The 897,922-nt window shown below is 71.1% G+C and carries 866 protein-coding genes, 3 tRNA genes, 1 other RNA gene and 1 pseudogene (2 of these 871 only partly in view); 430 read left to right on the top strand and 441 right to left on the bottom strand.

The window, feature by feature from the left end; all coding sequences use genetic code 11:
- The 3 genes in view from G3576_RS05150 to G3576_RS05140 are tightly spaced (each overlapping or abutting the next) and all read left to right on the top strand, a layout consistent with a single transcriptional unit that may run on beyond the window.
- Positions 1-701, top strand: partial view of an SDR family NAD(P)-dependent oxidoreductase gene (locus G3576_RS05150; RefSeq protein ID WP_164693212.1) — the 3' portion only. The gene continues 22 nt to the left of window position 1, outside the view; the window shows 701 of its 723 coding nt (coding positions 23-723); its start codon lies off the left edge, out of view; it ends in the stop codon at positions 699-701.
- The gene (locus G3576_RS05145) at positions 701-1,312 is read left to right on the top strand and encodes a DUF6134 family protein (RefSeq protein WP_164693211.1); all 612 of its coding nucleotides are present in this window, start codon (positions 701-703) and stop codon (positions 1,310-1,312) included. Before G3576_RS05150 ends, G3576_RS05145 begins: the two co-directional genes overlap by 1 nt.
- A complete protein-coding gene (locus G3576_RS05140; protein ID WP_164693210.1) occupies positions 1,309-2,949 on the top strand; it encodes a cryptochrome/photolyase family protein in 1,641 nt (546 codons plus the stop codon). The genes G3576_RS05145 and G3576_RS05140 overlap by 4 nt, the downstream gene beginning before the upstream one ends.
- On the opposite strand, the gene G3576_RS05135 is transcribed toward G3576_RS05140, so the two are convergent.
- Together G3576_RS05135 and G3576_RS05130 are read right to left on the bottom strand one after the other, a co-directional pair.
- A complete protein-coding gene (locus tag G3576_RS05135) occupies positions 2,843-3,301 on the bottom strand; it encodes a GNAT family N-acetyltransferase (RefSeq protein WP_164693209.1) in 459 nt (152 codons plus the stop codon). The two genes, G3576_RS05140 and G3576_RS05135, sit on opposite strands and share 107 nt — an antisense overlap.
- A 44-nt stretch (positions 3,302-3,345) precedes the next feature.
- A complete protein-coding gene (locus G3576_RS05130) occupies positions 3,346-5,214 on the bottom strand; it encodes a putative bifunctional diguanylate cyclase/phosphodiesterase (RefSeq protein WP_164693208.1) in 1,869 nt (622 codons plus the stop codon).
- A gap of 155 nt (positions 5,215-5,369) precedes the next feature.
- On the opposite strand from G3576_RS05130, the gene G3576_RS05125 reads away from it, so the two are divergent.
- The 21 genes from G3576_RS05125 (at position 5,370) to G3576_RS05020 (ending at position 26,038) form a co-directional block, all read left to right on the top strand.
- Positions 5,370-6,119, top strand: a complete 750-nt coding sequence (locus G3576_RS05125) for a YebC/PmpR family DNA-binding transcriptional regulator (protein WP_164693207.1) — start codon at positions 5,370-5,372, stop codon at positions 6,117-6,119.
- Positions 6,120-6,137: 18 nt separating this feature from the next.
- Positions 6,138-6,662 (top strand): crossover junction endodeoxyribonuclease RuvC, encoded by a 525-nt coding sequence (gene ruvC, locus G3576_RS05120; protein ID WP_164693206.1) that lies wholly within the window; start codon positions 6,138-6,140, stop codon positions 6,660-6,662.
- A complete protein-coding gene (gene ruvA / locus G3576_RS05115) occupies positions 6,659-7,282 on the top strand; it encodes a Holliday junction branch migration protein RuvA (RefSeq protein WP_164693205.1) in 624 nt (207 codons plus the stop codon). The genes ruvC and ruvA overlap by 4 nt, the downstream gene beginning before the upstream one ends.
- A complete protein-coding gene (gene ruvB / locus G3576_RS05110; protein WP_164693204.1) occupies positions 7,279-8,331 on the top strand; it encodes a Holliday junction branch migration DNA helicase RuvB in 1,053 nt (350 codons plus the stop codon). The genes ruvA and ruvB overlap by 4 nt, the downstream gene beginning before the upstream one ends.
- Positions 8,331-8,756, top strand: coding sequence for a YbgC/FadM family acyl-CoA thioesterase (locus G3576_RS05105; protein ID WP_164693203.1), 426 nt, complete (start codon positions 8,331-8,333; stop codon positions 8,754-8,756). Before ruvB ends, G3576_RS05105 begins: the two co-directional genes overlap by 1 nt.
- A 30-nt stretch (positions 8,757-8,786) precedes the next feature.
- Positions 8,787-9,569 (top strand): protein TolQ, encoded by a 783-nt coding sequence (tolQ, locus tag G3576_RS05100; RefSeq protein WP_164693202.1) that lies wholly within the window; start codon positions 8,787-8,789, stop codon positions 9,567-9,569.
- 3 nt (positions 9,570-9,572) lie between these two features.
- Positions 9,573-10,079 (top strand): protein TolR, encoded by a 507-nt coding sequence (gene tolR / locus G3576_RS05095; protein ID WP_235951390.1) that lies wholly within the window; start codon positions 9,573-9,575, stop codon positions 10,077-10,079.
- Between the two features lie 15 nt (positions 10,080-10,094).
- A complete protein-coding gene (locus tag G3576_RS32175) occupies positions 10,095-11,249 on the top strand; it encodes a hypothetical protein (RefSeq protein ID WP_207622632.1) in 1,155 nt (384 codons plus the stop codon).
- The gene (tolB, locus tag G3576_RS05080) at positions 11,246-12,604 is read left to right on the top strand and encodes a Tol-Pal system beta propeller repeat protein TolB (protein ID WP_164693201.1); all 1,359 of its coding nucleotides are present in this window, start codon (positions 11,246-11,248) and stop codon (positions 12,602-12,604) included. The genes G3576_RS32175 and tolB overlap by 4 nt, the downstream gene beginning before the upstream one ends.
- Before the next feature lie 187 nt (positions 12,605-12,791).
- On the top strand, positions 12,792-13,268 hold the full coding sequence (gene pal / locus G3576_RS05075) for a peptidoglycan-associated lipoprotein Pal (protein WP_164693200.1): 477 nt from the start codon (positions 12,792-12,794) through the stop codon (positions 13,266-13,268).
- A gap of 77 nt (positions 13,269-13,345) precedes the next feature.
- Positions 13,346-14,257 carry a tol-pal system YbgF family protein gene (locus G3576_RS05070; RefSeq protein WP_235951386.1) on the top strand — a complete coding sequence of 304 codons (912 nt, stop codon included), beginning with the start codon at positions 13,346-13,348 and terminating at the stop codon, positions 14,255-14,257.
- A 33-nt stretch (positions 14,258-14,290) separates the two neighbouring features.
- A complete protein-coding gene (tilS, locus tag G3576_RS05065; protein ID WP_164693199.1) occupies positions 14,291-15,514 on the top strand; it encodes a tRNA lysidine(34) synthetase TilS in 1,224 nt (407 codons plus the stop codon).
- A gap of 116 nt (positions 15,515-15,630) precedes the next feature.
- Positions 15,631-17,556, top strand: a complete 1,926-nt coding sequence (gene ftsH / locus G3576_RS05060) for an ATP-dependent zinc metalloprotease FtsH (protein WP_164693198.1) — start codon at positions 15,631-15,633, stop codon at positions 17,554-17,556.
- Positions 17,557-17,686: 130 nt separating this feature from the next.
- Positions 17,687-18,748: a dihydropteroate synthase gene (gene folP / locus G3576_RS05055; RefSeq protein ID WP_207622631.1), complete on the top strand. Its 1,062-nt coding sequence runs from the start codon at positions 17,687-17,689 to the stop codon at positions 18,746-18,748.
- Positions 18,749-18,949: 201 nt separating this feature from the next.
- Positions 18,950-19,912, top strand: coding sequence for a D-xylose ABC transporter substrate-binding protein (gene xylF / locus G3576_RS05050; RefSeq protein WP_328728444.1), 963 nt, complete (start codon positions 18,950-18,952; stop codon positions 19,910-19,912).
- A 32-nt stretch (positions 19,913-19,944) separates the two neighbouring features.
- The gene (locus tag G3576_RS05045) at positions 19,945-21,186 is read left to right on the top strand and encodes a sugar ABC transporter permease (RefSeq protein ID WP_164693196.1); all 1,242 of its coding nucleotides are present in this window, start codon (positions 19,945-19,947) and stop codon (positions 21,184-21,186) included.
- Positions 21,183-21,959: an ATP-binding cassette domain-containing protein gene (locus G3576_RS05040; protein WP_164693195.1), complete on the top strand. Its 777-nt coding sequence runs from the start codon at positions 21,183-21,185 to the stop codon at positions 21,957-21,959. Before G3576_RS05045 ends, G3576_RS05040 begins: the two co-directional genes overlap by 4 nt.
- Positions 21,960-21,997: 38 nt before the next feature.
- The gene (gene glmM / locus G3576_RS05035) at positions 21,998-23,389 is read left to right on the top strand and encodes a phosphoglucosamine mutase (RefSeq protein WP_164693194.1); all 1,392 of its coding nucleotides are present in this window, start codon (positions 21,998-22,000) and stop codon (positions 23,387-23,389) included.
- Positions 23,386-24,201: a bifunctional hydroxymethylpyrimidine kinase/phosphomethylpyrimidine kinase gene (thiD, locus tag G3576_RS05030; protein ID WP_164693193.1), complete on the top strand. Its 816-nt coding sequence runs from the start codon at positions 23,386-23,388 to the stop codon at positions 24,199-24,201. Before glmM ends, thiD begins: the two co-directional genes overlap by 4 nt.
- Positions 24,198-25,082 carry a PhzF family phenazine biosynthesis protein gene (locus G3576_RS05025; protein WP_164693192.1) on the top strand — a complete coding sequence of 295 codons (885 nt, stop codon included), beginning with the start codon at positions 24,198-24,200 and terminating at the stop codon, positions 25,080-25,082. The genes thiD and G3576_RS05025 overlap by 4 nt, the downstream gene beginning before the upstream one ends.
- Positions 25,079-26,038: an SLAC1 family transporter gene (locus G3576_RS05020; protein WP_164693191.1), complete on the top strand. Its 960-nt coding sequence runs from the start codon at positions 25,079-25,081 to the stop codon at positions 26,036-26,038. The genes G3576_RS05025 and G3576_RS05020 overlap by 4 nt, the downstream gene beginning before the upstream one ends.
- Before the next feature lie 3 nt (positions 26,039-26,041).
- On the opposite strand, the gene G3576_RS05015 is transcribed toward G3576_RS05020, so the two are convergent.
- The 6 genes from G3576_RS05015 to denD form a co-directional block, all read right to left on the bottom strand.
- Positions 26,042-26,308: a MoaD/ThiS family protein gene (locus G3576_RS05015; RefSeq protein ID WP_164693190.1), complete on the bottom strand. Its 267-nt coding sequence runs from the start codon at positions 26,306-26,308 to the stop codon at positions 26,042-26,044.
- Positions 26,305-27,384, bottom strand: a complete 1,080-nt coding sequence (locus tag G3576_RS05010; RefSeq protein WP_164693189.1) for a WD40/YVTN/BNR-like repeat-containing protein — start codon at positions 27,382-27,384, stop codon at positions 26,305-26,307. Before G3576_RS05010 ends, G3576_RS05015 begins: the two co-directional genes overlap by 4 nt.
- Positions 27,385-27,461: 77 nt before the next feature.
- Entirely contained in the window at positions 27,462-28,133 is a 672-nt protein-coding gene (locus tag G3576_RS05005) for a hypothetical protein (protein ID WP_164693188.1), read from the bottom strand.
- Between the two features lie 89 nt (positions 28,134-28,222).
- Entirely contained in the window at positions 28,223-29,194 is a 972-nt protein-coding gene (locus G3576_RS05000; RefSeq protein ID WP_164693187.1) for a tripartite tricarboxylate transporter substrate binding protein, read from the bottom strand.
- Between the two features lie 66 nt (positions 29,195-29,260).
- On the bottom strand, positions 29,261-29,779 hold the full coding sequence (locus tag G3576_RS04995) for a hypothetical protein (protein WP_164693186.1): 519 nt from the start codon (positions 29,777-29,779) through the stop codon (positions 29,261-29,263).
- Between the two features lie 12 nt (positions 29,780-29,791).
- A complete protein-coding gene (gene denD, locus G3576_RS04990; protein ID WP_164693185.1) occupies positions 29,792-30,778 on the bottom strand; it encodes a D-erythronate dehydrogenase in 987 nt (328 codons plus the stop codon).
- A gap of 66 nt (positions 30,779-30,844) precedes the next feature.
- On the opposite strand from denD, the gene G3576_RS04985 reads away from it, so the two are divergent.
- The 3 genes from G3576_RS04985 (at position 30,845) to G3576_RS04975 (ending at position 34,193) form a co-directional block, all read left to right on the top strand.
- On the top strand, positions 30,845-32,014 hold the full coding sequence (locus G3576_RS04985) for a diaminopropionate ammonia-lyase (protein ID WP_164693184.1): 1,170 nt from the start codon (positions 30,845-30,847) through the stop codon (positions 32,012-32,014).
- 81 nt (positions 32,015-32,095) lie between these two features.
- Positions 32,096-33,073 carry a Bug family tripartite tricarboxylate transporter substrate binding protein gene (locus G3576_RS04980; protein WP_164693183.1) on the top strand — a complete coding sequence of 326 codons (978 nt, stop codon included), beginning with the start codon at positions 32,096-32,098 and terminating at the stop codon, positions 33,071-33,073.
- 127 nt (positions 33,074-33,200) lie between these two features.
- Positions 33,201-34,193, top strand: a complete 993-nt coding sequence (locus tag G3576_RS04975) for a tripartite tricarboxylate transporter substrate binding protein (RefSeq protein WP_164693182.1) — start codon at positions 33,201-33,203, stop codon at positions 34,191-34,193.
- A gap of 26 nt (positions 34,194-34,219) precedes the next feature.
- On the opposite strand, the gene G3576_RS04970 is transcribed toward G3576_RS04975, so the two are convergent.
- Positions 34,220-35,470, bottom strand: a complete 1,251-nt coding sequence (locus G3576_RS04970; protein WP_164693181.1) for an ABC transporter substrate-binding protein — start codon at positions 35,468-35,470, stop codon at positions 34,220-34,222.
- A 209-nt stretch (positions 35,471-35,679) separates the two neighbouring features.
- On the opposite strand from G3576_RS04970, the gene G3576_RS04965 reads away from it, so the two are divergent.
- From G3576_RS04965 to G3576_RS32170, 8 genes are all read left to right on the top strand, one after another.
- Complete coding sequence (locus G3576_RS04965) at positions 35,680-36,684, top strand: NAD(P)H-quinone oxidoreductase (RefSeq protein ID WP_164693180.1); 1,005 nt, start codon at positions 35,680-35,682, stop codon at positions 36,682-36,684.
- Positions 36,684-36,878 carry a hypothetical protein gene (locus tag G3576_RS04960; RefSeq protein WP_164693179.1) on the top strand — a complete coding sequence of 65 codons (195 nt, stop codon included), beginning with the start codon at positions 36,684-36,686 and terminating at the stop codon, positions 36,876-36,878. The genes G3576_RS04965 and G3576_RS04960 overlap by 1 nt, the downstream gene beginning before the upstream one ends.
- Before the next feature lie 22 nt (positions 36,879-36,900).
- The gene (locus G3576_RS04955; RefSeq protein ID WP_164693178.1) at positions 36,901-38,244 is read left to right on the top strand and encodes an NAD(P)H-dependent oxidoreductase; all 1,344 of its coding nucleotides are present in this window, start codon (positions 36,901-36,903) and stop codon (positions 38,242-38,244) included.
- Positions 38,245-38,324: 80 nt separating this feature from the next.
- On the top strand, positions 38,325-39,188 hold the full coding sequence (locus tag G3576_RS04950; RefSeq protein ID WP_164693177.1) for a DMT family transporter: 864 nt from the start codon (positions 38,325-38,327) through the stop codon (positions 39,186-39,188).
- The gene (locus tag G3576_RS04945) at positions 39,185-39,952 is read left to right on the top strand and encodes an alpha/beta fold hydrolase (RefSeq protein ID WP_164693176.1); all 768 of its coding nucleotides are present in this window, start codon (positions 39,185-39,187) and stop codon (positions 39,950-39,952) included. The genes G3576_RS04950 and G3576_RS04945 overlap by 4 nt, the downstream gene beginning before the upstream one ends.
- A 185-nt stretch (positions 39,953-40,137) precedes the next feature.
- Positions 40,138-41,295, top strand: a complete 1,158-nt coding sequence (locus G3576_RS04940) for an FIST signal transduction protein (protein WP_164693175.1) — start codon at positions 40,138-40,140, stop codon at positions 41,293-41,295.
- A gap of 10 nt (positions 41,296-41,305) precedes the next feature.
- Positions 41,306-42,601: a PAS-domain containing protein gene (locus G3576_RS04935; RefSeq protein WP_164693174.1), complete on the top strand. Its 1,296-nt coding sequence runs from the start codon at positions 41,306-41,308 to the stop codon at positions 42,599-42,601.
- 41 nt (positions 42,602-42,642) lie between these two features.
- Positions 42,643-43,833, top strand: coding sequence for an FAD-binding domain-containing protein (locus G3576_RS32170; protein ID WP_164693173.1), 1,191 nt, complete (start codon positions 42,643-42,645; stop codon positions 43,831-43,833).
- Here the strand turns inward: G3576_RS32170 and G3576_RS04925 are convergent.
- The 9 genes from G3576_RS04925 to G3576_RS31205 form a co-directional block, all read right to left on the bottom strand.
- Complete coding sequence (locus G3576_RS04925; protein ID WP_164693172.1) at positions 43,809-44,804, bottom strand: ABC transporter substrate-binding protein; 996 nt, start codon at positions 44,802-44,804, stop codon at positions 43,809-43,811. The genes G3576_RS32170 and G3576_RS04925 overlap by 25 nt on opposite strands.
- A 96-nt stretch (positions 44,805-44,900) precedes the next feature.
- A complete protein-coding gene (locus G3576_RS04920; protein WP_164693171.1) occupies positions 44,901-45,533 on the bottom strand; it encodes a DNA-3-methyladenine glycosylase family protein in 633 nt (210 codons plus the stop codon).
- Positions 45,534-45,598: 65 nt separating this feature from the next.
- Positions 45,599-46,876, bottom strand: coding sequence for a TRAP transporter large permease (locus G3576_RS04915; protein ID WP_164693170.1), 1,278 nt, complete (start codon positions 46,874-46,876; stop codon positions 45,599-45,601).
- 43 nt (positions 46,877-46,919) lie between these two features.
- Positions 46,920-47,516 (bottom strand): TRAP transporter small permease, encoded by a 597-nt coding sequence (locus G3576_RS04910; protein WP_235951384.1) that lies wholly within the window; start codon positions 47,514-47,516, stop codon positions 46,920-46,922.
- Positions 47,517-47,573: 57 nt separating this feature from the next.
- Positions 47,574-48,554, bottom strand: coding sequence for a DctP family TRAP transporter solute-binding subunit (locus G3576_RS04905; RefSeq protein ID WP_164693169.1), 981 nt, complete (start codon positions 48,552-48,554; stop codon positions 47,574-47,576).
- A gap of 133 nt (positions 48,555-48,687) precedes the next feature.
- Complete coding sequence (locus tag G3576_RS04900) at positions 48,688-49,662, bottom strand: DctP family TRAP transporter solute-binding subunit (RefSeq protein WP_164693168.1); 975 nt, start codon at positions 49,660-49,662, stop codon at positions 48,688-48,690.
- Between the two features lie 125 nt (positions 49,663-49,787).
- Positions 49,788-50,420 (bottom strand): TerC family protein, encoded by a 633-nt coding sequence (locus tag G3576_RS04895; protein ID WP_164693167.1) that lies wholly within the window; start codon positions 50,418-50,420, stop codon positions 49,788-49,790.
- Positions 50,421-50,719: 299 nt separating this feature from the next.
- Positions 50,720-51,451, bottom strand: a complete 732-nt coding sequence (locus tag G3576_RS04890) for an aspartate/glutamate racemase family protein (protein ID WP_164693166.1) — start codon at positions 51,449-51,451, stop codon at positions 50,720-50,722.
- A 6-nt stretch (positions 51,452-51,457) separates the two neighbouring features.
- On the bottom strand, positions 51,458-52,441 hold the full coding sequence (locus G3576_RS31205; protein ID WP_207622630.1) for a Fe(II)-2OG oxygenase family protein: 984 nt from the start codon (positions 52,439-52,441) through the stop codon (positions 51,458-51,460).
- Positions 52,442-52,554: 113 nt separating this feature from the next.
- Between G3576_RS31205 and G3576_RS04880 the strand changes: the two genes are divergently transcribed.
- Both G3576_RS04880 and G3576_RS04875 read left to right on the top strand, forming a co-directional pair.
- Positions 52,555-53,724 (top strand): M20/M25/M40 family metallo-hydrolase, encoded by a 1,170-nt coding sequence (locus G3576_RS04880; RefSeq protein WP_164693165.1) that lies wholly within the window; start codon positions 52,555-52,557, stop codon positions 53,722-53,724.
- Positions 53,721-54,107 carry a hypothetical protein gene (locus tag G3576_RS04875; RefSeq protein WP_164693164.1) on the top strand — a complete coding sequence of 129 codons (387 nt, stop codon included), beginning with the start codon at positions 53,721-53,723 and terminating at the stop codon, positions 54,105-54,107. Before G3576_RS04880 ends, G3576_RS04875 begins: the two co-directional genes overlap by 4 nt.
- Positions 54,108-54,116: 9 nt before the next feature.
- On the opposite strand, the gene G3576_RS04870 is transcribed toward G3576_RS04875, so the two are convergent.
- Genes G3576_RS04870 through G3576_RS04860 form a run of 3 tightly spaced genes read right to left on the bottom strand, consistent with a single transcriptional unit; the run spans position 54,117 to position 56,417 of the window.
- On the bottom strand, positions 54,117-54,614 hold the full coding sequence (locus G3576_RS04870; RefSeq protein ID WP_164693163.1) for a hypothetical protein: 498 nt from the start codon (positions 54,612-54,614) through the stop codon (positions 54,117-54,119).
- On the bottom strand, positions 54,601-55,359 hold the full coding sequence (locus G3576_RS04865; protein ID WP_164693162.1) for an SDR family NAD(P)-dependent oxidoreductase: 759 nt from the start codon (positions 55,357-55,359) through the stop codon (positions 54,601-54,603). The genes G3576_RS04870 and G3576_RS04865 overlap by 14 nt, the downstream gene beginning before the upstream one ends.
- The gene (locus G3576_RS04860; RefSeq protein ID WP_328728436.1) at positions 55,356-56,417 is read right to left on the bottom strand and encodes a ketopantoate reductase family protein; all 1,062 of its coding nucleotides are present in this window, start codon (positions 56,415-56,417) and stop codon (positions 55,356-55,358) included. The genes G3576_RS04865 and G3576_RS04860 overlap by 4 nt, the downstream gene beginning before the upstream one ends.
- A gap of 134 nt (positions 56,418-56,551) precedes the next feature.
- Here G3576_RS04860 and G3576_RS04855 point away from each other — a divergent pair, with 134 nt between their 5' ends.
- Both G3576_RS04855 and G3576_RS04850 read left to right on the top strand, forming a co-directional pair.
- Positions 56,552-57,415, top strand: coding sequence for a DMT family transporter (locus tag G3576_RS04855; protein WP_328728435.1), 864 nt, complete (start codon positions 56,552-56,554; stop codon positions 57,413-57,415).
- Complete coding sequence (locus tag G3576_RS04850) at positions 57,415-58,311, top strand: DMT family transporter (RefSeq protein WP_164693161.1); 897 nt, start codon at positions 57,415-57,417, stop codon at positions 58,309-58,311. Before G3576_RS04855 ends, G3576_RS04850 begins: the two co-directional genes overlap by 1 nt.
- Here the strand turns inward: G3576_RS04850 and G3576_RS04845 are convergent.
- Complete coding sequence (locus G3576_RS04845) at positions 58,230-58,673, bottom strand: gamma-glutamylcyclotransferase family protein (RefSeq protein WP_164693160.1); 444 nt, start codon at positions 58,671-58,673, stop codon at positions 58,230-58,232. The two genes, G3576_RS04850 and G3576_RS04845, sit on opposite strands and share 82 nt — an antisense overlap.
- Positions 58,674-58,699: 26 nt before the next feature.
- Between G3576_RS04845 and G3576_RS04840 the strand changes: the two genes are divergently transcribed.
- Positions 58,700-60,097 carry an L-lactate permease gene (locus G3576_RS04840; RefSeq protein ID WP_164693159.1) on the top strand — a complete coding sequence of 466 codons (1,398 nt, stop codon included), beginning with the start codon at positions 58,700-58,702 and terminating at the stop codon, positions 60,095-60,097.
- Here the strand turns inward: G3576_RS04840 and G3576_RS04835 are convergent.
- Both G3576_RS04835 and G3576_RS04830 read right to left on the bottom strand, forming a co-directional pair.
- Positions 60,063-60,314, bottom strand: coding sequence for a hypothetical protein (locus G3576_RS04835; RefSeq protein WP_164693158.1), 252 nt, complete (start codon positions 60,312-60,314; stop codon positions 60,063-60,065). The two genes, G3576_RS04840 and G3576_RS04835, sit on opposite strands and share 35 nt — an antisense overlap.
- A 13-nt stretch (positions 60,315-60,327) precedes the next feature.
- Entirely contained in the window at positions 60,328-61,071 is a 744-nt protein-coding gene (locus G3576_RS04830) for a TSUP family transporter (RefSeq protein ID WP_207622629.1), read from the bottom strand.
- 85 nt (positions 61,072-61,156) lie between these two features.
- Between G3576_RS04830 and G3576_RS04825 the strand changes: the two genes are divergently transcribed.
- From G3576_RS04825 to G3576_RS04810, 4 genes are all read left to right on the top strand, one after another.
- Positions 61,157-62,026, top strand: a complete 870-nt coding sequence (locus G3576_RS04825) for a LysR substrate-binding domain-containing protein (protein WP_164693157.1) — start codon at positions 61,157-61,159, stop codon at positions 62,024-62,026.
- 60 nt (positions 62,027-62,086) lie between these two features.
- Positions 62,087-62,950, top strand: a complete 864-nt coding sequence (gene ypfJ, locus G3576_RS04820; RefSeq protein ID WP_164693156.1) for a KPN_02809 family neutral zinc metallopeptidase — start codon at positions 62,087-62,089, stop codon at positions 62,948-62,950.
- Between the two features lie 44 nt (positions 62,951-62,994).
- The gene (locus tag G3576_RS04815; RefSeq protein ID WP_164693155.1) at positions 62,995-64,443 is read left to right on the top strand and encodes a M81 family metallopeptidase; all 1,449 of its coding nucleotides are present in this window, start codon (positions 62,995-62,997) and stop codon (positions 64,441-64,443) included.
- Between the two features lie 236 nt (positions 64,444-64,679).
- Complete coding sequence (locus G3576_RS04810; RefSeq protein ID WP_164693154.1) at positions 64,680-67,091, top strand: Calx-beta domain-containing protein; 2,412 nt, start codon at positions 64,680-64,682, stop codon at positions 67,089-67,091.
- Positions 67,092-67,100: 9 nt separating this feature from the next.
- Here the strand turns inward: G3576_RS04810 and G3576_RS04805 are convergent, their stop codons facing one another.
- Both G3576_RS04805 and G3576_RS04800 read right to left on the bottom strand, forming a co-directional pair.
- On the bottom strand, positions 67,101-68,075 hold the full coding sequence (locus G3576_RS04805) for a Bug family tripartite tricarboxylate transporter substrate binding protein (RefSeq protein WP_164693153.1): 975 nt from the start codon (positions 68,073-68,075) through the stop codon (positions 67,101-67,103).
- Between the two features lie 64 nt (positions 68,076-68,139).
- The gene (locus tag G3576_RS04800) at positions 68,140-69,174 is read right to left on the bottom strand and encodes a TauD/TfdA family dioxygenase (RefSeq protein ID WP_164693152.1); all 1,035 of its coding nucleotides are present in this window, start codon (positions 69,172-69,174) and stop codon (positions 68,140-68,142) included.
- 51 nt (positions 69,175-69,225) lie between these two features.
- On the opposite strand from G3576_RS04800, the gene G3576_RS04795 reads away from it, so the two are divergent.
- On the top strand, positions 69,226-70,194 hold the full coding sequence (locus G3576_RS04795; protein ID WP_164693151.1) for a Bug family tripartite tricarboxylate transporter substrate binding protein: 969 nt from the start codon (positions 69,226-69,228) through the stop codon (positions 70,192-70,194).
- Positions 70,195-70,222: 28 nt separating this feature from the next.
- Here the strand turns inward: G3576_RS04795 and G3576_RS04790 are convergent, their stop codons facing one another.
- Positions 70,223-71,236, bottom strand: a complete 1,014-nt coding sequence (locus G3576_RS04790) for a tripartite tricarboxylate transporter substrate binding protein (RefSeq protein ID WP_207622628.1) — start codon at positions 71,234-71,236, stop codon at positions 70,223-70,225.
- A gap of 223 nt (positions 71,237-71,459) precedes the next feature.
- Here G3576_RS04790 and G3576_RS04785 point away from each other — a divergent pair, with 223 nt between their 5' ends.
- The 8 genes from G3576_RS04785 (at position 71,460) to G3576_RS04750 (ending at position 79,832) form a co-directional block, all read left to right on the top strand.
- On the top strand, positions 71,460-73,226 hold the full coding sequence (locus G3576_RS04785; protein ID WP_164693150.1) for a glucan ABC transporter ATP-binding protein/ permease: 1,767 nt from the start codon (positions 71,460-71,462) through the stop codon (positions 73,224-73,226).
- A 145-nt stretch (positions 73,227-73,371) separates the two neighbouring features.
- The gene (locus G3576_RS04780) at positions 73,372-73,809 is read left to right on the top strand and encodes a CBS domain-containing protein (protein WP_164693149.1); all 438 of its coding nucleotides are present in this window, start codon (positions 73,372-73,374) and stop codon (positions 73,807-73,809) included.
- Positions 73,766-75,355 carry an ABC transporter substrate-binding protein gene (locus G3576_RS04775; protein ID WP_164693148.1) on the top strand — a complete coding sequence of 530 codons (1,590 nt, stop codon included), beginning with the start codon at positions 73,766-73,768 and terminating at the stop codon, positions 75,353-75,355. Before G3576_RS04780 ends, G3576_RS04775 begins: the two co-directional genes overlap by 44 nt.
- 80 nt (positions 75,356-75,435) lie before the next feature.
- Positions 75,436-75,702, top strand: a complete 267-nt coding sequence (locus G3576_RS04770; RefSeq protein ID WP_164693147.1) for a hypothetical protein — start codon at positions 75,436-75,438, stop codon at positions 75,700-75,702.
- 104 nt (positions 75,703-75,806) lie between these two features.
- A complete protein-coding gene (locus tag G3576_RS04765; RefSeq protein ID WP_164693146.1) occupies positions 75,807-76,790 on the top strand; it encodes a TRAP transporter substrate-binding protein in 984 nt (327 codons plus the stop codon).
- 63 nt (positions 76,791-76,853) lie between these two features.
- The gene (locus G3576_RS04760) at positions 76,854-77,840 is read left to right on the top strand and encodes a TRAP transporter substrate-binding protein (RefSeq protein WP_164693145.1); all 987 of its coding nucleotides are present in this window, start codon (positions 76,854-76,856) and stop codon (positions 77,838-77,840) included.
- 118 nt (positions 77,841-77,958) lie between these two features.
- The gene (locus tag G3576_RS04755) at positions 77,959-78,498 is read left to right on the top strand and encodes a TRAP transporter small permease (RefSeq protein ID WP_164693144.1); all 540 of its coding nucleotides are present in this window, start codon (positions 77,959-77,961) and stop codon (positions 78,496-78,498) included.
- Between the two features lie 2 nt (positions 78,499-78,500).
- The gene (locus tag G3576_RS04750) at positions 78,501-79,832 is read left to right on the top strand and encodes a TRAP transporter large permease (protein ID WP_164693143.1); all 1,332 of its coding nucleotides are present in this window, start codon (positions 78,501-78,503) and stop codon (positions 79,830-79,832) included.
- A 94-nt stretch (positions 79,833-79,926) separates the two neighbouring features.
- Here the strand turns inward: G3576_RS04750 and G3576_RS04745 are convergent, their stop codons facing one another.
- From G3576_RS04745 to G3576_RS04735, 3 genes are all read right to left on the bottom strand, one after another.
- Positions 79,927-80,868 (bottom strand): peptidoglycan-binding domain-containing protein, encoded by a 942-nt coding sequence (locus tag G3576_RS04745; RefSeq protein WP_164693142.1) that lies wholly within the window; start codon positions 80,866-80,868, stop codon positions 79,927-79,929.
- Positions 80,869-81,004: 136 nt separating this feature from the next.
- Positions 81,005-85,546: a DUF4011 domain-containing protein gene (locus G3576_RS32165; protein WP_164693141.1), complete on the bottom strand. Its 4,542-nt coding sequence runs from the start codon at positions 85,544-85,546 to the stop codon at positions 81,005-81,007.
- A gap of 10 nt (positions 85,547-85,556) precedes the next feature.
- On the bottom strand, positions 85,557-87,131 hold the full coding sequence (locus G3576_RS04735) for a Na+/H+ antiporter (protein ID WP_164693140.1): 1,575 nt from the start codon (positions 87,129-87,131) through the stop codon (positions 85,557-85,559).
- A 98-nt stretch (positions 87,132-87,229) separates the two neighbouring features.
- Between G3576_RS04735 and G3576_RS04730 the strand changes: the two genes are divergently transcribed.
- Together G3576_RS04730 and G3576_RS04725 are read left to right on the top strand one after the other, a co-directional pair.
- A complete protein-coding gene (locus G3576_RS04730; RefSeq protein WP_164693139.1) occupies positions 87,230-88,177 on the top strand; it encodes a S1C family serine protease in 948 nt (315 codons plus the stop codon).
- A gap of 139 nt (positions 88,178-88,316) precedes the next feature.
- Positions 88,317-90,764: an FG-GAP-like repeat-containing protein gene (locus G3576_RS04725; protein WP_164693138.1), complete on the top strand. Its 2,448-nt coding sequence runs from the start codon at positions 88,317-88,319 to the stop codon at positions 90,762-90,764.
- Positions 90,765-90,774: 10 nt separating this feature from the next.
- Here the strand turns inward: G3576_RS04725 and G3576_RS04720 are convergent, their stop codons facing one another.
- The 6 genes from G3576_RS04720 to G3576_RS04695 all read right to left on the bottom strand — a co-directional run bounded on the left by G3576_RS04720 (position 90,775) and on the right by G3576_RS04695 (position 95,544).
- Positions 90,775-90,933 (bottom strand): hypothetical protein, encoded by a 159-nt coding sequence (locus G3576_RS04720; RefSeq protein ID WP_164693137.1) that lies wholly within the window; start codon positions 90,931-90,933, stop codon positions 90,775-90,777.
- Between the two features lie 3 nt (positions 90,934-90,936).
- Entirely contained in the window at positions 90,937-91,431 is a 495-nt protein-coding gene (locus G3576_RS04715; protein ID WP_164693136.1) for a DUF1003 domain-containing protein, read from the bottom strand.
- An 83-nt stretch (positions 91,432-91,514) separates the two neighbouring features.
- Complete coding sequence (locus G3576_RS04710; RefSeq protein WP_164693135.1) at positions 91,515-92,267, bottom strand: SDR family NAD(P)-dependent oxidoreductase; 753 nt, start codon at positions 92,265-92,267, stop codon at positions 91,515-91,517.
- 112 nt (positions 92,268-92,379) lie between these two features.
- Complete coding sequence (locus tag G3576_RS04705) at positions 92,380-93,882, bottom strand: tripartite tricarboxylate transporter permease (RefSeq protein ID WP_164693134.1); 1,503 nt, start codon at positions 93,880-93,882, stop codon at positions 92,380-92,382.
- A gap of 20 nt (positions 93,883-93,902) precedes the next feature.
- Positions 93,903-94,358 carry a tripartite tricarboxylate transporter TctB family protein gene (locus G3576_RS04700; protein ID WP_164693133.1) on the bottom strand — a complete coding sequence of 152 codons (456 nt, stop codon included), beginning with the start codon at positions 94,356-94,358 and terminating at the stop codon, positions 93,903-93,905.
- 205 nt (positions 94,359-94,563) lie between these two features.
- Complete coding sequence (locus tag G3576_RS04695) at positions 94,564-95,544, bottom strand: Bug family tripartite tricarboxylate transporter substrate binding protein (RefSeq protein WP_164693132.1); 981 nt, start codon at positions 95,542-95,544, stop codon at positions 94,564-94,566.
- Between the two features lie 124 nt (positions 95,545-95,668).
- Here G3576_RS04695 and G3576_RS04690 point away from each other — a divergent pair, with 124 nt between their 5' ends.
- Together G3576_RS04690 and G3576_RS04685 are read left to right on the top strand one after the other, a co-directional pair.
- Positions 95,669-96,844: a M20 metallopeptidase family protein gene (locus G3576_RS04690; protein WP_164693131.1), complete on the top strand. Its 1,176-nt coding sequence runs from the start codon at positions 95,669-95,671 to the stop codon at positions 96,842-96,844.
- Complete coding sequence (locus G3576_RS04685; RefSeq protein ID WP_164693130.1) at positions 96,841-97,824, top strand: ketopantoate reductase family protein; 984 nt, start codon at positions 96,841-96,843, stop codon at positions 97,822-97,824. The genes G3576_RS04690 and G3576_RS04685 overlap by 4 nt, the downstream gene beginning before the upstream one ends.
- On the opposite strand, the gene G3576_RS04680 is transcribed toward G3576_RS04685, so the two are convergent.
- Together G3576_RS04680 and G3576_RS04675 are read right to left on the bottom strand one after the other, a co-directional pair.
- Positions 97,806-98,252: a hypothetical protein gene (locus G3576_RS04680; RefSeq protein ID WP_164693129.1), complete on the bottom strand. Its 447-nt coding sequence runs from the start codon at positions 98,250-98,252 to the stop codon at positions 97,806-97,808. The genes G3576_RS04685 and G3576_RS04680 overlap by 19 nt on opposite strands.
- Entirely contained in the window at positions 98,249-99,169 is a 921-nt protein-coding gene (locus G3576_RS04675; RefSeq protein WP_328728427.1) for a hypothetical protein, read from the bottom strand. Before G3576_RS04675 ends, G3576_RS04680 begins: the two co-directional genes overlap by 4 nt.
- Positions 99,170-99,239: 70 nt before the next feature.
- Between G3576_RS04675 and G3576_RS04670 the strand changes: the two genes are divergently transcribed.
- A complete protein-coding gene (locus G3576_RS04670) occupies positions 99,240-99,821 on the top strand; it encodes a cytochrome b (protein WP_164693128.1) in 582 nt (193 codons plus the stop codon).
- Positions 99,822-99,825: 4 nt separating this feature from the next.
- On the opposite strand, the gene G3576_RS04665 is transcribed toward G3576_RS04670, so the two are convergent.
- The gene (locus G3576_RS04665) at positions 99,826-100,047 is read right to left on the bottom strand and encodes a hypothetical protein (RefSeq protein WP_164693127.1); all 222 of its coding nucleotides are present in this window, start codon (positions 100,045-100,047) and stop codon (positions 99,826-99,828) included.
- Positions 100,048-100,169: 122 nt separating this feature from the next.
- On the opposite strand from G3576_RS04665, the gene G3576_RS04660 reads away from it, so the two are divergent.
- Positions 100,170-100,502 carry a DUF1491 family protein gene (locus G3576_RS04660; RefSeq protein WP_164693126.1) on the top strand — a complete coding sequence of 111 codons (333 nt, stop codon included), beginning with the start codon at positions 100,170-100,172 and terminating at the stop codon, positions 100,500-100,502.
- 17 nt (positions 100,503-100,519) lie between these two features.
- Here G3576_RS04660 and G3576_RS04655 read toward each other — a convergent pair whose 3' ends face one another.
- From G3576_RS04655 to G3576_RS04610, 10 genes are all read right to left on the bottom strand, one after another.
- Positions 100,520-102,217: a methyl-accepting chemotaxis protein gene (locus G3576_RS04655; protein WP_164693125.1), complete on the bottom strand. Its 1,698-nt coding sequence runs from the start codon at positions 102,215-102,217 to the stop codon at positions 100,520-100,522.
- A 107-nt stretch (positions 102,218-102,324) separates the two neighbouring features.
- Positions 102,325-103,161, bottom strand: a complete 837-nt coding sequence (locus G3576_RS04650; protein ID WP_164693124.1) for an isocitrate lyase/PEP mutase family protein — start codon at positions 103,159-103,161, stop codon at positions 102,325-102,327.
- Positions 103,161-103,793 (bottom strand): uracil phosphoribosyltransferase, encoded by a 633-nt coding sequence (gene upp / locus G3576_RS04645; RefSeq protein WP_164693123.1) that lies wholly within the window; start codon positions 103,791-103,793, stop codon positions 103,161-103,163. Before upp ends, G3576_RS04650 begins: the two co-directional genes overlap by 1 nt.
- Before the next feature lie 34 nt (positions 103,794-103,827).
- The gene (locus G3576_RS32160) at positions 103,828-106,773 is read right to left on the bottom strand and encodes a peptidoglycan -binding protein (protein WP_164693122.1); all 2,946 of its coding nucleotides are present in this window, start codon (positions 106,771-106,773) and stop codon (positions 103,828-103,830) included.
- A complete protein-coding gene (locus G3576_RS04635; protein ID WP_164693121.1) occupies positions 106,773-107,912 on the bottom strand; it encodes a flagellar motor protein MotA in 1,140 nt (379 codons plus the stop codon). The genes G3576_RS32160 and G3576_RS04635 overlap by 1 nt, the downstream gene beginning before the upstream one ends.
- Positions 107,913-107,917: 5 nt before the next feature.
- Complete coding sequence (locus tag G3576_RS04630; protein ID WP_164693120.1) at positions 107,918-108,394, bottom strand: OmpA family protein; 477 nt, start codon at positions 108,392-108,394, stop codon at positions 107,918-107,920.
- 84 nt (positions 108,395-108,478) lie between these two features.
- Positions 108,479-109,330 carry an inositol monophosphatase family protein gene (locus G3576_RS04625; RefSeq protein ID WP_164693119.1) on the bottom strand — a complete coding sequence of 284 codons (852 nt, stop codon included), beginning with the start codon at positions 109,328-109,330 and terminating at the stop codon, positions 108,479-108,481.
- A 113-nt stretch (positions 109,331-109,443) separates the two neighbouring features.
- Positions 109,444-110,013 (bottom strand): elongation factor P, encoded by a 570-nt coding sequence (efp, locus tag G3576_RS04620; protein ID WP_164693118.1) that lies wholly within the window; start codon positions 110,011-110,013, stop codon positions 109,444-109,446.
- Positions 110,014-110,098: 85 nt separating this feature from the next.
- Positions 110,099-110,527 carry a type II toxin-antitoxin system VapC family toxin gene (locus tag G3576_RS04615; protein WP_164693117.1) on the bottom strand — a complete coding sequence of 143 codons (429 nt, stop codon included), beginning with the start codon at positions 110,525-110,527 and terminating at the stop codon, positions 110,099-110,101.
- Positions 110,524-110,796 (bottom strand): type II toxin-antitoxin system Phd/YefM family antitoxin, encoded by a 273-nt coding sequence (locus tag G3576_RS04610; protein ID WP_164693116.1) that lies wholly within the window; start codon positions 110,794-110,796, stop codon positions 110,524-110,526. The genes G3576_RS04615 and G3576_RS04610 overlap by 4 nt, the downstream gene beginning before the upstream one ends.
- Before the next feature lie 135 nt (positions 110,797-110,931).
- Here G3576_RS04610 and G3576_RS04605 point away from each other — a divergent pair, with 135 nt between their 5' ends.
- Positions 110,932-111,849, top strand: a complete 918-nt coding sequence (locus tag G3576_RS04605; RefSeq protein WP_164693115.1) for a hypothetical protein — start codon at positions 110,932-110,934, stop codon at positions 111,847-111,849.
- Here the strand turns inward: G3576_RS04605 and G3576_RS04600 are convergent, their stop codons facing one another.
- Positions 111,850-112,848 (bottom strand): lysine-2,3-aminomutase-like protein, encoded by a 999-nt coding sequence (locus tag G3576_RS04600; protein ID WP_164693114.1) that lies wholly within the window; start codon positions 112,846-112,848, stop codon positions 111,850-111,852. It lies immediately after the preceding gene.
- A gap of 39 nt (positions 112,849-112,887) precedes the next feature.
- Between G3576_RS04600 and epmA the strand changes: the two genes are divergently transcribed.
- Positions 112,888-113,988 (top strand): EF-P lysine aminoacylase EpmA, encoded by a 1,101-nt coding sequence (epmA, locus tag G3576_RS04595; protein ID WP_164693113.1) that lies wholly within the window; start codon positions 112,888-112,890, stop codon positions 113,986-113,988.
- An 81-nt stretch (positions 113,989-114,069) separates the two neighbouring features.
- Positions 114,070-114,543 carry a hypothetical protein gene (locus tag G3576_RS04590; RefSeq protein WP_164693112.1) on the top strand — a complete coding sequence of 158 codons (474 nt, stop codon included), beginning with the start codon at positions 114,070-114,072 and terminating at the stop codon, positions 114,541-114,543.
- On the opposite strand, the gene G3576_RS04585 is transcribed toward G3576_RS04590, so the two are convergent.
- Genes G3576_RS04585 through G3576_RS04575 form a run of 3 tightly spaced genes read right to left on the bottom strand, consistent with a single transcriptional unit; the run spans position 114,512 to position 116,546 of the window.
- Positions 114,512-115,261: a sulfite exporter TauE/SafE family protein gene (locus G3576_RS04585; protein ID WP_164693111.1), complete on the bottom strand. Its 750-nt coding sequence runs from the start codon at positions 115,259-115,261 to the stop codon at positions 114,512-114,514. The two genes, G3576_RS04590 and G3576_RS04585, sit on opposite strands and share 32 nt — an antisense overlap.
- 29 nt (positions 115,262-115,290) lie before the next feature.
- The gene (locus G3576_RS04580) at positions 115,291-116,013 is read right to left on the bottom strand and encodes an FkbM family methyltransferase (protein ID WP_164693110.1); all 723 of its coding nucleotides are present in this window, start codon (positions 116,011-116,013) and stop codon (positions 115,291-115,293) included.
- Between the two features lie 59 nt (positions 116,014-116,072).
- Entirely contained in the window at positions 116,073-116,546 is a 474-nt protein-coding gene (locus G3576_RS04575; protein WP_164693109.1) for a peptidase S1, read from the bottom strand.
- Positions 116,547-116,814: 268 nt separating this feature from the next.
- Here G3576_RS04575 and G3576_RS04570 point away from each other — a divergent pair, with 268 nt between their 5' ends.
- Positions 116,815-117,189: a hypothetical protein gene (locus G3576_RS04570; protein ID WP_164693108.1), complete on the top strand. Its 375-nt coding sequence runs from the start codon at positions 116,815-116,817 to the stop codon at positions 117,187-117,189.
- A 15-nt stretch (positions 117,190-117,204) separates the two neighbouring features.
- Here G3576_RS04570 and G3576_RS04565 read toward each other — a convergent pair whose 3' ends face one another.
- Complete coding sequence (locus G3576_RS04565) at positions 117,205-118,080, bottom strand: PhzF family phenazine biosynthesis protein (protein ID WP_164693107.1); 876 nt, start codon at positions 118,078-118,080, stop codon at positions 117,205-117,207.
- Between the two features lie 98 nt (positions 118,081-118,178).
- On the opposite strand from G3576_RS04565, the gene G3576_RS04560 reads away from it, so the two are divergent.
- Entirely contained in the window at positions 118,179-118,631 is a 453-nt protein-coding gene (locus G3576_RS04560) for a hypothetical protein (RefSeq protein ID WP_164693106.1), read from the top strand.
- Here G3576_RS04560 and thiE read toward each other — a convergent pair.
- The 5 genes from thiE to G3576_RS04535 form a co-directional block, all read right to left on the bottom strand.
- Positions 118,623-119,264, bottom strand: coding sequence for a thiamine phosphate synthase (gene thiE, locus G3576_RS04555; RefSeq protein ID WP_164693105.1), 642 nt, complete (start codon positions 119,262-119,264; stop codon positions 118,623-118,625). The genes G3576_RS04560 and thiE overlap by 9 nt on opposite strands.
- Positions 119,265-119,305: 41 nt before the next feature.
- Positions 119,306-119,731: a DUF4345 family protein gene (locus G3576_RS04550; RefSeq protein ID WP_164693104.1), complete on the bottom strand. Its 426-nt coding sequence runs from the start codon at positions 119,729-119,731 to the stop codon at positions 119,306-119,308.
- 43 nt (positions 119,732-119,774) lie between these two features.
- Positions 119,775-120,503 carry a sulfite exporter TauE/SafE family protein gene (locus tag G3576_RS04545; RefSeq protein WP_164693103.1) on the bottom strand — a complete coding sequence of 243 codons (729 nt, stop codon included), beginning with the start codon at positions 120,501-120,503 and terminating at the stop codon, positions 119,775-119,777.
- A gap of 236 nt (positions 120,504-120,739) precedes the next feature.
- Positions 120,740-121,651: a class I fructose-bisphosphate aldolase gene (locus G3576_RS04540; protein ID WP_164693102.1), complete on the bottom strand. Its 912-nt coding sequence runs from the start codon at positions 121,649-121,651 to the stop codon at positions 120,740-120,742.
- Between the two features lie 47 nt (positions 121,652-121,698).
- On the bottom strand, positions 121,699-122,157 hold the full coding sequence (locus tag G3576_RS04535; protein WP_164693101.1) for a hypothetical protein: 459 nt from the start codon (positions 122,155-122,157) through the stop codon (positions 121,699-121,701).
- Positions 122,158-122,276: 119 nt separating this feature from the next.
- Between G3576_RS04535 and G3576_RS04530 the strand changes: the two genes are divergently transcribed.
- The 6 genes from G3576_RS04530 (at position 122,277) to G3576_RS04505 (ending at position 125,276) form a co-directional block, all read left to right on the top strand.
- On the top strand, positions 122,277-122,507 hold the full coding sequence (locus G3576_RS04530; protein ID WP_164693100.1) for a hypothetical protein: 231 nt from the start codon (positions 122,277-122,279) through the stop codon (positions 122,505-122,507).
- A gap of 2 nt (positions 122,508-122,509) precedes the next feature.
- Positions 122,510-122,839, top strand: coding sequence for a cell division protein ZapA (locus G3576_RS04525; RefSeq protein WP_092958122.1), 330 nt, complete (start codon positions 122,510-122,512; stop codon positions 122,837-122,839).
- A 9-nt stretch (positions 122,840-122,848) separates the two neighbouring features.
- Positions 122,849-123,005, top strand: a non-coding RNA gene (ssrS, locus tag G3576_RS04520) — 6S RNA.
- Between the two features lie 151 nt (positions 123,006-123,156).
- Entirely contained in the window at positions 123,157-123,735 is a 579-nt protein-coding gene (locus G3576_RS04515) for a 5-formyltetrahydrofolate cyclo-ligase (RefSeq protein WP_164693099.1), read from the top strand.
- Positions 123,735-124,556, top strand: a complete 822-nt coding sequence (locus G3576_RS04510) for a TIGR00282 family metallophosphoesterase (protein WP_164693098.1) — start codon at positions 123,735-123,737, stop codon at positions 124,554-124,556. Before G3576_RS04515 ends, G3576_RS04510 begins: the two co-directional genes overlap by 1 nt.
- Before the next feature lie 129 nt (positions 124,557-124,685).
- Positions 124,686-125,276: a hypothetical protein gene (locus G3576_RS04505; RefSeq protein ID WP_164693097.1), complete on the top strand. Its 591-nt coding sequence runs from the start codon at positions 124,686-124,688 to the stop codon at positions 125,274-125,276.
- A 49-nt stretch (positions 125,277-125,325) separates the two neighbouring features.
- Here G3576_RS04505 and G3576_RS04500 read toward each other — a convergent pair whose 3' ends face one another.
- The 5 genes from G3576_RS04500 to G3576_RS04480 all read right to left on the bottom strand — a co-directional run bounded on the left by G3576_RS04500 (position 125,326) and on the right by G3576_RS04480 (position 130,207).
- The gene (locus tag G3576_RS04500; protein ID WP_164693096.1) at positions 125,326-126,282 is read right to left on the bottom strand and encodes a hydroxymethylglutaryl-CoA lyase; all 957 of its coding nucleotides are present in this window, start codon (positions 126,280-126,282) and stop codon (positions 125,326-125,328) included.
- 46 nt (positions 126,283-126,328) lie between these two features.
- The gene (gene ppk2, locus G3576_RS04495) at positions 126,329-127,342 is read right to left on the bottom strand and encodes a polyphosphate kinase 2 (protein ID WP_164693095.1); all 1,014 of its coding nucleotides are present in this window, start codon (positions 127,340-127,342) and stop codon (positions 126,329-126,331) included.
- A gap of 94 nt (positions 127,343-127,436) precedes the next feature.
- Positions 127,437-127,871 (bottom strand): hypothetical protein, encoded by a 435-nt coding sequence (locus G3576_RS04490; protein ID WP_164693094.1) that lies wholly within the window; start codon positions 127,869-127,871, stop codon positions 127,437-127,439.
- A gap of 114 nt (positions 127,872-127,985) precedes the next feature.
- Positions 127,986-128,726: a metallophosphoesterase gene (locus G3576_RS04485; RefSeq protein WP_164693093.1), complete on the bottom strand. Its 741-nt coding sequence runs from the start codon at positions 128,724-128,726 to the stop codon at positions 127,986-127,988.
- Positions 128,726-130,207, bottom strand: coding sequence for a cryptochrome/photolyase family protein (locus G3576_RS04480; RefSeq protein ID WP_164693092.1), 1,482 nt, complete (start codon positions 130,205-130,207; stop codon positions 128,726-128,728). Before G3576_RS04480 ends, G3576_RS04485 begins: the two co-directional genes overlap by 1 nt.
- 155 nt (positions 130,208-130,362) lie before the next feature.
- Between G3576_RS04480 and G3576_RS04475 the strand changes: the two genes are divergently transcribed.
- Positions 130,363-130,962: a fasciclin domain-containing protein gene (locus G3576_RS04475; RefSeq protein ID WP_164693091.1), complete on the top strand. Its 600-nt coding sequence runs from the start codon at positions 130,363-130,365 to the stop codon at positions 130,960-130,962.
- Positions 130,963-131,041: 79 nt separating this feature from the next.
- On the opposite strand, the gene pdeM is transcribed toward G3576_RS04475, so the two are convergent.
- From pdeM to G3576_RS04455, 4 genes are all read right to left on the bottom strand, one after another.
- The gene (pdeM, locus tag G3576_RS04470; protein WP_164693090.1) at positions 131,042-131,767 is read right to left on the bottom strand and encodes a ligase-associated DNA damage response endonuclease PdeM; all 726 of its coding nucleotides are present in this window, start codon (positions 131,765-131,767) and stop codon (positions 131,042-131,044) included.
- Positions 131,768-131,772: 5 nt separating this feature from the next.
- The gene (locus G3576_RS04465) at positions 131,773-134,328 is read right to left on the bottom strand and encodes a ligase-associated DNA damage response DEXH box helicase (RefSeq protein ID WP_164693089.1); all 2,556 of its coding nucleotides are present in this window, start codon (positions 134,326-134,328) and stop codon (positions 131,773-131,775) included.
- A 46-nt stretch (positions 134,329-134,374) separates the two neighbouring features.
- On the bottom strand, positions 134,375-136,567 hold the full coding sequence (locus G3576_RS04460; RefSeq protein WP_164693088.1) for a glycosyltransferase 61 family protein: 2,193 nt from the start codon (positions 136,565-136,567) through the stop codon (positions 134,375-134,377).
- A gap of 190 nt (positions 136,568-136,757) precedes the next feature.
- Positions 136,758-137,288, bottom strand: a complete 531-nt coding sequence (locus G3576_RS04455; RefSeq protein WP_164693087.1) for a GNAT family N-acetyltransferase — start codon at positions 137,286-137,288, stop codon at positions 136,758-136,760.
- 219 nt (positions 137,289-137,507) lie between these two features.
- Between G3576_RS04455 and G3576_RS04450 the strand changes: the two genes are divergently transcribed.
- Positions 137,508-138,632 carry a ligase-associated DNA damage response exonuclease gene (locus G3576_RS04450; RefSeq protein ID WP_164693086.1) on the top strand — a complete coding sequence of 375 codons (1,125 nt, stop codon included), beginning with the start codon at positions 137,508-137,510 and terminating at the stop codon, positions 138,630-138,632.
- Here the strand turns inward: G3576_RS04450 and G3576_RS04445 are convergent.
- Positions 138,531-139,304 (bottom strand): acyl esterase, encoded by a 774-nt coding sequence (locus G3576_RS04445; protein WP_164693085.1) that lies wholly within the window; start codon positions 139,302-139,304, stop codon positions 138,531-138,533. The two genes, G3576_RS04450 and G3576_RS04445, sit on opposite strands and share 102 nt — an antisense overlap.
- A 41-nt stretch (positions 139,305-139,345) precedes the next feature.
- On the opposite strand from G3576_RS04445, the gene G3576_RS04440 reads away from it, so the two are divergent.
- Entirely contained in the window at positions 139,346-140,947 is a 1,602-nt protein-coding gene (locus G3576_RS04440; RefSeq protein ID WP_235951382.1) for a cisplatin damage response ATP-dependent DNA ligase, read from the top strand.
- Positions 140,948-141,109: 162 nt separating this feature from the next.
- On the opposite strand, the gene G3576_RS04435 is transcribed toward G3576_RS04440, so the two are convergent.
- Entirely contained in the window at positions 141,110-143,167 is a 2,058-nt protein-coding gene (locus G3576_RS04435) for a DUF4139 domain-containing protein (RefSeq protein WP_164693084.1), read from the bottom strand.
- A gap of 135 nt (positions 143,168-143,302) precedes the next feature.
- On the opposite strand from G3576_RS04435, the gene G3576_RS04430 reads away from it, so the two are divergent.
- Positions 143,303-143,863 (top strand): GNAT family N-acetyltransferase, encoded by a 561-nt coding sequence (locus G3576_RS04430; protein WP_164693083.1) that lies wholly within the window; start codon positions 143,303-143,305, stop codon positions 143,861-143,863.
- Between the two features lie 462 nt (positions 143,864-144,325).
- Here G3576_RS04430 and G3576_RS04425 read toward each other — a convergent pair whose 3' ends face one another.
- Both G3576_RS04425 and G3576_RS04420 read right to left on the bottom strand, forming a co-directional pair.
- A complete protein-coding gene (locus tag G3576_RS04425; RefSeq protein WP_164693082.1) occupies positions 144,326-145,183 on the bottom strand; it encodes a family 16 glycosylhydrolase in 858 nt (285 codons plus the stop codon).
- Positions 145,184-145,753: 570 nt separating this feature from the next.
- On the bottom strand, positions 145,754-146,599 hold the full coding sequence (locus tag G3576_RS04420) for an oxidoreductase (RefSeq protein ID WP_164693081.1): 846 nt from the start codon (positions 146,597-146,599) through the stop codon (positions 145,754-145,756).
- 104 nt (positions 146,600-146,703) lie between these two features.
- Between G3576_RS04420 and G3576_RS04415 the strand changes: the two genes are divergently transcribed.
- The 4 genes from G3576_RS04415 (at position 146,704) to bfr (ending at position 149,484) form a co-directional block, all read left to right on the top strand.
- The gene (locus tag G3576_RS04415) at positions 146,704-147,597 is read left to right on the top strand and encodes a LysR family transcriptional regulator (protein WP_164693080.1); all 894 of its coding nucleotides are present in this window, start codon (positions 146,704-146,706) and stop codon (positions 147,595-147,597) included.
- Positions 147,598-147,674: 77 nt separating this feature from the next.
- On the top strand, positions 147,675-148,727 hold the full coding sequence (locus G3576_RS04410; RefSeq protein ID WP_164693079.1) for an extracellular solute-binding protein: 1,053 nt from the start codon (positions 147,675-147,677) through the stop codon (positions 148,725-148,727).
- Between the two features lie 37 nt (positions 148,728-148,764).
- Entirely contained in the window at positions 148,765-148,941 is a 177-nt protein-coding gene (locus G3576_RS04405) for a (2Fe-2S)-binding protein (RefSeq protein WP_164693078.1), read from the top strand.
- A 57-nt stretch (positions 148,942-148,998) separates the two neighbouring features.
- Complete coding sequence (gene bfr / locus G3576_RS04400; protein WP_164693077.1) at positions 148,999-149,484, top strand: bacterioferritin; 486 nt, start codon at positions 148,999-149,001, stop codon at positions 149,482-149,484.
- A gap of 10 nt (positions 149,485-149,494) precedes the next feature.
- Here bfr and G3576_RS04395 read toward each other — a convergent pair whose 3' ends face one another.
- The 6 genes from G3576_RS04395 to G3576_RS04370 all read right to left on the bottom strand — a co-directional run bounded on the left by G3576_RS04395 (position 149,495) and on the right by G3576_RS04370 (position 156,004).
- Positions 149,495-150,463 carry an MBL fold metallo-hydrolase gene (locus G3576_RS04395; RefSeq protein ID WP_164693076.1) on the bottom strand — a complete coding sequence of 323 codons (969 nt, stop codon included), beginning with the start codon at positions 150,461-150,463 and terminating at the stop codon, positions 149,495-149,497.
- Between the two features lie 14 nt (positions 150,464-150,477).
- Positions 150,478-151,947, bottom strand: a complete 1,470-nt coding sequence (locus tag G3576_RS04390) for a GH3 family domain-containing protein (protein WP_164693075.1) — start codon at positions 151,945-151,947, stop codon at positions 150,478-150,480.
- Positions 151,948-152,023: 76 nt separating this feature from the next.
- The gene (locus G3576_RS04385; protein ID WP_328728413.1) at positions 152,024-153,718 is read right to left on the bottom strand and encodes an ABC transporter permease; all 1,695 of its coding nucleotides are present in this window, start codon (positions 153,716-153,718) and stop codon (positions 152,024-152,026) included.
- A 7-nt stretch (positions 153,719-153,725) separates the two neighbouring features.
- Complete coding sequence (locus G3576_RS04380) at positions 153,726-154,367, bottom strand: flavin reductase family protein (protein WP_164693073.1); 642 nt, start codon at positions 154,365-154,367, stop codon at positions 153,726-153,728.
- A 131-nt stretch (positions 154,368-154,498) separates the two neighbouring features.
- Positions 154,499-154,837: a hypothetical protein gene (locus G3576_RS04375; RefSeq protein WP_164693072.1), complete on the bottom strand. Its 339-nt coding sequence runs from the start codon at positions 154,835-154,837 to the stop codon at positions 154,499-154,501.
- 189 nt (positions 154,838-155,026) lie between these two features.
- The gene (locus tag G3576_RS04370) at positions 155,027-156,004 is read right to left on the bottom strand and encodes a 2-hydroxyacid dehydrogenase (RefSeq protein WP_164693071.1); all 978 of its coding nucleotides are present in this window, start codon (positions 156,002-156,004) and stop codon (positions 155,027-155,029) included.
- A gap of 110 nt (positions 156,005-156,114) precedes the next feature.
- Here G3576_RS04370 and G3576_RS04365 point away from each other — a divergent pair, with 110 nt between their 5' ends.
- From G3576_RS04365 to G3576_RS04345, 5 genes are all read left to right on the top strand, one after another.
- The gene (locus G3576_RS04365) at positions 156,115-156,903 is read left to right on the top strand and encodes an SDR family oxidoreductase (RefSeq protein ID WP_164693070.1); all 789 of its coding nucleotides are present in this window, start codon (positions 156,115-156,117) and stop codon (positions 156,901-156,903) included.
- A gap of 13 nt (positions 156,904-156,916) precedes the next feature.
- Positions 156,917-158,182, top strand: a complete 1,266-nt coding sequence (locus G3576_RS04360) for a Zn-dependent hydrolase (RefSeq protein WP_164693069.1) — start codon at positions 156,917-156,919, stop codon at positions 158,180-158,182.
- Entirely contained in the window at positions 158,179-160,254 is a 2,076-nt protein-coding gene (locus tag G3576_RS04355; protein ID WP_164693068.1) for a hydantoinase/oxoprolinase family protein, read from the top strand. The genes G3576_RS04360 and G3576_RS04355 overlap by 4 nt, the downstream gene beginning before the upstream one ends.
- Positions 160,254-161,903, top strand: a complete 1,650-nt coding sequence (locus G3576_RS04350; protein ID WP_164693067.1) for a hydantoinase B/oxoprolinase family protein — start codon at positions 160,254-160,256, stop codon at positions 161,901-161,903. Before G3576_RS04355 ends, G3576_RS04350 begins: the two co-directional genes overlap by 1 nt.
- 71 nt (positions 161,904-161,974) lie before the next feature.
- Positions 161,975-162,985 (top strand): serine hydrolase domain-containing protein, encoded by a 1,011-nt coding sequence (locus G3576_RS04345; protein WP_164693066.1) that lies wholly within the window; start codon positions 161,975-161,977, stop codon positions 162,983-162,985.
- Here G3576_RS04345 and G3576_RS04340 read toward each other — a convergent pair.
- The 6 genes from G3576_RS04340 to G3576_RS04315 form a co-directional block, all read right to left on the bottom strand.
- The gene (locus tag G3576_RS04340; RefSeq protein ID WP_164693065.1) at positions 162,982-163,182 is read right to left on the bottom strand and encodes a hypothetical protein; all 201 of its coding nucleotides are present in this window, start codon (positions 163,180-163,182) and stop codon (positions 162,982-162,984) included. The genes G3576_RS04345 and G3576_RS04340 overlap by 4 nt on opposite strands.
- A gap of 31 nt (positions 163,183-163,213) precedes the next feature.
- The gene (gene andAd, locus G3576_RS04335) at positions 163,214-163,690 is read right to left on the bottom strand and encodes an anthranilate 1,2-dioxygenase small subunit AndAd (RefSeq protein WP_164693064.1); all 477 of its coding nucleotides are present in this window, start codon (positions 163,688-163,690) and stop codon (positions 163,214-163,216) included.
- Positions 163,687-164,940 (bottom strand): anthranilate 1,2-dioxygenase large subunit AndAc, encoded by a 1,254-nt coding sequence (andAc, locus tag G3576_RS04330; RefSeq protein WP_235951378.1) that lies wholly within the window; start codon positions 164,938-164,940, stop codon positions 163,687-163,689. Before andAc ends, andAd begins: the two co-directional genes overlap by 4 nt.
- A 5-nt stretch (positions 164,941-164,945) precedes the next feature.
- On the bottom strand, positions 164,946-166,166 hold the full coding sequence (locus G3576_RS04325) for an ABC transporter substrate-binding protein (protein WP_164693062.1): 1,221 nt from the start codon (positions 166,164-166,166) through the stop codon (positions 164,946-164,948).
- An 80-nt stretch (positions 166,167-166,246) separates the two neighbouring features.
- Positions 166,247-166,867, bottom strand: a complete 621-nt coding sequence (locus G3576_RS04320; RefSeq protein WP_164693061.1) for a hypothetical protein — start codon at positions 166,865-166,867, stop codon at positions 166,247-166,249.
- 1 nt (position 166,868) lies between these two features.
- Positions 166,869-167,579, bottom strand: coding sequence for a hypothetical protein (locus G3576_RS04315; RefSeq protein ID WP_164693060.1), 711 nt, complete (start codon positions 167,577-167,579; stop codon positions 166,869-166,871).
- Between the two features lie 260 nt (positions 167,580-167,839).
- Here G3576_RS04315 and G3576_RS04310 point away from each other — a divergent pair, with 260 nt between their 5' ends.
- From G3576_RS04310 to G3576_RS04275, 8 genes are all read left to right on the top strand, one after another.
- Positions 167,840-168,106 carry a ribbon-helix-helix domain-containing protein gene (locus G3576_RS04310; RefSeq protein WP_164693059.1) on the top strand — a complete coding sequence of 89 codons (267 nt, stop codon included), beginning with the start codon at positions 167,840-167,842 and terminating at the stop codon, positions 168,104-168,106.
- Complete coding sequence (locus G3576_RS04305) at positions 168,103-168,411, top strand: type II toxin-antitoxin system RelE/ParE family toxin (protein ID WP_164693058.1); 309 nt, start codon at positions 168,103-168,105, stop codon at positions 168,409-168,411. The genes G3576_RS04310 and G3576_RS04305 overlap by 4 nt, the downstream gene beginning before the upstream one ends.
- Positions 168,412-168,420: 9 nt before the next feature.
- On the top strand, positions 168,421-169,887 hold the full coding sequence (locus G3576_RS04300) for an N-acyl-D-amino-acid deacylase family protein (protein WP_164693057.1): 1,467 nt from the start codon (positions 168,421-168,423) through the stop codon (positions 169,885-169,887).
- Positions 169,888-169,918: 31 nt separating this feature from the next.
- On the top strand, positions 169,919-170,347 hold the full coding sequence (locus tag G3576_RS04295) for a hypothetical protein (RefSeq protein ID WP_164693056.1): 429 nt from the start codon (positions 169,919-169,921) through the stop codon (positions 170,345-170,347).
- A 62-nt stretch (positions 170,348-170,409) separates the two neighbouring features.
- Positions 170,410-170,997, top strand: coding sequence for a LysE family translocator (locus G3576_RS04290; RefSeq protein ID WP_164693055.1), 588 nt, complete (start codon positions 170,410-170,412; stop codon positions 170,995-170,997).
- A gap of 70 nt (positions 170,998-171,067) precedes the next feature.
- Complete coding sequence (locus G3576_RS04285; RefSeq protein WP_164693054.1) at positions 171,068-171,511, top strand: Rap1a/Tai family immunity protein; 444 nt, start codon at positions 171,068-171,070, stop codon at positions 171,509-171,511.
- 13 nt (positions 171,512-171,524) lie between these two features.
- Positions 171,525-171,818: a glycine zipper domain-containing protein gene (locus G3576_RS04280; protein ID WP_164693053.1), complete on the top strand. Its 294-nt coding sequence runs from the start codon at positions 171,525-171,527 to the stop codon at positions 171,816-171,818.
- Between the two features lie 61 nt (positions 171,819-171,879).
- The gene (locus G3576_RS04275) at positions 171,880-173,049 is read left to right on the top strand and encodes an acyl-CoA dehydrogenase family protein (protein WP_164693052.1); all 1,170 of its coding nucleotides are present in this window, start codon (positions 171,880-171,882) and stop codon (positions 173,047-173,049) included.
- Positions 173,050-173,253: 204 nt separating this feature from the next.
- Here G3576_RS04275 and G3576_RS04270 read toward each other — a convergent pair whose 3' ends face one another.
- From G3576_RS04270 to G3576_RS04260, 3 genes are all read right to left on the bottom strand, one after another.
- Positions 173,254-173,694: a hypothetical protein gene (locus tag G3576_RS04270; RefSeq protein WP_164693051.1), complete on the bottom strand. Its 441-nt coding sequence runs from the start codon at positions 173,692-173,694 to the stop codon at positions 173,254-173,256.
- A 571-nt stretch (positions 173,695-174,265) separates the two neighbouring features.
- Positions 174,266-175,141, bottom strand: coding sequence for an N-formylglutamate amidohydrolase (locus G3576_RS04265; RefSeq protein WP_164693050.1), 876 nt, complete (start codon positions 175,139-175,141; stop codon positions 174,266-174,268).
- 35 nt (positions 175,142-175,176) lie between these two features.
- The gene (locus tag G3576_RS04260) at positions 175,177-176,013 is read right to left on the bottom strand and encodes a GGDEF domain-containing protein (protein ID WP_164693049.1); all 837 of its coding nucleotides are present in this window, start codon (positions 176,011-176,013) and stop codon (positions 175,177-175,179) included.
- Between the two features lie 77 nt (positions 176,014-176,090).
- Between G3576_RS04260 and G3576_RS04255 the strand changes: the two genes are divergently transcribed.
- From G3576_RS04255 to G3576_RS04240, 4 genes are all read left to right on the top strand, one after another.
- Positions 176,091-176,165 (top strand) — tRNA-Val (locus G3576_RS04255).
- 83 nt (positions 176,166-176,248) lie between these two features.
- Positions 176,249-177,262 carry a TRAP transporter substrate-binding protein DctP gene (gene dctP, locus G3576_RS04250; RefSeq protein WP_164693048.1) on the top strand — a complete coding sequence of 338 codons (1,014 nt, stop codon included), beginning with the start codon at positions 176,249-176,251 and terminating at the stop codon, positions 177,260-177,262.
- Positions 177,259-177,801 (top strand): TRAP transporter small permease, encoded by a 543-nt coding sequence (locus G3576_RS04245; protein ID WP_164693047.1) that lies wholly within the window; start codon positions 177,259-177,261, stop codon positions 177,799-177,801. Before dctP (G3576_RS04250) ends, G3576_RS04245 begins: the two co-directional genes overlap by 4 nt.
- Positions 177,802-177,805: 4 nt before the next feature.
- A complete protein-coding gene (locus G3576_RS04240) occupies positions 177,806-179,086 on the top strand; it encodes a TRAP transporter large permease (RefSeq protein ID WP_164693046.1) in 1,281 nt (426 codons plus the stop codon).
- Positions 179,087-179,277: 191 nt separating this feature from the next.
- Here G3576_RS04240 and G3576_RS04235 read toward each other — a convergent pair whose 3' ends face one another.
- The 5 genes from G3576_RS04235 to G3576_RS04215 form a co-directional block, all read right to left on the bottom strand.
- Positions 179,278-180,051 (bottom strand): imm11 family protein, encoded by a 774-nt coding sequence (locus tag G3576_RS04235; RefSeq protein WP_164693045.1) that lies wholly within the window; start codon positions 180,049-180,051, stop codon positions 179,278-179,280.
- A 78-nt stretch (positions 180,052-180,129) separates the two neighbouring features.
- Positions 180,130-180,600, bottom strand: coding sequence for a M23 family metallopeptidase (locus tag G3576_RS04230; RefSeq protein ID WP_164693044.1), 471 nt, complete (start codon positions 180,598-180,600; stop codon positions 180,130-180,132).
- Between the two features lie 8 nt (positions 180,601-180,608).
- Positions 180,609-182,153, bottom strand: coding sequence for an EAL domain-containing protein (locus G3576_RS04225; RefSeq protein WP_164693043.1), 1,545 nt, complete (start codon positions 182,151-182,153; stop codon positions 180,609-180,611).
- An 89-nt stretch (positions 182,154-182,242) separates the two neighbouring features.
- Positions 182,243-182,791 (bottom strand): carboxymuconolactone decarboxylase family protein, encoded by a 549-nt coding sequence (locus G3576_RS04220; protein ID WP_164693042.1) that lies wholly within the window; start codon positions 182,789-182,791, stop codon positions 182,243-182,245.
- A 148-nt stretch (positions 182,792-182,939) separates the two neighbouring features.
- Positions 182,940-183,515 carry a peroxiredoxin gene (locus G3576_RS04215; RefSeq protein ID WP_164693041.1) on the bottom strand — a complete coding sequence of 192 codons (576 nt, stop codon included), beginning with the start codon at positions 183,513-183,515 and terminating at the stop codon, positions 182,940-182,942.
- A 185-nt stretch (positions 183,516-183,700) separates the two neighbouring features.
- On the opposite strand from G3576_RS04215, the gene G3576_RS04210 reads away from it, so the two are divergent.
- The 3 genes from G3576_RS04210 to G3576_RS04200 all read left to right on the top strand — a co-directional run bounded on the left by G3576_RS04210 (position 183,701) and on the right by G3576_RS04200 (position 186,774).
- On the top strand, positions 183,701-184,615 hold the full coding sequence (locus tag G3576_RS04210; protein WP_164693040.1) for a hydrogen peroxide-inducible genes activator: 915 nt from the start codon (positions 183,701-183,703) through the stop codon (positions 184,613-184,615).
- Between the two features lie 72 nt (positions 184,616-184,687).
- Positions 184,688-185,404, top strand: a complete 717-nt coding sequence (locus tag G3576_RS04205; RefSeq protein WP_164693039.1) for a hypothetical protein — start codon at positions 184,688-184,690, stop codon at positions 185,402-185,404.
- A gap of 80 nt (positions 185,405-185,484) precedes the next feature.
- The gene (locus tag G3576_RS04200) at positions 185,485-186,774 is read left to right on the top strand and encodes a methyl-accepting chemotaxis protein (protein ID WP_166250550.1); all 1,290 of its coding nucleotides are present in this window, start codon (positions 185,485-185,487) and stop codon (positions 186,772-186,774) included.
- A 99-nt stretch (positions 186,775-186,873) separates the two neighbouring features.
- On the opposite strand, the gene G3576_RS04195 is transcribed toward G3576_RS04200, so the two are convergent.
- Together G3576_RS04195 and G3576_RS04190 are read right to left on the bottom strand one after the other, a co-directional pair.
- Entirely contained in the window at positions 186,874-187,449 is a 576-nt protein-coding gene (locus G3576_RS04195; RefSeq protein WP_164693038.1) for a DUF924 family protein, read from the bottom strand.
- Positions 187,446-190,355, bottom strand: coding sequence for an FAD-binding and (Fe-S)-binding domain-containing protein (locus tag G3576_RS04190; RefSeq protein ID WP_164693037.1), 2,910 nt, complete (start codon positions 190,353-190,355; stop codon positions 187,446-187,448). The genes G3576_RS04195 and G3576_RS04190 overlap by 4 nt, the downstream gene beginning before the upstream one ends.
- A gap of 146 nt (positions 190,356-190,501) precedes the next feature.
- On the opposite strand from G3576_RS04190, the gene G3576_RS04185 reads away from it, so the two are divergent.
- Positions 190,502-191,686 carry a pyridoxal-phosphate-dependent aminotransferase family protein gene (locus G3576_RS04185; protein ID WP_164693036.1) on the top strand — a complete coding sequence of 395 codons (1,185 nt, stop codon included), beginning with the start codon at positions 190,502-190,504 and terminating at the stop codon, positions 191,684-191,686.
- Positions 191,687-191,767: 81 nt separating this feature from the next.
- On the opposite strand, the gene G3576_RS04180 is transcribed toward G3576_RS04185, so the two are convergent.
- Positions 191,768-192,613 (bottom strand): class I SAM-dependent methyltransferase, encoded by an 846-nt coding sequence (locus tag G3576_RS04180; RefSeq protein WP_164693035.1) that lies wholly within the window; start codon positions 192,611-192,613, stop codon positions 191,768-191,770.
- A 161-nt stretch (positions 192,614-192,774) separates the two neighbouring features.
- On the opposite strand from G3576_RS04180, the gene G3576_RS04175 reads away from it, so the two are divergent.
- Both G3576_RS04175 and G3576_RS04170 read left to right on the top strand, forming a co-directional pair.
- Positions 192,775-193,473: a glutathione S-transferase family protein gene (locus G3576_RS04175; protein WP_164693034.1), complete on the top strand. Its 699-nt coding sequence runs from the start codon at positions 192,775-192,777 to the stop codon at positions 193,471-193,473.
- 2 nt (positions 193,474-193,475) lie between these two features.
- Positions 193,476-194,120 carry a VOC family protein gene (locus G3576_RS04170; RefSeq protein WP_164693033.1) on the top strand — a complete coding sequence of 215 codons (645 nt, stop codon included), beginning with the start codon at positions 193,476-193,478 and terminating at the stop codon, positions 194,118-194,120.
- Between the two features lie 74 nt (positions 194,121-194,194).
- Here G3576_RS04170 and G3576_RS04165 read toward each other — a convergent pair whose 3' ends face one another.
- Complete coding sequence (locus G3576_RS04165) at positions 194,195-194,791, bottom strand: class I SAM-dependent methyltransferase (protein WP_164693032.1); 597 nt, start codon at positions 194,789-194,791, stop codon at positions 194,195-194,197.
- A 98-nt stretch (positions 194,792-194,889) separates the two neighbouring features.
- Here G3576_RS04165 and G3576_RS04160 point away from each other — a divergent pair, with 98 nt between their 5' ends.
- Complete coding sequence (locus tag G3576_RS04160) at positions 194,890-196,290, top strand: PleD family two-component system response regulator (RefSeq protein WP_164693031.1); 1,401 nt, start codon at positions 194,890-194,892, stop codon at positions 196,288-196,290.
- 204 nt (positions 196,291-196,494) lie between these two features.
- On the opposite strand, the gene rpmG is transcribed toward G3576_RS04160, so the two are convergent.
- From rpmG to G3576_RS04125, 7 genes are all read right to left on the bottom strand, one after another.
- A complete protein-coding gene (gene rpmG, locus G3576_RS04155; protein ID WP_164693030.1) occupies positions 196,495-196,668 on the bottom strand; it encodes a 50S ribosomal protein L33 in 174 nt (57 codons plus the stop codon).
- Between the two features lie 259 nt (positions 196,669-196,927).
- Positions 196,928-198,031, bottom strand: a complete 1,104-nt coding sequence (locus G3576_RS31475) for a S41 family peptidase (RefSeq protein WP_268888488.1) — start codon at positions 198,029-198,031, stop codon at positions 196,928-196,930.
- Between the two features lie 380 nt (positions 198,032-198,411).
- Positions 198,412-200,730 carry a ribonuclease R gene (rnr, locus tag G3576_RS31470; protein WP_328728400.1) on the bottom strand — a complete coding sequence of 773 codons (2,319 nt, stop codon included), beginning with the start codon at positions 200,728-200,730 and terminating at the stop codon, positions 198,412-198,414.
- A 1-nt stretch (position 200,731) separates the two neighbouring features.
- On the bottom strand, positions 200,732-203,488 hold the full coding sequence (topA, locus tag G3576_RS04140; RefSeq protein ID WP_164693028.1) for a type I DNA topoisomerase: 2,757 nt from the start codon (positions 203,486-203,488) through the stop codon (positions 200,732-200,734).
- A 38-nt stretch (positions 203,489-203,526) separates the two neighbouring features.
- Positions 203,527-204,648 carry a DNA-processing protein DprA gene (dprA, locus tag G3576_RS04135; protein ID WP_164693027.1) on the bottom strand — a complete coding sequence of 374 codons (1,122 nt, stop codon included), beginning with the start codon at positions 204,646-204,648 and terminating at the stop codon, positions 203,527-203,529.
- A 66-nt stretch (positions 204,649-204,714) separates the two neighbouring features.
- Entirely contained in the window at positions 204,715-205,308 is a 594-nt protein-coding gene (gene plsY, locus G3576_RS04130) for a glycerol-3-phosphate 1-O-acyltransferase PlsY (protein ID WP_164693026.1), read from the bottom strand.
- A complete protein-coding gene (locus G3576_RS04125) occupies positions 205,308-206,582 on the bottom strand; it encodes a dihydroorotase (RefSeq protein WP_164693025.1) in 1,275 nt (424 codons plus the stop codon). The genes plsY and G3576_RS04125 overlap by 1 nt, the downstream gene beginning before the upstream one ends.
- A gap of 141 nt (positions 206,583-206,723) precedes the next feature.
- Between G3576_RS04125 and G3576_RS04120 the strand changes: the two genes are divergently transcribed.
- Positions 206,724-207,722 (top strand): GGDEF domain-containing protein, encoded by a 999-nt coding sequence (locus tag G3576_RS04120; protein WP_164693024.1) that lies wholly within the window; start codon positions 206,724-206,726, stop codon positions 207,720-207,722.
- A gap of 134 nt (positions 207,723-207,856) precedes the next feature.
- Here the strand turns inward: G3576_RS04120 and G3576_RS04115 are convergent, their stop codons facing one another.
- The 3 genes from G3576_RS04115 to G3576_RS04105 all read right to left on the bottom strand — a co-directional run bounded on the left by G3576_RS04115 (position 207,857) and on the right by G3576_RS04105 (position 209,635).
- The gene (locus G3576_RS04115; protein ID WP_164693023.1) at positions 207,857-208,318 is read right to left on the bottom strand and encodes a hypothetical protein; all 462 of its coding nucleotides are present in this window, start codon (positions 208,316-208,318) and stop codon (positions 207,857-207,859) included.
- A gap of 142 nt (positions 208,319-208,460) precedes the next feature.
- On the bottom strand, positions 208,461-209,069 hold the full coding sequence (locus G3576_RS04110; protein WP_164693022.1) for a hypothetical protein: 609 nt from the start codon (positions 209,067-209,069) through the stop codon (positions 208,461-208,463).
- On the bottom strand, positions 209,066-209,635 hold the full coding sequence (locus G3576_RS04105) for a hypothetical protein (protein ID WP_164693021.1): 570 nt from the start codon (positions 209,633-209,635) through the stop codon (positions 209,066-209,068). The genes G3576_RS04110 and G3576_RS04105 overlap by 4 nt, the downstream gene beginning before the upstream one ends.
- A gap of 153 nt (positions 209,636-209,788) precedes the next feature.
- Here G3576_RS04105 and G3576_RS04100 point away from each other — a divergent pair, with 153 nt between their 5' ends.
- Positions 209,789-210,760 (top strand): Bug family tripartite tricarboxylate transporter substrate binding protein, encoded by a 972-nt coding sequence (locus G3576_RS04100; protein ID WP_164693020.1) that lies wholly within the window; start codon positions 209,789-209,791, stop codon positions 210,758-210,760.
- A 21-nt stretch (positions 210,761-210,781) separates the two neighbouring features.
- Here the strand turns inward: G3576_RS04100 and G3576_RS04095 are convergent, their stop codons facing one another.
- The 8 genes from G3576_RS04095 to ruvX all read right to left on the bottom strand — a co-directional run bounded on the left by G3576_RS04095 (position 210,782) and on the right by ruvX (position 215,496).
- Positions 210,782-211,231 carry a hypothetical protein gene (locus G3576_RS04095; protein ID WP_164693019.1) on the bottom strand — a complete coding sequence of 150 codons (450 nt, stop codon included), beginning with the start codon at positions 211,229-211,231 and terminating at the stop codon, positions 210,782-210,784.
- 66 nt (positions 211,232-211,297) lie between these two features.
- Positions 211,298-211,774, bottom strand: a complete 477-nt coding sequence (locus G3576_RS04090; protein ID WP_164693018.1) for a hypothetical protein — start codon at positions 211,772-211,774, stop codon at positions 211,298-211,300.
- Complete coding sequence (locus G3576_RS04085; protein ID WP_164693017.1) at positions 211,771-212,271, bottom strand: hypothetical protein; 501 nt, start codon at positions 212,269-212,271, stop codon at positions 211,771-211,773. Before G3576_RS04085 ends, G3576_RS04090 begins: the two co-directional genes overlap by 4 nt.
- A 67-nt stretch (positions 212,272-212,338) precedes the next feature.
- Positions 212,339-212,899 carry a hypothetical protein gene (locus tag G3576_RS04080; protein ID WP_164693016.1) on the bottom strand — a complete coding sequence of 187 codons (561 nt, stop codon included), beginning with the start codon at positions 212,897-212,899 and terminating at the stop codon, positions 212,339-212,341.
- Positions 212,896-213,414: a hypothetical protein gene (locus tag G3576_RS04075; RefSeq protein WP_164693015.1), complete on the bottom strand. Its 519-nt coding sequence runs from the start codon at positions 213,412-213,414 to the stop codon at positions 212,896-212,898. Before G3576_RS04075 ends, G3576_RS04080 begins: the two co-directional genes overlap by 4 nt.
- Positions 213,415-213,538: 124 nt before the next feature.
- On the bottom strand, positions 213,539-214,066 hold the full coding sequence (locus G3576_RS04070) for a hypothetical protein (protein WP_164693014.1): 528 nt from the start codon (positions 214,064-214,066) through the stop codon (positions 213,539-213,541).
- Positions 214,063-215,001 (bottom strand): aspartate carbamoyltransferase catalytic subunit, encoded by a 939-nt coding sequence (locus G3576_RS04065; protein WP_164693013.1) that lies wholly within the window; start codon positions 214,999-215,001, stop codon positions 214,063-214,065. The genes G3576_RS04070 and G3576_RS04065 overlap by 4 nt, the downstream gene beginning before the upstream one ends.
- Before the next feature lie 27 nt (positions 215,002-215,028).
- A complete protein-coding gene (ruvX, locus tag G3576_RS04060) occupies positions 215,029-215,496 on the bottom strand; it encodes a Holliday junction resolvase RuvX (protein ID WP_164693012.1) in 468 nt (155 codons plus the stop codon).
- Positions 215,497-215,563: 67 nt separating this feature from the next.
- Here ruvX and gatC point away from each other — a divergent pair, with 67 nt between their 5' ends.
- The 3 genes from gatC to gatB are packed head-to-tail and all read left to right on the top strand — an operon-like array spanning position 215,564 to position 218,795.
- Positions 215,564-215,860 (top strand): Asp-tRNA(Asn)/Glu-tRNA(Gln) amidotransferase subunit GatC, encoded by a 297-nt coding sequence (gatC, locus tag G3576_RS04055; RefSeq protein WP_164693011.1) that lies wholly within the window; start codon positions 215,564-215,566, stop codon positions 215,858-215,860.
- Positions 215,860-217,347 carry an Asp-tRNA(Asn)/Glu-tRNA(Gln) amidotransferase subunit GatA gene (gatA, locus tag G3576_RS04050; protein WP_164693010.1) on the top strand — a complete coding sequence of 496 codons (1,488 nt, stop codon included), beginning with the start codon at positions 215,860-215,862 and terminating at the stop codon, positions 217,345-217,347. Before gatC ends, gatA begins: the two co-directional genes overlap by 1 nt.
- Positions 217,344-218,795 carry an Asp-tRNA(Asn)/Glu-tRNA(Gln) amidotransferase subunit GatB gene (gene gatB, locus G3576_RS04045; protein ID WP_164693009.1) on the top strand — a complete coding sequence of 484 codons (1,452 nt, stop codon included), beginning with the start codon at positions 217,344-217,346 and terminating at the stop codon, positions 218,793-218,795. The genes gatA and gatB overlap by 4 nt, the downstream gene beginning before the upstream one ends.
- A 71-nt stretch (positions 218,796-218,866) precedes the next feature.
- On the opposite strand, the gene G3576_RS04040 is transcribed toward gatB, so the two are convergent.
- The 3 genes from G3576_RS04040 to G3576_RS04030 all read right to left on the bottom strand — a co-directional run bounded on the left by G3576_RS04040 (position 218,867) and on the right by G3576_RS04030 (position 222,248).
- The gene (locus G3576_RS04040) at positions 218,867-220,456 is read right to left on the bottom strand and encodes an ABC transporter substrate-binding protein (RefSeq protein WP_164693008.1); all 1,590 of its coding nucleotides are present in this window, start codon (positions 220,454-220,456) and stop codon (positions 218,867-218,869) included.
- A 65-nt stretch (positions 220,457-220,521) separates the two neighbouring features.
- Positions 220,522-221,322, bottom strand: coding sequence for an IclR family transcriptional regulator (locus G3576_RS04035; RefSeq protein ID WP_164693007.1), 801 nt, complete (start codon positions 221,320-221,322; stop codon positions 220,522-220,524).
- Positions 221,322-222,248, bottom strand: coding sequence for an NAD(P)H-dependent flavin oxidoreductase (locus G3576_RS04030; protein WP_164693006.1), 927 nt, complete (start codon positions 222,246-222,248; stop codon positions 221,322-221,324). Before G3576_RS04030 ends, G3576_RS04035 begins: the two co-directional genes overlap by 1 nt.
- 190 nt (positions 222,249-222,438) lie before the next feature.
- Between G3576_RS04030 and G3576_RS04025 the strand changes: the two genes are divergently transcribed.
- From G3576_RS04025 to G3576_RS04005, 5 genes are read left to right on the top strand one after another with little or no spacing between them, the layout of a single operon-like run.
- Positions 222,439-224,511 (top strand): 3-hydroxyacyl-CoA dehydrogenase NAD-binding domain-containing protein, encoded by a 2,073-nt coding sequence (locus G3576_RS04025; RefSeq protein ID WP_164693005.1) that lies wholly within the window; start codon positions 222,439-222,441, stop codon positions 224,509-224,511.
- A 44-nt stretch (positions 224,512-224,555) separates the two neighbouring features.
- Positions 224,556-226,124, top strand: coding sequence for an AMP-binding protein (locus G3576_RS04020; protein WP_328728396.1), 1,569 nt, complete (start codon positions 224,556-224,558; stop codon positions 226,122-226,124).
- A 10-nt stretch (positions 226,125-226,134) separates the two neighbouring features.
- The gene (locus G3576_RS04015) at positions 226,135-227,334 is read left to right on the top strand and encodes an acyl-CoA dehydrogenase family protein (protein WP_164693003.1); all 1,200 of its coding nucleotides are present in this window, start codon (positions 226,135-226,137) and stop codon (positions 227,332-227,334) included.
- Between the two features lie 6 nt (positions 227,335-227,340).
- The gene (locus tag G3576_RS04010) at positions 227,341-228,495 is read left to right on the top strand and encodes an acyl-CoA dehydrogenase family protein (protein ID WP_164693002.1); all 1,155 of its coding nucleotides are present in this window, start codon (positions 227,341-227,343) and stop codon (positions 228,493-228,495) included.
- 26 nt (positions 228,496-228,521) lie between these two features.
- Complete coding sequence (locus G3576_RS04005; RefSeq protein ID WP_164693001.1) at positions 228,522-229,493, top strand: tripartite tricarboxylate transporter substrate binding protein; 972 nt, start codon at positions 228,522-228,524, stop codon at positions 229,491-229,493.
- A gap of 3 nt (positions 229,494-229,496) precedes the next feature.
- Here G3576_RS04005 and G3576_RS04000 read toward each other — a convergent pair whose 3' ends face one another.
- The 3 genes from G3576_RS04000 to G3576_RS03990 all read right to left on the bottom strand — a co-directional run bounded on the left by G3576_RS04000 (position 229,497) and on the right by G3576_RS03990 (position 231,761).
- A complete protein-coding gene (locus tag G3576_RS04000; RefSeq protein WP_164693000.1) occupies positions 229,497-230,171 on the bottom strand; it encodes an amino acid ABC transporter permease in 675 nt (224 codons plus the stop codon).
- Positions 230,171-230,851, bottom strand: coding sequence for an amino acid ABC transporter permease (locus tag G3576_RS03995; protein ID WP_164692999.1), 681 nt, complete (start codon positions 230,849-230,851; stop codon positions 230,171-230,173). Before G3576_RS03995 ends, G3576_RS04000 begins: the two co-directional genes overlap by 1 nt.
- Before the next feature lie 70 nt (positions 230,852-230,921).
- Positions 230,922-231,761 (bottom strand): transporter substrate-binding domain-containing protein, encoded by an 840-nt coding sequence (locus G3576_RS03990; protein ID WP_164692998.1) that lies wholly within the window; start codon positions 231,759-231,761, stop codon positions 230,922-230,924.
- Between the two features lie 307 nt (positions 231,762-232,068).
- On the opposite strand from G3576_RS03990, the gene G3576_RS03985 reads away from it, so the two are divergent.
- Positions 232,069-232,296: a hypothetical protein gene (locus G3576_RS03985; protein WP_164692997.1), complete on the top strand. Its 228-nt coding sequence runs from the start codon at positions 232,069-232,071 to the stop codon at positions 232,294-232,296.
- Here the strand turns inward: G3576_RS03985 and G3576_RS03980 are convergent.
- Together G3576_RS03980 and mtnA are read right to left on the bottom strand one after the other, a co-directional pair.
- On the bottom strand, positions 232,289-233,260 hold the full coding sequence (locus tag G3576_RS03980; RefSeq protein WP_164692996.1) for a Bug family tripartite tricarboxylate transporter substrate binding protein: 972 nt from the start codon (positions 233,258-233,260) through the stop codon (positions 232,289-232,291). The two genes, G3576_RS03985 and G3576_RS03980, sit on opposite strands and share 8 nt — an antisense overlap.
- Before the next feature lie 57 nt (positions 233,261-233,317).
- Positions 233,318-234,415, bottom strand: a complete 1,098-nt coding sequence (gene mtnA / locus G3576_RS03975; RefSeq protein ID WP_164692995.1) for an S-methyl-5-thioribose-1-phosphate isomerase — start codon at positions 234,413-234,415, stop codon at positions 233,318-233,320.
- A gap of 78 nt (positions 234,416-234,493) precedes the next feature.
- On the opposite strand from mtnA, the gene G3576_RS03970 reads away from it, so the two are divergent.
- Positions 234,494-234,745 carry a PepSY domain-containing protein gene (locus G3576_RS03970; protein WP_164692994.1) on the top strand — a complete coding sequence of 84 codons (252 nt, stop codon included), beginning with the start codon at positions 234,494-234,496 and terminating at the stop codon, positions 234,743-234,745.
- Here the strand turns inward: G3576_RS03970 and G3576_RS03965 are convergent.
- Complete coding sequence (locus G3576_RS03965; protein WP_164692993.1) at positions 234,742-235,227, bottom strand: UPF0262 family protein; 486 nt, start codon at positions 235,225-235,227, stop codon at positions 234,742-234,744. The genes G3576_RS03970 and G3576_RS03965 overlap by 4 nt on opposite strands.
- A complete protein-coding gene (locus G3576_RS03960) occupies positions 235,220-235,675 on the bottom strand; it encodes a DUF983 domain-containing protein (RefSeq protein WP_164692992.1) in 456 nt (151 codons plus the stop codon). Before G3576_RS03960 ends, G3576_RS03965 begins: the two co-directional genes overlap by 8 nt.
- Positions 235,676-235,938: 263 nt before the next feature.
- Here G3576_RS03960 and G3576_RS03955 point away from each other — a divergent pair, with 263 nt between their 5' ends.
- Together G3576_RS03955 and G3576_RS03950 are read left to right on the top strand one after the other, a co-directional pair.
- Complete coding sequence (locus tag G3576_RS03955) at positions 235,939-236,613, top strand: aspartate/glutamate racemase family protein (RefSeq protein ID WP_164692991.1); 675 nt, start codon at positions 235,939-235,941, stop codon at positions 236,611-236,613.
- Positions 236,610-237,032: a tetratricopeptide repeat protein gene (locus G3576_RS03950; protein WP_164692990.1), complete on the top strand. Its 423-nt coding sequence runs from the start codon at positions 236,610-236,612 to the stop codon at positions 237,030-237,032. Before G3576_RS03955 ends, G3576_RS03950 begins: the two co-directional genes overlap by 4 nt.
- Before the next feature lie 6 nt (positions 237,033-237,038).
- Here the strand turns inward: G3576_RS03950 and G3576_RS03945 are convergent, their stop codons facing one another.
- The 6 genes from G3576_RS03945 to G3576_RS03920 form a co-directional block, all read right to left on the bottom strand.
- Positions 237,039-237,797 (bottom strand): SH3 domain-containing protein, encoded by a 759-nt coding sequence (locus tag G3576_RS03945; protein WP_164692989.1) that lies wholly within the window; start codon positions 237,795-237,797, stop codon positions 237,039-237,041.
- Between the two features lie 62 nt (positions 237,798-237,859).
- Complete coding sequence (locus G3576_RS03940) at positions 237,860-238,828, bottom strand: N-carbamoyl-D-amino-acid hydrolase (RefSeq protein WP_164692988.1); 969 nt, start codon at positions 238,826-238,828, stop codon at positions 237,860-237,862.
- Between the two features lie 43 nt (positions 238,829-238,871).
- Positions 238,872-240,026, bottom strand: a complete 1,155-nt coding sequence (locus G3576_RS03935) for an AMP-binding protein (RefSeq protein WP_164692987.1) — start codon at positions 240,024-240,026, stop codon at positions 238,872-238,874.
- Complete coding sequence (gene pyp, locus G3576_RS03930; RefSeq protein ID WP_328728390.1) at positions 240,023-240,412, bottom strand: photoactive yellow protein; 390 nt, start codon at positions 240,410-240,412, stop codon at positions 240,023-240,025. Before pyp ends, G3576_RS03935 begins: the two co-directional genes overlap by 4 nt.
- A gap of 144 nt (positions 240,413-240,556) precedes the next feature.
- A complete protein-coding gene (locus G3576_RS03925) occupies positions 240,557-241,504 on the bottom strand; it encodes an N-carbamoyl-D-amino-acid hydrolase (RefSeq protein WP_164692986.1) in 948 nt (315 codons plus the stop codon).
- Positions 241,501-241,677, bottom strand: a complete 177-nt coding sequence (locus tag G3576_RS03920) for a hypothetical protein (protein WP_164692985.1) — start codon at positions 241,675-241,677, stop codon at positions 241,501-241,503. The genes G3576_RS03925 and G3576_RS03920 overlap by 4 nt, the downstream gene beginning before the upstream one ends.
- 199 nt (positions 241,678-241,876) lie before the next feature.
- On the opposite strand from G3576_RS03920, the gene G3576_RS03915 reads away from it, so the two are divergent.
- Positions 241,877-242,551: a hypothetical protein gene (locus tag G3576_RS03915; RefSeq protein WP_164692984.1), complete on the top strand. Its 675-nt coding sequence runs from the start codon at positions 241,877-241,879 to the stop codon at positions 242,549-242,551.
- On the opposite strand, the gene G3576_RS03910 is transcribed toward G3576_RS03915, so the two are convergent.
- The 6 genes from G3576_RS03910 to G3576_RS03885 form a co-directional block, all read right to left on the bottom strand.
- Complete coding sequence (locus tag G3576_RS03910) at positions 242,546-243,121, bottom strand: carboxymuconolactone decarboxylase family protein (protein WP_164692983.1); 576 nt, start codon at positions 243,119-243,121, stop codon at positions 242,546-242,548. The two genes, G3576_RS03915 and G3576_RS03910, sit on opposite strands and share 6 nt — an antisense overlap.
- 19 nt (positions 243,122-243,140) lie before the next feature.
- Positions 243,141-243,383, bottom strand: coding sequence for a hypothetical protein (locus tag G3576_RS03905; protein WP_164692982.1), 243 nt, complete (start codon positions 243,381-243,383; stop codon positions 243,141-243,143).
- A 9-nt stretch (positions 243,384-243,392) separates the two neighbouring features.
- The gene (locus tag G3576_RS03900; protein WP_164692981.1) at positions 243,393-244,373 is read right to left on the bottom strand and encodes a Bug family tripartite tricarboxylate transporter substrate binding protein; all 981 of its coding nucleotides are present in this window, start codon (positions 244,371-244,373) and stop codon (positions 243,393-243,395) included.
- Positions 244,360-244,854 (bottom strand): GlcG/HbpS family heme-binding protein, encoded by a 495-nt coding sequence (locus G3576_RS03895; RefSeq protein ID WP_164692980.1) that lies wholly within the window; start codon positions 244,852-244,854, stop codon positions 244,360-244,362. The genes G3576_RS03900 and G3576_RS03895 overlap by 14 nt, the downstream gene beginning before the upstream one ends.
- Before the next feature lie 5 nt (positions 244,855-244,859).
- The gene (locus G3576_RS03890) at positions 244,860-246,242 is read right to left on the bottom strand and encodes a dihydroorotase (RefSeq protein ID WP_164692979.1); all 1,383 of its coding nucleotides are present in this window, start codon (positions 246,240-246,242) and stop codon (positions 244,860-244,862) included.
- A gap of 81 nt (positions 246,243-246,323) precedes the next feature.
- Positions 246,324-248,816, bottom strand: a complete 2,493-nt coding sequence (locus G3576_RS03885; protein WP_164692978.1) for a PAS domain S-box protein — start codon at positions 248,814-248,816, stop codon at positions 246,324-246,326.
- Between the two features lie 222 nt (positions 248,817-249,038).
- Here G3576_RS03885 and G3576_RS03880 point away from each other — a divergent pair, with 222 nt between their 5' ends.
- Genes G3576_RS03880 through G3576_RS03870 form a run of 3 tightly spaced genes read left to right on the top strand, consistent with a single transcriptional unit; the run spans position 249,039 to position 251,958 of the window.
- Positions 249,039-250,124 carry a TRAP transporter substrate-binding protein gene (locus tag G3576_RS03880; RefSeq protein WP_164692977.1) on the top strand — a complete coding sequence of 362 codons (1,086 nt, stop codon included), beginning with the start codon at positions 249,039-249,041 and terminating at the stop codon, positions 250,122-250,124.
- A 3-nt stretch (positions 250,125-250,127) separates the two neighbouring features.
- Complete coding sequence (locus G3576_RS03875) at positions 250,128-250,625, top strand: TRAP transporter small permease subunit (protein WP_164692976.1); 498 nt, start codon at positions 250,128-250,130, stop codon at positions 250,623-250,625.
- Between the two features lie 7 nt (positions 250,626-250,632).
- Entirely contained in the window at positions 250,633-251,958 is a 1,326-nt protein-coding gene (locus tag G3576_RS03870) for a TRAP transporter large permease (protein WP_164692975.1), read from the top strand.
- A 38-nt stretch (positions 251,959-251,996) separates the two neighbouring features.
- On the opposite strand, the gene G3576_RS03865 is transcribed toward G3576_RS03870, so the two are convergent.
- Positions 251,997-253,058, bottom strand: a complete 1,062-nt coding sequence (locus tag G3576_RS03865; protein WP_164692974.1) for an alkene reductase — start codon at positions 253,056-253,058, stop codon at positions 251,997-251,999.
- Between the two features lie 166 nt (positions 253,059-253,224).
- On the opposite strand from G3576_RS03865, the gene G3576_RS03860 reads away from it, so the two are divergent.
- Positions 253,225-253,647: a VOC family protein gene (locus G3576_RS03860; protein ID WP_164692973.1), complete on the top strand. Its 423-nt coding sequence runs from the start codon at positions 253,225-253,227 to the stop codon at positions 253,645-253,647.
- Here G3576_RS03860 and G3576_RS03855 read toward each other — a convergent pair.
- Positions 253,634-254,071, bottom strand: a complete 438-nt coding sequence (locus G3576_RS03855) for an Lrp/AsnC family transcriptional regulator (RefSeq protein WP_164692972.1) — start codon at positions 254,069-254,071, stop codon at positions 253,634-253,636. The genes G3576_RS03860 and G3576_RS03855 overlap by 14 nt on opposite strands.
- A gap of 136 nt (positions 254,072-254,207) precedes the next feature.
- On the opposite strand from G3576_RS03855, the gene G3576_RS03850 reads away from it, so the two are divergent.
- Positions 254,208-255,467, top strand: coding sequence for a D-amino acid dehydrogenase (locus G3576_RS03850; RefSeq protein WP_164693313.1), 1,260 nt, complete (start codon positions 254,208-254,210; stop codon positions 255,465-255,467).
- Here the strand turns inward: G3576_RS03850 and G3576_RS03845 are convergent.
- From G3576_RS03845 to iolG, 7 genes are all read right to left on the bottom strand, one after another.
- Positions 255,452-256,081, bottom strand: a complete 630-nt coding sequence (locus G3576_RS03845) for a 2-hydroxychromene-2-carboxylate isomerase (RefSeq protein WP_164692971.1) — start codon at positions 256,079-256,081, stop codon at positions 255,452-255,454. The two genes, G3576_RS03850 and G3576_RS03845, sit on opposite strands and share 16 nt — an antisense overlap.
- 85 nt (positions 256,082-256,166) lie before the next feature.
- Positions 256,167-257,207 (bottom strand): ABC transporter ATP-binding protein, encoded by a 1,041-nt coding sequence (locus G3576_RS03840; protein ID WP_164692970.1) that lies wholly within the window; start codon positions 257,205-257,207, stop codon positions 256,167-256,169.
- A 5-nt stretch (positions 257,208-257,212) separates the two neighbouring features.
- On the bottom strand, positions 257,213-259,384 hold the full coding sequence (locus G3576_RS03835) for an ABC transporter permease (RefSeq protein ID WP_164692969.1): 2,172 nt from the start codon (positions 259,382-259,384) through the stop codon (positions 257,213-257,215).
- A gap of 9 nt (positions 259,385-259,393) precedes the next feature.
- Positions 259,394-260,428 (bottom strand): ABC transporter substrate-binding protein, encoded by a 1,035-nt coding sequence (locus tag G3576_RS03830; RefSeq protein ID WP_164692968.1) that lies wholly within the window; start codon positions 260,426-260,428, stop codon positions 259,394-259,396.
- Between the two features lie 84 nt (positions 260,429-260,512).
- Positions 260,513-261,298 carry an inositol monophosphatase family protein gene (locus G3576_RS03825; protein WP_164692967.1) on the bottom strand — a complete coding sequence of 262 codons (786 nt, stop codon included), beginning with the start codon at positions 261,296-261,298 and terminating at the stop codon, positions 260,513-260,515.
- Positions 261,295-262,086 carry an SDR family oxidoreductase gene (locus tag G3576_RS03820; protein WP_164692966.1) on the bottom strand — a complete coding sequence of 264 codons (792 nt, stop codon included), beginning with the start codon at positions 262,084-262,086 and terminating at the stop codon, positions 261,295-261,297. Before G3576_RS03820 ends, G3576_RS03825 begins: the two co-directional genes overlap by 4 nt.
- Positions 262,083-263,072: an inositol 2-dehydrogenase gene (gene iolG, locus G3576_RS03815; protein WP_164692965.1), complete on the bottom strand. Its 990-nt coding sequence runs from the start codon at positions 263,070-263,072 to the stop codon at positions 262,083-262,085. The genes G3576_RS03820 and iolG overlap by 4 nt, the downstream gene beginning before the upstream one ends.
- 122 nt (positions 263,073-263,194) lie before the next feature.
- On the opposite strand from iolG, the gene iolD reads away from it, so the two are divergent.
- Genes iolD through G3576_RS03800 form a run of 3 tightly spaced genes read left to right on the top strand, consistent with a single transcriptional unit; the run spans position 263,195 to position 266,764 of the window.
- Positions 263,195-265,027: a 3D-(3,5/4)-trihydroxycyclohexane-1,2-dione acylhydrolase (decyclizing) gene (gene iolD / locus G3576_RS03810; RefSeq protein ID WP_164692964.1), complete on the top strand. Its 1,833-nt coding sequence runs from the start codon at positions 263,195-263,197 to the stop codon at positions 265,025-265,027.
- Between the two features lies 1 nt (position 265,028).
- Entirely contained in the window at positions 265,029-265,913 is an 885-nt protein-coding gene (gene iolE, locus G3576_RS03805) for a myo-inosose-2 dehydratase (protein WP_164692963.1), read from the top strand.
- Positions 265,910-266,764 carry a polysaccharide deacetylase family protein gene (locus tag G3576_RS03800; RefSeq protein WP_164692962.1) on the top strand — a complete coding sequence of 285 codons (855 nt, stop codon included), beginning with the start codon at positions 265,910-265,912 and terminating at the stop codon, positions 266,762-266,764. The genes iolE and G3576_RS03800 overlap by 4 nt, the downstream gene beginning before the upstream one ends.
- Here G3576_RS03800 and G3576_RS03795 read toward each other — a convergent pair.
- Positions 266,742-267,605 (bottom strand): LysR family transcriptional regulator, encoded by an 864-nt coding sequence (locus tag G3576_RS03795; protein ID WP_164692961.1) that lies wholly within the window; start codon positions 267,603-267,605, stop codon positions 266,742-266,744. The two genes, G3576_RS03800 and G3576_RS03795, sit on opposite strands and share 23 nt — an antisense overlap.
- A 121-nt stretch (positions 267,606-267,726) precedes the next feature.
- On the opposite strand from G3576_RS03795, the gene G3576_RS03790 reads away from it, so the two are divergent.
- From G3576_RS03790 to G3576_RS32495, 5 genes are all read left to right on the top strand, one after another.
- Positions 267,727-268,698, top strand: a complete 972-nt coding sequence (locus tag G3576_RS03790; protein WP_164692960.1) for a Bug family tripartite tricarboxylate transporter substrate binding protein — start codon at positions 267,727-267,729, stop codon at positions 268,696-268,698.
- Between the two features lie 13 nt (positions 268,699-268,711).
- A complete protein-coding gene (locus G3576_RS03785; RefSeq protein WP_164692959.1) occupies positions 268,712-269,497 on the top strand; it encodes an enoyl-CoA hydratase/isomerase family protein in 786 nt (261 codons plus the stop codon).
- The gene (locus G3576_RS03780) at positions 269,494-271,530 is read left to right on the top strand and encodes an acetate--CoA ligase family protein (protein WP_328728385.1); all 2,037 of its coding nucleotides are present in this window, start codon (positions 269,494-269,496) and stop codon (positions 271,528-271,530) included. The genes G3576_RS03785 and G3576_RS03780 overlap by 4 nt, the downstream gene beginning before the upstream one ends.
- 137 nt (positions 271,531-271,667) lie before the next feature.
- Complete coding sequence (locus tag G3576_RS32500) at positions 271,668-272,777, top strand: energy transducer TonB (protein ID WP_164692958.1); 1,110 nt, start codon at positions 271,668-271,670, stop codon at positions 272,775-272,777.
- A gap of 93 nt (positions 272,778-272,870) precedes the next feature.
- Positions 272,871-275,354 (top strand): ATP-binding protein, encoded by a 2,484-nt coding sequence (locus tag G3576_RS32495; RefSeq protein WP_164692957.1) that lies wholly within the window; start codon positions 272,871-272,873, stop codon positions 275,352-275,354.
- Here G3576_RS32495 and G3576_RS03765 read toward each other — a convergent pair whose 3' ends face one another.
- From G3576_RS03765 to G3576_RS03755, 3 genes are all read right to left on the bottom strand, one after another.
- Positions 275,355-277,199, bottom strand: coding sequence for a bifunctional sugar phosphate isomerase/epimerase/4-hydroxyphenylpyruvate dioxygenase family protein (locus G3576_RS03765; RefSeq protein ID WP_235951376.1), 1,845 nt, complete (start codon positions 277,197-277,199; stop codon positions 275,355-275,357).
- Between the two features lie 63 nt (positions 277,200-277,262).
- Positions 277,263-278,231: a Bug family tripartite tricarboxylate transporter substrate binding protein gene (locus tag G3576_RS03760; protein ID WP_164692956.1), complete on the bottom strand. Its 969-nt coding sequence runs from the start codon at positions 278,229-278,231 to the stop codon at positions 277,263-277,265.
- Between the two features lie 87 nt (positions 278,232-278,318).
- A complete protein-coding gene (locus G3576_RS03755; RefSeq protein ID WP_164692955.1) occupies positions 278,319-279,308 on the bottom strand; it encodes a Bug family tripartite tricarboxylate transporter substrate binding protein in 990 nt (329 codons plus the stop codon).
- Between the two features lie 136 nt (positions 279,309-279,444).
- Between G3576_RS03755 and G3576_RS03750 the strand changes: the two genes are divergently transcribed.
- The 3 genes from G3576_RS03750 to G3576_RS03740 all read left to right on the top strand — a co-directional run bounded on the left by G3576_RS03750 (position 279,445) and on the right by G3576_RS03740 (position 280,723).
- A complete protein-coding gene (locus G3576_RS03750; protein ID WP_235951374.1) occupies positions 279,445-280,338 on the top strand; it encodes a shikimate dehydrogenase in 894 nt (297 codons plus the stop codon).
- 75 nt (positions 280,339-280,413) lie between these two features.
- Positions 280,414-280,554, top strand: a complete 141-nt coding sequence (locus G3576_RS03745; RefSeq protein ID WP_164692954.1) for a hypothetical protein — start codon at positions 280,414-280,416, stop codon at positions 280,552-280,554.
- Positions 280,555-280,558: 4 nt separating this feature from the next.
- Entirely contained in the window at positions 280,559-280,723 is a 165-nt protein-coding gene (locus G3576_RS03740; protein WP_164692953.1) for a DUF3309 family protein, read from the top strand.
- Here G3576_RS03740 and G3576_RS03735 read toward each other — a convergent pair whose 3' ends face one another.
- Complete coding sequence (locus G3576_RS03735) at positions 280,724-281,371, bottom strand: TetR/AcrR family transcriptional regulator (RefSeq protein ID WP_164692952.1); 648 nt, start codon at positions 281,369-281,371, stop codon at positions 280,724-280,726.
- A gap of 96 nt (positions 281,372-281,467) precedes the next feature.
- On the opposite strand from G3576_RS03735, the gene G3576_RS03730 reads away from it, so the two are divergent.
- The 7 genes from G3576_RS03730 to G3576_RS03700 all read left to right on the top strand — a co-directional run bounded on the left by G3576_RS03730 (position 281,468) and on the right by G3576_RS03700 (position 289,892).
- Positions 281,468-283,798, top strand: coding sequence for a xanthine dehydrogenase family protein molybdopterin-binding subunit (locus G3576_RS03730; RefSeq protein ID WP_164692951.1), 2,331 nt, complete (start codon positions 281,468-281,470; stop codon positions 283,796-283,798).
- Positions 283,799-284,034: 236 nt separating this feature from the next.
- Positions 284,035-284,286 (top strand): acyl carrier protein, encoded by a 252-nt coding sequence (locus G3576_RS03725; RefSeq protein WP_164692950.1) that lies wholly within the window; start codon positions 284,035-284,037, stop codon positions 284,284-284,286.
- A 25-nt stretch (positions 284,287-284,311) separates the two neighbouring features.
- Positions 284,312-285,253 (top strand): amino acid--[acyl-carrier-protein] ligase, encoded by a 942-nt coding sequence (locus G3576_RS03720; protein WP_164692949.1) that lies wholly within the window; start codon positions 284,312-284,314, stop codon positions 285,251-285,253.
- Between the two features lie 23 nt (positions 285,254-285,276).
- On the top strand, positions 285,277-286,968 hold the full coding sequence (locus tag G3576_RS03715) for an alpha/beta fold hydrolase (RefSeq protein WP_164692948.1): 1,692 nt from the start codon (positions 285,277-285,279) through the stop codon (positions 286,966-286,968).
- A 21-nt stretch (positions 286,969-286,989) separates the two neighbouring features.
- Complete coding sequence (locus G3576_RS03710) at positions 286,990-288,141, top strand: acyltransferase family protein (RefSeq protein ID WP_164692947.1); 1,152 nt, start codon at positions 286,990-286,992, stop codon at positions 288,139-288,141.
- The gene (locus G3576_RS03705; protein WP_164692946.1) at positions 288,138-288,821 is read left to right on the top strand and encodes a GNAT family N-acetyltransferase; all 684 of its coding nucleotides are present in this window, start codon (positions 288,138-288,140) and stop codon (positions 288,819-288,821) included. The genes G3576_RS03710 and G3576_RS03705 overlap by 4 nt, the downstream gene beginning before the upstream one ends.
- A gap of 90 nt (positions 288,822-288,911) precedes the next feature.
- On the top strand, positions 288,912-289,892 hold the full coding sequence (locus G3576_RS03700; RefSeq protein WP_235951372.1) for a Bug family tripartite tricarboxylate transporter substrate binding protein: 981 nt from the start codon (positions 288,912-288,914) through the stop codon (positions 289,890-289,892).
- Here G3576_RS03700 and G3576_RS03695 read toward each other — a convergent pair.
- The 4 genes from G3576_RS03695 to G3576_RS03680 form a co-directional block, all read right to left on the bottom strand.
- Complete coding sequence (locus tag G3576_RS03695; RefSeq protein WP_164692945.1) at positions 289,879-290,811, bottom strand: alpha/beta fold hydrolase; 933 nt, start codon at positions 290,809-290,811, stop codon at positions 289,879-289,881. The genes G3576_RS03700 and G3576_RS03695 overlap by 14 nt on opposite strands.
- A 58-nt stretch (positions 290,812-290,869) precedes the next feature.
- A complete protein-coding gene (locus G3576_RS03690) occupies positions 290,870-291,853 on the bottom strand; it encodes a substrate-binding domain-containing protein (protein ID WP_164692944.1) in 984 nt (327 codons plus the stop codon).
- A 69-nt stretch (positions 291,854-291,922) separates the two neighbouring features.
- Positions 291,923-292,879, bottom strand: a complete 957-nt coding sequence (locus tag G3576_RS03685; RefSeq protein ID WP_164692943.1) for a tripartite tricarboxylate transporter substrate-binding protein — start codon at positions 292,877-292,879, stop codon at positions 291,923-291,925.
- A gap of 10 nt (positions 292,880-292,889) precedes the next feature.
- Positions 292,890-293,867, bottom strand: coding sequence for a Bug family tripartite tricarboxylate transporter substrate binding protein (locus G3576_RS03680; protein ID WP_164692942.1), 978 nt, complete (start codon positions 293,865-293,867; stop codon positions 292,890-292,892).
- Positions 293,868-294,145: 278 nt separating this feature from the next.
- On the opposite strand from G3576_RS03680, the gene G3576_RS03675 reads away from it, so the two are divergent.
- The 4 genes from G3576_RS03675 to G3576_RS03660 all read left to right on the top strand — a co-directional run bounded on the left by G3576_RS03675 (position 294,146) and on the right by G3576_RS03660 (position 297,859).
- Positions 294,146-295,093 carry a dihydrodipicolinate synthase family protein gene (locus G3576_RS03675; protein ID WP_164692941.1) on the top strand — a complete coding sequence of 316 codons (948 nt, stop codon included), beginning with the start codon at positions 294,146-294,148 and terminating at the stop codon, positions 295,091-295,093.
- 66 nt (positions 295,094-295,159) lie between these two features.
- Entirely contained in the window at positions 295,160-296,479 is a 1,320-nt protein-coding gene (locus G3576_RS03670; protein ID WP_164692940.1) for a sulfite oxidase, read from the top strand.
- Positions 296,476-296,823, top strand: coding sequence for a hypothetical protein (locus G3576_RS03665; protein WP_164692939.1), 348 nt, complete (start codon positions 296,476-296,478; stop codon positions 296,821-296,823). The genes G3576_RS03670 and G3576_RS03665 overlap by 4 nt, the downstream gene beginning before the upstream one ends.
- 70 nt (positions 296,824-296,893) lie before the next feature.
- Complete coding sequence (locus G3576_RS03660; protein WP_164692938.1) at positions 296,894-297,859, top strand: Bug family tripartite tricarboxylate transporter substrate binding protein; 966 nt, start codon at positions 296,894-296,896, stop codon at positions 297,857-297,859.
- 2 nt (positions 297,860-297,861) lie between these two features.
- Here G3576_RS03660 and G3576_RS03655 read toward each other — a convergent pair whose 3' ends face one another.
- Both G3576_RS03655 and G3576_RS03650 read right to left on the bottom strand, forming a co-directional pair.
- Complete coding sequence (locus G3576_RS03655) at positions 297,862-299,901, bottom strand: adenylate/guanylate cyclase domain-containing protein (protein ID WP_328728483.1); 2,040 nt, start codon at positions 299,899-299,901, stop codon at positions 297,862-297,864.
- Positions 299,902-299,936: 35 nt separating this feature from the next.
- Positions 299,937-300,551: a FecR domain-containing protein gene (locus G3576_RS03650; protein WP_164692936.1), complete on the bottom strand. Its 615-nt coding sequence runs from the start codon at positions 300,549-300,551 to the stop codon at positions 299,937-299,939.
- Positions 300,552-300,700: 149 nt separating this feature from the next.
- Between G3576_RS03650 and G3576_RS03645 the strand changes: the two genes are divergently transcribed.
- The 3 genes from G3576_RS03645 to G3576_RS03635 all read left to right on the top strand — a co-directional run bounded on the left by G3576_RS03645 (position 300,701) and on the right by G3576_RS03635 (position 305,474).
- Entirely contained in the window at positions 300,701-301,573 is an 873-nt protein-coding gene (locus G3576_RS03645; protein ID WP_164692935.1) for a fumarylacetoacetate hydrolase family protein, read from the top strand.
- 86 nt (positions 301,574-301,659) lie between these two features.
- Positions 301,660-302,634 (top strand): tripartite tricarboxylate transporter substrate binding protein, encoded by a 975-nt coding sequence (locus G3576_RS03640; RefSeq protein WP_164692934.1) that lies wholly within the window; start codon positions 301,660-301,662, stop codon positions 302,632-302,634.
- Positions 302,635-302,732: 98 nt separating this feature from the next.
- Positions 302,733-305,474 (top strand): autotransporter family protein, encoded by a 2,742-nt coding sequence (locus G3576_RS03635; protein ID WP_164692933.1) that lies wholly within the window; start codon positions 302,733-302,735, stop codon positions 305,472-305,474.
- 3 nt (positions 305,475-305,477) lie between these two features.
- Here the strand turns inward: G3576_RS03635 and G3576_RS03630 are convergent, their stop codons facing one another.
- Positions 305,478-306,383, bottom strand: coding sequence for an isocitrate lyase/PEP mutase family protein (locus G3576_RS03630; protein ID WP_164692932.1), 906 nt, complete (start codon positions 306,381-306,383; stop codon positions 305,478-305,480).
- A 113-nt stretch (positions 306,384-306,496) separates the two neighbouring features.
- Here G3576_RS03630 and G3576_RS03625 point away from each other — a divergent pair, with 113 nt between their 5' ends.
- The 8 genes from G3576_RS03625 (at position 306,497) to phoB (ending at position 312,731) form a co-directional block, all read left to right on the top strand.
- On the top strand, positions 306,497-306,838 hold the full coding sequence (locus G3576_RS03625) for an STAS domain-containing protein (RefSeq protein WP_164692931.1): 342 nt from the start codon (positions 306,497-306,499) through the stop codon (positions 306,836-306,838).
- The gene (locus G3576_RS03620) at positions 306,838-307,242 is read left to right on the top strand and encodes an ATP-binding protein (protein ID WP_164692930.1); all 405 of its coding nucleotides are present in this window, start codon (positions 306,838-306,840) and stop codon (positions 307,240-307,242) included. Before G3576_RS03625 ends, G3576_RS03620 begins: the two co-directional genes overlap by 1 nt.
- A gap of 149 nt (positions 307,243-307,391) precedes the next feature.
- A complete protein-coding gene (gene pstS, locus G3576_RS03615) occupies positions 307,392-308,444 on the top strand; it encodes a phosphate ABC transporter substrate-binding protein PstS (RefSeq protein WP_328728375.1) in 1,053 nt (350 codons plus the stop codon).
- A 99-nt stretch (positions 308,445-308,543) separates the two neighbouring features.
- On the top strand, positions 308,544-309,497 hold the full coding sequence (pstC, locus tag G3576_RS03610) for a phosphate ABC transporter permease subunit PstC (protein ID WP_164693307.1): 954 nt from the start codon (positions 308,544-308,546) through the stop codon (positions 309,495-309,497).
- A gap of 16 nt (positions 309,498-309,513) precedes the next feature.
- Positions 309,514-310,419, top strand: a complete 906-nt coding sequence (gene pstA / locus G3576_RS03605; RefSeq protein ID WP_235951368.1) for a phosphate ABC transporter permease PstA — start codon at positions 309,514-309,516, stop codon at positions 310,417-310,419.
- Between the two features lie 62 nt (positions 310,420-310,481).
- Positions 310,482-311,267: a phosphate ABC transporter ATP-binding protein PstB gene (pstB, locus tag G3576_RS03600; protein WP_164693306.1), complete on the top strand. Its 786-nt coding sequence runs from the start codon at positions 310,482-310,484 to the stop codon at positions 311,265-311,267.
- 16 nt (positions 311,268-311,283) lie between these two features.
- Complete coding sequence (phoU, locus tag G3576_RS03595) at positions 311,284-312,006, top strand: phosphate signaling complex protein PhoU (protein WP_164692928.1); 723 nt, start codon at positions 311,284-311,286, stop codon at positions 312,004-312,006.
- Positions 312,007-312,017: 11 nt separating this feature from the next.
- Complete coding sequence (phoB, locus tag G3576_RS03590) at positions 312,018-312,731, top strand: phosphate regulon transcriptional regulator PhoB (protein ID WP_164692927.1); 714 nt, start codon at positions 312,018-312,020, stop codon at positions 312,729-312,731.
- Between the two features lie 169 nt (positions 312,732-312,900).
- Here the strand turns inward: phoB and G3576_RS03585 are convergent, their stop codons facing one another.
- On the bottom strand, positions 312,901-313,944 hold the full coding sequence (locus tag G3576_RS03585) for a hypothetical protein (RefSeq protein ID WP_164692926.1): 1,044 nt from the start codon (positions 313,942-313,944) through the stop codon (positions 312,901-312,903).
- Positions 313,945-314,108: 164 nt separating this feature from the next.
- Between G3576_RS03585 and G3576_RS03580 the strand changes: the two genes are divergently transcribed.
- Entirely contained in the window at positions 314,109-314,522 is a 414-nt protein-coding gene (locus G3576_RS03580; RefSeq protein ID WP_164692925.1) for an OmpA family protein, read from the top strand.
- Positions 314,523-314,632: 110 nt separating this feature from the next.
- On the top strand, positions 314,633-316,450 hold the full coding sequence (recQ, locus tag G3576_RS03575; protein ID WP_164692924.1) for a DNA helicase RecQ: 1,818 nt from the start codon (positions 314,633-314,635) through the stop codon (positions 316,448-316,450).
- On the opposite strand, the gene G3576_RS03570 is transcribed toward recQ, so the two are convergent.
- Positions 316,451-317,428, bottom strand: a complete 978-nt coding sequence (locus G3576_RS03570; protein WP_164692923.1) for a Bug family tripartite tricarboxylate transporter substrate binding protein — start codon at positions 317,426-317,428, stop codon at positions 316,451-316,453.
- A 65-nt stretch (positions 317,429-317,493) separates the two neighbouring features.
- On the opposite strand from G3576_RS03570, the gene G3576_RS03565 reads away from it, so the two are divergent.
- The gene (locus tag G3576_RS03565; protein WP_164692922.1) at positions 317,494-317,859 is read left to right on the top strand and encodes a YkvA family protein; all 366 of its coding nucleotides are present in this window, start codon (positions 317,494-317,496) and stop codon (positions 317,857-317,859) included.
- 4 nt (positions 317,860-317,863) lie between these two features.
- Here the strand turns inward: G3576_RS03565 and zigA are convergent, their stop codons facing one another.
- Positions 317,864-319,063 carry a zinc metallochaperone GTPase ZigA gene (zigA, locus tag G3576_RS03560; RefSeq protein WP_164692921.1) on the bottom strand — a complete coding sequence of 400 codons (1,200 nt, stop codon included), beginning with the start codon at positions 319,061-319,063 and terminating at the stop codon, positions 317,864-317,866.
- Positions 319,060-319,680: a DUF1826 domain-containing protein gene (locus G3576_RS03555; RefSeq protein ID WP_164692920.1), complete on the bottom strand. Its 621-nt coding sequence runs from the start codon at positions 319,678-319,680 to the stop codon at positions 319,060-319,062. Before G3576_RS03555 ends, zigA begins: the two co-directional genes overlap by 4 nt.
- 112 nt (positions 319,681-319,792) lie before the next feature.
- Here G3576_RS03555 and G3576_RS03550 point away from each other — a divergent pair, with 112 nt between their 5' ends.
- The 4 genes from G3576_RS03550 (at position 319,793) to G3576_RS03535 (ending at position 323,385) form a co-directional block, all read left to right on the top strand.
- Positions 319,793-320,140 carry an ArsR/SmtB family transcription factor gene (locus tag G3576_RS03550; protein WP_164692919.1) on the top strand — a complete coding sequence of 116 codons (348 nt, stop codon included), beginning with the start codon at positions 319,793-319,795 and terminating at the stop codon, positions 320,138-320,140.
- The gene (locus G3576_RS03545) at positions 320,133-320,609 is read left to right on the top strand and encodes an SRPBCC family protein (RefSeq protein WP_164692918.1); all 477 of its coding nucleotides are present in this window, start codon (positions 320,133-320,135) and stop codon (positions 320,607-320,609) included. The genes G3576_RS03550 and G3576_RS03545 overlap by 8 nt, the downstream gene beginning before the upstream one ends.
- Before the next feature lie 53 nt (positions 320,610-320,662).
- Positions 320,663-321,619, top strand: a complete 957-nt coding sequence (locus G3576_RS03540) for a polysaccharide deacetylase family protein (RefSeq protein ID WP_164692917.1) — start codon at positions 320,663-320,665, stop codon at positions 321,617-321,619.
- A 209-nt stretch (positions 321,620-321,828) separates the two neighbouring features.
- Positions 321,829-323,385: a hypothetical protein gene (locus G3576_RS03535; RefSeq protein WP_164692916.1), complete on the top strand. Its 1,557-nt coding sequence runs from the start codon at positions 321,829-321,831 to the stop codon at positions 323,383-323,385.
- 103 nt (positions 323,386-323,488) lie between these two features.
- On the opposite strand, the gene G3576_RS03530 is transcribed toward G3576_RS03535, so the two are convergent.
- Genes G3576_RS03530 through G3576_RS03510 form a run of 5 tightly spaced genes read right to left on the bottom strand, consistent with a single transcriptional unit; the run spans position 323,489 to position 327,502 of the window.
- Positions 323,489-325,213, bottom strand: a complete 1,725-nt coding sequence (locus G3576_RS03530; RefSeq protein WP_164692915.1) for an ABC transporter ATP-binding protein/permease — start codon at positions 325,211-325,213, stop codon at positions 323,489-323,491.
- 33 nt (positions 325,214-325,246) lie between these two features.
- On the bottom strand, positions 325,247-325,693 hold the full coding sequence (locus G3576_RS03525; RefSeq protein ID WP_164692914.1) for a DUF1499 domain-containing protein: 447 nt from the start codon (positions 325,691-325,693) through the stop codon (positions 325,247-325,249).
- Positions 325,690-325,950: a DUF3253 domain-containing protein gene (locus G3576_RS03520; RefSeq protein ID WP_164692913.1), complete on the bottom strand. Its 261-nt coding sequence runs from the start codon at positions 325,948-325,950 to the stop codon at positions 325,690-325,692. The genes G3576_RS03525 and G3576_RS03520 overlap by 4 nt, the downstream gene beginning before the upstream one ends.
- On the bottom strand, positions 325,947-326,528 hold the full coding sequence (locus G3576_RS03515; RefSeq protein WP_164692912.1) for a pyridoxamine 5'-phosphate oxidase family protein: 582 nt from the start codon (positions 326,526-326,528) through the stop codon (positions 325,947-325,949). Before G3576_RS03515 ends, G3576_RS03520 begins: the two co-directional genes overlap by 4 nt.
- The gene (locus G3576_RS03510; protein ID WP_164692911.1) at positions 326,525-327,502 is read right to left on the bottom strand and encodes an NAD(P)/FAD-dependent oxidoreductase; all 978 of its coding nucleotides are present in this window, start codon (positions 327,500-327,502) and stop codon (positions 326,525-326,527) included. The genes G3576_RS03515 and G3576_RS03510 overlap by 4 nt, the downstream gene beginning before the upstream one ends.
- 338 nt (positions 327,503-327,840) lie before the next feature.
- Between G3576_RS03510 and G3576_RS03505 the strand changes: the two genes are divergently transcribed.
- Complete coding sequence (locus tag G3576_RS03505) at positions 327,841-328,212, top strand: response regulator (protein WP_164692910.1); 372 nt, start codon at positions 327,841-327,843, stop codon at positions 328,210-328,212.
- Here G3576_RS03505 and G3576_RS03500 read toward each other — a convergent pair.
- The 5 genes from G3576_RS03500 to pcaF all read right to left on the bottom strand — a co-directional run bounded on the left by G3576_RS03500 (position 328,209) and on the right by pcaF (position 333,373).
- Positions 328,209-329,555: a class-II fumarase/aspartase family protein gene (locus tag G3576_RS03500; RefSeq protein ID WP_164692909.1), complete on the bottom strand. Its 1,347-nt coding sequence runs from the start codon at positions 329,553-329,555 to the stop codon at positions 328,209-328,211. The two genes, G3576_RS03505 and G3576_RS03500, sit on opposite strands and share 4 nt — an antisense overlap.
- A 102-nt stretch (positions 329,556-329,657) precedes the next feature.
- The gene (pcaG, locus tag G3576_RS03495; protein ID WP_164692908.1) at positions 329,658-330,200 is read right to left on the bottom strand and encodes a protocatechuate 3,4-dioxygenase subunit alpha; all 543 of its coding nucleotides are present in this window, start codon (positions 330,198-330,200) and stop codon (positions 329,658-329,660) included.
- Positions 330,201-330,212: 12 nt separating this feature from the next.
- A complete protein-coding gene (gene pcaH / locus G3576_RS03490; RefSeq protein ID WP_164692907.1) occupies positions 330,213-330,917 on the bottom strand; it encodes a protocatechuate 3,4-dioxygenase subunit beta in 705 nt (234 codons plus the stop codon).
- Positions 330,918-330,923: 6 nt separating this feature from the next.
- A complete protein-coding gene (gene pcaDC / locus G3576_RS03485) occupies positions 330,924-332,063 on the bottom strand; it encodes a bifunctional 3-oxoadipate enol-lactonase/4-carboxymuconolactone decarboxylase PcaDC (RefSeq protein ID WP_164692906.1) in 1,140 nt (379 codons plus the stop codon).
- A 101-nt stretch (positions 332,064-332,164) separates the two neighbouring features.
- On the bottom strand, positions 332,165-333,373 hold the full coding sequence (pcaF, locus tag G3576_RS03480) for a 3-oxoadipyl-CoA thiolase (protein ID WP_164692905.1): 1,209 nt from the start codon (positions 333,371-333,373) through the stop codon (positions 332,165-332,167).
- 174 nt (positions 333,374-333,547) lie between these two features.
- Between pcaF and G3576_RS03475 the strand changes: the two genes are divergently transcribed.
- Both G3576_RS03475 and G3576_RS03470 read left to right on the top strand, forming a co-directional pair.
- Positions 333,548-333,730 carry a hypothetical protein gene (locus G3576_RS03475; RefSeq protein WP_164692904.1) on the top strand — a complete coding sequence of 61 codons (183 nt, stop codon included), beginning with the start codon at positions 333,548-333,550 and terminating at the stop codon, positions 333,728-333,730.
- A gap of 49 nt (positions 333,731-333,779) precedes the next feature.
- Complete coding sequence (locus tag G3576_RS03470) at positions 333,780-334,172, top strand: rhodanese-like domain-containing protein (protein WP_164692903.1); 393 nt, start codon at positions 333,780-333,782, stop codon at positions 334,170-334,172.
- A 3-nt stretch (positions 334,173-334,175) separates the two neighbouring features.
- On the opposite strand, the gene G3576_RS03465 is transcribed toward G3576_RS03470, so the two are convergent.
- The 8 genes from G3576_RS03465 to G3576_RS03430 all read right to left on the bottom strand — a co-directional run bounded on the left by G3576_RS03465 (position 334,176) and on the right by G3576_RS03430 (position 342,314).
- The gene (locus G3576_RS03465; protein ID WP_164692902.1) at positions 334,176-335,498 is read right to left on the bottom strand and encodes a TRAP transporter large permease; all 1,323 of its coding nucleotides are present in this window, start codon (positions 335,496-335,498) and stop codon (positions 334,176-334,178) included.
- A complete protein-coding gene (locus G3576_RS03460) occupies positions 335,498-336,007 on the bottom strand; it encodes a TRAP transporter small permease (protein WP_164692901.1) in 510 nt (169 codons plus the stop codon). Before G3576_RS03460 ends, G3576_RS03465 begins: the two co-directional genes overlap by 1 nt.
- 45 nt (positions 336,008-336,052) lie before the next feature.
- A complete protein-coding gene (locus G3576_RS03455; RefSeq protein ID WP_235951365.1) occupies positions 336,053-337,096 on the bottom strand; it encodes a TRAP transporter substrate-binding protein in 1,044 nt (347 codons plus the stop codon).
- 116 nt (positions 337,097-337,212) lie between these two features.
- Entirely contained in the window at positions 337,213-337,827 is a 615-nt protein-coding gene (locus tag G3576_RS03450) for a 2-dehydro-3-deoxy-6-phosphogalactonate aldolase (RefSeq protein WP_164692900.1), read from the bottom strand.
- Positions 337,818-338,699: a 2-dehydro-3-deoxygalactonokinase gene (locus tag G3576_RS03445; RefSeq protein ID WP_164692899.1), complete on the bottom strand. Its 882-nt coding sequence runs from the start codon at positions 338,697-338,699 to the stop codon at positions 337,818-337,820. Before G3576_RS03445 ends, G3576_RS03450 begins: the two co-directional genes overlap by 10 nt.
- Before the next feature lie 447 nt (positions 338,700-339,146).
- Positions 339,147-340,436 (bottom strand): adenylosuccinate synthase, encoded by a 1,290-nt coding sequence (locus G3576_RS03440; protein WP_164692898.1) that lies wholly within the window; start codon positions 340,434-340,436, stop codon positions 339,147-339,149.
- A gap of 52 nt (positions 340,437-340,488) precedes the next feature.
- On the bottom strand, positions 340,489-341,625 hold the full coding sequence (locus G3576_RS03435) for an ATP phosphoribosyltransferase regulatory subunit (RefSeq protein ID WP_164692897.1): 1,137 nt from the start codon (positions 341,623-341,625) through the stop codon (positions 340,489-340,491).
- Between the two features lie 86 nt (positions 341,626-341,711).
- The gene (locus G3576_RS03430) at positions 341,712-342,314 is read right to left on the bottom strand and encodes a dioxygenase family protein (RefSeq protein ID WP_164692896.1); all 603 of its coding nucleotides are present in this window, start codon (positions 342,312-342,314) and stop codon (positions 341,712-341,714) included.
- 138 nt (positions 342,315-342,452) lie between these two features.
- Between G3576_RS03430 and G3576_RS03425 the strand changes: the two genes are divergently transcribed.
- A complete protein-coding gene (locus tag G3576_RS03425) occupies positions 342,453-342,995 on the top strand; it encodes a hypothetical protein (RefSeq protein WP_164692895.1) in 543 nt (180 codons plus the stop codon).
- 121 nt (positions 342,996-343,116) lie between these two features.
- Positions 343,117-343,431 carry a hypothetical protein gene (locus G3576_RS03420; protein ID WP_164692894.1) on the top strand — a complete coding sequence of 105 codons (315 nt, stop codon included), beginning with the start codon at positions 343,117-343,119 and terminating at the stop codon, positions 343,429-343,431.
- 40 nt (positions 343,432-343,471) lie between these two features.
- Here the strand turns inward: G3576_RS03420 and serA (G3576_RS03415) are convergent, their stop codons facing one another.
- Both serA (G3576_RS03415) and G3576_RS03410 read right to left on the bottom strand, forming a co-directional pair.
- Positions 343,472-345,064 (bottom strand): phosphoglycerate dehydrogenase, encoded by a 1,593-nt coding sequence (gene serA, locus G3576_RS03415; RefSeq protein ID WP_164692893.1) that lies wholly within the window; start codon positions 345,062-345,064, stop codon positions 343,472-343,474.
- Complete coding sequence (locus G3576_RS03410) at positions 345,064-346,236, bottom strand: phosphoserine transaminase (RefSeq protein WP_164692892.1); 1,173 nt, start codon at positions 346,234-346,236, stop codon at positions 345,064-345,066. Before G3576_RS03410 ends, serA (G3576_RS03415) begins: the two co-directional genes overlap by 1 nt.
- A gap of 149 nt (positions 346,237-346,385) precedes the next feature.
- Here G3576_RS03410 and G3576_RS03405 point away from each other — a divergent pair, with 149 nt between their 5' ends.
- The 8 genes and pseudogenes from G3576_RS03405 (at position 346,386) to G3576_RS03370 (ending at position 356,872) form a co-directional block, all read left to right on the top strand.
- On the top strand, positions 346,386-347,354 hold the full coding sequence (locus G3576_RS03405; RefSeq protein ID WP_164692891.1) for a Bug family tripartite tricarboxylate transporter substrate binding protein: 969 nt from the start codon (positions 346,386-346,388) through the stop codon (positions 347,352-347,354).
- Between the two features lie 139 nt (positions 347,355-347,493).
- Positions 347,494-347,661 (top strand): annotated as a pseudogene (locus G3576_RS03400) (adenylosuccinate synthetase); the annotation flags it as partial.
- A 111-nt stretch (positions 347,662-347,772) separates the two neighbouring features.
- A complete protein-coding gene (locus tag G3576_RS03395; protein ID WP_164692890.1) occupies positions 347,773-348,294 on the top strand; it encodes a GNAT family N-acetyltransferase in 522 nt (173 codons plus the stop codon).
- Positions 348,291-349,400 carry an MFS transporter gene (locus G3576_RS03390; protein WP_164692889.1) on the top strand — a complete coding sequence of 370 codons (1,110 nt, stop codon included), beginning with the start codon at positions 348,291-348,293 and terminating at the stop codon, positions 349,398-349,400. Before G3576_RS03395 ends, G3576_RS03390 begins: the two co-directional genes overlap by 4 nt.
- A 90-nt stretch (positions 349,401-349,490) precedes the next feature.
- Positions 349,491-350,780, top strand: coding sequence for an NHLP bacteriocin system secretion protein (locus G3576_RS03385; protein WP_164692888.1), 1,290 nt, complete (start codon positions 349,491-349,493; stop codon positions 350,778-350,780).
- On the top strand, positions 350,777-352,948 hold the full coding sequence (locus G3576_RS03380; RefSeq protein WP_164692887.1) for an NHLP family bacteriocin export ABC transporter peptidase/permease/ATPase subunit: 2,172 nt from the start codon (positions 350,777-350,779) through the stop codon (positions 352,946-352,948). The genes G3576_RS03385 and G3576_RS03380 overlap by 4 nt, the downstream gene beginning before the upstream one ends.
- Positions 352,941-355,979, top strand: coding sequence for an ATP-binding cassette domain-containing protein (locus tag G3576_RS03375; RefSeq protein ID WP_164692886.1), 3,039 nt, complete (start codon positions 352,941-352,943; stop codon positions 355,977-355,979). Before G3576_RS03380 ends, G3576_RS03375 begins: the two co-directional genes overlap by 8 nt.
- Before the next feature lie 248 nt (positions 355,980-356,227).
- Positions 356,228-356,872 (top strand): calcium-binding protein, encoded by a 645-nt coding sequence (locus G3576_RS03370; protein WP_164692885.1) that lies wholly within the window; start codon positions 356,228-356,230, stop codon positions 356,870-356,872.
- A 113-nt stretch (positions 356,873-356,985) separates the two neighbouring features.
- Here G3576_RS03370 and G3576_RS03365 read toward each other — a convergent pair.
- The 3 genes from G3576_RS03365 to G3576_RS03355 form a co-directional block, all read right to left on the bottom strand.
- Positions 356,986-357,061: transfer RNA gene (locus G3576_RS03365), tRNA-Glu, on the bottom strand.
- Between the two features lie 65 nt (positions 357,062-357,126).
- The gene (locus G3576_RS03360) at positions 357,127-357,306 is read right to left on the bottom strand and encodes a DUF2256 domain-containing protein (protein ID WP_164692884.1); all 180 of its coding nucleotides are present in this window, start codon (positions 357,304-357,306) and stop codon (positions 357,127-357,129) included.
- A gap of 7 nt (positions 357,307-357,313) precedes the next feature.
- Positions 357,314-357,589, bottom strand: coding sequence for a DUF6476 family protein (locus G3576_RS03355; RefSeq protein ID WP_328728369.1), 276 nt, complete (start codon positions 357,587-357,589; stop codon positions 357,314-357,316).
- Positions 357,590-357,638: 49 nt separating this feature from the next.
- On the opposite strand from G3576_RS03355, the gene G3576_RS03350 reads away from it, so the two are divergent.
- The 19 genes from G3576_RS03350 (at position 357,639) to G3576_RS03260 (ending at position 379,549) form a co-directional block, all read left to right on the top strand.
- On the top strand, positions 357,639-358,619 hold the full coding sequence (locus G3576_RS03350) for an RluA family pseudouridine synthase (protein WP_407926101.1): 981 nt from the start codon (positions 357,639-357,641) through the stop codon (positions 358,617-358,619).
- A gap of 330 nt (positions 358,620-358,949) precedes the next feature.
- Positions 358,950-359,831: an RNA polymerase sigma factor RpoH gene (rpoH, locus tag G3576_RS03345; protein WP_207622627.1), complete on the top strand. Its 882-nt coding sequence runs from the start codon at positions 358,950-358,952 to the stop codon at positions 359,829-359,831.
- A 173-nt stretch (positions 359,832-360,004) separates the two neighbouring features.
- On the top strand, positions 360,005-361,699 hold the full coding sequence (locus G3576_RS03340) for a histidine kinase famiy protein (protein ID WP_328728368.1): 1,695 nt from the start codon (positions 360,005-360,007) through the stop codon (positions 361,697-361,699).
- Positions 361,700-361,824: 125 nt separating this feature from the next.
- Positions 361,825-362,340, top strand: coding sequence for a VOC family protein (locus tag G3576_RS03335; protein ID WP_164692882.1), 516 nt, complete (start codon positions 361,825-361,827; stop codon positions 362,338-362,340).
- A gap of 301 nt (positions 362,341-362,641) precedes the next feature.
- Positions 362,642-363,979, top strand: coding sequence for an NtaA/DmoA family FMN-dependent monooxygenase (locus G3576_RS03330; RefSeq protein ID WP_207622626.1), 1,338 nt, complete (start codon positions 362,642-362,644; stop codon positions 363,977-363,979).
- Between the two features lie 12 nt (positions 363,980-363,991).
- Entirely contained in the window at positions 363,992-365,584 is a 1,593-nt protein-coding gene (locus tag G3576_RS03325; RefSeq protein ID WP_164692881.1) for an ABC transporter substrate-binding protein, read from the top strand.
- Between the two features lies 1 nt (position 365,585).
- A complete protein-coding gene (locus G3576_RS03320) occupies positions 365,586-366,563 on the top strand; it encodes an ABC transporter permease (protein WP_164692880.1) in 978 nt (325 codons plus the stop codon).
- Between the two features lie 4 nt (positions 366,564-366,567).
- Positions 366,568-367,398: an ABC transporter permease gene (locus G3576_RS03315; protein WP_164692879.1), complete on the top strand. Its 831-nt coding sequence runs from the start codon at positions 366,568-366,570 to the stop codon at positions 367,396-367,398.
- Positions 367,395-368,984 (top strand): ABC transporter ATP-binding protein, encoded by a 1,590-nt coding sequence (locus tag G3576_RS03310; RefSeq protein WP_164692878.1) that lies wholly within the window; start codon positions 367,395-367,397, stop codon positions 368,982-368,984. Before G3576_RS03315 ends, G3576_RS03310 begins: the two co-directional genes overlap by 4 nt.
- Before the next feature lie 153 nt (positions 368,985-369,137).
- Complete coding sequence (locus G3576_RS03305) at positions 369,138-371,459, top strand: tetratricopeptide repeat protein (RefSeq protein WP_164692877.1); 2,322 nt, start codon at positions 369,138-369,140, stop codon at positions 371,457-371,459.
- On the top strand, positions 371,456-372,226 hold the full coding sequence (rfbF, locus tag G3576_RS03300) for a glucose-1-phosphate cytidylyltransferase (protein ID WP_164692876.1): 771 nt from the start codon (positions 371,456-371,458) through the stop codon (positions 372,224-372,226). The genes G3576_RS03305 and rfbF overlap by 4 nt, the downstream gene beginning before the upstream one ends.
- Complete coding sequence (gene rfbG / locus G3576_RS03295) at positions 372,223-373,278, top strand: CDP-glucose 4,6-dehydratase (protein WP_328728362.1); 1,056 nt, start codon at positions 372,223-372,225, stop codon at positions 373,276-373,278. Before rfbF ends, rfbG begins: the two co-directional genes overlap by 4 nt.
- Positions 373,275-374,513, top strand: a complete 1,239-nt coding sequence (locus G3576_RS03290) for a class I SAM-dependent methyltransferase (protein ID WP_207622625.1) — start codon at positions 373,275-373,277, stop codon at positions 374,511-374,513. Before rfbG ends, G3576_RS03290 begins: the two co-directional genes overlap by 4 nt.
- The gene (locus G3576_RS03285) at positions 374,510-375,031 is read left to right on the top strand and encodes a dTDP-4-dehydrorhamnose 3,5-epimerase family protein (RefSeq protein WP_164692875.1); all 522 of its coding nucleotides are present in this window, start codon (positions 374,510-374,512) and stop codon (positions 375,029-375,031) included. Before G3576_RS03290 ends, G3576_RS03285 begins: the two co-directional genes overlap by 4 nt.
- Positions 375,024-375,878: an NAD-dependent epimerase/dehydratase family protein gene (locus G3576_RS03280; RefSeq protein WP_164692874.1), complete on the top strand. Its 855-nt coding sequence runs from the start codon at positions 375,024-375,026 to the stop codon at positions 375,876-375,878. The genes G3576_RS03285 and G3576_RS03280 overlap by 8 nt, the downstream gene beginning before the upstream one ends.
- A 77-nt stretch (positions 375,879-375,955) precedes the next feature.
- Positions 375,956-376,870 (top strand): siderophore ABC transporter substrate-binding protein, encoded by a 915-nt coding sequence (locus G3576_RS03275; protein WP_164692873.1) that lies wholly within the window; start codon positions 375,956-375,958, stop codon positions 376,868-376,870.
- Positions 376,871-376,872: 2 nt separating this feature from the next.
- Positions 376,873-377,838 (top strand): ABC transporter permease, encoded by a 966-nt coding sequence (locus G3576_RS03270; RefSeq protein ID WP_328728357.1) that lies wholly within the window; start codon positions 376,873-376,875, stop codon positions 377,836-377,838.
- On the top strand, positions 377,835-378,794 hold the full coding sequence (locus G3576_RS03265; protein ID WP_328728354.1) for an iron chelate uptake ABC transporter family permease subunit: 960 nt from the start codon (positions 377,835-377,837) through the stop codon (positions 378,792-378,794). Before G3576_RS03270 ends, G3576_RS03265 begins: the two co-directional genes overlap by 4 nt.
- Complete coding sequence (locus G3576_RS03260) at positions 378,791-379,549, top strand: iron ABC transporter ATP-binding protein (RefSeq protein ID WP_164692872.1); 759 nt, start codon at positions 378,791-378,793, stop codon at positions 379,547-379,549. The genes G3576_RS03265 and G3576_RS03260 overlap by 4 nt, the downstream gene beginning before the upstream one ends.
- Here the strand turns inward: G3576_RS03260 and G3576_RS03255 are convergent, their stop codons facing one another.
- The 10 genes from G3576_RS03255 to G3576_RS03210 form a co-directional block, all read right to left on the bottom strand.
- Positions 379,550-380,944, bottom strand: coding sequence for an AtzE family amidohydrolase (locus tag G3576_RS03255; RefSeq protein ID WP_164692871.1), 1,395 nt, complete (start codon positions 380,942-380,944; stop codon positions 379,550-379,552).
- Positions 380,941-381,123 (bottom strand): DUF4089 domain-containing protein, encoded by a 183-nt coding sequence (locus tag G3576_RS03250; RefSeq protein WP_164692870.1) that lies wholly within the window; start codon positions 381,121-381,123, stop codon positions 380,941-380,943. The genes G3576_RS03255 and G3576_RS03250 overlap by 4 nt, the downstream gene beginning before the upstream one ends.
- Complete coding sequence (locus tag G3576_RS03245) at positions 381,120-382,142, bottom strand: ABC transporter ATP-binding protein (protein ID WP_164692869.1); 1,023 nt, start codon at positions 382,140-382,142, stop codon at positions 381,120-381,122. The genes G3576_RS03250 and G3576_RS03245 overlap by 4 nt, the downstream gene beginning before the upstream one ends.
- Positions 382,139-383,101 (bottom strand): ABC transporter ATP-binding protein, encoded by a 963-nt coding sequence (locus G3576_RS03240; RefSeq protein WP_164692868.1) that lies wholly within the window; start codon positions 383,099-383,101, stop codon positions 382,139-382,141. The genes G3576_RS03245 and G3576_RS03240 overlap by 4 nt, the downstream gene beginning before the upstream one ends.
- Positions 383,098-383,946 (bottom strand): ABC transporter permease, encoded by an 849-nt coding sequence (locus tag G3576_RS03235; protein WP_164692867.1) that lies wholly within the window; start codon positions 383,944-383,946, stop codon positions 383,098-383,100. Before G3576_RS03235 ends, G3576_RS03240 begins: the two co-directional genes overlap by 4 nt.
- Entirely contained in the window at positions 383,943-384,950 is a 1,008-nt protein-coding gene (locus tag G3576_RS03230; RefSeq protein WP_164692866.1) for an ABC transporter permease, read from the bottom strand. Before G3576_RS03230 ends, G3576_RS03235 begins: the two co-directional genes overlap by 4 nt.
- A gap of 160 nt (positions 384,951-385,110) precedes the next feature.
- Positions 385,111-386,715, bottom strand: coding sequence for an ABC transporter substrate-binding protein (locus tag G3576_RS03225; protein ID WP_164692865.1), 1,605 nt, complete (start codon positions 386,713-386,715; stop codon positions 385,111-385,113).
- Between the two features lie 63 nt (positions 386,716-386,778).
- Complete coding sequence (locus G3576_RS03220) at positions 386,779-389,319, bottom strand: glycosyltransferase (protein WP_164692864.1); 2,541 nt, start codon at positions 389,317-389,319, stop codon at positions 386,779-386,781.
- A gap of 38 nt (positions 389,320-389,357) precedes the next feature.
- Entirely contained in the window at positions 389,358-391,316 is a 1,959-nt protein-coding gene (locus G3576_RS03215) for a DUF6212 domain-containing protein (protein ID WP_164692863.1), read from the bottom strand.
- 342 nt (positions 391,317-391,658) lie between these two features.
- Complete coding sequence (locus tag G3576_RS03210) at positions 391,659-397,175, bottom strand: glycosyltransferase family 2 protein (protein WP_164692862.1); 5,517 nt, start codon at positions 397,173-397,175, stop codon at positions 391,659-391,661.
- Between the two features lie 295 nt (positions 397,176-397,470).
- Here G3576_RS03210 and G3576_RS03205 point away from each other — a divergent pair, with 295 nt between their 5' ends.
- The 3 genes from G3576_RS03205 to G3576_RS03195 all read left to right on the top strand — a co-directional run bounded on the left by G3576_RS03205 (position 397,471) and on the right by G3576_RS03195 (position 399,516).
- Positions 397,471-398,652, top strand: coding sequence for a phosphotransferase (locus tag G3576_RS03205; protein ID WP_164692861.1), 1,182 nt, complete (start codon positions 397,471-397,473; stop codon positions 398,650-398,652).
- Between the two features lie 238 nt (positions 398,653-398,890).
- Positions 398,891-399,097, top strand: coding sequence for a cold-shock protein (locus G3576_RS03200; RefSeq protein ID WP_092962228.1), 207 nt, complete (start codon positions 398,891-398,893; stop codon positions 399,095-399,097).
- A gap of 206 nt (positions 399,098-399,303) precedes the next feature.
- Positions 399,304-399,516: a hypothetical protein gene (locus tag G3576_RS03195; RefSeq protein ID WP_164692860.1), complete on the top strand. Its 213-nt coding sequence runs from the start codon at positions 399,304-399,306 to the stop codon at positions 399,514-399,516.
- 13 nt (positions 399,517-399,529) lie between these two features.
- Here the strand turns inward: G3576_RS03195 and G3576_RS03190 are convergent, their stop codons facing one another.
- The gene (locus G3576_RS03190; protein WP_164692859.1) at positions 399,530-400,291 is read right to left on the bottom strand and encodes an LOG family protein; all 762 of its coding nucleotides are present in this window, start codon (positions 400,289-400,291) and stop codon (positions 399,530-399,532) included.
- A gap of 77 nt (positions 400,292-400,368) precedes the next feature.
- Here G3576_RS03190 and G3576_RS03185 point away from each other — a divergent pair, with 77 nt between their 5' ends.
- Complete coding sequence (locus tag G3576_RS03185) at positions 400,369-401,952, top strand: MBL fold metallo-hydrolase RNA specificity domain-containing protein (RefSeq protein WP_164692858.1); 1,584 nt, start codon at positions 400,369-400,371, stop codon at positions 401,950-401,952.
- Here the strand turns inward: G3576_RS03185 and G3576_RS03180 are convergent.
- From G3576_RS03180 to G3576_RS03170, 3 genes are read right to left on the bottom strand one after another with little or no spacing between them, the layout of a single operon-like run.
- The gene (locus tag G3576_RS03180; protein WP_164692857.1) at positions 401,946-403,409 is read right to left on the bottom strand and encodes an FAD-dependent oxidoreductase; all 1,464 of its coding nucleotides are present in this window, start codon (positions 403,407-403,409) and stop codon (positions 401,946-401,948) included. The two genes, G3576_RS03185 and G3576_RS03180, sit on opposite strands and share 7 nt — an antisense overlap.
- Positions 403,406-403,705 carry a (2Fe-2S)-binding protein gene (locus G3576_RS03175; RefSeq protein ID WP_164692856.1) on the bottom strand — a complete coding sequence of 100 codons (300 nt, stop codon included), beginning with the start codon at positions 403,703-403,705 and terminating at the stop codon, positions 403,406-403,408. The genes G3576_RS03180 and G3576_RS03175 overlap by 4 nt, the downstream gene beginning before the upstream one ends.
- Positions 403,686-404,798: an NAD(P)/FAD-dependent oxidoreductase gene (locus G3576_RS03170; protein ID WP_164692855.1), complete on the bottom strand. Its 1,113-nt coding sequence runs from the start codon at positions 404,796-404,798 to the stop codon at positions 403,686-403,688. The genes G3576_RS03175 and G3576_RS03170 overlap by 20 nt, the downstream gene beginning before the upstream one ends.
- 143 nt (positions 404,799-404,941) lie before the next feature.
- On the opposite strand from G3576_RS03170, the gene G3576_RS03165 reads away from it, so the two are divergent.
- A complete protein-coding gene (locus G3576_RS03165) occupies positions 404,942-405,916 on the top strand; it encodes a Bug family tripartite tricarboxylate transporter substrate binding protein (protein WP_164692854.1) in 975 nt (324 codons plus the stop codon).
- Between the two features lie 15 nt (positions 405,917-405,931).
- Here G3576_RS03165 and G3576_RS03160 read toward each other — a convergent pair whose 3' ends face one another.
- A complete protein-coding gene (locus G3576_RS03160; RefSeq protein ID WP_164692853.1) occupies positions 405,932-407,209 on the bottom strand; it encodes a TRAP transporter large permease in 1,278 nt (425 codons plus the stop codon).
- Positions 407,210-407,219: 10 nt separating this feature from the next.
- A complete protein-coding gene (locus G3576_RS03155; RefSeq protein ID WP_164692852.1) occupies positions 407,220-407,789 on the bottom strand; it encodes a TRAP transporter small permease in 570 nt (189 codons plus the stop codon).
- A gap of 67 nt (positions 407,790-407,856) precedes the next feature.
- Here G3576_RS03155 and G3576_RS03150 point away from each other — a divergent pair, with 67 nt between their 5' ends.
- Positions 407,857-408,969, top strand: a complete 1,113-nt coding sequence (locus G3576_RS03150) for a mandelate racemase/muconate lactonizing enzyme family protein (RefSeq protein WP_164692851.1) — start codon at positions 407,857-407,859, stop codon at positions 408,967-408,969.
- Positions 408,970-409,004: 35 nt separating this feature from the next.
- Here the strand turns inward: G3576_RS03150 and G3576_RS03145 are convergent, their stop codons facing one another.
- Together G3576_RS03145 and G3576_RS03140 are read right to left on the bottom strand one after the other, a co-directional pair.
- Complete coding sequence (locus tag G3576_RS03145; RefSeq protein WP_164692850.1) at positions 409,005-410,006, bottom strand: sialic acid TRAP transporter substrate-binding protein SiaP; 1,002 nt, start codon at positions 410,004-410,006, stop codon at positions 409,005-409,007.
- Between the two features lie 105 nt (positions 410,007-410,111).
- Positions 410,112-411,005 (bottom strand): PfkB family carbohydrate kinase, encoded by an 894-nt coding sequence (locus G3576_RS03140; protein ID WP_164692849.1) that lies wholly within the window; start codon positions 411,003-411,005, stop codon positions 410,112-410,114.
- A 77-nt stretch (positions 411,006-411,082) separates the two neighbouring features.
- Here G3576_RS03140 and G3576_RS03135 point away from each other — a divergent pair, with 77 nt between their 5' ends.
- The 7 genes from G3576_RS03135 to glpD all read left to right on the top strand — a co-directional run bounded on the left by G3576_RS03135 (position 411,083) and on the right by glpD (position 417,698).
- The gene (locus G3576_RS03135; RefSeq protein ID WP_164692848.1) at positions 411,083-411,865 is read left to right on the top strand and encodes a DeoR/GlpR family DNA-binding transcription regulator; all 783 of its coding nucleotides are present in this window, start codon (positions 411,083-411,085) and stop codon (positions 411,863-411,865) included.
- A 63-nt stretch (positions 411,866-411,928) separates the two neighbouring features.
- A complete protein-coding gene (locus tag G3576_RS03130; RefSeq protein ID WP_164692847.1) occupies positions 411,929-412,780 on the top strand; it encodes an HAD-IIB family hydrolase in 852 nt (283 codons plus the stop codon).
- Positions 412,777-413,850, top strand: coding sequence for a phosphate/phosphite/phosphonate ABC transporter substrate-binding protein (phnD, locus tag G3576_RS03125; RefSeq protein WP_164692846.1), 1,074 nt, complete (start codon positions 412,777-412,779; stop codon positions 413,848-413,850). Before G3576_RS03130 ends, phnD begins: the two co-directional genes overlap by 4 nt.
- Before the next feature lie 2 nt (positions 413,851-413,852).
- On the top strand, positions 413,853-414,614 hold the full coding sequence (gene phnC / locus G3576_RS03120) for a phosphonate ABC transporter ATP-binding protein (RefSeq protein ID WP_164692845.1): 762 nt from the start codon (positions 413,853-413,855) through the stop codon (positions 414,612-414,614).
- Positions 414,611-415,396: a phosphonate ABC transporter, permease protein PhnE gene (phnE, locus tag G3576_RS03115; RefSeq protein WP_164692844.1), complete on the top strand. Its 786-nt coding sequence runs from the start codon at positions 414,611-414,613 to the stop codon at positions 415,394-415,396. The genes phnC and phnE (G3576_RS03115) overlap by 4 nt, the downstream gene beginning before the upstream one ends.
- Before the next feature lie 8 nt (positions 415,397-415,404).
- Positions 415,405-416,214: a phosphonate ABC transporter, permease protein PhnE gene (gene phnE / locus G3576_RS03110; protein WP_164692843.1), complete on the top strand. Its 810-nt coding sequence runs from the start codon at positions 415,405-415,407 to the stop codon at positions 416,212-416,214.
- Positions 416,215-416,219: 5 nt separating this feature from the next.
- Positions 416,220-417,698, top strand: coding sequence for a glycerol-3-phosphate dehydrogenase (gene glpD / locus G3576_RS03105; protein WP_164692842.1), 1,479 nt, complete (start codon positions 416,220-416,222; stop codon positions 417,696-417,698).
- On the opposite strand, the gene G3576_RS03100 is transcribed toward glpD, so the two are convergent.
- From G3576_RS03100 to G3576_RS03075, 6 genes are read right to left on the bottom strand one after another with little or no spacing between them, the layout of a single operon-like run.
- Positions 417,699-418,397, bottom strand: a complete 699-nt coding sequence (locus G3576_RS03100; protein ID WP_164692841.1) for a hypothetical protein — start codon at positions 418,395-418,397, stop codon at positions 417,699-417,701.
- Between the two features lie 5 nt (positions 418,398-418,402).
- Positions 418,403-419,371: a hypothetical protein gene (locus G3576_RS03095; RefSeq protein ID WP_164692840.1), complete on the bottom strand. Its 969-nt coding sequence runs from the start codon at positions 419,369-419,371 to the stop codon at positions 418,403-418,405.
- 58 nt (positions 419,372-419,429) lie between these two features.
- A complete protein-coding gene (gene cynS, locus G3576_RS03090) occupies positions 419,430-419,876 on the bottom strand; it encodes a cyanase (protein WP_164692839.1) in 447 nt (148 codons plus the stop codon).
- Positions 419,877-419,889: 13 nt separating this feature from the next.
- Positions 419,890-420,726 carry an ABC transporter ATP-binding protein gene (locus G3576_RS03085; protein ID WP_164692838.1) on the bottom strand — a complete coding sequence of 279 codons (837 nt, stop codon included), beginning with the start codon at positions 420,724-420,726 and terminating at the stop codon, positions 419,890-419,892.
- A gap of 5 nt (positions 420,727-420,731) precedes the next feature.
- Entirely contained in the window at positions 420,732-421,583 is an 852-nt protein-coding gene (ntrB, locus tag G3576_RS03080) for a nitrate ABC transporter permease (protein WP_164692837.1), read from the bottom strand.
- A 4-nt stretch (positions 421,584-421,587) separates the two neighbouring features.
- Positions 421,588-422,943, bottom strand: coding sequence for a CmpA/NrtA family ABC transporter substrate-binding protein (locus G3576_RS03075; RefSeq protein ID WP_164692836.1), 1,356 nt, complete (start codon positions 422,941-422,943; stop codon positions 421,588-421,590).
- A gap of 197 nt (positions 422,944-423,140) precedes the next feature.
- Here G3576_RS03075 and G3576_RS03070 point away from each other — a divergent pair, with 197 nt between their 5' ends.
- A complete protein-coding gene (locus G3576_RS03070; protein ID WP_164692835.1) occupies positions 423,141-423,470 on the top strand; it encodes a hypothetical protein in 330 nt (109 codons plus the stop codon).
- Positions 423,471-423,474: 4 nt separating this feature from the next.
- Here G3576_RS03070 and G3576_RS03065 read toward each other — a convergent pair whose 3' ends face one another.
- From G3576_RS03065 to G3576_RS03045, 5 genes are all read right to left on the bottom strand, one after another.
- A complete protein-coding gene (locus G3576_RS03065) occupies positions 423,475-424,503 on the bottom strand; it encodes a sulfate/molybdate ABC transporter ATP-binding protein (RefSeq protein WP_164692834.1) in 1,029 nt (342 codons plus the stop codon).
- Positions 424,500-425,330, bottom strand: coding sequence for a sulfate ABC transporter permease subunit CysW (gene cysW / locus G3576_RS03060; RefSeq protein WP_164692833.1), 831 nt, complete (start codon positions 425,328-425,330; stop codon positions 424,500-424,502). Before cysW ends, G3576_RS03065 begins: the two co-directional genes overlap by 4 nt.
- A 19-nt stretch (positions 425,331-425,349) precedes the next feature.
- Positions 425,350-426,168, bottom strand: a complete 819-nt coding sequence (gene cysT / locus G3576_RS03055; RefSeq protein WP_164692832.1) for a sulfate ABC transporter permease subunit CysT — start codon at positions 426,166-426,168, stop codon at positions 425,350-425,352.
- Positions 426,165-427,184 carry a sulfate ABC transporter substrate-binding protein gene (locus G3576_RS03050; RefSeq protein ID WP_164692831.1) on the bottom strand — a complete coding sequence of 340 codons (1,020 nt, stop codon included), beginning with the start codon at positions 427,182-427,184 and terminating at the stop codon, positions 426,165-426,167. Before G3576_RS03050 ends, cysT begins: the two co-directional genes overlap by 4 nt.
- Positions 427,185-427,380: 196 nt before the next feature.
- On the bottom strand, positions 427,381-427,860 hold the full coding sequence (locus G3576_RS03045; protein ID WP_164692830.1) for an RrF2 family transcriptional regulator: 480 nt from the start codon (positions 427,858-427,860) through the stop codon (positions 427,381-427,383).
- 83 nt (positions 427,861-427,943) lie between these two features.
- Here G3576_RS03045 and G3576_RS03040 point away from each other — a divergent pair, with 83 nt between their 5' ends.
- Together G3576_RS03040 and G3576_RS03035 are read left to right on the top strand one after the other, a co-directional pair.
- On the top strand, positions 427,944-428,669 hold the full coding sequence (locus G3576_RS03040) for an MOSC domain-containing protein (RefSeq protein ID WP_164692829.1): 726 nt from the start codon (positions 427,944-427,946) through the stop codon (positions 428,667-428,669).
- A 40-nt stretch (positions 428,670-428,709) separates the two neighbouring features.
- Complete coding sequence (locus G3576_RS03035; RefSeq protein WP_164692828.1) at positions 428,710-429,618, top strand: DMT family transporter; 909 nt, start codon at positions 428,710-428,712, stop codon at positions 429,616-429,618.
- Here G3576_RS03035 and G3576_RS03030 read toward each other — a convergent pair.
- Together G3576_RS03030 and G3576_RS03025 are read right to left on the bottom strand one after the other, a co-directional pair.
- Positions 429,615-430,394: an SDR family oxidoreductase gene (locus G3576_RS03030; RefSeq protein ID WP_164692827.1), complete on the bottom strand. Its 780-nt coding sequence runs from the start codon at positions 430,392-430,394 to the stop codon at positions 429,615-429,617. The genes G3576_RS03035 and G3576_RS03030 overlap by 4 nt on opposite strands.
- Positions 430,394-430,720: a nuclear transport factor 2 family protein gene (locus G3576_RS03025; RefSeq protein ID WP_164692826.1), complete on the bottom strand. Its 327-nt coding sequence runs from the start codon at positions 430,718-430,720 to the stop codon at positions 430,394-430,396. Before G3576_RS03025 ends, G3576_RS03030 begins: the two co-directional genes overlap by 1 nt.
- A 54-nt stretch (positions 430,721-430,774) precedes the next feature.
- Between G3576_RS03025 and G3576_RS03020 the strand changes: the two genes are divergently transcribed.
- The gene (locus G3576_RS03020; RefSeq protein WP_164692825.1) at positions 430,775-431,140 is read left to right on the top strand and encodes a winged helix-turn-helix transcriptional regulator; all 366 of its coding nucleotides are present in this window, start codon (positions 430,775-430,777) and stop codon (positions 431,138-431,140) included.
- Between the two features lie 363 nt (positions 431,141-431,503).
- Here the strand turns inward: G3576_RS03020 and G3576_RS03015 are convergent, their stop codons facing one another.
- The 4 genes from G3576_RS03015 to hutH form a co-directional block, all read right to left on the bottom strand.
- On the bottom strand, positions 431,504-431,722 hold the full coding sequence (locus tag G3576_RS03015; protein ID WP_164692824.1) for a DUF465 domain-containing protein: 219 nt from the start codon (positions 431,720-431,722) through the stop codon (positions 431,504-431,506).
- 194 nt (positions 431,723-431,916) lie between these two features.
- Entirely contained in the window at positions 431,917-432,339 is a 423-nt protein-coding gene (locus tag G3576_RS03010) for a PaaI family thioesterase (protein ID WP_164692823.1), read from the bottom strand.
- Positions 432,336-433,541, bottom strand: coding sequence for an imidazolonepropionase (gene hutI / locus G3576_RS03005; RefSeq protein ID WP_164692822.1), 1,206 nt, complete (start codon positions 433,539-433,541; stop codon positions 432,336-432,338). The genes G3576_RS03010 and hutI overlap by 4 nt, the downstream gene beginning before the upstream one ends.
- On the bottom strand, positions 433,538-435,040 hold the full coding sequence (hutH, locus tag G3576_RS03000; RefSeq protein WP_164692821.1) for a histidine ammonia-lyase: 1,503 nt from the start codon (positions 435,038-435,040) through the stop codon (positions 433,538-433,540). Before hutH ends, hutI begins: the two co-directional genes overlap by 4 nt.
- 92 nt (positions 435,041-435,132) lie before the next feature.
- Here hutH and G3576_RS02995 point away from each other — a divergent pair, with 92 nt between their 5' ends.
- Complete coding sequence (locus G3576_RS02995) at positions 435,133-435,639, top strand: hypothetical protein (RefSeq protein WP_164692820.1); 507 nt, start codon at positions 435,133-435,135, stop codon at positions 435,637-435,639.
- Between the two features lie 2 nt (positions 435,640-435,641).
- Here G3576_RS02995 and hutU read toward each other — a convergent pair whose 3' ends face one another.
- A complete protein-coding gene (hutU, locus tag G3576_RS02990) occupies positions 435,642-437,312 on the bottom strand; it encodes a urocanate hydratase (protein WP_164692819.1) in 1,671 nt (556 codons plus the stop codon).
- 67 nt (positions 437,313-437,379) lie between these two features.
- Here hutU and G3576_RS02985 point away from each other — a divergent pair, with 67 nt between their 5' ends.
- The 5 genes from G3576_RS02985 (at position 437,380) to G3576_RS02965 (ending at position 444,165) form a co-directional block, all read left to right on the top strand.
- Positions 437,380-438,081 carry a UTRA domain-containing protein gene (locus G3576_RS02985; RefSeq protein WP_164692818.1) on the top strand — a complete coding sequence of 234 codons (702 nt, stop codon included), beginning with the start codon at positions 437,380-437,382 and terminating at the stop codon, positions 438,079-438,081.
- Between the two features lie 43 nt (positions 438,082-438,124).
- Positions 438,125-439,495, top strand: coding sequence for a formimidoylglutamate deiminase (locus G3576_RS02980; protein ID WP_164692817.1), 1,371 nt, complete (start codon positions 438,125-438,127; stop codon positions 439,493-439,495).
- On the top strand, positions 439,492-440,247 hold the full coding sequence (locus tag G3576_RS02975) for an SDR family NAD(P)-dependent oxidoreductase (RefSeq protein ID WP_164692816.1): 756 nt from the start codon (positions 439,492-439,494) through the stop codon (positions 440,245-440,247). Before G3576_RS02980 ends, G3576_RS02975 begins: the two co-directional genes overlap by 4 nt.
- A complete protein-coding gene (locus G3576_RS02970) occupies positions 440,244-441,083 on the top strand; it encodes a GNAT family N-acetyltransferase (RefSeq protein WP_164692815.1) in 840 nt (279 codons plus the stop codon). Before G3576_RS02975 ends, G3576_RS02970 begins: the two co-directional genes overlap by 4 nt.
- A 178-nt stretch (positions 441,084-441,261) precedes the next feature.
- Complete coding sequence (locus G3576_RS02965; protein WP_164692814.1) at positions 441,262-444,165, top strand: PAS domain-containing protein; 2,904 nt, start codon at positions 441,262-441,264, stop codon at positions 444,163-444,165.
- Between the two features lie 7 nt (positions 444,166-444,172).
- Here the strand turns inward: G3576_RS02965 and G3576_RS02960 are convergent, their stop codons facing one another.
- Together G3576_RS02960 and G3576_RS02955 are read right to left on the bottom strand one after the other, a co-directional pair.
- A complete protein-coding gene (locus tag G3576_RS02960; protein ID WP_207622620.1) occupies positions 444,173-444,700 on the bottom strand; it encodes a lipocalin family protein in 528 nt (175 codons plus the stop codon).
- 19 nt (positions 444,701-444,719) lie between these two features.
- A complete protein-coding gene (locus G3576_RS02955; protein WP_164692812.1) occupies positions 444,720-445,628 on the bottom strand; it encodes a polysaccharide deacetylase family protein in 909 nt (302 codons plus the stop codon).
- 121 nt (positions 445,629-445,749) lie between these two features.
- Here G3576_RS02955 and cydD point away from each other — a divergent pair, with 121 nt between their 5' ends.
- On the top strand, positions 445,750-447,426 hold the full coding sequence (cydD, locus tag G3576_RS02950; RefSeq protein ID WP_164692811.1) for a thiol reductant ABC exporter subunit CydD: 1,677 nt from the start codon (positions 445,750-445,752) through the stop codon (positions 447,424-447,426).
- Entirely contained in the window at positions 447,423-449,078 is a 1,656-nt protein-coding gene (gene cydC / locus G3576_RS02945) for a thiol reductant ABC exporter subunit CydC (protein ID WP_164692810.1), read from the top strand. Before cydD ends, cydC begins: the two co-directional genes overlap by 4 nt.
- A 292-nt stretch (positions 449,079-449,370) precedes the next feature.
- On the opposite strand, the gene G3576_RS02940 is transcribed toward cydC, so the two are convergent.
- From G3576_RS02940 to G3576_RS02925, 4 genes are all read right to left on the bottom strand, one after another.
- A complete protein-coding gene (locus G3576_RS02940; RefSeq protein ID WP_164692809.1) occupies positions 449,371-450,450 on the bottom strand; it encodes an asparaginase in 1,080 nt (359 codons plus the stop codon).
- A 96-nt stretch (positions 450,451-450,546) separates the two neighbouring features.
- Complete coding sequence (locus tag G3576_RS02935) at positions 450,547-451,482, bottom strand: N-carbamoyl-D-amino-acid hydrolase (RefSeq protein ID WP_164692808.1); 936 nt, start codon at positions 451,480-451,482, stop codon at positions 450,547-450,549.
- Positions 451,483-451,525: 43 nt separating this feature from the next.
- Entirely contained in the window at positions 451,526-452,488 is a 963-nt protein-coding gene (locus G3576_RS02930; RefSeq protein WP_164692807.1) for a Bug family tripartite tricarboxylate transporter substrate binding protein, read from the bottom strand.
- A 64-nt stretch (positions 452,489-452,552) separates the two neighbouring features.
- Positions 452,553-452,945, bottom strand: a complete 393-nt coding sequence (locus tag G3576_RS02925; protein WP_164692806.1) for a rhodanese-like domain-containing protein — start codon at positions 452,943-452,945, stop codon at positions 452,553-452,555.
- A 98-nt stretch (positions 452,946-453,043) separates the two neighbouring features.
- Here G3576_RS02925 and ftrA point away from each other — a divergent pair, with 98 nt between their 5' ends.
- Together ftrA and G3576_RS02915 are read left to right on the top strand one after the other, a co-directional pair.
- On the top strand, positions 453,044-454,003 hold the full coding sequence (ftrA, locus tag G3576_RS02920) for a transcriptional regulator FtrA (protein WP_328728324.1): 960 nt from the start codon (positions 453,044-453,046) through the stop codon (positions 454,001-454,003).
- Between the two features lie 8 nt (positions 454,004-454,011).
- Positions 454,012-454,467 (top strand): GNAT family N-acetyltransferase, encoded by a 456-nt coding sequence (locus G3576_RS02915; protein WP_164692804.1) that lies wholly within the window; start codon positions 454,012-454,014, stop codon positions 454,465-454,467.
- A 15-nt stretch (positions 454,468-454,482) separates the two neighbouring features.
- On the opposite strand, the gene G3576_RS02910 is transcribed toward G3576_RS02915, so the two are convergent.
- From G3576_RS02910 to G3576_RS02900, 3 genes are read right to left on the bottom strand one after another with little or no spacing between them, the layout of a single operon-like run.
- Positions 454,483-454,875 carry a VOC family protein gene (locus G3576_RS02910; RefSeq protein ID WP_164692803.1) on the bottom strand — a complete coding sequence of 131 codons (393 nt, stop codon included), beginning with the start codon at positions 454,873-454,875 and terminating at the stop codon, positions 454,483-454,485.
- A 7-nt stretch (positions 454,876-454,882) separates the two neighbouring features.
- Positions 454,883-456,136 carry a serine hydrolase domain-containing protein gene (locus G3576_RS02905; protein ID WP_164692802.1) on the bottom strand — a complete coding sequence of 418 codons (1,254 nt, stop codon included), beginning with the start codon at positions 456,134-456,136 and terminating at the stop codon, positions 454,883-454,885.
- A 1-nt stretch (position 456,137) separates the two neighbouring features.
- Positions 456,138-457,202, bottom strand: coding sequence for an isocitrate/isopropylmalate dehydrogenase family protein (locus G3576_RS02900; RefSeq protein WP_164692801.1), 1,065 nt, complete (start codon positions 457,200-457,202; stop codon positions 456,138-456,140).
- A 186-nt stretch (positions 457,203-457,388) separates the two neighbouring features.
- Between G3576_RS02900 and G3576_RS02895 the strand changes: the two genes are divergently transcribed.
- From G3576_RS02895 to G3576_RS32155, 3 genes are all read left to right on the top strand, one after another.
- Entirely contained in the window at positions 457,389-458,735 is a 1,347-nt protein-coding gene (locus G3576_RS02895) for an RtcB family protein (RefSeq protein ID WP_207622619.1), read from the top strand.
- Between the two features lie 82 nt (positions 458,736-458,817).
- Positions 458,818-460,152, top strand: a complete 1,335-nt coding sequence (locus G3576_RS02890; protein ID WP_164692799.1) for an acetyl-CoA hydrolase/transferase family protein — start codon at positions 458,818-458,820, stop codon at positions 460,150-460,152.
- Positions 460,153-460,224: 72 nt separating this feature from the next.
- On the top strand, positions 460,225-460,896 hold the full coding sequence (locus G3576_RS32155) for a lipid-binding SYLF domain-containing protein (RefSeq protein WP_164692798.1): 672 nt from the start codon (positions 460,225-460,227) through the stop codon (positions 460,894-460,896).
- Here the strand turns inward: G3576_RS32155 and G3576_RS02880 are convergent, their stop codons facing one another.
- Positions 460,897-461,937: a serine hydrolase domain-containing protein gene (locus G3576_RS02880; protein WP_164692797.1), complete on the bottom strand. Its 1,041-nt coding sequence runs from the start codon at positions 461,935-461,937 to the stop codon at positions 460,897-460,899.
- Between the two features lie 116 nt (positions 461,938-462,053).
- Between G3576_RS02880 and msrA the strand changes: the two genes are divergently transcribed.
- The 5 genes from msrA (at position 462,054) to G3576_RS02855 (ending at position 465,973) form a co-directional block, all read left to right on the top strand.
- Entirely contained in the window at positions 462,054-462,599 is a 546-nt protein-coding gene (gene msrA / locus G3576_RS02875) for a peptide-methionine (S)-S-oxide reductase MsrA (protein ID WP_164692796.1), read from the top strand.
- A gap of 14 nt (positions 462,600-462,613) precedes the next feature.
- A complete protein-coding gene (msrB, locus tag G3576_RS02870) occupies positions 462,614-463,075 on the top strand; it encodes a peptide-methionine (R)-S-oxide reductase MsrB (protein ID WP_164692795.1) in 462 nt (153 codons plus the stop codon).
- Positions 463,076-463,161: 86 nt separating this feature from the next.
- Positions 463,162-464,271, top strand: coding sequence for a YVTN family beta-propeller repeat protein (locus G3576_RS02865; protein ID WP_328728321.1), 1,110 nt, complete (start codon positions 463,162-463,164; stop codon positions 464,269-464,271).
- Positions 464,268-465,023: a polysaccharide deacetylase family protein gene (locus tag G3576_RS02860; protein WP_328728319.1), complete on the top strand. Its 756-nt coding sequence runs from the start codon at positions 464,268-464,270 to the stop codon at positions 465,021-465,023. Before G3576_RS02865 ends, G3576_RS02860 begins: the two co-directional genes overlap by 4 nt.
- Complete coding sequence (locus G3576_RS02855; RefSeq protein ID WP_164692794.1) at positions 465,023-465,973, top strand: sterol desaturase family protein; 951 nt, start codon at positions 465,023-465,025, stop codon at positions 465,971-465,973. Before G3576_RS02860 ends, G3576_RS02855 begins: the two co-directional genes overlap by 1 nt.
- Before the next feature lie 3 nt (positions 465,974-465,976).
- On the opposite strand, the gene G3576_RS32490 is transcribed toward G3576_RS02855, so the two are convergent.
- The 3 genes from G3576_RS32490 to G3576_RS02840 are packed head-to-tail and all read right to left on the bottom strand — an operon-like array spanning position 465,977 to position 468,481.
- Entirely contained in the window at positions 465,977-467,248 is a 1,272-nt protein-coding gene (locus G3576_RS32490; RefSeq protein WP_164692793.1) for a sensor histidine kinase, read from the bottom strand.
- A complete protein-coding gene (locus G3576_RS02845; protein ID WP_164692792.1) occupies positions 467,245-468,087 on the bottom strand; it encodes a PstS family phosphate ABC transporter substrate-binding protein in 843 nt (280 codons plus the stop codon). Before G3576_RS02845 ends, G3576_RS32490 begins: the two co-directional genes overlap by 4 nt.
- Positions 468,088-468,142: 55 nt before the next feature.
- Complete coding sequence (locus G3576_RS02840) at positions 468,143-468,481, bottom strand: YMGG-like glycine zipper-containing protein (RefSeq protein ID WP_164692791.1); 339 nt, start codon at positions 468,479-468,481, stop codon at positions 468,143-468,145.
- 268 nt (positions 468,482-468,749) lie between these two features.
- Here G3576_RS02840 and G3576_RS02835 point away from each other — a divergent pair, with 268 nt between their 5' ends.
- Positions 468,750-469,862, top strand: coding sequence for a Kelch repeat-containing protein (locus tag G3576_RS02835; RefSeq protein ID WP_164692790.1), 1,113 nt, complete (start codon positions 468,750-468,752; stop codon positions 469,860-469,862).
- Positions 469,862-470,473, top strand: a complete 612-nt coding sequence (locus G3576_RS02830) for a histidine phosphatase family protein (RefSeq protein WP_164692789.1) — start codon at positions 469,862-469,864, stop codon at positions 470,471-470,473. The genes G3576_RS02835 and G3576_RS02830 overlap by 1 nt, the downstream gene beginning before the upstream one ends.
- A gap of 57 nt (positions 470,474-470,530) precedes the next feature.
- On the opposite strand, the gene G3576_RS02825 is transcribed toward G3576_RS02830, so the two are convergent.
- From G3576_RS02825 to G3576_RS02805, 5 genes are all read right to left on the bottom strand, one after another.
- The gene (locus tag G3576_RS02825) at positions 470,531-472,810 is read right to left on the bottom strand and encodes a methyl-accepting chemotaxis protein (protein WP_164692788.1); all 2,280 of its coding nucleotides are present in this window, start codon (positions 472,808-472,810) and stop codon (positions 470,531-470,533) included.
- Between the two features lie 69 nt (positions 472,811-472,879).
- A complete protein-coding gene (gene chrA, locus G3576_RS02820) occupies positions 472,880-474,211 on the bottom strand; it encodes a chromate efflux transporter (protein WP_164692787.1) in 1,332 nt (443 codons plus the stop codon).
- 137 nt (positions 474,212-474,348) lie between these two features.
- Positions 474,349-476,322: a methyl-accepting chemotaxis protein gene (locus G3576_RS02815; RefSeq protein ID WP_164692786.1), complete on the bottom strand. Its 1,974-nt coding sequence runs from the start codon at positions 476,320-476,322 to the stop codon at positions 474,349-474,351.
- 128 nt (positions 476,323-476,450) lie between these two features.
- Positions 476,451-477,014, bottom strand: a complete 564-nt coding sequence (locus tag G3576_RS02810; RefSeq protein WP_164692785.1) for a ferritin-like domain-containing protein — start codon at positions 477,012-477,014, stop codon at positions 476,451-476,453.
- A gap of 93 nt (positions 477,015-477,107) precedes the next feature.
- On the bottom strand, positions 477,108-478,844 hold the full coding sequence (locus G3576_RS02805; RefSeq protein ID WP_164692784.1) for an L-aspartate oxidase: 1,737 nt from the start codon (positions 478,842-478,844) through the stop codon (positions 477,108-477,110).
- A 122-nt stretch (positions 478,845-478,966) separates the two neighbouring features.
- On the opposite strand from G3576_RS02805, the gene G3576_RS02800 reads away from it, so the two are divergent.
- Positions 478,967-479,602 carry a hypothetical protein gene (locus G3576_RS02800; RefSeq protein WP_164692783.1) on the top strand — a complete coding sequence of 212 codons (636 nt, stop codon included), beginning with the start codon at positions 478,967-478,969 and terminating at the stop codon, positions 479,600-479,602.
- Positions 479,603-479,783: 181 nt separating this feature from the next.
- Here G3576_RS02800 and G3576_RS02795 read toward each other — a convergent pair whose 3' ends face one another.
- Genes G3576_RS02795 through G3576_RS02770 form a run of 6 tightly spaced genes read right to left on the bottom strand, consistent with a single transcriptional unit; the run spans position 479,784 to position 483,460 of the window.
- Complete coding sequence (locus tag G3576_RS02795; protein ID WP_164692782.1) at positions 479,784-480,392, bottom strand: fumarate hydratase C-terminal domain-containing protein; 609 nt, start codon at positions 480,390-480,392, stop codon at positions 479,784-479,786.
- A gap of 3 nt (positions 480,393-480,395) precedes the next feature.
- The gene (locus tag G3576_RS02790; RefSeq protein WP_207622618.1) at positions 480,396-481,295 is read right to left on the bottom strand and encodes a fumarate hydratase; all 900 of its coding nucleotides are present in this window, start codon (positions 481,293-481,295) and stop codon (positions 480,396-480,398) included.
- A 20-nt stretch (positions 481,296-481,315) separates the two neighbouring features.
- Positions 481,316-482,047, bottom strand: coding sequence for a sulfite exporter TauE/SafE family protein (locus G3576_RS02785; protein ID WP_164692781.1), 732 nt, complete (start codon positions 482,045-482,047; stop codon positions 481,316-481,318).
- The gene (locus G3576_RS02780; RefSeq protein ID WP_164692780.1) at positions 482,044-482,391 is read right to left on the bottom strand and encodes a succinate dehydrogenase; all 348 of its coding nucleotides are present in this window, start codon (positions 482,389-482,391) and stop codon (positions 482,044-482,046) included. The genes G3576_RS02785 and G3576_RS02780 overlap by 4 nt, the downstream gene beginning before the upstream one ends.
- Positions 482,388-482,720 carry a succinate dehydrogenase gene (locus tag G3576_RS02775; protein ID WP_164692779.1) on the bottom strand — a complete coding sequence of 111 codons (333 nt, stop codon included), beginning with the start codon at positions 482,718-482,720 and terminating at the stop codon, positions 482,388-482,390. Before G3576_RS02775 ends, G3576_RS02780 begins: the two co-directional genes overlap by 4 nt.
- Positions 482,717-483,460, bottom strand: a complete 744-nt coding sequence (locus G3576_RS02770; protein ID WP_164692778.1) for a succinate dehydrogenase/fumarate reductase iron-sulfur subunit — start codon at positions 483,458-483,460, stop codon at positions 482,717-482,719. Before G3576_RS02770 ends, G3576_RS02775 begins: the two co-directional genes overlap by 4 nt.
- A gap of 80 nt (positions 483,461-483,540) precedes the next feature.
- Between G3576_RS02770 and G3576_RS02765 the strand changes: the two genes are divergently transcribed.
- The 3 genes from G3576_RS02765 to G3576_RS02755 are packed head-to-tail and all read left to right on the top strand — an operon-like array spanning position 483,541 to position 486,519.
- The gene (locus G3576_RS02765; RefSeq protein WP_164692777.1) at positions 483,541-485,133 is read left to right on the top strand and encodes a thiamine pyrophosphate-binding protein; all 1,593 of its coding nucleotides are present in this window, start codon (positions 483,541-483,543) and stop codon (positions 485,131-485,133) included.
- Positions 485,130-485,858 (top strand): GntR family transcriptional regulator, encoded by a 729-nt coding sequence (locus G3576_RS02760; RefSeq protein ID WP_164692776.1) that lies wholly within the window; start codon positions 485,130-485,132, stop codon positions 485,856-485,858. Before G3576_RS02765 ends, G3576_RS02760 begins: the two co-directional genes overlap by 4 nt.
- Positions 485,859-485,886: 28 nt before the next feature.
- Positions 485,887-486,519, top strand: a complete 633-nt coding sequence (locus tag G3576_RS02755; RefSeq protein ID WP_164692775.1) for an MSMEG_1061 family FMN-dependent PPOX-type flavoprotein — start codon at positions 485,887-485,889, stop codon at positions 486,517-486,519.
- Here the strand turns inward: G3576_RS02755 and map are convergent.
- The 3 genes from map to G3576_RS02735 all read right to left on the bottom strand — a co-directional run bounded on the left by map (position 486,516) and on the right by G3576_RS02735 (position 489,025).
- The gene (map, locus tag G3576_RS02750) at positions 486,516-487,316 is read right to left on the bottom strand and encodes a type I methionyl aminopeptidase (protein ID WP_164692774.1); all 801 of its coding nucleotides are present in this window, start codon (positions 487,314-487,316) and stop codon (positions 486,516-486,518) included. The genes G3576_RS02755 and map overlap by 4 nt on opposite strands.
- A gap of 7 nt (positions 487,317-487,323) precedes the next feature.
- On the bottom strand, positions 487,324-487,896 hold the full coding sequence (locus tag G3576_RS31200) for a TetR/AcrR family transcriptional regulator (protein ID WP_207622617.1): 573 nt from the start codon (positions 487,894-487,896) through the stop codon (positions 487,324-487,326).
- 133 nt (positions 487,897-488,029) lie between these two features.
- Positions 488,030-489,025: a zinc-binding alcohol dehydrogenase family protein gene (locus tag G3576_RS02735; RefSeq protein ID WP_164692773.1), complete on the bottom strand. Its 996-nt coding sequence runs from the start codon at positions 489,023-489,025 to the stop codon at positions 488,030-488,032.
- A gap of 87 nt (positions 489,026-489,112) precedes the next feature.
- Here G3576_RS02735 and G3576_RS02730 point away from each other — a divergent pair, with 87 nt between their 5' ends.
- Together G3576_RS02730 and G3576_RS02725 are read left to right on the top strand one after the other, a co-directional pair.
- On the top strand, positions 489,113-490,027 hold the full coding sequence (locus G3576_RS02730) for a LysR family transcriptional regulator (protein WP_164692772.1): 915 nt from the start codon (positions 489,113-489,115) through the stop codon (positions 490,025-490,027).
- Positions 490,028-490,084: 57 nt separating this feature from the next.
- A complete protein-coding gene (locus G3576_RS02725) occupies positions 490,085-490,324 on the top strand; it encodes a DUF3072 domain-containing protein (protein WP_203076904.1) in 240 nt (79 codons plus the stop codon).
- Positions 490,325-490,432: 108 nt separating this feature from the next.
- Here G3576_RS02725 and G3576_RS02720 read toward each other — a convergent pair whose 3' ends face one another.
- The 6 genes from G3576_RS02720 to G3576_RS02695 form a co-directional block, all read right to left on the bottom strand.
- Complete coding sequence (locus G3576_RS02720; RefSeq protein WP_328728311.1) at positions 490,433-491,188, bottom strand: DUF1194 domain-containing protein; 756 nt, start codon at positions 491,186-491,188, stop codon at positions 490,433-490,435.
- Between the two features lie 184 nt (positions 491,189-491,372).
- Positions 491,373-491,981 carry a glutathione S-transferase family protein gene (locus tag G3576_RS02715; RefSeq protein ID WP_164692771.1) on the bottom strand — a complete coding sequence of 203 codons (609 nt, stop codon included), beginning with the start codon at positions 491,979-491,981 and terminating at the stop codon, positions 491,373-491,375.
- A gap of 105 nt (positions 491,982-492,086) precedes the next feature.
- A complete protein-coding gene (locus tag G3576_RS02710; RefSeq protein ID WP_164692770.1) occupies positions 492,087-493,169 on the bottom strand; it encodes an OmpA family protein in 1,083 nt (360 codons plus the stop codon).
- Positions 493,170-493,362: 193 nt separating this feature from the next.
- Positions 493,363-494,484 carry a 5-(carboxyamino)imidazole ribonucleotide synthase gene (locus G3576_RS02705; protein ID WP_164692769.1) on the bottom strand — a complete coding sequence of 374 codons (1,122 nt, stop codon included), beginning with the start codon at positions 494,482-494,484 and terminating at the stop codon, positions 493,363-493,365.
- A complete protein-coding gene (purE, locus tag G3576_RS02700; protein ID WP_164692768.1) occupies positions 494,481-494,984 on the bottom strand; it encodes a 5-(carboxyamino)imidazole ribonucleotide mutase in 504 nt (167 codons plus the stop codon). The genes G3576_RS02705 and purE overlap by 4 nt, the downstream gene beginning before the upstream one ends.
- Positions 494,985-494,993: 9 nt before the next feature.
- A complete protein-coding gene (locus G3576_RS02695; RefSeq protein ID WP_092962147.1) occupies positions 494,994-495,194 on the bottom strand; it encodes a YdcH family protein in 201 nt (66 codons plus the stop codon).
- Between the two features lie 308 nt (positions 495,195-495,502).
- On the opposite strand from G3576_RS02695, the gene G3576_RS02690 reads away from it, so the two are divergent.
- Complete coding sequence (locus tag G3576_RS02690) at positions 495,503-495,676, top strand: YdcH family protein (protein WP_164692767.1); 174 nt, start codon at positions 495,503-495,505, stop codon at positions 495,674-495,676.
- A gap of 60 nt (positions 495,677-495,736) precedes the next feature.
- Here the strand turns inward: G3576_RS02690 and G3576_RS02685 are convergent, their stop codons facing one another.
- Entirely contained in the window at positions 495,737-496,309 is a 573-nt protein-coding gene (locus G3576_RS02685; protein WP_164692766.1) for a cell cycle transcriptional regulator TrcR, read from the bottom strand.
- Between the two features lie 131 nt (positions 496,310-496,440).
- Between G3576_RS02685 and G3576_RS02680 the strand changes: the two genes are divergently transcribed.
- The gene (locus G3576_RS02680) at positions 496,441-496,635 is read left to right on the top strand and encodes a DUF1192 family protein (protein ID WP_328728307.1); all 195 of its coding nucleotides are present in this window, start codon (positions 496,441-496,443) and stop codon (positions 496,633-496,635) included.
- A gap of 35 nt (positions 496,636-496,670) precedes the next feature.
- Here G3576_RS02680 and G3576_RS02675 read toward each other — a convergent pair whose 3' ends face one another.
- Positions 496,671-497,144: an Hsp20 family protein gene (locus tag G3576_RS02675; RefSeq protein WP_164692764.1), complete on the bottom strand. Its 474-nt coding sequence runs from the start codon at positions 497,142-497,144 to the stop codon at positions 496,671-496,673.
- 252 nt (positions 497,145-497,396) lie between these two features.
- Positions 497,397-497,627, bottom strand: a complete 231-nt coding sequence (gene rpmE / locus G3576_RS02670) for a 50S ribosomal protein L31 (RefSeq protein ID WP_164692763.1) — start codon at positions 497,625-497,627, stop codon at positions 497,397-497,399.
- Between the two features lie 170 nt (positions 497,628-497,797).
- Between rpmE and pdxY the strand changes: the two genes are divergently transcribed.
- The 3 genes from pdxY (at position 497,798) to G3576_RS02655 (ending at position 502,528) form a co-directional block, all read left to right on the top strand.
- Positions 497,798-498,685, top strand: a complete 888-nt coding sequence (gene pdxY / locus G3576_RS02665) for a pyridoxal kinase PdxY (protein WP_164692762.1) — start codon at positions 497,798-497,800, stop codon at positions 498,683-498,685.
- 104 nt (positions 498,686-498,789) lie between these two features.
- Positions 498,790-501,855, top strand: a complete 3,066-nt coding sequence (locus G3576_RS02660; RefSeq protein WP_164692761.1) for an autotransporter outer membrane beta-barrel domain-containing protein — start codon at positions 498,790-498,792, stop codon at positions 501,853-501,855.
- Between the two features lie 106 nt (positions 501,856-501,961).
- The gene (locus G3576_RS02655; RefSeq protein ID WP_164692760.1) at positions 501,962-502,528 is read left to right on the top strand and encodes a DedA family protein; all 567 of its coding nucleotides are present in this window, start codon (positions 501,962-501,964) and stop codon (positions 502,526-502,528) included.
- A gap of 104 nt (positions 502,529-502,632) precedes the next feature.
- Here G3576_RS02655 and G3576_RS02650 read toward each other — a convergent pair whose 3' ends face one another.
- From G3576_RS02650 to G3576_RS02630, 5 genes are all read right to left on the bottom strand, one after another.
- Positions 502,633-503,613: a Bug family tripartite tricarboxylate transporter substrate binding protein gene (locus tag G3576_RS02650; RefSeq protein ID WP_164692759.1), complete on the bottom strand. Its 981-nt coding sequence runs from the start codon at positions 503,611-503,613 to the stop codon at positions 502,633-502,635.
- A 58-nt stretch (positions 503,614-503,671) separates the two neighbouring features.
- Complete coding sequence (locus G3576_RS02645) at positions 503,672-504,118, bottom strand: CBS domain-containing protein (protein WP_164692758.1); 447 nt, start codon at positions 504,116-504,118, stop codon at positions 503,672-503,674.
- A gap of 122 nt (positions 504,119-504,240) precedes the next feature.
- Positions 504,241-504,669 carry a CBS domain-containing protein gene (locus G3576_RS02640; RefSeq protein ID WP_164692757.1) on the bottom strand — a complete coding sequence of 143 codons (429 nt, stop codon included), beginning with the start codon at positions 504,667-504,669 and terminating at the stop codon, positions 504,241-504,243.
- 89 nt (positions 504,670-504,758) lie between these two features.
- Positions 504,759-505,577, bottom strand: coding sequence for a transporter substrate-binding domain-containing protein (locus G3576_RS02635; protein ID WP_164692756.1), 819 nt, complete (start codon positions 505,575-505,577; stop codon positions 504,759-504,761).
- 50 nt (positions 505,578-505,627) lie between these two features.
- The gene (locus G3576_RS02630) at positions 505,628-506,755 is read right to left on the bottom strand and encodes a hypothetical protein (protein WP_164692755.1); all 1,128 of its coding nucleotides are present in this window, start codon (positions 506,753-506,755) and stop codon (positions 505,628-505,630) included.
- 96 nt (positions 506,756-506,851) lie between these two features.
- On the opposite strand from G3576_RS02630, the gene G3576_RS02625 reads away from it, so the two are divergent.
- Positions 506,852-507,445, top strand: coding sequence for a TetR/AcrR family transcriptional regulator (locus G3576_RS02625; protein ID WP_164692754.1), 594 nt, complete (start codon positions 506,852-506,854; stop codon positions 507,443-507,445).
- On the opposite strand, the gene G3576_RS02620 is transcribed toward G3576_RS02625, so the two are convergent.
- Together G3576_RS02620 and G3576_RS02615 are read right to left on the bottom strand one after the other, a co-directional pair.
- Positions 507,442-509,157, bottom strand: coding sequence for an ABC transporter ATP-binding protein (locus tag G3576_RS02620; protein WP_164692753.1), 1,716 nt, complete (start codon positions 509,155-509,157; stop codon positions 507,442-507,444). The genes G3576_RS02625 and G3576_RS02620 overlap by 4 nt on opposite strands.
- A 269-nt stretch (positions 509,158-509,426) precedes the next feature.
- Positions 509,427-511,022, bottom strand: coding sequence for an ABC transporter substrate-binding protein (locus tag G3576_RS02615; RefSeq protein ID WP_164692752.1), 1,596 nt, complete (start codon positions 511,020-511,022; stop codon positions 509,427-509,429).
- Between the two features lie 102 nt (positions 511,023-511,124).
- On the opposite strand from G3576_RS02615, the gene G3576_RS02610 reads away from it, so the two are divergent.
- From G3576_RS02610 to G3576_RS02600, 3 genes are read left to right on the top strand one after another with little or no spacing between them, the layout of a single operon-like run.
- Positions 511,125-512,126, top strand: a complete 1,002-nt coding sequence (locus G3576_RS02610; protein WP_164692751.1) for a TAXI family TRAP transporter solute-binding subunit — start codon at positions 511,125-511,127, stop codon at positions 512,124-512,126.
- 28 nt (positions 512,127-512,154) lie between these two features.
- Positions 512,155-514,068 (top strand): TRAP transporter permease, encoded by a 1,914-nt coding sequence (locus tag G3576_RS02605; RefSeq protein ID WP_164692750.1) that lies wholly within the window; start codon positions 512,155-512,157, stop codon positions 514,066-514,068.
- The gene (locus G3576_RS02600; RefSeq protein WP_207622616.1) at positions 514,065-515,096 is read left to right on the top strand and encodes an amino acid ABC transporter substrate-binding protein; all 1,032 of its coding nucleotides are present in this window, start codon (positions 514,065-514,067) and stop codon (positions 515,094-515,096) included. Before G3576_RS02605 ends, G3576_RS02600 begins: the two co-directional genes overlap by 4 nt.
- 206 nt (positions 515,097-515,302) lie before the next feature.
- Here G3576_RS02600 and serA (G3576_RS02595) read toward each other — a convergent pair whose 3' ends face one another.
- Positions 515,303-516,550, bottom strand: a complete 1,248-nt coding sequence (gene serA, locus G3576_RS02595) for a phosphoglycerate dehydrogenase (protein ID WP_164692749.1) — start codon at positions 516,548-516,550, stop codon at positions 515,303-515,305.
- 243 nt (positions 516,551-516,793) lie between these two features.
- Here serA (G3576_RS02595) and G3576_RS02590 point away from each other — a divergent pair, with 243 nt between their 5' ends.
- On the top strand, positions 516,794-517,066 hold the full coding sequence (locus G3576_RS02590) for a hypothetical protein (RefSeq protein WP_164692748.1): 273 nt from the start codon (positions 516,794-516,796) through the stop codon (positions 517,064-517,066).
- A gap of 14 nt (positions 517,067-517,080) precedes the next feature.
- Positions 517,081-517,689, top strand: coding sequence for an HAD family hydrolase (locus G3576_RS02585; protein WP_164692747.1), 609 nt, complete (start codon positions 517,081-517,083; stop codon positions 517,687-517,689).
- Here the strand turns inward: G3576_RS02585 and G3576_RS02580 are convergent.
- The 4 genes from G3576_RS02580 to G3576_RS02565 form a co-directional block, all read right to left on the bottom strand.
- The gene (locus tag G3576_RS02580) at positions 517,686-519,140 is read right to left on the bottom strand and encodes a sensor histidine kinase (protein ID WP_164692746.1); all 1,455 of its coding nucleotides are present in this window, start codon (positions 519,138-519,140) and stop codon (positions 517,686-517,688) included. The two genes, G3576_RS02585 and G3576_RS02580, sit on opposite strands and share 4 nt — an antisense overlap.
- A gap of 142 nt (positions 519,141-519,282) precedes the next feature.
- A complete protein-coding gene (locus G3576_RS02575; RefSeq protein WP_164692745.1) occupies positions 519,283-520,581 on the bottom strand; it encodes a Zn-dependent hydrolase in 1,299 nt (432 codons plus the stop codon).
- A complete protein-coding gene (locus G3576_RS02570) occupies positions 520,578-522,287 on the bottom strand; it encodes an ATP-binding protein (protein ID WP_164692744.1) in 1,710 nt (569 codons plus the stop codon). Before G3576_RS02570 ends, G3576_RS02575 begins: the two co-directional genes overlap by 4 nt.
- Positions 522,288-522,396: 109 nt before the next feature.
- The gene (locus G3576_RS02565; RefSeq protein ID WP_164692743.1) at positions 522,397-524,124 is read right to left on the bottom strand and encodes a hypothetical protein; all 1,728 of its coding nucleotides are present in this window, start codon (positions 524,122-524,124) and stop codon (positions 522,397-522,399) included.
- 167 nt (positions 524,125-524,291) lie between these two features.
- Here G3576_RS02565 and G3576_RS02560 point away from each other — a divergent pair, with 167 nt between their 5' ends.
- The 3 genes from G3576_RS02560 to uraH all read left to right on the top strand — a co-directional run bounded on the left by G3576_RS02560 (position 524,292) and on the right by uraH (position 526,626).
- Complete coding sequence (locus G3576_RS02560) at positions 524,292-524,999, top strand: class I SAM-dependent methyltransferase (RefSeq protein ID WP_164692742.1); 708 nt, start codon at positions 524,292-524,294, stop codon at positions 524,997-524,999.
- A gap of 84 nt (positions 525,000-525,083) precedes the next feature.
- Positions 525,084-526,274 carry a urate hydroxylase PuuD gene (locus G3576_RS02555; protein ID WP_235951357.1) on the top strand — a complete coding sequence of 397 codons (1,191 nt, stop codon included), beginning with the start codon at positions 525,084-525,086 and terminating at the stop codon, positions 526,272-526,274.
- A 13-nt stretch (positions 526,275-526,287) separates the two neighbouring features.
- Positions 526,288-526,626: a hydroxyisourate hydrolase gene (uraH, locus tag G3576_RS02550; RefSeq protein WP_164692741.1), complete on the top strand. Its 339-nt coding sequence runs from the start codon at positions 526,288-526,290 to the stop codon at positions 526,624-526,626.
- Between the two features lie 19 nt (positions 526,627-526,645).
- Here the strand turns inward: uraH and G3576_RS02545 are convergent, their stop codons facing one another.
- Positions 526,646-527,611: a hypothetical protein gene (locus G3576_RS02545; protein WP_164692740.1), complete on the bottom strand. Its 966-nt coding sequence runs from the start codon at positions 527,609-527,611 to the stop codon at positions 526,646-526,648.
- 138 nt (positions 527,612-527,749) lie between these two features.
- Between G3576_RS02545 and G3576_RS02540 the strand changes: the two genes are divergently transcribed.
- Genes G3576_RS02540 through G3576_RS02520 form a run of 5 tightly spaced genes read left to right on the top strand, consistent with a single transcriptional unit; the run spans position 527,750 to position 532,190 of the window.
- Positions 527,750-529,414 (top strand): thiamine pyrophosphate-binding protein, encoded by a 1,665-nt coding sequence (locus G3576_RS02540; RefSeq protein WP_164692739.1) that lies wholly within the window; start codon positions 527,750-527,752, stop codon positions 529,412-529,414.
- Between the two features lie 8 nt (positions 529,415-529,422).
- Positions 529,423-530,388: a 3-hydroxyacyl-CoA dehydrogenase family protein gene (locus tag G3576_RS02535; protein WP_164692738.1), complete on the top strand. Its 966-nt coding sequence runs from the start codon at positions 529,423-529,425 to the stop codon at positions 530,386-530,388.
- On the top strand, positions 530,385-531,149 hold the full coding sequence (locus G3576_RS02530) for an SDR family NAD(P)-dependent oxidoreductase (RefSeq protein ID WP_164692737.1): 765 nt from the start codon (positions 530,385-530,387) through the stop codon (positions 531,147-531,149). Before G3576_RS02535 ends, G3576_RS02530 begins: the two co-directional genes overlap by 4 nt.
- Positions 531,150-531,154: 5 nt before the next feature.
- A complete protein-coding gene (locus G3576_RS02525; protein WP_164692736.1) occupies positions 531,155-531,682 on the top strand; it encodes a dihydrofolate reductase family protein in 528 nt (175 codons plus the stop codon).
- A 55-nt stretch (positions 531,683-531,737) separates the two neighbouring features.
- Positions 531,738-532,190, top strand: a complete 453-nt coding sequence (locus G3576_RS02520; protein ID WP_164692735.1) for a DUF6525 family protein — start codon at positions 531,738-531,740, stop codon at positions 532,188-532,190.
- A gap of 3 nt (positions 532,191-532,193) precedes the next feature.
- Here G3576_RS02520 and G3576_RS02515 read toward each other — a convergent pair whose 3' ends face one another.
- Positions 532,194-533,195 (bottom strand): LacI family DNA-binding transcriptional regulator, encoded by a 1,002-nt coding sequence (locus tag G3576_RS02515; protein WP_164692734.1) that lies wholly within the window; start codon positions 533,193-533,195, stop codon positions 532,194-532,196.
- A 141-nt stretch (positions 533,196-533,336) separates the two neighbouring features.
- Between G3576_RS02515 and ptsP the strand changes: the two genes are divergently transcribed.
- From ptsP to G3576_RS02480, 7 genes are all read left to right on the top strand, one after another.
- Positions 533,337-535,886, top strand: a complete 2,550-nt coding sequence (ptsP, locus tag G3576_RS02510) for a phosphoenolpyruvate--protein phosphotransferase (RefSeq protein ID WP_164692733.1) — start codon at positions 533,337-533,339, stop codon at positions 535,884-535,886.
- Complete coding sequence (pfkB, locus tag G3576_RS02505; RefSeq protein WP_164693289.1) at positions 535,886-536,812, top strand: 1-phosphofructokinase; 927 nt, start codon at positions 535,886-535,888, stop codon at positions 536,810-536,812. The genes ptsP and pfkB overlap by 1 nt, the downstream gene beginning before the upstream one ends.
- Before the next feature lie 13 nt (positions 536,813-536,825).
- Entirely contained in the window at positions 536,826-538,508 is a 1,683-nt protein-coding gene (locus tag G3576_RS02500; protein WP_164692732.1) for a fructose-specific PTS transporter subunit EIIC, read from the top strand.
- A gap of 66 nt (positions 538,509-538,574) precedes the next feature.
- On the top strand, positions 538,575-539,549 hold the full coding sequence (locus tag G3576_RS02495; protein ID WP_164692731.1) for a Bug family tripartite tricarboxylate transporter substrate binding protein: 975 nt from the start codon (positions 538,575-538,577) through the stop codon (positions 539,547-539,549).
- Positions 539,546-540,418, top strand: a complete 873-nt coding sequence (locus G3576_RS02490) for an FAS1-like dehydratase domain-containing protein (protein WP_164692730.1) — start codon at positions 539,546-539,548, stop codon at positions 540,416-540,418. Before G3576_RS02495 ends, G3576_RS02490 begins: the two co-directional genes overlap by 4 nt.
- A complete protein-coding gene (locus tag G3576_RS02485) occupies positions 540,415-541,620 on the top strand; it encodes a CaiB/BaiF CoA transferase family protein (protein WP_164692729.1) in 1,206 nt (401 codons plus the stop codon). The genes G3576_RS02490 and G3576_RS02485 overlap by 4 nt, the downstream gene beginning before the upstream one ends.
- Entirely contained in the window at positions 541,617-542,480 is an 864-nt protein-coding gene (locus tag G3576_RS02480; RefSeq protein ID WP_164692728.1) for an HpcH/HpaI aldolase/citrate lyase family protein, read from the top strand. Before G3576_RS02485 ends, G3576_RS02480 begins: the two co-directional genes overlap by 4 nt.
- A 266-nt stretch (positions 542,481-542,746) precedes the next feature.
- Here G3576_RS02480 and G3576_RS02475 read toward each other — a convergent pair whose 3' ends face one another.
- Positions 542,747-543,832 (bottom strand): YihY/virulence factor BrkB family protein, encoded by a 1,086-nt coding sequence (locus tag G3576_RS02475; RefSeq protein ID WP_164692727.1) that lies wholly within the window; start codon positions 543,830-543,832, stop codon positions 542,747-542,749.
- Between the two features lie 141 nt (positions 543,833-543,973).
- Here G3576_RS02475 and G3576_RS02470 point away from each other — a divergent pair, with 141 nt between their 5' ends.
- The 6 genes from G3576_RS02470 to G3576_RS02445 are packed head-to-tail and all read left to right on the top strand — an operon-like array spanning position 543,974 to position 551,230.
- Complete coding sequence (locus G3576_RS02470) at positions 543,974-544,954, top strand: Bug family tripartite tricarboxylate transporter substrate binding protein (protein ID WP_164692726.1); 981 nt, start codon at positions 543,974-543,976, stop codon at positions 544,952-544,954.
- A gap of 29 nt (positions 544,955-544,983) precedes the next feature.
- On the top strand, positions 544,984-546,687 hold the full coding sequence (locus G3576_RS02465) for a gamma-glutamyltransferase family protein (RefSeq protein ID WP_164692725.1): 1,704 nt from the start codon (positions 544,984-544,986) through the stop codon (positions 546,685-546,687).
- Positions 546,688-546,720: 33 nt separating this feature from the next.
- The gene (locus tag G3576_RS02460; RefSeq protein WP_164692724.1) at positions 546,721-547,623 is read left to right on the top strand and encodes a polysaccharide deacetylase family protein; all 903 of its coding nucleotides are present in this window, start codon (positions 546,721-546,723) and stop codon (positions 547,621-547,623) included.
- Positions 547,624-547,643: 20 nt separating this feature from the next.
- Positions 547,644-548,645 (top strand): LLM class flavin-dependent oxidoreductase, encoded by a 1,002-nt coding sequence (locus G3576_RS02455; protein ID WP_164692723.1) that lies wholly within the window; start codon positions 547,644-547,646, stop codon positions 548,643-548,645.
- A gap of 58 nt (positions 548,646-548,703) precedes the next feature.
- Positions 548,704-550,041 (top strand): GDSL-type esterase/lipase family protein, encoded by a 1,338-nt coding sequence (locus G3576_RS02450; RefSeq protein ID WP_207622615.1) that lies wholly within the window; start codon positions 548,704-548,706, stop codon positions 550,039-550,041.
- A gap of 49 nt (positions 550,042-550,090) precedes the next feature.
- Entirely contained in the window at positions 550,091-551,230 is a 1,140-nt protein-coding gene (locus tag G3576_RS02445) for a 2-aminoethylphosphonate--pyruvate transaminase (RefSeq protein ID WP_164692722.1), read from the top strand.
- Between the two features lie 147 nt (positions 551,231-551,377).
- On the opposite strand, the gene G3576_RS02440 is transcribed toward G3576_RS02445, so the two are convergent.
- The 3 genes from G3576_RS02440 to G3576_RS02430 all read right to left on the bottom strand — a co-directional run bounded on the left by G3576_RS02440 (position 551,378) and on the right by G3576_RS02430 (position 556,063).
- Positions 551,378-552,631, bottom strand: a complete 1,254-nt coding sequence (locus tag G3576_RS02440; protein WP_164692721.1) for a reverse transcriptase domain-containing protein — start codon at positions 552,629-552,631, stop codon at positions 551,378-551,380.
- A 772-nt stretch (positions 552,632-553,403) separates the two neighbouring features.
- On the bottom strand, positions 553,404-554,651 hold the full coding sequence (locus G3576_RS02435; RefSeq protein ID WP_207622614.1) for an NAD(P)/FAD-dependent oxidoreductase: 1,248 nt from the start codon (positions 554,649-554,651) through the stop codon (positions 553,404-553,406).
- 248 nt (positions 554,652-554,899) lie between these two features.
- Positions 554,900-556,063 (bottom strand): multidrug effflux MFS transporter, encoded by a 1,164-nt coding sequence (locus G3576_RS02430; protein WP_164692719.1) that lies wholly within the window; start codon positions 556,061-556,063, stop codon positions 554,900-554,902.
- Between the two features lie 147 nt (positions 556,064-556,210).
- On the opposite strand from G3576_RS02430, the gene G3576_RS02425 reads away from it, so the two are divergent.
- Positions 556,211-557,848 (top strand): GMC family oxidoreductase, encoded by a 1,638-nt coding sequence (locus tag G3576_RS02425; RefSeq protein WP_164692718.1) that lies wholly within the window; start codon positions 556,211-556,213, stop codon positions 557,846-557,848.
- A 287-nt stretch (positions 557,849-558,135) separates the two neighbouring features.
- Here G3576_RS02425 and G3576_RS02420 read toward each other — a convergent pair whose 3' ends face one another.
- Positions 558,136-558,585: an MgtC/SapB family protein gene (locus G3576_RS02420; RefSeq protein WP_207622613.1), complete on the bottom strand. Its 450-nt coding sequence runs from the start codon at positions 558,583-558,585 to the stop codon at positions 558,136-558,138.
- Between the two features lie 117 nt (positions 558,586-558,702).
- Between G3576_RS02420 and G3576_RS02415 the strand changes: the two genes are divergently transcribed.
- From G3576_RS02415 to G3576_RS02400, 4 genes are read left to right on the top strand one after another with little or no spacing between them, the layout of a single operon-like run.
- Positions 558,703-559,266 carry a DUF4337 family protein gene (locus G3576_RS02415; protein ID WP_164692717.1) on the top strand — a complete coding sequence of 188 codons (564 nt, stop codon included), beginning with the start codon at positions 558,703-558,705 and terminating at the stop codon, positions 559,264-559,266.
- A gap of 42 nt (positions 559,267-559,308) precedes the next feature.
- A complete protein-coding gene (locus tag G3576_RS02410; protein WP_164692716.1) occupies positions 559,309-559,770 on the top strand; it encodes a RidA family protein in 462 nt (153 codons plus the stop codon).
- Between the two features lie 5 nt (positions 559,771-559,775).
- Positions 559,776-560,852 carry an amidohydrolase family protein gene (locus G3576_RS02405; protein ID WP_164692715.1) on the top strand — a complete coding sequence of 359 codons (1,077 nt, stop codon included), beginning with the start codon at positions 559,776-559,778 and terminating at the stop codon, positions 560,850-560,852.
- 59 nt (positions 560,853-560,911) lie between these two features.
- Positions 560,912-561,400, top strand: coding sequence for a methyltransferase family protein (locus G3576_RS02400; RefSeq protein ID WP_207622612.1), 489 nt, complete (start codon positions 560,912-560,914; stop codon positions 561,398-561,400).
- On the opposite strand, the gene G3576_RS02395 is transcribed toward G3576_RS02400, so the two are convergent.
- On the bottom strand, positions 561,401-562,216 hold the full coding sequence (locus G3576_RS02395; protein WP_164692714.1) for an IclR family transcriptional regulator: 816 nt from the start codon (positions 562,214-562,216) through the stop codon (positions 561,401-561,403). It abuts the gene before it with no gap.
- 158 nt (positions 562,217-562,374) lie between these two features.
- On the opposite strand from G3576_RS02395, the gene G3576_RS02390 reads away from it, so the two are divergent.
- Genes G3576_RS02390 through G3576_RS02370 form a run of 5 tightly spaced genes read left to right on the top strand, consistent with a single transcriptional unit; the run spans position 562,375 to position 569,825 of the window.
- Positions 562,375-564,444: a hydantoinase/oxoprolinase family protein gene (locus G3576_RS02390; protein WP_164692713.1), complete on the top strand. Its 2,070-nt coding sequence runs from the start codon at positions 562,375-562,377 to the stop codon at positions 564,442-564,444.
- Between the two features lie 11 nt (positions 564,445-564,455).
- A complete protein-coding gene (locus tag G3576_RS02385) occupies positions 564,456-566,087 on the top strand; it encodes a hydantoinase B/oxoprolinase family protein (protein ID WP_328728296.1) in 1,632 nt (543 codons plus the stop codon).
- Between the two features lie 39 nt (positions 566,088-566,126).
- The gene (locus G3576_RS02380; protein WP_207622611.1) at positions 566,127-567,650 is read left to right on the top strand and encodes an ABC transporter substrate-binding protein; all 1,524 of its coding nucleotides are present in this window, start codon (positions 566,127-566,129) and stop codon (positions 567,648-567,650) included.
- A gap of 22 nt (positions 567,651-567,672) precedes the next feature.
- Positions 567,673-568,842 (top strand): mandelate racemase/muconate lactonizing enzyme family protein, encoded by a 1,170-nt coding sequence (locus G3576_RS02375; RefSeq protein ID WP_164692710.1) that lies wholly within the window; start codon positions 567,673-567,675, stop codon positions 568,840-568,842.
- Positions 568,843-568,895: 53 nt separating this feature from the next.
- On the top strand, positions 568,896-569,825 hold the full coding sequence (locus tag G3576_RS02370; RefSeq protein WP_207622610.1) for an NAD(P)-dependent oxidoreductase: 930 nt from the start codon (positions 568,896-568,898) through the stop codon (positions 569,823-569,825).
- On the opposite strand, the gene G3576_RS02365 is transcribed toward G3576_RS02370, so the two are convergent.
- Complete coding sequence (locus G3576_RS02365) at positions 569,819-571,552, bottom strand: ShlB/FhaC/HecB family hemolysin secretion/activation protein (protein ID WP_164692709.1); 1,734 nt, start codon at positions 571,550-571,552, stop codon at positions 569,819-569,821. The two genes, G3576_RS02370 and G3576_RS02365, sit on opposite strands and share 7 nt — an antisense overlap.
- Before the next feature lie 155 nt (positions 571,553-571,707).
- Between G3576_RS02365 and G3576_RS02360 the strand changes: the two genes are divergently transcribed.
- The 5 genes from G3576_RS02360 to G3576_RS32485 are packed head-to-tail and all read left to right on the top strand — an operon-like array spanning position 571,708 to position 577,227.
- Complete coding sequence (locus tag G3576_RS02360) at positions 571,708-573,273, top strand: ABC transporter substrate-binding protein (RefSeq protein ID WP_164692708.1); 1,566 nt, start codon at positions 571,708-571,710, stop codon at positions 573,271-573,273.
- A 12-nt stretch (positions 573,274-573,285) separates the two neighbouring features.
- Positions 573,286-574,299, top strand: a complete 1,014-nt coding sequence (locus tag G3576_RS02355) for an ABC transporter permease (protein ID WP_164692707.1) — start codon at positions 573,286-573,288, stop codon at positions 574,297-574,299.
- Positions 574,296-575,117 carry an ABC transporter permease gene (locus G3576_RS02350; protein ID WP_164692706.1) on the top strand — a complete coding sequence of 274 codons (822 nt, stop codon included), beginning with the start codon at positions 574,296-574,298 and terminating at the stop codon, positions 575,115-575,117. Before G3576_RS02355 ends, G3576_RS02350 begins: the two co-directional genes overlap by 4 nt.
- A 14-nt stretch (positions 575,118-575,131) precedes the next feature.
- Complete coding sequence (locus G3576_RS02345) at positions 575,132-575,518, top strand: VOC family protein (protein WP_164692705.1); 387 nt, start codon at positions 575,132-575,134, stop codon at positions 575,516-575,518.
- Positions 575,515-577,227 carry a formylglycine-generating enzyme family protein gene (locus G3576_RS32485; RefSeq protein WP_164692704.1) on the top strand — a complete coding sequence of 571 codons (1,713 nt, stop codon included), beginning with the start codon at positions 575,515-575,517 and terminating at the stop codon, positions 577,225-577,227. The genes G3576_RS02345 and G3576_RS32485 overlap by 4 nt, the downstream gene beginning before the upstream one ends.
- A gap of 52 nt (positions 577,228-577,279) precedes the next feature.
- Here G3576_RS32485 and G3576_RS02335 read toward each other — a convergent pair whose 3' ends face one another.
- Genes G3576_RS02335 through G3576_RS02315 form a run of 5 tightly spaced genes read right to left on the bottom strand, consistent with a single transcriptional unit; the run spans position 577,280 to position 584,319 of the window.
- Positions 577,280-578,263 (bottom strand): ABC transporter ATP-binding protein, encoded by a 984-nt coding sequence (locus G3576_RS02335; protein ID WP_235951355.1) that lies wholly within the window; start codon positions 578,261-578,263, stop codon positions 577,280-577,282.
- Entirely contained in the window at positions 578,242-579,207 is a 966-nt protein-coding gene (locus G3576_RS02330) for an ABC transporter ATP-binding protein (RefSeq protein WP_164692703.1), read from the bottom strand. Before G3576_RS02330 ends, G3576_RS02335 begins: the two co-directional genes overlap by 22 nt.
- Positions 579,208-579,220: 13 nt before the next feature.
- A complete protein-coding gene (locus G3576_RS02325; protein ID WP_164692702.1) occupies positions 579,221-579,574 on the bottom strand; it encodes a hypothetical protein in 354 nt (117 codons plus the stop codon).
- A gap of 47 nt (positions 579,575-579,621) precedes the next feature.
- Positions 579,622-583,341: a Calx-beta domain-containing protein gene (locus tag G3576_RS02320; RefSeq protein ID WP_164692701.1), complete on the bottom strand. Its 3,720-nt coding sequence runs from the start codon at positions 583,339-583,341 to the stop codon at positions 579,622-579,624.
- A gap of 60 nt (positions 583,342-583,401) precedes the next feature.
- The gene (locus G3576_RS02315) at positions 583,402-584,319 is read right to left on the bottom strand and encodes a LysR family transcriptional regulator (protein WP_164692700.1); all 918 of its coding nucleotides are present in this window, start codon (positions 584,317-584,319) and stop codon (positions 583,402-583,404) included.
- Between the two features lie 119 nt (positions 584,320-584,438).
- Between G3576_RS02315 and G3576_RS02310 the strand changes: the two genes are divergently transcribed.
- Together G3576_RS02310 and G3576_RS02305 are read left to right on the top strand one after the other, a co-directional pair.
- Entirely contained in the window at positions 584,439-585,980 is a 1,542-nt protein-coding gene (locus G3576_RS02310) for an MmgE/PrpD family protein (protein ID WP_164692699.1), read from the top strand.
- A gap of 72 nt (positions 585,981-586,052) precedes the next feature.
- Positions 586,053-587,186, top strand: a complete 1,134-nt coding sequence (locus G3576_RS02305; RefSeq protein WP_164692698.1) for a bifunctional 2-methylcitrate synthase/citrate synthase — start codon at positions 586,053-586,055, stop codon at positions 587,184-587,186.
- A 255-nt stretch (positions 587,187-587,441) separates the two neighbouring features.
- Here G3576_RS02305 and G3576_RS02300 read toward each other — a convergent pair whose 3' ends face one another.
- A complete protein-coding gene (locus G3576_RS02300; protein WP_164692697.1) occupies positions 587,442-587,603 on the bottom strand; it encodes a hypothetical protein in 162 nt (53 codons plus the stop codon).
- Positions 587,604-587,856: 253 nt separating this feature from the next.
- On the opposite strand from G3576_RS02300, the gene G3576_RS02295 reads away from it, so the two are divergent.
- Both G3576_RS02295 and G3576_RS02290 read left to right on the top strand, forming a co-directional pair.
- Positions 587,857-588,447: a histone H1-like repetitive region-containing protein gene (locus tag G3576_RS02295; protein ID WP_207622609.1), complete on the top strand. Its 591-nt coding sequence runs from the start codon at positions 587,857-587,859 to the stop codon at positions 588,445-588,447.
- A gap of 75 nt (positions 588,448-588,522) precedes the next feature.
- A complete protein-coding gene (locus tag G3576_RS02290) occupies positions 588,523-588,990 on the top strand; it encodes a GNAT family N-acetyltransferase (RefSeq protein ID WP_207622608.1) in 468 nt (155 codons plus the stop codon).
- A gap of 3 nt (positions 588,991-588,993) precedes the next feature.
- Here the strand turns inward: G3576_RS02290 and otnC are convergent, their stop codons facing one another.
- The 9 genes from otnC to G3576_RS31195 form a co-directional block, all read right to left on the bottom strand.
- Complete coding sequence (otnC, locus tag G3576_RS02285) at positions 588,994-589,629, bottom strand: 3-oxo-tetronate 4-phosphate decarboxylase (RefSeq protein ID WP_164692696.1); 636 nt, start codon at positions 589,627-589,629, stop codon at positions 588,994-588,996.
- Positions 589,622-590,881, bottom strand: coding sequence for a 3-oxo-tetronate kinase (gene otnK, locus G3576_RS02280; RefSeq protein WP_164692695.1), 1,260 nt, complete (start codon positions 590,879-590,881; stop codon positions 589,622-589,624). The genes otnC and otnK overlap by 8 nt, the downstream gene beginning before the upstream one ends.
- A 4-nt stretch (positions 590,882-590,885) precedes the next feature.
- A complete protein-coding gene (locus G3576_RS02275) occupies positions 590,886-591,764 on the bottom strand; it encodes a class I SAM-dependent methyltransferase (protein ID WP_164692694.1) in 879 nt (292 codons plus the stop codon).
- Complete coding sequence (locus tag G3576_RS02270) at positions 591,761-592,801, bottom strand: glycosyltransferase family 4 protein (RefSeq protein ID WP_164692693.1); 1,041 nt, start codon at positions 592,799-592,801, stop codon at positions 591,761-591,763. Before G3576_RS02270 ends, G3576_RS02275 begins: the two co-directional genes overlap by 4 nt.
- A gap of 10 nt (positions 592,802-592,811) precedes the next feature.
- On the bottom strand, positions 592,812-593,210 hold the full coding sequence (locus tag G3576_RS02265; protein ID WP_164692692.1) for a 6-pyruvoyl trahydropterin synthase family protein: 399 nt from the start codon (positions 593,208-593,210) through the stop codon (positions 592,812-592,814).
- A gap of 13 nt (positions 593,211-593,223) precedes the next feature.
- Entirely contained in the window at positions 593,224-594,207 is a 984-nt protein-coding gene (locus tag G3576_RS02260) for a zinc-dependent alcohol dehydrogenase (RefSeq protein WP_164692691.1), read from the bottom strand.
- Positions 594,204-594,974 carry a RibD family protein gene (locus G3576_RS02255; protein WP_164692690.1) on the bottom strand — a complete coding sequence of 257 codons (771 nt, stop codon included), beginning with the start codon at positions 594,972-594,974 and terminating at the stop codon, positions 594,204-594,206. Before G3576_RS02255 ends, G3576_RS02260 begins: the two co-directional genes overlap by 4 nt.
- A 67-nt stretch (positions 594,975-595,041) precedes the next feature.
- On the bottom strand, positions 595,042-595,554 hold the full coding sequence (locus G3576_RS02250; protein ID WP_164692689.1) for a hypothetical protein: 513 nt from the start codon (positions 595,552-595,554) through the stop codon (positions 595,042-595,044).
- Complete coding sequence (locus G3576_RS31195) at positions 595,551-596,102, bottom strand: hypothetical protein (RefSeq protein WP_207622607.1); 552 nt, start codon at positions 596,100-596,102, stop codon at positions 595,551-595,553. The genes G3576_RS02250 and G3576_RS31195 overlap by 4 nt, the downstream gene beginning before the upstream one ends.
- A gap of 124 nt (positions 596,103-596,226) precedes the next feature.
- Here G3576_RS31195 and G3576_RS02240 point away from each other — a divergent pair, with 124 nt between their 5' ends.
- Complete coding sequence (locus G3576_RS02240; protein ID WP_164692688.1) at positions 596,227-597,312, top strand: hypothetical protein; 1,086 nt, start codon at positions 596,227-596,229, stop codon at positions 597,310-597,312.
- A gap of 4 nt (positions 597,313-597,316) precedes the next feature.
- Here G3576_RS02240 and G3576_RS02235 read toward each other — a convergent pair whose 3' ends face one another.
- From G3576_RS02235 to G3576_RS02225, 3 genes are read right to left on the bottom strand one after another with little or no spacing between them, the layout of a single operon-like run.
- Positions 597,317-597,712: a hypothetical protein gene (locus G3576_RS02235; RefSeq protein WP_164692687.1), complete on the bottom strand. Its 396-nt coding sequence runs from the start codon at positions 597,710-597,712 to the stop codon at positions 597,317-597,319.
- Positions 597,713-597,714: 2 nt separating this feature from the next.
- A complete protein-coding gene (locus G3576_RS02230; RefSeq protein ID WP_164692686.1) occupies positions 597,715-598,044 on the bottom strand; it encodes a rod-binding protein in 330 nt (109 codons plus the stop codon).
- 2 nt (positions 598,045-598,046) lie between these two features.
- Positions 598,047-599,159, bottom strand: a complete 1,113-nt coding sequence (locus G3576_RS02225; RefSeq protein ID WP_164692685.1) for a flagellar basal body P-ring protein FlgI — start codon at positions 599,157-599,159, stop codon at positions 598,047-598,049.
- Positions 599,160-599,359: 200 nt separating this feature from the next.
- Here G3576_RS02225 and G3576_RS02220 point away from each other — a divergent pair, with 200 nt between their 5' ends.
- Both G3576_RS02220 and dksA read left to right on the top strand, forming a co-directional pair.
- On the top strand, positions 599,360-599,773 hold the full coding sequence (locus tag G3576_RS02220) for a flagellar assembly protein FliX (protein WP_164692684.1): 414 nt from the start codon (positions 599,360-599,362) through the stop codon (positions 599,771-599,773).
- A 171-nt stretch (positions 599,774-599,944) separates the two neighbouring features.
- Positions 599,945-600,361 (top strand): RNA polymerase-binding protein DksA, encoded by a 417-nt coding sequence (dksA, locus tag G3576_RS02215; protein WP_164692683.1) that lies wholly within the window; start codon positions 599,945-599,947, stop codon positions 600,359-600,361.
- A 155-nt stretch (positions 600,362-600,516) separates the two neighbouring features.
- On the opposite strand, the gene G3576_RS02210 is transcribed toward dksA, so the two are convergent.
- From G3576_RS02210 to G3576_RS02190, 5 genes are all read right to left on the bottom strand, one after another.
- Positions 600,517-601,242 carry an SOS response-associated peptidase gene (locus G3576_RS02210; RefSeq protein WP_164692682.1) on the bottom strand — a complete coding sequence of 242 codons (726 nt, stop codon included), beginning with the start codon at positions 601,240-601,242 and terminating at the stop codon, positions 600,517-600,519.
- 180 nt (positions 601,243-601,422) lie between these two features.
- The gene (flgH, locus tag G3576_RS02205) at positions 601,423-602,148 is read right to left on the bottom strand and encodes a flagellar basal body L-ring protein FlgH (RefSeq protein ID WP_164692681.1); all 726 of its coding nucleotides are present in this window, start codon (positions 602,146-602,148) and stop codon (positions 601,423-601,425) included.
- A complete protein-coding gene (flgA, locus tag G3576_RS02200) occupies positions 602,145-603,065 on the bottom strand; it encodes a flagellar basal body P-ring formation chaperone FlgA (protein ID WP_164692680.1) in 921 nt (306 codons plus the stop codon). Before flgA ends, flgH begins: the two co-directional genes overlap by 4 nt.
- 5 nt (positions 603,066-603,070) lie before the next feature.
- Positions 603,071-603,856: a flagellar basal-body rod protein FlgG gene (flgG, locus tag G3576_RS02195; protein ID WP_164692679.1), complete on the bottom strand. Its 786-nt coding sequence runs from the start codon at positions 603,854-603,856 to the stop codon at positions 603,071-603,073.
- A gap of 56 nt (positions 603,857-603,912) precedes the next feature.
- Positions 603,913-604,659, bottom strand: a complete 747-nt coding sequence (locus G3576_RS02190; RefSeq protein WP_164692678.1) for a flagellar hook-basal body complex protein — start codon at positions 604,657-604,659, stop codon at positions 603,913-603,915.
- Positions 604,660-604,925: 266 nt separating this feature from the next.
- Between G3576_RS02190 and G3576_RS02185 the strand changes: the two genes are divergently transcribed.
- The 9 genes from G3576_RS02185 (at position 604,926) to speE (ending at position 613,363) form a co-directional block, all read left to right on the top strand.
- A complete protein-coding gene (locus tag G3576_RS02185) occupies positions 604,926-605,459 on the top strand; it encodes a flagellar basal body-associated FliL family protein (RefSeq protein ID WP_164692677.1) in 534 nt (177 codons plus the stop codon).
- Complete coding sequence (gene fliM, locus G3576_RS02180; protein ID WP_164692676.1) at positions 605,456-606,541, top strand: flagellar motor switch protein FliM; 1,086 nt, start codon at positions 605,456-605,458, stop codon at positions 606,539-606,541. The genes G3576_RS02185 and fliM overlap by 4 nt, the downstream gene beginning before the upstream one ends.
- Positions 606,538-606,990, top strand: coding sequence for a DUF6468 domain-containing protein (locus G3576_RS02175; RefSeq protein WP_164692675.1), 453 nt, complete (start codon positions 606,538-606,540; stop codon positions 606,988-606,990). The genes fliM and G3576_RS02175 overlap by 4 nt, the downstream gene beginning before the upstream one ends.
- A 1-nt stretch (position 606,991) precedes the next feature.
- Positions 606,992-607,669 (top strand): MotE family protein, encoded by a 678-nt coding sequence (locus G3576_RS02170; protein WP_164692674.1) that lies wholly within the window; start codon positions 606,992-606,994, stop codon positions 607,667-607,669.
- Positions 607,670-607,727: 58 nt separating this feature from the next.
- Positions 607,728-608,108 carry a chemotaxis response regulator CheY gene (locus G3576_RS02165; protein WP_092961395.1) on the top strand — a complete coding sequence of 127 codons (381 nt, stop codon included), beginning with the start codon at positions 607,728-607,730 and terminating at the stop codon, positions 608,106-608,108.
- Complete coding sequence (locus G3576_RS02160) at positions 608,101-608,736, top strand: protein phosphatase CheZ (protein ID WP_235951350.1); 636 nt, start codon at positions 608,101-608,103, stop codon at positions 608,734-608,736. Before G3576_RS02165 ends, G3576_RS02160 begins: the two co-directional genes overlap by 8 nt.
- Complete coding sequence (locus tag G3576_RS02155; RefSeq protein WP_164692672.1) at positions 608,733-611,786, top strand: hypothetical protein; 3,054 nt, start codon at positions 608,733-608,735, stop codon at positions 611,784-611,786. The genes G3576_RS02160 and G3576_RS02155 overlap by 4 nt, the downstream gene beginning before the upstream one ends.
- Before the next feature lie 190 nt (positions 611,787-611,976).
- On the top strand, positions 611,977-612,423 hold the full coding sequence (gene speD, locus G3576_RS02150; protein ID WP_164692671.1) for an adenosylmethionine decarboxylase: 447 nt from the start codon (positions 611,977-611,979) through the stop codon (positions 612,421-612,423).
- Between the two features lie 73 nt (positions 612,424-612,496).
- Positions 612,497-613,363: a polyamine aminopropyltransferase gene (gene speE, locus G3576_RS02145; protein ID WP_164692670.1), complete on the top strand. Its 867-nt coding sequence runs from the start codon at positions 612,497-612,499 to the stop codon at positions 613,361-613,363.
- A 12-nt stretch (positions 613,364-613,375) separates the two neighbouring features.
- On the opposite strand, the gene G3576_RS02140 is transcribed toward speE, so the two are convergent.
- The 4 genes from G3576_RS02140 to G3576_RS02125 all read right to left on the bottom strand — a co-directional run bounded on the left by G3576_RS02140 (position 613,376) and on the right by G3576_RS02125 (position 615,094).
- Positions 613,376-613,750 carry a heavy metal-binding domain-containing protein gene (locus G3576_RS02140; protein WP_164692669.1) on the bottom strand — a complete coding sequence of 125 codons (375 nt, stop codon included), beginning with the start codon at positions 613,748-613,750 and terminating at the stop codon, positions 613,376-613,378.
- A gap of 28 nt (positions 613,751-613,778) precedes the next feature.
- Positions 613,779-614,495: a flagellar type III secretion system pore protein FliP gene (gene fliP, locus G3576_RS02135; protein WP_456237329.1), complete on the bottom strand. Its 717-nt coding sequence runs from the start codon at positions 614,493-614,495 to the stop codon at positions 613,779-613,781.
- Between the two features lie 2 nt (positions 614,496-614,497).
- Positions 614,498-614,773: a flagellar biosynthetic protein FliO gene (locus G3576_RS02130; protein ID WP_164693280.1), complete on the bottom strand. Its 276-nt coding sequence runs from the start codon at positions 614,771-614,773 to the stop codon at positions 614,498-614,500.
- A gap of 69 nt (positions 614,774-614,842) precedes the next feature.
- Positions 614,843-615,094: a hypothetical protein gene (locus G3576_RS02125; protein WP_164692668.1), complete on the bottom strand. Its 252-nt coding sequence runs from the start codon at positions 615,092-615,094 to the stop codon at positions 614,843-614,845.
- A gap of 124 nt (positions 615,095-615,218) precedes the next feature.
- Here G3576_RS02125 and G3576_RS02120 point away from each other — a divergent pair, with 124 nt between their 5' ends.
- The 8 genes from G3576_RS02120 (at position 615,219) to recA (ending at position 621,477) form a co-directional block, all read left to right on the top strand.
- Positions 615,219-615,638, top strand: coding sequence for a flagellar basal body rod protein FlgB (locus tag G3576_RS02120; protein WP_164692667.1), 420 nt, complete (start codon positions 615,219-615,221; stop codon positions 615,636-615,638).
- Positions 615,639-615,668: 30 nt separating this feature from the next.
- Positions 615,669-616,076 carry a flagellar basal body rod protein FlgC gene (gene flgC, locus G3576_RS02115; protein ID WP_164692666.1) on the top strand — a complete coding sequence of 136 codons (408 nt, stop codon included), beginning with the start codon at positions 615,669-615,671 and terminating at the stop codon, positions 616,074-616,076.
- 25 nt (positions 616,077-616,101) lie between these two features.
- Positions 616,102-616,410 carry a flagellar hook-basal body complex protein FliE gene (locus G3576_RS02110; RefSeq protein WP_164692665.1) on the top strand — a complete coding sequence of 103 codons (309 nt, stop codon included), beginning with the start codon at positions 616,102-616,104 and terminating at the stop codon, positions 616,408-616,410.
- Between the two features lie 61 nt (positions 616,411-616,471).
- Positions 616,472-616,747: a flagellar biosynthetic protein FliQ gene (locus G3576_RS02105; RefSeq protein ID WP_164692664.1), complete on the top strand. Its 276-nt coding sequence runs from the start codon at positions 616,472-616,474 to the stop codon at positions 616,745-616,747.
- Complete coding sequence (locus G3576_RS02100) at positions 616,744-617,526, top strand: flagellar biosynthetic protein FliR (RefSeq protein ID WP_328728282.1); 783 nt, start codon at positions 616,744-616,746, stop codon at positions 617,524-617,526. Before G3576_RS02105 ends, G3576_RS02100 begins: the two co-directional genes overlap by 4 nt.
- 3 nt (positions 617,527-617,529) lie before the next feature.
- The gene (locus G3576_RS02095) at positions 617,530-618,594 is read left to right on the top strand and encodes an EscU/YscU/HrcU family type III secretion system export apparatus switch protein (protein WP_164692662.1); all 1,065 of its coding nucleotides are present in this window, start codon (positions 617,530-617,532) and stop codon (positions 618,592-618,594) included.
- Between the two features lie 80 nt (positions 618,595-618,674).
- Entirely contained in the window at positions 618,675-620,249 is a 1,575-nt protein-coding gene (locus tag G3576_RS02090) for an ATP-binding protein (RefSeq protein WP_164692661.1), read from the top strand.
- A 193-nt stretch (positions 620,250-620,442) separates the two neighbouring features.
- Positions 620,443-621,477 (top strand): recombinase RecA, encoded by a 1,035-nt coding sequence (recA, locus tag G3576_RS02085; protein WP_164692660.1) that lies wholly within the window; start codon positions 620,443-620,445, stop codon positions 621,475-621,477.
- 57 nt (positions 621,478-621,534) lie between these two features.
- On the opposite strand, the gene G3576_RS02080 is transcribed toward recA, so the two are convergent.
- The gene (locus G3576_RS02080; RefSeq protein WP_164692659.1) at positions 621,535-622,026 is read right to left on the bottom strand and encodes a YciE/YciF ferroxidase family protein; all 492 of its coding nucleotides are present in this window, start codon (positions 622,024-622,026) and stop codon (positions 621,535-621,537) included.
- Positions 622,027-622,248: 222 nt separating this feature from the next.
- On the opposite strand from G3576_RS02080, the gene alaS reads away from it, so the two are divergent.
- The 3 genes from alaS (at position 622,249) to G3576_RS02065 (ending at position 627,394) form a co-directional block, all read left to right on the top strand.
- Entirely contained in the window at positions 622,249-624,897 is a 2,649-nt protein-coding gene (alaS, locus tag G3576_RS02075; RefSeq protein ID WP_164692658.1) for an alanine--tRNA ligase, read from the top strand.
- An 871-nt stretch (positions 624,898-625,768) separates the two neighbouring features.
- A complete protein-coding gene (locus tag G3576_RS02070) occupies positions 625,769-626,848 on the top strand; it encodes a DmpA family aminopeptidase (RefSeq protein WP_164692657.1) in 1,080 nt (359 codons plus the stop codon).
- A 57-nt stretch (positions 626,849-626,905) separates the two neighbouring features.
- The gene (locus tag G3576_RS02065; protein WP_164692656.1) at positions 626,906-627,394 is read left to right on the top strand and encodes a hypothetical protein; all 489 of its coding nucleotides are present in this window, start codon (positions 626,906-626,908) and stop codon (positions 627,392-627,394) included.
- Here G3576_RS02065 and G3576_RS02060 read toward each other — a convergent pair.
- Complete coding sequence (locus G3576_RS02060) at positions 627,372-628,076, bottom strand: DUF599 domain-containing protein (RefSeq protein WP_164692655.1); 705 nt, start codon at positions 628,074-628,076, stop codon at positions 627,372-627,374. The genes G3576_RS02065 and G3576_RS02060 overlap by 23 nt on opposite strands.
- A gap of 207 nt (positions 628,077-628,283) precedes the next feature.
- Positions 628,284-629,495, bottom strand: coding sequence for an NADP-dependent isocitrate dehydrogenase (locus G3576_RS02055; protein ID WP_164692654.1), 1,212 nt, complete (start codon positions 629,493-629,495; stop codon positions 628,284-628,286).
- 209 nt (positions 629,496-629,704) lie between these two features.
- On the opposite strand from G3576_RS02055, the gene G3576_RS02050 reads away from it, so the two are divergent.
- Both G3576_RS02050 and G3576_RS02045 read left to right on the top strand, forming a co-directional pair.
- Positions 629,705-630,577, top strand: coding sequence for a PAS domain-containing protein (locus G3576_RS02050; RefSeq protein ID WP_164692653.1), 873 nt, complete (start codon positions 629,705-629,707; stop codon positions 630,575-630,577).
- A gap of 176 nt (positions 630,578-630,753) precedes the next feature.
- A complete protein-coding gene (locus G3576_RS02045) occupies positions 630,754-630,969 on the top strand; it encodes a hypothetical protein (RefSeq protein ID WP_164692652.1) in 216 nt (71 codons plus the stop codon).
- On the opposite strand, the gene G3576_RS02040 is transcribed toward G3576_RS02045, so the two are convergent.
- Genes G3576_RS02040 through G3576_RS02010 form a run of 7 tightly spaced genes read right to left on the bottom strand, consistent with a single transcriptional unit; the run spans position 630,966 to position 636,712 of the window.
- Positions 630,966-631,370: a RidA family protein gene (locus G3576_RS02040; protein ID WP_164692651.1), complete on the bottom strand. Its 405-nt coding sequence runs from the start codon at positions 631,368-631,370 to the stop codon at positions 630,966-630,968. The genes G3576_RS02045 and G3576_RS02040 overlap by 4 nt on opposite strands.
- Positions 631,363-631,827 carry an acyl-CoA thioesterase gene (locus G3576_RS02035; protein WP_164692650.1) on the bottom strand — a complete coding sequence of 155 codons (465 nt, stop codon included), beginning with the start codon at positions 631,825-631,827 and terminating at the stop codon, positions 631,363-631,365. The genes G3576_RS02040 and G3576_RS02035 overlap by 8 nt, the downstream gene beginning before the upstream one ends.
- On the bottom strand, positions 631,824-633,458 hold the full coding sequence (locus tag G3576_RS02030; RefSeq protein WP_164692649.1) for a benzoate-CoA ligase family protein: 1,635 nt from the start codon (positions 633,456-633,458) through the stop codon (positions 631,824-631,826). Before G3576_RS02030 ends, G3576_RS02035 begins: the two co-directional genes overlap by 4 nt.
- A gap of 17 nt (positions 633,459-633,475) precedes the next feature.
- Complete coding sequence (locus G3576_RS02025) at positions 633,476-634,636, bottom strand: acyl-CoA dehydrogenase family protein (RefSeq protein ID WP_164692648.1); 1,161 nt, start codon at positions 634,634-634,636, stop codon at positions 633,476-633,478.
- On the bottom strand, positions 634,636-635,463 hold the full coding sequence (locus G3576_RS02020; RefSeq protein WP_164692647.1) for an enoyl-CoA hydratase family protein: 828 nt from the start codon (positions 635,461-635,463) through the stop codon (positions 634,636-634,638). The genes G3576_RS02025 and G3576_RS02020 overlap by 1 nt, the downstream gene beginning before the upstream one ends.
- A complete protein-coding gene (locus tag G3576_RS02015) occupies positions 635,460-635,981 on the bottom strand; it encodes a MarR family winged helix-turn-helix transcriptional regulator (protein WP_235951349.1) in 522 nt (173 codons plus the stop codon). The genes G3576_RS02020 and G3576_RS02015 overlap by 4 nt, the downstream gene beginning before the upstream one ends.
- Complete coding sequence (locus G3576_RS02010; RefSeq protein ID WP_164692646.1) at positions 635,978-636,712, bottom strand: SDR family NAD(P)-dependent oxidoreductase; 735 nt, start codon at positions 636,710-636,712, stop codon at positions 635,978-635,980. The genes G3576_RS02015 and G3576_RS02010 overlap by 4 nt, the downstream gene beginning before the upstream one ends.
- A gap of 118 nt (positions 636,713-636,830) precedes the next feature.
- Between G3576_RS02010 and G3576_RS02005 the strand changes: the two genes are divergently transcribed.
- Positions 636,831-639,167, top strand: a complete 2,337-nt coding sequence (locus G3576_RS02005; protein WP_164692645.1) for a bifunctional salicylyl-CoA 5-hydroxylase/oxidoreductase — start codon at positions 636,831-636,833, stop codon at positions 639,165-639,167.
- A 21-nt stretch (positions 639,168-639,188) separates the two neighbouring features.
- Here the strand turns inward: G3576_RS02005 and G3576_RS02000 are convergent, their stop codons facing one another.
- A complete protein-coding gene (locus G3576_RS02000) occupies positions 639,189-639,527 on the bottom strand; it encodes a hypothetical protein (protein WP_164692644.1) in 339 nt (112 codons plus the stop codon).
- Positions 639,528-639,679: 152 nt separating this feature from the next.
- On the opposite strand from G3576_RS02000, the gene G3576_RS01995 reads away from it, so the two are divergent.
- Positions 639,680-640,570, top strand: coding sequence for a LysR family transcriptional regulator (locus G3576_RS01995; RefSeq protein ID WP_164692643.1), 891 nt, complete (start codon positions 639,680-639,682; stop codon positions 640,568-640,570).
- 114 nt (positions 640,571-640,684) lie between these two features.
- Here the strand turns inward: G3576_RS01995 and G3576_RS01990 are convergent, their stop codons facing one another.
- From G3576_RS01990 to G3576_RS01960, 7 genes are all read right to left on the bottom strand, one after another.
- Positions 640,685-641,647 carry a tripartite tricarboxylate transporter substrate binding protein gene (locus G3576_RS01990; protein ID WP_164692642.1) on the bottom strand — a complete coding sequence of 321 codons (963 nt, stop codon included), beginning with the start codon at positions 641,645-641,647 and terminating at the stop codon, positions 640,685-640,687.
- Positions 641,648-641,776: 129 nt separating this feature from the next.
- The gene (locus G3576_RS01985; protein WP_164692641.1) at positions 641,777-642,496 is read right to left on the bottom strand and encodes an ABC transporter ATP-binding protein; all 720 of its coding nucleotides are present in this window, start codon (positions 642,494-642,496) and stop codon (positions 641,777-641,779) included.
- Entirely contained in the window at positions 642,490-643,266 is a 777-nt protein-coding gene (locus tag G3576_RS01980) for an ABC transporter ATP-binding protein (protein ID WP_164692640.1), read from the bottom strand. Before G3576_RS01980 ends, G3576_RS01985 begins: the two co-directional genes overlap by 7 nt.
- Complete coding sequence (locus G3576_RS01975) at positions 643,259-644,206, bottom strand: branched-chain amino acid ABC transporter permease (RefSeq protein WP_164692639.1); 948 nt, start codon at positions 644,204-644,206, stop codon at positions 643,259-643,261. Before G3576_RS01975 ends, G3576_RS01980 begins: the two co-directional genes overlap by 8 nt.
- Entirely contained in the window at positions 644,206-645,129 is a 924-nt protein-coding gene (locus G3576_RS01970; RefSeq protein WP_164692638.1) for a branched-chain amino acid ABC transporter permease, read from the bottom strand. Before G3576_RS01970 ends, G3576_RS01975 begins: the two co-directional genes overlap by 1 nt.
- A 15-nt stretch (positions 645,130-645,144) precedes the next feature.
- Positions 645,145-646,338 carry an ABC transporter substrate-binding protein gene (locus G3576_RS01965; protein ID WP_207622606.1) on the bottom strand — a complete coding sequence of 398 codons (1,194 nt, stop codon included), beginning with the start codon at positions 646,336-646,338 and terminating at the stop codon, positions 645,145-645,147.
- Positions 646,339-646,394: 56 nt separating this feature from the next.
- Positions 646,395-647,201, bottom strand: coding sequence for an alpha/beta hydrolase (locus G3576_RS01960; RefSeq protein ID WP_164692637.1), 807 nt, complete (start codon positions 647,199-647,201; stop codon positions 646,395-646,397).
- Positions 647,202-647,280: 79 nt separating this feature from the next.
- Here G3576_RS01960 and G3576_RS01955 point away from each other — a divergent pair, with 79 nt between their 5' ends.
- Positions 647,281-647,853 carry a nucleoside 2-deoxyribosyltransferase gene (locus tag G3576_RS01955; RefSeq protein ID WP_164692636.1) on the top strand — a complete coding sequence of 191 codons (573 nt, stop codon included), beginning with the start codon at positions 647,281-647,283 and terminating at the stop codon, positions 647,851-647,853.
- On the opposite strand, the gene G3576_RS01950 is transcribed toward G3576_RS01955, so the two are convergent.
- Positions 647,828-648,868, bottom strand: a complete 1,041-nt coding sequence (locus G3576_RS01950) for an ROK family protein (protein ID WP_164692635.1) — start codon at positions 648,866-648,868, stop codon at positions 647,828-647,830. The genes G3576_RS01955 and G3576_RS01950 overlap by 26 nt on opposite strands.
- Positions 648,869-648,981: 113 nt before the next feature.
- Between G3576_RS01950 and G3576_RS01945 the strand changes: the two genes are divergently transcribed.
- From G3576_RS01945 to G3576_RS01915, 7 genes are all read left to right on the top strand, one after another.
- Positions 648,982-650,682 (top strand): gamma-glutamyltransferase family protein, encoded by a 1,701-nt coding sequence (locus G3576_RS01945; RefSeq protein WP_164692634.1) that lies wholly within the window; start codon positions 648,982-648,984, stop codon positions 650,680-650,682.
- A 5-nt stretch (positions 650,683-650,687) separates the two neighbouring features.
- Complete coding sequence (locus G3576_RS01940; protein ID WP_164692633.1) at positions 650,688-651,389, top strand: DUF1194 domain-containing protein; 702 nt, start codon at positions 650,688-650,690, stop codon at positions 651,387-651,389.
- Positions 651,390-651,527: 138 nt separating this feature from the next.
- On the top strand, positions 651,528-653,009 hold the full coding sequence (locus tag G3576_RS01935) for a circularly permuted type 2 ATP-grasp protein (RefSeq protein WP_456237328.1): 1,482 nt from the start codon (positions 651,528-651,530) through the stop codon (positions 653,007-653,009).
- 5 nt (positions 653,010-653,014) lie between these two features.
- Entirely contained in the window at positions 653,015-653,956 is a 942-nt protein-coding gene (locus tag G3576_RS01930) for an alpha-E domain-containing protein (RefSeq protein WP_164692632.1), read from the top strand.
- A 13-nt stretch (positions 653,957-653,969) separates the two neighbouring features.
- The gene (locus tag G3576_RS01925) at positions 653,970-654,734 is read left to right on the top strand and encodes a transglutaminase family protein (protein ID WP_164692631.1); all 765 of its coding nucleotides are present in this window, start codon (positions 653,970-653,972) and stop codon (positions 654,732-654,734) included.
- Positions 654,735-654,742: 8 nt separating this feature from the next.
- Positions 654,743-655,465 (top strand): proteasome-type protease, encoded by a 723-nt coding sequence (locus G3576_RS01920; RefSeq protein ID WP_328728271.1) that lies wholly within the window; start codon positions 654,743-654,745, stop codon positions 655,463-655,465.
- Between the two features lie 257 nt (positions 655,466-655,722).
- Entirely contained in the window at positions 655,723-656,256 is a 534-nt protein-coding gene (locus tag G3576_RS01915) for a hypothetical protein (RefSeq protein WP_164692629.1), read from the top strand.
- Positions 656,257-656,272: 16 nt separating this feature from the next.
- On the opposite strand, the gene G3576_RS01910 is transcribed toward G3576_RS01915, so the two are convergent.
- From G3576_RS01910 to G3576_RS01895, 4 genes are read right to left on the bottom strand one after another with little or no spacing between them, the layout of a single operon-like run.
- Positions 656,273-657,682, bottom strand: coding sequence for an FAD-binding oxidoreductase (locus G3576_RS01910; RefSeq protein WP_164692628.1), 1,410 nt, complete (start codon positions 657,680-657,682; stop codon positions 656,273-656,275).
- A complete protein-coding gene (locus G3576_RS01905; protein WP_164692627.1) occupies positions 657,679-659,037 on the bottom strand; it encodes an FAD-binding oxidoreductase in 1,359 nt (452 codons plus the stop codon). The genes G3576_RS01910 and G3576_RS01905 overlap by 4 nt, the downstream gene beginning before the upstream one ends.
- Positions 659,030-659,848 carry a creatininase family protein gene (locus G3576_RS01900; protein ID WP_164692626.1) on the bottom strand — a complete coding sequence of 273 codons (819 nt, stop codon included), beginning with the start codon at positions 659,846-659,848 and terminating at the stop codon, positions 659,030-659,032. Before G3576_RS01900 ends, G3576_RS01905 begins: the two co-directional genes overlap by 8 nt.
- 24 nt (positions 659,849-659,872) lie before the next feature.
- Entirely contained in the window at positions 659,873-660,889 is a 1,017-nt protein-coding gene (locus tag G3576_RS01895; RefSeq protein WP_164692625.1) for an ABC transporter substrate-binding protein, read from the bottom strand.
- A gap of 228 nt (positions 660,890-661,117) precedes the next feature.
- On the opposite strand from G3576_RS01895, the gene G3576_RS01890 reads away from it, so the two are divergent.
- A complete protein-coding gene (locus G3576_RS01890) occupies positions 661,118-662,137 on the top strand; it encodes an aromatic ring-hydroxylating dioxygenase subunit alpha (protein ID WP_164692624.1) in 1,020 nt (339 codons plus the stop codon).
- A 3-nt stretch (positions 662,138-662,140) separates the two neighbouring features.
- Here the strand turns inward: G3576_RS01890 and G3576_RS01885 are convergent, their stop codons facing one another.
- From G3576_RS01885 to G3576_RS01860, 6 genes are all read right to left on the bottom strand, one after another.
- On the bottom strand, positions 662,141-662,854 hold the full coding sequence (locus G3576_RS01885; protein ID WP_164692623.1) for an aspartate racemase/maleate isomerase family protein: 714 nt from the start codon (positions 662,852-662,854) through the stop codon (positions 662,141-662,143).
- Positions 662,855-663,883 carry an ABC transporter ATP-binding protein gene (locus tag G3576_RS01880; RefSeq protein ID WP_164692622.1) on the bottom strand — a complete coding sequence of 343 codons (1,029 nt, stop codon included), beginning with the start codon at positions 663,881-663,883 and terminating at the stop codon, positions 662,855-662,857.
- A 68-nt stretch (positions 663,884-663,951) separates the two neighbouring features.
- A complete protein-coding gene (locus G3576_RS01875) occupies positions 663,952-665,001 on the bottom strand; it encodes an ABC transporter substrate-binding protein (RefSeq protein ID WP_164692621.1) in 1,050 nt (349 codons plus the stop codon).
- A gap of 17 nt (positions 665,002-665,018) precedes the next feature.
- A complete protein-coding gene (locus tag G3576_RS01870) occupies positions 665,019-665,813 on the bottom strand; it encodes an ABC transporter permease (protein ID WP_164692620.1) in 795 nt (264 codons plus the stop codon).
- Entirely contained in the window at positions 665,810-666,682 is an 873-nt protein-coding gene (locus G3576_RS01865; protein WP_164692619.1) for an ABC transporter permease, read from the bottom strand. The genes G3576_RS01870 and G3576_RS01865 overlap by 4 nt, the downstream gene beginning before the upstream one ends.
- Positions 666,683-666,803: 121 nt before the next feature.
- Positions 666,804-668,303 (bottom strand): amidohydrolase family protein, encoded by a 1,500-nt coding sequence (locus G3576_RS01860; protein ID WP_164692618.1) that lies wholly within the window; start codon positions 668,301-668,303, stop codon positions 666,804-666,806.
- Positions 668,304-668,336: 33 nt separating this feature from the next.
- Here G3576_RS01860 and G3576_RS01855 point away from each other — a divergent pair, with 33 nt between their 5' ends.
- The 4 genes from G3576_RS01855 to G3576_RS01840 are packed head-to-tail and all read left to right on the top strand — an operon-like array spanning position 668,337 to position 672,276.
- Positions 668,337-669,113, top strand: a complete 777-nt coding sequence (locus G3576_RS01855; protein ID WP_164692617.1) for an SDR family oxidoreductase — start codon at positions 668,337-668,339, stop codon at positions 669,111-669,113.
- 10 nt (positions 669,114-669,123) lie between these two features.
- Positions 669,124-669,921 carry a BtpA/SgcQ family protein gene (locus G3576_RS01850; protein WP_164692616.1) on the top strand — a complete coding sequence of 266 codons (798 nt, stop codon included), beginning with the start codon at positions 669,124-669,126 and terminating at the stop codon, positions 669,919-669,921.
- 4 nt (positions 669,922-669,925) lie between these two features.
- Positions 669,926-671,401, top strand: coding sequence for an FGGY-family carbohydrate kinase (locus G3576_RS01845; protein ID WP_164692615.1), 1,476 nt, complete (start codon positions 669,926-669,928; stop codon positions 671,399-671,401).
- Entirely contained in the window at positions 671,395-672,276 is an 882-nt protein-coding gene (locus G3576_RS01840) for a polysaccharide deacetylase family protein (RefSeq protein WP_164692614.1), read from the top strand. The genes G3576_RS01845 and G3576_RS01840 overlap by 7 nt, the downstream gene beginning before the upstream one ends.
- A gap of 81 nt (positions 672,277-672,357) precedes the next feature.
- Here G3576_RS01840 and G3576_RS01835 read toward each other — a convergent pair whose 3' ends face one another.
- The 3 genes from G3576_RS01835 to G3576_RS01825 are packed head-to-tail and all read right to left on the bottom strand — an operon-like array spanning position 672,358 to position 675,030.
- Positions 672,358-673,665, bottom strand: coding sequence for a TRAP transporter large permease (locus G3576_RS01835; RefSeq protein WP_164692613.1), 1,308 nt, complete (start codon positions 673,663-673,665; stop codon positions 672,358-672,360).
- Positions 673,662-674,282 carry a TRAP transporter small permease subunit gene (locus G3576_RS01830; protein ID WP_164692612.1) on the bottom strand — a complete coding sequence of 207 codons (621 nt, stop codon included), beginning with the start codon at positions 674,280-674,282 and terminating at the stop codon, positions 673,662-673,664. Before G3576_RS01830 ends, G3576_RS01835 begins: the two co-directional genes overlap by 4 nt.
- A 7-nt stretch (positions 674,283-674,289) precedes the next feature.
- Positions 674,290-675,030, bottom strand: a complete 741-nt coding sequence (locus G3576_RS01825) for an aspartate/glutamate racemase family protein (RefSeq protein WP_164692611.1) — start codon at positions 675,028-675,030, stop codon at positions 674,290-674,292.
- Between the two features lie 198 nt (positions 675,031-675,228).
- Between G3576_RS01825 and G3576_RS01820 the strand changes: the two genes are divergently transcribed.
- Positions 675,229-676,272: a TRAP transporter substrate-binding protein gene (locus G3576_RS01820; RefSeq protein WP_164692610.1), complete on the top strand. Its 1,044-nt coding sequence runs from the start codon at positions 675,229-675,231 to the stop codon at positions 676,270-676,272.
- A 2-nt stretch (positions 676,273-676,274) separates the two neighbouring features.
- Complete coding sequence (locus G3576_RS01815; RefSeq protein WP_164693276.1) at positions 676,275-677,705, top strand: amidohydrolase family protein; 1,431 nt, start codon at positions 676,275-676,277, stop codon at positions 677,703-677,705.
- Positions 677,706-677,757: 52 nt separating this feature from the next.
- Here the strand turns inward: G3576_RS01815 and G3576_RS01810 are convergent, their stop codons facing one another.
- The 4 genes from G3576_RS01810 to G3576_RS01795 form a co-directional block, all read right to left on the bottom strand.
- Positions 677,758-679,191, bottom strand: coding sequence for an NAD-dependent succinate-semialdehyde dehydrogenase (locus G3576_RS01810; protein WP_164692609.1), 1,434 nt, complete (start codon positions 679,189-679,191; stop codon positions 677,758-677,760).
- Positions 679,192-679,301: 110 nt separating this feature from the next.
- Positions 679,302-681,854 (bottom strand): glycosyltransferase, encoded by a 2,553-nt coding sequence (locus G3576_RS01805; RefSeq protein WP_164692608.1) that lies wholly within the window; start codon positions 681,852-681,854, stop codon positions 679,302-679,304.
- A 124-nt stretch (positions 681,855-681,978) separates the two neighbouring features.
- The gene (locus G3576_RS01800; protein ID WP_164692607.1) at positions 681,979-683,388 is read right to left on the bottom strand and encodes a sulfotransferase family protein; all 1,410 of its coding nucleotides are present in this window, start codon (positions 683,386-683,388) and stop codon (positions 681,979-681,981) included.
- Positions 683,389-683,399: 11 nt separating this feature from the next.
- Positions 683,400-684,425, bottom strand: a complete 1,026-nt coding sequence (locus G3576_RS01795) for a C-terminal binding protein (protein ID WP_164692606.1) — start codon at positions 684,423-684,425, stop codon at positions 683,400-683,402.
- A gap of 115 nt (positions 684,426-684,540) precedes the next feature.
- On the opposite strand from G3576_RS01795, the gene G3576_RS01790 reads away from it, so the two are divergent.
- A complete protein-coding gene (locus tag G3576_RS01790; protein ID WP_164692605.1) occupies positions 684,541-685,302 on the top strand; it encodes an SDR family oxidoreductase in 762 nt (253 codons plus the stop codon).
- On the opposite strand, the gene G3576_RS01785 is transcribed toward G3576_RS01790, so the two are convergent.
- Genes G3576_RS01785 through G3576_RS01765 form a run of 5 tightly spaced genes read right to left on the bottom strand, consistent with a single transcriptional unit; the run spans position 685,303 to position 690,286 of the window.
- A complete protein-coding gene (locus G3576_RS01785) occupies positions 685,303-685,920 on the bottom strand; it encodes a flavodoxin family protein (RefSeq protein WP_164692604.1) in 618 nt (205 codons plus the stop codon).
- 60 nt (positions 685,921-685,980) lie between these two features.
- The gene (locus tag G3576_RS01780; protein WP_164692603.1) at positions 685,981-686,880 is read right to left on the bottom strand and encodes a carbohydrate ABC transporter permease; all 900 of its coding nucleotides are present in this window, start codon (positions 686,878-686,880) and stop codon (positions 685,981-685,983) included.
- Positions 686,873-687,826, bottom strand: a complete 954-nt coding sequence (locus G3576_RS01775; protein WP_164692602.1) for a carbohydrate ABC transporter permease — start codon at positions 687,824-687,826, stop codon at positions 686,873-686,875. The genes G3576_RS01780 and G3576_RS01775 overlap by 8 nt, the downstream gene beginning before the upstream one ends.
- Before the next feature lie 46 nt (positions 687,827-687,872).
- On the bottom strand, positions 687,873-689,198 hold the full coding sequence (locus G3576_RS01770; RefSeq protein ID WP_164692601.1) for an ABC transporter substrate-binding protein: 1,326 nt from the start codon (positions 689,196-689,198) through the stop codon (positions 687,873-687,875).
- A gap of 44 nt (positions 689,199-689,242) precedes the next feature.
- Positions 689,243-690,286, bottom strand: coding sequence for an ABC transporter ATP-binding protein (locus tag G3576_RS01765; RefSeq protein ID WP_164692600.1), 1,044 nt, complete (start codon positions 690,284-690,286; stop codon positions 689,243-689,245).
- 185 nt (positions 690,287-690,471) lie between these two features.
- On the opposite strand from G3576_RS01765, the gene G3576_RS01760 reads away from it, so the two are divergent.
- Positions 690,472-691,635 (top strand): multidrug effflux MFS transporter, encoded by a 1,164-nt coding sequence (locus tag G3576_RS01760; RefSeq protein ID WP_164692599.1) that lies wholly within the window; start codon positions 690,472-690,474, stop codon positions 691,633-691,635.
- A gap of 3 nt (positions 691,636-691,638) precedes the next feature.
- Here the strand turns inward: G3576_RS01760 and G3576_RS01755 are convergent, their stop codons facing one another.
- From G3576_RS01755 to G3576_RS01745, 3 genes are all read right to left on the bottom strand, one after another.
- Positions 691,639-693,648: an HWE histidine kinase domain-containing protein gene (locus G3576_RS01755; RefSeq protein WP_164692598.1), complete on the bottom strand. Its 2,010-nt coding sequence runs from the start codon at positions 693,646-693,648 to the stop codon at positions 691,639-691,641.
- 163 nt (positions 693,649-693,811) lie between these two features.
- Positions 693,812-694,786, bottom strand: a complete 975-nt coding sequence (locus G3576_RS01750; protein ID WP_207622605.1) for an alpha-ketoacid dehydrogenase subunit beta — start codon at positions 694,784-694,786, stop codon at positions 693,812-693,814.
- A 2-nt stretch (positions 694,787-694,788) separates the two neighbouring features.
- A complete protein-coding gene (locus G3576_RS01745; RefSeq protein ID WP_164692596.1) occupies positions 694,789-695,790 on the bottom strand; it encodes a thiamine pyrophosphate-dependent dehydrogenase E1 component subunit alpha in 1,002 nt (333 codons plus the stop codon).
- Positions 695,791-695,882: 92 nt separating this feature from the next.
- On the opposite strand from G3576_RS01745, the gene G3576_RS01740 reads away from it, so the two are divergent.
- The 4 genes from G3576_RS01740 to G3576_RS01725 all read left to right on the top strand — a co-directional run bounded on the left by G3576_RS01740 (position 695,883) and on the right by G3576_RS01725 (position 701,712).
- On the top strand, positions 695,883-696,692 hold the full coding sequence (locus G3576_RS01740; protein ID WP_164692595.1) for a hypothetical protein: 810 nt from the start codon (positions 695,883-695,885) through the stop codon (positions 696,690-696,692).
- Positions 696,689-698,419, top strand: coding sequence for a thiamine pyrophosphate-binding protein (locus G3576_RS01735; RefSeq protein WP_164692594.1), 1,731 nt, complete (start codon positions 696,689-696,691; stop codon positions 698,417-698,419). The genes G3576_RS01740 and G3576_RS01735 overlap by 4 nt, the downstream gene beginning before the upstream one ends.
- 67 nt (positions 698,420-698,486) lie before the next feature.
- Positions 698,487-700,115 carry an FMN-binding glutamate synthase family protein gene (locus tag G3576_RS01730; protein ID WP_164692593.1) on the top strand — a complete coding sequence of 543 codons (1,629 nt, stop codon included), beginning with the start codon at positions 698,487-698,489 and terminating at the stop codon, positions 700,113-700,115.
- A 34-nt stretch (positions 700,116-700,149) separates the two neighbouring features.
- Positions 700,150-701,712: an acyl-CoA synthetase gene (locus G3576_RS01725; protein ID WP_164692592.1), complete on the top strand. Its 1,563-nt coding sequence runs from the start codon at positions 700,150-700,152 to the stop codon at positions 701,710-701,712.
- Here G3576_RS01725 and G3576_RS01720 read toward each other — a convergent pair.
- Entirely contained in the window at positions 701,709-701,978 is a 270-nt protein-coding gene (locus tag G3576_RS01720) for a cupin domain-containing protein (RefSeq protein ID WP_164692591.1), read from the bottom strand. The two genes, G3576_RS01725 and G3576_RS01720, sit on opposite strands and share 4 nt — an antisense overlap.
- 77 nt (positions 701,979-702,055) lie before the next feature.
- On the opposite strand from G3576_RS01720, the gene G3576_RS01715 reads away from it, so the two are divergent.
- From G3576_RS01715 to G3576_RS01705, 3 genes are read left to right on the top strand one after another with little or no spacing between them, the layout of a single operon-like run.
- On the top strand, positions 702,056-703,291 hold the full coding sequence (locus G3576_RS01715; RefSeq protein WP_164692590.1) for a metal-dependent hydrolase family protein: 1,236 nt from the start codon (positions 702,056-702,058) through the stop codon (positions 703,289-703,291).
- Entirely contained in the window at positions 703,288-704,181 is an 894-nt protein-coding gene (locus tag G3576_RS01710; protein WP_164692589.1) for a polysaccharide deacetylase family protein, read from the top strand. Before G3576_RS01715 ends, G3576_RS01710 begins: the two co-directional genes overlap by 4 nt.
- 14 nt (positions 704,182-704,195) lie before the next feature.
- Entirely contained in the window at positions 704,196-705,053 is an 858-nt protein-coding gene (locus tag G3576_RS01705) for a polysaccharide deacetylase family protein (RefSeq protein ID WP_164692588.1), read from the top strand.
- On the opposite strand, the gene G3576_RS01700 is transcribed toward G3576_RS01705, so the two are convergent.
- Entirely contained in the window at positions 705,050-705,334 is a 285-nt protein-coding gene (locus tag G3576_RS01700) for a hypothetical protein (protein ID WP_164692587.1), read from the bottom strand. The two genes, G3576_RS01705 and G3576_RS01700, sit on opposite strands and share 4 nt — an antisense overlap.
- A gap of 120 nt (positions 705,335-705,454) precedes the next feature.
- Here G3576_RS01700 and G3576_RS01695 point away from each other — a divergent pair, with 120 nt between their 5' ends.
- Both G3576_RS01695 and G3576_RS01690 read left to right on the top strand, forming a co-directional pair.
- Positions 705,455-706,084, top strand: a complete 630-nt coding sequence (locus G3576_RS01695) for a glutathione S-transferase family protein (RefSeq protein WP_164692586.1) — start codon at positions 705,455-705,457, stop codon at positions 706,082-706,084.
- 87 nt (positions 706,085-706,171) lie between these two features.
- Positions 706,172-706,263 (top strand) — tRNA-Ser (locus G3576_RS01690).
- A 352-nt stretch (positions 706,264-706,615) separates the two neighbouring features.
- On the opposite strand, the gene G3576_RS01685 is transcribed toward G3576_RS01690, so the two are convergent.
- Positions 706,616-707,206 (bottom strand): TetR/AcrR family transcriptional regulator, encoded by a 591-nt coding sequence (locus G3576_RS01685; protein WP_164692585.1) that lies wholly within the window; start codon positions 707,204-707,206, stop codon positions 706,616-706,618.
- Positions 707,207-707,402: 196 nt separating this feature from the next.
- On the opposite strand from G3576_RS01685, the gene G3576_RS01680 reads away from it, so the two are divergent.
- Genes G3576_RS01680 through G3576_RS01670 form a run of 3 tightly spaced genes read left to right on the top strand, consistent with a single transcriptional unit; the run spans position 707,403 to position 711,173 of the window.
- Positions 707,403-707,894: a (2Fe-2S)-binding protein gene (locus G3576_RS01680; protein WP_164692584.1), complete on the top strand. Its 492-nt coding sequence runs from the start codon at positions 707,403-707,405 to the stop codon at positions 707,892-707,894.
- Complete coding sequence (locus G3576_RS01675; protein WP_164692583.1) at positions 707,891-708,946, top strand: FAD binding domain-containing protein; 1,056 nt, start codon at positions 707,891-707,893, stop codon at positions 708,944-708,946. The genes G3576_RS01680 and G3576_RS01675 overlap by 4 nt, the downstream gene beginning before the upstream one ends.
- Entirely contained in the window at positions 708,939-711,173 is a 2,235-nt protein-coding gene (locus G3576_RS01670) for a xanthine dehydrogenase family protein molybdopterin-binding subunit (RefSeq protein WP_164692582.1), read from the top strand. The genes G3576_RS01675 and G3576_RS01670 overlap by 8 nt, the downstream gene beginning before the upstream one ends.
- A 302-nt stretch (positions 711,174-711,475) precedes the next feature.
- Here G3576_RS01670 and G3576_RS01665 read toward each other — a convergent pair whose 3' ends face one another.
- The 3 genes from G3576_RS01665 to G3576_RS01655 form a co-directional block, all read right to left on the bottom strand.
- Positions 711,476-712,648 (bottom strand): hypothetical protein, encoded by a 1,173-nt coding sequence (locus G3576_RS01665; protein ID WP_207622603.1) that lies wholly within the window; start codon positions 712,646-712,648, stop codon positions 711,476-711,478.
- A gap of 209 nt (positions 712,649-712,857) precedes the next feature.
- Positions 712,858-713,394, bottom strand: coding sequence for a fasciclin domain-containing protein (locus G3576_RS01660; protein WP_164692581.1), 537 nt, complete (start codon positions 713,392-713,394; stop codon positions 712,858-712,860).
- A gap of 121 nt (positions 713,395-713,515) precedes the next feature.
- Positions 713,516-714,079, bottom strand: a complete 564-nt coding sequence (locus G3576_RS01655; RefSeq protein WP_164692580.1) for a helix-turn-helix domain-containing protein — start codon at positions 714,077-714,079, stop codon at positions 713,516-713,518.
- A gap of 333 nt (positions 714,080-714,412) precedes the next feature.
- On the opposite strand from G3576_RS01655, the gene G3576_RS01650 reads away from it, so the two are divergent.
- On the top strand, positions 714,413-714,907 hold the full coding sequence (locus tag G3576_RS01650) for an ester cyclase (RefSeq protein WP_164692579.1): 495 nt from the start codon (positions 714,413-714,415) through the stop codon (positions 714,905-714,907).
- Positions 714,908-714,938: 31 nt separating this feature from the next.
- On the opposite strand, the gene G3576_RS01645 is transcribed toward G3576_RS01650, so the two are convergent.
- The 4 genes from G3576_RS01645 to G3576_RS01630 all read right to left on the bottom strand — a co-directional run bounded on the left by G3576_RS01645 (position 714,939) and on the right by G3576_RS01630 (position 721,031).
- The gene (locus G3576_RS01645; RefSeq protein ID WP_164692578.1) at positions 714,939-716,747 is read right to left on the bottom strand and encodes a hypothetical protein; all 1,809 of its coding nucleotides are present in this window, start codon (positions 716,745-716,747) and stop codon (positions 714,939-714,941) included.
- Positions 716,748-717,148: 401 nt separating this feature from the next.
- Entirely contained in the window at positions 717,149-718,129 is a 981-nt protein-coding gene (locus tag G3576_RS01640) for a G1 family glutamic endopeptidase (RefSeq protein WP_164692577.1), read from the bottom strand.
- Positions 718,126-719,010, bottom strand: a complete 885-nt coding sequence (locus tag G3576_RS01635) for a phosphatase PAP2 family protein (protein WP_164692576.1) — start codon at positions 719,008-719,010, stop codon at positions 718,126-718,128. Before G3576_RS01635 ends, G3576_RS01640 begins: the two co-directional genes overlap by 4 nt.
- A gap of 29 nt (positions 719,011-719,039) precedes the next feature.
- Entirely contained in the window at positions 719,040-721,031 is a 1,992-nt protein-coding gene (locus tag G3576_RS01630) for a BTAD domain-containing putative transcriptional regulator (protein WP_164692575.1), read from the bottom strand.
- A gap of 306 nt (positions 721,032-721,337) precedes the next feature.
- On the opposite strand from G3576_RS01630, the gene G3576_RS01625 reads away from it, so the two are divergent.
- The 7 genes from G3576_RS01625 to G3576_RS01595 all read left to right on the top strand — a co-directional run bounded on the left by G3576_RS01625 (position 721,338) and on the right by G3576_RS01595 (position 734,139).
- On the top strand, positions 721,338-722,951 hold the full coding sequence (locus G3576_RS01625) for a hypothetical protein (RefSeq protein ID WP_164692574.1): 1,614 nt from the start codon (positions 721,338-721,340) through the stop codon (positions 722,949-722,951).
- A 38-nt stretch (positions 722,952-722,989) separates the two neighbouring features.
- The gene (locus G3576_RS01620; protein ID WP_164692573.1) at positions 722,990-724,189 is read left to right on the top strand and encodes a S8 family peptidase; all 1,200 of its coding nucleotides are present in this window, start codon (positions 722,990-722,992) and stop codon (positions 724,187-724,189) included.
- Positions 724,190-724,251: 62 nt separating this feature from the next.
- A complete protein-coding gene (locus G3576_RS01615) occupies positions 724,252-725,298 on the top strand; it encodes a hypothetical protein (RefSeq protein ID WP_164692572.1) in 1,047 nt (348 codons plus the stop codon).
- Positions 725,299-725,319: 21 nt separating this feature from the next.
- A complete protein-coding gene (locus G3576_RS01610) occupies positions 725,320-725,811 on the top strand; it encodes a hypothetical protein (protein ID WP_164692571.1) in 492 nt (163 codons plus the stop codon).
- A 91-nt stretch (positions 725,812-725,902) separates the two neighbouring features.
- A complete protein-coding gene (locus tag G3576_RS01605) occupies positions 725,903-727,333 on the top strand; it encodes a S8 family serine peptidase (protein WP_164692570.1) in 1,431 nt (476 codons plus the stop codon).
- Between the two features lie 45 nt (positions 727,334-727,378).
- A complete protein-coding gene (locus G3576_RS01600) occupies positions 727,379-729,124 on the top strand; it encodes a serine protease (RefSeq protein ID WP_164692569.1) in 1,746 nt (581 codons plus the stop codon).
- Positions 729,118-734,139 carry a DNA/RNA non-specific endonuclease gene (locus G3576_RS01595; RefSeq protein ID WP_164692568.1) on the top strand — a complete coding sequence of 1,674 codons (5,022 nt, stop codon included), beginning with the start codon at positions 729,118-729,120 and terminating at the stop codon, positions 734,137-734,139. The genes G3576_RS01600 and G3576_RS01595 overlap by 7 nt, the downstream gene beginning before the upstream one ends.
- Before the next feature lie 448 nt (positions 734,140-734,587).
- On the opposite strand, the gene G3576_RS01590 is transcribed toward G3576_RS01595, so the two are convergent.
- The 6 genes from G3576_RS01590 to G3576_RS01565 are packed head-to-tail and all read right to left on the bottom strand — an operon-like array spanning position 734,588 to position 740,425.
- Positions 734,588-735,262 carry an ABC transporter ATP-binding protein gene (locus tag G3576_RS01590; RefSeq protein ID WP_164692567.1) on the bottom strand — a complete coding sequence of 225 codons (675 nt, stop codon included), beginning with the start codon at positions 735,260-735,262 and terminating at the stop codon, positions 734,588-734,590.
- Positions 735,255-736,025, bottom strand: coding sequence for an ABC transporter ATP-binding protein (locus G3576_RS01585; RefSeq protein ID WP_164692566.1), 771 nt, complete (start codon positions 736,023-736,025; stop codon positions 735,255-735,257). The genes G3576_RS01590 and G3576_RS01585 overlap by 8 nt, the downstream gene beginning before the upstream one ends.
- Positions 736,022-736,966: a branched-chain amino acid ABC transporter permease gene (locus tag G3576_RS01580; protein WP_164692565.1), complete on the bottom strand. Its 945-nt coding sequence runs from the start codon at positions 736,964-736,966 to the stop codon at positions 736,022-736,024. Before G3576_RS01580 ends, G3576_RS01585 begins: the two co-directional genes overlap by 4 nt.
- A complete protein-coding gene (locus G3576_RS01575; RefSeq protein WP_164692564.1) occupies positions 736,963-737,898 on the bottom strand; it encodes a branched-chain amino acid ABC transporter permease in 936 nt (311 codons plus the stop codon). Before G3576_RS01575 ends, G3576_RS01580 begins: the two co-directional genes overlap by 4 nt.
- Before the next feature lie 18 nt (positions 737,899-737,916).
- Positions 737,917-739,239: an ABC transporter substrate-binding protein gene (locus G3576_RS01570; RefSeq protein ID WP_164692563.1), complete on the bottom strand. Its 1,323-nt coding sequence runs from the start codon at positions 739,237-739,239 to the stop codon at positions 737,917-737,919.
- Between the two features lie 52 nt (positions 739,240-739,291).
- Positions 739,292-740,425 carry a CaiB/BaiF CoA transferase family protein gene (locus G3576_RS01565; RefSeq protein WP_164692562.1) on the bottom strand — a complete coding sequence of 378 codons (1,134 nt, stop codon included), beginning with the start codon at positions 740,423-740,425 and terminating at the stop codon, positions 739,292-739,294.
- 103 nt (positions 740,426-740,528) lie between these two features.
- Here G3576_RS01565 and G3576_RS01560 point away from each other — a divergent pair, with 103 nt between their 5' ends.
- On the top strand, positions 740,529-741,440 hold the full coding sequence (locus G3576_RS01560) for a LysR family transcriptional regulator (RefSeq protein WP_164692561.1): 912 nt from the start codon (positions 740,529-740,531) through the stop codon (positions 741,438-741,440).
- A gap of 1 nt (position 741,441) precedes the next feature.
- On the opposite strand, the gene G3576_RS01555 is transcribed toward G3576_RS01560, so the two are convergent.
- Complete coding sequence (locus G3576_RS01555) at positions 741,442-742,443, bottom strand: MBL fold metallo-hydrolase (protein ID WP_164692560.1); 1,002 nt, start codon at positions 742,441-742,443, stop codon at positions 741,442-741,444.
- Between the two features lie 213 nt (positions 742,444-742,656).
- Here G3576_RS01555 and amyA point away from each other — a divergent pair, with 213 nt between their 5' ends.
- Positions 742,657-744,138 carry an alpha-amylase gene (gene amyA / locus G3576_RS01550; protein WP_164692559.1) on the top strand — a complete coding sequence of 494 codons (1,482 nt, stop codon included), beginning with the start codon at positions 742,657-742,659 and terminating at the stop codon, positions 744,136-744,138.
- 7 nt (positions 744,139-744,145) lie between these two features.
- Here the strand turns inward: amyA and G3576_RS01545 are convergent, their stop codons facing one another.
- From G3576_RS01545 to G3576_RS01535, 3 genes are all read right to left on the bottom strand, one after another.
- A complete protein-coding gene (locus G3576_RS01545; protein WP_164692558.1) occupies positions 744,146-745,345 on the bottom strand; it encodes a sensor domain-containing phosphodiesterase in 1,200 nt (399 codons plus the stop codon).
- A gap of 110 nt (positions 745,346-745,455) precedes the next feature.
- Positions 745,456-745,935: a Cys-tRNA(Pro) deacylase gene (gene ybaK, locus G3576_RS01540; RefSeq protein ID WP_164692557.1), complete on the bottom strand. Its 480-nt coding sequence runs from the start codon at positions 745,933-745,935 to the stop codon at positions 745,456-745,458.
- A 3-nt stretch (positions 745,936-745,938) separates the two neighbouring features.
- Positions 745,939-746,913, bottom strand: a complete 975-nt coding sequence (locus G3576_RS01535) for a tripartite tricarboxylate transporter substrate-binding protein (RefSeq protein ID WP_164692556.1) — start codon at positions 746,911-746,913, stop codon at positions 745,939-745,941.
- A gap of 124 nt (positions 746,914-747,037) precedes the next feature.
- Between G3576_RS01535 and G3576_RS01530 the strand changes: the two genes are divergently transcribed.
- From G3576_RS01530 to G3576_RS01520, 3 genes are read left to right on the top strand one after another with little or no spacing between them, the layout of a single operon-like run.
- On the top strand, positions 747,038-748,072 hold the full coding sequence (locus tag G3576_RS01530; RefSeq protein WP_235951346.1) for an alpha/beta fold hydrolase: 1,035 nt from the start codon (positions 747,038-747,040) through the stop codon (positions 748,070-748,072).
- 50 nt (positions 748,073-748,122) lie between these two features.
- The gene (locus tag G3576_RS01525) at positions 748,123-749,235 is read left to right on the top strand and encodes an MFS transporter (protein ID WP_164692555.1); all 1,113 of its coding nucleotides are present in this window, start codon (positions 748,123-748,125) and stop codon (positions 749,233-749,235) included.
- 26 nt (positions 749,236-749,261) lie between these two features.
- Complete coding sequence (locus G3576_RS01520) at positions 749,262-750,104, top strand: TauD/TfdA dioxygenase family protein (RefSeq protein ID WP_164692554.1); 843 nt, start codon at positions 749,262-749,264, stop codon at positions 750,102-750,104.
- 3 nt (positions 750,105-750,107) lie between these two features.
- Here the strand turns inward: G3576_RS01520 and G3576_RS01515 are convergent, their stop codons facing one another.
- The 4 genes from G3576_RS01515 to G3576_RS01500 form a co-directional block, all read right to left on the bottom strand.
- Complete coding sequence (locus G3576_RS01515; protein WP_164692553.1) at positions 750,108-751,142, bottom strand: D-2-hydroxyacid dehydrogenase; 1,035 nt, start codon at positions 751,140-751,142, stop codon at positions 750,108-750,110.
- Between the two features lie 166 nt (positions 751,143-751,308).
- Positions 751,309-751,917, bottom strand: coding sequence for a protocatechuate 3,4-dioxygenase subunit alpha (gene pcaG / locus G3576_RS01510; protein ID WP_164692552.1), 609 nt, complete (start codon positions 751,915-751,917; stop codon positions 751,309-751,311).
- A gap of 4 nt (positions 751,918-751,921) precedes the next feature.
- Positions 751,922-752,638, bottom strand: a complete 717-nt coding sequence (gene pcaH / locus G3576_RS01505) for a protocatechuate 3,4-dioxygenase subunit beta (protein ID WP_164692551.1) — start codon at positions 752,636-752,638, stop codon at positions 751,922-751,924.
- Complete coding sequence (locus G3576_RS01500; protein ID WP_164692550.1) at positions 752,635-753,486, bottom strand: BKACE family enzyme; 852 nt, start codon at positions 753,484-753,486, stop codon at positions 752,635-752,637. Before G3576_RS01500 ends, pcaH (G3576_RS01505) begins: the two co-directional genes overlap by 4 nt.
- A 134-nt stretch (positions 753,487-753,620) precedes the next feature.
- Here G3576_RS01500 and G3576_RS01495 point away from each other — a divergent pair, with 134 nt between their 5' ends.
- Positions 753,621-754,064, top strand: a complete 444-nt coding sequence (locus G3576_RS01495) for a hypothetical protein (RefSeq protein WP_164692549.1) — start codon at positions 753,621-753,623, stop codon at positions 754,062-754,064.
- Here G3576_RS01495 and G3576_RS01490 read toward each other — a convergent pair.
- The 4 genes from G3576_RS01490 to G3576_RS01475 are packed head-to-tail and all read right to left on the bottom strand — an operon-like array spanning position 754,039 to position 757,407.
- A complete protein-coding gene (locus G3576_RS01490; protein WP_164692548.1) occupies positions 754,039-755,013 on the bottom strand; it encodes a branched-chain amino acid ABC transporter permease in 975 nt (324 codons plus the stop codon). The two genes, G3576_RS01495 and G3576_RS01490, sit on opposite strands and share 26 nt — an antisense overlap.
- Positions 755,013-755,948: a branched-chain amino acid ABC transporter permease gene (locus G3576_RS01485; RefSeq protein WP_164692547.1), complete on the bottom strand. Its 936-nt coding sequence runs from the start codon at positions 755,946-755,948 to the stop codon at positions 755,013-755,015. Before G3576_RS01485 ends, G3576_RS01490 begins: the two co-directional genes overlap by 1 nt.
- A 2-nt stretch (positions 755,949-755,950) precedes the next feature.
- Positions 755,951-756,670, bottom strand: coding sequence for an ABC transporter ATP-binding protein (locus tag G3576_RS01480; RefSeq protein WP_164692546.1), 720 nt, complete (start codon positions 756,668-756,670; stop codon positions 755,951-755,953).
- Positions 756,667-757,407, bottom strand: a complete 741-nt coding sequence (locus G3576_RS01475) for an ABC transporter ATP-binding protein (RefSeq protein WP_235951345.1) — start codon at positions 757,405-757,407, stop codon at positions 756,667-756,669. The genes G3576_RS01480 and G3576_RS01475 overlap by 4 nt, the downstream gene beginning before the upstream one ends.
- Positions 757,408-757,546: 139 nt before the next feature.
- Between G3576_RS01475 and G3576_RS01470 the strand changes: the two genes are divergently transcribed.
- The 3 genes from G3576_RS01470 to G3576_RS01460 are packed head-to-tail and all read left to right on the top strand — an operon-like array spanning position 757,547 to position 759,316.
- Positions 757,547-757,894 carry a TIGR04076 family protein gene (locus G3576_RS01470; RefSeq protein WP_164692544.1) on the top strand — a complete coding sequence of 116 codons (348 nt, stop codon included), beginning with the start codon at positions 757,547-757,549 and terminating at the stop codon, positions 757,892-757,894.
- Positions 757,891-758,928, top strand: a complete 1,038-nt coding sequence (locus G3576_RS01465; protein WP_164692543.1) for an aldo/keto reductase — start codon at positions 757,891-757,893, stop codon at positions 758,926-758,928. The genes G3576_RS01470 and G3576_RS01465 overlap by 4 nt, the downstream gene beginning before the upstream one ends.
- Complete coding sequence (locus tag G3576_RS01460) at positions 758,909-759,316, top strand: DUF4440 domain-containing protein (RefSeq protein WP_164692542.1); 408 nt, start codon at positions 758,909-758,911, stop codon at positions 759,314-759,316. The genes G3576_RS01465 and G3576_RS01460 overlap by 20 nt, the downstream gene beginning before the upstream one ends.
- Here G3576_RS01460 and G3576_RS01455 read toward each other — a convergent pair.
- Together G3576_RS01455 and G3576_RS31190 are read right to left on the bottom strand one after the other, a co-directional pair.
- Positions 759,297-760,586: a glycosyltransferase gene (locus G3576_RS01455; RefSeq protein ID WP_164692541.1), complete on the bottom strand. Its 1,290-nt coding sequence runs from the start codon at positions 760,584-760,586 to the stop codon at positions 759,297-759,299. The genes G3576_RS01460 and G3576_RS01455 overlap by 20 nt on opposite strands.
- A gap of 183 nt (positions 760,587-760,769) precedes the next feature.
- Positions 760,770-761,870 (bottom strand): hypothetical protein, encoded by a 1,101-nt coding sequence (locus G3576_RS31190; RefSeq protein WP_207622602.1) that lies wholly within the window; start codon positions 761,868-761,870, stop codon positions 760,770-760,772.
- Positions 761,871-762,098: 228 nt separating this feature from the next.
- Here G3576_RS31190 and G3576_RS01445 point away from each other — a divergent pair, with 228 nt between their 5' ends.
- The 3 genes from G3576_RS01445 (at position 762,099) to G3576_RS01435 (ending at position 765,241) form a co-directional block, all read left to right on the top strand.
- A complete protein-coding gene (locus G3576_RS01445; RefSeq protein WP_164692540.1) occupies positions 762,099-763,388 on the top strand; it encodes an ABC transporter substrate-binding protein in 1,290 nt (429 codons plus the stop codon).
- A gap of 105 nt (positions 763,389-763,493) precedes the next feature.
- Positions 763,494-763,745 carry a hypothetical protein gene (locus tag G3576_RS01440; protein WP_164692539.1) on the top strand — a complete coding sequence of 84 codons (252 nt, stop codon included), beginning with the start codon at positions 763,494-763,496 and terminating at the stop codon, positions 763,743-763,745.
- Between the two features lie 41 nt (positions 763,746-763,786).
- On the top strand, positions 763,787-765,241 hold the full coding sequence (locus G3576_RS01435) for an aldo/keto reductase (RefSeq protein WP_164692538.1): 1,455 nt from the start codon (positions 763,787-763,789) through the stop codon (positions 765,239-765,241).
- Positions 765,242-765,507: 266 nt separating this feature from the next.
- Here the strand turns inward: G3576_RS01435 and G3576_RS01430 are convergent, their stop codons facing one another.
- On the bottom strand, positions 765,508-766,281 hold the full coding sequence (locus G3576_RS01430; protein ID WP_164692537.1) for an SDR family oxidoreductase: 774 nt from the start codon (positions 766,279-766,281) through the stop codon (positions 765,508-765,510).
- Positions 766,282-766,399: 118 nt separating this feature from the next.
- Between G3576_RS01430 and G3576_RS01425 the strand changes: the two genes are divergently transcribed.
- The 4 genes from G3576_RS01425 to G3576_RS01410 are packed head-to-tail and all read left to right on the top strand — an operon-like array spanning position 766,400 to position 768,037.
- On the top strand, positions 766,400-766,990 hold the full coding sequence (locus tag G3576_RS01425) for a YoaK family protein (RefSeq protein ID WP_164692536.1): 591 nt from the start codon (positions 766,400-766,402) through the stop codon (positions 766,988-766,990).
- Between the two features lie 28 nt (positions 766,991-767,018).
- A complete protein-coding gene (locus G3576_RS01420) occupies positions 767,019-767,333 on the top strand; it encodes a plasmid stabilization protein (protein WP_164692535.1) in 315 nt (104 codons plus the stop codon).
- Complete coding sequence (locus G3576_RS01415; RefSeq protein WP_164692534.1) at positions 767,330-767,614, top strand: hypothetical protein; 285 nt, start codon at positions 767,330-767,332, stop codon at positions 767,612-767,614. Before G3576_RS01420 ends, G3576_RS01415 begins: the two co-directional genes overlap by 4 nt.
- Before the next feature lie 60 nt (positions 767,615-767,674).
- Complete coding sequence (locus G3576_RS01410; protein WP_164692533.1) at positions 767,675-768,037, top strand: hypothetical protein; 363 nt, start codon at positions 767,675-767,677, stop codon at positions 768,035-768,037.
- Here G3576_RS01410 and G3576_RS01405 read toward each other — a convergent pair.
- A complete protein-coding gene (locus G3576_RS01405; RefSeq protein ID WP_328728241.1) occupies positions 767,979-769,181 on the bottom strand; it encodes a Coenzyme F420 hydrogenase/dehydrogenase, beta subunit C-terminal domain in 1,203 nt (400 codons plus the stop codon). The two genes, G3576_RS01410 and G3576_RS01405, sit on opposite strands and share 59 nt — an antisense overlap.
- A gap of 72 nt (positions 769,182-769,253) precedes the next feature.
- On the bottom strand, positions 769,254-769,928 hold the full coding sequence (locus G3576_RS01400) for an RraA family protein (protein WP_164692531.1): 675 nt from the start codon (positions 769,926-769,928) through the stop codon (positions 769,254-769,256).
- 135 nt (positions 769,929-770,063) lie between these two features.
- Between G3576_RS01400 and G3576_RS01395 the strand changes: the two genes are divergently transcribed.
- Positions 770,064-770,498: an OsmC family protein gene (locus tag G3576_RS01395; protein WP_207622601.1), complete on the top strand. Its 435-nt coding sequence runs from the start codon at positions 770,064-770,066 to the stop codon at positions 770,496-770,498.
- A 57-nt stretch (positions 770,499-770,555) separates the two neighbouring features.
- On the opposite strand, the gene G3576_RS01390 is transcribed toward G3576_RS01395, so the two are convergent.
- The gene (locus G3576_RS01390; protein ID WP_164692530.1) at positions 770,556-771,500 is read right to left on the bottom strand and encodes a 2-hydroxyacid dehydrogenase; all 945 of its coding nucleotides are present in this window, start codon (positions 771,498-771,500) and stop codon (positions 770,556-770,558) included.
- Between the two features lie 45 nt (positions 771,501-771,545).
- Between G3576_RS01390 and G3576_RS01385 the strand changes: the two genes are divergently transcribed.
- Positions 771,546-772,313 carry an SDR family oxidoreductase gene (locus G3576_RS01385; protein ID WP_164692529.1) on the top strand — a complete coding sequence of 256 codons (768 nt, stop codon included), beginning with the start codon at positions 771,546-771,548 and terminating at the stop codon, positions 772,311-772,313.
- A gap of 16 nt (positions 772,314-772,329) precedes the next feature.
- Here the strand turns inward: G3576_RS01385 and G3576_RS01380 are convergent, their stop codons facing one another.
- The 6 genes from G3576_RS01380 to speB all read right to left on the bottom strand — a co-directional run bounded on the left by G3576_RS01380 (position 772,330) and on the right by speB (position 779,921).
- A complete protein-coding gene (locus G3576_RS01380) occupies positions 772,330-773,079 on the bottom strand; it encodes a FadR/GntR family transcriptional regulator (RefSeq protein ID WP_164692528.1) in 750 nt (249 codons plus the stop codon).
- 82 nt (positions 773,080-773,161) lie between these two features.
- The gene (locus G3576_RS01375; RefSeq protein WP_164692527.1) at positions 773,162-774,040 is read right to left on the bottom strand and encodes an alpha/beta hydrolase; all 879 of its coding nucleotides are present in this window, start codon (positions 774,038-774,040) and stop codon (positions 773,162-773,164) included.
- Positions 774,037-775,638 carry an ABC transporter substrate-binding protein gene (locus G3576_RS01370; RefSeq protein WP_164692526.1) on the bottom strand — a complete coding sequence of 534 codons (1,602 nt, stop codon included), beginning with the start codon at positions 775,636-775,638 and terminating at the stop codon, positions 774,037-774,039. Before G3576_RS01370 ends, G3576_RS01375 begins: the two co-directional genes overlap by 4 nt.
- Before the next feature lie 224 nt (positions 775,639-775,862).
- Positions 775,863-777,278 carry a homospermidine synthase gene (locus G3576_RS01365; RefSeq protein WP_164692525.1) on the bottom strand — a complete coding sequence of 472 codons (1,416 nt, stop codon included), beginning with the start codon at positions 777,276-777,278 and terminating at the stop codon, positions 775,863-775,865.
- 21 nt (positions 777,279-777,299) lie between these two features.
- On the bottom strand, positions 777,300-778,514 hold the full coding sequence (locus G3576_RS01360; RefSeq protein WP_164692524.1) for a type III PLP-dependent enzyme: 1,215 nt from the start codon (positions 778,512-778,514) through the stop codon (positions 777,300-777,302).
- Between the two features lie 525 nt (positions 778,515-779,039).
- Complete coding sequence (speB, locus tag G3576_RS01355) at positions 779,040-779,921, bottom strand: agmatinase (protein ID WP_164692523.1); 882 nt, start codon at positions 779,919-779,921, stop codon at positions 779,040-779,042.
- A gap of 61 nt (positions 779,922-779,982) precedes the next feature.
- Here speB and G3576_RS01350 point away from each other — a divergent pair, with 61 nt between their 5' ends.
- A complete protein-coding gene (locus G3576_RS01350) occupies positions 779,983-780,282 on the top strand; it encodes a hypothetical protein (RefSeq protein WP_164692522.1) in 300 nt (99 codons plus the stop codon).
- Positions 780,282-781,109, top strand: a complete 828-nt coding sequence (locus G3576_RS01345; RefSeq protein WP_164692521.1) for a class III extradiol dioxygenase family protein — start codon at positions 780,282-780,284, stop codon at positions 781,107-781,109. Before G3576_RS01350 ends, G3576_RS01345 begins: the two co-directional genes overlap by 1 nt.
- A gap of 210 nt (positions 781,110-781,319) precedes the next feature.
- Here G3576_RS01345 and kynA read toward each other — a convergent pair whose 3' ends face one another.
- On the bottom strand, positions 781,320-782,144 hold the full coding sequence (gene kynA / locus G3576_RS01340) for a tryptophan 2,3-dioxygenase (RefSeq protein ID WP_164692520.1): 825 nt from the start codon (positions 782,142-782,144) through the stop codon (positions 781,320-781,322).
- Between the two features lie 63 nt (positions 782,145-782,207).
- On the opposite strand from kynA, the gene G3576_RS01335 reads away from it, so the two are divergent.
- Positions 782,208-783,356 (top strand): aminotransferase class V-fold PLP-dependent enzyme, encoded by a 1,149-nt coding sequence (locus G3576_RS01335; RefSeq protein WP_164692519.1) that lies wholly within the window; start codon positions 782,208-782,210, stop codon positions 783,354-783,356.
- Here the strand turns inward: G3576_RS01335 and G3576_RS01330 are convergent.
- On the bottom strand, positions 783,340-784,515 hold the full coding sequence (locus G3576_RS01330; RefSeq protein WP_164692518.1) for a cytochrome P450: 1,176 nt from the start codon (positions 784,513-784,515) through the stop codon (positions 783,340-783,342). The genes G3576_RS01335 and G3576_RS01330 overlap by 17 nt on opposite strands.
- Before the next feature lie 19 nt (positions 784,516-784,534).
- On the opposite strand from G3576_RS01330, the gene G3576_RS01325 reads away from it, so the two are divergent.
- The 3 genes from G3576_RS01325 to G3576_RS01315 are packed head-to-tail and all read left to right on the top strand — an operon-like array spanning position 784,535 to position 787,838.
- Complete coding sequence (locus G3576_RS01325) at positions 784,535-785,479, top strand: NAD(P)-dependent oxidoreductase (protein WP_164692517.1); 945 nt, start codon at positions 784,535-784,537, stop codon at positions 785,477-785,479.
- Positions 785,480-785,532: 53 nt separating this feature from the next.
- Positions 785,533-787,032: an ABC transporter substrate-binding protein gene (locus tag G3576_RS01320; protein WP_164692516.1), complete on the top strand. Its 1,500-nt coding sequence runs from the start codon at positions 785,533-785,535 to the stop codon at positions 787,030-787,032.
- The gene (locus tag G3576_RS01315) at positions 787,029-787,838 is read left to right on the top strand and encodes an IclR family transcriptional regulator (RefSeq protein ID WP_164692515.1); all 810 of its coding nucleotides are present in this window, start codon (positions 787,029-787,031) and stop codon (positions 787,836-787,838) included. The genes G3576_RS01320 and G3576_RS01315 overlap by 4 nt, the downstream gene beginning before the upstream one ends.
- On the opposite strand, the gene G3576_RS01310 is transcribed toward G3576_RS01315, so the two are convergent.
- The 10 genes from G3576_RS01310 to G3576_RS32480 all read right to left on the bottom strand — a co-directional run bounded on the left by G3576_RS01310 (position 787,802) and on the right by G3576_RS32480 (position 799,579).
- The gene (locus G3576_RS01310) at positions 787,802-788,854 is read right to left on the bottom strand and encodes a dihydroorotate dehydrogenase (protein ID WP_164692514.1); all 1,053 of its coding nucleotides are present in this window, start codon (positions 788,852-788,854) and stop codon (positions 787,802-787,804) included. The two genes, G3576_RS01315 and G3576_RS01310, sit on opposite strands and share 37 nt — an antisense overlap.
- A complete protein-coding gene (locus G3576_RS01305; protein ID WP_164692513.1) occupies positions 788,847-789,179 on the bottom strand; it encodes a cupin domain-containing protein in 333 nt (110 codons plus the stop codon). Before G3576_RS01305 ends, G3576_RS01310 begins: the two co-directional genes overlap by 8 nt.
- Positions 789,179-790,135: a Bug family tripartite tricarboxylate transporter substrate binding protein gene (locus G3576_RS01300; RefSeq protein ID WP_164692512.1), complete on the bottom strand. Its 957-nt coding sequence runs from the start codon at positions 790,133-790,135 to the stop codon at positions 789,179-789,181. Before G3576_RS01300 ends, G3576_RS01305 begins: the two co-directional genes overlap by 1 nt.
- Complete coding sequence (locus G3576_RS01295; RefSeq protein ID WP_164692511.1) at positions 790,132-790,851, bottom strand: class II aldolase/adducin family protein; 720 nt, start codon at positions 790,849-790,851, stop codon at positions 790,132-790,134. Before G3576_RS01295 ends, G3576_RS01300 begins: the two co-directional genes overlap by 4 nt.
- Positions 790,848-791,813, bottom strand: a complete 966-nt coding sequence (locus G3576_RS01290; RefSeq protein ID WP_164692510.1) for a Bug family tripartite tricarboxylate transporter substrate binding protein — start codon at positions 791,811-791,813, stop codon at positions 790,848-790,850. The genes G3576_RS01295 and G3576_RS01290 overlap by 4 nt, the downstream gene beginning before the upstream one ends.
- A gap of 39 nt (positions 791,814-791,852) precedes the next feature.
- Positions 791,853-793,412 (bottom strand): hydantoinase B/oxoprolinase family protein, encoded by a 1,560-nt coding sequence (locus G3576_RS01285; RefSeq protein ID WP_164692509.1) that lies wholly within the window; start codon positions 793,410-793,412, stop codon positions 791,853-791,855.
- Positions 793,409-795,529: a hydantoinase/oxoprolinase family protein gene (locus tag G3576_RS01280; RefSeq protein WP_207622600.1), complete on the bottom strand. Its 2,121-nt coding sequence runs from the start codon at positions 795,527-795,529 to the stop codon at positions 793,409-793,411. Before G3576_RS01280 ends, G3576_RS01285 begins: the two co-directional genes overlap by 4 nt.
- A gap of 166 nt (positions 795,530-795,695) precedes the next feature.
- Complete coding sequence (locus G3576_RS01275; protein ID WP_164692508.1) at positions 795,696-797,399, bottom strand: ABC transporter permease subunit; 1,704 nt, start codon at positions 797,397-797,399, stop codon at positions 795,696-795,698.
- 36 nt (positions 797,400-797,435) lie between these two features.
- Positions 797,436-798,476 carry an ABC transporter substrate-binding protein gene (locus G3576_RS01270; RefSeq protein WP_164692507.1) on the bottom strand — a complete coding sequence of 347 codons (1,041 nt, stop codon included), beginning with the start codon at positions 798,474-798,476 and terminating at the stop codon, positions 797,436-797,438.
- Positions 798,473-799,579 carry an ABC transporter ATP-binding protein gene (locus G3576_RS32480; protein WP_164692506.1) on the bottom strand — a complete coding sequence of 369 codons (1,107 nt, stop codon included), beginning with the start codon at positions 799,577-799,579 and terminating at the stop codon, positions 798,473-798,475. Before G3576_RS32480 ends, G3576_RS01270 begins: the two co-directional genes overlap by 4 nt.
- 266 nt (positions 799,580-799,845) lie before the next feature.
- Between G3576_RS32480 and G3576_RS01260 the strand changes: the two genes are divergently transcribed.
- Genes G3576_RS01260 through G3576_RS01250 form a run of 4 tightly spaced genes read left to right on the top strand, consistent with a single transcriptional unit; the run spans position 799,846 to position 803,820 of the window.
- Positions 799,846-800,865, top strand: a complete 1,020-nt coding sequence (locus tag G3576_RS01260) for an ABC transporter substrate-binding protein (RefSeq protein ID WP_164692505.1) — start codon at positions 799,846-799,848, stop codon at positions 800,863-800,865.
- 8 nt (positions 800,866-800,873) lie between these two features.
- Entirely contained in the window at positions 800,874-801,635 is a 762-nt protein-coding gene (locus tag G3576_RS01255; RefSeq protein WP_164692504.1) for an ABC transporter ATP-binding protein, read from the top strand.
- The gene (locus G3576_RS31185; protein WP_207622599.1) at positions 801,632-802,492 is read left to right on the top strand and encodes an ABC transporter permease; all 861 of its coding nucleotides are present in this window, start codon (positions 801,632-801,634) and stop codon (positions 802,490-802,492) included. Before G3576_RS01255 ends, G3576_RS31185 begins: the two co-directional genes overlap by 4 nt.
- The gene (locus G3576_RS01250) at positions 802,492-803,820 is read left to right on the top strand and encodes a cytosine deaminase (protein WP_328728233.1); all 1,329 of its coding nucleotides are present in this window, start codon (positions 802,492-802,494) and stop codon (positions 803,818-803,820) included. Before G3576_RS31185 ends, G3576_RS01250 begins: the two co-directional genes overlap by 1 nt.
- A 1-nt stretch (position 803,821) precedes the next feature.
- On the opposite strand, the gene G3576_RS01245 is transcribed toward G3576_RS01250, so the two are convergent.
- Positions 803,822-804,403 carry an NAD(P)H-dependent oxidoreductase gene (locus G3576_RS01245; protein ID WP_164692502.1) on the bottom strand — a complete coding sequence of 194 codons (582 nt, stop codon included), beginning with the start codon at positions 804,401-804,403 and terminating at the stop codon, positions 803,822-803,824.
- Positions 804,404-804,474: 71 nt separating this feature from the next.
- On the opposite strand from G3576_RS01245, the gene G3576_RS01240 reads away from it, so the two are divergent.
- The 8 genes from G3576_RS01240 to G3576_RS01205 all read left to right on the top strand — a co-directional run bounded on the left by G3576_RS01240 (position 804,475) and on the right by G3576_RS01205 (position 811,748).
- Positions 804,475-804,906: a cupin domain-containing protein gene (locus tag G3576_RS01240; RefSeq protein ID WP_235951343.1), complete on the top strand. Its 432-nt coding sequence runs from the start codon at positions 804,475-804,477 to the stop codon at positions 804,904-804,906.
- Entirely contained in the window at positions 804,906-805,487 is a 582-nt protein-coding gene (locus G3576_RS01235; RefSeq protein WP_164692501.1) for an NAD(P)H-dependent oxidoreductase, read from the top strand. Before G3576_RS01240 ends, G3576_RS01235 begins: the two co-directional genes overlap by 1 nt.
- Positions 805,488-805,552: 65 nt before the next feature.
- On the top strand, positions 805,553-806,518 hold the full coding sequence (locus G3576_RS01230) for a Bug family tripartite tricarboxylate transporter substrate binding protein (protein ID WP_164692500.1): 966 nt from the start codon (positions 805,553-805,555) through the stop codon (positions 806,516-806,518).
- Entirely contained in the window at positions 806,515-806,982 is a 468-nt protein-coding gene (locus tag G3576_RS01225) for a (2Fe-2S)-binding protein (protein ID WP_164692499.1), read from the top strand. The genes G3576_RS01230 and G3576_RS01225 overlap by 4 nt, the downstream gene beginning before the upstream one ends.
- Positions 806,979-809,126 carry a molybdopterin cofactor-binding domain-containing protein gene (locus G3576_RS01220; RefSeq protein WP_164692498.1) on the top strand — a complete coding sequence of 716 codons (2,148 nt, stop codon included), beginning with the start codon at positions 806,979-806,981 and terminating at the stop codon, positions 809,124-809,126. The genes G3576_RS01225 and G3576_RS01220 overlap by 4 nt, the downstream gene beginning before the upstream one ends.
- Complete coding sequence (locus G3576_RS01215; RefSeq protein WP_164692497.1) at positions 809,123-810,079, top strand: substrate-binding domain-containing protein; 957 nt, start codon at positions 809,123-809,125, stop codon at positions 810,077-810,079. The genes G3576_RS01220 and G3576_RS01215 overlap by 4 nt, the downstream gene beginning before the upstream one ends.
- A gap of 27 nt (positions 810,080-810,106) precedes the next feature.
- The gene (locus tag G3576_RS01210) at positions 810,107-811,072 is read left to right on the top strand and encodes a Bug family tripartite tricarboxylate transporter substrate binding protein (RefSeq protein WP_164692496.1); all 966 of its coding nucleotides are present in this window, start codon (positions 810,107-810,109) and stop codon (positions 811,070-811,072) included.
- 4 nt (positions 811,073-811,076) lie between these two features.
- Positions 811,077-811,748 carry an RraA family protein gene (locus tag G3576_RS01205; protein WP_164692495.1) on the top strand — a complete coding sequence of 224 codons (672 nt, stop codon included), beginning with the start codon at positions 811,077-811,079 and terminating at the stop codon, positions 811,746-811,748.
- Positions 811,749-811,860: 112 nt separating this feature from the next.
- Here G3576_RS01205 and G3576_RS01200 read toward each other — a convergent pair whose 3' ends face one another.
- From G3576_RS01200 to queF, 6 genes are read right to left on the bottom strand one after another with little or no spacing between them, the layout of a single operon-like run.
- Positions 811,861-812,379 carry a GNAT family N-acetyltransferase gene (locus G3576_RS01200; RefSeq protein WP_164692494.1) on the bottom strand — a complete coding sequence of 173 codons (519 nt, stop codon included), beginning with the start codon at positions 812,377-812,379 and terminating at the stop codon, positions 811,861-811,863.
- Positions 812,376-813,032, bottom strand: a complete 657-nt coding sequence (locus G3576_RS01195) for a type 1 glutamine amidotransferase (protein ID WP_164692493.1) — start codon at positions 813,030-813,032, stop codon at positions 812,376-812,378. Before G3576_RS01195 ends, G3576_RS01200 begins: the two co-directional genes overlap by 4 nt.
- Positions 813,029-813,574 (bottom strand): VUT family protein, encoded by a 546-nt coding sequence (locus G3576_RS01190; RefSeq protein ID WP_207622598.1) that lies wholly within the window; start codon positions 813,572-813,574, stop codon positions 813,029-813,031. The genes G3576_RS01195 and G3576_RS01190 overlap by 4 nt, the downstream gene beginning before the upstream one ends.
- Positions 813,571-814,263 carry a 7-cyano-7-deazaguanine synthase QueC gene (queC, locus tag G3576_RS01185; RefSeq protein ID WP_164692491.1) on the bottom strand — a complete coding sequence of 231 codons (693 nt, stop codon included), beginning with the start codon at positions 814,261-814,263 and terminating at the stop codon, positions 813,571-813,573. Before queC ends, G3576_RS01190 begins: the two co-directional genes overlap by 4 nt.
- Positions 814,263-815,300: a tRNA epoxyqueuosine(34) reductase QueG gene (gene queG / locus G3576_RS01180; RefSeq protein WP_328728230.1), complete on the bottom strand. Its 1,038-nt coding sequence runs from the start codon at positions 815,298-815,300 to the stop codon at positions 814,263-814,265. The genes queC and queG overlap by 1 nt, the downstream gene beginning before the upstream one ends.
- Entirely contained in the window at positions 815,287-815,721 is a 435-nt protein-coding gene (queF, locus tag G3576_RS01175) for a preQ(1) synthase (protein WP_164692489.1), read from the bottom strand. The genes queG and queF overlap by 14 nt, the downstream gene beginning before the upstream one ends.
- Positions 815,722-815,825: 104 nt before the next feature.
- Between queF and G3576_RS01170 the strand changes: the two genes are divergently transcribed.
- The gene (locus G3576_RS01170; RefSeq protein ID WP_164692488.1) at positions 815,826-816,206 is read left to right on the top strand and encodes a hypothetical protein; all 381 of its coding nucleotides are present in this window, start codon (positions 815,826-815,828) and stop codon (positions 816,204-816,206) included.
- 174 nt (positions 816,207-816,380) lie between these two features.
- Here G3576_RS01170 and tgt read toward each other — a convergent pair whose 3' ends face one another.
- Complete coding sequence (gene tgt / locus G3576_RS01165; RefSeq protein WP_164693270.1) at positions 816,381-817,550, bottom strand: tRNA guanosine(34) transglycosylase Tgt; 1,170 nt, start codon at positions 817,548-817,550, stop codon at positions 816,381-816,383.
- 14 nt (positions 817,551-817,564) lie between these two features.
- Positions 817,565-818,647 carry a tRNA preQ1(34) S-adenosylmethionine ribosyltransferase-isomerase QueA gene (gene queA, locus G3576_RS01160; RefSeq protein ID WP_164692487.1) on the bottom strand — a complete coding sequence of 361 codons (1,083 nt, stop codon included), beginning with the start codon at positions 818,645-818,647 and terminating at the stop codon, positions 817,565-817,567.
- Positions 818,648-818,768: 121 nt separating this feature from the next.
- Between queA and G3576_RS01155 the strand changes: the two genes are divergently transcribed.
- Positions 818,769-819,779 carry a hypothetical protein gene (locus G3576_RS01155; protein ID WP_207622597.1) on the top strand — a complete coding sequence of 337 codons (1,011 nt, stop codon included), beginning with the start codon at positions 818,769-818,771 and terminating at the stop codon, positions 819,777-819,779.
- Positions 819,780-819,784: 5 nt separating this feature from the next.
- Here the strand turns inward: G3576_RS01155 and G3576_RS01150 are convergent, their stop codons facing one another.
- Genes G3576_RS01150 through G3576_RS01140 form a run of 3 tightly spaced genes read right to left on the bottom strand, consistent with a single transcriptional unit; the run spans position 819,785 to position 822,682 of the window.
- Positions 819,785-820,117 (bottom strand): hypothetical protein, encoded by a 333-nt coding sequence (locus G3576_RS01150; RefSeq protein ID WP_164692486.1) that lies wholly within the window; start codon positions 820,115-820,117, stop codon positions 819,785-819,787.
- 55 nt (positions 820,118-820,172) lie between these two features.
- Positions 820,173-821,375 (bottom strand): DUF1501 domain-containing protein, encoded by a 1,203-nt coding sequence (locus G3576_RS01145; protein WP_164692485.1) that lies wholly within the window; start codon positions 821,373-821,375, stop codon positions 820,173-820,175.
- A complete protein-coding gene (locus tag G3576_RS01140) occupies positions 821,372-822,682 on the bottom strand; it encodes a DUF1800 domain-containing protein (protein ID WP_164692484.1) in 1,311 nt (436 codons plus the stop codon). Before G3576_RS01140 ends, G3576_RS01145 begins: the two co-directional genes overlap by 4 nt.
- Before the next feature lie 231 nt (positions 822,683-822,913).
- On the opposite strand from G3576_RS01140, the gene fusA reads away from it, so the two are divergent.
- Complete coding sequence (gene fusA, locus G3576_RS01135) at positions 822,914-824,995, top strand: elongation factor G (RefSeq protein ID WP_164692483.1); 2,082 nt, start codon at positions 822,914-822,916, stop codon at positions 824,993-824,995.
- A 118-nt stretch (positions 824,996-825,113) separates the two neighbouring features.
- Here the strand turns inward: fusA and G3576_RS01130 are convergent, their stop codons facing one another.
- The 6 genes from G3576_RS01130 to G3576_RS01105 form a co-directional block, all read right to left on the bottom strand.
- Entirely contained in the window at positions 825,114-825,557 is a 444-nt protein-coding gene (locus tag G3576_RS01130) for a MaoC/PaaZ C-terminal domain-containing protein (protein WP_164692482.1), read from the bottom strand.
- Positions 825,558-825,598: 41 nt separating this feature from the next.
- The gene (locus G3576_RS01125) at positions 825,599-827,092 is read right to left on the bottom strand and encodes a tripartite tricarboxylate transporter permease (RefSeq protein ID WP_164692481.1); all 1,494 of its coding nucleotides are present in this window, start codon (positions 827,090-827,092) and stop codon (positions 825,599-825,601) included.
- Positions 827,092-827,556 carry a tripartite tricarboxylate transporter TctB family protein gene (locus G3576_RS01120; RefSeq protein WP_164692480.1) on the bottom strand — a complete coding sequence of 155 codons (465 nt, stop codon included), beginning with the start codon at positions 827,554-827,556 and terminating at the stop codon, positions 827,092-827,094. The genes G3576_RS01125 and G3576_RS01120 overlap by 1 nt, the downstream gene beginning before the upstream one ends.
- Positions 827,557-827,584: 28 nt before the next feature.
- Complete coding sequence (locus tag G3576_RS01115; protein WP_164692479.1) at positions 827,585-828,571, bottom strand: tripartite tricarboxylate transporter substrate binding protein; 987 nt, start codon at positions 828,569-828,571, stop codon at positions 827,585-827,587.
- Positions 828,572-828,644: 73 nt separating this feature from the next.
- Positions 828,645-829,088 (bottom strand): NfeD family protein, encoded by a 444-nt coding sequence (locus G3576_RS32475; RefSeq protein ID WP_164692478.1) that lies wholly within the window; start codon positions 829,086-829,088, stop codon positions 828,645-828,647.
- Positions 829,073-830,047 carry an SPFH domain-containing protein gene (locus tag G3576_RS01105; protein WP_164692477.1) on the bottom strand — a complete coding sequence of 325 codons (975 nt, stop codon included), beginning with the start codon at positions 830,045-830,047 and terminating at the stop codon, positions 829,073-829,075. Before G3576_RS01105 ends, G3576_RS32475 begins: the two co-directional genes overlap by 16 nt.
- A 183-nt stretch (positions 830,048-830,230) precedes the next feature.
- Between G3576_RS01105 and G3576_RS01100 the strand changes: the two genes are divergently transcribed.
- The 3 genes from G3576_RS01100 (at position 830,231) to G3576_RS01090 (ending at position 833,201) form a co-directional block, all read left to right on the top strand.
- Positions 830,231-830,734, top strand: coding sequence for a hypothetical protein (locus G3576_RS01100; RefSeq protein ID WP_164692476.1), 504 nt, complete (start codon positions 830,231-830,233; stop codon positions 830,732-830,734).
- 76 nt (positions 830,735-830,810) lie between these two features.
- Complete coding sequence (locus G3576_RS01095) at positions 830,811-832,262, top strand: anion permease (RefSeq protein WP_164692475.1); 1,452 nt, start codon at positions 830,811-830,813, stop codon at positions 832,260-832,262.
- 69 nt (positions 832,263-832,331) lie between these two features.
- A complete protein-coding gene (locus tag G3576_RS01090; protein WP_164692474.1) occupies positions 832,332-833,201 on the top strand; it encodes a CPBP family intramembrane glutamic endopeptidase in 870 nt (289 codons plus the stop codon).
- 10 nt (positions 833,202-833,211) lie between these two features.
- Here the strand turns inward: G3576_RS01090 and G3576_RS01085 are convergent, their stop codons facing one another.
- From G3576_RS01085 to G3576_RS01070, 4 genes are read right to left on the bottom strand one after another with little or no spacing between them, the layout of a single operon-like run.
- Positions 833,212-833,559: an HPF/RaiA family ribosome-associated protein gene (locus tag G3576_RS01085; RefSeq protein ID WP_164692473.1), complete on the bottom strand. Its 348-nt coding sequence runs from the start codon at positions 833,557-833,559 to the stop codon at positions 833,212-833,214.
- 51 nt (positions 833,560-833,610) lie between these two features.
- A complete protein-coding gene (locus G3576_RS01080; protein WP_164692472.1) occupies positions 833,611-834,834 on the bottom strand; it encodes an NADH-ubiquinone oxidoreductase-F iron-sulfur binding region domain-containing protein in 1,224 nt (407 codons plus the stop codon).
- Positions 834,831-836,435: an FAD-binding protein gene (locus tag G3576_RS01075; RefSeq protein WP_164692471.1), complete on the bottom strand. Its 1,605-nt coding sequence runs from the start codon at positions 836,433-836,435 to the stop codon at positions 834,831-834,833. The genes G3576_RS01080 and G3576_RS01075 overlap by 4 nt, the downstream gene beginning before the upstream one ends.
- Complete coding sequence (locus G3576_RS01070) at positions 836,432-837,067, bottom strand: 4Fe-4S dicluster domain-containing protein (RefSeq protein WP_164692470.1); 636 nt, start codon at positions 837,065-837,067, stop codon at positions 836,432-836,434. Before G3576_RS01070 ends, G3576_RS01075 begins: the two co-directional genes overlap by 4 nt.
- A gap of 278 nt (positions 837,068-837,345) precedes the next feature.
- Here G3576_RS01070 and G3576_RS01065 point away from each other — a divergent pair, with 278 nt between their 5' ends.
- Positions 837,346-838,764 carry a M20 family metallopeptidase gene (locus G3576_RS01065; protein ID WP_164692469.1) on the top strand — a complete coding sequence of 473 codons (1,419 nt, stop codon included), beginning with the start codon at positions 837,346-837,348 and terminating at the stop codon, positions 838,762-838,764.
- A 24-nt stretch (positions 838,765-838,788) separates the two neighbouring features.
- Here G3576_RS01065 and G3576_RS01060 read toward each other — a convergent pair whose 3' ends face one another.
- From G3576_RS01060 to G3576_RS01035, 6 genes are all read right to left on the bottom strand, one after another.
- Positions 838,789-841,323 (bottom strand): ATP-binding protein, encoded by a 2,535-nt coding sequence (locus G3576_RS01060; protein WP_164692468.1) that lies wholly within the window; start codon positions 841,321-841,323, stop codon positions 838,789-838,791.
- A gap of 547 nt (positions 841,324-841,870) precedes the next feature.
- A complete protein-coding gene (locus G3576_RS01055) occupies positions 841,871-843,157 on the bottom strand; it encodes a TRAP transporter large permease (RefSeq protein ID WP_164692467.1) in 1,287 nt (428 codons plus the stop codon).
- 4 nt (positions 843,158-843,161) lie between these two features.
- Positions 843,162-843,671, bottom strand: a complete 510-nt coding sequence (locus G3576_RS01050; protein WP_164692466.1) for a TRAP transporter small permease — start codon at positions 843,669-843,671, stop codon at positions 843,162-843,164.
- Positions 843,672-843,889: 218 nt separating this feature from the next.
- Positions 843,890-844,930: a TRAP transporter substrate-binding protein DctP gene (gene dctP / locus G3576_RS01045; RefSeq protein ID WP_164692465.1), complete on the bottom strand. Its 1,041-nt coding sequence runs from the start codon at positions 844,928-844,930 to the stop codon at positions 843,890-843,892.
- Positions 844,931-845,031: 101 nt separating this feature from the next.
- On the bottom strand, positions 845,032-845,823 hold the full coding sequence (locus G3576_RS01040) for a sulfotransferase family protein (protein ID WP_164692464.1): 792 nt from the start codon (positions 845,821-845,823) through the stop codon (positions 845,032-845,034).
- 4 nt (positions 845,824-845,827) lie between these two features.
- Positions 845,828-846,781 (bottom strand): Bug family tripartite tricarboxylate transporter substrate binding protein, encoded by a 954-nt coding sequence (locus tag G3576_RS01035; protein ID WP_164692463.1) that lies wholly within the window; start codon positions 846,779-846,781, stop codon positions 845,828-845,830.
- Positions 846,782-846,993: 212 nt separating this feature from the next.
- On the opposite strand from G3576_RS01035, the gene G3576_RS01030 reads away from it, so the two are divergent.
- Positions 846,994-847,509: a cysteine dioxygenase family protein gene (locus tag G3576_RS01030; RefSeq protein ID WP_164692462.1), complete on the top strand. Its 516-nt coding sequence runs from the start codon at positions 846,994-846,996 to the stop codon at positions 847,507-847,509.
- 75 nt (positions 847,510-847,584) lie between these two features.
- On the opposite strand, the gene G3576_RS01025 is transcribed toward G3576_RS01030, so the two are convergent.
- Positions 847,585-848,484: a LysR family transcriptional regulator gene (locus tag G3576_RS01025; protein ID WP_164692461.1), complete on the bottom strand. Its 900-nt coding sequence runs from the start codon at positions 848,482-848,484 to the stop codon at positions 847,585-847,587.
- A 117-nt stretch (positions 848,485-848,601) separates the two neighbouring features.
- Between G3576_RS01025 and G3576_RS01020 the strand changes: the two genes are divergently transcribed.
- From G3576_RS01020 to G3576_RS01000, 5 genes are read left to right on the top strand one after another with little or no spacing between them, the layout of a single operon-like run.
- A complete protein-coding gene (locus tag G3576_RS01020) occupies positions 848,602-848,931 on the top strand; it encodes a DHCW motif cupin fold protein (protein WP_164692460.1) in 330 nt (109 codons plus the stop codon).
- A gap of 25 nt (positions 848,932-848,956) precedes the next feature.
- Complete coding sequence (locus tag G3576_RS01015) at positions 848,957-849,919, top strand: Bug family tripartite tricarboxylate transporter substrate binding protein (protein WP_164692459.1); 963 nt, start codon at positions 848,957-848,959, stop codon at positions 849,917-849,919.
- 27 nt (positions 849,920-849,946) lie between these two features.
- Entirely contained in the window at positions 849,947-851,107 is a 1,161-nt protein-coding gene (locus G3576_RS01010; protein WP_164692458.1) for a M24 family metallopeptidase, read from the top strand.
- Positions 851,108-851,111: 4 nt separating this feature from the next.
- Entirely contained in the window at positions 851,112-852,257 is a 1,146-nt protein-coding gene (locus G3576_RS01005; RefSeq protein ID WP_164692457.1) for a CaiB/BaiF CoA transferase family protein, read from the top strand.
- 28 nt (positions 852,258-852,285) lie between these two features.
- Positions 852,286-853,602, top strand: coding sequence for an aspartate aminotransferase family protein (locus G3576_RS01000; RefSeq protein WP_164692456.1), 1,317 nt, complete (start codon positions 852,286-852,288; stop codon positions 853,600-853,602).
- Positions 853,603-853,646: 44 nt separating this feature from the next.
- Here the strand turns inward: G3576_RS01000 and G3576_RS00995 are convergent, their stop codons facing one another.
- The gene (locus G3576_RS00995) at positions 853,647-854,252 is read right to left on the bottom strand and encodes a nitroreductase family protein (protein ID WP_164692455.1); all 606 of its coding nucleotides are present in this window, start codon (positions 854,250-854,252) and stop codon (positions 853,647-853,649) included.
- 12 nt (positions 854,253-854,264) lie between these two features.
- Positions 854,265-855,251 carry a Bug family tripartite tricarboxylate transporter substrate binding protein gene (locus tag G3576_RS00990; protein ID WP_164692454.1) on the bottom strand — a complete coding sequence of 329 codons (987 nt, stop codon included), beginning with the start codon at positions 855,249-855,251 and terminating at the stop codon, positions 854,265-854,267.
- A gap of 115 nt (positions 855,252-855,366) precedes the next feature.
- Here G3576_RS00990 and G3576_RS00985 point away from each other — a divergent pair, with 115 nt between their 5' ends.
- Positions 855,367-855,996, top strand: a complete 630-nt coding sequence (locus tag G3576_RS00985; RefSeq protein WP_164692453.1) for a nuclear transport factor 2 family protein — start codon at positions 855,367-855,369, stop codon at positions 855,994-855,996.
- 282 nt (positions 855,997-856,278) lie between these two features.
- Here the strand turns inward: G3576_RS00985 and G3576_RS00980 are convergent, their stop codons facing one another.
- Positions 856,279-856,842 (bottom strand): phosphonate degradation HD-domain oxygenase, encoded by a 564-nt coding sequence (locus G3576_RS00980; protein WP_328728216.1) that lies wholly within the window; start codon positions 856,840-856,842, stop codon positions 856,279-856,281.
- A gap of 101 nt (positions 856,843-856,943) precedes the next feature.
- Between G3576_RS00980 and G3576_RS00975 the strand changes: the two genes are divergently transcribed.
- The 7 genes from G3576_RS00975 (at position 856,944) to G3576_RS00945 (ending at position 864,408) form a co-directional block, all read left to right on the top strand.
- The gene (locus tag G3576_RS00975; RefSeq protein ID WP_164692451.1) at positions 856,944-857,720 is read left to right on the top strand and encodes an ABC transporter ATP-binding protein; all 777 of its coding nucleotides are present in this window, start codon (positions 856,944-856,946) and stop codon (positions 857,718-857,720) included.
- Positions 857,717-858,430 carry an ABC transporter ATP-binding protein gene (locus tag G3576_RS00970; protein ID WP_328728215.1) on the top strand — a complete coding sequence of 238 codons (714 nt, stop codon included), beginning with the start codon at positions 857,717-857,719 and terminating at the stop codon, positions 858,428-858,430. The genes G3576_RS00975 and G3576_RS00970 overlap by 4 nt, the downstream gene beginning before the upstream one ends.
- Positions 858,431-858,455: 25 nt before the next feature.
- Complete coding sequence (locus G3576_RS00965; protein ID WP_164692450.1) at positions 858,456-859,661, top strand: ABC transporter substrate-binding protein; 1,206 nt, start codon at positions 858,456-858,458, stop codon at positions 859,659-859,661.
- A complete protein-coding gene (locus G3576_RS00960; protein ID WP_164692449.1) occupies positions 859,661-860,530 on the top strand; it encodes a branched-chain amino acid ABC transporter permease in 870 nt (289 codons plus the stop codon). The genes G3576_RS00965 and G3576_RS00960 overlap by 1 nt, the downstream gene beginning before the upstream one ends.
- Positions 860,530-861,426, top strand: a complete 897-nt coding sequence (locus G3576_RS00955; RefSeq protein ID WP_164692448.1) for a branched-chain amino acid ABC transporter permease — start codon at positions 860,530-860,532, stop codon at positions 861,424-861,426. Before G3576_RS00960 ends, G3576_RS00955 begins: the two co-directional genes overlap by 1 nt.
- Complete coding sequence (locus tag G3576_RS00950; protein ID WP_164692447.1) at positions 861,423-861,917, top strand: GAF domain-containing protein; 495 nt, start codon at positions 861,423-861,425, stop codon at positions 861,915-861,917. Before G3576_RS00955 ends, G3576_RS00950 begins: the two co-directional genes overlap by 4 nt.
- Positions 861,918-862,065: 148 nt before the next feature.
- Positions 862,066-864,408: a calcium-binding protein gene (locus G3576_RS00945; protein ID WP_164692446.1), complete on the top strand. Its 2,343-nt coding sequence runs from the start codon at positions 862,066-862,068 to the stop codon at positions 864,406-864,408.
- Positions 864,409-864,438: 30 nt separating this feature from the next.
- Here G3576_RS00945 and G3576_RS00940 read toward each other — a convergent pair whose 3' ends face one another.
- The 3 genes from G3576_RS00940 to G3576_RS00930 are packed head-to-tail and all read right to left on the bottom strand — an operon-like array spanning position 864,439 to position 866,563.
- Positions 864,439-865,122 carry a DJ-1/PfpI family protein gene (locus G3576_RS00940; RefSeq protein WP_164692445.1) on the bottom strand — a complete coding sequence of 228 codons (684 nt, stop codon included), beginning with the start codon at positions 865,120-865,122 and terminating at the stop codon, positions 864,439-864,441.
- A complete protein-coding gene (locus tag G3576_RS00935) occupies positions 865,119-866,129 on the bottom strand; it encodes a DUF2891 domain-containing protein (protein ID WP_164692444.1) in 1,011 nt (336 codons plus the stop codon). Before G3576_RS00935 ends, G3576_RS00940 begins: the two co-directional genes overlap by 4 nt.
- Positions 866,130-866,134: 5 nt before the next feature.
- Complete coding sequence (locus G3576_RS00930) at positions 866,135-866,563, bottom strand: VOC family protein (protein ID WP_164692443.1); 429 nt, start codon at positions 866,561-866,563, stop codon at positions 866,135-866,137.
- A 173-nt stretch (positions 866,564-866,736) separates the two neighbouring features.
- Between G3576_RS00930 and G3576_RS00925 the strand changes: the two genes are divergently transcribed.
- From G3576_RS00925 to G3576_RS00910, 4 genes are all read left to right on the top strand, one after another.
- The gene (locus G3576_RS00925; protein WP_164692442.1) at positions 866,737-867,366 is read left to right on the top strand and encodes a peroxiredoxin; all 630 of its coding nucleotides are present in this window, start codon (positions 866,737-866,739) and stop codon (positions 867,364-867,366) included.
- A 17-nt stretch (positions 867,367-867,383) separates the two neighbouring features.
- Positions 867,384-868,403, top strand: a complete 1,020-nt coding sequence (locus G3576_RS00920) for a cysteine synthase A (RefSeq protein ID WP_164692441.1) — start codon at positions 867,384-867,386, stop codon at positions 868,401-868,403.
- A gap of 8 nt (positions 868,404-868,411) precedes the next feature.
- Positions 868,412-869,074, top strand: a complete 663-nt coding sequence (cysE, locus tag G3576_RS00915; RefSeq protein WP_164692440.1) for a serine O-acetyltransferase — start codon at positions 868,412-868,414, stop codon at positions 869,072-869,074.
- Positions 869,075-869,377: 303 nt separating this feature from the next.
- The gene (locus G3576_RS00910) at positions 869,378-869,911 is read left to right on the top strand and encodes an imm11 family protein (RefSeq protein ID WP_164692439.1); all 534 of its coding nucleotides are present in this window, start codon (positions 869,378-869,380) and stop codon (positions 869,909-869,911) included.
- A 155-nt stretch (positions 869,912-870,066) separates the two neighbouring features.
- Here the strand turns inward: G3576_RS00910 and G3576_RS00905 are convergent, their stop codons facing one another.
- Positions 870,067-871,344 carry a DUF2254 domain-containing protein gene (locus G3576_RS00905; protein ID WP_207622595.1) on the bottom strand — a complete coding sequence of 426 codons (1,278 nt, stop codon included), beginning with the start codon at positions 871,342-871,344 and terminating at the stop codon, positions 870,067-870,069.
- 114 nt (positions 871,345-871,458) lie between these two features.
- On the opposite strand from G3576_RS00905, the gene G3576_RS00900 reads away from it, so the two are divergent.
- Genes G3576_RS00900 through G3576_RS00890 form a run of 3 tightly spaced genes read left to right on the top strand, consistent with a single transcriptional unit; the run spans position 871,459 to position 874,470 of the window.
- Positions 871,459-872,472 (top strand): succinylglutamate desuccinylase/aspartoacylase domain-containing protein, encoded by a 1,014-nt coding sequence (locus tag G3576_RS00900; RefSeq protein WP_164692438.1) that lies wholly within the window; start codon positions 871,459-871,461, stop codon positions 872,470-872,472.
- Positions 872,469-873,269 (top strand): enoyl-CoA hydratase/isomerase family protein, encoded by an 801-nt coding sequence (locus G3576_RS00895; RefSeq protein ID WP_164692437.1) that lies wholly within the window; start codon positions 872,469-872,471, stop codon positions 873,267-873,269. Before G3576_RS00900 ends, G3576_RS00895 begins: the two co-directional genes overlap by 4 nt.
- Before the next feature lie 37 nt (positions 873,270-873,306).
- Positions 873,307-874,470, top strand: a complete 1,164-nt coding sequence (locus tag G3576_RS00890) for an acetyl-CoA acetyltransferase (RefSeq protein ID WP_164692436.1) — start codon at positions 873,307-873,309, stop codon at positions 874,468-874,470.
- 304 nt (positions 874,471-874,774) lie between these two features.
- Here G3576_RS00890 and G3576_RS00885 read toward each other — a convergent pair whose 3' ends face one another.
- Complete coding sequence (locus G3576_RS00885) at positions 874,775-875,920, bottom strand: bifunctional 2-C-methyl-D-erythritol 4-phosphate cytidylyltransferase/2-C-methyl-D-erythritol 2,4-cyclodiphosphate synthase (protein WP_164692435.1); 1,146 nt, start codon at positions 875,918-875,920, stop codon at positions 874,775-874,777.
- Between the two features lie 142 nt (positions 875,921-876,062).
- Between G3576_RS00885 and dusB the strand changes: the two genes are divergently transcribed.
- The 14 genes from dusB to G3576_RS00815 all read left to right on the top strand — a co-directional run bounded on the left by dusB (position 876,063) and on the right by G3576_RS00815 (position 893,891).
- Positions 876,063-877,154, top strand: a complete 1,092-nt coding sequence (gene dusB / locus G3576_RS00880) for a tRNA dihydrouridine synthase DusB (RefSeq protein ID WP_235951339.1) — start codon at positions 876,063-876,065, stop codon at positions 877,152-877,154.
- On the top strand, positions 877,151-878,308 hold the full coding sequence (locus G3576_RS00875) for a two-component system sensor histidine kinase NtrB (protein ID WP_164692434.1): 1,158 nt from the start codon (positions 877,151-877,153) through the stop codon (positions 878,306-878,308). Before dusB ends, G3576_RS00875 begins: the two co-directional genes overlap by 4 nt.
- Positions 878,309-878,338: 30 nt before the next feature.
- On the top strand, positions 878,339-879,799 hold the full coding sequence (gene ntrC, locus G3576_RS00870) for a nitrogen regulation protein NR(I) (protein ID WP_164692433.1): 1,461 nt from the start codon (positions 878,339-878,341) through the stop codon (positions 879,797-879,799).
- A 255-nt stretch (positions 879,800-880,054) separates the two neighbouring features.
- On the top strand, positions 880,055-882,328 hold the full coding sequence (locus G3576_RS00865; protein ID WP_164692432.1) for a sensor histidine kinase NtrY-like: 2,274 nt from the start codon (positions 880,055-880,057) through the stop codon (positions 882,326-882,328).
- Entirely contained in the window at positions 882,318-883,730 is a 1,413-nt protein-coding gene (ntrX, locus tag G3576_RS00860) for a nitrogen assimilation response regulator NtrX (RefSeq protein ID WP_164692431.1), read from the top strand. Before G3576_RS00865 ends, ntrX begins: the two co-directional genes overlap by 11 nt.
- 10 nt (positions 883,731-883,740) lie before the next feature.
- Complete coding sequence (locus G3576_RS00855) at positions 883,741-884,613, top strand: D-amino-acid transaminase (protein WP_164692430.1); 873 nt, start codon at positions 883,741-883,743, stop codon at positions 884,611-884,613.
- Positions 884,613-885,278 (top strand): HAD family hydrolase, encoded by a 666-nt coding sequence (locus G3576_RS00850; protein WP_164692429.1) that lies wholly within the window; start codon positions 884,613-884,615, stop codon positions 885,276-885,278. Before G3576_RS00855 ends, G3576_RS00850 begins: the two co-directional genes overlap by 1 nt.
- Positions 885,279-885,346: 68 nt before the next feature.
- Positions 885,347-885,685 carry an RNA chaperone Hfq gene (hfq, locus tag G3576_RS00845; RefSeq protein ID WP_164692428.1) on the top strand — a complete coding sequence of 113 codons (339 nt, stop codon included), beginning with the start codon at positions 885,347-885,349 and terminating at the stop codon, positions 885,683-885,685.
- 82 nt (positions 885,686-885,767) lie between these two features.
- Positions 885,768-887,018: a GTPase HflX gene (hflX, locus tag G3576_RS00840; RefSeq protein WP_328728476.1), complete on the top strand. Its 1,251-nt coding sequence runs from the start codon at positions 885,768-885,770 to the stop codon at positions 887,016-887,018.
- A 1-nt stretch (position 887,019) separates the two neighbouring features.
- Positions 887,020-887,856 carry an inositol monophosphatase family protein gene (locus tag G3576_RS00835; RefSeq protein WP_164692427.1) on the top strand — a complete coding sequence of 279 codons (837 nt, stop codon included), beginning with the start codon at positions 887,020-887,022 and terminating at the stop codon, positions 887,854-887,856.
- Between the two features lies 1 nt (position 887,857).
- A complete protein-coding gene (gene greB / locus G3576_RS00830) occupies positions 887,858-888,391 on the top strand; it encodes a transcription elongation factor GreB (RefSeq protein WP_164692426.1) in 534 nt (177 codons plus the stop codon).
- A 57-nt stretch (positions 888,392-888,448) separates the two neighbouring features.
- Positions 888,449-889,393: a pirin family protein gene (locus G3576_RS00825; RefSeq protein ID WP_164692425.1), complete on the top strand. Its 945-nt coding sequence runs from the start codon at positions 888,449-888,451 to the stop codon at positions 889,391-889,393.
- 66 nt (positions 889,394-889,459) lie between these two features.
- Positions 889,460-892,801, top strand: a complete 3,342-nt coding sequence (locus tag G3576_RS00820; RefSeq protein ID WP_164692424.1) for a calcium-binding protein — start codon at positions 889,460-889,462, stop codon at positions 892,799-892,801.
- Between the two features lie 208 nt (positions 892,802-893,009).
- Complete coding sequence (locus tag G3576_RS00815) at positions 893,010-893,891, top strand: hypothetical protein (RefSeq protein WP_164692423.1); 882 nt, start codon at positions 893,010-893,012, stop codon at positions 893,889-893,891.
- Positions 893,892-894,033: 142 nt separating this feature from the next.
- Here G3576_RS00815 and mazG read toward each other — a convergent pair whose 3' ends face one another.
- The 4 genes from mazG to metG all read right to left on the bottom strand — a co-directional run.
- Positions 894,034-894,846: a nucleoside triphosphate pyrophosphohydrolase gene (gene mazG, locus G3576_RS00810; protein ID WP_164692422.1), complete on the bottom strand. Its 813-nt coding sequence runs from the start codon at positions 894,844-894,846 to the stop codon at positions 894,034-894,036.
- A 294-nt stretch (positions 894,847-895,140) separates the two neighbouring features.
- Positions 895,141-895,938 (bottom strand): MBL fold metallo-hydrolase, encoded by a 798-nt coding sequence (locus tag G3576_RS00805; protein WP_164693265.1) that lies wholly within the window; start codon positions 895,936-895,938, stop codon positions 895,141-895,143.
- 2 nt (positions 895,939-895,940) lie between these two features.
- The gene (locus G3576_RS00800; protein ID WP_164692421.1) at positions 895,941-896,720 is read right to left on the bottom strand and encodes a TatD family hydrolase; all 780 of its coding nucleotides are present in this window, start codon (positions 896,718-896,720) and stop codon (positions 895,941-895,943) included.
- A gap of 2 nt (positions 896,721-896,722) precedes the next feature.
- Positions 896,723-897,922, bottom strand: partial view of a methionine--tRNA ligase gene (gene metG / locus G3576_RS00795; protein WP_164692420.1) — the 3' portion only. It continues 426 nt past the right edge of the window; 1,200 of the gene's 1,626 nt are visible here — the last part of the coding sequence; its start codon lies off the right edge, out of view; its stop codon occupies positions 896,723-896,725.

Raw genomic sequence — 897,922 nt, 5'->3', positions numbered from 1 at the left:
TCGGGGCGACGGGTGGGATCGGGGCGGCGCTGGCGCGGCGGCTCTCGGCGCGGGGGGCGAGGCCCTTCCTGGTGGCCCGGGGGGAGGCGCGGCTGGCGGCGCTGGCGGCGGAACTCGGCGCCGGCCATGCGGTGGCGGATGTGACGGACCGCGCCCAGGTGGCGGCGGCGGTCGCGGCGGCGGGGTCGCCGCTGGCGGGGCTCGCCTTCTGCGTCGGCTCCATCGTGCTGAAGCCGCTGGCGCGGGTGACGGAGGCCGATCTGCTGGAGGCCTTCCGGCTGAACGCGGCGGCGCCGGCGCTGGCCGTGCAGGCGGCGGCGGGGGCGCTGGCGGCGGGTTGCGGATCGGTGGTGCTGTTCTCCTCCGTCGCGGCGCGGAAGGGGTTTGCGAATCACGTGGCGATCGGGGCGGCCAAGGCGGCGGTGGAGGGGCTGACCGTGTCGCTGGCCGCCGACCTCGCCCCCAAGGTACGGGTGAACTGCATCGCGCCGAGCCTGACGCGGACCGCGCTGGCGGAGCCGCTGACGAAGAGCCCGCAGATGGCGGAGGCGATCGCGAAGCAGCACCCGATCCCGCGCCTCGGCGAGGGCGATGACAGCGCGGCGCTGGCAGATTTCCTGCTGTCCGACGCCGCGGGCTGGATGACCGGACAGGTGATCGGCGTGGATGGCGGACGCGCGGCGCTGGCGGGGCGCGGGTGATGCGGCGGCGGGCGGCGCTGCTGCTGCCGGGGGCGCTTCTGGCCGCGATCCCGGCCCGCGCGGCGCCGGCGCCGATCGGCTTCCGGCTGATCCGCAACGGCACGGCCGTCGGCACGCATCAGGTGACCTTCCGCGATCTGGAAGGCGGGGTGCTGGAAGCGCGGAGCCTGGTGCAGGTGGCCGTCACGCTGGTCGGCATCACCGTCTATCGCTACCGGCATGAGACGGTGGAGAGCTGGCGGGGGGAGCGCCTGGTCGCGCTGACCTCCCGCATGGACCGCAACGGCACGGCGGGCTTCTGCGAGGCGCGGGCGGAAGGCGGGCAGTTGCTGCTGCGCGGCACGGCGGGGGAGGCCCGGCTGCCCGCGACGGCGGCGCCGTTGACCTGGTGGCGGCGCGCGACGCTGGCGGTGGATGGGCCGCTCTTCGACCCCCGGCAGGGGATGGTGGTGGCGCCGCAGCTGACGCGCAGCGCGCTGCCGGGCGGCGGGTTGCGCGTGGTGCTGGTGGGGGGCGAGGGCGCCGATATCGCCTATGACGGCGCCGGCAGCTGGGTGGGCTTCGCCACCACGGGCGAGGATGGCAGCGCCGTGCGGTACGAACGCGCGTGACGATCCTTCGCGTGGTGCTCGGGGACCAATGCTCCCGCGGGCTGTCGGCGCTGGAGGGGTTGGACCCTGCGCGCGACGTGTTGCTGATGGCGGAGGTGCGGTCCGAATGCACCTATGTGAAGCACCACAAGCAGAAGATCGCGCTGGTCCTCTCCGCCATGCGGCACTTCGCGGCGGAACTGCGCGAGGAAGGGATCACGGTTTCCTATTCGGCGCTGGATGACGCGGCGAACAGCCAGACCCTGGCCGGCGAGGTGGCGCGGATCGCGACGAAGGTCGGCGCTTCGCGGATCATCGTCACCCAGCCCGGGGAATGGCGGGTGCTGGAGGATATGCGGGGGTGGGAGCGCGCCACCGGGCTGCCGGTCGAGATCCGGGAGGATGGGCGGTTCATCTGCCCGATCGATCGCTTCCGCGCCTGGGCGGGGGACCGCAAGCAGCTGCGCATGGAGTTCTTCTACCGCGAGATGCGGCGGGAGACCGGGCTGCTGATGGAGGGACCGGACGAGCCGACCGGCGGCGCCTGGAACTTCGATGCGGAGAACCGCAAGCCGCTCGACCCTGGGGTTCGCCCGCCGCGGCCGCGCCGCTTCGCGCCGGATGCGGTGACGAAGCAGGTGATGGCGCTGGTGGAGCGGGAGTTTCCCGACCATTTCGGGACGCTCGAGGCCTTCGCCTGGCCGGTGACGGCGGCGCAGGCCGAGGCGGCGCTGGCGGATTTCGTCACGCACCGCCTGGCCCGCTTCGGCGACTTCCAGGACGCGATGGCGGAAGGCGAGCCGACGCTGTTCCACGCGCTGGTCGCGGCGGCGATGAATTGCGGGCTGCTGGATCCGATGGAGGCCTGCCGGGCGGCGGAGGCGGCGTATCGAAAAGGCCACGCGCCGCTGAATGCGGTGGAGGGCTTCATCCGCCAGATCCTGGGCTGGCGCGAATATGTCCGCGGCATCTACTGGCTGCGCATGCCGGCCTATCGGGACACCAACGCGCTGGGCGCCACGCGCAAGCTGCCCTGGTTCTACTGGTCGGGCGAGACGCGGATGGCCTGCCTGCGGGCGGCCATCACCCAGACAAGGGACCTGGCCTATGCCCACCACATCCAGCGGCTGATGGTGACGGGCAATTTCGCGCTGCTGGCCGGCATCGACCCGGCCGAGGTCAATGACTGGTACATGGTCGTCTATGCCGATGCCTATGAATGGGTGGAGCTGCCGAACACCCATGGCATGGCGCTGCATGCGGATGGGGGTGTCATGGCCTCCAAGCCCTATGCGGCGAGTGGGGCCTACATCAACCGGATGTCCGACCATTGCCGCGGCTGCGCCTATGACGTGAAGAAGGCGACAGGGAAGGGGGCCTGCCCCTTCAACTTCCTCTACTGGGATTTCGTCAGTCGCCACGCCGAGCGGTTCGGCCGCAATCCGCGCATGGCCATGCCGATCCGGACACTGATGAAAATGGCGCCGGAGAAGGTGGCGGCGATGAAGCAGGAGGCGGCTGCCTTCCTGGCGGGGCTGGAATCGGGCGCCGCTACCCCAGATCCCGGTGCATCAGCACGACAGGGGAGCCTCGATATTGCTCCTCCCCCGACCGCACCCAGCCGCGCGCCGCGTAGAAGGGCGCCTGGTCCGGGGTGAAGAGCCAGAGGCGGCGGACGCCTTGCGCGGCGGCGAGGCCCTCCACCGCCCGCACCAGCGCGGTCGCGACGCCCTGGCGACGCGCTTCGGGAGTGACGAGGACGGAGGCGAGCCAGGGGGCGAGGTCCGGGCGGCTCGGCAGGTCATCGGTGTCGAAGGTGGCGGTGCCGAGGGGGATGCCATCCTGCTCCGCCACCAGGGCGCAGGGGGCGGCGGGGCCGGTGGCCCGGCGGAGGAAGGCCTCCGTTGCCTCCAGGCTGTAGCCGCCGGCCGCCCACCATTGGGCATGCAGCCAGGCCGCGATGGTCGGGAGGTGCGGGGTTTCGGCGACGGGGCGGATCAGCAGGGTCATGGCACCACCGTCGTAGCATGGCGGTGCCGCGCGGCGTGTGACCGTCAGGCGACCTGGCGGCGCTGGTCCTGGTGCTCCGCGGCGATCAGGGCACGGGCCTCCTCGGCGGGGACGGCGCGGCCATAGAGCCAGCCCTGGACCTGGTCGCAGCCTTCCTGCGCCAGCAGGCGGGCCTGGTCCTCCGTCTCCACCCCCTCCGCCACCACGGTCATGCCGAGGATGCGGCCGAGGCCCACGATGGTGGCGACGATGGCGGAGAGGCGGGGATCGTGGCCGAGGTCGCGGATGAAGGCGCGGTCGATCTTCAGCTTGCTGAAGGGGAAGCGCCAGAGATGCGCCAGGCTCGACCAGCCCGTGCCGAAATCATCCATGGCGATGGAGACGCCGAGGCCGCGAATGGCGCGGAGCAGGCGTTCGGTCTCCGCCTGGTCCTGCTGCAGCAGGCTTTCCGTGACTTCCAGTTCCAGGAGGTGCCCGGGCAGGCCTGTGGCGGCCAGGGCATCGGCAATGGTGGCGACCATCCCACCATGGCGGAACTGCGCCGGGGAGAGGTTGACGGCGACGCGCATCGGGGCGGGCCAGCGCGCGGCTTCGGCGCAGGCGGCGCGGAGCACCCAGGCGCCGAGCGGGATGATGAGGCCCGTGCGCTCCGCCAGCGGGATGAAGTCGCAGGGCGGGACCATGCCGCGCTCGGGGTGGTGCCAGCGCAGCAGCGCCTCGAACCCCACCAGCGCGTGGTCGCGCAGGCGGAACTGGGGCTGGTAGTGCAGCGTCAGCGCGCCATCGGCGATGGCGGCGCGCAGGTCGCGTTCCAGCTCCCGCTGGCGGCGCGCCTCCGCGTCCAGCGCGGGTTCGAAGCTGCGGATCGTGGCCTCGGGCTCCGACCGGGCGATGGCCAGCGCCTTTTCCGCGCGGTCGAGCAGCGTCTCCGCCTCCGCCCCGTCCTGCGGCGCGATGGCGAGGCCGATATCGGCCGTGACGGTGAGGGTGAGGCTGTCCGCGAGTGGGAGGGGCTCGGCGATGGCATCGGCCAGGCGGTCGGCAAGCCGCGCCGCCGCGGCGGGTTCGTGCAGCACGGATTGCACGATGGCGAAGCGGTCCCCGGCCAGGCGCGCCACCGTATCCTCCCGCCGCACCGCGCCGCAGAGCCGGGCGGCGATGAGGTGGAGCACGAGGTCGCCGGTGGCGTGGCCATGCGTCTCGTTCAGGTCGCGGAAGCGGCGGAGGTCGATGACGTGGACGCCGACCTGCCAGTCCTGCGACCGTGCCTGGGCGAGGGCGGCGTCGAGGCGCTCCCGGAACTCGGCATGGGTCGCGAGGCCGGTGGTGGCGTCATGCCGCCGGAGGAAATGGGCCTGCGCGACAGCGGAGCGTTCGCCCCGGCGGCGCAGCGCGACCCAGACGAGGATGGCGAAGGCGCCGCCGCCGAACATGGCGATCGCGCCTTCCGCCATGCGGACGGCGTCGCGGAAGACGGCGCGGCGCGGCGCCTGGTCCAGCACCGCCTCCAGCGTGCCCAGCTGCCCATCGGCATCGCGGAGCGCCGTGCGCGCGGCGATGGTGCCGGCGGAGAAGTCGGCGGCGCCGTCGCTGAGCAGGACGCGCCCATCGGTGCCGATCAGGCGGAATTGCAGCACATCGCCGCCGGCGCGGATGGCTTCGAGCGTGGCGAGGCCGGTGTCGGAGACGCCGCCGCCGCGCAGCATCGGCGCCAGGTCGGGGCTGCGGCGCAGCAGCTCCGCGCCCCAGCTTTCGACCCGGGCGCGGGCATCGGCGCGCAGCAGGCGTTCCGTCAACGCATTGCTCGCCAGCAGCGCCAGCGCCGTGACCAGCAGCGCCAGCATGGCCAGCAGCGCCGCAAGATGCGGGGCCGGGATGGGCGCGATCGGAGCCAGGCGGGCATGGCGGATCATGGCGCCATCATGCGCCGCATTCATGAACCAGCGGTTGCGTGGGGCCGGGATGGGCCGGCCGGGCTGCCTGGCCGATTTGCAGGCGGCGGGGGCAGGCCGGTATAGGGGCGCGGATGCGGGGGCGTTGACCCCCTGAGGACAGGGAATACGGGGCGATGGCCGGCCATTCGCACGCGAAGAACATCATGCACCGGAAGGCGGCGCAGGGGGCCAAGAAGGCGCGCGCCTTCGGCAAGCTGATCCGGGAAATCACCGTCTCCGCCAAGCAGGGCCTGCCCGACCCCGCCATGAACCCCCGGCTGCGCGCCGCGGTGAAGGCGGCGCTGACGGCCAACATGACGCGTGACACGATCGACCGCGCCATCAAGCGCGCCGCCGTCGGCGGGCCTGGTGAGGACTACCAGGAGGTCCGCTACGAGGGCTACGGCCCCTATGGCATCGCGGTCATCGTCGAAGCCCTGACCGACAACCGGAACCGCACGGGCGGCGACCTCCGCTCCATCTTCTCCAAGAATGGCGGCGCGCTGGGGGAGAGCAATTCGGTCGCCTTCCAGTTCGAGCGCAAGGGCGTGCTGCGCTATCCCGCCGCCGCCGGCAGCGCGGACGTCATGCTGGAAGCGGCGATCGAGGCCGGGGCCGAGGATGTCGAGAGCGGCGAGGAGGGGCACGAAGTGTCCTGCGCCGTCGAGGATTTCGCCGCCGTGCGCGACGCGCTCGAGGCCAGGTTCGGGACGGCGGAGGCGGCCAAGCTGGAATGGTGGCCCTCCACCACCATCGACCTGGACGAGGAGCGGGCGCGGGAGGTGCTGAAGCTGCTCGACCTGCTGGACGACCACGACGACGTGCAGAACGTCTATGCGAACTTCGAGGTCGATGCGGCCGCGATGGAACGCCTCAGCGCCTGAAACCGGCTAAAGGGGGTCATGGCCAACGCCCCGATTCGCATCCTCGGCCTTGACCCCGGCCTCCAGCACACGGGCTGGGGGCTGGTGGAGCATGACGGCTTCCGGCTGCGCTTCTGCGCGGAGGGGGTGGTGAGCACCAGCGCGGGGGAGGACCTGCCGGACCGGCTGCTGGCGCTGCATCGGGGCCTGGCGGCGGTGATCGCGGAGATGCAGCCGGATGAGGCGGCGGTGGAGCACACCTATGTCGCCCGCAACCCGGAAAGCGCGCTGAAGCTCGGCCAGGCGCGGGGCGTGGTGCTGCTGGCGCCGGCGCTGGCGGGGCTGCCGACGCGCGAATACGGCGCGATGGAGGTGAAGCGCGCCGTGGTCGGCAACGGGCATGCGGAGAAGGGGCAGGTGCAGGCGATGGTGAAGCAACTGCTGCCGGGTGTGACCTTCAAGCGGGCGGATGCGGCCGATGCGCTGGCCATCGCCATCTGCCATGCCCATCACCGCAGCACGCGGAACGCCTTCGCGCGCGCCGTGGCGAAGGCGGGGCGATGATCGGCTCGCTGAAGGGCTTCGTGGAGTCCGTCCATGAGGGCGGCTGCGTGCTGGACGTGGGCGGCGTCGGCTACCTCGTCCATTGCTCCCGCAAGACGCTGGACTGGCTGACGGCGCGGGAGGGGGTGCAGAAGCTGCTGGTGGAGACGCGGGTCAGCCAGGACGCCATCACCCTCTTCGGCTTCCTCGATGCGCAGGAGCGCGAGGCCTTCCTCGCATTGATCGAGGTGAAGACGGTCGGGCCACAGAAGGCGCTGGTGGTGCTCTCCGGCCTGACGCCGAACCAGCTGGCCCAGGCCATCGCCGCCAAGGAACGCAAGCGGCTGTCCGACGTGAAGGGCCTCGGCGCCGCCACCGCGACGCGGATCGTGGATGAGCCGGCGATGCAGAAATGGGCGATCGGCCGCGCCATGCCGGATGAGGATGGCGTCGGTGCCGTCGCCATCGCCGTCCCGGTGGTGGCGGGGGTGGAGGCGGATGCGGCCTCGGCGTTGACCAATCTCGGCTGGAAGCGGCCGGAGGCGGCGGCCGCGGTGGCGCGGGCGGCGAAGCGGCTGGGTGAGGGGGCCACGCTCAACACCCTGATCACCGAGGCCCTGAAGGACATGGCGCCGCGATGAGTGACGAGAGGCTGACGGCGGGGGCGCGGCAGGAGGAGGATGGGGCGGAAGGCTCGCTGCGTCCGCAGAATCTGCGGGAGTTCATCGGCCAGAAGACGCTGCGGGAGAACCTCGAGGTCTTCATCGGCGCCGCGCGGCAGCGGGCCGAGGCGATGGACCATGTGCTGCTGTTCGGGCCGCCGGGCCTCGGCAAGACGACGCTGGCGCAGATCGTGTCGCGGGAGCTGGGCGTGGGGTTCCGGGCGACCTCCGGGCCGATCCTGCAGAAATCGGGCGACCTGGCGGCAATCCTGACCAACCTCCAGCCGCGGGACGTGCTCTTCGTCGATGAGATCCACCGGCTGCAGCCCGCGATCGAGGAGACGCTCTATCCCGCCATGGAGGATTTCTGCCTCGACCTGATCATCGGGGAGGGGCCGGCGGCGCGAACGGTCAGGATCGACCTGCCGCCCTTCACGCTGGTGGGGGCGACGACGCGGGCGGGGCTGCTGACCCAGCCGCTGCGCGACCGCTTCGGCATCCCGCTGCGGCTGCAATTCTACACGGTGGACGAATTGCTGCTGATCGTGCGGCGGGGGGCGGAGAAGCTGGGCTTCGCGCTGGCGGATGACGGGGCGCTGGAGATCGCGAAGCGGTCGCGCGGCACGCCGCGCGTGGCCGGGCGGTTGCTCCGGCGCATCCGGGACTTCGCGCTGGTGACGGGCAAGGTGGCCGACCGCGTCATGGTGGATGGGGCGCTCGCGCGGCTGGAGGTCGATCACCTCGGCCTCGACGCGCAGGACCGCCGCTACCTCCGCCGCATCGCCGAACATCACAATGGCGGGCCCGTCGGCGTGGAGACGCTGGCCGCGGCGCTGGCGGAAAGCCGGGATACGCTGGAGGAGGTGATCGAGCCCTTCCTGATCCAGGAAGGGCTGGTGCTGCGCACGCCGCGCGGGCGGATGCTGGGGGAGCCGGGGTGGCGGCATCTCGGCATGGCGCCGCCTGCCTCGGTTTCGGCACAGCTCGACCTTCTGCGTGACATGCCCGCCCCGGACACTGACGCCTGATGGCAGCGCATCGTTACCCCCTTCGCGTCTATTTCGAGGACACCGATGCGGGGGGCGTGGCCTATCACGCCAACTACCTGAAATGGGCGGAGCGGGCGCGGACCGAATCCTTGCGCGCCATGCACTTGCCCCATGCGCTTATGATGGAGCGTTACGATGCGATGCTTGTGGTGCGCCGCATCGAAGTGGAGTATTCGGCCCCCGCCCGGCTCGATGACGCCCTGATCGTCGAGACCCGCCTGCACGCCATGGGCGCCGCCACCCTCGACCTCGAGCAGCTCGTGTTGCGGGAGGAAGAGGGGAAGGCGGTGCTGCTGGCGCGGCTGGCGGTCGGGCTGGTCTGCGTGCGTCCGGACGGATTGCGGCCGGTGCGCATCCCGGCGCCCTGGCGCGAAGCGCTGGGCGGGACGGCCACGCCGGATTAGGGGCGCGTAACGCGTCCGGACCTCGTCCGGATGGGATTTGGTGAAGGAGTTACGGCTTTGGGCAACGTCACCGCGCAGGCCCTGGCCCCCGTGGCGCACGACCTGTCGCTCTGGGCGCTGTTCCTGCAGGCGGACTGGGTGGTGAAGGGGGTGATGATCTCGCTCCTGCTCGCCTCCGTCTGGGTCTGGGCCATCGTGTTCGAGAAGATGACGGCGCTGCGCCGCGTGAACCGCGCGGCCGACGGCTTCGAGGACCGCTTCTGGTCGGGCGGGAGCCTGGAGGAGTTGTTCGCGAAGGAGGGCGAGGAGCCCGCCCATCCGCTGGCCGCCGTCTTCGGCGCGGCGATGCGCGAGTGGCGGCGATCCGCGGCCCGTAACCTCACCTCCGACCTGGCGGTGACGGGGCTGAAGGAGCGCGTCGAGCGCGCCATGGTGGTGGCGATGCAGCGGGAGATGGACCGGCTGGAGCGCTGGATGGTGTTCCTGGCGACGGTCGGCTCCGCCGCGCCCTTCATCGGCCTGTTCGGCACGGTCTGGGGCATCATGAACAGCTTCTCCGCCATCGCTGGCATGCAGAACACAAGCCTGGCCGTGGTGGCACCCGGCATCGCGGAAGCGCTGTTCGCGACCGCCATCGGCCTGATCGCCGCCATTCCCGCCACCATCGCCTACAACAAGCTGGCCACCGACCTGGCGCGCTTCGCCGGGCGGCTGGAAGCCTTCTCGGCCGAATTCGCCGCCATCCTGTCCCGCCAGTCGGAAGCGGCGGCGGAGCCGGCGCGTGGGCGGCAGCCCCAGACGGCGGGGAACTGAGCCATGGCGGGCGGCCTGATGGGCGGCCGGACCGGGGGGGGGCGCGGACGCCGCGGCACCTACCGGCCGATGAGCGAGATCAACGTGACGCCGCTGGTGGACGTCATGCTGGTGCTGCTGATCATCTTCATGGTGGCGGCGCCGATGATGACGGTGGGCGTGCCTGTGGACCTGCCGCGCACCAACGCCACGCCGCTGAACCAGGAACAGGAACCGCTCACCATCTCCGTCAACGCGGAAGGCCGCATCTTCCTGCAGGAGACGGAGGTGCAGATGGACGCGCTGGTGGCGCAGCTCCGCGCCATCCTGGCCTCGCAGCCGACCCAGCAGGGCCAGCCGGAACGCCGGATCTTCGTCCGCGGCGACCGCGCCATCAATTACGGCCGGGTGATGGAGGTGATGGGCACGGTGAACGCGGCGGGCTTCAGCCGCGTGGCGCTGCTGGCCGAACAGCCCGCCGGCGCCGCGCCGCGCCCGGCCCCCGCCCCGAACCGCCCGCAGGGGCGCTGAGAGGGACCGCGACCTGTGTCCGGCCTGCTGCTGCATCCGGAGCCTGACGACCGCGCGCTGCGGCGATGGCTCGCCGTGTCGCTTGGCCTGCATGCGGCTCTGGCGCTGGCGGGCTTCATCTATGGCTTCGTGAAGCCGCTCGATCCGCCGATCGAGACGGCGGTGGTGGTGGAATTCACCTCCCCCGTGCCGCCGACGCAGTCGCAGGGCGAGCAGCCCGCGCCGACCTCCTCCCCGGACCCGGTGCCTGCGCCGCCCGATGTCGCCCCCGTGCCGCCGGCGCCGACGCCGCCGCGGCCGGAGCCGGTGCAGCCCGCGCCGCCGCCGCCACCCCCGCCGCCGGCCCCGCCCGCGCCCGCCACGCCAACGCCGCCGGTGCCGGCGACGCCGCCCGTGCCGGTGCCGCCGCGCCCGACCACGCCCCCGCCGCCGACGCCGCCCGCGCCCCAGCCGCCGGAAACCCGGCCGCCGGAGCCGCGGCCCGTGACGCCGCCGCCGCCCCCGGCGCCGAGCGCGGTGGCGCCGACGCCGCCTCCGCCGCCGCCCGCCCCGCGGCCGCCGGAACCACGGCCGGCGCAGCCGACGCCGCCGACGCCGCCGGCGCCCGCGCGACCGGCGGAGCAGGCCCTGCCGCTGCCGCCGCCACCCCCGCCGCCGGCACCGCCGCAGCCACAATCGACGCCGACGGGCACGGCGCAGACGCCGCCCGTGGCGCGGCCGGAGGAACGGTCGAGCAGCGTGCTCAACACGCTGGAGCGGCTGCGCCAGCAGCAGGCGCAGCAGCAGCCGCCGACCGCGCGCCCGAACCCGGCCGCGGGGCGCCCCGCGCCTTCAGGCGGCGCGCCGCAGGGGCAGGACCCGCTTTCCGCCGGCGATCGCCGCGCGGTGGGGGAGCGCGTCGCGGAATGCTGGCGGGTGGACCAGGGGATGCTCGGTCTCAGTGACTTGACCGTGAGCCTACGCGCCATCGTCGACCAGGGCGGCGTTATCCGGGAAGTGAGGCCGGGGCCGGAGGGTGTGCCCCGTGATCCGCGCGCCAGGACGTTGTATGAGCAGGCGCGCCGGGCGCTGCTCGACCCGGCCTGCAGCCCGCTGCCGGTGCCCCGTGCCCGGCTGCAGGCGGTGAACGAGTTCCAGTTCAACTTCTCGCCGAGGGGATTCATCCGATGACGTTGCCGGGCTTCGGGATCTCGCGCCGCCATGTCTTCGCCGGCGCCGGCGGGTCGATCGTGGCGAGCCTGCTGCCGGAGGCCGTGCTGGCGCAGCCGACCACGGTCATCGACGTGACGCGGGCGCGGACGGACCCGGTGCCGATCGCGGTGCCGGACATGGCGGGGGCGGGGCCGGATGCGCAGCGGATGGGCCGGCAGATCGCGCAGGTGATCCAGGCGAATTTGCGCAATTCCGGCCTGTTCCGGCCGGTGGACCGCCAGGCCTTCATCCAGACGCCGGAGGCCGCGGCCGCGACGCCGCGCTTCCAGGATTGGCGCGTGATCGGCGCGCAGGCGCTGACCACGGGGCGCGTGGAAGCCAGCGGCGACCGGCTGCGCGTGGAATTCCGGCTTTGGGACGTGCTGCCGGAACAGCAGTTGCAGGGCACCGCCTTCACCGCGCCGGCCGCGCAGTGGCGCCGGATCGCGCACCTCATCAGCGACGTGATCTATGAGCGGCTGCTGGGCGAGAAGGGCTATTTCGACACGCAGATCGTCTACATCGCGGAGTCCGGACCGCGCGACCGGCGCACGCGCCGCATGGCGATGATGGACCAGGATGGCGAGAACCACCGCTTCCTGACCGATGGCAGCTTCCAGGCGCTGACGCCGCGCTTCCACCCGACGGCGCGTCAGGTCGCCTTCATGTCCTATTTCCGCAACGAGCCGCGCGTCTACCTCTTCAACCTGGATAGCGGGCAGCAGCAGGTGCTGGGCAGCTTCGGCGGCATGACCTTCAGCCCGCGCTTCCATCCGGATGGGCGGAGCGTCGTGCTTTCCGCCAGCCGCGGCGGCGATGCCAACATCTACAGCGTCGATATCGGCAGCCGTCGCGAAAGGCAGCTGACCAGCGGCGGGTCGCTCGACGTCTCGCCCTGCTATTCGCCGGACGGGACGCAGATCGTCTTCAATTCCGACCGAGGCGGCGACCAGCAGCTCTATGTCATGTCGGCGGATGGCGGCGGCGCGCGGCGCATCTCCTTCGGCAATGGGCGCTACGCGACGCCGGTCTGGTCGCCGCGCGGCGACCTGATCGCCTTCACGCGCATCTCCGGCGGGCAGTTCGGCATCGGCGTGATGCGGCCGGATGGCTCGGGTGAGCGCATCCTCAGCGAGGGCTGGGCGATGGAGGGGCCGACCTTCGCGCCGAATGGCCGCGTGCTGGCCTTCTACCGGGAGACGCCGGCGCGCGACGCGCGGGGCGGCGGGTATTCCTCTACCCTGTCGCAGATCGACATCGCCGGCTTCAATGAGCGGCGGATGGTCACGCCGACCGATGCCTCCGATCCCGCCTGGAGCCCCCTGCTGAGCTGAGCCGAGGGGCGACATACTTCGATACCAGGGAAGCGGCGGCACGCTGTTGCGATGTTAACTCGGTTCCGCGCAAAACTCGCGACGCACGTTGCCATGATGCCGCCGCACGGATTCTTGACCTTGCGGGCGCGTGCCATTAACGCCCGCGGCACAAGACGTCCCTAACCCTGGAAGGATTTTCAGAGCGATGAACATCAAGCTCCTCGGCGCGCTGGCCGCGCTGACCCTGCTCGGCGCCTGCGGCTCCGGCACCGACACGGCCGGTGCGGCCGGCGGTGGCGCCGCGACGACGGCGAGCGGCCCGCGCCCGGGCAGCCAGGAAGACCTGGTGGCGAATGTCGGTGACCGCGTGCTGTTCGACACCGACCGCAGCAGCGTCCGCGCCGACCAGCGCGCGATCCTGGAGCGCCAGGCGGCGTGGCTCGGCCGCTATCCGCAGGTGCAGGTCGCCGTGGAAGGCCATGCCGACGAGCGCGGCACGCGCGAATACAACCTGGCGCTCGGCCAGCGCCGCGCCAATGCGGCGCGCGACGTGCTGGTGGCCGGCGGCGTCGCCTCCGCCCGCATCGCCACCATCAGCTATGGCAAGGACCGCCCGGCGGCGCTCGGCTCCGACGAGACCGCCTGGGCGCAGAACCGCCGCGCGGTCACGGTCGTTCGCTGACCGTGACGCGGCGGGGATGGGGGCGGGTGGTCCGCGCCCATCCCCGCGGCTTCCGGACAGTGACAAGGAACAGCGCCATGCGCCTCTCTCGCCCCGCCCTTTTCGCGGCCCTGCTGGCCGCGCCGATGCTCCTGGCCAGCCCGGCCCGGGCGCAGGTCGAGACGCGGGAGGGCATCGCGTTGCAGAACCAGATCCTGCAGCTGCGGCAGGAGATGGAGGCGCTCAGGCGTGGCGGGCTCGGTGCCCAGCCCGCGCCGTCCGGCGGCAGTTCCGTGCTGGGCTTCGGTGGTGGCGCACCGCGCCCCGCCCAGCAGCAGGCGCCGCAGGGTGAGCTGGTCGGCCAGCTGCTCGATCGCGTCTCCCGGCTGGAGGAGGAGCTGCGCAGCGTGCGCGGCCGCGCGGAGCAGGCGGAGTTCCGCGAGCGCGAGCTGCGCGAGCGGGTGGAGAAGCTGACCGGCGACGTGGATTTCCGCTTCCAGCAGATGGAGGGCGCGCGCCCTGGCGCCAGCGCGGGCGCGCCGGCCGCGGCCGCAACCCCGGCGCGGCCCGCGGCGCCACCGGCGCAGGCTGGCGCGACGCCGCAGGCGCAGCCGGCGGCCCTGGCGCGGCCGCCGCAGCGCGCGCTGCAGGAAGGCCAGGCGGCGCTGGGTCGCCGGGACTTCGCGGGCGCGGAGGCGGCGGCGCGGGAGGTGATCGCGGCGCGCGATTCGGCGCGGGCGGTGGATGCGCAGATCCTGCTGGGCGATGCGCTGGCGGGTAAGCGGGACTTTGCGGCCGCTGCCATCGCCTATGACGATGCCTTCCGCCGCAACCAGCAGGGCACGCGGGCGCCGGAAGCGATGCTCGGGGTGGCGAATTCGCTGATCGGGCTGAACAACAACCGCGACGCCTGCGGCCAGCTGAGCGACCTGCGCAGCCGCTACCCGAACCTGTCGGGCAACATCGCGGATCGCGTGGCGGATGCGCGGCGGCGCGCGCAGTGCCGCTGATCGCGGCGCGTTAACGAAGCTCCCGCAAACGTGATGGATGGCCCGGGGGCCATCGGGGCGTCGGAATTCGACGCGCTGATGGCGCCCCTCGGGCCGTTCGGCGTCGCGCCGGTGATGGTGGCCGGCGTGTCCGGCGGGCCGCACAGCCTGGCGCTGGCGCTGCTCCTGGCGCGCTGGGCGGGGGCGCGCGGCGGGCGCCTGGTAGCCGGCATCGTGGATCACGGGCTCAGGGACGACAGTGCGGCGGAGGCCTCGACCGTCGCCGGATGGATGGCGGCACGGGGGATCGAGGCACGGGTGGAAGCGCTTGGCCTGGCGCCTGGTCCCGGCATGCAGGCGAGGGCGCGGGAGGGGCGGCTGGCGGCGCTGATGCGCGTCTGCGCCGCGGTGGGCGCGCCGTGGCTGGCGCTCGGCCAGCATCGGGGGGACCAGGCGGAGACGCTGCTGCTGCGCGGCTTTGCGGGCAGCGGGCCGGCGGGGCTGGCGGGCATGGCGGCGGCGCGCAGTGCCGGGGGAGTGCTGGTGATCCGGCCGCTGCTGGGCGTGGCGCCGGCGCGGCTGGAAGCGGTGGTGGCGGCGGCCGGCCTGGCGCCGATCCGCGACCCCTCAAACGAAAACAGCGCCTTCGCGCGCGTCCGGCTGCGCGTGGCGCTCGGCGATCCGGTCGGGGAGGGGCCGGGCGTGGCGGCGCTGGCGGCGGCGGCGGCGGCCTTTGCCCGGCGGCGCGTCAGGAGTGGGGAGGCAGTCGCTGCGCGGATCGCGCAGGCGGCGCGGCTGCATCCCGAGGGATTCGCGCGACTCGACCTTGCGGCGCTGGGCACGGATGGGATGGCGGTTGCGGCGCTGGCGGCGCTGCTGCGGGTGGTGTCGGGCGCCGCCTTCGCGCCGCCGCGGGACGCCGTGGCGGCGCTGCTCGCCCGCGGCGAGGGCACGCTGGGCGGGGCGCGGCTAATGCGCGGCGGTCTGCTGCTGCGGGAGGAGGCGGCGATGGCGCCGCCCGTGCCGGCGCTGCCCGGCGCCCGCTGGGATGGGCGTTTCGTGCTGGAGGGCAGGCCGCCAGAGGGCTGCGTGATCGGCGCGCTGGGGGATGCGCGGCTGCCGAGGCCCCCCTGGCTGCCGGCGGCGGTGGCGCGGACGATGCCCGCGATCCGTCGCGACACTGTGCTGGTCGCGGCGCCCGGCCTGTCCTATCCTTCATCCCAGGAGCACGCCGCCTGCCGCCTGCGCTTCGCGCCGGCGGGCGCGGCCTGTGCCTGAGCATTGCGGTCCTGGGATGGAAGAGGGCGGCAGCGTTCCTATCTGTGCAGCGGAGCGGCCCGCCCCCCGCATCGGTGCGAGGTGGTCAGCCTGGGAAGCCCCAAAGGGATGCCAACGTGAACAATTTCGGCCGGAACCTGGCGCTGTGGGTGATCGTGGCGCTGCTGCTGGTGGCGCTGTTCAACCTGTTCCAGCCTTCGGGCGGCAGCAGCCGCGCGGCGCAGCAGGTCGCCTATTCCGACTTCCTGAACGAGGTCAGCGCCGGCCATGTCCGGGACGTGACCATCACCGGGCGCACCGTCACCGGCCAGCTGAATGACGGGCGCAGCTTCCAGACCTACACGCCGGAAGACCCGCAGCTGGTCACGCGGCTGACGGAGAAGGGCGTGCGCGTGGTCGCGCGGCCCGAGGAAAGCGACGTCAACCCGCTGTTCCACTACCTGCTCAGCTGGTTCCCGATGCTGCTGCTGATCGGCGTCTGGGTGTTCTTCATGCGCCAGATGCAGGGCGGCGGCGGCCGGGCCATGGGCTTCGGCAAGTCCAAGGCCAAGCTGCTGACCGAGAAGCAGGGCCGCGTCACCTTCGACGACGTGGCGGGCATCGAGGAAGCCAAGGGCGAGCTGGAGGAGATCGTGGAATTCCTGCGGGATCCGCAGAAGTTCCAGCGGCTTGGCGGCAAGATCCCGAAGGGCGTGCTGCTGGTGGGCCCGCCGGGCACCGGCAAGACGCTGCTGGCGCGCTCCATCGCCGGCGAGGCGAACGTGCCCTTCTTCACCATCTCCGGCTCCGACTTCGTCGAGATGTTCGTCGGCGTGGGCGCCAGCCGCGTTCGCGACATGTTCGAGCAGGGCAAGAAGAATGCCCCCTGCATCATCTTCATCGACGAGATCGACGCGGTGGGTCGCCACCGCGGTGCCGGTCTCGGCGGTGGCAATGACGAGCGCGAGCAGACCCTGAACCAGATGCTCGTGGAGATGGATGGCTTCGAGTCGAACGAAGGCGTCATCATCATCGCCGCCACCAACCGGCCGGACGTGTTGGACCCCGCGCTGCTGCGCCCGGGCCGCTTCGACCGCCAGGTCGTGGTGCCGAACCCCGACGTGAACGGGCGGGAGAAGATCCTGCGGGTTCACATGCGGAAGGTGCCGCTGGCGTCTGATGTGGATCCGAAGACGATCGCGCGCGGCACGCCCGGCTTCTCGGGCGCCGACCTGGCCAACCTGGTGAACGAGGCGGCGCTGCTCGCGGCGCGCACCGGCCGCCGGACCGTGGGCATGGCGGAGTTCGAGGCGGCCAAGGACAAGGTGATGATGGGCGCGGAGCGCCGAAGCCTCGTCATGTCCGAGGATGAGAAGCGCATGACCGCCTATCACGAGGCCGGCCACGCGCTGGTGGCGATCCATGAGCCGGAATGCGACCCGGTGCACAAGGCGACCATCATCCCGCGCGGCCGGGCGCTGGGCCTCGTGATGTCCCTGCCGGCCGGCGACCGCTACTCCAAGCACAAGTCGAAGATGAAGGCCGAGCTTGCGATGGCGATGGGAGGCCGCGTGGCGGAGGAGCTGATCTTCGGCGCCGACAAGGTCTCCAACGGGGCTTCGGGCGACATCAAGATGGCGACCGACATGGCGCGCCGGATGGTGACGGAATGGGGCATGTCCGAGAATCTCGGCATGATCGCCTACGGGTCGAACGACCAGGAGGTCTTCCTCGGCCACAGCGTGACCCAGTCCAAGAACCTGTCGGAGGAGACGGCGCGGAAGATCGATGGCGAGATCCGCCTCATCATCGATGGCGCCTATGCCCGCGCGACGAAGGTGCTGAGCGAGAACATCGACGAGCTGCACCTGCTGGCCAAGGGACTGCTGGAGCACGAGACGATCAGCGGCGACGAGATCAAGCAGATCATCAAGGGCGAACCCATCGTGCGGGTGCGGCCGGATGAGCCGGTGAACCAGGGCCGCGGCAGCGTGCCGACCAGCGGGCGGCCGAACCCGCGCCCCAGCACGGGCGGCGGCTTCGCCCCCGCGCCGGGGACCTGAACGCGCCTCCATCGCGTTGACGCGAACGGCCCGTGCCACCAGGCGCGGGCCGTTTTCGATTCCGGGTTCCCGATGGCAGGAACGCGCGGCATCGTTGGATGCAGGGCGGATACCGGGGCGGCGAGTCGTGATGGAAAGCTGGGTCGAGCCATTGGGCCTGCTGCAAGGCCGCGCCGCCGCGACCGCCGTGGCCGCCGACCTGGCGCTGCCGCTGGCGGGCGGGCCTGGCGCCTTCACCATGGTGCGGCTGATCGGGCCGGGCGCGCCGGAAGGCGCGCTGGCACTGGCCGATGTGCCGGATGGGTGGCAGGAGGCGGTGCTGGCGCTGACGCGGGCTCCGGCGGCCTTTGCGGGTCTTGCACTGCCGCATGAGGGCGGGCGGCCGCTGGTGATGGGCATCCTCAACATCACGCCCGACAGCTTCAGCGATGGCGGCCATTTCGCGGACCATGCCAACGCGATCGATGCCGGGCACATGCTGCTGGAAGCCGGCGCCGATCTGCTCGACATCGGGGGGGAGAGTACGCGGCCGGGCGCGCAGCCCGTGGCGCCGGAGGAGGAATGCCGGCGCATCCTGCCGGTGATCCGGGAACTGGCGAAGGCCGCCACCATCAGCGTCGATACCCGCAACGCCGCGACCATGCTGGCGGCGCTGGAAGCCGGGGCGGAGATCGTCAACGACGTGACGGCGCTGCGGCATGACCCTGCCTCGGCCCGGGTGCTGGCGCGCAGCGAAGCCAGCGTGATCCTGATGCACATGCTGGGCGACGACCCCCGCACCATGCAGCAGGACCCCCGCTACGGCGACGTGGCGCTGGAGGTGGCGCAGTTCCTGGCGGACCGCGTGACCATGGTCGAGCGGCTCGGCATTCCGCGCGGGCGGATCGCCATCGACCCCGGCATCGGCTTCGGCAAGCGGCTGCCGCACAACATCGCGCTGATGGAACGCCTGCCGCTGCTGGCGGGGATCGGCGTGCCGGTCGTCTTCGGCGCCAGCCGGAAGCGCTTCATCGGGGAGTTGTCGGGGGTCGAGGCTCCGGTGGACCGCGTCGCGGGGTCGGTGGCCGCGGCGCTGCATGCCGCGTCGCATGGGGCGGCGATCATCCGGGTGCATGACGTCGCGGAAACGGTGCAGGCGCTCGCGGTCTGGAACGCGGTTTCCGCTGGCGGGGTGGAAGACGACGACGGGTGATGCCGCAACCGCACGTCGTGCTTGACGCAGGGCGGCAGGGCGCGGGAGCCTCCCTTTCAGCAAGGTCGTGCATACGACCGGTGGGATGGGGAGGCGATGATGATCAATCGACTGACGCGACGCGGGCTGTTGGGCACGGCGCTCGCTCTGCCCGCCCTGGGCGCCGTGGCCCGAGGGGCTCAAGCTCAAGGCAGGGGGCCGGTGATCGGCGTCTCCTGGTCCAACTTCCAGGAGGAACGCTGGAAGACCGACGAGGCCGCGATTCAGGCGGCGATCCGCGCGGCGGGGGGCAGCTACCTCTCGGCCGATGCGCAGTCCAACCCGGGCAAGCAGCTGACCGACATCGAAAGCCTCCTGGCGCGCGGCGCCAAGGCGCTGATCGTGCTGGCGCAGGATGCGGCCGCGGTGCGCCCCGGCGTGCAGAAGGCGATCAACGAGGGCGTGCCGGTCGTGGGCTATGACCGTCTGATCGAGATGCCGGAGGTCTTCTACCTCACCTTCGACAATGTCGAGGTCGGCCGCATGATGGCGCGCAGCGTCCTGGCCGCGAAGCCCGAGGGCAATTACGCCTTCATCAAGGGCAGCTCCGCCGACCCCAATGCCGACTTCCTGTTCCGCGGATCGATGGAGATCCTGAAGCCGCACATCGATGCGGGCCGCATCCGCAATGTGGGCGAGGCCTATACGGATGGCTGGCTGCCCGCGAACGCGCAGCGGAACATGGAGCAGATGCTCACCCGCAACAACAACCGCATCGATGCGGTGGTGGCGGCGAATGACGGCACGGCGGGCGGCGCCATCGCGGCGCTGGCGGCGCAGGGCCTGGCGGGCAGCGTGCCGGTTTCCGGCCAGGATGCGGATCGCGCGGCGCTGAACCGCATCGCGGCTGGCACGCAGACCGTCACGATCTGGAAGGATGCGCGGGAACTCGGCAAGAACGCGGCCGAGATCGCGGTGCGCCTGGCGGGTGGGGCGCGGCTGGCGGAGGTGCCGGGTGCGGTGCAGTGGAACGAGGGCCCGCAGCGCGCGCGGATGACGGCGCGCTTCCTGGCACCGGTGCCGGTGACGCGGGAGAATCTCGGCGTGGTGATCGAGGCCGGCTGGGCGCCCAAGGCCGCCGTGTGCCAGGGCGTTCCGGCGGGGCGCGTGCAGGCGTGCAATTGACCACGGTGGGGCGCCGCCAGGGCATCGGCTGAATGCGGCATCTGGAGGTTGACCCGCGGCTCGTCGGGATGCTCGGCGCGCTGGCGGTGATCTGGGTGGGGTTCGACCTGCTGTCGGGCGGCGCCTTCCTGACGCCGCGCAACCTCTGGAACCTCTCGGTCCAGACGGCCTCCATTGCCGTGATGGCCTGCGGGATGGTGCTGGTCATCGTCACGCGGAACATCGACCTCAGCGTCGGCGCCATGCTGGGCTTCATCGGCATGGTGGTCGGCGTGGTGCAGGCACGGTGGCTGCCGGAGGTGATCGGCCTCGAGCATCCGGCGACGGCCTTCATCGCGGTGGCGGTGGGGGTGGCGCTGGGGGGCGTGATCGGGCTGATGCAGGGCAGCCTCATCGCCTATCTCGGCATCCCCTCCTTCATCGTCACGCTGGGCGGGCTGCTGGTCTGGCGCGGCGCGGCCTGGTGGGTGACGCAGGGGCAGACGGTGGCGCCGATGGATGGGCGCTTCCGCATGCTGGGCGGGGGCATCGAGGGGGCGATCGGGGCCACCGCTTCCTGGGTGCTGGCGGCGCTCGCCTGTGCGGCGATCGTGGCGGGGATGGTGATGCTGCGGCGCCGGCGCCTCGCCTTCGGCTTCCCGGTGCGGCCGGGCTGGGCGGAAGGCGTGCTGATGGGCCTCGCCTGCCTGGTCGTGATCGGGGCGGTCGCGGTGGCGAACAGCTATCCGATCCCGGTCGGCGTGGCGCGGCGGATGGCGGAGGCGCAGGGCATCGCCTGGCCGCCGGGGGGCCTGTTCATCGCGCATGGACTGGCGATCCCGGTGATCGTGGCGCTGATGGTCGGCGTCGCCATGACGGTGCTGGCGACGCGGACGCGCTTCGGCCGGTATGTCTTCGCCATCGGCGGCAATCCGGAGGCGGCGGAGCTGTCCGGCGTGAACACCCGGCGCAGCCTGATGATGGTCTTCGGCCTGATGGGCGCGCTGGTGGGGCTTTCGGCCTGCATCGCGACCGCCCGGCTGAACGCCGCGACCAATGCGGCGGGGACACTGGACGAGCTCTACGTCATCGCGGCGGCGGTGATCGGCGGGACGTCGCTGGCCGGCGGCATGGGCACGGTGGCCGGCGCCATGCTGGGGGCGCTGGTGATGCAGTCGCTGCAATCCGGCATGGTGCTGCTGGGCGTGGATACGCCGCTGCAGAACATCGTAGTGGGCCTGGTGCTGGTCTTCGCCGTCTGGCTGGACGGGGCCTGGAGGAAGCGCATCCGATGAGCACGCCCCTCGTCGAGATGCGCGGCATCTCCATCGCCTTCGGCGGCATCAAGGCCGTCGATGACGTGTCGGTCGACCTGATGCCTGGGGAGGTCGTGGCCCTGCTCGGCCATAACGGCGCGGGCAAATCCACGCTGATCAAGATTCTCTCGGGCGCCTATCGCGCCGATGCCGGGGAGATCCGGGTTGAGGGGCAGGTCGCCGATATCGGCACGCCGCGCGACGCCAAGCGCTACGGGATCGAGACGATCTACCAGACCCTCGCGCTGGCGGACAATGTCGACGCCGCGGCCAACATCTTCCTCGGGCGTGAGATCGTCACCCGCTGGGGGACGCTGGACGATGCGGCGATGGAATCGGCGACGCGGCAGGTGATGGCGCGGCTCAACCCGCATTTCCGGCGCTTCAAGGAACCGGTCCGCGCGCTGTCCGGCGGGCAGCGGCAATCGGTGGCCATCGCGCGCGCCATCCACTTCAACGCCCGCATCCTGATCATGGACGAACCCACCGCGGCGCTGGGCCCGGCGGAGACGGCGCAGGTCGGCGAGCTGGTGAAGCAGCTGAAGGCGCAGGGGATCGGCATCTTCCTGATCAGCCATGACATCCATGATGTCTTCGACCTGGCGGACCGCGTCAGCGTCATGAAGAACGGGCGGCTGGTCGGCACGGCGCGGACGAGCGACGTGACGAAGGATGAGGTGCTGGGGATGATCATCCTCGGCAAATGCCCGGAAGCGGCGGTGCGGGGGCCGGGGGCGATGGCTGACTCGTAAGTTTTGAAACCGCCGGGCGGGGCGCTAGAACGCCCGGCATGAGCACGCCCCCTCGCAAGCTTTTCGGCACCGATGGCATCCGCGGCAAGGCCAACCAGCCGCCGATGGATGCGGGCACCGCGCTGCGGCTCGGCCAGGCGACGGGGCGCTTCTTCAACCGGGGCAGCCACCGGCATCGCGTGGTCATCGGCAAGGATACGCGCCTGTCCGGCTACATGCTGGAACCCGCGCTGACAGCGGGCTTCGTGGGCGCGGGGATGGATGTGATGCTGGTGGGGCCGATCCCGACGCCGGCCATCGCCATGCTGACGCGGAGCCTGCGCTGCGACCTCGGCGTCATGATCTCGGCCAGCCACAACCTCTTCGAGGATAACGGCATCAAGCTGTTCGGGCCTGACGGGCTGAAACTGTCCGACGCGCAGGAGGCGGAGATCGAGGCGCTGATGGATGCGCCCAATTTCCTCGAAAGCCTGGCGGCGCCGACTAGGCTCGGCCGGGCGAACCGGCTGGAGGATGCGCCGGGGCGCTACATCGAGAGCGCCAAGGCGAGCTTCCCGAAGGGGCGGAGCCTGGACGGGCTGCGCATCGCGATCGATTGCGCGCATGGCGCGGCCTACAAGGTGGCGCCGACGGTGCTGTGGGAGTTGGGGGCGGAGGTCGTTTCCACCGGCGTCACGCCGGATGGCTTCAACATCAACCGGGATTGCGGGGCGACGGCGCCGGCGAAGCTTGCGGAGCTGGTGAAGGAACGGCGCGCCGATCTCGGCATCGCGCTGGATGGCGATGCGGACCGGCTGGTGCTGGTGGATGAGCAGGGGCGCGTCATCGATGGCGACCAGATCCTCGCGACCATCGCCGGGTCCTGGCACCGGCAGGGTCGGCTGGTGGGCGGCGGCGTGGTGGCGACCGTCATGTCCAACCTCGGGCTGGAGCGGCACCTGGAGGGGCTGGGGCTGAGCCTGCACCGTACCCAGGTCGGCGACCGCTATGTGGGGGAGCGGATGCGGGAGGCCGGCTGCAACCTGGGGGGCGAGCAGTCGGGCCATGTAATCCTGTCGGATTTCGGCACGACCGGGGACGGGCTGGTGGCGGCGCTGCAGGTGCTGGCGCTGCTGGTGGAGGAGCGGCGCCCGGCCAGCGAGGTCTGCCGCCGCTTCGCGCCGCTGCCTCAGCGCCTGGTGAACATCCGCTACACCGGCGCTTCCCCGCTGAAGGATGCAGAGGTGACGGAGGGCATCGCGGCCGCCGGTGAACGGCTCGGCAAGCGCGGGCGCGTGCTGGTGCGGGCGAGCGGGACGGAGCCGCTGATCCGGGTGATGGCGGAAGCCGAGGATGAGGGCGAAATGCGCGCGACCGTCGACGACCTGGCGGCGCTGATCCGCGCGCGGGCGGCGGCGGGGGCGCTGCGCAAGGCGGGGGCGGCGGAATGAGCGGGCGCGTCCTGGTCTGCGCGGGGTCGGATAGCGGCGGCGGCGCGGGGATCCAGGCGGACATCAAGGCCGTGACGGCGCTGGGCGGCTTCGCGGCGACGGCGGTAACGGCGCTGACGGCGCAGAACACGCTGGGGGTGCAGGGCGTGGTCGGCGTGGCCCCCGATTTCATCCGCCTCCAGATCCGCATGGTGCTGGAGGATATCGGCGCCGATTCCATCAAGACCGGCATGCTGGCTGATTCGACGACCATCGAGGCGGTGTGCGGCGCGCTGGCGGAATTCGGCCCGGGCATTCCGCTGGTGGCGGACCCGGTCATGGTCGCCAAGGGCGGGCATCCGCTGCTGGCGCCGGAGGCCGTGGCCACGCTGACCGCGCGGCTGCTGCCCATGGCGGCGGTCATCACGCCCAACCTGCCGGAGGCCGAGGCACTGACGGGGTTGTCGATCGCGACCGTGGACGACATGAGGCGCGCCGCCGATGCGCTGCTCGGCCGCGGCGTGAAGGCGGTGCTGCTGAAGGGTGGCCACATGGAAGGCCCGGTGCTGACCGATCTGCTGGCGACCGCCGAGGGCACCGAGAGCTTCGAAAGCGCGCGGATAGAGAGCCGCCACACCCATGGCACGGGCTGCACCCTCGCCTCCGCGCTGGCCTGCGGGCTGGCGCAGGGGATGGCGCTGCGGGACGCCGTGGTGCGCGCGCGGGCCTATGTGCGGGCGGCGATGCTGGCCGCACCGGGGCTCGGCCAGGGGCATGGGCCGCTCGGCCACGGCGTGACGATGGACCCCGCGCGGGTGGAGCAGCTGTCTTGAGAAGATTCGAGTTCGTGACGGTCGATGTCTTCACCGACCGTCGCTTCGGCGGCAACCAGCTGGCCGTCTTCCCCGATGCGCGGGGCATGACGGATGCCGAGATGCAGGCGCTGGCGGCGGAGATGAACCTCTCCGAGACCACCTTCGTGTTGCCGGCGGCGGATGCGGCGAACACCGCGCGCGTGCGCATCTTCCACCGCACGGCGGAGATGCCCTTCGCGGGCCATCCCAATGTCGGCACGGGCTACGTGCTGGCGGACCGCGCGGTGGATGGGGTGCTGCGGTTCGAGGAGATCGCCGGGCTGGTCGAGGTGCGGATCGAGCGGGATGGCGCGGGGGCCGTGACGGGGGCCACCATCGCGGCGCCGCAGCCCCTCAAGCTCGGGCCGACGATGAGCGTGGAGATCGCGGCCGCCTGCGCGGGGATCGATCCCGCCGGCGTTGTGACCGCGCGTCACCCGCCCACCATCGCCAGCGATGGCGGCAATCCGCGGCTGCTGGTGGAGGTGACGGAGGCGGCGATGACGGCCGCATCGCCGGACATCGGCGCCTTCCGCCGCGCGGTGGCCTCCGAGCCGGCGCTGGGCGGCAAGCTCGCGCTGTATCTGTGGCGGCGTGAGGGGGAGGGGCTGCGGACGCGCATGTTTTCCCCGCTGGTCGGCACCTGGGAGGATGCGGCGACGGGCAGCGCGGCCACGCCGCTCGCCGGCTTCCTGCTGCACCTGTCGGGGGCCGAGGAGGGCGCCTGGGTGATGACCCAGGGTGTGGAGATGGGGCGGCCGAGCGTGCTGCGGACGACGGCGCGGCGGACCGCGCATGGGATCCGGGCGACGGTCGGTGGCGGCTGCGTGCCGATGTTCAGGGGCAGCGTGACGCTGTGAAGATCGACCGGGTGATGCGCACGGCGCCGACGCTGGCCTTCCTGCCGCTGCCGCTGCTTGCCATGCCGATGGGGCTGGGCGGCGCTGGCCTGGCCTGGCGGCAGGCGGCGCAGACGCTGGGGGTGCCGGGGCTGGTGGGGGAAGCGCTGCTCGCGCTGACCTTCGTGGTGTGGCTTGGCATCGTCGCCGCGCAGGCGGCGCGGTGGTGGCGGCACCCGGATGCCTTCGCGCAGGAAGCGGCGAATCCCGTGCGGCTGGCCTTCCTGGCGGCGCCGACCATCGGCTTCATGATCGTCTCCGCGGCCGCCTGGCCCTATGCGCCGCGGCTCGGCGCCGCGCTCTGGGCGATGGCGGTGCCGCTGCACCTGCTGGTGGCGATGCTGCTGCTGCGCCGCGTGCTGCTGGGGCGCGCCGATGCGGCGATGCTGGCGCCGCCGCTGCTGATCCCCTTCGTCGGCAACATCCTGGCGCCGGCGCTGGGGGCGCGGATGGGCTTCCTCGACGCGTCCTGGATGATGTTCGGCGTCGGGCTGCTGCTGTGGCTGATCATGATGCCGCTGCTGCTGCACCGCTTCTTCGCGGGGCCGAAGCTGCCGGCGCCCTTGCTGCCCTCGGTCGCCATCTTCCTGGCGCCGCCGGCCGTCGGCGCGCTGGCGCTGGTGGCGCTGACGGGGCAGGCGGGCGGGGCGAGCCTGTCGCTGACGGGCCTCGCCGTGCTGATCGCCGCCGTGCTGCTCTCCATGGCGCGGCACTTCGCGGCGCTGCCCTTCAGCATCGTCTGGTGGAGCTTCACCTTCCCCGCGGCCGCCTTCGCCATCCTGCTGATGGTGGAGGATTTCCATCCCGCCCTGTGCTGGGCGGCGCTGGCCATCGCCACGGGGATCACCGGCTATGTCGCCTGGCGCACGGCGATGGCGGCGGCGGTGGGCACCTTCTTCCAGCCCGAGGGGCATTGACGCCTATCCGCCGCTGATCGCGGTCATCACCAGCACCTCGCTGCCCGGGGGCAGGGGGGTCGCGAGCGTCGCCTTCTCTCCTGCGACGAAGACGTTGAGGTGCCGGCGGATGGCGGGGGTGGTGTCGCGGATGCGGTCCGCCATGCCGGGGTGCAGGGCATCGAGCGCGGCGATCGCCTCCGCCACCGTGCCCGCCTCCAGCTCGAAATGCCGCGGCGCGCCGGGGAACAGCCGCGCCAGCGCCGCGGGGATGGTGACGGCGACCGTCACGGCAGCACCATCGTCTCCACGGAGGTGATGGTGGGCAGGTGGCGGGCGATGCAGCGCCAGGTCTCGCCCTCATCCGCGCTGGCATAGACCTCCCCGCTGCCGGTGCCGAAATAGACGCCGGCGGGGTCGAGGCGATCGACCGCCATGGCCTGGCGGAGCACGCCGAAGAAGGCATTGCCCTGGGGCAGGCCGTTGCGCAGCGCCTGCCAGCTCTCCCCCCGGTCGCGGGATCGCCAGACGGCGGCGGAGGCATCGGGCATGTAGCGGCCGGCGGTGTCGCCGTTCAGCGGCAGCAGGAAGACCGTATCCGGGTCGCGCGGATGGGCGGCGGCGGGGAAGCCGAAGCTGGAGGGCAGCCCGGCCTCGATGCTGGTCCAGCTGCGCCCCGCATCCGTGCTGCGGTACATGCCGCAATGGTTCTGCTGGTAGAGCAGGTCGGGGTTGCCGGCGGCCATGGCGATGCTGTGCACGCATTGCCCGACCTCTGGGTAGCGCTGGTCCTCCGGCGCATAGTCCTGGCGGGTGCCGCGGTTGCGGGGTTCCCAGCTCTGCCCGCCATCCGCGGTGTGGAAGACGCCGGCGGCGGAGATCGCCACATGGAGGCTGGCGGGGTCCTGCGGGTGCGGGACGATGTGATGCAGGATCAGCCCGCCGCCGCCGGGCTGCCAGTGCGGGCGGGACGGATGGGCCTGCAAGGCCGGCAGGGCCGTGAAGCTGCGGCCGCCATCGGTGCTGCGGAACAGGCCGGCGGGCTCCACCCCCGCATGCAGCGCGCCATGCGCCAGCGCCAGGCTCCACACCGCCTTCACCGGCGGCTCGCCCTCGGCGTTGGCGAGGCCCTGGCTGGAATGGGTCCAGGTGGCGCCGACATCGTCGGATTGCCAGACGGCGGGGCCGAACCATTCATTGCCGCCGCCGGCCAGGATGCGGCCCGTGGCGGCATCGCCGATCACGTGGTTGATCGGCCAGGCGTCGCAGAATGGGCCGCGCAGCGACCAGCCCTGCCGCCCTGCGCTCCCCTCCAGGATGAAGGCGCCCTTGCGCGTGCCGAGGAGCAGGAAGAGGCGTGCAGCCATGGCGGTCCCCTCACGATTAACCTTATGGTTAAGCGTATGGCGCCAGGCGCGGCCGGGTCAAGTCCGGCCGGGCCGCATCACAGGGTCGTGGCGCGGGGTTCGCTGGCCGTGAAACCCGTGCCGGTCGGTGTCGGCGTGAAGGTGAGGATGATGTCCCGTCGCTGGCCGCAGCCCGACAGGGTCCAGGCCTCCGCCCATCCCGCCGCGCGGTTGGCGGTGAGCGGGCGGGTCACCCGCGTGCCGGCGACGGCGACGCTGTCGCATCCGGGAAAGCGCATGCGGCCCAGGGGCCTGACGGCCTGGTTGAGCACATCCCGCGCCAGCCACGGATCCACCTGGCTGCCGCCGATGATGTAGGTGTTCGTCGCCGCGCTGCCGTTATCGGCGACCGAGGTGACGGTCACGACGCGGTCGAAGGCGGGGCAGCCCTGCACCGCGATGGCCTGGATCCAGGAATGCCGCACCGGGCGGTCGTTCAGCATGAAGGGCGCGACGGGGGGGCGCCACGGCAGGGGGGCGTCGGCCTGGCCCGGCTGCGCATTGGCGCATCCATACTCGACGGCACTGCGCCGCGCCGCCGCTTCCAGGCGGCTGCGATGCTCCGGGGAGGCCGCGAGGCTTTCGACCGTGTCGCCGGCATTCGCGGGCGCCGCCGGCGGGGCTTCCGCGCCCGTCACGGGCTGGGACGGGCCCTGCGGCGTGCAGGCCGCGAGCAGCAGAAGGCAGGCAAGGAGGGGGCGGCGCGGCATTGGTGACGGTCCCGGCATGACCAGGCCGGGGCTATCACGGCGGCCGGCACGGGGCGCAGGGGTTCCGCCCCCCGCCCGCGGCGCGGCGCCTATCCTTCCCGCCAGGGGCGCCGCTGCCAGAGGCCGCGGATCGCCGCGAAATCCTCCGCCATCATGCGCTTGTAGTCGTCGCCGATGAGGGGGCGGAGCGGCATGCCCGTGCGCTCGGCATCCGCGATCATGGCGGGGTCGGACAGCGCCTCCCGGAACGCCTGGCGCAGGCGCTCCACGATCTCCGCCGGCATGCCGGGCGGGCCGGCGATGCCGCGGGCGGAGCCGCCCAGCACGTCGAAGCCCTGTTCGCGGAAGGTCGGCACTTCCCCGGTCGGCGCCCAGCGCTGTGGGCCACCCTGGCCGAGGCAGCGCATCCGCCCCTCCCGCAGCATCTGCAGCCCCTCGCTCATGTTCAGGCTGCCGATGGGCAGCGATCCGCCGAGCACGTCGCGCATCACCGGGGCGGTGCCGTTGTAGGGCACGTGCAGCAGGCGGCAGCCCGCCGCTTCCTCGAAGCCCAGCTGCAGCAGGTGGTCGTCGCTGCCGATGCCGGCGGTGCCGACGCCGATGCTCTCCGGGTTGCGGCGCGCGGCGTCCCGCACATCGGCCAGCGTCCGCCAGGGGCTGTCGGCGCGCACCCAGAAGCCGCCGGGGTCATCGACGACATTCGCGATGTAGGTGAAATCCTCCGGCCGGTAGCGCGGGCGGCGTTCGACGGCGATGGCGTGCATGGCGGTGTTGGTGACGGCGCCGAGCGTGTAGCCATCGGGGGCGGCGTTGAAATTGGCCTCGAACCCCAGCTGCCCGGCGGCGCCGGCGCGGTTCACCACGGCGAAGCGCGCGCCGGGCAGGCGCGGCTGCACGAAGTGGATGATGGGGCGCACCATGTTGTCCACGCCGCCGCCGGGCGGGAAGGGGACGATGACCTCGATGGCGCGGTCGGCGGGCCAGGCGGCCAGGGCGATGCGGGGCGCGGCGAGCAGCGTCGCGCCGGCGGCGGCGCCCAGCAGGGCGCGGCGGGTGGTCATGGTGGTTCCTCCCTGGGTCTTGGCGGGGAGGATGGAGGGCGCCGCAGGAGGCGGCAAGGGCGATGGTCAGCGCGCCTTCGGGCCGGCCTCCGCCGGCGCGGTCAGCGGCTTGTCGGTCAGCGCCTCCACGCAGCGCAGGAAGGCTTCCCCCACCTCACCGGCCGGGGGGATGGGGATGGCCAGGTCCAGTTCGGGCGCGCGGAAGGTGCCGCCGGGCAGCGTGGCGCGCAGGATGTCCAGCCCGCCTTCCGGGCGGGGGCGGGAGAAGCCGAAGGAGCGCGGCGCGACGGGAAGCCCGGCGATGGACCAGCCTGCCCCGGGCCCTTCGAAGATCATCGTCGCGGTCCTGGCGGGATCGAGCCGCGGCCCGGCGCCGTCCATGCGGCCCATGGCGAAGGCGACCGTGGCCGGCCGCGCGACCATCTGGACCTTGCCGGCCGCGGTCGCGGCTTCCAGCAGGCAGGTGCCGGCGCCGATGCGGGCGGCCCAGCCGCCGGTGCCCGGCGCGGCCGGGGCCGCGGGGCTTTCGGGGGCGGCGCAGGCCGCGAGGATCACGGCGGGCAGCAGGCGGAGGGAGGCACGCATGGCGCGAAAGGGTCAGGCCATGCCCCGGTCGCGCCGCGTGGCGTCGAGGTCATCCGCGATGAAGGCGCGGACCAGCTCCTCCAGCGTCTCCGAGACGACGAAGCCGAGGCCGGGGGCGCGGGTGGCGGCGAAGGCGGCGGGCCAGCCGGCGACGATCGCCTCCACCTCCGCATCCGGCACGCGCTTCGCCAGGGCCCGGGCCTCCGGGCCCGCGACGGCGGCGAGGGCATCCAGCATCTCCGCGATGCTGGCGGAGATGCCGGGCGGGTTGATGCCGCGGTCGCGGCCGAGCGGCGCCGTGTCCATCGCCGCGGCATGGGCCAGCCAGTCCACCGCGCGGCGGGGGGAGCAGACCCAGACCTTGAAGTCGTCCGGCACCGGGTACTGCGCGGGCAGGCCGAGCAGGGGTTCGCGCAGCACGGCGGAGACGAAGGAGCTGGCGGCGCGGTTGGGGCGGCCGGGGCGGACCATGACGGTCGGCAGGCGGATGGAGACGACGTCGAGGAAGCCGCGGCGGGTGGCATCGGCCAGCAGCAGCTCCCCGATCGCCTTCTGGGCGCCGTAGCTGTTGGTGGGAAGCTGGCGCCCCTCATCCGGCACCATCGCATCCTGCCCGCCATCGAAGGAGGCGACGGAGGAGGTGAAGACGATTCGCGGGGGCGCGGGCAGGGCGCGGCAGGCCTCGATCAGCGCCTGGGTGCCGGTGATGTTGACCCGGATGCCGAGGTCGTAATCGGCCTCCGCCGCCGCGCTGACCACGGCGGCCAGGTGGATGATGGTGGTGGTGCCGGGGGGGATCGCGGCCTTCAGCGTCGCCACATCGGCGACGTCACCGGCCAGGCAGCGGACGGGGAAGGGGGCATCCAGCGGCGCGGGCTGGTTCAGGTCGAACAGCGTGAGGCCGGTGATGGGCTTGCCCCCGATGGCGCCATCGGCGGCGAAGCGGGCCGCCAGCTTGCGCCCGAGGAACCCCCCGCCACCCAGGATCGTGACCTGCATCGTCGCCCCCGCATCGATTCCGGGCGCCACGTTGCCGCCCCGGCGCCGCCGCGCCAAGGTGGGGGCATGATCCCCGACCGCCCCTACCGCCTGCTTCTCAACCGCCGGCACGGCACGCCGGGGGTCGTCGTGCTGCCGGATGGCGGCTTCCGCCGCGCGAAGGCGGAGATCACCGCCTGGGACGGCTATGCGGTGACGCCGCTGCTGGCGCTGGAGGATGTGGCGAAGGCGGCGCGGGTCGCGGCCGTGCACTGGAAGGATGAGGGGCCGCGCTTCGGGCTCGGCAGCTTCAAGGCGCTGGGGGGCGCCTATGCGGTGCTGCGCCTGCTGGTGACGGAGCTGGCGCGCCGGGGCGTCGCGAATGCCGCGAGCTCCGCCGATCTGGCGGCGGGGACTCACCGGGAGGCCACGCAGGCCATCACGGTGACCTGCGCGACCGATGGCAACCACGGCCGGTCCGTCGCCTGGGGCGCGCAGCGCTTCGGCTGCCGCTGCGTGATCTTCGTGCACGAAACCGTCAGCCAGGGCCGCCGCGACGCCATCGCGAAATACGGCGCGGAGATCCGGGTGGTGCCGGGGACCTATGACGATGCCGTGCGCGCCGCCGCCCATACGGCGGAGCGGGAGAACTGGTTCGTCGTCTCCGACACCTCCTACGAAGGCTATACGGAGGTGCCGCGGGACGTGATGCAGGGCTACCGCGTCATGGCCGATGAGGCGGCGGAGCAGCTGGAGGGGAAGGCGCCGACGCATGTCTTCATCCAGGGCGGCGTCGGCGGCGTGGCGGCGGCGGTCGCGATCCAGATGCGGGCGCGCTTCGGCGCCGGCCCCCGGGTGATCGTGGCGGAGCCCGAGAAGGCCGCCTGCCTGCTGGCGAGCGCCGAGGCGGGGGAGGCGGTTTCCGTCCCCGGGGAGCTCGACACGCTGATGGCGGGGCTGGCCTGCGGGGAGCCGAGCCTGCTGGCCTGGCAGGAGCTGGAGCGCGGGACCTACGCCTTCACGGCGGTGCCGGATGCCAGCGCGGTGGATTGCATGCGGCTGCTGGCCCGCCGCAAGCCGCCGGTGGTGGCCGGGGAGAGCGCGGTGGCGGGCCTCGCGGCGCTGCTGCTGGCGGCGGCCGATCCGATGTCCCGCGGCCTGCTGGGCCTGGACGGCCAGAGCCGGGTGCTGCTGTTCGGGACGGAGGGGGCGACGGACCCGGACCTCTACGAGAGCTTGACCAAGCCGGACGATTGACCGGGAAGGTCCGGGACGGCAGAGGCACGGAACCCCCGCGGTGCTGACGCGCTGGCGGGTCCTGTCCTGGAGAACCGTCCCATGCTTCGACGCCACCTTCTGGGCGCCGGCGCGGTCGCGCTCGCTGCCCCCCTCGCTGCCCCCGCCTTCGCCCAGGGTGCCTGGCCGAACCAGCCCATCCGCCTGGTGGTGCCCTTCGCCGCCGGCGGGCCGACCGACATTCCTGCCCGGCTGTTCGCGGAGGAGATCGGCAAGGCGCTGCCGCAGCGCGTGATCGTGGAGAACCGGACGGGCGCCGGGGTCGTCGTCGGCACCGACATGGCCGCGAAGGCGCCGAAGGACGGGCATACGCTGCTCTACACCACCGTCGCCCATGCCTCGCTGCGGCCGTTGTTCCCGCGCCTGCCCTTCGACCCGCAGGCGGACCTCGTGCCGGTGGCGCTGGTCGGCGTGATCCCGATGGTGATCACCGTCGGCAAGGACTTCCCGGCGCGGACCCTGCAGGAACTGCAGGCGCGGCTGCGGGCGGAGCGCAATGGGCTGGACTACGCCTCCTCCGGCAATGGCGGTGCGCTGCACCTGGCGACGGAGCTGATGCTGCGCCAGATGGGCGTGCGCGGGAACCACATCCCCTATCGCGGCACGGCGGCCGCCATGCCGGACGTGCTGAACGGCACCATCCCCATCATCGTCGATGTCGCGACCTCCGCCGTGCCCTATGTGCAGCGGGGCGAGACGCGGGGCCTGGCGGTGATGGACAGCCGCCGCCTGCCGCAGCTGCCGGACGTGCCGACGACGGCCGAGGCGGGCTTCCCGGGGCTCGAGGCCTATACCTGGCACATGGTGATGGCGCCGTCCGGCACGCCGGAGCCGGTGATCATGGCGGTGAACCAGGCCTTCAACCGCGTGGCCGCCGATGCCGGCGTGCAGCGCCGGCTGTCGGACCTGGCCATGCGGCTGGTCAGCGACAGCACGCCGGCCAGCGCCGCCGATTGGCTGCGCAGCGAGACGGTGAAGTGGGAGAGCCTAATCCGGGAGGCCAACATCCGCGTGGACTGACGGCGCGCAGAGCCGCCGATGTCCCGCATCCCGGGACATCGGCGGTTGCCGCACGCGACAAGTCTCCCCATCATCAGTCCGTCCAGGACTGAAACGGCCGCCACAAGGCCAAAGGGAGACTTCGTCGATGACGATTCCGACCATCCGTCGCCGCCATCTGCTGGCCCTTTCCGCGCTCGCCGCCCCCGCGCTGGCCGCCGGTGCACGCGCGCAGGGCACCTGGCCCAACCAGCCGATCCGCATGATCGTGCCGTTTGCCGCCGGCGGGCCCACCGACGTGCCGGCCCGGCTGCTGGCCGATGAGATGTCGAAGATGCTGCCGCAGCGCGTGGTGGTGGAAAACCGCACGGGATCGGGCGTCGTCGTGGGCACCGATGTCGTTGCCAAGGGGCCGCAGGACGGGCACACCATCCTCTACACCACCGTCGCGCATGCGGTGACGCGGGCGATGTTCCCGCGCCTGCCCTTCGACCCGATCGCGGACTTCACGCCGGTCTCGCTGGTGGGCCAGGTGCCGGTGATCCTGCTGGTGCACAACAGCTTCCCCGCCACCAACCTGCGCGAGTTCATCGAGGTGATCCGCGCCAATCCCGGCAAGTACGACTACGCCTCCTCCGGCAATGGCGGCGCGGTGCACCTGGCGACGGAACTGTTCATGCATGCGGCCGGCGGCCTGCGGGTGAACCACGTGCCCTTCCGCGGCTCCTCCGCCGCCATGCCGGATGTGCTGTCGGGACGCATCCCGATGATCTTCGACATCGCAGCCTCCGCGCTGCCCTATGCGCGATCTGGCGAGTTGCGGGCGCTTGGCATCAGCACGCGCCAGCGTTCGCCGCTGGCGCCCAACATCCCGACCATGATCGAGCAGGGGGTGGCGGGGTACGAGGCCTATACCTGGCACATGGTGATGGTGCGCAGCGGCACGCCGCAGCCGGTGGTGGATGCGCTGGCGCGCGCGGTGGCGCAGGCGGTGGCGGTGCCGGCGGTGCAGGCGAAGCTCACGGAACTGGCGATGCAGCTGGTGCCGGAAAGCACGCCGGCCTCGGCCGCGGCCTATCTGCGGAGCGAGATGGCGGTGTGGGAACCGCTGGTGCGGGCGGCGAACATCACCGCGAACTGAGGCCGGAGCGGGCCTTCGGGCCCGCCCTATCCGCCCAGCCGGGGAATGGCATCCGCCACCGCGGCGGCGGCGGGACCGATGGCGACCTGGCGCAGCCCGCCCCCCGGCGCCTGCTGCCATTGGCACAGCACGGGCGCGGCGCGGAGGTTCTGGCCGCGATCATCGAAGCGCACGCCCCAGCTGGCGGGCGTCGTGCCCTCCGCCAGGTCGGTCGCCTGCACGGCGGCGCGGATGCGGTCGCGGTCGGTGGAGCCGGCGCGGGCCAGGGCTTCCAGCGCCACGCGGGCGCCGGCGAAGGCAGCGAGGCCGTGGCCGGAGCGCGGCTCGGCGCCGTAGCGGCGCAGGTAGAGGTCCGGGAAGGCGCGGGCGCCGGGGGCGACACGCTCATTCACCTCGAAGGGCGTCCAGTCCGCGCTCATGGTGCCGAGCAGGTCGTCGCCGATGCTGCGGGCACTTTCCGTCAGCCCGTAGCCGCCGGCAGCGCCGATCACCATGCGGGGCCGCCATGCGGCATCGCGCAGCGTGCGGAACAGCGAGACCTCGTCGCCTGGGGCACCGATGTGCAGCACCACCTGCGTGTCCTGGCCACGCAGCCGCTGCACCACGGCGGAGAGGTCCGAGGCGCGGGGGGCGTAGGTGATGCGCTCCACCAGGGTCAGCGACCGCACGCGGATCAGCGCTTCCTGCGCCGCGCCGATGCTCTGCCCGCCGGCGGCGTCCTCATGCAGGATGGCGAGCTTCAGCGCCTCCGGCGCCACGCCGAGGGAAGGGGCGACGATGCCGGTGACGGCATCAATGGCGGTCGCGGCGAAGTCCGCGGCGCGGGGTGAGAGGCGGAAGATCCAGCGGAAGCCGCGCTCCATCACCGCATCGGCCAGCGCGCCCAGCTCGAAATACGGGATGCCGGCGAGTTCGGCGACCTGGCTGGCGGGCAGCGCGATGGGGGTGGCGAAGCTGCCGAGGAAGGCGGCGACGCGGTCATTGCCCTGGGACAGGCGGCGCGCCTCGGTCTGCGCGGCGAGTTCATCGGGCGCATCGGCGCGGAGGAGGCGGATGGGGCGCCCGCCGATGCCGCCGGCGGCGTTGCGTTCCTCCACCGCAAGCTCGACGCCGCGGAAGCATTCGTCGCCGAGCAGCCCGGAAGGGCCCGAGAGCGGGAAGATGGCGCCCAGCCGGATGTCCTGCGCCGGGGCCTGCGCCCAGGCGGGTCGCGCTGCGAATGCCGCACCGGCCAGCCCGACAAGGGCCCGGCGGCCGATACCCTGCATCTTGCTCATGTCCCCAAGGCTGACGCTGCCACGATCCCATGGCCCGGCTTCGCGGCGCAAGCCCAGGCCTGCGTCATCGTACAGAATTCGTCCCAATTTCCGGGACGATGCGGGCACGGTTGAAACCGCCGCGGGCCTTGACGCTGCGCCTTGCCGCATGGTCCCTCATGCTGCCTGGAAAGGGGGCATCATGCCCCCTGATCACGAAGGAGCCGTGCATGCCGGACCTGCCCGCGGAGATGCTGCTGATCGACCATGGGAAGGGCGGCGGGCCGGAGGTTCTGGTGCCGGCGCGTGGGCCCGTGCCGGTGCCGCGGGCGGATGAGGTGCTGATCCGGACGATGGCGGTCGGCGTGAACCGGCCCGACGTCGCGCAGCGCAGCGGCAGCTATCCGCCTCCGCCCGGCGCGAGCCCGGTGATCGGCCTGGAATGCGCGGGCGAGGTCGTGGCCGTCGGTGCCGAGGTGACGCGCTGGAAGGCGGGCGACCGCGTCTGCGCGCTGACCAATGGCGGGGCCTACGCCGAATACGCGGCGGCGCCGGCGGCGCAGACGCTGCCCTGGCCGAAGGGTTACGACGCGCTGCGCGCGGCGGCGCTGCCGGAGACCTACTTCACGGTCTGGGCGAACCTCTTCGGGCATGGACGCCTTTCGAAGGGCGAGAGCGTGCTGATCCATGGCGGCACCAGCGGCATCGGCGTGACGGCGATCCAACTGGCCAAGGCCTTCGGCGCGACGGTCTTCGCCACGGCGGGCAGCGCGGCCAAGGTCGCGGCCTGCCGGGAGATCGGCGCCGACCACGCCATCGATTACCGCGCCGAGGATTTCTTCGAGTCCGTGAAGACGCTGACCAGCGGCAAGGGCGTGGATGTCGTGCTGGACATGGTCGGCGCGCCCTATTTCGCGAAGAACATCCGCTGCCTGAAGCTGGACGGCCGGCTGGTGATGATCGCCTTCCTGAACGGCCATGTCGCGGAGAATGCCGATCTGCGGCCGATCATGGTGAAGCGCCTGACCGTGACGGGCAGCACGATGCGGCCGCGCACCACGGCCGAGAAGGGCGAGATCGCGCAGGCGCTGGAGGCCAAGGTGTGGCCGCTGCTGGAGGCCGGCCAGGCAGGCCCGCGCATCCATGCGACCTTCCCGCTGGAGCAGGCCGCGGAGGCGCACCGGCTGATGGAAAGCAGCGCCCATGTCGGCAAGATCATGCTGACCGTCGGCTGATGCATTGGGTCCCGATGGTGCTGGGCGTGGTCATGCTGGCGCTGAGTGCGGCGCTGCGCGGGCGCACGGCGCGCGGGGCGGCGCAGGGGCTGGCGGTGCTGCTGGTGGCGACGGGGGTCATCCTGGCCTTCCGCCGCCCGGGCAGCGCCATCCACCTGCCGGGCTGGGGGCCGCGGCAATGGTCGCAGCCGTGACAAGCATTCCCGGGATCGTGGCATGAACCTGCATCGCCTGTTGCGGAAGCGCGCGGAGGAGGGGCGGCCGGTGCGCGTGGCCGTCATCGGCGCCGGCAAGTTCGGCTCCATGTTCCTGCACCAGGCGCCGCGCACGCCGGGGCTGCATGTGCTGGGCATCGGCGACCTCTCCGTGCCGCGCGCCCGGGCGGCGCTGGCGCGGATCGGCTGGGCCGAGGAGGCATCCGCTGCGCCGGATGCCGCGACGGCGGCGCGGACCGGTGCGACCTGGTTGACCGAGGACAGCCTGGCGCTGATCGCGACGCCGGAGGTCGAGGTGGTGGTGGAAGCCACCGGCGATCCCGCCGCCGGCCTGCGCCATGCCCGCCACGCCATCCGCCACGGCAAGCATGTCGTGATGGTCAATGTCGAGGCCGATGTGCTGGCCGGGCCGGTGCTGGCGCGGGAAGCGGCGGCGGCGGGCGTCGTCTATTCCATGGCCTATGGCGATCAGCCCGCGCTGGTGGCGGAGATGGTCGATACCATCCGCGCCGGCGGCTTCACCGTGATCGCCGCGGGCAAGGGCACGAAATACCTGCCGCACTACCACGCCTCCACGCCCGAGACGGTGTGGGATTTCTACGGTCTGAGCGCGGAACAGGCCGCGGCCGGCGGCATGAACCCGCGCATGTTCAACAGCTTCCTCGACGGCACGAAGTCGGGGATCGAGATGGCGGCGATCGCCAATGCCACCGGCCTGGCGCCGCCGGAGGATGGGCTCGCCTTCCCGCCCTGCGGCACGGGCGAATTGCCGTCGCTGCTGCGACCGCACAACGAGGGCGGGATCCTGCCGCGCAAGGGCATGGTGGAGGTCATCTCCTCCCTGACGCGGGAGGGGCAGGAGATCCCGGACAACCTCCGCTGGGGCGTCTATGTCGTGTTCGAGGGTGAGACGGACTACGCGCGGCGCTGCTTCTCCGAATACGGCGTCGCGACCGATCCTTCAGGACGATACGCGGCGCTGTGGCGGCCCTACCACTTCATCGGGCTCGAACTCGGCGTCTCCGTCGCTTCCGCCGCGCTGCGGCGCGAACCGACGGGCTGCTCGGAGACCTGGTCGGCGGATTGCGTCGCCGTCGCCAAGCGCCCGCTGAAGCGGGGCGAGGTGCTGGATGGCGAGGGTGGTGCCACCGTCTGGGGAAAATGCATTCCGGCGGCGCGGTCGCTGGCGCTCGGCGCCGTGCCGATCGGGCTTGCCCATGGCGTGGCGCTGGCGCGGGACCTGCCGGAGGGCGCGCTGGTGGCGGAGGCCGATCTGGTGCCGCGCGGCGCGGGCGGCCTGGCGGCGGAGGCGATTGCGATGCGCGCGGAACTGGCAGGCGCTTGAGGCCGCCAGCAATGCTTTCCCCCGATCTTCACGCGGCGGGCTATCCGCGACGCGCGGCACGTGTCTAGGCTGCGCCCCCAATGCCCATGGCCTCCGCCTTCCGGCTGCTCCTCGCGGCCGTCATCCTGTTCGGTGGCGCCTGGCCGATCACCAAGGCCGCGCTGGCGGATGCGTCGCCACTGTGGTTCGGCACCGGGCGATCGGCGCTGGCCGCGCTGGGGGCTGCGATCCTGCTGGCCTGCCTCGGGCGCCTGCGCCTGCCGCGGGCGGAGGACCGGATCGCGGTTGCCTTCCTCGGCATCTTCCAGCTCGGCGCCTTCTTCGCCCTGACCCACCTGGCGGTGGCGCTGGTGCCGGCGGGGCGGACGGCGGTGCTCTCCAACGTCGTCACCTACTGGCTGATCCCGCTTTCCGTGCTGGTGCTGGGGGAGAAGGTGTCGGCGCAGCGCTGGGCGGCGGCGGGGCTCGGGCTGGCGGGGGCGGGGGTGCTGATCGGCCCCTGGGCGGTGGACTGGTCGTCGCATGATGCGCTGGTCGGCCACCTGATGCTGGTGCTGGCGGGGCTGCTCTGGACCATCGCCATCATCGCCAGCCGGAAATGGCCGCCGAAGACGCCGATGTTCGAATTGCTGCCCTGGTGCTTCGGCATCGGCGCGCTGCTGCTGGCGCCGCTGGCGCAGTTCATGGAGCCCGATGGCGGCGTCGGCCTCTCCTCCTGGCCCTTCCTCCTCTACATCGGCTTCTTCGCGGCGCCGATCGGGACCTGGTGCGTGATCGAGGCCGGGCGGAAGCTGCCGGGCGCGGTGGCCTCCGTGGGTTTCCTGCTCGTGCCGGCCTTCGGCGTGACGATCTCCGCGCTGTGGCTGGGCGAGCCGATCGGCTGGGATGTCATCGTGGGAGGCGTGCTGATCATCGCCTCTGTCGTATTGGCGGCACTCGGATGAAGCTGAATCTGGTGGCGACGGGCGATGGCCCGGCGGTTGTCCTGCTGCACGGCCTGCTGGGCGCGGCGCAGAATTTCGGCGCGATCCAGAAGGCGATCGCGGCGAAGGGACGGCGCGTGCTGGCGCTCGATCTCCGCAACCACGGCAACTCCCCGCACGCCGAGGGCATGGGCTACGCGACGATGGCGGCGGATGTGGCGGAGACGCTGCAGGACGCCGGCGCCTGGCCCGCCGCGGTGATCGGCCATTCCATGGGCGGCAAGGTGGCGATGGCCCTCGCTCTGGCGCGGCCGGAGGGCGTGGAGCGGCTGCTGGTGGCGGATATCGCGCCGGTCACCTACCCGACGCCGGTCTTCACCCGCTACATCGCCGCCATGCAGGCCATCCCCCTGCGCGAAGGCCTGACGCGCCGCGATGCCGATGCCGCGCTGGTGGAGGCGGTGCCGGAGCCCCCGCTGCGTGCCTTCCTGCTGCAGAACCTGGTCTTCACCGAGCAGCCGCCGCGCTGGCGGATCGGGCTCGGGGAGATCGCGGCCGGGATGGGCGAGATCGGTGGCTGGCCGGCCCTGCCGGGGCGGTATGAGGGCCCTGTGCTGGTGCTGTCCGGCGATGCCTCGGCCTATGTGAAGCCGGAGCACCACGCGGCGATTCGCGCCCTGTTTCCGGCTGCACGCTTCGCCGGCATCGCGGCGGGGCACTGGCTGCATGCGGAAAATCCCCGCGCCTTCCTGGCGGCGGTGGAGGAATTTCTTGCCCCGGGATGACGGCCGGCCGTATCGTTAAGGTGCATCGGTCTCATTTCCGACCTTTCGTGACAAAGCCCGACTCGCTTCCCGACCATTACGCGTCCATCCCCCGGTAACGGCCAGGAAGGCTGCGGCTGGTATGGGTTCGCGTGGTCCCGCCGGCTGGGGACATGCCCGGGCGCGTGTCGGAAAGGGTTCGAGAGATGCGTGCACAATCCCTGAAGTGGTCGGGGGCGGCGGGCTGGCAGGGCCTGCAGCCAGCGCGCGCCGGCAGTGCGAGCCTCATCCTCTACGTCGCGGGGCGTGAGGCGCTGGAGGGCGGGGAACGGCACCGGGAACTGGTGGCGGCGCATCCGGGGGCGATGGTCGCGGGATGCAGCACCGGCGGGCAGATCGACGATGCGGATGTCGTCGATGACGGCGTCCAGGCGCTGCGGCTCGACTTCGACGCCACGGTGGTGCGCCTGGCCTGCGAACGACTTCACGGTGAGGGGGAGTCCCGGGTCTGCGGGTGGCGGCTCGGCATGGCGCTGGCGGCGCCGGATCTGGCGGGCGTGCTGCTGATTGCCGAGGGTCTCGACGTCCATGCCGGCGAACTGGTGTCCGGCCTCCGCGATGCGGTGGGCACGCAGGTGCCGATCGTGGGCGGGCTGGCGGGCGATGGCCCGCATTTCCGGCGGACCCTGGTCGGCGCCGGGGAGATGCCACCCCAGCCGGGCCTGGTGGTCGCCATCGGCTTCCTCGGCAGCGCCGTGCGCTTCAGCCATGGCTGCTCCGCGGGGTGGGACGCCTTCGGGCCGCTGCGGTCCATCACCGCCTCCGAGGGCCGCATCCTGCGGGAGCTGGATGGGGAGCCGGCGCTCGACCTCTATGAACGCTACCTGGGGCCGGAGGCCGCGGGCCTGCCCGGCACGGGGCTGCTCTATCCGCTCCGCATCTGGAACGCGGAGGAGCCGGAGCATGATGTGCTGCGGACGCTGCTCGGCGTGGACCGGGAGACGCGGAGCCTGATCTTCGCGGCCGACCTGCCGGTGGGCTGGCGGGCCCAGCTGATGCGCGGACGCTTCGGCGGCCTGGCGGATGGGGCGGCCATCGCGGCGGCCGGTGCGGGGCGGCATGGGGCGGCCCGGCAGGCGCGGGGTGACAGCGCGGCCTTCATCGTCAGCTGCGTCGGCCGGAGGCTGATGATGGGCCAGCGGGTGGAGGAGGAAGTGCTGGCGGCGCGGGAATGCCTGCCGCCCTCCATGCGCGTGCTCGGCTTCTACTCCTACGGGGAGATCGCGCCCCACCCCACGACGGGGCGCAGCGAGCTGCACAACCAGACCATGACGGTGCTGACCCTGGCCGAAGCGGCGGGATAAGGACGCCGCCATGCCCGCCGAAAGGCTGTTCCGCCGCCAGCTGGAACGGGCCACGCGCCCCGATGGCAGCATCGACCTCGACCAGCTGCGGCAGCTGGTCGTGGCCTGGTACGAGGATTCGGCGCGGGACCGCGAACGCACCGACCGTGCCATCACGCTGATGGCGGAAGAGCTCGAGGGCGCCAACCGGCGGCTGGAGGCGCTGGTCGAGAATCTGCGCGTCCAGAACCTCCGCTTCGAGGCGGCGCTGGACAACATGCTGCAGGGCCTCTGCCTCTATGACCGGGCGGACCAGCTGGTGGTGGTGAACCGGCGCTACCATGAGATCCTGGGCCTGCCCCCCGGGCTTCTGCAGCCCGGCATCAGCCATGCGGAGCAGCTGTCGATCGAGCAGGCGGCGGGGCTGCATGCCGGCCGCGACCTGCAGGAGATGCTGGAAGCGCGGATCGCCCTGGTGGACGCGCAGGACGGCCCGGCGCGGGCCGAGATCTTCACGGAGGATCGGCGGCGCCTGGATGTCGCGGCGCAGCGTCTGCCGACCGGCGGCTGCGTGGTGACCGTGATGGATGTGACGGCGGAGCGGGCGGCGGAGGCCCGCGCGGCGGCGGCGGGGCGGCTGACCTCGCTCGGCGAGATGGCGGCGGGGCTGGCGCATGAGCTGAAGCAGCCGCTGACGGCCATCGCGCTGGCGGCGGCCAATGCGCGGCGCGCGGCGGAGCGGGGCGACACGGCGGCGGCGCTGGTGCGGCTGGGACGCATCGCCGACCAGGCGGCACGGGGTGGCGTGCTGATCGACCATCTGCGCCGCTTCGCGCGCGGTGGCGAAGGCGCGGACGCCAATGCCACGGCCGATGTCGCTGCCGCGGTGGACGGCGCGCTGACGCTGATGGGCGGCGCCCTGCGGGAGGCCAGCATCGAGCTGGCCTTGGCTCTGTCGCCCAGCCTGCCAAGGGTGCGCGGCGATGGCATGGCGCTGGAGCAGGTGCTGCTGAATCTGCTGGCCAATGCGCGGGACGCGCTGGCCAGCAGCCGTGGTGGGCCTGGCGGCCGCATCGCGATCACGGCCTGCCAGACGCTGGAGGGCCCCGTGGTGCTGGAGGTGACGGATGATGGCGGCGGCATTCCGGCCTCCGTCATGGACCGGCTTTTCCAGCCCTTCGTGACCACCAAGGGACCGGATCGCGGCACCGGGCTCGGCCTGTCCATCTGCCACGGCCTCATCACCTCGCTCGGCGGCAGGATCGAGGCCGAGAACGGCGCGGAGGGGGCGGTGTTCCGCATCACGCTGGAGCCGGCGCCGGGCTGACGCGGCTTGCCGGTTGGCAGGGCGGCCCAAGATGGCGCCGCATGACCGAGACCTTCCCGACCGATCGCGCCGCCGCGCTGCGCCGCCTGTCCGACTTCGCCCCGCGCATGGGCCATCACTACGCGAAAGGGCGGAATGCCGATCCGGGGCCCGGGCGGCGGCGCGACGTCTCCCTTCTGTCGCCGGCCATCCGGCATCGGCTGGTCACGGAGGCGGAGGTGGTGGCCGCGGCCGTCGCGGCACATGGGCCGCGCGCGGCGGAGAAGTTCATCCAGGAGGTGTTCTGGCGCAGCTACTGGAAGGGGTTTCTCGAATTGCGGCCGGGGATGTGGCGCGCCTACCAGGCCGCGCGCGACGCCGATCGGGCGGCGATGCGGGGCACTGCGCTGGAGCGGGCGGAGAATGGCGCCACGGGGATCGGCTGCTTCGATGACTGGGTGGCGGAATTGCGGGAGACGGGGTGGCTGCACAACCACGCCCGCATGTGGTTCGCCAGCATCTGGGTGTTCACGCTGAAGCTGCCCTGGACCTTGGGGGCGGACTTCATGCTGCGGCATCTGCGGGATGGCGATGCGGCGTCCAATACGCTCTCCTGGCGCTGGGTCGCGGGCATCCAGACGCCGGGCAAGCACTATGTGGCCCGCGCCGAGAATATCGCCCGCTACACGGAGGGGCGGTTCGACCCGGCCGGCGAGCTGGAGGAGGACCCGTCCCCGATCGACGCGCCGCCGCCGCCGCGCGCGGGCGCGCTGCCGCCGGCGGACCGGGTGCCGGACGGGCCCTTCGCGCTGCTGCTGCATGAGGACGATCTGCATCCGGAGAGCCTGGTGCCGCCGGGCGCCAAGGTCGCGGCCATCGCCGGCGTGGCGGTGCCGGAGGCTCGGTCGCCGCTCGGCTGCTCGGCGCTGGTGGCGGAGAGTGCCGGTGCGGCGCTGGCGGATGGGCTGGCGCGCGCTTCCGCGCAATGGGGCGTGCCGGCGCGGCGCCTGACGCTGGAGGAGGTGCCGGCCTGGGCCGCCGGGCAGGGGCTGCCGGTGGTAACGCCCTGGGCGCCGGTCGGCTGGACGGCTGATGCGCTGGCGGGGTCTGGCGTGCCGATGCGGCGGATCCGGCGGGAGTGGGACGAGGCCTGCTGGCCACTGGCGACCAAGGGTTTCTTCCCGTTCCGGGAGAGCATCCCGACCCTGCTGGGGCGCCTGCTGCCCGATCAGCCCAGCGCCTCGGCCAGGTAGCCGGGGTCCACGTAGCGCTCCGGCGCGGAGAGCGGCCGGCCCTGCGGCCCATAGGCGGCGCGGAGCGACAGCGCGGTTGCGATGCCCGGCATGTCCAGCGCCGCGCGGCGGGGGAAGCCGGACACGGGGTGCAGCATGGCGTCGTAGGAGGCCTGGGCGAGCGGGGGCGTCACCTCCGGCAGGTTGCGGCCCATGATCGCCACGGCCTCCGCCCGATTGCCGGGCGCGTAGAGCCAGCCAAGGGCATCGAGATAGGCGCGGAGGAAGGCGACGAGACGCGGGCGTTCCTGCCGCGCTCGGTCGCGCTGCAGCGCGAAGGTCAGGCCCTGATAGGCGCCCAGCATCGCGCTGGGATCGGCCAGGACGTTGAAGCCGCGCTGCGCCGCCACGGCATCCAGCGGCACGGTCAGCAGCGTGCCCGCCTGGCGTCCGGCAAGCAGCGCCTCCATCCGCTGCGCGGTGCCGCCCACGCGCACGAGGCGCGCCTCACCCTCCGCCAAGCCGCCGCGTTCCAGCAGGCGGCGCAGCACGAAGGCGAAGCCGGTGGTCAGCGCATCCACCGACAGGTCGCGGCCGCGGAGATCGGCGAAGCTGCGCACATCCGGTGCGGTGACCAGGCGCAGGAAGCCATTGTTGATGCCGGCGACGGCGATGACGTCGGGCGGGCTGGCGGCGGCGCCGGGGGCTTCGCCCTGTCCTTCGACATAGGCGATGACGTTGTCGATGGCGGTGCTGGCGATGTCGGCCGTGCCGTTCATCAGCGCCGTGAACTGGGCGCTTGAACTCGGCGTCGGCGTCACGGCGACGGCGATGCCGCGGTCCTGGAAAAAGCCCTTCTCCTGCGCCACCCAGATCGGCCAGTTGCTGCCGGAGGGGAAGACGCTGAGGCGCAGCGGGGACTGCGCGCGGGCGATGGCGGGGGCGAGCAGCGGGAGGATCAGCGCCGTCCGGCGCCGGAGCGTGATGGCCATGGACGTATGTTCCCCCTCTTTGCCCGCCATTTCGCGACGCGGGTTTCGGGGTGTCAACGGTGATCTTCGAAGATCTGCGGACCTTCGAACCGGCCGCTATTGCGGCTTGAAGGTGCTGGCCTTGGCGGCATCGGCGGCGCGCCAGAGATACCAGGCGGCGATGCTGCGATAGGGTGACCAGGCCTCCCCGATGGCGGCCAGTTCCTTCGGCTTCGGCTGGGCATCGAGGAGGGCTGCGACCCTCCATCCCTCCCGCACGCCGAAATCGTCGATCGGCAGCAGGTCGCGGCGGCCGAGGGTGAAGATCAGCAGCATCTCCACCGTCCAGCGCCCGACGCCCCGGATCTGCACCAGGCGCTCGATCAGCTTGTCGTCGCTGAGGCGCGCGGCGGCGGCGCGGGTGGGGACGAGGCCGGCGATGGATTTCTCAGCGATGTCGCGGATGGCGGCGACCTTGGCGCCGGAGAAGCCGCAGCCGCGCAGCGCCTCCACCGGCGCTTCCAGCACCTGCACCGCCGGCGGGAAGTCATGGCCGGGGAAGAGGGCGATGAAGCGGCCAAGGATCGCCTCCGCCGCGCGGCCATGCACCTGCTGGTGGGCGATGGCGCGGACCAGCGCCTCATAGGGTTCGCGCTGCACGGGCCGCAGCGTGCAGGGGCCGATCTGGCGGATGACCTTCCGCAGCACGGGATCGCGGCGCAGATGCTTCAGCGCCGCCGGCCCTCCCATCAGGCGCGCGGGGCGATCCGCCCCGCGCTTGGGCGCGAGGGAGGGAAGATCCCCTGCACCGCCCGTCACCGGAACACCAGATGCGGCAGGGAGAGCGTGATCCAGGGCACGTAGGTGATGACCATCAGACAGGCGAAGATGACGCCGATGAAGACCGGCAGGTAGCGCATCATCTTCTCCATGCTGGTGCCGGCCACCTGCGCCGCGGCGAAGAGGTTCACGCCGAAGGGCGGCGTGATCATGCCCATCGCCAGGTTCACCACCATGATCGTGCCGAAATGCACGCCATCCACGCCGAGGCGCTCCGCCGCTTCCTGCAGGATGGGGGCCAGCACGATGATGGAGGCCGAGGTCTCCACGAACATGCCCACCAGGAAGAGGAAGACGTTGACGCCGAGCAGGTAGAGGCCGGCGCCGTCGAAGGTCTGCACTAGCCAGGCCGCGGCCATGTCCGGCACGCCCTGGCGGTTCAGCAGCCAGGAGAAGACGGCTGCGCAGGCGATGATGAACATGATGACGGCGCTGCTGACGACCGACTTCCGGAAGATGGGATAGAGGTCCCGCCAGCCGATCTCCCGGTGCAGGAACATGCCGACGATGATGGCGTAGGCGACGGCGATGACGGAGGCCTCGGTCGGCGTGGTGATGCCGCCATAGATGCCGCCCAGCACGACGACGGGCATGAACAGCGCGAAGCCCGCCTGGCGCGTGGCGACCAGGAAGGGCAGGCGCCCTTCGCCATCCTGCTTGCCCCAGCCCTTGATCCGGCACCAGACCAGCACCGTCACGATCAGCGCCGCGGCGATCAGGATGCCCGGGCCGAAGCCGGCGATGAAAAGCTCCGGGATGCTGGTCTGCGTGGTGACGCCGTAGAGGATCATGGGGATCGAGGGCGGGATGACGACGCCGAGTTCGGCGGAGGTCGCCTGCAGCGCGGCGGCGAAGGCCACGGGGTAGCCCGCGCGGACCAGCGCCGGGATCATGATGGCGCCGATGGCGAAGGTGGTGGCGACGCTGCTGCCGCTGATGGCGGCGAAGATCATGCAGGTGACGACGCAGGTGGCGGGCAGCCCGCCCTGGATGCCGCCCACGATCGACTTGGCGAAGTCCACCAGCCGCCGGCTGATGCCGCCGATATCCATCAGGTTGCCGGCCAGGATGAAGAAGGGGATGGCGGCAAGCGGGAACTTGTCGAGCGCCACGAAAAGCTGCTGCGCGGCGACGATCAGCGGGAAGCTGGTATAGCCGCTGATGCCGACCACGGCGGCGATGCCGATGGCGATGGCGACGGGGATGCTGGCGGCGAAGAGCACCAGCATCACGGTGAGCATCATGCCGCTCATCGTGCGGCGTTCCCGGGCATGCTGCGGCCGCGCGCGGTCCTGGTCATACGGCGGACTCCAGTTCCTCGTTGCGTCGGTCCAGGAAATGCGCGATCGCGCCGACCACGGCGAAGATGGCGCCGAGCGGGATGGCGGCGTAGCCCCAGGACATCGAGACTTCCAGCCCTGCCATCTCCTGGAACTGCACGCGGCCCGCCATGGTCCAGCCGAACCAGAACATGACGCCCATGAAGGAGAGGGTGCAGGCAAGGCTCGCGGCCTCCACCGCGCGGCGGAGCGGGCCGCTGGTGTAGCGGTGTGCGACATCGATCGAGACCAGCGCGCCGGCCCGCAGCGCCACGGCGACGCCGAGATAGGCCATCCAGACCAGCGCCGTGCGGACCAGCGCCTCCGACCAGACGGAGGGAGTTTCCGTGGCGAAGCGCGCGACGACCTGCCAGAGGCCGGCGAAGAAGGCGGTGGCGAGTGCCGCGCAGGCCAGCAGCGCGGCGAGGCCGGTCGCGACGCGGTCGAGGCGCAGGAAGGCGGCGCGCACCAGGCCGCGGGCGCCACCGCCCGAGCCCGCCCACAGGGCGATCGCGACGGCGGCGAGGCTGGCCGCCACCGTTACCTGCAGCGGCAGGACGTTCATCGCATTCATTACGGCCTTCCGGGATGGGAGAGAGGGGGCGCGGCAGGGCGCCGCGCCCTGGCGTGGTCAGTTCGCGCGCCAGTCGCGGATGCGGCGGAGCGTCGCGGCATCCAGGGTGCGCTCCCACTCCGCGAAGGCGGGGGCGAGGGCGGCCTGGAACGCGGCGGTATCGACCTGGGTGATCACCGTCATGCCGCGGCGCCGCAATTCCTCCACGCCCGCTTCCTCATCGGCGGTGACACGGGCGCGGTTGGCGGCCTGGGCGGCCACCGCGGCCTGCTGGAACAGGGCGCGATCGGCGGCATTCAGGCGGCCCACCGTGCCGGGATTGCAGATCATCACCTGCGGCGAATAGACGTGGCGCGTCAGCGTCATGTAGCGCTGCACCTGGTTCAGATTGTTGGCGACGATGACGGAGATCGGGTTCTCCTGCCCATCGACCGTGCCCTGCTGCAGGGCGGGGACGAGTTCGGAGAAGGCCATCGGCGTCGGCAGCGCGCCGAGCGTGGTGAAGGCCCGCATATGCACCTGGTTCTCCATGGTGCGGATCTTCAGGCCACGCACATCGGCGGGCGTGTTCACTTCCCGCCGCGAATTGGTCAGGTTGCGGAAGCCGTTCTCGATCCAGACGACGCCGACCAGGCCACGGGCCGGGAAGCGGGCGAGGACCTGCTGGCCGATCTCCGAATCCAGCACGCCGCGGGCATGGGTGGCGTCGCGGAACAGGAAGGGGACGTCGAAGAGGCGGACCTCGGGGACGAAATTGCCGACGGGGCCGGTGGAGGTGAAGGTGCAGTCGATCGTGCCGATCTGCACGCTCTCGATCATCTCGCGCTCATTGTCGTTGCGCTGCGTGGCGACGCGGAAGCGGCCATTGGTCAGGCGCTCGAAGGTCTGCGCGAAGGTGCTGGCGCCGACGCCGGTGTGGCTGTTCAGCGGCAGGGCGTGCTGGACGGTCATCTGCGTCTGTGCCGTCGCGGGCGCGACGGGCAGGGCGAGCGGCAGCGCGAGCGCAGCGGCCAGCGCCAGGCGGCGTGTTAGCGACATCCGGAAGTCTCCCCTTGTGCGGGAGCGACTCTGCCGGCGCCCCCTTGCACCGGAGGTATAGATGCAGTGCCGCGGCGGCATCAATGGCAGGCGGAACAGGCGGGGCGCGCCGTTTCGCGCCCCGCCACGCGCATCAGTTCGCGCGCCATTCCCGGATGCGGCGCAGCAGCGCGCTGTCGAGCTGCTGCTCGATCTGCGCGGCGCCGGGCACCAGCGCCTGCTGGAAGGCGGCGCTGTCCACCTGCGTGACGACGTTCATGCCGCGGCGGCGCAGTTCCTCGACACCCGCGGCCTCATCGGCCGAGTTCTTGGCGCGGTTGGCGGCGGCGCCGGCGCGGGCGGCTTCGTTGAAGGCGGCGCGGTCGGCGGCGTTCATCCGGTTCACCAGGCCCGGGTTGCAGATCAGGATGGCCGGCGAATAGACGTGGCCGGTCAGCGTCAGGTAGCGCTGCACCTGGTTCAGGTTGTTGGCCAGGATCACCGCGATCGGGTTCTCCTGCCCATCGACCGTGCCTTGCTGCAGGGCGGGGACGAGTTCGGAGAAGGCCATCGGCGTCGGCAGCGCGCCGAGCTGCGTGAAGGCGCGCATATGCACCTGGTTTTCCATGGTGCGGACCTTCAGGCCGCGGATGTCGGCCGGCGCATTCACCTCCCGCCGCGAATTCGTCAGGTGGCGGAAGCCGTTCTCCATCCAGACGACGCCGACCAGGCCGCGCGCGGTGAAGCGGGCGAGCATCTGCTGGCCGATCTCCCCATCCAGCACGCCGCGGGCATGGGCATAGTCGCGGAACAGGAAGGGCACGTCGAAGTTGCGGACTTCCGGCACGAAGTTGCCGACCGGGCCGGTGGAGGTGAGGGAGCATTCGATCGTGCCGATCTGCACGCTCTCGATCGCTTCGCGCTCATTGTCGTTGCGCTGGATGTTGACGCGGTAGCGGCCACCGGTGGCGCGTTCCAGCGCTTCCTTGAACGCCGTGGCGCCGGCGCCGTAGTGGCTGGCGAGCGGCAGCGGGTGCTGGACGGTGATGGTGGTCTGCGCCTGGGCCTGCGCAAAGGACAGGGGTGCAGCGAGCGCGGCGGCGATCGCCACGCGACGGGTCAGGTTCATGCAGGCGTCTCCCCAAGGGTGGGGCGGCCTTCGCGGCAGCCCCATGCGGCACCCGTATAGGAGAGGTGCGGCCGGAGCATCAATCCCGGGCCAGGGCACGGGATGACGCTACCGGCCGGTTCGCTTCAGTGCGGGTGCGGGGCCGGGATCGGCAGGCCGAGGGAGAGCGCCACATTGGCGGCCTGCAGACCCTCCCACAGCAGTTCCACGCCGATATAGGCGATCAGCGCCAGGCCGATATAGGCGATGATCTTGTAGCGATCGAGCAGCTTGGCGAGCGCCCCGCCGAGGACGCCCATCAGCACGATGGAGATCAGCAGGCCGATCACCAGCATGGGCAGGTTGTTGCGGGCGATGGCGGCGACGGCGAGGACGTTGTCGAGGCTCATCGACACGTCGGCAACGATGATCTGCCACAGCGCCTGGCCGAGCGTCTTCTCCTTCGCCTCATGCCCGTCGGCGTTCTCCTCCTCCTCCTTGCCGCGGAGTTCCTTCCAGAAGCCCCAGGCGATGTAGAGAAGCGCGGCGCCGCCCACGATCTCGATCCACCACAGCCCGAGCAGGTAGGTGGCGAAGATGGAGAAGACGATGCGCAGCACCGCGGCGGCGACGATGCCGAACAGCACCGCCTTGCTGCGGAGATGCGGCGGCAGGCCGGCGGCGGCGAGGCCGATGACCACGGCGTTGTCGCCGGAGAGGATGATGTTGAGCCAGAGGATCTGCAGGAACTGCGCGCCCTGCCCGAGAAGATAGTCCATTCCGAATCTCCAGGGGCGGCGCAACAGGCGGCCGCTTCCCCCCTTCGGAAAGCTAGCGGTTGCAGACGGCCAGCCGAAGTTTCCGGGCCGTGTCATCGGCGTCAGGCCGCAGATGTCGTGCCGTTCAGCAGGCTGATGAAGCGCGCATTACGCTCTGGCGAAGTGACGGCCCTTGGCGCGGCGACTCTAGCGCCTGCGCGTGTCGATGCAGGCCGATGATCAGCCGCCGACTGACCTGGCTGTAATCCCGCGCATTGCCGGCAACTCATCCGTGGGCAAGGCGCCCGGAGGCGCCGCGGTCAGCCGCCGCGTAGCAGCGCGTCCAGCGCCGGGGAGAGGCCCATGCTGGCGCGGCCTACGGGGGCGGCGTAGCTGCCCGACCGGGGCTTCGGCAGGCCGAGTCCGACAAGCCCCTCAAGCAGCTTCACGGCGCAGGCGATGCCGTCCAGCAGGGGCACGGGGCAATCCTCCTGCAGCTTCCGGTCCATGCCGGCCAGCGCGGCGCCGGCCAGCACGATGGCGTCGCAGCGTTCCGCCATGGCGCGCGCCTCCGCCAGCACCATCGCCGCCACGCCGTCGGGGTCCCGCAGCGCATCGAGCGGCGTGGCCGGCACGCCGCGCACCAGGGCGCAGCGCGCGGCAAGGCCGTGTCGCGCGACCAGATCCTCATAGGCCGCGACCTGACCGAGGGTCAGGATGCCGAAGCGGCCGCCGATCATGCAGGCGGTCAGGCACCCCGCCTCCGTCATCCCCAGCACCGGGCAGGGCATGAGCTGGCGCGCGGCCTCCAGCGCGGTGTCGTGGCTGACGGCCAGCACCACCGCCTCCACCCGCCCCGCATGCTCCGCCAGCATGGAGAGCAGGGCGTGGGAGGCGATGGCGTTCTCGACGCGCGTCGAGATGACGGCGGGGCCGAAGCTCGGCGTGCCCGCGATGATGACGGTGGTGGGGGCGGCCGCCTGGCGCGCGACGGCCGCGCAGGCATCGGTGATGGCGGCGGTGGTGTTGGCGTTGGCGACCAGGATGCGCATGGCGCGTCAGCCTCCGACCGTGTCGCTGGGCTTCGGCGCGCCGCCCAGCGCCACCAGCCCTTCCGGCAGGGCGCGCGACGTCTCGCTCAGCAGCAGCAGGCGCAATGCCAGGCGCGTGACGGGGGGCGGCGCATCGGGCTCCGCGGGTGCCAGGGCCTCCGCGTTCCGCTTCCAGACCTGGAGCGGGTTGAACAGCAGCACGTCGCCCGGCCGGACATCGAGGCGCAGCGCAAGGCCTTGCTCCGCGCAGAGGGAGTCGAGCAGGTCCAGCGCTTCCATCTGCGCGGCGGTCAGGCGGGGAGTCTCCGGGATGGCCTGGGCGGCCTCGATCGCGTCGCGGGCGTAGCGGCCGACAAAGGCGCCGGAGGCGGTGCTGAAGACGGGCAGGTCCACCACGCCGCCGCCGGGTGCGGCATGGGGCAGGGGGCGGTACAGCGCCTCCAGCGCCGGGCGGGCGCGCTTCATCATCTCGTTGTGCACGGTCGCGGCGGCGACGAGCATGACGGGATCGACCTCCGGCGGCTGGCGGAGGATCAGCATGGCCACGATGTCAGCGGCATCGGCATAGAAGCGCCAGCGCAGCGCGCCGCCGGAGGGGCTGGAGACCCGCTGAACGACGGCATCCTGACCGCTGCCCGCGACGGGGCGGCCGAGATGGGCGCCGAGCGCCAGCAGCAAGGGTTCGGCCGTCGCCTCGGCAAGGGGCAGGCCGCGCAGCAGCGCCAGCCCGCGGCCGGTGTCGAGCCGCGCGGCGGCGTTCCGCAGCACGGCGCCGAAGCGGGGTAGCGGTGCTTCCGCCGCCACCTGGGGGGCGCGGCCGCCCAGCGCGGCGAGGGCCGCTTCAAGCTCGGCCGCGTCCTCCGCGCCCACCGGGATCATCCAGTCGGAGGCGCGAAGATCGGCGGCACGCCAGGCGGCGGGGCCGGCCTGGGGGACCAGCCGGGGGCGGGCAGGGGTGGTGGGGGGGGTGGTCGGCGATGTGGAACTCATTGCCGCCACCCTACAGCAAGTCGCGGCGGCTGCCACATGAGGCCTGTGTCAGGCCGCTTGCCCGCATCGTTCCGAGGCAGCAGGCTGCGCGCTTGGATCGGGAGACGAACCGCATGGACGCGCCAGCCACCAGCCTCGATGCCAGCCAGCCCTGGCTGCAGTTGCCCTTCGATGCGGAGGAGATCCTGGGGGGCCTGCGCGGCTGGGTGGAATGCGAGAGCCCGACCTTCGATGCCGCGGCGGTCGAGCGGATGCTGGCGCTGGCGGCGCGGGATCTGGCGCTGCTGGGCGCACGGGTCGAGCACATCGCGGGCCGGATGGGCTTTGCCGGCTGCATCCGCGCCCGCTTCCCCCACCCCGCCGGCGATGCGGTGCCGGGCATCCTGGTGCTCGCCCATCTCGACACGGTCCACCCCGTCGGGACACTGACAAGGCTTCCCTTCGAGCGGCGGGGCGGGACCTGCCGCGGACCGGGGATCTTCGACATGAAGGGCGGCACCTACCTGGCGGTGGAGGCGATGCGGCAGCTGGTGCGCGCCGGCGTCACGACGAAGCTGCCCGTGACCTTCCTGCTGACGCCGGATGAGGAGGTGGGCAGCCCCTCCACGCGGGACCTGATCGAGGCCGAGGCGCGACGCGCCCGCTTCGTGCTGGTGCCCGAACCCGCGCGGCCCGATGGCGGCGTGGTGACCGGCCGCTACGCCATCGCGCGCTTCAACCTGCGCACCACCGGCCGCCCTTCCCATGCGGGCGCGACGCTCGGTGAGGGGCGCAGCGCCATCCGGGAGATGTGCCGCCAGATCCTGGCGATCGAGGCGATGACGACGGACAGCTGCACCTTCTCCGCCGGCGTCATCCATGCCGGGCAATGGGTGAATTGCGTGGCGACGCATTGCGACGCGGAAGTGCTGAGCATGGCCAAGCGGCAGGAGGATCTGGATGCCGGCGTCGCGCGCATGCTGGCGCTGACGTCGTCGAACCCCGACGTGGTGCTGGAGGTGAAGCGCGGCGTGACGCGGCCGGTGTGGGAGCCCGATGCGGGCGTGCGAGCGCTGCATGCGGAGGCGCGGGCGATCGCGATGGGCATCGGCTTCGACATCCCGCCGCAATCCTCGGGCGGCGGATCGGACGGCAATTTCACCGGCGCGATGGGCATCCCGACGCTGGACGGGCTGGGTGTTGCAGGGGCGGGGGCGCATACCCTCGACGAGCACATCGTGGTGTCGTCGCTGGTGCCGCGCGCGCGGCTGCTGGCGGGGCTCTTCACCAGGCTGGGCGCGTGACGATGCGCGTGATCCTGGCGGTGGCGCTGCTGGCGCCGGGACTGGCGATGGCGCAGAGCGCGCCGTTGACCGGGCCGAATGCGGCGGCGCTGCATGGGCAATCGCCGGCGGCCCGGCAGAGCCTGACGGCACCCGTGGCGCCCCCCGCCGCGCAGGCGCCCGGCACGCCGCGGCGCCAGGCGGCGACGGGCACGCGGCCGAGGGTTCGCAACACCTCGCCGCTCGGCACCGTCAATCCGCGGACGGCGACGGGGCCGCAGGGCGGGCGCACCTCCTCCAGCGAAGTGCGGCACGAGGCGCAGGTGAACGAGGCGATGCGCCGGCAGCGGGAGGCGCAGCGCCGCGCGGCCGAAGCGCAGGACGGGGTGCGGCTGGGGCGATAGGCCGGCAGGTCAGTCCTCGGCCCAGCGTAGCAGGACCCAGCCCTCCGGATTCGCCAAGGGGGCGAGTTGTGGCCAGGCGCGGGCGGAGAGGGAGAGGTGCCTGCGCCGGCGGCCCAACGTGCCGGGCGCGTTCTCCTGCATCGCGCGGCCTGGGCTGGCGGGCGGGTAGAGGTCGCAATCCTCCCATACCCGCTCGGCGTAGGCGGCGAAGGCGACGGCTCCATCGATCGTCGCGGTGACGCAGACCCAGCCGGTGGCGCCGGCGGAGAGGGTGACGGTCCCGTGCACGCCAAGGCTTTCGAAGGCGATGATGCCGTCGCGCCGCGGGGAAAGGCGCACCGGCCGGCCGCCGGCCGTGTCGATCACCCAGGCGGGATTATCGCGGGCGGTGGCGTCGAGGTCGGTGGCGAAGCGCCGCAGCGCCAGCTCGGGCGGCTCCTGGCCGCCCGAGGCGCTGTCGAAGAATTCCGGCGCGAAGCCGGGCGGCGTGTCCTCAGCTGCCGCCATCGACCGACAGGATCTGCCCCGTCACCCAGCCCGCATAGGCGGAGGCGAAGAAGAGCACGCCATTGGCGATGTCCTGCGGATCGCCGAGGCGGCGCATGGCGATGCTCTCCACCAGCGCCTTCTGCCCCTCCGGCCCGTAGCTCTCGAACTGCTTGATGGTGGCGGGGTTGGACAGGGCGAAGCCGGGTGCGACGGAATTCACCGTGATGCCGAAGGGGCCAAGCTCCCGCGCCAGCTGCTTGGTCAGCCCGACCAGCGCGTGCTTGGCGGAGCAATAGGCCTGGATGCCGGTCTTGCTGGGCTTGAGGCCGGCGCCGCTGCTGATGGTGACGATGCGGCCCGTGCCGGCCTTCTTCATGCCCGGCACCACGGCGCGGGCCATGTTGAAGGTGGCGTGGGTGTTGATGTCGAAGATGGCGTGCCAGTCCTCCTCCGGCACATCCTCCACCGGGCGGTTCACCTGGCCGCGCACGCCGCCGGCATTGCAGACCAGCGTGCTGATCGGGCCGCCGGACGCGGATTCGACCGACTTGATCCAGTCGAAGGCGGCGCCCTTGGCGGTCAGGTCGAAGGCGGCGGTGGTGATGCTGCCCTCGCAGCGCGCGGTCTCCGCCAGTTCCTCGGCAGAGAGGTCGCAGGCGAAGACCTTGCCGCCGAGCGCGGCGAAGCTGCGGGCGATGGCGCGGCCATAGCCGTGGCCGGCGCCCGTGACGGCGATGGTCAGGCCATCGAAGCGGATGTTCATGGCAGCAGCTCCAGCAGGTTGTCGTCGGACATGGGGCGTTCGCCACGCTCGCATTGATGGATCATGGCGATGAGTTTCTCGAGCGTGGGGCAGGGGATGCCATGGGCGCGGCCGATCGGCGGCACGGCGCCGATCTGCGCATCCGCGGGCGTGGCGCGGTGGCGGACCCAGAGATCGCGCCAGATGCCGGAATGGGTCTTACCGTTGGGGCGGTTGAAGGCCTCCATCGCGACCATGGAGGCGCGGGCCGCTTCCTCCGTCCCGCCAGGACCGAAGGCGGTGGCGTCGAAGCCGTTGAAGGAGAGAGGCGTGACACCCTCCGCGCGGGCGACCGTGATGACCTCCCCGCACAGTGCGCGGACCATCGGCAGCAGCTCGGGCCGCGCCATCATGTCGGCGATGCCATGCGCGGCGAGACCCTGGGCGTAGAGCAGCGAGGAATAGGCAAGCTTGCCCCAGAGATAGCCCCAGATGTTGTCGGTCAGTACCGCATCGGGCTCGAAGCTCTCCCGCAGCAGGGTGTGCAGCGCAATGGCGCGGGGCGTCCTTGCACCGTCGAGTTCGCCGACGACGACGGCGCCGCGATTGCCATAGGTGATGCGCCCGGGCTCCAGCCAATCGGCGCCGAAATTGACGAAGGCGCCCATGGTGCGGTGGGCGCCGCAGACCTCCGCGATCACGCGCTCGCAGAGGCCGTTCTGGGCGGACAGCACATAGCCATCGGGGGCGAGATGCGGCAGCAGCTGGCGGCAGGCGGCTTCGGTGTCATGCGTCTTCACCGCCAGGATGATCCGGCGGAAGACGCCCTTCACCTGGTCGGGCGTCGCGGCGGGGGCGACGACCTTGAGCTGCGTCACCGGGCCCTCGATGATCAGCCCGCGCGCCGGGTCCGAAATGGCGGCGACGTGATCGGGCACGACGTCGCAGAAGACGACGGCGTGGCGGGCCTTCACGAGATGCGCGCCGATGGTGCCGCCGATGGCCCCCGCACCCCAGACCAGGATCGGCCCGCGATCCACGGCCTCCCTCGCTGCCGCCTGCTCGGCTTCCTTCGCCACGTGGCAATTCCCTTCCATGAAGCGGGGGGCCGCCATGCAGGCACCGCGCTTGCGCGACGCGGCCGGGGCGGCCCACCCTGGCCCGCAACGCTAGCTGGGATACAAACGAGGTCAATGCATCGGTCGGACGCCTGGTGACTTCACCCACGAACAACCTGAAGGGCGCCGCGCTGATGGCGGCGGCCGCCGTCTTCTTCGCCACCGAGGTGCTGTTCATCCGCTGGATGACGATCCGCGGCATCCCGACGGAGGTGCAGCTGGCGTCGCGCGCCTTCGGCCAGCTTCTCTGGGTGATGCCGACCATGATGGTCAGCGGCATCGGCGTCTTCCGCACGAAGCGGGCGCCGATGCATGTCTTCAGGGGTCTGTCCTCGCTGATCTGCTGGGGGCTCTACTACTACTCCTTCACCCGGCTCGACATGGCGACGGGCACGGTGCTGTCCTTCACCAACGTGATGTTCACGACGATGCTGGCGGGCGTGCTGCTCGGGGAACGCGTGGATCGCTGGCGCTGGACGGGCACCATCGTGGGGCTGGTCGGCGTTGCCGTCATGCTGCGGCCCGGCGCGCAGGTGGACTGGATCGGCGCCGCGGCGGCGATCGGCGCGGCCATCGCCTGGTGCGGGATCACGGTCACCAGCCGGATGCTGACGACGACGGAGACGACGAAGACCGTGCTCGCCTGGGTCGGGCTCGTGACCTTCAGCGGCGTGCTCCCCTTCGCGATCCATGCCTGGGTGCCGCTCAATCTCGGAGACATGGCGCTGATGCTGCTGGTGGCGACGGTCTGCCCGGGCATCATCTTCCTGGTGACGGAGGCGCTGCGCGCCGGCGAGGCTTCCGCCATCGCGCCTTTCCAGTACCTGCGGATCGTGGTCGTCGCGGTGGCGGGGTGGATCCTGTATGGAGAGGTGCCGGACCTCTTCGGCTGGATCGGCGCGGCGATCATCCTGGGTGGCGCGATGGTCGTCACCATCGCGGAAGCGCGGCGCCGGTGATGACACCAACGACGCGCGCCGCGCTGCTGGCGCTGGGCGCGTCGCTGCTCTTCACGCTGGAGACGCTGGCGGTGAAGGCGCTGGTCGGCGTGCCGATCGCGACGCTCGTGCTGGCGCGGGCCATCGGTCAGCTGGCCTGGACGGTGCCGGACCTCATCCGCAGCCCGGCGCTTCTGGTACGGACGAATGAGCTGCCCATGCAGGTGTTCCGCGGCCTGCTCTCCGCGGTCGCCTGGTATCTCTACTACGTCTCCTTCTCCGGCATGCCCTTGGCGACCGCGACGGTGCTGTCCTTCACCACCGTGCTGTTCGTCACCGCGATGGCGGCGCCGCTGCTGGGGGAGAAGGTCGGCTGGCGGCGTTGGACGGCGACGCTGGCGGGCTTCGCGGGCGTGCTGATCATCATGCGGCCGGGCATGGTGCCGGTCGGCATCCCGGTGCTGGCGGCGATCGCCGCTTCCGTCTTCGGCGCGGGCATCCTGATCACCACCAAGCGCCTGGCGCGGACGGAGCGGACCGTCACGATCATGTTCTATGTCGGCGTCGTGGCGCTGGCCGTCAGCCTGCCGGTGGCGCTGCCGGGCCTCGCCTGGCCGGGCTGGTGGAACATGGCGTTGCTGCTGGCGGCGGGGTTCCTGGGGCCGAGTGCGATGTGGGTCTGGATCTCCGCGCTGCGCATGGCCGATGCCAGCTTCATCGCGCCGCTCTCCTATGTGCGGCTGCTTTTCGCCGTGGGCTTCGGCGTGGCGCTGTTCGGGGAGGTGCCGGAATGGTGGCTGCTGCCGGGTGGCGCGCTGATCATCGGCTCCACCCTCTACATCACGCGGCGGGAGGCGATGCTCCACCGCGCCAGGGCGGCGTCGAGCGCCGCCACATCAAGCGCGAAATCGGCGTAGCCGCGGCGAAGATGCGCGACATAGCCATCCGAAGGCGGGCCCGGGCGCAGGCGCTGTTCGACATAGGTCAAGGCGGGGCCATGACCCTCGATGTCCAGCGTGACGCGTCGATAGATGCCGAGCGCCACGCCTTCCGCGATGTCGAGCGCGCGGCTGTGCGGAACGGTGATGCGCCAGAGGCCGATGGGCACTGCAGAACCGGCGTCACGCTCGATCGTCGCGAAGCGGTTCACGGCGAGCCGCCAGCCCGGCAGCAGCGCGGCGCCGATGACGACGGCGCCGGGGCAGCGGCCGAGCATCCGGGCGTGGTCGAGGTTGCTGCCATAGGCGGCGTAGAGCATCGCCGCCCAGGCTGGCGCCACCGCTGCGATGTGGCAAGGATGGCTGCATGATCCTGTTGCTTCAGGCCGCGCCCCTGCTGCTGCTGCTGGCGCTTCTCGTCTCCGGCCGCGCGGGGCCGGTGCCGGCCGTGCTGGCGGCGCTGGTGGTGGCGCTGCCGGCGGTCCTGCTCTCCCTGCCCGAGGGCGTGGCGACGCTGCCCTTCCTGGGGGAGGAGACGCTGCGCGGCGCCTTCCTGGCGGCGAAGCCCATCGCGGTGGTGGTGGGCGGGCTGCTGTTCCATGCGGCGCTGGCCAGGCCCGTGGCGCAGGGTGGCGCGCCGGATCCGCGACGCATCTTCGTCGCCACGCTGCTGATGGGCGTCTTCATGGAAAGCGTCACGGGTTTCGCGGTGGGCGCCGTCTTCGCGCTGTCGGCGCTCCGCGCCATGGGGATCGGCGGCGCGCCCGCGGCGGCGATGGCGCTGCTGTCGCTGACCCTGGTGCCCTGGGGCGGGCTCGGCCCGGGCACGGCGCTGGGCGCCGCGCTGGTCGGCATTCCGGCGCAGCAGATCGCCACCATGGCGTCCTGGCCCAACGCCGCCTGGCTGCTGCTGATGGGGCCGGTGCTGTGGCGGCTTTGCGCGGCGGCGGGGGTGGTGGTGCCGCCTGGCGAGAAGCTGGCGCAGATGGGCTTCCTGGCCGCCATGGCGGCGATGCTCGTGCTGCTGCATCCCGTCCTGCCTTTCGAGGTGATCGGCGTCCTCGCCTCCGGCCTGCCGCTGCTGGTGGCGCTGTGGGGGCTCGATCCGCCCTCGGGCACGGCGGGGTGGCAGCGCGCGGGGCGGGCCATGGCGCCCTATCTCGGCCTGACGGCGGCACTGCTGCTGGCGCGAAGCTGGGCGGGCGCGCCGGCCTGGACGCCCTTTCCCGAACTGCCGGGCTTCCCGCTGACCCATGTGGCGGTCGTGCTGTGGCTGGCGGCGGGGGTGCTGCTGGCGATGCGGGCGGATGCGCCCGCGGTGGCGGCGGGCGCCTTCCGCCGGGCGTTGAAGCCGGCGACCGCGATGCTGCTCTACGTGGTGCTGGCGCGCTGGATGGCGGGGTCCGGCATCGCGGCCAGCCTGGCAACCGCGACGGCGGAGGCGCTGGGGCCCGCCGCGCCCTACGCCGTGCCGGTGATGGGCCTCGTTGCCGGCATGGTGACGGGCAGCAATGTGGGCTCCAACGCCGCGCTGATGCCGGTGCAGTTCGCCCTGGGCCGGGAGGCCGGGATGCCGGAGGGGCTGGCACCGGCGCTGCACAATTTCGCGGGCTCGGCCGGCGCCGGCATGTCCTTCGCCGTCACGGCGATGGTCTGCGGCCTACTGGCGGATGGCGCGCGGCCGGGCCAGGTCTGGCGGCTGCTGCTGCCCTCCATCGCGGGCGTGATCGTCATCGGCTGGGCGATGGTGGCGCTGCTGGGCTGAGCCGCGCCGCCACCGCCAGGCGCCCCGCTTCCGTCGCCGCGACCATCAGCGTGCCGTCGGGCGCCGGCGCGCAGGCGATCAGCGCGCGGTCGGAGGCTTCCTCCCACACCGTCAGCCGGGGGCAGGAGGTGCGCCAGGCCTCGATCACCTCGGCATAGGGGCGGGGGCGGGCGGCGACCCATTCGACGAGGTCGAGCACCAGCGGTTCGGTGGACATGCGTCTCTCCTCCTCACGGGAACAGCAGCAGCCAGCCGCCCTGCGCGATGTAGAAGGCGGCGATGGTGGTCACGATGCGCCCGGCCCAGCGGCGGAACTGGGCCTCCGTCATCGCCTCCAGCAGCCGTCGCGCCAGCACGGTGCCGGCCATGGAAGCAAGGATGGCCCCCATGGCGAGGGGCAGGGGCACGGAGCCGGGATCCGCCACCACCGCGCCGAAATAGACCAGCTTCAGCGTGTGGCCGAGCACCTGGCAGATCGCCTTGGTGCCGATGATGGCAAGGCGGTTCATGGTGCCGCCGAGGAAGAAGGCATCCAGCAGCGGGCCGGAGACGCCGGTCAGCAGCATCAGCGACATGCTGCCGACCGCACAGGCGGCGGCGTGGCTCGGGCGTTCGGAATCGGGGCGGAGACCGGCGGGCAGCAGCTTCAGCAGGAAGGGGCTGAGGCCGAGGGCGATCAGCGCGATGGGCTTGTCCGGCACCCAGCGGAACAGGGACCACGCCGCCATGGCGAGGAGGCAGCCCACGGAAAAGCCGGCGACGATGCGCCAGCGCACATGGCTCAGCATGAAGGCGCCGCGCCAGCCGTTCGACGCCACCTGCGTCACGGCATGCAGCGCCATGGCATCCGGCAGCGGCATCAGCACCAGCAGCACGCCGACCAGCACCAACCCGCCCGCCATGCCGAAGATGCCCGACAGCAGGGAGGTGCCGACCATCACCGCCAGCAGCAGCGCCGTCACGCCGAAGCCCATGGACCATCCTCCGCCTGGCCCTCATTGCGCCCGGCGTAGGTGCGACACAAACTGGATTTCCTGACCCTGAGCCCCAGCTTTCCTGATGGTGCACGCGCCCTTCCTGAACGGCATCCGCGCCTTCGAGGCCGCTGCCCGCGCGGGCAGCTTCGCGGCCGCGGCGACGGAGCTGCATGTCTCCCCGGCTGCGATCAGCCGGCTGGTGAAGCTGCTGGAGGACCGGATGGGCGTGGCGCTCTTCACCCGCCACGCCAACCGCCTGGCGCTGACCGAGGCCGGGCGGCAGTACCGGGACGGGCTGGTGCCCCTGCTGGATGGCATCGCGCGGCTGACGGCGCAGGTGGCGGAGCGGGGCGGACGCAGCGTGCTGACGGTGGGCGTCGGCCCGACCTTCGCCATCCGCTGGCTTATCCCGCGCCTGGCGGATTGGCAGCGCCGGCACCCGACGATCGAGGTGCGGATCACCACGGGCGGCGCCGCGGCGCCCTTCGCGGGGGGCTGGACCTGCGGCATCCGGCTGGGGGAGGGCGACTGGCCGGGGCTGGTGGCCACGCCGCTCTTCACCGCGGACCTCGTGCCGGTCTGCCGCCTGGATGTCGCGGCGGGGCTGGCGACGCCCGCGGCGCTGGCGGGGCGGAGCCTTCTGCGCGTGTCCCATGCGCCGGAGGATTGGCCGCGCTGGCTGGCGGCAGCGGGGGTGGAGGGCGTGGTCGCCGAAGGCCCGGTCTTCGACTTCTACGGCCAGGCACAGCAGGCCGCCGCCGATGGGCTCGGCATCGCCATGGGCATCCGCCCCTATGTCGATGATGACCTGGCGGCCGGGCGGCTGGTGGCGCCCTTCGCGCTGAAGGTGCCGAAGCGTGGCCGCTGGTGGCTGGTGCATCGTCCCGCGCGGGCGGAGGAGCCAGGCTTCCAGGCCTTCCGCGCCTGGCTGCTGGATCAGGCTGGCGCCTGACGGCAGCGCAACCGCGCTCGCGGAGGGACGTTGCAGGCCCGCCACGGAGGACGGGACGCCATGCAGCTGGGCGGTGGACGCGAAAGCGGGAATGTCGAGGATCGGCGGGGCCGCGGCGGTGGCTTCGGCGGAAGAGGCATCGCGGTGGGCGGTGGGCTCGGCAGCATGGTGCTGGTGGTGATCGCGCTGCTGCTCGGCGTCGATCCCGGCGTGATCCTGTCGGGCGGTGACCCCGGGCCGGCGAGGACCGAGACGCAAGGCGGCGGCGCACCGCCGGCCGACGACGAGGGGAGCCGCTTCGTCCGCCGCGTGCTGGCGGAGACGGAGGATGTGTGGAACCCCGTCTTCCAGCAGATGGGCCGCCGCTACGAGGAGCCGCGCCTGGTGCTGTTCTCCGGCGCCGTGCAGAGCGCCTGCGGCATGGCGCAGTCGGCGGTGGGGCCCTTCTACTGCCCGGGCGACAGCCGCGTGTATATCGACCTCGATTTCCTCGCGCAGATGCAGCGACAGCTGGGTGCGCCCGGCGATTTCGCCGCGGCCTATGTCATCGCGCATGAGGTCGGGCACCACGTGCAGAACCAGCTGGGCGTGCTCGGCCGGGTGCAGCAGCTGCGCGCCAGCGCCGGGGAGCGCGAGGGCAATGCGCTGCAGGTGCGCGTCGAACTGCAGGCGGATTGCCTGGCCGGGATGTGGGCGCGCCGTGCGAATGACGCGCGGCAGATCCTGGAGGATGGCGACATCGAGGAAGGGCTGAACGCCGCGGCGGCCGTGGGCGATGACCGGCTGCAGCGCCGGGCGCGCGGCACGGTGCAGCCCGACAGCTTCACCCATGGCAGTTCGGAGCAGCGCGTGCGCTGGTTCCGCACGGGGCTGCAATCCGGCCGCCTCGAAGCCTGCGACACCTTCGCGCCGGCGCGTCTCTGACCCCGGGATGGGCAGGCGCGGCGTCATGGCGATAGGATCGCGCCATGCCGCGCATCGCTGTCGCCCGCCTCTGGTTCGAGGGCAATTCCTTCACCCCGGTGCCGACCGGCATCGATGAACTGCGGTCCCGTGAATGGGTGGCGGGGCCGGAGGCGCTGGCCCGCTATGCCGGCACGGCGACGGAACTCGGCGGTCTCGCCTCCTTCCTCGCCGCACGGCCGGACTGGCAAGCGACGGTGCTGCGCTGCACCTCAGCCCAGCCCGGCGGGCCCCTGACGCGGGAGGCCTATGAGGGCTGGCTGACGGAGGTGCTGGAGGGCCTCGCGGCGGGCGCGCCCTGGGACGGTGTCTACCTCTCCCTCCACGGCGCCTGCGTGGCGGAGCACGAGCCCTCGGCGGATCTGGCGACGGTGCGCCGCGTGCGGGCAGCGATCGGCGAGACGCCGCTCGTCGCGAGCTTCGATTTCCACGGCAACATGGCACCGGAACTGGCGACGCTGCTGGATGGCGCCAGCGTCTATCGCACCTATCCGCATCTCGACATGGATGCGGTGGCGCTGCGGGCGCTGGCGATGCTGGAGCGGCGCCTGGCAGGGCAGCGCCTGTTCGGCGCCATCGCCAAGCATCCGGTCGTGCTGCACAGCTTCCATATGCGGAGCGAAGCCGGCCCGATGGCAGAGGTCTGGGCGGAGGCTGCGACGCTTGAGCACGGCGAGGTCCTGGAGGCCGCACCCTTCGGCGGCTTTTCCTGGGGCGACACGCCCCATGCCGGGCCGAGCGGCATGGCCTGGGCCACGACGCCGGAGGCAGCAAGACGCGCGGCCGAGGCAGTGCGGGACGCCATCGTCGCGCGACTGCCACGCTTCGCGGTGACGCTGCCAACGCCGCAGGACGCGCTGGCCACCGCGCTGGCGTCCCCGCCGGGGCTGGTCGCGCTGCTCGACCCCGCGGACAACCCGCTATCAGGCGGGGTCGCCGATACGCCCGCGATGCTGCGCGCGCTGGTCGAGGCCGGGCCCCCGGTGCCGACCGTCTTCGCCTTCCTGCATGATGCGGCCGTGGTGGCGCAGGCGGCGGCGCTGGGGGAGGGCGCTGCGGCGCGCTTCGCGCTGGGCGGCCGCACCACCGATGCCTTCGGTCCGCCCGCGATGCTGGAGGCGGTGGTGGAGCGGCTGACGGCGGGGCGCTTCGTCAATGAAGGGCCGATGGAGCGTGGCGCGCCGGTCGATCTTGGCCCGACGGCGGTGCTGCGCGCCGGCCTGCTGCGCGTGGTGGTGACGAGCCGGAAGGAGGCCGCGGTGGACCCTGCCTTCTTCGCGCTGCACGGCATCGACCTGGCGGCGACGCGGCTGCTGGCGAACAAGGCCAAGAACCATTTCCGCGCGGCCTTCGCGGGACGGTGCAGCGCCATCGTGGAATGCGACTGCCCCGGGCCGGCAGCACTGGACCTGGCCGCGCTGCCCTTCCGGCACGTGCCCGCATCCTGGCGCTGAGCAACCAGCCCGCCATGCCGTCATCGCGGTGACGGGAGGCGGGGACCTGGCGAGGTCCAGGCGATCAGCACGACGCCGTCCTTCCGCCGCCTCGGCCACCGCGTGACCAGCCCTCGCACAGGGGCTCGATTACGGCAGAAAGAATTATTAATGAGACAAAACAAGTAAATTGGAACTTTACCGTTGAGATCGTGCGTGGGATGACACTCCAGGTTGCACCCCTGGATGCCTTGCCCATGCCAACGCAGATCCTCTTCCAGCGCAGCGCCTCCTGGACCACCGGCTTCGTCGGGCAGGTCAGCATCACGCCCGACATGGCGCTGGATGGCTGGACGCTCGCCTTCGACGGCGCCTTCACCATCGACAGCATCTGGGGGGCGGAGATCGTCAGCGTCACCGCGGGGCGCTACCTCCTGCGCGGGCAGTCCTGGAACAGCACGGCCCCTGCCGGTGGGACGATCGGCTTCGGCTTCTCGGCCTCCGGCCCCGGCGCGATCGCGGACCCGACCGGCTTTGCGCTGGGCGGCGCGGATGGCCTGCCGCTCGTGCCGCCGCCGCCGCCCGGGCCGCCAAGCCTCAGCGTCGGCGACGTCGCGGTGCTGGAGGGTGCGGGCTTCGCGACCTTCGAGGTGAAGCTCTCCGCCGCCGCGACCGGCCCGGTGACCGTGAAGTTCGCGACGGCGAACGGATCGGCGAAGGCCGGGCTCGATTTCTCCGCGCTGAGCGGCGGCCTGACCTTCGCGGCCGGGGAGACGGTGAAGCGCGTCTCCGTCGCGCTGGTGAACGACCGCAGCCATGAATCGACGGAGAGCTTCAGCCTGAAGCTCAGCGCTGCGACGGGCGCCACCATCGCCGACGGCACCGGCGTCGCCACCATCCGCGACGATGACGTGGCGCGCATCTCCGTCTCAGATGCCAGCGTCATCGAGGGCAACAGCGGCAACACTGCCCTCGCCTTCAAGGTGACGCTGGCGGAAGCGATGACCAGCACCGTTCATGTCACCTACGCCACCAGCGGCGGGACGGCGGAATCGGGCATCGACTTCGTCGCGCGCAGCGGCACCGTCACCTTCAGCGCCGGCCAGACCGAGAAGATCGTCTATGTCACGGCCATAGGCGACCGCGCGGTCGAGATGGACGAGACGATGGTGCTGACGCTCTCCGCGCCCTATCGCGGCGTCATCGTCGATGGCACGGGCATCGGCACCATCGTCAACAACGACAAGCCGCGCATCGCCATCGCCGATGCGACGGTGACGGAGGGTGATCCCGGCGCGCCGGGCCTGGTGGGGGTGCTGTCCACCCGCGGCTGCGACATCGTCGATTCCACCGGCGAGGCCGTGAAGATCGCCGCGGTGAACTGGTTCGGGCTGGAGGGCACGACCTTCGCGCCGCATGGCCTCCATGTCCGCAACTGGCGCGACATGATGGACCAGATGGCGGAGACCGGCTTCAACGCCATCCGCCTGCCCTTCAGCGCGGAGGCGGTGCTGCGGGGCGGAACGCCGAACGGGATCGACTTCGCTCTCAACCCGGACCTCGCGGGCCTGACGCCGCTGCAGATCATGGACCGGATCATCGACTATGCCGGCGAGATCGGGCTGCGCATCATCCTCGATCACCATCGCAGCGCCGCCGGGGCGGGGCCGAACGGCAACGGGCTCTGGTTCGATGGCGGCTACACCCAGGCGCAATGGGTAGGCATGTGGGAGATGCTGGCGCAGCGCTATGCCGGCGATCCGACGGTGATCGGCGCCGACCTGAGCAACGAGCCGCATGGCGCCAGCTGGGGCGCCTGGGCGAGTGCCGCGGAACTGGCCGGCAACGCCGCGCTGGCGAAGAACCCGGACTGGCTGATCTTCGTCGAGGGCGTCGCCGAATACGCGAACACCTACTACTGGTGGGGCGGCAATCTGATGGGGGCGGCGGACCGACCGGTGACCCTGAACGTGCCGAACAAGCTGGTCTATTCCGCCCATGACTACCCCAACTCCATCCATCCGCAGAGCTTCTTCCAGGGGCCTGATTTCGCGGCAAAGCTGCCCGACCTGTTCGAGAAGATGTGGGGCTACCTGTGGGAGGGGGGCACCGCGCCGGTCTTCATCGGCGAATTCGGCACCAGGCTGGTCGATCCGAAGGATCGCGCCTGGCTCGACAAGATCGTGGACTACATGGGCGGCGACATTGATGCCGATGGGGACAAGGACATTGCCGGCCCCGGCATCTCCTACGCCTGGTGGTCCTGGAACCCCAATTCGGGCGACACCGGGGGCATCCTGGCGGATGACTGGACGACGGTGCTGACGGAGAAGGTCGCGGCGATCCAGGAGATCCTGCCGGAACCCGCGGAGGCCACGCGCAAGGCGAGCTTCACGGTCACGCTCAGCGATCCCGTCAGCAGCGCGGTGACAGTCGGCTGGCGCACAGCACCTGGCACGGCAGACGCCGCGTCCGACTACATGCATGCCTCGGGCGTATTGACCTTCGCCCCCGGCCAGACCCGCCAGGTGATCGAGGTGGAGATCCGCGCCGATGAGGTGGCGGAGCGGGCGGAGACGTTCCGGCTGGAACTCTTCAACGCGCAGAACGCCAGCTTCGCCGATGCGCTCGGGATCGGGCGCATCAGCGATGATGACTGGGTGATGTGAGGGGAGCGATCAGTCCAGCCGGGCACCGGACAGGCGCACCACCTCGCGCCACTTCTCGTTCTCCGCACGGATGAAGGCCTCGAACTCGGCCGGGCCGAGGTAGTGGGGCTCCGCGCCGAATTCGCGCTGGCGGGCGCCGATGGCGGGGTCGCGGGCGATCTCCCCGATCGCGCTGGCGTAGCGCTGCATGATCGGCGCCGGCATGCGGGCAGGGGCCTGCACGCCGAACCAGGCCACGGCCTCGAAGCCCGGGACCCCGGATTCACCGACCGTCGGCACCTCCGGCGCCGCGAAATAGCGGTCCTTGGTGGTGACCGCGAGCAGGCGCAGGCTGCCGGAGCGGACATGCGGCAGGTAGGCCGGCATGTTGTCGATGGCGACCTGGATGTTGCCGCCGATGAGGTCCGGCACCACGCCGCCCGTGCCGCGATAGGGCACATGCGTGATGTCGATGCCGGCGCGCGACTTCAGATACTCGCCGCAGAGATGGCCGGAGGTGCCGTTGCCCGGCGTGCCGTAGTTCAGGCGGCCGGGATTGGCCTTCGCATAGGCCAGGAATTCCGCGAAACTCCGCGCCGGCACGCTGGGGTTCACGATGACGCCATTCGCCACCAGGTTGACCAGCGCGACGGCGGAAAGGTCCTCCGGCCGGTAGGGCATGCGGCTGTAGAGGAACTGGTTGATGCTGGCGGTGCCGATGGTGCACATCAGCAGCGTATGGCCATCCGGATCTGCCTTGGCGACCATGTCGGCGCCGAGGTTGCCGCCGGCGCCCGGGCGATTGTCCACCACCACGGGCTGGCCGAGCACGGGGCCGAGGCGTTCGGCCAGCAGGCGCGCGGTCAGGTCCGTGGCGCCACCACCCTGGAAGGGCACCACGATGCGCACGGGGCGGGACGGGGCCCATGGTGTCTGGGCGCGGACGGACAGCGCGGGGAGGGCCAGCGTGACGGCGAGGGTCGCGCGGCGGGTGAGGGTCGTCATGGTCGTCTCCCTGTCGGTTGGGCGCCACTAACGACAGCCGCACGCGCCGCGCAAGGCCACCCGGCTAGGCCGCGAGGGCGCTTCGCCCCGGCATGGCGCCGCCGCGCAGCGCGCCCGCCGCGGTGCTGCCCCACTGCCCCGCATGGCCGGCGGGTAGCGCCCGGGAGAGGGGGCTGGCGAGCCAGATGCGCAGCAGGTTGCGGCGCGCACCTGCGGTTGCGTCATCCGCATAGGCCGTGCGGCCATGCAGCGTGACGTGCTGGTTCATGATCTGGATCTGCCCGGCCTCGAAGGGCGCCTCCACGCAGAGTTCATCGGCCAGCGCGGCCAGCATGTCCATCGCCTCCACCTGCGCTGGTGTCAGTGACGGCACGCCGGGCTGGCCCTGCGCCATCTCCACATAGGTGCGGCTGTACTGGCAGGTGAAGGCGCCATCGGGCCCGCGCGCGAAGACGGGCATGGGGAAGGGGCGGGACGCCATGCCCTCGCCTTCCTCATCGGCCGGGCGGGCGCGCCAGAAATCCTCGTAGAGCACGGCGAGCAAATCCGGCCGCCGTTCCGCCATCGCGTCATGGATCGCGATGGTGGAGACGACGCGCGACACGCCACCCGCGATGCCGTTGCTGGCGCAGAGCAGCGCCAGCAGGTCGCACTTGTCCGTGTGGAAGCGCAGCGGGCCGGTGGAGCGGCTGCGGTTGCGGGCGGAGCCATCGGCCCGCGCCTCGCCGGTGCCGGTCTCGTCCTTCACCTCGCCCAGCACCTCGCCCGTCGTGTTCTGCGGCAGCGGCGTGCCGATGTGGCACATCAGGCCCCAGAACAGGCGCTTCAGGTCGCGGGCGCCGTAGCGGGTGGGGTGGAGGCCCGTCAGGCGCACCAGGCCTGCGCCGCTCTCCACCTCCTCCGCCAGGGCGCGCAAACGGGGCGCGGTGCGGGGCAGGGGGAAATGGGCGGCGGTGATGCGGGGGATGTCGCGATCGCCGAGGCCGGCCAGCGCGGCCTCGATCTCCGTGACCTCCGCGGGGGCGAGCGCCACGGCCCAGTCGCCGAGGGTCTTGCCCGTCCAGGCGACGCGGCCGCCGATCGGTGACAGGTGCTGCACGTCGTTACTCTCCCGCTTGCCAGCGGCGCGGGGCCGGTGGACGCTGCCGGCATGATCCGCCGCCGCGCCCTTGCCCTCGCCGCTCCCTTCCTCGCCATGCCTGGCCTTGCCAGGGCACAGGGGTCGTGGCCCACGCGCCCGGTGCGCTTCATCGTGCCATGGCCGCCCGGGGGGCTCAACGACCTGGTCGCCAGGGCCTTCAACGATCCCGTGTCGCGCGCGCTCGGACAGCCCATCGTCAACGACTTCCGCGCCGGGGCGGGCGGGCGGATCGGGGTGGCGGAGGTCGCGCGCGCGGCGCCGGATGGCTACACGATCGGCATGGGCAATCTCGGCCCGCTGACCATCTTCCCGCATCTGTTCCGCGACATCCCGTATGAGTCGGGGCGCGACCTTGCCTCCATCGTCATGTTCGCCGCGGCGCCGCTGGTGCTGGTCGTCTCCAACGACGTGCCGGCCACCAACGTCGCGGAATTCATCGCCTGGGTGCGGTCGCGGCCCGGGCGCGGCAACTATGCCAGCGTGGGCATCGGCACCGCCCAGCACCTGATCTTCGAGATGTTCCGCGGCCGCGACGGCATCGCGATGGAACACGTGCCCTTCCGCGGCACGAATGAGAGCCTGCCCGCCATGCTGCGCGGCGATGTCCAGGCCATGTTCGACACGCTGCCGCTGATGCGGGCGCCGGTGGAGCAGGGGCAGGTGCGCGCCCTGGCGGTGACGACGCCCGCGCGCGTGCCGCAACTGCCCAATGTGCCGACGCTGATGGAGCAGGGCTACGACATCGATGTCGCCACCTGGTACGGCGTGATCGCCCCCGCCGCCGTGCCGGCGCCGATCCTGGCCCGGCTGCATGCGGAATACGTGAAGGTGGCGGAAAGCGCGGAGGGCCAGCGCTTCCTGGCGGAGCAGGGGCTGATCTACCTGCCCAATGCCCCCGGCGCCTTCGCCGCCCGCGTGGCGGCGGAGCGCGCGCGTTGGGGACAGATCATCGCGGCGCAGGGCATCAGGGTGGAGTGAGGGGGGCGCGCCGCGCCCCCGTCTTCTCCTACTGGTCGGCGGTGGCGCCGGAACGGCGCACCACCTCGCCCCATTTCGCGATCTCCGACTTGATGAAGGCGTCGAAGGTCTCCGGGCTGGTGCCGCCATCCGGCGTCAGCGCCGGCGCCATGCCGCCAAGTTCCGCCAGGCGCCGCGCCATGTCGGGGTCGCGGATGATGATGTTCATCGCATCCGACAGGGATTGGATGATGGTGGCCGGCGTGCGGGCAGGTGCCTGCAGGCCGAACCAGGCGGTGGCCTCCACGCCCGGCAGCCCGGCTTCAGCCGTGGTCGGCACGTCCGGCATGGCGGGGCTGCGTTCCTTCGTCGTGACGGCCAGCGGCCGCAGCCGGCCCTCGCGAAGATGGCCGATGACGGAGGGGAGGTTGTCCACGCCGACCTCGACACGGCCGGCGATGATCTCCTGCATCATCGGGCCCGCGCCGCGGAAGGGGACGTGCGCCATGTCGATGCCGGCTTCGAGCTTCAGCAATTCGCCCGTCATGTGCAGGGAGGTGCCGGCGCCCGAGGAGCCGATGTTGAGGCGGCCGGGGCGGGACTTCGCCAGCGCGACCAGTTCCTGCAGCGTACGGGCGGGCAGCTGCGGGTTGACGAAGATGGCGTTGGGCACGCGCAGCATCAGCGCGACCGCGGCCAGCTCCTCCGGCTTGATGGGCATGCGCGCGCCATAGAGGGAGTAGTTGATGGCGCCGCCGCTGATGGTCTGCATCAGCAGGGTGTGGCCATCCGGATCGGCCTGCGCGACCACCTGGTTGCCGATGTTGCCGCCGGCGCCGGGGCGGTTTTCCACGACCACCTGGGTGCCGAGCCGCCTTCCCAGCGGTTCCGCCAGCAGGCGGGCGGCGATGTCCGTGGTGCCGGCCGGGGTGAAGCCGACAATGAGGCGGATGGGCCGGCCGGCGGCCCAGGAGGTGCCCTGGGCGAGGGCGGGGGCGGCGAAGGGCAGGGCCAGGGGGGCGGCGATGGCGCTGGCAAGCGTGGCGCGGCGGGTAATGCGCAAGACGGTGTCCTCCTCATGCGCGCCATCTTCGCGGCGCGATTCTTATGGTCGGCGGCCTGGCGCGGGCTGGGAACTTCCGTCCCGCTCCACCGCTTCCACGCCGTTCCTGCCGCAAGATGGGCATCGCTTGCAAGCGGCGGGGGTGCCAAGGGCGTGCTACACGGGATTTGCCACCCGGCCGTGACTCGGGATACGCGCGGGGCGGGATGGAGGGGCGCGGTTCATGCGGTTCATGAGGCTCTACCTGCGGGTGCTCCGGCTGCTGGGTCCGGACCGTTGGGTAGCCTATGGATTGACCTTCGCGGCCCTGGCGCTGGCCGGGCTGTCCTTCCTGGAACCGGTGCTGTTCGGGCGGGTGATCGACCTGCTCTCGCGGTCCGACCGCATGGCGGAATCGGCGCTCTGGGCGGAAGCCTTCGCGCTGCTGGGGCTCTGGGCCGCTGTCGGGCTTTCCGCGATCGGCGCCAATGTCGCGGTCGCGCTGCTGTCGGACCGCATGGCGCATCGCAACCGCCTGGCGATCATGGCGCGCTACTTCGAGCATGTCCTGTCCCTGCCGCTATCCTTCCATGGCGACACGCAATCGGGCCGGCTGATGAAGGTCATGCTGGTCGGTTCGGACAACCTCTTCGGCCTGTGGCTGTCCTTCTTCCGGGAGCACCTGACCACCTTCATCGCCTGCCTCGTGCTGCTGCCGCTGACGCTGGTGATGAACTGGCGGCTCGGCCTGCTGCTGATCGTGCTGGTGATCCTCTTCGCCATCGTCTCCGCCTGGGTGATCCAGAAGACGGAGGCGGCGCAGGGCAAGGTGGAGACGCTGCATACGCGCCTCGCGGGCAATGCGCAGGATGCGCTGTCCAACGTCGTGGTCGTGCAGTCCTTCTCCCGCCTGGCGAGCGAGGCGCGGCTGTTCGGCGACATCGTCCGCCAGGTGCTGGACCACCAGTTCCCCGTGCTGAACTGGTGGGCCGTGGTGGCGGTGCTGACGCGTGGCGCTTCCACCATCACCGTCATCGCCGTCTTCGTGCTGGGCACCATGCTGCATGTGCGCGGGCAGGCGACGGTCGGCGAGATCGTGTCCTTCATGGGCTTCGCGACGCTGCTGATCGGGCGGCTGGAAGGTGCGGTCGGCTTCGTCTCCCGCCTCGTGTTCCAGATGCCGTCGCTGGAGGAGTTCTTCACCGTCCTCGATGCGCGGTCCTCGGTGGCGGAGAAGCCGGATGCGAAGGACCTGCCGCGGGTCGAGGGATCGGTGCGGTTCGAGAATGTGGCCTTCGCCTATCCCGGCGGCCCGCGCATCCTGGCCGATGTCTCGATGGATGCGCCGCCCGGCCGTACCATCGCGCTGGTGGGCCAGACGGGTGCCGGCAAGTCCACCGCCATGGCGCTGCTGCAGCGGCTCTGGGATCCCGTGGAGGGGCGCGTCACGCTGGATGGGCATGACCTGCGTGACCTCACGCTCGACAGCCTGCGGCGCAATGTCGGCGTGGTGTTCCAGGAAAGCCTGCTGTTCAACCGCTCCATCCGCGACAATCTGCTCATCGGCAGGCCGGACGCGACGCAGGAGGAGCTGGAGCGGGCCTGCCGGATGGCGGAGGCGCATGACTTCATCAGCGCCAAGCCGCAGGGCTACGACACCATGGTGGGTGAACGGGGCGCCGCGCTCTCGGGCGGCCAGCGTCAGCGCCTCGCGATCGCGCGGGCGCTGCTGAAGGACCCGCCCGTGCTGATCCTGGACGAGGCGACGAGCGCGCTGGATGCGGCGACGGAAGCGCGGGTGCAGCGCGCGCTGAAGGCGCTGATGGCGGGGCGCACCACCTTCGTCATCGCGCATCGCCTGTCCACCGTGCGCGACGCGGATGAGATCCTGGTCTTCGAGCATGGGAAGGTGGCGGAACGCGGCAGCTTCGATGCGCTGGTCGCGCAGGGCGGACGTTTCGCGGAACTGGTGCGGACGCAGCTCACCACCGCGGAGCCCGCGCCGGCCTGAACGGTCTCAACCCAGGCGCGCAGACGTCGCCGGGGCGCACGCAATCCTTGAATCCCGCTGCCAGGGGGTGTCACCATCCCCGCATGGTGGAGGCGGCGCCGGCTCTTCCCCCGCGCCCCCTCCCGCAACGGGAGGAAAGACGACCATGACCATCGGCATCATCCTGCGCCGCAAGGGCAACGACGTCGTGGCGATCCAGGCGCATGACAGCGTCGCGGAGGTGGCGAAGACGCTGGCGCGGCATCGCATCGGCGCGGCGCTGGTGCGCGACGGCGCGGGCGACGTGCTCGGCATCGTCAGCGAACGCGACATCGTCCGCGCCATGGCCCTGCACGGTGCCGATGCCGTCGCCATGCCAGCGGCCCAGCTCATGACGCGGGCCCTGCACACCGTCACGCCGCGGACACGGATCGGTGAGGCGCTGTCGCTGATGACCGACCGCCGCTGCCGGCATTTGCCCGTGATGGAGGATGATGGCAGCCTAGCGGGGCTGGTCTCGATCGGGGACCTGGTGAAGGCGCGGATCGAGGAAGCGGTGCATGAAGCCGAGGAACTCCGCCACTACGTCGAAAGCGCGGGCTAGCGCCCTTCTTCTCGCGCTGCTGGCCACGCCGGCAGCCGCGCAGAACCTGACGGTGGCGACGGGCGCGCCACCGACCTCGGTCGATCCGCATTTCTACAACGCGGCGCCCAACTTCGCGCTGTCCATGCACATCTTCGACCGGCTGGTGGAGCGGGATGCGGAGGTCAAGGCCTATCCGGGCCTGGCTGCCTCCTGGGAAGCGGTGGCGCCGACGGTGTGGGAGTTCCGACTGCGGCCCGGCGTCACCTGGCATGACGGCCGGCCCTTCACCAGCGAGGATGTGGCCTTCAGCGTAGCGCGGCCACCGCTGGTGCCGAACACGCCCGCCAGCTTCAGCCCCTTCGTGCGCGCCATCCAGCGGACGGAGGTGATCGACAGCCACACGGTGCGCTTCCACACGGCGCTGCCGCATCCGCTGCTGCCGGTCGAGCTCGGCTCCATCGCCATCGTCGCGAAGCATGCGACGGAGGGACGGACGACGGAGGATTTCAACAGCGGTCGCGCCGCGATCGGCACGGGGCCCTATCGCCTTGCTTCCTCCATCCCCGGCGACCGGTTCGAGCTGGTGCGGAACGACAACTGGTTCGGCCCGCGGGAGCCTTGGGCGCGCGTCACCTACCGCGTCATCGCCAACGACACGGCGCGGACGGCGGCGCTGCTGTCCGGCGATGCCGACCTGATCGACCAGGTGCCCTCCACCGACCTGGCGCGGCTGAAGCGGGATGCGCGCGTCAACATTGCCGAGATCCAGGGCCTGCGCCTGATCTTCATCGCCTTCGACCATTCCCGCACGGGCAACCTGCCGCAGGTCAGCGACAATGAAGGCCGGCCGCTGGCGGTGAACCCCTTCATGGATGTCCGCGTGCGCCGCGCCCTCAACATCGCGGTCAACCGCGATGCGCTGGTGGAGCGGGTGATGGAGGGCGCTGCGGCGCCGGCGGGGCAGTGGATGCCGCCCGGCACCACGACCCATGCGCCCGAAGTGCCGGTGCCCACCTTCGACCCCGATGCGGCGCGGCGCCTGCTGGCGGAGGCCGGCTACCCCCAGGGCTTCCGCATGACGCTGTTCACGCCGAATGACCGCTATCCCAACGACGCCCGCACCGCCCAGGCGGTGGCGCAGATGTGGACGCGGATCGGCGTGCGGACGCAGGTGGAGGCGCTGCCCTGGACCAGCTATTCCGCGCGCTCAGCCCGGCAGGAATTCCCGGCCCGCCTCGCGGGCTGGGGCAGCAGCACGGGGGAGGCGGGGAGCTTCCTGATCTCCGTCATCGGCACCTTCGACCGCGCGGCGCAGCGCGGCGCCGCCAATGCCGCCCGCTATTCCAACCCGGCGCTGGATGCGCTGACGGACCGCGCGGCGACCCTGCTGCCGCTGGAGGAGCGGGCGGCGGTGCTGCGCCAGGCGATCCGGCTGGCCAGCGACGACGTTGCCATGATCCCGCTGTTCAACATCACCAATGCCTGGGCCACGCGCCGTGGCCTGGTGCACCAGCCGCGGATGGATGAGCGGACGGTCGCGATGGGGACGCGCCCCGCGCCCTGACGGCGCCCTTGATCCGCATCAAGGACCGCGCTCGGCGCGCATCCCATCATGGCATCCAACCACGGCAGAGGATGGATTCCATGAACCACCACCATCGCAAGACGCTGCACGCCCTGTTCTCCCACCCCGTCAGCAGCAACATCGACCCGAAGCATGTGGCGTCGGTGTTCGAGGCGCTGGGCGCGGAGGTGACGCATGGCGGGCATGGCCAGGTGAAGGTCTCGCTCAACGGCCGTGCCCAGGCCTTCCATGACAGCCACCACAGCCTGTCGAAGGAGGAGGTCGGCGCGATGCGCAAGTTCCTGGAGAGCGCGGGCGTCGATCCGGCCCGGGACTACCCGCTGTAGCCGGGGGCTCTCCCGGGGGCTTGCTTCGCCCCAGGGGCTTGCTTCGCAAAGGGGTTGGGGGCGATGCTTCCGCCCCGGAGACGACATCCCCGGGAGACCTCACCATGATCAGCCGCCGTACCCTTCTTGCCGCCTCCGGCGCCGCGCTCGCCGCGCCCGCGCTGACCACGCCTGCGGCTGCGCAGACGCGCTGGCAGATGGCGACCCCCTATCCCGACGGGAACTACCACACCCGCAACATCCGCGCCTTCCTGCAGGAATTCGAACAGGCCTCGCGCGGCCAGGTCTCCGTGCAGGTGCATTCCGGCGGCGCGCTGCTGCCGATGCCGCAGATCAAGCGCGGCGTGCAGACCGGCCAGGTGCAGCTGGGCGAGATCCTGCTGACGGCCTATTCCAACGAGGACGTCTTCTTCGACGCGGACGCGATCCCGCAGCTCGTGACCAACTTCGCCGAGGCGAAGAAGCTGGCCGACCTGCAGAAGCCCTATATCGAGGCGCGCCTGGCGCGGCAGGGACTCAGCCTGCTCTACACCGTGCCCTGGCCGCCGGCGGGCCTCTATGCCCAGGCGCCGATCCCGACGATCGAGGGGCTGCGCGGGCTGCGCTTCCGCACCTTCAGCCCGGCGACCAACCGCTTCGCGGCCATCGTCGGCGCGCAGCCGACCCTGGTGCAGGCGGCCGAGCTCGCGCAGGCCTTCGCCACGGGCGTGGTGCAGGCGCAGATCACCTCCGCCCAGACCGGCGTCGATACCTCGGCCTGGGACTATGCGCGGGTCTTCACGCCGCTCGGCTTCTCCATGACCAAGAACGCGGTCCTCGTCTCCCGCCGCGCGGTGGAGGCGCTGCCGGCGGCGTTGCAGCAGGAACTCCGCGCCGCCGCAGCGCGGGCCGAGACGCGGGGCTACGAGATGGCGGCGGAAGCGGCGGCCAGCACCCAGGCGACGCTGGCCCAGCGCGGCATGCAGATCGTGCCGCCGACCGAGGAATTCCTTGCCGGGCTGCGGCGCGTCAGCACGCAGATGACCGATGAGTGGATCGCCCGCGCCGGGGAGGACGGGAAGAAGCTGATCGAGGGCTACCGGGCCTGACGCTCGACTGACGCCCCGGCGCGCAACGGCGCCGGGGCGGTGATCCTGGGGGGGACGACCATCATGATGTTCGGACGTCGCGCGGCACTCGGTGCCGTCGCTGCGGGGTTGGCGGCGCGTGGCGCCTTGGCCCAGGGCGCGCGCTGGCAGGCCGCCACGGGCTTCGCCGATGGCAACTACCATACGCGCAACCTGCGGGAGTTCATCGCGGAGGTCGCGCAGGCCACCGAGGGCGGCGTGACCATCCAGCTGCACAGCAATGGCAGCCTGATGCCGCAGCCGCAGATCAAGCGCGGCGTGCAGACGGGACAGATCCAGCTCGGCGAGATCCTGCTGACGGCCTATGGCAACGAGGATCCCTTCTTCGATGCCGATGCCGTGCCGGGCCTGGTGCAGAACCTGGAGGATGCGCGGCGGCTCGCCGCCGTGCAGGCCCCCTTCATCGAGGCGCGCTTCGCCCGCCAGGGCATGATGCTGCTCTACATGGCGCCCTGGCCGCAGGTGGCGATCACGGCGAACCAGAACCTGACGGACCCGGCGCAGCTGCGCGGGCTGCGGCTGCGGAGCTACAGCCCGATCTCGACGCGGCTCGCGGCGCTGCTCGGCGCGACGGGGACGCTGGTGACGGCGCCGGAAGTGCCCCAGGCCTTCTCCACCGGCATCATCCAGGCGCAGCTGACCACGGCGCCCGTGGCGGCGGATACGGCGGTCTGGGACTATTCCCGCTACTTCATCAACGCCGCGATCGCCACCAGCAAGAACGCCGTCTTCGTCAGCCGCCGCGCCTTCGAGGCGCTGCCCGAGGCGCAACGCGCGCTGGTGCTGCAGGCCGCCGAACGCGCCGGCGCGCGCGGGTGGCGATTGGCATCGGAAGCGCAGGCCGAAGCCGAGGCCCGGATGCGCGCCCGCGGCGTGCAGGTGGTGGAGGCGACGCCGGCGCTGCTGGGCGCGATTCGCACCGCCGGCCAGACCATGATCGAGGAATGGGCGGTGCGTGCCGGTGAAGATGGCAGGCGCATGCTGGAAGCCTATCGCGCCAGCCGGGGCTGAGGCGGGGGGCGCTTGCGCCCCGCCATCCCGCCCCCGATGATCCCGGATAACAGGACTCTCGGGGGCATCGCGGGGATGACGACAGGCATAAGCCGGATCGCGGCGGGGCGGGGCTGAGATGGCCGTGCTGCGCCGGGGGCTCGACGTTCTCTACCTCGCCGGCGGGATCGCCGGCGGTATCGCGCTGGCAGGCATCGCCTTGATCATCGCCGGCCAGGTGATCGGCCGGCAATTCGGCATTTCCCTGGATGGCGCCGACGACCTGACGGCCTTCGCGGTCGCAGGCTCCGCGCTGCTGCCGCTGGCCTACGCCTTCCGGCATGGCGCGCATATCCGCGTGGACCTGATCATCGGGCACCTCAAGGGTCGCGCGCGCTTCGTGATGGAGGCGCTGGCGCTCTTCGTCACCTTCCTGCTCTGCGCCTTCCTCGCCTATGCCGTCGGCGACCTCGCCTATGACAGCTGGCAGTTCGAGGATGTGGCGCAGGGCACGGTGCCCTGGGTCCTCTGGTACCCGCAGGGCGCCTGCGCGCTGGGTTGCGCGCTCTTCGCGGTCTGCCTGCTCGACGACCTCCTGGTGCATCTCACGGGCGGCGTGCCGTCCTATCGTCGCGCGGCGGAAGCCTCCGCGCTCACCCGTGCGATGGAGGAGCTGTAGCCATGGACCTCGCCCAGACCGAGGCCGGGCTGATCCTGCTCGGCTTCCTCTTCGCCGTCCTCGCCTTCGGCGTTTGGATCGGGCTCGGCCTGCTCTGCACCGGGCTCGTCGGCGTCATCGTGCTGCCGATGCTGATGTCCGGCATGGCGCCGCTGCCGCCGGAGAAGGTGCTGGGCAGCTCCGTCTGGGCGGCGCTTGCCTCCTGGACCCTGGCCGCGCTGCCGCTCTTCATCTGGATGGGGGAGATCCTGTTCCGGACGCGGCTGTCCGAGGACATGTTCAAGGGCCTCGCCCCCTGGGTGCAGCGGCTGCCGGGACGGCTGATGCATGTGAACGTGATCGGCTGCGGCATCTTCGCCGCCGTCTCCGGCAGTTCGGCCGCGACGGCGGCGACCATCGGGAAGATGTCGCTGCCCGCGCTGACGCAGCGCGGCTACCACCAGCCCATGGCGATCGGCTCGCTGGCCGGCGCCGGCACGCTGGGCCTGCTGATCCCGCCCTCCATCGTCATGATCGTCTACGGCGTGGCGGCGGAGGTCTCGATCGTCCGGCTCTTCATCGCCGGCATCATCCCGGGCGCGCTGCTGATGCTGCTGTTCAGCGGCTACATCGCCGTCTGGTCGATGATGAACCCGCAGCTGACGCCGCCGGCCGATCCGCCGATGTCGTTCCGCGACAAGCTGAAGGCCAGCGGGCAGCTGATCCCGGTGATCGGTCTCGTCGCCTTCGTCATGGGCAGCATCTATTTCGGCTGGGCCACGGCGACGGAGGCCGCTGTCTTCGGCGTGGTGGGCGCGCTGGCGCTCTCGGCCTGGGGGGGCACGCTGAACTGGGGGTCCTTCTCCGCCAGCCTGATGGGCGCGGTCCGCACCTCCTGCATGATCAATCTGATCCTGGCGGGCGCGGCCTTCCTTACCAAGGCGATGGCCTATTCCGGCATCCCGGCCGCGATGGCGGAATGGGTCGGCGCGCAGGGCTTCAGCCCCTTCATGATCATCGCGGTGCTGACCGTCATCTACCTGGTGCTCGGCTGCTTCATCGATGGCATCAGCATGATCGTGCTGACAGCCTCCGTGGTCCTGCCGATCATCGCGGCGACCGGCTTCGACCTGATCTGGTTCGGGATCTTCATCGTGCTGGTGGTGGAGATGGCGCAGATCACGCCGCCGGTCGGCTTCAACCTCTTCGTGCTGCAGGGGTTGACCGGGAAAGACATGCTGACGGTAGCCCGCAATACGCTACCCTTCTTCCTGCTGATGCTCGCGGCGGTCGCGCTGGTGACGCTGTTCCCGGCCATCGTCACCTTCCTGCCGAACACGATGTTCGGGGCCTGAACACAAGAACGGCGCGGCCAGGTCTCCCCGGCCGCGCCGCTTTGGCCTGTGGCCGGGCCGGGACGTTTCCGCTCCCGGCCCGGGGCGTTCATCTTTAGCGGATGGGCGCGCCGCTCGCGCCACCACCGGAGCCACCGGTGCCGCCGGCGCCCGGATCGGCGCCCGTCGCCGTGCCGCTGCGCTCGGCCGGGCCGCCGGCGCGGTTGCCGCTGGTGATCCCTGGCGTCGTCGCCATGCCCGGCATCGTGGACGCGCCGCCGCCGGAGCCGCCCGTGCCGCCGGTGCCCGGATCGGCGCCCGTCGCCGTGCCGCTGCGCTCCAGACGGCCGCCCGCGGGCCCAGGCATCGTGGGATTCGGGTTGCCGAAGCTGGGCTGGCCCGACAGGCCGCCGGGCGGCGTGGACGGCGTGCTTCCGCCTGACCCGCCCGTGCCGCCCGTTCCGGGATCCGCATCCGTGGCGGTGCCGCTGCGGTCGGGGTTGGTCTGGCTGACCATGCCGCCGCCCATATAGGCGCGGTCACGGTCGGACATGCGGCTGCGGGTGCCCGTGCTGCCGGCGGCGCTGACGTTGAGCGCGGCCATCGTCTGGCTGTCGAGGCGACCGCTCGGCTCGATGTTGTTGGCGCGCTGGAAGTCCATGGTCGCCTGCCGCGTGCGATCGCCCATGATGCCGTCAGCCGGGCCGGGATTATAGCCGCGCGAAGCCAGCGCCTGCTGCGCCTGGCGCGTCGAGCTCTGGCTCGCGCTGCCGCGGGCGCTGGTGTTGCTGACGCCCGGGACGCGCGTCTCCGGGTTTTCCCAGACCGGACGACCCAGGTTCACGTCCCGCGGGGAGGTGGTGGCGCCGGTGATGGCACCCGCGCCGCCGCCGATGGCCGCACCCGCCAACGCCCCGACCGGCCCGCCGAGCGCGCCGACGCCGGCGCCCGTCGCCGCACCGGCGGCAGCGCCACCCTGAACCCGCTCCTGCGGGTCCGTGCCGCAGGCGGCAACCATCAAGCCCAGCGCCGCTGCGCCCATAATCTTCGCGTACATCGCTTCGCTCCTCGTTATTCCGGCGCCGACCCCGGTTGGGCAGGGGGCGAGGTCCGGATCATCCGACGGGCGAACAACGCGGGTTCGATGGCGATGGTTGCGTGGCCGTGTGTGTCGAGCGCGAGCGGAAGCGGTCTTAGCCCGCGGTCGTGATCGCGCCCGAACCAGCCAGTGCGGCGACGCGGGCGGCGATGGCAGGGGTCGCGGTGCCATCCAGCCCGAGCAGGCGGACGATGCCGGGGGCGAGTTCGGCTTCCGTCGTCTGCGGCATGGCGGCCAGCAAGGCGCGTGCGGCGGCCTCCACCTCGGCCGGCGCGACCATGGCGGGGCGACGGAGATGCGGCGCCGCGGCGCGGCGATCGCGTGGCGTGACGGCGGGCGCATCCTCCGAGGTCCAGAAGCCGCCGGCCTCCGATACGCCTTGCAGTTGCGCGGCCAGGCGCAGCGCCTGCTGCGCCGCAGCGCGGTCAGCCGCGTCGAGCCGTTCCTTGCCCCAGAGCAGGCGGATGCGCTCCAGCACCGCATCGGCGTGGATCGGCTGCTCCGTGCGGATGATGCTGGCCAGCACTTCCGACAGCGCGGCGAAGGGCATGGCGGGGATGGCGGTGGCGCGGTCGATCTCCGGCGTCGCCTCGACATAGGGCGTGGCGAGGCCGGGATCGGGGCCGCCCACCGGCGCGGCTTCGGGCGCTTCCGGCGTGGCGCCCAGCGCGGCGCGCAGGCGGGCGCGTTCGGCTTCCGGGCGTTGCAGCCAGGCGAGCGACCAGGCGCGGTGCAGGCGCCAGCCCATCTGGCCGAGGGCGGCGGCGCGGCCACGTTCGCGGTCCCGTGCCGCGCGGATGCCAGCCCAGTCGCCCGCATCGGCCTCAACGCCCAGGATGAAGTCGTCGCCCTCCCGCGCCGCGACGTCGAGGAACAGCCCCGCAGTCCCCACGCGCCCCACGGCTTCCTTCCCTGCCGCCGCGATCTCGGCCCCGATCACCGTCCCCAGCCCCGCGCGCACTGCGCCCGTAGCCGGCGCCCCGCTTCGCAACCCACCCGCGGCAGCCTGAAGAAAAGATTTCAGGGCGGCGACGCCGCGGCCGGCGGCGCGGTCAAGGTCGATATCCTCCGCGCCGATGCCGCTGAAGACGATGCAGCGCTTCTTGGCGCGGGTGATGAGGACGTTGAGTCGCCGTTCGCCGCCATCGGCGGAAAGCGGGCCGAAGCGCATGGCGAGCTTGCCGTCCGCGCCGCGGGCATAGCCGACGCTGATCAGGATGGCGTCGCGTTCGTCGCCCTGCACGTTCTCCAGGTTCTTCACGAAGAAGGGCTCGTGCTCATGCGCCGTGAAGAAGGCCTCGGTCTCAGGGCTCTCACGCCGCAACGCTTCCACCGCGTCCAGGATCGCGTCGCGCTGCTTGAGCGAGAAGGCGGCGACGCCGAGCGTATCGCCCGGCGTTTCCTTCGCGTGGCGCAGCACGGCCTCGGCAACAGCGCGCGCTTCCGTGCGGTTCACGCCGGCGCCGGCTTCCCAGGTGCCATCGACGCGGACCAGCGAGAGGCCGAGCGTCGCGGAGCGCGCGCGCGGCGAGGGCAGGACGAAAAGGCGGCTGCCGTAGAACTCGGCGTTGGAGGTGGCGATCAGGCTTTCGTGCCGGCTGCGGTAGTGCCAGCGCAGCATGACGTTGGGCACGCCACGCGCATTGGCGAGGCCGAGGATGCTCTCCACCTCCCGCGCTGCCACGGCCTCGCCGGTGTCCTCGGCCTCCACGGCCTCGTCATCCTCCGACGTCATGCGCTGGAAGAAGCGGGTGGGCGGCATCTGCTTGTCGTCGCCGACGACGACGACCTGGCCGCAGCGCGCGATGGCGCCGAGCGCATCGACAGGTTCGACCTGCGAGGCCTCGTCGATCACCAGCAGGTCGAAGGAGAGGCCTGGGCGGAGGCCATGCGGCGGCGCCAGGAACTGCGCGACGGAGAGCGGCGACATCATCAGCACGGGCTTGGCCGCCTGCACGACCTGGCCAGCGCGCAGCAGCAATTCGCGCACGGGCAGGTGGCCGCGCTTCTTCTCGAACTCGCCCATCAGCAGGGTGAAGCCGGGCAGGTCCCGCAGTGCCGCGATGCGCGCGGCATGGGCGGCGCTGCATTCGCGGCGGGCCAGGTCGATGCGCGCGCGGTCGGCCTCCGCGAAGTCGGCCACCAGCCGGTCGAAGCCGGCGCCGTCGAAGGCGGCGAGTTCCGGGCGCGCGCGCATGGCGGCCTTCAGCAGCGCTTCCTCCAGCGCATAGTCGAAGGCGGGCCGGGCGGCTTCCGGCGCCAGGCGGCCATCGGCCAGGCGTTCGACGATGGGGGCGAGATCCTCGCCCGCCGCCGCCACCGCGCGACGCCAGCCGAGCCAGAGCGGCAGGGTCTCCGGCTGGCCGGCCCAGTCGCCGAGGCGGGCGGCGACGTCGGCGAGCGGCGGGTCCGCGGTGCCGAAGGCGGCCGCGCTGTCGAGCGCCGTGGCGGCGAGCAACTCCTCATGCGCAGCGAGGGCGGCTTCGACCAGGGCGGCGTCGATCATCGGCATCCCGGCAGCAAGCGCGGCCGCTGCCTCCGCGCCATGGGTTTCGCGCCAGTCCAGAAGCGCGGCCATGGCAGGGGCATCGCCCCAGAGGCTGCCGAAGGCGGCGCCGCCCAGCGCTTCGCCTTGTGCCACCGCGCGGGCCGCGTCCTGCCCCGCCAACGCGGCATCGAGGGCGGGGAGGGGATCGGCCCCCTCCGCCACCACGCGGGCGGCGAGGGCCTTGGCGTTGCGCTGGGTGGCGGAGAGGAAGCCGAAGAGGCCGCCGCCGCTGGCCAGCGCCGTGCGCGCTTCCGCGATGCCGGCCTCTGACAGGGCGCCGGGTTTCAGGCGACGATCCGATTGCGCGGCGGCGAGGGCCGCCTGGGCAGAGGCGAGGGCGCGGAGCGGCGCGGAATCGGCGGCCCAGGCGGGATGCGCCAGGGCGGCGCGGTCATGCGCCGGCGAAGCCGCGACGGCGGCGGAAAGGGCGAGCAGCGACCTCGCCGCCTCGGCGCCGGGCGCGGCGCGGCCCAGGGCCTGTGCCGCCGGGGCGGCGGCCCGTGCACCGGCCGACAGCGCCCGGATCAGCGCGGGCAGGCGCGCCAGCAGGCGCTCCTGCTCGATCGGAGCGAGGTCGGCGGTGACGCCGCGCCAGGCGCTGGACGGGCCGCCTTCCGCCGCGCGGGCGGCGAGTTCCTCGACCGCCGCCTCCGCCGCGGCGATGCGGTCGGCCGTCCAGTCGCCAGCGGCGAGGAGGAAATCGGGCGCGGCCTGGCCGCCGGCCCGCAGCCCGACCAGGCGGCCGACCACGGCATGCAGCGGCCGTCCGCTCTCGCCGATCGGCGCTTCCATGGCGCGGGCATGGCCGTTCAGGCGGCCGCGCAGCGAACCGAGCCGGCGGATCAGCGCATCGCGGTCCGGCCGGCGCGGCGGGGGCAGGGCGAGCGTCGCGCGAAGCTCATCCAGCACGGCCCGCTTCGACTGCTTCTCGCTGTGCAACTCCAGGCAGGCGGCACCCAGGCCGATGGCGCCGAGGCGCCGCTGCACCACCTCCAGCGCCGCCAGCTTCTCCGCCACGAACAGCACGCGCCGGCCATCCAGCACGGCCTGGGCGATGATGTTGGCGATGGTCTGCGACTTGCCGGTGCCGGGCGGGCCCTGGATGACGGTATGGCCGCCGCGCCTGACCGCCTCCGCCGCCAGGGCCTGACTGCCATCCACATCCATGACGTGGTCCAGGCGCTCGACCGGAATCTCCGCATCCACGTCGGTGTCATCGGGGAAGGGGGGCGGCGTGGCGAGGGCTTCGCCGCCGACGAGCGCGCGGACCATGGGGTGGGTCAGCAGGCCCGGATTGGCGGCGGGATCGAGGTCACGCCACATCAGGAACTTCTGGAAGCTGAACAGGCCGACCGCGAGCCCGTCCGGGTCCACGGACCATCCCTCGCGGCCGCCCAGGGCGATGCGGACGGCCTCCGCCCAGGCGGTAGGGTCGTAGGCTTCCGCATCGAAGGGGGGCAGTTCCAGCCGGAACTCGGCGGAGAGCTTCTCCCTGAGGCTGAGGTTCTCCTGCACCTCGAGCCCCGCCGCGCGCAGCCGGTAATTCTGGCCGACGCCCTCCCGTTCCAGCGTCACGGGCAGCAGGGCGAGGGGCGCCAGGCGTTCCGTCTCCGGCGTGGCGGGATCGCGCCAGGCCAGGGTGCCGAGGGCGAGGGAGAGGGTGGCGACGCCCGTCTCCTCCCGCGCCGTGCGGGCATCCTGCATCAGGTCGCGAAGGCGCCGCGAGAGATCCTCCGGCGAGAGCCGGACGCGGAGCTTGGTGTCGCGGCGCGCCTCCTCCGCGGATTGCGCCGCATCGGCGGTGGCGATGCCCTCGGCCCGGCGAGGACGGCCGGCACGGCGCCGGCGGGGCGCGGGGGTCTCGCCCTCGGCGGGCGGCGCTGCGGCCTCGGCGGGCGCGGACTCGAAGCCGAAGGCTCGACCGGCGCCCAGCGCCTCCAGCACGAAATCGGCGTCCTCATCCTCCAGGATGATGACGCCGCGGGACCGGCCTGGCTTCGGCAGGGCCAGCAGGCGGTTGCGGGTGGACAGGTCCAGCAGCCCGCGACGGGCTTCCTGCAGGCGGGCGGCGAGGGCGGCGTCATCCATGCCGCCGGAGTTAGTGCGCGGGTGCGGCGCCGAGAAGGCGGAGGATGCGGATCTCCTCCAGGTCATGCTCCAGTTCCAGCGCGGTGAGCAGGCCGTCATCCAGCTTGCCGTCGCGATGGTGGTCGAGAAGGGCGCGGCGGCCTTCCCGCAGCGCGGCCAGGCGGATCTGCATCCGCGCCTCCAGCTCCGACTGTCCGGTGCCCTTGGCGAGGGTGTGGAAGACCCGCGCCTTGTCGCTGTATTCGGAGAGCAGGTCCTGCGCGACGGGGCCTTCCAGGATGTCCTCCGCCCGGCGCTGGATCTCCGCCAGCGTGGCGGCGGCGACGTGGCGGCGGACGGCGGCTTCCTCCGGCGCCATGCCATCGATGCGCGGTTCCTCCACCTTGAAGCGGCGGATCACCCATTCCAGCGTGGTGCCCTGCACCACCAGCGTCGCCAGGATGGCGCAGAAGGCGAGGAAGACCAGCAGGTCGCGTTCCGGGAAATCCAGTGGCAGGGCCAGCGCTGCGGCCAGCGAGACGACGCCCCGCATCCCCGCCCAGGAGATGACGACGGCATGGCCGACCGGTGGCGGCGGCTGGTGGCGCCGGATGGCGGGCAGAAGGCGGGAGGCGTAGAGCGCCGGGAACACCCAGAGGAAGCGCGCGACGATCAGCGCCACCGAAAGGAGGACGGCGAGCCCCACCAGCTCTCCCACGCTGTGCGTCGTGATGCGGTCCAGGATCGCCCGCAGTTGCAGGCCGGTCAGGATGAAGACCAGGCTGGTCAGCACGAATTCGACGAACTGCCAGACGCTGACGGCCGCGACGCGGCTTTGCGGCGACAGGCTGGCATGCTGCTTCTGGCCCAGCACGAGGCCCGTGGTCACCACCGCCATGACGCCGGATAGATGAAAAGCCTCCGCCGCCATGAAGCTGGCGAAGCAGGCGATGAAGCTGGCGGCCACGACCAGCAGCGTGTCCTTCAGCCGCGGGAAGACCCAGGCGCCGGCGAGGCCGACGCCATAGCCGATGGCGATGCCGCCGGCCGCGACGAGGACGAAGGAGAAGGCGGCCTGTTCGATCGCGACGCCGCCTGCCGCGACGGCCGCGATGGCAAAGCGGTAGAGCACCAGCGCCGTGGCGTCGTTCACCAGGCTCTCGCCCTCCAGCACGGTGACGATGCGGCGAGGGATGCGCAGGCGCTGCAACACGGCGGCGGCCGCGACCGCATCGGGCGGCGCCACGATGGCACCCAGCGCCACGGCGGCCGCCCAGGGCAAGGCGGGGATCAGCAGCTTGGCGACCAACGCGATGACGACGGCGGTGAACAGCACGGCACCCACGGCGAGGAGCAGGATGGGCCGGATATTGGCGCGGAAGGCCCGCCAATCCGTCCGCCATGCGCTGGCCTGCAGCAGGGGCGGCAGGAAGAAGGCCAGCGCGATCTGTGGATTGAGCGTGACGGAGGGCAGGCCCGGCACGAAAGCCAGCGCCATGCCGCCCAGCACGAGGATGACCGCATAGGGCATGTTCAGCCGGCGGGCGACCAGCGCGAAGCCGATGCAGACCGCGATCAGGGCCAGCACGGCCTCGACGATTTCCATGCGGCAACCATAGCGGAAGCGGGGGGGAGGGCGGCAACCGCCGGTCTTGGGCGGGCGCCTCCTGCTTCCCATTTTGGGAGCCGAAAGGAACTTCTCGCATGCTCGATGCACCATTGCCCCCGGATGCGGGGCTGCTGGATGCCTATTCCGCCGCCGTCACCACGGCGGTCGGCCGTGCCGGACCCTCCGTCGTCAATGTCGCCGTCAGCAGCCCGCGCGGGCGCGGCGGTGGATCGGGCGTCATCGTCTCCCCCGACGGGCTCGTGCTGACCAACAGCCATGTCATCGCCGGCAGCACGCGGATCGAGGTGACGACGGCGGAAGGCGCGCGATTCGCTGCCACGCTGCTGGGCGACGATCCCGACACCGACCTGGCCCTGCTGCGGGCGGAGACGGCGGCGGCGCTGCCCGCGGCGATGCTGGGGGAGAGTGCAGGGCTGCGTGTCGGGCAGGTCGCGATCGCCATCGGCAATCCGCTGGGCTTCTCCAGCACCGTCACGGCCGGCGTCGTCAGCGCGCTGGGGCGGACGCTGGCAGGGCGGGGCGGGCGGCCGATCGAGGATCTGATCCAGACGGACGCCGCGCTGAACCCCGGCAATTCCGGCGGCGCGCTGGTGGATGCGCGGGGCGCCGTGATCGGCGTGAACACCGCCATGATCGGAGGCGCGCAGGGACTCTGCTTCGCCGTGGCCGCCGATACGGCGCGGCTGGTGCTGGGGCACCTCGTCCGCTTCGGCCGCGTGAAGCGCGCCTTCCTCGGCCTTTCCGGGCAGCAGGAGGCGGTGCCGCGCCGCTTCGCCCGCGCGCATGGCATCGCGCAACCGACGGCGCTGCTGGTGGCGGCGGTGTCGAAGGATGGCCCGGCCGATCGCGCGGGGATCGAGGCAGGCGACCTGCTGCTGTCGATCGCTGGCGATCCCATCGCCCATGTCGCCGACCTGCTGCGCTGGCTGACCGGGGAACGGGTGGGGCAGGCGGCGGAGGCCGTGCTGCTGCGGCGTGGCGACCTGCGGAGGCGGATGGTGGTGCCTGCGGAGCGGGGCTGAGCGCCCTTCCCATCGCGCTGCCCTGGGCGGGGCACCGGGAGTGTGATGGTGAAATACAACCTAGAGTATAGGGGGATTGGTGGCCCCCCTCAACCTTCGTTAATCATTCGTGGCATCCCGAACGTCCTGAGGCCGCGCCATGCGAGATATCGATCTGAACACCCTGTCCGCGGCGCAGGGCACGCGCATCGCCATGCAGGACTTCCTGGGGTTCGGGCAGGGGATTGCTGGCGCAGGCGACATCGACAATGACGGCATCGCCGACCTTATCCTCGTGACGTATGACGGCGCTCGAATCCTGTATGGCCAGGCCGGCGGCTTCGGGGCGACTCTCGATCTCGCCACGCTTGGCTCCGCGCAGCAGACCTTCGTCCTCCCCTATGCGCTCGGCGGTGCGCGCTTCGGGTTCTCGGTGGACGCCGGAGGCGACGTGAACGGGGACGGCATCGACGACATCGTCATCGGTGTTCCCAGCGAATCCAGTGGCTTCGGCGCCGATCCCGGTCGCGTGCTGGTGATCTATGGCAGGGATGGCGGCCTTGGCGCGACCCTGGACACAAACGCCCTGACCGTCGAGCAGGGCTTCTTGGTCGAGGGCCTGTCAACGGCAAGGGACGCGCCGTTCAGTTCGCTACGGTTCGGTTTCGATGTCGCCATGCTGGGCGACGTGGATGGCGATGGATTGGGCGACATCGCGACACTGTCGCAGCGCGCGAGCTTGTCTCGGCCACTCTTCGCGGCCGTGGTCTATGGTGACGCCGATCGTGATGACGGAACGGTGCGGCTCGAGGGCGTTCCGGCTGACCAGGGACTGACCTGGACCAACAACGGGAACAGCTTGGCGGGTGTCGGCGACGTCAACGGCGATGGTCGCGATGACGTCCTGCTGGCGACGGATGGCGTCGCCGTGCTTCTGTTCGGCCAGGACGCCGCGTGGGGGACGGTGGATTATGGGACGCTGACGCCCGACCGCGGCATCCGCATCCTGACCAGCAATCCGGGGTCGACGGGCACCATCGGGCACGTGGCGCGGGCCGGGGACCTGAACGGCGACGGCATCGCCGACATGCTGATCACGCAGACCGTGCCCATAAGTGGCACCGGCTTCTGGGTCGATCATGGCGACACCCCTGTCCATATCGTCTATGGCCGCGCCGAAGGCTTCAGCGCCGATATCGATCTCGCGACACTGTCCGCGGGCCAGGCCACCCGGATCATCCATAGCGGCGCGGCCGAATTCATCGGCGCCAGCATGGCATCGGCTGGCGACATGAACGGCGACGGCATCGACGACATCGTCGTCATTGCGGACCGCGGCAATGCGTTCTTCGGCGTGGCGGCCTATGTCGTCTATGGGCAGCTCGGGGGGCTGCCAGCCCTGATCGACCTGGCGAACCTGGAGGAGGACCAGGGCTTCCGCATCAGCCATGGCCTGCTCGATCTCGAAATCGGTGCCTACGTGATTCATCCGTCTCCCGCCGGTGTCGGCGACGTGAATGGGGACGGTGCCGACGACCTGCTTCTCGCCACGTTCGATGACTGGTCGACGCCGTTTCTCGTTTACGGCCAGGTCGAGGCCCTGGACTGGGGCGGCACGAATGACGCCGATGGCAAGTCCGGCACCAACCTCGATGACGTCCTGTCCGGCCGCGGCGGCAATGACTGGATGCTCGGCCGCGGGGGAGAAGACACGCTCCTCGGCGGCGCGGGTGGCGATACGCTGGAAGGCGGCGATCACAACGATCTTCTCGATGGCGGCCGGGACGGGGACCTGCTGAAGGCTGGTGCGGGGCAGGACACACTGATCGGCGGCGAGGGCGGCGACACGCTGGATGGCGGCGCCGGCGCAGATATGCTGATCGGCGGCGCGGGCTTCGATGTCTTCGTCATCGACGATGCGGGCGACGTCATCATCGATGATCCCTCCTCCTCCGGCCTGGTCGAATCGGCGGTGACCTGGCGGCTGACGGGAAGCCACCTCTTCCTGACCCTGACGGGCACGGCCGCCATCAATGGCTTCGGCAGCGCTGCGGGCGACGCGATGACGGGCAATGATGCCGCGAACCGGCTGGCCGGCCGGGATGGGCGGGATCGCCTGACCGGCGGGGGCGGCAATGACCGCCTGCTGGGTGAAAGGGGGGACGACACCCTGGTGGGGGAGGCGGGGAGTGACGCGCTGCTGGGCGGAGACGGTGCTGATTCGCTGGATGGCGGCGTGGGGTTCGACTGGATGACCGGCGGGCTTGGCGCCGACAGCTTCCGTTTCAGCGCGGCGCCGGTCTCGGCGGCGGCCGATCGCATCTACGATTTCTCGGCCGCCGAGGGTGATCGCATCGTCATCAGCCTGGCCGCCTTCGATCCTTCGGGCGCGACGGGTCTTGTCGCAGGGTCGCTCTCGGGCCAGGCGGGCCGCTTCCAGGCCAGCCTGACGGGCATGGCCGCGACGGCGGAGGCCCGCTTCATCTTTGAGACCGATGCGGGGCGGCTCTACTTCGATGCCGATGGTCGCGGCGGGGAGGCGGGGGTGCTGGTGGCGCGGCTCAGCGGTGCGCCGACCGTGCTGGCTGGCGACATCTGGCTGGAATGACGCCGCCGCCTCACTTCTTCCGCGTCAGCGCCAGCACCAGCACGATGGCGGCGATGAGGGCGACCGCCACCATCCCCTCCACCACCGGGAAGTTCGGCGCATCGCGCGCGACGAAAATTGCGGCGATGGCGCCGGCGGCGAGCAGCAGGATGCGGAGCAGCCAGGACATGACTCAAGCCTCCTTCGGCGGGCGCTGTTCCAGCGCCTCGATCCGGTCGAGGGCGCGGCGAAGCAGTTGCATCATCTCCAGCAATTCGCGTTCGCGCAGCAGGTCGATCTTCTCATGCAGCAGCGTGATGTCGGCCTCCGCGCGCAGGTTGACCTGGTAATCCGCGAGCGCGCGGTCCCGGTCGAGGTCGGACTGGCGGTTCTGGCTCATCATGATGATCGGCGCGGTATAGGCGGCCTGGAAGGACAGCATCAGGTTCAGGAGGATGAAGGGGTAGGGATCCCAGGCGTGGCCGCCGGCCAGCGCATTGGCCAGGATCCAGGCCGCCAGCAGGCCCGACTGTATCACGATGAAGCGCCACGACCCGACGGTGGCCGCCACCGAATCGGCCAGGCGCGCCCCCAGCGAAGGCGGGGGCGGGGCGCTGCCGCGGCGCTGCTTGGCGCGGGCAATGGTCCTGCGGAGATGGTTGGGGGGATGGGGGTGCGCCTGGGTCATGCGGGGTGGTCCGTCCCGTTTCGATCCCAGCCTATACCCATGGCGCCGGCGCAGCCCCGCGCTCCTTCAATGGCTGCGCCGCATCAATGGCTGTGGCGCAGCGTGCCGCCATCCACATGGATCACCTGGCCGGTGATGTAGCGCGCCCGCGGCGAGCACAGGAACGTCACCAGCACGCCGAGATCCTCCGGCTCCCCGATGAAGCCCACGGGCACTTCCGCGGCCGCCCAGGCCTGGCGGGCTTCCTCCGTCGGCAGGATGCGGGCGTCGATCTGCTCCGACCGGATGCGGCCAGGTGGTACCGAATTCACCGTGATGCCATCCCGCCCCAGCTGCCGGGACAGCGCCTTGGCCCAGATATGCACGGCGCCATTGGGGGCATTGGCCGCGTTGATGATGTGCGGCTCGTCGGAGCCCGTCAGGTTGACGATTCGCCCGTATTTCTGGGCGCGCATGGCGGGGACGAAGGCGTGGGTCATGCGCCGACCGGCGTGGAAGTTGATCTCCATCGCCTCCATCCAGACGTCGTCGGTGCCGAGGTCGGTCTGCGGGCGGCTGCCGCCGGCATTGTTCACCAGGATGTCGCAGCGGCCGAATCGGCCCAGCACCGCATCCCGCGTGCGCTCCGCCGCGCCCTTGTCGGTGAAGTCGTCGACGATCACCAGCGGCTCCGCAGTGGCGGGAAGGCTCGCGGCCAGTTCCTCCAGTAGGTGGCGGCGGCGGGCGAGGATGGCGAGCTTGCAGCCTTCCTCCGCCAGCAGGCGCGCGATGGTGCGGCCGAGTCCGGCGGAGGCGCCGGTGACGAGGGCGACCTTGCCCGTGAGTTGCAGATCCATGCGCGGGTCCTCCGTGATGCCGACGCAGGGTGCGTCGGGCGGCGCGCAAGCGAAAGGGGCCGCCCCTTGCGGAGCGGCCCCTTCCTGTCGGGTCCGGTGGCCAGGGCTGCGATCAGCCCTCGGCCAGCGCGGCTTCCTTCTTCTTGCGCAGCGCGGGCAGCAGCATGGTGATCAGCGCGATCGCACCGATGGCCAGCAGCGTGGCCGAGATCGGGCGCTGGATGAACACCATGGGATCGCCACGGCTCAGCAGCATGGCGCGGCGGAGGTGTTCCTCCATCATCGGCCCCAGCACGAAGCCGATCAGCATCGGCGCGCCTTCCAGCTTCAGCTTGGAGCAGAGGTAGCCGAACAGGCCGAACAGCATCGTCAGGTAGACGTCGAAGACGTTGTTGTTCAGCGAGTACACGCCGATGGCGCAGAAGATCAGGATGGCCGGGTAGAGGTGGCGGTAGGGCACCTCCAGCAGCTTCACCCACATGCCGATCATCGGCAGGTTGATGACGAGCAGCATCAGGTTGCCGACCCACATGGAGGCGATGAGGCCCCAGAACAGGTCCGGCTGGGCTTCGACCATGCGGGGGCCGGGCTGGATGCCCTGGATGATCAGCGCGCCGACCATCAGCGCCATCACGGCGTTGGCCGGGATGCCGAGCGTCAGCAGCGGGATGAAGCTGGTCTGGGCGGCGGCGTTGTTGGCCGCCTCCGGGCCGGCCACGCCCTCGATGGCGCCGGTGCCGAATTCATGCCGGAACTTGGAGACCTTGCTCTCCATCATGTAGGAGCCGAAGGCGGCGAGCGAGGCGCCGCCGCCCGGCAGGATGCCGAGGGTGGAGCCGATGGCCGTGCCGCGCAGGACCGGGGCGATGGAGCGCTTGAACTCCTCCCTCGTCAGCCAGAGGCTATCGACCTTGTTGGTGAGGACCGAGCGGCTTTCCGGGCGTTCGAGGTTGAGGATGATTTCGGCGATGCCGAACATGCCCATGGCAACGGCCACGAAGCCGATGCCGTCGGAGAGTTCAGGCACGCCGAAGGTGAAGCGCTGCTGGCCGGTCTGCACGTCCGTGCCCACCAGGCCGAGCGCCACGCCCAGCACCACCATCGCGATGGCCTTGACGATGGAGCCCTGCGCCAGGACCGCCGAGATGATCAGGCCGAGCAGCATCAGGGAGAAGTAGTCCGCCGGGCCGAAGGAGAGCGCGACGGAGGTCAGCAGCGGGCCGGAGGCCGCCACCAGCAGGGTGGAGATGGTGCCCGCGAAGAAGGACCCGACCGCCGCGATGGTCAGCGCCGCGCCGGCCCGGCCCTTGCGGGCCATCTTGTAGCCTTCGAGGGTCGTGACCACCGAGGAGACTTCGCCCGGCAGGTTCAGCAGGATCGAGGTGGTGGAGCCGCCATACTGCGCGCCATAGTAGATGCCGGCGAGCATGATGATGGCCGTCGTCGCCGACATGCCGAAGGTGATCGGCAGCAGCAGCGAGATGGTCGCCACCGGACCGATGCCCGGGAGCACGCCAATGGCGGTGCCGATGAAGGCGCCAAGCAGCGCGAAGGAGAGGTTCTCGAAGCTCAGCGCGACGCTGAACCCGAGATAGAGGTTGGCGAAGAGATCCATGGTTCCTTCTTTCCTCGCGCTCAGCCCATGCCCAGGAAGACTGGGAAGAGGTTCACCCGGATGTCGAGCTCACGAATGAACACGAACCAACAGAGCGCCATCAGGAACACCATCAGGCCGAGCACGCCGAGCGGGCGGTGCGTGCGGTCACCCAAGGCCGCGACGCCGACCAGGCCCGCGATCGACAGGAACAGGCCCCCGCTTTCCAGCAGCAGGGCGAAGACGACGAGGGAGGCGAGGATGAGGGTCAGCTCCCGCCAGGCCCAGCGCTCCAGCCGGTCCGGACCGTTGAAGAGCCCCAGGAGCAGCACGATGGCGCCGAGGCCCATCAGCAGCCAGAACGTCATCATCGGCATATAGCCAGGGCCCATGCGCCGGGCGGTGCCCAGCGTATGGTCCTGGTTCAGCCAAAGCCCGATGACCGCGATACCGATCAGTAGGGCTCCGGACGCTACGTCCTTCGCATTGATTTTCATCCGCACCTCGTTCCTGCCCGGCCTTCGCCGGTGCCAGTCCGTTCCCGTCAACCTTCACGAGGGCAGTGTCGCCGCCGCCCCCGCAACTCCCCACAAGGCAGACCACGGCCGCGGCCGCTTCACTGACCCTGCATTCACCCTAGGCACCGCGCCTTCGCTCACGCAATCGGGAGCAATCAGGATCAGCGCCTATTCGACTGGTTGTCTAGTCCGCCGTCGCCCCCGATGCGCGAACGACCGGCGCCCAGCGCTCGACCTCGCTGGCCACGAAGGCGCTGAACTGCGCCGAGGTCATGTCGCCCGGCGACCCGCCCATCTCGGCGAAGCGCTGGCGCGCTTCCGGCGTGGCGATCACCGCCATCGTCTCCCGGTGCAGCCGCTCCACGATCGGGGCGGGCATGCCGGCGGGGCCGGAAAGGGCGAACCAGGACGTGCTGACCAGGTCGAAGCCCTGCTCGCGGAAGGTCGGCACATCGGGGAAGGCCGGGTGGCGTTCGGCGCTGCTCATCGCGATGGCGCGGACGCTGCCCTGCCGGATGTGGCCGGCGGCGGAGGGCAGGCTGTCCGACATCATCGGCACCTGGGCCGCGATCACCGCCGTCATGGCCGGGCCCGCGCCACGGAACGGGACATGGGTATGCTCGATCCCCGCCAGGTCGCTGAAGCGGACCAGCAGGAGGTGGTTGGAGGAACCGGCGCCGGAGGAGGCCATGTCGAGCCCGCCGCGGCGCGTCTTCGCGATGCGCACGAGGTCGGCGAGGTTCGCGATCTCGCTGCGCGGGTTCACGACCCACACGGAGGGGTTGGTGATCACCATCGCGATGTGCGTGAAGGACCGCACGGCGTCGTAGCGGACGCGATTGCCGTAGAGCGCCGGGCTGATCGCATGGCTCGCGATGTTGCTCATCACCAGCGTCTGCCCGTCCGGCGCGGCGTCAGCGACCATCTGGCTGCCCGTCGTGGCGCCGGCACCCGGCCGGTTCTCCACCACCACCGGCACGCCGAGGCGCTGCGCCAGCCCATCGGCCACGAGGCGAGCGGCAAGATCCGTGCTGCCACCGGGGGCGAAGGGAACCACCAGGCGGACGGCGCCCGAAGGCCACGCTTGAGCACGCGACAGCGACGGCAGTGCCACCGCGGCGGCGGCCCCTGCGATCAGCGCACGACGATGGACGACCTCCGGCATTTGGCCTCCTTGAACGTTGGCAGGCGTATGGCATGGGGTTTTAACCCCTAGCAAGCCGCTGCGCCTTGCCATGAAGACTTCTTCACCTAGCATGGCGCCACGAAATTGCGCGGAGAAACTTCGTATGCTCATCAATGATCCCGGCCGGCGCATCCGGGAGGCTGTTTCCGTCCTGGAGCCCGGGCTGGTCGCCATCCGGCGTGACCTGCACGCTCACCCTGAATTGGCCTTCGAGGAGACACGCACGGCGGGTGTCGTCGCAGGCGAACTCGCGCGGCTGGCAATACCGCATCGAACGGGACTTGGCCGCACCGGCGTCGTTGGCGTCATCGAAGGCGGTCGCCCGGGCCCCACTCTGGCCATCCGCGCCGACATGGATGCGCTTCCGATCCAGGAGGATACGGGCCTGCCCTTCGCCAGCACGGTGGCGGGCAAGATGCACGCCTGCGGCCACGATATCCACACGACGACGCTGCTCGGCGTCGCTGCCGTGCTGAAGGACCTGGCGCCGCAACTCGCCGGCCGCGTGCTGCTGGTCTTCCAGCCGGCCGAGGAGATTCTTGAAGGTGCGGCCGCGATGATCGCGGATGGCGCGGCGGAGGGCATCGACCTCGCGCTCGGCTTCCACAACCACCCTGACATGAAGGTCGGCACCTTCGGCTTCGCGCGCGGCGCCTGCCTCGCCGCCTCCGACCGCTTCGACCTGATCGTCCGTGGCAGGTCCGGCCATGCCGCGCATCCCTATGCCGCGGTGGATCCCATCGTCGCCGCCGCGCATTTCGTGGCGCAGGCGCAGACGGTGGTGAGCCGGGAGATCAAGCCGCTGCATCCGGCGGTTGTGACGATCGCCCAGTTCACCGGCGGCACGACCTACAACATCATCCCCGAACGCGTGCATCTCCGCGGCACCGTCCGCACGCTGCACCAGGCCGCGCGCGACACGGCGGAGGAGGCGATCCGCCGACTCGTCGCCGGGCTGGAGACCACGATGCGCGTGGCCTGTACGCTCGACTACCAGCGCAAGGTGCCGCCGCTGGTGAATGATGATCGCGTGCTCGAACCCACCATGGCGGCCGTGCGAGCACAGTTCGGCGAGGTGGTGGAGGAGGGCGAGCCCTCCATGGGCAGCGAGGACTTTGCCGAGTTCGCCGCCCGGGCGCCCGCCTTCCAGTTGCGGATCGGCAGCGGCGCGGAGGGGCGCGACGACCGGCTGCACAACGACAAGTACCAGCCGGATGAGCGCTGCATCGGCCTTGGCGTGCAGGCGTTGAGCCGCGCCGCGCTGGAATTGTTGTCGTGAGAATCTGCGTCTTCGGCGCCGGTGCCATCGGCGGGCACCTCGCGGCGCGGCTCGCGCGCGGGGGGGCGGAGGTCTCCGTGGTGGCGCGGGGCGCGCATCTCGCGGCGATGCAGGCGAACGGCCTGACGGTCCATGCGCATGACGGCACGCATGTCGTGCCCGTGCGGGCGAGTGCCGATCCCGCCGATCTCGGCCCGCAGGATGCTGTGGTGGTCACGGTGAAGGCGCCGGCGCTGCCTGCCGTCGCCGCCGGCATCGGCCCGCTGCTGGGACCGGAGACGCCTGTCGCCTTCGTGATGAACGGCATTCCCTGGTGGTACTTCCTGGCGGGCGAGGTGCCGCATGCCGGCCTCCGCCTGACGGAGATCGACCCGGATGGCGTGCTGGAACGCCGCATCGGGATCGGGCGGACCATCGGCGGCGTCGTCTATTCGGCGACGGAAGTGGTGGCGCCAGGCGTGGTGCGATCCGAACACGGCAACATCCGCGTCATCGTGGGCGAGCCGGATGGCCGTATCAGCGACCGCGCCAAGGCGCTGTCGGCCGTGCTGGAAGCGGGTGGCATGCCATCGCCGGTGACGCCGACGATCCGCACCTCGGTCTGGACGAAGCTGCTGGGCAATCTCTCCTCCGGCCCGATCTGCACGCTGACGCGGCGCGGCGTGCGCGACAGCCTCTCCGATCCCGCGCTCCGCGCCATGGCCCGCACCATCGCGGAGGAGGGTCGCGGCATTGCTGCCTCCCTCGGCATCAGCATCCCCGATGCCGACATCGATCGCGTCGCCGCCAGCAACATGCAGCACAAGCCATCGATCCTGCAGGATCTGGAACTGCGGCGGCCGATGGAGATCGACGCGCTGTTCGGCGTGCCGCTGAAGCTCGCGGCGCTGACGGGGGCGAGCGCGCCGAACCTGTCGCTGCTGGTGGCGCTGGTGAAGCAGGCGGCGCGGGGCGAGGGGCTCTACCCGCCGATCGGGTAGGAGAGGGGCGCCAGGTCCGGCGCCACCCAGCCCCGGCGCGCGGCGACCGAGAAGAGCACGCTCTCCGACCAATGGGCGGCCATGATGCGCTTGCCGGTGCCGAGTGGCCCGGCGAGCAGCGTGTTCACGCGGACATGCGGGGGCGCGGTGGCGTCATCCGCCGCGAGGGCGTTCCGCAGCGCCGCCACGAAGAACAGCGTGATGGTGTGGTGGTAGCCGCGCATGTCGTTGTTCGGCACGCCATGGCTGTCGTTCAACCGGCGGATCAGGCCGGGCAGCGCCTGCTCCGGCACCAGTTCGGGATGCAGCAGCATGAGCCCGGCGGTGGCGGCGACATGGCCCTGATGGGTCCATCGCGCCTTGGGCAGGGTGGCGTCGAGCAACGCCTGGACATGGGCGGCGAGCGCCGCATCATCCTCGAAGGTCATCGGGGCATCTCCGCCTGCCCCAGCACCCAGCCTTCCCAACGGCGGATCCAGGGGTCGTCCGGCACATGGTCGGGCTGCCGGCCATCGAGCACCGCGATCATCGCCAGCAGGCCGAGCACGCAATCCAGCCGATCCTCCCCCGCCGCATCGGCGCCGAAGCCATCCCGCATCATCGCTGCCAGCGCCGGGGATGGCGTGACGCCGAGCCGAGCCATGGCGGCGGCCAAGGGTTCGGCGAGCGCACGGCGCGGCGCTTCCGCCCGCTTGCTGCCGCGCATCACGAGGCCGAGCTGGCGCAGCGCCTCCGCCGGATAGACCTCCGCCAGCACGGCCCGGCCAGGGGCGAGAAGGGCGTGGAGCGGGCCATCGAAGGGCCAGAGGGCGATGGGCGCGCCCTCGGCCAGTGCCGGCACCAGCCAGTCCCGCCAGGCGGCGATGGCCGCCTTGCCCGACTGGTTCGCACCCAGCGTCCAGAACACCGGCGCGCCGGCGGGTCGCAGCGCGGTGGCACGGTCGCACCAGCGCGACAGGCTCTGGGCGGAGCCGAGGCCGAGCGCAGCCGCATGTGCCGCGCGGGTCATGCCCTTCACGCCGCGGGCGGGGTAGAAAGGGCGCGCGGGCCCCACCGTATCGAGCGTCGCGCTGACGGTGAAGAAATCCGGCGTCGCACCGAGGCCAGACAGGAATTCACGAAAACCCGATTCAGGGCGCGAAGCCGCCCAGTCGCGCGGCACGCCGAGCGGCAAGTCCAGCCCGAGCGCCACCGGGTCACCCGCGGCCAGCAGGGAGGGAAGCAGCGCGGCGGTGTCGCCTACCGGGCGCGGCGCCTCCGCCTGCCAGGCGCCATCGCGGCGCCGCGCCACGGCCATCCAGCGCTTGCCGGGGCTGATGCTCCAATCCGCATGGGCGGCGATCACGGCGGCTTTCGCTTCCAATGGCTGCGCCCGCTCATGCCATAGTGGCGTCGAGGCCGGGAGAGGATGTCCGATGTCGAGCACCAGCGGGGTTCAGCCCATCCGCGGCCAGGACGCCATGCATCCGGACGGGCAGTATTCGGCACTGGCAAAGCTGTTCCACTGGGTCACGGTGCCGCTGATGGGCCTGGCGCTCGCCTCCGGCCTGGTCATCCGCTTCATCAAGGATGACCCGAAGATGCCCTTCTATGCGCTGCATGAGAGCCTGGGGCTGCTGATCCTCGGCCTGGCCGTGGCGCGCCTCGCCTGGCGGGGCCTCAGCAGGCCGCCGGCGCTGCCGGACCACCTGCCGGCCTCCATGCGCGCGGCGGCGGCGGGGGTGCATCACGCGCTCTATGCCGCGCTGATCCTGCAGCCCCTGCTCGGCTTCTTCACCACCAACGCCTATGGCTTCCCGCAGCAGGGAGCGACGGCCTTCCTCGGCTTCATCGACCTGCCGAAATTCATGGAGCCGTGGGAGGGGCTGGCCGTGGCCTTGCACTGGGCCCACAGCATCATCGGCTGGCTCTTCCTGCCGCTGCTCGCCGCGCATATCGGCGGCGCCATCTTCCACCACGCCATCCGCAAGGACGGCACGCTGATGCGGATGCTGTGAGGCGCTACTTCTTGAGGGGCTGGTGCGCCTTGTCGAGCAGGCGGCCGAACCATCCCTTGGGCGCGGCGGGCTTCTCGGCCTCCGCCACCTTGGCGGCTTCAGCCGCTTCCTGCTTCGCGCGGCGCTCCTTCTCGGCCAGCCACTTGTCCAGTGTCATGCCGGCCTTGGCGGCGCGCTTCGCCTCATAGGCGCGCTGACCCTCGGTGAGTTCCTGCGGCTTGGCCATGGGCGGAAGCACTCCCTCTCGCGCCAGTGAATGGCGCGGCGCGGGCCGCTTCGCAAGGGTAGCGCCCCCGGCGACAAGGGGGCGCTTGCAACCGGGCGCCGCTGGGCGGAGGGTGCGGCCCCATGGATCCACGCGTGAAGGCCGGCATCTGGGTTTCGATGGCATTGCGCCTGTCCGACATCGCCGGACGGTCGGGCGCGGTGCTGCGCAAGGGGGACCCGGATTCGGGGGGCATCCTCTGCGTGCTGCGGGGCAGGGAGGGGATCATGGTCCTCTCCCAGGTCCGCGATGCGGAAGGCCGCCCCGCCTGGCTGCGCGGCACCGGCCCCGCGCCGGTCGGTGACCAGGCGGCGGATGCCTATGTCGAACGCCAGGTGAAGCGGGACCCCGACCTCTGGGTGGTCGAATTCGACGCGCCGGACCTTAAGACCCCCTTCGAGGCGACGATCCTGTAGCGCGCCCGACCGGCGCGTCAGGCCGCGGCCTGGCGGCGCAGCTGGCTGGCCAGGTCGCCGATGGCGGCCTTCAGCGCCTCGCCCTGGCGGGCGACCTCGGTGCTGGCGCGCTTCACCTCCTGCAGCGCCGTCACAGCCTGCCTCGCCGCATCGCCGACACCCGCGATGCCGCCGGAGACGGTCTTCGTGCCGGCCGCGGCGTCGTTTGCCGCCCGCGCGATCTCCCGCGTCGCCGCGCCCTGCTGTTCGACGGCGGAAGCGATGGCCGTCGCGGTCGTGCTGGCCTTGTTCACCGCCTCCCCGATCCCACGGATGGCGTCCACGGCGGCGCGGGTCGTGGCCTGGATGTCGGCGATCTGGCGGTTCACGTCTTCCGTCGCCTTGGCGGTCTGGGCGGCCAAGGTCTTCACCTCGCCGGCCACGACGGCGAAGCCCTTGCCGGCCTCCCCGGCGCGGGCGGCCTCGATGGTGGCGTTGAGCGCCAGCAGGTTGGTCTGGCCGGCGATGTCGCCGATCAGGCGAGTCACCTCCCCGATCTTGCGGGCGCCATCGGCCAGCGCGGCCACCGTCTCATCCGTCGCGCGGGCGCGGTCGGCGGCCTCGCCCGTCGCGGCGGCGGAGGAGGCGACCTGGCGGGCGATCTCGGAGACGGTGGCGGAGAGCTCCTCCGCGGCCGCCGCCACGGTCTGCACCGAATTGCTGGCCTGCTGGGCGCCGGTGGCGGCGCCGGCGGTCTGTTCCTGGGTCAGCACCGCGGTCTGGCCGACCGTGGTGGCGGAGGCGTCGAGCTGCGTGGCGGCTGCCCCCAGCGTGGCGGCCACGGCACCCAGCGTGGCTTCCACCTGTTCCGCCAGCTGCAACGCGGTGGTGCGACGGACCTGTTCATTGGCCTCGCGGGCCGCGGTGGCTTCGGCTTCCAGCTGGCGGGCGCGGATGGAGTTCTGCTTCAGCGCCTCCACCGCCTGCGCCATGCCACCCAGCTCATCGCCGCGTTCGGTGCCGGGGACGGCCTGGTCGAGCTTCCCATCGGCGATGCTGGCCAGCGTGGTGGTCAGGCGCTTCAGCGGGCGGACGACGGAAAGCAGAACCATCAGCCCGGCCAGCAGCAGCGTCACCGGCAGGCCGAGCCCGACGGAGAGCAGCGCCGTGCGCTGGATGGCCTCGAGCGCATGGTCCATTTCCTCATGCTGGGCCAGGGCGAAGGCCGCGGCGCGCTCCTCGATCTGGCGGAGCAGCGTGCGCATCTCCGCCACCGGGCGTGCGCCCTCCAGCGCCAGCCGCCCGGCCTCGTCGAAGGTGCCGGCACGCGACAGGTCGCGGATGCGCTGGGCCGTGGCGTCATAGGCGGAGAGCGTCTCCCGCACCTTGGCGAGGTCGCGCTGCCCTTCGGTGCTGGCGCTGCGGGCGACCTCTGCCAGCCGCTCGGTCAGCAGCCCGCGCTCGCGCTCCATCGTCCGCTCGAAGGCCTGGCGGCGTTCGGCCGGCAGGTCGATCGGCAGGAACTCCACGGCGCGGGCATAGGACAGGAGGTTGCTGGTGGCGCGGCCGGCGTCGAATACCCGTTCGGACGCTTCGCGATTCGCATTCGACCGCGCGTCGATGTCGTTGGCTGCGCTGTAGGCGTTCCATCCCAGCAATCCCGCCACGACGCCGACCAGCGCGATGGCCGCCAGGATCTTGGGCAGCAAGCGGATGCGGTTGACCAGGGTGAGCATGCAGGGGGACCTCGATATCCAGCGGAGCCGGGCATCCCGCCCGTGCTCGCGTTCTTGTTATCGAGGGGGCTGTTGATGACTTCTTACCCCCGAAAACACATGACGGATTAGCCACGCCAAGCGAAGAACTGGTCCAGATCACTGCCGGGCATGCGCGCTGCCAGCGCGTCCAGGTCGCCGTCGCGCAGCCGGCCCACTGCTTCCGTCACCGCGCGCCAGGCAATGGCGGCGAGCGCGCCACCGATGCTGACGCGGCGCACGCCAAGCGAAGCCAGTTGCGCCATCGACAGGCCGATGGGCCGATGCACCAGCACATTGACGGGGCAGGGGCCGGCGGCGGCGACGACGGCCTCGATCTGCGCTGCCGTGCTCAGGCCAGGTACGTAGAGGATGTCGGCGCCGGCATCGCGATAGGCGGCGATGCGACGCAGCGATTCGGCCAGCGGATCGGGATGGCCCGTCAGGAAGCACTCCGCGCGACCGACCAGCATGACATCGGCGCCGCTGGCATCGATGGCGTCGCGCGCGGCGCGAAGGCGTGCGATCGAGTCGGACAGGGCGAAGAGCGGTCCTGCCGCATCACCCGTCGCATCCTCGATCGACAAGCCGGCGACGCCGGTGGCGACGCAGCGCGTGACCGCCTCCGCCACCGCCGCCGGGCTGTCGCCGAAGCCATGCGCGAAATCGGCATTCACCGGCAGGTCGGTCGCCCGCACGATCTCCTCGATGCTCGCCAGCGTCGAGTCGAGGTCCATCCCGCCATCCGGCAGGCCGCGCGCCCAGGCGGCGCCGCTGCTGGTGGTGGCCAGCGCCTTGAACCCTTGCCGCGCCAGGTAGCGCGCGCTGCCGGCATCCCAGGGATTCGGCAGCAGGAAGCAGCCTTCCGCATGCAGCGCGCAGAAGGCGGCGCGGCGGGCGGCCCAGGGGGAAGCGGCGCCGTCCATCACTCCGTGCCGAAGCAGCGGTCGCCGGCATCGCCAAGGCCGGGGACGATGAAGCCGCGATGGTCCAGCTTCTCATCCAGCGCCGCGGTGAAGATCGGCACGTCCGGATGCGCGGCGGCGAGCTTCGCCACACCCTCCGGCGCAGCGACGACGCAGACGAAGCGCAGATGCGGCGCGCCGGCTTCCTTCACGCGCTGCACGGCGGCGATCGCGCTGCCGCCAGTGGCCAGCATCGGATCGAACAGGATCGCCCCGCGCGTCTTCACCTCCGGCGGCATGCGCAGCATGTACTGGCTGGGCTTCAGCGTGTGTTCGTCCCGCACCAGGCCGACATGGCCGACCGGTGCCTCGGGCAGAACCTGCATGCCACCTTCCATCAGGCCCAGCCCCGCGCGCAGCACCGCCACCAGCACGGGCTCCGGCGCGGCCAGCATGCGGTGGTCCATCTCCGTCAGCGGCGTCGTCACCCGGGCCAGCGTCGTCTCCAGCCCGCGCGTGGCTTCCATCGTCAGCAGCGCGCCGATCTCCGCCAGCAGGCGGCGGAAGCGGGCGGAGGGGGTGGCGGCGTCGCGCAGCACGCCCAGGCGATGGGCGAGCAGGGCGTGATCGACGATGTGGAGTTGCGGGACCATCTCGGGCTTCCAGGCAGGGGTGGCGGGCAGTGTCTCAGCGCGGCGCGACTTCCACCACGGTGAGGTCGGCGGAGATGCGCTGGCCGCCGGCGCGGGCGGCGGCGATGGCGGTGCGGAGCGCCGCCGCGAAATCCGCCACCGGTTCGATGATCGGGCGCGGCGTGGCGAAAAGCGGTGCCTCCGACGCCACGGCCAACGCCAGATCCGTCCCGAAGGGCGGCTCCGCCATCCAGCCCGGGAAATTGGCGCGCGGCGTGCCGAGGCGCAGCCGCTGCCCCGCCTGCTGCCGGCCCAGCGTCTCCAGCGTCACGGCGTTGTTGTCGGAGGAGAGATAGACCAGCGTGACATGCGCGGCCCAGTCCGGCAGCGCGAGGTCGAAGAGCAGCGGATCACCCTCCCGCACCGGATTGCCGTTGCCGAGGCCGATGCGCATCGCCGCGGCGCTGGCGGAGGGCTCGACCGGGCGCAGCGCCTCCAGCACCGGGCAGTAGGGGCCGTCGAATTCGGCGATGGCAAGGCGCGGCGTGGCGCCGGGCAGCGCCGCGCGCAGTCTTGCCTGGCTGCCGCGCGGGCCGATCCCCGCCACCAGGCTGCCGCCCTGCAATTCGGCGAGGCGGCCGCAGGCGAGGCCGCGGATCGCTTCCTGCGCATTGCGCGCCGGCGCGGGCGCCGCGGCACGGGTGCCGGAAGGGCCGGCTTCCAGCCGCAACTCGATCCGCCGGTTGCGGGCGAAGGCATCCGGCGTGTCGCGGTCATCCAGCGGCTGGGTATCGCCGAAGGCGGCGGCGGCCAGGCGGTTGGCCGGGATGCCTTCCTGCATCAGCAACTGCGCCACGGCGATCGACCGCGCGGCCGAGAGTTCCCAGTTGCTGGCGAAGCGGCCGCCCGCGCGGATCGGGCTGCGATCCGCATGGCCATCGACGCGCAGCACCCAGGCCAGGTCGGGCGGGAACTGAGCGGCGAGGTCCACCAGGACGCGGGCGAGGTCGCGCACCTGCTGCTGGCCGCCGGGCGAGAGATCCGCCCCGCCGACGGGGAAGAGCACTTCCGACTGGAACACGAAGCGGTCGCCGACGATGCGGACCTCCGGCCGGTCGCCCAGCACGCGGCGCAGCCGCCCGAAGAAGTCGGAGCGGTATTGCTGCAACTCCTCCACCCGCGCGGCCAGGGCGGCGTTCAGGCGCTGGCCGAGATTGGCGATCTGCGCGTCCTTGTCGCGCCCGGCATTCTCCTCCGCCTCCAGCGTCGCGGCGACGCGGGAGAGTTCGGCGCGCAGCGCTTCAAGCTGGCGGGTCAGCAGCGCGACCTGGGCGCGGGCGCTTTCCGACAGGCGCGCATATTCGGTGGCCTGGCCTTCGGCGGCGGCGCGGGCCCGTTCGGTGTCCTGGGCGCGGCGGCCGGCTTCGGTCGCCAGCAGCGTGGCGGCGGCGCGGGCGCGTTCGGCCTCCTGGGCGGCGCGCTGCGCCTCCTGCGCCGTGCGGTCGGCGGCGGCAGCGCGGGCATCGGCGACGCCGGCCGCCTGCCGCGCCTCGCCCGCCTGGCGCTCGGCCTGACTGGCGCGCGCCACGGCGTCGGCGGAGGCGCGTTCCGCGGCGGCGGTGGCCTGCCGCGATTCGGTGGCGGCGCGGTCTGCGGCGCCGGCGCGGGCGGCGGCTTCGGCAGCGGCGCGCTCCGCCGCGGCGGTGGCCTGGCGGGCCTCGGCGGCGGCGCGCTCGGCCGCGGTGGCGCGGGCGATGGCCTCCGCGGCATCCCGCTCCGCGGTGGTCGCGCGGCCGGTGACGTTGGCCAGCAGGCGCTGCGCCTCGCCCAGCGCGGACTCCGCCGTGCCGCGCAGCCGCTCCTCCTCCCCGGCCCGGGCGAGGGCGGCGGCGGCCTGGCGTTCCAGCTGGTCCCGCAGCGCTTCCAGGCCGCGGATCTGGTCCGTCAGCCGCGCGATGTCGGAGAGCCGCGCCTCGATCGTCGCGCGATCCGCGCGCACGGTGCGGTCGAGCGCGGCCGCTTCCTCCCGCAGCGAGGCGATGTCCCGCTGCGCGGCGGCCAGGGAGGCGCGGGCGGCGGCGAGGTCGCGCGCCAGGGCCTCGGCCTCAAGCTGCCTTGCCGCCAGCGATTCGGCGGTAGCGTCGCGCGCCTGGCGCGTGGCGGTCAGGTCCCGCGCCAGGGCCTGCCCCTGTTCCCGCGCCTGCGCCAGGTCCCGTTCCCGCTGCGCGCGCTGGTCGCGTTCGGCGGTGAGGTTGCCGGTGAGCGCCGTGATCTCGTTCCGCGCCATGGCGAGGTCGCGCTGCGTCGCCTCCCGCGTCGCGCGTTCCTGGGCGAGGTCGCGCTGCGTCGCTTCGCGCGTGCCGCGTTCCTGCGCGAGGTCGCGCGTCAGCGCTGCCGCCTGGTCCCGCGCCGCCGCCAGGTCCCGCCGCACGGCCTCCAGCGCCGCGCGTTCGGCAGCCAGCAGGCGCTGGGCATCGGTGAGCGTCCGCACGGTTGCCGCGGCATCGCCGCCCGCCGCCTCGGCCCGCGCCAGCGCTTCCGCCAGCCTGCCTTCCAGTTCCGCGATGCGCGCGGCGCCGCCGCCGGCAGCGAGGTCGAGGTCAGCGATGCGCGCGGCCAGGCGATCACGCTCGGCCCGCGTCGCGTCACGCTCCTGCGCCAGGCGGTCGCGATCCTCCCGCAGGATCGACAGGTTCCGCGCCAGCGCTTCCCGTGCCGCACTGTTGGCGCGCAACTCCTCCGCCGTGCGGGAGAGCGAGGTGCGCAGCTCCTCCGCCTGGCCGCGTTCCAGCGCGAGCAGTTCGGAGAGCTCGCTGACCTGCCGGTTCAGCCGTTCCAGCGCGCGGTCGCGGGAGGAGAGCGCGACGGAGAGAAAGCCCTGCGCGAGCACGAAGACGAGCAGGACGAAGATGATGACCATGAGCAGCGTGGACAGCGCGTCCACATAGCCGGGCCATGCCTCCAGCCCGCCTCCGCCATGGCGCCTGCTCCGGCGTGCCATCAGCGCGGGGGTTCCTCGGCCAGCGCCGCGATGGTGCGGGCGAGGACCTTGATCTCGCTCCGGATCTCGCTGGTCGCCTGCATGCGGCCCTGGGTCATCTCCTCCAGGATCCGGGCGAGGAAGAGTTCCTGGTTGCGGATATGGCCGCGGCTCGCCTCATCCAGCGCGCCCTGCGCCGTCGCCTCCGCCATGCGGGCCAGGGTCGGCGCCAGCGTCGCCTGGCTTTCCGCCATGCGGGACATCAGCACCTGCGCCGCGCGCATCTGGTCGGCCAGGATCGACAGCCGCTCCGTCAGCGTCATCAGCGCCTGGTTCGACTGCATGCGCCCTTCCTCGCCGCGGGCGATGGCGCGGTGCAGTTCCTCCATGTTCTCGGCCGACTGTTCCAGCAGCGCCTGGACATAGGCGGGCATGGAGCCTTCCCCATCCGCGCCGAGCGCGCCGGAGGAGAGGCGGGTGGAGGAGGCCAGCCAATCCTCCAGCTCCACATAGAAGCGGCTCTGCGCCTGTCCCGCGGTCAGGTCGAGGAAGCCCAGCACGAGCGCGCCGGCGAGGCCGAGCATGGAGGAGGAGAAGGCGATCGACATGCCGCGCAGCGGCTCCGACAGCCCCTGCTTCAACTGGTTGAAGAGCTGGTTGATGTCGCCGGAGCCGACCGACATGTTGGTGATGACGTCGGAGACGGAGCCGATGGTCAGCAGCAGGCCCCAGAAGGTGCCGAGCAGGCCGAGGAAGATCAGCAGCCCCGTCGCGTAGCGCGACAGCTCCCGGCTCTCATCCAGGCGCGATTCGATGCCGTCCAGCACGCTGCGCATCGCCTGGGCGGAGAGCGTGAGGCGTTCAGACCGGCGCTGCGCGAACATGCTGGCCATCGGTGCCAGCAGCCGCGGCGCCCGCTCCGCCGTGCCAGCCATGGCGGGGTTGCGGAAGGATTCCAGCCATTCGACTTCCCGCGTCAGCGACAGCACCTGGCGGATGTTCCAGCCGATGCCGAGCAGCAGCACGGCGGCGATGACGCTGTTCAGCAGGATGTTGGCGCCAAAGGCATGGGCGAGTTCGCCCGCCAGCAGCACGACCAGCAGCAAGACGGCGCCGAGGAAGGCCAGCATGCGCCAGAGGAAGGTGGTCGGGCTGGTCATGCGGATCAGCTTCCTCCGGATCGGCGTTCGCCGGCGCGCGCCGCGCCGGGGGGCAGGATATCGGCGGCGTCCAACGCGGCGCTGGTGCGGCCCAGCGCGCGGACATCGATCCGCGTCTCGTCGAGCCCACCGGCGACCAGCGCATCCCGCACCGCCTGGGCGCGCGCCAGGCTGATGCGCCGCGCGGTGGAGGCATCCGCCGCGGGGCCGCTGGCATGGCCCTCGATGGTGATGCGGCCCGAACCCTGCGCATGGGCGACGGCCAGGCGCCGGCCGATTTCCGCGAGCGTCGGCGCCATGCCGGGCTGCAGCGTGGACTGGCCGACGAGGAAGGCGACGCGATAGGCGCCATCCCGCAGCGGCGACATGCCAGCAGGCAGGGCCAGCGGCGGCGGCGGCGCCGCGCGATGCTGCGCCGCCGCCGGCAGGGCGGGCAGGAACGGGGCCGAGAGGGCGGCCAGGAGGGCGCGGCGCGGGGGCATCCCGCTACCCTAGATCATTATCCAGGGTCGCGGAATCACCTGACCGGAATTGACGCGAAGCTTATCGATCGGCGACGCGATGCCTTACCGCTCCGCGACGGTCGCCCGGGCGGCCTGTGCGGCGGCGATGCCTTCCGCCACCACCTCCCGCAGCTTCGGGTGCAGCGCCTGGTTGCCGACGACGAGGTCGCCCGTCTCGTAATGCGTGTCGCCGCCGGCGGGGTCGGTGACGAAGCCGCCGGCTTCCTTCACGATGACCAGCCCCGCCGCGATGTCCCACTTGTTGAGGCCGAGCTCCCAGAACCCCTCGTAGCGGCCGGCGGCGACCCAGGCGAGGTCGAGCGCCGCGGAGCCGAAGCGCCGGACGCCCGCGACCTGCGGCATCAGCCGCGCCAGCGTCGCGGTGAATTCGGCCTTGCGCTGCACCTTGGCGAAGGGGATGCCCGTGGCGAAGACCGCCGAGACCATGTCCCGCCGCGCGGAGACGCGGAGCCGCTTGTCGTTGAGATAGGCGCCCATGCCCTTCTCCGCCCAGAAGAGCTCATTCCCCGCGGGGTTGTAGATGCAGCCGCCGACGAGTTCGGTGGTGTCGCCGACGCGCTTCTCGATGCCGACGGAGATCGCCCAGTGCGGGATGCCGTGCAGGAAGTTGGTGGTGCCGTCCAGCGGATCGACCACCCAGCGCCATTCCCAATCCCCATCCGCCTGGCCGCCTTCCTCGCCGAGGAACGCCCAGCCCGGGCGGGCGCGGGACAACTCCTCCCGCAGCGTCTGCTCGGCGCGGAGGTCGGCCTGGCTGACGAAGTCGCCCGGGCCCTTCGACGTCACCTGGAGGTTCTCGACCTCCCCGAAGTCGCGCAGGAGGCGGCGCGCGGCCTTCTGCACGGCGCTGACGACGACGGACATGGCGGGGGAGAGGCGGGGGGAGACGGCCATGGTGCGGGCGGGGTCCGGATGCGGGGGTGGAAAGAGCGGAACGGCCCGCCCCCTTTCGGGGTGCGGGCCGGGTAGGCGGTGTGTGAGCCCTGGCGTGGTGCCAGGGCGGGGCGTCAGCCCTTGGCGCGCTCGTAGTAGGAGCCGTCCTCGGTCTTCACCACGATCTTCTCGCCGACGGTGATGAAGGGCGGCACCATGGTCTTCACGCCGTTGGAGAGCACGGCGGGCTTGTAGGAGGAGGCGGCGGTCTGGCCCTTCACGACGGGATCGGCCTCCACCACCTCGAGCACCACCTGTTCCGGCAGGTCCATGGAGACGGGCTCGCCCTCGATCAGGCGGACATTCACCGTCATGTTCTCGACCAGGAAGGGCAGGCGATCGCCGAGGATCTCCTTCGGCACCTGGGTCTGTTCGTAGGATTCGGGGTCCATCAGGACCAGCATCTCGCCTTCCGCATAGGAGAAGGTGAATTCCTTGTCCTCGGTCGTCAGGCGTTCGACAGTATCCGCGGTGCGCCAGCGCTGGTCCTTCTTGGCGCCGGAGCGGACGTTGCGCATCTCCACCTGGATGACGGCGGCGCCCTTCCCGGGGATCATGATGTTCTGCTTGAGGATGGTGTAGCGCTGGCCTTCGAATTCGATGACCATGCCGGCACGCATCTGGTTGGCCTGCATCTTCGCCATGGCGGGTGGGCGTCCTGGATCAGCGGGGTGTGGAGTGTGCGGGGGCGCTTACAACGTGGGGGAGGGCAGGGCAAGCGCAGCCCGCTCAGCAGCCCAGGACGCTCACATGGCCTGTGGCGCCATAGGCCAGGATCAGCCGGTCCCGCGTGATGATCGTCAGACCTCGATCCCGCGCGGTCGCGATGATCAGGCGGTCGCCGGGATCGCCATGCAGATCGCCTGGCAGCCAACTGGCATCCACCGCGATGCCGGTGGTGAGCGGCGCTTCCCGGATGCCGGGCGCTGCCATGAACCGGGCGAACCACGTCTTCGGGTCCGGTGCGAAGGTCATCGGCTGCCGCTGGCCACGCGGGCGGCTGAGCAGGCCGATCTCCCAGGCTGATACCGGGGAGACATGGATGCCGGGGCCCTCGCCAGCCGCCTGGATGGCGGCCAGGGCGGGTGGCGCCATCGGCTCCCCATTTGCCAGCCAGATCACGGCACAGGTGTCGAGCAGGACGCCGGCGCCGGTCACCGGTGGACGGCGCCATCAGCCGCGGCGAACTCCTCCTCCAGCACTGGGGCAGTCAGGTCGAGGGCGGACGGGATCGTGACGCTGCCGCGCATGAAGCCATGCAGGCCGGCCACCGCCTCGGCGACCGGCGCCGGTGCGGTCACGACGGCCACGACCTTGCCGCGCTTCGTCACCTCCAGCCTCTCCCACTCCCCGGCATTCAGCCGGTCCAGCAGGTCAAGGCAGGTGGCCTTGAACTCGGTGGCGTTGATCAGCTTGGCGGCAGGCATGGGCTTCTCACATGGTCATTTGAAATGACCATATGGCGCTGCGCGCAACAGGCGCAACACATTCCCCCAGCCCCCCCGCGCTAGCCTCCCGGCCCACCGGCGCCCCGCCCGGCCCCAGCCAGGAAGCCCGCCCGCATGACCTACTATTCCCCCGCCGCCTATGCCGGCCTCTATCACGCCATCCCCATCATCGATCAGCGCCTCGGCATCTCCGTCACGCTCGACATCCAGCGCTACGTCAATGGATGGACGCCGGAGAACCAGGCCGAATACTACGTCCTGCTCTCCAAGCTCGCCGCCAAGCTGAAGCTGAAATCGCCCGCCGCGGTGCGCGGGCAGTCGCAGCCCTTCTTCATCAAGGGGCATGACGCGCTGATCAACCCGGCGGAGGAGTGGTACGATCCCTCCCTCTCCCGCGCCTATGCCTGCCGCGCCTCCCCGGACGAGATCGCGGATGCCGTGCGGCTCGCGCATTTCTGCGGCATGACCAACGGCAATCCCAAGGCCTATGGGGAGAAGTGGTTCGGGCTGGACTGCAACACCTTCGTCGGCAACTGGCTCGGCATCTCCCCTTCCTCCGCCATCTTCGCCTATGCCATGGGCTACGGGAAAAGCGACAAGCTCGCGGGCGCGACACCCGACGTCTATGCCACCCGCAACCGCCTGCCGCTGGCGCTGGTGACGGATCCCGCCAAGGTCACGGAAGGCACCGTCGCCTGCACCTTCGGGGAGAAGGATTCCCGCGGTTTCCGCTGGCGGCACATCGCGCTGGTGGAGAAGTGCGAGCTGGTGCAGGGCTCCACCTACAATCTCTGGCTCGCGGAATGGGGCACGAAGGGAAACATCGAGAAGCACCGCACGCCGCCGGCCAAGCCGAAGCAGGTGCAGATCACGTCAGGGAAGTTCTGCGCGGAGATGCCGACGAAGGAGGTCCTGGCCTTCGACGGCACGGACCCCGGCGGCAAGCCTGCCAAGCGCATCTTCTTCGATGGCAGCAGCCTCGATGACCTGCCGCATCGCGGCTGGCATGTCGGTGGCATGTATGGGGTGTAGCTAGCCGACCTCCCACACCGGCCCCAGCGGTACCTTCCCCGCGCCGCCCGGCCGTTCCTGCACGTAGTTGGGCCAGGCCAGGCCGGTGACGCGGTGGCGGAGCTGGCGGAGCAGGGCGCGGCCTTCCTCCGGCGGCACCTCGAACCGCGCCGTGCCGGGGGCGTGGTCGAGCTGGTGGAGGTAGTAGGGCTTCACGCGATGGCGCAGCATGGCGCGGAACAAATCCTCCAGCGCCTCGGCACTGTCATTCACGCCGCGCAGCAGCACGGATTGGCCGAGCAGCACGACGCCCGCCTGGGTCAGCCGCCGCAGCGCGGTGGCGGCGTCCGGGGAAAACTCCCGCGCATGGTTGGCATGGACGCAGAGGTAGAGCGGCTTCTCCACCGCCAGCGCCTCGGCCAGGGCCGCCGTCACGCGTGCCGGATCGGCGACGGGCACGCGGCTGTGGATGCGCAGGATCTCGACATGCGGGATGGCGGCAAGCCGCGCCAGGATCGCGCCGAGCCGCCGGGGGGAGAGGATCAGCGGGTCGCCGCCGGTCAGGATCACCTCCCGCACCGCCGGCGTGCGCTCGAACCAGGCGAGCGCCGCTTCCAGCGCCGCTTCCGTCAGCAGCCCGCCATCGGGGCCGACCACCTCCCGCCGGAAGCAGAAGCGGCAATAGACGGGGCAGGCGAGGAGCGGCTTCAGCAGCGCGCGGTCGGGATAGCGGTGCACCACGCCGGGCAGGGGGGTGAAGGGTTCGTCGGCCGTGGGGTCCAGCACCTCATGCGGGGCCGTCACCAGTTCCTCGGTGCGCGGGATGTACTGCGCGGCGATGGGGTCGGCGGGGTCGGCCGGGTCGATCAGCGCGGCCATGGCGGGCGTGACCGCGATGGAATAGCGCGCCTGCACCGCCTCCAGCCCCGGCACGGCGTCACGCGGCACCAGGCCGGCGGCGGCCAGGCCGTTGGCATCGCGGATCGTCCGGGTGTGGTGGGGGGCGGGGGCTTCGGGCATGATCGTGCCCCCCTAAACCGCAATGCGGGGCGCGCGTCCATGGCCGAGGCCACTCATCATCCCTGGGCCAGGCTCCAGGCCCGGCTGCCCTTCCTGAAGCGCCGTGCGCGGCTGACGGCCGATGTGCGCGCCTTCTTCGCCGCCCGCGGCTATGCGGAAGCCGAGACCCCCTGCCTGGTGCCGGTGCCGGGGATGGAGGTGCATCTCCGCGCCTTCGCCAGCGCCTATGAACCGCATCTCGGCGTCGGCGGCCGCGTGCCGCTGTGGCTGCGGACCTCACCGGAACTCGCCCTGAAGCGGCTGCTGGTCGGCGGGTCGGGCAGGGTCTTCGAACTGGCGCGGGTGTGGCGCAACGGGGAGGCGAGCCCACGCCACGCGCCGGAATTCACCATGCTGGAATGGTATGCGCCGGGGCAGGGGATGGCGGCGCTGATGGAGGAGACGGAACTGCTGCTGCGCTCCGTCGCGCCCCGCCATGTCGCCCATGGCGACGCCACCTGCGACCTCGGCCTTCCCTTCGAGCGCCTGACCATGGCGGAAGCCTTCAGCCGGTATTGCCGCGGCATGGACATCCTAGGCACCGTCGATCCCGCGACAGGGGAGGGCGATGCGGCCAAGCTCCGCGCCAATGCCGCGCGCGTCGGCCTTGCCATCCCGGACGGCGATGGGTGGGAGGATGGCTTCTTCCGCCTGATGCTGGACCATGTGGAGCCGCATCTCGGCCGCGGCCGCGCGACCTTCCTGACGCATTGGCCGACGCCCCAGGCAGCGCTGGCGCGGCGCGACCCGCGCGATGGCCGCGTGGCGCTGCGGTTCGAGCTCTTCGTGGCGGGGCTCGAACTCGCCAATGCCTTCGACGAGCTGACCGACCCGGTGGAGCAGCGCGCGCGCTTCGAACGCGACGTGGCGGCTCGGCGCGCGGAAAGCGGGGAGCAAGGCTGGGGCGTGGATGAGGAATTCCTCGCGGCGCTGGAGGCCGGCATGCCGGAGGGCGCGGGCATCGCCCTCGGCTTCGATCGCCTGGCGATGCTGGTGGCCGGCGCGCGGGACATCGAGGATGTGCTGTGGCTGCCCGCCGTCTCGCGCGCGGCGCCGCTGGCACTGGCGCCGCCGTTGAAGCTGCTGGAGGGACCGGGTTAGCGAAAGCCGTTACGCCATCAGCCCTTCCTGAAACCGGGCCGATCCCGCCGACGTTGCCGCAACCAATCGGGGAGTGGTGCCATGGGCCTGCATTGGGCGCGTCTTGGCGTGGTCGGCCTGCTGGTGCTGGCGCTGGCGGGGCCGGTCGGGCATGTGCTGGAAGCGCCGGGCAAATGGAACCTGCCGCCTGATGTCTGGCTGACCGTGCAGCAGCGCCTCTACGCAGGCACCGCCACTATCGGCGTGATCGGCTATGTGGCAGCGCCCCTCGCCTGCCTGGGGCTGGCCTGGTGGCGCAGGGGAACGGAGGAAGGGCATGTCGCCCTGCTCGCCACCCTGCTGGTGTTCGCGGCCTTCATGACCTGGTGGGTCGTCGTGGCGCCGGTGAATGCGCTGGTCGCCGGCGCGCGGCTCGGCGCCATCCCGCCGGATTGGGTGAACTGGCGCCGGCAATGGCATGCCGGGCATGGCGCCTGCGCCCTGCTGGTCGCGACCGCCCTCGCGCTGCAGGTCAATGCCCTGATCAGCCCGCCAGCCCGTCCCAGAGCAGCTTGAGCCCGGTGGCCACCAGCAGGATGTGGCACCACCAGTAGAGCCGCTTCTGGTCGAGCCGCTGATGCAAGGTCCAGCCGCCCCAGACGCCGATCCAGACGAAGGGCAGGCAGGCCGCCATCAGAAGCCAGGTGGACGGAGTCGGCGGCGCCGCCATCAGCCAGGGACCGACCTTCAGCAGATTGGCGATGGTGAAGTAGATGCTGGTGGTGCCGGCATAGACGGCCTTGGGCAGTTGCAGCGGCAGCAGATACATGGCCAGCGGCGGACCGCCGGAATGGGCCAGCATGGTGGTGATGCCGGACGCCGTGCCGGCCGCCACGCCGCGCACCGCGCTGCGTGGCCGTGGCGCGACCTCACCCTGGCCGATGAAGTATCTCGCGGCGAAGCCCAGCGTCACCACCGCCATGGCCAGCGCCACGCCATCCCGCGGCAGCAGCGCCACGATCGCCGTGCCGACGACGACGCCCATCGCCAGCCCCGGCAGCAGCACGGCCAGATCGGGCCTGGACCAGGTGCCGTGCTTCCAGTAGCGGAAGGCCGCCACATCCATGGCCAGGAACAGCGGCGCCAGCATCGCGCCTGCCTCGACCGGGTCCATCGCCAGCGCCAGCAGTGGGATGCCGAGCAGCGCGAAGCCGCCGCCGAAGGCACCCTTCAGCCCCGCGATCAAGGTGGTGGCGATGGGCGCGAGCAGCCAGGCGAGCCAGGGGAGATCCATCAGCCGCGAGCCTCGCGCGGCCGGCAGCCTCACGCAAGGCGCGCGATGATCTCGGCGTCCTGTTCAACCGGCCAGGCGGAGAAGGTGAAGATGTAGGGGTCGGAGGCCGCGAAGACCGCCGGGTCCGGGGACGCCACCTGCATGGTCGCGGCGTCGAAGGCCTCGATGGGATGGAAGGCGCCGGCGTGATGGAAGCGGACCAGATAGCCCAGCGAGGCGAGCAGCGCCGGCACGTCCCGCGTGCTGCCGGGGCGGTGGCGTTCCTCCACCTCCAGGGACAGCACCGGGCGGCAGCGGCGGATTGTCGCGCCGGCGCCGCGCAGGACCTCCTCCTCGAACCCCTCCGCATCCACCTTCACCTGCGCGAGGTCCGGGAGGCCGAGGCTGTCGATGGTGAGCACCGCGACGTCATGCCGTTCGACCGAGACGGAGTCGAAGCCGGCATAATCCTTGGCCGCACTCGCCCATTGCTCCTGCACGACGCCCTCCAACACGGGGACGGAGAGCGTCAGCGAACCGGGCGCGGCACCGATCGCCTCGGGCCGCAGCGCGACATGCGCGGGGATCGTGCCACCATGGGCCGCCCGCATCGCGGCATCGAGCCGCGCGAAGGCGCTCGGCAGCGGTTCGAAGGCCAGCAGCCTGCTGTCCGGCAGGCGGGAGAAGGGTACCGCCAGCAGCCCGTCATGCGCGCCGACATCGAGGATGGTGCCAGGCCTGTGCAGGCGGGTGTGAAACGTCAGTTCGTCCATGCGCCTGCCTGAAACGGGATGCCCGCCCGCATGTGGGGCGGGCGCCCCGGATCGTCAGGTCAGCGTGGCGCGATTTCGGAGATGCGCAGCTGTGCCGGCACGCGGCTCCCGCGATCGTAATGGCCGATCCAGATGTCGTATTGCCCGGATTGCGGATTGCGGAAGACGAGGCCTGCATTGGTGCTGCCGGCATGGTCGTCGTTGCAGGCCCATTGCCCGTTCGGCAGGTTCACCACCAGCGTGACATCGGCGCGCGACACGGCGGAGATGTAGAGGGGCAGCCCCTGACCCGCGCGGTAGTTCAGCCGCACATCCGGCGCATCGGCGATGGAGCCCACGCATTGGGAGCCGCCCAGGCGCTCCGCCGGCAGGTTGCCGCCCGCGGTCACCGCCACCACGGTCGGGTCGGGCGCGAAATTGGCGCTGAGGTTCAGCGTGCCGAAGGAAGGCGGCCGGTTGAAATTCTGCGCCAGCACGGGCGCGGCGATGACGAGGGTGGTCGCCGCCATGGCGGCCAGGGTGCGACGCTGCATCATTTCCTCCTGCGGCGCCTTGTGGCGCCTTCTTGACCGGCGCCATCCGCCTGCAGCGGCAAGCCGGGCGACGCTGCCCGATCACCGCGGCGTGAGGATGGTGCGGCAGCCTAGGCCGATGCGGGGTGGCAACGGAACCGTCGGGACGCCCTTCGACGCCTGTTTTTGCGCGACGCGTTCTTTTTTCGCCGTCGGCGGCATCCGGCGCCTTGGCCGGTCCGTAGGTCAGGCATGGGGAGTGTTTCCCCGTCGCAGCCGGAGGCCGCCCATGTCGCGATCGATGTTGCTGGCCAGCATGGTGCTGGCGCTGGCGCCCGCCGGTGCCGCGCTGGCGCAGACGCCAGCGGATTTCGCCGGCTGGCCGGTGCTGGAGCGCCGATTCGAGAGCACGGGTGGCGGCGGCTGGATCATCGACGACTACGATCCAGTCCGCATCGGCGCGGAATGCCGCACCGACTTCACCGCGGTTTCCCCGACCGGGGAGCGCATCCTGAACACCGTCGTCTTCGACGCCGTGCCGGTCCGCGGCGGCGGCGTGCTGTGCACCAATGGCCGATGGCGGGGCCGGGATGGTAGCGGCGCCGGCACCACGCCGCTGCGCGTCTTCATCCGGGCGGACGGCGCCCGCTTCCGCTCGCCCTGATGCCAGCGCTTCGGACTACAGGTAGAGCCAGCCTCGGCTGACGGCCACGACGCCGCCGCCGACCGAGGCGCGGATCACCCCCTGGTCGGTCCATGCTTCGACGGCCAGCTGGCTCGGGCGCCCCATCTCGATTCCCTGCTCGATCGATAGCGAAAGGCGCTGGCCGCCGGCGCGGGCAAGCAGCAGGCCGCCAAGCGCCACATTCGCCGACCCCGTTGCGGGATCCTCCGTCAGGCCGCCCAGCGGCGCGAACATCCGGCTGCGCAGTCGCATCAATCCATCCGACTCGCCCTGGCGGCAGAAGAGGTGAAGGCCGATGGCGAGGCTCGGCGGCAGGTGCCGGCGAAAGGCGGCGGCATCGGGCTCGGCGGAGGCGAGCGTTGCCTCATCCACCACTTCAGCCACGGCGAAAGGCGTGCCGCAGGACGCGATGACGGGCTCCCCGACCACGCTTGGCAGCCCGGCGCAGGCGGCGATGGCAGCGGGGTCCAGCGCCTGGCCCAGCGCGAAGGGCTTCGGTGCGGTGATGGTGGCAGCCACCACATGCCCCGTCTCATCCCGCGCGAGCGTCGCCTCCACCCGACCCGCCGCCTGGTCGATCCGCAACCGGTCCCCCTGGATGCCGAGGTAGCGCGCGATCAGCACCGCGGCGCCGACATTGGGGTGGCCGGCAAAGGGCAGTTCCATGGCGGTGGTGAAGATGCGGATGCGGGCGGTGGCGGAGGGCTCGTCCGCCGCCTCCACGAAGACCGTCTCGCTGAGGTTGAACTCCCGCGCCACGGCCTGCATGGCCGCCGTGTCCAGCCCGGCGGCATCGCGCACCACGGCCAGCGGATTGCCGCCGAAGCGGCGGTCGGTGAAGACGTCGCAGGTCTCATAGGCCAGGCGCATCGCGGGGCTCCTCCAGGTCGCGCGGCATGCGCCGGGCCAGCCCCGGGGGTCAAGGGAGGCAGCGTGACCCGGATTGCGGCCCGTGGCAGGGTCGCGGCATGGGCCCCGACTTCCTCGCGCGCATCACCGGCAGCGGCCTTCGGCGGCTGGCGGCGGGCATACTGCTGGCGGCGCTTGCCGCCATGGCGGTCGGCGTGCCGGCCGTCTCGCTCCTGGCGATGCTGCGCGGAGAGGCCGCGATGCCTGGGGACGCGGCGGCGTGGCGGGAGGCGCTGGACCTCTGGCTCGATTCGCTGCCGCTGCTGCCCTTCGCGATGCTCTTCACCCTGCTGGGCGGGCTGCCGATGCACCTGGCCCTCGCCGCCATCCGCCGGCAGGGCCTGCTGGCCTATGCGCTGGCGGGGGCGCTGGGCGGCGCGCTGCTGCTGGGCGGGCTGATCGGCGGCGTCGGTGCTGGGCTCGGCTGGCGGCCCTTTCTGCAGGGGGCCGCGATCGGCGCGGTGGCCGGCCTTGTCTTCCGCGCGGTGTGGCGGCCTGTCGCCTCAGGCTGAGGCGATCGCCTCGTTCATCGCGCGCACGCCGGCGGCGGGTCCCTCCGGGTGGCTCCACACGGCGCCCACCACCGCCAGGAAATTCGCCCCCGCGCGCACCAGCGGCGCGCAATTGGCGGCCGTGATCCCGCCGATCGCGACCGAGGGGAGTTCGAACATCTCGCTCCACCATCCCAGGATCTCGGGATCCGCGTGGTGCTTCGCGTCCTTGGTCGTGGTGGGGAAGAAGGCGCCGAAGGCGACGTAGTCCGCGCCCGCCTCGCCCGCTTCCATCGCCAGGTGGCGGGAGGCGTGGCAGGTCACGCCGATCGTCGCCTCCGCCCCCAGCAGCTTGCGGGCGGCGACGGGGTCGCCATCGCCCTGGCCGAGATGCACGCCATCGCAGCCCGCGCGCTTCGCCAGGTCCATCCGGTCATTCATCAGCACCGCGACGCCCGCGGCCTGGGCGATGGGCAGGATGACGGAGGCGGCACGCAGCACAGCCTCGTCCGGCACGTCCTTCAGGCGGATCTGCAAGGCGGCCACATCCCCGGCATCCAGCGCGCGCGCCAGGCTTTCCGCGAAGCCGGTCAGGTCCGGCAGGGCAGGGGGGGTGATGAGGTAGAGGCGGCAATCGCGTTCGGGGGCGGACATGGAACCGGTGTCGCGCGGCGGCGCGGCTTTGGGAAGGGGCGTCAGGCGCCGCCGAGCCAGCGATAGAGATCGGCCGGCCGCGCCTCCGAACCAGCCGCCGTCTCCGCCTCCCCACGCGCCAGGCGCCACCACAGCCACAGGGCCGGCGTCACGCCCAACTCCATGCCCAGCGCCAGCAGATGCGGCATCGGCGGGCGGCCTTGGCCGACCACGCCGGCAAGCCGCGCCAGCCCGCCCAGCGCCACGATCAGGACCAGGATGGTGAAGACCTCCCCCCGCCGCTTCAGGTCGGCGGCGCACCACCAGGCGAGGATGCCGAGGCCGAGCAGCAGGCCGGAGAGGTAGCGCAGATGGCTGTCCGTCGCCGGACCCGCGACCTCTCCCAGGAAACTGGCACCACCGATCGCCCCGGCCAGGCCGGCGATCAGGGGGACGAGGGCGGCGACGCGGATCGCAAGGACGAGCATGTCCCCGATACGGGCGGGCCCGGGCGTTGGATGCAACGCACAATCACGATATTCCCCGCCAGGCCAATTGCGCGCCGATGGCGAGCAGCGCCACGAAGAACAGGCGCCGGAACAGGAGGGGGGAGAGGCGGCCGCGCAGCCGCGTCCCGAGCCACATGCCGGCCAGCGCCGGCGGCAGGGCGAGCAGCGAAGCGAGCGACGTCGCGGGCGTGACCGCTTCCGCCGCGGCGAGTGCCAGGCCGAGCGCCACGGTCGCCGCCAGGAAGGCCAGGCCCAGCGCCTGCACCAGCGCATCGCGCGCGAGGCCGAGCGCGCCGAGCCAGGGCACGACCGGCATGACGAAGACGCCGGTCGCGCCCGTGATGACGCCGCCCGCCACGCCGATCGGGATGGCGCTGAGCCGCTCCGCCCGCGCGTTCAGGGTCAGCGGCGGTGCCGCCAGGCCCCATACGGCATAGGCAACCAGCGCCGCGCCGAGCAGGCCGAGTGCGAGCGGCCCGCCCGCGGTCAGCAGGCCGATCCCCGCGAAGGTGCCGGGCAGCAGCGCCAGCAGCATCGGCCACAGCCGCCGCAGCAGCGGCCGCAGCGCCGGCCCCGCGCATTGCATGATGTTGGTCGCGAGGGAGGGCAGCAGCAGCAAGGAAGCCGCCTCCGCCGGCGGCATCACCAGGGCCAGGAGCCCGATGGAGATCGTCGGCAGGCCGAGGCCGATGACGCCCTTGGCGAGTCCGGCCAGCAGGAAGACGAGAAGGATGAGGGGAAGGTTGTCCATGGCCCATCCTGCGCGTCACGCCGCGGCCGATGCTTCGCCATGGCCCGAAACGACCCCCGCGGCGGAGCCGCAAAACGAAAGCGGCGGCGGAGCCGCAAAACGGAAGCGCCGGCGGAGCCGCAAAACGGAAGTGCCGGCGGAGCCGCAAAACGGAAGTGCCGGCGGAGCCGCAAAACGAAAGCGGCGGCGGGGCATCCCCCACCGCCGCGCCGCGATCCAGGCCGGGCAGGCCGGGATCAGTTCTTGTAGACGTCGATGATGGCCTGCAGCAGCGCCAGCGCATCGGCCTTCGGCCGCTGGAAGGCGTTGCGGCCCATGATGGAGCCGTTGCCGCCGCCAGCATGGATGGCGCGGACCTCCTTCAGGATGTCCTCCGTGCCCTTCGCCTCGCCGCCCGAGAAGACCACCAGGCGACGGCCGCCGAAGCAGGCCTGCACGATATGCGCGAAGCGCTTCGCCGCATCGTCCTCGACCGGGTTCTTCGTGTAGGTCGCCTTCGCGGCATCCAGGCTGATCGCCGCGGTCGGCGGCTTCACCTTGATGATGTGCGCGCCGGTCAGCGCCGCCATGTGCGCGGCATAGGCGCAGATGTCGAGAGCGGTCTCGCCGACCTTGTCCAGCATCGGGCCGCGCGGATAGGACCACACGACGACGGCGAGGCCGACAGACTTCGCCTCCTCCGCCAGCTCCCGCAGCTCCTCCATCATCTCGAACTGGTATTCGGAGCCCGGATAGATGGTGAAGCCGATGGCGGAGCAGCCGAGGCGGAGCGCATCGCCGATCGTCGCCGTCACGGCCTGGTCCTTGGTCGTGGACAGGCTGTTGCTGCTGTTCATCTTGAGGATGGTCGGAATGCAGCCGGCATAGGTCGCGGCCCCGGCCTCAATCATGCCGAGCGGCGCGGCATAGGCGTTGAGCCCGGCATCGAGCGCCAGTTCGAACAGGTAGCGCGGGTCATAGGCGGCGGGGTTCGGCGCGAAGCTGCGCGCCGGGCCATGCTCGAAGCCCTGGTCCACCGGCAGGATCACCATGCGGCCGGTGCCGCCGAGCTTCCCCTGCATCAGGATGCGGGCAAGGTTCGCCTTCACCCCGGGGTTGTCGCTCTCGTACCAGGACAGGATTTCCTGGACCTTCGGCGTCAGTCGCATCGTGGAATTTTCCTCGTTCAACGGCGGTTGCGGGCTTGCGCGGGGGTCTAGCGCAGGTGTCCGCGCGTGTCATCCGGCGGAACGGCCAGCCAGGCGGCCAGCCGGGCGCGCGCGACAGGCCGCCGGAGGTCCAGCACGCGGGCCTCCATCGCAGGCGGGCGCTGGGGAAACAGCATCGCGCCGACCTCCGCGCCGGCCGCGGCGACGGCGCCGAAAGCCGGCGAGGCGCCGTCGAGCACGATGCCGCGACATCCGGCGCGCAGTGCCGCCAGCGCATCGCCCGGCGCGGCACCGCAGCACAGCAGGTCCGGCGCGGTGACGCCGGGCCAGGTGGCACGTGCGGCATCGACCAGCGCGCGCCAGCCGCTGGCACCGAGGAAGCCGGCGGCGCCTTCCGCCGACAGCAGCGTCACGCCCGCGGGCCCCGCCAGCGACAGCGCCGCCGCCGCCTCCTCGACCGACAGCACCATGATGGCGGGGGGAAGGGGGGCTGGACTCGTGCTCACCGTTGACCCGCAGGGCCTTGCATGCAAAGCGTTGCAGCATGCCGGGCCCGGCTGCGGCAAGCGCCTCGCGCGCTGCGCGGGCCACGGCAGGGATCAGGCTTTGGGGGCTTCGAACAACCGTGTCAGGGGCGCGCGCGTCAGGTGCGGGGATCGATGCCGGGGGTGACCCGACGGGTCGCGCCCTGGCGCGGCTGGAGGCTGCCGTGGAACGCCTGGCGGATGCCGCGGCGCGTCCGCGGCCGGAGGCGGTCGCTGGCGAAGGCGTGTCCCGCGCCGCGGTTGCCGCCATCGCCGACAGGCTGGACGAGACGATTGCGCGGCTTCGCGCGGCGCTCGGAGAGGATCAGTAAGCATGGGTCAGGTCACCGTTCGCGTCGGCGGCTACAGCCACCCCGTTTCCTGCGAGGATGGGCAGGAGGCGCACCTCGTCTCCCTGGCGGCCGAGGTGGACAAGCGCGTCAACTCCATCAAGGCGATGGGCGGGCAGTTCGGCGAAAGCCGCCTGATCCTGCTGGGCGCGCTGCTGCTGGCGGATGAGGTGCACGACCTGAAGGTGGCACTCGCCCAGGCCCGCGCCGGCCAGGTGGCGGCGGCGCCGCAGCCCGATCCGCGCCTGGCGGAGCGGCTGGCCCGCATCGCCGACCGCATCGAGGGCATTGCCCAGACCCTCGACCGCCCCTAACTAGGGTGGGCGGGGCTGCCCGGTTGGTGAGGCACTTTAACCCCCGGGGCCAATGAGCATCCTCCGGGGACTGGCGCTGTCCGGACCGTGGTCCGGGTATCTGGTTCCCACCTGCAACAGCAGGTCTCAGGAGGGTTATCACGCCCACGGCCATGGTGGCTCCGCGCTTGGATTTTTCCTGACATCGGTTGGTAGGCGCGGGTCGGACCCCCACCCCAGCCCTCCCCCGCAAGCGCGGGGGAGGGAGTTGACGCGCCGCTCCCTCCCCCGCGCTTGCGGGGGAGGGTCGGGGTGGGGGATTGCGGATCCTGCGCGCCATGCTCTGCCCTGTCCTGCTGGCTGAACTGAAGGCGGAGGCGCGGAAACTCGCGCTGGCGCGGCGGCTGGGGCAGGACGCCCTGGCCTGCGGCCTGGCGCTTTCGGGCCATGTGCTCCGGGACCTGCCGCCGCCGCCCGGCGCCGTCGTCGCCGGCTTCTGGCCGATGGGGCCGGAGATCGACCTCCGCCCGCTGCTGCACGCGTTGCATGAGCGCGGCCACCCCATCGCGCTGCCGGTCACGCCGAAGCGCGGGCAGCCGCTGCATTTCCGCCGCTGGCAGCCCGGCGACACGCTGGCGCGGGGACCGATGGGCACGTCGCAGCCTGGCCCGGATGCCGAGGCGCTGGTGCCTGACTGGCTGCTGGTGCCGCTGCTGGCCTTCGACCGCGCCGGCCGCCGGCTCGGCTATGGCGGCGGCTATTACGATCGGACGCTGGCCGCGCTGCCCGGCGCCACCGCCATCGGCACCGCCTTCGCGTGCCAGGAGGTTGACGAAGTGCCCGCGGGGCCCGAGGACGCGCTTCTGACCGCGATCGTGACCGAGCGTGGTGTCATCCGCGCCGGAGTGGCTGGCTGATGCGTATCCTTTTCCTGGGTGACCTGGTTGGCCGTTCCGGCCGCGATGCCGCGGGGGCCGCCATCCCCGTGCTGCGCGAACGCCTGGCCTTGGACCTCGTGGTGGTGAACGGCGAGAATGCCAGCCATGGCTTCGGCCTTGCCCCCGACATGGCACGGGCGTTGTTCGTGGCCGGCGCCGATGTCGTGACCCTCGGCAACCACGCCTGGGACCGCAAGGAGATCATCCCCTATATCGAGGGCGAGCCCCGCCTGATCCGCCCGATGAACTACCCGCCCGGCACGCCGGGCAAGGGCGGCTTCGTGGCCGTGCTGCCGGACGGCCGGAAGGCGCTGGTCATGCAGGCGATGGGCCGGCTGTTCATGGACGCGCTGGATGATCCCTTCCGCGGCGTGCAGGCGATGATCGCGCCGCACCGCATGGGCGCGGGCGGCACGGTGCAGGCCATCATCCTGGACTTCCACGCGGAGGCGTCGTCCGAGAAGCTCGCCATGGCGCACAGCTTCGACGGCAAGCTCTCCCTGGTGGTGGGCACCCACACCCATACGCCGAGCGCCGACCACCAGGTCCTGCCCGGCGGCACCGCCTACCAGACCGATGCCGGCATGTGCGGCGACTATGACAGCGTGATCGGCATGCAGAAGGGCGCCGCCGCGCTGCGCTTCTGGAAGAAGGTGCCGGGCGAGAAGCTGGCCCCGGCGGAGGGCGAGGCGACGGTCTGCGGCCTGTTCGTCGAGACCGACGACGCCACGGGCCTGGCGCTGCGGGCGGAGCCGGTGCGCATGGGCGGGCGGTTGAGCCAGGTGATGCCGGGAGCGTAGGGCCGCCACGCCCGTCCGGCACGCGGACGTCAATAGGCCGAGCCCTATTTTATTTTGACATCGGATCATTGCGTATATGCGTATCCTGTTTCAGCATCGCCTTGGCGCCCCTTGCGCCGGGAGAGAACGATGCTGAAGCGACTACTGCCCCTGCTGATGCTGGCCGCGCTGCTGCCGGCCTGCGCGACGATCACCACAGGGACGTCGCAGAACGTCTCCATCATCACCGAACCGCCGGGCGCCACCTGCCAGCTGGTCCGTTCCGGCAACGTCGTGGCCGTCGTCAATCCGACTCCTGGCACGGCGAATGTCAGCAAGTCCGGCCAGGACCTCGCGGTGAACTGCACGCGGTCGGGGTCGATGCCGGCGGTGCAGACGGTATCGTCGCAGTTCCAGGGCATGACCGCCGGCAACATCCTGCTGGGCGGCTTCATCGGCTTGGCCGTGGACGCGGCCTCCGGCGCCATGGCGCAGTATCCCGCCACGGTCACCGTCATCCTGCCACCGCAGCAATTCGCTTCCCTCGCCGAACGCGACAGCTTCTTCGATGCGCGGGTCGCGGCGGTTCAGCGTGACTTCGCGGAACGCATCACCCAGGCGCGGAGCAGTTGCAGTGCGAGCGATCCGGGTTGCGGGCCGCGGATTGCCGCCATCGAGGCGGAGCGGGACGCGGTCCTTGCGCAGCTTGCGACGCAGCGATCGACCGCGCGATTGACATAACCAGGCGGAAGCGCCGGGCCGGACCGCCCGGCGCTTCAGGCCCTGGTGCCTAAGCCGCGCGCCTGAACCTCGCCAGCGTCCCGCTCCGCAGCAGCGTGCTTGGCAGGCGGTGGCCGACCACCTCCTCCGCCAGCCGCCCGGCCTCCACCAGCGCGTCGAGGTCGACGCCGGTCTCGATGCCCATCTCCTGGCAGAGCAGCACCAGCTCCTCGCTAGCGATGTTGCCCGGGGCGCCGGGCTGGCCGGCGAAGGGGCAGCCGCCGAGGCCGCCCACGGTCGTGTCGAAGCGATGGATACCCATCCGCAGCCCCGCATGGGCATTGGCGATTCCGAGGCCGCGGGTGTCGTGCAGGTGCAGGATGAGGGAGAGATCGGGCCAGCGGCTGCGGACCTCGCCGACCACGCGCTCGATCCGCGCGGGCGTGGCCCAGCCCATGGTGTCGGCGAGCGTGGCTTCCGGCAGCGTCAGGCCGTTCGCGGCGCCGATGGCGAAGGCATCCTCCAGCGCCTGCATCACCGCCTCCACCGGCACGTCGCCGGCGTAGTTGCAGCCGAAGGCGGCCTGCACGCTGATGCGCGTCACCGGCACGCCGGCTTCCTGGTGGGCGCGGACATTGACGTGCTGCGCTTCGATATTCTTGGCGCGGTCGCGGTTCAGGTTCTTCAGCGAGAAGGCCTCGCTGGCCACGACCGTCACTGCCGTCTCCACCTTCATGCGGTCCCGGAAGGTCAGCGCGCGGTTCATGCCGGCGGCGTTGAACCAGAGCGCGGTGTAGGTGACGCCCGGCTTCGGGTCGAAGCCCGCCGCCACCTGCTCCGCATCCGCCCAGCCCGGGACGATCTTGGGGCTGACGAAGGAACAGACCTGGATGTGATGCAGCCCGGTGGCGGAGAGCGCATCGACCAGCGCGATCTTGCGCGCGGTCGGGATCGGCCCGGGCTCGATCTGGAAGCCCTCCCGCGGGCCTTCCTCCCGGATCTCCACGCGCGTCGGCAGGTCGGTCATGGCGGCATCCTCCGGCGGGTTGTGTAGCCCGCCGCCCGGGGCAGGGCTACTTCGTCCCGCGTCGCTGGTCCGGATGCAGCGCGGTGCCGAGGATGTGGGAGGACCGCCCGATGACGTGCCCGGCGCCGCCGACGATCAGCGGATCCGGCGCATGCACGACATGCTCATCCTTGCCTTCATAGGGCAGCGCGTTGAGGAAATGCCGCATCGCCTCCAGCCGCGCGCGACGCTTGTCGTTGGACTTCACGATGGTCCAGGGGGCATCGGCGGTGTCGGTGTAGAAGAACATCGCCTCCTTCGCCTCCGTGTAGTCGTCCCACTTGTCGAGGCTCGCCTTGTCGATCGGCGAGAGCTTCCACTGCTTCAGCGGATCCGTCTCCCGCGCCTCGAACCGCTTGAGCTGTTCGTCGCGGGTCACGCTGAACCAGAACTTGAAGAGGCGTATGCCAGAGCGCGTCAGCATCCGCTCCAGCTCCGGCGCCTGGCGCATGAACTCCAGGTATTCGGAGGGGCTGCAGAAGCCCATCACGCGTTCCACGCCGGCGCGGTTGTACCAGGAGCGGTCGAAGAAGACGATGTCGCCGCCGGCCGGCAGGTGCTGGACGTAGCGCTGGAAGTACCATTGCGTGCGCTCGCGCTCGGACGGCTTCTCCAGCGCGACGATGCGGGCGCCGCGGGGGTTCAAGTGTTCCATGAAGCGCTTGATGGTGCCGCCCTTGCCGGCGGCGTCGCGGCCCTCGAACAGGATGACGATGCGTTCGTTGGCATCCTTCACCCAGGCCTGCGCCTTCAGCAGCTCCACCTGCAGCGGCTTCACCCGCGCCAGGTATTCCTTCTCGGTCAGCCGGGTGGCGTAGGGGTATTCGCCGGTCTCGAAGGCACGTCGGACCGCTTCCGGGTCATGCCGCAGTGCCGCCAGCCGACGATGGGGGCGGGACAGGTCAGCCGCGGCATGGGCAATGCCTTCGGCCGCATCCGGGGCCGGGGCCGGGACCGGCGGGTCGGCCGCTTCGCGCGGTGCGGGCGTGGCTCCGGGCAGGATCGCGCCGTCGGTCGTCATGGGCCCCCCCTGGGTGGCGGTGGTGTCGGTGCGAGACTAGGCGCGGTCCAGGAGTGGCCGCATGATCTGTGTCAATTCCGTGACGATCGCCGCGTCAGGGGATCATCACCCGGATGAAGAAGGCATCCGTGGCTTCGAGATCCGCAGGCCGCACCGGGAAACGATGGGTGTCCATCGCCGTGCGGTTGGGCTGCGTCGCCGCCATGTTGAAGACGAGTGCCGCCGTCACGGTGGGCTCCCGCTCCGCATTCACGCCGACGAGTTCCACGCGCACGCTGCGCCGCGCCTCGGTCTGCTTCACCGCCGTGGCGGAGAAGCTGTAGAGCGCGACGGGCTGCCCCTCCCGCGCCTGGTCGGCCCGGGCAAGGACGAAGTTGTTCAGGCGCACGCCGCCGCCATTCAGCTCCAGGTCGCCGAGTGCCGCCGGCGCGATCCGTCGCCAGCCGCTGTCGAATTCCTGGGCCGCGGCACCGGCGGGCTGCAGCGCGGGCAGGGTGATGGCGGCGATGGCGATCAGGGTCTTCCGCACGGCGTCGCTCCATGAAGTTGACCAGGGAGATGAGGCGCGCCGCCGGCCCGATCAACCGACGGCGACGCCAGCCTTGACCCGGATGGGCTGAACTCCGCTTGAGCGCCTGCGGGATCACGCCCAGGCCGGCATGTCGATCCAGGCGAGGTGCCCGCCCTTGCCCGCCCCGCAATCCACGAAGATGGCACGGCCGCCCTGCGCGCCGTCCGCGACATAGGGCCTGCCATCCGTGCTGCGCCTGTCATGGCCGCAGACCACCACCATGTCGGCGGGGATGCGGTCCACCCAGTCATGCACGCGGTCGGGGAAGCCATCGGGGCGGATGCGGCCCGTCACCTGGCCGTAGAGGGCCCGGGTCATCAGCCCCTGCGCCTTGCGCTCTCCCGCATCGGGCGGCGGCGCGCTGTGCAGCATGCCGGGGTGGAAGCCGCCATGGACGAAGAGCCGCCCGCCATCATGGATCCAGGCCGGGGCGCGGGCGATCTCCTCGATCGCGCGGGCCTTCAGCGCCTCCCCATCCGGGGCGGCGTCCAGCTGCGCGAGGGTGCGGTGCAGCCCCTCCGGCTGGCCGCGCACCGGCGCGCCGGTCAGCGCCCGGCGGAGCTTGTGGTCGTGGTTGCCGAGGATGAAGAGGCCGCGCCCCTCGTCGATCAGCGCGAACATCCGGCGCAGCACCTCCGGGCTGTCGGGCCCGTGGTCGGTCAGGTCGCCGAGCTGGATGATGAACATGTCTTCGGCCAGCGCGCCCTCGATGGCATGGATGAAGGCCTCGGCCTCCCCATGCACATCGGCCACGACGCGAAGCCCCGCGAAGCCGCGCCAGAGATGGCCGACCGGGATCGGCAGCGGGTGCATCACCGATCCTCCCCGGCGGCGACATCCGCTGGCTTCTTCAGGGCCGCGAAGGCGGCCAGCGCGCGGGCGCGGCCCTCCGCGTGGTCCACGACCGGCCTCGGATAGGTGTTGCCGAGCCGGATGCCGCAGGCCGAGAGGATCCCCGCCGGTGCCTCCCACGGCTTGTGGATATAGGCCGCCGGCAGCTTCGCCAGTTCCGGCACCCAGCGGCGGACATAGGCGCCCTCGGGGTCGAACTTCTCGCCCTGCAGCACGGGGTTGAAGACGCGGAAATAGGGCGCGGCATCCGTTCCGCACCCCGCCACCCATTGCCAGGAGGCACTGTTGGAGGCGAGGTCGGCATCCACCAGCGTGTCGTGGAACCAGGCCTCGCCCGCCTGCCAGGGCTGCATCAGGTGCTTCACCAGCAGGCTCGCCGCGATCATGCGCACGCGGTTGTGCATCCAGCCCAGCTGCCAGAGCTGCCGCATCCCCGCATCGACGATGGGATAGCCCGTGCGGCCGCGCTGCCAGGCTTCCAGCAGCGTGGAATCGGGCGCCCAGGGGAAGGCATCGAATTCCTGCCGCAGCGCCCGCTTCGGCATCTCCGGCCGGTGCCACAGCAGGTGGTAGGCGAATTCGCGCCAGAGGATCTCCTTCAGGAAGGTCTCCGTCGCGCCCGGCGCCGCCCCGGCCGCACGGGCGGCGTGCCAGACCTGCACCGGCGAGACCTCGCCCCAGCGGAGATGCGGCGAAAGGCCGGAGGAACCCTCGATGCCCGGCAGGTTCCGGTCGCTGTCGTAGCGGCCGAGCGCCCTGGCGGTGAAGCGGGCGATCCGTGCGGCGGCGCCTTCCTCCCCGGGCTGCCACAGGGCGCCGAAGCCCTTCGCCCAGTCGGGCTCGCCCTTGACGGGGTAGAGGCCGAGGCTCCCCAGCGTCTCGCCCCCCGCCGGCGGCTCGACCCCCGGGATGCGATCGGGCGCGGGCAGGGGGGGCGGCGGGTCGCCGGCGGCGAGCAGGGTCTTGGCGAAGGGCGAATAGACGGCATAGGGCTTGCCGCTGCCGGACCCGAAGCCGTGCGGTTCGCGCAGGATGGCCGTGGTGTGCAGCACCAGGCCGCGCCCGTCGCCCTGCAGCGCCTCATGCACACGCCGGGACTGGTCGCGCGCCCAGGGCTCGTAGCCGCGGCCGGCATGCACCTCAGCCGCCCCGATCGCGGCGGCAAGCGCCGGGACGATCGTCTCCGCCCGACCCTTGGCCAGCAACAGCGGCGCGCCGCGCGCGGCCAGCGACCGGGACAGCGATTCGAGGCTGCCCTTCAGCCACCACCGCGCCGCGCCGCCATGCGCCCATTCCCCGGCCGCCTCGTCATCCAGGACGAAGACCGGCAACACGCGGCGCCCGCCGGCCAGGGCCGCATCCAGGGCGCGATGGTCGGAGAGCCGGAGGTCGTGGCGGAACCACAGCAGGGCGGGCGGAGGGGAGGCATCATGCGCAGTCATCCCCCTCATGTAGGACGAAACGCGCGGGACGCGAGCATCCCGAGAGAACCATCGCGGGTTCGCCGCGTTGGATGGCCGACCGCGAGAGACCGGAATGACCGCCGCATCCCCGGCGGGCTGTCGGCCTCGTGGGACACGGAAAAAGGATGAGACGCATGATCCCGATGCAGAGGCGCGGGCTGTTCACGCTTGCCGCGGCGGGCGCTGTGATGGGTGCCGGCCTGGCCGCGCCGACGGTGCTGCGCGCCCAGACGCAGCTGCGGACGCTTGCCGATACGCTGGCGGGCGACAACCGCTTCAGGGAATTCCTGAACATCATCACCCGCGGCTCGATGGTGGACAAGTTCCGCCAGGCGGCACCGATGACGGTCTTCGCGCCGATCGATGCGGCCTTCACCGGCGCGCCGGCCGGCCTGATCGACCAGCTCCTCGGCGGGGCGCAGTCCGGCGAGAACCGGAACGACGTGGATCGGACCCGCCTCGGCGCGCTGATCGACTACCACACGGTGCCCGGCATGCTGCGTGCGGCGGAGCTCACCGGTGACCGGCGCCTGCGCACCACGAACGGCGCGGACATCGCGCTGTCCTCCGCCAATGGCCGCCTGTCGCTGCAGAACCCGGCGCCGGCGCAGCAGATCGCGGGCTTCGGCGCGGCGGGTGCCAATGTCTCCGCCCGTCCGGCGCAGGTCGTGCAGGCCGACATCATGGCCAGCAACGGCATCATCCATGCCATCGACCAGGTGATCTGGCCGTAAGCCTTCCCGGCAAGGCACGAGGCGGGGGGCGACCCCCACCCGACCCTCCCCCGCGAGCGCGGGGGAGGGCTTTTCGTGTTCAGGGCGCGGAGGCTGCCTCGGCCTCCATGGCGCGCATGGCGCCGCGCAGCGGGCCGGTGGCGAAGCTGTAGAGGCGTTCCTGGCCGATCAGGAAGGCGCGACCGCCCCGATGGAACAGCCGCGCGATGGCGGGATCGCGGATGTCGAGTCCCCCGGTGAAGGCGCCGAAGGCCGGCAGCATCAGGCGCCGCCCATCCGTCAGGAAGCAGGGCCGCGTCACGCCGCCGCCGCGCACCGGCATGGTCGCCTTCGGATGGAAGTGGCCGGAGACCTCGATGACACCCAGCGGCAGCCGCGCCGGATCGGCCTCGTGCCGGAACAGGATGGCGCCGATGCGGAGTTCCGTGACGGCGGTGCCGGGCAGGCCCTCCGGCGGCTCGGGATCGTGATTGCCGAGCAGCCAGGTGACCTCCCGCCCCTCCAGCAGCCGCTTCAGCGTCGCGCAATCCGCGGGGGGCAGGCGGGCGCAGCCATGGCGGTCATGGAAGCTGTCGCCCATCAGGACCAGCTTCTGCGGGTTCCACTTGCGGATGACGGCGCCCAGGCGGTCCAGCGTCTCCCGCGTGTCGTAGGGCGGCACGAACTGGCCGCGCGAGGCGAAGTGGCTGCCCTTCTCCAGGTGCAGGTCGGTCACGGCCAGCAGCTTCTGGGCAGGCCAGGTGCAGACACCGGCGGGGTCCAGCATCAGGCGCTGGCCGGCCATGTGGAGCGGGGCGGCAGTCATCGGTCTCAGCTTCCGAGGTTCTTGGGGGCGGTGCGGACGAAGCGGTTGTAGCGGCGGTTCCGGTCGCGGTCGCGGGGGCGGCGGACCCGGTCGCGGTCGCCACGCGGCGGGATGGCCTCCGTGACATTGGCCAGAACCTCGTTGAAGGCATCGGTGCCGAGCGTGGCGTCGGCGACCAGCGCCTCCGCCTCCGCCAGCAGCGCATCCTCCGCGCCGCCCGCGACCCATTCGCGGCCCTCCTCGATCAGCGCGGGCACGGCCAGCGGCGAGACGCGGTCGAGCGCGCGGTGCCGGATGCCGCCGGCCTTGGCGCGGGCCAGGATCAGCCCGATGCGCGCGACGTCGGTGAGGCCCGCTGCCGCCTCCTGCCGTGTGGCGCGCAGCAGGATGTGGTCGGGCTCATGCTTGCGGAGCACGTCGTAGATCAAATCGGCATTCATGGTCATCTGCCGCCCTGACTTCTCCTGCCCCGGATGGTTCTTCTCGATCAGGCCCGCGATGGTCGCGATGTTGCGGAAGGTGCGGCGGAGCATGGAGCTTTCCGCCATCCATTCCTCCAGCTCCTCCCCCAATATGTCCTCCTCGAACAGCCGCTCCACGCCGGTGGGTTCGAAGGCGCACCAGGCGGCGAGGACGTAGTCGGTGGCGAGGTAGCCGAGCGGCGCCATGCCGAGCTTCTCCATCCGCTTCGTCACCAGCATGCCGAGCGACTGGTGCGCGAGCCGCCCCTCGAAGCAATAGGCGACGAGGAACCACTTCTCGCCGCGCGGGAAGGTCTCCACCAGCAGCCCGTCGCGCGGCGGCAGTTCCGACTGCTTCTGCTGCAGCCGCAGCCATTCCTGCACGGGGGCGGGCAGCGCCTTCCAGGCCTTGGGGTCGGCCAGGATCGCGCGGACGCGGGCGGCGAGGTAGGTCGTCAGCGGCATGCGGCTGCCGGCATAGGCGGGCACGCGGGGCTCGCCCTCGCCGCCCCGCGTCACCAGGCAGGCGGTGGTGTCCAGGCCCTCGAAGCGCAGCAGTTGGCCCGCGAAGATGAAGCAGTCGCCGGGCGTCAGGGTGGAGACGAACCATTCCTCCACCTCCCCCAGCACGCCGCCGCCGCGGAGCCGCACCTTCATCAGCGGCGTCTCGACGATGGTGCCGAGGTTCATCCGCAGCTGCCGGGCGACGGCGGTGGTCTTCACATGCACGTAGCCCTGCGCGTCCCGGAACAACTTGCGGAAACGGTCGTAGGATTGGAGCGCGTAGCCGCCATCCTCCACGAAGCGCAGCGCATCGTCGAAGTCGCGCCGGGCCAGCCGGGCGTAGGGCGCGGCGCGGGTGACCTCCGCATAGAGATCATCCGGCAGGAAGGGGCCGGCCACCGCGCAGGCCAGGATGTGCTGCGCCAGCACGTCGAGCCCGCCGGGGCGGGGCGGATCGCCATCCAGCTCATGCGCCGCGATGGCCTGGCGGGCGGCGGTGCATTCGATGACCTCGAAGCGGTTGGCGGGGACCAGCACCGCCTCGCTCGCCTCATCCATCCGATGGTTGGCGCGGCCGATGCGCTGCAGCAGGCGCGCGACACCCTTGGGCGCGCCCACCTGCACCACCTGGTCCACCGCGCCCCAGTCGATGCCGAGGTCCAGCGAGGCCGTCGCCACCACCGCGCGCAGCCGCCCGGCGGCCATCGCGGCCTCCACCTTGCGGCGCTGCTCCACCGTCAGCGACCCGTGATGCAGGCCGATCGGCAGATTGTCGTCGTTCATCTTCCACAGCGCCTGGAAGCAAAGCTCCGACTGGGCGCGGGTGTTGACGAAGACGATGGTGACGCCGGCTTCCCGGATGCGGCGATAGACCTCCGGCATCGAGGCGAGGCCCATATGCCCGCCCCAGGGCAGTCGCCCATCGGGCAGCAGGATGTCGAGCCGCGGCTCCGCGCCACCCTCGCCCACCACCAGCGCCACGTCCTGCACGCCGCCAGTGGGCGAGAGGTAGCGGCGCAGCGGGTCCGGGTGGGCGACGGTGGCGGAGAGCCCGACGCGCCGCGCGCCGGGCGCCAGCGTGCCGAGCCGCGCCAGGCCGAGCGCCAGCTGGTCGCCCCGCTTGGTGCCGGCGATGGCATGGATCTCATCCACCACCACCGCGGCCAGCCCGCCGAAGAAGCTGCCGGCATCGGGCAGGGTCAGCAGCAGGGCCAGGCTTTCCGGCGTGGTGAGCAGGAAGTTGGGGGGGTTCTCCCGCTGCCGCGCGCGGCGGTTCTGCGGCGTGTCGCCGGTGCGGGTCTCGATCCGGATGGGCAGGCCCATCTCCTCCACCGGGGCCGTCAGGTTCCGGGCGATATCGACCGCCAGCGCCTTGAGGGGGGAGATGTAGAGGGTGTGCAGCCCGTCCCGGGGCGCCTCGTGAAGGTCGATCAGGCTCGGCAGGAAGCCCGCCAGCGTCTTGCCGCCGCCGGTCGGCGCCACCAGCAGCGCGCTCTCCCCCCGCCGCGCGGCTTCCAGCAGCGCCAGCTGGTGCGCGCGCGGCGCCCAGCCGCGGCCGGCGAACCAGGCGGCAAATGGTTCCGGTAATGTTCGCATTCCTCCCCATTATGGCGCGGATGCGCCTTTCGGGAAGGGGCCACGCTCAACGGGGCATGGGAAGCTGGCGGGGGACCATGAAGGGGCCGGTCGCCACGCCGTCCGGCGCCTCGGCCGGCAGGGGCAGCGCATCCAGCGCCGCCCAGGCGTCCGACCGCTCGGCGGCGGAGAGGAAGCCCCGCTCCACCAGCCAGTCACCGAGCACGCGGTAGTCCAGCACGGTCGCGCCGTGCCGGGCACCGGCGCCGCGGCCCCTGACGATCGTCGCGTCGTCCGGAAGGCCGATGCCGGCGATGGCATCGGCGACATGCACCTCCGTCACCCCGAAGCCACGCAGCTGCTCGGCGAATTTCGCCTTGGCCGGCAGGCGTCGCAGCAGGATGCCGACGCGCTGCTCCGGCCGGGCGACATAGGCGTAGAGGTGCAGGGCGGAGCCCTCGGCGAAGACCAGCCGCCTGGCCGCGCGGTAGAGCGCGATCTGGTCGGGCACCGACATCGCCTCCGGCCGCATCACCTGCCAGCCGGCCCGGGCAAAGGCCTGTTCCAGCAGTTCCTCCCCGGCGAAGCGGGCGGGCGCGACCAGCCCGGCGCGGGAGACGTAGAGACCCGGCAGCGATCCAGCCTGCGGCCCGCCCGGCGCTTCACCCAGGCGGCGGATGAAGCGGCGGAAGGCGGGATGGCCGGCCGCGACGTCGGGCGGCCCGTTGAGCATCAGCACGGAGGGCACGGCCAGATGCTCGAACGCCGTGGGGCGAAGCACGACCTCGTGCCGGAGCGCGCCGAGGCCCAGCAGGCGAAGCGTGTCCCTGACGAAGGGCAGCTGCAGGAGCGTCGCCGCGAAGCGCGCATTGCCTTCCGCGCGCGGGGCGGCGAGCGTCCAGACGATACCCTCGGCCCAACCGTCCAGGCTTTCCATGGCCCAGAGCCGACCCAGGCTCTCCATCATGAAGTGCCCGAAATGGTGATGCAGGCTGCCGCCCAGGATCCAGCGGCCGGATCGTCGGAAGGGGGCGCGCCGGGCGGCGCCCTGATCCATCAGCCCGCGCTCGAGGTCCGGGCGCGGCATGTGCACGCGGCCGCCGGCGCGGTGCAATCCCTCCGGGATGATGGCCCCCTCGGCGGTATAGGCGCCGCCATCCACGATGCGGGTCGCAACCTCCAGGCCGTATTCGGCTGCCAGGGCCGGATCGGCCAGGGCATTGGCCCGGAGGGCGGGCAGCACGATGGCCTCCGCATGACGTTCGATCACCGGTTCGGCGTCGAAGGCGATGCGGCGGGCGAGGAAGCCGCGCAGCAGGGCGCGGTTGCGCTCGGGCTGGTCCGCCGGCGCTGGTGCGGCAAGCGCCGTCTGGCCCTCTGCTTCGCCCGGCGCTGCCGGCGTGGCCGCGACCACGGCCAAGCCAGGGCCAGCACCGGGGATGGTGGCAGTGAAGCGGGGCGGGATGCGGAAGGGTGCCGCCAGGCGGGCCGGGTCCCGCGCGGCATCGCGATCGGCGACCAGCGCACGGAAGGCATCCTCCCCCAGCAGCGGCGCATCGGCGGCGACGGTCGCGGGGAAGGCGCGGGCGACGATGCCGCGGGGGGCGACACGCCAGTGCCCGCCATGGCGGCTTGCCACGGCTTCCTCCGCCCAGGTCACGGATTGGCGCTTCGCCTGCGTCGCCTCGAACAGCGCGACATCGGCGTATTTGAGGTGCAGCAGGTAGAGGTCGGGGTCGATCGCCGCGGGCTGCGGGCAATGGTGGAAGCCGGGCCGCCAGTCCAGGGGGACGCGGGAGATCAGCGGCTTGCAGTAGCGCGGGTTGAAGCGCGCGAAGCCGCGCTGCGCCAGCACGGGCCTGGTCGGGTCAAGGGGGCCCTCCGTGCCCGTCACCTGGACGATGTCGCAGCCGATGGCGCGCAGCGTCGGCTGCCGCGATGCCGCGATGAGGGAGGCGAGGCCCGGGTGGCGCGCGGGATCGGCGACCAGCAATTCGTCCGCATCGCTGAAGATCACCGCATCGTAGTAGGCCAGCAGCGAGGCCTGGAAATGGCTGACGCAGCGGGCGCGCGGCACCTCCGCGAACTCGCCCCGCGGCAGGCGGATGGTGTTCGCCACCACGCCGGCCGTGCTGCCGTCGGTCGATCCATGGTCCAGGCAGTAGAGGTTCTCCGCGCCGACTTCGCGCCCGTAATGGGCGGCCCAGAGCCGGAGGAAGAACGGCTCGTTGTAGACCATGGTGAAGGCGGCGATCCGCATCGCGGCGTGGTGCTCCCGTGTCAGCCGCGATGCGCGCCAGGCGATGGGCTTTCGGAGTCGCGTGCCACGACGATGCGGCGGTGACAACGGCCCGCGGGCGACAGCCCCGGCGAGCGGCGCGGCGACGCAACCATGGCCGATCCGATCGGCCATGGCCATGGGACCGGGACCGAAGGCTCCGCCTGGCCGCTCAGCGCCGGCGGCGGGTCCTCGCGAACTTGCCGGGCGTCTTCGCCTTCGCAGGGGCGGCCTTCGCGGGCGGTTCTGGCGGGGCTTCCTGCGCCGCCGCGCTGTCACTCAGCGGCTTGGCCAGCCAGCAGATGCCCGCGGCATCCTCGGCGGGACGAAGCGCCGCGAGCGGCCGGTAGCCGAGGTGCCGGAAGAAGTCAGGGCTTTCGAACTCATAGGCCCGCACCAGGAGCCGGGCCATCCGTGCGCCGCGGGCCTCGGCCTCCGCGGCCTCGACCAGGCGCCGCGCGATGCCCTTGCCGCGGGCAGGTTCCGCGACCCAGAGGTTGCCGAGTTCAGCGACGCCGAGCGCGCCTTTCACCGACAGGGTGGCGATCGGCTGGCCGGCCGCGTCGCGAACGGCGAACCAGCGCTGGATGGTGCCCAGGCCGGGCTTGCCGGCCCCGCGCCGCTGCCGCTTCCCGGCGCTGCGCGCGGCGGCCAGGGTGTCCTCGGCGGGCTTGACGGTTGCTTCGATGTCGATGGGCTGCATGAAACCTTCCGGAGGATCGCCCGGCGCCACGCCAGGACAGGGAGGGAGGGAGGGAAGAGTGCTGCGTCTCAGGGTTGTGGCAGACGCAACCTATAATCGTGCGATCGTGAGGGAAAACAGACAAGGTTGTGATCGACCGGGGGCGTCGTCTTCCCTTGACGAGCGGGTCGCGGCCGGCGCGCCCTTGACCCTGGCGCCAGCGTCCTGATCTGCCCTGCCATGCCGCACCCTTCACAGTGGATGCGCGTCACGCCCCAGGGGCTGTGGTGCGAACCCGGCGACTTCTTCATCGATCCCGTTCGGGCGGTGCCGCATGCCGTGATCACCCATGGCCATTCCGACCATGCCCGGCCCGACCATGGCGCGGTGCTGGCCACGCCGGAGACGCTGGCCATCATGACCCAGCGCATGGGCGAGGGGCGGGCGGGCGTGACGCAGCAGGAGCTGCGCTACGGGGAGGGCGTGGTGCGCAACGGCGTCTCCATCCGGCTGGTGCCGGCGGGGCATGTGCTGGGCTCCGCGCAGGTGGTGCTGGACTGGCAGGGCAGCCGGATCGTCATCTCCGGCGACTACAAGCGGCGGCTCGATCCCACCTGCACGCTGTTCGAGCCGGTGGAATGCGACGTCTTCGTCACGGAGGCGACCTTCGCGCTGCCGGTCTTCCATCATCCGCCGGCCTCGGCGGAGGTCGGGCGGCTGCTGGAGAGCGTGCGGCTCTTCCCGGACCGCGCGCATCTCATCGGCGTCTATGCGCTGGGCAAATGCCAACGCCTGATCATGCTGCTGCGCCAGGCCGGCTGGGACCGGCCGATCTGGCTGCATGGCGGGTTGCTCGCGATGTGCGAGCTCTATGGGCGCTTCGGGCTCGACCTCGGCGATCTGCGGCCCGTGCCGATGCCGGCCAAGCGCGGCGGCGGCGGGCTGCTGGCGGGCGAGATCGTGCTGGCGCCCACAGGGGCGGAGGCGACGCCCTGGGTGCGGCGCCTGGCGGAGCCGGTGATCTGCGCGGCCTCCGGCTGGATGCGGGTGCGGCAGCGCGCCAAGGCCAAGGGGGTCGAGCTGCCGCTGATCGTCTCCGACCACGCCGACTGGGAGGAGTTGCTGCAGACGGTGGAGGAGGTGCGGGCGCCGGAGGTCTGGGTGACGCATGGGCGCGACGATGCGCTGGTGTATGCGATGGGGCTGCGCGGCGTGAAGGGCCGCGCGCTGCACCTGCTCGGCCGCGGCGAGGAGGATGAGGCGCTAGAGGCGCCAGCGGCGCCGGAACAGACGCCAGGCGCCGGCGATATGGCCGCGGAGCCCGGCGCGGAGCGTGAGCGTGGTGCAGGTGGTGCGGATGCGTGAGGCGCGGCCGAGGCGCCGCCCCCAAGCCTTCTCGAAGGCTTCCTGGCAGTCGAGGAAACCGCCATCGACGCGGCCGGGGCTGAGATGATGCAGGTGGAAGTCGATCACCCAGGCGCTGCGCCCGGCCTGCCGCGCGGCCAGACACAGATCGGTGCCGTAGAGGTGGAAGCCCGAGAGGTCGGGCGAGGGCACGATTCCCGTGCCGCCCTTCAGCAAAAGGAAGTTCTCGTCGAGGCTGTGCACCAGGCCCGGGAAGGGGCCGCGCCGCTGGTCGGCGCCGTGCGGGTCCGTGATACGGATGAGCAACTGCCCCTCGGGCGAGGCGCCCGCATTGCCGGCGATGGCCCAGGACGGGTCATGCGCCTCCAGCGCCGCCAGCCTCTCCCGCAGCACCGCCGCGCCATCGCCGATCAGGCGCACATCCTGGTGGCAGCAGATGACGAAGCGACCGCGTGCCTCGCGGATCATGGCGGCGAGGCCGGCATAGCCGCACCAGCGGTTCGACCGGCTGTTGTCGAGCTGGAGAAACTCCGCATCGCCGAAGCCATGGGCCACGAAGCTGGCCTGCATCGCCCGCCACTGGTCGTGGTCCGTCACCAGGGTGCAGATGGAGAATTCAGGCGCCGCGGCCGCGCCGGTGGTGGTCTCGGACAGGGCGGCGATGCTGTTCACGCGCCTGTGTTGTTACAAGAGCGCGATCGGAGCGGCAAGGCATGAGCCTGCCGGCCTTCGCGGCGCTGCTGGAGCGGCTGGCCTTCACCCCGGGGCGCAACGCCAAGCTCGCCTTGCTGCGGCACTGGTTCGCGACGCAGCCGGACCCGGACCGCGGCGTCGGCCTGGCGGCGCTGACGGGCGAGTTGTCGCTGAGCGCCGCCAAGCCGGCGCTGGTGCGGGAGCTGGCGGCGTCGCGCAGTGACCCCGTGCTGTTCGACCTCTCCTACGACTATGTCGGCGACCTCGCGGAGACGGTTGCGCTGATCTGGGTGCCGCGCGCCGGCGTGAACGCGCCGCCGCCCTCCCTCGCGGAGGTGGTGGAAGCGCTGGAGACGACGGCGAAGGCGGAGCTGCCCTCGCTGATCGCGGGCTGGCTCGACACGCTGGATGCCAATGGGCGGCTGGCGCTGATCAAGCTGGTGACGGGCGGGCTGCGGGTCGGCATCTCCGCCCGCCTGGCCAAGACCGCGCTGGCGGAATGGGCGGGCGAGGATGTCGGCGCCATCGAGGAGGTGTGGCACGGCCTCACCGTTCCCTATCTCGACCTCTTCGCCTGGCTGGAGAAGCGCGGGCCGCAGCCGGATGCGCGGGACCTGCCGGTTTTCCGGCCGCTGATGCTGGCGCATCCGCTGGAGGAGCCGGACCTCGCCGCGCTCGATCCCGCGGCGCATCGGGCGGAATGGAAGTGGGACGGCATCCGCGTGCAGCTCTCCGCCACCGGCGGCGGGCGGCGCCTGTGGTCGCGGGGCGCCGAGGACATTTCCGCAGGCTTTCCCGAGATCATCAGCGCCATGGATTTCCGGGCCGTGCTGGATGGCGAGTTGCTGGTGGTCCGGGACGGGGAGGTGGCGCCCTTCGCGGACCTCCAGCAGCGGCTGAACCGCAAGGTCGTCAGCGCGAAGATGCAGGCCGCGCATCCCGTGGGGGTCAGGCTCTACGACATCCTCTTCGACGGCGAGGAGGACCTCCGCGCGCTGCCCTTCGACGAACGCCGCGCGCGGCTGGAGGCCTGGTTCGCGCGGGTGAAGCCGGCGCGGATGGACCTCTCCGCCCAGATCGCCTTCGCCTCCGTCGAGCAGCTGGGCGCCATCCGCGATGGCGCGCGGGCGGCGGCGATCGAGGGGCTGATGATCAAGCGGGCCGACAGCCTCTATGTCCCCGGCCGCACCAAGGGGCTGTGGTGGAAGTGGAAGCGGGCGCCGCTCGGCGTGGATGCGGTGCTGATGTATGCGCAGCGGGGCCACGGGAAGCGCAGCAGCTACTATTCCGACTACACCTTCGGCCTGTGGCGGCCGGACGGGCAGGGGGGCGAGGAGCTGGTGCCGATCGGCAAGGCCTATTCCGGCTATACCGACCAGGAGCTGCTCTGGCTGGACCGCTGGATCCGCAACCACACCACCGCCCGCTTCGGCCCGGTGCGGGAGGTGGAGAAGGGCCTGGTGCTGGAGGTGATCTTCGATGCCGCCCAGCGCAGCGGACGGCACAAATCCGGCGTCGCGCTTCGCTTCCCGCGCATCGCCCGCATCCGCGCCGACAAGCCGGCGGAGGAGGCCGACAAGCTGGCGACGCTGGAGGCGATGATCGTGGGCGAGGAAGCCTGAACGCGCGTTCGGTGTGGCTTTTTAGTCGCTAACCCGTTTTAGCCGATTATGCCGTTTATGCACCTTTAGTCGCGTTTTCGCGGGGTGAAGGGCGCAGTTCGGGCGGTGATAAGGCGATCATAACGGGAACGGAAGCCAGAGGCCAGGACATTTCGGCCACCCTCACTCCATCCGCGCCAGCATCTCCTGCGCCGCCCGGGCCCAGCCATCCCAGGCCGCATCGGCGGCCGCGCCGGCGCGCTCCGCCGCCACGCTCGCGGCGTTCAGGCTGCGGCGGGCTTCCTCCCGCTCCGCGCCGGTCCGGTCCTCCGCCGCGCTGCGGGCGCGGGCGAGGGCGGCTTCCGCGGTCCTGTAGCCGCGGATCGCATTGCGGGCGGTGTCGAGCAGGCCGCGCAGCTCCGCCAGCCGATCGGCCAGCGCGGCCAGGCGGTCCCGCCCCGGCGCCTCGGCGGGCAAGCGTTCGAGGACGGTGCGGAGGTTCTCCAGCGTCGCGGGGCCGCCGGGCAGGCGGCGGAGGCTCTGCTCGACGTCGATGTCCCGCCAGCGCAGCAGCACCGGGTCGCCGAGGCCGGCATCCCAGACCGGCAGGTCGCGCCGCGTTTCCTGTTCCCAGGCGAAGCGCAGCGTCTGCGGGCCGCCCTCCAGCACCACCTCATGCCGCAGGCCGAAATCGCCCTCCGCCGCCACGGGGAAGCGGGGGGTGAAGCCGGGGCGGCGGGGCAGGTCCACGATCATGCGGGCGCCGCGGCCGGCATTGGCGGCATTCGCGGGGTCAAGCGCCAGGGCAGCTTCCTGGCGCAGCATGATGCGCAGCACCACCACGCCGCGGCGGAATTCGACGCCGATCGGGCGGTCCCCACCGGCGGTGGCGCTCGACATGCGCAGGTCGCGGTCCCGCGCGAAGCCGATCAGCCGCGTCTCCCCGGGCGCCACGGCGCGGATCTCGGCATCGCCCAGGAAGGCGCCGGCCTCCGGCCCCTCCGCGCCATAGAGCGTGGCGAGGCCATCGGGCAGGGTGTGGCCGGAGGTGTTGCGGAGCCTGAGCGCCGAGAGCGGGTTGCGCGCCGAGAGGTCCTGCACCCACCAGACCCGCTCCGCCGGGAGCGCGGCATCGAGGAAGGGGAGGTTCGCCGTCTCCCCGCTGCGGACCGTGACGGGGTTGGGCAGCGCGAAGGCGACGCGGCCGGCGGCGGAGGCGGGGAGCGCGGCGGGCACGGCCGCGACGCTGTCGGCAAAGCGCACCGCCTGCTCCTGCGCCACGCCGCCACGCGCGCGGGCGGTGGGGGCCGGGGCGGGCAGGGGCATGGCGGCCATGGGGGCGGGGATGGGCGGGGGCGGCGGCGTGGCGCCGGTATCGGCGCGGACGGAGACACCCTCCGCCACGCGCACCGGCAGGTCCGGCCGCTCGACGCGGATGGGGGCGTAGAGCGCCTGGGCGAAGGCGGCGGGATTGCCGGAGACCAGCGCCAGCCGCACCCGGTCCCAATCCGCGCCGGACCGGTTCTCCACCACCGCCCAGCCTTGCAGGCGCGCCTCCCCGGTCGAGGCCGGGACGACCAGGCGCCAGGAGGGTTTCCAAAGGGGTGCCGCGGCGACGTAGCCCAGCGAGACCTCCCGCGGCGCGGTCGCGCCGGCGAGGCGGATCTCCACCTGGCGGCTGTCCGCGGTACTCGCGGCGGCGAGCGCCTCCGCCGCGCGGCGGAGGCGGGCGGCGAGGTCGGGATCGGCGAAGCGCACGCCATCGCCATCCGGCAGGGTCAGGCTGCGCAGGCCCTGCTCCGTCACCAGCGTCAGGCGCAGCGCGGGGGGCGCGTTGGGGGCCTGCACCTCCTCCGCATCCACCAGGCGCCCCGTGGCCCCCGCCGCTTCGACGGCCTGGCCGCGCAGCGCGCGGAGCAGGGTGGTGCGGTTGGCGAAATCCTCGGCCTTGAGGGGCAGGCCGCGGAAGGCCTCCGTGACCAGGTCCTGGGCCGGCAGGCGCACGCCCTCCACCCGCCCGGCGGGGTCGCGGACCAGGAGGGACTTCAGGACATCGTCCACATCCTCGACCGGCACGCGGAAGGAGAGGGCGGCATCGGGCGCAAGGCGGCCGGCGCGCTCGATCTGCGCGAGGCCGGCGTTCGAGAGGGTGACGGCGGTGACCGGGAGGTCCTGCCCCCAGGCCGGCGCCGCGGCAGGGAAGGCCAGCAGCAGGGGGGCGAGCAGCAGGCGCTTGCGCATGGGGCGGGTTCCTCCGGCGCGCATGGTGGGGCGGGGAGGGGCCAAGGGGAAGGGTTAGCCGAGGGCCGGTCCGCTGCTGCCCGAAACCGGCCGGCGGCGTTTGACGATCGCAGCCGTGCCGCCGATAGACGCGCCATGCCAAGCGACCTGATCTCCCTCGCCCCGGCCGATCCTGCCGATATCCCCGCCTTCAAGAAGGAGTTGCAGGACGCCTTCGCCGTCGCCGTCGTCGATGAGTTCGGCGCGCTACCGGATGGGCCGATCCCGTCCGACGAGGTCCTCGACGCTGCGATCGCTGCCCCGAACGCGGTGGTGCTGCGGATCCTGCGCGACGGCCAGAAGGTCGGCGGAGCCGTGCTCACGATCGACCGCGAAACCCACCACAACGAGCTCGATCTCTTCTTCGTCAAGCGGGGCGAGGAAGGGCGCGGGATCGGCCTGCGAGCCTGGCTTGCGATCGAGCAGATGTTCCCCGAGACCATCACCTGGCAGACGCACACGCCATACTTCGAAAAGCGCAACATCCATTTCTACGTGAACAAGTGCGGCTTCAGGATCATCGAGTTCTTCAACAAGCACCATGGCCACCCGGACGAGCGCTTCCAGGAAGACCTGCCCGGCGGCCATGACGAAGCCTTCCAGTTCGAGAAGGTCATGAAGGGCACGGGGAACCTTTCCCGCTCCAGGTCCCGCTGACGGCATCCGCCCCACCGCGCTGCCGGGACGGTGGTGCGCAGGGGAGCCGAGCCGTGACCTGACCGGCGCATGCATCGCGTCCGCGGGGTGGCGCGGATGGGGCCGACGCTTTCGGCCCAGGCCGGCATGCGCCGCCGCGCGGCGCCGCTGAGCTAGCCGCCCATGCTGGAGGTGCTGACCACCGCGCCGCTGCCCTGCGCGCGCCGCACTTGCAGCGCGGCCTCGGCGACGACGCCGATCACCATCCTGTCCAGCGCCCCGCGGCACTCCTCCGGCAGCGGCGGTCGCCGATCGCGCGCGGCACAAGGGCACCGGCCGGCCGCCTCCATGTTGGGGGGATGCAAGGAAGGCCGGTGGGACAGCGCGGTGGAAGTTCCGCACACCCTGCGCCCGAGCGACCCGGGCTGCGCGCGGAACCTGGCAGTGGCGGCGGCATCGCGGGGATGCCGCCGCCGGTCGCCGTCAGACGAACCAGCTGCCGGTGGCCTCGTAATTCGCCATCACCTTCGCGGCGAGGGCATCCCAGTCGATGACGCCGTCCGGGCCGGGCTGGAAGCGCGGGTCGCCCTCCGGCTCCGGCGTCCAGCCCGCCTGCGGCTCCGGGGTCCAACCCGCCTGCGGCTCCGGCGTCCAGGTGTCCTGCGGCTCGGTCGGCTCGTAGGCGTAGTCGTCCCAGGACTGCTCCTCTCCGGTCACCACCTCGATATCCGGGGTCGGTTCCACGGCGGGCGCGGCCGGTTGCGCCGGCGCCGCGCCGCCGAGCGGCGTGTAGGTCACGTCGCGCACGGTGATGGAGGTGTCCGGGTTGTTGTTCAGGAACCCGATGGTGTTGTTCATGCCGCCATGCGCGAAGTCGGTCGGCACGTTGTCGGTGAAGACGGCCTTCTCCACGCCATCGACCTGGAAGGTGATGCGGCCCGCTTCCCAGATCATGGTGTAGTCGTGGAAGACCCCGCCCTGGACGCCGTCATAGACCACGGCCTCATAGGCATCGTGGCCGCCCTCGTTCCAGTGCAGCGTGCCATACTGGCGGCCGGAGCCGTCCGGCGTGATCTCGAGCAGGTCGATTTCCTGGCCCGGCCACTGGTTGTCGCCCGGCCAGAAGATGATGGCGGGCCCGGGCTCATTGCCCTCGGCCTTCGCATTGATGGTGTAGGTGCCATAGCCGTGGCCGGCCTCGCGCCCCACCGCCCATTCCATCATCGCCGAATAGCCGGAGAGCGTGACCTCGCCGCTGACCGAGGCATCGACATTCCACAGATTGCCGATCGTGCCGAAGCCATCGTCGAAGCTGATGTGAAGAGCGTCCGTTGCAGCCATGGTTCGCAAGTCCCTTGCTTGAAATCGTTGGAGCGTCGCGGCGTGCCGCGCCAGCCATGGGCGGCGTGCCGCGCCAGCCATGGGCCGGGCGCGCCGCCTTCGTCCCGGCCCCGGGTGTCCGGAACCGGGTCGTGCCGGGATGCGGCACTGTTCGGTGGTGGGTGCTCCGCGGGCGGTGCCGTGCACGGCGCGCCTGCGGTGCCGGGCGCGACCAGCGCGCCAGGCAGGGTCGTCACGCCTTCCGTCCGGACAGGCGTGTGGTGCCATCGTCAGCCGCCCATGGGCGCGGCACGGCTGTGCGGCCGGGTTACCGGCTCCCGTGGCCGCTCCCGTTCTCGTGCAGGGCATGTACACGGTTTCGTGGCGGCTGGCCGGGCCAAAGACACGGATCGTTGATCAACCTGGGCGCGCTTGCGTGAGGCTCGGCTGGCGCGGAGGGGCGCGGGACCAGGCGTCGGTCACGCCGCTCGATTGCGGCGGGAACGCAGCGCAAGCGTCAGGGCCGGCGTGCCGGGCGGCGGCGTCTCCGCCGGCCGCCGGGATCGCCGGTCTGCCCGCGGGCGTGGCCCGTCACCCCGCCTCCACCCGCGTATCCGCCCCCAACGCCGCCCAGGCGTCCATCTCCGCCAGCAGCGCCTGCGCATGGCCGCGCACGGCGTCGATCGCGTCCTGGCCAAGCGCGAGGCGGAGCGGCGTGACCGGTGCCGCCAGCGCGATGTGCACCGCGCGTGCGGCCTTGGCGGGGTCGCCGGCCTGGGTGCCGTGCATGCCCTCGGCGAAGGCGCGGATGGGGCCGACACTGCCGGCATAGGCCTCCATCCCCGGCATGCGGCGCAGCGCGGCGCCGGCGAAATCGGTGCGGAAGGCGCCGGGCTCCACGATCAGCACCTTGATGCCGAGCGGCGCGACCTCCTGCGCCAGGGCCTCGGACATTCCCTCCAGGGCGAATTTGGCGGCGGAATATGCGCCGAAGCCGGCGAAGCTGAGCTGGCCGCCCATGCTCGAGATGTTGACCACGGCGCCGCTGCCCTGCGCGCGCAGCACCGGCAGCGCCGCCTGGGTGACGGCGACGGCGCCGATCACCATCGTCTCCAACGCCGCGCGGAATTCCTCGAGCGGCGTCTCCTCCACCGCGCCGACCAGGCCGAAGCCGGCATTGTTCACGACGGTGTCGATCCGCCCGAAGCGCGCCATCGCGGCCTCCACCGCGGTTGCCGCATCGCCGGGGCGCGTCACGTCGAGGGCCAGGGCCAGCACGCGGGCGGGATCGACGGCGACGAGGTCCGCGAGGCGGGAGGGGTCGCGCGCCGTCGCCAACACGCGGCCGCCGCGGGCCAGGGTTTCGAGGGCGAAGGCGCGGCCGAAGCCGGTGGCGGCGCCGGTGATGAACCAGACGGGGCTGTCGGGGGTGGTCATGGGGCGGGTCCTTCGCTCGGGTTCCGGATGGGCGAAGGATGGCGCGCGGGATGTCCTGCGATAACGCCGTGCATTCCGCAGGGGTCATGCGATATGGCTCATGAATGGACCGGACCCTGCTGCCCCATCTGCCCGCCATCGTCGCCGTGGCGCGGCATCGCAGCTTCGCGGCCGCGGCGGCGGAACTCGGCATGGGGGCCTCCGCCGTCAGCCACGCCGTGCGGCTGGTGGAGGACCGGCTGGGCACGCCGCTGTTCCGCCGCACCACCCGCAGCGTCGCGCTGACGGAGGCGGGGGAGCGTTTCGCGGCGGTGGCGGGCCGGGCGCTGGAGGAGATCGGCGGGGTGGCGGCCACGCTGAAGGCGGGGCAGGGGGAGGTCGCGGGGCTGCTGCGGATCAACGCGCCGCGGATCGCGGTGGAGCTGGTGATGGCGCCGATCCTGGCCCGGCTGGCGCGGGCGCATCCCGCGCTGACGGTGGAGGTGGCGAGCGACGATGCGCTGGGCGACATCGTCGCCGGCGGATTCGATGCCGGCATCAGGCTGGGCGAGATGATCGCCGCCGACATGGTGGCGATGCGCCTCACGCCGCCATTCCAGGCGATCCTGGTGGCCTCGCCCGCCTACCTGGCGGAGCATGGGGAGCCCGCCTCCATCGCCGACCTCGCCCGGCACAACTGCATCGGCTTCCGGCTGCTGGCCTCCGGCCGTGTCTATGCCTGGGAGATGCAGGAGGGTGGGCGGGATGTGGCGGTGGAGGTGGCGGGCACGGTGCGCGTCAGCGATCCGGGCTTCGCGCGCGACCTGGCGCTGGCCGGCATCGGCATCGCCTATGTCTTCGAACCCGCGGTGCGGGGCGCGATCCGGGAGGGCAGGCTGCGGCAGTTGCTGCCGGGGAGCGCGATCACGGAGCCGGGGCTGTTCCTGTACTACCCGAAGCGCCTCGCGGGCACGCCGGCGATCCGCGCCTTCCTGGCGGCGGCGCGGGCGGGTGGGTAGCGGTGGGCGCCCGGTTGTTCTTGCGAACGCTTCGCAGTTGCGGTAAGCCAGGGTCGCCGCACACGGAAAGGCCCACAATGACCGCCACCGCGCCCCGCCGCCTCATGCTCGCCGCGCTGCTGATGGCAGCGCCCGCCCTCGTTCCCGCCGCGCAGGCCCAGGCCCCGAATCGCGGGGAGGTCGCGGTCTATTCCGCCCGGCACTACGACACCGACCGCCGGCTCTATGACGCCTTCACGCGGGAGACGGGCATCCGCGTCCGCCTGATCGAGGGCGATGCCGACCAGCTGGTGGAGCGAATCCGGACGGAGGGCGCGAACAGCCCGGCCGATGTGCTCATCACCGTCGATGCCGCGCGGCTGGCCCGCGCCAAGGATGCCGGCGTGACGCAGGGCGTGCGCTCCGCGACGCTGGAGGAGCGCATCCCCGCCGGGCTGCGCGATGCGGAGGGGCATTGGTTCGCCGTCTCCCAGCGCGCGCGCGTCATCATGTACGACAAGACCCGCGGCGTGCCGCAGGGCTTGGCGCGCTACGAGGACCTGGCGAATGAGCGGTTCCGCGGCCAGATCTGCGTCCGCGCCGCCAACCACCCCTACAATGTGAGCCTGGCCGCCAGCATCCTGGCCGCCGATGGTGCGGCGGCGACCGAGGCCTGGGCGCGCGGCGTGGCCGCGAACCTGGCCCGCCCGCCGCAGGGCGGCGACCGCGACCAGTTCCGCGCCATCCCGCCGGGGCAGTGCCAGCTCGCGATCAGCAACACCTACTACCTCGGCCATTTCGGCGCGTCGCAGAACCCGGCGGACCGGGAGCTGTTCGAGCGGATCGGCGTGATCTTCCCGAACCAGGGCGCGGGTGACCGCGGCACGCATGTGAACATCTCCGGCGTCGCGCTGGTCCGCACCTCCCCCAACCGGGACAATGCGGTGCGCTTCATGGAGTTCATGACGACCACCGAGGCGCAGCAGATCTTCGCGCTGGGCAACATGGAATACCCGGTGGTGTCCGGCGTGCCGCTGCACCCCGCGCTGCGGGCGATGGGCGAGTTCCGGGCGGAGCCGGTGCACGCGACGCAGTCCGCGGCCAATGCGGCCGAGGCGCTGCGGATCATGCAGCGCGCGGGCTGGCGCTGAGCGGCGGCGAGTCGAGCGTTAACGGGGGGCTCTCGCCGTGGTGATCTGCCTGTGTAACGTCTTGACGGACCGCCAGATCGCCGCGGCAGTGGCGGCGGGCGCCGACAGGCCTCATGATGTGTATGCCGCCTGCGGCTGCCAGGCCCAGTGCGGCTGCTGCACCCGGACCATCCTGGAGATGGTGCGGGCCGGGGTCACCACGGCGTCGCGCTGAAGGGCGGGCCTCGGTTGGGGCTCCGGGGCACAACACCAATGGCCGGAGCCCCAGCGCATGATGCGTGACCCCAAGGTGGTCGAACACCTCAACATCCAGCTCACCAACGAGCTGACCGCGATCAACCAGTACTTCCTGCACAGCCGGACGCTCCGCCACTGGGGCGTCACCAAGCTGGCGCGCAAGGAATACGAGGAATCGATCGAGGAGATGAAGCACGCGGACTGGCTGATCGAGCGCATCCTGTTCCTCGGCGGCCTGCCCAACGTGCAGCGGCTGAACCAGGTGCTGGTGGGCCAGAGCGTGCAGGAGATCCTGGAGGCCGACCTCAAGCTGGAGGAGAAGGCGCTGGCCGACCTGCGGGAGGGCATCGCCTATGCCGAGAGCGTGCGGGACTATGTCAGCCGCGACCTGCTGCTGAAGATCCTGGCGAATGAGGAGGAGCACGAGGACTTCCTCGACCGCCAGTTCGACCTGATCCGCCAGATCGGGATCGAGCGCTACATCCTGCTGAACAGCGACGCGGCGCCGGACCAGGAATAGCGCCAGGCCTTCACCCCCATTGCCAGGGCGTCGGCACGAAGCCGAAGCCCTGGCCGACCTTCTCGACATGGCCGAGGCCGGGCCAGGGGAAGTGGTAGCCCAGCACCTGCACCCGGTCCGTCGCCGCCATGTCCAGCGTGCGACGACGGGTCGCGACGGCCTGGGCGGCGTCGCTGTCGAAGCCGAAGGGCCAGTCGGGGCGGGACAGCGCGAGCACATGGTGGTTGGCGATGTCGCCCAGCACCAGAAGGCGCTGCCCCTCGCTTTCCAGGTGGAAGGCGATGTGGCCGGGGGTGTGGCCCGGCGTCGGCACGGCGCGGATGCCGGGCGCCACCTCCGCATTCACGGCCAGCATGGCGAAGCGGTCCCGCCGCGGCAGCAGCACGGCGCGCGTGCCCTGCACGAAGCTGCGGATCGGCTCCGGCTGCGCCAGCATCGCCTCATTTGTCCAGGTGTCGAAATCGGTGGAGGACATGGCGTAGCGGGCGTTCGGGAAGACGCTGTTGCCGGCGGCGTCGGCAATGCCCCAGGCATGGTCGGGATGGGCATGGGTGAAGGCGACGAGGTCGACCTCCCCGGGCTGGATGCCGGCCGCGATCAGCGAGTCGACCAGCCGCCCGGTGCCAGGGCCGAAGACGGGCTGCGCGCCGACGCCGGCATCGAGCAGGATGACCTGGCTGCCGGTGTTCACGACCAGGCAATTGATGGCGGTGGGCAGCCGGTCTTCCGGCAGGAAGGCGCGGCGCAGCGCGGCGGTGACCTCCGCCTCCGTCGCGACGCCGCCGCCGAAGGTCGGGTGCGGGGGCGCGAGGGTGATGGCGCCGTCCGACACGACGGTGCATTCGAAGGCGCCGAGGCGAAAGCGGTACCATCCCGCCACCTGCCCGCCGCGGAAGGGGGCGGCGGCGTGGGCGGGTAGGGCAGGCAGCAGCACGGCGCCGAAGCCGGCGAGGAGGGAATCGCGTCGGGTCAGGGGCATGGTAGCGGTCCTTCTCAGCCGGGCGCGAGCTGGGCGGCAGCCTCCGCGAAGCGCCTGGGGTCGGCGATGATGTGGGGGACCTTGTTCTGTCCGCCAAGGCGGCCGGTGGCGCGCATCCAGGCCTCGAAGCGGCCGGCAGGCAGCATCGTCACGGCGGGGGGGAGCAACTGCCCACCCTGGCGGTGGGCGGCGTAATCCGCATTGGCGGCGGCCAGCGCGTCATCCAGCAGCCGGGCGAGGGCCTCGGCATCGCCCGACGCCTCCACCAGGAAGCGATGGCGGCCCCGCGCACCCTCGAAGACCGGGCCGCAGCACCATTCGGCGGGGGCGATGCGGAGCGTGGCGCAGGCGCCTTCCAGCGCCGCCACCACCTCATGCCCCGCCAGATGCTCCCCGAAGGCGGAGAGGGTCCAGGCGGTGCGGCCGGTGATCAGCAGCCGGGGCGGATCGCGGTCGATGAAGCGGACGACGTCGCCGACGACATAGGCATGCAGGCCGGCGACGGTGGTGACCACGAGCGCGTAGTCGATGCCGGTCTCGATCGTCGCCGCCCAGTGGCGCGTGGGGTTGGGGCGGTCCAGCTCCGCCAGGGGCACGAATTCGTGGAAGACGCCGCGATCGAGCGTCAGGCGCAGGCCTTCCGCGTCGCCGCGATCGGCAATGGCGATGAAGCCCTCGCTGGCGGCATAGACTTCCCGCGTCGCGCAGCCCGGCGGCAGGAAGGGGGCCATGCGGTCGCGATAGGGCGGCCAGGCGACGCCGCCATGGACGAGCAGTTCGAGGTTCGGGAAGGGCTTCGCCTCGCCCATGCGGGCCAGCAGCATCAGCATCCAGGACGGCGTGCCGGTCAGCACGCGGATGTCCGGGCGCGGGGTCGTCATCGCCAGAGTGGTGAGCTTGCTGTCCCAGTCCGGCATCAGCGCCGTTCGCTCCGGCGGCCAGACGAAGGGACGCAGCACCCAGGGCACCTCATGCGCCGCGATGCCGGACAGGTCGCCGGCGCGGACACCGGGGCCGATGAGGTCGAGCGCCGTGGAACCCCCCAGGATGAAGGACCGTCCGGCGAAGGGGCGGGTGGTTGGGTGGTGGTGCAGGTGCCAGGCGAGGGTATCGAGCGCCGCGCCGCGATGGGCCCGCATCATGCCGGCGGAGACCGGGACGCGCTTGGTGCGCCCGGCCGTGGTGCCGGAGGAGAGCGCCATGTAGGGCACGCGGCCCGGCCAGGTGACGTCGCGCAGGATGGGGAAATCGGCGCGCCACCATTCCTGCCAGAAATCCTCGTAGCGCCGGAGCGGCACGCGGGACTGGAAGGTGGCGACGTCCCGGATGGCCCCGAAGCCATGGGCGCGGCCGAAGCGCGTCTCCCGCGCCTGGGCCAGCAGGTGCAGCAGCAGCGCCTGTTGCGTGGCGGCGGGGTCGAGGCGGGACAGCGCCGCGATGCGCCGGCGCGACCAGGCCGCGAGGAACGGCGTGCCATCCAGCATCAGGCGCGTCCCGTCATGTCGTGCCTTCCCATGATGGGAATGAAGGCCCGGTCGCACCCCGTGTCCAGGCGCGGGGTCAGCCCTTTCGCATGCCTCGCACGAGTGCGATCACCGGCAGCAGCCCGACCAGCACGATCAGCAGCGCGCTGGTCGAGGCCTCCGCCAGGCGTTCATCCGAGGCGAGGGAATGGACCCGCACCGCCAGCGTGTCGAAATCGAAGGGGCGGACGATGAGGGTGGCGGGGAGTTCCTTCATCGTGTCCACGAAGACCAGGACCGCCGCGGTCAGCAGGGCGCCGCGGGCGAGGGGCAGCTCCACCTCCCGCACCGCCTGGCCGGGGCGGCGGCCGAGCACGCGGGCGGCGGCGAAGAGGCTGGGCTTCACGCGCGTCAGGCCGGATTCGACGGCGGAGAGCGCGACGCCCAGGAACCGGACGAGATAGGCGAAGACCAGCGCCGCCATGGTGCCGGACAGCAGCAGGCCGGTGGAGATGCCGAAGCGGGCCCGCATCCAGGCATCCACCGCATTGTCGAACAGCGCGAAGGGCACCAGCGTGCCGACCGCGATGACGGAGCCCGGCAGCGCATAGCCGAGCGAGGCGAGGCGGTTGGCACCGGCGCGGAGGCGGGAGGGATGCAGGCGGTTGCCCCAGGCGAGCAGGGCGCCGAGCAGCACGGCCAGCACCGCGGTGACGCCGGCAAGCGTCAGCGAATTGAGCGCGAAGGGCAGGGTGCGCCGTGCATCCAGCGGATCGCCGGATTGCAGCATCAGGGCCAGCAGCGTGCCGCCCGGGATCACGAAGCCCAGCATCACCGGCGCGCCGCAGGCGAGGATGGCGGCCGCTTCCTTCCAGCCGCGCAGCACCACCGGGCGCAGCGGCGGGTGGCGCGTGGTGGTGGGGTGGAAGCGCCGCCCGCCGCGGGAGAGGCGTTCCAGAAGCAGCAGCAGGGCGACGACGCCCATCAGGCAGGCTGCGAGTTGCGCCGCCGCCGGCCGGTCCCCCTGGCCGAACCAGGCATCGTAGATGCCGGTGGTGAAGGTGCGGACGGCGAAGTGCTGCACCGTGCCGAAATCGGCCAGCACCTCCATCGTCACCAGCGCGATGCCGGCCGCGAGCGCGGGCCGCGCCATGGGCAGCGCCACATGCAGGAAGGTGCGGGGCAGGCCATGGCCGAGCGTGCGGCTCGCCTCCAGCAGGCAGACGCTCTGCTGCAGGAAGGCGTTGCGGCAGAGCAGGTAGACATAGGGGTAGAGCACGGCGGCGAGCATGAGGGCCGCGCCGGGCAGGCTGCGGATCTCCGGGAACCAGTACTGGCCCCAGCGCAGCCCCGTGGCGGCGCGGATCGCTTCCTGCACCGGGCCCGCCACGTCCAGCAGCCAGACATAGGCATAGCCGCAGACATAGGCGGGCATGGCGAGCGGCAGCAGCAGCGCCACTTCCAGCACGGCCCGGCCGCGGAAGGCGCAGGTGGAGACGAGCCAGGCGGCGATGGCCCCCATGCTGGCCGCCATCAGCCCGACCAGGACGGAGAGCAGGACGGAATTGACCAGCAACTCCGCCAGCATGGTGCGCAGGATATGCGCCCAGGCCTGGCCGCCGCCCGCGGCGAGCAGGGCGCTGCCCGCGGTGACCAGGACGGAGGCGAGCGGCGCGGTGATGAGCAGCGCCGCCAGCACCGCCGCCCAGGCCCAGAGCGGCGCGGCGCGTCGGCGGCGGGGCGCCGTGGGCGCGCGCGGCGTCAGCGCCGCCCCGGCCAGGCTGCCCGACACGGTGGGGCTACTCCGTGGCCTTCTTCCGCGCGGCCCATTCCGCCGGCGTGATGCGCGGGAATTCGACGCGGTCCCGCGTGGTGGAGTACCAGCCGCGGCCATGCATGCGGCCGACGAGGTCGAGCACCGGCGTGTCGATATAGGCGCGCTCGGGGTTCATCACCGCCTCATCCGCCACATGCATCGCCTTGACCTCCCCCATCACCATCGAATGGACGCCGACGGGGATGATCTTCCAGAGCGTGCATTCCATCGCGACCGGGCTGTCGGCGATGCGCGGCGTGGCGATCTTCGTGGAGGGGATGGTGGCGAGCCCGGCTTCCGCCAGTTCATCGACCCCGGGCGGGAAATCGGCGGCGGTGACGACCATCTGCTCCGCCAGCGCATGCGGGACGAGGCAGACGGTGAATTCGCCGGTGGCCTGGATGTTGGCCAGCGTGTCCTTGGCCGAGCCTTCCGGCCGCGGGCCGCAGGAGATGGCGACGACCGCCGGATCCTCCCCGAAGACGTTGAAGAAGGAATAGGGCGCGGCGTTCAGCACGCCGGCGGCGTCGCGGGACACGACCCAGGCGATGGGGCGCGGCACGACGCAGGAGACGAGCAGCTTGTAGCGGTTGCCATGGGGCATCGCGTCGAAGTCGAAGAGCATGGTCCGGTCCCGGTCTGCCTGCGGCGTGAGATGGCGCGGCGAAACTGACGCCGGCGGGGATGCCTGTCGAGGGGCGTCCGTTGCGGGATGGTGCCTCGGCCGTGCCGTCCGGTGAGACGGCGCGCTCGTGGCTAGGCCTGCATGCGCTGGCGGGGGGCGGGCATGAGCGAACGGAGTTCCGCTTCCGCCACCACCTCCGCCGAATCCGCCAGCGCGGCGGTCAGGGGCAGGCCCATGGCCCGGGCCGTGCGGCCAAGCGCCAGGCTGCAGGCCTTCAGGGATTCGAGGGACAGCATCCGGTTGGCGAATTCGAGGTCCTGCGATGCGCTTCCGGGTTCGACGAGGTCGAAGACATAGGTGCGGCTGCCGTCATCATTGCGCGTCACCAGCGGGGTCTGCCGCAGCAGGGCGTGCAGGAGTTCGAGGTCCGGCGTCGCGTCCAGGCTGCCGTCACGTTCCTGGACGAACAACGTTATCCGAGCCGCCTTTCTCATCCCATCACGACCCGCCTTGGGGGGCGGGTCCCCCTGGTTAGATTGAATCCGGAGGCGAACCTATCGCTATCCGAACGGTGGAAAGTTTATTGAGTGTATGCAACCAAAAATAGTTGGCCGTGACCGCCATGTTAAAGTCAATCACTCTGTGAGGGCAAAATGGCATCACCGCACCGCATCCGGCGCGACTGTTCCACGCAGCAGAACAGCATCGAGATTGTCGAGCGCGCGGTGGCCCATCGCGTTCCTCGTTTCCTCCGTCGCGCTCCCGAGATGCGGGAGGAGCGCGATGTTTTCGAGGCCGTAGTAGCCTTCATGGATGGCCGGCTCGCCGTCATAGACATCGAGGCCTGCCGCGCGGATATGGCCACATGACAGCGCCGTAACAAGGGCTGGATCGTCGACCGTCCCGCCGCGGCCGGTGTTGATGACGATGGAGCCGGGCTTCATCCAGGACAGCTTCTCGGCATTCAGCCACTTCCGAGTCGCCTCGCCCCCCGGGATGTGCATCGACAGGATGTCGATGGCGCCCAGGAAGTCCCGGGCATCGGCGTGGAAGATGGCGCCCTGTTCCAGTTCGGGCGCGACGCGGCTGCGGTTGTGGTAGTGGATTTCCATGCGCATGGCCCGCGCCATGGCGGCGAGTTCCTGGCCGATGCGGCCATAGCCCGCGATGCCGAGCTTCTTGCCTTCCAGCGTCACGCCCATGAGTTGCGTCGGCGCCCAGCCCGTCCAGGCCCGGGCGCGCACCATCCGCTCCCCCTCTCCGGCGCGGCGGGCGGCCATCAGCATCAGGGTGAAGGCGCATTCGGCGGTGGCGAAGGACAGCACGCCGGGGGTGTTGGCCACCGTGATGCCGCGCGCGGTGGCGGCCGGGATGGCCAGGTGGTCGGTGCCGACGGAGAAGGTGGCGACGATCCTGACCGAGGGGGGCAGCGCCTCGATCGTCGCGGCGCCCAGCGGATCACCGGCCGCGCAGAGGACGCCGGCGGCGCCGCATTCGGCCGCGCGGCGGGCGATCTCCGCCCCATCCTTGAACCAGGGGTCGTCGCTGCTGTTCAGGCGGGCGTCGTAGTCCCGTGCGGCGCGGGCCTCGATGGCGTCGGGCAGCTTGCGGGTCAGCAGCAGGACGGGCTTCGGCATCGGACAGTCTCCCTCGGGTCTTTGGGCACCGTTAGCAGAGCGGGCCCGGCTTGCCAGCCGCCACCGGGGGCGGCAGGGTCCGCCGCATTCTGCCGAGAGGGAATCACGCCATGGATCTGGGATTGAAGGGCAAGCGCGCCCTGGTGATGGGGGCGTCCAAGGGCCTGGGCCGGTCGATCGCGGACAGCCTGGCGGCGGAGGGCGCGCATCTCGTCATCTCCGGCCGGACGCAGGCGAGCCTGGACGCGGTGGCGGGTGAGCTGAAGGCGGCTGGCGCCGCTTCCGCCCATGGCGTGCCGGCCGATGTGGCCAGCGCGGCCGACATGGACCGGCTGGGCGATGAGGCGGTGCGCCTGATGGGCGGCGTCGACATCCTGGTGCTGAACCATGGCGGCCCGCCGCCCGGCACGGCGCTGGAGATCACGGAGGCGCAGATCGCCGAGTGGTTCCCGAAGATCGTGCTGCACCCCATCCGCCTGGCGATGAAGCTGCTGCCGGGCATGCGGGCGCAGAAATGGGGGCGCATCATCACCGTGGGCTCGACCGGCATGGTGCAGCCCATCCCGAACCTCGCGCTGTCCAACATCCTGCGCGCCAGCATCGTCGGCTGGAACAAGTCCCTGTCCAGCGAGGTCGCGGGCGACAACGTCACCTGCAACATCATCGCGCCGGGCGCCATCCTGACGGACCGCCAGAAGGAGACGCAGGGCAACATCGCGTCGAAGCGCGGCGTGCCGGTGGAGCAGGTGATGAAGGAGCGCGCCGCGACCATCCCGGCGGGGCGCATCGGCGATGCGAAGGAGTTCGGGCCGATGGCCGCCTTCCTCGCCTCCGAGATGGGGTCCTACATGACGGGCAACATCATCCGCGTGGATGGTGGCATCGTCAAAGCCTTCTGAGGGAGTCCTGCCGATGCTGCCGAACCTGACGCCCGATGTGGCGCTGGCCGAACGCCTGTTCGATGAACTGCGGGAGGCGACGTTCGACGGCATCGGCATCACCCGCGACGCCTATGGGGAGGGCGAGCGGAAGGCGCATGCCATCGCCCGCGCGGCGGCGGAGGCCATCGGGCTGGAATGCCGCGCCGATCCTGTCGGCAACCTGCTGATGACGCTGCCGGGCGCGGATCGCGCGGCCAAGCGCATCGTGCTGGGCAGTCACCTCGACAGCGTCGCCAATGGCGGCAATTTCGATGGCGCGGCGGGCGTGCTGACGGGGCTCGCGGCCGTCGCCGGCATGAAGCGCGCGGGCTTCGTGCCGGCGCGCGACGTCACCGTGCTGGCGATCCGGGCGGAGGAGGCGGGCAGCTGGTTCCCCATCTCCTACCCCGGCTCCCGCGGCGCGCTCGGCCTGCTGAAGGCCGAGGAGCTTCAGGTGAAGCGGCAGGACAATGGCCGCAGCCTGGCGGACCACATGCGGGCGGAGGGGTTCGATCCGGGCTTCGTGGAGGCGGGCGGCAAGACCTTCTCCGCCGCCGATACCGCTGCCTTCCTGGAACTGCACATCGAGCAGGGGCCGGTGCTGGAAGGCGAGGGCGTGCCGATCGGCATCGTCACCGGCATCCCCGGATCGCGACGCCTGCGCGCGGCGCGGGTGCTCGGCGAATACAATCATTCGGGGGCGACGCCGCGGAAGTATCGCCGGGATGCGGCGATCGCGCTGGCCGAGCTGGCGTTCCGCTGCGACGAGCGTTGGGTGCAGCTGGAGGCGCAGGGCCACCGCCTGGTGGTGACCTTCTGCGTCATGGGCACGACGGCCGAGGCGGGCTTCACCAAGATCGCGGGCGAGGCCCAGTTCCAGCTCGATGTCCGCAGCGTCAATCCCCACAGCGTCGATGCGCTGATGGAGACGCTCTACGAGGCGGTGCCGGAGATCGAGGCGCGGCGCGGCGTTAAGTTCGAGCTCGGGCGGGAGACGACGAGCCGCGCGGCGCCGATGGATGCGGCGATCCAGGCGGGGCTGGCGAAGGCGGCGGACGAGCTGGGCGTGAAGCACATGAGCATGGCGAGCGGCGCGGGGCATGACGCGGCCGCCTTCAACCTGGCGGGCATCCCCGCCGCGATGATCTTCGTGCGCAACCAGCACGGCAGCCACAATCCCAAGGAAGCGATGCGGATGGACGATTTTGCGCAGGCTTGCGCGGTGGTGCAGCGCTGGGTGGCGGGGGCGGCGCAGTGACGGCTCGGCTTGCTGTCGATATCGGCGGCACCTTCACCGACGTCGCCATCGAGAGGGACGGCGAGCGCTGGACCGGCAAGGTGCTGACCACGCCGCATGCGCCGGAACTCGGCGTGCTGGAGGGCGTGCGCGTGGTGATGGAGCGCGCGGCGATGACGCCGGCCGACATCACGCTGCTGATCCACGGCACGACGCTGGCGACGAATGCGATCATCGAGCGCAAGGGCGCGAAGACGGCGCTGCTGACGACGGAAGGGTTCCGCGACGTCCTCGCGCTGGGCAATGAGAGCCGCTACGACCAGTACGACCTCAACATCGACCTGCCGCAGCCCCTCGTGCCGCGGCGCTGGCGGCTGACGGTGCCGGAGCGGCTGGACAATGAGGGCCGCGTGCTGCTGCCGCTCGATGAGAAGGCCGTGGCGGAGCAGGTCGGCTTCATGAAGGCGGAGGGCATCGAGAGCCTGGCGATCGGCTTCCTGCATGCCTTCGTGAACCCCGCGCATGAACAGCGCGCGGCGGCGATCGTGCACGCGCTGTGGCCGGAGCTGAACATCTCGCTCTCCAGCGAGGTCTCGCCGGAGATGCGGGAGTGGGAGCGCTTCTCGACGACCGCCGCCAACGCCTATGTGCAGCCGCTGATGGCGAGCTACCTGAAGCGGCTGGAGGCGGGGCTGCGGGAAGGCGGCTTCACCTGCCCGCTGTTCCTGATGCTGTCGGGCGGCGGGCTGACGACGCTGGATACGGCGGCGCGCTTCCCGATCCGGCTGGTGGAAAGCGGCCCCGCGGGCGGTGCGATCTTCTCCGCCCATGTCGCGAAGCAGCGGGGCTGGCAGAAGGTCCTGTCCTTCGACATGGGCGGCACCACGGCCAAGGTCTGCCTGATCGACGACTACGCGCCGCAGGCGTCGCGCAGCTTCGAAGTCGCGCGCGTCGGGCGCTTCAAGAAGGGCTCCGGCCTGCCGCTGCGGATTCCCGTGATCGAGATGGTGGAGATCGGCGCGGGCGGTGGCTCCATCGCGCATTGCGACGCGATGGGCCGCATCCAGGTGGGGCCGGAAAGCGCCGGCGCCGATCCGGGGCCGGCCTGCTACGGGCGCGGCGGAAAGCATCCGGCGGTGACGGATGCGAACCTCTCGCTCGGGCGGTATGAGCCCGACCTCTTCGCAGGCGGCGCGCTGAAGCTGGACAAGCCGGCGGCGCTGGCGGCGCTGGGTCGCGACGTGGGCGAACGCCTCGGCCTGGCGCCGGAGATGGCGGGCCTCGGCGTGGTGGAGATGGTGGACGAGAACATGGCCAATGCGGCCCGCGTCCATGCCATCGAGAGCGGGAAATCCTATGCGGGGCGCGCGATCATCGCCTTCGGCGGCGGCGGTCCCGTGCATGGCTATCGCGTGGCGGAGAAGATCGGCGTGAACCGCATGCTGGTGCCGTCCGGCGCGGGCGTCGGCTCCGCCATCGGCTTCCTGCGCGCGCCGGTAGGGTATGAGGTGGTGAAGTCCCTCTACCAGCGCTTCAGGACCTTTGATGTCGGCGCGGTGAATGCGCTGCTGGGTGCGATGTCGGAGGAGGCGCGGCGCGTGGTGGCGGAGGGCGCCTTCGGGGCCGAACTCGCGGAGCACCGGCTCGCCTTCATGCGCTATGTCGGGCAGGGGCATGAGATCAGCGTCGTGCTGCCCGCGCGCGCGCTGACGGCGGAGGACATCCCCGCGATCCGCGCGGCCTATGACGCCGAATACACGCGCTTCTACGACCGTCCCGTGCCGGGCAGCGACGTGGAGATCCTGGCCTTCGCCGTGACCGTCGCGACGGTGTCGGAGGAGGTGCTGCCGGTGGCGGAGGTCGCGGATGCGCCGGCGCCCGCGCCCATCCGCGTGCAGCAGGTGCGCGACACCGCGACGGGCGAGGTCGCCGAGTGGAAGGTCTATGACCGGCCGGCGATGCCGCCGGGCTGCACCGTGCCGGGCCCCTGCATCGTGGCGGAGGCGGAGACGAGCACGCTGGTGGGGCCGGGCTGGCGCTGCCGGGTGGATGGGCTGGGCTACCTGGAACTCACCCGCGGGGAGGCTGCGTGATGAACGCACTCGAAAAAATCCAGCGCCAGATCCAGTGGAACCGCCTGGTTGCGGTGGTGGAGGAGCAGGCGCAGATCATGATCCGCACCGCCTTCTCCACCACGGTGCGGGAAGCGGGCGATCTTTCCGCCGGCATCTTCGATCTGCAGGGGCGCATGCTGGCGCAGGCCGTCACGGGCACGCCGGGGCATGTGAACTCCATGATGGAGTCCGTCGGCCACTTCCTCGCGAAGTTCCCGGCGGCGTCCATGAAGCCGGGCGACCATTACATCACCAACGATCCCTGGCTCGGCACCGGGCATCTGCATGACCTGACCGTCGTGACGCCGGCCTTCCGCAACGGCGCGATCGTCGGGCTGTTTGCCAATACCGCGCATGTCATCGATGTCGGCGGGCTCGGCATGGGGCCGGAGGGGCGGAGCGTCTTCGAGGAAGGGCTCTATATCCCGATCGTGAAGTGCTTCGAGGAAGGGCGCCCGAACGAGACCTTCTTCGACTTCGTGCGCATGGGCAGCCGAACGCCGGTGGAGCTGGAGGGCGACATCTACTCGCTCTGCGCCTGCAACGACGCCGGCGCCAAGCGGCTGGTGGAGATGATGGACGAGTACGGGATGGAGAGCATCGACCCGCTCGCATCCTACATCTTCGACGCCTCGCTCAGCGCGACGCTGGAGGAAATCCGCAAGCTGCCCAAGGGCACCTATCGCGGCACGATCAAGTCGGATGGCTATGAATCCGAGGTCACGCTGAAGGCGGCGATGACGATCAAGGATGACGAGATCGTCGTCGATTACGCCGGCACCTCCGGCCTGTCCGGCCGCGGCATCAACGTGCCGGCCGCCTATTGCCGCGCCTATGCGTGCTTCGGCATCAAATGCGTCGTGGCGCCGGAGATCCCGAACAACTGGGCGTCCCTCGCGCCCTTCCGGATGGAGATCCCGGAGGGCTGTATCCTCAATGCGCCGCGGCCCTATCCCGTCTCCGTCCGCCATGTGGTGGGGCAGTTGCTGCCGGACCTGATGATGGGCTGCCTGCACCAGGCGGTGCCGGATCGCGTGAATGCGGAGGGGTCCTCGGCGCTGTGGAATCCGCCGCTGCGGGGTGGCGCGCAGGTCAGCGGCGCGGCGGCGGAACTGCCGGATTTCGAGATCATCACCTTCAACTCCGGCGGCACCGGCGCGCGGCCGACCAAGGACGGGCTGGATGGCACGGCCTTCCCCAGCGGCGTGCGCACCATGCCGGTGGAGGCGACGGAGAACGTCGCGCCCGTGATCTTCTGGCAGAACCAGATCCGCCCGGATTCCGCCGGCGCCGGGCGCACGCGGGGCGGCTTCGGCAAGGTGATGGAGATCGGCGCGAAGGGGGAGGCGGAGTTCGCCGTCAACGCCATCTTCGACCGCGTCGCCAATGCGCCGAAGGGGCGGGAGGGCGGCGGCGACGGGGCCTCCGGCTGGGTCGGGCTGAATGACGGCTCGACCATCCGCACCAAGGGCTACCAGGTGATCCCGAAGGGCAAGCGGCTGCTGCTGAAGCTGCCGGGCGGCGGTGGCATGGGCGACGCCAGGGCCCGCGACCGCGCGCTGGTGGAGCGCGACGTGGCGGATGGGCTGGTGAGCCCGGACCAGGCGCGCGCGCTCTACGGCGCCTGATTACGGGATCGCAGCCTTTTCAGGGTGTAACGCGCGCTTGGGGTGCGGCTTCCGCGCCCCATCTGGCGGCCATGACCCTCACTCGTCGCGCGGCGCTGTCGGCCGCGATGGTGCTGGCGGCGCGGCCGCTGGCGCATGCCGATCCGCCGGATGCCGCGCTGCTGGAGGCCGCACGGGTACGTGCCGCGGCAACGCCCGATCTGCGCACGCTGATCGTGGCGCAGGGCGGCGTCGCGGTGATCGAGGATGCCTGGCGCGGTGCCAGGCTCGACCGGCCGGCCAACATCAAGTCTGCCTCCAAGACGGTGCTGGCGATGATGGCGCTGGTCGCGGTCTCCCGCGGCGTGGTGGGGCTGGATGACCGGGTGGCGCCGCTGCTGGGGCCGCGCCTGCCGCGGGATGCGGACCCGATGGTGCAGCGGATCACGCTGCGCCACCTGCTGGCGATGCAGGCGGGGCTGGAGAGCACCTCCGGCCGCAACTATGGCCGTTGGGTCAGCAGCCCGGACTGGCTGCGGTTCGCGCTGACGCGGCCGATGGTGGCGGAACCCGGCGGCGGGATGGTCTATTCGACCGGCACCTCCCACATCCTGGGCGCCGTGTTGGCGCGGGCGACCGGGCGGGATCTGCGCAGCCTGGCGCAGGAGTGGATCGGCGCGCCGATGGGCTTCACCGTGCCGGAGTGGCGGCGGGACCCGCAGGGGCTGCATTTCGGCGGCAACGACATGGCGCTGACGCCGCGCGCCATGCTGGCCTTCGGGGAATGCTGCCGGAATGGCGGCCGCGCCGGCGGGCGGCAGGTGATCCCGGCGGCACTGCTGGCGGAGGCCTGGCGGCCGCTCGGCCAATCCGCCTTCAGCGGGCAGGCCTATGGGCTGGGCTGGTGGGTCGGGCAGGCCCGTGGGCAGCAGGTGATCTTCGCCTGGGGCTATGGCGGGCAGATGATCTACCTGGTGCCGGGGCTGGATCTGACGGTGGTCATGACGTCGGACCCCGATGTGCCGCGCGTGCCGGGGCAGGTCTATACGCGCCACGCGCTGCTGGCGGAGGCGATCCTGCCGGCCTTCGGGGCCGGCGCCTAATCGTCGGGCCCGCCCTTGGTGTCGTCCGTGACGCCGGGCGGGTCGGGGTAGAGGTCGGAGGGGACCTTGGCGTCGGGGTTCCGGGTGACCCCGGGCTTCTGGACCTTGGCCGCCGTGTTCGGCGTCTCCGCATCCGCGCTGTTCATGCGCTCGGTGGCGCCAGTGGGGGCACCGGTGGGCTTGGGTGTGTCGGTCATGCCCACCGGAACGCGCGAAGGCCGCCCGGGATCAGATGGGGTAGGCGAGCAGCGTCTGGACGCGGGATGTGTCGTAGATCACGCGCTTCGTCTTGAACCGCCAGCCATCCGCCGTCCGCACCGCGGTGCTGGCGTAGCTGCCGGCCTGGTAGATGGCGGAACTGCCTTCCTGGCTGGTGTTCACGACGACGTAGTTGGCGCGGAAGCTTGCCTCCGTGTCGCTCGACGCTGTCACCACCAGGGCGGAGACCATGTGGCGATAGGCGGGCTTCTCGTAGATGTTGGCGTGGCGCAGGCTGGCGACGCGGTCGCGCAGCATGGCGGCGTTGTCGCAGCGGATCAGCGGCGCGGGCAGGCCCAGTTCCTCATTCTCCCGCGGGATGATCTCGTAGAGGCAGTCCTCCGTGAAGAATCTGATCCAGTCTTCCAGCCGGTCGTCATCGATGGCGGCGATGTAGCGGTCGAGCAGGTCCTGCATCTCGATCCGCAGCAGAAGCGCGGGGCTCATGCGATGCCTCGTTCGGGGATGGTCTCGTAGCGCATGAGGTCGCGGTAGCCGCGCCAGAAGCGGCGCACCAGGCCCTCGCTCACCATGCTGTCGAGGTCATTGGCCGCGCCGCGTGCCATGTCGAGCACGGAGTAGGAATCGCCGCCGCCGGTCACGGCGCGCTGCACCAGCTCCGTCGCCTCGGTATCCTCCATGGAGATGTAGCCGGCGGGGCCGACCAGGTTCGCCTGCTTGATGCGCAGCGCGCGCAGCTCCGGCGTATCGTCCTCATAGCCGAAGAAGTGGAAGACCAGCTCGAAGCGGTCATGCGCCTTGGCGATGAGCTGGCGTGCCACCAGCGTGTTGTGGATCTGCTGGATGACGAGCTGCGGGAAGATCGGCTGGATGTGGTTGGTGCTCAGCTCGTCATATTCGCGGATCATGCCGAGCACGCTGTCGTCTTCCAGGCGGAAGCCCTCGTCATAGGAGCGGATCGCCTGCTGCTTGTAGGCGCCGGCATTCTCCTCCTCGTTCTTCACCACCAGCAATGCGCTGTGCAGGCCGGTATCGTCCGTGGTGGTGCTGACCTTCATGCCGACGCGGAGGATGTTGAAGGTGGTGTGGAACAAATGGAGGAGGGAGGCGTGATAGGGGTCCTTCACATTCTCCAGGTAGAGCTTCCAGTTGCTGTTCGAATATTGCCGCGTGCAGCCGAGATAGACGATCGGCTTGCCGAAGATGCGATCGACATAGGGGCGCATCTGCGGGCCGAGGTAGCTCGCGACATCGCCGATGCCGTCATCGAAGGTCGCGAAGACCAGGCCGCGATAGCTCTCCACCCGCAGCTGTCGCAGGCTGTGGTTCTTCGGGTCGAAATCGGCGGGCATGCCCGCCATCTCCTTCATGCCGCGACGGAAGGGCACGCCCTGCAAATCGCCCTTCGCGGTGTAGTTCCACTGGTGATAGACGCAGGTGTGGTTCAGGGCATTGCCGCGCCGCAGCCGGCAGACGGCGGCGCCGCGATGCGCGCAGCGGTTCACCCAGGCGGCGAGCGTGCCGTCCTCCGCCCGCGTCATCACCACGGGCGTGTCGCCGATATAGGTGCTCTTGAAGTCGCCGGGCTTCGGAATCTCGGCTTCCAGGCCGAGGAAGTTCCAGGTGGGGCCGCGGAAGATGCGTTCCTGTTCCCGCGCATAGACCTCCGGCGAGGTGAAGACGGAATAGGGAACGCGGGAGGCGTCGGCGCGGGGGAAGACGGGGGCCTGGTCCATGGCGCTCAGCCCGCCGGCATGCGGCATTCCGCCGCGAAGGGATCGACCGCATTCTCGAACACCTTGCGGACGTGCTCCGTCTGCAACCGGCCATCCGGGCGGCGGCCGACCTGGGCGAGCCAGAAATCCTGCACGGGGAAGTTGTTCGTGCCGAAGCGGAAGGGGCCGCGGACGCTGCGGAAATCGGCGGCGCGGATCGCTGCGCGCAGCGCGCCCTTGTCGGCCAGATTGCCGCCGGTGCGTTTCACGGCGCTGTCCAGCAGCATCGCCGTGTCATAGGCATGGGCGGCGTAGCTGGCGGGTACGTAGTTGAACTGCGTCAGGAAGTCGCCGACGAAGCGCGCGTTCTGCTCATTGGGCAGGGTCGGCGTCCAGGTCGTGCCGGTGTAGAGGCCGAGCGCCGCATCGCCCTGCGCGGGCAGCACCGCCTCATCCACCGTGAAGGCGGAGAGGACCGGGATGGCGATGCCGGCCTGGCGATACTGCCGGACGAACTGCACGCCGAGGCCGCCCGGCATGAAGGTGTAGATGGCATCCGGCCGCCTGGCCGCGATCTGCGCGAGTTCCGCCGAGAAATCGGTGGTGGTGAGGGCGACATAGGTCTCGTCCATCACCTCGCCGCGGAAGGTGGATTTGAAGCCGGCGGCGGCGTCGCGGCCGGCCTGGTAGTTGGGGGTGATGATCATGACGCGGCGGATCGGGCGGCGGGTGCCACCGACCTCGATCCCGTCATTCGCCGCGGCGCCGAGGACCGCGTGGTTCTGGTCGTTCACGTAGGAAGTCGCGAAGAAGAAGGGGCTGCAGCCGCGGCCCGCGATGGGCGAGGGGCCGGCATTCGGGCTGATCAGGAAGGTCTGGCTTTCCGTCACCGGCCGGATGATGGCGGCGAGGATGTTGGAGAAGAGGGTGCCGACGATGAAGTCGCAGCGGTCCCGCTCCAGCGCCGCGCGGACCTTGGTGACGGCGGCATCGGGGCGGAGTTCGTCATCGATGACCAGCACCTCGGCCGGGCGGCCGCCGATGCGGTTCTCCAGGTGCCGCATGCCGAGCAGGAAGCCGTCCCGCAGATGGGTGCCGGGCGCGGCCTGCGGGCCCGTCAGCACCGTGACGAGGCCGATCTTCACCGGCGCCGCCTGGGCGCGGGCCAGGCCCGGCAAGGCCGGGGTGCCGACGGTGGCGGCAAGCCAGGCGCGGCGGGTGACGGGCGGGAAGACGGAACGCTGCATCGGTCGTGGCCCCCTGTTGCTTTCCCGCAACTAGAGAACAACCGGCGGCCCGACGCAACCGGGTGGCGAGCGGGGATCGCTCAGGTGGTGAGCGTGATTGGGGCGTAGTGGCGCAGCATATCGGTGTTGTGGCTGTGGCCGTTGATGCGGTCCATCTCCGCGGCGTGGGCGGCGATGTCGCGGTGCATGGCGGCGGGGTCGGGGACGGCGGCGCGGAGGAAGTCGGGCGGGCCGGCGAGGATGACGAGTTGCTCGCCATCGCCGAAGAGGGCGAAGCCGCGATCCGGGGGCAGCATCAGGGTCTGCTTGCCGCCGTGGCAGGCCCAGAAATGGCGAAGGCCGTGCGTGGTCGATGGCACGCGCCAGACGATGCTCGGCACCGGCGGGTTGCCGGCGACGATGCTGGCGGCGAGGTCGTGGGGCGCGCGATGGCGGGCGGCCGTGGCGAGGGCTTCGTCCTCCTCCTCGCTGGCGTCGAGGAAGGTGGCGATGACCGACCAGCCGCGACGCGTCACGGCCGGCATGGAAAGCCGCGTGGCGGGCCTGCCCCAGGCGGCGGGATAGGTCTCGATGAAGGTCATGGCCTCGGCGAACTCGCGGCGCATGGCATCGTCATCGCCATGCGGCAGGATGCCCCTCCGGGCCAGATCGTCGATCGGCCAATAGTCGGGGAGGCTCGATGTGTGGTGTGACTCAGTCATCTCATTTCTCTCCGTAGCGGAATTTGTGGGTGGGTCGCCCGCCACCGGCGCGCTGAATTTCGATCGTTGGTCGGCCATCGGCGCTACCGCGCGCGATCACGTTCCTCCCATCGGCTGTCGTTCCGGCGTCAACGGGACCGAGGTTCCCCGGCCTTCGGGTCACGGGCCGCCCCGCTGTCATCGCACCGAAATCCTGCATCATCTGCCCTGGGCCCTCCGGTACGCGCATGACGTAGGTTCCCCTGGATAGGCGGTTCTCCGGGATCGACCGGCTGGCCAGTTCCTCCGGCGTCTGGGCGCCGGGGCGCGGCGGGGCGGGGGTGGCCGGTGTGGGTTGGGTGGGTCGGCCGGGCTGGGGGCGGGTGCCGCCACCGCCTCCGCCGGGTCCCATCGGGCCGCCGCCCTCCGAGTATTTGGGAAACATGTCGTCGCGCGGGCGGCGTGCTGTGGGCGTCGCGTCGTCCACCCCGCCCGCGCCGGGCTTGTGGGATCGCCAATGGCCGGAGACGTCCTCCTTCCGGCCGTCGCGCATGCGCGAATAGGGCTCGACCCATACCGAGCCCGCCTTGCTCGCGTTACCCTCGCCATACAGGGCCTGGAAGCCCCTGGTGACCCGGTCGACATCAGTGACCGTCCGCAAATGCCGGCGGGTCGGTTTCGCTGGGATTTTCCGCCCCTGGTTCGTCACCGGGCTTGCCGATGCAACCAGCATCGGCGGCGCCCGGCTCCTGCCAGGTGCGAAAACTCCCTCGCGAACCCTCAGCCGCCGGCATCTCCGGACGGTCACCCAACCTGCCTCTCCGGGTTGCCACTTTGCCAGTAGCGGGGGTTGCGCATGAAGAACGCAGAAGCAACAAACCGGTCCGGGCGCGGCCTGGCGGCAGGCGCAGGGCGCACGGCATCCCGCCCGCTTCCGGCTATGCCCCCCGCGCGTGCTAGTATCGCGCCGCGCAGGCCGAGGAGGGCGCCGGGGTGAAGATCGAGATCGGTGATCGCTTCAAGGGCGTGATCGCGGAGGCTGTGGAATCCGGGCTCTACACCTCGCCCGAGGATGTGGTGCCCCCGGGTGTTGTGACAGGGGCGCTGCGGCTGTTCGCGGCCGACCAGGCCAGGCCCCAGGCGCTACGGGAATCCATCGCGGAGGCGCTGGCCGATGCGCGGGAAGTCAGCGAGGCAGAGATCGAGGCAGCACTGGCCGAGACGATGCACGGCCTGGCGGCACGCGGCATTCCGGAGTGAGGCCGCGCGCCCGCCTTCTGCCGGGGGCGCTGGCCAATCTGACGGACATCGCCGCCTGGATCGCGACCGAGGCGCAAAGCCAGCGTGTGGCCCTGGCCTTCATCGCCCGGCTTCGGCAGCGCTGTGACGAGATTGCGGGCCTGCCGGGTACGCTCGGCCGGTCGCGCGACGATTTGGGTCGCGATATCCGGCCCCTGGCTTGGCGGGACTACGTGATTCTGTTTCGCTACGCCGGGGAGCGCGTCCAGGACATCCACGGCCAGCGCGACCTGCCCCGCATCGTGTCACCGATCCCTGACGCCTAGGAACATCCCATGGCCCTCCGCTGCGACCTCATCATCCGTGACGCGACGCTGTTCGATGGGACGGGCGCGCCGCGCCGGGTGGGCGATATCGGGGTGAAGGGGGACCGGATCGCGGCCATGGGCGACCTCGGGGGCGCGTCCGCGGACCGGGAGATCATCGCGACGGGCAAGGCGGTGGCGCCGGGCTTCATCGATGCCCATACCCACGACGACCGCGCCGTGCTGATGGGCCACCAGGCCACCACCTGCAAGACCAGCCAGGGCGTCACCACGGTGGTCTGCGGCTGCTGTGGTGTCTCCCTCGCCCCCGCGCGGTTCAAGACGGCGCCGCCGCCGCCGCTCGACCTGATCGGGGCGGAGGGCTGGTGGCGCTTCGGCGATTTCGGGGACTACGCCCACGCCATCAACTCCAAGGGATCGGAGGTGAATGTCTACGCGCTGGTCGGCAACCAGACGCTGCGCGTGGAGGCGATGGAGGGCGATGTGATGCGCCCGGCCAATGAGCGGGAGATCAACCACATGCATGCCCGCGTGAAGCAGGCCATGCAGGAAGGCGCCTCCGGCTTCTCCACCGGCCTCTACTACGACCCGAACAAGCATGCGACGACCGACGAGGTCATCGCGATCACCGAGGCGCTGAAGCCCTATGACGGGCTCTATTCCACGCATATGCGCGACGAGGCCGATCGCGTCCTGGCCTCGATCGAGGAGACGATGCGGATCGGCAAGAAGGCCGGCGTCGCGGTGCAGATCAGCCACCACAAATGCTCGCTGCCGGAGAATTACGGGCGCTCCGTCCAGACGCTGCCGCTGATCGAAGCCTATTCGCGCAGCCAGGAAGTCGCCTACGACGTCTATCCCTATCCCGCCGGATCGACGGTGCTGATGCCGGACCGGCTGCGGGACGACGTGCCGGTGATGATCACCTGGTCGGTGCCGCATCCCGAGATGGCGGGGAAGTACCTCTCCGACATCGCCCGCGGCTGGAACACGGATATCCGCGCGGCGGCGCAGAAGCTGACGCCGGCCGGGCAGATCAGCTTCCAGATGGATGAGGATGACGTGCAGCGCATCATGGCGCATCCGCTGTCCATGATCGGCAGCGACGGCATCCCGCATGACGCGCATCCGCATCCCCGGCTCTGGGGCACCTTCCCGCGCGTGCTCGGGCACTACAGCCGGGGCATGAACCTGTTCAGCATGGAGGTCGCGATCCACAAGATGACGGGCCGCTGCGCGGAGGCCTATGGCATCGTCGATCGCGGCGTTCTGCGCGAAGGCGCCTATGCCGACCTGGTGCTGTTCGATCCCGCGACGGTGATCGATGCCGCGACCTTCGAGACGCCGGCGCTGCCCTCGATCGGCATCGAGGAGGTCTGGGCCAATGGCGTGGCGACCTTCCGGCACGGCCATGGCGACAAGGGCGGCGCGACGGGCGAGCGGCCCGGGCGCCTCGTCACCCGGCACAGGGCCTGATCCGCTGGTCCGCGCCCCCGCCTGGCTGCCGATGAAGCGGCGCGTCGCCAATGACGATGCGCCGCCGGCCAAGACGCATACCGCGCGCAACGCCCTGATCATGGTGGCGCTGATGCTGGGCGCGCTGCTGGTCGCGTCGCAGGTGTTCCGCGGCGGCTGGACGGCGGGGCCGACGGAGATGGAGCGCTATGTGCGCAACGGGCCGCGGCTTGGCGCCGAGGCGCTGGAGCGGGACCTGAAGGGCGCGCATCCGCCGGGGAGCGATGTGGGGTCGCTGTTCAACCGCCTGTCGCGCTTCGGCTTCACCTGCGGGGCGCCGCCGGCGCCGGGCGCGCCGGTGGAATGCCGCTACCGCGCGCGGCGGGAGGATAACCGCCTGGTCTCCGTGACGCTCGATATCGCGCATGACGGGGTGCGGGTTCAGGGCATTGCCGCGCGGATGGCGGTGACCAACCCCTGACGCATGGCTGCCATCTAGGTCAGGATTATTGACCTTATGGGTGGCGCTGGCAGGCTGGGTGCATGACGGACTGGCTTCCCCTGCTGGGCTTCGCGATCGCCACCTCGGTCACGCCGGGGCCGAATGTCCTGATGGTCGCGGCGGGTGCCGCCAGCCACGGGGTGCGCGGCGTCGTGCCGCACATGCTCGGCATCACCATCGGCTTCGGGGCGATGCTGCTGCTGGTGGGGCTCGGCCTGGCCGGGCCGCTGGCGGCCAGCGCCTGGCTGCATGAGGGGATGCGCTGGGCGGGTGCCGCCTGGCTGCTGTGGCTGGCCTGGAAGATCGCGAGCGCCCCGCCGCCCGGCGAGGGGCCTCGCCGGCCGCCCATGGGCTTTCGGGGCGCGGCGCTGTTCCAATGGGTGAACCCCAAGGCCTGGATGATCGCCGCCGCCGTCACGCCCGCCTTCACCAGGGCCGGGGAGCCGCTGCTGCCGCAGGTCGTGGCCATCTCGCTGGCCTTCATCGCGGTCTCCATGCCCTGCCTGCTGGTCTGGGCGGGGCTCGGTGCCGGGGCAGGGCGGCTGCTGCGCAGCCCGGGGCGGTTAAGGGCCTTCAATATCCTGATGGCGGCTCTGCTGGTGGCGAGCCTGGTGCCGATGCTGCGGTAGCGGGCGCAACCGTTCCCCACCGCGTGCGTTCCTTGCGCGGCCGAACGTTTCGGCCGAAGGGGAGTAAGCCATGCGGCGAACGACGATACCGGGCGCAGTCGCGCTTTGCCTGGCGGCGGGGGCGGCCTTCGCCCAGCCCGCGGCCACTCGGCAGCAGGAAGACCTGATCGACAACGTGAACACGGTGGCGGACCTTGCCGCCGTCTGCCAGCCGAGCTGGGGCGGCGTGCCGCGGCTGGAGGCGATCGCCTATTGCCAGGGGTTCCTGACGGCAGCGGGCCAGTACCACGCGCTGCTGCACCCCTCGGGCGGCCCCATGCGGCCGCTGTTCTGCACGCCGACGCCGGCGCCGAGCATAGCGGAATCCGGCATCGCCTTCAGCAACTGGGCGCGCGCCAATCCGCAATATGCGCGGGAGCCGGCGCTGGACGGCATGCTGCGCTGGGCGCAGTCCGCCTATCCCTGCCCGCAATCCACGACGCCGCCGGCCCGCGCGCCGCGCGCGGCGCGCTGAGGAGGACGCCAGCATGCGCACGATGAAACTCGGCATCCTGCTCGCGGCCGGCCTCGGCCTTTCGGCCTGCGGCGATCTGAACCCGACGCAGCAGCGCACGGCAACGGGCGCGCTGGGCGGCGGCGCCGTCGGCGGTATCCTCGGCAGCTTCAGCGGCAATGCGGGCCTGGGCGCGCTGCTCGGCGCCGGCGTCGGCGGCGCGGGCGGCTACCTCTATGACCAGTCGCAGCGGTCGCAGCAGCAATACTACCAGCAGCAGTACCGCCAGCCGCGCGGCCGCGGGCCGTATCGCGACCGGGGCTGGTGACGGCGATCTCCTGGACAGGGTGCGGAGTTGATCTTACTTCGCCCCTGCCAGGAGAGACGCCATGGACATGCACCACGCCGCCACCGACCCGCATGCCGAGATCCGGGAGGAAGTGCGCAAGCTCTGCGCCCGCTTCCCCGGCGAATACTGGCGGGAGCTGGATGCCCGGCGCGGCTATCCGACGGAGTTCGTGACGGCGCTGACGGAAAGCGGCTACCTGGCCGCGCTGATTCCCGAGGAGTACGGCGGCGCCGGCCTGAAGCTGTCCGGCGCGGCGGCGATCCTCGAGGAAATCCACGCCAGCGGCAGCAATGGCGCGGCCTGCCACGCGCAGATGTACATCATGGGCACCATCCTGAAGCATGGCAGCCCGGCCCAGAAGGCGCAGTACCTGCCGGGCATCGCGGATGGGTCGCTGCGACTGCAGGCCTTCGGCGTGACGGAGCCGACGAGCGGCACGGACACGACCGCGCTGCGCACCACGGCGCGGCGGGACGGCGACAAGTGGATCGTCAACGGCCAGAAGATCTGGACCAGCCGGGCGGAGCATTCCGACCTGATGCTGCTGCTGGCCCGCACGACGCCGAAGGATCAGGTCGCTAAGAAGACGGACGGCCTTTCCACCTTCATCGTGGACATGCGGAAGGCGCTAGGCAACGGCCTGACGATCCGCCCGATCCGCACCATGATGAACCACAATTCCTGCGAGGTCTTCTTCGACAACATGGAAGTCCCCGCCGAGAACCTCGTCGGCGTGGAGGGCAAGGGGTTCCGCCAGATCCTGGACGGCATGAATGCCGAGCGGCTGCTGATCGCCAGCGAGTGCATCGGCGATGCGCGCTGGTTCACCCAGCGCAGCGTGGCCTATGCGAAGGAGCGCGTGCTGTTCGGCCGCCCGATCGGCCAGAACCAGGGCGTGCAGTTCCCGATCGCCAAGGCCTATGCGCAGATGCGCGCGGCGGAGGCCATCGTGAAGCAGGGTCTCGAGAAGTTCGAGCGGGGCGAGAACTGCGGCGAGGAGGCGAACATGGGCAAGATGCTCGCCGCCGATGCCGCCTGGGCCGCGGCCGAGGCCTGCGTGCAGACCCATGGCGGCTTCGGCTTCGCTGAGGAATACGACATCGAGCGCAAGTTCCGCGAGACGCGCCTGTACCAGGTGGCGCCGATCAGCACGAATTTGGTGCTGAGCTACATCGGCGAGCATGTGCTGGGGATGCCGCGGAGCTATTGAGGGCGAGGCGGCCCGTCCTGGCGCTGTTCTGGCGCGGAATCCAGGCGGCCCTCTATGTCGCCCAGATCATGCTGTGCGCCTGGGTAGCCTTGGTCGCGGGGCGAGCCGTAGTGGTCAGGCCGCTCAGCCTGGGCGATCAGGTGCTGTGGACCTGCGGCGCCCTGTTCTGCGTCTTCGCGGCGTTCTGGTTCACGCGCCAGTTGCTCAGCCTGCTCGGCTTGCGGCGACTCTAGCGCTCTCCGCTGCCGGTGCGCCGCGGCCGGCCTCCATCTCCCGATGATGCCGGATGAGGTCCGGCCCGCAGGAGAGCTTGCGGGCCAGCGGCGTCTCCGGCGCGATCAGGCGCCAGAAGGGGGCGGGGTTCTCCGCCATCCGCTCCAGCGCGCGTTCCGCGACGATGCGGAGGAAGATGGCGGTGGAGGTGGGGCAGGTGGCGTCGGCGCCATGCTCCCGCGCCAGGTCGGCGCGCAGCGCAGTGATGTCCAGCGTGGTGCCGGCTGGAATGGCGCGGATGCGCGCCTCCAGCAGCGCGGGCGTTGCGATGAGGAGGCGCTGGCCGGCGCGGAGGCCGGCGAAGGGCTTGGCCAGCACCGCCACATGGGCGGGCCTGGCGCCCTGGTACTTCTGGTCCCAGCTTTTCGGCATGCGTCGATCCCGGCGCGGCGTCACGGCGCGGAGGTTGGGTGCGCCGGGCGAGCGCGACAAGGCCGGATGGCTTGACCGATCCTGCGCATTCGATGGCCTGCCGCTTCGGTCCGCGATGCGGCGACCCGGTGGGGCGGAGGCGCGAGTCGCGGCCGGCAAGGCCGCGACCGGTGGCCCGGCGGGGCTGATCGCGGTGGATCCGGTCCTAGTCACCGGCAGAGCGTTGCACCAGAGGTGAGCAAAGCTTGCTGCCAATGCATCCTTTCGGATGATGGCGTAGGCGTTTGTTAAGCGCTGGGCGCAGGCTGTTAACGTTTTCATGCGCTGGATGCATGGCTGTGCTGCGAGGTCAAAAAGACCTTGCGGGCAGGTCAGGTCATCCCTATTTTGTGCATCGCAGCAACACGGCACCGCCGAGTTGTCTGTCTTTCTTGGACGTTTCCTCCCTAAACTCGGCGGTCCCTCGCGGGACCGCCTTTTTTTTGCCCGCGCGTCGGCGGCGCACATCAAGGAGTTAGGCGGTTACTCTGAGAAACCGCTTAGGCCGGCGCCTCCCGGCTGGATGCGGATATCAGCGCAGAAACGTCCAGTCCGTGGCGGCCAGCACGCTGATCAGCCGCTTCAGGTCGCGGATCAGCGGCCCCATCCCCGGCGCCCGCTCCACCCGCGCCTCGTCCATGTAGAGGCTCCGCGCGATCTCGATCTGCAGCGCGTGCACGGCTTCCCTCGGGCGGCCGTAGTGGCGTGTCACGTAGCCGCCGGCATAGGGGTCGTTGCGGCGCACGCGGTAGCCCATGCCGGACAGCGTCTCCTCCACCAGCCGCGTCGCGCGCGGCGCGCAGGCGGTGCCATGGGCATCGCCGAGGACGAAGTCGGCGGGGTTGCTGCCATGGGCGGGATGGGCCGGCATGGAGTGGCAATCGATCAGCAGGCAGAGGCCGAATTGCGCGCGCGTGTCGGCGATCAGCTCGCCCAGCGCGGCGTGATAGGGCTGCCAGCAGCGCCGCACGCGGTCCTCGGCCTCCGCGAAGGGCAGCTTGTGGCGATAGACGGGCTCGCCGCTCGCCACCACGCGGGCGATGGTGCCGAGCCCGGCGCCGACGCGGGGGCTGGCGCTGTTCACCCAGGCGGGGAGGGGGCCATCGAACATGGTGGGATCGAGCTCCCACGGCTCCCGGTTCGCGTCGCAATAGACGCGGGGGAAGGTGGCGGTCAGCAGCGGCGCGCCGTAGGCGGGGGCGGCGGCGAAGAGCTCATCGACGAAGCTGTCCTCGCTGCGGCGCAGCGCCGTCGGGTCCAGCCGCGCATTGGCGAGGAAGGCCGGGCTGTAGTTGGTGCCGCTATGCGGGCTGGCGAAGACGAGCGGCACGGTCTGGCGATCCGGCCGCGCCACCCGGAAGGGCGGCGTGTCCGCGGCGGGCGCCTCGGTCTTGAGGGGGAGGTCCATGAGCTTCCAATCAAGCCACAGCGCGGGCGTTGCTGTCACCCCGCATGCGCCACCTCCACCCGGTCCCGGCCCTTCTCCTTCGCCGCATAGAGCGCGGCGTCGGAGGCCGCGAGCGCCGCGGCAAGGCTCTCCGCCGGCGCGCCCGGGCCGAGGGGCGCGACGCCGATGGAGACGGTGGTGAGCGTGTCCCCGCCCGCGGGGTGGGGGACTTCCGCGCGGACGGCCTGGCGCAGGCGTTCCGCGAGGGCCGCGGCCTCGGCCAGGGTCGTGGCGGGCAGCAGGGCGGAGAACTCCTCGCCACCCAGCCGGCCCAGCACGTCGCCCGCGCGAAGCTGTCCCGCCATGGCGCGGGCGGCGCCCGCCAGCACGGCGTCGCCGGCGGCGTGGCCCCAGCCATCATTGATGCGCTTGAAGCGATCGAGGTCGAAGGAGAGCAGGCAGATCGGCTGGCCCTGGCGGCGGCAGGTGGCGATGGCGGCATGCGCCCGGGCCTCGAAGCCGCGGCGGTTGGCGAGCCCCGTCAGCGGGTCCGTCACCGAGAGCGCCGCCAGCCGCGCCAGTGCCGCATCGCGCTGCGCCATCACCCGCACGACGGTCAGCGCCAGCAGCGGCACCGCCAGGTCGAAGCCGATCCAGAGCCAGTTGGTGAGGCCGATGGGGTCCGTCGGTGCCTGCACCACGTTCCACCAGCCATCCTGGATCGCCTCCGCCACGCCGATCCCGAGCACCAGCGCCATCAGCCCCAGCACCGGCTCCGACCGCCCGGCGCGGGCGGCTGCGGCGAGGCGCCAGAGCGCCAGCACCGCCGCCAACCCGCAGAGGCCGCCCATCAGCAGCCGCGCCAGCAGGAAGAGGAGATTGTCGGTCGTCATGCGTCCGGGAGGTGCCGCTTCGGGGGGGCTTGTCTCCCCCCGGGATGGGCGCTAATGAGCGGGCCTTCCCGGCGGTGGGGCGCTTAGCTCAGCGGGAGAGCACTACCTTGACACGGTAGGGGTCACAGGTTCAATCCCTGTAGCGCCCACCACCTTTTTCCCTCCTCGCATGACGTTGACCGGCGGCGATTGCTGCCGCAAACCTCGCCCGCCAGATCGGGGAGAGAACAACGCCATGCGCCGCCGCCATTTGCTCGCTGCATCCGCTGCCATCACCGCCGGGGGCATCGCCGCGCCGGGCATCGCCCGCGCGCAGGCCGCGGTGACCATGCGGCTGTCCCACCAGTTCCCGCCCGCGCACCACAATGCCCGCGTCATCGCGAGCTTCGCGGAGGACGTCGCCGCGCGGTCCAACGGCCAGGTGCAGGTGCAGGTCTTCCCGGCGGAGCAGCTGGCCCGCGCGGCGGAGAACTTCCCGGGCGTCGCGCGCGGGTCCTTCGAGGCGGCGGCCGCCGTGAACTTCCAGTGGGGCACGACCCTGCCGGAGATGAACGCGATGACCGTGCCCTACTTCTTCACGGATTTCCCGCGCATCCAGCGCTTCGCCGGCAGCGACGCCGCGAAGTTCCTGGAGACGGCGCTGGAGCGCCGCGCGGTGAAGAACCTCATGTGGCTCTACACCACGCGCCAGAGCATCTTCACCAGTGGCCGCCGGCCGATCGTGAACCTGGAGGATTTCCGGGGCCTCAAGATCCGCGGGCTGAACGCGCTGACGGATCATGCGCTGACGGCCGTCGGCGCGGCGCCGTCCTCCATGCCCGGGCCGGAGGTGCCGCAGGCGCTGCAATCCGGCGTGCTGGATGCGGGGCTCACGGACCTCTCCGCCGCCGTGTCGCGCCGCTTCTACGAGATCCAGCGCTTCGGCACCGTGACGCCCTACTTCACCGTCATCAGCCATGTCTACGTCAACCCGCGCTGGTACAACGGGCTTCGCGCGGAGCATCGCGCGGCGATCGACGCGGCCGCGCGCAAGGCGGAGCAGGACCAGCTGCGCGTGACGGAGGAGACGGCGGCGGCGGCGGTGACGGAACTCCGCGCCCGCGGCATGACGATCCATGAGCAGACGCCGCAGGAACTCGCGACCTGGCGCGGCGCCATGCAGCAGCCCGTGATCGACGCCTTCCTGCGCATCGCGCCGGAAGGGGGTGCGCGCATCCTCGACCTGCTGCGCGCCATTCGCGCGGCGTGATCCCGCTGCAGCGCCTGGTCGCGGGGCTCAGCCGGATCGCGGTCGCCATCGGGTCGGTGGCGACCGTGACCTGCCTGTTCCTGGTCGGCTACTCCGTGCTGATGCGCTACGCCTTCGGCGCGCCGCAGCCCTGGGTGGACAAGGTGGCGGGCTGGCTGGTGCTGGGCCTGGTGATGCTGGCGGCGCCGGAGGCGCAGCGGCGCTTCGAGCATATCGGCGTCGACATCGCGGTGACGAAGCTCGGCCCCCGCATCGCGCGCATCGCGCATCTCATCGGCACCATCAGCGTCGCCATCGTGGCCGCCGTGTTGCTGAAGGCCGGGTGGGAGGCCATCGAGTTCAGCCTGATGGTCGGCATGATGACGGATATCGAGGGCGTGCCGGAATGGTGGATCCAGCTGCTGCTGCCCATCGGCGCCGGGCTGCTGCTGCTGGTGGCGCTGGTGCAGACGCTGGTGCTGGCGCTGGGCGGCACGCCCGAACACCTGCCGACGGGCGACGAGGAATTGCCGCGCGACACGCTGGCGCGCGGGGAGTGAACGCGTGACCTTCCTTCTGCTGCTCGCCGCGCTGATCGGCCTGCTCTACCTCGGCATGCCGATGTTCGCGGCGCTGTTCCTGCTGCCGCTCGGCGTGCTGATCGCCCTCGAAGGCGGCGTGCCGGCGCTGGGCGAGATGGTGATCGGCAAGCTCGATGGCTACCTGCTGGTGGCCATCCCGCTCTTCATGCTGATGGCGCATATCATGGTGCGCGGGCGGGTGGTGGAGGACCTCTACGCCGCGGCCTTCGCGCTGATGCGCAAGGTGCGCGGCGGCGTCGGCATCGCGACCGTCGCGGCCTGCACGATCTTCGCGGCCATCAGCGGATCCTCCGTCGCGACCGCGCTGACCATCGGCAAGATCGCCATCCCGCAGATGCTGCGATACGGCATGTCCCGCCGGGGCGCCTTCGGCGTCGTGGCGGGCGGCGGCACGCTCGGCATCCTCATCCCGCCCTCGGCGCCGATGGTGCTCTACGCCTATGTCACGGAGACCTCGGTCGCCGCGCTGTTCCTCGCGGGGCTGATCCCGGGGCTGCTGATGGCGGCGATGTTCGCGGGCTACTGCTTCATCACGGAAGGCAAGGCCGTGGTGCCGGCCGATGAGAAGGTGCCGGAGGCGGCGCATCACGCGCTGGCCCGGGCGGGCTGGTCGCTCAGCCTGCCGATCTTCGTGCTCGGCGGCATCTACATGGGCGTCTTCACCGCGACGGAGGCGGCGGGGACGGGGACGCTCTATGCGCTGCTGATCGCGGGGCTGATCTACCGCACGCTGACCTGGCGGGACGTGGTGCAGGGGGTGGAGGAGGCGACGCGCACCTCCGCCATGCTGCTGATGATCATCGCGGGGGCCGCGATCTATGGCTTCATGCTGACCAAGCTGCAGGTGCCGCAGGAACTGACGAAGCTCGTGGCCGACCTGGGGCTGGGGCGCACGGGCTTCCTGATCGCGATGATGGTGCTGCTCTTCGTCCTGGGGCTGGTGCTGGAGAGCTTCTCCATCATCCTGCTGACCATGCCGGCGATCCTGCCGCTGCTGGACACGCTCGGCATCGACAAGGTCTGGTACGGCATCCTGCTGACCTTGAGCCTGGAGATGGCGCTGATCTCCCCGCCCGTGGCGCTGAACCTGGTGGTGATCAAGGCGATCACCGGCGCGCCGCTGTCGGAGGTGAACCGCAGCATCTACCCCTACATGCTGATGCTGGCCTTCGGGACCGCGATGCTGATCGCCTTCCCGGAGATCGCGCTGTGGCTGCCGCGGCAGGCGGGGTATGGCGGGTGAGTGTGGCTTTTTAGTCGCTAACCCGTTTAAGCCGATTATGCCGTTTATGCGCGTTTAGCACCGTTTTCGCGGTGCCTCCGGCGGGCGTTCGGGGCTCAGGGGCGGGCGGCGGACGCAATAGGGGTGCGTGATTTCCGGAACATAACAAAAACAGATAGCCGGGCGCCAGCGGAATCGGCGGGTGGTCAGGACTACTCCGGCGTTTGCGGCGGGCGCAGCGGCAGGTCGGTGAAGCCGGCATCCAGACAGGCCTGGCGGAGTTCGGCGGAGACGAAGTAGGTCCCGCGCCAGTTCAGGTCCCGGAACAGATGGACGCCCTCAGCCGGCAAATCGTCGCGCAGCGCGAAGACCCTGGGGTGGGGAAAGTACTCGACGGTGTCGGAAAGAGGCTTCGGCGGGCGAAAGGCGAAGACATCCATGGCCGCAAGGTCGAAGGCCGGCAGGCAGCGAATGATGTCGACGCAGAAGTAGCCCTCCGGCTCGGACTGGTCGCGAAGACCTTCGACGTGGACCGGCAGGATGTCGAGCGCGGCGGGATCGAAGCTTTGCCAGACATCCAGCAGCGGCCGCGGCAGGATGTGGGCGCCATCAAGCCCGACAACGGCCAGTAGGGTCGGCGGGCGACCGTCGTTCAGTCGGAGGCCACGGCTGGGCACAAGGCGGAGGGGAGGCCGGTGGCGACATGCGTCCCAGCCGCGGCCATAGCTCCCGTGAATCCGATCGAGATCCTCGCCAGGCGCCCCTTCAAGCCAGTCCCAGACCGGACCCATGACGAAGAAGCGTCGATTCATGGCGGGGATACGTTCAAGGGCGGGGAACATGGGTTCGGCTCGCTTGAATAGCCGTAAGCGAGCACGGAGGTAGTCCATGTGAAGCTCTGACCGTTCCGGCCCGTCCTCTGGGGCGGAATAGAGTGCATCGCGGACGCGGCACAGTTCTTCGTAAGCGTCCCTGGCGATGTTCATCGGCTGTGCTCCGGTGGCGCCGTCGCGGCCATCAGACATTCCGCGCGTGGTGCAAGGCAAGCCCCGGGGGCTATCGCCTCACCGGCAGGCCTCGATCGCGAAGAAGGGCGCGGGGTCCAGGTGCCGCCCCTCCCGCAGCACTTCCAGATGCAGATGCGTCCCCGTCGTGATGCCGGTGCGGCCGATGCGGCCCAGGGCCTCGCCCTCCGCCAGGCGGCGGCGGCCATTGGCGAGGGCGGGGGCGACGGTGCCGAGATGGGCGTAGCGGGTCACCAGCCCATCGGCGTGGCGCAGCTCCACCTCCAGCCCCGTGCCGGCGCGGGTGCGGCGGATGCTGGTGACGGTGCCGGCGGCGGCGGCGCGGACCCAGGCGCCCGCCGGGGCGGGGATGTCGATCCCCCTGTGGTCGCCGGAGGCGCGGGGATTCGGCAGGTTCCGCGGGCCGAAGGGGGAGGAGATGCAGGCGGGCGTCACCGGCAGGGCCAGTCGCGGCTCTTCCGCCTGGGCGACGGCCGGCAGCAGGAGCAGAAGAAGCAAAGCGCGGCGCATGGCGCCTGCTACAGCGGGCCGGGCCTGCCGAACAGCCAGCCCTGGCCGTAATGCACGCCGAGGCTGCGCATCACCTCGGCCTCCTCCTCCGTCTCGATGCGCTCCGCCACCACCTTGGCGCCGACGGCCAGCGAGAGGTCCACCATGGCGGCGACGAAGCTGCGGTCGCGTTCGCTGGTCAGCGCGGCCTGCACGAAGGTGCCATCCACCTTCACATAGTCGGTCGGGAAGGATTTCAGGTAGCGGAAGGCGGCGGCGCCGGCGCCGAAATCATCGATGCAGACGGGCACGCCGCGGGCCCGCAGCGCGCGGAGCGTGGCGGCGGCGGCATCCTCATCCTCGATCTCGGCGCTTTCGGTCAGTTCCACCATCACGCGCCGCGCGCCCCTCGGGTCGCGGTCCAGCAGCGCCAGCAGGCGGGTGCGGAAGCTGCGGGACTGGGTGGAGAGGCCCGAGATGTTGAAGGCGAGGTGCTGGCCCTCCGGCACCGCATTGGCGGCGGCGATGGCCATGGAGGCGACGGCGAGGTCGAGATCCTCCGTCAGGCCGATGGTCTCGGCCAGCGCGATGAAATCCTGCGGGCCCTCGCCGGGTTCGAGCACGCCGTGCTCGAGGCGCATCAGCGCCTCGTGGTGGTGCAGCTGGCGGGTTTCCAGGTCCACGATGGGCTGGAAGTCGAGCCGGAAGCGGCGTTCGGCGACGGTGCGGCGCAGCGCGGCGGCGCGGGAGGTGACGCGGGCGACGACGCCGCCGAGGCCATCGGCGAATCCGGCATCCCGCAGCCCATCGGCGCCGAAGCGGGCAAAGGCGGCCAGGCCATGGCGGAGCGCGCGGGCGGCCTGGGCGGGGGTCAGGCCAGCCGTCGCCAGGTCGATCGGCGTGGCGACGATGGCTACCCGGTCCTTCTCCGGCCCCAGCAGGGATTCAAGCTGCTTGGCGACGTCGCAGAGGTCGGGCAGGGCGCCGCCCTCATCCGGCACGACGCCGTAGCGGCCGGGGGCGAGGCGCGCGGCGATGGCGCCGCCGACGGGCTGGCCGAGCAACTGGTCGATGCGCTGCTCGGCTTCCGTCCCCGCCACGCCCTTCACCTCCACGAGGCCGAGCTTCACCGGGCCGCCGGCGCGGAGCTGCTGGGTCGCTTCCCGCAGCAGGACCTGGCTGTCGCTGGCGCGGAGTTCCGGCGGCGCGGGCATGGGAGCGAAGGCGAGGCAGAGGCGCTGCCCGGCATCGGCGCTGGCGAGCTGCAGGCCGGAGACGGAGAAGACGGTGCGGCCGGGATCGGCCAGGCGGAAGGCGGTGGGGCCGAGCCGCCCATGCGGCGGCAGCAGGGCGAGGGCGGTCTGGAAGGGGCCGCGATCCTCCGGCGCCAGCACATCGGCGGCGTCGCGGCCGATCAGGCTTTCCGGGGTGCGGTTGAGGCGGGCGCGGAAGGCGCCGGCGGCGAAGGTGATGCGGCCATCGGCCCCGACCTCGACCAGCAGGTCTGCCGCGGCGAAGGCGAAGGCGACGAATCGCTCGCGGTCACCGAGTGAGCGTTGCTGTGCTGCGGCCATGCGGCGAGGGTAGGCCGCGACAGGTTGAGGAAGGGTGTCGGCGCGGGGCCGATGGCGCCCTCTCCCCGATGGGGAGAGGGCTTCCAGGGTCAGGCGGCGGCGCGGAGCGTGCTGGCCAGCGCGTCCTCCGCGTCCAGCACGCCGGCGACGGCGTGGACGACGGAGGCGATGCGCACGGCGGCCTGGACGGCTTCCTTGCCGAGGCCGCCATGCAGGACGACCTTCTCATGGCTTTCCATGCACATGCCGCAGCCATTGATGGCGGAGACGGCGAGCGACCAGAGTTCGAAATCCACCTTCTCGACGCCGGGCTTGGCCATGACGTTCATGCGCAGCTTGGCGGGCATGGAGGCGTAGTCGCCGCCGACCAGGTGGGTGAAGCGGTAGTAGACGTTGTTCATGCCCATGATCGCGGCCGCGGCCTTGGCGGCGGTCAGCGCTTCCGGCGTCAGCTGCGCGCCGAATTCGGCGACCATCGCGGCGGTCAGCTCCGCGTTGCGGCTGGCGATGGCGGAGGCGACGAAGGTGCCGGCGCGCTGCTGCTGCGTCAGCGCCGGCTCCGTGGAGAGGCTGCCGAGGTTGAGCTTCAGGTCCTTGGCGTAGTCGGGCAGGCGGTTGCGGATGGCTTCGAGGGACATGGGGAGGGACCTCTGGCTGGAAAAAGAGCGTCCTCCTCCCGCGCGGTCAGCGCGGGAGCGGGGGGTTTACGGGGGGCTGGATGCCCCCCGTTCGCGCGGAGCGGTAGGGTTGGAGTCGCGGCTACCGCGCCGCGCGAAAGCGAACTCTTCAGGCCGCCTTCTCGAACAGCTGCTGCGGGTTCAGGGCTTCCTTGCCCTTCTCCCAGTTGCAGGGGCAGAGCTCGTCGGTCTGCAGCGCGTCGAGCACGCGGAGCACTTCCTGCGGGTTGCGGCCGACATTCAGGCCGTTGACGGAGGCCCACTGGATGGTGCCGTCCGGATCGACGATGAAGGTCGCGCGCAGCGGCACGCCGGCGTCCTTGTCGAGGATGCCGAGCGCCAGGGAGAGCTCGCGCTTCACGTCGGCGAGCATCGGGATCTCGAGGTTCTTGATGTCCTCGTTGTAGACGCGCCAGTTCAGGTGCACGAACTCGCTGTCCGTGGACACGCCGTAGACCACCGCGTCACGGTCGGAGAACTCGCCGGCCAGCTTGCCGAAGGCCGCGATCTCGGTCGGGCAGATGAAGGTGAAGTCCTTCGGCCAGAAGAAGACGATCTTCCACTTGCCCGCGTCGGTGCTCTCGGTGATCTCGGTGAAGGACTTGCCGGGGCCGCCCAGGCCTTCCTTGCCCGCCTTGACGGCGGTGAGCTTGAAGGCGGGGAACTTGTCGCCAACGGTCAGCATGAGGGGGAGCTCCTGTCTGCGGTTTGTGCGCGGCGCGCGTCACGGGCGGGGCCCGGTCGCGCGTCTCGCTGCACTGCGATATGCTGCACCTGCTCACACGTCTCCAATGAATTGTTTTCTCGCCTTCCATCGACGCAGCCGATCATCCGGCCGATGGTGGGCCGCTTCCACGATTGGAAGGACCGATGATCCTCCCCAGCCCGCAGCAGCTCCGCTACCTCGTCGCCCTGGCCGACCATGGGCATTTCGGGCGCGCGGCGACGGCCTGCGCGGTGACGCAATCCACGCTGTCGGCCGGGCTGATCGCGCTGGAAAGGCAAATGGCGGCGCAACTGCTGGAACGGGGCGCGGCGTCCAAGCGCCCGGTCTTCACGCCGCTGGGGCGGGAGGTGGTGGCGCGGGCGCGCTCGGCCCTGGCGGCGCTGGAAGCGGTGGCGGAGACGGCGGCGGCAGCACGGGACCCGCTGACGGGGCCGCTGCGACTGGGCGTGATCCCGACCATCGGGCCCTTCCTGCTGCCGCGGCTGATGCCGGCGCTGCGGCGCGCCTATCCGCGGCTGCGGCTGTGGCTGCGGGAGGATCTGACGGAGCGGCTGGTGCAGGGGCTGGAGGCGGGGCGACTCGACCTGCTGCTGCTGGCGCTGCCGGCATCGGGCGGGTTGGAGACGCTGCCGCTGGGGGAGGACCCCTTCAGCGTGGCGCTGCCGGCCGGGCATCGGCTGGCGGAGCGCGATTCCGTGCCGGTGGAGGCGCTGGCCAGCGAGCGGATGCTGCTGCTGGAGGACGGCCATTGCCTGCGGGAGCATGCGCAGGCCGCCTGCGGGCTGCCGCGGGGCATCATGCCGGCCGGCGAGGAAGGCTTCGCGGCGACCAGCCTGCACACGCTGGTGCAGATGGTGGCGGGGGGTCTCGGCGTCACGCTCCTGCCCAGGCTGGCGCTGGATGGCGGCGTGCTGGCCGGCGCGCCGGTGGAGGTGCGGCGGCTGGACGGTGCTGCACCCGGGCGCGTTCTCGCGCTGGCCTGGCGGCCGAAAAGCCCGCGGGCGGCGGAGTTCCAGGGGCTCGGACCCGCCGTGGCGGCGGCGATCGCGGGCGGCTGACGCAAGAAGGCGCGATCATTCGTATACAATGACATCTCCGTTGCGTTGCGACGACAACGGAGAGACAGAGTGATGATGATCGGCACAGCCCGCGGCCCGGCGGCGGCGGCGGAACTGCACGGGCTGCTGCGATCGCGCCTGATGCTGGGCCTGGCCGGGGTGCTGATCCTGGTCGATGTCGGGTTCCTGGCGGCCCATGCGGGCCAGGTGCTGGCGGAATGGCAGGGACGCATCGGGCCCGGCGAGGCGCGGTTCAGCATCGAGAGCGAGGGCGGCCCTTCCGAGATCTACGAGGGGGTGAAGGCGCTGGCCTGCGTGGTGGCGCTGGGGCTGGCGGCGCGCCGGGTGGGGGAGCCCATCTACACCGCCCTGGCCGCCGCCTTCGCGCTGGCGCTGGCGGATAATGCCCTGGCGCTGCATGAGCGCTGGGGCGGCATGGTGGCGCCCTTGCTGCCGCTCGGCCCGGGTGCGGCGGTGCCGGTCGGGGAGCTGAGCTTCTTCCTGGCGGCAGGGCTGGTCATCCTGCTGGCGCTCGGGGTGGGGTTCAGGCGCAGCACGGCGCGGCACCGGCGGCTGGGCCTGCCCTTCCTCGGCCTGCTGGTGGCGCTTGGCGGCTTCGCGGTGCTGGTCGATCTGGTGCACGCCGCCGTCGCCGGGCAGAGGCGCGCCTTCGATCGCCTCTTCGGCGTGGTGGAGGATGGCGGGGAGATGATGGTGCTGTCGCTGGCCTGCGCGCTGGCGATCACCCTGCTGGCGGCGCTGCGGGCATCGTCGCGAAAGCCCGCCTGACCTGACGGCGAAAGGGATGGTTCACGATTTCGTGTCAGGGAAAGGGGGCGCTCAAGGCGGCTTGCAGGGAAGGAATCGTCATGTTCGGCATCTTCGGTCGCGGCGACCATGCGATGCGGGAGCGTTCGGAATGGCTGGAGGTTCTGTCCAGCCATTCGGGCGTGGGGCTCTGGGACGCGATCCTGCATGAGGGGGATGCGATGCATCCCAAGGCGCGCTGGACCTGGTCCGCGGAATTCCGCCGGCTGGTCGGCTTCTCGAGCGAGGCGGAATTCCCGAACGTCGTGCAGTCCTGGTCGGACCGGCTGCACCCCGATGACGCGGCGCCGACCTTCGCCGCCTTCGGCAAGGCGCTGACGACGGGCGACCGCTACGACGTGACCTACCGGCTGAAGGTGAAGGACGGGTCCTATCGCTGGTTCCGGGCGACGGGCGGCGTGATCCTGGACGCCAACCGCAAGCCGCGCCGGGCCTGCGGCAGCCTGGTCGATATCCATGAGGCGCGATCGGCGGAGGAGCGCCAGCGGAAGACGACGGCCGACCTCGCGCGGCGGTTCGAGGCGGAGATCCTGGCCGCGGTGGCCGATGTGACGCAGGCGGCGGACCGCTTCCAGGCGGATGCGGGCAGCCTCGGCGAGGCGGCGGAGGAGACGCGCCGGCGCGCGGTCAGCGTCGGCGGCGCCTCGGCCAGCGCGGCCACCAATGTCGAGAGCGTGGCGGCGGCGGCGGAGGAGATGAGCGTCTCCATCCGGGAGATCGGGCAGCAGATCGCGCGGTCGGCGGCCGGGACGGCGAAGGCCACGGGCCAGGCGCAGGATGCGACGCAGGTGGTGAACAGCCTGGTCGGCGACGTGCAGCGGATCGGCGACGTGGTGCGGCTGATCAGCGACATCGCTGGGCAGACGAACCTGCTGGCGCTGAACGCGACCATCGAGGCGGCGCGGGCCGGCGAGGCCGGCAAGGGCTTCGCGGTCGTGGCGTCCGAGGTGAAGACGCTGGCGGCGCAGACCGCCAAGGCGACGGAGGAGATCACGACGCGCATCGGCGCCGTGCAGGCCGCGACGTCGTCCGTGGCGCAGGCGATCGAGGCGGTGGCCGGCACCATCACCCAGCTGAACGAGACGGCGACCGCCATCGCGGCGGCGGTGGAGCAGCAGGGGCATACGACGACCGAGATCGCCCGCGCGGTGCAGGGTGCGTCGGTCGGCACGCAGGAAGTCAGCGCCAGCATCGGCGCCGTGGGCAGCGCGGCGGAGGATACGGGGCGCGTGGCCAGCGGCATCAAGGACGCGTCGCGCGGCCTGGCGGCGCAGGCCGGCACGATGCGCGGCAATGTGGACCGGTTTCTGGGGGAACTCCGGGCGGCCTAGAGCACGATCCGTCCAGTTGGACGGATCTCGTGCTCTAGAAGTTATTGTTTCTAAAGCACGAAATCCGATCAAGCTGATTAATCTTGATCGGATAGTGCTTTAGAACCCGCCTCCGGCGGCGAGCCAGGCTGCCTCCTCCGGCGTGCTGTCGCGCCCGAGCGCGGCGTTGCGGTGGGGGAAGCGGCCGAAGCGCTGGATGACGGCGCGATGCGCCCAGGCATAGGTGATGACGCTGCCGGGCGCGGCCAGCGCCGGCGTGTCACGCAGGCCCTCGAACAGCGCGACCGACAGGTCCTGGTCGGCCATCGCCTCCCCATGTTCGAAGGGCAGGTAGAGGAAGACGCGCTGCAGCGGTGTGAGGGCCAGGTCCAGCTTGCGGTCGAGCACGACGCGGCGTGCGATGGCGCGGGCGTGTGGGTCGGAAGCAAAGGCCTCCGCGCTGCCGCGGAAGAGGTTGCGCGGGAACTGGTCGAGCAGGAGGAGAAGCGCGAGGGCGCCCTGTGGCGTCTCCGCCCATGCGTCCAGCGCGCCGTCGCGGGCCGGGACGACCAGCGGGCCGAAGCCGTCGCGGCAGGTCGTGTCGAAGGCTTCGTCCTTCACGAACCAGGCCTGGCGCCAGGTATCGGGGCCCTCGCTGAACCAGAAGGCGAGCAGGCGGTCGATGTCGGGGCTCATGCGAGGGCCTTGTCGAGCAGGCGGATGGAGTGCAGCGCGTGCCGCCCCGCGAGGTCGCCGATCTGGTGGCGGCAGGAGGTGCCGTCGGCGACGATGAAGGCCTGCGCGCTGGTCTTGCGGATATGAGGCAGCAGGGAGAGTTCGGCCATGGCCTTGGAGGCGGGGAGCTTCGAGGCTTCATAGCCGAAGGCGCCGGCCATGCCGCAGCAGCTGGACGTGATGGGCGTTACCTTCAGGCCGGGGATGGAAGCCAGCATGGCGACGGCGGGGGTGAAGGCATCGAAGGCCTTCTGGTGGCAATGGCCGTGGATATGCGCCTCCGCCCCGATGGGCTTGAGGCGCAGCGGGGCTTTCGTCCGCGCCAGCCATTCGGAGACGAGCATGGCGCGCGCCGCCAGCTTTTCCGTCGCCTCGCCCGGCAGCAGCGCCAGGAACTCGTCGCGCAAGGTCAGCAGGCAGGAGGGTTCAAGGCCGAGCACGGGGCTGTCGAAGGGGGACAGCGCCTCGACCGTCCGGCGGGCCTCGGCGCGGACCTGGTCCACCATGCCGGCGGCGAGCCAGGTGCGGCCATCATCGAGGGGACGCATCCCGCGCGGCGGGCGGGCCACGGCGGGGTCGGCGCCAGCGGCGCGCAGCACGCGGAGCGCGGCGCGGAGGTTCTCCGGTTCGAAATAGCGGTTGAAGAGGTCGGGGAGGAGGATCACCTCGCCCGGGCGGCCATCCGGCGAGCGGCATTCCCAGTCATGGAAGGCGTCGAGCCGGAAGCGGGGCAGGCTGCGCCCGGCGGCGAGGCCCAGCATCGCCTCCGACAGGCGCTTGCCGCCGGGGATGAGGTCCCGCGCATTGGCGAGGACCGGCACCATCGCGGCGAAGGGCGCCCAGCGGGGCATGGAGCCGATGAGGCGATCGAGCAGCCGCGGGCCGTGCTGCGCGTTGCGCGCGGCGGCGGCCTCGATCTTCATCTTCGCCATGTCCACGCCGGTGGGGCATTCGCGCTTGCAGCCCTTGCAGCCCACGCAGAGTTCCATGGCTTCCGCCACGTCGTCGGAGGCGAGGCCGCCGGGCAATTGGCCGGTCAGCGCCAAGCGCAGCGTGTTGGCGCGGCCGCGCGTCAGGTGCTTCTCCTCCCGCGTCGCGCGGTAGGACGGGCACATGGTGCCCGCATCGAATTTCCGGCAGGTGCCGTTGTTGTTGCACATCTCCACCGCGCCCAGCAGGCCGCCCTGCGGACCGGGCCAGGCGGACCAATCGAGCGCGGGGGTGATGGGAGCCGGCGCGTAGCCTTCGTGGTAGCGGAGCAGCGAGCGGTCATCCATGCGCGGCGGATGGACGATGCGGTTGGGGTTCAGCAGGCCATGCGGCAGCGCCGGCGTCGCGGGGTCGAAGGCGTCCTTCACCGCCTCGAAGGCGCGGGCGATGCGGGGGCCGAACATGGGTTCGTTGAATTCGGAGCGGACGATGCCGTCGCCATGCTCGCCGGAATGGCTGCCCTTGTATTCCCGGACCAGCGCGAAGCATTCCTCGGCGATGGCGCGCATCTTCGTGACGTCCTCGCCCGACTTCATGTTCAGCACGGGGCGGACATGCAGGCAGCCGACGGAAGCATGCGCGTACCAGGTGCCCTTGGTGCCGTATTTCTCGAAGACGTCGTTCAGGCGTTCGGTGTAGTCGGCGAGGTCGTCGAGGCCGACGGCGCAATCCTCGATGAAGGAGACCGGCTTCCCGTCGCCCTTCATGGACATCATGATGTTGAGGCCGGCCTCCCGCACCTCCGCGACCTTGGCCTGGAAGCCGGCATCGGTGACGCGCACGACCTGGCCGGGCAGGCCGAGGTCGCCCATCATCTCCTCCAGACGGTCGAGGCCCTGCAGCAGGCTCGCATCGTCATGGCCGTGGAACTCGACGATCAGCAGGCTGTCGGGCTCCCCGATCAGGATGCGGTCGATGGTGTCGCGATAGATCGGGATGGAGCGGCCGAGGTCGATCATGGTGCGATCGACCAGTTCCACCGCCTCCGGATCGAGCGTCACCAGGTGCTTCGACGCCTCCATGGCGCGGCGGAAGCTGGGGAACTGGCAGATGCCCAGCACCTTGCGCGGCTTGATGGGCCAGAGGCGCAGGTCGAGCGCCGCGGAGAAGGCGAGCGTGCCCTCGCTGCCGACCAGCAGGCGGGCGAGCGAACCGCGCCCATTCGCGCGGGCATCGGGCGTCAGCGCATCGAGGTTGTAGCCGCCGACGCGGCGGAGCTGTTCGGGGAAGCGGGCGGCGATCTCCTCGGCCTCCCGCGCGCCGATCGCGCGGAGCTTCGCGATCAGGTCGCCGATGCTGCCGGGGAGATCGGGGCCGAGATTGTCGGGGATGTCGCCGAAGGTGAAGCGCGTGCCGTCCGCCAGGATGGCGTCGATGGCGCGGACATTGTCGGCCATCAGGCCGTAGCGGATGGACTTCGACCCGCAGGAATTATTGGCCGCCATGCCGCCGATGGTGCAGCGCGCCCAGGTGGAGGGATCGACCGGATAGAATTTCCCCCGGTTCTTCAGCGCATCGTTCAGGGCGCCCAGGGTGATCCCGGGCTGGACGCGGGCGGTATCGCCCTCCACCGACAGCACGTTGCGCAGATGCCTGGTGCAGTCGATCACCAGCGCGTGGTTCACCGTCTGCCCGCACTGGCTGGTGCCGCCGCCGCGGGGCAGGACGGGCACGCCTTCCTCCCGGCAGATCGCCATGGCGGCGGCGACGTCCTCGATGGTCCGGGGCACCAGCACGCCGACCGGCTGCATCTGGTAGATGGAGGCATCCGTCGCATAGCGGCCGCGATCGCCGGCGGAGAACAGGACCTCGCCCTCGACATGGCGGCGCAGGCGGGCGGCGAGCGTGCTGTCCTGGCGGCTGGTGATGGCGTTCATGCGGTGGCGGTCCCTCTTTCCGGCAGGGTGTAGCGCGACCCTCCCGGAAAATCCGATCTATAATGCTCATCAATCCGACAAGGGTTACTCATTGGCGGGCGGCATGGAAGGGCGGTAGGGAAGGGGCAGAAGAGAGGGATCGCCCCATGGCCTATTTCCAGTCCAAGCCCGATTCACGCCGGCATTTCCTGCACATCCCCGGCCCGTCCAACGTGCCGGACCGCGTGCTGCGGGCGATGGACAACCCGACCATGGACCATCGCGGGCCGGATTTCGGCGCCATGGGCAAGCAGCTGCTGGCCAAGGTGCGGAAGGTGTTCCAGACCGAGGGGCCGGTGGTGATCTACCCGGCGTCGGGCACCGGCGCCTGGGAAGCGGCGCTGGTCAACACCCTCTCCCCCGGCGATCGCGTGCTGATGTGCGAGACCGGGTGGTTCGCGCATCTCTGGAACGAGATGGCGGAGCGGCTGTCCATCCAGGCCGACTTCATCAAGACTGACTGGCGCCGCGGCGCGGATGTGGAGCAGATCGCGGAGCGGCTCGCGGCCGACAAGGGCCACGCCATCAAGGCCGTCTGCGTCGTGCACAACGAGACGAGCACGGGCTGCACCTCCCGCATCGATGAGGTGCGGAAGGCCATCGACGATGCCGGCCATCCCGCGCTGCTGCTGGTGGATACGATCAGCTCGCTGGGGTCGATGGACTACCGGCATGACGAATGGGGCGTGGATGTCACCGTCTCCGGGTCGCAGAAGGGGCTGATGCTGCCGCCGGGGCTGTCCTTCAACGCGATCAGCGCCAAGGCGATCAAGGCCAGCGAGACGGCGAAGCTGACGCGCAGCTTCTGGGACTGGAAGCCGATGCTGGCGGCGAATGCGACCGGCTACTTCCCCTACACGCCGGCCACCAACATGCTCTACGCGCTCGACACCGCGCTCGACATGCTGCTGGAGGAAGGGCTGCAGAACGTCTTCGCGCGCCACGACCAGGTGGCGGAGGCGACGCGGCGCTGCGTGCGGCATTGGGGGTTCGAGACGCAGTGCCAGGACCCCCGGCATTTCTCGAGTGTGCTGACCGCGGTGCGGCTGCCCGAAGGCCACAGCGCCAATGCGCTGCGGGCGACCATCCTGGAAAAGTTCAACATGTCGCTCGGCAACGGGCTCGGGCAGCTGAACGACAAGGTGTTCCGCATCGGCCATCTCGGCGACATCAGCGAATTGCAGCTGGTCGGCGCGCTGGCGGGGGTGGAGATGGGGCTGCGCGCCGCCGGCATCCCGCACAAGGCGGGCGGCGTGCAGGTGGCGATGGAGTATCTCGGCGGGAATGCGTGAGGGGCGGGGCTTAGCTCGCACGGCTACGGCGACCCCCACCCCGACCCTCCCCCGCAAGCGCGGGGGAGGGGGGAGGTTGTGTTACTTGCGCTGCACCACCAGCACGGCCTGGAAGAAGCGGGCGGGGTCGTCGACGTAGTCGCGGATGGTGAACCATTCCGACCACTGGCCTTCGATGAAGGAGAGGGGGACGGCGGCGTCGCCATAGACGGCGCTGCCGAAATCGCCCTCGCCGCCGCTCGGCAGGAAGGCGATCTCGCCGGCATCGAATTGCGCGCGCAGCCGGGGGATGGAGGCGTGGTGGCGGCGCAGATCGCCCTCCCACCCCGTGGCGCCTTCGGGCAGGGCCTCGATGAAGTCGAGGAATCGGCGCGGCTCCAGGGTCAGCGCGAAGAGGCCGCCGGGGCGGAGCACGCGCGCGATCTCCGCCACCCAATGGCGGTGCGGCTTCTCCGGCAGATGGGTGAAGACGGAGTAGGACATGACGACGTCCATGGAGGCGTCGGCATAGGGCAGGCGGCCCCAATGGTAGAGGCGGTCGAGGTTGCCCGGCACGCCGAGCTCGCGGCAGAGCTCGATCGCCTGCGGCCAGACATCGCAGCCATGCAGCGCGGCGGCGCCGACATCCTTCCAGAAGAAGCGGAGGAAGCGCCCCCAGCCGCAGCCGAAATCGAGGAAGGCGCTGCCCTGCTGCAACGGCCGGCCCAGCGACGCCGCGCGGTCCTTCAGCAGGGCGTAGAAGGCGAAGGCCTCATGCAGGGTGGAGGGCCCGTCGGCGCCGACGAAGCGGCGCTGCGTCTCCGCATCCGGGAAGGCGGGGAAGGTCGCGCCGGCGACGTCGCGCGACACCAGGCTCTTCAGCAGCAGATCCAGCCAGGCGCGGTCATCGAGGGCGCGGATGGCGGGCGGCAGGTCATGGTCGGGCAAGGGGGCCTCGCGGGTCGGTATCGGGCTTATAGCGGCAGGCGTGACGCAGCGCAGCATCGCGGGGGCATGGCGACCTTGACCCAGCGGGAGGGCTGCCGTGCGTGGCTTGCAAGCGCGGCGGCGGCGGATCAACGTCCGCGCAACGGGATGAGGAGGCGCGCATGGCGATCGAGGTCTGGACCTGGCCGACGCCGAATGGCCACAAGGTGCATATCGCGCTGGAGGAGCTGGGCCTGCCCTATACCGTGGTGCCGGTGAACATCGGCGCGGGGGAGCAGTTCCGGCCCGAATTCCTGGCCATCACGCCCAACCACCGCATCCCCGCCATCGTCGATCCCGAGGGGCCGGGCGGGCAGCGCATCACCCTGTTCGAGTCGGGCGCCATCCTGCTCTACCTCGCGGAGAAGACCGGGCGCCTGGTGCCGTCCGATCCGGCGGGGCGCTACGCCTGCCTGCAATGGCTGATGTTCCAGATGGGCGGCGTCGGCCCGATGTTCGGGCAGTACGGCCATTTCCACGCCTATGCGCCGGAACAGATCCCCTATGCGAAGGAACGCTACGCGAAGGAGGTCGGGCGCCTGCACCGGGTGCTGGAGAAGCGGCTGTCGGAGGCCGAGTACCTGGCGGGCGACGCGTATTCCATCGCCGACATCGCGACCTTCCCCTGGGTGCGCAATCCCGCGCGCCGGAACATCGACCTGGCGGAATTCCCCGCCGTGAAGCGCTGGCACGATGCGATCGCCGCGCGGCCCGCGGTGATGCGGGGCGTGGAGGTGCTGGCCGCGAACCAGCGCACCGGCGCCATCACGGAGAAGGAGCGCGAAGTGCTCTTCGGCAACACCCAGTTCAAGGCGGGCTGACCATGGCTGAGATCGACCACATCGTCATCGGGGCACGGACGCTGGAGGAGGGGGCGGCCTGGGTGGAAGCGCATCTCGGCGCGCGGCCGCAGCCCGGCGGGAAGCATGAGGGGATCGGGACCCACAATCTGGTCATGGGCCTTGGCCCCGATTGCTACCTGGAGGTCATCGCGGCCGATCCCGACCAGCCGGCGCCGGCGCAGGGGCGGCCCTTCGACCTTGATGATCCTTCCGTGACATTGATGCTGGAGGCGGGGCCGCATCTGATCGGCTGGGTCGCCCGCACCCCGGCGCTGGAGGCCGTGGCCGCGCGGCTGGGCCCGGCCGTGGCCGGGAAGGTCAGGCCCTGGAAGCGGGGCACCCTGTCCTGGCGGATGGCGATGCCGCCGCAGACGCAGGACATGCGCAACCTCGTGCCGAGCCTGATCCAGTGGGATGACGGGCAGGGGGCCGCGCCGCGCCTGCCGGATTCGGGCTGCCGGCTGGTCGCGCTGGAGGCCGAGCACCCGGATGTGGATTCGGTGCGCCGGGCGCTTGGCATCCGCGGGCTGGATGAGGCGGTGACGGTGCGCCGCGGCCCGCATCCGCGGCTGGTGGCGCGGATGCGGCGGGCGGACGGGACGGACGCCGCCCTTGCCAGTGGTTGAGCAGGCCGGGTCGCTGCGCAAGGCAAGGTGGCGGCTGGGTTAATTCCGTCCGTCGGGCGTTGCGGGACGGCGTGCTAGCGGGCAGGCTGGTAGTGCCAGACGCTGGCCGGCGGGAAGTTGAGGGGGGTCCAGGCCTTCCGCTTCGCGTCCAGGCCCAGGTCGCGCCATGGCAGCGGCGAGGTGATGCAGTAGGTGTACAGCAGGAAGCCCTTGCCCGGGGCCACGGCCTCGACCGCCGCGACGAAGCGGCGCTGCTGCTCGATGGGCAGGAGCACGAGGGGGATGCCGCAGATGGCGGTGCCCACCTTGCCGTGCAGCCGTGCCGGTAGGGCGTCGGCCAGTTCGAAGGCATCGCCCTGGATGACCGTGACGCCGGGCAGCACCCGTCGTAGATGGTGTGCCATGTCGGGCACGATCTCCACCACCACCAGCTTCTCCGCGGGCACGCCGGCGGCGAGCAGCGCGCGGCTGATCACGCCGGTGCCGGCGCCGAGCTCCACCACGACCTCGTCTTCCGCGCGCCGCACCAGGGCCGCGATCTTCCCGCAAAGGGAAGGGGAGGAGGGGATGATGGAGCCCATCTGCAGCGGATTCGCGAGCCATCGCTTGAAGAAGAGGGTGGCGTTGGCGACCTCGGTATGGGCGCGGCCGCCGGTCGTGGTGTCTGCCATGATTTTCTCCTTGACAGATTTATGACGATGTGCATTGCGGGTAACGCCGCCCCTCTACGCCGATTCGTCACGCGCCGCCAGTCGGGGATGGCGGGCGCATGACCGCGCGCATCCTGGTCGTCGACGACATCGCGGCGAATCTCCGCCTGCTCGAGGCCAAGCTCCTCAACGAGTATTACGAGGTGCAGCTGGCTTCCTCCGGGCCGGAGGCGCTGGCGACGGTGCAGCGCTGGATGCCCGACGTCGTGCTGCTCGACGTCATGATGCCGGGGATGGACGGCTATGAGGTCTGCCGGCGGCTGAAGGCGCAGCCGGGGACGGCGCATATCCCCGTGGTGATGATCACGGCGCTGACGGATCCGGTGGAGCGCGTGCGGGGGCTGGAAGCGGGCGCGGACGACTTCCTCTCCAAGCCCGTGGACGATGCGACGCTGTTCGCCCGGCTGCGCGCGCTGCTCCGCATGAAGCAGGTGCTGGATGCCTGGCGCCTGCGGGCGGAGACGGCGCGCGATTTGGGGTTCGAGCCGCCGCCGGGGCCATCGCCGAATGTGGCGGGGGCGCGTGCGCTGATCGTCAACGAGGATTTCGATGAGGCCGATGCGCTGACCCGGGTGCTGGCCGCGGATGGCATCGATGTCGGCCATTGCGCGGACAGCGCCGAATCCTGGGACATCCTGATGGATGGCCAACATGACGTGGTGCTGCTGAGCCTCTCGCTGGATGGCGGCGATGCGCTGCGCCTGGCGTCGCGGCTGCGCGCCCAGGCGGCGACGCGCGACCTGCCGGTGCTGCTGGTGGCGGATAGCGGGCAGAAGGGGCTGGTGCTGCGGGGCTTCGACCTCGGCGCCAATGACCATGTGCTGCGGCCGGTGGACCCCAACGAATTGCGGGCGCGGGTGCGCAACCAGATCCGGCGCAAGCGCTACCAGGAGAGGCTGCGGGCGGACCTCGACCGCAGCCTGGAGATGGCGGTGACGGACCCGCTGACGGGGCTGCGCAACCGCCGCTATGTCCGCCGCCACCTGGAAGGCGTGCTGCGCAATTCCGGCGCGGCCTGCCTGCTGATCGACGTGGACCGCTTCAAGTCGGTGAACGACACCTACGGCCACGCCGCCGGCGACGTGGTGCTGCGGGAGGTGGCGGAGCGCGTGCGCGGGCACCTCCGCGCCGCCGACGTCATCGCGCGCTATGGCGGGGAGGAGTTCCTCATCGTCATGTCGGGCGCCACGACCGAGGACGGGATGCTGGTGGCGGAGCGGCTTCGGGCCGCGATCGCCAATGTGCCGATGGTGGCGGAAGGCCAGGCGCTGAACGTCACGGCCAGCATCGGCGTCGCCTCCGGCGGCATCGGGGCGCAGTCCGATGACGTGGTGAGTGCCGCGGATGCGGCGCTGTACCGCGCCAAGAACAATGGCCGCGACCGGGTCGAGCCCGCGGTGGACGAGGATTGGCCGCCGAGCGCGGACCGGGGCACGCCGGCGGCGCGGCAGGCGCGGTAGGGCGAGGATTCGGCGGGGATCGGATCGCCCCCACCCAACCAGCCGCTGGCGTTGCGGCAGTGCCGCAACGCCCCGCAAGCGCGGGGGAGGGCTCCCAGGACATCACCGACGACGAAAACCGCGCCGGACCCTGGGGTCTGGCGCGGTTCGCGTTGGATCAGGCTGACGTGGGGCCCGGGGGAGAACCCGGGGCCCCGCGCGGGATTACTTGATCTTGGCTTCCCGGAAGACGACGTGCTTGCGCGCGACGGGGTCGTACTTCTTCAGCTCCAGCTTGCCCTGGGCATTCCGGGTGTTCTTCTTCGTCACGTAGAAGTAGCCCGTCGCGGGCTCCGCCGTGCTGACGAGCTTGATCAGGATGGTATTGGCCTTGGCCATCGTTCAGGTTCCAACGCGCGAAACAGGTTGCGGGCGAGCCTTGCGGCCCGCCCGTCGAGAGGCCGCACCATAGTCGGGCGGGCGGGAAGGTCAAGCGGGACGGGGTGATGATGCGGCCGCCATGGGCGGCCGAGGCCGCGACGGGTGCCCATGCGCGTTGCTCCGCAACGTGCATGGGGTCCCGGAACGCGGCCCGCGGCAAGTGCCGCGAAGGCAAGCCGGCGGAGCCGGCGCCCGCCGTTTGAGGGCAGAAGAAGACTCAACCACCCGGGCCGCGGATGGCGGTGCCGTAGGCCGCGGGCGATTCGATCAGGGCGCGCGCGGCGGTGAGGTCCGCGCCGCGGCCCTCCGCGGGCGGGCAGGTGCCGCGCAGCGCCGACATCTCGCTGGCCAGTACCGGGGCGCGGGCGGCGCGCTGGCGCAGCAGGGCGCGGCCCATGGGCGGCTCGCCCTGGTTCAGCCGCGCCAGGCCCTGCGCCAGGGCTTCGGGGCCAAGGCTGGTGCAGAGCGCGGGCAGCACGCCCATGCCCTGGATCGGCCAGCCGCTCGGCGCCACGACTCGCGACCAGGTGACCAGGATCTCGCCCTCATTCGGCAGGGGTGCCACCAGCTGGATCAGCCCCTTGCCCATGGTGGCGCTGCCGACGATGGCGGCGCGGCCGCGTTCCGCCAGGCCCACCGCCACGATCTCGGCGGCGGAGGCGGTGCGGCCATCGACCAGCACCACCACCGGCATGCCCTGCGCGAGGTCCTGGCCGCCGGCGCGGTAGCGGCGATTCGCCTCGGGGTGGCGGCCTTCCGTGCGCACCACCTCGCCCTCCGCCAGGAAGGCATCGGCGACGGCAACCGCCTGGCCGAGCAGCCCGCCGCGATTGCCGCGGAGGTCCAGCACCACGCCGCGGGGCTGGCGGGGGCCGCCGAGGCCGTCGCTCAGCACGGTGGCGACTCGACGGTCCGTGACGGCGGAGAAGCCGGTGATGCGCAGCCAGAGGATGCCGTCCCGCGTCTCCGCCGTCACGGTCTCCGGCACCACCACCTCCCGCACCAGGGTCACCTCCCGCCGCATGCGGCCGCGGGCGATGGTGAGGCTGACATCGGAGCCTTCGGGGCCTTCCAGGAGCGTCGCGGCCAGGCCGGGGTCGCGGGGGCCGAGGCTGCGGCCTTCCACCGCGACCAGGATGTCCCCGGCGCGGATGCCGGCCTGGGCGGCGGGGCCGTCCCGCACCACCTCCGCGATCACCAGCGCGTCGCGGCGGGCGGCAACGCGGAGGCCGAGGCCGGACTGGCCGACCCGGCGTTCGCGGGCGGCGCGCGCCTCGGTCGGCGTTACGTAGCGGCTATAGGGGTCGAGGTGGTTGAACAGCTCCTCGAACCCCGAGGCGACCAGGCGTTCGGCGCCGGCGCGGCGTAGCGCCGGGGAGGCGCGCCAGGCGGCCTCGTAGAGTTCCGTGAGCGAGGCCGCGACGGCGTTGCCCAGCTGCTGCGGCGCGGCGCGGGCGGTGAGCGGCGCGATCGGCAGGCTGGCGAGGACCCGGTCCTCGCCGAGCAGGCGCAGGCGATCCTGGCGGATCTCCGCGCCGAGGCGGGGATCGATGACCGTCAGGCCGCGCAGCGACCAGAGGGCGAGGTTGGCGGGGTTCTCGGCCTCGATATGTCGTTCGAGGACAAGGAAGTGGCTCTCGGCCAGGACGGGCTCGATGGCGCTGCGCGGGAAGGTGTTCTCCTGCGCCCGCGCCGGTGCGGCTATTCCCGCCGCGAGGAGCGTTCCGAGGGCCGCCGTGCGGGCGCCTTGGACAAGCGCTTGCCAGAGGCGCGGGAGCGGGCGCCGCGCGGGCGGATGGCGGAGGGGTCGCCCTGCATCATGGCGAAGACCATCCCCCCCGTCCGCGGAGTCGCCTCCGCCAGCCGCACCTCGACCGCCTGGCCGAGGGAAAAGGTCAGACCCGTATTGCGACCGGACATTCCGCGCCCGGCCTCGTCCAACGTCCATCTGTCGTCCGGCAAGGACGCAAGCGGTACGATTCCACTGGCGCCGTTCTCCTCCACGGTGACGAAGAGGCCGAAGCGTGTCACCCCCGAAATCCGCGCTTCGAACAACTCTCCGACGCGTGTTGCCATGAAGGCAGCGAGGTAGCGGTCCACCGCCTCCCGCTCCGCCGCCGCGGCGCGGCGTTCGGTGCTGGTGATATGCTCGGCGGTGTCGGGGAAGCGTGCGGTTTCGGCATCGGTCAGCGCGCCGTCGCCCTTGGACAGGTTCAGGCCGCGGATCAGTGCGCGGTGGACCAGAAGGTCCGCGTAGCGGCGGATCGGGCTGGTGAAATGGGCGTAGCGCGCCAATGCGAGGCCGAAATGGCCGATATTGTCGGGGTCATAGGCGGCCTGGGACTGGCCGCGCAGCACGGCCTCGTTCACCAGGCGCTCCTCCGGCCTGCCCTTCACACGCTCCAGGATGCCGCCGAAGTCGCGGGGATGCAGGCGGTCCCGCGCGGGCAGGTTCAGGTCGAGCGACTGCAGGAACTGGCGCAGCCCCTCCAGCTTCTCGTCGGAGGGCCGGTCATGGACGCGATACATGCAGGGCTGGCTCAGGCGCTCCAGCTCCTCCGCCGCGCAGACATTGGCGGCGACCATGAATTCCTCGATCAGCTTGTGGGAATCGAGGCGGGCGCGCGGGACCACGCCCTGCACCTGGCCGCGGGCGTCGAGCAGGACGCGGCGTTCGGGCACTTCGAGGTCGAGCGTGCCGCGCCGCGCGCGGTCGGCCAGCAGGGCCTCATAGGCGCCGTAGAGGTGGCCGATCAGATCGTCGGGCACGCCATCGGGGACGGTGCCTTCGTCCCGCGCGGCCTGCACCTGTTCGTAGGTGAGCCGCGCGGCGCTTTTCATGATGCCGCGGCCGAAGCGGTGGCTGACCTTGGTGCCCGCTTTGTCGAAATTCATCTCGACGAAGAGGCAGCCGCGATCTTCCTTCGGGCGCAGGCTGCACCAGCCATTGGAGAGCGCTTCGGGCAGCATGGGCACGACGCGGTCGGGGAAATAGACGCTGTTGCCGCGGGCCCAGGCCTCCCGGTCCAGCGCGCTGTCGGGCTTCACGTAGTGCGCGACATCGGCGATGGCGACGAGCACGCGCCAGCCGCCCTCGCCGGGCTCGGCCCAGACGGCATCGTCGAAGTCGCGCGCATCCTCGCCATCAATCGTCACCAGCGGGATGGCGCGGAGGTCTTCCCGGTTGCGCTTGGTGACGCCCTTGGCGTCCTCCGCTTCCTCCAGCGCCTCGGCGGGGAAGACATCGGGGATGCCGTGCGCGTGGATGCAGATGAGGGAGACGGCGCGCGCCTCTCCCATGCGGCCGATGCGCTCGATGATGCGGGCGGGGCGGGCGCCGAGGCCGTGGCCGGTCGGCAGCGGTTCGGCCAGCACGATGTCGCCGGGTCGGGCGCCGTTCACCTCGTTGGCCGGCACGCGCCAATCCGCCTTCTGGCGGCGGTCGGTCGGGATGATCCGGCCTTCCTCGAACACGCCGAGGATGCGGGCGGGGGCGGTGCTGTGCAGGCGCTTGAAGGTGCGGCCTTCATAGCGGCCGATGCCGATGAACTTCAGCCGGGCCAGCACACGCTGGCCGGGGGCGAGGGCGGGCTGCCCGGCAGGTTCGCGCGCCATGTAGATGACGGGCGCTGGGCCGTTCGCGCGGTCCCACTGCACGGGGCGCGCGATGGGGTCGCCATCCGGGTCGGTGCCGGTCATCTCCACCACCGCCATGTCGGGAAGGCGGTCATGGGCGATGAGGCCCTTGCGGCCGATCGGCGTGGCGTGGCCGGATTCCGTGAGCTCGCGGAGCATGCCGCGGAGTTCGGCGCGCTGGTCGGTGTTCAGGCCGAAATGCGCGGCGATCTCCGTCTTGCCGACTCGCTGGCCCGCCGCCTGGATGAATTCCCGCAGTTTCTCCAGGGTCGGCATCACGCCTGGTTCCGCGGTGGCGGCCAGGCGGTGGAGGGCGGATTTCTTGCCGAGGGGCGCGCGGCTGCGCACCCCGAAGCCCTTCAGGGGCGGGGCGCGCCGCGGCATGTCAGGTGGCCTTCCGGGCGGCCGGCTTCTTGGCGGGGGCTGCCTTGGCGGCGGGCTTCTTCGCCGCCGGCTTCTTCGCCGCCGCCTTGGGGGCTGCGGCCTTCCTGGCGGGCGCCTTCTTCGGCGCAGGTGCGTCATCGGCGGCCGGGGCCTTGGCGGCGGCGGCCTTCTTCGGCGCGGCCTTGGCCTTGCCCTTCGCCCCCTTGCCACCCTTGGGCGGCAGGTCCTTGCCCTTCTCCGCCAGCAGCTTCACGGCATCGTCCAGCGTCACGCTGTCGAAATCCATGGTGCGGGGGAGGGAGGCGACGCGGCTGCCATGCAGCGCGAAGGGGCCGAAGCGCCCGCGCCGCACCTCCACCACGCCGCCGGAGGGATGGTCGCCGAGCGGCCTTCCGCGCGGCTTCACATCGGCCAGCAGCGCCATGGCGCGGTTCAGGCCGATGACCAGCACATCGTCATCGGGATCGAGCGACTTGAAGAGATTGCCCATCTTCACATAGGGGCCGAAGCGGCCGATGGCGGCCGTGATCTCCTCATGGGTCTCCGGATGCACGCCGACGATGCGAGGCAGCGACAGCAACGCGAGCGCACGGTCGAGCGTCAATGCCTCCGGGTCCATGCCCTTGGCCAGGCTGGCGCGCCGCGGCTTCACCTTCTTGCCCTTGGCGTCCTCCGTCTCCTCGCCCAGCTGGACATAGAGGCCGTAGGGGCCACGCTTCAGCTGGACGCGCAGGTTGGAGGTGGGATCGACGCCCAGGTCGCGCGCGCCCTCGTTGAAGCTGGCCGCGCCATCGGCCTCCGCGCCGGGGGCGACGAGCGGGCGGGTGTAGCGGCACTCCGGATAGTTATTGCAGCCGATGAAGGCGCCGGTGCGGCCGAGCCGCAGGCCGAGCCTTCCGCCAGAGCAGGCCGGGCAGGCGCGCGGGTCGCTGCCGTCCTCCCGCGCCGGGAAGAAGTGCGGGCCCAGATCCTCGTCCAGCGCATCGATGACGTCGCTGATGGTGAGTTCGCTGGTGGAGGCGATGGCCTTGCTGAATTCGTCCCAGAAGGCGCGCATCACCGCGCGCCAATCGGCGCGGCCGCCGGAGATGTCGTCGAGCTTCTCCTCGAGCCCCGCAGTGAAGCCGGTATCGACGTAGCGTTCGAAGAAGGCGACGAGGAAGGCGGTGACGAGGCGGCCGCGGTCCTCCGGGATGAAGCGCCGCTTGTCGAGGCGGACATATTCCCGGTCCTGCAGCACCTGCAGGATGGAGGCGTAGGTGGAGGGACGGCCGATGCCGAGCTCCTCCAGCCGCTTCACCAGCGTCGCCTCGGAATAGCGGGGCGGGGGCTGGGTGAAGTGCTGGTTGGCGGCGACGGGGCCGTTTCGCAGCGCATCCTTCTCCCGCATCGGGGGCAGGATCTTGCTGTCCTCATCCTCGGCGGCGGCGGCCAGGCCAGCGCGGGCGTCGGCGGCGCGGTCGTCCTCGTCCTCCCGATAGAGGCGCAGGAAGCCGTCGAAGGCGATGACGGAGCCGTTGGCGCGCAGCCGCGTGCGGCCGCTGGCATCGGCGATGTCCACCGCGGTCTGGTCAATCTCGGCCGATTGCATCTGGGAGGCGACGGCGCGCTTCCAGACGAGTTCGTAGAGCTTCCGCTGCCGGTCATCGAGGAAGCGGGCCACCTGGTCCGGCGTGCGGGTCACGTCGGTCGGGCGGATCGCCTCATGGGCTTCCTGCGCGTTCTTGGCCTTGGAGGAATACTCGCGCGGCGCGCCGGGGACGTAGTCCGGGCCGAAGGCTTCCTTGACGTGGTCGCGGATGGCGAAGATCGCCTCCCGCGCCATCTGCACGCCATCGGTCCGCATATAGGTGATGAGGCCGACGGTCTCGCCGCCGATATCGACACCCTCATAGAGCTGCTGTGCCACGCGCATCGCCGCCTGCGCGCCCATGCCCAGCTTGCGGCTGGCCTCCATCTGGAGGGTGGAGGTGGTGAAGGGCGGCGGCGGGTTGCGCTTGGTGCGCTTCTTCTCGATGGAGGCGACGCTGAACTTGCCGGCCTCGACCGCGGCCTTGGCGGCCATCGCCGCGGCCTCGTTCGGCAGGTCGAACTGCTCGAGCCGCTTGCCCTCATGGTGGGTCAGGCGGGCGGTGAACTTGGCGCCCACGGGGGTCGCGAACTGGGCCTCCACCGTCCAGTATTCGCGGGCGCGGAAGGCCTCGATCTCGGCCTCCCGCTCGCAGATCAGGCGGAGTGCCACGGATTGCACGCGGCCGGCGGAGCGGCTGCCGGGGAGCTTCCGCCACAGCACCGGGGAGAGGTTGAAGCCGACGAGGTAGTCGAGCGCCCGGCGCGCCAGGTAGGCGTCGATCAGCGGCACGTCGAGCGGGCGGGGGTTGGCCACCGCATGCTGGACGGCGCGCTTCGTGATCTCGTTGAAGGTGATGCGGTTGACCTGCACGCCCTTCAGCGCGCCGCGGCGGGCCAGCATGTCCTGCACGTGCCAGGAGATGGCCTCGCCCTCCCGGTCCGGGTCGGTGGCCAGGAAGAGGCGGCGCGCGCCCTTCAGCGCCTTGGCGATGGCGCCGACCTGGCGCTCGCCGCGCTCATCGGCCTCCCAATCCATGGCGAAGTCTTCCTCCGGCCGGACGGAGCCGTCCTTGGGCGGGAGGTCGCGGACATGGCCGAAGGAGGCGAGGACGGTGAAATCCGAGCCAAGATACTTGTTGATCGTCTTCGCCTTGGCGGGGCTTTCGACCACGAGGACGTCGGGCATTGTGTATCGGTCTGCTTTCGGCGCTTGTCCGCGTTTCCCTAGGAGAGGGACCGCGCGACCCGGTTTCCGGGCAGGGTTTCCACCAGCCCGGACAACTCCAGGTCAAGCAGGATCGCCTGCACGGACGGGGCGGATAGCTGGCAGCGACGGACCAGATCGTCAACGGCCACGGGTGTGGTGCCAATCAATTCAAGCACTTTCGACGGCTCGCCCGGGGGGGAAGGGGCCTCCGCCCGGGGCTCCGGCTGTGTTTCGGGCGTGTTTCGCGGGGCGAAGAGGGGCAGGTCCCGGGGCGCTTCGGGGAGGAATTGCAGGACATCCTCGGCCGTTTCCGTGAGGTGCGCGCCCTGGCGGATGAGGTCGTTGCCGCCCCGGGCACGGGGGTCGAGCGGGTTGCCGGGCACCGCGAAGACCTCCCGCCCCGCTTCCAGGGCGAGCCGCGCGGTGATGAGGCTGCCGGATTTGGGCGCGGCTTCCACCACCACGACGCCCAGCACCAACCCGGCGACGATCCGGTTGCGGCGGGGGAAGTGGCGGGCGAGGGGGGCGGTGCCGAGCGGGGCCTCCGCCACCACCGCGCCGCCTTCCGCGACGATGCGGGCCTGGAGGGGCGCGTTCTCCGGCGGATAGGGCTCATCGAGGCCGCCGGCGACGACGGCGATGGTGGGGCCGGGGGCGGCCAGCGCGCCTTCATGCGCCGCGGCGTCGATGCCGCGGGCGAGGCCGGAGGTGATGGCAAGGCCGGCGCCGGCGAGGTCGCGGGCCAGTTGCTCCGCCATGCGGCGCCCGGCGGCGGAGGCGGAGCGGGCGCCGACCAGGCCGATCTGGCGGGAGGCGAGCAGGGCGGGGTTGCCGAGGACGGCCAGCGCGGGGGGCGCATCCTCCAGCAGGGACAGCAGCGGGGGATAGAGGGGGGAGCCGAGGAAGAGGAAGCGGCCACCCAGCATGGTCAGCGCCGCCATCTCCCGCTCCGCCTGGGCGGCGGGGTAGGGGGTGAGGCTGCGGCCGCTGCGGGCGGCGTGGCCGGGCAGCGCCTCCAGCGCCGCGCGGGCGCTGCCGTGGCGGGCCAGCAGGCGCCGGAAGGTGGCGGGGCCGATCCCCTCCGTCCGCGCCAGGCGCAGGCGGGCGAGGTCATCGCCGGGGGAAGGAGTGGCCGCCATCCTGTCGTCCAGGTTGATAGACGGCCAGTGTGATCGCGCGCAGGGTGCTAAGGCAAGCGGGAGGTGTCAGGCCTTCCTGCTGCCGAAGCTGGATTTCGGCTCGGTGCCGGCCATCAGCCGCTGGATGTTGGCCTTGTGCCGCCAGGTGATCAGGGCGGCGAGGCCGAGGGCGAAGAGGGCGAGCTTCACGTCGCCGAACAGGATCGCGATGACCGGCGCGATGGCGCAGGTGGCGAGTGCCGCGGCGGAGGAGATGCGGGTGGCGGCAAAGACCGCAATCCAGGTCAGCAGCGCGGCGAGGCCCAGCCACCATTGCGCGGCCAGCAGGACGCCGGCGCCGGTGGCGACCCCCTTGCCGCCCTTGAAGCCGAGCCAGACGGGGAAGGCGTGGCCGGCCATGGCGGCGAAGCCCGCGACCAGCGCCGCATCCTCCCCCCAGGCGGCGCGGGCGATCAGCAGGGCGGCGACACCCTTCAGCACATCGAGGGCCAGGGTGGCGGCGGCCAGCTTCTTGTTGCCGGTGCGCAGCACGTTGGTGGCGCCGATATTGCCCGAACCGATGGCGCGGATGTCGCCAAGCCCCGCGGCGCGGGTCAGCAGCAGGCCATAGGGGACGGAGCCGAGCAGGTAGCCGAGCAGGGCGGCGAGCAGGAGCGACATCAGCCGAAGACCCTCCGCCCCGCCTTCCAGGTGCCGATGACGCGGCCTTCCAGGGCGCGGCCATCGAAGGGGGTGTTCTGCGCCTTGCCGGGGAGCCTGCCGGCCTCCACCCGCCAGCCGCGCTCGGGCTGGAACAGCATGAGGTCGGCGGGGGCGCCCTTGGCCAGCGTGCCGGTGGGCAGCTTCAGCAGGGCGGCGGGGCGGGAGGTGAGGAGGGCGAGGGCCTGGGGCAGCGTCAGGTCGCCGGCATGGACGCGGGCGAGGGTGACCGCGAGCAGGGTGGCGAGGCCTGCGCCGCCGGCCTCGGCCTGGGCGAAGGGCAGGCGCTTGTCATCGGCGTCGCGGGGCTGGTGGTCGGAGGCGATAGCATCGATGGTGCCATCCTTGAGGGCGGCGACGACGGCCAGGCGATCGGCCTCGATCCGGAGCGGCGGCGAGAGCTTGGCGTAGGTACGGTATTCCCCGATCGCCGTCTCGTTCAGGTCGAAATAGGGGGGCGCGGTGTCGCAGGTGACGGCAAGGCCCTCCGCCTTCGCGGCCCGGATCAGGTCCAGCGCGGCGGCGGTGGAGACATGGGCGAAGTGGACATGGCCCTTCGTCAGGCGCGCCAGGGCGATGTCGCGGGCGACCATCATGGATTCGGCGGCGGGCGGGATGCCGGGCAGGCCCATGCGGGTGGCGCGCTCGCCCTCCGTCGCCGCGCCATTGGCGGCGAGCGAGGGGTCCTCGGGATGCTGGATGATGAAGCTGCCGAAGGCGCGGGCGTAGGAGAGGGCGAGGCGCATGAGCCGCGCGCTGCCGATGGCGCGGCGGCCATCGGTGAAGGCGATGGCGCCGGCTTCCTGCAGCAGGCCGTATTCGGCGATGTCCTTCCCCTCGCAGCCGGCGGTGGCGGCGCCGTAGGGGAGGATGGTGAGGCTGCCGGTGATCTCGCCCCGGCGGATCAGGAACTGCACCAGCGCGGCATCGTCGATGGGCGGATCGGTGTCCGGCAGGGCGCAGAGCGTGGTGATGCCGCCGGCGGCCGCGGCCTGGGCGGCGGAGGCCACCGTCTCCCGATGCTCGAAGCCGGGTTCGCCGAGGGCGGCGCGCATGTCGATGATCCCCGGGGCGAGGACGGCGCCGGCGGCATCGACGATGGTCGCGCCATCGGGGACGCCAAGGTTGCTGCCGTGGTCGAGGATGACGCCATCCCGCACCAGCAGCCCGCCTGGCGCATCGAGGCCGGTGGCGGGGTCGATGAGGCGGGCATTGGTGAGGAGGGTGTCGGCCATGGGGCGCTTATAGCGTGGTGGCGGAGTCCCGCCATCGGGCGTGGCGATGGCGTCGGCTGGCGCCATGGCATTGATCGTTGAAGTCCGGCGAGTTCCACCGTACCGGTGGCGCGCCAAGGGTCCAACACTCGGAGTATCATCGTGCCGCCTGCCCCGGTTCCCGCCAATGAATCCGACCGCCTGGCGACGCTGCGTGCCTGTTCCCTGCTTGATACGGCCTTCGACGATGCTTTCGGTGACCTGACGCAACTGGCCGCGAGACTGACCGACAGCCCGATGGCCATGATCTCCCTGGTTGAAGAAAAGGAGCAGATCTTCAAATGCCGCGTCGGTGTCGAGGCCGACCGGACGTCGCGCGACATCTCCTTTTGCGCGCATGCGATCCTGGAGCCGGACCGCACCATGGTGGTGCCCGACACGACGCAGGACGGGCGGTTCGCGGACAACCCGCTGGTGACCGGGGAGGCGGGCATCCGCTTCTATGCCGGTGCGCCGCTGGTGACGCTGGAGGGACATGCGATCGGGACCCTCTGCATCGCCGACCGGCAGCCGCGGGAGTTGGGCCAGGCCCAGGTGGAGATGCTGGCATCGCTCGCGAAGGCGGTCAGCAAGACGATCGCCCTGCATCGCGCGGCGCGCCAGGTGCGCGGCCTTGCGCTGACCGACGCGCTGACGGGCCTGGCGAACCGGGTCGCCTTCATGGATGCGCTGGAACGCGCCATGGCGCGGCAGCGCCGCGATGGACTGCCCTTTGCGCTGCTCTACCTCGATCTCGATGGGTTCAAGGGCGTCAATGACCGCTTCGGCCACGCCGCGGGTGACGAGGTGCTGCGGGCGACCGCTTCGGTGCTGAACGCCGCGCTGCGGCGCGAGGATCTGGCGGCGCGGATGGGGGGCGATGAATTCGCCTGCCTGCTAGTCGGTGGCGACCAGCCCGACATGGCGGCGACAGGGGAGCGGGTGCGGGCCGCGCTGGTGCAGCGGATGGCGGTGCTGGGGCGCGCGGTCTCGGCCTCGGTGGGCGCTGTCACCTTCCGGCGGCCGCCGGAGGATGCGGCGGCGGCGCTCGCGAGGGTGGATGCGGTGATGTATGCGGCGAAGGCGGCCGGCAAGGACCGGGTGATCGACGCGGAGGTGTAGGGCGCCCGTCGATGGCGCCTGGGGCGGGCGATCGGTTGGTGAAGGCAGGCGTTGGCCCGGGGCCGCTGGCGGGGCGGATGTCGATGGTGCCATGCCCTGCTCCGCGCGCGGCGGCGCAGGACCTCCATAGGGCCTCAGGCGCGGCCCGCGCGTTCGCGCAGGACCTGCCTTGCGGCGCGGTGGCCGATGAGGGCCAGGGCGGTCGGGATGATGCCGAGGATCGTGACGAAGACGATCGCGACATACTGGCCAAGATTCAGGAGGGCGCTGTCCGGGATGACCCGGCTCAGGTCGTCCGGATCGGCGCGGACGTTGATGCGCTCCCCAGGCTGGGGTTGGCGGGGCGGGCTGGACCAGCTTCCGCGCAGGCAATGCGGGTGCGAGGTGGTGGTGACGGTGGGAACCGCGCTTCCCGACGCCTCGACATCGAGGCGCAGCCGGAAGCAGGTGGTGTCCTTGCGCGCCTGAACGACGCGCTCCGCGTTGACGATGGTGGCTGGCATGGGTTGCCAGGCCCAGCGGGTGCGGAGGTCGTCGACCATGTCCGGCACGAAGATCACGGCGACGATGCAGGACACCAGGCCGCACAGCAGCACCCGCGCTTCCGATCGCCGAAGGCGGTCTTCCGGAAGGCGGCGGGTCTCCTCCAGCAGGGCGGGCCAGAACAGGCGCGAGCCTCTCAGGAGATGGAGATGGCTGGGCCGGTAGGGGCCTTGGGATGGTCGCTCGCCGGGTGGGTCAGACGCTGCGGTCATGTGGTCCACGCTTCCGCCGCAGCAGGTCGAGCAGCCCTGTTCCAGCCGTGGCATCGCGCCGCGACATGGGGGGATGGTTGCGGAACAGCGAGTAGAGCAGCGAGGCGATGATGAGGAGGACGAAGCTCTCCACCAGGGGGCTCTGCCCGTAGGCCAGCGCGCGCTCTGGCGTGATGCGGGGCGGGTCGCGCCCGGTGAGGCGCACGGCGACCCGGTCGCCTTCCTGCGGCGTGCGCCGCGTCCATTCGGTGCTGCCCCTCGCCGGCGGGATGATGACGGTGCGGAGGGGGTGGGAGGCGATCGCCTCGATCGTGGTGCCGTCGGGCCGGGTGATGGACAGCAGCGGCCAGAAATCGGGGCCACCGCGGTCGGTGCTGGGTGTGGGCGGCGGGGTGCCGATGATGACGGCCTCCGCCCTGATCCCGACCAGGCGGAGCCAGGCGACTTCCGCCGTGCGGCCCGGGATGCCGACGGCGAGCGCGGCGAGCAGAAAGGACAGCGGCAAGGCGACGCGGCGGCGGAGCGGCTTGCGCAGCCAGGGGCGCCAGCCCGGCGGGCAGGCATCGGGCGTGTCGGGCCGGGAGCCGCTCATCGGCTGCGGCGGATGAGAGCGTTGAGCCGGGCCGGGTCTTCGAATGGAAGCCGGCCGTCCGGCTTGCGGCCGCGCAGGATCGGGTAGGCGATGGAGGTCAGGGCCAGGAGGAAGATGGCCTCCACCAGCGGTGACCAGTTGAAGGCGAGGGCCCGTTCCGGCGTGAGCCGCACGGGATCGGCGCCGTGCAGGCGGATGGCGATGCGGTCGCCCGCCTGGGGCGGACGCCGGATCGGCGCGGTAGCCTCGTTGGCGCCGGGGATGATCTCGACCTTGAGCGGATGGGAGGCGGTCGCGGTGACGGCGCGGCCGTCCGGCAGCGTGACCTGGAGCATGGGCCAATGGTTGGGCCCGCCGCGCCCGCTGCTGGGCTCCACCCGGGGAGGGCCGATGATCACGGCCTCGGCGGGCGTGGCGATCAGGCGGATCCACGCGATCTCCGCGCAGCGACCGAGCCAGGCGACCGGCAGGGCGGCCAGGGTGAAGGCCAGCAGAAGCGCCTGGCTGCGCGCCAGGGGGTTGCAGGCGAAGGGGCCCCAGGGGGACGGGGGCGCCGGATCAGGCACGGGTCGGGCTTGCCCAGGCTGCGCGCATGTTGTGCATCGAGCCGCATGCTACGCTGGCAGCAACGGCGCCGCCATCGTAACGGAGGCTTGCCAGGCTGGTGGCGACGGCGTGCCGGTGGCCTATGGTCGAAGCTTCACCCCGAGGCCCGCCGCATGCATCGTCGTTCCGCCCTTCTCCTCCCCGCCCTGGCGCTGCCCGGCATCGCCCGCGCGCAGGCGCCCTGGCCGACGCGGCCGGTGCGCATCGTGGTGCCCTTCGCGGCGGGGGGCAGCACGGATGTCTCCACCCGGCTGCTGGCGCCGCGCATCCAGCAGGTGCTGGGGCAGCCGGTGGTGATCGAGAACCGGGGCGGGGCGGGGGGCACGATCGGGTCGGACAGCGTGGCGAAGTCGCCGCCGGATGGCAGCGTCTTCGTGATGGGGACGATCTCGACCCATGTGCTGGCCGTGGGCCTGTATGGCGCGCGGCTGCCCTATGACCCGGAGCGGGATTTCGTGGCGGTGGCGCCGACGGTGATGGTGCCGATCTGCATCACGGTGCATCCGTCATTGGGAGTGAGCGATCTGCGCGGGCTGGTGGCGCTGCTGAAGGCCAATCCGGGCAGGTATGCCTATGGCACCGGGGGCGCGGGCGGGTCGGCGCATATCGGGGCGGTGGCTTTCCTGAACGCCATCGGGGCGGAGGCGACGCATGTGCCGTATCGCGGCAGCGCGCCGATGCTGACGGACATGCTGGCGGGGCAGGTCTCCATCTGTTTCGACACGCCGGCGCTGATCGCGCCGCACCACGCGGCCGGGCGGCTGCGCTGCCTGGCGGTGGCGACGGGGGCACGGTCTCCGCTGATGCCGGATGTGCCGACGGCGGCGGAGGCAGGGCTGCCGCAGTACAAGGCCTATTCCTGGTTCGGGCTTTTCGCGCCTGCCGGGACGCCGGCCGCGATCGTGACGCGAATGAACGAGGCGGTGCGGGCGGCGGTGACGGACCCCGGGAACAAGGCAAGGCTGGAGGAGCAGGACCTGCCGCCGATCGCGGAGGGCAGCCCGGCGGAGTTCGCCGCCTTCCTGCGGCGGGAACTGGCGGAATGGGTGCCGGTGGTGCGGGCGAGCGGAGCGACGGCGGATTAGGCGAACAAATCCCCGCGCGGCTTACGCCGCGACGCGCAGCGCAGGCGTGGCTTCCAGCGCCAGTGCGTCCACGCCATTTCCCGTGCCGGTGTCGAAGCGGGCGGCGAGGTCGACCGCCTCCGCGGCGCTGCGGCCGCACGCCATGGCGGCCAGGGCGAAGTCCCGGCCCGAGCCGATGGCGAAGAAGGGCTGCTCGATCCGCCAGCGGCTGTCGCGGCCGTGGCACCAGCAGGCGCCGTCGGGGGTGATTTCCAGCACGGTCGCCCAGCGGTCGGTGTCCTGCTGGGGAGGGCGGGCGCCGCCCCGATCCAGCCAGTCCAGCATCAGCATCCCGACGCCGATATCGCCGGAGAAGCCGAGCAGGCGGCCATCGCCGGTGCGGCGGATCTTGATCAGTTCATAGGCCATGCCGCCGGCATTGCCGCGGCGGTCGCCGGCAAGGGTGCGGCCATCCCAGGCGATGGTGGTCATGCGAGGCCTCCGTGGGGATGCGCTCAGCATGGATCACGGCAGCGTGATCGACAAGAATAAAGTATGCTATTTTGGCTTGGTGCTGCTGAAGCCCCAATGGAGCGCGGCGGCGACGAAGAGCCAGAGGAGGGCCATCAGCCAGAAGAATGGCAGGATGGCGAGAGTCCCCCGCGCCGCGGTTCGGCCGTCCACCGGCACCAGCTCGGGGAAGCGGTCTGGCGGCAGGTAGACGCGGAGTTGGTCGCCGGCGCTTGGAACCTTGCCCCACATGCCGAGGCCGACCTCGCCGCGATAGCGTTGGCCGGCTTCGATGGTGGCGGCGTTGCCGGCGGGATCGGTGACGATGAAGGCCATCTCGACCCGGCGCGGCTTGCTGAAGGAGCGGCCGGTCCATTCCACCAGCACCTCGGAGGGCTCGCCGGGGTGCGTCGAGGCCTGGCGGAGCACGATGCCGGTGATGATGAGTGCCAGCAGCAGGGGGGCGATGGCGCCCCACAGGAAGCCCCAGGTCAGGTTGCGCGTCATGGGGGCTGGCTTGGTCATGCCGTCCAGGCGCGCCAGCGATCGCGCAGGCTGTTGAGCAGGATGATCAACGCGATCGACCCGAAGATCATCAGGCTTCCGCCGCGATCGTGCAGATTCTCCCGTGGCATCGCGCGGCCATCGCCGGCGGGATGGAGGTGCACCGCCAGGCGATCACCCACCCGGGGCGGCGGTCGGCTGCCGCCTTCGGGCACGGGCTCCAGGGTCGAGTAGGCGCTGGTCAGCGGCGCCAGCGCCGGCGCCTCCTGCCGCTGGCCGTCGGGGCCCTCGACCGACAGGCTGACGCGGTAGGGGAGGCCCTTGGCTTCCCGGAAGCCGTTCAGCCGGGGTCCGGGCGGCCCGACCGCGGTCACGATGGCGTCCGCCCTCGGCCAGGTCTGGGAGATCCAGGCGTCGCGGAGCGCGATGTCGATGCCGAAGGCGACCAGGAAGGCAAGGCAGGCGGCGGCCGAGGCGCCGATCCGCGACCAGCGACGGTGGCGCGCCTCGCCCGTCATGCCATCCGCCGCGCGCGGCAGCGGTGCCGCTGGGCGGAGGTGCCAGCCATGGGGGAAAAGGGCGGCGTCATGGCGCCGGGGGCGGGTTGAACAGACGCCATAGGCCGAAGCCGATGGTGAGCAGCGGGAGGGCCACCCATGGCACCGTCAGCCAGAAGGGCAGCATGCGCTCGACCGGCACGAAGGCGCCCGTGCCGTGCGCATCGACGTAGGCCGGCAGCGTCTGACCCGGCTGCGGGGCGCGGGAGCGGTGGGTGCTGGACCTGGCGGGTGCGCCTGGGTCGAGTGTCCGGCTGAACAGCAGGACGGGCGCCGGCGTGGCCATCACGCGTCCGTCCGGCAGCGTGGCTTCGAGCGAGACCAGGAACGGAAATCCTCGATTCGGATGACGCTCTCCGCCCGGGGCCACGCCGGTGACGCTGGCCTCCACCTTCGTCCAGGTCAGCGCCATCCAGCGCTCGCGCAACAGCCGCGCGAGACTGCCTTCGAGTATCAGGAAAGCGGTCGACATCACGATCCAGGCCAGCGCCACGCGCCGTGTTGCCGGGATGAAGCGGTTCCGGGCGTCGGCCGCCTGGCTGGCCCGGTCGCGCCATCGCAGCGCGTGCAGGAAAGGCCGTTCCGTCATGGCGGGTTCTGCAGGCGCCAGACGCTGATGCCGATGTTGAAACTCACGAAAAGTCCCAGGATGATGGCCAAGCCGACCTTCTTCATGTTCTCGATCGGCAGCAGGGTCCCGGCGCCGCGCGCATCCGCATAGGCGGGCACCGTTTCGCCGGGCTGGGGCGGGCGCCGACGGCCTTCGCCGTAGGGCTGGCGGGCGCTGGGGTCCAGGGTGCTGCTGTACAGCGTCACCGGGGCTGGCGGGGCGATCCGGCGGCCATCGGGCAGCGTGGCTTCCAGCATCACGTGGAAGGGGTAGCCCTGCTTCTCCAGTTCACCGCCTGGTACAGCGCTGGTCACGGTGGCCTCCACCCGGGGCCAGGTGATGGCGATCCAGCGTTCCCCGGGCAGGCCGCTAATGGCCAGGAACAGCAAGAAAAAGCCAAGGCTGCCCACGATTCGCTGGATCGCCTCGCGCCGATCGGCCGGGACCAGGCGGCGGTGCGCAAGGTAGCGCGCCGGCGGCGGCTGATCGGTCACCAGGGCTCCTCCCGCGCTGCCGCCTGTCGATGCGATCCAGCATCGGTGCAGCCAAGCTGGTCGATCGAGGACCCGCCTGCAACCCTGGCGGCGCGGCCCGACCGTTCCGGCCGCGACAGCCGCTTCATGGCGAAGGGGGCAGGTTCCGGGCGCGCCATGCGCCGTAGATGAGGGCGGCGGCGATGAGCGACATCCAGGAAAGCGCAAAGCCAAGGCGCATCAACGCCTCCTCCAGCACCAGCCTTCCGGCGCCGCGCGCATCGGCATAGGCCGCAAGCGTCTCGCCAAGGAGGGGCGGGCGCTGGCGCTGGCCGCCATGGGCATCGCGCGCGTCAGGGTCGAGGCTCATGCTGAACAGCGTGACCGGGGCCGGCGTCCGGACCTGCCGGCCGTCGGGCAGCTGGGCTTCCAGCGTGACGAGGAAGGGATGGCCGCGCTTCGGGACACGCTCCCCGCCCGATGTCACGCCGGTGACGGTGGCCTGGACCGAGGTGCCGGTGATGGCAATCCAGCGCTCCCGCGCCAGGCGCGGCAGATCCGCGGGGAACCAGCACAGGGCAAGCCAGATCACGACGCAGACCAGGACCTCCGTCACCGTGACGGGGCCGGAGAGGCGGAAGGCGTCGGGTGGTGGCGGCTTGCCGCTGCTCACGCGTTGCGGCGCAGGCCCCGCGCCAGCACGTCCAGCACCGCCATCCGCACGGCGACGCCCATCTCCACCTGCTCCCCGATCACGGACCGCACGGGATCGTCGGCGATGGCGCTGTCGATCTCGACGCCGCGGTTCATGGGACCGGGGTGCATGACGATGGCGTCGGGCTTGGCGTGGGAGAGCTTCTCGGCATCCAGGCCGTAGAAGCGGAAGAACTCCCGCGCGCTGGGGACCAGGCCGCCGGTCATCCGTTCCTTCTGCAGGCGCAGCATCATGACGACGTCGGCGTCCTTCAGCCCCGTCTTCATGGAATGATGCACCTCGACGCCCAGCGACGCGGCCTCGGCCGGGATCAGGGTCGGCGGGCCGACGATGCGGACCCGGCAGTTCATGGCCAGCAGGAGATGGATGTTGGACCGCGCGACGCGGGAGTGCAGCACGTCGCCGCAGATGGCGACGGTCAGCCCCTCCAGCGTGCCCTTGCGGCGGCGGATGGTCAGGGCATCGAGTAGCGCCTGGGTCGGGTGTTCATGCGTGCCGTCGCCGGCATTGATGACGGCGGCGTCCAGCTTCTGCGCCAGCAGCGCCGGCGCGCCGGACTGGCCGTGGCGGATCACCAGCAGATCCGTCTTCATGGCGTTCAGGGTGGAGGCGGTGTCGAGCAGCGTCTCCCCCTTGTTCACGCTGCTGGTGGAGACGGACATGTTGACGATATCGGCGCCCAACCGCTTGCCCGCGAGTTCGAAGCTGGTGCGCGTCCGCGTGCTGTCCTCGAAGAAGAGGTTGATGAGCGTGCGGCCCTTCAGCAGGTCGCGCTGCGTCTTCCCCTGGCGGTTCAGCAGGGCGTAGCTCTCCGCGAGGTCGAGGAGGTCGGCGATATAGGGGGGCTCGAGGCCCTCGATCGCGAGCAGGTGGCGGTGGGGGAAGGGGAACATGGGGACTCGCCGCTGGTTGGGCGGAACCTAGCCGGGGGGGACGCTCGCGTCCAAGGCCGCCTGCAGCATGTAGGCCGCCGCCGCCGCATCCACCGCCTTGGCGCGCTTCGCTCGCGTCACGTCGGCCTCGATCATTGCCCGGTTCACCGCCGCCGAGGACAGGCGTTCGTCCCAGAAGGCCACCGGCAGCCCGGCGGCATTCGCCAGGTCGCGCCCGAAATCCTTCGCGGCCTGGGCGGCGGGGCCGAAGCTGCCATCCATGGAGAGCGGCAGGCCGACCACCAGGCCGCCCGCGCCCTCCTTCGCCGCGATCGCGGCCAGGTCAGCGGCCGTCCTGCCCATCTTGCCGCGGGGCAGCGACCCATAGGGCGTCGCCAGCATCAGCAGCACGTCGGACAGCGCGAGCCCGATCGTCCGCGCCCCGGGGTCGATCCCGATCAGGCGGGAATGGCGCGGCAGCGCGGCGCGGAGGTCGGCCATGTTGAAGATGGGCATGGCGGAAGTTATGGTCCGGCGCCTCGCTTTGGGCAAACCAAGCGATATCAAGGATTTTCGCCTCCCCATGTCCCTCGATTCCGCAACCGTCCGGCGCATCGCCTCGCTGGCCCGCATCCGGCTGGAAGACGACGAGCTTTCCCGCATGCAGGCCGAGATCAACGGCATCCTCGGCTGGATCGAGCAACTGCAAGCCGTTGATACGGAAGGGGTGGAGCCCATGGCGGGCGGCAGCCCGGTGGGCCAGGTACAGGCAAGGCTGCGGCCGGATGCCGTGACCGATGGCGATCGCGCGGAACAGGTCCTGGCCAATGCGCCGGACCGCATGGGCGCCTGGTTCGGCGTGCCGAAGGTGGTTGAGTGATGCATCCGACCGATTTCACCCTGGCCGGCGCCCTCGCCGCGCTGGAGGAAGGCGCCATCAGCAGCGTGGAGCTGACGCAGGCGCATCTCGACGGGATCGCGAAGCTGAACCCGCGACTCAACGCCTACATCACCGTCACGGCGGAGAAGGCGCTGGCCCAGGCGGCGGAGAGCGATGCGCGCCGTAAGCGGGGCGAGGCGCGGGCGCTGGAGGGCATTCCGCTCGCCATCAAGGACCTGTTCTGCACGGCGGGGACGGAGACGACGGCGGGCAGCCGCATCCTCAAGGGATTCGTGCCGCCCTATGAGAGCACGGTGTCGCAGAAGCTGCTGGATGACGGGGCGGTCTTCCTCGGCAAGGCGAACCTCGACGAATTCGCCATGGGGTCGTCCAACACGACCAGCGCGGCGGGGCCGGTGGAGAATCCGTGGTCCCGCGCCAACGACCCGGACACGCGGCTGGTGCCGGGCGGGTCGTCAGGCGGCTCCGCCGCCGCGGTCGCGGCGCGGATGGCGCTGGGGGCGACGGCGACCGACACGGGCGGGTCCATCCGCCAGCCCGCGGCCTTCTGCGGCATCGCGGGCATCAAGCCGACCTATGGGCGCTGCTCCCGCTTCGGGATCGTGGCCTTCGCGTCGAGCCTGGACCAGGCCGGGCCGGTGGCGCGCACGGTCGAGGATTGCGCGCTGCTGCTGACATCCATGGCGGGCTTCGACCCGAAGGATTCCACCAGCGCCGACATCGCGGTGCCGAACTTCGCCGCGGCCTGCCGTCGCGGCGTGAAGGGGCTGCGGATCGGGGTGCCGAAGGAATACCGGCTGGATGGCCTGGCGCCGGAGATCGGGGCGCTGTGGGACCAGGGCCTGGCCTGGCTGCGGGAGCAGGGCGCGGAGACGGTGGAGATCAGCCTGCCGCACACCAAGTATGCGCTGCCGACCTACTACATCGTGGCGCCGGCGGAGGCGTCCTCCAACCTCGCGCGCTATGACGGCGTGCGCTTCGGCAGCCGGGTGACGGAGCCGGGTTCCGACCTGCGGGACCTCTATGAGCGCACCCGCGCCGCGGGCTTCGGGGCGGAGGTGAAGCGGCGCATCATGATCGGCACCTATGTGCTGAGCGCCGGCTACTACGATGCCTACTACCTCAAGGCGCAGAAGATCCGCGCGCTGATCCGGCGGGACTTCGAGGAGGCGTTCAAGCAGGTGGACGCCATCGTCACCCCCGCCACGCCCTCGGCCGCCTTCGGGATGGATGAGAAGCAGGACGACCCGGTGACGATGTACCTGAACGACGTCTTCACCGTGACGGCGAACCTGGCGGGCCTGCCGGGGCTCGCTGTGCCGGCGGGGCTGGACGGGCAGGGGCTGCCGCTCGGCCTGCAGGTGATCGGCAAGGCCTTCGACGAGGAAAGCGTCTTCGCAGTCGGCCACGCGATCGAGCGGGCCGCGAATTTCACGGCGGCACCGGGGCTGAGGGCTGGGGCATGACCTACACGATCGAAGGCCGCACGGGCCCCTGGGAACTCGTCATCGGGCTTGAGGTCCATGCCCAGGTGATCAGCCAGTCCAAGCTGTTCAGCGGCGCCGCCACCGCCTTCGGGGCGGAGCCGAACAGCCAGGTCAGCTTCATCGATGCCGGCTTCCCCGGCATGCTGCCCGTCATCAACCAGGAATGCGTGGCGCAGGCGGTGCGGACGGGGCTTGGCCTGAACGCCAAGGTCAACCTCTGGTCCCGCTTCGACCGCAAGAACTACTTCTACGCGGACCTGCCGCAGGGCTATCAGATCAGCCAGTTCGCGCACCCCATCATCGGGGAAGGCGCGGTGGAGATCACGCTGGCCGACGGCACGGTGAAGTCCATCGGTATCACGCGGCTGCACCTGGAACAGGATGCGGGCAAGTCGCTGCATGACCAGCATCCGTCCAAGAGCTTCATCGACCTGAACCGGTCGGGCGTGGCGCTGATGGAGATCGTCAGCGAACCCGACATGCGGTCGCCGGAGGAAGCCGGGGCCTACTTGTCCAAGCTGCGGCAGATCCTCCGCTACCTCGGCACCTGCGACGGCAACATGGACGAGGGGTCCATGCGGGCCGACGTCAATGTCTCCGTCCGCAAGGCCGGCGAGGGATATCGCACGCGCTGCGAGGTGAAGAACGTCAACTCCATCCGCTTCGTCATGCAGGCGGTGGAGGCCGAGGCGCGGCGGCAGATCGAGGTCTGGGAGGATGGCGGGGAGGTGGTGCAGGAGACGCGCCTCTTCGACACCAGCCGCGGCACGACGCGCTCCATGCGGTCCAAGGAGGATGCGCATGACTACCGCTACTTCCCGGAGCCCGACCTTCCCCCGCTGGTGCTGGAGAGCGACTGGGTGGAGGCGCTGAAGGCCGCGCTGCCGGAACTGCCGGATGCGCGCCGCGCGCGCTACGTCGCCATGGGGCTCTCGCCCTATGACGCCCATGTGCTGACCTTGGAGAAGGAGACGGCCGTCTTCTTCGAGGCAGTGGCCAAGGGGCGCGACGCCAAGACGGTGGCGAACTGGCTGACCGGCGACTTCTTCGCGCATCTGAACAAGCGCGGCGTCGGCATCGAGGAAAGCCCGGTGCCGGCCGCCGACCTCGGCGCGCTGATCGACCTGATCGCGGACAAGACGATCAACGGCAAGATCGCCAAGGACGTGCTGGAGATCATGTTCGAGGAGGGCAAGACGCCCGCCGCGATCGTGGAGGCGCGCGGGTTGAAGCAGGTGACGGATACCGGCGCCATCGATGCCGCGGTGGACAAGGTGCTGGCCGCCAATGCGGGCCAGGTGGAGCAGTACAAGGCCGGCAAGGTGACGCTGTTCGGCTTCTTCGTCGGCCAGACGATGAAGGCGCTCCAGGGCAAGGGGAACCCGGCCCTGGTGAATGAGGTGCTGAAGGCGAAGCTGGGCGGCTGACTCGAAAAGCCCTCTCCGCCGGTTGGGGGGTCGGGCGCACTGCGCCCGACGGTGGGTGAGGGGGTCGATGCCTAGGCCGGCCGTACCCCCCACGGGTACGGCATGCTGCCCTTCACCATCCCCGTGATGCTCCGCCGCCAGGCGTTGCGCACCGTGAACTGGCCGAGCGGGATGGTGGCGACATCGTCCTGCGCCAGGCGGTTGATCTCGTTCGCCAGGGTCTGTTGCTGGTCGGCATTGGGTGCGTCGAACCAGGCCTGGATCAGCTCCTGCGCGCGGGCGCTGTCATACCAGCCGAACCAGCCCGTCGGCCCGGGCCCCTTCACCAGCGACGACACGGCCGGGTTCAGGTAGCCGAGCGAGCTGCCATAGGTGTGGAAGATGCTCCAGCCGCCGCGCTCGGTCGGTTCGGTGCGGACGCGGCGCTGCACGACGGTGCCCCAATCGGTCTCGGCGAGTTCGACATTCATGCCGATGCGCTTCAGCCGGTCCGCGGTGATCTGGCCATGGGGGCCGATCAGCGGGAAATCGGTGGGGTTGATGATCACCACCTTCTCCCCGTTGTAGCCGCTCGCCTGGAGCGCGGCGCGGGCGCGGTCCAGGCTGCGCGGCGCGGCGTTGAGTGGTGAGAGATCCTCGACGCCATAGGGCGTGCCGCAGGGGAACAGGCTGTGGCATTCGCGCCAGATGCTGCGGTCGTCGCCGAGCGTCGATCGCATGTATTCCGACTGGTCCACCGCCAGCGCCACGGCCTGCCGGACCTTCAAATTGTTGAAGGGCGGCTGCAGGTGGTTGAGGCGCATGATGGACATGAGGCCGGCCTCCGCCAGCACGCCCACCTGGATGTTGCGGTTGCGCGCGAGCGTCGGGATCAGGTCGGACAGGGGCTGTTCCAGCCAATCCACCTCGCCGGCCTGCAGCGCGGCGGCGGCCGTCGCCGGGTCCGGCAGGATGTGCCACTCGATCCGCGGGAAATGCGCGACCTTACCGCCGGAGGCGCCTTCCGCGGCTTCGGATCGAGGCTGGTAGGCCTCGTTCTTCGCATAGACCACGCGGCTGCCGCTGACGAATTCGTCGCGGACGAAGCGGTAGGGGCCGCTGCCGACGGGGTCGCTGACCTGGGCGTTGGCATCCGTCGCGGCCAGGCGAGCGGGGATGATGAAGGGGACGTTGGCGTCGGGCTTGGCCAGCGCCTCCAGCAGCAGCGGGAAGGGGCGCTTCAGCCGGATCTCCAGCGTGCGGTCGTCGGCGGCGCGCCATTCATCGACGGATTGCGCCAGGATCTGGCCGAAGGGGTCGCGCCGCGCCCAGCGCGCCAGGCTGGCGGCGCAATCCTGGGCGCGGACGGGTTCGCCATCATGGAAGCGGAGGCCGTCGCGCAGCCTGATCCGCCAGGTCCGGCCATCGGCGGAGGTCTCGTGTCCCTCCGCCATCTGCGGCTTCGGGCGCAGCTGGCCGTCCAGCGCATAGAGCGTGTCATAGACGTGGTAGCCATGCATCTGGGTGACGATGGCGCTGGTCCAGATGGGGTCGAGCGCCGTCAGGTTCGCCTGCGGCACGAAGCGCAGCGTGGCCGCGCGGGCGGGCTGGGCGATGGCGGGCGCGTGGCCGGCGAACAGGCCGAGCCCCGCCCCCGCCTGAAGCAGGGAACGACGTTGCATGGCAGCTTCCTCCTCGCTGTTCTTCGCGACAGCGGGGGGAGGCTAGGCACCCTTGCGGCGGCGGGTCAATGCGGTCGGTCCAGCACGCCCTCCAGCCCGCGGGCGAGGTCGAGCAGCGCGGGGCGGGCTTCGTCCAGCAGCGCCTCCTGCGAGCAGACGAAGGCGGGTGCGCCGACATTGATCACCATCAGCGGCAGCCCGCCGCCGGGCCGGAAGCTGGTCGCGATGGCGTTCACGCCGTCCTGCCATTCGCCGAAGGAACAGCAGATGCCGATCCGCGCCGCGTCCTCCCGCGCCTTCGCGATGCCGGCGGCGATGCGGGGCCAGGCGCCGTCATCGAGTTCCCGCAGCCGCAGCAGCGCCTCCTCCCGCTCATTGGCCGGCGCGGCGGCCAGCCAGGCGCGGCCCATGGCGGAGAAGGCCAGCGAGATGCGCGACCCGGCCTCCAGGTTCAGCGAGATCGGCGCGTCGCTGCGGACCACTTCCAGGTAGAGCATCGACAGGCGGTCCCGCATGCCGAGCGCCACGACGGCGCGGGTGCGGTTCGCCAGTTCCTGCATCGGCGCGCGGGCGATGCCGCGGATGTCGAGCCCGCCCAGCGCCGCGCCACCCAGCGCGATGGCCGCGGGGCCGAGGCGGTAGCGCTGCGTCTCCGGCACATGCAGCAGCCAGCCCGCGCGCGTCAGCGTGGCGGTGAGGCGGGAGACGGTGCTGCGCGGCAGGCGGACCCGCGCCGCGATCTCCTGGTTGCCGAGCGGGCCATCGCCGCGTCGGAAGCAGCCGAGCACGTCGAGCCCGCGGGTCAGGGCAGTGACGGTGTCCGCGGCCTCCGCAGGCAGGGTTTCGCCGGCGCGGCGCCTGGCCATCAGCGCAGCCTTTCGCGCGCCTCGGCATATTCGGCGCGGAGCCGCGCCACGACCTCCGCGGTGGTGGGCGCGTCGGTGATGCTGCCGACCCCCTGGCCGGCGCCCCAGATGTCCCGCCAGGCCTTCACGCTGGTGCTGCCGAAATTCATCGCCGTCTTGTCGCGCGGCGGCAGCGCATCGGGATCGAGGCCCTGGGCCACGATGGAGGGCTTCAGGTAGTTGCCGTGCACGCCGGTGAAGAAGGGGGTGTAGAGGACATCGGCCGCGCTGCTTTCGACGATCATGCGCTTGTAGCCCTCCGCCGCATTGGCCTCCCGCGTCGCGATGAAGCGCGTGCCGATATAGGCGAGGTCGGCGCCCATGGCCTGGGCGGCAAGGATCTGCCCGCCCTGGGTGATGCTGCCGGACAGCGCGATGGGCCCGTCGAAGATGCGCCGCACCTCCGCGACGAGGGCGAAGGGGGAGAGGGTGCCGGCATGGCCGCCGGCGCCGGCGGCGACGAGGATGAGGCCATCGACGCCCGCCTCCAGCGCCTTCTCCGCATGGCGGAGGTTGGTGACGTCGTGAAAGACGATGCCGCCCCAGGCATGCACGGCGTCGATCACGGCGTTGGGCGCGCGGAGCGAGGTGATGATGATGGGGACGCGGTGCTTCGCGCAGACCTCCAGGTCATGCTCCAGCCGGTCGTTGGAGGCGTGGACGATCTGGTTCACGGCGAAGGGCGCGTCGCGATCCGTCAGCGTGGCGCGGAGATGCGTCAGCCATTCGTCCAGCGCTTCCTTGGGGCGCGCGTTCAACGCCGGGAAGGAACCGACGATGCCGGCCTGGCATTGCGCGATGACGAGGTCGGGGTGGGAGACGATGAACATCGGCGCGGCGATGGCGGGCAGGCTGAGGCGGCCCTGCAGAAGCGCGGGAAGGGGCATGGGGGGCTCCGGCTCGATCGGGCGGAGGATGGGGGCAGGCAGGGGGCGCGGCAAGCCTTCCCATCATAATTCCGAAATTCGGAATTGTGGCATGGTGGCGCTGACGGCTTGACGCTCTGCCGGGGATGGGCGACCAGTGTGGCGGAAAACGACCATTCATTTCCACGATACGGAATAAAGGGAGCGCAGCATGGCCGATCTGGTCCGGTTCGAGGTGGTGGACGGCATCGGCGTCGCGACGCTCTCGAACCCGCCGGTCAATGCGCTCTCGGCCGCGCTGCGCGCCGCGCTGTTCGGGGCGGTGAAGCGGGCGGAAGCGGATGCGGCGGTGCGCGCGCTGGTGATTGCGGCGGAGGGGCGGACCTTCATCGCCGGCGCCGACATCTCCGAATTCGGCAAGCCGCCGGCCTCGCCGACCCTGGCCGACCTGGTGGCGGCGCTGGATCAGGCGTCGAAGCCGGTGGTGGCGGCGATCCATGCGGCGGCGCTGGGAGGCGGGCTGGAAGTGGCCATGGCCTGCACGGCGCGGCTGCTGGGGCCGAAGGCGAGCCTCGGCCTGCCGGAGGTGAAGCTCGGCCTGTTGCCGGGCTCCGGCGGCACGCAGCGGGCACCGCGGCTGATGGGCGCGGCGGCGGCGCTGAAGCTGATGGTGCAGGGCGACCCGCTGCCGGCGAAGGCGGCGGTCGAGGCGGGGCTCGCGGACGGCATCGCGGAGGGCGACCTGCCGGCGGCCGCGCGGGCGCATGCGGCGGCGCTGGCCGATGGCGCGACGCCGAAGCCGGTCTCGGCGCGGGATGAGGGGCTGGGATCGCGGGAGGCCTTCGAGGCGGAGGCCGCGAAGCTGGCGGCACGCGCGAAGGACGAGCCGCAGATCGCCGATTGCATCGCCTGCGTCCGCGCGGCCTTCGACATGCCCTTCAAGGACGGCGTGGCCTTCGAGCGTGCGGCCTTCCTGCGGCTGCTCGACGATCCCCGCAGCAAGGCGCTGCGCCACGTCTTCTTCGCGGAGCGCGAGGCGGCGAAGATCGCGGGCGTGCCGGCCGGCACGAAGCCGCGGGAGGTGAAGCGCGCCGCCGTGCTGGGCTCCGGCACCATGGGTGCGGGCATCGCCATGTGCTTCGCCAATGCCGGCACCCCCGTCCGCGTCATCGAGACGGACGAAGCCGCGAGCGCCAAGGGCATCGAGCGCATCCGTGGGACCTACGAGGCCAGCGTGAAGCGCGGCAGCCTGACGGCGGAGGCGCGCGATGCGCGGATGGCGCTGATCGAGGGGGCGGTCGGGCTGGAAAGCGCCGCCGAGGCCGACCTGGTCGTCGAGGCGATCTTCGAGGATCTCGACCTCAAGAAGCAGGTTTTCGCGACGCTCGACCGGGTGACGAAGCCGGGGACGGTGCTGGCTTCCAACACCTCCTACCTCGACATCGATGCGATGGCGGCGGTGACGACGCGGCCGGGCGATGTGCTCGGCATGCATTTCTTCTCCCCGGCCAATGTCATGAAGCTGCTGGAGATCGTGCGCGCGAAGCACACGAGCGCCGAGGCGCTGGCGACGGCGGCGGAGATCGGGCGGAAGCTGAAGAAGGTACCGGTCGTCGTCGGCGTCTGCTTCGGCTTCGTCGGCAACCGCATGCTGGCGCAGCGGTCTCGCCAGGCGGAGCGGCTGCTGCTGGAGGGCGCATCGCCGGCGCAGGTGGACGCCGCGCTGATGGGCTTCGGCTTCAAGATGGGCCCGTTTGCGATGACGGATCTGGCGGGCCTCGATATCGGCTGGCGCGTGCGCAAGGCGACGGGCGGCCGCGCGCCGGTGGCGGATGCGCTGGTGGAGGCCGGCAGGCTCGGCCAGAAGACGCAGAAGGGCTTTTATCTGTATCCGCAGGGTGCGCGGACCGGCGTGGCCGATCCGGATGTCGATGCGCTGATCGAGAAGGTCGCGAGCGCGGAGGGCGTGACGCGGCGCACGATCGATGGTGACGAAATCCTCGACCGTCTGGTGCTGCCGATGGTGAACGAAGGCGCGCGCATCCTGGAGGAAGGGATCGCGGCGCGGCCCGGCGACATCGATGTGGTCTGGCTGAATGGCTACAACTGGCCAGCCTGGCGCGGCGGTCCCATGCACTACGCCGATGCGCGGGGCCTGGCGGAGGTCGCGGCGCGGCTTTCGCAATTCGCTGACCAGACCGGCGATGAATCGCTCCGCCCCGCCCCTCTGCTGGCCAGGCTGGCGGCGGAGGGCAAGGGCTTCGGCAGCCTGAAGGCGGGGTGATGCGCCCCTGGGACGCCGCATACCCGCCGGAATGCCGGTGGGACGTGCCCATCCGGACGGGCACGCTGCCGGGCTTCCTGGACGATGTGGCGGCGCGCTTTTCCGCGTTGCCCGCGCTGGAATATCGCGGGCATGTGCTGCGCTATGCGGAGCTGCGCGACTGGTCGGACCGCATCGCGGCGGGGCTGATGGCGCGGGGCATCGGGCGCGGGGATTGCGTGGCGCTCTACCTGCCGAACACGCCCTGGCATCCGCTCTGCTTCTTCGCGGTGCTGCGAACGGGGGCGCGGGTGGTGCATCTCTCGGCGCTGGATGCGAAGCGGGAGATCGGGCACAAGGCGCGGGATGCGGGGGCCACCTGCGTCATCACCACCGGCTTCGGATCGCTGGTGGCGAATGCGCAATGGCTGCGGGAGACGGGCGCGGTGCGCGACGTGTTCCTGGCGCCGGAGGCGCGCTGGGGCGGCGAGGATGTTGCCAACGATTTCCTTCCGCTGCCCGACGCGGATTTGCCCGACGCCTGGCCCGCGATCGGCGTCGAGGATATCGCGCTGCTGCAATACACCGGCGGCACCACCGGCACGCCCAAGGGCGCGATGCTGACGCATGGGAACCTGACGGCGACGGTTGCCTGCTACAAGGCGTGGCGGGATGCGACCTCCCTGCCCGAGGGCACGGCGCGGGTGCTGGTGGCGCTGCCGCTGTTCCATATCTTCGCGCTGACGGCAGTGCTGCTGCGGCAGTTCTCCGAAGGCGCGCTCTGCCATCTGCGCGTGCGCTTCGATGCCGCGGCCTGGGCGGATGATGTGGAGCGGCTGCGCATCACGACCTTCCCCGGCGTGCCGACCATGTGGATCGGCATCCTCAACCTGCCGGGGATCGAGACGCGCGACCTGTCATCCCTGCGGCAGTTGAGTTCGGGCGGCGCGCCGATGCCGCACGAGGTGCAGCAGAAGCTGGAAGCGGTGCTCGGCCAGCGCATCGGCGGCGGCTGGGGGATGACGGAGACGGGGCCGGCCGGCACGCGCCTGCCGCCGCACGCGCCGCGCCGCGCGGGGCTGATCGGGCTGCCGCTGCCGGGCGTGGATGCGCGGATCGTGGCGCTGGACGACCCCAGGCGTGTCCTGCCGCCGGGCGAGGTGGGGGAGATGGCCGTGCGTGGCCCCAACGTCTTCGTGGGCTATTGGGGGCGCGACAATGCCGACACCTTCATCGATGGCTGGTTCCTGACCGGCGACAATGGATGGATGGACGAGCAGGGCTACTTCACCCTGGTCGATCGCCGCAAGAACATGATTCTGTCCGGCGGCTTCAACGTCTATCCCGCGCAGATCGAGCAGGCGATCTACGAACACCCGGCGGTTGCGGAATGCATCGTCATCGGCGTGCCCGACGATTATCGCGGCCAGGCCGCGAAGGCCTTCTGCGCGTTGAAGCCGGGCGCGGCCCCCTTCACGCTGGAGGAACTGCGCGCATTTCTGGGCGACCGCCTCGGCAAACATGAGCTGCCGGCTGCGCTTGAATTGCGGGAATCGCTGCCACGCAGCGCGGCCGGGAAACTGATGGCCGCGACGCTGCGGGATGAGGAAGCGGCGCGCGTGACGCGCCCCTAGGAGAGACGCCATGGAACTCCGCTACACGCCGGAGGAGATCGCCTTCCGCGACGACCTCCGCACCTTCTTCAAGACCCAGATCCCGGCGGAAATCCGCCGCAAGGTGAGCGAGGGGCGCAAGCTGTCGCGCGAGGATATCGTGACGACGCAGCGCGTCCTGCATGCCCATGGCATGGCGACGCCGAACTGGCCGGTTGAGTGGGGCGGCAAGGACTGGTCGCCGGTGCAGCGCTACATCTTCAGCGAGGAGATCCAGGCCTGCGCCGTGCCGCAGCCGCTCTCCTTCAACGTCAACATGGTCGGCCCCGTCATCGCCACCTTCGGGTCGCAGGCGCAGAAGGAGCGGTTCCTGCCGAAGACGGCGACGCTCGATATCTGGTGGGCGCAGGGATTCTCGGAGCCGGGCGCGGGGTCGGACCTCGCGTCCTTGAAGACGACGGCGAAGCTCGAAGGCGACGAGTATGTCGTCAACGGGCAGAAGACCTGGACGACGCTCGGGCAGTATGCGGACTGGATATTCTGCCTGGTGCGCACGGACCCGGCGGCCAAGAAGCAGCAGGGCATCAGCTTCCTGCTCATCGACATGAAGACGCCCGGCATCACCATCCGCCCGATCATCACCATCGATGGCGGGCATGAGGTGAACGAGGTCTTCTTCGACGATGTGCGCGTCCCCGCCGAGAATCTGGTCGGCCAGGTCAACAAGGGCTGGGACTACGCGAAGTTCCTGCTCTCCAACGAACGCATCGGCATCGCGCGCATCGGGCTGACGAAGGAGCGGCTCGCGCGGGTGAAGCGCCTGGCGCAGGAGACGCCGGCGGGGGAGGGGATGGTCTGGGACGATCCCGATTTCCGCCGCCGCTTGGCCTGGTCCGAGATCGAGCTGAAGGCTCTGGAGATCACGCAGATGCGCGTCGTGGCCGCGCAGCGCAGCAAGGCCAGTGACAAGCCCGATCCGTCGTCGTCGATCCTCAAGATCAAGGGCAGCGAGATCCAGCAGCAGGCGACGCAACTGCTGGTGGATGTCGCCGGGCCTTATGCGATGCCGCGGCCGGACCGGGAGGAGGAAGGGCTGAACCTGCCCTCGGTCGGGCCGGAATGGGCGGATGCGGCGGCGCCGCTGTTCTTCAACTACCGCAAGGTCTCGATCTACGGCGGCAGCAACGAGATCCAGCGCAACATCATCGCAAAAGCCTTTTTGGGGCTCTGATCACCGATGGATTTCGACCTGACCGACGAACAGCGCATGCTGGCCGAGAGCGTCAATCGCCTCGTGGCCGATGCCTATGGCGATTTCGAGCATCGCAAGGGCTACCGCGCCGAAGCGCGCGGCTTCGCCGATGCGAACTGGAAGGCGCTGGCGGAGATGGGGCTGCTCGGCCTGCCCTTCGCGGAGGAGGATGGCGGCTTCGGCGGCGGGCCCGTCGAGACCATGCTGGTCATGGAGGCCTTCGGCCGCGGCCTGGTGCTGGAGCCCTTCCTGCCGACCGTGGTGCTGGCCGGCGGGCTGCTGCGGCGCGCGGGCAGCGCCGCGCAGCGCGCGGAAATCCTGCCGGGGGTTGTGGAGGGCAGCACTGTGCTGGCCTTCGCGCATCAGGAACGCCAGGCGCGGCATGACCTGCACGACCTCGCGACGACGGCGAAGCGGGATGGCGAGGCCTGGGTGCTGGATGGCGCCAAGGGCGTGGTGCTGGCGGGTGACAGCGCGGACCGGATCATCGTCTCCGCCCGCACATCCGGCGCACGGCGGGATCGCGAGGGCATCAGCCTGTTCCTGCTGGATCCCGCGACACCAGGCGTCACCCGCCGCGGCTATGCGACGCAGGACGGGCTTCGCGCGGCGGAGCTGGTGCTGGAAGGCGTGCGGGTGCCAGCGGACGCGCTGCTGGGCGCGGAGGGCCAGGCGCTGCCGCTGATCGAGCTGGTGGTGGATGAAGCGAATGCGGCGCTCTGCGCGGAGGCGCTGGGGGCGATGGAGGTGCTGCGCGACCTGACGGTCGACTACCTCAAGCAGCGCCAGCAATTCGGCCAGCCCATCGGCAATTTCCAGGCGCTGCAGCACCGCGCCGCCGACATGCTGGTGGCGACGGAACAGGCGCGCAGCATGGCGATGTATGCGGCGATGATGGTGCAGTCCGGCGATGCGGCGGCGCGGCGCACGGCGCTGTCGGCCGCCAAGGCGCTGGTCGCGAAGCTCGCCGACCAGCTCGGCAAGGATGCGATCCAGCTGCATGGCGGCATCGCGATGACGGAGGAATACAAGGCCGGCCACTACTTCAAGCGGCTGACCATGATCGGCACGCTGTTCGGCGATGTGGACCACCATCTGCGCGTCGTTGTTGCGGCGGGGGGCCTGCCCGAGGCAGTCTGACCCCCAACAAGAGGGGGAGACGATTCATGCCGGGAACGGGCTTCGGGCGGCGCGTGGCGCTGGGGATGGCGGGGGCGGTGCTCGCCTCGCCCACACTGGCGCAGGGTCGGTTCCCCGACCGCGCCATCCGCGTGCTGGTTCCCTTCCCGCCAGGCGGCACCACGGATATCCAGATGCGCGCGCTGTGCGAGGGTGCGTCGCGCCGCCTCGGCCAGCCCATCGTGATCGAGAACCGGCCCGGCGCCGGCGGCAGCCTGGGCGCCACGGCGCTGGCGCAGGGGACGCGTCCGGATGGCTACACGCTGTCCTGCATGCCGAATTCCATCTTCCGCATCCCCGTGATGATGGCGCGGCCAAGCTACGATCCGATGGAGGATTTCACCTGGGTCATCCGCCTGGTGGGCTACACCTTCGGCATCGTCGTGCGCGCCGATGCGCCGTGGCGCACGCTGCAGGAATTGCTGGCGGATGCGCGGGCGAACCCGGGGAAGATCACCTATGGCACGCCGGGCGTCGCCACGCTCGACGTGACGATGGAGCGGATCGCGCAGCTTTCGGGCGGCATCCAGTGGGTGCATGTGCCGTTCCGCGGCGGCGCGGACAACATCCAGGCGCTGCTGGCCGGGCAGATCAACGTCTCCGCCGAGAGCAGCGTCTGGGCGGAGCTGGTGCTGGATGGGCGCCTCCGGCTGCTCGCGACCTGGGGGGAGGAGCGGCCGGCGCGCTTCCCCATGGCGCCGACCCTGCGGGAGGCCGGGGTGCCCGTGGTGAACTCCTCGCCCTATGGCCTGGCGGGGCCGAAGGGCATGGACCCCGAGATCGTCGCCGCGCTGCACGACGCCTTCCGGGACGCGCTGCAGGACCCCGCGCATCTCGCCATCCTGGAGCGATTCAACATGCCGCTGATGTATGCGGATGGCGCCGCCTATGCCCGCTATGCGCGGGAATTCTACGCGGAGGACAGCGCGATGGTGCGGGCGATGGGGCTGCGGTTCTGAGCCTTATCGCTTCCCCGCGATCTGCTTGTTCTCCAGCCGCGACAGCAGCCGGACGCAGGGCCACAACAGAAGAAAGTAGGCCAGCGCGGCGACCATGATGGGAGTCGCGTTGTAGGTCACGCTCTGCGCCTGGCGGGCCTGGAAGAGCAGTTCGGGCAGCGCCACGACGCTGGCGATGGAGGTGAGCTTCACCACCTCCAGCGTGTTGCTGATGAGGTCGGGCAGCACGTTGCGCACGGCCTGGGGCAGCACCACGAAGACCCAGACCTGCCAGGGGCGGAGCCCGAGCGCGCGCGCAGCCTCCGGCTGGCCACGCGGCACGCTCTCGATCCCCGCGCGCAGGATCTCCGCGTAGTAGGCGCCGGTGTTCAGCAGGAAGCCGAGCGCGACCGCGCCCCAGGCGCCGAGGTCGAGCCCCGCGAAGGGCAGGCCGGCATAGAGGAAGATCAGCAGCACCAGCGGCGGGATGGCGCGGAAGAAATCGACGAAGGCCATCAGCGGATAGCGCAGCCAGGGATTCCTGCGCGTGGACAGCACCGCCAGCACGATCCCGGCGCCGAGGCCGAGCGGCACCGTCATCGCCGCCAGCAGCAAGGTCTGGATGAAGCCCTGGATGAGGATCGGGCTCGCCTGGCGGGCGATGTCGAGGTTCAGGAAGGTCTCGATGAAGTCTTCCATCAGCGCTTCCAGGCAAATTTCGTCTCGATCCATCGCCCGGCGAAGACGACGGGGAGGAAGAGGATGATGTAGGCGATGGCGCCGAGGGTCAGCGGGGTCGGGTTGCCGGAGAAGGCCATGGCGGATTGCGCGGCGCCGAGGATCTCCGCCACCGCGACGACGGAGCCGAGCGCCGTGCCCTTGGTGATGGCGATGGTGCGGTTGACCAGCGGCGGGATGGCGATGCGGATGGCCTGCGGCAGCACGATGCGGAACAGCGTCGGCAGGAAGCGGAGCCCGAGCGCACGCGAAGCCTCCCATTGCCCCGCGGGCACGGCGCAGATGCCGGCCCAGTAGATCTCCTCCGCAAAGGCCATGAGCACGAGCGAGAGGGCGAGCCAGGTGGCGCCGAAGCCGGAGAAGTCGATGCCGGCATTGGGCAGGCCGAAATAGATCAGCACGATGATGACCAGCGGCGGCAGCGCGCGGAAGACATCGACCGTGAAGATGATGAGCCAGTTCAGCGGCCGGATGCCGAGCGCGCGGATCGTCGCCAGCACCAGCCCCGCCACCAGGCCGGTGGCGATGATGCAGGCGGCCAGCAGGATGGTGAGGCCGAGACCCTCGATGATCTTCGGCGTGTAGTCCGCCGCGACCTGGGGGTTCAGGAAGGAGAAGGCGAATTTTTCCCAGCCCGTCATGCGGCGGGGACTCCGGCTTCAGGCATCCCTCTTCCCCGCAGGGGGGAAGAGGGCGTCGTGGCCGCCAGGATCAGCAACGCGGTTCGCGGGGCGTGGGGTCGTAGCCGGCCAGGCCGGGCACGCCGGTGCCCGGGAAGACCGTGTTCTCGGCGTCGTCGGCCGCGGGCGCGGTGCCGAACCATTGCTGCGACAGCCGCGCGATGGTGCCGTCCCGCTTCATGCACTCCAGCGCGTTCTCCAGCTCCACCCGCATGGCGGTCGCGCCCATCGGCAGCGGCGCGGACCAGTGGGCGCGCGTATCCGTCATGACGAAGTCGGCGACGAATTGCGGCGTGCGCGTCGCGGCGTAGCGCACGACGGTGTTGCCGCCGAGATTGGCGTAGGCGCGGCCGGACACCACGGCCTGCACGGCATCGGTCTGCGTGTCGTAGGTCTGCACGGTGAAGCCGTAGCGCGCGGCATTCGCGGCGGCCCAGGCGTCATAGGCGCTGCCCTTGTTCACCGTGATCGCCTTGCCGCGAAGGTCATCCATGCTGCGGATCGGCGCGCTGCCGCGGCGGATGCCGAACTGGAAGGCGGTGTAGAGATAGCCTTCCGTGAACAGCATGTTCGCCGCGCGCTCCGCCGTCGCGGTGGTGGGTGCGCAGAGGAAGTCGTAGCGGCCGGCATTCATCGCGGGCACCAGGCCGGAGAAGCTGGCGCTGTCGATCGTCAGTTCCCGCCCCATGCGGCGGGCAGCTTCGCGGAACAGGTCGATGTTGAAGCCCTGCACGCCGCCTTCGAGTCGCGGGAAGGCGTGGGGGGCGAAGGTGCCGTCCACCGCGCAGCGCAGCGGCGGCTGCTGCGCGCTGGCGGGCGCGGCGGCGAGCGCGCTGAATGCAAGCAGGCATGCGGCAAGGGTACGGCGCATGGGGCGGGCCTCCGGATAGGGGTGGTCTGGCGGGGGGACACTCCCACCGCTGGGCCGCGGGCGCCACGCGGCGGAGGCGCGCATTACCGAGAATTCACCCGATTTTGTGCCCCCCGATGCCCGCTGCGGGGGCGGATTGGCTGTGCGGAGGGCAAGTGACGGAAAATCCTGCGCTTCTTTCGTATGCAGGATGAAGGATGCCGCTGATCACATGCCCCATTTTCGCCGCGGCAGCGGCCCGTGCCCGCCAAACCGGCTGCGTAGAACGGGGATGCTGAATGACACCACGGCTCCTGGAACCACTGCGATGCCCCGGTTTGCGCTCTCCCTCGTCGTGCTGGGCCTGATGGCCATCCTGCTGACCGTGCTGCTCGTGCTGGGCGATGCGACGCTGCCTGGCCGCGTGCCGCCCTTCTTCGCCGCGGTGCTGGCGGGGCTGGGTGGGGTGTCGCTGGTCGCGGGGCTCTGGATGCTGGATGGCGCCGGGCCGGAGGAGGGCCGCGGAACGGCGCGGCCCCTGAACCCCATCAGGTGACCGGGATGCGTCCATCGCCGAGCACCGCCTTGTAGCGATCGATCTCGGCGGCGATGAAGTCGCGGAAAGCGGCGCCGCGACGGTCGGCGGGGATCGACCCGCCCCCTTCCAGCACGCGCTGCAGCCCGGGTGCCTGCATGGCGCGGTCCGTTGCCTGGGACAGCGCCTGCACGATCTCCGGCGCCAGGCCGGGCGGGCCGAAGACGCCGACCCAGCTCATCGCATCGATGTCGCCATAGCCCTGTTCGCGCAGCGTCGTGAGGTCCGGGTAGCGCGCGATGCGCGCCAGCGTGCCGGCGGCAAGCGGCCGCAGCTTGCCATCGGCGATCTGCGGCGCGACGGCGGAGACGCCGTCGATCGTCATGTCCACGCGCCCGGCGATGAGGTCCGCCATGGCCGGCGCGCTGCCGCGATAGGGCACATGCGTCAGCTGCACGCCGGCGGCCTTGGCCAGCATCTCGCAGGCCAGGTGGTGCACGGAGCCGATGCCGGAGGAGGCGTAGGAGACGGCACCCGCCTGCGCCTTCGCCGCCGCGATCAGGCTTTCCGTCGTGCGATGCGGAGAGGAAGCCGGCACCACGAGGAGATGCGGATGCACCGCCACCTGCGCCACCGGCGTGAAATCCCGCAGCGGGTCATAGGGCAGGTTGGTGAAGAGCGCGGCGGCGACCGCATTCGGCGTGGAGTGGCCGAAGAGCAGGGTGGAGCCATCGGGGTTCGCCTTCGCCACGGCATCGGCGGCGAGGGTGCCGGAGGCGCCAGAGCGATTCTCGATCACGAAGGGCTGGCCGAAGGCGCTGGCGTATTGCTCCGCGATGCCGCGCGCCACGATGTCCGTGAAGCCGCCGGGCGCGAAGCCCACCAGCATGCGCACGGGCCGCCGCGGCCAGGCGGGCTGCGCCAGCACGGCGGGGGCGGCGAGCGTGCCGAGGGCAAGGGCGGCAAGGGCGCGGCGGGTGGTCATGCAGGGGCTCTCCGGCGTTGCGCCGGAAAGCCTATTGCAGTGCAGCAGGAAGCGCCATCAGGCCTTGTCGGGGTAGAGGGCGCGCAGCCCGGCCTCGGAGGCGTCGCAGCGGCCACGCTCCGTGATCAGGCCGGTGACGAGGCGCGCAGGCGTGACGTCGAAGGCCGGGTTGGCGGCGGCGCTGCCCTCGGCGACCACGCGGATGGTCTCGATCCTTCCATCCGGCGTGCGGCCCGTGAGGTCCGTGACCTCCGCCGCGTTGCGCTCCTCGATCGGGATCTCCGCGACACCGTCGGCGACCGTCATGTCGAGGGTGGAGTGGGGGAGGGCGACCCAGAAGGGCACGCCATTGTCCCGCGCGGCCAGCGCCTTGAGGTAGGTGCCGATCTTGTTGGCGACATCGCCGCTGCGCGTCACGCGGTCCGTGCCGACGATGACGATGTCGACCTCGCCATGCTGCATCAGGTGCCCGCCCGCATTGTCGGCGATGACGGTGTGGGGCACGCCGTGGCGGCCGAGTTCCCAGGCGGTCAGCGCCGCGCCCTGGTTGCGGGGCCGCGTCTCATCCACCCAGACATGCACGTCCATGCCGGCGTCATGCGCCTGGTAGATGGGGGAGAGGGCGGTGCCGTAATCCACCGTCGCGATCCAGCCGGCGTTGCAATGGGTCAGGATGTTCACGCGCTCGCCCTGCTGCTTGCGGGCGGCGATGTCCTGCAGCAGCGGCAGGCCGTGTTCGCCGATGCGGCGGCAGGTCTCCACATCGTCGTCGCAGATGGCGGCGGCCTCCGCATAGGCCGCCGCGACGCGCTCGGCCGGCGAGAGGTTGTGGAGCGCGGCGCGCATGCGGGCCAGCGCCCAGCGGAGGTTGATCGCGGTCGGCCGCGTCTCCCCCAGCATCGCCACGACGCGGTCGAGATGGGCGGTGGAGGCATCCGCGCGGAGCGCCAGCGCCACGCCATAGGCGGCGACGGCGCCGATCAGCGGCGCGCCGCGCACCTGCATGGAGCGGATCGCGGTCGCAACCTGGTCTTCATCGGTCAGGCGCAGGATGTCGAGCGACCAGGGGAGCTTCGTCTGGTCGAAGATGCGGACGGACCAGCCATCGGCCTGGTCGACCCAGACGCTGCGATAGGGGGTGCCGTCGATCTTCATGCCTGTCTCCCGAAGAGTTTGCCTTGAACCATGCCCGGTGCCTCCTCATCCAGGGGCGGGACTAAGAAAGGACGATTGATGCGCCAGACCCTGACCGCCGCCCTTCTCGCCGCGAGCCTCGCCCTGCCGGCCTTCGCCGCGCCGCCCCCCGGCAATGCGCGCCCGGCCTCCGAGGTGCTGCGGATGATCGAGCAGCGGCCGGATTTCGCGTATCTGTCCGAGCTCGACTGGGACGATGACGGCTACTGGAAGGTGGAATACCGGACCCGGGACGGCCGCAAGGTGGAACTGCGCCTCGACCCTGTCAGCGGCGAGCCGCGCCAGCGCTAGATCCGCTGATGCAGCGCGCAGACCAGGGTGAAGAGTCGGCGCGCGGTTTCGAAATCGATCTCGACACGGCCGGCGAGGCGGGCGGTCAACAGCTCCGCCCCCTCGTTGTGCAGGCCACGGCGGCCCATGTCGATCGCCTGGATGCGGGCTTCCGACCCGCCCTCGGCCACCGCCTTCTCGTGGCTTTCCACCACCAGGTGATAGTCCTTGATCAGGCGGCGGAAGGGGCCGAGCGCCAGGACCAGCGCGTGAAGCGGCTGGTCCTGGGCGTCGCGGATATCCAGGATCAGGCGGCCGTCGCGGACGGCGATGGCCAGGCCATAGGGGCCGTCCGGCAGGCCCTGGGGCAGGAAGCGGTTGCCGGCCAGCAGATCCTCCACCGCCTGGCGGCGATCGGCCTCGGCATAGGGGCTGGGGAGCGGCGTCGCATCCGGCAGCACGATGCTGACGAGGTCGCGGGGGCCATGCACGCGGTCAGGCATCGGGCCTTCCGGGGGCCGGGCGCGGGGGCGGGATCGGGTCGTTGCCGTGTTCCGTGCCGTCGAAGCCCAGCCGCATCATCCAGCCCACCGTGGCACCCTTGATCGGGCGCAGCAGCAGCAGGCAGGCGATGGTGAAGGCCGGCAGCCAGACCACCATGTGCAGCCACATGGGCGGCTGGTAGGCCTTCTCGATCCACAGCACCGGCGGCACCAGCAAATGGCCGGCGACGAAGATGGTGAAGTAGGGCGGCGCGTCATCCGCCCGCAGCCGGCCGAGCGGCGCGTGGCAGTTGGAGCATTCCTTGACCACCGTGAGGTAGCCGGAGAAGACCTTGCCGACGCCGCAGACCGGGCAGCGGTTGCGAAAGCCACGCCCCGCGGCCTGCCAGAGGCTGGTGGGGGGCGTATAGGGCAGGGCGGCGGCCGAGCGATCGGGCTCCCAGCGCATGATGAGGCGTTCCTTCCGGCGTTGTGGCCCCATCCGGGGCGCGGCCGTCGGTGACGGCCGGGAAGCCCAGGCGTGCCCCGCCAATTGTGCAGTGCATCATGGCGTGGCGCCCGGGCGGGATCAAGCGTTGCGGTTGCATGGCAGGGTGGCAAGGCAGCGCCCGCTGTCATCGCTCGCCGCTTGAACGGCAGGGCGAGACCCGGGATGGTGGGGCAACGCGGCGGCGGGTCGGAAGGCTGCGCCCTTCAGCAGGGAGACGGGCGATGGCGGAGCGTATCCTGGTGATCAACCCGAACAGCAGCGCGGCCTGCACCCGGGGCATCGCCGACGCCCTGGCGGGCTTCGCGGCGCCGGGGATGCCGCGGCTGGAGGTGACGGATCTGCGGGATGGCCCGCCGGCGGTCGTCACCTGGCGGGACTGGTTCGGCGTGGCGGAGCCGCTCTGCCAGCTGGTGCAGCGGGAGCCGGCCGCGGCCTATGTGATCGCCTGCGTGTCGGACCCCGGGGTGGACGCGGTGCGGACCGTGACGCGGGCGCCGGTCTTCGGGCCGTTGCGCAGCGCCATCGCCGCCGCCCTGGCCCGGGCCGACCGCTTCGGGATCATCGCCTTCGCCGATCCTTCCATCGCGCGGCAGCGCCGTTCCATGGCGGCGATGGGGGTGGAGGCGCGGCTCGCGGGCCACATCCCGCTGAACCTGCCCATGGATGTGCTGACGGACCCGGTGGCGCCGCGCGCCGCCCTGATCGCGACCGCGAAGCGCATCGTGGAGCAGGGGGCGGAGGCGGTGATCCTGGGCTGCGCGGGGATGGCGGCGCATCGCGCGGCGGTGGAGGCGGCCTGCGGGGTGCCGGTGATCGAGCCCTGCCAGGCGGCCACGGCGCTGGCCATCCAGGCCGTGGTGGCCGGGCGCCCGGCGCTGGCGCAGGCGGCGGAATGAGGCGCGCGGCGGTGCTGGCGCTGGCCCTGCTGGCCGCGCCCGCGCTGGCCGTCCCGCCGACGCCGCCCGGCGATGCGGAGGTGGCGGAGGGCGCGCGGCTGGTCGAAAGCGGGCGCTACGAACTCGGCCTGCCGGTGCTGGAATCAGCGCTGGCGCGGCTGCCGGGGGATCCGGACATCCTGGTCTATATCGCCTTCGCGCAGCGCCGCCTCGGCAACCGGGATGCGGCGATGGAGGCCTACCTCCAGGCGCTGGGCAGCAATCCCAACCACCCCGGGGCGCTGGCCTACCAGGGGGCGTTGCTGCTGGAGATGGGGGATCGCGCGGGGGCGGAAGCCAATCTGGCGCAGCTCATGAACAGCTGCGGCAACTGCCCGGAGCGGGAGACGCTGGCGCGGGACATCGCCCGCGCCAGATAGGCGGACTTACTTCAGCTTGGGGCCGGCCGGCTTGCCGTCCCAGCTGTCGGTGATCCAGGTGAAGGCGGTCATCCAGGTGGGGTCGGCACCGGGCGGCAGCTTGCCGGCCTTGAGATCCTCCACCGTGATGCCATCGAGCTGGAGGTGCGGACGCTCCCCGGGCTTGGAGACCAGGCCCTCGTCGCGGCCGACGGCTTCCAGGCGGTCCCACATGAAGGACTGGCCCTCATCCGCGTCCCAGGACCAGCGGCCTTCGAGGGCCAGCACGAAGTCGGCCGCCAGGCCGAACTGGTGCAGGCTGTTCCAGGCCTGCACCGGCGTCAGCATGCGGCCGGACCGGCTGCGGCCGGAGGCGTAGAGGTGGTTCTGCCGCCAGGGGCCGCGCATGCCCTCATAGATGCCGAAGGGGATGCCTTCCGCGTTCAGGCGGGCGACGACGCGCAGCGCGCGGTCCCGGAAGGCGGTGTGCAGCATCTTCGGGTCGCGGTTCACGCGATCCACGTTCCGCCAGGGGAAGGTTTCCGTCACATGGGTCGGCGACTTGGCGCCGGCGACCTGGCGGCGGAGCAGGCCGGCGGGGGCGAAGCCCTGCTGGCCGCCGGGCGCCTCCACCTGGATCCAGCCATCCGCGGCCTCCGCCACCATCACCACGATCTGGTCGGCCGGCAGCGCGCGCACCGCCTTCTGGTCCGCGCCGGGGCCCGCGCGCAGCTCGGTCGCCGCGGTGACGCGGAAGAGGACGGGGTAGGCGGAAGGGTCGGTCATGCGGAAGCCTTCGCTGTGGAGCGCGTGCAGGCAGGGGTTTAGCGCGGGGCCCGGGGGGCCGCCTAGACCGTCGGCGTCCAGGCCGGCGGGGCCTCGCTGCCCGTCTGGGCGGTGATGCGGGTGTAGTGTTCCGGCCGGCGGTGGCGGGCGAAGTTGAAGATGGTGTTCCGGCCAAGCTCGCACATGCCGAGATCGCATTCCGCGACGATCACCTCGTCATCCCAGGAGGTCGCCTGGGCCATGATCTCGCCCTGCGGGTTCACGATGATGGAATGGCCGAAGAGTTCGTGCCCGTCCTCCGTCCCCGCCTTGGCGACGCCGACGCCGAAGCAGGCATTCTGGTAGCAGCCGGCCTGGATCGACAGGTGGCTATGGGCGACGCGGAGGTGATGCGCCTCGAACCCCCGGTTCTCCATGTTCAGGCTGGGCGTGTTGTAGCCGAGCATGACGAGTTCGACCTGCTGCAGGCCCAGCACGCGCCAGCTTTCCGGCCAGCGGCGGTCGTTGCAGATCATCATGCCGATATTGACGGGGCCCGCCGCGCCGATCGGCGCCCGGACCACGGGGAAGCCGAGGTCGCCCGGCTCGAAATAGCGCTTCTCCAGGTGCTGGACCTTGCGGACGGGATCGTATTCCGCGTGGCCGGGCAGGTGCACCTTGCGGTACTTCAGGACGACCTGGCCGTTGGGATGGACATAGACCGCGGTGTTGAAGCGGCGGCCATCCGGCGTCTTCTCCGCGTAGCCGAGGTGGAAGCCGATGTTCAGGCGGCGGGCGGCATCGAAAAGCGGCGCGGTCTCGTTGGACGGCAGCGCGTGTTCGTACCAGTGATCGGCGTCGGCCAGATTCTCGTGATGCCAGCGCGGGAAGAACGTCGTCAGCGCGAGTTCGGGATAGACCACGACCTCCGCGCCGCGCCGCGCGGCCTTTTCCATCAGGGCGATCATGCGGGCGACGGCGACGTCGCGGCCCTCGGCCTTCTGGAGGGGGCCCATCTGGGCGGCGGCGACGGTGAGGCGACGGAAGGTCATGCGCGATGCTTACCGCGCGCGGGCGGCACGCGGAAGTATGCGGTCAGCCCGCTTCCGCGAGGCAGGACCAGTCGGCCGCCTTGCCCATGGCGCCCTCCGGCAGCCCGGCCCCGAAGCGCCAGGCGCGGGGGCGTTCGGGCGGCGCCAGGGTCGCTTCCGCCCAGGCCGCGAGTGTTCCGCGCAGAACAGCAAGATCGGAGGCTGGGTCGCGGGGGACGATGAAGGCCTTGAGGCGATCCCCTTCCTCGGGCCGCATCAGCCGGACGGAAGCGGCCGCGACGGCGGGATGGGCTTCGAGGGCCGCGCGGATGCGCGCGGGGAAGACGTTGTGGCCCGCCACCTGCACGGCGCCATCCGCCCTGCCCCCGATGGTGAAGCGGCGGCCGCAGGGCAGGAAGGTGAGGTGGTCGGGCGCGGCGATGGCCTCGCCGTCGCGCGTCCAGCTAGGCAGCAGGGTGAAGGGGCCGTCCGGCGTGTCGCGCCAGCCGATGCCGGCGGTCTCCGACGAGCCGTAGACCTGCACCAGCCGCGCCAGGCCGCGATCCCGCAGTGCCATCGCGGTGGCGGGCGGGCAGGGGGCGGTGGAGGTGACGCCGATGATGTCCGGCGGCAGGGCGCCGGGGGCGAAGCGTGCCACGGCGCCCCACCAGGCGGGATGGCCGATGAGGAGGTCGCCCGGCTGCAGCTTGGCGGCGACGCCGGCGGGCGAGGTGCCACGCAAATCCAGCACGGGCAGGCCGCCGAGATGCCGCGGCAGCAGTTGCGTGAACAGGAAGCCGTAGATGTGATGCGACGGCACGGCGGACAGCACACGCTGCCGAGGGCCGATCAGCCCAGCGTGGCCCGCCGCCTCCGCCTCCAGCCGCGCCAGTGCATGGGTGCAGGGCTTCGGCTCCCCGGTGCTGCCGGAGGTGCGGAAGGTGATCGCGGCATCGAAGCGGGTGAGAGCCTCGCGCGCGATGGCGCGCCAATCCTCGATGCGGCGATGGGCGAGGAGCAGATCCTCGATCCCGCTTTCATGCAGGTGGAGTGCTTCGGACACGGCGGCGGCGACCGAGAGAAGCTCAATCGAGTCGAGCATGTCGAGCGGCGCCGCCGCAGGCTCGCCCGGGCGCAGCCGCGCGACCTCCGCGGCGATCAGGTCCGCGAGGAAGCGCGCGCGCGCCTCCTCCGCCTGCCACCAGGCCGTGACGCTCACAGGCGCTTCACGAAAACCCAGTAGGTGTCGGACGCGATGGCCTTCTTCATGTGCACCTTCACCTGCGTCGGCTTCATCTGGTAGTCGAAGGTGTAGGAGAACATCGTGTTCATGCTGCCGGCGGCGACGCCCTTGTCGAACTCGCCACGGAAGGCCGGGCGGTTGGTGCAGGGCGCGACCTCGGTGAAGAAGTTCTTGCCGATCACCGCCTTCGGGTCGCGGCCGGTGATCTTGCCCTCCGCGGAGTTGTAGCGAAGCACCTTGCCGGTGCGGTCGAGCTCGATCGCGCCGAAGGCCAGGCGGTCGATGTCGTTGGACGACATCCCCGACAGGACGTTGTCGATATCGCCCTTGGCGAAGCTCATGAGGTCGAGGCTGCCGTCCACCGCTGCGTTCCCTTGTCGAGGCTGGGCCCGCCATCCATCGACGGGCCGACGCAGGCTAGGAGACGGCGGCTAAGGAAGGGTTGAAGACGGGCGGTCATCGACCGCGCCCTGTCTTCCTTGCCGCGAATTCATCACGGGCGTGGATCAGGCCGGCGCCTCCGCGCCCACCTGGTCCACGATGCGGCGGTAGTGCTGCGGGCGGCGGTGCTGGGCGAAGTTGAACATCTTCTCCTTGCCCTGGCGGCAGGCGTCGAAATCGACCTCCGCCACGATCACCTCATCGTCCTTGGTCTTCGCCTGTGCCACGACCTGGCCGTTGGGATCGACGATGACGGACCCGCCGATCAGGCCGGCGCCATCCTCCACGCCCGCCTTGGCGACGGCGATGGCCCAGGTGGCGTTCATATAGGCATTGGACTGCGCGGCCAGGATGGAGTGGAAGGTGCGCAGTTCCTCGCTCTCGCTCTCCCCGCCATTCGGGTCATAGGCGGCGGAGTTGTAGCCGACCATCACCAGCTCCACGCCCTGCAGGCCGAGGCAGCGCCAGCCTTCCGGCCAGCGGCGGTCGTTGCAGACCAGCATGCCGAGCACGGGGCGGCCCCAGGCTTCCGGGCCCCGCTGCACGGGGAAACCCATGTCGCCATACTCGAAATACATCTTCTCGAGCTGCTGGTACTTCTGGCCTTCCTTCACGTGGTCGGAGCCGGGGAGGTGGATCTTGCGGTACTTGAACAGGATCTCGCCATCGGGGCCGACGGTGATGGCGCTGTTGAAGCGGTGTCCATCGGGCGTGAGTTCGGCGTAGCCCACGTAGAAGCCGACGCCGAGGTCGCGCGCGCGGTCGAACAGCTTCTGCACCTGCGGGTTCGGCATGGCGGCTTCGAAGCAGCCCAGCAGCTCCGGCGCATCGCGCTCCATCGGCCAGCGCGGGAAGAAGGTGGTGAAGGCGAGTTCGGGGAAGACCACGAGCTTCGCACCCTTCGCCGCCGCCTGTTCGAGCAGCGCGATGAGGCGTGCGAGGGTGGCGGCGCGGCTATCGGCGCGTTGGATGGGGCCGAGCTGCGCGCCGGCGATGATCAGCTTGCGGGTCATCGGAAGAGGTCCTTGATGTCCTGCGTGGTGCCGCCGAAGCCGCGCCAGAGCAGGATGAAGCCGAGGCAGAAGCCGGCGCCGAAGGCGAAGCCGGGGATGCCGGGGCGTGCCCCGGCGAGCTGGGCGAGGATGACGGCGACGATGCCCGCCGCGGTACCGGTGCCGACCGCCATGAACAACTGCGTCCGGCCCGGCTTCACCCGAGACTGCGGCTTTGGCGGCGCGGCGCGGGAGGGGCGCGGCGGGCGCTTGATCCAGCGCTGGCCGGGGGGGCGGCGGGGTTCAGGGGCCATGGAAGCGGGTGTAGCGCCCGCGCGGGCCCGAGTCAGCCCGGCCGCCGCGCCGGCGATGAATCGGCAAGGAGCCGATGCCATGATGGCGACCATGCGATCCCTGCTGATGGCCCTGATCCTGCTGCCCGCCCTGGCCATGGCGGAGGCGCCCTGCGCGGGCGAAGGCGATCCCTTCATCGAACGGCCCGGCTTCGGCGCCGCCACGCCGTTGCCCACGGCAGAGGCCCCGGCCCTTTCGCGGCGGGACGGCGGCACGCTGGTGCTTCAGGGAGAACTCGGCCCCATCCGGCTGGCGGATCATCCCGCCTGTGCGGAGTCGTCGGACCATGTCGAGTGCGTGACGCATCGGCTGGTCGCGGCCTTCGCGGCGCCGCGTGGCTACCTGGTGCAGCGCCAGCACTACGAGCATGCCGATCACCTGTGGGTGGATGCCATCCAGGGCCAGCGCGAATCGCTGGCGCACCTGCCACGATTCTCGGCCTCGCTTGGCTGGATGGTGTCGGTGTCCCCCTCCACCTATGCGGCGCTGAACGGGATCGAGGTCTTCGACCTGTCGCGGGGCGGCGTCATCCGCACCTGGCAGCACGTGCCGCGCCAGGGCGTCGAACGCTACGCGCATTTCACCTTCTGGCGCTGGACCGGGGAGGAGGAGGCGCTGCTCTGCGCCTGGCGGGGCAGCCCGCCCGAGATGACGGGGCCGGAGCCCGTCATGCTGCGCCGGGGCGAGTTCGGCTGGCGGATCGAACCGCTATGAGGCGCGCTGCGAGCGCGGGCCGATGGGGCAGGTCGCTTCGCGGCTGACCAGGTCGAAGACGAAGAGCATCTTCGCCATGCCGGTCAGCACGGCCGCGACCATCGCGAGTTCGACGATCTCGGCCTCGTTGAAGAAGCTGCGGAGTTCGGCCTGGAGCGCGGGCGTGCATTCGCCCTGCATGTTGGGCAGCGCCATCTCCGCGGCCAGGCGCATCACGGCGCGGTCGCGGTCGTCGAAGACGGGGTTGTCGATGTCGCCGATGGCGTCGATCTGCGCGGGCGTCACGCCGGCATCCAGCGCCGACTTCGTGTTGCCCTTGTTGCAGAAGGCGCAGCCATGGATGATGGAGAGGCTGAGGCGCAGCACCTCCTTCACCCGGCGCTCGACGCGGCCCTTGAAGAAGACCTCCGCGTAGAAGCCGTCATAGTACCAGGCGAGGAGTTCCGGCGCCTGGGCCAGCACCTCGATCAGCGTCGACTCACCGCGGATCTGGTCGGCCGTTTCGGCCACGCTTCGCCAGCGCGGCTCCATGGCAGCGCGTGGCAGGGGAGTTATGGCGGGGTTGGGCATGACACGGCCTCCGATGCCTTCAACGCCACAGCCGGGCGCGCGCCAGGACGAAGCCGATAACGCCGATGACGCTGGCAACCCAGATACCGCCCAGGTCCTCGGCGCTCAATTCCAGAATGAAGTAGGCGATCAGAGTCAACCCAGCGGAGATCAGGATAGCGATCGTGATCGCGGTCGCGCGCTTCGACGGCGGCGCATACTCCCGCTCATCGTCATCGGCCGGGTCGCGAAAGGGATCGTCGCGGCGGGGCGAGCGCGCCATGGTGCGGTGCTAGCTCTCTAGTTCGGGGCGGATGGCGTCAACGATGGGGCGGTAGCGGGCGGTCTCCGCCGCGATGAAGGCGGCGGCGGAGGCCGGTGTGCCGGGGGCCGCCGCTTCGATCCCGGCGCCAGCGAGTTGGGCCCGGAAGGCGCCATCCGCAAGTGCCGCGTTCGTCGCCTCCGACAGTCGCGCCATGATCGGCTCCGGCAGGCCGGGCGGGGCGAAGACGGCGTGCCACAGGACGGCGGTGAAGCCGGGGCGGCCCAGCGCCTCCGCCGCCGTCGGCACATCCGGCGCCTGGGCGGCGCGGGCTGCCGACGCCACGGCCAGCATGCGCGCGCGCCCGGCCTGGTGCAGCGGCAGCCCGGCGCCGAGGGTATTCACGGCCAGCGCCAGGGTGCCGGCGACCAGGTCATTCATCGCCGGCGCGGCGCCGCGATAGGGGATGTGGCTGATCTCAACGCCGCCCGCTTCCCGCTTCAGGATCTCGGTCGCGAGGTGCATGAGCGTGCCCGTGCCGGGCGACCCATAGGCCATGGGCGGGCGGGCGTTGCGGGCGGCGGCCAGGAAGGCGGCGAGCGTGCCGGGCTGCGAGGGGTTGGCCAGCCAGCAGAGCGGACCGCCGCCGAGCGTGGCGACCGCCAGGAAGTCCTTCGCCTGGTCGTATTGCGGCTGCGCGGTGACGAGGTTGTAGAGCGCGTGGGTGGAGGCGGTGCCGAAGAGCAGGGTGTGGCCGTCGGGCCTCGCCCGCATCACCTCCTGCGCCCCGATCGCGCCGCCGGCGCCGCCGCGGTTTTCCGTGACCACGGGCTGGCCGAGTTCGCGGGTCATGCGGTCTGCGTAGAAGCGGGCATAGACGTCGGTCGGGCCGCCGGCGGGGAAGGGGATCACCAGGCGGATGGGGCGCGCGGGGAAGGTCTGCGCCAGCGCGGGCGCGGCCAGGGTCGAGCCCGCGAGGGCTAGCAGGGAACGTCGGCTAAAGACCGGCATCGCGCCAATTCTCCACGGGGTTATCGGGATGGGGGGTGAGGCCCGCGGCGCGCACGCCGGCGATGGCCGCATATTCGTCCTTGTCGGAGGCATCGCCGCTGACCCCGACGGCGCCGATCACCGCGCCGTCCGCGCGGCAGATCAGCACGCCGCCTGGCACCGGGATGAAGCGGCCATCGCTGGCGGCCGCAATGGCCGACTGGAAGGCAGGGCGTTCCTTCAGCCGGTCGCGGATCACGCGGCTGCCGATGCCCATGCCGAGCGCGCCATGTGCCTTGCCGCGGGCGATCTCGGCCCGGAGGATGCCGGACCCATCCTCCCGCTTCAGCACGATGATGTGGCCGCCGGCATCGAGGACGACGACGGTCAGCGGCAGCAGCCCGGCCTCCCGCCCCGCCGCCAGCGTCGCATCGGCGATGCGCTCCGCATAGGCCAGCGGCAGTTCGACGGCGAGGTGCCTGACGTAGTAGTCGCCCCCCATCGCCGTCAGTCCAGCGCGCTGCGGCGGTGCTGGCGGGGCACGAAGCGGCCGGTGCCGGGCTTGGCCTTCACCTCCGTGCCGTTCCAGATCTCCTGCCCACGCAGGATCGTGCTGGCGACACGCGCCTTCATCGGGCGGCCGTGATAGGGCGACCAGCGCGCATCCTCCCGGTCCTGGATGATGCGTTCGTCGAAGACGAAGTCGCCGGTCTCCAGGATGCAGAAATCGGCATCGGCGCCGAGGCGGATGCCGCCCTTCACGGGATCGAGCCCGTGGTAGCGCGCGGGCTGTTCGCTGCACATCCGCGCCATGACGGTCGGCGGCAGGCCGCGCTCGACCAGCAGCGTGTACATCAGCGGCGCGAAGCTCTGCAGCCCTGTCAGCCCCGCGCCAACCGCGAAGATGTCGCCGGTATACTGCTTCTTGGGCTTCGGCCAGGGCGCATGGTCCGTCGAGATGTAGGCCATGGTGCCGGCCTTCAGCGATTCCCACATGCGCTCCACCTCCTCCGCCGTGCGGAAGGGGGGGTTGCACTTGCCGAAGCCCTGCAGGCGGACGATGTCCTCCTCCGTCATGCAGAGGTACTGGATGCAGGCCTCGCCGGAGGCCTTGGCGCCCATCTTCCGGTAGACCTGCGCCAGGTCGAAGCCGCGCGCGATGGAGGAATGCGCGATGTGGACATGCGCGCCGGTCTCCAGCGCCATCTCGAAGATCTCGAGATCCGCCATGCTCTCGGCCAGGGGCGGGCGGGTGCGGCAATGCCAGATCGGGCTGGTGTTGCCCGCGGCCTTCGCGGCTTCCGTCAGCTTGACGACGAGTTCCTGGTCCTCGTTGTGCACGGCGACCATCAGGCCGGTCTTCGCCATCTCCGCGAAGGCCGCCAGCATGGTCGGGTGATCGATGCGCGGGAAGCGGTGCGCGTCGTATTCGTAGGTGGAGACCTTGAAGGCGGAGGCGCCGGCTTCCGCGATGGCGGCGATGTCGTCGAGCCCCCCATCCTTCCGGATGGTGCCGTAGAGCGCCATGTCCACATGCGACAGGCGGTGCACATGCTCCACCTTGTCGGCGAAGATCGCGGCGCTGGTCACGGGGTTCGGCACATCATAGGGCATGTCGCAGACGGTGGTGACGCCGCCGGCGGCGGCCGACATGGTGGCCCCCTCGATCCCCGGCCAGCCGGTGCTGCTGGAGGTGTGCATGTGGCCATCGACCAGGCCCGGCATCACCACCTTGCCGCGGTGGTCCGCCACCGCCTTGGCGGGCGGCGCCTCGCCCTCGCCGATCGCGGCGATGCGCCCGGCGCGGATGCCGACGTAACCATCCGACACCACGCGGTCCGACAGCACGAGGTCGCCACGAAGCAGGAGGTCATAGGGGGCATCGGTCATCAGGAACTGGCCTCTCGGGACAAGGATGGCCCGCAGGCTAGGCTGCCGGGCGGGCTTCGCCAATCCTTGCCGCCCCGCGCTTCACAGCGCGGCCTCGCCCTCCGGCCTGAACAGGATCTCGGCCTCGACGCCGGCGGGGGCGAAGCGGAGGGTCACCGTGGCGTCGGCGCCGAGGTCCGAGGCCAGGCCGCGTTCCAGAAGCCTGGTGCCGAAACCGCGCCGGGCAGGGGGGGCGGAGACGGGCGGGCCGCCGGATTCCCGCCAGGAGAGGCGGAGCGATTCCCCCTGCCAGGCGGCCTCCAGCCGGACCTGGCCGCCCGGGAGGGACAGGCCGCCATGCTTCACCGCGTTGGTGGCCAGTTCGTGCAGCGCCAGCACCATGGCCTGGCCCTGGCGGGGGTCGAGGCGCACGCCCCCCAGCCCCCGCATCACCACCCGATCGGGCGCGTCCGGGGCGATCCAGGGCGCCAGGGCCGCCCGTGCCAGCGCGCCGAGATCGGCCGAATGCCAGGCGGTTTCCGTCAGCAGGTCATGGGCATGGGCCAGCACGCGCAACCGGCCCGCGAAATCCTCGGCGAAGCGCGCCGGATCGCCGCGGCTGCCGCGCAGCGTCTGGCTGGCGATGGCCTGCACCGTCGCCAGCACATTCTTCACGCGGTGGTTCAACTCGGCGACCAGCAGCGCCTGGCGGCGCTCCGCCTGGCGACGCTCCGTGATGTCCTGCACCATGGAGACGGTGCGCGTCGGCTGGCCATCGGCATCCCGGGCGGCGACGGCGGCGCTGATCCGGACCCAGATCACGGTCCCGTCGGGGCGCAGGTAGCGCTTGTCGCCCTCCCGCTGTCCCTCCGCCGACGAGGCGGCGAGGCGGGAGATGTTGATGCCACGGTCGTCGGGATGGGTGACGTCATCGGGGCCGAGGCCACGGTCGATGATCTCCGCCTGGTCGAGCCCGACCAGTTCGGTGAAGCGACGGTTGACGCGGCGGTAGCGGTTGGTGGCCACGTCCACCTCCGTCACCCCCGCGGCGGCGGTATCGAAGATGGCGCGGAACTCGGCCTCGCTGGCGGCGAGGGCCCGTTCGGCCTCGTCCCGCGCCGTCTCGTCGCGCAGCGTCAGCACGGCGCCGTTGGGCTGGCCCGCGGCGTCGCGCAGGGGTCGGGCGCTGCCGGCGGCAAGCACGACCGTCCCGTCCGGACGCCGCACGCGCCAGCGCGCATCGGTCACGACCTCCCCATGCCGCACGGCGCGGAACATGGGCAGGGTTTCCGGCGGGTGGGGACGACCATCCTCCGTCAGCAGGGTGTAGGCGGCCGAATAGCGCTCGGGCGGGACGCCGAGCTCGCTGGTCCCATGGATGCGGGCGGCGGCTTCGTTGATGAAGACGATGCGGCCGTCCCGATCCGCGACGACGACGCCTTCCGCCAGCTGCGACAGGATGGCGACGCGCTCCGCCGCCGCATCCTCCGACCGCTGCATGGCTTCGCCCAGCGCGGCGGTCCTTTCTTCCACCCGCTTCTCGAGGATGATCTTGGCTTCCGCGAGGCCCGCGGCGACGCGTTCCTCGGCCAGGCGGCGGCGGTTGAGGGCGGCGCCGATCACCAGCAGCGCCGCGGCCGCGCCGGTGGCGGCGAGGCCCTGTGGCAGGATGCTCCGCGTCCAGCGGCTGACGATGGCGCTGCGCGGGCGCGCGATGGCGACATGGGCGGAATACCCCGCCACGGCCTGCCAGGCCGAGAGGCGCTGCACGCCATCGACGCCTGACGCCCGCAGGGCCAGGAAGGAGTCCTCGCTCCGCTCGAGCTTCGCCGGCACATCCCCGTCGCGGGAGATGCGCAACTGCGTCGGATCCCCCGGCGGCGGCACGGAACGCGCGAGCACCCGGCCATCCCGCCGGACCAGGCTCAGGATGTCGGTCGGCTCCAGCGCCAGGCGGCGGAGGTTCTCCGCCATGTCGTCCACATAGATGGAGTAGTTCAGCACGCCCTCATAGGTGCCGCCGGGAAGGTTGCCGGAGGGCGCGCGCCGGCGCGTCAAGGCGAAGTAGGCATCGGGTTCGATGCGGCCGACATGCACGCTGCTGAGATGCGGCTCCGGCTCCGCCGGATTGCGCAGCACCTGGTTGAACTCGCGATCGGAGAGGTCGAGATCGCGCGGCACGGGATAGAGGCTGGCACTGACGAGGGGACGACCCGAGGCGTCGAAGGCGAAGATCGAGATGTGGTAGGTGGAGGCCGGGCCCTTGTCGGCGATGCGGGCGAAGGCGCCGTGCAGCCGCGCTTCCTGGTCACGGATCGCGTCGTCATCCAGACCGGCCAGCAGATCGTTCGCCCTGTCGAGCCGCAGGGCATGGCTGTCGAGGATACGGCGGACGTATTCGCTCGCGGTCTGGGCGCCACGGCGAAGGTCACTCGCCGCATCGTCCCAGGTCGCGTGCCAGGAATGGGCGGCGGAGATCGCGAAGAGGATGGCGGGGATCAGGATTGCGGCGACCTGGCCCAGCAGGTCCACGCGGGTCTGACGGCGTCGCAGGGGCGCGGGTGCGATGTCGCCTCGGCCGAAAGCCGTAGCCATATTTTCAGACGATCCTCCGCGGGGCGGACCGAACATCGCAGTTCAATACGCTTTCTCAACTCAAAGGAACGTCAGGGGTTGCTGGTGCCGATTCATTGATCAGATCGATGAAGAAGAAGGCCATCGCACCGTGTGGATGCGATCGTTTGCACAGAATTTCTCCAGAAGGTTGCTGGCACGTCGATTGCTAATGACCGCGGCGTAACGCACCGGGACGAGACCATGCAGCGTCGAAACCTGATCGCCAGCGCCGCCGCCGGCACCGCCGGGGCACTGGCCGCGCCCGCGGTCGCCACCGCCCAGACCACCTTCAACTGGCGCATGACCAGTTTCTACGGCCCGCAGGCTGCCTTCTATTCCACGGGCCCCGGCAGCGCGCGGGACCTGATCGACCGCATCCAGCGCATGTCGAACAACCGCATCCGAATCCAGTTCTTCGGCGCGGGCGAGCTCATCCCGGCGGCCGAGGGCTTCGACGCCGTCAGCAGCGGCATCGTCGAGATGAACTACGCCAACGCCTATTTCTGGACCGGCAAGACCTTCGCCGCGCAGTACTTCACCGCCGTGCCCTTCGGCCTGAACTTCCAGGGGCTGAACGGCTGGATGTATGATGGCGGCGGGCTGGATCTCTGGCGGGAGGTCTATGACCGCTTCAACCTGGTGCCCTTCCTCTGCGGCAACACCGGCGTGCAGATGACCGGCTGGTTCCGCCGCCCGATCGAGAAGATCGAGGATCTGCGCGGCCTCAAGATGCGCATCCCGGGCCTGGCGGGCCGCGTCTACCAGAAGTTCGGCGTCGATGTCCGCCTGCTGCCGGGCGGCGAGATCTTCCCCGCGCTGGAACGCGGCGTGATCGATGCGGCGGAGTTCGTGGGGCCGTTCCTCGACCGCCAGCTCGGCCTGCAGCGCGTGGCGAAGTTCTACCACACGACGGGATGGCACGAGACGGCGACGGCCTCCGAGCTCATCATCAACAAGGCCGCCTGGAACCGGCTGCCCGCCGACCTCAAGGCGATCGTCGAGAACGCCGTCGCGGCCTGCAACGTCATCAGCGAGGCCTGGTGCCAGAAGAACAATGCCGAAGCGATGCAGGACCTGGTGCGGAACCAGGGCGTGACCGCGCTGCCGCTGCCCGATGCGGTGATCGAGGCGCTGCGGGCGGAAACCGCGGCCGTGCTGGCGGAAGCCGTGGCGCGCGATCCCGTCACGAAGCGCGTGCATGACAGCTACATGGCCTACAAGGCGCAGTTCGACAGCTGGTCCGGCTACAGCGAGGCGATCTACCACGGCAAGATCCGCCAGGGTTAGTCGATGACACTGTCCGGTGCGGCCGACGCGATCGACGACATCGTCGATCGCATCGGCCAGCTTTCCGCGCTCGCCGTCGCGGCCCTCGTGCTGGTGATGGCGAGCAATGTCCTGCTGCGCTACGGCTTCTCGCTGGGCTCCGTCTGGGCGCAGGAGCTGGAGTGGCACCTGATGTCGCCCATCGCGCTGATCGGCGCGGCCTATGCGCTGCGGCATGGGGAGCATGTGCGGGTCGATGTGCTCTATGCCGGCTTCTCGCCGCGCATGAAGGCGCTGGTGGACCTGGTGGCGGGCATCGCGGGCTGCGTCGTCTGCGTGCTCGTGATCCAGCTGTCCTGGCGCTACGTGATGCAGAGCTACGGGCAGGATGAGGGATCGGCCAATCCCGGCGGCATCCCCGCGCGCTACATCCTGAAGGCCTTCATCCCCGCGGGCTTCGCGCTGCTGCTGCTGCAATTCGTGGCGGAGACGCTGCGCGCCGCATCCCGCCTGCGCGGCTGAGGACACCATGCCACTCACGGAACTCTACGCCATCCTGATGCTGGTGGCGTTCTTCGGGCTGCTCATGGCGGGCATCCCGGTCGCGCTGACGCTGGCCATCTCCGGCTTCGTGTTCGGCTGGCTCGGCTTCGGGCCGATGCTGTTCAACCTGCTGCCGGCGCGCATCTACGGCGTCGTCACCAGCTACTCCCTGCTCGCCATCCCGCTCTTCGTCTTCATGGGCGTGGCGCTCGAGAAATCGAAGCTGGCCGAGGATTTGATGGAGGTGGTGGGCCGGCTGTCCGGCGCGCTGCGCGGCGGGCTCGGCCTCGGTATCGTCTTCGTCGGCGTGCTGATGGGCGCGACCACGGGGATCGTCGGCGCCACCGTCGTGACGCTGGGGCTGCTGACGCTGCCGGCGCTGCTGCGGCGCGGCTATGATCCGGGCCTGTCCTGCGGCGTGATCTGCGCGTCGGGTACGTTGGGGCAGATCATCCCGCCGAGCCTGATCCTGATCCTGCTGGCGGACATCATGAACCTGTCGGTCGGCACGCTCTTCGCGGCCGCCATGATCCCGGGGCTGATGCTGGCGGGAATCTACTGCGCCTACATCCTGGCGCTCGGCATCCTGAAGCCGGAGATGGTGCCCGCGGTGCCGGCGGAGGAGCGGGCACTGATCTCGACGAAGCAGCTGCTGGTCAAGCTGGCCAAGGTGATCGCCCCGCCGCTCGGCCTGGTCTTCGCCGTGCTGGGCTCCATCATCGCGGGCATCGCGGCGCCGACGGAAGCGGCGGCGATGGGCGCCATCGGGTCCATGCTGGTCTGCGCGCTGGGGCGGCGGCTGGACTGGATGCTGGTCAAGGAAACGCTGCGCAGCACGGCGCGCATCACGGCGATGATGATGTTCATCCTGATCTGCGCCCAGGTCTTCGCGCTGTCCTTCCGCGGGCTGCAGGGGGAGCAGCTGGTGCATGACCTCTTCGCCTTCCTGCCCGGCGGCATCGAGGCCGATATCTGGTTCATGCTGCTGCTGATCTTCGTCCTTGGCTTCTTCCTTGAATGGATCGAGATCAGCTACATCGCCGTGCCGCTGTTCCTGCCGATCTTCGCGCAAGCCGGCGTGGACCCGGTCTGGCTCGCGGTGCTGATCTGCGTGATGCTGCAGACCAGCTTCTTGACGCCGCCCTTCGGCTGGGCGCTGTTCTTCCTGAGGAGCGTCGCGCCACCGGAGATCACGACGCGTGACATCTATGTCGGCGTCATCCCCTTCGTGGCGATGCAGGTGATGGCGGTGGCGCTCGTGTTCTTCGCACCCGCGCTTGCGACTTGGCTGCCCAAGGCCATCGGCTGGTGAGGCAGGACGGGGGGCGGAGCCCCGCCCCCCCCTTCCGGTTACGCCGCGAGCGCCGGGTAGTCCGTGTAGCCCTTGGCGCCGCCGCCGTAGAAGGTGGCGGTGTCCGGCGGCGTCAACTCGGCGCCCTTCTGCAGCCGCGCCGGCAGGTCCGGGTTGCTGATGAACTTGGACCCGAAGGCGATGAAGTCCGCCCGGCCGCTGGCGATATCCGCCTGCGCGCGGTCGCGGTCATAGCCGCCATTCAGGATGATCGGCCCGCCGAAGTTGCGGCGCGCCATGGCGGCGATGTCGAAGGGCGGCTTCGCATCGAGGATGTGCAGGAAAGCGAGGCCACGTCCGCCCAGCGCCTTCGTGACGTAGTCGTAGGTCTCCTCGGCATTGGGGTCGGCGATGTCGTTGAAGGGGTTGCCGGGGCTGATGCGCACGCCGACGCGGCCGGCGCCGATCGCCTTCACCGAGGCCTCCACGATCGCGACCAGGAAGCGGGCCCGGTTCTCCACGCTGCCGCCCCACTGGTCGGTGCGCTGGTTGGCGTTGGGGGCCAGGAACTGGCCGGGCAGGTAGCCATTGGCGGCATGCACCTCCACGCCATCGAGTCCGGCCTTCACGGCATTGGCGGCCGCCTGGCCATAGGCGGCGATCAGCGCCTCGATCTCCGCCGGTTCCAATGCGCGCGGCGTGGCCAGCGGCTTCATGCCCTCATAGGTGAAGATCTCACCCTTGGCGGCGATGGCGGAGGGGGCGACGGGCTGCGCGCCTTCCTGGAAATCGGGGTGGGAGATGCGGCCGACATGCATGATCTGCGCGACGATGCGCCCGCCCTTGGCGTGCACCGCATCGGCCACGCCGCGCCAGCCTTCGACCTGCGCGTCGCTGTAGAGGCCGGGGATGTCGATGTAGCCTCGGCCATTGGCGGCGGGGGTCGTGCCCTCCGTCACGATCAGGCCGGCGGAGGCGCGCTGCGCGTAGTATTCGGCCATCAGCGCATTGGGCAGGTTGCCCGGCGCGCGGTTGCGCGTCATGGGCGCCATGACGATGCGGTTGGCGACTTGGATGTCGCCGAGCTGCGCGGGGGCGAAGAGGTCGCGGGTTTCGGTCATCGGGGTAGTTCCTGGGAGGGGCCGGCGGCGGGGATGCGCCGCGGCGTTGGGGCGAGAGTTGGGCGCGGCGGGCGCGGCGCGCCACCTCGCCGCTTCGATGGCCGTCATTCGCGGGGGTGATGAAACGGGCTTGCGGCGCGTAAGGTCGGGCAGCGGGAGGTTACCCATGCCGCCATCCATGGCTGTCATCACGCTCGCCGTGGCCGATCTGGCCCGCGCCCGCCGCTTCTCCGAGGAGGGGTTCGGCTGGCCCCCCGTCTTCGCGAATGAGGAGATTGTCTTCACCCAGATGAATGGCTTCGTGCTGGGGTTGTGGCTGCGCCCGGCCATGGAGGCGGATACGGGCCGCGCCGCCACGGAATCGGGGGCCGTCGCGCTGGCGCGTAATGTGCGGACCGAAGCCGAGGTCGCGGCGGTGATGGAGCGGCTGCTGGCGTCGGGCGGCACCCTGCTGCGGCCCGCCGATGCGCCACCCCATGGCGGCCTGCGCGGCTATGTCGCGGACCGCGACGGCCATGCCTGGGAGATCGCCTGGAACCCTGCCTGGCCGATCGACGGCCAGGGGCGCGTGACCTTCAGCCCCGGATGACGGTGCGGATGGCGAAGCTCGACTGGATGCGCGCGACGCCGGGCATGCGGGACAGCGCTTCCTTGTGGATGCGCTCGTAATCGGCGGCGTCCCGCGCCTCCACCCGCAGCAGGTAGTCGGCGATGCCGGTCATCAGGTAGCACTCCCGCACCTCCGGGCAGCGGCGGACCGCTTCCTCGAAGCGCTTGAGGTGGTCGTCGGTCTGCCGTTCGAGGGTGATCTGGACGATGACGACAACGGCGCCCTGCGGGGCCGCATCCTCCACCACTACCGTGTAGCCGCGGATCGTCCCGTCCCGCTCCAGCATCCGCAGGCGGCGGAGGCAGGCGGAGGGGCTGAGGCCGACCGTCTCAGCCAGCTTCGCATTGGGCATGCGGCCATCGACGCGCAGGGCGCGGATGATGGCGCGGTCGATGTCGTCCATGGCGTCCGGTCGATCCTGCGGATTCTTCGCAGGATATTGCGTGAATTGCCCCCTGGCGAGGCATCCTGCGTCAATCGCGCAGGATATTCACCGCTTCGGCTTCTATCCTTCATTGATCAGCAACGGAGCGGTGGCAATGCGCGTCGTGGTGCTCGGCAGTGGTGTGGTGGGCGTGACGAGCGCCTGGTACCTGGCCCGCGCGGGCCACCAGGTGACGGTGCTGGACCGCCAACCGGCGGCCGGCATGGAGACGAGCTTCGCCAATGCGGGGCAGGTCTCCCCCGGCTATTCCGCCCCCTGGGCCGGCCCCGGCATCCCCATCAAGGCGCTGAAGTGGCTGATGATGCGCCACCGGCCGCTGGTGCTGTGGCCCAGCATGGATAGCGGCCTCTACGGCTGGCTGGCGCAGATGCTCGCGAACTGCACGGAAGCCGCCTATGGCCGCAACAAGGCGCGGATGGTGCGCCTCGCCGAGTATTCGCGCGACTGCCTGAAGGATCTGCGCGACGATACCGGCATCCAGTATGACCAGCGCACCCGGGGCACGCTGCAGCTGTTCCGCACGCAGAAGCAGCTGGATTCCATCGGCGCCGACATCGAGGTGCTGAAGGGCTTCGGCGTACGCCACAGCGTGCTGGACCCCGCCGGATGCATCGCGGCGGAGCCGGCGCTCGGCCTGGTGCCCGGCAAGTTCGTGGGCGGGCTGCAGCTGCCGGGTGACGAGACGGGCGATGCCCACATCTTCACCCAGCGCCTCGCGGCCCTGGCCGCGGCGGCGGGCGTGGTGTTCCGCCACGGCGTGACGGTGAAGGCGCTGGAGACCGAGGCCGGGCGCGTGAGTGGCGTCGTGACCGATACCGGCCGCGTCACCGCGGACCACTACGTCGTCGCCATGGGCAGCTATTCGCCGGCGCTGCTGCGGCCGCTCAACGTGCATGTGCCGGTCTATCCGGTGAAGGGATATTCGCTGACGCTGCCGATCACGGATGAAAGCGCCGCACCCGTCTCCACGGTGATGGACGAGACCTACAAGGTCGCGATCACGCGGCTCGGCGACCGCATCCGCGTGGGCGGCACGGCGGAGCTGGCGGGCTTCTCGCTGAAGCTCCGCAAGCCGCGGCGGGAGACGCTGGCCCACAGCGTCGGCGACCTGTTCCCGAAGGGCGGCGACATCGAGCGTGCGAGCTTCTGGACGGGGCTCCGCCCGATGACGCCGGACGGCACGCCGGTGGTGGGGCCGACGCGCTATGCGAACCTGTCGCTGAATACCGGCCATGGCACGCTGGGCTGGACCATGGCCTGCGGATCGGGCCGCCTGCTGGCGGACCTCGTCACCGGGCGCAAGCCCGACATCGCCGCGGACGACTTGGCGCTGGAGCGCTATGCCGTCGCCTGAGGCGGCGCCAGGGCGTCGAGGTGGCGGGCGACGAAATCCAGCCGGTCCTGGCCCCAGAAGATCTCGTCGCCGATGACGTAGCTCGGCGCGCCGAAAACGCCGCGCGCGAGCGCCGCCTCGCTCTCGGCCAGGCGCATCGCGGCCCAGCGGGGATCCTCCGCCAGCGCCAGCAGGGCAGGGGCGTCCAGGCCCGATTCCGTGACCAGGCGCGTCAGCGTCGCAGGGTCGGCGGGGTTCTCCTCCTTCTCCCACAGCGCGCGCAGGATGCGGTGTGCGAGCGTGACGGCCGCGGTGTCACCGATACTCTCCCGCGCCGCGATCACGACATGCGCGGCGAAGACCTCATCGAACGGAGAGTGCTTCGGCGTCAGGACGATCGGGGCGCCGAGATGGGCGCGCCAGCGCCGCAATTCCTGCATGCGGTAGGCCTGGCGCTGCGGGCTGCGCTTGGGCAGGGGCAGGCCGCCGGAGGCGGGGAAGATCGTCTCCCGGTAGTCGCAGGGATGAACGCGGAGCCTGGCCCCGTGCCTCGCGGCCAGGGCCTCGATCCGCGCGGCGCCCAGATGCGCCCAGGGGCTGTTGAGGCTGATGTAGTAGTCGATCATCGTTGGCATCACGATCTCCCTTTGCGGCGATGTTCGCGACGCAGGCGGCGCGGCGCAATCGTGATGCTTGCAGGGCGGCCCTGCGCGCGCTGCCCTACGACCCCGGCCGCAGCGGGATCACGCGCTGCATCGCGCAGGACACGGCATCGCCGGTGGCGAAGGCCGGCGCGGCGGCAGGCGTGACGACAAAGAGTTCGCCGGCCGGGGTCTGGACCTCGTATTCGCGGGTCTGGCCCAGGAAGGCCGCGCGCTGGATGCGGCCGGCCAGGCCGGGAGCGCCTTCGGGCTGGAGCATGATGGATTCGGGGCGAACGGCGATCTGCGCAGGGCCGGCCGGATGGGCACGCATGAGGGTGTCCAGCGCGGTGCCGCCCAGCGCGATGCGGTTGGGACCGAGCACTTCGCCCTGGATGACGTTCGCCTCCCCCATGAAGTCGGCGATGAAGGCGTCGGCCGGGTCCTCGTAGAGGGCGTTCGGCGTGCCCATCTGCGCGATCTTACCGGCGCGCATGACGCAGACGAGGTCGGAGACGGCCAGCGCCTCCTGCTGGTCATGCGTGACATAGACGACGGAGAGGTCGAGCTTCTTCTGCAGGTCCCGGATGTCCTCGCGCACGCGGCGGCGGAGGCGCGCGTCGAGGTTCGACAGCGGCTCGTCGAAGAGGAGGACCTTCGGGCGGAGCACGAGGGCGCGGGCGACGGCGACGCGCTGCTGCTGCCCGCCCGAGAGTTCGGAGGGCAGGCGCTGGCCCAGGCCCTCGAGCCCGAGCGTCTTCAGCATGGCCAGCGCTTCCGCCTCCGCGGAGGCCTTGCGGGCGCCGTTGACGAGCAGGCCGTAGGAGACGTTTTCCAGCACATTCATGTGCGGGAAGAGCGCGTAGGATTGGAACACCATCGCGATCTTCCGCTCGGCAGCCGCGAGGGCCGTGACGTCGCGGCCCTCGATCTCGATCCGGCCGCTGGTCGGCAGTTCCAGGCCCGCCACCAGGCGAAGCGTCGTGGTCTTGCCGCAGCCGGAGGGGCCGAGGAGAGTGACGAGCGCGCCGCGGGGCAGGGCGAAGGAGACCTCGTCCACCGCGCGGAAGCTGCCGAAGGCCTTGGTGATGCGGTCGAAGGTGATGGAGACGTCGGACATCGGCGTCAGGCTCCGGCGTGCATGGTGGTGGGCGTGGCAGCGCGGCGGCCGATCTGCGCGCGGCCGACCAGCTTCTCGATGCCGAGCACGACGGCCAGCATGATGACGATCAGCACCGTGGAATAGGCGATGGCGAGCGCCATCTCCCCGGCCTCCACGCGGCCGACGATGTAGACGGTGGCGAGGTTGTGCTGCGCGGAGACGAGGAAGATCACCGCCGAGACCGCCGTCATCGCATGGACGAAGCTGAAGGCCAGCGAGGCGACGATCGCGGGCCGCAGCAGCGGCAGCACGACGCGGCGTAGCGTGGACAGCGCGCCACCACCCATGGTGGCGGAGGCCTCGTCCAGCGACTTGTCGATCTGCGCCAGCGCGGCGAGGCCGCCGCGCACGCCGACGGGCAGGTTGCGGAAGACGAAGCAGATGATGAGGATCAGCGCCGTGCCCGTCAGTTCGACGGGCGGCACGTTGAAGGCCATGACGTAGGAGACGCCGACCACGGTCCCCGGGATGGCGAAGGACAGCATGGTCATGAATTCCAGCGTGCCCCGTCCCTTGAAGGACTGCCGCGCGATCAGCCAGGCGAGCAGGATGCCGAGGCCCGCCGTCAGTGGCGCGGCGATGGCCGCGACCTCGATCGTCGTGAACAGGCTGTCCCAGGCGCTGCCGCGGAAGTCGAGGCCGTTGTGCCATTCGACCTCGAAGCCCGTCAGGAAGTGGCGCCAGGTGAATTCCATGTCGCCGCGGCCGATGTCGCGCACGAAGCCGCCGACCAGGATGATGCCGTAGACCACGGCGGTGAAGGCCATCCAGGGCCACACCACGATGGAGCAGCCGAGCTTGAGGCCCTTCGGCAGCGGCGCCGGCAGGCCGCTGTCGCCCTTGCCCGTGACGGTGGTGTAGCGCCGCTTGCCGAGCCAGAGCGCCTGCAGCGCGAAGGCGCCGAAGGTCAGCGCCAGCAGCAGCAGGGCCAGCGCAGCGGCGCGGCCCGGATCGTGCCGCGCGCCGGCGATGGCGAAGAAGATGCGGGTGGAGAGCACGTCGAAGTCGCCGCCCAGCACGAGGGGGTTGCCGAAATCGGCAAGGCTTTCCACGAAGCCCAGCAGGAAGGCGGCGGCGAGTGCGGGCTTCAGCAGCGGCCAGGTGACGCTGCGGAAGACCTTGAAGCGCTTCGCGCCCATGGTGCTGGCGGCTTCCTCCAGGCTCGGGGCGATGGCGCGCAGCGCGCCGTCCAGCAGCATGAAGGCGACGGGGGCCTGGGCCAGGACCTGGGCCAGCAGCACGCCCGGCAGCCCGTAGATCCAGCGGCTGCGCGGGATGTCGAAATGCTCCCACAGGAAGCCGGTGACGATGCCGGTGCGTCCGAACAGGACGATCAGGGCGAGCGACACCACGAAAGGCGGCGTGATGAGGGGCAGGATCGTCATCGCGCGGAAGGCGACGGCGCCGCGGACATTGCCGCGCACGGCGAGCAGCGCGAAGCCGAGGCCGAGCAGGGTGGAGATCACGCCCGTCAGCGTCGCCAGCAGCAGCGTGTTCCACACCACGCCGCAGCCGGCATGGGTGGTGACGCAGGCGAGCGACCAGGCCTCCGGCGCCGTCAGGCGGGCGGCCATGGCCTCCGGCGCGAAGCGCCCATCCTCATAGATCGCGGCGGAGAGGATGGTGACGAGCGGGATGAAGACGAAGAGCAGCAGGAGAAAGGCGCTGCCGCAGACGAGGAAGCTGACGAAGGCATCCGCGCCGAAGCTGCCGCGCGCCGCAAGCCCCGCGGAGAACAGCGCGACGCCGCCCGCCAGCACCAGCAGCGCGCCCCAGCCGAGCGAGGGCTGCGCCGGGGGCGCGCCGAGCAGCGGCGCCAGGCCTTCCCAGGCCAGGCCGCGCAGGCCGATGGCGTGGCCCATCAGGAAGATCCAGGCGACGACGCCGGCGCCGGCGACCATCATCAGCAGGCCCTGCGCCCGGCCCCGCAGCAGCGTGGGCGCCACGGCGGCCAGCAGCGCCGCCACCGGCCAGAGCCACCAGCGGGAGCCATCGAGCAGAAGCGCCACCAGTGGCGAGGCGGCGCCACGCGGCCAGGCGGCCAACGCCCCATTCTCAAGCCCGTGCCAGGGCGCGAGGAGGAAGCCGATCGCGGCGCAGAGCAGCGCCGCGCGGCCGAGGGTCAACGCGCCCATGGCGAAGGCTTAGCGGGAGCCGGCGCGTACTTCGCGTTCCCAGCGGGTGATCACGCGCGTGCGCTCCGCCGCCGAGCCCCAGCGCGCGAAATCATAGTCGATCATGCGGATGTTCTCGAAGCGCGGCGCCTGGGGCGGGATCGGGGCGTTGCGGTTGGAGGGCAGCTGGTAGGAATTGGCCTGCCCCGCGATGCCCTGCGCTTCCGGCGACAGCGCCCAGTCATAGAAGCGCCGCGCATTGTCCAGGTTGCGGGCGCCGCGGATGATGGACATGGAGCCGATCTCGTAGCCCGTGCCCTCGCAGGGGGCGACGATTTCCACGGGGGCGCCAGCGATCTTCTGGGTGACGGCATCATGCAGGAAGGTGATGCCGACAAGGGTTTCGCCGGTGGCGGCCGCGCGCGCCGGCGCGGCGCCGGAGCGCGTGTACTGGTTCACGTTGCGATGGAGCGCGCGGAGGTAGGTGAAGGCCGGTTCCTCCCCCATCACCTGCAGCAGCGTCGCGAGCATGGTGTAGGCGGTGCCGCTGGTGTTGGGATCGGCCACCTGGATCTCGCCGCGGAATTCCGGCTTGGCGAGGTCCGCCCAGCAGCGGGGCGCGGCGATGCGGCGGCGGTTCAGTTCCGTGACATTGTAGGAATAGCCGAGCGCGCCGGCATAGATGCCGACGGTGCGGAACTGCGTCTGCTCCGCCTGGCGCACCGCCCAATCATGCAACTCGGCAAGGCGGGGGGAGCGGTATTCGACGGTGAGGTTCTCCTCCGCCGCCTGCATATGCGGGTCGCCCGTGCCGCCCCACCAGACATCGCCGCGGGGATTGGTGGCCTCCGCACGGATCTGCGTCATCGTCTCGCCGCTCGACTTGCGGGTCATGGAGACGCGCACGCCTGACGCACGCTCGAAGGCCTGCATCATCGGCCGGCACCATTCCTCCTGCACCGAGCAGTAGACGACGAGGTTCCCCTGCGCGCTGGCGGCGGCCGGGAGCAAGGCGGTGCCGCCCAGCACAAGGCCGGTGGCGAGGAGACGGCGGGTGAGGGACATGGACGGAAACCTCCTGGTGTGGCCGGCCTTATCGGGCCGGTCCGGGACTTTGACGGTTCAGTTAAGGCCGGGCGGGCGGCAGGCTCAAGGGCCGAGGAGCGGTGCCAGGATGGAACCCAGCGCCGGCGCGCCGATGCCGACGGGATTGCCGCTGGCCAGCCAGTCGCCGCTGTCGAACTCGTTCACCCAGGCGCCGGCTTCCCGCGCGATGGCGACGGCGGCGCAGGCATCCCAGGAATTGATGTGCTGCTCGATATAGCCCTCCAGCCGGCCATTCGCGGCCTCCACCAGGCCGAGCGTGCCGGACCCGCCGACGCGGAGCCCCGCACCCATGCCCATGATGGACTGGCTGAGCTGGTGGAAGGCGGCGAGCGGACGGCGCATCGACCAGCCGACCTCGATGGTCGCGCGGGCCATGCTGTCGATGGCGGAGGCCTTGATGGGGACGCCGTTGAGCGTGGCGCCGCAGCCCTTGGCACCGGCAAAGACCTCGGACGGCACATAGCGGGCGACGGCGCCGACCACGGCCTTGCCGTCGAGCGCCATGCCGATGGAGACGCACCAGCGATGCCCGTTGCGGGAGAAGTTGGAGGTGCCATCGATGGGATCGATGATCCAGAGCGGGCCGTCCACGGCGCCAAGGCCGCCGCCCATCTCCTCGCCCAGCACGGCCTCCCCGGGGAAGATGGTGGCGAGGCGGTCGCGGATGAAGCGTTCGGTGGCGCCATCGGCCTCGGTCAGGAAGTCCTGGGCGCCCTTGAAGCTGGCCGCGCCCATGCCGCGGGCGCGCATGAGGAAGGCGCCCTGCGCCGCATCCCGCGCGATGGCGGCTGCCGCGTCGCGCCGCAGCGCGAGTTCGCGAGTATTCACTCGTAAGCCCCCATGACGTTCTGGTCGAAGTCGATCAGCGATCCCGTGACGATGCCCGAGGCATCGGACAGCAGATAGGTCGCGAGCCCCGCGACATCCGGCGCGCTGACCAGCCGCCCGAAGGGCTGCGCGGGCGCGGCGCGTTCCAGCCAGTCTGGCGGGTTGCCGTCCTTCTGCTGGATCACGTGTTCGCCCGGCGTGTCCGCCCAGCCGAGATTGATGCCGTTGACCCGGATGCGGTGCGGGCGGAGGCCGAGCGCGGTGTTCTTGGTCAGCACCGCGAGCGCGCCCTTGGACGACGAATAGCCGGTCAGGAAAGGCTGCCCGCCGTGGCTCGACATGGTGATGACGTTGACGATGGTGCCGGTGCGCTTCTCCGCCACCAGGCGGCGCGCGACCGCCTGCGTCAGGATGAAGGGCGCGCGGGCGTTGATGGCGAAAAGCCTGTCCCACAGCGTGACATCGGTGCCGAGGATGGTGCCGCGGTCGGTCAGACCCGCGGCGTTCACCAGCCCATCCACCAGGCCGAGCGCCGCTTCCGCCTGCGTGACGATGCCGGCGGTGGCTTCCGCATCCGCCAGGTCGGCCGCGACGAAATGCGCCTGCGCGCCGAGCGCCGTCAGCGCGGCGACGACGCTGGCACCCCGTTCGGCGTTGCGGCCGGTGATGCAGACGGCGCGGGCCCCGGCCTCCGCCGCGGCGATCGCGCAGGCCTCCCCGATTCCCTGCGTGCCGCCGGTGACGAGCACGCAGCGGCCTTCGAGCGAGACTGTCGGCAGGACGGTCATGCCACCTTCACCGGGCGGCCCTCGGTGAGGGAGCGGTAGGCGGCGTCGGCCAGCACCAGCGCCTGGCGGCCATCCTCCGCGCCGACGGGCATGGGCGTGCCCTTCTCGACGGCGTCAAGGAAGGCCGCCAATTCGATGCGGTAGGCATCGGCGTAGCGTTCCAGGAAGAAGTGCAGCGGCAGGTCGGTGGCAACATGCTTGCCATCGGCCTGCTCCACCGTGGTGCCGATGCGGTTGCCCGCGATGAGCCGCCCGGCGCTGCCATGCACCTCCACGCGCTGGTCGTAGCCATAGGCGGCGCGGCGGCTGTTGTTGATGTGCGCCATGCGGCCGGAGGCGGTCTTGAGGATGATCATGGCGCTGTCGATGTCGCCGGCCTCGCCGATCGCCTTGTCCACAAGGACGGCGCCGGTGGCGAAGACCTCGACGGGTTCCTCGCCCAGCATCCAGCGGGCCATGTCGAAATCGTGGATCGTCATGTCCCGGAACAGGCCGCCGGAGACCTTGATGTAGGAAACCGGCGGCGGGCCCGGGTCGCGGCTGGTGATGACCACCTGCTCGACGGCACCGATGGCGCCGGCGCCGATGCGGCGGTGGAGCTCAGCGAAGTTGGGGTCGAAGCGGCGGTTGAAGCCGACCAGCATGGGCACGCCGGCCTTGGCGACGGCGGCCAGGCAGGCATCGACGCGGGGCAGGGACAGGTCGATCGGCTTCTCGCAGAAGATGGCCTTGCCGGCCTCGGCGGCGGCGATGACCAGGTCCGCATGGGTGTCGGTGGAACTGGCGATGATGACGGCGCCCACGGCGGGGTCAGCCAGCGCGGTCGCGGTGTCGCTGACCGTGGCGCCATGCTTCGCGGCGAGCGCCGCGGCGGAGGGGGCGTGGACGTCCACGATGTGCCGCAGTGCCGCCCTTCCGCTGGCGGCGAGGTTGGCGGCGTGGATGGCGCCGATGCGCCCGGCCCCGAATTGTGCGAATTGCAGCATGGCGTCCCTTATGGCCCCCTGGGGACCGCGTTTGGCGGCCCCGGCTTGTGGGGCCTGTCATCAATCCGTAACACTGGCCCGGCCGTCAACTCGGCCCCGCCGAAACGTCCAGGACCAGTCCCATGGCCACCATACGCCTGACCGCCGCCGAGGCCACGGTGCGCTTCCTTGCCGCCCAGATGACCGAGGTCGAGGGCCGGACGCTGCCCCTGTTCGGGGGCGTCTTCGCGATCTTCGGGCACGGCAATGTCGCGGGACTCGGGCCGGCGCTGGAGGCGAACCGGAAGGCGCTGCCGACCTTCAGGGCGCATAACGAACAGGCCATGGCCCATGCCGCCATCGCCTTCGCCAAGGCCCATGCCAGGCGCCGCATGATGGCCTGCACCACCTCCATCGGGCCGGGCGCCACCAACATGGTGACGGCGGCGGCGCTGGCGCATGTGAACCGGCTGCCGGTGCTGCTGCTGCCCGGCGACGTCTTCGCGAATCGCCGGCCGGACCCGGTGCTGCAGCAGGTGGAGAGCTTCGCGGACGCGACCGTCTCCGCGAATGACTGCTTCCGCCCGGTGTCGCGCTACTTCGACCGGATCATGCGGCCGGAGCAGCTGCTGGCGGCGCTGCCGGCGGCGATGCGGGTGCTGACGGACCCGGTGGAATGCGGCCCCGTGACCATCGCGTTCCCGCAGGATGTCCAGACCGAGGCCTTCGACTGGCCCGCCGAGTTCTTCCGCAAGCGCCTCCACCGCGCCCGCGCGCCGGAGCCGGATGCGCGGGAGCTGGCGGCGGCGGCGGAGGCCCTGAAGGCCGCGAAGCGCCCGCTGATCCTGGCCGGCGGCGGCGTGAAGTACAGCGGCGCGGAGGCCGCGCTGGCCGATTTCGCGCATCGCCACGGCGTGCCGGTGGCGGAGACGCAGGCGGGCAAGGGGAGCCTTTCCTGGGACCACCCGCGCAATGCCGGCGCCATCGGCGTGACAGGCAGCGCGGCGGCCAATGCGCTGGCGGCCAAGGCCGATCTGGTGCTGGCGGTCGGCACGCGATTGCAGGACTTCACCAGTGGATCGCGCGCGCTGTTCGGCGGCGCGCATCTGCTTGGCCTCAACGTCGCCGCCTTCGATGCGGTGAAGCATGAGGGCCAGCCGCTGGTGGCCGATGCCGCCCGCGGCCTGGCGGCGCTGAGCGGCGCGCTCGGCCGCTGGGCAGCGCCGCGGGAATGGCAGGAGAAGGCGGTGACCGCGACCGCGCGCTGGCACCGCATGGTGGAGAAGGTGACGGCGGCACCGAAGCCGAAGGACACGGCGCTGCCTTCCGACGCGCAGGTGCTTGGCGCCGTGAACCGCGCCATGCCGGCGGATGGCGTCGTCGTCTGCGCGGCCGGCGGCCTGCCGGGCGAACTCCATAAGCTGTGGCGCGCAACGGATGCGGCCAGCTACCACCTGGAATACGGCTATTCCTGCATGGGGTATGAGATCGCGGGCGGCCTCGGCGTGAAGATGGCGCTGCCGAAGCGGGACGTCGTGGTCCTGGTCGGCGATGGCAGCTACCTCATGATGAACAGCGAGATCGCGACCTCCGTCATGCTCGGCGCGAAGCTGACCATCGTGGTGCTGGACAACAGGGGCTTCGGCTGTATCAACCGTCTGCAGCGAGGCACCGGCGGCGCGCCGTTCAACAACCTGCTGCAGGATGCCGCGCCGCGCGTCGATTTCGCGCTGCATGCGAAATCCATGGGCGCCATCGCCACCAAGGTGGACGGAATCGCCGGGCTGGAAGCGGCGCTGCCCAAGGCGCTGGCGGCGAAGCGCACCAGCGTCATCGTCATCGATACCGACCCGCAGGTGAGCACCGCGGAGGGCGGCGCCTGGTGGGACGTGCCCGTGGCCGCGGCGCCCAAGGGCGAGGCCCAGATTGCAGCACGGCGCGCCTATGAGGCGGCGCTGAAGAAGCAGGAACACTGAGATGCGCGTGAAGCTGGCGATCAACCCGCTGACCTGGACCAATGACGACATGCCGGAACTCGGCGCGGAAACGCCGCTCGAGACCTGCCTGGCGGAGGCGAAGCTCGCGGGCTTCGCGGGTGTCGAGCTCGGCAACAAGTTCCCGCGCACGCCCGCCGCGCTGAAGCCGATCCTGGATGCTCATGGGCTGGCGCTCGCCTCCGGCTGGTACGGGTCGAACCTGCTGGAGCGCGACGTGGATGCGGAGATGGAAGCCGCGGAGCCGCATATCGCGCTGCTCTCCGCGCTGGGCTGCACGGCGATGGTGCATTGCGAGGTGACCAGCGCCATCCATGGCAACAAGGGCAAGCCGGTGGCGGAGCGGCCGGTCCTGACCGAGGCGCAGTGGGATGTGCTGCTGCCGCGGCTCGATGAGATGGCGAAGCGGCTAGGCGATCGCGGCCTGGCGATGGCCTATCACCACCACATGGGCACGCTGATCGAAAGCGAGGCCGAGATCGATCGCATGATGGCGGGCACGAAGCATGTCGGCCTGCTGCTCGACACCGGCCATCTGACCTTCGCGGGCGGCGATCCTGTCCGCGCCGCGAAGAACCACGCGAAGCGCGTGACGCATTTCCATGCCAAGGATATCCGCGCCGATGTCATGGCGGATGTGAAGGCGCGGAACCTCTCCTTCCTCGACAGCGTGCTGGCCGGCGTCTTCACCGTGCCGGGCGATGGCTGCGTGGATTACGCTGCCGTGCTGCCGCATATCGCCGCCGCGGGCTATTCCGGTTGGCTGGTGGTGGAGGCGGAGCAGGATCCCGCCATCGCGCATCCGCTCACCTATGCGCGGATGGGGCATGACAACCTCGCCCGCTTCGCGGCTGCCGCCTTCGGGTGACGAAGACCGTCATCCTGCATGCCGATGATGTCGGCATGTGCCATGGCGCGAATGTCGCGTACCTCGCGCTGTTCCGCGCGGGGCGGATCGACAGCGGCAGCGTCATGGTGCCGTGCCCCTGGTTCCCGGAGATCGCAGCCGAGGCTAGGTGCGATGCATCGCTCGACCTTGGCGTGCATCTGACGCTGACCAGCGAATGGCCCGCCTATCGCTGGGGGCCGATCTCCACGCGCTCCCCCGCGTCGGGGCTGATGGATGGCGATGGCTACTTCCCGCCCAACGTCGCGACCCTGCGTGCGACGGTGAAGCCGGAGGCGGCGCTGGCGGAAATGCGGGCGCAGATCGATCGTGCGCTGGCCATGGGCATCGATGCCACGCATCTCGACACGCATATGGGCGCGGCGCTGGCGCCGGAGATCCTTCCGCACACGCTCGACCTCGCCCGCGAATACCGGCTGCCGCTGCTGCTGCCGCGGGCGATCGACAGCTATCTCGGCGTGCTGAAGCTCGGCGAGGTGGATCGCGGACTCTATGCGGACGCCTTCGCGATGATGAGCGAGGCCGGCATGCCGGTGATCGAGCGCTTCGCCATGACGCCAAACCGCGACGTGACTGCGGAGAACTACAGCGACATCGTCGTGCCGGGTGGGGAGGGGATCACCTTCGTCTCGCTGCACCCGAATGCGCCTGGCGATATCGAGGCGATCACGGCGGCGCATCCGCGGCAGAAGCCGGAGTGGCGGATCGGCGAGTATCAGCGCTTCGGCGATGGCACCATGCAGGCGGTGATGGACGCGCACGGCGTCGCGCGAAGCGGCTTCCGCGTGCTCAGGGATCGCTGGAGGGGGTAGGCGGCACGGCCTCCGCCAGCAGCCAGTCGCGGAAGGCCGCGACGCGCGGCGCCGGCGTGCCGGGGGGCAGCAGCAGCCAGTAATGGTCGCCGGTCGGGGCCTCGGTCTTCGACAGCTGGACCAGCCGCCGGCGCCGCACCTCCTCCGCCACGAAGGCGGGCGAGCAGATGACGGCGCCGAGCCCTTCCGCCGCCGCCTGGATGGCGAGCGTGGTGCTCTCGAACAGCAGCGGGGAGGTGGGGGGCGGCAGGCCCTCGGCGTCGTGCCACAGTGCCCAGTCGCGCGGGCGGACGCGGCTGCCGAGCAGGCTCATCACCTCCAGCCGCCCGCGTTTCGCGGCGAAGGGCGCGACCATCACGGGTTGCAGGCGCACCGCGCCGCGGCCGGGCGGCTTGTCGGCCGGTGCGGTGCGGATGGCGGCGTCCAACGCCTCTCGCGCGAAATCCACCACCGGATCGGTGCTGGTCACCACCTCCACCTCCTGCCCCGGATGCAGGGCGCGGAAGCGGGGCAGGCGAGGGATCAGCCAGCGCAGGGCCCAGGTGGTATAGGCGCGGATGCGCAGCGGCGTGGCGCCGCGCAGCGCCGCCGTGGCGGCGGCGATGTCGGCGAAGGCGCGGCTCAGCGCCGCGGCGTAGCGCTCCCCTTCCTCTGTCAGCCGCAGCGCATTGGCGCCGCGATGCACCAGCGCCACGCCCAGCACCGATTCCAGTTCGCGGATGCGCCGGCTCATGGCGGGCTGGGTCAGGTTCAGCCGCGCCCCGGCCGCCGTCAGGCTGCCCGTCTCCGCCACCAGGGCGAAGCTGCGCAGCGCGGCAAGCGACGGAAGGTCAGGCTTCATGGCCGGGCAGCATAACCGCGGCTTGGGGTAGGGCAAGCATTGCGCGCTGGCGCCGCCTGCCCCATGCCGTCACACAGCCTGAACCAGGCGGCCGAAGCGCCGCCGACCGGAGGAAACAACCATGCGTCGCCGCGATGCCCTGAAGCTGCTCCCCGCCGCCCTGCTGCCCCTGCCTGCCTACGCACAATCCTTCCCTGCGCGCCCCGTGCGCATGGTCATCCCCTTCACCGCCGGCGGCAGCAACGACGTGGTCGGGCGCATGCTGGCCGATGGCATGGCCGCCAGGCTCGGCCAGCCCGTGGTGGTGGAGAACCGGGGCGGCGCGGGCGGCGTGCTCGGGAATGACGCCGTGGCCAAGGCGCCGGCGGATGGGCACACCATGCTGCTCGCGGGATCGGGCAGCTTCGTCATTTCCTCGCTCGTGCAGCCGCGCCTGCCCTACGACCCCGTGCGGGACTTCGCGGCCATCGCTTATCTCGGCGCCTCGCCCAACGTGATCTGCGTCCATCCGTCGCTGCCGGCGCGGAACCTGGCGGAGTTGCAGGCCTTCGGGAAGCAGCGCCGCGAACCGCTGCGCTTCGGCACGCCGGGCGTGGGCACCAACGGTCATGCGTTGGGCGCCATGATCGGCGTGGTGCTGGGGATCGAGTTGGAGGCGATCCACTACCGCGGCACCGGCCCGGCGCTGAACGACATCCTGGGCGGGCGGCTCGATATCCTGACCAATGCCTCGGCACCGCTGCAGCCGCATATCGCGGCGAATACGCTGCGTGCCTTGGCCGTCGCGGGGCAGTCGCGCAGCGTCGCGCTGCCCGATCTCTCCACCAGCGTGGAACAGGGTTTTCCGGAGCTGGACAGCGCCACCTGGTACGGGCTGCTGGCTCCCGCGGGGACGCCCGCCGACCGCATCGCCACGCTGCACGCCGCCGCCAAGGGCGCGATGGAGGATGCGGAGATCCGCCGCCGCCTCATCGAGGCCGGCGTCGATGAGATCGCGCCAAGCCCCGCACCCGACCACTTCACCCGCCTGCTGGCCAGCGACCGCGAACGCTGGGCCGGCGTGGTGCGTCGCGCCAACCTTCGAGTCGATTGAGGACCATCGCGTCATGTCAGACCCCGCCATCCTGCTGGCCGTCACCAACGGCATCGCGACGCTGACCTTGAACCGCCCGGCGGTGCGCAACGCGATCGACGATGCCATGCGCGGCGAGATGATCGAGGCGCTGGAGACGGTCGCCGCCGACCCCGCCATCAAGGCGCTGGTGGTGACGGGCGCCGGCACGGCCTTCTGCGCCGGCGGCGATGTGCGGGGCATGAAGAACCGCCTGGCGGCATCGGCCGAGGAGGTCGCGATCAATGGCTGGCGCCGCCAGGCGCGCACGCACAAGTCGATCACGTTGCTGCATTTGATGCCGAAGCCGACCATCGCGGCGGTGAATGGCGCGGCGGCGGGGCTCGGCGCCGATGTGGCGCTGGCCTGCGACTTCATCCTGGCCGGTGAGGCCGCGCATTTCACCATGAGCTTCATCAATCGCGGCCTGATCCCGGATGGCGGCGGCATGTATTTCCTGCCGCGGCGCATCGGGCTGTCGAAGGCCAAGGATCTGGTGTTCAGCGGCCGCCGCGTCGGTTCGGCGGAGGCGCTGGCGATGGGGCTCGCGGATCGCGTCGCGCCGGACGGCGATCTGCTGGCGCAGGCGCAGGCATGGGCGGAGCAGGTGGGGGCGGGGTCTTCGGCCGCGCTGGCGCTGGCCAAGGCGACGCTGGACCGCAGCCTTGAATCGACCTTCGAGCAGGTGCTGGCCATCGGCAGCCAGAGCCAGGCGATCTGCTACACCACCGCGGAACACCGCGCCTCCGTCACCGCCTTCCTCGAGAAGTCGAAGAAGTGAGCGCGGGCCTCGATGCGCTGCTGCGGCCCCGCAGCGTCGCGGTGGTTGGTGCCTCCACCGACCTGACCAAGACGGGCGGGCGGCCGGTCGGCTACCTGGTGCGGCACGGCTTCGCCGGTGATGTCTGGCCGGTGAACCCGCGGGCCACGGAGATCGCGGGGCTGCGCTGCTTCCCCGATGTGGCCTCGCTGCCTGGCGCGCCGGATGTCGGCATCGTGCTGGTCGGGCCGGAACGCGCGGAGCAGGCGCTGCGGGACCTGTCGGCCAAGGGTTGCAAGGCAGCCATCGTGCTGGCGGGCGGCTATGGCGAGACCGGCGAGGATGGCATGGCGAAGCAGGCCCGGCTGCGCGCGGCCTGCGGGCCCATGCGCCTCCTCGGCCCCAACACCACCGGCCTGGTCAACCTCGCCGACCGCATCGTGCTGAGTGCGACGGGCGCGCTGGAATTCGAGGATCTGCCCGCGGGCGGCCTTTCCGTGGTGTCGCAATCCGGCGGCATCCTCGGCGCGCTGCTGTCGCGCGGCGCGGCGGCGGGCATCGGCTTCGCGCGCCTCATCGCCACGGGGAACGAGGGCGACATCGAGGCCGCCGAGGTGCTGGACCACTTGGTCGATGATCCCGCGACCCGCTGCATCGCGCTGTACCTGGAGGGCATCCGCAACCCCGCCGCCTTCCGCCGCGCCGCGCGCCGTGCCGCGGCAGCGGGCAAGCCCGTCGTCGTCTTCAAGGTCGGGCGGAGCGAGGCGGGGGCGCAGGCCGCCATCTCCCACACCGGCGCCATGGCCGGCGCCGACCGCATGTATGACGCCTTCTTCGCCAGCCTCGGCGTGATCCGCGTCGATCGCTTCTCCGACCTGCTGGAGGTCTCCGCCGCGCTGTCCGGCGAGCGTCGCGCGGCGGGGTTCCGGGTGGCGGTGCTGACCTCGACCGGCGGCGCCGGCGCGCTGGTCGCGGATGCGACGGGGCTCGCGGGCGGCACGCTGCCGCCGCTCGACCCGCCGACGGCAGAGCGGATCGGCGCGCTGATCGGGGAGGCGGTGGCGGGCAACCCGGTGGACGTGACGCTGGCCGGCGTGCGGCCGGACCTGTTCCGGGGCGCCATCACCGCGCTGCTCGACAGCCCCTCCTACGACCAGTTGGTCGTCATCGTCGGCTCCTCCGCGCTCGCGCAGCCGACGCTGGTGGCGGATGCGATCCTGGAAGCGCGGGCCGGCAGCGCGAAGCCCGTCATCGCCTATGTCAGCCCCCACGCGCCCCACATCGCGGCCGGGCTGAATGCGCGTGGCGTCCCCGCCTCCACCACGCCGGAGGGGATCGCCGCGATCCTCGCTGCGCTCGCCCGGCCCACCCCGGCCCTGGCTCCCGAAGCGCCGGCCGAGGCGCTGGACCTGCCCTCCGGCCCGATGGATGAGGCGGAGGCCAAGCGCCTCTTCGCCCGCTACGGCGTGACTCCGGTGCGGGAAGTGGCCGCGCGGACGCCGGCGGAAGCGGGCGTCGCGGCCGCCGGGCTCGGCGACCGCCTGGTGGTGAAGATCCTGGCCCGCGACATCGCGCATAAGTCCGACATTGGCGGCGTGGCGCTGCGGGTCGCGCCGGGCGAGGTGGCCGCCACCGCCGCCGCGCTGGTCGCGAAAATCCCGCAGGCCGAGGGCGTGCTGGTGCAGGAGATGGTGACGGGCGGGGTCGAGATGATCCTCGGCCTGATCCGCGACCCGCATCTCGGCACCGCCGTGCTGCTGGGCGCCGGCGGCACGGCGGCGGAGGTCTTCGGCGACACCGCGCTCCGCATGCTGCCGCTGTCCCGGCCCGATGCCCTGGCCATGGTGCGCGGCCTCAAGGCGCATCGCCTGCTGGCCGGCTTCCGCGGCGCCCCCCCGGCGGATGAGGCCGCGCTGGTGGAGGCCGTGCTGGGCTTCGCCCGGATGGGCGAGGCGCTGGGCGACCGGCTGCTGGAGGCGGAGATCAACCCGCTCTTCGTCCTGCCGGCGGGGCAGGGGGTGCGGGCGGCGGATGGGGTGGCGATCCTGGCGTAACCGCCGGGGCGCACACTTCGTCACGGCCGGTTTCCTCCCCATGGCCGCCGGGATCGTCTATCCGGTCCCGGCCCGTGTCAGAGAATCCCCGCCCTTCCTCCCCCTTGCCGCGTTTCGGCGCCTCCCGGCCCGGGCCTGTGCCGCGCCGGTCTCGCCGGCGGCGGGTGCTGGCCTGGCTGCTGGGCTCGGCGCTGCTGCATGCGCTGGTGATGGCGCTGCTGCTCTGGGAGGGTCCGCGGGACCGTCGCGACCTCAACGCCATCGCCCCGGCCATCGAGGTTGTCTTCGAGGGCGGCAGCCCGGAGCGTTCGGCAGCCGAACCGCCCCCGGGCTTCGAGGTGCCGCCCGCGGCGGACGCGCCCCTGGTGGCGGAGGCCGTGCCCGCCCCGCCCCAGGCCAGCGCCCCGCCCGCACCCGTGGAAGCGCCGGAGCCGCCGCCTCCGCCCGCCACGCCGCCGCCGCCCGCACCGCCCTTCCCGGAAGCCCGCGTGGTGCCGCCACCCGCGCCCCGCCCGCCGGCGCCGCCTCCACCCCCGGCGCCCGCCGCCCCGCCCGCCGTCACGCCCCCGCCGCCACCCGCGCCACCCGGCGTGGTCGCCCTGCTGCCGCCGCCCCCGCCCACGGCACTGCCCGTGCCGGAAGCCCCGCCGCCGGAGGCGGCGGAGCCGCCACCCCTGCCGAGTGCGGCGGAGATCCTGCCGCCCGCCCAGCCGCTGCGCCTTCGCCCGCGCTTCGAGGCGCCGCCGCGCCCGGCCGCGGAGCCGCCGCGACAGCAGGCCGCGCCCGTGCTGCCGCCCGGCAGCGTCTTCGTGCCCGGTGGCGTGCAGCTTGGCGCGCCATCCCGCAGCGCGCCGCCCGGGCGGCGCCAGGCGCAGGGGCTGGACCTCACCGTCGATCCCCGCCTGGCGGAAGGCGCGGCCAGCACCGACCCCAGCGTGCGCGTCACCGGCGCGCAGGTCGGTGCCGACTGGAGCGCGGCCTTCCGCCGATGGATGGACCAGAACCTGCGCTTTCCCTTGCGGGCGGCGCAGCTTGGTGAGTCCGGCACGGTGCGGGTGCAGGTCATCGCGGGCCCGGATGGCCAGGTGCGGAGCGTGCGCCTCACCGGGCCTTCCGTGTCGCCCTCCCTCAATTTCGGGGCGACCTTTCCCTTCAGCGGCGCGACGCTGCCAGCCTTCCCGCCGCCCGCCGATCCGAACGGGGTGACGATCGATCTGACGGTGAACTACATCCTCATCCGGCGCTGATTGTCCGAAAAATGATCCGCGGTCGTTAAAACTCGATCCTGCAGGGGTGCCCGGTTAAGAAGGCTGGCAACACAAGCCGGACATAACGCGTTCGTGACCCCGTCCCCCACCGCCCGGCATTCGCGCCGCCCCTTCTGGCCCATCATCGCGGTGATCGGCGTGCTCGCCGTGGCAGCGGGCGCGCAATATGCGGGGCAGCGCTTCGTGGCGCGGGAACGGGCAGAGCATGAGGAGGTAGCGCTTGGGCGCGCGGAGGCCGCCGCCGAGATCGCCGCGCAATTCGTGCTTCGCAGCCTGGACGAGCTGTCCGGCTTCAAGGTGCTGGCGCAGCGCTGGGCCGCGCTCGACGCGGCGGAGCAGGGTCCGGTGCGGCGGGAGATGGAGGAGGCGCTGCGCCAGACTCTGCGCGACCGCGGCGGGCGGCCGACGCCCTTCCTCAGCATCGTCATCCTCGGCGCCGATGGCGGCCTACGCTGGTCCACCAACGTCATGGCGCAGAGCTTCAACGCCGCGGACCGTGACTATTTCATCGCGCTGCGGGACGGCTTCCCGGGCACCTTCCTGACGGCGCCGCAGATCGGGCGCGGCACGGGCCTCACGGTGATCCTGGCGGCCCAGGCCTTGCGCGACGCCACCGGGGCCTTCGCCGGCACCATGATGGTGGGGCTCGATCCCGGCGACCTCTCCCGCTCCCTCGCCTCCGTCGCCCAGCAGGATGGCGACGTGGTGGCGCTGCTGCGCCGGCAGGGGGAGTTGCTGGCGCGGGTGCAGAAGGGGGCGCCGGACGTCTCGGCGCGGCTGATCGGTCAGGTGCCGCCGAGCATGGAAGCCTGGCGCGAGGCCGGGGGCGAATCTGGCCGCGCCTCCTCCGCCGGCCGCAATGCCTTCACGGGCGTGGAGCAGTTCCGGGCCATCCGCCCCGTACCCGACACCAACTTGACGGTCTTCGCGGCCGTGCAGGCCGAGGCGCAGCTGCTGTCGCTGCCAGCGCTGGAGACCACCATCCGCCTGATGGTGCTGGGGCTGGCGGCGGCGGGGCTGATCGCCGTGGCGGGCGGCGTCGCGGCCTCCCGCGCCGCGCGCCTCCGGCTGGAAGCGGCGGCGCTGCTGCAGGGCCGCGGGCAGGTGGAAAGGCTGCATCGCGGCCTGCCCGTCGTGCTCTTCCTGCGCGACAGCGAGGGCCCGCGCGGACCCTCGCGCCTGCTCTATCGCGGCGGTGATGTGGAACGCGTCACGGGCTGGACGGATGGGCGGCTCAACGGCCTGACGGATTGGACATCCTACGTCGCCAAGGGGACGCCCTGGATCGATGAGTGCATCGCCGATGCGCTGGCGCGGGGCAGCACGGAGTATGACTGGCAGCTGCGCCAGCCCGATGGCAGCTATCGCTGGATGTCCACGGTGCTGGTCCGCGTATCGTCTCGCCCCGATGGCGGCGGGGAGGTCGTGGGCTACACCCGCGACGTCACGGCCCAGTACCAGGCCGCGCAACGCGCGGAAGCCGCGCGGCTGGAACTGGACCAGACGCTGGGCGCCGCCCCCGTCGTGGTGTTCCGCGGCCGCGTCTCCGACGACGGCACCTTTGAGAAGACCTACATGAGCCGCGGCATCGAGCGGATGGCCGGCTGGACGGTGGACGCGCTGGCCGGGCAGGGCGGGCTGCTCAGCATCGTGGACGACCCCGCGCGGCTTGCCGCCGAATGGGCCGCGCTTGCGCGCGATGGCGCGGTGAGCGGCGACCATGCGCTGCGCTGTGCCGATGGCCGCGTGATCACGGTGGTCATCACGATGCAGGCGATGCATGCCGCCGGCGATGGGCGGACGGAAATCGTCGGATACATCGCGGATGTGACGGCGGAGCGTGAAGCCAAGGCCCGCGCCATCACCGGCGCGCGCCTGGCCTCCCTGGGGGAGATGTCGGCCGGGCTGGCGCATGAGCTGAAGCAGCCCCTGCAGGCCATCACGCTGGCCGCCACCAACACGCAATCGGCGCTGGACCGTGGCGACAGCAGTGCTGCCGGGCAGCGGCTGCAGCGCATCATCGGCTACGCGCGGCGCGCCGCCGACGTGATCGAGCATCTCCGCCGCTTCGCGCGCGGGCCGGAGATGGGGGGCGAGCCGCAGCCCGTGCCCCTGCAGGCGGCGATCGAGGGCGCGCAATCCCTGGTCGGCGCCAGCCTGCGCGACGCGCAGGTGGAGTTGGTGATCACGCTCGGCGATCCGCCGCCGGTGGTGCTGGGGCATCTGGTGGCGCTGGAGCAGGTGCTGTCGAACCTGATCATGAATGCGCGCGACGCCGTGGTGCAGGGCGACGGGCCTCGGCGCATCGTGGTGGAGGCCGTGACGGACGCGGCCGCGGGTCAGGTCCGGCTGACGGTGAGCGATACGGGCGGTGGCCTGCCGGATGCCGTGCTGGCGCGCCTGTTCCAGCCCTTCGTCAGCACCAAGGGGCCGGACCGCGGCACGGGGCTTGGCCTGTCCATCTGCCACGGGCTCGTGACCGGGATGGGCGGCACCATCGTCGCCACCAATGAGGGCTCGGGCGCGGTATTCCGGATCACCCTGCCGGCGGCCTGATCAGCCCCTTCCGCGCTGCTGCGCGGCCATGCGGACGGCCGCGTTCACCGCGCCGAAGCCGGCATAGCCGCCCTCCCGCTCCGTGATCTCCAGGAAGAAGCGGTCATGGAAGGGCGCGGTATAGGCGTGCAGGAAGACGCCGCCGGTGCCGTCCTGGTCGAACAGCAGGTGGCGTTCGCGTAGGCCCGCGAGCGCCGCATCCTCCAGCCCCACGCGCGCGGCGAGGTCCTCGTAGTAGTTCTCGGGAATGTCGAGCAGCGGCGCGGCGCGGGTGGAGGCCGCATCGACCACCGCGGCGGCATCCTTCGTGGCGAAGGCGATGTGGTGCACGCCGGCGCCGGCCAGCGCCGAGACGAAACGCCCCGTGCCCGTGCGCGTGCTTTCGGAGACGTTGAGCGGCAGGCGCACCGACCCGTCCCCGCCCGTGAAGGCGCGGGACCGCACCAGCCCGTAGGGGTCCGGCAACTCCCAAGGCGCATCGGCTTCCAGCCCGAAGACCGCGCGGTAGAACAGGACGAAGCTGTCGAGCATCCCGGGCGCCAGCGCCTGCGCGACGTGATCGATGCCCGTCAGGCCGCCTTTGTCTTCCCCCGCATCGGGCAACAGATGAAAGTCGTCCTCCCAGATCGGGGTCGGGCTCGGCGACTGCACGAGGTAGATCAGCGTGCCGTCCGGCGCGCGCACGGCGGGGATGCGGCGCTCGCCCTCGCCGACCCGTTCGCGGAAGGTGGGGCAGCGCAGCGCCTCCGCCCTTGCCACGACGCGGGCGGGATCATCGACGCGGAAGGCCATGGCGCAGACCGTGGCGCCGAGCTGCGCGAAGCGCTCTGCCGCCGCGCTGTCGGGTTCCGCGTTCAGCACGATGTTGGCGCCGCCGTTGCGCCACAGCTCCACGGCCTTCGATTTATGCGTGCCGGCGCGGCGGAACCCCAGCGCGGCGATGAAGGCGGCGAGCTCGGCGCGCGCCGTCTCATCCACCGCGAACTCCACGAACTCGATCCCCGCGAGCCGCGGCACCGCCGGCAGCGCCGCGACCTTCGCCTGTTCGCCGAGCCAGACCAGGCTGCGCAGCCCGTCGCGGGCGATGCGGCGGGAGGGGGCGGCGCGGAATTCGTCGTTGAAGATCTCGAGCGAGAGGGGGCCCTTGTAGCCCGCATCCAGCGTGGCGCGCAGGAAGCCCGCGACATCCAGCTCCCCCTGGCCGGGAAAGGTGCGGTGGTGGCGGGACCAGGAAAGCGGGTCCATGCTCAGCCGCGGCGCATCCGCGAGTTGCAGGAAGAACAGTTTCTCCGGCGGCACCGCCTGCGACAGGCCCTCGAGGTCGTCGCCGAGGCAGAGCGTGTGGAAGCTGTCGAGGATCAGGCCGAGCGCCGGATGGTCCGCGCGCTTCACGATGTCCCAGGCCTGGCGCCATCGGTTGGTATGGCGGCCCCAGGCGAGGGCCTCGAAGCCGACGCGCAGCCCCCGCTTCGCGGCGCGCTCCGCCATCTCCCGCAGGTCGGCGCTGGCGCGGGCAGGGTCGTCGATCGCGGCGGCCTGGGTATTGGAGCAGACCAGGACCAGGTCCGTCCCCAGCGCCTGCATCGCATCGAATTTCCGCTCTGCCCGGTCCATGTTCCGGGCGCGCGCGGGCTCGGGCATCGACTCGAAGTCGCGGAAGGGCTGGAAGATGGTGATGGCGAGGCCGAGATCGGCGGCCATGCGCCCGGCCTCGGCGGGCGATCCATCGAAGGCGAGGAGATCCTGCTCGAAGATCTCCACCCCCTCGAACCCCGCCGCGGCGGCCGATTCCAGCTTGTCCGGAAGCGTGCCCGAGAGACAGACCGTGGCGATCGACCGCTGCATGCTTTCTCGTCCCATCAGGCGCCGGGACACGCATAGCGCATCCCGGCGGGTTCGGGATGCCTCTTACTGAAGGGTGATGTTGCGGCTGCGGATGATGCCGCGCCACTTCTCGTTCTCGGCGGCGAAATAGGCGGGCCATTCGCCGGGCGTGCCGACCACCGGCACCACGGCCAGCGCCGCCAGGCGCTCCCGCGTCTCCGGCGCTTCCAGCGCGGCCTTGGCGAGCGCATTGGCGCGGTTGATGATGGCATCGGGCAGGCCGGCCGGGCCCTGCAGCGCGATGTGTTCGTACACCTCGTACTCCGCGAAGCCCTGCTCCCGGAAGGTCGGGATGTTCGGCGCCACCGGGCTGCGCTCCCGCGTGGAGATGGCGAGCGCCTTGAGTTCGCCGGCCTGGATCAGCGGCAGCACGCCGGAGGCGGCCTGCACGATCATCGGCGTCTCGTTCGCCAGCACGCCCTGCACCGCCGGCGCGCCGCCGCGATAGCCGACATCGACCAGCTGCAGCCCCGCGGTCTGCAGGAACAGCTCCGTCGCCAGGTGCGTGGAGGAGCCGACGCCGGAATTGGCGTAGGTGACATTGGCGCCGGGCCGCTTCGCCGCGGCGACGAATTCCGCCAGCGTGTTGGCCGGAAAATTCTTGTTGACGCAGAGGATCATCGGCATCGCGGCCATCAGGCCGATGCCCACGAAGTCACGCTCGTTGTTGTAGGGCAGCGTCATCATGTGCGGCGCCATGGCGTAGGTGCTGACGGTGGAGACCAGCAGCGTGTAGCCATCCGGCCGCGCGCGGGCGACGGAGTTGAAGCCGATGGTGCCGTTGGCGCCGGTGCGGTTGTCCACCACGAAGCCGCGGCCGCTATCGGCGGTGAGCCTGGCGGCCAGGATGCGCGCCACCGCATCGGTGGACCCGCCGGCGGCCCAGGGGACCACGAGGGTGACGGGCCGGCTCGGCCAGGCATCCTGTGCGGCAGCGCCGCGGGCGATGAACGGCGCGGCGGCCAGGCCGCCCAGCAGACGACGCGTGATCATGGTCGGTTTCCTTCCCCTTCGGATCACCTGGGGCCGGCCCCGGGATGGGGGCCGGCCGATGGGCACGGTTTTAGCGATGTCGCAGGATCATTCCAGGGTGATGCCCCGGCTGCGGATCACCTCGCCCCATTTGGCGCTTTCGGCCGCCAGGTATTCCGGGAACTGGGCCGGCGTGCCGTCCATCGGCACGATCGCGACCTGGCGCATGCGCTCGATCACCTCCGGCGTCCGCAGCACGGCGGATTTCGCGGCGGCCAGCCGGTCGATGATCGCCTGGGGCGTGCCGGCGGGGGCGAGGAGCGACCAGTTGGTCGTCGCCTCGAAGCCCGGGAAGCCGGATTCCGCGATGGTCGGCACGTTGGGCGCCAGCGAGTTCCGCTCCAGGCTGCTGATCCCGATGGCGACGATCTGGTTCGCGGCCATCAGGGGAAGGGCGGTGACGCCATCGACGAAGGCGACCTGCACCTCATTCGCCACCAGCGCCTGCACCGCCGGCGCGCCGCCGCGATAGGTGACGTTCAGGACGTCGATCCCCGCCGCGCGCAGGAACAGCTCCGTCGCCAGATGGGCCGAGGAGCCGGCGCCGGAGGAGCCGTAGGAGAGCTTGCCCGGCTCCCGCTTCGCACGCGCCACCAGGCCCGCGATGTCCCGCACGCCGAGCGCGTTGCTGACGCAGAGGAAGATGGGGGAGACGGCGACGCGGCCGATGCCCGTGAAGGCACGATCATCGTCATAGCCGCGATTGGGGAAGAGGTGCCGCGACATGGCGTAGGTGGAGTTCACGCCGAGCAGCAGCGTCTGCCCATCCGGCCGGGCGCGGGCGACGGAGGCATGGCCGATCGTGCCGGAAGCCCCCGGGCGGTTGTCCACGACGACATTGCCCGGCAGTTCCCGTGCCAGCCCCTGCGCCAGCAGCCGCGCCGTGAAGTCGGAGGAGCCGCCCGGCGCCCAGGACACCACGATGGTGACAGGGCGCGTGCCGGGCCAGGCATCCTGCGCAAGGGCGGGGCGCGCGGCGGCGCCGGCGATCAGGCCAAGGGACGCGGCACCGAGGCCGCGGCGGGTCAGCTGGGTCATTCCTGGTCTCCGTTCCTCCGGTCCGGGGCTTCGCGCCAGAGGCGCGGCCGTCGATCCCGTTGACGTGTATGTACTGGTTAGTCCATAAATCACGCAAGCCCTTTCTGAAGCGGCCAAGACGAGACAGGATGCGTCCATGCCCGACAGCCTTCCGCCCGCCGCCGCCATGACCACGTTGCAGGAGAAGGGGCTGGTGCTCGGCCTGATCGGCGCGGGCATCCAGGCCAGCCGCACGCCGGCGATGCACATGGCGGAAGCGGCGGCGCAGGGCTTTCCCTGCGTCTACCGCATCATCGACCTCGATCGCATCGCGGGCGGCGCTTCGGTGCTGCCGGAGCTGCTGGTGGCGGCGGAGCGGATGGGCTACGGCGGCCTCAACATCACCTTCCCCAGCAAGCAGCAGGTGATCCCGCTGCTGGACGAGCTGTCGCCGGAAGCGGCGGCGCTGGGCGCGGTGAACACGGTGGTGCTGCGGGACGGGCGGCGGATCGGCCACAACACGGATTGCAGCGGCTTCGGCGAGAGCTTCCGGCGGGGCCTGCCCGGCGTGGCGCGGGACCGCGTGGTGCAGCTGGGCGCGGGCGGCGCCGGTTCGGCCGTGGCGCAGGCGCTGCTGGATGCGGGCGTGCAGCTTCTCGCGGTCCATGACGTGGATGCTGGGCGCGCGGCCGAACTCGCGGCGTCTCTCGCAGCCCGCTTCGGCGAGGGCCGCGCGGTGCCGGCGGCCGATCTGGCGGCGGAGGTCGCCGCCGCCGACGGCCTGGTGAACTGCACGCCCGTCGGCATGGCGAAGCTGCCGGGCACGCCGCTCCCGCCAGCGCTGCTGCATGCGCGGCTCTGGGTGGCGGAGATCGTCTATTTCCCGCTGGAGACGGCGCTGCTCGCGGAAGCGCGTCGGCTCGGCTGCCGCACGCTCGATGGCGGGGGCATGGCGGTGTTCCAGGCCGCGCATGCCTTCACGCATTTCACCGGCCTGGTGCCGGATGCGGAGCGGATGCTGGCGGGGTTCAAGGCGTCGCTGGGGCGCTGATTCTTCCGGAACGATGGGAACCCGGCCCACCCCGGGGGTGTTGGGCGCGCGTATCCATCAACCGGAGTGCGTCACATGTCCCGCCAATCCGTCATTATCGTCGTCGCGCTGATCGCCGCCATCGCGGGCGGCGTCGGCGTCTGGGCCTACAACAAGAACAACACGGTGCTGGATGTGAATGTCGGCGGCCAGCGCCTCAGCGTGCAGGCGAACTGAGGCCATGACGCTCGGCACCATCCTCCTCATCGCGCTGATCATCCTGCTGATCGGCGGCTTCAGCGGGCGCTTCGGCGGCTATGGCTATGGCTTCGGCCATGGCGGCGTCGGCGTGCTCGGCACGGTGCTGATCATCATCGTCGTGCTGATGGTGCTCGGGCGGATCTGATCAGGGCGAGACGTAGCGCAGCACCGCCGTCACGATCATCTCCCGCTGCCGCGCCGCGGTGGCGGGGTCCATCGTGTCCCGCCCGAAGATGGCGCCCAGCGTGTGGCGGTTGGAGATGCGGTAGAAGCAGAAGCTGCTGACCAGCATGTGCAGGTCGATCGGGTCGATGCCCCGCCGGAAATCGCCGCTCGCCTCGCCCCGCTTCAGCAGCGCCGACATCCGCCCGATCACGGTCGCGTTGCGCGCGCGGATGTCGGGCGATTGCTTCACGTTGCTCGCCTCGTGGATGTTCTCCACGCTGACCAGTCGGACGAATTCGGGATGCGCGGCGTGGTGGTCGAAGGTCACCTCCACCAGGCGGCGCATCGCCTCCGGCGGCGGCAGGCTGTCCAGCGCCAGCGCGGCCTCCGCATCGCGCATGCCGCCATACATCTCCTCCAGCACCGCGGCGTAGAGCTGCTCCTTCCCCCCGAAGTAGTAGTAGATCATGCGCTTGGAGGTCGCGGTGCGCGCCGCGATGTCGTCCACGCGCCCGCCGGCGTAGCCCTTGGCCGCGAACTCCGCCCGCGCCGCATCCAGGATGGCGCGCCTGGTCGCTTCCGGCGCGCGGGTGCGGCGGGGGGCGGGGGTGGCACTTGGCGTTTCCATGGTCTGGACTCTACGGTCCGTTCACCCTGACGCAAGCGCCCCGAATGGACGGCGCGTGGCGCCGGCGGTAGGCGAGGGGAAGCCAGGGGACGTCCGATGCAGCAGAACGCCACCAACCCGAATGGAATCGGCCAGCCCATCCGGCGGTTCGAGGATGCGCGCCTGCTGCGCGGCCAGGGCCGCTACACCGACGATTTGCGCGCGCCTGATGCCGCCGCCGCCGTCTTCCTGCGCTCCCCCCACGCCCATGCGCGCATCCTCTCCATCGATGTCGCCGCCGCGCTCGCCCTGCCTGGCGTGATCGCCGTGCTGACCGGGGAGGATGCGGTGGCGGATGGCATCGGCACGCTGCCCTGCGCCGTGCCTCGCCAGCGCCCGGATGGCAGCCCCATGCCCCGCCCGCCCTATCGCCCGCTGGCCATGGGTGCCGCCAAGCATGTCGGCGATCCCGTCGCGCTGATCGTGGCGGAGACGAAGCAGCAGGCGCGCGACGCCGCGGAAGCGGTGGAGGTGGAGTGGGAGGTTCTGCCCGCCGTCACCAGCGCCACGGCGGCGCTGGCCGACGGCGCGCCCCTGGTCTGGCCCGATCTCTGCCCGGACAATATCGGCTTCGGTTTCGCCCAGGGCGATGCGGCCGCCGTTGGCGCGGCCTTCGCGCGCGCGGCGCATCGCGTGGCGCTCGATTTCCGCATCAGCCGCGTCTCCGCCAACCCCATGGAGCCCCGCGCCGCCATCGCGGAGTGGGACGAGGCGGAGGGGCGCTGGACGCTGCGCAACGGCACGCAGGGCCCGCACAATCTGCGCGACACGCTGGCACCGGTGCTGGGCGCCGGGTCCTCCGCACTGCGCGTCGTGGCCAACGACATGGGCGGCGCCTTCGGGCTCCGCAGCCACCCCACGCAGGAACAGGCCGCGCTGCTCTGGGCCGCGAAGCGCCTCAACCGGCCGCTGCGCTGGGTGGCCGATCGCAGCGAGGCGCTGCAATCCGATGCCCATGCGCGGGACAATGACAGCACGGTCGAACTGGCGCTGGACGCCGAAGGCAATTTCCTCGCGCTCCGCATCCGCACCGTCGCCAATCTCGGCGCCTATCTCGCGCTGCTGACGCCGCATTCCTCCACCAACAACCTGGGCGGCCTGGCCGGCGTCTACCGCACGCCCGCCATCCATGCGGAGGTGCTGGGCGCCTTCACCAACACGCAGCCGACCGCGCCCTATCGCGGCGCCGGGCGGCCGGAGGCGACCTATGCGATCGAGCGTGTGATCGACATGGCGGCGCTGCATCTCGGCATGGATCGCGCTGCGCTGCGCTGGAAGAACCTGATCCAGCCGCAGGAGATGCCGTTCCGCACGGGCCTCGTCTTCACCTATGACAGCGGCGACTTCCCGCGCGGCATGGCGATGGCGCTGGAGGCCGCGGATGTGGCCGGTTTCCCCGCCCGCCGCGCGGAGGCGGCTTCGCGCGGCCGCAAGCTCGGCCTCGGCATCGCCAATGCCATCGAGATCAGCGCCGGCCCCGCCAAGATGCCGGGCGAGGAAGGTGTCGAGATTCGCTTCGGCTCCGATGGCCACTGCACGCTGCTCCTGGGCGGCCACAGCCACGGCCAGGGACATGAGACGGCCTTCCGCCAGATGGCGGCGACCATGCTGGGGCTCGATCCCCTGAAGGTCCGCGTGGCCTATGGCGACACCGATGCGCTGCCGCATGGCCGCGGCACCTTCGGCAGCCGGTCCATCATCGCCGGCGGCACGGCGATGACTCGCGCCGCCGAGCGCATCGTCGAGCGTGGCCGCCACATCGCCGGCCTGATGCTGGAAGCCGCCGGCGCCGACATCGATTTCGCCGAGGGCCGCTTCACCGTCGCCGGCACCGACCGCGCCGTGACGATCGAGCAGGTGGCCCGCGCCGCCCATGTGCCGGGCGGGCTGCCGCAGGGGGAGGAGAAGGGCCTGCACGCCACCGCCATCGTCGCGCCGCAGGACGCGACCTTCCCGAATGGCTGCCACCTCTGCGAGGTTGAGGTGGACCCGGAGACGGGCGCCGCGGCGGTCACGCGCTACACCGTGGTGGATGATGTCGGCACGGTTGTGAACCCGCTGCTGCTGAAGGGCCAGATCCAGGGCGGCGTGGCGCAGGGGCTCGGCCAGGCGCTGATGGAGGAGGCGGTCTTCGACCCGGAGACGGGACAACTCCTCGCCGCCTCCTTCATGGACTACGCCATGCCGCGCGCCGTCGACATGCCCTTCGTCGCCGTGCGGTCGAACCCGCAGCCCACTCCGATGAACCCCCTCGGCGCCAAGGGGGCGGGCGAGGCCGGGACGGTCGGAGCGCTTCCCGCGGTGATCTCCGCCGTCTGCGATGCGATCGGAGTCGCCCATCTCGACATGCCCGCGACGCCGGAGCGGATATGGCGCGCGATGCAATAGGCGCTGTCGGCACCGCGACACGCGCGATGTCGTGATCCCACGCGACACGCGCCTGGGGTAACGACGACAGGCTGCAACGAAACCGTTGCTACGTCTTGCGTTTCGTTAACCCTTCGGCGGTTCCACCTTTCCGCGAATTAAGGTTGGCTGTTGCAGCCACGACTTGATGCCGAGTTGAATTGTGTGCGCGCCAGCACGCGCGAATATGCCGCCCTCTCCAGCAGATGAGGGCGGCGATGGAAGACGTGGTGCGTGGAATCCTTGCGACCAATGGCGATCTCGCCGTGCCGGCCGCGCAGCTGTCGCTGACGGCCAACCTCTTCGATGCGGGCCTCTCCTCCTTCGGCGCGGTCGAGGTGATGGTAGGGCTGGAGGAACATTTCGGTTCAAGTTTCCCTGATCACTTGTTGCGACGTGAAACCTTTTCCACCATCGCCGCGCTGATCGATGCGGCGGAGGAACTGCATCGTCATTCCCTCGCCGCCTGACGCACGGGTCGCCGAGAGGAAACCGATGAATATCGCCATAATGGCCACCACCGAGACGCCGGCCGACCTGTTCCGGGAGGAACTGGTCCGCCATGGCCACCTGCTGCCGACGGGCGTCGATGGACTCTATGGCCGGGGCGAGGCGTTCGAGGCCGCGGTCGCCGCCGTCGATGCCATGGTCGGTCGCCTCGCCGATGGCGATCGCGTGGAGGTGCTGCGCTTCCCGCCCGCCATGACGCGCGCGGGCTTCGAGGCCAGCGGCTATTTCCGCAACTTCCCTCAGCTCACGGCCGGAGTTTCCTGCTTCTGCGGCGATGATTCCGCGCACCGGCGCGCGCTGGCCTGCACGCCGGAACAGGGCGGCTTCGCCAGCCACATGCAGCCGGCGGATGTGATGCTGACGCCGGCCTCCTGCTATCCCGTCTATCCCATCGTGGCCGCCCGGGGGCGGCTGCCGGAGGAAGGCTGGCTGGTGGACAGCTCCTCCTACTGCTTCCGGCGAGAGCCCTCCGTCGATCCCGTCCGCATGCAGATGTTCCGGCAGCGCGAACAGGTCTGCTTCGGCACGCCCGATCGCATCCGCGCCTTCCAGTCGCGCTGGATGGATCGCGCCATGGCGATGTTCGCGGCCCTTCACCTGCCGGCCGCGACCGACATCGCCAACGATCCCTTCTTCGGCCGCGCCGCGCCGCTGATGCGCGACGGCCAGCGCAGCCAGCGCCTGAAGTTCGAGATCCTGGTGCCGATCAGCGATCCCGATCGCCCGAACGCCTGCGGGTCCTTCAACTACCACGTCACGCATTTCGCCGAGGCCTATGGCATCCGCGCCGCGGATGGCGAGTTGGCGCATACGGGCTGCGCGGGCTTCGGGCTGGAACGCATCGTGCTGGCGCTGCTGCGCCACCACGGCATGGATCCCGCCGCCTGGCCGCAGGCGGTGCGCGACGCGCTCTGGCCGGCGCGATGAACGCGCCGGCACCTCCTCGCGCGGTGCCGGTCACCGTCGCGGGCTGCCACGGCTGGTTCCACCCGCCGGCCTTGCCCGCCCTCGGGCGTGGCGTGGTCATCGTGGCGCCGGAGGGGCATGAGGCGCTGCTGGCCCATCGCGGGCTGCGCGACCTGGCCATGCGATGCGCGGCGCTCGGCCTCCCGGTGCTCCGCTTCGACCATCCGGGCAGCGGCGACAGCCCGGGCGAGCGTTTCCGGCTGGAGGATGCGCGCGCTGCGGTGCTGGAGGCGATGGACTGGATGCGCGCCGAGGCCGGCGTCACCGAGGTCGCCCTGGCCGGGCTTCGCCTCGGCGCGCTGATCGCCGCGCAGGCGGCGTCACGCCGGCCTGGCGAGGTCGCCGCGCTGCTGCTGCTGGCGCCGGTGGCGCAGGGCCGCACCCATCGCCGCCACATGCTGCTGGCCGCGCAGGTCGGCGCAAGTCGCGACGACTGGGTCGATGGCATCGAGGTGGCGGGCCATCTCTGGCCGGTCGAGGAGCTCGAGGACCTGGCTGGCGCCGACCTTTCCGCGGCGCTCTGTCGCGCTGCCGTGCCGCGCGTCATGATCATGGACCGCGCTGCCGCGTCCGCGCGCCGCGTGGCCCCGGCCGTGGCCTTCGAGGCCCTGGAGGGGCTGGAGAGCTTCCTGGCGCCGGCGCATGAGGCGCGAGTGCCGGTCGGTGCCTTCGACCGTGCCAGCGCCTGGCTTGCGGAGGATGCGAGCGTCGCCACGGGAGCGGCAGAGGTGGCGGAGTCGTTGCCGCGGCCGGTCGGCGGCGGTGCGATCGAATCCGTGCTGCGCTTCGGGCCGGGCGGCAGCCTGGTCGGCGTGTTGTGCAGCCCGGCACCTGGCCAGGCGCGACGCACCGCCGCGCTGCTGCTGAATACCGGGGCGAATGGCCATGTCGGCGTCGGCCGCTTCGGCGTGCGGCTGGCGCGGCGCCTGGCCGAGGCGGGCATCCCCTCGCTGCGGATGGACCTGCCCGGGCTTGGAGACAGCGACGCGCCGGAAGGCGCCGACCCCGCCGTCGCGCCCGATCCCTTTGCCGATTTCCTGGTCCCGGCCGCGCGGGCAGGGCGGGACCTGCTTGCGGCGGAAGGAGCCTCCCGCTGCCTCGCGGTCGGGCTCTGCTCCGGCGCGCATGCGGCGCTGCGTCTCGCCTTGATCGATTCGCGGATCGACGGGCTGGCGCTGTTCAACCTGCCGGCCTTCGATCGTAGCCAGGGCGGTGCCCCGGCGCTGGATGGCGGGCCGCCACCGGGCGAGAGGCCCTGGCTCCGGCGCCCCCGCATGCTGGTCCGCCGGCTGAAGGCGGAAGCCGACCGCCTGCTGGCGAGGATCGGGATCGAGACCGGGCTGGACGCGCCCTCCGCCTGGATGCGGCGCCTGGCCGCGCGGCGGGTGCATGTGCTGCTGGGCTACAGCCGCGGGGATCGTGGGCTGCGGGAGCTGCGCGCCCATTTCGGGCGGCACGGCCGGCGGCTCTGCGGCTTCCCGCTGGTGCGCTGCCGGGTGCTGGAGGGCACGGAGCACGCGCTGGCGCCGCTTGCCATGCAGGCCGAAGCCGCGGCGCTGATCGAGGATGCGGCGCTCCGGCTGGACAGTGTGGAGGCGCCGGTCGGCGCGAATACCGGTCATCGCGACCGCGCCCTGCCGGGCGGCCTGCCCAACCTCGCGCTGCCCGCGCGCTGACACCGCGAAGGAACAAGGACGATGAGCGCCGTGCTGACCGCACCGCATGACCTCGCGCGCCCGGTGGAGAGCCCCGCCGCGCTGACGCAGACGATCGAATTCGCCCGCGTCGCGCTGGTGATCGGGCTGGTCTTCCTGCACTACTTCAACCTGCCGGGCGACCATCGGCAGCCCTTCCAGGGCATCGATCCGGACGGTCCGCGCGTCGCGACCTTCATCAACGGCTTCCTGACCTTCTTCTTCTTCAGCGCCGTGCCGCTGCTGAGCGCCGTGTCCGGCTGGCTGTTCTTCGGCGGTGGCGACCGCGCTGGGCAGGGGATCGGGCGCAAGGTGCAGGGCCGCATGCGGTCGCTGCTGCTGCCGCTGGTCCTGTGGAACCTGGCGACGCTCGCGATCGCCATCATGGCGCAGCGCGTGGCGCCCACCATCGGCTTCGCGCAGCAGTTCAACCTGCAGGTCGCGACGGCGGATGGCTGGGACTACGCCAATGCGGTGTTCGGCATCACGGAGGTGCCGATCGCCTTCCAGTTCTGGTTCGTGCGCGACCTCTTCGTCACGGTGCTCTGCGCGCCGCTGATCTGGCTGGCGCTGCGCCATGCGCCGATCGCGGGTGCGGTGGTGCTGGCCGCGGTCTGGGCGGCGGGCTTCACGCTCGGCATCTTCATCCGGACCGACGTGCTGTTCTTCTTCTACCTCGGCGCCCTGGCGCGGCGGCGGGAGTGGAACCTCCGGATCAGTGCGGGTGTCACCCTGTCGCTGCTGGTCGCCTATGCCGCCCTGACGGCGATGCGCACCCTGGCGCCGCTGGTGGTGGACATGGCGGACCCCGCCACCATCGCCTGGCTCGATGTCGTGACGCGCCTGATCCGTCCGCTCGGCGTCGCGGCCTGCTGGGGCGCCTGCCTGCAACTCGCTTCCACCGGCTGGGGCGGCCAGCTGGCGCGCTGGGGCGGCTTCGCCTTCTTCCTGCATGCCGCGCATTACCCCGCCATCGCTTTGGTGAAGGAGGTGCTGTCGCGCGTGATGCCCGCGACCGGGGAGGCTTGGCTGCTCGCGCATTACGGCGCCTCCGTCGCGCTGACCATCGCCATCGTCGCCGCGGCAGGCGTGCTGATCTTCCGGGTCTCCCCGGCGCTCTATGGCGTGCTCGCCGGCGGGCGGCGCCTGGCATGACCGACTGGCCCGGAGAGGCCGTGGACGCAGCGCCGCGGGAGCGTCCCGTGGCGGGCCCGATCCGCGGACACTGGACGTTGCTGGAGCCGCTGTCGGGCGACCATGCGGCCGCCCTCTGGCCGCAGGCGGCGGCGGCGCCGGAGAGCTTCACCTACCTGCCCTTCGGCCCCTTCGGCAGCGAGGCCGCCTTCCGCGGCTATCTACGCCTGGCGGCCGCGAGCAAGGAAGAGCTGTTGTGGGCCGTGCGTCCGCTGTTGGCCGATGGCCAGCCGGGGCCGGCGGCGGGCTGGATCGGCGTGCTCGACATCCGGCCCAACCACGCCTCGGCAGAACTCGGCAATCTCTGGTTCCCGCCGGGCCTGGCGCGCACGCGATCCGCGACGGAGGCCTGCTTCCTGCTGCTGGACCTGCTGCTGGGTGACCTGCGCTACCTGCGCGTGGGCTGGAAGTGCAACGCGCTGCACCCCGCCTCCGGCCGCGCGGCGGAACGCCTGGGCTTCCGGCATGAGGGGCGGCTCCGCGCCCACATGATCGCGCGCGGGCGGCGGCGGGACACGGACTGGTACGGGCTGCTGGCGGAGGAATGGCCGGCGCGCCGCGCAGCCCTCTCCGCCTGGCTGGACCCCGCCAATTTCGACGAGGCCGGGCAGGCGCGGCAGGCGCTGTCCCGCGCGGCTTGAGCCTGGCGTGATCCAGGCTTGAGCCCGCCGCCGGGTTGAGGCGAGCGGCACTCGGCGCGACACTCCGCCCAAAAGCCGGAGGAAAACGCCATGCCTGCCCTGACCCGCCGCGCGGCGCTGGCCGCGCCGCTGCTGCTCGCCCCCCTGCTGTCCGCCATGCCCGCCCGGGCGCAATCCTGGCCGACGCGCCCGATCCGCCTCATCGTCCCCTTCGCCCCCGGCGGCACCACCGATGTGATGGCGCGGCTGGTGGCGGAACGGCTCGGCGCGCAGCTCGGCCAGCCCGTGGTGGTGGAGAACCGGGCGGGGGCGGGGGCGACCATCGGCGCGGCTGCCGTGGCGCAGGCGGCGCCGGATGGGCATGTGCTGGCGATGTCCAACAGCACCTCCCACGGTGTCTCGCCGGCGCTCTACCCGGCCATCCCCTATGACGCGATGCGCGACTTCACCCATGTGGCGCTGGTGGCGACCAGCCCCTCCGTCCTGGTGGCCAACCCCGGGCATCGTGCGCGGGATTTCGCGCAATTCGCCGCCATGGCGCGGGAGGCGGGGGAGATCGACTTCGCCGTCGCGGGCATCGGCACCTCCAGCCACCTGGCCGGCATCCGGCTCGGCATGGCGCTGGGCGTGAAGGTGAATGCCGTGCCCTATCGCGGCGCGGGGCCGGCGCTGACGGACACCATCGCGGGCGTGGTGCCGGCCATGCTGGACAGCCTGCCGAGTGCCGGGCCGCATATCCGTTCCGGTGCGCTGCGGGGCCTCGCCGTCAGCAGCGCCGCGCGTTCCGCCCGCTTCCCGGACCTGCCGACGCTGCGGGAGAGCGGCGTCGATGTCGTCAGCGCCGCCTGGTTCGGCCTCTCCGGTCCCGCCGGCCTGCCGCCCGCCATCGTGGCGCGGCTGGCGGAGGCGGTGCGCGCCGTGCTGGCCGATCCCGCCACCATCGCGCGCTTCGAGGAGCTGCTGGGAGCCCCGCCGCCGGAGAGCACGCCGGAGGCTTTCACCCGCTTCGTGCAGGCCGAACTGGCGTCCTTCGCGCCGATCGTGCGCGCCGCCGGGCTCACGCCAGGCTGAGGATCGCCTCCTCCACCACGGCCGGGGAGGCGTGGTGGAGCATGTGGCCGGCGCCGGGCAGCAGGACCAGGCGACTGTCCGGCAGCATCGCGTGCAGGCGCTGTGCCTGGCGCTTCGGGCTGACGATCCGGTCCTCCTCCCCCGCCAGGATCGTGACGGGCAGGTGCAACTGGCCGAGGCGCTGCGACAGGCGGCGCGCGGCCGGGACCATCGCCGCGCTGTCCTCCGCCACCGCCCGGATCTGCCAGGGGCGGACGGTGAGGGGCAGCGGGAATTCCCGCTTGAATCGCCGAGGCACCGGCAGCGGCGCGAACATCCGCCGGATCATCGGCTTTGCGACCGCGCGGCCGAGCGGCGGGCCATAGGTGTAGCGGATGACGTCGCCGATGCCCGGGATGGCAGGCGGCGAGAAGAGCACGGCGTCCGCGCGCAGGGTCGGGAAGAAATAGCCGCTCTCCAGCACCAGCCCGCCGATGCGGCTCGCATGGTCCAGCGCCAGCGCCAGCGCGACCACCGCGCCGAAGCTGTGGCCCAGCACGATGGGGCGGACGAGGCCGAGCCGTTCCAGCGCCGCGGCAATCAGGGCGGCCTGCGCTTCCGGCGTCCAGTCGCGGTCGCGCGGCCGGTCGCTGCGGCCGAAGCCGGGGCGGTCGATCGCGACCACGCGGCGGTGGCGGGCGAGGAGGTCGATCAGCCCGCTGCTGTCGAAATCCTCCACCATGCTGCCATTGCCGTGCAGCAGGACCACGGGCGGGCCATCGGGCGCCGGCGGGCCGCGGTCCAGGATGTGCAGGCGGACACCATCGACGGCGATGAAGCGGCCGGGGGCGGCACGGGCGCGCTCGGCGTTGCGGGCGGCCTGGTGGGTGGCAAGGGCGAAGCCGCCCAGGGCAGCGGCGAGCGTCAGCAGGCGGGACATGGGCGGCGCTCCGGCGGGGTTGCCGGGTCAACAGGTGCGGGGGTGGCGGGGTTCCCCTTCAGCTGTCCGCTGTTTCCGGGTGGAACATCTCCTCCACCGACAGCCGATGGCGGGACAGGTGCTGGGCGTGGGACCAGCGGGCGATCGCCTCCAGCTCCGCCCGGTTGGCGGCGATGCCATAGGTCCAGGGATCGGCGCCGAGCAGCGCCTTCGTGGCCGCCCATTCCTCCGCCAGGAAGGGCAGCATCAGGCTGAGCGAGGAGTGGCGGAGATCGGCCTCCATGTCCGCGAGGCCGAGGCGGCGCGCCTGGTCGAAGGCGGCGTGCAGCTGGCCGGCGAGGCCGGGGTGCCGGGCCGCGATGTCCTTGCGCAGCCCGATGACATGCATGATCGGGTGGAAGCCGGTGCGGCGGTGCCAGGCGATGGCGGCGGCGCGCGGGTCCGGGAACAGCCGCACGACACGCGGATCGCCCTCCGCGAAGGCCAGGGGTTCCGTGGGCGAGAGGATGGCGTCGATCTCGCCCGCCAGCAGCGCGGCGTTGAGCGTTGCACCCTCCGGCAGCGGCCGCACATCCATGCCCGGCGGCAGTTCGAGCGGCAGGCGTTCGCGGCGCCCCGCCTGGTTGGTGCCGGCGGTGCGCCAGCTGATCCCGTTCACATCGACGCCGTGGTCATCGGCCAGGATCCCGCGCAGCCAGAGGCCGAGCGTCATCTGGTACTCCGGGATGCCGACGCGCCTTCCCTCCAGCCCCTTGGCATCGCCGATGCCGGCATCGGCGCGGAGGTAGATGCAGCCGTGCCGGAAGGCGCGGGAGACGAAGGCGGGGATGGCGTCATAGGCGGCCTCGCCGCGCGAGACCTGGATGAGCTGGGAGGAGAGCGAGAGCTCCGTCACGTCGAACTCGGCGCGGGAGAAGGCGCGGGGGAAGCTCAGTTCGGAGTGGATGGGCACCGGCACCAGGCGGATGCCAGGCAGGGTCACGCGCCCATCGAAGAGGGCGCGGACGCGGTCATAGGGGGCGCAGGCAATGGTGAGGATCAAGCCATGTCTCCTGGGGGCAGCCTGCGGCCGCCGAAGGCGGATCGGCGACGATCCGCGCAGCCAAGGGCATCAGGTCGGGCGGGCGACGCGGCGGCCGATCTCCTGCGCGATGCGGGCCTGCTCCGCCACGAAGGGCGCGAACTGGTCGGGCGGCATGGCGACACCTTCCAGGCCGAGATTGTCGAATTGCTGCATCACCTCGGGGTCCCGCACCGCGCTCGCGACGGCGCCGTGAATGCGGTTGACGAGCGCGGGCGCGGCGCCGGCGGGCAGCCAGAGGCCGAACCAGTTGACGACATCGAAGCCCGTGAGGCCCTGTTCCTGCAGCGTCGGCACATCCGGCATGCCCTTCCAGCGCCGCGCACCGGTCAGTGCGATGGCGCGGAGCCGCCCGGCCTGGACGTGCTGCAAGGCGATCTGCGTGCCGACGAAGAACATGTCGATGCGGCCGGCGAGCAGGTCCGTCGTGGCCTCGGCAACCCCGCGATAGGGGACGGAGAGGATGTCCGTGCCCGTCATGGTCTTCATCAGCTCGGCCGGGATGTGGCTGGCGGTGCCGTTGCCGGCATTGGCATAGGTCAGCGCGCCGGGCCTGGCCTTCGCCAGCGCCACCAGCTCCGCCAGGTTGGTCGCGGGGACGGAGGGATGCACCACCAGCGCCTGGCCGAAATTCTGCGCGGCCAGCGTCACATGGGTGAAGTCCCGCACCGGGTCGTAGGTCACGTTGTCATTGAAGGGCGGGATGTTGGTGTGGCTGGCGGTGGTGAAGAGCCAGGTCTGCCCGTCTGGCGGCGTCCGCGCGACATAGGCGGTGCCGACCAGCCCGCCGCCGCCGGCGCGGTTCTCCGTCACCAGCGTCTGGCCCAGCGTCGCCGACATCTTGGGCAGGATGGCGCGAAGGATCAGGTCCGGCGGGCCGCCGGGCGGAGAGGGCACCACCACGCGGACGGGGCCGCGCGCTTCCTGGGCGCTTGCGGTGCCGGCCAGCAACGCGCTGCCGGCCAGGAGGGAACGGCGTCGGATCATCGTCTTGTCCTCAATCCGCGCGGATGCCGGCGCGGGTGATCAGGCCGCGGAAACGCTCGAGCTCGCTCGCGATCAGCGCGCGGAAGGCGTCGGGCGTGCGGGGCGCGGCGTCGGCGCCCTCCATCACCAGGCGCTGCTGCAACTCGGGGTCGTTGAGCTGGCCGTTCACCGCCTCGTTGATCCTCGCGATGATGGCAGGCGGCGTCGCGGCGGGGGCGACCAGGCCGTGCCACTGCACCATCTCATAGCCCGGCAGCGCCTCCGCCACCGGGTTGATGCCGGGGATGGAGGCGGAGGGGCGCGCGGCGCTCATGCCGAGCGCCACCAGCAGGCGGTCGCGGACGCCGGGCAGCACCACGGGCGCGCCGGCGAAGGCGACCTTCAAGCGGCCGGCCAGCAGATCCGCCAGCATCGGGCCGTTGCCGCGATAGGGGACGTGGATCAGGTCGATCCCCGCGGCGTCGCAGAAGCTCGCCATGGTGATGTGGGACGCGCTGCCATTGCCGGCGCTGCCATATTCCAGCGTGCCGGGCCGCGCCTTGGCCAGCGCGATGAACTCCGCCGTGGTGCGGGCGGGGACGGAGGGGTGGATGGCCAGCACGCCGGGCAGCGTCGCCACCAGTGCGACGGGGGCGAAATCCCGCAGCACGTCATAGGGAATGTTGGGGTAGATGAAGGGGTTGACGGCCAGCGTGCCGACATGGCCCCACATCAGCGTGTGGCCATCCGGCGCGCTGCGCGCCACCTGCGCCGCGCCCACCGTGCCGCCGGCGCCGCCGCGGTTCTCCACCACCACGGGATGGCCGCCCAGCGCCTGCTGGAGCTTCGCCGCCAGCGGCCGCGCCAGCAGGTCGTTCGAGCCGCCGGGCGGGAAGGGCACGACGATGGAGATGGGCCGCGACGGCCAGGACTGCGCCAGCGCGCGGTCGCCGATCGGGATCGCGGCCAGGGCAGGGGCGGCGAGCAGCAGGGATCGGCGGGCCAGCATGCGAATTCCTCCTTCTATCCCGGAAGAATTGCGGCGGACCCGGTGGCAGGGGAAGCCCCGTCGCGAGGCGGATCGTGACGGGTGTGACATTTAAGTCGCTAACCCGCTTATGCCGATTATGCGCGTTTAGCACCGATTTCGCGGGGTGCGGGGCGCGGGTCGGGCGGCGGCGGACGAAACATACAAGGAACATCGCTTCCGCTGCCAGTGATTTCGACCGCCTACCCAGGCATGCGCCGAGTTGCTAGCGTTCGGTCCCCAACCTTGCAGGTGCGCCCATGGCCAAGATGCGGATCGAGGGATCCTTCGTCGCCCTCATCACCCCCTTCAACGCCGATGGCAGCGTCGATTTCGGCGGCTTCCGAACGCTGATCGACTGGCATGCGAAGTCCGGCACCTCCGCCGTGCTGATCATGGGCTCGACGGGCGAGGTCTCCATGCTGACGCCGGATGAGCGGCGGGAGATCGTCGAGAAGACCGCCGCCATGAAGGTGGGCGGCATGAAGATGTTCTATGGCTGCACGGGCACCAGCACGGCCGCCACCATCGCCTACCTCAAGCACGCCAAGGCCGCCGGCGCCGATGGCGCGATCCTGGCGGCACCCGCCTATATCTGCGCCCCCGAGGACGACATCGAGGCCTTCTTCGCGGAATGCGCCGATGCGGTCGAACTGCCCATCGGCATCTACAACAACCCGCCGCGGGTGAAGTCCGACCTGCATTGGGACCACCTGCTGCGCCTCATGAAGCACCCGAACATCGTGGTGCTGAAGGAAAGCACGACGCGCGTCGGCCAGGTGGCGCAGGTCTGCGCCGCGCAGCCCGACGCGACGATCATGTGCTGCGACAGCCCCAACCTGGGACTCGTCGTGCCGACCATGTCGCTTGGCGGGCATGGGACGGCGAACATGACGGGCAACATCGACCCGGCCGGCATGGCTCGGCTCTCCACGCCCTGGACGACGCCGGAGCAGTCCGTGGTGTTCCGGGAGACCTATCTCCGCCTGCTGCCGCTGCTGCACTTCACCTACAGCGCCATCAACCCGGTGGCGGTGAAGTCCCTGATGAAGGCGGTGGGGCTGCCGGCGGGCGACCTGCGGCGGCCGCTGACGGGCCTCAAGCCGGACCACCTGGCGCGGGGTGTCGCGATCGTGAAGGCGCTCGGCCTCGATGCGGAATATGGCTGGCGACTGCCGGGCCAGGCGATGCCGCTGGCCGCGGAGTAGAATTACCGCCTTGCGGGCTGGTCCCGTGCCATGGCTTTCTCCCTGCAACACAGGAGGAAACAGGCCATGGCACGGAAGCCCGAACGCTCCGTCGAGGAGCTCTATCGCGACGATCCCGAGCGCGCCGACGCTCTCGCCTTCGGCCGGCGCGGCGCGCTGAAGGGGGCTGCGCTCGCGGCCATGGGCGGCGCGGTCGGCGCCGCCATCCCCTTCGGCGGCCACCTGCCGGCGGGCGTCGCGCCCGCGCTCCTCACGCGCCCCGCCGCGGCGCAGGACGCGCCGCAATTCCTGCGCATGGAGGGCAAGGCGCCCCTCATCATCCAGGGTGAGCGGCCGCTCAACGCGGAGACGCCCGAGCACCTGCTGGATGACGCGGTGACGCCCGCGGACAAGTTCTTCATCCGCAACAACGGCCAGGTGCCGGATCCCGTGGCCGGCGATCCCCGCGGGTGGAAGATCCGCATCGATGGCGAGGTGAACACGCCCCTCGAACTCACCCTGGGCGAGCTGGAAAGCCGTTTCCCGGTGGTGACGCGGCAGTTGCAGATGGAATGCGGCGGCAATGGCCGCAGCCACTTCCAGCCGCAGACCCGGGGCAACCAATGGGGCAACGGCGCCATCAGCAACGCGGAATGGACGGGGGTGCGGCTGCGGGACGTGCTGGCGGCGGCGGGGGTGAAGCCCTCCGCCAGCCATACCGGGCATTTCGGCGCGGACCCGCACCTCTCCGGCGCCACCGACCGCGCCGCCATCAGCCGCGGCATGCGGCTGGCGAAGGCGATGGACGAGGATACGCTGATCGCCTTCCGCATGAACGGCGCGGCCATCCCGCAGGTGCATGGCGCGCCGGCGCGGCTGCTGGTGCCGGGCTGGCCGGGCAGCCTCAGCCAGAAGTGGTTCACGCGCATCACGCTGCTCGACAAGCCCCATACGGGCCAGGGCATGGGTGGCACGAGCTATCGCATCCCGGTCCGGCCGATCGTTCCCGGCAGCGAGAACAATGGCCGCGACTTCGCTGAGATGGAGAGCATGCCGGTGCGATCCATCCTGAGCAGCCACGCCCATGGCACCAGGCTTGCCGCCGGCACCCGGACGCTCGACCTGCGCGGCGCGGCCTGGGCCGGGGACGACACCGTGCGCGCCGTCCATGCCAGCGTCGATTTCGGCGCGACCTGGACGGAGATGCAGGTGGCGGCGCCCGCCAACCGCCATGCCTGGCAGCGCTGGACCGGGCGCGTGGCGCTGCCGGCGGATGGCTACTACGAGGTCTGGTACCGCGCGACGGACAGCCGAGGCCGCATGCAGCCTCACCTCGCCGCCAACTGGAACCCGCAGGGCTACGGGGCGAATCCCATCAGCCGCATCGCCATCCTGGTCGGCGCATGAAGGGGCGCCTTGCTTGCCTGCTGGCCTGCGCGCTGCTGGCGACCCCGGCCGGCGCGCAGCCGGTGTCCGCCACGGAACGGGCGCCGGAGGAAGAGACGATCCTGCCGGAGGGTGAGGGGCGGTCGGAGACCTTCGGCTACTGCACCGTCTGCCACGACACGGCACTGATCCGCCGCAGCCGCTTCACGCGGCGGCAGTGGGACGGGCTGATGGACTGGATGACGGAACGGCACGGGATGAACCCGCTGGAAGGGGAGTTCCGTGTCCTGATCGTCGATTATCTCGCGCAGCATTTCGGGCCGGCCCAGGCGCCACAGCGGGGGCGCAACCCGTTCCTGAATTGAGGCGGCTGCGCGCCTTGTCGCCGCGGGCGGCCGGGGGGATGCTGCCCCCGGAACGAGGGGGGATACGGCCATGATGCCGAACATGCTGCGCGGCCTGGCGCTGGGCGTGGCGATGCTGTCCGCGGGGGCGGGGCAGGCGGCGGCACAGGAATGGCCGACGCGCCCCGTCCGCCTCCTCGTCGGCTTCCCCGCCGGTGGCCCCACGGACATCCCCGCCCGCATCATTGCCGAGCAACTCCGCGCCCGCCTCCCGCAGCCCGTGGTGGTCGAGAACCGCACCGGCGCCGGCGGCCGCATCGCGCTGGATCATGTCATGTCCCAGCCGAGGGACGGGCACACGCTGCTGGTCTGCACCTATATCGACGCGCTCAACACGCTCGGCACCGCGCGGCCCTATCCGCTGTCGGACCTCGCGCCGATCTCCCAGATCACGCGGGCCTATTACGCGCTGGTCGTGCCGAACAGCCTGCCCGCGCGGGATGCGCGTGACTTCGCGGCGCTGGCGGCGGCGCGGCCGGAGGCGGTGGCCTTCGGGCATGTCGGCGGGGCCTCCATGCCGAATCTCGTGGCGCGGATCTTCGAGGGGCTGGTGGGCGCGCGGATGGTGGAGGTGCCCTATCGCGGCACGCCGCCGGTGCTGCAGGACCTCATCGCGGGGCGGTTGCAGTTGTTCGTGGGGCCTCTGGTGAACACCATGCCGCTGGCGCAGGCCGGGCAGGTGAGGGCGATCGGGATGACCAGCCCCGAACGGCTCCCGGTGGCGCCTGACGTGCCGACCTTGCGGGAACAGGGGATCGACCTGGTGGCGCAGGGCTGGCTCGGCGTCTGCGGGGCCAGCGGCATCCCGGCGCCGGTGGTGGCCACGGTGAACCGGCTGGTGGTGGAGGCGGTAGCGAGCCCGGAATACCGGGCGGCGGTGGAGGGGACAGGGGCGGGGGCGGTCTCGTCCTCGCCGGAGGCGCTGGGGCGGCTGATGGAGGAGACGGTGGCGCAGTATCGGGGGGTGATCCGGGGGTTCAACATCCCGCTGGACTGACGTCAGCCGCCGCGCTGGTCCACCGAGATTGACGAAAATCCGCGATTCAGGCGGTCCAGTTGGAACAGCGTCGGCGCGTCCTCCGGCAGCAGTGCGGCGACGCGGGTGAAGGCGGCGCGGGCGGCGTCGGCATCCTCGGCCAGCAGCGCGGCCAGGCCTTCGTCCCAGGCGGTGCGCGCCTCCTGCGGCGCATCCCAGGGCGCATAGACATCGACGGCGGCGCTGCGGCCGCGGGCGGCGAGGCGGCCGAGGCAGCGAAAGCCCTCCCCGGATTGCGCGGCGGCCGTCTCGCCATCCAGCAGCACCGTTGTGCCGAAGATCTTGTTGGCCTGTTCGAGGCGCGCGGCCAGGTTCACCGCATCGCCATGGGCGGTGTAGTCCAGCACCCGCCCGCCGCCGACATCGCCGACGATCGCGACGCCGGTCGCGATGCCGACCCTCGTGATGCCGAAGCCCTCGGCCGCGTGGCGACGGGCGAAGTCCTGGCCGTATTCGGCCAGCGCGATGCCACAGGCCACGGCGTGTCGCTCATGGCCGGGCTGGTCGAGCGGCGCGCCGAACATGACGTGCAGCGCATCCCCCACCACCTTGTCGAGCGTCCCGCCATGGCGGGCGATGATCTCGGCCGCGCCGGCGATATAGGCGTCGAGCATCCCGATCAGCGCGGCGGGGCCGCTGCGCTCCACCAGCGTGGTGAAGCCCGCGATGTCGGTGAAGACAAAGCTCATGCGCCGCGCCTCGCCGCCGATCCGCACCAGGCCCGGCTCTCGCGCGATGCGCGCCACCAGCGCGGGCGGCAGGGACTGCGCGAAGCGCGCCACCAGCCGCGCGCGGCTGGCGCGGGTGGCGATGAAGGCGGCGAGGGCGGCGATGGCGGCAGGGGCCAGCAGCGCGGCCAGCGGCAGCAGCGGGTCTGCCAGCAGCATGGTGGCCGAGAGCAGCGCCAGCACGCCGACCGGCACGGCGAAGAGTGCCGCGACGGCGAAGCCCGCCAGCGCGAGGGGCGGCAGCACCGCCCCGGCCGCGGCGCCCAGCAGGCTGAGCGCCGCGGCGGCGGCGATCTCCGCGCTGTCCAGCCAGGCGGGGCGGCGGGGCAGCCAGAGCGTCATGGCCTGGGCCAGCGCCTCCGCCTGCAACCGGATGCCCGGGACGAGCGGGGCGAAGCCGGCTTCCCGCAGCGCGCCGAGTTCGGGCGCGGTGCCGCCCAGCAGCACGATGTGGCCCTGGATGGCGGCGGAAGGGACCTCCCCCGCCAGCAGCGCGGCGGCGGAGACGGTCGGCAAAGGAGCGCCGGGGTGCAGGCGGATGGACAGGCCCTCATCCAGCGGCAGCACCACCTGCGGCAGGCGGATCGCGGGGCCGGCGGCGTCCAGCAGGGGGGAGGAACCGCCGAGCGCCAGGCGCAGCGCCTCCAGCACCAGGCCGGGACGGAGTTCGTCGCCGACGCGGACCACCAGCGGCACGGCGCGGACGCGGCCGCCCTCCAGCGAGGCCGCGCCATGGCCGGCGGCGGCGGCGACCAGGGCGGGCAGGGCAATGGCGGCGCCGGGGGCGGCGAGCGGCGTCAGCGCCGCGGGGCTGCCGAGCACCGCGAAGCCGCCGGGGGAAGCGGGTGGCGGCGTCGGCTCCGGCGCCAGCAGGAAGCCGAGCGCGACGGGGGCGGCGGCGAGGGAGATGGCGAGGGTCGAATCGTGGTCCGGCAGCCGCGCGGCGCGGAGGCGGAGCGCGGCGGACTCGTCGGGCGGGAGCGCGTCGGCCAGGCGGCGGGCGAGCACGGCGGGGGCGGCGCGGTCGGGCGCCTCGAAGAGGATGTCGGTGGCGATGGCGGCGGGGGCGGCCTCGGCCAGCCGGTCCAGGATGGCGGCGATGCGGTCCCGCGGCCAGGGCCAGGGGCCGAGGCTGGCCAGGCTCTCCCGGTCGATCGCCACCATCAGCACGGGGGGCGTGGGGCCGGGGCGGGGCCAGGCGGCGAGCAGCGTGTCGAGCGCGGCATCGCGCGCCTGGCCCGCGGGCCCCGGCAGCAGCAGGCGGAGGCCGAGCAGCAGCGAAGCGGCGGCGAGGCCCCAGCGGAAGGGGCTCAGCGCGGCAGGCCCACCATGGCGAGGGCGCGCGCGATCCGCGCGGGGGCCCAGCGCTGCGGATCCTCCGGCACGCCGCCCTCGATATCGGTGCCGAAGCCGGGACCGAGCGTGACAAGCCGCCCGCCCGCGGAGACCGCGGCCTCGCCCCGCTCGACGAGGACGGAGAAGCGGCCGTCGATCTCGCCCGCCCAGAAGGCGGTGCCGCGGACGCCGATCAGCGCGGCGGGGGAGACGATGGCGACGGGGGCGCGGGGGGCGGTCTCGGGGCGGCTGAACCAGAGCGCGCCGGCGGCGCGGCGCAGCACCGTGCCGGCCCCGTCCCGCGGGGTGGCGGGCACGCTGTCCAGCAGCAGGCGTGCCAGGGCGCCGAGGCGGAGTTCGATGTCGCCGGCGAGGCGAGCCAGCAGGCGGGAGTCGGCGCCGGTGACCAGCGTGTCGCCCTCGCCGAGCGGGGCGGCGGGGGCGAGGGGGCGGGTGGCGCCGGGGCGCTCCGCGCGTGCGGTGCCGGTGACCTCCACCGCCTCCCCGATCCGGCGCGGGGCCGGGCCGGCGGCGCCGAGCAGCAGGGCGGCGGCGGAAAGGCCGCGTCGGCCTAACAGGGTCTGCGTCATGGGGCGCCTTGCCGTTGCGGGGCTGGGACTATCGCGCGGAAGGGGCGGGTGGGCCAGCGGTGGTGCCATGGCTTGCCGGGGCCGGTTTTTGTCGATATTTTTTCTGTCGGAGCATTTTTGTCGCCCGAACCACGGCAGGGAATCGTCGCATGCGTCTGCTCAGCTTCATCGAGAATGGGCGCAGCGCGCCGGGGGTGCGGATCGGGGAGGAGGTGGTGCCGGTCGGCGACCTCGCCGGTTTCCCCACCGACATGCTGGAGATCGTGGGCCTGGGGGCGGAGGGGCTGGCGAAGCTGGCCGCGGCCGCTGCCTCGGCGCCGGCCTCCGCACGGCGGAAGCGGTCGGACCTCACGCTCGGCATGCCGATCCCGCGCCCTGGCAAGGTGGCCTGCATCGGGCTGAACTATGCGCTGCACGCCAAGGAAGGCGGCAACCCGATCCCGGACTACCCGGCGATGTTCCTCCGCGTGCAGACCAGCCTGGTCGGGCCCGACCAGCCGATCCTGCGACCCGGCGTCTCCGACAAGCTGGACTATGAGGCGGAGCTCGCGATCATCATCGGCAAGCGGGCGCGCTGCGTGAAGCAGGCGGATGCGCTGGACTACGTGGCCGGCTACTCGCTGTTCAACGACGGCTCCGTGCGCGACTACCAGCGCAAGTCCACGCAGTGGACGATGGGCAAGAACTTCGACGCGACGGGCGCCTTCGGGCCGGAGATCGTGACGGCGGATGAGCTGCCGCCGGGCGCGGCGCCGCTGCGCATCTGCGCGCGCGTGGATGGCCAGACGGTGCAGGACAGCACGACGGGCGACATGATCTTCACCGTCGCCCGCGCGATCGAGATCATCTCCGAGGTCATGACGCTGGAGCCGGGCGACGTGATCGCGACCGGCACGCCGTCCGGCGTCGGCTATGCGCGCAAGCCGCCGCTGTTCCTGGCGCCGGGCAAGGTGGTGGAGATCGAGGTCGAGGGCATCGGCGTGCTGCGCAACACCATCGCGGACGACCCCGCCTTCGCCTGAGCGACCGCCAGTCCCTTCCCCGGCGTCGCGCGCTGGGGATATGCTTCGCCCCATCAACGAAAACGATGATGGGGGGAAGCGGGACCATGGGGCGCATGATGATGGGCCGTCGCGCCGCGTTCGGCGCCGCGGCGGGCCTGCTGACGGTGCCGGCCTTCGCGCAGGCGCCCTGGCCTGACAAGCCGGTACGCATCCTGGTGGCCTTCCCGCCTGGCGCCAGCACGGATGTGCTGGCCCGGGCGCTGGCGAATGCGCTGACGCCGGCGCTCGGCCAGCCCGTGGTGGTGGAGAACCGGCCGGGCGCGGGCGGCAATATCGCGACCGTCGCGGTGCGGCGCAGCCCGCCCGATGGCAGCGTCTTCCTGGCGCATTCCGTCGCCTATGCCGTGAACCCGTCCCTGTTCCGCAATGCCGGCTACGATGCGCTGACGGATCTGGAGCCGGTGGCGATGCTGGCCTCCACGCCCAACATCATCACCGTCAATCCCGAGAAGCTGCAGGTCGGCAGCCTCGGCGAACTGATCGCGCAAGCGCGGACGAGGGGGCTGGACTACGGCTCCTCCGGCATCGGCACCACGACGCATCTCGGCATGGAATTGCTGTTCCGCAGCCTGGCGCGGGTGGAGGTGCAGCACGTGCCCTTCGGCCCGGCGCAGGCGGTGACGGCGGTGGTGGGCGGGCAGGTGCCGATCGGCAGCACGAGCCTGCCGCCGGCGCTCCCGATGGTGCGGGAGGGCCGGCTGCGCGGGATCGCCGTGACCAGCCTGCGGCGCGATGCCGCGCTGCCGGATGTGCCCACCGTGGCGGAGCAGGGCTATCCGGGCTTCGAGGCGCTGACCTGGTTCGGGCTGATGGCGCCGCACGGCACGCCCGCCGCCATCTGCGACCGCATGAATGCCGAGATCAACAAGGCGCTGACGGCCGCCGAGACGCGCGGAAGGCTGGACGCGATGGGCTTCGCGCCGGATGCGCGGAGCCGCGCGGACTTCGCCAGCTACCTCGGGCAGGAGGTGACGAAATGGGCCGCCGTCGTCCGTGCCTCGGGCGCCACGGCCGAATGAAAGACGCGCGTTCCGGTTTCAGAACGGGATCGGATTAACCGGTCCTTAGCGGATGCCTCGCTAAGCCCTGGCGGATCATGCGCCAAAAGGGCCCCTCGATGCCGTCTCCGCGTTCGCGACGCCTTTCCGCCGGTGCCGCCAGCCTGCTGCTGTCGGCATCCAGCCTGGCCCTGGTGGCCGGCCTGCCGCGCCTGGCGCCGGCCGCGACGGCGACCTTCTTCGACAGCATCGCGGAAGGGCGCACGGATTTCGACAACCGGGTCACCGCCGCCGGCGGCACGGTGAACACGGACCTGCTGTCGAGCCTGACCAGCAACCAGACCAGCTGGGCGCGCAGCGCCTTCACCATCACCTCCGGCGACGGCACCACGCGCAGCACGCGCACGTCGAGCTTCCAGAACATCCAGGGGCCGAGCGGCACCTTCAACAGCGGCGATGCCATCCGGATGGAGGCGTCCTCCGCCGATCCGCCGGGCAGCGGGCTGGTCTTCACCTTCTCCTCCCCGATCAACGCCTTCGCGGTGGAGCTGGAGGGCTGGGCGACCTGCTGCTACCCCAGCGCGCTCTACATCGCCTTCGATGGCGGCACGCCGATCCTGGTCGGCAGCGCCAATCAGCGGTCCGACAATCCCGGTGATGCGCGCTACGGCCAGGCGATGACCTTCGTCGCCGCGATCAGCGACAGCGGCACCTTCTCCTCCATCGCCTTCTACGGGGAGGCGAGCGGCGACACGATGTTCGGCGGCGGGACCATCCGCTATGCCGTGGTGCCGATCGGTGGCCTGTCCGGCGGCACGGCGATCGACACCAGCCGCGGGTCCTTCGACCAGACGGACAGCGCCGCGCAGGCCAGCACGGTGACCTTCCGCGGCGGCACCTTCCGCCCGACCGCTGCCGCCGCGCTGACCCAGCCGGTGGTGGTGGAGGCGACGAACGGCATCATCGACACCAGCCAGGGCCCTGTCGTGCTGCTGGGCGCCATCACGGGCGACGGGCAGCTGCAGCTGATCGGGCTCGGCCGCCTGACGCTGCAGGGCGACGCGCAGAATGCGGGCGGCGCGCTGGTGCAGCAGGGCACGCTGGTGGTGCAGGGCTCGCTGGGCGGCCCTGTCGTGGTGCAGGCCGGCGGCACGCTGACGGGTGGCGGCACCATCGGCGGCGCGACGACCATCGATGGCACGCTGTCCCCGGGCAGTTCGCCAGGGATCATGACCTTCACCGCGCCGGTGACGCTGGGCGCGGGATCGACCACGCGCCTCGAGATCGATGGCCCGGGCACCGGCACGGGCAGCGGATCGTATGACCGGATCCTGGTGACGGGTGCGGGCAACACGCTGACGGCGGGCGGCACGCTGGCGCCGGCGCTGCGCGGCATCAGCGGGGATGCGACGAACAGCTTCACCCCCGCCATCGGCCAGTCCTTCCGGGTGATCCAGGCGGAGGGCGGGCTGCTAGGCAGCTTCGCCGGGCTGACGCAGCCGACGGAAGGGCTGCCGGCGGGGTCGCGCTTCGATGCGATCTATGGCGCGAACACGCTGGACCTGGTGCTGACGCCGGCGCGCTACGCGGACCTTTCGGCGCTCGGCGTCGGGCAGCGCGTGAACCAGCAGGCGACGGGCGGGGCGGTGGACGCGATCCGCCCGGCGGCGGGGCTGCGGATCGAGGGCGATGCCGGGGCCGTCTTCGGCGCGCTCTACGCGCTGCCGGCCAGCGCCATCCCCGCGGCGCTCGACCAGATGTCGGGCGTGATCCATGCCGATGCGCTGGCGGCGTCGCTGGCGCATCGGCGCATCTTCGGCCAGGCGACCAGCCAGCGCATGGCGGCGATCCGCACGGGCGATGCGGGCCTGGTCGGTGCGCAGGGCGCGCTTGCGCCGCGCGTGGCGCTGGACAGCGCGCGCATCGCGCGGATGTCGGCCATGCCGGGCGCCGGGGTCGGCCTGGATGCCGATGACCAGCCCGCCGGCGATGGCGGGGATGGGGAGGGCTTCGGCCTGCCGGGATGGTCCGTCTGGGGCCGGGCGCTGGGCGGATTCGGGTCCACCGGCAGCGACGGCATCGCGCCGGGCTACAGCCGGCAGAGCGGCGGCGCGCTGGTCGGCGCCGACCGCCGCCTCGCCCCGGGGCTGACGGGCGGCATCGCGCTCGGCTTCCTGCGCGGCCAGGTGGATGGCGATGGATCGACCGGCGAGGTGCGGATCGAGAGCTACCAGGCGAGCCTCTACGGCCTCTACGCGCCGCCGACCGAGGCGACGGCGAAGCCCTTCCTGGATGTCACGCTCGGCACCGGGCTCAGCCGCTACGATGCGCGGCGCCCGATCGGCTTCGGCACCCTGTCGCGCCGCGCCACGGCGGAAAGCCAGGGCATGGACTGGTCGGCGGAGGCCGGCATCGGCGTCTCCACCCGGATCGAGGGGATCGATGTCGAGCCGCGGCTGCATCTGCGATGGGACCGCATCGCGCGGCGCGGCTTCACGGAGACGGGGGCGGGCGCGCTGAACCTGAGTGTGGACGGCCGCACGGCGGATGCGCTGCGGGCGGGCATCGGCGTGGCGGCGGGGCGTAGCTTCACGCTGGAGAACGGGCTGCAGCTGCGGCCGGAAGCCCGCATCGGCTATGTGAGGGAGATGCAGGACGGGCTCGGCCGGTCCACGCACCGGCTGGGCGGCGCGGCCTTCGGGATCGACTCCGCGCGGACCGGCCAGAACGGGCTGCAGGGCGGCATCGGCGTCACCGCCCATCGCGGCGACCGCTTCGCCGTGGTGGCCGATTACGACGCGCTCCGCACCGATCGCGGCACGGAGCATCTGCTGACCATCGGCATGCGCTGGACCTGGTAGGCGTCAGCGCGCGTAGCGCCGTTCCATCTCGTAATACGCGTTGAAGCCGACGCGGTCGTAGAGTTCGTCGAAGGGCAGCAGCCGGTCCGGGCCGGGGTGCTGCCCTTGCGCCATCAGGGCCAGCGCATCCTGCTGGGCGCGGATCACCACGTTCAGCAGCGTGACGCCGAGCAGCAGGATGTCGTAGCCGATCGCCTCCGCCTGCTTCGGCGCCAGGAAGGGGCGGCCGGGCTTCTCCACCTGGGCCAGCATGGTCGGCGTGGCGCCGGTGACGCGGTGCAGCGCTTCCATTTCCTGCGTCGACTGGGGCGCCTCGAAATAGACGATGTCGGCGCCGAGTTCGGCGAAGGCCTGGGCGCGCCACAGCGCTTCGTCGAGGCCGACCGCCGCGCGGCTGTCGGTGCGGCCGATCACCAGCAGGTCGCCGCCGGCCTTGCGGATGGCGTCGCGCGCATCGAGCGCGGCGCGAAGGCGCATCAGCGCCTCCTCGCGCGGTGCGACCTCCAGCCCCTGGGCGAAGCCGCAGCGCTTGGGGAAGACCTGGTCCTCGATCATCACGCAGGCGAAGCCGGCCTGGTGGTAGCCCGCGATGGTGCGGCGGACATTCACGGGGTTGCCGAAGCCGGTATCGGCATCGCCGATCACGGGGATGGGGCTCGCCGCGCAGACCTCCCGCCCCGCATCCAGCATCTCCCGGTAGGAGATCAGGCCGGCATCGGGCAGGCCGAGCCGGGCGGCGGAGACGGCGTAGCCCGAGAGGAAGGCGGCGGGCAGGCCGGCGCGGGCGATGAGCCGCGCGCCCATCGCATCATGGCAGCCCGGCACCACGGCGATGCCGGGCGCTTCGAGCACGGCGCGCAGCCGCGCGGCGGGGGAGGGGACGGGCCCCTCCGGTTCCGGGTCGAGCATGGTCGTTCTCCTCCGGCTTCCATGCTGGCAGTGGTGCCGGTGTCGTGGAAGTGTCACGCCAGGGCCGCGCGGGGTTGGTCTAGATGACCGGCCGTGCAACGAGGGAGCGCGACGTGACGTTCGAGGTGGTTGAGATCGACGGGCAGGCCCAGAAGATCGTGCTGGCGGGGCGGCTGGATACCGGCACGGTGGGCCAGGTGGAGACGCCCTTCACGGCGACGCTGGCCGCTTCGGGCAAGAGCGCGGTGCTGGACCTGACGGGGCTGGATTTCCTGTCCTCGCTGGGCATCCGGCTGCTGCTGTCGGGCGCCCGGGTGGTGTCGCGCCGCGGCGGCAAGGTGGTGCTGTTCGGCGCCCAGCCCATGGTGGCGGAGGTGCTGACGGCCATGGCGCTGGACCAGGTGCTGCCGCTGGTGGCGACGGAGGAGGAGGCGCTGGCGAGGCTGGCGGCCTGATGCTGCTTCTTTCCGTCCCCATCGGCATGGCGGCGATTCCGGGCGCGCAGGCGGCCATCGAATCCTGGGCGGCGGAGGCCGGGCTCTCCCCGGCCGCCACCTATCGCCTGGCGCTGGTGACGGAGGAGCTGCTGGCGAACCTGGCCATGCATGGCCGATTCGCGGGCGATCCGCCGCCGGCGCGGGTGACGGTGGAGGCGGCGGAGGGTGGCGCGGTGCTGGTCATCGAGGATGCGGCCGCCCCCTTCGACCCGCGGGAGGCGCCGGTACCGGCGGTGCCGTCCCTGGCCGATGACCGGGTCGGCGGCATGGGCCTGGCGCTGGTGCGCAGGATGGCGGCCAGCCTGGATTACGGCCCTGCCGAGGGGGGCTGGAACCGCACCCGCATCGCCCTGGCGGGATGATGAACTCATCGACAACCGGGCGGGTTGTCGCGGCCACTGTCATCGAAGCTTCATCAAACTGCAATCGAGGCGTCGCCTGCCGCGCCTAGAAGGCGCCGCGAGGGGTCCGCTTTCTCAGGGCCCGACGCACAGATAGCGGAGAGAGACACGTGGACAGGCGGCATTTCCTGCTCGGTACCGGCGCGGCGATCGGGGCTGGGCTCGTCTCCGGGCGGCAGGCCCTGGCACAGCAGGCGACGATCACCGGCGCGGGCGCGACCTTCCCCAACCCCGTCTATCAGAAGTGGGCGGAAGCCGGCCGCGCGGCCACGGGCATCGCGGTGAACTACCAGTCCGTGGGCTCCGGCGCCGGCATCAACCAGATCCGCAACCGCACGGTCGATTTCGGCGCCACCGACGCGCCGCTGACGGCGCAGCAGCTGACCGAGGGCAACCTGCTGCAGTTCCCCTCCGTGATGGGGTCGCTGGTCGCGATCGTGAACATCCCGGGGATCGAGAACGAGCAGCTGAAGCTGACGGGCGAGCTGCTGGCCGACATCTACCTCGGCAAGATCACGCGCTGGAACGACACGCGGATCGTCGAGCTGAACCGCGGCCTGACGCTGCCGAACCTGGCGATCGCGCCGGCCTATCGCGCCGACGGGTCGGGCACGACCTTCGTGTGGGTGTCCTACCTCTCCGCCGTGTCGGAGGAGTTCAAGAACCGCGTCGGCGTCGGCACCTCCGTCCGCTGGCCGGCGGGCACGGGTGCGCGCGGCAATGAGGGCGTGGCGGGCACGGTGCGGAACATCCGCGGCGCCATCGGCTATGTCGAGAACGCCTATGCCATCACCAACCGCCTGGTGACGACGCAGCTGCGCAACAAGGCCGGCAACTTCGTGCGCCCGACGCATGACAGCTTCATCGCCGCCGCCAGCAATGCGGATTGGACGGTGCCGGGCTTCGCGGCCAGCCTGATCGACCAGCATGGCGCGACGTCCTGGCCGATCGTCTCGCCGACCTTCATCCTGCTGCCGACCAACCCGACGGATGCGGATCGCAGCCGCAACGTGATGCGGTTCTTCGACTGGGCCTTCAAGAACGGCGCGGCCCTGGCCCAGGAGCTGGAATACATCCCGCTGCCGAACCAGGTGCATGACGCGATCCGCGGCGCCTGGCGCAACCAGATCAAGGTCAACGGGCAGCCGGTCTGGACCGCCTGAGGACAGGACCGGTGACCGCGTGGCGGGGGGACCTGGTCCCCGCCACGCGAATTCGGGCGTGACGACCTCGGGAGAGTCCCCTTGCAGCAAGCCGTGACCATGACGCCCGGCGCCGTGCCCAAGCCGGCGCGGCGTTCGTCGAATCTGGGCGACACCCTCTTCTCAGCCGCCTGCCATGCCGCGGGCGGCTTCGTGCTGCTGCTGCTCGGCGGCATCATCATCGAGCTGTTCATCGGCGGGCTTCCCGCCTTCCGCGCCTTCGGCCTGCCCTTCATCTGGTCCACCGAATGGGACCCGGTGCAGGAGGTGTTCGGCGCCGGCGTCTCCATCTACGGCACCATCGTGACGGCGGTGCTCGCCATCCTGCTGGCAGTGCCGGTCGCCTTCGGCGTCGCCTTCTACCTGACGGAGCTGGCGCCGCCCTGGCTGCGCCGGCCGGTCGGCACGGCGGTGGAGCTGCTGGCGGCGGTGCCCAGCATCATCTACGGCATGTGGGGCTTCTTCCTGATCGCGCCGATCATGGCGCAGCATGTGCAGCCCGCCGTGATCGACAGCGTGGGCGAGCTGCCCTTCATCGGCGCGCTGTTCCAGGGCCCGCCCTTCGGGACCGGCATCTTCACCGCGGCGCTGATCCTGGCGATCATGATCCTGCCCTTCATCGCCGCCACCATGCGCGACGTGTTCGAGCAGGTGCCGCCGGTCTACAAGGAAAGCGCCTACGGGCTTGGCTGCACGACCTGGGAGGTGATGAAGGGCGTGGTGCTGCCCTATACCCGCATCTCGGTCGCCGGCGGCATCATGCTCGGGCTCGGCCGTGCGCTGGGCGAGACGATGGCGGTGACCTTCGTGATCGGCAACGCCAACCGCATCTCGAGTTCCCTCTTCGGCCCGGGCAACACCATCGCCTCCGTCGTCGCGCTGGAATTCGGCGAGAGCGAGATGGGCAGCCTGAAGCTCTCCGCGCTGCTGGCGCTGGGCTTCATCCTCTTCGTCCTGTCCTTCGCGGTGCTCGCGCTGTCGCGCTGGCTGCTGCGGTCCCGGCTGAAGGCCTGATGCCATGAGCGCGACCATGACCCCTCAGGGGACGAATCACGGGGCGAACCCGGGCGTCTCTGGCCCCGCCAAGGACAAGGCGGTGGCCGCGGCGCTGGGCCGCAGCCGGAAGCGGGCGGACATCATCGTCCGCAGCCTGTCCTACGCCGCGACGGCGATCGGGCTGGTGTTCCTTGCCTCCATCCTCGTGACCCTGTTCTACAAGGGCTTCGGGGCGATGAACCTTTCCGTCTTCACGGAGGTGACGCGGCCGCCGGGATCGCAGGGCGGGCTGCTGAACGCGATCGTCGGCAGCGCGATCCAGGTGGCGCTGGCGACCATCATCGGCACGCCGATCGGCATGCTGGTCGGCACCTACCTGGCGGAATACGCCCGGGGCTCCTCCTTCGGCAATGCGGTGCGCTTCGTCAGCGACATCCTGCTCTCGGCGCCCTCCATCCTCATCGGCCTCTTCGTCTACCAGCTGCTGGTGCTGCCCTTCGGCGGCTTCTCCGGCTGGGCAGGCGTGGCCGCGCTGTCCATCATCATCATCCCCATCGTGGTGCGCACGACGGAGGACATGCTGGCGCTGATCCCGAACACGCTGCGGGAGGCGGTGATCGGGCTCGGCGCGCCGAAGTGGAAGATGATCGTGACGGTGTGCTGGCGCGCGGCGACGTCGGGCATCATCACCGGCGTGCTGCTGGGCATCGCCCGCATCGCCGGCGAGACGGCGCCGCTGCTCTTCACCAGCCTCGGCAACAATGCCTGGTCCACCAACCTGAACGGGCCGATGCCGAGCCTGCCGATCACCATCTACTCCTATGCTGGCTCGCCGTTCCAGGACTGGATCGAGCTGGCCTGGGCGGGCGCGCTGCTGATCACGCTCGCGGTGCTGCTTCTGAACATCCTGGCGCGCAGCGTGCTGCGCAGCCGCACGTGAGGGGACCGGAACCCATGAGCTCCACCGACGCGCCGACGGCGCCCGCGACGTCCTTCGGCGGCATGCAGGCACGATCCTCCGCGGCCATCAACCAGGCGTCGCGCATCTCGGTGCGCAACCTCGATTTCTTCTACGGGGCGAACAAGGCGCTGAAGGGCGTGAACCTGGAACTGCCGGACCGGCAGGTGACGGGCATGATCGGCCCCTCCGGCTGCGGCAAGTCCACGCTGCTGCGCGTGCTGAACCGAATGTACAGCCTCTATCCCGGCCAGCGGGCGGAGGGCGAGGTGCTGATGGAGGGGCGCAACATGATCGCCCCCGATGTGGACCTGAACGAGCTGCGCTCCAAGGTCGGCATGGTGTTCCAGAAGCCCACCCCCTTCCCGATGACGATCTACGAGAACATCGCCTTCGGCATCCGGCTGCATGAGAAGCTGTCGAAGTCCCAGATGGACGACCGGATCGAATGGGCGCTGTCCCGCGCCGCGATTTGGGGCGAGGTGAAGGACCGTCTGCAGAGCAGCGCCATGGGGCTTTCGGGCGGGCAGCAGCAGCGGCTTTGCATCGCGCGGACCATCGCGGTGCGGCCGGAAGTCATCCTGTTCGACGAGCCGACCAGCGCGCTCGACCCGATCTCGACCCTCAAGATCGAGGAGCTGATCGACGAGCTGAAGCGCGACTTCACCATCTGCATCGTGACGCACAACATGCAGCAGGCCGCGCGCTGCGCCGACCAGGTGGCCTTCTTCTACCTCGGCGAGCTGGTCGAGGTGGCGCCGGCCGCGCAGCTCTTCACCGCGCCGCGGGAGAAGCGGACGCAGGAATACATCACGGGCCGCTTCGGCTGATCGGGAGACTGGCATCATGCCGATGGAACAGGGCGAGCACATCGTCCGCAGCTATGACGAACAGCTCCGCCGCCTGCGGGACATGGTGGCCCGCATGGGCGGCCTGGCGGAGCGGCAGGTGAATGACGCGACGGTCGCGCTGACGCGGCGCGATGCGACGCTGGCCGCCGAGGTGATCGGGCGCGATGCGGCGCTCGACCAGCTGGAGCGGGAGATCGAGGCCTTCTGCATCCGCATCCTGGCGACGCGCCAGCCCATGGCGAGCGACCTGCGCTTCATCGTCGCCGCCATGAAGGTGGCGCATAATCTGGAACGGATCGGGGACTACGCCCGCAACGGCGCCAAGCGCAGCATCGTCATCGCGCAGCAGCCCGCCATCGGCAGCCTGAACGGCTTCACCCGCATGGCCCGCCTGGTGCAGGAGAATTTGAAGCTCGCGATCGATGCGCTGGTGAATGACGATGCCGAAGCCGCGGAGCGCGTCTGGGCGGCGGATGAGCCGGTGGACGATGTCTACAACGGCATCTTCCGGGAGATGCTGACCTTCATGATGGAGGATCCGCGGAACATCACCGCGGCCACGCATCTGCTGTTCATCGCCAAGAACCTGGAACGCATCGGCGACCACGCGACCAACATCGCGGAAACCGTGCACTACGCCGTGCGCGGCGACAGCCTGCCGGAGGACCGGCCCAAGGCCGATGCCTCCGCCTATGCCGTCGTCCGGCCACCTGAGTAAGGGAGCCCGCCATGCCCGAAGCCATTGGCAGCCTGGCCAAGCCCACCATCCTGGTGGTGGAGGATGAGGCGCCGCTGCTGACGCTGCTGCGCTACAACCTGGAGAAGCAGGGCTTCCGCGTGGAGGAAGCGACCGATGGGCAGGAGGCGCTGCTGCGCGTCGCGGAAGGGAAGCCGGATCTGATCCTGTTGGACTGGATGCTGCCGCAGCTCTCGGGGCTCGAGGTCTGCCGGCAGATCCGCCGCCGGCCCAACACGCGGGACCTGCCGATCATCATGGTGACGGCGCGGACCGAGGACCAGGATGCGGTGCGGGCGCTGGATACCGGCGCCGACGACTACATCGCCAAGCCCTACGTCATGGACGCGCTGCTGGCGCGCATCCGGGCGCTGCTGCGGCGATCCGGCGCGGTGCCGGTGAAGGGGCGGCTGAGCTACGCCGACCTGGTGATGGACCAGGACGCGCATCGGGTGACGCGCGGCGCGCGGTCGCTGCATCTCGGCCCGACGGAATACCGGCTGCTGGAGTTCTTCCTCAGCCATCCCGGGCGCGTCTTCACGCGGGAGCAGCTGCTGGACGCCGTCTGGGGCCGCGACATCCATGTGGAGCCGCGCACGGTGGACGTGCATATCCGCCGGCTCCGCAAGGCCGTGAACGGGGAGGGCGAGGTGGACATCATCCGCACCGTCCGCTCCGCCGGCTATGCGCTGGATGTCGAGGGGTAGGACCGACGGCATGATGGCGTGACTCGCGGCCGACGCAGTCGGCCGAGGCCGCGACGGGTGCCCATGTGCGTTGCTTCGCAACGCTCATGGGGTCCCGGAACGCGGCCCGCCGCTTATGCGGCGAGCCAAGGCCGCGGATGCGGCCGCCCGGCGCTTGAGGGCAAGAACCTTAAGGCTCGTCCGGTGCGCGGTAGAGGGAGGTGAGCGCCAGGCGCCGCAGGGTGTTGCGGGCGAGCGCCTCGATCTCCCGCCGGTCGGTCGTGTCGGGGTCCACCGTCATCCAGGCGGCGGAAAGCCGGCGCCAGAAGACGGAGATGTCGAGCAGCCGGTCGCGGTAGCCATCCTGTTCCAGGATGAGGCGCGTCGGTGCCTCCAGCGGCAGGGGGCGGCGCATCGCTTCCTCGGCCGCCGCGGCGATGGCGGCGCTGGCGCGGCGCGGGCGGCTGATCTGCGGCAGCAGATTGTCCATGGCGCGGGTCAGCAGCCCGCCGCCGACCCAGCCGCGATCGGCGCCCAGCGTCTGGCGCGTGCGGAAGACGACCTTCTCCATCGATTCGTAGTCCGGCTGCGCGGCGGCGGTGGCCAGCACCCGCGCATGGGCATTCGCCAGGCGCTGCAGGCGGCGCGCGAGGGGCGCCACCGTCGCCATGGGGAAGCCGAAGCGGGTGATGCAGCGGGCGACCGCGGCCTCGAACATCCCGGGGCCGGGGGGCACGCGGCGCATGGCCTCCGCCAGGGCCTGGCCTTCCTCCCCGGCCTGGCCGGCCAGGCGTTCCACCATGGCGGTGGTGGCGGCGTAGAGGTGGTGCTCCTCCGGCACCTCCTCCTCCTCATCCAGCAGGGGGCCGGGCAGGGGGTCGCCGGGCATGATGCGCTCCACGCAGCGCAGCGCGGCGGGCACCAGGCGCAGCAGGCGGAAGTCGCGGCTGCCGGGGGCGAGGTCGAAGAGCTGGTGCGCGGTATCGATATCCACGAGCAGGCGGAGATGGGCGAAGGACCGCACCACGGCGATGCCGCCGCTCGCGTCGCGTTCGAAGCCCAGGCCTGCCTCATGCATCCAGGGGGCGTGGAAGTTGAGGTGGGTGGGCGGCCAGACCTCCCCGGCCTCGGCGCCAGGGAAGACGACCGGGTCGAAGCGACGGGGATCGGGCAGCTCCGGCCGCGGCGGCGGGATGGCATGGGAGACCGGGGCAGGGCTGGCTTGGTCGGGCACGGTCGCAAGATGCGGGACGGATGGTTAACCGAAGGTGGCGCCACAACCGGAATGCGAGTGGCGTTTCCGTGTGGTGTGAAAACGGCGGTTAAGGTGCTGGCGTGATTGACGGGGACCGGGCCGCGGGCGACCAATGCGACAACACATCTGGGGAGCCCAGTTCGATGAATCGCCGCGCTTTCGGCCTTGCCGCCCTTCTCGCCCTGCCGGCCCTGGCCGCCTGCGCGCCGACCGACCCGATGGGCGCCCAGCTGGCGGCGCAGCCCGTCCGCGTCGTGTTCTTCGAGGATGACAGCATCGCCACCAGCGAGGAGGCCAAGGCCGTGATCCGCGACGCGGCGGAGGTGGCGAAGCGCTACCCCGGCGCGCCGGTGCGCGTGCTGGGCTTCTCCGCGCCCGAGCCCGGCCTGGCGCCGACGGTCGCCCTCTCCCGCGCCCGGGCGGAGCGGGTGGTGAATGAGCTGGTGGCCGCCGGCGTGCCGCGCGGGCAGATCACCCAGCAGGGCCGCGGCGCCGTGCCCTTCGATGCCGTGCCGGTGCAGAGCCGCCGGGTCGAGATCCATATCGGGCCGAATTGAGGGTCCGCAGGCTGATCCGCGGGCGGATCGGAAGCTGACGAAGCGCCCCGGGCATGGCAGAGGATGCCATGCCCGATGACGGCCGATTCCCCCCCGTAACCAGACCCTCCATGGAAACCAGCACGGACCCGGTTGAGGTCCTGTCCCGCGTCTTCGGCCATCCCGGCTTCCGCGGGCGGCAGGAGGAGGTGGTGCGCCATGTCGCGGGCGGTGGCTCCGGCCTGGTGCTGATGCCGACCGGCGGCGGCAAGTCGCTGTGTTTCCAGGTGCCGGCGCTGTGCCGGGAGGGGGTGGGGGTGGTCGTCTCTCCCCTCATCGCCCTCATGGAGGACCAGGTCGCGGCGCTGCGCCAGCAGGGCGTGGCCGCGGCCGCGCTGCATTCCGACCTGCCGGAGGGCGAGGCACGGAATGTGCTGCGGGACCTGCACCATGGCGACCTCAAGCTGCTCTACGTCTCTCCCGAGCGGCTGACGCTGGAGGGGATGCTCGGCCGGCTGGAGGAGCTGCCGATCGCCCTCTTCGCGGTGGATGAGGCGCATTGCGTCAGCCAATGGGGGCATCACTTCCGGCCGGAATATCGCGGCCTCGGCGTACTGTCGGAGCGCTTCCCGCGCACGCCGCGCCTGGCGCTGACGGCGACGGCGGACCAGCGGACGGTGGAGGACATCCGCCGGCAGCTCGGCCTGCAGGAGGACCCGGTGTTCCGCGGCGGCTTCGACCGGCCGAACATCCGGATCGAGGCCGTGCCGCGGGAGCAGGAGCGCGCGCAGCTGCGCGCCCTGCTGCGGGAGGAGGCGGGGAAGGGCGGGGCCGGCATCGTCTATTGCGGCACCCGCAACAAGACCGAGCAGACGGCGGAGTGGCTGCGCGGTGACGGCGTGGATGCGCTGGCCTTCCATGCCGGCATGGACAGCGAGGCGAAGCGGGACGCGCATCGCCGCTTCGCCCGCGGCGACAGCGTGGTGATGTGCGCGACCATCGCCTTCGGCATGGGCATCGACCGGCCGGATGTGCGCTGGGTGGCCCACCTGGATCTGCCGAAATCTCCGGAGAGCTGGTACCAGGAGATCGGCCGCGGCGGGCGGGATGGCCTGCCGGCGCGCGCCCTGCTGCTCTACGGCGCGGGCGACATCGCCCTCGCCCGTCACCGGATCGAGGAAAGCCCCGCGGCGCCGGAGCAGAAGCGGATCGAGCGGCAGCGGCTGGAGGCGATGGTGGCGATCGCGGAGGCCGCGACCTGCCGCCGCCAGATCCTGCTGCGCTGCTTCGGGGAGGATGACATCCCCCCCTGCGGCAATTGCGATGTCTGCCTGAGCCCGCCGAAACTCTTCGACGGCACGGTGGCGGCGCAGAAGATGCTCTCCGCCGTGCTGCGCACGGGGCGGCGCTTCGGCGTGGCGCATGTCGTGGACGTGCTGCGCGGGCGGATGACGGAGAAGGTGGCGCAATTCGCGCATGACCGGCTGCCGACCTTCGGCGTGGGGAAGGACCTGTCGGACCTCGCCTGGCGCGGCGTGGCGCGGCAGCTGGTGGCGCGCGGGGCGCTGGACGTGGCGGTGGAGAACCATGGGGAGCTGGTGCCCATGGAGGCGGCGCGCCCGATCCTGAAGGGCGAGGAGAAGGTCCTGCTGCGGGAGGATGTGCTGCGCGCCGGCACGGCGCCCGCGGGCGGATCGCGCGGCGTGCGGGGTGGCGGCGCCGCGCCGGTCGGCGACCGGGTGTTCGAGGCGCTGCGCGACTGGCGGCGCGGCGAGGCGCAGGCGCAGCAGGTGCCGGCCTATGTCATCTTCCAGGACAAGACGCTGGCGGAGATCGCGCAGGCGCGGCCACGCAGCCTGGACCAGCTGGCGGCCATCCCCGGGGTGGGGCGCACCAAGCTCGATCGCTATGGCGACGAGGTGCTGCGGGTGCTGCGGGGCTGCGACTGACTACTCCGCCTTGATGCCCCGGCTGCGGATCACGGCCAGCCAGCGGCGCCTCTCGCTGGCGAGAAACGGACGGAATTCCTCGGGGGTCATGACCCTCGGGAAGACGGCGCCGGCGCGGAGCTGGGCGATGAGGTCGGGCTGGCGCATCGCCTCCGCGATGCCCTGGTGCAGGCGCTGGACGATCTCCTCCGGCGTGCCGGCGGGGGCGAACATGGCCAGCAGCGTCGTGCCCTCGAAGCCCGGCAGCGCGGCTTCGGCGATGGTCGGGATCTCCGGGGCCAGCGGGCTGCGCTCCGCGCTGGTGACGGCAGCACCGATGACGTCGCCGTTGCGGATCAGGGGGAGCGCCGTCACCGCCTCCACGAAGGCCATCTCGACCTCCCCGGTGATGACGGCCTGCACGGCGGGGGCGCCGCCGCGATAGGTGACGTTCTCCACCTGGATGCCGGCCCCTTCCAGGAAGAGCTCCGTGATGATGTGGGCGGAACCGCCGGCGCCGGAGGAGGCGTAGCTGAGGCGGCCCGGCGCTGCCTTGGCACGCGCGATCAGCGCGGCGGTGTCGCGCGTCCCGTGCTTCGGGCTCAGGCAGAGGAAGAGGGAGGAGGTGCTGACGGAGCCGAGGGGGGTGAAGTTCGCCTCCTCGTCATAGCCGCGCTGGGGGTAGAGGTGCCCCGACATGGAATAGGTGCCGCTGCCCGCGAAGAGCAGCGTGTAGCCATCCGGGCGGGAGCGGGCGACATGGGCGCTGCCGATGGTGCCGCTGGCGCCGGGGCGGTTCTCCACCACGAAGCTGCCCCCGAGGATGCGGCCCAGCTGCTGCGCGACCAGGCGGGCGACGGTGTCGGTGGAACCGCCGGGCGCGAAGGAGACGACGATGGAGACGGGGCGCGTGCCGGGGTAGGGCGCCTGGGCGCTTGTGGCCGTGGGCAGCAGGGCGAGCGTGGCCGCGCCGAGGCTGCGGCGGGTGAGGTTGTGCATGGCGTTTCCCCCGTGATGGCCTGGATGGTAGGGGCGGCGGCGAGGGGGCTCAATCCGGGGGCGGGATGGATCGGCTGAGGGGGTGGGCGCGGGCGCTGAAGCGGCAGGCGATCCTGCTGTGGCTGGCGGCGCGGGATGCGCGCGTGCCCTGGGCGGCGCGGCTGCTGGCGGCGGGGATCGCGGCCTATGCCTTCTCCCCCATCGACCTGATCCCGGATGTCATCCCGGTGCTGGGGCTGCTGGATGAGCTGGTGCTGCTGCCCGGCCTGGTGTGGCTGGTGCTGCGGATTATCCCGCCGGGGCTGAAGGCGGAGCTTTCGGCGAAGGCCAGCGCCATCGCCGAACGCCCCGTGAGCCGGGCGGGCGCGATGGCGGTGGTGGCGCTGTGGGTGGCGCTGGGGGCCGCGGCGCTGTGGTGGTGGCTGGGTTGAGGGATCAGCCCTGGCGCCAGGCGGGGAAGGGGTCCTGGAAGCGGCCCCAGGCCTTGGGGCCGCCGCGCATCTCGTCCTCCGTCAGCAGGCAGGCATCGAGGGCGCGGCGCAGCGCGGCTTCCTCCATGCCCACGCCGATGAAGACGATCTCCTGCCGCCGGTCGCCGAAGGGTTCCTGCCAATTGGCCATGACGCCGCGGCGCCATTCGGGATTGTCGGGCCAGCGCTCCCGCGGCTGGGCGGCCCACCAGAAGCCCGCGGCCTCATGCCGCCCGACCGCGCCGGCCAGCTGCCAGGACCCCGCCCAGGGCATGCGGGTGGCGAGCCAGAAGAAGCCCTTGGCGCGGATCACGCCGGGCAGGTCGCCCTCGATCAGGCGCTTGAAGCGGGCGGGGTGGAGCGGGCGTCGGGCGCGCCAGACGAAGCTGGTGATGCCGAATTCCTCGCTTTCCGGCAGGTGCTGGCCGGAGAGCGCCTGCGCCCAGCCGGCGGCCTGGGAGGCGCTGGCGAAGTCGAAGCGGCCGGTTTCCAGCACATGGCGCAGCGGCACCTGGCCCTGGACGCTGGCCACGATCTCCGCCCGCGGGTTGAAGGTGGCGAGGATGCCGGCGAGACGTCCCATCTCCTCCGGCGTGACGCGGTCCGCCTTGTTCACGACGATGACGTCGGCGAATTCCACCTGCTCCACCAGCAGGTCGACCAGCAGGCGCGTATCCTCCTCCCCGGTCGCCTGGCCGCGGGCGCGGAGGCTGTCGGCGCTGCCGTAATCCGCGAGGAAGGCGGCGGCGTCCACCACCGTCACCATCGTGTCGAGGCGCGCGATGTCGGAGAGGGAGAAGCCATCCTCCGTCCTGAAGTCGAAGGTGGCGGCGACGGGCATGGGCTCGGAGATGCCGGTGCTCTCGATCAGCAGGGCGTCGAAGCGGCCTTCCCTGGCGAGCTTCGTCACCTCCTGCATCAGATCCTCCCGCAGCGTGCAGCAGATGCAGCCGTTGGACATCTCGACCAGGCGTTCCTCGGTGCGGGAGAGGTTGCTGGCATTGCCGACCAGGGCGGCGTCGATGTTCACCTCCGACATGTCGTTGACGATGACGGCGACGCGGCGGCCCTCCCGGTTCGCCAGGACATGGTTCAGCAGCGTCGTCTTGCCGGCGCCGAGGAAGCCGGAGAGCACGGTGACGGGCAGGCGGCGATCGGCACTCATGGCGCGGGGAACCGGCCGGGCTCGTCGAGGCAGAGGACGAGGCGGAGCGGCGCGTCATCGGGGTTGGGGGGCGATCGGTGGATGCAGCCATTGCCGGCATTGCCGGGCCAGGCCTCCCCCTTGAGGACCGCGACGTCGCCGGTGCCGAGGCGTTCGGGCTGCATCATCAGGTGGGCGGGGTCGAGCCGGCGGGCGAGGGCGGCGCCGCCGGTGAGGTCGAGCCATTCGGTGCCCGGGCCGGCATAGGTGCAGAGCAGGCGGAGCCCGACCGCATCGGCGTGCCAGCGATGGCAGCCGCGGCCGCGCAGCGCCTCCAGCCGGATGCGGACCCGGTCCTGGCCGACCAGGGCGGCGAAGGTGGTGGCCAGCGCCGCGATGTCGGCGCGCAGCATCTCCGGCAGTGGCAGGTTACGGGCGAGGGTGGCGAGGGCCGCGTCCGGCGCATCCTCCGCGATCGCGACGAAGGGGCCTCGGGCCAGCAGGGGCGTCAGGCCGGCGAAGAGGCAGACCGGCAGGGCGCGGTGCCAGGCCGCCACGTTGCTGCCATCCCGCAGCACGGGGGCGAGGGCGGCCATGGCGGAAAGGGGGGAGGGGCTGTCGGCGAGGTCGAGCGGCATCACGGCGTGTCCGAATGGTACAGTATAACATAACTGATGCGATCCCGGCTGCAAGGGCGAGGTGACGGGCGCGTGACTGGACGGCAGCGATGCTGTCGGGATAGATAGGCAAATGACTAACCATCAGGCGGTGCTGGACCGCGCCTTCCATGCCCTGTCGGACCCGACCCGCCGCGCCATCGTGGCGCGGCTGGTGCAGGGGCCGGCTTCCGTCTCCGACCTTGCCGCGCCGTTCACCCTGGCCATGCCGACGCTGCTGCAGCACCTGCGGGTGCTGGAGGGCAGCGGGCTGGTGGCCAGCCGCAAGACCGGGCGGGTTCGCACCTGCACGCTGAATGCGGCGGCGCTGGCGGAGACGGAGCAGTGGCTGGCGCGGCAGCGCGCGGCCTGGGAGGGGCGGCTGGACCGGCTGGAGGCCCTCGCCCTGCAACTGCACAAGGAGGAGAACGACCATGGCTGACGCGGCCCAGGATCTCGACCTGGTCTTCACCCGCGTGGTGGCGGTGCCGCCCCGGCTGGTCTGGCGCTGCTGGACGGAGCCCGCGCTGCTGGTGCGCTGGTTCACGCCGCATCCCTGGAAGACGATCCATGCGGAGGTGGACCTTCGCCCCGGCGGCATCTTCCACACCGTGATGGAAAGCCCCGAGGGCCAGGTGATGGATGAGCCGCCGGGCTGCTGGCTGGAGGTGGTGCCGCATTCCCGCCTGGTCTGGACGGATGCGCTGCTGCCCGGCTTCCGGCCGCGGCCCAACCCCTTCGTCACGGCGGTGCTGACCTTCGAGGAAGTGGCCGAGGGCACGCGCTACACCGCGCGCGTCATGCACAAGGACGATGCGGACCGGGAGCGGCACGCGGCGATGGGGTTCGAGCATGGCTGGGGCGCGGCGCTGGACCAGTTGGTCGGCGTGGCGCGGGGGCTGGAGGCTTGACCCTTCCCTGACCGCCCCCGATCTGCCGCCCACGCAACGACGGGAGAGGCGGGATGGCGATCGGCAGGCGGGTGGTGATGGGCGCGGCGGCGGGGTTGCTGGCCTCGCCCGCCCTGGCGCAGCCGGCCAGGCGGCCACGCGGGCCCTTCTGGCCGGGTGGTGCGCGCCTCGCCATCGGCGTCTGCATGATGTTCGAGGCCGATGGCGGCCAGCCCGCCATGTGGCAGAACGGCCCGCCCGGCACGCCCCAGGCGGGGCAGCGCTTCCCGAACCTGCCGATGATCCAGGGCCGCACCTATGGCGCAAAGGAAGGCGTGCCGCGGCTGCTGGACCTGTTCGACCGCCTCGGCATCCGCGTCTCCTCCTTCATGATCGGGGAGAGCATCCGCCGCTATCCGGAGCTGGCGCGGGAGATCGTGGAGCGCGGGCATGAGGCCGGCGGCCGCGCCATCCGCCACGCGCCACAATACCACCTGCCGAAGGCCCAGGAGCGGGAGTTCCTGCGGGAGGGGTTCGAGGCGCTGCGGAATGCGACCGGCCTCTGGCCCAAGGGCTTCAACGCGCAGGGGCTGCAGGGCAGCGTGAACACCAACGACCTGCTGCAGGAACTCGGCCTCATCTACTCCATCGACGACCGTTCCCGCGACGAGCCCTGGATCCAGGTGGTGAATGGCGACAAGGAGCTGTGCCTGGTGCCCTATATGGGGCACGTCAACGACCTCAACTTCTTCCAGAACCAGCAGCGCAGCCTGGACGATTACGAGCAGATGCTGCGGCAGGAATTCGAGGTGCTCTACGAGGAAGGCGCGACCCGCCGGCGGATGATGAGCGTGCCGCTGCATGATTTCGTCGCGGGGCGGCCGGCGGTGATCCCCTCCGTCCAGCGCTTCCTGGATTGGGCGGGGAAGCACCCTGGCGTGTGGTTCGCGCGGCGGGACGAGATCGCGGAATGGGCGCTGGGGCCGGGGCGCGCGCTGACGCCGCGGGATGCGCCGGTGCTGCCGGGGTGATGCGGCCTGCGTAGCCGCCTCGCGATTTTGCGCGCTCGCCGGCTTCGGGTACAGCTTGCCGGCAAACGCGTTGCGTGTCGGCGATGAACTGGCACGCTGCTCCCCGCCGGGAAGGCACAGCGCCGCGCCACCGCTCCTTGCCAAGCGGCATCGAAGCTCCTCATGGTCACTTGATGACGAGCACGCGCTTACCGGGCACACCCCGTTCCATGCTCCGCCTCGCGACGAAGCTCCTCGCCATCGCGATGCTCACGGCGAACACCGCCTGCTCGCGCCTTCCGCCGCCCTGGGTGCCGCCGGCAGGCGAGGCCCGACCTTATCGGGGAATGCCGACTGGCCTGGCCTTCTCGCCCGACGGCAACCGACTTGCCATCACCTTCGCCACCACCCGCCGCTCGCCGGTTGGGCCGCCCTTCGTGGTCCATCACGACGGCTTCGTCATCGTCGATGCGCAGGACCTGCGAACAGTCGCGGTGCAGGATGCGACGCCCGGCAGCATCCAGGCGGTCGCGCTCTCCGATGATGGCGGCCGGCTGCTCGCGCTCTGGCGGTGCCACGGCGGCGCACGGGGTTCGGGTAACTGCGACGAGGACGGGGTGTTCGAGCACCGCGTCGGCGAACCCGGCCGCATCCTTCTTCTGCGCGAGTCGCGCGGTTCGGATGGGCGTCTCCACGCCTTGTCCTACGACGGCACGGGCCGCGCCGTGGCGCTCGCAGCCGCAACCTGTCGGTACATCCATGGAATGGGCGGTCAGTGCAGCGACTACCGGCTGCTAGCGGCAGACCATCAGGACGCGACGGCGCCGCGAGAACTCGGCAGCTGGCCCGTACATTTTGCGACGAGTGCCCCGCCGCAGCTTGGGCGTGACGGGACGGTGCGGCTTTACGGCAATGGGAGCGAGATGCTGCTGCGCGTCGGAGAGGCTGCGCGGATCCTCAGGTCGGGCGAGCGCTGGCTTGGCCTCGTCGGGCGCCACTCCGCCGTTGGCGCGGGCGGGCGGGTGGTCGTGGCCGCCGAGACGATGGATCTGTCGGAGCCCCGCCCGAAAGACAGGCTCGTGGTGGTTCGGCCCGGACCGGGCGCGACGAGCAGCGTGTTGCCCGTCACGGAGTTCGACGCGGATATCGGCCACGTCGCGATGTCGGCGGATGGGGCAAGGGCGGCTTTCATCGCGACGCCCCTCGAAGGCACCGATCCGCAACCGGCGCTTCACATCGTGGATCTGTCGGATAGCGGTAACCCCGCGGTGCGGCGGACCGATATCCTTGCGCGCCATGGCCTCGGCCGCACGATGCATGCGACCCGCATGACGACCGACGAGCTCCTTTCGCGGCTCCGGGCCCTTCTTGACGCCAGGCGGCTCAGCGATGTCGAGGCTGTCGGCACGACGCTCGGGCTTCGGCCGGTCCTCGACCTGCCCCTCACGGATGGCCAGGGCTGGCGCTTCGTGGGCGAGCTCTCGCCGGCTGGGCAAGAGGTCCTGCTCGCGCTGCGCACGGACTGGAGCAACGTCGGCCAGTCGGTGGCGCGCCTCTACATGTCGCTGGGCGGCGTGGCGGGCCCGTGCCTGACCACGGAGGCCGTGGCGCGGGTGTTCGGTGAGCCGATCGAGAACGATCCGCCCTACACGGCGCCCCCGGGTTGGCCGCCGCGCCAGCCGCGCTGGAGCATGGCGTACCGGACGGCCGGGACTTCGGTGGGTGTCAGCTTCGGTCGCGGCTACTGCGCCTGGGCCCTCAGCCTGAATCAGGCCTTCCGTCGTTGACACCCAAGCGGATGGCCACAGCCTCCTGAACCATGCGTGACGCGGCGTAGGGCGACGACAGCCATTGGCGGGCCAACGGGCGCCATTGCGGCTACTGGCACGCCTACCCCGCCCGCAACGCCCCCTCCGCCACCACCAGCCGGCGCCCATGGAATTGCGCGACCGCGGGCCGGTGGGCGATGGAGAGCACCGCTGTCCCCGGCAGGCGCTCCGCGACCAGGCGGTAGAGCGCTTCCTCCCCGGCGGGGTCCAGGCTCGCCGTCGCCTCGTCCAGGAACAGGAAGTCGGGCTTCACCAGCAGGGCGCGGGCGATGGCCAGGCGCTGCTGCTCGCCGCCGGAGAGGCGCCGGTCCCAGGCATCCTCCTCATCCAGCCGGTCCAGCAGATGCGGCAGGCCGGCGGCGGAGAGGGCCTCGCGCACGGCGTCGTCGGGCACCGTCGTGGCGTCCAGCGGGTAGCAGACGGCGCGGCGGAGGCCGCCCAGCGGCAGATAGGGGCGCTGCGGCAGGAAGAGGGCGCGGGCGCCGTCGGGGATGTGGGCGGTGCCCTGGCCGAAGGGCCAGATGCCGGCCAGGGCCCGGAACAGCGTGGATTTCCCGCTGCCGGAGGCGCCGGAGATCAGCACGGCCTCCCCCTTCTCCAGCCGCAGCGAGACATCGCGCAGCAGCACGCGGCCGCCGGGCAGGCTGATGGTGACGTCGTCCAGCACTACCGCAGGATCGGCGCCGGGGGCCACGCGCACGCCATCGGTGGCGGCGCGGGCGGCCTCGATGGCCTGGCGGAAGCCGGTCAGGCGCTCCACCGTCGCGCGCCATTCCGTCAGGCGGGCGTAGTTGTCCACGAACCAGGACAGCGCGCCCTGCACCTGCCCGAAGGCGCTGCTGGTCTGGATCAGGCCGCCCAGCGGGATGCGGCCGGCGAAATATGCGGGGGCGGCGACGACGATCGGGAAGATGCTGGCCACCTGCGTGAAGCCCGCGGTGAAGAAGGTGAGGCGCTTGGTGGCGGTCATGATCGCCCACCAGTTCTCCGTCAGCGCCTGGAAGCGGGCGAGCAGGCCGCGCTTCTCATCCGCCTCGCCCTGGTGGAGGGCCACGCCCTCCACATTGTCCCGCAGCCGCACCAGGGCGTAGCGGAAATCGGCCTCCACGCGCTGCTGCAGGAAGTTCAGCCGGATCAGCGGCCGGCCGATCAGATGGGCGATCCAGGTGCCGAGCGCGGAATAGAGGATGGCGACCCAGACCATGTAGCCGGGGATGGTGATGCCGAAGACCTCGAGCGGCCCCGACAGCGACCAGAGCACGAGGATGAAGGAGAACAGCGTGACGACGCTGTTCATCAGCCCGAGGCCGAGCGACAGCGTGTCATCCACGAAGAGGCGGAGGTCGTCGGCAAGCCGCTGGTCGGGGTTGTCGGTCTGCGGGTCCGTCAGCGCGATGCGGTAATAGGCGCGGTCGGCCAGCCAGCGATCCAGGTAGTCCCGCGTCAGCCAGCGGCGCCAGCGGATCTGCAGCGCCTGGCGGAGATAGAGCTGGTAGACCGCGATCAGGATGTAGGCGACGGCGACGACGGTGAAGCCCGGGAACCAGGTGCCGTCGGCCTCGCCGCCGAGGAACAGCAGCGACCAGAAGGTGGCGGCGTCCTTCTGCTCCAGCGTGTTGTAGAAGGCGCGCTGCCAGTAGGTGAGCACCACCGTCATGCCGACCAGGGACAGGTTCAGGACGATGACGGCGATGAGGAGGAGGAGGCCGCGGCCTCGTTCCTCGCTGACCCAGTAGGGGCGCGTCAGCGTCCATGCATCATGCAGGAAGGAACCGAGGCGGCGCATGGGCGGGAATCCAGGGGAAGGACCCCGGCATTATCAGGGGGCGCGCAGTGCCCCGTCCATCCGCGCGCGCCATTCGGCGATGCGGCGCCTGTTCACGCCGAAATCGGAATAGCCGACCAGGCTGCGGGAATAGAGGAAGAGGCCGGAGCCGCCGGGCAGGGGCACGATCTGCCCGACCACGATGTCCGGGAAATTGGCGAAGCGGGTGCGCACCACCCACTGCACCTGCCGCCGGTCCGGCCATTCCGCCAGCTTCCAGGTCCGCGCCTCGCCCTCGCCCAGCATGCGCAGCGCCGCCCAGGCGGCCTCCGGGGAGACGGGCAGCAGCGGCGTCATCTCATGCCGTTCCGGCGTGGAGCCTGCCGGCGCGGCAAGATGCGCGTTGGGGGAGGGGGGCAGGACCAGGCCGTTGAAGTCGATCGGCTCGGCGGGCGGCAGGCCGGCGGTGCCGCGGCCCATCAGCAGGGTGAGCGTGCTCATGAGGCTGGCTTTCGAAGGCGGATGACGCCGCGGATCTCGGCATCGGGGTCGACAGGCTTGCCCTTGCGCAGCACCTCCACCTGCCCGGCCTTGGCGAGGCGGATGGCGGCGGCGCGGACGGGGCCCATCAGGCGGCGCCAGGCCTCCTCCTCCGGCGCCAGGGCGCGGGCGACCTCGCTTGGGCAGATGCTCTTCCCGATGCCGCGCTCGCTGGTCTGGCGGAGGATCTCAGCCTCCAGCGCTTCCGTGCTGGTCATGGCACGAGCCAGGTGGAGGCGAGGGCGCCGCCGGCGTCCCAGTCGAAGCGCGCACGGCGATGGCCGCTGGCGGCGAGATGCAGGGATTCGAGGCGGGCGAGGTGCAGGATCACGACGCAGAAATGCGGCCGCCCTGCCTCGCTGTCCAGCGGCGCGGGGGGCGGCGCCGGCACGGGTTGGCCGGGGGCGGGGGTGATCGCGTAGCACATGCGGCTGAACTCCCGGCTGGCGGCCCAGGCGGCATCCGCCACCGCATCGTCCCGGTGCAGGGTGGCGCGACCGGAGAGGCGAAGCTGCAGCTGCGCGGCCGCATCATAGAACAGCAGCGCGGCGCGTGGTTCCGCCGCCAGCTCCGCGACCTTGCCAGCCCGCGCATCCGTGTGCAGGCGAAGCTGCCGGGCGGCGGGGTCGAGGCCGCGCAGCACCACGGTGCGGGCCTGCGGGGCGCCATCCAGGCCCGTCGTCGCCAGGACGGGGGTGTGGAAGGCGTGGCGGCGGTCGGCGACGCCGCGGGCGATCAGCGCCAGCGCCCAGGCCAGCGTATCCTGGAGCGTGCCGGGGCCGGGGTCCCGGCTCATGCTCTCCGGATCGCCGCGGCCAGCGCGATGCCGCTATCCACCGCGGCCTCGGCGCGCGCATCGATCGCCCAGTCCCCGCCGGCGCCGAGGCCGAGCGTCGGGTCCCAGAGGCAGGGCGCGCCGAGCGGCTTTTCCACGAGGGCGTAGCGCCAGCGATGCGCGAGCTTGACGAGCGTCGGCGGCAGGGGCTGGCCGACCAGCTTCTCCAGCGCATCATGGAGAAGCTGCGCGACCTCCGCCGGGCGGCGTTCCAGATGGTCGCGGGACCAGTCCGCGCTGGCCTGGACGACCCAGTTCTCCTGCTCCGCCACGCGGCCGGGCTTGGAACTGTCCCGCGCCGCCCAGGCGATGGGCCCGCCGGTGAGACGCAGCGTGTCGGGCAGGGGGATGCGGGTGGGGAAGGCCAGCATCACCGTCCAGCAGGGCGCCATGACGACGCCTTCCAGCACATGGGCGAGGTGCGGCGCCGGCCCGGCCAGCAGCGGCACGGCCTGGGGGGAGGGCACGGTGAGGGCGATGGCGTCGAAGGGACCATCCTCCTCCGGCGGGCCTTCCGGCAGGGGGGCGCCGGGGGTGATCAGCGTGCCGTCGTGGTGGCGGAGCATCCAGGCGCCGGGGCTGCCCGTGATCTCCACGACCTGGCGGTTCACGGCGATGTCGAGGCCATCGGCCAGGCCGCGGCCGATGGTCGCCATGTTGGGGCGCCCGACCTTGCGGCTGTCATCCGGCCAGGGCATCGCGCGCGTCACGTCGAGCACGGCCGCGAAATGCGCGCCGCGCGCCGTCAGGTACTGCGCACCATGGTCGAAGGCGTGGGTCACGCCCTCCACCTCCACCCGCCGCGTGGCCAGGCGGCCGCCGGGGCGGCGGCTCTTCTCGAAGAGGCGCACGCGCGCGCCATGGGCTTCGAGCGACTTGGCGCAGGCCATGCCGGCCAGGCCGGCGCCGACGATGGCGATGTTCTGAGGGACCATGGCTGCGTGTATGGCGCGGCGCGGCGGGGAGGCAAGGGGCGAAGCCGGATGCCGCGGGGCGTGCCGGATTCCGCCGGCGAGTCGTGCCGAGGCGGCCAGCGCCCGGTCCTGGGGCGACGGCCCCTGCCGGGGCCGACCGCCCTTCTGGCGTTGGTCGCGGACGACTCCGTGAACGTCCCTTGTTAATGGGATGTTAAGGGTCGCCATCGGCGGATGCAGGGCATGCGGCTTTCGCGTCACAGGGCGGCGCGCCCCAGTCTGCTCACGCAGTCGTGGCGCCTGCCGGCCGTACCATCCACCCGTCGCGGCGCTAGGGTGGTTCCTGCAAAGGGAACATCATGGCACCGGCCCGCCAGGTACTGCTCGTCGAGGATGATCCGCTGGTCCGCATGACCCTCGTGGAGGGGCTGGCGGATTCGGGGTTCGATGTGCTGGAGGCCGAGGATGCGGAGACCGCGCTCCGTGTGCTGGCCCACCATCCCGACGTCGCGCTGCTGCTGACGGACATCAACCTGCCGGGCGCCGATGGCTTCGCGCTGGCGCGTGCGGCGCGGGTGCTGCGGCCCGACCTGCCGGTGATCTACGCTTCCGGCCGGCTGCGCGCGGCGGAGCCCGGGCGGGCGCTGCCGGATGCGCCCTTCCTCGCCAAGCCCTTCAGCGTGGCCTGCGCGGCGGCGACCATCGCCGGCGCGATGCGGCCGGGGGCCTAACCGGCGCGGGCCAGCACCGCGTCGATGAAGCCCTGGGTGGCGCCGAGGTAGCCGGCAGGGTCGGTCAGCCGTGCGATGCCGGCCTGGTCCAGATGAGCGGTCACGCGCGGGTCGCGTGCCAGGGTCTCGTCCAGGGTCGCGCCCTCGGCCAGCGCCACGTCGCAGGCGTGGTGGACCACGTCATGCGCCACGCCCCGGCCAAGCAGGGGGGCGAGGCCCATCATCACCGCCTCCGCCACGATCAGCCCGCCGGAGGCATCGAGGTTGCGGCGCATGCGGGCGGCGTCCACGACCAGCCCCTCCGCGATCAGCAGCGCCTGGGCCATGGCGCCGTGCGCGTGCAGGAAGATGGGGGCGAGGGCCAGCTGCTCGATCTGCATCGGCCCGGCGCCGCGTTCATGGTCATGCGCCATGGCGCCCAGCACCTGCGGCACCAGCGCCTGCGCCGCCCGGGCCTGGGCGATGACGTATTCGCAGGCGATCGGGTTGCGCTTCTGCGGCATGGTGGAGGATCCGCCGCGGCCGGGGGCGGCGGGCTCGCTGGCTTCCGACACCTCCGACTGCATCAGCAGCATCACGTCGGTGGCGGGCTTGGCCAGCACGCCGCAGAGCATGCCGAGCCAGCAGGCGGCTTCCGCCGTGCCGTCACGGGCGACGTGCCAGGGGATGGCGGGCAGCACCAGGTCCAGTTCCCGGGCCAGCTCCGCCGCACAGGCCTGGCCCTTGTCGCCGAGCGAGGCGAGGGTGCCGACGGCGCCGCCGAATTGCAGCTTCAGGATGCGGGGCAGGGCCTGGGCCAGGCGTTCGCGCATGGTCACCAGCGGGTCGAGCCAGAGCGCGGCCTTGTAGCCGAAGGTGATGGGCAGGGCCTGCTGCGCATGGGTGCGGCCGGCCATGACGGTGTGGCGATGCGCCTGCGCCAGCCTGGCGAAGGCGGCGATCAGGCGATCGAGGTCGGCGGCGATCAGGGCGAAGGCATCGCGCATCTGCAGGACCAGCGCGGTGTCCACGATGTCCTGCGTCGTGGTGCCCCAATGGGTCCAGCGGCCGGCATCAGGACCGGCGGCGGCGGAAAGCTGCTTCACCAGCCCGACCACGGGGAAGCCGGTGTTGCGGGTGGCGGCGGCTAGCGCCGGGATGTCGATGATCTCGACGCGCGCGGCTTCGGTGATGGCGGCGGCGGCCTCGGCCGGGATCATGCCGAGGCGTGCCTGGGCGCGGGCGAGCGCCGCTTCGGTGTCCAGCATGCGCTGGAGGAAGGCGCGTTCCCCCATGGCGGCGCGCATGGCGTCGGTGCCGTAGACGGCGCCGAAGACGGGGCCATCGGCGGGGGAGACGGTCATGGGGAGTGCTCCAACTTGGGGTGGAGCGCGTGACCCCCACCCCGACCAGCCTTCGGCGTTGCGGCAGTGCCGCAACCCCCCGCAAGCGCGGGGGAGGGAGCCTCAGACGTCCAGGAAGACCGTCTCGCCTTCGCCCTGCAGGACGATGTCGAGGGTCCAGACGCCGGCGCCGGCGGGCTTCGCGACCAGCGTCGCGCGGCGGGCGGGGTCGTCCACCATCGTCAGGACCGGGTCGGTGGCGTTGAGCGCCTCGCCCTCGAAATAGGCGCGGGTCACGACATGCTTCATCAGGCCGCGGGCGAAGACCGTGACGGTGATGTGCGGGGCCTGGGTCGCATTGCCGAGGCCGGGGACGGGGCCGGGCTTCAGCGTGGTGAAGCGGTAGCGGCCGTCATTGTCGGTCGCGCAGCGGCCGAAGCCGTGGAAGCCGGCTTCATAGGCGCCGTCGGGGCCGGCCTGCCAGATCTCGACCAGCCCATCGACGACGGGCGCGCCATCGCCATCGGTGATGCGGCCGGTCAGCGTGATGCGGTCGCCCTCCACGCCGGCATTCGGGCCATCGGCGCGAAGCAGGTCGGCCCATTCCGGGAAATCGATCATGTGCCAGTAGGGGCCGGCGGTCTGGTGCGCGGTCGCGGGTGTCATGGCGCGTCCCCCTCAGGCATTCTCGAAGGGCGTGGCGTCGCGGCCGCGCAGCACGATGTCGAAGCGGTAGCCGAGCGCCCATTCGGGCTTGGTGATCTCGAGGTCGAAGGTGGAGACAAGGCGGTTGCGCGCGGCCTCGTCCGCCGTGGTGTTGAAGATCGGGTCGAGCGCCAGCAGCGGATCGCCCGGGAAGTACATCTGGGTGATCATGCGCTGCGCCCAGCCCGCGCCGTGCAGGCCGAAATGGATGTGGATGGGCCGCCAGGCGTTCCAGTGGTTCCGCCAGGGATAGGCGCCCGGCTTGATGCTGGTGAAGGAATAGCGGCCCTCGGCATCCGTGAAGATGCGGGCGCGGCCTTCGAAGTTGGGGTCGAGCGGCGCGTCGTGCTGGTCGCGCGGATGGTGGTAGCGGCCCGACGCATTGGCCTGCCAGACCTCCACCATGGTGTTGGCGCAGGGGCGGCCATCCTCATCCGTCACGCGGCCGGCGACGATGATGCGCTCGCCAAGCGCACCGCGGCCGCCCACCTGGCTCATATCCGCCTGGGTCGCGTAGAAGCGCTGGTCGAAACGCGGCGCGCTGGTCTCGGTCAGCGTGTGCGGGACGCGCAGCAGGGCCTGCTTCGGGTGGCGCTTATGCGTGCTGCCATAGGACGGCGCGTCGTAGGGCGGCTGGGTCGCCGGGTCGGGGCGACGATAGGGGATTGGGTCGCTCATCGGCGATCACCCTTCCTTCAGGACGTTCTTCGCGATCTTAAACGCGGAATTGGCCGTTGGCACCCCGGCATAGGCGCCGACCTGCAGCAGCACCTCCCCGATCTCCTCCGGCGTCACGCCGGTGTTGCGGGTGGCGCGCACATGGAGTTCGAACTCCTCATGCCGGCCGAGCGCCGCCATCATGCCGAGGCAGAGCAGGCTGCGGGTGTGGCGGGGCAGGCCGGGGCGGGTCCAGACGCCGCCCCAGACATTGGCCGTGATCCATTCCTGGAAGGCGGCATCGAGGGGCGTGATGTTGGCGGAAGCGCGCGCGACATGCGCCTCCCCGAGGACCGATTTGCGGATGCCCATGCCGGCATCGTAGCCCGGCGCGGGGGCGAAGGCGGCGAAGTGGCCGGTGATGACGGCGGTGGTGTCGGCCGCGCGTTCGAAGGTCGGGATGTGCCCGCCTTCCGGAATCTCGACATAGCGGCTGCCGGGGATGGCGTCCTGGATGGCGCGGGACATCTCGGGCGGGGTCGCGATGTCCATGGTGCCGACGGCGACCGTGGTGGGGCAGGTGATCTTCCCCGCGACATCGACCGCGCGGGCATCGCGCAGCGCGGCGGCGGAGCCCGCATAGCCGCGGCGGTCCGTGCGCAGCAGCATCTGGCGCAGGCCCTGGGAGGAGGCGAGGGAGGGATCCACCACCCAGCGCGGCATCACCACTTCCACCAGCGCCTGGGTGCCGATCTCCAGCACCGCGTCGATGCGGTCCTGCCAGGCCTGGGGCGGCGGGAATTCCAGCGCGGTGTCCATCAGGATCAGCGACGCGACGCGATCCGGCGCCAGCACCGCCAGTTCCATCGCGATGCGCCCGCCGATGGAAAGGCCCAGCACATGAGCCTTGGCGATGCCGAGCGAATCGAGCAGCGCGATCGCGTCCCGCGCATGCAGCGCCATGGAGTAGTCGCCATCGGTGACGCCGGACATGCCGTGGCCCCGCATGTCCATGCGGATGACGCGGTAGTGGCGCGACAGCGACGCAGCCTGCGGGTCGAAGACGTGCAGCGAGGTGCCGATGGAATGCAGCATCAGGAGGGGCGGCGCTTCCGCCGGACCCTCCACCACCGCATGCACCACGATGTCCCCGAGTTGCAGAAACATCCTCGATCCCCACCCCTGCCCGCGACGATGCGTATCACTTCATCGCGCAGCGCGGGAGTGATCTGGGAACTGGTTCCAGACGCGTTCCGAATTCGTCCGTGTCAGACGCGCTCCAGCACCATCGCGATTCCCTGGCCGACGCCGATGCACATCGTCACGAGGGCATAGCGCTGCTGGCGATGATGCAGTTCGGCAACCGCCGTCTGCACCAGGCGCGCGCCACTCATCCCCAGCGGGTGGCCGAGCGCGATCGCACCACCGTTGGGGTTCACGAATTCGGCATCATCCGGCAGGCCGAGGTCGCGCGTGACGGCGAGCGCCTGCGCGGCGAAGGCTTCGTTCAATTCGATCACGGCAATGTCGGAAAGCGAAAGCCCTGCCTTGGCCAGCACCTTCTTCACCGCCGGCGCGGGGCCGAAGCCCATGATGCGCGGCGCGACGCCAGCGGTCGCGGTCGCGACGACGCGGGCGCGCGGCGTCAGGCCGGATTTCGCGGCCATCGCCTCGTTCGCGAGGATGATGGCGCAGGCGCCGTCATTGACGCCCGAGGCATTGCCCGCGGTGACGCTGCCGCCTTCCTTGCGGAAGGGCGTGCCGAGCTTGGCCAGCGCCTCCATCGTCGTGTCGGGGCGGGGATGCTCGTCCTTGTCCACCACGATGGGGTTGCCCTTCCGCTGCGGGATGGAGACCGGGACGATCTCCTCCGCGAAGCGGCCGCTGGCCATGGCGCGGCCTGCCCGTTGCTGGGAACGGAAGGCGAAGGCGTCCTGGTCAGCGCGGTTCACGCGAAAATCCTGCGCGACGTTCTCGGCCGTCTCCGGCATGGAATCGATGCCGAAGGCCGCCTTCATCTTCGGGTTCACGAAGCGCCAGCCGATGGTGGTGTCGTAGATCTCGGCGGCACGCCCGAAGGCCTCGGTGGACTTGCCCTGCACGAAGGGGGCGCGCGTCATGCTCTCCACGCCGCCGGCCAGCATGAGCTCGGCCTCGCCGGCCTTGATGGCGCGGGCGGCGACGCCGACGGCATCCATGCCGGAGCCGCAGAGGCGGTTGATGGTGGCGCCGGGCAGCGTGTCCGGCAGGCCGGCGAGCAGCAGGGACATGCGGGCGACGTTGCGGTTGTCCTCGCCCGCCTGGTTGGCGCAGCCGAAGATCACGTCATCCACCGCGGCCCAGTCCACGCCGGCGTTGCGCGCCATCAGCGCCTTCAGCGGCACGGCGCCGAGGTCGTCCGGCCGGACATCCTTCAGGGAGCCGGCATAGCGGCCGATGGCGGTGCGGGCGGCGTCGCAGATGAAGGCGTCGGCCATGGTCGGGATCCCTCCGTATGTCGCGCGTTGGTGCCGCCACGGGGCCGCGGCGTCAACAGAGGCCAGGGGCCCCGGCGGGAACCGATGCCGGGGCCCCGGCGGGAAACCGATACCGGGGCGAACCCGCGCGGTTGCCGCGCGTTGCGGCGGGACCGGAACGGAAGGGATCGACCGATGGAATCGCATACCGAACGCGGCAGCGGCGCCAATACCAGCACGGAGCCTGCGCGGAAGCCCGACCCCGGCCCCGCGCCCGTCGGCCCGGCGGTGCATGAGCCGCCGCAGCGCCCGGCCGAGACGCCGCACGACCCCGGCGCCGCGCCCCCCGGCCCGGCGGTGCATCCCGAGCGCACCTAGCCCGTCGCCGCCGCATCGCCCTATCCTGCGCGCGACGAGGGAGCGGGCGATGCGCAAGGGCTACAGGGATTTGCTGGCGGAAGCCGACGCGGTGATCGAGACGGTGCCGGCCGACCAGGCGCTGGCGCTGCGGAATGATCCCGGCGTCGTCTTCGTGGATCTGCGCGATCCCCGGGAGATCCAGCGCGAGGGCCGCATCCCCGGCGCCTTCCACTGCCCCCGCGGCATGCTGGAATTCTGGATCGACCCCGACAGCCCCTATGCCAAGCCGGTGTTCCAGGAGCCGAAGCGCTTCGTCTTCTACTGCGCCAGCGGGTGGCGGTCCGCGCTGGCCGCGAAGACGGCGCAGGAGATGGGGCTGGACAGCGTCGCGCATCTCGGCGGCGGCATCACCGCCTGGAAGCAGGCGGGGGGCGAGACGGAGGTCCCGCCGCCGCGCTGACCCTCAGGTCAGCACATCGACCAGCCAGAGGCTGAGCGCCGGGAACAGCACGCAGAGCACCAGGCGCAGGATGTCCATGGCCAGGAAGGGCATGACGCCCTTGTAGATCTGCGTGATCGGCACGTCCTTCGCGAGGCCCGAGACGACGAAGACGTTGAGGCCGATGGGTGGCGCGGTCAGCCCGATGCCGACCACGACCAGCACGAGGATGCCGAACCAGATCGCCGTCTCCTCCGTCGTCAGGCCGAAATCGAGGGCGGTGACGACGGGGAAGAAGACCGGCAGGGTCAGCAGGATCATCGCCAGCTCATCCATCACCGCGCCCAGGATGATGTAGGCGACGAGCAGGATGACGAGGACGCCATAGGGCGGAAAATCCTGCTCCGTGATCCACATGGCCAGCAGGTCCGGCGCCTGGGACAGCGCGAGGAAGGTGTTGAAGACCTCCGCGCCGAGCAGGATGGCGAAGATCATCGCCGTCGTCTCGGCCGTGGCGAAGAGCGCTTCCTTCACCTGGCGGGGCTTCAGCGTGCCGCGCAGCACGCCGACGGCGAGCGTGGCGATACAGCCGACGGCGGCGCTTTCCGTCGGCGTGAAGACGCCGCCATAGATGCCGCCGACCACGACCACGGCGATGAGCAGCACGGGGATGACGTTGAGGAAGGCGTCACGCCGCTCCGCGGCACTCGGCGCCTCGCCACGCGGGCCGTATTCCGGCTTCACCCGCACCAGGATCGCGATGGCGATGAGGTAGAAGATCGTCGCCAGCAGGCCGGGGATGAGCGCGGCCATGAAGAGCTTGGCGATGTTCTGCTCGGTGCTGATGGCATAGACCACCAGGATGACGCTGGGCGGGATCAGGATGCCGAGCGTGCCGCCGACAGCCACGGTGCCGGCCGAGAAGCCAGCGGGGTAGCCGAAGCGGCGGAGTTCGGGCAGCGCGGCGCGGCCGAAGGTGGCGGTGGTGGCGACGCTGCTGCCGCAGACCGCGCCGAAGCAGGCGCAGGCGCCGATCACCGCCATCGCCATGCCGCCGGGCTTGCGGCCGATCAGCGCATTGGCGGCGGCGAAGAGGTCCCGCGCCAGGCCGCCCCGTTCCGCCAGCGCGCCCATCAGGATGAAGAGCGGGATGACGGAGAGGGTGTAGTTGGCGAAGAGGTGGTAGGGCGTGGTCTTGAGGTAGTTGCCGAGCGCGGTCCAGTCGAGGATGTGGACATAGCCGCCGATGCCGACGATGAGCATCGAGAGCCCGACCGGCGCGCGGATCGCGATCAGGCCGAGCAGCACCGCGAAGCCCGTCGCGGCCAGGACGAATTCCGGCGCCATCAGCCGCGACCCCGCAGGTGCCGGGGCACCCACCACAGCGCGGCGATGCCGGTGGCCGCGAAGCAGAGCGCGCCGATGCCGATGGCCCACCAATAGGGCAGCGCCAGCAGGCCGATGGTGCGGGTGCCGGAGGCGAGCGTGTCGAGCGAGCCCACCATCATCCGCTCCGCCAGCCACAGCGTCAGCGCGGCCCAGACCAGGGTCCAGAAGCCGTCCATCACATCGGTCACGCGCTTCGGCAGCCAGGTGGTGAAGGTGTCCACCAGGATGTTGGCGCGCATCAGCGTGCCATAGGCGAGGAAGCCGAAGACGCCGATGCCCGTCGCGATCGGCACCATCTCGAAGTCGCCGCGGATGGGCTGGCTCGTGGTCCAGCGCATCACCACGCTGGTCGTGGTGATGCAGGCGCCGATGAGCAGCGAGACGCCGCCGAGGAAGGCGAGCGTGCGCGCCAGCAGGGCGACCGGGCCGGCGGTCGGCGCCGGGGGAGGGACATCAGGCTCGGACAAGGCCGGCTCCTGCGGTTGGTTGGGGCCGGCCCTGTCCGCGCGGCATCAGCCGCCGTGCTTGGCGATCAGGCCGCGGGCATCGGCCAGCAGGCCGGCGCCGTCGAAGCCGCGTTCGCGCGACGCGTTGAGCCAGGCATCGACCACCGGGCGGCAGGCGACCATCCAGCGCTCCTTCTCGGCGGCGGAGAGCTGGACGATGCGGTTGTCGCGGCGGCGGGAGACCTGTTCGCGCACCACCGGGCCCTGCTCGTCCCAGACCTTCCCGGCCATCTCGGCGGCGACCATGCCGGAATTGGCGTCGAGCACCGTGCGCAGCTCCGCCGGCATCGCCTCATACTTCGCCTTGTTCATGGCGAGGATGAAGGAGGCGGCGTAGAGCGTCGGCGCGCCCACGATCTCCGTGTGGTTGCGCACGAGCTCGGCGAGGCGGATGGAGGGCACGACCTCCCACGGCACCACGGCGCCGTCGATCACGCCCTGGCTGACGGCCTCCGGCACCTGCGGCACGGGCATGCCGATGGGGGCGGCGCCGAGGGCGCGCAGCGCCTCGCCGGCCTGGCGGGTCGGGAAGCGCAGCTTCAGGCCGCGCATGTCCTCCAGCCGGTTGACGGGCTTGTTGGCGTGGATGACGCCGCCATCATGCGTCCAGACGGTGATGGGGTGCACCTCCCGGAACTCGTCGCGGAGGTGAGTCTGGTAGAATTCCCAGGTGGCCTTGGCGTTGGGCACGGCCCTGGGGCTGCCGACGAAGGGCAGTTCGAAGACCTCGATGCGCGGGAAGCGGCCGGGCGTGTTGCCGGGCAGCGTCCAGACGATGTCCACCACGCCGTCGCGGGCCTGGTCGAAGAGCTGGGGCGGCGCGCCGCCGAGCTGCATGGAGGGGAAGATCTGGATGCGGAGCCTGCCCTGGCTCTCCGCCTGCACCTTCTGCGCCCAGGGGGCGAGGAAGTGGCGATGGACGTTGGAGACGGCGGGCAGGAAGTGGTGCAGCCGCAGCGTCAGTTCCTGCGCCGAGGCGGGGCGCACCAGCGCCGGCGAGGCGAAGGCGGCGGCGCCGAGGGCCGCGAGGTGGCGGCGTTGGATCAGCATCCTGGAAGCTCCCCTTGAGTTTTCATTGCTTGGACGCGGCGGAGGCCGCCGGCTGCGCAATCAATGCCCGCGCTCGCCCGTCCGGGCAAGCCAGGGATTTGTATCGACCATAACGGTCAGGCGGCGCGCAGCGCGGCCGCCTTGGCTGCCACCGCCGCGGCATCGTCGCCCGGCTTGTAGATGGCGCTGCCGATGCCGAAGCCCGCGGCGCCGGCCGCGCGCCAGGCCGGGATGGTGGTGGTGTCCATGCCGCCCACGGGCAGCACGGGCGTGCCCTTGGGCAGCACCGCGAGCATGGCCTTCAGCACGGCGGGGGAGGCGGCTTCGGCGGGAAAGAGCTTGAGGCCATCGGCACCGGCGGCGAGCAGGGAGAAGGCCTCGCCCGGCGTGAAGAAGCCGGGGACGCAGATCATCTGCTGCGCCTTGGCGGCGCGCACCACGGCGGGGTCGGCGTGCGGCGTGACGATGAGGCGCCCGCCCGCCGCCGCGATGCGGGCGCAATCGCCGGGGTTGGTGACGGTGCCGGCGCCGACCAGCGCGCGGTCGCCGAATCGCTTCGCCAGGCGGCGGATGCTCTCGATCGGATCGGGGCTGTTCAGCGGCACTTCCAGCACGGGGATGTCGGCGGCGAGCAGCGCATCGCCGATCGCCTCCGCCTCCTCCGGCTTGATGCCGCGCAGGATCGCGACGAGCGGGCAGCGCGCCAGCCAGTCCTTCAGGTTCAGGCCCATCCGAGACTCCCGCCGATATGGTGCAGCCCGGCCGCGACCAGGTCCGGGTCATGGGTGGTCACGCCGATCCCCGCCTCCCGCAGCGCGGTGGCGTAGAGCGCGGCGAGGCCGGCGGCGCCGACCAGCTGCACCTGCGCCGCACCGCGCGAAGCCGCCGCGACCTCATGCCCGATCAGCAGGCCGGAGAGGTAGGACCGGGTCTCGGTGGCCGGGAGCTGGTCCATCAGGTGGAGCGTGCGCGTGCCGAAGAGGTGGTGCAGCAGCCCGCCGGGCTGGCGCGCGCGGGCCAGGCCGCGGGCGAAGGCCGCCGGCTGGTCCGGCCCTTCCTCCGCCGTGCGGGCCAGGATGGTGTGCTGCGACAGCGCCGCGAAGGCCTCCCCCGTCATCTGCGTCGAGAAGCCGGTGACGCGGCCGCCTTCGAGCCGCGCCCATTTGGAATGGGTGCCGGGCAGGCAGGCCAGCGCGGGCGCGTCGCCGAGGAGGCGGGCGAGGGCGACGAGCTTCGTCTCCTCGCCCCGCATCACGTCGGGGACGCCGGCCTCGTCCATGCTGGTCAGGCCGGGGACGAGGCGCGTCTCCGCATCGGGAAAGGGCACGGGGATGGTGGCGCCGGCGATCTCGGCCGGGCCGGCGGGGCAGGGGAGGTAGGGCGCCTCCACCCAGCCCTGGCGGCTGCCGATCATGCCGCAGAGCAGGACGCGGGTCTCGCCCGCGGCGATCCAGGGGCCGATGGCGTCGCGCAGCGCCTCCGCGAAGCGGCCGCCCTCCACCGTCATGATGCCGCCCGGGCGGTCCAGCCGGTCGGTCACCGCGCCGCCCGGCCCGATGCGATAGGCCCGCAGGCTGCTGGTGCCCCAATCCACGCCGATCATGCGGCCCCCTCGTTTCCCCACTCCCTGTCGATTGGCGCGCCCCGCCCGTGCTTGCAAGCCCGTCGGGCCCTGCATCGCGCGGCGGTGAGGGCGGCGGATCACGCAGCCGGGCTTCCGATCCGGCTTGGGCGGACAGGATGTCGGGGAAGCCCCTTGTCGCGGGGGCGGCACTGCGTGCGCTGGCCGCGGCGCCGGCGCGGATCGTCGTCTCGGCGGTCCGGGCGCGTCACCAGGACGGGATGGTGACGGCAGCCGGCTTGCCCGACACCCGGATGTCTGGATGGAGCAATCGTGGATCGGCCAGAGTATTTTCAAGTCGGGCGGCATCGCCCGACGACTCGGAAAATGCGCCAAAACAGATGCCTGGACCGGTCTCGGCGTCGCTGGGGACGCTGAAACCGGTCTGGTCGGTGCCTGCCCCTGCCAGGGCAGGCACCGCCGCGCCGCTCAGCCCGCGAAGGGGTCGCGCAGCATGATGGTGTCGTCGCGGTCCGGGCTGGTGGAGAGCAGCACCACCGGCGCCTCCACCAGCTCCTCGATCCGGCGGACATACTTCACCGCCTCGGCCGGCAGCTCGGCATAGCTGCGGGCGCCGGCGGTGCTGCCCGACCAGCCCGCCATCACTTCCCACACCGGCTCGGCGCGTTCCTGCGCGGCGATGGAGGCCGGCAGGCGCCGCACCACCTCCCCATCGATCCGGTAGCCCGTGCAGATCCGCAGCTCCGGCAGCCCGTCGAGCACGTCGAGCTTGGTGAGCACCAGGCCCTCCACGCCGCCGACCTTCACGGCCTGGCGGACCATGCAGGCATCGAACCAGCCGCAACGGCGCGGCCGGCCCGTCACGGTGCCGAATTCCCGCCCCCGCTCGCCCAGCAGCTTGCCGGTGGCGTCATGCAGCTCCGTCGGGAAGGGCCCGGCACCGACGCGCGTGGTGTAGGCCTTGGCGATGCCGAGCACATAGCCGATCTGCTTCGGCCCGATTCCCGCCCCCGCCGCCGCATTGCCGGCAACGGTGTTGGAGGAGGTGACGAAGGGATAGGTGCCGTGGTCCACATCCAGCATCACGGCCTGCGCGCCTTCGAACAGCACGCGCTTGCCCTCGTGATGGGCATCCTCCAGCAGCGACCAGACCGGCGCCGCATAGGGCAGCAGCTGCGGCGCCAGTTCCAGCAGCCGGTCGAGCAGCGCCTGCTTCTCGAAGGTCGCGGCGCCAAGGCCCTTCAGCAGCGTGTTGTGGTGCAGCAGCAGCTCATCGAGCTTGTGCGACAGCACGGCGGGCTCCGCCAGGTCGCTCAGGCGGATGGCGCGGCGCGCCACCTTGTCCTCATAGGCCGGGCCGATGCCGCGGCCGGTGGTGCCGATGGCATTCGCCCCGCGCGCCACTTCCCGCGCCTTGTCGATGGCGGGGTGCAGCGGCAGGATCAGGGGCACGTTCTCCGCGATGCGGAGGTTGTGCGGGCCGACATCCAGCCCCTGCCCGTTGACCTTGGCGACCTCCATCAGCAGGTGCTCGGGGTCCAGCACCACGCCATTGCCGATGATGCCGAGCTTGCCGCGCACGACGCCGGAGGGCAGCAGCGACAGCTTGTAGACGTTGTCGCCCACGACGAGCGTATGGCCCGCATTGTGGCCGCCCTGGAAGCGCACGACGATGTCGGCCCGGCTGGCGAGCCAGTCCACCACCTTCCCCTTGCCCTCGTCGCCCCACTGGGCGCCGATCACGGCAACATTCGCCATCGCGCTGTCTCCCTGGGCGGCCCGCTGGCCGCTGCGTGGTGAGAAGAAACCGTCAGGCGGGAACCGCGTCGCCCGCTTCGTTCAGGACATGGGTGCAGCGCAGGCTGCTCGGCGTATCGCCGGCCGAAAGCTGCGCCACCGTGGCATAGCCCCGCGCCCGCAGCGCCGCCGCCTTCGCGCCGTCGGATCCTGCGGGGATGAAGACGCGCCGCCGAGGCTCCGCCGGCGCCACCGCGCGCAGCATGGCATCGGGGTAGAGCGTCATGCCGGTCGCCGGCTCCTCCCCGGACAGATAGCGGCCGCCCCGCGCCAGCTCGCCGGTCAGGCCCTCGCCGAAGATCGTGAAGGCGACGCCGGTGTGGTAGCGGAAGCCCCGGAACTCGACGGGATCGAGCGTGATGCGCAGACCCGGCGCCCGGGCGCGGAGCGCCACGACGATCGCCGCCGCATTGTCCGCGATGGCCCGCGCCGCGGGGGGCAGGTCGGCCGCCGAAAGCGCCGCCAGCGCGCCATCCACCGGGCCGGCCGCCGCCATCAGCGCCGGCAGCAGAAGCGCGGCGCCGCCGCCGGCTTCCGCCCGCGCCGTCACGGCGGCCATGTCCTTGCGGTCCAGCGCGCGGGCCAGGCGGCGCCGGTCCTCGCCCTCCACCCCGGCGTCGTCCAGCAGCGCGGGGGCGAGGCGCGGCAGGGTGATGTCCAGCGAGGCCCCGGTGATGCCGACCGCCGCCAGCGCCTCCGCCGCCACCGCCGCCACCTCCGCATCGGCCTCGGCGCTGTCGGCGCCGATCAGCTCGATGCCGGATTGGGGAAGCTGGCGGGCCGGCGCGAGCTGCGTGCCATGCACCCGCAGCACCTGCCCGGCATAGGAAAGCCGCAGCGGCCGAGGCACGCGGGCCAGGCGCGTCGCCGCGATGCGGGCCACTTGCGGCGTCGTGTCCGCCCGCAGCCCCATCATCCGGTGGCTGACCGGGTCCATCAGCCGGAAGGTCTGGTCCGCCACGGCGGCGCCGGAGCCCGCGAGCAGGCTGTCCTCGAATTCCAGCAGCGGCGGCTTCACCCGTTCATAGCCGTGCCGCGCGAAGACCTCCGCCAGCACCTCGACGAGCATCGCCTCGCGCTCCGCCTCGGGCGGCAGCACGTCGGACAGGCCGGCGGGCAGAAGGGCAGGGTTGGGCGGGTCGTCGGTCATGCTTCAGGGGTGTCGTCAGGCGGCGCGTGTGTGGCAGGGGGGGCGCCCCGCCGCAACCCCTGCCCCGCGCATGCCCGCCCCCGGGCCTAGGCGAGGAAGATGTCGAAGGCCGCGCGCAGCCCGCCATCGCCGGGCGTGACCCGCGCCGTCAGCAGCGCCCGCTGGTCCGGCGCCAGGCGCCGCAGCAGCATGTCGGACTCGTTCCGGGCCTCGTCCGGGAAATAGACCTGCGTGGTCAGCTCCGCCCCCGGCCGCGCCGCCCGCAGGTGGATGTGCCGCGTGCGGCCGGGATAGAGGCCAGGGCGGATGGTGCGGAAGGCGTAGCGCCCGGCGCCATCCGCCACGGCGCGGCCATAGCCCTGGAAGCCGGCATCGCGCTGCGCCAGGCGCGGGTCGCGGGGATGCAGGTAGATGCCCTGGTCGTCCGCCTGCCAGATCTCCACCCGCGCGCCCGGCAGGGCGGAGCCATCCGGCGCGCGGACCACGCCTTCCAGCAGCATCGGCACGCCCCGGGCCGGCGCGGACTGCCCGGCGACCCGCAGAAGGTCGGAATCCGCATCGGCCGGGATGGCGCGGGGGTAGTAGGGGCCCTCCATCTGGGCCGGGGTCCGCACCGGCTGCGCGGCGGCGGGCAGCGTCAGCAGCGCGGGCGCGGCCAGCAGGATGCGACGAGGCAGAAGGAGGCGCATGACGGGATCGTTCCGGCGGTTCCGGAAAGGCTTACGGCGGCCGGGCGCGCGCGTTCCAGTGACGAAGCGTGACCCGATTCCCGCTTGGCGCCGCGCGGCGGCATCGGCACTCTGGCACCATCAGACGGAGACCCCGCCATGAAGGCCCTGACGCGCCTGCCGCTGCTCGCCCTGCTTGCCCTCGGCGCCTGCGCGGACCCTGCTGCCGAGCATCTCGGCGGCTTCGGCGATCCGGTCCGGGGTGCCGCGCTGCATGCGCCCTTCATGCTGGGCGATACCGCGCTGCTGGCTGGCCAGCCCGCCCGCGCCGCCCGCGCCGCCGTGCAGATGGAGATCCTGGCCCAGGGCTTCGGGCGCAATCCGTTGTTCAGCCATGACGCACCAGGCAGCGTGCAGCACGCCACCAGGCTGGGGCGGGATGAGTTCCGCCGTGCCCTCGGCATCGCGCCGGATGCGTCGCCCGACCTCGTCATCGACACGCTGCGCGATGCCGCCGCGGCGCTCGATGCCGGCAGCCCCGCGCGGGCGGAAGCGGCGCTCTCCTCCCCCGCCTATCCCGCCGGCCCGGCCGCGACGTTGGCCCGGCTCAGCCGCCTGCCCTATCTGCCCCGCGTCGCGGAAGCCGCAGGCGCCGCCTGGCAGGAAGTGCGGCGCCGCGATGGGCTCGGACGCCGCGGCTGAGGCAGGGCCGCAACGGGATTCCGCAAGCCCCGCAACGCCGAAATTTCATGTCGAAACCGCGCCCCGCGATCGGCGCTTTCCCGCCAGCGACGCAGCCAGCGTCGCGAGGGAGCCAATCGACATGCCGCAATTCGCCGCCACCATCCGCCACGTCGCCGAGGGCGTGAAGGGCTTCACCATCAACGCCGCCGTCAAGAACATCGAGGGCTGGGAGGAGACGCTCGGCAAGGTCGAGACGCCCGGCGCCAAGGGCATCGTGCGTGACCTGGAGCGCCTGAAGAAGCTCATCACCTCCGACGACATCGATGGCGACGCCGTCAAGAAGCTGGTCGCCAAGCTGGGCGAGGAGACGGTGACCATGGCCGGCCGCGCCGAGGGCGCCAAGGCCGAGCGCATCAAGGAACTGGGCGAGGCGCTGAACAGCGCGTCGAAGTAGCGGCATCGCCCGCCGCCCCACGGGGCGGCGGGCGCGCCATTCAGAAGGCCAGCGGCACCGCGCGCACCACCAGCGGCAGGCCGCGCACCGTGGCCAGCACCGCCTCCGGCAGCGGCCCATCGAGCCCGACCAGGCAGATCGCATCCCCGCCCGGCTTGTCGCGGCCGAGGTGGAAGGTCGCGATGTTGATCCCCGCCTCCGCCAGCGTGGTGCCGAAGCGGCCGATGAAGCCGGGCCGGTCCTCGTTCGTGACGTAGAGCATGTGGGGTGCGAAATCGGCCTCGACCGCGATGCCCTTCACCTCGACAAGGCGCGGCTTGCCGGTGCCGACCAGCGTGCCCGCAACGCTGCGGGTCCAGGCCTCCGTCACCAACGTGACGCGCAGCAGCGTCGCGTAGTCGCCGCTGCGCTCCAGCACCGTCTCCGCGACCTCGATTCCGCGCTCCTTCGCCAGCGCCGGCGCGTTCACCATGTTCACCGCGCCCATCATCGGCGCGAGAACGCCGGCGAGGGCGGCCGCCGTCAGCGGCTTCTGGTTCAGCTCCGCAGCCGCGCCTTCGTATTCCACGCGGATGGCCTTCACCTCATCGCCGACATTGGCGGTGAGCTGCCCGGCCAGCGCGCCGAGCTGCCGCGCGAGTTCCATGTAGGGGCGCAGCCGCGGGGCTTCCTCCGCGGTGACGCTCGGCATGTTGATGGCGTTGGAGACGGCGCCAGAGAGCAGGAAGTCGCTCATCTGCTCCGCGACCTGCAGCGCCACATTCTCCTGCGCCTCCGCCGTCGCGGCGCCGAGATGCGGCGTGCAGACGACGTTCTCCAGCGTGAAGAGCGGGCTGTCGGTCGCCGGCTCCGTCTCGAAGACGTCGAGCGCGGCGCCGGCCAGGTGCCCTTCCTTCAGCGCGTCATACAGCGCCGCCTCGTCCAGCAGCCCGCCGCGGGCGCAATTGATGATCCGCGCGCCCTTCTTCAGCGCGAAGATGCGTTCGCGGGACAGGATGTTCTTCGTCTGCTCGGTATAGGGCGCGTGGATCGTCACGATGTCCGCGCGCGCGACCAGCGCATCGAGGTCCACCTTCTCCACCCCGATCTCCAGCGCGCGCTTCTCGCTGAGGAAGGGATCGAAGGCGATGACCTTCATCTGCAACCCGTTGGCGCGGCTGGCGACGATGGAGCCGATATTGCCGGCGCCGATCAGCCCGAGCGTCTTGCCCGTCAGCTCCACGCCCATGAAGCGGTTCTTCTCCCACTTCCCGGCCTTGGTGCTCGTGCTCGCCTCGGGAATCTGGCGCGCGAGGGCGAACATCATCGCAATCGCGTGCTCCGCCGTCGTGATGGCGTTGCCATAGGGCGTGTTCATCACGACGACGCCGCGCGCGGTCGCGCTCGACACATCGACATTGTCCACGCCGATGCCCGCGCGGCCCACGACCTTGAGGCGCGGCGCGGCGTCCAGCACTTCCCGTGTCACCTTGGTCGCGCTGCGGACCGCGAGCCCGTCATATTGCCCGATGATCTCCCGCAGTTCCGCGGGCTTCAGGCCGGGCTTGAAATCGACCTCGATGCCCCGCGCCTTGAAGATGGCGATCGAGGCGGGCGAGAGCTTGTCGCTGATCAGGACCTTCGGCGCCGACATCACGCGGCCGCCTTGTCGTGCTCGGCGGCGACCTGCGCGAAGGCCCAGTCGAGCCAGGGCAGCAGCGCCGTGATGTCGCTGGTCTCGACCGTCGCACCGCCCCAGATGCGGAGCCCGGGCGGCGCATCGCGGTAGTTCGCCGCGTCGAGCGCCACACCTTCCTTCTCCAGGATCGAGGACAGCTTCTTCGCCGCCGCCGCCTGGCCTTCCGCGTCGAGGGCCGTGAACCACGGCGCCACGATCTTCAGGCAGATGGAGGTGCAGGACCGCGTCGCCGGCTCATCCGCCAGGAAGGCGGCCCAGTCGCTGTCGGCCACCCAGCCCGCGATGGCGGCCAGGTTTGCCTCCGACCGCGCGACCAGCCCCTTCAGCGAGCCCACGGACTGCGCCCAGCGCAGCCCGTCCAGCGCATCCTCCACGCAGAGCATGGAGGGCGTGTTGATCGTCTCGCCCTTGAAGATGCCCTCGTTGAGCTTCCCGTCCTTGGTCATGCGGAAGATCTTCGGCATCGGCCAGGCGGGCTTGTAGGATTCAAGCCGCGCCACGGCGCGGGGCGACAGCGCCAGCATCCCATGCGCGGCCTCGCCGCCCAGCACCTTCTGCCAGGACCAGGTCACGACATCCAGCTTGGACCAGGGCAGGTCCATGGCGAAGGCGGCGCTGGTTGCGTCGCAGATCGCGAGCCCCTCTCGGTCATCGGCGATGAAGTCGGCGTTGGGCAGCCGCACGCCGCTGGTCGTGCCGTTCCAGACGAAGACGAGGTCGCGCGCCTTGTCCACCTGGCCGAGGTCCGGCAGCTGGCCATAGCCCGCCGAGATCACCCGCACATCGGACAGCTTCAGCTGCTTGGTGACATCCGTCGCCCAGTCCTTGGAGAAGCTCTCCCAGGCCAGGATGTCGACGCCCTTCGGGCCGAGCAGCGACCACAGCGCCATCTCGACGGCACCGGTGTCGGAGGCCGGCACGATGCCGAGCCGCCAGTCCTTCGGCATGCCGAGCACGGATTTGGACAGCTCGATGGTCTCGGCGAGCTTCGCCTTGGGGTCCTTGGCGCGGTGGCTGCGGCCGAGCAGCGCGCCATCCAGCGCGGCCAGCGACCAGCCGGGGCGCTTGGCACAGGGACCAGACGAGAATCGGGGGTTCGACGGACGGATGTCCGGCTTGGTGCTCATGGCGGTGGCTCCCTTCCAGAAGCGAATGCGCCCCGGTGGGGGGGCGTGGCCCGCCGCCACGCTTAATCCCGCCGGCCCGCCCCCGCAAGCCGGTCCACTTGCCCACTTCTTGCATGCTAGCGTGCCGACGCTGAATCGGAGCCCAGCCCATGCCTCGCCTGTCCCGCCGCGCCGCCCTGGCGCTGCCCGCGATCCTCGCAGCCCCGCTCACGGCGCGGGCACAGTCCCGCACCATCACGCTGATCTGCCCCTTCGGCCCGGGCACCAATGTGGACCAGATCGCGCGCCTCATCGCGCCGGAGCTGGGCAGCCGGCTGGAACGCCAGGTGGTGGTGGAGAACGTGACGGGCGCCGGCGGCACCATCGCCACCGAACGCGCCGCCCGCGCCATGCCGGATGGCACCACGCTGCTGATCGGCGTCGAGAGCACGATCAACGTCGCGCAGCTCGTGACACCCTCCACCACCCGCTATGACGGGCTGCGCGACTTCGCGCCGATCCACATGATCGCGACGCTGCCCCTGCTGCTCATCGGGCGGCCGAACCTGCCGGCGAGCTTCGCGCAGCTGATCGCGGACAGCGCCTCCCGCCCCGCGCCCTTCAGCTTCGGCAGTTCCGGCACCGGCACCTCGCTGCCTCTCTTCGGCGAACTGCTCGTGCAGCGGGCGGGCCTCAAGATGGAGCACGTGCCCTACCGCATGGGCGCGCAGATGCTGACGGATGTGATGAGCGGCCAGCTCGACCTCGCCGTCAGCACGCTGACCAGCAGCGCGCCCATGGTGCGGGACGACAAGGTGAGGGCCTGGGGCGTCTCCTCTCCGACGAGGCACCCCTTCCTGCCGGATATGCCGACCTTCGCCGAACAGCCGCAGACCGCGGGCATGTCGATGGAGGTGTGGCAGGCGGTCTTCGCGCCCGCCCGCACCGATCCCGCCTTCGTCGCCCGCGTCTCCGCCGCCGCAGCGGCCGCGATGGCGACGCCCGAATTGCAGCGCCGCATCCGCGACATCGGCCAGACGCCCAGCACCCTGACGGGCGATGCCCTCAACACCTTCCTGCGGGAGGAAAGCGCCCGCTACGAGACGCTGGTGAAGGCGGCGAATATCCAGCCACAGTAAACCCGGCCCCGGGGAGCCTTGGCGGCGCTGATCGAGGCTGCACGGCGCGCGGTTGCCGGCTGATGGTGGCGGCGATCGGGGACCGCGGGAACGCGGCCTCGATCGGCCTTCATGGTCCGCCAGGGCGTGAAGGTCGGCGGGGTGGAGGGGCTCCACCGCCGGCGCCCGTAGCTATGCCGAACCCCCGGCCGAGGCGGTGAAGCCTGTCCGTCGGGTCGAGGAGCTGGTGGAGGCGCCGGTGGTGCTGCTGTCCACCCGCCCGGACCGCGACGACACGATCATGCTGCGCGACCCCTTCGCCAGGTGAGCTGCGCGGCGGTGCCTGCCCTGGCAGGGGGAGGGACCATGCGGCGAGGCTACCGCTAATTCATCTAGACATCCGATTGTCGGACGAGGCGGCGGCTGTCACCATGTCGTCATGGTGACGATCCGTGACTGCCGAGACGACGACCTTCCCGCCATCGCCGCGATCTATGGCCACTGGGTGACCCACGGGCTGGCGAGCTTCGAACTGGAACCGCCGGATGCCGCGGAGATGGCGAAAAGGCGCCGCGCGATCCTGCAAGGCGGATACCCCTATCTGGTGGCGGAGGGTGAGGGCGGGCGCGTGCTGGGCTATGCCTATGCCAGCGCCTACCGCACCCGCCCGGCCTATCGCTTCGCGGTGGAGAACAGCATCTATGTCGCGCCCGATGCGGGGCGGGGTGGCATCGGGTCCCGCCTGCTGGCGGCGCTGATCGAGGCCTGCACGGCGCGCGGCTTCCGGCTGATGGTGGCGGTGATCGGGGATAGCGGGAACGTGGCCTCGATCGGGCTGCATGGCCGGGCGGGCTTCGCGCCGGCGGGGATGCTGCCGGCGGTCGGCTGGAAGCATGGGCGCTGGGTGGACAGCGTGCTCATGACGCGACCATTGGGGGAGGGTGCGGGCACCGCGCCATGACGCGGGAGCAGGCTGACCGCGCCTCCCGCGATGCCTCGCTGGTGCTGGCGATGACGCTGCCCGGCGACACGGTGCTCTATCTGCTGCTGCCGCTGCATGCGGCCGCCTTCGGCGTGTCGCTGGCGGAGGCCGGGCTGCTGCTGGCGGCGAACCGGCTGGTGCGCATCATCGGCTATGGCTGGGTGGCGCGGGGGTATGAGGTCTTCGGCCCGCGCCGCGCCTGCCTGGTGGCGGTGCTGGCCGCGGCCTGCGCCACCACCGGCTATGCGCTGCTGCCCGGCGTCTGGTGGCTGCTGCCGGCGCGGCTGCTCTGGGGCCTGGCCTTCGCCGCCATGAACATCGCGACGCAGGCGCTGGCGACGGCGGAACCCACGGGGGCATCGCGGCGGTCCGGCGCCTCCCGCGGCATCATCGCGGCGGGGCCGATGATCGGGCTTCTGGCCGGTGCCGTGCTGGCGGAGGTGGCGGGGCCGCGGGTGGTGTTCCTCTGCCTCGGCGCCGTGTCGCTGGTCGGGCTGGTCTTCGCCTGGCGGCTGCCGGCCGGGGAGGCGGTGAAGCTCCGCGCCGGCGGGCCGCGCTTCGCGCTGCCGCGGTCGCTGGATGTCTGGTCCTTCGTGCAGGGCTTCGCGCTGGATGGGCTCTTCGTGCTGGGCCTTGCCTTCCTTGCGGCGCAGGCGATGCCGGAGGGCGCGGCGCTGGCGGCGGGCGGCGCGCTGGCGGCGCGCTATCTGGCGGAGGTGCTGCTGGGCCCGCCCGCCGGCCGGCTGGCGGAGCGATTCGGCGCGGCGCGGGTGCTGCTGGTGGTGACGCTGGCCTCCGCGGCGGGGCTGGCGGTGATCGGGCTGGGCTGGCTCTGGGTCGGCAGCCTGATGGTGGTGGGGCTGCGCGGGCTGCTGCAGCCCTTGCCGGCGCCCGTCGCGGCCAGCCGGGCGGCGCCGGAGGAGCGGGTGGCGGCGCTCGCGCGGATGGCGACCTGGCGGGACATCGGCGCGGGGGTGGGGCCGCTGGTGGCGGGGGTGCTGCTGCCGCTGGTGCCGGCGGTGGTGCTCTACCTCATCGCCGCGGCGGTGCTGGTCGCGTCGTCCCTGCACGCGCTGCGGCGATAGCAGGCGCGCGGCTGTTTCGTTTGCGACGGGGCTGGGATATCCTCCGAAGGCGTTTCAAATCATCGTCCTAGTGTAGGGTCGGAAGCCGGAATGTCTCAGCCGTCGCTTTTTCGCGCCCAGGCTGTCGCCGACGCTGCCTCCCCCGATCGCTACGACGAACCGCTGCGCGTCCTGCCGGCCTGGACCTGGGTCGCGGGCATCATCCTGGCGGCGATGGCCGTCACGGCGATCGTCTGGTCCGCCTTCGTCCATGTGCCGATCAAGGTCACGGGGCGGGGCATCCTGCTGCCCTCCGGCGGCATCGCCGATGTCGTCGCGGATACCGATGGCCGCATCGACCAGCTGCTGGCCAGGCCCGGGGAAAGGGTGCGCGCCGGCCAGCCCATCGCCGTGGTGGACCAGTCCGAGGTCCGGCTGCAGCTGGCGCTGGCGGAGGGCCAGGCGGCGGATGCGGCGCGGCACCGCCGGGAGCTCGCGGAGTTCCACCAGCGGGAGGCCGCGGCGGCGGATGCCTTCCGCACCGTCCGCGACGCGGCGCTGGCGGGCAACCTCCGCATGCTCGACGAACGGCTCGGCATGATGAACCAGCGGGAGGAGGTGCTGCGGGGCCTGGTGCAGCAGAACCTGATCAACCGCGACCGCTCGCTCTATGCGCGGGTCGAGGTCTTCCAGGTGCGGGAGCAGATCGCGGCGGCGCGGAACGAGCGGGAGCAGCTCTCGCTTGACCAGGCGCTGAAGCGCACGCAGCAGGAACGCGAGACGCTGGAGGCGGAGCGCCGCGTCGATGAGACGGCGCGGCAGGTGGAAGCGCTGCGCGCGCGTCTGTCCCGGTTGGGCGAGGTGCTGTCCCCCTATGCCGGCCGCGTGGTGGAGCAGAAGGCGAATGCGGGTCAGGTGGTCACGCGCGGCACGCCGCTGCTGACCATCGAGCGTGATCCCGAGCGCGGGAAGGAAGCGCCCGTCGCGGTGATCTACGTGACGGCGCAGGACGGCAAGCGGCTGGCGCCGGGGCTCGCGGTGCAGATCTCACCCTCCTCCACGCAGCGGGAGGAGGATGGCTTCGTGCATGGGCGCGTCACGCGCGTCTCCCACATCCCGGCCTCCTCTGCCGGCCTGCTGCGGACGCTGCAGAACGACCAGCTGGTGCGGAACTTCACCATGGAACTGGGCGCGCCCTTCGAGGTGGAGGTGGCGCTGGAGCCTGATCCCGCGACGCCGAGCGGGCTGCGCTGGTCAAATGGCCGCGGGCCGGCCTTCGCGATCGAATCCGGCACGCTGGCGGAGGCGGAGGTGACGGTGCGCTCCGTGCGCCTGCTGGGCCTCGCCTTCCCGGCGCTGCGCAGCCTCTTCACCCGCATCGTCGGGCCCGAGGGCGCTTGAACCCCTTCGCGATCCCCTTCACCCTTTGGGGCGGCAGGCGGCCGCGCACGCCGACGCTGTTGCAGGCGGAGGCCGCGGAATGCGGCGCCGCGGCGCTCGGCATCATCCTCGGCCATCATCGCCGCTGGGTGACGCTGGAGGAGCTGCGCGTGGCCTGCGGCGTCTCCCGCGACGGCAGCCGCGCCAGCGCCATTGCGGCCGCGGCCAAGGGCTACGGCCTGGTGGTGGAGGCCTATCGCATCGAGCCCGCCAACCTGCCGGGCATGGCGATGCCGCTGATCGCGCATTGGGGCATGAACCACTTCGTGGTGATCGAGCGCGCGGTCGGCGGCGGCGCCTGGATCAATGACCCCGCCACCGGCCCGCGCCGCGTCTCGGCGGAGGAACTGGATCGCAACCTGACCGGCGTGGTGCTGGTGCTGCGGCCGGGGGAGGGCTTCCAGCGCGGCGGCGAACAGCCGCGGGCGATGCGCGGCCTGGCGCGCCGCATCCGCGGCAATGGCGCGGCCTTCGGCTTCCTGCTCGGGCTCAGCCTGCTGCTGATCATCCCCGCGCTGCTGGTGCCGGCCTTCTCCCAGATCTTCGTCGACGACGTGCTGGTGGACCGCTTCGATTCCTGGCTGCCGCCGCTGCTCTGGGGCATGGCGGGCACCGCCGTCGTGATGGGGTTCCTGACCTGGCTGCAGCTGACCGTGCTGCTGCGGCTGGAGACGCGGCTCTCGCTCGGCGGCAGCGCGGCCTTCCTGAAGCGGCTGACGGAGCTGCCCGTCTCCTTCTTCGCGCAGCGGCACCAGGGGGAGATCGCGGGGCGCGTGCTGCTGAACGACCGCGTGGCGCGCCTCGTCTCCGGCGATGCGGGGCGGGGCGTGTTGGGGTTGGTGACCGCGGCGGCCTATGCGGCGGCGATGCTGGCCTATGCGCCGGCGCTGGCGGCGGTGGTGGTGGGCGCGGCGGTGGCGAATCTGGCGGCGCTCATGGCGCTCAGCCAGTCCATGAGCGACGACAACCAGCGGCTGCTGGCGCGGATGATGCGGGGCGATGGGCTGGCGCGCAGCGGGCTGCGCATGATCGAGGATTATCGCGCCGCGGGGGCGGAGGACCAGCTGCTGGCACAGGTCGCCGGCGCGCGGGCGGGGGCGGCCAATGTGCAGCAGCGCCTCGCGCTCCGCATGGCGCTGATCCAGGGCATGCCGGGCTTCGTCGCCATCCTGGCCGCCGCCGCAGTGCTGGTGCTGGGCGGGCAGCGCATCATGGCGGGGACGATGACGGTCGGGCAGCTCGTTGCCTTCCAGGCGCTGGCCATGGGGTTCATGGCGCCGGTCGCGCAGCTCGTCGGCGTCGGCGCGCAGATGCAGGATGCGAAGGCGAATTTCGACCTGCTGGAGGACACGCTGCGGCATCCGCGCGCGGCGGAGTTCGAGGCAGCGGCGCCGGCGCGCGTCGCCGGGCTGACCGGCCATGTGGAGCTGCGCGACGTCACCTTCGGGCATAGCCGGCTGGCGCCGCCGCTGCTGGACCGGGTCTCGCTGACCATCGAGCCGGGGCGGCGGCTCGGCATCGTCGGCGGGTCGGGGTCGGGCAAGTCCACGCTGGCGCTGCTGATCGCGGGGCTCTACCGGCCCTGGTCGGGGGAGGTGCTGATCGACGGCCATCCCATCGCCGACATCCCGCGGGAGACGCTGCGGCGCGACGTCTCGGTGGTGGACCAGGCGGGCTTCCTGTTCGACGGCACGGTGCGCGACAACATCGCGCTGTGGGATTCGACGCTGGCCGAGGAGAGGCTCGTGCGCAGCGCGCAGGATGCCGCGATCCATGAGGACATCCTGGCCCGCCGCGGCGGCTATGCCGCGCCGGTGGCGGAGGAGGGGCGGAACTGGTCGGGCGGGCAGCGCGCGCGCCTCGAACTCGCCCGCGCCATCGCGACCGATCCCGCCATCCTGGTGCTGGACGAGGCGACGGCCGCGCTCGACAACCGGGCGGAGGCGGCGGTGATGGCGAACCTCCGGCAGCGCGGCTGCACCATGGTGATCATCGCGCACCGGCTGGCGCTGGTGCGGGACTGCGACGAGGTGATCGTGATGGCGGGCGGGCGCATCGTGCAGCGCGGCCATGCCGATGCGCTGGCGGCGCAGGACGGCCCCTTCCGCGCCATGCTGGCGAATGGCTGACGGCATGGACCAGCAGCCCGCCCCGCCGCCGAAGGACGGCTCGCCATCGGCACCGCCGAAGGGCGGCTCGCCATTGGCACCGCCGAAGGACGGCACGCCATTGGCGCCGCCCGATCGCGGCACGACGCTGGCGCCGCCGCCGACCACGCCGCCCTCCTTCCCGCTGCCGGCGCATGCGCCGCTGCGGCTGGACGACGCGGAGGCGCGATGGATCGTGGAGGCGGGGAGCGTGACGCTCTTCGCCAAGCGCCCGGCCGCGCCGCCGGCCAAGGAGGGCGCGCGGCGCTTCCTCGGCAGCATCGGCACGGGCGGCCTGGTCTGCGGGCTGGGCGAGGACCTGACGGGTATCTCCGCCATCGCGATCGGCGGTGCCGGCACGCGGTTGCGGCCGCTCTCGGCGGAGGAGCGGGCTTCGCTGCCGGCGGCCGCCATCGATGCCTGGACCGGCGCGCTGGCGGGCGGCGTGGCGCGGGGGCTGGAGCCTCGGCCGCGGGCGGATGCCATCGCTCTGCCGAAGGGGCCGCGCATCCGGCTGGCGGCGGGCGAGGTGGTGATGGCGGGGGAGAGCCCCGTCTGGCTGCGCATCAATGCGGGCGATTGGCTGCTGCTGGGGCTGGAACGGGTCCAGGGGCTGGTGCCGCTGCCGCCGGGCGCCTGGCTGACGAGCCTCGGCGCCGGCGTCTGCCGTCCGGTGCCCACGGCGGAGGTCGCGCGGTCCAGCGACTGGCCGGCAGGCCTGGCCGGCTTCAACGCGGCCCTGCTGGAAGCGCTGCCTTCCGTGCTGGCGCTGGATGCGGCGGATGAGCTGAACCGCCGCCGCCTGGCCGCGGCGCGGGAGGCCGAGGCCGCGCATGTCATCGAGGCCTCCTTCGGCCAGGTGCTGGGCAATGCGCCGTCGGAGGCGACGGGGTCGGAGGTCGATCCCCTCATGCCCGTCTTCCGCGCGGTGGCGCGGCATCTCGGCGTGGCGGTGCGGCGGCCGGCGCGGCGGCGGGCGCTCGACGTCGATGCGGCCTCCACGCTGGAGGAGCTGGCGCGGGCCTCCTCGCTCCGGCTGCGCCCGGTGAAGCTGGAGCCGGGCTGGTGGAAGGCGGATCACGGCGTGCTGTTCGGGCGTCGCGCGGATGGTGCCGTCGTCGGGCTGCTGCCGGCGCGGGGCGGCTGGCGGATCTGCACGCCGGAGCGGCCCTCCGGCGTGCGGCTGGATGCGACGACGGCGGCCGGGTTGCAGGCGGATGCCTGGGCGCCGCTGCTGACGCTGCCGGTGAAGAAGCTGGCGCTGATGGACCTGCTCTCGGTCGGCATGAAGGGTGCCGGGGGCGATGCGGCGGCGCTGGTCGCCACCATGTTGATCGCCGCGGCACTGGGCCAGGCGCTGCCGATGGCGACGGGCGTCGCCTTCACCCTGCTGATCCCGGGCGGGCATGTGCCGGAACTGGTCCAGTTGGGCCTGGCGCTGGCGGTGGTGGCGACCGTCACCTGGGTGATCGGCATGGCCGGGGAGGTGGCGCGGCAGCGGATCGAGGCCCGCGCCGGCCCCGCGCTGCATGCCGCGATCTGGGACCGGGTGATTCGCCAGCCGCTGTCGGTGCTGAAGCGCCAGACGGTGGGGGAGACGGCGTCGCGGGCCGGGGCGGCGGCGACGCTCGGTGCGCAGATCCGGGCGATCGGCTTCGGCATCGCCTCCTCCGTCGCCGTGATCCTGTCCTCCGCCGTGCTGATGCTGCTGTCGCAGCCGCTGGCCGCGGCCGTCGGACTCGGCTTCCTGGCGGTGCAACTTGCGGCCGCCAACCTCGCAGGCTGGCTGCAGGGCCGCGCCTATGCGACCGGGGAGGCGCTGACGGGCCTGGCGGATGCCATGGTGCTGCAGATCGTCTCCGGCATCGTGAAGCTGCGATTGGCGGGGGCGGAGGCGCGGGCGGAGGCGATCTGGGCGGAGCGCTTCGCCGGCATGCGGCGCCGCCTGGTCGCGGCGCGGCGCATCAGCAACGCCTATGACGGCTTCGTCGCGGGCTACACCATCCTGGCGACGGCCGGCGCCTTCTTCGTCATCGCCATGCTGCTGCGGGTGGAGCCGGGGCGCGCGCCGCCCTCGCTCGCTTCCGTCATGACCTTCCTCTCGGCCTATGGGCTGATGGCGGGGGCGGGGACGCAGCTGGCCAAGACGCTCTTCGCGCTGTGGATGATCCTGCCGACGCGCACCTTCGTCCGCCCGCTGCTGGAGACGCTGCCCGAGGCCTCCGCCGGCGGCGTCGATCCCGGGCGGCTCACGGGCGCGCTGACGCTGACCAACATCGCCTTCCGCTACGGGCCTTCGGACCCCTGGGTGTTCCAGGGGCTGAACCTGGAGGTGCGGGCGGGCGAGTTCATCGCGCTGACGGGGCGATCGGGCGTGGGCAAGTCTAGCCTGGTGCGGCTGCTGCTGGGGCTGGAGGAGGCGCAGGCGGGCGCGATCTACCTGGATGGCCACGACCTGCGCGGGCTGGATGCGGGGGCGGTGCGGCGGCAGGTGGCGGCGGTGCTGCAATCCGGCCGCGTGCCGGCGGGCAGCCTGCGGGATGCGGTGCGCGGCGGCACATCGGCGGATGACGCCGCCATCTGGAACGCGCTGGAGCGCACCGCGCTGGCCGACGAGGTCCGTGCCATGCCGATGAGGCTCGAGACCATGCTGACGGATGCGGCGCGCGTGCTCTCCGGCGGCCAGGCGCAGCGGCTGCTGCTGGCGCGCGCGCTGGTGCAGAAGCCGGCGCTGCTGGTGCTGGACGAGGCGACCAGCGCGCTCGACAACATCACCCAGGCCAAGGTGATGCAGGCGGTGCGGGAGCTGCCGGTGACGCGGCTGGTGATCGCGCATCGCCTGTCCACCATCCGCCAGGCCGACCGCATCGTGGTGCTGGAAGGCGGCAAGGTGGCGGAGAGCGGGCGGTTCGAGGAGCTTGTCGCGAAGCCGAACGGGTTGTTCGCCCGGCAATTCGCGACGGAGGCGCAGTGGCAGGCGGGCCACCAGGCGAAGCCGGCGGCGCCGGGGTAGCATTCAGGCCCGCGATCGGGCCTGCCTGTCGGCGGCATTGGCTGGCCGGCCAGGAGATGCCGGCAGGACGGGGGGCGATCGGCAAGGCCTTGGCTCGGCCACGCGCGGCACGCGTGGCAATCGTCGAACCCATCGATGTGACAACGCACGAATAGGCGCCGCCTATGTCGGGAATAGGCGATCCATCGCTTACCCGTCGTGAGAAAACAAAATACATTTCGTGCACACCAGATGAAGGAGTGCCGTCCGTGACCGCAACCAGGCCGAAGCCGCTGACGGATACCGAACTGTCGGGTGCCACCGGGGGCGCCTTCCAGCAGACGGGGGCGGGGAATGACTACGTCACCGGGACGGGCAGTGCCGATGTACTCTTCTCCGGCATGGGCCATGACACCGTCGCGTCCGGCGCGGGCAACGACCAGGTGTTTGGCGAGGGTGGCAGCGACGTCCTGCAGCTTGGGGCGGGCAATGACATCGGGTACGGCGGCGATGGCAACGATACCATCAATGGCGGGGCAGGGCAGGACCAGCTGCAGGGCGGCGCGGGGCATGACAGCCTGGATGGCGGCGCCGGCGATGGGGCGGCCGACCTTGCCTTCGGCGGCGAGGGCAATGACAGCTTCATCTGGGCGCCGGGCGATGGCAGCGACCAGTTCCAGGGTGGCCCGGGGAACGACACGCTGCAGCTCGACAACGTGACGCTGAGCCAGCTTCAGTCGGCGCTGACGCTGGAGGGCAACACGAACCTGCAGATGCAGGTGGCCAGCACCCCACAGGGACCGGTGATCACCTTTACCGATGCGGCCGGGAATCCGGCCACCTTCCAGGGGACGATCACCATCGGAGGCGAGACGCTGCGCTTCTCGGAGATCGAGCGGATCCAGCTGGTCTGATCGCTGCGATGCGGGGGCGGGCGGCGCATGTCGCCCGTTTCGTACGGACGCACGAGGGCCGCTCGCATGGAAACTCGGAGGTTTAGCGTGTGATGCCGGACCGCATGGGCGGATGGCGTCCCCTAGGGGATTCGAACCCCTGTTACCGCCGTGAGAGGGCGGTGTCCTAGGCCTCTAGACGAAGGGGACCCAGACAAACCGTCAGGCGCCGTGGCGCCGCGGTGAACGCTCTCTAGCGTCCCGGCCGGGGGGGATCAAGTCGCCCCCCGGCTTTTTCCTGTGGGCTGTTTCGCGGCCGCATAGCGCCCCGTCCGGCAGGCGTCGGAGCAGAAGCGCACTTGGTCCCAGTCCCGCGCCCATTTCTTCCGCCAGGCGAAGGGGCGGCCGCAGGCGGCGCAGATCTTCTCGGGCAGGGTGGGCTTGCGATGGGCCATGGCGGCGTCACTCGGCCGCGCGCAGCTCGCCGAGAACGCGGCCGCTGCGCGCATCGACCATCAGCACGCGCTCCGACCCGTCGGGGCGGGCGACCAGCACGGCCAGGCGTCCCTCGGCGCTGGCCAGGCTGACGATCCGCGTGCCCGCGGGCTGGCCCAGCGCGCGTGGCGGCATCGTGCTCGAATCACCACCGGCGCGCTGGACGACCAGCACGACCAGCGTCACGGTGCCCGCGATGATGAGCACCCCCATCCCGATCACCAGCGCCTTGAGCAATCCCACGACCCAATCCCCCCTGAAAGCCGAAGCCGATGGCGGCCAGACGGCGAGCGTGGTCGCGCCCGCCGAGGCTGCCGGCACCCGTGCCGACCGATTCATCACGGATGCCCTCGGCGCCGCGATAGGCGGTCTCTCGCGGTCCCGGGTCAAGGCGCTGATCGAGGCAGGGCAGGTGGCGCGGGACGGGGCCGTGATGCGCGACCCGTCGGAGGCGATCCGCGCCGGCGCGACCTATGCGCTGCGCCTGCCGCCGCCGGAGGCCGCGACGCCGCAGCCGCAATCCATCCCGCTGACCATCCTGTTCGAGGACCGGCACCTGCTGGTCATCGACAAGCCGGCGGGGCTGGTGGTGCATCCCGCGCCGGGCAACCAGGACGGCACGCTGGTCAACGCCGTGCTGGCCCATGCGGCGGAGGACCTGACGGGCATCGGGGGAGAGAAGCGGCCGGGAATCGTGCATCGGCTGGACAAGGACACCTCCGGCGTCATGGTGGTGGCGAAGTCGGAGCGGGCGCATACGGCGCTGTCCGAGGCCTTCGCGACGCGCGACCTGGACCGGGAATACCTGGCGCTGTGCTGGGGCCTGCCTTCACCCACGAGCGGGGAGGTGGATGCGCCGATCGGCCGCCACCCGATCGACCGCAAGCGGATGGCGGTGGTGGAGCGGCAGGGCAAGCATGCGCTGACGCGCTACCGGACGGAGCGCGGCTTCGGCACCGCCTGCGCGCTGCTGCGCTGCAAGCTCGCCACCGGGCGGACGCACCAGATCCGCGTGCATCTGTCCCATATCGGCCACCCGATCGTGGGCGATCCGGTCTATCTCAAGCGGACGCCGGCCAGCGCCAAGGCGCTGCCGCCGGCGACGCGGGACCTTCTGCTGGCCTTCCCGCGCCAGGCCTTGCATGCGGCGACGCTGGGGTTCCGGCACCCCGTGACGGGCGATTCCCTGGCCTTCTCGGCGCCGCTTCCGCCCGACATGCAGGCCCTCCTCGCGGCACTGGAAGGGCCGTTTCCAGCGGGATCAAAGGGTTAACGGCGTCTTACGCCTGTTACCGGCACGTTACCATCCGTAAACCTACCTTACAGGTCGGTTTTTCTTGCCGACCCCGCGGCGAGGGTCTACAACCCTGCTCGCCAACTTCGGGTGGGTGCCGCTTCGTGCCCTGCCCCGGAATCCGGGCTGCGGGACGCCTCGACATGGTGATTCGCGATCCGGAAGGCAGGAGCACCCCACCGCACCTCTCCCCGTCGTGACCGGGGGGGACGCGGAAAGGGAGGGCCCGACCGGCGTTGGCGGAACAGCACAGCCATCATGGACCCCGCCGTCACGGGGGGTACCGGTGGCATAGGAGGCAGTTCTCCCATGGCTTCCCTGTCCATCCCCATTGCTCCTGAGGGCAACCTCTCCCGCTACCTGCAGGAGATCCGCAAGTTTCCGATGCTGACGCCGGAGGAGGAGTATTCCCTCTCCAAGCGTTGGAAGGACGAGGGCGACGAGCAGTCGGCGCATCGCCTCGTGACCTCCCACCTGCGTCTCGTCGCCAAGATCGCGATGGGCTATCGCGGCTACGGCCTGCCGGTCGGGGAGCTGATCTCCGAAGGCAATGTCGGCATGATGCAGGCCGTCAAGCGCTTCGACCCCGATCGCGGCTTCCGCCTGGCGACCTACGCCATGTGGTGGATCCGTGCTGCCATCCAGGAATACATCCTCCACAGCTGGTCGCTGGTGAAGATGGGGACGACGGCGGCGCAGAAGAAGCTCTTCTTCAACCTCCGTCGGCTGAAGGGCCAGATGGCGGCACTGGAGGATGGCGACCTGAAGCCCGAGCAGGTCGAGAAGATCGCCCGCGTGCTGCAGGTGCCGGAGCAGGACGTGGTGTCCATGAACCGCCGCCTGGCATCGCCGGACAACAGCCTCAACGCCCCGGTCCGCGCGGATTCGGATGGCGAGTGGCAGGATTGGCTGGTCGATGACAGCGAGAGCCAGGAGACGGAACTGGCGGACCGGCAGGACATGTCGAACCGCCGGCAGCTGCTGGGGGAGGCGCTGAAGACGCTGAACGACCGGGAACGCCACATCCTGATCGAGCGGCGGCTGAAGGACGAGCCGACGACGCTCGAGGAGCTGTCGCAGCAGTACAACATCAGCCGCGAACGCGTCCGCCAGATCGAGGTGCGGGCCTTCGAGAAGCTGCAGAAGAGCATGAAGACGCAGATCGTCGAGCAGAGGCTCGCGGTTAGCTGACGCAGAGGCTCGCGGTCAGCTGACGCAGGGGCTCGCGGTCAGCTGATCGGCACTCTCGGCTAGTTGTAGGGGCGGGCCGATCCGGCGCGCCGACGAAGCCGATAGAATGATCCCGTAGGAATTGTATGACGCCCGGCGGAACCAGCGCCGGGCGTCAAGCTTTTGCGGGTCCCGTGGATCAGAAATCTCCCCCTCCGCCGGCCTCGGCGGCGCCCTTCGCCGACGCCAAGCCGACGTCCCCTGCCAATGAGGGGCGTCGCTTCGACCCGCCCCGCGCGCCCATGCCGGCCATGGTGCCGGGGCGCGACGACATCTTCTTCGCGGCCGTCGAGATGACGCGCATGCCGATGATCGTCACGGACCCCAACCAGCCCGACAATCCCATCGTCTTCGCCAACCAGGCCTTCCAGAAGATGACGGGCTACGCGGCGGAGGAAGTCGTTGGCCGGAACTGCCGCTTCATGCAGGGGGAGGGCACCGATCGCGACAGCGTCGCCATTATCCGCGACGCCATCGCGGGGCGGACCGACGTCTCGATGGAGGTGCTGAACTACCGCAAGGATGGCCGCCCCTTCTGGAATGCGCTGTTCGTCAGCCCGGTCTTCGGCGCCGATGGCAAGCTGCTCTACTTCTTCGGCAGCCAGCTGGACGTGACCCGTCGGCGGGAGGCCGAGGCCGCGGCGCGCCGGGCGCAGCGTCTGGAAGCGCTGGGCCAGCTGACCGGTGGCGTCGCGCATGACTTCAACAACCTGCTGCAGGTCGTGGTGGGGTCGCTGGAGATGCTGCGGCCGCTGGTCGAGGCCTCCGACAATCCCCGCGTCCGCCGGCGGCATGAGGGCGCGCTGGAGGCCGCGCGGCGCGGGGCCGCGCTGACCCGCCAGCTCCTGGCCTTCGCCCGGCGCCAGCGGCTCGAGGGGCGGCCCACGGACATCAATGCCACCCTGCAGGCGCAGACGGAGCTGATGGCGCGGGCGCTCGGCCCCGGGCTGACCCTCCGGCTCGACCTCGCGCCGGAACTCGGACAGGCGCATGTCGATGCCGGGCAGCTTGAGGCCGCGCTGCTGAACCTGCTGTTCAACGCGAGGGACGCGATGCCGGAACGCGGCGAGGTGGTGATCGCCACGCGCCGGGTCGGCGAGGCGGCTGCCATGGCCGATGCCGGGCCGGATGAGGAAACGCGGGCGCCGCACGGCTTCATCGAACTGGCCGTGCAGGATGCCGGCACGGGCATCGCGCCGGAGATCCTGGACCGGGTGACGGAGCCCTTCTTCACCACCAAGGATGTGGGGCAGGGATCGGGGCTGGGCCTGGCGCAGGTCTATGGCTTCGCCCGGCAATCCGGCGGGCATCTGCGGATCGAGAGCCAGCCGGGTCGTGGCACGACGGTGCGCCTGCGCTTCCCCGCCCTGCAGCCGGATGTGGAGGCGAAGCCGGGTCCGGCCGCGGATCGCCAGCGCCAGGCCGAGCCCCGCGGCGGCGGCGAGAGCATCCTGATCGTGGACGACAATGCGGAGGTGCTGGAACTCGCGGAGAGCGTGCTGACCGACCTCGGCTACCAGGTGGCGACGGCAGGAGATGCGAGGGCGGCGCTGGCCGCGCTGGAGGCTCCGGGAAGCCGCTACGACCTGCTGTTCAGTGACGTCATCATGCCGGGCGGCATGAACGGCATCACCCTGGCGACCGAGGCGCGGCGCCGCATCCCGGGGCTGAAGGTTTTGCTCTCCACCGGATTCGTCGACCCGCGGGAGGAAGCGGCGGCGGAGGGCATCCGGCCGCACGGCTTCCCCGTGATGCAGAAGCCGTACCGGCGGGTGGAGCTGGCGCGCCGCATCCGCCGGGCGCTGGATGAGGGCGGCGCGAGCGGCTGATCATTGTCGCGCCGTATGGCTTCAGGCACCGCCATCACGCGGATCGATGGCGCGTATCCTCCGGCCCGATTGGACCCGGCGCGAGGCGGCGCCCATCTTCGGGGCCACGGAGAAGGAACAGCCCGATGTCCACCGCCCTCGAACAGCCCGCCACCACGCACCATGTCGCCGATCCCGGCATGCGGATCGGCCATGTCCATCTGAAGGTCGCGGATCTGGAGCGGGGCCTCGCCTTCTGGCGGGACATCATCGGCCTGCAGGTCCAGCAGCGCATGGGCGACCAGGCGGTCTTCCTCTCGGCCGGCGGTTACCATCACCACATCGCGCTCAACACCTGGGAGAGTGCGGGTGGCAGCCCGCCTGGCTTCGGCGCCACGGGGCTCTATCACGTGGCCCTGCTTTATCCCGATCGCCCGGCGCTGGCGCGCGCGCTGAAGGCGCTGGTGCAGGCAGGCTGGCCGCTGGAAGGGGCTTCGGACCACGGTGTCTCGGAAGCGATCTATTTGCGCGACCCCGACGGCAATGGTGTCGAGCTCTATCGCGACCGCGACCGCGCGGAATGGCCCCATGACGCGAATGGCAGGCTCGCGATGGTGACGAAGCGGCTCGACCTGCGGGCGCTGCTGGCGGAGGCGGGGTGACGGGCGCGCTTTGCGCCCAGCCCGTAGACGGCGTATTGCCGTTGCGGAAAGCGCAACGCGCCGTCGCCTGAAAGTGGTGACTTCGAAACAGCGCTCTTCCTCGTTCAGACCTCGATTCCTGCCCTGATTCGCGGCAGGCGGCACCGCGCGCCCGACGCATCGCGGTGATGCCATTTGTTGCAGGCGCCAGCGCGAACCTTGTGAAGGGGCAGCGCGGACGCGACCGCGCGTCGCTGGCACGACCCTTGCTGTTCCGGCTGGCGTGCGGGCCCGATCGCCCGCCGCTGGGGAAGGGTTCGGCATGGCGCCACGCATGCACCTCGCGCTTGATCTGTCGATGACGCATCTCGACGGCCGATGGCGCAGCGCCGGGTCCTGGGTGAACAGCCTCTATCCCGATCCCGCGGTGTTCGAGGAGATCGCGCGCATCGCGGAACGCGGCTGCATCGACATGCTGTTCTTCGGCGACGGCACCGGCATCCCGAGCACCTGGAAGGGATCGGAGGAGGATGCGGTGCGCTGGGGCATCGGCTGGCCGCGCCAGGACATGTCCCCCTATATCGCGCTGATGGCGCGGGCGACGAAGCATATCGGCTTCGGCCTGACCTATGCCTCCACCTTCATGCATCCCTTCTACGTCGCGCGGCTGCTGAACTCGCTGGACCACGTCACGGGCGGGCGCATCGCCTTCAACGTCATCACCTCCACCCGCCGGGCCGATGCCGCCAATTACGGCTTCGATGAGCTGATGGAACACAATGCCCGCTATGAGCGGATGGAAGAGTTCATCGATGTCTGCAAGGGTTTGTGGCGCAGCATCGATGCGGATGCCTTCCAGTGGGACCGCGAGAGCGGCGTGGTTGCGGACCCCGCCAAGGTGCGCCCCATCCATCACGATGGCCGCTTCTTCAAGGTGCGCGGGCCGCTTTCCGTCGTGCCCTCGCCGCAGATCGAGCCGGTGCTGATCCAGGCCGGCGGTTCCCCGCGAGGGATCCAGGCCAGCGCCTATTTCGCGGAGCACGTCTTCGCCGCGGGACCCCCGCTGCCGCAGAAGCAGAAGCACCGCGCGGCGCTGGATGCGGCGCTGGTGAAGCAGGGCCGGGACCCGTCCAAGGTCGGCATCCTGTTCTCCACGCCGCTGATCGTGGCGGAGACGGAGAGCGAGGCGCGCGCGCGGAAGGAGAAGCTGCTGGCGATGATCCCGCCGGAGGGCGTGGGCGCCTATCTCTCCCACAACATCGGCTACGATTTCTCGAAGCTGCCATCACGCTTCAAGCCGGCGGAGCTGAACAAGGCGATCGCGGCGACCGGTGCCTCGCCCATGGGATTGCTGCACCAGCTGGTGCTGGCGCACGGGGAGGACCTGGAGATGACTCCCGAGGAGTTCTTCCAGCACGGGCTGCGCAGCGCGACGGGCTATGACCGCACCTTCGCCGGCGACGCGCGGCAGGTCGCCGACTACCTGGAGGGGGAGTTCGACGGCAGCGGCCAGCGCGGCGGCTTCATGGTCTCCCACCCCCAGGCGACGCCGCGGGACACGCTGAACCTGGTGGATTTCCTGGTGCCGGAGCTGCAGCGCCGGGGGCGTCTGCGCAGGCGCTACGAAGGCCAGACACTGCGCGACAACCTGCTGGCCTGAAGGAGGGACATCATGACCGATCTCCACGTCACCCGTCGCGCCGCCCTCGTCGCGGGCGCGGGCCTCGCCTTCAACGGCGCCCCGCTGCACGCGCAGGACGCGCCGCGCCGCGGTGGCACCGTGACGGTGCAGGTAGCCACCGACCCGCGCTTCCTGATGCCCGCGCTGCGCGGCAATTTCAGCATCACCAACCTGGCGGCGAAGGTGGTGGAGCCGCTGGTCGATCTGGGCGAGGATGGCCAGCCGCAGGGCCGGCTTGCCACCTCCTGGGACAGCACGCCGGACGGCCTGGCCATCACCTTCCGCCTGCGGGATGGCGTGAAGTGGCATGACGGAAAGCCCTTCACCGCGGCCGACGTCCAGTTCAGCGCCATGGAGATGTGGCGCCGCGTGCAGAACTACGGGACCATCGTCTTCCGCAACCTGGTCGCGGTGGATACGCCCGATCCGTTGACGGCGATCTTCCGCTTCAGCAAGCCGATGCCGCTGCGGCTGATGCTCCATGCCGGGACGGAGCTGTCCTATGTTGCGCCGCGGCACCTCTATGAAGGCACGGACTTCTTCGCCAATCCCGTGAACATGGCGCCCATCGGCACGGGGCCGTTCAGATTCGTGAACTACACGGCCGGCCAGCATGTGATCGTGGAACGCAACCCGGATTACTGGGATGCGGGCAAGCCCTACCTCGACCGCATCATCACGCGCTTCATCGCCGACCCGGCGGGGGCCGCGGCGGCGGTGGAATCCGGCGCGGTGGACATGAGCATCTTCTCCAGCCTGCCGCGCACCGATCTGGTGAGGCTGTCGCGGGAGGCGCGGTTCCGCGTCTCCCAGAAGGGGAACGAGGCGAATTCTATCGGCAACACGCTCTGCTTCAACCACCGCAAGCCGGAACTGCAGGATGTGCGGGTGCGGCGCGCCTTCGCGCATGCCATCGATGTCAATTTCTACGTCCGCAGCTTCCTGCTCGGCCTCGGCAAGCGCGGGCTTGGCCTGCAGCCGAGCTTCTCGGAGTTCTTCTTTCCGGGCCTGACCGACTATCCCTTCGATGCCCGGAAGGCGGAAGCCCTACTGGACGAGGCCGGGTTCCGCCGTGGCCAGGGCGGCATCCGCATGACGCTGCGCATGACCAGCACCAATGGCGACGATGCCGTGCGCTTCGCGACCTTCGTGCAGCAATCGCTGGCCCGCGTCGGCGTGCGCATCACCATCACCACCTATGACAGCGCGGGCTACCTCGCCAACGTCATGCGCGACTGGAACTTCGACCTGACGGGGGAGACCATCGGCTTCCGCAACGACCCGCAGATCAGCACCACCGTCTTCCTGCGATCGGGCCAGCCGCGTGGCGTGCCCTGGAGCAACCAGTGGGGCTGGGAGTCGCCGGCCATGGATGCGCTGATCGATGCGGCGGCGGAAGCCGTGGACCCCGATCGCCGGCGTGCCCTGTATCGGGACCTCGGGGAGATGGTGATGCAGGAACTGCCGATGTGGCTGGCGATCGAGCAGGTCTATACCTCCGTCACCGCCGTCAAGCTGCGCAATGACCACAACAACCCGCGCTGGACGGGCAGCCACTGGTCCGACCTGTGGATCGCCGCCTGAGATGCGCATCCTCCGCCTGGTGCTGCGCCGGCTGTCGCTGAGCATCCCGTGCCTCGGCATCATCCTGGCGGTGCTGTTCTTCCTGCTGCAACTGGCGCCGGGCGATGCGGTGGATGCGCTGATCGGCCAGATGGGCACCAGCGACGACACGCTGAGCAAGCTGCTGCGCAGCTATTACGGGCTGGACGGCAGCGTTGTCGCCCAGTTCACGGGCTATCTGGGCCGCCTCGTCACACTCGACCTCGGCCTGTCCGTCGCCTATGGCACGCCCGTCCTGGCGCTCATCCTGGAACGCCTGCCGGTGACGGTGGTGCTGATGGTGACGTCGATGGCCATGGCCTTCACGGCGGGCTGCGTCGTCGGCGTCATCGCCGCGCGCTACGTGCATCGCTGGCCGGACACCATCATCTCCGTGCTCGGCATGCTGGTCTATTCCATGCCGAGCTTCTGGTTCGGCCTCATGGCCATCGTGTTGTTCGCCGTCACGCTGGGCTGGCTGCCGGCGGGCGGCATCTCCGACCTCCGCGCGGGGCATACGGGGCTCGCCTTGATGCTCGACATGGCGAAGCACCTGGTGATGCCGGCGCTCACCCTCGGGCTGATCTTCTTCGCGGTCTATCTGCGGGTGATGCGGACCGCGATGCTGGAGGTGATGACGCTGGACTTCATGCGCACGGCCCGCGCCAAGGGGTTGCAGGAACGCGCCGTGCTGTTCCGCCATGCGCTGCGCAACGCGCTGCTGCCGATGGTGACCATTGCGGGCCTTCAGGCCTCCTCCATGCTCGGCGGCGCGGTGGTGGTGGAGAGCGTCTTCTCGCTCCCGGGCCTCGGGCGCCTGGCGCAGGAAGCGGTGGTGCAGCGGGACCTCAACATGCTGCTCGGCATCACCGTCATGTCCTCGGTCCTCGTCATCGTCGTGAACCTGGTGATCGACATCATCTACGCGAAGCTCGACCCCCGCATCGATGTGGGGGCCTGACCGCATGCGCGCACTTCGCCGCTACGCTTCCTCCTCCGCCGCCCTCATCGGTCTTGTGCTGCTGCTGATGGTCATCGGCATGGCGGTCAGCGCGGGCTGGCTGTTCCCGGATGACCCGCTCTCGCTCGCCGGCGCACCGCTGACGCCGCCCTTCACGGAGGAAGGCCTGCCGCTCGGCACCGACAGCGTCGGCCGCGACATCGCCGCGCAGATCTTCCATGGCGCGCGCGTCTCGCTGCTCGTCGGCGTCGTCGCCACCGGCATCGCCATCGGCATCGGCATCCTGGTCGGCGCCGTCTCCGGCTATTTCGGCGGTGCCACCGACGCCGCGCTGATGCGGCTGACGGAAGCCTTCCAGACGGTGCCGAGCTTCATCCTGCTTCTGATGCTGGTCGTCATCTTCGGGTCGGAGGTGACGACGCTGGCGCTGGTCATCGGCGCCGTGTCCTGGACCGCGCCGGCGCGGCTGACGCGGGCGGAGTTCCTGACTTTGCGGTCGCGCGACTTCGTGCAGAGTTGCCGCACGCTCGGCATGCCGCATGCGCGCATCATCTTCCTGGAGATCCTGCCCAGCGCCCTGCCGCCCGTCATCGTCTATGTCAGCGTGGTGATGGCACTCGCCATCCTGCAGGAAAGCGCGCTGGCCTTCCTCGGCCTGTCGGACCCGAACATCGCCTCCTGGGGCAACCTCATCGGGGATGGGCGGCGCGTGCTGCGCAGCGCCTGGTATGTGGCGGCGCTGCCGGGGCTCGCCATCATCGTCACGGTCCTGGCCATCTCCCTGGTGGGTCAGGGGGTGAATGACCTGCTGAACCCGAGGCTCGGCCGGCGATGACCGCGCTGCTGTCCATCGAGAACCTGTCCATCGCCCTGCCGCGCGGCGCGGATCGCGAACACGCGGCGAAGCACGTGTCCTTCTCCATCGACCGGGGGGAGGTCTTCTGCGTGGTCGGCGAAAGCGGGTCCGGCAAGTCGCTGACCGCCGCCGCCATCCTGGGCCTGCTGCCGCCCGGGGTGCGCGCCAGCGCCGGGCGAATCCTGTTCGAGGGGCAGGATCTTCTGACGCTCTCCCTGCCTGAACTCCGCCGCATCAGCGGCAAGCGCATCGGCATGGTGTTCCAGGATCCGATGACGGCGCTGAACCCGCTGCACACCGTGGGGTCCCAGGTCGCGGAGGTCTTCCGCATCCACACCACGCTCGACCGGGCGGAGATCGCGGATCGCGTGCTGGACCTGCTGGAGACGATGCGCCTGCCGGAGCCGCGGCAGATCGCGCGCGCCTATCCACATGAACTCTCCGGCGGCCAGCGGCAGCGCTGCGTCATCGCCATGGCCATGGCGCTGGAGCCCGCCCTGCTGATCGCGGATGAACCCACGACGGCGCTGGATGTCACGACCCAGGCGCAGATCCTGGCGCTGATCCGGGACCTGCAGGCGCGGCGCGGCATGGGGGTGATGTTCATCACCCATGATTTCGGCGTGGTGGCGGAAGTGGCGACGCGCATCGCCGTGATGCGGCAGGGGGAGGTGGTGGAGCAGGGTGACGCGCAGGCCATCCTGAATCAGCCGCGCCACCCCTACAGCCAGGCGCTGATCGCCGCCATGCCGGCGCTGCGCCCGCCGCCCTACCAGCCCAGCAGCGCGGCACCGGTGCTGCGGGTGGAGGGCGTGCACAAGACCTATCGCCGCCGCGGCCGCACGGTGGCGGCGCTGAAGGACGTCTCGCTCACCTTGCGCCGCGGCACCACGCTGGGGGTCGTCGGCGAAAGCGGGTCAGGCAAATCCACGCTGGCGCGCTGCCTGGTCAAGCTGGTGGAGCCCGAGCAGGGCGCGATCCGCGTGCTGGAAACGGACATCACGCGGCTCAGCGGCAGCGCCTGGCGGGCGCAGACAGGCCGCATCCAGATGGTGTTCCAGGACCCCTTCACCTCGCTCAACCCGCGCCGGCGGGTCGGCGACCTGGTGACGCAGGGGATCGCGATGCGGGGTGTCCGTGGGGCCGACCTGAAGGAACGGGCGCGGGACCTGTTCCGGCTCGTGGGCCTCGACCCCGCGGCAATCGACCGTTTCCCGCATGAATTCAGCGGCGGGCAGCGGCAGCGCATCGGCCTGGCCCGCGCCCTGGCGCTGGAGCCGGATGTGCTGGTGGCGGATGAACCGGTCTCGGCGCTGGATCTGTCGGTGCAGGCCCAGGTGCTGGACCTGCTGGCGGGGCTGCGCCGGAAGCTCGGCCTGTCCATGGTCTTCATCACGCATGATCTGCGCGTGGCGGCGCAGGTCTGCGACCGCGTCGCGATCATGCAGCGCGGGGAGGTGGTGGAGGAAGGGCCCGCGGAGACGCTGCTGACCGCGCCGAGCCACCCCTATTCGCGCGAGTTGCTGGCGGCGGTGCCCGGCCGGGGATGGGCCGGCGGAGCCTGAGGGCCCCGCCTGGGCCGGGACAAGGAAACGTGATAGGCAACCCGAGGTAGGGGTGCCGGTGGTCGGTCGCTCCATCGACCGGTCATGCCTCGCCCCGCCATGCAGCGCCCCGCCCCCCGGCCGAAGCCCGTGCCTGCCGCGCCGGACCCACAGGTGGCTGAGGCCGCCCTGCGGCTCCGGCTGCGCGACCAGCCTGGCAATGCCATGGCCTGGCAGCAGCTCGCGGCGCTGCTGGCGCAGTGGAACCGGCATGAGGAGGCGGTGGAGGCCTTTGCGCGCGCCGTCGCGGCAGGTGCCTCCGCCCAGGCCCTGGCGACGCCCCATGCGCTGTCGCTCAGCGCGCTGAAGCGGCATGAGGAGGCGGTCGCGCTGGTGGCGCCGGTGCAGGCGCGCAAGCCCAAGGATTTCGCCCTGGCCAACCTGCTCGGCGTGCTGCTGAAGCGCGCGGGGCGGCTGGATGAGGCGCTGGCGATGCTGGAGACGGCGCGCAGGCTGGAGCCGCGCAACCTCTCCCCCTGGCAGAACATCGGCAATACGCTGGAGCTGAAGGGCGACTATGCCGGGGCGGCGGCGGCCTTCGCCGGCGGGCTGAAGATCGAGCCGCGCAATGCGGAGCTCTGGCGCCTGCATGGCCGCTGCCTGCGGGCGCTGGGCGATCGCGACGGGGCGCGGGCGAGCCTGGAGAAGGCCTTCGCCATCGAACCGCGCGACCGCGACGTGGCGTCGCTGCTGACCAACCTCCTGATCGAGCTGGGCGAGCACGAGCGCGCGCTTGCCGTGGTCGAGAAGGCGCGCGCGGCGCGGCCCGGCGACCAGGCGGCGGAGGTGCTGGCCGCGCGGCTGCAGATGCAGCTCGGCCGCATCGAGGATGCGAAGCAGGCGCTGGAGCGGACCATCGCCGCCAATCCAGGCGACCTGAGTGCGAACCTGGCGCTGGCGCGGCTGCATGGCGACGGCAATCGCCGCGCGGCGAATGAGGCGCTGCGGCGCGCGGTGGAGGCGAACCCCGCGAGTTGGGAGGCCGCCGAGGCGCTGATGGAAAGCCTCAGCCGCAGCCGCTACGACGATGAGGTCGCGCATCTCGAGGAAGCCTACCGCATCGCCCAGGGGCTGCTGGAGAAGCATCCCGACCGCATGGCGCGGCTGGCGCGCGGGCTGCGGACCGTGTTCCAGCGCGTGCTGGATGAGGACCGCCTGGCCGCGACGGGCCCGGTTTCTGCGCTGCTGCCGCATTGGCTGGCAGAGGGGCGCCATTCCGCCGTCCATTACGAGCTTGGCCAGGTGGAGACGCTGCAGGACCGCATCGACATCGTCGAATGGCACCGGGCCTGGGGGCGTCGCGCCTCGGCGAAGATCAGGGCCGTCGCGCTGCCCGCGACACCTGCGCTGGCCACCGGGCGGAAGCTGCGCATCGGGTTCATGTCGAGCGACCTGCGCAACCATCCCGTCAGCTACTTCGCGCTGCCGCTCATCGAACTGCACGATCCCGACAAGGTCGAGGTCTTCTGCTACTCCTTCTACGAGGGCGAGCGCGACCGGGTGCAGGAGATCATGGAGCGCAAGGCGGCCGGCTTCCGCTGGTGGCCGCGCCAGCCCGACGCGCAGGTGGCGGAGGGCATCGCGCGCGATGGGCTCGACATCCTGTTCGAACTCGGCGGCAGCACGGCGATGAACAAGCTGGAGGTGATGGCGCATCGGCCCGCCCGCATCGGCGCCAGCTGGCTGGCCTATCCCCATTCCGCGGGGCTGGAGCAGATCGACTACGTGCTGGTCGACCCCTACATCAAGCCGGAAGACCCGCGCCTGCTGATCGAGCAGCCCTTCGAGATGCCGGAAAGCTGGGTGGTGCTCGGGCGGCTCGGCTTCAACGACCAGCCGATCCATGACGGGCTGCCGGAGGAGCGCAACAATTGCATCACCTTCGGCACCGCCAACAACCCCTACAAGATGACGACCGCCTGCCTCGATGCCTGGGCGGCGGTGCTGCGCGCGGTGCCGCGCTCCCGCTTCCTCTTCGTGCGGCCGGAAGCCTCGGGCATGGCCTTCATGGACAATGCGCGCCTTGCCTTCGCGCGGCGGGACGTGGATCCGACGCGGCTCGATTTCGTCGGCGTGCGCGGCAAGCATCTTCCCTACTACAACACCATGGACATCGCGCTCGACAGCCTGCCGCATGTCGGCGGCACGACGACCTGCGAGGCGCTGTGGATGGGCGTGCCGACCATCAGCCTGGTGGGCGCCGGCTTCCCGGAGCGCCTCGCCTATTCCAACCTCAGCAATGCCGGCGTCGGCGACCTCGCGGCCTTCAGCCTGGAGGAGTACGTCGCGAAGGCGGAGGCGCTGGCGCGGGACCGCGCGCGTCGGCGTGAATTGCGCCACGGCTTGCGCCCGATGATCCGGCGCAACCCGCTCGGCCAGCAGCAGCGCTTCGTGGACCTGTTCTACGCGAAGGCGCATGAGGTCGCGTCGCGATGAAGGCGGTGATCCTGGCGGGCGGGCGCGGCACTCGGCTGGCGGAGGAGACGACGACGCGGCCGAAGCCGATGGTGGAGATCGGCGGGCGGCCGATCCTGTGGCACATCATGCAGATCTACGCCGCGCATGGGGTGCAGGACTTCATCATCTGCCTTGGCTACAAGGGCTGGCAGATCAAGGAGTTCTTCCTGAACTACCGGCTGCACGCCAGCGACATCGCGATCGACCTGGCCAGTGGCGCCGTCGATGTGCTGCGCCCCGCGGACATGCCCTGGCGCGTGACCCTGGTCGATACCGGGGAGGAGACGCAGACCGGCGGCCGGCTCAAGCGCGTGGCGCATCTGCTGCGGGACGAGGACGCCTTCTGCATGACCTATGGCGATGGCGTGGGCGATGTGGATGTCGGCGCCTCCATCGCCTTCCATCGCGCGCATGGGCGGCTGGCGACCGTGACGGCCGTGGCGCCGCCCGGGCGCTTCGGCGCGCTGGAACGGCAAGGGGACCGCGTGACGGCCTTCACGGAGAAGCCGCCGGGCGATGGCGGCTCCATCAATGGTGGCTTCTTCATCCTCTCGCCGCTGGTCATCGACCGGATCGAGGGCGACGAGACGGTGTGGGAGCAGGAACCGCTGCGGGGCCTGGCGCGGGAGGGGCAGTTGCGCGCCTTCGACCATCCCGGCTTCTGGCAGCCCATGGATACGATGCGTGACCGCGACCTGCTGGAGCGCCTCTGGGCCTCCGGCACGGCGCCCTGGAGAGTGTGGTGAGTGATTTCTGGCGCGGCCGGCGCGTTCTTGTGACCGGCCATACGGGCTTCAAGGGATCCTGGCTGTGCCGCGCGCTGCACCTGCTGGGCGCCAGCGTCACGGGGATCGCGCTGGATCCGCGACCCGGCCCCTCCGCCTTTGCGGCGATGGAGGTCGGCCCCGTGCTGGAGGCCGATCACCGGATCGATATCCGCGATGCCGCCGCCGTGGCGCAGGCGGTGCGGGGCGCGCGGCCGGAGGTGGTGCTGCACCTGGCGGCGCAGGCCTTCGTCGGCGATGGCTATCGCGACCCCAGGGGCACCTTCGCCACCAACCTCGGTGGCACCGTCGCGGTGCTGGAGGCGATGCGGGGACTGGCGGGGCTGCGCGCGGCGGTCATCGTCACCTCCGACAAGGTCTATGCGAATGACAGCGCCGGCCGCGCCTTCACGGAGGAGGACCGGCTGGGCGGCATCGATCCCTACAGCGCCTCCAAGGCCGCGGCGGAACTCGCCGTCGCGTCCTGGCGCGGCAGCTTCGCGGACGAATTGCCGCCGATCGCGACGGCGCGCGCGGGCAACGTGATCGGCGGCGGAGATTTCGGCACGGAGCGGCTGGTGCCGGACCTCGTCCGCGCCATGGTCGCGGGGAAGACGCTGATGCTGCGGCGGCCGGATGCCACGCGGCCCTTCCAGCATGTGCTGGACGTGCTGCGGGGCTACCTGACGCTGGCGGAACGACTGGCAACCGGCGGCGCGCCGGCCGCGATCAACCTTGGCCCGCGGGATGGCGAATGGTCCGTCCGCGGCCTGCTGCAACACTGGGAAACGGCGACGGGCATGCGCGTGGACTGGCAGGCGGTGGAAGGCCCCGTGATGGAGGAATCGAAGCGGCTGGCGCTGGATTCCTCGCTGGCCGGGCGCGCGCTGGGCTGGGCGCCGCTGCTGGACACGCCCCGCGCCATCGCCGCGACCGCGTCCTGGTATGCCGCCTGGCAGCGCGGCGAGGCGATGGCCGCGGTGACCGATGCCGCGATCCGCGCGGCCTTCGCGCCGCAGGCGGTGGCGGCATGAGCAGCAACGCCACGCGCATCACCGCCTGCCGCGCCTGCGGCGCCCGGCTCGGTGCCGTCTTCTGCGACCTCGGCACCATGGCGGTGGCCAATTCCTACGTGCCGCCGGACCGCGCCGATGCGCCGGAGCCGGTCTTCCCGCTGCGCGCCATGGTGTGCGAGGGCTGCCGGCTGGTGCAGCTCGACACCATCGTCGATGCCGTCGGCATCTTCACGGACTACGCCTATTTCTCCTCCGCCTCCTCCTCATGGCTCGACCACGCGGCGCGTTTCTGCGCGGGCATGACGGAAAGGCTGACGCTGGGGCCGGACAGCTTCGTGGTGGAGGTGGCGAGCAATGACGGCTACCTGCTGCGCAACTTCGTCGCCGCCGGGATTCCCTGCCTCGGCGTGGAGCCCGCCGCCAATGTCGCCGCCATCGCGAACGAGGCGGGGGTGCCGACCGAGGTCTTCTTCTTCGGCGCCGAGAGCGCGCGGGATCTGGTGGCGCGGCGGGGCCTGGCGGACCTGGTCGTCGCCAACAACGTGCTGGCGCATGTGCCCGATGTGAACGACTTCGTGGCCGGCATGGCGATCGCGGTGGGGGATCGCGGGCTGGTCTCGATCGAATGCCCGCATCTGGTCAACCTGGTCGATGGCGTGCAGTTCGACACGATCTACCACGAGCACTACGCCTATTGGTCGCTGCTGAGCATGGAGGCGCTGCTGGCGCGCCACGGGCTGGCGGTGGTGGATGTGGAGCGGCTGCCGACGCATGGAGGGTCGCTCCGCGTGATGGCGCGCCAGGCACCGGCCGCCGCCTCCGATGCCGTGCTGGCCGTCAGGGCGGAGGAGAAGGCGCGGGGCCTCGATGGCGACGCCTTCTACCAGGGCTTCGAGGCGCGGGTGCAGGAGGTGCTGGCGGGGCTGCGGCACTGGCTGGCGACGGCGACGGCGGAGGGGCGGCGCATCGGTGCCTATGGCGCGGCGGCCAAGGGGAACACGCTGCTCAACGCCGCCGGCGTGAAGGCGCCCGCGATCCTCGCCGTCGCGGATCGCAGCACGGCCAAGCAGGGCAGGCTGCTGCCGGGCAGCCATATCCCGGTGGTGACGCCGGAGGCGCTGCTGGCCATGGGGCTGGACGACATCCTCGTCCTGCCCTGGAACATCGCGGGCGAGATCGCGGGCAGCCTGCGCCGCGGCGGCTTTGGCGGGCGCCTCGTCACCGCCGTGCCGCGCATCACCGAACTGCCGTGAGGTTCCGCGCCGCCGCGGTGCCGGGTGTGGTGGAAGTGCTGGCGGATCGCGCCCTCGATGCGCGCGGCGCCTTCCTGCGCAGCTGGTGCGCGACGCGCTTCGCGGAGGCGGGCATCGACTTCGCGCCGACCCAGGCGAGCCTGTCGGAGAACACGCATCGCCACACGCTGCGGGGGATGCATTGGCAGGCGGCGCCGGCGGCGGAGCAGAAGCTGGTCCGCTGCGTCCGAGGCGCGGTCTTCGACGTGGCGCTGGATCTCCGCCCCGGTGGCGGGCTGCGGCATGAGGCGGTGGTGCTCTCCGCGGAGGCGGGCAATGCGCTGTTCATCCCGCAGGGCTGCGCGCATGGCTTCCTGACACTCACCGATGACGCCGTGGTCGAATACCTGATCGACGCGCCCTACACGCCGGCGCTGGCGCGCGGCGCGCGCTGGGATGATCCGGCCTTCGCCATCCCCTGGCCGGCCGCACCGGCGGTGATCGGCGACCGGGACCGCGACTGGCCGCTGCATGGCTGAGCGGCTGCTGCTGACCGGCGCCGGCGGCTTCGTCGGCCGGGCGCTGCCGGCGGCGCTCGCCGCGCGGGGGTTCGCGGTGCATGCGGTGTCCGGGCGGCTCCATGCCGATCTGCTGCAGGAGGCCGACCAGGCCGCGCTGCTGCGCGAGGTGAAGCCGGCCGTGATCGTCCACGCCGCCTGGTATGTCGTGCATGGCCGCTTCTGGACGGCGGCGGAGAATACCGACTGGCTGGAGGCCTCCACCGCGCTCGCCCGGCGCTTCGCCGAACAGGGCGGCCGGCGCTTCATCGGGATCGGCACCTGCGCGGAATACGCGACGGAGCCGGACGAGGTGCTGTGGGCCGAGAGCCGCCCCATCGCGCCCACCACCCCCTATGGCATCGCCAAGGCGGCCCTGGCGGCGCGGCTGATGGCGCTGGAGGGCCTCTCCACCGCCTGGGCGCGGCTGTTCCACCTGTTCGGCCCTGGCGAGCACCCGGACCGGCTGGTGCCGTCCATCGCCGCCGCGCTGCGGGAGGGGAGGGAGGCGCGCTGCGCGTCCGGCCGCCCGGTGCGCGACTTCGCCAGCACCTGGTTTGTCGGCGATGCCGTGGCGGCGCTGACCGCCAGCACCGTCACGGGTGCGGTGAACATCGGCACGGGGGAGGGGCGTTCGATCCGGGATATCGCGGAGACGCTCGCGCGCCTGGCCGGGCGCCCCGACCTGCTGAGCATGGGCGCGCTGCCGGACCGGCCGGGGGAGGTGCCGCGCATGGTGGCGGACACCGCGCGGCTGCGGCGGGAGGTCGGCTTCGCCGCGGCGCCGGAGACGGATGCGGCGCTCGCGCGGCTGCTGCGCGAAGGCTGACGGGCGCGAACCTTGCGGGCGGTCGATAATGCGAATAAGTCGCATTCTCTGATTGCCTTCCGCAAGGAGCCCTCCCCATGGCGCCCACCCGCCGGCACCTGCTCTCCGCCGCCGCCATCCTGCTGGCCGCGCCCGCCGCCGCGCAGGGCCAGGCCCGACTGGTGCGCCACGCGCAGGGGGAGACGGCGGTGCCGGCCGACCCGCAGCGCATCGTGGTCTTCGACATCGCGGCGCTCGACATCCTGGATGCGCTCGGCGTGGAGCGCATCCAGGGCGTGGCCGGCACCACCTTCCCGCCCTTCCTCTCCCGCTACGCCGATGCGCGCTATGCCCGGCTCGGCACGCTGTTCGAGCCGAACTACGAGGCGGTGAACGCCGCGCGGCCGGACCTCATCGTCATCGGCGGGCGGTCGGCGGCGAAATACGCGGATCTGTCGCGCATCGCGCCCACCATCGTGCTGCATGGCGGCACCGGCGGCACGATCGACCGGGTGGAGCAGAATGCCCTGATGCTGGCGGGCATCGTGGGCAGGGAGGCCGCGGCGCGCGCCGCGGTCGCGGGGCTGCGGGACGCCGTGGCCGCCACGCGGGCCCGCGCGGCGGGCCAGGGCAAGGCGCTGGTGGTGCTGACGACGGGCACGCGGATGAGCGCCTATGGCCCCGGCTCCCGCTTCGGCGTGATCCATGACGAACTCGGCGTCGCTGCGGCGGTGCCGGACCTGGCCGTCTCCTCCCACGGCCAGGCGGTGGGGTCGGAGTTCATCCTGGCCGCCAATCCGGACCGGCTTTTCGTCGTGGATCGCGATGCCGCCATCGGCCGCTCCGGGGCGGCGCGGCGGCTGCTGGATAATCCGCTGGTGCGGCAGACCGCGGCCTGGCGGCAGGGGCGCGTGTACTACCTCGACCCCGTCACCTGGTATGTCGCGCCGGGCGGGCTGCAGGGCACGACGCTGATGGTGCGGGAGGTCGCGGCCGCGCTCGGCGCCGCCTGAGCGTGGGCGCGCGCCTTCTCCTCGCCGTCCTGCTGCTGCTGGCGATGGCGGTCGTCAGCCTCTTCGTGGGTGTCGGCACGGTGACGCCCGCGCGGCTGCTGGCGGAGGGGCCGGAGGGGCCCGCGATGCAGCTGCTGCTGGTCAGCCGCCTGCCGCGCACCATCGCGGTGCTGCTGGCCGGCATGGCGATCGGCGTGGCGGGGCTGCTGATGCAGCTGCTGGCGCGCAACCGCTTCGTGGAGCCCTCCACCGCCGGCACGGCGGAATCCGCCAGCCTCGGCCTGCTGGCGGTGATGGTGCTGGCGCCGGAGGCACCAATCCTGGTGAAGATGCTGGTGGCGGCGGGCTTCGCGCTGGCAGGCACGGCGCTGTTCCTGGCCATCCTGCGGCAGGTGCCGCTGCGGTCCGTGCTGATGGTGCCGCTGCTGGGCCTGATGCTGGGCGGCGTGATCGAGGCCGTGACCACCTTCCTCGCCTACCGCATGGACCTGCTGCAATCCGTGAATGCCTGGACGGCCGGCGACTTCTCCGGCGTGCTGGAGGGGCGCTACGAGCTGCTCTGGGTCGCCTTCGCGCTGACGGTGCTGGCCTGGTTCGCGGCGGACCGCTTCACCGTGGCGGGGATGGGGGAGGATGTGGCGACCAGCCTCGGCCTGGATCATCGCCGCGTGCTGGCGATGGGGCTGTTCATCGTCGCCATGGTGACGGCGACGGTGGTGGTGACGGTGGGCATGGTGCCCTTCTTCGGCCTGGTCGTGCCGAACCTGGTCGCGATGGCGATGGGCGACCATGCGCGGCGCGCCATTCCCTGGATCGCGGTGCTGGGCGGCATGCTGCTGCTGGCCTGCGACATGCTGGGACGGGTGATCCGCTTCCCCTACGAGATTCCCGTCGGCACCATCGTCGGCGTGGTCGGCGCGGCGCTGTTCCTGGCGCTGCTGTTCCGCCGCCAGGCGCGGCTGGGGTGACGGCCGCGCGCGATCCTCGGCTGGTGCTGGCGGTGCTGGGCGCCCTCGCGCTGGGCAGCGCAGCGCTGTTCATGACCTGGGGCGTGAACGGCGCCTGGGGCTTCGCGCTGCCCTTCCGCGCCGCCAAGCTGGCGACGATGCTGCTGGTGGCGCATGCCGTCGCCGTGTCCACCGTGCTGTTCCAGACCGCGACGGGCAACCGCATCCTGACCCCCGCGGTGATGGGCTTCGACCAGCTCTATGTGCTGGTGCAGACCGTGCTGGTCTTCGCCCTCGGCGCCAGCGCCTTCGCGGGCCTGGATCGCCGGCTGCTCTTCGCCGGGGAGGTCGCGGCAATGATCGCCTTCTCCTTCCTGCTCCACGCCGCGCTGTTCGGGGGCGCGCGGCGCAGCCTGCACCTGCTGGTGCTGGGCGGCGTGGTGCTGGGCGTGCTGTTCCGCAGCCTCGCCGGCTTCCTCCAGCGAATCATCGATCCCAATGAGTTCGCCTTCCTGCAGGACCGCTTCTTCGCCAGCTTCAACAGCCCGCATCACGGGCTGCTGGCCATCGCCGCGGCGATGGCGCTGGCGGCCAGCCTGCTGGGCTGGCGGGCGCTGCGGCGATGGGATGTGCTGTCGCTGGGGCGGGAGGTGTCCATCACCCTCGGCCTGGATCACCGGCGGGAAGTCACGCGCATCCTGGTGATGGTGGCGATGCTCGTCTCCGTCTCCACCGCGCTGGTCGGGCCGGTGACCTTCCTCGGCCTGCTGGTCGCGAACCTCGCCCATGCCGTCATGCCGTCCTTCCGCCATGCGCATCTGCTGCCGGCGGCCTTCCTGCTGGCCGTCATCTGCCTGGCGGGCGGGCAGGCCGTGCTGGAACACGGCTTCGGCTTCGACACCAGCCTGCGCGTCATCATCGATTTCCTGGGCGGCATCCTGTTCATCGCCCTGCTGGTCCGGGGGAAGGTGCGATGATCGAGGCCATCGGCGTCAGCAAGCGCTACGGCGAAACGGTGGTGGTGGATGGCGTCACGCTGCGCCTGCCGAGGGGCGGCGTCACCGCCATCATCGGGCCGAACGGCGCGGGCAAGTCGAGCCTGCTGTCCATGATCGCGCGGCTGCTGCCGATGTCGGCGGGGCAGGTGCGGGTGGATGGGCTGGACGTGGCGCGCACGCCCGGCGCCGTGCTGGCGAAGCGCCTGTCCATCCTGCGGCAGGACAACCATCTGCCGGCGCGGCTGACGGTCAGGGACCTCGTCGCCTTCGGGCGCTACCCCCATTCCGGCGGACGCCCGACGCGGGAGGATGCGGCGCATGTGGAGCGCGCGCTGCGCTACCTCGCGCTGGAGGGGCTGGCCGAGCGCTTCCTGGATGAGCTGTCGGGCGGGCAGCGGCAGCGCGCCTTCGTCGCCATGGTGCTGGCGCAGGACACGGACTACGTGCTGCTGGATGAGCCGCTGAACAGCCTCGACATGCAACACGCCGTGGCGATGATGCGCCTGGTCCGCCGCGCGGCGGAGGAGCTGGGCAAGACGGTCGTGCTGGTGCTGCACGACCTCAACTTCGCCTCCTGCCACGCCGACCACATCGTGGCGATGCGCGATGGCCGCGTGCTGATGCAGGGCAGCCCGGCCGCCATCATGACGCCTGAGGCGATCGCCGCGATCTATGACGTCGAGGCGACGGTGCATGAGATCGGCGGCAGGCTGATCGCCGCCTATTTCGCGTAGTCATCCGCGGAGGGGCGGCGCCGCGACCACGCCCGCGCGTTCCAGCGCGGCGGCGACGCGGAACAGCACATCCTCCCGCCACGGCGCGGCAATCAGCTGCACGCCGATCGGCAGCCCGTTCGGCGTGCCGGCCGTGCTGGGATCGGCCAGCGGCACCGCCAGCACCGGCAGGCCGATGCAGGAGATGGGCTGGGTGAAGACGCCGAGATTGGGGCGGATCGGCACCAGCTCTCCATCCAGCTCGATATTCGCCTGGCCGATGGGGGTGGCGGAGAAGGGCGTGGCGGGGGCGATCAGGATGTCCGTCTCGGCGAAGAGTTTCAGCACGGAGGCGCGATAGTCCGCGCGCAGCCGCTGCGCCTGCGTCACCCAATGCGCGGGCAGCATGGCACCGGCCAGGAAGCGGTCGCGCGTGCCGGGATCGAAGTCAGCCGCACGCGTGCGAAGGTCCGGCATGTGGAGGTTGCCGCCCTCCGCCATGGTGATGAGGAAGGCGGCGGCGCGGCCGCGCGCGGCATCCGGCACCACCATCCGCCGTGTGGCGCCGAGCACGCGGGCGATCGCCTCCACCGCCGCGAAGGCCTCCGGGTGGCCATTGCGGGCGAAATGGCCATCGGCGACGGCGAAGCGCAGGCCCTCGATGCCCGCGCCAAGCCGCGGCGTGACGGGTTCCACGGGCTGGCGGGTCTGCGCGGGATCCTCGGGATCGAAGCCCTGCAGCACGTCATAGGCCAGCGCGAGGTCGGCGACGTCTCCGGCAAAGGGGCCGAGGTGGTCGAGCGAGGCGACGAAGGGATAGCTGCCGGCGCGGGACAGCCTTCCATAGGTCGGCTTGAGCCCGAAGATGCCGCAGAGGGAGGAGGGGACGCGGATCGACCCGTTGGTGTCGCTGCCGAGCGTGATCGGCACGAGGCCCGCCGCGACGGCCGCTGCAGAGCCGCCGGAGGAGCCGCCCGCGATGCGGGTCAGGTCATGCGGGTTGCGGCAGGGCCCGTCATGCGCATTCTCGGTCGTGAAGCCGTAGGCGTATTCGTCCATGTTCAGCGCGCCGGTGCAGATGGCGCCGGCGGCGGCCATCCGGCGCACCAGGTAGCCGTCGCGCGCGGCGGGCTTCGCGCTGCGCTCGATCTTCGAACCGGCGAGGGTCGCGATGCCCTCGAGGTCGAAGAGGTTCTTCACGGCATAGGGCACGCCGGCCAGCGGGCCGGGGTCGCGGCCCTGCGCGATCGCCTGGTCCACGGCCAGCGCCTCCGCCCGCGCGCGCGCGGCGGTGACCTCGGTGAAGGCATTGTACCGGCTGTCGCGCGTGCCGATGTCGGCCAGCGCGGCTTCGGTGACATCGATGGCGCGGCGGCGGCCGGCGCGGATGGCCTGGGCGGTCTCGGCGGCTTTCACGGGCGATACACCGGCGCGGGTTCCTGATGCACCGTCAGCGCCTTGCCCTCCACCAGCGCCGCCATGCGCGCGGCAAGGCGGAGATTGGCGATGACGCCCGGGCGATGCGCCGGGTCCACGGGCAGGGAGAGTGCCGTGGCGGCGGCGTTCATCAGGGCCTCGGCCTGGTCTTCCGTCATGCTGGTTCCTCCGCGTAGTGGCAGGCGGCCTCGCGCCCGCCGCCGAAGCGGCGCAGCGCGGGCATGTCGAGCCCGCAGCGATCCGTACCAATGGGGCAGCGGCCATGGAAGCGGCAGGCATGGGGATCGGGGTCGATCGGGCTCTTCGGGTCGCCCGCCAGGCGTAGCGCGCCATCCCGCACGCCATCCAGCCGCGGCACCGCGGCGACCAGGCCCCGCGTGTAGGGGTGCAGCGGCTTGGCGAAGACCTGTTCGGCCGGCCCGGTTTCCACGATGCGGCCGAGATACATGACGATGACGCGGTCGCAGAGCAGGCGCACCACGTTGAGGTCGTGGCTGACGAAGACGTAGGACATGCCCAGCGTCTCCCGCAGCCGCACCAGCAGCTGCAGGATCGTGACCTGGACGGAGACGTCGAGCGCGGCCGTCGGCTCGTCCAGTACCAGCAGGTCGGGCCTGGTCGCGATGGCGCGGGCGATGCCGACGCGCGCGCGCTGGCCGCCGGAGAGCTGGTGCGGGAAGCGGTCCAGCAGCTCGACCGGCAGGCCGCAGAGCGTCGCGGCTTCCTCGACCTTCGCCTTGAGGTCAGGGCCCGTCACGCCCTTCAGCTTGCGCAGCGGATCGGCGATGGCGTCGGCGGCGGTGAAGCGCGGGTTGATGCTCTCCCCGGCGTCCTGGAAGACGATCTGGATGCGCGCGCGATCCGCATCCCGCGCGAAGCGCTTGGCGGGCAGGTCGGCCAGTTCGCGGCTGCCGAAGCGGATGGAGCCGCTGGTCGGGTCCGTGAGGCGCGTGATGAGGCGGACCAGCGTCGATTTGCCGCAGCCGGATTCGCCGACCAGGCCCAGAGTCTCGCCCCGTGACAGGGTGAAGGAGACGTCGTCCACCGCATGGACCAGGGAGGGATGGCCGCCACCGAACCAGCCCTTGCGACGAAGCGGGAATCGCTTCGACAGCTCCGCCACATCCAGCAGCGTGGAGCCGTCCGGTCCCGGGGGCGTAGGCTCGTTGCCGATCATGCCGGGTTCCAGCAGGCGATGCGGTGCGCCGGTTCGATGGTCCGCCAGACCAGCTTCGCGTCGCAGCCGGGCAGGCGCCGGTCGCAGCGGGCGGCGAAGCGGCAGGGCGGCAGGTCGTCACGCCGCAGGTCGGGCAGGTTGCCGGGGATGGAGCGCAGCGCGGCAAGGCTGCCCGCCGCGGTCGGCGTCGCGGCCAGCAGGCGGCGTGTATAGGGGTGGCGCGGGTTGGCCAGCAGCGTCTTGGTCGCCGCATCCTCCACGATGTGGCCGGCATGCATGACCGCGATGCGGGCGCTGCGCTCCGCGGCGAGTGCCAGGTCATGGGTGATGAGGATGGTCGCCATCCCCGTCTCCGCGGCGAGTTTCGCGACGATGTCCATCACCACGGCCTGGGTGGTGACGTCGAGGCCGGTGGTGGGTTCGTCCGCGATCAGCAGCGCCGGGCGCGTCGCCACCGCGATCGCGATCATCACGCGCTGGCACATGCCACCCGAGAGTTCGAAGGGATAGGCGCTGGCGCGGCGCGCGGGGTCGGGGATGCCGACCTGCTTCAGCATGTCGATGGCGCCGGCCATCGCGTCACGGCGCGACAGGCCGGCATGGCGGCGCAGCACATCGGCGATCTGCTGGCCGATCGGGCGGATCGGGTTCAGCGCGGCGCGCGGGTTCTGGAAGATCATCGCGGCCCGCTTGCCGCGGATGCGTGCGAGTTCAGAAGGGGAGGCGGCGGTGAGGTCCACGCCCTCCAGCACCGCGCGGCCCCTGGTGATGCGTCCCGCCGCGTCGAGCAGGCCGAGCAGCGCATAGGCGGTGACGGATTTGCCGGAACCGGATTCGCCGACCAGGGCCATCGTCTCGCCCCGCCTGACAGTGAAGGCGACGCGATCCAGCGCGCGGACGATGCCGCTGCGCGTGCGGAACTCGACGGAGAAATCGGAGACGTCGAGGACGGCGCTCACGTGCGCCTCCGGGGGTCCACGATATCCCGCACTCCATCGCCCAGCAGGTTGAAGCAGAACACCGCCGTCATCAGCGTGGCGCCCGGGAACAAGGCGACCCACCATTCGCCGGAGACGATGAAGGCCGCGCCTTCCGCGACCATGATCCCCCATTCCGGCGTCGGCGCCCGCACGCCGAGGCCGATGAAGGAGAGCCCCGCGGCGTTGAGGATGGCGTAACCCATGGTGAGCGACATCTGCACCACCATGATCGGCATGATGTTGGGCCCGACCTGGCGCAGCAGCACGCCCATGTCCCGATGCCCGGCGATGCGCGCGGCATCGACGAAGCCGGCTTCCCGCCGCTGCACCGTCTCCGCCCTCGCGACGCGGACATACAGAGGAAAATTGATGATCGCCGTCGCCAGCACGATGTTCGGCACGGTGTTGCCCAGCGCGGCCACGATCGCCATGGCCAGGACGAAGAGCGGAAAGGCCATGATCGTGTCGGCGATGCGCCCGACCAGCATGTCCACCCATCCCCCGAAGAAGCCGGAGGCGAGGCCGGCGAAGCCGCCCATGGCGAAGACGAGCGCGACGGAGGCCGCCGCGATGCCGAGGTCGAGCCGTGCGGCGACCAGAACGCGGGAGAAGATGTCCCGCCCGATCTGGTCCGTGCCGAACCAGTGCAGCGCGGAGGGCGGCTGCAGCGCGCGCATCGTGTTGCTCGCCAGCGGGTCATAGGGGGCAAGCGACGGCCCGAGAATGGCGGCGCCGACGAAGAAGGCGAAGAGCAGCAGCGCCAGGCCCGTCACGGGATTCTCGCTGACGACGTGGCGCGCGTGACGAAGGGTCGAACTGCTCATGAATGGCGCGCCCGGGGGTCGAGCGCCCGGTTCACCAAATCGATGGTCAGGTTCAGCACGACGTAGAGGATCGCCATGGTCAGGACGAAGCCCTGCACCGGCGCGCCGTCACTCGCGATCAGCGCCTCCACCGCATAGCTGCCGATGCCGGGCCAGGCGAAGACCTTCTCCACCAGCACATTGGCGCCGAGCAGGAAGGAGAAGACCATGCCGAGCGTCGTCACCACCGGCAGCAGCGCGTTCCGCAGCGCATAGGTCAGGATGATGGTGCGGGATGACAGGCCGGAGGCGCGGGCTGTGCGGATGAACTCCGCCCCCAGCACCGCGAGCATGGAGGCGCGCGTGATGCGCGCGATCGGCGCCAGCGCGAATAGGCCCAGCGTGCAGGCCGGCAGGATGATCTGCGCGGCGGCGCTCTGCCAGGTCTCCCAGTCGCGCGCGATGGCGGCGTCGATCAGGTAGAAGCCCGTGACGAAGTTCGGCGCGGTCGCGAAGGCATCGAGCCGCCCGACCGGTGCCGGTGCCCAGCCGAGCAGGTAGTAGAAGACATAGACCAGCAGCAGTCCGGTGAAGAAGACGGGCAGCGAGACGCCCGCCGTGACGATGACGCGGCAGAGATGGTCCGCCAGCGACCCCTGCTTCACCGCCGCCAGCACGCCGAGCGGGATGGCGATGCCCATCGCGATCAGCAGCCCGACCAATGTCAACTCCGCCGAGGCCGGCAGCCGGTTCACGAGATCGACCAGCACCGGCTGCCCCGTCGTCAGCGACATGCCGAGGTCGCCTCGCATCAGGGCCTGCACATAGCTCCAGAACTGCTCCGGCAGCGGGCGGTCGAGCCCGAGCGCCGCGCGGATCTGCGCGATGGACTCCGCGCTCGCGGTCGGCCCGGCGAAATAGGTCGCGGTATCGCCGGGCAGCACGCGCGTCAGCACGAAGGTGACGACGATGACGGCAACAAGGGCGGGGAGCGACCCCGCCAGCCGCCAGAGAACGCCTCTCATATCCATGCTCGCGGATCGAAGCCGATCCGCGCCTCAAGCGCCGGCGCTTCGCGTCGCGCCAACGGCGCGCCCTTGGCGCGACGCTCGCCGCACTGGCGGCGGGCCGCATTCGCGGCCTCGGCCGGCGTCGCCGGCCGCAGGTTGCGCGTGATGACTTCCCTCATCCCTTGGTCAAATACCGGAAGTCCGGCTCCCGGCACGGCCAGAACTGGTAGCCGCCGATGGTCCGCTGCATCGCCACGTCATGGAAAGGCTGCGCGATGGGGATGAAGGGCACGTCGTGCATGCCGAGCTCGAGGAAGCCGCGGACGTTCTGCGCATAGACCGCGGGATCCTGCGTGAAGCGCGCGGCGTCGATCAGCCGGTCCATCGCCGGGTTCTGGTAACTCGGGATGTTGAAGATCGAGTTGTTGCCGTGATAGTTCCAGAAGAAGAAGTAGTCCGGCCAGTCCAGCCAGCCGCCGAAGCGGTTGATCGCCATGGGCGCCGTCTTCTTGTTCAGCTCGCCGCGGAAATTGGCGCCGGGGATCTTGTTCAGCTCCACGGTGATGCCGAGCGGCGCCAGCGCTTCCTTCACCAGCACGGCCATCGGCTCCGCGATGGTGCCGGAGCCCGCGTCGAAGAGCAGCGACGTGGTGAAGGGACCGACGCCCGATTCGGCCATCAGCGCACGGGCGCGGGCGATGTTGGCGCTGTAGGGGAAGGGCACCGGCCAGGTCAGCCGCGCGGGCGTGGAGGGGCCGCCCCACATCGGCACGCCGCGCCCGAAGAGGGAGGCCTGCATGATCTGTTCGTAGGGCAGGGCCCAGGCCACGGCCTGGCGCAGCTTGACGTTGTTGAAGGGCGGGTTGGCGCTGTTCAGCGCGACATACCAGATCGCGTTCGGCACCGGCACGGCCGAGACGCGGATGCGGTTGCCCGCGGCCAGGTCGGCGAAGTCCTTGGGCGGCAGGCCGTAGCTGATATCGGCGTCGCCCCGCTCCAGCAGCGCGCGTCGGGTGGAGGGGGAGGGGATGTCGCGCGCGATGACGCGACGCAGCCTGGGCAGCGGGCCCGACTTCCAGTCGTCGTTGCGGACATAGATGGTCTCGGTGCCGGGCCGCCAGGCCTCCACCTTGAAGGCGCCGCCGCCGGCGATGTTGTTCTTGAGATACTCCTTCGCCCAGGGATCGCCGCCGGAATTGCGGATGGCGAGTTCGCTGTCGAAGACGAAGGGGATCGTGACCGCCAGATTCGGCATGGTCAGCTTGTCCCGCCGCAGGAAGTCGATGCGGAAGGTCTTGTCGTCCACCGCGACGAACTGCTCCGGCTTCTCCAGGCTGCCGGCATTCATCTGCGTGGTCGCGAAGCCGCCGATGGAGACGGCGCGGTCCAGCGACCACTTCACGTCCTTCGCCGTCACGCTGCGACCGCTGTGGAAGCGGGCATCGGCGCGCAGCTTGAAGGTGACGCTCGTGCCGTCGCTGGCTTCCTGCCAGCTCTCGGCCAGTTCCGGTTCCAGCGCGTTGATGTCGAAGCTGGTGGTGATGTCGTCCACCCGCTGGCGCTTGAAGCTGACCAGCCGGTCGTAGCAGTTCAGCGCCACGCCGTTCACCGGCTGCGACGAACCCAGCCCCTGCATGTCGAGGCTGTTCGGCCCGTATTCCTGCACCAGCAGCAGCGTCTCGTTGCGCGTCGGCGCCTGGGCCTTCGCCTCCCGGATCGCGGGGGCCGCCACCGCGGCGGCCGCGGCCGGCAGGGCCTTGAGGAAGTCTCGGCGATCCATCGCACCTCTCCGATCCGGCATGTCTGCCGTCACGGATCAGCAAGGGTTACGCCACTGCAAGAATCAGGGGGGCGGGAACCAGGCCGCCAACCGGTCCCGCAACGCCTCCGTGGCCGCTGTCCATCCCGGCGCGGCTGCGCCCTCCGCCGCCGCCGCCGCGGAAAGCCGCGCCACGCGGCCGGGATCGACCGCCAGGTCGCGCAGAAGGGGCAGCAGCGCCGCCTCATCCTCGACGATCAGGCCGGCACCACCCCGGACCAGGCCGGCGGCCGGGCTTTCTGTCGGCACTACCGGCACGCAGCCCAGAAGCTGGGCATCCCGCACCGCGAGCGCCGCCGCTTCCGCCATTTCCGGCAGCAGAAGGTCGGCGGAGGCCACCGCATCCGCCAGCGTCTCCGCGATGCCGACGCCGAGTGCGCCGAGCCGCCGGCGGAGCGCGCCGTCCAGCGCCTCTCCCGCCGCCACCCAGTCGATCGGCAGCCCCGCCTGGCGGGTCAGCGCGACCAGGCGAAGCCGCGCCTCCCGCAGGGCCGGGCCGGCGGAGGGACCCAGCAGCAGCGCCACGCGCAGCATGCCGGGCCTGCGGCTGCGCCGCGCCGTCACCAGCCGGTCCCGTTCCTCCGCCGTGATGGATAGCGTGGCGGCGGGCCGCAGCAGGCAGAGCTTCGCCTCCGGCACGCCCGCGCCGCGCAGCCAGTCCAGCAATTCCTGGGACGGCGCCAGCAGCAGGTCGTGCACATGCTCGAAAGCGAGGGCGAGATAGGGGTGGCCGATGCCCCGCCCGAGCGCGGAGCGTTCCAGCGCGTGGAGATGCCCGACCACCTTCGTGCCCTGCTTGCGCAGGTCGCCGAGTACGGCGGAGAGCGCCGGCACATGGCTGCACACCAGCACGTCCAGCTCCGTCAGCAGGCCGAGCAGCGCGGGCTCCGCGCCTTCCAGGTCCCCGGCGAGCGCGATGCGCTGGCCGAGGAAATCATGCGGGCCTTCCATCGGCAGGGCGCGGCCGAGGAAGGAGACGCTGTCGAAGGCGTCGCGCAGATCCTCCCCGAGCGTCAGGATCGGCGCGCCGAGCACGAAGAGATGGGTGGCGCAGCCCGCGCGCCGCAGCGCGGTGGCCAGCGCCGCCGCGACGCGGCCGACGCCATCCGCCACCCCATCCGGCACCGCGAAGCCGACATGGCGACGCGGGCCGCGGCCGCGCGCCCGCGGCATGACGTGATCGGCGCCCACGGCGGTGGCGAGGTAGTCGGCATAGCTGCGGATCGCGGGCGTCGCGCCGGCCTTGCGCCAGATCCAGCGGCGGCGCCGCGCCGGGTCATGGTCCTGGCGGAGGCGGGCGGCGGTGGCGACGGGGGTGGGGGCGTAGGCGCCGACCAGCAGCGCCTCCTCCGCGCAGGGGAAGCGCAGCACGAGGCGACCCAGCTGGGGGCTGTCCGCATCCTCCGCCACCGCCGCCAGCCAGCCATCGGAGCCCTGGTCGCGGATCGCCTCCCGCAGCGCGGCCTGGCCGGCGGCGAAGCCGATGGGGGCGGAGACCGGCGCGGCGGCGTCCGGTTCCAGCGCCACGCCGCGGCGGTCCGCCTCTAGATGGATCGCCACGGCCTGGTGGCGGGCGCAGAGGCGCTGGAGGTGCCAGAGGAGGTTGGCGAGGAGCCCCGCCTGGCGCAGCGCCGCGACGGCGGGGGCGGGCAGCCAGACGGCATAGGGCGGCGTGCCCAGCGTCTCCGGCTCCACCTCCTCCGCCGCGAAGGATTCCGCGTGCTGGTCGAGCGTCATGCGGCGCGGCGGTGCCTCCACATCGCTGAACCACAGCACCTCGCCGCCGGCATCGGTGAAAAGGGCGAAGCGCGGCGCTTCCTCATGCTCCCAGGCCAGCAGGTTGCGGAGCGAGAAGAGGTCGCGGTGCTTCTCCCGCATATAGGCCAGGATGCCGGCGCGCTGGCGGTTGCTGTCGCGGAGCATGGACTCGCCACGCTGGCGATACTCCAGGCCGAAGCTCGGATGGCAGCGGCCGCGGAAGCCGCGCGCCAGTGCCTGCATCCAGAACTCCCAATCCTCGTAGCCCGCCTTCATCGTCTCATCGAAGCGGATGCCGGCATCGAAGACGCGGCGATGCACCAGGCTGCCGGCCTCGCAGATATTGTCGAAGGTGACATGGGCGAGGCGGGAATAGGGGGCCTGGTAGTTGCCCGACCATTCGATCCCGAACTTGTCGATGCTGGGATAGACCCAGTCCACGCCGGCCTGGCGCAACAGGCCGAGGGCATTGGCCATGGCGGTAGGCGTCAGCCGGTTGTCGGCATCGAGGAAGTAGATCGCCTCCAGCCCCGGCCAGGCGCGCAGCGCGTAGTCGATGCCGACATTGCGGGCGGAGGAAAGGCCGCCATTGCGCTTGCGGAGGTAGGTCACGCGCTCCTCCGCCAGGGCGTAGGCGGATGCGATGGTGCGCGTTTCCTCGAAGGGGCAGCCATCATCGACGATGACGATGGCGACCGGGACGCCGCCCCGCTGGGCCAGCGCGGCATCGAGCGCTTCCGGCAGCAGGCCCGGATGCTTGAAGACCGGGACGATGATGGCGATGGCGGGTGGGGTCATGCCGCCCATGGGGTGCCGCCACGAGGCGGCGAAAGCAAGCGGCGTGATCAGGCGGAGATGCGGAGCCCGGTGCAGGCGACGGACAGCACGCGGCTGTCGCCCGGCGGCTGGTGGGCGCGGCCGAAGGCGATGTCCAGCACCACGCCGCGGTCGCGCCGGCGCGCGGCCTGGGGCAGGGGGATCACCACCGAAAGCCCGGCCTCCGCCGTGCCCGCCACATTGGCGCGGGTCGGCACGCCATTCACCGCGCAGGTGATGCTGCCCTCGGTCAGCCCCGGCGCCGCGGCGGCGACCAGCACCTCGATCCGCGTGGCGTGGCGGGAGACATTGTCGAGCTTCAGGTTCACATCGGCGCCGAGCCACCGCCAGGTGCGGTCCCCGCCGCCTTCCAGCGCGTGGAAGCCGGTGCCGCGGAAGTCCCGCGCCGCGACGAAGCTCTCCCCGACCTCCGTCTCATCCGCCTCCGCGACCAGGGGGGCGAGGGGGGAGGGCGCCGTCGGCGTATCCTTCGCCCGGCCGGCCTGGGAGGCGGCGACCGTCGCGCGCAGGCCGCCGATACGCGCGCGCGGCGGCGTGCCGGTGGCCCCGGCCTGGCGGCGCGTCAGCACGAAGAGCCCGCGCTCCCCGGCGCCCTCGGCCTGGAACAGGCGCAGCGGCGCCAGCCCGTCCTCATCCGCCATCACCCAGCCGGACCAGCCGATGGCGGGCGTGTCCTGGCCGGAGAGGTCCAGCGCCTCCGCCGCGGTGATCGCGGCGGCGAGGGCGAATTCGACGGGCTCCGTCACCTCGCCCACGAGGCGCCCGGTCGCCTGCGCGACCAGCGTGCCGGCGGGCAGCGCGCCGGCCAGCCGGCCCAGCGTGACGCCGGCGCGGGCGGGGTCGCAGGGCAGGCTGTCATCATCCAGCGCGCGGCGGGTGGCAGTGGCGCCATCGCGCGACAATTCGATCGTCTCCGGCAGGAGGGGCACTTCCTCCCACCCCTGGCCGAGATCGGCGCTGCCCTCGGCATGGTCGATGGCGGTGACCGGCGGCATGACGCCCGGCAAGCCTGTCCAGACGCGGAAGGCGAGGCTGCGCGGCGCGAGGGGCTGGCCATCGGTGCCGGTCGCGCGGAAATTCGGCAGCGGCTGATGGCCGCCGAGCGAGAGGGCGAGGGTGCCGTCGGGCACCGTCACCTCCAGGCTCAGCGTGCGGGACAGGCCGGTCAGCGCCCGCTCGATGCCCAGCACCTGCCAGCCCGGCTTGAGGCCCGCGGCCGGCAGGCGCCAGGAGGCGCGTTCCTGCCCATCCTCCAGGCTGGTCAGCCGGACCTGCAGAACCGCGTCATGCGCGATGGGGCTGTCATCCAGATGCACGGCGACGGCGCTGACGCCGCGGCTCGCGATGGGCAGCAACTGGGTCAGGCTGCCGAGATTGGCGCCGCGGCCGATCCGGATGGCCGCATCCTCCCCGCCCGCCGGCTCCTCCGCGAAGACCTGGTCGAAATCCTGCCGGTTGTCGCGCGCGACATAGGCTTCAAGCTGCGCGAGGCGGGTCTGGTGATCCTCATGCGCCGCGCGCATCTGGCTGAGGCTGCGGAGAGACCCCGTCAGCAGCGCGGCCTGGCGGCGCAGCATGGCGGTGGTGCCGGAGACGACGGCAGTCGCGAGCCCCATGGCATCGCCGGGCTGCATGCGCGTGATGGCCGGCACGGCGTCGCCGCCCGGTGTCATCGCGATCGCCTGGCTCAGCGCGGCCACACCCTCCTCCGTGAAGGCGATGGCGGCGACGCAGAGCGGCGGCATGGCGGGAAGCGGGAAGCGGCTGCCCTCGGCATGCAGCAGAAGGCCGGCCTCGGCGTCATGCTCGATGGCCAGAACCGGCACCGGCACGGCCAGGACATCCCGCGCCAGGTTCCATTCGACGGCGGCGATCAGCAGCACGGGCTCCCGCATGGCCGCGACCAGGGAGGGCGGGAGGGCAGGCTGGCGGCTGGCGGTGGTGCCCGCCTCGGAGGAGGCGAGCACTGCCCGGTCGCTGCTTGGCGGGTGCTGCGCGATCAACATGGGTTTCTGACAAACTCGTGACGGCCGACCCGACCGTAGGATGGTTGATTTGCCGTGAAAAGTATTTTTATTGAGATGATGTCAGGTTGAGAACCAAGGGGGCGACTACAACCGCCTCACATCGACGCAGTCTGCCGGCCTTGGCAAGGCAGAAACAGGGAGAGCCTGGGCAGGAGTTGTTAGCGCCGTGTAAAGACATGCTGTCCGGATGCGCAAAGAGGCGCCGAACCTCCTCGCATACCCATCGCCCTCCGCCCGTCACGGCGAAGTGATCAGACGATCCTGTTTTCTGGATCGTCCTGTCTAAGGCTGCCGTGACCGCGGCGGCAGGAAGCCATCCGGGCCGAGTTGCACCGACAGGCCCTCCCGCCCGAAGGCGCCCGCGCTCTCGGCCACCATGGCGGCGTAGCGCTTGTACTCGGCCGCGCCGTTGTAGTGCTGGCCGCGGTCGATCTCCTCCAGGATCTTCCGGCGGAAGCCCGCGTGGTACTTGAAGTGGGCGAAGACGGCGGGCTGGCGGGACAGGCGCAGATTGGTCGCGCTGTGGATGCCCTCGCTGACGCGGATCCAGGGCTGGTAGCGGAACAGCGCCACCTTCTCCGCCACGAAGCCGTTGGGTTCGCTGTCCGGCAGCAGGCGATGGCGCAGCGCGGAGACCTGCTGGCAGCGGTTGCTGTAGAAGCAACTGGTCAGGCGGAAGGCCTGCACCGGCTCCCGATCCATCCAGGTCGCGGCCTCGAAGGGGGGGCGCTGGGTGAAATCCGCCTCCTCCAGCGGGCCGGCCGGGTACATGTCCACCATCCAGAGCGGCACGGCATTGGCGCGCTCCGCCTCCACCGCCGCCACGAATTCCGCGAGGCTGCGGTTCCGCCAGCCGGGATAGATCAGGAACTCGTCCGCATCCGCCACCACCGCCCAGCGGCTGATGAAATGATGCGCCAGCACCGTCTGCTGCCAAGTCACGCCGTAATGGGAGGTGCGGTATTCCCCGGCCGCGGAATAGACGACGACATCGGGCTGGGCGAGCAGCCATTCGCGCGAGCCATCGTCGGAGGCGTTGTCCACGGCGTAGAAGGCGCGGACGCCGATCGACCGGTAGTGGTCCAGCAGATGCGGCAGCATCGTCATCTCGTTCCGCGCCGCCAGCACCACGCCGATCGGCTCCGCCTGCGCCCGGGCCAGCACCTCCCCGTCGCTCAGCAGTTCGAGCTGGTGGTGGGTGTGGTCGGTGCCGACGGAGGCGAAGCTGGGCCAGAGCTTCTTCGGGCTGAGGTCGAGCTGGCCGCGCAGCGCATGGGCGCGCGCCTGGTCGCGGTCCAGGTCGAGATGCGCGACCTTGGCGGGGCCGAGCGCGCTCGGGAAGAAGGTGTTCTCGTAGATGCCGATGGGATGCGCGGCCCCGAAGGTGCGGCGGCGCTGGTAGCTCTCGTAGTCGGTGTTGTCGGGAAAGATCTCCTCCATGGCCAGCAGGTCGCCGACGAGCTTGTCCTCCATGAAGGACCGCGCGATCAGGCGCTGGCCGTCCCGCCGCGCCGCGGCCGCGACCAGCCGCCCCATGGCGAAGCGGGACAGGGTGTAGACGCCGCCACCATCGCAGTAGCGGGAGGGTTCGGGCGAGCGGTCGATGCTGCGGGCGCGTTCGCTGCTGGACTTCAGGTGGTGCCAGACGCGGTCCGTGCCGCCGATCGCGCGTTCCAGCAGCCGGCCGTGATAGTGATGCGCGCGCCAGTCCAGCGTGCCGAAGTAGTTCTCTGTGCTCAGGTAGCAGTCGTCATCGATCTTGATGAGGTATTGCGCATCGGTGTTGGCATGCACCCATTCCACCATGCGCAGCGTCTTCTGCGGCAGGTCCTCGTAGCGGTCGGAGACCGCGAGGCGCAGCACGTCGCCATCCAGCCGGTCGTCGCCATCGCCCACGATGACGATGCAGCGCGCGCCGACCGCGGCCAGGTCGCGCATCCAGGTCTCCCGGATCGCGGCCACGCGGGTGTCGAGGTACTTGTTGCAGGAATAGACGCAGACCAGCACGTCGCCCGCGAGCGCCCGGGGATCGAAGGCGATGGCCGGGCGCTCCACCGGCGCCAGCGCCGGGTCGTGCCGGTGGCGGTAGCGGAGATGGATGGAATCCCGCAGCGCCTGCAGAGCCGTCACCGCTTCCGCCAGTTCCGGCAGGCGCTGGACTTCCAGCATCTGCAGCAGCCGCGCCAGGCCGGCCAGCAGCGGCGCCGGCAGCTGCGGCGCGCCGCCGCCATCCACCGCCCGCGTCATCGCCGCGGCGAAGCGCCGCACCAGGCGCAGCGCCATCGCGGCGCCGCCATGGCCCTGGCCCGGCGGGGCGGCGGCGAGGCGCACGGCCAGCAGGCTCAGCGCATCCGCGCCGACATGCAGGTAGCGCGCATCGGCCAGCATGGTCGCAAGGTCCGACGCTTCCTCCACCATGGAAGGGGATGGATCGGCGGCCAGAAGCAGGCGGCACAGGCTGCGCTGCGCCTGCTCCGTCATGCCGCGCGGCTGGGGCCGCATCTCCCGCAGCAGGTCGCGCAGCCCATCGGGCGCGATGCCGAGCCCGGACAGCCCGCCGGGCGCGGGCAGGCCCGGCATGGCGGCGATGCGCACCGCGTCGCGCGCATCCAGCGCGACGAGGTCCGTCAGCAGCCGGCCGATGGTGCCGGGATTGGCGGTGCTGCCGGCGCGCAGACCATGCGCCGCCAATTCGCGCATCCAGATCACGGCTTCCGGGTTGCCGTGGCCGCGGAAGAAGTCGAGCGCCGCGTGCAGCGTGCCCAGCCGCTGGTCCACCCGCGCGGGATCGCCGAGCGCGGCCTCGATCTGGCGGAATCGGCGATGGGCCACGCCCATCAGCGTGTCCGGGCCCGTCTCCCGCCGCGCGGGCCCGGCTTGCCACCGCGTCCAGAAGGCCGGGGAAAGCCCGTAATGGCGGAGCGCGGCGCGGACCATGTCCTGCGCCAGGTAGTCCGGCATCAGGTGCCGCCGGTCCATCAGCAGCACCAGCGTCTCCACCAGGTGCCGGTCATGCAGGCGGGAGAACCATTCCCCCTTGAAGGCATCGAGCAGGGCGAGGAAGGCGTAGCGGAAGCGTTCCAGCTCCGCCTCCGCCAGCAGCCCCTCCGCCGCCTGGCGTTCGAGGTGACGGAGCGCGAAGCCGATGCAGGCCGTGTTGATCCAGCCCTGCATGCTGCCGGCGAGCTTGTAGAGCGCATCGGTCGCCCGCCGGACCTCCCCCGCCGCCGCCAGCAGCGGGATGGCGGAGCTGAGCGCCCAGGCATCCGCACGCTCCTCATGGTGGAACCAGGTGGAAAGCGGCACCGCGCGTTCCAGCAGTGGCAATTCGTTGGTGGCGCAGAGGGTCGGCACCAGGCCGAACCAGAAATGCTCCCGCGCCTCGCCCTCCAGCTGGTGCGACGCCTCCACCAGCCTGGCGTGGTAGAAGATGGGGTCGCCCTCATCGGCCAGCCGCGCATTGACGGCGCGGAGCGCGCGCCAGACGGCGACGCGCTGGCGATCCTCCGCCGTGGCTTCGGGCGCGGCGCGGTGCAGGGTGGCGGCGGCCGGCGCCTTGGCGGCGTGGCGTGCCAGGAAGTCGCCGAGCTTCATGCGGCGGGCGAAGTCCCGGTGGAAGCGCGCCGCCTCCTCCGGCAGGTCCGGCAGGAACCTCCCGAAGCCCAGATGCTCCGCCGCGAGCAGCGCGTTGCACTGCCCGGCCGCCGTGCCATCGCCGATCTGCGCCGCCCGCACCAGCGCCTGCTGCGCCATGGCGCGCGTGAAGAGGAGGCGGGAGGGCTCGATCACCCGCCCGTCGATGACGACGTCGATGGCCGCATCCGGCACCGCGCCGATATCGGTCCAGATGGTGCCGGGCAGCTCGATCTCGAAACCGTGGCGGGCCTGGCTGCCGCCGCTGGTGCGCAGGCCCGGCAGCGGCGGCTCCACCCAGACCGCCGTCGCGACGTCCCGCGCCTGGCCGGCGACCATCAGGCCGATGCGGGGCGTCCGCCCGGGCGGCGTGCCGACCACCTCCCCCCGCAGGGTGAAGCCATCGACGTCCGTCACCGCGCTGGTCCAGGCGGGGGGCAGGGAGAGGGGACGGCCGCCGATCGACAGGCGGGCCAGGCGGAGGTGGCGGCCGAGCCGGCCGCGCAGCGCCTCCGGCAGCGTGGCCTCGAAGCCGATCCGCGTGCCGGGGCGTCCGAGCCGCGCCGCGAGGGCGGGCAGGTCCATCCAGCGCGGCGCCACGCGCACCGGGCCCTCGCCGATATCGATCTCCAGCATCGCATCGGGCTCGGCATCGACCGCCCAGCCCAGCACCGAATCGCGCAGGATCCGGTCCACCGCACCGGCCGGCGGCATGGGCGGCGGGGGCGGCGGGGCGGCGCGCGGGGTGCGGCGGGCGAAGCGCTGGTGCGGGCCGCGCACCGTCAACTCCTCGCTGCCCAGCAGCGAGCCGGTGACCTCCCCCCAGGGCAGGTGGTTCACGGCGATGACGCAGCGCCCCGCGCCGATCTCGACATCCACCACGAGGCGGTACCAGGAGGAGGGCAGGCGGCCGAGCACCGTCTCCGACCCCCAGACCCCGTCGGTGCAGTGGTTGGTGACCAGCCAGTTCTCCGCCGCGCGGTAGCGCAGGTGCAGCGGGATGTCGCCATTCGGCGCCACCAGGTCCAGCCACACATCCTCCGCGCTGGCGGGCGGCACATCCAGGCGCAGCACCTGCACCGCGCCACCCGCCTGGCCGGAGCCGACCGTCTCCTCCGCCACCTCGGCGGCGGGGGGCGGGCTGGGGGGTGGTTCCGCCTCCCGCTCCGGCCTGGCCAGGGCGAGGCTGCCGCCGATCAGCTTGGCGCCATCGCCCACCACCTGCACCCAGGCCCCGCTGGCGCGCAGGCGGGCGGCGGCATCCGGCGCCAGGTCGATGGTGAAGCTGCTGCGCCGTTCAGGCGCATAGCCATCGCCGCCTTCCTGCGGCCGGCGGCTGCCGAGCAGCGAGTCGCGGGGGAAGCGGGGCTCCCCGCCCAGCGTCACCTGGGCCGGCACGGGCGCGCCATCCAGCAGGACCTCCAGCCGGGGCGGCGCGCCGCGGCCGCGCACCCAGCCGGTGATGCGTCCTTCCGTCACGCCTTCGACCACGCCCGGGGCATTGACCCAGCCGGTGGCGGTGCCGGCAAAGGCAGGGTCGTCGATGCCGAATTCGATGGTGACGGGCGTGGCGCGGCGCTGGCTGGCCTCCGCCTGGGCCAGCGCGTCGCGCGAAGCGGGGTCGAGCGGCACCACGAAGCCCCTCGGCAGGCCGGGGGCGGAAGGCGCCGGCATGGCCTGGGCGGCGAAGCGGTCGGCGCCGATGGTGATGCCGACCGGCCCGCCCTGCCAATCAGGGGCGGCCAGGAAGCCGCGAAGCGCCTCCGCCCCGATCCCCTCGCTGGGCAGCCAGGCGCGGGTGCCGGCCGCGACGCTGAAGGGGTCGAAGGGCTGGGTGGCGAACCAGGGCATGCTGGCGCGGACGGTAACCTGGCGGCCCTGCGGCCACTGGACCGCGACGGTGGCGCGGACCTCGCCACCCAGGATCAGGTGGATATGCGCCGGCGTCGCGACCACGAGCATCGGCAGCATCTCGATCGCCGAGAGGTCGATGGGCAGGGTGCGCTCGACGCCCCAGGCGCCATCCACCAGCTCATTGACCACGATCTGCCGCCGGTCCGGCCGCACCGACACGTGGAAGAGGATGTTCTTCTCGTCGAGGTCGAGGTTCAGGCTGTCCCAGGCGCCAGTCCGCGGGTAGCAGACGCAGCGGTAGATCATCATCATCGAGCCGCTACCTCGGTCGGGACGAAGCCGATGAAGCCCCGATGCGCCTGTTCAACAACCGCCCCTGGACGCCCATATGACGGCAGGCCTGCCCTTGCGATGGCGCATGGCCCGCCTTCGGACTTTCTAGGGCGGGTTTGGCGGCCCGTAAAGTCTGTGTCACATTTGCGTGACAAATCTGGGATGGCGCCATGGCCAGGGGGTTGGCGCGCCGGGGGGAGACGCCGCGTGACGCGGGATGGAACATGCCGCCACGCCGCCATGGCAGGGTGCGGGCTGGGGAATAGTGGCGATCTTGGGTGAGGATGTGGAAGCCGGGCTGACCGCGGCGCTGGCATCGTTGCGGGGCGGCGACCGCGCCGCGGCCTCGGCGCATCTGGCGCCGCTGCTCGGCCGCGATCCGGATGCCTGCCTGCGCGAGACGGGTCCGCTGGTGGCGCTGGCGGAGGAGTTGTCGGCCGCGACGAAGTGGCGGACCGCGCATCTCGCCTATTCGCTGCTGGTCGAGGCCGGGCATCGCGACCAGGAATGGATCGCGGGGCGCGTGGCGGAACGGGCCGCGTTGCAGGACGACTTCATCGCAAGGTTCCACGATACGGCGGCGCTGGAGCGCCTCGGCGCCTTCCTGGCGCAGGCGACCGGCCACCCCGTGGCGTCGCTGGCGACGGCGCGCATGCGCCCGGGGCTGATCGGCATGGCGCTGTTCCGGCACGACATCGCCTTCGCCGATGGCGCGGCGCCGCTTTCCGTCGTGGAGAAGGTGATGCGGTCCGACAAGCGCGACATGCGCCGCGTGCGCGCGGAAGCGCTGCTGTTCGACAACATCGATGCGGAACGGCTGATGGCGCCGCGCCACTTCGGCGTGCTGGTGGATGGGCCCTTCACCTCCACCTTCCAGGCCTTCTTCGACGGCGCGCCGCTGCCGCTCGATCGCTGGATGGCGACGCATGACGAGCTGCTCTACCGCTACTGGGCGCAGGTGCCGCCGGCGAGCCTGGAGAAGGGGCCGAGCCTGGTGCCAGTCTTCCTCGACCGGCTGCGCGACCTTGTCGCCAAGGTGGTGCCGCCGGCGGTGGAGCCGCATCTGCGGCACTACTCGCTCGACGATGTCGCGCTGATCCTGGCGCGCCGGCACGATCACCTGGCGGAACTGCTGCAGCGCATGCCGCTCTTCGTCTTCCATGACGACATGCATTGCGGGAACATCCTGGTCGGCGCCGAGGGCGGCATGACGATCATCGACTGGGACAACTGGGCGCTGGCGCCGATCGGCACGGGATGGCGCTTCTACGCCACCGATGATGCGCTGCCGGAGCCCGATCCCGCGCGCATCGGCTGGGCGCGGACGCTGCCGCCGGAAGCAACCGGCTACAACATGATGCGCATGGCGGCGCTGTGGGGCTGGCACAAGGCGCTGCGGGATTCGAAGCCGGAACTGGCGGCGCGCTGGCTGGAGAAGCTGGTCCGCCACGCCTGACGGATCGTTGCCGCCACACGTCGGACGCGAGAGCGTGACCACCGTCGCGAGCGACGGTCGCAGTTATGGGTTGCGGTGACGGGGCGGAAGCCTCATATTCCTCCCGTCAGCCTTGTTTGGTTCGGCCTGCTCTCCTTGCTCGTGATCGAGCGCCGAGCCCGGGTTTCGTTTCCCCTCAAAGCTCGATCCGGCACGCGGCGTTCGCGTGACGGGACACAGACATGAAGGGGATATCCTCATGGCTACCGGCACCGTTAAGTGGTTCAACGCGACCAAGGGCTACGGCTTCATCCAGCCGGATGACGGCTCCAAGGACGTGTTCCTCCACATCTCCGACGTCCAGCGCTCCGGCCTGCAGGAGCCGCGCGAGGGCGACAAGCTCTCCTACGAGATCCAGCAGGGCCGCGAGGGCAAGACCTCCGCGACCAACCTGCGCGCGGCCTGAGGCCGGTTCCGGGGTGGGGAAACCCGCCCTGGATCCTGCTTCGAGCAGTGGCTTCGAGGCGGCGGGCGCGACGAGCGCCCGCCGTTTCGCTTTGCGGGGGTTTCGATCATTCCCCGTTGAGCTCCGACGACGGAGCGACTGGCGCGCGGACCGCCAGCCCTTCCGCCCCGCCTTCCCGGGGGCCGCGCGTTCCGCGAGGACAGCCCATGGCACGCCATACCTTCACGGTCGGCCAGACCATCGAATTCGTCCCCGGCCGCTATGACGGTTCCGCTCCGGCGGGCACCTACACCATCGTGCGGCAACTGCCGAACGACCAGATGGATCGCGAATACCGCGTGAAGCATTCGCGCGACGGGCATGAGCGCATCGTGCGCGAAAGCCAGATGCGCGGCCGGAACGCCGGCCCGTTCGGCTGACCCTCCACGCCGGTCAGCGTGAGAGGTGCAGCGGCAGCGTGGCCTCGATCTCCCGCCACGCCGCCTCCGCATCGCCGGCGAAACGCAGCAGCGCCAGCTCGCCGGGCGCGATCATGCCGGTCTGCTCCAGCGCCTCCCACCGGATCAGGCCGCGCCAATAGGCTTCGTCCACCAGGATGATCGGCACGGGGCCGAGACGCCCCGTCTGGCGCAGCGTCAGCAATTCGAACAACTCGTCCAGCGTGCCGAAGCCGCCGGGGAACACCACGAGCGCCCGCGCCCGCATCGCCAGGTGAAGCTTGCGGATGGCGAAGTAGTGGAACTGGAAGGTCAGCGCCGGCGTGGTGTAGGGGTTGGGCGCCTGTTCCTGCGGCAGGCGGATGTTGAAGCCGATGGCCGGTGCGCCGACGTCATGCGCGCCGCGTGAGGCTGCCTCCATGATGCCAGGCCCGCCACCCGTCGCGATGACGTTGTCCCGCACCCCTGCCACCGAGTGCAATGCGCCGCCCTGTTCGCTGGCGATGCGGCCGAAGGCGCGCGCTTCCGCATACCAGCGCGGCTGGTCGCCCGGCCCATCCTCCCGCACCCGCGATCCCCCGAAGACGACGATGGTGGACCGCACGCCCCAGGCGCGCAGCGCCTCATCCGCCTTGGTGCATTCGACCTGCAGCCGCACGCCGCGCATGGCGGGGCTCAACAGGAACTCGCGGTCGAACAGCGCCAGGCGATAGGCCGCGCCCTGGCCCTTCATTCGTCCGCCCGCGCGGCGCGGCATCGGTTGCCTCCCCCGTCCTGCGGTGACCATCATGCGCGCCAGGACGCCGTCGGGGAACACGCGGCGCGGAGGATGGAATGGCCGTCACGCTGACCTTCTGCGGCGCCGCGCGCACCGTCACCGGGTCCTGCCTGCTGTTCGACACGGGCGCCACGCGCTTCCTGGTGGATTGCGGCATGTTCCAGGGGCCGAAGACGCTGAAGGCGCTGAACCACGAGCCCTTTCCCTTCGACCCGCGCGGCATCGACTTCGTGCTGCTGACCCATGCGCATATCGACCATTCGGGCCTGCTGCCGAAGCTGGTGAAGCAGGGCTTCCGCGGCCGCATCCACGCGACGCCCGCCACCACCGACCTCTGTTCCGTCATGCTGCCCGACAGCGGCCATATCCAGGAGACGGAGGTGGAGCAGCTGAACCGCCGCAACCGCCGTCGCGGCCGGGACGGCGTGCTGGCGCCGATCTACACCGCCGCCGATGCGGAACGCGCCATGGGCGCCTTCAGCCCGATCGAGCCCGGCGCCTGGCTGACGCCGGGGAAGGGCATCCGCGCGCGCTGGTGGCCCGCCGGGCACATGCTGGGCGCCGCCTCCATCGAGATCGAGGTGGCGGGCCCGCCCGCGCTGCGCATGCTCGTCTCCGGCGACATCGGCCCGGATATCGGCGGCCTGCAGTCCGGCCCGGAGGGTCCGGCCGGCCTGGACCATGTGATCTGCGAAAGCACCTATGGCGATGAGGATCGCCCGGTCGTGACGCCGGAAGCGCGCCGCGCGGAACTCGCGAAGCTCGTGCGCTGGGCGGCGGAGCGGCAGGGCACGATGCTGATCCCGAGCTTCGCCGTGGAGCGCGCGCAGGAGGTCGTCTTCGACCTGGTGCGGCTGATGCAGGAAGGGCTCGCGCCGCGCGCGCTGATCCATATCGACAGCCCGCTCGCCAGCCGCGCCACGCGCATCTTCACGCGCCACGCAGCCGCGATGCCGGAAGGGGCGGCGATGCGGGATGCCCTGGCCTCGCCGCTGGTCCGGCATGTGCAGGATGCCAATGAAAGCCGCGAACTCGCCCGCGCGCAGGGCTTCGGGATCGTGCTGGCAGGGAGCGGCATGTGCGAGGCCGGGCGCATCCGCCACCACCTGAAGCAGCACCTGCACGAGGCCAATGCGCTGGTCACGCTGGTCGGCTATCAGGCGACCGGCACGCTGGGGCGGCTGCTGCAGGATGGCGCGCGCCGCGTGCGCATCCAGGGCGAGACCTTCGGCGTGGCGGCGCGCATCGCGATGATGCAGGGCTATTCCGGGCATGCGGATGGGCCGGAACTCGGCCGCTGGATCGCGGCGCGCGGGCCCGTCTCCGGCGGCGTCTTCCTGGTGCATGGGGAGGAGGAGGCGATCGAGGGCCTGGCGAAGCGCGTGGAGGGCAGGGGCATCGTGCCGGCCGACCGCATCCTGCGGCCCGTGCTGGACCAGTCCTACACCCTCGCGCCCGGCGCCGCGCCGGTGGCGATCGCCGCGCCCGGACGGCGGGGCGATGCCGCGGCGGTCGGCCGCCCCGACTGGCACAATGCGCGCGCCGCCCTGCTGCTGGGCATCGAGGATGCGATCGAGCGCGCGCCCGACGAGGCATCGCGCAGCGCGCTGCTGGAGCGGCTGCGCCAGGCGCTTCAGTAGCGCACCACCGCCTTCACCGCCGCGTTGGTCTGGGGGAGGGAGGCGATCTCCGCCACCGTCACCGGCTTGAAGGGCGGGCGCAGGCGATAGGTGCCGGCCTGTTCGGGCGTGATGCCGCGCGCCTGCGCCACGATCTCCGTCACCGTCAGGTTGCACAGCCGTCCCTGGCACGGGCCCATGCCGCAGCGCAGGAAGGCCTTGAGCTGGTTCGGGCCGGTGGCGCCGCCGGCCACGGCCTCCCGCAGCTGTCCCGCCGTGATTTCCTCGCAGCGGCAGACGATGGTGCTGTCCTCGGCCGGGACGCGGTCCGCCGCGGCGGGGCGGTAGAGCGCGTCGAGGAAGCCGCGGCCGCGGCCGAGCCTCTCCAGCGCTGCCCGCACGGGCGCGGCGCGGCGGTCACGCTCTGCCGCGTCGATGCGGCCGAGGCGATGGGCGGCGCCGATCGCGGCGAGCGTGCCGGATTCGGCCGCGCATTCCGCGCCGGCGATGCCGCCGCCATCGCCGGCAATGGCGACGCCCTCGACGCTGCTCAACAGCCATTCGTCGCGAATCGGCACCCAGCAGAGCTGCCTGTCGTCCCAGCGATGCGCGCAGCCGATGGCGTTGGAGATGACGGTGTTGGGCACCACGCCCTGGTGCAGCAGCAGCACATCGGCCTCGATGCGCTGCGCGGCGCCGCCGGCGGTGAAGGTGACGGCACGCAGGCGGTCCTCGCCCTCGGCACGCAGTCCGGTGACGCCCGCGATCCGCCTCGGTCCGCCGCGCGCCTTGGCGAGCAGCGACAGGCCTTTCCCGAGATAGGGCGATCGCAGGAAGTCGATCACATGCCGCGCGGCGCCGGCGCGGTTCGCGGCGGGCGTCGTGTCCAGCACCGCCGTGATGGTGGCGCCCGCCGCGCGCAGTTGCGCCGCCACCAGCAGCAGCAGCGGCCCCGTGCCGGCCAGCACCACGCGGCCCTGCGGCACCAACCCATGCGCCTTCAGCGCGATCTGCGCCGCCCCCGCCGTCAGCACGCCCGGCAGCGTCCAGCCCGGGATGGGGAAGGGGCGTTCCATCGCGCCCGTCGCGACGATCACCTGGCCCGCGAAGACCGGCCGCGCCTGGCCGGCGATGGAGACGCCAAGCTCGATCTCCGCATGGCGGCCGGGCTCGTCGCCGGCGGGCAGCAGGCTGAACAGCTTGGCGCCGGCGGCATAGTCCACGGCGCTGGCCAGGAAGCGCTGCGCGATCGGCAGGCCGCGCCAGTAGTCGGCGCCCAGCACGGCGCGGTCCGTGACCGGCGTCGTCGTGATGCCGCGATGGATCTGCCCGCCGGGGGCCAGGTTCTCATCCACCACCAGCGTCGCGATGCCGAGGCCCGCGGCGGCGATGGCGGCGGATTGCCCCGCGGGGCCGGCGCCGATGATGACGAGGTCGTAGCGCGCCTCCAGCTGCGCGGCCTCGGTGATGCGCTTCATGGCGCGACCGCCCGGCGCGCGCCGGCCTGGGTTTCCACGCGCATGCCCTCCTCCAGCGCCACCAGGCAGCCCTGGCGGTTGCCGGTGCCGTCGATGGTGACCAGGCATTCGAAGCAGACGCCCATGAGGCAGTAGGGCCCGCGCGGCGTGCCCTTGGCCGGCGTGGTGCGGCAGGAGGCAATGCCATTGGCGAGCAGCGCGGAGGCCACCGTATCGCCGCGCCGCGCCGTCAGCGCTGCGCCATCGAAGGTGAAGCGGAGCGTCTCCGCGGGGGAGTCAGGCAGCCTGCGGAACATGGAACCTCGTGCCGCTGAAACAGGAAAGCTCATCGGCCAGCGCGCCGGCCTGGACCTGCGGCGCCAGCACCAGCGCATGCGCGGCCGCCAGGGTGACGCCGGAATGACAGGTGACGACAAAGGCGCCGGGCGCGGTGCGCGACTGCGCGTAGATCGGGAAGCCGTCCGGCGACATGACGCGGGATGCCGACCAGGTGCGCACGACATTCAGGTCCCGCAGCAGCGGGAACATGCGCATGGCGCGCTCCGCCATCACGGAAATGACGGGGTTGGTCACGACAGTGTCGAAACCCGCATCCTCCTGGCTGTCGCCCATCATCACGCCGCCCTCATCCGTCTGGCGCACGGTGCCCATGGGGTAGTGGAGGAAGGGCGCCACCTTCTCCGTCACCAGCACCTGGCCCTTGGAGGGAATGACCGGCGCATCGAGGCCGACCATAGGCGCCAGCCTGGCATTGCCGAGCCCGGCGGCCAGCACGACGCGCGCGCTGCGCGCCTCCCCCCAAGCCCCGGTGATGCGGAAGCCGCCATCGCGCGCCTCGATCGAATCGACGACGCTCTCGGGGCGATAGGTGACGCCGCGCCGCTGGTTCGCCACATGCAGCGCGCGGAAGAGCTTGAGGGAATTCACATGCCCATCGGCCGGCGAATAGATCGCGCCCACCACATCGGGCCCGATATCCGGCAGCATCCGCTTCGTGCCAGCGTGGTCCAGCACCTCATAGGGGATCGCCGGCGCGCCGGGCTGGGCCTGGAGGCGTTCGATGTAGCGCCTGCGCGCTTCCATCTCGTCATCGGAGAGGCAGAGCGCGAAGCCGCCGGGGCGCTGGTGCACCACGTCGATCCCGGTCTCGTCGCGGATGTCCGCCGCGAAGCCCGCCCAGCCTTCGGAGGAGGCGTAGGACCAAGCCGAATACTGCGGCATGCCCATGCCCTTGGACTGCACCCAGACCAGCGCGAAATTAGCGCGGGAGGCGCGTCGCGCGACGTCGCCCTCATCCAGCACCAGCACGCGGGCGCCGAGCCGCGCGAGCCCATAGGCCATGCAGGAGCCCACCAGCCCGCCGCCGATGACGGTGACATCGGCCTCCATCCGCGATCCCCCTCGCAATCCGGGCGGCAGCATAGGCGGGGTGGCGCGAGGCGGCCAGGAACCCCCGGCCCGCAAGCCGCGCCTTCACGGCGGTTCGATCCTGTGTGTAGCCTGTATCCCACAGGAAGGCGGGAGACAGGATCATGAGGATCACGCGACGCGCGATGGCCGGGCTGCTGCCGGCGGTGGCCATGGCCGGCCAGGCCGGCGCGCAGGCGAACTGGCAGCCGGGGCGGCCGCTGCGCCTGCTGGTCGGATTCCCGCCCGGCGGCGCGGCGGACCTGCTGGCCCGCAAGCTGGCGGACAGCCTGACCCAGGCGCTGGGCCAGCCCGTGGTGGTGGAGAACCGCCCTGGCGCCGGCGCGCAGCTGGCGCTGGATGCGGCCGCCAAGGCGCAGCCGGATGGGCTGACCATGTCGCTGTCGCCCATGGGCCCGCTGGCGGTGAATCCGGCGCTGACGCCCGGCCGCCTGCCCTACAACGCGGCGGAGGATTTCACGCCGCTGATCCATGTGTGGGACCAGCCCAACGTCATCGTGGGCGGGATGGACGTGCCCCAGGCCTGGCCGGCCTTCGTGGAGTGGCTGAAGCGGCGGCCGGAGGAGCCCTATGCCTCGGTCGGGCCTGGCAGTTCCAACCACCTGACCGGCGCGCTGCTGTCGCGCGCGCTCGGCCTCAACCTGCAGCACATCACCTATCGCGGATCGGCGGCGGCGCTGACGGCGATCATGGGCGGCGAGATCAAGCTCTTCGTGGACAACGTCACGACCACCATCCCGCTGGCGCGGGAGGGACGGGTGCGCGCCATCGCCGTCACCACCGCGCAACGCAGCGCCGCCCTGCCGGAGGTGCCGACCCTGGCGGAACTTGGCCTGCCGGAGCTCACGGTATCCTCCTGGCAGGTGGTGGTGGGGCCCAAGGGGATGCCGCCCGCAGTGGTGGCGCGGCTGAATGCGGAGCTGAACCGCGCCATCCGCACCCCCGATGCCGTGGCCTGGATGCGCAGCCTGGGCGCGGAACCCGCGGGCGGCACGGCGGAGCAGGCGGCGACCATGCTGCGGACGGAGCGGGAGCGCTGGGCGCGCCTGATCCCCAGCATGGGCATCACGGTGGACTGAGCGGTCGGGCTGCCGTCACCGATAGATGAGTGTCGGCAGCCACAGCACCATGCCGGGCCAGAAGGTGACCAGCGCCAGGCAGATGAAGAGCGGGATGAGGAAGGGCGCGCAGGCCTTGGTGGTCTGCTCGAAGGTCAGGCCCGACACGCGCGCCAGGATGTAGAGCACCATGCCGACCGGCGGCGTCAGCAGCCCGATCATCAGGTTCAGCACCATGATGATGCCGAAATGCACGGGGTCGACGCCGATCGCGATCATCAGCGGCAGCAGCACCGGCACCAGGATGGTGATGGCGGCGATCGTCTCCAGGAAGCAGCCCACCACCAGCAGCAGGATGTTCACCAGCAGCAGGACCAGGATGGGGTTGTCGGTGATGGACAGCACCGCGCCGGCCACCTCCTCCGTCACCCGCGTCGTGGTGATGAGCCAGCCGAAGATGGAGGCGCCGGCCACGATCAGCAGCACCACCGCCGTCGTCTCGATCGTCTCCATGGTCACGCGCATCAGCCCGCGGAAGGTGAGCGTGCGATACACCACCATGCCGAGGATCAGCGCGTAGAAGGTGGCGGCGATGGCGGCTTCCGTGGGCGTGAAGGCGCCGCTCGTCATGCCGCCGACCAGCAGCACCGGCGTCATCATCGGCAGGAAGGCGCGCTTGGCGGTATGGCCGAGCCGCGCCCATCGGAACGCCGCATCCCGGTCGAAGCCGCGGACATGCGCGACCCAGGCGACGGAGGCCATGAGCGTGAGCGCCATCAGCAGCCCCGGGATCAGCCCCGCGGCGAAGAGCTGCCCGACCGAGGCATTGGCCGAGACGCCATAGATCACCATGGGCAGGGAGGGCGGGATGATCGGCCCGATGGTGGCGGAGGCGCCCGTGAGGCCGACGGCGAAGGGCAGGGGATAGCCATGCTCCTTCATCGCCTTGATCTCGATATTGCCGAGCCCGCCGGCATCGGCGACCGCCGTGCCCGACATGCCCGCGAAGATCACGGAGCCGACCACGTTCACATGGCCGAGCCCGCCCTTCAGCCAGCCGACCAGGGCGGTGGCGAAGCTGTAGATGCGCTCCGTGATCCCCGCTGAGTTCATCAGGCTGCCGGACATCACGAAGAAGGGGATGGCGAGCAGCGGGAAGCTGTCCACGCCACTCGCCATGCGGTGCAGCACCACCAGCGGCGGCACCGACTGGTCGAACCACACATAGATCAGCGAACCGGCGCCGAGCGCGACCGCGACGGGCACGCCCAGCATCATCAGGCCGAGGAAGCCCGCGAAGAGGATCCAGGTCATCGCGCCGCCCTCACAGATGCACGCCGCCGAGGGAGGGGTCTTCCACGCGTTCCGGCTCCCCGCGCCGGAAGCGCAGGATGGCGGCCTGCAGGGCGCGCAGCGTCGTCAGCACCAGGCCGGCAAGGATCGCCATGTAGACCCAGGAGAGCGGCCAATCGACCACGACCATGGGCTGGAACTGCATCGCCTCCGCCACCTGCCAGCAGAGCCAGCAGAGGATGGCATAGAAGCCCGTGGCGAAGAGGTTGGCCGCCAGGAACATCCAGCGGCGGGATGACGGCCGCAGCATGGTGGGGATGAACTCCACCGCGATATGCGTGCCGCGGCGCGCCGCCATGGCGCTGCCGGTGAAGGTCAGCACCATCAGCATGTAGCGCGCGATCTCCTCCGTCCAGGCGATGCTGTCGTTCAGGATGTAGCGGCTGAAGAACTGCAGGAACACCACGCCGGCCAGCGCCCAGAAGAGCAGGACGGAGAGCCAGTCCTCCGGCGCCAGATCCGCCTTCTCCTCCGGCGCATCGGCGACTTCCTGCGTGAGGGCGACGAAGAGATCCTCGTCATCGGTGCTCTTGTCCTTCACGCTTTCAGGGCTCCCCATGACGTGGTTCGATCGTATCATCGCAGGCAGGAACGGAGGGAATGACAACATGTCCAGGATCGAACGATTGGAAATCCTGCAGGTGGACCTGCCCCCCAAGGTGGCGCGGAGCGACGCGATCCAGTCCTTCGCGACGCAGGAAACGCCGATGATGCGGATCACCGACAGCGATGGCGCGACGGGCATCGGCTACAGCTACACGATCGGCCAGGGCGGCTCCTCCATCATCGCGCTGCTGCGCGACCATCTGGGGCCGATGCTGCTGGGGCGTGATGCCGACTGCATCGATGCGATCTGGCATGACCTCTTCATGAAGACGCATGCGCTGAGCGTCGGCCCGCTGGTGGCGCTGTCGCTCGCCGCCATCGACACGGCGCTCTGGGATCTGCGCGGGAAGAAGACGGGCCTGCCGCTGCACAGGCTGGCCGGTGGCGCGAAGCCGCGCATCCCCGTCTACACCACGGAAGGCGGCTGGCTGCATATGAGCGAGGCGGAGATCGTGGCGGATGCCGAAGCGGCGCTCGCGAACGGCTTCGCCGGCACCAAGATCAAGGTCGGCCGCGCCACGGTGCAGGAGGATATCGCGCGGCTCTCCGCCGTGCGGCGCGTGGTGGGCGACCGCTTCCAGATCATGACCGACGCCAACCAAGGCTTCACGGTGGCCGAGGCGATCCGTCGCGCCGGCGCCTTCGAAGCCGCGGGCCTCGACCTCGCCTGGTATGAGGAGCCGCTGCCGGCGGAGGATGTGGAAGGCCATGTGCGGCTCTCCGCCGCGACGCGCATTCCCGTGGCGGTCGGCGAGAGCCTCTATCACCCCGCGCAGTTCCGGGACTACCTGGCGCGCGGCGGCTGTTCCATCGTGCAGGTGGATGTCGCGCGCATCGGCGGGATCACGCCCTGGCTGAAGACCGCGCATCTCGCGGAGACCTTCAACGTGCCGGTCTGCCCGCATTTCCTGATGGAGCTTCACCTGCCGCTGGTCTGCGCGGTGCCGAACGGCGCGTGGCTGGAACACATTCCGCAACTCGATGACATCGCGGCGAGCCGCGTGGTGGTGAAGGATGGCTTCGCCACGCCGCCGGAGGCGCCGGGCAATGGCATCGAGTGGGACGAGGCGGAGATCGCGCGGCGGCAATCCTTCACGCCGATCGTGCTCCGCTGAGGCGGGTGCCGGGCCGTGGGGCCCGGCGCCCTTCATCAGCCCGCGCGGGATGCGATGGCCTGGAGGCGGTCGTAATGCTCCCGCGTCCAGCCCGCGCCCGCGGCGCTGTCATTGTGCAGGGGCTGCGCCACGGCGCGGAAGGCGGCGCGGTCCGGGCGCTGCACGGTCTTGCCCTGCGCCGTGAACCACTCCGGCAGAGCGAGCTCCGCCTGGCGAATCTCGTGCGTCGCGCGCGTCGAGGCTTCGCGCAGCACCTCCGTGAACACGCCCTTGTCGGCATCGTTCAGCCGCCGCCAGGTATTGCCGGAGACGATGGTCAGCAGGCTTTCCGTGATGTGCGCGGTCAGCGAGATGTGGCTCTGCACCTCGTAGAACTTCTTCGCCTGGATGGTCGGCAGCGGGTTCTCCTGCCCGTCCACCGTGCCCTGCTGGAGCGCCAGATAGACCTCCGCGAAGGCGATCGGCGTGGCATTGGCGCCGACGCTGCGCGTGAACATCAGGAAGAGCGGCGCCTGCGGCACGCGCAGCTTCATGCCACGCATATCCTCGGGCCGCAGCACGGACCGGTTCGCCGTGACATGGCGCTCGCCGTAATAGGTCAGCGCCAGCGCCTGGTGGTTGGTCTGGCGGCTGTAGCCCGCCATCATGTCCCGCAGCAGGTCGCTTTCGCGATAACCCATGAAGTGCTCGAAGTCGCGCAGCACATAGGGGGCGTTGGTGATCGCGATGGGGCGGTAGGTGGCACCGGCGAAGGCGACGCCGGTGTAGATCATGTCCACGGTGCCAAGCGCCAGGCCCTGGTTGATCGTCGGTTCGTTGCCCAGCGCGGAGGCCGGGAAGACCTCGATCGCCCAGCGGTTCTGCGTGCGTTGCTGGATCTGTTGCGCGGCCCAGAGCGCCTGGGTGTGATAGGCCTCGTTGGTCTCATAGACATGCGCCCAGCGCAGCCGCGTCTGCGCCTGGGCCGCACGGCCGAGCAGCGCGGGCGCGGCCATGGCCGTGCCAAGCAGCAGCCGACGGCTTGTGATGATGGACATTCCGCAACCTCCCACAGGCGCCGGTTGGGCCCGGCGCGTCATTCCGGGGTGAGGATGGAGAGGATCGGGCCTGCGCCGCAAGCCCGCCGTGCGATGGCGGGGTGACTACCAGCCGGTATCGAGCAGCGCCTGCACCGGCGCGCGCCGCGGCGCCGCATCCCAGCCGCTGCCGGCGGCCGCCTTCAGCGCGGCGGCGGCGGTGGCGAAGCGCGCGGCGTGCTCCACCGGCGCCCCCTCGGCGATCGCCAGCGCATAGGCGCCGTGGAAGACATCGCCGCAGCCCGTCGTGTCCACCGCCTGCACGCGCGGGGCGGGGAGGGGATGCGCGGCGCCGTCGCGCCACCACAGGCTGCCCGCTGCGCCCAGCGTGACGGCGAGCACCGCATCGAAGCGCGCGGCGACGGTGGCGAGGCCTTGCGCTGCATCGTCGATGCCGGTGAATTCCTTCAGGCCGCGCTCCGAGAACAGGATGTGGTCCGCCATTGGCGCCAGGCGGTGCAGCGCCTCCCCGGCCGCAACTTCGCCGTCCAGCACGCGGGGGATGCCCATGGCGTTCGCCTGCGTGAAGGCATGCGCCGCGCCATCGGGCCAGCGGGGATCGGCCATGACGGCGCCAACACCCTCCAGCGTGAAGCGCGGCACCTCCACCAGGCCCGCGCCGGGGAAGACGGCCAGGATGCGCTCGCCCTCCGGGTCCACCAGCACGGCGGAATTGGGGGTGATGCCGCCTGGCGCCACCAGCTCCGGCAGGTGCCGCACGCCCCGCGCGGCCAGCCCCGCGCGCAGCCATTCGCCGGCGGGGTCGTCGCCGGTGCGCCCGATCCAGAGCGCATCGCCGCCGAGCCGCGCCACGGCGACGGAAGCGGTCGCCGCCATGCCGCCGCCGACATCCTCATACCCCGCCGCGACGTACTTGCCCGGCGCCGGCGGCAGCCGCGGCATCCGGTAGGTGCGGTCGAGCGCGGCCATGCCGATGCAGGCGATGCGGGGGGCGGTCATGGCGCGGACGATGGCACCGGCCCTGCCGCCCCGGAAGATGGTTGGCGGCCGATGGCAAGGTGTGGCACCTTCCACATATGCCCCGCCGCACCTCCGGCGCGCCGTCCAAGGCGGAGCGCCATCGCAGCATCCTCGCCGCCCTCGCCACCGACCCCACGGTGCGCATATCCGCGCTCGCGCTGCAATTCGGCGTCTCCGCGGAGACGGTGCGGCGGGACATCGAGGAGTTGACCAGCCAGGGCGCCGTCCGCCGCACCTATGGCGGGGCCAGCGTGGTGCATGCGGGCCTGCAGCCCGAATTGTCGTCGCGGGAGACGATGGCGGTGGCGGAGCGCGCCAGGATCGGCGCCGCGGCGGCCGCGCTGCTGGCGCCGGGGGCGGTGGTGATGCTCGATGCCGGCAGCACCACCGGCCATGCCGCGCGGGCGCTGGCGGCGCGCGGCATCGCGGTGACCGTGCTGACCAACAGCCTGCGCGCCGCGCAGGATCTGGCGGACCATGCCCGCGTGATCCTCTGCCCCGGCGATGTCAGCGCCGCCGAGCAAGGCGTCTATGGGCCGGAGACCGGCGCCTTCCTGGCCCGGTTCAACGCCGACGTCGCCCTGGTTGGGGCAACAGGTCTGACGGCGGAGGGGCCGTGCGACGCCAACAGCCGCGCCGCCTGGGTGAAGCGCGCCATGCTGGCCCGCGCCACGCGCCGCATCCTGCTGGCGGATTCGGAAAAATTCGGGCGGGAGGTGCTGGAACGCATCTGCCCCATGGCGGAATTGACCGACCTGGTCACCGATCGCGCGCCCGACGGCGCCCTGGCCCGCGCGCTGGCGGAGGCCGGGGTGGCGGTGACGGTCGCGGGGCGGTGATCCCGGAAATTCTATTTGACCGTCCACACTGAACGTCGTACCTGCCACAATCATCCAGACGTCATGGAAACGCCCGCCCTGTCCGCCGTGCCGCACCCCGCCCCGCTCTCCGAAGCCGCCCCGGCCGCGCTCGCCGGGCTGCGCTGGGTGCTGGCCGATATCGACGACACCATCACGACCGAAGGACGGCTGGAGGCGGCGGCGTACACGGCGCTGGAGCGGCTGCGGGATGCCGGCATCGCCGTGGTGCCCGTCACCGGCCGTCCCGCCGGCTGGTGCGACATGATCGCGCGCTTCTGGCCCGTGGCCGCCGTGGTGGGGGAGAATGGCGCGCTCTGGTATTCGCTGGACCATGCCGGGCGTCGCATGCGCCGCTGGCAGGCCCAGACCGAACCAGACCGCCTCGCCCGCCGCGCCACCCTTGATGCCCTGGCCGCGCAGGCGCTGACGGAAGTGCCGGGCAGCGCCATCGCCGCCGACCAGGCCTTCCGGCTGTTCGACGTCGCCGTCGATTTCGCCGAGGATGTGGGTCCGCTCGAAGCCGGCGCCGCGGAGCGCATCGCCGCGATCTTCCATGCCGGCGGCGCTGCCGCGAAGGTCTCCTCCATCCACGTGAATGCCTGGATGGGCGAATGGGACAAGCGGGCGGGGGTCGAGAACCTCTTCGCGACGCTGTGGGAACCGCTGGATGAGGTCCTCGACCGGGTTGCCTTCCTGGGCGACAGCCCGAACGATGCGCCCATGTTCGGCCGGATCCCGCTTTCCGTAGGGGTCGCCAATGTGGCCCCCTTCCTGCCGGGCATGGCCACGCCGCCCGCCTACATCGCCCGCCGCCATGGTGGCGCGGGCTTCGTCGAGTTCACCGAGGCCGTGATCGCGGCCCGCAACAACCCGGAGAGGAAGCAGCACCCATGAGGAAACTCGCCCCCGCCACGGGCTTCGCCGTCGCGCTGATGGCCAGCATGTCCTGGTCGCAGCAGGCCGATGCGCAGGGCGCCGCCTGCGGCTTCCGCGGCTCCCTCGACGAGGCCTATTGCGACGAGAACCGCGACATGGTGGCCGATGTGCCGCGCGAGGCGTCGCGCCTGCGCGACCCCTCCACGCTGGTCTTCGCCTATACGCCGGTCGAGGATCCCGCGCTCTATGCCAGCCAGTTCCGGCCGCTGCTGGACTACCTCACCACCTGCACGGGCAAGCGCACCGTCTACTTCCAGGTCACGTCGAACGCGGCGCAGGTGGAGGCGATGCGCTCCGGTCGCCTGCACATCGCGGGTTTCTCGACGGGCCCCACCGCCTTCGCGGTGAATCTGGCCGGCGCCGTGCCCTTCGCCATCAAGGGCGGGCCGGAAGCCTTCGAGAGCTATCGCGTCGCCATGATCGTCCGCGCCGACAGCCCCTTCCAGACGCTGGCGGACCTGAAGGGGCGCCGCGTCGCGCACACCTCGGCCACGTCCAACTCGGGCAACCTGGCGCCCCGCGCCTTCTTCCCGGGCCTCGGCCTGACGCCGGACACCGACTATCGCGTCGTCTATTCCGGCGGCCATGACCGCAGCGTGATGGGCGTGAATGCCGGCGACTACGATGCCGCGCCGGTGGCGTCCGACGTCTACAACCGCATGATCGCGCGCGGCCAGGTGCGGCGGGAGAATTTCCGGGTGATCTGGGAAAGCGACCCGTTCCCCACCAGCAGCTTCGCGCTGTCGCATGACCTGCGCCCCGAACTCGCGCAGCGCATCCGCCAGTGCTTCTACGACTATCGCTTCCCGGAGGCGATGCGCCGCGACCTCGGCGGCAATGACCGCTTCTGGCCCGCGACCTATGCCGAGCAATGGGCCCCGGTGCGCGCCGTGGCCGATGCCGTGAACGCGCCCTACAACCGCGCCGCCTTCGATGCCGAAAGCCGGCGTGAGCTGGAGGCCGAGCAGCGCCGCAACCAGCAGCGCCAGCAGCAGCAGCAGGCGCCGGCCGCGCCGCGGGTGCAGTAACCATGTCCGCGCGGCAAGGGTTGGTCATCAAGGGCCTCGTCAAGGAATACGTGCCCGGCAAGCCCGTGCTGCGCGGCATCGACCTCGACCTGGCGCCGGAGGGGATCACGGCCATCATCGGCCCCTCCGGCACCGGCAAGTCCACGCTGATCCGCTGCATCAACCGGCTGGTGGAGCCGACGCAGGGCGAGATCACGCTGGATGGCGAGAAGCTCACCGGCATCCGCGGCGGGCAGCTTCGCCTGGCGCGGCGCCGCATCGGCATGGTGTTCCAGGAATACAACCTGGTCGAACGCCTGACGGTGATGGAGAACGTGCTGTCCGGGCGCCTCGGCTATGTGCCGCTCTGGCGCGCCTGGCTACGCAAGTATCCGGCCGAGGACATCGCGCTCGCCTTCGAATTGCTGGACGCCGTCGGCCTGCCGGACCACGCGACGCGGCGCGCGGATGCGCTCTCCGGTGGCCAGCGCCAGCGCGTCGGCATCGCGCGCGCGCTGATGCAGCGCCCGGCGCTGCTGCTGGCGGATGAGCCGACCAGCTCGCTCGACCCGAAGACGGCGGTGGAGATCATGGAACTGCTCGCGCGCCTCACCCAGGCCGCGAACGTCCCGGTCGTCATCAACATCCATAACGTCGAGCTCGCGAAGCGCTTCGCGCAGCGGATCGTCGGCATGGAAGGCGGCCGCGTGGTGTTCGACGGCCCGCCGGAAGACCTGCAGCCGCACCATCTGCGCCAGATCTATGGCGGCGAGGATTGGCTGTGAGCGCGACGATCGCGGCGCGGGACGCCTTCAAGCCGAACTGGACGGCGCGGCTCGGCCTCATCGCCGTCGCGCTCTACAGCCTCTACGCCATCGGGCAACTCGACATCTCCTGGGCCCGCCTCTCGGTCGGCTTCGGGGAGGCCGGCCGCTTCCTGGCGCGCATGGTGCCGCCCAATTTCGCGCGCTGGGAATTGCTGCTGGAAGGCATGATCGAGAGCCTGCAGATCGCCGTGCTTGCGACGGTGCTCGGCATCATCATCTCGCTCCCGCTCGGCCTGATGGCGGCGCGCAACCTGGCGCCCTGGTGGCTGTCGGCGCCGATCCGCGGCGTCATCGCGGTGTGCCGCAGCCTGCACTACGTCATCGTCGCGATCCTCTTCGTGAAGGCGATCGGCTTCGGCGCGCTGGCGGGCGTGGCCGCGCTGACGGTCGCCTCCATGGGCTTCGTCGCGAAGCTGTTCGCGGAGGCGGTGGAGGAGATCAGCATGAAGCAGGTGGAGGCGATCCGCGCGACCGGCGCCGGCCCCGGCGCCGTGCTGCTCTATGGCGTTCTGCCGCAGGTGGCGTCGCGCTTCATCGGCTTCTCGCTCTACCAGCTGGACAGCAATTTGCGGAATTCCACCCTGGTCGGCATCGTCGGCGCGGGCGGCATCGGCGGCACGCTCTTCGCCGCCTTCAAGCGCTTCGACTACGATTTCGTCTGCGCCATCCTGCTGTCCATCATCGCATTGATCTTCGTGGCGGAGCTCGTCTCCGGCCGTATCCGGGCGGCGCTGCGATGAACAATACCATGGCCCCTGGCATGAAGCCCCTGATGCGGGAATGGACCTACCTGACGCCGGCCGAGGCGATCGGCCGCTGGCTGGTCTGGCTCGCCGTCGTCGCAGCCACCGTCTGGGCGGTGCGCAGCATCGACATCATCCCGGAATTCCTGGCCGATGCGCCGGAACAGATGGCGGATCTGCTGGTGCGCATGTGGCCGCCCGATGCCGCGCACTACTATCCGGATGTCCATGCCGCGCTGATCGAGACGCTGCATATCGCCACACTGGGCACCATCCTGTCGCTGTTCCTGGCGGTGCCGATCGCGCTGCTGGCGGCGCGGAACATCTGCCGCATTCCCGTGCTGAACGTGACGGCGCAGCTGATCCTGGTCTCCTCCCGTTCCGTCAATTCGCTGGTCTGGGCGCTGATCTTCGTCGCCGTCTTCGGCCCCGGGCCGGCGGCCGGCACCTTCGCCATCGCCTTCCGCAGCATCGGCTTCGTCGGCAAGCTGCTGGCGGAGGCGCTGGAGGAGACGGCGCCAGGCCCGCTGGAGGCGCTGACGGCGGCCGGCGCGCCCTGGGGCAGCCTCATGCTCAAGGGCGTCTGGCCGCAGGTGCAGCCGGCCTTCTGGGGCATCGCGCTGTTCCGCTGGGACATCAACGTGCGTGAATCCGCGGTGCTCGGCCTGGTCGGCGCCGGCGGCATCGGCGTCGTGCTCGACGATGCCATCAACTTCTTCCAGTGGGACCGCGTTGCGACGGTGCTGCTGGCGATCCTCGCGGTGGTGGTGGTGGCGGAAATCGTCGTCACGCGCATCCGGTCAAGGCTGATCTGACACCCATGGCTGAACCCTTCGACCTTCTCGTCATCGGCGGCGGCATCAACGGCGTCGGCATCGCGCGGGATGCCGTGGGGCGCGGGCTGTCCGTCTGCCTGGTGGAGCGTGGCGACCTCGCGGGCGCCACCTCCTCCAACTCCTCCAAGCTCATCCATGGCGGGCTCCGCTATCTCGAGCATTACGAGTTCCGCCTGGTGCGGGAGGCGCTGGCGGAGCGCGAGGTGATGCTGAAGATCGCGCCGCATATCGTCTGGCCCATGCGCTTCGTGCTGCCGCACCGGCCGGAGATGCGGCCGCGCTGGATGATCCGCACGGGGCTGTTCCTGTACGATCACCTGGCGCGGCGCGTCAGCCTGCCGCCGGCCGAGAGCCTGGATTTCCGACGCCACGCCTATGGCGCGCCGCTGTCGGAGAGCATCGCCGCCGGCTTCGCCTATTCCGATTGCTGGGTGGAGGACAGCCGTCTCGTCGTCCTGAACGCCAAGGACGCGGCGCGGCGCGGCGCCGATATCCGTGTCCGCACCGCTTTCACCGGCGCGGAGCGCGATGCGGAAGGATGGACGGCGCGGCTGCGCGGCGCCGATGGCAGCGACACCGCCGTGCGGGCGCGAGCCATGGTGAACGCCGCCGGCCCCTGGGTGCTGTCCGCCCAGAATGCGGCGCATGCCCGGCCCGCCGGCAGCGTGCGGCTGATCCGCGGCAGCCACATCGTGGTCCCCGCGCTCTATGACGGCCCGCAGGCCTATATCCTGCAGAATGACGACCGGCGCGTGGTCTTCGTCATCCCCTACCAGGGCCGTTTCTCCCTGATCGGCACGACGGATGTGCCGCATGAGGGTGATGCCTCGACGGCGCATTGCACGGCGGAGGAGGCCGAATACCTCTGCGCCGCCGTCACGCGGCAGTTCCGCAAGCCCGTCACGCCCGCCGACATCGTCTGGTCCTATGCCGGCGTGCGGCCGCTCTACGATGATGGCGCGGACAACCCCTCCGCCGTCACGCGCGACTATGTGCTGAAGCTGGACACGGAAGCGGCGCCGCTGCTGTCCATCTATGGCGGCAAGATCACCACCTATCGCCGACTGGCGGAGGAGGCGGTCGAGAAGGTCACCCACGCCCTCGGCCGCGACGCGAAGTCCTGGACCGATACGGCGCCGCTGCCCGGCGGCGATTTCGGCGTACGTGACCTCGCTTCGATGGAGGCCGACCTCGCGCAGCGCTATCCCTGGCTGCCCGCCGACACCCGCGCGCGGCTGCTGCGCGCCTACGGGTCGGAGGTGCCGGACCTGCTGGGCGATGCGCAGGGCTGGCAGGCGCTGGGCCGCGACTACGGCGCCGGCCTGACGCAGCGGGAGATCGACTGGCTTGTGCGGGAGGAATGGGCGCGGACGGCCGAGGATGTGCTCTGGCGCCGCTCCCGCCTCGGCCTGCACATGACGGCGACGGAGCGCGATGCCGTCGCGGTGTCGATGGGCGGCTGATCAGCGGCGATAGAAGCCGATCAGCCCCGCGATCATCCCGCCCTCCTCGTCATCCGGAAGCAGGATGTTGTCCGGCACGCGCAGCCCGCAGGCGCGGAGATGCGCGAGAAGCGCGGTGGCGATGCCCTTCGGGTCGTGCCGCCGGGCGAAGCTGCCCTGGAAGCCCGTGACCTTGGCGATGGTCAGCGCCGTCGCCTTGCGGGGGCGGTGCACGCCGCCGCGGTTCGCATCCACCTTCTCCGTCGTGCTGCCGAGCAGGCTGTTGGACCGGCGATCGACCGGCATGGTCCGAACCAGCAGCCAGCCCCGCCGCGCCGCCGCCGTTTCCGGGAAGAGGTGATCGACGGCCAGCTTCTGGCCGTTCACTTCGGAGGCCGGCGCGCCATGGCCCAACTGCTTCACGAAGGCCGCCCAATAGGCGGCATAGCGGCCATCACCCTCCGCCTTGTCTTCCGGCTTCACCCAGAGCTGCGCTCGAGACCTCGAATCGTGGCGCATCAGCGCCTCGGTCGGCGGCGTGCCGGGCAGGGGGGACCAGCGGCCCGCGCCGCCGGGGAAGCCGGGTTCGGCCAGCTTATGCACCCAGCTCATGTCCGGCAGGGCGATCCAGGCGGTGTTGAGGCCCAGCCGGTCATCCAGGCCGAGCCAGGCATCCACCAGATCCTGCCACTGGCTGCGCAGGAAGCTCGCGTAATCCATGGCGTCTATCGCTCCTCCAGTTCCGCCAGGGCGATGCCGGACTCGCCCTGTACGGCGTAGAGGAGGAAGAGCCGGCCATCCTCCTCGAACACGCAGGGGTCGCGGAGTTGCCGGACCGGCACATGGACGGCGCCACGCCAACTCCCCTCCAGCGGCAGGTGGCCGCCCTCGTAGTCGGTCTCGGGGCGCAGCACCTCGGCCTCCCCTTCCGCGACCCAGCCGCGCCAGTCGCCGGCAAGCGACACGGTCGAGTGCAGGATGCGTTCCGGCGCGTCCGTCACCCGCGTCCAGAAGACATGCAGCGTGTCACCGCGGACCAGCACGGCGGTGTGGCGCTGAAGGCCATCCAGGAACAGGCGCGGACCCCGCTCGAAGCCGCGCATCCCATCGGCGGAGCGGAGGATGAGGCCCGGCATGGCCAGCGCATAGGTCGCGCCGCCATGGGCGAAGACGCGGAAATAGGAAGGGCCGAGCAGTTCCGGCAGCGCCGAGAAGCGCAGCCCGTCCGGGGAGGTCGCGGCGCGCGTCCGCTGCGTCCGCCAGCCTTCGAGGCCATGGTAGTACATCACGATGCGCCGGTTCGCGTGGTCGACATGCACGTCCGGACTCGCGATGTGGGGCTGGCGGCCATCCGTGTCGGGATCCTCCACCCCCGGCGTGCCGGGCGGCGCCGTGCCGGCCAGGCGATCGGGCGTGGTGCCGGGCTCCTCCGCCGGTGCCACGGTCGGGAACAGGCTGTCTTCCAGGGTCAGGCTGCCAGGCTCGTGCATCCGCCACGGGCCCTCGATGGCGTCGGCGACGGCGAGACGGATGTAGCGGCCCTTGTGGTCTGCGAAATAGAGGTAGTAGCGGCCGAGCGGGTCCGGCAGCCAGTCCGGCACGCGGATGAGCGACGGCCCCTGCACATTGGCGCCCATGCGGGCATCCATGTGCGGGCGGATCAGCAGGCCGATGCGGCGGGCGGCGAAGGGCATGGGGCCAGCATGCCGCCGGCGTCCCGGCGCGCGCAACCGGCGCGCGCCGGGCTGGCGATCAGTAGCGCTTGTAGCTGAGGAACTTGCCCGTCATCGTGATCTTCACACGGTCGCCCTTCTGGTCGGGCTGGCGTTCCAGGACCATGTCGTAGTCGATGGCGGACATGATGCCGTCGCCGAACTCCTCATGGATCATCTCCTTCCAGCTCGTGCCATAGACCAGCACCAGCTCGTAGAAGCGGTAGATCAGCGGGTCGGTCGGCGGCATGGGCTGGGCGCCGCGATAGGGGATCTCGCAGAGCGTCGCGGCGTCCTCCTCATCGAGGTCGAGGATGTCGGCGATCCCCGCCGCGTGGTGCGGCTCGGCACTCATCTGCCCCATGCAGAGCGCGCAGGTCCAGACGGGCGACATGGCGATGCGGTTGGCGATGTCGGCCCATTTCAGGCCCTTCGCCTTCTTGATCTTGAGGATCTTCTTGCCGAGCTCGGTCTTGGCGTCGTTCACGGACGTGTTCCTTTCAGGCGGCGGGTCGCAGTTCGGGCACGGCCCGCGCGGACCATCCGGCGGGCGGGTTGGTCGCCTCGAAGTCGCGCGACCGGGTGATCAGGAAGTCGAGCACATGGTCCCGCAGCGCGTGGTAGCCGGGCATGTGGTGCAGGCCGGCGCGGGTGCGCGGGCGGGGCAGGGTGTTCACCACCACCTCCGCGATGCGCGCGCCGGGGCCGTTCGACATCAGCAGGATGCGGTCGGCCAGCAGGATCGCCTCATCCACGTCGTGGGTGATCATGAAGCCGGTCTGGCCGGCCTCCGTCACCAGCCTCGACACCTCCTCCTGCAGCGCGCCGCGCGTCAGCGCATCGAGCGCGCTGAACGGCTCGTCCATCAGCAGGATGCGGGGCTGGATCGCGAGTGCCCGGGCGATGCCGACGCGCTGCTTCATGCCGCCCGAAAGCTGCGCCGGCTTGCGGTCCGCCGCATGCGCCAGGCCGACGCGCGCCAGCGCCTCCCGCGCCGCATCCTCGCACATCCGGCGGTTCCAGTGCGGGTTGCGGCAGGACAGCGCGAAGGCGACGTTCTGCGCCGCCGTCATCCAGGGCATCAGCGCGTGGGACTGGAAGATCACCGCGCGATCCAGCGAGGGGCCGGTGATCTCGCGCCCCCCCACGATCACCGCGCCATCATCCGGCGCGTCGAGCCCGGCCAGGATGTTCAGGATGGTCGTCTTGCCGCAGCCGGAATGCCCGACCAGGCAGACGAACTCGCCGCGGCCGACGCTGAACCAGACATCCTCGAACACCGCCGTCGCGCCGAAGCGGCGCGCGATGCCTTCCACCTGGACGTCAGGGCGATCCATGGCGCTCATTCCGACCACGCCACGGCGCGGGCGAGCAGCCCGAGCAGCCGGTCCAGCGCCAGCCCCACCAGCCCGATCATCAGGATGGCGATGACGATGTCGGCGATGGAGAGGTTGTTCCACTGGTTCCAGACCCAGTAGCCGATGCCCGTGCCGCCCACGAGCATCTCCGCCGCCACGATCACCAGCCAGGCGATGCCGATGGAGATGCGCATGCCCGTCACGATGGTGGGCGCGGCGGCCGGCAGGATGATGCGGGTCGCCGTCCGCCACGGCCCCGCTTCCAGCGTGCGGCCCACATTCAGCCATTCACGGCGCACGCTCGCGACCCCGAAGGCGGTGTTCAGCAGCATCGGCCAGATCGAGCAGATGAAGATGACGAAGACGGAGCTGATCGAGCTGTCCTTGATGGAATAGAGGGCGAGCGGCATCCAGGCGAGCGGCGAGACCGGCCGCAGCACCTGGATGAAGGGATTGAGTGCCGCATTCAGCAGCGGCGACATGCCGATGGCGAAGCCGAGCGGAATGGCGATGATCGCGGCCAGCCCGAAGCCGGCGCCGACGCGCAGCAGGGAATAGGCGATCTGCACGCCGATGCCCTGGTCGTTGGTGCCGCGGACGTAGAAGGGGTCGCGCAGCAGCTCGAACAGCCGCTTCGCGATGTCGCTCGGCGCCGGCATCGCGCTCTGCCCGCCCGTCGCCGCGGCCTGGCCCATCAGCGCCGCGTATTCCGGATCGACGGCCTGGCCGGAGGCCGTGGCGGCGGCGCGGATCGCGGCCTCCCACCCGCCGAGGAAGACGGCGAGGATCAGCAGCGAGAGTGCCGCCGCACGCCAGAACGGTACCTGGTGCTGCATGGGGTCAGGCGCGGATCGCGCGCTCGGTCCAGGCAGCGGGGTTCGCGGGGTCGAAGGGTCGGCCCATGATCGTCTCGGTGCGCATCGGGCTGCCGGGCACCGGCAGGCCCAGTTCGCGCATCGCCTTGCCGGCATCGAGGGCCAGGAAGACCTGGTTCGCGACCTGCGCGTAGTCGACCTCCTGCCGCAGCTGCCCCCAGCGGCGCATCTGCGTCAGCATCCAGATCGCCATGGAATGCCAGGGGAAGGGGTCGAAGCCGATGCGGTCCGGCACCCGGCGCACCTGGCCGAGCCCGTCCGCATAGGTGCCGGTCAGCACCTGGTTCACCACCGTCTCCGGCTGGTTCAGGTAGTTGGCGCCGCTGATCGCCGTCGCGACTTCCCGCCGGTTCTCGGGCTTGGCGGAATAGGCTGTGGCTTCCACGATCGCGCGCATCAGGGCGGCGAAGGTGTTCGGCGTTTCCGTGATCATGGAACGCGGCACGGCGAAGGCGCAGCAGGGATGGCCGTCCCACAGCTCCTTCGTCAGCAGATGAATGAAGCCCACGCCATCGAAGACGGCGCGCTGGTTGAAGGGATCGGGGCCGAGGAAGCCATCGATGTTGTCGGCGCGGAGATTGGCGACCATCTCGGGCGGCGGCACGGCGCGGATCTGCACGTCGCGATCGGGATCAATCCCGTTCTCCGCGAGGTAGTGGCGCAGCAGGTAGTTGTGCATGGAGAAGTCGAAGGGCACGGCGAAGCGGAAGCCGCGCCAGTCGCGGGGGTTCCGCTTCTCCCGATGCTTGGTCGCCAGCGTGATGGCCTGGCCGTTGACGTTCTCGATCGCGGCGACCGCGAAGGGGATCGGCTGCGCGACGCCGACGCCGAGCGACATGGCGAGCGGCATCGGGCTCAGCATATGCGCGGCATCGAATTCGCGGGCGATGGCGCGGTCGCGGATCACGGCCCAGCCCGCGGCGCGGATGACCTCCACGTTCAAGCCATGGCGCTGATAGAAGCCCATGGGATGCGCCATGATGATGGGCGTGGCGCAGGTGATCGGGATGAAGCCGACCTTGAGGTCCCGCTTCTCCGGCGCGCCGGCGGGCTGGGCCAGCGCTTCCCTGGCGGCATCCAGCGGGAAGACGGAGGCGAGGGCCGCCAGCACCGTCGCCGCGCCGAAGCGCTCCACCAGCGCGCGGCGGGTCGGGCCATTGCGGAAGGTGGCGCGCAGCACCGCGCCCTCCGCGACCTCCGCCATCGCCTGCTCGGCGGAGGGCGCGTCGCCGGCGCATTCCATCGCGCTGCCATGCTGGCCGCAGCCGCAGCGGGCAAGGCGCGTCTTGGGGTCGAGCGGATTGGCGGTCAGGCGGCGCATGGGGAGGCTCCCTGGGTCTCCGGCGCGGTTGCAACCGCCGTGCCGCACGCGCGCATCGCGGGATTCGGGCCGCCGCGCCTGGTCGCGGAACGGCTTCGCCCAGAAAACAGGCAGTCCCGGTTGCGACGCATGCAGCATCGCGCTGGCATCCGGCCGCGTCGCGGCGCTAGCCTTCCCGCGCTGCAGGAGGCACGGCCATGGCCCGTATCACCCTTCCCCTTCTCGCCCTGATCGGCGGCGTCGCGCTGGCGCCGGGCGGGGCGCGTGCGGATGCCATCGATGGGCATTGGTGCAGCGAGGGCGGGCTGCGCCTGACCATCCAGGGGCCGAACCTGCTCTCGCCCGGGGGCGCGCGGATGTCGGGCGACTATGACCGCCACGGCTTCAGCTACACCGCGCCCGCCGGGGAGCCCGGCGCCGGCGGCCGCGTCGATCTGCGGCTGATGGGGGAGAATGCGGTGCGCGTGCAGGCCGCGAACGGCCCCATCGAGCCGGTCTGGCGGCGTTGCGGGCCGCCGGTGTCCTGACGCCTCAGCCTGCCGTCGGAAAGACGCGCCCGCCGCGCGGCACCAGGTGGCAGGCATCGCCGCGCGCCAGGGTCGAGCCGGGCGCGGCGCGGGCATCCAGCACGAGGCCACCGGCCTCCACCACGAGGTGCGCGTCCCCGCCACCCTGCGGTCGCAGCAGCCTGACGGTGGCGCCGCTGCCGGGCTCCGCCAGCAACTCCGATGGACGCAGGAAGGCGGTGGCGGGGCCATCGGGCACCGCCGCGGGCAGCGGCGCGACGGGCAGCGGATCGAAGCGCGCGATCCCGCCTTCGACGCGGCAGGGCAGCCGCGCGGCATCGCCGATGAAGCCGGCGACGAAGGGGGTCGCGGGCTGGTCCAGCAGGGCGGATGGCGTGTCGAACTGCACGATGCGCCCGCGTTCCATCACCGCGACGCGGTCCGCCATTTCCATCGCCTCCTCCTGGTCATGCGTCACCAGGATGGTGGTGATGGCGAGGCGTTCCTGCAGCCCGCGTACCCAGCGCCGCACGTCGCGCCGCACCAGCGCATCCAGCGCGCCGAAGGGTTCGTCCAGCAGCAGCAGCCGCGGCTCGATCGCCAGCGCCCGGGCAAGCGCCACGCGCTGCCGCTGGCCACCCGAAAGCTGGTCCGGATAGCGCCGCGCAAGGTCGGGAATCTGCACGAGGGCGAGCAGCGCCGCCACGCGCCGCGTCATCTCCGCCCGGTCGGGCCGCGTGGCGCGAGGCCGGACATCGAGGCCGAAGGCGATGTTGTCCGCGACCTTCATGTGGCGGAACAGCGCGTAGTGCTGGAACACCACGCCGATCCCCCGCTCCCGCGCCGGGACGCCCGCCATGTCCTGGCCCGCGATGCGGAGCGTGCCGGCATCCATGCCCTCCAGCCCCGCGATCACGCGCAGCAGCGTGGTCTTGCCGGAGCCGGAGGGGCCGAGGAGCGCGACCAGTTCCCCCTCCCGCACGGTCAGGTCCACGCCGTCCAGCGCCGCGGCATCGCCGAAGCGCCGGGTGATCCCGCTGGCTTCCACCGTCACGCGTGGCGTCCCCGGCGTTCGAGCAGCGTCTTCGCGGCCAGCGTCACCAGGCCGAGCAGCGCCAGCAGGGCAGCCACCGCGAAGGCGCCGGCGAACTGGTATTCGTTGTAGAGGATCTCGACATGCAGCGGCATCGTGTTGGTCATTCCCCTGACATGGCCTGAAACGACCGAGACGGCGCCGAATTCGCCCATGGCGCGCGCGTTGCAGAGCAGGATGCCGGACAGCAGCGCCCAGCGGATGTTGGGCAGCGTGACGCGGCGGAAGATCTGCCAGCCGGAAGCGCCGAGTGTCGCCGCGGCCTCCTCCTCCTCCCGCCCCTGTTCCTGCATCAGCGGCAGCACGGTGCGGGCGACGAAGGGGAAGGTGACGAAGATGGTCGCCAGCACCAGGCCGGGCAGGGCGAAGATGATCTGCACGTCCCGCGCCTGCAGCCAGGGGCCGAGCCATCCCTGCGCGCCGAAGATCAGCACGAAGACGAGGCCGGAGATGACCGGCGAGACGCTGAAGGGCAACTCCACCAGCACCACCAGCAGGCGCTTGCCCGGGAAGTCATGCTTGGCGATGGCCCAGCAGGCCGCGAGGCCGCCGATGGTGTTGATCGGCACGGTGATGGCGGCGACGATCAGCGTGAGGCGGATGGCGGCCAGCGTATCTTCCTCCGCCAGCGCCGCCCACAATACGCCCCAGCCGCGGCGCAGCGCCTCGGTGAAGACGGCGGCCAGCGGCAGGGCCAGGATCACCACGCCGATGGTGATGGCGGCCAGCGCGAGCAGCGCCCGCGCCCAGGGCGCATCCTCCGCCGCGCTACGGAAAGGCGCGCTCATGCGTTATAAATCCGCGCGCTCATGCGCGACCCCGCCGCAGCAGGCGCTGCAGCACGGACAGCGCCAGCAGGACGGCGAAGGACAGCACCAGCATGGCCAGCCCGACCGCGGCCGCGCCGGCATAGTCGAACTGCTCCAGCCGGATGACGATCAGCAGCGGCGCGATCTCGCTCACCATCGGCATGTTGCCGGCGATGAAGATCACGCTGCCATATTCCCCGACCGCGCGCGCGAAGCCGAGGCCGAAGCCCGAGACCAGCGCGGGCGCCAGCGCCGGCAGCACCACCCGCGCCAGCGCCTGCGGCCGCGTGGCGCCGAGCGTCGCCGCCGCTTCCTCCGCATCCCGGCCAAGGTCCCGCAGCACGGGCTCCACCGTTCGCACGATGAAGGGCAACGCGACGAAGACCAGCGCGACCACGATGCCCGCCGGCGTGAAGGCGATTTTCCAGCCGAAGGCTGCGGCCAGCGGCGCGCCGAGCCAGCCATTGGGGGCGAAGAGCGCCGTCAACGCGATGCCCGCCACCGCCGTCGGCAGGGCGAAGGGCAGGTCCACCATGCCGTCCAGGATGCGCCGCCCCGGGAAGCGCAGCCGCACGATGGCATAGGCCAGCAGCAGCCCGACCGGCAGGCTGGCCAGCCCCGCCAGCGCCGCCGTGCCGAAGCTCAGCGCCAGCGAGGCCAGCACCCGCTCCTCCGAGAGCGAGCGCAGCACGCCCGCCAGCCCCATCTCCCAGGGCTTCACCGCCAGCGCCAGCAGCGGCACCAGCACGATCAGCGAGACCCAGAGCAGTGCGATGCCGATCGAGAGGCCGAAGCCGGGGATGGCCCTGACCGTCATCGTCCCGGCCGGTAGATCCGGTCGAAGACGCCGCCATCGTTGAAATGGGTGCGCTGCGCCTCCGTCCAGCCGCCGAAGACATCGTCGATGGTGACGAGGTCGATCGCCGGGAAGCGGGACGCATTGGCCGCCAGCACGGCGGCGTTGCGCGGGCGGTAGAAATGCTTCGCGGCGATGGCCTGGCCTTCATCGGTGTAGAGGCCGCGCAGATAGGCCTCCGCCACCGCGCGCGTGCCGCGACGGTCCACGACCTGGTCCACCACCGCGACGTTGGGTTCCGCGAGGATGGAGAAGCGGGGATAGACGATGTCGAACTTGTCGGCGCCGAATTCCTGCAGGGCGAGATGGGCCTCGTTCTCCCAGGACAGGAAGACATCGCCCTGGGCGCGCTGCGCGAAGGTGGTCAGCGACCCGCGCGCACCGGTATCCAGTACGGGAACCTGGCGGAACAGCCGGGCCGTCGCTTCCTCGGCGGTGGCGGCGCTGCCGCCGGGCTGGCGCAGCGCCCAGGCCCAGAAGGCCAGGTAGTTCCAGCGCGCGCCGCCGGATGTCTTGGGATTGGGCGTGATGATGGACACGCCCGGCTTCAGCAGGTCTCCCCAATCCTGGATGCCCTTCGGGTTCCCCTTGCGCGTCAGGAAGATGATGGTGCTGGTGTAGGGCGCGCTGTTGCTGGGCAGGCGGGAGATCCAGTCCCGCGCCAGCAGGCCGCGCTCCGCCACGGCGTCCACGTCATAGGCCAGGGCCAGCGTCAGCACATCGGCGGCCAGCCCATCGATGACGGAGCGTGCCTGGCGGCCGGAGCCGCCATGGGAGGTGTTGATGCGCACCGCCTGGCCGGACTGCGCCTGCCAGTTGCGGGCAAAGACCGCGTTGTAGTCGCGGTAGAGTTCGCGCGTCGGATCGTAGGAGACGTTGAGCAGCGTCAGTGGCGTCTGCGCGCTGGCACCGGTGGCGATGAAGGGCGCAGCCGCCAGCAGGGCGCGGCGAGGCAGCGCGAGGCCGGTCTTCGGCATCGGGGGTTGCTCCGTCAGGGATGTCGTCGGGCCGCGCGCGGGGCGCGGTTCAGGGCAGGCGCGAGGGGGTCTCGGCGCGCCGACAACAGGGCCGACAGGGAGTGTCGCTGGGCACGGCCACGGCATCCTCCGTCAGGGTCGGGTGGCCCGGGATCACCGGGATTGCCGAAACCCTATCGGGATGATGGGGATTCGATCAAGCCCTTTCCGTCACCGCATCCAGCAGGGCGGTCACGGCAGGGCGCGGCGTCGGGGTGGCGATGTCGGCCAGCATGGTGCCGTCCAGGATCTCGGCCGTGGCGTCGCGCACCTGGCGCATCACGCGGCGGATCGCGCAATCCGCGGGCTCTGCGCAATCCACGCAGGGGCGATAGGCCGTGAGGCTGGCGCAGGGGATCGGCGCCAGCGGGCCGTCGATGGCGCGGATCAGGTCGGACAGCGCGATCTGCGTGGCGGGCCGCGCCAGCGCATAGCCGCCGGACTTGCCGCGCAGGCTGTCCACGAAGCCGTGCCGACGCAGGTCGAGCAGGATGGCTTCCAGGAACTTGCGGGGTGCCCGGGCGCGTTCCGCGATCTCATGGATCGGCAGCGTGGCGCGCCGCGCGGGGGCCGCCGCGCCGGCTTCCGCCAGCACGGCCAGCGCCTTCAGACCGTACTTGGCCTTCTGCGTCAGCATGGCTTCTTCTACGATGCGATCGGGGCATGGCCAAGCCGTGGAACAGGTTTGTGCTCCGGAATTGGCGGCAGAGAGGAAGATTCATGTCCGGGATCGGCTCGGCGCCACGCGTCATTGGCCATGTGCGCGACCTCCGCCGCTTTCCCGTGAAGTCGATGGGCGGCGAGGCGCGGGAGGCGCTGGAACTCCGCTGGCCCGGTATCCTGGGCGACCGGCAATACGCCTTCCATCGGCTGGAGGAGCGCGGCCGCTTCCCCTGGCTGACGGCGCGCGTCGTGGCGCCGATGGTGCTGTTCCAGCCCCGCTACGCCGACCCCGACGATCCGCGCACCAGCGCCGTCACGGTCCGCACGCCGGAGGGCGAGGAGATGGACCTGCACGACCCCGCGCTGCTGGCGCGGCTTTCCGAGGCGGCGGCGCAGCCCATCGGGCTGATGCAGGTCGGGCGCGGCGTCTTCGACACCATGCCGGTCTCGATCGGCACCACGGCCGGGCTCGGCCTGGTCGATGCGAGGCATGGCGCGGCGCTGGATCCGCGCCGCTTCCGGCTGAACGTGCTGATCGAGACCAGCGAGCCGGAGGAGGCGCTGAAAGGAAGGCGGCTGGCCTTCGCGGGCGGCGCGAGCCTGCTGGTGAATGAGGGCATTCCCCGCTGCGCCATGGTGCAGGTCGATCCGGATACGGCGACGCGCGATCCCTCGGTCCAGAAGACCGTCATCCATCACTTCGACAATTGCGTCGGGCTCTATGCCGCCACGGCCGCCTGCGGCGCCATCCGCATGGGAGATGCGGTGACGCTGCTGGACTGAGCGCCTGGGAAGGCCGGGCGCGGCGGGCTACACAGGCGGCGTGACGACAGCCCGACGCAACCTCGCCCTCGGGCTGTTCTTCGGCCTTGCCGCGGCCATTACCTGGGGCAGCCAGGCGGTGGTGGCGCGGGCGGGAACGCTGGCGGGGTTCTCGCCGCTCGATCTTTCCGTGCTGCGCTTCGCCACCGCGGGGCTGATCCTGCTGCCCTTTGCCTGGCGCGGACGGCATGCGCTGGCGAGGGTCGGGCCCTGGCGGCTGCTGGCGCTGGCCTGCTGCGGGGGCTTCGGCAATTCGCTGCTGTTCGGCGGCGGCGTGGTCTTCGCCCCGGCGACGCATGGCGGGACCATCGCGCCCATCACCGCGGCCGTGACGGGCGCGCTCTTCGCCATCCCGGCGCTGGGCGAGGTGCCGACGCGGGGGCGGGTGGTGGCGCTGGCGGGGCTGGCGCTGGGGCTGGTGCTGCTGGGGTGGGACGGCTTGCAGGGCGACCATCCCGGCGCCTGGCGGGGCGACATCCTGCTGTTCCTGGCGGGCGCGATCTGGGGCGCCTTCACCGTGCTGCTGCGTCGCTGGGCGGTGCCGGCGCTGCCCGCCACGGCGGCGATCTGCGCCATCTCCGCGCTGGTGGTGATACCGCCCTGGGTGGCGCTGGGCTTCGGCGCCGTGCCCGATCTCTCCTGGCGGGACGCGGCGCTGCAGATGGGCGGGCAGGGGATCATGTCCTCCGTCATCGCCATCAGCCTCTACGCCAAGGCCACGGAATTGCTGGGCGCCACGCGCGCGGCCTGCGTCTCCACCATGATGCCGGTGGCGGCGCTCATCCTGTCCGTCACCCTGCTGGGAGAGAGCCTCGGCCCGCTGAAGGTCGCCGGCGTCGCGCTGGCGGTGGCGGCGATGCTGGGGGCGGTGCTGTTCACGGGGCGGCGGAGCGCGGCGCGCGCGGCCTAGACCGTCGGCACCGTGCCGCCATCGATCGCATACTCCGCGCCATGGATCGCCGCGGCGCGGTCGGAGGCCAGGAAGGCGATCAGCTCCGCCACCTCCTCCGGCCTGGTGGGCCTGCCGATCGGGATGCCGCCCAGCGCGTCCAGGATCCCCTGCCGCGCGGCCTCCGGCGTGGTGCCGCCGCTGGCGGCCAGGCGCTCGACCAGGGCCTCCGACGCCTCGGTATAGATCCATCCCGGCGAGACGATGTTCACCCGCACGCCCTTCGGCCCGACCTCCTTCGACAGCGCCTTGCTGTAGGTCGTCAGGGCGGCCTTGGCGGCGGCATAGGCGGTCGTGGACTCCGGCAGCGGCAGGCGGCGCTGGATCGAGCCGACATGGATCACGACCCCTGAGCCTCGGGCGATCATCGACGGCACCAGCAGGCGGTCGAGACGCACGGCCGGCATCAGGTTGAGGTCGAGTTCGGCCCGCCAATGGTCATCCGTCAGCGCCGCGAAGCCGCCGCCCGGGGCGCCGGAGCCGCCCAGGACATGGACCAGCACATCGACGCCGCCGAGGCGCTTCATCGCGGCCTGCGCCAGCGCCCGCGCGCCCTCGGCCGTCGTGAGGTCCGCGGCCACGAATTCGGCGCCGGCGAGGTCCCCGGGTGCCTGCCGCGCCGCGGTCATCACGTGGGCACCGGCGGCGAGGAAGCGGGCCACGGTGGCGCGCCCGGTGCCCTTGCTGCCGGCGGTCACCAGGACGCTCCGCCCCTCGAACTCACCCCGCGCGGCCATCACGCGATCTCCAGCGCGGTGATGGCATCGTCGCGAAGGGTGAAGCGGAAGGTGAAGGCGATCGGGCTGCCCGGGAAGTTGCCGCTGGTCAGGCCCTCCACGACGATCCGGCCGGCCTCCGCGCGCCAGTGCCGCGGCGTGAAGACGGCGCGGGCCGTGATGGTCGCGCCCTCGATCCAGGCGCGGATGGCGTCCCGCCCCGCATGGGTGCCGCCATCGTCCCGCACCACCGCATCCCGGGCGAAGGGGGCGAGCATGCCCGCCGCATCCAGCCTCGCATTGGCGGCGGCATAGGCGGCGATCGGGGGTGGCAGGGGTTCGGTCATGGCCAGTCTCCGCGGTTGCTTGTGTCGCGGGAAAGCTCGGTTCAGGGTGCCGCCATGACAAGAACGAACCAGGAAGTAAGGGACTTACCCGCAGGTGAGCGCCCGCCCTACACGGCCCAATCCGCGGCCGAGGGCGTGCATTCCGTCATCCGCATGATCGAGGGACGCTGGAAGCTGGTGATCCTGTTCCAGCTCTTCGGTGGGCAGGTGCGGCGCTTTTCCGACCTGGAGCGGGCGATACCGGGCGTGTCGCAGAAGATGCTCATCCAGCAGCTGCGGCAGCTGGAGGCGGATGGGCTGGTGGCGCGGATCGTCCATCCCCAGGTGCCGCCGAAGGTCGAGTATCACCTGACAGCATGGGGCCAGTCGCTTTGTCCCGCGCTGGACGGTCTGCTGCGCTGGGCCGAAGCGGCACCGTAGGGATGTGGCTTTTTAGTCGCTAACCCGTTTTAGCCGATTATGCCGTTTATGCGGGCTTAGCACCGTTTTCGCGGGGTGCGCCCTGGCGATGCACGCCCCGGTCACCCTCCCGCCATAGGGGGGGGAGGGCTTGAGCGGGCGTGGGTGTGGCGCGTGATGGGAAGAACATAGCCCGAACCGTGGCTGGTGTGCCAGCACATTCGCGGGTCAGGGCGCCGGGCGGGGCGGCGTGCGGCAACGCCACCCGCATTCCCCACGAAAGTACCGCATGACCGGCCAGTCCCGGATGCTAGGCCACCCCGCGACGATGGCGACGATGGAAAGGCCGCCCACCACCAGCCAGTCGCGACGGTTCAAGACTGCCTAGGGCTCCGGGTCCTGCCTGGCCCAGCGGGGCATGGCGCAGCCCATCAGGGCGGCCATCCGGTCCCGCGCCAGCAGGCGTTCGCGGGTCAGGCGGCGGATCGCCGCCTCATCGGGCACGCCGCGCGACCGTTCGGCGGCGATCAGCCGCTCCAGATCCGCCAGGCGATCCACCAGGCGACCCATCAGGGTGCTGCCGGGCGGTAAGCTGCCGTCCATAGTCCCCAGACCTCCTCATGCCGTCGCTGCGCGGGGGCGCGGCGGTTCAGTGGGAGGCCCGACATCGCGGATGCCGGGGGGCAGACCGCCAGAGGGGCCCGGGCCTCAGATCAAAGGCTGGACCCGGCCCGTGACGATTTCAAGGCTGTAATGCGACACGGTTGAGTGTTTCGCCGCAACGGTCTGGCGCCGATTCATGCCCTGGTAACCAGGCGCGGCACCGCCGCCCAACTTGTGGTCACATGCGCGCAGGGCTCGGCCGAACCTTCCGCCCGCAGCGTCACCTCGCCATAGGAGAGCGTGCGCCCCTTCTTGATGACCCGCGCCTCCGCCAGCACGGCGCCGGGGGGCGGCGCGCGGAGGAAGGTGATGGAGAGGCTGGCGGTCAGGCTCTCATCCCGCCCCTCCGTCAGGGTTAGCAGCGCCGCCCACATGGCGACATCGGCCAGCCCCATCATGGCGGGGCCGGAGACGGTGCCGCCCGGCCTCAGCAGGTCCTCCCGCTGGGGCAGGCGGAGCAGGGCGCGACCTTCCCCGGCTTCCAGCACCTCCACCCCCCAGGCGCCGGCGAGCGGCACGCCGGTGCGGACGCGCGCGGTGAGGTCGGCGGGAGTCACTGGCCCACCACAACGCGGCCGATACAGGGATTCCGACCAAGCCAGTAGCAGAGCTCCGCCGGCCGGTTGATGGCGAAGAGCGCCAGGTCGCAGCGCAGCCCCGGCGCCAGCGCGCCGCGGTCCCGCATGCCGAGCGCCGCGGCGGCATGGGTGGTGACGCCCGCCAGCGCCTCCGCCACCGTCAGCCGGAACAGCGTGCAGGCCATGTTCAGCATCAGCAGCAGGGAGGGCGCGGGGGAGGAGCCGGGGTTGAGGTCGGTGGCGAGTGCCATCCGCAGCCCCGCCGCGCGCATCGCGGCGATGTCCGGCAGATGCGTCTCCCGGATGAAGTAGAAGGCGCCGGGCAGTAGCACGCCGACGGTGCCGGCCTTCGCCATGGCGGCGATGCCCTCGGCGCTCGCATATTCGATGTGGTCGGCGGAGAGCGCGCGGTAGCGCGCGGCGAGGGCTGCGCCGCCATCGTCGCGCAGCTGGTCGGCATGCAGCTTCACGGGAAGGCCCGCGGCGCGGGCGGCGTCGAAGACCCAGGACGTCTCCTCGGCGTCGAAGCCGATGACGCTGTCGGTGAAGGCGTCCACCACATCGGCCAGGCCCTCGGCCGCGATGGCCGGGATGATGTCCTGCGCGACGTAGCGGGCGAAATCGGCGCGGCGGCCCTGGTATTCGGGGGGCACGGCATGGGCGGCGAGCAGGCTCGTCTGCAGCCCGACCGCGCGCTGCGCCGCGGCGCGCCGGGCGGCGCGGAGCATCCGTGCCTCCGTCTCCAGGTCGAGGCCATAGCCCGACTTCACCTCGATGGTCGTGACGCCCTCCGCCAGCAGGGCATCGAGGCGGGGCAGGGCGCTGGCGACGAGATCATCCTCGCTGGCCGCGCGCGTGGCGCGGACGGTGGAGAGGATGCCGCCGCCCTCCCGCGCGATCTGTTCGTAGGTCGCGCCTTCCAGCCGCATCTCGAATTCGCGGGCGCGGTCGCCGGCGAAGACCAGGTGGGTGTGGCAGTCGATCAGCCCGGGCAGGACCCAGGCGCCGTCGCATCGCGTGGTGACCGCCGCACCCGCGGGAAGGTCGGCGCGTCGGCCGACCCAGGCGATGCGGCCATCCTTGGACGCGATGGCGCCATCCTCGATGATGCCGAGCGGGTCGCCATCGCGCGGGACCATCGTGGCGAGGTGGGCGTCGGTCCAGACGCGGTCGAAGCTCATGCGGGAAGGTCCACCAGCGAGGCGAAGGCGCCATGCTGCACCAGACGCTTCACCGCCGCCATGTCGGGCGCCATGAAGCGGTCGCCATCCCAGGTCGCGGCCACGCCGCGCACCAGGCTCTTCGCCTGCTCGATCGCGGCGGAGGAACGCAGCGGCGCGTGGAAATCGAGGCCCTGGGCCGCGCAGAGCAGCTCGACGGAGAGGATGGTGGCGAGGTTGTCCGCCATCTCCGCCAGCCGCAGCGCGGCGTTGGTCGCCATGCTGACATGGTCTTCCTGGTTGGCGCTGGTCGGCAGGCTGTCCACGCTGCGCGGCGTGGCGAGGGCCCGGTTCTCCGCCACCATCGCGGCCGCCGTCACCTGCGCGATCATGAAGCCGCTGTTGATCCCGCCCTCTGCCACCAGGAAGGCGGGCAGGCCGGAGAGCACGGGATCGACCAGCAGCGCGATGCGGCGTTCGCTGATGGCGCCGATCTCCGCGATCGCCAGCGCGATGGTGTCGGCGGCGAAGGCGACGGGCTCCGCATGGAAATTGCCGCCGGAGAGCACATCGCCATCGGCGGTGACGAGGGGGTTGTCGGTGACGGCGTTCGCTTCCCGCAGCAGCACGGCGGCGGCGTTGTCGAGCAGGTCGAGGCAGGCGCCGGCCACCTGGGGCTGGCAGCGCAGGCAATAGGGGTCCTGCACGCGGCTGTCGCCCTCCCGGTGGCTGTCGCGGATGGCGCTGCCTTCCATCAACGCGCGGAGCGTGGCGGCGGCGCGGATCTGGCCGGGCTGGCCGCGCAGCGCATGGATGCGCGGGTCGAAGGGCGTGTCGGAACCTCGCGCGGCATCGACGGACATGGCACCGGCCATCAGCGCGGTGCGCAGCAGGTCCTGCGCCGCGAAGAGCCCCGCCAGCGCGATGGCGGTGGAGACCTGCGTGCCGTTCAGCAGCGCGAGCCCTTCCTTCGGGCCGAGTTCCAGCGGGGCGACATTCGCCATGGCCAGCGCCTGGGTGCCGTCCAGCACCTGGTCGCCGGCGAAGGCCTCGCCTTCGCCGATCAGCACGAGGGACAGGTGCGCCAGCGGCGCGAGGTCGCCGGAGGCGCCGACGGAGCCCTTGGCGGGGATGGCCGGCAGCACGTCATGCGCCAGCAGCGCCAGAAGGCTGTCCACCACCGCGGGCCGCACGCCGGAGGCGCCGCGCGCCAGGGACATGGCCTTGAGGGCGAGGATGAGGCGCACGACGGGGGCGGGCAGGAAGGCGCCGGTGCCGGCGGCGTGGCTGCGCAACAGGTTCAGCTGCAGCTTCGCCAACTGGTCCGGCGCGATGCGGGTGGAGGCGAGCTTCCCGAAGCCGGTGTTGACGCCGTAGAGCGCCTCCCCGGTCCGCAGCCGGCGCGCGAGCGCATCGGCGGAGGCCTGGGTGACGGCGCGCCAGCCGGGGGTGAGTTCCGCTGGCGCGCCCTGCATGAGGGCGCGGAGCTGGGGAAGGGTGGCGGCACCGGGTTCGATCACGGGTGAACTCCTTCAGAAATGCACGCAATGGTTGTTTTTCGGCGTTACGCGGGGTTAATCTCGTGCATGACCAGGGAAGCGGGAGGGCGGGGATGCCGGCGCATATCGGCGTGGGAGAGTTGCTGAAGCTGCCCTTCGCCCTGCTGTCGATGAACCTGGGCCGGCACAAGAGCGCACGCGATGCGCGGCGCCTGAATGGCGGGTTGCTGAGCCTTTCCCAACTCTACCGGCAACGGCGGGCGCACCGGGCGCTGCGGGAGCATCCGATGCCCAGCTACGACGCCTGGCGCGACTGGATGGATCGCTACGACCCTGACGACCCGAACAATACCCGCCCGCGCGGCTTCGATCCCGACTGGGAGCCTTCCGCTTTCGTTCCACGGACCGAGTGGACACTGTATCTGAGACCCGACACGCCCTTCGACCGCATGGTCAGGATGATGTTCGACCATCACAACGCTCCGCCGGAGGACGGAGAGCCGCCGCGGCCGCCGTTGGTGGTCACGTTCATCGACCACAAATCGAACCGCCGACGCCTGAAGCGGATCGAGGCGCAGGTCGGGACCGGTCCGGTCGCGATCCTCTGGAGCGATGCCTAGGCTCATCGCGCCAGCATCGGCAGGTCCAGCCCCTTCTCCCGCGCGCAGTCGATGGCGATGGCGTAGCCCGCATCGGCGTGGCGCATCACGCCCGTGGCGGGGTCGTTCCACAGCACGCGGGCCAGGCGGCGCGCGGCGGCTTCCGTGCCATCGGCGACGATGACCATGCCGGCATGCTGGGAGAATCCCATGCCGACGCCGCCGCCATGGTGCAGCGACACCCAGGTGGCGCCCGACGCCGTGTTCAGCAGCGCGTTGAGCAGAGGCCAGTCGCTGACGGCATCCGATCCATCCTGCATCGCCTCCGTCTCCCGGTTCGGCGAGGCGACGCTGCCGGAATCGAGGTGGTCGCGGCCGATGACGATGGGGCCGATCTCGCCCTTCGCGACCATCTCGTTGAAGGCCAGGCCGAGCCGGTCCCGCTGGCCGAGGCCGACCCAGCAGATGCGGGCGGGCAGGCCCTGGAAGGCGATGCGGCGCTGCGCCATGTCGAGCCAGTTGTGCAGATGCGGATCGTCGGGGATCAGCTCCTTCACCTTCGCATCCGTCCTGCGGATGTCCTCGGGATCGCCGGAGAGGGCCGCCCAGCGGAAGGGGCCGACGCCGCGGCAGAAGAGAGGGCGGATATAGGCGGGGACGAAGCCGGGGAAGTCGAAGGCGTTGGCGAGGCCTTCCTCCTTCGCCATCTGGCGGATGTTGTTCCCGTAGTCCAGCACGGCGGAACCCAGGCGCTTGAAGTCCAGCATGGCCTGGACATGGCCGACCATCGACTTCTTCGCGGCGGCCGCGACGGCGGCGGGATCGGATTCGCGCATCGCCTCCCACTTCTCCAGCGTCCAGCCGGCGGGGAGGTAGCCATTGGCGGGGTCGTGGGCGCTGGTCTGGTCGGTGACGATGTCCGGCACCACGCCGCGCTTCACCAGTTCGGGGAAGACATCGGCGGCATTGCCGAGCAGGCCGACGCTGATGGCGCGGCCCTCCGCCGTGGCGGCGCGTATCATGGCCAGCGCCTCATCGAGCGTGTCCGCGCGGTGGTCGAGGTAGCGCGTCTCCAGTCGCTTCTCGATGCGGCTGGGCTGGCATTCGACGGCGAGGACGCAGGCGCCGGCGAAGACACCGGCCAGCGGCTGCGCGCCGCCCATGCCGCCGAGGCCCGCGGTGAGGATCCATCGCCCCTTGAGGCTGCCGCCGAAATGCTGGCGCCCGGCCTCGACGAAGGTCTCGTAGGTGCCCTGCACGATGCCCTGGGAGCCGATATAGATCCAGGAACCGGCCGTCATCTGGCCGTACATCATGAGCCCCTTGCGATCGAGCTCGTTGAAGTGCTCCCAGCTCGCCCAGCGCGGGACCAGGTTGGAATTGGCGATCAGGACGCGAGGCGCGTCGGCATGGGTGCGGAAGACGCCGACGGGCTTGCCGGACTGCACCAGCAGGGTCTGGTCCTCCTCCAGCCGCTTCAGCGTGGCGACGATGCGCTCATAGCTTTCCCAGTCCCGCGCGGCGCGGCCGATGCCGCCATAGACGACGAGGTCGCCGGGCTTCTCCGCCACCTCGTCATCGAGGTTGTTCATCAGCATCCGCATCGCGGCTTCCGTCGTCCAATGGCGGCAGGAAAGATCGAGCCCGCGGGGGCTGCGGATGGCAGGCGCGTTGCGGCGGCGCGGATCGGACATGAGGGGCTCCCGGTCGAGGCGATCCAGCATTGCCGATGCCTCGGATTATGTCTAGACATAATGCGCCATGACCCGCCACGCCGCCATCCGCCAGCAGATCGAGGGGCTGATCCTCTCGGGCGCCCTGAAGCCCGGGGACCGGCTGCCTTCAGAGCAGGAGCTGGTGGCGGCGCATGGGGTGGCGCGCATGACCGTCAGCCGCGCACTGGCGGATCTGGTGGCGGCGGGGCTGGTGGTGCGGCGGCGCAAGGCGGGGAGCTTCGTCGCGGCGCCGCCATCCGAGGAGAAGCTGCTCGGCGTGCCGGATATGCGGGAGATGCTGCCGGGGCATTCGCATGCCGTGCTGAAGCGCGCGGTGCGGGTGGCGAGCGCGGCGGATCGGGCGCGGCTCGGCGTGGTGCCGAAGGGCGCGCGCGTGCTGGCACTGCTGGTGCGGCATGACAGCGAGGGCCGCGCCGCGGCGCTGGAGGATCGGCTGATCAGCCTGGAGGCGGTGCCGGAGGCGGCCGAAGAGCCCTTCGCCGCCTTGCCGCCCGGCACCTGGCTGTTGCATCGCGTGCCCTGGACGGAGGCGGAGCACCGCATCCGCGCGGCGGGCGCCGATGCCGTGGTGGCCTCCACGCTGGGGATGGGGCTCGAGGAAGCGTGCCTGGTGATGGAGCGCCGCACCTGGCGGGGCGACCAGCCGGTGACGGCGGCGCGGATCACCTGGCCGGGGGACCGGCATGCGGTGACGGTGCGGTCGGTGCGCGGGCCGTTGCGCGGCTGACGCGAATGGGCCATGCGGGAAGGGTGCAGGGGGGAATGCTGCCATGGTGACGCGGCGCTTCATCGCCACGGATGCGCTGCTGCCAGGCGGCTGGGCGCGGGATGTGCTGGTCGAGGTCGATGGCGCGGGCTTCATCGCCGCCGTGATGCCGGGCTTCGAGGGGCCGGCCGGCACCACGCGCCGCCTTCGCGGCCATGTCGTGCCGGGGGTGCCGAACCTGCACTCCCATGCCTTCCAGCGCGCCATGGCGGGCGGCGCGGAACGGCGCAGTCCCGAAGGCCGCGACAGCTTCTGGACCTGGCGGGAGACGATGTACCGCTTCGTCGGGCTCTTCATGCCGGAGGATGCGGAAGCCGTCGCCGCGCAGCTCTATGCGGAGCTGCTGGAGCACGGGTTCACGTCCGTCGCCGAGTTCCACTACCTGCACCACCAACCCGACGGCACGCCCTATTCCGACCCGGCCGAGATGGCGAAGCGGCATGTGGCGGCGGCGCGGCGGGTGGGCATCGGGATGACGATGCTGCCCTCGCTCTACCGGCATGGCGGCATCTTCGGGAAGGATCCGCATGACGGGCAGCGGCGGTTCCTCAACGACCTCGACGGCTTCGCGCGCATCGTGGAGGGCGCGCGGGAGGCGACGGCCGGTGATGCGCAGATGGCGGTGGGGCTGGCGCCGCATTCGCTGCGCGCCTGCACGCCGGCGATGATCCGCAAGGTCTCGGGCTTCGACGGACCGATCCACATCCATGCGGCGGAGCAGCCGAAGGAGGTGGAGGAATGCCTTGCCGTGACGGGCAAGCGGCCGGTGCGCTGGATCCTTGACAGCCTGCCGGTGGATGAGCGCTGGGTGCTGATCCACGCGACCCACATGGATGAGGGCGAGGTGGAGGACCTGGCGAAGACGGGCGCGGTGGCGGGGCTCTGTCCCTCGACGGAAGCCTCGCTCGGCGACGGCACCTTCGCGCTGACTCGGTTTCTTGGCGCGGGCGGGCGGTTCGGCATCGGCACGGACAGCCATGTAGGCACCGCGCCGCGCGACGAGCTGCGGCAGCTGGAGACGAGCCAGCGGCTGCGCGACCATGCGCGCGCCGTGGCGACGGGGGAGGCCAATCCGCATCCCGGGCGCACGCTGCTCGACGGCGCGCTGGCCGGTGGCGCGCAGGCGAGTGGCCGCAGGCTCGGCGCCATCGCGGTTGGGATGCGGGCGGATCTGGTGGAGCTCGACCCCGATCATCCGACGCTGGTCGGGCGCGCCGGCGACGGCTTGCTCGATGCCTGGGTGTTCAGCGGCCAGGGCAACCCCGTCCGCACCGTCGTCTGCGGCGGGCGCGTGGTGGTGGAGGCCGGGCGGCATGTGGACGCGGGCCCGATCGCGGAGCAGTTTGCGCGGACAATGCGGAGATTGCTGGCATGAGTGGTCAACTGGCGGGGCAGGTCGCGATCATCACCGGCGGCAGCCGGGGCATCGGGCGGGAGATGGCGCTGCTCTTCGCGCGCGAAGGCGCCGACATCGCCTTCTGCCACCTGGATGACGCGGCAGGCGCCGCCGAGGTGACGGCGGGGATCGAGGGCTTCGGGCGGCGCGCCTTCCATCGCTCCGTCGATGTCGCGGACAGCGAGGGGCTGCGCGCCTTCATCGGCGACGCGCAGGCGGCGCTCGGCCCCTGCGACGTGCTGTGCAGCAATGCGGGGATGAACCTCCGCGGGCCCTTCGAGACGCTGCCCGATGAACACTTCGACCGCGTCATCGCCGTGCATGTGAAGGCGGCCTGGGTCGGCGCCAAGGCGGTGTGGGAGGGGATGGCCGCGCGTGGGCGCGGGCGGATCATCGTCACGGCCTCGCAGCTCGCCTTCAAGGGCGGCATCGGGATCGTGCCCTATGTCACCGCCAAGGCCGCGCTGGTCGGCTTCGTCCGCGCGCTGTCGCGGGAGGGCGCGCCGAAGGGCATCCTGGTCAACGCCATCGCGCCGGGCCCCGTCACCACCGACCTGACGGCGCAGCTCGGCGAAGGCTGGGCGGAGCGGACGGGGGCGGGGCTGCCGATCGGGCGCGTCGGCAAGCCGGCCGAGATCGCGGCGGCGGCGCTGCTGCTCGCTTCCTCCCCGGGTGGCGACTTCTTCGTCGGCGCCACGCTGTCGCCCAACGGCGGGGATGTGATGCATTGACCACCGTCCGCACGCTGACGCCCGAGGAAGCCGTGACCGCCGTCGAATGGGCGGCGGTGGAGGGGTGGAACCCCGGCCTGTCGGACCTCGGCTGCTTTCTCGTGCAGGATCCCGGGCTGTTCCTGGCGGTGGAGGAGGGAGGGCGCCTCGCCTCCGTCATCTCCGCCACGCGCTACGGCACGGAGTTCGGCTTCATCGGCTTCTACATCGCGCGGCCGGAGGTGCGGGGGCAGGGCCTCGGCATGAGGGTCTGGCAGGCAGCGATGGCGCGGCTGGCGGGGCGGCTCATCGGCCTCGATGGTGTCGTGGCGCAGCAGGCGAACTACCGGAAGTCGGGCTTCTCCCTGGCCTGGAACAACATCCGGTTCGGCGGCGTGCCGGCAGGTGCGGCGGCGGCTTCGGCGGATGTGGTGGAGGCGTCGGGCGTGCCGTTCTCGGCCTTGGCGGCACTGGACCGGAGCGTGTTCCCGGCGGCGCGCGAGGCCTTCCTGCGCGCCTGGCTTTCGGCACCGGGGCATGTGGCGCTGGCGGTGGTGCGGGACGGCGAGGTCGCGGGCTTCGGCGTCATCCGCCCGGCGCGGGAGGGGCACAAGATCGGGCCGCTGGTCGCGCAGGATCGCGGCGTGGCGGAGCGGCTGCTGGTGGCGCTGATCGCCCGCATCCCCGCCGGCGGTCCCGTCTTCCTCGATGTCGCGGAGCCGCGGCGGGAGGCGGTGGCCCTGGCCGAGGGGCTCGGCCTCAAGCCGGTCTTCGAGACGGCGCGGATGTACACCGGCCCGGCGCCGGCCATCCGGCTGGAGCGGCTCTTCGGCGTCACCACCTTCGAGCTCGGCTGAACGGGGCGGGGCGCGCGCGATTTCGTGATCGGCCGCCGCCGGCCATTGGGCGGCGCCGAGCCCCGCGCCGGGAGGCAAGTGCCCGCGAGGCGTGCTAGCGCCGAAGCCGTGAAGGGGAGCGCCGTTCGTCCTGCCGGCCTGGGAATGCCCGCGCGCCACGCCGTGCCAGGCAGCCGCCATGCGTGACGCGCCGCGCCTCCGCTTCTCCCTGCTGCTGGTCGCGCTGCTGCTGGCGGTGCTGCTGCCTGCGCTGGGCTTCGGGGGCTTCGCGGCCTGGCAGGCCGTGCAGGGGCGGCAGGAGGCCGCGGAGGCGCGGCTGATCGAGTCGGCGCGCGGCCTGGCCGGCGCGCTCGACCGGGAGATCGACCGCCACCTCGGCATCGCGCGTGGCCTGGCGGCCGCCGAGGCGCTGGACGGGCCGGTGCCCGACCTGCCGCGGTTCGAGGCCCAGGCGCGGCGCGTCGCGGGCGCCTTCGGTACCAGCGCGCTGCTGCTGGACGCCGCGACCCTGCGGCCGATCCTGGACACCGCGCTGCCGCCGGGCAGCGACCCCGGCCCCCCGACCCCGGCCTATCGCGATGCCGTGGCGACGGGGCAGGCGATGGTGACGGACCTTCTGCCGGCGCCGCAGGCGGGGGCGGAGGAGCGGCTGGCGGCGGGGGTCGCCGTGCCGGTGGTCCGGGGCGGCGACACCCCCTTCGTGCTGGCGGTGCGGATGGATGCGCGGGTGTTCCGGCGGGTGCTGATGGCGCAGCAGGCGCCGGGCGACCACTTCGCGTCCCTGAGCGATGGGCAGGGCGTGGTCGTGGCGCGGTCCGATGCGCTGCATGCCCGACGCGTCGGCCAGCGCCTGCCGGAGGAGAACCGCCGGCTGCTCGCGGCCGGTCCCTCGGGCTTCTACCGCGCCGCCAGCATCGATGGCGCCCCGCACGTCTTCGGCTTCCAGCGCCTGGCCCATGCCGCGGGGTGGACGGTGGTCTCCGCCCAGCCCGCCGATGGCTTCGATGCGGGCTGGCGCGTCACGGCCCTGACGCTGGCCGCCGGCGCCTCCCTGGCCCTGGCGCTGGGCTGCGGGACGGCTGCGCTGGTCGCCTGGCTGGTGCTGCAACCTGTGCGGCGGCTGGAGGCGCATGCGCGTGGCCTGGCGGCAGGGCAGGGGCCGCTGGCGGTCGGCGGCGCCGCCGCCATGCCGCCTGCGCGCGTGGCGGAGATGGAGGCGCTGCGCCGCGGCTTCGTCGCGGTGGAGGGCGCGATCGCGGCGCGGGAGGAAAGGCTGCGGCAGGAGGCGGAGCGGGTGGATCTGGCGCTCGCCGCCGGGGCCATCGTCGGCACCTGGGACTGGGACCTGCCATCGGACAGCTTCACGGTGGATGAGCGCTTCGCCTTCTATTTCGGACTCGACGCCGCGCGGGGGCGCACCGGCCTGTCGCTCGAACAGGTGATCGCGACGGTGCATCCGGAGGATCTGGCCGGGCTGCGCGCCGCCATCGCGGAGGCGATCGGCCGCGGCGGCGCCTATGCCCACCAGTATCGCGTGCGCGGACGGGATGGCGTGTTCCGCTGGATCGAGGCGAATGGCCGCGTCGATCACGCCCCGGATGGAACGCCGCTGCGCTTCCCCGGCGTGCTGCTGGACATCGAGGTGCGCCGGACCCTGGAGGCGGAGCGGGACCGCTCCGTCACGCTGCTCCGGGCCTTCATCGCCGCCGTTCCCGGCGTGGTCTACGCCAAGGACCGGGACGGCCGGATGCTGGTGGCGAATGAGGGCGTGGCCGCGCTGGTCGGCAAGCCGCTCGACGCCATCATGGGCCGCACGGACGCCGAATTCCTGGACGACCCGGCCCAGGCCGCCGCGGTGCGGGCAAACGACCAGCGAATCATGGATGGCGGCGAGGCGGAGCAGCTGGAGGAGGCGGTGAGCCTGCCGGACGGCACGCCGGCCATCTGGCTCTCCACCAAGGCGCCCTTCCGCGACGCGGCGGGGCGGGTGGTGGGGCTGATCGGCTCCTCCGTCGACATCACGGCGCGCATCCATGCGGAGGACCGGCTGCGGGAGAGCGAGACGCAGCTTCGCCTGGCGAGCGAGGCGGGGGCGATCGGCTTCTTCTCCTGCGACATGGAGAGCGGCGCCACCTACTGGTCGGAGATGATGTACCGGCTCTACGGGCTGGACCCGGCCCTGCCTCCGCCCTCGATGCTGCCGGAGGGCGCGCATCTTGACATGGTGCATCCCGAGGATCGGGAGGCGCTGCGCGACCGGCGCCTGGCCGCGATGGCGGACCGGGCGATGGTGACCTTCGCCTTCGAATTCCGCATCCGCCGCGGCGATACCGGGGAGGTCCGCTGGATCGCGAGCCGCGGCGAATTCGTCCGCGCGGCGGATGGCGCGGTGCGGATGATCCGCGGCGGGCAGCAGGATGTGACGGCGCGGCGGGAGGATGCGGACCGGCTGCGGCTGATGGTGCATGAGCTGAACCACCGGGTGAAGAACACGCTGGCGACGGTGCAGAGCATCGCGGCGCAGACGCTGCGCGGCGCTGACCCCGCCATCCGCAAGGGGCTGGAGGCGCGCATCCTGGCACTGGCCGCGGCGCATGACGTGCTGACCCGGGATGGCTGGGCGGGGGCGCATATCGACGAGGTCGTGGCCGGCGTGCTGGCGCCGCATGGCGGGGTGGATGGGGTGCGCTTCCGGGTCCAGGGCCCGGCGCTGCGGCTGGTGCCGCGCGTGGCCGTGACGCTGTCCATGGCGCTGCATGAACTCGCGACGAATGCGCTGAGATACGGCGCGCTCTCCGTCCAGGCCGGGCATGTGACGATCGCGTGGGAGACGGTGGCGGGCGACCCCGCGCTGTTCCGGCTGCGCTGGACGGAGCGCGGCGGGCCGCCGGTGGTGGCGCCGGATCGGGCGGGCTTCGGGACGCGGCTGATCGAGCGCAGCCTGGCGCATGACCTCGGCGGCACGACGCGGATCGCCTTCGAGGCGGAGGGGGTGAGTTGCGTGGTGGAGGCGCCGTTGGCGGGAGTTGTGGCGCCTTCGGGGGTGGTGCCGCTGCTGCGGGTGGGCAGCGTCACCGCCTGACAAGGCGTCAGCGTTGCGGGGTGCGCTGCAGCCGCGCGATGTCGAAGCCCTGGTCGCGGGCGATAGCCACGGCCGCCGCGTAGTCGGCCTCCGCCATCGCCGGGGTGCGCGACAGCACCCAGAGGTAGTTCCGCCCCGGCGCGCCCACCACGGCCCAGCGGTAATCCGGATCGAGCCCGATCACCCAGTAGTCGCCGTAGAAGGGCCAGAAGAAGGTCACCCGCAGCTTCGCATTGCCGCTGCCCTCCACGGCATAGGCGCTGGCCGTCGCGACCACCTCCTCGCCGCGCGCATCCCGGCAGCGGTTGACGACGCCGACGGTGCCGTCGGGCCGGGCCGTGTAGGTCGCGGTGGTGTCGGTGCAGGCGCGGCCGCGCCCGTCCTGGAAGCTGTTGGGGAAGCGGGCGATCTCGTGCCAGGTGCCGGCGTAGCGGGCGAGGTCCACGCTCGCGACCGTCGCGGGCGGGGGTTCCGCGGGCGGCGTGGCGCAGGCGGCGAGCAGCAGGGGCAGGGCGAGCAGCAGGCGGCGGATCACGGTTGGCACTCCGGCGGTTTCAGGCCGTAACGCGGGAATCACCCGGAACGATCCCGGGCGGCAGGCTCGCCACATGGTCGAAGATGGCGCCGGCCGTGGTGATCCAGACGGTGTCGCGGTGCTGCGCGATCTCGGCCAGCGCGCGGCGGAGGTGCCGCATCCGGTGGGGCTGGCCGATGATGTAGGGGTGCAGCGCGATGCCCATCACCTGGGGCAGCCCGTCCCGCACCTGGCGCAGGCGCTCATGGAAATCGTCGAGGATCATGGCGGCGAAGGCGTCGCCGCCATCCTTGCGGCCGACGATGGCGGGGATGTCGTTCACCTCCTGCGGGTAGGGCATGGCCAGCAGGGGGCCGCCCCGCGTCCGCATCCAGACCGGGGCGTCATCGGCGCACCAGTTCATGGTGTAGCGGTAGCCGGCCTCGGCCAGCAGATCGGGGGTGGTGCGGCTTTCCGCGATCCAGGGGCTGAGCCAGCCGCGGGGCGCCGTGCCCTCGGCCGCCAGGATCGCGGCGGTCGAGTCGGCGATGAGCTTCGCCTCCTCGGCCTCCGCCAGCACCGACTGGCGTTCGGAATTGGTGCGGCCATGGCCGGCCATCTCGTCGCCCCGGGCACGATGGGCGGCGATCAGGTCGGGCGCGTAGTCGTACATGGCGCTGTTCAGCAGCAGCGTCGCGGGCAAAGCGAGCTCGTCCAGCGTCTCCAGCAGCCGCCAGGCGCCGACGCGATTGCCATAGTCCCGCCAGGCGAAGTTCAGGACATCGGGCTGCGGGCCGCCGGGGGCGAGTTCGGCACCCAGGCCCTCGCCGAAGGCGAAATGCTCCAGGTTCACGCCGAGATAGACTGCGAGCCTGCCGCCATTCGGCCAGGCATAGGGCGTGCGGCCCCGCCAGGCCGTGTAGTCGTAGCGTCCATGCGTCGGCAGCATCGTGGCACTCCGGCAATCCGTCGCGCCGGAGGTGGGTCATTTCGCGGGAGCCGGCAAGCCCGCGAAAACGGCGCCGCGGGTGGGATGACCGTTACGCGCCGGTGCCCTATGGTCCGCGCCAATGGGACGGGTCAGACAGGGTGAGGGGGCGGCCGGCGCGCTGCTGCGGCGCGAGGCGCGCGCGGCACGGGCGCATCTGGCCGTGCCGCTGGTGCTGGGCATCGGCCAGGTCGCGGCGGGGATCGGCCAGGCCTGGCTGATCGCGCTGCTGATCGCCCGGCTGCTCGGCATCGGCGAGGCCGGGTGGAACGAGCTGGCGGCCGCCGGCGCGCTGGCGCTGCTCTCGGCGGCCATCGGCATCGCTCAGGAGAAGGCGCTGATCGCAGCCGGGGAGGCCGCGAAGACCCGGCTGCGCAACGCCGTCTTCGCCAGGCTGCTGGCCACGGGGGCTGGGGACCAGCGCCCGGTGGGTGAACGCGCCGCGCTGGTGGTGGATCGGATCGAGGCGCTGGAGGGGTTCCTCACGCGCTGGCTGCCCGCCGCCATGCTGGCGATCGCCGGGCCGCTGCTGGTGGCCGCCGCCGCCTTCGCCGTGGATGCGACGAGCGGCGCCATCCTGCTGGTGGCGGGGCTGCTGGTGCCGGTCGCGATGGCGGTCACGGGCATCGGCGCCGCCCAGGCCAGCCGCAAGCAGTTCGCGGCGCTGGATCGCCTGTCCGGCCGCTTCCTCGACCGCATGCGCGGCCTGCCGACGCTGGTGCTGTTCCGGCGGCAGGAGGCGGAGGCGACATCGCTGCGCGTCGCGGCGGATGAGCTGCGCGGCCGCACCATGCGGGTGCTGCGCGTCGCCTTCCTGTCCTCCGCCTCGCTGGAGGCGCTGGCGGCGGCGGCGATCGCCTGCCTCGCGGTGCGCCATGGCGCGGTGCTGGGGCTGACTCATCCGGACCCCGCGGGGGCCATCTTCACCCTGCTGCTGGTGCCCGCCTTCTTCGCTCCGCTCCGCGCCTTCTCCCAGGCCTATCACGAGCGCCTCGCCGCCCGCGGCGCCGCAGCCGAGCTGGCGCCGCTGCTGGAGGATGACGGCGCGGCGCCGGGCTACCGACTGGAGGAGGTGCCGAAGAAGCTCGTCGTCACCTTCCAGGACGTGACGCTGCGCTACGACCCGGCGCGGCCGCCGGCGCTGGACGGTCTGAGTTTCCGGGTTCTGCCCGGGGAGACGCTGGTGCTGGCGGGGCCGTCAGGGGCGGGCAAATCCTCCGTGCTGCGGCTGCTGATGGGGTTCCGCCGGCCGGATGCGGGGCGGATCGCCTTCAATGGGCAGGACGCGACCCTGCTGGCGCCCGCGGAGCTTCGCCGCCTGACGGCCTATGTCGGCCAGCGCGCGCATCTGTTCCGCGGCACGCTGCGGGAGAACATCGCCCTCGCGCGGCCGGAGGCCACGGCGGCGGAGGTGGAGGCGGCGGCGGAGGCCGCGCGGGTGATGGATTTCGCCCGTGGCCTGACGAAGGGGCTGGACACGCTGGTGGGGGAGGGCGGGTTCGGCCTCTCCGGCGGCCAGGCGCAGCGCGTGGCCGTCGCCCGCGCCTTCCTGCGCGACGCGCCGCTGGTGCTGCTGGACGAGCCGACGGCGCATCTGGACCCGGGGACGGAGGCCGAGGTGCTGGAGAGCATCCGCCGCCTCTGCGCCGGCCGCACCGCCATCATCGCCAGCCATTCGCGCCTGGCGCAGCGCACCCTCGGCCGGGTGCTGGAGATCGAGGGCGGGCGCGCGGTCGGCGCCCGGATGGCGGGCGAATGAACGCTGACCTTCTGCGCGTGCTCGGCCTCTGGCGCAGCCGGGGCTGGTGGCTGGCGGCCGGGCTCGCCATGGCCTGCGCGGCATCGCTCGCCGGCCTCGCGCTGCTGGCGCTGGCCGGGCGCGGCGTGGCGGAAGGCGTGACGCCGGCCGCGATCTTCGCCGGCGGCGCGGCGGCCTTCTTCTGGCTGCGGCCCGTGGTGATCCTGCGGCCGGTGTTCCGCTACCTTGAACGGCTGGTGACCCACGCCGCGACCTTCCGGGCGCTGGCGGATACGCGGGTCTGGTTCTTCCGGCGGCTGTCGGAACGGCTGCCGGCTGGGCTCGGCTTCCGTCGGGCGGGGGATCTGCTGGGGCGGCTCGTCTCCGACATCGATGCGCTGGACCGCGTCTATCTCGGCGCCATCGTGCCGGGGGTGGCGGCGCTGGCCGCGGTGCTGGCCATCACCGTGGTGCTGGGGGCGGTGTCGCTGCCGCTGGCGGCGCTGGTCTCCGTGCCGCTGGCCTTGGCCCTGCTGCTGCCGCCGCTGCTGGCGCCGGGCGCGGCGGCGGCGGGTGAGCGCGTTGCCGTCGCCCAGGGGTCGCTGCGGGCCGCGGTGGTCGATCCGCTGACGGGCATCGAGGATACGCTGGCGGCGGGCGCGGAAGGTCGCGCCGCCGCCCGCGCCCACCAGGAAGGCACGGCGCTGGCCGCCGCGCAGCGCGCCCTGGCGCGGCGCGCTTCCTATGGCGGCGCGGCCGGGATGCTGCTGACCCAGGCGGCAATGCTGGGGGCTCTCGCCTTCGGGCTGGCGGCCGGCGAAACCGGCGTGGCCGCAGCCGTCCTCGGCCTGTTCCTGGCCACCGCCGCGGCGGAAGCCTTCGGCCTGCTGCCCCGCGCCGGCGCGGCCCTGGCCGCCGCGGGCGCCAGCGCGCGACGCCTGTTCGAGGCCGCGGACCAGCCCGCCCCCGTGGCCGAACCCACCGAACCCGCCGCGCTGCCCAAGGGCCACGCCATCAAGGTGGAGGGGCTGCGCTTCGCCTGGGCGCCGGACCGGCCGGCCGTCTTCGACGGGCTCGACCTCGAGGTGCCGGAAGGCGCGCGGGTAGCGCTCCTCGGCCCGTCCGGCATCGGCAAATCCACCCTGACCTCCCTGCTGCTGAAGCTGGCCGCGCCGCAGGGCGGGCGGATCACCCTGGGGGGCATCGATACCGCGACGCTCCCCGCCGACGCCGTGCGGTCCCGCATCGCCTGCCTGACGCAGGATGCGCGCCTCTTCGACGACAGCATCGAGGACAACCTGCGCCTGGCCCGGCCGGACGCGCCGGAAGCCGATCTCTGGAAGGCGCTCGACCGCGCCGGGATCGGGGAGATGGTTCGCACCCTGCCGGAAGGCCTCGCGACCCGATGCGGGGAAGCCGGCGCCCGCTTCTCCGGCGGCCAAGCGCGGCGCTTGGCGCTCGCCCGCGCGCTGCTGAGCGACGCGCCCGTGCTGATCCTGGACGAACCGGCGGCGGGACTCGACGCGGAAACCGAACGCGCCTTCCTGGAGACCCTCGGCGAAGCAACCCAGGGCCGCAGCGTGATCCTGATCGTGCACCGCCTGATCGGCGTCGAACGCCCGCACCGGATTCTGAGGCTGGCGGCAGGGCGCGCGCTGCCGGCGATGGGGTGATTGCGAGGGGCGCTGCCCCTCGCGCTCCCCGCAAAGGGGCAGCGGCCCCTTTGAACCCCTTTCATGGGAACAGGAGAGAGGGGCCGACGCGACCGCTGTGACAGCGCGCGTTCCGGCCCCTCTCTCCTGTTCCCATCAACATGAGGTCCAGGAGCCCGCTGGCTCCTGGTGGGGGGTGCCGGGGGGCAAAGCCCCCTGGCAAGCCACCCGCGCGACACGGCCCGCCCCCTCCGTCCGGCCCTCGCTCCCCAACGGGGACGGCCGGAGGGGTGCGGGCCTCGCGCCCTTTCCCTTACGGGAAGAGCGCTTCCTTCACGCCGCCCATCCAGAAGGCGAGGGTCGCTTCGGTGGGGGTCGTCGGCACGGGCTGTTCCAGCACGATCTGCGTGCGGGCGCCTTCGCTGCCGTTGCTGTTGGGCACGGGGGGTTCGACCTGCTGGATCAGGGCTTCCGCTTCCGCCACCGGCAGCACGCCGTAATGGCCGAGCATGCGGGCCAGGACGCCCCACTTCACGCGGGATGCGCCGTCCGCGACCTTGATGGCGAAGCCGAGGCCCCGTTCCGGCGCGGCGGCGAGCAGGTAGCCCTCCGCGCCGCCCTTCAGCACGACCTTGCCGTTGGTGGCGCGGACCAGGCGGGAGGTGGCGGCATCCATGCCGGAGAGGTGGTCGGGGTAGCTCGTCATGGCACGGACCACGCGCTTGGCGGCGGCGCGGCGGGCGTTGTTGCCGGACCAGCCGACGGCGAGCCGCGCCATGGCCGTCGCCATGTCCCGCATCGGGACGGCGGCGGCGGGCAGGCCGCAATGGTCGTAGCCCATCGGCAGCTTGCGGGCGTCCCGGCCGAGATATTCGCTCAGCACGTCCATGTAGAGCTGCTGGGCGGGGTTGGCGGGGTTGGCGTAGTCCAGCCCGGCGCCGAGCTGCTTCGCCACCGACAGGAAGCCGCAATGCTTGCCGGAGCAGTTGTGGAAGACGCGGCGGGGGCCGCCGGCCTGGCAGGCGGCGACGATGTCGTCCTGCCCGCGCGGCAGGGCCGGCCCGCAGACCAGCGCGGATTCATCGAGGCCGAGCCTGCCCAGCCAATCCTCGACGAGGGCGACCTGGAAGGGCTCCGCGCCGTGGGAGGCGCAGGCGAGGGCGATGTGTTCGTCCGTGAGGCCGAGCGCGTCGGCCGCGCCGCTCTCGATCAGGCCGATCGCCTGGAAGGGCTTGAGGGAGGAGCGCGGGAAGGTGACGGTCCCGGCATCGCCCCAGCAGCCGACCAGGCGGCCATCGAAGTTGGTGACCACGACCGCGCCGCTATGGACGCTCTCCACCGCTGGCCCGCGCCATATCCTCGCGAGCTCAACGAAATCCGTTGCGTCTGTCATTGGGGAGGTTTCCTTCAGTCGGCATGCACCGGCGGCGGAACGTCCACCGCAACGGCAGCAGTGCCACAAAACCGGTCACCGCGAACAGGACGATTTTCAGGCCGGCGGCAAGGAACCGGTTCTTTCGACGATCATCCCATAATGTTCAACACGCCGGTGGCGGGCGAAGTTGAACATCGTTTCCTTGTAGGGGATGCAGGCATCGAGGTCGCAGGCGGCCATGACGAGTTCGTCGCCGCGCGTCAGCGCCTGCGCCACGATCTGGCCGGAGGGGGCGATAATGCAGGACCCGCCGATCTGCATGATGCCTTCCTCCACCCCCGCCTTGGCGACGCAGACCGCCCAGGTGCCGTTGGCGTAGCAGCCCGCCTGCATGGAGAGGTGGTTGTGGAAGTCCTGCAGCGGGTCCGTCTGCGGCATGGCGGGGTCGTGCTGCGGCGTGTTGTAGCCGAGCATCACCATCTCCGCCCCCTGCAGGCCGAGCACGCGCCAGGCTTCCGGCCAGCGGCGGTCGTTGCAGATCATCAGCCCCATGACGCCGCCCATGGTCCGCCAGGCGCGCCAGCCGAGGTCGCCGATCTCGAAGTAGCGTTTCTCGAGGTTCTGGAAGGGGCGCCAGGGCTCGTGCCCGGCATGGCCGGGCAGGTGGATCTTCCGGTACTTGCCGACGATCGCGCCTTCCTTGTCGACCAGGATGGCGGTGTTGAAGCGGCGCTTGCGGCCGCCTTCGTGGACGAGTTCGCAGTAGCCGAGGTGGAAGCCGATCTTCAGGCGCCTGGCCTCGGCGAAGAGGGGCGCGGTCTCGTTCGACGGCATCGCCGTCTCGAACCAGGCGTCGAGCTCCGCCTCATCCTCGATCCACCAATGCGGGAAGAAGGCCGTCAGCGCGGCTTCGGGATAGACGATGATGTCGGCGCCGCGCGCGGCGGCATCCCGCATCAGGACCAGCAGGCGCTCGACGACCTGCGCGCGCGTCTCGGTGCGGGGGATGGGGCCGAGCTGGGCGGCCGCCATGGTGAGGATGCGGGGCAAGGCTGGCGCTCTCCGGGCGTGGACGCGCCAGCCTGCCGCGTGTTCAGTTCGCCGTCACGCGGGCGGCGCGCACCACCGGGCCCCAGCGGTCGAATTCCTCCCGCACGAAGGCCTCGGTGCGGGCGGGGTCCATCCAGATCGGCTCGCTGGCCAGGTCCACCAGGCGGGTCTTGATGGCGTCGCTGTCGAGGATGCGGCGCATCTCCTCCGCCAGGCGATCGACGATCGGGCGCGGCAGGGCGCGGGGGCCGAAGAGGCCGGTCCAGCTGCGCACGGCGTAGCCGGGCACGCCCTGTTCCGCGATGGTCGGGATGTCCGGGCGGAAGCGCACGCGTTCGCTCGTGCCGACGCCGATGATGCGAAGCCGCCCGTTCTGCGCCGGGCCGACCACGGTCGGCAGGTTCATGAAGGCCATGGGGATGGTGCCGGCCATGAGGTCCGTCGCCACCGGCCCGCCGCCGCGATAGGGCACATGCACCATCTCGGTCTGGGTGATCATCCGGAACAGCTCGCCGGCCAGGTGGTTGGAGCTGGCGGTGCCGGAGGAGCCGAAGGAGAGGCCGCCCGGCGTGGCGCGGATGCGGGCGATCAGTTCCTGGACGCTGGTGATGCCGGTGGCGGGGTTCACCGCCAGCACGTTCGGCACGTCCACCATCATGGCGATGCTGGTCAGCGCATCGCGCACGTCGTAGCCGAGGTCGGGCGAGACCAGCGGGTGGAAGACGTGGTTGGAAGCGGAGGAGATCAGCAGCGTATAGCCATCGGGCCGCGCGCGCACGACCTGGCCCATGCCGATGGAGCCGCCGCCGCCGGCGCGGTTCTCCACCACCACGGACTGGCCGAGGTGCTCCGCCAGGATCGGCGCGATGAGGCGGGCGGTGACGTCGTTGGACCCGCCGGGCGCCCAGGGGACGATGAGGGTGATGGGGCGGTTCGGCCAATTGTCCTGTGCCCGGGCGATGGCGGGCAGGAAGAGGGGGGCGGCGAGGAGCGCGCGGCGCAGCATGGGACGGACCTCCGGCGGGTTGTTAGGGGCCGAAGTAACGCCGCGCCGCGCCGTGCGCCAGGGTTCAGGTGGCGGCCTCGAACCCCTCATCCAGCCAGCCGGTCCAGCCGCCGATCATCATCTTCACCGGCCGGCCGAGCGCGGCGAGCGCCGCGGCGGCCTTGTCCGCGCCGTTGCAGTGCGGGCCGGCGCAATAGACGACGAAGAGGGTTCCGGCGGGCCAGGCTGCCATCCGCTCCGCCGTCATCTGCCGGCGCGGCAGGTTCAGCGCGCCGGGGACATGGCCGCGCGCGAAGGCGTTGGGCCCGCGGACGTCGAGCAGCACGAAGCCGGGATCGGGCGTGGCCATCGCGGTGTGGACGTCGTCGCAATCGGTCTCGAAGCCGAGCTTGGCGGCGAAGTGGCGCAGCGCCTCGGGGCTCGGCGCGGCGGCGGTTTCGGTGACGGCGTTGGGCATCGGGGGGCTCCCTGGGGTGGTGGAGCCAGGGTGACGGGCGGGGGTTTCGGTGGCGACTGGCCTGGATGCCAGCTATCGTCAGGATCATGCCAAACCCGTTGCACAACCCGCTCGTCGTCGCGCTGGCCTATGACGGGCTCTGCACCTTCGAATTCGGCCTGGCGGTGGAGGTCTTCGGGCTGGACCGGCCGGAGATGGGGCCGGGCTGGTACCGCTTCGCCGTCGCCGGGGAGCGCGCGGGGAAGCTGCGCGCGGCGGGCGGAATCAGCGTGGAGGCGGAGGCGGGGCTGGAGCTGCTGGCGCAGGCGGGCACGGTGGTGGTGCCGGGCTGGCGGGGGATCGAGGCGCCGGTGCCCGACGCGGTCTGCGAGGCGCTGCGCGCGGCGCATGCGAAGGGCGCGCGGGTGATGTCGCTGTGTTCCGGCATCGTGCCGCTGGCGGCGGCGGGGCTGCTGGAGGGGCGGCGCTGCACCACCCATTGGCGCTATGCGCAAGCGCTGGCGGCGCGCTTCCCGGCGCTGCGGGTCGATCCCGCCGTGCTCTATGTGGATGAGGGCAGCGTGCTGACGGCGGCGGGCAGCGCGGCGGGGCTCGACCTCTGCCTGCACCTGGTGCGCCGCGACTTCGGCGCGGAGGCCGCGAACAGCGTGGCGCGCCGCCTGGTGGTGCCGCCGCAGCGGGAGGGCGGGCAGGCGCAGTTCATCCCCCGCCCGGTGCCGCCGCGGCCGGGCACGCGGCTGGCGCCGCTGCTGGATGCGATGCGCGCGACGCTCGCGGAGGATTGGCCGCTGGAACGCATGGCGGCGGAGGGCGCCGTCAGCCTCCGCAGCCTGCATCGCCGCTTCGTGGAGGCGACGGGGATGGCGCCGGGCGCCTGGCTGCTGGCGGAACGCGTGGCGCGCGCGCAGGAATTGCTGGAGACGAGCGACCTGCCGATGGAGGGGGTGGCGATGCAGGCCGGCTTCGGCACGGCGGCGACGCTGCGGCTGCATTTCCGGGCGCGGACGGGAACGAGCCCGACGGCGTGGCGGGCGCGGTTCGGGAGGCGGGCGGCGTGAGGGGTGCCATGCCTCGCATTCAGGTGGAGAGCGTGGCGCCGGCCACCCTGGGCGCTGCGGCCGATCTTCTTTCGCGGTTCTTCCGGGAGGAGGGCTTCGGCACGCCGCCCGACCGCGTGCTGAAGAATGCCGGGCGGCTGGCCGCCGATCCGCATCACTGGATCGGCCTTGCATGGCTTGAGGCGGCGCCCGTTGGCGTCGTCACCGTGACCACCGCGCTGTATGTCGAATGGGGCCGGCTCGGTGAGATCGGTGACCTCTATGTCGTGCCGGAACGTCGCCGGCAGGGCGTCGCGCGCGCGCTTCTGGAGGCCGCGGAACGCCGCTGCGCCGGGCTTGGCTGTTCCTCACTGTCCGTCGTGGTCACGCGGGATGGCGAGGCGCGACACGGGCTGCACGCCTTCTATGCGCGGCAGGGCTTCGTTGGCGATGGGCGCCAGGTACTGACCCGTCCGCTGCGATAGCGGCGCCGCCTTCCGTCAGTATTCCGCGTAGAGCTCCAGGATGTTGTCCTCGGGATCACGGAAGAAGAGCGTGCGGTGGCGCCAATGCGGCAGGTCCGTCGGCGGGCGCAGGATCGGCACGCCGCGTTCGACCAGGGTGTTGTGCCAGGCGTCGATGGCATCGAGCGGCACGCGGAAGGCCAGCTGCACCGCCGCCGTGCCGGGTGGCAGGGGGCCATCGTCGCAGACGGACCAGGTGCCGCGGGGCCGCAGCGTGAGCAGCGTGGCGCCGAGGCGGAAGCTCACCCAGTTCGGCCGGTCCTCCGCCACCGCGAAGCCCATGATGCCGGTGTAGAAGGCGCGCGTCTCCTCCAGGTGGCTGCACAGGATGACGGTGTAGTCGAGATGGGTGATGCCGCCTGGACTCATCGCATCCTCACCCCACCGCCCGCCGCACCCCGTTCCACAGCGCCACCGCATCCGCGCCGCCGGCGTCGCGCGAGGCCAGCCGCACCGCGGTATGCGCCATCACCAACCCACTCCGCGGATGCACGAAGATCACCTGGCCGCGCACGCCCTGGAGCGCGAAGCTCTCGCGGTCGGGGAAGATCCAGGTCTGGTAGCCATAGCCGTAGAAGCGGCCGGCCTGCGCTACATGGGCGCGGGTCATGGCGGTGATCCAGGCCTCCGGCACCGCCTGGCGACCGTCGGGCGTGGCACCGCCGCGGGCCATCAGCAGGCCGAGCCGCGCATAGTCCCGCAGCACGGCGTTGACGCCCATGTAGCCGAGCTCCGTGCCGGCGGCGTCGGTGAGCCAGGTGGCCTGCGCCTCCGCCCCCATCGGCGCCCAGACGCGCTCCGCCAGCACGGCGGCAAGCGGGCGGCCGAAGGCGGCGCGGAGCACGAGCGCCAGCACATAGGTCTCGGCGGAGGCGTAGTAGAAGCGGGCACCCGGCGCGGCGATGCGGGTGTTGAAGGGGGCGAGCGCGACGGCGCCGCCGGCACTCGCGCGGCCCAGCGTATTGCGGCCGAGGATCGCGTTGTCGTCGCTGCCGTCGTAGTCCTCGCGGAACTGGACGCCGGAGGACATGGTGAGCAGGTGGCGGAGCGGTGTCGCGCCGTATTCGGTGCCGGCCAGGCCCGGGACATGCGCGGCGGCCGGCGTGTCGAGGCTGCCGATCGCGCCATCGGCCTGCGCGATGCCGACCAGCAGCGCCGTCACCGTCTTGGCCATGGAGAAGCTGGCGAAGCGGTGCGCGGGGGTGCGGGCATACTGGTAGCGTTCCACCAGGATGGTGTCGCCCTTCGCGACCAGCAGGCCGGTGGCGGGGTTGCGGTCCATGTAGCCGTCGATGTCGTAGCGCCCGCCGCCCAGCACGGCGGCGCCTTCGTAGCCGAGGACGGGCTCGCTGGCGGCGCGGCGCCAGGGCGTGGCGGTGGCGGCCGGGATGGGGTTGGCGGGGTAGAATTCGTCGTTGCGGGACAGGCCATCCACCACCGTCGCCGGCGCCGTCCAGCTGCGCGGCGTGGCGCGGGCGAAGCCGCCATCGGCCTGCGCGTAGATCGCCAGGTTCGGGCCGCCGGCGCGCGTGCCGATGCCGTTGGCGAAGGTGAAGGCGCCGCTGCCGGTGCTGGCGCCGGTGCAGGCCGGCAGCAGCGCGGGCAGGGCGAGGAAGGCACGGCGCTTCATCTCAGCCGGCCAGCCTGGCCGCGAGGGCTTCGCCGAAGGCGCGGGTGCCGAGGGGACCGCCGAGGTCGGTGGTGCGTGTCGCTTCATCGGCCAGCATCCTGTCCACCGCATCGTTGATGGCGCGTGAAGCCGCGCCCGCTTGCGCGTTGCCGCGCCGCTTCTCGTGCCACTCCAGCAGCATCGCGGCGGAGAGGATGAGCGACACCGGGTTCGCCTTGTCCTGCCCCGCAATGTCCGGCGCGCTGCCATGCTGGGCCTGGGCGCAGCACAACACCTCGTTCTCGTTGGTCGAGCCCGCGAGCCCGAGGCCGCCGGAGAGTTCGGAGGCGAGGTCGGAGAGGATGTCGGCGTGGAAGTTGGTGGCGACCAGCACGTCGAAGCGCTGGGGGTCGCGGACCAGGATGGCGGCGCAGGCATCGACGATGATCTCGTCCAGCACCACGTCGGGGAAGCGCTGGGCCACTTCGCGCACGCAGCGCAGCCAGAAGCCGTCGGTGACGATGAAGGTATTGGCCTTGTGCACCGCGGTGACCTTGCGGCGTCGGATGCGGGCGAGCTCGAAGGCGCGCTCCGCGATGCGGATGCAGGCGTGGCGCGTGAGTTTCCGCATGCTGATCGCGACATCGGGGGTGGGCATGAACTCCCCGCTGCCCATGAACATGTTGCGGTCGGGGTAGAAGCCCTCCGTCGCCTCCCGCATGATGACCAGGTCCAGCGGCTGGTGGCCGCGGCCGAGGCCGGGGCGCGTGCGGGCGGGGCGGACATTGGCGTAGAGGTCCATGCCGACGCGGAAGGCCGCCGAGACGTTGATGCCGCCCTTGTCCTTCGTCGGGTAGTCGAGATGGCTGATGGGGCCGAGGATCACGCCATCGCAGGACTTCGCGGCCTCCATGACGGAAGCGGGCAGGGTGGTGCCCTGTGCCTTCAGCGTCTTCAGGCCGATCTCGTGGAAGTCGTAATGCAGGTCGAGCCCGAAGCGCGCATCGGCGGCGCGCAGGACGCCGATCGTGGCTTCCGTGATCTCCGGCCCGATGCCGTCGCCGGGCAGCACGATGAAGCGGGGCATGGCGTTTCCTTTGTGGTTTTGCCGTCAGGCTAGGATGGTTGCGCGGCGTCGTGAAGGCGCGCGCGGATTTTCGTTGCATGGCACGCGGCTTCGCGTGTAGAGCGCGCGCCCCGCGCCGGGATGATCCCGCGCGGCAGCAGCAGGCCGGCAAGGTCTGGCCTGCGATCACCTCGAAGGAACACGACTGTGACCCGCCGTCCCGACCCGTTGGAGGAACGCGCCCGCGCCCTGGCCCTTTTGGCCGGGCAGGATCCCGAAGCCCGCGTGGAGAACCCGCTGAAGCCCGGCAAGACCATGCCGGCCTGGACGCTATTCCGCGATGCCGCGCGTGACGCGCGCAACAATGCGCGCGTCGCGGAAGCCGCGCTGAACATCGAGCAGCAGCCGGCGCCGTTCCGCGACTCCCCGCTGAGCATCTTCGGCGAGCATGAGGAAGCGACGATCGGGCAGATGCGCAACTGCATGCGCGTGGGCCATGCGGTGGCCGGCGTGCTCTGCGCGGATGGGCATCTCGGCTACGCGCAGCCGGTTGGCGGCGTCATCGCCTATGAGGGGCAGGTCAGCATCTCCGGCGTCGGCTTCGACATCGGCTGCGGCAACATGGCCGTGCGGCTCGACACGCCCTTCGCGGCGATCGAGGCGCGCGTGCCCGCGATCCTGTCCGACATCCGCAAGGCCGTCAGCTTCGGCGTCGGCCGCGCGAATGGGGAACGGGTGGAGCATGCCGTGCTGGATGACGATGCGGCGTGGGAGGCCTCGGGCATGCGCGACTACCGCCAGAAGGCGGCGGCGCAGCTCGGCACCGTGGGTTCCGGCAACCATTATGTGGACCTGATGCGGGACGAGGAGGACTTCGTCTGGATCGGGGTGCATTTCGGCAGCCGCGGGCTCGGCCATACCAGCGCGACGCAGTACCTGAAGGCCGCGGGCGGGAAGGATGGCATGCATGTGCCGCCGACCGTCGTCGCGGAGGATGGGGAACTCGGCACGCGCTACCTGGCCGCGATGGAACTCGCGGGGCGCTATGCCTATGCCGGGCGTGAATGGGTGGTGGAGCGCGTGCGCCGGATCATCGGCGGCGCGGTGACGGACAGCGTCCACAACCACCACAACTACGCCTGGCGGGAGGAGCATGGCGGCCGGATGCTCTGGGTCGTGCGCAAGGGCGCGACGCCGGCCTTCCCGGGCCAGCGTGGCTTCGTCGGCGGCTCCATGGGCGATGACGCGGTGATCGTGGAGGGGGTGGAGAGCGAGGCGTCGCGTGCCGCGCTCTACTCCACCATCCATGGCGCCGGGCGCGTCTTCGGCCGGCGCGAGGCGAAGCGCCGCTTCACCCAGGCGCAGATGGAGGCCTGGCTGAAGGATCGCGGCGTGCTGCTCTCGGGCGGGGACCTCGATGAGAGCCCGATGGCCTATCGCCGCCTGCCGGAGGTGCTGGCCCATCACGCGGGCACGGTGGTGGTGCGCCACCGCTTGCGGCCCTTCGCGGTGGCCATGGCCGGGGAGGGGGAGTTCGACCCCTTCAAGGACTGAAGCGCGCGGGGCGGCGGGGGAGACCCCGCCGCCCTTGGCGCTGTCCGGGCGTGGCCCTAGGTTCGGCATCAGGAGGACAACGATGCCGCATTCGCGTAACCCGGGCGGCGCCCGGATGATCACCGCCGAACAGGCCGCGGCGCTGGTGAAGCCCGGCGACGTGCTGGACTACGGCATCACCTTCAGCCAGCCGGATGCCTTCGACCGCGCGCTGGCGAAGCGCGTCGGCGAGCTGCACGACATCACCATCCGCAACTGCCTGTCCATGCGCCCCCGCGCGGTGCTGGAGGCCGATCCCGAAGGCCGGGTGTTCACCGTCTTCAACTGGCATTTCTCCGGCTATGACCGCCGCATGCATGATGCGGGGCTGACGCACTACATCCCCTGCAATCTCGGCGAGATCCCCGACTACTACCGCCGCTTCATCGACCGCGTGGATGTCGCCGTCATCAAGGCGACGCCGGCGGATGCCGATGGCTTCTACAATCTCGGCCCCACCAGCCTCTGGCACCGCGCGGTGATGGAGCGCGCGAAGACCATCGTGCTGGAGGTGACGCCATCGCTCCCGCGCGTCCATGGCAGCGATGTGCGCGTGCATGCGACGGAGGTCGATTTCCTCATCGAGGGCGATGCGACGCCCACGCCCGAATTGCCGAACACCGTGCCGACCGAGGTGGACCGCGCGGTCGCGCGCCTGATTGCGCAGGAGGTGGAGGACGGCGCCTGCCTGCAGATCGGCATCGGCGGCATGCCCAACGCCGTCTGTTCGCTGCTGCTGGAGGCCGGGGTGAAGGACCTCGGCATCCATAGCGAGATGCTGAACGATGGGCTGGTGGCGCTGTATCGCGCGGGGCTGGTGACGGGGGCGCGGAAAGTCACGGATCCTGGGCGCGTCGCCTACAGCTTCGCGCTGGGGACCAGGACGCTCTACGATACCGTCACGGACAATGCGGATTTCGTCTGCCATCCCGTGGACTACACGAACATGCCGGACGTGATCGCGCGGAACCCGAAGGCGATCGCCATCAACAACACGACGCAGATCGACCTGCAGGGCCAGGCGTCATCCGAGAGCGACGGCCACCGCCACATCAGCGGCACCGGCGGACAGCTGCAATTCGTCCGCGGGGCCTATGCATCGCCCGGCGGCAAGAGCTTCATCTGCCTGGCTTCCACCTATGAGAAGCGGGGCGAGCGGCGGAGCCGCGTGGTGCTGGAACTGACGGCGGGCAACGTGGTCACCACCCCGCGGTCGGACATGATGTATGTCGTGACGGAATACGGGATCGCGAACCTGAAGGGGAAGTCGGTGGCGGAGCGGGCGAAGGCCGTGATCGGCCTGGCGCATCCGGATTACCGGGAGGGGCTGGCGCTGGAGGCGCGGGCGAAGGGGCTGGTGCCGCGACACTATCTCTGAGTCGTGAGGAAACTCGCCACCGCATCGCCACGCTTCGGGGCCAGAATGGTTGCAACCCCGAAGGATACGCCCGTGCCCCTCCTCCGCCGCCACCTGCTGCCGCTTGCCGCGCTGCCCCTCATGCCGCTGCCCGCGAAGGCGGTGACGCGGCGGGAGATCGATGACCTGGCGGCGCCCGCGCTGCGGCGGATGCGGGAGGGGGAGGCGACGCGGGTGCTGTCGGAGAATGCGCGCGCCATCCTGATCTTTCCGCGCATCATCCGCGCGGGCTTCGCGATCGGCGGGCAATACGGCAATGGCGTGCTCTATGCCGGCGGCGCGCCGCATGCGCGGGTGGAGCGTGTGCCCGCGCCGCTGCCGCCGCCCCAGCCGCCCGGCACGCCGCTGGCGCCGCCCGTCCCCGTGCCGCCCGCCACCCGCGTCGAGACCCCGGCGCCGGAGCCCTGGTCCCACCTCGGCTACTACAATTTCGCGGGCGCCAGCTTCGGGTTGCAGATCGGCGCCCAGGCCTATGGGCTGGCGATGTTCTTCATGACGGACGCCGCCTTCGACTTCTTCCGCCGGACGGAGGGGTGGGAGATCGGCACGGGCCCGTCGGTGGTGGCGCTGGATGCCGGCATGGCCGGCAGCCTGACCTCCTCCACCATGAGCCAGTCCGTCTATTCCGTGACCTTCGGCCAGCAGGGGCTGATGGCGACGCTGAGCCTGGAGGGGACGAAGATCACGCGGATCAGGCCGGACTGATCAGCGCGTCAGCGCCTTCGCCACCATCCCGCAGAATTCGCCGACCTTCTCCGGGTTCACCCAGCGCAGCACCGCCACGACATCGGCGTTGGGCCACATCCAGGTGACGTTGCCGCCGGCGCCCATGGCGAAGACGCTGTCCGCCGGGGCGCCGGGCCAGCGGTTGGCGCCGTTGAGCCACCAGAGGAAGCCGTAGCTCGGGTTGAGCGGGCAGGGGGCGAGGGACTGCTTCACCCAGCCCTCGGGCAGGATGCGCCGGCCGGCCCAGACGCCGTCTTGCAGCACCAGGCGGCCGACCAGCGCCTGGTCCTCCGCGCCGATGCGCATGCCGCCGCCCCAATGGGTGCCGCCGGGGACGGAGGGCAGGCGGCGGCCGTCGATCTCGACCCAGGCATTGTCATAGGGGTACCAGACCCAGTCCCGGCTGCCGCCGATCGGGTCCATGATGCGCTCCGCGAAAACCTCCGGCAGCGGCCGGCGGAACAGATGCAGCAGGGACAGCGACAGGCGGTTCACGCGGACGTCGTTGTATTCCCAGTAGGTGCCGGGCGCCTGCAGGGGGCGCGCGATGCCCTTGGGGCCGGCACCCTCCCGCGCCAGGTCGCGGCCGCGGTCGATCTGGTCGGATTTGCCGAACAACTCGCCCTCCCATTCGGAGGTGTTGGTCAGCAGGTGCCGCCAGGTGATGTTGGCGTTCTGGTCGCTCTCGAAGCCGCCATCCCGGACGCGGTGCCGGACGGGCTCGTCGAGCTCCGGCAGCAGCCCGTCGCCATGGGCGATGCCGGCCAGCAGGCTGAGGTAGGATTTCGCCACGCTGAAGGTCATGTCGGCCTGGCGCGTGTCGCCCCAGCCGGCCAGGCGGCGCCCGCCCTGCTCGATCAGCCCGTTCGGGGCGCCGCGGGGGAAGACCGGGCCGATGACGGCGTTATGCGGCGGCGGGTCGAAATGGCCGGCCTCCAGATGGGCCAGCAGGTCCCGGGGGAAGGGGGATTCATTCGCCAGCGCGAAGGCGACGGCATCGGAGAGGGCGGGTTCGGTCATGCCGCGAGGGTGCCCCCGTATGCGGCGCAGCGGAACCCCCCGGCGAAGGGGGCCATAACCCCCTGACACCGGGCGGCGAAATGCCCACATTCGCTCGCAACATGAGGAGAGAGACCATGGCGACGGAAACTGCCACCCTGGGCGGCGGCTGCTTCTGGTGCATCGAGGGGGCGCTGCGCCACCTCAACGGCGTCAGCAGCGTCCATTCCGGCTATTCGGGCGGCCACGTCGCCAACCCGACCTACGAGGAAGTCTGCGGCAAGAAGACCGGCCATGCGGAGGTGGTGCAGGTGGTCTTCGACCCCGCCGTGATCTCCTATGCCGATCTGCTGCGGATGTTCTTCACCCTGCATGACCCGACGACCAAGGACCGGCAGGGCAACGATGTCGGCCCGCAGTACCGCAGCATTATCCTGTTCCACTCGCCGGAGCAGGAGGCGACGGCGCGGGAGATCATCGCGGAGATCGACGCCGCGCGGCTCTACCCCGGCCCGGTGGTGACCGAACTCGTGCCCTTCCAGCACTACTGGCCGGGAGAGGCCGAGCACCAGGACTATTTCGCGCGCAACCCCTGGTCCGGCTATTGCCGGGTGGTGGTGGCGCCGAAGGTCGCGAAGTTCCGCAAGACCTTCGCGGATCGCCTGAAGTCGGCCGCGGCCTGAGGGAGAGAGAAACCATGTCCATCTTCGGCAAGACCAAGCCGGCCGAGAGCTTTCCCGTGGAGAAGACGGACGCCGAATGGCGGGCCATCCTCTCGCCGGAGGCCTTCCGCGTGCTGCGCGGCCACGGCACGGAACGCCCGGGCACGAGCCCGCTGAACGGGGAGAAGCGGCCCGGCATCTTCGCCTGCGCCGCCTGCGGGCATGAGCTGTTCGACGCCGGCACCAAGTTCGAATCCGGAACCGGCTGGCCGAGCTTCTTCCGCCCGCTGCCCGGCGGCATCGCCACCACCACCGACCGCAGCTTCTTCATGGTGCGGACGGAGGTGCATTGCGCCAATTGCGGCGGCCACCTCGGCCATGTCTTCCCGGACGGCCCGCCGCCGACCGGGGAACGCTATTGCATGAACGGCGTCAGCCTGACCTTCCGGCCGGGTGAAGTGCCTCAGAACGCTGCGGAAAAGCCTGCGGCGGAATGACCTTAGTTTAGCCTCACCGCCGCTGGACATTCGGGTGGCCCGCCCCGATTTTGGGGCACCACACGGCCACCCGAAAGTCCTTCCACGTGTCCTGGCGCCTTCCTTCCCTGGTCTTGCCGATCCTGCTGGCTTTCGCCCCGGCGGCCCGGGCCGATCTGGTCTATGTGATCAATTCGGGGGAGGCCTCGATCACCGTGCTCGATGCCGCGACGCGGCAGGAAGTGCGGCGCATCCCCGTGCTGCGCGAGCCCCACCACATGGTGCTGACGCCGGACGGGTCGGAACTCGTCATCGCGGATAGCGGGGGCAACGAGGTCTTCTTCGTGAAGCCCGAGACGGGGGAGGTGCTGCGCCGCGCCCGCATCTCCAACCCCTACCACCTGGAATACAGCCCGGACGGGAAGTACCTGGTGATCGCCAGCCTGCGGCGGGACCAGGTGGACATCCTGGATGCGCAGACGCTGGAGCTGGTCCATCGCTTCCGGCCGGGCGACAAGCCCTCCCACGTCGCCTTCAGCCCGGACAGCCGCACGGTCTTCGTGACCATGCAGGGGGACCGCGCGGTTGCCGCCTTCGACATGGGGACGCGCACCCATCTCTGGACGCAGGAAGTCGGGCCGGAACCCGCGGGCATCATCTGGCATCGCGGCAAGCTCATCATCGGCGTCATGGGCGGAGACTACTTCGTGACGCTTGACCCCGTGACGCGGGACGTGGCCCGCGCCTTCACGCTCGGCCGGGGAGCGCACACCATCTTCCCCTCGCCGGATGGCCGCAGCCTCTACGCCACCAGCCGGGTGGACAGCCGCGTGGCGGAGATCGACCCGGAGACGCTGGCGGTCCGCCGGACCTGGGCCGTGCCCGGCGGGCCGGACTGCCTGACCTTCGATCCCGACGGCCGCATCTGGATGACCTTGCGCTGGATCGGCCGGATCGCCGTGCTCGACCCGCGGGGCGAGACCTGGGAGACGGTGCGCGTCGGCCGATCCCCGCATGGCATCTTCTTCAAGCCGCGGCGGGACGGGATCGGGGGCGATTTCGCGCTCTCCATGCCGGGCGCCACCTCCGGCAGCCGCCCGCTGGCCACGCCGCTGCCGCGCCGCCCGGCCTCGGGCGCCCCGGCGCCGGCCGGGATCACGCCGGGCAGCATCCCCGCCGCGCCGGCCATCCCCGCGGCGCTGCGCCGCAACCCGTGAGGCGCCGCCTCCTGCTCGGTGCGGCCGGCGCCCTGCTGGCTGCGCCCGCCCTGGCGCAGCGCGCGCCGCAGGGCTGCCGCGGCCCGGTCTACCTGACGATCGATACGGGCTGGAGCCGGGAGGCGGAGGCGATCGCCGCCATCCTGCGGCGGCATGCCGTGACGGCCACGCTGTTCATCGCGGATGAGCCGACCTTCCGCGGCGACCGCACGCTCTCCGATGCCTGGGCGCCCTTCTGGCGTGCCCGGGTGGCGGAGGGCCATGCCTTCGCCAGCCATACCTGGCGGCACTGGTACTTCTCGGGCGATCCCGCGCCGGGGCGGACCACCTTCCGGTCCCGGCGCAACGAGGGTCAGGAGGTGCTGGACCAGCAGGGGCTCTGCGCCGAACTCGCCCGCCCGATCGAGGCGCTGCGCCGCTTCGCGCCGGAAGCCCGCGTGCTGCCGCTGTGGCGGGCGCCGGGTGGCATCACAACGCCCAACGCCGTCCGCATGGCGGCCGCCTGCGGGCTGCGGCACCAGGGCTGGACGCGCAACGGCTTCCTCGGCGATGAACTCGACAGCGCCGCCCATCCCAACGCCGCCCTGCTGCGCCGGAACCTGGCCGCGATCCAGCCGGGGGAGGTGCTCGTGATGCATTGGGGCGTGCGCAGCCGGCGGGAACCCTTCGCCGGCATCCTGGAAGAACTGATCACCGGCCTGATGGCGCGTGGCCTCTGCTTCGAAGCGCTGCCGGCCGAGGGGAAGGCGTGATGGTCGACTGGCTGGCCGATACCTACGGCCTCTTCACCGGCTGGCTGTTCGAGGAAGCGGTGCAGCCCGCCATGTACGCGCTCGGCCTGATGGACTGGGCGGAGGAAGCCTTCCACTGGCTCGACTTCTTCGTCTTCGGGCTGCTCGGCATCGGCGTGGTGTACCTGGTGTGCCGGCCGCTGGAGGCCTGGCGCCCGGTGGAGCGCTGGCCGGATGGGCGCCTGGTGCGGACGGATGTGGTCTATACGCTGCTGGCGCGGCTCGGCATCCTGCCGCTGCTGGCCTTCGTGCTCTTCGCGGCCGTGCAGGTGCGGATCGAGGGGCTGATCGCGGATAGCGGCTGGGTGCCGCCGACGCTGGAGAGCACCTTTCCGGCGCTGCGCGAACAGCCGCTGCTGGCGCTGCTGATCTACATCGTCATCCTGGATTTCGGCGAATACTGGCGCCACCGCTTCCAGCACACCTTCGGCTGGTGGTGGGCGCTGCATTCGGTGCACCACGCCCAGACGCAGATGACCTTCTGGACCGATGACCGGAACCACATCCTGGACGACGTCATCGCCGCCGCCTGGTTCGGCGTGATCGCGGTGGCGATCGGCGTGCCGCCCGGCCAGTTCCCCGTCATCCTGCTGGTGCTGCGGCTCGGGGAGAGCCTGTCGCATGCCAATGTCCGCCTCGATTTCGGGCGCATCGGCGAAAGGCTGCTGGTCTCGCCGCGCTTCCACCGGCTGCATCACGGGCTGCTCTCGGCCGGCGCCACGGGGAAGAACTACGCGGTGCTGCTGCCGGTCTGGGACTGGATCTTCGGCACCGCCGATTTCGACCGGGCGCGCTATCCCCGCACGGGCGATCCCTCCGCCCCCGCGGCGCTGGTCACGGGCGGCTGGCTGCGCCAGCAGGTGGAGGGCACGAAGCGGCTGGTGCGCGCCCTGCGGGGCCGCGACGCCTGAGCGCTACGCCAGCGGCAGGCTCACGCTGAAGATGGTGGTCCCACCCTCGGACTGGACGGACAGCGTGCCGCCCATGTCGTTGACGATGCCGTAGCTGATCGACAGGCCGAGCCCCGTGCCCTTGCCCACCGGCTTGGTGGTGAAGAAGGGGTCGAAGATCCGGGGCAGGATGGCGGGCGGGATGCCTCCGGCGCAATCATGCACCGTCAGCGCCAGCCGATCCGCCGCGACCGCGGCGGCCAGGGTGACGAGGCGCGGTTTTCCATCCTCGTTCACGTCGCCATAGGCGTCGCAGGCATTGGCGATCAGGTTGACCACCACCTGTTCCAGCGGGATCGCCTGGCCCAGCACCATCGGCAGGTCGGGCGGCAGCGTGTCCTCCACCTGGACCTGGTGGCGTTCCAGCTTGAAGGCGAGCAGGTCCCGCGCGCCGCGCACCACGGCGTTGATGGAGACCGGGCCGTTCGCCTCTCCGCCCATGCGGCCGAAGATGCGCATGTGGTCGATGACGGTGGAGGCGCGGCGTGCCATCTGCACGATGCGGTCGAGCCGCGCGGCGAGCGTCGCCTGGTTTACCGGGCCGCGCTCCACCTGCTTCAGCGCGTTCTGCGCGGCGAGCGTGATGGCGGTCAGCGGCTGGTTCAGCTCATGCGCCATGCCGGTGGCGAGTTCGCCCAATTGCGCGAGCTTGGAGGCCTGGGCGAGCTGCGCGGCACGCTCGCGCTCCATCGCCTCCGCGCGCGCCAGCCGGTCCATCGATTCCGCCAGCAGGCGCAGCGGCACGGACCGCAGAAGGATGAAGGAGCCGCCGGCCAGCGCGATGCCGATGACGGCGAGGAAGCTGGTCCAGCCCACGACCTCCTGCATCGACCGGGTGACCTCCACCCGCCCCGCCACCACGCCGGCATCGTGGATCGGCACGCTGACGGTCAGGGTCGGAAGCCGGGCGGGAGTTCCGAGCAGGGCGGTGGCGTTGCCGGCCAAATCGACGACCCGCCAGGACTCGCGATCGGCGGTGTCCACGAAGGGGGCCAGCCTGCCGCGGATGCGGGCATTCTCGAACAGCCAATGGTCGGGGTTGCGGGTGACGAATTCCGTCATGATGGCGGCGGCGGATTCAGCCCTGGCCGTCAGGCTGGCGGTGACGGCCACGCGCGCGGCGACGAAATAGGCGGCCGGCAGCGCCACCATGATCAGCACGGAGACCGCCAGGGCGAGCGCGGTGATGACCCGGACGATGCGCGGTTCGATCCGCCCGGTATCGAGCGCCGTCACGGCCCGGGCGGGCCGTAGCCCAGCCCGGCCAGGATGGCCCTGGCCTCCGCACCCCCGAGGAAGCCGAGGAAATCGGCGAGCGGCGGAGCGGCGTCGCCGAGCCAGGCGGCGTGAAGGGTTCGGGACAGCGCGTAGCGCCGCTCCGCCACCGCCTCGGTCGTGGCCTCGACCCCCTCCAGCGTCAGCGGTCGCAGGCGAAGTCCCTCGGCCCGCAACTGGCCGATCGACATCAGCCCCAGCGACCCGGTGACGCTTTGCAGCGCCTCCGCATTCTCCTGGTCGGTGCCGACGGTGACGAGGCCGGGGCGGCGGATCGCGATGGCGACGCTGCGCCCCATCTCCGGCGACAGGCTGGCCAGCAATTGCCAGTCGGCGTCGGAGGCTTCGCGGCGGACGAGGCGCAGCCTTCGCCCGTCGGGCCAGGTATTGACGTCCCCGCGCAGCACGGCGGCGAGCTGCTGCAGGGTGATGTCGGTGCTGTCGGTGCCGCCACTGGTCACCACCGCGATCGGGGTGCGCGCATAGGGCAGGGCGCGAAGCCCCTGGGCGGCCTCCTCCGCCGAGGGAGGCCGGGCCAGCAGCCCCACATCGATGGCGCGGGCGAGGAGCGCGCGGATGGCGCCGCTGGTGCCGAGGCTTGGCAGCACCTCCACCCGGATGCCCGGTCGCTCGGCGGCGAAACGCTCCGTCACGCGCCGCAGGGAGGCGAGGGCCATGCCGGTGCCGCCGGCGCGCAGGGTCGCGGGCTGCGCCATGGCAGGCGGCGCGGCGAGTGTGGCGGCAACCAGGCCCGGCAGGGCACGGCGGGGCAGGCGCATGGCGGCGATGTTCTCCGCCATGACATAAAGCCCTGAGGCGTTGCGCGACCGTTACTGGCGTGCGGGAACGGCCCGGCTACTTGTAGTTGGGCTGGTAGCCCTGCGGCGGCGGGCCGTAGTGCCAGGTGCCATACTGGTCGTACCAGCCGCCGTAGCGGGGGTCATACGGCGCGGCCAGGCGCGGCTCTGCCGGGATGGCGTCCGGCTCGGGCGGCGGCGTCAGCGCCCCAGCCAGGGTGCCGAGCGCCCCGCCGATCAGCGCACCGCGCCCCGCGCTGCCGGTGACGGAGCCGATCAGCGCGCCAGCCCCCGTGCCGATGGCCGCCCCGGTCAAGGCCCGCTGGTTGCGGTCATTCGGATCGGAGCAGGCGGCAAGCGCCAGCAGCGGCGCGAGGATCAGGGCGTGGCAGCGCATCGGGCGGGACTCCTGGCAAGTCGGGCAGGGACGCAAGGCCGCCTGCCCCGAAGGCGCCTCAGCCGGTGCGACCGGGGCGACCAGGGGTGATATCGTTCGCCGCCGGCGATGGTTCCATGCCCATCTGTTCGCGCTGGGCGGCACCCTGTGGGCATGGCGGCGTCCGCATCCGCATCGCCCGGCCAGGCGCCGAAACCTTAATCCGAATCCATCTTCCGACGCCGTCAGGCTTTCGCTATGTGGGATTCATTCGACCAGGGAGTGGGGCATGAACCGCAGGGCGATTCTGGGCGGCGCGGCGGCGCTGATCGGCGGCATGGGGGCTGCGCGGGCGCAGCAGGCGGTGCCGCATCACGGGCTGCCGATTCCCTCCGACCGCATGGCGCCGCTGCGCGGTTCGGGCCCCGTGACGCTGACCCCCGCGCAATACGCCCAGCGCTTCGTGGACAGCCCCGCCCCCGCCGGGCCGCCCGGCCGCTGGGTGGAGCGGGCGACGCTGCCGCTGCCGCGCACGGAGATGGCCTGGGCGGCGGAATGGGACAACAAGCTGCATGTCATCGGCGGCTATGCCGAGCAGCGGGTGAACAACAGCTACCACCACGTCTTCGACCCCGCGACGAACAGCTGGGTGGAGAAGGCGCGGCTGCCGCGCGGCGCCAACCATGTCGGCGTCGTCGCCCATGCCGGGAAGATCTACGCCTTCGGCGGCTTCAGCGCGCAGAACCGGGACGCGGATGTGCTGGCCTTCGCCTATGACGTGGCGGCGGATCGCTGGGACCGGATCGCCGACATGCCGCGGCCCCGCGGCGCCGGCGCGCTGGCGGCGGTGGGCGGCAAGATCCACCACATCGGCGGGGCCTCCAACCCCGACACGGAACGAGCCTCGGTCGGCTGGCATGAGGTCTATGACCCGCAGGCGGATCGCTGGGAGCGGCGCAAGGCGCTGCCGGGCGCGCGGGACCATGCGGGCGTGGTCGTCCATAACGGCCTGATCCACATCGTCGGCGGCCGCTTCAACACCTTCGAGTACAATACGGGCCTGCACCATGTGTACGACCCGGCGGCGGACCAGTGGACGACGCGATCCCCCCTGCCGACGCCGCGGTCGGGCCATGGCCTCGTGGTCTATCGCGGCCGCTTCTTCGCCATGGGGGGCGAGAGCGGGGTCTTCGTGAACCGCGAACTGACCGGCCAGGTGCATGGCCAGATGGAAAGCTACGACCCCGCCAGCGACACCTGGCAGCACCACGCGCCGATGCCGACGCCGCGCCACGGCATGGGCGCGGTGACGATCGGCGACTTCATCTACGTGGCGGGCGGCGGCCCGGTGGTGGGCGGCGGCATCAAGACGGCGGTGCACGAGGCCTTCACGCTCGGCTGATGCAGCGCCGCCATCTCCTCGCCGCGCCCGCGATCCTGCTGGCGCGGCCCGCCTTCGCCGCCACCGCGCAGGGCGACGCCGCGCGGGCGCTGGTCGCGGCGCTGCGCGCCGGCAACGTCGTCGTCGTCATGCGCCATGGCATCACCGACCGCAGCCAGGTCGATACCGGGGACCTCTCGAACCGCGCCGGCCAGCGCAACCTGAGCGAGGCGGGGCGGGAGCAGTCGCGCCGCACCGGCCGCGCGCTGGCCGCACTCGGCGTGCCGCTCGGGCAGGTGCTGGCAAGCCCGGTCTTCCGGGCGCGCGACACGGCGGAGCTTGCCTTCGGCGCGCGATCGGTCGTGGAGCCCATGCTGACGGCGGATGACTACACGCCGGACCCGGCGCAACTCGCCCGCCAGATCGCCTGGCTGCGGGCGCGGACGGGCAGGCCTTCCGCGCCGGGCGTCACGGATATCCTTGTCGGCCACATCGTGCCCCTCGGCATGGTGCTGGGGCGCGGGCTGGCGCAGGCGGAGTATCCGGAAGGCAGCCTCGCCGTCTTCGCGCCCGGCGAGGGCGCGGGACGGTTGCTTGGCATCCTGGCGGCGGAAACCTTGCCGCCGGCATAGGGCGCCTCCTGCCACCTGGGCGGAGCCGCGCCTCCACCGCGCCAAGCGCGGCCGCGGTCACGCGGCCTTGCGGCGGACACTGTCCATGACGCTCTCCATGCGCGCCTGCGCCTCCGCCTGCGCCACCACCAGCCCCAGCCGCGGCCAGGCCAGATGGGCGACGCGCGCTGCGATGGCGCCCTCGCCGGGCAGCGTGACCGTCACCGACAATCCGGCGCGCAGCGAGGCGGGCATCGGCCCGCTGCCCTCCACGCCCATGCCGCCCCGCGACGCATCGAGCAGCCGGACAGGGAAGACCTCCCCGCCCGGCAGGCCGATATCTGCGGCCCTGCCATCGGCGAGGATGCGTTCGAACTGGCGGCGCTCGCTGCCATCCTGGCGCATCATGGCCATGAAATGCGTGATCTCCGTGCCGAGCGTCTCGGTCTCCCGCGTCACGGCCACGGCGGCGGCCTGAACCTCGCTGCTGGTCTCGCGCACGTCGCGCGCGGTCTGCCGCGCCTGCGCCATCGCTTCCACCGTATGGCGCGCACTCTGGAGGACGGTGGCGACGGAGGCGGCGATCTGGCGCGTTGCCTCCCCCTGCTGATCCACGGCGGCGGCGATCGCGGTGGCGCTGTCGCCCATGCCGCCTACTTCAGTGGCCATGCCGCGGACCGTGGCCACGGCCTCCTCCGCCGCGGACTGGATCGCCTGGATCTGGCCGCTGATCTCCTCGGTGGCCTTGGCGGTCTGGCTGGCCAGCGCCTTCACCTCATTGGCCACCACGGCGAAGCCCTTGCCGGCCTCCCCCGCGCGCGCGGCCTCGATCGTCGCGTTGAGCGCGAGCAGATTCGTCTGGCCGGCGATGTCGGAAATGAGGCGCGCCACGTCGCTGATCATCCGCGCGGCGTCGCTCAACCGCGCCATGGTCGCGTCCGCCCGGCGCGTGCGGTCCACCAGCGCGGCCGCCATGCGCGCCGCGGTGCCGGCCTGGCGGCCGATCTCCGTGACGCTGGCCGTCATTTCATGCGTGGCCTCGGCCACGGAGTCGAGGTCCCGCGTGGAGGCCTGTGCCGAGTCTGCCGTGGCTTCGGCCTGCTCCTCCGCCGTGATGGCGCTGCCGGCCATGCTGCCGGCGGCATGATCCATGCGCGCGGCAGAGCCCGAAAGCCCCTGCATGACGCCGGCCAGGGCGGCGCTGAAGTCGCGCGTCTGCCGTTCCAGCTCCTGCGCCCGCCGCTCACGCGCCGCGCGTTCCGCCGCGCTGGTCGCCTCCAGCGCCGCCTTGTCGCGTGCCTGGTCCCGGAAGACTTCCAGCGCCCGGGCCATGGCACCGATCTCGTCAGCCCGGTCGCGGCCCGGGATGGCCAGATCGACCGTGCCGGCGGCCACCACGCGCATCGCCTCGCCCAGCGCCGCCAGCGGTCTTGCAAGGGTGCGTGCCGCCAGCAGGCCGAGCGGCAGGGTCACCAGCATCACCAACCCCACCACGATCAGGGCAAGGTTGAGGGCTGCCGCCCTCGCCGCTTCCAGCGCCGCCGTGGACTGGGCGAGCAGGATGCGCCCCACCGCCCGGCCGGCGGGATCGGCCAGCGGCATCATCCGCAGGCGGTGGTCGCCGAGGCCAGGCAGCGCGATGTGGCTTGCGGGCGGATCGGCGATGGCGTCGGCCAGCATGTCCATCGTCACGCCCGGCACGCTGGCGCCGATCAGCTTGTCGCCACCGATGAGGACGACCTGGACCCCTGCCAGCCGGGACAATGCCACGGCATTCTCCGGCAGCAGGCGGCTGGCGACCCGGATGGTGCCCACCAGCGGGCCATCGGCGCGACCACCAAGCCGGACGGGGATCACGGCATTGATCGCGATGGCACCGCTGGCCCGGGACAGGGTCAGCCCGGTGTCGTTCCGGCCCGCCAGGGCCGCGGCGACGTCCCGGTCACGCGACTTGTCGTCGCCCCATCGCGGCGGGTCATAGCTCCGGAACAGGGTCTTGGCCCTTGCATCCGTGGCTTCCACGACGCGCACGGCCGGGTCCACCGCATGCAGCGCCTCATACACTTCCATCAGCATGGCGCGCGATGCCGCATGGTCGCCGGCCTGCAGCACCGCCGCCAGGTCCGGGCGCAGGGACAGGTTGACCGCATGCCCGAGCACGCGGCGGGTCGTGTCCGCCAATTCGTTCTCGATCCGGGCGACGCTCCGGTCCAGCTGCTCCGCTGCCTCGCGGGTGCGTTCGGTCATGTCGGACCAGGCCTGGTAACCCGCCACCATCAGCACCGCCGCCAGGGCGGGCATCGTCGCCAGCATCACGAGCCGGGGACGGAGGCCGCGCAGGAAGGTGGGCAATTGCATGGTAGGCCGCTCTCCGGTTCAGGGTCGCGGCAGGGTGCCAGACGCTAATTAATTGATTGCAGGCTTCCGCTACCCCAGTAGCGTACGCGCCGCGAAGCCGGCCATGGCGGTCACGCCCAGCGTCCGCACCACGCCGAGCTTGAGGACGAAAAGGCAGACCGCCGCCAGCGCGCTCAGCGCCGCGGCATCCGGCACCAGGCTCAGCGGGTCCGGCACGTCCAGCGCCACCGGGCCCATGGACACCTTCTCCACCCGCGCGAAGATCACGCGCAGCGCGAACCACAGCGCCAGGTTCGCGATCACGCCCACCACCGCCGCGGTCACGCCCGCCAGCGCGCCCTTGAGGCGGGGGTTGGCGTGCAGCGTCTCCACGAAGGGGGCGCCGAGGAAGATGAAGGCGAAGCAGGGGGCGAAGGTGACCCAGACCGTGAGCAGCGCGCCGGCCGTGCCGCCGATGATGCCACCCTCCCGGAAGGCCGCCAGGAAGCCCACGAATTGCAGCACCAGGATCAGCGGGCCCGGCGTTGTCTCCGCAAGGCCGAGGCCGGCCAGCATGTCGGCCGCCGTCAGCCAGCGATAATACTCCACCGCCTCCTGCGCCACATAGGCCAGCACGGCATAGGCGCCGCCGAAGGTGACGACGGCCATCTTGGAGAAGAACCAGGCGATGTCGCCGAAGGTGCCCGCTTCCATCAGCATGGCGACCGGCCAGACCCAGAGCACCACCGCGACCAGCCCGGCGCGGCGAGCGGTCGCCGCCATGGCGGGGATGCGGCCGGGATCGGCGGCGATCAGTGCATCCAGCAACGAGGGCGGGCCGGCCTTCGCCGCGCCATGGCCGCCGGTGGCGAAGGCTTGCGGCAGGGCGTAGCCGACCAGGCCGGCCGCGAGCACCACGGCGGGGAAGGGGACGGCGAAGGCGAAGAGCGCCATGAAGGCCGCGAGCGCCATGCCCCAGGCGATGGTCCCCTTCAGCGCGCGCCGCGCCACCTTCACCAGCGCTTCCACCACCAGCACCAGCACCGCGCATTTCAGGCCGAAGAACAGCGCCCCCACCAGCGGCACGTCGCCCAGCGTGGCGTAGAGAATGGTCAGCGCCAGCATCACCGCGACGCCGGGCAGGATGAAGGCGATGCCGGCCAGAAGGCCGCCCTTCACGCCGTGCATCAGCCAGCCGAGATAGGTGGCGAGCTGCTGCGCCTCCGGCCCCGGCAGCAGCATGCAGAAATTGAGCGCATGCAGGAAACGCGCGTCGGAGATCCAGTGGCGCTCCTCCACCACCTCCCGGTGCATCAGCGCGATCTGCGCGGCGGGGCCGCCGAAGCTGAGCAGCCCGATGCGCCACCAGACCGGCGCGGCCTCCTTCAGCGTGGGAAAGCGGTCGGGGGCTTGCGTGTCCATCAGCGGGGTCCCGGCACCAGCCAGTTGCGGACCCCCTCCGTGGCATCGCGGCAGCAAAGATGGAAGACGTCGCCGGGTGACAATCCGGCCTGCCGTGAGGAAGGCCGGCTGTCAGCGCGCCGGCCCGCCTGGGCCGGTCAGGCGGCTTCCGCCTGATGGCGCAGCTTGCGGACCACTTCCGCCAGGCCGCGCTGCAGCGTGCCGCCATGGCCGGCGATATCGTCCGCCACGGCGCGCAGCCCCGCGGCGCCGGCGCGCGTCGTCTCCACCCGGGTGGAGACGTGGCTGGCGGCGACGGAGACGGTGTCCGTCCCGCCCGCGGCCTGCGCCACCGCGCGGGCGATCTCCTGCGTGGCGGAGCCCTGTTCCTGCACGGCGCTGGCGATGCCGGTGGTGATCTCCTCCAGCGTCGCGATGGTGCCACCGATGGCGCCGACCACGTCCACGACGGTGGTGGCGGCCTCTCGCATGGCACCGATCTGGGCGCCGATCTCCTCCGTCGCCTTGGCGGTCTGGGCGGCCAGCGCCTTCACTTCCTGCGCCACCACCGCGAAGCCCTTGCCGGCCTCGCCGGCCCGCGCGGCCTCGATGGTGGCATTGAGGGCCAGCAGGTTGGTCTGGCCGGCGATGTCGTTGATCAGGCGCACCACCTCCCCGATCCGCTCCGCGGCATCGGCCAGGCCGCGCGTGGCGGCGCCGCCATCGCGGGACTGGGCGGCGGCCTGGGTGGTGACGCGGGCGGCCTGCGTCGCCTGGCGGGTGATCTCCTCGATGCTGGCGGAGAGTTCCTCCGTGGCGGCGGCGACGGTGCCGACATTGCCGGCGGTCGCGGTGGCGGCGCCGGCGGCGGTCGCGGCTTCCTGCGCGGCGCCGCTGGCGGCATCCGTCATCTCCGCCGCCGCACCTTGCAGCCCGCCGGCGGCACGGCCCAGCGCTTCCGCCACGGTGCCGAACTGCGATTCCAGTTCGCCGGCGACGCCAAGCAGGGTGGAACGGCGCGCGGCCTCGATCCGGGCGGCGGCCTGGCGCTGTTCGCCGCGCAGGCGTTCCGCTTCTTCCAGCCCTTCGCGGAACACCTCCACCGTCCGGGCCATGGCGCCGATCTCATCCTGGCGGGTGGTGCCGGGGATGGGGCTTTCGCGGTCGCCGGCGGCCAGCTTCTGCATGGCGCCGGTCAGCCGGATGACGGGGCCGGACAGGCTTCGCGCCACCAGCAGCCCCGCGGCGCCGGACAGCAGCACCAGCAGGGCCGCGACCAGGCCCACCGTGAGCAGCGAACGCTGCCGGTCGGCGACGACGGTGGAGAGATCGTAGGTGAGCTCGACCAGGCCGATGATGCGGTCCTGCACGTCCCGCAGCGGCGCCACCAGCACCGAGACGGCCTTGCCGCCGCGGTCCAGCGTGTCGCTGGCCACGCCGCCGGCGAGTGCCGAGGCGCGCAGCGGCGTCAGCGTGGCATCGACGCCGGCCAGCGTGGAGGCGACCGGCACCAGGCGCTGGTCGAGCGCGCGAAGAACGCTGATGTCGAGGCCGAGGTCGCTGCCGATGGCCTTCAGGCGATCGACGTTCAGCGACCCCGCGACATCGACCACGCCCACGACCTGGCCCGCATGCCGGATCGGCGCCGTGCCGAAAAGGCTGACGTCGTTGGGCTGGACGCCGGTCTCGATCCCGCTGACGGTGCGGCCCGTCTCGATCGCGCGCACCACGGTGGCGCGCCGCGCGCGGAGGTCATCGCCGAACTGCTCCGGCCGCCAGACCCGCACCAGGGCGATACCGGGCGAGCGATGGATGTTGAGGCGCTGGTTGCGCGTCTGCAGGGTGGCGTCCGCGTCGCGCAGCAGGGCGAGGAGCGTCGCGCGGTCACCGCTGGCCGTTGCCTGCTGCACGATGGGCAGGGCGGCGAGGCTGTCGGCGACCACTGCACTGGCCCGCAGCTCGGCCTCGATGACGTCGAAGAAGGCTTCCTTGCCGCTGGCCAGGGTGCGGGCCACGCGTTCCTCGCTCGAAGCCTGGTCCCGCATGGCGACGGTGACGCCGAAGGCCACGGATACCAGCATGCCGACGACGGCGGTGGCGAGCGCGATGCGCCAGCGGATGGATTTGAGCATCGAAACCCCTCATGGGCCCGACAGGTCGCGGGCGCTGCATCATGGGGGGACGATGATACCGGATGGTGAATGCGTGGCCTGGACCCTGTGGAAAGGCCCCGCCGGGGGATGCCCGGCGGGGTGCCGCGTCAGGAAGCCTTGCGCCGGCCGCCGGACTTGCGGTTCTCGTTGGCGGAGACTTCCTCCTCCGGCTCACCGCCCTGGGCCATGGTGATGAAGGCCGGGTTCACCTCGGATTCTGCCACGCCGGTCAGCTTCTGGTCGGTCTCCTTCTCCTCGGCGAGCGTCTGGGCGAGAAGGTCGGCGAGCTGCGTCTGGCCGGCAGCCTTGGCGAGCGTTACCATCGTGCCATAGGCAGCGATCTCGTAATGCTCGATGCGCTGCGCGGCGGCGATGATGAGGACGTCCATCATCTCGCCGCGGTCATTCTCCTCCATCTCATGCGTCGCTTCCTCGATCAGGCCGCGCATCGCCTCGCAGACCTTCCGGCCGGGCTTGCCGCCGACCATCTCGAGCGCCTGCTCGATCCGCTCCACCTGGCCCTCGGTCTGCTCCATGTGCATCTGGATGCATTCCTTGAGCGCGGGATGCGTCGCGTTCTTCATCATCTTTGGCATGGCCCGCAGCGCCTGGCGTTCCGCGCTGTAGGCATCCTTGAGCTGATCGATCATCAGCTTCGAGATTTCGTCCATGGCTCAAATTCCCCTTGCGACCGTGCCGCCCGACAGGGCGGAGGTGGCAGAGGAACGGGGCGGGACCGTCGCCGGTTGCCGTGTGGCGCGTGACTATTCCGCGGCGGCGGGCAGAAGGCTTTCGCCGGGCCTGACGCGGGTGAAGGAGACGGGCTGCCAGCCGAGTCCGATCCGGTTGCCCGCGTCGAGAGTCACGATGGTGGCGGCCAGCCCGCCGGCATCGCGATCCGTCTGCGGGAAGTCCTCCCGGAAATGGGCGCCGCGGCTTTCCCGCCGCGCGGCGGCGGCGGTGACGATGGCGCGGCTGACCAGCAGCAGGGAGCGCAGGTTGAGCCATTCCTGCCAGGCGAGGTCGAAGCCGCGCGCGCCGCTCGCGATGCCGGTGGCGTCCAGCTCCGCCTCCAGCGCATCGAGGCCGCTCGCGGCTACCGCCAGGCCTGCCTCGTCGCGCAGGATGCCGGCCTTGTCCCACATCAGCTTGTGCAGCGCGTCGCGCAGCGGCGAGAGGCTGCGGGCGGGCTTCGCGAAGGGCGCCTCCGCCAGCGCGATGGCGGCGTCGAGCGCCGCGGGGCAGGGGTCTTCGAGGGCGCCGTGGCGGGGCACCCAGCGCGCCATGCTGTCGCCGGCGATGCCGCCGAAGACGGTGGAATTGGCGACGCCATTGCCACCGAGCCGGTTCGCGCCATGGACGCCGCCGGTATCCTCGCCCGCGGCGAAGAGGCCCGGGAGATCCGTGCTGCCATCGGGGCGGAACACGACGCCGCCCATCATGTAATGCGCGGTCGGCACCACGGGGACGCGGCCGCCCGCGAGGTCGAAGCCCATATCGGCGCAGCGTTCCACCATGCCCTTGAACTCGCGCCGCACGCGATCGGGGCCGAGATGCGCCATGGCGATGTAGAGGCCGCCATGCTCGTTCGTGTTGCCGGCCAGCATCTCCCGGTACATCGCCCGCGAGACGATGTCGCGCGTGGCGCGCTCGTTGCGTGGGTCGTACTTGTGCATGAAACGCTCGCCGTCGCCGCCGAGCAGGAAACCGCCGGAACCGCGCAGCCCCTCCTCGATGATCGTGCCGGTCATGCGGGTGCCGGGGCCGGCGAGCACGCCGGTCGGGTGGAACTGCACCATTTCCATGTCGCGCAGCTTCAGGCCGGCGCGCAGCGCCATCGCCATGCCGTCGCAGGATTTGTCGCCCGACGGGGTGTGGTAGGTGTACATGGTCGGCCCGCCGCCGGTGCCGAGCAGCACGGCCTTGGCCTTCACGAGGACGTAGTCGCCGGCGCGGATATCGATCAGCAGCACGCCGCTGATCCGCGACCCGTCCTTCGAGGGGATGAGGGCGAGGGCGCGGTGCTCCTCCAGCCGCTCGATGCCCCGCGCCCAGCTCTGTTCCGCCAGGCGGTTGATGATCTCGATGCCGGTCAGGTCGCCCTTGTGGACGGTGCGGTCGAAGGTCTGGCCGGCGAAGGCCTTCTGGTGGATCGTGCCATCGGGGTTGCGGTCGAAGAAGCAGCCCCAGCGGTTCTCGAGTTCCCGGATCCGCTGCTGCGCGACGGTGACGAGCGTCCAGGCCAGGTCCTGGTCGTTCAGCCATTTCCCGCCATCCAGCGTGTCCATGAAGTGGCGCTCGGCGCTGTCTGCGGCGGCGAGGGCGACGTTGTAGCCGCCCTGGACCATGCGAGTGCAGCCGGATTTGCCGAGAAGGCCCTTCACCGCGACGGTGACCTTGAGGTCGGGCGCGCCGGCCTTGGCGTGCAGCGCGCCGAGCAGCCCGGCGCCGCCGGAGCCGAGGACGAGGATGTCGGTGGTGTGGTGGCGGAGCGTCGTCATCGGCGGTGCCTCCACGGGGTGTCGATCATCGAACCCAGCGCACCCCTGAATTGTTGTAGGCCGGATCGAGTCGAATCCGTATCATGAATGCGGTTGGGACGAATGAAGCAGGGGGTCTCGCTGTGCTGCAACGATACTGCGCTCTGGCCATCGCCGCGGTCGGCCTGGCGGCCTGCAACCCCATGCCGGCGGGCATGACCGAGGCCATCCAGGACCCGAGCCCGTTCGAGCCACTGACCTTCGCCTGCCCGCCTTCGGGTACAACCGTGACGCACTGGAACGCCCGTCCACTGATCTACGCAGGCCCGGCGTCGGACCCCGAGGTCTGCCTGGTCCGGGGCATGACACGGACCGAGCAACGCTTGTTTCTCGTGCTGGGCGCGCCGGACGCCGCGCCGGCCTTGCAGGGCGAGGCGACGATGCGCGCTGCACTGCGCGCTTTGTGGCCGCTGGCTCCCATGAAGACCGTCGAGTTCACCATCACGGACGCGCCGCGCTTCGGTACGCGACTCGCGGTCGTGCGGGAGCGCTGGCGGGTGCTCAAAGCGGAAACCGTGATGCTTTCGCGTGAACCGCGTCCGTCTGTCGTCGTCGAACGGTCGAGGGTGCAATTGCCGGACCAGTCGCCGCACACGATCTGGACCTATTGGATCGATCGCGAGACGCGCGCGGTGCTGCGGACTGACATGAGGGTCGTCCGCGGCGTTGTGGTGGCAGATCCCGAACCGTCGTTGCAGCCGCAAGGGCTCTCGATGTAGGAGGCGGTCGCGCTTCGTCATCGTGGCCCCCTTGGTGAGGAGGGCACGCCGCATCCGCAATCAGTCTGAACGGGGGCCTCCTGCGTCGTCGGCGGGTTCTGCGGCAGGGGCTGGGAGCGGCCGTCGGAGGCGCCGACGAGAACGGCGACCAGGACACCCACGGCGACGATGGCAATGGCGATCATGCTACCCCCAGTTTTGCAAGCGCGGCGGCGCGACGGTCCTGCACCTTCCGCTGCACCTCAGCGAACAGGCTTCCGCCATGGCTGTCCATCGCCACCAGCAGGGGCCCGAAGTCACGGATGCGGAATCGCCAGAGTGACTCGGGGTTGAGGTCATCGAGGTCCACATCCTCGATCGCCTCGATCCAGGTCGTCTCCAGCGCCGCGGTGCCGCCGATGATGGCGAGGTAGACGCCGCCCAACTCCGCGAAGGCCTGCTGCGATGACTCGCGCAGGCCCCCCTTGCCGATGATGATGCGCACGCCCTCGCGCTCCATCAGCGGCCGCGTGAAGCGCTCCATGCGGTCCGACGTGGTGGTGCCGATGCAGACGGCCTCGTAGCCGCTGTCATTCGTGCCCCGCTTGTCCACCTTGCGGACATTGGGGGCGGTGTGGATCACGGCATGGCCGTTGAGGTCGAAGCGCGTTCGGCGGCCATGATCGAACATGTGGATCTGCGTGGCATCGCGGATGCCGAACAGCGTGTCCTGCAGGGTGACGTGGTCGCCGACGCGCAGCTTGCGGATGTCGGCCTCGGTGCAGGGCATGTGCAGCGTGTGATGGGCCATGGCTCAGAACCCGATGCTCACGCCATCCGGCGTGAAGGTGGCGCTCGCGCGGCGCGCGCTGTGGCACTGGATGTTGACGGCGACGGGGTTCATCGTGATGTGCGTCGCCGCGACCTCGACATGCACGGCGAAGGCGGTGCTGTCGCCGCCGAGGCCCTGCGGGCCGATGCCAAGGCTGTTGACGGCATCGGCGAGTGACACTTCCAGCGCCGCGCCCTGTTCGTCGGCGCAGCGCGACCCGAGCGGGCGCGTCGCCGCGACCTTGGCGAGATGCATGCAGAGGTCGCTGGTGCCGCCGATGCCGATGCCCATGATGGTCGGCGGGCAGACCTTGCCGCCGGCCTTCATCGCGGCATCGATGACGAAGCGCTTCACGCCCGCCAGGCCATCGGCCGGGATCAGCATCTGCAGGAAGGACCCGTTCTCGCTGCCCGATCCCTTGGGGATCATGGCGAGCCGAAGCACGCGCTCCTCCTCCACGAAGTCGAGGTTGATGACGGGCACATGCGCGCCGCAGCTCGTATGCTCGTTCTGGCGCGTGATGGGATGGACGACGGAGCTGCGCAGCGGGTGCTCCCGCGTCGCGCGCTCGGTCCCCCGCCGGATCGCCTGCTTCAAGGCCCAGCCATCGAGTTCGACGTTGCGGCCGATCTCGACATTGAAGATCGGGATGCCGGTGTCCTGGCAGAGCAGGTTCTCCGTGCGCTCCGCCACGCCGATATTCTCGACCATCGTGGCCAGGATGGACTGGGCCGTCTCGTCCGTCTCCGTCGAGACGAGCTGGGAGAAGCCTTCCTTGATGTCGTCGGGAAGAATCTTGAGCGCGCGGATGTAGAGCAGCTTCGCCGCTTCCTCGATCGCCTCCGGCGCGATGCGCAAGGGCTCCACGCCCTGCCTGGTCATCAGCGTCATCGTTTCCTCCCTTACAGCACCAGCGACAGGCCGGAGAGCAGCAGCAGCGTCAGCAGCACGAGGCGGAAACCCTCGGCCGGGATCAGGCCATAGGCGCGGACGCCGAGCCAGGCGCCGGCGGCCAAGGCGGGAAGGCAGGCCAGCAGCATCATGGCGCTTTCGGCGGTGAAGAAGCCACCGGCGAGAAGCCCGATGGCCGCCAGCGCCTGCATGGCGATGATGAAGGGCTGGAAGATGGCCCGCGCCTCGTCCTTGCGCAGGCCCTTCAGGTCGCCCCACATGGCGGGCAGGGCGCCGGAGAAGCCGCCGATGCCGCCCAGCACGCCGCCGGCGAAGCCGATGCCGGCATCGGGCAGGGGGCCGGTGGTGAAGGCATGCGGCGCGCGCTTCAGCGCGATGCGCGCCAGGGTATAGCCGGCATACACGACCAGCAGCGCGCCGATCCCCACCGTGATGGCCTCGGCGCTCGTCACCTTCAGCACCAGCACGCCGAAGGGCGTGCCGAGCACGCCGCCGATGACATAGGGCCGCAGCACTGCCCAGCGCATGGCCGGCAGCACGGCGCGGATGGTGCCGAGCTGGATCAGGAAGGAGCCGAGCACCAGCACCGGCGCCGTCTGCTGCGGCGGCAGCCAGTGGAAGAGGATGCCGGCCGCGATCAGGTTGAAGGCGAAGCCTGCCATGCCGGAGGCGAAGGCCGCCACGAAGCAGGCGGCGACCATCACCAGCATGGCGGTGTTCATGCGCCGAGGTTCAGCAGGAAGAGCAGCCCGGCGGCGAAGGCCACGCCGGCGGAGGCCGCGACCATCGTCTTCTGCTGCGCCCGCCAGCCCAGGAACTCCAGCGCCAGCACCCGCAGCCCTCCGGCCAGATGGGCGGCCAACAGGATGACCAGGACCGTCTCGGCGACCTTCAGCACCGGGTTGTCGGACCAGCGGAGAAAACCCTCCAGCGCGGCCTCGCCCTGGATGGCCTGGCCGAGCGCCCAGAAATGCACGGGCAGGAAGAGCGCCAGCGCCAGGCCGGAGAGGCGGTGGACGAGGAAGGCGATCCAGGCGGGGTGGGAACGGCGGCGCCAGTCGCTCATGCGCTGTAAAGCCCCCAGGCGGCGCGGATGCCGAAGGCGGCGGTGAGAAGCGCGATGCCGATCCACGCCAGGTCATAGCCCCGCCCGCGCCAGCCCGCCCATTCCGCGGCGATGGCGCGGAGCCCGATCGCGCCATGCAGCCCGGCGGCGAGGGCGAAGACGCTGTAGAAGCCGAGCCAGGCCCAATTGCCGCGGGTGCGGCCGATGATCTCGGCGGCGGAGAGCCCGCCGCGAACCGCGACCAGGATGGTGACCAGGTGGACCACCACGGCCAGCGCCAGGACCATGGCCGTGGCGCGCTGCACGGCCCAGAGCTGCACGCCGTTCATCGCACCCCCCCTTTGAAGCCGGGCCAGAACAGGCTGCGCTTCAGCCCCGCGATGGCGCCGGAGGGGTCGATGCCCTTCGGGCAATGCGCGGTGCAGGATTGCGTCGAATGGCAGGCATGGCAGCCCGCATCGCCCGCCACCGCGGCCAGGCGATCCTTGCGCGCGCCATCGCGGACGTCATTCACGAGCGTCCAGGCCCGGTTCAGCGCGGCGGGGCCGAGATAGTCCGGGTTCCAGGCCACGATGTCGCAGCCGCTGTAGCAGACGCCGCAGCCGATGCACTCGATGCCGGCGTCCGCCTGCTGGCGCTGCTTCGTCGCGGGGGGCACCACGGCGAAGTCGTCGGGCACCGAGCCATCGGGGGCATCCTTCGGCTGGAAGGTGCCGCGCGCCTTCGCCCATTTGTCGAAGAAGGGCGCCATGTCCGTCGCCAGGTCGCGGATGACCGGCAGGTTCGACAGGGGCCGCAGTTCCAGCGCGCCATCCTGCGCCACGCGGCTGACATGGGTGCGGCAGGTCCAGCGGGGGCGGCCATTCACCACCATGGCGCAGGACCCGCACATGCCGACGCGGCAGGCGAAGCGGTAGGCGAGGGTGGGATCGACCTCCCGCTGGATGTGGGTGACCACGTCCAGCACGGTCTGGTTGGCGCGGGCGGGCACGGCGTAGTCGGCCATGGCGCCGCCCTCGGCGTTACCCCGCCAGACCTTCACGCGAAGCATGGCGGTTGCCTCGCCCATGCCGATCCTCCCCTTGCGCTATCAGAGGCTTGCATGGTCTTGTATCAGACACAAGACCCAGTTCCGGAGCAGATACCCCCATGAAACAGCGCGGCGCCGACATCCTGGTGAAGGGCCTGCAGGCGGCGGGGGTGACGCGGATCTTCTCCCTCTCCGGCAACCACATCATGCCGGTCTATGACGCGCTGGTGGGGTCGGGGATCGAGATCGTGCACACCCGCCACGAGGCCGCCGCGGTGCACATGGCCGATGCCTGGGCGCGGCTCTCGGGCCAGGTGGGCGTCGCGCTGGTCACGGGTGGGCAGGGCCATGCCAATGCGGCCGCCGCGCTCTGCACGGCCTGGCAGGGGGAGGTGCCGGTGCTGCTGCTGTCCGGCCATGCGCCGCTGAACCAGATCGGCCTCGGCGCCTTCCAGGAACTGGACCAGGTCGCGATGGCGGCGCCGGCGGCCAAGGCGGCCTGGGCGGCGCAGACGCCGGCGGGCATGGCGGCGGATGTGGCGAAGGCCGTGTCGATCGCGATGTCCGGCCGGCCCGGGCCCGTGCATCTCTCCCTGCCCACTGACGTGCTGGAAGGGGAGGCGGAGGACGCCCCCGTGCCCACGCCCGCGCTCGCCCCCATGCCGCTCTCGCCCACCACGGCGGGGCTGGTGGCGCAGGCCATCGCGGCGGCGAAGCGCCCGGTGCTGGTGGCACCGCCAGCGCTCTGCACCCCCGCCGGCTTCGCGCTGCAACGGGGGCTGGAAGCGGCGTCCGGCCTGCCGGTGCTGCCGATGCAGTCACCCCGCGGGCTGGCGGACCCGACGCTGGGGCTGCTGCGGGAGGTGCTGGGCCAGGCCGACCTGGTGGTGCTGATCGGCAAGGCGCTCGACTTCACGCTGGGCTTCGGCAAGCCGATGCCGGCGGATTGCCGCTTCATCCTGCTGGAGCCGGAGGGCGCGCTGCTCGCCCGGGCGCAGGGGCTGCTGGGGGATCGGATCACGCTGGCGGCGCTCGCGGACCCGACCAGCGCGATCACCGCGCTGACGGCGGCCGTGACGCCCGGCCATGCGGAATGGGCGGCGACGGTGCGGGAGGCGATCGGCTGGCGCCCGGCGGAATGGGCCACGCCGCAGGCGCCGGGGGCGATCCGCTCCGCCACCCTCTGCGCCGCCGTGAACGCGGCCGTGGCCCGGCACGGCGCGACCTTCATCTGCGACGGCGGTGAGATCGGGCAATGGGCCATGGCCATGGTGAAGGCCGAGACCCGCGCCGTGAACGGCGTGGCCGGGGCCATCGGCGTGGGCATCCCGTTCGGGATCGGCGCCCGCGCCGCGCGCAACGCCCCCGTCATCGCGGTGATGGGCGACGGGTCCTTCGGCTTCCACATGGCGGAGATCGACACCGCCGCCCGGCACGGCCTGCCCTTCGTCGCCGTGGTCGGCAATGACAGCCGATGGAATGCGGAACACCAGATCCAGATCCGCGACTACGGCGCCAACCGTGCCCATGGCTGCGAGCTGGCGCCGGGCACGCGCTACGACCTGGTGGCGGTGGCGCTCGGCGGGCATGGGGAACAGGTGACCGACGCCGCGGAGATCGGACCGGCCATCGACCGGGCCATCGCCTCCGGCAAGCCGGCCGTGGTGAATGTGGTGATCGAGGGCCAGCCGGCGCCGACGCTGAAGCGATGAACGCGCTCCGCCCCGATCCCCGGCCGCTCTACGCGCAGACGGAAGCGATCCTGACGCGGCGGATCGCCGACGGGGTCTGGGCGCCGGGCAGCATGATCCCGCCGGAGCCCGACCTGGCCGCCGAACTCGGCGTCTCGCCCGGCACGGTGCGGAAGGCGCTGGGCGGGCTGGAGCGGCGGCGGTTGATCGAGCGGCGGCAGGGCAGGGGCACCTTCGTCGCGGCGCATACCTCCGAACGCGCGCTGTTCCACTTCTTCCGGATCACCGCGCTGGACGGGCAGCGCCGCGCACCGACCAGCCATGTGCTGGATTGCGCGACGCTCGCTTCCAGCGCGGCGGAAGCGGCGCCGCTCGGGCTGGAAGCGGGCGCGGCTCTGCATCGCGTGAAGCGTGCGCGGCTGATCGGCGGCGCGGCCTGCATCCTGGAGCGCATCTGGCTGCCCGAGGCGCGCTTTCCGGGCTTCGCCCTGCCGGTGGGGCGGGAGATGACGGATGAGCTCTACGTCCTCTACCAGCGCGACCATGGCGTGACGATCGCGCGGGCGGAGGAGCGGCTGGCGGCGATCGCCGCGCCGGCCGAGGACGCGGCGCTGCTGGGGCTGCGCGAAGGCGCACCGCTGCTGGAGGTGGCGCGCATCGCCTTCGATTTGCAGGACCGCCCGGTGGAGCGGCGCGTGACGCTGCTGGACACCGCGCAGCATCGCTACGTCGCCAATCTCGACTGAGCGGCGCGGCGCGGGCAGGATGGCGCTCATGCCCGAAGCGCCCCTGACCGACCCGCACGCCGTCACGAGCCTGGAGGCGCTGGAAGCGCTCTATGGCCCGCCGAACCACAATTCGGTGGTGAAGGTCCGGCGCGACCTGGATGCGCCGAGCGCCGCCTTCATCGCGGGCAGCCCCTTCTGCATCCTCTCCACCCGCAACGCCGATGGCCGCGTCCATGGCACGCCGCGGGGCGACGGGCCGGGCTTCGTGCAGGTGCTGTCGCCGACCGAACTCGTCCTGCCCGACCGCCGCGGCAACAACCGCCTCGACGCGCTGCGCGACATCGTCAGCGACCCCAACGTGGCGCTGCTGTTCCTGGTGCCGGGGTCCGGGGAGACGCTGCGCGTCGGCGGCAAGGCGGTGATCAGCACGGATCCGGCGCTGCGGGCGCGGCTGGCGCATCAGGGCAAGGAACCGGCGACGGTGCTGCGCATCCGCGTCGAGGAAGTCTTCTTCCAGTGCGCCCGGGCCCTGCTGCGGTCGAAGCTGTGGGGGGAGGCGAAGCGGCCGGCGACGCTGCCGACGGCGGGGGACCTGCTGCAATCCGCGACGGGCGGCGCGGTGGATGGCAAGGCCTATGACGCCGAGGCGCCGGTGCGGCTCTCGACCAGCCTCTACTAGCCGTAGGGCGGCCTGGTGTAGCCGGCCGGGGAGAGGGTGAAGATCTCGACGCCGGTCTCCGTGACGCCGACGCTGTGCTCGAACTGGGCGGAGAGGCTGCGGTCCCGCGTCACGGCGGTCCAGCCATCGCCCAGCACCTTCACCGCGGGGCGGCCCGCATTCACCATCGGCTCCACGGTGAGGAACATGCCGGGGCGGAGCACCGCGCCCTCGCCGGGCCTTCCGTAGTTCGGGACATCCGGGGCGGCGTGGTAGGTGCGGCCGAGGCCGTGGCCGCAGAATTCCCGCACCACGCTGAAGCGCTCGGCCTCCACATGGCGCTGCATGGCGTGGCCGATATCGCCGACCGTGGCGCCGGGGCGGATGGCCGCGATTCCGCGGATCATCGCCTCATGCGTCACGTCCATCAGCCGCTGGGCGAGGGTGCCGACCGGGCCCACCGGATACATGCGGCTGCTGTCGCCATGCCAGCCATTCACGATGACGGCCAGGTCGATGTTGACGATGTCGCCCTCCGCCAGGCGGCGATCGCCGGGGATGCCGTGGCAGACGACGTGGTTGGGGGAGATGCAGGTGGCGTGCTGGTAGCCCTGGTAGCCCAGCGAGGCCGGGATGGCGCCGTAGTCGCGGACGAAATCGTGGCAGAGCCGGTCCAGCGCCGCGGTGGTGACGCCTGGTCGGACATGGGCGGTGATCATGTCGAGCGCCTGCGCCACCAGGCGACCGGCGGTTCGCATGGCCTCGAAATCCTCGGGCCTGTGGCGGGTGATGCGGCGGGCTTCGGCGATGTCGGGCATGGGGTCCTCAGGCGGCGACCGGCATGCCGGCATGGAGGTCTGCGATCAGGCGCGCGGCGTGGGGCGGGGGCGGCAGGGCGCGGGAGAGGGAGGGGCGCAGGATGGCGATGGGGCCATCGAAGATGAGGAAGCGGGCGCGGGCGAGGGTTTCGTCATCGGTCGCGGGCGCGATGCAGGCGCGGAAGGCGGCGTCGAAGGCTGTCTCGAGTCGGTCGAGCGCCTGGCGCTGGGTGGGGGGCGGGGGCGAATCCTCGAAGAGCGAGACCGGGTCGTGCAGCAGCAGGAAGGCGGCGCGGCGGGGGTTGGCCTCGGCCCAGGGCAGGATGGCCAACGCGGCCTCCCGCGCCTGGCGCTGGTGGAGCAGGGGTGCCAGCGCGCCGGTGAAGCTGGCATAGGCGCTGTTCCAGGCGGCGCCGAGGATGGCGGAGCGGCTGTCGAAGCGGTGGTAGATGGATCCGGTGGGCGCGCCGGTGCGCCGCGCGATGGCCTGCATGGTCGCGGCCGTCGGCCCGCCTTCCGCGACCAGGCTCATCGCCGCCTCGATGAAGTCGTCCTCGGTGAACCGCGCCGTCCTGACCATGCCAATTAGACTACACGTTCTGGAATGCGGCGTCCAATCCCTGGCGGTCCAGGGTCGCCTTCGACCCTGGCGGGAGGGGTACGGGGAGGGCAGCGCCCTCCCCGTATAAGCTTCGGGCTGTAGTGATCTGTTATTACAGCATTTCCAGCACGATCTTCCCCCGCGTCGCCCCGGTCTCGATCGCCTGGTGCGCCTCCCACAGCGTCGCGGCCGTCAGCGGCTTCGGCGTTTCCGCGATGGTCGTCCGCAGCGCGCCGGCCTCCAGCATCCGGCTCACTTCCGCCAGCAGCCGGTGCTGTTCCTCCATGTCCGCCGTCTTGTGCATGGGCCGGGCGAACATGAATTCCCAATGCAGCGAGGCCGACTTCATCTTCAGCATCCGGACGTCCGGCGGCGACTTCGGGTCGTCGATCAGGCAGACGGCGCCTTGGGGCGCGATGAGGCGGCACATGGCGTCCCAATGCGCCTCGGTCTGGGTGGTGGCGAAGATGGCGCGGACGGGCAGGCCGATCGCCTCCACCTGCGCCGCCAGGTCGCCGGCGTGGTCCACCACATGGTGCGCGCCCATCTGGCGCGCCCAGTCCTGGGTTTCCGGCCGGCTGGCGGTGGCAATGACGGTGAACCCGGTGAGCTGCCGGGCCAGCTGGACCGCGATGGAGCCGACGCCGCCGGCGCCGCCGATGATCAGCACGGCCTCCCCGGCCGGGGTGCGGCTGCGGGGCAGGCGGAGGCGGTCGAACAGTGCCTCCCAGGCCGTGATGGCGGTCAGCGGGATGGCGGCGGCCTCGGCGAAGGAGAGGTTGCCGGGCTTGGGGCCGACGATGCGTTCATCCACGAGGTGGAGTTCGGCATTGGTGCCGGGGCGGGTGATGTCGCCGGCGTAGAAGACGGCGTCGCCGGGGCGGAAGAGCGTGGCATCCGGCCCCACGGCGCGGACGATGCCGGCGGCGTCGTAGCCGAGGATGCGGGGCATGGCGTCGGGCGCCGTGCGGCCGCGGACCTTGGCGTCCACCGGGTTCACGGAGACGGCGCGGATCTCGACCAGAAGGTCCCGGCAGGTGGGCGCGGGCGGGTCGGGCAGGGTGATGTCGGAGAGGGTGTGGGGGGCGGTGAGGGCGATGGCCTTCATGGGGTGCTCCGGCGTTGGGGTTCGCCGCTAGATGCGGTGTGGCGCGGCGGTTGAAAATGGCGGCTCCGCGGCAAACACTTTCAACCGATGATCACGAATGCGCCCTTCGACCTCGATGACCTTCGCCTGGTGCAGCGCGTGGCCGGGACGGGCAGCCTGTCCGAGGCCGCGCGGGCGCTGGGGCTGACGCCGGCCGCGGCCAGCCGGCGGCTGGGGGTGCTGGAGGCGCGGATCGGCCAGCGCCTGTTCGCGCGGACCACGCGGCGGCTGCGCCCGACGGCGGAGGGCGAGGCCTTCCTGCCGCATGCCGACCGCGTGCTGGCCGCGGCGGCGGAAGCCGAGGCGGCGCTGGCCGGGGAGGGGGCTTCGGTGGCGGGCACGCTGCGGCTGACGGCGCCGGCGACCTTCGGGCGGAAGGTGCTGTCGCCCATGCTGGCGCGGCTGATGGCGGCGCATCCGGCGCTGTCGCTGGACCTGGTGCTGACGGATTCGGTGCTGGATTTGGTGGCGACGGGTCGGGATGCCGCGGTGCGGATCGCGCCGCTGCAGGGCCAGTCGCTGACCGCGCGGCGGCTGGCGCCGAACCGGCGCGTGCTCTGCGCCGCGCCATCCTACCTGGCGCGGCGGGGCGTGCCGGACAGCCGCGCCGCGCTGCCGCGCCATGATGCGCTGCTGCTGCAGGGCGTGGAGGGCTGGGCGCTGGTGCCGCCCGGTGGCGGGCCGGTGGACCGGGTGAGGCCGGCGGCCCGCATGGTCAGCAACAGCAACGAGGCGCTGCGGGAGGCCTGCCTGGCCGGGCTCGGCATCGGGCTGCATTCCACCTGGGATGTGGGGGAGCATCTGCGCCGTGGGGAACTGGTGGCGCTGCCGGAAAGCCTGGGGGTGCCGGAGGCGCTGGGGATCTGGCTGGTCTTCCCCGGCGGGTCGCAGCCCGCGCGGCTGCGGGCGCTGGTGGCGCTGCTGGCGCGCGAATTCGGACCCGTCCCGCCCTGGGAGCGGTAGCGCCGGGAACCGCCGGGTGGCGTGAACGTTCTGGCAACACAGGACGGAGGACCACCCATGGCGAAGCAGCCCGAACCGATGGACGACAACCCCAAGACCAATCCGGACCCCGGGTCCAACACCATCAAGGACCCCGCGGACTGGACCACGGGCGACGAGGCGATGACCGGCGCGCAGGCGTCCTACCTGAAGACGCTGAGCGAGGAGGCGGGCGAGGAGTTCGATTCCGGCCTGAGCAAGGCCGATGCCTCCAAGCGCATCGACGAGCTGCAGGCCAAGACCGGCCGCGGCCGCTAGGGACAATTCCTCGCGGTCCAGGATCCCGCCGTACCCTGGCGAGGGGGTTTCAGGGGGAGCAGCGCTCCCCCTAATCTGTTTTATGATCAGATACTTGTGCGTCGTTCTTCACGCATAGACTCGCTCCACCAGCGGCCCCGGCGCCGGGACGCTCGCAATCTCCCGGATGATCTTCCGCTTCACCGCCGTCTCGAAGGCCTCGAACCCTTCCGCGACCATGAGGAAGGCGCCCGGCCCGCCGATGACTTCCGTGCGGTAGTAGTCATCGAGCGGCGGCAGCCCCGCGGCCCAGGGGGTCGGCGTGCGGTCGAGCACGGCGAGGCCGTTCAGCACGATGCCCTTCTCCAGCGCTTCGGCGCGGGCATCGGCCACGGGCCGGCCGGAGTTGTTCACGCCGTCGCCGGAGATGTCCACGACCTTGCGCGTGCCCTCATAGCCCTGGCCAAAGAGCTTGGACGCGTAGTCCATGGCGCCGGAGATGGAGGTGTAGAGCCAGGTGCGGCGGGGCGCGGCGTCCACGGCGGCGGCGAAGCGTTCGCCGGCGGCGGGGCCGTCGATCTTCATCCAGGGGACCATCATTTCCTGGATGTGCCAGTCGGACCAGGTGAACATGGTCACGGCGATCTGGCCGAGCGGCCCGCCGGCGATGCCTTCCAGCAGCTTGGGGTCGCGGAAGGCGGCGGCGTAGCCGTTGAACTGGAGTTCCTGCTCGATCTCATCGACCGATCGGCTGACATCGACGGCGAGGACGAGCTCGACATCGACGGGTTCCTGCGCCCGGGCGCTGCCGGTGCGCAGGATGAGGGGGGCGGCGAGGGCGCTGCCCAGGACGAGCCTTCTGCTCAGGAGCGGGGAGGTGCTCACGTGCGGTTTCCTTCACCGGGGTGGTGGGCCGGTCTTGCACGTAACCTCCGCGCCTTAATTAGGAGCGAATATGCTGCGCCGCAACATCAGTCTTGCGGCGTTTTTCGGCAGATGCGCGGTTCTTGCACAGAGGGTGCGCTTCGAAGAAGGGCGCTGCCCCCTGTTTGGGCAATGGCAGAATGGCTTACCCTTTCCACCGCGTATCCCCGATGGCGGGGATGGCGTTTGCGCGGTCCCGCAGCGCCGAGAGGGCCGGGAATCGACCCGCGGCGAAGTCCGGCAGCACGGCGTCGGCGAAATCGAGCGCGCAGGTGACGGTGATGTCCGCCTGCGTCATGCGGTCGCCGCAGAGCCAGGCCTCGCCGGCCATCATGTCGAGCGCCGCGAAGCCGCCCGCGGCCTGGTCCAGCAGCTTGCCGGCTGCCTCCGCCCAGACCAGCTCGGCCGGACGGCGCTTCGTCTCCTGGTAGGCGGCGACGAGCTTCTCGGTCGCGCCGACCGCCAGGGCGAGGGCGCGCATCGCCGCGCGGCGGGGCGCGCCGGTGGCCGGCACCAGGGCGCGGTCGGGGCCGACCAGGTCGTCGATCGCGTCCAGGATGGCGACGCTGTCCACCAGCACCTCCCCATCATCCATCACCAGAGCGGGGACGCGGCCGAGGGGGTTGAGGGAGAGGATCTCCGCCCGCTGGTCCACCGTGCCGTAGTGGCGCTGCTCATAGGGGATGCCGAGCACCGCCAGGCTGGCGCCGACGCGCCGGACGAAGGGGGAGAGGTTGCGGCCGATCAGGATCATGGGGGTTCCTCCGGGTGATGTCTTGGCAGGCTCGCGCCCAACGAAAAAGGGGGGCGCCCTGCGGCACCCCCCTTCCGTGTCGGGCCGAAGAAGGTCCGGCGCTGATCAGCGCAGGACGATCTCGACGCGGCGGTTCTGCGGCTCGCGCACGCCGTCCGCCGTGGGGACGAGCGGGCGGCTCTCGCCGAAGGCCTGGATGGACATGGCGGAGCGGGCCACGCCACGGCGCTCGAGTTCCGCGGCCACGGCCTGGGCGCGGCGCTCGGACAGGCGCTGGTTGTACTGCGGCGTGCCGGAACGGTCGGCGTGGCCGGAGACCTCGATGCGCGTCGTGCCGGTGCGGCTGTTGGTCGCGGCCTCGCCGATGATCTGGCGGGCGCGGTCCGTCAGGTCGGCGCGGTCGAAGTCGAAGAACACCAGGAAGGTGCGGGCCGGGGCCGGCGCGGCGGCCGGCGTCGGGGCGACGACCGGGGCCGGGGCCGGGGCGGCGCCGAAGGCGTAGCGCAGGCCGATCAGCAGGCTGTGGTTGAGATTGTCAGCCTCGGCCGTGCCGCGCGCGCCATTGCCGTTGCGGATGTCGAACTCCACCGGCTGCGAGCCCATGAAGCGATATTCCGCCGTCACGGAGAGGTTCGGGTTGATCGGGAAGGCGGCGCCGACGATCGCCTGATAGGCGAAGCGGCCCTGGTCGCCATCGAGGGTGAGGCTGCCCGTGCCACCGCGGACGCGCACGCCCGAGTATTCATGGATCTGGTAGCCGAGGCCCGCGCCGATATAGGGGTGGAAGAAGGAACCGGCGCCCAGGTCGAAGTCATAGAAGGCGTTGGCCATCACGCCGTAGGAGCGGACCTTGCCATCGGTGCGGAGCGGGCGCGAGAACGCCTGGAAGCCGCTGGCGCCGTCCACCTCGTTCTCGCGGAAGCTGCCTTCGAGTTCCGCGCGCAGGCCGTTGCCGTAGCCGTAGCCGAGGCTGAGGACGCCGACATAGCCGTAATTGAACTCGACGGAGCCGCTGCGCTGCGGGCCGGTCAGGCCAGCGACTGCGGGGCCGGCCAGGCTGATGTCGGATTCCTGGAGCAGGTTCACGCCCGCGCCGGCGCCGATGTAGAAGCCCGTCACGGGCTGGGCCTGCGCGGCCAGCGGCAGCGCCAGCATGGTGGCGGCCAGGAGGGCCTTCCGGAACGTCATTCGATCAATCTCCTTGATCAACAGGTGCGTCGCACCCGTCCGGACCACCTCATCGACGTGTGACTGCCGATGCCCCCGTCCAAGGCGGCTGCATGGGAACCAAACTAACATTGCGCGAACGGCGATGTCAGCGCAGTTGCAGCACAATCAGCGATGTGTTGCTGGCGGGCCACAGCAACCCATGGCTCTTGGGTCACAGCGGCGAGAGATCGGCGGGATTCGGGGCCTCCGCGAGGGTGCCGAGCGGCAGCAACCGGTTGGCATGGCCAAGCTTCCGGCCTGGACGGGCCTCCGCCTTGCCATAGAGATGCAGCGCGACATCCGGCCTCGCGGCCAGATCGGGCCAGGCGGCGAACGACTCGGGGCCGACCAGGTTCTTCATCACCGCGTCGTGGTGACGTCCCGGATCGGGCAGGGGAAGGCCGGCCACGGCGCGCATATGCAGCTCGAACTGCCCATGGGCGCAGGCATCCATCGTCCAGTGCCCGGAATTGTGCGGCCGCGGCGCCATCTCATTCGCCAGCAGCGTGCCATCCGACTGGAGGAACATCTCCAGCGCCAGGATGCCGACCAGGTCGAGCGCCGTCGCCACCGCGGCGACATGGGCGCGGGCGGCGGCGGCCACGGCGTCCGGCACCAGCGCGGGCGCGAAGGACAGGTCGAGGATGTGGTGGGCGTGCCGGTTCTCCACCGCGTCGAAGGTCACCACCTTCCCATCGGCGCCGCGCGCCGCGATGGCGGAGACCTCCTTCGCGAAGGGGATGAAGGCTTCGAGGATGAGGGGGTGCGGCGCGAGGCGGTCGAAGGCCGCATCGGCATCGCCGGGCGCGCGCAGCACCGCCTGGCCGCGACCGTCATAGCCGAGCCGCGTCGTCTTCAGCACCGCGGGCAGGCCGAGCTCGGCGATGGCGGCGTGCAGGCCCTCGCGGCTGGTGATCTCCCGCCAGGGGCCGACCGGGATGCCGGCGCGCTCGAAGAAGCGCTTCTCCGCCACGCGGTCCTGGCCGATGCGCAGCGCCTCCACCCCCGGGCGGCAGGGCACGAGGGGCGCCAGGGCGTCGAGCGTCGCGGCGGGGACGTTCTCGAACTCGAAGGTCACAACATCGACGGCGGCGGCGAAGGCGGCCAGCGCGGCGGTGTCGCCGTAAGGCGCGACGGTGCGGGCGGCCGCCACCTGCATCCCCGGGCTGTCATCCTCCGGCGCGAAGACATGCACGCGGTAGCCGAGCGCCGCGGCGGCCAGCGCCGACATGCGGCCGAGCTGCCCGCCACCCAGGATGCCGATGGTGGAGCCGGGGGGAAGCGGCCCGCTCATGCCGGGCTGTCCGGCACAGCCTCGGTCCGCGCGGCGCGCCAGGCGGCGAGGCGGGCGGCAAGCGCCGGGTCCTCGATGCCGAGGATGGCGGCGGCCAGCAGGCCGGCATTCAGGGCGCCGGCCTTGCCGATGGCCAGCGTGCCGACCGGGATGCCGCCGGGCATCTGGACGATGGACATCAGGCTGTCCATGCCCTTGAGCGCATGGCTTTCGACCGGCACGCCCAGCACCGGCAGGGTGGTGAAGGCAGCGACCATGCCCGGCAGATGGGCCGCGCCGCCGGCGCCGGCGATGATCACCTTGATGCCGCGCCCCGCCGCTTCCTTGGCATAGGCGACCATGCGGTCCGGCGTGCGATGGGCGGAGACGACCCGCGTCTCATGCGGCACGTCGAGCGCGGCCAGCACCTCCGCCGCGTGGCGCATCGTCTCCCAGTCGGAGGTCGAGCCCATGATGACGCCGACGCGGGGCAGGGCCCCGGCGGCACTCGCTTCGGTCATGGCAGGCCCTCAGGCGATGATGTCGGGGACGAGGCGGCCTTCGAGCCAGGCGATCTCGTCCTTCAGCTTCAGCTTGCGCTTCTTGAGGCGCTGGAGCTGCAGGGCGTCGGTGCCGGCCTCGCTCAGCCGGGCGATGACGGTGTCGAGGTCCCGGTGCTCGCTCCGCAGCTCATGCAGGCGTCGGAGAAGGCTGTCGCGGTCGGCCTGCATGCGCCCCCTTCGTATCGGTGGAAGGTTGTGTCGGTGGGAGAGGGAGACTCGGGCCCCGAAACAACGGTTGATCAAGGGTTAACGCCCCTCGAAATATCGTCGCTCACGACCCGGCGGGTTGCAAACATAGTGCTGGACCCTGCCAGGGGCCGGCATAACATGAGAGGCGCGGGCGCAGAAGGGACGGATGCGCGCCCCCGGTGCCTTGGTGCCGCGTTCCTGGGTCTGTTGCATGGGATCGTGGCGCCGTCCGTGGCGCGGATCGTCCTGCCTTTGCCCCGCATGGCAACGGACAAGGAACCTTGCGCATGGCTGAAGCAGCACGCATCCGATCCCTCGAGGAGCGGCACGCGACGCTGGAAGCACGGATCGCCGAGGAGGGAGGCCGCCCCAGGCCCAATGACCTCGAGCTCGTCCGGCTGAAGCGGGAGAAGCTTCGGTTGAAGGAGGAGATGGAGAAGCTGCGAACGCGCCTGCACTGAGCCTGACGGGCTTAATCGGTGCGTTGCCCTCCCCCGCCAGAGCGGGGGAGGGGTTTCACCTCACGCCGCCTGGTCGTCCATCGGCAGGGGCGGGGGGATCGGCCCGCCGCCATGGCGTTCCATGGCGATGCCCACCGCCTCATTCAGCGCGGTCTGGGTGCAGAGGCCAAGCGTCACGGGATCCCGCGGCTTGATGTTCGGCGTGTTGGGATGCGTCTTGTCCCGCACCTTCGCGATCGTCTCCTTGGTCGTGGCCAGGAGCTTGACGATCTGCGGGTCCGACAGCTGCGGATAGTTGCGCAGCAGCCAGGCGATGGCATCGGGGCGCTCGGTGCGCTTGGCCACGGGGATGTAGCGCGCGCCCTTGCCGCGCTGCTTCGGCAGCGGCATCGACCGTTCCGTCAGCTGCAGCCGCGCGCCCGGCGAGGCCTCGCAGCGGGCGATCTCCTCCCGCGTCAGCTGGTCATTCGCCACGGGATCGTAGCCGACGATTCCCTGCGCAACCTCGCCATCGGCGATGGCCTGGACCTCGAGCGGATGCATGCCGACGAAATCGGCGATCTGCTCGAAGGAGAGCGACGTCTTCTCGATCAGCCACACCGCGGTGGCCTTCGGCATCAGGGGCGTCTTCATGTTCTACCCTTTGGTGGTCGGGCCGCCGCGCAGGCACGCGGAACGGCGCGCCGGGGCGCCCGCGCCTCGTCAAGATCGGATATAGAGAGGGGGGCGGGTCCGGTCAAAGCCCGAGGCAAGAAGGGGTGCCAATGATGGAGGAGGAGGGGCCGCGGCCCCAGAACAGGTTCAGGCCGCCGGTGATCGACAGCTGGGGTGTCGAGGAACTGCGCGCCTACATCGCCGAGCTGCGGGAGGAGATGGCCCGCGCGGAGCGGGAGATCGGCAAGCGGGAGGCGACGAAGGCGGCCGCGGCGGCCTTCTTCAAGCTGGGGCCGACCCCATAGAAAAGGACCGGCGGGTTGCCCCGCCGGCCCGTTCATCAGGCGGCCTGCTGGACCGCCTGGCCCTCGTTCTGGATGGCGCGGGGCGCGCCGGCCTGGATGGCGATCTTCCGCGGCTTCAGCGCTTCCGGCACCTGGCGCTTCAGGGCGACATGCAGCAGGCCGTGCTGCAGGTCGGCGCCTTCCACGACGATGTGGTCGGCCAGCACGAAGCGGCGTTCGAAGGCGCGGCCGGCGATGCCGCGATACAGCACGCGGCCATTGTCCTGCGGCGCCTGGAGCGCCTTGCCGGACACGGTCAGCGTGTTCTCATGCGCCACGACATCGATGTCGTCCGGCCCGAAGCCGGCCACGGCCATGGTCAGCACGTAGCTGTCGTCGCCGGTCTTCTCGATGTTGTAGGGGGGGTAGCTGGACCCCTCCGCCGCGGCGCGGGCGGTTTCCGCCAGACGGGCCATGCGGTCGAAGCCGATGGCGGAGCGGAAGAGCGGGGCGAAGTCGAGCGTGTTCATTGTCGGACCTCCTGCGGGAGCAAGGTCGTTGCACGGCGAATCCGAGGGGCTGTGACGGTCCCCGAAATCGGGCGACCTGGACCCCTGGTCCGCGCCGTCGGCCCCGATCGGGCACCGCCGGCAGCGCAGGAGTTAAGCAACGGCGGAGGGCCGTTCAAGAGGGATGCAAACGCGAAAAAGCGCGCCCCGGTGGCCCGGCGGCGCGCTTCGTCTTGCCCGTGATCCGTGGCGGGTCGCCCCGCCGCAGGATGCTCAGCCGGCCTTGCGGACGCCGATGCCGGCGAACTTCTTGTTGAACTTGGCGATCTGGCCGCCCGTGTCCATCACGCGCTGCTGGCCGGTCCAGGCCGGGTGGGACTTCGGGTCGATGTCGAGGCGCATCGTGTCCCCTTCCTTCCCGTAGCAGGACCGGGTGGTGAAGGTCGTGCCATCCGTCATGATGACGTTGATGGTGTGGTACTCGGGATGGATGTCGGGCTTCATCGGTCCGCCGCTCATACAGAAGGTCCCGCCGACGGTGACCGGCAGGCACAGGGAAGGCGCGCTATAGGCGAGGCGCCGCCCAGACGCAACCTTGCGCTGCGGTCGCGCGCCGGGGTTGATCCCCGCCGCCGGCCGGCGCCATAGCGGGGCGGGCAAGCAGGACGACGCGCATGAACCAGGCCACGTCACCCTCCGATTCCGGACGGCCGCTCAACATCCTCTCCATCCAGTCCTGGGTGGCCTATGGGCATGTCGGCAATGCCTCCGCCGTCTTCCCGCTGCAAAGGCTGGGGGCGGAGGTCTGGGCGGTGAACACGGTCCAGTTCTCCAACCACACGGGCTATGGCGCCTGGCGCGGCAGCGTCTTCGGGGCGGAGCTGATCCAGGAGCTGGTGGAGGGCATCGCGGAACGCGGCGCCCTGCCGCGCTGCGACGCCGTGCTGTCCGGCTACATGGGCGCGGCCGAGATCGGGGAGGCGATCCTGAACGCCGCCGCCCGGGTGAAGGCCGCGAATCCGGATGCGATGTATTGCTGCGACCCGGTGATCGGCGATGTCGGCCGGGGCATCTTCGTCCGCCCCGGCATTCCCGAATTCATGCGCGACCGCGCCATCCCCGCCGCCGACATCATCACCCCCAACCAGTTCGAGCTGGAATGGATGGCGGGCGCCCCGGTGACGACGCTGGATGACGCGAAGCGGGCCGTGGCAGCCTTGCAGGCCAAGGGGCCTCGCTGCGTGCTGGTGACCAGCCTGCGGGTGGAGGATACGCCCGCCGACGCGATGGACCTGCTGGCGGCGGATGGCGGCCATTTCTGGCGCGTCCGCACGCCGCTGCTGCCCGTGAACGTCAACGGCGCGGGCGATGCCATCGCGGCGCTGTTCCTGTTCCACCGCCTGCGCTGGGGGCAGGCCTCGGTCGCGCTTTCCGCCGCCGCGTCCTCCATCTACGGGCTGCTGCGGCGGACGGCGGAGGCCGGGTCGCGGGAGATCCTGACGGTAGCGGCGCAGGAGGAATTCGTGACGCCGAGCCGTGTCTTCCGCGCGGAAGCCTGCTGACGGCCTGCCGAATCTGGTTAACCTTCGACGCCTGCTGTGCCTAAGCTACCCCGGGTTGCAATACTTTATATACCTTCACGCGGGCATCTCGGGGGAAGCGGGTCATGGCGGGGCGTCGGATGGCTGGCGGCGTCGCGCCCCTGCTGGGGTGCCTGGCCATCGTCTCGACGGAAGCCATGGCCCAGGACGGGACCTGGAATGGCGGGTTGAACAACGACCTCGGCTCCGGCTCCAACTGGACGCCGGATTCGGTGCCGACCGGCACCGCCAGCTTCGGCACGGCGCCGGAGACGGCCCTGTCCATGGACCGGTCGCTCGGCTTCGGCAGCCTGTCCTTCGAAGCCGGCGCCCCGGCCTATTCCATCCAGCTCAATGGCGGCTTCGGCAATGATGTCGCGCTGACCCTGTCGGGTGCCGGCATCGCCAATGCCTCCGACTTCGCGCCCAGCCTGCTGCTGAGTCCGGTCAACCCGAGTGGCCCGGTGCGCGTGCTGCTGCAGAACGGTGCCAGCCTGGGTAATGCCCTGGTCAGCGGCGGCACGGCGGGGCCGACGCTGCTGCAACTCTCGGGCACCGCCACCGCCGGGACCGCCAGCATCGATGGGGTGCCGATCGCGCTGCTGGGCGCGTCGACGCTGGGCAGCGCGACGGTGACCAACGCCACGTCGATCGACGTCAACGTCACGGGCCCGGCCGGCACCGCGACGCTGGGCAACGCCACCATCGGCATGGCGGCGGGCGGGCTGCTGCGCGTGGCGTCGAACGGGTCGCTCGGCACCGCGACCATCACGCTGGGTGGCGGCGGCAGCGCCGTGCAGGTCTTCGACAACGCCACCGGCGACGGCGCGCGGGTCAACCTGGTGGCGGGCAGTGCCCTGCGCATGGGCGGCACCGCGGCGCCGATGGCGGCCTTCACCCTCGGCACGCTCTCCGCCACCGGCGGCACCATCGAGACCTTCGGGCCGGGCACGCTGACCATCCTGAACGTCGCCGGCGGCGCGCTGCCGGTCGACATCACCGGCCCCGGCAGCCTGACCTTCGCGGGCAGCGAGGCGCGGGTGCTGACCGGCACCAGCAGCCTGTCGGGCGCCATCACGCTCCAGGGCGGGTCGCTCACGGTCGGCAATGGCGGCACCACCGGCAGCATCGCGGGCAATGTGGCGCTGGCGGCGGGCACCACGCTCGGCTTCAACCGGTCGGACACGGTGAGCTATGGCGGCACCATCAGCGGGGCTGGCGGGCTGCTGAAGCAGGGGGGCGGCGCGCTGCTGCTGACGGCCGCGCACAGCTTCACCGGCCCGACGGTGATCGAGGGCGGATCGCTGCTGCTCGACCTCGGCGGATCGCTGGCGGGCAGCGCGGTGACGGTGGGCGCGGGCGGCACCTTCGACATCTCCGGCGCCACCCTGCCAGGCACCAGCATCGCCGGGCTGTCCGGCGCCGGGACGGTGCGGCTCGGCGGCAACCTGCTGACCGTCACGGGCGGGGCCGGCACCTTCGCCGGCGCCATCACCGATGGCGGCGCGGAGCCCGGGACGGGCGGGCGGCTGCTGATCGACAATGGCGCAAGCCTGACCCTTTCCGGCGCCAGCACCTATACCGGCGCGACGACGGTGCGCAGCGGCACGCTGGTCGTGAATGGCAGCATCGCCTCCCCGGTCACGGTGGAGGCGGGCGGCCTGCTGGGCGGCAACGGCACGGTGGGCCCGACCACCGTCGCGGGCCGCATCGCGCCGGGCAATTCCATCGGCACGCTGAACGTTGCCGGCAACCTCGTGCTGCAATCCGGCTCCGTCACCGTGATGGAGGTGCAGGGCGCGGCGGCAGACCGCATCAACGTCTCCGGCACCGCGGCGCTGGCGGGCACGCTGCAGCTGGTGCCGATCGGCACCAGCTTCACCTTCAACACGCCCTTCGTGCTGGTGAATGCCGCCGGCGGGCGCACCGGCGCCTTCGATGCCGTGACCACCGCGGGCAGCTTCGGCCCGGGTGTGAACCCGGAGGTGACGCTGACCGGCAGCGGCGTGACGCTGGTGCTGCAATCCCAGGCGCTGACGCCCTCCCTCGCGCCCGATACCTCGGAGAACGTGACCAACGTCGTCGCCGCGCTGGATGCACGGCCGGGCGATGCCAGCCCCTTCTTCGGCGTGCTGAACGCCCCCGCCGGTGAAAGCCGCGCCGCCGCCCGGCAGCTGACCGGAGAGGTCGGCACCGCCCCCACCGCCATCAGCCAGCAGGCGGCGGGCCAGTTCCTGGCCTCCATGCTGGATGGCGCGCGGCTGCGGCTGGGCCAATGGTCCTCCGACCAGCCCTATTCCGTCTGGGTCGCCGCCATCGGCGGCTATGCGCGGAATGCCGGGGAGGGGGGCGTCGGCTCCACCACCCGCCAGACGCGCAATGCCGGCAGCGCCGTCGGCACCGACATGCGGCTCGGCGCCGGCACCACGCTGGGCTTCGCCTTCGCCGGCGGGCAGGGGGAGGCGACGCTGGATGGCGGGCTCGGCCGCGCGAGCGGCGAGGTGATCCAGGGCGGCCTCTTCGGCTCCCACTGGTTCGGACCGCTCTTCCTGGGCTTCGCCGGCAGCCATACCAGGATGGAGGCCGATACCAGCCGGAGCATGAGCTACCTCGCGAGCTCGGCGCGGGCGGAGACGGTGCCGCAGACCTGGTCCACCCGGATCGAGGCGGCCTATGAGATGGCGAAGATCGGCGCCTTCACCCCCATCCCCGCCTTTGCCTATCAAGGCCACTGGACCCGCAGCGACGGCTATTCGGAAACGGTGGCCGGCAGCGCCCCTGCCGCGGGCCTGACGGTCCAGCCGGCCAGCCAGGCGACGACGCGGACCGAGATCGGCCTCGGGGGCGAATACGAACTCGGCCAGAGCCGGATGCTCGGCCGCTCGCTCGGCCTGAACCTGCGGCTCGTCGGGCGGCTGGCCTGGGCGCACTACTTCGACCGGGAGGCGGGCATGCTCTCCAACTTCGCGGGGGAGCGCAGCACCAGCTTCGTCACGCGCGGTGCCAGGCCCGATCGCAACGCCGCGCTGCTGGGGGCAGGCATGGAACTGACCCTGGCCGATCGCTTCACCCTGCACAGCCGGCTGGAGGGCGAGTTCAGCGGCAACGTCACCAGCCTCGGCGGCACCGCGCGGCTGCGCTACGAGTTCTGAGCGCGGTTCCTCATCTGTCTTAAATGTGACGCGCCATTAATCCTTCTTGGATGCCTTTTCATCATCCTGCATATCAGGCATGCTCATCACGAGCAGGAGAGCTGGTTTGGCAGAGATCTGGGAGGATTGGGGCTCGCTTGCCTATCTCGGCGTGTTCCTCTGGGCGTTCCTCGAGGGGGAAACCTTCGTCATCGCCGCGGCGGCCGTCGGTTCGGCAACGGGCCTGATCGACCCCTGGATGCTCATGATCGCCGCTTGGCTCGGATCCTTCTGCGGCGACCAGTGCTGGTTCTACCTCGGCTGGAAGTTCGGCCCACGGCTGCTGGAAAAGCGACCCAAGGCGCGAAAGGCGTTCGAGCGGGCGGCGGTGCTGCTGCACAAATACGGCACCGGATTCATCCTGAGTTTCCGCTTCCTCTATGGCATCCGCAACGTGGCGGCCGCCGCCTGCGGCATGGCCGGGCTGTCCTACCGGCGCTTCGCCATCCTGAACTTCATCGGCGCCGGCGTCTGGGCCGCCAGCTTCGTCGCCGCGGGCTGGTTCCTGGGCGCGCTCTTCGGGCCGGAAAACATCTTCTGGGCCATCGGCGGCATCGCCTTCTCCGTCCTCGGCTTCTTCCTGCTGCGCTGGTGGTGGCGCCGCCGCCGCCGCGCCGCTGTCCAGCCGACCTGACGCACCACAACCCCGGCGCGAGAAACGGCAATCCGGGGTTGTGACGAAACGATTACGGTTTCGAGAGAAGGCCCGGGCGGGATGAACGCCCGGGCCTTCCCGTTTCAGCTCGGCTCGATGCCCGCGGCGCGGATCAGCCCCTGCCAGGTCTGGCTGTCGGCGGCGAGCTGCGCGGCGAAGGCCTCCTCGCTCGTCGGGCGGGGGGTCAGGCCGCGCTTGGCGAATTCGGCCACGATCTCCGGCTCCGCCAGCACCTGGCGGATGACGTCGCCGAGCTTCTGGCGGATCGGCGCCGGCGTCGCGCGCGGCACCAGGATGCCGTCCCAGTTCAGCACCTCGTAATCCGGCAGCCCGGCCTCGATCATCGTCGGCACCTCCGGCAGTTCCGGCGCGCGGCCGCGGGTGCTGACACCGAGCGCGCGGATCGTGCCCGCCGCGATGTGGGTGGTGACGGTGCCCATGGGGGAGAAGGAGAAGTCGTGCTCCCCGGCCACCAGCCCCAGCATCTGCGGCCCGCCGCCGCGATAGGGGACGGAGACGGTGCGCGTGCCCGCGATCTTGTCCAGCAGGATGCCGCAGAGATGGCCGGGCGACCCGACGCCGCCGGTGCCGTAGGTGATGGCATCCGGCCGAGCCTTCGCCGCCGCCACCAGCTCCGCCACGCTGCGCCAGGGGCGGGAGGCAGGGACCACCAGCACGTTGGTCGCGTTGAAGATCAGCGACAGCGGCGCCAGGTCGTTAACGGGGTGGAAGGGCATCATCCGCACCAGCGCCGGGTTCACCGCCAGCGTGCCGATATTGGCGGAGACGAGCGTCGTGCCATCCGGCGCGCTGCGGGCCGCGGCCTCCGCCGCCAGGTTGCCGCCGGCGCCAGCGCGGTTGTCCACCACCACGGACTGGCCGAGCAGTGCCGAAAGCCTGGGCTGGATGATGCGAACGGCGGCATCGGAGGCCCCGCCGGGCGGGAAGCCGATCAGCAGGCGGATCGGGCGGTCCGGCATCCAGCCCGAGCCCTGCGCGCGCGCGGCGGCGGGCAGCAGGGCGGGCGCGGCAAGCAGGCCGGCAAGGCGGCGGCGGGTGATCATCGGGCGTTCATCTCCGGGCGACTTTCGCGCCATGGGACAAGCAAGCGCCGCGCCGCTTTCAGTTCACATAGGCCCGGGCATTGTCCTGCCCTTCCGCCGCGACGGGCGGCAGCACCGCGTCGCGATGGCGCAGCAGGTCCCGCAGCCCGACCAGGCCGAGCAGCCTGCCATCCGCCGCGCAGACCGGCAGGTGGCGCAGATCGCCCTCCGCCATCAGGGCGATGGCATCGGCCACGCTGCTGTCAGGCAGGATGGAGATGGGCGCGCGCCGCATCGCATCCTCCGCCGCCAGGCCGCGAATGCCGGCGCGGCGTTCCGCCACGATGCGAACGATGTCGAATTCGGAGAGCAGGCCGATCGCGTTGCCGCCGCGGTCCTGCACCACCACCGCGCCGATGCGGTGCGCCGCGATCAACCTCGCTGCTTCCGCCACCGGACTTTCCGGTGTTACCGCGATGACCCCATGGCTCGTCAGCCGCAATACGGCTTCGATGGTCATGGTCATGAGCGCTCCCTGCGCCGGTCCCTGGTGTGCGTTCCCCTCCGCTCGGCGCATATCGGGAGGGTTCACGCTTTCGCAATGTTGAGGCGGGGCGAATTCGTGCCGCGGATCGAATAAATCCGCGGTCAGTGCATCGAGGCACGCGGCGCGGCGAGGCGCCCGCCATTCGCGGCGTGCCGATGCTGGACCAGGTCCCGCAGGCCCAGCACGCCGATCAGCGCGCCTGCGCCATCCACCACGGGCAGGTGCCGCTGGTCGCTTTCCGCGATCAGGTCGATGGCCGCGGGGATGGAGGCCTCCGGCCCGATGGTCAGGGGGTCCCGCACCATCAGCGCTGCGGCATCGAGCCCCGCGACGCCACGCGGCCGGACCGCGACGGCGCGGACGATGTCGGCTTCCGACAGCAGGCCGAGCACGCGCCCGGCGCCATCGGTCACCAGCAGCACGCCGATGCCATGGCCCGCCAGCAATTGCGCGGCATCCCGCGCCGGCGTGTCCGGCCGGACGGCGATGACGGCATTTCCCTTGTGATGCAGCACGGTGGCGATCGACATGGTTCGGGGTCCTTCCCTTCGAACGATGCTTTCGCCTTGCTCAACCGGCGCGGGGTCTATCCCAGCCTGTCATGCCGCTGCAACAGGATTCACGCCCCTGCCGTCCGGCTGCCCGCGGGCGCCACCGGGCCGGTGATGGACATGGCATCCAGCGCGCGCCGCACCGTGCCATCGGTCTTGGCGGCCTCGATGAAGGCGGTGGCCCAGGCCTGCGACAGCGGCCGGTTGCGCGGCACGACGATGGCGGTGCCGAGCGCATGGAAATGCCCGTCCAGGATGCGCGCCCCCGGCAGCCGCGGCAGCAGGCTGTCCAGCGATTCGCGCCCGAGCGCCACGCCATCGACCTCGCCCCGCGCGATGGCGGCCATCACCTGGTCGAGGCTCGCGGCGGCGGTGTGCGTGGCTTGCGGCGCGGTGCGCTGGCTGGCGCGGATGGTGGTGGTGTTGGCCACGCCCCAGATCCGGATGCCAGCGCTGTTCGCCTGCGCGACGCTGGCGAGCGGGCTGCCCGCCGGCGCCAGGTAGGTGCTGGTGGAGAGGTAGTAGTCCGGCCCGAAATCCAGCCGCGCCACGCGTTCCGCATCGACCGGCATGAAGGACAGATCCCAGCGCGGCTCGGCGATGGCGCCGGCCTCCACCACCTCCCCGGAGGAGTTCAGCAGCAGCAGGTCGAGCGGCACGCCGAGCCGCCGCGCCGCCTCCTCCCCCAGCGCCACCGTCACGCCGCGCGCGCTGCCATCGGGCTGGCGCATGGCCCAGAAGGCGGAGGCCGCCGGGCCGACGCCGATGCCGACGCGAAGCCGCCCGGTCGGCACCAGCTGCGCCCGTGTCGCGGCGTCGGCGGGCTGGGCAAAGGCGGGATGCGCGGCGCAAAGCGCGGCGGCGGCCAGCAGGCTGCGGCGAAGCATGGCGGTTCCTCCCGGTGGTCTTGCGCGCAGCATGGGCTTGCACGGCGCGGTCAGGAAGGCCGTTCATCGGGCGGCACGTCGTAGCCCAGCGTGTTCAGGAGGATGTCGCGGACCCCGGTGGGGTTCATCAGCCGATGAATGCGGGAGACGCCGACCACCGCCGTCTGGTGGTCCGGCCAGTTGTAGTCCACCAGCGCCGGGATGGTGACGACGGACGCGCGCAGCATGGTCGAGCGCGCCGCCAGGTGGTCGCCGCCCTCATCGGGCAGCGTGACCTCGAAGCGCGTCATCAGGCGGCTGCCGCGGCGGTCCCCGGCGCGCGGCCCCGGCAGGGTGGTTTCCGTCACCGAGACGCGGGGGGAGGGCGCCCAATCCGCCTCCTCGATCGTGGCGACGCAGGGCCGCCCCGCCCGGCAGGTCTCGGGCGCGGCGGCGGCGTAGATGGCGCTGCGCGGCGGCGCATCCGGCGCCTGCCAGGTGATGCGCAGCCGGTCCACCTGGCCGGAGCGCAGCAGGCCCTCGCACAGCGCGTCGCAGCGCGCATCCAGGAAGGGCTGCGGCGCGCCCCGTTCCGCGACCGAGGCCACGGCAATCTCCAGCCGCCTCGGCGCCGCGCCCTCCACCCGCCCGGCGACGTCCTCCGCGCGCAGGGCCACGGCCTCCCGCTCCGCCACGAGGCGAGAGGCGAGGCCCGGCGGGATGGACAGGGCCGCGAGGAGGGCCGCGGCCAGCAGCAGCGCCGGGCGCCGCCGCCCCGTGATCCGCGCTACGAGGAAGGCGGGCCACCAGACTGACAGGGCCAGGGCGGCGTTCAGCGCTACCAGCAGCAGCGCGCCGATGGCCGGCATGAAGGTCATCAGCACCGTCGGCAGGCCCGGGCCGAGGAGGGCCGGCACGGACACCGCGATTGCCACCGCATGGACGATGGCGAAGGGCAGGAGCGCGTCCCGCCTGCAGCCCAGCTTCAGCACCTTCAGAGGCAGGGCGATCATGATCATGGCGGGGATGATGGCCAGCAACGCCAGCGCGATGACCTGCGCGACCGGTCCGGGCAGGCCGAACCACTTGGCCTCCGCCAGGATCAGGAAGGCCATGACAACGCCCGCGATGGCCACGACCAGGTCGCGCAGCCCGTCCAGCAGGTCGGGCTTCGCGCCCGGAGTGGGGGTGTGATGCATAGAGCGCTCCTTGAACGAGGTTTAATGCGCTATGCCATCGCCATGAACGGCGTTCAACAGTTTTATGAACGACGTTCAAGCGCTATGCTGTCCTCCATGTCCACCGCCGACCGCCAGGCCGCGCTCCGCGCCGCCCTGATCGACATCGCCGAACGCCGCATCGCCAAGGGCGGACTTGCCGCGCTGAAGGCGCGTGACCTGGCGAAGGAGGCGGGCTGCGCGGTCGGCGCCATCTACCTCCACTTCCCCGACCTCGACGCGCTGGTCTTCGCCGTGCAGGCCCGCACGCTGGACCTGCTGGATGCGGCGGTGTCCGCCGCGGCGGGGCAGGGGAGTGACCCCGCCGGCCAGATGCTCGCCCTCTCGCTCGCCTATCTCGACTGGGCCGCCGCGCATCGTCCGCGCTGGGCCGCGCTGTTCGAGCATCGCCTGCCGCCGGACGCGACGATCCCGGAGAGCTACCGCGACCAGCGCGCGCGCCTGTTCCGCCATGTGGAGGCGCCGCTCGCCGCGCTGATGCCGGGGGCGCCGGCAGAGGATCGCGCCGCGCTGGCGCGGTCCATCTTCGCGGCCGTGCACGGCATCGTCTCGCTGGGCCTCGACGAGAAGCTGGAGGAGACGCCGCTGCCGGCGCTGCGCGCGCAGCTCACCGCCGTGGTCCTGGCCCTGGCGAAGGGCATCGCGCGCTAGGACGCGAACTGCGCCTCATGCAGCCGGCGATAGGGGCCGGGGCGCGCCAGCAGGTCCTGATGCGTGCCCTGCTCCGCGATGCCGTCCTCCGTCACCACCACGATGCGGTCGGCGTCGCGGATCGTCGCCAGGCGGTGCGCGATGACGAAGGTGGTGCGTCCCTCCGCCAGCTCGGTCAGCGCGGCCTGGATCGCGCGCTCCGTCTCCGTGTCGAGCGCGCTCGTCGCCTCATCCAATATCAGGATTGGCGGGTTCATCAGGAAGATGCGCGCGATCGCCATGCGCTGCTTCTGCCCGCCGGAGAGCTTCACGCCACGCTCCCCGATCAGCGTGTCCAGGCCCGCAGGCATCGCCTCGATCAGCCCATCCAGCCGCGCGCGCCGCGCCGCCTGCATGATCTCGGCGTCCGACGCCCCAAGCCGGCCATAGGCGATGTTCTCCCGCATCGTGCCGGCGAAGAGGAAGACATCCTGCTGCACCAGCCCGATCTGTGCGCGCAGGGACGCCAGCGTCATCCGCCTGATGTCGATGCCATCGATGGTGATGCGGCCTTCCTGCACGTCGTAGAAGCGCGGCAGCAGCGAACAGAGCGTCGTCTTGCCCGCGCCCGAAGGCCCGACCAGCGCCACCGTCTCACCGGCCTTCACCGAGAGATCGATGCCGCGCAGCACCGGCCTCGCGGGGTCGTAGCCGAAGCCGACGCCTTCCAGCCGCACGTCGCCGCGCAACGCCGGGGCGGGCGTCGCATCCGGCGCATCGGTGATATCCGGCTTCGTCGCCATCAGCTCCAGATAGCTGCGGAAGCCCGCGATGCCCTTGGGATAGGTCTCGATGACGGCGTTGATCTTCTCGAGAGGCCGGTAGAACACGTTCACCAGCAGCAGGAAGGCGACGAAATCGCCGATGGTGAGGCTGCCCGCCACGATGAAGGCGGCGCCCGCCAGCATCACCACCAGCTGCACCAGGCGCATGCCGAGGTAGTTGAAGGTCGTGCCGATCGCCATGATGCGATAGGCATCGAGCTTGGTGCGCTGATAGCCCGCATTGTCGGCGGCAAACAGGCGCCGCTCATGCGCTTCATTGGCGAAGGCCTTCACCACGCGGATGCCGCCGACCGCCTCCTCGATCCGCGCGTTGAAGGCGCCGACGCGCCTGAACTGCGCCTGCCAGTTGCCGGTCATCCGCCCGCCGAAATGCGCGACCGCCCAGCCCACGATCGGCACGATCAACGCCGTCAGCAGCGCCAGCTCCGGGCTCACCATCACCATCAGCGCGAAGGCGCCGGCGAAGGTCAGGGCTGCGATCAGCAGATCCTCCGGCCCGTGATGCGCGACCTCCCCGATATCCTCCAGGTTCTTGGTCACGCGGCCGACCAGGTGGCCCGTCTTCTGCTCATCGTAGAAACGGTGCGACAGCCCCAGCAGATGATCGAAGGCCCGCCGGCGCAACTCCGTCTCGATCGCGATGCCGAGCACATGGCCCCAATAGGTCACCACCGCCATCAGCGCGGCATTCAGCACATAGATCGCGAGCAAGCCCACGATCGCCAGCACCACCACCTGCATGTCCTGCCGCGGCAGCAGGTGATCAATGAAGGCCCGCACCGCCATCGGGAAGAACAACTCCAGCAACCCCGACGCCGCGGCACAGCCGAAGGCAATCAACACCAGCCGGAGATGCGGGCGATAGAAACGGGCGAATTGTCGGATCATGAGGGGGCGATACACCCTGGCATGCGCCGGGTGCAAACGGGGAGTTGCGAGGAGGGCTTTGCCCTCCCCGCGCCCCACCCACCAAGGGACAGCGGCCCCTTGGAACCCCCTTCAATCGATGGATGATGGGAGGGGCGCGGAACGCCTTCCTGTCCGGCGGTACCGCCGAGCCCCTCCCATCATCCATCGATGCAAAGCATGAGGTCCAGGAGCCCGCTGGCTCCTGGTAGGGGGAGCCCGAGGGGGACAACGTCCCCCTCGGAGCACCGTCAGCCCCGCCGCACGTTCAGCGGCAGTGTCATCCCCTTCTGGATCCCCGTCAGGCCGCGGCGCCAGGCGGCGTCGATGAAGTACTGGCCGAGCGGGATGTAGGGGACGTCCTGCCAGACGGCGGCCTGCACGCGGCGCGCGATGGGGCGCTGCGCCTCGAGCGTCGGGGCGGCGAGCCATTCGTCGCGCAGCGATTCCAGCGTCGGGCTGGTGGGCCAGCCAAACCAGGCCTGGCGGCCATTGCCGCGCATCAGCGGGTGGACGCCGGGGTTCGCCAGGTCCACGCCGCCGAAGAGGACGATCAGCGCGTTCCACCCGCCCTGGCCGGGCGGGTTCTGGTTGGCGCGGCGCTGCAGGACGGTGGCCCAGTCGCTGGTGGCGCTTTCGGCGTTCAGGCCGCTGCGCTTCATCACATCCGTCAGCAGCGTCGTCAGCGTGTTGTTGTTGGTGACGTCGGTCGGGTGCAGGACAGTGACGGGGGTGTTCGCGTAGCCCGCGGCGCGCAGGGCTTCCCGCGCGCGGTCGGTACTGCGCGGGCTGGTCAGCGCGGTGATGCCTTCGTCGTTCGCGAGGGGCGAGGCGCTGGGGAAGGCGCCGATGCCGTCCGACCAGAGGCGCCGGTCGCTGCCCATGATGGCGGTCATGAAATCGGATTGCTGGATCGAATGCAGCAGGGCGCGGCGGATGGCGGGGTTGTCGAAGGGCGGATGCAGCTGGTTGAAGCGGAGATGCGCAACCAGGCCGCCGGTATCGACGCGGTCCACCACCACGTCGCGGTGGCGCGCCAGCACGCCGCGCAGGTCGGGTGCCACCTGTTCGTACATGTCGATCTCGCCGGATTGCAGCGCGGCGGCCGCCGTGCCGGCATCGGGAATCCAGTTGAAGACCACGCGCTCGAAATGCGCGACCTTCGCGCCGCCGAGCAGGCTGGGCGCGGCGGGGTTGGGGACGTAGCCCTCGAACCGCTGGTACACGGCCCGCGCGCCGGAGAGGCGTTCCGCCGCCACCCAGCGATAGGGGCCGGAGCCCACGACTTCCGTGAAGGGGCGCGCGGGATCGACGGTCGCGAAGCGTTCGGGGAAGATGAAGCAGGCATAGGAGCTGGGCTTGCCCAGCGCTTCCAGCATCGGCCCGAAGCGCTGCTTCAGGCGGATCTCGAAGCGGCGGTCGTCCAGCGCCGTGATCGCCTCCGTCCGGTCCCGCAGCGTCTGGCCCAGCGTGTCGCGTGCCCACCAGCGCTGGATGGAGGCGACGGCATCGCGCGCGCGGACCGGTTCGTTGTCGTGGAACTTCACGCCCTCCCGCAGCGTGAAGACCCAGCGCAGCCCGTCATCCTCCACGGTATGGCCGGCGGCCAGCTGCGGGCGGATGACGAAGTTCTCGTCCGGGCCGTAGAGCGTGTCCCAGCACATGTGGCCGTGGTTGCGCACGCCGTAGCTCGTCGTGCTCATGGGATCGATCGAGGTGACGTCGGCCTGCGGCATGTAGCGCAGCGTGGTCGCGGCGGTGCCCTGCGCCAGAGACGGTGCGGCGGGCAGGCCAAGGCTGGTGGTCGAGGCGGCGGCAAGGCCGGTCAGCAGGGTACGGCGGCGCATGGGATTCTCCCGGGCGGTGAAAGGCGCAGGATGCCGGGCCTTGCCCAGCCCGCGCAATGCCGCGCATGATCGCCCATCAGGTCGAGGTTGGGAGAGAAGATCATGGCCCTGTTCGTTCCGCGCCGCGCCGCGCTGCTCGGTGCCGCCGCCGCGCTGGCTTCGCCTTTCGTGCGGACCGCGCAGGCGCAGCAGACCTTCGAATTCGTGGCCGGGTCCGTCGGCGGCGGCTGGTACACCATCGCGGCCGGCTTCTCCTCCCTGGTCGCGGAGGAGAATCCGGAGATCCGCCTGCGCGTGGTGCCGGGCGGCGGCCTGGCCAATTCCACCCGCGTGAACAACAACCAGTCCCAGGTCGGCTTCGGCATCGATGCCTTCGCCGCCGCCGCCCGCCGGGGCGAGGAGCCGTATACGGCGAAGCACGAGAACATCTCCTCCCTCGGCGTCGGCTACAGCCCGACCGAGCACAACCTGATCCGCCGCGCGGATGGCGGGCCGGAGGGGATGCGGGAGATCCTGACCCAGCGCGGCCTGAAGATCGCCTGCCCGCAGCGGTCCTCGACCGATGAGATGACGCTGCAGCGCATCCTGCGCTTTCTCGGCACCAGCCCGGACGCCATCCGCAGCAGCGGCGGGCGCTACCTCAACGGCTCCTATGCCGACATCGCGGCGGCCTATAATGACGGCCAGGTGGACTATCTCTACTGCGCGCTGGCCAAGCCCGCGGCGATCCTGACCGAGATCGGCCAGGGCCGCCGCGCGACGCGCATGGTCGCCTGGCCGGAGGATGTGCGGAAGCACCTGCAGGACACCTACGCCTACAACCAGGGCCTGCTGCCGGCGAACACCTATCCGGGCCTCGGCCAGACGCAGGACATGATGGTGACGACCATGGACACCGTGATCATGGTCCACAACACGCTGCCGGAGCCGGTGGCCTATGGCATCACGCGCACCCTCATCAAGCATGCCGGCCCGCGCCTGACGCAGATCCATGCCAGCTGCGCCGCCTTCAACCCGCGCGAGGCCTGGAAGTACAACGGCCTGCCGCTGCACCCCGGCGCCGCGCGTGCCTTCCGCGAAGCGGGCGTGATGCCGGCGGCCTGATCGGGCGCCGGTATCCTCGCACGCCGGGATGCGTGATCTCTCCGGCCCACTGAAGTGGGTGTGTTGGGCATGGGCCGCGGCGGCAGCCGCGGTCCATCTCTATTTCGGCGCCGTGGGATTCCCCGAGCCCATCCAGATGCGTGGGTTCCACCTGCTGGTCTTCACGCCGATCCTGTTCCTGCTCTACCCGGCACGGCCAGGGAAATCCCCGGCGCGGCGGCCCTCCGTCTTCGACTGGGCCTGGGCCTTCGCCAGCGCCGCGCCGCATGCCTGGGTGATGTGGAACTGGATGGCGGTCGCGGACCGCATGGAATACGTCGATCCCTTCACGCCCACCATGATGGTGCTCGGCATCACCTGCATCGTCACGCTGCTGGAAGCGACGCGGCGCGCGGTGGAACCGGGCCTGGCCTGGATGGTGGCGGGCAGCCTCGCCTACATGCAGTGGGGCTACCTGATCCCCGGCATCTTCAACGCGCGCGCCTTCACGCCGGAAGAGATCGTTGAAGCGGCTTGGCTGGTGCCGACCGCGGGCGGCGTCTATGGCCCGCTGACCGGCATCGTCGCCACCACCATCGCGGTCTTCATCCTGTTCGGCAGTTTCATGCAGGGCAGCGGCACGGGCCGCCTGTTCAGCAACCTCGGCGCCGCGCTCGCGGGCCGCTACACCGGCGGGCCGGCCAAGGTCGCCGTCATCACCTCGGGCCTGTTCGGCACGATGAGCGGTTCCTCCGTCTCCAACGTCATCACCACCGGCGCGATGACGATCCCGCTGATGACGCGCATCGGCTACAAGCCCGCCGTCGCGGGGGGGATCGAGAGTGCGGCCTCCGTCGGCGGCGCGCTGGTGCCGCCGGTGATGGGCGCGGCCGCCTTCGTGATGGCGGAGATCACCAACATCCCCTATGGCGACATCGTCGTCGCCGCGGCCATCGGCGCATTCCTCTACTACTTCGCCATCCTCGCCGCCGTGCATTTCGAGGCGATGAAGCAGGGCATGACCGGCATGGCCCTGGCCGACATCCCCGCCTGGCGGGAGGTGCTGGCCGATGTCCACCTGGTGCTGCCGATCGCCGTCCTGGTCTGGATGATGATGGACCGCTGGTCCGGCAACTACGCCGCCTTCTGCGCCACCGTCGCCATGGTCGCCGTCGCCATGCTGAAGCACCGGTCGCGCATGAGCCTGCGCGACATCGTGGAGGCCCTGGCCCGCGCCGGGCTGACCATGGCGCCGCTCGCCGTCTCCATCGCCGGCGCCGGCATCATCGTCTCCGCGCTGACGGCAACGGGCATGGTCGTGGCCTTCGGCGGCATCATCAAGGGGCTGGCGGACGGCAATCTCGGCCTGCTGCTGGTGCTGCTGGCGCTGACCGTGCTGGTGCTCGGCCTCGGCATCCCGACGACGCCCTCCTACATCATCGCCGCCGCGATCGGCGTGCCGCAGGTGCTGGAACTCGGCAAGTCGATCGGCGTCGATCCGCTGGCCGCGCATATGTTCACCTTCTACTTCGCCGTCATCGCGGATGCGACGCCGCCCGTGGCCGCCGCCGCCTTCGCCGCGGCCGCCATCGCGAAAGCCAGCCCCACCATCACCAGCGTGCACGCGACGCGCTTCGGCATCGCCGGCTTCACCGTGGGCTTCGCCTTCATCTACGACCCCGGGATCATGCTGCGCGGATCGCTGCTGGACATCCTGCTCGCCACCGGCATCCAACTCGTGGCGCTGACCCTCATCACCGCCAGCTATGCCGGCTTCCTGCTGGCGCATACCGGCTGGCCGCTGCGCATCGCCATGGGCATCGCGGGCCTGGTCGCGGCCTTCGCGCACATGCTGGACGACGTGCTGCGCTTTGCGATCGGCGCCGGCGTGCTGGCCAGCATCGCCGGCTATCAATGGGCGGCGGCAAGAACCGCGCGCCTCAATCAGGGAGGTCTGTCATGATCCGCAGCACGATGGCCGCGCTGCTTGCCTTGGCGACGACGGCGCTGCCCGCCGCCGCCCAGGCGCCGGTGGCCGCCGGGCCGACGCTGACGCAGGTGCGCGCCAAGGGCGTGGTCGATTGCGGCGGCCACCCCGGCGCACCCGGCTTCGGCGTCATGGACAGCCGCGGCAGCTATGCCGGGCTGGATGCCGATACCTGCCGCGCCATCGCCGCCGCCGTGCTTGGGGACGGCAACAAGGTGCGCTTCACCACGCTCACCTCCTCCACGCGCATGACGGCGCTCCAGGCCGGGCAGATCGACGTGCTGCCCCGCACCACCACCTGGACCCATTCGCGCGATACCGCCAACGGCCTGAACTTCACCGCCGTCAACTTCTACGACGGCCAGGGCTTCCTGATCCGCCGCAGCCTCGGCGTCACGCGTGCCACGCAACTCGATGGCGCGACCTTCTGCGTCACCGCCGGCACCACCAGCGAACTCAACCTGGCGGACTGGGCGCGCGCCAACCGCCTGACCGTCCGTCCGCTGGTCTTCGAGAACAACGACGAAACCCGCGTCGCCTACCAGTCCGGCCGCTGCGACGTCTTCACCACCGACGCCTCCCAGCTCGCCGGCACCCGCACCGCACTCCGCAACCCCGCGGAACACGTGGTGCTGCCCGAACTCATCTCGAAGGAACCCCTCGGCGTCGCCGTCCGCCAGGGCGACGACCAGTGGTTCGACATCGTCCGCTGGACCATCTTCGCGCTGATCGAGGCCGAGGAACTCGGCGTCACGCAAGCCAATGTGGACGAGATGCTGCGCAGCGAACGCCCGGACGTGCGCCGCCTGCTCGGCGTCACCGGCGACCACGGCCCCTTCATGGGCCTCGACCGCCGCTGGGCCTACAACGCCATCAAGGCCGTGGGCAACTACGGCGAGATCTTCGACCGCCACCTCGGCGCCGGCTCCCCGGTCGGCCTGCCGCGCGGCGTGAACGACCTGTGGACGCGCGGCGGCCTGATGTACGCGCCGCCGATCAGGTAGGGCGCGCCTGCAGGGGGCTCTGCCCCCTGCACCCCCGCCGGGGGGCGTGGCGCCCCCCGGGCCCCGCCAGGACCTTACATGCAGAAAGGGAGGGGGGCCGAAGTGCCCCCCTCCCTTTCTGCATCTATTGCCGGTGGTCCAGGAGGCCCCTGCCTCCTGGTGGGTGGGGTGCGGGGAGGGCAACGCCCTCCCTGCGGCAACCCGTGCTACCGCCGCTCGTAGATCAGGCGCGCCCGCACCGTCCCCGGCAGTTCCCGCAGCTCGGCAAGGATCGCCTCTGCTTCCGCGCGGGCTTCGACGCTTTCGACCACGATGTAGCCGAGTTCGGAATCGGTCTGGTAGTACTGGGCGGCGATGTTGAGTCCCCGCCGGCCGAAGCATTCGTTGATGCGGGACAGCATGCCGGGTGCGTCGCGGTGCAGGTGGGTCCAGCGCGCGCCGGCCGGGCGGACGGGCAGCTGGACCTGCGGCAGGTTGACCGCGCCCATGGTGGCGCCGGTGTCGCTGTAGTCCACAAGCTTGCGGGCGACTTCCTGGCCGATGCGGTCCTGGGCTTCCGCGGTGCTGCCGCCGATATGCGGCGTCAGCAGCACGTTGGGCAGGCCCTGGAGCGGGCTTTCGAAGGGGTCGCCGTTGCGCTTGGGCTCCACCGGGAAGACGTCCACCGCCGCGCCCAGGATGCGCTTTTCCCGCAGGGCGGCGGCGAGGGCTTCGACGTCCACGACGGTGCCGCGGGCGTTGTTGATGAAGATGGCGCTGGGCTTCATCCAGCCCAGTTCGCGCGCGCCGATCATGCCGACCGTGTCCGGCGTCTCCGGCACATGGATGGTCACCACATCCGACTGCGCCATCAGGTCGCGCAGCGAGGACGCCGGCGTTGCGTTGCCATGCGGCAGCTTGTTGGTGTGGTCGTGGTAGAGCACCCGCATGCCGAAGGCTTCCGCGAGCACGGAGAGCTGGCTGCCGATATTGCCGTAGCCGATGATGCCGAGCGTCTTGCCGCGCATCTCCCAGCTGTTGGCGGCGGACTTGTCCCAGCCGCCGGCATGGGCGGCGTTGGACTTGTCCACGATGCCGCGCATCAGCATCACGGCTTCCGCCAGCGTCAGTTCGGCGACGCTGCGGGTGTTGCTGAAGGGCGCGTTGAACACCGCCACACCCCGGCGCGCGGCGGCGTCCAGGTCCACCTGGTTGGTGCCGATGCAGAAGCAGCCGATGGCGATCAGCCGGTCGGCGGCGGCGAGCACCTCCTCCGTCACCTCGGTGCGGGACCGGATGCCGAGGATATGGACGCCCTTCACGGCGTCGATCAGCGCCTGGCCTTCCAGCGCCTTCTTCTCGCGCGTGATGGTCACGTAGTCGGCGGCGCCGAACAGTTCGACGGCGCTGTCCGCGATGCCTTCCAGCAGCAGGATGCGGATGCGGTCCTTGGGGAGGGAGATGCGGTCGTTCATGGGGCGCTGGGCATCCGGGGAGGATGAAGGGGGCGCCTCTCTGCCCCCGTTGGACCGGCGGGGCAAGGGTGGCGTTGCCGCGGGCGGGAGGGGGGGTGCCGTCTTCGTGAAAATGCTGTAACCTTATGTCACTCGGCACCGGCGATTCCCTTGGCTATCCCTGGCGTTGGGCTGACAGGTTCTTCATGCGCGCCGGATCGCGTGCGCGTGGCGGGAGGAGTGGTGAGATGGCCGCGTCGCGGCATGGTTGAGTCCCGGCGGCAGATGGCGCTGCAGGGCGATGCGCTGGATGCGCTGGCCGAGATGGCCGGCGACGACCCGCGGGCGCGGGATGCGCTGGCGAGGGCGGGCCGGGTCGGGCTGAGGATCGGCCTCGCCGGGCCGGCGCTGCTGCTCTACGCGCTGTCGGCGGCGGAGGCGGTGCGGCGCGGCGACGACCCCGCCGGGCGCCTCGCGGCCGATCTCGCCCGGGCTGGGATCGAGGAGCCCTTCGGCGCTACCCTGCCCCACGCATAGCGCGGGGTGGGGTGATGGCGACTTCGGTGGTGGTCTTCGACGTCGGCAATGTGCTGATCGAATGGGACCCGGAGCATCTGTATCGCAAGCTCATTCCGGATGCGGCCATGCGGGCGGATTTCCTGGCGCGGGTCTGCTCGATGGAATGGAACCTGGAGCAGGATCGCGGCCGCCGCTGGGCCGATGCGGTGGCCGAGCGCACGGCGCTGTTCCCCGACCAGGCCGACCTCATCGCCGCCTATAGCGACCGTTGGCATGACATGGTGCCGGGGGAGGTCCCGGGGACGGTCGCGATCCTGGAGGGGCTGCGGGAGGCGGGCGTGCCGCTCTATGCCATCACCAATTTCTCCAGCGAGAAATTCGCGGAGGCCCGGGCGCGCTTCCCCTTCCTGGCAGGTTTCATCGATGTGGTGGTCTCGGCCGAGGAGGGGCTGCTGAAGCCCGATCCCGCCATCTACCGCCGCCTGCTGGACCGCAACGGCCTGGTGGCAGCGGATTGCCTGTTCATCGACGACAGCGAGAAGAACGTGGTCGGCGCGCGGGCGGTGGGCATGCGGGCGCATCATTTCCGCGATGCCGAAGGGCTGCGCGCGGCGCTGCGGGCGGAGGGGCTGCCGGCCTAGCCTGCCCAGTCGATCGCCGCATCTTCCTCCTGCGGCAGGGAGAGCGGGACGGTGATGTGGCAGGCCAGGCCCTCGGGCCGCCAGTCCAGCGTGATGGAGCCGCCCAGCTGCGCCCGGGCCGTGCCGTCCAGCACCCTCGTGCCGAAGCCGCTGCGAGCGGGCGGTGCCGCGATGGCGGGCCCGCCGGTCTCGATCCAGCCCAGATGCAGGGCGCCGTCTTCCACCCGCCAGGTGACCAGGAGCCGGCCCGATTCGACCGACAGCGCGCCATGCTTCATGGCGTTGGTCGCGAGTTCATGCACCAGCATGGTGAGGGGTTGCGCCGCGGCGGCTGGCACGACGACGGGGCTGCCGCGCAGCGTGGCACGGCTTTCGGCACCACCATGTTCGACCAGGAACGGCGCCAGCTCCCCCGCCACGACGGTGCGCAGATCGGCGCCTGCCCAGCGATCCTTGGACAGCAGCGTCTGCGCCCGGGCCAGCGCGGCGACGCGGCCTTCGACGGCGCGGGCGAAGCTCGGCAGGTCCGGCGCCCGGGTCAGGCGCAGCACGGCCTGCACCACGGCCAGGACGTTCTTCGCGCGGTGGTCCACCTCCCGCGCCAGCAGGGCCTGGTGCTCCTCCGCCTCCCGCCGCTCCGTGATGTCGAGCACGGAGCCGACATGGCCGAGATACTCGCCACCGGGGCCGAGCCGCGGCTCGGCGGCATCGATCGCCCAGCGCCAGACCCCATCGGCGCGGCGCAGGCGGTAGTCCAGCCGCAGCGGCGTTCGGTCCCGCACCGCCTGCAGGAAGCGGACCTTGCTGGCGGAGCGGTCGTCCGGGTGGACCGCGTCCAGCCATCCCGTGCCCAGCCCCTCCGCCGGCGTCTGGCCCGTGAAGGCGTACCAGCTGCGGCTGAGATGGGTGCAGTAGCCCGTGCGGTCGGTCACCCACATCAGGGCCGGCGCGGCGTCCAGCAGCGCGCGGAAGCGGCCTTCATTCTCCCGCAGCCGGCGTTCCGCCAGCACCTGGCCGGTGGTCTCGATGCAGGAACAGAACATGCCGGCGACGCGCCCGGCCTCGTCATGCGCCGGGCTGTAGGAGAAGGTCCACCAGGTGTCCTCCTTGTAGCCATGGCGTTCCATGAGGAGGTGGAGGTTCTCGCTCCAGGTCGCCTGTCCCGCCAGCGCCTGGCGGATCAACGGCCAGATGTCGTCCCAGATCTCGGGCCAGACCTGCCGGAAGGGCCGGCCCTGGGCGCCGGGGTGGCGCCCGCCCAGGATCGGCGCATAGGCATCGTTGTAGAAGAAGGCGAGGTCCGGCCCCCACGCCACGAACATGGGCTGGCGCGAATGGCGCATCAGCCGGAGGATGGTGGCCAGCGACGGGTCAGCGCCGTCGGGGCAGCGGGGAATGGGGTCCAGTCCTGCGCCCGTTGGCGGGGCATCGCCGATGTCGTCTCCGCCCATGCACCGTGTCTCTCGCCTGCCAGCGGCCCCGTTCGATGGGCGGCTGGCGCCCGCGCTCGCGGGAGCCGTGGCCATCTATAACCTTGAGCGGCGCTGCGTGGCGACTCAACTTCCGCGGCGTGCGATCGCGGTCGTCGCAACCTCAGCGGTTCGCCAGATCAACCAGGACCTGCGCCAGCACCCGCGCGCCATTGGCCAGCTGCGCGGGCGTGCTGAATTCCGCCGGGTGGTGGCTGACCCCGCCGCGGGAGGGGATGAAGATCATCCCCGTCGGGCAGATCGGCACCAGGAATTGCGCGTCGTGGAAGGCGCCGGAGGGCATGCGCCGGCTCCTGAGCCCCTGCGCCGCGGCGGCACCCTCGATCAGGTCCTGCACCAGGGGGTCGAAGCGGGCGGGCAGGGCGTGGAAGCGTTCCGTCACCGTCGCGCGGCAGCGCGTCAGCGCGCCCTTCACCGTGGCCTCGATCGCATCGCCCTTCGGCAGCAGCACGGCGGGGTCGGGGTGGCGGAAATCGATGGTGAAGCGCGCGCGGTCCGCGACGGTGTTGCTGGAATTGGGGGAGACCTCGATCCGGCCCACGGTGAAGCGCAGGATGTCCGTCGGGTCCGCCATCAGCGCGTTCAGCGCGTTGATGACGCGCACCATGTCCTGCACCGCGTCCTGGCGGAGCGACAGCGGCGCCGTGCCCGCATGGTCCGTCTTGCCCTCGATCTCCACCAGGAACCAGCGGCTGCCCTGGATGCCGGTGACGACGCCGATGTCGAGACCCTCCGCCTCCAGCAGCGGCCCCTGCTCGATATGCGGCTCCACATAGGCGAAGGGGCGGGGGCCTTCGACGATGCCGAGGCCGCGGCGCGGGATATCGGCCTCCGAGGCCAGCAGCGCGGCCAGTTCGTCGCCGAAGCGCAGCCCCTCCCCATCCAGCGTGTCGTTCCAGGTATCGGGCGGGCGGTGGCCGGACCAGGCCATGCTGCCCATGCAGCCCGGGGCGAAGCGGCCGCCTTCCTCGTTGGTCCAGGCCACGATCTCGATCGGACGCTTCGTGGCGATGCCGGCCTCGCGGATCGCCTGCACCGCCTCCAGCGCCGCCAGCACGCCCCAGATGCCGTCGAAGCGCCCGCCATTGGGCTGGCTGTCCATGTGGCTGCCCGCCATGACGGGTGCGGCCGCCGGCTCCGTCCCCTCATGCCGCAGGAAGAGGTTGCCGAGCACATCGACGGAGGGCTTGAGGCCGAGCGGCGCCGCCCAGCTCAGCAGCAGGCGCCGCGCCTCCCGGTCCAGCTTCGTCAGCGCGGCGCGGTTCACGCCCTGGTGGCCATCGGCATCGGTGAAGCCGCCGAGCCGCGCCATCTGCGCGATCCGGTCCCATTGCCGTGCCTCGGAGACGGCGGCGACCAGATTGGGCGCCTGTGCCGCCCTGCCGTCGCGCCATGCCGTCATCCCTCGTGCCCCCTTGCCAAGCCCGGTGCTGTTTGGCGGTCGGGCGCCGTGAAATCAACGGCGCGCCCCCCGGCCAGTGTCTCCATGGCCGTTGCCAGCACCTCCGCGCTGACCGGCTTGCGCAGGACCCGCAGCCAGGCGTCGTTGGCAAGGCGCTCCTCCAGCTGCCGGTCCAGCCCGGCTTCCAGATTCCCGGTCAGCAGGATCACCGGCAGGTCGCGCAGCGCCGGCCGGGCGCGCACCGCATCGATCAGGGCAAGGCCGTTCAGGCCCGGCATCTCGTAATCCGTCACCAGCACATCCGGCTTCTCGCCTGCGGCCAGCAGGGCGAGCGCGGCGGGACCGCCGCTGGCGCAGAGCACGGCCAGGCCCTGGTCGCCCAGCGCCTGCGCCAGGAAGTCCCGGACCATCACGTCGTCATCCACCAGCAGGATGCGCAGGGATCGCTGCGGAGGATCGGCGGTGGCGGCGGCAGCCGCGCCGTCGCCCTCCGCCGCCGCGGCAGGAAGCCAGAGGCTGACCGCCGTGCCCTGGCCGACCGCGCTCTCGATCGCCAGCGCGCCATCCGACTGTTCCGCGAAGCCGCGCGCCATGGCGAGGCCGAGGCCCGTGCCGGCGCCGGCGCCCTTGGTCGAGAAGAAGGGCTCCCCGGCCCGGGCCAACACATCGGGCGGCATGCCGTCGCCGGTGTCGCGGACGGTGAAGCGGACATAGCTGCCGGGGGCCAGGCCAAGGGCGTCCGCCGCCGCCCCCTCCAGCCGCTCCGCGGTGGCGGCGATGGTCAGCAGGCCGCCGTTCGGCATGGCGTCTCGGGCGTTGGTGGACAGGTTGACCAGCACCGTCTCCAGCTGGCCGCGATCCGTCACCACCGACGGCAGCGCTTCGCCCAGCCTGACCTCGACGCGCACCAGGCTGCCCAGCGTGTGCCACAGGATCTCCTCCAGCCCCCGCGCCAGCGCCGCGGGGTCCACCGCTTCCGGCCGCAAATCGCCGCGGCGCGCGAAGGAAAGCAGCCGGCGCGTGACGGAGGCGCCGCGCTGCGTCGCCTCCTCCACCATCTGGGCCAGGTGCCGCACGGCGTCGGGGCTTTCGGCGCGGCGGCGGATCAGGCTCGCCCCGCTCTGCACCGCCTGCATGATGTTGTTGAAATCATGCGCGACACCGCCGGCAAGCTGGCCAAGCGCGCGCAGCCGCTGGTCCTGCGCCAGCTTCAGCTGCGCGGCCTCCCGCGCCGCGACCTCCCGCTGCACGCGGTCCTCCAGCGAGGCGTTGAGCCGCCGGAGGTCCTCCGCCAGCCCCGCGCTGCGCGACTTCTCCTCCTCCACCCGGTTCACGGCGGCGTTCATCAGGTGGATGACGACGACATCGACCAGCAGGATGGCCGCGAAGAACCCCAGCGCGATCACGTCGGCCGTCGTGGTCAGCACGAAGGATTCGGCCGGTGGGATGAAGAAATACCAGGCGGCGAGGATGCTGAGCGCGGCCGCCAGCAATCCCGGCCCCATGCCGGCCAGGAAGGCCGCGAGCAGCACGGCGGGGAAGAAGGTCAGGAAGGGGAAGCCCGTCGCCGGCAGGACATCGGCCAGGGCGAAGCGGCCCGCCAGCGCCAGGCCGAACAGCAGCAGCGCCAGGCCATGGCCCCGGATGGAGCCGGGCCCGACGGCGCGGCGCGACTGCAGCGCCGATCGGAAGCGGGACAGGGACAAGCGGAGCCTCATCCAGCCGGCACGCGCCTGTGCCGCGCCCGGGCGGCGGAACAGGGGAGGCAAGCCGCCATGTCCCCGCGCAAGCGAATGGCCGCCGCCCCGCGCGCCGTCAGGGCAGCCGCACCGTCAGGCCGAGCAGCCTTGCGGCCTCCGCGCTCTGGCCCGCCAGCCCGGTCAGCTCCCCGAAGGCGATCGGCGTCAGCGGGCGCAGGCTGATCTCGATCTCCCGCGGCTGGCGGATGAACTGGGCCAGCGCCTCCCGCAGCGGCATGAAGGGGTCAGGCTGGCCGGCGGCAGGCGCGGCCGGCGCCGGCGCGGCGCCCTTGCCGGTGGCGGGCGCGGGGGTGGCGGCGCCCTTGGTGGCGGGGGCCGGTGGCGCGGCGCGGCCGCGGGGCGGGGCGGACGGCCCGGCGCCCGGGATCGGCATGCCCATCACCATCTGCGCCCATTGCTCCCGGATGCGCGCTTCCGGCACCCGCTGCTGGCGCGCCTGCATGGCGATGGCGCGGCCGAGCAGCCCCTGGTCGCGCCAGGACAGCGTCAGCTGTTGCAGCCGCGCCGCCAGCAGCGCCGCGGTCTGCGCATCCGGGTCGATCGGCGTGCCAGGCGCCGGCGCCGGCATCTCCAGGAAGCGGCCGGACAGGGTCAGGGTAGCCGCCTCGTTCCAGGTCGTGCGCCAGGGGCCGATGGCCAGCATGCCGCCCTGGCGGGCGAAGCTGCCCAGCATCTCCATCCCGCCCGCGATCTCGGTGTAGCCCAGCTGTTCCAGCGGCGCCGAGGTGCCGCGCGGCAGGGTGATGCGCAGCCCGTCCACCGCCAGCGTCCCGCTGATCACGCCATCCGCGGCCATGCTGCCATCGGTCTGGATACGGCCCAGGCTCAGCAGCGGCGCGCCATTCGCTTCCGCCGTGATGCCCTCCGCCAGGATCAGCTGCGGCACGCCGGGGGCCGGGTCCGGCGGCTGGACATTGGTGGACCAGGCGGTGGCGAGGCCCGCCGCATCGATGCCCTGCACCACGAAGCGGCCGAGGCGGAACACGCCCGGCCCCATCGCCCCGAACTCCGCGCCGAGCGAGACGCCCTCCACCGCCAGGTCCAGCAGCCGCCCCGGCGCCCAGTCGCGCATCGCGAGCCGGCCGAGGGCCAGGTCCACCTTCTTCTCGGGGTCCGTCAGCGTCGCGCCTTCCAGGCTGGCGCTGCGCACGGTGACATCCTTGATGTCGAAATCCTGCCCCGGCGCCGGCATGGTTACGCCGGCCACGGCGAAGCGGCCGATCCGGGCATGGTTCGACGTGGCGCCGGCGCCGCGGAACTCGAAGCCCTCCGCCGTCGCCTGGCCGAGCGCGCCGGGGGCATAGCCCTCCGCCACCAGGCGGCCCAGCTGCAGGTTGCCCTCCGGCCCCCGCATGGACACCGCCTCGGCCTCCAGCGTGCCGATCTCGAAGCGGGTGAAGTCCACGGCCCCCGTGGCCGGGATGGGGATGCCGCCCAGCACCAGGCGGGCGACTTCCGATCGCTCCCCCTTGCCCTCCGTCATCAGCAGCGACCGCATCTCCGCCCGGCCGAGCCGCGTGTCGGAGACGTCCGTGATCAGCACCTCCGCCACCGTGACCCGGCGATTGCCGCTGGTGACGGTGACATCGCCGAGCCGGGTGCGGCCGGTGACGGGGTCCACCTGCCGCAGGCCCCAGGCGATCCGCGCATCCGGCCCGATGGACTGGCGCAGGAACTCGATCGCGCGGTCCACGCGGCGCTCCGCCTCCGCCTGGGCAAGGGCGCCGGCCACCGGCAGGGCGATGGCGCCGGCGACGGCGATGATGACGAGGCGACGGCGCATCGGCGGCTCCCGGTGTTCGTTCCGCGGCAGGCTACAGCAGCGCCGCGCCTTGTCGAAGGGGAGCGTGGGGGGCGGGCACGGGAAGGTGAGCTTAACCGCTTGTTGGCGCCCTGGCCGCTATGCCGGCGACTGGACCCGGCAACCGGCCGGCGGAAAGGCCCCGCAGGATGCACCACAGCGCCCCCGACAACCCGCTCTACCTCCGCTTCCTGCAGGGCAGCCGGGACGCGCCCCCGATCCATAAATGGCACCACTATTTCGAGGTCTATCACCAGGCCTTCGCCCCCTTCCGCGGCCGGCCGGTGACGATGCTGGAGATCGGGGTGCAGCGCGGCGGCAGCTTGCGCATGTGGCAGGACTATCTCGGCCCGCAGGCCCGCATCTTCGGCATGGATATCGACCCGGCGACGGAAGCGCATGCCCTGCCTGGCGCCAAGGTCTTCGTGGGCGACCAGGCGGACCCGGATTTCCTACGCGCCGCGCTGGCGGAGATGGGGCCGCCCGACATCGTGCTGGATGATGGCGGCCATACCGCGCGCCAGCAGATCACCACCTTCGACGTGCTCTACCCCGCCATGCGCCTGCCCGGCGCCTACCTGATCGAGGACACCCACACCGCCTTCTGGGGCGGCCCCTTCGCCGACGACCCGCAGGGGCGGTCGATCTACGATGTGGCCTTCGCCGTCTGCCAGCGCCTGCATGAATGGACCGGGCGCGTGGGGTCCATGGACCGCCTCGGCGTCCCGCCGGCGGAGCGCGGGCCGGGCGACGCGGTGAGCAACCTCTGCCGGACGACGGAGAGCGTCAGCTTCTTCGACAGCATGATCCTGTTCCGTCGGGGCGAAAGGCCGGAGCCCTGGCACGAGGTGCGGTAGGCCGCCGGCGAAGGCCCTTGCCCGTGGCGTCCCGTTTCGCGATTGTTGCAGCGCAAAAAGACAGCGCCGTGACGCGCACCAGGGATGCCGATGGACCTCGCCTATCTCGCCGACTGGGCCAACCTGCTGATCCGGTGGCTGCACCTGATCACCGGCATCGCCTGGATCGGGACCAGCTTCTACTTCATCGGCCTCGACAACCAGCTGGACCCGCCGCGGGACGGCAACCCCCGCGTGAAGGGGGAGCAGTGGGCGATCCATGGCGGGGGCTTCTACCGGAAGGAGAAGTACCTGAACGCCCCGGCGCAGCTGCCGGAAAAGCTCCACTGGTTCAAATGGGAGGCCTACTGGACCTGGATCAGCGGCTTCTCGCTGTTCATGCTGATCTACTGGGGCCAGGCCAGCACCTACCTCATCGATCCCGCGGTGATGGACCTCTCCCCCGGCGTCGCGGTCGCGATCTCGGCCGCCATGCTGGTGGGCGGCTGGGTGGTCTATGACCTGGTCTGCCGGTCGAAGTTCGGGGAGAACGAGCGCAACCTCTCGATCTTCGGCGTGGCGCTGCTGGTGGTGGCGGCCTTCGTCGCCTGTCACGTCTTCAGCGGGCGCGGGGCGTTCCTGCAGATCGGCGCGATGACGGGCACGATCATGGTGGCCAACGTCGCCATGGTGATCATCCCCGGCCAGCGGAAGATGGTCGCCGCCATGCAGGCGGGGCAGGAGCCCGATCCGAAATACGGCCGCTGGGGCAAGCAGCGCAGCGTCCACAACACCTACCTGACCCTGCCCGTGCTGTTCCTGATGATCAGCCCGCACTACCCCATGACCTGGGGCAGCCAGTGGAACTGGGTGGTGCTGCTGGCCATCACGCTGGCCGGCGCGCTGGTGCGCCAGTACTTCGTGCTGCGCCAGTCTGGCCGCAACCAGGTGATGCTGCCCGCCATGGCCACCGCCGTGGTGGTGCTGGCGATCATGCTGATGCCGAAGCGCGGCCCCGATATCGCGGGCGTGGATGTGCCGAGCTTCGCGGAGGTGCAGGCGATCACCGCCTCCCACTGCGCCGCCTGCCACGCGGCCCGGCCGAGCTTCGAGGGCATTGCCGCCGCGCCCAAGGGCGTGCGCTTCGACGACCCCGCGCAGATCCGCCGCTGGGCGCAGGCCATGCGCCAGCAGGTGGCGACGGAGGCGATGCCCCCCGGCAACATGACGGAGATGACGCGGGAGGAACGGCAGAAGCTGCTGGCCTGGGTCGCGGCGGGCGCCCGGGCGGATTGAAGGGGGCCGATTGATGAAGGCCAGCGCGCTGACGACCCATATCCTCGACACCGCCTCCGGCAGGCCGGCGCAGGGCGTGCGGGTGGAGCTGTTCCGGCTGGAGGGCGCGGCCCGGGTGAAGGTGACGGAGGCGCTGACCAACGCCGATGGCCGCACCGACGCCCCCCTGATGACCGCCGCCGACTTCGCGGCCGGCACCTATGAACTCCGCTTCCACATCGGCGCCCATTTCAAGGGCGAGGGTTTTCTCGACGAGGTGCCGATCGTGGTGACGCTGCGGGCAGGGGAGGGGCACTACCACGTGCCGCTGCTCTGCACGCCCTGGAGCTACGCGACCTATCGGGGCAGCTGAGCGCGTTCCTGGGGCGGCATCACGCCGGGCGGCAGCCGAACCAGCGGCCTGATTCATCCTGGTGCTCGCCGAGCAGCCGGTCATCGGCCTGGTGGAACCATGTGGCGTAGTCCGGGCCATGCCGCATCCTCGGGTTCTCCTCGGCGCGCACGACCTCGCCGCTGGCAAGGTCGAAGAGCACGACGCGGCAGGAGCAATAGGCCTCCAGCACCTCGGCGATGCCGTGGACGAAGGCCGAACCCGCTGCCTCGCTTCGCAGGAATTGTCCCGAGAAGACGGTCGGGAAGACGCCGGATCGATCGTAGCTGCGCGACCCGACCGTCAGCCGGTGGTTGAATGCCCGCCTGGTCCGGAGGTGCCAGCCCGCCCGGAACTGCACCCCGCCGCGGTCCAGCGCCGCGCCGATGGCCGCTCGCTCCAGGCTGTCCGGCATGGCAGGCAGTAGGGCGAGCGAGTGGTGGCCCGCGGCGATGGAGGGCTCCCGCACCCGCTCCCACTGGAACCCGATCGGGTCGCCGCCCGCGTCATGCTGCGTCACCAGGCTCAGGACAGCGATGCCGGGGAAGCGGCGCCCCAGGCGCGCAAGAAGCGCTTCCGCATCCGCCGCGGTCAGCAAGGCATGCGCTGTCCAATAGGTCGTGCGTCCGGACAGGTCGCTGGTCGCGTCCGTCGCCTTCCGGTCTCCGGCGCTGCCGATGAGGAGAGGGAGCCCCCGCAGCCGGAGGCCGAGAAGTTCACCAAGCTGCCCCGCCGTGATGCAACCATCGTATTCCGGGCCCACGGCCCGCTCGAAGAACACCGATCCCGCCTCCGCCTGGGGGGGCGGCTCGATCCAGGTAAGTTTCAGCCAGCCATGGCGGTAGCTGATCTCGAAGGAACGGCCGTCCAGAAGCTTCGCCTCGCCCTGCGATGGGACTGACCCCACGACATGGATCCAGTCGAGATCGAAGCCGAGCGGCGGCAGGCTGGGTGGCGTGAAGAACATGGGCGGCCGTGCGTCTCCTGTGCCCGCAGTGTCGCGCAGCGGGGCGGCCGGCTCCAGCCGGCGCATCGGGCGTCCCAGGGTGGGCGTCTTGCCCCACCGGCCCCGCACGGGCAGGCTCGCGCCATGGGGGAACGACCGATGATGACCGGTGCCGAATGGCTGGCCGCAAGCCTGGCGGCTTCCGGGCAGAGCCACGTCTTCTTCGTCGATGCCGTGCTGCGGCCGACGCTGATGGCGCTGTCGCGGCTCGGCGTGAAGCCGGTGCTGGCGCATACGGAGAAGGCGGCCGTCTACATGGCCGATGCCTATGGCCGGGTCAGCGGCCGGCCGGGCGTGGTGGCGGCGCAGTCGGTGGGCGCGGCGAACCTCGCCGCCGGGCTGCAGGATGCGTATCTCGCCCGCAGCCCGGTCATCGCCCTGACCGGCCGCAAGCCCCACGCCGCCCAGCACCGCAACGCCTACCAGGAAGTGGCGCACGCGCCTCTGTTCCAGGCCGTCACGAAGTTCTCGGCGGAGGTGGCGGAGGCCGCGCATCTGCCGCGCCTGCTGTGCCAGGCCTGGGCGGCCGCCGTCTCCGTCCCCGTGCGGCCCGTCCATCTCGACCTGCACGGGCTGATGGCGGAGGTGGTGGAGCAGGGCCGCGTGCCGGACCCGCCCGCCGACCTGTCCGCGCTGACGGCGCCGCGCTTCCGGGGCGGGCCGGACCCGGATGCGGTCGCCGCCGCCGTCGCCGCGCTGGTCGCGGCGGAGCGCGTCGTCATCGTGGCCGGCGATGGCGCGATGCTGTCGGGCTGCGGGGCGGAGGTGCTGGCGCTGGCGGAGGCGCTGGAGGCGCCGGTGCTGACGACGCTCGGCGCGCGGGCGCTGGTGCCGACGGCGCATCCCCGCGTGGCGGGCGTGGTCGGTTCCTATTCGGCGCCGCCGGCCAACCGCGTGCTGGAGGGGGCCGGGCTGGTGCTGCTGGTGGGCTGCGACACCGGCGACCAGATGACCCATGGCTGGCGCCTGCCGCGCGCGGGCGTTCCCATCGTGCAGGTGGATGCCGACCCGCTCGACTTCGACCGCAGCCTGCCCGCGACGGTGGCGCTGCTGGGCGACCCGCGCGCCGTGCTCTCGGAACTGCTCGACCAGCTCGGCAGGCCTGCGCGCGACGAGGCCTTCGCGCGGGAAGCGGCGGCGCTGGTCGCCGAATGGCGCGCCTCGGTCGCCCCGCGGCTGGCGAGCGACGCCATGCCGATCGACCCGGCGCGCCTCTGCGCCGAGATCACCGCGGCGCTGCCGCCGGACGGCATCCTCGTCGCCGATACCGGCTATTCCGGCATCTGGACAGGCACCATGATCGACCTCTCGACGCAGGGCTACCAGCGCGCGGCGGGCTCGCTCGGCTGGGCCTTCCCGGCGGCGCTCGGGGCGAAATGCGCGGCGCCCGACCGGCCCGTGCTATGCTGGTCCGGCGACGGCGCCTTCCACTACCACCTGGCGGAGCTGGAGACGGCGAAGCGCCTCGGCATCGCCGTGGTCTGCGTGGTCAACAACAACCAGGGCTTCGGCCAGGGCTGGCCCAACCTCCGCCGCGCCGCAGGGAACGACCCGGCGGCGGCGGCGGAGCTGCTGCGCTTCGGCGACCACGCCGATTTCGCCGCCATCGCCCGCGGCTTCGGCCTGCGCGGCATCGTGGTCGAGCGGCCGGAGGACATCGCCCCCGCGCTGCGCGACGCGCTGGCGTCCAACGAGACGGTCGTGATCGACGTCCGCACCGATATCGAGGCGCGCGCGCCCGAACCCTACACACCGACGGAGTGACTGACAGGATGGCCATCAAGGTCGCGGTGATCGGCGCCGGCACGATGGGGCACGCCCTCGCGCTGGTCTATGCGCTGGGCGGGCATGAGGTGCGGCTGACCGACAATTCCATGGCGACGCTCGACAAGGCGGGCCCGCTGATGGAGACGGCCCTCGCCACGCTGGTGCAGGCCGGGGAGGCGCCGCCCGACCGCGACGCCGAATGGCTGCACGCCGCGGTCACGCGCCTGCCCACGCTGGCGGAAACGGTGGAGGAGGCGGACCTGATCGTCGAGGCGATCATCGAGAAGCCGGACGCCAAGCGCGTGCTGTTCGAGCAGCTCGATGCCGTGGCGCCCATGGCCGCGATCATCGCCAGCAACACCAGCTACCTCGATCCCTTCCCGCTGATTCCGGCGCGCCGCCAGGCGCGCGCCATCATCATGCACTGGTACACGCCGCCCTATCTGGTGGATTTGGTGGACATCGTCGGCGGCCCCGAATGCGACCCAGCCTGCGTGGCCTTCGCGCGCGAACTCTGCCTGGCCATGGGCAAGGCACCCGTGGTGATGCGGAAATTCGTCCCGGGCTACATCGCCAATCGCGTGCAATCCGCCATCGGGCTCGAGATCCAGAAGCTGCTGGATGACGGCGTGGCCACGGCGGAGGAGATCGACACCGCCATCATCGAGGGCATCGCGCTGCGCCTGCCCATCCTCGGCATGCTGGCCAAGGCCGACTTCACCGGCCTGCCCTTCATGCAGGCGAGCCTCGCCAACCGCATGTACGAACCGCCGCCCGTCCGCGGGAAGTGCGAGGCGGTGGATGCGCTGGTGGCGGAGGGCAAGACCGGCGTCATGGCCGGCGCCGGCTTCTACGATTGGGGCGGCCAGGACGCGGCCGCGCTGTTCGAGGCGCGTGACCGGCGGCTGATGGAACTGAAGCGCGCCATCCGGCGCATCGGGACGATGGCAGGGCAGGGACGCAGCGCATGATCACCTACGACCTCAAGGGCAAGGCGGCGCTGGTCACGGGCGGCGCATCCGGCATCGGCCTCGCCACCGCGACGCTGCTGGCGCGCAGCGGCTGCGCGGTGGCCATCAACCACCTGGCCGACGACCCGCGCGGGCCGGAGGCGGTGGCGAAGCTCGCCGCGGAGACCGGCGCCCGAATCGTCTCCGCCCCCGGCTCCGTCGCCGAAGCTGCCGGCGCCGCGGCGATGGTGGAGAAGGCCGTCGCCGATCTCGGGCGGCTCGACTACCTCGTGAACAACGCGGGCACGCCCGGCACCCGCACCACCGTCGCGCCGCATGAGCTGGATCGGCTGACGGAGGAACTCTGGCAGGCCGTGATCGAGGTGAACCTGCTCGGCGTCTTCCGTTGCGCCAAGGCCGCGGCACCGGCGCTGCGGGCCGCGCGCGGCGCCATCGTCAACACCGCCTCGATCGCCGGGATCAACTCGCCGGGGTCCTCGATGGCCTATGGCGCCACCAAGGCCGGCGTCATCAGCCTGACGAAGAACCTGGCGCGCGGCCTGGCGCCGGAGGTGCGCGTCAACGCCGTGGCGCCCGGCGCCGTGGACAGCACCTGGATGATCGAGTGGACGAACGAACAGCGGGCGTCGTCCATCGACAACGCGCTGCTCAAGCGCCGCTGCACGCCGGAGGATCTGGCGGAGGTGATGGTCTTCCTGCTGGCGGGTGCGGCGATGGTCACGGGCCAGACCGTCGTCGTGGATGGCGGGCTGACGGTGTAGCCGCCATGGGCCGGCTCATCGTCCGCATGAACGTCTCGCTCGACGGCTTCGTGGACCATGACCGGATGACGACCGGCCCCGCCCTGTTCCGCCACTGGATCGGCGCGGTGCGCGGCGTGGCGGGCGGCTTCTACGGCCGCCGCGTCTACGACCTCATGCGCTACTGGGACGAGGATCGGCCGGAATGGAGCGCCGACCAGCGCGACTTCGCCCGGGCCTGGCAGGGCCAGCGGAAATGGGTGGCGTCCGGCACGCTGGCCGCTCCCGGGCCCAACGCCACCCTCGTCACCGATGCCGTAGCGGCGGCGCGGCGCCTGACGGCGGAACTCGACGGCGACATCGCCGTCTCCGGCCCGACCCTGGCGCAGAGCCTGGCGGAGGCCGGGCTGGTCGATGGCTACCACCTCTATGTCCACCCCGTCGCGCTGGGGCATGGCCGGCCCTTCTTCGTCGGGCCGCGCCCGCCATTGCGCCTGCTGGCGCATGACGAGGTGGGCGATGGCGTCGTGCGGCTGGCCTACGCCACCGCGTGACAGGGCCGCGCAACGCGCGGTTCCGAAGGCTGTGCCGCTTCGATAGAAGCCGCCGATGGACAACAGCATGGCCACCACGCCCCGCAGCACGCTGAAGGGCGATGCCTATCGCGCCTATGAGGCGCTGCCGCCGGTGGTGCGCCGTGCCTTGCAGGAATCGCTGGTGGATTGGTGCCCGCTGCGCGCGCGGGAATGGCATCTCCGCCTGCTGAACCAGCAGCGGATGAAGCCGCAGCAGGCGGCGGAAGCCCTGGTCCAGGCCATCCGCGGGCATGACCAGGCGGAGGTGAAGGCCTTCGCCCGCGCCTGGCCCAAGGGCGCCCGCGCCTATCCGCATCTGGCGGCGGAGGCGACCCTGCAGCGCTATGCCGGCCCCGCCGGGATCCCTGCGCCGAAGCCCGTCCTCATCGCGCAGCCGGCGGCGCCCACGCGCAAGCCGAAACCCGCGCCGAAGCCACGGCCCAAGGCGAAGCCGAAGCGCGCCACTGGCCGCCGGTCCCGCCGCTGATCCCTATCGCGCCGCGGTCGATCCCCGCACCACGCGCCGCCCGCTGAGCATCACCTTCCGTACCGGCGCCTCCGGGTCCCGCAGCCGGTCGAAGAGCAGCCGCATCGCGCCGCGCCCGATCTCCTCCAGCGGCTGCTCGATCACTGTGAGCCCCGGCTCCACCAGCTCCGTCCAGGGTTCGTTGTCGAAGCCGCAGAGCGCGAGGTCGCCCGGCACGCGCAACCCCGCCTCGCGCGTGGCGCGCAGCGCGCCGAGCAATTGCAGGGAGTTGGCGGCCAGCAGCGCACCGGGGGGCCCGTCCCGCAGCGCCGCCAGCGCGACCTGCTCCGGCGGCGTCGCGGCCGGGATGAAGCGGGCATCGGGCGACAGCCCATGCCGCGCCATGGCGGCCGCATAGCCTTCCGCCCGCGCCCGGCCGGTGTCGCTTGTCTCCCCGAACAGGCCGGTGATGCGCGTGTGGCCATTGGCGACGAGGTGATCCACCAGGCTCGAAGCGGCCTCCGCATTGTCCAGCAGCACGCTGTCGAACAGGCCTGGCGGGCCGGCGCGGTCGATCAGCACGGTCGGCACATCCAGCGCCATGCCCGCCAGGCGCTGCGCCGTGGCGCGGGTCGGCGCCATGATGAGGCCCGTCACCCGCTCCGCCTGCATCAGCTGGAGGTAGCTGGCCTCCCGCGCCGGATCGCGGTCGGAATCGCAGAGGATGACGCGCAGCCCGGCCTCGAAGGCCGCATGCTCCACGGCGCGGGCGACGCCGGTGAAGAAGGGGTTGGCGATGTCCGCGACCATCAGGCCGATGGTCCCGGATTCCTGGGACCGCAGCCGGCGCGCGGCCAGGTTGGGGCGGTAGCCCGTGGCGCGCACCGCCTCCATCACCTGTTCGCGAAGCGCGTCGCTGATCGGCCCCTTGCCAAGCGCACGGGATACGGTGGCCGGCGCCACGCCGGCGGCGCGCGCCACATCCTTGATGCCGATGACGGGGGAGGGGGATGTGATCGATTTCATGGACGTGCCCCCAACAATGCCGAGGGCGACGCCAGGGTTCAACGCATTTCCGGCCATGGACCGCCCAATCACCGAAAAAAACTTTGACAGGATGAGTGGAAACGTTTTCACTCGTCGCAACGCAGGCAGGAACGTCCATCCATGGCGAATACAGCGCCCCAGACCGCCTCCCCCGGCACCGCCATGGCCATCGCGCCGGAACTGGTGCGCCTCGATGCGCGGCCGTCCGACAAGGCGGCGGCCATCCAGCAACTCGGGCAGCTCCTCGCCGCCGCCGGCTGTACCGATCCCGCCTATGCCGCCAGCATGGCGGCGCGGGAGCAGGCGGCGAACACCTTCCTCGGCCATGGCGTCGCCATCCCGCATGGCATGGCCGCCGACCGCCACCTGGTCCGGCGCAACGGCCTCGCCATCCTGCAGGTCCGCGACGGGATCGAGTGGAACCCCGGCCAGCGCGCGCATCTCATCGTCGGCATCGCCGCGGCGTCGGACGAACACATCGCCATCCTCCGTCGCCTGACCCGGCTGATGCAGGACGAGGCCTCGCTCGCCCGCCTCTTGACCGTCACCGACCCCGCCGCGATCATCGCCGCGCTCGGCGCCGAAACGCCGGACGTCGCTGCCGTCGCCGCGACGGATCTGGCGGAGCGCTTCGACTGGGTGCTCGACTACCCCACGGGCCTCCACGCCCGCCCCGCCACGCGCTGGGTGGAGGCGGCGCGCGCCACCGGGGCCCGCATCCAGGTGCGCCATGGCGCGCAGGCCGCCGATGCCTCGGCCCTCATCGCCCTGCTGCAACTCGGGCTCCGCCCCGGCGACGCCATCACCGTCTCGGCCGAGGGCCGTGACGCCGCCGCGGCCCTCGCGCGCTTCCGCGCCACCATCACCGGGCTCTCGGCGCAGGAGAAGGCGGACGCCGCGATGGCCGCCCGCCGCGCCACCACCGCGACGAAGGGCTTCGAGCCGACGGGGCCGGTCATCACCCTCGCCGGCATCGGGGCCAGCCCCGGCCTCGCCATCGGCCGGCTGCACCTGCTGCTGTCCCACCAGGTCGCCATCCCCGACCAGCCCCTGCCGCTGGCCGAGGGCGGCGCCCGGCTGGAACACGCCATCCGCGCCACCCGCGCCCAGCTGAAGGCGCTGGAGGATGACACGGGCAGGCGTCTCGGCGCCGCCGATGCCGCCATCTTCAAGGCGCAGGCCGGGCTGCTGGACGACCCCGACCTCATCACCACCACCTGCCAGCTGATGGTGGAGGGCCATGGCCTGGCCTGGTCCTGGCACCAGGCGGTGGACCGTATCGCCGGCTCGCTCTCGGCCCTTGGCAACCCCGTGCTGGCGGGCCGCGCCGCGGATCTGCGCGATGTCGGGCGCCGCGTGCTCGGCCAGATCGACCCTTCGCTCGCCGGCGGCAGCCTGTCCGACCTGCCGGAGGGCAAGGTGATTCTGGTGGCGGAGGATCTCTCGCCGTCGGACACCGCGGGCCTCGACCCCGATCGCGTGGTGGGCCTCGCGACCGCGACCGGCGGCCCCACTTCCCACACCGCGATCCTGGCGCGCACCCTCGGCGTGCCCGCCCTGGTGGCGGGCGGCGCGGGGCTCATGGACCTCAAGCCCGGCACGGAGGCCATCATCGATGGCATCGCCGGGCGCCTGCATCTCGATCCGACCGAGGCCGACCTCTCCGCCGCCCGCAGCTTCATCGCCCGCCAGGCGGAGCGGCGCGCGCGGGAGGCCGCGCAGCGCGCCGAGCCAGCCGCCACCCGCGACGGCACGCGGATCGAGGTCGCGGCCAACATCAACCTGCCCGACCAGGCCGCCTTCGCCCTCGCCCAGGGCGCGGAGGGCGTCGGCCTGATGCGGACCGAGTTCCTGTTCCTCGAATCCGGCGTCACGCCGGATGAGGACAGCCAATTCGCGACCTACCGCGCGATGATCGAGGCGCTACAGGGCAAGCCGCTGATCGTCCGCGCGCTGGATATCGGCGGCGACAAGCAGGTGCCGCATCTCCGCCTGCCGGTGGAGGCCAACCCCTTCCTCGGCGTGCGCGGTGCCCGCCTGCTGCTGCGCCGGCCGGACCTGATGGAGCCGCAGCTCCGCGCCTTGTATCGCGCGGCCGCCGCGGGTGGCGCGCTGTCCATCATGTTCCCGATGGTGACTTCGGTAGCGGAGGTGGTGGCGCTCCGCGCCGCCTGCGACCGCATCCGCGCCGCGGTCGGTGCGCCGGAAGTGCCGGTCGGCATCATGGTGGAGGTCCCCGCCGCCGCCGTGCAGGCCGATGCGCTGGCGAAGCATGTGGACTTCTTCTCCATCGGCACCAACGATTTGACGCAATACGTGCTCGCCATGGATCGCCAGAATCCCGAGCTGGCGCCGGAGGCCGACAGCCTCCATCCCGCCGTGCTGCGCATGATCGCCATGACCGTGCAGGCGGCGGAGCGCGCGGGGAAATGGACCGGCGTCTGCGGCGGCCTGGCCGGGGAGCCCTTCGGGGCCGCGCTGCTGGCCGGCATGGGCGTGCGCGAACTCTCCATGACGCCGCGCGACATCCCCGCCGTGAAGGCCGCGCTGCGCGGTGCCTCCATGGACCAGCTGCAGGCCGTGGCGGCCAAGGCGCTGGAGTGCGCGACGGCCGATGAGGTCCGCGCGCTGGAAGCCGACCTCGCCCCGGCGGAGCAGGCGGCGGCGTGATGCTCACCCTCACGCTCAACCCCGCCATCGATGCGACGGTGACGCTGGAGGCGCTTCGCCCCGGCGCGGTGAACACGGCGCTGCACACGGAACGCCACGCCGCGGGGAAGGGGATCAATGTCGCGGCCTGCCTGGCGGATTGGGGGGCGGATGTCACCGCGACCGGGCTGCTCGGCGCCGACAATGATTCGATCTTCCGCAGCCTGTTCCGGGAGAAGCTGATCGCCGATCGCTGCATCCGCATCCCCGGCGAGACGCGGACCAACATCAAGATCCTGGATCGCACGAGCGGCGAGACCACGGACATCAACATGCCGGGCCTGGCGCCGGATGCCGGCGCGGTCGAGTCCTGCATCGCGGAGGTCCAGCGCGCGACCGACATCGCCGTGCTGTCCGGCAGCCTGCCGCGCGGCGTGGCGCCTGACATCTATGCGCGCCTCACCGCGACGCTGGCGGCGCGCGGCGTGCGCGTGGTGGCGGATGCCAGCGGGGGGCCGCTGCAGGCGCTGCTGGCGGGACCCGTGATGCCGCACGCCGTCAAGCCGAACCGGCATGAGCTGGAAGGGCTGGTCGGCCACGCGCTGCCCGACACCGCCGCCCTGCTCGCCGCCGCGCGCCGGCTGGTCGCGCAGGGAGTCGGGCTGGTCGTCGTCTCCATGGGCGGGGAGGGGGCGTTGTTCGTCACCGCGGACGCCGCGCTGCGGGTGAAGCCGCCTTCGGTGCCCGTGACCAGCAGCGTCGGCGCGGGTGACGCCATGGTGGCGGGCATCGTCGCGGGGCTGGCGGAGAAGCTGCCACTCCCGGCCCTCGCCTGCCGCGCCACCGCCTTCGCCGCCGGCAAGCTCCGGAAGACCGGCGCCCAGATCCCCGGCCGTGCGGCGGTGGAGGCGATCGCCGCCACCCTCGCCGCCGACCCCATCGACTGACGGAGGAATGACCATGTCCGGCGTGATCGCGGTCGTGGATGGGGGCGAGAACCCCGTCCAGGCCATGCTGGCAGCGGAAGCGCTGCGCCAGGCCGCCCGCAAGGGGGGGCGTGAGTTGACAGTGGAAATCCGCACCCCCACCGGCGTGCTTCATCCGCTGCCCGCGCAGCCGGAGGCCGATGCCCTGCTGCTGGTCGGCGATGCCGCGGCGCCGGAGGCGCTGACTGGCCTCAAGCCGATCCGCGCGAAGGTGGAGGATGTGCTGGCCGATGCCGTCGCGGTGCTGGACCGCACCCTGTCGCCCGCCGTGCCGGCGGCGTCTGGCGCGAAGCGGATCGTCGCCATCACCTCCTGCCCCACCGGCATCGCGCACACCTTCATGGCGGCGGAGGGGCTGGAGGGCGCGGCCAGGGCGCTCGGTCACACCATCAAGGTGGAGACGCAGGGCTCCGTCGGCGCGCAGAACACGCTGACGGCGGAGGACATCGCGGCCGCCGATTTGGTGCTGATCGCGGCCGATACGCAGGTGGACCTGGCGCGCTTCGGCGGCAAGCGCGTCTTCCTCTCGGGCACCAAGCCCGCGATCAATGGCGGCCAGGCGCTGGTGCAGCGCGCCTTCGCGGAAGCGACCGTGCAGGGCGGCACCGCCGCCGCCGCGCCCGCGCCCGGCAAGAAGCAGCTGACCGGCCCCTACAAGCACCTGATGACGGGCGTGTCCTTCATGCTGCCCTTCGTGGTGGCGGGCGGGCTGCTGGTGGCGCTGGCCTTCGCCTTCGGCGGCATCTACGCCTTCGACGACGCGCATAAGGGCACCTTCGCCGGCGCGCTGTTCCAGATCGGCGGGCGCGCGGCGCTGGCGCTGATGGTGCCGGCACTCGGCGGCTACATCGCCTATTCCATCGCGGACCGTCCCGGCATCGCGCCCGGCATGATCGGCGGCATGATCGCGGGGCAGCTCAATGCCGGCTTCCTCGGCGGCATCGTGGCGGGCTTCGTCGCCGGCTACTTCGTCGCCTGGCTCAACAACAACCTGAAGCTGCCCCGCACGCTGGAGGGGCTGAAGCCCGTGCTGATCCTGCCGGTGCTGGGCGCGCTGGTGACGGGCCTCTTCATGATCTACGTGGCCGGCGGGCCGGTGGCGACGGCGCTCGCCGCGCTGACGGAATTCCTCCGCGGCATGCAGGGCAGCGGCGCCATCCTGCTCGGCCTCATCATCGGCGCCATGATGGCCTTCGACATGGGCGGGCCGGTGAACAAGGCGGCCTATGCCTTCTCCACGGGGCTCATCGCGAGCGAGGTCTATGCGCCCATGGCCGCCGCCATGGCGGCGGGGATGACGCCGCCGCTGGGCCTGGCGCTCGCGGCCTATCTCTTCCGCGACCGCTTCACGGCGGAAGAGCGGGAAGCCGCACCCGCCGCCGGCGTGCTGGGCCTCGCCTTTATCAGCGAGGGCGCGATCCCCTTCGCCGCCAAGGACCCGCTGCGGGTGATCCCCTCGCTCGTCGTGGGCTCCGCCGTGGCGGGGGCGCTGTCCATGATGGTGGGGGCGGAGCTTCGCGTGCCGCATGGCGGCATCTTCGTCCTACCCATCCCGAACGCCGTGAGCCACCTGCTGGGCTACGTCGTGGCATTGGTCGCGGGCACGGTGGTCACGGCGCTGATGCTGCGCGTTTTCAAGAAGCCTGCGATCGCATAACGGGGGGCTGCGCGCCGCGCCTTCCCCGGCCTAGGCTTCCTCCAACGACAATGGAGGAAGCGAAGCATGGTCCTGATCGGACGCCGCGCCGCGCTTGGCGCCGCGCTCACCCTGGCGGCGCCGCGCCTGGCGCTCGCCGCCTGGCCGGAACGGCCGATCCGGCTGGTGATTCCCTATGGCGGCGGCGGGCAGACCGACGTCGTCTCCCGCCTGATCGGGGAGGCGATCGCCCAGCGCCTCGGCACCCCCGTGCTGGCCGACAACCGCCCGGGTGCGGCCGGGAACCTCGCCGCAGAGTTGGTCAGCCGCGCGCCGGCCGATGGCTACACCATGATGGTGGGCTCGACGGGTCCACTCGGTGGCGTCAACGCCGCGCTCTACCGGACCCTCGGCTATGACTGGCAGCGGGACTTCGCGCCGATCGGCCTCTTCACCACCGCGCAGAACGTCATCCTGGTGCACAACAGCCTGCCCGCGCGCACGCTTCCGGAGTTCATCGCCTACGCCAAGGCGAACCCCGGGCGGATCAACTACGCCTCCTCCGGTGTCGGCGCGACCACGCATCTCTCGATGGAATTGCTGTCGGAGAGGGCGGGGATCGAGATGGTGCACGTCCCCTACCGCCAATCGACGCAGGGCATGACGGATCTGCTGGCCGGCCGCGTGCAGGCGCGCAGCCTCGGCCTGCCGGAAGCCGAGCCCGTGAAGGGCAACCCCGCCATCCGCGCGCTGGCCGTCACCGGCACGCAGCGCAACCCGCAATGGCCGGAGGTGCCGACGGTGGCGGAAACCCTGCCGGGCTATGAGGCCGTGAACGCCTTCGGCCTCGCCGTGCCCGCCCGCACGCCGCCCGAGATCATCGCCCGCATGAACGAGGCGCTGAACGACGCGCTCCGCACGGAGAGCGTGCGCGACAGCTTCCTCCGCGTCGGCGCCGACCCCGCCGTGCCCAACAGCCCCGAGGAATTCGGCGCCTTCCTCCGCCAGCGCGGCGAGATCTGGTCCGCGCTGGTCCGCCGCCTGAGGCTCGTCGCGGAATGAGCGCCGCGGAGGACGTCGCCGCCGCCATGCCGGAACTGGCGGGCTGGATCGGCCGCAAGCGCGTGGTGGAGGAGCGCATCGCGCTCGCCGCCGTGCGCCGCATCGCCGGGACCTTCGACCTGGACCCTGACGCGTTCCGGGAGGGCTCCGAGATCCCCTCCCACTGGTTCAACCTCTTCTTCAGCGACGTGGCGCGGCATTCCGCCATCGGGCCGGACGGCCATCCGCGGAAGGGCGAGTTCCTGCCCCCCATCCCGCTGCCCCGCCGCATGGGTGCGGGCCGCCGTGTGCAGGTGCATGGCGCGCTCCGCGTCGGCGATGATGCAACGAAAACGGTTGAGGTCGCGGGCATCGCGCCCAAGGCTGCGCGCAGCGGCACCATCGTCGTGCTGACCATGCGCCACACCATCACCGCGCGCGGCCAGACGCTGGCCGTGGACGAGTTCGACGCGATCTACCGGGAAGCCGTGCCGCCCGGTGCCGCCAGCACCACCACCGCGCCCATCCCCGCGCCCACCGGCGCCGCCTGGTCGGACACGACGCTGCTCGATCCCGTCCAGGTCTTCCGCTACGGCGCCATCACCTGGAACGCGCATCGCATCCACTACGACGCAGACTACACGAGGGGCACGGAGGGCTATCCCGGCGTGGTGATGAATGGCGGCCTGACCATGCACCTGCTGCTCGATTCCGCTTTGAAGCGCGCGCCCGGCGCGCTGCGCGGCTTCTCCGCCCGCCTCATGCGGCCGCTCTTCGTCGGCGACACCGCACGCTTCGAAGGCACGGCCGAGGGCAACACCCTCCGCGCCTGGGTCGCCGACAAGGATGGCCACCAGGCCGCGGAAATGACCGCGGAGTTCGGCGCATGAGCGGCGGGCCGCTGGAGGGCATCCGCGTCATCGACCTCACCTCCGTGGTCGTCGGGCCGATCTGCACGCGGATGCTGGCGGACCAGGGCGCCGACGTCATCAAGGTGGAACCGCCGGAGGGCGACATCCTCCGCCGCCTGGCGCAGGGCAGCCGCAACCCCGGCATGTCCGGCAAGTTCATCCAGTTCAACCGCAACAAGCGCTCCATCTGCCTGGACCTGAAGCAGCAGGACGGCATGGCGGCGATGCGGAAGCTTCTGGAGAACGCCGACGTCTTCGTCAGCAATGTCAGGCCCAACGCGCTGGAACGCCTCGGCCTCGATCCCGCGACGCTGGCCGCGCTGAACCCGCGCCTCATCCATGTCGGCATCCTCGCCTTCGGCAGCGAGGGCCGCTACGCCAACCGCCCGGCCTATGACCCCGTCATCCAGAGCCTGTCGGGGGTCGCCGCCACCTTCCACCGCGCCACGGGCGAACCGCGCTTCGTGCCCATGGTGATGACGGACCACGTCACCGGCCTGATCGCCGCGCAATGCATCGGCTTCGCCCTGTTTCGCCGCGAACGCACCGGCATCGGCGAGGCGATCGAGGTCCCGATGTTCGAGAATATGGCGTCCTTCGTCATGAGCGAACACATGGGCGCCGCGACCTTCGATCCGCCCGCCGGCCCCTCCGGCGACAACCGCCTGCTGAGCCCGGACTACCGCCCGCTGCCGACCAAGGACGGCTTCATCACCATCGGCCCCAACACGGACGCCCAGGCCTTCGCCTTCTTCGACGCCATCGGCCAGCCGGAACTCAGGCACGACCCGCGCCTCAACAGCGCGAGCGCCCGCACCGCCAATGCCGCGCACTATTTCAGCATCCGCAAATCGGCGATGGCGAGCCGCACCACCGATGAATGGCTCGCCATCCTCGGTCCGCGCGACATCCCCTGCGCCCGCTACAACACCTTCGAGGACCTCATGGCCGACCCCCACCTGGCGGACGTGAATTTCTTCGAGCCCGAGGACCACCCGACCGAAGGCGCGCTCCGCCGCACCCGCACGCCGAACCGCTTCAGCGGCGGCATGCGCGAGGACAAGCTGCCGGCCCCGCGCCTCGGCGCGCAGACGCGCGAACTCCTCGCGCAACTCGGCTACGACGACACCCAGATCGCCGCGATGATGGAAGCCGGCGCCGCGAAAGCCCCCACCGCATGACCCCGAACTGGCGCTCCCTCCTCTTCGTCCCCGCCACCGCCGAACGCTTCATCGCCAAGGCGCATACGCGGGGCGCCGACGCCATCATCCTCGACCTCGAGGACAGCATCCCGCCCGATGCCAAGGACGCCGCCCGCAACGCCCTGGCCGCCGCCGCACCCCGCGTCGCCCAGTCCGGCGCCGACGTGATCGTCCGCATCAACCGCCCGCTCGACCTGGCGCTCCCAGACATCGCCGCCGCGGTCGCCGCCGGCGCCACCGGCCTGATCCTGCCCAAGGTCATGGGCCCCGAGCACATCCGCCTGCTCTCCGAAGTCGTCGCCACGCGCGAAGCCGCCCACGGCATCCCCCTCGGCCGCACACGCTTCCTGGCGCTCGCCGAAACCGCCGCCGCGCTCCCCCACCTCTACGCCATCGCCGCCGCCGATCCGCGCATGGCGGCGCTGGCCGTCGGCGCCGAGGACCTGGCCACCGAATTCGGCGGCATCCCCTCCGCCGACAGCATGTATGTCTGGGCCATGCACTGCATCGCCGCCGCCCGCAGCGCCAACATCCTGCCCATGGGCTCCCTCGGCGCCCTTGCCCAGATCGACGACCTCGACGCCTATCGCGCCGCGCTCACCCGCGCGAAAAACCTCGGCTTCGCCACGGCCTCCTGCATCCACCCCGCCCACGTCCCCCTCATCAACGAGATCTACGGCGCCACCCCCGCCGAACTCGACCGCGCCCGCCGCCTCATCGCCACCTTCGAAGACGCCTTGTCGAAGGGCCTCGGCGCCGTCGCCTTCGAAGGCGCCATGATCGACCTGCCCATCGTCGAACGCGCGCGCCGCACGCTGGCCCGGGGGGCGCGGGGGTGAACGCAGGGCGCGCGGGTGGCTTCCGGAGAGGGGCTGCGCACCCCTCTCCGGACCTCTCCCGCGCCAGGGTCCAGCGGGACCCTGGACCGCGAGGTTATCGGTGGATGAAGGGAGGGGCACGGAGCGCGTGCCGAACACGCGGTCGCGCCGCGCCCCTCCCTTCATCCACCGATCTCATGGGTTCCGAGGGGCCGCTGCCCCTCGGCGGGGAAGGGGTTCGGGGAAGGGGCGGAGCCCTTTCCCCGAGGCAGCCAGCGCAACCCTTCTCACCCCGGCGCTACCCGGTCCGCCATGCGGGCGTCGCGCGTGCCCATGGGGAGTTCCGGTCCTGTCGTCGTGTCGCGGGCGGTCTGGTGTTCGGCTTCGGCGTTCAGTTCGCCGCCGAAGAGCACGACGGCGGCGGAGAGCCAGATCCAGGTCATGAAGCCGATGACGGCGCCGAGCGATCCGTAGGTTTCGTTGTAGGTGCCGAAGTTCTCCACGTAGAAGGAGAAGCCGGCGGAGAAGATCATCCAGGCGATGGCGGCGAAGGCGCTGCCCCAGGTCACCCAGCGCCAGCGCGCTTCGGCGCGGCTCGGCCCCCAGCGGTAGAGGCAGGCGAGGGCGAGGGCGATGCCGACCAGCAGCAGGGGCCAGCGCGCCCAGCGCAGCAGGGTTTCGGTGGCGGTGCCGAGGCCGATGGCGGTCAGCAGCACGGGGAGCGCGATGACGGCGCCCATGGCGAGCACGGCGAAGAGGATGCCGCCGATCGTGAAGGTCAGGCTGACCAGGTTGAGGCGGATGAAGGAGCGTTTCTCCTTCTCCTCATAGACGACGTTGAGCGCATCGAAGAGTGCCTTCGCCGCCTGGTTCGCACTCCAGAGGGAGAGCGCCAGGCCGATCAGGGCCGAAAGGCCGAGTGTCGCCTGTTCCTTGGAGGTAATGCGCGTGACCTGTTCGTTGATGATCTCCATCCCGCCGCCGGGGATGAAGCCCGCCAGCGCGCCGAGGTGGTCGGACACCGTCGCGGGATCGGCGATGAGGCCGTAGAGCGAGACGAGCGCCGCGATGCCGGGGAAGAGGGCGAGGAGCGTGTAGAAGGTGACGCCCGCGGCCTCCGTCAGCAGCCTGTCGCTGCCGGCTTCCATCACGGCGCGCTTCAGGATGTCCCACCAGCCACGGGCGGGAATCTCGGAAGGGGTGGCGGCGTTGCTGCCGGCGCCGGAACTGTCCTGGGGCGGGGTTTCGGTGGTGCCGCGTCCGGCGGGGATGCGGCGCGGTGGCGGGGGCCGGTTCGCGGCCTGCAAGGCAAGCGCGCCCGCGAGGGCGGCCGCCGCGATCATCCAGCTCGTCTTCTCCACCTGCGCGCGCATGGGGCTGCCCCGTTCCCGTTCGCGCGGGTAACGCGGCAGGCGGGCGCTGGTGCCGCGGCATCACGCTGATGCCGGTTGCGGTGATTGTCCGTGGTGGCGACGGGGGACTAGGCTTTCGCGACACGGAGCGAGGGGGCGCGCATGCGGGTGCTTCTGACACGGCGCGGGGCGATGCTGGCGGGGCTCGGACTGGCGCTGCCGGGTGCGGTGCGCGCGCAGCCTGCCTGGCCCTCGCGCCCCGTGCGCATGATCGTCCCGGCCGCGGCGGGGGCGGGGATGGACATCCTCGGCCGGGCCGTGGCGCAGGCGCTGTCGGAGGCCTGGGGCCAGCCGGTGGTGGTGGAGAACCGCTTCGGCGCGGGCGGGACGCTCGGCACCGATGTGCTGGCGAAGGCGCCGCGCGATGGCTACACGATGGGGGTGGTGAATTCGTCGTCGCTGGCGATCGCGCCGGCGATCATCCCGGACGTGCCCTACAACCCGCTGACCAGCTTCGCGCCGCTCGGGCTTGGCGCCAGCAATGATTGCGCGCTGGCGGTGCGGGCGGATAGCCGCTTCCGCAGCGTGGCGGATGTGGTGGCGGCGGCGCGGGCGAGGCCCGGCGCGCTGAACTGGGCTTCCGCCGGCAGCGGGTCCTCCACGCATATGGCGGGCGAGTTGTTCCGCCTGGTGGCAGGGGTGGACATCACGCATGTGCCCTATCGCGGCAGCCCGCAGGCCATCACGGATCTGCTCGGCGGCCAGGTGGAGACGACCTTCAACACCATCAACGCGCTGCTGCCGGGCATCCGCGCCGGCACCATCCGCGCGCTGGCGACGACGGGGCAGGGCAGGGACCCGCTGCTGCCGGATGTGCCGACCTTCGCCGAAGTGGGCTATCCGGCCTATGAGGCCAGCGGATGGCTCGGCTTCGCCATGCCCGCCGGCACGCCGCCGGAGGTGGTGGCGACGGCGGCGGAGGCGATCCGGCGCGTGACGGAGAGCCCGCGCTTCCGCGACCAGATGGTGGCCGCGGGGATGCGGCCGCGCTCGCTCTCCGCCGCCGATTTCGCCGCCTTCCTGCCGGTGGAGATCGCGCGCTGGACGGATGTGGTGAAGCGTTCCGGCGCCAGGGCTGACTGAAAGCCGGGCTGACTGAAGGAAACGTCGAGATGCCATTGACCAGGCCGACCATCGCGGGCACGCGCCATGCCGTCTCCGCGGGCCACTACCTCGCCACCGCGGCGGCGTTTTCGGTGCTGGAGGGCGGCGGCAATGCGGTGGATGCGGCCTGCGCGGCGGGCTTCGCGCTCGGCGTGCTGCAGCCGGATATCGTGAGCGTCGCGGGGGTGGCGCCGATCATGATCCGCATGGCGGATGGGCGGGTGGAGACGATCGTCGGGCTCGGCCCCTGGCCGGCTTCCATCCCGCCCGACCTGTTCCGGGAAAAGCATGGGGGGAAGATGCCGCCCGGCGTGTTGCGGACGGTGGTGCCGGCCGCACCCGATGCCTGGATCACGGCGCTGCGGCGGCATGGGACGATGAGCTTCAGCGACATCGCGGGCTTCGCCTGGCGCTTCGCCGCGGAGGGCTTCGCGGTCTATGGGCTGCTGCACAACAGCCTGTCCAAGCGCCAGGCGGATTATGCGCGCTGGGACTACAACGCCGCGATCTTCCACCCCGGCGGCCGCGCGCCGCGCGTCGGCGAGAAATTCGTGCAGGCGGACCTGGCGCGGTCGCTGGCCTACATGATGGATGAGGAGAAGGCCGCCGCGGGGCGGGGGCGGGAGGCCGGGCTGGAAGCCGCCCGCGCCGCCTTCTACCAGGGCGATCTGGCGCGGGAGATCACGGCCTTCCAGGCGCGGGAGGGCGGCTACCTGACCATGGCGGACATGGCCGCCTACCGCTCGCCCATCGAGCCCGCGCTCGCCGTCGATTGGCGCGGCCACCGCGTGCTGGGCTGCGGCCCCTGGTGCCAGGGCCCGGCGCTGCTGGAATCGCTGCTGATCGCGGAGCGGCACGGCCTCGATGGCCTGGCCCACAACTCGCCGGAGTACCTGCATGTGATCGCGGAGGCGCTGAAGGGCGCCTTCGCCGATCGCGAATACCATGTGGGCGACCCGAACTTCGTCGATGTGCCGATCGCGGAGATGCTGTCGGCGGCGCACATCGCGCGCCGCGCCGCCGCCATCGATCCCGCCCGCGCCCATCCGGGGATGCCGGAGCGGCTGATCGGCCTGGGCGAGAACGCCAACCCGCCGGTCTCGGCGGAGGAGGAGCCGCCGGTCGAGGCCGGCACCTCCTATGTCTGCGTCGTGGATCGCTGGGGCAATGCGGTCTCCGCCACGCCGTCGGACGGGTCCTGGACCGGGCCGCTGGTGCCGGGGACGGGGCTGATGGTCTCGGGGCGCGGCTCGCAGAACCGGCCCGATCCGACGCACCCCGCGGGCTACGCGCCCGGCAAGCGGCCGCGGCTGACGCCCAATCCGGCGATGGTGGAACTCGCGGATGGCGGCATCATGCCCTTCGGCTCCCCGGGCAATGACGTGCAGCCCCAGGCCATGCTCCAGGTCCTGCTGAACATCCTGCATTTCGGCATGGAGCCGCAGGCCGCGGTGGAGGCGCCGCGCATCGCGACCTATGCCTTCCCCTCCTCCTCCTCGCCGCATGACTACTTCCCGGGCCGCGTCTCGCTGGAAGCGCGCATTCCGGCGGAGACACGGGAGGCCCTGGCCGCGCGCGGCCATGTCATCGCCGACTGGCCCGAATGGACCGCGCTGGCCGGCTGCGTGGAGGTGATCCGCACCGAGCCCGCCAGCGGGCTGATCGCCGCCGCCGCCGATCCCCGCCGCCCGGCCTATGCGATGGCGATATAGGATACCCGCTCCCGACTCGCCGGAGCCCCGCCCTTGACCACCGACACCCGCGACTTCCTCGGCTATGGCGCCAACCCGCCGGACCCGCGCTGGCCGGGCGGCGCGCGCGTCGCCGTCTCCTTCGTCGTCAATGTCGAGGAAGGGGCGGAGCTTTCCATCATCGATGGCGATGAGCGGAACGAGGCGGTCTATGAGGTGACGGATGAGGTGAAGGGCGGCCCCGATCCCTGCCGCGACACGCATTTCGAATACGGCACCCGCGTCGGCTACCACCGAATCATGCGGGTGCTGGACGCGCATGGCGCGCCCTCCACGCTGAACGCCTGCGGCCGTGCCATCCAGCGTTCGCCCTGGCTGGCGCAGGATGCGGTGGCGCGGGGGCATGAGGTGGCCTGCCATGGCTGGCGCTGGGAACGCCATGCGGGAATGGAGGAGGCGCATGAAAGGGCCACCATCGCCCGCGCCGTCGCCGCCATCCGGGACGCCTGCGGCACCGCGCCGATCGGCTGGCACACAAGGTCCGCGCCCTCCGCCAACACCCGCCGCCTGCTCCTGGAACACGGCGGCTTCCTCTACGACAGCGACGCCTACAGCGACGACCTGCCCTTCTTCACGCGCGTCGGCGCCACGCGGCACCTGGTGCTGCCCTACAGCTTCGACACCAACGACATGCATTTCCACCAGGGCAGCCAGCGCTTCACCACTGCCGCGCATTTCACGGAGTATTGCGTCGATGCCTATGACGCGCTTTGGGCCGAGGGCGCGGACCATCCCCGCATGCTCTCCATCGGCCTGCACCTCCGCATGATAGGCCGCGCCGGCCGCATCGCCGGGCTGGACCGGCTGCTGCGCCATATGCGCGACAAGGGCGGCGCCTGGTTCGCGCGGCGCGACAGCATCGCCCGCCACTGGCTCTCCCGCTTCCCCGAGGCCTGACCAGGCACCATATGGCGGCCATGGCAAAGCTCTCCGTCCTCGACCTCTCCCCCATTCCCGAAGGCAGCAACGCCGGCGACGCGCTGCGCAACTCGGCCTCGCTGGCCCAGCAGGCGGAGCGCCTCGGCTACACCCGCTACTGGATGGCGGAGCACCACAACATGGTCGGCATCGCGAGCGCGGCGACGGCCGTGGCGCTGGCCCATGTCGGCGCCGCGACGCGGACCATCCGCATCGGCGCCGGCGGCATCATGCTGCCGAACCATGCGCCGCTGATGGTGGCGGAGCAGTTCGGCACGCTCGCCGCGCTGCACCCCGGCCGGATCGATCTCGGCCTCGGCCGCGCGCCGGGGTCGGACCAGCTGGCGGCGCGGGCGCTGCGCCGCAACCTCGATGGCGATGTCGAGGACTTCCCACGCGACGTCGTCGAATTGCTGAACTACTTCAAGCCGGCCGAGCCCGGCCAGCGCCTGGTCGCGGTGCCGGGTGCGGGGGAGAGCGTGGAGGCCTGGATCCTCGGCTCCTCCACCTATGGCGCGCAGCTCGCCGCCATGCTCGGCCTTCCCTACGCCTTCGCTTCCCACTTCGCGCCGGCGCAGATGATGGATGCCGTCGCGATCTACCGGGAGCGCTTCCGGCCCTCGGAGCGCCTCGCGAAGCCGCATGTCATGCTCGGCGTGAACGTCTTCGCCGCGGGGACGGATGCAGAGGCCCGACTGCTCTTCACCTCGCTTCAGCAGGCCTTCCTCAACCTCCGCCGCGGCACGCCGGGCAAGCTGCCGCCGCCGCGCGCGGACATGATCCTGGACCCGCAGGCCCAGGCCATGCTGTCGCATTCGCTCTCCTGCTCCATCGTCGGCGGGCCGGAAACCGTGAAGCGCGGCCTGGCCGACTTCATCGCCCGCACCGGCGCGGATGAGCTGATGGTGACCGCGCAGATCCATGACCACCAGGCGCGGCTCCGTTCCTTCGCCATCCTGGCGGAGGTCGCCCGCGACGTGCCGCATTCCCTGGCGGCGTGATGCGTGCCAGCCTTCCCCTCGCCGCCGGGGCCAACCCGGCGGCGATGGAGGAAGCACCATGTCCGAGTTCCGCATGCCGCGCCGCGCGGTGGGCGCGCTGATGGCCGCCGCCGCGGCCACGCCAGCCCTGGCACAGACCGCCGCGCCGGGACGCTGGGCCACCAGCTGGGCGGCCTCCGTCCAGGGGCCCTATCCCGTGGGCAATCCCTCGGCCCAGCCCAACCAGTCCTTCGCCTTCCCGACCCCGGCCGAGGGCGCGCGCGACCAGTCGTTGCGCATGATCGTCCGGCCCACGGTCTGGGGCCCGCAGGCGCGCTTCCGCTTCTCCAACGCGCTCGGCACCAGGCCGCTGACCCTGGATGGCGTCTTCGTGGGCCTGCAGCATGGCGGCGCCACCGTGATGCCCGGCACCAGCCAGCCCGTCCGCTTCGGCGGGCAAGGCAGCATCACCATCGCCCCCGGCCGCGATGCCTGGAGCGACGCCGTGGCGCTGCCCTTCGCCGCCGATCCGGCCTCGCCCCTGCTGGCGGGGCGCAAGCTCGCTGTCTCCTTCCACGTGGCCGGCAGCAGCGGGCCGATGACCTGGCACGCCAAGGCGCTCCAGACCTCCTACGCCACGGCGCCCGGCGCCGGCGCGCGCGGGGCGGAGGAGACGGACGCCGCCTTCCCGCATCCGACCGCCTCCTGGTTCTTCCTCGATGCCGTGGACATGATGATGCCGGCGGCGACGCCCGTGATCGTCTGCTTCGGCGACAGCATCACCGATGGCACCGCCAGCACCATGAATGGCGATGACCGCTGGCCCGATGTGCTCCAGCGCCGCCTGCACGGCGCCCAGCCCAACCGCGTCGCCGTGGTGAATGCGGGCATCGGCGGCAACCAGGTGGTGGGGCCGCCGGAATACACGCCCGCCACGCCCTTCCCGGGCGGGCCCTCGGCGCTGGCGCGGCTGGAACGCGACGTGATCACCCTCTCGGGCGTCACGCACCTCATCTGGCTGGAGGGCACCAACGACTTCTCCCGCAACGGCAACGCGACGGCCGAGGCGGTGATCGCCGGCATGCGCCGCGGCGTCGCGACCCTGCGGGAGAAGCTGCCGGGCATCCGCGTGATCGGCGCGACCGTCACCACCGCGCTCGGCAGCACCAGCGCCGCGCATGGCTTCGCGGAGCAGGACCAGAAGCGCCGCGCGCTCAACGACTTCATCCGGAACGGCGGCGTCTTCGACGCGGTGGCCGATTTCGACGGCGCGACGCTGGACAGCGCGACGGGCCAGCTCAGGCCCGAATTCGTGCCCGACAGCACCACGGGCGGCCCCGGTGACAAGCTGCACCCGAATCGCGCGGGCTATGTCGCGATGGGCAGCGCGATCGACCTGGCGGCGCTGCGCTTGTAGCCCGCACCCTCCGCCGCCACGATGCCCCGGGCGGCGGAGGAGTTGCGCGATGGACCATGTCGAGTCGGTGCGGATCGAGGACGAGCCCCTGCTGCTCACCCCCGGTCCCGTCACCCTCTCCGCCCGCGTGAAGCGCGCCATGCTGCGGGACCTCGCCTCCGGCGAGCCCGCGATGCAGGAGACCATCGCCTGGTCGCGGCGATACCTGCTCGGCCTTTGCAACGCGCAGGGCACGCACACGGCGATTCCGCTGGTGGGCAGCGGAACCTCGGGGACGGAGGCCGTGATCGGCACCTTCGTCCCCGCCAATGGCAAGCTGCTCATCCACACCAACGGCGTCTATGGCGACCGCCTGGTGGAGATCGCGCGCCGCATCCGCACCCCCTACACCAGCTTCCGCACCGCCCCCTACACGCCGCCGACGCCCGAGCAGTTCGAGGCCGCGATCGCCGCCGACCCCGGCATCACGCATGTGATGCTCGTCCACTGCGAGACCTCCACCGGCATCCTGAACCCGATCGAGCCCATCGCCGCGGTCTGCCGGCGCCTGGGCAAGGGCCTGCTGATCGACGCGGTGGCGAGCTTCGGCGCCTTCCGCCTGGATGCGCGGACGCTGTCCTTCGATGCCGTGATCTGTTCCGCCAACAAGGGGCTGCAGGCGCCGCCGGGGCTCGCCTGGATCGTGGCGAAGAAGTCGGCGCTGGAGGAGGCGAAGGGCAACGCCCATAGCCTGACGCTCGACCTCTGGGACCAGAACCAGCACCTCGACCGCACAGGGATGTTCCGCTTCACGCCGGCGACGCACCTGCTGCTGGCCTTCGCCGAGGCGCTACGCGAGCACGAGGAGGAAGGCGGCATCGAGGGCCGCCACGCCCGCTACCACCGCAGCTGGCGCCGCCTCGTGGATGGCATGCGCCAGATGGGGTTTCGGACGCTGCTGGAAGACGCCGTCGCGTCGCCGATCGTCGCGACCTTCCATGAGCCGCTGGACCCCGGATACTCCTTCAAGGCGCTGTATGAGGGGATGAAGCGGCGCGGCTTCATCATCTTCCCGGGGCGGCTCGCGGCGGCGAACACCTTCCGGATCGCCTGCATCGGGGTGGTGACGGAGGCGGATATCGGGCGGGCGCTGGAGGCGCTGGCGGAGACGATGGGGGAGATGGGGGTGGTGGGGATGGGGAGGGGGTAAGGTGCGCACGCGCCATCGGAGCACTGTATGGCAATCAACCGGCTATTCAAACTGGCATGGCTTTGCGTATCATTTGACGGGCTGGTTTTTGGCTAGTCGCCTCGCGAATACAGTTCAGTGGTATGCGCGCCGACGCGGTAACCGGAATTATGAACGTGTGAGGGCTCGATCTGACAAAGTTAGCTGCTTCTGTTTCAGGTCTTTTAGCCTGGTTACGCCTAAAGCGCGCATGCGCTGATCAACATCCAGGCCGTTTGATTTTTGCGTCACCCAGCGTTGAAATCGGTCGATGCGTTCGTCTATCTCGCTGTCTAGATGCTGTCTGATGATATCCGAATTGCAAAAAGCGAACGCTTCACCCCATCCTTTTACAGTTCGCGACACTTTTTGGAGCGCTTCCGTGGCGCCGCTAATGCGCTCGCGCGCACCGCTGCTCCGCAAAGTCTTGGAAATATTTCTGCATCCCTCCTTCAACAAGTCATCAACGTCAGCAAGAAGCGCGGCCCGCGCAGCAGACCCTGGAGCAATTAGAGAGCCGTTTATCTGGCAACCTAAAAAAGTGAATCCCATCGCGGTTTTGCCAGCGCTTGCCTTTCCGGAGCCGTCGCCCGGCTCATAGGTCGTCAGGCCCATGGCAGTGAGAGAAGTCCGAGCCGATTTAAATGCCGCCTTTACCTTAGTCTCGCTAGCGCCGAGTAATATAAAATCGTCGACATAGCGAACGCAGCGAATACCGCGACCTTGCATTAGGCGGTCAAAGTCCTGTAGTGCAAGGTTTCCAAACAACATGCTTAACGCGGATCCCTGCGGCACACCCGCGCTGTCTCCAGGTAGCCGCACAAGGTCCTCCTTAGTAAGATCGTTGGCATTTTTGATGTGTATTGCAAGTGCTGTATCAATGAGTTCGACCAGTTGATCGTCCTTGGTCGCGCTCAGAAGGCTGTCAAGAACACGGCGCCTTGGAATGTGGGGGAAAAAATCTTTTATATCCGCGTTTGCGTAGTATGTTGCGCCGGCTCGCAGACTCTCTGCCACTAAGGCGATGCCTTTGTCGATTCCCTCGATACCGCCTACGCTAAAGGGAAACTCTAGTGCTTTCTGCACGAGTGGCACGCCAGGAATTCCCATATCGGGCCTGCCCTGCAGGACGATTAGGATCGCGCGATGGATGATGCGGTCGCGGAGCGGTGCAACCAAAATTAGTCGATCGGATTTGCCGGGCCGCGGAATCTTAACGGCTATCTGTTGTCCGAACCGAAACTCGGCCGAGCGTAGCTCCTCTTGCAGGCGCCGGACGTTCGTTGGAAGTCTTGCCTCGAAATTTTGCGTCTCAGTGCGGATAGCGCTTGAGCGTGAATTGCGCGATTTTCCACACACGTGACGCGCGGCAGCCTCAAGCACCTTCGTGGATCGGAGCTGTTGCAAGAGGGTGGCCAAATGTCACCTCTAACTCATGCAGCTGGGAGCTTCTGGCACATTCGATCCCTACTGCTGGACAGGCGCCGACCATCGAGGCGCGGGGCACGGCGACCTGCCGCCTCCGCATCGACCCGCTCTGCCCCGGTCACCCGGAGGCAGAGGCTTCCGCCAAGCTGCACGGCGCTGCCTGACGGCAGCCCATAGCCCAGCATCAACAAGCCGGTGACCAGACCCGCGAACGCCAACTTGGCGCCGCCCTGGCTGGCACGTTTTTGCATGAGCGTGGCATCGCGGCCTCCTTTGCCTTGCGGGTAGCATTTTCGCCCCCGTCAGCAAGTCGGCCTTGCCGCCCGCTCGCCCGCCCCGGATAGAAATGCTGGCAGCGGTCCAGAAGCTCCCGGAAACCAGGCGAACTCCCGCTGTGAAACCAGCAGTCCAGGACAGGCGCCGACCATCGAGGCGCGGGGCACGGCGACCTGCCGCCTCCGCATCGACCCGCTCTGCCCCGGTCACCCGGAGGCAGAGGCTTCCGCCAAGCTGCACGGCGCTGCCTGACGGCAGCCCATAGCCCAGCATCAACAAGCCCGCTGGCTAGAATTGGCACCGCATCCATAACGGTTCAAGAGGGCAAGTTCTTGTGCTTTACGCCTTTGATGGGATCGGCACTCGCTACCGCCAAATCCGCCCATTTCGATCGAGCGCTTTAGCGGTCGCTAAGATGGCATAAGTCAGATCCGCTCAAGTCCGCCGCTCCTCAAAACCTCTCCGCCGCGTACCCCCCCATATCCGCATTCCCCGGCCGTCCCATGATCGCCGGCGCCAGCATCTCCGCCGTCGGCGCTGACCCGGTCAGCCCCAGATGCCCGTGCCCGAAGGCGAACCACAGCCCCTTCACCCGCTCCGCCGGCCCGATCACCGGCACGCTGTCGGGCAGGCAGGGCCGGTGCCCCATCCAGAAGCCCTCGGCGCCGTCCACCCGCGCCTGCGGGAACACCGCCGTCAGGTCGCCATACAGCAGCCGCGCGCGTTCCTCGTTCGGTGCTCGCTCCAGGCCCCCGAACTCCACCGTGCCGGCGACGCGCAACGCGCCCTCCATCGGCGTGATGAACACCTTCCGGTCCGCCGGGATCACCGGCCGTTGCAGCGATAGCCCCGAATCAAAAAGGTTCACATGGTAGCCGCGCTGCGTCTCCAGCGGGATGCGGTAGCCCAGCGGCGCCACCAGCCGCGCGGACCAGGCGCCGGCGGCCACCACCACCTCCTCGGCCCTGTGGTGCATGACTTCGCCCTGCGCGCCGGTCACGCGGCCGTCGCTCACCGTCAGCGCCAGCACCCGGTCCTGCCGGATCTCCCCGCCCGCGTCGCGGAAGGCCGTCGCCACCGCCTGTGCGTATCGAAAAGGGGAGGCGCAATGCGTGTGGTCCGGCATGAACATGCCGAGCTGGTAGGCAGGGCCGATCTCGGGCTCCAGCGCCTCGATCCCCGCACGGTCGAGCCGCACGACCTCCGCCCCGGCCGCCCGCCGCATCGCCCAGCTGGAGGTATCCTTCGCAAGCTGCTTCTCGTCCCGATAGACATAGAGCTGCCCCTTCGCGACCAGCACCTCCGGCACGCCGACCTCCCGCGCCAGGGCCTGGTGCTGCTCGGTCGCGAGGTGCAGCAACTGGTCCAGCGCCTTGGCCACGCGCGCCACGGTGGCGGGGGTGGCGCTGGCGACGAAGCGGGCCAGCCAGGGCGCGGCCTGCAGCCAGTAGCCCGCCGGGATGTGCAGCGGCGCCTTCGGGTCCAGCAGCATCTGCGGCACCGTCTTCAGCACGCCTGGTGTCGCCAGCGGCACGACGGAACTGGCCGAGATGGCGCCCGCATTGCCGAAGCTGGCGCCGCCCTCGCCGGGGGGCTCCGGGTCCACGATCGCGACCTCGGCGCCGAGGCGTTGCAGCCGCCAGGCCAGCGCCAGCCCCACGATCCCCGCGCCGACCACCAGAACCCGCTTGCCTGCCATCACCCATCCCCATGCGATGGCGGGGACGGTAGGGCCGGGCAGGGCAGGGGCAAAGCCCCCCGAAATCCCTGGCATTTCGCCGGTTGTTTCTGCTATGTTCCGCGCCGCCAACGCCATCCCTGCGTCCGGCGGCCAACCGCCGGGGCCGGGACCCCCGGAACGGCACGCGAGAAACGGTGCTAAACGTGCATAAACGGCATAATCGGCTTAAAGGGCTTAGTGACTAAAAAGCCACAGCCCGCCTGCGATCAGCGGGGACGGAACGCATCCGCCGTCGCCGCCAGGCCTACGCCCAGCAGCATCATCAGCGCCATCGGCAGCGGCGTCCCGTTGCTCAGCACGCCGACCAGCGCCGCCCCCAGCGCGGCCAGCGCGAATTGCAGCGTACCCAACAGGGCGGAGGCACTGCCCGCCCGCGTCGCATGCCGCGCCAGCGCGCCCACCGCGCTGTTCGGGAAGACGAGGCCGGTGGACGCCAGCGCCACCACGGCCGGGATGAAGATGCCGAGAAAGCCGCCCACCCCCGTCGCCGCGGCCGCCACCATCACCACCACCGCGCCGAGGCTCGTCCGCAGCGCCAGCGTCGGCACCCGTCGCGTGCCGAGCCGCCTCAGCAGCCAGGGATTGACCTGGGAGGCACCGATGAAGCCCACGGCGCTGATGCCGAACAGCAGCCCGAACTGCGCCGGCGCGATGCCGTATTGCTGGATGTAGACGTCCGGCGCGCCGCTGATGAAGGCGAAGACCGCGAACATCGCCGTGCCGCCCATCACCGCATGGGTGATGAAGCCGCGCTCCGTCGCGATGCGGCCGAAATCCTCCACCATGCCGATCGGCGACCGGCGGCTGCGCAGATGCGGCGGCAGCGTCTCCGGCAGCAGCGCCCAGGCGAGCGCGCAGGACGCCGCGCCATAGAAGGCGGAGGCCCAGAAGATCATCCGCCAGCCGCCGCCCACCAGCAGCAGCCCGCCGATGGTGGGCGCCAGGATGGGCGCCGCGCCCATAACCAGCATCAGGCGGGACATTAGCTTCGCCGCCTCATGCCCCGTCGCCAGGTCGCGCACCATGGCGCGGGGGATCACGGCACTCGCCGCGCCGCCGAAGGCCGCGAGGCATCGCCAGGCCGACAGCGTCACCATGTCCGGCGCCAGGGCGCAGCCGATCGAGGCCAGGGTGTAGATCGCCGTCCCCACCACCAGCGGCCGCCGCCGCCCGAGCCGGTCCGCCAGCGTTCCCTGCACCAGCTGCCCCACGGCGAGCCCCACGAACCAGGCCGCCAGCGTGATCTGCACGCCACCCCAGCCCGTGCCGAGCTCCCCCTCGATGGCGGGGAAGGCAGGCAGGTACATGTCGGTGGAAAGCGGCCCGACCGCCGTCAGGAAGCCGAGCAGCAGGGGAAGCCAACGTGGCATGGGGTATCCGGGGGAGGTTGCCCCAGGCCTTAGCACGCCGCGCCCGCCCCGCGCGGCCGATCACGCCGCGATGAACAGGCCCCCCATCTTTGCGGGCGGCGGCGGCGGTCCCTATCCTGGAGCTCGACAGGGTTGGGACAGGCCGGCATGGCGACAGAAGAACACTTCGACTACGTGATCGTGGGATCCGGCGCGGCCGGCTCCGTCCTTGCCAACCGCCTCACCAGCGACCCCGGCGTCACCGTCTGCGTGCTGGAAGCCGGGCCGCCGGACCGCAACCCCTTCATCCATCTGCCCGCCGGCTTCGTGAAGACGCTGGCCGATCCCGGCGTCACCTGGCAGTTCAAGACCGAGGGCATCCCGATGACGGGCGGCCGCCGGATCAGCACCACCCAGGGCCGCACCCTCGGCGGCGGCTCCTCCGTCAACGGCATGATCTACAATCGTGGCCAGCCGGCGGACCTCGATTCATGGGCGCAGCGCGGCAATCGCGGCTGGGGCTACGCGGATTGCCTGCCCTATTACCGCCGCAGCGAGAACCGCATCGGCGTCTCCGGCGAGACCCGCGGCAGGACCGAAGGCGGCATCCCCGTCACCGACATGGACTGGATCCACCCGGTCTCCGAGGCCTTCATCGAGGGCTGCCTCGGCCTCGGGATTCCGCGCGCGAAGGACTACAATTCCGGCGACCAGGCCGGCGTCGGCTACTACCAGCGCACCATCCGCAACGGCCGCCGCATCTCCGCCGCCCGCGCCTTCCTGCACCCGGCGATGCAGCGGAAGAACCTGGAAGTCCGCACCAATGCGCGGGCCAGCCGCATCCTCTTCGAGGGCAAGCGCGCCACCGGCATCGAATACCTGCACGGGCCGGGCGAGGCCCCGAAGCGCGTGATGGCGCGGCGGGAGGTCATCATCTCTGCCGGCACCTGCAACACCGCGCGGCTGCTGCAGGTCTCGGGCGTCGGGCCCGCGGACCTTCTCGGTCGACTCGGCGTGCCCGTCGTGCATGAACTCCGCGGCGTCGGATCGAACTTCCGGGACCACTACGCATCGCGCCTCGTCATGCGCGCCAAGCCGGGGGTGGAGACCCTGAACCAGCTCGGCCGCGGTCTGAAGCTCGGCGCGCAGCTGGCGCGCTGGGCGATGGGCAAGCCCAATATCCTCGCCACCGCGCCGTCCCACGTCCACGTCTTCTGGAAGAGCTTCGAGGGGCTGGACCAGCCGGACCTGCAATGCGTCTTCACCCCCGGCAGCTACGCCGAGGGCAAGGTCTACATCCTGGACGACTACCCCGGCGTCACCGCCGGGTCCTGGCAGCACCGGCCGGAAAGCACGGGCTGGGTCCGCGCCCGCAGCACCAACGTCTTCGAGGATCCGGAGATCAACCCCAACTACCTCTCCGACCCCATGGACATCCGGGTCCACCTGGCCGGCATGCGCCTGGTGCGCCGCATGCTGAACACGCCGCAACTCTCCCGCTTCCTGGAACGGGAGACGCTGCCGGGGCCGAGCGCGCAGTCCGACGACGAACTCCTCGACTTCGCCAAGAAGAACGGCAGCACCACCTACCACCTCATCGGCACCGCCCGCATGGGACCGGAGACGGACCCGACCGCCGTCGTCAACGACCGCCTGCTCGTCCACGGCATGCAATCACTCCGCATCGTGGACGCCTCCATCATGCCCTCCATGCCGTCCGCCAACACCTACGCCACCACCCTGATGATCGCCGAACGCGCGGCCGACTTCATCCGGGGGCGGGAGAGCGCGGCGGAGGCGGCGTAGCAGGAAGGGCGTGCTTGTTGCCGCGGAGAGGGGCTGCGCGCCCCTCTCCGCACCTCTCCCGCGCCAGGAGGCAGCGGCCTCCTGGACCGCGAGGTTATTGGTCGCTGAAGGGAGGGGCATGGAGCGCGCTCCGAACCAGCGGTCGCGCTGTGCCCCTCCCTTCAGCGACCAATCTCATGGGTTCCCAAGGGCCCGCTGGCCCTTGGCGGGGAAGGGGTATCGGGGAAGGGGCGGAGCCCTTTCCCCGGGCCACCAGCGCACTCCTCCGCAACGTCACTCCCGCGCGCTCACCCGCGCTCCCGCGATTTGAGGTGGGCCATGATGTACAGCGTCACGGCGGTGAAGCCGCAGATGACGATGGCGACGTCGTAGGCGGTCAGGGCGACCGCCACGCCGATGGCGCCGGTGGCCCAGAGGGAGGCGGCGGTGGCGGTGCCGTGGACTTCGCCGCCGTGCTTGAGGATGGCGCCGCCGCCGATGAAGCCCATGCCGGTGATGACGCCTTCGATGATGCGGGCGGCGGCTTCGGGTTCGCCCTGTGTCAGGCCCTCGGTCGCCTGGATGAAGCCGCAGGCCGCGACGGCGACGAGGGGAAAGGTGCGCAGCCCTGCGCTGCGGTCCTCCTTCTCCCGGTTCCAGCCGATGATGAAGGCGAGGGCATAGGCGATGCCGAGGTCGCGGAGGTGGGGCAGGAAGGCGAGGCCGGTGAGGGGCGGCATCAGGTCGCTGGCGTTCATGGCCGCGCCAACGCCGTCCCGGGGCCTTCGTTTCGCCAGGGTTGCGAGGGCATTGGCGGATTGCGTTCCAGCCGATGGTTCGGCAAAGCGGCGCGCCATCCAACCGGAGATTGATCATTGGCCGGCCATCATCACGGCGATCACGGGGGCGACAAGCGCATTGCCCTGCTGATCGCGATCCTCGCCCTGTTCCTGGCGATCGCGGAGACGGGCGCCAAGAGTGCGCAGACCGAGGCGATCTCCCGCAATGTGGAGGCCGCGAATCTCTGGGCCTTCTTCCAGGCCCGCACCATCCGGCAGACGGTCGTCCGCACGGCGGCGGAGGAGGCGGAGCTGGAGAAGGCCGCGCGCGCCGATGCGGCCGCCATTGCCGCGATCGAACGGCAGCAGCAGGCCTGGCGCAGCACGGCGGACCGGTGGGAGAGCGAGCCGTCCTCCGGCGAGGGGCGGCGTGAGCTGAGCGCGCGGGCGCGGGCGGCGGAGGCGAAGCGGGATCGCAGCATGGCCGCCTACCACAACTACGAATACGCCTCGGCCGCCTTCCAGGTGGCGATCGTGCTGGCCTCGGCCTCCATCATCACGGCGGTGCCGCTGCTGGCGCTGGGATCGGTCGGCTTGGGCGTGGTCGGCGTGACGCTGGCGGGCCTCGGTTTCTTCGCCCCCGAGCTGGTGCATTTCTGAGCGCGCGGCGCCAGAGTGGCGTGACCGTTGAGGGAGCATGCCATGTCCGCCGAAGCCCGCCTGGCCGCACTGGGCCTTGAGTTGCCGAATCCGCCGGTGCCGATGGCGAACTACGTGCCCTGGCGCATCGGCGGCGGGCTGCTGTTCCTGTCCGGCGTCGGGCCGCGGCGGGCGGATGGGTCCTCCATCACCGGCGTGCTCGGGGCGGGCATGGGCGTGGAGGAAGGGTATGCGGCGGCGCGGCTGTGCGGGTTGAACCTGCTCGCCAATATGCGCTCCGCGCTCGGCAGCCTGGACCGGGTGGACACCATCCTGAAGGTGCTGGGGATGGTGCGCGGGACGCTGGAGTTCGGCGGGCATCCCGAGGTGATCAATGGCTGCACCGACCTCTTCGTCGAGGTCTTCGGCGACCATGGCCGCCCGGCGCGGAGTGCGGTCGGCATGGGCAGCCTGCCGCGCGGGATCGCGGTGGAGATCGAGGCCGTCGTCCTGATCAAGGGCTGAGCGCCATGGTCCCGTCCTGGCGCCTGAATGCCGCGAAGCAGGTCGAGATCCGGGAGGAATGGCTGGCGCTGCGGGAGGAGGAGATCCTCGACCCCGCGCGGCCGATCGTCGATCCGCACCATCACCTCTGGGACCGGCATGACGAGACCTATCTGCTGGCGGACCTGCTGCGGGATACCGGTAGCGGCCACGACATCCGCGCCACGGTCTTCATCCAATGTGCCTCCATGTACCGCCCCGATGGACCGGCGGCGCTGAAGCCGCTGGGGGAGACGGAGTTCGTCAACGGCATCGCCGCGGCGGCAGCGAGCGGCACCTACGGGAAGACGCTGGCCTGCGCCGGGATCGTGGGCTTCGCCGACCTGCTGCTGGGCGATGCGGTGGCGCCGGTGCTGGAGGCGCATGTGGCGATCGCCGGCGCGCGGTTCCGCGGCGTGCGGAACCGCACGGCCTGGCACCCGGACCCGGAGGTCCGTTCCAACCTCATCACCCCGCCGCCGGGCCCGCTGGCCGAGCCCGCCTTCGCGGTGGGCGCGCGGCGGCTGGCGGCGCTGGGGCTCACGCTCGATGTCTGGGCCTATCACACGCAACTCGGCGATGTGCTGGCGCTGGCGAAGGCGGTGCCGGAGGTGACGCTGATCGTGAACCACATCGGCGGCGCGCTGGGTGTCGGCCCCTTCGCGGGAAGGCGGGCGGAGGTCTTCGCGCCCTGGCGCGATCAGATGCGCGCGCTGGCGGCGCTGCCCAATGTGCGGGTGAAGATCGGCGGCCTGGCCATGGAGGTCACCGGCTACGACTTCCATCACCACGCCTTGCCGCCGTCCTCGGCCGAGCTGGCCGCGGCCTGGAAGCCCTGGGTGGAGACGGTGATCGAGCTGTTCGGTGCCGGCCGCTGCATGTTCGAGAGCAACTTCCCGGTCGACAAGGGCATGGCCGGCTACGCCGCGATGTGGAACGCCTTCAAGCGCCTCGCCGCGGGCGCAAGCGAGGGGGAGAAGGCGCCGCTTTTCGCCGGCACGGCGATCCGCACCTACCGGCTCGACCAGGTGCCGGGTGGCGGAGGGCTCGCGGCGCTCGCGTGAATGCTGCGGCGCGCATTCCCGCATGGCGCGATGTCGCGGCTTCCGGCACACTACGCACCGTGCCGACGAGCATCCCGCCTCCCAACCGCGTGCCCTGGCCGCCGCTGATCTTCATCGGCGCGGCCGCGGTCGCCTTCGCGCTGGGTCGGATCGCACCGGCGCCGGAGTGGCTGGATGGCCGCGTGGCCGAGGGAATCGGCTGGGCGCTGATGGCGCTGGGGGCGGGGCTCGACATCGCGGCGGTGGCGACGCTGGCCTGGCATGAGGCGAATATCCTGCCGCACCGGCCTGCGACGCGGCTCGTGACCACGGGCGTCTATGCCTGGTCGCGCAACCCCATCTATCTCGGCAACGGGCTGCTGCTGGCCGGCGCGGCGCTGGCCTTCTGCAACCTGTGGTTCCTGCTGGCCGCGGCCGTCGCATCCTTTGCCGTGCTGCGCCTGGCCGTGCTGCGGGAGGAGCGGCACCTGGCGGCCCGCTTCGGCGCGGCGTGGGAGGATTACCGCAGCCGCACCGGCCGCTGGTTCGGCCGCTGGTCGGACGACTGATCAGCCCGCCATCGCGGCGCCGGCGCGGCGCAGCGTGGGATCGAAGGGATTGATCTGGCGGCCGATGGCCGTCGCCTCCCGCTTCAGCATCTCCGCGATCACCTCCCGCCGCTCCGGCGTCAGCCGGTCGGTCGTGGTGCCGATGCTGATGGCGGCGACGGCGCGCTGGTCCCGGTCCAGGATGGGCGCACCGATGCCGGCCATGCCCGGGATCAGGCCGGCCGCACCGCCGCAAAATCCCTCCCGCCGCACGCGGGCGATCTCGGCGCGGAGGGACGCTTCGTCCGGGCCGCCGAAATCCCGCATGCGGGGCAGGTTGTGGCGCACGATCTCGTCCTGCTCGGCCGGCGGCAGGAAGGCGAGGATGGCCGTGGCCCCCTGGCCTATGCCGAGCGGCACGCGGCCGCCGATATCGCCGGTGAAGGACCGGATGGGCAGCGGCCCCGCGCTGCGTTCGATGCAGACGGCATCGTAGCCATTGTGCACCAGCAGGAAGAGCGTCTCCCCCAGCGAGGCCGTGAGCCGCAGCAGCGTCGGCCGCGCCAGGTCGCGCAGCCCCGTCGCATCGCCGGCCCGCGCCGCCATCAGGAACAGGTCGAGCCCGAGGGTGTAGCGCTTGCCGCGCGGCTCGAAGGCCACCGCGCCTTCCGCCGCCAGCGCGCGCAGCAGGCGGTGGACGGTCGGGCGCGGCAGGCCGGCGCGGGCGGCGATGTCGGTCAGGCGCAGCCCGCCGGGCGGCGCTTCCGCCACCAGGCGCAGCAGGCTGAAGACGCGGCCGACGCCGGAGACGGTGCTGTCGGTGCCGTTTTCGCTCATGGATCGGGAACGCTCCGCTGCCACGCCGATACTTCCACTCAGTGAGAATATGCGGCGGATACTGTCATTCCGGTGAATAGGTGCTTGCCGCGCGCAAGAATGCAACGGGATAGTCACGTCACGGGGCCGATCAGGCCGCTTGTTGAGGATGGCGAAGAATGGCGCGTTGGCGGGTCGGCGTTGATTCCGGCGGCACCTTCACGGATGTCTGCCTGTTCGACGAGGATGACGGCCGGGTCGAGGTCTGGAAGGTCTCCTCCACCCCCGACGATCCTTCCCGCGGCATCGCCCAGGGCGTGGAAGAGGGCATGCGGCGTGTGGCGCCGGAGGCCGCGCAGCCAGGCGCCCCCATCACCTATTTCGGCCATGGCACCACGGTCGCGACCAATGCGCTGATCCAGCATCGCGGCGTGAAGACGGGACTCGTCACCACGGACGGTTTCCGGGACCTGCTGGAGATCGGGCGGCAGAAGCGCCCTGACCTCTATGACATGCAGGCGGACAAGCCGCCGACGCTGGTGCCGCGCGACCTGCGCTTCCAGGTGGCGGAGCGCGTGCGCCATGACGGGCGCATCGATGCACCGTTGGACGAGGACGCCGTGCGCGCCGCCGCGCGGGCCCTGAAGGCGGCGGAGGTGAAGGCGATCGCCGTCTCCTTCCTCTACGGCTTCATCCGGCCGGAGCATGAGGCCCGCGCGGTCGCGATCCTGCGGGAGGAGATGCCCGACGTCTTCATCTCCGCGGGCCATGAGATCGCGCCGGAGTTCAGGGAGTTCGAGCGGCTCTCGACCGTCGTGCTGAACGCCTATCTCGGGCCGGTCATGCGGCGGTACATTGAGAGGTTGACGCCAAGGCTGCGCGACCTCGGCATGACGGCCACGCCACACCTGACGCAATCCAATGGCGGCGTGATCGGCTTCGGCACGGCGGCGGCGATGCCGGTGCGGGCGGTGCTGTCCGGGCCCTCCACGGGCGTGGTCGGCGCGCAGGCGATCGGGGAGCTGGCGGGCTTCCCGGACCTCATCACCTTCGACATGGGCGGCACCTCCACCGATGTGGCGCTGCTGAATGGCGGGCAGTGCAAGCTGGCCTCGGAAGCCACGGTGCATGGCTATCCCATCAAGGCGCCGATGCTCGACATCCACACGGTCGGCGCGGGTGGTGGATCGATTGCGTACATCGATGGCGGCGGGCTGCTGAAGGTGGGGCCGCGGAGCTGCGGGGCGGATCCCGGGCCGGTCTGCTACGGGCGCGGCAATGCGGAGCCCGCGACGACCGACGCCAATGTCGTGCTGCAGACGCTGAACCCGGAATACCTGCTGGCCGGGCGGATGAAGATCGACCAGTCCCTCGCTAAGGGCGCCATCGCGGGCATGGCGGAAAAGCTGGGCCTTGGCGTGATGGAGACGGCGCAGGGCATCATCAGCGTCGTCACCGCGAACATGGCGCGCGCCATCCGCGTGATCTCCATCCAGCGGGGCTATGACCCCCGCGACTACACGCTGATGGCCTTCGGCGGCGCGGGGCCGCTGCATGCGGCGCGGCTCGCCATCGAGCTCGACATGAAGCGCGTGCTGGTGCCGCGCAACCCCGGCATCCTCTGCGCCATGGGGCTGCTGCTGACGGACCTCCGCGCCGATTTCGCGGCGACGCGGCTGATGCCGGCGACCGAAGCCTCGGTGACCGATGTGGCGCAGGCCTTCGAGGGGCTGGAGGCCCGCGCGGAGGAGTGGTTCGCGCATGAGGAGATCGCGCCGGGCGATCGCGGCCTGACCCGCACGGCCGATATCCGCTACGCCGGCCAGAACTACGAATTGCCGGTGCCCCTGCCGCCCGGCCCCGTGACGGCCGAGACCATCGCCTCGCTTGCCACCGGCTTCACGGAGGCACATCGCCAACGCTACGGCTTCGTGGCGGAGGAGGAGCCGATCCAGCTGGTGACGCTGCGCCTGGAAGCCACGGGCCGGGTCCGGAAGGCGAAGCTGGCCTCCCACCCGGATCGCGGGCCGGATGCCAGCGGCGCCATCATCGGGAAGCGCGAGGTCTGGTTCCCCGAGGCCGGCGGCTTCGTGGCCACGCCGATCTACAGCCGGGACGCGCTGAACCCCGGCAACACCTTCACCGGCCCCGCCATCGTCGAGCAGATGGACACCACCACCGTGGTGCTGCCCGGCATGACCGCGCGGGTCGATGCCTATCTGAACCTCATCCTGGAGGTCGCGGCCTGATGGATACCGTCGTGAGCACCCCGACTCTCGATCCCATCACCGTGGAGGTGATCGGCGCCGCCCTCTCCTCCATCGTCGAGGAGACGGGGGAGGCGCTGATCCGCGCCTCCTACTCCACCAACATCAAGGAAAGGCGGGACTGCTCCACCGCGCTGTTCGACATCGCGGGCAACACGCTGTGCCAGGCGGAGCACATCCCGATCCACCTCGGCAGCTTCATCGGCATCGTGCCGCATATCCTGAAGCTGCATGACGTGGCGGCGATGCAGCCTGGCGACGTCTTCGTCGGCAACGACGCCTATGCCGGTGGCGGCACCCATCTGCCGGACATCGTGCTGGCGGAGCCGATCTTCGTGGACGGCCGGATCGTCGCCTGGACGGTGAACCTGGCGCACCACTCCGACTTCGCCGATCGCGGCCATCAGCACATCTACCAGGAAGGCCTGCGCATCCCGCCGGTGCGGCTGTATCGCGCGGGCGAGCTGCAGAAGGATGTGCTGGACCTCATCCTGCTGAACTGCCAGGTGCCGCGCGAACGCCTGTCGGACCTCCGCGCCCAGATGGCGGCCAACCGCGTCGGCGTGCAGCGCTTCCAGGCGCTGTGCCGGAAGTATGGCACGGGGACGGTGCTGTCGGCCGGCGCGGCGCTGCTGGACTATGCCGAGCGCAAGATGCGCGCGGGCATCGCCGCCATCCCGGACGGGACCTGGGTGTTCGAGGATGTCTTCGAGAGCACGGAGGTCACCACCCACCTGCCGCTGAAGGTGACGGTGACGGTCGCGGGCGACGCCATGTCGCTGCATTTCGACAGCCCGAGGCAACTCCGTGCCGGGCTCAACATGACCTACACGGCGCTGCTGGCGACCGCCTATTACGTCGTGAAGTCGGTGGTCGATCCGACCATCCTGCCGAATGCCGGCCTGGCGCGGCCGCTGACCATCACGGCGCCGGAGGGCACGGTGCTCAACTGCACGCATCCCGCGGCGGTGAACGGGCGCGTGCAGACCTGCCAGCGCGTCTCGGATCTGATCCTCGGCGCGCTGGCGCAAGCGGTGCCGGACCGGGTCACGGCCTGCTCCAACTCCGTCTGCACCGTCGCGACCTTCATCGGGCAGCGCAAGGATGACGGCGCCATCTGGGTGTATCTGGAGACGATGGGCGGCGGCGCCGGCGCAAGGGCGACGAAGGACGGGCTGGATGGCGTGCATGTCCACGTTACCAACACCTCCAACCTGCCCGTCGAGGCTCTGGAGATCGAATACCCGCTGACCCTGCTGCGCTACGAGCTGGTGGAGGATTCCGGCGGGCCCGGCACCTTCCGCGGCGGCATGGGGCTGCGGCGCGTCTATCGCGCGGATGAGGATTGCCGCGTGCGCGTCGATGTCTCCCGCCTGACGTCGAAGTCCTGGGGCCTGCTGGGCGGCGGGGCCGGCGGCCATGGCGCCGTCGAATGCGGGCCGGGCGTCGTCTTCGACCGCGACAATGCCGAGTTGAAGGCGGGCCAATGGTTCGCCATCGTGAGCCCCGGCGCCGGCGGCTATGGCCCGCCCGAAGGCCGTGCCGCCGATGCCCTGGCCCGCGACGTGGCCGAGGGCACCATCAGCGCCACCACCGCGCGAGAGGTCTACCACCGCACTGCGTAGTCACCGTCTGGGAACAGGGAAGGGAAGAGAAGAATGACCATGTCAGCATCGCGTCGCGCCGTCCTGGCGGGTTCCGCCGCATCGGCCATGTTGCCCTTCCTCCGCATGCCGGAGGCCAGGGCGCAGACGCCGGGGGTGCTGCGCTTCGCCCTCTCCTCCTTCCCGCCTTCCATCCAGCCCTGGCAGAACACGGGCACGGCCGCGGCGACCATCAAGCTGATGATCTATCGCGGCCTGACCTCCTACGGCCCCGATGGCGCGCTGCGGGGGGAGCTGGCGGAAAGCTGGGCACCCATCGGCACCCAGGGCTGGGAGTTCAAGCTGCGCGACGCCCGCTTCCAGAACGGGGAGAAGGTGACGTCGGCCGATGTGAAGTGGACGATCGAGCAGATCGCCGCCGAACGCTCCACCGCCTATTTCCGGGCGGAGATGCAGGGGGTGGAGCGGATCGAGACGCCGGATGATTTGACGGTGCGCATCTTCCTGAAGGAGCCGGTGGCGACGCTGCCGATCTGGATGGCGTCCTACCACCTGCCGATCATCTCCCGGAACTCGCCGCGCGGCACCTTCGTCGGCGCCGGGCCCTTCATGATCCGGGCGCAGGAACGCGGCACCTCGATCGACCTCGAGCCCTTCCGCGGCTACTTCCGGCCCGGCCTGCCGAAGCTGCGCGGCATCCGCGCCGTGGCCTATGCGGATGAGAACCTGCGCGTCTCCGCGCTGCGGTCGGGCGATGTGGACCTGATCGAATACGTGCCCTGGCAGTCCTTCGATGCCATCAGCGCCGACCAGCGCCTGCGCCTGGATGCCGTGGACGGGGCCTTCATGTTCCTGGTGTTCAACGGCACGAAGGCGCCCTTCAACGACCATCGCGTCCGCCGCGCCGTGGCGCATGCGATCCGGCGGGACGAGCTGGTCCGCGCGGCCTTCTTCGGCCGCGGATCGCCGCTGATGCAGCTGCCGGTGCCGGAATCCAGCCCCTTCTACAATGCGGAGTTCAAGGAAGGCTGGAAGTACGACCCCGCCTTGTCCCGCCGCCTGCTGGCGGAAGCCGGGCATGCCAACGGCATCAGCTGCAACCTGCTCTCCACCGCGCAATACGGCATGCACAAGGATACGGCGGAGGTGGTGCAGCAGCACCTGGCCGCCGTCGGCATCCGGGCGGAGCTGAACATGCCGGATTGGGCGACGCGCGTGTCCATCGGCAATCGCGGCCAGTTCGACATGGCGGTGATGGGCACGGCGGCGGACAGCAACGATCCCGACGGCATCGCCAATTTCGTCGATGGCTCGCTCTCGCCTTCCTATGTCCGCAGCTTCGGCCTGAAGATCGACCGGATCACGGAGCTGCTGAACCAGGGCCGCGCGGAGTTCGACACCGCGAAGCGTCGCGACATCTACCGGGAGATGGAGCGCATCGCCATCGACCAGGCGCCGATCGTGGGCCTGACCTGGCGCAGCCAGGGCTATGCGATGCGCCGCCAGGTCACGGGCTTCAAGAACATGCCGGGCGCGCTGACCTTCTATTCCGGCCTGACCTTCGAGACCGCTGAAGTCGCTTGAAGCAACGGCAGGGGCCGCCGCCATGAAGATCACCCGCGCGCAGATCTACCTGACGGAGATCGACGGGCGGCGGCCCCTCATCCTTCGCCTCTGGACCGATGACGGCATCCAGGGGTTGGGGGAGGCGGCGCTGGCCTATGGCATCGGCGCGACCGGCGCCGCGGCGCTGATCGAGGAGATGTTGCGGAAGATCGTGCTGGGGCGCGATCCGCATGACGTGGAGCCGATCTGGTCGGACCTCTACGACCACACCTTCTGGGCCAAGGGCGGCGGGCCGATCATCTTCGCCGCGATCAGCGCCATCGAGACGGCGCTGTGGGACATCAAGGGCCGCGCGCTCGGCGTGCCCGTGTACCAGCTGCTGGGCGGGTCCTACCGCCGCGAAGTTCGCTGCTACGCCAATGGCTGGTCCTTCCGCGCCGTGACGCCGGAAGAAACGGCCAGGGCGACGGAGATGCCGCTCAAGGCCGGCTATGACGCGCTGAAATTCTACCCGCTGGCGACGCCGATCCGGAACCACCCGAACGGCATCTTCGCCCATGTCTCCCGCCGCGAATTCGACCGGGATTTCGAGGATCTGGCCGTGGCCCGCGTGAAGGCGGTGCGGGATGCGGTCGGGCCGAAGGTCGACCTCATGGTGGATATGAGCGCGGAGCTGACCACCGCCGACATATTGCGCCTGGGCCGGCGGCTGGAGGAATTCGACCTGACTTTCCTGGAGGAGCCGGTCGATCCCTTCGATCCCGAGGGGATGAAGACGGTTGCCGACGGGCTGCGCTGCCCGGTCGCGGCCGGGGAGCGGCTCTACACCCGCTACGGCTTCAGGCGGCTGTTCGAGCTGCGGGCGGTGGCGGTGGTGCAGCCGGATATCGGCACGGTCGGCGGGCTGATGGAGACGAAGAAGATCGCGGCCATCGCGGAGATGTACAACATGCGGGTGCAGCCACATCTCTGCGCCGGGCCGGTCGCGACGGCGGCGGCGCTGCAGCTGGATGCCTGCATCCCGAACTTCCTCATCCAGGAACTCTACCCCTTCCGGGTGCCGGACCACTTCAACCTCGTCGATGCGGCCCTGGAGCCGCAGGTGAGGAACGGGCGCCTCGCCATCCCGGACCGGCCGGGGCTCGGCGTCGATCTCGTGGAAAGCCGCGTGGCGCCGTTCCTGACGGCGGAGATCGCGTTGGGCGACTAGCCAGCGCGCGACGCCTGCGGCATGGCTTCCGCACACAGCAGAAAGCCCCGCCCATGCCGCAGCCTGGAACCGTGATCTTCTACGATGTCCTGCCCGGCGCGCGCATGCCGAAGCTGGTGGAGGCCGGCCGGCTTCGCCCCGTCGCCGGTCCCGCCGCCGTCGCCGACCTCGGCGAGGCGGAGCGCGCGGAGGTCGCGGTGCTCATCACCATGGCGAATACCGGCTGCGACGCGGCAATGCTGGCGCGGCTGCCCAACCTGCGGCAGGTCATCTCGCTCGGTGCCGGCACGGACAAGCTGGATTTTGCGGGGATGGCGGCGCGCGGCATCGCGGTGCGGCCGGTGGGGGAGGCGCTGACGGATGACGTGGCGGACCTCGCCATGGGGCTCGCCATCATGGCGGGGCGTGACCTGGTGCAGGCCGATGGCTTCGCGCGTGGCGGCGCCTGGGCGGCCAAGGGCCGCTTCAGGCCGGGCAAGACGCTGTCGGGTTCCACCATGGGGATCGCGGGGCTGGGGCGCATCGGCCAGGCCATCGCGGCGCGGGCGCAGGCGGCGCGGATGACTGTGGTGGGGCTGGACCGGCCCTCGGCCCGCGACCTCGGCTTTCAGCTGTTGCCGACGATGCGCGACCTGGCGGCGGCGTCCGACTTCCTGGTCATCGTGCTGCCGGGCGGGGCGGAAACGCGGGGCGTGGTCGGGAAGCCCGAGCTGGAGGCGCTGGGCAGCGAGGGCATCCTGGTGAATGTCGGGCGCGGCCCGCAGGTGGACACCCAGGCGCTGATCGAGGCGCTGGAGAGCGGCACCATCGCCGCCGCGGCACTCGACGTGCTGGAGGGGGAGCCCGCGGTGCCGGCGCGGCTCGCGGCGCTGCCGAACGTGATCCTGACGCCGCATATCGGCGGCGCCACCTGGGGCGCCCGCGCGCGTGCGGCGGCGATCGCGGAGGCGGAAGCATTGCAGACCCTCGGCCTGGATCAGTAGCGCAGCAGCAGCCGGACATAGACGCCGTCCGCTTCCAGCACGCGCACGCCGGCGCCCTCCGGCGCACGGGTCAGGCGGCGGACGGCCTCCACATCGATCTGCGCGCGATCATCGAATTGCAGCCGCACGCCGCCGCCCCAGGAGGCCAGGTGGCGCGTCGCGATATCGCTGCCATTGTCGGCGGCGCGGCCCTCATCCCGGAACAGGTAGAACTGCGTGCCGAGCCTGGTGCCGCCATTCGGCCAGCGCAGGTCGAATTCGGTGGCCAGCTGCAGCTCCGCCGTGCCGGCCACCGCGCGGTCGCCCGACAGCTGCCCGGCATGGAAGCCGCGGCCCAGGCGGTTGCCGCCGAGATAGAACTTCTCCGCCGGCGGCAGCCAATCGTCGGTCCATTGCGCGGCGGCGATGCCATAGGCGGAGAGCAGCCAGCCCTCCGCGGGCACCAGCAGCGGCTGCAGGCGCGATGCTTCCAACACGATGCGCGTGAAGCCGAAATCGCTGCCCGCCCGCGCCGTGCCGCCGCCGCTGCCATCGCTGGCGCCGAACGCCTCCAGCCCGCGATGCAGGCGGAGCGTCGCGGTGCTGGTCGCGGCGGCGGGGGTGAAGGGAAGCCACGCATCCTGCGCCTGCGCCTCCGCCCCTATGCGCAGCGCGCGGACGGAATCGCGGCTGGCGGTCTGGCGCGCGGTGCCGGGGAAGGGGCGGGTCTGCACCTCGCTGTCGAAGGCATCGACCTGCGCCGTCAGCAGCAGGTTGCGCGGCCTCGACCGGATCAGCGGATGGCTGAGCCCGATGCCCGCCACCCGCGTCTCGCCGAGATAGCCGAGCGCCGCCAGTGCCGATCCCGGCGCCGCGCGGCCGGCGCCGGCGAAGGCGCGGAGCTTGAGGCCCGAGCCGCCGATGAACCATTCCTGCGAGAGCTGCGCGAAGCCCTGGCCATTCGCATCCGTCCGCAGCAGCGCGAGTTCCGTGCGTTCGCCGAACCGCGTCAGGCTGTTTGCCTGGCCGACCAGCAGCGCCTGCCAGGCGCCGGTCAGGCTGTAGCCGCGATTGTCCAGGCTGGCGAAGCCCGTCAGCGGCCGGCGCGTGAGGCGGACGAGGAGTTGCAGCGCGCCGGGATCGCCCTCGATCGGGCGGAGCAACCCGCGCGCCTCCATGCCCGGGATGTCGCCGGCCAGCAGCAGGGCGCGCTCCAGCGCCGCATGGGGCAGGGGGCGCTGGCCGATCAGCGGCGCCAGGAAGCGTCGCACCTGCTGCTCCGCCGGGCCGATGTCCGCACCCTCCAGCGCGATATCGGCGATGAAGCCCTCCGTCACCGCGAAGCGGAGGTCGATGCGCCCGGCCTCCCCCCGGCTCGCCATGGCGGCGACGGCGACATAGGCAAAGCCCGCGGCGCGATAGGTGCCGAGGATGGCAAGCCGTGCCTCCTCCACCTCCGCCAGCGTCGCGTCCTGGCCCTCCAGCAGCGAGGGGCGCAGCAGCGCGGCCGGCAGGGCAGTGTTGCCGGTGATGGTGATGCGGCCAACCACCAGGCGGCGCGCGGCGCCGGGGCCGGTGGTGGCCTGCGGTTCCGGCGGCAGCAGGGCGGGGCCGAGGGCAGGGGCCTCGGCCGGGGCGACGCGTTCGATGATCCCGGGCAGGGGCGGTGGCACCTGCGCAAGCGCCTCGCCGCCGGGCATCATCGTGCCGAGCGCGATCGGGAGCAAAGCGAGGCGCGGGCGTCTCACGCCGGGCGACATCCTTGTCTGCGGTGCGGGGAGCGCAACCGTGGCGCGATCACCATTCCCGTCTCTCTATCGCAACGTCAACGCTGCGTTGCACCAATTGCTTGACCGGACAAATGCCTGGGCTAGCGTTCGAATGGCTGCAAGGATTCCCCGCCATGATGTTCGGCAAGCGTCAACTCGCCTCCCTGATCGGGCTGGCTGCCTTGCCACGGGGCGCGGCCGCGCAGTCGGCGGCGGCGCGCAACCGCATCCTCGTGGTCGGCGTGAACGCCGATCCGGCGGGGCTGGAGCCCGGCGCGAACCGCGCGGAGCCGATCGGCAGCGAGGTCATCCTGAACGTCTTCGACACGCTGGTGGCCTGGACGCCGCCCGCCTTCGCGCAGCTGGAAGGGCGGCTGGCGCGGTCCTGGACGGTGTCGGGCGACGGGAAGGTGTTCACCTTCGCGCTGCGCCCTGGCGTGAAGTTCCATGACGATACGGCCTGCGACGCGGCGGCGGTGAAGTTCAGCCTGGAACGCACGCGGGACACCAATCCCTATATGCGCGCGACCTTCGGCCTGATCGATGCCATCGAGGTGACGGGCCCGCTCGAGGTCCGCATCACGCTGAAGGAGCCGATGCCGGTCTTCCTGTCGCTGCTGGCGCAGCCGCAAGCGGCGATCGTCAGCCCGGCGGGCGTGGCGCGCCATGGCGCGGCGTTCAACGTGAATCCGGTCGGCACGGGACCCTTCAGGTTCCGAAGCTACCGCCCGGACACGGACGTCGTGCTCGACGCCAATCCGGACTACTTCCGCGGCGCGCCGCGGCTCCAGCGGATCATCTACCGCATCATCCCCGATGCCTCGACGCGCAGGCTGGAGCTGGAGAATGGCGGGCTCGACCTGGTGCAGCAGAACGCACAACTGGCTGCGCTGCCGACGCAGGATGTGCGGGCGCTGCGCGGCCGCGCCGGGATCGAGGTGATCGAGGTGCCGAGCCAGATCATCCGGCAACTGGAGTTCAACAATTCCGGCCTGCAGGGGCCGCTGCGGGATGTGCGGGTGCGGCGCGCGATCACCCACGCCATTGATTATGACGGGCTGTTGGATGGCGTGCTGGGGGGCACAGCGGACCGGGTGTACGGGCCTCTGCCGACGAATTCCTGGGCTTTCGATCCCGCTATCCGGGAGATGGCGCCGAAATACGACGTGGCGCAGGCGCGGGCGCTTTTGGCGGAGGCGGGCGTGCAGCCGGGGCAGCTGAAGCTCACGCTCTATAGCTTCCAGGGCAGCCTGTGGGGCGCCGTCGCCACCTTCATCCAGGCGAACCTGGCGGCGGTGGGGATCGAGGCGACGGTGGCGCAGACGGAATTCCCGGCGCTGCGGGCCCTGCATGTCGCGGGGCGGTTCGAGGTGGCGCTGGACGGAAGGCAGCCCTGGTACAACGACCCCGACGCGCACATCACCATCGGCTACCTCTCCGGCCTGGCCGACAGCGCCATGACCTTCCGCATGCCTGCCGATGCGGCGCTGGATGCGCTGATCCTGCGCGCGCAGACCACGGTGGATTTCGAGGCGCGGAAGCAGCTGTATTTCCAGGTGCAGCGGCAGATCATGGACCGCGTGCCGGCGGCCTGGCTGTTCAGCAACAAGCTGATCGTCTTCAAGCGCGCCAATGTGAAAGGCCTGGTGGTGAACAGCGCGCCGCCGCTGAACGAGTATCACGGCGTCTTCAAGGAGTAGGACCCCCGCATCATGGGCGGTTACGCGCTGCGGCGCCTGGCGGCGCTGCTTCCGGTGCTGTTCCTGGTGCTGGTCATCATCTTCCACCTGACGCGCTTCATCCCGGGCGACCCGGCTGTGACGCTGCTCGGCCCCGGCGCTACGGATGTGCAGATCGCGGCGCTGCGGGCGCAACTGCGGCTGGATGAGCCGATGGGGATGCAGTTTCTCTCGTATCTCGGCGGGCTGTTGCGGGGGGATCTGGGCGTTTCACTGAAGACGGGCGCGCCGGTGGCGCGGGAGATCCTGCTGCGGCTGCCCGCCACGATCGAATTGTCGGTGCTGGCACTGCTGGTCGCGATCGTCGTCGGGCTTCCGCTTGGCGTCGTCTCCGCCATCCGGGCCAATACCGCCTTCGACCATGCGGTGCGGCTGGTGTCGCTGCTCGGCGTCTCCATGCCGGCCTTCCTGCTGGCGCTAGTGCTGCAATTGGTGTTCGGGATCGCGCTGGGGTGGTTGCCGATCTCGGGGCGCACTAGCCCCTTCTTCCTGGATGATCCCGTCACCGGCTTCGCGGTGATCGACGGGCTGATCAATGGGGATGCGGAGGCCGCCTGGGATGCCTTCCTGCACCTGCTGCTGCCGACGACGGTGCTGGCGGCCTTCCTGGCGGCGACGCTCGGCCGCTTCGTGCGCAACACGATGCTGGAGACGATGGGGGAGGACTATATCCGCACCGCCCGCGCCAAGGGGCTGCCGGAACGTGCGGTGTTCTTCGTCCATGCGCTGCGCAATTCGCTGCTGCCGGCGGTGACGGTGGTGGGGCTGAAATTCGCGGAGATGCTGGGCGGCGCGATCCTGACGGAGACGGTATTCGCCTGGCCGGGCATCGGCCGCTTCATGTTCGATGCCATCCGCAACCGGGACTATCCGGTGATCCAGGGTGCCACGCTGGTCTTCGCGCTGATGTTCATGCTGGTGTCGCTGGCGGTGGACCTCATCCAGGCGCTGCTTGATCCGCGCATCCGCAAGCGCATGGCGTCATGAGCGGCTTCTGGGCGCGCAACCGCCTGGCGCTGATGGGGGCGGGGCTGCTGGGCGCGATCCTGCTGGCGGTGCTGGCGGGGCCGTTCTTCACGACCTCGCCGATCGCGATCGACATCGCCAACAAGCTGGCGCCGCCTTCCGCCGCGCATTGGCTGGGGACGGATTTCTTCGGGCGCGACGTGCTGGCTCGGGTGCTGCATGGCGGGCGGGCGACGCTGGCGATTGGCATCGGGGTGGTGGCGCTGGCCTTCGTGCTGGGCGTTGCCTTCGGTACCGTCGCGGGCTTCGCGGGCGGCGCGACCGACATGGTGATGATGCGGCTGGTGGACGCCATGCTCGCCTTTCCGGGGCTCGTGCTGGCCATCGCGCTGGCCGCCGCCTTCGGGCCGAGCCTGGAGAATGCGATGCTGGCGGTCGCCATCACCCTGGCGCCGCAATTCGCCCGCGTGGCGCGCAGCCAGGCGCTGGCCATCTCGGTGAAGCCCTACATGGAAGCGGCGATGGCGATCGGCGTCGGCACGCCGCGGCTGCTGCTGCGCTATGTCCTGCGCAACGGCATCGGGCCGCTGCTGGTGCAGGCGTCGCTGGCACTGGGCGGCGCCATCCTGCAAACGGCGAGCCTCGGCTTTCTTGGATTGGGGGCGCAGCCGCCGGCGGCGGAATGGGGCGCCGATGTCGCGGGCAACCTGGCCTATCTGCGCGACGCGCCCTGGGTTGCGCTGGCGCCCGGGATCGCGATCCTGCTCGTCGTGCTGTCCTTCAACCTGATCGGCGACGCGCTGGCCGATTGGTTCAATCCCCGCCGCAGAGCGGCGTAACTGGAGCCTGCCCCATGTCCAAGCCCGACTACGCCATCACCTTCTTCTATTACGAGGACATGATGTCGGTCGTGCCCTTCTATGAGGAGGTGCTGGGCTTCGAGCTGGTGCTGGACCAGGGCATGGCGCGCATCTACCGCATCGCGCCCGGCAGCTATTTCGGCATCGTCGATGGGGTGAAGGGCCATCTGAAGCACCAGCCGACCAGCGCCGTGCTGCTGACCATCGTGGCGGAGGACGTGCCCGGCTGGCATGCGCGGATGGAGAAGGCTGGCGTCGCCAAGCTCACCGGCCTGCTGCGCGGCACCTATTGCGAGCATTTCTTCTTCGAGGACCCCGCCGGCTACGCCATCGAGGTGCAGCGCTTCCACAACCCGGAGGTCGCGAAGCTCTTCGCGTGATCCCCCTCCTCACCGACTGGACGGAGGAGGACCGCGCGGCCAAGGGCCTGCGCCGCGGCCCCGCCGCGCTGACGGAGCCGGTGCACCGCACGGCGCTGGAACTGGCGGCGGAAGCACCGCTGCTGCTGCTGCTGGCGCCGCCGGGCGCCGGCCGCACGACGATGCTGCGCCATGTCGCGCGCGTTGCTGCAGGCGCGGCACCGGACCCGACGCCGGTGGTGCGGAACGAGGCGGGTGTGGCCAAGCCCGAGGCCTGGGACGCGCCCACCGTCACGCCAGTGTTCTGGACGCCGGGCCTGGCGTTGGACTCGCTGCCGGATCGCGCGCTGCTGCTGGTGGATGATGCGGAAGATGCGGCGCTGCCGGATGCCATCGCCGCGCGGCCCGGCCTGCGCGGGCTGCTGGTGGCGGATCCCGAGGTCGCGGGCGGCTGGGTGCTGCCGCAGGGGTTCCGGCGGCATCGCCTGCTGCCGCTGCTGGCGGCGCAGCGGGCGCATCTGCCGGAGGCGCTGCGCGGCCCGCTCTTCGCGCTGCCCGGTTATCTTGCCATCGCGCAGCGCCTCGGCGTCACGGCGACCAGCGCGCCGGTGCTGCGGGACACGCTGCTTGTGCGCGCGACGCCCGCGGAGGCCGATCTCCTCGATGCCGGCTTCATGCGCCCGCTGCTGGAAGCGCGGATGCTGGAGAATGCCAGCCCCGCCATGCTCGCGCTGCGCTTCCTGGAGGAAGGGCCGCGCCTGGCGGCCACGCTGCGCCACGTGGTCGCCGCCGATCCCTCCATCGCCGCGCCGCTGGCCGCGGCCCTGGTGCGGACGGGTGATGCCGGTGCGCTGCTGGCCGCCGAGATCGAGCCGGGCATTGTGCCGGGCCTGGTCGAGGCGTTGCGCGCGATCGTGGAAGGCGGGCAGCTCGGCGTGCCGCAGCGCGCGCAAGCCGGGCGGGAGTTGGCGCGGCGGGGCGACCCGCGCGACCTGGCCGAGTTGGTCGATGTGCCGGGCGGGGAGGTCGTGATGGGATCGGCGCTGACCGCGCCCTCGCGGCCGGTCCATCGCGTCGCGGTCGGCGCCTTCCGCATCGGGCGCTATCCCGTGGTGAACGCGCTCTACGCCCGTTTCGTGGCGGCGACGGGTCGGGCCTGGGTCTCGCCGGCACGCGACGACCCCTCGCTCGCCAATGCACCGGCGACCGACCTGACCTGGCGCGATGCCGTCGCCTGCTGCGAATGGCTGACGGAGACCTGGCGGGCGGAGGGCCGCATCGGCGCGAGCGATGTCGTCCGCCTGCCGAGCGAGCCCGAATGGGAGTGGTCCGCGCGCGGCACGCAGCCCGAGAGCGACGCGCCCGTGCATCCCTGGGCCGCGCCCTGGGATGGGGATCGCTGCAACGGCGACAGCGCGGGGCTCAACGCGCCATGCGCGGTCGGGATGTTCCCGCGCGGGCGGTCGCCCTGGGGCGTGGACGACATGGCCGGCCAGGTCTGGGAATGGTGCCACACGCTCTGGGGGCCGGAGATGGCGCTGCCCTCCTTCGCCTATCCATGGGCCGCGGGTGATGGGCGGGAGGCCGCGGAGGGGTCGCGGGATTGGCGCCGCGTGCTGCGCGGCGGCTGCTTCTCATCCCCGGCGGAGAAGGCGAACGCGCATTACCGGGGCAGCCTGGAGCCGGATGGGTTCTGGCGTGGGAACGGGTTCAGGGTGGTGGTGGGGTAGCTGCTGAAGGGCCGCGAAGCCAAGCCCGCGGAGCGGGCGCCGGCGTCTGAGGTCAATAAAGATGACAGGCGGCGACATGCCCGGGCGCGATCTCCTTCGCGACCGGCGCCTGCTGCGCACAGATCGCCATCCGCGCGGGGCAGCGCGGGTGGAAGGCGCAGCCGGGGGGCGGCGCGACGGGGCTCGGGATCTCGCCGGGGGGCACGGCGGCGGCGCGGTGGTCGGGGACCCTGGCGCGCGGCACGGCGGCGATCAGCATCTTCGTGTAGGGATGCGCGGGCCGGCGCCAGATTTCCGCGCGCGGCGCCTGTTCCACGATCCGGCCGAGATACATCACGGCGACCCGGTCGCTCATGTGCTTCACCACGGCGAGGTCATGCGCGATGAAGAGGTAGCTGAGGCCGTGCTGGTCCTTCAGCGTCCGCATCAGGTTCAGGATCTGCGCCTGGACGGAGACATCGAGTGCCGAGACCGGCTCATCCGCCACCAGCAGCCTGGCCTCCACCGCCAGGGCGCGCGCGATGCCGATGCGCTGGCGCTGGCCGCCGCTGAACTCATGCGGCCAGCGTGCGGCATGGCTGGGGTCCAGCCCCACCTGCGCCAGCAGCGCGGCCACCCGCTCCGCCCGTTCCCGCGCCGTTGCGGGCGTGCGGTGGACGATCATCGGTTCCTCGATCAGGTCGCGGACGCGGTAGCTGGGGTTGAGCGATCCGGCGGGGTCCTGGAAGACCATCTGCATCTCCCGCCGCAGCGGGCGGAAGTCGCGCGCGGGCAGCTCGAGGATGCTGCGGCCGCGGTACTCGACGCGCCCCGCGGTGGCCGCGATCAGGCGCAGCACCAGCCGCGCGGTGGTGGATTTCCCGCTGCCGCTTTCGCCGACCAGGCCGAAGGTCTCGCCCTCCGCGATCTCGAAGGACACGTCTTCCACCGCGCGCAGCACCGGGCGAGGCGACAGGAGCCGGGGGCGGGCGAGGCGGTAGTGCTTGGTCAGGCCCTCGGCCTTGAGCAGCGCCGTCATGCCAGCGGGTGCCAGCATCGCGCGGCGCGGCCTGGGGCGTGATCGACCAGCGGTGGCGCCTCCGCCCGGCAGCGGTCGCTGCTGCGGGGGCAGCGGGCGGCGAAGGCGCAGCCCGACGGCAGCGCGGCGAGGTCCGGCACCTGGCCGGGGATGGCGTGCAGCACCGCCTCCTCGTCATCGAGGTCCGGCATCGAATCGAGCAGGCCGCGCGTGTAGGGATGCAGCGGCGCCGCGAACAGGGCGCTCACCGGCGCCGTCTCCACGATGCGGCCGGCATACATCACCGCGACGCGGTCCGCATTCTCCGCCACCACGCCGAGGTCGTGGGTGATCAGCAGCACGGCGGTGCCGCGGCGACGGCGGAGATCGTCGATCAGCGCCAGGATCTGCTTCTGGATGGTGACGTCGAGCGCCGTCGTCGGTTCGTCGGCGATGAGCAGCGCGGGGTCGCAGGCGATGGCCATGGCGATCATCACGCGCTGGCACATGCCGCCCGACAGCTCATGCGGATAGGCGTCGTAGCGCCGCGCGGGGTCGGAGAGCCCGACCTCCCCGAACAGTTCGATGGCGCGGGCCTTCGCGGCGCGGCGATCGGCGCGGCCATGGGCGACCAGCGCCTCCGCCACCTGGCGGCCGACGCTCAGCACGGGGTTGAGGGACGCCATGGGTTCCTGGAACACCATGGCGAGGGCGTCGCCGCGCAGGCTGCGGAGCGAGGCCGGGTCCATCGCGCGGAGGTCGCGCCCCTGGAAGCGGACCTCGCCCTCGACGCGGGCCGAGGGCGGCAGCAGGCCCATCAGCGCGAGGGAGGTGACGGATTTCCCGCTGCCGGATTCGCCGAGCAGGGCCAGGACCTCCCCGGCCGCGATGTCGAAGTCGACGCCGTCGACGGCGCGGAGAAGGCCGCGCCGCGTCGGGAACACCGCGCGCAAGCCGCGCACGGCCAGCAGCGGCGCCGTCATCGCCGGTGGCGTTTCAGCCGCCGCGAGGGCTGCGCGGCCGGCCGCGGCGGATCACCTGCGCGCCACGCCCGCCACGGCTTTCAGCCGCCAGCGCCAGGGTGGCGGAGGCATCGGCAGCCTCGGCTTCCTGCAGCGTCTCGGCCGGCGGGGCCGGGGGCTCGCCGCTCTCGCTCGGGCCGAGGAGCGGGGCGAGGGTGCCATAGGTCTCGTAGAAGCCGCTCTGCGCCCGGCGGGCGAGATGCGGCACGCCATCGATGCGGAAGACGCGCCGCTGCATGGTGAGACGGGCCACCTGGTCTTCGGTGGCGGCGATGAAGGTGCAGCCGGCGGCGCGGGCCGCCCTGACCTGGTCCGGGGAGAGATCCATGGGCAAGGTCTAGCGCAACGGCGCCGGCTTGTCTGCGGCTTCGCTGCTCACAAGACCCAGTCGGCGGCGAGGCGTGCCACGGCGAGGTCGTCGTTCTGGATCAGCCCGGTGGCGGAGCTGCCGCTGATGGTCAGGCCATTGGTCGGGGCGGAGAGCCGGACGATGAACCCCTCGGCCGCCTCCTGCGTGGTGTCGCCGAGCACATCGAGGGTGATCACCTTCCGGGCTTCGCCCGCGCCGAAGGTGACGGTGCCGGAAGGCAGGACGCCGCCCGCGAAATCCGCTGCGGTGGCGCGGTTGGGATTGAGCGACCCCGTGGCCCAGGACACCGACTGCTCCGCATCCAGGACGCCGGTGCGGGTCAGGGCGAAGGTGAAGGGCGTGGTGCCCGCATTGCCTTCCGCCTTGCTGGCGGAGAGCGCGGTGATGCCGACGCTGGCGTCGTCGTTGCGAATGGTGGCGCCCGCCCAGTAGGGGGCGAGGGTGACGCCAGGGCTCGCCGAGAGCAGCCTGACCGCGAAGGTCTCGTCCTTCTCCACCGCGGTGTCGCTGGCGATGTTGATGGTGATGGTCTTCGTTTCCTCACCGGCCTCGAAGCGCAGCGCGCCGCGCGGGATGGCGCCGCCCTCGAAATCCGCGGCGGAGACGCGGTTGGGACCCCAGTTCACGACCGACCAGTTCACGATCTGCGCCGCGTCGAGGTAGCCGCTGCGGGTGACGGTGAAGGTGTGGGGAGTGCTGCCTTCGGCCGCGTCGGCCGACGTGGCGGCGATGGACATCACCGTTTCGTCGGCGATGATCAGGCCATAGGCGTCGTAGTTGCCAATCCGCAGCCCATTGGTGGGATTGGAGAGATCGATGAAGAAGAACTCATCGCGCTCCCGGCTGGCATCGCCGTTGACGTTCACCGTGATGATCTTGCGCACCTCTCCGGGCGCGAAGTCCACGACGCCGGAGGGGAGGACACCGCCCACGAAATCGGCGGCATTGGCCCGGTCGGCTCCGCGGCCCGGCGCGACGGACCAGGCGACGGACTGCGCCACATCGGTGACGCCGGCGCGTTCGACCGTGAACAGGAATGGCCGGGTGCTGCCGGTGTGCCCCTCGGTCTTCACCGCATTGTAGGCACTGACGGTGACCTCGGTGTCATCAGCCAGGATGATGCCCCTGGCCGAGGCGTTGCCGAAGGCCACGTCCGGGCTTGCGGAGGTGAGGTTCACGACGAAGCGTTCGGATGCCTCCGGCGTCAAGTCGCCATACACGTTGACCGTCAGGGTCGCCGTGGTTTCCCCGGGCGCGAAGACGACCTGGCCGGAGGGGAGGCGCCAGTCTCCGAAATCGTCGGCGTCCACCGTCCGTCCGGTCGTGGTGCCGACGCTCCAGTCCACCACGCTGGACCCGGTCGTTCCTCCGGTGCGGGTCAGCGTGAAGGTGAACGGCGTGACACCCGAATCACCTTCCGCCTGCTGCACGGTCGCGGACTGGATCGAGACGAGGACGTCATCCTCCTCGATGACACGAATGATCCGGTCCGCGCCGGCGCCAGGGCGCTGTGCCGTGAATTCAACGGCAAAGGCGGCGGAGGAAACGCCGGGACGATCGTCGGAGGCGATCGACAGCGCGATCGCGGCGGTCTGCATGCCCGGCGCGAAGGTGACCTGGCCGGATGGCAGGACGCCGCCAGCGAAGTGGCTGCCGGTCGCCAACGCACCCGTGTAGCCGGGGATGGCGGTCGTCACCCGCCAGGTGAAGGTCTCGGCCGCGCTGTAGTCGCCCTGCCGCCAGATCGGGACGTTCAGCGTGGTAGGCAGGCCATCGCCCTCGCGATGGGGGGCGGCGCTGATGGCGTTGTCGGAGAGCCAAGTCTCGTCTGTCCAGATCGCTGCGCCCAGGAGATCGCCATAGGGCTCGATACTCATGCCGAGGGAGGGGTTCGTGAGCCGGATGCTGAACCACTCGCCAGGTTCCGGCGTGGCGTCCGGCTGCACGGCGATGGTCACCGTCGCCTGGCGCTGCCCCTCACCGAAGGTGACGACGCCGCCAGGCCAGGCGCCGCCCACGAAGTCGCTGGCATCCGCACTCGCGGATGAACTGGTATCCGCATAGGCCTCCGCCTGCCAGGTCAGCGTAGCCGCGGGCAGGACGTCGCCGGACCGCTCCAGGACGAAGGTGATGGGTGTGCCGCTGTCCTCGGTGGTCGAGCGGCTGCCCGGAAGGACGCGGACGACGCTGTCGTCGTCCAAAATCGAGACGGAGGCCTGGGTGTTGCGGAACTCCGTGCCGGCGCTCGGGGAGGAGATGGTGACCGTGAGTGTCTCGGCCCCTTCGGCGATGGAATCGCCACGGAGCCTGAGTGTCACGGTCTTGCTTGCTTCGCCGGCCGCGAAGGACAGGCGGCCCGAGGGTATCACCCCATCGGCGAAGTCGGCGGCGCTGAGGCCGCTTGCCGCCCAGTCGATCGTCTGCGCGGTCACAGGATTGGTGCGCGTGACCTCGAAGCTGACCGTCCCGCCCTCGCCGCTGCCCTCGACGACGGTGGCCGCCAGGGCAGCGATGGAAACCAGGGGGCGATCATCATCGAGGATCTGGACGATGATGCTCGTCGCGTCGCTGGTCGTGAGGGCGTCGGAGCGCGATTCCAGCCTGATCCTGAAGCGCTCATCCGATTCCGGCGTGGCATCGCCGGCGAAGGTGATGGTGACCGTCTTCGCGGTTTCGCCGGGGGCAAAGGTGACGACGCCAGAAGGCAGCACGCTGGGCGAGAAATCGCGGGCGTTGACGGGTCGCGCGACGTCGGTCGTCTCCACGACCCAGCGAACGCTATGGTAGGCTTCCTGAGGCGCGTTGGCCCTGATGGTGAAGGTGAAGCTGCCGCCGGTCCCGGTACCCTCGGTCGCCGTCAAGCTCGCGGCTTCCAGCCAGAGACGCGAATCGTCATCCTCGATGGTCGCCTCGATTCGGCCCGTGCCGATCCGCAGGCCGGTGCTGGGCGCGAAGAGGCGTATGCCGAAGGTCTCGTCGTATTCGCCGATCGTGTCGCCGGCGATGTCGATCGTGATCTGCGCGGTCGCCTGGCCGGCACCGAAGGTGATGGTGCCGCCGGGCGCCAGGCCTCCCGCGAAGTCGGCATCATCGGCCGCATGGTCGCCACGCCCATCCACGAACCAGCCGACGCTTTGCGTCTTCGACAGGTCGCCGGTGCGGGTGACGGTGGCGGTGTAGCGCGTGGATCCAGCATCGCCCTCCGTCACGATGCGCACAGGGGCGGAGAGCGAGGCGATCGCGGAGTAGGGCGCCCGGTCATTGGCAAAGTTGCCACCCGTGTCTTCCCAGCCCTCGATCGAGAAGCCGCTGGCGAAGGGCCGCGTGCTGTAGCCGATGCCGAGATAGTAGGTGCCGGTCCGGTCAGGCTCGAAGTAGAGAAGGCTATCGGACCAGGGGGTGTCGCTGCCCGGCGAGATGTCGTCTCCATCGACCGACTGCAGCCGGTAGCCTTGGCTGTCATAGATCGAGAGGGTGGGCGTGCCCGGGGCGTTCTGGGCGATGCGACCCCAGAAATGGTAGAGGTTCCCCTCCGTCAAGGTCACCGTGACGAAGGCCAATCGCGAGACGTCCACCGGCTGGCCGCCCACGAAGCCGGCGTTGTCGGCAACGTCCAGGAATATCTCGGGCAGGAAAGACAGTTGCCCTTCGGGACGGCGCCAGGCGTTCGTGCCGGTCAACTGGGCCGCATCAATGTCCGTCCAGGTCGGGTCCCGGTCACTCACGCAAAGACGCTCCGGCAAATGGAATGTTGCCAAAGCGTTATCCCAATCCAGACGGGCTGGCTAGTTGTCCATGTTTGTTCGAGCCACGAAAAACAACCTTTCCGCGAGTTCCAGCGCCAACCGCGTCGCCTCATTTTCCCGCTCCGCATTCCACGCCAGCGCCACGCCGACCGCGTGAATCGGCCCTTCCAGTGCCCGGAACGCCACCCCTGGCGGCCGCAGCCGTGCCATGCCGGCGCTGACCAGCGCCACGCCGAGCCCCGCCGCCACGAAGCCCAGCTGCGCCATGGCGGACCCCACCTCCCGCGTCACCCGCGGCGTGAAGCCGGCGGCGTGGCAGGCGGCGACCATGGCGTCCGAATAGGCGGGGCTGATGCCGCGGGGCAGGACCAGCATCGGCTCATCCGCCAGCGCGGCGAGGGGCAGGGGTCCGTCGTCCCGGGCCAACGCATGCTCCTCCGGCAGCGCCGCCGCCAGCACGTCCTGGCCGAGCGGGCGCAGGCGGATCGGATGGCGGTCCCGGTCGAGGCGTAGCAGCGCCAGGTCCACCTCGCCGCGACGCAGCGCCTCCACCGCATCGGCCGTGTCCATCTCCCGCACCGCGATGGCGGAGGCGGGGCGCGCGGCCTGCAGCCCGCGGACGAGGGGCGGCAGGTAGTCGAACAGCGCGGAGGTCACGCAGGCCAGCGCCACCGGCGCGCTGCGGCCGGCGCGGAGGTCGCGCGCCAGCGCCTCGATCTGCCCCGCATCCTCCGCCATGCGGCGCGCGAGCGGCAGCAGGGCCTCGCCTTCCCGCGTCGGGCGCGCGCCCTTGCCGCTGCGCTCCAGCAGCCGCACGCCGAGTTCCTTCTCCAGCGCCTGGATCTGCGCCGTCAGCGGCGGCTGCGAGATGCCGAGCCGCGCGGCAGCGCGACCGAAATGCCCTTCCTCCGCCACCGCGAGGAAATGGCCGAGGCGCCTGACGAGGCGGAAATCCATGCGCGCTGCCGTCCATCCGATACGGAAAGACTATCGCGCGCCCACGCCAATCGGAATGGACGATCACGCGAAGCGGGTCCAAAACGGCGCGTCACTACCGCAAGCAATGGGGAACGCTGATGAAGCTGCATCCGGTGAAGGTCCATCCCTCCAAGGCGCTGCTGAAGCGCGAGGACCAACTGGCCTGGAAGATGGCCGGCGTCGCCGTGGACAAGGTCGCCGTGCCGAAGGACGTGCAGGCGATGATCATCAACCGCGTGATCGACAATGCCTCCGTCGCCATAGCCGCCATCAACCGCCGCCCGGTCGTCTCGGCCCGCGGCATGGCGCTGGGCCATGCGAAGAAGGCGGGCGGCGCGACGGTGTTCGGCGTGAAGTCCGGCACCACGGTCAGCCCGGAATGGGCGGCCTGGGCGAATGGCACGGCGGTGCGTGAGCTCGACATGCACGACACCTTCCTGGCGGCCGACTACTCCCACCCGGGCGACAACATTCCCCCGCTGCTGGCGGTCGCGCAGGCGATGGGGAAGTCGGGCAAGGACCTGATGCGGGGCCTGGCGACGGCCTATGAGCTGCACATCAACCTGGTGCGCGCGATCTGCCTGCATGAGCACAAGGTGGACCACATCGCCCATCTCTGCCCGGCCGCGGCCGCCGGCATCGGCACCATGCTCGGCCTGAAGCAGGAGGTGGTCTTTCAATCGATTCAGCAGGCGCTCCACACCTCCGTGAGCTTCCGGCAGTCGCGGAAGGGAGAGATCTCCTCCTGGAAGGCCTATGCCCCCGCCCATGCCGGCAAGCTGGCGATCGAGGCGGTGGACCGCTGCATGCGCGGGGAGGGCGCGCCGAGCCCGATCTACGAAGGCGAGGACAGCGTCATCGCCTGGGTCCTGTCCGGCCGCACGCAGGCGGACAGCCAGGGCCGCAAGACCGTCTATGACCCCACCTACTACGAGGTCCCGCTGCCCGAGGCCGGCGAGCCCAAGCGCGCCATCCTGGACAGCTACACCAAGGAGCACAGCGCGGAGTACCAGTCCCAGGCGCTGATCGACCTGGCCTTCCGGATGCGGGAGCAGATCCAGGACATGGAGGCGATCGAGAAGATCATCATCCATACCAGCCATCACACCCACTACGTGATCGGCACCGGCGCCAACGACCCGCAGAAGATGGACCCGAAGGCGAGCCGCGAGACGCTCGACCATTCCATCATGTACATCTTCGCCGTCGCCCTGCAGGACGGGCGCTGGCACCATGTGGACAGCTACGCGCCGAAGCGCGCCGGCCGGGCGGATACCGTCCGCCTCTGGCACAAGATCGAGACGACGGAGGACCCGGAGTGGACGCGCAAGTACCACTCCCGCGATCCGAATGAGCTGTCCTTCGGCGGCCGGGTCGAGATCCTGTTCAAGGACGGGTCGAAGCTGGTGGATGAGCTCGGCGTGGCGAATGCCCACCCGAACGGCGCCCGCCCCTTCGCGCGGGACCAGTACATCAACAAGTTCCGCATCCTGACCGAGGGCATCATCACGACGCGGGAGCAGAACCGCTTCCTGGAGGCCGCGCAGGACCTGGCGAGCCTCGGCGCCGGCGAACTCTCGGCACTGAACGTCGTGCTGCCGGCGGGCACGCTGCTGGATGCGAAGCCCGGTATCTTCTGATCGTTAACGACTAGCCGCATCCGCGGGCGGAACCGCGCGTTCCGCCCGCCCTGCGGCAAGGGGAGTGAAGCCATGAGTGAAGCCACACCGACGCTCTACAAGGGCCTGGTCGGCGTCTATGCCGACGTGTCCAGCGTCTCCAAGGTGATGCCGGAGACGAACAGCCTGACCTATCGCGGCTATGCCGTGCAGGACCTCTGCGAGGAGAGCAACTTCGAGGAGGTCGCCTACCTGCTCTGGCACGGCGAGCTGCCGAATGCGCAGCAACTGGCCGCCTTCCAGGCGGAGGAGCGGGCGAACCGGGCGCTGTCGCCCGCCCTGCTGCGGGTGCTGCGGGAGATCCCGAAGGACGCGCATCCGATGGACGCGATCCGCACCGCCGTCTCCTTCATGGGGACGGAGGATCCGGAGACGGCGGATGTGTCGGACGCCGCGCAGCGGCGGAAGGCAATGCGGCTGCTGGCCAAGCTGCCGACGGCGGTGGCGGCGACCAACCGCCTGTCGAAGGGGCTGGAGCCGATCGAGCCCGATGCGTCGCTCCCGTTCTGCGAGAACTTCTTCCACCTGGTCTTCGGCAAGGTGCCGCAGCCCGAGGTCATCAAGTCCTTCGACGTCTCGATGATCCTCTACGCGGAGCACACCTTCAACGCCTCCACCTTCACGGCGCGGACGGTGACCTCCACCGGGGCCGACATCCATGGCGCCATCGCGGCCGGCATCGCCGCGCTGAAGGGCCCGCTGCATGGCGGCGCCAATGAGGCGGTGATGCACATGCTGACCGAGATTGGCAGCCCGGAGGCGGCGGAGGACTGGCTGGAGGGCAAGTTCGACCACAAGGCGCTGGTCATGGGCTTCGGCCACCGCGTCTACAAGAATGGCGACAGCCGTGTACCGACCATGACCAAATACGCCGAGAAGATGGCGGAGGTGGTCGGCGACCGTCGCTGGATGGAGACCAGCCGTGTGCTGGCGGCGAAGATGATGCGGGTGAAGAAGATCCACCCGAACCTCGATTTCCCGGCGGGCCCTGCCTACTACCTCATGGGCTTCGACATCCCGATGTTCACGCCGATCTTCGTCTGCTCCCGCATCACCGGCTGGGCCGCGCATGTGTTCGAGCAGGCGACGGACAACCGGCTGATCCGGCCGCTGTCGCACTATACCGGTGTGGAGCAGCGCCCGGTGCCGCCGATCTCGGCGCGCTGATCGGCAACGCCGCGCGCATCGTCGCGCGGCGTCATCCCGGTGGCGGAAGCGGCGCGACGACCGCTTCCGCGCATCGCGGAACAGGCATGCGTCACTGCCTTCGCATGCCTCTCTCGCACGTCGCTGCACACGCGATGCACATCGCTGCACGTCGTTCGTGCGTTTTCGTTTGACAGGCAGGTTGCACACACGGATAGCGTGACGATGCACGCATCGCTTGACGCGATTCGCGTGAACGTCGGCGCCAAGGCGGCTTCATCCTCGCGGCGACGACGTCACGCAGAACACACGGGCGGTGTCGCGCAGCAGGAAGGATCGGTCCATGGACCGCAGGCTCGTGGAGCAGGGGATCGTGCAATGCACGCCATGTTCCGCACCGCCAAACAGCGCCATCGCGGCGCGGGCAACCAGCGCCATCGCGGCGCCGGGCGCTGGCGGGAGAGAAGCCGGGAAGGGCGCGACGCGGCGTGACGCCGCAGGCATCGCATCCCTGACCGGCGCCGGCGGAAGCGGGACGGCGGCTGCACCGGGACGGCGCGATACGGGATCCGCGCCACTGGGAAGACGCACGGTCCAGACGGCTTTCGCGGGTACGAGGCGGCGCAAGCCGCGCGGGCCCATCACCACCGGAACACCACTCACCGGACAAAAGATCGGAGATCCTGACCACATGACCGACACCACCGTGACCACCGAGACCGAGGTCGAGGCCGCCGCGCCGCGCGCCCAGGCGATGGCGATGGCGACTGCGAAGAAGACGGCGAAGAAGCCCGCCGCCAAGAAGCCGGCCGCGAAGAAGGCCGCGCCGAAGAAGGCCGCTGCCGCCAAGAAGCCGGCTGCCAAGAAGGCCGCGCCGAAGAAGGCCGCTGCCGCGAAGAAGCCCGCCGCCAAGAAGGCTGCGCCGAAGAAGGCCGCGCCGAAGAAGGCTGCCGCGAAGAAGGCCGCGCCGAAGAAGGCCGCCGCCAAGAAGCCGGCCGCCAAGAAGGCCGCGCCGAAGAAGGCCGCCGCCAAGAAGCCGGCTGCCAAGAAGGCCGCGACGCCGAAGAAGGCCGCCGCCAAGAAGCCGGCTGCCAAGAAGGCCGCTGCGCCGAAGAAGGCGGCTGCGCCCAAGAAGGCCGCCCCGAAGAAGGCTGCCGCCGCAGCGCCGTCCGCGCGCAGCGAAGCCGCGAAGAAGGCCGCCGCCACCCGCGCCGCGAAGAAGGCCGCCGCCGCCGCCGCTGCGGCTCCTGCGCCCGCCGCGACGCCGGAATCCGCTTCCTAATACGCCTGCCGATCCCGGCGAGGGGGCGTCGTCCGCATCACGCGGGCGGCGCCCCTTTCGCGTTCGGAGCCCGTCATGCCGATGACCATCACCATGCTGCCGCGCGACCACCGGCACCGCCTGGCGCCGCTGCTGGCACTCTACGCCGCGGAGATGCGCGGCGTGCTGAATGGCGCCGCGACCGCATCGCCGGAGGCGCAGGCGGCGCTGCTGGCGAGCCATCCGGCGGCGGAAGTTCTGCTGGCGGAGGAGGGCGGCGAGGCGGTCGGTTTCGCGATCCTGTTCGACCTGCCCGAGGTCGTCTTCGCGCGGCGCTGCGGCAACCTCGACGACCTCTTCGTCCGGCCGGAGGCGCGCGGCCGCGGCATCGCGCGCGCCTTGATCGCCGCCGCGGTGCGGGAAGGGGAGGCGCGGGGCTGGAGCCACCTGCGCTGGATCGTGCCGGAGGGCGATGTCGCCGCCATCGCGCTCTATGAACGGATCGCCACGCGCGCGGATTGGCGGAGCTACGTGATCCGCATCGACCCCGGCGCGTCCCTGTAGCGCCTAGCCAAAGGTCGCCAGCAGGTTGTCCACCTGTGCGGGTGTGAGGCGCCGCACACCGGGTACGTCGCGCAGCAGCAGCGCCAGGCGCGCAGCCTCCTCCAGCTCTTCCGCCGCATTCACGGCATCGACGAGGGTGGCACCGCTGACGACCGGGCCGTGATTGGCCAGGAGCAGCGCCTTGGCGGCCAGCGCGGCGTGGTGGACGTCGTCCTCCATCGCTGCGTCGCCCGGGCGGTAGTAGGGCACGCAGGGCAGGCGGCGGCCGATGCGCATGACGAAGTAGGGCGTCAGCGGCGGGACCTCCGCATCGCCGCCCTCCGGCGCGATGCAGGAAATGGCGGTGGCGTAGGTGGAGTGCAGGTGAACCACTGCGCCCGCCTCCGGCCGAGCGGTGAGCACCGCGCGATGCAGGAAGACCTCCTTGGACGGCTTGTCGCCGCCGACATGCCGCCATTCGGCATCCAGCCGACTGATGCGCGCGGGATCGAGCCGTCCGAGCGAGGAATTGGTCGGCGTCATCAGGTAGCCATCGGGCAGGCGCACGCTGATGTTGCCCGCGGTGCCGACGGAGTAGCCACGGTCGAACAGCGACTTCGCCAACTCCGCCAGCTGAAGCCGCAGCGCGCCCTCAGACATGATCGAAGGCCTTCAGGAAGAAGTCGCGCGCGCCGAAATTGCCGGACTTCAGCGCCAGATGGATCCCCGTGGGCTCCGCGAAGGTCCAGGGTACGCCCGGGTCGATCTCATGCCCGATGCGGAGCGTTGTGACGCCAAGGCGGGAGACGACGGCGCCGGATGTCTCTCCGCCTGCCACCACCAGGCGCTTCACGCCACGCGCCACCAGCCCTTCGGCGACGCTCGACAGCGCATGCTCCACCAGCGCGCCGGCGGCATCGCGGCCCAGCTTCGCCTGCAGGGCCGCGACCTGCTCCGGCGGCGCGGAGGCGGCGATGACGATGGGGCGCTGCGCGTCGAGCTTGCCTTCCGCCCAGGCCAGCGCCTGCGCCGCCAGCACGGCGGCGTCCGGCGTGCCGAGCACATCCAGTTCCAGCACCGGCGCATGATCCCGGGCGAAGCCGATCTGGCCGAGCGTGGCGCGGGAGCAGCTGCCGGCGACGACGGCGCAGAGGCCGCCTGCTTCCGGCAGGGTCGCGGCATCGTCGCGCGAAGGCAGCAGCCCCTTGGCGCGGAAATTCGCCGGCAGCCCCATCGCCACGCCGGATCCGCCGGTGATCAGCGGATGGCTCGCCGCCGCCTCGCCGATCGCCATCAGGTGGCTGTCGCTCACGGCATCCACGATCGCGTAGCGGCGGCCGCCCTCGGCCAGGCGCGTCATCGCCTGGCGGATGGAGGTCGCGCCCTGCTCCACCACGGCGAAGGGCACGAGACCGACGGCGCCCTCCGTCTGGCGCGACAGCACGCGCACCAGGTTCGCGTCCTTCATCGGCGTCAGCGGGTGGTTCTCCATCCCGCTCTCGTTCAGCAGCGTCCCGCCGACGAAGAGGTGGCCCTGGTAGATGCTGCGGTTGTTGGCCGGGAAGGCGGGGCAGGCGAGGGCGAAGCCGGCGCCGAGGCGTTTCAGCAGCGCATCCGCAACGGGCCCGATATTGCCCGCATCCGTGCTGTCGAAGGTAGAACAGTATTTGAAGAAGAGCTGCTGCGCGCCGGCGGCCAGCAGCGCATCCGCCGCCGCCACGCTTTCCGCCACCGCGTCGCGCACCGGCGCGGTGCGGGACTTCAGCGCCACGACGATCGCATCGGCCTCCGGCAGCGGGCCGGTCGGAACGCCGATGACCTGCACCGTCGCCATCCCGTTGCGCACGAGCATGGAGGCGAGATCGGTGGCGCCGGTGAAGTCATCGGCGATGCAGCCGAGCAGGAGCGGCATGGGGTCAACCCTTCTCAGGCGGCAGGCAAAGGATGTCGGTATGGCCGACGCGAACGGAGAGCCGCAGCAGCCCGGCCTGGGCACGGCGGTCCACCATCCAGTCCAGCAGGCGGCGGCGATCGCGGCGTTCATGCGCCATGGCGGCACGGCCATGGCCATCGGCGATCTCGGCGGCCATGGCGGCATCGCGACGGCTGATCGCCCAGTCGCTCGGCGCGCGATGCACGCTGTAGCCATGCGCCGCGAAGGCCTCCGCGATCACGGAGGGCGCGCGGGCGCCGAGCGCCACGCCGCCGAAGCCCTTGTCCCGCAGCTGGTCGCGGGCGAAGCCGCGCGCCACCAGCGCATCGGCGGGGTGGGGAGGCATGAAGCGCTCCCGCCCCGTCACGTTCAGCGCGGCGTAGAAGGGCAGGCGATACTCCGCGCAGCCTTCGGCGATGCGCTGCACCCATTCCTCCGACACCAGGTCGCAGAGCGCGGTGTTCACCACGGCATCCACCTGGTCGAGCGGGAGGTTGTCCGGCGCTTCCCGCAGATCGGCGACCAGCGCTTCCACGCGCCAGGCGCCGTGGGGCGAATGGACCAGCAGCGTCTTGCGGCCGGGCCAGGTGACGGTCCACTCCGCCTCCAGCGCACGCCCCGCGATGGTCTCGAAGGCGCGGCCGACGAGTTCGGGGTCGGCATCCACCAGCGTCCAGGCCTGGGCGCGGCCGATGAAGTGGCCCATCCAGCGCAGCAGCGAACCGGTGCCGGCGCCGAGGTCGAGGATGCGGGGACGGGCGGGCAGCGCGGCGGCGAGTTGCTGCGCCAGCGCCACGTTGCGCGCGGCCGCGTCATGGGGCTCCCGCAGGTCGAGCCAATCGCCGTCGAAGGTTTCCGTCATCGGTCCGCTGCCTTCTCGATCTCCTGCACGAAGGCGCTCGCGCGGTCCTCCCAGCGCGGCAGGCGCTGGCCGGCCTCCCACGCCACCTCCGCCATCTCCGCGCGCAGATCGGTGTCGAAGATGGCGCGGCGCATCGCCTTGCCGAGGGAGACGACGTCGCCAGGCGGGGAGATGACGCCGGCCGCGGTCGGCACGACCTCCGCGATCGCGCCGCCGGCCGTGATGGCCACCGGGATGCCGCGCGCGAGTGCTTCCGCCGCGGCCATGCCATAGCCTTCCCAATGCGTCGCCAGCGCGAAGAGGTCCGTCTTCGCCCAGAGCGGGGCCATCTCGGCGACCTCGCCCGCGAAGGTCACGCGTTGCTTGATGCCAAGCTCCTCGGCCAGCGCGACCAGCCCGTCGGCATGCACCTTGTCGCGCGGTGAACCGACGATGGTCAGCGTCCAGTCCAGGTCCGGCAGCGTGCCGAGGGCGCGCAGCAGCACGTCATGTCCCTTGCGCGGGATCAGCGTGCCGACGGCCGTTATGGCGCAGCCCGGCCCACCGGAGCCGGCGCTGCGCGGCGCCGGATCGGTGCCCGGTTCCACCACGCCGATGCGCGCGGGATCGGCGCCGAATTCGGGCGCGAGCCGCCGCGCGGTCAGCGGGCTGGTCGCGACCAGGCGCGCGAGGTGCGGGAAGATCGCCTGCTCCGCCGCCCGCAGCGCGTCGCGCACCGGGCCGGGGTTGCCGTGCTCCAAGGCCGTCGGGTGATGGATCAGGCCGACCGCGCCGCGGCGTTCGAGTTCATCCAGCAGCGGCTCGAAGGACGGAAGGCCAAGGCCGTCGATGACGATGTGCGTGCCGGCCGGCACCTGCGCCAGCGCGGCGCGCGCGCTGTCGCGCGCGGCATCGTCTGGCAGCGGGTGCTGGCCCGACAGTTCCAGCACTGTGACCTCATGGCCCAGCGCCCGCATGCCCGCGACCAGCCGGCGATCATAGCCGTAGCCGCCGGAGATGGCGGTGATCGGCCCCGGGACGAGGAAGGCGATCCGCATCGTCGTGGCCTCAGACCGGCCCCTCGAAGGCCGCCCAGGCGATGTGGCTTTCCCGCAGCAGGATCTTGAGGCCCGTCACCGCCTTGCCACCATCGCCCAGCACGCCGTCGCGGCAGGCCTGGGCGAGCAGGCCGTGGATGTGCAGGCAGAGATATTCGGTGGTGGTGTTCTTGCCGGCGAAAACGGGCTCCGCATCCAGGTTGCGGTAGTCCATCGGCGCCAGGATGGCGCGCAGGTGATCCTTGGCGAGGCCGATATCGACCAGCAGGTGCAGGTCGTCCAGCTTCGGCGCGCGGAACTCCGCCTCCACGATGAAGGTCGCGCCGTGCAGGCGCTGCGCGGGGCCGAAGGCATCGCCGCGGAAGCTGTGCGCGATCATGATGTGGTCGACGACGGTCAGGCTGAACATCGGGCGCGATCTCTCACTTATATATATAGGTGACGAAGGGGCAGAGCGGCTGCGGATCGCCAGGCGGCGGCGACAGCACAGTGCCCAGGGATTGCGGCAGATCCTTGAACGGGATGGCCGGGCCGAGCAGTGCATCGAGCCGCGCATCATCCAGCAGCGACAGCGCCAGCGCCAGGCGATCCGCATAGGCGCGGCGGCCGCGCATGGCGGGTGCCACCTGGCCGACCTGGGTAGAGACGAGGGACAGCCGCTTCGCGTGGAAGGCTTCGCCGAGCGGCAGCGCAACCTCCTTGTCGCCGAACCAGGACGCTTCGACGACGCGGCCTTCGAAGCCGCAGCAGGACAGCGCGAGGCGAAGCCCCGCGGGGCTGGCGGAGGCGTGGATGACGAGGTCGCGATCGCCGGGCGCATCGGCGGGCGCGACGAAGCGGGCGCCGAAGCTCTCGGCAATGGAGCGGCGCCCTTCATCGATGTCGCAGACCACGAGCTCGACCCCCGGCATGCGGGCCAGCAGGAAGGTGACGAGGAGACCGACCACGCCGGCGCCCACGACCAGCGCGCGCTCGCCGACCAGCGGCCGCGCATCCCACAGGACGTTGACGGCGGTTTCCATATTGGCTGCCAGCACCGCGCGATGGTCCGGCACGGCATCCGGCACCGGAATGCACATCGATGCCGGCGCCACGAAGGCGTCGTGATGCGGGTGCAGGCAGAAGATGCGGCGGCCGAGCAGCGCCTCCGCCCCCGCACGGACGCGGCCGACCGCGCTGTAGCCGTAGGAGAGCGGGAAGGGGAACTCGCCGTATTGCAGCGGTGCGCGCATGGCGGGCCACTGGCTTTCGGGCACGCGGCCTTCGAAGACCAGGCGCTCCGTGCCGCGGGAGATTCCCGTCGCAATGGTGTCCACCAGCACCTGGTCGGGGCCGGGCACCGCCAGGTCCTGCTCCCGCAACTCGGCGCGCTGCGGTGCGATGGTCCACAGGGCATTGGCCTTCATCGCGCGTCGCCTTCGCAACTGCCCGGGCGCCGGCGCCCGAGCGGGATGTCGAGCAGCAGGTCCTCGCCGATCGGATGCACCGCCCAGCGGAAGCGCAGACCCTGGTCCATGCGCACGGCCTCCGGCAGCGTGAAGGCGGGAATGCCGGAGCCGAGGATCACGGGGGCGAGCGTCACATGCAGGCGGTCGAGGCAGCCGGCGGCGAGGAAGGCGGAGACGGTGCGGCCGCCGCCCTCGACGAAGATGCGACGCAGGCCGCGCGCCGCAAGGGCGCGCAGCAGCGCAGGAAGGTCGATCTCGCCTTCGCCAGCGCGCAGCACCTCCGCCTGGCCGTGCCGGTCGGGACCATCGGTGGCGGTGATGAGCAGCGTCGGCGCCACGCCATCGGTGAAGACGCGATGCGTGTCGGGCAGGCGGCGCGCGGGGTCGAGCACCACGCGCACGGGGTTGGGGCCCGTGGCTTCGCGCGTCGTCAGGCGCGGATCGTCGTGATGCACGGTGCGGGCGCCCACCATCACCACGTTGCACAGCGCGCGCAGGCGATGGGTGTGCAGGATGTCGCCCGGGCCGCCGATCCACTGGCTGTGGCCATTCGCGCAGGCGATGCGCCCATCCAGCGTCTGCGCCAGCCGGCCGATCACGATGCAGCCATCCTCGGCAATCGGCGTGGCGAGAACCGGGGCGAAGAGATCGCCCAGCGCGCCATCCGGCACGGCGCCGCCGTCGCGCGCGCGCAGCAGCGCGGCCCAGGCGTCTTCCTCCGGCATTGTCGTGTGCTGGTGCATCGCCGTCACGCTATGCCGAAGCGGCGGCTTGACCGCAACGGCGCCCGCGTCAGCGCAAGCCGGCGCCGGGGAACAACGGCAGCAGCGCCTCCGCCGCCAGCCCGGCCAGGAAGGGCAGCACCAGGCTCGCCGAGAGACGCAGCAGGATGAAGCGGGGTCCGAGGATCGGCAGTTCCCAGGACAGCGTCCGGTGCAGCCCGAGCACGGCCCAGCCCGAGATCAGCGCCACCATCTGCGCGGGCCCCGCGCCGGATTTGAGAAAGCCGAGCACGAGCGGGAAGGCGACGAAGGGCCCGCCCGGCAGCACGCTGCCCGCGAGCGTCGCCAGCGCCACGCCGGCCGCGCCGCTGTCAGGCCCCAGCCAGCGCTCCGCCCAGCCGGCCGGGATGAGTTCGGAGACGAACGCCGCCATCGGCAGCGCCATCATCATCACCGGCGCGACGCGGACCAGCGAGGTGCCGGCCTCGTTCACCGCGCGGCGGGCGACGGTCGGGCTGCGGCGCAAGCAGAGGAAGAGCGCGCCCAGCGCCAGCACCCACATGCCGATGACACCGATGGTCATGGCTTGTCCGGCGCCGGCTTGAAGGCGGGTGCATCCTCCGGCGTCCAGCGGATGGGCAGCCAGCGGGCGAGGAGCCCGGCCAGCACGGGCAGGGGCAGGCCGCAGAGCAGGCGCAGCAGCGCGAAATCGTGACCGAGGATCGGCAGTTCCCAGACCAGGATCCGCTGGAAGCCGTTCAGCGACCAGGCGAGCACGAAGGCGATCAGCGCGCCGCGATCCGCGCCCGCCTGCGCCAGCACCAGCACCACGGGAAAGGCGGCGACCGGCCCGCCGGGCATCGCCATGCCGGCGGCGGTCGCCACCAGCAACCCGCGCAGCCCGGACTCCGCGCCCATCCATCGCGCCAGCGCGCCCGGCGGCACCAGTTGCCGCAGCGCGGCGGAGAGCAGCAGGCCGCCGATGATGGAGGGTGCGACGGTGACGACCAGGCCCCAGGTCGCCTCGATCGCGTGGCGGAAGGCAGCCTCCCCGCGCAGCAGCAGCACCGCCGCGGCGGCGGAGAGGGTGAGCAGCGAGATGACGATGAAGGTGGCGTGACGACGCAGCATGGATGCGCGCGATGCTGCGCCGCGAAATCGATGCTGTCCATGCGGCGGGGCCGCGCGTCGGCTTGGCGGCGCGGATCGTTACGGTTTAGTCTCCTGTTCATTCAGGGAAGGAAACGAAACATCCATGGTTGCATCAGTCAGGATCGTGCTGCTGGCCGCTGCCGCCCCGCTGCTGTCGGGCTGCGTCGCCGCGGTCGCCTCCGGCGCCGCATCGGTCGCGGCGCAGAGCGGCTTCGCCTCCGGCACCACCACCGCTACCGGAGGCCCGAGCGCCGAGGCGATCGCGGCGCGGACGGGGCAGGTTGCGCCACTTCCGGTCGCCTTCTCCTCCACCATGCCTGCCAACCTGGTCGGCGCGCGCAAGGTCTTCGTGCCGTCCTACGGCATCAGCTACATCCATACCCAGAACGCGCGCGCCGTGTCGCAGGGCGGGCTGATGGGCGGCTTCGGCGGCGGCAGCACCCGCACGGCCAGCGTGCGCACGGGCCTCACGGGCATACGCCCCGAGACCTACCAGATGATCGTCGATGAGGCGCATGCCGACCTGGTCGCACAGCTTCGCGCGGCGGGGATCGAGGTGGCGACGCCGGAGGAGGCGGCCGCCGCCGCGACCAGCGCGCCGCGTGTCGCCGGCAACGCGACCGATGGCTCCGCGGGCGGAACCATGCTGGGCGGGCAGAGCACCGCGTGGCGCACGCTGGGCGCCGCGCAGGCTCCTCTCATTACCGGGCTGTCAGGCGAAGGCGCTGGCGGTGGTATGGGCGGGCTGGCGGCGATCGGCGGCAACCAGGCCCTGCAGCGCGTCGCCGATGCGTCGCAGGGCCTCGTCCTCGCGCCGCTGCTGCGGCTCGACTACGTGAACGTCTCCTCCTCCGGCCGCAGCCTCCTGGCCGGTACGGCGAATGCGGAGGCGACGACGGCCTTCTCCGTCGCGCCTGGCACCATGCTCCAATACGCCGCGCGGCGCCCGGGCATGGGCGCCTCCGATATCGGCTGGGCACGCGTGACCGAACCCGCGGCCTCCGCCGAGCCTTTTGCCACCATGCGGTCCAGCGGCGGCTCCTCCGGCGCCTGGGTCGGCTTCGGTACGCGGAGCGAATCCGCGGTCGAAGCCGTGGAGGCGCGCTGGGTGGAGTTGGCGCGCGCCGCCTATCGCGGGTTCAATGCGGGGATCGTCCAGCAGGTGCGGGCCGGACGGCCGACGGCCTGAGCCATCAGGCGCGGGAGGTGAGGGAGATCGGCGCGGGCCGCCCCTCCCTCACGCCGCCACGCTCCCCATAGGTGCCGGGCCGTTCCGGGCGGGCGGCGCCGGCGATGGTCTCGATGACGCGCGATTGCAGGTCGATCGCGCGTTCCAGCAGGCGCCGGTTCTCGACGCCGAGGTCGCGCAGCCGCCCGGCGAGTTCCTCCGCCCGCGCGCGGTCGCGCGGTTCGGTCTGGGCGCCGGTGCGGCTCGCCGCGTCGAAGGCGGCGGCAAAGGCGTCGGAAGCCTGCTTCTTCGGCCCGGCCAGCGCCGCCGCGGCCGAGAGGTCGAGCTTGGCCAGCGCCTCGTTCTCCGCGCGCAGCGCCTCCGCCAGGCGCTGGGCGGCGATCAACAGGGGTTGCATCATGGTCATCGGATCGTGCTCTCCGTGGTCGTTGGCTGGCCGGACGCGCCGGCCAGCCGGGTGAGTTCGCGCAGCACCGCATCCGCCAGGCCGAGCCCGCCGGCACGGGTCATGTCCTTCGCGATGGCATCCACCAGCATGGGGCGCCATTGCGCTTCCGCCGCGCCGCCACCGAAGGGGCCCTTCGTCTCCAGCCCCTGGAACATCGGCTGCAGCAGGGCGCCGAGCGCCTGCGCCTCGAAGTCTTGCGCGGCGCGGCGAAGGGCTGCGGGGTTGGGTGGCGTGCGGGCCAGGGTGGGGGCGCCGCTGGTGGCGATGGGTGTGGGTTCGGGCATGGTCAGCGCACCTCCAGCTCCGCCTGCAGCGCGCCGGCGGCCTTGATGGTCTGCAGGATGGTGATGAGGTCGCGGGGGCCGACGCCGAGGCCGTTCAGGCCGCGCACCAGCTCCTCCAGCGTCACGCCACCGCGCAGGATGCCGAGCCGGCGTTCCGACTGGTCATCCACCTCCACATTCGTGCGGGGGACAACGACCGTCTCGCCGTTCGACAGCGGGTTGGGCTGGCTGACCTGGGGCGTTTCGGTGATGCGGATCGTCAGGTTGCCCTGGGCGATGGCGACGGTGGAGACGCGCACATTCGCGCCCATCACGATGGTGCCGCTCGCTTCCTCCACCACCACCCGCGCCATCTGGTCGGGCACGACGCGCAGCTGCTCGATCTCTGCCAGGAAGCCGACGGCATCGCGGCCCGTCATGTTCACCGTCACGGTGCGCGGGTCGTTGGCCGTGGCGACGCTGCCGCCGCCGAAGCGGTTGATGGCGGCAGCGATGCGGCGCGCCGTCGTGAGGTCCGGGTTGCGCAGCGCCAGGCGCAGCTGGTTGGTGGCGGCGAAGCGGAAGGCGATCTCGCGTTCCACCGTCGCACCATTGGCGATGCGCCCGGCGGTCGGCACGCCGCGGGTGACGGAGCCTGCCGCCCCGCGGGCGGAGACGGCACCGGTGACGATGGCGCCCTGCGCCACCGCATAGACCTCCCCATCCGCGCCCAGCAGGGGCGTCACCAGCAGCGTGCCGCCCGTCAGGTTGGTGGCATCGCCGAGCGCGGAGACCGCGATATCGATCCGCGACCCCGTGCGGCTGAAGGGCGGCAGGTTGGCCGTGACCATCACCGCCGCGACGTTGCGCGTATCCAGCTGGCGTTCCTGGTCGCGCGTGTTCACGCCCAGGCGTTCCAGCACGCCGATCAGGGATTGCCGGGTGAAGACGGCGCTGCGCAGCCGGTCGCCGGTGCCGTTCAGCCCGACCACCAGCCCGTAGCCGACGAGCTGGTTGTCGCGCACCCCCTCGACATCCGCGATGTCCTTAATGCGGACCTGCGCGGCCGCCACCCCGGGGGCAAGGATGAGGAGGATGAGCAGCAGCGTGGAAACCACGCCCCGCGCCGTGCTCATCTTCGGGCAATGTTTTGTCGCCACGCTCTCCTCCGAGCCGCCGCCGTCCTGGTGGCGGGACGCGGGACCGTTAGCGCAAGCGGCGTGCCAGCCCTCGGGACGGGTCGGGGCGGCAGGCTTTGCCGGGGCGCGGCAGGGCTTTCACCAGGGGGCGGCAGGATTGGCGCCGTCCCGGTTCGATGGGCGTGGAGGAGCAGGGGATGGCGGTGGGACCGGTTCGGCCGGCGGGGATCGGGACAGTCGACCGCGGGCGGGCACGCCGGCCCGCCGGTGGCTTCGCCCTGGCAGCGGGCGGGAGCGACTCGGCCCGGGAAGCGGGTGCCGCCGGCGCGGCGGCCCCCCCGGGCAGCCTGCTCGCCCTGCAGGAGTCAGGTGGCGCGCCTGCCGTGGAGGAGCGCGGTGCCCGCGCCCGGCGGCGGGCCGCGGAGACGCTCGATGACCTGCGCGACCTGCAATTGGCGCTGCTGGACGGAGAGCAGAATCCCGCTGGGTTGGAACGACTTTCGCGGCTGGCGGCTGAAACCGATGCCGGCCTGGACCCGGCCCTGGCCGCGGTGATGGCCGAGGTGGCGGTGCGCGCGCGGATCGAACTGGCGCGGCGCGGGCGGCGCTGACGCCCGTCTCCCTATCGCCGCATACGATTCATCAATCTGAAAAAGGGGCAAACATCAGGGGCTTGCGTGCAAATGACGACTTGCCCACCCCCCATGGCCGCCACTATGGTCCGCCCGCTTTCGCCTACCGGGGCGCCGGGCCTGGGGCGGCGGAGGTTGGGGAAGTAAGCCATGCTCGTAACCCTGCCGCCGGATTACCGTCCGTCGAGCGACGAAGAATTCATGAACCCCCTTCAGCTGGAGTATTTCCGGCAGAAGCTGTTGAAGTGGAGGGGAGAGCTGCTGCGGGAGGCGGGCGAGACCCTGTCCTCCATGGGCCAGGGCGGCATCATCGAGGCCGACCTGACCGACCGTGCGAGCGTCGAGACCGACCGGGCGCTGGAACTGCGCACCCGCGATCGCGCCCGCAAGCTGATTTCCAAGATCGACCAGGCGCTGGAGCGGGTGGAGAACGGCACCTACGGCTATTGCGAGGAAACCGGCGAACCCATCGGCCTTCGCCGGCTGGAGGCCCGCCCGATCGCCACGCTGAGCATCGAGGCGCAGGAGCGCCATGAGCGCATGGAGCGCGTCCACCGCGACGACTGACCGGGCCGGCTGACGCATCCCCCTTTGCGCGGCGGGCGATAAAGCACTATCCGATCAAGCTGAATCAGCTTGATCGGATTTTGTGCTTTAGAAACAATAGCTTCTAGAGCACGAGATCCGTCCAACTGGACGGATCGTGCTCTAGGGGCGGGGGGTCAGCCCGTCAGATCGGGCGGCTCGTCATCAAGCTCCGGCGGCGGCTTCGCCGCCGGGTCGCGCTTCAGCAGGCGGGGATCATTCTCCGCCACCTTCCCCACGCGGTTGTCCACCGGCCAGATCGCCAGTTCCTCCGCCGGGCAGGGGACCAGCAATTCCTGCAGGTCTTCCGGCTCCGCCGGCTCGGCGCCCAGCCAGGCGTCCCATACCTCCGGCGGCAGGATCACCGGCATGCGGTGGTGCACCAGGGCCTGCTTCTCATTCGCCTCGGTCGTGATGACGGTGAAGGTGCGCAGCCAGCTGCCATCCGGCTGCTTCCAGCCCTCCCAGAGCCCGGCGACGGCCATCGGTTCGCCCGTGGCCAGCGCCACCGCATAGGCCTGCTTGGTGTCGTCCTCTGCCTTCCGCCATTCGTAGAAGCCGTCCATCGGCACCAGGCAGCGGCGCTTGCGGAAGGCCTCGCGGAAGGAGGGCTTCTCCGCGATCCCGTCGGCGCGGGCGTTCATCAGCTTCGCCGCATCCTTGGTGTCCTTGGCCCAGGACGGCACCAGGCCCCAGCGGAGCGAATCGAGATGCCGGGCGCCCTCGGGATGGCGGCGGACCACCAGGCTCTCCTGCGTCACGGCGATGTTCCAGGAGGCGGCGTGGTTCGGCGTGGGGTTCTGGGTCTCGAAGTACCGCGCCAGCCCCGCCGGGTCCCGCTGCAAGAAGAATCGCCCGCACATGCTTTGTCCGCCCCGACTGTAGCCGCGACACCAACCCTACAGTCGGGGCGGAACGGGGGGCGAGCCCCAAGCCGTTTTTCCGCCCCGCACGTAGCCGCGACGCCAACCCTACATGCGGGGCGGAACGGGGGGCGAGCCCCCCGTAGACCCCCCCAAGCGTTTGTGGTCAGGCCAACCCGGTCAGAAAGGCAGGATGATATCCAGGATCTGCTGCCCGATCCGCGGCTGCTGGAGGTCGGACAGCGTGCCGCGGCCGCCATAGGCGATGCGGGCCTCCGCCAGCCGGTCATGCTTCACCGTGTTGTCGCTGGCGATGTCCTGCGGGCGGATGATGCCGCTGACCTGGAGGTCCCGCAGCTCCGCATTCACCCGCACCTGCTGCCGCCCGGCCACCACCAGGTTCCCGTTGGGCAGCACCTGCGCGACCGTCGCGGCCACGCGCAGCGTCACCGTCTCCGTCCGCCGCACCGTGCCGGTGCCCGTGCTGGTCTGCGCGCCATTGGTCTGCACCAGCGCGCTGGGGTCGATGGCGTTGGGCAGCAGGCGGGTCAGCGAGGTCTCCAGCCCCAGCAGGCGCGGCAGGCCGAGCGTATCCGTGCCGTCGCGCTCCCGCTCCGTCCGGTTCTGCAGCTGTGCCTCATCGGCGATGGAGACCAGCACCGTCACCAGGTCACCCACCGCCGCCGCGCGCTGGTCGCGCAGGAAGGTGCGGCTGCCCTGGCGCCACAGGCTGTTGGCGCCGGAGGTCGGCTCCTGCGGCGCCGGCATGGGCATGGAGACGGGGCGCCAGCGGGGATCCGCGGTCGGGTTCTCGATCGCTGCCAGGGCAGGCGGACGGCCCACTTCCGACAGGCGCTCGCAGGCCGGCAGGGCCAGCAGGGCGAGCAGGGCAAGGCGGGCCTTCATCGGCCGGGCCCCACGCGGACGCGACCGGGCGCGATGACCTGCGCCTCCACCACGATGCGGCTGCTGAGATTCATCACCGGCACCACCGCGCCGCGCGCGGCACCCTCCATGGCCCGGCCCTGCGCCGTCAGCGCCATGCCGGGGATGTCGTAGAGCATTGTCACCGTCGCCCCCCGTTCGACCGCCAGCGGTTGCGTGAGATCGGCCAGCATCAGCGGCTGCTCGGCCATGGTCGGGCGGCGCACCGCCTGGCCCAGCGCCTGCTCTGGCCGCTCCGCCACGCCCGGACGCAGGCGCCCGGCGGGCATGCGCACCAGCCGCACGTCATGCGGGCCCAGCACCTCCCCGATCGCGAGGCGCCGTGTCGCCACCAGCACGGCGACGGTCGGCTGGATGCGGCCCGTGACGCGCTGGCGCTGCGTCGCCATGCCATCCGCCGCCACCACCAGCGTCGCGGAGAAGCGCTGCGCCACCGGGTCGATCACCGCCTGTTCCACCGCCAGCTGGGCGAAGGCCGCCAGCGGCACGAGCGGCGCGCTGAAGTTCAGCAGGTCGATCTCGGCCTGCGGGTCCACGCCCTGGGGCCGCAAGGCGTTGCGCAGCAGGACCAGCACCTCCTCCCGCTCCACCGCGCGGCCGGGGCGTTCCAGCACCACGCGGTCCGCGCCGCCGGTCGGGCGCCAGGCGATGCCGTTCTGCCGCGCAATGGCCATCAGCTGCGCCGCCTCCACCACCTGGCGCTGGCCGGGCGCCGGGGCGGGGCCCAGCACGACGGCGGCGCGGGGCCCATTGGTCTCGAACAGGTCGGAGAGCCGCACGACGGAGTCCTCCACCATCGACAGCGGCTTGAGGGCGACGGTCTCCTGCGCCGCGGCAGGCGCCGTGAGCAGGATGGAGAGCAGGAGCAGGACGCGCATGGCCGTCACCGCAGCCTGGTCAGGGTGGAGAGCATCTCGTCGCTGGCGGAGATGACGCGGCTGTTCATCTCATAGGCGCGCTGGGCGGTGATGAGGTTCGTGATCTCCTGCACGACGTTGACGTTGGAGGTCTCGACGAAGCCCTGCAGCACCTGGCCATAGCCCGGCGATCCGGGGGCGGCCGCCTGGGCGGCACCCGATCCCGGCGTGGCCATCAGCAGGTTGTCGCCGATCGCCTCCAGCCCCGTCTCGTTGGCGAAGATCGCCAGCTGGATCTGGCCGACATTCTGCGGCGCCACCTGGCCATCGAGCTTGGCGAAGACCTCGCCGCTGGAATTGATGGTCACGTCGCGGGCGGCGGCGGGGATGGTGATGCCGGGCTGCACGACGAAGCCATCCGCCGTGACCATGACGCCCTCGGGCGACAGGGCGAAGGTGCCGTCCCGCGTATAGGCGGTCTCGCCGGAGGGCAGCGTGACCTGGAAGTAGCCATTGCCGCGGATGGCCAGGTCGAAGCGGTTCTCGGTCTGGGACAGGCTGCCCTGTTCTGAGATGCGGTAGACCGCGCCGGTCTTCACGCCGAGCCCGATCTGCGCGCCGGAGGGCAGCACGCTACCGGTATCCGCGCTCTGCGATCCGACGCGGCGGAGGTTCTGGTAGATCAGGTCCTGGAATTCGGCGCGGCGGCGCTTGTAGCCCGTCGTGCTCATATTGGCGATGTTGTTGGAGATGACCTCGACGTTGGTCTGCTGGGCCATCATCCCGGTCCCAGCAATATGCAGACTGCGCATGGGTCAGTGGTCCTTCGCCGGGGATGTTGTCGTGTCGTTCATGATTGTCGCGGGGCTCATCGGCGCTTCAGGATGCGCTCGACCGCCGTGCCCAGGCGCTCGCCCTCCTTCTCCGCCATCTGCGTGGTGAACTGGAATTCGCGCAGCTCCTCCGTCATCCGCGTGATTTCCAGGATGGGGCGGACATTGCTGCCCTCCACCGCGCCCTGGACCAGGCCGGGCGCATCGACGCGGCGGGCGGGCATCGTGTCGGGCGCCGCCATCAGCTGGTCGCCTTCCTGGCTCAGCCGCTGGGCGTCGTCGAAGCGGACGATGCGGAACTGGCCGGCATCGCCGTTCTCCGTGCGCAGCGTGCCGTCGCCCAGCACATCGATGCGGCTGTCGCCCGGGGCCACGCGCAGCGGGCGGCCATTGGCGCCCTGCACGGTGTTGCCCTGCTGGTCCACCACCTGGCCCTGGTTATCGAGCACGAAGCGGCCGGCGCGGGTGTAGCGTTCGCCGCGGGGCGTATCGATGGCGAAGAAGCCCTCCGGCGCCGAGATGGCGATGTCGAGCGGGTTGCCCGTGGTGCTCAGCGGGCCGGCGCGTTCGTCGCGCCAGGTGGCGCGGTCCTGGGAATAGGAGACCATCCGCGCGCCGCTCGGCAGCCCGCTGGCCTGCTGGCGTTCCAGCACCGTGGCGAAGACCGGGCGCGCGCTGCGGAAGGCGGGCGTATCGGCATTGGCGATGTTGTTGGCCGTCACCGCGTTGGCGCGCAGCTGGCCGACCAGGCGGGACAGGACGATGTAGCCGGGGCTGTCCATGCAGGAACTCCGCGATGCAGGGCGGAGGCCAAGGCGCAAGGCGCGTGCCAGGATTTCGCGTGGTGGCGCGGCCCCGGGGCGGCAAGGCTTGCCGCCTGGGGGTGAAAAGCGCCGCCGGCCCGGCAGCCCTGTCCGCCGCCGTTGCGATCGCAATCCTTCCTTAAGCCGGACCGGCGATGGTGCATGTCCGCTCCCCCTCCGGGTGGCGGCGGCGTGCGGGGCGCGCCGGGCAACTGGCGCGCAGACAGAAGGACGCGGGCGACAGGATGGCGGCGGCAGCACCAGCCAAGGCGGAGGCAGCGGAAGGCGAGGCGCCGGCCGCGAAGAAGGGCGGCAAGAAGAAGCTGCTGCTCATCCTGCTGCCCTTGTTGCTCCTCATCGGCGTGGGCGCGGGGCTTTGGTTCACGGGCATCCTGCCCAAGCTGCTGGGCATGGGCCCGCCGCCGGAGGAGACGACGGAGGCCGCGGCCGAGCCCGCGCCGCCGCCACGCAGCCCGCCGGCCTTCGTGGATCTGCCCGAGATCGTCGCCAACCTGAACGTGCCAGGCCGTCGCGCCAGCTTCGTGCGGCTGCGCGCCAAGCTGGAGATCACGCGGGCGGAGGATACCGCCGCCGTGCAGGCCGCCATGCCGCGGCTGCAGGACCTGTTCCAGACCTATCTGCGGGAGGTGCGGCCGGAGGAGTTGCGCGGCAGCGCCGGCACGCATCGGCTGCGGGAGGAGCTGATCGCCCGGGCCAATCTGGCCGCCGCGCCGGCCCGCGTCACGGACGTGCTGTTCGTGGAGATGCTGGTCCAATGAGCGGCAGCGGGTCGGAAGACGAGGACCTCGCCGCCGCCTGGGGCGCGGCGCTGGAGGAGGAGGGGGCGCAGCCGGAGGAACAGGCCGCCGCGCCGCTGCCTGCCGATGCGGCGCGCGTGCTCAACCAGGCCGAGATCGACAGCCTGCTCGGCTTCGAAGCCGGCCCGTCGCGGGACCGCGCGGAGTCGGGCATCGAGCGCATCATCTCCGCCGGCCTCGTGCAGTACGAACGACTGCCGATGCTGGAAATCGTCTTCGATCGCCTGGTGCGGCTGATGTCGACGACGCTGCGCAACTTCACCTCCGACAACGTGGACATCTCCATCGATGCCATGACGTCGCTGCGCTTCGGGGACTACCTGAATTCCATCCCGCTGCCGGCCATGCTGGCGGTCTTCAAGGCGGAGCAGTGGGACAATTACGGGCTGATCGTGGTGGACAGCAGCCTGATCTATTCCATCGTGGACGTGCTGCTGGGCGGCCGCCGCGGCACGGCGGCCATGCGCATCGAGGGGCGGCCCTACACCACCATCGAACGCACGCTGGTGGAGCGCCTGATCGGCGTGGTGCTGGGCGATCTGCGCGCGGCGTTCGAGCCGCTCTGCCCCGTCGATTTCCGCTTCGAGCGGCTGGAGGTGAACCCGCGTTTCGCCGCCATTTCCCGCCTGTCCAACGCCGCGGTGCTGGGCCGCATGCGGGTGGACATGGAGGATCGCGGCGGGCGGATCGAGGTGCTGCTGCCCTATGCCACGCTCGAGCCCGTGCGCGAATTGCTGCTGCAGCAGTTCATGGGCGAACGCTTCGGCCGCGACAGCATCTGGGAGACCCACCTGGCGGAGGAGCTGCGCCAGACCGAGGTCTCGCTCGACGTGGTGCTGGATGAGCAGACCATGCCGCTCTCGCACATCCTCCGGCTGAACGTCGGCGACAGCTTCACCCTGTCCTCGCCCCCCGGCGCGCCGGTCCGGCTGCGCTGCGGGGAGGTGCCGCTGTTCGAGGCTCAGCTCGGCCGGCGGGAGAACCGCCTGGCCGTGCGGATCGAGCGTGAGCGCCGCCGCCCGGTGATGGAGGAGGGCGCATGACCACGCTTGAATGGCTCGCCCAGGGCGCGCTGCTGCTGCTGCTGGCCGTCGCCGTGCCCTTCGCCTGGCGGCTGGAACGCCAGATCGCGGCGCTGCGCCGGGAAGGTGCGGCCGTGACCAATGGCGCGGCCGGCATGGCGGAGGCGACGGAGGCCGCGGAAGCCGCGCTGGCAAGGCTGCGCGCCACGGCGGAGCAGGCTGGACGCTCAGTGGCGGAACGCGTCGCGGTGGCGGAGCCGCTGCGCGACGATCTGCGCTACCTCGCCGAACGGGCGGAATCGCTGGCCGATCGCCTTGACGGGCTGGTGCGTGCGGCGCGCCCGATCGCCAGCGGGTTGCCGGAACGCGCGCCGGAGCCTGCCGCGCCGCGTCCCGCGCCCCTGCCGGCCGGGATGCCGCGCAGCGAGGCGGAGCGCGACTTGCTGCGCGCGCTGAGGGAGGCGCGCTGAGATGATGCGCCGCCTCTCCCTGCCGCGCCTGCGTCTGATGCCCCTGGCTGCCGTGCTGGCCGGTGTGCTGGTCGTGGCCAAGATCGACAGGCTGCTGCGCATGGAGGCCGGCGCGCCGGTCGCGATCAGCGCGGCCCGCGCCTCCACCCCTGCACCGGCGGAGCCGACACGGGCGCCGGCACCTGCCACGCCGGCGGCGCCCGCCTCGGCGCCGGCCGCGCCCCCCGCTGCGCCCGCCGCCGCGCCACCGGGCCCGACGCCGGAGCAGGTCGCCGAACGGGCGGTGCTGGAAGCGCTGCGGGCGCGGCGCGCGGAGATCGACCTGCGTGAACAGCAGGCCGCGGCGCGGGAGACGGTGGTCGCCGCGGCGGAGCGTCGCCTCGCGCAGCGGGTGCAGGAACTGACCGCGCTGCAGCAGCGCCTCGAATCCCTGGAACGGGAACGCGCGGAGCGCGAGGAGGCAGGGCTGCGCGGCCTGGTGAAGCTCTACGAAGGCATGCGGCCGCGCGATGCGGCGACGATCTTCGATGAGCTGGAGATGCCCGTTCTGGTCCGCATCGTGGACCGGATGCGGGAAGCGAAGGCATCCCCGGTGCTGGGCGCGATGCGCCCGGAACGGGCGAGGCTGCTGACGGCGGAGCTGGCGCGGATGCGCGCCGAGCGGCCGACCGTGCGGTGACTGGCGCCAGGATGGCGGATCGACGGGACAATCGACGGGACACAGGGGCGCGAGGCCGATGGACAAGAATACACCGGTGCTGATCGTGGACGACTACAAGACCATGCTGCGGATCATCCGGAACCTGCTGAAGCAGCTCGACTTCGAGAATGTCGAGGAAGCGACGGACGGGTCCGAGGCGCTGGCGAAGATGCGTGCCGGCAATTTCGGCCTGGTCATCAGCGACTGGAACATGGCGCCGATGACGGGTCTCGACCTGCTGAAGGAAGTGCGGGCCGATGCGCGGCTGAAGAACACGCCCTTCATCATGATCACGGCGGAGAGCAAGACGGAAAACGTCGTCGCCGCCAAGCAGGCCGGTGTCTCCAACTACATCGTGAAGCCCTTCAATGCGGAGACGCTGCGCGAGAAGATCGAGAAGGTCATGGTCCATGCCTGACGGAATCGCGCCGGTGAACGCCGGCGCCACGCCCGAGGAGGCGCGGATCGATGCCGCCGTCCGCGCCGTGCTCGGCAGCATGGCGGGCGACCTGACGGCGACCGAGGCGGCGCTGCTGGCAGAGCTTGAAGGGCTCGGCCGCACCGTCGCGCGGGCGAAGGAGGAGATCGCCTCCCTCCGCGTGGACGACATCAACATCAGCCACATCCCGTCCGCGACGGATGAGCTCGATGCGATCGTCGGCCACACCGCCCAAGCCACCAACGAGATCCTCGATTGCTGCGAGGTGCTCGAAGGGGTCGCGGGGCGAGTCGGCGGCGGCGAGGCGGAGGCGCTGTCCGGCGCCATCACCCGCATCTACGAGGCCTGCAGCTTCCAGGACATCACCGGCCAGCGCATCGGCAAGGTGGTGACGGCGCTGAAGGCGATCGAGGCGCGGGTCGCGCAGGTGACGGAGCGCTTCAGCGCGGTGGCCTCCGGCCATGCGCTGCCCGCCGCCCCGGCACCGAAGCCCGCACCCGCGGCGGATGCCGAGACCGAGGGGCGGCGGCTGGCCAATGGCCCGCAGCTTCCCGGTGCCGGCGTCAGCCAGGCCGACATCGACAAGCTGCTGGCGGATTTCGATTGATCCGCCAGGCCGCCACCCTGCTCGTCCTGATCCTGCCCGCCGTCTCCGCGGCGGCGCAGGACAGGGTGCCCATCCGGGTCGGGGACCACCCGACGCATGGACGGGTGGTGTTTGACTGGCCGCGCCAGGTGAACTACCGGGTGGAGGAGGCGGAGGGAAAGCTCACGCTCCGCTTCGCCGCCCCGGCCGAATTCGACGCAGCCGCGACGCGCCGGCCGGTGCGCAACCTGCGCGGGCTGGCGCTGGAAGGGGAGGTGGCGGAATTCACCCTCGCCCCCGGCGCCCGCGCCCGGCACTTCCGCCTCGGCAATCGCATCATCGTCGATGTCATGAATCCGGGCGAGGCCACGCCGCCGGCGCAGGCAGCCACGCAAGCCGCGACAAGGCCCGCAGCGGAAGTCGCTCCGCGACCGGCAGCGGACGTCGCTCCGCGACCGGCACCTGAGGTCGCTCCGCGACCGGCAGCGGACGTCGCTCCGCGACTGGCCGCCGAGCCTGCCACGCGTCAGGCACCGCCGCCGCGCCAGGCCGCCGCGCCGTTGCCGCCGCCGCCCCCACCGGCACCGCCACCCCAGCGGCCAGTCGCGCAACCGCCGCCACGCGTCGCTGAAGCACCGGCCGCACGCCAGTCCGACACCGCGCGACCGCCGGGAAGCCCCGCCGCGCGCTCCGCCAGTGGCGCGCCGCCCAACCTGCCGATCGCGACGGCCCCGATTGTCCCGGTGGCGCAGCAGCCCTTGCCGGCGCCTGGCGCGACGCCCCCTGCTGCCGCGGCGCCTGCCCCCGCGCGCGGGACCCCCGTGCGCCTGCTCGCCGGGCCTGCCGTCGCCGTGCCGAGCCCCGCAGGCACGGGCGCCGCGCTGTTCCGGCGCGGCCAGTCCTGGGTGATGGTGCTCGACGCGCCGCTCGCGCTCGACCTTGCGCCGCTGGCGGCCCAGCCGGCGCTGGCGGGCAGCGAGGTTTCCGCGAGTCCGCAATCCACGACGATCCGACTGCCCCTCGCGGCCTTCGCGGCGCCCCGCCTGCGCCGGGACGGCGCCGCCTGGGTGATCGATTCGCCGGCGGAGCCCATGGCGCTGCGCTCCATCCTGCCCGAACTCGATCCCGGCCCGCCGCCCCGCATCCTGCTGCGCGCCGCGCAGGCGGGCATGAGCCTCAACGTCACCGATCCCGAGACCGGCAGCCTGCTGCTGGTCGGCACGGTGAAGGACGGGGCGGAGGCGGTGCCGCTCGGCCGGCGCGGCGCGGCCTTCGACCTGCTGCCGACGCGCCTCGGCGCCGCGCTGCTGCCGCGATCGGACGCGGTGACGCTTGTGGCACGGGAAGGGCAGTTCATCGCCGCCGGCGCGCCGGGTTCGCCCCTGGTCCTGGGCGCCGAACCCGCGGGCGCCACCAGCGCCGCCGCCGCCATGTCGCGGCTCTTCGACCTGCCGGCGGAGAGCACGGCTGCCCTGCAGGAACGCGTGCGCAATGCCGCGAGCGCGGTGGCCGCGTCGCCGCCCCTGTCGCGCGGGCCGGCGCGGCTTCGCCATGCGGAAGCGCTGCTGGCGCTCGGCTTGCCGCAGGAAGCGCAATCCATGGCGACGATCGCCATGCGCGATGATCCCCGCCTGGCGGAAACGCTGCGTGCCCGTGCCCTGCATGGCGTCGCCGCGCTGCTGTCGGGCCGGGTCGCGGAGGCAACCGGCCTCGACCATGCCGGCCCGGACAGCGACGAGTTGGCGCTCTGGCGCGGGCTGCTCGCCGTGGCCCGTGGCCAGGCGGGTGGCGGCGCCGTGGCCGCCGCGCTGCCACTTCTCCTCTCCTACCCCGAACCGCTGCTGGCGCGGGTGCTGCCGATGGCGGCGGAAGCGCTGGCGGAGCAGGGGGAGATCGCCGCCGCCCGCCGCCTTGTGGCCGGACGAGAGGAGGATGATGCAAGCCTCGCCCTGCCGCGCGCGCGCATCATGGAAGCGGCCGGGGAGGTCGATGGGGCGCTCTCCGCCTACGACGCGCTGATCCAGGGACGCGACCGTCGGGCCCGCGCCATCGCCATGCGCCGAGCGGCGGAGCTTCGCCTGGCCTCCGGCCGTACCGATGCCGCCGGCGCGGCCGCCGCGCTGGAAGCGGCGCTGGCGGCGTGGCGCGGCGATGCGATGGAAAGCGACGCACGCCTTCGCCTCGCGGAACTCAAGGAGGCCGCCGGCGACCCGCGCGGCGCCTTCGACCTGCTGCGGGAGACGGAAACGGCCTTCCCGGACCTGGCCAGCACGATCCGGCCACGCCAGCAGCAGGCCCTGGTCGCCGCCATCGGGCGCGAACCGCCGGTTCAGGCCGTGGCGCTGTTCGATTCGCATGTCGACCTGCTGCCGCCCGGGGAGGGGACGGAACAGGCACTCGCCTCGCTCGCCGACCGCCTGGCGGCTCTCGACCTGGTGGATCGAGCCACGCATGTGCTGAAGCGCGCCGTGGCGCGCGCGGCGGGGGCGGAGGCGCGGGCGCGCATCGGCGTGCGGCTGGCGAACCTGGCGCTCGGCGCCGGCGATGCCGGCGGCGCGCTGGCGGCGCTGGAGGAGACGGCGGCACCGGGCCTGCCCTTGGCGCTGGCGCAGGAGAGGCGGCTGCTGGAAGCCCGCGCCCTGACGCGCGCAGGCCGCGTGCCAGACGCCGTGGCGCGCTACCGGGAGGCCGGGCCGCAGGCGGCGCCGGAACTCGCGGCGCTGCTGGCGGAACAGCAGGATTGGGCAGGCGCCGCCGCTGCCATGCAGACACATCTCGCCATCGTGCTGCCGCCGCCTGGCAATGCACTGGCACCGGAACACCGGCCGCTGATCGCGCGCACCGCCGCGCTGCTGGCGCTGGCCGGCGACGAATCGGCGCTGGCGGCGCTGCGCGACGCGGAGCAGCCGCGCATGGCAGGTGGCCCGCTGGAAGAAGCCTTCGCCGTGATCACGGCGGCGCGCATCGCGGGGCTCGATGACCTGCCGCGGCTGCGCCAGGAACTGGATGTTGCGCGCCTGCTGCCCACCCGGCTGGACGGGTTGCGGGAGAATGGGCCGGTGACCCGATAATCTTCTTGTGCCCCCCGGGGTGTCACAATCGGAGTGCCGCGCCACCCCCCGGGGGGAACCCGCATTTTTTCGGACCACCGAGGTCCGATTTCGCTTGCGCCCCCCCCCCTTATGCCCCATATGCGCGCGCCGTTGACCCGATCGATGTTCGATCACCCTGGTCATCTGCTGGCTGGAAGGAGCCCTTACTATGGAAGCTCTCGTCCAACTGGGGATGGTCTCGGAACTCCCGAGCGACGCCCAGACCGATGAGATTCGTGAGACGAAGGACTACTTCGTCCACCGCAATGGCGTCCGCTACGCGGGAACCCACCTGATCATTGATCTGTGGGGCGCCACCAACCTCGATGACCCGGACCACATCGATGCGGTCCTGCGGGAAGGCGCGCTCGCCACGGGCGCGACCATCCTGCACGGGCACTTCCACCACTTCTCGCCGAATGGCGGGGTCAGCGGTGTGCTGGTGCTGGCCGAAAGCCATGTGTCGATCCACACCTGGCCGGAACGCGACTATGCCGCGCTCGACATCTTCGTCTGCGGCGAATGCGATCCGTACAAGGCGCTGCCGGCCCTGAAGAAGGGCTTCCAGGCGGAGCGCGTGCAGCTTGCCGAGCACAAGCGCGGCCTGATCGGCTGACGCGCCGAGGCTTCCGTCATTGCCGGGGGCGGGCCGCAGGGCCCGCCCCCTTCTTCATGCCCGGGACAAGACCATGCCGACCGACTCATGGGTGAATGAGACGCTCTATGCCGAATGGGGCCAGCGCTTCCTGGTGAAGCGAGAGCTCGCGCGCGTGAAGTCCGACTTCCAGGACATCATGGTGTTCGAGAGCTACACGCATGGCCGCGTCATGGTCCTCGACGGCGTCATCCAGATCACGGAGATGGATGAGTTCGCCTACCAGGAGATGATCGCCCATGTGCCGCTGCTGGCGCATGGCGACGCGAAGCGCGTGCTGATCATCGGCGCCGGCGATGGCGGCGTGCTGAAGCGCGTCCTGCAGCACCGCACGGTGGAGAAGGCCGTGATGGTGGAGATCGATGGGGAGGTCATCCGCCTCGCCAAGGAATTCATGCCCGGCATCGCAGGCGATGCCTGGACCGACCCGCGCGCGACGGTGATCGTGGGCGATGGCATCGACTATGTCCGCCAGGCGGAGGCCGGGAGCTTCGACGTCGTCATCGTCGACAGCACGGACCCGATCGGGGTCGGCGAGGTGCTGTTCACCGACGAGTTCTACGCCAATGCCGCGCGCCTGCTCTCCGACCGCGGGCTGATCGTGAACCAGTGCGGCGTGCCGGCCATGCAGGCGGATGAGCTGCGGGAGACGGCGCTGCGCCGCGCCAAGTCCTTTCCCGACAACTGGGCCTATGTCGCGGCGGTGCCGACCTATGTCGGCGGCTTCATGACGCTGGGCTGGGCGTCCAAGGATGCGTCGCTGCGCCAGGTGCCGGTGGAGGAGATCCGCCGGCGTGCCGATGTCGCGGGCGTGCTGGATACCACGCGCTACTGGACGCCGGAGATCCATGTCGGCGCCTTCAACCTGCCGCCCTATATCAGCATGCACCTGCCGCGCTGACGGGCCGGGACGCTACGCCGGCGCGCGTCCCCAGGGGCTCGCGCCGGCGCTGCCGCTCCCCGCGGCGGGCTTCAGCTTCACGGCGGTGCCGGAGGCGCTGACCATCAGCATCCCGTTGTTGCTGCCCAGCACCTCGTAGTCGATGTCGATGCCGACCACGGCATCGGCGCCGACGGCGGCGGCCTGCTGGCTGAGATTGGCCAGCGCCGTGTCCCGCGCCGAGCCCAGTTCCCGCTCATAGGTGCCGGACCGGCCGCCGATGATGTCGCGCAGCCCGCCCAGCAGGTCCTTGAAGACGTTCACGCCAAGCACGGCATCGCCGAAGACGACGCCGAGGTAGCGATCGACCTCCCGCCCCTCGACCGTGCTGGTGGTGGTGAAGATCATGGCGCGCTCCTCCCTGGCCTCGGCGCCATCATGGCACGAAACCCTGCACCAGGCTGCCCGCCACCAGCCGCCAGCCATCGATCAGCACGAAGAAGGCGAGCTTGAAGGGCAGCGCCACGACGGTCGGCGGCAGCATCATCATGCCGAGCGACATCAGCAGGCTGGCCGCGACCAGGTCGATGACCAGGAAGGGCAGGAAGATCAGGAAGCCGATCTCGAAGGCACGGCGCAGCTCGCTGACCATGAAGGCCGGCGTCAGCACCCGCCACGGCGCTTCCCCGGCCGTGGCGGGCGGCAGATGGGCGAGGTCCATGAACAGCTGCAGGTCCGCCTGCCGCACCTGGGATGCCATGAAGCGCCGGAACGGCTCCGCCGCCGCCTGCAGCCCCGCGATCTCCCCGATCCGCCCTTCCGACAGGGGCTGGATCCCCTGGGTCCAGGACGCCTGCAGGACCGGTTCCATGACGAAGAGGGTCAGGAACAGCGCCAGGCCCACCAGCACCGGGTTGGGCGGGATGGAGGGCGCGCCGATCGCGCTGCGCAGCAAGGCGAGCACGATGACGATGCGGCCGAAGGCCGTCATCATCACCAGCAGCGAGGGCGCGAGGGAGAGCAGGCCCACCAGCGCCGTCAGCTGCACCAGCCGCGCGGTGGTGCCCGCCTGTCCCGTGCCCGGCGCGCCGAGGTCGATGTTGACGCTCTGCGCCAGCGCGCCGCCGGCGGGCCACAGCAGCAGCACCAGCAGGATCAGGGGGAGGGTGGCCCGCCATCCGGCAGCCAGCCGATCACCTGGTCCTGCCCGCCGCCGGTCAGCAGCAGCAGGGATCGCCCATCGCAGCGCAGCAGCACCAGGCGCCGGCGGCTGTCGAGCGCCAGTGTCTCCTCCAGCGCCAGGCGGCGGCCGGCGCGCGCGCCGATGCCCGCGGCACGCGCCATGCGGGCCGTCAGCAGCAGCGCCGCCAGCACCGCGACCAGCGCGGCGCCGGCCGTGAGGCCCGCGGTCAGAAGGCTGATGTCGTTCATCCCGCTCCATCCTGGAGTCCCGTTTTCGACAGGGTGTTGAGAGGCCGACGCGTCCTGCGCCGGCGACTGTCAGTGCCGCGCCACCTCGGCGGTCAGGCCATCGACCTGTCGCAGCAGCGCTTCCAGCGCCGGGCGCAGCGCCTTTGCCTCCTCCGCCGCCAGGGCCATGACGGCGGCGCAGAGCGCGGCGGCGTCGCGATCCAGCCCTTCGAGGTCCACGCGTCGCCCGCCTTCGACAAGGGCGCGGGCAACGGCCACGGTGCCGCCCATCGCCTCGATGGCGGCATGGACGGCCTCGGCATGGGTGGCGCGTTTCGGCATGGCGCCCATAGGCGCATGGGCGGATGAACGCTTCCTCTACGTCGCGGGCGTCATCTTCGCCGGGGCGAGATCCGGCCAGCGGATCGAAACCCTTCCTTCATCACCCCGCCGCCAGGATGGGGACATGGATGCAGCAGGCACATCGGCCGGGCGACCGGCCGCGGGGCAGGACGTGCTGGCCCTGGCGCAACGACGGCTGGGCTGGCTGGATCGCCGCACGGTGGTGCTGGCGCAGAACATCGCGAATGCCGACACCCCCGCCTACCGGCCGCGGGACGTGATGCCCTTCGCGCAGGCGCTGGCCGCGGCAGGGGCGCCGCCGATGGCGCGGACCTCGCCGGCGCATCTGCGCGGCACGGGCCAGGCCCGCGCGGGGACCGCGCAGGATCGCGGCGTGCCGGAGACGGCGCCCGATGGCAATGCCGTCTCCCTGGACCGGGAAGCGGTCCGGATGGCGGAAACCGACACCGCGCATGCGCTGGCCATGGCCGTGCATCGCAGCTTCATGGGCATGTTCCGCCTCGCGCTCGGCCGCCAGGGCTGAGCGGGGCGCGGCAGGAGGAGGCAGCACCGCATGGATCTCGATCGCGCGCTTCGCATCTCGGCCGCCGGCATGGCGGCGCAATCCACGCGCCTTCGCGTGGTGGCGGAGAACCTCGCCAACCGCGACAGCACGGGGGAGGCGCCGGGCGCCGACCCCTATCGCCGCCGCACCGTCAGCTTCGCCAATCGCCTCGACCGCGCCATGGGCGCGGAGATGGTGGGCGTCTCGCGCATCGGCACCGCGCCGGGCGATTTCCCGACGCGATACGAACCGAGCCACCCCGCCGCCGACGCCCGCGGCTACGTCAAGACGCCCAACGTCGACAGCCTGGTGGAGGTGATGGACATGCGGGAGGCGCAGCGCAGCTACAGCGCCAACCTCTCCGTGCTCGAGACCACGCGCGGCATGCTGACCCGCGCGATCGAGGCGCTGCGCTGATCATGCGCCGCGGGACTGACCTGCCATGCCGGTAGCCGGCGCGACCGGCGCGCTGCGGGCCGCCGCCGCCTATGCCGCCCAGGCCGGTGGTGGCGTGGCGCAGCCGGGTGGCGAGCAGGGCGGCTTCGGCGGCGTGCTGGCGCGCGCCATGGAAAGCGCGGTCGAACTCGGCCGCAGCGCGGATGCCGCCTCCACCCAGGCGCTGATGGGCCAGGGCAGCGTGACGGAAGCGGTGCTGGCCATCTCCCGCGCCGAGCTTGCCTTGCAGACGACGGTCGCGGTGCGGGACCGGGTGGTGGCTGCCTATCAGGATGTGATGCGGATGCCGATCTGACGCGCGCTGTTCGCGCGCGTCGCCGCACCCATGAGGGGATGCGGGGTGCCAGGAGGGCCGGATGGTCGAGGAAGCCATGGCCCAGTCGCTTCGCGAAGCGATCTGGGTCTCGATGCAGGTGATGGGGCCGCCGCTGGTCGCGGTGCTGGTGGTGGGCCTCGCCGTCTCCCTGGTCCAGGCGCTGACGCAGGTGCAGGAGGCGACGCTGGCCTTCCTGCCCAAGCTCATCATGGGCGGCGCGCTGATGCTGCTGCTCGGCCCCTTCACCGCCTCCGTCATGCAGGGATGGAGCGGGACGCTCTTCGACCGCATGGTGGCGCTCGGCGGCATGCCGTGACGGAAGCGGACCACGCGCTGCTGCAGATGCTGCCCGGCCTGGTCTTCCAGGCCGCGCTCGTCTTTGCGCGGCTCGGCGCGGCGGTGATGCTGCTGCCGGGGGTCGGGGAAGCGGAGGTGCCGGCCCCGCTGCGCCTCGGCCTCGGCCTTGCGCTGGTGGCGGTGCTGCTGCCGGTGCTGGCGCCCGATCTGCCGGCGATGCCGGAGGATCTGGCGGAGACCACGCGGCTCGTGGTGACGGAGATCGTCATCGGCCTCTGGATCGGGACGCTGGCGCGGATCCTGGTGATTGCCTTCGCCATGGCCGGCCAGGCGATCGCGACGCTGGTGGGGCTGTCGAGCCTCTTCGCCTATGACGCCTCGCTCGGCATGGGCGGCACGGCGCTGGGCCGCGCCTTCGCGCTGATGGCGGCGGTGCTGGTGCTCTCCACCGGGCTCTACCGCGTGCCGCTGGCGGCGATGGCGGAAAGCTATGCGATGATGCCGGCGGGCAGCCCGTTCCCCTCCGGCCCGGCGGCGCTGGCGGTGGCGCGGATGGGGGCGGATTCGCTCGACCTCGCGCTGCGCATCTCCGCCCCCTTCGTGGTCGGTGCGGTGCTGCTGAACGTGGCGCTCGGCCTGCTGTCGCGCCTGGCGCCGCAGGTGCAGACCTTCTTCATCGCCGTGCCGGGGCAGATCCTGGCGGGGCTCGGCCTCCTCGCCCTGCTGGCGCCGCCCATGATCGCGACGCTGATGGAGGCGCTGCGCGCCGGCTTCGGCGCCCTGCCCGGGGTGCGCTGAGCCGTGGCGGAGGAGGGTGACGGCCCCGAGGCCGATGACAAGTCGGAGGCCGCAACACCCAAGCGTCTGCAGAGGGCGCGGGAGGAGGGGCAGGTCGCCCTGTCGCGGGAAGCAGTGGGCTGGGCCAGCCTGGCGGCCGGGACACTCGCCACGATGATCGTGCTGCCGACCATCGGCTTCGACCTGATGCGGGCCATGCGCGGCGCGCTGGAATCCGCCCATGGCCTGACCATGGCGGAGGCCTTCGAGGTGCTGTTCTGGAAGGGGGGCCTTGTGGTGGCACCGGTGGCGCTGGCGGTCGCGCTGGGCGCCGCCGCGGCGACGCTGGTGCAGACCGGCGGCCTCGTCTCCGCCAAGTCCATGACGCCGCGGCTGAGCAAGATCAGCCCCTGGGCCGGCCTGAAGCGCCTGGTCAGCCCGGAAGCGCTCATGGAATTCCTGCGCACGCTGGTGAAGCTCGGCATCGTTGGATTTGCGCTGTGGCATGTGGGGTCGGATCTCTCGGCGCTGCAGGCGGCGCTGCACCAGCCCTCCGCCGCCCTGCCATCGGCGGCGGCGGATGTCGCGATGCGCCTGATGACGGCGGCGCTCGCGGCCTTCGCCGGCGTCGCGGTGCTTGATGTGCTCTGGGTGCGGCTGCGCTTCGCGCGGCAGATGCGCATGAGCCGCCAGGACCTGCGCGACGAGGCGAAGGAATCCGATGGCGACCCGATGCTGAAGGCGCGCCGGAGGCAGATGCGCCAGGCGCAGGGAAGGCGTCGCATGATGGCGGCGGTGCCCAACGCCGCCGTCGTGATCACCAACCCCACCCACTATGCCGTCGCGCTGGCCTATGGCGGCGGGGAGGCCGCGCCGAAGATCGTCGCCAAGGGCGTGGATGCCATGGCGGCCCGGATCCGGGAGGCCGCGACCAAGGCCGGCGTGCCCCTGGTGGCCAATCCGCCCCTGGCCCGCGCCCTGTGGCGGCTGGAACTCGATGCGGAGATCCCCGCGGAACACTACCAGGCGGTGGCCGAGATCATCGCCTATGTCTGGCGCCAGAACGGCGCCGCCACACGGCATGCTTGACGCCGTGAGCAACCCCGTGCCCTCGCTGACCGCCCATGGAAGAGCCATGGGTATGGTGGGGTGTCGCCGAGGAGAACCGCATGCCTGATACGCGCCGCACCCTCCAGGATCTCTTGCGTGGCCGCATCCGACGCCCGACGGGGGATGCCATGCTCCGCGCCGTGCTGGATGCGGCGTCGCCCGGGATCGCGGTGCTGGATGCGGACGACAGGCTGGTGACCTGGAATGCGGAGTTCACGGGGCTCTGTGGCCCGCTGCTGCCGCCAAGGGCGGGACTGCCGATCGCGGCGCTGATGGCGGCGCAGGGGAGGGAAGCGGCCCTCGCCGCGCTCGCCACCGGGCAGCGCGTGGCGATCGCCATGGCCAGCGAAGGGTCGCCCCGGCTGGAGATGGAGCATCGCAAGCTGCCGGCGCCTGAACGCGGGGCTGTGCTCCGCCTGTCCCGCATCGCGGCCCGGCCGGCGGAGCAGCAGGCGGGGGCCGCGCGGTTGCAGGCCGTGGGCGCGCTGGCGGGTGGCATCGCGCACGACTTCAACAACCTGCTGACGGCCATCGCCGGCAGCGCGGAGGCCGCCCTGTCCCGCGCGCCGGCCGGGGAAGGCGCGGCGGAGTTGCGCCAGGTGCTGGAAAGCGCCGGCCGCGGCGCGGCGCTGGTGAAGCAGCTGCTGGCCTTTGCCCGCCAGCAGGCGCTTCGGCCGCGCGTGGTGGACCTGAACATCGCCGTCTCCGCCATGGGGGAGTTGCTGCGGCGGCTGCTCGGCAGCCGGGTGCGGCTGTCCATCGCGCTGGAGGAGCCGGGCCGGCGCGTGCGGATGGACCCGACGCAGCTCGACCAGGTCATCATGAACCTGGCGCTGAATGCCCGCGATGCGATGCCGGAGGGTGGATCGCTGCGCATCTCCACGGGCCATGCCGTGGTCCTTTCCCCGGAGACGATCGGGACGGAGACGCTGCCCGCCGGGCGCTACGCCCTGCTGGAAGTGGCCGATAGCGGCGCCGGCATCCCGCCGGAGGTGCTGCCCCGCATCTTCGACCCCTTCTTCACCACCAAGCGCGAACAGGGGGGCACGGGACTCGGCCTTTCCACCGTGCACGGCATCGTCCGGCAATCCGGCGGCTTCATCGCGGTGGACAGCCGACGGGGCGAGGGGACGCGCTTCCGAATCTGGATGCCGCGGCATGAGGGACCGGCGGACCCCGTGGTGCCGACCGCGATGGTGGCGCCGCCCGCGGCTTCGCCCCCGCCGCCGCCCGTGCCCGAGCCGACCCCGGGCGGCCCCGCCGTGCTGCTGGTGGAGGATGAGGTACCCCTGCTGCGCCTGGCGGAGCGCGCCATCCGGCGTGCGGGGTTCGAGGTGATGAGCGCCGGCTGTTCGGAGGAAGCGCTGGAACTGGTCGAGAAGGCGGAGGTCATGCCGCTGGCGCTGGTGTCGGATGTGGTGATGCCCGGGCTCGATGGGCTGGAACTGGCGGGAAGGCTGCGGGACCGCTGGCCGGACCTGCCGGTGCTGCTCGTCTCCGGCTATGCGGAAGCGGCACTCGGGCGGGACCTGGCGGCGGAGCGCATCCGGCTGCTGGCCAAGCCCTACAGCCTGGGCGCGCTGGTGACGGAGCTGAAAGCCATCCTGCCCGCCGGAGCCGTTAAAGTTTCCTAAATGTTCTTGTCGCGATGGCCGTTCCGCGCCATATTCCGCGTCGAGGGGCAGGTGGTAGCGCGGCGCTTGGAGTCGCGGTGCTTCCTGGTCCACTGTGATGCGGGGTGTGACCGGCGGGTGAGGATCCAGCCGGGGATTGCGCCCCCAGGTTGATACCGGGAATCGGGCCCGGGAGTTCGGGAGAGCGAGCCTCATGGATAAGACGAAGGCTCTGGACGCCGCGCTGAGCCAGATCGAGAGGGCCTTCGGCAAGGGCTCCATCATGCGCATGGGCAACAAGGCGGCGGCGGAGGAGGTGGAGGTCATCTCCACCGGTTCGCTCGGCCTTGACCTGGCGCTGGGCATCGGCGGCGTGCCGAAGGGCCGGATCATCGAGGTCTATGGCCCGGAAAGCTCGGGCAAGACCACGCTGGCCCTGCACATGATCGCGGAAGCGCAGAAGAAGGGCGGGACCTGCGCCTTCATCGATGCCGAGCACGCGCTGGACCCCGGCTACGCCAAGAAGCTGGGCGTGGATGTGGAGAACCTGCTGATCAGCCAGCCGGATGCGGGCGAGCAGGCGCTGGAGATCTGCGACACGCTGGTGCGGTCGGGCGCCATCGACGTGCTGGTGGTGGACAGCGTGGCCGCGCTGGTGCCGCGGGCGGAGCTGGAAGGCGAGATGGGCGACAGCCATGTCGGCCTGCATGCCCGCCTGATGTCCCAGGCGCTGCGCAAGCTGACGGGCAGCGTCTCCCGCTCCAACACCCTGCTGATCTTCCTGAACCAGATCCGCCTGAAGATCGGCGTGATGTTCGGCAATCCGGAGACGACGACGGGCGGCAACGCGCTGAAGTTCTACGCCTCCATCCGCATGGAGATCCGGCGCATCGGCTCCATCAAGGACCGGGAGACGGTGACGGGCAACCAGACCCGCGTGAAGGTGGTGAAGAACAAGATGGCGCCGCCGTTCCGGCAGGTGGATTTCGACATCATGTATGGCGAAGGCATCTCCAAGGTCGGCGAGCTCATCGACCTCGGCGTCAAGGCGGGCATCGTGGAGAAGTCCGGCGCCTGGTTCAGCTGCGACAGCCAGCGCATCGGCCAGGGGCGCGAGAACGCCAAACAGTTCATGCGGGACAACCCGGCCATGGCGGAGAGCGTGGAGAAGCGCATCCGCGACCAGGCCAACGGCCTCGCCAGCACCATGCTGGCCGGGGAGAATGACGAGGCGGCGGCCGCCGAGTAAGGCGGCGAGCCTCGAAAGGAAAAGGGCGGAGGGGTGTTCCCCTCCGCCCTTCTCGTTTCAGGCCGCCAGGGCGGCGGGGTTCACTTCCCGCTCCGCCAGGGCGGTCAGCTTCTCATCGGCGGTCTTCTCCTCCGCCAGCGTCTGCCCGAAGAGGTCGGCCACCTCCTGCATCCCGGCCGCCTTGGCCATCGCCTGCAGCGTGCCGTAGGTCGCGATCTCGTAGTGCTCGACCTTCTGGGCGGCGCCGATCAGGGCGGCGTCGCGGACCGGGCCCTCGTCATGGTCGTCCATGATCTCCTCCGCCTCGGCCGTCAGCCCCTCCATCGCCTCGCACTCCTCCCCTTCGGGATCGGCGTCCAGCAGCTCGGCCGCGCGCTCCAGCCGCTCCACATGGGTGCGGGTCTGGGTCAGATGATCCTCGAAGGCCTGCCGCAGCGTCGGGCTGTGCGCGGCCTCCGCCATCTGGGGCAGCGCCTCGACCAGCTGGGTCTCTGCGCTGTAGGCGTCCTGCAACGCCTCGATCATCAGCGACTTGAAGTCTTCGGCCATGATGGGCCTCCCTCGGGGTGTTCGGTGGTGGCCGGGCATCTCGCGGCCCGGCTGTCTTTCCCGAACGGCGCCATGGCACGGGGGTTCCGGATGCCTACCCTCGACGCATCTGTCATCGCGCGGTAAGTGACCCGGCTTTCGCTTGGGCCGTCCGGCCAGGGCGGCGGCACCCGATCCGCGGGCAGATCGCCCGGGGGCAGCGACGATGGCAGCGATCAGGCGATGACCAGCAGCAACGACATCCGCGCCACCTTCCTCGACTACTTCCGCCGTAACGGGCATGAGGTCGTCGAATCCTCTCCGCTGGTGCCGCGGAACGACCCGACGCTGATGTTCGCGAACAGCGGCATGGTGCAGTTCAAGAACGTCTTCACGGGGCAGGAGAAGCGCCCCTATTCGCGCGCCACCACCGCCCAGAAGTCGGTGCGCGCCGGCGGCAAGCACAACGACCTGGACAATGTCGGCTACACCGCGCGCCACCACACCTTCTTCGAGATGCTGGGCAATTTCAGCTTCGGCGACTACTTCAAGGAACAGGCGATCAGCCACGCCTGGGAGCTGCTGACCAAGGATTTCGGCCTGCCGAAGGACCGCCTGCTGGTGACGGTCTATTCGGAGGATGAGGAAGCCCCCGTCTACTGGAAGAAGGTCGCGGGCCTGCCGGACAGCCGGATCATCCGCATCCCGACCTCCGACAATTTCTGGCGCATGGGTGATACCGGCCCCTGCGGCCCCTGCTCCGAGATCTTCTTCGACCATGGCGACAAGATCCCGGGCGGCCCGCCCGGATCGGCCGACCAGGATGGCGACCGGTTCATCGAGATCTGGAACCTGGTCTTCATGCAGTTCGAGGAAGGCCCCCCCGGCACCCGCGTGCCGCTGCCGCGCCCCTCGATCGACACCGGCATGGGGCTGGAGCGCTTCGCCGCCATCCTGCAGGGCAAACACGACAACTACGACACCGACACGCTCCGCGCCCTGATCCTGGCGAGCAGCGAGGCAACCGGGCAGGATCCGGACGGCCAGTGGAAGACCAGCCACCGCGTCGTGGCGGACCACCTCCGCGCCGGCACCTTCCTGATCGCCGATGGCGTCATGCCCTCCAATGAGGGCCGCGGCTATGTGCTGCGCCGCATCCTCCGCCGCGCCATGCGCCACGCCCATATGATGGGCGCGCGGGAGCCGCTGCTGCACCGCCTGGTCCCGGCGCTGACACGCCAGATGGGTGCCGCCTATCCCGAGATCCTCCGCGCCGAGGCGCTGGTGACGGAGACGCTGCGGCTGGAGGAGACGAAGTTCCGGTCGCTGCTGGAGCGCGGCCTCGGCCTGCTGGCCGATGAATCCGGCCGGTTGGGCGAGGGCGGCACGCTGCCGGGCGACGTCGCCTTCAAGCTCTACGACACCTACGGCTTCCCCCTCGACCTGACGCAGGACGCGCTGCGGGGCGAGGGCAAGACGGTCGATACCGCGGGCTTTGAGGCCGCGATGGCCGAGCAGAAGCGTCGCGCCCGCGCCGCCTGGGCCGGATCGGGCGAGGCAGCGACGGAAACGCTCTGGTTCGACCTCAAGGAGAAGCTCGGCGCGAGCGAATTCCTCGGCTACTCCACGGAGACGGCGGAGGGCGAGATCCTGGCCATCGTCGCCAATGGCCAGGTGGTGGAGAGCGCCGTGGCGGGGACCGAGGTCTCCGTCATCCTCAACCAGACGCCCTTCTACGCCGAGAGCGGCGGCCAGGTCGGCGATACCGGCCTGATCTCGGCCGGGGAGGCCTGCCGGATCATCGTCCGCGACACGCAGAAGAAGCTCGGCGACCTTTTCGTCCATGTCGGCGTCGTGGCGCATGGGGAGGCCAAGGTCGGGCTCGCCGTGCAGGCGGAGGTCGACCACGCCCGCCGCTCCACCATCCGCGCCCACCACTCCGCGACCCACCTGCTGCATGAGGCGCTGCGGCGGCGCCTCGGCACCCATGTCGCGCAGAAGGGCTCGCTGAACGCGCCGGACCGGCTGCGCTTCGACGTCAGCCAGCCGACGCCGATGACGGATGCGGACCTCGCCTGGGTGGAGGCGGAGGTGAACAGCCGCATCCGCGAGAATGCCGAGGTCGTCACCCGCCTCATGACCCCCGACGCCGCCGTGCAGATCGGCGCCATGGCGCTGTTCGGCGAGAAGTACGGGGAGGAGGTGCGCGTCGTCTCCATGGGCCATGACCCGATGGCGACGGAGCGTTTCGGCGTCTATTCGCTGGAACTCTGCGGCGGCACCCATGTGAAGCGCACCGGCGATATCGGCCTGTTCCGCATCGTGGCCGAAGGCGCCGTCGCTGCCGGTATCCGCCGCGTGGAGGCCGTGACGGGCGAGGCCGCCCTCAAGCTGATCGAGGAGCGCGACCGCCAGCTGAACGAGGCCGCCGCCGTGCTGAAGGCGCGCCCGGCGGAACTGGCGGACCGCATCACGAACCTGCTCGAGGAGCGGAAGAAGCTGGAGCGCGAGATCACCGATCTCCGCAAGAAGCTGGCGACGGGCGGTGCAGCGGCGGAAGTCGAGACCATCGCGGGGCTCCGCGTGGCGCTGCGCGAACTGGGCGAGATGCCGCCCAAGGATCTGAAGGGCGTGGTCGAGGCCATCCTGCAATCCGGCACCGCCGATGTCGTCGGCGTGGTGGCGACGGCGGAGGGCAAGGCCAGCGTCTTCGTCGGCATCGGAGAGGCCGCGAAGGGCAAGACGGATGCCGTGACCCTGGTCCGCGCGGCGAGCGCGGCGATCGGCGGCAAGGGCGGTGGCGGGAAGCCGGACATGGCCCAGGCCGGCGGCCCGGACGCGGCCAAGGCGGCGGAAGCACTTGCGGCTGTTAGGTCGGCGCTTGAAGCGTAGGTTAACTGGACTCCTAGCTAGACTGCTCCCAATAATTTCAGCGGGCTGTTCTATTTTTGTTCGAATTGTGAGGCCTATTTGCTCATATGTTTTGCCTAAGTTAGATCCAGCCGGTGTTGAAATACATGACGCGTGCGGCAAGATATTTGTAATGTATGGCTTGGCGCTAGCGAGTCTCGCTGGGTTCTCAGGCAATATATTTGCCGCCACATCAAGCGAACTGTCCGCACCAAAACAAAGAATTTTGGACGCAGCTGATCTGTTAATTTGGGGATTCGGCGTTTCTTTTTTTCTGTTTTATTCGAGTTTTTCACTTAAATATCGATGGGCAAATTTTGGGGACGGAAGGCGAGTTTTTTTGGTAATCATTTATGTGTTCGCTATTTTTACTATGGTGTTTTTTTTGTTGTTTATTCTTCGGCAAACCGTTGCTGCATTTCGGTAAACTTTTATGTCGAATTTTTCGGACCCATTGCAGGTCGCTGGTGTTTCTGGTAATCTCTTATCGATGCGCGCGCGGCGAAAGGTGCTTGACGTGAAGGAAATACTTGGGCCTTTGTTGGTTTTTACGTTGATTGTTATACCGCTTTTGATGTGGTTGATTAGCTTTGGTAGTGGGTCTGGCCATCACAGCGTTAGCTACGACTCGGAACTTGGGCGGACGGTCGAGACCATAGATAGGCTGTCAAGACCCACACATTGAGGCGGCGATCCGGAGTTTCTTACATTAATTCATACTGACGCGGGGCATTGTTCGACTGCGGCTCTGCTACACCGAAACATACTAAACCCTGGATTGCTTCGAAATCCAAATGTTCTAGCCCTTCTGACGCAGAGTGTGGCTCATTTGCTACAAGAAGATAGTCACTGCATGTGCGCCCGCGCCCGCGCCCGCGCCCTCGGCTTCATCCCCGGCATCCTGCCCCCCGGTCCGCTGAACGCCATCACCGATGTCGCCGGCGTCCTCGTCGGCCAGGTCACGGTGATCGAGGGCGAGGGCACGCGCACCGGCGTCACCGCCATCCGCCCGCATCCAGGCAACCCCTACGCCGATCGCGTCCCCGCCGGCCTCTTCGCCATGAACGGCTTCGGCAAGATGGCGGGGGTGACGCAGGTGCAGGAACTAGGGGAACTCGAGACGCCGATCCTGCTGACCAACACGCTGGCCGTCGGCCGGGCGATGGAGGCGCTGGTGGATTGGACGCTCGCCCAGCCAGGCAATGGGCAGGTCCGCAGCGTGAATGCCGTGGTGGGCGAGACCAATGACGGCCGCTTGAACGATATCCGCGCCCGTGGCGTCACTGCCCTCCATTGCGCGGAAGCCCTGGCCATCGCCGCACCCGGGCCCGTCGCGGAAGGCAGTGTCGGCGCCGGCACCGGCACCATGGCCTTCGGCTGGAAGGGCGGCATCGGCACGTCGAGCCGGGTGCTGCCGGCGGCCTTGGGCGGCTGGACGGTCGGCGCGCTGGTCCAGGCCAATTACGGCGGCGCGCTCTGCATGGCGGGGCTGGAGGTCGGGCGCCGCCTGCAGAAATACTACCTCGCTGAGCATGTGGCGCAGCAGGCGGATGCCGATGGGTCGGTCATGGTCATCCTCGCCACCGATGCACCGCTGTCGGACCGCAACCTCCAGCGCCTGGCGCGCCGCGCCATGGCGGGCATCGCCCGCACCGGCGCCGCCTTCTCCGACGGCTCCGGCGACTATGCGCTGGCCTTCGCGACGCATCCCGAGGTGATCCGCACATCGGCGCGCCGCGCGGGCGTCGCGCACTACGCCGACCTGCCGAACGACAAGGCCTCGCCCCTTTTCGTGGCAGCCGCGGAGGCGACGGAGGAGGCGGTGCTGAACGCGCTGACCATGGCGACCACCATCGAAAGCCGCATCAACGGCCGCCGCTGCGTCGGGCGATCACTGCCGCTCGATCGCGTCCTGGCGTTGCAGGGCTGTTAACAGGGGGGCGAGGAAACTGGCCGAGCCTCCCCAGGCCTTCCGGGGAGGGAAGGCCCGATGCTCGTCACCCTTGCCGGTACCCTGATCGCGATCCTGCCCGTCCTGGTGGCCTATGCCATCTGGCGGCTGATGCGCGCCCTGTGGCGGCTGCTGCGGACGCCCCGCAAGCGGATGGGCGTGCTGCTGGCCCGCGCCGGACGGATCAGGCTGCGCCGCGCCCCGGCGGTGGTGTCGGAGGAAGGGCCGCGCACCACGGCGCTGGCCGAGGAAGTCGCCCGGCTGAAGACGGAGTTGCGTGTCGCACGGGCCGAGCTGGCCCTGGCCGAGGCCGCGAAGCCGCGCGGCGGCCTCCGCCTGCCCTGGCAGCGCCCGGCGGATGACCGGTTCCACCAGGCCAAGCTCGCCTTCGCCCGCGCCTTCCACCCCGACCGCATCCCGGACGATGCCGAGGACCGGGCCGTCCGCGCGGCGGTGTTCAAGGAGTTCTGGGACGTGCTGCGCCGGATCGAGAAGGGCGCCGAGGTCAGCGCCGATAGGCGCGGGTGACCTCCGGCGCGGAGACGGCGTCCCGCACCTCGGACCGGAATTCCCGCCGGTGGAGTTCGCGCAGCACGAAGAGGCTCGCCAGGATCAGCAGGGCCGGATGCGCGATCCAGGCCAGCGCCGCCAGGCCGAAATAGTAGCTGCGCAGGCCGGTGTTGAAATGCCGGGCCGCGCGGTTCAGGACCCGGGCGGCGACCTCCGCCTGGCTGATCGTCTCCGGCGTCGCTGGCGCGCCGGGGATGCCGCCGACCAGGATGGAGCTGTAGTTGAACTGGCGCAGCGCCCAGGTCAGCTCGAAGAAGGCATTCACGAAGATCAGCAGCAGCAGCGCGATCTTCAGCTCCCACACCACCTCGTCCGGCACCATGGCGTAGGGCAGGGCGGAGACCACCCGGCGGCCAAGGTCAGGCGCGCCCAGCAGTGCCACCAGGCCGCCCAGGATGAAGATGCTGGTGGTGGCCAGGAAGCTGGTGCTGTTCATGAGGTTGCCGATCGCCGCCATGTCGGCGATGCGGTTGTCCCGGTCCAGCATGGCGCGCATCCAGCGGCGCCGGTGCTCATCCATCGCCGCGATCACGCTGGCCTCGCGGAAGCGCGGCACGCGGCTGACGGCGGTGGTGTAGCCGATCCAGCACAAGGCGAAGACGATCAGGCCGGCGATGTCGAAGGCGGTCAGTTCCTGCATGCCGGCTAACTACCCCCGGAACGGAAGCGGCCGCCAGGGTTTCCCCTGGCGGCCGCGGATGGCGTGTACCTTGCGGCCGCCGGAGGCGGCCGAGGCCGCGAATGCGGCCCGCGGCTTATGCCGCGAAGCCAAGCGGCCGGAGGCCGCGCCCGGCGTCTGAGGGCATGCACATGCAGGCCAACGAGACGCCGAAGGCGGCCGTTGGCCTCAGCCCATCTTCTTCTTCAGGTTCTCGTCCAGCTTGGCGAGGAAGTCCTGCGTGTTGAGGTAGGGCTGGTCCTTGCTGATCAGCAGGGCCAGGTCCTTGGTCATGTGGCCGGCTTCCACCGTCTCCACGCAGACCTGCTCCAGCGCATCGGCGAAGTCCACGACATCCTGGGTGCCGTCGAACTTGCCGCGGTAGGACAGGCCGCGCGTCCAGGCGAAGATGGACGCGATCGGGTTGGTGGAGGTCTCACGGCCCTTCTGGTGCTCGCGGTAGTGGCGCGTCACCGTGCCGTGCGCGGCCTCGGACTCCACCGTGTTGCCGTCCGGGGACAGCAGCACGGAGGTCATGAGGCCGAGGCTGCCGAAGCCCTGCGCCACGATGTCGGACTGCACGTCGCCATCGTAGTTCTTGCAGGCCCAGATGTAGCCGCCTTCCCACTTCAGGGCGGACGCCACCATGTCGTCGATCAGGCGGTCCTCATAGACTAGGCCCTTCGCCTTGAAGCGGTCGGCGAATTCGGCGTCGAAGATGGACTTGAAGATGTCCTTGAAGTTGCCGTCATACGCCTTGAGGATCGTGTTCTTGTGGCTGAAGTACACGGAATAGCCGCGGCTCAGCCCGTAGTTGAAGCTGGCGCGGGCGAAACCCTCGATCGAGGCGTTGAGGTTGTGCTGGCCCATGAAGGCGCCGGGGCCCTTGAACACGAAATCGCCGATCTCCTGCGGCGCGCCGCCTTCCGGCGTGTAGGTCATGGTCACCTTGCCGGCGCCCGGGACCTTCATCTCCACCGCGCGGTAGATGTCGCCGAAGGCGTGGCGGCCGACGACGATCGGCTTCGACCAGTGCGGCACCAGGCGCGGCACGTTCTTGATGATGATCGGCTCGCGGAAGATCGTGCCGTCCAGGATGTTGCGGATGGTGCCGTTGGGCGACCGCCACATCTTCTTCAGGCCGAACTCCTTCACCCGCGCCTCGTCCGGGGTGATGGTCGCGCACTTCACGCCCACGCCGTACTGCTTGGTCGCGTTGGCGGCATCCACCGTCACCTGGTCATCGGTCTGGTCACGGTACTCGACGCCCAGGTCGTAGTACTTCAGGTCGATGTCGAGGTAGGGCAGGATCAGGCGGTCCTTGATGAACCCCCAGATGATGCGCGTCATCTCGTCCCCGTCCATCTCGACGACGGGGGTCTTCACCTTGATCTTGGCCATGCCTCATTCCTTGCCGAACGCCCGTGCCGGGACACCTCGATCGCGCCCTGGGGTTGGGAGTGGGCGGAACATGCCAATCGGGCCCCCCGGCGGCAAGCCCGCCTGACGCAGTGCAGCGTCGGGGCGGCCTTCGACGCGACCTTGCCGGCCTTCGGCACGCGCGGGTAGAAGGCAAGGCTGACCCGACAACCACCTGGCGGGAGATGACGATGCTGGTCCCGCTGGTCGCCATGGCGGCACTGCTGGCGACGCCGGCCTGGGCGCAGGGCATCGCGGAGCCGGGCGTGAGCCAGGCCGTCGCCGGCCTGCTGGCCCTGGCGGCCGCGGCTGCGGCGCTGGCGGTGCTGTGGCAGGCGCGCCGCCTGCGGCGCCGGGAACTTCAGCTGCATGCCCGCAACGCCCACCTGGCCGCCGCCAATGCGGAGCTCCGCCTGCTGACGGAGCGGTCGGAGGCCAAGTCCCGGATGCTGGATGGCGTGCTGGCGGCCATGGCGGATGGCATCCTCGTGGTCGACGCCGATCTTCGCCTGGCCGGCTGGAATCCGCGCTTTTCCGACTATGCCGGCGTGCCGCGCCGCGTGCTGCGCATCGGCATGCCGCTCCGCGAAGTGATCCGCATCCAGGCGGAAGCGGGGGAGTTCGGCATGGTCGATCCGGAAGCCGAGACAGAGCGGCGCATGCGCCTGTTCCATGACGGCACCGTGCCGCAGCGCCTGCAGCGGGAAAGGCCGGATGGCAGCCTGCTGGAACTGCGCCGCACGCCCCTGCCGGGCGGCGGCTATGTCACGCTCTACACGCCGGTCCTGGCGAAGCCCGCTGCCGCGGGGCCCAATCCCATGCAGGACGCCTTCGCGGAGGAATGGTTCGCCCGCCTGCCGCGCCTGACGGCCGCCGCGGCGGATGGCGATACCGGCGCCGCGCGCGCCGTGGCCCATGCGCTGCGTGGCATCGCCGCCAATGCCGGCTGGAAGAGGGCGGCCGAGACGCTCGAGGGCATCGAGGAAGCCGCGGCCGCGGGTGCGCTCACGCAGCTCCGCATGCTCGCTGCCGGCCTGCCCACGGACCCTGCCGCATGCAACTGACGCGCCCCGAACCCGTGCTCTGCCCGCATTGCGAGGAGGTCACGATGCCGAACCGGCTGGCCGATGGCACCATCGTGTGCTCCTGCGCGGCGGAACGATCCCTGTCACCACCCCCCATTCCGCTTGCCCCGAAGCGGCCCGGCCCCAGATAGGCCGAACCAGAAGGAGACTTGGCCATGCTGCTGCGAATGGCGACGGGCACGATGATGGGAATGGCTGTGGCGACGGCGGCGACGATGACCCTGGCCGTCGGCGCGGGTGCGATCGGCGCGGCGCTGCTCGCGCGACGCCTCTGCGAGGAGCGCCGCGGCTGGAAGCAGGACGCCGATGAGGCGGTGGCGGCGCCGCTGGACGAGGCGATGGAGCCCGGGCCGGAAGCGCCGGCGGTCTAACCGGGGATGATGGCGGTCGCCTCGATCTCGACCTTCGCTTCGGGCTCGACCAGCGCCACCACCTGCACCAGCGCCATGGCGGGGAAGTTGCGGCCCATCACGGCGCGATAGGCGGGGCCGAGCTCCGCCAGGCTGGCACGGTATTCCGCCATGTCGGTGACGTACCAGGTCAGGCGGCCGATATGTTCCGGGCCGCCCCCGGCTTCCTTCACCACCGCCAGGATGTTCTCCAGCGCCTGGCGGACCTGCGGGACGAAGCCGTCGGGGAAGCGGCCCCCGGCATCCCAGCCGATCTGCCCGCCCACCAGCACGACGCGCCCCTGGCCCATCATCCCGTTGGAATAGCCGCGCGGCGCCGGCCAGCCCGGCGGCTGCAGGGCGGTGAGGGGGCTGTCAGCCATGGGCGCAACGCTCCTGATAGGCGACCAGCGCCGCGCGAAGATCGGCCGGGATCGGCACGGCGCGGCGGGCATCGAGGTCGGTGGTGGCGGTGACGAGGGCGAGCCGGGCAAGCTCCTCCTCCCCGCGATGGATGTGGACGGTCAGCGCATAGGACCCGCCGCCGATCCGCGTCAGGATCGGCGTCAGCGCGATGCGGTCGCCCATCAGGCCGGGGCGGAAGAAATCGGCTTCTGCATGCACGAAGCCGGTGCCGATGCGGCGCTGGCCGTGCAGGGCGTGGAAGTCGATGCCGAGATCCTCGGTGAACCAGTCCTCCACCATGCCATTGGCCATGGCGAAGAAGGACGGGAAGAAGACGATGCCGGCGGGGTCGCAGTCGCCGAAGCGGATGCGCTGCCGCCCGCGGAAGGCGCGGGCGGGCAGGGCGGCGGCGGCGATGGGCGCCGGTCGGCTCATGCGCCGGACTGGGCCTGCTTCCGCAGCGCGAAGCGTTGCAGCTTGCCGGTCTCTGTCCGGGGCAGCGCCGGCACGAAGACAACGCTGCGCGGGTATTTGTAAGGCGCGACCTCGGCCTTCACATGGTCCTGCAGCGCCTTGACCAGGGCCGCGTCGCCGTTCACGCCGTCCTTCAGCACGACATAGGCCCGCACCACCATGCCGCGTTCCGGGTCGGGCGCGCCAACCACGCCGCATTCCTTCACGGCGGGATGGGTCAGCAGGGCGGATTCTACCTCCGGCCCTGCGATGTTGTAGCCGGCGGAGACGATCATGTCGTCGTTGCGGGCCTGGTACCAGAAATAGCCATCGGCGTCCTGGACGTAGGTGTCGCCGGTGATGTTCCAGCCGCGCTCGACGTATTGCGCCTGGCGCGGGTCATCGAGGTAGCGGCACCCCGTCGGCCCCTGCACCGCGAGCCGCCCGGGCGTGCCGCGCGGCACCTCCTGCCCCGCTTCGTCCACCACCTTGGCGCGGTAGCCCGGCACGGGGATGCCGGTGGCGCCGGGGCGGATCTGGTCCTCGCGCGCCGCGATGAAGATGTGCAGCATCTCCGTCGCGCCGATGCCGTCCATCAGCTTGAGGCCCGTTGCCTTCTGCCAGGCCTCGAAGATCGGCACCGGCAGGGTTTCGCCGGCGGAGACGCATTTGCGCAGGCTGGAGAGGTCGTGCTCCCCGGCCTTGGCCGCCATGACGCGATAGGCGGTGGGCGCGGTGAAGCAGACCGTCGCGCGGTGATGCGCGATGGCGGCGGGCAATTCCTCGGGCGGTGCCTTCTCCAGCAGCACGGCGGTGGCGCCGACGCGGAAGGGGAAGAGCACCAGCCCGCCGAGGCCGAAGGTGAAGGCGAGCGGGGGCGAGCCGATGAAGATGTCGCTGGGCTCCGGCCGCAACACCTGCATGGCATAGCCGTCGCAGATCGCCAGCATGTCGCGGTGGAAATGCAGCGTGCCCTTGGGCTCGCCCGTGCTGCCGCTGGTGAAGCCGATCAGGCAGACATCATCGGCGGCGGTGTCGCAGGCCGCGAAGCGGCCGGGCGCCTCCGCCACCATCGCCTCCAGCATCCCGTTGCCCCAGGTGACGAGGTGCCGGAGGTCCGGCCCCTCGGCCTTGCGGAGTTCCTCGACGAGGCGCGCATCGCACAGGGCATGGGTGATGCGCCCCTTGCGCAGCACCTGGGACAGTTCCTTGGCGCGCAGCAGCGGCATGGTGGCGACGACGACGCCGCCGGCCTTCAGCACGGCGAAATAGGCCGCGACCATCCAGGCATTGTTGGCACTGCGCAGCAGCACGCGATTGCCCGGCACCAAGCCGAGGCGCGAGACCAGCACATGCGCGATCCGGTCCACGCGCTCCGCCAGCTGGCGATAGCTCAGCGTCTCCGCCGGCGTCACCAGCGCGGGGTGGTCGCCGCGGCCGCGCTCCAGGTTGCGGTCCAGCAGTTCCACCGCGCAGTTGAGGCGCGCGGGATACTGGAACTCCGGCCGGTCCAGCAGGAAGTCCGGCCACTGGTCGCGCGGCGGCAGGTTGTCCCGGCAGAAGCTGTCCTGGTGGGCGGATGCGCCCAGTGCCTGCATCATCATCCCGTCCATCCCCGTCTCCCGGTTCATCAGGTGGATGTGCGACTGTCGCGTTCGGCGCGCGCAATCACGATGCGCTGCACCTCCGAGGCGCCTTCATAAACGCGAAGCGCCCGGACTTCCCTGTAGAGTTCTTCGGCCTTGTGGCCCTTGGTGACGCCAAGGCCGCCATGGATCTGCACGTTGCGGTCGGCGCAGCGCTGCGCCGCCTCCGTCGCATGCAGCTTGGCCATGGAGGCTTCGCGCGTGACTCGCGGCTGGCCGGAATCCTTCAGCCAGGCGGCGCGATAGACGAGAAGGGCGGAAGCCTCGACATCCACCGCGCTGTCGGCGATGGCGGCCTGGCTCATCTGCTGGTCGAACAGCGCGCCGCCGAACAGCTTCCGGTTCGTCGCGCGTTCCACCGTCATGTCGAAGGCGCGGCGCGCGAAGCCGAGGGCGGCGGCGCCGACGGTGGCGCGGAACACGTCGAGCGTGCCCATCGCCACCTTGAAGCCCTCGCCCGGCTTGCCGATGAGGTCATCGACGGAGACGCGGACACCATCGAAGGACAGCGTCGCCAGCGGATGCGGAGCGGTGACGTCGATGCGCTCCGCGATGGAGAGCCCCGGCGCATCGGCGGCGACGAGGAAGGCGGAAAGGCCGCGCGCGCCCGGTGCCTCGCCGGTGCGGGCGAAGACGATGTAGGAGGCCGCGATGCCGCCATTGCTGATCCAGGTCTTGCGCCCGTTCAGCCGCCAATGGCCATTGCCGTCCGGCGTCGCGGTGGTGGCGAGTGCCGCCACATCGCTGCCCGCCTCCGGCTCGCTCAGCGCGAAGGCGGCGAGGTTCGCGCCCGCCCGCGCGCCCGGCAGCAGCCTTTCGCGCTGCGCCGCCGTGCCGAACAGCGTCACCGGCCCGGTGCCGAGCCCCTGCATGGCGAAGGCGAAATCGGCGAGGCCGCTGTGCCGCGCCAGGATGTCCCGCGCGATGCAGAGGCTGCGGACGTCGAGCTTGCCGTCTGCAGGGCAGGGCACGCGCAGCAGCCCGGCCTCGCCCATGGCGCGCGCCAGGCGTTGCACGCTGCCATCGGCGTCATGCTCGTCGGACAGCGCCTCGGCGTGCTGCGCGGCCCAGGCCTCGACCTCCGCCGCCCAGTCGCGGTGGCGATCCTCGAAGAAGGGCCACTGGAGGAAGGTGCGGTCTGCCATCAGTCGCCCTTGAACACCGGGCGCTGCTTCGCCACGAAGGCGTCATAGGCGCGGCGGAAATCCTGCGTCGTCATGCACAGCGCCTGCGCCACGGCCTCGGCCTCGATCGCCTGGTCCATGGACATGGCCCATTCCATCTGCAGCATGCGCTTGGTCATGGCGTGCGCGAAGTTCGGGCCCTCCGCGATCTCCCGCGCCAGCTTCGCCGCGGCGGCTTGCAGCGCATCAGGATCATGGATCGCGTTGAAGAAGCCCCAGGCCAGCGCTTCCTCCCCACCCAGCGACCGGCCGAGATACAGCAGCTCGCTCGCCCGTCCCTGGCCGATGATGCGGGGCAGGATGGCGCAGGCGCCCATGTCGCAGCCCGCCAGGCCCACGCGGTTGAACAGGAAGGCGGTCTTGGCCCGCGCCGTGCCGATGCGGATGTCGGAGGCCATGGCGATGATGGCGCCCGCGCCGGCGGCGATGCCATCGATGGCGGCGATGATGGGCTGCGGGCAGGCGCGCATGGCCTTCACCAGCTCACCCGTCATGGCCGTGAACTGCATCAGCCCCTTGGTGTCGCGGTCGAGCAGCGGGCCGATGATCTCATGCACATCGCCGCCCGAGCAGAAATTCCCGCCGGCGCCCGTGACCACGAAGGCCTTCACCGCATCGTCGTGGACCGCGGCGCGCAGGATCGCCGCCATCTCGCTGTAGCTCTCGAAGGTCAGCGGGTTCTTCCGCTCCGGCCGGTTCAGCGTCAGCGTCGCGACGCCGCCCTCGATCTCCAGCTTCAGGTGTTGCGCGGCGTAGTCGGCAAGCGGGCCGCTGATGGCCGTGATCATGGTGTCTCCTCGGGTGAAAGCGCGGCCCTGACGGAGCCCTTGGCCTGGCCGAGCAGGCGGAACAGCGCGGCGCGGTCGGCGGGTTCGAGACCGCCCAGCAACTCCGCGACCCAGCCCTCATGCGCCGCCGACTGACGTGCGAATTCGCGCTTGCCCTTGGCCGTCAGCCGCAGCATCTGCGCGCGCCGGTCGCCGAGTCGGGCGCGGCGCTCGACCAGCCCCTCCGCCTCCAGCCGCGTCGCCAGGCCGGTGACATTGCCGTTGCTGACCATCATGCGGCGGGAGACGTCGCCCAGCGTGAGCCCCGCCGGTGCGCGGTCCAGCGCCGCCAGCAGGTCGAAGCGGGGCAGGGTGGTGTCGAAGTCCCGGCGCAGGCGGGTGCGGATCTCGCCCTCGATCAGCGTGGCGCAGGTCAGCAGCCGCAGCCAGAGGCGGAGCTCGTCCTTGTGGCCGGGCGGCGCGCCGGCCAGCGCCGTCTCGGCGTCCACCGCCACGGGCATCATGTCGTCCGGGGTCATGTCTCCCCCCCATCCACCGCGATGGCCTGGCCGTTGATGGCGGCGCTGCCAGCCAGGCAGAGCGCGAGCACCGCCGCCGCCACCTCCGCCGGCTGCACAAGGCGCTTCTGCGGGTTGTGCCTCGCGAGTTCGGCGCGGGCCTCGTCCTCGCCGCGCCCGGTCTTGGCGACGATGCGCGCGACGCTCTCCGCCACGATGGCGGTGTCCGTGAAGCCCGGGCAGACGGCGTTGACCGTCACGCCCCTGGCCGCGACCTCCTGCGCCAGGGCGCGCACCAAGCCGAGCAGCCCGTGCTTCGCGGCTGTATAGGCGGTGACGTAGGGGTAGCCCTTCAGCGCCGCCGTGCTGGCGACCATCACGATCCGCCCGTCCCGCGCCTCCAGCATCCCGGGCAGCACCGCCTGCGCCGCCGCCACCGCGCCCATCACGTTCACGCGCCACATCCGCTCGAACAGCGCAGGATCCGACTTCAGGAAGGGCGCGCTTTCCGCGGCACCGGCCGCATTCACCAGGATGTCGAAGCGGGGCAAAGCGGGCAGGGCGGTCACATCCGCCACCAATAGACCCGCCGCATCGCCGGCCTCGACAGCCTCCCGCAGCGGCGCCTCGCGCCGCCCGAGCACCGTCACCACCGCCCCCACACGCGTCAGCGCCTGCGCGCAGGCGAGCCCGATGCCGGTGCCGCCGCCCGTGACCAGCGCATGCTTGCCGAGGAGTGGCGACGCTTCCATCCGACCTCCGATGCTTGAAGCCTAAAACATCATCCGCCGGCGGCGCAACCTTGCAATCCGGTTGCTGCGCCAATCTTTGAAGCCTAAACTATCGGGTGTCAGGGGCGGAGGTGCATCGATGCGCATCGCGGTGATCGGCGGCGGCCCGGCGGGCCTCTATTTCTCCATCCTGATGAAGCGGGACTTCCCGCAGGCGCGCATCACGGTGGTGGAGCGCAACCGCCCGGACGACACCTTCGGCTTCGGCGTCGTCTTCAGCGACGCGACTCTGGATACCTTCCAGGCGGCGGATGAGCCCAGCTACCGCGCCATCACCGAAAGCTTCGCCTATTGGGACGACATCGCCATTGTCGCCAAGGGCCAGGAACACCGCATCGGCGGCAACGGCTTCTGCGGCTGTTCCCGCCGCACCCTGCTGATGCTGCTCTCCGACCGCGCCCGCGCGCTCGGCGTCGAGCTGGAATACCGGCGGGAGGCCTCGCCCGAGGATTTCCCCGATGCCGACCTCATCGTCGCCGCCGATGGCATCAACTCCCCCATCCGCGAACGCTTCCGCGACCATTTCAGGCCGGAAGTGGACCTCCGCCCCAACCGCTTCGCCTGGATGGGCAGCACGCGGCCCTTCGACGCCTTCACCTTCTTCTTCAAGGAGAGGCCGGAGGGCATCTTCATCGCCCATTGCTACCAGTACGAGGCCGGCGCCAGCACCTGGGTGCTGGAGACCGATCCCGACACCTTCGCCCGTGCCGGCCTGGACCGGATGAACGAGGCGGAGTCGGCCGCCTATCTCGAAGGCGTCTTCGCCGAGGAACTGCAGGGCCATCGCCTCATCACCAACCGGTCGATGTGGCGGCAATTCCCGACCATCACCTGCGGCCGCTGGGTGAAGGACAACGTCGTCCTGCTCGGCGACGCCAAGGCCAGCGCCCATTTCTCCATCGGCTCCGGCACCAAGCTGGCGATGGAGGATGCCATCGGCCTGCACAAGGCGTTCCGCGCTGGCGGCAGCGTGGCGGCGTGCCTGCAGCGGTATGAGACCGATCGCCGCGAGGACGTCGAGAAGACGCAGCACGCGGCCAACGTCTCGCTCGTCTGGTTCGAGCATGTGCAGCGGTTCTGGGATTTCTCCCCGACGCGCTTCGCCTTCGGCGTGATGACGCGCAGCAAGGCGATCACCTGGGACAACCTGGCCCTCCGCGCCCCGGACTTCGTGGCGGAGACACAGCGCGCGGTGGCGGAGGAAGCGCAGGCCGCCGGCCTGCCCGCCGATCCGCGCAAGCCACCCATGTTCCAGCCCTTCGCGCTGCGGGACATGAAGCTCGCCAACCGCGTCGTCGTCTCGCCCATGTGCATGTATTCGGCGCCCGAAGGGATCCCGGGCGACTTCCATGTCGCGCATTACGGGGCGCGGGCCATGGGCGGCGCCGGCCTTCTGTTCACGGAGATGACCTGCGTCAGCCCGACCGCCCGCATCACCCCGGGCTGCGCCGGCCTCTGGAACGATGAACAGCAGGCCGCCTGGACGCGCATCGTCGCGCTGGCCCACGCCACGTCACAGGCAAAGTTCTGCCTCCAGCTCGGCCATGCCGGGCGGAAGGGCGCGACGCGGCTGATGTGGGAAGGGATGGACCGCCCGCTGAAGGAAGGCGCCTGGCCGATCCTTTCGGCCAGCGCGATCCCCTACTATCCCGAGAGCCAGGTGCCGCGCGCCATGACGCGGGACGACATGGACCAGGTGAAGGCCGATTTCGTCGCCGCCACTCGCCGCGCCATCGCCTGCGGCTTCGACATGCTGGAACTGCACTGCGCGCACGGCTACCTGCTGGCCAGCTTCCTCTCGCCGCTGACCAATCGCCGCGAGGACGAGTATGGCGGCAGCGTCGAGAACCGGCTGCGCTATCCGCTGGAGATCTTCGACGCCATGCGCGCGGTCTGGCCGGCGGAGAAGCCCATGTCGGTCCGCATCTCCGCGACCGACTGGGCGGAAGGCGGGCTGACGGATGAGGATTGCCTCGCGATCGCTCGTGCCTTCGCGCAAGCGGGCGCGGACCTGATCGATGTCTCCACCGGCCAGACGGTGGCCGATGCCAGCCCGACCTATGGCCGCATGTTCCAGCTGCCCTGGTCCGACATGATCCGGAACGAGGCCGGCATCGCCACCATGTGCGTCGGCAACATCACCAGCGCCGACCAGGTGAACACCATCATCGCCGCCAATCGCGCGGATCTGGTGGCGCTGGCGAGGCCGCATCTGACGAACCCGTCCTTCACCCTGCACGCCGCGGCGCAGTACGGCGTGAAGGACATCGCCTGCCCGCCGCAATACCTCTGGGGCAAGGACGCGCTGCTGCGCAACGCGGCGAAGGATCAGGCGGAATTGCGGGAGCTGAAGCTCAAGGCCCGCCCGAAAAGCCACAAGCCGGAGGCTGCGGCGCTGCCGCGGGCGGCGGAGTAACCGCCGCCCGCCGGAGCCGGATCAGCCGCGCGGCGTCGTCAGCGGCGCGAGCACGAAGTCGGTGTTCTCACCGTTGGTGATCGACCGCACCGCCACGCCCGGGGCCTGGCGCTGGGCGAATTGGCCATCCAGATAGGTCACGGCGACCTCGTTGGCCGGCATCTGCTGCGTCACCACGCGGCCGCCGCCCACGATGTTGCCCTGGTAACCCGGCGCATAGACGATCTCGCTATTCTCACCCGTGCCGACCGAACGGGGGTAGGAGGTTGCGTCGGCGGCCTGCGCGGTGGCGGCGCCGAAGGCCAGCGCCGTGCCGAACAGCGCGGTGGCCAGGGTCAGCTTGGAGAAGGTGGTGGTCATGGTCGTTGGCTTTCGCTCGATACTGGGTGGCGACCCGATGTCGCCGTCCGTGGCCGGAAGATGCGTCCAGGCCGGTCGTTGCGGGATTGCCGAATGTTCTTCCTCCGGTATGCGCGAATGCATGCCCTCAAATTGTTTCATGCAGTAACGGCATGACACACAGCCTCGACTGGAGCCTGCTCCAGGCCTTCGTCGCGGTGATGCGCGCCGGCAGCCTCTCCGCCGCCGCCCAGACGCTGGGCCTGACCCAGCCCACCGTGGGCCGGCAGATCCGCACGCTGGAGGAGCAGGTGGGGGAGGCGCTGTTCGACCGCACGCCGCAAGGCCTGCGCCCGACCGGCCGCGCCGTGGCCCTGATGGAGCATGCGGAGCAGCTGGAACAGGCCGCGCAGGTGCTGTCCGCCTCCATCACCGGCAAGCCCGAGAGCCCGACCGGCACGGTCCGCATCACGACGACGGAGGTCTTCGGCGTGGAGCGCCTGCCCGTGTTGATGCAGCCCTTCCTCCGCAGCCACCCCGGCATCACCATCGAGGTCTCGATCGGCATGCAGGTGGAGAACCTGCTGCGCCGGGATGCCGACATCGCCATCCGCTTCTCCCGCCCGGAGCAGGCGGAACTGATCGCGCGGCAGATCGGGTCGGTGGAACTCGGCTTCTTCGCCTCGGAGGATTACGTCGCCCGTCATGGCGAACCGCCGGCGCTGGACCGGCTGGAGGGCCATGTCTGGGTGGGGTTCGACCGCGATTCCTTCGGCGCCCGCGCGGCCGAACGGCTGAAGCTGGATGTCACCAACACCCGCTTCGCCTTCAAGGCCGACAGCATGCTGGCGCAACGCGAGGCGATCGCGCAGGGGCTCGGCATGGGTGTGCTGGAAGCCCGTGCCGCCAGCCGCGTGCCAGGTCTGCGACGGCTGCTGGCGACGGAATTCGCACCGCGGTCAGGGGTTTGGCTGGTGGCCCATGCGGATGTGCGGCAGGGACGGCGCTACCGCGCCGTCTTCGATCACCTGGCGAAGGTGCTGCCGGCGGAGTTCAAGGATTGACCATCGGTGGCCCGCGCCTGTCAGGCGACGGCTCCCTTGTCGTCACCACCGGTATCGTCCGCGGTTCTCCGACCGCTGGCACGACGCCGGCCCGTGACGCGGGCCACCCCCCATTCAGGTGTTGATCCAGGGCGCGCGGCGCCACAGATCGGCATACTGGGTCTGGGTCGCGCGCATCCGCGCTTCCCACTGCGCGCCGGGCTCCAGGGTCGGCTCGATGAACTGGGCTTCGAAGCTGCGCCGCGTGGCAGGATCGGCCGCGGCTTCCTGCACGGCGTCGCGCAGGCGCTCCAGGATCCGCGACGGCGTCGCGACCGGCACCACCAAGCCGCGCTCGGAATACATCTCGAAGTCCAGGCCCAGGCTCTTGAAGGTCGGCGTCTGCGGCGCGAAGCGGCTGCGCTCCGCCCCGCCATGGGCGATGAAGCGCACGCCATCGGGATTCGGCGCGTATTCGCCGATGGAGACGCAGTTGACCTGCACCTGGTTGGACATAAGCGCGGTGCGCTGGATCGGCGCGCCGGTGTAGTGGATCAGCGTGAAGCGCGCGCCCGTCAGGCGGGAGATCTGCGCCATCATCAGGTGGTCGTCGGTGCCGATGCCGGAGGTCGAGACCACGATGCCTTCCGGATCCGCCAGCGCGCGGCGCACCAGGTCCTGGACGTCGCGGATGGGGCTGTCGGCACGGATGATCAGGCCCGTCGGGTCCGTCATGATGTTGCCGATGAATCCGAAGCTGTCGAGGTTGTACTGCGCGCGGCGCTCCACCGGCACCGTGACGAAGGAGGGCATGTTGGTCAGGCCCAGCACCTGGCCGTCAGGCCGTGACCGCGACACGTAGGTCAGCGCAACCTCGCTCGACGCACCCGGCTTGTTCACCACTGTGATGGGCTGCCCGAGCCGCGTCTCCAGGTGCCGCGCGAAGAGCCGCGCCACGATGTCCGTGCCGCCGCCCGGCGCGAAGCCGACGACGAGCTCGACCGGCCGGTCCGGCCGCCAGGGCTGGGCGAAGGCGGGGGCGGCGAGGGGAGCCGCGAGGAAGGCACCGAGGATGCTGCGACGGCCAAGCTGCGACATGATCGAACCTCCAGAACTCGTCTGGCGATCAAATGCATCGGCAGGGCACGCAGTTCTATAGGATCATTGCGCGGCAGCCGCGAAAGCTGTGAACTCCGCGACTCCGCCGCCTGTAAAGCCGTAAAGCATTTACAGGTGCAGGTAGCTGTCCCGGACCTCCGGCGCGGCTGCCAGTTCGGCGCTGGTTCCCGTCCAGACCGTGCGGCCCTTCTCGATGACCACATGCCGGTCCGCGAGGCGCGTCACCGCGGCCAGGTTCTTGTCGATCAGCAGGATCGCCTGGCCCTCCGCCTTCAGCTTCGCCAGCACGTCCCAGATCTCGGCGCGGATCAGCGGTGCCAGCCCCTCCGTCGCCTCGTCCAGGATGAGCAGCCGCGGGTTGGTCATCAGCGCGCGCCCGATCGCCACCATCTGCTGTTCGCCGCCGGAGAGCTTGGCGCCGGGATTGGCGCGGCGTTCGCGGAGCCGCGGGAAGAAGGCGTAGACCGCGTCCAGCGTCCAGCGCGGCGGCGTGCGGCCGCTGCGATTGGCGGCGGTGGCCAGCAGGTTCTCCTCCACCGTGAGGGTCGGGAAAACCTGCCGCCCCTCCGGTACCAGGCCGAGGCCACGCTGTGCCACGCGATGCGCCGCCATCCCCGCCGCCGCCTGGCCGTCCAGCGCGATGCCCCCGCCCCAGACGCGGCCGCCGACACTTGGCAGCAGGCCCATGATGGCGCGCACCGTCGTCGTCTTGCCCATGCCGTTGCGGCCGAGCAGCGTGACCACCTCGCCCGGACCGACCGCGAGGTCGATGCCGAAGAGTACCTGGCTGCCGCCATAGCCGGCGGTGAGACCTTCCAGCCTCAGCATGGCGCGCCCTCCGCCAGCGGCAGATCGTCCTCGCCGAGATAGGCGCGCTTCACCTCGGGGTTGGCGCGGATCATCTCGGTGGGGCCGGTCGCGATGACGCGGCCATAGACCAGCACGGAAATGCGGTCCGCCAGCGCGAAGACCGCCTGCATGTCGTGCTCCACCAGCACGATGGTGTAGCGGCCGCGGAGCGACCGCAGGATGCCGATCAGCCGCTCCGTCTCTTCCGGCCCCGCGCCGGCCAGCGGTTCGTCCAGCAGCAGCAGGCGGGGTTCGGTGGCCAGCGCGATGGCGAGTTCGAGCTGCCGCTTCTCCCCATGGCTCATGGCGCCGGCGGGCACCATCGCCCGCGCGCCGAGACCCACGGCATCGAGTGCCGCCATCGCGGCCTGGTTCAGCCGTGCTTCCGTCGAGGCCGGTCGGAAGAAGCGGAAGGAGGAGCCGGCGCCGGCCTGCACGGCGAGCGCCGTGTTCTCCAGCGCCGTGAAGGCCGGGATGACGGAGGTGATCTGGAAGCTGCGCGCAAGCCCGAGCCGCGCGCGGCGATGCAGGGGCAGGGTGGTGATGTCGCGGCCGTCGAAGTGGATCTGCCCGGCATCGACGGGCAGCACGCCGCTGATCTCGTTGATCAGCGTGGTCTTGCCGGCGCCGTTCGGCCCGATGATGGCGTGGATTTCTCCGGGTGTGACGTCGAGCGAGACGTCATCCGTGACGGCAAGCCCGCCGAAGCGCTTCTGCAGGCCCCGCAGCGAAAGCAGCGCCTCAGCCACGGCGGAGTCCCTTCGCGACCTGGGCGGGGATGCCGGAAAGGCCGTTCGGCAGGAACAGCACGGCCAGGATCAGCAGCACGCCGAAGAGGATGCGCCAATGCTCCCATTGATGGGACAGCCACTCCTCCAGCAACACGAAGCCGAGCGCGCCGATCAGCGCGCCATGCAGCCCGGCGACGCCGCCCAGGATGACCATGAACAGCAACTCGCCGGAGCGCTGCCAGGAGATGTAGGCGGGGGCGACGAACTCCGTCGCATTGGCAAACAGGAAACCCGCCGCACCGCCAATGGCGCCCGCGATCACATAGGCCGTCAGGCGGTAGGGGTAGGGCGAGAAGCCCAGCGCCTGCGCCCGCATCGGATTGCCCTTCACCGCGCGCAGCACGCGGCCGAAGCGCGATGCCAGCAGCATGCGGCAGAGCAGCCAGGCGGCCGCCAGCGCGCCGAGGCAGACATAGTGAAAGGCGAGCTTGTTCTCCAGCAGCCGGCCGCCGGCCACGGTGTTCCGCGCATAGAGCGTGTAGCCGTCATCGCCGCCATATCCCGCGAGCGACGTCGCGGTGAAGAAGGCCATCTGCCCGAAGGCCAGCGTGATCATGATGAAGTGGACGCCGCTGGTGCGCACCGCGACGGCGCCCGTCACCAGCGCGAAGCCCGCCGCGGCCAGGATGGCGACGGGCAGCACGACATGCGCCTCCACGATCCGCGCATCGTCGAGGATGACGACGGCATAGGCCCCGAAGCCCATCATCGCCGCATGACCCATGGAGACGAGGCCGGCGCCCCCCACGAGCAGGGAGAGCGAGACCGCGGCCATGGCCAGGATCATCGCCCGCGCCATCAGGGTCAGCACATAGCCCTCGCCGAAGCCCGCGAAGGGCGCCACCGCCAGCACGCCCAGCAGCAGCAGGGCAGGCAACTCCGCCTTCAGCGCCCGCATCAGGAAGCCCGCACCGGGAACAGCCCCGCCGGCCGGAAGGCCAGGATCGCGGCCATGGCGATGTAGATCAGCATGGAGGACAGCGCCGCGCCCACCTGCCGCGCCTCGCTCGGCGAAAGGAACAGCCGCATCAGGTCCGGCATCAGGGACCGCCCCAGCGTCTCCACCAGCCCCACCAGCAGCGCCGCCAGGAAGGCGCCGCGGATGCTGCCGATGCCGCCGATGACGATGACGACGAAGGCGAGGATCAGGAGGTTGTCGCCCATCCCGGGCTCGACCGACAGGATCGGCGCCGCCAGCACGCCGGCGAAGCCCGCCAACATGGCGCCGAAGCCGAAGACCACCATGAAGAGCCGCCGGATATCGACGCCGAGCGCTGCCACCATCGGCGCATTGGTCGCCCCCGCGCGCACCAGCATGCCGACCTTGGTGCGCTCCACCAGCCACCAGAGCAGCCCCGCCGTCGCAAGCCCGCCCGCGATGATGGCGAGGCGATAGGTGGGGTAGAGCAGCCCCTCCATGACGCGGATGCCGCCGGTGAGCGCATCGGGCAGCGGCACCTGCAGCGGCGCCGCGCCGAACACCATCTTCACGCCCTGGTTCAGCACCAGGATGACGCCGAAGGTCGCCAGCACCTGCGCCATGTGGTCGCGGTCATACAGGTGCCGGAAGACGAGAAACTCCAGCAGCAGCCCGAACAGCAGCGCGGCGGGTAGCGCCAGAAGCAGCGCCAGCCAGAAGCTGCCGGTCTGCGCCGCGAAGAAGGCGGCGAAATAGGCGCCGACCATGTACTGCACGCCATGCGCCAGGTTGATGAAGTCCATCACCCCGAAGACCAGCGTCAGCCCCGCCGCGATCAGGAAGAGAAGGATGCCGAGCTGCAGGCCGTTCAGTCCCTGCACCAGCAGAAGCGTCGTCGACATCCTTGCCCCGTTCCCTCAGCCCGCGGGCATGCGGCATTCGGCCGCGAAGGGATCCGTGACGTTGTCGAAGACCTTGCGCTCATGCTCGGTCTGGAACTTGCCATCCGCGCGCTTCGCCACCTTGGCCAGCCAGAAATCCTGCACCGGGAAGTGGTTGGCGCCGAAGGCGAAGTTGCCGCGCACGCTGCGGAAATCGGCGGCCTTGATGGCGGCGCGCAGCGCGCCCTTGTCGGCCATGTTGCCGCCGGTCCGGCGGATGGCGCTGTCCAGCAGGAAGGCGCTGTCATAGGCATGGGCGGCGTAGCTGGCAGGCACGTAGTTGAACTGGCCCTCGAAGTCCCGCACGAAGCGGGCATTCTGCTCGTTGGGCAGCGTCGGCGTCCAGGTCGTGCCGGTGAAGAAGCCGACCGCCGCATCGCCCTGCGCGGGCAGCACCGCCTCATCCACCGTGAAGGCGGACAGGAACGGGATGTTGCCGAGGCCCGCCTGGCGGTACTGCCGCACCAGGTTCACGCCGAGCCCGCCCGGCATGAAGGTGAAGAGCGCATCGGGCCGCGCCGCCGCGATCCGCGCCAGCTCCGCGGAGAAATCGAGCTGCGTCAGCGGCGTGTAGATCTCGTCCACCACCTCGCCCCGGTAGCGGGACTTGAAGCCCGCCGCGGCGTCGCGCCCGGCCTGGTAGTTCGGCGTCATGATCATGACGCGGCGGTACCCGGCATCCTGCGCCGCCTGGCCCATCACCGCATGGTTCTGGTCATTGACGTAGGAGGTCGCGAAGAAGAAGGGGTTGCAGCCGCGCCCCGCGAAGGGGGAGGGGCCGGCATTGGTCGAGATCAGGAAGGTCTGCGCCTCCGTCACCGGGCGCATGATCGCGGCCAGGATGTTGGAGAAGACGACGCCGACGATCACGTCGCATCTGTCGCGCTCGATCGCCGCGCGAACCTTGGTGACGGCTGCGTCGGGTCGGAGCTCGTCATCGATGACCAGCACCTCCGCACCGCGACCGCCGAGGCGGTTCTCCAGGTGGCGCATGCCGAGCATGAAGCCGTCCCGCAGATGCGTGCCCAGCGAGGCCTGCGGCCCCGTCAGCACCGCGACCAGCCCCACCTTCACCGGCGCCGCCTGCGCCCGCGCCACCAGCGGCATGGCAAGCGCCGAAGCGCCGAGACCCAGCGCCGCGCGCCGGCCCAGTTCTATCCGCATCGTCATCCCTTCCGTCTCCCGGAGATATTTTAAGCTTGAACTATCGACTGCATGCAAGCGGTTTAGCGTGCCCCGCAGGCAAGTCGTTTTGCGTGCTCCACAAGCGCGCTGCCCGGATCGGCCAGCGGCGCGATGACCGTGAAGTGGTTGAGCCCTGGCAGTGCCTCCGCCGTGCCGCCCCAGGCCGCCGCCATGTCGCGGGTCTGGCGCAGATATTCCGGGCTCTCCTCGCCACCGACGACGCAATGGATGGTGCCGGCGGGCTTCGGCAGGAAGCGGGGCGAGACGGCGCGCGCCTCCTCCGCGCTGATCCTCAGCGCCGCCCCGATGCTCGTCGGCAGCAGCGGCTCCAGCTCGAAGACGCCGGAGATCGGCAGCGCGGCGGCGACGAGGTCCGCGGGCAGCGCCGCGTCCAGCGCCGGCCAGTCGGTCGCCAGCATCATCGCCGCCAGCTGCCCGCCTGCCGAATGCCCCGTGACCATCAGGTGCCGCCCGTGCCGGCGATGCAGGAAGGCGCAGGCCGCGCGCATCTGCGCGACGATCGCGCTCACGGAGACGCCCGGTGCCAGGTCGTAGGACGGCACGGCCACCGCGATGCCATGGCCGTTCAACCCCCGCGCGCAATGGCTGACCCATTCCCGCCCGAGCGCCATCCAGTAGCCGCCATGGATGAAGACGGCCATCGCCACCGCCTCGCCTTCCGGCCAGAAGAGATCGAGCTTCTCCCGCTCACCGGCGCCGTAGGTCAGGCCGAGCTCGGCCCTTGGGCAGGCTTCCCGCCAGGCGGCGGCGTCGCGCTGCCAGCCCTGCATCACCGCCGGGTGTTCGGGCACGCGGGCGCGGTTGTTGTATTCGGCTTCCAGGTCCATGGCCGCATGACACGCGGGGGCGCTGCGTGCGGCAAGCCCCCCGTTCCACAACCGCCCCGCTTTGGGGCATGAGGGGCCGATGAAAGTCTATCTCGCCGGCCCCGACGTCTTCCTGCCCGATGCTGCCGCCATGGCGGCCGAGAAGAAGCGCCTCTGCGCGCGCTACGGGCTGGAAGGGGTCTTCCCGACCGACCCCCGCCCGGACCCCGCCGCCGATGCGGCGTCCGACCTGTGGTACGCCATCTATTTGCGGAACGAGGCGCATATCCGCGCCTGCGATGCGCTGGTCGCCAACCTCACGCCCTTCCGCGGCCCCTCCGCCGATGCGGGGACGGTCTATGAGCTGGGTTTCATGCGGGCGCTCGGCCGGCCGGTGCTTGGCTACAGCAACGACGCGTCGGATTTCTCGACGCGGACGCGCGCCTTCCTGGGCGATGCCGCGCGGCGCAACACCGAGGGTGACTGGGTGGATGGCGAAGGCCTGTCCCTCGAATCCTTCGGCCTCACCGACAACCTCATGATCGATGGCGGCATCCGTGCCGCCGATGGCCTGCTCGTCCGCTGCGCCGTGCCGGTCGCACGGCGCTGGTCGGACCTGACGGGCTTCGAGGCCTGCCTGAAGGCCCTCAGCGGCGCAGCGGCAGGTTCGTGAAGCGGGCATGGCCCGGATCGGTCCCGATCCGGAGCACGCCCCAGCGCGCGATGTCCCGGTGGAAGGGCGCTTCCGACAGGCCGTAGGTCACGGCGGCGTGATGAAGAACCACGTCGGCCGCCCCCTTCGGCAGCAGCGCCTCGATCGTCGGGCCGATGCGGAAGCTGGGGTCCGACCAGTCGCCGGGCAGGGTCTCCGCCCCCTCGCCGAGCGATCCGTCCGGCGCCACCGGCGCGGGCAGGCCGATGGCGATGCCGGGGGCGAGCGTCAGGCCTGCGGCTTCCGCCATGAAGGCGAGGTCGCTCAGCAGCCGAGCCAGGCCACGCAGCGCGCCATTGAGGTCTGGCGCCTCCGCGGCGTGGACCCAGCGGCGCATGCGCCACACCGTGGCCGCCGCCAGGTCCGGCGCCACGCCAAGCCGCGGCAACACGATGCCCGCCCGGAAGCTGCGCCGGCCGAGATCGGCCGTCAGCACGGCATCCGACCCCTCCAGAAGCCGCATCGGCAGCAGGCGGGCGGCGCCGAGCAGCCCGGTCTCGGCCGGGTCGTGGCGGATGGCGGCGACGGCGCTGCCCAGCGCCTCCGCCCGCAGCAGCACGCCGGCACGCGCCAGGGCGAGTTCCGCAATCCGCGCCACGCGGAAGCCGCCGCCCACCACAAGCCGCTGCGTGCCCTGCCATTCCGGCCGCACCAGGCAGGCGCGGATGATCTTCACGAGGTTGTGGGCGACATCCTCGATGGCGCCCTGCACCAGCCCCGCCGCGGCGGGCAGGGTGCCCGTCAGCGCCTGGTCGAGCGCCTCCGCCTCCACTGCCTCCGGCACGATGTCGCCGAAGGGATCGCGGCCGCCACCGCGGCGGTGCCGCAGGCGCCAGGCCGCGAGGATGGTGTCGAAATCACGGTCGGCGCCCACGGGCAGGCTCGGCAACTGGTTGCCGCAGGCCTCCACGCGAAGCCCGCGCAGGAGCGTCGCGCCCTGGGTGACGGCGAGGGTCGGGGATGAGGGGTCATGCATCGGTCCGGGGTTGCGGACGCCCCACGCGGCGAATGGTTCCCGACGTGCCGGATTGACACCCGCCCCTTCGCGCGCCGAGCCTCCCCGTCCCACGATGTGACAAGGTTTGCGCCATGACCGCCGGACGTCCCACCATCAGCGGCACGCGCCACGCCATCAGCGCGGGCCATTACCTCGCGGCCGCGGCGGGCTTCGCCATCCTGGAAGCCGGTGGCAATGCGGTGGATGCGGGCTGCGCGGCGGGGCTCGCGCTCGGCGTGCTGCAGCCGGATCTGGTGAGCGTCGCGGGCGTGGCGCCCATCCTGATCCGCAAGGCCGATGGCACGGTGGAAAGCATCGCGGGCCTCGGCCATTGGCCGGCCTCGACGCCGCCTGACGTCTTCATGCGGGAACATGGCGGCACCATGCCGGTCGGCGTGCGGCGGATGGTGGTGCCGGCCGCGCCCGATGCCTGGATCACCGCGCTCCGCCGCCATGGCACCATGAGCTTCGGCGACATCGCCGCCGGCGCCATCCGGTACGCCCGCGACGGCTACGCGACCTATGCGCTGCTGGCGGAAAGCATCGGCAAGAACCTGGCGGGCTACCAGCGCTGGCCACAGAATGCCGCGATCTTCCTGCCGAATGGCCGGGCGCCCCGGATCGGGGAGCTGTTCCAGCAGACCGACCTGGCAAAGAGCCTCACCTACATGGTGGACCAGGAACGCGCCGCGGCCGGGAAGGGCCGGGAGGCCGGCCTCCAGGCCGCGCATGACGCCTTCTACAAGGGCGACCTGGCGCGGGAAGTGGTGCGCTTCGTGCAGTCGGAGGGAGGCTTCCTCTCCGCCAAGGACATGGCGACCTTCGCCTCGAAGCTCGAACCCGTGGTGCGCCGCCCCTGGCGGGGGCACGAAGTCCTCACCTGTGGCCCCTGGTGCCAGGGCCCGGCGCTGCTGGAGGCGCTGCTGATCGCGGAGAAGCTCGGGCTGGATGGCCTCCAGCACAACTCGCCGCAATACCTGCACGTGATCACGGAAGCGCTGAAGGGCGCGCTGGCGGATCGCGAGTACCATTTCGGCGATCCCGCCTTCACCGACGTGCCGATCGACACGCTGCTGTCGCCCGCGCATATCGCGAAGCGCGCCGCCGCCATCGACCTGGCCCGCGCCCATCCCGGCATGCCGGAACCGATCCTCGGCAACGGCACCGAATTGCCGCCGGCGACGCAGGAGGCGCTGCCCAAGGTCGAGGCCGATACCTCCTACGTCGCGGTCGTCGATCGCTGGGGCAATGCCTTCAGCGCCACGCCCTCCGACGGGTCCTGGAACGTGCCTGTGGTGCCGGGGACCGGGCTCGTGATCTCCGGCCGCGGGTCGCAGAACCGGCCGGACCCGTCGCACCCCGCCGGCGTCGCGCCGGGCAAGCGGCCGCGCCTCACGCCCAACCCCGCCATGGTGCTGACGAAGCAGGGCGGCGTGATGCCCTTCGGCACGCCGGGCGGCGACGTGCAGATCCAGGCCATGCTGCAGGTCATGCTGAACATCCTGCATTTCGGCATGGAGGTGCAGGAGGCGATCGAGGCGCCGCGCGTCGCCAGCTACTCCTTCCCCTCCTCCTTCGCGCCCTATGAATACTTCCCGGGCCGCCTGGCGGTGGAGGCGCGCATCCCGGCGGAGACCCGCGCGGCGCTGGGCGAGTTGGGCCATGAGGTGAAGGACTGGCCGGGGACCACCTGGCTCGCCGGCAGCGTGGAGGTGGTGCTGAGCGACCCGACCACGGGGCTGATCCATGCCGGCGCGGATCCCCGCCGCCCGGCCTATGCGATCGCGAACTGACGCCGATGCGCCGCCGCGCCCTGCTCGCCGCGCCTGCCCTGGCGGCGATTCCCGCCGCGGCCCAGGGCGGCGCCGTCGATTCGCTGCTGGTGCTGGCGGTGGATGCCTCCGGCTCCATCGATGCCGATGAATTCGCCCTGCAGCGGGAGGGAATTGCGGAGGCCATCGCCCATCCCGCGGTGCTCGCCGCCATCCGGTCGCAGCCCCGGGGCGCCATCGGCATCGCCATGGTGGAATGGGGATCGCCAGGCGGGGCGGCGACCGTGGTGGAGTGGCACCGCGTCTCCGACGCCGCCAGCGCGGCGGTGGCGGCCCAGGCGATGCGGGACGCACCGCGATCACGCCAATCCTACAACGCCATCGGCGATGCGCTGCTGCACGCCGCCGCGCTGATTGCCGCCGCGCCCTGGGCGGCGACGGAACGCACCATCGATGTCTCGGGCGATGGGCCCGACATGCGAAGCCGCGTGCCGGCGCCGGAGGCGCGGGACCGGGTGGTGGCGCAGGGCATCACCATCAATGCGCTGGCCATCGAGGTCGCCTCCAGCTGGGCTGGCGGCGCGCTGGCGGCTGCCTATGAGCGGGACGTGATCGGCGGCCCTGGCGCCTTCGTCATGCGGGCGGAGGACCGGCGCGACTTCGCCCGCGCGCTGCGTGCCAAGCTGATCCGGGAGATCGCGCTGGGGCCGGACTCGCGGGTCGGGTGACCGCGGCGGCGGCACCATTGCCCAACGGGCGGGCAGGGCACGTCCGAAGCGCGGCCGTGTGCTGACGCACGCCCCTTCCCAGGCCGATCGTATTCCGCGATGGTCGCCGGAGGGGAAAGTGGCTTCCGGATCAACCACGTGAACGAATCGCGCCGCGCCTTCGACGAGATGCATGCCGAAGGGGGCGTGCGACCGGCCTATGCCGGGATAGAAGCCTGGCTCAAGGCCCATGGGCTGGAAGCATTGGCCGCCAAGCGGGCGGAGGCCGAGGCGCTGTTCCGCCGCGTCGGCATCACCTTCGCGGTGTATGGGGAGGGCGGCGATCCCGAGCGCCTGATCCCCTTCGACGTCATCCCCCGCATCCTGGCCCGCCAGGAATGGGATCGCCTGTCCCGCGGCCTGACGCAGCGCGTGAAGGCGCTGAACATGTTCATGGCCGATGTCTATTCGAAGCGGGAGATCCTGCGCGCCGGCCTGATCCCGGAGAGCCTCGTTTTGCAGAACGAGGCCTTCCGGCCGGAGATGCAGGGCTTCGTGCCGCCAGGCGGCGTCTACACCCATATCAGCGGCATCGACCTGGTCCGCACCGGGCCGGATGATTTCTACGTGCTGGAGGATAATTGCCGCACGCCGTCGGGCGTCTCCTACATGCTGGAGAACCGGGAGGCGATGCTGCGCCTCTTCCCGCAGCTCTGCGCCGGCCATCGGCTCATGCCCGTCGGCCACTACCCCGAGGAGTTGCTGGAGACACTGAAGGAAGCGGCGCCGCCCAACTGCCAGGGGGAGCCCTGCGTCGCCATCCTGACGCCCGGCCACTACAACAGCGCCTATTACGAACACTGCTTCCTGGCCGACGAGATGGGCGTGGAGGTGGTGGAGGGCTTCGACCTCTTCGTGGAGGACGCCGTCGTCTACATGCGCACCACGGCCGGGCCGCGGCGCGTGGACGTGCTGTATCGACGCCTCGATGACGACTACCTGGATCCGCTGGTCTTCCGGCCGGACAGCATGCTCGGCGTGCCCGGCATCTTCGCGGCCTATCGCGCCGGCAACATCACGCTGGCGAATGCACCGGGGGCCGGGATCGCGGACGACAAGGCGATCTATCCCTTCGTGCCGGACATGATCCGCTTCTACCTGGACGAGGCGCCGCTGCTGCAGAACGTGCCGACCTACCTCTGCGAGCGCGACGAGGACCGCGCCTATGTGCTGGAGCACATGCAGGAGCTGGTGGTGAAGCTGGCGCGCGGCTCCGGCGGCTACGGCATGCTGATCGGGCCGCACAGCACGGCGGAGCAGCGTGACGAATTCGCCCGCCGCATCAAGGCGCGGCCGGCCGACTACATCGCGCAACCGACCTTGGCCCTCTCCACCGTGCCGACGCTGGCAGGCAGCGGCATCGCGCCGCGGCATGTGGACCTCCGCCCCTACATCCTGACGGGCAAGGATGTCCGCATCGTCCCGGGCGGGCTGACGCGCGTCGCGCTGCGGGAGGGATCGCTGGTGGTGAACTCCTCCCAGGGCGGCGGCACCAAGGATACCTGGGTGCTGGATGACGGGCCGGCCCCGTCCCAATCCCAGACACAATCTCAGTCGCAGTCCCAGCGGATGGGGGGCTGACGCCGATGCTCTCCCGCACCGCCGACAGCCTCTACTGGATGGGCCGCTATGTGGAGCGCGCCGGCAACCTGGCGCGCGGCATGCAGGTGGCGCTGCGCATGGCGGGGCTGGCCAGCAGCCTCGGCGGCGACGTCGATGAATGGCGCACGCTGCTGGTGGCCGCCGGCGCGGAGCCGGGCTTCCTGGCGAAGCATAGCGACGTGACGCCTGAAGCGGTGATCCGCTGGCTGGCGCTGGACCAGGACAATCCCTCCTCCATCGCCAATTGCATCGAGGCCGCGCGCGGCAATGGCCGCGCCGTCCGCACCGCGCTGACCGTCGATATGTGGGAAGCGCTGAACGACACCTGGCGGGAGATGCGCGCCCAGGCCGCGACGGCCGCCGATCCCGAGCGCCTGCCGCAATTCCTGGAATGGGTCCGCGCCCGTACCCTCCTGTTCAACGGCGCGGCCGCCGACACGATGCTGCGCAACGATGGCTGGCGCTTCACCCATCTCGGCGTGATGCTGGAACGCGCGGACAACACGGCGCGGCTGCTGGACGCCAAGCACGAGACCATCACGGGCGAGGGAAGCGAAGGCGCCGTCGCCTATGCGCAATGGCAGGCGCTGCTGCGATCCGTCTCCGCGCTGCGGTCCTACCAATGGATCTACCACACCCGCCTCAAGCCGCGGCTGGTGGCGGACATGCTGATCCTCCGGCCGGAACTGCCGCGATCCCTGCTGGCCTGCCACAGCCGCGTGGAGCAGGTGCTGGACCGCATCGCGGAAGCCAATGGCGGCCGCCGCGGCGAGCCGCATCGCCTGGCCGGCGAGATCCACGCCCGGCTGCGCTATGGCCGGATCGAGGACATCCTGGCCGGCGGGCTGCATGCCTTCCTGACCCAATGCATCAACCGCAACATCGATTTGGGGCGGGAGATCACCGCCTTCTACCTGCACGGCTGAAAGGGGGCCCGCGATGCGCCTGCGTGTGCGCCACCGCCTGCACTGGGAGTTCGACGAACCGGCCTCCATGACCATCCAGGCCCTGCGGCTGACGCCGCGGGACGAGGCGGGGCTCACGCTCTGCCACTGGCGCGTCACCGGCGACCGCGGCGGCGCCATGCCGGGCTTCGAGGATGGCTACGGCAACACCACCCTGCTGCTGACGCGCAACCTGCCGCATCGCGGCCTCTCCGTCACCGTGGACGGGGAGGTGGAGTTCCGTCCGGAGAGCGGCCCCTCCGGCCTCGAGGAGACGCTGCCGCCGGAGGTCTTCAAGCGGGAAACCGCGCTGACCACGCTGGACGACGCCATCCGCGCGCTGGCCGCTGGCAGTCCGGCGCCATCTGCGCTGGCCGCGACGCTGCGTGGTATGGTCGAGGTCGATCCGCTGGCGGCTGAGACGGCGGCGGAGGTGCTGGCCGGGCGCAAGGGGAGCGCCGCGGGGTTGCTGCACCTGTTCCTGGCGGCGATGCGGGCGGGCGGGACGCCGGCGCGGATGGTCTCCGGCTATCTCTGGGACGGCACGAATGGCCAGGACGCGGCCGCGCCGCATCTCTGGGCGGAATGCTGGGATGGCGAGGCCTGGGTGCCGGTGGAGGTGCTGCGCGACACGGCGCCGCAGGCGCATATCCGCCTCGCCATCGGGCTGGATGAAAGCGAGGCGGGCTCGGTCCGCGGCATCCGGCGCGGGCCGGGCGCCGGGCATTTCGCGCATAGCGTCCGGGTGGACCGCGCGTGACGTATTGCGTGGGCCTCCTGCTGGATGCGGGGTTGGTGATGCTGTCGGACACCCGCACCAATGCGGGCGTCGACAACATCTCCGTCTTCGGCAAGACCTTCGTGGAGGAGGTGCCGGGCGAGCGCGTGCTGGTGATGCTGACGGCCGGCAACCTGGCCGTCACCCAGGCCGTGTGGAACCGCCTCCAGGAAGGCGTCACGCTGGGCGGGCAGACGCAGACCTTGCAGTCCGTGCCCACGATGTTCCGCGCCGCGCAGCTGGTGGGAGAGGCGGTGCGCCAGGTCTTCGACGCCGATGGCCCCGCGCTGCGCGCGCAGGGCATCGGCTTCGACGTCTCCATCATGCTGGGCGGGCAGATCGCGGGCAGCTCGCCGCGGCTGTTCCTGGTCTATGCCGCCGGCAATTTCATCGAGGCGACGGCGGATACGCCCTTCCTCCAGATCGGCGAGCACAAATACGGCAAGCCGATCCTGGACCGCGTGCTGACACCCTCGACGCCGCTGGCGGATGGCGTGACGCTGGCGCTGATCAGCATGGACAGCACGCTGCGATCGAACCTGACCGTCGGGCTGCCGGTCGACCTCACCGTGATCCGGCGCGACGCCCTTCAGGTCGGGCTGCGGCGCCGGATCGGCGAGGATGATCCCTACTTCGCCTTCCTGCGGCAGCGCTGGTCGGAGAGCCTCAGGGAGGCCTACCAGGCGCTGCCGCGTCCGGACTGGCTCGGCTGATGTGGCTTTCAGGTCACTAAAAGCTACTACGGTTTAGGCCGATTATGCCGTTTATGCGCGTTTAGCACCGTTTTTCGAGGGGCGTCGCAGGGGTATCGCGGCCGGCCGGCGGATGCTGGTTGTGGGATGATATTCCCACGCTACGCCCCTGCCGCCGCGCCTGTCCAGCCTTTCCGGCCTGTTCCCGGCGGAACAGCCCTGCCGCCCGCGCCGACCCATCATGGCCCCAGGACAACCGGTCCCGAGGAGCCACGCCGATGAGCACCGCCATCTTCACCTACCGGCGCACCGACCGCTTCGTGAAGAACACCTACACGAAGAAGGATTCCAGCGGGAACCCGCTGATCAAGGACGGCAAGCCCGTCACTGCCGTCGCCCATGGCCTGGTGGGCGAGCTGTGGGTCCATGGCCTGCAGTTCGAGACGATCGAGCGCATGGATGGCTACATGCACATGAAGGGTGGCCAGACCTACCACAACTCCGCCATCTACTGGCACGACAAGTACAAGTCCTTCGTCATCAACCCGGCGCTCGGGAAGGAGCAGGAGAAGACGAAGGGCAATATCCTGATGCACCCGGGCAGCCAGCCCTCCCACCTCCAGGGCTGCGTCGCCGTCGGCTTCTTCAATGCCAACGGCAAGCTGGAGGGCAGCAAATACTGCTTCGACGTGCTGCGGGAACAGGCCGGCGGCGCGGGCGTGTCGAAGGACCAGTTCGTGACTCTGACCCTGGTGGTGGAGGGCAACATGCCCGCCCTCAGCGCCTGCAAATCCTGGGTCTATTCGGCGTGAGGACGGGGGAGGGGTGCTACTCCAGCACTTCCTCGACGTCCGGCGCATCGGCCTGGCCGTAGAGGTAGAAGGTTCGCTTGCGCTCCGGCGTCCAGTCCGGGTCGTCCCAGGCCAGCATCTTGCCCGGGTTCAGCAGCCCATGCGGGTCGGCGATGCGCTTGAAGTCCAGCTGTTCGCTGTCGATGCGCTTCATGCCGCCTTCCTCCAGCGTGAAGGCATGCGGGTTGAAGACGGGGCAGCCCGCATCCTCATGGATGTCGATGATCTGCTGCAGCCGCTCCTCCGTCGTGTAGCGGACGAGCTGGAGGCCGAAGCAGGTGACGACGCCGTTGAGGCGGACGAATTCCAGATGCAGCGGCACCTCGTCGCCAAACGTCTTCTCCATCTTCTCGATCAGCGCGAAGTGGTTGGGCGGCGGATAGAGGGTCTGGAGATAGGTGAGGCTGCGATCGACCTTCAGGGCCTGGAGAGTCGTGTGGTTCCAGGTGAATTCGTAGAGCGGCGTCTCCGCCTTCTCCGTCTCGCAGCGATAGAGCTCCGTGCCGCCGAAGCGGTCGAGTAGCGGCTTGAGGAGTTCGAGAAAGGGCTCCGCCACCATGACCAGCGCGCAGGCGGCGCCGGCGGGGACATAGGGCTGCAGCATCTTGAAGTAGGTCTGCGCGACGCCGGGTGCCACGACACCCGCCATCTTCTTGGCGATGCCGTCGGAGGCGATGAGCGCTTCCGCGAAGCGCGCCGCGCTCAGCGTATCCGGGAAGCCCGCCAGCACATCCACCCAGTCCCAGGCGGGGGCGAGGGGCATCTCCACTTCCGTGATGATGCCGTTGGTGCCGTAGGCGTGGTTGGCCTTGTCGATGTCGGTGCCGCGGAGTTCGAGCACGCGTGGCTCGGCTTCCATGGTGATGACGCGAAGGCCGAGGATGTTCCCGAATTCCCGCAGCTTGCCATAGGTGCAGGACCCGATGCCGGAGGAGCCGCCGGCGATGAAGCCGCCGATGCTGGCCGTGCGCTTGGTGCTCGGGTGGAAGCGGAGTTCGCCGCGCACTTCCCGTCGCGTATGGGCATCGAGGTCGATGAGCTTCACGCCGGCCTGGGCGCGGACCACGCCGGGCTTCGTCCAGACGATGCGATCCAGGCCCATGAGATCGAGGACGATGCCGCCCTTGAGCGGCATGGCCTGGCCGTAATTGCCCGTGCCGGCACCGCGCGGCGTCAGCGGCACCTGGTGCTTCACGCAGGCGGCCATGATGGCGATGATCTCGGCTTCATCCTTCGGGCAGGCGACTGCTTCGGCGGTGACGCCGTTGAGCTGGCGCTTGAGGACCGGCGAGTACCAGAAGAAGTCGCGCGACTTCAGCCGCACCAGCGCGGGATCGGTGATCCAGTCGATCTGCGGCAGGGAGTCGATGACGGCGGCGACGGTCATGCGGCGGTCTCCACGGGCGAAAAGTCGCGCATCTTGCCGGGGTTGAGCAGGCCGAGCGGGTCGGTGCGCTGCTTGAAGCCGAGTTGGTCCCCGGGCACGCGGCGGTAGTTGCTGCCTTCCTCGATGGTCAGGACATGCGGGTTGGCGATGCCGAGGCCCGCAGCCTCGAAGGCCGCGATGATCTCGTAGATCCGCGCCTCGCTGGTCCAGCGGATGACGGGCAGCGCCGACATGGTGATGCGGCCGCCGAAGCGGACGCATTCCGTGTGCATCCAGACCTCGTCCCGGAAGGGGATGCGCACGGCCTCCACCGCCGCCAGCGTATCCTCGAAGGGGAAGCGGCATTGCAGGTAGCTGACGCCGCGATCCTTCTTCAGGACCTGGAGCGTCGTGTGGTTCCAGCAGTATTCGTAGAAGGGCGTCTTGTCCGGGTCGCGCTCGGCCTCGACGGTCGATTGCTCCGCGAGGAAGGTGCCGTTGTGCTCGCGGGCCAGGTCGCGCAGCGCGCGAAGGCCGGAGGGGGCGACCATGGTCAGCACCAGCGACTGCCCCGCCGGCACGCTGTCCGCGATGCCGCGGAAGAAGGGCGGCAGCTGGCTGTCGAAGACGCCGCACATCTTCTTCGGGATACCATCGGCGAAGGACAGCGCGAGGGCGAAGGCGGAGGCGTCGGTGAACTTCTCGAAGCCGATGGCGATGTCGCGCCAATCCTGCGCCGGCGTCAGCGGCAAGCGGATGCGCGTCATGATGCCCGTGGTGCCATAGGTGCGGTTGACCGGGGAGGCGTCGTCCCCTTCGAGGTCCAGCACCACCGGCGGGTCCTGCATGGTGGCGACGCGGGCGCCGACCAGGTTGCCGCGTTCGCGCATCGTACCATGCGCGATGCCGCCGACCCCCGCGCCGCCGCCGGCCACGAAGCCGCCGATGGTCGCGGTGCGCTTGGTGGAGGGCCAGAGCTTCAACTCCCACCCCTGGTCGCGCGCCCAGAGGTCGAGGTCGATCATCTTCATGCCGCATTCGACATCGACGACGCCATCCGTGATGGCGATGGGTTTCGCCATCGCCGTCATGTCGAGGATGACGCCGCCTTCCAGCGGCACGCATTGCCCGTAATTGCCGGTGCCGCCGCCCCGCGTCGTGACGGGCACGCGCGCCGCCCGGCAGGCCGCCAGGATGCGCAGCACCTCGGCCTCATCCTTCGGGCGGGCGTAGAGGTCGCCCGACTTGCCATCCAGCTGCTTCTTCAGGATGGGGCTGTACCAGTAGAAGTCGCGCGACTTCTGGCGCAGCAGCGCGCGGTCGCTCGACAGCTCGATGCCGTCCAGCGCCGCCGCCAGGGCCGCGATGTCAGCCATGCGGGGAGGGCTCGTTGGCCAGGAAGCTCTCGGCATCGAAGGCGGCGAGCTGCGTCCAGAGCGCGGCCATGCGCTCCGCGGCAAAGTCCAGCAGCTGCTCCCCGATCTCGGCCGTGGCGAGGGAGGCATCGCCCACGGCACCCGCGGGGTGGAGATCCTGCGCCTGCCAGGCTAGCGGCGCGCCGCCATCGGGGGCCATGCGCGGCGCGACGTTGGAGACGCCCTGCCAGCGGCTGACGAAGTTCGCGGCCTTGTCCATATGGACGAGATGGGGGGTCAGCGCGAGCATGACGGAGGTCTCGTCCCGGCCGGCATGGATGCCGTAGCGGCCCTCGATCTCGTCCTTCAGCGCATCCGGCTTGCCCATGCGCGCCCACATGGCGTTCACGGCCAGGATGTTGTGCTCGATCCGGATGCGGCGGCAGGCGATGTCGAGGACGGAGACATTGCCACCATGGCTGTTGACGATCACCAGGCGCTTCACGCCGGCGCGGGCGACGGAGGCGCCCATATCGGCCACGATCGCCAGCAGCGTCTCCGGCTTGGTCGTGATGGTGCCGGGGAAGCGCAGATGCTCCACCGAGCAGCCGACGCATTGCGTCGGCAGCACCAGCACGGGCAGGTCATCGGGGATGACCTTCAGCGTGCGGGCGACGACGCCCTGGTTGATGGTGGTGTCTACGGAGACCGGGAGGTGCGGGCCATGCTGCTCGATGCTCGCCACGGGCAGCACGGCGACGGTGTTGGAGGGCAGGTCCTTGAAGGCCGGCCAGGGCAGGTCCTGCCAGTAGCGGGTGGGAAGGGGGGCCATGGGCAGGACCTTTCGTGGCAACGCTCAGGCCAGCTTGAGATCGGCGGCCGGCGGGAGGAAGGACGGGTCGTAGATATCCGAGGCCGGCATCGGGCGCGAGATGCCGAAGGCCTCCCGCACCGCATCGATGCTGCGCTGAAGCCGCGCGGTGTCCACCTGGCCGAAGCCGTTGCGGCGGACATGGTCCGTGAAGGTCAGCCGGTCCAGCGCCATGCGCAGGCGCTCTGTCTCCAGGTTCACATCCGTCAGCGGTTCGCGGCGGCGGAGATTGGCGATGGTGGCGGCGGGGTCGCGCAGGCTCTCATACTGCGCGCGGACCAGGCCGCGGATCAGGCCCGTGACGGCGCGGGGATTGGCCGTGGCCCAGCGGCGGGTGGTGATGAGGGAGGTCGCGAAGAAATCCGCGCCGACATCGCTGTAGAGCATGGTGACGATGTCCTGCTCCGGAATGCCGAGGCCGCGGAGCGAGAAGATGCCCGACGTGATGAAGCCCGTGATGGCATTCGCCCGGCCCTGCACCAGCATGGGCTCGCGGAGCTGCGGCGTCACCGTGGTCCAGCGCACGCTGTTCGGGTCGATCCCCGCGGCCTTGGCGAAGGCGGGGAAGAGCTGCCGGCCGGCATCCGATTCCGGGCTGGCGAGCGTCTTGCCGACCAGGTCGGCGGGGGTGCGGATGTTCTCCCGCCGGAGCGTCATGATCGCCATTGCCGTGGCGTCATGGATGATGAAGGGGGTGAAGAGGTCACTCTCCGCCCGCTCCAGCCGCATGCGGATGGTGGGGTTGAGGTCGGCGACGCCGACATCATAGGCGCCGGCGGAAATCTTGACGGGCACGTCGCCGGAGCCGAAGCCGCGATCCATCGTCACGTTCAGCCCGGCTTCGCGGAAATAGCCGCGGTCCAGCGCCAGAAGGAAGGCGCCCTGCGGCCCCTGCAAGGCCCAGTCCAGGGTGAAGCGGACATCCAGCAGCGATTGCGCATGCACCGCGGGGGCGGCGAGGGCGGTGCCCAGCAGGGCAAGGGTGTGGCGTCGGCGGAGCATGGCGGTTCCCGGCAGGTTGTGGTTGCGGCGCTGTTAGCAAGCGCCGGGCGGGCGGTGGAGGGGGCCTTTTGCCCGGGCGGGCGGCTTCCCGTGGGTGGTTTGCCCATGGCGTGGGCGGAATGTCCAGGAATTGGGCGGTTCCGGGCTGGCTGGCCCGGATTGGTGCTTGCGCGGGGCGGCCCGGATTTGCACCCTGGGAAGGACATCGCCGCGAAAGGGCCTCCCCGGATGCTCGCCACCGCCACGCCGCTGCTGAAGCGCTTCTGGTACCCCGTGATCCCCGTCAGCCATCTGCAGGACGGGCCGAAGCCCTTCCGGCTGCTGGGCAAGGATCTGGTGCTGTGGCTGGACGGGGAGGGCAAGGCGGCCGCGATGGATGACCGCTGCTGCCACCGCACGGCCAAGCTCTCCAAGGGCTTCTACAGCAATGGCTGGCTGGCCTGCGGCTACCATGGCTGGGAATTTTCGTCGGAGGGCCGGGTGATGCGCGTGCCGCAGCGGCCGGTGGATCGCCAGGGGCAGACCAACATGCGGGTGCCGTCCTACCGCGCCGAGATCCGCTACGACTATGTCTGGGTGGCGCTGGAGGATCCCGTGTACCCGCTGCCGGAATTCGAGGAGGAGGGCCTCGGCTTCCGTCGCATCGACGAGTTCTACGAGGTGTGGAACTGCGCGGGGCTGCGGCTGATGGAGAACAGCTTCGACAACGCCCATTTCGCCTTCGTCCACCGCGCCAGCTTCGGCGACCAGGGGCATCCCGAGCCCGCGAAGCTCGAGATCGAGGAATACGCGGACGGCTTCCTGATGATCACGGAAGTGCCGGTGCGCAACCCCGAGATCCAGAAGAAGGTGCTGAACATGGAGAGCGACACGACGGTGCGCCACATGAACGGCCGCTGGTACGCGCCCTTCCTCCGCAAGCTCCGCATCCGCTACCCCAACGGCCTAAGCCACAGCATCGTCACCTGCGCGACGCCGATCGACGATGCGTCCTCGATGGTGGTACAGTTCGTCTATCGCAACGACACGGAGGAGCAGGCGAAGGCCGAAGACGTGATCGCCTTCGACCGCGTCGTGACGGATGAGGATCGCGACATCCTGGAGAGCACGGAATTTGACGTGCCGCTGGACCAGACGGGCATCGAGATGAACATGCCGAGCGACCGGCCCGGCGTGCTGATGCGCCGGATGCTCGCGCGGATGATCGCGGAACACCAGGCGAAGGTGCCGGCCGAAGCGGCGGAGTAGCTGCTACTTCGGAATGGTGAAGATCCGGCCCAGGCTCGCCGCCCTGGTCGGGTCGATCCCCGCCGCGACCAGCGTGCCCCAGACGCCGACCGCGGCGCTGTCCAGCACGGGGATGCCCGTCTCGGCCTCGAGCGGCGCCATCACCTCCCAGCCCGGCAGGTTGGTGGACCAGAGCAGGATCGCGTCCACGCCGCCTTCCCGCGCCACCTCCCGCACCAAAGCGCCGATGCGGTCAGGGGTGAGTTCGGCGGAAGCGAGGTTGTCCTTCAAGCCGAGGCTCCGCACCGGGCCGAGGTCGCGCCCGAAGCCGGCGGCGGCTTCCGCGGCATAGGCGGTGTCGCCGGGCGTCACGAAGCCGATGCGCTTCGCGCCCAGCCGGTCCAGCAGCGTAGCCGTGTCCAGCGTCGCGGTGGTGGCGGGGCAGTTGGCGGCCTCGCTCATGATGGCGCAGAGCCTGCGGTCGGCATCGAGCCCGAGCCCCGCGCCGCGCGTGCCGTTCCAGCAGACGACGCCGACATGGGCATGGCCGAGCTGCCAGGCGGCGTGGCGATAGGGTTCCGTGTCGTAGCCATCCTTGGGCTGGCCGATCCCGGGCCCGTAATAGGTGATGCGCGCGATGCAGCTGTCCACGCCGGGGAAGTGGCGCATCACGCCGGCGAGCGTGCGCTCCACCGTGCGGTTGGAGGAGGGCGTGATGGAACCGATGGCGGGCAGCATTCAGGGGGACTCCGGGGGGCCAGGCAGCAGGATCGCACGGGCAGGCGTGTAGCGAAGGGCGCAGGGGGTGCCGGGGGCGGGGGGCTCGGCCAGTGCCGCGCGGTCCAGCCGTGCCAACAGCCGGCCCACAGGGGTGCCGACCCAGACATCCAGGCCCTGGCCCTTGAAGATCGCCTGCTCCACGGTGCCGGGGATGGTGGTGGGGGATGCCTCGGCGGATGGCAGCAGGGACAGCGCCTCCGGCCGGATGGCGATGGCGGCCTGGCTGCCGGTCGCGATCGGCGGATGCGTGGCGGCAAGGCGAAGGCCGCCCGGCAGGTCCAGCAGGGCGATGCCCTCCGCGCAGCCAGCGATGCGGCCTTCCAGCATGTTGGCGACGCCCATGAAGTCCGCCACGAAGCGGCTGGCGGGGCGGTCATAGACCTCCGTCCCCGTGCCCACCTGCATCAGCACGCCACGCTCCATCACGGCGAGCCGATCCGCGAGGGTCAGAGCCTCCTCCTGGTCATGCGTCACCATCAGCGTGGTCAGGCCGAGGCGGCGGACGAGCAGGCGGAGCTCCACCTGCATCTCCTCTCGCAGCTTGCGGTCCAGCGCGCCGAAGGGCTCGTCCAGCAGCAGCACGCGGGGGCGATAGACAAGCGCCCGGGCGAGGGCCACGCGCTGCTGCTGCCCGCCGCTGAGCTGCGCGGGCATGCGGTCCGCGAAGGCGTCGAGGCGCACGAGCTTGAGCGCCTCCGTGACGCGCGTCGCGGCCTCGGATTTCCGGATGCGGCGCATCTCCAGCCCGAAGGCGACGTTGCGCGCTACAGTGAGGTGCGGGAACAACCCGTAGGACTGGAACAGCATGCCGAGGTTGCGGCGATGCGCGGGCAGGCCGAGGACGGAGGCGCCGCCGATCAGGACATCGCCGCCGCTCGGCTCGATCAGGCCCGCCACCATCCGCAAGGTCGTCGTCTTGCCGCAGCCGGAGGGGCCGAGCAGCGCCAGCATCTCCCCGGGCTGCACATCGAGATCGACGCCCCGCACCACCGGCGTGGCGCCGAAGCTCTTGGTGAGCGCCCGGAGCGTGACGCCCTGGCCGAGATCGGGCGTGCTCAGAGGGAGAAGATCCGGTTGAGGCGTTCCGTCCAGCCGGCGCGGCGCGCGTTGATGTAGGTCCAATCCGGGGTGAAGAGGCCGCGCTTGTCCATCTCCTCGACGGGGTAGGCGATCCAGCGCGCGGTTTCCGGCGCGAAGGTGATGCCGGAGACCGGCGGCGAGGTGAGGGCGAATTCGGAAAGGCCCTTCTGCACCGCGGGCTCGATCATGCGGTTCATGAAGGCGACGGCGAGGTCCTGGTGCGGGCCGTTCTTCACCAGCACCTGGCAGTTGGTGCCGGCGAAGCTGCCTTCCTTCGGGAAGGCCATGGTCACGGGCGCGCGGCGGTTGGTGTAGGGGTAGATGTACTTGGAATATTCGACCAGGCCGATATCCGCCTGGCCCTGCGCGATCTCATTCGCGGCCTGGATGCCGTCGCCGAAGATGTTGAGGATGTTGGGGCGCAGCGCGGCGACGCGGTCGAAGGCCTTGTCGATCTCGTACTGCGCCTCCGCGAAGGGCTTCCCGGTCTCGATCGCGGCGGCGACGATCAGGAAGAACATGGAGGGCGTGTTGTTCGGGCTGACCAGCTTCAGCTTGCCGCGGTAGCGCGGTTCCCACAGCTCCGCATAGCTCTCCGGCGGGCGGACGCGCGTGTTGTGGAAGATGCCGCCGAGGGAGATGCCGAGCGCGGTGCCGAAGCCTTCCTCGTAGAGGAAGCGGGGGTAGAGATTCGCCATGGCGGGCATGCGGTCCCACGGCAGTTCGGCGATCAGGCCCTCGGCCTTCGCGATGGGGATGGCGAGGTCGTCGATGAACATGACGGAGAAGCGCGGATTGTCCTTGGTCGCGCGCATCTTGGAGACGTTGGCCAGGGTGAAGCCTTCTTCCGGCAGCACCTTGCAGCCGAAGTCGCGCTCGAAGGCCGGGATGATCTGGCGCTTGACGTAGTCGCCCTGCGCGCCGCCCCAGATGCCGACGCTGATCTCCCGCTGCTGCGCGGCCAGCGGCTTGACGAAGGGGGTGGCGAGGGCGGTGCCCAGCAGGGCGCGGCGGGTGGTGTTCATGCCTTGGGTCTCCTCTGTCAGGACGCGATGCGGCGAACGCCGATGCCGAGGCCCTTCTCGATCAGCAGCACCAGGCCGAGCGCGAAGAAGACCATCAGCGCGGAGAGCGCGGCGATGGAGGGGTCGAAGAACCGCTGGATGGCGGCGTAGAGGTAGAGCGGCAGCGGGAAGCTCCGCGCATCCGCGAGCCACATGGAAATGGCGAAATCATCGAAGGAGATGATGAAGGCGAAGATCGCACCGGCGGCGACGCCGGGCCTGATCTGCGGCCAGATGACGCGAAGGAACACCGCGACGGGACCGGCGCCGAGCACGCGCGCCGCATCCTCCTGCGTCGGATCGGCGGTGGCGAGGGCCCCCGAGACGGAGCGCACGACATAGGGGATGCAGACGACCATGTGGCCGATCCACATCTGCAGGAACGCGCCGCGCAGGCCGAGCAGGGAGAAGGTCTGCAGCAGCCCGACGCCCGTGACGATCAGCGGCACTACCAGCGGCCCCAGCACCAGCGCCTGCACCAGGCCTCGCCCCGGGAAGCGCAGCCGCACCAGCGCCATGGCGCAGGGAATGCCGAGCGCCATGGCGCCGATCGTCGAGACCACCGCCAGCTTCAGGGAGACGAGCAGCGCCGATTGTGCCTCCGGCTCCGTCAGCACGGCGACATACCATTCGAGGGTGAAGCCCTCCGGCGGGAAGACGATGTAGGGCGTGTCGCTGATCGACATGGCGATCGGCACCAGCAGCGGCGCCACGATGATGGCCAGCAGCAGCGCGGTGACCAGGCCGAGCGGCCAGGGGATGCGGTCGCTCATGCCTGCGCCCATCGGTTGATGCGCCGCCCGATGATGCCGATGAAGACCAGGTTCACCAGCAGCACCATGGCGACCAGCAGGCTCGCCAGCGCCGCACCGAAGGGCCAGTCATGCAGGGTCAGCACCTGCTGTTCGATCAGCGTGCCGAGCAGCGGCGAGAAATTGCCGCCCAGGATCTGCGGAGTCACGAAGGCCGCCGCCGTCAGCGAGAAGACGAGCGGCAGCCCGACCGCGAGGCCCGGCAGGCTGAGCGGCAGGATGATGCGGAGGAAGCGCTGCGCGGGGCCCGCGCCCGCCACCGTCGCCGCCTGCTCCGCGGAGGGCGGGATGCGCCCGATGGCGCCGGCCAGCGGCAGCACCATGAAGGGCAGGAAGACATGGACGGAGGCGATGAGCACCGCCCATTCCGTGTAGAGGATCGCCGGCGGATCCTCCCACCCCAGCCCCTGCAGGACCCAGGAGATAAGGCCGTTGCGGCTGAGGATGGCGGACCAGCCGTAGCTGCGCACCACGACATTCACCAGCAGCGGCGTAACCAGCACCAGGGTGACGGTGCGCGACAGCCAGGGCCGCCCGCGTGCCAGCACCCAGGCCAGCGGGTAGCCGACGATGGCGGCGACGATGGCGGCGGAGGTCGCCATGCGGATGGTGCGCAGCAGGACGCGCCAGTAGAGGTCGGTGGCGAAGGCGCGGCGGTAGTTCTCGATGGTCAGGCCGTATTGCATGACGCCGGCCTCGGTCCGCGCGCCGATGCCGAGGTAGAGGGTCTGCGCCGCGGGAAAGACGAAGCAGGCGAGCAGGAAGAGCACGGCGGGGCCGGCGAGGAGCCAGCCCAGGAGGGCCGGCGAGAGGCGGGTTCGTGCTTCCACGCGGGGAAGCCTAGACCCGCTTCAAGGGACCGGTGGCGGCGATGCGGTTGGAAAAATCGCCGTGCTGGACGTGAAGTGGCGCATCCCGCGGCAGGGGCGTGGGCGGATGCCTGTGGAATGATCAGCGCGTCAGGCGCCTTTGCATCCCGGCATCGCGGGCATGCGCGCGCAGCACCATCTCCCGATAGGCGGGCTCGAGCTTGCGCGCGGCCTCGATCGCGGGGGCGAAGGCCTCGCGGTAGCCGGCGGTGAGGTCGCGGGCTTCCTGCCGCAAGGCGGCCTCGTCCATGGTGGTGATGCGGCCCTCCTCGAAGACGACGACGCCATCGACGATGGTGGTGCGGACGCTGCCGGCGGGCTCGCAGAAGACAAGCTGGCGATGCAGGTCGTTCAGGGGCGTGAAGGGAAGGGTGTCGAGGTCCAGCAGGATCACGTCGGCCCTGGCCCCGGGGCTGAGCTGGCCGATATCCGGCCAGCGCAGCGCCCGCGCGCCGCCCTGCATCGCGCAGCGCAGGATCTCCTTCGCGCCCGGCCAGCGGCGGTAATCCACGTCGGAGAGCGTGTGCACCAGCCCAGCCATCTTGATGGCGGCCCAGGGGTTGATGGCGTCGTCCGCCACCGCCTCATCCGTGCCGATGCAGATCGGCACGCCGGCATCGCGGAGAGCGCGGAACGGCATCACCCCGCTGCCGAGGCGGAGGTTGCAGAGCGGGTTGTGCGCGACCGTGGCGCCGGATCGCGCGATCAGCGCGATGTCGTCATCATCCACCCAGATGGCGTGGATGACGACGAGGAATTCGTCGAGGATGCCGTAGTCATGCGCCAGCCGCACCAGGCTGCGCCCGAACTTCTCCTCCCCCAGCACGCGCTGGAGCTTGGTTTCCAGGATGTGGCAGTTGAAGGGGAGGTCGTGCTTCCGCGCCATGGCCGATAGGGCCTGGAGGTAGGGCACTTCGCAGCGCTGGGGCGCGGAGCAGGAGAGCGCCGCGGCAATGCGGCCGCCTGATGTCCGGTCCCAGGTGCTGATCAGGTGGTCGTAGAGGGCGAGCAGTTCCGCCGTGGACTGCCGCGGCGCGGCCTCCATCGCGGCGATGGCGTCGGGGGGGAGGAGGTCCTTGAGGAAGGGGTATTTCTCGTATTCGACGAGCTGCGGCTGGTCGATGGCGACGCGGGCGCGCATGCCGCTGTCGCGATACGCCTCCATGATGCCGTCGATTCCGTCCTTGTCTGCAACGGGCACGTGGAAGGCATCGTCCATCACGGTGGTTACGCCGTTGCGCAGCATCTCCATGGCGCCCAGCATGGTGCGGACGTAATTGAGGCGCTTGACCGGCGCGCCATCCAGCAGCGGCGGCACCTCATAGAGCATGAAGACTTCCAGCGGCAGGCCATCCACCATGCCGCGCAGGAAATTGCCGGGGCTGTGGAAATGCGCGTTGATGAGGCCGGGCATGGCGAGCATGCCGCGCGCCTCGATCACGCGCGCGGGTGCGCGGTCTGGACAAAGGCCGGGGCCGACGGCCACGATGGCATTGCCCTCGATGAGGATATCGCCCTCCGGCCATTCGCGGCCGGCTTCGTCGAAGGTCAGGATTCGGGCATTGCGGATCAGGATGGACATGGCGACCCCTTCGTCACGAGCAGGCTACCCTGCATGAGTCGCGTGCTGGAAGGGCGCCGCGCCTTCGTCACGGGCGGCGGCGCGGGGATCGGGCGCGCCATCGTGCTGGCGCTGGCGCAAGCGGGGGCGGCGGTCTGCGTCACGGACCTCGATGGCGCGGCGGCGCAGCGCGTGGCGGCGGAGGCCGGGGGCGGCGCCTTCGGGCTGGCGCTGGATGTGCGCGATGCCGCGGCGACGGCGGCGGCAGTGGAGCAGGCCGCGGCGCGGCTGGGCGGGATCGATGCGGCGGTGGCGAATGCCGGCGTCTCGACCATGCGGCGCGTGGTGGACCTGACGGAGGCCGAGTGGGACTTCAACATGGACGTCAACGCCAAGGGCGTCTTCCTGACGAACCAGGCGGTGGTGCGTGCCATGCTGGCGGCGGGGACGAAGGGGGCGATCGTCAACACCGCGTCACTCGCCGCCAAGGTCGGCGCGCCGCTGCTGGCGCATTACTCCGCGAGCAAGTTTGCCGTAGCCGGCTTCACCCAGGCCATCGCGAAGGAAGTGGCGGGGAACGGCATCCGCGTGAACTGCGTCTGCCCCGGCTTCGTCGCGACCTCCATGCAGGAGCGGGAGGTGGTGTGGGAAGCGCAGCTGCGCGGCATGAGCGAGGAGGCGGTGCGCGCCGAATACGTGTCGCTGACGCCGCTCGGCCGCTTGCAGCAGCCCGAGGATGTGGCCGATGTCGTGGTCTTCCTGCTGTCCGATTCCGCGCGATTCATGACCGGCCTGGCCGTGGACGTGAATGGCGGCGTGTTCATGAGCTGATGGAGCATCCATGATTCCCGGCCTGTTCGAGACCAAGAAGACCGTCATTGCCATGGCCCATCTCGGGCCGCTGCCGGGCTCGCCGCTCTATGACCAGAAGCGCGGCATGCAGGGGCTGCTGGATGATGTGCTGGAGGATATCGCCGCGCTGCAGAAGGGCGGCGTGGACGCCATCATGTTCGGCAATGAGGGCGACCGCCCCTACCTGTTGAAGGCAACGCCCGAGAGCCTGGCGGCGATGACGGCGCTGGTGACGGCGGCGAAGCCCGCGCTGACGGTGCCCTTCGGCGTCAACTACCTCTGGGACCCCGTCGGCACCGTGGCGGTGGCCGCCGCGACCGGCGCGCGCTTCGCGCGGGAGGTCTTCACCGGCGTCTATGCCAGCGACATGGGCATGTGGGAGCCGGATTGCGCCGGCGCGCTGCGGCTGCGGGCGCAGCTCGGGCGGCAGGATCTCAAGCTGCTCTTCAACATCAATGCGGAGTTCGCCAGCACGCCGGACACGCGCAGCATCGAGCAGCGGGCGAGGAGCGCCATCTTCTCCTCCCTCGCCGATGTCATCTGCGTCTCCGGCGGCATCACGGGCCAGGCGGTGGAGGGATCGGATCTGGAAGCCGCGCGGCGCGGGGCAGGGGCAACGCCGGTCTTCGCCAATACCGGCGTGAACATCGACAATGTCGAGGCGATCATGCGCATCGCCGATGGCTGCGTGATCGGCACGCATTTCAAGCACCAGGGCAATACCTGGAACAAGGTGGACCCGGATCGCGTTGCGCGGTTCATGGACCGGGTGCGCGGGTTGCGCTGAACCGATGGCGCGGCTGATCGGGATCGATATCGGCACCACCTCCACCATCGGCATCCTGGTGGAGAGCGGGGGCAAGGTGCTGGCGACGGCATCGCGCCCGGTCGATCTGCGCAGCCCCGCGCCGGGCTGGGCGGAAGAAGACCCCGACCAGTGGTGGGACAACACCGTCGCGGTGATCGCGGCGATGCTGGCGGAATCGCCCGGACCCGTGGATGCCATCGGCGTGACGGGCATGGTGCCGGCGCTGGTGCTGCGGGATGCGGCGGGGGCGCTGATCCGGCCGAGCATCCAGCAGAGCGACGGGCGCACCAGCGCGGAGGTCGAGGCGATCCGCGCCGAGGTCGATGAGGCCGCCTTCATCGCCCGCACCGGCAATGGCGTGAACCAGCAGTTGATCGCGCCGAAGCTTCGCTGGCTGCGCAAGCATGAGCCCGAGGCCTTCGCCCGCATCGCGACCATGCGCGGCAGCTACGACGACATCGCCTGGCGCCTGACCGGCGTGGATTCGCTGGAACGCAATTGGGCGCTGGAGGCGGGGTTCCTGGACCTCGGCACCGATGCCATCGCGGAGGATCTGGTGGCGCTGGGTGGCGTCACGCCCGCGGTTCTGCCGCCGCTGAGGGCAGGGCATGCGGTGATCGGCGGCGTCACCGCCGATATCCCCGGGCTGGCGAAGGGCACGCCGGTGGTCGCAGGCTGCGCGGACCATGTGGCCTCCGCCTTCGTGGCCGGAGTGACGCGGCCGGGCGACCTGCTGGTGAAATTCGGGGGCGCGGGCGACATCCTGCTGGCGACAGCCGCGCCGCGGCCCGATCCGCGCCTCTTCCTCGATTTCCACCTGGTGCCCGGGCTGTTCCTGCCGAATGGCTGCATGGCGTCCTCCGGCGCCGTGCTCAACTGGGTGGTGCGGGAATGGGGCGGCGGGCTGACCCATGCGCAGCTGGATGCGATGGCGACGGCGGTGGCGCCCGGCGCGGCGGGGCTGCTGCTGCTGCCCTATTTCCTCGGCGAGAAGACGCCGCTGCACGATCCGCATGCCCGCGGCACGCTGGTCGGCCTCGGCCTGCATCACGGGATGGCGCATGTCTGGCGCGCGGCGCTGGAAGCCGTGTGCTTCGGCTTCCGCCATCATGTCGAGGTGCTGCGCGAACTCGGCCATGAGGCCTCCCGCGTGATCGCGAGCGATGGCGGCGCGGCGAGCCGCGTCTGGATGCAGATCGCGGCGGATGTGCTGGGGCTGCCGGTCCACCTGCTGCATGGGCATCCCGGGTCGTGCCTCGGCGCGGCCTATGTCGCGGGGGTCGGCGTGGGCGCCTTCGAGGATTGGAACGCCATCGGGCGCTTCGTGACGCCGGCCGGGCGCGTGGAGCCCGATGCGGCGGCGGTGGCGCGTTATGACGCGATCTATCCGCTGTGGCGCGAGAGCTATGAGCGGCTGAAGCCGCTCTTTCCGAAGCTGGCGGCGGTGACGGCATGCTGAAGACACACGGGCGCTACGCGCATCGATCCATCGAGGACCGGCCCCGCTTCCGCTGGCCGGGCGGGAAGGGGCTTGCGCTGTATGTTGCCCTCAATGTCGAGCAATACGCCTTCGGCGAGGGGCTGGTGGAGGATCTGGTGCCCGGCGGCACGCAGCCCGACGTGCTGAACAATGCCTGGCGCGAATACGGCACGCGAGTCGGCGCCTGGCGGCTGCTGCGGCAGTTCGAACGGCACGGCGTCCCGTTGACGGTGCTGCTGAACAGCGCGGTCTATGACCAGGCGCCGGATTTCCCCGCGGCCTGCCGCGCGCTGGGCCACGAGATCGCCTGCCATGGCCGCACCAATTCGGAAAGCCAGGCGGGCCTCTCCGAAGCGGATGAGCGGACACTGATCGCGGAAGCGACGTCGCGCATCGCGCGGGAGGAAGGCGTGGCGCCGGAGGGCTGGCTCGGCCCCTGGCTGTCGGAGACGGCGCGGACGCCGGAGCTGATCCGCCGCGCGGGCTATCGCTACATCATGGATTGGGGCTGCGACGACCAGCCGATCTGGCTGCTGACGGATGCGGGGCCGCTGCTGGCGATGCCCTATTCCCAGGAGATCAACGACAGCGTCGCCATCATCGGCCGCCAGGCGAGTGCCGCCGAATTCGCCGACATGATCATCGACCAGGTTGACCAGATGATCGCGGATGCTGCCGACACGCCGCTGGTCTTCGGGCTCGCGCTGCATGCCAACATCATGGGCCAGCCCTTCCGCCGCCGGCAGCTGGACCGCGCGCTGGCGCATATCGCCGCGCGCGCGGTGGATATCTGGATCACGCGCGGGGCCGATATCGCGGCCTTCGTGCATCAGGACCCGTCGCGGGCGGTTTGATGGGCGCGGCGACCCCCACCCCAACCAGCCTTCGGCGTTGTGGCAATGCCCCAACCCCCCGCAAGCGCGGGGGAGGGAGCTTCACGGCGCGTACATCAATCGCGGCAGCCACAGCGCCATCTCGGGGATGGCGATCAGCAGCACCGTCATCAGCACCATCGCGGCGAAGAAGGGGATGGTGCCGGCGAAGACCTGCGCGATGGTGCCTTCCCGCCGCACGGCCTGGATGACGTAGAGCGTCATGCCCACGGGCGGCGACAGCAGCGAGACCTCGCACATCAGCACCATGAAGACGCCGAACCAGATCGGGTCGATGCCGGCGGCGACCACCACGGGGAAGACGATGGGCACGGTGCCGACCATCATCGGCAGGCTTTCGAAGAAGACGCCGAGCAGCAGGTAGAAGACGGCCAGCGCGATCAGCAGCTCGATCCGCGACGCGCCGAGATCCACCACGAACTTGCCGAGCGCCGGCGTCACGCCCAGCAGCCCCAGCACGAAGTTCAGGTAGAAGGCGGCCGCCAGCACCAGCATGGACATGGCCGTGAGCTGCGCGGTGGCGATGAAGCATTCATGCAGCATCGCGACATTCAGCCGGCCATAGAGCGCCGCGATGGGCAGCGCCGCCACCACGGCCAGCGCCGCGCTTTCCGTCACCGTCGCCCAGCCCGTGTAGATGGAGCCCATGATGATGGTGAAGATGATCAGCGGCGGCAGCAGGTCCACCAGGCGCTTGAGCCGCACCATCAAGGGGTCCAGCACCTCCTTCTGCCGCACCCAGTCAGGCCGCGCCCAGGCCAGCACGATGATCGTCGCCATGAAAAGCAGCGTCATGACGATGCCGGGAATCACGGCCGCCGCGTAGAGCTGGCCGACGGAGGTATTGGTCAGCGCGCCATAGACGATCAGCGCGATGCCCGGCGGGATGAGGTTGCCGAGCGAGGCGCCGGCGGCGATGGAGCCGAGCACGATGCGGTCGTCATATTGGCGCTTCCGGAAGCTGGGCAGCGCCACCGTCGCGATGGTCGCCGCCGTGGCGACGGAGGAGCCGGAGACGGCGGAGAAGATGGCGCTGGCGCCGACATTGGTGTGCAGCAGCCCGCCGGGCAGGGGGTTCAGCCAGTCCGACAGCGACTGGTAGAGCCGGTCCGTGCTGCCGCTGCGGACCAGGATCTCTCCCAGCAGGATGTAGAGCGGGATGGAGAGAAGGACGTAATCCTCCATCGCGCCCCAGAACTGCATCCCCGCCGCGGCGACCAGCGCCGGGCTCAGATAGAGCACGGCACCCAGGGCCGCGATGGCGAACATCGCGGTCGCGACATGCAGGCCGAGGAAGAGCAGCCCGACCAGCAGGCAGAAGCCGATCGCGGTCTCGCCGACGCCGATCATGGCGTGCCCTCCTGCCGCTTGGCGATGGCGCTGGCTTCGATGGCGACTTCCTCATCCAGCGTCATGGGGCCGTAGAGCTGGTTGACGCGCCGCCTGTCGGTCACCAGCAGCCAGGCGGCGTGCAGCGCCAGCAGCACCGCGATCGCGGCGAAGACGACGATGCCCGCAAGCCACAGCGATTGCGGAATCCAGAGCGGCGTGCCGAGCGGCGTAATGGCATGGGCGTCGAACTCGATCGTCTCCTCCAGCACCGCCCATCCCCGCAGCGAGGCAAAGACGCCGAAGCCCGCCAGCAGCGCATAGGCCAGGGCATTCAGGAAGGCGCGCAGCCATTCCGGCATGTGGGCCAGCAGGAAATCCACGCGGGTGTGGGACTTCGTCACCAGCGCCCAGGCGAAGGCGAGGGAGGAGACGACGGCGGTGGTATAGCCGCCGACCTCGTCGATGCCCTGCAGGGAGAAGCCGAGCAGCTTGCGGCCGATGATCTCGAAGCAGGTCACGAAGGAGAGGAAGAGAAGCCACCAGCCACCGGCGAGGGCCAGGAGGCGGGCGGGCGGGCCGAGGACACGAGTCAGGGGATTGCCGTCATTCATGGCCTGGCCCCACGCATTTCCCATGCCATCGTCAGGCGCCCGCCGCGAGCAGCGCGGCCAGCGCCGGGGAAAGCCCCTGCGTCGGCCGCTGGCCCGGATGCGCGAGGCTGCCCGTCCGCGCCTTGGCGGGCTTCAGGCGCACCAGCATCTCCAGCAGGCCCACGCCGGCCGCGATGCCATCCAGCACCGGCACCGGCACGGCATCGCGGATGCGTGCCGGCATCCCCGCCATGGCGGCACCGCAGAGCACCACCACCTCCGCGCCCGTCTCCGCCACCAGGGCGCTGGCCGCATCGGCAACCTTCGCGTCCACCGTCGCCGGATCGGCATAGGCATCCTTGGGCGATGCGGTGATGGCGCGGATGCCAGCGAGCCTCCCCGTCAGCCCCTGCTGCGCCACGAGTTCCTGGTAGATGACGGGCGTGCCGAAGGTGACCATGCCGAAGCGCGTGCCGAGCAGGCAGGCCGCCGCGATCCCCGCTTCCGTCATGCCGACGACCGGCACGGGCAGCAATTCCCGCGCTGCCAGCAGGCCGGTGTCGTAGGAGACCGCGAGCAGCACGCCATCGGCGCCCGCCACCTTCTCGGCCAGCATCTCCAGCATCGCATGGCCGGCGATCGCGTTCTCCGCCCGGGAATTGATGATCTGCGCGCCGAAGCGGCCGGTCAGCGGCAGGATCTGCGTGCCCGGCGAGGCGACGGCGCGCGCGGCATTGGCGCAGAGCTCCGTCACCTGCGGCGTCGTATTGGGGTTGGCGACCAGCAGGCGCATGGCGCGACTCCGGGATGGGGCGGTTGCCGCAGTATGCAGCCTGCATGCGTGGGTCGCGAAGCTGGCGCGGAATGCGGCGGCGTGATCAAATGCTGGGCGTTTCCGGGGGTCGCGGGGCTGGATGCGGCGCGGCGACCGGCTTGCGCGGCCGCGCTCTCCGCCGCGTAATGAGGCCGCCATCCATCCCCGGGGGGACCCATGAACCCGATCCGCAGCCTTCTTGCCGCGACCCTTGCCGTCACGCTCTCCGCCGGCACCGCGCTGGCGCAGGCGCCGGTGCGCTGGCTCAGCCAGTCCCAGGCGGTCTCCACGCAGTTCCCGGTCGAGAACGCGGCGATGGAGCGCATCACCAGCGGGCTCAACGTGCGCATCGAGCGCAGCGAGTTCCAGGGCCTCGGCATCGCCATGGCCGATGCGCTGCGCCTGGTGCGCGCGGGCACCTTCGATGTCGTCTCCGCGCAGATCGGCCTGGCGTCGCGCGATGATCCCTTCCTGGAAGGCATCGACCTCATCGGCGTCTCCACGGACCTCGAGGAGCTGCGCGGCGCGGTGAATGCGTTCCGGGAGGTGTTCGACAACCGCATCCAGCAGCGTTTCGGCGCCAAGGTCGTGGCGATCTGGCCCTTCGGGTCGCAGGTCTTCTTCTGCAGCCAGCCGATCCGGACCCTCGACGATCTGCGCGGCCAGCGCGTGCGGTCCTTCACCGCATCCATGTCGCAGCTGCTGGAGCGGCTCGGCGCCACGCCCGTCACGCTCTCCTTCCCCGAGGTCTATCCGGCGCTGCAGCGCGGCGTCGCCTCCTGCGGCATCACCTCTCCGACCTCGGCCAATACGGGCAAGTGGCCGGAGGTGACGACGCATCTGCTGCCGCTCTCGGTCTCCGGCGCGGTGCAGGCGCATCTGGTGAACCTGGCCTGGTGGAACCGCCAGACGCCGGCGCAGCGGGAGGCCTACATGGCGCAGTTCACCCGCATGGAGAACGACCTCTGGGAGCTGGCGCGGACGACGAATGAGGATGCGACGAATTGCAGCCTCGGCCGGCCGGAATGCCTGCGCCAGGCGCACCAGCCCTTCAGCATGACGCTGGCGACGGTGAGCGAGGCGGACAAGACGCGGCTGCGCCGGATCTCGGAGGAGGTGATCCTCTCGGAATGGGCCGCGCGCTGCAACCGCGCCTATCCCGGCTGCGCGCAGGTGTGGAACGACACGGTCGGCCGCGCGCGCGGGATGGCCATTCGGTGACCATGCCCGTCACCGTCATCCGCCGGGCCGCCTGGGTGGTGGCCTGGGAGGGGGGGCGGCATGTGTACCGGCGGGATGCCGATATCGCCTTCGCGGGCGACCGCATCGTGCATCTCGGCGGGCATTGGGAGGGGGCGGCGGCGCGGGAGATCGATGGCAGCGCCGCCATCGTGCTGCCAGGGCTGATCAACATCCATTGCCATCCCGGCCAGTCGCCGCTGTTCCGCGGCTATGTCGAGGAATTCGGCAATCCGCGGCTGTTCAATTCCGGCCGCCACCGCTTCCGCCAGGCCTTCATCCCGGATGCCGAGGCGATCCGCGCCAGCGCCCGCTACACCTACGCGGAGCTGCTGGCGGGCGGTGTCACGACGGCGGTCGATCTCAGCCATGCCTATCCCGGCTGGATCGAGCAGCTGGCGGAAAGCGGGCTGCGCGGCGTGGTCGCGCCGATGTTCCGCTCCGCCAACTGGTACACGGAGACGGGGCAGGAGACGCAGTACGAATGGGTGCCGGACCTCGGCGCCAGCGCGCTGGCCGAAGCGGCGGAGGTGATGGACCAGGCGGAGGCGCATGAGAGCGGGCGGCTTTCCGCCATGGTCTCGCCGGCGCAGGTCGATACCTGCACGCCCGACCTGCTGAGGCAGGGCGCGGCGCTGGCGCGGGCGAAGGGGCGGCCGCTGCATACCCATGCCGCGCAGAGCATCGCTGAATTCGCGGGCATGACGCGGAAGCACGACTGCACCCCGATCGAGTACCTGGACCGCCTCGGCTTCCTCGGCCCGACGACGATCCTGGGCCACGCCGTCTTCACCGATGCGCATCCCTGGATCCTCTGGCCGCGGCGGGAGGATCTGCGGCTGCTGGCGGAGACAGGCACGGCCGTCGCGCATTGCCCGACGGTGTTCCTGCGCGACGGGTCGATGATGCATGACCTCGGCGCCTATATGGAACGCGGCATCGCCATCGCGATGGGCACGGACACGCATCCGCAGAACCTCTGGGAGGAGATGCGCGTGGCCGAATTGCAGGCGCGCGCGGCGGCGGGGCCGATGCATCGCTGCGACACGGCGCGGGTGTTCCATGCGGCGACGGTGGCGGCGGCGGATGTGCTGGGGCGGGACGATATCGGGCGGCTCGCGGTCGGCGCGAAGGCCGACATCGTCATCGCGACGCTCGACCATCCCGCCATGCAGCCGGCGCGGGACCCGCTGCGCAACCTGATCCACGTAGCGGGCGAGCGGCCGGTGCGCGATGTCTTCGTGGATGGCGTGCAGCGCGTGGCGGATGGGGTGGTGCTGACCATCGACCGTGCGCAGGCCTCGGCCGATGTGGCGCGGGAACAGGCGCGGCTGGCGGCGCTGGTGCCGGGGCGCGATCCGCAGGGCGCGACGGTGGAGGACCTGATGCCGCTGTCGCTGGCGGTAGTGGGGTAGGGGCCCCTCACCCAACCCTCTCCCCCCGTTGGGGGGAGAGGGCTTCGTGGTGTTACAGCCCGGCCTGGGACACGAACTTCGTGTTCAGATAGGCCTCGATGGCCTCGGAGCCACCCTCGCTGCCATAGCCGCTATCCTTCATGCCGCCGAAGGGCACTTCCGGCAGCGCGAGGCCGAGGTGGTTGATGGTCATCATGCCGCTCTCGACGCGCGCCGCGATGGCGTTCGCCGTCTTGGCGCTGCGCGTGAAGGCGTAGGAGGCCAAGCCGAAGGGCAGGCGGTTGGCTTCCTCCACCACCTCATCCAGGTCGCTGAAGGGCGCGATCATGGCGAGCGGGCCGAAGGGCTCCTCGTTCATCATCCGCGCATCCTTGCCGACGCCGGTGATGACGGTGGGCTGGTAGAAATAGCCCTTGTTGCCGATCCGCTCGCCGCCCGTGTGCACCTCCGCGCCGCGCTGGCGCGCATCGGCGACCAGGCCCTCCACCCAGGGGACGCGGCGGTCATGCGCCAGCGGGCCCATCTGCGTGTCGCTGTCCATGCCGTTGCCGACCTTCAGCGAGGCCGCGGCGGCGGTGAACTTCTCCACGAAGGGGGCGTAGAGCTTCTCCTGCACCAGGAAGCGCGTCGGCGAGACGCAGACCTGGCCCGCATTGCGGAACTTGGCGCCGGCCAGCGTCTTCACGGCGAGGTCGAGGTCCGCATCGTCGAAGACGATCGCCGGCGCATGGCCGCCAAGCTCCATCGTCACGCGCTTCATGTGGGCGCCGGCCAGCGCCGCCAGGTGCTTGCCGATGGGGGTGGAGCCCGTGAAGGTCACCTTGCGGATGACGGGGTGCGGGATGAGGTATTCGCTGATCTCGGCCGGCACGCCGAAGACCAGGTTGGCAACGCCGGCGGGCAGGCCCGCATCGGCGAAGGCACGGATCAGCGCGGCGGGGGCGGCGGGCGTCTCCTCCGGCGCCTTGACGATGATGGAGCAGCCCGTGGCCAGCGCAGCGGAGAGCTTGCGCACCACCTGGTTGATCGGGAAGTTCCAGGGCGTGAAGGCGGCGACGGGGCCGACGGGCTCCTTCACCACCAGCTGGTAGATGCCCTCGCCGCGGGCGGGGATGACGCGGCCATAGGCGCGGCGCGATTCCTCGGCGAACCAGTCGATGATGTCGGCGGCGGCCAGCGCCTCCATCTTCGCCTCGGCCAGCGGCTTGCCCTGCTCCAGCGTCATCAGCTTCGCGACCTCATCGGCGCGCGAACGGAAGATGTCCGCGGCCTTCCGCATCAGCTTGGAGCGGTCATAGGCCGAGACCTTCTTCCACTGCTGGAAACCCTTGTCGGCGGCGGCGAGGGCCTCGTCGAGGTCGTCCTTCGACGCGTGTGCGACGGTGGCGAGGACTTCCTCGGTCGCCGGGTTGATCACGGGGATGGAGCGGTTGCCAGCGGCGTTGCGCCACTTGCCATCGATGAACAGCTGAACGTCGGCGTACATGCGCGTCTCCTCGGCGGCCCCGTATGCGGGGCGCGGAACGGGTGGTCTGGCGGGGAGGGAAACTGGCACAGCCGGCGCCCCGGGGGAACCGGGGCGGGCGGCGGCGGGGGTCAGCCCATCCGGTCGAACATCGTCCTGAACTTGCCGTTGATCACGGCCTCCCCGCAGAACCGTTCCACGAATGCCAAGCCCTGAGCCCGCAGGCGCTGCCAGGCGGCCTCGTCCTGATAGAGCCAGGCGATCGCCTCCGCGATCGCACGGGGGTCGTCGGCCAGGGCGATGTCCTGCGCATGGGTCAGGCCCATGCCCTCCGCCGCCATGGTGGTGGCGACGCAGGGCAGGCCATGCGCGAGGCTTTCCAGCACCTTGCCCTTCACCCCCGCGCCATAGCGCAGCGGCGCCACCATCACGCGCTGGCGATCCAGATAGGCGTCGAGGTCCGGGACGAACCCCTCCAGCAGCACGTCCGGCGCGGCCAGCGCATGGAAGCGGTCCGGCATGTGCGACCCGGCGATGCGGAAGACGATGCCGGGCACCAGCGCTCGCAGATGCGGCATCACCTGCTCCACGAAGAAGGTCACGGCATCGACATTCGGCGTGTGGCGGTAGCCGCCGAGGAAGGTGATGCCGCTGCGCGCCGCGAAGGCGGAGGGGCCGGGACGCGCCTTCACCGTCCAGGGGATGACGTTCAGCCTCTCCTCCGGCACCGCGCCGGCGAGGTAGGCGGCCTCATGCGCGGAATGGACGATGACCTGGTCGGCCATGGCCAGCGCCGTGACCTCCCGCGCCTTCACCGTGGCGGCCTCCTTCGCGATGGCGGGGTCGCCGGTGACGGCGGCTTCGCGTTCCAGCCGCAGATGGTGCAGGTCGGCCACCGAATAGATGATTCTCGCCTTCGGCATCGCGCTCCGGATGACGCCTGCGTATTTGAAGGCGTTGACGAAGCGATGGAGGAAGACGGCGTCGAACTCCGCGCCGCGCTTGCGGATCACTTCCTCCACCGACCAGTACCAGGGGTGGTGCAGGCATTCGATGCCGATGCCCTGCAGCGCGCGGGTGATGTCGCCGAGATGCGCCATGTTGTCGGCCGGCACGAAGGTGATCTTGGCGCCCAGCGCCTGCATCGCCCGCATATGGGCCAGCGCCGCGACCGATCCCGCATCCTCCTGCGGCGTCGGCGTTGTCTCATCGATGAAGAGGATGCGGCGCGTGACGCCACGCTCCTTCTCCAGCTCCGGCGCCTCGCCATTCAGGCGATGGCTTGCCAGCACGTCGCGCCAGCGGTCGAAGAACTTGCGGCCGTTCAGCAGCTGGTAGCGCTTGGCGCCGCTGCCCTTCACATCGGTGCCGCTGGTGATGCCTTCATGGTGCACCAGCGCCGACAGCGGCTGGTAGAGCACGCGCAGCCCGCGCTTGCGGATGCGGAAGGCGAGGTCGGTGTCCTCGTAATAGGCGGGGCTGTAGTGGGTATCGAAGCCGCCCAGATCCTCGAAGACCGGGCGCGCCACCATGATGGAGGCGCCGGAGACGTAGTCCACGTCCCGCAGGTAGGCGATGCGCGGATCGTCCGGCTGGCAGCCGCGGCCGTAGTTCCAGCCATCGCCGAGGCGCCAGACGATGCCGCCCGCTTCCTGCACGCTGCCATCGGGGAAGATCAGCTTGGAGCCGACGAGTCCTGCGTCCGGCACCTCCGTGAAGGTGTCGCGCAGCGCATCGAGCCAGCCCTCCTTCACCTCCGTGTCGTTGTTGAGGAACAGCAGGTACCGCCCGCGCGCGGCGGCCGCGCCGGCGTTGCAGGCCGCGATGAAGCCGCCATTGCGGGGGTTGCGAAGATAGAGCACCGCGCCGCTGACGATGGCGGGCAGGAACAGCGTCTCGTCCGGGGAGGCGTCGTCCACCACCACCACCTCGAAGCTCGTGCGCGGCAGCGCCTGCAGGATGCTGGCCAGGCACTGGTAGGTGTAGGCGAACTTGCCATGCACGGGGATGATGACGCTGACCTCGGGATCGGCCGCGTCGGGGAAGGCCAGGCGCGGATAGCGCGCGCTGAAATCCTGCAGGATGGTGCCGAGCCGGTCGGAATAGGAGAAGGCGAGGTCGATCGTCGCCTGGGTCCGATCCTCGCCGGCGCGTTCCGCCAGTTCCGTGAAGCGCGGGAGCAGGGCGCCAAGCGTGCCCATCACGGGCCCGATCAGGTCGCGCATCTCCGCTGCCGTGGTCGCCTTGGCGCCGCGCGCCTCCAGCACCGGCAGCAGCGCGGCGAGGTCCTCCCACGCCAGCGGGGGCTTCGGGTTGTCCAGCACCAGGGGGGAGTTGGACAGGTCCTCGCCCCGGCCGGCGATGCGGATGTGCAGCACGTGCCGCGGCGCGTTCAGCAGGTGCTGCGGCATGGCGATGTTGAAGCCGCAGAGCAGGCCGGGATTGCCGTTGGGGGCCGCGACGTCGGGGCGCCAGATATCGGCGGGGGTGCGAAGGATCAGCTGCTCCCCGTCCCAGAGCTCGACCGAGACCGGTTCATGCGGGCGGGCGGGGTCCATCGCCCAGCCATGCACATGCGTCTCCGTCCAGCCCTCCACCGCGCCATGCGGGTGCGCGGGGCGGGGCGGCGTCTCCGCCGGTGCGGGCGGAAGGCCGCGCAGCAGGGCGAGGGTGCCGTTGCTCATCGGCATGCGGCTTGGTGGAACGGAAGGCGCCGCATCGGGCTGTCTCCTGGCAGGCGCGCCCAACATGGCGCCAGCGGCATCAATGCGGCAGCAGGGCCGGGCGCCGCAAGGGGCGAGGCGATCCTCAGCCCAGGGGATCGAGCAGCGCGGCGGGCAGCGCGCGGGCGCGGATGATGCCTGCCTCAGCGACCGCGGCGTGCAGGGCGGTGAAGGCGGCAAACCAGGCGGCGTGCGGGCCTTCCGCCGCGAAGCGCGCCACCAGGTGCTCCGATTGCGCGCGCCGCCGCACGCTGTCATCGGAGATGGGCGCGGGCCTCTCGCCGACATTCAGGTCGCCGCGGACCTGGCTGCGGTCGAGATGCTGTTCGTAGCGCAACTGCGTCGGTTCCATCGGCAGGCCGGTGAAGGCGGCGATGCGCGGCAGCAGGGCGGCGGGGTCCGCGGCCAGCGCCTCGAACGCCAGCGCCGCGCCATCATGGTCGCGCAGCGTCCGCAGCATGCCGGCCACGGCCTGGCGGTACTTGTCGCACCACAGGCCGAATTGCCGCGCATCCAGCGGCACCTGGTCGCCCCACCACTGGCCGCGGCGCTCGACCTCCGACAGGAAGGTGTGGGCCGGCTTGCGCAGCAGCATCAGCACGGCGCGGTCCAGCGGCAGCGCGGAGCCGTCGATCATCCGGCGGAAGAAGGCCAGGTATTCGAGATGGGCCGCCGTCTCCTTCACGAAGAGGCTGCGCCCGGGGTCGGGCGCGATGCCGGCCTGGCGCAGCAGGACCGGCAGGCTTGCCTCCTCCGCGCCGTCCAGCACCTTGCCGTTCCAGGGCTCGAACACCGCATCGACCTGGGAATGCACCTGGAACATCGCCGTCAGCAGCGTGGTGCCGGAGCGCGGCAGGGCGAGGAGGGCAACGAAGCGCCCGGGAAGACCGTCCGGCGCTTCCATCCAGGGCAGAGGCGCCCCCGCCGTCCCCAGCGTGCCGACCAGCACGGGCACGGCGCCATCGGCGTCCCCCGCGATGGCATGGCGACCGGAGGCGATGAGGACCACGGCGGCATCCGCGAAGCCCGCGGCGCGCAGCCGTGCCAACCGCGTCCAGCCATCCGGGCCGATGGCCGCGCCCAGCGGCGCCACCACGATGCCTCCCGGCCTCACGGCCGGCAGCGCCTTCTCCCACCCGCCGGCATCGCCGATCAGCACATCGGCACGGCCCGCCGCATGAAGCGCCGCATGCGACTCCAGCAGGCCAAGGCGGTGCAGGGAGGGCGCAGGATCGTGCCGCGCGATGATGCGGAGGTCCTGCCGATGAGCCCAGCCCTGGCGCCGCAGCGCGACGCGAAGCGCGAGCTGGAGGGCACGCTGGGCCGCGCCGCGGAGCGACGGGTCGGCCGCGTGCTGCCCCGCATCGCTGAGCGGATCGACGAAGCCGGCCTGCGCGACCTTGACGCGCACCGCCTCGGCAAGGCCTGGCGGGGCCCTGTCCCGCCAGGACTGGAACGCCGCCTCGTCTCGGATGGGCAGGAAAAGTTCAGGCACGCGGTGCGGCTTCAGCTGTTGGGGCCGCGCTCCATGGCATAGGGCTGCCAGCGGCGCAGCCCCGATTCCGGCAGCGTCGTCGGATTGACGCAGGACATCGGCCAGCGGCCGGAGAGGACCAGCGCCATCTCCTGCCCCGCGCGACGCTTGCGCGCCTGGTCGAAGCGGGCGGAGGCGCTGGCATTGTGCGGGCTGAGGATGATGTGCGGCATCTTCAGCAGGGGGTTGTCGGGGCTGGGCGGTTCCTGTTCCAGCACGTCGAGCCCGGCGCCCGCGATCCGCTTCGATTGCAACGCCTCGATCAGCGCGGCCTCGTCCACCGTCGGGCCGCGGCCGGTGTTGATGAAGATGGCGGTGGGCTTCATCTTCGCGAAGTGCTTCGCCGTCAGCATCTTCCCCGTATCCGGCGTGGCGGGCGCATGCATGGAGATGAAGTCGGACTGGGACAGGACCTCGTCCAGGCTGGCCGGCAGGACGCCGAGGGCCGACATGGTCAGCTCATCCACGAAGGGGTCATAGGCCATGAGGCGAAGGCCGAAGGCCTTGGCGCGGAGGGCGACCAGGCGCGCGACCCGGCCGAAGGCGACGAAGCCCAGCGTCTGGCCCATCAGCCGTGGCACGCTGTTGAGCTGCGGCCGCCCTTCGCCCCAGCGGCCTTCCCGCACCATGCGGTCCTGCTCGATGCAGCGGCGATGCGTGGCCAGCAGCAGCATCATCGCGTGGTCGGCCACCTCCTCGATGAAGGTGTCCGGGCAGTTCGTCACGGGGATGCCCTTCGCCGTGGCGTGGACGACATCGATGTAGTCCACGCCGACGGAGGCGCAGGTGATGACCTTGGCCTTCGGCGCCGCATCGATCATCGCCGCCGTCAGCTTCATGCCCTTCATGTAGATCGCATCCGCATCGCCGGCGGCGGCGATGAAGGCGGCCTCGTTCGGCGCGCATTCCACGATCTCGGCGCCCAGGCGCTCCAGCGCCTCCATCTCCAGCGCATAGCCGCCGGCGGCGGCGATGGCGGGCGTCAGGATCTTCGGCATGGCGTCTCGTTCCCCCAATTCGGATGCGCTGACGGTTGCATGGGGGGCAGGGGGCGACAAGCGCGTGGGGGCTGGTAGGCTTCGCGTATCAGCAATGCAGGGGAGGGAGGGCGCCATGGCACGCCTGACGGGAAAGATCGCCTGGGTCACGGGCGCGGGCAGCGGGATCGGGGAGGCCGCCGCGCTGGCGCTGGCCGAGGAAGGCGCCACGCTGGTGCTGACCGGCCGCCGCCAGGCGCCGCTCGAGGATGTCGCCGCCCGCATCCGGGACAAGGGCGGAGAGGCGCATGTGCAGGCCGCCGACATGATGGTCGCCGCACAGGTCGCCGCGATCGGCGACTTTCTCAAGTCGCGCTTCGGTCGGCTGGATGTGCTGGTGAACAATGCCGGGCTGAACATCACGCCGCGGCGCTGGGGCGTGCTGTCCATGGAAGGCGCGGATGAGCTGATTCGCGGCAACCTCAACAGCGCCTTCTACGCGGTGACGGTGGCGCTGCCGCTGATGCGGGAGCAGCGGGATGGCGTGCTGATCCACACCGCCTCGATGGCCGGGCGGCTCGTCTCGCCGATGTCGGGGCCCGGCTACACCGCCGCCAAGCATGCGGTGGTGGCGATGAGCCATTCGATCAATGCCGAGGAATGCGTCAACGGCATCCGCAGTTCGGTGGTGCTGCCGGGGGAGGTCGCGACGCCGATCCTCGACAAGCGGCCCAACCCCGTCAGCGCGGAAGACCGGGCGAAGATGGTGCAGAGCGCCGATGTCGGCGACCTGATCCGCTACATCGCCTGCCTTCCGCCGCATGTCGTGCTGAACGAGGTCTGGATCACGCCACGGCACAACCGCAGCCTGATCGCGACGCTCGAGCGCAAGCTGTAGCTATTCCTCGACGCCGGGGAAGGGCTTCTGCTGGAGCAGCGCCGCCAGATGGGCGGCGTTGCTGGCGAGCATGGCGGCCGTCTCCTGCACGACGTCGGGCGTCTTCTTGAGGTCCTTGAATTCCTTGTCGCCCATCGCCTCGCCGACCCAGTAGCAGGCTGCACCGGGCGGGATGGTCCAGCCGACATCGTTCAAGGCCTGGAACATCAGCGCGGAGGAGGCATGGGCGCCGTCCTCGTTGCCCACGATGGCGCAGACCGCGACCTTGCCGGTGCTGGGCATGCGGCCCTGGTCGTCCGTCTCGTCCAGGAAGGCGTCCATGCGTTCGAGCACGCGCTTGGCCACGCTGCTCGGTTGGCCGAGCCAGATGGGCGTGCCGAGGATCAGGATGTCGTGGCGCAGGATCTTCGCGCGGAGCGCGGGCCACTCATCGCCCTCGCCTTCATCGGACAGGACGCCGGGCTTGATGTTGAGGGCGGCGACGCGGACCGTTTCCGTCAGCGTCACGTCGTGCTCACCGAAGGCCTTGGCGAGCACGGCGATCATGGTGTCGGTGGATGACGTTTCGCTGGCATCGGATTTCAGCGTGCAGTTGAGGGCGATGGCGGTGAGGGGCACTGGCGAAAACTCCGGCTTCGGCGATGACAAGCGCCATCGCCGCGCCGGGGTTCCGTGGCGCTATTCCTTCACCGCACCCGTCAGGCTGCTGACGTAGTAGTCCACGAAGAAGCTGTAGAAGATCGCGACCGGCAACGACCCCAGCAGCGAACCCGCCATCAGCGCTCCCCACTGGTACACGTCGCCCGTCACCAGCTCCGTCAGGATCGCGACGGGGACGGTCTTGTTCTCGCTGCTCTGGATGAAGGCCAGGGCATAGATGAACTCGTTCCAGGAGAGCGTGAAGCTGAAGATGCCAGCGGAGATCAGGCCCGGGATCGCCAGCGGCAGGGTGATCTGGCGCAGGATCTGCAGGCGCGACGCGCCGTCGATCAGCGCGCATTCCTCCAGCTCATAGGGGATCGACTTGAAGTAGCCGATCAGCAGCCAGGTGCAGAAGGGCACCAGGAAGGTCGGATAGGTCAGGATCAGCGCGAAGGGCGTGTCGAAGAGGCCGAGCCGCACCACCATCGTCGCCAGCGGGATGAACAGGATGGAAGGCGGCACGAGATAGGCGAGGTAGATGGCGAGCCCGACATACTGGCTGCCGCGGAAGCGCAGCCGCTGGATGGCATAGGCCGCCAGCGTGCTGGAGAGCAGCGACAGGAAGGTCGCCGCGATGGAAACCAGCATCGTCGTCCACAGCCAGTGCGGATAGCTGGTGTTGAACAGCAGGTGCCGGATGTGGTCGAGCGTCGGCGAGGTGATCCAGAAGGGGTTGTGCGTGGCGTAGTCGTAGAGCTCGGCATTCGGTTTGAAGGCCGTCACCGTCATCCAGTAGAACGGAAACAGCAGGATCAGCAGGAAGCAGGCCAGCGGGACATAGAGCATCACCACCCGCCGGGACTTGCTGTCCCAGCTCAGCATCTCCGGCGCTGCGGTGGCGGTGTTGGACTGCGGGGCGGCAGCGGCGTCAGTCATTGGACTCTCCCTGCTGCCACTTGCGCCGGGCGAGGCCGAAGTAGCTGAACAGCGTCGCGAAGACGAGGAAGGGGATCATGGCCACCGCGATGGCCGCACCCTCGCCGAGCTGCCCGCCCGGGATGCCGCGCTGGAAGGCGAGCGTGGCCATGAGGTGCGTGGAATTCACCGGCCCGCCGCGCGTGATGGCATAGACCAGCTGGAAGTCCGTGAAGGTGAAGATGATGCTGAAGGTCATGACGATGGCCAGGATCGGCATCAGCATGGGGAAGGTGATGTGCCGGAAGCGCTGCCAGGGCGTCGCGCCATCCAGCAGCGCGGCCTCGTAGAGGGAGGGCGAGATGGTCTGCAGCCCCGCCAGCAGGGAGATCGCGACGAAGGGGATGCCGCGCCAGATATTGGCGAAGATCAGCGACCAGCGGGCGGGCCAGGCGGTGTTGATGAAGTCGATCGGCCCCTCGGTCAGCCCCATCTTCATCGAGAGGTAGGAGATGATGCTGAACTGCGGGTCGTAGATCCACCAGAAGGCGATGGCGGAGAGCACCGTCGGCACGATCCAGGGCAGAAGAATGATGGCCCTGAGAAGCGACTTCATCGGCAGGTGCTGGTTCAGCAGCAGCGCGAGCCAGAGGCCGAGGCCGAATTTCCCGAAGGTCGCCACCGCCGTGTAGAAGACGCTGTAGAAGACCGAATTCAGGAAGATCGGGTCTTCCATCAGGAATTCGAAATTCTCGATGCCGACCCAGATGCCGGGCCGGCCGATCGTCGTATCCGTGAAGGCCAGCCAGATGCCGAGGCCCAGCGGATAGGTCAGGAAGGTCATCAGCAGCCCGACCGCGGGGGCCAGGCAGACGATGATCAGGAAGGCCTTGTTGTCGAACAGCCGGGCGAGTGCGCCGGGTTGCTGGCGCGTCTTGGTCCAGACAGGCGCGGTGGTGGCGGACATGGTCCCTCCCGGCGGGAGGGGCCGGCCGCGAGGCCGGCCCCGTTGCTTAGCGGCGGCGGAAGTAGCGCTGGGCGCGGCGCTCGGCCTCGGCCGCGGCAGCCTGCGGCGTGGCCTGGCCGGAGGCGACGGCGGCGCACATCTGCACCATGACGTAGTCCGCCGTGGCGGCGACCGAACCCTCCACGATCGGGCCCTTGTAGCCGTTCCAGAACGGGTTGTTCATGGTGTCGCGGAACACCGAGATCTTCGGGTCCTTCGTCCAGGTGGCGCTGGCGGCATAGGCGTTCAGCGGCTGCGACCAGTAGCCGATATTGGCCTGCAGCCAGGGGTCGTACTGCTCCGTCTCCATCAGGAAGGTCAGCAGCGCCTTGGCGGCGTTCGGGAAGCGGCTGTGGCGGAACACCATGGCGTTCAGCGTCAGCCCCGCATTCGGCACCGCGTTCAACGTGCCCTTCGGCATCGGCGTCATCTGCGTGTCTTCCGCGATGTGCCGCAGCGCCGGGTCGTTGAGCATGGAGAAGTAGAGCGAGACGCCGTTCTGCGTCAGGTGGCACTCGCCCGCGGCATAGGCGCGGTTGTTGCTGATGTCGCCCCAGGCGAGCGTGCCCGGCACGAAGGTCTGGTAGAGTTCGCGGAGGTAGTTCAGCGCCGCCACGGTCTGCGGGCTGTTGATGCTGACCGCACCCTGTTCATCCGTCAGGGAGCCCCCGAAGGACCAGACCAGCCAGTTCGCGAAGGCGTTGCCGTCGCCGACCGCATTGCCCAGCGCGAAGCCGGCGGGCTTGTTGATGCGCTTCAGCGCCTGGCAGAGCCGCAGGAAGCCGGCGTGGTCGTCCGGCACGCTCTCGAATCCCGCTTCCCGGAGCGTGGAGGTGCGCCAGATGGCGGGGCCGCCGGAGGCGCCGAAGGGCAGGCTGATCCAGCGATCGCCGCGGCGCCCATAGGCATTCGCGAGCGGCCGCCAGCCGCCATATTTCTGGCCGAGATAGGTCGCGACATCCGTCAGGTCGTGGATCTTTTCCGCGAAGAGGTGCGGCCCGGCATCGAAGCCCACGATGATGTCGGGGCCGGCGCCGGTGTTGGCCGTGACGGCGGTCTGCTGGGTGATGTCCTCCCACCCCACGAAGTCCACGCGGACCTCGATGCCATTGGCCTGCGCGAAGCGCTGGCAATTGGCGCGCCAGACATCCTCATCCGGCTGCACGAAGCGCACGGGGCGCAGCATGCGGAGCGTGGCGCCGCGCTCGATCGGCAAATTGGGCGCGGTGGCGGGCTGGGTCGCGATCTGCGCCTGGGCGGCGCCGCCCGTGGCGGCGGCAGCGACGGCGCCGGCGGCCGCGATGGTCTCGCGGCGGGTGATCAGGTTGGCCATCTTGTCGTGATTCCTCCTTGTTGTCGTTGGGCAGGCAGGCAGGGTCAGGGCAGGCGGTTGCCGTCCGGACCGAAGAGATGCACGAGCGAGAGGTCGGGCGCGACGCGCAGCAGGTCACCAGGCCGGCCCTGCACCCTTTCGCGGAAGGCGCCGATGATCTGCGTCTCGCCGATCCGCAGCGTGACCTGCGTCTCGGAACCCGTGGGCTCGACCAGCACGATGGTGCCCTCGACGCCGTCATCGGCCAGCATCAGGTGTTCCGGCCGGATGCCGTAGGTCGCGGCCTGCGCGTTCGCGCCGGGCGGCAGGGGCAGCAGCGCGCCGCCATCGGTGCGGAAGCCGCCATCGGCGACGCGGCCCGGCAGCAGATTCATCGCCGGGCTGCCGATGAAGCCCGCGACGAAGAGGTTGGCGGGCCTGTCATACAGCGCGAGCGGCGCGCCGGCCTGCTCGATCCGGCCGCCATTCATCACGACGATCTGATCGGCCATGGTCATGGCCTCGATCTGGTCATGCGTGACGTAGATCGTCGTCGTCGCCAGGCGCTGCTGCAGTTCCTTGATCTCGGACCGCATCTGCACGCGCAGCTTGGCGTCGAGGTTGGACAGCGGCTCGTCGAACAGGAAGACCTGCGGGTGGCGCACGATGGCGCGCCCCATCGCGACGCGCTGCCGCTGCCCGCCGGAGAGCTGCCGCGGATAACGGTCGAGCAGCGCATCGAGGCCGAGGATCTTGGCCGCGCGCTTCACCTCCTCCTCCATGACGTCGGCCGGCGCCTTCGCCAGCTTCATGGAGAAGGCCATGTTCTCCCGCACCGTCATGTGCGGGTAGAGCGCGTAGTTCTGGAACACCATGGCGATGTCCCGGTCCTTCGGCGGCACGTTGTTCACGACGCGGCCGCCGATGGCGATCTCCCCGCCCGAGATGTTCTCGAGCCCCGCGATCATGCGCAGCAGCGTGGACTTGCCGCAGCCCGAAGGCCCGACCAGCACGACGAATTCGCCATCCGCGATCTCGACGTCCACACCGTGAAGGATCTTGGTGCTGCCGAAGACCTTCTTCGCCTGCCGCACCGATACTGTCGCCATCCGCTGCCCCCCGCGCGCCTCACTTGCCGGGGCTGCGCCGGACGAAGCTACACACGGCCCGACGATCTGCGCAACCTCGCGCGGTAACCGCGTGGTTCACCCGCGCATCACGCATGGCTTCACGCTGGACGCGAATGGTGCGGCGGGTCTAGCCATGCTGCGTTGCAGCATGGAGATGATCGCGCATGCCGGAGCACTACAGGCGCCTGGCGATCCTGCTCGGGGCGCTCACGGCCTTGGGTCCGCTGGGCGTGGACATGTACCTGCCGGCCTTCCCGGCGATGGGGGCCGATCTCGGCGCCAGCGCGGCCGAGGTGCAGCGCACGCTGGCGACCTTCCTGCTCGGCATGGCGCTGGGGCAGCTTGCCTATGGCCCGCTGGCGGATCGCATCGGGCGGCGCGTGCCGATGATGGTGGGGCTGGTGCTGTTCATCCTGGCCTCCATCGGCTGCGCGCTCGCGCGCTCGGCGGAGTCGCTCGCCTGGCTGCGGCTGTTGCAGGCCCTGGGCGGCTGCGTCGGCACCGTCGTCTCCCGCGCCGTGGTGCGGGACCTCTGCGACGAACGCGGCGCGGTGCGCATGATGTCGCTGCTGATGCTGGCCATGGGCGCGGCCCCGATCCTGGCGCCGATGTTCGGCGGCTGGATGCTGGTGGGGTTCGGCTGGCGCAGCATCTTCTGGTTCCTCGCCATCTACGGCGTGGTGGCGCTGGCGGTGCTGGCGGCGACGCTGCCGGAAAGCCTGGCGCCGGAGCAGCGGCGCCGGGACGGACCGCTGGAGGTGCTGGCGACCTACCTCTCCATCCTGCGGGACCGTCGCTTCCTGGCGCCCGCGCTGGCGAGTTCGGTGCCGATGGCCGGGCTCTTCGCCTATCTCGCGGGCTCGCCGATCGTGCTGATGAACGTCCATGGCCTGACGCCGACGCAATACGGCATGGCCTTCGGGTCCAATGCGCTGGCGCTGATCGCGGCCAGCCAGGTCACGGCGCGGCTGGTGCGGCGCCACGCGCCCTCCTGGCTGCTGCCGCGCGTGCTGGTGGCGCAGGCGACGGCCGGGGTGCTGGCGCTGGTGGCCGTGCTGTCCGGGCTGCTGGTGCCGCTGCTGGCGGCGCTGTTCCTCTATCTCGGCCTGCTGGGCGCGACGCTGCCGCTGGCGGGTGCGCTGGCCATGCAGCCCATGGGCCGCGTCGCCGGCAGTGCCTCCGCGCTGATGGGCACCATCCAGTTCGGCATCGGGGCGCTGATCGGCGCGCTGATGGGCGCCATCGGCGGCGGTGGCCTGGCGATGGGCCTGCTGATCGGCGCCGCGGGGCTTTCGGGCCTCACGGCCTACAGCGTGCTGCGGCGCTGATCGTCAGACGACGGGAAGGGGATCGGCGTCCGCCGGCGCCTCGGGCAGGGCGATGCGGGGCAGGGAGACCTGCATCTCCACGACCAGCCCCGTGGCTTCCCAATGCTGCAACAGGATGCCGCCCAGCTGGTCCCGGATGGTGGCGGCGACGAGGCGGCTGCCGAAGCCGCGGCGGGATGGGGCGCCTGGCACCGGCGGCCCGCCGCTTTCCTCCCAGCGCAGCACCAGGTCGCCGGTGGCGGGGCGGATGGCCCAGGTGATGGCAAGGTGGCCCTGCGCCCGCGCCAGCGCGCCGTATTTCACGGCATTGGTCGTCAACTCATGGAAGGCGAGCGACAGGCTCTGCGCGGCGGAGGGCGCGATGCGGAGTTCGGGGCCTTCCAGCGTCACGGTGGACCGACCCTCGTTGCGCAGCGTGAAGGCCGCCAGTTCGCCCGTCAGCAGCGCGCGGAGGGAGGCGCCGGCCCAGCGCTGCTCCGCCAGCAGGGTATGCGCTCGCGCCAGCGCGGCGACGCGTCCTTCCACCGCGGCGGCGTAGCTTTCAAGGCTGGTGCGCGGCGTCAGCCGCAGCGCGGCCTGCACGACGGCCAGCGCGTTCTTGGCCCTGTGGTCCACTTCCCGCGCCAACAGCGCGCGACGCTCCTCCGCCTCCCGCCGCGCGGTGATGTCCTGCACGGTGCCGGCGGCGCGCAGCGGCCGGCCCGTCGCGTCGTGCTCCACCACCCGGGCGCGCGCCTCCACCCAGACCACGCGCCCGTCCGGGTGATGGAAGCGGTATTCGGCGGCATAGAGCTCGGCACTGCCCTCCGCCATGCGCTCGAAAGCCTGGGCCGCGACGGGCCCGTCCTCCGCGTGGACGCGGTTCCACCAGCCGGGATAGGCGCCCACCGTCTCCTCCGCGGGCGCGCCGAAGATCGCCAGGGTGCGGGGCGATCGCTGGACGAGTCGCGTGCGGAGATCGACTTCCCAGGTGCCGAGGTCCGCCGCTTCCAGGGCCACCCGCAGCCGCGCCTCGCTGCCGGACAGCTGTGCGGTGCGATGGGCGAGTTCGGCGGTGCGCTCGGCCACGCGGTCTTCCAGGCTGGCGCGCGCGGCCTCCGCCGCCCGGTCGGCGCGGCCGACCCGCCAGGCCAGCAGGCCGAGGGCCAGCGTCGCGGGCAGGCCGATGCCGAGCAGCCAGGCGACCCGCGCCAGCCACCGGTCGATGATCACCGCGCGGTCGCGGGCCGCGGCGGCATAGACGGGCCAGCCCTGCACGCGCCGATAGACGACGAGGCGCGGCACGCCATCGAGGAAGGATGTCTCCAGCGCCTCGATCCGCGGCGGGTTGGCCGCCATCTCGGCCTGGGTGGCATCCGTGGTGTGGCGCGGCCAGGGCGGCGGGGCGGGCAGTTCCAGCGTCCGCGCCAGCAAGGTGCCATCCTGCCGCACGACGGAGAGCACGTCCTCCGACGTGCCGCGCAGGCGCCGCAGCCCGGCCGCCATGAGGTCCGGCGTGACGGAGATGTTGATCAGGCCGTCGAATGCCCCCGGCGGCAGGCCGTTCGCCGCGCCGTCCCGGCGCAGCGTGACCGGGAAGAAGTCGCGCCCATTGGCGCGGCCGCGCGACACCTCCCCGATCAGGACCGGGGCGCCCTCGGCGGCGCGCATGGCAGTGAAATAGCCGCGGTCGGAGAGGTTGACCGGCGCCGGATCCGGCGTGTCCGTGGTCAGCAGGATGTCGCCGTTGCGGTCGATGACATAGACGGTGAAGGCGATGCCGTAGCGCTGCAGTTCCAGCACCTGGCGGGCGCGGTCGTGCAGTTCCGCTGCACGGGCCCGGATCGAGGCATCATCCAGGCCATCCAGCAGCAGCGCCACCTGCTGGCCGCGGAGCCGATGGGTATCCAGCGCCGCGCGCGCGTATTCCGCCGCCGCGTCGGCGGTGCGGGCCACCTCGGCGCCGGCTTCCTCCCAGGTCGCGGTCCAGGCGATCCAGGCACCGACGGCCTGGAGCGCGAGCGGCAGCGCCACGGCAGCCGCCAGCAGGGCACGCCGGGGGGCGGTTGCCCGCGGGTTCGGGCCGGCGTTGCGGTCACGGGCGTAAGGGTTCGGCTCCACACCGCCAACATGCCGGCAGGACCGATACGCGCAATGAACAACGGGCGAGATTCGTGAACACGAATGCGCGTGCGGGTTATCGCCGGACCAGCGCCTCCGCCGCCGCCACGACCTTGGCGACATCGGGCTTCAGCGCATCCTCCAGCGGCGGCGCGAAGGGGACGGGCACCCGGGGCTGGCCGACCCGCGCCACCGCCTTCATCCCGCCGGGGCCGAGGCGTTCGACCATCCGGGCCACGATCTCGCCGCCGAAGCCGCCCACCGTCACGGCCTCATGCGCCACCAGCAGTCGGCCGGTCCGGCCGAGGGAGGCGGCGACCGCCTCCTCGTCCCAGGGCCAGAGGGTGCGGAGGTCGAGGATATCGGCCTCGATCCCGCGCTGTGCCAGCATGGCGCCGGCTTCCTCCACCTGCGGCACCAGGGCGGACCAGGTGACGATGGTGAGGTCGCGGCCTTGCCGCGCGTGGCGCGCGCGGCCGAAGGGGATCGGGTCGATCACCTCCGGCACCTCCCCGGTCACGGGGAAGAGGTTCTTCGGGTCGAAGAACAGCACCGGGTCGTCGCTGCGGATGGCGGAAACCAGCAGCCCGGCGGTATCGGCCGGCGTCGCGGGCACCGCGACGACGACGCCCGGGATATGGGTGAACCAGGATTCCAGCGTCTGGCTGTGCTGGGCGGCGGAATTGCGCCAGATGCCGTGCGGCATGCGCACGACGACGGCGGGTTTCGCCTGGCCGCCGAACATGTAGCGCACCTTGGCGACCTGGTTCACCAGCTCGTCCATCGCGCACATGACGAAGTCGAAGATCCGCATCTCGATGATCGGCCTTGTGCCGACCAGCGCGGCGCCGAGGCCGCCGCCCATGATCATGCTCTCGCTGATCGGCGTGGAGACGATGCGCGACTCCCCGAATTCATCGAGGAAGCCGCGATACTGGCCGAACAACCCGCCGCGGGCCACATCCTCCCCCAGCACCCAGACCGTCGGGTCGCGGCGCATCTCCTGCAGCGCGGCAAGGCGCGCGGCTTCCACGAGCGTGACCTGGGCCATGGTCAATGCGCCTCCACCGCGCCGCTATCCTGCACGTCTTCCCAGGCGATGGCGGGATCGGGCCAGGGGGCGCTGAGCGCGGCCTCCCGCGCCTGCGACATCTCCGCCCGCGCCTCGCCTTCGATCCCCGCAAGGAAGGAGGGCGGCACGCCTTCCGCCAGCAGCCGCGCGCGCAGACGGCCGATGGGCTCGGCTTCCTTCGCCGCGGCGACGGCGGCGGGGTCGCGCCAGGCGGCGGGGTCGGTGCTGGTATGGCCGGTGATGCGATAGGTGGTGGCATGCAGCAGCCGCGGGCCGGCGCCGGCACGGATTTCCGCGACGAGGCGGGACGCTGCCTCATCCACCGCTGCCGCGTCATTCCCATCGACGCTCAGGCAGGGAACGCCGAGCGCTTCCGACCGCGCCACCACGCCAGGGCCGGCGGTGACGGAGGCCGTCGCGGTGAAGGCGGCGACGCCATTGTCCTCGCAGACGAACAGGACCGGGAGGCGGTAGAGCACGGCCCAGTTCAGCCCCTCCAGGAAGGGGCCGCGATTGATGGCGCCGTCCCCGAAGAAGCAGGCCACGATGCTGTCGCGCCCCAGCAGCTTCAGGCCCTGCGCGGCACCGACCGCGATGGGGATGCCGCCGGCTACGACGCCATTGGCCCCCAGCATGCCGACGCTGAAATCGGCGATGTGCATGGAACCGCCCTTGCCCCGGCAATGCCCGCCGGCCCGGCCGAACAACTCCTCCATCATGCCGGACACGCCGGCGCCCTTGGCGAGCGCATGGCCATGGCCGCGGTGGTTGGAGGTGATGCGGTCATCGCGGCGGAGATTGGTGCAGACCCCGGCGGCCACCCCCTCCTGCCCGATCGAGACGTGCAGCGGCCCGGGGATCTCGCCTGCCTTGTGGGCGGCCAGCGCCGTCTCCTCGAAGGCGCGGATGCGGCACATGGTGCCGTAGAGCGCGATCAGCCGCGCGCGGTTGTCGCCCCCATTCAGGCTTGGGCCTGTGCTCATTCTGCGATTCCGTTTCCCCAACCGCCCGCCCGGCAGGCGGGGGGCTTGCGGAGGATGCTTGAGCGGGCGACAGAATCAAGACGGGGGGAAGCATGGACATCGCACCGCTGGTCCTGGACAGCGTGACGCACCTGTCGGACGCGGCTATCGGCCGGGTGGCCTGCTGCGCCAGCCATGGCGGCGTCTATGCCGCCTGGTATGCGGCGCGGAAGGGCGTGGCCGCCGCGGTGCTGCATGATGCGGGCATCGGGCGGGACCGCGCCGGCATCGCCGGGCTGGACTGGATGGCCGCGCAGGGCATGCCCGGCGCCACCATCGGCTATCGCAGCGCGCGCATCGGCGATGGCGCGGACATGATGGCGCGCGGGCTGGTGAGCTTCGTGAATGCCCCCGCCGCGGCGCTCGGGATCGAGCCGGGCATGCCCTGCCGGGAAGCCATGGCCAGGCTTGCCGCCGCGCGCCTGCCGCCCGCTTCCGCCGTGCAGCCCATGGGTGAGGCGCGGCAGGAACTGCCGGGCACGGCCACCATCCGCGTCTTCGCGATCGATTCGAACGGTCTGGTGCTGCCGGCCGATGCGGGGCGCATCGTCGTCACGGGATCGCATGGCGGGCTGCTGGGCGGCAGGCCGGAGACGGCGGTGAAGGCCGCGGTGCGCGCCGCCCTCTACAACGACGCCGGCATCGGCATCGACGATGCCGGGATCTCCCGGCTGCCCGCCTTGCAGGCCCGCGGCATCGCCGGCGCCACGGTCGATTGCCACTCCGCCCGGATCGGGGAGGGGATGAGCAGCTTCGAGGACGGGGTGATCTCCGCCCTCAATGACCGCGCCGTCGCCATGGGCGGCCGGATCGGACAATCCGCGCGCGACTTCGTCGCCGCCATGCTGGAGCACGCCGAATGACTGCCAATGCCACCCGCCGCATGAGCGGCGGCGCCGCGCTCGCGGAGATGCTGAAGCTGCACGAAAGCGGCCCGATGTTCGGCATGGGCGGCTTCCAGCTGCTGCCCTTCTACGAGGCGTGCCGGGTGCTGAAGGTGCAGCACTACCTCATCAATGACGAACGCTGCGGCGCCTTCGCGGCCGATGCCTATGCGCGCGTGACCAACCGGCCCGGCCTGGTGGACGGCACGCTCGGCCCGGGGGCGACCAACCTGGCGACCGGCCTGGCGGAGGCCTTCAACGCCGGCATGCCCATGGTCGCGATCATCGGCGATGCCAACCGCCAGCACGCCTGGAAGAACATGACGCAGGAGGCGCGGCAATTCGACGTGCTGCGGCCTTTGGTGAAGGAGGCGATTCGCGTCGAGGTCATCTCCCGCATCCCCGAACATCTGCGCCGCGCCTTCGCGGTGGCCACCAGCGGCCGGCCCGGCCCGGTGCTGCTGGCGGTGCCGGAGGATGTGGCGCATGCCGAGCATGATTTCGACGCCAGCGATTTCTGGGTGGATCCGGGTACGCTGCGCGCGCAGGCGCGGCGGTCCCGCCCGGCGCGGGACGATCTGGCGCGCGCTGCGGCGCTGCTGGCCAAGGCCGAGCGGCCGATCATCCTGGCCGGAGGCGGCGTCCATATCAGCGAGGCCCATGACGCGCTGCTGGCGCTGGCGGAAGCGCAGGGCATCCCGGTGGCGCATACCATGTCCGGCAAGGGCGCGATCGGGTGCAACCACGCGCTCTCCGCCGGCGTCTTCGGACGCTATTCGCGGATCGCCAATGACCTCATCGGGCTCAGCGATTGCCTGCTGGTGGTGGGCTGCAAGCTGGGGGAGATCGCGACCAAGCGCTTCACCCTGATGCCGGCCGGCGTGCCGCTGATCCATCTCGACATCGTGCCGGAGGAGATCGGCCGCACGACGCGCCAGGACGTGGCGCTTTCCGGCGATGCACGCTGCGGGCTGGAGGATCTTCTGGCCGAACTAGGCCCCCGCACGGATCGCCGCGCCGAATGGTGCGCGGAGGTGCCGAAGCGCATGGCCGCCTGGATGGAGGGGGCGCGGGACCGGCTGGAGAGCGTGGAAAGCCCGATCAATGTCGGACGGCTGATGGGGGAGCTGAACAAGATCCTGCCCGCCGATGCCGTGCTGGTCGCGGATGGCGGCTTCGCCGGGCATTGGGGCGGGCTGCTGTTCGACACCAAGCGCGCGGGCCGCGGCTTCGTGGCGGATCGCGGCTTCGCCTCCATCGGCTACGGTGTTCCGGGTGGCATCGGGGCGCAGATCGGCGTGGGCGCGAAGCGGCGCGTGGTCTCGCTGACGGGCGATGGCGGCTTCAACATGTCGATGGGCGACCTGGAGACGGCGCGGCGTGTCGGCGCCCCCATCGTCGCCTGCATCTTCAACAATGCCGCCAGCGGCTATGTGAAGGCGCTGCAGCACGCCGTCTTCGGCCATGGCAACTACCAGTCCTCCGACCTGGTCGAGATGAACTACGCGAACATCGCCAACGCCATGGGCTGCCAGGGCATCCGCGTCGAGGATCCCTCGAAGCTCGCGGGCGCGTTGCAGGCGGGGCTGGAGAATACGGACACGCCGACGGTGCTCGACATCGTCGTGACGCGCGATCCCGCCAAGATGCTGCCGGCGGCGGATAACCGGACGCTGAAGGTGGAGAAGGGCGACCGCCCCGTATGAAATCTTCGCAACCGTAACACTCCTGTTGCGGGCAGCGAATAGGCTGGGGCGATTCGAGGAACCGCCCATGCCCCGCCTGCCCCATGCCCGCTTCATCCCCCTGGCCCTGGCGCTGGGGGGCGCGGCGCTGTCCCTGCTGGCGGTCGCGATCTGGCCGGGGTTCTGGAGCGGCCTGGCACTTCTGCTCACCGGTGGGCTGGCAGCGCTGGGGCTGCGCGACCTGTTCCACCCGACGCACGCCGTGCTGCGCAACTACCCCATCGCCGCGCATCTCCGCTTCATCCTGGAGAGCATCCGGCCAGAGATGCGGCAGTACTTCTTCGAGGATGAGAAGCACGGCACGCCCTTCAGCCGGGACAAGCGCGCGGTGGTCTACCAGCGCGCCAAGATGCAGTTGGACAAGCGCCCCTTCGGCACCCAGTACGACGTCTATGCCGATGGCTTCGAATGGCTGCAGCACTCCATGGCCGCGAAGCCGCCGGTGCATGAGGCGCCACGGGTGATCATCGGCGGACCGGACTGCGCCAAGCCCTATGAAAGCTCGCTGCTCAACATCTCCGCCATGTCCTTCGGCAGCCTGTCGGCCAACGCCATCAAGGCACTGAACAAGGGCGCGCGCGATGGCGGCTTCGCGCATGACACGGGGGAGGGCGGGCTCAGCCCGCATCACAGGGAGCATGGCGGCGACCTGATCTGGGAGATCGGGTCCGGCTATTTCAGCGCCCGCAACCCGGATGGCAGCTTCTCCCCGGAGTTGTTCGCGCAGGTCGCCGCCAACGACCAGGTGAAGATGGTGGAGCTGAAGCTCAGCCAGGGCGCCAAGCCCGGCCATGGCGGCGTGCTGCCGGGCGCCAAGGTGACGGCGGAGATCGCGCTCACCCGCGGCGTGCCGATCGGTGAGGATTGCGTCTCGCCCCCCAGCCACTCAGCCTTCTCCACCCCCGTCGAGATGATGCGGTTCATCGCGGAGATGCGGCGCCTGTCCGGCGGCAAGCCCGCAGGCTTCAAGCTCTGCATCGGCCATCGCTGGGAGTTCCTGGCGATCTGCAAGGCGATGCTGGAGACGGGGATCACGCCCGACTTCATCGTCGTGGACGGCGCGGAGGGCGGCACGGGGGCGGCGCCGCTGGAATTCATGGACCATATCGGCATGCCGATGCGCGAGGGGCTCGATTTCGTCCATAACGCGCTGATCGGCGTCGGCCTGCGGAATCGCGTGAAGATCGGCGCCAGCGGCAAGATCGCCAGCGGCTTCGACATGGCCCGCGCCATGGCGCTGGGCGCGGATTGGTGCAATGCGGCGCGCGGCTTCATGTTCGCGCTGGGCTGCATCCAGTCGCTGTCCTGCCACACGGATCGCTGCCCGACCGGCGTCGCGACGCAGGACCCGACGCGGAGCCGCGCCCTGCTGGTGCCGGACAAGGCGACGCGGGTGCGGCAGTTCCATGCCGCGACGCTGGAGGCGCTGGGCGACATGGTGGCGGCTGCGGGGCTCGATCATCCCTCGCAGTTGCAGCCGGAGCACTTCATGCGCCGTGTCGCCGGCCAGGATGTGCGGAGCTTCGCGCAGCTCTTCCCACGGATGGAACCAGGTGCCCTGCTGCTGGGCACGGACGACCCCCGCTTCCGGGAGGCCTGGGCCCTGGCCGATGCGCACAGCTTCGCCCCGCGCCGGCTGGCATTGATGTCGGCCTAGGCTAGGCTCTCGCCGCGACGGCGGGGAGGACAGCGTGGGCAACGCGAATGCGGCCAATCTCGGGCGGTTGCTGACGCAGACGGCGCGGCGCGTGCCGGACCGCCTGGCGCTGGCCTGGGGCGAGAGGCGCTGGAGCTGGGCCGAGCTGGATGCGCGGGTGGACCGGCTGGCCTCGGCGCTGCGGGGGCTCGGCGTGGGGAAGGGGGACCGCGTGCTGGTCCATTCCCGCAACACCAACGCGATGGTCGAGACCATGTGGGCCTGCTTCAAGGCGGGCGCGGTCTGGGTGCCGACCAACTTCCGGCTGACGCCCACGGAGGTGACCTACCTTGCGACGTCGTCGCGCGCCGTCGTCATGATCCGCGATGTGAGCTTCGCCGCGCACGCCGCTGCGGTGCGCGCGGCATCGCCGCATCTGCGGGCCGTGGTGGCGGTGGGCGATGCGGGGGAGGGGGAGCAGGAGTATGAGGCGCTGCTCGCGGCCGCGACGCCGCCGGCGCCGGACCATGAGGCCGATGTCGCCTACGACGATCCCTGCTGGTTCTTCTACACCTCCGGCACCACCGGCCGGCCCAAGGCGGCGGTGCTGACGCATGGCCAGATGGCGTTTGTCGTGACGAATCACTTGGCGGATCTGATGCCGGGTACCACCGAGCATGACGCCTCGCTGGTTGTCGCGCCGCTGTCGCATGGCGCCGGCATCCACGCGTTGTGCCAGGTCGCCCGCGGCGCAAGATCGGTGCTGCTGAACGGAGAAAAATTTGATCCCGCCGAGGCCTGGGCGCTGGTGGAGGAGCATCGCGTCTCCAACATGTTCACCGTGCCGACGATCCTGACCGCGCTGGTCCGCGACCCCGCGGTTGACCGGCACGACCATTCATCGCTCCGCCACGTCATCTATGCCGGCGCGCCGATGTATGAGGCCGACCAGCAGGAGGCACTGTCGAAGCTAGGCCCCTGCCTGGTGCAGTATTTCGGCCTCGGCGAGGTCACGGGCAATATCACCGTGCTGCGGCCGGACCAGCACACGCCGGAGAATGCCGGCAGCTGCGGCGCGCCGCGGACGGGCATGGAGGTCGCGATCCTCGCCGAGGACGGTACGCGCCTGCCGCCCGGCACGATCGGGGAGATCTGCGTCCGTGGCCCGGCCGTCTTCGCCGGTTATTTCGAGAATGACACCGCCAATGCGAAGGCCTTCGCCGGCGGCTGGTTCCACACCGGCGACCTCGGCCGGATGGATGCGCGGGGGTTCCTCTACATCACCGGCCGGGCGTCGGACATGTTCATCTCCGGCGGCTCCAACGTCTACCCGCGCGAGGCCGAGGAGGCGATCCTGACCCATCCTGCCGTCGCGGAATGCGCCATGGTTGGCATGCCGCACCCGAAATGGGGGGAAGCCGGCATCGCCTGCGTCGTGCCGCGCCCCGGCATGGCGGTGGAGGAGGCCGAGCTGCTGGCCCACCTGAAGGACCGCATCGCCCGCTACAAGCAGCCGCTGCGCATCGTGGTCTGGGACGCGCTGCCGAAATCGGGCTACGGCAAGGTGCCGAAGACCCTGGTGAGGGCGCGGCTGGAGGCGGAGGGGGTGGGCTTCTAGCGCCGCCGCCCCGCCAGGTAGGAAGCGCCCTCCGGCCCCGCGATCTCGGCATGGGTCGTGCCGCGCGCGACCTCGAAGGTCTCATCGGCCAGATAGGTCTGGCGGCCCTCGCCGGTCTCGTAGATCAGCGTGCCCGACAGGATCAGCAGCCGCGCATCGAAGGGGTGGGTGTGGTCGGGCGTCGCCTCCCCGGGCGTGAGCGTCCGCTCCACCGTCTCGGTGAAGCCGTCCCGCGCCAGGGCGGATTCGAAAGCGGTTCGGTCCATGGATCGGCTCCCCCGGGTATGGCCGGCGCGGCGTGTTCCGGTCTAGCCTCCGCCCCGTCAACGCCTGAGGGTCTAGCATGTCCGCCACCATCTTCACCAATGCCCGCATCCTCGATGGCCGTGTCGATGGCGGGGTCGAGGGGCATGTCCTGGTGGAGGGCAACACGATCCGGGAGGTCTCCGACAAGCCGATCGCGAGCAGCACCGCACGTGTCGTGGACCTCAAGGGCCGCACCCTGATGCCGGGGCTGATCGATGCCCATGTGCATGTGATCGCGAGCGAGGTGAACCTGGCCCGCCACGCGCTGCTGCCGGATGCCGTGGTGGCCTTCCGTGCCTCCAAGATCATGCACGCCATGCTGATGCGCGGCTTCACCACCATCCGCGACCTCGGCGGTGCCACCCAGGGCCTGCGCCAGGCGCGGGAGGAAGGGCATTTCGACGCGCCGCGCATGGTGCTCTGCGGCAAGGCGATCAGCGCGACGGGCGGCCACAGCGATGGCCGCGGTCGCTATGACAGCCGCGACATGGCCTATCTGGAAGCGCGCCTCGGCTGCCTCGGCCGCATCGCCGATGGCGTGGACGCCGTGCGGCGCGTGTGCCGGGAGGAGATCAAGGGCGGCGCTGACTACATCAAGATCATGGCCAATGGCGGCGTCGCCAGCCCCACCGACCCCATCGCCTTCCTCGGCTACTCGAAGGACGAGATCCGCGCCGCGGTGGAGGAGGCGGAGATGGCGCAGACCTACGTCGCGGCCCACCTCTACACCGACCAGGCGATCGACCGCGCCGTGGAATGCGGCGTGCTCTCGCTGGAACACTGCAACCTGATCGAGGAGAAGACGGCGAAGAAGGCCGCCGAGGCCGGCGCCATCGCCTGCCCGACCCTCGTCACCTACGAATACCTGAAGATCGAGGGCGCCTCCCTCGGCCTCGGCGCGGAGAGCGTCGCCAAGATCGACACGGTGCGGCTGGCGGGGCTGGAGAGCCTGGAGAAGATGCAGCGCGCGGGCCTGACCATGGCCTTCGGCACGGACCTGCTGGGCGAGATGCATCGGCACCAGTCGGAGGAATTCGTCATCCGCGGCCGGGTGCTACCGGCGATGGAGGTCATCCGCTCCACCACCGTCCACGCCGCGAAGCTGCTGCGCATGGAAGGGAAGATCGGCACCATCGCCCCCGGCGCCTTCGCCGATCTGGTGGTGGTGGAGGGCGATCCGCTGGCCGACCTCTCGCTGCTGACGGGGCAGGGCAGGCACCTCTCCGCCATCATGCAGGATGGGCGTTTCATCAAGGACCAACTCGCGGCATGATCGATCCGGAGGCCCGCTTCCCGCACGCCCCGCTGCCCTTCAGGCCCAGGCTCACCTGGCCGGGGGGCGCGCGGCTCGCGGTCTGGGTCTGTCCGAACATCGAGCATTACGAATTCATGCCGGCGCAGCAGGGCAGCCCGCGCGATCCCTGGCCGCGCACGCCGCATCCCGATGTGCTGTCCTATTCGCTGAAGGATTACGGCAATCGCGCCGGCGTCTGGCGGATGATGGAGGTGCTTGACCACCACGGCATCCGCGGCAGCGTGAGTTTCTCGATGAGCGTGGGGGAGATGTTCCCCCAGGTGCTGGACGGCATGCTGAAGCGGGACTGGGACGTCTTCAGCCACGGCCTCTACAACACCCGCTACCACTGGAACCTCAGCGAGGACGCCGAGCGCGCGGAAATCCAGGCGAGCGTGGAAGCCTGGCGGCGGATGACGGGCCGGCAGCTGCGCGGCTGGTTCTCCCCGGCAGCGTCGAACACCCTGGTGACGCCCGACTTGGTGGCGGAGGCGGGCATCTCCTACATCACCGACTTCTACCATGACGACCAGCCGACCCCCCTGCGAGTGCGGTCGGGCCGGCTCGTCTCCATCCCCTACCAGATGGACCTCAATGACGCCGTGATGATCGGCGCCGCGGCCAATGAGGGCGAGGACTTTCTTCGGACTGCCGTGGACATGTTCGACACGCTCTACGCGGAGGGCGAGGCGCAGCCGCGGGTGATGTGCGTGGCGTTGCACCCCTACCTCATGGGGCGGCCGCATCGGATCGGCTACCTCGATAAGGTCCTGGCGTATATGCGGAAGCATGAGGGCGTGTGGTTCGCGACGGGCGCGGAGATGGCGGACTGGTACCTGGACCACCATTACGACGCGGCGATGCGATGATCCTGAAGCCAGGCATGGATCACGACATCCACGCCTTCTCCGCGCAGCCCTGGCGGCCGGAGCGGGCCTGGCGGAGCGGCCGGAAGCTCGCCGTCTACCTCCTGCTGCATGTCGAGCATACCGAGATCGCGCCGCCGCCCGGCACGCATCGGGACCCGCGCTTCCGCGGCGCCTTCTTCAGCGGGACGCCGGACTGGACGGCCTATACGCTGCGGGACTACGGCAACCGTATCGGCGTCTGGCGCATCATCGATGTGCTGGACCGGCTCAAGCTGCCGGCCAGCGTCGCCGTGAACCTGATGGCGGCGCGGCGGCATCCGGAACTGGTGGCCGCCTGCCGCGAGCGAGGGTTCGAGCCGGTGGCGCATGGCTTCTCCGCCAGCCGCATGCCGACCGCGCGGATGACCGAGGCCGAGGAGCGTGCCGCCATCCTGGAAGCCCGGGACGGCCTTGCCGCCATCTGGTCAGGCGCGACGGGCTGGCTCGGCCAGGATCATGGCGCCACGGCCAACACCACGCGGCTGCTGGCGGAGGCCGGCTTCGCCTATGGCCTCGACTGGGCCAATGACGAGGAGCCCTACCGCCACGCCTCCGGCCTGCTGGCCCTGCCGCCGCCCGGCGAATGGGACGACGTCCAGACCCTGATGCTGCGCCGCGTGCCCGTGCCGCGCTGGCCGGGCCTGGTGCGGGATGCGGTGGAGCGCCTGGTGGCGGAGCCGCGTGGCGGGCGCGTGCTGGGGATCGGCATCCACCCCTGGGTCATGGGCGCGCCGCACCGTATACGGTACCTGACCGACTCGCTGGAGTGGCTCGCGGCGCGCGACGATATCGAGGTCACGACCGCCGGGGCGCTGGCCGCCGAGTGGAGTTAGATGAACTGCCCGCGCAGGAAACCCAGCGCGGGCAGCGGGCTCCACTTCTTCGGTAAATCGGCCCGGCGGATCGGTGCCACGCTGTAATGCGGCACCGGCTGCTGCGACCGTCTCAGAAAATCCTCATAGGCCGAGACCTGCTGCGCACGCCAAGCCCGGTCCTCCAGCGCCGCGTTGCGGTTCCGGTACACATTGGCGACGCGGCTCTTCCGCCCGGCGGTGGCGATCACCGCCCAGAGCGTGTCGTCATCGCCGCTGCCGACGGAGATGATGGCTTTCACTCCTCCTGAATCGCGCACCCCGCCCGCTTCGGTCAAGCGCGGCGTGCATCACGCCCCTTTGCCCGGTCGCCCTGCCGTGGGATCACAGCACCAAAGCCTGCCACGAGGAGAGGAGTCCGCATGATCGACCTCTACACCTGGAACACGCCGAACGGCCGCAAGATCTCGGTCGCGCTGGAGGAGATGGGCCTGCCCTACAAGGTCCACACCGTGAACATCTCGAAGAACGAGCAGTTCGAGCCCGCCTTCCTGGCCATCTCCCCCAACAATCGCATCCCTGCCATCGTCGATCCTGATGGCCCCGGCGGCGCGCCGATCAGCGTCTTCGAGTCGGGCGCGATCCTCCTCTACCTCGCGGAGAAGACGGGGAAGTTCATGCCGGCCGACCCGCGCGGGAAGGTGGCCGTGACGGAATGGCTGATGTGGCAGATGGGCGGCTTCGGCCCCATGCCCGGCCAGGTCCATCACTTCCTGATGCAGCCGGAGGGCCCGGCGCGGGACTACGGCTTCAAGCGCTACCACACGGAGACGAAGCGACTCTACGGCGTGCTGGAGAAGCGCCTGGCGGGGCGGGACTTCGTGGCGACGGAGGGCGAGCCCTCCATCGCCGATTTCGCCATCCTGGGCTGGGCCTGGCGGCATGAGCGGCACGAGGTGCCGTTCGGTGACCTGCCGAACGTCGCCGCCTGGTACGCCCGCATGATGGCCCGCCCCGCGACGGCGCGGGGTTTCGAGGTGGCGCTTTCCTGACCCGGACCGGCGGGGGTGCGCTTGTGCCCCCGCTCCACTGCCGCTATGAGAACCCTCGCATACGTCGTGCAACTTCAACACCCTTGAGGAGGGGTGGCCGAGTGGCTGAAGGCGACGGTTTGCTAAACCGTTATAGGGGTAAAACCCTATCGAGGGTTCGAATCCCTTCCCCTCCTCCATTTTCAATGACTTAGCTGTCCCAGCCGAGGGGCAGGTGCAACGGTTTGCAGGCCACTGTGCCGGTCTTTGTGCCGACCCCCGGCTCGACAGTGAATCCGTTGCGCAGTCGTTGGACCCGACGCGGTGCGACCAGGTGATGCAGCCCGTTGTGGTACCGCATCGGCGTACTCAGCCCGCGATGCTGCCACGCTCAACCAAGGGTGGCAGGGAGCCGAATCGGCTACGATTGCGTCCCTAGCGCACTATCGGTTCACCCCGAATCTCGGCTCGGGTAACGACGTCGGGAATGGCGCCGGCCTTGCGCCAGGTGGTTCCGATGGTTCGCTTCTCTGCTGCGCGCAGCAGGCGCTTCTAGGCTTCGCGCCGGGGAAGCCGCAGGCCGTCCAGGAAGATGTCGACCAGGCGCAGGACCTGCGCCTGCCAGCCGGGCCCATCCTGCAGGTAGGACAGCCCGATCACCGCCCGCAACAGGTCGTCCGGCGTGACGTCGTCCCGCACCTCGCCGGCTTCCGCCGCGGGGCGCAGCAGCGTGCCGATCGCGTCCTGCAGCCGGCCGCTGGTATAGCTCATCAGCTCCGGCGGCTTGTGCGCGGCCAGCGCCAGCGCCGCCACCATCCCCTTCTTCGTCGCGACGAAGGCGATCAGCGATCCGAACCAGCGCCGCAGCCCCTCCAGCGGCGGCAGGGTGCCGGCGAGCGCCGCAGCCAGCTCCGCCAGCTGCTCCACCTCCCGCCGGTAGACGGCCTCGTACAGCGCCTCCCGCGTCGGGAAATGGCGGTAGAGCGTGCCGATCCCCACCCCCGCCTGCCGGGCCACCGCCTCCAGCCCTGCCTCGGTGCCGCCCTGGCTGAAGACGACCTTGGCCGCCTCCAACACGCGTTCGCGATTCCGGATCGCGTCCGCCCGGGGCTTACGCTCGGTCCTGCCCTGCTCCTCGGTCATCGCCGGCCACGATCTCCCCACACAAAAAGCGGAGGCATCCTCCGTTTATGCCTTGCAAGCGGAGGGCGCCTCCGTATATCACGCCCCGACGACGCGATGGCCAGTCCCCATCAACCCATCGCATCCCGCCGCCACCCACCCTAGGGGCGCGCGGGCAGGCCGCCTATCCGCCCCAAGCCGCCATCGGAGGCTCCGCATGAGCTTGTCGGTCACCCTCACCATCAACCATGTGCCGAGGACCATCGACCTCGACGATCCCCGCGTCACGCTGCTCGACCTGCTGCGGGAGCGCCTCAACCTCACCGGCACCAAGAAGGGCTGCGACCGCGGCCAGTGCGGTGCCTGCACCATCCTGCTCGATGGCCGCCGCGTGAATGCCTGCCTGGCGCTGGCGATCAGCCATGACGGGGCGGAGGTCCTGACCATCGAGGGCCTGGCCCAGGGCGACACGCTGCATCCCGTTCAGGCCGCCTTCATCGCGCATGACGCGCTGCAATGCGGCTTCTGCACCCCCGGCCAGATCATGAGCGCGGTCGGCCTGATCGGGGAGGGCCAGGCCGGCACCGACCCCGAGCGGGTGCGGGAAGGCATGAGCGGCAATCTCTGCCGCTGCGCCGCCTATCGCGGCATCACGGAGGCGGTGGTGGAGGCAACCCAGGCCATGACGACGCAGCAGGAGGCCGCATGAACCGCTTCGACTATGTCCGCCCCCGCACGGTCGCCGAGGCCGTCGCCGCGGGCGCCGAGCCCGGCAGCGCCTTCCTCGCCGCGGGCACCAACCTGCTCGACCTCATGAAGATCGGCGTGGCACGGCCCGCGCGGCTGGTCGACCTGAACCACCTGCCCGGGCTCTCGTCCATCGAGGCCCTGCCGGATGGCGGGCTTCGCATCGGCGCGCAGATCCGCAACGCCGACCTGGCCCATCACGCACAGGTCGTGCGCCGCTTCCCCGCGGTGGCGGAGGCGCTGCTCTCCGGCGCCTCCGCGCAGCTGCGCAATGCGGCGACGGTCGGCGGCAACCTGCTGCAGCGGACCCGCTGCTCGTATTTCCAGGACACCGCCAGCGCCTGCAACAAGCGCGCCCCCGGCAGCGGCTGCGACGCCCGCGGCGGCGACAACCGCCTGCATGCCGTGCTGGGCTGGAGCGAGTCCTGCATCGCGACGAACCCCTCCGATTTCTGCGTGGCCCTGGCCGCCTTCGACGCGGTGGTGGAGATCGAGGGACCGGCCGGCCGGCGCGAGATCCCGCTGCGGGATTTTCATCGGTTGCCCGGCAGCACACCCGACCGGGAGACCGATCTCGCACCCGGCGAGTTGATCGTCGCGCTGCGCCTGCCGGGCGAGGCCGCCGGCTTCGCCCCGCATAGCCGCTACGTGAAGCTGCGGGAGCGCACCTCCTACGCCTTCGCCGTCGTCTCCGCCGCGGCCGGTCTGCGGATCGAGGATGGCCGCATCGCCGCGGCGCGGCTCGCGCTCGGCGGCGTCGCCGCGAAGCCCTGGCGCGCGACAGCGGCGGAAGCCGCGCTGGTCGGCGCCGCGCCCGGCGCCGACGCCTTCCGCGCCGCAGCCGGGCTTGCGCTCGCCGAGGCCAAGCCTTCCGGCGACAACGCCTTCAAGATCGAACTGGCACGCCGCATCGCGGTCCGCGCCCTGATCCTCGCCGCCGCCGGCACGCCCGCGCGGCTGCCGGCGCTGCCGGCATCCCCCTTCGCCCCGATCCCGGGAGGCCTGCATGGTTGAGGTCCACCGCCTGCGACACGGCTCCAACGCCGGCCAGCCCATCACCCGCCGTGACGGCCTGCTGAAGGTGACGGGCATGGCGCGCTACGCCGCCGACAACCACCCGCCGGGGATGCTGCACGCCGTCATCGCGGCCGCCCGCATCGCCCGCGGCCGCGTCGCCGCGCTGGATGTGGCGGCGGCGCGCGCCCATCCTGGCGTGGTGCAGGTGATGACGCCCGGGAACCGCCCGGCGCTCGCCCTGCATCCCGACGACAAATCCGTTCCCTTCTCCTTCCGCATGGACCTGCTGCAGGACGACCGCGTCCGCTACGCCGGCCAGCCCATCGCGGTGGTGATCGCGGAGACGCTGGAAGCCGCGACCGAAGGCGCCGCCCTCCTCGCGCCCCGCTACGAGGCGGAGGCGGTGGAGGTCACGCTCGATGCCCCTGGCGCCTTCGTGCCGGAGGCCGTCGGCGTCGGCGCGCCGCCCGAGGAGCACCATGGCGACATGGCCGCAGGCCTGGCCGCGGCCACGCGACGCATCGAGGCGACCTACGAGACGCCCATGCAGTTCCACAACGCGATGGAGCCGCATGGCGTCGTCGCTGCCTGGGACGGCGATGCGCTGTCGCTCGACATGCCGACCCAGGGCTTCGCGCTGACGCAGATGCGCCTGGCCGCGATGTTCGGCATCCCCGCGGAGGGCATCCATATCCGCAGCCCCTTCCTCGGCGGCGGCTTCGGATCGAAGCTGCTGACCGGGCCGCAGGTGCTCGGCATTCTCGCCGCGCGGCTGGTCGGGCAGCCGGTGAAGCTGGTGCTGACGCGGGCGCAGATGTACGGCCCGGTGACGCATCGCGCGCCGACGCGGCAGACGCTCCGCCTCGGCGCCGCGGCGGATGGCGCGCTCACCGCCCTCCATCACCACGTCCGCACGGCCACGAGCCGCTTCGACGATTTCATCGAACCCGCCGCCGGTGCCAGCCACACGCTCTACGCCGCGCCCGCCATCGCCACGAGCTATGAGGCGCTGCGGCTCGACACCGGCACGCCCGGCTTCATGCGCGCCCCCGGCGAGGCCAGCGGCAGCCTGGCGCTGGAAGTCGCGATGGATGAGATGGCGCAGGCCTGCGGCATGGACCCGCTGGACTTCCGCCTGCGCAACTACGCGGAGGTGGAGCCCATCTCCGGCAAGCCCTTCTCCTCCAAGGCGCTGCGGGACTGCTACGCCGAGGGCGCCGCGCGCTTCGGCTGGGCGGGCCGGCCCCTGGCGCCGCGCAGCATGAGGGATGCGGAAGGGCGCCTCGTCGGCTGGGGAATCGGCACCGCGACCTTCCCGGCCATGATGTTCCAGGCCGAGGCCCGCGCCGAGATCCGGCGTGACGGCACGGGCCTGGTCGAAACCGGCGCGCATGACATGGGGCAGGGGGCCTGGACAGCCTTCGCCCAGATCGCGGCGGAGAGCCTCGGTCTCGATATCGGCCAGGTGGAGTTCCGCTCCGGCCGCTCCGACCTGCCGAGCGCCGGCATCGCGGGTGGCTCCGCCCATACCGCGACCGCGGGCAGCGCGATCCAGGCCGCCGGCGAACAGGCCATCGCGCGGCTCGCGGAACTGGCGCTGGCCGATCCGCGCTCGCCGCTGTTCGGCGCCGACAATATCGGCGTCGTCGCGCGCGGCGGCCGGCTGGTGCGCTGGGACGACGAGAGCCGCAGAGACAGCTTCGCCGACATCCTCGACCGCGCGGGGCTCGAGAGCGTGGAAGGCCGCGGCAACGCGAGCGCCGATGCCGAAGCCGCGTCGCGCTACGCCATGCATTCCCATGGTGCGGTCTTCGCGGAGGTGACGGTGGACCCCGATCTCGGCCAGCTGCGCGTCACGCGGCTGGTCGGCGCCTTCGCCGCGGGCCGGATCATCAACCCGCGCCTGGTGAAGAGCCAGTACTATGGCGGCATGATCTGGGGCGTGTCCTTCGCGCTGCACGAACGCGCCGCGCTCGACCACCGCAGCGGCCGCGTTATGAACGCCGACCTCGGCGAGTACCATGTGCCGGTCAACGCCGACATTCCCTCGATCGAGGCCATCCTGGTCGAGGAGGAGGACCCGCATGTGAATGCGCTGGGCGTGAAAGGCGTGGGCGAGATCGGCATCACCGGCACCGCCGGCGCCGTCGCGAACGCGATCTGGCACGCGACGGGGGTGCGGGTGCGCCGCTTCCCGGTGGCGATCGAGGCGCTGATGGGCTGAGAGGCGGCGGCGCGGGTAGCCGGATCGACGCGGCTGGTCTGGCGGTCCACCCGCCGCGTCGAGAGCTTCACCATGGCGGCAACGGGCTGCGGCGCCTCGAGGCCGGCGAGGGCCCTTGCGCGGGGCCGTGCCATTTCTCCTGGTCATTCAGCCTGTGCACGACCAGCCCGCGGCCCAGCGGCATGATGGCGACCGGGCCTTCGCGCCGGGCGATGACGAGGCGGGCGGGCACGACCTTGCGCGACTTGCCGATCGCCTCCAGGCCGCCATCATCGCCACCGCACGGCGGCCCGTCGTCCCGCTCAATGCCGATGGCTGCGCATGCCGGGACCGTGCGGGTGATCGGGATTGAAGCCGTGGGTGGATCGCTCGGAGGGCGGCGGAAGCGGGTAGGAGCCTGCAGGGTACAGCGCGCCATGCAGGCCCGTGTAGCAACTGGCGAAGACAACCAGCGCCAGCCCAAGCCCCAGGGGAATGCCGGGAAGGGGCTGGCGGATCGCCTCCTGCCACCGGGCCAAGGGGGTGGGTTGGCGGTCCTGCTCGGCCACCACCGCCGCCAGGATGGCCATGATGAGGCCGTGACCGATCAGGTCGATCCGGCCGAAGGGCAGGACGGCCGCGCTGAAGGTCACCAGCAAGGCGGCCCCGGACAACCGCCGGATCAGGGGCGTCCACACAAGGCCGAAGCCGAGGGTGAATTCGGCAACACCCGCCATGGGTATGAAGGCATCGCGCGGCAGTCCCAGGGTCAGGAACGGCTTCTCATCAACGAGCGGATGGAACCAGTCGGGATAGGCGAATTTCTCCAGGCTGGACCACATCAGGGCGATCGCCAGGCCCCAGCGCAGCACCTCGAAGCGATGCGCGCGCCACGCCTCCTGGCGGGACGCGGCGAGCACCAGATAGGCGGCCGTCGCCAGCCCGAGCGCCAGGTAGTCGAGCAGATGGAAGAGCCCGTAATCGCGCACCGCCAATACCCAGAGAGCGACGATGCCAGCGGCCGAAAGCGGCATGGTGCGACGGAAGAACACGCCGGCGGCGATCAGCAGCTGGATCCAGGAAACCCATTCATGCGGCGTCTTCAGGTCCGGCGTCAGGTAGATGCCGCCGACGGCGAAGATCGCGACGAAGAAGGCGCCGATGATGGCGCGCACATAGGCGTCGAGCCGCCGCCAGAGCGGTGCCGTGATGCGGTCCAGCAGGCCGAGGGCCGGTGCGCCGAACCGGCTGATCTCCACCATCCGCGCGGCGAGGAAGAAGAACAGCACAAGGGCGCAGCCAAGCCAGAACCAGCCATCCTCGAGCGTTGCCGCGATCGGCCTTTGAGGCGCGGCGACGATGTAGGGGGCGAACCATTTGACATGGGCCTGTGCCGGTCGCGTGCCGAGCAGCAGCGCGAGGGACAGGGCGGTGCAGCAGCCCGCGACAAGCCGGGCAGCCATCGAGGCCATGGGGGAGGATCGGGGTCGTCTCATCTGAACACTCCATTCGACGCTGCGGCTCGTTGTGCAGGCGCCAGATCCGTGCCGCGCATCCGCGCGCCTGGACCCGCGGCGGAGGGCGCCACCGGCAGAGGCGATGGCGCTTTCCACCGGCACCGGCGCGCGGCCTGGCCGGTTGAACCGCGGGGCCGGCCGGGCATCCGATGGCCAGCCCCGCGGGACGTCACCGCAGCGCCGCTGCCTCAGCGCACCAGCGAGTGGTCGATGACGTGGACCACACCGTTCGAGCAGAGGATGTCCGAGCGCAGGACGGTCGCGGTGACACCGTTCGCGGTCAGCGTCACCTTGCCGCCGATGTTGGACAGGGTGATTGACGTGCCGGCGCGGCTGCGCGTCGTCACCGTCGCGCCGGACGCGAGCGCCGCGGAGGTGTAGCGGCCTTCCAGGACATGCGCGTTCACCGCTGCCGGGCCGAGCACCGGGTCGGCGGAAGCGCCGCCATCACCGGAGGAAGGGAACAGGATCGGCTGCAGGGCCGGCCGGACGGCATCGATCGCCGCGTTGGTCGGCACGAAGACCGTGAAGGGGCCGGCCTCGCGCAGATCCTGCGCGACATGGACGCGGGAGGCGACGCCGACGAAGCGCGAGGCCTCCTGCAGCCGCGCCATCGTGTCGATGCAGTTGGTGGTCTGCGCCACGGCACCCTGCGTGCCGATGGCGCCGGCGAGGAAGACGGCTGCGCCGAGGGTGGTGCGGCGAGCGAAGCGGAAGGCGGTCATGGAATGGACTCCGTGTTGGATGGTGGGAGAGTTTGGCCCGCGGCACGTTGCCGTTCCTGGCAGCGGCCGCGGTCGCCAGGAGGGTTGCTCGCGGCGTGGGGAGAACATGCCGCCGCGCGTCTCACGCGGCTTGCATGGCCGCTTGGTTCTTTGACAGGGTTGCTGTGCCATTCGGCGTTTCCGTCGTGGCGGGACGACGATGCTGGCGGCGCCAGGCATTCGGCGTCGTGCCCGTCGCGCGGCGGAACACGCGCGACAGGTGCGCCTGGTCGAACAGGCCGCAATCCAGCGCGATCTGCGCCAGTGAGGCCTCCGTGGTCAGCATCAGGCGCTGGGCGCATTCCAGCCTGCGATGCAGGACGTAGGAATGCGGCGTGCGGCCGAAGCTCACCTTGAAGGCGCGGCAGAAATGCGCCGGGCTCAGCCGCGCGATGGCGGCCAGGACCGGGATGCCGAGCGCGTCCTGCAGATGCGTGTCGATGTAGTGCGTCAGCCGACGCATCTGCCATGGTGCGAGGCCGCCCCGCAGCGCCGGCTGCTGTGCGCCGGCCGACAGCAGTGCCGTCGCATCGGCCAGCATGACGAGCGCCGCCGCGTGGTGTTCCCGCAGCAGCCGCGCGTCGCCGTCGCGCAGTTGCGCGATCGCCTCGGCAAGAAGGTGGAAGGGTCGTGTCCCGGCCGGCATGGGCTGTTCCCCGGCCTGGGGCCCGGCCGCGTCGGGTAAGCCGTCGTCCCGGACGGCCTGCAAGCAGGTCGCCATCATCGTCCTCATCCCTGTGGTGATGGCCGGGACTGTAGAGAGGCGCGCCGGCCGCCGGACGGGTGAGGAGGTGAGACGGCGGCCGTCTCACGGTGAGCGGCGACGTGCGGTTCAGCGGGCTGCGCGCGGGCGCCGCTGGCTCACCCTGTGTGCCCGGCAACTCACTGCCGCCGCGGCGCTCAGCGGCGCTAGCCTTCCGACCCCGATGCGGGCGCAACCACGCGGCTCGCATCGCGACAGCCGGAACAGATGCGACTCATGGCGACGCGTGGCACGCTCAACCGCATACGTGCGCTCCATCGGGCCTGGAATGACCGACGATGGCAGGACTACGCGGCCCTCCTTGCGGAGGACTGCATCACGCATGTCTCCGGCATCCCGGCGCCGCAGGGAAAGGCGGAGCAACTGGCCTGGGCGCAATCCTTCTGCGCCGCTTTCCCGGATTGTCGCATCGTCACCGACGGCTATCTGCAGCTTTTCGCCAGCCACGACGGTGCGCGCAGCGTCGCCGTGACGCGCCTGGTGGGCCACGCGGTCTGCCGTCCACCGCTGCTCGACGGCATGCTGCTGGAGCCGTTCCGCCGCGGCTTCGACGTGACGCTGACCGTCATCGCGCATTGGCGGGATGGCAAGGTCGTGGTGCAGCACAGCCACCTCGATACCGAGACGATGCGCCGTCAGCTCCGCGTGGTCCCGGACCCGCTTGCGGGTGGCGCTGCGCCCAGCCCTCCGCCCCCGGATGGAATGACCTGAACGCCTGGCTCCATCCCGGCGCGCGCTGCCCTCAGCGCGCCTGTCCAGCGGGTCCTGGCGCCGCGGCGGCGTCGTGCCGGCCGGCAGCGTCGCGCACCACGGCCACCAGCGCCTCGAAGGTGGGCATCCCGCGCAGCGGGTCGAAGCGCCGGTCGGTCCGCAGCCAGGCGCGGGACAGGTCCTCCCGCGCCACGCAGGCGGCCAGTGCGTCGATCGCCTCCGCCTTGCGATCGAGCGCCATGGCGAGGGTCGCGCGCGCGAAGGCGGAGGCCGGGCGTTCCGGCGTGGCAGAGGGCCCGGCCGCCGGCGAGGGATCACCCAGCCGGGCGGCGATCTCGGCGGCGCCGAGGGCGAGGTCCGGCAGGTCGGCCAGCTCATCCGCGATCTCGGCCACGACCTCGCGCGCCGCCTCCGGGGCGCCTGTCTCCAGCAGGGCGAGGGCGCCGTAGTAGCGCGCCTCCGCCGCGGCGCGGATGCGTGGCGCGCGGCCAAAGCGCTCGGCAAGCGCGGCGAATTGTCGTCCCTGGAAGAAGCTGATGGCCTCCGCGATGTCCTGGTGGGCGGAGATGGGCTCCAGCGTCCGGGCGATGCGGAGCTGCCGGGCCGCGCCCTCCGGCTCGCGCTGCAGCAGGAGCAGGGCGACGCCACGGATGCGGGCGGCGCGCGCGGTCGCGCCAAGCTGTTCGGAGCGCGCGAACCACGCTTCGGCACCCGCACGGTCGAAATCCATCCAGGCCGCAATGGTGCCGAGCGCGGCATGCGCCTCCGCCGAGGCGGGGTCGATCCTCAAGGCGTGGCGCACGGCCTCGCGCGCCATGCGCGCCGCCGTGGCGCGGTCGAGCAGACCGAGGCGATACAGGTCGCACGCGCAATCCGCGATCCCCGTATGGCCGCGCGCGAAATCCGGCGCCGTGCGCGCCACGCGCTCGAACAGCGTCATCGCCCTCCGCAACGCGGCGGGACGCTGGCTGTCCATCAGGCGCCGACCATGGCTGATGGCGGCCATCACCGGCACGGCGCCAGGCCGCGGCCGCAAGGCCTGGGCACGCACCTGGGACGTGTCGATGCCGAGGCGGCTCGTCAATGTCCGCGCGATCCGCTCCAGCACCTGTAGCTGATCGGCATCGGGCGTGTCGAACCGGTCGGACCAGAGGACGAAGCCCTGCACATCGGACAGCTCCGCGATCACGCGCAGGATGTCCCCATGCCGCCGGAGGCTGCCATGCAGCACGGCATCCACGCCAAGCTCCGCCGCCGCCGCCCGACCCGAATTGGCGCTTTCGCGGTAGCGCAGCACGGCTTCCCGCGGGGCCATGCGCAGCCCCTCCGTCTGTGACAGGATGAAGGCGATTTCGTCCGTGAGGCGATCGGCCAGGTCCTGCTCGGCCGGATCGCGCGACAGCGCGAGGAACGGCAGGACGGCGGCGGTCGCGCCATGCCCGGCCTCGAACATCGGCGCCGCGCCCGGAACCTTGGCGGCGGCCTCGAGGGCGGCAGGCGGCGTACGACGGGTGAAGACGGTCGCGTACTGCCCGGTTGGCACCGCGATCTCCACCGGATCCGCCTGGCCATCGCCGGCGAAGTAGTCGATCAGCTTGCGACGCAGCCGGCGCATCTCGACGCGGACGGTGGAGTCGATGCGCGGGTCATAGGCCGGCTCGCGCCCGTACAAGGCGTTGCCGATCACCACTTCCTTCAGCTGGCCGCCATGGCCCAGCAGGGTCTCCTCGACCAGGAAGCGCAGGAGTGCCGTCAGTCGGGCCGAGTCCTGGAAGTCCCGGCTCGCCTCGATGCGTCCGAGTTCGGCGAGAACCTCCTCGCGCGACACCTGGTCCGCCATCCCTCACGTCCGAGCCTGCATGACAGCCATCGCCCGCGCCCCATGGCCGACCGAATCCGGCACTTCAGGGGCGGACATACCGTTGGTTGTCGCAGCGTGTCCACCGCCAACCCAGGCGTGTTTTCTCGCTCACGCTCCCGCCGCTGCCCATCGACGATGCGATGGACGCGCGCGGTGATGCGCGGGTGGGCGTTTCGCGTGCCGCGCCTGGTCCGCGCCGTCAGGAGATGCCGGGCCATCGGGGCCCGATCGGAATGGCATGCCGCGGCCTGGGGTGGATGCGGCCGTTCGGTCCATCGCTGCCCTCCTCGCTCCCGCCCGAGCGTCGGGCCCATTGCCGACCCGGCGCGCCTCGGGTCATCGGCCCTCGCCATGCCGCCTGCTTCCTCGACCCCATCGGATCACCGGTAGCGAATGACGCTGCCGCTGCCGCTGCCGCTGCGACGTGCGAACGCGACGATGGCGCTGCGGGATGGCTTCTGCCGCAAGGTGACGTTGCTGGTCGCCCGGGCGTTGTCGAGCCCATAGGCGCGCACCGCGCCATCCGGCGTCATCCCGCGCGCGGCGAAGGCCAGGGGCGAGACGGCGCCGAAGCTGGGCATCGGATACAGCTCGCCTGCCTCGACGGTGGTCGCGGTCAGTTCCGGCTCCGCTGGCCGTTCGAGGATCCACTGCGCGGAACTGCCCCGCATGGGCGCCTCGCCATCCACCTCCACGGCCGTGAATTCGTTGGTCGAGCGATTGGCGAAGTGCAGCCGCACGCGGTCCGGCGCCACCATGGAGAGGTCGCAGTACACCGTGTCACCGGGCTTGACGGCGACGCCGTCCACATAGTGCTGGAAGCGTCGGCTTTTCGGCGTCCACCACTGCCACCACAGGCGCGTGGTGCCGCCTGCGGTCTGCTCGGTGCCGAGTTGCGGCATCGAATCCGCCCAGCGGCGCTTGCCGTCGAGACCGATCCAGATGCTGCAACGGTAGTCCAGCGTCGTCCGGTCCTCCGGCGCGCCCGCCGCGACGGCAGGCACGATCCAGGACGCCGCAACGCGGCTGAACCGGTCGCCGCGCGACGGAAAGCGCGTGAAGCCGGACCAGTTGGGGCTCGCGGGCAGGCGGCGCGCCTCGCGCGACCTGATCGGAAGGCTGAACAGCCGCATGCCCGCGGCGGCGGGTGGCGTCCCGCCCTTCGGCACATGGGGGCGGCTGTCATCCGCCACGAAGCGCAGGGGCGCGGCGAGCATCTCTCGCCAGAGCCTGTACAGCGCGGGCTCCCGGGCTGCATCCGGCATCGCCGGCAGCCCGAACTCCGGCAGGCGCAGCAGGTCCGCGGCCTTCTCCACCGGGTCGAAGCCGGCCGGCGGCATGGGCAGGGAGCGATGGCTCATGCCCATTCCCCCTGCGCGAGCTTGAGCGCGTCCGCGTAGGATTCGACGGAGCCGAGAAGTTCGAAGACCTTCGCTGCCAGCTCCAACCCGCCCGTCGTGTCGGATTTGTAGTGCAGGCCTGCGATCTCGCGGTTGCGCGCGATGCGGCCGGCAAGCGTGTGCAGGTAGGGCGCCAGCTTGGTGCGACGTTCGGCCGGCAGGGCCTGTTCGACGATGAGCGCCATCAGCATCGCCTGTGTCGCATGTCCGCTCGGGAAGGCGGGATGGCCAGGCACCTCGATGGCCGGCAGCAGCGCCGGATGGAGCTGGGAGGGGCGCGGGCGCTGCGGTTGGCTGCCCGGAGCGTTCTTGAAATGCATGGCGGTCAGCAGGCCGATGAGGCCCGCGACATGCATCAGTCCGCAGGTCCTGGGGTGGCTATTCGCCGATATCCGCAACAGGGCCATGAAGAAGGCCATGCAGTCCTCGTAGTCCTGGTTCTGCGCGACGATCTCGCCCATCGCGTCAGGTCGTTCGTCCTGCGCCGCACGGAAAAGGAGCTGCAGCTCGGCCGTCACCTCCGCGGCTGCGACCGGATAGGGCGTCAGCGTGATCGACTTCCATGCCGTCTGCGTGGCGAAGTCGCCCATGATCGCCCAGGCGAACCATCGCGCGCTCCAGTCCCGCGGGGTCCAGGTGACGGTGAGGTCGGGCGGCAGCACCTCCAGGTCGATCGCCGGGTCTTCCTTCCAGCCCCAGGCGCCGTCCTTGTCCTTGCGCCAGACCTGCGGCTTTTCCTTATCGAAGGGCAGGTCGATCCGGAACGCCAGCAGGCCGGCGCCGCCGCCGAGGCCATTGGCGCCCCGGTCACCCATGTCACCCATGTCGCCCATATTGGCCATCGGCCTTCTCCTTCTCTCGAATGCAGCGGTTACTCCGGCAGGCCCGCCTCCCGCAGTCGCGCGACGTGGATGGCGCGGATGCCAGGCTCGAACGGTGTCCGCGATGCGAAATGGCCCAGGCGGAAGCCGGGTTCTATCTGCATGACGCGCGCGGCGACGGCGCGCGCGGCTTCCTTCCGGCCGGTCGCCACCAGCGCGGCTGCCAGCGTCCGCAGGTTGGAGGTCAGCCTGGCGTTGCGCGCCACGGCCCGTCGGCCCCATTCCACCGCAGCCTCATGGTCGCCCGCCACGTAGTGTCCCTGCGAGATCATGTGCTCGATGAAGAAGGCGAAAGGGTCGAAGGGGGAGATGCGCAGGGCGCGTTCCGCATGCTCCACGGCCGTGGCACCGTCGCCGGTCCAGCCATGCGTCGCACTGCTCAGCACCCAGGCCATGGGGCAGCTCGGCCCGACCATGATGGCCCGGTCCAGGAACTGGCGTGCGCCGATGTAGTCGCGCCGCGTGAAGGACAGCACCTGGCCCTGGATCGCCAGCGCGACGGCGTCGTTGTGGTCGAGTTGCAGCGCCTGCGCCGAAAGCTGTGCGGCACCTTCGCGATCGGTTGCCGCTGCCGGCGTCCAGCCCTGGGCGGTCCGGAAGTTGTGCCAGGTGGCAAGATGCGAATAGGGCGCGGCGAAGCCGGGATCGAGCGCGATGGCCCGCCGCAGCATCTCCCCCGCCTGCTCGAACGGTGCGCGGTCAAGCTGGTACAGCAGGTCCAGCCCGCTCAGCAGCAGGTCGTAGGCGTTCAGGCTGTTGGGCGGCTTGCGCCGCGCCTTGGCGAGGTCATGCGCTTTGACGCTCGGTGCGATCGCGGCGACGATGGCGGCCGAGACCTCGTCCTGCAGGGCGAAGACTTCCGCCGGCGTCGCATCATGGCGGTGGGCACGCACCACGCGGCCCGTCGCCGTCTCCGACAGCTCGGCATAGACGCGCAGCTTCCCGCCGATGGCGCTGACATGGCCCTGCAGCGCGTAGCGTACCCGCAACTCGCGCCCGACCACGCGCGGATCGGCGACGCGCCCGGCATAGGCAAGCGTGCTGCCACGCGAGATCACGATGAGATCGCCGATGCCGGACAGCATCTGGATGATGCCTTCGGCCAGCCCGCTGGCCAGGAAAGATGCCTCCGCGCCCTCCGGCGCGACGGTGAAGGGCAGGACCGCGATCGAGGCCTGGCGTTCGGACGGCTCCTCCGGGACAGGAGCCGTAGTCCCCGAGGCCGGAGGCGGTTGCGCCGGCACCGGCGGCACCGCGCCGGCGCGCTTCAGCCGCTGCCGCAGCGCCTGCGTCTCGGCCGAGGGCTCGGCATCCAGCAGGCGGCGCAGGGTCTGCTCGCAGCGCGCATATTCGCGCAGCGCCTGCCCCATGTCCCCAAGCCTGCCGAGTTCGGCGATGATCAGCCGCCAGGCCCGCTCATGCGTCGGATCGAAAGCCAGCAGGTCCTTCGCGGCGGCGATGCGGCGCTCGGCTGATGCGTCGGTGCGGCAAAGCCGCTCGATCCTGGCCTCGAAGCCGTCGCGGAGCCTGTTCTCGATCCGGCTGCGCTCCTGCGCGAGCCAGTGGTCGAAGGACGCGCTGATGCCGTCCATCTCCTCCAGCAGCGCGCCGGCGGGACGCGGCCATTCCTCCGCTTCGCCCTGCATCGCCGCCTCGATCGCGGAAAGGTCGGTCCTGCAGCAGGATGCCCGCAGCAGGATGTCCTCGCGCCCCGCCTCGATCGCGGCATGGCCGCTGGGCGCGAGGACATCGACCAGCTCCGCCACCGCCTGGCGCAGGCTGTTGCGCGCCTGCTCGTCGGTCACGCGGTCCCACAACAGGCCGGCCACGCGGCTGCGGCGCACCGGCCGGCCGATGCTCAGCGACAGGATGGCCAGCAGCCCCTGGGTCTTGCGGGCGTTGGGCAGCAGGCTCTGGCCCGAAGCGCCATGGACGCGCAGCCGCCCGAGCAACGCGATCTGCAGCCCCGCTTCCGCCTGCACCGCGGCGGGTGTCGCCGATGCGATGGAAGCCGCCGGGCTGCTTCCTGCGACTGCCGCTTCGGTCGGTGCGCTGCGCTGTCTGCCGCCGGCGCCGCTTGACTGGCCCATCTGAGCAAGGTCGCTTCGCTGGTGAGACGCGGACAATGGCTCACGGCCGTAACGGCTGACAAGCGAGCAACCTTCACCCCCACCCCACATTTGACGCTGCGTTGACGCTGCGCAATCGCAGCCGCGCGCGCCCTTCACCCATCCTTCACCCATGGCCGGGACAGCCCGTGCCGGACGCCATGGGAGAGGATCGGTTCCATGATGATCGCGACAATGCGGCGCGCCGTGGCTGGCAGCCTGGGCCTTGCCTTCGTCGGAACCGCCGCCGCGCAGACCGCCTGCTTTCCGGTGGCGGAGCCGATCCCTGGCTGGGGCGTCACGCTGCAGCGCAGCGTGGTGGTGAATGATCCGGCCGTCTTCGCCCGCCCCGGCGCTGAACGGGACTTCTCCCTCGGCGCCACGCTCGGCGCCATCCTCGGCTCTGCCGGCGTCGCCGACACGCAGGCCGAGCGCATCGCTCTGCTGCAGGGGATGGTGCGCAGCTTTTCCCTGACGAGGTTCGTCAATCCCGATGGTGGCCTGGAGACGGCGGTCGACGCGCGGCCGGGCGAAGCCGCGCTCGATCCGCAGGCGATGCTCGGCGTCTCTGCCGCGCCGGAGGCGCATCGAGACCGGCTACGCCCCGTCGCGGTGTTCAACCGGCTCGATCTCGCCCCGGCAGACTGGTCCACCTGCGGGGAGTACCGGATCGTCTATGCCAAGGGCGAAGGGGCCGACCCGCTCAATCGCATGACGCTCATCTTCGAGGCCGCGATCCGCAACCCCGGACGGTCGGAGGCGGCCTGCCGGCCCATCGCGGCCTTCTGGCAGGGGCTTTCCGATCCTGACCTCCGCGCCGGCGACATCGCGCTGCGCCTTGCCAACTTCTTCTACCGCGGCGACCTGGACGGCGACGGAACCTCCGACCTGCCGGGTGGCGGCGCTGTTATCCAGGCAGCGCATTTGGGGCAGGAAGTCGGCCAGGTTCGCGCCAACGTCTTCGTCAGCCTCGATGCGCCAGGGGCCAATCCCTGGCAGTTGCGGGAATGGCACGTCGCGATCGGCACCGATGGCGCACCGCGCTTCGCGCCCGCGGCCGTGGAGCAGAACCCGTTGCCGGCGCTGTATGCGGGCGGAGCGCCCGCCGATCCGCTGGCGGAGCGGCGTGAAGATTTCGCCGGCGTGGTGGTCGGCCGTGCCGCCGCCAACCTCACGGCGCTCGATGCCGATCCCGCCACCAGCCGTGACGCGCTGCTGGGCCGCATGGGCGCCGGCTTCCCGCCTTCCTTCGACGCCTTCGCCAGCATCTCGCAGGGCCGCACCGATGATCCCGCAGCGCGAAGTGAGGGCAATTCGGCGCTGCGCGACGGGCTCGCGGCCCGGCTGGCCGGACTGCCGGGCGCGCGGGCCTGCGGCATCACCACCGAACATCTGCTCAACCGGGCAGGGGCCATGAGCTGCGGCGGGTGCCACCAGTTCTCCGTCGGCCGGGAGGTTGCGCCTGGCCTCACCTGGCCCGCGGCAGCGGCCGGCGGCTTCGTGCACGTCACCGAGACGGGCGCTCTGTCCACCGCGCTGACGGCGCATTTCCTGCCCGAGCGGCATCGCAACCTGACGGCCTTCCTGCAGCGCACCACACCCGCGCCGGCAGCAGCGCCGGCAGCGGCCGCAGCCCCGCCGGCGTTGCCGACCCTGCGGTCCGCGCTGCAGGCGGCACCGACGCGCGCGGACCGACAGCGCCTGCTGCTGCGCGCCGAGGATGAGGCCGCCGCGAACCGCGCTCGCTCGGCCGAGCAGCCTGGGGCCTTCATGCCCGCCCGGCGCAGCCACTGACCGCTGCTTCCACGCAGATTCAAGGGACGACCGAGACCATGCAGGACTACGTCATTCTGCGCGACCTGACGGCACGGTCGCGACCGGCCCTGGAATCCCGCAGTCCACGCCTCAGCCCCAGCCAGGTCGTGCCGCCGGCGCCGGAAGTGGAGGTGGCGCGGGGGCTGTCGGCGCGGCAGATCGGGGAAGAGGCCCGCGCGCCGACGGTGGTCGGCGTCGCACCGGTCATGCGTACCGCGCTGATCCGGCCGATCGCCGATGGCACCGCGACTGCCTCCGCCCATGGCGATGCCTGGGGCGTCGCCGCGGTGGGTGCCGACACCTCGCCGCGCAGCGGCGACGGCGTGGTGGTGGCGGTGCTCGATACCGGGATCGACTCCGGCCATGCCGCCTTCGCCGGCATGACCATCGAGGAGCGCGACTTCAGCGGGTCCGGCAACGGTGACCGCCAGGGGCACGGCACGCATTGCGCCGGCACGATCTTCGGCCGCGACGTCGACGGGCGCCGGATCGGCATCGCCCGCGGCGTGCAGCGGGCGCTGATCGGCAAGGTGCTCGACGACGATGGCAGCGGCAGCTCCGGGGCATTGTTCTCGGCGCTGCAATGGGCGGCGGAGGAGCAGGCCCAGGTCGTCTCCATGTCGCTCGGCTTCGACTTCCCGGGCATGGTGGAGCAGCTGCTGGGCCTGGGCATGCCGCGGCCCGCGGCCATCTCCGCCGCGCTGGTCGCCTATCGCGACAACCTGCGGGTCTTCGACCGGCTGATGAGCATGATCCGGGCGCTTGAGCCCTTCGCGCAAGGCCCTGCCGGCATGCTCGTCGTGGCGGCCGCCGGCAATGAGAGTGGCCGAGGGCAGGTGCCGCCCTTCACCGTCGCCACCTCGCTGCCCGCCGCGGCCGACGGCATCGTCTCGGTCGGCGCGGTGCAGCGGCGCGCCGGGGGTTTCGATGTCGCCCGGTTCTCCAACGGCTCGCCGCAGGTCAGCGCGCCGGGCGTCGGGATCCTCTCGGCGCAGTCGGGCGGTGGCCTGCTGGAGCTGAACGGAACCTCCATGGCCTGCCCGCATGTCGCCGGCGTCGCCGCGCTCTGGTGGGAGGACGTGCTGGCGAGGGGCCAGGTGCTGCCGGGTTCCCAGGCGGTCATGACACGCCTGCTGGGCAGCGCACGGACCGATGTCTTCGCCGGTGCCGTCCAGCCGGAGGATCGCGGCCTCGGTCTCGTCACTGCGCCGCAATGAAAGATCGTTTGTCCCGTCCAGCGTCCACCGGGCTCAGCGCGCCGGGGAGGAAAGGATCTGCCATGACCAGGATCGATGCCGAACCCCGCCGCAAGAGGCTCGCGGGCACGCTGCTCGGCGGCACGCTGTTGCTGTCTGGCTGCGGCGGCGGCTGGGGCGGCGCGCCGGCCACCGGATTCCAGGTGCGGCATGAGCGCGATACCGCGGTGGCCATGCTGCTCGCGGGTTGCCCCGTCAGCGATGGTCGCGTCGATCCCGCGGTCAGCCCTTCATCCATCACGGAGGCTCCCTTGGCCGCGACGGCCGCGCTGGCGCTGGTGCCTCTCGCCGTCGATTTCGGCATGCGCTGGATCAGCGACACCGTCGCCCGCATACAGGAGGAACGCTCTGCCCTCTGGCGGGCCGGTGGGCTGGGCACGCTGCCATCGAACGATGGCGGTTGCCTCGTGGTGATGCGTGGCCGCGTCGGCTCCCTGCCCACGCCCGGCAGCGTGCCGCCGGCCTGGGCGAGGCTGCCGGAAACGAGCGCATTGCCGGCCGCGACGCTCGCGACGCGGCTCGGGTTCCTGGCGCCGCCGGATTTCTACATGGAAGCCCGGCTGGCCGTGGAGCAGGGCCAGGCGGCGGTGCGCGGGCGTCCCGCCACGCCAACCCAGCTGACGCTGCGACCGCAGGTGCTGCATTTCGCGCGCACCGCCGCGCAGCGCGACCGCGATGGCGAGAAGAACGTGGTGATGGTGGTCGCGCTGCGCGCGGCGCCCACCGATGCGGCGACGCGGCCCGGCGTCGTCGACGGCGCCAGCGGCGTGTTCGTGCTGGATTTCGGACGGATCGAGCCTGGCACCGAGATCCTGCCGCGCCGGGAGGACATGGCGGCCTCGCCGCCCACGCTTTCCCATCCCTTCGCCAACCTGGCGCAGACGATCACGCTGCCGGCCGGAACCGCGCCCCGCACGAACATGGTGGCGCTGGTCGCCGAGACGGCGGAGCCGAACCGCGCGCTCGCCTTCCTCGCCGAGGCGCTGAAGGAGAACGGGCCGACGCTGGAGACGACGCTGGTCAAGGTGATCCAGGACGCGCTGGCGGCGCGCCAGTCCCCGGCCCGCTAGGCCGCAGCGGAGGAGATGAGCATGGCTGGATCGCTGCGCATCTATCGCGCATCGCCCGCACGGCCGGCCGCCCTTGGCCTGCCTGCGGAACCAGGCGCCGGCGTGGCGGCGCCGACGGCATCGGTGGACGATTACGTCCAGAAGGTCGTGAAGCTGATCCCCTCGGAAGTGGTCGGCGCCTACCTCGTGGGTGCCGCCATGGTCGCCGACGGACCGACGAAGGAGGCCGAGAAGGCCTGGTGGGCGGCGATCTGCCTCGTCGCCGTGATCGTGCTGCGCATCTACCTCACGCGCAGCGGCGCCGATCCGGCCGTGCCAGGCCGCCGCTTCCAATGGGATGCCGTGGTGGTCTCGGCCATCTCCTTCGCCATCTGGGTGCATGCCATGGGCGACCAGCTGCCTGGGCTCGGATGGCTGTCCGGACCCCGCGCGTCCCAGGCGCTGATCCTGTGGAGCATCTTCGCGCCCCTGGTCGTGCGGGGCGACCCGGTGCCGCCCGAGGGCCGCGCCTGACCGGTCCCCGCCGCCGATCGCGATCCTGCTGCCGACTGACGTTCCCGGCCGCCGCCGGGCCTGAAGCAACCGAACCCAGGAGGAGGCTGCCATGGGCAGACCCGAGATCGTCGCCGTCACCAGGTCCGCCGCCGGCTTCGGCGCGGCGGAAGCCGCGGCGTCCAATGTGCTGGAAGGCGTGCTCGCTCAGCATGGCGCGACCATGCGCCCGGTGTTCCCGGACAGCTTCGCGGCACTGACCGCGGAGCTTCCGGCCGCCGGCGCGCCGGCGGATCCGCTGGTGGCGGAGCAGGCCCGCTACTTCGCGGTCGATGCACCCGCATCGGAAGCCGAGGCCGTCGCGCAGCGGCTGCGCGAGACCGACCTGTTCGAGACCGTCTACGTGAAGCCCGCCGTCGAGAATCCGCTGGCGCCGGATCACCGCGCCCCGGCTTCGATCGCGCCGCGACTCGCCTTGCCGCAGGCGGCGGCGACCTCCGGCCCGATCCCGGATTTCTCGCCACGGCAGGGCTACCTGAAGGCGGCGCCGGACGGCATCGATGCGGGTCATGCCTGGTCGTTGCCCGGGGGCAGGGGGGCTGGGGTCCGCATCATCGATATCGAGGGCGGCTGGCAATTCACCCATGTCGACCTGCGGCAGAACAGCGGCGGCATCGTCGCCGGCCGGCCTTTCCCCGACCAGGCCTGGCGCGACCACGGCACCGCCGTGCTGGGCGAGATCGGCGGCGACGACAACAACATGGGCGTCGTCGGCATCGCCCCCCAGGCGTTGCTGTCCGCCGTCTCGCATCGCGACCTGGGGTCGGCTGGCGCCATCAGCAAGGCGGCCAGCCTGCTGCGCGCCGGCGACATCCTGCTGCTGGAGATGCATCGCCCCGGGCCGCGGCACGGCTTCGCCAGCCGCCCCGACCAGGCGGGCTACATCGCCGTGGAATGGTGGCCGGACGACTTCCTGGCGATCCAGGCCGCCGTGCAGCGGGGCATCATCGTCGTCGAGGCGGCCGGCAATGGCGCCGAGAACCTGGACGACGCCATCTACGACACCAGGCCCGCGAACTTCCCGTCCCGCTGGCGCAATCCCTTCCGCGTCAGCCATGACTCGGGCGCGATCGTGGTCGGCGCCGGGGCGCCGGCGGGCGGCGCCTTCGGCCCTGCGCGATCCCGGCTGGATTTCTCGAACCATGGCGCCCGGCTGGATTGCCAGGGCTGGGGCCGTGGCGTGGTGACGACCGGCTATGGCGACCTGCACCGCTCGGCGACGCTGCCCTCCGACGAGGATCAGCTGTTCACCGCCACCTTCAGCGGAACGTCCAGCGCCTCGCCCATCGTCACGGGCGCTGTGGCATGCCTGGTCGCCATCGCGCGCCAACGCGGCATGGCGCTGTCGCCGGCGGTGGTGCGGAACCTGCTTCGCACCACCGGCACGCCGCAGCAGGCCAGCGCGGCCGCGCCGCTCTCGCAGCGGATCGGCAACCAGCCCGACCTGCGCCAGATGATCGCGCGCCTGGCGGCGATGGCCTGAAGCACGGCGCGGCGGCGGATCGGGGGGCACGAACGGATGGTCCAGATGCCGCAGGTGACCGCGCCCGCCGAGGCCATCAGCCGATACCCCGTGGAGGCCGCGGAGGCGCTGCTCTCGCTGCAGCCCGGCGCGGCAGCCCCCGTCACCCTGGATGCGCTGTTCGCGTCCGCCGAGACGCGCGACGAAGACCCTGCCGAATTCGTCGTCGACTACATCGACGGGAAAGGGCTGCGCGCCAGCTTCCTCCAGGCGCTCAAGGCCCGGGGCGTGCCGATCGACCTTCACGCGCCCGGCCCGGATGACGGGCGCCTGGATCCGCTCAGATGGGCCGAGTTCCTGCCACGGGCCGAGGCCTTCCGCTGCCGCGTCGTGTCCGAGCTGGGCGTCGGCTCCGGCTGCCTGATCGGGCCCAGCCTGGTGATGACCTGCTGGCATGTCGTGGGCCGCATGCATCCCGACCCGATGGCCCTGGCGAACACGATCCAGGTGCATCTCTCGGACGGCCAGACGCGCCGGGTGGTGGGCGCCCCGCGCTACCAGTCCCTGCCGACGGACGATGAGTACCAGCAGCGCTGGCCCTGGCAGGATGCCAGCTTCGCCCAACGGCACGATGTCGTCCTGCTGCAGATCGAACGGTTCGACGGGGCGCGGCTCGGCTATGCGAAGCTGCCGGCGGCCCCGCCCGCGCTTCACAGCCGCAGCCACATCTACGTGCTCGACTTTCCCGCAGGGCAGGACCGGGGCTGGGCCCCGGGCCGCACGCGCAAGCTGCGGGGCCTGACGGGTCGCGTCGGGCACGATGCCTCGACGCTTCCCGGTTCCTCGGGCGGCCCGTGCTTCAACACGGGGCTCGAGATGGTCGGCCTGCACCAGGGCCGGCTGGAACCGCGCCAGCGCCTGGTGCCCATCGGCCGCTTCCTGGATGCGGTGAGGGAGGTCGTGGTCGGTGACATCGCGCCCCCGATGCTCTGGTCCCTCGATGGCACGCGCGACGGCGAGATCGTCATCGGCCGCCTTGGATTCTTCGAGGCCGTGGCCGAGGCATCCAGGCCGCGCACCCAGGCACGCGGCATCCGCCTCTATCGGCGCAACCCGTCGCGCCAGGGCAGCGATGGCCTGAACTTCTCGTTCCGATTGCTGCAACAGCTGCTGGCGCGACGGCCCGACGAGCACCGCCTGGTCCGCATCGCCTTCGATCAGCCGCAGCGGGACCTGCTCGCGGCCATCAGGGCAGCCGCACACCAACAGGGGCTGCCGGTGCCCGAAGCCACCGCGGCGCCCGGGGTCCGGCCGGGGGAGACGACACCCGAAGCGACGCTGAACGACCGCGCGCGACACCTTGGCGATGCGTTGAACGCGGCGGCGGGGCAGCGGCTGTTCTGGCTGTTCTTCGCCAACCCGAGCGGTGGCCTGAGCGAGCCGGAGCGGTTCGCGCTGGAGGCGGTGGTTGCCGCCGCCCTCACCCAGCCATCGCTGCGCGTCGTGGTGGCGGGGTTCGAGACGATCACGATGCCGGGCGAGGAATTCGCCAGCCCCGGCGAAGCGGCCGGCGCTTCCGCCGCCGGGCTCATCGTGGAGAATCTCGGCTGGTTCACCAAGGAGGATATCCGCCGCTTCCTGCGCGCGGCGGCCGAATGCCTCGGCCGGTCCTTCGCCGTCGATGAGATCGCGGAGATCGTGGGCGCGGCGACATCCGGCCTGCGGCCCTACGCCGGCAATTACGGCCACAACGATGCCGATGATCTTGCGACGGTCGTCGCACGGCTGAAGTCGGAGCTGGAGGGATGGTGACGAACGAGCCGCCCCTCCACACGGCGCGGCTGTATGCCGCACTCTCCGGCCCGTTTCCGCCCAAGGCCGCCATCCAGGCCGCCAACGGGGCCGATGCGCCGGTCGATGATCTGGTCCGCATCTCCGCCGATCTCGCCGCGGTGTGCGACACCGCGCCGGGCCGCTGGGTGATGCGTTCGCCGGACCGGCAACGGCATCTGCTGGCGCTGCGCGAGGCCGGCAGGCTGGCAGAGGCCATCGCCTGGCGTCGCGGCCTGCCCGATCTCGATCCCGCGACAGCCGAATTGCTGGCGGCGCTGGAGGGCAGCGGCGATTTCGCGACAACGAGCCTGCAGGCGCTGCTGCAACCGCCCCAGCCTTCGGCCGAGGCTGACATCGCCACGCTCGAGCGGCTGGCCGGCGCGATCGAATGCGTCGGCAACGTCGCGCCAGGCTTCCTGCACCTGCCCGGGATCCGCGCCGCCATCGATCGCCACAACCAGGCCAGGCGCGGCGGCACCCTGCTCCAGCTGGGCCTCATCGGCCGGGAGGATGACCGCGACCGGATCGTCGACTGGATCGGCAACCCCGCCTCCCGCACGCCCGTCCAGGCTCTGCTCGTCACCGGCCTGCCGGCCATCGGCAAGTCGACCCTGCTGGAAGCGGCGTTGCAGGAAGCCGGGCGCCGACGGATCGAATGCGTGGTGGTGCGGCTGGATTTCGACCGGCAAGGCCTGGACCTGCGCGACCTGGCGGGGCTGACCAGCGAAGTCGCGCGACAGGTGGCGGCACAGCGCCCGGCCTCGGCGGCGGCGCTGCGCCTGGAACGGCTTGCCGCCAGCACCGCGCCGTCCGGGCGCGCCCTGAAGGGCACCACCGCCGGCATGAGTGTGCCGGAGGGCCTGGTCGCCGCGATCGCCCAGGCGGTCGCCAGCCAACCCGGCGTGGTGCTGTTCGTCCTCGACACGCTGGAGGTGCTGGTCAGCCGCGGCGCGACCCAGCCGGCGCAGCTCTTCGCCTGGCTCGACTCGCTGCTCGAGCAGGGGCTGCGGCCGATGTCGGTCGTCGCGGCGGGGCGCGGAGATTTGCGGGCGGCACTCGGCGATCGCCGCGCGGGCGACCCGGTCATGCTGGACGGGCTCACCCCGCCGGAAAGCGACCGACTGCTCGCGAGCCTTCGCGTTCCGCCCGCGGCGCGCCCGGCAATCCAGGCCCAGGCGGGCGGCAGCCCGCTGAGCCTTCGCCTGGCGGCGGGCCTGCTGTCCTCCGCATCCGATGCCGGCGTCGCCAGGCCGACCCGGTCTGTGGTGGCGGGCGCGGCCAATGACGCGCAGCGCTATCGCGCGCTGCTGTCGCGCTTCGCCGATCCGGCGCTGAAGGCCATCCTGCAGCCGGGACTGCTGGTGCGCCGCCTGAACCGCGAAATGTTCGCGGCCGTGCTGATCCCGGCCGCCGCGCGGCCCGCGGTCGATGCGGCCGAGGCCTCGCGGCTCTTCGACCGGCTGACCGCGCAGGATTGGCTGCTGCAGCCGATGCCAGGCGCCCCGGGCTGGTGGCGGCAGACCGACCTGGTCCGCCCGCTGGTCTTCGACCTGTTGAACGGCACGCCAGGCGCCCGGCGCCTGCACAAGCGCGCCGCCGCCTGGTTGCGCCTGCGCCCGGAGACCTGGGCGAAGGCCGATGGCCTCTACCACGCGCTGTTCGGGAATGACGGCGGGAAGCTGCCGATCGACCCGCAGCTGGCGCTGCATTTCGATGAGCGGATGCTGCAGGAACTGCCGCCGGCGCCGCGCGAACGGGTGCGGCTTGCCCGTGGCGACCGGTCCGCCTTCGCCGAAAGCGCCTTGCCGGGCGCCGGGGCGGGCGCCGTGGTCGATCGGCGCGCGGTGACGGACATGGTGCGCGCACTCGACCGCGGCGATCCGGAAGAGGCGAACCTGCTGCATCGCCGCGGCTTCGAGCATGCCCATGTGGACCCGGCGGGCCACGACGGCATGGCGGAACGCCGCTTCTTCTGGCGGACCGGCCGCTGGAGCGAGGCCCGGCAGTCGCTGCGCTGGCGGGACCAGGCGGCCGCGGGCCCATCCGCCGGGCCGGCGTTCGACGAGACCACGCTCACGGATCTCGAGATCCGGGCGGAGTTCGAGGGCGAGCGGCTGGCGCGATGGTTCCGCGACGATCCTGCGGCGGCCGGGCGCGTCGCGCGGATGGTGCATGACGCCGGCAAGCAGCGCATGGGCGGAGCCGCCCTCATCCTGCATCTGCTCGCTGCCGGCGCGACGCTGCGGATGAGCGAGCCTGATCCATCGGGCGATGCCTTCCGGCTCTGGACCGCGCCCGATGGCGAAGCGGCATCCCGGGAGCGCAGGGCCGACGTGGCGAGGCGGCTTTGCGCCCTGTCGCCCTATGCCGAGCCGATCCGTTGGCTCATCCGGTTCGAGCGCGCCCCGGGTGGCCTGCGCCAGCATGCGGCGGACAGCCTCGCGGCCCTGCGGGACAAGGGGTGGGCGGAAGCGCCGCCTTCGCGGCGCGATCCGATCGATGCCTTCGCCGAAGGCGGCCTGCTGGCCGAATGGCTTGAACTGGCGAGCCTGGCCCTGCCGCACCCGGACCTGTCGCTGGTGGCGCGCCGCGCCGCGCGATGGCGGCGCACGATCGCCGGGCGATGGTCGCTTGGCGGCCGGCCACGGCACTGGCGAGGTCCGGACCGGGTCGATGCGGTGATCGAGGCCCGCATCGCACGGCTCTGCGCATCGCCCGATCCCTGGCGCGCGGCGCGACTGGAATTCGACGCCTGGTCGGTCGCGGCAGCCTTGCCAGCCCGCATCACGGCGCGCGCCCCGGGCGTGGTCGCCGCACCGCGCGACGGCCAGGCAGGGTCGCTCGACGCGGCACTGGCCGCGGCAGCGACCCTGCCGCGCCTGCCAGCCGCCCTCATCCCGGCGATGGCCGTCGCCATGACCCATCCCCCATCCAGCCCGCCGTTCCGGATCGCCGGACGCCACACGAGGAAGCAGCCCATGAGCAGCAAGCAGCAGAACGACGAGAGCATCGAGCGCCTGGCCGCTCTCATGACACCGCGGCGGAACGAGGCCGTCGCAAGGGCGGTTTCATCGGGCACCCCTGCCTTCCGCGCCCTCGGCATGCCCCCGCCTACTGGCGAAGCCGGCATCGCGGTGCGGAACGTGCTGCGGTCGCTCGAGACCGGGCCGCACGCGCTCGAGGCCGGGACCCCCGCCGTCGCGCTCGAAGCCATCGTCCGCCTGGTCGGCCGGCCGCCGCTGATCGTGCGCAACGGCGAGGTGGAATTGCACGCCGACCTGCTGCGCGACCTGCCGGCCGAGACCGCGAGCCTGATCCGCGATGCCACCGCGATGGTGGGCTCCGTCGGGCGCATCGAGTTCGTCAACCACGCCACGATGACCTGGGGCGGCACCGGATGGGTGATCGGCCAGACGCGGGAGAAGGATGGTCGCCTGGTGGTGACCAATCGCCACGTCGCGGCCCTGGTGGCGACGCGGGCGCAGGATGGGCGCGGCGTCTTCGCCCGTTCCGCCTTCTCCGGCGCGCGGCTTGGCTGCAGCGTCGACTTCAACGAGGAGGTGGATGCCCCCATCGCCAGCGCGCGGGAGGTGCGGGTGACGCAGGTGGTCTACCTGGCGGAGGACTTCGCCGCCGATGTCGCCCTGCTGAAGATCCGCACCGCGGACGCGCCCTGGGCGCTGCCCGATCCGATCCCGCTGGCGGAGAGCGAGGCGGAGCGCGACGAGCTGGTCGCGCTGATCGGCTATCCCGCGCATGATTCCCGCAACAATGCGACCGCGATGGACCGGTATTTCCAGGGCCTCTACGACGTGAAGCGCTTCGCGCCGGGCCTAATCACGCAGACCGCCGCGCAGGGCGTCATCGGGCATGACTGCACCTCGCTGGGCGGCAATTCAGGCTCCCCCCTCATCTCCCTGCGCCAGCGCGCAGCCGTCGGCCTGCACTTCGCCGGCGTCTATGGCGTCGGCAACAGCGCGGTCAGCGTCACGACGTTGAAGACCCTGCTGCGCGATCCCAGCGCCATCAGCGTCAGTGGCGTGCTGTTCTCCGCCGCCAGGAACGAGGCGCCGAGGGATGCGACGCGTGACGCCGCCGAGCTGCGGAACCGCAGCGGCTTCGATCCCGGCTTCCTCGATGCGGCCCTGCCCGCCACGCCCTGGCCGACGCTGACGCCGGACATCACGGCCGGGCTGGCGAAGCCCTCCGACGCCACCGATCAGCGCCCGCACGAGCTTCGCTACACGAATTTCGGCGTGATGTTCTCCGCCGCGCACAAGCTGCCCGTCGTCACCGCCGTGAACATCGACGGCGCCGCGGCCGTGCGCATCAAGCGCGGGAACGACAGATGGTGGTTCGATGGCCGCATCCCGCTGGCGGTGCAGCATGGCGCCTCGGCCTATGCCGACCGGGCCATCGACCGTGGCCACATGGTGCGGCGCGAGGATCCGAACTGGGGCATCCACGCCGCGCAGGCGAACGAGGACACCTTCCACTACACGAACAGCGCGCCGCAGCATTCCCAGCTCAACCAGGGCCGCGCACTGTGGCTGGGGCTCGAGGAGCATATCCTGGGCAGCGCGCGCACGCATGGCTTCAAGGCCAATGTCTTCACCGGCCCGATCTTCGATGACGACGATCCGCTGATCGAGGACGGCATGCGGGTGCCGCTGGAGTTCTGGAAGGTTGTCGTGATGGCCTCGGCCCAGGATCGCCAGGCCCTGCACGCGACGGCCTATCTGCTGAGCCAGGGCCATCTGATCCGGAAGCTGATGGAGGATCGCCGTCGAAGCGAGTCGCGGGAGGGTTTCGTGTTCGGCGCCTACCGCACCTTCCAGATCACCATCGCCGAACTGGAACGCGGCACCGGCTATGATTTCGGCGCGCTTCGCACGGCCGACCCGCTCGCCAGGGTGGTCACTGACACCGAGGGCGTGCCGCAGGGCGCACCCGCCTATCTGCCGCTGCGGTCCGTCACCGACATGATCATCTGAACGGAAGATGGCGCTGCGACCACTGGCGTGACGAGGCCGCTGGACATCGCTCCGGGCATGTCCTGCGGACGCTGTCGGCGCCCAGATCCTGGTCGAAGGTGCCATCGCCGAGCAGGCGGCAGGCGGCGCTGAAGCACCATCCGATCAAGCTGAACCAGCCTGATCGGGCTGCGTGCCTTGGAAGCAATAACGCCTTGGGCACGAGATCCGCCAACCGGACGGATCGTGCTCCGAGGATCGAGGCGGCACCGGCGCGGACGGCCTTCTTCGGTCCGCGCCGGTGCCTCGCCTGCCGGAACTGCGCTTGCAGGTTGCGCGCCGGGCGCGGGCTGCGCCGCATCCTCCACGGATGCGGGGCGCATCAGGGGCGGCACGGCCTGCCCGGGCCGCGGCTGCGACCCCCAGCCGATGCGCGCCGGCCCGTCGACGCGCAGCCCTCAGCCGACCGTCAGGCGGAAGCCATCGCGCCGTCATGCGCGATCTCGCCGCGCTCGATGACGTAGGTCTGGTCCACCAGCGGCGTCAGCAGCGACGGGTTGCTCTCCGTCACCAGCAGCGCGACGTCGGGGAAGGAGGCGTGCAGGCCGCGCAGCGCCTCCGCGTAGCGAAGCGCCAGCGCCGGCGCCAGGCCCTGGAAGGGCTCATCCAGCAGCACGGCGCGGGTGCCGACCATCAATGCGCGGCCCAGCGCCACCATCTTGCCCTGGCCGCCGGATAGCCCCGCGGCCCGGCGATCCGCCAGCGTCGCGAGTTCCGGCAGGAAGGTGAAGACGGCATCCAGGCGCCGCGTGATCTCGGCCTTGGGCAGGCGCAGCACCTCCGCCGGCAGCAGCAGGTTCTGGCGCACGCTGAACAGCCCGAAGAGCCGCCGTTCCTCCGGCGCATAGCCGATGCCGAGCCGCGTGCGGTGATGCGCGGGCAGGGCGGTCGCGTCCTCGCCCGCGATCATCACGCGGCCGCCGCGCAGCGGCAGCAGGCCCATCACGGCGCGCAGCGTCGTGGTCTTGCCCGCGCCGTTCCGGCCGATCAGCGCCACGCGCCCGCCGGGCGGCAGCACGAGCGAGACGCCGCGCAGCACCGGCGCACCGGCGATATCGGCCACCACGGATTGCAGCTCAAGCATGGGCGACCCCCGCGGCCGGGCGTTCGATGCCGATGACGTCGCGCTGCACGGCAGGATCGGCCAGGACCTGCGCCGGCGGGCCGAGCGCCGCGATCCGTCCCTGCGACCACACCGCGACGCGGTCCGCGAAACGCTCCACCACATCCATGTCGTGCTCGACGAAGACCGCCGTGACGCGGGCGTCGCGCAGCACGCGGACCAGCGTCTCCACGATGCCCATCTTCTCCGCCGCCGCGACGCCGCTGGTCGGTTCATCCATCAGCAGCAGGCGGGGCTTCAGTGCGACGGCCATGGCGATGTCGGCCAGCTTGCGCGTGCCCTCGTTCAACGCGTCCGCACGCTGTCCCGCCACCGGCAGCAGGCCGAAGCGGTCCAGCAATTCCCGTGCTTCCTGCCGCCAGGCGGGGCGGAGCAGCGGCGCGAAGGGGGACCAGATCCCCTCCCGCGACGCGATGGCCAGGGCCGCGTTCTCCTCCACCGTGTGCTCCGAGAACAGCTGCGGCAGCTGGAAGGACCGCGCGACGCCGCGGCGGACGATGTCGCGCGGGCGGCGGCCGGTGATCTCCGCCCCACTATAGGTGATGGTCCCGCCCTGCGGCTTCAGGTAGCCCGTGGTCATGTTGATGAAGGTGGTCTTGCCGGCGCCGTTCGGGCCGATGATGGCGAGGAACTCGTGCTCCATCACATCGAGGTCGATGCCATCCGCGGCCTTGACCCCGCCGAAGGCGAGCCGCAGCCCGCGGGCTTCCAGCAGCGCCCTCATGCCACGCGCCCCCGCTGCAGGCGGCTGGACAGCAGCCCCCAGATGCCGCCGCGTGCGAACAGGATCACCAGAAGCAGCACCGCGCCCAGGATCATCTGCCACATGTCGGCGACCGTCGCCGCCGCATAGACCCGCACGAGTTCGTAGGCCGCCGCCCCCAGGAAGGGCCCCAGCACGCCGCCGGCGCCACCCAGGATGGCGATGAAGACCAGCTCCCCGGACGCCGTCCAATAGGCCAGCAGTGGCGTCACGTGGCGCGACGTCATGGCGATCAGCGCCCCCGCGCAGCCTGCCATCAGCGCGGAGAGCACATAGGCGGAGAGCAGCACGTTGCGCGACGACACGCCCATGAAATCCAGCCTTGTCTCCCGCGTCTTGATCGCCGAGAGCGCCTGCCCCAGGGGAGAGGCGAGATAGACCCGCGCGAAGACCCCGAAGCCCAGCGCCAGCACCAGCGCCATGCCGAAGATCGTCCATTCGTAGGAGACGCGATCGAGCGGCACGCCCGCGACCGTCAGCGATGGCACGCGGATGCCATCCGTGCCGCGCGTATAGTGGTAGAATTTCTCGAGCATCGAATAGAACACCATGCTCAGCGCCAGGTTGAGCATGCCGAAGAAGATCTCCCGGTAGCGAGAGACGAAGAGGCCGATCAGGAGCCCCGCGACGGTGGTGCCGAGTGCCGCCGCCACCAGCAGCAGCGCCGCATCCGGCATGGACGGCGCCAGGAACGCCACGGTGTAGGCGCCCAGCGCGACATAGAGCGCATGGCCGAAGCTCACCTGGCCCGCGCGCAGCAGCAGCATGATGCCGAGCACCGCGATGCCCTTGGCGAGGGCGAGGGTCAGCACGAATTTCAGCCAGGGCGTCGCCATCGCCGCCAGCACCATCGCGGCGGCGCCGAGCAGCGCCAGCAGGAGTTCGATGCGGGGCTGGGTCATACGCGCCTCGTCTCCACCACGCCGAAGAGGCCCTGCGGGCGCACCAGCAGCACGGCGACCATGATGAGGTAGGGCACCACCACCTCCAGCTCCGGCTGGAAGGTGACGGCGATGGATCGGCCGATGCCGATCATCAGCGCCGTCAGCGCCGCACCCTCGATCTGGCCGAGCCCCGCCGTCGCCACCACCGCGAAGGACAGCACGATGGTGGAGGCGCCGATGCCCGGCACGAGGGAGGCCGTCGGCGTAGACAGCGCGCCACCCAGCGCCGCCAGCATGGCGCCGAAGGTGAATGTCAGCAGATAGACCTTGCGCGCATCGATCCCCATGGCCGTCGCGGCTTCCCGGTCCGTCGTCACCGCCAGGATCACGCGCCCCGTCAGCGTCCGCCGCAGGAACAGCGCCAGGCCGATGAGCGTCGCGACCGCGATCGCCGGCAGCAGGATCACCTGGTAGGTGTTGTAGGGGATGACGTCCGCACCGAAGGGAACGTCCACCGTCCCCATCAGCGACACCGGCGCGCTGAACGACACCGGCTGCACGCCCCAGACCAGCTTCTGCGCATCCTCCAGGATCATGAACAGCGCGAAGGTGACCAGCAGCTGCAGCACCGGCTCCTCGCTGTAGATGCGCCGCAGCAGCAGCCGCTCGATCAGCGGGCCCAGCACCAGGCCCACGATCATCGCCGCCAGCAGAAGCGCGGGCAGGGAGGCCCAGGCGGGCAACCCTGCCGAGGTGAAGAAGAGGCCGATCGAGGCCGCCGCATAGGCGCCGATCGCGAACAGGCTGCCATGCGCCACGTTCAGCACGCGCAGCACGCCGAAGACCAGGTTGAGGCCCACGGCCACCATGAAGATCAGCGCGGCACTCGCGATGCCATCCAGCAGCGCGAGGCCGAGCAGTGCTCCGTTCTGTTCGAACCAGTCACCCATGCGAAGCGGCCCCTTCCATCAACCGGCGCGGATCGGATCAGGCACGCGGTTGACCATCTCGGCCGTCAGCGTCTTCAGCCAGTTGACGCTGTTCTGCCCGGCCGGCGTGGTCACCATCTCCGGCGGGAAGACCACCATGTTGTCCATCACCGCGAAGGGGAAGCGGTCGTTGTGGACGGTCGTGCCGATCAGCTGCGGCTCCAGCCCCTGGCCATCCTCGCGGATGCGCATGCGGGACGTCGGGCTCTCGAACTCCAGCCCCGGGAAGGCGGCGGCCAGCTGCGCGTCGGACGGCCAGTTGCCGCCATTCGCCGCGATCGCCTTGGCATAGGCCGCGCGCAGCGCGCTGAAGGCCTGCGCCATGTGGTAGGTCGGGTAGATCGGATAGGCGTTGTAGCGGCGCCGGTAGTTCTCCACGAAGCGCTGCAGCGCCTGCGGGTTGGCGGGGCGCGGGTGCTGGTGCCAATGGTCGCCGCGGCTGCCGACGATGTGGCCCGCCGGCAGGCTGCGGCCGACGCGCTCCAGCGAGGATTCCGCCAGCGGCAGCACAAAGGTGGAGCGTTCGAAGAGCCGCCGCTCCGCCGCCTGGCGGATGAAGGTGTCGAGCTCCCCACCCCAGGAGGTGGAAAGGATCACATCCGGCCGCAGCGCCAGCAGCCGCGTGACCTCCGCCGAGAAGTCGGTCGCGCCGAAGCGCGGGAAGAGCTCCGCCACCACGCGCACGCCGGGCTTCAGCGCATCCATCGCGGTCTTCCAGATCTCCCAGCTGTCGCGGCCCCAGGCATAGTCCTGGTTCAGCACGGCGATGGTGCGGAAATCGGGCTTGGTCTTCAGCAGGTAGAGCAGCGGCGCCAGGATCTCCGGCGTCGCATTCGCCTGGGTGCGGAAGGCGTAGCGGTAGTTCCGTTCCTCGAAGATGCGCTGCGTGCCGCAATCCCAGAGCAGCGTCACCTTGCGCAGCTCCTCGCCGAGCGGCGTGCAGGCGAGGCAGGAGCCGGAGGAGATGGAGGCGAGCATCACATCCACGCGTTCGTTCTGCACCAGGCGACGGAACTCGCCGACCAGGTGGTCGATGCCCGGCGCCTCGTCCACGAAGAACAGGCGCACCGGCACGCCGTTGATGCCGCCGGACTGGTTGATCTCCTCGGCCAGCATCTCCGCCGCGTTGCGGCCGGGCACGCCGAAGACGGAGGGCGCGCCGGACAGGAAGGTGGTGACGCCGATCTTGATCTCGGAAGGCCGCTGCGCCGGCGCCTGGGCCGAGAGCGCGGAGGGCAGCAGGACGGAGCCGAAGCCGGCGGCCAGCGCCTGGCGCCGCGTGGGCTGGAAGGATGACGGCATGAACGATCTCCCTTGATGGTGGCCGGCCTTGCTGGCCGGCCTTGGTGGAAAGTCAGGCGACGGACTCCCCCGCCTGGAACTCGGCGCGGATGGCGGCGCCATGGGCATCGACCACGGGCACGGGCCGCAGCGCCACCTGCTCGCCCACGATCTCCATGGCGGGCGCGATCACCTCTACGATGCCCTCCGGCGTGTCGTAGCTGACCTTGCGAAGCTGCGGATGCGCGATCAGCCCATCGACATCGTTGAGCCGCCCGAAGGCGACCTCCGCGCCCTTCAGCCGCGAAGCGGCCTCCGCCAGCGTCATCTGCGCGAAGCAGGCGGCGATGCGGCCATCGAGGTCCGCGCGGTTGCGGACGCGCGCGGGCCCGTCGCGGAACAGCGGGTCCGTCGCCAGCGCGGCATCGCCCATCACCTCCGCGCAGAACCGCGACCATTCGCGCTCATTCTGGATGGAGATCAGCACCTGGCCGTCCCGCACGCGGAAGACGCCATAGGGCGCGATGGAGGGGTGCGCGAGCCCTGGCCGCGGCGGGATCTCGCCCCCATAGCGGCGCTGCAGGAAGGGCACGTTCATCCATTCCGCCATGCCGGAGAAGAGCGAGACCTTGATCGCGCGCCCTTCTCCCGTGCGTTCCCGCGCATAGAGCGCCTGCAGGATCGCCGCATGCGCGTTCATCCCCGCCGCGATGTCGCAGACCGAGACGCCGACCCGCGCGGGCCCGCTGGCATCGCCGGTGACGGAACAGAGCCCGCTTTCCGCCTGCACCAGTAGATCATAGGCCTTGAGGTCGCTGAACGGCCCGGATTCCCCATAGCCGGAAATGTCGCAGGTGATGAGGCGGGGATGCCGCGCCCGGAGCGTAGCACTGTCGAGCCCAAGCCGCCCCAGCGCCCCCGGCGCCAGGTTCTGGATGAACACATCGGCGCGCGCCACAATGCGCGCCAGCAGGTCCCGGTCCCCCGGCGCCTTCAGGTCGAGCGCCAGCGATTCCTTGCCGCGGTTCAGCCAGACGAAATAGGTGCTCTGCCCCTGCACGTGCCGGTCATAGCCGCGCGCGAAATCGCCCTCCCGCCGCTCGATCTTGATGACGCGGGCGCCGGCATCCGCCAGCCGGCAGCTGCACCACGGCGCCGCCACCGCCTGTTCGACCGCCACGACCAGCAGGCCGCTGAGATCCGCCATTGGACTGTTCCTTCCCGAAGCGACGCTGCCACGGGCGGGATGCGCGGCGGAAGGGGCAGAGACGCTAGCCCCCCATAGGCGCAGCCTATAGAACGGGGGCAGGATGGACCTCCGGCAGCTCGAATACCTCCAGGCGATCGCCGAACAGGGCAGCTTCTCCCGCGCCGCCCGCGCGCTCGGCCTCTCCCAGCCCTCCCTCAGCCAGCGGATGCGGGAGCTGGAGGCGGAGCTGGGTGGGGAGCTGTTCCTGCGCGGCAGCTTCGGCGTGCGGCTGACCGACCTCGGCACGCAGGTCGTGGCCCAGGGCAGCGCGGTGCTCCGCCAGGTCGAGCAGATCCGCACTGAGGCACGGTCCCGCACCGGCGATCCGGTCGGCGATGTCGCGATCGGCCTGCCGACCTCCGTCGCGCTGCACCTGACGGTGCCCATCGTGCGGGAGGTGACCCGCCGCTTCCCCGGCATCCGGCTCCGCGTGATCGAGAGCATGAGCGGCTATCTCCAGGAATGGCTCGCCTCCGGCCGGCTCGACCTCGCCCTGCTCTACAAGCTCGATGGCGCGCCGGGTCTCCGCATTACGCCGATCCTGACGGAGGACCTCTACCTCATCGCGGCGCGGGCCGGGCATGAGGAGGATCGCGCCTCCATCCCCATGGCGGAGATCGTCCCGCTGCCGCTGGTGCTGCCGAGCCGCGAGCACGGGCTGCGGCAGAACATCGAGGCCGCGGCCACCCGCGCCGGCATGGCGCTGCAGGTGGGCGTGGAGGTCGAATCCCTCGTGCACATGAAGGAACTCGTGCGGGACGGCGACCGCTTCACCATCCTGCCCTTCGCCGCGGTGCGGGAGGAGGTGCGCGCCGGCCTCCTCATCGCCCGCCGCATCGTGGACCCCGTGGTCCGCCGCCCCGTCGCGCTGGCCGTCTCCGCGGAACGCCCGCTGAGCCAGGGTGCACGGCGCGTCGCCGAAGTCGTCGAGCACGCCGTGCAGCGCGCCCTCAGCGGGCGCGCCGATCCGTGATTCAGCCGAGGTTGGTGACGTTCATCGGCGAGGCGACCCAGTCGAAGCCCTCACCGGCCTTCCGCACATGGCCGAGACCCGGCCAGGGGAAGTGGTAGGACAGCACCGCGTGCCGGTCCGTCGCCAGCCGGTCCAGCATGCGCGACCGCGTCTGCGCGGACTGCTTCGGATCGGTGTCGAAGGAGAATTCCATCATCGGGTGCCGCAGCAGCAGCACCTGGTGATGTGCCAGGTCGCCGGTATTCACCATGGTCCGGCCGCGCGACGTGATGGCGTAGCAGGTGTGCCCCACCGTGTGGCCCGGCGTGAAGATCGCGGTGACGCCGGGCACCACCTCCTGCTCGTTCCTGACCATCACGAAGCGATCGCGATAGGCGTTGAGGTTCTTCTTCGCGCCCTCGATGAAGGCGTTCATGAAGGCCGGGCCGCGCTTGTTGGCATCATCCGTCCAGAAGCGGACGTCCGCCTCGTTGATCGCGACCTGGGCGTTGGGGAAGACGCGCTGGCCGCGCGCATCCACCAGGCCCCAGACATGGTCGCAATGGGCGTGGGTGGCGACGACCATGTCGATCTGCTCGGGCTGGATGCCCGCGGCGCGGAGGTTCGCCAGCATGCGGCCGGTGGTCGGGCCGAACATCTGGGAATCGGCCCCCATGCTCTCGCCCATGCCGGTGTCGAACAGCAGCAGCTGCCGCCCGGTATTCAGCACCAGGATGTTCTGCTCCAGCGTCGCCGCTTCCGGATCAAGGAACTCACCCGCCAGCAGGCCCGTGATCTGGTTGGCGCCCGGTCCCACGAAGCTGTCCTGCGGCTTGCCCAGCGGCAGGCTGCCATCGGAGATGACGGTCGCCTCGAACTCACCCCATTTGAAGCGGTGCCAGGCCGGCGGCAGCTCATTGCGCATCGGCGCGGCAGCCTTGGCCGTGCCCCCTGGCAGCAGCGCCGCGGCCCCCGCCGCCGCCGCCACGCCGAACACGCCACGCCGCGTGAGACCAGTCGTCATCGGAACGCCTCCCATCGAGTCTTCGTTCTTCAACGCGACTCCTGCGCAAGCCGCGGGCGACGCGTTGCGCGAAGCCTAGTTTCACTCGCCGCAGGGTTGCAAGCGCCGATCCCACACGCCAGCGGAGGCGCGCCGGGCAGTTTTGGCGCGGCCGAGGCAACCTTTCCGGTTCATCGCGGTTTCCACGCGGCACCGATCCCGCCTGGAGCGCCCATGCCCGCCCGTACGCTGATCCAGTACTTCCATTGGTACACCCCCGATGGCGGGGTGCTGTGGCGGGAGGTGGCGGAGAAGGCGCCCTGGCTGGCCGAGATCGGCATCACCGATGCCTGGCTGCCGCCCGCCGCCAAGGGGGCCTCCGGCGCCCATTCCGTCGGCTACGACACCTATGACCTCTTCGACCTCGGCGAGTTCGACCAGAAGGGTACCGTCGCCACGAAATACGGCACGAAGGACGAGTTGGTCGCGGCAGCCAAGGCGCTGCGGGCGGCCGGCGTCGGCGTCATCCTCGACGTGGTGTTCAACCACAAGATGGGCGCCGACGAGACCGAGCGCGTGCATGTCCGCCGCGCCAATCCCGACAACCGCGCGGAGATCGAGGAGGAGGCCTTCGAGGCCACCGCCCATACCCGCTTCACCTTCCCTGCCCGCGCCGGGAAGCATTCGCAGTTCATCTGGGATGCCCGCTGCTTCAGCGGCGTGGACCGGATCGAGGATCCGGGCGAGGACGGCGTCTTCAAGCTGGTCAACGAATACGGCGACGGCGAGTGGAATACCGAGGTCGATCTCGAGAACGGCAATTTCGACTACCTCATGGGCGCCAACATCGAGATGCGCAACAACGCGGTCTATGAGGAGCTGAAGTTCTGGGGCCGCTGGGTGGCGGAACAGCTGCCGGTCGATGGCTTCCGCCTCGACGCCGCCAAGCACATCCCCGCCTGGTTCTTCCGCGACTGGGTCGGCCATATGCGGGAGACGGTGAAGCCCGACCTCTTCGTGGTCGCGGAGTTCTGGCAGCCCGACCTGCAGGCCAAGCACACCTATCTTGAACGCGTGGACAAGCAGCTCGCGCTCTTCGACGTGGCGCTGCATCACCGCTTCCACGATGCATCGAAGGCCGGCGGCGATTTCGACCTGCGCACCATCTTCGACGGCACGCTGGTGCAGGACATGCCGGACCACGCGGTGACGCTGGTGGACAACCACGACACGCAGCCGCTCCAGGCCATGGAGGCGCCGGTCGAGACCTGGTTCAAGCCGCTCGCCTATGCGCTGATCCTGCTGCGGGAACAGGGTGTCCCCTGCATCTTCCACCCGGACCTCTTCGGCGCCCGCTACCGCGATGTCGGCGGCGACGGGCAGGAGCATGAGGTGGAACTGCCCGCCATCCAATGCCTGCCGAAGCTGATCGAGGCCCGCAAGCGCTTCGCCCATGGCCCGCAGACGGATGTCTTCGACGACCCCCATGTGCTGGTCGTGATCCGTCACGGCACGGCCGAGGCGCCGGGCTGCGTGATGATCCTGACGAACCGGGAGGAGGCGACGAAGACCGTCGAACTCGGCCCGGAGGCCGCCGGCGCCCGTTTCCACGACTTCCTCGGCCATTGTGGGGAGGAGATCGAGGCCGATGGGGAAGGGCGGCTGACCCTGCGCGTCCCCGGTGGCAGCGTCAGCGTCTGGGTGCGCGCCGGCTGACCGGCGCCTACCCCGCCAGGGCGACCGCGGCCGCCATCTCCATCGGCTTGCCCAGCAGGTAGCCCTGGCCCTTGCAGACGCCGAGATTCTCCAACGCGGCCAGCTCCGACGCCGTCTCGATCCCCTCGGCCACGATCTGCGCGCCGGTTTCCTTGGCGAAGAGGCACAGCGCGGAAGCCAGGGCGCGCTTCGCCATGTCCGTGTCCACGCCGCGCACCAGGCCCATGTCCAGCTTGATGATGTCCGGCCGCAATTCGAGGATGTGCTGGAGGCTGGAATAGCCCGCGCCGGCATCATCGATCGCGAGCCTCACGCCGGCGGCGCGGATCGGCGCCAGCGCATCCCGCAGCGCGGCATAGTCGGCGACGGGCGCGTGCTCCGTCACCTCCAGGATCAGCCGGTCCTGCGGCAGCCCGTCGAACTCGCGCGGCAGGGCGCCGCCCAGGATGCTGGGCGGGGAGGCGTTGACGCTGATGAAGCAGTGCGGCGGCAGTTGCGGCAGCGCGGCCAGCGCCTCCCGCATCACGGCGATCTCAAGCTCCACGCCCACGCCCGCCGCATGCGCCGCGTCGAACCACTTGTCGGGGCTGCGATAGGGCTCGGGCGTGAAGCGGCACAGCGCCTCGAACCCCACCAGCGCGAAGGGGCTGAGGGTGTGGATGGGCTGGTAGCGCGGGCTGAACAGCCTTCCCTCGATCACCTGCCGCAATTCGGCCAAGCGCAGCGCCTGCGCCTCCGCCTCCGCAACCTCCACCGCGATCTCATGCGCCGCGATGTCGGCGAAGACGCGCATGACCTGCAGGTCGCGCGGGTTGAGCGTGGCGTTGGGGAAGGGGCTCAGGCAGCAGAACATGCCATAGGGCGAGCCATCGGGCAGGCGGATGGGGATGCTGGCATGGGACCCGATCGGCACCTGGTGGGTGATCGGCATGGACTGGCAGATCGGCTCCGCCCCGGTATCCGGGATCAGCTCCGGCAGGCGCCCGGCCAGGATGTGCAGGCAGTACACGTCTTCCAGCGGCCGCGAATCGCCGGGCTTGATCAGCGCCTCCAGCCCCGGCGCATCCACTTCCCGGAACACCGACAGGCCATTCTCGAAGCGGGAGACATAGGCCACTTCCATGCCCAGGTGCTGGCGCACCGATTGCAGCGCGCGCTGGATGGTGCTGCGGCCCTGCGTGGCCGTGGCCATCAACCCATCGAACATGCCTGGCGTCCTTCCCGAAGGCGACCGATCGTCCCGGCAGGTGGGACGGATGACGGTCGTTCATCCATGTATCGGAAGGAACATGAACGATCTGTTGCGAGCGGCGCCGCTCAGGCCGTCAGCGCCACCACCGTGGCGCCCAGCGCCTTCGCCGCATCGGCCGGCGCCAGCAGGATCTGCAATCCGCGCCTGCCGCCATTCACCACGATCTCCGGCTGCGCCAGGGCGCTGGCATCGAGGAAGCAGCGCAGCCGCTTCTTCTGGCCGAAGGGGCTGATGCCGCCGACCACATAGCCGGTCGCGCGCTCCGCCTTCGCGGGTGGCGCCATCTCCGCCGATTTCGCACCCGCCGCCGAGGCCAGCGCCTTCAGGCTGAGCCGGGCGTCGGAGGGGATGGCCGCGCAGACCATCTCTCCCCCTTCCAGCAGCGCCACCAGCGTCTTGAAGACGCGGGCAGGCGGCATGCCCAGCGCCTCCGCCGCCTGCAGCCCGATCGCATCCGCATCGGGGTCGTAGGCGTATTCCAGCACGCGGAAGGGAATGCCCGCCGCCGCCGCGGCGCGGGTGGCGGGCGTGACCCTGCTGCTCACGGGCTACTCGACACGGATATTCGCCGCCGTCGCCACCGCCTTCCACCGCGCCAGGTCGGCCTGCAGGAAGCGGTCGGCGGAGGCCGCATCCCCGCTGCCCGGCCGCGCGCCCTCGCTGGCCAGGTAGTTGGCCAGGCGCGGATCGGCCAGCGCCTCATTCGCCGTCGCGTTGATCAGGCTGCGCACCTCCGGGGGCAGGCCGCGCCGTGCCAGCAATCCCCACCAGATGCCGGCCTCGTAGTTGGGCAGGCCGGATTCGCGGGGCGTCGGCGCCGCCGGCCCGTTCGCCGGCCGCTGTTCGGAGGTCCAGCCCAGCACCTTCACCCGACCGCCCTGGATGACACCGGCGGCGGACGGCATGGTCGTGAAGATCAGCTGGATCGTCCCCGCCACCAGGTCGGTCGTCGCCGGGCCCATGCCGCGATAAGGGACGTGGGACATCTGCAGCCCGCCGGCCTCCCGCGCGAAGAGTTCCGTCGCCAGCTGGTTGATGCTGCCGGGGCCGGAGGAGCCGTAGTCCACGCGCCCCGGATTGGCGCGGATATAGGTGACGGCCTGAGCCAGGTTGTTCGCCGGGAAGTTCGGCGCCGCGATCACCACCAGCGGGGCGGTGGCCAGCAGGGCCACCATCTCGAAATCCTGGGCGGCGTCGTAGGGCGTGCGCTGCACGGCGGCGCTGGTCGCGAAGGTGGAGGAGGTGACCATCAGCGTCTGCCCATCCGCCGGCGCCCGCGCGACCTCCGCCGACCCGATGGTGCTGCCGGCCCCCGGCTTGTTGTCGATGACGAAGGGCTGGCCGAGCCGGCGCTGCATGATTTCCGCCAGCGGCCGCGCCACGGCGTCGTTGCTGCCGCCGGGCGGGTAGGGGACGACGACGCGGACGGGCCGCTGCGGCCAGGACGCCACCTGGGCCTGGACGAGAGCGGGCAGGGCAGGGGCGGCGGCAAGCGCCAGCATCGCGCGGCGGCGGATCGTCATGGGTGTTCCCTCCTCGGTATCGGCGCAGTGTCGCGCCGCGGCCCGTATCGGCCAACCCCCGGCTTCCCAGCCTGCGCCGCCGGGTGGATGGTGGCGCCACGCATTCGGGGAAGGAAGCGAAGGCATGAGGATCACGGGATGGCGCGTGCTGGCGATCGGCGCCGCGATGCTGGCGGCGGGCGCCGCCGAGGCGCAGGTGACGGGCCCCATCACGCTGGAGCGATTCGGCTCCTTCCATGTGGGCGGGCGACTCGTGGAGCTGTCGGGCCGCCCGGTGCGGGAATACCTGCCGACGGTCGGCGGCGCGCCGCTGCGCATCGACCCCAACGGCACGCATGTCGTGGGCCAGATGTATGCCCGCTTCATGGTGCCCGCGACGCAGCGCGGCACCGCGCCGATGATGCTCTGGCACGGCGCCTACCTCACGGGCGTGACCTATGAGAACACGCCGGACGGCCGTGAGGGCTGGGAGCACTTCTTCCTCCGCCGCGGCTGGACCACCTATGTGACGGATGCCGTGGAGCGTGGCCGCAGCGGCGCCGCCATGGTGCCGGAGATCTACCCGCCGCCGCTGCATCTGCCGACCGCCAATCCGTGGGAGCGTTTCCGCATCGGCGATGGCGCGGGGTCCCACGCCCGCGGCACCGTGCTGCCGGGCAACCAGTTCCCGACGGACGCCGCCAGCTACATGAACTTCATGCGCCAGGTGGTGGCCCGCTACCTGGAGACGGATGAGGACGTCATCGCCGCCTATATCGCGCTGCTGGAACGCACCGGGCCTTCCGTGGTCATCGCCCACAGCCAGGGCGGCGCCTTCGCCTGGCAGGTGGCGCAGCGGCGGCCGGACCTGTTCCGCGCACTTGTCCTGGTGGAACCCGCCGGCACGGGCGTGATGGCGGAAGCCGCCAAGCTCCGCGCCATCCCGCAGCTTCTCGTCTATGGCGACTATGTGGATGCCGATCCGCGCTGGTCCGTCATCCGCACCAATGCCCGCCGCTTCTCCGCCGCGGTGCGGGAAGCCGGCGGCACGGTGGAGGATGTGGACCTGCCGTCGCGCGGCATCCGCGGCAACAGCCACATGGTGATGATGGACCGCAACGGGGATGAGGTCGCGGGCCTGATCCAGGATTGGCTGGCGGCGCAGGGGCTGCATCGCTGAACGCGCCCGCGCCCTTTCCCTGGGCGCTGATCGCCGCGGCATGCCTCGCCATGTTCGCGGCCTCCGCCAGCGGCACGACGCGCGCGCCCTTCCTGCTGGACATGTCGCGCGACCTGGCGACGAGCCTGACGCTGACGGCCAATGTCATGGCCTTCACCTCGGTGGCCTGGGGCGCCTCCTCCCTCGCGGCGGGGGCGCTGTCGGACCGCTTCGGGCGCCGGCCGTTCCTGGTCCTGGGGCCGGTCGGCCTGGCGCTGGGCACCATGGGCGTGGCGGCATCGGGCAGCTTCCTGGGCGTCGCTGTCTTCGCCACCCTCGCCGGCGCCTCCGCCGGCACGGCGACGGGGGCGCTGATGGCGGAGGTCTCGGCCCGCGTGCCGGACCGGCAGCGCGGCCGGGCACTGGGCTGGGTGATCTCCGGCCAGTCGCTGGCGCTGCTCCTCGGCGTGCCCGCCGCGGCCTGGATCGGTGGCGCCATCGGCTGGCGGGGCGTGAACTGGTGCGTCGCCGCCGTCACGCTGCTGGCGGCGGCTGGCCTCTTCGCCACCACCAGCCGCCCCGCCCCGGCACCGCCGGGCGGGCGCAAGCCGGCGGGTGGCTACCGCGCGGCGATGACGCCGCTGGTGCTGCGGCTGCTGGCGATGGGGGTGGCGGAGCGCAGCTGCTACGGCCTGGCCGTCGTCTTCTTCGCCACCTTCCTGCAGGCGACCTACCAGGCACCGCTGCCGACGCTGGCGCTGCCACTCGCCATCTTCGCGCTCGGCACCATCCTCGGCACCATCGCCGGCGGGCAGCTGGCGGACCGGCTGCCGGACCGGCGCGTGACCTTCGCCGGCGCCATGCTGGCGGCCTCCGCCATCGCGGTGCCGCTCTTCCTCTGGACGGGCGGCATGGCGGGGTCCGTCGCGCTCGGCTTCGCCTTCGTCTTCTGCGCCGCCGTGGCGCGACCAAGCCTGATGGCGGCGCTGGCCAATGTGCCGGATGAGGTGCGCGGCACCGTGCTCGGCCTGAATGTCACCAGCGCCTCCTTCGGCTGGCTCTTCGCGGCCTCGCTCGGCGGGCTGGTCATCGCGACCCTGGGCTTCGCCGGCTTCGCGCCGCTGGCGGCGGGCTTCGGCGTGCTGGGCGCGGTGCTGGCGCTGGCGGGGCGACGCACGTCATGATCAGGGACACGACGGGAGGGAACGCGATGCTCACCATCAGGCCGATGCAGCCCTTCGGGGCGGAGGTGCTGGGCGCGCCGCCGTCGCTCGAACTCAGCGATGCCGATTTCGAAGCGGTGGAGCAGGGCTGGGCGCGGCACTCCATCCTCGTCTTCCGCGACATCGCGCCGACGCCCGCGCAGCAGATCGCCTTCACGCGGCGCCTCGGCCCGCTGCACATCATGCAGCCGCCGCAATACAACCTCGATGGCCACCCCGAGATCTTCGTCGTCGGCAACGCGACGGAGGAGGGCAAGCCGGTCGGCATGCGGGACGCCGGCATGGGCTTCCACAGCGATGGGGAGGACAAGGCCATCCCCAATGCGGGCTCCTTCCTCGTCGCCGTGCAGGTGCCGCCCGAGCGCGGCGACACGCTCTTCGCCGACATGGTCGCGGCCTGGGATGCGCTGGATGACGCGACGAAGGCCCTGCTGCGCGGCCGTCGAGCCCGTTTCAGCCGCGCCGCGCTGCATCACGTGCACTACCCGCATCTGCCGCCGTTGACGGACCAGCAGCTTCGCGATCGCCCCGATGTCTGGCACCCCATCGCCCGCCGCCACCCGACCAGCGGCCGCGTCGCGCTCTACATCGGCCGCTGGGCGGTGGAGATCGAGGGCATGGCGCAGGCGGAAGGCGAGGCACTGATCGCGCGCCTGCTGGCCCATGCGCAGGATCCGGCGCGCATATACCGCCACGCCTGGCGGCCGGGCGATGGCGTGCTGTGGGACAACCGCGTGACGCAGCACTGCGCCACCCCCTTCGACAGCGCCCGCTACACGCGCCGCATGCACCGCACGACGCTGGAAGGGGAGGTGCCGCTGCTGGCCTGAAGCTCAATACAGCCGCGGCTTGTCCAGCAGGTTGCGCATCGCCTCCGGCTTCCCCTCCAGCCACAGGCCGAGATTGTGCAGGAAGATGTCGGTGATCCGTGCGTTCTCGCCCGCCACCGTGCTGGCGGAATGCGGGCTGATCAGCACATTCGGCATGTCCCAGAGCGGGCTTTCCTCGGGCAGCGGCTCCACCTCCGTCACGTCCAGCGCGGCGAAGGCGATGTGGCCGCGGCGCAGTGCCTCGATCATCGCCTGCTCGTCCACCACCTGGCCGCGGGCGATGTTCACCAGCGCGATGCCGGGCTTCATGGCGGCGATGGCGGCGGCGTCGATCATGCGCTCCGTCTCCGGCGTATGCGGCACGGTCAGCACCGCCGCATCGGCGCGGCCCAGCGCCTCATGCAGCGCCGAGTTCGGCAGCACCTCATCGAACAGCGCGCCATGTTCGCGCACCAGGCCGGGATTGCGGGCGATGGCGACGACATGCATGTCGAGCGCCTTGGCGATGCGCGCGCTGCCCCGTGCCAGGTCGCCGGCGCCGAGGATCACCAGCGTCCGCCCCGCAATCTCCTGCCCGCAGATGCGCAGCCAGCGATGCGCGCGCTGCTCCGCACGCAGGTAGTCGAGCTGCCGGAAATGCGCGAGCAGCGCCATGAAGACGAATTCCGCCAGCGGCTGCGCATGCACGCCGCGCGCGGTGGTCACGATGACCGGGCTGTCGATGAGCCCGAGCTTCGCCACCGCCTGGCCGACGCCCGTGCTGGTGGTCTGGATCCAGCGCAGCTTCGGCATCATCGCGAGTTCGGCTGCGGATGGCAGGTCGAAGGCGATGGTCGTGCGCGGCAGCAGCGCCTCCCATCGCGCCTGCTGTTCCGGCGTGCGCGTCAGCGGATGGCCCTTGTGGTCGTTGCGGTAGCGCGTGGTGGCGAGCAGGTCGGGCTCGTAGAGCACCTCCACGCGATCCGGCGCGAAGGCGGCGAGCCGCGCGACATGCTCGGCTTCGAGCGGGGAGGTGATGAGGATGGTCTCGCGTTGCATGATCGCCGGCTCCGTGGTTGCGGCGATCATGCGGAGGGTGGGAGAGGGGGGCAAGGCGCCCCCAAGACAGGCGGCCCGCAGCGCGGGCCGAGGCGCCGAACGGCGCCCGCCGCCTATGCGGCGAGCCAAGGCCGCGGATGCGGCCGTCCGGCGCTTGAGGGCATGATCAGATATCGAAGAACACCGTCTCGTTCTCGCCCTGCAGGTGGATGTCCAGCACGTAGTGCCCCGGCGCTTCCCGCCGCGCGATCAGCGTCTGGCGCCGCGCCGGCTGCTCGATGATGCGCAGCACCGGGTCCTCCGCATTCGCGGCTTCCTCATCGCCGAAATAGAGCCGCGTCGAGAGGCCGATATTGATGCCGCGCGCGACGATCCAGAGCGAGATGTGCGGCGCCATGCGCTTGTGGCCATGGCGGCCCGGCACGCGCCCGGGCTTCACCGTCTCGATGGCCCAGAGCCCGCTCTCGAAATCCGTGCCCGTCCGCGCCCAGCCGCGGAAGCCATCCGCGGTCGGCGTCGCGTGGTAGCGGCCTTCCGCATCCGCCTGCCAGGACTCCACCAGCGCATCGCGCACGGGCGCACCGGTGCCGTCGAAGATGCGGCCCTCGATCCGGATGCGCTCGCCAGGCGTGTCCGCGCCGATCGGCGACTCACCGAGGTTGTTCGAGAAGATGTCGAAGCCGGCCTGCTTCGGAATCAGCCCGATATGCACATAGGGCCCGGCGGTCTGGGACGGGGTTTCGGCGAGATAGCCGAGGGCGTTGGGGGTGAACATCGCCTCAATTCCCTTCCAGCTTGTTCTCGAACAGCGTGGAGCGGCTGCCGCGCAGCACGATGTCCCAGCGATAGGCCAGCGTATCCAGCGGCACCGCCGCATCCAGGTCGAGCTTCGCCACGAGCCTTTCGCGCGCTGCCTGGTCCGGGATGGTGCCGAGGATGCTGTCGCGCGCGATCAGCGGATCGCCCTCGAAGTAGTTCTGCGTGATCAGGCGCTGCGCGAATCCCGTCCCGAACACCGAGAAATGGATATGCGCCGGCCGCCAGTCATTGCCCCGGTTGCGATAGGGGTAGGGGCCCGGCTTGACGGTGCGGAAGGCGTAGCGCCCCTCGGCATCGGTGATGGTGCGGCCGCAGCCGCCGAAATTGGGATCGATCGGCGCCACATAGGTGTCGTTGCGGTGCCTGTAGCGGCCGCCGGCATTCGCCTGCCAGAACTCCACCAGCACGCCCGGCACCGGCCGCCCGCTGCCATCCAGCACGCGGCCATGCATGATGATCCGCTCCCCGATCGGCTGGCCCGTCTTGGCGTAGTTCAGGATCAGGTCGTTATCCAGCGGCCCGATATCGCCATGCCCGAAGACCGGCCCCGTGACCTCGCTGAGCGAGTTCTGCAGCGAGATCAGCGGGCGGTGCGGGCCGCGCAGCACGCTGGTCTTGTAGATCGGCGTCACCGCCGGGGGATGCTGGTCCCGGTCCCTTGGGATGAACTCGTTCATGCCATGCTCTCCTTCAGCCCCAGCATCGCCCGCGCCTGTTTCGCGGTGGCGACGGGCCTTCCGTGGTCCGCGGCCATCGCCGCGACATGCCTGACCAGCGCGGCGTTCGATGGCGCCAGCGTGGTGCGGTCCATGCGGATATTGTCCTCGAGCCCCGTCCGCGTGTGGCCGCCCATCTCCAGCGCCCAGCGCGCGACCTCGAACTGGTGGCGGCCGATGCCGGCGGCGGTCCAGGTCGCGCCGGGCAGCAGCTCGCGCAGCTTCGCGACCTCGAATTCCAGCACGTCGCGCCGCGCGGGCAGGGCGTGCTTCACGCCCATCACGAACTGCACATGCGGCCGTGGGAGGATCAACCCCTCCGCCACCAGGTCGGCGGTGTTGAACAGCATCGCCAGGTCGAAGACCTCGATCTCCGGCCGCACGCCGAGGTCACGCATCGTCGTCGCGAGGTTCCGCACGAAATCCGGCGGGTTCTCATAGACGATGGTCGGGAAGTTCACGCTGCCCGTCGCGAGCGACGCCATGTCCGGCCTGAGGTGCAGCATCGCGCCCCGCGCCTCCAGCGCCCGCCCGCGGCCGCCGGTCGAGAACTGCACGATGATGTCGGGGCAGTGCCTGCGGATGCCCTCCTGGAAGGCCGCGAATTTCTCGGGGTCCGAACTCGGCGTCTCATCGGCATTGCGGACATGCACATGCACCAGGCTCGCGCCGGCCTCATAGGCCGCATGGGTGCTCTCGATCTGCTCCGCTGTGGTCACCGGCAGCGCCGGATTGTCCTTCTTCCGCGGCACGGATCCCGTGATGGCGACCGCGATGATGCAGGGCTCGGGCGTCATGTCTGGCGTCATCGGGGCGCCGCTTCCTCCGTTATTCGCCCCGATCCTAGTCATGTATGTACCGGTTAGTCCATACGGAAACGATGGCAAGCTTGGCGCTCCCGCCGCCGCGTGCCATTTTGCCGAAAGCGAAACGAGGCACCGTCATGCGCGACTGGGTCGCCGCCATTGCGCAGCGCCTGGCCTTCTTCGGCACCGATCCGCTGGCCCTGCTGGATGCGGTGGAGGCCGTGGCCAAGCGAGATCCCGATGCCGCGCTGCGCGCCTTCCTCCATGCCTGCCTCGACCTGCTGGACGAAGCCCTGCCGCCCGGCGCGGCGCGCGCGGAGATCCTTGCCCTGGCTGCGATCGCCCGCGCCGAGATCGACGGCGCCTGCGACGACCGCGCGATCCTGGCGCGGGAGGAGGCGCTGATGGACCAGCCGGCGCCGATCCCCTTCGCCGCCACCATCCCCGGCCGCGTCGTCTGGCTCGCCGCCATGGTGCGCCAGGTGCCGGAGCAGGAAGGCCCGGCGGCGGTGATGCTGGTGAACGACCTGGCGGCGCTGGGCCGGGACCTGCCGCTCAGGGCGCTGAAGGCGGCGGGCTGACGCCCGCATGGCGCGACACCGTCGCGCGCTCCCCCAGCAGCCCGCGCGGCCGCACCACCAGGATGACGGCGATCAGCACGCCGATCAGCACCACCTGCAGCGCCGCGCCGCGCGCCTGCTCCGCCGCCGGCAGCATTTCCCGCAGTGCGCCGCCGCTGACGGTCCAGATCGCCCAGACCAGCACGGCGCCGAGCACCGCGCCGGCATTGTTGCCCGATCCCCCCACGATGAGCATCGCCCAGATCTGGAAGGTGAGGATCGGGAGAAAATCCTCCGGCGCGATGTAGCCGACGAAATGCGCGTAGAGCGCGCCGCCCAATCCCATCACCATGCAGCCCATGACGAAGCTCTGCAGCCGGAACGCCGCCGCCCGCTTGCCGAGGGACGCCGCCGCCGCCTCATCTTCACGTATGGAACGCAGCACGCGTCCCCAGGGGGAGGCCACCAGCCTCTCCAGCCCCCACCACATCAGGCCCAACACCGCCAGCACGATCGCGAGGTAGGCGAGGTTCCAGGCGAGGCCCGTGCCGAGCCACCCCGCCAGCGGCTTCGGGATGGACTGGATGCCGAAGGGCCCGCCCGTCAGCCAGGTCGCGTTCAGCGCCACCAGCTGGATCGTCACCGCGATGCCGAAGGTGGTAATGGCCAGGTAATCCTCCCGCAGCCGCAGCGCGGCGACGCCGACGATGAAGGCGGCGATTCCCGCCAGCCCCATGGCGCCCAGCCACCCCACCAGCACCGGCAGCCCGAAGCCGCCGAAGCGCTCGGCATCGGGCGCGCCGGTCAGCAGGGCGGAGGTATAGGCCCCGATCGCGACGAAGCCCGCGACGCCCACATTGAACAGCCCGGTGAACCCCCATTGCAGGTTCAGCCCCAGCGCCATGACGGCGAAGATGCCGGCGAAGACGCTGAAGAAGGCGAGGTAGGAGAGCAGCGACCACGCATCCATCACGCCTTCTCCCCGAACAGCCCGCGCGGCCGCAGCAGCAGGATCGCGATCAGCACCAGGAAGGCGGTCGCCAGCCGGTATTCCGCGCCGAAGAGCGGCACGGAGAAGCTCTCCGCCAGCCCCACGATCAGCCCGCCCGCGACGGCCCCCCAGACGCTGCCGATGCCCCCCAGGATGGCCGCGGCAAACAGCGGCAGCAGCAATTCGAAGCCGAGCCCCGGCCGGATCTGCCCGACCAGCCCAGCCATCACGCCCGCGACCGCCGCCATTCCCGCGCCGATCACCCAGGTGGCGCGCACCACGCCTTCCACATCCACCCCCGCGACCCGCGCCAGCGCCGGGTTCTGCGCCGTGGCGCGCATCGCGCGGCCGAGCGTGGTGCGCGTCAGCAGCACATGCAGCCCGATCACCGCCGCCGCCGTCACGCCCAGCACCAGCATCTGGTCCGGCGTGATGCGCAGCCCGCCCATCACGTCGCCCAAGGCCCCACGGGGCACCAGGCGCACCGCGATCTGGATCTCCCGCGTGTAGTATTCCGGCAGCGTGCCGTAGAGGAACTGCAGCAGGTTCCGCAGCGCCAGCGCCGCGCCGAAGCTCGCGATGACCAGCGTGATGGCGCTGCCGGTCCGGCGCAGGCGCGCGAACAGCGCCCAGTCCAGCACCAGCGCGAGTGCGGCCGTCAGCGCGGCGGAGGCGACCATCGCGACGGGCAACTGCCAGCCGAAGGAGAAGGGCTCGATCGGCGTCATCACGCCGCCCCCCGTCACCGCGAGCGTCAGCGACAGCGCCGACACCGCGAGATACGCGCCCCAGGTCAGGAACTCGCCCTGCCCGAAATTGGCGAAGCGCAGGATGGAATAGGTCAGCGTCAGCCCGACGGCGCCCAGCGAGATGACGGAGCCCACGACGAGCCCGTCGGCGATGAGTTGCAGCATCCTCAGTGCACCCCGCCGCCGAGATAGAGCCCCGCCAGCCGCCCGTCATCGGCGAGCTCCGACGCCGGCCCCACCAGCCTCTCGCGCCCTTCCACCAGCACCGCCGCGCGGTCGGCGATGGCCAGTGCCGCCTTCACATTCTGCTCCACCAGCAGGATGGTCACGCCGGTGTCCCGCACGGCCTTCAGTCGTTCGAACACCACGCCCACCAGCAGCGGCGAGAGCCCGGCCGAGGGCTCGTCCAGCATCAGCACGCTGGGCGAGGCGACCAGCGCCCGCGCGACGGCGACCATCTGCCGCTGCCCGCCCGAAAGCCGACCCGCCGGCAGCGATCGCTGCCGATCCAGATCCGGGAAGAGCGCGAACATGGCGTCCAGCGACCCGCGTCTCTCCTTCGGCACCAGCGCCGCCGCCAGTTGCAGATTCTCCAGCACGGAGAGGTTGGCGAAGACGTTCTCGGTCTGCGGGACGAAGCCCAGCCCCTCCCGCACCATGCGGTGCGCGGGCACGCGGGTGATGTCCCGACCGTTCAGCATCACGCTGCCCGACCAGATCGGCACCAGCCCCGCCGCCGCCTTCACCAGCGTGGATTTCCCCGCGCCGTTCGGCCCCAGCAGCGCCACGATCTCCCCTGCCGCCACGGTCAGCGACGCGCCGCGCAGGATCGGCAGCCCTGGCTCATAGCCGCCCTCGATCGCGCAGAATTCCAGCGCCGCGCTCATGCGATCCCCGCGCCGAGATAGGCCTCGACCACCCGCCGGTCCGCCCGCACCGCCTCCGGCTCCCCCTCCATCAGCAGCTTCCCCTGCGCCAGCACCAGCACCGGCCGGCAGAGGGACATCACCAGTTCCATGTTGTGCTCGATGATCAGGAAGCTCGTGCCCTGCGCGTTCAGGCTCACGATCTTCTCCATGATCGTCGCCAGCAGGGGCGGCGCGACGCCCGCGCCCGGCTCGTCCAGCAGGATCAGCCGCGGCTCCGCCACCAGCACCCGGGCCAGTTCCAGCAGCTTGCGCTGGCCGCCGGACAGCACCCGCGCCGGCTCCTGCGCCAGCCGAGTCAGCCCCACGAAATCCAGCCAGTGCAGCGCGCGGTCCCGCACGCGCCGTTCCTCCGCCGCCACGGCGTGCGGTCGCAGCCAGTTGGTCCAGAACCGCTCCCCCTGCTGGCCCGGCGGCGCCAGCATCACATTCTCCAGCACCGTCATGGCGGGGAAGGGGCGGGGGATCTGGAAGGTCCGCGCCAGGCCGAGGCCGAAGACCTCATCCGGCCGCCGCCCCTCGATCCGCGTGCCGTCCAGGGTCAGCGTGCCACGGTCCGGCTTCAGGCTGCCCGCCAGCAGGTTGAACAGCGTCGTCTTGCCCGCGCCATTCGGCCCGATCAGCCCCGTGATGGCGCCCCGCGCCAGGGTGAAGGAGACATCCTCCACCACCGGCGGCCCGCCGAATCCCTTCGTCAATCCTTGCGCCACGAGCATTGCGCGGCAGTCCCCCGGCCTTTGTCCCGCATCAACCGTCAGGGCGCCGCCGGGTCAAGGCCCTACCGGCTTGCCCCCCGCGCCGCGCCGCCCGATATCGACCACAACCGGGAAGGGCGGCATGGACGAGGACGGATTCGATCTCTGGGACCTCCGGGTGGAGGTGGTGGCGCCGCCCGGCGCGAAGCTCTGGTGCGGCGCCGTCCCGGGCGACCATTTCGAGCTGCGCGGGGAGATGCTGCACCTGCCCCCCGGCCAGGGCTTCTCGATCTATTCCCTCGCCGCCGTCCTGCCCCTGCTGGCCGCCAAGCAGCGCATGACCCACCCCGCCGACTGGATGAGCACGGATGCGGAGGTCGCCTGCCCCGACCCCAACTGCCCCTCGCGCCTCCGCATCACCCGCCTCGCGAAACGCCGCTTCCGCCACGCGGACACCACCGCGGTGCCGATGAAAGACAGCACGCCATGACCGTCGAACGGACCGAGCTTTCCCCCGGCTATTCCATCGCCCGCCTGCTGCGCGGCGGCTGGCAGCTGGCCGGCGGCCATGGGGATATCGAACAGCCCCGCGCCATCGCCGACATGCGCGCCTTCCTCGACGCCGGTGTCACCACCTTCGACTGCGCCGACATCTACACGGGCGTGGAGGCGATGATCGGCGAATTCCGGGCGACGCTGTCCGCCGAGGATCGCGCGCGCCTGCAGGTGCACACGAAGTTCGTGCCGGACTGGTCGGACCTGCCGCGCGTCGATTTCGACTATGTCGAGCGCATCATCGACCGCTCGCTCCTGCGCCTGAAGGCGGAGCGGCTGGACCTGGTGCAGTTCCACTGGTGGAACTACGCCGTGCCCGGCCAGGTGGAGACGGCGATGCACCTCCGCGAACTCCAGCTGCGCGGCAAGATCCACAATATCGGCGGCACCAACTTCGACACGCCCAGCACCGCGGCGATGATCGAGGCCGGCGTGCCCCTCGTCTCCATGCAGGTGCAGTATTCGCTGCTGGACCGCCGCCCGGCCGGGCTGCTGGCGGGCCTCGCCGCGGACAGTGGCCTCCGCTTCCTCTGCTACGGCACCGTCGCCGGCGGTTTTCTGTCGTCCCGCTGGCTTGGGAAGCCCGCGCCGGCCGAACCGCTGGCCAACCGCAGCCTGGTGAAATACCGGCTGATCATCGAGGAATTTGGCGGCTGGGACGCCTTCCAGGCGCTGCTGCGGCTGCTGGACGGCATCGCGAGGAAGCACGGCGTCTCCCTCACCGCCGTCGCCACGCGCTGGGTGCTGGACCAGCCCCATGTCGCCGGCGCCATCGTCGGCGCGCGCTATGCCGAACACCTGCCCGACAACCTTGCCATCTTCGGCTTCACGCTGGATGAGGAGGACCGCGCCGCCATCGACGCGCTCCTCGTCAGCTGCCCTGGGCCGCTCGGCGATACCTACACGCTGGAACGGGACCGCGACGGCCCCCATGGCAGGATCATGAAGTATGACCTCAACAAGGAATGAGGCCTGCGCGGCGGAGATCGTCGCCCTCCATCAGGTCTTCGAGGCCTGGCTCGGCGCGCCCGGCACCGGTGACTTCAGCCGTTTCGAGGCCGCCTTCGCGGAAGGCTTCCAGATGGTCCTGCCCTCCGGCGCCCGCTTCGACCGCGCCGGCATCCTCGACTTCCTGCGCAAGGCCCGCGCCGTCCGCGGCCCCGGCTTCCGGATCGCGGTCGAGGACATGGCGACCGTCCATGAAGCCCCCGGCCTGGCACTGATGCATTATGTCGAGCGGCAGTGGTTCGGCACCCAGGAAACCGCGCGCCGCGCCGCCGCCCTGTTCGACACGACCGCCACGCCCCCGCGCTGGCTCTTCGTGCAGGAAACCTGGGTCACCCCGCCGGCGGCGTGAGGGCAGCGCCCTCGCGCCTTGTCGCGCCGATCTCCTCCAGCATCCCCGCCAACAGGGCGACCTTGCTGTCCCAGGAGAAATGCCGCGCGAGGTGCCGATGCGCCGCTTCCGCAAGCCGCATCGCGGCGCCTTCGTCCTGGCACAGCCGCAGGACCGCGGCGCCGAAGCCGACCGCGTCGCCCGCCACCTCCATCTCGACGCCTGGCGTCACGCCCAGCCCCTCGGCCCCGATCGGCGTGGCGACAACGGGGCAGCCCCGCGCCATGGCATCCAGCGCCTTGATCTTGGTGCCGCCGCCAAAGCGGTAGGGCACCAGCGCCACCCGCGCCGCGCCGTAGAAATCGTCCAGGCTCTCGACGAAGCCGCGGATGACGACGCCATCCCGCGCCTCGTCGGCGGCCCAGGCCGGGATGCCAGGCCCCGCGATGTGCAACTCCAGCGACGGCATGGCGCGCCGCACCATGGGCCAGATCGTGCCCAGCAGCCATTCCAGCGCGTCCCGGTTCGGCGCGTGGTCGAAATTGCCGATGAAGGCAGCGTAGCCATCGCGGCCGCGCGGCGGCAGGTGGCGCGGCTCCGCCGCCACCGGGCTCAGCAGGCAAGGCCTGTCGGGGAAGAAGCTTCGCAGCACGCCGTGGTCATTGTCACTGAGCGCGACTAGCCCATCGGCGCGGGCATACCAGTGCAGCTCGTAGCGGAACCAGGCCAGCCAGGCGACGAGCCGCGTCAGGCGCCGCGCCACGCCCTCCGTGCTGCGCCATTCCCGGAAGCGAGAGACGAGCGCGGCATCCTGCACATCCACCACCACCGGCGCGCCGGCCGCGTCATCCGCGTACTGCGCCATCTGCGGGAATTGCAGCAGAACCGCATCAGGCTGCCACTGCCGCGCCAGGCGGGACAGCGCGGCCGCCATCGCCGGGCTCCGCATGCCCCGGGCTTCCCGCGGCAGGCGCAGCGGCACCTGGCTGAGCTGTCCCCATTTATCCGCAAGCCCGCCTTCCGCCGCCGGCAGCGGCACCATCGTCACGCTGTCGCAAAGCGCGCCAAGCGCGCGCAGCCCGGCTTCCCGGTCATGCGGCACCTGGTCGAAGCACAGGAAATGGATGCTGAACCGGTGCGCCAGGCGGCGCAGCAGTTCGAAGCAGAGGACTCCGCCGCCGATCCCGCAGGCGGGATGGTAGGGCCAAGGTGCCACGACGATCAGGCGGCGCCGTGGCCGCGTCGTCGCCTCGCCGGCAGACGGGGGCAGAGGCATGGCGGTATCGGGCATCAACTCTCCTGACGCAGGCCGCGTCCGGCCTCCATGCCCCGGCACGAGGGCCTGGGACGGAAACCGGGTGTGCGGGGATGGCGCCGCGGATGCCGGCGCCATCACCATCGTGCTGCCAGGCAGAACGTCCGCCGGCAGACGGGTTTCCCCGTCGTCCCGCCGGCGCCTCGTTCATGGACCCTTCTACATGATCCAGACAGATGAAGCGTCGGCCGTCGGCGGCGCGCTGCGCGTGCCGTCGGCGTTCCAGCCCTCCGGGATATACCACTGGCCGGTCGCGGCATGGGCCGCCTCCACCGCGGCGGCCAGCCCTTCCCAATCCACCACGCCCTGCCAGTCCGCCACCGGGTCCGGCGTCGGCGTCGGCGTGGGATCGGGCGTCGGCGTGGGATCAGGCGTCGGCGTGGGGGCAGGATCCGGCGTAGGGGCGGGGTTGGCAGGGGCCGTCGTCGTGCTGCGGGTGCCGTCAGCGTTCCAGCCTTCCGGGATGAACCACTGCCCGGTCAGCAGGTAGTTCGCCTCCACCGCCGCGGCGAGGCCTTCCCAGTCCACGACGGGCTGCGCACCGGTGGCCGGCGGCGTCCCGGGCTCCGCCCCCGCTCCCGGCTGCGGTTCCGCGCCACCCCCCGAATCGGCCGGCGGTGGCGGCGTGATGGTGTAGCCCGGCAGCGGCTCGTAGCGGACATCGTAGACGGTCAGCGAGGTTTCGGGCTTGTTGTTGTAGAAGGCGAAGACATGGTTCCAGCCGCCATCCGCATAGTCCTTCGGCACCGCCACGGTGAAGACTGCCTGCGTCACGCCATCGACCTTCATGGTGATTTTGTCGGGCTCCCAGATCGCCTGGTATTCGTAGGCGACGCCGGGGACGATGGCGCGGTCGTACCAGAGCTGGGAGAAGCGATCCTGCCCGCCATCCTCCCAGTGCAGCGCCGCGTATTGCTGGCCATCGCCCGCTTCGGAGGTCTCGGCGATGTCGATCTCCGACAGCGGCCATTCATTCGGCGCGTTCCACAGCATCACCGCCGATCCCGGGTAGATGCCGGTCAGCATCGCGTTGATGGTGTAGGTGCCATAGCCATGGCCCATGTCGGGGCTGCCGGTCGCCTCCATCATGCCCGAAGTCAGATGGTAGTAGGGCGAATGCAGCGTCACCTGCCCGGCCACGGAAAGATCCACGTTCCATGTGTCCGGGAAATTGACGATGCCGTTGTCGAAACTGTCGAAGAACGGCTGGTAATAGGCTGGTGTCGTCGTATCCGTCGTGGTCGTTGTGGTGCCAGACATGCTTGGCCTTTCTCGCTCTGGACTAGGAACGGATGGCGAGAGGCAGGTTTCGTGCGGCGGCGTATCTTTCGCAGCACTGGCCCGTGACTGGCGCTTTCCCGGATGGGGCGTGCGGAGGATCGCCCGCCGGCCTCCCCGCTGGCGCCTGGACAGACCGGGCTTCTCTCAGGCATTGCGATGGACAAATATCCATCCACGAAACGCATGCCCTGGGGGGGCCTTCCGACCATGTCCTTCGCCCGTCGCGCGGTGCTCGCCGCCGCCGTCGCCGCATCCGCGCTCGCCGCCCCGCCGGTGGCAGCCCAGGCGCCGTCCTGCACCCACAATGTCGGCATGGTCGTCTCGCTCACCGGCCCCGCCGGCCGTTTCGGCCAGGCCGCTGCGAAGTCCGTCGAGCTCGCCTTCAATGAGCTGAATGCCGCCGCCGGCGCGCAGGGCATCGCGGGCTGCCGCCTGGCGTTCGACCTGCGCGATGCACAGTCCCAGGGCAGCGTCGCGGTGGACCAGGCGCGGCAACTCGTGGACCTCCGCCGCACCCCCGCCATCATCGGCGGCATCATCAGCAGCGTCTCGATCCCCATCGTCACCAGCGTGACCGGCCCGGCCGGCGTGGTGCAGATCTCGCCGGCCTCCTCCTCGCCGACGCTGACGCGCATGGCGACGGAGGGGCAGACCCGCGGCTGGTTCTTCCGCACCATCACCAGCGACGCGCTGCAGGGCACGGCCGCCGCGCGCTACGCCATCGACCAGGGCCTGCGGCGGCTTGCCATCATCCACGTCAACAACGACTTCGGCGTGAACATGGTGAACGAGTTCCGCCGCGCCTATGTGGCGCTCGGCGGCACCATCATCTCCACCACGCCCTACAACCAGGGCCAGGCGAGCTACGCGCCGGAAGTCACCAACGCGCTGCGCGGCGACCCGCCCGCCCTCTACCTCGTCAGCTATCCCGGCGACGGCACGACCATCGCGCGCACCTGGATCCAGCAGGGCGGCCCCGCGACCTTCCTGCTGAATGACGGCATGAACAGCGCCGACTTCATCCGCGATGTCGGACCGCGCTTCCTGAACAACGCCTACGGCACGTCGTCGGGTACCGTCTCCACGCCTTCCACCGAGTATTTCGCCCGCGCCTATCCACCGATGTCCGGCGGCTTCGGCGCCGGCGCCCCCGCCGCCGACCGCGCCTTCGACGCCGCCGCCATCCTCGGCCTTGCCATCGCCAGGGCAGGGCGGTTCGAGGCCGCGGCCATCCGCGACGCCATCCGCCAGGTGACGGCGCCCGGCGGCACCGAAGTCCATGCCGGGCCGGAAGGCTTCGCGCGTGGCCTGGAGCTGATCCGCGCCGGCCAGGCCATCCGCTATGTCGGCGTCATCGGCCCCGTCGAGTTCGATGCGAATGGCGACATCACCGGCCCCTTCCGCAAGTGGCGCATCCAGAACGGGGAGATCACCACCGTCGGCCAGATGACGGCCGAGGAAGTGCAGGCCGTGCAGCGCCAGCTGCCGCCGCGCTGAGCCGCCCCGGCGCCGGCCCGCGCATGGGCCGGCGTCAACGCTTTGCTTCCCAACCCCGCCACAATCTCCGTGCAGCCTGATCACGCCCAGGAAGCGGAGCGCGCCATGACCCCCATCCCGCCCCCCACACTGACCCCCGAGCAGGAGGAGGAGGCCCGCCGCCAGGCCGAGGCCCAGGCCGGAAGCCCGGTGGGCGACGCGCTGGAAGCCACCGGCCACGCCGCGGACCTGGCCTCGATCGGCGCGCTCGATGTCGTCGTGGACGCCGCCGGCACCGTGCTCGGCGCCACCGTCGATGTCGCCAAGGCCGGCCTCGAGGTCGTGGGCGGGCTGTTCGGGGCGATCGGCGACCTCTGACCCGCGTCACGGCGCGCGCGGACATCCCAAGGACACACACCATGCCCCACCGCCCGCGCCCGCCGCGCACGCTCCTCGCCCCCGGCCTTCCCGCCAGCCGCATCGTCACCGGCCTCTGGCAGGTGGCGGACCAGGAACGCGATGGCCGCAGCCTGGACTACGCCGCCGCCGCGGCCGCCATGGCGGACTACGCCGATGCCGGCTTCGACAGCTTCGACATGGCCGACCACTATGGCGGCGCGGAAGAGATCTTTGCCAAGTTCCGCGCGCTTGGCGGCAACGCCTCCGTCTTCACGAAGTGGGTGCCGACCCCCGGGCCGATGACGCGCGACGTGGTGCGCGAGGGCGTCGGCCGCAGCATCCAACGCCTCGGCGGCATCCCGGACCTCATGCAGTTCCACTGGTGGTCCTTCCGCCACCCCGCCTGGCTCGACGCGCTGCGGGAGATGGCGGCAATGCGGGCCGACGGGTCGCTGAAGCACATCGGCGTCACCAACTTCGATACGGATCACCTGCGCGTCGCCGTGAAGAACGGCATCCCCATCGCCACCAACCAGGTCAGCTTCTCGCTGCTCGACCGCCGCGCCGCCGGCGCGCTCTCCGATTTCTGCCTGGCCAACGGCGTGAAGATCCTCGCCTACGGAACGCTCGGCGGCGGCTTCCTCTCCGAACGCTGGCTCGGCCGCGACGAACCCGCCGAAGCCGACATCACCGACTGGTCCAAGATGAAGTACCGCCGCTTCATCGGGGCCATGGGCGGCTGGCCCGCCTTCCAGCGCCTGCTCCGCGAAGCCGACGCCATCGCGAAGAAGCACAACGTCTCGCTCAGCAACGTTGCCACGCGCTGGTCGCTCCAGCACGAGGCCGTCGGCGCCGTCATCCTCGGCGCCCGCCTGACGGAAGCCGAACACCGCGCTGACAACCTCCGCCTCTTCTCCTTCGCCTTGGACGAGGACGACCAGGCGCGCCTCCGCCACGCCTTCGGCGAGACCCAGCCCATCCCCGGCGATTGCGGCGACGAATACCGCAAGCCGCCCTTCCTCACCGCCTCCGGCGACCTCAGCCACCACCTCGACAGCCTGCCGAAGATCTACACCGCCGCCGAATTCGCGCCCGGCCGCCTTCGCGTGGACAGCGGCAGCATCTGGGAGGAATCCTGCGGCTACAGCCGCGCCGTGCGCGTGGGCCAACGCATCCTGGTCAGCGGCACCACCGCCACCCACACCGACGGCAGCGTGGTCTGCCCCGGCGACGCCGGCGGCCAGGCCATCTACATCCTCGACAAGATCGCCGCCGCCATCGAAACCCTCGGCGGCACCATGGACGACGTCATCCAGACCCGGGTCTGGCTGCGCGACGCCAATGACTGGGAAAGCGTCGGCCGAGTCCACGGCCGCGTCTTCGCCACCGCCCGCCCCGCCAACACCCTGCTCGAAGTCGCCCGCCTCGTCGGCCCGTACGCGGTGGAGATCGAAGCGGAAGCGGTGGTGGGGTAGGGGGCACTTGTGGCTCCTGGAGAAGGGCCTCCGGCCCCTCTCCAGACCTCACCCCGCCAGGGGCCAGCGGGCCCCTGGACCCCAGGCTTTGGATCGATGGGTGATGGGAGGGGCATGGCGGCCGCATCGAACAAGCGGGCGCGCGGTGCCCCTCCCATCACCCATCGATTGAAGGGGGATCAAAGGGGCCGCTGCCCCTTTGCGGGGTTGGGGTACGGGGAAGGGGCGGAGCCTCTTCCCCGGGCCATAGGCGCCCCCCTACGCCATCACAGCAGCCCGCGTCCGATCCCGCCGTCCACGGCGACGGACTGGCCGACCACGTAGCTGCTGCGGGGCGAGGCGAGGAAGGCGGCGACGTCCGCGATTTCCTCCGCGGCGCCGAAGCGGCCAAGGGGGATGTCGGCGGCGAAGCGGGTGAGGATGGCGTCGGGCGTCGTGCCTTCGGCCTTGGCCATGGTGGCGGCGCGGTTGCGCCAGAGGCGGGTGATGGTCCGGCCGGGGGAGACGGCGTTGACGCGGATGCCTTCCGGGATGAGTTCGGCGGCCAGCGTCTTCACCAGCGCGATGTGTCCGGCCTTGTGGACGTTGGAGACGATCTGTTCGGCGTAGGGCATGCGGGCGCCGGCGGCGCCGAACAGCACCACGCGGGCGCCGCCGGCGCGGCGCAGCGCCGGCAGCAGGCCGCGCACGACGCGGACGGTCGCCAGGATGTTGAACTCCCAGTTCTGGCGCCATTGCTCGTCGGCCAGGGCCTCGAAGGCCGATCGGTGGCTGCCGCCGACCGCCATGATCAGGATGTCGAGCTTCTGGTACCGCTTCTCCCATGTCTGCACGAGGGCCTCGACGGAGGCGGCGTCGGTCGCGTCGCAGGGCAGGTGGTCCAGCCCGTTCGCCGCCGCGACCTCGGCCAGGGCGGTGGCGTCGCGGGAGGCGATGGTGACGCGCGCCCCGTCCTCCGCCAGGGCCTTGGCGGTGGCGAGGCCGATGCCGTCGCTGCCCCCGACGACGAGGGCGAGGTCGTCCCTGATCCGCAGATCCATGCCTGGTGTTCCATCCCGTGTGACGTCGGCGCGGAGGGTCGCGCGGGCGCGCCGGGGCGGCAAGCCGGCAACGGGGCGCTGCCCGGCACGTTGCGGCCGCGCGACGGGATGGGCAGGCATGCGCTGGGCGTTGGGATTGGCCTTGTCGGCGGTGGCCGGCTTCGTGGATGCGGTGGGGTGGATCGCCTTCGGTGGCGTCTTCGTCGCCTTCATGAGCGGCAACACGACCCGGATGGGGGTCGAGGCGGTGCGGGGCGACCTCGCGGCGGCCTGGCAGGCCGCGCAGCCCATCCTGGCCTTCACCGCCGGCGCCGTGCTGGGCGCGGCCCTGCGTCGGCGGAGCGGCCTGGCGGGGCTGCTGGCGGCGGAGGCCGCGGCCCTGGCGGTGGCGGCCGCGCTCGTCGCCGCATCGGCACCGGCGGTGCTGCCGCTGGCGCTGGCGATGGGCATGCAGAACCTGGCGCGCCAGGCGGCCGGCCCGGCGCAGCTGGGCGGCACCTTCATCACCGGCACGCTGGTCGGGCTGGGCCAGGCGCTGGCCTCGGCGGAATGGCGCGCGGCGGGCGCGCAGGGGGCGGCCTGGCTCGCGCTGTTGGCGGGTATCGTCGCCGGCGCCATTGGCATGGGGGCAGGGGCAGCGCCCGCCCTGGCCGGCGTGGCGCTGCTGATGCTGATCCTGGCTGCAACCGTGGCCGTGGTCGGCAGTTGAGGCGTGAGGTCGCAGAAGGAGAGGTCCCATGCCCCGCGGCGACAAGTCCAAGTACACCGACAAGCAGAAGCGCATGGCCGCCCATATCGAGGAGGGCTACGAGGCCCGGGGCGTGCCGGAGGAGGAAGCCGAGGCCCGCGCCTGGGCCACTGTCAACAAGCAGACCGGCGGCGGCAACAAGTCCGGCTCCGGGCGCGGCGTGCCGGACACCAAGGTCTCCGCGAAGCGCGGCGGCAGGAAGGGCGGCGCGGCCTCGGCGGCGCGCACGCCGGAGGAGCGCAGCGCCTCCGCCCGCAAGGCGGCCAAGACCCGCAAGCGCAACGCCGCGGCGAGGCTGCATTGATCCGCGGCGCGGCGCTGGCGCTGCTGCTGGCGCTGCCCGCCGCCACCCAGGCGCAGACGGTGGTGCCACCCGTGGAGAGGCCCGTCCTGCCGCCCTCCCAGGGCGAGGTGCCGCGTCCGCGCAACGGGGTGGAGGCGCCGTCGGAGCCGCGCATGCCTGGCCGCGTGCTGCGCCCGCCGCAGAATGTCGATCCCGGCATCCAGGCGCCGGTCCCGGTGCCACGGCCCAATACCACCCCGGTCATCCCGCCGCCCGGGGCGCCTTCGACACGCCCGCGCTGAACGCGGGGGCGGTTGTTGCGTTGGGGTTGCATGTCGAACCCCAGCAGGATCGCCCCCGCCATGTCCGACCCGGCCCCCGACGCGCCCCCCGAACTGCCGGGCCTGCCCCCGCTGGAGCCCGGCACCCCGCCGCCTGACGAGACCCCGCCGCCGATCCCCCAGCTTCCCGGCCTGCCTCAGGTGGAGCCCGGGCCCGCACCCGCGACGCCGCCCGCCGAGCCGCTCACGCCGCCGCCGCAGCCCCCGCCTGGCTTCCCGACGCCGGGCCGCGGCGACCCGGTGCCCGATCCCAGCCCGGGGCCGGAGGTGCCAGGCCCCGGTGGCCCGATGGAGGTGCCCGATATCTCCCCGGAATCGCCCGGCATCATCCGCCCGATGATGGCGGCCTCTCGCTGTCCCTGGGCGTCAGCCCGTATCGGCTGACCAGCGCCCAGACATGGGCGGGGACCATTGACTTGAGGCGGCGGGGTTCCTCCCGGCGCAGATGGATGATGGTCTCGACGGCCTTCATCTCCACGCGGGCGCGGGCGAATTCCAGCCCGCGCGGCCCGATGCGCGGCATCAGCCAGCCGACGATCGGGCGCAGCCAGTCCGGCATCCGCCGCAGCGGCAGGCCGCCCGCGGCGCGCTCGGTGTTCGCCAGGAACCCCTTCACCGCGCCGTCGCGCTTTCCCGCGCTGCCGGGCGTGCTGGTCACGACCTCGTCCCCCAGCAGCGCCAGCAATTCCTCGCCGCGCTCATTCCGCACCAGCAGCCATTGCTCGCCCTGGCCGCCCATGTAGCCGACGGTGATGTCGGCGAGCACATTGGTATAGTCCACGCAGGTGCGGCAGGTCAGCGGGAAGAAGTCGCCCGGCAACTGGCTGATCGGCAGCTGGAGGAAGGGGATTTCCCGCACCCGCCCATCGGCGAAGCGCAACTCCACATGGAAATCGGCGCGGAATTCCAGGTAGGTGATGGTCTCCGGCCGCTCGTCGAGCAGCGCGAGGAACCGGTGGAAATTCTCCGTCGTGGTGTTGTCGGAGCATGGCGTGCCGATGACGAAAAGGCGGTCGAAGCCGAGTTCGCGCTCCAGCGCCCGCAGCGCATAGACCTGGCAGGGGATGCCGATGATGGCGAGGCGCCGGTGCCCCGCCGCGCGGGCGGGCTCCAGCAGCGCCAGCAGCGGCGCATAGCCCATGCGCATGCCGCGGCAGCGCGCCATGTCCTCCGCCCGCGTCACGATCACGGGCATCGGCTTCCAGGCATCCGCCGGATCCGGCGCCATCGCCAGCACGGCATCGACGGCGCCGGTGTCCAGCAGCCGCTCGGCGATGCGGGTTGTGATCCCGGTCCATTGCGCGCCGGGTGCCGGCTTCGCGAGCCTGGCGCGAAGCATGCGGCGGTGCGGCCCGAAATGCAGTTCATCCGGCCGCGCCGGATCCCGCGCGCGCCCATGCACCTGCGCTTCCAGGGCGGGATAGTCCGGCTTGATGAACTGGCAGGCACGGCCGCAGGCCTTGGGATCGGGCCCGCGGGAGATGCCGCAATCCGTGCAGAGCCCGCGCGGCGCGGCCGGCCCGATCACGGGTGTCTCTATCCCCGGCATGCGCTTCCCCCAGCCATCGTCGCGAAGGCTAGGGGAAGCGCGGGGCGCTTGCTACACGCCCTCGCAGCCCAGCCGCTTCAGGGTCGCATCCACCCAGGACCGGTCGATGGTGCCGGCCTCGATCTGCGCCATCTGCTTCTGCTCCGCGGCCTGCTTCGCCTCGGTCGCGGCCAGCACCTTCTCGGCATCGTCGAAGCCGATGGCGACGAAGCCGTCATCATCGCCCAGGATCATGTCGCCGGGCTCGATCACCATGCCGTCGATGGCGATGGCGACGTTGATCTCGCCGGGGCCGTCCTTGTAGGGCCCGCGATGCGTGACCCCCGCGGCGAACACCGGGAAATCCTGCTGCGCCAGCGCGCCGGAATCGCGGATGGCGCCGTTGATGACGATGCCGGCCAGGCCGCGCTTGACCATCTGGGCCAGCATCAGCTCCCCGATGATCGCATTCGTCAGATCGCCGCCCGCATCCACCACCACCACATCGCCGGGGTTGGCGATGTCGATGGCCTTGTGGACCATGAGGTTGTCGCCCGGCCGCGTCTTCACCGTGAAGGCCGGCCCGGCCATGACGCCGCCCTTGTGCATCGGGCGGATGCGCGGGCCGCCCGCGAAGATCCGCGCCATGCTGTCGCTGACATTGGCGACGGGCAGGGGCTTGAAGCGCTCCACGATGGCGGGGGCGACGGCGCGGGCGCGCGGCAGGATGCGGAAACCGGCGGGCATGGTGTTCTCCGAACTGGGACTGCGCCGGCCTACAGGCGGGGCGGGGAGGCGGCAAGGGCCCCGCGCGCGGCCTTGTCATGCCGCCTTCCGCCGGCCCCGCGCGCTGGTGTCGTGGCAACCGAAGGGAGCACGACCATGGCCAGCATCATCCGCAGCGCCTCCGCCCATTGGACGGGCGGAGGCAAGGACGGCACCGGCAGCATCTCCAGCGAAAGCGGCGTGCTGAAGGAAGCGCCCTACGGCTTCAACGCCCGCTTCGGCGACGGCCGCGGCACCAATCCGGAGGAACTGATCGGCGCCGCCCATGCCGGCTGCTTCACCATGGCGCTCGCCTTCCGCCTGGCGAAGGAAGGCCTGACGGCCGAGAGCCTCGACACCACCGCCAAGGTCGCGATGGAGAAGGAAGGGGAGGGCTTCCGCATCGCCCGCGTCGCCCTGACGCTGCGGGCGAAGGTGCCCGGCACCGATGAGGCGACCTTCAAGGCCCTGGCCGAGGAAGCTAAGGCCGGCTGCCCCGTCTCCAAGCTGCTGAAGGCCGAGATCACGCTGGAGACGCATTTCGAGGGCTGAAGACGACTCCCTCCCCCGCGCTTGCGGGGGAGGGCTGGGGTGGGGGTTTGCGCCCCCTCACGCAATGCGTGTCGGCAGCGGCCTTCCCGCCATCGCGGCCGCGACATTCTCCCGCATCAGCCGCCCCATATCCTTCCGCGTCTCGATGCTGCCGCTGGCGGCATGCGGCTGCAGCAGGACGTTGGGGAAGGTGAGGAATTCGGGATCGATGTTCGGCTCGTTCCAGAACACGTCGAGCCCCGCCGCGCCGATGCGCCCTTCCCGCAGCGCATCCAGCAGCGCCGTCTCATCCACGACCGAGCCGCGCGAGACGTTGACGAAGATGACACCGGGATTCAGCGCCTCGATCGCCGCGCGATCCACCAGGCCACGCGTGGCGGCGCCACCGGCGGCGGCGATGCAGAACACGTCCACATGCGGCGCCATCGCCGCGGGCGTCGGATACCAGGCGTAGGGCACGTCCTTCTTCGCCCGCGCGCTGTAGGAGATCGGCATCCCGAACCCCTCCGCCCGCTTCGCGATGGCGCTGCCGATGCGCCCGAGGCCAACGATCCCGAGCCGCTTGCCGGAGACCCGCGTGTTGAGCGGCATCGGGCCCTTCTTCGCCCAGTCGCCGCTACGCACCCATGCGTCGCCGTCCCGCACGCGCCGCGCGGCGCCGAGCATCAGCAGGATGGCGAAATCCGCCACCTCCTCCGTCAGCACGTCGGGCGTGTTGGTCACGGGAATGCCGCGCGCCCGCGCCGCATCCAGGTCGATGGCATCCACGCCGACCCCGTAGCAGGCGATGATCTTCGTGTTCGGCAACGCGTCCATCAGCGCCGCATCGGCACCGATCTCGCCCTTGGTGACGATGGCCACGATGCTGTCCCGCACGGCGGCGAGCATCCCCGGCTTGTCGGCCGCGCGCCAATAGTGGTGGACGGTGAAATCCGCTTCCAGCGCCGCCACGTCCCATTCCGGCAGTTCGCCAACCAGCAGCAGCCCCGGCTTGTCCGTCATCTCGTTTGCCCCCAACGTCGCCCCCATCAAGGGCAGGAGGCGTCGATGGCGCAAGGGTTGTTCGACCTCAAGGGGCGGCGGATTCTCATCACGGGCTCCAGCCGCGGGATCGGCTTCGCGCTCGCCCGGGGCCTGGGCCAGGCCGGCGGCTCCATCATCCTGAACGGCCGCGACCCCAAGGCGCTGGGCGAGGCCGCGCGAACCCTGGCGGCGGAGGGCATCGATGTCGCCGAGGCCGGCTTCGACGTGACGGACCCGCATGCGCTCGACGCCGCGGTGGAGGAGCTGGAAACCCGCCTCGGCCCGATCGAGGTGCTGGTCAACAACGCCGGCATCAACCGCCGCTTCCCCGCCACCGAGGTGACGCCGGAGACCTTCCGCGAGGTCCAGGCCGTGAATGTGGAGGCCGTGTTCTTCATGGCCCAGGCCTGCGCGCGGCGGATGCTGAAGCGCGGCCACGGCAAGATCGTGAATATCGCCAGCGTCCAGTCCGAATTGGGTCGCGCCACCATCACGCCCTATGCCGCCAGCAAGGGCGCGGTGCGGACCATGACTCGCTCGCTTTGCGCGGAATGGGCCAAGGGCGGCGTGCAGGTGAACGCGATCGCGCCGGGCTATTTCGCGACGGAACTGACCAAGGTGCTGGTGGAAGACGAGGCCTTCACCGACTGGCTTTGCAAGCGCGTCCCCGCCGGCCGCTGGGGCAAGGTGGAGGAGCTCGTCGGCGCCGCCGTCTTCCTCTCCTCCGCCGCCTCCGACTTCGTCAACGGCCACCTGCTCTATGTCGATGGCGGCATGACCGCGGTGGTGTGACGGAAGGCCGGCGCGGCTAGGCCGCGCCCGCCCCCGCCTGCGCCGCCAGCCGCCGATACCGCTCCCGCGCCGCTTCCAGGTGCCCGCGCATGGCATCCCGCGCGCCGGCGGAATCGCCGGCCGCGATCGCCTCCGCCACCTGCCGGTGTTCCCGCCGCACCTGTTCCAGATAGGCGCGGCGCTCCGCATCGCTCCGCTCCACCAGGCCGAGCGCCCGGCGGGGGATGGCATGGCGGCCGAGCACTTCCAGCAGGCGCAGGAAATGCGGGTTGGCCGTGGCCGCGAAGATCGCGCGGTGCAGGGCGAAATCCGCCTCCGCCCCGTCGCTGCCCGATGCCATGGCCGCATCGAAGGCGGCCTCGGCCTCCCGGATCGCGGCCAGCGAGGCCTCGTCCCGTCGCATCGCCGCCAGGGCGGCGGCCTCCACCTCCAGCGCCAGGCGCAACTCCAGCACCTGGATGACCTGCTGAAGGCCCTCCGCCTCGCTCGGCGTGAGGCGGAAGATGCCCTCCCCGGGGCGGTCGCTGACGAAGGCGCCAACGCCCTGGCGGGTGAAGACCAGCCCCTCCGCCCGCAGCGCCGCCACGGCTTCCCGCACCACGGTGCGGCTGACGCCGGCTTCCCGCATCAGGTCCTGCTCGGTCGGCAGGCGCGCCCCCGGCGGCAGGCGGCCGCTGCGGATCTCCTCCGCCAGGCGATGCACCAGCGCGCCGGTGAGGTTGGCGGGGGAGCGCAGCGGCGCCATGCCGATGCCGCGGCCGCTCATGGTTGGACACCCCGGGCGGGGCAGGGAGGTTCAGTCATCATATGACCTGACAACGCTAGGGCGCGGCCCGCCGCCCGTCAATTCAGGCGGCGCCCTCCGCCACCACCCCGGCCTCCTCGGCCGAGATCAGCCGTCCCTCGAACCACAGCGCCGCGCAGACGCGGGACATGGCCCGCCCGTCATGGCCGATTCCCGCCACCGGGACCAGGGACCAGGCGCAGTCGAAGCCCCGCCGCCGCGCCTCCGCGCGTCCCGCCTCCAGATAGTGGTGCGCCCGCGCGAAGCGGTGCGGGCCCTGCGCCAGTGCCTCGGGGCTGGAGGGCAGGGAGGGTCCCACCTCCGTATCCCGGTCCCCCGCCAGGATGGTAAGCGGGAAGCGCAGCAGCGCCTCCACCTCCACCTCGGAAAGCCCGATCCCGCCCATCCCCTCGGGCCAGGTCTTCTCCAGGGTGGGCAGCGTGTACCAGCCCGGATTGCCGATTGTGGCGGCCTCGATCAGCCCGTGCGGCTGGGTGGACATGAGGCGATGACCGAACTGCCCGCCGGCGGAATGGCCGAAGACATGCGCCTTGGCGCGACGCGTCACGCCGCCTTCCTGCAACGCCTGGAACACCCGCAGCGGGATGCCGTAGCCCCAGGCCTCCCGCGGCCGCACGGCGCCGGAGGCATCGCGCACCAGTCCGTTGTTGTAGCCCTCCGCCGCCGGCCAGGCCTCGTTGCCGAAGGTGGTGGCGACGATGAGCAGCCCGTGCCGGTCCGCGGCATCGACCCAGAAGTCCCGGTAGTCGTCGCCGTTGCGCAGCATCCCGTGGCTCACCAGCACCACCGGGCCGTCCGGCGTGAAGCCGGCAGGCCGGTAGGTGTGCAGCGTCAGCGGCCGCGAGGAGTCGCAGATCGCATCGACCCACGGGATCGCGGCGCGGCCGGGCGTGGACAGCGCCTCGGCGAGGGTCGTGGTCATTCGGGCGAGATCTCCTGCGCCAGCGTCGTCTGGTCCATGCGGCCCTCGAACTTAAGCCCCCGGCGGAAGGCCCAGACCGCGCTCTCGAAATGGATGGGCAGCACCGGCATCTGCTCCAGCGCCCGCTGCGACGCCTCCCGCAGCAGCCGGTCCCGCGCCTGATCGTCCATCGTCGTCAGTGCCGGGATCGCCAGCGCGTCGAAGGCCGCGTCCGACCAGCCGCTGTAGTTGCTGGTGCCGATGCCGCGGTCGCGGTCCAGGCTCGCCACCCAGATGCGGAAGAACAGCAGCGTCTCCTCCGCATTCGCCGCCCAGCCGCCCATGGGCACCGAGAAATCGCGCCGCGCGCGGCGCCCGAAGAAGACGTTGGAGGGCATGGCATCCACCTCCGTCCGTACCCCGATGCGCGTGAAATACTGGCCCAGCGCCTGGGCGATGCGGGCATCGTTCACGTAGCGGTTGTTGGTGGCATGGACGGTCAGGGTGAAGCCGTTGGGATAGCCAGCCTCCGCCAGCAGCGCGCGGGCGCGGGCGGGGTCGTAGGGCAGCACGGGCAGGCCGGGGATGGTGCCCGTCATGCCATCCGGCAGGAACTGCGCCGCCGGCACCGCCAGCCCATCCATCACCCGCTGCACGATGGCGTTGCGATCGATGGCAAGCGACAGCGCCTGGCGCACCCGCACATCGCGCAGCGGATTGGGCGCCGCGCCGCCATTCACGAAGGGCGCGGCCTCACGCTGGTCCAGCTGCAGGAAGATCAGCCGCGTGGTCGGCGCGACCGCGAGGCGCATCGCCGCATTGCCGCGCAGGCGCGGGATGTCCGCGGTGGAGGGCGCTTCCACGACATCATGGTCGCCCGAGAGCAGCCCCGCCAGCCGCGGCCCCGCCGCCGTCACCGGCTGCAGCCGCACCTCCGCCCAATGGGGCTTCCTGCCCCAGTATTCCTCGTTCCGCACCAGCTCCGTCACGCCGCTGCGCCCGAAGCTCCGCATCCGGAACGGCCCGGTGCCGATCGCGGCGCTGCCCTCGTTGAACTGCGCCAGCGTCGGCCACGGCCCTTCCTTCGCCCCACAGCCCTGGGCCCCGTCATAGGTCACGGCGCGCGGGGCCACCGTGCTGGCGCTGATGATGCGGATCGATCCGAGGTCGGAGGGCAGCAGCGGCTCCGGCTCCCGCGTCGTGATGACGATGCGATGCGGCGTCTCCGTCTCCACCCGCGCGATGCGCCTGATGGTGGAGGAGAAGGAGGAAGCGAGCTCACTCTCGTTGTTGACGATGCGGCAGAAGGAGAAATGGACATCCGCCGCCGTGAAGGCCGCGCCGTTGTGGAAGCGCACCCCCTGCCGCAACTCGAACACCCAGGACCGGTCATCCCGCCGCGTCCAGCTCGTGGCGAGCGAAGGCCCCGCCTTCAGCCGCGCATCGAGGTCCACCAGGCTCTCGAAGACATGGTCATGCAGCGTGGAATTGGGCGCCGCCGCGTAGTGCTGCGGATCGGCCGAGGTCGGCTCCGCCGCCATGGCTATGCGCAGCGTCTGCGCCTCCACCGGCCCCGCCAGCGCCAGGGCCGAAAGCCCCGCCATCACCCATTCGCGCATCGGCCGCTTCCTCCGTCCCGGGCAGCCGATCATGCGGCCGGCCATCCCGGGACGGAAGGGGGTCATACCGCCGGCCGCTTGCAGCGACTCGCCGGTATTTCCTTTCCACGCCTCAATCGCCGGCGCCCGCTCCGCGGGCTTGGCTTCGCGGCACTTGCCGGGGGCGGCATTCGCGGCCTCGGCCGACTTCGTCGGCCGCCGGTCAGCCTGTCATGCCGTTGGAATCACACCACCCGGAAGTTCCGGAACTGACAGGGATCCTCGCGGTCCAGCTCCTCCGGGAACAGCACCGCGCGGTCCTGCAGCGGCGTCCAGTCGGAATAGGCGCCGACCACCTCCCCCAGATAGGGCGCGCAGATCGCGAGCGCCCGCTCATGGTCGATCTCATCGGATTCGACCACGCCGAGGCGCGGATTCTCGATGGCGTAGATCACGCCCGCGAGCACCGCCGCCGTCACCTGGAGGGATGTCGCGTTGTTGTGCGGCACCACGCGCCGCGCCTCCTCGATCGTCAGGCGGGAGCCATACCAATAGGCGCCCTTGGCGTGGCCCATCAGCAGCACGCCAAGCTCGTCCATGCCCTCCACGATCTCATCCGTCATCAGCCGCTTCTCCGGCTGCATCTGCCAGTTCTTGCCGGCGAGCTCGTGGATGGACAGCACCGCATCGTCGCAGGGGTGATAGGCGTAGTGCGCCGTCGGGCGGTAGGTCACCGCGCCGCTCTCATCCTTCAGCGTGTAGTAGTCCGCGATCGAGATGCTCTCGTTATGCGTGATGAGGAAGCCATGCATCGGCCCCTCCAGCGGCGTCCAGGACCGCACGCGCGTGGAGGCACCCGGCCGCATCAGGTAGATCGCCGCATCGCAGCCGAAGCCGTGGCGGTGGCCATCCGGCGGCAGCGCCTTCTCATGGCTGCCCCAGCCGAGTTCCGCGGGCTGGCAGCCCTCGCCCACGAAGCCGTCCACCGACCAGGTGTTGACGAACTCGCCCGGCTTCTTCGCCGTGCCACCGACCTGCGTGTCGCGCTCCGCGATGTGGATCACCTTCACGCCGAGGTCGCGCGCCAGTGTCGCCCAGCCCTTGCGGTCCGCGGGCTTCGGCACCTTCACCTGGCGTCCCGTGTCGCGGGCGATGTCGAGCAGCGCCTGCTTCACGAAATGGCTGACCAGGCCTGGGTTCGCGCCATGCGCGGTGACGCTGGTCGGGCCGCCGGCGAAGGCCGCGCGCAGCGCCACCGCCTCCTCCCGCATCGCGTAGTTGCTGCGTTGGGACGGCGTCAGGCTCGGATCCGTGTAGCCGCCGGCCCAGGGCTCCACCACCGTGTCCAGGTAGAGACAATCCAGCTCCTGGCACAGCTTCATGAGCGCCACGGAGGCGACGTCCACGCTGAGGTTCAGCAGGAAGTCGCCGCGACCCAGCAGCGGCGCCAGCAGGTCGCGGTAGTTCTCCCGCGTCGCGGGGTTGATGATGAAGCGCACGCCGTATTCCGCCGCCACCTCCTGCCCGCGTTCCTCCGCGGTCACGATGGTGATGCGGTCGGCGGTGATGCCGATATGGCGCAGGATGAGCGGCAGGACGCCCTGGCCGATCGACCCGAAGCCCAGCATCACCAGCCTGCCGGCGAAATCCACATGCTTCATCGTTCAGTCGCTCCCAAGGCGTCAGGCCGCCACGGCGGGCATGAAGTAACCCGGCGTGTCGAGCAAGGGTGGATCGATGACATCGACCATGCCGGCACGGTCGAAGCCGTTGAAGGCGGTGCGCAGGCAGCCGCCATAGGCGCCGAGCTGCCCGACCTCGATCCAGTCCCCCTCCTGCACGTCGGCGGGCAGCAGGAAGGGCCCTGCCATCCGGTCGGCGCTGTCGCAGGTGGGGCCCTGGAAGGCGAAGGGCACCGAAGCCGCGCCGCTGGCGCGCAGCAGGCGGACGGGGAAGCGGAACCCCGGCACCCCCGCATCGGACAGCGCGCCATAGACGCCGTCATTGACGAAGAGCTCGCCCCCCCGCCGCGCCTGCACCTGCAGGACGACGGAAGCGCCCCCCGCCACCAGCGCGCGGCCGGGCTCCGCCCAGAGCTGCACGCCCGGCAGGGCGGCGGCCTGGAAGGCGTCCCGGATCGCGGCCATGAAGGCCGAGAGCGGCGGCGGCAGGATGTCCGGATAGGCGACGGGGAAGCCGCCCCCGACATCCAGCACCTCCACCTTCACGCCAGCCTCCCGGATCACCTGCGCCGCCAGCGCAATGGCGCGGGCATAGGCGCCGGGCTCCAGGCATTGCGAGCCGACATGGAAGGAGACGCCGAGCCTGGCCGCGACCGGCCGCGCCGCCCGCAGCAGCTCCACCGCCACCGCCGGCTCCGCCCCGAACTTGCCCGAGAGGTCCATCACCGCTTCGCCCTTCGGCAGCGCGAGCCGCACGATGATGCCGAGGTCGGCGGCGTTGCCCGTCTCGGCCAGCACCTTCGCCAGCTCCGCGGCGCTGTCCACGACGAAGTCGCGCACGCCGTGCTGGGCATGGGCCTCCCGGATCGCGGAACGCGCCTTCACCGGGTGCATGAAGTGGATCGCGGCATCCGGGAACATGCTGCGCACCAGCCGCACCTCGGCCGCCGAGGCGCAGTCGAAGTGCCGCACGCCGCCCGCCCAGAGGGCGCGCAGCATCCCGGGTTCCGGGTTGCACTTCACGGCATACATGGTCGTGCCGGGGAAGGCGGCCAGGAAGGCGGAAGCCGTCGCCGCCACCTGCGCCGGGCGCAGGCAGTGCAGCGGCTCCTCCGGCCGCAGCGCCGCCACCACGCCGTCGACGGTGCGGGGCAGGGCGGGCGCGGCAGGGCGGCGGAGCGGCGCGACGGCGCCGCGGAAGCGGAACTCGGTCATGGCGGTGGCCCTCCTTCGGCGCGGCGTTAAGCCCGCCGCCGCACCACACGATGGGGCGCGGCGGCGGGAAGGAGGGAGCCGTGAGCCTGCCCAAGGCTCCGCCCCGGCACGCCGCGCCTGAAGCGCGGACGGGACGCGGCGGAGGAGCCGTCGCATGCGCGCCGTCCTGCCCTCAGGCAGTCGGTCGCGCCGCGGTCCGGCTCAGGCGCAATGACGATGGCGAAGAGCCACGCATGCGGCGATCAGGCGACTCAGGCGGTTCCCTCGAACCTACCCGGCGGTGAGGCCGGGTCGAACAAAGGACGCGTCCCGTCGTTGCTGTGCCCATGCTTCCGGATGGGAAGGGGGCTCGCGGCACGTGCGATGGCGTCGTGAAGTAGCGCCCCGGGTCATCCCCGCGGCGTGGCCGGAGAAATAGCGGCGCGCCCGCAGGATTGCAAGCGGATTTTTTGGTGTCTGCGATGATCCCCGCGCATGACGCCTTGCCATTCGCGAAGACCGCCGGAAAGGTTTCTGCCGCTGATGTCAGAGGCAGAGATATTCCCAGGCCATGGTCGCCGCGGCCAGCGCCGTGATTTCCGCCACGTCATGGGCGGGCAGCACCTCCACCACATCCATCCCCCTGAAATCGATGCCTTTCAGCCGCCGCAGCATCGCCTGCGCCTGCCAGCTGGCCAGGCCCCCGATCTCCGGCGTGCCCGTGCCGGGCGCGAAGGCGGGGTCCAGCACGTCGATGTCGAAGGAGAGATAGGCCGGCGCGGTGCCGACCACATCCCGCACCTTCGCCGCCACCGCGGCGGGGCCAGCCTCATGAAAATCCTGCGCCGTCACGATCGTCACGCCCTGCGCCAGGGTCCAGTCCCAGACATCCCGCTGCACCGGGCTGCGGATGCCGATCTGGATCATCCGGCGCGGGTCCACCAACCCCTCCCGGATCGCGTGCCAGAACACCGATCCATGCGCATAGGCCTGGCCGAAATTGTCCTCCCAGGTGTCCACATGCGCGTCGCAATGGACCAGCGCCAGCGGCGCGCCGACGCGCTTCCGCAGCGCGCGCAGCAGCGGCAGCGTCACCCCATGCTCGCCGCCGAAGGCAACCAGGTGGTCGAGCGCCGACGCCTGCTCCTCGATCAACGCCAGGCTGCCAGGAATATCGCCGAGCGCGATGCCGAAGTCGCCGATATCCGCAATGGGCAGGGTCGCGGGATCGACCCAGGACCCGGGATGCGCCCCATCCACCAGCATCCGCGACGCCGCCCGGATCGCCCGCGGTGCATCCCGCGCGCCGGCGCGGTTTGTAGTGCCGATATCAAGCGGGATGCCCGCTACCGCGATGCCGCCTGACGGGTCGCGCCGCGTCACGCCGAGGAAGCCCGGCGGGGTGGCGAAGGTCGGCGTTCCGGCCATGCGGCGTCTCCGGTTCGTTGCGCGCTGGACAGGGCAGGGGCCGCGCGCGAGGCTTCCCCTCATGCCTGATTTCGACCCGGAGCGGGATATCCTGCCCTTCGACCTCGCGGCCTCCCGTCGCGGCATGCGCCTCAACCGGCTGGGCCATGCGCTGCGGGATCCCGCCACCCGCGCGCGCTTCGCAGCCGATCCCGCCGCCGTGCTGGATGCCGCAGGCTTGACCGCGGCGGAACGCACCGCGCTGGAAGGCCGCGACTGGCGCGCCCTGCTGGCACTCGGCGCCAGCGTCTATGCACTCGCGAAGATCGGCGGCGCGATGGGCGTGCCCCTGCCGCAGATCGTGCGGGAGGGAAGGGGCTGATGGCGCGCATCATCGGCGGCATCGGCATCACCCACAGCCCCGCCGCCATCTTCGCCCATGACAAGGGGCTGGGCGGCAAGCCCGACTGGGCGCCCTTCTTCGAGCCGCTGGCGCAGGCGCGCGCCTGGCTGGAAGCGGCGCGGCCGGACCTCATCCTCTGCGTCTACAACGACCACCTGAACCACTTCTTCTTCGATGCCTATCCGAGCTTCGCGATCGGCGTGGCGGATGAATTCCCGCTCGCCCCGGAAGCCGGCGCCATCCCCGCCTTCCCCCCCATCCCGGGCGACTTCGCCCTGGCCGCGCGGATCACGGAGGCAATGGTCGCCCGCGACTTCGACCTGACCGTCTGCCAGGAGCTGGCGCTGGACCACGGCGCCGCCGGCCCGCTGCGCATGCTGGCGGAGCCCTGGCCCGCGCCGGTGGTGCCGATCTTCGTCAACGTCCTGCGCGCCCCCGTCCCCCGGCCAGCGCGGCTCTACGCGCTGGGGCGCGCGCTGGCGGAGGCCGTAGCGGCACTGCCCGATGACCTCCGCGTCGTCGTCGTCGCGACCGGCGGCCTCTCCCACCAGCTGCACGGCCCCCGTGGCGGCGAGATCAACGAGGAATGGGACCTCGACTTCCTCGCCCGCCTGCCCGGGGAGGGCGAAGCGCTCGCCGCCCTGACGACGCGCGACTATGTGGTGCGCGGCGGGGCCGAGGGCGCGGAGACGGTGATGTGGCTCGCCATGCGCGGCGCGCTGCCCGACGCTGTCCGCCCCGTCGTCACCGGCTACCTGGCGACGGGCAGTACCGGGCTGGGGCTGCTGGTGCTGGAAGCGGGGTAGGCGCCGAAACCGCTGGCAATCGGCGCCTGTTCCGCGTATGTTCCAGATACCATCGCCACGCTCGCGCCGTGCAGCCCTCTCCCCCCGACGGCGGCTGAGGGGGGCGCGCCGACGCTCCTGTAATTTGTCCCAAATCGCCCGCGAAAACGGTGCTAAACGCACCTAAACGGCATAAGCGGCATAAGTCGCTTAGCGACTAAAAAGTCACACTCACCGCGCCTTCAGCCTGGTCCGCACCGACCACAGCTCCGGGAAGAACCCCCGCTCCAGCACCCCCTTGAGGTAGGAGACCCCCGCCGAGCCGCCTGTGCCCATGCGGTGGCCGATGATGCGCTCCACCGTCTTCATGTGCCGGAAGCGCCAAGTCTGGAACGCGTCCTCGAGGTCCACCAGCTCCTCGGCCAGTTCGTAGAGGTCGAAATGCGCCTCGGGGTTCTCATAGACCACCGCCCAGGCCGCCGTGACGCCCTCATCGGCCTCATGCCGCTTCGTCAGGTCGCGCTCCAGCACTGCCTGCGGCACCGGCAGCCCGCGCCGCGCCAGCAGCCGCAGCGCCTCGTCATAGATGGAGGGGCCGCGATACGCCGCCTCCAGCGGGCCCATGATGTCCGGCCGGTGGCGATGCGGCCGCAGCATGAACTCGTCCTTGGCGCCCATGCGGAACTCGATCATCCGGTACTGCCACGACTGAAAGCCGGACGAACTGCCGAGGCTGGCGCGGAAGGCCAGATAGTCATGCGGCGTCATGGTGGAGAGCACGTCCCAGGCGCCGATCAGCTGCGCCTGGATTCGCGAAACCCGTGACAGCGCCTTGAAGCAGGGGCGCAGCTCGTCCCGCCGCATGTTCTCGATCGCCAGGTCCATCTCATGGTTCAGCAGCTTCATCCACAGCTCCTGCACCTGGTGGATGGTGATGAACAGCAGCTCGTCATGCTGGCCGGACAGCGGCGCCTGCGCCGTCAGCAGCTGGTCGAGCCGGAGGTAGTCGCCATAGCTCATGCGCTTCGCGAAATCGGTCTCGACGCCTTCGACCATCGGGAGGATCTCCTTGAACCCCGATAGTTTAAGCTTAAACTATCCCCCGAGGGGAACCCGAATATGCTGGACCTGCGCGCCCATTTCTCCCGCTTCCTCGGTGCCCGGCCCACGCGGCTGCATGTGGCGGCCCATAGCCACCACCCCTGGCCGGACGCGACGCGGGCGGCGCAGCTCGCGGCCTGGGACGTGGCGGCGGAGCATCAGGACGACAAATGGGGCACCATCCTCGGCCCCGTCTGGCAGGCGGCGCAGGGCCACGTCGCCCGCCAGGTCGGCGCGCCCGACCCCGCCACCATCGTCTTCGCGCCCAACACACATGAATTCGTGGTGCGCATCCTGTCGAGCCTGCCGACACACCGCCCCGCCCGCATCCTGACGACGGATGGCGAATTCCATTCCTTCGCCCGCCAGGTCACGCGGCTGGAGGAAGAGGGTCTTGTCCGTGTCACCCGCATCGCCTCCGACCCCGGCCCGGACTGCCTGCCCCGCCTGGCGGAGGCCGCGCGGGCGGGCTTCGACTTGGTCTGGACCAGCGAGGTCTTCTTCCACTCCGGCTACGCGCAGGAGGGTTTCGCCGACCTCGCCGAGGCCGCGGGCGACGCCGTGCTGGTCATCGATGGCTATCACGGCTTCATGGCCCGGCCCGTCGATATCTCGGCCGTGGCCGACCGCGCCTTCTACCTCGCCGGCGGCTACAAATACGCCATGGCCGGGGAGGGCGCCTGCTTCATGCACTGCCCGCCCGGCTGGCTGAAGCGGCCGCGCGCCACGGGCTGGTACGCCGCCTTCGGCGCGCTGTCGGCCAGCGATGGCAGCGTGCCCTATGCGACCGATGGCTGGCGCATGATGGGCGCCACCTTCGACCCCTCCGGCCTCTACCGCCTCAACGCCGCGATGGACTGGCTGGAGGCGCAGGGCATCACCACCGCCGCCATCAGCGCCCATGCCCATGCGCTGCAGGAACGCTTCGTCGCGGGCCTCGCCGGCACAGGCCTCGATGCCCGGTACCTCGCCGTGCCCGTCACGGAGCGGCGGCGCGGCAATTTCCTCGCCTTCGACCTCGACGATGCGGAGGCCTGGCAGTCACGCCTTGCCGCGGCGGAGATCATCACCGATCGCCGCGGCCGGCGCCTGCGCTTTGGCTTCGGCCTCTACCACGCGGCGGAGGATATCGACCGTTTGCTGGACCGGATCAGGACACTGCCCTGACCGGCAGCGAGACCGGGCTGCGAAAGGTCGGTGAATGGGCCCAGTCGATGGGCCCATCCTCCGCCCGCGCCAGCACGGGCAGCTTCTCCAGCAGCGCGCCGAGGAACACGCGCGCGACGCTGCGTGCCAGCGCCGCGCCCGCGCAGAAATGGATGCCGTGGCCGAGCCCGAGATGCCGCGTCGGCTTCCGCCGGATATCCAGCACATCCGGCTGCGGGAAGGCGCGCTCATCCCGGTTCGCGCTGCCATAGGCCAGCATCACCTTCTCGCCGGGCCGCATGAGCTTGCCATGCAGTTCGACCGGTTGCGCGATGGTGCGCGCGAAGCGCTGCGCCGGCGTCTCCCACCGCAGGAACTCCTCGACGGCGTCGGGGATCAGCGCCTGGTCTGCAACCAGTTCTTCCCGCGCCCCGGGATGCGCCATCAGCGCCAGCACGGAATTGGCGAGGAAGCTCGACGTGCTCTCGAAGCCCGCGCCGAAGACCGCGCGGGCCATCCACACCACGCTGTCGCCTTCCAGCCTCTCGCCCTCGATCTCGATGGTCAGCAGCGCGGTGATCATGTCCTCGCCCGGATTGTCCCGCCGCGCTTCCACCTGCTGCGCGACCAGCCCGAACAGCGCCGCCTGCGCCGCCTCGCCCTCCGCCGTGCGGCTGCGCGTGACGGGGTCGCGATACATCGACAGGTCGATCAGCCGCTTGAACTGCACCAGATCCGTGCCCGCGATGCCGAGCAGATGCGCCATCACCTCCCCGGCCAGGGGCGAAGTGACATCCCTGACAAGATCAAAGCTGGGCCGCCCGGCAACACCTTCCACGACTCGTGCGGCGGCAGCCTGAAGAAACGCGGACTCCTCCGCGATGCGCCTTCGCCCGAAGGCCTCGTTCACCAGCGCGCGCAGCCTGGTGTGCCGGGGCGGATCCACGCTGCCGACGGTGCGGCCGAGCTTGGCCTTGCTGTCATCGATGACGTTGCCGCCGGTATTGGAGAAATGCGGCCAGTCATGCAGCGCGGCGAAGACATCGGCATGGCGCGACAGCACCCAGCAGCGGGCACCCTCCGACCAGTAGCAGGGATGCTCGTCTCGGAGCCGCCGGTAGAAGGGGTAGGGATCAGCATGGACCGCGAAGCTGAAGGGATCGAAGATCGGGTCGCTCATGGAAGGGAAGGGTAACGCCGTGGCGGATCGCGAGTCCAACCGCCCCATCGTGCTGGCCGTGCCGGGGTTCGAGGCCGCGAATGTCGCGACGGCCATGCGCGCCACCTTCCCGCACCGTCCGATCCTGTCCTGGCCCGAGCACGATGCGGAGGCCGAGGTGCTGGTCGCCTTCCGCCCGCCGCCCGGCATCTTCGTGGCGCTGCCAAGCCTCCGCCTGGTGCATGCCTCCGGCGCCGGGGTGGACCACATCCTGCGCGCGCCCGGCCTGCCGGCCGATCTGCCCGTCTGCCGCGTCATCGACCCCGCGCCGGCGCTGGCCATGGCACGCCACGTCGTCCACGCCGTGCTGCACATCCTCGGCAACCACGCCCGCTATGCGGAGCAGCAGCGGGAGGCGCAGTGGATGCGCCTGCCGCCCCGCGCACTGCCCGCGAGCCGTGTCGCGGTGCTCGGCCTGGGCAGCATGGGGCAGGCGGCGGCGCAGGCGCTGGCGGCGCTCGGCCTGCCCGTCACGGGCTGGTCCCGCACGCAGCGCGACCTGCCCGGCATCCCGACTGCGCATGGGATGGCGGCTCTGGATGGCGTGCTGGCCTCGGCCGATGTCGCGGTGGTGCTGCTGCCGATGACAGCGGAGACGGAGGGCCTGCTCGATGCCCGCCGCCTGGCGCTGATGCCCCCCGGCGCCGCCATCGTCGCCGCCGGCCGCGGCAACCAGGTGGTGGAGGCCGACCTCCTCGCCGCCCTCGATGCCGGCCATCTCTCCGCCGCGCATTGCGACGTCTTCGCCACGGAACCGCTGCCGGCGAGCAGCCCGCTCTGGCGGCACCCGCGCATCACCATCACGCCCCATATCGCGAGCCCGCCCGATTCCGCGGCCCTCGCCCGCAGCGTCGCCGCCGCGCTAGCCGCCCTGGATGCGGGCGAAACGCCACCGGGCCTCGCCGACCGCGCGCGCGGCTATTGACCGCGATGCCACCGCGCGTGCTTCGATGCGGGGTCGGTTCGGGGGATGGGCGGATGCGCGGGCTGGGATCGGTGGCGGCGGCCATGATCGTCGCGGGCAGCGCGCAGGGCCAGAACTTGCGGGTCGGGATGTTCGAGGATCTCGACATCATGGACCCCGCCCTCTCGCGCTTCTTCTCCGGCCTGCAGATCCTCTCGGCCACCTGCGACAAGCTGCTGGACCTGGCGCCGGACCTGACGGTGGTGCCGGCACTCGCGGAATCCTACGAATGGGTCGATGGCGCCCGCGGCCTGGTGCTGAAGCTCCGCCGTGGCGTGACCTTCCAGGACGGCGCGCCCTTCGATGCGGAGGCCGTTCGCGCCAATATCGACCGGCAGATGAATTTGCAGGGCAGTTTCCGCCGGGGCGAGATGCCGGACGTCACCGGCGTGACGATCATCGACAGCCACACGGCGCGGATCGAACTGCGCAATCCCTTCATCCCGCTGATGAGCATCCTGGTGACGCGCGGCGGCATGATGATCAGCCCCCGCGCCATGGACCAGGGGCGGGACTTCGCCCGCAACCCCGTCTGCTCCGGCCCCTACCGCTTCACCGAACGCGTGGCGCAGGACCGCACCGTGGTGGATCGCTGGCCCGGCCACTGGAACGCGCAGAACATCCATATCCAGCGCATCACCTTCCGCCCGATGGCGGATGGTACCGTCCGTCTCGCGAACCTCCGCGGCGGCGCGCTCGACATCATGGAGCGCGTGGGCGCGACCGATCTCGAACAGGTGCGTCGTATCCCGGGCCTGGCGCTCGCCAGCGCCCCGGAGCTCGGCCACAACTTCCTGCGGTTCAACATCGCCAACGGCCCCGGCGCCGCCAGCCCCTTCGCGCGCGATGCCAGGCTGCGGGAGGCGCTTGAACTCTCCATCGATCGCGCCGCGCTGAACCAGGTGGTCTTCGAAGGCGCGCACATCCCGGGCAACCAATGGGTCAACCCGCAAAGCCCCTTCTACGCCCGCACCATGCCCATTCCCGCACGGGACGTGGCGAAGGCCCGCCGCCTGCTGGCGGAGGCCGGCCACCCCGCGCCGACGCTCCGCCTCGTCGTGCCCAATGCCGGGGAGACGATCCAGGTCGCGGAGGTCATCCAGGCCATGGCGCGGGAGGCCGGCATCGATATCCGCATCCAGGCCATGGAGATCGGCGCCGCCGTCCGCGCGCAGATCAATGGCGACTTCGAGGCCTTCCTCGGCTTCTGGGGCGGCCGCAGCGATCCCGATGGCAATATCAGCTTCCACATCGGCACCGGCGGCCCGAACAATGACGGGAAGTACAGCAACGCCGATGTCGATCGCTGGCTGGCGGAAGCGCGCGCCGTGCCCGAGACCACCGCGCGCACTGCGATCTATGAACGCGTCGCCGCCCAGGTGCTGGCAGACCGCCCCTATGTCTATCTCTGGCACCGCCGCAACAGCTGGGCCTACACGGACCGCCTGACGGGCTTCGTGGCCTATCCCGACGGCGTCTTCCGCTGGGCCGGCATGCGGCTGCGCGAGCGATGAGCGAGGAGAATGAGGGCACCGCCGCCGTCCGTTCCGTCCTGATGGCGGTGCGGGTGCTGGAGGCGATGGCACTGGCCGGCGGGCCGATGCGCGTCTCCGACCTCGCGCGCGAACTCGACGAACCCAAGGGCCGCGTCCATCGTCACCTCGTCACCCTGCGCCAGGCCGGGCTGGTGGCGCAGGAGGAGACGACGGAGCGCTACCACCTCACCTGGCGCATGTTCCAGCTCGGCCAGGCGGCGGGGGAGCAGTTCGACCTGAAGCGGGTGGCGGAGCCCGCCATGCATCGCCTCCGCGATGCCGTGGGCCAATCCGTGCTGCTGGCCGTGCCGACCGGCGGCGATCCGCTGGTGGTGCATGCGCTGGAGGCGCCGAACAAGGTCTCCATCACCGTGCAGCCCGGCAACCGCCCGGCTGCGCATTGCTCCGCCCAGGGCCGCATCATGCTGGCCTTCGGGGCGGAGGATGCGCGCGCCCGCGTGCTGGCCGGCCCGCTGGAGAAGCTGACGCCCGAAAGCATCACCGATCCCGCACTGCTGCGCGCCCGCCTGGCGCAAGTGCGCGACCGGCTGTGGGAGTCCGCGCCCGGGGAGGCGCTGACCGGCATCAACGTCCTCGCCGCGCCCCTCTTCGCGGCGGGGGAGATCCTCGTCGGCTCGCTCGGCATCGTGGGCTCCGTGCAGTTCGTGCAGGACCCGCCGGCGGCGCCGATGCTGGCAGCGCTGCACGAAGCCGCGGGCGCCGTCAGCGCCCGCCTCGGCTCGAACCGTTATCTTGCCTCGGGCGGCACGAAGTCCCGCCAGTAGCCCGGCCGGTCCGCCTGCACGCCATAGGCCACGCGCCGCTCCGCCGCGAGGCCGATCAGGTCCTCCACGCTGCCGCCGGTGCGGGCAAGGTAGGCATCGATCTCCGCTACCGCGCGGCGCGCGACATCGAAGCCGCCGGCCATGATGGCGCTGGTCATCTCCACGGCGCGCGCGCCCGCCAGCAGGAAGCGGACCACATCGAGCCCGTCCCGCGCACCGTTGGTCCCCAGCAGCGAATAACCCGCGCCCACCTTCTTCCGCGCCTCCGCCAGCCAACGGCAGGTCAGCGCCAGCGACCACGGGCCACCTATCGCGCCCGCGGTGCCGAGCATCGGCGCGCGCGTCTCGATATCCGGCACCAGCGCCATGAAGCGGCCCATGACGATAGTCGCATCCGCGCCACCTTCCTTGGCGGCCAGGGCCAGCGCGCCGACATCCTCGCTCTGCCCCGTCAGCTTGATCCAGAGCGGGATGGAGATGGCGGCGCGGAGCCTGGCCGTGATGTCCCGCACCCGGTTCGCCGCGCGTTCCTGGATGATGGCGCCGGGCACCGCCTCATCGCCGTGGGGCGCACCGATGTTCAGCTCCAGGATGCGGATGCCCGCCGCCTCATAGCGCTTCGCCAGTTCGCAGGCGGTATCGAGGTTGGCGAGGATGATGGAGCCGATGACGTATTGCCCCGTCTTCGCCGCTTCCCGGTCCTGCGCGGCAACGACCTCGATCCAGTCCTCGCTCGGCGCCTGGTGCAGCCCCGAACGACCCAGCAGCATGGCATCCGGCGGCGGCGCGAAATCCCAGGGCAGGAGGTTCCAGCGGCTGTCGAGCAGCACATGGTCGCTGCCATCCAGCTGGCGCTTCGCGGCCTCGCTTTCGTTGATCGACTTGGCGACGACGGCGCCGGCCCCGGTGGCGCGCGCCGCCACCAGCGCACCCTCCGTCATGGTGTGGTCGCCGGAGCCGATGATGACGGGGTTGTTGAGCGTGACGCCGCCAACCCGGATGGAGAGGTCAGGCATATTCAGGCCTGGCCGGGGTGAAGACATCGAGGTTCATCACGATCTCATCGCCGACGACGACGCCGTGATGCATGGCATTCGGCGGCACCACCAGCAGGCCCCCCGGGCCCAGGCGATGGACCGCGCCCTCGATGTGGAAATCGATGGTGCCGGCCATGATGTAGACGATCTGCTCGTTCGGATGGTTGTGCGGCTTCGGCTCATGCCCGGGATGCAGGCGATGCAGCGCGACTGTCGCTCCATCGCCGGTGAAGCCCTTGCGCTCGACCCCGGGGCGGACCGTGGTCCAGGGGATGGCGTTCCAGTCGATGCTGTGGATGTTCATTACTGCTTCTCGATCCGTGCGGCTTCGATGACGCGGCCCCAGAGCGCGGTTTCCCGTACCAGCAGGGCATGCATGGCTTCCGGCGTGCCGGGCGCGGGCTCCACGCCGATCGGCAGCAGGCGGTCGCGCACATCCGGCATCGCCATGACGCGCGCGACTTCCTGGTTCAGCCGATCGATCACCGCACGTGGCGTGCCGCGCGGCGCGGCCATGCCGTTCCAGGTGATGACGTTGTAGTCAGGCAAACCGGATTCAGCGACCGTCGGCACATCCGGAAGGATGGACATGCGGGCGGGCGAGGTGACCGCCAGCGCGCGCATCCGTCCGCCGCTGATCTGGCCGAGCGTCGTCGCCGCCACTTCCATCGCCGCCTGCACATCGCCGCTGACGGTCGCGTTCAGCAATTCGCCCGTGGCGCGGTAGGTCACGATCTCCGCCGGGATGCTGCCCATGCTGCGCAGCAGTTCCAGCGAGAGATGCAGCGCCGTGCCGACGCTGACGGAGCCGAGATTGACGCGCCCCGGATTGGCCCGCGCCCCCGCGATCAGGTCCGGGATGGTGCGATAGGGCGAGTTCGCAGCAACGACGATGGCGTGCGGGAAGCTCGCGATCTGCGTCACGAAGGCGAAGTCGTCGATCGGGTGGTAGGGCAGCTGGCGGAACAGATGCGGCGCCGTCGCGGCCGTCGCCGTCACCAGCAGCAGCGTGTGGCCGTCGGGGGCGGAGCGCGCCACCGTCTCGCTGGCGACGATGCCGCCGGCGGAGGGGCGGTTCTCGATCACCACGGGCTGGCCCAGCGTCTCGCTGAGCTTCTGGCCGACGATGCGCGCGGTGGTATCGCCGACGCCGCCAGGCGCGAAGCCGACGATCCAGCGGATCGGGCGGTTCGGGAATTGCTGCGCCAGGGCAGGCAGCGCGGTGCAGGCAAGGAGTACCGCAAGCAGCAGGCGCTTCATGACGTCTCTCCCAGGAATGGCCGGCTTCGGGCTATTGTTCTTTTGAGAAAGTCCCAGCGCAGGCCGAGATTGGCCGCGTCCAACAGGAACTTCTTCGATTGCGCCGCTGCGGCGGGATCAAGCTTCTGCAGCGGCCCCGCGGCGGCGGCGCGCAGCTGCACATCGGCCGCCCATTCCAGCACCGTCATGCCGATGCAGGCCTCCGCCACGGACGCACCGACCACCAGCGCGCCATGGTTCTTCAGCAGCAGGCCGCGCTTGCCGCCGAGCGCCGCGGCGATGGCATCGCCCTCATTGGTGTCGAGGACGATGCCGTGGAACTCATCGAACAGCGCGATGTCGTCATGGAAGACGGCGCCGGTCTGGGTGATGGGCTCCAGCGTCATCCCCGCGCAACCCAGCGCCACGCCCGCCTTGCCATGGGTGTGGATGATGCAGGTCACGTCCGGCCGCGCGCGGTAGATGCGCGTGTGGATATGGAGAGTCGGGTTCACGCGGCCCTGGCCACGCGTGGTGTTGAGGTCGAAATCCGCCTCGATCAGCCCATCGGCCCGCACCTCGTCGAAGCCCACGCCCCATTGGTGCGACCAGAAGCGGTCCGCGCCCGGCAGCCGCGCCGTCAGGTGGCCGGCGATGCCACTCGCCTGACCATCGGCATCCAGGATGTGGTAGGCGTGCAGCAGATCGTGCTTGAGCCGCCCTTCCGCCTCGTTCATTGCTTCTCGATGCCCGCGAGCTGCGCCATGCGGCCCCAGGCCGCGACCTCGTTCGGGATCATCGCACCCAGTTCCTCGGGGCTGCTCGCTTCCGGCAGGCCGCCGAGTTCGATCAGCCTGTTCCGGATCTCCGGCACGCCGAGCGCGCGGCGGATGGCGCGGTTCATCGCCTCGATCTGCGGCCGCGGCGTATTGGCGGGGAAGACGATCGCGTTCCAGGAACGGACGATGTAGTCGGGCATGCCGGATTCGGCGCTGGTCAGCACGTCCGGCAGCGTCGGGAACCGCGTCGGCGCCGTCACCGCCAGCAGCTTCACGCGGCCGGCCTGTACCTGCGGCAAGGCCGGCGCCAGCAGCTCGCCCGCCACCTGGATCTCCCCGGTGGAGAGCGCGGTGATGAGTTCCGGCGAGGAGCGGTAGGTGACGGTCGTCATCGGCGCGCCGGCCATGGCGCGGAACAACTCGACACCAAGGTGCTGCGCATTGCCGACGGCAATGGAGCCGATGTTCAGCGTGCCAGGCCGCGCCTTCGCATAGGCGATCAGCTCCGTCAGCGTGTTGACGGGCAGCTGCGGGTTCACCGCGATGACGTGGTCGTACCAGACCATGCGGCCGACCGGCGCGAAATCCCTGGTCACGTCAAAGGGCATGCTGCGGTAGAAAGCGGGCGCCGCCATGTTGCTCGTCGTCAGCAGGTACATGGTGTGGCCATCGGGGGCGGCGCGGGCCACCGCCTCCGCGCTGATGATCCCGCCGGCACCGGGGCGGTTGTCCACCACGATGGGCTGGCCGATCTCCGCCTGCATATGCGGCACCAGCATGCGCACCGTGATGTCCCCCGCGCCCCCGGCCGCGAAGCCGAGCACGAAGCGGACAGGCCGCGTGAACAGCGCCTGCGCCCGCACCACCGCGGGCAGGGCCAGCACCGATGCGCTGCAGAGCAGCGCGCGCCTTGCGATCATTCCTGTCGTTTCCCCTGAAGACCCCCTTATGGGGTGTCGTTACGCCCTACCGTAGCCGCCCCCACCGGGCGTTTCCATGAGCACTTCGTCGGTCGCCGCCATCGCCATCTTGCGCGCCTCGTTCACGGGTTTCCCGTTCACCAGGAACCGCCCGGGCATGCCATCGGCGCCGCCCTCCAGCCCCTCCGGCCCAAGGTCCGTCCGGCTGGCAACCACGTTCAGCAGCCAGGGATCGCGGGTGCGCATGCGGTAGCCGATCACCTGGCCATCGCCGCCCGGCATGCGCCCCGCGCCACCCGATCCGCGCCGCAGCTCCTTGCGCGTGAAGACGATGGGCATGGCGGCTTCCAGCACCTCCACCGGCACGGCCGCGACGCCCGTGGGGTAGCAGGTGGCGGAGAGCCCCGGCTTGCCGCGCCGCGCGCCCGTGCCGCCGGAGTAGTTGAACATCGAGGAGGTGAAGGGCTGGCCCTCGTCATCCTTGCCCTGGATCTGGATGGTCCAGACCGCGCCCGAGCCCTCCGCCAGCACGCGATCCGGCATCACCTGGTGCAGCGCCTTCAGCACCGGGAAAGGGACATACATGCCGACGACGTGGCGCGCATTCACCGGCGCGGGGTAGCGGCAATTGACGATGCTGCCCTCCGGCGCGCGGACCTTCACGGGGAAGAGGCTGCCGTAGTTGTTGGGCAGATCGGGGTCGAGGCAGGCGCGCACGGCGAAGTTCGCATAGGCCGCGGTGTAGTTCAGCACGACATTGATGCCGATCGGCGCCTCCGGCGAGGAGCCGGCGAAATCGATGATCAGCTCGCCCGCTTCCGCATCCACCGTCACCGCGGCCTTCAGCGTGATCTTCTGCCCGCCGGGGACATCGAAGATGCTTTCGCCGTGATAGGTGCCGGGGGTGAGCTTGCGGATGCTCTCCCGCGTCGCCTGCTCCGACCGGCCGATGATGGCGTCGGCCAGCGCCTCGATGTCGTCGAAGCCGGTGCGGTCGCAGAGCGCGTTCAGCCGCTCCGCCCCCACGCGCCCCGCCGCCACCTGCGCGGCAAGATCGCCCGCCACATGGTCCGGCGTGCGGACGTTGCGGCGGATGATGTCGAAGAGCAGCGCATTGGCGACGCCCTTCTCGTAGAGCTTCGCGAGCGGGATCCAGAGCCCTTCCTCATGCACGTCCCGCGCGCCGGCGCCGACGCCATAGCCGCCGATATCCGTGTGGTGGATGGTGCTGCCGAAGAAGCCGATGCAGCGGCCGCCGCGGAAGACCGGCGTCATCACCGTGATGTCGAAGAAATGCCCCGCCGACAGCCAGGGATCATTGGTGATCAGCACATCGCCCGGCGAGAGGCTGTCCGGCGGGAAGGCGCGGACAAAATGCTGGCCGGCGGCGCCGAGGCTGTTGATGTGCCCGGGCGTTCCCGTCACCGCCTGCGCCACCATCCGCCCGCGCCGGTCGAACAGCGCGGTGGCGAGGTCGCCGGCTTCCCGCACGATGGGGCTGAAGGCGATGCGCTGCAGCGCGCGCGCCTGCTCCGTCACCGTCGCGATCAGGTTGGACCACTGGATCTCCAGCGCGATGCCGTCGAGCTGGTCGTTCATGCCACGCGCTCCGCAATCACCGCGCCCGTCGGATGCACGCTGGCCGTCCAGCCGCGCAGCACCACCAGCGTGGTCTCCCGTTCCTCGATGATGACAGGGCCTTCGATGCTCTGCCCCACGGCGATGCTGGCCCGGTCATAGACCGGAACCATCGGCACGCCGGGCTCCACCGCCACCGGGCGATGGGTGCGCGGGCTGGCCGGCGCGCCGCCCGCGATCGGGGAGGGGTTGGCAACCGGCAGCGGCCCGCGCGCGGCCAGGCGCCAGGTCACGACCTCCACCGGCACATCGGGCAGGCGGATGCCGTAGAGGGCCTCATAGGCACTCTCGAAGGCTTCCCGGAGCGCGGCCGCATCGCCGCCCTCCAGCACCGCCAGGGGCAGGTCCGTGGTCACCTCATTCTGCTGCCCGCGGTAGCGGCAGTCCACGCCGAGTTCGAGCGTCGCATCGGCCGCCGCGACGCCCGCTTCCGCCAGCGCCGCGCGCCCTTCATCCGCCATGCCACCGACCAGGGCGCGCACCGCATCCCAGTCCAGCGACGCCAGCGGCGACAGCGCGGATCGCACCAGGTCGAGCCGCACCGGGGAGACCAGCGTCCCGAAGGCCGACAGCACGCTCGCCATGGGCGGAAAGACCAGGTGCCGGCATTCCAGCAGCTCCGCCACGCGGCAGGCATGCACGGGCCCCGCGCCGCCGAAGGCCAGCATGGGCAGGCCGCGCCAATCGATGCCGCGATCCGTGGCATGGGCGCGCGCGGCGCCGGCCATCTGCTCGCAGACCACCTCGAACACGCCGCGCGCCGTCGCGACCGCATCGGTGCCGAGCTTCCCGCCGAGCCTTCCCAGCGCCGCCTCCGCGCCCGCCTTGTCCAGCTTCATGTCGCCGCCGAGGAAGCGATCCGCATCCAGCAGCCCCAGCACAACGTCGCTGTCCGTCACCGTCGGCTCCGTGCCGCCGCGCCCGTAGCAGACCGGGCCGGGTTCCGAGCCCGCGCTGCGCGGCCCGACCTTCAGCAGGCCGAGATTGTCCACGCGCGCGATGGAGCCGCCGCCGGCGCCGATCTCGATCATGTCCACGGCGGGGATGGTGATGGGAAAGCCGCTGCCGGGCTTGAAGCGGTAGCGTCGATCGACCTCGAACTCGCCTGCCACCAGCGGCTTGCCGGCATCGATCATGCAGGCCTTGGCCGTCGTGCCACCCATGTCGAAGGAGAGCAGGCGCGGCAGCTGCAGCACCTCCGCGAAGTAGCTCGCGGCCAGGGCGCCGGCGGCGGGGCCGCTTTCGATCATGCGCACGGGGAAGGCGCCGGCGACGGAGGTGCCGACGACGCCACCATTTGACAGCATGATCAGTGGCCGGTTCGGGAAGCCCCGCCGCACCAGTTCCGCCGACAGCGCCGCCAGATAGGGCGCGACGATGGGCTGGGTATAGGCGTTCATCACCGTCGTGGAGGCGCGCGGATACTCCCGGATCTGCGGCGAGACCTCCGACGACAGCGTCACCTCCATGCCCGGCACCGCCGCCAGGATGGCGTCCCGCGCCGCCCGCTCATTCGCGCCGTTGCGATAGGCGTTCAGCAGGCAGATGCCGACGGCCTTCACGCCATCCGCCGCCATCCGACGCGCGACCGCCGCGGCCTCGGCGGCGTCCACGGGCTTCTCCACCGCGCCGGTCGCCAGCATGCGTTCATCCAGCGTGTAGACCAGGCTGTCCGACACCAGCGGATCGGGGAACTCGATCTGCGGATCGAACATGTCGTAGCGATGTTCGTTGCGGATGCTCAGGATATCGCGGAAGCCCTTCGTCGCCAGCAGCGCGGTCGGCGGGCCTCGTCGTTCGATGACGGCATTGGTCACCAGCGTCGTCGCATGGACGGTCACCTCCGTCACCGCCTCTGGCCCCACGCCGGTCTTGCCGAGCGCCAGGTCCACCGCGCGGAAGAAGCCCTCCAGAAGGTTGCGATGGGTGGTCAGCGTCTTGTCGGTGGTGGCGCGGCCATCGGCGTGGCGCAGCACGACATCGGTGAAGGTGCCGCCGATATCGACGGCCAGCGAATAGCCCGTGGCAGCGGTCATGCCCGCCGAGGCGCGCGGCGCGCCCGTCACATCGTCTGGCACCTGGTTTCCTTCCCCGACTGCGTTGCGGGATAGTCGTCTCGCAATGCAGGACAACGTCCTTCGTTTGCAAAGCATGCAGCCAGGGGCAGGCGCGCGTCAACCGGAAATGAAAAACCCCCGGATGCGAGGCATCCGGGGGCTCGGTGGCCGGCGGGGAGGGGTGGTGCTACCGCTTCCAGACGCGGTCGAGCGGCATGAAGCGGTTCACCAGCACCAGCATCGCCACCGTCATCAGGATGAAGATGGTGCTGATGGCGTTCACCGTATTCTCCAGGCTGAAGGTGCTCTCGGCATAGATGCGCACCGGCAGGGTCTGGAGGCGTGCGGTGGTGAGGAAGGCCGTCACCGTCACCTCCCCGAAGCTCAGCAGGAAGCCGATGACGCAGGCCACCGCGATGCCCGGGCCGAGCTGCGGCAGGATGACCTTGCGGAAGACGCGCGTCGGCGGCGCGCCGAGCCCGCTGGCCGCTTCCTCCAGCGTCCGGTCCAGCCCCGCGACGGAGGCGCGGAGCAGCGCCAGCATGAAGGGTGCCACCAGCACCACATGCACCGCCAGCACGCCCATGAAGGGCGGCAGCGCCGTGAACCATTGCAGCAGGCGCAGCATGCCGAGCCCGACCGCGATGCCCGGCAACGCAAGCGGCAGCATCAGCGCCGCGCCCAGCACCTCGCGGCCCTTGAACCCGGCGCGGACCAGGGCGAAGGAGGCCGGCAAGGCAATGGCGAGGGAGATGGCGACGCAGGCCAGCGCGAGCTGCACGCTGACCCAGGCATCCGCCAGGTAGCGCTCGTTCTGCAGCACCATCCCGTACCACTTCCAGGTGAAGCCGACGAATTGCGCGACCGTCGCCTGCGGGCTGTCATTCACCGACGCCACGGCCACCAGCAGCAGCGGGAAGATCAGCACGCCGATGGCCAGCGCCAGGAGGAACCGCGACACGAAGGGCGCAACCGCTTCCGCCACCATGACCAGCGGCCGGCGAATCCCCGGCGGGACAGACAGCCGGAAACGCGGCGCGCGCCCCGTCACCCAGGGCGTGAGCATCCCGATCACCCGCCCGATCAGGATCGTCACCGCGACCGAGGCGCCCAGCATCATCATCGCGAGCGCCGCGGCCAGGGGATAGTTCAGGATCTCCACCCCCTCCTTCAGCACCACCATGCCGGAAACCCAGACCTTCCGCCCGCCGACCAGCGTCGCGGAGACATAGGCGGTGGAGGCCATCAGGAAGGTCACGGTCAGGCCCGCGCGAAGCCCCGGCAGCGACAGCGGCAGGATCACCCGCAGGAAGCGCATCGCCGGCCCCGCGCCGAGCCCCGCCGCCGCTTCCTCCAGCCTTTTGTCCTGGCCGTCGAGAACGTCGTAGAGCGCGAGGACCATGTACGGAAGAAAGACCTGGGTCAGCGACAGCCCGACCGCGAACCACCCGAACAGCAGGTTCGATGGCGGCAGCCCGAAAGCCTGCCCGATGCCGGAGACGATGCCGCGCGGCGCCAGCAGGAGGATGATGCCGAGCGAGCGCACCACGACATTCGTCAGCAGCGGCACCAGCACCACCGCGAAGCCGATCGGCTTCCAGCGCGGCGGCAGGCGCGTCAGCCACAGCGCCAGCGGATAGGCGAGGAAGGTCGAGGCCGCCGCCACCCCCAGCCCCAGCCAGATCGTGTTGAGGAAGACCCGCACATAGAAGCTGTCGCCGAGCAGCTCCGCATATTGCGCGCCGGAAGGCACGAGCGAGAGCGGCGCGAACATCTCGCTGCTCTCCTGCACGGAGAGCAGCGCCACGGCACCGAGCGGCGCGGCGAAGGCGGCCAGCAGCCACAGCCCATAGGGCAGGGCGAGCCAGCCGGCCCGCGGAGAGGAATTCATGCGCCGTTCCGTATGCCCGTCTTCAGCAGTCCGAATTCAGCCCGCGATCTCGCGCGTGAAGCGGCTGGACCAGCGGGGCTGGTTCGCGATGACCACGTCCCAGTTGAAGTCCACCAGCTTGTTCACGGCTTCCTCGCCCAGGATCAGCTTGGCGGCCAGTTCGGGCGCGAACTGCACGTTCTTGATGGTGGGGGAGTAGTAGATCTCCTCCGCATAGGCCGCCTGGCATTCCGGCGAGAGATGCAGGTTCACGAAGGCCTCGGCCAGCGCCTGGTTGCGCGTGCCGGTCGTGATGCAGGCGACGTTGGTCGCGATCGCCTGGCCCTCGCTGGGGTCGGCGATGACGATGTTCGGGTTGCGCGTCTCCGCATATTTGCGGGTGAAGCTGCCGAACTCCACGCTGGCCGCGCCCACATCCTGGTCGAACATGCCGTAGAGCTGGTCCTGGCTGCCCTGGATGGCGGCGAAGGGCTTCAGGCGGGCGATGTTCTGGAAGGCCGGGTCGATGTTGGTCTCGCTGCCGCCGAACACCTTCGCCGCCATCAGCAGCGCCGCCGTGCCCTGCGCGCCCGGGTAGGTCGGCCAGATCACCTTGCCCTTCAGATCGTCGCGCCAGAAATCGCGCCAGGAGGTCATGGGCGCCGCCACCTTGCGGCGGTCATAGACGATGGTGACCGGGTTGAAGGCCACCGCGAAGCCGCCGATCTTCGCGACCTCGTAGAGGTTGGCGAAGTTGGGGACATTGGCGCTGGACGGCATCGTCACGCCATCCTTCACCGCCTGCCGGCTTTCGAAGATGTTGAGGTAGAGCAGGTCGAAGGAAGGCCGCCCGCGCTCGGCATAGGCGCGCGCGCGGCGTTCCGGCGTGCCGCCCAGCACGTAGTTGATCTTCACGCCATGCTGGCGTTCCAGCGGCGTCGCGCAGAACTGGCGCGTGATGCGTTCCTGCGCGCCGCCCCAGATGCCGACGGTCAGCTCATCGCCGCGGCGGATCTGCGCGACGGCGTCCTTGCCCCAGATGGCGGGGGCGGCGAGGGCGGCGCCCAGCAGGGCGCGGCGAGACGTCTGGATGCTCATGCGGATGCTCCCGTTGCGGCGGTGAAATCCTCGATCCAGGACACCGCCTCCGGCGGCGCGGCGAGGGTGATTTCGGTGCCCGGCGCGATGGCGGGCTCGGCGGAGGGCCGGTGCACGCGCACCTGGCGGCCGGCGACGCTGACCTCGTAGTGGATGCTGTCATCAAGCCGCGTCGCGGCGGTGACGATCCCCGGCAACGCGAAATGGTTGTAGGGCAGGGGCCCGCGCGGCAGCTGTGCCTCCCGCGGCGACAGCAGCCAGAGCCGCGCGGCGCGCAGCACCAGATGGCTCGGCCGCGCCGGCGCATCCGGGGGCAGGGCCAGGATGGTGCCATCCTCCAGCACGAAGCGCCCCTCGGCGGCGCGGCCCGCGAGCACGGTGCGGGCGCCGAGGAACCCGGCGGTGAAGAGGTGCCGCGGCCGTTCCGTCAGCTCCGCCGGCGCGGCGCATTCGACGATGCGGCCGCGATCCATGACGGCGACGCGGTCGGCCAGCGCCAGCGCCTCCTCCTGGTCATGGGTCACGAAGAGGGTCGTAATGCCGGAGGCCGCGCGAAGCCGCGCGATCTCCTCCCGCATCTCCACGCGAAGCCCGGCGTCGAGGTTCGACAGCGGCTCATCCAGCAGCAACAGGTCGGGGCGGATGACCAGCGCGCGGGCCAGGGCGACACGCTGCTGCTGGCCGCCCGACATCCTTGCGGGGTAGCGATCCGCCAGGTGCCCGAGCCCGACCATGCCGAGCGCCTCGGCCACCCGCTTGTCGCGCTCGGCGCGGGACACGTCGCGCATCTCCAGCCCGAAGCCGACATTGTCCGCCGCCGTCATATGCGGAAACAGCGCGTAGTTCTGGAACACCATGCCGATCTGGCGGCGATGCGGCGGCGACCGCTCGATCGCCTTGCCGTCCAGCAGGATCCGGCCCTCATCCGGCATGATGAAGCCGGCGACCAGCCGCAGCGTCGTGGTCTTGCCGCAGCCGGAGGGACCGAGAAGCGCGATGCATTCGCCGCGCTCGACCGAGAGCGACACGTCATCGACCGCCGCCTGGCTGCCATAGCGCTTGGTGAGATGGTCGAGGAGGAGATGGGGGGCGTTGTCTGGCACGGCGGGACTTTAGGCAAAGCCGGGGCGGGGGCGCCATGCCCGGGCGGGGGGGAAACTCGCCCGTGGCGTCCCGCAGGCGGGAAACGGTTGCCTAAATTTATCGCGATTGCCCGCTTTCGCGCCGATGCCCAACCGGTCTATGCCTGCGCGCGCTGCGGCACGCCCTGGCACGACCCTTGCTGACTTTCGGCCATGCACCCTTGTAAAGGGGTGAACCGCCGCGAGTCGGCGGTGGCAACCGGGATGCGGAAGAAAGGGACAGGCGGATGCGGACACGGTATCGGATCGAGCGGCGCGCGCTGCTCACGGGCGGCACGGCCTTCACCCTCGCCGCGGTGGCGGGCGCCCGGGTGCCGCTGGCGCAGACGCTGGAGAAGGTGTCCTTCCAGACCAACTGGCGCGCCCAGGCCGAGCATGGCGGCTACTACCACGCCGTCGCGTCCGGCATCTATCGCCGCTACGGCATCGATTGCGAGATCCGCATGGGCGGCCCGCAGCAGAACCCGTCGCAGCTGCTGCTCGCGGGCCGCGTGGACTTCATCATGTCCAACGGCTTCCAGGCGCTGAACTATGTGCGGGAGAACCTGCCCTTCCTGACCATCGGCGCCATCATGCAGAAGGATCCGCAGATCCTGATGACGCATGAGGGCAACGGCATCAATTCCTTCGAGGACATGCGCGGCCGCCCGATCCTGATCGGCGCTTCCGGCCGCGTCACCTACTGGCCCTTCCTGCGCCGCCGCTTCGGCTTCACGGATGAGCAGATTCGGCCCTACACCTTCAATGTCGGCCCCTTCCTGGCGGACCGCATGGCGATCCAGCAGGGCTTCGTGTCGTCGGAGCCCTTCGCCGCCATGCAGGCCGGCGCGCGGCCCAAGGTCTTCCTGATCGCCGATGCCGGCTACAACAACTACAACACCACGATCGACGTCAGCCGCCGCATGGTGACGGAGAAGCGGGACCTGGTGCAGCGCTTCGTCAGCGCGACCATGGAAGGCTGGACGCAGTACCTCGCTGGCGGGGACATCAGCGCCGCGAATGCGCTGATCAAGCGCGACAACCCGGAAATGGACGACGCCAAGATCGCCTATGCGATCCAGGTGATGAACAGCAACGGCATCGTCATGTCCGGCGATTCACTGAACCTCGGCTGCGGCGCCATGACCGATGCGCGCTGGCAGTCCTTCTATGAGGGCATGCGCGATGTCGGCCTCTACCCCGCCGGCATGAACTTCCGGCAGGCCTACAGCCTGGATTTCGTGAACAAGCGCGTCGGTCTGGCCTGAGGGTGGATATGGGGATCGGGGCGCCGGTCGTCTCGCTGGCCGGCGTCTCCAAGCGCTACGCCAACGGGACGCTCGCGGTGCGGGGTGTCGACATGGCCATCGGGCAGGGGGATTTCGTCTCCCTGCTCGGTCCTTCCGGCTGCGGCAAATCGACCGTGCTGCGCATGATGGCGGGCCTCATCCCGCCGAGTGCGGGCCGGATCGAGATGGCGGCCGGCGGCCATGCCTCCGGCGATGTCGGCTTCGTCTTCCAGGAGCCGACCCTCGCCCCCTGGTCCAATGCGCTGAAGAACGTGATGCTGCCGCTGCGCCTGGCGGGCGTGGCGCGCAGCGAGGCGGAGGCCCGCGCCGCCGCGGCGCTGGCGTCCGTGGGCCTTGCGGGGTTCGAGAAATCCTACCCCCGCGCCCTCTCGGGCGGCATGAAGATGCGCGTCTCCATCGCCCGGGCCCTGGTCACCAAGCCGCGGCTGCTGCTGATGGATGAGCCCTTCGCGGCGCTCGACGAGATCACGCGCCACAAGCTGAACAACGACCTGCTCACGCTGTGGGAGGCGGAGCGCTTCACCGCCATCTTCGTCACCCATTCGGTGTTCGAGAGCGTCTACCTCTCACGCCGCATCGTCGTCATGGCCGCGCGGCCCGGCCGCGTGGTGGAGGACCTCTCCGTGGATGCCCCCTATCCCAGAGGCGAGGTGTTCCGCACCTCCGCCGCCTATGCCGCCCATTGCCGCGACATCTCCGCCGCACTGACGAGGGCGATGGGCGAATGAGCGTCGTCCTCTCCTCCAACGAGGCCGCGACGGCGGTCGAGGAACATGCCGAGCGCAAGGTGCTGGGCCTGACGCCCGATGCCTGGCTGCGCATCCTGATGCCGACGCTGATCGGCTTCCTGGCGCTGGCCGCCTGGGAATGGGCGGTGCAGGCCAAGGGCATCCCCAACTACATCCTGCCGGGCCCGATCGAGATCGGCCGCACGCTGCTGGCGGATTGGGGCACGCTGTCGGGATCGCTGCTGATCACGCTGCAGATCACCTTCGCGGCGCTGTTCGTCGCCGCCCTGCTGGGGCTCGCGCTCGCGGTCCTCTTCGCGCAGTCGCGCATCATCGAATTGTCGCTCTTCCCCTATGCGGTGATCCTGCAGGTGACGCCGATCGTGGCCATCGCGCCGCTGATCTTCATCTGGGTGGACGACATCCGCATCGCGCTGCTGATCTGCGCCTGGATCGTCGCCTTCTTCCCGATCCTGTCGAACACGACGCTCGGCCTGAACAGCGCGGACCACAACCTGGTGGACCTGTTCCGCCTGTATCGCGCCAATCGCTGGCAGGTGCTGCGCTACCTCCGCCTGCCGACGGCGATGCCCTACTTCCTCGCGGGGCTCCGCATCTCGGGCGGCCTGGCGCTGATCGGCGCGATCGTCGCCGAATTCGTGGCGGGCACGGGCGGGCGCGCCTCGGGCCTCGCCTATCGCATCCTGGAAGCCGGCTACCAGCTCAAGATTCCCCGGATGTTCGCCTCCCTCGTGCTCATCTCCGTCACCGGTATCGCCATCTTCCTGGCGCTCAGCCTCATCTCGCATCTCGCGCTCCGCCACTGGCACGAAAGCGCGATGAAGGAACGGAAGTAGTGAAGACCGCCCTTGCTTCTGCCGGCAGCCGCTTCTGGCTGCTGGATGCCCGCGTGCCGACCGCGCTGCTCGCCCATGCCGAGGGGCCGCAGGAGGCCGACGGCCTCTCGCGCGTCGATATCCGGATCGAGGAAGGGCGCATCGCCGCCATCGTGCCAGCGGGCCATGGCGGGGAGGATGGGATCGACCTGCGCGGCGGCCAGGTCTGGCCGGGCTTCGTCGATGCCCACACGCATCTGGACAAGGGCCATATCTGGCCGCGGTCGCGCAACGCCGACGGCACCTTCGCCGGCGCCATCAACGCTGTCATGGCGGACCGCACCAAGGCCTGGAGCCCGGAGGATGTCGCCGCCCGCGCCGATTTCTCGCTGCGCTGCGCCTATGCCCATGGCACCGTCGCCATCCGCACCCACCTCGACACCTATATGCCGCATGGCGCCGGCACCTGGCGCGTCTTCCGCAAGCTGCGGGAGGATTGGGCCGGGCGCATCGATCTCCAGATGTCCTCCATCTGCCCGCTCGACCGCTTCAAGGGGGATGACGGCGTGGCGCTGGCCGACATGGTGGCCGACAGCGGCGGCGTGCTCGGCATGGTCACGCGCCATTCCGGCGGCATCCATGACGACCTGCCCGAGGGGTTCCAGGAGGAACTCGACCACTTCTTCTCGCTGGCCGAGGCCCGCAATCTCGACCTCGACCTGCATGTGGATGAGAGCGGGGAGAGCGGTGCCCGCGCGTTGCGGGAGATCGCGCTGACCGCCTTGAAGCGCGGCTTCAAGGGCCGCATCCAGGCCGGTCATTGCTGCTCGCTGTCCATCCAGCCGGAGGATTTCGCGAAGGAGACCATCGCCCGCGTGGCGGAGGCCGGCATCGACATCGTCGTCCTGCCGATGTGCAACATGTACCTGCAGGACCGCGTGCCGAACCGCACGCCCCGCTGGCGTGGCGTGACGCTGGTGCATGAGATGCGCGCGGCGGGCATCCGCGTCTCCGTCGCGTCCGACAACACGCGCGACCCGTTCTACGCCTATGGCGACCTCGACATGGCGGAGGTGTTCCGGGAGGCGACGCGCATCCTCCACCTCGACCATCCCTTCGGGGATTGGCACGGCGCCGCCGCGGCCGCACCGGCGGAGGCGATGCAGGTGGAACGCCAGCACGGCCGCATCCGCGTCGGCGCCACCGCCGACCTGGTGCTGTTCTCCGCCCGCTTCATGACGGAGCTGCTCTCCCGCCCGCAATCCGACCGCATCGTCCTGCGCGCGGGCAAGGTTCTGGAAGCGACGGTGCCGGATTGGCGGGAGCTGGATGCGGTCGTCGGCCTGTAGGTCACCACTTCCGGAAATGCGCGCGGACGCGGGCGACGAAGCTCTCGCATTCCGCGCGCGTCCGGTGGTCCATCCGCGTCAGCGTCACCCATTCCACCTTGCAGTCCCTGGCGCAGAGCCGCCGGATGCCTCGGCCCAGCAGCTTCCGGTCGATACGGCCGATGTACCAGAGCAGCCAGGTGGGCGATCCGTAGGTGGTCACCACCGCGATGCGCTTGATGTTGGTCAGCAGCGGTTCGATCGCGCCCTCTCCGAGCTTGAAGGCGACGCCGGGCGCCCAGACGCGGTCGAACCAGCCCTTCAGCATCGCCGGCATGCCGTACCACCAGGTGGGGTACACCAGCACCAGCGCATCGGCTGCCCGCAGGCTCTCCACATGGTCCGCCACGCCCGCATAGTTGTCCGTGACGGCATGGTAGACGCCGCGCTCCTCCGCGCTCAGCGCGGGATTGAAGCCCTCGGCATAGAGGTCCCGCACCTCCACCGTGTGGCCCGCGGCTTCCAGCGATTCGCGCGTGGCGTCGCGCAGCGCGGCGTTCAGGCTGTCGCTGCGGGGGTGGCTGTGCACCAGCAGGATGCGCATCGTGATCGTCCCGGTTCTTCGCCGCCGGGATGTGCAACAATCACGGCGAGCTTTGCAAGGAACCTTGCCGCATGATGGCCGCCCCCGTCCTGTCCCGCCGCGCCGCCGATCTCCGCGGCTTCCGCATCTCGCCCAAGGACAGCAACTACTTCGCCTGCCTCTTCGATCCCGTGGCCGATGGCGTGACCTTCACCCTGGTGGTGGAGATCTTCGAACCGGGCGGCCGCACGCCCCCCAACACCCACAGCGCGGCGGAGGAGTGCTTCTTCGTCCTCGCCGGCTCCGGCAAGGCCTATGCCGATGGGGTGGAGATGCCGGTCGGCCCCGGTGACTGCTTCGTCCTGCGTCCGGGCACCGAGCATGTCGTCGTCAACGACACGTCGGAGAAGCTCTACTGCCTGACCATGATGACCCCGAACGAGGGCTTCGCGGAGTTGATCCGCAACGGCACGCCGGTTGACCTGGCGCCGGAGGACATCGCCGTCATCGCGGGGCGCCGCTGATGCGCGTCCACTACCTCTATGCCCATCCGCTGGAGGACAGCTTCCACGCCGCCATCAGCCGCGCCGCGCGGGACGGGCTGCGCGATGCCGGCCACCAGGTGGATTTCTGCGACCTTTATGCCGAAGGCTTCAACCCCGTGCTCTCCGCCGCCGAACGCCGCGGCTATCACGAGGTGCCGGCGAACCAGGAGCCCGTGGCCGACTACGTCCGCCGCCTGATGGAGGCCGAGGCTCTGGTCCTGTCCTTCCCCACCTGGTGCTTCGGCCTGCCCGCCATCCTCAAGGGCTGGATGGACCGCGTGATGCTGCCGGGCGTGTCCTTCAAGCTGGAAGACGGCGTCGCCTCGCCCAACCTGCTGCACATCCGCAAGGTGGCCGGTATCAGCACCTATGGCCGCCCGCGCTGGACGGCGATGATGATGGGCGATCCGCCGCGCAAGATCGTCACGCGCTATTTCCGTATCGTCAGCGCGGGCCGCGCGAGCGTGCAGTACCACGCGCTCTACGATATGAACCGCGCCACCGAACACCAGCGCGCGACCTTCCTCGCCAAGGTGAGGCGGGAGATGGCCGGGTTCTGATTGCCCCTTGCCCTGCGCGCGATCCTGGCCAATGTAGCCGCAAACGGTTGCACCGGGAGGGTCCGATGATCTCACGCAGGCTGATACTGGGCGCGGCGGGCATGCTGGCCGCGCCGTCCATCGCATCGGCGCAGGGCGCCTGGCCGAACAGGCCCGTGAGGATCGTCGTGCCCTTCGGCCTGGGCGGCTCCGCCGATGTCGCGGCGCGCTTCCTGGGCGAACAGTTGCAGCAGGCGCTGGGCCAGCCCTTCGTGATCGAGAACCGGCCCGGTGCCGGCGCGGTGATCGGCACCGATGTCGTCGTGAAGTCGGCGGCGGATGGCTACACGCTGCTGCTGATGTCGAACACCCATACGGCGAACGAGACGCTGCTGCCCCAGCGCCCCTACCAGCTGATGCGGGACCTGGCGCCGGTCGCGGCGATCAACGTCGCCTATCACGTGCTGGCCGTGCATCCCTCCATCCCCGCCAACACGGTGCCGGAACTGATCGCGCTGCTCCGCGCCAATCCCGGGCGCTACGACTACGCCTCCTCCGGCCCCGGCACGCCCTATCACGTCGCCGGTGAGGTCTTCCTGGCCATGGCCGGCGTGCAGGCGCAGCACGTGCCATTCCGCGGATCCAACGAGGCGCGCACGGCGCTGATCGGCGGCCAGGTGCCCATCATGTTCGACGCCATCCCGACCATGCGCGAGCAGGTCGCCGCCGGCCGTGTCCGCGCGCTGGCCACCACGGGCCCGACGCGCAGCCCGCTGATGCCGGACGTGCCCGCGGTGGCGGAGGCGCTGCCGGGCTATGAGGCCAGCATCTGGCTCGGCCTGATGGCGCCGATCGCCACGCCGCAGCCCGTCAAGGACAGGCTGCATGCGGAGGTGAATCGCATCCTCGCCCTGCCGGCCACGCAGGAAGCGCAGGCCCGCGCCGGCGCCGCGCCGATGCCCATGTCCATCGCGGAGTTCGACGCCTTCCTGCGTCGCGACATCACCCGCCAGGCGGAATACATCCGCATGGCCCGCATGACCCCGTCGTGAGCATCACCTTCACCCTGAACGGCGCGGCCGTCACCGTGCCGATCGAGGAGGAGGCGCCGCTGCTGGCCGCGCTGCGTGGCCCGCTCGGCCTGTCCGGCACCCGCTTCGGCTGCGGGCAGGAACAATGCGGCGCCTGCCTGGTGCTGGTCGATGGCGAGCCCGCCTATGGCTGCACGCTGCATGTCGGCGCGGTGACGGGACGCCGCGTGACGACGGTGGAGGGCCTCGGAACGCCGGCGGCGCCGCATCCCTTGCAGGCCGCGTTTCTCGAATTGCAGGCGGGGCAATGCGGATTCTGCCTCTCCGGCGTCCTGCTGCGCGCTTCCGTCCTGCTGCGCGACAATCCCGATCCCACAGAGGATGACGTCCGCGCGGCGCTCGATCCGCATCTCTGCCGCTGCGGCAGCCACAACCGCATCATCCGCGCCGTGCTGCGTGCGGCCGCTCAAGGCCAGATGGCATGAACCTCGCCTTCCGCAACGCCGTGCAGGGCGGCGACGACAAGCCGAAGCTGCCGGGCAGCCTGCATGTCAACCGCCGGCTGGATCAGTGGCTGTCCATCCAGCCCGAAGGCACGGTCACGATCACGCCGGGCAAGGTGGAGTTGGGCCAGGGGATCGTCACCGCGCTCGCCCAGATCGCGGCGGAGGAACTGGACGTCGCCCTGCCGCGCATCGTCATGCGCCCGGCCTCGACGCCGACGAGCCCGGATGAGGCGGTGACCAGCGGCAGCCTCTCCGTGCAGGAATCCGGCATGGCCATCCGCCATGCCTGCGCCGAGGCGCGCGCGATTGTCGTCGGTGTCGTGGCGCAGAGGACCGGCGTTTCGCGTGACGACATCGCCGTGCGGGACGGCGATTTCGTCGCCCCTGATGGGCGCTTGCTCGGTTCCTACTGGTCCATGGCCGATGCCGCGCTGCTGGCGGTGGAGGCCACGCCGGGCGACCGCGCCAAGCCCGCCAACGCCCGGCGCATCGCCGGCACCTCCGCGGCTCGGCTCGACCTGCCCCCCAAGCTCTTCGGCCAGCCGCGCTTCGTGCACGATATGCGCCTGCCCGGGATGCTGCATGCCCGCATGGTGCGCCCCGCCGCGCGCGGCGCGACGCTGGCCGCGCTGAAGGACGGCCCCTTGCCCGGCGGTGCCACCATCTTCCGCAGCGGCAGCGTCCTGGCCGCCTTGGCCCCGCAGGAACACCACGCGGAGGCCGCCGCCGCGCGCCTCGCCGCCCGTGCGACCTGGAACGCAGAGGACACGCTGCCGGAGGAGCACGCGCTGGAAGCCTGGATGGAGTCCGCGCCGCGCGAGGATTCCACAGTGCTGGAGCGCAGCGCCGAGACGCCCGCGCCAACGCGCACCATCCGTCGCCGCTTCTTCCGCCCCTTCATCACGCACGGCTCCATCGGCACCTGCTGCGCCATCGCACAGTGGCACAACGACACGGTCGAAATCTGGTGCCACAGCCAGGGCATCTACAATCTCCGCGCCGATCTGACGAAGGCGCTGCGCATCCCCGCCGACAACATCATCCTCCATCACGTCGAAGGTGCCGGCTGCTACGGCCATAACGGCGCCGACGACGTGGCGCTGGACGCCGCGCTCATCGCCCGCGCCCATCCCGGCACGCCGATCCGCGTGCTGTGGTCGCGTGCCGAGGAACTGGCCTGGGGCCCTGCCTCCCCCGCCATGATCGTCGATGTGGCGGCGGAGGCCGATGAGGCCGGCACGCTGCTCCGCTGGTCGCAGCAGGTGCTGTCCAACGGCCATTCCGGCCGGCCGGGCCGGGGCGCGCTGCCGACCCTGCTCGCGGCCTCCATGATGGAGGATGGCTTTCCCGTCCCGCCCGCCATCAACCCGCCGCTGGCCGGCGGTGGCGGCGCGCAGCGCAACGCGGTGCCGCCCTATCGCGTGCCGGCGCTGCGCGTGGACATGGCGCGAATCACCGCCATGCCGATCCGCGCCTCCGCGCTGCGCGGCCTCGGCGCGCTGGTGAATGTCTGGGCGATCGAGAGCGTGATGGATGAACTCGCCGCGCAGGCCGGCGAGGACCCGCTCGCACATCGCCTCCGCCACCTCGACGACGCCCGGTCGCGCGACGTGCTGGCGCGCGCTGCGCAGATGGCCGATTGGCCGAACCGCCAGAAGCGGGAAGGGGTCGGCATGGGCCTCGCCGTCTCCCGCTACAAGGGCAGCGGCGCCTGGTGCGCGGCCGTCGCGGAGATCGAGGCCGGCGAGCGCATCCGCTGCCGCCGCCTCTGGCTGGCCGCCGATGTGGGGGAGGTCGTGAACCCCGACGGCTCGCTGAACCAGATCGAGGGCGGCGCCATCCAGGCGACCTCGCTCTGCCTGCTGGAGGCCGTGCGCCACGATGCGCGCAACGTCACCTCCGACAGCTGGGAAAGCTACCCCATCCTCCGCTTCAGCGACGTGCCGCGCGTGCAGGCCGAATTGATTGCGCGGCCGGAGGCGCCGCCGCTCGGCGCCGGCGAATGCAGCCTCGGCCCCGTCATCGCCGCCATCGCGAATGCCATCGCCGATGCACTCGACGTGCGCGTCACGCGCTGGCCCTTCACGCCCGACAACATCGCCCGCGCCATGGATGAAGCATGACCCAGCTCTCGCTCGCCTGCACCCTTACCGATCGCACGCGGGCCGTGGTGGAGGGGCGGATCAAGGTCGAGGGCTTCGACATCGCCTTCACGCCCGGTGAGCCCGAGGACCTGTTCCGCATCGCCATGCGGGAAGCCCGCTACGACATCACGGAGATGTCGATGGGCAGCCACATCCTTTCCGTCGCGCGCGGTGACAGCCGCTACATCGGCGTGCCCGTCTTCCCCTCCCGCGCGTTTCGCCACTCCGCCATCTACATCCGCACGGATCGCGGCATCGCGGGGCCGAAGGATCTGGCGGGGCGCGTGATCGGCCTGCCGGAATACCAGCAGACCGCGGCCGTCTGGGTGCGCGGCGTGCTGCGCGACTACTACGGCACGGATCTGTCGGGCATCACATGGAAGGTGGCGGGCGAACGCACGCCCATCGTGTTGCCGCCGCACATCCGCAAGGAAAGCATCGCGGAGGGCCAGACGCTCGACGCCATGCTCGCCGCAGGCGAGATCGACGCCGTCATCGCGCCGCGCCCGCCGGCCTGCTTCGTGAACGGCACGGCGCCCGTCGCGCGCCTCTTCCCCGATTTCCGCAGCCATGAGGAAGCCTATTTCAAGGCCACGGGCTTCTTCCCGATCATGCATTGCATCGCCATCCGGCGTGATGTGGCGGCGGCGAACCCTGGCCTGCCCATGGCGCTGTTCAACGCCTTCTCCGCCGCCAAGGCCCATGCGCTGGCGGAGGCCGCGATGGTGAACGTGCTGCGTGTCTCCATCCCCTGGATCGCGGCCGAGGTCGCGAGGCAGACCGAATTCATGGGCGGCGATCCCTGGCCCTACGGCTTCCAGCGCAACCGCGCGGAGGTCGCCGCCATGTGCCGCTTCTCGGCCGCCGATGGCCTCACTTCCCAGGACGTCGAGCCGGAGGCACTCTTCCACGAGACGACGCACGGCGTGTAGCGCCGGCGTCCCAACGGGAGGATAACCATGGTCCGGATCAACCGGCGCGCCCTGCTGGGCGCTGCCACGCTGCTCGCCGCGCCGCGCCTTGCCGCCGCGCAGACCAACGTCGTCCGCATTGTCGTGCCTTTCGGGCCGGGCGGCTCCACCGATGCGGTGGCGCGGCTGGTGGCGCCCGGGGTCGGCGCGAAGCTCGGCGTCACCGTGGTGGTGGAGAACCGCTCCGGCGCCGCGGGCTCCATCGGTGCCGACATCGTCGCCAAGGCGCGGCCCGATGGCCTGACCTGGATGCTCACCTTCGACAGCCACGCCACCATCCCGGCGCTGCTGCGCAACCCGCCGCTCAACGTGCTGACGGATCTCGACCCCGTCATGCTGATCGGCGGATCGCCCTATGCCGTCGCCTGCAAGCCGGACAAGCCCTTCCGCACGATGGCGGAGGCTGTGGCGGCGGCGAAGGCGCGACGGGACAGCGTGTCCTACGGCTCCACCGGCAACGGCACCATCGGCCACCTGACGATGATCCGGCTGGGCGACAAGGAAGGGACGAGCTTCCAGCACGTGCCCTATCGCAGCGGCGGTCTCGCGGTGAACGATGCGGTCGCCGGCCATGTGGACATGATGATCGGCAGCGCCGCGCTGATGCTGCCGCATATCACCGGTGGCTCGCTGCGCCCGCTGATGCAGTTCGGCCCCTCCCGCCTCTCGGGCCTGCCGGATACGCCGACCTGCGGGGAGGCCGGCTATGCGGGGCTGGAGGCCGAGGCCTGGTGGGGCGTCTGGGGCCCGAAGGGCACGCCGCCCGCCGCCATCGCTGCCATGAACGCCGCGCTGCGCGAAGCGCTGACCGAGGAGCGCGCCCGCCGCGTGATGACGGAAACGCAGCAGGCCCGCCTGGTGCTCTCCTCGCCCGAGGAATTGCGGACCTTCTTCGCCCAGCAGGTGGAAACCTGGGGCGCGATCGTGCGCGCCAACAACATCCAGCCGGATTGACCCCATGTCCTTCGACCGCCTGCCTGCCGATGTGCTCGCCCGCTTCGCGAAGCTGCCTTCCTCCTCCGTCTCCGATGCCTGCGACAAGCTCGGCATCGCGGGCCAGGTGGATGGGCTGAAGCCGATGCTGCAGGGCGCGCGCATCTGCGGGCAGGCGGTCACGCTGCGCTACCTGCCGGTCGGCCCGGCGGGCGGCACGGTGGGGGATTTCCTGCATCTCGCCGGAAAGGGCGACGTCGTCGTCATCGACAATCGCGGGCGGCTGGACTGCACGGTCTGGGGCAACATCCTGACGGAGTTCGCCAAGGCCCGCGGCGTGGCCGGCACGGTGATCGATGGCGTGAACCGCGACGTCACCGAAAGCCGTGACTACGGCTATCCCATCTGGTCCCGCGCCAGCCATTCGCGCACGGGCAAGGACCGCGTGGCGCTGGATGCCACCAACGTGCCCGTCGTGCTCGGCCATGTCCGCGTCGATCCCGGCGACGTCATCTGCGCCGATGACAGCTGCGTCGTCTGCGTGCCGCTGACGCGCGCGCTCGATGTGCTGGGCGTCGCGGAATCGATCGAGGCGAAGGAGGAGCTGATCCTCCAGGACATCCGCGCGGGGCTGGACCTGGCGGAGGCGCGGCGCCGCCACGGCTACTACGCGCTGCAGACCCCCGGCGCGGGTTGATACCAACGGCCCTTTCGCGTGACCGCTTCAGGGCCCCTCAGACGCGTCGTGCCGGAGGCACGCCTGCGGCGTGACCCATAAGCGGCGGCGCCCATTCGGGCGCTCGGACCGGTCAAACGACCGGTCCGCCGGTATGCTCCCGCACCAGCAACGTCGTCACGCTATCCCGGTACCGCGCCAGGCCCCGGCTTTCGAAGCCGAGCTTGGCCGCCACCCGCAGCGATCCCAGATGGGCGGGATCGATGATGCAGAAGCAGGGGCCGCGCAGCCACTCCAGCGCCGCCGTCGCGGCCTCCGTCGCCAGCCCGTGCCCCTGCGCGGCCGGCGACAGCACCCAGCCGATCTCCGGAAGGGCAGGGGGCGCGGGGTCCATCGGGCGATGGAAATCGGCGAAGCCGACATCGCCGAGATAGGCGCCGCTCCCGCGCTGCTCCACCGCCCAGTAGCCGAAGCCCAGCAGCGGCCACAGCCCGCCATAGCGCAGCAGCCGCGCCCAGCTCTCCTCCCGCGTCGCGGGCTTGCCGATGAAGCGCGTGACGGCGGGATCGGCCCAGAGGGTGGCCAGCGCCTCGAAATCCTCGACGCGATGCGGGCGCAGCTTCAGCCGGGGCGTTTCCAGGACCGGGATCATGCCAGGGCCCGCCGCAGCAATTCGGCGAAAAGCGCCTCCCGCGCCGTGCGCCGTTCCTCGAACAGCCGCTCGCCCTGCGCGCGCATGGCGTCCCGATCCACCACGCCGGGGGGCGAGAGGCTGGCCCAATTGTCCATCAGCGCCGGCGTGGCCTCCGGGTGGAACTGCACGGCGATGGCGCCGGGCAGGGTGAAGCACTGCACCGTGCCGGCATCGCTTGCCAGCACCGTGGCCTCGGGCGGAGGCGTGATGACGTCGCCATGCCAGCGGGGCCAGGGCCCGGCGAGGAAGGGTTCGGAAGTCTCCTCATTCCCGATCCAGCCGCGATGGAAGACGCCCTCGGGGTGGCGCCCCACGCTGCCGCCCGCGGCCGCCGCGATCATCTGCGCGCCGAAGCAGATGCCGATGGTCGGGCGCCGCGCCGCCAGGCGCTTCGCCACCATCGCGCGCTGCGCGTCGATCCAGGGATGCGCCGCGCCTTCATAGACCCCGCGCGGCGATCCCAGCATCACCACCAGGGCCGCCTCCTGCATCTGCGCGTCGGTCACCTCGCTGCCCGCGACGACCTCCAGCTCATGCCCCTGCGCTCGGAGCCAGTCGCCGAAGGCGCCCTCCGGCGCCGTCTCGCTGTTGCGGACGACGAGGATCCTCATGCGATCCCCCGCGCCGCGTCGCGGCCGCGCAGCCAGTGCAGGATCGGCAGCGCCGCCAGCACCATCCAGGCCTTGCCCAGCACCTGGCCCGCCATGAAGTCGAGGCTGCCGAAGGCCAGCCAGAGGAACACCGCGCTGTCCACCACCAGCCCCACCGCGCCGCTCGCGGCCACCGCCAGCACCAGGCCGCGCTTCTGCAGCGGCGTATAGACCGCGAGGTCCGCAAGCTCCGACAGCAGGAAGGCCAACGCCGAGGCGACAACCAGCGCCGGCGGCGCCAGCAGCGCCGACAGCGCCGCCCCCGCGATCACCGCCCCGAAGGCCCAGCCCAGTCCGAGCCGCCGCTGCACCAAATCCCGCAGCACCAGCGCGAGGCCGATCATCAGCACGCCTGACGGCGCCATCACCCCCGGCGCCACCGGCACCAGGCAGGGCCCGTTCGGCACGCAGACCGTCCCCGCGTTCCCGATCAGCCAGTTCGCCGCGGGGATGCAGAGCCCGAATCCCGCGAGGAACAGGAAACCCTCCATCCTCGGCGTCATGCCGCCACCCACTTCCGCCATCCCTTCTCACGCAATTCGCAGGCCGGGCAGTGCCCGCAGCCCGCGCCCCATTCATGCGGCGTGCGGTCGCCGAGGTAGCAGGAATGGGTGATGGTGCGGATCGCCTCCACCAGCCCATCCCCGCCGAGGTCCCGCGCCAGCTGCCAGGTCGCCGCCTTGTCCCGCCACATCAGCGGCGTGTGCAGCACGAAGCGCTTCTCCATGCCGAGGTTGAGTGCCACCTGCAGCGCCTTGATCGTGTCGTCCCGGCAATCGGGATAGCCGGAATAGTCCGTCTCGCAGACGCCCGTGACGATGTGCTTCACGCCGCGCCGGAAGGCGAGCGCCGCGGCGAAGGTCAGGAAGATGAGGTTGCGGCCGGGCACGAAGGTGTTGGGCAGCCCGCCCGTCTCCATCTCGATCGCGACGTCGCGGGTCAGCGACGTCTCGCTGATGGAACCCAACGCATCGATTGTCAGCACATGGTCGGCGCCAAGGCGCGATCCCCATACCGGATGCGCGGCGACATGGTCGCGGAAGGCCGCGCGCGTCTCCAGTTCCACCACATGGCGCTGGCCGTAGTCGAACCCCAACGTCTCCACGCTGTCGAAGCGGTCCAGCGCCCAGGCCAGGCAGGTCGCGCTGTCCTGCCCGCCGGAGAACAGCACCAAGGCTTTCCCGTCACCCATCACGCCAACCTTTCGCACGCCCATCGCGCGCATTCCGCGACGGTCTCATCCGCATCATTGCAGAGGCGTCGCGCCGTGTCGCGCAGCGCCGGATCGCCACTGTTGCCGATGGCGACCAGCACGTTGCGGACGAAGCGGTCGCGCCCGATGCGCTTGATGGGGCTGGCGCTGAACAGCGCGCGGAACGCGGCATCATCCAGCGCCGCCAGTTCCGCCAGCTTCGGTGCGGTCAGCGCCGCGCGCGGCGCAAGCGCGGGCTCTTCATGCACTCGGGCAAACTTGTTCCAGGGGCAGACCGCCAGGCAGTCGTCGCAGCCATAGATGCGGTTGCCCATCTTCGGCCGAAGCTCGTGCGGGATCGGCCCGTGATGCTCGATGGTCAGGTAGGAGATGCAGCGCCGTGCATCCAGCCGGTAGGGCGCCGGGAAGGCTTCCGTCGGGCAGGCGCGGAGGCAGGCGTCGCAACGGCCGCAATGGTCGCGCTCGGGCTCGGCCGGCGCCAGGTCGAGCGTGGTGAAGACCTCGCCCAGGAAGAGCCACGACCCGAACTGCCGCGACACCAGGTTGGTGTGCTTGCCCTGCCAGCCCAGCCCCGCCTGCTGCGCCAGCGGCTTCTCCATCACCGGCGCCGTGTCCACGAAGACCTTCAGCTCGCTTCCCTTGAACCGCCCCGCGATCCACCCGCCGAGCTGCTTCAGCCGCCCCTTCACCAGGTCGTGGTAGTCGCGGTTGCGGGCATAGACGCTGATCGTGCCGCGGTCGCGCCAGGCCAGGCTCTCCATCGGGTCCCGGTCCGGCCCGTAATTCAGGCCGAGCGAGATCACGCTCACCGCCTCCGGCCACAAGGCCTTCGGATGCGCCCGCTGGTCCGCGCGCGCCTCCATCCAGCCCATGGACCCGTGATGCCCCGCGGCCAGGAAGGCGCCCAGCCGCTTTCGCGCCTCCGGCGCCAGCTCTGCCCGCGCGAAGCCCACGGCGTCGAAGCCGAGCGCCATGGCCCGTTCCCGTATCGCGTGGCGGGCGTCAGCCCCGCCCACGATACCCCGGCACGTCCTGCGCCGGCACCCAGACGCCAGCCGGCGGCTCCCCCGTCGCGTAGAACACGTCGATCGGGATGCCGCCCCGCGGATACCAGTAGCCGCCGATCCGCAGCCACTCCGGGTCCAGCTCCTCCACCAGGCGCCGCGCGATGCCGACCGTGCAGGCCTCGTGGAAGGCGCCGTGGTTGCGGAAGGCGGTCAAATAGAGCTTCAGGGACTTGCTCTCCACCAGCCAGTCCCGCGGGACATAGTCGATGACGAGATGCGCGAAATCCGGCTGGCCGGTCATGGGGCAGAGGGAGGTGAATTCCGGCGCCGTGAACCGCACGCAATAGCGCTGGCCCGGATGCGGGTTCGGCACGCGTTCCAGCACTGCCGCCTCCGGCGTCGCCGGCTGCGCGGTCATCTGGCCCAGCATCGTGAGCCCGCTCGTATCCGTCGAAATCGAAGGTCCAGCCACCGCCCGCTATCCGCTACGCTGATCGGCGGCGCCTATAGCAGCGCGGGAAGGATGGGGCGAGGATGCGCGTGATACTGGCCGTGCTGGGCCTGCTGGCGGCAACCCCGGCGCTTGCCCAATCCCCCATCACGGCCTGGTGCGGCGGCGGCGTCACCGGCGGCGGGGGCGGCACCCGAATCATGCCGGACGGCACCATCATCCGCCTCAACCGCGCCACCGCGACGGCCAACCAGACCATCACGCCCCTCGGCCAGGACCAGGCCGCCTATGCCCGCTGGAACGAGGCGCTGGCCCGGGCCGGCTTCGCGACGATGAGACGCGGGGAGTTCAGCAACATGACCTGCTCCCTCTCCCAGGACCGCACCACGGTCCTCTGGCCGATCAACGCACCGCCGCCGGCGCTGGCGGAGGTGTTCCGGGAGATGCAGGGGTGGCGGCCGTGAGCGGGCTGGACGCTGGTGGGTAGCGCCGGGGAGGGGCTGCGCGCCCCTCCCCGGACCCCGCCCGCGCCAGGAGGCAACGGCCTCCTGGACCGCGAGGTTTTGGACGGTGATGGGAGGGGCGCGGAGCGCGCGTCGAACACGCGGGCGCTCAACGCCCCTCCCATCACCGTCCAGTCACATGGGGTCGAGGGGCCCGCTGGCCCCTCGCGGGGAAGGGGTACGGGGAAGGGGCGGAGCCTCTTCCCCGGGCTCACCGGCGCCACTCCACCCCGCCTCGATCGCCCGCGCCTCCTCCTCGAACCGCCCCGCCAGGATCGCCGCTCGCAGCCGCGCCGTCAGGGTCTGGTAGTAGCGGATGTTGTGCCAGGTCAGCAGCATCGGCCCCAGCATCTCCTCCGCCTTGATGAGGTGGTGGATATAGGCGCGGGAGTGGTTGCGGCAGGCGGGGCAGTCGCAGTCGGGGTCGATCGGCCCCGTGTCTTCCGCGTGCTTCGCGTTGCGCATGTTGAGCACGCCGCGGCTGGTATAGGCGCGCCCGGTCCGGCCGGATCGGGTCGGGATCACGCAGTCGAACATGTCCACGCCGCGGCGGATGGATTCGATGAGGTCGGAGGGCGTGCCGACGCCCATGAGATAGCGCGGCGCGTCCTTCGGCAGTTGCGGCGTGGTGAAGTCCAGCACGCGCAGCATCTCCGCCTGCCCCTCGCCAACGGCCAGGCCGCCGATGGCATAGCCTTCGAAGCCGATGGCGGTCAGGGCCTGGATGCTTTCGGTGCGCAGGTCCTCGAAGGTGCTGCCCTGGACGATGCCGAACAGGCCATGGCCGTCCCGCGGCTTGAAGGCGGCGCGGGACCGCGCGGCCCAGCGCATGGACAGGCGCATGCTTTCGGCCGCCTGGTCATGGGTGGCGGGGTAGGGGGTGCATTCGTCGAAGCACATGGTGACGTCGGCGCCCAGCAGGTGCTGGATCTCGACGCTGCGTTCCGGCGTGATCCGGTGCTTGGAGCCATCGACGTGGGACTGGAAGGTGACGCCATCGGCATCGAGCTTCCGGAGCCCCGCCAGCGACATCACCTGGTAGCCACCGCTGTCGGTCAGGATGGGGCCGTGCCAGTCCATCATCCTATGCAACCCGCCGAGGCGCGCGACGCGCTCCGCGCCCGGGCGGAGCATGAGGTGGTAGGTGTTGCCCAGTACCATCCGCGCGCCGGTGCTGCGCACCGCGTCGGCCGTCATCGCCTTGACGGTGCCGGCGGTGCCGACGGGCATGAAGACCGGCGTCGGCACCTCTCCATGCGCGGTCATGAGGGTGCCGGCGCGGGCGGCGCCGTCCGTCGCGGCCATCTTCCAATGCAGGGTCACGCGGGGATGTCCTGGTCGCAGCGGAACAGCAGGCTGCCGTCCCCGTAGGAGAAGAAGCGGTAATCCTGCGCCACGGCGTGCGCATAGGCCTGCCGCATCCGCCGCGTGCCGGCGAAGGCGGAGACCAGCATCAGCAGCGTGGACTTCGGCAGGTGGAAGTTCGTCAGCAGCGCGTCGATGGCGCGGAAGCGGTAGCCCGGCAGGATGTAGAGCCCCGTGAGCCCCCGGAAGGGCGCCACCGTCCCATCCTCCCGCGCCGCGCTCTCCGTCGTGCGCAATGCGGTGGTGCCCACCGCCACCACGCGCCGCCCTTCGGCGCGCGCGGCGTTGATGGTGGCGGCCGCTTCCGCGGAGACGTCGCACCATTCCTGGTGGATATGATGGGCACGGGGGTCGTCCTCCCGCACCGGCAGGAAGGTGCCGGCGCCGACATGCAGCGTGACGGTCGCGCGGCGGATGCCACGTGCCTCCAGCGCCTCCAGCAGCCGCGGCGTGAAGTGCAGGCTGGCGGTGGGGGCGGCGACCGCGCCGGGACGTTCGGCGAAGATGGTCTGGTAGTCCGTCACATCCTCCGCACCCGGCTTGCCGTCGCGATGGATGTAGGGGGGCAGGGGCACCTCTCCCGCTTTCTCCAGCGCGGCCGCGAGCGCCGCCTGGTCGAGCCCGAAATCGAGCAGGGCAGAGCCGCCATCGCGCTCCACCACGCGCGCTTCGCAGCCCTCCGCCCCCTCGATCGTCACGGTGTCGCCGGGGCGCAGCCGCCGGGCGTTGCGGACCAGCGCGTGCCACAGCCCGCCGCCTTCCGCCCTGTTGAGCATGATCTCGACCCGCGCTTCGCCACGCCGCCCGTGCAGCCGCGCGGGAATCACGCGGGTGTCGTTCACCACCAGCACGTCGCCGGGATCGAGCAGGGAGGGGAGGTCCAGCACCCCCCGATCCTCCAGCCGCCCGTCGCCCACCACCAGCAGACGCGCGGAGTCACGCGGCCGGGCAGGGGCCTGGGCGATCAGGCGCTCGGGCAGGTCATAGTCGAAATCCCCGGTCCGGAGCGGTTCGGGGGTCGGCGGGGCTTCCGGCATGGCCGCGGCATGTGGCCCGCCCCCCGGCCCTTGTCCAGCGCGGACCGCCATGGATGCGTCATGCAAGGCCGCCGCAGCCTGCGGTAGAAGGGCGCGCCGTCCCTTCGTCGCGGAGTCCCCGATGCGCCGCCTTGCCCTTTCGCTGCTTCTCCTGGCCGGGTTCTCGCCGCCCGCCGCGGCACAGACGCCCGCCGAGGCGCCCTTCAGCTTCACCGCCTTCGGCGACATGCCCTATTGCCTGCCCACCGCGCCGCAGGATTGCGCGGCGGAGCATGGGCGCGTCGCGCGCCTGGTCGGCCAGATCAACGCCACCCGCCCGGCCTTCACCCTCTATGTCGGGGACACCAAGGGCGGCAGCGAGGTCTGCACGGATGACACGGTGCTGCGCGCCTTCTCCTTCTTCGGCCTGGCCACGCATCCGCTGATCTACACGCCCGGCGACAATGAATGGACGGATTGCTGGCAGGACCGCGCCGGCCGCTTCGACCCGCTGGAACGCCTGGCCCTGATCCGCGCCCGCTTCTTCGCGGATAGCCGCAGCCTCGGCCGGCAGCGCATGGCCCTGGTCCGGCAGGCGGATACGGACCCGGCCCACCGCCTTTACGTGGAAAATGCCCGCTGGCAGCACGGTGCCGTCACCTTCGTGACGCTGCATGTACCGGGCTCCAACAACAACCGCCCGACCGAGCCCGGGGAGGCGCCGGCCATCCTGCCGCCCGCCGGCGCCAGGGAGGAATACCAGGCCCGCAACGCCGCCAACCTCGCCTGGCTCTCCGCCGCCTTCGCCGAGGCCAATCGCGCCGGATCCCGCGCCGTGGTCATCGGCACCCAGGCGGACCTTTTCTACGTCCAGCGCTGCGGCCGCGGCTATGACAGCGGCTACGGCGACATCCGGGCGGCGATCGGGCGGGAAGCGGCCGCCTTCGGCAAGCCGGTGCTGCTGATCAACGGCGACAGCCATTTCTGGCTGCAGGACCGCCCCATCGCCGGCGCGCCCAACCTGACCCGCATCATGGTGCCCGGGGAGCAGGACATCCGCGCCGTCCGGATCGAGGTCGATCCCGCTGCCGCCGATCCCTGGCGCTTCTCCCTGATCGGGTCAGACGACCGCCCCGCCCGCGCGGGCTGCTGACTGCCTCAGCCCGGGAGCCAGCGCACCAGCCGGCCGAGTTCGGAGGCGTCACCCTCCGTGACGCCGATGACGGCGGAGAGGTCCACGCGCCCCCGGCCCGGGATCTCCAGCGTCGGCGGCTCGAAGCTCGCGATGGTGGTGCCGTCCGGCGCCTCGACATGCCCGGCGGGATGGGACTGCGTCGCCTCCGCAGGCTCGTTGCCGCGGGGGTGGGCGTCTGAGGGCTCGTCATTGCCGGCGTAGCCGATGCCCTTCATGGGGGCGAGGGAGTAGCGCGGCTCGTCCGCCTCCCCGGGCCGCTCGATCTCGTAGCGATAGACGGCGAAGCGTTCCGGCACCGTGCATCCCCTTCTGCTGCCGCGCCGGAACGCGGCCGGAAGGGGACGGTTGCGCTCAGGCCCGGATGAGCCCCGCCATGGGCGGTGCCTCGCGGCTGTCCGGGAAGGCCTGCGCCACCGCGGCCTCCGGCAGGCGCAGATGGTCCCGCAGCAGCCCCTTGGCGATGGTGCGCAGGTCGCGCGTCGGCTGCAGGTCCCGGTTCTCGAACAGCTGGCCCGGCGCCAGCCCTGGCCAATCCGCGATCACACGGCCGCCCGCCACGGCGCCGCCCAGCAGGAAGGCCACGCCGCCCGTGCCGTGGTCCGTGCCGGAATTGCCGTTGACCCGCGCCGTGCGGCCGAACTCGGTCACGACGAGCACGGCCGTCCGCGCCCAGTGATCGCCAAGCGAGGCCTTGAGTTGGCCGAGCCCTTCATCCAGCGCGCGCAGCGGCCCCATGATGCGGCCGGCCTGGCCCGCATGGGTGTCCCAGCCGCCAAGCTCCAGCGCCGCGACGCGCGGGCCGCCGCGTTCCGCCAGCAGCCGCCCCGCCGCTGCCGCCAGGCGCGGGAAGCTCCCTCGGTCCGGCTCGTTGGATGGCGCGCCCAGCGTCTGCATGGCGAAACCGCGGGCGCGCATCCCCTCCGCGAAGGGCGCAGCCAGCCGGGGATCGGCGCCTTGCAGTTCCGCAAGCCGCAGCATCAGGTCCTCGGAGGGGCGGTCCAGGCCCGGGGGCGCATAGGCGCCGACCGGCACGGGGCCGCGCAGCAGCAGCGGCACGCCACCGCCGATGGCGATGCCCGCCCGCGCCTGTCCCGCCGCCGGAACGGCCTGCAACGCCCGGTTCAGCCAGCCGCTGGTCAGGCGCTGGCCGCCGCCAGCCTCCAGCATGTCCTGCGCCTCGAAATGGCTGCGGCTGCGATAGGGGCCGGCGACGGCGTGCAGCACCAGCGCCTCATTGGCGCGGTACAGCCCATGCAGGGTGGCGAAGCCGGGATGCAGGCCGAACCGCCCGCCGAGGTCGAGCAGCCCGCCCTCCCGCCCCGGTTCGGGCAGCATCAGGGCGCCGCGCAACTCCTCCGCGCCCGGATCGCCATAGGGCTGCACGGCATAGAGCCCGTCCAGCGCGCCGCGCAGGATCACGACGACCAGCCGCCGGTCGCCCGCCGCCTGCGCGAAGGCGACGCGCGCGTGCCCCAGCGCGAAGGTGGCGCCAAGGCCGAGCAGCAGCCCGCGGCGGCTGGGGCGGAAGGAGGCGTGGGGCGCGGCGCCGCTCATCGCTGCATGAACTCCGGGCTGCCGAACAACAGGGTCAAGGCATCGCGCACCGACCCGGCACGCGCCATGGCGGTCGCGGTCTCGCCCTTCCCGAGCGGACCGAGCGCCGTCTCCGCCACCGCCCTCGCATCCGCCCGCGGCGCCCGCCCAGCCAGGTTGTAGGCCCAGTCCACCCGGCGCATCAGGCCCTCCGGCGATGCCCACTCCGCCATCGTGTCAGGCCACCCATTGGGCTGTGGGGCCGTCCAGAGCGGCTGTGCCAGCGCCGCCATGCCGCTGACGATGACGTCGGCGCGGTCTTCCGGCAGCGCGATCGCGCGCGCGGCGGCGATGACGTAGTCCGCGGGGGCGCGGAACTTGGCCAGGGGCGGGTCCCAGGCCTGGGGCAGTCGCACCAGGGCGCGGGCGGTGGCGCCAAGGTCGCCCTTCGTCTCCCGCAGCACCGCCTCCAGCGCCCGCACCGCCGCCGGCGGCGGGTCATCCGCCACGAAATGCCGCGCCAGCTTCACGGCCAGGTGCCGCCAGGTGGCGGGGTGTTCCGCCAGGAAGCGCAGCGCCGCCTCGCCCTCCGCCTCCCCGTCACCGAAGCGGCGGCCAAGGATGACCTTGGCACCGGGTTCATGCGCGGCGGTACGGTAGACGAAGCCGACGGGCGGGTTGGTGAACTCCACCGACCAGCCCGTGAGCAGGCGGGCGAAGGCCTGCACGTCCTCCTGTGTGTAGCCACCGGCGGGCGACAGGGTGTGGAGTTCGAGCACCTCCCGCGCCAGATTCTCATTCAGGCCGCGCCGGCGCCGCTGGCCGGTCGGGCTGTTCGGGCCGATCGATCCCGCATTGTCGAGGTAGACGAGCATGGCCGGGTGGCGTGCGACCGCCACGACCATGTCGGCGAAGCGGCCCGTGACATGCGGGCGGATCGCGTCGCGTTCGAAGGCGCCGATGATGGGCTGGATCACCCCGACGCGGCGGCTGACCGTGAAGTGGTTCATCCAGAAATCGACCAGCCGTTCCCGGAAGCCCTGCGCGGTCGTCAGGCGCCGATGGGCATGGGCGATGCCTTCGTTGCGCACCGCGTCGTTCAGGGCCGAGCGGCCATTGGCGGCGCGCGGCGTCTCCTGCCCCGCCCGGCGCGCGGCCTGGTCCTCCATGCGGAGGCGGATGCCCTCCGCCAGGCTCAGCCCCTCCGGCGGCGCAGCTGGACGGTCCAGCTGCTCGATCAGCCACGCCTCCGGATTGGCGGGCGGCGCCTCCCCCAGGCGGAGGCCATAGCCGAAGCGGATGGCGGCGATGTGTCCTCGGACGCTCATGACGCCACCATTACCACGCGGGCCCCCATCCGGCAGCGGCGAAACCGTGACGGATCGTGACACCACCGCCGCGGCAGGGCAGCCCCGCGCCGGCGTCCCAGCGGGAGTGCTTGCAAATCCGGCCAGGAGAGGGCATCTCCCCCTCCGCACAAGGCTAGATTCGGAACCATTGCGCGGGCGGCACGGGGATTTCCCCGCTGTCGGGCCCGCTTTCGCGTATGGAGGCCCATCGTGGCGCGCACACCGCTCGACAAGATCCGCAACATCGGCATCACCGCGCATATCGATGCCGGCAAGACCACCACGACCGAGCGGATCCTCTACTACACCGGCAAGTCCCACCGGATCGGTGAGGTGCACGACGGCAACACCACGACCGACTACATGGAGCAGGAGCGCGAGCGGGGGATCACCATCACCTCCGCCGCCGTGACCGCCGTGTGGAAGGACCACCGGATCAACGTCATCGACACCCCCGGCCACATCGACTTCAACATCGAGGTGAACCGGTCGCTGCGCGTGCTGGACGGCGCCGTCTTCATCATCGAGGGCGTGGCCGGCGTGCAGCCGCAGTCCGAGACCAACTGGCGCCTGGCGGACCGCTACAACGTCCCGCGCATCATCTTCATCAACAAGCTCGACCGCACCGGCGCCGACTTCTACCGCGCCGCCGCCACCCTGACCGAGAAGCTCGGCATCAACTGGGTGACGCTACAGCTGCCGATCGGCATCGAGGACAGCTTCGTCGGCGTCGTCGACCTGGTCGAGATGAAGGCCATCATCTGGAAGGGCGACGAGCTCGGCGCGAAGTACGAGGACGCGCCGATCCCGGCCGACCTGGCCGACAAGGCCGCCGAATACCGCCAGAAGCTGCTGGACGCCGTCGTCGGCGTCGATGAGGCGGCGATGGAGGAATACTTCGACAAGGGCGACGTCTCCGTCGAGACGCTGAAGAAGTGCATCAAGAAGGGCACGATCAGCGGCGAGTTCCGCCCCGTGCTCTGCGGCACCGCCTTCAAGAACAAGGGCGTGCAGCCCCTGCTCGACGCCGTGCTCGACTATCTGCCGAGCCCGGTCGACATCCCCGGCATCAAGGTGGCGCCGGAGGAGGGCGAGGACGAGACCGCCGACCGCCGCGTGATCCCGGCCGACGAGAACGCGCCCTTCGCGGGCCTGGCCTTCAAGATCATCAACGACAAGTACGGCAACCTGACCTTCGTGCGCGTCTACCGCGGCGTCCTCAAGCAGGGCGACATGGTGATGAACACCACGAAGGGTCAGCGCGAGCGCATCGGCCGCATGTTCCAGATGCACGCCGACAAGCGCGAGGAAATCAAGGAAGTCTCCGCCGGCGACATCGCCGCCTTCGTGGGGCTGAAGGACACCGGCACGGGTGACACGCTGGCCGACGCCGCCGACCCGGTGGTGCTGGAGCGCATGGCCTTCCCGATCCCCGTCATCGACATCTCCGTCGAGCCGAAGACGAAGGACGCGGTGGAGAAGATGTCGCTCGGCCTGCAGAAGCTGGCCGGCGAGGATCCCTCGCTGCGCGTGAAGACCGACCAGGAAAGCGGCCAGACCATCCTGTCCGGGATGGGCGAGCTGCACCTGGAGATCATCGTCGACCGCCTCCGCCGCGAATACAACGTGGAGTGCAACATCGGCGCCCCGCAGGTGGCCTACCGCGAGACGATCACCAAGGCGCACACCGAGGTCTACACCCACAAGAAGCAGTCGGGTGGCTCGGGCCAGTACGCCGAGGTGAAGATCGTCTTCGAGCCGAAGGAGCGGAACGAGGGCATCGAGTTCGTCAACGCCGTCGTCGGCGGCTCGGTCCCGAAGGAATACATCCCGGCGGTCGAGAAGGGCATCAAGGTGCAGGCCGATACCGGCGTGCTCGCGGGCTTCCCGACGGTGGACTTCAAGTACAGCCTGGTGGACGGCAAGTACCACGACGTCGACTCGAGCGCCCTGGCGTTCGAAATCGCCGCCAAGGCCTGCTTCCGCGAGGGCATGAAGAAGGCCAGCCCGGTCATCCTCGAGCCGATCATGGACGTGGAAGTCACCACGCCGCAGGACCATGTCGGCGACGTCGTCGGCGACCTGAACCGCCGCCGTGGCGTGATCCAGTCGCAGGACATGGCCAGCACCTCCGTCATCGTGCGCGCCCATGTGCCGCTGAAGGAGATGTTCGGCTACATCTCGAACCTCCGCGGAATGACCAAGGGCCGCGCGAGCTTCTCGATGCAGTTCCACCACTATGATCCGGTGCCGCGCAACGTCGCCGACGAGATCATGAAGAAGTCCGCCTGATCCCATCGGGATCGGCTGACGCCAGCGGCGCCGGGGGAAACCCCGGCGCCGCTTTGCGTTTCATCCCGCCTCCGGCGGGGGGCCGGGGGCAACCCCGGCGCCGTCCGTGTTTCCGGCCCTATCGCTTCATGAAATGCGTGGCGACGGCGTCCAGCACCACCACGCCGCTATCCACCCGCGCCACGCGGTAGTGCAGCTTCGCGATGCCCATCTCCGGCTTGCTGCGGGAAGGCCGCACCTCCACCACCTCCAGCGTGAAGGCGACCTCCGTGTCCGGCGGCAGCGGCGCGGGCCAGGACAGCTCCATGCCGCCACCCGCCAGGTTGATCCGGCCGATCAGACCGCTGCGGACCAGGTGCCCGACGGCGGTGGAGAGCGTGTGCAGGCCCGACGCCACCAGGCCCCCGAAGATCGAGTCCTTCGCCGCCTCCTCATCCAGGTGGAAGTATTGCGGGTCGTAGCGCCGGGCGAAGTCCAGCACCTCCTGCCGCGGCAGGGTGAATCGGCCGAGGTCGAAGACCTGGCCGGGCGTGAGATCGTCGAGGGAATTGAGCGGTTCCATGCGGGGCAGGGTAGGCGGGGCGGCGCGGCCCCGCCAAGCCGTCACGCCGCCCGCGGCGCCATGCCCCGCCGCACTGCGCGGCCCACCATCACCACCCAGATCAGGATGGTCGCGACCCCCAGCACCCCCGCGATGGGCCGCGTGAAGAACTCGATTGCCGCGCCATCGGCCTTGATCATGGACTGCACGAAGGTCTGTTCCAGCATCTCGCCCAGCACCAGGCCGAGGATGAGCGGCGCCACCGGGATGCCGTGCTCCTCCAGGAACCAGCCCAGCAGGCCCATCACCAGCATCAGCGTCACGCCATAGAGGCTGTTGGTCATGGCGAAGCTGCCGACCAGGCAGAACAGCAGGATCACCGGCAGCAGCAGGTTCTTCGGCACGCGCAGGATCTGCCGTGCGGACTTGATGGCCGCCCAGCCCAGCGGGAGCATGATGAGGTTGGCCAGCACGAAGATGGTGAAGACCGCGTAGATGAGCTGGGGATTCTCCTGGAACACGGTCGGCCCCGGGTTCATCCCCTTCATGTAGAGCACGCCGATGACGATGGCCGTGATGCTGTCGCCCGGGATGCCGAAGACCAGCGCGGGAATCCAGGCGCCGCCGAGCGCGGAGTTGTTGGCCGAGGTGCTGTCCACGATGCCCTCGACATGGCCGGTGCCGAACTTCTCCGGCTCCTTCGAGAAGCGCTTGGACACGGCGTAGCTGATCCAGGCCGCGATATCGGCGCCCGCGCCCGGCAGCGCGCCGATCGCGGTGCCGAGCACGCTGCCGCGGAGGAAGTTGAACCAATAGCGCCGGAACACGGCGCCGACGCCGCGGAAGATGTTCCCCACCTCCTGCGCCACCATCCGCCCCGCCGCATCGACGGTCACGGCACCGCGCATCAGCTCGCTCACCGCGAACATGCCGATCAGCGTGGGCACGAAGTTGATGCCGGACATCAGGTCCACATCGCCGAAGGTGAAGCGCGGAAAGCCCGCCGCGGGATCGATGCCGACCGTCGCCAGCAGCAGCCCGATGAACAGCGAGAGAAAGCCCTTCACCGGGTCCGCATTGGTCATGAAGACCGCGCAGGTCAGGCCGAGGCAGGCGAGCCAGAAATACTCGTAGGAGGAGAAGTTGATGGCGACTTCCGCCAGGATCGGCGCGCAGGCGATCAGCACCGCGACGCCGACCAGCCCGCCCGCGACGGAGAAGACCAGGTTCACCCCGAGATTGAGGTTGAGCTGCCCCTTCTGCGTCATCGCGTAGGATTCGTCGGTATAGGCAGCGGAAGCCGGCGTGCCCGGCATGCGCAGCATGGCCGCCGGGATGTCGCCCGCGAAGATCGCCATCGCCGTCGCGGTGACGATGGCGCCCAGCGCCGGCACCGGCGACATGAAGAAGGTGACGGGCACCAGCAGCGCCGTCGCCATGGTGGCGGTCAGCCCGGGCATGGCGCCCACGAACATGCCGAACACCGCGGACCCCGCGATGACCGCCAGCACATAGGGATCGAAGACGAGGCCGAGCGCCTGGATGAGCGGGTCCATCAGAGGAAGGGGTCCATCAGGCCACGGGGCAGGGGCACGCGCATCATGCCGGCGAAGAACCAGTGCACCAGCAGCGTCATCCCCGCCGCCACCGGAAGCGCCACCACCGGCCTGGCCCGGAACCACAGGGACAGCGCCAGCAGCAGCAGGAAGGCGGTCGGGATGAAGCCCAGCGGGTCGCTGGCCAGGATGTAGAACAGCGCCGCCCCCGGGATGGCCAGGAAGGACAGCAGCCGCGCGGGCTGCCGCGCCCAGCCTTCCAGCACCAGCAGCCCGCCGCGCGCCCGCAGGCCGCGCAGCACCAGCAAGGCAGCGCAGACGGCGATGCCGACCGCCAGGATGCGCGGGAACAGGTTCGGCCCGTAATCCTGCCCCGGGAAGGCGGGGAAGAAGGTGGTCAGCCACCACACCCAGCCCGCGAAGCCCAGCAGGATGGCGCCGAGAAGGGCGTCGTTCAGTCGCATGGCTGCCGCCCCTCCCGGCCCCTCGGCCTCAGCCGCGCGCCAGCCCGGCGGCACGCATGGCGTCGCCCATCGCCTTGTCGGCTTCCGCCATGAAGCTGGTGAAATGCGCCTGGTCGCCCCACACCACGCCGAAGCCGCGGCTCGACATGAACTCCTTGTACTCGTTGCTGTCATAGGCCTTCTTCAGGCTGTCGATCAGCCGCCGCTGCACGTCCTGCGGCATGTTCCGCGGCCCCGCGATGCCGCGCCAGGCGCCGGTCGAGTAGTTGATGCCGAGCGTCTCGTTCAGCGTCGGCACCTGCGCGAACATCGGGTTCCGCTGGGGCGCCATGATGGCCAGCGACTTGGCGCGACCCGCATCGATCATCGCCCGCGCCTCCGGCACGGAGCAGGTGACGATGTCGACGCCGCCCGCCGCGAGCTCCTGCATCGCCGGCGCCGCGCCGTTGGAGGGCACCCAGCGGACATGGTCGGCGCGCAGCCCCATCGCCTGCAGCCAGCCCACCAGCGCCAGGTGCCAGATGCCGCCCTGGCCCGTGCCGCTGGCGCGGAAGCGCCCGGCGGGCGCGGCCTTGATGGCGTCGGCCAGCGCCTTGATGTCCGCATGGGGCGAATTCTGCGCCACCTGCACGCCCGGCGGATCCTCGTTCAGCAGCGCGAGCGGCGTGTAGCTCGTCGGCTTCAGCTCGGTCAGGCCCTGCCAGTGCATCATGGCGATCTCGACCGTGATCATCCCGATCGTGTAGCCATCGGCGGCCGCCGTAGCGATGGCGCTGTGGCCGACCACGCCCGATCCGCCGGTGCGGTTCACCACGTTGACGGGCTGGCCCAGGTCGCGTTCCAGCAGCGATCCTACGATGCGCGCCGTCGCATCCGTGCCGCCGCCGGCGCCCCAGGGAACGATCATCTGGATCGGCCGGTTCGGCCAGCGCGGCTGCGCCAGGGCGGGGGCGGCAAGCCCTGCGGCGCCGATGGCGGTGGCGCCCAGCAGGGCACGGCGGTTGACGCGGATCATCCTGGCTTCCTCCCTCGATGCGGCCGATCCCCGGCACGCTTGCAGGAAGGCTAGGCGCGATTCCGCCGGCGCATCAAGCGCGCGGGGCGTCGGCGGGCCTCACGATCAGCACGGTCCCGTCCACACCCTCCACGCGGACGCTGTCGCCGGTTCGCATCGCCGCCACATCGCGCGGCAGCCGCGCCGGCCAGTCGCTGTCGCCCAGCCGCACGCGCAGCGCGTTGGGATCGTCCTGGATCACCGTCGCATGGCGCCCGACCAGCCCGGCTTCCGGCGCATTCACCCGGCGTGCCGTCCCCTCCACGCGCCGCTTGAACCGCAGGGAGGCGAGCACGCCACCCGCCAGCAACACCAGGAAGGTGGCGACCTCCAGCGCGAAGCCGGGATCATGCACCAGCACGACAAGGCCGGTGCCGATCGCCGCGATGCCGGCCCAGAGGAACCACACCCCCGGCAGCAGCAGTTCCGCGCCGAGCCCGACCAGCCCCGCGAGGATCCAGATCAGCCCCGGTTCCACGGGCTCACCCCCGGCAGGCTCGGGCCCGGCGGCGGGGCCGCGGGCGGCGCGGCGGGCGGCGCGGCGGGCGGCGTCCCTGGCGCGGCGCGCAGCAACTCCATCGCCTGGGTGATGCCGCCGGCCAGCGAAGCGCTTTCCATCGGCACGACCACCAGCTTGGAAGCCGGGTTGCCCGCCAGGGATTCGAAGGCCTTCACGTATTGCTGGGCGATGAAGTAGCGCAGCGCGTCGGACCCCGCGCCGGCGGCCGCTTCCGCCACCATGCGCGTCGCGTTGGCCTCCGCCTGGGCCAGCGCCTCCCGCGCCTCCGCGTCGCGCAGCGCGGCGTCGCGCCGCCCTTCCGCCTGCAGCACCAGCGCCTGCTTGTCGCCCTCCGCCTTCGCCACGCTGGCGCGACGCTCGCGCTCCGCCGTCATCTGCAGGTTCATGGCGCGGATCAGGTTCTCTGGCGGCTCGATCTTGCGGATCTCCACCCGGCTGACCTTGGCGCCCCAGGCCTCCGTCGCGCCATCGAGGATGCTGAGGAGGGAGGTGTTGATCCGGTCCCGCGACGACAGCGTCTGGTCCAGGTCCATCTCGCCGATCACCGCGCGGATGTTGGTCATGGCCATCGCCACCAGCGCCTGCTTGAGGTCCTGCACCGCATAGGCCGCCTTGGCCGGATCCATGACGCGGTAATAGACGATGCCATCCACGGCGACCGAGGCATTGTCCTTGGTGATCACGGATTGCTCGGGAATGTCGAGCACCACTTCCTGCACGTTCAGCTTGCGCCCGATGCCATCGACATAGGGGATGATCAGGTTGAGGCCGGGCTGCAGCAGCCGCGTGAAGGCGCCGAAGCGCTCCACCGACCAGACCTCGCCCTGCGGCACGGTGCGCACGCCCTTGGCGACGGTGACGACGGCCAGGATGAGGATGATGACGAGGATGATGGTCGCGAGGGGGATGTCGGGCATGGGCAATCCTCTGGCGGGCACGAAGCAGGGTGTGGACCCAATTCACGCCCCGCGAATGCGGCGCGGCGATGACGTTCGCGTGTGGCACGCCCGCACGCCGCCCTGGCGGCGTCGCGGCCGCAACGCTTCCGTAAGGACGGTGGTGGCTATCATCGGCGGCGCGATGGAGGAGCCCGCAGGACGATGGAAGGGCAGGAAAGGCCGGCGGGCCCCGTCCGGCTGGATCTCTCGGAACTCGAGCGCGTGGCGGGGGGCGCCGGCGGCGGCAACCCGGCGCTGGAGGGGATGCTGGCCCGGGTGCAGGAACAGCGCCTGGCCACGATCGAGGCGCAGATCGGGACGGTCCTGGCCGGGCTGTCGGATCGGGGCGACTGGCTGGACGATGCCGACCGCGTGCTGCGGGAACTGCGCGACGACAGGCCCACCGAGGGGGAGGACGCCTACGGCACCTTCACCGACCATGACGGCCAGACCCAGGACGTGAAGGCCTGGCTGGAGGCCAGCGGCATCGCGGTGCCGGATGCGGGGGATGACGGCACCGGCACGCGCCAGGAATTCGACGCCACCATCGCCCAGCTCCGGCAGGGCATCGACGATGCCACCTCCGCCCAGGGGCTGGACCTGCTGCGCCTCCAGGGCCTGACGGCGCAGAAGAACGCGATGCCCCCGCTGCCTGGGCGCCGCTGACCGCGCCTCTTGCGCCGCATCAAGGCGGCGGGCCGCCGCCGCGTGCAGGATCCCCCCGCAACGACCGGGGTGAGACATGCCGCATTGGATCAAGCTGGCCGCGCCCGTGGCACTCGCCGCGCTGCTGGCCCTGCTTCCGGCGCCGGAGGGATTGGCACCGCATGCCTGGCTCTACTTCGCCATCTTCGCGGGCGTCGTGCTGGCGCTGGTGCTGGAACCCATCCCCGGCGCGCTGATCGGGCTGACGGGCGTGACGCTGATCGCGCTGCTCTCGCCCTGGGTGCTCTACGGCCCGGCGGAGCTGGCACGGCCGGGTTTTCGACCCGCCACGGCCTCGCTCACCTGGGCGCTGTCGGGCTTCAGCAACGCCACCGTCTGGCTGATCTTCGCAGCCTTCATGTTCGCGCTGGGCTACGAGAAGTCAGGGCTTGGCCGCCGCATCGCGCTGCTGCTGGTGCGCGCCATGGGGCGGCGGACGCTGACGCTGGGCTACGCCATCGCCTTCGCCGACCTGGCGCTGTCGCCCTTCACGCCGAGCAACACGGCACGCTCCGGCGGCACCATCTATCCGGTCGTGCGCAACCTGCCGCCGCTCTATGGCAGCCTGCCCAACGATCCCACCGCGCGGCGCATCGGCGGCTACGTCATGTGGACGGCCATCGCCGCCACCTGCGTCACCTCCTCCATGTTCCTCACCGCGCTGGCGCCCAATCTCCTGGCGCTGGAACTCGCCGCCCGCACCGCGCGCGTCACCATCACCTGGTTCGAGTGGTTCCTGGCCTTCGTCCCCGTCGGCGCGGTGCTTCTCCTTGCCGTGCCGGCGCTGGCCTGGAAGCTCTACCCGCCGGAGGTGACGGAAGGGACTGAAGTGGTCGCCTGGGCCAGCGATGAGCTCAAGCGCATGGGCGGGCTGACGCGGAAGGAGGTCACGCTCGGCCTCCTCGTCGTGGCCGCGCTCGCCCTCTGGGTCTTCGGCGAGCCGACCTTCAACAGCACCACGGTCGGGCTTGCGGTCTTCGCCGCCATCGTGCTGACCGGCATCGCGTCCTGGGACGACGTGTTGGGTAACAGGCAGGCCTGGAATACGCTCGCCTGGTTCGCGACGCTGGTGGCGCTGGCGGGCGGCCTGGCGCAGGTGGGCTTCGTCGCCTGGTTCGCGGGCAAGGTCGGCGGCGCCGTCGCCGGCGTCTCGCCCATGGTCGCGCTGGTGGCGCTCGTGGTGGTGTTCTACCTCGCCCACTACGCCTTCGCCTCCGTCACCGCGCATGTCACGGCGCTGCTGCCGGTGATGCTGACGGTGGGCGCCGCGGTGCCGGGGATGGACATGAAGGCGCTGACCCTCGCCCTCGTGCTCACCCTCGGCATCATGGGCATCCTGACGCCCTACGCGACGGGGCCGAGCCCGGTCTATTACGGCAGCGGCTACCTGCCTTCCGGCGACTACTGGCGGCTCGGCGCGGTCTTCGGCGCGCTGTTCCTGGCCGTCTTCCTGGTGGTGGGCATCCCCTGGATCATGCTGATCCGCTAGCCCGTCCGAATCCCTTGGCCGGATCGGCCCGGGGGGCCTAGCCTCGGCGGGCCGCGCCGGGCTGCCCGCATGACCGATCCCTCCACCCCGAAGCCTGCCCTCTGGCTCCGGGTGTTCCGCCTTCCGCCGGTCCGCCTGGTGCTGCTGGGTGGGCTGCTCTTCGCCATGCTGGTGATGAGCAACGACGTCATGCTGGCCTTCGCGGGCCAGCCGATCCGCGCGGCCCTTGCCGCCGCCGGCATGGGCGCGCTCGGCCTCGCTGCCTATGCCGCCTTCGTCCGGTTCATCGAGGGTCGCGCCGTGAGCGAACTCGCCCTGCCGCCGCTGCGCCGCGACCTGCCGGTCGGCCTTGCGATCGGCGCAGGGCTCTACGCCGCCTGCGTGCTGATTCTGATGCTGCCCGGCATCTACCGGGTCGAGGGCCTGAACCCCTGGGCCTTCCTGCTGCCGGCGATCGCCATGGCGATCAGCTCCGGCATCTTCGAGGAGCTGCTCTTCCGCGGCGCGCTGTTCCGCATCCTGGAGGAGATGGCCGGCAGCTGGATCGCCCTCATCCTCTCCTCCCTCGTCTTCGGCTTCATGCACCTGCTGAACCCCGCGGCGACGGTGCTCGGCGCGCTGTTCATCAGCATCGAGGCCGGGCTGCTGCTGGCCGCCGCCTATGTGCTGACGCGCCGCCTCTGGCTCGGCATCGGCTTCCACATGGCGTGGAACTACACGCAATCCGGCATCTTCTCGGGCATCGTCTCCGGCGGCGTCACCGCCCCAGGCCTCATCCGCCCCCGCATCGACGGGCCCGTGGCGCTGACGGGCGGCAGCTTCGGCCTGGAAGCGTCGCTGGTCGCCTTCCTGCTCTGCACCGCGACGGGCGTGGTGCTGCTGGCCCTGGCCATCCGCCAGGGCCGGATGCGGCCCCCGCCCTGGCGCCAAGGGGCCTGATCCGCGCGTCTCAGCCGGGGTCGTGGGCGCGGATGCTCTCCGCCCCCTTGCGGTCCATCCGCTTGCCGAGCGCGCTGTCCAGCTGGCGGGACGCCTTCTGCAGCGCGCCGAGCAGCGCCTGCTTCACCGTATCGGCCTCATGCGTCACCGCCATGGGCTTGGCGTTGGAGGGCCGGGCCTCGATCATGCAGCGCTTGTCGGTGCCGCCCTTCTCCGCGTTCACGTCGTTGATGTGCACCTCGACCCGAGTCAGGTGCTGCGCGAAGCGGCCGAGCTGACCCTCGACCTTCTCCTGCACGCGCTCCACCAGCGCGGCGCTGCCATTGGTGTCGTTGTCCGTGTTGACCTGGACCTGCATGGCTGTCTCCCGGTTGCTTGAGGGGGCAACGCCGGGAGGCGCCGAGGGTTGTCACCTCAGGGCCCGGGCGTATTCCTCCGGGAAGGTCGCCAGCGAACTCGCCAGCACCGTCGCCGCGCCATCCACCAGCCCGCAGCGCCCGCTGCCCGGCAGCAGCGCGGCCAGGTTGCGCAGCGCCTCCAGATCGCCCGGCCGGCCTGCGCCGGCTTCGAGCCTCTCCAGCAGCCGCGCGACCTGGAAGGTGCCGACCTTGCAGGGCGGGCATTGCCCACAGCTCGATGCCGCGAAGAAGGCCACATACTCCGCCGTCTTGCGCAGGATGGAGGTGCCGTCCGAGACCACGATCATCGCCCCGGTGCCGAGCCGCGAGCCCCGCGCCCGCAGGCTGTCGAAATCCATCGCGACATCCAGGTCGGCCGCCGTCAGCAGCGTGTTGGAGGGCCCGCCCGTGAACACCGCCTTGAAGCCGCGCCCGCCCAGCATCCCCCCGCCATGCTCGAAGACCAGCGCCCGCAGGCTGGTCCCCATCGGCAGCTCGTGCAGCCCCGGCCGCAGCACGTCGCCCGAGAGCGAGAACAGTTTCACCCCCGCGGCATCCCCGATCCCGAGGCCGCGATACCAGGCGGCTCCCTTGGCCAGGATGTGCCCGGCCTGGGCCAGCGTCTCCACATTGTTGACCAGCGTGGGCGCACCACCGACGCCGTGCTGGGCGGGGAAGGGGGGTTTCAACGCGGGGAAGGGGAAGCCGCCCTGCACGGAGGCGACGGCCGCCGTCTCCTCGCCGCCGATATAGAGCCCGCTGCTCTCCACCACGCGCAGCTCGACGGCCTCTCCCACCACCGCCGACACCGCCGCCAGCAGCGGATGCGCCTCCCACGCCGCCGCCGCTTCCCGCAGCGCCCTGACGCCGGCCGCCTCGCGCGGATTGACATAGAGCGCGACCCGCGAGGCCCGCACCGCCACGGCGGCGACCAGCGCGCCCTCGATCACCTGGTGCGGGGTCTCCGCCAGCAGGAAGCGGTCCTTGAAGGTGCCGGGCTCGTCCTCGTTGCCATTGGCGATGATCCACTTGCCCGGCCCGGGCTCCGCCGCGACGGCCGCCCATTTCCGGTGCGCCGGGAAGCCCGCGCCGCCCAGGCCGCGCAGCCCCGCCGCCTCGATCGCCGGGATGATGCCGGCGGGATCGCGCAGCGCCGCGCGCAGCCCATCCCCCGCCACGGCGAGGTGGTCGGCCAGCGCGGCAACCCGCAGCGCGGGATCGGTGAGGACCCTCATGCCGCCACCCGCTTCCGCAGCATCGCCGCCAGATCGACGTTTCCATAGGCCGGGAAGACCATCGGCGCCCGGCGGTCGAGCGGCAGCCCCGCCGCCACCAGCCCCCGTTCCCACTCCGCGAGATGCGTCAGCCCGACGCCCCGCGGCCGATCCTCCCGCACCGCCTCCGCCGCCGCCGCCCCGGCGCGCCGCCCGAAGGCCACCAGCTCCAGCAGCGCATTCCCCATCAGCCGGTTCAGCCCGTGAAGCCCGCCCGAGGCCTCGCCGGCACAGAACAGCCCCGGCACCGCCGTGCGGCCCTCCGCATCGATGGCGATGCCCCCATTCTGGTAGTGCAGCGTCGGGCGGATCAGGAAGGGCTCCCGCGCCGGGTCGAAGCCCGCGCGATGCGCCAGGTGCGACAGCGTGACCAGCCGCTTCGCCAGGATGCCGGGCTGCGCGGCCTCCAGCCCCGGCGTGTCGAGCAGCACGCCTGCGCAGCCCTCCCGCGCCACCGCGCGGCCTTCCGCGATCTCCCGCAGGATGGCCGCGGCCACGACGTCCCTCGGCGCCAGCTCATCGACGAAGCGGTCCCCGAGCCCGTTGAACAGCTTCCCGCCCGCCGCCCGCGCGGCCTCGCTGATCAGCGTGCCGGCCAGGTGGGGCGGCCAGGCGATGCCGGTCGGGTGGTACTGGAAGCTCTCCACCTCCCGCAGGCGCGCCCCCAGCCGATAGGCCAGCACCAGCCCATCCGCCGTCGCGCCGTAGTGGTTGCTGGTCGGGAAGCCCGAGAGGTGCAGCCGCCCCGCGCCGCCCGTCGCCAGCACCACCGCCCCGGCCCGGGCCAGCAGAATCTCCCGCCGCTCCAGGTCCAGCGCCACGGCGCCGGCGCAGCGCCCATGCGGGTCCGTCAGCAGCTCCACCGCCGGGTGCCGCTCCAGCACGGTGATGCCGGGGGTCAGCAGCACCGCCTCCCGGATCACGCGCATCAGCTCGAGCCCGGTGTAGTCGCGGAAGGAGAGCAGCCGCGCGGCGGTCGCGCCGCCCGGCTTCTTGCGCCGCAGGTGGCCGCCGATGCGGTCCTCGCCCTCCGCCAGGTCGAAGCCCATGCCCTGCTGGATCAGCCAGCGGATCGCCTCCGGCCCGTCCTGCACCATCGCCGCGACCAGCGCGCGATCGGCACGGAAATGCCCGGCGCGCAGCGTGTCCTCGTAGTGCCGCTGCAGCGAATCCTCGGCGCCCACCGCCGCCTGGATGCCGCCCTCCGCCATCACCGTGTTGCCGTCGCCCATGCGCAGCTTGGTGAGCATCAGCACCCGTGCGCCCGCCCGCGCCGCGGTCAGCGCCGCGACGCAGCCGGCGCCGCCGCCCCCCACCACCAGCACCTCCGCCTCCCGCATCGCGCGGCCGGCGATGTCCACATCCTCCACCAGCGCATTCGCCTGCAGCAGGTCGGCCAGCGCGGCGGGGCAGGGCTGCCCGGCGGAGACGCCGACCCGCAGCGGCACCATCGCGCCCGGCGCATGGTCCGGGTGGAAGCCCCGCAGCAGCGACTCCTTGTCGAAGGCCGGTGGCGGCGCCGCATCGCGCGGCGTGGCCAGCGCCTGCTCCCAGCCGATCATGGCTGCGCACCCGGCGCGTCCAGGTCGATCGCCTGGCTGCCATTCTCTATCTGCCGAATGCGTTCGATCAAATCGCCCGGCCGCAGGGTCAGGCTGTTCGCCATCCGCCGCAGGAATTGGCCGAGATGCGACGGCGCGATGTGTTCCGGGCAGGCGGCGACGCAGAGGTTGCACATGACGCAATGGTCGAACAGCGCCCCCGCCGCCAGCGCCCGGCCCTCCACCGCCAGGTTGACGGCCTTCTGCACCTCGATCCCCTTCGGGCAGGCCGCGTCGCAGCCGCCGCAATGCCGGCAATGCTTCGCCTCCGGGAACACCGCATCCACCTGGCCGAGCGCCGACCAGCTGTCGCCCATGGCGTCGAGGTCATAGGCATGCGGCCGCCGGGCGGGGAAATGGTCGATGAAGGCCACCTGCATGCCGGCCTCGGCCCGTGTCTCGCAGGCCAGCGCCGCGGCCGCGATCCGCTCCCCCTCCCGCCGCACCAATACCCGGCAGGCCCCGCAGACCCCCTGGCCCATGCAGCCGACATTCTCCGTCAGCGGCAGCCCCGCGGCGATCCAGGCCTGGATCAGGGAGGCCCCGTCCGGCGCCTCGATGGCGTGGCCGTCGATGATGATCGGGATCGTCATGCCGCCACTGTCCCAGAGCGACCGCCCCGGTTCCAATGACATATGTCATGCCCTCAGGAGCCGGGCGCCGGCTCCGCCGGCTTGGCTCGCCGGACATCCGGCGGGCCGCATTCCGGGACCCCATCAGCGTTGCAACGCAACGCAGATGGGCACCCGTCGCGGCCTCGGCCGGCTTTGCCGGCCGCTAGCTCCCCCTTGAACCTGTCGCGAGCGCTCGACCCCTTCTGGCCCGCCCGCCCGATCCGGGCGAGAATGGGCCATCCTGAAGGAGTTGCCCGATGGCCAACGAAGAACAGATCTGGCGCCTGGTCGATCAGCGCCGCGAGCCCTATGTCGAACTCTCCGACCGCATCTGGGGCATGCCGGAGCTCTGCTACGACGAGCACCGCAGCAGCGCCGAGCACCGCGCCATGCTGGAGGCCGAGGGCTTCAAGGTCACCACCAACGTCGCCGGTATCCCGACCGCCGTGATGGGCGAGTTCGGGGAGGGCGGGCCCGTCATCGCCATCCTCGGCGAATACGACGCGCTGCCGGGCCTGTCCCAGGAAGCCGGCGTCACCGAGCCCCGCCCCGTGCCGGGCGAGAGCCGCGGCCATGGCTGCGGCCACAACCTGCTGGGCTCCGCCAGCCTGATGGCCGCCGCCGCGGTGAAGGACTACCTCAAGGCCAACAACCTGCCCGGCCGGGTCCGCTACTACGGCTGCCCGGCCGAGGAAGGCGGCGCCGCCAAGGGCTTCATGGTGCGCGACGGCGCCTTCGACGATGTCGACATCGCCATCACCTGGCACCCGTCGAACTTCGCCGGCGTCGATGACGCGATCAGCCTGGCGAATACGCGCATCGACTTCTCCTTCACCGGCCGCGCGTCCCACGCCGCCGCGGCGCCGCATCTCGGCCGCTCCGCGCTCGATGCCGTGGAGCTCATGAATGTCGGCGTGAACTACATGCGGGAGCACATGCCCTCCGACGCCCGCATCCACTACGCCTATCTCGATGCCGGCGGCATCGCGCCGAACGTGGTGCAGGCGACGGCCAAGGTCCGCTACCTCATCCGCGCCCGCAACGTGGCGGAGCTGAAGCAGCTGGTCACGCGCGTCCGCAAGATCGCGGACGGCGCCGCGCTGATGACGGAATGCACGGTCAGCACCCGCGTCGTCTCCGCCGTCTCCGAGCTCGTCGGCAACACCGCCCTGGAAAAGGCGATGCACGCCAACCTCGCGCGCCTCGGCGCCCCCGTCTGGGACGATGAGGACCGCAAGATCGCCGCCGCCTTCCAGGCGACCTTGTCGGAGGAGGACATCGCCTCCGCCTGGCGCCGCGTCGGCGTGGAGCCCCGCCCGGGCGAGGTGCTGTGCGAGCAGGTGGTGCCCGAGAACGCCAAGGGCGTGCCGATGATCGGATCGACCGATGTCGGCGACGTCTCCTGGAAGGTGCCGACGGTGCAGGCCCGCGGCGCCACCTGCGCCATCGGCACGCCCTTCCATTCCTGGCAGCTGACCGGCCAGGGCAAGCTGCCGGCGGCCCACAAGGGCATGGTGCATGTGGCGAAGGTGATGGCCGGCACGGCGGTGGACGCGCTGCTGAACCCCACCATCATCGCGGAAGCCAAGGCCGACCACCGCAAGCGCACCGGCGGCAAGGACTACGAAAGCCCGCTGCCGCCCGACGCCACCCCCGCGCTGGACATGAGCCTGTAGAACGCCCTGCCCGGGGCGGGGCGGTCAGGCCGCAGCCTGGCTGTCCCGCACCGGCGCCGTGCAGAAGGGCTCTGCCGACGCCACCGCGACCGGCGCTTCGCCGGGCGCCGCCGGCGCGCCCGGCAGGCAGATCCGGAAGACCGCCCCCGGCCCCTCATTGGCCGCCGTGATCGTGCCGCCCATCTGCCGGATCAGGCCCTGGCAGATGGAAAGGCCGAGCCCGGTGCCGCGCTCCAGCCCCTTGGTGGTGACGAAGGGCTCGAAGAGCCGCGCCATCACCTGCGGCGGAATGCCGCCGCCGGTGTCGGAGACGGTGATCAGCACCCGGCCCTCCGCCACCGTCTCCGCCTTCAGCGTCACCAGCCGCGGCGCCTCCGGCAGCAGGGACTGCATGGCATCCCGCGAATTGGCCAGCAGGTTCACCAGCACCTGTTCCAGCGCCACGTTGTGGCCGAGCGCCCGCGGGGGCGGGTCCGCCAGCTCCACCCGCGTCACCACGCCGCCATCGCGCAGCGGCCCCGCCATCAGCGCCAGCACGCCCGCCAGCGCTTCCTCGATATGGATCGGCTCCGGCGGCGTCGTGTCATCGGTGCCGCGCGCCAGCCGCCGCAGATGCTCGATCACCTGGTTGGCCCGCCGCGTGTAGGTGGTGATGCGGTCCAGCCGCTGGCCGATCGCCGCCATGTTCCCGCGCTTCTGCGCACTATGCGCGTTGCTCACCGCCAGCTCGATCGCCTGCAGCGGCTGCTTCAGCTCATGCGCGAGCCCCGCCGCCAGTTCGCCGAGCGAGGCCAGCCGGGCGCTGCCGATGGCGCGCGCCTTGGCATCGCGTTCCGCCGTCACGTCGGCGATGTAGCCGACGACCGATAGCGCCTCCCCCTCCACCGCCACCAGCCGCACCGTCACGCGCACCAGGATGCTGCCGCCATCGCCGTGCCGCAGGCCGAGATCGGCGGCCCAGGCGCCGTCGCGCTTCAGCGCATCGATCCCGGCCACCAGGCTGTCCCAGGGTTCCAGCACGCCAGGCAGCCCGCCCTCCGCCGCCAGCGCCTCCGGCGTCCAGCCGGAGACCGGCTCCACGCTCCGGCTGACGAAAAGCTCCCGGTACCAGGGCCGGCCCTGGTCGATCATGTCGCGCGCATCCGCCGACAGCATGGCGCGGAAGACGATGACGGGCGCCAGCGCCAGCGTGTCGTCCAGTTCCTGCCGCGCCGCGGCCTCCCGCTCGGACGCGCTGTGTTCCGCCGTCAGGTCGCGGATGTAGCCCACCACCTCGCCGCCCCCGGCGGGGTTGAGCGACAGCCGCTCCATCTGCGTCAGCATGCGGCGCTGGCTGCCATCGGGCTGGCGCAGCTTCCAGGTCGTCTGCGCGAAGCCGTCGCGCAGCACCAGCGCGTTGCTTTCCGCCAGCGTCAGGGAGCTTTCGGTGACGTAGTCGTCCCAGGGGCCGAGCCCGTCCAGCTCGCCATTCACCCAGCCTGTGACGCCCTTGATGTCGCCGGTGCGGTAGAGGATGCGCGCCGTGCCATCGGGGAAGACCTTGCGCAGGAAGATCACGACCGGCAGCTTGTTCTGCAGCCGCTCCACCTCCGCCCGCCCCGCGCGCAGCATGGCGGCTTCCCGCCGCAGGCGGCGCTGGCGCACGATGCCGTAGCCGAAGGCCAGCATCAGCACCGCCGCCAGCGAATAGCCCGCCGCCGTGGCCAGGGCCAGGTTGCGCACCTTCACCACCGGCGCCAGCGCGCTGGCCGCGGATTGCCCCGCCACCGCGATGACATTCGCCTGGTCGGACGCGCGCAGCACCAGCAGCATCGCCTCGTTCTCGATCGCGGTGGCGGTGCGCTGGCGCATCACCCGCACGCCCTCCGCCGCCTGGCGCACCGCCTCCGGCAGCACGCGGCGGCCCAGCATCTCCGGCCGCAAGCCGCTATGCGCCAGCAGCACGCCGTCGTTGCGGATCAGCTTCACCACGGCATCGCCGCCGGTGCCGAGCAGCGCCAGCGCCCGGCCGAGATCCGCGGGCAGGTAGTGCAGCACCACCACGCCGCTGAAGCGGCCGAGCGGGTCGTCCAGGCGCAGCGTCACCGGCACCACCGTCTCTCCCGTCGCGCGGGAGGTGACGGGCTGGCCGAACCAGGGGGAGGGCACGTTGGTCCGGTGCACCGCCACATGGTGCCGATCGGCCAGGTTGACCGCCGGCATGTTCGGCCGGCTCTGCCACTGCGTCACGCCGTCCGGGCCCGTGATCATCAGGTGGAAGACCGGCAGGCCGCGCAGCGTCAGCAGCGCGCGCATCGACTGCTCGATCTCATCCCGCCGCACGGCGGCTTCGACGCCTTCCGCCAGCAGCCAGCGCTGGGCCAGGTCGCGCAGCGCCCGCGCATCTTCCGCGATCCGGCGGACCAGATTCTCCGCCGCCACCGCATCCGCATCGGCGCGCGCATAGACCCGGGCCGTCTCCGACTGCGTGGCCTCATCGGTCACCCGCGCCGCCAGCCACCAGGCGCCGACGATGCTGGCCGCCACGGCCAGGCCGACCGCGGCGCGACGAAGCCGCAAACGGCTGCCTTGCCCCCCGCGTCCCTCGCGAACCAGGCCGTGCGGCGACGTGAGGGTGGAGAAGGTGGTCATCGGGGGTGGCCCGGCAGCCGGGGCCGTGACGTCGGGGTGGGCGCGGGGAGGGGCAGCCGATGCATCATCGTGACTCGGTCCAGGCGCTCATTCGTCGCGCTGCCTCGGTAGCACCCGCTTCCGTGGCAAATCTAAACGAAGCCGACATTTCCCGACTGCATGCGCAGCAGCGCCGACAATCAAGGGTTGTCTCCCGTTTCCTCCGCGCACCCCGATCGCGCCACCCCCCGTCAGGCAGGACGCCACCACGGCCGCGACTCGCGCTGACGTCGCGCGGCCACGGCGTGGCGACCATTCACGACATCCGCCCGAGGGCGAAATACGGGCCATTACGCGCATGAAGCTTGAGTATCATGCGCTCGGTTCAACCGCAGGATGTCTGTGATTAAAATGTAGTTAATGTATGATACATAAACTATCTGATGCGCCACCGATTCGAGCCGCAACGCGCCGCCGACCCGCCTTTTCCCGGGGGTTACATCGTGCCCAGCGTCCGGGGCAGCCAGAGTGCAATGTCGGGAAACACCACAACCAGCGCCAGCGACACGAACATCGCCAGGATCATCCACACAACCCAAGGGATTGTGCTTTCCATCGACACGCCGGCGATGCGGCAGGACACCATCAGGTTGACCGCCATGGGCGGCGTGAACTGCCCGATCGCGATCTTCATGGTCAGGATCACGCCGAACCAGGTCAGGTCCCACTGGAAGGCATTGGCGATCGGGATCAGCACCGGCAGCAGGATCAGGAAGGTGGAGACGCCGTCCAGGAACATGCCGATGAAGATCAGCACGATCATCAGCAGCGCGATGGTCCCGTATTCCCCGAGCCCCAGCCCGACGATCCAGGTCGCCACGGGCTGCACGATGCCGAGGGTGGAGGTGGACCAGGCGAAGACGCTGGCCAGCGCCACCACGATGAGGATGACGGCCGAGAGCTCGCCCGCCTCCACCAGCATCTCATAGATGTCGCGCAGCGTCAGCGTCCGGTAGATGACGATGCCGACGAAGAGGCCGTAGAAGACGGCCATGACGGCGGCCTCGGTCGGGGTGAAGGCGCCGATGCGCATGCCGCCCAGGATGACGACGGGCGCCATCAGCCCCCAGATCGCTTCCTTGAAGGTCTGCCAGACCTTCAGCCGCTCCTCCGCCCGCGCCTTGCCGCCGAAATCGTTCACGAAGGACAGCGCCAGCACCGCCGCGATGATGGCGCAGCCCGCGAGGATCCCCGGGAACATGCCGGCCATGAAGATGGCGGGCACGGAGACGCCCGGCACCAGCACGGCATAGATGATGAAGGCGATGGAGGGCGGGATCAGGATGTCCGTCGCCGCGGCGGCCGCGACGGTGCCGGCGATGAAGGGCCGGGGATAGCCATCCGCCACCATGCTCCGCGTGACGACCTGGCCGACGGCCGCCGAGGTCGCGGGCCCCGACCCGCTGATGCCGCCGATCACCATGGCGACCAGCACGGAGACGGAAGCGAGCGCGCCCCGCCCGGCGCCGACGATGGCCGTCGCGAAGCGCACCAGCCGCAGCGCCACCCCCGTGCGGTCGAAGACGCTCCCCACCAGCACGAACATCGGGATGGCGATCAGCGGATACTTGGCGATGCCCGCATAGACATTGGTCGGCATGGCCAGGATGGACTGGTCCGCCAGCAGGATCGCCAGCGCCCCCGCCAGGCCCAGCGCCACGCCGATCGGGATGCCGCCCAGCAGCAGCACCAGGAAGGTGAGGAAGAGGATCGCGCCGACCATCGCCTCAGCCCTCCCCGCCGCGCGCCAGGCGGATCAGCCGCCCCAGAGCCCGCAGCACCACCACGGCGGAAAGCAGCGGCAGCCAGCCCGTGTACCACCAGTTCGGATGGCCGAGGCCGGAGGACAGCACCTCGAACCGGTATTCGTCATAGGCCAGCCGCCAGCCATGCCAGACCAGCAGCCCGAAGCAGAGGATGGTCAGCAGCATCGCCACCCCCTCCGCCACCTTCTGCCCGCGCGGCGACAGCAGGTCGGTGAAGTAGCTGATCCTGATGTGCCGGCCGGAGGCCGTCGCGATGGCGGTGCCAAGCAGCGAGACCAGCACCATCAGCACCACGGAGTATTCCTCCGTGAAGCTGATGCTGATGTCGGTCAGGTAGCGCGTCGCGACATTGGCCGCGGTGATCAGCGCCATCGCCGCCATCGCCGCCGCCACCAGCACCTCCTCGATCTTCAGCGTGATGCGGGTCGGCGGGTTTTCCCGGAAGGCGGAGGGATCGGGCTCGGCAGCCATGGCGGTGGTGTTCGCTTGCAGGGAGGAGAAAGGAAAACGGCCCGCCGGTCATCCCGGCGGGCCGAAAGGCGTTCATGGCAGCGGACCGGTCACCAGACCGGTCCGAGCGCCCGAATGGGCGCCGCCGCTCATGCGGCGAAGCCAAGCCGGCCGGAAGCCGGCGCCCGGCGTCTGAGGGGGCCCTGAAGCGGTCACGCGAAAGGGCCCTTGAAAACGGCTCAGGCGCGGGCACCGCGGATGGCGGCCTCGGCGCGCCGCACCAGGTCGGCGCCCACGGTCTGCGCCCATTTGTCGTAGACCGGCCGCGTGGCGCGGGCGAAGGCCTGCTTCTCGGCGTCCGACAGCGTCGTCACCGTCACGTTGCGCCGCGCCAGCTCGTCCAGGCTCGACCGGTCGGCATCCACGCCGATGCCCTTCCGGCTCGCCTCGATCTGCGCCTTCGCCGCATCCCGCGCGCATTCCTGCACCAGCTGCCGGTCGGCCGGCGCGAAGCTGTCCATCACCTGCTTGGAGACGACGAAGACCCCGGCATCCGCCACGTAGTTCCAGATGGTCAGATGCCGCTGCGCCAGCGTGTCCATGCGGAACGCCAGATACAGGTTGATCGGGTTCTCCTGCCCATCCACCGCGCCGGTGGACAGTGCCGGCTGCAGATCGGCGAAGGACATCTGCACGGGGTTGGCGCCGAGGGCCGTGAAGATCTCGCTGAAGATGGCCCCGGCGGCGAAGCGGATCTTCATGCCGCGCATGTCGCCGGGCTCCCGGATCGCGCGGCGGCTGTTCGAGATCTCCCGGAACCCGTTCTCGCCCCAGGCCACCGGCACCACGTCGCGGGACGACAGGGTGCGGAACAGCTCCTCCCCGACCGGGCCGTTGATGATGGCGTCGAAGCCCTTGTGGTCGTTCAGCAGGAAGGGAAGGGAGAAGAGGTTCATCTCCCGGATCTGCGGGGAGATGTTGATGGTGGAGAAGACGCCGAAATCGACCACGCCCTGGCGCATCGCCACCAACTCGCGCGTCTGGTCGCCGCCGACCAGCTGGCTGCCGGGATAGACCTTGACCGTGATCCGCCCGCCGGAGCGCTGCGTCACCATGTCCGCCCATTGGAAGGCGCCTTCCGACAGCGGGATCGGCCGGTTGCCGACGACGGTCAGCTTGTATTCGGATTTGTAGGCGGCCTGCGCCTTCGCCACATGCGGCAGCGCCAGGGTGGCCGCACCCGCCAGCAGCAGCCCGCGACGGCTGGTCTCGATCGTCATCCGCTTCCCTCCCAAGGTCATGCGCCTTGCCCGGCGCTCATTCCGTGGGGGAAGGATGCGGGCAGCGATGCCCCTTCGGCAAGTGGCGCCGAAACGCCGGATCAGGCCGCGAGGAAAATCGACCCCGCCGCCGCGTCGAAGACGGCGGGATCCAACCCATCCTCGCCCGGCGCGCGGCGCAATTCGGCATAGGCGCGCTTCACCACCGCCGGCACCGCCGCGTCCCGCAGCAGATCGTCGGTGCCCCGCCCGTGATGCCGCAGCGCGCCGGCCAGGAACCCTTCCGTCGCGGCGGAGGCCTCGCCCCGCACGCGGAGCCCCACCCGCGCCACCACGCCCCGCCAGTCCCGCAGCAGGTCGTCGTAATGCACCACCACGCGGTCCAGGCCGCGCGTGTCGCGCTCCGCCGCCACCACATGCGACAGCCACAGCCGCAGCGCATCCCGCTTCGCCATCCCGTCCCGCGTGGCGAGGGAGGCCGCGACCTCCAGCGGGTTGCGCACCGCGATCACCGCGAAGGGTCGCGCGGCAACCGCCTCCAGCGCCGGCAGCCAGGCCGGCAGCAGCCGGCAGGCGCGCGGGTCCTTCAGGATGAAGGCGGCCCCCGCCGGCACCTGGTCCCACAGCAGCGCCACACACTCCGGCACGAAGCCCGCCAGCACCGCCGCGGCATCGGGGGCGAAGGGCCGCGCATCGTCCCAGGCACTGCCGAGTGCCGCCAGCATCCGGTCATCCAGCGCCACCATGCCGCGCGACTCGAAGAAGCCGCGCGGATTGTCCGCCCGCCCGGCCATGAGGTCGCCGGGCAGTGCCGGCCCATGCAGGGACAGCACCCGCGTCAGCGCGGAGGTGCCGGAGCGATGCATCCCCAGCACCATCAGCGCGCTGCGCACCCCGTCACTCCGCGCGGATATTCGCGGCCTGCGCCACCGCCGCCCAGCGCGGCACCTCGGACGCCACCATCGCCGTGTATTCCGCCACGCTCATCCGGTTGGGCGGCGCGCCGAGGTCCGCCAGGCGGTCCACCATGGCCGGCGTGTTCAGCCCCGCCACCACCGCCTCGTTGATCCGCTGCGCGATCTCCGCCGGCATCCCCGCGGGACCCGAGAGGCCGAACCAGTTGGTGGCGACGAGCGTCGGGAAGCCGGCCTCCGCCACCGTCGGCACCTCCGGCCAGCGCGCGGCGCGCTCCGGCAGGGTGATGGCCAGCAGCCGCAGCCGGTCGTTGCGACCGATATCCGGCACCGCCGCGATCAGCCCCTCCACCTGGCCGCCGATCACATCCGTCACCGCCGGCGCGCTGCCGCGATAGGGCACATGGGTGATCTCCACCCCCGCCGCCCGGTTCAGCAGTTCCAGCTTCACATGGCTGGAGGTGCCGATGCCGTTCGACCCGAACCGCACCGCGCCGGGCGATGCCTTTGCCCGTTCCACCAGTTCGGCCATCGTCCTGATCGGCCCGCTGGCGCTGACCGCGATGGCGGAGGGCACGGCGGCGACCAGCGCGATATGCGTGAAATCCCGCACGGGGTCATAGGGCACGTTCCGCGACACCGCCGGCCCGATGGCCTGGGAGGCGATGTTGGACAGCACGATGGCGCTGCCATCGTTGGGCCCCTTGGCCACCGCATCCGACCCGATGGCGCCACCCGCCCCGGCGCGGTTCTCCACCACCACCGGCATGCCCATCGCGGCCTCGATCTCCCGCGCCGCCAGCCGGCCGAGCAGATCCGCCGTGCCGCCGGCGGGGAAGGGGACGACGAGCCTGAGCGGCCGGCGGGCGGTCTGCGCCAGGGCGGGGCTGGCCAGCAGGCCAAGCAGCGGCGCGGAGAGCAGGGTGCGGCGGCGCATCAGGGGATTCCTCATCCTGGGATGCCACCAGCATACCGCGCCCCGCCGTCGCGGTCATGGCCCGGCGCCGCCGCCGCTTCCGTTCTCCGTGCAGGCAGAGGAGGAGACGTCCTTGCCATCCCGCTAACGGGAAATGGAATAACCATCCCTTTCCCGGTTGCGCGGAGAAAAAAGACGCTGTTATCCTGCCCGGGCAGAGGACAGATGCCCCGATGACCTACATCCGCACCCGCCCGCCGCTGGACACGATGCTCGCCGGCATCGCCGCCGCCGCGCGCCAGCCCCTGTCGGAGCGTCCGGGCGCGGTCGCCGCCGCCATCGCGGCCTTCGCGGCCGACCCGACGCTGCTGGCCGATGTCGATTGTCCCTGCTGCCCGGACCGCTATGTCCGGCATCTCCTCGGCGCGGATCCCGAGGGTGGCTACGCCGTGGTCGCGCTGGTCTGGCGCCCCGGGCAGATGTCCCCCGTGCACGCCCACCGCACCTGGTGCGCCTTCGCCGTCCACCAGGGCGCGCTGACCGAGACCTATTACGAGCCCGGCGACGAACACCCGCTGCCGACCGGCACGAAGCTGCTCCGCCCCGGCGACGCCAACCACGGCCCGGCCGACCCGCGCCTGATCCACCGCATCGCGAACCTGTCCTGCCGCACCGCCATCTCCATCCACTGCTACGGCGTCGGCTATGACCGCTTCGGCAGCGACGTGAACGAGATCCACGCGGCGTAGGCCGGTCAATGGGGAAGGCTCTGCCTTCCCCATACCCCATCCGCCAGGGGCGAACCGCCCCTGGACCGTCGCCAGCTAGCCCGCCTGCTGTTCCAGCACCCGAGCCAGCGACGCGCTCATCGCCTCCGCCGCCGCCGGCAGCCGCCGTCCGCGCCGCGCCAGCAGCGCGATCCGCCCGCCGTTCAGCAGCGGATCGACCAGCGGGATCGCCTTCACCCGCCCCAGCGCCGCATGCAGCGCCAGCACCCGCGGCACCATCACCGCAACGCCCTTGCCATCCGCGATGAAGGCCGCCGCCACATGCGGCGAGTTGGTTTCCAGCACCGGCCGGATCGGCGCCCGCGCCGCGCGGCAGGCCGTGTCGAACAGGGCGCGCGACGATCCGAGATAGGACGGCGCCACCAGCGGCAGGCCGGACAGCTCCGCCAGCGTTAGCTTCTCCGCCCCCGCCAGCGCATGGTTCGGCGCCACCATCACCGCCAGCGGCTCCGCGGCCGAGGCCAGCACCTCGACCTCCGGATCGGCCGACGGGTTGAAGGCGATGCCGAGGTGGCAGGTCCGGTCGCGCAGCGCCGCCAGGATCGCCTCCGACCCCACCACCGCGATGTCCAGCGTGACCGCGGGATAGGCCGCACGGAAGGAGGCCAGCGCGGCCGAGAGGCCGGAGGCCGCGAAACTCTCCACCAGCCGCACCACCACATGCCCGCGCCGCACGCCGCGCAGCGCATCCAGGTCCGCCCGCAGCCGCTCCGTCAGCTGCGTCGCCTCCCGCCCGTGATGCAGCAGGATCTCCCCCGCCGGGGTCAGCGCCACGCCGCGCGCGCCGCGCTCCAGAAGCTGGACGCCCAGCTCCTCCTCCAGCTGCTGGATTCGCCGGCTGATCGCGGATTGCGCGAGCCGCAGCCGCAGCGCGGCCTCCCGCATCGATCCCGCCTGGGCCACGGCCAGGAAGCAGCGCAAGCCCGGAGGCATCATCGTCGTCATTCTCCCGCCCCGATGCCAGCAGGGCATCGCACCGAGATACATTTTCCGCTTGCGGCATCGGCGTCAACAGACTTGTATTCAGCCTGTGTTCAAAACGGACATCAAGTCATGATCATCGAAGGCGTCCCCTTCCAGACGGTGGACTGGTCCACCTGGCCGGAGACGCACCACAAGGGCGAGACCGGCCACGCCACCTGGCGCACGCTGGAGGTCGGGAACATCCGCGTCCGCATGGTCGAGTATTCGCCGGGCTACCTGGCCGACCACTGGTGCTCCCGCGGCCATGTGCTGCTGGTCATGAAGGGGGAGCTGACCACCGAGCTCGCCGATGGCCGCGTCTTCGTGATGAAGGAAGGCGTCTCCTACCAGGTGGCCGAGAATGCCGAGCCGCATCGCAGCCGGACGGAGACGGGCGCCACCCTGTTCATCGTAGATTGACCCAGGGATCGAGAGGAGAAGGCCGATGCGCCTGACGCGTCGTGCGGCACTCGCCGCCAGTCTCGCCAGCCTTGCCACGCCCGTGCGGGCGCAATCGGATTTCCCCAACCGGCCCATCCGGATCATCGTGCCCTCGGCACCGGGCGGCAGCCTCGACATCCTCGCGCGGCTGATCGCGAAGCATCTGGGCGAACGCCTCTCCTGGCAGGTGCCGGTGGAGAACCGCAGCGGCGGCGGCGGCAATATCGGCTTCGACGCCGTCGCGAAGTCCCGGCCCGATGGCTACACCATCCTGATCGCCTCCGAACCGCTGGCGGTGAACCCGAGCCTCTTCCGCGCGCTGCCCTTCGACCCGCTCCGCGACTTCCAGCCGCTGACGATGATCGCGACGCTGTCGCAGGTGCTGGTCGTCCACCCCTCCGTCCCCGCCCGCAGCTTCGCGGAGTTCATCGCCCTCGCGCGCTCCGGCGGGCCGGAGATCAATATCGGCTCCGCCGGCACCGCCTCGCCGGGCCACATGGCCGTCGCGCAGCTCGTCCATGCCCGCGTGCCGCTGACCCATGTCCCCTATCGCGGCGGCGGCCCCGCCGTGCAGGACACGGTCGCCGGCAACATCCAGGGCGGCATCATGACGCTGCCCGCGGCCCTTCCCTTCATGCAGTCGGGGCAGGTGAGGGCGCTGGCCGTCACCTCCACCCGCCGCTCCCCCTTCGCGCCCGATGTGCCGACCATGGCGGAGGCGCTGCCCGACGTCGTCGTCGATAGCTGGCAGGCCCTGCTGCTGCCCGCCGGCGTCCCCGCCGAGGTGCTGCGCCGCCTGCATACGGAAATCACCGCCGTCATCCGCCTGGCCGAGGTCGATGAGTTCCTCAAGCGCCAGGCCTTCGAACCCGCCCCCGGCACGCCGGAGGAACTGGGCGCGCTGCTCCGCGCGGAGGTGCCGAAATGGCGCCGCGTGGTGGAGCAGACCGGCCTTCGCCTCGACTGACCATCACTGCAGGAAACGGAACCAGGCATGTCGCGCACGCCCACCATCTTCAACGAGGCGCGGATGCGCGCCATGATGGACCGCAAGGGCCTCGACCTCGTCATCGTGCGGGGCGTGGAGAATTCCCGCTACATCAGCGAGTTCTTCCACAATGGCGGAAACCTCGGCTACCGCCCCTTCTGCGTCTTCTACTTCCGTGATCCCGCGAAGAAGCCCGCCTTCGTGGTGCCGGCGGTGGACCTGCACCTGGCGATGACGCTGACCTGGATCGAGGATGTCCGCGCCTATGCCATGGCGGAATTCTTCACCGACGTGGACACGCATTTCTACGACGATTTTGCTGGTGCCGCGAAGGCGATCCTGAGCGAGCGCGGCGTGACCGGCATGCGCATCGGCACGGAGGGGGACAACCTCACCAGCGGCTTCCGCACGCTGCTGGATGGCATCCTCGCCGGCAACACGATCGAGGACATCTCCTTCGACATGGAGATGGTCCGCATGGTGAAGACGCCGGAGGAGATCCGGCGCCTGAAGCTGGCGACCGGGATCACGGTCAAGGCCCATGCCGCCTTCCGCGCCGCCATCCGCCCCGGCGCCACCGACAACGACCTCCACCGTGCCGCCTGCCTGACCATGCTGCAGGAAGGCGCCACCGCGGTGAATTTCATCAACATCGGCGCTGGCCCCGCGAACGCCTTCGCCGCGCATGACCCGTTCCCGCGCGGCTATACCCTTCAGCACGGTGACTTCGTGAAGGTGGACATGGGCGCGCAGGTGCTCGGCTATTCCGCCGATTTCGTGCGCAGCTACTTCATCGGCACCGCCAGCCAGCGCCAGCAGGACATCTGGAAGTGGCTGAACGACACGCAGCTCGAGCTCTGCGCCTGGATCCGCCCCGGCGTGACGGGGGGCGAGATCTTCGACCGCGGCTACAAGCACATCAGCCGGTATCTCGAGAAGTTCCCGCGCGAATTCCTCGGCCACGGCATCGGCCTCGGCAGCCACGAACAGCCTCGCATGAACGCCGTGAACCGCACGGTGGTGGAGCCCGACAGCGTGCTCTGCGTCGAATACAGCTACTACTGCGACGGGGTGCGCCACCACACGGAGGAGACCTTCCATGTCGGCGCGACCGCAAACGACCACTGGACGAAGGACTGCCCGCGCGAGCTGATCGTGAAGGTCTGATCCCATGTCGGCCTTGGCGGGCATCACCGTCCTCGACCTCTCGACGCATCTCTCCGGCCCCTACTGCACCATGCTGCTCGGCGACCTCGGCGCCGATGTCATCAAGGTGGAGCGGCCGGGCGGCGACGAGGCGCGGACCATGCCGCCCTTCGTCGATGGCCGCTCCGCGCCCTTCGATGTCTGGAACCGCAACAAGCGCAGCATCGTGCTGGATGCGAAGAAGGAACCGGAGACGCTCCGCGCCCTGATCGCCCGCGCCGACATCCTGGTGGAGAACATGCGGCCCGGCACGCTGGACCGTATGGGGCTGGGGTGGGAGGCGCTGCACCAGGCCCATCCCCGCCTGATCCTCGCCTCCATCTCCGGCTTCGGCCAGACCGGCCCCTGGGCCGGCCATGGCGGCTTCGACCTGATGACGCAGGGCATGGCGGGCCTCATGGCCGGCAATGGCCCGGCGGAGGGAGAGCCGCACCGCCTGCCCATCGCCATCAGCGACCTCACGGCCGGCATGCAATGCGCCATCGCCATCCTCGCCGCGCTCAACGCCCGCCACGCGACGGGGCAGGGGCAGCGGGTGGAGGCAAGCCTCTTCACCTCCGCCCTGTCACTCGGCGTCTATGAGGCAGCGCATGTGCTGGCGCTGGGCACCAGGCCCGAACGGCTCGGCCAGTCCCATCGCGGCACGGCGCCCTATCGCGCCTTTCCGGCCTCCGATGGCTGGCTGACCGTCGGCGCCGCCCAGGCCAATTTCTGGCCGCGCTTCTGCGCCATCATCGGCGCGCCGGACCTGCCGGCCGATCCGCGCTTCGCCACCAATGCCGATCGCGTGGCCAACAATGACGCGCTCGTCGCCCTCATCGCCACCCGCATGGCGGAGAGGCCCCGCGACCACTGGCTCTCGGCCTTTGCCGAGGCCGGCATCCCGGCGGAGCCCGTGCTGTCCTACGACGAAGCCCTGGCGCACCCGCAGGCCGAGGCCATGGGCGTGCTGGCCCCCATCCCGGGCGCCGAATCCGGCATCCGCGCCACCCTCGCCACGCCCTTCCATCTCTCCGCCACGCCGCCCGCGGTGCGCGCCGCCGCGCCGCGCCTCGACGAACACGGCGCCACCATCCGCGCTACCCTTCCGGCCCGCGCCGCCGCGGAATAGGCTTTCCCCAGTTCACGGGGAGCCTGCCATGTCCGGCCGCAACGCCATGCTCGACGACGCGCTGGTCGAGGCGCGGGAGCAGTATGCGGCCGCGCGCCCCGCCAGCGCGGCGCAGCACGCGGCCGCCCTCGCCGTCATGCCCGGCGGCAATACCCGCTCCGTCCTGTTCCACGGCCCCTTTCCCTTCACGGCAGAGAAGGGGGAGGGCTGCCTGCTGACCGATATCGACGGCCACCGCGTGGTCAGCATGATCGGGGAGTTCACCGCCGGCCTTTTCGGCCATTCCCACCCGGCCATCCGCGCCGCCGTGCTGCGCGCGCTGGATGGCGGCGTGAACCTGACCGCGCATAACCGCTTCGAGGGCCGCTTCGCCGAACTCGTCTGCGCCCGTTTCCCCTCGGTGGAGCGCGTGCGCTTCACCAATTCGGGGACGGAGGCGAACCTGCTGGCCCTCGCCACCGCCACCATCGCCACGGGTCGCAAGACCATCATGGGCTTCGATGGCGGCTACCATGGCGGGCTGATGACCTTCGCCGGCGGCGGCAATCCGATCAACGTGCCGCACAAGACTGTCGTCGCCCCCTACAACGACGTCGAGGCCGCGCTCGCCATGGCCCGCGCCCATGCCCCGGACCTCGCCGCCATCATCCTGGAGCCGATGCTGGGCGGCGGCGGCTGCATCCCCGCGACCCCGGCCTTCCTGAAAGCCCTGCGCGATGTCGCGACCGAGACCGGCGCCGTGCTGATCTTCGACGAGGTGATGACCAGCCGCCTCGCCCCCGGCGGATTGCAGGAGGCCACCGGCGTCATGCCCGACATGACGACCCTCGGAAAATACATCGGCGGCGGCATGTCCTTCGGCGCCTTCGGCGGCAGGGAGTCGCTGATGGCGATCTTCGATCCGCGCCGGCCGGATGCGATTCCCCATGCTGGCACCTTCAACAACAACACGCTGACCATGTCCGCCGGCATCGCCGCGCTGTCGGAGATCTACACGCCCGATGTCGCCGTCACCCACAACGCCAATGGCGACGCGCTGCGGGATGCGCTGAACGCGCTGGCCAGGAAGCATGGCGTGCCGATGCTGGTGACGGGCCGCGGCAGCATGATGGCCTTCCACTTCGGCCACGCGGTGCCGCGCAGCGCCGCGGAGGCCAATGCCATGAACCAGCCGCTGAAGGAGTTGCTGTTCCTCGACCTGCTGGACCGCGGCTTCTACATCGCCCGCCGCGGCATGATCGCGCTGTCGCTGGCGGTTGGCGCCGAGGAGCGGCAGGGCTTCCTCGCCGCCATGGACGATCTTCTCGAGATCCGCGCCGACCTGATCCGCGCGGCGGTGGGCTAAGCGCCACTCCCTCCCCCGCGCTTGCGGGGGAGGGAGCTGTCAGTTCAGCCGGTGAAGGACGCGCCGAACTTGCCGACATGCGAGAACTCGCCGATCGGCTTGCGCACCCGCGGCAGCCCTTCCTTCGCCGCCACGTCCGGCGGCAGGATGGCGCCCGCATCCCCCGGCACGCCGAAGGCGATGGCGGAGACCGGATCATTGTCGGCGGGGACGCCCAGCTCCACCCGCGCGCGCTCCACGTCGAAGCCGCGCATTTGGCGCGATGCCAGGCCCATGGAGGCCGCCTGCAGCACCATGTTCGCCGCCGCCTGGCCCACATCGTAATAGGCCACCGCATTCGGGTTGCCGTTGCCCGTGAAGACCTTGCGCGCCACGGTGATCACCAGCGCCCCGGCATGCTTCGCCCAGACCTGGTTGAACGGCCCCAGCAGCCCGAGCAGCGTCGCGAAGGCCTCCGGATCCGCGTCCCGCCGCGCGACGACGAAGTTCCAGGGCTGCTCGTTGAAGCAGGACGCCGCCCAGCGGCCGGCCTCGAGGATGGAGGCCAGCTGCTCCGCCGTCACCGGCGCATCGGTATACGCGCGCGGGCTGTGCCGCGTGGCGATCAGCGGATGGATGGGGTGCGCGGCAGGCGCGTTGCGATCGGACATGGGGAGGGTTCCTTACTGTCGTTCCATGCGGGTCCGCTCGATCACCTCGGCCCAGCGTGCGATTTCCGCATGCACCGTGGCCTTGGTCTCGGCCGGCGTGCCCGGCTCCCGCGGCGACAGGCCGAGTTCACCGAGACGCGCCCGCAGTGTCGCGTCGGCATGCAGGCCGCGCGCCACCTCGGTGATGCGCTCCACCACGCTGGGAGGGGTGCGGGCAGGGGCACCAAGGGCGTACCACGTCTCGATATCGAAGTCAGGACGACCCAGCGCCTCCGCCACCGTCGGCACCTCCGGCAGCAAAGGCGACCGGGTGCGGGAGGTGATGGCGAGCGCGCGCACCTCGCCGCTCCGCAGCTGGCCGAGCACGGCGGAGGCCGTCTCGCTCACCACCTGCACCTCGTTGTTGCGCAGCGCCACGATGGCGGCGGGCGTGCCGCGATAGGGGATGTGCATCAGCCGGAAATCGCCGGCGGCCTGGATGGCCTCCGCCACGAAATGCTGCGTGCTGCCGACGCCGACGGTCGCGACGTTGATCTGCTCCGGCCGCGCCTTCGCCCGCCGCACCAGATCGGCCAGGTCGGCCGGCGCCTCCGGCCCCGTGCCGGCCAGCAGCACCAGGCCGATCGAGGCCACCATGGCAATCGGTTCGATATCGGCCCGCGGGTCATAGGGCAGGCGGCGATACAGCGCGGCGGAGACGGCGAAGCCGTTGTTCAGCAGCATCAGCGTGTGGCCGTCCGTGGCCCGCGCCAGCGCCTCCGCGGCCAGCGTCCCGCCCGCGCCGGCCCGGTTCTCCACCACCACCGGCTGCCCGAAGGCCGCGGCCATGGAAGGCGCGAGCAGCCGCGCCACGATGTCCGTCGTGCCGCCGGCCGCGAAGCCCTGGAGGAAGCGCACCGGCCGGTCCGGCCAGCGGGGCTGGGCCAGGGCAGGGGAAGCCAGCAGGCCGGCACCGACGGCCAGCAGGGCGCGGCGGGACAGGCTCACGGGTTGGGCCATGACGGAACCTCCTTGCCAAGCGGCGTGCAATCGTTTGTTAAGCGTCCTCCTACGGCACGGCGCCGGCCCGTCAAGGCCGAAACGTCCCCTGCACCCACCACCGGAGCCCATCCCGATGTCAGACGCGCTTCTCCTCCGCCGCCTCCAGGTCGCCGAACTCGTGCAGAACTGGGCGGTCTGGCGCGATGCCGGGGATTGGGACCGCTTCGCCACCTGCTGGCACGAGGATGGCCGCATGTTCGCCACCTGGTGCCAGGCCCCGGCGGCTCAGTTCATCGAGGCCTCCAAGGCCGGCTGGGCCAAGGGCGTCTCGATCCTCCACTTCCTCGGCGGCTGCTCCGTGGATCTTGGTTCAGGGGACCGGGCCGGCCACCGCGCCATCGCCCAGACCAAGATGACGATCAGCCAGCGGGCGGAGGTGCATGGCGTGCTGGTCGATGTCGTCTGCACCGGCCGCTTCCACGACTTCATCGAGGAGCGCGACGGCAAGTGGGGCATCGTCCTCCGCCAGCCCATCTATGAGAAGGATCGGATGGACCCGGTGGACCCGGCGGCGAAGCTCAGCCTGGACCCCGCCCTGCTGGCCCGCTTCCCGGAGGGCTACCGCCACCTCGCCTATCTCCAGACCCAGATCGGCTATGAGGTGAAGACCGACATGCCCGGGCTGAAGGGGGAGCGCGTCCAGGCCCTCTACGCCGCCGGCCGCCGCTGGTTGGCGGGCGAAGCCCCGGGCTGGGAGGAATAGTCAGGCCCTCTCAACACTCCGTAAGCCCTTCCCATGTCACGCTCGCGTCATCGCCCTGCCGGGGCGATGACACGAATCGCTGGCAGAAGCGTTGCGGCACCGCTCCGGGTTTCGGGGCGGCGAGGGGCAGGAGGCCCCGGGGTTTGGGAAGGATGGCTGGTATGACTGAACAGGATTTCCGGCGGGAGCGTCTGCTCGCCTCGGGCCTGTTGCGCGGCGCGGTGATGGCGCAGGCGCAGGCGGAGACCGCGCTGCGCCGGACGCCGCCGCCCAAGGCTTCGCTCACCCCGGCGCCGGCCGTAATTGCCGCGCCACCATCGGCAGGAAATGCGCCACGGGCGGCGTCTCCAGCCCCGTGACCTTTGCCTCCTCGTCGAAGCGGCGCAGCACCACCGCCGCTTCGTGCTGCGGGTTGGCCCGGAAGGCCGCGACCTCCTCCGCCGACATCGGCCCGCCCTGGAGCGACAGGCTGAGCACGCTGTCCGGGGAGAGCTTGCCGAAATAGTCGGCCTCCGTCGCGCAGAGGAAGCGTTTCGCGGCGACATGCAGCCGCACCGGCTCCGCCACCTCCGGCCCGAAATGCCGGGCGAGCCAGGCAGCGCCCAGCTCCTCATGCCGGTCGTCGATTCCCTGCTCCGCCGGATTCTCGCCGAGGTCGTGCACGAGGTGCCCGACATCATGCAGCAGGGCCGCCACCACCAGGGCTTCCGGGCATCCGCGCTGTTCCGCGAACATGGCGGCCTGAAGCGCGTGCTGCTTCTGCGTGATCTCGTGCAGGCCGTAAGTGCCGTCGGCCCGCTGCTCCAGCATCGTCTCGATCGCCGCCAGGCGGGGGTCCTGCGTCACGGCCGTCTCCTGCATCGCGCGGCGGCATGATGCCGCACCGCATCATCGCGCGACAATGACCGGCTTTCTGTTTGTAAATCGTCCGTGTAGCGTCCGCCGCCATGACGGGATCGATCCTCGAGGTGCGCGGCCTGGCGCGCCGCTTCGGCGGCGTGGTGGCGCTGGCCGGGCTGGACCTGACGGTGCGGCGCGGCACCGTGACGGCGCTGATCGGCCCCAACGGCGCCGGCAAATCCACCGCCTTCCAGTGCATCTCCGGCGTCATCAAGCCCGATTCCGGCACCGTCCGATTCGAGGGCCAGGACATCACGGGCTGGCGGCCGGACCGCATCACCGGCGCGGGCCTGGTCCGCAGCTTCCAGATCGCCCGCGGCATCCCGCGCCTGACGGTGCTGGAGAACCTTCTTCTCTACGGCCAGGCCCAGCCCGGCGAATCGGTCCTCACCGCCTTCCTCGGCACCGCCGCCCAGAAGCGGCGGGAGGAGGCGCTGCGGGAGAAGGCGCGCGCCATCGCCGGCCGGCTGAACCTCGCCCGCGTGCTGGACAACCCGGCCGCGGCGCTGTCCGGCGGCCAGAAGAAGCTGATGGAGATCGGCCGCGCCCTGATGGCGGACCCGAAGCTGCTGATCCTCGATGAACCCGTGGCCGGGGTGAACCCGACCCTCTCGGCCGAGATCGCGACCCATATCGCCCATCTGCGGGACGAGGGCATGACCGTGCTGATCGTCGAGCACCACATGGATTTCGTGGCCAGCCTCTGCGACCCCGTCATCGTCATGGCGGAGGGCCGCCCCCTGATGGAGGGCAGCTTCGAGCAGGTGGCGAACGACCCCCGCGTGCAGGAAGCCTATATGGGCAGAAGGGCGGTGCACGCGTGACCGCGCTGCTGGAGGCCGAGGGAGTCGTCGGCGGCTATGGCGCGGCCGATGAGATCCTGAAGGGCATCACCGTCAATCTGGCCGCGCGCCGCATGGCCGCGATCGTCGGCCCGAACGGCGCGGGGAAGTCCACCTTCCTCAAGGCCATCGCCGGCCTGGTGAAGCTCAAGGCCGGGCAGGTGCGCCTGGCCGGCGAAACCCTGACGGGCCTGCCTCCCCGTGGCGTGGCGGCGCGCGGCATCGCCTTCGTCCCCCAGGAATCCAACGTCTTCGGCAGCCTCTCGGTGCGGGAGAATCTGGAGATGGGCGGATACCTGGAGCCCCGCGCGACCGTGGCCCGGCGCGTCGAGGCGCTGTTCACCCGCTTCCCCATCCTGGCGGAGAAGCGCCGCCGCGCCGCCCGCACCCTCTCCGGCGGCCAGCGCCAGATCCTCGCCATGGGCATGGCGCTGATGGTGGAGCCGAAGCTGCTGCTGCTGGACGAGCCCTCGGCGGGGCTCTCGCCCAAGGCCGCGGAATCCCTCTTCGACGGCATCGCCGCCATCCACCAGGAAGGCACCGCCATCCTGATGGTGGAGCAGAATGCGCTGGAGGCGCTGGCCATCGCGGAGGAAGGCATCGTGCTGGTGGATGGCCGCGTCGCCCGCACGGGCGAAGCCGCGGCACTGGCCGCCGATCCGGAAGTGCGTCGCCTGTTCCTGGGCGGCTGAACCAAACAACAGGGGAAAGACTGGGATGACGACTTTCAGCCTCAACCGCCGCGCCGCGCTGCTCGGCACGGCCGGCGCGCTCTCCTCCTTCGCCATCGGCGGCAAGCTGGCGGCGCAAGGCGCGCCCATCACCTTCGGCGTCCTGCCGCCGCTGACGGGCGCGGGCGGCCCCTATGGCCCCGCCATGCTGCGCGCCGTGCAGGGCGTGGTGGAGGAAGCGAACGCCGCCGGCGGCATCCGCGGCCGCCAGATCCGCGTCGTCGCCGAAGACGACCAGACCAACCCGGATGCCGCCGTCCGCGGCGCCCGCAAGCTGATCGATGTCGATCGCGCCTCCTGCATCATCGGCACCTGGGCCAGCGCCAGCACCACGGCCGTGGCGCCGCTGTGCTGGGAGAACCGCGTCAGCCTCTTCACCGTCTCGGGCGCCGACAGCATCACCCTGCTGCCGCACCAGGGCTACATCTTCCGCACCCAGCCCAACAGCCGGCTGCAGATCAGCACGGCCTGCGACTACCTGATGTCCAAGGGTGCGCGCCGCGTCTTCCACCTGGCCGCCCAATCCCCCTTCGCGGCGTCCAGCCAGGAGGTGATGGTGGAGAAGTTCCGCGCCGGCGGCGGCGCCGTCTCCGGCTACATCGTCTATGAGCGTGACAAGACCGCCTTCCGGTCGGAGGTGGACCAGATCATGCGCAGCCGCTCCGACACCGTCATGCTGAACGGCTACCTGCCGGATGTGACGATCCTGCTGCGCGAACTCTTCCGCGCGGGCTTCGAAGGCCGGCGCTTCACCTTCGCCTATGCCGCCAACGCCACCACCTTCCAGTCCCTGCCGAATGAGGTGACGAACGGCCTCATCACCTTCCAGCCGAGCCCCGACCTCGACAGTGGCGCCTTCAACCGCCTGAAGAACCGCTTCGGCAATGTCGAGGTCGATCCCTACTCCGCCCAGACCAACGACCACGCGACGCTCGCCATCCTCGCCGCCGCCCAGGCGGGCGAGGCGACGGGCACCGCGATCCGCGACAATGTCCGCAAGATCAGCCAGGGCGATGGCGAGAAGGTGGACAACGTGACGGACGGCCTCCGCCTGATCGCCGCCGGCCGCGCCGTGAACTACGAGGGCGCCTCCGGCCCCGTCTCCTTCGACGAGCGGGGCGACATCCAGGGCACGAAGTTCCGCTACGAAGTGGCGGAGAACGGGCGCTTCCGGCTGCTCGAACTGGTCTGATGGAGGATTGGCGCGACCTCGCCCAGGTCCTTCTCAACGGCGTCATGGCGGGCAGCGTGCTGATGCTGCCCGCCATCGGCTTCAACTGCATCTTCGCCGTGCTGCGCTACCCGAACTTCGCGGTGGCAGGCTTCTGCACGGCGGGCGCCTTCGCGGGCTGGGTGGCCAATGTGCAGTTCGGCGTGCCGGTGGCCGCCGCGCTGCCCATCGCCTTCCTGGTGGCCGCCGCCGTCGGATTGCTGGCGGAGGAGGTGGCCCTCAAGCCGCTCCGCCCCGCCGGGCCGCTGACGGTCGCCATCGCTTCCGTCGCCATCACCATCCTGCTGGAGAACATCATCCGCTTCAGCTTCGGCAACGACCTCCGCGGCTATGACCTCGCCATCCTGCGCGACTGGCGCTTCGATGGCATCCGCGTGAACCCGCAGCAGCTGCAGAACACCGGCTACGCCATCATCGCGGCCGGCAGCCTCTTCACCCTGCTGGCCTTCACGCGCCTCGGCCGTGCCATGCGGGCGGTGGCCGACAATCCCGTGCTGGCGGACATCAAGGGGGTCGATCCCAACCGCATCGCGCGCGTCGCCGTCTTCATCGGCGCGGGGCTGGCGGGGGTGGGCGGCATGCTGATCGGCATCGACACCTCGATCGACCCGCTCACCGGCTTCCGCGTCGTGCTCTCCGTCTTCGCCGCCGCCGTCGTGGGCGGCCTCGGCTCCATCCCCGGCGCGGCGCTGGGCGCGATGGTCGTCGGCGTGGGGGAGGAGCTGGCCGGCGTGGTCCTGGAACCGGCCTACCGCACCGTCACCGCCTTCCTCGCCATCCTGCTGGTGCTGACCTTCCGCCCGCAGGGGCTTCTCGGGGGGCGCAACTGATGGACGCCTATCTCGTCGCCATGCTGGTCTTCGCCGGCTTCTACGCGCTGATGGCGCTGGGGCTGAACGTGATCTGGGGCCTGACCGGCATGGTCAATCTCGGCCTGGTCGGCTTCTTCGGCGTCGGCGCCTATGCCTCCGCGCTGCTGACCAGCAAGCTCGCCTGGCCCATGCCGCTCGGCTGGGCCGCCGGCGCCACCATCGCGGCACTCGCGGGCGGCATCATGGCCCTGATCGTGGCCCGGCTGCGGGGCGACTACCTCGCCATCGTCACGCTTGGCTTCGCGGAGGTGATCCGCCTGGTCGCCTCCAACGAGGTCTGGCTGACCAACGGCACGGACGGCATCAGCGGCATCCCCGGCCCCTGGCGCGGCGCCGTCACGCCGCAGCAGTTCAACCTGATCTTCCTCGGCATCGTCTGGACCGCCGTCGCCATCGCCTTCTACCTGCTCTCCCGCGCCTCCCATTCCCCCTTCGGCCGCGTGCTGCGCGCGATCCGGGAGGATGAGGATGTCGCCGCCGTCGCGGGCAAGCCGGTGCTGTGGTTCAAGGTCCGCGCCTTCGTCACCGGCGCGGCGGTGCTCGGCATGGCCGGCGCGCTCTACGCCCACTACAACGCCTTCATCGCGCCGGAAGGCTTCGCGCCGCTGCTGACCATCTACATCGTCCTCGCGCTGACGGCCGGCGGCGTGGGCTCCATGCGCGGCGCCATCATCGGCGCGATCTTCCTCATCACCCTGATCGAGGGCACGCGCTTCCTTGCCGCCGCCGTGCCCGGCGTGACGCCGGTGCAGAAGGCGGCGCTGCGCGAAGGCGCCATCGCGCTGACGCTCATCCTGCTGCTGCGCTTCCGGCCGCAGGGGCTCATCCCCGAAAGAACGAGAACCAAGGCATGACCACCGCCACCGACGCCCTCGCCTCCGTCGTCGCCGCCACCGCGGCGCCCGGCCAGCCGCAAGCCCTCTTCGCCGCGCTGGACCAGGCGATGGGCGCCACCATCGGCCACAAGCTCTTCACCATCCTGGTCATCCATCCCGGGGCGAAGGAAAGCCAGCGCTACTACTCCAACATGCCGGACGCCTATCCCATCGGCGGCCGCAAGCCGATCAACCCGACGCATTGGTTCAACACGGTGCTGGGGGAGGGCGTGCCCTATATCGGCTACAACTACGCCGACATCAGCGACGTCTTCTACGACCACGAACTCATCCGGAGCCTCGGCTGCGAGAGCGTGCTGAACGTGCCAGTCCGCTGGAACGGCAGCAGCATCGGCACCATCAACCTGCTGCATGAACGCGGCTGGTATGGCCGCGGCCATGTGGCGCTCGCCCAGCATTTCGCCGCACTCGCCGTGCCCGGCGTGCTGAAGGTGATCGCGGAAGGCTGAGACGCTCGGCGGGGGGATCCGCTCCCCCCGCTCGCCCCTTCTCTATCAGTCTGAGAATGAAGTTAATTTTATGTAGGGCGCCGCCCACCGGATTGTTGCACCTCCCCATCCATGATCCGCTCCGCGCGCCTTGCGGAGTGCCTCACGGATGTCCTTCACGCTGATGTCGGGCTCGCCCGGCGATGACAACATCATCGGCAGCCCCGATGGCGACCTCATCCAGGGCGGGGACGGCAACGACCTTCTCAGCGGCTATGGCGGCCATGATTCGATCGAAGGTGGCGACGGCCGCGACGACATCGCCGGCGACCACCGCATCGGCATCCTCTCCGGCAATGCAGGCGACGACACGCTGGATGGCGGCGATGGCGGCGACGTGCTGCGCGGCGAATGGGGCAGCGACAGCCTGATCGGTGGCCTGGGCGATGACATCCTGGAGGCCCGGCACGAACCCGGCGGCCAGGGCAGTGCGGGCCGGGACACGCTGCTGGGCGGGGAGGGGAACGACCAGATCCTCCTGCAATCGGTCTTCTCGACCCTTGGGGGCTGGAACCCGATCACGCAGGCCGAGGCCGATGGCGGCGTGGGTTTCGATGTCGTCCACATCCTGTTCCCCGGCGTGCTGGACGATCTCTGGATCGACCTGCGGCAGGCCTGGCAGGGCGGTTCCGGTATCGTCCGGCAGCGCGGCATCACCAGCACCTTCGACAATTTCGAAGGCATCCTGAGCATCCAGGCCGGCCAGGGCGCTGACACCATCCTGACGGGCGACACCGCCGGCACGCACATCCTCGGGCAGGAGGGTAACGACCTTATCAAAGGTGGCCGCGACACCGCCACCGGCACCGGCTGGAACGACAGCATGAATGGCGGCGTCGGCAGCGACACGCTGCTGGCCTATGAGGGTGCCGACACGCTGACCGAGGCCGGGGAGACGATTGCCGGCAGCCATGACCTGTTGCGCGGGGGCCAGGGGGATGATGTCTTCCTCCTCGGCTCTACCAGGAACACCAGCGCCAGCACCGTGACGGCGCGTGGCGAGACCGGAGACGACACCTTTCTCGTGGACAATGTCGTCGGTCTTCTCGATGGCGGGGCGGGGTTCGACAGCCTCGACCTCGACCTGCGCCGCATGGAGGGCGGCGTGGTGCTGAACCTGCGCTCCGTCGTGACGACCGGCGGCGGCACCTACGTCGCCGGCGGCATCGGCGGCGTGATCCGTGGGTTCGAGGACTTCACCATCCGAACCAGCGACGGCAACGACCTCGTGCTGCTGGGCGACATCGGCGTTGCGGTCGACACGCGGAAAGGTGCCGACACCGTCATCGGCGGTGCGGGCGCCGACACTGTATTCGGAAGCGGCGGCACGCTGGCGCAGACGCTGTCCGGCCGCGGTGGCGATGACTCGATCCAGGCTGGCCTGGCCGGGGATGCGCTCTCCGGCGACACCGGCCAGGATACGCTGCTCGGCTATGAGGGCTCCGACACGCTGCGTGGTGGCGACGATGCCGATGTACTGCGCGGCGAACTCGGCGCGGACCGGCTGGATGGTGGGGAAGGCGCGGACACGCTGATTGGCGGCGATGGCGCGGACCGCTCGATCGGCGGCGCGGGCGACGACCTCATCATCGTCGATGCCGATGTCGGCGGCTATTACGAAGGCGGGCCGACCCTGGCAGGCGGCGTCGATACCGCGATGGGCGGGGAGGGTGCCGACACCATCGCGGTGCACGGCGTCGCCACGCGGGTCGATGGTGGCGACGGCCATGACCTGCTGGTGCTCGACATGGGCGAGGCGGCCGTCCGGGCCGATCTCCGCCAGCCCAGCGGCGCCTTCCAGGTGGACGGCATCAACGGCCGCATCCTGGGGATCGAGAGCCTGGACGCCACGCTGTCATCACAGGATGACCGCATCCTGCTCGGTGCCCAGGCCGCGACGATCCAGGGGCAGGAGGGATCGGACACCCTCATCGCCGGCACCGGCAGCGCGGTGTTCTCCGGCGGCGACGACGACGATTCCCTCATCGGCGGAACCGCCAACGACACGATCGAGGGCGATGGCGGGAACGACACCCTGCGCGGCCATGGCGGCAGCAACAGCCTGGTGGGCGGCGACGGCGCCGACCTGCTCATCGGTGGCGATGGCTTCGACACGCTGGTGGGCGGCGCGGGCGACACGCTGGATGGCGGGGATGGCGCCAACAGCTACGTCATCGACTTCGTCTGGGATCCGCTGGCGCCGTCGGCCGCCATCATCCTGCTGGATGCGACCGGCAGCTATGGCGACGGCCTCGATCTCTCGGACATCGATGCCAATCCCCTGACCGCGGAGGACGACAACTTCAGGGAGGTCGATGCCCTGACCGGAACGCCGGGCGAAGCCGTCGCTCCGCGCGACTCCCTGACCTGGAGCCTCGATCTGGATGGCGACGCAGCGGCGGATCTGGTCCTGCAGTTCCGGGAAGCGCCGGCCTTCCTGGTCATCTGGTAGCGCCGCGCACCGGCGTTCAAGCCGGCAGGGCTACCCCAGCCGGGCGGCGGCGGCCTCCGCTTCCGCCCGCCGCTTCGGCGCCATCCGCGCATTCGCCGCCTGCACCCGTGCCAGCACCGCAGCCGGCGCGGTCGCCGCCGTCCCGGCATCGAAGGGCGGCGCCGGCGCGTATTCCAGGCCGAGCTGCACCGCCTGCGCCACCTCCTCCCCCGCGATCTCCGCCAGCACCGTCAGCGCGAAGTCGATCCCCGCCGTCACGCCGCCCCCGGTGATGAGGTTGCCGTCCCGTACGACGCGCGCTGGCTCCGGGATGGCGCCGAACAGCGGCAGCAGGTCATGCCAGGCCCAATGGGTGGTGGCGCGCCGGCCCTTCAGCAGCCCCGCCGCCCCCAGCACGAAGGCGCCGGTACAGACGGAAGTGACGTAGCGCGCGCCCGCCGCCAGCCGCCGGACCTCCGCGAGGAAATCCTGGTCCTGCGCCACCACCGTCGCCCCGCCGCCACCCGGGATGCAGATCAGGTCGCAGCGATCGACCGAGGCGATGGGCAGCGTGTCGCCGAAGACGAGGCCATCCGCCGGCACCGCCCCGCCCGCAGGGCTCGCGACCAGCACCTCGCCGCCCGGCAGGCGGCTGAGGAATTGCTGCGGCCCGGTGAAGTCCAGCTGCGTCATCCCGGGATAGATGACGAAGAGGATGCGGAAGCGCTCGCTCATGCCGTGGTTCCCCCCACCTCATCCAGCGCCAGCAACGCAAAGCTGGCGAGCCAGTGCCCGCCCATATAGTGGTCATCGAGATGCGGCATGGACGCCGCCAGATGCGCTGCCGCGCTCTCCTCCATCACCGCGCGGCGCATGTCCGGCCCCGCCAGCGTCCCCGCCAGCCGCCGCCAGCACCAGGCGCGGGACAGGTTCAGCCCATCCAGATGCGCGATCCGCCCATCCGTGCGGTCGGACACCCGTGCCGGCGTGAACAGCGCCTCCGGCTTCCGCGCGCCGATCCAGGGCAGGAAGCGGTCGAACCAGGGCGCGAAGCGGTCCCGCGGCAGCAGCCGCGCCAGGCACGCCGCCTCCATCAGCGTGGGCGAGAGGAAATCCTCGCCGGAGGGCTCCCAGGCCTGCGCGTCGCGGTCGCCCTCATGCCAGCGCCACGCCGTCTCCCGCATCAGCGCCAGCAGCGCCGGGTCCTGCGCCTCCGCCCAATCCGCGGCCAGCGTCAGCGCGAAGGCGGTATTGGTGTGCATCCCGGCGCGGGAGGGGTAGTCCGCCATCGGCAGATGGCTGCGGAACCGCGCCGCGAAGATGTCCGCGAGTGGCGCCAGCCGCGCGCCCCAGACGGGGTTGGGCAGCGCGTCCAGCTCCGCCTGCAGCTTCAGCAGCCAGGCCCAGCCATAGGGCCGCTCGAAGCCCCGCGAGGCGGGCCGGGCAAGGTAGGCGCATTCCGCCGCCACCCCCGCCTCCGTGAAGGCCGCGTCGAAGCGCGCCCTGATGGCGGGCGCGCTCGGCATTGCGGGAAAGCGCCGCAGCAGCCGCGCCAGCATCCAATGCGCATGCACGCAGGAATGCCAGTCGAAGCTGCCATGGAACACCGGATGCAGGATGGAAGGCGCGACCAGGTCCGCGGGCCCCGTCAGCACATGGTCCAGCTTCTGCGGCCATTCCTGGCTCACATGGCCCAGCGCGATCCCCGCCAGCCGCTCCGCCAGCCCTGCATCCAGTTCCATGCCGCTCAGCCCCGCCGAGGCCCGCGGCCTTCCGGATAGGGCCAGCGCGGGTCGTTGAATTCCTGGAACTCCAGCAGGTAGCCCTCGGGATCGCGGAAGAAGCAGGAATAGACGGTCTTCCCGCCCGAGACATGCGGCGGGCCGTCGAACTCGATGCCGCGCGCCTTGTAGTGTTCGTAAGCCTTCTCGACATCCTCCACGAGGAAGGTGAACACCATCCCCTTGGTGCCGAGCGGCCGGCCGGGCTTGTTGCAGACGCCGAGGAAGCCCGTCGGGCTCACCTGGAACACCCGGCAGATGCCCTGGTCCAGCACCTGCTTCAGCCCGATCACGTCGCGGTAGAAGGCGGCGAGGCGGTCCAGGTTCTCCGTGTAGAGCCAGACCACATTCTGCTCGATAAAAATTCCTGCCCCGTCGGCGGCATCGGCTGCCATCATCATCTCCTCTGCGGCGCGCCTGTGGAACGCAAGCGGCGCGGCCATGCGCGGGAAGCATGCACGATCCCGCGCGCAGCCGGAACCGGCCCCAACCCCCTGTTGGAACCGCCGCCCGCAATGCCCTTATCCTGCCCAAAGGCGGGCCACTGCCCGCGCAGGAGACGCAAGCCATGACCATCCAGCTCGGCCAGGTGGCCCCGGATTTCGAGGCCGATACCACCGAGGGCCGCATCCGCTTCCATGAATGGCTCGGCACGTCATGGGGCGTGCTGTTCAGCCACCCCAAGGACTTCACCCCCGTCTGCACCACCGAACTGGGGGAGACCGCTCGCCTCAAGCCGGAATTCGACGCCCGCGGCGTGAAGGTCATCGGCCTGTCCGTCGATACGCTGGACCGCCACGCCGGCTGGGACGCCGACATCGCGGAGACGCAGGGCACGGCGGTCAACTTCCCGATGATCGCCGACCCGGACAAGCATGTCGCCGGCCTCTACGGCATGGTGCATCCGGATGCCGATCCCTCCATCACGGTGCGCACCGTCTTCGTCATCGACCCGGCCAAGAAGGTGCGGCTCTTCATGGTCTATCCGCCCAGCACGGGCCGGAACTTCGACGAGATCATCCGCGTGATCGACAGCCTCCAGCTGACGGACCGTGCGAAGGTCGCGACCCCCGTGAACTGGCGCCCCGGTGGCAAGGCGATCATCCCGCCCTCGATCAGCGACGAACAGGCGAAGTCGCTCTTCCCGCAGGGCTGGAAGGCGGACCGCCCCTATCTGCGTTGGGTGGATGTGAAGTAGGGCAGGGGGAACAGGACATGGACGGGGGCGCGCTTCCATCCGGCGTGGCTGACGGCTTCTGGGGCGCGGTCGGCCGCACGCCCCTGATCCGGCTCAAGCGCGCCTCCGAAGCCACGGGATGCGAGATCCTGGGCAAGGCGGAATTCATGAATCCCGGCGGCAGCGTGAAGGACCGCGCGGCGCTCGGCATCCTGAAGGACGCCATCGTCCGCGGGCAACTGGTGCCCGGCCAGCCCGGCACGATCGTGGAGGGCACGGCCGGCAATACCGGCATCGGCATCGCGCTGGCCGCCAATGCCATGGGCTGGCGCAGCGTCATCGTGGTGCCGGAGACGCAGTCGAAGGAGAAGCTCGACTACCTCCGCATGATCGGCGCGGACCTGCGGCTGGTGGCCCCCAAGCCCTTCAGCGACCCCGGCAACTACGTCCATGTCTCGAAGCGCCTGGCGGAGGAAATGGGGGCCGTCTGGGCCAACCAGTTCGACAATCAGGCCAACGCCGCCGCCCACGAAGCCACGACAGGCCCGGAGATCTGGGACCAGACCGCCGGCCGCGTCGATGCCTTCACCTGCGCCTGCGGCACCGGCGGCACGCTGGCCGGCGTTGCCCGCGCGCTGAAGTCCCGCAACGCCGGCGTCCGCATCACGCTCGCCGATCCCGGCGGCAGCGCGCTCGCCTCCTGGGTCCGCACCGGCGAGTTCAAGGCGGAGGGCAATTCGATCACCGAGGGCATCGGCCAGGCCGCCCGCGCCCCCGGCAACCTGGCCGCCGCACGGGAGTTCATCGACGACGCCGTCAATGTCAGCGATGCGGAGGCATTGACGGAAGTCTTCGACCTGCAGATGCATGAGGGCATCTCGGTCGGTGGCAGCGCCGGCCTCAACGTCGCCGCCGCCATCAAGGTCGCGCGCGACCTCGGCCCCGGCCACACCGTGGTGACCATCCTCTGCGACGGCGCCGCGCGCTACCAGTCCAAGCTCTTCAACCCGGCTTTCCTGCGCGAGCGCGGCCTGCCCGTGCCGTCCTGGCTGGAGTAGCGGTCGCCATGGCGCTCGAGATCGTCGAACTCGCCCGCACCATCCGCGAACGCGACCCCGCCCGGCCGGGATGGGCGGAATCCATGCTCTGTTACGCCGGCCTTCACGCCGTGCTGTGGCACCGCCTGTCCCACGCGCTGTGGCGCGCGGGGCTGAAGGGGCTGGCCCGCTTCTCCTCCCACATCGCCCGCTTCCTGACGGGCATCGAGATCCATCCCGGCGCCACCATCGGCCGCCGCCTCTTCATCGACCACGGCATGGGCGTCGTGATCGGGGAGACGGCGGAGATCGGCGACGACGTGCTGATCTACCATTCCGTGACGCTCGGCGGCCTGTCCGGCCAGCCCGGCAAGCGGCATCCCACGATCGAGGACAAGGTGACGATCGGCGCCGGCGCGCAGGTGCTGGGCCCGATCCGCATCGGCCGAGGCGCCCGCGTCGGCGCGAACGCCGTGGTGGTTTCGGCGGTCGCGCCCGGCTGCACCGTCGTCGGCATCCCCGCCCGCCCGCCCCGCGGCCAGGAACCCTGCCAGGACCCCTCCATCGGCTACGGCCTCGGCACGGCGGATGAGGACCCGGTCGGCGAACAGCTCGCCGCCATGCGCGCCGAGATCGCGCTGCTGCGGGCGGAACTCGGAACGTTAAGGGCATCGCAGCGGGAGGGCGTGTAGCGGCCCGAAGGGGGAGCTCTGCTCCCCCTTCACCCCCTCGCCAGGGTCCAAGGGGACCCTGGACCGCCAGCACTCCAGGAAGGATGCTGCCGGCGCAGCTACCGTGATGACGGCGAGTGCCAAATGAGCGATCAGCGCTCCCTGACCGACCCAGGTCGCGCTTGGCTCGCGCAGATTCGGCGCGCGAGGAACATCACGCAGTGCGGCTACTGGGTTGTAGACGCCAACTCAAATCACACGTGGCGTGGCATCGAGTGGGTGAATGACCCCCGACATGAGTAGGTCATCGACCCGGTATCCGGTGTGCCTCCTTTCGCCTGGACATTCTTCGGTTCCGGCAAGGGCTTCGACTACTTCAAGGATCGCCCGGTGCCGCGCTTTCGCGTGTCCTGCAGCGATGCCTCAAAGCTTGGCGAAGCGACCTTCTTCGGGGGATCGGGCTGGATCATCTGCTCGCGGTCGCTGGCGGACTTCCTGCGCGCGTGGCAACCCGACGGGATCGATATCCTGCCGATCGAGGTCGAGTTGAAGGGCGGGCACATCGTGCCGGCGGGTGACTACGTGTTCGTCGATGTCACCCTCCGGGTACCCACCATCGACGCGGAGGCCATGAACCTCGCGATCATCGACGGGCCGACGGGCAGGTTCTACCGACCCGACGTTGGAACGCATTTCACCGTCCGCAAGGATATCCCCGACACCGCCCGCCTGTTCCGGGATCAGCATCTTCCCAGCCTGATCTTCGCTGCCGATGTCGTGATCCAGGCCTACAGGCGGCAGCGGAAGTGGCGACGCCTGTATTGGAGAGACCCTTCCCCAAGACCGGTCGCATGCTGACCCTCACGCGCTGTCGCACGCTGACCATCACGCGCTGTCGCACGCTGACCATCACGCGCTGTCGCACGCTGACCATCACGCGCTGTCGGCTGCGGCTGGCGGACACGCCCACGCGGCCTGGCCGGGCGAAGGGTTCGCCGCGAGGCCTGTGCGCGTCAGCCCCGCAGCATGGCCGCATGGCGATCCCGGATCGCCCGCCGCGCCGCGGCATCCCGCGTCTCCCGCAACGCCGCCGTCGCCGCCTGCCGGGCGTGGCGCGCCAGCACCGCCCGCCGCGCCGGATCGGGCTCCACCGCTGCCACCGCCACCAGCACCTCCAGCATCCGGATCATCACCGCCGGCTGTCCGGCGGCACCCTGGCGCAGCATGTGGAACATGGCGTCGGCGAGGCCCGCGTAATCCGTCGCCGGCCGCACCAGACGGACCTCGCCCTCTCGCCGGAAGACGCCATCCGGCAGCGCCCGCCCCGCCAGCCCCGCCAGCGTCGCCCCCAGCCGGTCCAGCACGCCGATGGCGGTGAAGGGGTCGTTGATGCCGGGTGACAGCGCGCGCAGCGCGATCTCGACCAGTTGCCGCACCGCGTATTCCAGGTCCTGCTCCACGCTGCGGGACTGCCCGAGCACCATCGCCTCCGCCAGCGCCGCCTGCGCCTGGTCCCGCCTCTCCGGCGGGCTCACGCGCCCGACGACGCTGCCCGGCACCACGAACCCGCCCGCCCGCACCTCGAGGTGCAGCACCGCCCCACACCGGGCCGCCCAATCCGCCAGGGACGCATCGTCCAGCACGCGCAGATACCCGCTGCCTGGCGCGCGCAGCGACGCGGCATCGGGCGCGGGCCCGGGCGCCGCTTCCTGCTCCGCCCCATCCCCGCAGGCCTTGTCCAGCGCCTGGTCAAGCTCCGCCGCCACCAGCGCCACCACCCGGTCCACGCTGATGGAGGCCGCGACATGGTGGAGGAACCAGATCAGCACGCCGATGCAGCCGAACCCCATCAGCAACCCGACGGAGACCGCGAGCTGCGGCACAAAGGCGCCGCCATCCCCCTCATGCACCGACCGCAACGCGACCAGCGAAAAGGCGAAGGTCGCCACCAGCGCGCCCAGCGCATACTGGTTGCCTGCATCGCTGGTGAAATTGCGCAGCAGCCGCGGTCCCATCTGGTTCGACGCAAGCGTCAGCGCCGCCACGGTGATGGAGAAGGTGGTCCCGGCGACCCCGATGGTCGCACTCGCCAGCACCCCCAGCACATCCCGCGCCCCCGCCGCGGCGCCGCCATAGACCAGGTCATCGATGCCGTCGGGCAGGGTCACCGCGCCCTCCAGCCGCACCAGCGCCTCGGCCAGCACGATGGCAACCGCCGTCATCACCGCTGGCCGAAGCCAGAAGGAGGCGCGGAGATCCGCCCACCATTGCCGCAACCGGGCCGCTGTCACCGTCGCACATCCCCCAGACCCTGCAGCGACCGCAACGGTTCGCCGCGGCTCCGGTTCGCTGTCTTGACCCCACCGCCCGGCCGCCCGACCCTGCGGTGCTCACGGGGGAAACCGATGGCCAGCCGCAGCACGCTTTCCTGCGAGATCGATCTCGACGCCCCCGGCAAGCGCCACGGCTTTCTCCGCCTGCCGCATTCCACCCACGCCAGCGCCTATGGCTTCATCCCCATCCCGATCGGCGTGATCGTGGGCGCGCCCGGCCCCACCGTGATGATCGTCGCCGGCAACCACGGCGACGAATACGAGGGCCAGATCGTCGCCGGCCGCCTCCTGCGGGAGGTCGAGCCGGGCCAGGTGACGGGCCGCCTCCTCATCCTCCCCGCCGCCAATTTCCCCGCCGCCCGGGCGGGGCTGCGCACCAGCCCCATCGATGGCGGCAACCTCAACCGCCTCTTCCCCGGCGACACGTTCGGCAGCATCACCCAGCAGATCGCCTTCCATATCACGGAGGATCTGCTCCCCCGCTGCGATGCCGTGCTGGACCTGCATTCCGGCGGTTCGTCGCTGATGTACGCGCCCTCCGCCCTGATCCGCCACAGCGACGACCCGGCGCGGTTTGCGCAGGCGCTGGCACTGTTGAAAGCCTTCGGCGCGCCGCTCTCCTACCTCGTGCCGCCCGGCGGCAATGGCGGGCGGACGCTGTCGGAGATCGCCTACCAGCGCGGCGTGCTCCACCTCGGCACCGAACTCGGCGGCGGCGGCCATGCGGGGGCGGAGGCGATCCGGGTGGCCGAACGCGGCGTCGCCGGCGCGCTGCGCCATCTCGGGCTCTGCGACCTCGGCTGGGATGCCGGCCCGCCACGCCCGCCGACCCGCATCCTCGACGCCGCCGATCCCGCCTGCTTCACCCATGCGCCGGAGCCCGGCGTCTTCCAGCCCCTGGCCGAGCCCGGCGACACCGTCGCGCAGGGCCAGGCCGCCGGCCTGATCCACCACACCGAAACCCCCTGGCGCGCCCCGACCCCCATCCACTTCGCCCGCGACGGCGTCGTGCTCGTGAAACGCTGGCCCGGCATGACGGCCCGCGGCGACTGCCTCTTCCACCTCGGTACGGAGACTGACCTGTGACTGACGAGAACCCCGTCCTGGCCACCCGCGACGGGCCCGTGATGCGCATCACCCTCAACCGCCCGCATCGCCGCAACGCGATGAGCGAGGCGCTGGTCGCGCGGCTCGATGAGCTGCTGGCCGAACTCCGCGCCGATACCGCCATCCGCGTCGTGGTGCTCACCGGCGCCGGCGGCCATTTCTGCGCAGGGCTCGACCTGACGGAGGTCGGCGCGCCGGAGGACCCCGCGACGAAGCTCGCCCGCCAGCAGGCCCGCAACCGCGCCACCGGTCAGCGCTTCGCCGCCATCTCCGAACTGCCGCAGGTCGTCATCGCCGCCATCCAGGGCTCCGCCTTTGCGGGTGGCCTCGGCCTGGTCACCGCCGCCGACATCGCGCTGGCCTCCGCCGATGCCCGCTTCTCCGCCCCCGAGGTCCGGCGCGGCCTGGTCCCCGCCCAGATCCTCCCCTGGCTGGTTCGCCGCATGGGCCGCAGCGAGGCGACGCGCATCTGCCTGCAGGGCCATGTGCTGGACGCCGCCGAGGCCGCCCGCACCGGCCTCGTCCACCAGGTGCTCCCCGACGCCGCCGCGCTGGAAGCGGAGCTTTCCCGGGTCATCGCCGACATTCTGGAAGGCGCCCCCGGCGCGCTGGCGGAGACCAAGGCCCTGCTCGCCGCCCTCGGCCCCGTGGCGACGGAAGCCTATGCCGAGGCCGGCGCGCAGGCCTTCGCCCGCCGGAGCGCGGACCCCGAGGCGAAGGAGGGCATCGCCAGCTTCAAGGAACGCCGCAAGCCCTCCTGGTCCCCCGCCGCCTGACCGGCGTTATACTGGCCCTCAACGAGGAGACACCGCCATGACCGCCTGCATCGTCGGCTGGGCCCATACCCCCTTCGGCAAGCTGGAAGACCCCGACATCGAAAGCCTCTTCGGCCGCGTCGCCCGCGCCGCGATCGAGGATGCGGGCATCGAGGCCGATGACGTCGACGGCGCCTTCGTCGGCGTCTTCAACGGCGGCTTCACCAAGCAGGATTTCTTCGCCTCCCTCCTGCTGCAGACCATCCCCGAGCTCCGCTTCAAGCCCACCACGCGCTACGAGAACGCCTGCGCCACCGGCACCGCCGCCATCCATGGCGCCATGGATTTCCTGGCCGCCAAGCGCGGCCGCTTCGCCCTGGTGGTGGGGGCGGAGAAGATGACGGCGACGCCGGGCGCGCAGGTGGGCGAGATCCTTCTCAGCGCCTCCCACCGCCGGACGGAAGGCGACATCCCCGCGGGCTTCGCCGGCGTCTTCGGCCGCATCGCGGAGGCCTATTTCCAGCGCCATGGCGACCAGTCCGACGCGCTGGCCGCCATCGCGGCGAAGAATCACCGGAACGGCGTCGCCAACCCCTACGCCCAGATGCGCAAGGACCTCGGCTTCGCCTTCTGCCGCGCGGAATCGGAAAAGAACCCCTTCGTCGCGCCCCCGCTCAAGCGCACCGATTGCAGCCTGGTCAGCGACGGCGCCGCCGCCCTGATCCTGACCGACGAGGAAACCGCGCGGTCCATGCAGAAGGCCGTCCGCTTCCGCGCCGCCGTCCACGCCACCGACATGATGCCCATCGCGTCGCGCGACGTCATCCGCTTCGAGGGCGCCCGCGCCGCCTGGGGCAAGGCCTTGGCCGACGCCAACCTCAGCCTGTCCGACCTTAACTTCGTCGAGACGCATGACTGCTTCACCGTCGCCGAGCTCATCGAATACGAGGCGATGGGCCTGGCGCCGGAAGGGCAGGGGGCGCGCGCGGCGCTGGAGGGCTGGACCGCCAAGGATGGCCGCCTGCCCGTGAACCCCTCCGGCGGGCTGAAGTCCAAGGGCCACCCCATTGGTGCCACCGGCGTCTCCATGCATGTGCTCGCCGCCATGCAGCTGACCGGCCAGGCCGGCGACATGCAGCTGCCGAAGGCCGACCGCGCCGGCGTCTTCAACATGGGCGGCGCCGCGGTGGCGAATTACTGCTCGATCCTGGAGCGTGTCTGAAGGCTCTGGCACGGGGGTTGCAATGCCCCCGATGTCATGTGGCGGCCTGGCCGCCCTGGCAGCTTAGCCTTCCTCAACCTTGCCTTGGGCTGGTCCGAAAGGACCGGCCCATTTTTTTTGGCCTGCCGACTGGACCAGTGTTTTTCGCCGAAAACGGCGATCTGCCTGGGCCAGTTGCCCTGAACCGCCACCGCCCGCCATGACCCACGCCTGCCCGCCTTTTCGGCGGCGCAGCGAATTTTCGCAAAATGCAAACCACTTCGCGAAGCATTCAAGGAACTGCCTGCTCACGCGCCAGTGAGGCTCAGCCCGGCACGAGCACCGACACCGCCGCCTGCGCCGCGATCCCCTCGCCACGGCCGGCGAAGCCCAGCCGCTCCGTCGTCGTCGCCTTCACGGAAACCCGATCGACCGGCACCCCCAGCAGCCCCGCCAGCCGCTCCCGCATCGCCGTCGCGTGCGGCGTGATCTTCGGCCGCTCGCAGATCAGCGTGACGTCGGCATTGGCCAGCACGCCGCCCCGCGCCGCGATCCGCCCCGCGGCGTGGACCAGGAAGCGCGCGCTGTCCGCGTCCTTGTACTGGTTGTCGGAGGGCGGGAACCACCGCCCGATATCGCCTTCCGCCAGCGCGCCATAGATGGCGTCGCACAGCGCATGGATCCCGACATCCGCATCCGAATGCCCGTCCAGCCCGAGCGGCCCCGGCACCACCACGCCGCAGAGCACCATCGGCCGGCCTTCCACGATCCGGTGCACGTCGAAGCCGGTGCCGATACGGGGGATCATCGTGGCACTCATCGCCGCCTCCATCCGCGCCAGGTCTTCCGGCCAGGTGATCTTCACATTCGACTCGTGGCCCGGCACCAGCGCCACCGTCAGCCCCGCCGCTTCCAGCAGCTGCGCGTCATCCGTCGCCTCCGCGGCCGCGCCGCGATGCGCATCCAGCAGCAGCGCGAAGCGGAAGGCCTGGGGCGTCTGTGCCCGGAACAGCCCGGCGCGCGGGACCGTCTCGACGATCAGGCCGGCCTCGCCCCGCTTCAGCGTGTCGCTCACGGGCTGCGCGGGGATGGCGCCGGGGTGGCTTTCCAGCGCCTTCATCAGCGCCGCCACCGTCCCGGGCGGCACCACGGGGCGCGCCGCGTCATGCACCAGCACCACCGCCGGCGGATCGGCGGCCAGCGCCTCCAACCCTGCCTGGACGCTGGCCTGGCGCGTCGCGCCACCCGCCACGGGCGCCAGGCACGGCAGGCCCTCCAGCGCCGCCGTCACCGTCGCCATCATCTCGGGCGCGCAGACCGGCAGCAGCGCATCCACGCCCCCCTCCCGCAGCAGTGCCTCTGCCGCGTGGCGGATCACGGGCCTTCCGGCCAGCATCGAGTATTGCTTGGGAAGCGGCGCGCCGAAGCGGCTGCCGCTGCCCGCCGCCATCAGCAGCGCCACGCATCGCATGCGCAACCTCTACCGCAGCCGCGCCGCCCCGCCCAGCCGCACCCCGCAAGCCATCGCCATTGCTGGATTTTGTGGCAGAAACCCCGGAACGCGCGCTTCACGCATTGCCGCAGGGTCAATCACCCGATACCTTGCCCAAATCATGAGCATGAACACCGATCATCCCGGCGGCTGGACCGGCCCGATGCTGCGCCCCATCGACCTCGGCGGCGCCGTCATCGAGGTACCGGTCATCCTCGCCCCCATGTCCGGCGTCACGGACCTGCCCTTCCGGCGCCTCGCGCGCGCCCAGGGCACCGGCCTCGTGGTCAGCGAGATGATCGCCTCCAACGCCATGGTCCGGGAGAACCGGACCACCCTGAAGATGGCGGAGGTGCCAAAGGACATTGATGGCTTTGGCGGCCCTTCCTCCGTCCAGCTCGCGGGCTGCGACCCCGCGGTGATGGCGGAAGCCGCGAAGCTCGTCGTCGGCCATGGCGCCGCCATCGTGGACATCAATTTCGGCTGCCCCGTGAAGAAGGTCGCGCTCGGCCAATCCGCCGGATCCGCCCTGATGAAGGACGAGATCGGCGCCGCCCGCATCCTGGAAGCCGTGGTGAAGGCCGTGCCCGTGCCCGTCACGCTCAAGATGCGCATGGGCTGGGACCACAACTCCCTCAATGCCCCGAAGCTCGCGCGGATCGCGGAGGAATGCGGGATCCGGCTGGTGACGGTCCACGGCCGCACCCGGCAGATGTTCTACAACGGCACCGCGGACTGGGCCTTCGTGGCCACGGTGAAGGCCGCCACCCGGCTTCCCGTCATCGTCAATGGCGACATCCTGACGCCGGAACACGCGGCGGAGGCGCTTCGCCAGTCCAACGCCGATGGCGTGATGATCGGTCGCGGCTGCTACGGCCGGCCCTGGCTGCCGAAGCAGGTGGCGGACTACCTGGCCACGGGCGTCCTGCCGCCGGAACCCACCCTCGCCGAACAATATGCAACGCTTCTCGCGCATTACGAGGCGATGCTGGAGCATCACGGCAGGGACCCCGGCATGCGGCTCGCGCGGAAGCATGTATCCTGGTATTCCAAGGGTTTGCCGGGCTCGGCTGAGTTCCGGTCGGAAGTGAACCGCACCGATACGGTCGAGGCGGTGCTGACCCTGATGCAGCGCTTCTACGAACCGCTGATCGAGCGCGGCGTGCAGCCCGCCCGCCCCACCGCCAATGACGAGGAGCGCATGGCCGCATGAGGGCGACCGCCCTGTCCCGCGCCGCCCGCGCCCTCCGCCTGCCTGGCGCCACGCCGGCGGCGGCGCTGCCGCCGGAAGCCGCCGCCATCCTCGGCGCGCTGCCCATCGCCGCCGTGGTGCTGGATGCGGAGGACCGCTTCCTCTTCGCCAACCCCGCCGCCGAACTCTTCTTCCAGCTCTCCGCCGCTTCGCTCCGCGCCCAGTCGCTGCGGGAGCTGCTGCCGCCGGACAATCGGCTCTTCGGCGTGCTGGCGCAGGTCAGGGCGCATGACAGCCCCGTCTCCGACCATGACCTCGTCTTGGAAAGCCCCCGCCTGCGTCGCTTCGGCGTCGCCGCCCAGGCCGCGCCGCTGCCCGAGATCCCGGGGGGCATCGTCCTCACCTTCCAGGACGGCTCCACCGCGCAGATGCTTGATCGGCAATTGAATTTCCGGGGCGCCGCCCGCGGCGCCTCCGCCATGGCCGCCATGCTGGCCCATGAGGTGAAGAACCCGCTTTCCGGCATCCGCGGCGCCGCCCAGCTGCTGGAACAGGGCGCCAATGAGGGTGACCGGGAACTCTGCCAGCTCATCCAGGACGAGACCGACCGGATCAAGAACCTGGTCGAGCGGATGGACATGTTCTCCGAACGCCCGGTGGAGCAGGCGCCGGTCAACATCCATGAGGTGCTGGACCATGTCCGGCGCATCGCCCTTTCCGGCTTCGCCGCGCACCTCAAGATCCACCAGGAATATGACCCCAGCCTGCCGCCGGTCTGGGGCAACCGGGACCTGCTGGTGCAGATCCTGCTGAACCTGGTGAAGAACGCCGCGGAAGCCGTTGATCCCAAGGACGGTGAGATCCTGCTGGCCACCGCCTACCACCATGGCGTCCGGATCGCCGTGCCGGGCAGCCTGGAGCGGGTGCATCTGCCGCTGCAGGTGATCGTGCGGGACAATGGCCCGGGCATCCCGGAAGCCATCCGCGCCACGCTGTTCGAGCCCTTCGTCACCACCAAGCGGGGCGGGCAGGGGCTCGGCCTCGCCTTGGTGGCCAAGCTCGTGGCGGACCAGGGATCGCTAATCGAATGCGACAGCCGCCCGGGCCGCACTTCCTTCCGCCTGTCGCTGCCGGCGCCGCCCCCGGCCTCGCGCCAGGCGGCGAGCCGATCCTGATGCCTCCGCCGAGCCTGATGGGAGCCTTCCATGTCTGACGCCGCGCCCGTGTCGGCAACCACGCGCACCATCCTGGTAGCCGATGACGACCGGGCGATCCGGACGGTGCTGTCCCAGGCACTCGGCCGGTCCGGCTACCACGTCCGCGCCACCTCCTCCGCCGCCACGCTCTGGCGCTGGGTGGAGGATGGGGAGGGCGACCTGGTCATCACCGACGTCATCATGCCGGATGAGAACGGGCTGGACCTGGTGCCCCGCATCCGCCGCGTGCGGCCGGATCTCCGCGTGGTGGTGATGTCGGCGCAATCCACCTTCTCCACCGCGCTGAAGGCCACCCAACGTGGCGCCTTCGACTACCTGCCCAAGCCCTTCGATCTGAAGGAATTGCTGGCGGTCGTCGGCCGTGCGCTCTCCGCCCCCACGACGACGGAGACGCCTGACTCCGACGAACCCGAGGAACGCCTGCCCCTCGTCGGCCGCAGCGCCGCGATGCAGGAGATCTACCGGACCGTCGCGCGGCTCACGACCACCGACCTCACGGTGATGATCACGGGCGAGTCGGGCACCGGCAAGGAACTGGTCGCCCGCGCGTTGCACGATTACGGCCGCCGCCGCGGCGGGCCCTTCGTCGCCATCAACATGGCGGCCATCCCGCGAGAGCTGATCGAGTCAGAGCTCTTCGGCCATGAACGCGGCGCCTTCACCGGCGCGCTGAACCGCGGCGTCGGCCGCTTCGAACAGGCCGCCGGCGGCACGCTGTTCCTGGACGAGATCGGCGACATGCCGCCGGAAGCCCAGACCCGCCTGCTGCGCGTCCTCCAGGAAGGCGAGTTCACCACGGTCGGCGGCCGCCAGCCCATCAAGGCCAATGTCCGCATCGTCGCCGCCACCCACCGGGACCTCCGCCAGGCCATCCGCGGCGGCATGTTCAGGGAGGATCTGTTCTACCGCCTGAACGTCGTCCCCATCCGCCTGCCCCCGCTGCGGGAGCGGCTGGAGGACATCCCCCTGCTGGCCCGCCACTTCCTCGAGCGCGCCCGCGCCGCCGGGCTGCCGCAGAAGCAGCTGGACCAGGGGGCGATGGACCGGCTGAAGCAGCATTCCTGGCCGGGCAATGCCCGCGAACTGGAGAACCTGATGCGCCGCATGGCGGCGCTCTACCCGCAGGAGACGATCGGCGCGGATGCGGTCGGCTCCGAACTCGCGGAGGCCGCCGCCCCCGCCGAGGAAGGCCCCCGCGCGCCCGAGACTCTGGAACAGGCGGTGGAGCGGCACCTCGCCGGCTTCATGTCGGCCCACAAGGACGGCATGCCGATCCGGGACCTCTATGACCGCGTGCTGGCGGAGGTGGAGCGGCCGCTGCTGAAGCTGGCGCTGAGCGCCACGCGCGGCAACCAGATCAAGGCCGCGGCGATGCTGGGGCTGAACCGCAACACGCTGCGGAAGAAGCTGCGGGAACTGGACCTTCCGGTGGTGCGCGGGCTGCCCTGACCCGCGAAAACGCTGGCGCCAGGCTGAATGTTCCAGCTATGTTCTCTACGCCGCCGGCGGAGCCTTGCGCCGGTGGTCGGCACCGCGAAGAGTCGCACTAAAGGTGCATAAACGGCTAAAAGTCCTAAATCCGCCTTAGCCTGGTACCCGCGCCCGCCGACGCCGATTTCGCCAGGCCGTGCATGGCCTTGCGCACCACAGTTGCTAAAATGCCACAGCCCGGGCTACCCCCGTGGCGGGGATCGGGCAGGCAGGATGGCAACGCGCTGGCGCAGCATTGGTGACTTCTTCTTCGGCCGGGCAATGACGCTCGGCCTGGCCATCACGGCCGTGCTGCTGGGTGTTGCCACCTTCGTCCTGCTGGCCGGCGGATCGCCCTTCGGCCCGACGCGGCCCGGGCAGATCGTCTTCGTCGTGCTGGCCAATGCGGGCGTCCTGCTGATGCTGGCGGCGTCGCTCGCCACCCGGCTCGTCCGCGTCTGGGCGGAACGGCGCCGCGGCAGTGCCGGTGCGCGGCTGCATGTGCGGCTGGTGATGCTGTTCGGCGGAGTCGCCGTGGTGCCGGCGCTCATCGTCGCCGCCTTTGCCGCCATCTTCTTCAACCTCGGCATCCAGGCCTGGTTCAGCGACCGGGTCCGCTCCACCCTTGAAGCATCCCTCGTCGCCTCCCGCGCCTGGCTCGACCAGCACCGGGACGAGATCAGGGTCGATGCGCTCGCCATGGCCGCGGACCTCAACCGCGCCGCCGCCGTCTTCCTGCCGGACAACCAGCCCGCCTTCGAGCGGCTGCTGGCCACCCAGGCCAGCATCCGCGGCCTGACGGAGGCCGTGATCTTCGAACCCACGCTCGGCCGCGTCATCGCCGCCGCCGGCTTCAGCCCCGGCTCCGTCATCGAACCGCCCCCGGCCTGGGCGATGGAGACGGTGCGGCAAGGCGATGTCGCGGTGGTGCCGGCGGAGAACGATGCCCGCGTGCGCGCTCTGGCGGCGCTCGACATCCAGCCGGGGCTGATGCTGCTGATCGGCAGGCCGCTGGATGGTGGCGTGCTGGAACACATGCGCCGCACCGAATTGGCCTTCCAGGACTACGACCAGCTGGACCGCAACCGCGGCAGCCTGCAGGTCACCTTCGCCCTGATCTTCGCCTGCGCCGCCCTGCTGGTGCTGCTGGCGGCCGTGCTGGTCGGCCTGGTCTTCGCCAACCAGATGGCGCGGCCGATCTCCCGCCTCATCAACGCCGCCGAACGGGTGCGCGCCGGCGATCTGGCGACGCGGGTGGAGGAGGGGACGGCCGATGACGAACTCGCCAGCCTCAGCCGCGCCTTCAACCGCATGACCAGCCAGCTTTCCGCCCAGCGCGGCGAGCTGATGGAGGCCTATCGCCAGATCGACGAACGCCGCCGCTTCACGGAAACCGTGCTGTCCGGTGTCTCGGCCGGCGTGGTCGGGCTGGATGCGGAGGGCCGGATCAACCTGCCGAACCGCAGCGCCAGCGAATTGCTGGGCGTCGACCTCGATGCCGGGATCGGCCTGCCCATGGCCCGCGTGGCCCCCGAATTCGCCGAGCTCGTCCAGGAGGCCCGGGCTCACCCGGACCGCCCGCGCACGGCGGAGATCCCGATCGGCCCGCCCAGCCGCCGCCGCAGCCTCATCGCCCGCATCGGCGCGGAGACGCAGGCGGGGCGCGTCACGGGTTACGTCCTCACCTTCGACGACATCACGGAGCTTCAGTCCGCCCAGCGCAAGGCCGCCTGGGCCGACGTCGCGCGCCGCATCGCGCATGAGATCAAGAACCCGCTGACCCCCATCCAGCTTTCGGCGGAGCGCCTGAAGCGCAAGTATCTCAAGGAGATCGGGTCGGATCCCGAGACCTTCCGCAGCCTGACGGACACCATCGTCCGCCAGGTCGGCGATATCGGCCGGATGGTGGACGAGTTCTCCGCCTTCGCCCGCATGCCCCAGCCCGTGATCCGGCCGGAGGATCTGGGCCAGGTGGTGCGGGAGGCGCTGGTCCTGCAGAAGGCCGCCCACCCGGAGATCGACTACACCACCGCGATCCCGGACGGCCTGCCGCGCCTGCCCATGGACCGCCGCCTGATCGGCCAGGCGCTGACCAACCTGCTGCAGAACGCCGCCGATGCCGTGGCCTCCGCCCCGCGCGAGGAGGGGGAGCGCGGCGCCATCACGATAAGGCTCGACTCGTTCGATGATGGTATCGGCGTGATCGTGGACGACAACGGGATCGGCCTGCCGAAGGGCGAGGAGCGCGCGCGGTTGACCGAGCCCTATGTCACTCACAAGGCGAAAGGAACGGGGCTTGGCCTTGCCATCGTCAAGAAGATCATGGAGGACCATGGCGGCCGCCTGGCCCTGGAGGACCGGCCGGATGGCGGGGGCGCGCGGGCCCTGCTGATCCTGCCCCTGGCGGCCAAGGAAGCGGCCGCCCCGGCGGCGACGACGCAAGGAGAGCGGCCCGCGATGGGCTCGGTGATGGGTACGGCTATGGGACGGACAGATCATGGCGCATGAGATCCTGATCGTCGACGACGAGCCGGACATCCGGGCCCTCATCGAGGGCATCCTCTCCGACGAGGGCTACGAGACCCGCCAGGCCGCCAATTCGGACCAGGCCATCGCCGCCTTCCGCGCGCGGCGTCCTTCGCTCGTCATCCTCGACATCTGGCTGCAGAACTCCCGCCTCGATGGCCTCGGCATCCTGGCCGCCCTGCATGGGGAGGAACCGCGAGTCCCCTGCGTGATGATCAGCGGCCACGGCACGATCGAGACCGCGGTCCAGGCCATCCAGAACGGCGCCTACGACTTCATCGAGAAGCCCTTCAAGTCCGACCGCCTGCTGCTCGTCGTCTCCCGCGCCCTGGAAGCGGCGCGGCTGCAGCGGGAGAACAGCGAGCTTCGCCTGCGCGCGGGCGGCGAGACGGAGCTGGTCGGGATCTCCGCGCCCGTCACCCAGCTCCGCGGTGCGCTGGAAAGGGTGGCGCCCACCGGCTCCCGCGTGCTGATCACGGGTCCGGCCGGCGCCGGCAAGGAAGTGGCGGCGCGCATGCTGCACGCCCGGTCGCGGCGCAGCGACGGCCCCTTCGTCGCGCTGAACTGCGCCACCCTGGCGCCGGCGCGGTTCGAGGAGGAGCTGTTCGGCGTGGAGGCCGGGGCCGATCCCTCCGCGCAGCCGCGCCGCGCCGGCGTGCTGGAACGCGCCCATGGCGGCACGCTGCTGCTGGACGAGGTGGCGGACATGCCGCTGGAGACCCAGGGCAAGATCGTCCGCGCCCTGCAGGAACAGGGTTTCGTCCGCATGGGCGGCGCGCAGCGCGTCACCGTCGATGTGCGCGTGATCGCCACGACCAACCGCGACCTGCAGGCGGAGATCGCGGCGGGACGGTTCCGGGAGGACCTCTACTACCGCCTCGCCGTCGTGCCGCTGAAGATCCCGCCGCTGCGGGAGCGCAGGGAGGATATCCCGGCGCTCGCCCGCCATTTCATGGCGCGCTCCGGCGAAACCTCCGGCATGGCGCCCCGCGAACTCAGCGAGGACGCGCTGGCCGCCATGCAGGCCTATGAATGGCCGGGCAATGTGCGAGAGCTGCGCAACCTCATCGACTGGCTGCTGATCATGGCGCCGGGGGAGGCGAGGGACCCGATCCGCCCCGACATGCTGCCCCCCCAGGTCGGCGCGGCCGCGCCCGCGGTCCTCAAGCTCGACCGGTCCAGCGAGATCATGACCCTGCCGCTGCGCGAGGCGCGGGAGCTGTTCGAGCGCCAGTACCTGGAAGCCCAGCTGCTGCGCTTCGGCGGCAACATCAGCCGCACTGCCTCCTTCGTCGGCATGGAGCGCAGCGCGCTGCACCGGAAGCTGAAATTCCTCGGCGTGCATGCCGAGGATCGCGCACCACCCGCGCCCGCCGCCTCCTGAGAGAGCCCCGATGTCCAAGATCGCCTATGTCAACGGCCGCTACCTCCCGCAGTCGGAGGCCTCGGTGAACATCGAGGATCGCGGCTACCAGTTCGGGGATGGCATCTACGAGGTCGTGCACCTGCATGAGGGCCGCTACATCGACGAGGACCTGCACCTCGCGCGCCTCGAACGGTCCTTGCGGGAGATCGCGCTGCCCATGCCGATGTCGCGCGCGGCGCTGTCGATGGTGCTGCGCGAAGTGGCGCAGCGGAACCGGGTGACGGAGGGGCTGCTCTACATGCAGGTGACGCGCGGCGTGTCCCGCCGCGACCATGCCTTCCCCGCCAAGCCGGTGCCGCCGGCGCTGGTGGTCACCATCCGCCGCATCCCGCCCTATCCCACCGACATCGACCGCTGGCAGGCCAGCGCCATCACCCTGCCGGACCTTCGCTGGGCGCGGCGCGACATCAAGTCGGTGAACCTGCTGCCCAACTGCCTGGCCCGCCAGGCCGCCCGCGAACAGGGCGCGATCGAGGCCATCCTGTTCGACGAGGCGACGGGCATGGTGACGGAGGGCGCCGCCACCACCTTCTGGATCGTGGATGAGCATGGCGCCATCCGCACCCGGCACCTCGACCACGTCATCCTGCCCGGCTGCACGCGCGCCGCGCTGATGAAGGAACTCGACCTGCTCGGCCTGCCCTATGACCAGCGCGAGTTTTCCGTGGAGGACGTGAAGCGGGCGAGGGAGGCCTTCATCACCTCCGCCACCTCCTTCGTGAAACCCATCACCAAGATCGATGGCCGGCCCGTCGGCGATGGCAAGGTCGGGCCGGTGGTGCGCCGCCTCTTCGACATCTTCGCGCGCCACGTGAAGGGCGATGTGAAGAACGCCGCCTGATGCGGCCGCAGGCGATCCTCTGGGATTGGGACAACACGCTGGTCGATGGCTGGGCGGCCATCGAACATGGGCTGAATGTCACCTTCCGCGAGTTCGGCATGCCGGAATGGGACCGGGAGACGGTGCTGGCCCGCGTCCGGGGATCCCTGCGGGACACCTTCCCCGGCATGTTCGGGGCGGAGTGGGAGAGGGCGCGGGACATCTTCTACGCCGCCGTCCGCGCCTGCCACCTCGAGGTGCTGAGCCCCATGCCGGGCGCGGAGGCGGCGATCCGCGCCGCGGCCGCGCTCGGCCCGCAGGGCGTCGTCTCCAACAAGCAGGGGCCGCTGTTGCGGTCGGAAGCCGCGCATCTCGGCTGGGCGCCCTTCTTTGCAGCCCTGGTCGGCGCGGGGGATGCGGAGGCCGACAAGCCTGCCGCGGCGCCGCTCCTGCTGGCGCTCAGGGATTGCGGCGTCGAGCCGGGTCCCCATGTCTGGTATATCGGGGACACGGTGCTCGACATGCAGGCCGCACGCGCCGCAGGATGCCGGGCGGTGCTGCTGGGCCGGGCCGGACATGACGGCGGCGTCACGGCCGCTTCGCCCGACGAACAATTCGATGACGGCCATGCGCTGGCCGCTGCACTCTCGCGGCTTGCCATCGGGCCTGCCGCTGGGGGAAACTAGGGGTCCTCCCCAGGCTCTGCCGGTGGCCTCGTGCTGCCCAGGCCAACAACAAGAAGGACCGACCCTCCGTGGCCGCCGAGAAGTCCCAGAACGTGCAGGACGTGTTCCTGAATCACGTTCGCAAATCGAAGACCCCCGTGACGATCTTCCTGGTCAACGGCGTCAAGCTGCAGGGAATCATCACGTGGTTCGACAACTTTTCCGTCCTGCTGCGCCGGGACGGACACACGCAGCTGGTCTACAAGCACGCCATCTCCACCGTGATGCCGGGCGCGCCGATCATGCTGTTCGATGCGACGGCGGCTGGCGCCGGCGCCGCGGCCCCGGAAGGCGCGCCTGCCGCGCCGTCTCGTGAAGGCCGCCTGACCCTGGGACGAGAGGTGAATCCTGTCGGATCGCGCGACTAGGCCCGCGGGCCAGCCCTCGGGGACGCCGCAAGGCGCCCCCGGTGGTGTCGATACGCATGGCGGCCCGACCCGGGCCGCCGTCATTCTTCCGTTCGAACGGTTCGGGCGTGGCGATGCCAGCCGCGCCGCCGATGCCAAGCTGGCGGAGGCCGTGGGCCTTGCCGCCTCCATCGGCCTGACCATCGTCCATTCCGCCGTGCTGCCGCTGCGCGCGGCGCGCCCTTCCACGCTGCTCGGCGAAGGCCAGGTCGCGACGGTGAAGGAGGCCTGCGAGCGCCATGGCGTCACCGTCGTCATCGTCGATGCGGCGCTGTCGCCCGTGCAGCAGCGCAACCTGGAACGCGCCTGGGAAACCAAGGTCATCGACCGCACGGGCCTGATCCTGGAGATCTTCGGCGAGCGGGCGGCGACCAAGGAAGGCGCGCTGCAGGTGGAACTCGCGCACCTGTCGTACCAGCGCACGCGCCTGGTGCGGTCCTGGACCCACCTGGAACGGCAGCGCGGCGGCTTCGGCTTCCTCGGCGGTCCCGGCGAAAGCCAGATCGAGATCGACCGCCGCCTGATCGACGAACGCATCGTGCGCCTGAAGAAGGAGCTGGAGCAGGTGCGCCGCACCCGCGGCCTGCACCGCAACGCGCGGTCCCGCGTGCCCTATCCCGTCGTCGCCCTGGTCGGCTACACCAATGCCGGCAAGTCCACGCTGTTCAACGCGCTGACGGGCGCCGGCGTCTATGCGCAGGACCAGCTCTTCGCGACGCTCGACCCCACGATGCGGGCCATCAAGCTGCCCTCGGGCCGCACCGTCATCCTCTCCGACACCGTGGGCTTCATCTCCGACCTGCCGACCCAGCTGGTGGAGGCCTTCCGCGCGACGCTGGAGGAGGTGGCGGCCGCCGACATCATACTGCATGTCCGCGACGCCGCGCATCCCGAGACCGCCGCGCAGCGCGCCGATGTCCTGGCCGTGCTGACGGAGATGGCGGAGGGGGAGCACCCCACCATGGACGAGGCCTGGCCCTCCCGCGTCGTGGAAGTGCTGAACAAGGCCGACCTGATGGGCGGGGTGGACGCCGTGCCGGAGATCCCGGGCGCCATCGCGGTCTCTGCCCTGACGGGCGATGGGCTGGAACAGCTCCGCGCCGCGCTGGACGAGCGCATGGCGGCGGGGATGGAGGTGGTGGACTACGCCATCTCCCCCGCCGATGGCGCCAGCCTCGCCTGGCTGCACGAGCATGGCGAGGTTCTGTCGCGGCAGGATGGGGAGGAGGCGATCACGCTCCGCGTCCGCCTCTCTCCCGCCGATCGCGCGCGATTCGACCAGCGGGGGCACTGACATGCGCTTCGATGCGAAGACGGCCAGCGCCGTCGCGGCGCTGCTCCGCGACGCCTCCCGCGCCGAGATCATGCCCCGCTTCCGCAAGCTCGCCCCCGACGCGGTCCGCACCAAGTCGGGCCCGCTCGACCTGGTGACGGAGGCCGATGAGGCCGCCGAGCGCGTGATCGAGGCCGGGCTGACCCGCCTCTTCCCTGGCTGCGTCGTGGTGGGGGAGGAGGGGACGGCCGCCGATGCCAGTCTGCTCGGCAGGCTGCGCGACGCCGACCTCGCCTTCGTCGTCGATCCCGTCGATGGCACCGCCAATTTCGCCGCCGGCGTGCCGCTCTTCGGCTGCATGGCCGCCGCCTTCGTGAAGGGGGAGGTCGTGGCGGGCTGGATCCACGACCCGCTCGGCGACGACACCTGCCTCGCGGTGCGGGGCGAGGGCGCCTGGGTGGAGGATGGCGCGGGCACGCGGCTCGGCGCGCTGTCCGTCGCGGCGCCGGTGCCGGTGAACCGGATGGTCGCCGCCGTGTCCTGGGGCTTCATGGCGCCCGATCTCAAGGCCCGTGTGGTGCCGCGCCTGCCGCGCCTGGCCGGCACGCTGAACTACCGTTGTGCCGCGCATGAATACCGCCTGGCCGCCGGCGGCCACGCCCATCTGCTGGTCTACAACAAGCTGATGCCCTGGGACCATGCGCCGGGCTGGCTGATCCACCGGGAGGCCGGCGGCCATGCCGCCCGCTTCGATGGCAGCGCCTATGAGGCGAGCCACCACGTCACCGGCGGGCTGATCTGCGCGCCGGACCGCGCCTCCTGGGACGAAGCCCGCGCGGCGCTCTTCGGCGAGGACTGACTTGGCCGAGGACGACGAGGACGAGGAGGAAGGCCCGCCCGGTCTGCCTCCCGGCACGCCCTTCTACATGACCCCCGCCGGCGCCGCGGCGCTGCGGGAGGAGTTGCGGAAGCTCTGGGAAGAGGAGCGGCCGAAGGTCGTGGAGGTCGTCTCCTGGGCCGCGGGCCTTGGCGATCGCAGCGAGAATGCGGACTACCAGTACGGCAAGCGCCGCCTCCGCCAGATCGATGGCCGCGTCCGCTTCCTGCGCAAGCGGCTGGAGCGGGTGCAGGTGGTGGACCCGGCGGCGCAGGCGCGGCGGGACCAGGTCTTCTTCGGCGCCACCGTCACCTATGCCCGCGCCTCCGACGATGCGGAGGTGACCATCACCATCGTCGGCGTGGATGAGGCCGACAGCGCCCAGGGCCGCATCTCCTGGGTCGCGCCGGTGGCCCGCGCGCTGCTCGGCGCCAAGGTCGGCGATACGCGCAAGCTTCGCACCCCCGCGGGTGCGGAGGAGATCGAGGTGGTGGATATCGCTTATCCGCCGGCGTGATTCGCGCCGCGCGGCCCGCATCGCCATGCTCTCCCCCGAAGCCGAGGAGAGAGCGCCATGTCCGTCACCACCGACCCCACCGACCCGCTGCCGCCGGGTCTCGAGACCGTCCTGCTGCCGCGCACCCATGACATCGGCGGGTTCGAGGTCCGGCGCGCGCTGCCGGCCAGGGAACGCCAGATGGTCGGGCCCTTCATCTTCTTCGACCAGATGGGCCCGGGCGAGTTCCTGACGGGCAGCGGCATCGATGTGCGGCCGCACCCGCATATCGGCCTCTCCACCGTGACCTACCTCTTCGAGGGCGAGATCATGCACCGGGACAGCCTGGGCACCGAACAGCCCATCGCGCCCGGCGACGTGAACTGGATGACGGCGGGGCAGGGGATCGTGCATTCCGAACGCACCGCCGCCGCCCGCCGCGCAGCGCCGCACAAGCTGGCCGGCATCCAGTCCTGGGTCGCGCTGCCCAAGGCGCATGAGGAAGCCGCGCCGGCCTTCCGCCACCACGGCGCGGCCAGCCTGCCGGTGTCGGAGGAGGGGGGCGCGAAGCTCCGCCTCATCGCCGGCACGGGCTGGGGCATGAGCGCGCCGGTCTCCGTCCTGTCCGACCTGTTCTATGCGGATGCCGCCCTGGCGCCCGGTGCGGTCGTGCCCATGCCCGACCATCACGAGGAACGCGCGGCCTATGTGATGAACGGCAGCGTCGATGTCGCCGGCCAGGTCTTCGACTCCGGCCGGATGCTCGTCTTCCGCCCGGGCGACCGCATGGTGCTGAAGGCCGGCCCGCAGGGCGCCCGGCTGCTGCTGCTGGGCGGCGCGACCATGGATGGGCCGCGCTTCCTCTACTGGAACTTCGTCTCCTCCTCCCGCGACCGGATCGAGCAGGCGAAGCAGGATTGGGCGCGGGACCGCTTCAACGCCCCGGTGCCGGGCGAATCCGACTGGATCCCCCTGCCGGAGAAGCGCGTCGTCCGCGCCGGGGAAGGCGCGCCCACCAGTTGATGGTTGTTGACGCCGGCGCAATCGCACGTTCCTGTATCGGCAAGATCGGGAAGGGAACGGTGTGCCATGGCGCTGCGCGTCGGGACGTCGATTGGCGACACGCTCAGGGGCACGGCCGGCGCCGATACGATGGAGGGGCTGGAGGGTGACGACACCCTGATCGGCGGCGCGGGCGCCGATCTGTTCCTGGGTGGACCCGATCGGGACCTCGTGGTGTTCGGCGCCGCCGCTGTCCTGCTGGACCTCGCGGGCGGCGTCCACCAGGGGGAGGCGGCGGGCGACACCTATGTGGGGGTGGAGGCCTTCGCCTTCGGCCGCGACGACGATCAGGCGAGCGCCGCCGGCCTGGCGCAATCCGTGGCCTTCCTTGGCGGTTCCGGCGACGACACGCTGACGGGCGGCGACCTGGCCGACACGCTCTCCGGCAATGCCGGTGATGACCTGGCCGAAGGCGGGCGCGGCGCGGACAGCCTGGCCGGGGCCTCCGGTGCCGATACGGTCCTGGCCGGCGATGGCGCCGACACCGCGCTGGGGGCGGCCGGCGACGACCAGCTGATGGGCGAGGGCGGCGATGACCGGCTGGACGGGAGCAGCGGCGATGATCTGATCTGGGCAGGCGCGGGCGCGGATACTGTCCTGGGCGGCGGGGGCGATGACGTGGTTGTCGCCGGCGCCCTCGGGCTGGTCGGCGACGCGCTTCTCGTCGCCCGGGGCGCCCCGGTGTGGCTCGACGATCCCGATGCCTCCACCATCGAGGGCGCGAACCTGGTCGATGGCGGCTCGGGCAACGACATCATCCTCGGCGGCTCCGCCGGGGACACGCTGCGGGGCGGCAGCGGCATCGACCTCATCGTGGCCGACGGCCTCGCCGATGAGGGCGGGGACGATTTGGTCGAGGGCGGGTCCGGCACCGACCTGCTGATCGGCCTCGGCGGCAACGACACGATCCGGGGCGGCGCGGAAGGCGACATCCTGCTGGGCGACCTGCTGGGGGAGGTCGTGGACCGCGCCCTCGCCGATCTCGTCGGCCGGTTCCTGCCCACGCTCCCCCTGCCATCGCAGCCGCCGCGGGGCGCCGACCTGCTGGATGGCGGCGGGGGAAGCGACATCATCCTGGCTTCGGGGGGCGAGGATACGCTGCTCGGTGGGGCGGGCGACGACGTGCTGCTGGCGGGCGCCGCGGATGACAGCCTGGCCGGCGGCAGCGGCCTCGACGTGATGCTGGGGGAGGTCGGCGACGACACGATCTCGGGCGGCGCCGGGGATGATCTGATGCTCGGCGACTTCGGCATCGACAACATGGTCGGCACGCTCCTGGCCTCCATCCTGCCCGACTTCAGCTTCGAGCCGGCGCCGGATGGCGACGACCTGCTCCTCGGCGGCGCGGGCTACGACGTGGCGCTGGGCGGCGGAGGCGCGGACACCATCCGCGGCGGGGCGGATGACGATGCGCTGGCGGGCGGCGACGGCGACGACAAGGTGACCGGCGATGCCGGGCTGGATTCCCTCGTGGGCGCCGGCGGGGACGACACCCTCTCGGGGGGAGATGGCGACGACCTGCTGGTGGGCGACCTGGAGGAGATCGATGCGGAAGGGCTGGCGGATGCGGTGGTCGATCGGCTGGAGACGATCTTCGGCTCGCTCGCCGCGGACCTCGACCTGATCGGGCTGCTGGGCACTGCGCTGGCTCCCTTCGGCCTGGATGCCGAAGACCTGGCGTCGCTGCTGGACGGACTCGACCTCGACCTCGGCGACATCGATCTCGGCGACATCGACCTCGGGGACTTCGATCCGGGCGATATCGACCTGGACGATCTCGACATTCCCGGCCTGCTGGCGGAGCTGATCGAAGACCTCCCCCTGGCCATCGCTGCGATGATCGCGGAGCAGGCCGGGGATGCCGGCGACGACCTTCTGCTCGGCGGGGGCGGCGATGACCAGATCCTCGGCCTCGACGGCTTCGACCGGCTGTTCGGCCAGGCCGGCGCGGATACGCTGGATGGTGGCGGGGGTGGCGACCTTCTGCTGGCTGGCGAGGGCGATGACAGCCTCTCGGGCGGCGAGGGCCGGGACCGGATGTTCGGTGAAGCCGGCGACGACGTCATCGAGGGCGGCGACGGCAATGACCTCATCCAGGGCGGCGACGGGGCCGACAGCATCGAGGGCGGGGAGGGGCGCGATGAGATCTATGGCGGTGACGGCGCCGATACGCTGCTGGGCGGCACGGGCGATGACCTGCTCGACCTCAATCCCGACGGGGACACCGAGGATGCGGATGGCGGCCATGCCGATGGTGGCGCCGGTGATGACGAGATCTACGGCAGTGACGGCGCCGACACGCTGCTGGGCGGCGACGACGACGATTACGTCGAGGCCCTGGACGGCGACGACAGCGTCGATGGCGGCGAAGGCGACGACGAGATCTATGGCGGTGACGGCGCCGATACGCTGCTGGGTGGCGCGGGCCATGACCTGCTCGACCTCAATCCCGATGAGGACACCGAGGATGCGGATGGCGGCCATGCCGATGGTGGCGCCGGTGATGACGAGATCTACGGCAGCGACGGCGCCGACACGCTGCTGGGCGGGGAGGGCCATGACTCTCTTGATGCCCTGGATGGCGACGACAGCCTCGATGGCGGGGAGGGCGATGACGAGCTCTATGGCGGCGACGGCGCCGATACACTGATTGGCGGTGCGGGCCATGACCTGCTGGACCTCAATCCCGACGATGACAGCGAGGATGCCGATGGCGGCCACGCGGATGGTGGCGCCGGCGATGACGAGATCTACGGCAGCGACGGCGCCGACACGCTGCTGGGCGGCGACGACGACGATTATGTCGAGGCCCTGGACGGCGACGACCATGTCGAGGGCGGGGAGGGTGATGACGAACTCTGGGGCGGCCGGGGCGAGGACACGCTGCTGGGCGGCGCCGGGGACGATACGCTCGATCTCAACGGGGCGTGCGGGTGCGATCCGATCGACGCGGATGGCGGCCTGATCGAGGGCGGCGCCGGCAACGACCTCCTCTACGCCAGCGCGGGGACGGACACGCTGCTGGGCGGAGAGGATGACGACATCCTCTACGCCTGGGGCGGGGCGGACAGCCTGGATGGCGGGGCCGGGGAGGACACCCTCGTCATGAAGGCGCTCGACAATGTCCGGGGCGGGGACGGCGCGGACCTCTTCGTCTTCGGCCAGGCATCGACGACGTCGGTGACGATCCTGGATTTCGACCCGACCCAGGACCGGATCAGCCTGGAGTTCGCGGGTGCGGACGCCACCACGGTCACCTACGACGCCGGGACGGGCGTGCTGAGCTACGACGACGGGGCAGGGGTCATCACCCTGGCGCAGCTGACCGGCACCCCGGCGCTCACCGCCACCAACCTGGTGTTCGATTGATGCCCGCGAGCGCGGCGCCTTGGTCCGCGCCGCGCATCACCAGCCGATCGCCACAGCCGGGAGCGCGGAACGCCGCGAACTCGCCTTATCCGTGCACGAGCCCTTCGCCGACCTGTGGATAACGCATCCATCCACACATAACGCTTGCGTGAGTGATAAAAATTAATACTGTTTGACCGTATCGACACGCCTCGGATCGGATACGGCCATGCCTCTCACGCTGCGGATCGCTTCCTACTGGCTCGGCGTCACCCTCGCGGCACTGGCCTGGTGGCTGGCCATCGACGCGCTGGAGATGTGGCCCCTGCCGGTCCAGATGGCCCTCGCCTCCATGGTGCCGATGGCCGGGTTCTGGTGGCACCTGGTCCTGTTCCAGGACATCCTGAAGGCGCGCAAGGCAGCGCGGCGGGCCGCCATGCAGCCCCGCAAGGAAGCCGCGGCGGCCGCGCCAGCGCCCGATGCCCTGCCGGACACGGCGCTTCGGGCGGCCTTGTGGCAGGTGAGGGCGGAGGCCGCTTCCATGGCCTGGGACGCCGCTCTCCAGCGTGAATTGCAGCTTCGCACGGAATGCGACGCCGACTTCGCCCGGATCATCGCCCCGCTGACGGAGACGGAGCGCGCGGTCCTGCTCCTCGCCGCACGGGGGCCGGTGGTGCGCAAGCGCCTTGCCCTGGCGGCGCAGCTGCTGATGCGGGATCGCGGTCGGGTGCCGGGGGAGGACCCGCTGCGGGAGCGCCTCCGCCAGGGGCTGGCGGCGATCTCGCCCTCCCTGGGCGAGGATTTCGCGATGGTCATGCAGACCGCCGGCGATCTCGACCCGGTCAGCGTCGCCCGGCACCTGATCGCGCATCCCGCGACGGTCATGGAACGGGCGCCGCGGGCGGCGCTGCTGCGGGATGCGACGGCGCTGCTGAACCGGGACCAGCGGCCCGCGACCCGCGCCGCCATGGCCGCCCTGCTGGCCAGCCAGGTGGAACGCCCGCTCGAGGCGCTGCTGGAAGCCTACATCGCCACGGCGCGGGCGCCGGAGGCTGTCGCCCTGGCGGCCCTCGGCGCGGCAACGCCCAGGACGGCGCAGGGGATCGCGTGAAGCGCCGATGTTCACCGTCTGTGCCAGCGGTCCAGGCGCCGGATTTTCGGCTGTCGCGTAGCGCTACACGATCCTGAAGTAGCGCTACTACATCGCGGGGCGCGAAGTATCCTTGTTGTAAATCCGATTTACAAACCCGGGATCACGCCTGGCCGCGTTCCTGCGCCTTGACCCGCTGCCAGGCCGCTTCCATCGCCTCCAGCCCCGCATCGGCGGGCGCCTTGCCCTCCGACGCCAGGACCTTTTCCACCGCGTTGAAGCGGCGCTCGAACTTGGCATTCGCGTCCCGCAGGCAGGTCTCGGGATCCAGGTCCAGCTTCCGCGCCAGGTTCACCAGCACGAAGAAGAGGTCGCCGACCTCATCCGCCTGGCGGGCCCGGTCCATGGCCGGGAGCTCGGCGCGAAGCTCCGCCGCTTCCTCCTCCAGCTTGTCCAGCACCGCGCCGGGATCCGGCCAGTCGAAGCCGACACGGGCGGCCCGGCGGGCCAGCTTCAGGCCGCGGGTCAGGGCGGGCAGGGTGGTCGGCACCCCGGCGAGGGTTCCGGTTTCCGCGCGCGCCGCCCGCTCCGCGGCTTTCTGGACCTCCCAGGCACTGTTCTGCGCCGCCACGTCGCGCGCCGCGGCCTCTCCGAAGACATGGGGATGGCGGCGGATCATCTTGTCCGCGATCGCCCTCGCAACCTCCGGAAAGCCGAACTGGCCGGCCTCGGAGGCCATCTGCGCGTGATAGACGACCTGGAACAGCAGATCGCCCAGCTCATCCATCAACTGGGGAAAGTCAGGGCCGCGGGCGATGGCGTCCGCGACCTCATAGGCTTCCTCGATGGTGTAGGGAGCGATGGTCGCGAAATCCTGCTCCCGGTCCCAGGGGCAGCCATCCGGCGCGCGCAGCCTCGCCATGATGGAAAGCAGCCGCGCCAGCTCGGCGCCGGCATCCTTCGGGGTGTCGCTCATGCTCGTCGCTCCGCGCTGTCGCGCAGGGCATCGCGCCTGCGGGCCATGGGGGCAAGGGGGAGGCGGACACGCAACGGTCCAGGCGGACAGCCGGTCACGCGGTTTCCACAGCCCTTATCCACCGATCCAATTGCCGCATAAGATATATTATGGAAAGAAAGCGGCCTGGGGAAAAGCCGGTGGATGTGGGGAAAGCTGCCCGCCCTCGGGCCGCCGGGCAAGCGACGCGGCAGCCGGGATCGCGCCGCGCAGGCCGCGCGGCCGGGACCACTCGAACAGGTCATGAACGCCGGCTCAGCCGGCGAAGGGAATATCCAGCACCAGGCCGTCATGCCCGGGCTCGATGCCCGGCGGCAGCGACGCCGCCAGCGCGGCGTGGTCCATGTCCGTGCCCATATGCGTCAGCACGGTGCGGCGCGGCTTCAGCCGACGGACCCAGTCGATCACCTGGTCCACATGGGCATGGACCGGATGCGGCCGGCGCTGGAAGCAGCCGACCACCCAGGTATCGAGGCCTTCCAGCGCCACGAGGCTTTCCTCCGGCAGCGCCACCACATCCGTGGAATAGGCGAAGCCGCCGATGCGGAAGCCCAGCGTCTCCATCACCCGGTGATCCTGGCGGAACACGCGCACCGGCAACCCGCCCATCACCACCACCTCCCCCGGGGCTATCGCCTTGGGCGTCAGCGCCGGGCGATAGAAGCCGGGGGGTGTGGGCGGGCGGAAGGCGTAGTCGAATCGCACCTTCAGCATCGACAGCGTGGAGTAGCTGCCGAAGGTATCGATCGCGCTGCCGGTGATGCGATTGACGATCCGCAGCTCGTCGATGCCGAGCACATGGTCGGCATGGGAATGGGTGAAGGCGACGGCATCCAGCCGCGCCTGGCCCGCGGCCAGCAGCTGGTGCCGCAGATCCGGCCCGGCATCGATCAGCAGCCGCTGGCCCGCCGGGCCCTCCACCAGGGCGGAGGTCCGGCTGCGCCGGTTCAACGGATTGGCGGGGTCGCAGGCGCCCCAATCGCCGCGGCCATCCTGGCCGCCCAGCAGCGGCACGCCGCCGGAACCCCCGCAGCCCAGCAGCGTGACGCGCAGCACTAGGCGGCTGCCCGCGGGAAGAGGCGCCGGAAATTGGCGGTGGTGAGGTCGGCGAGCGCGGTCAGCGACAGGCCCCGGACCTCCGCAAGCCGCGCCGCGGTGTGCGCGACATAGGCGGGCTCGCACCGCTTGCCCCGCATCGGCACCGGCGCGAGGTAGGGGCTGTCGGTTTCCACCAGCAGCCGGTCGGCCGGCACCTCCGCCGCCATCTCCCGGATGTTATCCGACTTCGGGAAGGTCAGCATCCCGCTGAAGGAGACGTAGCCGCCGAGGCCGAGCGCCGTGCGCATCAGGTCGACGCCGGAGGAGAAGCAGTGCAGCAGGAAGGGGAAGGCCCCTGCCCCATGCTCCTCCGTCAGGATGGCCGCGATGTCGGCATCGGCGTCGCGGGCATGGATCACCAGCGGCAGGCCGGAGGCGCGGGCCGCGGCGATATGCGCGCGGAACCCCTCCTGCTGCACCGGCCGCGGCGACTTGTCGTAGAAGTAGTCGAGCCCGGACTCGCCGAGCCCGATGATGCGGGGATGGTCGGCCTCCCGCAGCAATTCCTCGACGGTCGGGATCTCACGCTCGCCGGCATTATGCGGGTGGATGCCGACCGTGCCCCAGACATCGGCATGCCGCGTCGCGATGTCCCGCACCGCGGCCGCCTGCGCGCCGAGCCGCGTGCCGATGGTCACCATCTCCGCGACCCCCGCCGCGCGGGCGCGCGCGACGACCTGGTCCTGCTCCTCGCCCTGGAAATGGTCGAGGTGGCAATGGCTGTCGATCAGATACATGGTCAGGCGGCCGCCTCGACCTTCTTGAACAGCGGCTCCGGCGCCGGCAGGGGCAGGCCGGCGGGCAGGGGAGTCGCGAGATGGTCGAGCCCCCTCGCCTCCTCCGGCACGCCGAGCTGCGTCAGCAGCTTCGCCATGGTGTCAGGCATGAAGGGCTGCAGGACGGTCGCAACTGCGCGCAGAACATCATGGAGGCGCCGCAGCACCTGCTCCGCTCGGTCGTCGAAGCCGTCCTTCTTCAGTTTCCACGGCTGTTGACGCGTGATGTAGCCGTTGGCTTCCCGAATGGTCGCGAAGATCAGTGACAGGGCGACGTCAAACTTCTGTTCGTCGAGAAGTGCTGCCACCTGCGTGACCAGCCGTGCGTCGGACGCCGGCAGATCGCCGTTTGTGGGCACGTCGCCGTGTCCGCCCGCACTCAAAAACTCCCAATCATCCTGCCACCAAGTTGCAGCGAGGCCGGAGACGCCTTGATCGGGCTTGGGCTCCGCGAACAGCGCTGGCGCAGGTAGCTTGCCACCGCAATTCCGCTGGATCAGCGACAGCGTGCGGTTCGCCAGGTTGCCCAGCGCATTCGCCAGCTCGCCATTCAGCCGGTTCACCAGGGCAGCGCGCGAGAAATCGCCGTCCTGCCCGAAGGGCACTTCGCGCAGCAGGAAATAGCGCACGGCGTCGAGGCCGAATTCCTCCACCAGCCCGCGCGGGTCGATGGCGTTGCCGAGGCTCTTGCTGATCTTCTGCCCTTCGACCGTCCACCAGCCATGGGCGAAGACGCGCTTCGGCACCGGCAGGCCTGCCGCCATCAGGAAGGCCGGCCAGTAGATGGCGTGGAAGCGCAGGATGTCCTTGCCGACGATATGCAGCTCCGCCGGCCACCACTTCCCGAATGCTTCGGGATCATCGGGATAGCCGGCGGCGGTGATGTAGTTGGTCAGCGCATCCAGCCAGACATACATCACATGCGCCTCGTCCCCCGGCACCTTCACGCCCCAGGTGAAGGAGGTGCGGGAGATCGAGAGGTCGCCGAGCCCGGACTTAACGAAAGCAATGACTTCGTTGCGGCGGCTCGCGGGCAGGATGAAGTCGGGATTGGCGTCGTAATAGGCCAGCAGCCGGTCCTGCCAGGCGGAGAGGCGGAAGAAGTAGCTCGGCTCCCTCACCCATTCCACCGGCGCGCCGGAGGGCGCGTATTTCACGCCGTC

It is taken from the genome of Falsiroseomonas algicola (assembly GCF_011040385.1).
Classification (GTDB): domain Bacteria; phylum Pseudomonadota; class Alphaproteobacteria; order Acetobacterales; family Acetobacteraceae; genus Falsiroseomonas; species Falsiroseomonas algicola.
This window is presented reverse-complemented; position numbering and strand designations above follow the sequence as displayed.

Coding starts and splice junctions, on each gene's coding strand:
- G3576_RS05145 (WP_164693211.1), top strand. CDS start 701: ATGCGGCGGCGGGCGGCGCTGCTGCTGCCGGGGGCGCTTCTGGCCGCG.
- G3576_RS05135 (WP_164693209.1), bottom strand. CDS start 3,301: ATGACCCTGCTGATCCGCCCCGTCGCCGAAACCCCGCACCTCCCGACC.
- G3576_RS05130 (WP_164693208.1), bottom strand. CDS start 5,214: ATGATCCGCCATGCCCGCCTGGCTCCGATCGCGCCCATCCCGGCCCCG.
- G3576_RS05125 (WP_164693207.1), top strand. CDS start 5,370: ATGGCCGGCCATTCGCACGCGAAGAACATCATGCACCGGAAGGCGGCG.
- ruvC (WP_164693206.1), top strand. CDS start 6,138: ATGGCCAACGCCCCGATTCGCATCCTCGGCCTTGACCCCGGCCTCCAG.
- ruvA (WP_164693205.1), top strand. CDS start 6,659: ATGATCGGCTCGCTGAAGGGCTTCGTGGAGTCCGTCCATGAGGGCGGC.
- ruvB (WP_164693204.1), top strand. CDS start 7,279: ATGAGTGACGAGAGGCTGACGGCGGGGGCGCGGCAGGAGGAGGATGGG.
- G3576_RS05105 (WP_164693203.1), top strand. CDS start 8,331: ATGGCAGCGCATCGTTACCCCCTTCGCGTCTATTTCGAGGACACCGAT.
- tolQ (WP_164693202.1), top strand. CDS start 8,787: ATGGGATTTGGTGAAGGAGTTACGGCTTTGGGCAACGTCACCGCGCAG.
- tolR (WP_235951390.1), top strand. CDS start 9,573: ATGGCGGGCGGCCTGATGGGCGGCCGGACCGGGGGGGGGCGCGGACGC.
- tolB (WP_164693201.1), top strand. CDS start 11,246: ATGACGTTGCCGGGCTTCGGGATCTCGCGCCGCCATGTCTTCGCCGGC.
- pal (WP_164693200.1), top strand. CDS start 12,792: ATGAACATCAAGCTCCTCGGCGCGCTGGCCGCGCTGACCCTGCTCGGC.
- G3576_RS05070 (WP_235951386.1), top strand. CDS start 13,346: ATGCGCCTCTCTCGCCCCGCCCTTTTCGCGGCCCTGCTGGCCGCGCCG.
- tilS (WP_164693199.1), top strand. CDS start 14,291: ATGGATGGCCCGGGGGCCATCGGGGCGTCGGAATTCGACGCGCTGATG.
- folP (WP_207622631.1), top strand. CDS start 17,687: ATGGAAAGCTGGGTCGAGCCATTGGGCCTGCTGCAAGGCCGCGCCGCC.
- G3576_RS05045 (WP_164693196.1), top strand. CDS start 19,945: ATGCGGCATCTGGAGGTTGACCCGCGGCTCGTCGGGATGCTCGGCGCG.
- G3576_RS05040 (WP_164693195.1), top strand. CDS start 21,183: ATGAGCACGCCCCTCGTCGAGATGCGCGGCATCTCCATCGCCTTCGGC.
- glmM (WP_164693194.1), top strand. CDS start 21,998: ATGAGCACGCCCCCTCGCAAGCTTTTCGGCACCGATGGCATCCGCGGC.
- thiD (WP_164693193.1), top strand. CDS start 23,386: ATGAGCGGGCGCGTCCTGGTCTGCGCGGGGTCGGATAGCGGCGGCGGC.
- G3576_RS05010 (WP_164693189.1), bottom strand. CDS start 27,384: ATGGCTGCACGCCTCTTCCTGCTCCTCGGCACGCGCAAGGGCGCCTTC.
- G3576_RS05005 (WP_164693188.1), bottom strand. CDS start 28,133: ATGCCGCGCCGCCCCCTCCTTGCCTGCCTTCTGCTGCTCGCGGCCTGC.
- G3576_RS05000 (WP_164693187.1), bottom strand. CDS start 29,194: ATGACCACCCGCCGCGCCCTGCTGGGCGCCGCCGCCGGCGCGACGCTG.
- G3576_RS04995 (WP_164693186.1), bottom strand. CDS start 29,779: ATGCGTGCCTCCCTCCGCCTGCTGCCCGCCGTGATCCTCGCGGCCTGC.
- denD (WP_164693185.1), bottom strand. CDS start 30,778: ATGCAGGTCACGATCCTGGGTGGCGGGGGGTTCCTCGGGCGCAAGCTG.
- G3576_RS04985 (WP_164693184.1), top strand. CDS start 30,845: ATGATCCCCGACCGCCCCTACCGCCTGCTTCTCAACCGCCGGCACGGC.
- G3576_RS04980 (WP_164693183.1), top strand. CDS start 32,096: ATGCTTCGACGCCACCTTCTGGGCGCCGGCGCGGTCGCGCTCGCTGCC.
- G3576_RS04975 (WP_164693182.1), top strand. CDS start 33,201: ATGACGATTCCGACCATCCGTCGCCGCCATCTGCTGGCCCTTTCCGCG.
- G3576_RS04970 (WP_164693181.1), bottom strand. CDS start 35,470: ATGAGCAAGATGCAGGGTATCGGCCGCCGGGCCCTTGTCGGGCTGGCC.
- G3576_RS04965 (WP_164693180.1), top strand. CDS start 35,680: ATGCCGGACCTGCCCGCGGAGATGCTGCTGATCGACCATGGGAAGGGC.
- G3576_RS04960 (WP_164693179.1), top strand. CDS start 36,684: ATGCATTGGGTCCCGATGGTGCTGGGCGTGGTCATGCTGGCGCTGAGT.
- G3576_RS04955 (WP_164693178.1), top strand. CDS start 36,901: ATGAACCTGCATCGCCTGTTGCGGAAGCGCGCGGAGGAGGGGCGGCCG.
- G3576_RS04950 (WP_164693177.1), top strand. CDS start 38,325: ATGCCCATGGCCTCCGCCTTCCGGCTGCTCCTCGCGGCCGTCATCCTG.
- G3576_RS04945 (WP_164693176.1), top strand. CDS start 39,185: ATGAAGCTGAATCTGGTGGCGACGGGCGATGGCCCGGCGGTTGTCCTG.
- G3576_RS04940 (WP_164693175.1), top strand. CDS start 40,138: ATGCGTGCACAATCCCTGAAGTGGTCGGGGGCGGCGGGCTGGCAGGGC.
- G3576_RS04935 (WP_164693174.1), top strand. CDS start 41,306: ATGCCCGCCGAAAGGCTGTTCCGCCGCCAGCTGGAACGGGCCACGCGC.
- G3576_RS32170 (WP_164693173.1), top strand. CDS start 42,643: ATGACCGAGACCTTCCCGACCGATCGCGCCGCCGCGCTGCGCCGCCTG.
- G3576_RS04925 (WP_164693172.1), bottom strand. CDS start 44,804: ATGGCCATCACGCTCCGGCGCCGGACGGCGCTGATCCTCCCGCTGCTC.
- G3576_RS04920 (WP_164693171.1), bottom strand. CDS start 45,533: ATGGGAGGGCCGGCGGCGCTGAAGCATCTGCGCCGCGATCCCGTGCTG.
- G3576_RS04915 (WP_164693170.1), bottom strand. CDS start 46,876: ATGAGCGGCATGATGCTCACCGTGATGCTGGTGCTCTTCGCCGCCAGC.
- G3576_RS04910 (WP_235951384.1), bottom strand. CDS start 47,516: ATGAATGCGATGAACGTCCTGCCGCTGCAGGTAACGGTGGCGGCCAGC.
- G3576_RS04905 (WP_164693169.1), bottom strand. CDS start 48,554: ATGTCGCTAACACGCCGCCTGGCGCTGGCCGCTGCGCTCGCGCTGCCG.
- G3576_RS04900 (WP_164693168.1), bottom strand. CDS start 49,662: ATGAACCTGACCCGTCGCGTGGCGATCGCCGCCGCGCTCGCTGCACCC.
- G3576_RS04895 (WP_164693167.1), bottom strand. CDS start 50,420: ATGGACTATCTTCTCGGGCAGGGCGCGCAGTTCCTGCAGATCCTCTGG.
- G3576_RS04890 (WP_164693166.1), bottom strand. CDS start 51,451: ATGCGCATCCTGGTCGCCAACGCCAACACCACCGCCGCCATCACCGAT.
- G3576_RS31205 (WP_207622630.1), bottom strand. CDS start 52,441: ATGAGTTCCACATCGCCGACCACCCCCCCCACCACCCCTGCCCGCCCC.
- G3576_RS04880 (WP_164693165.1), top strand. CDS start 52,555: ATGGACGCGCCAGCCACCAGCCTCGATGCCAGCCAGCCCTGGCTGCAG.
- G3576_RS04870 (WP_164693163.1), bottom strand. CDS start 54,614: ATGGCGGCAGCTGAGGACACGCCGCCCGGCTTCGCGCCGGAATTCTTC.
- G3576_RS04865 (WP_164693162.1), bottom strand. CDS start 55,359: ATGAACATCCGCTTCGATGGCCTGACCATCGCCGTCACGGGCGCCGGC.
- G3576_RS04850 (WP_164693161.1), top strand. CDS start 57,415: ATGACACCAACGACGCGCGCCGCGCTGCTGGCGCTGGGCGCGTCGCTG.
- G3576_RS04840 (WP_164693159.1), top strand. CDS start 58,700: ATGATCCTGTTGCTTCAGGCCGCGCCCCTGCTGCTGCTGCTGGCGCTT.
- G3576_RS04835 (WP_164693158.1), bottom strand. CDS start 60,314: ATGTCCACCGAACCGCTGGTGCTCGACCTCGTCGAATGGGTCGCCGCC.
- G3576_RS04830 (WP_207622629.1), bottom strand. CDS start 61,071: ATGGGCTTCGGCGTGACGGCGCTGCTGCTGGCGGTGATGGTCGGCACC.
- G3576_RS04825 (WP_164693157.1), top strand. CDS start 61,157: ATGGTGCACGCGCCCTTCCTGAACGGCATCCGCGCCTTCGAGGCCGCT.
- ypfJ (WP_164693156.1), top strand. CDS start 62,087: ATGCAGCTGGGCGGTGGACGCGAAAGCGGGAATGTCGAGGATCGGCGG.
- G3576_RS04815 (WP_164693155.1), top strand. CDS start 62,995: ATGCCGCGCATCGCTGTCGCCCGCCTCTGGTTCGAGGGCAATTCCTTC.
- G3576_RS04810 (WP_164693154.1), top strand. CDS start 64,680: ATGCCAACGCAGATCCTCTTCCAGCGCAGCGCCTCCTGGACCACCGGC.
- G3576_RS04805 (WP_164693153.1), bottom strand. CDS start 68,075: ATGACGACCCTCACCCGCCGCGCGACCCTCGCCGTCACGCTGGCCCTC.
- G3576_RS04795 (WP_164693151.1), top strand. CDS start 69,226: ATGATCCGCCGCCGCGCCCTTGCCCTCGCCGCTCCCTTCCTCGCCATG.
- G3576_RS04785 (WP_164693150.1), top strand. CDS start 71,460: ATGCGGTTCATGAGGCTCTACCTGCGGGTGCTCCGGCTGCTGGGTCCG.
- G3576_RS04780 (WP_164693149.1), top strand. CDS start 73,372: ATGACCATCGGCATCATCCTGCGCCGCAAGGGCAACGACGTCGTGGCG.
- G3576_RS04775 (WP_164693148.1), top strand. CDS start 73,766: ATGAAGCCGAGGAACTCCGCCACTACGTCGAAAGCGCGGGCTAGCGCC.
- G3576_RS04770 (WP_164693147.1), top strand. CDS start 75,436: ATGAACCACCACCATCGCAAGACGCTGCACGCCCTGTTCTCCCACCCC.
- G3576_RS04765 (WP_164693146.1), top strand. CDS start 75,807: ATGATCAGCCGCCGTACCCTTCTTGCCGCCTCCGGCGCCGCGCTCGCC.
- G3576_RS04760 (WP_164693145.1), top strand. CDS start 76,854: ATGATGTTCGGACGTCGCGCGGCACTCGGTGCCGTCGCTGCGGGGTTG.
- G3576_RS04755 (WP_164693144.1), top strand. CDS start 77,959: ATGGCCGTGCTGCGCCGGGGGCTCGACGTTCTCTACCTCGCCGGCGGG.
- G3576_RS04750 (WP_164693143.1), top strand. CDS start 78,501: ATGGACCTCGCCCAGACCGAGGCCGGGCTGATCCTGCTCGGCTTCCTC.
- G3576_RS04745 (WP_164693142.1), bottom strand. CDS start 80,868: ATGTACGCGAAGATTATGGGCGCAGCGGCGCTGGGCTTGATGGTTGCC.
- G3576_RS32165 (WP_164693141.1), bottom strand. CDS start 85,546: ATGGATGACGCCGCCCTCGCCGCCCGCCTGCAGGAAGCCCGTCGCGGG.
- G3576_RS04735 (WP_164693140.1), bottom strand. CDS start 87,131: ATGGAAATCGTCGAGGCCGTGCTGGCCCTGATCGCGGTCTGCATCGGC.
- G3576_RS04730 (WP_164693139.1), top strand. CDS start 87,230: ATGCTCGATGCACCATTGCCCCCGGATGCGGGGCTGCTGGATGCCTAT.
- G3576_RS04725 (WP_164693138.1), top strand. CDS start 88,317: ATGCGAGATATCGATCTGAACACCCTGTCCGCGGCGCAGGGCACGCGC.
- G3576_RS04720 (WP_164693137.1), bottom strand. CDS start 90,933: ATGTCCTGGCTGCTCCGCATCCTGCTGCTCGCCGCCGGCGCCATCGCC.
- G3576_RS04715 (WP_164693136.1), bottom strand. CDS start 91,431: ATGACCCAGGCGCACCCCCATCCCCCCAACCATCTCCGCAGGACCATT.
- G3576_RS04710 (WP_164693135.1), bottom strand. CDS start 92,267: ATGGATCTGCAACTCACGGGCAAGGTCGCCCTCGTCACCGGCGCCTCC.
- G3576_RS04705 (WP_164693134.1), bottom strand. CDS start 93,882: ATGGATCTCTTCGCCAACCTCTATCTCGGGTTCAGCGTCGCGCTGAGC.
- G3576_RS04700 (WP_164693133.1), bottom strand. CDS start 94,358: ATGAAAATCAATGCGAAGGACGTAGCGTCCGGAGCCCTACTGATCGGT.
- G3576_RS04695 (WP_164693132.1), bottom strand. CDS start 95,544: ATGCCGGAGGTCGTCCATCGTCGTGCGCTGATCGCAGGGGCCGCCGCC.
- G3576_RS04690 (WP_164693131.1), top strand. CDS start 95,669: ATGCTCATCAATGATCCCGGCCGGCGCATCCGGGAGGCTGTTTCCGTC.
- G3576_RS04680 (WP_164693129.1), bottom strand. CDS start 98,252: ATGACCTTCGAGGATGATGCGGCGCTCGCCGCCCATGTCCAGGCGTTG.
- G3576_RS04670 (WP_164693128.1), top strand. CDS start 99,240: ATGTCGAGCACCAGCGGGGTTCAGCCCATCCGCGGCCAGGACGCCATG.
- G3576_RS04665 (WP_164693127.1), bottom strand. CDS start 100,047: ATGGCCAAGCCGCAGGAACTCACCGAGGGTCAGCGCGCCTATGAGGCG.
- G3576_RS04660 (WP_164693126.1), top strand. CDS start 100,170: ATGGATCCACGCGTGAAGGCCGGCATCTGGGTTTCGATGGCATTGCGC.
- G3576_RS04655 (WP_164693125.1), bottom strand. CDS start 102,217: ATGCTCACCCTGGTCAACCGCATCCGCTTGCTGCCCAAGATCCTGGCG.
- G3576_RS04650 (WP_164693124.1), bottom strand. CDS start 103,161: ATGGACGGCGCCGCTTCCCCCTGGGCCGCCCGCCGCGCCGCCTTCTGC.
- upp (WP_164693123.1), bottom strand. CDS start 103,793: ATGGTCCCGCAACTCCACATCGTCGATCACGCCCTGCTCGCCCATCGC.
- G3576_RS32160 (WP_164693122.1), bottom strand. CDS start 106,773: ATGGCACGCCGGAGCAGGCGCCATGGCGGAGGCGGGCTGGAGGCATGG.
- G3576_RS04635 (WP_164693121.1), bottom strand. CDS start 107,912: ATGACCAGCCCGACCACCTTCCTCTGGCGCATGCTGGCCTTCCTCGGC.
- G3576_RS04630 (WP_164693120.1), bottom strand. CDS start 108,394: ATGCCCCCGCGCCGCGCCCTCCTGGCCGCCCTCTCGGCCCCGTTCCTG.
- G3576_RS04625 (WP_164693119.1), bottom strand. CDS start 109,330: ATGGCCGTCTCCCCCCGCCTCTCCCCCGCCATGTCCGTCGTCGTCAGC.
- efp (WP_164693118.1), bottom strand. CDS start 110,013: ATGGCGAAGATGCAGGCCAACCAGATGCGTGCCGGCATGGTCATCGAA.
- G3576_RS04610 (WP_164693116.1), bottom strand. CDS start 110,796: ATGCCTGCCGCCAAGCTGATCAACGCCACCGAGTTCAAGGCCACCTGC.
- G3576_RS04605 (WP_164693115.1), top strand. CDS start 110,932: ATGACCTACTATTCCCCCGCCGCCTATGCCGGCCTCTATCACGCCATC.
- G3576_RS04600 (WP_164693114.1), bottom strand. CDS start 112,848: ATGCCCGAAGCCCCCGCCCCCCACCACACCCGGACGATCCGCGATGCC.
- epmA (WP_164693113.1), top strand. CDS start 112,888: ATGGCCGAGGCCACTCATCATCCCTGGGCCAGGCTCCAGGCCCGGCTG.
- G3576_RS04590 (WP_164693112.1), top strand. CDS start 114,070: ATGGGCCTGCATTGGGCGCGTCTTGGCGTGGTCGGCCTGCTGGTGCTG.
- G3576_RS04585 (WP_164693111.1), bottom strand. CDS start 115,261: ATGGATCTCCCCTGGCTCGCCTGGCTGCTCGCGCCCATCGCCACCACC.
- G3576_RS04580 (WP_164693110.1), bottom strand. CDS start 116,013: ATGGACGAACTGACGTTTCACACCCGCCTGCACAGGCCTGGCACCATC.
- G3576_RS04575 (WP_164693109.1), bottom strand. CDS start 116,546: ATGCAGCGTCGCACCCTGGCCGCCATGGCGGCGACCACCCTCGTCATC.
- G3576_RS04570 (WP_164693108.1), top strand. CDS start 116,815: ATGTCGCGATCGATGTTGCTGGCCAGCATGGTGCTGGCGCTGGCGCCC.
- G3576_RS04565 (WP_164693107.1), bottom strand. CDS start 118,080: ATGCGCCTGGCCTATGAGACCTGCGACGTCTTCACCGACCGCCGCTTC.
- G3576_RS04560 (WP_164693106.1), top strand. CDS start 118,179: ATGGGCCCCGACTTCCTCGCGCGCATCACCGGCAGCGGCCTTCGGCGG.
- thiE (WP_164693105.1), bottom strand. CDS start 119,264: ATGTCCGCCCCCGAACGCGATTGCCGCCTCTACCTCATCACCCCCCCT.
- G3576_RS04550 (WP_164693104.1), bottom strand. CDS start 119,731: ATGCTCGTCCTTGCGATCCGCGTCGCCGCCCTCGTCCCCCTGATCGCC.
- G3576_RS04545 (WP_164693103.1), bottom strand. CDS start 120,503: ATGGACAACCTTCCCCTCATCCTTCTCGTCTTCCTGCTGGCCGGACTC.
- G3576_RS04540 (WP_164693102.1), bottom strand. CDS start 121,651: ATGCGACTGACGCCGAAGGTCCAGGAAATCCTGTCCTGGTACGAGAGC.
- G3576_RS04525 (WP_092958122.1), top strand. CDS start 122,510: ATGGGTCAGGTCACCGTTCGCGTCGGCGGCTACAGCCACCCCGTTTCC.
- G3576_RS04515 (WP_164693099.1), top strand. CDS start 123,157: ATGCTCTGCCCTGTCCTGCTGGCTGAACTGAAGGCGGAGGCGCGGAAA.
- G3576_RS04510 (WP_164693098.1), top strand. CDS start 123,735: ATGCGTATCCTTTTCCTGGGTGACCTGGTTGGCCGTTCCGGCCGCGAT.
- G3576_RS04505 (WP_164693097.1), top strand. CDS start 124,686: ATGCTGAAGCGACTACTGCCCCTGCTGATGCTGGCCGCGCTGCTGCCG.
- G3576_RS04500 (WP_164693096.1), bottom strand. CDS start 126,282: ATGACCGACCTGCCGACGCGCGTGGAGATCCGGGAGGAAGGCCCGCGG.
- ppk2 (WP_164693095.1), bottom strand. CDS start 127,342: ATGACGACCGACGGCGCGATCCTGCCCGGAGCCACGCCCGCACCGCGC.
- G3576_RS04485 (WP_164693093.1), bottom strand. CDS start 128,726: ATGCACCCGCTGCCGATCCCGGTCGGCCATCTCTGGCGCGGCTTCGCG.
- G3576_RS04480 (WP_164693092.1), bottom strand. CDS start 130,207: ATGACTGCGCATGATGCCTCCCCTCCGCCCGCCCTGCTGTGGTTCCGC.
- G3576_RS04475 (WP_164693091.1), top strand. CDS start 130,363: ATGATCCCGATGCAGAGGCGCGGGCTGTTCACGCTTGCCGCGGCGGGC.
- pdeM (WP_164693090.1), bottom strand. CDS start 131,767: ATGACTGCCGCCCCGCTCCACATGGCCGGCCAGCGCCTGATGCTGGAC.
- G3576_RS04465 (WP_164693089.1), bottom strand. CDS start 134,328: ATGCGAACATTACCGGAACCATTTGCCGCCTGGTTCGCCGGCCGCGGC.
- G3576_RS04460 (WP_164693088.1), bottom strand. CDS start 136,567: ATGCGGATCGCCGCCTTCACCATGGTCTACAACGAGCCGTTCTTCCTC.
- G3576_RS04455 (WP_164693087.1), bottom strand. CDS start 137,288: ATGCAGCCCATCGACATCGAAGCAACCGTCAAGCCCGCCGAGGACACC.
- G3576_RS04450 (WP_164693086.1), top strand. CDS start 137,508: ATGCCGCACCCTTCACAGTGGATGCGCGTCACGCCCCAGGGGCTGTGG.
- G3576_RS04440 (WP_235951382.1), top strand. CDS start 139,346: ATGAGCCTGCCGGCCTTCGCGGCGCTGCTGGAGCGGCTGGCCTTCACC.
- G3576_RS04435 (WP_164693084.1), bottom strand. CDS start 143,167: ATGCGCAAGCGCCTGCTGCTCGCCCCCCTGCTGCTGGCCTTCCCTGCC.
- G3576_RS04430 (WP_164693083.1), top strand. CDS start 143,303: ATGCCAAGCGACCTGATCTCCCTCGCCCCGGCCGATCCTGCCGATATC.
- G3576_RS04425 (WP_164693082.1), bottom strand. CDS start 145,183: ATGGCTGCAACGGACGCTCTTCACATCAGCTTCGACGATGGCTTCGGC.
- G3576_RS04420 (WP_164693081.1), bottom strand. CDS start 146,599: ATGACCACCCCCGACAGCCCCGTCTGGTTCATCACCGGCGCCGCCACC.
- G3576_RS04415 (WP_164693080.1), top strand. CDS start 146,704: ATGGACCGGACCCTGCTGCCCCATCTGCCCGCCATCGTCGCCGTGGCG.
- G3576_RS04410 (WP_164693079.1), top strand. CDS start 147,675: ATGACCGCCACCGCGCCCCGCCGCCTCATGCTCGCCGCGCTGCTGATG.
- bfr (WP_164693077.1), top strand. CDS start 148,999: ATGATGCGTGACCCCAAGGTGGTCGAACACCTCAACATCCAGCTCACC.
- G3576_RS04395 (WP_164693076.1), bottom strand. CDS start 150,463: ATGCCCCTGACCCGACGCGATTCCCTCCTCGCCGGCTTCGGCGCCGTG.
- G3576_RS04390 (WP_164693075.1), bottom strand. CDS start 151,947: ATGCTGGATGGCACGCCGTTCCTCGCGGCCTGGTCGCGCCGGCGCATC.
- G3576_RS04380 (WP_164693073.1), bottom strand. CDS start 154,367: ATGCTCTTCGACTTCGACGCGATGCCCCATGGCAACCGCTACAAGCTG.
- G3576_RS04370 (WP_164693071.1), bottom strand. CDS start 156,004: ATGCCGAAGCCCGTCCTGCTGCTGACCCGCAAGCTGCCCGACGCCATC.
- G3576_RS04365 (WP_164693070.1), top strand. CDS start 156,115: ATGGATCTGGGATTGAAGGGCAAGCGCGCCCTGGTGATGGGGGCGTCC.
- G3576_RS04360 (WP_164693069.1), top strand. CDS start 156,917: ATGCTGCCGAACCTGACGCCCGATGTGGCGCTGGCCGAACGCCTGTTC.
- G3576_RS04350 (WP_164693067.1), top strand. CDS start 160,254: ATGAACGCACTCGAAAAAATCCAGCGCCAGATCCAGTGGAACCGCCTG.
- G3576_RS04345 (WP_164693066.1), top strand. CDS start 161,975: ATGACCCTCACTCGTCGCGCGGCGCTGTCGGCCGCGATGGTGCTGGCG.
- G3576_RS04340 (WP_164693065.1), bottom strand. CDS start 163,182: ATGACCGACACACCCAAGCCCACCGGTGCCCCCACTGGCGCCACCGAG.
- andAd (WP_164693064.1), bottom strand. CDS start 163,690: ATGAGCCCCGCGCTTCTGCTGCGGATCGAGATGCAGGACCTGCTCGAC.
- andAc (WP_235951378.1), bottom strand. CDS start 164,940: ATGGACCAGGCCCCCGTCTTCCCCCGCGCCGACGCCTCCCGCGTTCCC.
- G3576_RS04325 (WP_164693062.1), bottom strand. CDS start 166,166: ATGCAGCGTTCCGTCTTCCCGCCCGTCACCCGCCGCGCCTGGCTTGCC.
- G3576_RS04320 (WP_164693061.1), bottom strand. CDS start 166,867: ATGACTGAGTCACACCACACATCGAGCCTCCCCGACTATTGGCCGATC.
- G3576_RS04315 (WP_164693060.1), bottom strand. CDS start 167,579: ATGCTGGTTGCATCGGCAAGCCCGGTGACGAACCAGGGGCGGAAAATC.
- G3576_RS04300 (WP_164693057.1), top strand. CDS start 168,421: ATGGCCCTCCGCTGCGACCTCATCATCCGTGACGCGACGCTGTTCGAT.
- G3576_RS04295 (WP_164693056.1), top strand. CDS start 169,919: ATGAAGCGGCGCGTCGCCAATGACGATGCGCCGCCGGCCAAGACGCAT.
- G3576_RS04290 (WP_164693055.1), top strand. CDS start 170,410: ATGACGGACTGGCTTCCCCTGCTGGGCTTCGCGATCGCCACCTCGGTC.
- G3576_RS04285 (WP_164693054.1), top strand. CDS start 171,068: ATGCGGCGAACGACGATACCGGGCGCAGTCGCGCTTTGCCTGGCGGCG.
- G3576_RS04280 (WP_164693053.1), top strand. CDS start 171,525: ATGCGCACGATGAAACTCGGCATCCTGCTCGCGGCCGGCCTCGGCCTT.
- G3576_RS04275 (WP_164693052.1), top strand. CDS start 171,880: ATGGACATGCACCACGCCGCCACCGACCCGCATGCCGAGATCCGGGAG.
- G3576_RS04270 (WP_164693051.1), bottom strand. CDS start 173,694: ATGCCGAAAAGCTGGGACCAGAAGTACCAGGGCGCCAGGCCCGCCCAT.
- G3576_RS04265 (WP_164693050.1), bottom strand. CDS start 175,141: ATGGACCTCCCCCTCAAGACCGAGGCGCCCGCCGCGGACACGCCGCCC.
- G3576_RS04260 (WP_164693049.1), bottom strand. CDS start 176,013: ATGACGACCGACAATCTCCTCTTCCTGCTGGCGCGGCTGCTGATGGGC.
- dctP (WP_164693048.1), top strand. CDS start 176,249: ATGCGCCGCCGCCATTTGCTCGCTGCATCCGCTGCCATCACCGCCGGG.
- G3576_RS04235 (WP_164693045.1), bottom strand. CDS start 180,051: ATGAACATCGCCAGGGACGCTTACGAAGAACTGTGCCGCGTCCGCGAT.
- G3576_RS04230 (WP_164693044.1), bottom strand. CDS start 180,600: ATGCGCCGCGCTTTGCTTCTTCTGCTCCTGCTGCCGGCCGTCGCCCAG.
- G3576_RS04225 (WP_164693043.1), bottom strand. CDS start 182,153: ATGGCCGCAGCACAGCAACGCTCACTCGGTGACCGCGAGCGATTCGTC.
- G3576_RS04220 (WP_164693042.1), bottom strand. CDS start 182,791: ATGTCCCTCGAAGCCATCCGCAACCGCCTGCCCGACTACGCCAAGGAC.
- G3576_RS04215 (WP_164693041.1), bottom strand. CDS start 183,515: ATGCTGACCGTTGGCGACAAGTTCCCCGCCTTCAAGCTCACCGCCGTC.
- G3576_RS04210 (WP_164693040.1), top strand. CDS start 183,701: ATGATCCTCCCCAGCCCGCAGCAGCTCCGCTACCTCGTCGCCCTGGCC.
- G3576_RS04205 (WP_164693039.1), top strand. CDS start 184,688: ATGATGATCGGCACAGCCCGCGGCCCGGCGGCGGCGGCGGAACTGCAC.
- G3576_RS04200 (WP_166250550.1), top strand. CDS start 185,485: ATGTTCGGCATCTTCGGTCGCGGCGACCATGCGATGCGGGAGCGTTCG.
- G3576_RS04195 (WP_164693038.1), bottom strand. CDS start 187,449: ATGAGCCCCGACATCGACCGCCTGCTCGCCTTCTGGTTCAGCGAGGGC.
- G3576_RS04190 (WP_164693037.1), bottom strand. CDS start 190,355: ATGAACGCCATCACCAGCCGCCAGGACAGCACGCTCGCCGCCCGCCTG.
- G3576_RS04185 (WP_164693036.1), top strand. CDS start 190,502: ATGGCCTATTTCCAGTCCAAGCCCGATTCACGCCGGCATTTCCTGCAC.
- G3576_RS04175 (WP_164693034.1), top strand. CDS start 192,775: ATGGCGATCGAGGTCTGGACCTGGCCGACGCCGAATGGCCACAAGGTG.
- G3576_RS04170 (WP_164693033.1), top strand. CDS start 193,476: ATGGCTGAGATCGACCACATCGTCATCGGGGCACGGACGCTGGAGGAG.
- G3576_RS04165 (WP_164693032.1), bottom strand. CDS start 194,791: ATGGCAGACACCACGACCGGCGGCCGCGCCCATACCGAGGTCGCCAAC.
- G3576_RS04160 (WP_164693031.1), top strand. CDS start 194,890: ATGACCGCGCGCATCCTGGTCGTCGACGACATCGCGGCGAATCTCCGC.
- rpmG (WP_164693030.1), bottom strand. CDS start 196,668: ATGGCCAAGGCCAATACCATCCTGATCAAGCTCGTCAGCACGGCGGAG.
- rnr (WP_328728400.1), bottom strand. CDS start 200,730: ATGCCGCGGCGCGCCCCGCCCCTGAAGGGCTTCGGGGTGCGCAGCCGC.
- topA (WP_164693028.1), bottom strand. CDS start 203,488: ATGCCCGACGTCCTCGTGGTCGAAAGCCCCGCCAAGGCGAAGACGATC.
- dprA (WP_164693027.1), bottom strand. CDS start 204,648: ATGGCGGCCACTCCTTCCCCCGGCGATGACCTCGCCCGCCTGCGCCTG.
- plsY (WP_164693026.1), bottom strand. CDS start 205,308: ATGTCGCTCCTGCTCGCCGCCCTGCTCGGCTACCTGCTCGGCTCCGTC.
- G3576_RS04125 (WP_164693025.1), bottom strand. CDS start 206,582: ATGGCCGACACCCTCCTCACCAATGCCCGCCTCATCGACCCCGCCACC.
- G3576_RS04110 (WP_164693022.1), bottom strand. CDS start 209,069: ATGAGCGGCTCCCGGCCCGACACGCCCGATGCCTGCCCGCCGGGCTGG.
- G3576_RS04100 (WP_164693020.1), top strand. CDS start 209,789: ATGCATCGTCGTTCCGCCCTTCTCCTCCCCGCCCTGGCGCTGCCCGGC.
- G3576_RS04095 (WP_164693019.1), bottom strand. CDS start 211,231: ATGACCACCATCGCCTGGGATGGCCGCACCCTTGCCGGCGACCGCCGC.
- G3576_RS04090 (WP_164693018.1), bottom strand. CDS start 211,774: ATGACCAAGCCAGCCCCCATGACGCGCAACCTGACCTGGGGCTTCCTG.
- G3576_RS04085 (WP_164693017.1), bottom strand. CDS start 212,271: ATGACGGGCGAGGCGCGCCACCGTCGCTGGTCGCGGATCGGCGCCTCG.
- G3576_RS04080 (WP_164693016.1), bottom strand. CDS start 212,899: ATGACGGAACGGCCTTTCCTGCACGCGCTGCGATGGCGCGACCGGGCC.
- G3576_RS04065 (WP_164693013.1), bottom strand. CDS start 215,001: ATGTTCCCCTTCCCCCACCGCCACCTGCTCGCGATCGAGGGCCTCGAG.
- ruvX (WP_164693012.1), bottom strand. CDS start 215,496: ATGCCCATCTTCAACATGGCCGACCTCCGCGCCGCGCTGCCGCGCCAT.
- gatC (WP_164693011.1), top strand. CDS start 215,564: ATGTCCCTCGATTCCGCAACCGTCCGGCGCATCGCCTCGCTGGCCCGC.
- gatA (WP_164693010.1), top strand. CDS start 215,860: ATGCATCCGACCGATTTCACCCTGGCCGGCGCCCTCGCCGCGCTGGAG.
- gatB (WP_164693009.1), top strand. CDS start 217,344: ATGACCTACACGATCGAAGGCCGCACGGGCCCCTGGGAACTCGTCATC.
- G3576_RS04040 (WP_164693008.1), bottom strand. CDS start 220,456: ATGCAACGTCGTTCCCTGCTTCAGGCGGGGGCGGGGCTCGGCCTGTTC.
- G3576_RS04035 (WP_164693007.1), bottom strand. CDS start 221,322: ATGGCCAGGCGCCGCGCCGGCGAAACCCTGCCTGCGGAGGCCGCGGAC.
- G3576_RS04030 (WP_164693006.1), bottom strand. CDS start 222,248: ATGCCCCTTCCCGCGCTTCTGCAGGGCCGCCTCAGCCTGCCCGCCATC.
- G3576_RS04025 (WP_164693005.1), top strand. CDS start 222,439: ATGGCCGATCTGGTCCGGTTCGAGGTGGTGGACGGCATCGGCGTCGCG.
- G3576_RS04015 (WP_164693003.1), top strand. CDS start 226,135: ATGGAACTCCGCTACACGCCGGAGGAGATCGCCTTCCGCGACGACCTC.
- G3576_RS04010 (WP_164693002.1), top strand. CDS start 227,341: ATGGATTTCGACCTGACCGACGAACAGCGCATGCTGGCCGAGAGCGTC.
- G3576_RS04005 (WP_164693001.1), top strand. CDS start 228,522: ATGCCGGGAACGGGCTTCGGGCGGCGCGTGGCGCTGGGGATGGCGGGG.
- G3576_RS04000 (WP_164693000.1), bottom strand. CDS start 230,171: ATGGAAGACTTCATCGAGACCTTCCTGAACCTCGACATCGCCCGCCAG.
- G3576_RS03995 (WP_164692999.1), bottom strand. CDS start 230,851: ATGACGGGCTGGGAAAAATTCGCCTTCTCCTTCCTGAACCCCCAGGTC.
- G3576_RS03990 (WP_164692998.1), bottom strand. CDS start 231,761: ATGCGCCGTACCCTTGCCGCATGCCTGCTTGCATTCAGCGCGCTCGCC.
- G3576_RS03985 (WP_164692997.1), top strand. CDS start 232,069: ATGCCCCGGTTTGCGCTCTCCCTCGTCGTGCTGGGCCTGATGGCCATC.
- G3576_RS03980 (WP_164692996.1), bottom strand. CDS start 233,260: ATGACCACCCGCCGCGCCCTTGCCGCCCTTGCCCTCGGCACGCTCGCC.
- mtnA (WP_164692995.1), bottom strand. CDS start 234,415: ATGAAGATCGACGGCACCCCCTATCGCAGCGTCTGGGTCGACCAGGCC.
- G3576_RS03970 (WP_164692994.1), top strand. CDS start 234,494: ATGCGCCAGACCCTGACCGCCGCCCTTCTCGCCGCGAGCCTCGCCCTG.
- G3576_RS03965 (WP_164692993.1), bottom strand. CDS start 235,227: ATGCCTGACCGCGTGCATGGCCCCCGCGACCTCGTCAGCATCGTGCTG.
- G3576_RS03960 (WP_164692992.1), bottom strand. CDS start 235,675: ATGCGCTGGGAGCCCGATCGCTCGGCCGCCGCCCTGCCCTATACGCCC.
- G3576_RS03955 (WP_164692991.1), top strand. CDS start 235,939: ATGGCGGAGCGTATCCTGGTGATCAACCCGAACAGCAGCGCGGCCTGC.
- G3576_RS03950 (WP_164692990.1), top strand. CDS start 236,610: ATGAGGCGCGCGGCGGTGCTGGCGCTGGCCCTGCTGGCCGCGCCCGCG.
- G3576_RS03945 (WP_164692989.1), bottom strand. CDS start 237,797: ATGACCGACCCTTCCGCCTACCCCGTCCTCTTCCGCGTCACCGCGGCG.
- G3576_RS03940 (WP_164692988.1), bottom strand. CDS start 238,828: ATGACCTTCCGTCGCCTCACCGTCGCCGCCGCCCAGATGGGCCCCCTC.
- G3576_RS03925 (WP_164692986.1), bottom strand. CDS start 241,504: ATGACCCGCAAGCTGATCATCGCCGGCGCGCAGCTCGGCCCCATCCAA.
- G3576_RS03920 (WP_164692985.1), bottom strand. CDS start 241,677: ATGGCGGTCGGCACCGGTACCGCGGCGGGCATCGTCGCCGTCATCCTC.
- G3576_RS03915 (WP_164692984.1), top strand. CDS start 241,877: ATGATGGCGACCATGCGATCCCTGCTGATGGCCCTGATCCTGCTGCCC.
- G3576_RS03910 (WP_164692983.1), bottom strand. CDS start 243,121: ATGCCCAACCCCGCCATAACTCCCCTGCCACGCGCTGCCATGGAGCCG.
- G3576_RS03905 (WP_164692982.1), bottom strand. CDS start 243,383: ATGGCGCGCTCGCCCCGCCGCGACGATCCCTTTCGCGACCCGGCCGAT.
- G3576_RS03900 (WP_164692981.1), bottom strand. CDS start 244,373: ATGCCGGTCTTTAGCCGACGTTCCCTGCTAGCCCTCGCGGGCTCGACC.
- G3576_RS03895 (WP_164692980.1), bottom strand. CDS start 244,854: ATGGGGGGCGACTACTACGTCAGGCACCTCGCCGTCGAACTGCCGCTG.
- G3576_RS03890 (WP_164692979.1), bottom strand. CDS start 246,242: ATGACCGATGCCCCCTATGACCTCCTGCTTCGTGGCGACCTCGTGCTG.
- G3576_RS03885 (WP_164692978.1), bottom strand. CDS start 248,816: ATGGCTACGGCTTTCGGCCGAGGCGACATCGCACCCGCGCCCCTGCGA.
- G3576_RS03880 (WP_164692977.1), top strand. CDS start 249,039: ATGCAGCGTCGAAACCTGATCGCCAGCGCCGCCGCCGGCACCGCCGGG.
- G3576_RS03875 (WP_164692976.1), top strand. CDS start 250,128: ATGACACTGTCCGGTGCGGCCGACGCGATCGACGACATCGTCGATCGC.
- G3576_RS03870 (WP_164692975.1), top strand. CDS start 250,633: ATGCCACTCACGGAACTCTACGCCATCCTGATGCTGGTGGCGTTCTTC.
- G3576_RS03865 (WP_164692974.1), bottom strand. CDS start 253,058: ATGACCGAAACCCGCGACCTCTTCGCCCCCGCGCAGCTCGGCGACATC.
- G3576_RS03860 (WP_164692973.1), top strand. CDS start 253,225: ATGCCGCCATCCATGGCTGTCATCACGCTCGCCGTGGCCGATCTGGCC.
- G3576_RS03855 (WP_164692972.1), bottom strand. CDS start 254,071: ATGGACGACATCGACCGCGCCATCATCCGCGCCCTGCGCGTCGATGGC.
- G3576_RS03850 (WP_164693313.1), top strand. CDS start 254,208: ATGCGCGTCGTGGTGCTCGGCAGTGGTGTGGTGGGCGTGACGAGCGCC.
- G3576_RS03845 (WP_164692971.1), bottom strand. CDS start 256,081: ATGCCAACGATGATCGACTACTACATCAGCCTCAACAGCCCCTGGGCG.
- G3576_RS03840 (WP_164692970.1), bottom strand. CDS start 257,207: ATGTCCGACGTCTCCATCACCTTCGACCGCATCACCAAGGCCTTCGGC.
- G3576_RS03835 (WP_164692969.1), bottom strand. CDS start 259,384: ATGGGCGCGTTGACCCTCGGCCGCGCGGCGCTGCTCTGCGCCGCGATC.
- G3576_RS03830 (WP_164692968.1), bottom strand. CDS start 260,428: ATGTCCCTCACCCGCCGTCTCCTCGCCACCGGCCTTGTGCTGGGCGGC.
- G3576_RS03820 (WP_164692966.1), bottom strand. CDS start 262,086: ATGACCGTCCTGCCGACAGTCTCGCTCGAAGGCCGCTGCGTGCTCGTC.
- iolG (WP_164692965.1), bottom strand. CDS start 263,072: ATGCTGCAATTCGCACAATTCGGGGCCGGGCGCATCGGCGCCATCCAC.
- iolD (WP_164692964.1), top strand. CDS start 263,195: ATGGCCACCATACGCCTGACCGCCGCCGAGGCCACGGTGCGCTTCCTT.
- iolE (WP_164692963.1), top strand. CDS start 265,029: ATGCGCGTGAAGCTGGCGATCAACCCGCTGACCTGGACCAATGACGAC.
- G3576_RS03795 (WP_164692961.1), bottom strand. CDS start 267,605: ATGAAGCCTGACCTTCCGTCGCTTGCCGCGCTGCGCAGCTTCGCCCTG.
- G3576_RS03790 (WP_164692960.1), top strand. CDS start 267,727: ATGCGTCGCCGCGATGCCCTGAAGCTGCTCCCCGCCGCCCTGCTGCCC.
- G3576_RS03785 (WP_164692959.1), top strand. CDS start 268,712: ATGTCAGACCCCGCCATCCTGCTGGCCGTCACCAACGGCATCGCGACG.
- G3576_RS03765 (WP_235951376.1), bottom strand. CDS start 277,199: ATGCAGCGGTCGATCGCCACGGTCTGTCTCTCGGGCACGCTTCCGGAC.
- G3576_RS03760 (WP_164692956.1), bottom strand. CDS start 278,231: ATGATCACGCGTCGTCTGCTGGGCGGCCTGGCCGCCGCGCCGTTCATC.
- G3576_RS03755 (WP_164692955.1), bottom strand. CDS start 279,308: ATGACCCAGCTGACCCGCCGCGGCCTCGGTGCCGCGTCCCTTGGCCTG.
- G3576_RS03750 (WP_235951374.1), top strand. CDS start 279,445: ATGCCCGACAGCCTTCCGCCCGCCGCCGCCATGACCACGTTGCAGGAG.
- G3576_RS03745 (WP_164692954.1), top strand. CDS start 280,414: ATGTCCCGCCAATCCGTCATTATCGTCGTCGCGCTGATCGCCGCCATC.
- G3576_RS03740 (WP_164692953.1), top strand. CDS start 280,559: ATGACGCTCGGCACCATCCTCCTCATCGCGCTGATCATCCTGCTGATC.
- G3576_RS03735 (WP_164692952.1), bottom strand. CDS start 281,371: ATGGAAACGCCAAGTGCCACCCCCGCCCCCCGCCGCACCCGCGCGCCG.
- G3576_RS03730 (WP_164692951.1), top strand. CDS start 281,468: ATGCAGCAGAACGCCACCAACCCGAATGGAATCGGCCAGCCCATCCGG.
- G3576_RS03725 (WP_164692950.1), top strand. CDS start 284,035: ATGGAAGACGTGGTGCGTGGAATCCTTGCGACCAATGGCGATCTCGCC.
- G3576_RS03720 (WP_164692949.1), top strand. CDS start 284,312: ATGAATATCGCCATAATGGCCACCACCGAGACGCCGGCCGACCTGTTC.
- G3576_RS03710 (WP_164692947.1), top strand. CDS start 286,990: ATGAGCGCCGTGCTGACCGCACCGCATGACCTCGCGCGCCCGGTGGAG.
- G3576_RS03705 (WP_164692946.1), top strand. CDS start 288,138: ATGACCGACTGGCCCGGAGAGGCCGTGGACGCAGCGCCGCGGGAGCGT.
- G3576_RS03700 (WP_235951372.1), top strand. CDS start 288,912: ATGCCTGCCCTGACCCGCCGCGCGGCGCTGGCCGCGCCGCTGCTGCTC.
- G3576_RS03695 (WP_164692945.1), bottom strand. CDS start 290,811: ATGTCCCGCCTGCTGACGCTCGCCGCTGCCCTGGGCGGCTTCGCCCTT.
- G3576_RS03685 (WP_164692943.1), bottom strand. CDS start 292,879: ATGATCCGACGCCGTTCCCTCCTGGCCGGCAGCGCGTTGCTGGCCGGC.
- G3576_RS03680 (WP_164692942.1), bottom strand. CDS start 293,867: ATGCTGGCCCGCCGATCCCTGCTGCTCGCCGCCCCTGCCCTGGCCGCG.
- G3576_RS03675 (WP_164692941.1), top strand. CDS start 294,146: ATGGCCAAGATGCGGATCGAGGGATCCTTCGTCGCCCTCATCACCCCC.
- G3576_RS03670 (WP_164692940.1), top strand. CDS start 295,160: ATGGCACGGAAGCCCGAACGCTCCGTCGAGGAGCTCTATCGCGACGAT.
- G3576_RS03665 (WP_164692939.1), top strand. CDS start 296,476: ATGAAGGGGCGCCTTGCTTGCCTGCTGGCCTGCGCGCTGCTGGCGACC.
- G3576_RS03660 (WP_164692938.1), top strand. CDS start 296,894: ATGATGCCGAACATGCTGCGCGGCCTGGCGCTGGGCGTGGCGATGCTG.
- G3576_RS03650 (WP_164692936.1), bottom strand. CDS start 300,551: ATGACGCAGACCCTGTTAGGCCGACGCGGCCTTTCCGCCGCCGCCCTG.
- G3576_RS03645 (WP_164692935.1), top strand. CDS start 300,701: ATGCGTCTGCTCAGCTTCATCGAGAATGGGCGCAGCGCGCCGGGGGTG.
- G3576_RS03640 (WP_164692934.1), top strand. CDS start 301,660: ATGGGGCGCATGATGATGGGCCGTCGCGCCGCGTTCGGCGCCGCGGCG.
- G3576_RS03635 (WP_164692933.1), top strand. CDS start 302,733: ATGCCGTCTCCGCGTTCGCGACGCCTTTCCGCCGGTGCCGCCAGCCTG.
- G3576_RS03630 (WP_164692932.1), bottom strand. CDS start 306,383: ATGCTCGACCCGGAACCGGAGGGGCCCGTCCCCTCCCCCGCCGCGCGG.
- G3576_RS03620 (WP_164692930.1), top strand. CDS start 306,838: ATGCTGCTTCTTTCCGTCCCCATCGGCATGGCGGCGATTCCGGGCGCG.
- pstC (WP_164693307.1), top strand. CDS start 308,544: ATGACGCCCGGCGCCGTGCCCAAGCCGGCGCGGCGTTCGTCGAATCTG.
- pstA (WP_235951368.1), top strand. CDS start 309,514: ATGACCCCTCAGGGGACGAATCACGGGGCGAACCCGGGCGTCTCTGGC.
- pstB (WP_164693306.1), top strand. CDS start 310,482: ATGCAGGCACGATCCTCCGCGGCCATCAACCAGGCGTCGCGCATCTCG.
- phoU (WP_164692928.1), top strand. CDS start 311,284: ATGCCGATGGAACAGGGCGAGCACATCGTCCGCAGCTATGACGAACAG.
- phoB (WP_164692927.1), top strand. CDS start 312,018: ATGCCCGAAGCCATTGGCAGCCTGGCCAAGCCCACCATCCTGGTGGTG.
- G3576_RS03580 (WP_164692925.1), top strand. CDS start 314,109: ATGAATCGCCGCGCTTTCGGCCTTGCCGCCCTTCTCGCCCTGCCGGCC.
- recQ (WP_164692924.1), top strand. CDS start 314,633: ATGGAAACCAGCACGGACCCGGTTGAGGTCCTGTCCCGCGTCTTCGGC.
- G3576_RS03570 (WP_164692923.1), bottom strand. CDS start 317,428: ATGCACAACCTCACCCGCCGCAGCCTCGGCGCGGCCACGCTCGCCCTG.
- G3576_RS03565 (WP_164692922.1), top strand. CDS start 317,494: ATGGATCGGCTGAGGGGGTGGGCGCGGGCGCTGAAGCGGCAGGCGATC.
- zigA (WP_164692921.1), bottom strand. CDS start 319,063: ATGAGTGCCGATCGCCGCCTGCCCGTCACCGTGCTCTCCGGCTTCCTC.
- G3576_RS03555 (WP_164692920.1), bottom strand. CDS start 319,680: ATGCCGCTCGACCTCGCCGACAGCCCCTCCCCCCTTTCCGCCATGGCC.
- G3576_RS03550 (WP_164692919.1), top strand. CDS start 319,793: ATGACTAACCATCAGGCGGTGCTGGACCGCGCCTTCCATGCCCTGTCG.
- G3576_RS03545 (WP_164692918.1), top strand. CDS start 320,133: ATGGCTGACGCGGCCCAGGATCTCGACCTGGTCTTCACCCGCGTGGTG.
- G3576_RS03540 (WP_164692917.1), top strand. CDS start 320,663: ATGGCGATCGGCAGGCGGGTGGTGATGGGCGCGGCGGCGGGGTTGCTG.
- G3576_RS03535 (WP_164692916.1), top strand. CDS start 321,829: ATGCTCCGCCTCGCGACGAAGCTCCTCGCCATCGCGATGCTCACGGCG.
- G3576_RS03530 (WP_164692915.1), bottom strand. CDS start 325,213: ATGCGCCGCCTCGGTTCCTTCCTGCATGATGCATGGACGCTGACGCGC.
- G3576_RS03525 (WP_164692914.1), bottom strand. CDS start 325,693: ATGAGCACGCTCACCCTGCTGATGGGCCGCGGCACCGCCGGCCTGCCG.
- G3576_RS03520 (WP_164692913.1), bottom strand. CDS start 325,950: ATGACCAGCACGGAAGCGCTGGAGGCTGAGATCCTCCGCCAGACCAGC.
- G3576_RS03515 (WP_164692912.1), bottom strand. CDS start 326,528: ATGAGCCGGGACCCCGGCCCCGGCACGCTCCAGGATACGCTGGCCTGG.
- G3576_RS03510 (WP_164692911.1), bottom strand. CDS start 327,502: ATGGTCCCTCAGAACATCGCCATCGTCGGCGCCGGCCTGGCCGGCATG.
- G3576_RS03505 (WP_164692910.1), top strand. CDS start 327,841: ATGGCACCGGCCCGCCAGGTACTGCTCGTCGAGGATGATCCGCTGGTC.
- G3576_RS03500 (WP_164692909.1), bottom strand. CDS start 329,555: ATGACCGTCTCCCCCGCCGATGGCCCCGTCTTCGGCGCCGTCTACGGC.
- pcaG (WP_164692908.1), bottom strand. CDS start 330,200: ATGACACCCGCGACCGCGCACCAGACCGCCGGCCCCTACTGGCACATG.
- pcaH (WP_164692907.1), bottom strand. CDS start 330,917: ATGAGCGACCCAATCCCCTATCGTCGCCCCGACCCGGCGACCCAGCCG.
- pcaDC (WP_164692906.1), bottom strand. CDS start 332,063: ATGTTTCTGCAACTCGGGGACATCGTGGTGCATGCGGTGGTGGAGGGT.
- pcaF (WP_164692905.1), bottom strand. CDS start 333,373: ATGGCCGACGCCTTCATCTGCGACGCCGCCCGCACCGCCATCGGCCGC.
- G3576_RS03475 (WP_164692904.1), top strand. CDS start 333,548: ATGGAATCGCATACCGAACGCGGCAGCGGCGCCAATACCAGCACGGAG.
- G3576_RS03470 (WP_164692903.1), top strand. CDS start 333,780: ATGCGCAAGGGCTACAGGGATTTGCTGGCGGAAGCCGACGCGGTGATC.
- G3576_RS03465 (WP_164692902.1), bottom strand. CDS start 335,498: ATGGCGCCGGAATTCGTCCTGGCCGCGACGGGCTTCGCGGTGCTGCTC.
- G3576_RS03455 (WP_235951365.1), bottom strand. CDS start 337,096: ATGCTGATCCAACGCCGCCACCTCGCGGCCCTCGGCGCCGCCGCCTTC.
- G3576_RS03450 (WP_164692900.1), bottom strand. CDS start 337,827: ATGGGCCTGAACCTGAAGGACTGGCTGGCGCGCTGCCCGCTCGTCGCG.
- G3576_RS03445 (WP_164692899.1), bottom strand. CDS start 338,699: ATGATCGGCGTGGATTGGGGCACCAGCAGCCTGCGGGCCTATCGCATC.
- G3576_RS03440 (WP_164692898.1), bottom strand. CDS start 340,436: ATGGCGAATGTTGCCGTGATCGGCGCCCAGTGGGGCGACGAGGGCAAG.
- G3576_RS03435 (WP_164692897.1), bottom strand. CDS start 341,625: ATGACCGACGACCCGCCCAACCCTGCCCTTCTGCCCGCCGGCCTGTCC.
- G3576_RS03430 (WP_164692896.1), bottom strand. CDS start 342,314: ATGCGCCTCCTTCTGCCTCGTCGCATCCTGCTGGCCGCGCCCGCGCTG.
- G3576_RS03425 (WP_164692895.1), top strand. CDS start 342,453: ATGAAGGCCCTGACGCGCCTGCCGCTGCTCGCCCTGCTTGCCCTCGGC.
- G3576_RS03420 (WP_164692894.1), top strand. CDS start 343,117: ATGCCGCAATTCGCCGCCACCATCCGCCACGTCGCCGAGGGCGTGAAG.
- serA (WP_164692893.1), bottom strand. CDS start 345,064: ATGTCGGCGCCGAAGGTCCTGATCAGCGACAAGCTCTCGCCCGCCTCG.
- G3576_RS03410 (WP_164692892.1), bottom strand. CDS start 346,236: ATGAGCACCAAGCCGGACATCCGTCCGTCGAACCCCCGATTCTCGTCT.
- G3576_RS03405 (WP_164692891.1), top strand. CDS start 346,386: ATGCCTCGCCTGTCCCGCCGCGCCGCCCTGGCGCTGCCCGCGATCCTC.
- G3576_RS03395 (WP_164692890.1), top strand. CDS start 347,773: ATGGTGACGATCCGTGACTGCCGAGACGACGACCTTCCCGCCATCGCC.
- G3576_RS03390 (WP_164692889.1), top strand. CDS start 348,291: ATGACGCGGGAGCAGGCTGACCGCGCCTCCCGCGATGCCTCGCTGGTG.
- G3576_RS03385 (WP_164692888.1), top strand. CDS start 349,491: ATGTCTCAGCCGTCGCTTTTTCGCGCCCAGGCTGTCGCCGACGCTGCC.
- G3576_RS03375 (WP_164692886.1), top strand. CDS start 352,941: ATGGCTGACGGCATGGACCAGCAGCCCGCCCCGCCGCCGAAGGACGGC.
- G3576_RS03360 (WP_164692884.1), bottom strand. CDS start 357,306: ATGGCCCATCGCAAGCCCACCCTGCCCGAGAAGATCTGCGCCGCCTGC.
- rpoH (WP_207622627.1), top strand. CDS start 358,950: ATGGCTTCCCTGTCCATCCCCATTGCTCCTGAGGGCAACCTCTCCCGC.
- G3576_RS03335 (WP_164692882.1), top strand. CDS start 361,825: ATGTCCACCGCCCTCGAACAGCCCGCCACCACGCACCATGTCGCCGAT.
- G3576_RS03330 (WP_207622626.1), top strand. CDS start 362,642: ATGGCGCCACGCATGCACCTCGCGCTTGATCTGTCGATGACGCATCTC.
- G3576_RS03325 (WP_164692881.1), top strand. CDS start 363,992: ATGACCGATCTCCACGTCACCCGTCGCGCCGCCCTCGTCGCGGGCGCG.
- G3576_RS03320 (WP_164692880.1), top strand. CDS start 365,586: ATGCGCATCCTCCGCCTGGTGCTGCGCCGGCTGTCGCTGAGCATCCCG.
- G3576_RS03315 (WP_164692879.1), top strand. CDS start 366,568: ATGCGCGCACTTCGCCGCTACGCTTCCTCCTCCGCCGCCCTCATCGGT.
- G3576_RS03310 (WP_164692878.1), top strand. CDS start 367,395: ATGACCGCGCTGCTGTCCATCGAGAACCTGTCCATCGCCCTGCCGCGC.
- rfbF (WP_164692876.1), top strand. CDS start 371,456: ATGAAGGCGGTGATCCTGGCGGGCGGGCGCGGCACTCGGCTGGCGGAG.
- G3576_RS03290 (WP_207622625.1), top strand. CDS start 373,275: ATGAGCAGCAACGCCACGCGCATCACCGCCTGCCGCGCCTGCGGCGCC.
- G3576_RS03280 (WP_164692874.1), top strand. CDS start 375,024: ATGGCTGAGCGGCTGCTGCTGACCGGCGCCGGCGGCTTCGTCGGCCGG.
- G3576_RS03275 (WP_164692873.1), top strand. CDS start 375,956: ATGGCGCCCACCCGCCGGCACCTGCTCTCCGCCGCCGCCATCCTGCTG.
- G3576_RS03260 (WP_164692872.1), top strand. CDS start 378,791: ATGATCGAGGCCATCGGCGTCAGCAAGCGCTACGGCGAAACGGTGGTG.
- G3576_RS03250 (WP_164692870.1), bottom strand. CDS start 381,123: ATGACGGAAGACCAGGCCGAGGCCCTGATGAACGCCGCCGCCACGGCA.
- G3576_RS03245 (WP_164692869.1), bottom strand. CDS start 382,142: ATGATCGGCAACGAGCCTACGCCCCCGGGACCGGACGGCTCCACGCTG.
- G3576_RS03235 (WP_164692867.1), bottom strand. CDS start 383,946: ATGAGCAGTTCGACCCTTCGTCACGCGCGCCACGTCGTCAGCGAGAAT.
- G3576_RS03230 (WP_164692866.1), bottom strand. CDS start 384,950: ATGAGAGGCGTTCTCTGGCGGCTGGCGGGGTCGCTCCCCGCCCTTGTT.
- G3576_RS03225 (WP_164692865.1), bottom strand. CDS start 386,715: ATGGATCGCCGAGACTTCCTCAAGGCCCTGCCGGCCGCGGCCGCCGCG.
- G3576_RS03220 (WP_164692864.1), bottom strand. CDS start 389,319: ATGGGCGGCATGACCCCACCCGCCATCGCCATCATCGTCCCGGTCTTC.
- G3576_RS03210 (WP_164692862.1), bottom strand. CDS start 397,175: ATGATGATGATCTACCGCTGCGTCTGCTACCCGCGGACTGGCGCCTGG.
- G3576_RS03200 (WP_092962228.1), top strand. CDS start 398,891: ATGGCTACCGGCACCGTTAAGTGGTTCAACGCGACCAAGGGCTACGGC.
- G3576_RS03195 (WP_164692860.1), top strand. CDS start 399,304: ATGGCACGCCATACCTTCACGGTCGGCCAGACCATCGAATTCGTCCCC.
- G3576_RS03190 (WP_164692859.1), bottom strand. CDS start 400,291: ATGCCGCGCCGCGCGGGCGGACGAATGAAGGGCCAGGGCGCGGCCTAT.
- G3576_RS03185 (WP_164692858.1), top strand. CDS start 400,369: ATGGCCGTCACGCTGACCTTCTGCGGCGCCGCGCGCACCGTCACCGGG.
- G3576_RS03180 (WP_164692857.1), bottom strand. CDS start 403,409: ATGAAGCGCATCACCGAGGCCGCGCAGCTGGAGGCGCGCTACGACCTC.
- G3576_RS03175 (WP_164692856.1), bottom strand. CDS start 403,705: ATGTTCCGCAGGCTGCCTGACTCCCCCGCGGAGACGCTCCGCTTCACC.
- G3576_RS03170 (WP_164692855.1), bottom strand. CDS start 404,798: ATGGAGGCCGATGTCACCGTCATCGGCGGCGGGCTGGTGGGCTCCTGC.
- G3576_RS03165 (WP_164692854.1), top strand. CDS start 404,942: ATGAGGATCACGCGACGCGCGATGGCCGGGCTGCTGCCGGCGGTGGCC.
- G3576_RS03160 (WP_164692853.1), bottom strand. CDS start 407,209: ATGACCTGGATCCTCTTCGCGGGCTTCCTCGGCCTGATGATGCTGGGC.
- G3576_RS03150 (WP_164692851.1), top strand. CDS start 407,857: ATGTCCAGGATCGAACGATTGGAAATCCTGCAGGTGGACCTGCCCCCC.
- G3576_RS03145 (WP_164692850.1), bottom strand. CDS start 410,006: ATGTCCATCATCACAAGCCGTCGGCTGCTGCTTGGCACGGCCATGGCC.
- G3576_RS03140 (WP_164692849.1), bottom strand. CDS start 411,005: ATGACCGCCCCCCGCATCGCCTGCATCGGCATGGCCGCGCTCGACCGC.
- G3576_RS03135 (WP_164692848.1), top strand. CDS start 411,083: ATGCCCCGCCGCACCTCCGGCGCGCCGTCCAAGGCGGAGCGCCATCGC.
- G3576_RS03130 (WP_164692847.1), top strand. CDS start 411,929: ATGGAAACGCCCGCCCTGTCCGCCGTGCCGCACCCCGCCCCGCTCTCC.
- phnD (WP_164692846.1), top strand. CDS start 412,777: ATGAGGAAACTCGCCCCCGCCACGGGCTTCGCCGTCGCGCTGATGGCC.
- phnC (WP_164692845.1), top strand. CDS start 413,853: ATGTCCGCGCGGCAAGGGTTGGTCATCAAGGGCCTCGTCAAGGAATAC.
- phnE (WP_164692843.1), top strand. CDS start 415,405: ATGGCCCCTGGCATGAAGCCCCTGATGCGGGAATGGACCTACCTGACG.
- glpD (WP_164692842.1), top strand. CDS start 416,220: ATGGCTGAACCCTTCGACCTTCTCGTCATCGGCGGCGGCATCAACGGC.
- G3576_RS03100 (WP_164692841.1), bottom strand. CDS start 418,397: ATGGATTACGCGAGCTTCCTGCGCAGCCAGTGGCAGGATCTGGTGGAT.
- G3576_RS03095 (WP_164692840.1), bottom strand. CDS start 419,371: ATGCCCTTCGCCGCCCGCCGCATCGGCCTGCTGATCCGCCCGCACATG.
- G3576_RS03085 (WP_164692838.1), bottom strand. CDS start 420,726: ATGGATCGCCCTGACGTCCAGGTGGAAGGCATCGCGCGCCGCTTCGGC.
- ntrB (WP_164692837.1), bottom strand. CDS start 421,583: ATGCAGCACCAGGTACCGTTCTGGCGTGCGGCGGCACTCTCGCTGCTG.
- G3576_RS03075 (WP_164692836.1), bottom strand. CDS start 422,943: ATGCGCCGCCTGACCGCCAATCCGCTCGACCCCAAGACGCGCCTTGCC.
- G3576_RS03070 (WP_164692835.1), top strand. CDS start 423,141: ATGGCCCGTATCACCCTTCCCCTTCTCGCCCTGATCGGCGGCGTCGCG.
- cysW (WP_164692833.1), bottom strand. CDS start 425,330: ATGAGCGCGCCTTTCCGTAGCGCGGCGGAGGATGCGCCCTGGGCGCGG.
- cysT (WP_164692832.1), bottom strand. CDS start 426,168: ATGACGGTCAGGGCCATCCCCGGCTTCGGCCTCTCGATCGGCATCGCA.
- G3576_RS03050 (WP_164692831.1), bottom strand. CDS start 427,184: ATGCCGAAGACCGGCCTCGCGCTGCCTCGCCGCGCCCTGCTGGCGGCT.
- G3576_RS03045 (WP_164692830.1), bottom strand. CDS start 427,860: ATGCTGACGCAGAAGGCCAAGTACGGTCTGAAGGCGCTGGCCGTGCTG.
- G3576_RS03040 (WP_164692829.1), top strand. CDS start 427,944: ATGTCCGGGATCGGCTCGGCGCCACGCGTCATTGGCCATGTGCGCGAC.
- G3576_RS03030 (WP_164692827.1), bottom strand. CDS start 430,394: ATGGCCGCGCGGGGTGAGTTCGAGGGGCGGAGCGTCCTGGTGACCGCC.
- G3576_RS03025 (WP_164692826.1), bottom strand. CDS start 430,720: ATGACCGAACCCCTGCCACCCCCGATCGCCGCCTATGCCGCCGCCAAT.
- G3576_RS03020 (WP_164692825.1), top strand. CDS start 430,775: ATGACAAGAACGAACCAGGAAGTAAGGGACTTACCCGCAGGTGAGCGC.
- G3576_RS03015 (WP_164692824.1), bottom strand. CDS start 431,722: ATGGACGGCAGCTTACCGCCCGGCAGCACCCTGATGGGTCGCCTGGTG.
- hutI (WP_164692822.1), bottom strand. CDS start 433,541: ATGAGCTTCGACCGCGTCTGGACCGACGCCCACCTCGCCACGATGGTC.
- G3576_RS02995 (WP_164692820.1), top strand. CDS start 435,133: ATGCCGGCGCATATCGGCGTGGGAGAGTTGCTGAAGCTGCCCTTCGCC.
- hutU (WP_164692819.1), bottom strand. CDS start 437,312: ATGTCCGATCCGCGCCGCCGCAACGCGCCTGCCATCCGCAGCCCCCGC.
- G3576_RS02985 (WP_164692818.1), top strand. CDS start 437,380: ATGACCCGCCACGCCGCCATCCGCCAGCAGATCGAGGGGCTGATCCTC.
- G3576_RS02980 (WP_164692817.1), top strand. CDS start 438,125: ATGGTGACGCGGCGCTTCATCGCCACGGATGCGCTGCTGCCAGGCGGC.
- G3576_RS02975 (WP_164692816.1), top strand. CDS start 439,492: ATGAGTGGTCAACTGGCGGGGCAGGTCGCGATCATCACCGGCGGCAGC.
- G3576_RS02965 (WP_164692814.1), top strand. CDS start 441,262: ATGCGTGACGCGCCGCGCCTCCGCTTCTCCCTGCTGCTGGTCGCGCTG.
- G3576_RS02955 (WP_164692812.1), bottom strand. CDS start 445,628: ATGCTGCCGACGCATGGACGCTACGACTACACGGCCTGGCGGGGCCGC.
- cydD (WP_164692811.1), top strand. CDS start 445,750: ATGGGACGGGTCAGACAGGGTGAGGGGGCGGCCGGCGCGCTGCTGCGG.
- cydC (WP_164692810.1), top strand. CDS start 447,423: ATGAACGCTGACCTTCTGCGCGTGCTCGGCCTCTGGCGCAGCCGGGGC.
- G3576_RS02940 (WP_164692809.1), bottom strand. CDS start 450,450: ATGACAGACGCAACGGATTTCGTTGAGCTCGCGAGGATATGGCGCGGG.
- G3576_RS02930 (WP_164692807.1), bottom strand. CDS start 452,488: ATGCTGCGCCGCGCGCTCCTCGCCGCCCCCCTCTTCCTGCCCGCCATC.
- G3576_RS02925 (WP_164692806.1), bottom strand. CDS start 452,945: ATGCCCAACGCCGTCACCGAAACCGCCGCCGCGCCGAGCCCCGAGGCG.
- G3576_RS02915 (WP_164692804.1), top strand. CDS start 454,012: ATGCCTCGCATTCAGGTGGAGAGCGTGGCGCCGGCCACCCTGGGCGCT.
- G3576_RS02910 (WP_164692803.1), bottom strand. CDS start 454,875: ATGAGTCCAGGCGGCATCACCCATCTCGACTACACCGTCATCCTGTGC.
- G3576_RS02905 (WP_164692802.1), bottom strand. CDS start 456,136: ATGAAGCGCCGTGCCTTCCTCGCCCTGCCCGCGCTGCTGCCGGCCTGC.
- G3576_RS02900 (WP_164692801.1), bottom strand. CDS start 457,202: ATGCCCCGCTTCATCGTGCTGCCCGGCGACGGCATCGGGCCGGAGATC.
- G3576_RS02890 (WP_164692799.1), top strand. CDS start 458,818: ATGCCGCATTCGCGTAACCCGGGCGGCGCCCGGATGATCACCGCCGAA.
- G3576_RS02880 (WP_164692797.1), bottom strand. CDS start 461,937: ATGACCGAACCCGCCCTCTCCGATGCCGTCGCCTTCGCGCTGGCGAAT.
- msrA (WP_164692796.1), top strand. CDS start 462,054: ATGGCGACGGAAACTGCCACCCTGGGCGGCGGCTGCTTCTGGTGCATC.
- msrB (WP_164692795.1), top strand. CDS start 462,614: ATGTCCATCTTCGGCAAGACCAAGCCGGCCGAGAGCTTTCCCGTGGAG.
- G3576_RS02855 (WP_164692794.1), top strand. CDS start 465,023: ATGGTCGACTGGCTGGCCGATACCTACGGCCTCTTCACCGGCTGGCTG.
- G3576_RS02845 (WP_164692792.1), bottom strand. CDS start 468,087: ATGGCGGAGAACATCGCCGCCATGCGCCTGCCCCGCCGTGCCCTGCCG.
- G3576_RS02840 (WP_164692791.1), bottom strand. CDS start 468,481: ATGCGCTGCCACGCCCTGATCCTCGCGCCGCTGCTGGCGCTTGCCGCC.
- G3576_RS02835 (WP_164692790.1), top strand. CDS start 468,750: ATGAACCGCAGGGCGATTCTGGGCGGCGCGGCGGCGCTGATCGGCGGC.
- G3576_RS02830 (WP_164692789.1), top strand. CDS start 469,862: ATGCAGCGCCGCCATCTCCTCGCCGCGCCCGCGATCCTGCTGGCGCGG.
- G3576_RS02825 (WP_164692788.1), bottom strand. CDS start 472,810: ATGCAATTGCCCACCTTCCTGCGCGGCCTCCGTCCCCGGCTCGTGATG.
- chrA (WP_164692787.1), bottom strand. CDS start 474,211: ATGGACACGCAAGCCCCCGACCGCTTTCCCACGCTGAAGGAGGCCGCG.
- G3576_RS02815 (WP_164692786.1), bottom strand. CDS start 476,322: ATGCTCAAATCCATCCGCTGGCGCATCGCGCTCGCCACCGCCGTCGTC.
- G3576_RS02810 (WP_164692785.1), bottom strand. CDS start 477,014: ATGGACGAAATCTCGAAGCTGATGATCGATCAGCTCAAGGATGCCTAC.
- G3576_RS02805 (WP_164692784.1), bottom strand. CDS start 478,844: ATGACGACGCTCCGCCACCACACCACCGACATCCTCGTCCTCGGCTCC.
- G3576_RS02795 (WP_164692782.1), bottom strand. CDS start 480,392: ATGGCCCATCACACGCTGCACATGCCCTGCACCGAGGCCGACATCCGC.
- G3576_RS02790 (WP_207622618.1), bottom strand. CDS start 481,295: ATGACCAGGCAGGGCGTGGAGCCCTTGCGCATCGCGCCGGAGGCGATC.
- G3576_RS02785 (WP_164692781.1), bottom strand. CDS start 482,047: ATGAACACCGCCATGCTGGTGATGGTCGCCGCCTGCTTCGTGGCGGCC.
- G3576_RS02780 (WP_164692780.1), bottom strand. CDS start 482,391: ATGAGCGACTGGCGCCGCCGTTCCCACCCCGCCTGGATCGCCTTCCTC.
- G3576_RS02775 (WP_164692779.1), bottom strand. CDS start 482,720: ATGAACGGCGTGCAGCTCTGGGCCGTGCAGCGCGCCACGGCCATGGTC.
- G3576_RS02770 (WP_164692778.1), bottom strand. CDS start 483,460: ATGGGCGAGGCAACCGCCATGCTTCGCGTGAAGGTCTGGCGGGGTAAC.
- G3576_RS02765 (WP_164692777.1), top strand. CDS start 483,541: ATGAAACAGCGCGGCGCCGACATCCTGGTGAAGGGCCTGCAGGCGGCG.
- G3576_RS02760 (WP_164692776.1), top strand. CDS start 485,130: ATGAACGCGCTCCGCCCCGATCCCCGGCCGCTCTACGCGCAGACGGAA.
- G3576_RS02755 (WP_164692775.1), top strand. CDS start 485,887: ATGCCCGAAGCGCCCCTGACCGACCCGCACGCCGTCACGAGCCTGGAG.
- map (WP_164692774.1), bottom strand. CDS start 487,316: ATGCCCGACATCGCCGAAGCCCGCCGCATCACCCGCCACAGGCCCGAG.
- G3576_RS31200 (WP_207622617.1), bottom strand. CDS start 487,896: ATGGTCAGGACGGCGCGGTTCACCGAGGACGACTTCATCGAGGCGGCG.
- G3576_RS02735 (WP_164692773.1), bottom strand. CDS start 489,025: ATGAAGGCCATCGCCCTCACCGCCCCCCACACCCTCTCCGACATCACC.
- G3576_RS02730 (WP_164692772.1), top strand. CDS start 489,113: ATGATCACGAATGCGCCCTTCGACCTCGATGACCTTCGCCTGGTGCAG.
- G3576_RS02725 (WP_203076904.1), top strand. CDS start 490,085: ATGGCGAAGCAGCCCGAACCGATGGACGACAACCCCAAGACCAATCCG.
- G3576_RS02715 (WP_164692771.1), bottom strand. CDS start 491,981: ATGATCCTGATCGGCCGCAACCTCTCCCCCTTCGTCCGGCGCGTCGGC.
- G3576_RS02710 (WP_164692770.1), bottom strand. CDS start 493,169: ATGACGTTCCGGAAGGCCCTCCTGGCCGCCACCATGCTGGCGCTGCCG.
- G3576_RS02705 (WP_164692769.1), bottom strand. CDS start 494,484: ATGAGCGGGCCGCTTCCCCCCGGCTCCACCATCGGCATCCTGGGTGGC.
- purE (WP_164692768.1), bottom strand. CDS start 494,984: ATGACCGAAGCGAGTGCCGCCGGGGCCCTGCCCCGCGTCGGCGTCATC.
- G3576_RS02695 (WP_092962147.1), bottom strand. CDS start 495,194: ATGCAGGCCGACCGCGACAGCCTTCTCCGACGCCTGCATGAGCTGCGG.
- G3576_RS02690 (WP_164692767.1), top strand. CDS start 495,503: ATGGCTGAAGCAGCACGCATCCGATCCCTCGAGGAGCGGCACGCGACG.
- G3576_RS02685 (WP_164692766.1), bottom strand. CDS start 496,309: ATGAAGACGCCCCTGATGCCGAAGGCCACCGCGGTGTGGCTGATCGAG.
- G3576_RS02680 (WP_328728307.1), top strand. CDS start 496,441: ATGATGGAGGAGGAGGGGCCGCGGCCCCAGAACAGGTTCAGGCCGCCG.
- G3576_RS02675 (WP_164692764.1), bottom strand. CDS start 497,144: ATGAACACGCTCGACTTCGCCCCGCTCTTCCGCTCCGCCATCGGCTTC.
- rpmE (WP_164692763.1), bottom strand. CDS start 497,627: ATGAAGCCCGACATCCATCCCGAGTACCACACCATCAACGTCATCATG.
- pdxY (WP_164692762.1), top strand. CDS start 497,798: ATGAACCAGGCCACGTCACCCTCCGATTCCGGACGGCCGCTCAACATC.
- G3576_RS02660 (WP_164692761.1), top strand. CDS start 498,790: ATGGCGGGGCGTCGGATGGCTGGCGGCGTCGCGCCCCTGCTGGGGTGC.
- G3576_RS02650 (WP_164692759.1), bottom strand. CDS start 503,613: ATGATCACCCGCCGCCGCCTTGCCGGCCTGCTTGCCGCGCCCGCCCTG.
- G3576_RS02645 (WP_164692758.1), bottom strand. CDS start 504,118: ATGACCATGACCATCGAAGCCGTATTGCGGCTGACGAGCCATGGGGTC.
- G3576_RS02640 (WP_164692757.1), bottom strand. CDS start 504,669: ATGTCGATCGCCACCGTGCTGCATCACAAGGGAAATGCCGTCATCGCC.
- G3576_RS02635 (WP_164692756.1), bottom strand. CDS start 505,577: ATGCTTCGCCGCAGCCTGCTGGCCGCCGCCGCGCTTTGCGCCGCGCAT.
- G3576_RS02630 (WP_164692755.1), bottom strand. CDS start 506,755: ATGCATCACACCCCCACTCCGGGCGCGAAGCCCGACCTGCTGGACGGG.
- G3576_RS02625 (WP_164692754.1), top strand. CDS start 506,852: ATGTCCACCGCCGACCGCCAGGCCGCGCTCCGCGCCGCCCTGATCGAC.
- G3576_RS02620 (WP_164692753.1), bottom strand. CDS start 509,157: ATGATCCGACAATTCGCCCGTTTCTATCGCCCGCATCTCCGGCTGGTG.
- G3576_RS02615 (WP_164692752.1), bottom strand. CDS start 511,022: ATGCGCCGCCGTACCCTGCTGACCGGCCTTGCCGCCGCCTCGACCACC.
- G3576_RS02610 (WP_164692751.1), top strand. CDS start 511,125: ATGGCCCTGTTCGTTCCGCGCCGCGCCGCGCTGCTCGGTGCCGCCGCC.
- G3576_RS02605 (WP_164692750.1), top strand. CDS start 512,155: ATGCGTGATCTCTCCGGCCCACTGAAGTGGGTGTGTTGGGCATGGGCC.
- G3576_RS02600 (WP_207622616.1), top strand. CDS start 514,065: ATGATCCGCAGCACGATGGCCGCGCTGCTTGCCTTGGCGACGACGGCG.
- serA (WP_164692749.1), bottom strand. CDS start 516,550: ATGAACGACCGCATCTCCCTCCCCAAGGACCGCATCCGCATCCTGCTG.
- G3576_RS02590 (WP_164692748.1), top strand. CDS start 516,794: ATGGTTGAGTCCCGGCGGCAGATGGCGCTGCAGGGCGATGCGCTGGAT.
- G3576_RS02585 (WP_164692747.1), top strand. CDS start 517,081: ATGGCGACTTCGGTGGTGGTCTTCGACGTCGGCAATGTGCTGATCGAA.
- G3576_RS02580 (WP_164692746.1), bottom strand. CDS start 519,140: ATGGGCGGAGACGACATCGGCGATGCCCCGCCAACGGGCGCAGGACTG.
- G3576_RS02575 (WP_164692745.1), bottom strand. CDS start 520,581: ATGACGGCATGGCGCGACGGCAGGGCGGCACAGGCGCCCAATCTGGTC.
- G3576_RS02565 (WP_164692743.1), bottom strand. CDS start 524,124: ATGCGCCGTCGCCTCGTCATCATCGCCGTCGCCGGCGCCATCGCCCTG.
- G3576_RS02560 (WP_164692742.1), top strand. CDS start 524,292: ATGCACCACAGCGCCCCCGACAACCCGCTCTACCTCCGCTTCCTGCAG.
- G3576_RS02555 (WP_235951357.1), top strand. CDS start 525,084: ATGCCGATGGACCTCGCCTATCTCGCCGACTGGGCCAACCTGCTGATC.
- uraH (WP_164692741.1), top strand. CDS start 526,288: ATGAAGGCCAGCGCGCTGACGACCCATATCCTCGACACCGCCTCCGGC.
- G3576_RS02545 (WP_164692740.1), bottom strand. CDS start 527,611: ATGTTCTTCACGCCACCCAGCCTGCCGCCGCTCGGCTTCGATCTCGAC.
- G3576_RS02540 (WP_164692739.1), top strand. CDS start 527,750: ATGATGACCGGTGCCGAATGGCTGGCCGCAAGCCTGGCGGCTTCCGGG.
- G3576_RS02535 (WP_164692738.1), top strand. CDS start 529,423: ATGGCCATCAAGGTCGCGGTGATCGGCGCCGGCACGATGGGGCACGCC.
- G3576_RS02530 (WP_164692737.1), top strand. CDS start 530,385: ATGATCACCTACGACCTCAAGGGCAAGGCGGCGCTGGTCACGGGCGGC.
- G3576_RS02525 (WP_164692736.1), top strand. CDS start 531,155: ATGGGCCGGCTCATCGTCCGCATGAACGTCTCGCTCGACGGCTTCGTG.
- G3576_RS02520 (WP_164692735.1), top strand. CDS start 531,738: ATGGACAACAGCATGGCCACCACGCCCCGCAGCACGCTGAAGGGCGAT.
- G3576_RS02515 (WP_164692734.1), bottom strand. CDS start 533,195: ATGAAATCGATCACATCCCCCTCCCCCGTCATCGGCATCAAGGATGTG.
- ptsP (WP_164692733.1), top strand. CDS start 533,337: ATGGCGAATACAGCGCCCCAGACCGCCTCCCCCGGCACCGCCATGGCC.
- pfkB (WP_164693289.1), top strand. CDS start 535,886: ATGCTCACCCTCACGCTCAACCCCGCCATCGATGCGACGGTGACGCTG.
- G3576_RS02500 (WP_164692732.1), top strand. CDS start 536,826: ATGTCCGGCGTGATCGCGGTCGTGGATGGGGGCGAGAACCCCGTCCAG.
- G3576_RS02495 (WP_164692731.1), top strand. CDS start 538,575: ATGGTCCTGATCGGACGCCGCGCCGCGCTTGGCGCCGCGCTCACCCTG.
- G3576_RS02490 (WP_164692730.1), top strand. CDS start 539,546: ATGAGCGCCGCGGAGGACGTCGCCGCCGCCATGCCGGAACTGGCGGGC.
- G3576_RS02485 (WP_164692729.1), top strand. CDS start 540,415: ATGAGCGGCGGGCCGCTGGAGGGCATCCGCGTCATCGACCTCACCTCC.
- G3576_RS02480 (WP_164692728.1), top strand. CDS start 541,617: ATGACCCCGAACTGGCGCTCCCTCCTCTTCGTCCCCGCCACCGCCGAA.
- G3576_RS02475 (WP_164692727.1), bottom strand. CDS start 543,832: ATGCGCGCGCAGGTGGAGAAGACGAGCTGGATGATCGCGGCGGCCGCC.
- G3576_RS02470 (WP_164692726.1), top strand. CDS start 543,974: ATGCGGGTGCTTCTGACACGGCGCGGGGCGATGCTGGCGGGGCTCGGA.
- G3576_RS02465 (WP_164692725.1), top strand. CDS start 544,984: ATGCCATTGACCAGGCCGACCATCGCGGGCACGCGCCATGCCGTCTCC.
- G3576_RS02455 (WP_164692723.1), top strand. CDS start 547,644: ATGGCAAAGCTCTCCGTCCTCGACCTCTCCCCCATTCCCGAAGGCAGC.
- G3576_RS02450 (WP_207622615.1), top strand. CDS start 548,704: ATGTCCGAGTTCCGCATGCCGCGCCGCGCGGTGGGCGCGCTGATGGCC.
- G3576_RS02445 (WP_164692722.1), top strand. CDS start 550,091: ATGGACCATGTCGAGTCGGTGCGGATCGAGGACGAGCCCCTGCTGCTC.
- G3576_RS02435 (WP_207622614.1), bottom strand. CDS start 554,651: ATGGCAGGCAAGCGGGTTCTGGTGGTCGGCGCGGGGATCGTGGGGCTG.
- G3576_RS02430 (WP_164692719.1), bottom strand. CDS start 556,063: ATGCCACGTTGGCTTCCCCTGCTGCTCGGCTTCCTGACGGCGGTCGGG.
- G3576_RS02425 (WP_164692718.1), top strand. CDS start 556,211: ATGGCGACAGAAGAACACTTCGACTACGTGATCGTGGGATCCGGCGCG.
- G3576_RS02420 (WP_207622613.1), bottom strand. CDS start 558,585: ATGAACGCCAGCGACCTGATGCCGCCCCTCACCGGCCTCGCCTTCCTG.
- G3576_RS02410 (WP_164692716.1), top strand. CDS start 559,309: ATGTCCGCCGAAGCCCGCCTGGCCGCACTGGGCCTTGAGTTGCCGAAT.
- G3576_RS02405 (WP_164692715.1), top strand. CDS start 559,776: ATGGTCCCGTCCTGGCGCCTGAATGCCGCGAAGCAGGTCGAGATCCGG.
- G3576_RS02395 (WP_164692714.1), bottom strand. CDS start 562,216: ATGAGCGAAAACGGCACCGACAGCACCGTCTCCGGCGTCGGCCGCGTC.
- G3576_RS02390 (WP_164692713.1), top strand. CDS start 562,375: ATGGCGCGTTGGCGGGTCGGCGTTGATTCCGGCGGCACCTTCACGGAT.
- G3576_RS02380 (WP_207622611.1), top strand. CDS start 566,127: ATGTCAGCATCGCGTCGCGCCGTCCTGGCGGGTTCCGCCGCATCGGCC.
- G3576_RS02375 (WP_164692710.1), top strand. CDS start 567,673: ATGAAGATCACCCGCGCGCAGATCTACCTGACGGAGATCGACGGGCGG.
- G3576_RS02370 (WP_207622610.1), top strand. CDS start 568,896: ATGCCGCAGCCTGGAACCGTGATCTTCTACGATGTCCTGCCCGGCGCG.
- G3576_RS02360 (WP_164692708.1), top strand. CDS start 571,708: ATGATGTTCGGCAAGCGTCAACTCGCCTCCCTGATCGGGCTGGCTGCC.
- G3576_RS02355 (WP_164692707.1), top strand. CDS start 573,286: ATGGGCGGTTACGCGCTGCGGCGCCTGGCGGCGCTGCTTCCGGTGCTG.
- G3576_RS02350 (WP_164692706.1), top strand. CDS start 574,296: ATGAGCGGCTTCTGGGCGCGCAACCGCCTGGCGCTGATGGGGGCGGGG.
- G3576_RS02345 (WP_164692705.1), top strand. CDS start 575,132: ATGTCCAAGCCCGACTACGCCATCACCTTCTTCTATTACGAGGACATG.
- G3576_RS02335 (WP_235951355.1), bottom strand. CDS start 578,263: ATGCTGGCACCCGCTGGCATGACGGCGCTGCTCAAGGCCGAGGGCCTG.
- G3576_RS02330 (WP_164692703.1), bottom strand. CDS start 579,207: ATGACGGCGCCGCTGCTGGCCGTGCGCGGCTTGCGCGCGGTGTTCCCG.
- G3576_RS02325 (WP_164692702.1), bottom strand. CDS start 579,574: ATGGATCTCTCCCCGGACCAGGTCAGGGCGGCCCGCGCCGCCGGCTGC.
- G3576_RS02315 (WP_164692700.1), bottom strand. CDS start 584,319: ATGGATTTCCGCCTCGTCAGGCGCCTCGGCCATTTCCTCGCGGTGGCG.
- G3576_RS02310 (WP_164692699.1), top strand. CDS start 584,439: ATGAAGCTGCATCCGGTGAAGGTCCATCCCTCCAAGGCGCTGCTGAAG.
- G3576_RS02305 (WP_164692698.1), top strand. CDS start 586,053: ATGAGTGAAGCCACACCGACGCTCTACAAGGGCCTGGTCGGCGTCTAT.
- G3576_RS02300 (WP_164692697.1), bottom strand. CDS start 587,603: ATGGCGCTGGTTGCCCGCGCCGCGATGGCGCTGTTTGGCGGTGCGGAA.
- G3576_RS02295 (WP_207622609.1), top strand. CDS start 587,857: ATGACCGACACCACCGTGACCACCGAGACCGAGGTCGAGGCCGCCGCG.
- G3576_RS02290 (WP_207622608.1), top strand. CDS start 588,523: ATGCCGATGACCATCACCATGCTGCCGCGCGACCACCGGCACCGCCTG.
- otnC (WP_164692696.1), bottom strand. CDS start 589,629: ATGTCTGAGGGCGCGCTGCGGCTTCAGCTGGCGGAGTTGGCGAAGTCG.
- otnK (WP_164692695.1), bottom strand. CDS start 590,881: ATGCCGCTCCTGCTCGGCTGCATCGCCGATGACTTCACCGGCGCCACC.
- G3576_RS02275 (WP_164692694.1), bottom strand. CDS start 591,764: ATGACGGAAACCTTCGACGGCGATTGGCTCGACCTGCGGGAGCCCCAT.
- G3576_RS02270 (WP_164692693.1), bottom strand. CDS start 592,801: ATGCGGATCGCCTTCCTCGTCCCGGGGCCGATCACCGCCATCTCCGGC.
- G3576_RS02265 (WP_164692692.1), bottom strand. CDS start 593,210: ATGTTCAGCCTGACCGTCGTCGACCACATCATGATCGCGCACAGCTTC.
- G3576_RS02260 (WP_164692691.1), bottom strand. CDS start 594,207: ATGAAGGCCAATGCCCTGTGGACCATCGCACCGCAGCGCGCCGAGTTG.
- G3576_RS02255 (WP_164692690.1), bottom strand. CDS start 594,974: ATGCCGGAGGAAGACGCCTGGGCCGCGCTGCTGCGCGCGCGCGACGGC.
- G3576_RS02250 (WP_164692689.1), bottom strand. CDS start 595,554: ATGACCATCGGTGTCATCGGCATGTGGGTGCTGGCGCTGGGCGCGCTC.
- G3576_RS31195 (WP_207622607.1), bottom strand. CDS start 596,102: ATGCTGCGTCGTCACGCCACCTTCATCGTCATCTCGCTGCTCACCCTC.
- G3576_RS02240 (WP_164692688.1), top strand. CDS start 596,227: ATGGTTGCATCAGTCAGGATCGTGCTGCTGGCCGCTGCCGCCCCGCTG.
- G3576_RS02235 (WP_164692687.1), bottom strand. CDS start 597,712: ATGATGCAACCCCTGTTGATCGCCGCCCAGCGCCTGGCGGAGGCGCTG.
- G3576_RS02230 (WP_164692686.1), bottom strand. CDS start 598,044: ATGCCCGAACCCACACCCATCGCCACCAGCGGCGCCCCCACCCTGGCC.
- G3576_RS02225 (WP_164692685.1), bottom strand. CDS start 599,159: ATGAGCACGGCGCGGGGCGTGGTTTCCACGCTGCTGCTCATCCTCCTC.
- G3576_RS02220 (WP_164692684.1), top strand. CDS start 599,360: ATGGCGGTGGGACCGGTTCGGCCGGCGGGGATCGGGACAGTCGACCGC.
- dksA (WP_164692683.1), top strand. CDS start 599,945: ATGCTCGTAACCCTGCCGCCGGATTACCGTCCGTCGAGCGACGAAGAA.
- G3576_RS02210 (WP_164692682.1), bottom strand. CDS start 601,242: ATGTGCGGGCGATTCTTCTTGCAGCGGGACCCGGCGGGGCTGGCGCGG.
- flgH (WP_164692681.1), bottom strand. CDS start 602,148: ATGAAGGCCCGCCTTGCCCTGCTCGCCCTGCTGGCCCTGCCGGCCTGC.
- flgA (WP_164692680.1), bottom strand. CDS start 603,065: ATGCGCGTCCTGCTCCTGCTCTCCATCCTGCTCACGGCGCCTGCCGCG.
- flgG (WP_164692679.1), bottom strand. CDS start 603,856: ATGCGCAGTCTGCATATTGCTGGGACCGGGATGATGGCCCAGCAGACC.
- G3576_RS02190 (WP_164692678.1), bottom strand. CDS start 604,659: ATGGACAGCCCCGGCTACATCGTCCTGTCCCGCCTGGTCGGCCAGCTG.
- G3576_RS02185 (WP_164692677.1), top strand. CDS start 604,926: ATGGCGGCGGCAGCACCAGCCAAGGCGGAGGCAGCGGAAGGCGAGGCG.
- fliM (WP_164692676.1), top strand. CDS start 605,456: ATGAGCGGCAGCGGGTCGGAAGACGAGGACCTCGCCGCCGCCTGGGGC.
- G3576_RS02175 (WP_164692675.1), top strand. CDS start 606,538: ATGACCACGCTTGAATGGCTCGCCCAGGGCGCGCTGCTGCTGCTGCTG.
- G3576_RS02170 (WP_164692674.1), top strand. CDS start 606,992: ATGATGCGCCGCCTCTCCCTGCCGCGCCTGCGTCTGATGCCCCTGGCT.
- G3576_RS02165 (WP_092961395.1), top strand. CDS start 607,728: ATGGACAAGAATACACCGGTGCTGATCGTGGACGACTACAAGACCATG.
- G3576_RS02160 (WP_235951350.1), top strand. CDS start 608,101: ATGCCTGACGGAATCGCGCCGGTGAACGCCGGCGCCACGCCCGAGGAG.
- speD (WP_164692671.1), top strand. CDS start 611,977: ATGGAAGCTCTCGTCCAACTGGGGATGGTCTCGGAACTCCCGAGCGAC.
- speE (WP_164692670.1), top strand. CDS start 612,497: ATGCCGACCGACTCATGGGTGAATGAGACGCTCTATGCCGAATGGGGC.
- G3576_RS02140 (WP_164692669.1), bottom strand. CDS start 613,750: ATGATCTTCACCACCACCAGCACGGTCGAGGGGCGGGAGGTCGATCGC.
- G3576_RS02130 (WP_164693280.1), bottom strand. CDS start 614,773: ATGAACGACATCAGCCTTCTGACCGCGGGCCTCACGGCCGGCGCCGCG.
- G3576_RS02125 (WP_164692668.1), bottom strand. CDS start 615,094: ATGCCGAAACGCGCCACCCATGCCGAGGCCGTCCATGCCGCCATCGAG.
- G3576_RS02120 (WP_164692667.1), top strand. CDS start 615,219: ATGGATGCAGCAGGCACATCGGCCGGGCGACCGGCCGCGGGGCAGGAC.
- flgC (WP_164692666.1), top strand. CDS start 615,669: ATGGATCTCGATCGCGCGCTTCGCATCTCGGCCGCCGGCATGGCGGCG.
- G3576_RS02110 (WP_164692665.1), top strand. CDS start 616,102: ATGCCGGTAGCCGGCGCGACCGGCGCGCTGCGGGCCGCCGCCGCCTAT.
- G3576_RS02105 (WP_164692664.1), top strand. CDS start 616,472: ATGGTCGAGGAAGCCATGGCCCAGTCGCTTCGCGAAGCGATCTGGGTC.
- G3576_RS02090 (WP_164692661.1), top strand. CDS start 618,675: ATGCCTGATACGCGCCGCACCCTCCAGGATCTCTTGCGTGGCCGCATC.
- recA (WP_164692660.1), top strand. CDS start 620,443: ATGGATAAGACGAAGGCTCTGGACGCCGCGCTGAGCCAGATCGAGAGG.
- G3576_RS02080 (WP_164692659.1), bottom strand. CDS start 622,026: ATGGCCGAAGACTTCAAGTCGCTGATGATCGAGGCGTTGCAGGACGCC.
- alaS (WP_164692658.1), top strand. CDS start 622,249: ATGACCAGCAGCAACGACATCCGCGCCACCTTCCTCGACTACTTCCGC.
- G3576_RS02070 (WP_164692657.1), top strand. CDS start 625,769: ATGTGCGCCCGCGCCCGCGCCCGCGCCCTCGGCTTCATCCCCGGCATC.
- G3576_RS02065 (WP_164692656.1), top strand. CDS start 626,906: ATGCTCGTCACCCTTGCCGGTACCCTGATCGCGATCCTGCCCGTCCTG.
- G3576_RS02060 (WP_164692655.1), bottom strand. CDS start 628,076: ATGCAGGAACTGACCGCCTTCGACATCGCCGGCCTGATCGTCTTCGCC.
- G3576_RS02055 (WP_164692654.1), bottom strand. CDS start 629,495: ATGGCCAAGATCAAGGTGAAGACCCCCGTCGTCGAGATGGACGGGGAC.
- G3576_RS02050 (WP_164692653.1), top strand. CDS start 629,705: ATGCTGGTCCCGCTGGTCGCCATGGCGGCACTGCTGGCGACGCCGGCC.
- G3576_RS02045 (WP_164692652.1), top strand. CDS start 630,754: ATGCTGCTGCGAATGGCGACGGGCACGATGATGGGAATGGCTGTGGCG.
- G3576_RS02040 (WP_164692651.1), bottom strand. CDS start 631,370: ATGGCTGACAGCCCCCTCACCGCCCTGCAGCCGCCGGGCTGGCCGGCG.
- G3576_RS02035 (WP_164692650.1), bottom strand. CDS start 631,827: ATGAGCCGACCGGCGCCCATCGCCGCCGCCGCCCTGCCCGCCCGCGCC.
- G3576_RS02030 (WP_164692649.1), bottom strand. CDS start 633,458: ATGGACGGGATGATGATGCAGGCACTGGGCGCATCCGCCCACCAGGAC.
- G3576_RS02025 (WP_164692648.1), bottom strand. CDS start 634,636: ATGGCAGACCGCACCTTCCTCCAGTGGCCCTTCTTCGAGGATCGCCAC.
- G3576_RS02020 (WP_164692647.1), bottom strand. CDS start 635,463: ATGATCACGGCCATCAGCGGCCCGCTTGCCGACTACGCCGCGCAACAC.
- G3576_RS02015 (WP_235951349.1), bottom strand. CDS start 635,981: ATGACCCCGGACGACATGATGCCCGTGGCGGTGGACGCCGAGACGGCG.
- G3576_RS02010 (WP_164692646.1), bottom strand. CDS start 636,712: ATGGAAGCGTCGCCACTCCTCGGCAAGCATGCGCTGGTCACGGGCGGC.
- G3576_RS02005 (WP_164692645.1), top strand. CDS start 636,831: ATGCGCATCGCGGTGATCGGCGGCGGCCCGGCGGGCCTCTATTTCTCC.
- G3576_RS02000 (WP_164692644.1), bottom strand. CDS start 639,527: ATGACCACCACCTTCTCCAAGCTGACCCTGGCCACCGCGCTGTTCGGC.
- G3576_RS01995 (WP_164692643.1), top strand. CDS start 639,680: ATGACACACAGCCTCGACTGGAGCCTGCTCCAGGCCTTCGTCGCGGTG.
- G3576_RS01990 (WP_164692642.1), bottom strand. CDS start 641,647: ATGTCGCAGCTTGGCCGTCGCAGCATCCTCGGTGCCTTCCTCGCGGCT.
- G3576_RS01985 (WP_164692641.1), bottom strand. CDS start 642,496: ATGCTGAGGCTGGAAGGTCTCACCGCCGGCTATGGCGGCAGCCAGGTA.
- G3576_RS01975 (WP_164692639.1), bottom strand. CDS start 644,206: ATGCGGGCGCTGAAGGCGGAGTTGCCTGCCCTGCTGCTGCTGGGCGTG.
- G3576_RS01970 (WP_164692638.1), bottom strand. CDS start 645,129: ATGTCGACGACGCTTCTGCTGGTGCAGGGACTGAACGGCCTGCAGCTC.
- G3576_RS01965 (WP_207622606.1), bottom strand. CDS start 646,338: ATGACGATGCGGATAGAACTGGGCCGGCGCGCGGCGCTGGGTCTCGGC.
- G3576_RS01960 (WP_164692637.1), bottom strand. CDS start 647,201: ATGGACCTGGAAGCCGAATACAACAACCGCGCCCGCGTGCCCGAACAC.
- G3576_RS01955 (WP_164692636.1), top strand. CDS start 647,281: ATGAAAGTCTATCTCGCCGGCCCCGACGTCTTCCTGCCCGATGCTGCC.
- G3576_RS01950 (WP_164692635.1), bottom strand. CDS start 648,868: ATGCATGACCCCTCATCCCCGACCCTCGCCGTCACCCAGGGCGCGACG.
- G3576_RS01945 (WP_164692634.1), top strand. CDS start 648,982: ATGACCGCCGGACGTCCCACCATCAGCGGCACGCGCCACGCCATCAGC.
- G3576_RS01940 (WP_164692633.1), top strand. CDS start 650,688: ATGCGCCGCCGCGCCCTGCTCGCCGCGCCTGCCCTGGCGGCGATTCCC.
- G3576_RS01930 (WP_164692632.1), top strand. CDS start 653,015: ATGCTCTCCCGCACCGCCGACAGCCTCTACTGGATGGGCCGCTATGTG.
- G3576_RS01925 (WP_164692631.1), top strand. CDS start 653,970: ATGCGCCTGCGTGTGCGCCACCGCCTGCACTGGGAGTTCGACGAACCG.
- G3576_RS01915 (WP_164692629.1), top strand. CDS start 655,723: ATGAGCACCGCCATCTTCACCTACCGGCGCACCGACCGCTTCGTGAAG.
- G3576_RS01910 (WP_164692628.1), bottom strand. CDS start 657,682: ATGACCGTCGCCGCCGTCATCGACTCCCTGCCGCAGATCGACTGGATC.
- G3576_RS01905 (WP_164692627.1), bottom strand. CDS start 659,037: ATGGCTGACATCGCGGCCCTGGCGGCGGCGCTGGACGGCATCGAGCTG.
- G3576_RS01900 (WP_164692626.1), bottom strand. CDS start 659,848: ATGGCCCCCCTTCCCACCCGCTACTGGCAGGACCTGCCCTGGCCGGCC.
- G3576_RS01895 (WP_164692625.1), bottom strand. CDS start 660,889: ATGCTCCGCCGACGCCACACCCTTGCCCTGCTGGGCACCGCCCTCGCC.
- G3576_RS01890 (WP_164692624.1), top strand. CDS start 661,118: ATGCTCGCCACCGCCACGCCGCTGCTGAAGCGCTTCTGGTACCCCGTG.
- G3576_RS01885 (WP_164692623.1), bottom strand. CDS start 662,854: ATGCTGCCCGCCATCGGTTCCATCACGCCCTCCTCCAACCGCACGGTG.
- G3576_RS01875 (WP_164692621.1), bottom strand. CDS start 665,001: ATGAACACCACCCGCCGCGCCCTGCTGGGCACCGCCCTCGCCACCCCC.
- G3576_RS01870 (WP_164692620.1), bottom strand. CDS start 665,813: ATGAGCGACCGCATCCCCTGGCCGCTCGGCCTGGTCACCGCGCTGCTG.
- G3576_RS01860 (WP_164692618.1), bottom strand. CDS start 668,303: ATGTCCATCCTGATCCGCAATGCCCGAATCCTGACCTTCGACGAAGCC.
- G3576_RS01855 (WP_164692617.1), top strand. CDS start 668,337: ATGAGTCGCGTGCTGGAAGGGCGCCGCGCCTTCGTCACGGGCGGCGGC.
- G3576_RS01850 (WP_164692616.1), top strand. CDS start 669,124: ATGATTCCCGGCCTGTTCGAGACCAAGAAGACCGTCATTGCCATGGCC.
- G3576_RS01845 (WP_164692615.1), top strand. CDS start 669,926: ATGGCGCGGCTGATCGGGATCGATATCGGCACCACCTCCACCATCGGC.
- G3576_RS01840 (WP_164692614.1), top strand. CDS start 671,395: ATGCTGAAGACACACGGGCGCTACGCGCATCGATCCATCGAGGACCGG.
- G3576_RS01835 (WP_164692613.1), bottom strand. CDS start 673,665: ATGATCGGCGTCGGCGAGACCGCGATCGGCTTCTGCCTGCTGGTCGGG.
- G3576_RS01830 (WP_164692612.1), bottom strand. CDS start 674,282: ATGGGAAATGCGTGGGGCCAGGCCATGAATGACGGCAATCCCCTGACT.
- G3576_RS01825 (WP_164692611.1), bottom strand. CDS start 675,030: ATGCGCCTGCTGGTCGCCAACCCCAATACGACGCCGCAGGTGACGGAG.
- G3576_RS01820 (WP_164692610.1), top strand. CDS start 675,229: ATGAACCCGATCCGCAGCCTTCTTGCCGCGACCCTTGCCGTCACGCTC.
- G3576_RS01815 (WP_164693276.1), top strand. CDS start 676,275: ATGCCCGTCACCGTCATCCGCCGGGCCGCCTGGGTGGTGGCCTGGGAG.
- G3576_RS01810 (WP_164692609.1), bottom strand. CDS start 679,191: ATGTACGCCGACGTTCAGCTGTTCATCGATGGCAAGTGGCGCAACGCC.
- G3576_RS01805 (WP_164692608.1), bottom strand. CDS start 681,854: ATGAGCAACGGCACCCTCGCCCTGCTGCGCGGCCTTCCGCCCGCACCG.
- G3576_RS01795 (WP_164692606.1), bottom strand. CDS start 684,425: ATGCCGAAGATCCTGACGCCCGCCATCGCCGCCGCCGGCGGCTATGCG.
- G3576_RS01790 (WP_164692605.1), top strand. CDS start 684,541: ATGGCACGCCTGACGGGAAAGATCGCCTGGGTCACGGGCGCGGGCAGC.
- G3576_RS01780 (WP_164692603.1), bottom strand. CDS start 686,880: ATGACTGACGCCGCTGCCGCCCCGCAGTCCAACACCGCCACCGCAGCG.
- G3576_RS01775 (WP_164692602.1), bottom strand. CDS start 687,826: ATGTCCGCCACCACCGCGCCTGTCTGGACCAAGACGCGCCAGCAACCC.
- G3576_RS01770 (WP_164692601.1), bottom strand. CDS start 689,198: ATGGCCAACCTGATCACCCGCCGCGAGACCATCGCGGCCGCCGGCGCC.
- G3576_RS01765 (WP_164692600.1), bottom strand. CDS start 690,286: ATGGCGACAGTATCGGTGCGGCAGGCGAAGAAGGTCTTCGGCAGCACC.
- G3576_RS01760 (WP_164692599.1), top strand. CDS start 690,472: ATGCCGGAGCACTACAGGCGCCTGGCGATCCTGCTCGGGGCGCTCACG.
- G3576_RS01750 (WP_207622605.1), bottom strand. CDS start 694,786: ATGGCCCAGGTCACGCTCGTGGAAGCCGCGCGCCTTGCCGCGCTGCAG.
- G3576_RS01745 (WP_164692596.1), bottom strand. CDS start 695,790: ATGAGCACAGGCCCAAGCCTGAATGGGGGCGACAACCGCGCGCGGCTG.
- G3576_RS01740 (WP_164692595.1), top strand. CDS start 695,883: ATGGACATCGCACCGCTGGTCCTGGACAGCGTGACGCACCTGTCGGAC.
- G3576_RS01735 (WP_164692594.1), top strand. CDS start 696,689: ATGACTGCCAATGCCACCCGCCGCATGAGCGGCGGCGCCGCGCTCGCG.
- G3576_RS01730 (WP_164692593.1), top strand. CDS start 698,487: ATGCCCCGCCTGCCCCATGCCCGCTTCATCCCCCTGGCCCTGGCGCTG.
- G3576_RS01720 (WP_164692591.1), bottom strand. CDS start 701,978: ATGGACCGAACCGCTTTCGAATCCGCCCTGGCGCGGGACGGCTTCACC.
- G3576_RS01715 (WP_164692590.1), top strand. CDS start 702,056: ATGTCCGCCACCATCTTCACCAATGCCCGCATCCTCGATGGCCGTGTC.
- G3576_RS01710 (WP_164692589.1), top strand. CDS start 703,288: ATGATCGATCCGGAGGCCCGCTTCCCGCACGCCCCGCTGCCCTTCAGG.
- G3576_RS01705 (WP_164692588.1), top strand. CDS start 704,196: ATGGATCACGACATCCACGCCTTCTCCGCGCAGCCCTGGCGGCCGGAG.
- G3576_RS01695 (WP_164692586.1), top strand. CDS start 705,455: ATGATCGACCTCTACACCTGGAACACGCCGAACGGCCGCAAGATCTCG.
- G3576_RS01685 (WP_164692585.1), bottom strand. CDS start 707,206: ATGACCGAGGAGCAGGGCAGGACCGAGCGTAAGCCCCGGGCGGACGCG.
- G3576_RS01680 (WP_164692584.1), top strand. CDS start 707,403: ATGAGCTTGTCGGTCACCCTCACCATCAACCATGTGCCGAGGACCATC.
- G3576_RS01675 (WP_164692583.1), top strand. CDS start 707,891: ATGAACCGCTTCGACTATGTCCGCCCCCGCACGGTCGCCGAGGCCGTC.
- G3576_RS01670 (WP_164692582.1), top strand. CDS start 708,939: ATGGTTGAGGTCCACCGCCTGCGACACGGCTCCAACGCCGGCCAGCCC.
- G3576_RS01665 (WP_207622603.1), bottom strand. CDS start 712,648: ATGAGACGACCCCGATCCTCCCCCATGGCCTCGATGGCTGCCCGGCTT.
- G3576_RS01660 (WP_164692581.1), bottom strand. CDS start 713,394: ATGACCGCCTTCCGCTTCGCTCGCCGCACCACCCTCGGCGCAGCCGTC.
- G3576_RS01655 (WP_164692580.1), bottom strand. CDS start 714,079: ATGCCGGCCGGGACACGACCCTTCCACCTTCTTGCCGAGGCGATCGCG.
- G3576_RS01650 (WP_164692579.1), top strand. CDS start 714,413: ATGGCGACGCGTGGCACGCTCAACCGCATACGTGCGCTCCATCGGGCC.
- G3576_RS01645 (WP_164692578.1), bottom strand. CDS start 716,747: ATGGCGGACCAGGTGTCGCGCGAGGAGGTTCTCGCCGAACTCGGACGC.
- G3576_RS01640 (WP_164692577.1), bottom strand. CDS start 718,129: ATGAGCCATCGCTCCCTGCCCATGCCGCCGGCCGGCTTCGACCCGGTG.
- G3576_RS01635 (WP_164692576.1), bottom strand. CDS start 719,010: ATGGCCAATATGGGCGACATGGGTGACATGGGTGACCGGGGCGCCAAT.
- G3576_RS01625 (WP_164692574.1), top strand. CDS start 721,338: ATGATGATCGCGACAATGCGGCGCGCCGTGGCTGGCAGCCTGGGCCTT.
- G3576_RS01620 (WP_164692573.1), top strand. CDS start 722,990: ATGCAGGACTACGTCATTCTGCGCGACCTGACGGCACGGTCGCGACCG.
- G3576_RS01615 (WP_164692572.1), top strand. CDS start 724,252: ATGACCAGGATCGATGCCGAACCCCGCCGCAAGAGGCTCGCGGGCACG.
- G3576_RS01610 (WP_164692571.1), top strand. CDS start 725,320: ATGGCTGGATCGCTGCGCATCTATCGCGCATCGCCCGCACGGCCGGCC.
- G3576_RS01605 (WP_164692570.1), top strand. CDS start 725,903: ATGGGCAGACCCGAGATCGTCGCCGTCACCAGGTCCGCCGCCGGCTTC.
- G3576_RS01600 (WP_164692569.1), top strand. CDS start 727,379: ATGCCGCAGGTGACCGCGCCCGCCGAGGCCATCAGCCGATACCCCGTG.
- G3576_RS01595 (WP_164692568.1), top strand. CDS start 729,118: ATGGTGACGAACGAGCCGCCCCTCCACACGGCGCGGCTGTATGCCGCA.
- G3576_RS01590 (WP_164692567.1), bottom strand. CDS start 735,262: ATGCTTGAGCTGCAATCCGTGGTGGCCGATATCGCCGGTGCGCCGGTG.
- G3576_RS01585 (WP_164692566.1), bottom strand. CDS start 736,025: ATGAGGGCGCTGCTGGAAGCCCGCGGGCTGCGGCTCGCCTTCGGCGGG.
- G3576_RS01580 (WP_164692565.1), bottom strand. CDS start 736,966: ATGACCCAGCCCCGCATCGAACTCCTGCTGGCGCTGCTCGGCGCCGCC.
- G3576_RS01575 (WP_164692564.1), bottom strand. CDS start 737,898: ATGGGTGACTGGTTCGAACAGAACGGAGCACTGCTCGGCCTCGCGCTG.
- G3576_RS01570 (WP_164692563.1), bottom strand. CDS start 739,239: ATGCCGTCATCCTTCCAGCCCACGCGGCGCCAGGCGCTGGCCGCCGGC.
- G3576_RS01565 (WP_164692562.1), bottom strand. CDS start 740,425: ATGGCGGATCTCAGCGGCCTGCTGGTCGTGGCGGTCGAACAGGCGGTG.
- G3576_RS01560 (WP_164692561.1), top strand. CDS start 740,529: ATGGACCTCCGGCAGCTCGAATACCTCCAGGCGATCGCCGAACAGGGC.
- G3576_RS01555 (WP_164692560.1), bottom strand. CDS start 742,443: ATGACGACTGGTCTCACGCGGCGTGGCGTGTTCGGCGTGGCGGCGGCG.
- amyA (WP_164692559.1), top strand. CDS start 742,657: ATGCCCGCCCGTACGCTGATCCAGTACTTCCATTGGTACACCCCCGAT.
- G3576_RS01545 (WP_164692558.1), bottom strand. CDS start 745,345: ATGTTCGATGGGTTGATGGCCACGGCCACGCAGGGCCGCAGCACCATC.
- G3576_RS01535 (WP_164692556.1), bottom strand. CDS start 746,913: ATGACGATCCGCCGCCGCGCGATGCTGGCGCTTGCCGCCGCCCCTGCC.
- G3576_RS01530 (WP_235951346.1), top strand. CDS start 747,038: ATGAGGATCACGGGATGGCGCGTGCTGGCGATCGGCGCCGCGATGCTG.
- G3576_RS01525 (WP_164692555.1), top strand. CDS start 748,123: ATGTTCGCGGCCTCCGCCAGCGGCACGACGCGCGCGCCCTTCCTGCTG.
- G3576_RS01520 (WP_164692554.1), top strand. CDS start 749,262: ATGCTCACCATCAGGCCGATGCAGCCCTTCGGGGCGGAGGTGCTGGGC.
- G3576_RS01515 (WP_164692553.1), bottom strand. CDS start 751,142: ATGCAACGCGAGACCATCCTCATCACCTCCCCGCTCGAAGCCGAGCAT.
- pcaG (WP_164692552.1), bottom strand. CDS start 751,917: ATGTTCACCCCCAACGCCCTCGGCTATCTCGCCGAAACCCCGTCCCAG.
- pcaH (WP_164692551.1), bottom strand. CDS start 752,638: ATGAACGAGTTCATCCCAAGGGACCGGGACCAGCATCCCCCGGCGGTG.
- G3576_RS01500 (WP_164692550.1), bottom strand. CDS start 753,486: ATGACGCCAGACATGACGCCCGAGCCCTGCATCATCGCGGTCGCCATC.
- G3576_RS01495 (WP_164692549.1), top strand. CDS start 753,621: ATGCGCGACTGGGTCGCCGCCATTGCGCAGCGCCTGGCCTTCTTCGGC.
- G3576_RS01490 (WP_164692548.1), bottom strand. CDS start 755,013: ATGGATGCGTGGTCGCTGCTCTCCTACCTCGCCTTCTTCAGCGTCTTC.
- G3576_RS01485 (WP_164692547.1), bottom strand. CDS start 755,948: ATGCTGCAACTCATCGCCGACGGGCTCGTCGTGGGCTCCGTCATCTCG.
- G3576_RS01480 (WP_164692546.1), bottom strand. CDS start 756,670: ATGAGCGCGGCGCTGGAATTCTGCGCGATCGAGGGCGGCTATGAGCCA.
- G3576_RS01470 (WP_164692544.1), top strand. CDS start 757,547: ATGGACGAGGACGGATTCGATCTCTGGGACCTCCGGGTGGAGGTGGTG.
- G3576_RS01465 (WP_164692543.1), top strand. CDS start 757,891: ATGACCGTCGAACGGACCGAGCTTTCCCCCGGCTATTCCATCGCCCGC.
- G3576_RS01460 (WP_164692542.1), top strand. CDS start 758,909: ATGACCTCAACAAGGAATGAGGCCTGCGCGGCGGAGATCGTCGCCCTC.
- G3576_RS01455 (WP_164692541.1), bottom strand. CDS start 760,586: ATGCCCGATACCGCCATGCCTCTGCCCCCGTCTGCCGGCGAGGCGACG.
- G3576_RS31190 (WP_207622602.1), bottom strand. CDS start 761,870: ATGTCTGGCACCACAACGACCACGACGGATACGACGACACCAGCCTAT.
- G3576_RS01445 (WP_164692540.1), top strand. CDS start 762,099: ATGTCCTTCGCCCGTCGCGCGGTGCTCGCCGCCGCCGTCGCCGCATCC.
- G3576_RS01440 (WP_164692539.1), top strand. CDS start 763,494: ATGACCCCCATCCCGCCCCCCACACTGACCCCCGAGCAGGAGGAGGAG.
- G3576_RS01435 (WP_164692538.1), top strand. CDS start 763,787: ATGCCCCACCGCCCGCGCCCGCCGCGCACGCTCCTCGCCCCCGGCCTT.
- G3576_RS01430 (WP_164692537.1), bottom strand. CDS start 766,281: ATGGATCTGCGGATCAGGGACGACCTCGCCCTCGTCGTCGGGGGCAGC.
- G3576_RS01425 (WP_164692536.1), top strand. CDS start 766,400: ATGCGCTGGGCGTTGGGATTGGCCTTGTCGGCGGTGGCCGGCTTCGTG.
- G3576_RS01420 (WP_164692535.1), top strand. CDS start 767,019: ATGCCCCGCGGCGACAAGTCCAAGTACACCGACAAGCAGAAGCGCATG.
- G3576_RS01410 (WP_164692533.1), top strand. CDS start 767,675: ATGTCCGACCCGGCCCCCGACGCGCCCCCCGAACTGCCGGGCCTGCCC.
- G3576_RS01400 (WP_164692531.1), bottom strand. CDS start 769,928: ATGCCCGCCGGTTTCCGCATCCTGCCGCGCGCCCGCGCCGTCGCCCCC.
- G3576_RS01395 (WP_207622601.1), top strand. CDS start 770,064: ATGGCCAGCATCATCCGCAGCGCCTCCGCCCATTGGACGGGCGGAGGC.
- G3576_RS01390 (WP_164692530.1), bottom strand. CDS start 771,500: ATGACGGACAAGCCGGGGCTGCTGCTGGTTGGCGAACTGCCGGAATGG.
- G3576_RS01385 (WP_164692529.1), top strand. CDS start 771,546: ATGGCGCAAGGGTTGTTCGACCTCAAGGGGCGGCGGATTCTCATCACG.
- G3576_RS01380 (WP_164692528.1), bottom strand. CDS start 773,079: ATGAGCGGCCGCGGCATCGGCATGGCGCCGCTGCGCTCCCCCGCCAAC.
- G3576_RS01375 (WP_164692527.1), bottom strand. CDS start 774,040: ATGACCACGACCCTCGCCGAGGCGCTGTCCACGCCCGGCCGCGCCGCG.
- G3576_RS01370 (WP_164692526.1), bottom strand. CDS start 775,638: ATGCGCGAATGGGTGATGGCGGGGCTTTCGGCCCTGGCGCTGGCGGGG.
- G3576_RS01365 (WP_164692525.1), bottom strand. CDS start 777,278: ATGAAGCATGTGGATTTCGCCGGCAGGCTGGTGATGCTGGGCTTCGGG.
- G3576_RS01360 (WP_164692524.1), bottom strand. CDS start 778,514: ATGACCGAGTTCCGCTTCCGCGGCGCCGTCGCGCCGCTCCGCCGCCCT.
- speB (WP_164692523.1), bottom strand. CDS start 779,921: ATGGCCGGAACGCCGACCTTCGCCACCCCGCCGGGCTTCCTCGGCGTG.
- G3576_RS01350 (WP_164692522.1), top strand. CDS start 779,983: ATGCCTGATTTCGACCCGGAGCGGGATATCCTGCCCTTCGACCTCGCG.
- G3576_RS01345 (WP_164692521.1), top strand. CDS start 780,282: ATGGCGCGCATCATCGGCGGCATCGGCATCACCCACAGCCCCGCCGCC.
- kynA (WP_164692520.1), bottom strand. CDS start 782,144: ATGGTCGAAGGCGTCGAGACCGATTTCGCGAAGCGCATGAGCTATGGC.
- G3576_RS01335 (WP_164692519.1), top strand. CDS start 782,208: ATGCTGGACCTGCGCGCCCATTTCTCCCGCTTCCTCGGTGCCCGGCCC.
- G3576_RS01330 (WP_164692518.1), bottom strand. CDS start 784,515: ATGAGCGACCCGATCTTCGATCCCTTCAGCTTCGCGGTCCATGCTGAT.
- G3576_RS01320 (WP_164692516.1), top strand. CDS start 785,533: ATGCGCGGGCTGGGATCGGTGGCGGCGGCCATGATCGTCGCGGGCAGC.
- G3576_RS01315 (WP_164692515.1), top strand. CDS start 787,029: ATGAGCGAGGAGAATGAGGGCACCGCCGCCGTCCGTTCCGTCCTGATG.
- G3576_RS01310 (WP_164692514.1), bottom strand. CDS start 788,854: ATGCCTGACCTCTCCATCCGGGTTGGCGGCGTCACGCTCAACAACCCC.
- G3576_RS01305 (WP_164692513.1), bottom strand. CDS start 789,179: ATGAACATCCACAGCATCGACTGGAACGCCATCCCCTGGACCACGGTC.
- G3576_RS01300 (WP_164692512.1), bottom strand. CDS start 790,135: ATGAAGCGCCTGCTGCTTGCGGTACTCCTTGCCTGCACCGCGCTGCCT.
- G3576_RS01295 (WP_164692511.1), bottom strand. CDS start 790,851: ATGAACGAGGCGGAAGGGCGGCTCAAGCACGATCTGCTGCACGCCTAC.
- G3576_RS01290 (WP_164692510.1), bottom strand. CDS start 791,813: ATGATCGCAAGGCGCGCGCTGCTCTGCAGCGCATCGGTGCTGGCCCTG.
- G3576_RS01285 (WP_164692509.1), bottom strand. CDS start 793,412: ATGAACGACCAGCTCGACGGCATCGCGCTGGAGATCCAGTGGTCCAAC.
- G3576_RS01275 (WP_164692508.1), bottom strand. CDS start 797,399: ATGAATTCCTCTCCGCGGGCCGGCTGGCTCGCCCTGCCCTATGGGCTG.
- G3576_RS01270 (WP_164692507.1), bottom strand. CDS start 798,476: ATGAGCATCCAGACGTCTCGCCGCGCCCTGCTGGGCGCCGCCCTCGCC.
- G3576_RS01260 (WP_164692505.1), top strand. CDS start 799,846: ATGCGGACACGGTATCGGATCGAGCGGCGCGCGCTGCTCACGGGCGGC.
- G3576_RS01255 (WP_164692504.1), top strand. CDS start 800,874: ATGGGGATCGGGGCGCCGGTCGTCTCGCTGGCCGGCGTCTCCAAGCGC.
- G3576_RS31185 (WP_207622599.1), top strand. CDS start 801,632: ATGAGCGTCGTCCTCTCCTCCAACGAGGCCGCGACGGCGGTCGAGGAA.
- G3576_RS01245 (WP_164692502.1), bottom strand. CDS start 804,403: ATGCGCATCCTGCTGGTGCACAGCCACCCCCGCAGCGACAGCCTGAAC.
- G3576_RS01240 (WP_235951343.1), top strand. CDS start 804,475: ATGATGGCCGCCCCCGTCCTGTCCCGCCGCGCCGCCGATCTCCGCGGC.
- G3576_RS01235 (WP_164692501.1), top strand. CDS start 804,906: ATGCGCGTCCACTACCTCTATGCCCATCCGCTGGAGGACAGCTTCCAC.
- G3576_RS01230 (WP_164692500.1), top strand. CDS start 805,553: ATGATCTCACGCAGGCTGATACTGGGCGCGGCGGGCATGCTGGCCGCG.
- G3576_RS01220 (WP_164692498.1), top strand. CDS start 806,979: ATGAACCTCGCCTTCCGCAACGCCGTGCAGGGCGGCGACGACAAGCCG.
- G3576_RS01215 (WP_164692497.1), top strand. CDS start 809,123: ATGACCCAGCTCTCGCTCGCCTGCACCCTTACCGATCGCACGCGGGCC.
- G3576_RS01210 (WP_164692496.1), top strand. CDS start 810,107: ATGGTCCGGATCAACCGGCGCGCCCTGCTGGGCGCTGCCACGCTGCTC.
- G3576_RS01205 (WP_164692495.1), top strand. CDS start 811,077: ATGTCCTTCGACCGCCTGCCTGCCGATGTGCTCGCCCGCTTCGCGAAG.
- G3576_RS01200 (WP_164692494.1), bottom strand. CDS start 812,379: ATGATCCCGGTCCTGGAAACGCCCCGGCTGAAGCTGCGCCCGCATCGC.
- G3576_RS01195 (WP_164692493.1), bottom strand. CDS start 813,032: ATGAGGATCCTCGTCGTCCGCAACAGCGAGACGGCGCCGGAGGGCGCC.
- G3576_RS01190 (WP_207622598.1), bottom strand. CDS start 813,574: ATGACGCCGAGGATGGAGGGTTTCCTGTTCCTCGCGGGATTCGGGCTC.
- queC (WP_164692491.1), bottom strand. CDS start 814,263: ATGGGTGACGGGAAAGCCTTGGTGCTGTTCTCCGGCGGGCAGGACAGC.
- queF (WP_164692489.1), bottom strand. CDS start 815,721: ATGCTGGGCCAGATGACCGCGCAGCCGGCGACGCCGGAGGCGGCAGTG.
- G3576_RS01170 (WP_164692488.1), top strand. CDS start 815,826: ATGCGCGTGATACTGGCCGTGCTGGGCCTGCTGGCGGCAACCCCGGCG.
- tgt (WP_164693270.1), bottom strand. CDS start 817,550: ATGGCCGCGACGGACGGCGCCGCCCGCGCCGGCACCCTCATGACCGCG.
- queA (WP_164692487.1), bottom strand. CDS start 818,647: ATGCCGGAAGCCCCGCCGACCCCCGAACCGCTCCGGACCGGGGATTTC.
- G3576_RS01155 (WP_207622597.1), top strand. CDS start 818,769: ATGCGCCGCCTTGCCCTTTCGCTGCTTCTCCTGGCCGGGTTCTCGCCG.
- G3576_RS01145 (WP_164692485.1), bottom strand. CDS start 821,375: ATGAGCGGCGCCGCGCCCCACGCCTCCTTCCGCCCCAGCCGCCGCGGG.
- G3576_RS01140 (WP_164692484.1), bottom strand. CDS start 822,682: ATGAGCGTCCGAGGACACATCGCCGCCATCCGCTTCGGCTATGGCCTC.
- G3576_RS01130 (WP_164692482.1), bottom strand. CDS start 825,557: ATGGAACCGCTCAATTCCCTCGACGATCTCACGCCCGGCCAGGTCTTC.
- G3576_RS01125 (WP_164692481.1), bottom strand. CDS start 827,092: ATGGACCCGCTCATCCAGGCGCTCGGCCTCGTCTTCGATCCCTATGTG.
- G3576_RS01120 (WP_164692480.1), bottom strand. CDS start 827,556: ATGCGACTGAACGACGCCCTTCTCGGCGCCATCCTGCTGGGCTTCGCG.
- G3576_RS01115 (WP_164692479.1), bottom strand. CDS start 828,571: ATGATCCGCGTCAACCGCCGTGCCCTGCTGGGCGCCACCGCCATCGGC.
- G3576_RS01105 (WP_164692477.1), bottom strand. CDS start 830,047: ATGCCCGACATCCCCCTCGCGACCATCATCCTCGTCATCATCCTCATC.
- G3576_RS01100 (WP_164692476.1), top strand. CDS start 830,231: ATGGAAGGGCAGGAAAGGCCGGCGGGCCCCGTCCGGCTGGATCTCTCG.
- G3576_RS01095 (WP_164692475.1), top strand. CDS start 830,811: ATGCCGCATTGGATCAAGCTGGCCGCGCCCGTGGCACTCGCCGCGCTG.
- G3576_RS01090 (WP_164692474.1), top strand. CDS start 832,332: ATGACCGATCCCTCCACCCCGAAGCCTGCCCTCTGGCTCCGGGTGTTC.
- G3576_RS01085 (WP_164692473.1), bottom strand. CDS start 833,559: ATGCAGGTCCAGGTCAACACGGACAACGACACCAATGGCAGCGCCGCG.
- G3576_RS01080 (WP_164692472.1), bottom strand. CDS start 834,834: ATGAGGGTCCTCACCGATCCCGCGCTGCGGGTTGCCGCGCTGGCCGAC.
- G3576_RS01075 (WP_164692471.1), bottom strand. CDS start 836,435: ATGATCGGCTGGGAGCAGGCGCTGGCCACGCCGCGCGATGCGGCGCCG.
- G3576_RS01070 (WP_164692470.1), bottom strand. CDS start 837,067: ATGACGATCCCGATCATCATCGACGGCCACGCCATCGAGGCGCCGGAC.
- G3576_RS01065 (WP_164692469.1), top strand. CDS start 837,346: ATGGCCAACGAAGAACAGATCTGGCGCCTGGTCGATCAGCGCCGCGAG.
- G3576_RS01055 (WP_164692467.1), bottom strand. CDS start 843,157: ATGGTCGGCGCGATCCTCTTCCTCACCTTCCTGGTGCTGCTGCTGGGC.
- G3576_RS01050 (WP_164692466.1), bottom strand. CDS start 843,671: ATGGCTGCCGAGCCCGATCCCTCCGCCTTCCGGGAAAACCCGCCGACC.
- dctP (WP_164692465.1), bottom strand. CDS start 844,930: ATGACGATCGAGACCAGCCGTCGCGGGCTGCTGCTGGCGGGTGCGGCC.
- G3576_RS01035 (WP_164692463.1), bottom strand. CDS start 846,781: ATGCGCCGCCGCACCCTGCTCTCCGCGCCGCTGCTTGGCCTGCTGGCC.
- G3576_RS01030 (WP_164692462.1), top strand. CDS start 846,994: ATGACCTACATCCGCACCCGCCCGCCGCTGGACACGATGCTCGCCGGC.
- G3576_RS01025 (WP_164692461.1), bottom strand. CDS start 848,484: ATGATGCCTCCGGGCTTGCGCTGCTTCCTGGCCGTGGCCCAGGCGGGA.
- G3576_RS01020 (WP_164692460.1), top strand. CDS start 848,602: ATGATCATCGAAGGCGTCCCCTTCCAGACGGTGGACTGGTCCACCTGG.
- G3576_RS01015 (WP_164692459.1), top strand. CDS start 848,957: ATGCGCCTGACGCGTCGTGCGGCACTCGCCGCCAGTCTCGCCAGCCTT.
- G3576_RS01010 (WP_164692458.1), top strand. CDS start 849,947: ATGTCGCGCACGCCCACCATCTTCAACGAGGCGCGGATGCGCGCCATG.
- G3576_RS01005 (WP_164692457.1), top strand. CDS start 851,112: ATGTCGGCCTTGGCGGGCATCACCGTCCTCGACCTCTCGACGCATCTC.
- G3576_RS01000 (WP_164692456.1), top strand. CDS start 852,286: ATGTCCGGCCGCAACGCCATGCTCGACGACGCGCTGGTCGAGGCGCGG.
- G3576_RS00995 (WP_164692455.1), bottom strand. CDS start 854,252: ATGTCCGATCGCAACGCGCCTGCCGCGCACCCCATCCATCCGCTGATC.
- G3576_RS00990 (WP_164692454.1), bottom strand. CDS start 855,251: ATGGCCCAACCCGTGAGCCTGTCCCGCCGCGCCCTGCTGGCCGTCGGT.
- G3576_RS00985 (WP_164692453.1), top strand. CDS start 855,367: ATGTCAGACGCGCTTCTCCTCCGCCGCCTCCAGGTCGCCGAACTCGTG.
- G3576_RS00975 (WP_164692451.1), top strand. CDS start 856,944: ATGACGGGATCGATCCTCGAGGTGCGCGGCCTGGCGCGCCGCTTCGGC.
- G3576_RS00965 (WP_164692450.1), top strand. CDS start 858,456: ATGACGACTTTCAGCCTCAACCGCCGCGCCGCGCTGCTCGGCACGGCC.
- G3576_RS00960 (WP_164692449.1), top strand. CDS start 859,661: ATGGAGGATTGGCGCGACCTCGCCCAGGTCCTTCTCAACGGCGTCATG.
- G3576_RS00955 (WP_164692448.1), top strand. CDS start 860,530: ATGGACGCCTATCTCGTCGCCATGCTGGTCTTCGCCGGCTTCTACGCG.
- G3576_RS00950 (WP_164692447.1), top strand. CDS start 861,423: ATGACCACCGCCACCGACGCCCTCGCCTCCGTCGTCGCCGCCACCGCG.
- G3576_RS00945 (WP_164692446.1), top strand. CDS start 862,066: ATGTCCTTCACGCTGATGTCGGGCTCGCCCGGCGATGACAACATCATC.
- G3576_RS00940 (WP_164692445.1), bottom strand. CDS start 865,122: ATGAGCGAGCGCTTCCGCATCCTCTTCGTCATCTATCCCGGGATGACG.
- G3576_RS00935 (WP_164692444.1), bottom strand. CDS start 866,129: ATGGAACTGGATGCAGGGCTGGCGGAGCGGCTGGCGGGGATCGCGCTG.
- G3576_RS00930 (WP_164692443.1), bottom strand. CDS start 866,563: ATGGCAGCCGATGCCGCCGACGGGGCAGGAATTTTTATCGAGCAGAAT.
- G3576_RS00925 (WP_164692442.1), top strand. CDS start 866,737: ATGACCATCCAGCTCGGCCAGGTGGCCCCGGATTTCGAGGCCGATACC.
- G3576_RS00920 (WP_164692441.1), top strand. CDS start 867,384: ATGGACGGGGGCGCGCTTCCATCCGGCGTGGCTGACGGCTTCTGGGGC.
- cysE (WP_164692440.1), top strand. CDS start 868,412: ATGGCGCTCGAGATCGTCGAACTCGCCCGCACCATCCGCGAACGCGAC.
- G3576_RS00900 (WP_164692438.1), top strand. CDS start 871,459: ATGGCCAGCCGCAGCACGCTTTCCTGCGAGATCGATCTCGACGCCCCC.
- G3576_RS00890 (WP_164692436.1), top strand. CDS start 873,307: ATGACCGCCTGCATCGTCGGCTGGGCCCATACCCCCTTCGGCAAGCTG.
- G3576_RS00885 (WP_164692435.1), bottom strand. CDS start 875,920: ATGCGATGCGTGGCGCTGCTGATGGCGGCGGGCAGCGGCAGCCGCTTC.
- dusB (WP_235951339.1), top strand. CDS start 876,063: ATGAGCATGAACACCGATCATCCCGGCGGCTGGACCGGCCCGATGCTG.
- G3576_RS00875 (WP_164692434.1), top strand. CDS start 877,151: ATGAGGGCGACCGCCCTGTCCCGCGCCGCCCGCGCCCTCCGCCTGCCT.
- ntrC (WP_164692433.1), top strand. CDS start 878,339: ATGTCTGACGCCGCGCCCGTGTCGGCAACCACGCGCACCATCCTGGTA.
- G3576_RS00865 (WP_164692432.1), top strand. CDS start 880,055: ATGGCAACGCGCTGGCGCAGCATTGGTGACTTCTTCTTCGGCCGGGCA.
- ntrX (WP_164692431.1), top strand. CDS start 882,318: ATGGCGCATGAGATCCTGATCGTCGACGACGAGCCGGACATCCGGGCC.
- G3576_RS00855 (WP_164692430.1), top strand. CDS start 883,741: ATGTCCAAGATCGCCTATGTCAACGGCCGCTACCTCCCGCAGTCGGAG.
- G3576_RS00850 (WP_164692429.1), top strand. CDS start 884,613: ATGCGGCCGCAGGCGATCCTCTGGGATTGGGACAACACGCTGGTCGAT.
- G3576_RS00835 (WP_164692427.1), top strand. CDS start 887,020: ATGCGCTTCGATGCGAAGACGGCCAGCGCCGTCGCGGCGCTGCTCCGC.
- G3576_RS00825 (WP_164692425.1), top strand. CDS start 888,449: ATGTCCGTCACCACCGACCCCACCGACCCGCTGCCGCCGGGTCTCGAG.
- G3576_RS00820 (WP_164692424.1), top strand. CDS start 889,460: ATGGCGCTGCGCGTCGGGACGTCGATTGGCGACACGCTCAGGGGCACG.
- G3576_RS00815 (WP_164692423.1), top strand. CDS start 893,010: ATGCCTCTCACGCTGCGGATCGCTTCCTACTGGCTCGGCGTCACCCTC.
- mazG (WP_164692422.1), bottom strand. CDS start 894,846: ATGAGCGACACCCCGAAGGATGCCGGCGCCGAGCTGGCGCGGCTGCTT.
- G3576_RS00800 (WP_164692421.1), bottom strand. CDS start 896,720: ATGTATCTGATCGACAGCCATTGCCACCTCGACCATTTCCAGGGCGAG.